Source organism: Kosakonia sp. 1610, from assembly GCF_050435845.1.
Classification (GTDB): Bacteria; Pseudomonadota; Gammaproteobacteria; order Enterobacterales; family Enterobacteriaceae; genus Kosakonia; species Kosakonia cowanii.
The window spans coordinates 1-922,746 of the sequence record NZ_JBNDKZ010000001.1 but is presented as its reverse complement, the minus strand read 5'-3'; the positions used below and the strand labels follow the sequence as shown (position 1 = coordinate 922,746).

862 protein-coding genes, 16 tRNA genes, 2 rRNA genes, 1 other RNA gene, 11 pseudogenes, 3 riboswitches and 1 other annotated feature (1 of these 896 only partly in view) are annotated in these 922,746 nt (G+C 55.5%); of the genes and pseudogenes, 331 read left to right on the top strand and 561 right to left on the bottom strand.

Annotation, left to right across the window (positions count from 1 at the left end; genetic code table 11):
* Positions 1–940: the 3' portion of a sensor histidine kinase gene (locus ABIC80_RS04460; RefSeq protein WP_200580136.1), read on the top strand. The gene continues 677 nt to the left of window position 1, outside the view; 940 of the gene's 1,617 nt are visible here — the last part of the coding sequence; its start codon lies beyond the left edge, outside the window; its stop codon occupies positions 938–940.
* Positions 937–1,656: a two-component system response regulator DcuR gene (gene dcuR / locus ABIC80_RS04455; RefSeq protein WP_042715324.1), complete on the top strand. Its 720-nt coding sequence runs from the start codon at positions 937–939 to the stop codon at positions 1,654–1,656. The genes ABIC80_RS04460 and dcuR overlap by 4 nt, the downstream gene beginning before the upstream one ends.
* Here dcuR and ABIC80_RS04450 read toward each other — a convergent pair.
* Positions 1,637–2,599: an FAD:protein FMN transferase gene (locus ABIC80_RS04450; protein WP_305208240.1), complete on the bottom strand. Its 963-nt coding sequence runs from the start codon at positions 2,597–2,599 to the stop codon at positions 1,637–1,639. The genes dcuR and ABIC80_RS04450 overlap by 20 nt on opposite strands.
* A gap of 93 nt (positions 2,600–2,692) precedes the next feature.
* The gene (locus tag ABIC80_RS04445; RefSeq protein WP_429175697.1) at positions 2,693–5,470 is read right to left on the bottom strand and encodes a flavocytochrome c; all 2,778 of its coding nucleotides are present in this window, start codon (positions 5,468–5,470) and stop codon (positions 2,693–2,695) included.
* Between the two features lie 633 nt (positions 5,471–6,103).
* Here ABIC80_RS04445 and ABIC80_RS04440 point away from each other — a divergent pair.
* Together ABIC80_RS04440 and fumA are read left to right on the top strand one after the other, a co-directional pair.
* The gene (locus ABIC80_RS04440; protein WP_429175695.1) at positions 6,104–7,615 is read left to right on the top strand and encodes an anion permease; all 1,512 of its coding nucleotides are present in this window, start codon (positions 6,104–6,106) and stop codon (positions 7,613–7,615) included.
* A 52-nt stretch (positions 7,616–7,667) separates the two neighbouring features.
* On the top strand, positions 7,668–9,317 hold the full coding sequence (gene fumA / locus ABIC80_RS04435; RefSeq protein WP_429175693.1) for a class I fumarate hydratase FumA: 1,650 nt from the start codon (positions 7,668–7,670) through the stop codon (positions 9,315–9,317).
* A gap of 114 nt (positions 9,318–9,431) precedes the next feature.
* Here fumA and ABIC80_RS04430 read toward each other — a convergent pair whose 3' ends face one another.
* The 53 genes and pseudogenes from ABIC80_RS04430 to ABIC80_RS04170 all read right to left on the bottom strand — a co-directional run bounded on the left by ABIC80_RS04430 (position 9,432) and on the right by ABIC80_RS04170 (position 60,175).
* The gene (locus ABIC80_RS04430; protein ID WP_429175691.1) at positions 9,432–9,809 is read right to left on the bottom strand and encodes a hypothetical protein; all 378 of its coding nucleotides are present in this window, start codon (positions 9,807–9,809) and stop codon (positions 9,432–9,434) included.
* A gap of 44 nt (positions 9,810–9,853) precedes the next feature.
* A complete protein-coding gene (locus ABIC80_RS04425) occupies positions 9,854–10,372 on the bottom strand; it encodes a hypothetical protein (protein WP_429175688.1) in 519 nt (172 codons plus the stop codon).
* A gap of 30 nt (positions 10,373–10,402) precedes the next feature.
* A complete protein-coding gene (locus ABIC80_RS04420) occupies positions 10,403–11,116 on the bottom strand; it encodes a hypothetical protein (protein WP_429175687.1) in 714 nt (237 codons plus the stop codon).
* 361 nt (positions 11,117–11,477) lie between these two features.
* Entirely contained in the window at positions 11,478–12,548 is a 1,071-nt protein-coding gene (tri1, locus tag ABIC80_RS04415; RefSeq protein ID WP_429175685.1) for an ADP-ribosylarginine hydrolase Tri1, read from the bottom strand.
* Positions 12,548–13,879 (bottom strand): PAAR domain-containing protein, encoded by a 1,332-nt coding sequence (locus ABIC80_RS04410; protein ID WP_429175682.1) that lies wholly within the window; start codon positions 13,877–13,879, stop codon positions 12,548–12,550. The genes tri1 and ABIC80_RS04410 overlap by 1 nt, the downstream gene beginning before the upstream one ends.
* Positions 13,872–14,678, bottom strand: coding sequence for a DcrB-related protein (locus ABIC80_RS04405; protein WP_429175679.1), 807 nt, complete (start codon positions 14,676–14,678; stop codon positions 13,872–13,874). The genes ABIC80_RS04410 and ABIC80_RS04405 overlap by 8 nt, the downstream gene beginning before the upstream one ends.
* A gap of 12 nt (positions 14,679–14,690) precedes the next feature.
* Entirely contained in the window at positions 14,691–16,625 is a 1,935-nt protein-coding gene (locus ABIC80_RS04400) for a type VI secretion system Vgr family protein (protein WP_429175677.1), read from the bottom strand.
* A 258-nt stretch (positions 16,626–16,883) separates the two neighbouring features.
* On the bottom strand, positions 16,884–17,372 hold the full coding sequence (locus ABIC80_RS04395; RefSeq protein WP_429175676.1) for a hypothetical protein: 489 nt from the start codon (positions 17,370–17,372) through the stop codon (positions 16,884–16,886).
* Positions 17,373–17,505: 133 nt separating this feature from the next.
* Complete coding sequence (locus ABIC80_RS04390) at positions 17,506–18,033, bottom strand: hypothetical protein (protein WP_429175675.1); 528 nt, start codon at positions 18,031–18,033, stop codon at positions 17,506–17,508.
* A gap of 871 nt (positions 18,034–18,904) precedes the next feature.
* Positions 18,905–19,291 carry a DUF3592 domain-containing protein gene (locus tag ABIC80_RS04385; RefSeq protein WP_429175672.1) on the bottom strand — a complete coding sequence of 129 codons (387 nt, stop codon included), beginning with the start codon at positions 19,289–19,291 and terminating at the stop codon, positions 18,905–18,907.
* Between the two features lie 20 nt (positions 19,292–19,311).
* Positions 19,312–19,668 (bottom strand): hypothetical protein, encoded by a 357-nt coding sequence (locus tag ABIC80_RS04380; protein WP_429175670.1) that lies wholly within the window; start codon positions 19,666–19,668, stop codon positions 19,312–19,314.
* A 390-nt stretch (positions 19,669–20,058) separates the two neighbouring features.
* Positions 20,059–20,424 (bottom strand): hypothetical protein, encoded by a 366-nt coding sequence (locus ABIC80_RS04375; protein ID WP_429175667.1) that lies wholly within the window; start codon positions 20,422–20,424, stop codon positions 20,059–20,061.
* Positions 20,425–20,886: 462 nt separating this feature from the next.
* The gene (locus ABIC80_RS04370; protein ID WP_326900803.1) at positions 20,887–21,258 is read right to left on the bottom strand and encodes a hypothetical protein; all 372 of its coding nucleotides are present in this window, start codon (positions 21,256–21,258) and stop codon (positions 20,887–20,889) included.
* A gap of 105 nt (positions 21,259–21,363) precedes the next feature.
* On the bottom strand, positions 21,364–21,687 hold the full coding sequence (locus ABIC80_RS04365) for a hypothetical protein (protein ID WP_429175665.1): 324 nt from the start codon (positions 21,685–21,687) through the stop codon (positions 21,364–21,366).
* Between the two features lie 238 nt (positions 21,688–21,925).
* Positions 21,926–22,318 (bottom strand): DUF4150 domain-containing protein, encoded by a 393-nt coding sequence (locus ABIC80_RS04360; RefSeq protein ID WP_007371701.1) that lies wholly within the window; start codon positions 22,316–22,318, stop codon positions 21,926–21,928.
* A gap of 9 nt (positions 22,319–22,327) precedes the next feature.
* Positions 22,328–22,936 (bottom strand): DUF3540 domain-containing protein, encoded by a 609-nt coding sequence (locus tag ABIC80_RS04355; RefSeq protein ID WP_429175662.1) that lies wholly within the window; start codon positions 22,934–22,936, stop codon positions 22,328–22,330.
* The gene (locus tag ABIC80_RS04350; RefSeq protein ID WP_429175659.1) at positions 22,933–24,018 is read right to left on the bottom strand and encodes a pentapeptide repeat-containing protein; all 1,086 of its coding nucleotides are present in this window, start codon (positions 24,016–24,018) and stop codon (positions 22,933–22,935) included. Before ABIC80_RS04350 ends, ABIC80_RS04355 begins: the two co-directional genes overlap by 4 nt.
* Positions 24,015–26,555, bottom strand: coding sequence for a DUF2169 family type VI secretion system accessory protein (locus ABIC80_RS04345; protein WP_429175657.1), 2,541 nt, complete (start codon positions 26,553–26,555; stop codon positions 24,015–24,017). The genes ABIC80_RS04350 and ABIC80_RS04345 overlap by 4 nt, the downstream gene beginning before the upstream one ends.
* Before the next feature lie 363 nt (positions 26,556–26,918).
* Complete coding sequence (locus ABIC80_RS04340) at positions 26,919–27,305, bottom strand: DUF3592 domain-containing protein (RefSeq protein ID WP_429175654.1); 387 nt, start codon at positions 27,303–27,305, stop codon at positions 26,919–26,921.
* A gap of 40 nt (positions 27,306–27,345) precedes the next feature.
* Positions 27,346–27,717, bottom strand: a complete 372-nt coding sequence (locus ABIC80_RS04335) for a hypothetical protein (protein ID WP_429175653.1) — start codon at positions 27,715–27,717, stop codon at positions 27,346–27,348.
* 69 nt (positions 27,718–27,786) lie between these two features.
* The gene (locus ABIC80_RS04330; protein ID WP_429175651.1) at positions 27,787–28,107 is read right to left on the bottom strand and encodes a hypothetical protein; all 321 of its coding nucleotides are present in this window, start codon (positions 28,105–28,107) and stop codon (positions 27,787–27,789) included.
* A gap of 216 nt (positions 28,108–28,323) precedes the next feature.
* Positions 28,324–28,665 (bottom strand): hypothetical protein, encoded by a 342-nt coding sequence (locus ABIC80_RS04325; RefSeq protein WP_429175648.1) that lies wholly within the window; start codon positions 28,663–28,665, stop codon positions 28,324–28,326.
* Positions 28,666–28,931: 266 nt separating this feature from the next.
* Positions 28,932–29,315 (bottom strand): hypothetical protein, encoded by a 384-nt coding sequence (locus tag ABIC80_RS04320; protein WP_429175645.1) that lies wholly within the window; start codon positions 29,313–29,315, stop codon positions 28,932–28,934.
* Between the two features lie 89 nt (positions 29,316–29,404).
* Complete coding sequence (locus tag ABIC80_RS04315; protein WP_429175644.1) at positions 29,405–29,713, bottom strand: hypothetical protein; 309 nt, start codon at positions 29,711–29,713, stop codon at positions 29,405–29,407.
* Positions 29,714–29,827: 114 nt separating this feature from the next.
* Positions 29,828–30,175: a hypothetical protein gene (locus tag ABIC80_RS04310; RefSeq protein WP_429175641.1), complete on the bottom strand. Its 348-nt coding sequence runs from the start codon at positions 30,173–30,175 to the stop codon at positions 29,828–29,830.
* Between the two features lie 96 nt (positions 30,176–30,271).
* Positions 30,272–30,619: a DUF3592 domain-containing protein gene (locus ABIC80_RS04305; protein ID WP_429175640.1), complete on the bottom strand. Its 348-nt coding sequence runs from the start codon at positions 30,617–30,619 to the stop codon at positions 30,272–30,274.
* Positions 30,620–30,882: 263 nt separating this feature from the next.
* Positions 30,883–31,254 (bottom strand): hypothetical protein, encoded by a 372-nt coding sequence (locus tag ABIC80_RS04300; protein ID WP_429175637.1) that lies wholly within the window; start codon positions 31,252–31,254, stop codon positions 30,883–30,885.
* Positions 31,255–32,072: 818 nt separating this feature from the next.
* Positions 32,073–32,448, bottom strand: a pseudogene (locus ABIC80_RS04295) (type VI secretion system tip protein VgrG); the annotation flags it as partial.
* Positions 32,412–32,639: a hypothetical protein gene (locus ABIC80_RS04290; RefSeq protein ID WP_429175636.1), complete on the bottom strand. Its 228-nt coding sequence runs from the start codon at positions 32,637–32,639 to the stop codon at positions 32,412–32,414. The pseudogene ABIC80_RS04295 and the gene ABIC80_RS04290, both read right to left, overlap by 37 nt.
* A 56-nt stretch (positions 32,640–32,695) precedes the next feature.
* Positions 32,696–33,076, bottom strand: a complete 381-nt coding sequence (locus ABIC80_RS04285) for a DcrB-related protein (protein ID WP_023480152.1) — start codon at positions 33,074–33,076, stop codon at positions 32,696–32,698.
* A gap of 142 nt (positions 33,077–33,218) precedes the next feature.
* A complete protein-coding gene (locus tag ABIC80_RS04280) occupies positions 33,219–34,673 on the bottom strand; it encodes a serine/threonine protein kinase (RefSeq protein ID WP_429175633.1) in 1,455 nt (484 codons plus the stop codon).
* A 26-nt stretch (positions 34,674–34,699) separates the two neighbouring features.
* On the bottom strand, positions 34,700–37,318 hold the full coding sequence (gene tssH, locus ABIC80_RS04275) for a type VI secretion system ATPase TssH (protein ID WP_124968099.1): 2,619 nt from the start codon (positions 37,316–37,318) through the stop codon (positions 34,700–34,702).
* Between the two features lie 175 nt (positions 37,319–37,493).
* The gene (gene tssG / locus ABIC80_RS04270) at positions 37,494–38,537 is read right to left on the bottom strand and encodes a type VI secretion system baseplate subunit TssG (protein ID WP_429175630.1); all 1,044 of its coding nucleotides are present in this window, start codon (positions 38,535–38,537) and stop codon (positions 37,494–37,496) included.
* The gene (gene tssF / locus ABIC80_RS04265) at positions 38,534–40,405 is read right to left on the bottom strand and encodes a type VI secretion system baseplate subunit TssF (protein ID WP_023480090.1); all 1,872 of its coding nucleotides are present in this window, start codon (positions 40,403–40,405) and stop codon (positions 38,534–38,536) included. The genes tssG and tssF overlap by 4 nt, the downstream gene beginning before the upstream one ends.
* Before the next feature lie 3 nt (positions 40,406–40,408).
* Complete coding sequence (gene tssE / locus ABIC80_RS04260) at positions 40,409–40,978, bottom strand: type VI secretion system baseplate subunit TssE (protein ID WP_429175627.1); 570 nt, start codon at positions 40,976–40,978, stop codon at positions 40,409–40,411.
* On the bottom strand, positions 40,971–41,783 hold the full coding sequence (locus tag ABIC80_RS04255) for a type VI secretion system accessory protein TagJ (RefSeq protein ID WP_429175625.1): 813 nt from the start codon (positions 41,781–41,783) through the stop codon (positions 40,971–40,973). Before ABIC80_RS04255 ends, tssE begins: the two co-directional genes overlap by 8 nt.
* 9 nt (positions 41,784–41,792) lie before the next feature.
* Positions 41,793–42,770, bottom strand: coding sequence for a hypothetical protein (locus ABIC80_RS04250; RefSeq protein WP_200133768.1), 978 nt, complete (start codon positions 42,768–42,770; stop codon positions 41,793–41,795).
* A 20-nt stretch (positions 42,771–42,790) separates the two neighbouring features.
* On the bottom strand, positions 42,791–43,585 hold the full coding sequence (locus tag ABIC80_RS04245) for a PP2C family protein-serine/threonine phosphatase (RefSeq protein WP_023480106.1): 795 nt from the start codon (positions 43,583–43,585) through the stop codon (positions 42,791–42,793).
* Positions 43,582–45,402, bottom strand: coding sequence for a type VI secretion system-associated FHA domain protein TagH (tagH, locus tag ABIC80_RS04240; RefSeq protein ID WP_429175623.1), 1,821 nt, complete (start codon positions 45,400–45,402; stop codon positions 43,582–43,584). Before tagH ends, ABIC80_RS04245 begins: the two co-directional genes overlap by 4 nt.
* A gap of 140 nt (positions 45,403–45,542) precedes the next feature.
* A complete protein-coding gene (locus tag ABIC80_RS04235) occupies positions 45,543–46,337 on the bottom strand; it encodes a lysozyme inhibitor LprI family protein (RefSeq protein WP_305208225.1) in 795 nt (264 codons plus the stop codon).
* Positions 46,338–46,340: 3 nt separating this feature from the next.
* Positions 46,341–47,213 carry a peptidoglycan-binding protein gene (locus tag ABIC80_RS04230; protein ID WP_429175621.1) on the bottom strand — a complete coding sequence of 291 codons (873 nt, stop codon included), beginning with the start codon at positions 47,211–47,213 and terminating at the stop codon, positions 46,341–46,343.
* Positions 47,214–47,375: 162 nt separating this feature from the next.
* Positions 47,376–47,858 carry an Hcp family type VI secretion system effector gene (locus tag ABIC80_RS04225; RefSeq protein WP_023480099.1) on the bottom strand — a complete coding sequence of 161 codons (483 nt, stop codon included), beginning with the start codon at positions 47,856–47,858 and terminating at the stop codon, positions 47,376–47,378.
* Between the two features lie 197 nt (positions 47,859–48,055).
* The gene (locus ABIC80_RS04220) at positions 48,056–48,484 is read right to left on the bottom strand and encodes a T6SS amidase immunity protein Tai4 family protein (protein WP_429175618.1); all 429 of its coding nucleotides are present in this window, start codon (positions 48,482–48,484) and stop codon (positions 48,056–48,058) included.
* 87 nt (positions 48,485–48,571) lie between these two features.
* Complete coding sequence (locus ABIC80_RS04215; RefSeq protein WP_429175616.1) at positions 48,572–48,997, bottom strand: Rap1a/Tai family immunity protein; 426 nt, start codon at positions 48,995–48,997, stop codon at positions 48,572–48,574.
* Between the two features lie 56 nt (positions 48,998–49,053).
* Positions 49,054–50,556 carry a type VI secretion system contractile sheath large subunit gene (tssC, locus tag ABIC80_RS04210; protein ID WP_023480123.1) on the bottom strand — a complete coding sequence of 501 codons (1,503 nt, stop codon included), beginning with the start codon at positions 50,554–50,556 and terminating at the stop codon, positions 49,054–49,056.
* Positions 50,557–50,559: 3 nt separating this feature from the next.
* Positions 50,560–51,084, bottom strand: a complete 525-nt coding sequence (tssB, locus tag ABIC80_RS04205; RefSeq protein WP_023480163.1) for a type VI secretion system contractile sheath small subunit — start codon at positions 51,082–51,084, stop codon at positions 50,560–50,562.
* A gap of 74 nt (positions 51,085–51,158) precedes the next feature.
* A complete protein-coding gene (gene tssA, locus ABIC80_RS04200; RefSeq protein WP_429175613.1) occupies positions 51,159–52,175 on the bottom strand; it encodes a type VI secretion system protein TssA in 1,017 nt (338 codons plus the stop codon).
* An 11-nt stretch (positions 52,176–52,186) separates the two neighbouring features.
* Complete coding sequence (tagF, locus tag ABIC80_RS04195) at positions 52,187–52,897, bottom strand: type VI secretion system-associated protein TagF (RefSeq protein WP_023480097.1); 711 nt, start codon at positions 52,895–52,897, stop codon at positions 52,187–52,189.
* Positions 52,898–52,915: 18 nt separating this feature from the next.
* The gene (tssM, locus tag ABIC80_RS04190; protein WP_429175610.1) at positions 52,916–56,527 is read right to left on the bottom strand and encodes a type VI secretion system membrane subunit TssM; all 3,612 of its coding nucleotides are present in this window, start codon (positions 56,525–56,527) and stop codon (positions 52,916–52,918) included.
* 3 nt (positions 56,528–56,530) lie between these two features.
* Positions 56,531–57,769, bottom strand: a complete 1,239-nt coding sequence (locus ABIC80_RS04185) for a DotU family type VI secretion system protein (protein WP_076769996.1) — start codon at positions 57,767–57,769, stop codon at positions 56,531–56,533.
* 17 nt (positions 57,770–57,786) lie between these two features.
* The gene (gene tssK, locus ABIC80_RS04180; protein ID WP_042711792.1) at positions 57,787–59,130 is read right to left on the bottom strand and encodes a type VI secretion system baseplate subunit TssK; all 1,344 of its coding nucleotides are present in this window, start codon (positions 59,128–59,130) and stop codon (positions 57,787–57,789) included.
* 23 nt (positions 59,131–59,153) lie between these two features.
* Positions 59,154–59,660: a type VI secretion system lipoprotein TssJ gene (gene tssJ / locus ABIC80_RS04175; RefSeq protein ID WP_042711793.1), complete on the bottom strand. Its 507-nt coding sequence runs from the start codon at positions 59,658–59,660 to the stop codon at positions 59,154–59,156.
* 23 nt (positions 59,661–59,683) lie between these two features.
* Positions 59,684–60,175 carry an SH3 domain-containing protein gene (locus tag ABIC80_RS04170; RefSeq protein ID WP_429175608.1) on the bottom strand — a complete coding sequence of 164 codons (492 nt, stop codon included), beginning with the start codon at positions 60,173–60,175 and terminating at the stop codon, positions 59,684–59,686.
* Between the two features lie 969 nt (positions 60,176–61,144).
* Here ABIC80_RS04170 and ABIC80_RS04165 point away from each other — a divergent pair.
* On the top strand, positions 61,145–62,848 hold the full coding sequence (locus tag ABIC80_RS04165) for an alpha,alpha-trehalase (protein WP_429175605.1): 1,704 nt from the start codon (positions 61,145–61,147) through the stop codon (positions 62,846–62,848).
* Positions 62,849–62,899: 51 nt separating this feature from the next.
* Here ABIC80_RS04165 and ABIC80_RS04160 read toward each other — a convergent pair whose 3' ends face one another.
* Positions 62,900–63,151, bottom strand: coding sequence for a GlsB/YeaQ/YmgE family stress response membrane protein (locus tag ABIC80_RS04160; protein WP_042711797.1), 252 nt, complete (start codon positions 63,149–63,151; stop codon positions 62,900–62,902).
* A 209-nt stretch (positions 63,152–63,360) separates the two neighbouring features.
* Between ABIC80_RS04160 and ycgR the strand changes: the two genes are divergently transcribed.
* Positions 63,361–64,092: a flagellar brake protein YcgR gene (gene ycgR, locus ABIC80_RS04155; protein ID WP_094419661.1), complete on the top strand. Its 732-nt coding sequence runs from the start codon at positions 63,361–63,363 to the stop codon at positions 64,090–64,092.
* Here ycgR and emtA read toward each other — a convergent pair whose 3' ends face one another.
* Entirely contained in the window at positions 64,093–64,707 is a 615-nt protein-coding gene (gene emtA, locus ABIC80_RS04150; RefSeq protein ID WP_023480169.1) for a membrane-bound lytic murein transglycosylase EmtA, read from the bottom strand.
* 101 nt (positions 64,708–64,808) lie between these two features.
* Here emtA and ldcA point away from each other — a divergent pair, with 101 nt between their 5' ends.
* Together ldcA and ABIC80_RS04140 are read left to right on the top strand one after the other, a co-directional pair.
* Positions 64,809–65,720 (top strand): muramoyltetrapeptide carboxypeptidase, encoded by a 912-nt coding sequence (gene ldcA / locus ABIC80_RS04145; protein ID WP_429175602.1) that lies wholly within the window; start codon positions 64,809–64,811, stop codon positions 65,718–65,720.
* Positions 65,721–65,833: 113 nt separating this feature from the next.
* On the top strand, positions 65,834–67,567 hold the full coding sequence (locus ABIC80_RS04140; protein ID WP_429175599.1) for a potassium/proton antiporter: 1,734 nt from the start codon (positions 65,834–65,836) through the stop codon (positions 67,565–67,567).
* A 15-nt stretch (positions 67,568–67,582) separates the two neighbouring features.
* Here ABIC80_RS04140 and dadX read toward each other — a convergent pair whose 3' ends face one another.
* Together dadX and ABIC80_RS04130 are read right to left on the bottom strand one after the other, a co-directional pair.
* Positions 67,583–68,653, bottom strand: coding sequence for a catabolic alanine racemase DadX (dadX, locus tag ABIC80_RS04135; RefSeq protein ID WP_042717472.1), 1,071 nt, complete (start codon positions 68,651–68,653; stop codon positions 67,583–67,585).
* A gap of 18 nt (positions 68,654–68,671) precedes the next feature.
* On the bottom strand, positions 68,672–69,970 hold the full coding sequence (locus ABIC80_RS04130) for a D-amino acid dehydrogenase (protein WP_076770002.1): 1,299 nt from the start codon (positions 69,968–69,970) through the stop codon (positions 68,672–68,674).
* A 320-nt stretch (positions 69,971–70,290) separates the two neighbouring features.
* Between ABIC80_RS04130 and ABIC80_RS04125 the strand changes: the two genes are divergently transcribed.
* Entirely contained in the window at positions 70,291–71,823 is a 1,533-nt protein-coding gene (locus ABIC80_RS04125) for a SpoVR family protein (protein ID WP_200133757.1), read from the top strand.
* A 37-nt stretch (positions 71,824–71,860) separates the two neighbouring features.
* Here the strand turns inward: ABIC80_RS04125 and fadR are convergent, their stop codons facing one another.
* Positions 71,861–72,580, bottom strand: a complete 720-nt coding sequence (fadR, locus tag ABIC80_RS04120) for a fatty acid metabolism transcriptional regulator FadR (RefSeq protein ID WP_094419657.1) — start codon at positions 72,578–72,580, stop codon at positions 71,861–71,863.
* Positions 72,581–72,886: 306 nt separating this feature from the next.
* On the opposite strand from fadR, the gene dsbB reads away from it, so the two are divergent.
* Positions 72,887–73,417, top strand: coding sequence for a disulfide bond formation protein DsbB (gene dsbB / locus ABIC80_RS04115; protein ID WP_094419656.1), 531 nt, complete (start codon positions 72,887–72,889; stop codon positions 73,415–73,417).
* Between the two features lie 59 nt (positions 73,418–73,476).
* On the opposite strand, the gene ABIC80_RS04110 is transcribed toward dsbB, so the two are convergent.
* The 3 genes from ABIC80_RS04110 to ABIC80_RS04100 all read right to left on the bottom strand — a co-directional run bounded on the left by ABIC80_RS04110 (position 73,477) and on the right by ABIC80_RS04100 (position 75,089).
* Entirely contained in the window at positions 73,477–73,923 is a 447-nt protein-coding gene (locus tag ABIC80_RS04110) for a YcgN family cysteine cluster protein (protein ID WP_429176475.1), read from the bottom strand.
* Between the two features lie 91 nt (positions 73,924–74,014).
* Positions 74,015–74,674, bottom strand: coding sequence for a fumarylacetoacetate hydrolase family protein (locus ABIC80_RS04105; RefSeq protein WP_429175597.1), 660 nt, complete (start codon positions 74,672–74,674; stop codon positions 74,015–74,017).
* A gap of 139 nt (positions 74,675–74,813) precedes the next feature.
* The gene (locus ABIC80_RS04100) at positions 74,814–75,089 is read right to left on the bottom strand and encodes a YcgL domain-containing protein (protein ID WP_094419653.1); all 276 of its coding nucleotides are present in this window, start codon (positions 75,087–75,089) and stop codon (positions 74,814–74,816) included.
* Between the two features lie 122 nt (positions 75,090–75,211).
* Between ABIC80_RS04100 and minC the strand changes: the two genes are divergently transcribed.
* From minC to minE, 3 genes are read left to right on the top strand one after another with little or no spacing between them, the layout of a single operon-like run.
* The gene (gene minC, locus ABIC80_RS04095) at positions 75,212–75,907 is read left to right on the top strand and encodes a septum site-determining protein MinC (RefSeq protein WP_263754477.1); all 696 of its coding nucleotides are present in this window, start codon (positions 75,212–75,214) and stop codon (positions 75,905–75,907) included.
* A 22-nt stretch (positions 75,908–75,929) separates the two neighbouring features.
* On the top strand, positions 75,930–76,742 hold the full coding sequence (gene minD, locus ABIC80_RS04090; protein ID WP_042712035.1) for a septum site-determining protein MinD: 813 nt from the start codon (positions 75,930–75,932) through the stop codon (positions 76,740–76,742).
* A gap of 3 nt (positions 76,743–76,745) precedes the next feature.
* Positions 76,746–77,012 carry a cell division topological specificity factor MinE gene (minE, locus tag ABIC80_RS04085; protein WP_004384978.1) on the top strand — a complete coding sequence of 89 codons (267 nt, stop codon included), beginning with the start codon at positions 76,746–76,748 and terminating at the stop codon, positions 77,010–77,012.
* Positions 77,013–77,098: 86 nt separating this feature from the next.
* Here minE and rnd read toward each other — a convergent pair whose 3' ends face one another.
* The 5 genes from rnd to ABIC80_RS04060 form a co-directional block, all read right to left on the bottom strand.
* Positions 77,099–78,226 carry a ribonuclease D gene (rnd, locus tag ABIC80_RS04080; protein ID WP_429175594.1) on the bottom strand — a complete coding sequence of 376 codons (1,128 nt, stop codon included), beginning with the start codon at positions 78,224–78,226 and terminating at the stop codon, positions 77,099–77,101.
* 72 nt (positions 78,227–78,298) lie between these two features.
* Complete coding sequence (fadD, locus tag ABIC80_RS04075) at positions 78,299–79,984, bottom strand: long-chain-fatty-acid--CoA ligase FadD (protein ID WP_200133744.1); 1,686 nt, start codon at positions 79,982–79,984, stop codon at positions 78,299–78,301.
* Positions 79,985–80,189: 205 nt separating this feature from the next.
* The gene (locus ABIC80_RS04070) at positions 80,190–80,777 is read right to left on the bottom strand and encodes a Slp family lipoprotein (protein ID WP_023480101.1); all 588 of its coding nucleotides are present in this window, start codon (positions 80,775–80,777) and stop codon (positions 80,190–80,192) included.
* A 36-nt stretch (positions 80,778–80,813) separates the two neighbouring features.
* Positions 80,814–81,509: a tRNA (adenosine(37)-N6)-threonylcarbamoyltransferase complex dimerization subunit type 1 TsaB gene (tsaB, locus tag ABIC80_RS04065; RefSeq protein WP_429175592.1), complete on the bottom strand. Its 696-nt coding sequence runs from the start codon at positions 81,507–81,509 to the stop codon at positions 80,814–80,816.
* Positions 81,510–81,567: 58 nt separating this feature from the next.
* Positions 81,568–83,478 carry an ATP-dependent DNA helicase gene (locus ABIC80_RS04060; RefSeq protein ID WP_429175589.1) on the bottom strand — a complete coding sequence of 637 codons (1,911 nt, stop codon included), beginning with the start codon at positions 83,476–83,478 and terminating at the stop codon, positions 81,568–81,570.
* A 112-nt stretch (positions 83,479–83,590) separates the two neighbouring features.
* On the opposite strand from ABIC80_RS04060, the gene ABIC80_RS04055 reads away from it, so the two are divergent.
* Positions 83,591–83,935 (top strand): RidA family protein, encoded by a 345-nt coding sequence (locus tag ABIC80_RS04055; RefSeq protein ID WP_023480033.1) that lies wholly within the window; start codon positions 83,591–83,593, stop codon positions 83,933–83,935.
* On the opposite strand, the gene ABIC80_RS04050 is transcribed toward ABIC80_RS04055, so the two are convergent.
* The gene (locus tag ABIC80_RS04050) at positions 83,936–84,124 is read right to left on the bottom strand and encodes a YoaH family protein (protein WP_023480153.1); all 189 of its coding nucleotides are present in this window, start codon (positions 84,122–84,124) and stop codon (positions 83,936–83,938) included. It abuts the gene before it with no gap.
* An 84-nt stretch (positions 84,125–84,208) separates the two neighbouring features.
* On the opposite strand from ABIC80_RS04050, the gene pabB reads away from it, so the two are divergent.
* From pabB to ABIC80_RS04030, 4 genes are all read left to right on the top strand, one after another.
* Positions 84,209–85,558, top strand: a complete 1,350-nt coding sequence (gene pabB, locus ABIC80_RS04045; RefSeq protein ID WP_429175586.1) for an aminodeoxychorismate synthase component 1 — start codon at positions 84,209–84,211, stop codon at positions 85,556–85,558.
* Between the two features lie 3 nt (positions 85,559–85,561).
* Positions 85,562–86,140, top strand: coding sequence for a CoA pyrophosphatase (locus ABIC80_RS04040; protein ID WP_429175583.1), 579 nt, complete (start codon positions 85,562–85,564; stop codon positions 86,138–86,140).
* Positions 86,141–86,315: 175 nt separating this feature from the next.
* Positions 86,316–87,680, top strand: coding sequence for an L-serine ammonia-lyase (gene sdaA, locus ABIC80_RS04035; protein WP_094419648.1), 1,365 nt, complete (start codon positions 86,316–86,318; stop codon positions 87,678–87,680).
* Positions 87,681–87,846: 166 nt separating this feature from the next.
* On the top strand, positions 87,847–89,460 hold the full coding sequence (locus ABIC80_RS04030) for an EAL domain-containing protein (RefSeq protein WP_429175580.1): 1,614 nt from the start codon (positions 87,847–87,849) through the stop codon (positions 89,458–89,460).
* Here ABIC80_RS04030 and yoaE read toward each other — a convergent pair.
* Together yoaE and ABIC80_RS04020 are read right to left on the bottom strand one after the other, a co-directional pair.
* A complete protein-coding gene (gene yoaE, locus ABIC80_RS04025) occupies positions 89,442–91,001 on the bottom strand; it encodes a CNNM family cation transport protein YoaE (RefSeq protein ID WP_429175577.1) in 1,560 nt (519 codons plus the stop codon). The genes ABIC80_RS04030 and yoaE overlap by 19 nt on opposite strands.
* Complete coding sequence (locus ABIC80_RS04020) at positions 90,989–91,135, bottom strand: protein YoaL (protein ID WP_373456983.1); 147 nt, start codon at positions 91,133–91,135, stop codon at positions 90,989–90,991. Before ABIC80_RS04020 ends, yoaE begins: the two co-directional genes overlap by 13 nt.
* A 309-nt stretch (positions 91,136–91,444) precedes the next feature.
* Here ABIC80_RS04020 and manX point away from each other — a divergent pair, with 309 nt between their 5' ends.
* From manX to mntP, 5 genes are all read left to right on the top strand, one after another.
* Positions 91,445–92,419: a PTS mannose transporter subunit IIAB gene (gene manX, locus ABIC80_RS04015; RefSeq protein WP_054803642.1), complete on the top strand. Its 975-nt coding sequence runs from the start codon at positions 91,445–91,447 to the stop codon at positions 92,417–92,419.
* Between the two features lie 63 nt (positions 92,420–92,482).
* A complete protein-coding gene (locus ABIC80_RS04010) occupies positions 92,483–93,283 on the top strand; it encodes a PTS mannose/fructose/sorbose transporter subunit IIC (protein ID WP_054803641.1) in 801 nt (266 codons plus the stop codon).
* Between the two features lie 12 nt (positions 93,284–93,295).
* On the top strand, positions 93,296–94,147 hold the full coding sequence (locus ABIC80_RS04005) for a PTS mannose transporter subunit IID (protein ID WP_023480044.1): 852 nt from the start codon (positions 93,296–93,298) through the stop codon (positions 94,145–94,147).
* 59 nt (positions 94,148–94,206) lie between these two features.
* The gene (locus ABIC80_RS04000; RefSeq protein ID WP_200133739.1) at positions 94,207–94,665 is read left to right on the top strand and encodes a DUF986 family protein; all 459 of its coding nucleotides are present in this window, start codon (positions 94,207–94,209) and stop codon (positions 94,663–94,665) included.
* Positions 94,666–94,861: 196 nt separating this feature from the next.
* Positions 94,862–95,036: riboswitch (yybP-ykoY riboswitch) on the top strand.
* Between the two features lie 6 nt (positions 95,037–95,042).
* A complete protein-coding gene (gene mntP / locus ABIC80_RS03995) occupies positions 95,043–95,609 on the top strand; it encodes a manganese efflux pump MntP (protein WP_157737629.1) in 567 nt (188 codons plus the stop codon).
* Here mntP and rlmA read toward each other — a convergent pair.
* From rlmA to mgrB, 6 genes and pseudogenes are all read right to left on the bottom strand, one after another.
* Positions 95,606–96,421 (bottom strand): 23S rRNA (guanine(745)-N(1))-methyltransferase, encoded by an 816-nt coding sequence (gene rlmA, locus ABIC80_RS03990; RefSeq protein ID WP_346438533.1) that lies wholly within the window; start codon positions 96,419–96,421, stop codon positions 95,606–95,608. The genes mntP and rlmA overlap by 4 nt on opposite strands.
* A 142-nt stretch (positions 96,422–96,563) precedes the next feature.
* On the bottom strand, positions 96,564–96,773 hold the full coding sequence (gene cspE / locus ABIC80_RS03985; protein WP_001062678.1) for a transcription antiterminator/RNA stability regulator CspE: 210 nt from the start codon (positions 96,771–96,773) through the stop codon (positions 96,564–96,566).
* Between the two features lie 12 nt (positions 96,774–96,785).
* A pseudogene (locus ABIC80_RS03980) lies at positions 96,786–96,926 on the bottom strand (DUF2627 domain-containing protein).
* Between the two features lie 512 nt (positions 96,927–97,438).
* Entirely contained in the window at positions 97,439–98,428 is a 990-nt protein-coding gene (locus ABIC80_RS03975) for an MBL fold metallo-hydrolase (RefSeq protein ID WP_429175576.1), read from the bottom strand.
* Between the two features lie 18 nt (positions 98,429–98,446).
* Entirely contained in the window at positions 98,447–98,737 is a 291-nt protein-coding gene (locus tag ABIC80_RS03970; protein WP_312605806.1) for a YebO family protein, read from the bottom strand.
* A gap of 74 nt (positions 98,738–98,811) precedes the next feature.
* Entirely contained in the window at positions 98,812–98,955 is a 144-nt protein-coding gene (gene mgrB / locus ABIC80_RS03965) for a PhoP/PhoQ regulator MgrB (protein WP_023480134.1), read from the bottom strand.
* Positions 98,956–99,117: 162 nt separating this feature from the next.
* Here mgrB and ABIC80_RS03960 point away from each other — a divergent pair, with 162 nt between their 5' ends.
* The gene (locus ABIC80_RS03960; protein WP_346438530.1) at positions 99,118–99,357 is read left to right on the top strand and encodes a YobH family protein; all 240 of its coding nucleotides are present in this window, start codon (positions 99,118–99,120) and stop codon (positions 99,355–99,357) included.
* Between the two features lie 48 nt (positions 99,358–99,405).
* On the opposite strand, the gene kdgR is transcribed toward ABIC80_RS03960, so the two are convergent.
* The 5 genes from kdgR to ABIC80_RS03935 all read right to left on the bottom strand — a co-directional run bounded on the left by kdgR (position 99,406) and on the right by ABIC80_RS03935 (position 104,900).
* Positions 99,406–100,197, bottom strand: a complete 792-nt coding sequence (kdgR, locus tag ABIC80_RS03955; RefSeq protein WP_042715774.1) for a DNA-binding transcriptional regulator KdgR — start codon at positions 100,195–100,197, stop codon at positions 99,406–99,408.
* 268 nt (positions 100,198–100,465) lie between these two features.
* Positions 100,466–101,347, bottom strand: coding sequence for a protease HtpX (htpX, locus tag ABIC80_RS03950; RefSeq protein ID WP_094419640.1), 882 nt, complete (start codon positions 101,345–101,347; stop codon positions 100,466–100,468).
* A 195-nt stretch (positions 101,348–101,542) separates the two neighbouring features.
* Entirely contained in the window at positions 101,543–103,591 is a 2,049-nt protein-coding gene (prc, locus tag ABIC80_RS03945; protein WP_094419639.1) for a carboxy terminal-processing peptidase, read from the bottom strand.
* 19 nt (positions 103,592–103,610) lie between these two features.
* Positions 103,611–104,306: an RNA chaperone ProQ gene (gene proQ, locus ABIC80_RS03940; RefSeq protein ID WP_023480122.1), complete on the bottom strand. Its 696-nt coding sequence runs from the start codon at positions 104,304–104,306 to the stop codon at positions 103,611–103,613.
* Positions 104,307–104,402: 96 nt separating this feature from the next.
* Entirely contained in the window at positions 104,403–104,900 is a 498-nt protein-coding gene (locus ABIC80_RS03935; RefSeq protein ID WP_200580097.1) for a GAF domain-containing protein, read from the bottom strand.
* A gap of 131 nt (positions 104,901–105,031) precedes the next feature.
* Here ABIC80_RS03935 and yebS point away from each other — a divergent pair, with 131 nt between their 5' ends.
* The 5 genes from yebS (at position 105,032) to ABIC80_RS03910 (ending at position 111,084) form a co-directional block, all read left to right on the top strand.
* Positions 105,032–106,315, top strand: coding sequence for a membrane integrity lipid transport subunit YebS (gene yebS, locus ABIC80_RS03930; RefSeq protein ID WP_076770021.1), 1,284 nt, complete (start codon positions 105,032–105,034; stop codon positions 106,313–106,315).
* A complete protein-coding gene (locus tag ABIC80_RS03925; RefSeq protein ID WP_429175573.1) occupies positions 106,284–108,917 on the top strand; it encodes an MlaD family protein in 2,634 nt (877 codons plus the stop codon). Before yebS ends, ABIC80_RS03925 begins: the two co-directional genes overlap by 32 nt.
* A gap of 76 nt (positions 108,918–108,993) precedes the next feature.
* Positions 108,994–110,433, top strand: a complete 1,440-nt coding sequence (gene rsmF / locus ABIC80_RS03920; protein WP_429175570.1) for a 16S rRNA (cytosine(1407)-C(5))-methyltransferase RsmF — start codon at positions 108,994–108,996, stop codon at positions 110,431–110,433.
* 114 nt (positions 110,434–110,547) lie between these two features.
* Positions 110,548–110,787, top strand: coding sequence for a YebV family protein (locus ABIC80_RS03915; protein WP_023480127.1), 240 nt, complete (start codon positions 110,548–110,550; stop codon positions 110,785–110,787).
* A gap of 105 nt (positions 110,788–110,892) precedes the next feature.
* A complete protein-coding gene (locus tag ABIC80_RS03910) occupies positions 110,893–111,084 on the top strand; it encodes a YebW family protein (RefSeq protein WP_023480173.1) in 192 nt (63 codons plus the stop codon).
* On the opposite strand, the gene pphA is transcribed toward ABIC80_RS03910, so the two are convergent.
* From pphA to yobA, 6 genes are all read right to left on the bottom strand, one after another.
* Positions 111,085–111,729: a protein-serine/threonine phosphatase gene (gene pphA / locus ABIC80_RS03905; RefSeq protein WP_429175567.1), complete on the bottom strand. Its 645-nt coding sequence runs from the start codon at positions 111,727–111,729 to the stop codon at positions 111,085–111,087.
* A gap of 313 nt (positions 111,730–112,042) precedes the next feature.
* On the bottom strand, positions 112,043–112,330 hold the full coding sequence (locus ABIC80_RS03900) for a hypothetical protein (protein WP_312423879.1): 288 nt from the start codon (positions 112,328–112,330) through the stop codon (positions 112,043–112,045).
* A gap of 1 nt (position 112,331) precedes the next feature.
* Positions 112,332–112,892 carry a peptidoglycan-binding domain-containing protein gene (locus ABIC80_RS03895; RefSeq protein ID WP_429175565.1) on the bottom strand — a complete coding sequence of 187 codons (561 nt, stop codon included), beginning with the start codon at positions 112,890–112,892 and terminating at the stop codon, positions 112,332–112,334.
* Between the two features lie 649 nt (positions 112,893–113,541).
* Entirely contained in the window at positions 113,542–113,886 is a 345-nt protein-coding gene (locus ABIC80_RS03890) for a YebY family protein (RefSeq protein WP_200133682.1), read from the bottom strand.
* A gap of 18 nt (positions 113,887–113,904) precedes the next feature.
* Positions 113,905–114,774, bottom strand: coding sequence for a copper homeostasis membrane protein CopD (gene copD, locus ABIC80_RS03885; RefSeq protein ID WP_429175563.1), 870 nt, complete (start codon positions 114,772–114,774; stop codon positions 113,905–113,907).
* A 1-nt stretch (position 114,775) separates the two neighbouring features.
* On the bottom strand, positions 114,776–115,150 hold the full coding sequence (gene yobA / locus ABIC80_RS03880; protein WP_429175561.1) for a CopC domain-containing protein YobA: 375 nt from the start codon (positions 115,148–115,150) through the stop codon (positions 114,776–114,778).
* Positions 115,151–115,286: 136 nt separating this feature from the next.
* On the opposite strand from yobA, the gene ABIC80_RS03875 reads away from it, so the two are divergent.
* Together ABIC80_RS03875 and exoX are read left to right on the top strand one after the other, a co-directional pair.
* Entirely contained in the window at positions 115,287–115,517 is a 231-nt protein-coding gene (locus ABIC80_RS03875; RefSeq protein WP_042714382.1) for a DNA polymerase III subunit theta, read from the top strand.
* 11 nt (positions 115,518–115,528) lie between these two features.
* Positions 115,529–116,191 (top strand): exodeoxyribonuclease X, encoded by a 663-nt coding sequence (gene exoX, locus ABIC80_RS03870; protein WP_429175560.1) that lies wholly within the window; start codon positions 115,529–115,531, stop codon positions 116,189–116,191.
* Here the strand turns inward: exoX and ptrB are convergent, their stop codons facing one another.
* The 4 genes from ptrB to ABIC80_RS03850 all read right to left on the bottom strand — a co-directional run bounded on the left by ptrB (position 116,192) and on the right by ABIC80_RS03850 (position 119,837).
* Positions 116,192–118,246: an oligopeptidase B gene (gene ptrB, locus ABIC80_RS03865; RefSeq protein WP_200133678.1), complete on the bottom strand. Its 2,055-nt coding sequence runs from the start codon at positions 118,244–118,246 to the stop codon at positions 116,192–116,194.
* Positions 118,247–118,325: 79 nt separating this feature from the next.
* Positions 118,326–118,997: a tellurite resistance TerB family protein gene (locus ABIC80_RS03860; protein WP_429176473.1), complete on the bottom strand. Its 672-nt coding sequence runs from the start codon at positions 118,995–118,997 to the stop codon at positions 118,326–118,328.
* 92 nt (positions 118,998–119,089) lie between these two features.
* Positions 119,090–119,440, bottom strand: a complete 351-nt coding sequence (gene yebF, locus ABIC80_RS03855) for a protein YebF (RefSeq protein ID WP_312278032.1) — start codon at positions 119,438–119,440, stop codon at positions 119,090–119,092.
* A 58-nt stretch (positions 119,441–119,498) separates the two neighbouring features.
* Positions 119,499–119,837, bottom strand: coding sequence for a YebG family protein (locus ABIC80_RS03850; RefSeq protein ID WP_023480125.1), 339 nt, complete (start codon positions 119,835–119,837; stop codon positions 119,499–119,501).
* 129 nt (positions 119,838–119,966) lie between these two features.
* Between ABIC80_RS03850 and purT the strand changes: the two genes are divergently transcribed.
* A complete protein-coding gene (gene purT, locus ABIC80_RS03845; RefSeq protein ID WP_429175557.1) occupies positions 119,967–121,145 on the top strand; it encodes a formate-dependent phosphoribosylglycinamide formyltransferase in 1,179 nt (392 codons plus the stop codon).
* Between the two features lie 63 nt (positions 121,146–121,208).
* On the opposite strand, the gene kdgA is transcribed toward purT, so the two are convergent.
* From kdgA to zwf, 3 genes are all read right to left on the bottom strand, one after another.
* Positions 121,209–121,850, bottom strand: coding sequence for a bifunctional 4-hydroxy-2-oxoglutarate aldolase/2-dehydro-3-deoxy-phosphogluconate aldolase (gene kdgA, locus ABIC80_RS03840; protein ID WP_200133675.1), 642 nt, complete (start codon positions 121,848–121,850; stop codon positions 121,209–121,211).
* A 36-nt stretch (positions 121,851–121,886) separates the two neighbouring features.
* Complete coding sequence (edd, locus tag ABIC80_RS03835) at positions 121,887–123,698, bottom strand: phosphogluconate dehydratase (protein ID WP_429175555.1); 1,812 nt, start codon at positions 123,696–123,698, stop codon at positions 121,887–121,889.
* 231 nt (positions 123,699–123,929) lie between these two features.
* Positions 123,930–125,405 (bottom strand): glucose-6-phosphate dehydrogenase, encoded by a 1,476-nt coding sequence (gene zwf / locus ABIC80_RS03830; protein WP_042713375.1) that lies wholly within the window; start codon positions 125,403–125,405, stop codon positions 123,930–123,932.
* A 342-nt stretch (positions 125,406–125,747) separates the two neighbouring features.
* On the opposite strand from zwf, the gene ABIC80_RS03825 reads away from it, so the two are divergent.
* Positions 125,748–126,617 (top strand): MurR/RpiR family transcriptional regulator, encoded by an 870-nt coding sequence (locus ABIC80_RS03825; RefSeq protein ID WP_023480183.1) that lies wholly within the window; start codon positions 125,748–125,750, stop codon positions 126,615–126,617.
* A gap of 122 nt (positions 126,618–126,739) precedes the next feature.
* The gene (gene pyk / locus ABIC80_RS03820; protein ID WP_094420719.1) at positions 126,740–128,182 is read left to right on the top strand and encodes a pyruvate kinase; all 1,443 of its coding nucleotides are present in this window, start codon (positions 126,740–126,742) and stop codon (positions 128,180–128,182) included.
* A gap of 50 nt (positions 128,183–128,232) precedes the next feature.
* Here pyk and lpxM read toward each other — a convergent pair whose 3' ends face one another.
* From lpxM to znuA, 3 genes are all read right to left on the bottom strand, one after another.
* On the bottom strand, positions 128,233–129,204 hold the full coding sequence (lpxM, locus tag ABIC80_RS03815) for a lauroyl-Kdo(2)-lipid IV(A) myristoyltransferase (RefSeq protein ID WP_054803271.1): 972 nt from the start codon (positions 129,202–129,204) through the stop codon (positions 128,233–128,235).
* Positions 129,205–129,330: 126 nt separating this feature from the next.
* A complete protein-coding gene (mepM, locus tag ABIC80_RS03810; RefSeq protein ID WP_312278028.1) occupies positions 129,331–130,656 on the bottom strand; it encodes a murein DD-endopeptidase MepM in 1,326 nt (441 codons plus the stop codon).
* A gap of 15 nt (positions 130,657–130,671) precedes the next feature.
* Positions 130,672–131,616, bottom strand: coding sequence for a zinc ABC transporter substrate-binding protein ZnuA (znuA, locus tag ABIC80_RS03805; RefSeq protein WP_023480042.1), 945 nt, complete (start codon positions 131,614–131,616; stop codon positions 130,672–130,674).
* Between the two features lie 78 nt (positions 131,617–131,694).
* Here znuA and znuC point away from each other — a divergent pair, with 78 nt between their 5' ends.
* Entirely contained in the window at positions 131,695–132,450 is a 756-nt protein-coding gene (znuC, locus tag ABIC80_RS03800) for a zinc ABC transporter ATP-binding protein ZnuC (RefSeq protein WP_429175552.1), read from the top strand.
* The gene (gene znuB / locus ABIC80_RS03795; protein WP_263754458.1) at positions 132,447–133,232 is read left to right on the top strand and encodes a zinc ABC transporter permease subunit ZnuB; all 786 of its coding nucleotides are present in this window, start codon (positions 132,447–132,449) and stop codon (positions 133,230–133,232) included. Before znuC ends, znuB begins: the two co-directional genes overlap by 4 nt.
* Positions 133,233–133,275: 43 nt before the next feature.
* On the opposite strand, the gene ruvB is transcribed toward znuB, so the two are convergent.
* The 3 genes from ruvB to ABIC80_RS03780 form a co-directional block, all read right to left on the bottom strand.
* The gene (ruvB, locus tag ABIC80_RS03790) at positions 133,276–134,286 is read right to left on the bottom strand and encodes a Holliday junction branch migration DNA helicase RuvB (protein WP_094420727.1); all 1,011 of its coding nucleotides are present in this window, start codon (positions 134,284–134,286) and stop codon (positions 133,276–133,278) included.
* A gap of 8 nt (positions 134,287–134,294) precedes the next feature.
* A complete protein-coding gene (gene ruvA, locus ABIC80_RS03785) occupies positions 134,295–134,906 on the bottom strand; it encodes a Holliday junction branch migration protein RuvA (protein ID WP_023480105.1) in 612 nt (203 codons plus the stop codon).
* A gap of 100 nt (positions 134,907–135,006) precedes the next feature.
* Positions 135,007–135,888, bottom strand: coding sequence for an SDR family oxidoreductase (locus ABIC80_RS03780; protein WP_305208192.1), 882 nt, complete (start codon positions 135,886–135,888; stop codon positions 135,007–135,009).
* A gap of 93 nt (positions 135,889–135,981) precedes the next feature.
* Here ABIC80_RS03780 and ABIC80_RS03775 point away from each other — a divergent pair, with 93 nt between their 5' ends.
* On the top strand, positions 135,982–136,803 hold the full coding sequence (locus tag ABIC80_RS03775; RefSeq protein ID WP_429175549.1) for a helix-turn-helix transcriptional regulator: 822 nt from the start codon (positions 135,982–135,984) through the stop codon (positions 136,801–136,803).
* A gap of 23 nt (positions 136,804–136,826) precedes the next feature.
* Here ABIC80_RS03775 and ruvC read toward each other — a convergent pair whose 3' ends face one another.
* The 4 genes from ruvC to aspS form a co-directional block, all read right to left on the bottom strand.
* Complete coding sequence (ruvC, locus tag ABIC80_RS03770) at positions 136,827–137,348, bottom strand: crossover junction endodeoxyribonuclease RuvC (protein WP_023480016.1); 522 nt, start codon at positions 137,346–137,348, stop codon at positions 136,827–136,829.
* A 157-nt stretch (positions 137,349–137,505) separates the two neighbouring features.
* Positions 137,506–138,246 carry a YebC/PmpR family DNA-binding transcriptional regulator gene (locus tag ABIC80_RS03765; protein ID WP_023480072.1) on the bottom strand — a complete coding sequence of 247 codons (741 nt, stop codon included), beginning with the start codon at positions 138,244–138,246 and terminating at the stop codon, positions 137,506–137,508.
* A gap of 27 nt (positions 138,247–138,273) precedes the next feature.
* Positions 138,274–138,717 carry a dihydroneopterin triphosphate diphosphatase gene (gene nudB / locus ABIC80_RS03760; RefSeq protein ID WP_305208190.1) on the bottom strand — a complete coding sequence of 148 codons (444 nt, stop codon included), beginning with the start codon at positions 138,715–138,717 and terminating at the stop codon, positions 138,274–138,276.
* Between the two features lies 1 nt (position 138,718).
* Positions 138,719–140,497, bottom strand: a complete 1,779-nt coding sequence (gene aspS / locus ABIC80_RS03755) for an aspartate--tRNA ligase (RefSeq protein WP_023480034.1) — start codon at positions 140,495–140,497, stop codon at positions 138,719–138,721.
* A 269-nt stretch (positions 140,498–140,766) separates the two neighbouring features.
* On the opposite strand from aspS, the gene ABIC80_RS03750 reads away from it, so the two are divergent.
* Genes ABIC80_RS03750 through cmoB form a run of 5 tightly spaced genes read left to right on the top strand, consistent with a single transcriptional unit; the run spans position 140,767 to position 144,344 of the window.
* Positions 140,767–141,333, top strand: coding sequence for a hydrolase (locus ABIC80_RS03750; protein ID WP_094420734.1), 567 nt, complete (start codon positions 140,767–140,769; stop codon positions 141,331–141,333).
* Complete coding sequence (locus tag ABIC80_RS03745; protein ID WP_042714261.1) at positions 141,330–142,148, top strand: DUF72 domain-containing protein; 819 nt, start codon at positions 141,330–141,332, stop codon at positions 142,146–142,148. Before ABIC80_RS03750 ends, ABIC80_RS03745 begins: the two co-directional genes overlap by 4 nt.
* A gap of 52 nt (positions 142,149–142,200) precedes the next feature.
* Positions 142,201–142,596 (top strand): MAPEG family protein, encoded by a 396-nt coding sequence (locus ABIC80_RS03740; protein WP_429175546.1) that lies wholly within the window; start codon positions 142,201–142,203, stop codon positions 142,594–142,596.
* Positions 142,597–142,635: 39 nt separating this feature from the next.
* Entirely contained in the window at positions 142,636–143,376 is a 741-nt protein-coding gene (gene cmoA, locus ABIC80_RS03735; protein ID WP_429175545.1) for a carboxy-S-adenosyl-L-methionine synthase CmoA, read from the top strand.
* Entirely contained in the window at positions 143,373–144,344 is a 972-nt protein-coding gene (cmoB, locus tag ABIC80_RS03730) for a tRNA 5-methoxyuridine(34)/uridine 5-oxyacetic acid(34) synthase CmoB (RefSeq protein WP_312278020.1), read from the top strand. Before cmoA ends, cmoB begins: the two co-directional genes overlap by 4 nt.
* An 82-nt stretch (positions 144,345–144,426) precedes the next feature.
* On the opposite strand, the gene cutC is transcribed toward cmoB, so the two are convergent.
* Both cutC and ABIC80_RS03720 read right to left on the bottom strand, forming a co-directional pair.
* Entirely contained in the window at positions 144,427–145,170 is a 744-nt protein-coding gene (gene cutC, locus ABIC80_RS03725; RefSeq protein WP_429175543.1) for a copper homeostasis protein CutC, read from the bottom strand.
* A gap of 52 nt (positions 145,171–145,222) precedes the next feature.
* A complete protein-coding gene (locus ABIC80_RS03720; protein WP_242388589.1) occupies positions 145,223–145,783 on the bottom strand; it encodes a VOC family protein in 561 nt (186 codons plus the stop codon).
* Between the two features lie 145 nt (positions 145,784–145,928).
* On the opposite strand from ABIC80_RS03720, the gene argS reads away from it, so the two are divergent.
* On the top strand, positions 145,929–147,662 hold the full coding sequence (argS, locus tag ABIC80_RS03715; RefSeq protein WP_429175541.1) for an arginine--tRNA ligase: 1,734 nt from the start codon (positions 145,929–145,931) through the stop codon (positions 147,660–147,662).
* Between the two features lie 154 nt (positions 147,663–147,816).
* On the opposite strand, the gene ABIC80_RS03710 is transcribed toward argS, so the two are convergent.
* The 21 genes from ABIC80_RS03710 to flhD form a co-directional block, all read right to left on the bottom strand.
* On the bottom strand, positions 147,817–148,956 hold the full coding sequence (locus ABIC80_RS03710) for a glycoside hydrolase family 88/105 protein (protein ID WP_429175540.1): 1,140 nt from the start codon (positions 148,954–148,956) through the stop codon (positions 147,817–147,819).
* 10 nt (positions 148,957–148,966) lie between these two features.
* The gene (locus ABIC80_RS03705; protein WP_076770063.1) at positions 148,967–150,541 is read right to left on the bottom strand and encodes an MFS transporter; all 1,575 of its coding nucleotides are present in this window, start codon (positions 150,539–150,541) and stop codon (positions 148,967–148,969) included.
* A gap of 291 nt (positions 150,542–150,832) precedes the next feature.
* The gene (gene flhE / locus ABIC80_RS03700) at positions 150,833–151,246 is read right to left on the bottom strand and encodes a flagellar protein FlhE (RefSeq protein WP_094420749.1); all 414 of its coding nucleotides are present in this window, start codon (positions 151,244–151,246) and stop codon (positions 150,833–150,835) included.
* A complete protein-coding gene (flhA, locus tag ABIC80_RS03695; protein WP_312605815.1) occupies positions 151,246–153,324 on the bottom strand; it encodes a flagellar biosynthesis protein FlhA in 2,079 nt (692 codons plus the stop codon). Before flhA ends, flhE begins: the two co-directional genes overlap by 1 nt.
* A complete protein-coding gene (gene flhB / locus ABIC80_RS03690; RefSeq protein WP_429175539.1) occupies positions 153,317–154,468 on the bottom strand; it encodes a flagellar biosynthesis protein FlhB in 1,152 nt (383 codons plus the stop codon). The genes flhA and flhB overlap by 8 nt, the downstream gene beginning before the upstream one ends.
* A 209-nt stretch (positions 154,469–154,677) precedes the next feature.
* Entirely contained in the window at positions 154,678–155,322 is a 645-nt protein-coding gene (gene cheZ, locus ABIC80_RS03685) for a protein phosphatase CheZ (RefSeq protein ID WP_312278017.1), read from the bottom strand.
* A gap of 11 nt (positions 155,323–155,333) precedes the next feature.
* Positions 155,334–155,723 carry a chemotaxis response regulator CheY gene (cheY, locus tag ABIC80_RS03680; RefSeq protein WP_023480048.1) on the bottom strand — a complete coding sequence of 130 codons (390 nt, stop codon included), beginning with the start codon at positions 155,721–155,723 and terminating at the stop codon, positions 155,334–155,336.
* Positions 155,724–155,739: 16 nt separating this feature from the next.
* On the bottom strand, positions 155,740–156,789 hold the full coding sequence (locus ABIC80_RS03675) for a protein-glutamate methylesterase/protein-glutamine glutaminase (RefSeq protein ID WP_042712785.1): 1,050 nt from the start codon (positions 156,787–156,789) through the stop codon (positions 155,740–155,742).
* Positions 156,786–157,655 carry a protein-glutamate O-methyltransferase CheR gene (gene cheR / locus ABIC80_RS03670; protein ID WP_023480021.1) on the bottom strand — a complete coding sequence of 290 codons (870 nt, stop codon included), beginning with the start codon at positions 157,653–157,655 and terminating at the stop codon, positions 156,786–156,788. Before cheR ends, ABIC80_RS03675 begins: the two co-directional genes overlap by 4 nt.
* Before the next feature lie 125 nt (positions 157,656–157,780).
* Positions 157,781–159,442 (bottom strand): methyl-accepting chemotaxis protein II, encoded by a 1,662-nt coding sequence (gene tar / locus ABIC80_RS03665; RefSeq protein WP_200133659.1) that lies wholly within the window; start codon positions 159,440–159,442, stop codon positions 157,781–157,783.
* 90 nt (positions 159,443–159,532) lie between these two features.
* Entirely contained in the window at positions 159,533–160,495 is a 963-nt protein-coding gene (locus tag ABIC80_RS03660) for a Csu type fimbrial protein (RefSeq protein WP_263754444.1), read from the bottom strand.
* A complete protein-coding gene (locus ABIC80_RS03655) occupies positions 160,495–162,888 on the bottom strand; it encodes a fimbria/pilus outer membrane usher protein (RefSeq protein WP_305208181.1) in 2,394 nt (797 codons plus the stop codon). The genes ABIC80_RS03660 and ABIC80_RS03655 overlap by 1 nt, the downstream gene beginning before the upstream one ends.
* A complete protein-coding gene (locus ABIC80_RS03650; protein WP_429176471.1) occupies positions 162,864–163,592 on the bottom strand; it encodes a fimbrial biogenesis chaperone in 729 nt (242 codons plus the stop codon). Before ABIC80_RS03650 ends, ABIC80_RS03655 begins: the two co-directional genes overlap by 25 nt.
* Before the next feature lie 49 nt (positions 163,593–163,641).
* Positions 163,642–164,115, bottom strand: a complete 474-nt coding sequence (locus ABIC80_RS03645) for a Csu type fimbrial protein (RefSeq protein WP_050019360.1) — start codon at positions 164,113–164,115, stop codon at positions 163,642–163,644.
* 91 nt (positions 164,116–164,206) lie between these two features.
* The gene (locus ABIC80_RS03640; protein WP_094420761.1) at positions 164,207–164,776 is read right to left on the bottom strand and encodes a Csu type fimbrial protein; all 570 of its coding nucleotides are present in this window, start codon (positions 164,774–164,776) and stop codon (positions 164,207–164,209) included.
* A gap of 381 nt (positions 164,777–165,157) precedes the next feature.
* Positions 165,158–165,661 (bottom strand): chemotaxis protein CheW, encoded by a 504-nt coding sequence (gene cheW, locus ABIC80_RS03635; protein ID WP_023480148.1) that lies wholly within the window; start codon positions 165,659–165,661, stop codon positions 165,158–165,160.
* A 22-nt stretch (positions 165,662–165,683) separates the two neighbouring features.
* Positions 165,684–167,720 carry a chemotaxis protein CheA gene (cheA, locus tag ABIC80_RS03630; RefSeq protein ID WP_429176469.1) on the bottom strand — a complete coding sequence of 679 codons (2,037 nt, stop codon included), beginning with the start codon at positions 167,718–167,720 and terminating at the stop codon, positions 165,684–165,686.
* Between the two features lie 10 nt (positions 167,721–167,730).
* Entirely contained in the window at positions 167,731–168,690 is a 960-nt protein-coding gene (motB, locus tag ABIC80_RS03625; RefSeq protein WP_023480067.1) for a flagellar motor protein MotB, read from the bottom strand.
* Complete coding sequence (gene motA, locus ABIC80_RS03620; protein ID WP_094420765.1) at positions 168,687–169,574, bottom strand: flagellar motor stator protein MotA; 888 nt, start codon at positions 169,572–169,574, stop codon at positions 168,687–168,689. Before motA ends, motB begins: the two co-directional genes overlap by 4 nt.
* A 127-nt stretch (positions 169,575–169,701) precedes the next feature.
* The gene (gene flhC / locus ABIC80_RS03615) at positions 169,702–170,280 is read right to left on the bottom strand and encodes a flagellar transcriptional regulator FlhC (RefSeq protein ID WP_042714166.1); all 579 of its coding nucleotides are present in this window, start codon (positions 170,278–170,280) and stop codon (positions 169,702–169,704) included.
* 2 nt (positions 170,281–170,282) lie between these two features.
* Positions 170,283–170,633 (bottom strand): flagellar transcriptional regulator FlhD, encoded by a 351-nt coding sequence (flhD, locus tag ABIC80_RS03610; RefSeq protein ID WP_023480187.1) that lies wholly within the window; start codon positions 170,631–170,633, stop codon positions 170,283–170,285.
* A gap of 777 nt (positions 170,634–171,410) precedes the next feature.
* Here flhD and uspC point away from each other — a divergent pair.
* Positions 171,411–171,836, top strand: coding sequence for a universal stress protein UspC (gene uspC / locus ABIC80_RS03605; RefSeq protein WP_429175538.1), 426 nt, complete (start codon positions 171,411–171,413; stop codon positions 171,834–171,836).
* Positions 171,837–171,878: 42 nt separating this feature from the next.
* Here the strand turns inward: uspC and otsA are convergent, their stop codons facing one another.
* From otsA to azuC, 8 genes are all read right to left on the bottom strand, one after another.
* Positions 171,879–173,303, bottom strand: coding sequence for an alpha,alpha-trehalose-phosphate synthase (otsA, locus tag ABIC80_RS03600; protein WP_076770072.1), 1,425 nt, complete (start codon positions 173,301–173,303; stop codon positions 171,879–171,881).
* Positions 173,278–174,084, bottom strand: coding sequence for a trehalose-phosphatase (gene otsB, locus ABIC80_RS03595; RefSeq protein ID WP_429175536.1), 807 nt, complete (start codon positions 174,082–174,084; stop codon positions 173,278–173,280). Before otsB ends, otsA begins: the two co-directional genes overlap by 26 nt.
* 186 nt (positions 174,085–174,270) lie before the next feature.
* Positions 174,271–175,254: an L-arabinose ABC transporter permease AraH gene (gene araH, locus ABIC80_RS03590; RefSeq protein ID WP_023480059.1), complete on the bottom strand. Its 984-nt coding sequence runs from the start codon at positions 175,252–175,254 to the stop codon at positions 174,271–174,273.
* Positions 175,255–175,268: 14 nt separating this feature from the next.
* Complete coding sequence (gene araG, locus ABIC80_RS03585) at positions 175,269–176,783, bottom strand: L-arabinose ABC transporter ATP-binding protein AraG (RefSeq protein ID WP_429175534.1); 1,515 nt, start codon at positions 176,781–176,783, stop codon at positions 175,269–175,271.
* 70 nt (positions 176,784–176,853) lie between these two features.
* Positions 176,854–177,834, bottom strand: a complete 981-nt coding sequence (locus tag ABIC80_RS03580) for an arabinose ABC transporter substrate-binding protein (protein WP_023480146.1) — start codon at positions 177,832–177,834, stop codon at positions 176,854–176,856.
* A 318-nt stretch (positions 177,835–178,152) separates the two neighbouring features.
* Positions 178,153–178,710: a DJ-1 family glyoxalase III gene (locus tag ABIC80_RS03575; protein WP_200580068.1), complete on the bottom strand. Its 558-nt coding sequence runs from the start codon at positions 178,708–178,710 to the stop codon at positions 178,153–178,155.
* 117 nt (positions 178,711–178,827) lie between these two features.
* On the bottom strand, positions 178,828–179,079 hold the full coding sequence (locus ABIC80_RS03570) for a DUF2766 family protein (RefSeq protein WP_042715805.1): 252 nt from the start codon (positions 179,077–179,079) through the stop codon (positions 178,828–178,830).
* Between the two features lie 117 nt (positions 179,080–179,196).
* Positions 179,197–179,280, bottom strand: a complete 84-nt coding sequence (gene azuC / locus ABIC80_RS03565; protein ID WP_017458329.1) for a stress response protein AzuC — start codon at positions 179,278–179,280, stop codon at positions 179,197–179,199.
* A 215-nt stretch (positions 179,281–179,495) separates the two neighbouring features.
* Between azuC and ABIC80_RS03560 the strand changes: the two genes are divergently transcribed.
* Positions 179,496–180,917, top strand: a complete 1,422-nt coding sequence (locus tag ABIC80_RS03560; RefSeq protein ID WP_429175531.1) for an MFS transporter — start codon at positions 179,496–179,498, stop codon at positions 180,915–180,917.
* A 169-nt stretch (positions 180,918–181,086) separates the two neighbouring features.
* On the opposite strand, the gene ABIC80_RS03555 is transcribed toward ABIC80_RS03560, so the two are convergent.
* On the bottom strand, positions 181,087–181,725 hold the full coding sequence (locus ABIC80_RS03555; protein WP_042714919.1) for an RpiB/LacA/LacB family sugar-phosphate isomerase: 639 nt from the start codon (positions 181,723–181,725) through the stop codon (positions 181,087–181,089).
* A gap of 239 nt (positions 181,726–181,964) precedes the next feature.
* Between ABIC80_RS03555 and yecR the strand changes: the two genes are divergently transcribed.
* The 3 genes from yecR (at position 181,965) to tyrP (ending at position 184,469) form a co-directional block, all read left to right on the top strand.
* Positions 181,965–182,297, top strand: a complete 333-nt coding sequence (gene yecR / locus ABIC80_RS03550; RefSeq protein ID WP_023480136.1) for a YecR family lipoprotein — start codon at positions 181,965–181,967, stop codon at positions 182,295–182,297.
* Positions 182,298–182,506: 209 nt separating this feature from the next.
* Complete coding sequence (ftnA, locus tag ABIC80_RS03545; protein WP_023480186.1) at positions 182,507–183,004, top strand: non-heme ferritin; 498 nt, start codon at positions 182,507–182,509, stop codon at positions 183,002–183,004.
* A 253-nt stretch (positions 183,005–183,257) separates the two neighbouring features.
* Positions 183,258–184,469 (top strand): tyrosine transporter TyrP, encoded by a 1,212-nt coding sequence (gene tyrP, locus ABIC80_RS03540; RefSeq protein ID WP_429175528.1) that lies wholly within the window; start codon positions 183,258–183,260, stop codon positions 184,467–184,469.
* A gap of 47 nt (positions 184,470–184,516) precedes the next feature.
* Here tyrP and ABIC80_RS03535 read toward each other — a convergent pair whose 3' ends face one another.
* The 6 genes from ABIC80_RS03535 to ABIC80_RS03510 all read right to left on the bottom strand — a co-directional run bounded on the left by ABIC80_RS03535 (position 184,517) and on the right by ABIC80_RS03510 (position 188,580).
* On the bottom strand, positions 184,517–184,966 hold the full coding sequence (locus ABIC80_RS03535) for a DUF943 family protein (protein ID WP_124968021.1): 450 nt from the start codon (positions 184,964–184,966) through the stop codon (positions 184,517–184,519).
* The gene (locus ABIC80_RS03530) at positions 184,963–185,550 is read right to left on the bottom strand and encodes a DUF3289 family protein (protein WP_429175526.1); all 588 of its coding nucleotides are present in this window, start codon (positions 185,548–185,550) and stop codon (positions 184,963–184,965) included. Before ABIC80_RS03530 ends, ABIC80_RS03535 begins: the two co-directional genes overlap by 4 nt.
* A 7-nt stretch (positions 185,551–185,557) precedes the next feature.
* On the bottom strand, positions 185,558–185,818 hold the full coding sequence (locus ABIC80_RS03525) for a DUF3289 family protein (protein WP_429175524.1): 261 nt from the start codon (positions 185,816–185,818) through the stop codon (positions 185,558–185,560).
* A 669-nt stretch (positions 185,819–186,487) separates the two neighbouring features.
* The gene (arsC, locus tag ABIC80_RS03520) at positions 186,488–186,913 is read right to left on the bottom strand and encodes a glutaredoxin-dependent arsenate reductase (RefSeq protein ID WP_076770364.1); all 426 of its coding nucleotides are present in this window, start codon (positions 186,911–186,913) and stop codon (positions 186,488–186,490) included.
* A 12-nt stretch (positions 186,914–186,925) separates the two neighbouring features.
* Positions 186,926–188,215: an arsenic transporter gene (locus ABIC80_RS03515; RefSeq protein ID WP_312277176.1), complete on the bottom strand. Its 1,290-nt coding sequence runs from the start codon at positions 188,213–188,215 to the stop codon at positions 186,926–186,928.
* 44 nt (positions 188,216–188,259) lie between these two features.
* A complete protein-coding gene (locus ABIC80_RS03510) occupies positions 188,260–188,580 on the bottom strand; it encodes a metalloregulator ArsR/SmtB family transcription factor (protein WP_429175522.1) in 321 nt (106 codons plus the stop codon).
* Positions 188,581–188,673: 93 nt separating this feature from the next.
* Between ABIC80_RS03510 and ABIC80_RS03505 the strand changes: the two are divergent.
* A pseudogene (locus ABIC80_RS03505) lies at positions 188,674–189,094 on the top strand (NADPH-dependent FMN reductase); the annotation flags it as partial.
* 52 nt (positions 189,095–189,146) lie between these two features.
* Here the strand turns inward: ABIC80_RS03505 and ABIC80_RS03500 are convergent.
* The 29 genes and pseudogenes from ABIC80_RS03500 to ABIC80_RS03360 form a co-directional block, all read right to left on the bottom strand.
* On the bottom strand, positions 189,147–189,320 hold the full coding sequence (locus tag ABIC80_RS03500; protein ID WP_124968017.1) for a GnsA/GnsB family addiction module toxin: 174 nt from the start codon (positions 189,318–189,320) through the stop codon (positions 189,147–189,149).
* 477 nt (positions 189,321–189,797) lie between these two features.
* Positions 189,798–190,028 (bottom strand): hypothetical protein, encoded by a 231-nt coding sequence (locus ABIC80_RS03495; protein ID WP_124968016.1) that lies wholly within the window; start codon positions 190,026–190,028, stop codon positions 189,798–189,800.
* Between the two features lie 667 nt (positions 190,029–190,695).
* Entirely contained in the window at positions 190,696–191,961 is a 1,266-nt protein-coding gene (umuC, locus tag ABIC80_RS03490; protein WP_429175519.1) for a translesion error-prone DNA polymerase V subunit UmuC, read from the bottom strand.
* Entirely contained in the window at positions 191,961–192,245 is a 285-nt protein-coding gene (locus ABIC80_RS03485) for a hypothetical protein (RefSeq protein WP_429175517.1), read from the bottom strand. The genes umuC and ABIC80_RS03485 overlap by 1 nt, the downstream gene beginning before the upstream one ends.
* Positions 192,246–192,449: 204 nt before the next feature.
* Entirely contained in the window at positions 192,450–193,790 is a 1,341-nt protein-coding gene (locus ABIC80_RS03480; protein WP_429175515.1) for a phage tail protein, read from the bottom strand.
* 99 nt (positions 193,791–193,889) lie between these two features.
* Positions 193,890–194,549, bottom strand: coding sequence for a hypothetical protein (locus ABIC80_RS03475; RefSeq protein WP_429175514.1), 660 nt, complete (start codon positions 194,547–194,549; stop codon positions 193,890–193,892).
* Entirely contained in the window at positions 194,549–194,851 is a 303-nt protein-coding gene (locus ABIC80_RS03470; RefSeq protein ID WP_429175512.1) for a hypothetical protein, read from the bottom strand. The genes ABIC80_RS03475 and ABIC80_RS03470 overlap by 1 nt, the downstream gene beginning before the upstream one ends.
* Positions 194,851–198,621: a phage tail protein gene (locus ABIC80_RS03465; protein ID WP_429175509.1), complete on the bottom strand. Its 3,771-nt coding sequence runs from the start codon at positions 198,619–198,621 to the stop codon at positions 194,851–194,853. Before ABIC80_RS03465 ends, ABIC80_RS03470 begins: the two co-directional genes overlap by 1 nt.
* A 54-nt stretch (positions 198,622–198,675) precedes the next feature.
* Positions 198,676–199,275 (bottom strand): tail assembly protein, encoded by a 600-nt coding sequence (locus tag ABIC80_RS03460; RefSeq protein ID WP_429175508.1) that lies wholly within the window; start codon positions 199,273–199,275, stop codon positions 198,676–198,678.
* On the bottom strand, positions 199,275–199,985 hold the full coding sequence (locus ABIC80_RS03455; protein ID WP_429175505.1) for a C40 family peptidase: 711 nt from the start codon (positions 199,983–199,985) through the stop codon (positions 199,275–199,277). Before ABIC80_RS03455 ends, ABIC80_RS03460 begins: the two co-directional genes overlap by 1 nt.
* Before the next feature lies 1 nt (position 199,986).
* Positions 199,987–200,745: a phage minor tail protein L gene (locus ABIC80_RS03450; RefSeq protein WP_429175503.1), complete on the bottom strand. Its 759-nt coding sequence runs from the start codon at positions 200,743–200,745 to the stop codon at positions 199,987–199,989.
* A complete protein-coding gene (locus ABIC80_RS03445) occupies positions 200,742–201,080 on the bottom strand; it encodes a phage tail protein (protein WP_429175500.1) in 339 nt (112 codons plus the stop codon). Before ABIC80_RS03445 ends, ABIC80_RS03450 begins: the two co-directional genes overlap by 4 nt.
* Position 201,081: 1 nt before the next feature.
* The gene (locus tag ABIC80_RS03440) at positions 201,082–204,546 is read right to left on the bottom strand and encodes a phage tail tape measure protein (protein ID WP_429175498.1); all 3,465 of its coding nucleotides are present in this window, start codon (positions 204,544–204,546) and stop codon (positions 201,082–201,084) included.
* 63 nt (positions 204,547–204,609) lie between these two features.
* Positions 204,610–204,897 carry a hypothetical protein gene (locus ABIC80_RS03435; protein ID WP_429175496.1) on the bottom strand — a complete coding sequence of 96 codons (288 nt, stop codon included), beginning with the start codon at positions 204,895–204,897 and terminating at the stop codon, positions 204,610–204,612.
* 53 nt (positions 204,898–204,950) lie between these two features.
* Positions 204,951–205,229, bottom strand: a complete 279-nt coding sequence (locus ABIC80_RS03430; RefSeq protein ID WP_429175494.1) for a phage tail assembly protein T — start codon at positions 205,227–205,229, stop codon at positions 204,951–204,953.
* Positions 205,229–205,618 (bottom strand): phage tail assembly chaperone, encoded by a 390-nt coding sequence (locus ABIC80_RS03425; RefSeq protein ID WP_429175491.1) that lies wholly within the window; start codon positions 205,616–205,618, stop codon positions 205,229–205,231. The genes ABIC80_RS03430 and ABIC80_RS03425 overlap by 1 nt, the downstream gene beginning before the upstream one ends.
* Before the next feature lie 32 nt (positions 205,619–205,650).
* A pseudogene (locus tag ABIC80_RS03420) lies at positions 205,651–206,070 on the bottom strand (phage tail tube protein); the annotation flags it as partial.
* Between the two features lie 60 nt (positions 206,071–206,130).
* Positions 206,131–206,478: a tail completion protein gp17 gene (gp17, locus tag ABIC80_RS03415; protein ID WP_429175489.1), complete on the bottom strand. Its 348-nt coding sequence runs from the start codon at positions 206,476–206,478 to the stop codon at positions 206,131–206,133.
* Entirely contained in the window at positions 206,475–206,921 is a 447-nt protein-coding gene (locus ABIC80_RS03410) for an HK97-gp10 family putative phage morphogenesis protein (protein ID WP_124968000.1), read from the bottom strand. Before ABIC80_RS03410 ends, gp17 begins: the two co-directional genes overlap by 4 nt.
* Positions 206,918–207,256, bottom strand: coding sequence for a phage head closure protein (locus tag ABIC80_RS03405; protein WP_429175486.1), 339 nt, complete (start codon positions 207,254–207,256; stop codon positions 206,918–206,920). The genes ABIC80_RS03410 and ABIC80_RS03405 overlap by 4 nt, the downstream gene beginning before the upstream one ends.
* Before the next feature lie 11 nt (positions 207,257–207,267).
* Entirely contained in the window at positions 207,268–207,594 is a 327-nt protein-coding gene (locus ABIC80_RS03400; protein ID WP_305207711.1) for a head-tail connector protein, read from the bottom strand.
* Positions 207,591–208,634 (bottom strand): phage gp6-like head-tail connector protein, encoded by a 1,044-nt coding sequence (locus ABIC80_RS03395; protein WP_429175484.1) that lies wholly within the window; start codon positions 208,632–208,634, stop codon positions 207,591–207,593. Before ABIC80_RS03395 ends, ABIC80_RS03400 begins: the two co-directional genes overlap by 4 nt.
* On the bottom strand, positions 208,631–209,965 hold the full coding sequence (locus ABIC80_RS03390) for a phage portal protein (protein WP_429175482.1): 1,335 nt from the start codon (positions 209,963–209,965) through the stop codon (positions 208,631–208,633). The genes ABIC80_RS03395 and ABIC80_RS03390 overlap by 4 nt, the downstream gene beginning before the upstream one ends.
* 204 nt (positions 209,966–210,169) lie before the next feature.
* Positions 210,170–212,104, bottom strand: a complete 1,935-nt coding sequence (locus ABIC80_RS03385; RefSeq protein WP_429175479.1) for a phage major capsid protein — start codon at positions 212,102–212,104, stop codon at positions 210,170–210,172.
* 58 nt (positions 212,105–212,162) lie between these two features.
* Positions 212,163–213,821, bottom strand: coding sequence for a terminase large subunit (locus ABIC80_RS03380; RefSeq protein ID WP_429175477.1), 1,659 nt, complete (start codon positions 213,819–213,821; stop codon positions 212,163–212,165).
* A 3-nt stretch (positions 213,822–213,824) separates the two neighbouring features.
* Positions 213,825–214,325, bottom strand: coding sequence for a terminase small subunit (locus ABIC80_RS03375; RefSeq protein ID WP_429175474.1), 501 nt, complete (start codon positions 214,323–214,325; stop codon positions 213,825–213,827).
* A gap of 179 nt (positions 214,326–214,504) precedes the next feature.
* Positions 214,505–214,873: an HNH endonuclease gene (locus tag ABIC80_RS03370; RefSeq protein WP_305206039.1), complete on the bottom strand. Its 369-nt coding sequence runs from the start codon at positions 214,871–214,873 to the stop codon at positions 214,505–214,507.
* Positions 214,866–215,453: a hypothetical protein gene (locus ABIC80_RS03365; RefSeq protein WP_429175471.1), complete on the bottom strand. Its 588-nt coding sequence runs from the start codon at positions 215,451–215,453 to the stop codon at positions 214,866–214,868. The genes ABIC80_RS03370 and ABIC80_RS03365 overlap by 8 nt, the downstream gene beginning before the upstream one ends.
* Before the next feature lie 161 nt (positions 215,454–215,614).
* Positions 215,615–217,075, bottom strand: coding sequence for a glycosyltransferase family 2 protein (locus ABIC80_RS03360; protein WP_429175470.1), 1,461 nt, complete (start codon positions 217,073–217,075; stop codon positions 215,615–215,617).
* 88 nt (positions 217,076–217,163) lie between these two features.
* Here ABIC80_RS03360 and ABIC80_RS03355 point away from each other — a divergent pair, with 88 nt between their 5' ends.
* Positions 217,164–217,424, top strand: coding sequence for a hypothetical protein (locus ABIC80_RS03355; protein ID WP_429175467.1), 261 nt, complete (start codon positions 217,164–217,166; stop codon positions 217,422–217,424).
* A 142-nt stretch (positions 217,425–217,566) separates the two neighbouring features.
* Here ABIC80_RS03355 and ABIC80_RS03350 read toward each other — a convergent pair whose 3' ends face one another.
* From ABIC80_RS03350 to ABIC80_RS03335, 4 genes are read right to left on the bottom strand one after another with little or no spacing between them, the layout of a single operon-like run.
* On the bottom strand, positions 217,567–218,031 hold the full coding sequence (locus ABIC80_RS03350; protein WP_429175464.1) for a lysis protein: 465 nt from the start codon (positions 218,029–218,031) through the stop codon (positions 217,567–217,569).
* Positions 218,028–218,483 carry a lysozyme gene (locus ABIC80_RS03345; protein ID WP_429176466.1) on the bottom strand — a complete coding sequence of 152 codons (456 nt, stop codon included), beginning with the start codon at positions 218,481–218,483 and terminating at the stop codon, positions 218,028–218,030. The genes ABIC80_RS03350 and ABIC80_RS03345 overlap by 4 nt, the downstream gene beginning before the upstream one ends.
* Positions 218,480–218,764: a phage holin family protein gene (locus ABIC80_RS03340; protein WP_429175461.1), complete on the bottom strand. Its 285-nt coding sequence runs from the start codon at positions 218,762–218,764 to the stop codon at positions 218,480–218,482. The genes ABIC80_RS03345 and ABIC80_RS03340 overlap by 4 nt, the downstream gene beginning before the upstream one ends.
* Positions 218,751–219,131, bottom strand: coding sequence for a phage holin family protein (locus ABIC80_RS03335; protein WP_429175459.1), 381 nt, complete (start codon positions 219,129–219,131; stop codon positions 218,751–218,753). Before ABIC80_RS03335 ends, ABIC80_RS03340 begins: the two co-directional genes overlap by 14 nt.
* Before the next feature lie 214 nt (positions 219,132–219,345).
* Between ABIC80_RS03335 and ABIC80_RS03330 the strand changes: the two genes are divergently transcribed.
* Both ABIC80_RS03330 and ABIC80_RS03325 read left to right on the top strand, forming a co-directional pair.
* Positions 219,346–220,503, top strand: coding sequence for a DUF262 domain-containing protein (locus ABIC80_RS03330; protein ID WP_326901487.1), 1,158 nt, complete (start codon positions 219,346–219,348; stop codon positions 220,501–220,503).
* A 2-nt stretch (positions 220,504–220,505) separates the two neighbouring features.
* A complete protein-coding gene (locus tag ABIC80_RS03325) occupies positions 220,506–221,195 on the top strand; it encodes an MAE_28990/MAE_18760 family HEPN-like nuclease (protein ID WP_326901490.1) in 690 nt (229 codons plus the stop codon).
* On the opposite strand, the gene ABIC80_RS03320 is transcribed toward ABIC80_RS03325, so the two are convergent.
* The 11 genes from ABIC80_RS03320 to ABIC80_RS03270 all read right to left on the bottom strand — a co-directional run bounded on the left by ABIC80_RS03320 (position 221,158) and on the right by ABIC80_RS03270 (position 227,922).
* Positions 221,158–222,204 carry a DNA cytosine methyltransferase gene (locus tag ABIC80_RS03320; protein WP_326901491.1) on the bottom strand — a complete coding sequence of 349 codons (1,047 nt, stop codon included), beginning with the start codon at positions 222,202–222,204 and terminating at the stop codon, positions 221,158–221,160. The genes ABIC80_RS03325 and ABIC80_RS03320 overlap by 38 nt on opposite strands.
* A gap of 79 nt (positions 222,205–222,283) precedes the next feature.
* The gene (locus ABIC80_RS03315) at positions 222,284–222,637 is read right to left on the bottom strand and encodes an antiterminator Q family protein (RefSeq protein WP_429175456.1); all 354 of its coding nucleotides are present in this window, start codon (positions 222,635–222,637) and stop codon (positions 222,284–222,286) included.
* A 15-nt stretch (positions 222,638–222,652) separates the two neighbouring features.
* The gene (locus ABIC80_RS03310) at positions 222,653–223,645 is read right to left on the bottom strand and encodes a DUF968 domain-containing protein (protein WP_429175453.1); all 993 of its coding nucleotides are present in this window, start codon (positions 223,643–223,645) and stop codon (positions 222,653–222,655) included.
* Entirely contained in the window at positions 223,642–224,361 is a 720-nt protein-coding gene (locus ABIC80_RS03305; protein WP_429175451.1) for a phage antirepressor KilAC domain-containing protein, read from the bottom strand. Before ABIC80_RS03305 ends, ABIC80_RS03310 begins: the two co-directional genes overlap by 4 nt.
* An 11-nt stretch (positions 224,362–224,372) precedes the next feature.
* Entirely contained in the window at positions 224,373–224,762 is a 390-nt protein-coding gene (locus ABIC80_RS03300; RefSeq protein ID WP_429175448.1) for a RusA family crossover junction endodeoxyribonuclease, read from the bottom strand.
* Positions 224,759–225,085 carry a LexA family transcriptional regulator gene (locus tag ABIC80_RS03295; protein WP_429175446.1) on the bottom strand — a complete coding sequence of 109 codons (327 nt, stop codon included), beginning with the start codon at positions 225,083–225,085 and terminating at the stop codon, positions 224,759–224,761. Before ABIC80_RS03295 ends, ABIC80_RS03300 begins: the two co-directional genes overlap by 4 nt.
* A gap of 9 nt (positions 225,086–225,094) precedes the next feature.
* Complete coding sequence (locus tag ABIC80_RS03290) at positions 225,095–225,958, bottom strand: DNA adenine methylase (RefSeq protein WP_429175445.1); 864 nt, start codon at positions 225,956–225,958, stop codon at positions 225,095–225,097.
* Positions 225,955–226,827, bottom strand: coding sequence for a conserved phage C-terminal domain-containing protein (locus ABIC80_RS03285; protein WP_429175443.1), 873 nt, complete (start codon positions 226,825–226,827; stop codon positions 225,955–225,957). The genes ABIC80_RS03290 and ABIC80_RS03285 overlap by 4 nt, the downstream gene beginning before the upstream one ends.
* Positions 226,817–226,996, bottom strand: coding sequence for a DUF4222 domain-containing protein (locus tag ABIC80_RS03280; protein WP_429176464.1), 180 nt, complete (start codon positions 226,994–226,996; stop codon positions 226,817–226,819). Before ABIC80_RS03280 ends, ABIC80_RS03285 begins: the two co-directional genes overlap by 11 nt.
* 241 nt (positions 226,997–227,237) lie before the next feature.
* Positions 227,238–227,699 carry a YmfL family putative regulatory protein gene (locus tag ABIC80_RS03275; RefSeq protein WP_128482525.1) on the bottom strand — a complete coding sequence of 154 codons (462 nt, stop codon included), beginning with the start codon at positions 227,697–227,699 and terminating at the stop codon, positions 227,238–227,240.
* Between the two features lie 25 nt (positions 227,700–227,724).
* Entirely contained in the window at positions 227,725–227,922 is a 198-nt protein-coding gene (locus ABIC80_RS03270; protein ID WP_429175440.1) for a Cro/CI family transcriptional regulator, read from the bottom strand.
* A 91-nt stretch (positions 227,923–228,013) separates the two neighbouring features.
* Here ABIC80_RS03270 and ABIC80_RS03265 point away from each other — a divergent pair, with 91 nt between their 5' ends.
* The 8 genes from ABIC80_RS03265 to ABIC80_RS03230 all read left to right on the top strand — a co-directional run bounded on the left by ABIC80_RS03265 (position 228,014) and on the right by ABIC80_RS03230 (position 233,597).
* Positions 228,014–228,673, top strand: a complete 660-nt coding sequence (locus ABIC80_RS03265) for a LexA family protein (RefSeq protein WP_429175439.1) — start codon at positions 228,014–228,016, stop codon at positions 228,671–228,673.
* Positions 228,674–229,672: 999 nt separating this feature from the next.
* The gene (locus tag ABIC80_RS03260; RefSeq protein WP_429176461.1) at positions 229,673–230,743 is read left to right on the top strand and encodes a DGQHR domain-containing protein; all 1,071 of its coding nucleotides are present in this window, start codon (positions 229,673–229,675) and stop codon (positions 230,741–230,743) included.
* Entirely contained in the window at positions 230,743–230,964 is a 222-nt protein-coding gene (locus ABIC80_RS03255) for a TraR/DksA C4-type zinc finger protein (protein ID WP_429175436.1), read from the top strand. The genes ABIC80_RS03260 and ABIC80_RS03255 overlap by 1 nt, the downstream gene beginning before the upstream one ends.
* On the top strand, positions 230,954–231,265 hold the full coding sequence (locus ABIC80_RS03250) for a hypothetical protein (RefSeq protein ID WP_429175434.1): 312 nt from the start codon (positions 230,954–230,956) through the stop codon (positions 231,263–231,265). Before ABIC80_RS03255 ends, ABIC80_RS03250 begins: the two co-directional genes overlap by 11 nt.
* Entirely contained in the window at positions 231,262–232,023 is a 762-nt protein-coding gene (locus ABIC80_RS03245; RefSeq protein WP_429175432.1) for a hypothetical protein, read from the top strand. Before ABIC80_RS03250 ends, ABIC80_RS03245 begins: the two co-directional genes overlap by 4 nt.
* Positions 232,023–232,292: a hypothetical protein gene (locus tag ABIC80_RS03240; RefSeq protein WP_429175430.1), complete on the top strand. Its 270-nt coding sequence runs from the start codon at positions 232,023–232,025 to the stop codon at positions 232,290–232,292. The genes ABIC80_RS03245 and ABIC80_RS03240 overlap by 1 nt, the downstream gene beginning before the upstream one ends.
* Positions 232,293–232,320: 28 nt before the next feature.
* A complete protein-coding gene (locus ABIC80_RS03235) occupies positions 232,321–232,578 on the top strand; it encodes a DUF4224 domain-containing protein (protein ID WP_124967965.1) in 258 nt (85 codons plus the stop codon).
* Positions 232,578–233,597, top strand: a complete 1,020-nt coding sequence (locus ABIC80_RS03230) for a tyrosine-type recombinase/integrase (RefSeq protein ID WP_124967964.1) — start codon at positions 232,578–232,580, stop codon at positions 233,595–233,597. Before ABIC80_RS03235 ends, ABIC80_RS03230 begins: the two co-directional genes overlap by 1 nt.
* A gap of 97 nt (positions 233,598–233,694) precedes the next feature.
* Here ABIC80_RS03230 and ABIC80_RS03225 read toward each other — a convergent pair.
* From ABIC80_RS03225 to uvrY, 6 genes are all read right to left on the bottom strand, one after another.
* Positions 233,695–233,781 (bottom strand) — tRNA-Leu (locus ABIC80_RS03225).
* A 12-nt stretch (positions 233,782–233,793) separates the two neighbouring features.
* Positions 233,794–233,867, bottom strand: a tRNA-Cys gene (locus ABIC80_RS03220).
* A 54-nt stretch (positions 233,868–233,921) separates the two neighbouring features.
* Positions 233,922–233,997 (bottom strand) — tRNA-Gly (locus tag ABIC80_RS03215).
* 148 nt (positions 233,998–234,145) lie between these two features.
* A complete protein-coding gene (gene pgsA / locus ABIC80_RS03210) occupies positions 234,146–234,694 on the bottom strand; it encodes a CDP-diacylglycerol--glycerol-3-phosphate 3-phosphatidyltransferase (protein ID WP_023480080.1) in 549 nt (182 codons plus the stop codon).
* Between the two features lie 56 nt (positions 234,695–234,750).
* The gene (gene uvrC / locus ABIC80_RS03205) at positions 234,751–236,583 is read right to left on the bottom strand and encodes an excinuclease ABC subunit UvrC (protein ID WP_411202148.1); all 1,833 of its coding nucleotides are present in this window, start codon (positions 236,581–236,583) and stop codon (positions 234,751–234,753) included.
* Positions 236,580–237,236, bottom strand: coding sequence for a UvrY/SirA/GacA family response regulator transcription factor (gene uvrY, locus ABIC80_RS03200; RefSeq protein WP_054803248.1), 657 nt, complete (start codon positions 237,234–237,236; stop codon positions 236,580–236,582). The genes uvrC and uvrY overlap by 4 nt, the downstream gene beginning before the upstream one ends.
* Before the next feature lie 393 nt (positions 237,237–237,629).
* On the opposite strand from uvrY, the gene ABIC80_RS03195 reads away from it, so the two are divergent.
* Positions 237,630–237,701 (top strand): hypothetical protein, encoded by a 72-nt coding sequence (locus ABIC80_RS03195; protein ID WP_429176460.1) that lies wholly within the window; start codon positions 237,630–237,632, stop codon positions 237,699–237,701.
* A complete protein-coding gene (locus tag ABIC80_RS03190; RefSeq protein WP_042712094.1) occupies positions 237,698–237,922 on the top strand; it encodes a DUF2594 family protein in 225 nt (74 codons plus the stop codon). Before ABIC80_RS03195 ends, ABIC80_RS03190 begins: the two co-directional genes overlap by 4 nt.
* Positions 237,923–237,987: 65 nt before the next feature.
* Here the strand turns inward: ABIC80_RS03190 and sdiA are convergent, their stop codons facing one another.
* The 8 genes from sdiA to ABIC80_RS03150 all read right to left on the bottom strand — a co-directional run bounded on the left by sdiA (position 237,988) and on the right by ABIC80_RS03150 (position 245,116).
* Complete coding sequence (sdiA, locus tag ABIC80_RS03185) at positions 237,988–238,710, bottom strand: transcriptional regulator SdiA (protein WP_042712095.1); 723 nt, start codon at positions 238,708–238,710, stop codon at positions 237,988–237,990.
* A gap of 269 nt (positions 238,711–238,979) precedes the next feature.
* Positions 238,980–239,732: an L-cystine ABC transporter ATP-binding protein TcyN gene (gene tcyN / locus ABIC80_RS03180; RefSeq protein ID WP_270222628.1), complete on the bottom strand. Its 753-nt coding sequence runs from the start codon at positions 239,730–239,732 to the stop codon at positions 238,980–238,982.
* Positions 239,729–240,397 carry a cystine ABC transporter permease gene (gene tcyL, locus ABIC80_RS03175; protein ID WP_076770078.1) on the bottom strand — a complete coding sequence of 223 codons (669 nt, stop codon included), beginning with the start codon at positions 240,395–240,397 and terminating at the stop codon, positions 239,729–239,731. The genes tcyN and tcyL overlap by 4 nt, the downstream gene beginning before the upstream one ends.
* 19 nt (positions 240,398–240,416) lie before the next feature.
* The gene (gene dcyD / locus ABIC80_RS03170) at positions 240,417–241,403 is read right to left on the bottom strand and encodes a D-cysteine desulfhydrase (protein WP_429175429.1); all 987 of its coding nucleotides are present in this window, start codon (positions 241,401–241,403) and stop codon (positions 240,417–240,419) included.
* Positions 241,404–241,510: 107 nt separating this feature from the next.
* On the bottom strand, positions 241,511–242,311 hold the full coding sequence (gene tcyJ, locus ABIC80_RS03165) for a cystine ABC transporter substrate-binding protein (protein WP_200580064.1): 801 nt from the start codon (positions 242,309–242,311) through the stop codon (positions 241,511–241,513).
* An 80-nt stretch (positions 242,312–242,391) separates the two neighbouring features.
* Complete coding sequence (gene fliZ / locus ABIC80_RS03160; RefSeq protein ID WP_042717714.1) at positions 242,392–242,943, bottom strand: flagella biosynthesis regulatory protein FliZ; 552 nt, start codon at positions 242,941–242,943, stop codon at positions 242,392–242,394.
* 62 nt (positions 242,944–243,005) lie between these two features.
* The gene (locus ABIC80_RS03155) at positions 243,006–243,725 is read right to left on the bottom strand and encodes an RNA polymerase sigma factor FliA (protein ID WP_023480141.1); all 720 of its coding nucleotides are present in this window, start codon (positions 243,723–243,725) and stop codon (positions 243,006–243,008) included.
* A 239-nt stretch (positions 243,726–243,964) separates the two neighbouring features.
* Positions 243,965–245,116, bottom strand: coding sequence for a DegT/DnrJ/EryC1/StrS family aminotransferase (locus tag ABIC80_RS03150; RefSeq protein WP_429175427.1), 1,152 nt, complete (start codon positions 245,114–245,116; stop codon positions 243,965–243,967).
* A gap of 290 nt (positions 245,117–245,406) precedes the next feature.
* Between ABIC80_RS03150 and ABIC80_RS03145 the strand changes: the two genes are divergently transcribed.
* Both ABIC80_RS03145 and ABIC80_RS03140 read left to right on the top strand, forming a co-directional pair.
* Positions 245,407–246,180: a dTDP-4-amino-4,6-dideoxyglucose formyltransferase gene (locus ABIC80_RS03145; protein WP_429175425.1), complete on the top strand. Its 774-nt coding sequence runs from the start codon at positions 245,407–245,409 to the stop codon at positions 246,178–246,180.
* 31 nt (positions 246,181–246,211) lie between these two features.
* Positions 246,212–249,724: a glycosyltransferase gene (locus ABIC80_RS03140; RefSeq protein ID WP_429175422.1), complete on the top strand. Its 3,513-nt coding sequence runs from the start codon at positions 246,212–246,214 to the stop codon at positions 249,722–249,724.
* Positions 249,725–249,815: 91 nt separating this feature from the next.
* Here the strand turns inward: ABIC80_RS03140 and ABIC80_RS03135 are convergent, their stop codons facing one another.
* From ABIC80_RS03135 to ABIC80_RS03120, 4 genes are all read right to left on the bottom strand, one after another.
* Positions 249,816–253,508, bottom strand: a complete 3,693-nt coding sequence (locus ABIC80_RS03135; protein WP_429175420.1) for a glycosyltransferase — start codon at positions 253,506–253,508, stop codon at positions 249,816–249,818.
* 188 nt (positions 253,509–253,696) lie between these two features.
* Positions 253,697–254,647, bottom strand: coding sequence for a flagellin (locus ABIC80_RS03130; RefSeq protein ID WP_429175418.1), 951 nt, complete (start codon positions 254,645–254,647; stop codon positions 253,697–253,699).
* 417 nt (positions 254,648–255,064) lie between these two features.
* Positions 255,065–256,006, bottom strand: coding sequence for a flagellin (locus ABIC80_RS03125; RefSeq protein WP_429175417.1), 942 nt, complete (start codon positions 256,004–256,006; stop codon positions 255,065–255,067).
* 12 nt (positions 256,007–256,018) lie between these two features.
* Entirely contained in the window at positions 256,019–256,219 is a 201-nt protein-coding gene (locus tag ABIC80_RS03120; RefSeq protein WP_429175415.1) for a hypothetical protein, read from the bottom strand.
* Positions 256,220–256,249: 30 nt separating this feature from the next.
* Here ABIC80_RS03120 and fliD point away from each other — a divergent pair, with 30 nt between their 5' ends.
* From fliD to fliT, 3 genes are read left to right on the top strand one after another with little or no spacing between them, the layout of a single operon-like run.
* Positions 256,250–257,662 (top strand): flagellar filament capping protein FliD, encoded by a 1,413-nt coding sequence (gene fliD, locus ABIC80_RS03115; RefSeq protein ID WP_346438443.1) that lies wholly within the window; start codon positions 256,250–256,252, stop codon positions 257,660–257,662.
* Between the two features lie 23 nt (positions 257,663–257,685).
* Positions 257,686–258,096, top strand: coding sequence for a flagellar export chaperone FliS (gene fliS, locus ABIC80_RS03110; RefSeq protein WP_023479156.1), 411 nt, complete (start codon positions 257,686–257,688; stop codon positions 258,094–258,096).
* The gene (gene fliT, locus ABIC80_RS03105; RefSeq protein WP_128482694.1) at positions 258,096–258,455 is read left to right on the top strand and encodes a flagella biosynthesis regulatory protein FliT; all 360 of its coding nucleotides are present in this window, start codon (positions 258,096–258,098) and stop codon (positions 258,453–258,455) included. The genes fliS and fliT overlap by 1 nt, the downstream gene beginning before the upstream one ends.
* A 66-nt stretch (positions 258,456–258,521) precedes the next feature.
* On the opposite strand, the gene yedD is transcribed toward fliT, so the two are convergent.
* A complete protein-coding gene (gene yedD, locus ABIC80_RS03100; RefSeq protein ID WP_200133929.1) occupies positions 258,522–258,932 on the bottom strand; it encodes a lipoprotein YedD in 411 nt (136 codons plus the stop codon).
* A gap of 205 nt (positions 258,933–259,137) precedes the next feature.
* On the opposite strand from yedD, the gene yedE reads away from it, so the two are divergent.
* On the top strand, positions 259,138–260,349 hold the full coding sequence (gene yedE, locus ABIC80_RS03095) for a selenium metabolism membrane protein YedE/FdhT (RefSeq protein ID WP_429175413.1): 1,212 nt from the start codon (positions 259,138–259,140) through the stop codon (positions 260,347–260,349).
* Positions 260,346–260,576 (top strand): sulfurtransferase-like selenium metabolism protein YedF, encoded by a 231-nt coding sequence (gene yedF, locus ABIC80_RS03090; RefSeq protein ID WP_429175411.1) that lies wholly within the window; start codon positions 260,346–260,348, stop codon positions 260,574–260,576. The genes yedE and yedF overlap by 4 nt, the downstream gene beginning before the upstream one ends.
* Positions 260,577–260,667: 91 nt before the next feature.
* Here yedF and fliE read toward each other — a convergent pair whose 3' ends face one another.
* Complete coding sequence (fliE, locus tag ABIC80_RS03085; protein ID WP_094193003.1) at positions 260,668–260,982, bottom strand: flagellar hook-basal body complex protein FliE; 315 nt, start codon at positions 260,980–260,982, stop codon at positions 260,668–260,670.
* 223 nt (positions 260,983–261,205) lie between these two features.
* Between fliE and fliF the strand changes: the two genes are divergently transcribed.
* The 14 genes from fliF (at position 261,206) to rcsA (ending at position 272,830) form a co-directional block, all read left to right on the top strand.
* On the top strand, positions 261,206–262,927 hold the full coding sequence (fliF, locus tag ABIC80_RS03080; RefSeq protein WP_312605444.1) for a flagellar basal-body MS-ring/collar protein FliF: 1,722 nt from the start codon (positions 261,206–261,208) through the stop codon (positions 262,925–262,927).
* A complete protein-coding gene (gene fliG, locus ABIC80_RS03075; RefSeq protein WP_023479131.1) occupies positions 262,917–263,915 on the top strand; it encodes a flagellar motor switch protein FliG in 999 nt (332 codons plus the stop codon). Before fliF ends, fliG begins: the two co-directional genes overlap by 11 nt.
* A complete protein-coding gene (gene fliH / locus ABIC80_RS03070; protein ID WP_076770091.1) occupies positions 263,908–264,630 on the top strand; it encodes a flagellar assembly protein FliH in 723 nt (240 codons plus the stop codon). The genes fliG and fliH overlap by 8 nt, the downstream gene beginning before the upstream one ends.
* A complete protein-coding gene (gene fliI / locus ABIC80_RS03065) occupies positions 264,630–266,000 on the top strand; it encodes a flagellar protein export ATPase FliI (protein WP_042712908.1) in 1,371 nt (456 codons plus the stop codon). The genes fliH and fliI overlap by 1 nt, the downstream gene beginning before the upstream one ends.
* A 20-nt stretch (positions 266,001–266,020) precedes the next feature.
* Positions 266,021–266,464 carry a flagellar export protein FliJ gene (gene fliJ, locus ABIC80_RS03060; protein ID WP_042712910.1) on the top strand — a complete coding sequence of 148 codons (444 nt, stop codon included), beginning with the start codon at positions 266,021–266,023 and terminating at the stop codon, positions 266,462–266,464.
* Positions 266,461–267,741, top strand: coding sequence for a flagellar hook length control protein FliK (fliK, locus tag ABIC80_RS03055; RefSeq protein WP_042712912.1), 1,281 nt, complete (start codon positions 266,461–266,463; stop codon positions 267,739–267,741). The genes fliJ and fliK overlap by 4 nt, the downstream gene beginning before the upstream one ends.
* 101 nt (positions 267,742–267,842) lie before the next feature.
* On the top strand, positions 267,843–268,310 hold the full coding sequence (fliL, locus tag ABIC80_RS03050; RefSeq protein WP_042712913.1) for a flagellar basal body-associated protein FliL: 468 nt from the start codon (positions 267,843–267,845) through the stop codon (positions 268,308–268,310).
* A gap of 4 nt (positions 268,311–268,314) precedes the next feature.
* Entirely contained in the window at positions 268,315–269,319 is a 1,005-nt protein-coding gene (gene fliM / locus ABIC80_RS03045; protein WP_054803160.1) for a flagellar motor switch protein FliM, read from the top strand.
* A complete protein-coding gene (gene fliN / locus ABIC80_RS03040) occupies positions 269,316–269,732 on the top strand; it encodes a flagellar motor switch protein FliN (protein ID WP_023479148.1) in 417 nt (138 codons plus the stop codon). Before fliM ends, fliN begins: the two co-directional genes overlap by 4 nt.
* A gap of 7 nt (positions 269,733–269,739) precedes the next feature.
* A complete protein-coding gene (gene fliO / locus ABIC80_RS03035) occupies positions 269,740–270,114 on the top strand; it encodes a flagellar biosynthetic protein FliO (RefSeq protein WP_054803161.1) in 375 nt (124 codons plus the stop codon).
* Positions 270,114–270,851 (top strand): flagellar type III secretion system pore protein FliP, encoded by a 738-nt coding sequence (gene fliP, locus ABIC80_RS03030; RefSeq protein WP_023479117.1) that lies wholly within the window; start codon positions 270,114–270,116, stop codon positions 270,849–270,851. The genes fliO and fliP overlap by 1 nt, the downstream gene beginning before the upstream one ends.
* A gap of 8 nt (positions 270,852–270,859) precedes the next feature.
* Positions 270,860–271,129, top strand: a complete 270-nt coding sequence (gene fliQ / locus ABIC80_RS03025; protein ID WP_023479157.1) for a flagellar biosynthesis protein FliQ — start codon at positions 270,860–270,862, stop codon at positions 271,127–271,129.
* 8 nt (positions 271,130–271,137) lie between these two features.
* Positions 271,138–271,926 (top strand): flagellar biosynthetic protein FliR, encoded by a 789-nt coding sequence (gene fliR, locus ABIC80_RS03020; RefSeq protein ID WP_023479183.1) that lies wholly within the window; start codon positions 271,138–271,140, stop codon positions 271,924–271,926.
* A gap of 280 nt (positions 271,927–272,206) precedes the next feature.
* Positions 272,207–272,830 carry a transcriptional regulator RcsA gene (rcsA, locus tag ABIC80_RS03015; RefSeq protein WP_076770094.1) on the top strand — a complete coding sequence of 208 codons (624 nt, stop codon included), beginning with the start codon at positions 272,207–272,209 and terminating at the stop codon, positions 272,828–272,830.
* Positions 272,831–272,873: 43 nt separating this feature from the next.
* Here rcsA and dsrB read toward each other — a convergent pair whose 3' ends face one another.
* Positions 272,874–273,062, bottom strand: coding sequence for a protein DsrB (dsrB, locus tag ABIC80_RS03010; RefSeq protein WP_042718106.1), 189 nt, complete (start codon positions 273,060–273,062; stop codon positions 272,874–272,876).
* 128 nt (positions 273,063–273,190) lie between these two features.
* Here dsrB and yodD point away from each other — a divergent pair, with 128 nt between their 5' ends.
* Together yodD and ABIC80_RS03000 are read left to right on the top strand one after the other, a co-directional pair.
* Entirely contained in the window at positions 273,191–273,421 is a 231-nt protein-coding gene (yodD, locus tag ABIC80_RS03005) for a YodD family peroxide/acid resistance protein (RefSeq protein ID WP_023479164.1), read from the top strand.
* A gap of 205 nt (positions 273,422–273,626) precedes the next feature.
* Positions 273,627–274,457: a mannosyl-3-phosphoglycerate phosphatase-related protein gene (locus ABIC80_RS03000; RefSeq protein ID WP_429175409.1), complete on the top strand. Its 831-nt coding sequence runs from the start codon at positions 273,627–273,629 to the stop codon at positions 274,455–274,457.
* Here the strand turns inward: ABIC80_RS03000 and dgcQ are convergent.
* From dgcQ to ABIC80_RS02985, 3 genes are all read right to left on the bottom strand, one after another.
* The gene (dgcQ, locus tag ABIC80_RS02995; RefSeq protein ID WP_429175408.1) at positions 274,421–276,130 is read right to left on the bottom strand and encodes a cellulose biosynthesis regulator diguanylate cyclase DgcQ; all 1,710 of its coding nucleotides are present in this window, start codon (positions 276,128–276,130) and stop codon (positions 274,421–274,423) included. The genes ABIC80_RS03000 and dgcQ overlap by 37 nt on opposite strands.
* An 87-nt stretch (positions 276,131–276,217) precedes the next feature.
* Positions 276,218–276,400, bottom strand: coding sequence for a YodC family protein (locus tag ABIC80_RS02990; protein WP_042717206.1), 183 nt, complete (start codon positions 276,398–276,400; stop codon positions 276,218–276,220).
* A gap of 73 nt (positions 276,401–276,473) precedes the next feature.
* The gene (locus ABIC80_RS02985; RefSeq protein ID WP_242388662.1) at positions 276,474–277,382 is read right to left on the bottom strand and encodes a DUF808 domain-containing protein; all 909 of its coding nucleotides are present in this window, start codon (positions 277,380–277,382) and stop codon (positions 276,474–276,476) included.
* Positions 277,383–277,594: 212 nt separating this feature from the next.
* On the opposite strand from ABIC80_RS02985, the gene yedA reads away from it, so the two are divergent.
* Positions 277,595–278,506 (top strand): drug/metabolite exporter YedA, encoded by a 912-nt coding sequence (gene yedA, locus ABIC80_RS02980; RefSeq protein ID WP_200133923.1) that lies wholly within the window; start codon positions 277,595–277,597, stop codon positions 278,504–278,506.
* Positions 278,507–278,607: 101 nt separating this feature from the next.
* Here the strand turns inward: yedA and ABIC80_RS02975 are convergent, their stop codons facing one another.
* From ABIC80_RS02975 to drpB, 4 genes are all read right to left on the bottom strand, one after another.
* Entirely contained in the window at positions 278,608–286,470 is a 7,863-nt protein-coding gene (locus ABIC80_RS02975) for a hypothetical protein (RefSeq protein ID WP_429175406.1), read from the bottom strand.
* A 332-nt stretch (positions 286,471–286,802) separates the two neighbouring features.
* Positions 286,803–287,273, bottom strand: coding sequence for a very short patch repair endonuclease (locus ABIC80_RS02970; protein ID WP_305208151.1), 471 nt, complete (start codon positions 287,271–287,273; stop codon positions 286,803–286,805).
* Positions 287,274–287,285: 12 nt separating this feature from the next.
* Positions 287,286–287,984 (bottom strand): phosphohydrolase, encoded by a 699-nt coding sequence (locus ABIC80_RS02965; protein ID WP_305208150.1) that lies wholly within the window; start codon positions 287,982–287,984, stop codon positions 287,286–287,288.
* 33 nt (positions 287,985–288,017) lie between these two features.
* The gene (drpB, locus tag ABIC80_RS02960) at positions 288,018–288,281 is read right to left on the bottom strand and encodes a cell division protein DrpB (protein ID WP_042717193.1); all 264 of its coding nucleotides are present in this window, start codon (positions 288,279–288,281) and stop codon (positions 288,018–288,020) included.
* A 345-nt stretch (positions 288,282–288,626) separates the two neighbouring features.
* Here drpB and ABIC80_RS02955 point away from each other — a divergent pair, with 345 nt between their 5' ends.
* Together ABIC80_RS02955 and ABIC80_RS02950 are read left to right on the top strand one after the other, a co-directional pair.
* Positions 288,627–289,013 (top strand): bleomycin resistance protein, encoded by a 387-nt coding sequence (locus ABIC80_RS02955; RefSeq protein WP_305208391.1) that lies wholly within the window; start codon positions 288,627–288,629, stop codon positions 289,011–289,013.
* 214 nt (positions 289,014–289,227) lie between these two features.
* A complete protein-coding gene (locus tag ABIC80_RS02950; protein WP_263754418.1) occupies positions 289,228–290,436 on the top strand; it encodes a sugar efflux transporter in 1,209 nt (402 codons plus the stop codon).
* A 262-nt stretch (positions 290,437–290,698) separates the two neighbouring features.
* On the opposite strand, the gene ABIC80_RS02945 is transcribed toward ABIC80_RS02950, so the two are convergent.
* Complete coding sequence (locus ABIC80_RS02945; protein WP_429175404.1) at positions 290,699–291,055, bottom strand: ArsR/SmtB family transcription factor; 357 nt, start codon at positions 291,053–291,055, stop codon at positions 290,699–290,701.
* A 140-nt stretch (positions 291,056–291,195) separates the two neighbouring features.
* Between ABIC80_RS02945 and ABIC80_RS02940 the strand changes: the two genes are divergently transcribed.
* Positions 291,196–292,629, top strand: coding sequence for an MFS transporter (locus ABIC80_RS02940; RefSeq protein ID WP_429175402.1), 1,434 nt, complete (start codon positions 291,196–291,198; stop codon positions 292,627–292,629).
* Between the two features lie 271 nt (positions 292,630–292,900).
* Here ABIC80_RS02940 and ABIC80_RS02935 read toward each other — a convergent pair whose 3' ends face one another.
* Together ABIC80_RS02935 and ABIC80_RS02930 are read right to left on the bottom strand one after the other, a co-directional pair.
* Positions 292,901–293,155 carry a MafI family immunity protein gene (locus tag ABIC80_RS02935; RefSeq protein ID WP_346438417.1) on the bottom strand — a complete coding sequence of 85 codons (255 nt, stop codon included), beginning with the start codon at positions 293,153–293,155 and terminating at the stop codon, positions 292,901–292,903.
* Positions 293,156–293,413: 258 nt separating this feature from the next.
* On the bottom strand, positions 293,414–294,805 hold the full coding sequence (locus tag ABIC80_RS02930) for an MFS transporter (protein ID WP_429175400.1): 1,392 nt from the start codon (positions 294,803–294,805) through the stop codon (positions 293,414–293,416).
* A 124-nt stretch (positions 294,806–294,929) separates the two neighbouring features.
* On the opposite strand from ABIC80_RS02930, the gene ABIC80_RS02925 reads away from it, so the two are divergent.
* Together ABIC80_RS02925 and ABIC80_RS02920 are read left to right on the top strand one after the other, a co-directional pair.
* A complete protein-coding gene (locus ABIC80_RS02925) occupies positions 294,930–295,832 on the top strand; it encodes a LysR family transcriptional regulator (RefSeq protein ID WP_429175398.1) in 903 nt (300 codons plus the stop codon).
* Positions 295,833–295,915: 83 nt separating this feature from the next.
* The gene (locus ABIC80_RS02920) at positions 295,916–296,098 is read left to right on the top strand and encodes a hypothetical protein (RefSeq protein ID WP_148285666.1); all 183 of its coding nucleotides are present in this window, start codon (positions 295,916–295,918) and stop codon (positions 296,096–296,098) included.
* 180 nt (positions 296,099–296,278) lie between these two features.
* Here the strand turns inward: ABIC80_RS02920 and ABIC80_RS02915 are convergent, their stop codons facing one another.
* The 3 genes from ABIC80_RS02915 to ABIC80_RS02905 form a co-directional block, all read right to left on the bottom strand.
* Positions 296,279–296,515, bottom strand: a complete 237-nt coding sequence (locus ABIC80_RS02915; RefSeq protein WP_312605098.1) for a MafI family immunity protein — start codon at positions 296,513–296,515, stop codon at positions 296,279–296,281.
* A gap of 138 nt (positions 296,516–296,653) precedes the next feature.
* Positions 296,654–297,919: an MFS transporter gene (locus tag ABIC80_RS02910; RefSeq protein WP_124967928.1), complete on the bottom strand. Its 1,266-nt coding sequence runs from the start codon at positions 297,917–297,919 to the stop codon at positions 296,654–296,656.
* The gene (locus ABIC80_RS02905) at positions 297,906–298,160 is read right to left on the bottom strand and encodes a hypothetical protein (RefSeq protein ID WP_429175396.1); all 255 of its coding nucleotides are present in this window, start codon (positions 298,158–298,160) and stop codon (positions 297,906–297,908) included. The genes ABIC80_RS02910 and ABIC80_RS02905 overlap by 14 nt, the downstream gene beginning before the upstream one ends.
* 203 nt (positions 298,161–298,363) lie before the next feature.
* On the opposite strand from ABIC80_RS02905, the gene ABIC80_RS02900 reads away from it, so the two are divergent.
* Positions 298,364–299,434, top strand: coding sequence for a LacI family DNA-binding transcriptional regulator (locus ABIC80_RS02900; RefSeq protein WP_429175394.1), 1,071 nt, complete (start codon positions 298,364–298,366; stop codon positions 299,432–299,434).
* 145 nt (positions 299,435–299,579) lie between these two features.
* On the opposite strand, the gene ABIC80_RS02895 is transcribed toward ABIC80_RS02900, so the two are convergent.
* Entirely contained in the window at positions 299,580–299,939 is a 360-nt protein-coding gene (locus ABIC80_RS02895) for a winged helix-turn-helix transcriptional regulator (RefSeq protein WP_429175392.1), read from the bottom strand.
* Between the two features lie 97 nt (positions 299,940–300,036).
* Between ABIC80_RS02895 and ABIC80_RS02890 the strand changes: the two genes are divergently transcribed.
* A complete protein-coding gene (locus ABIC80_RS02890; protein WP_429175389.1) occupies positions 300,037–300,786 on the top strand; it encodes an SDR family NAD(P)-dependent oxidoreductase in 750 nt (249 codons plus the stop codon).
* Positions 300,787–300,978: 192 nt separating this feature from the next.
* Here ABIC80_RS02890 and ABIC80_RS02885 read toward each other — a convergent pair.
* A tRNA-Ser gene (locus tag ABIC80_RS02885) sits at positions 300,979–301,068 on the bottom strand.
* Between the two features lie 93 nt (positions 301,069–301,161).
* Between ABIC80_RS02885 and mtfA the strand changes: the two genes are divergently transcribed.
* The 3 genes from mtfA (at position 301,162) to ABIC80_RS02870 (ending at position 304,279) form a co-directional block, all read left to right on the top strand.
* On the top strand, positions 301,162–301,959 hold the full coding sequence (gene mtfA, locus ABIC80_RS02880) for a DgsA anti-repressor MtfA (RefSeq protein ID WP_429175386.1): 798 nt from the start codon (positions 301,162–301,164) through the stop codon (positions 301,957–301,959).
* A gap of 99 nt (positions 301,960–302,058) precedes the next feature.
* Positions 302,059–302,134 (top strand) — tRNA-Asn (locus tag ABIC80_RS02875).
* Between the two features lie 171 nt (positions 302,135–302,305).
* Positions 302,306–304,279, top strand: coding sequence for a PhoX family protein (locus tag ABIC80_RS02870; RefSeq protein ID WP_429175383.1), 1,974 nt, complete (start codon positions 302,306–302,308; stop codon positions 304,277–304,279).
* Positions 304,280–304,356: 77 nt separating this feature from the next.
* Here the strand turns inward: ABIC80_RS02870 and ABIC80_RS02865 are convergent, their stop codons facing one another.
* The 3 genes from ABIC80_RS02865 to ABIC80_RS02855 all read right to left on the bottom strand — a co-directional run bounded on the left by ABIC80_RS02865 (position 304,357) and on the right by ABIC80_RS02855 (position 305,755).
* A complete protein-coding gene (locus ABIC80_RS02865; RefSeq protein ID WP_289745586.1) occupies positions 304,357–304,602 on the bottom strand; it encodes a DUF2543 family protein in 246 nt (81 codons plus the stop codon).
* A 28-nt stretch (positions 304,603–304,630) separates the two neighbouring features.
* The gene (locus tag ABIC80_RS02860; protein WP_023479132.1) at positions 304,631–305,107 is read right to left on the bottom strand and encodes a cold-shock protein; all 477 of its coding nucleotides are present in this window, start codon (positions 305,105–305,107) and stop codon (positions 304,631–304,633) included.
* Positions 305,108–305,215: 108 nt separating this feature from the next.
* On the bottom strand, positions 305,216–305,755 hold the full coding sequence (locus ABIC80_RS02855; protein ID WP_042712065.1) for a DUF2058 domain-containing protein: 540 nt from the start codon (positions 305,753–305,755) through the stop codon (positions 305,216–305,218).
* 243 nt (positions 305,756–305,998) lie between these two features.
* On the opposite strand from ABIC80_RS02855, the gene shiA reads away from it, so the two are divergent.
* Entirely contained in the window at positions 305,999–307,315 is a 1,317-nt protein-coding gene (gene shiA, locus ABIC80_RS02850) for a shikimate transporter (protein ID WP_429175380.1), read from the top strand.
* 41 nt (positions 307,316–307,356) lie between these two features.
* On the opposite strand, the gene cbl is transcribed toward shiA, so the two are convergent.
* Together cbl and nac are read right to left on the bottom strand one after the other, a co-directional pair.
* On the bottom strand, positions 307,357–308,307 hold the full coding sequence (gene cbl / locus ABIC80_RS02845; RefSeq protein WP_200580494.1) for an HTH-type transcriptional regulator Cbl: 951 nt from the start codon (positions 308,305–308,307) through the stop codon (positions 307,357–307,359).
* A gap of 101 nt (positions 308,308–308,408) precedes the next feature.
* Positions 308,409–309,326, bottom strand: coding sequence for a nitrogen assimilation transcriptional regulator NAC (nac, locus tag ABIC80_RS02840; RefSeq protein ID WP_054803190.1), 918 nt, complete (start codon positions 309,324–309,326; stop codon positions 308,409–308,411).
* Between the two features lie 341 nt (positions 309,327–309,667).
* Between nac and ABIC80_RS02835 the strand changes: the two genes are divergently transcribed.
* Positions 309,668–309,743, top strand: a tRNA-Asn gene (locus ABIC80_RS02835).
* Positions 309,744–309,788: 45 nt separating this feature from the next.
* Here ABIC80_RS02835 and ABIC80_RS02830 read toward each other — a convergent pair.
* Positions 309,789–310,781, bottom strand: a complete 993-nt coding sequence (locus ABIC80_RS02830) for a GlxA family transcriptional regulator (protein WP_312605090.1) — start codon at positions 310,779–310,781, stop codon at positions 309,789–309,791.
* 118 nt (positions 310,782–310,899) lie between these two features.
* On the opposite strand from ABIC80_RS02830, the gene ABIC80_RS02825 reads away from it, so the two are divergent.
* The 11 genes from ABIC80_RS02825 to ABIC80_RS02775 all read left to right on the top strand — a co-directional run bounded on the left by ABIC80_RS02825 (position 310,900) and on the right by ABIC80_RS02775 (position 318,185).
* Entirely contained in the window at positions 310,900–311,664 is a 765-nt protein-coding gene (locus ABIC80_RS02825) for an alpha/beta fold hydrolase (protein WP_429175377.1), read from the top strand.
* 16 nt (positions 311,665–311,680) lie between these two features.
* On the top strand, positions 311,681–312,295 hold the full coding sequence (locus ABIC80_RS02820) for an FMN-dependent NADH-azoreductase (RefSeq protein ID WP_200133873.1): 615 nt from the start codon (positions 311,681–311,683) through the stop codon (positions 312,293–312,295).
* Between the two features lie 10 nt (positions 312,296–312,305).
* Positions 312,306–312,614: a YciI family protein gene (locus tag ABIC80_RS02815; RefSeq protein ID WP_200580490.1), complete on the top strand. Its 309-nt coding sequence runs from the start codon at positions 312,306–312,308 to the stop codon at positions 312,612–312,614.
* Between the two features lie 105 nt (positions 312,615–312,719).
* On the top strand, positions 312,720–312,908 hold the full coding sequence (locus tag ABIC80_RS02810; protein ID WP_054803193.1) for a YjfB family protein: 189 nt from the start codon (positions 312,720–312,722) through the stop codon (positions 312,906–312,908).
* A 104-nt stretch (positions 312,909–313,012) separates the two neighbouring features.
* On the top strand, positions 313,013–313,714 hold the full coding sequence (locus ABIC80_RS02805) for a TetR/AcrR family transcriptional regulator (RefSeq protein WP_200580489.1): 702 nt from the start codon (positions 313,013–313,015) through the stop codon (positions 313,712–313,714).
* Positions 313,711–314,688: an MDR family oxidoreductase gene (locus ABIC80_RS02800; protein WP_429175374.1), complete on the top strand. Its 978-nt coding sequence runs from the start codon at positions 313,711–313,713 to the stop codon at positions 314,686–314,688. Before ABIC80_RS02805 ends, ABIC80_RS02800 begins: the two co-directional genes overlap by 4 nt.
* A gap of 133 nt (positions 314,689–314,821) precedes the next feature.
* Entirely contained in the window at positions 314,822–316,276 is a 1,455-nt protein-coding gene (locus ABIC80_RS02795) for an AMP nucleosidase (RefSeq protein ID WP_023479170.1), read from the top strand.
* 211 nt (positions 316,277–316,487) lie between these two features.
* Complete coding sequence (locus ABIC80_RS02790; protein WP_429175371.1) at positions 316,488–316,859, top strand: hypothetical protein; 372 nt, start codon at positions 316,488–316,490, stop codon at positions 316,857–316,859.
* Between the two features lie 106 nt (positions 316,860–316,965).
* Positions 316,966–317,328 (top strand): hypothetical protein, encoded by a 363-nt coding sequence (locus ABIC80_RS02785; protein ID WP_429175369.1) that lies wholly within the window; start codon positions 316,966–316,968, stop codon positions 317,326–317,328.
* A 13-nt stretch (positions 317,329–317,341) separates the two neighbouring features.
* Positions 317,342–317,749, top strand: coding sequence for a hypothetical protein (locus tag ABIC80_RS02780; protein ID WP_429175366.1), 408 nt, complete (start codon positions 317,342–317,344; stop codon positions 317,747–317,749).
* A gap of 34 nt (positions 317,750–317,783) precedes the next feature.
* Positions 317,784–318,185, top strand: coding sequence for a hypothetical protein (locus tag ABIC80_RS02775; protein ID WP_429175362.1), 402 nt, complete (start codon positions 317,784–317,786; stop codon positions 318,183–318,185).
* 65 nt (positions 318,186–318,250) lie between these two features.
* On the opposite strand, the gene ABIC80_RS02770 is transcribed toward ABIC80_RS02775, so the two are convergent.
* The 3 genes from ABIC80_RS02770 to ABIC80_RS02760 all read right to left on the bottom strand — a co-directional run bounded on the left by ABIC80_RS02770 (position 318,251) and on the right by ABIC80_RS02760 (position 320,052).
* A tRNA-Asn gene (locus ABIC80_RS02770) sits at positions 318,251–318,326 on the bottom strand.
* An 80-nt stretch (positions 318,327–318,406) separates the two neighbouring features.
* The gene (locus tag ABIC80_RS02765; protein WP_094420880.1) at positions 318,407–319,894 is read right to left on the bottom strand and encodes an EmmdR/YeeO family multidrug/toxin efflux MATE transporter; all 1,488 of its coding nucleotides are present in this window, start codon (positions 319,892–319,894) and stop codon (positions 318,407–318,409) included.
* On the bottom strand, positions 319,894–320,052 hold the full coding sequence (locus ABIC80_RS02760) for a DUF5951 family protein (protein WP_219846320.1): 159 nt from the start codon (positions 320,050–320,052) through the stop codon (positions 319,894–319,896). The genes ABIC80_RS02765 and ABIC80_RS02760 overlap by 1 nt, the downstream gene beginning before the upstream one ends.
* Positions 320,053–320,057: 5 nt before the next feature.
* Between ABIC80_RS02760 and ABIC80_RS02755 the strand changes: the two genes are divergently transcribed.
* Positions 320,058–320,133 (top strand) — tRNA-Asn (locus tag ABIC80_RS02755).
* A gap of 221 nt (positions 320,134–320,354) precedes the next feature.
* On the opposite strand, the gene ABIC80_RS02750 is transcribed toward ABIC80_RS02755, so the two are convergent.
* From ABIC80_RS02750 to ldtA, 4 genes are all read right to left on the bottom strand, one after another.
* Complete coding sequence (locus tag ABIC80_RS02750) at positions 320,355–320,912, bottom strand: hypothetical protein (RefSeq protein WP_429175359.1); 558 nt, start codon at positions 320,910–320,912, stop codon at positions 320,355–320,357.
* A gap of 8 nt (positions 320,913–320,920) precedes the next feature.
* On the bottom strand, positions 320,921–321,280 hold the full coding sequence (locus ABIC80_RS02745; protein WP_429175356.1) for a hypothetical protein: 360 nt from the start codon (positions 321,278–321,280) through the stop codon (positions 320,921–320,923).
* A 532-nt stretch (positions 321,281–321,812) separates the two neighbouring features.
* Positions 321,813–322,838, bottom strand: a complete 1,026-nt coding sequence (locus tag ABIC80_RS02740) for an LLM class flavin-dependent oxidoreductase (protein ID WP_429175353.1) — start codon at positions 322,836–322,838, stop codon at positions 321,813–321,815.
* Between the two features lie 121 nt (positions 322,839–322,959).
* On the bottom strand, positions 322,960–323,916 hold the full coding sequence (gene ldtA / locus ABIC80_RS02735) for a L,D-transpeptidase (RefSeq protein ID WP_429176458.1): 957 nt from the start codon (positions 323,914–323,916) through the stop codon (positions 322,960–322,962).
* A gap of 201 nt (positions 323,917–324,117) precedes the next feature.
* Between ldtA and ABIC80_RS02730 the strand changes: the two genes are divergently transcribed.
* Positions 324,118–324,477: a CHAP domain-containing protein gene (locus ABIC80_RS02730; protein ID WP_187799322.1), complete on the top strand. Its 360-nt coding sequence runs from the start codon at positions 324,118–324,120 to the stop codon at positions 324,475–324,477.
* Positions 324,478–324,918: a DUF3828 domain-containing protein gene (locus tag ABIC80_RS02725; RefSeq protein WP_429175351.1), complete on the top strand. Its 441-nt coding sequence runs from the start codon at positions 324,478–324,480 to the stop codon at positions 324,916–324,918. It abuts the gene before it with no gap.
* Positions 324,919–324,975: 57 nt separating this feature from the next.
* On the opposite strand, the gene fusA is transcribed toward ABIC80_RS02725, so the two are convergent.
* Complete coding sequence (gene fusA / locus ABIC80_RS02720; RefSeq protein WP_429175349.1) at positions 324,976–327,078, bottom strand: elongation factor G; 2,103 nt, start codon at positions 327,076–327,078, stop codon at positions 324,976–324,978.
* Positions 327,079–327,296: 218 nt separating this feature from the next.
* Between fusA and ABIC80_RS02715 the strand changes: the two genes are divergently transcribed.
* Positions 327,297–327,608, top strand: coding sequence for an ArsR/SmtB family transcription factor (locus ABIC80_RS02715; protein WP_042717288.1), 312 nt, complete (start codon positions 327,297–327,299; stop codon positions 327,606–327,608).
* Between the two features lie 222 nt (positions 327,609–327,830).
* Here ABIC80_RS02715 and ABIC80_RS02710 read toward each other — a convergent pair.
* The 7 genes and pseudogenes from ABIC80_RS02710 to dacD all read right to left on the bottom strand — a co-directional run.
* Positions 327,831–328,064 (bottom strand): annotated as a pseudogene (locus tag ABIC80_RS02710) (nicotinate-nucleotide--dimethylbenzimidazole phosphoribosyltransferase); the annotation flags it as partial.
* 19 nt (positions 328,065–328,083) lie between these two features.
* The gene (cobS, locus tag ABIC80_RS02705; RefSeq protein WP_429175346.1) at positions 328,084–328,824 is read right to left on the bottom strand and encodes an adenosylcobinamide-GDP ribazoletransferase; all 741 of its coding nucleotides are present in this window, start codon (positions 328,822–328,824) and stop codon (positions 328,084–328,086) included.
* Positions 328,821–329,365, bottom strand: a pseudogene (cobU, locus tag ABIC80_RS02700) (bifunctional adenosylcobinamide kinase/adenosylcobinamide-phosphate guanylyltransferase). The gene cobS and the pseudogene cobU overlap by 4 nt, the downstream one beginning before the upstream one ends.
* Before the next feature lie 179 nt (positions 329,366–329,544).
* On the bottom strand, positions 329,545–329,880 hold the full coding sequence (locus ABIC80_RS02695) for a DUF496 family protein (RefSeq protein ID WP_157737672.1): 336 nt from the start codon (positions 329,878–329,880) through the stop codon (positions 329,545–329,547).
* A 166-nt stretch (positions 329,881–330,046) separates the two neighbouring features.
* Positions 330,047–331,105 carry an FUSC family protein gene (locus ABIC80_RS02690; RefSeq protein ID WP_042717279.1) on the bottom strand — a complete coding sequence of 353 codons (1,059 nt, stop codon included), beginning with the start codon at positions 331,103–331,105 and terminating at the stop codon, positions 330,047–330,049.
* A gap of 124 nt (positions 331,106–331,229) precedes the next feature.
* Positions 331,230–331,703, bottom strand: a complete 474-nt coding sequence (sbmC, locus tag ABIC80_RS02685; RefSeq protein ID WP_200580481.1) for a DNA gyrase inhibitor SbmC — start codon at positions 331,701–331,703, stop codon at positions 331,230–331,232.
* Between the two features lie 121 nt (positions 331,704–331,824).
* A pseudogene (dacD, locus tag ABIC80_RS02680) lies at positions 331,825–332,985 on the bottom strand (serine-type D-Ala-D-Ala carboxypeptidase DacD).
* A 209-nt stretch (positions 332,986–333,194) separates the two neighbouring features.
* On the opposite strand from dacD, the gene sbcB reads away from it, so the two are divergent.
* Positions 333,195–334,619 (top strand): exodeoxyribonuclease I, encoded by a 1,425-nt coding sequence (sbcB, locus tag ABIC80_RS02675; protein ID WP_429175343.1) that lies wholly within the window; start codon positions 333,195–333,197, stop codon positions 334,617–334,619.
* 34 nt (positions 334,620–334,653) lie between these two features.
* Here the strand turns inward: sbcB and tsuB are convergent, their stop codons facing one another.
* The 4 genes from tsuB to ABIC80_RS02655 form a co-directional block, all read right to left on the bottom strand.
* Positions 334,654–334,881 carry a thiosulfate utilization sulfurtransferase TsuB/YeeD gene (gene tsuB / locus ABIC80_RS02670; protein WP_023479141.1) on the bottom strand — a complete coding sequence of 76 codons (228 nt, stop codon included), beginning with the start codon at positions 334,879–334,881 and terminating at the stop codon, positions 334,654–334,656.
* A 16-nt stretch (positions 334,882–334,897) separates the two neighbouring features.
* Complete coding sequence (tsuA, locus tag ABIC80_RS02665; protein WP_023479168.1) at positions 334,898–335,953, bottom strand: thiosulfate utilization transporter TsuA/YeeE; 1,056 nt, start codon at positions 335,951–335,953, stop codon at positions 334,898–334,900.
* A 175-nt stretch (positions 335,954–336,128) separates the two neighbouring features.
* Positions 336,129–337,490, bottom strand: a complete 1,362-nt coding sequence (locus ABIC80_RS02660) for an APC family permease (protein ID WP_023479165.1) — start codon at positions 337,488–337,490, stop codon at positions 336,129–336,131.
* A 339-nt stretch (positions 337,491–337,829) separates the two neighbouring features.
* Positions 337,830–338,654, bottom strand: a complete 825-nt coding sequence (locus tag ABIC80_RS02655) for an SDR family oxidoreductase (protein ID WP_429175342.1) — start codon at positions 338,652–338,654, stop codon at positions 337,830–337,832.
* A 175-nt stretch (positions 338,655–338,829) separates the two neighbouring features.
* Here ABIC80_RS02655 and hisL point away from each other — a divergent pair, with 175 nt between their 5' ends.
* From hisL to hisIE, 9 genes are all read left to right on the top strand, one after another.
* Entirely contained in the window at positions 338,830–338,880 is a 51-nt protein-coding gene (gene hisL, locus ABIC80_RS02650; RefSeq protein ID WP_128484015.1) for a his operon leader peptide, read from the top strand.
* Positions 338,856–338,978, top strand: a sequence feature (His leader region). (Overlaps the previous gene by 25 nt.)
* 35 nt (positions 338,979–339,013) lie before the next feature.
* Entirely contained in the window at positions 339,014–339,913 is a 900-nt protein-coding gene (gene hisG / locus ABIC80_RS02645; RefSeq protein WP_023479108.1) for an ATP phosphoribosyltransferase, read from the top strand.
* 53 nt (positions 339,914–339,966) lie between these two features.
* The gene (hisD, locus tag ABIC80_RS02640) at positions 339,967–341,271 is read left to right on the top strand and encodes a histidinol dehydrogenase (RefSeq protein WP_429175340.1); all 1,305 of its coding nucleotides are present in this window, start codon (positions 339,967–339,969) and stop codon (positions 341,269–341,271) included.
* Positions 341,268–342,329 (top strand): histidinol-phosphate transaminase, encoded by a 1,062-nt coding sequence (gene hisC / locus ABIC80_RS02635; RefSeq protein ID WP_124967888.1) that lies wholly within the window; start codon positions 341,268–341,270, stop codon positions 342,327–342,329. Before hisD ends, hisC begins: the two co-directional genes overlap by 4 nt.
* Positions 342,326–343,393 (top strand): bifunctional histidinol-phosphatase/imidazoleglycerol-phosphate dehydratase HisB, encoded by a 1,068-nt coding sequence (gene hisB, locus ABIC80_RS02630; protein ID WP_094420912.1) that lies wholly within the window; start codon positions 342,326–342,328, stop codon positions 343,391–343,393. Before hisC ends, hisB begins: the two co-directional genes overlap by 4 nt.
* Positions 343,393–343,983 (top strand): imidazole glycerol phosphate synthase subunit HisH, encoded by a 591-nt coding sequence (gene hisH, locus ABIC80_RS02625; protein ID WP_023479202.1) that lies wholly within the window; start codon positions 343,393–343,395, stop codon positions 343,981–343,983. Before hisB ends, hisH begins: the two co-directional genes overlap by 1 nt.
* The gene (hisA, locus tag ABIC80_RS02620) at positions 343,983–344,720 is read left to right on the top strand and encodes a 1-(5-phosphoribosyl)-5-[(5-phosphoribosylamino)methylideneamino]imidazole-4-carboxamide isomerase (RefSeq protein ID WP_023479177.1); all 738 of its coding nucleotides are present in this window, start codon (positions 343,983–343,985) and stop codon (positions 344,718–344,720) included. The genes hisH and hisA overlap by 1 nt, the downstream gene beginning before the upstream one ends.
* Positions 344,702–345,478, top strand: a complete 777-nt coding sequence (gene hisF / locus ABIC80_RS02615; protein ID WP_429175337.1) for an imidazole glycerol phosphate synthase subunit HisF — start codon at positions 344,702–344,704, stop codon at positions 345,476–345,478. Before hisA ends, hisF begins: the two co-directional genes overlap by 19 nt.
* Positions 345,472–346,083 carry a bifunctional phosphoribosyl-AMP cyclohydrolase/phosphoribosyl-ATP diphosphatase HisIE gene (gene hisIE / locus ABIC80_RS02610; RefSeq protein ID WP_429175335.1) on the top strand — a complete coding sequence of 204 codons (612 nt, stop codon included), beginning with the start codon at positions 345,472–345,474 and terminating at the stop codon, positions 346,081–346,083. Before hisF ends, hisIE begins: the two co-directional genes overlap by 7 nt.
* 43 nt (positions 346,084–346,126) lie before the next feature.
* Here hisIE and wzzB read toward each other — a convergent pair whose 3' ends face one another.
* The 34 genes from wzzB to ABIC80_RS02440 all read right to left on the bottom strand — a co-directional run bounded on the left by wzzB (position 346,127) and on the right by ABIC80_RS02440 (position 384,420).
* The gene (gene wzzB, locus ABIC80_RS02605) at positions 346,127–347,110 is read right to left on the bottom strand and encodes an LPS O-antigen chain length determinant protein WzzB (protein ID WP_429175332.1); all 984 of its coding nucleotides are present in this window, start codon (positions 347,108–347,110) and stop codon (positions 346,127–346,129) included.
* A gap of 224 nt (positions 347,111–347,334) precedes the next feature.
* The gene (ugd, locus tag ABIC80_RS02600; protein WP_429175330.1) at positions 347,335–348,501 is read right to left on the bottom strand and encodes a UDP-glucose 6-dehydrogenase; all 1,167 of its coding nucleotides are present in this window, start codon (positions 348,499–348,501) and stop codon (positions 347,335–347,337) included.
* A gap of 266 nt (positions 348,502–348,767) precedes the next feature.
* Positions 348,768–350,174, bottom strand: coding sequence for an NADP-dependent phosphogluconate dehydrogenase (gndA, locus tag ABIC80_RS02595; RefSeq protein ID WP_429175327.1), 1,407 nt, complete (start codon positions 350,172–350,174; stop codon positions 348,768–348,770).
* A gap of 184 nt (positions 350,175–350,358) precedes the next feature.
* On the bottom strand, positions 350,359–351,129 hold the full coding sequence (locus ABIC80_RS02590; RefSeq protein ID WP_429175325.1) for a glycosyltransferase family 2 protein: 771 nt from the start codon (positions 351,127–351,129) through the stop codon (positions 350,359–350,361).
* 18 nt (positions 351,130–351,147) lie between these two features.
* Positions 351,148–352,272, bottom strand: coding sequence for a hypothetical protein (locus tag ABIC80_RS02585; protein ID WP_429175322.1), 1,125 nt, complete (start codon positions 352,270–352,272; stop codon positions 351,148–351,150).
* An 8-nt stretch (positions 352,273–352,280) separates the two neighbouring features.
* Positions 352,281–353,357 (bottom strand): glycosyltransferase, encoded by a 1,077-nt coding sequence (locus tag ABIC80_RS02580; RefSeq protein WP_429175320.1) that lies wholly within the window; start codon positions 353,355–353,357, stop codon positions 352,281–352,283.
* Between the two features lie 17 nt (positions 353,358–353,374).
* Positions 353,375–354,400, bottom strand: a complete 1,026-nt coding sequence (locus ABIC80_RS02575; protein WP_429175317.1) for a glycosyltransferase — start codon at positions 354,398–354,400, stop codon at positions 353,375–353,377.
* Positions 354,369–355,370, bottom strand: coding sequence for a DUF6337 family protein (locus ABIC80_RS02570; RefSeq protein ID WP_429175315.1), 1,002 nt, complete (start codon positions 355,368–355,370; stop codon positions 354,369–354,371). The genes ABIC80_RS02575 and ABIC80_RS02570 overlap by 32 nt, the downstream gene beginning before the upstream one ends.
* A gap of 227 nt (positions 355,371–355,597) precedes the next feature.
* Positions 355,598–356,836 carry a flippase gene (locus tag ABIC80_RS02565; RefSeq protein WP_429175313.1) on the bottom strand — a complete coding sequence of 413 codons (1,239 nt, stop codon included), beginning with the start codon at positions 356,834–356,836 and terminating at the stop codon, positions 355,598–355,600.
* A 13-nt stretch (positions 356,837–356,849) separates the two neighbouring features.
* On the bottom strand, positions 356,850–357,386 hold the full coding sequence (gene rfbC / locus ABIC80_RS02560) for a dTDP-4-dehydrorhamnose 3,5-epimerase (RefSeq protein WP_429175310.1): 537 nt from the start codon (positions 357,384–357,386) through the stop codon (positions 356,850–356,852).
* Between the two features lie 2 nt (positions 357,387–357,388).
* The gene (gene rfbA, locus ABIC80_RS02555; RefSeq protein ID WP_429175308.1) at positions 357,389–358,267 is read right to left on the bottom strand and encodes a glucose-1-phosphate thymidylyltransferase RfbA; all 879 of its coding nucleotides are present in this window, start codon (positions 358,265–358,267) and stop codon (positions 357,389–357,391) included.
* A gap of 47 nt (positions 358,268–358,314) precedes the next feature.
* Positions 358,315–359,214, bottom strand: coding sequence for a dTDP-4-dehydrorhamnose reductase (gene rfbD / locus ABIC80_RS02550; RefSeq protein ID WP_429176455.1), 900 nt, complete (start codon positions 359,212–359,214; stop codon positions 358,315–358,317).
* Between the two features lie 2 nt (positions 359,215–359,216).
* Entirely contained in the window at positions 359,217–360,299 is a 1,083-nt protein-coding gene (gene rfbB, locus ABIC80_RS02545; RefSeq protein WP_429175305.1) for a dTDP-glucose 4,6-dehydratase, read from the bottom strand.
* Between the two features lie 397 nt (positions 360,300–360,696).
* The gene (gene galF / locus ABIC80_RS02540) at positions 360,697–361,590 is read right to left on the bottom strand and encodes a GalU regulator GalF (protein WP_094420942.1); all 894 of its coding nucleotides are present in this window, start codon (positions 361,588–361,590) and stop codon (positions 360,697–360,699) included.
* Positions 361,591–361,767: 177 nt separating this feature from the next.
* Positions 361,768–363,183: a colanic acid biosynthesis protein WcaM gene (gene wcaM / locus ABIC80_RS02535; protein WP_200133842.1), complete on the bottom strand. Its 1,416-nt coding sequence runs from the start codon at positions 363,181–363,183 to the stop codon at positions 361,768–361,770.
* Between the two features lie 11 nt (positions 363,184–363,194).
* Complete coding sequence (gene wcaL / locus ABIC80_RS02530; protein ID WP_042716162.1) at positions 363,195–364,415, bottom strand: colanic acid biosynthesis glycosyltransferase WcaL; 1,221 nt, start codon at positions 364,413–364,415, stop codon at positions 363,195–363,197.
* Positions 364,412–365,692 (bottom strand): colanic acid biosynthesis pyruvyl transferase WcaK, encoded by a 1,281-nt coding sequence (wcaK, locus tag ABIC80_RS02525; protein WP_429175304.1) that lies wholly within the window; start codon positions 365,690–365,692, stop codon positions 364,412–364,414. Before wcaK ends, wcaL begins: the two co-directional genes overlap by 4 nt.
* 32 nt (positions 365,693–365,724) lie before the next feature.
* Positions 365,725–367,203 carry a colanic acid undecaprenyl disphosphate flippase WzxC gene (gene wzxC / locus ABIC80_RS02520; RefSeq protein WP_124967870.1) on the bottom strand — a complete coding sequence of 493 codons (1,479 nt, stop codon included), beginning with the start codon at positions 367,201–367,203 and terminating at the stop codon, positions 365,725–365,727.
* 9 nt (positions 367,204–367,212) lie between these two features.
* Positions 367,213–368,607 (bottom strand): undecaprenyl-phosphate glucose phosphotransferase, encoded by a 1,395-nt coding sequence (wcaJ, locus tag ABIC80_RS02515; protein WP_263754368.1) that lies wholly within the window; start codon positions 368,605–368,607, stop codon positions 367,213–367,215.
* Positions 368,608–368,662: 55 nt separating this feature from the next.
* Positions 368,663–370,033 carry a colanic acid biosynthesis phosphomannomutase CpsG gene (cpsG, locus tag ABIC80_RS02510; protein ID WP_023479224.1) on the bottom strand — a complete coding sequence of 457 codons (1,371 nt, stop codon included), beginning with the start codon at positions 370,031–370,033 and terminating at the stop codon, positions 368,663–368,665.
* 107 nt (positions 370,034–370,140) lie between these two features.
* Complete coding sequence (gene cpsB, locus ABIC80_RS02505; RefSeq protein WP_054803225.1) at positions 370,141–371,577, bottom strand: mannose-1-phosphate guanyltransferase; 1,437 nt, start codon at positions 371,575–371,577, stop codon at positions 370,141–370,143.
* Positions 371,574–372,881 carry a colanic acid biosynthesis fucosyltransferase WcaI gene (gene wcaI, locus ABIC80_RS02500; RefSeq protein ID WP_305208102.1) on the bottom strand — a complete coding sequence of 436 codons (1,308 nt, stop codon included), beginning with the start codon at positions 372,879–372,881 and terminating at the stop codon, positions 371,574–371,576. Before wcaI ends, cpsB begins: the two co-directional genes overlap by 4 nt.
* Positions 372,878–373,351, bottom strand: coding sequence for a GDP-mannose mannosyl hydrolase (locus ABIC80_RS02495; protein WP_023479130.1), 474 nt, complete (start codon positions 373,349–373,351; stop codon positions 372,878–372,880). The genes wcaI and ABIC80_RS02495 overlap by 4 nt, the downstream gene beginning before the upstream one ends.
* A gap of 2 nt (positions 373,352–373,353) precedes the next feature.
* Positions 373,354–374,319, bottom strand: a complete 966-nt coding sequence (gene fcl / locus ABIC80_RS02490; protein ID WP_023479152.1) for a GDP-L-fucose synthase — start codon at positions 374,317–374,319, stop codon at positions 373,354–373,356.
* A 2-nt stretch (positions 374,320–374,321) separates the two neighbouring features.
* Complete coding sequence (gmd, locus tag ABIC80_RS02485; protein WP_023479093.1) at positions 374,322–375,443, bottom strand: GDP-mannose 4,6-dehydratase; 1,122 nt, start codon at positions 375,441–375,443, stop codon at positions 374,322–374,324.
* Positions 375,444–375,468: 25 nt separating this feature from the next.
* Positions 375,469–376,023 carry a colanic acid biosynthesis acetyltransferase WcaF gene (gene wcaF, locus ABIC80_RS02480; protein ID WP_042712841.1) on the bottom strand — a complete coding sequence of 185 codons (555 nt, stop codon included), beginning with the start codon at positions 376,021–376,023 and terminating at the stop codon, positions 375,469–375,471.
* Positions 376,024–376,045: 22 nt separating this feature from the next.
* On the bottom strand, positions 376,046–376,792 hold the full coding sequence (wcaE, locus tag ABIC80_RS02475; protein WP_023479138.1) for a colanic acid biosynthesis glycosyltransferase WcaE: 747 nt from the start codon (positions 376,790–376,792) through the stop codon (positions 376,046–376,048).
* Between the two features lie 13 nt (positions 376,793–376,805).
* Entirely contained in the window at positions 376,806–378,026 is a 1,221-nt protein-coding gene (gene wcaD / locus ABIC80_RS02470) for a colanic acid polymerase WcaD (RefSeq protein WP_076770131.1), read from the bottom strand.
* Complete coding sequence (gene wcaC, locus ABIC80_RS02465) at positions 378,001–379,218, bottom strand: colanic acid biosynthesis glycosyltransferase WcaC (protein WP_054803227.1); 1,218 nt, start codon at positions 379,216–379,218, stop codon at positions 378,001–378,003. The genes wcaD and wcaC overlap by 26 nt, the downstream gene beginning before the upstream one ends.
* Positions 379,215–379,706, bottom strand: a complete 492-nt coding sequence (wcaB, locus tag ABIC80_RS02460) for a colanic acid biosynthesis acetyltransferase WcaB (RefSeq protein WP_023479173.1) — start codon at positions 379,704–379,706, stop codon at positions 379,215–379,217. Before wcaB ends, wcaC begins: the two co-directional genes overlap by 4 nt.
* A complete protein-coding gene (gene wcaA / locus ABIC80_RS02455) occupies positions 379,706–380,551 on the bottom strand; it encodes a colanic acid biosynthesis glycosyltransferase WcaA (RefSeq protein WP_054803228.1) in 846 nt (281 codons plus the stop codon). The genes wcaB and wcaA overlap by 1 nt, the downstream gene beginning before the upstream one ends.
* Before the next feature lie 106 nt (positions 380,552–380,657).
* Positions 380,658–382,826: a tyrosine-protein kinase Wzc gene (gene wzc, locus ABIC80_RS02450; RefSeq protein ID WP_263754363.1), complete on the bottom strand. Its 2,169-nt coding sequence runs from the start codon at positions 382,824–382,826 to the stop codon at positions 380,658–380,660.
* A gap of 2 nt (positions 382,827–382,828) precedes the next feature.
* Complete coding sequence (wzb, locus tag ABIC80_RS02445; RefSeq protein ID WP_023479231.1) at positions 382,829–383,272, bottom strand: low molecular weight protein-tyrosine-phosphatase Wzb; 444 nt, start codon at positions 383,270–383,272, stop codon at positions 382,829–382,831.
* A 5-nt stretch (positions 383,273–383,277) separates the two neighbouring features.
* Positions 383,278–384,420, bottom strand: a complete 1,143-nt coding sequence (locus ABIC80_RS02440; protein ID WP_023479113.1) for a polysaccharide export protein — start codon at positions 384,418–384,420, stop codon at positions 383,278–383,280.
* A 686-nt stretch (positions 384,421–385,106) separates the two neighbouring features.
* Between ABIC80_RS02440 and ABIC80_RS02435 the strand changes: the two genes are divergently transcribed.
* Complete coding sequence (locus ABIC80_RS02435) at positions 385,107–386,690, top strand: TerC family protein (RefSeq protein ID WP_042712831.1); 1,584 nt, start codon at positions 385,107–385,109, stop codon at positions 386,688–386,690.
* A gap of 155 nt (positions 386,691–386,845) precedes the next feature.
* Positions 386,846–387,430, top strand: a complete 585-nt coding sequence (locus ABIC80_RS02430; protein WP_429175303.1) for an NUDIX domain-containing protein — start codon at positions 386,846–386,848, stop codon at positions 387,428–387,430.
* A 176-nt stretch (positions 387,431–387,606) separates the two neighbouring features.
* Here the strand turns inward: ABIC80_RS02430 and asmA are convergent, their stop codons facing one another.
* The 3 genes from asmA to udk all read right to left on the bottom strand — a co-directional run bounded on the left by asmA (position 387,607) and on the right by udk (position 390,791).
* Positions 387,607–389,457 (bottom strand): outer membrane assembly protein AsmA, encoded by a 1,851-nt coding sequence (asmA, locus tag ABIC80_RS02425; protein ID WP_429175301.1) that lies wholly within the window; start codon positions 389,455–389,457, stop codon positions 387,607–387,609.
* Between the two features lie 25 nt (positions 389,458–389,482).
* Complete coding sequence (gene dcd / locus ABIC80_RS02420) at positions 389,483–390,064, bottom strand: dCTP deaminase (RefSeq protein ID WP_023479188.1); 582 nt, start codon at positions 390,062–390,064, stop codon at positions 389,483–389,485.
* 85 nt (positions 390,065–390,149) lie between these two features.
* A complete protein-coding gene (gene udk / locus ABIC80_RS02415; RefSeq protein WP_023479149.1) occupies positions 390,150–390,791 on the bottom strand; it encodes a uridine kinase in 642 nt (213 codons plus the stop codon).
* Between the two features lie 352 nt (positions 390,792–391,143).
* Between udk and ABIC80_RS02410 the strand changes: the two genes are divergently transcribed.
* The gene (locus tag ABIC80_RS02410) at positions 391,144–394,473 is read left to right on the top strand and encodes a diguanylate cyclase (protein WP_429175299.1); all 3,330 of its coding nucleotides are present in this window, start codon (positions 391,144–391,146) and stop codon (positions 394,471–394,473) included.
* A 169-nt stretch (positions 394,474–394,642) separates the two neighbouring features.
* Here the strand turns inward: ABIC80_RS02410 and alkA are convergent, their stop codons facing one another.
* Positions 394,643–395,488 (bottom strand): DNA-3-methyladenine glycosylase 2, encoded by an 846-nt coding sequence (gene alkA, locus ABIC80_RS02405; protein ID WP_305208097.1) that lies wholly within the window; start codon positions 395,486–395,488, stop codon positions 394,643–394,645.
* Between the two features lie 133 nt (positions 395,489–395,621).
* Between alkA and yegD the strand changes: the two genes are divergently transcribed.
* From yegD to yegS, 10 genes are all read left to right on the top strand, one after another.
* Positions 395,622–396,974 (top strand): molecular chaperone, encoded by a 1,353-nt coding sequence (yegD, locus tag ABIC80_RS02400; RefSeq protein ID WP_094420971.1) that lies wholly within the window; start codon positions 395,622–395,624, stop codon positions 396,972–396,974.
* A gap of 175 nt (positions 396,975–397,149) precedes the next feature.
* The gene (locus ABIC80_RS02395; RefSeq protein ID WP_200133826.1) at positions 397,150–398,373 is read left to right on the top strand and encodes an MdtA/MuxA family multidrug efflux RND transporter periplasmic adaptor subunit; all 1,224 of its coding nucleotides are present in this window, start codon (positions 397,150–397,152) and stop codon (positions 398,371–398,373) included.
* Complete coding sequence (locus ABIC80_RS02390; RefSeq protein WP_429175296.1) at positions 398,373–401,495, top strand: MdtB/MuxB family multidrug efflux RND transporter permease subunit; 3,123 nt, start codon at positions 398,373–398,375, stop codon at positions 401,493–401,495. The genes ABIC80_RS02395 and ABIC80_RS02390 overlap by 1 nt, the downstream gene beginning before the upstream one ends.
* Positions 401,496–404,573 carry a multidrug efflux RND transporter permease subunit MdtC gene (gene mdtC, locus ABIC80_RS02385; protein ID WP_429175294.1) on the top strand — a complete coding sequence of 1,026 codons (3,078 nt, stop codon included), beginning with the start codon at positions 401,496–401,498 and terminating at the stop codon, positions 404,571–404,573.
* The gene (locus ABIC80_RS02380; RefSeq protein WP_023479162.1) at positions 404,570–405,985 is read left to right on the top strand and encodes an MFS transporter; all 1,416 of its coding nucleotides are present in this window, start codon (positions 404,570–404,572) and stop codon (positions 405,983–405,985) included. Before mdtC ends, ABIC80_RS02380 begins: the two co-directional genes overlap by 4 nt.
* The gene (gene baeS / locus ABIC80_RS02375; RefSeq protein WP_094420980.1) at positions 405,982–407,454 is read left to right on the top strand and encodes a two-component system sensor histidine kinase BaeS; all 1,473 of its coding nucleotides are present in this window, start codon (positions 405,982–405,984) and stop codon (positions 407,452–407,454) included. The genes ABIC80_RS02380 and baeS overlap by 4 nt, the downstream gene beginning before the upstream one ends.
* Positions 407,451–408,173: a two-component system response regulator BaeR gene (gene baeR / locus ABIC80_RS02370; protein WP_023479172.1), complete on the top strand. Its 723-nt coding sequence runs from the start codon at positions 407,451–407,453 to the stop codon at positions 408,171–408,173. The genes baeS and baeR overlap by 4 nt, the downstream gene beginning before the upstream one ends.
* A 19-nt stretch (positions 408,174–408,192) precedes the next feature.
* The gene (locus ABIC80_RS02365) at positions 408,193–408,924 is read left to right on the top strand and encodes a tetratricopeptide repeat protein (RefSeq protein ID WP_429175292.1); all 732 of its coding nucleotides are present in this window, start codon (positions 408,193–408,195) and stop codon (positions 408,922–408,924) included.
* Between the two features lie 117 nt (positions 408,925–409,041).
* A complete protein-coding gene (yegQ, locus tag ABIC80_RS02360; protein WP_429175289.1) occupies positions 409,042–410,403 on the top strand; it encodes a tRNA 5-hydroxyuridine modification protein YegQ in 1,362 nt (453 codons plus the stop codon).
* A gap of 251 nt (positions 410,404–410,654) precedes the next feature.
* Positions 410,655–411,557 carry a lipid kinase YegS gene (gene yegS, locus ABIC80_RS02355; RefSeq protein ID WP_312277926.1) on the top strand — a complete coding sequence of 301 codons (903 nt, stop codon included), beginning with the start codon at positions 410,655–410,657 and terminating at the stop codon, positions 411,555–411,557.
* Positions 411,558–412,070: 513 nt separating this feature from the next.
* Here the strand turns inward: yegS and ABIC80_RS02350 are convergent.
* From ABIC80_RS02350 to ABIC80_RS02300, 11 genes are all read right to left on the bottom strand, one after another.
* The gene (locus ABIC80_RS02350; RefSeq protein ID WP_429175286.1) at positions 412,071–412,844 is read right to left on the bottom strand and encodes an ABC transporter ATP-binding protein; all 774 of its coding nucleotides are present in this window, start codon (positions 412,842–412,844) and stop codon (positions 412,071–412,073) included.
* A 10-nt stretch (positions 412,845–412,854) separates the two neighbouring features.
* Positions 412,855–413,718: an ABC transporter ATP-binding protein gene (locus ABIC80_RS02345; protein WP_200133819.1), complete on the bottom strand. Its 864-nt coding sequence runs from the start codon at positions 413,716–413,718 to the stop codon at positions 412,855–412,857.
* Positions 413,690–414,595, bottom strand: coding sequence for an ABC transporter permease (locus tag ABIC80_RS02340; RefSeq protein WP_124967850.1), 906 nt, complete (start codon positions 414,593–414,595; stop codon positions 413,690–413,692). The genes ABIC80_RS02345 and ABIC80_RS02340 overlap by 29 nt, the downstream gene beginning before the upstream one ends.
* Positions 414,592–415,629, bottom strand: a complete 1,038-nt coding sequence (locus tag ABIC80_RS02335; protein WP_023478569.1) for an ABC transporter permease — start codon at positions 415,627–415,629, stop codon at positions 414,592–414,594. The genes ABIC80_RS02340 and ABIC80_RS02335 overlap by 4 nt, the downstream gene beginning before the upstream one ends.
* Positions 415,626–417,254, bottom strand: coding sequence for an ABC transporter substrate-binding protein (locus ABIC80_RS02330; RefSeq protein ID WP_429175283.1), 1,629 nt, complete (start codon positions 417,252–417,254; stop codon positions 415,626–415,628). The genes ABIC80_RS02335 and ABIC80_RS02330 overlap by 4 nt, the downstream gene beginning before the upstream one ends.
* Positions 417,255–417,351: 97 nt before the next feature.
* Positions 417,352–418,506: a mandelate racemase family protein gene (locus tag ABIC80_RS02325; protein WP_305208054.1), complete on the bottom strand. Its 1,155-nt coding sequence runs from the start codon at positions 418,504–418,506 to the stop codon at positions 417,352–417,354.
* Between the two features lie 227 nt (positions 418,507–418,733).
* On the bottom strand, positions 418,734–419,786 hold the full coding sequence (fbaB, locus tag ABIC80_RS02320; protein ID WP_023478565.1) for a class I fructose-bisphosphate aldolase: 1,053 nt from the start codon (positions 419,784–419,786) through the stop codon (positions 418,734–418,736).
* Positions 419,787–419,939: 153 nt separating this feature from the next.
* Positions 419,940–420,740 carry a bifunctional hydroxymethylpyrimidine kinase/phosphomethylpyrimidine kinase gene (gene thiD / locus ABIC80_RS02315; protein WP_429175280.1) on the bottom strand — a complete coding sequence of 267 codons (801 nt, stop codon included), beginning with the start codon at positions 420,738–420,740 and terminating at the stop codon, positions 419,940–419,942.
* Positions 420,740–421,522 carry a hydroxyethylthiazole kinase gene (gene thiM / locus ABIC80_RS02310; RefSeq protein ID WP_429175277.1) on the bottom strand — a complete coding sequence of 261 codons (783 nt, stop codon included), beginning with the start codon at positions 421,520–421,522 and terminating at the stop codon, positions 420,740–420,742. Before thiM ends, thiD begins: the two co-directional genes overlap by 1 nt.
* 35 nt (positions 421,523–421,557) lie before the next feature.
* A riboswitch (TPP riboswitch) is annotated at positions 421,558–421,654 on the bottom strand.
* Between the two features lie 76 nt (positions 421,655–421,730).
* Positions 421,731–422,678: an Rpn family recombination-promoting nuclease/putative transposase gene (locus tag ABIC80_RS02305; RefSeq protein WP_429175275.1), complete on the bottom strand. Its 948-nt coding sequence runs from the start codon at positions 422,676–422,678 to the stop codon at positions 421,731–421,733.
* A 104-nt stretch (positions 422,679–422,782) separates the two neighbouring features.
* A complete protein-coding gene (locus tag ABIC80_RS02300; RefSeq protein WP_429175272.1) occupies positions 422,783–423,856 on the bottom strand; it encodes a LacI family DNA-binding transcriptional regulator in 1,074 nt (357 codons plus the stop codon).
* A gap of 268 nt (positions 423,857–424,124) precedes the next feature.
* Between ABIC80_RS02300 and ABIC80_RS02295 the strand changes: the two genes are divergently transcribed.
* Positions 424,125–425,390, top strand: a complete 1,266-nt coding sequence (locus ABIC80_RS02295; RefSeq protein ID WP_429175269.1) for a maltoporin — start codon at positions 424,125–424,127, stop codon at positions 425,388–425,390.
* A 142-nt stretch (positions 425,391–425,532) separates the two neighbouring features.
* Here the strand turns inward: ABIC80_RS02295 and ABIC80_RS02290 are convergent, their stop codons facing one another.
* The 6 genes from ABIC80_RS02290 to ABIC80_RS02265 form a co-directional block, all read right to left on the bottom strand.
* Positions 425,533–425,844, bottom strand: coding sequence for a glucose PTS transporter subunit EIIB (locus ABIC80_RS02290; RefSeq protein WP_429175266.1), 312 nt, complete (start codon positions 425,842–425,844; stop codon positions 425,533–425,535).
* A 65-nt stretch (positions 425,845–425,909) separates the two neighbouring features.
* Complete coding sequence (locus ABIC80_RS02285; protein ID WP_429175263.1) at positions 425,910–427,967, bottom strand: beta-galactosidase; 2,058 nt, start codon at positions 427,965–427,967, stop codon at positions 425,910–425,912.
* Between the two features lie 30 nt (positions 427,968–427,997).
* Positions 427,998–429,185, bottom strand: a complete 1,188-nt coding sequence (locus ABIC80_RS02280; protein ID WP_429175260.1) for a glycoside hydrolase family 53 protein — start codon at positions 429,183–429,185, stop codon at positions 427,998–428,000.
* Between the two features lie 4 nt (positions 429,186–429,189).
* Complete coding sequence (locus ABIC80_RS02275; protein ID WP_042716650.1) at positions 429,190–430,041, bottom strand: sugar ABC transporter permease; 852 nt, start codon at positions 430,039–430,041, stop codon at positions 429,190–429,192.
* A gap of 9 nt (positions 430,042–430,050) precedes the next feature.
* Positions 430,051–431,358: a carbohydrate ABC transporter permease gene (locus ABIC80_RS02270; protein ID WP_429175258.1), complete on the bottom strand. Its 1,308-nt coding sequence runs from the start codon at positions 431,356–431,358 to the stop codon at positions 430,051–430,053.
* A gap of 57 nt (positions 431,359–431,415) precedes the next feature.
* The gene (locus ABIC80_RS02265; RefSeq protein WP_094421006.1) at positions 431,416–432,651 is read right to left on the bottom strand and encodes an extracellular solute-binding protein; all 1,236 of its coding nucleotides are present in this window, start codon (positions 432,649–432,651) and stop codon (positions 431,416–431,418) included.
* Positions 432,652–432,993: 342 nt separating this feature from the next.
* On the opposite strand from ABIC80_RS02265, the gene ABIC80_RS02260 reads away from it, so the two are divergent.
* The 4 genes from ABIC80_RS02260 (at position 432,994) to ABIC80_RS02245 (ending at position 436,239) form a co-directional block, all read left to right on the top strand.
* Positions 432,994–434,106 (top strand): ABC transporter ATP-binding protein, encoded by a 1,113-nt coding sequence (locus ABIC80_RS02260; protein WP_094421008.1) that lies wholly within the window; start codon positions 432,994–432,996, stop codon positions 434,104–434,106.
* Positions 434,107–434,255: 149 nt separating this feature from the next.
* The gene (locus ABIC80_RS02255; protein WP_429175256.1) at positions 434,256–435,269 is read left to right on the top strand and encodes a zinc-binding alcohol dehydrogenase family protein; all 1,014 of its coding nucleotides are present in this window, start codon (positions 434,256–434,258) and stop codon (positions 435,267–435,269) included.
* A 196-nt stretch (positions 435,270–435,465) separates the two neighbouring features.
* Positions 435,466–435,801, top strand: coding sequence for an RcnB family protein (locus ABIC80_RS02250; protein ID WP_094421009.1), 336 nt, complete (start codon positions 435,466–435,468; stop codon positions 435,799–435,801).
* 12 nt (positions 435,802–435,813) lie between these two features.
* Entirely contained in the window at positions 435,814–436,239 is a 426-nt protein-coding gene (locus ABIC80_RS02245) for a GNAT family N-acetyltransferase (RefSeq protein WP_429175254.1), read from the top strand.
* A 634-nt stretch (positions 436,240–436,873) separates the two neighbouring features.
* Here ABIC80_RS02245 and apbC read toward each other — a convergent pair.
* On the bottom strand, positions 436,874–437,983 hold the full coding sequence (gene apbC, locus ABIC80_RS02240) for an iron-sulfur cluster carrier protein ApbC (RefSeq protein WP_396461575.1): 1,110 nt from the start codon (positions 437,981–437,983) through the stop codon (positions 436,874–436,876).
* Between the two features lie 165 nt (positions 437,984–438,148).
* Between apbC and metG the strand changes: the two genes are divergently transcribed.
* Together metG and ABIC80_RS02230 are read left to right on the top strand one after the other, a co-directional pair.
* Positions 438,149–440,179 carry a methionine--tRNA ligase gene (gene metG, locus ABIC80_RS02235; RefSeq protein WP_076770344.1) on the top strand — a complete coding sequence of 677 codons (2,031 nt, stop codon included), beginning with the start codon at positions 438,149–438,151 and terminating at the stop codon, positions 440,177–440,179.
* Positions 440,180–440,269: 90 nt separating this feature from the next.
* Positions 440,270–440,725 (top strand): YehR family lipoprotein, encoded by a 456-nt coding sequence (locus tag ABIC80_RS02230; RefSeq protein WP_023479721.1) that lies wholly within the window; start codon positions 440,270–440,272, stop codon positions 440,723–440,725.
* A gap of 92 nt (positions 440,726–440,817) precedes the next feature.
* On the opposite strand, the gene ABIC80_RS02225 is transcribed toward ABIC80_RS02230, so the two are convergent.
* Genes ABIC80_RS02225 through ABIC80_RS02215 form a run of 3 tightly spaced genes read right to left on the bottom strand, consistent with a single transcriptional unit; the run spans position 440,818 to position 443,742 of the window.
* On the bottom strand, positions 440,818–441,288 hold the full coding sequence (locus tag ABIC80_RS02225; RefSeq protein ID WP_023479843.1) for a DUF1456 family protein: 471 nt from the start codon (positions 441,286–441,288) through the stop codon (positions 440,818–440,820).
* A 52-nt stretch (positions 441,289–441,340) separates the two neighbouring features.
* Entirely contained in the window at positions 441,341–442,060 is a 720-nt protein-coding gene (btsR, locus tag ABIC80_RS02220; protein ID WP_128482595.1) for a two-component system response regulator BtsR, read from the bottom strand.
* Complete coding sequence (locus tag ABIC80_RS02215) at positions 442,054–443,742, bottom strand: LytS/YhcK type 5TM receptor domain-containing protein (protein ID WP_429175252.1); 1,689 nt, start codon at positions 443,740–443,742, stop codon at positions 442,054–442,056. The genes btsR and ABIC80_RS02215 overlap by 7 nt, the downstream gene beginning before the upstream one ends.
* A 219-nt stretch (positions 443,743–443,961) precedes the next feature.
* On the opposite strand from ABIC80_RS02215, the gene ABIC80_RS02210 reads away from it, so the two are divergent.
* Positions 443,962–444,696, top strand: a complete 735-nt coding sequence (locus ABIC80_RS02210; protein ID WP_429175250.1) for a MerR family transcriptional regulator — start codon at positions 443,962–443,964, stop codon at positions 444,694–444,696.
* A 60-nt stretch (positions 444,697–444,756) separates the two neighbouring features.
* Positions 444,757–444,870 (top strand): protein YohO, encoded by a 114-nt coding sequence (locus ABIC80_RS02205; protein WP_023479821.1) that lies wholly within the window; start codon positions 444,757–444,759, stop codon positions 444,868–444,870.
* Here ABIC80_RS02205 and ABIC80_RS02200 read toward each other — a convergent pair.
* The 5 genes from ABIC80_RS02200 to bglX all read right to left on the bottom strand — a co-directional run bounded on the left by ABIC80_RS02200 (position 444,845) and on the right by bglX (position 451,022).
* Positions 444,845–445,582 (bottom strand): ABC transporter permease, encoded by a 738-nt coding sequence (locus ABIC80_RS02200; RefSeq protein ID WP_242388052.1) that lies wholly within the window; start codon positions 445,580–445,582, stop codon positions 444,845–444,847. The two genes, ABIC80_RS02205 and ABIC80_RS02200, sit on opposite strands and share 26 nt — an antisense overlap.
* Positions 445,566–446,513 (bottom strand): ABC transporter ATP-binding protein, encoded by a 948-nt coding sequence (locus ABIC80_RS02195; RefSeq protein ID WP_429175246.1) that lies wholly within the window; start codon positions 446,511–446,513, stop codon positions 445,566–445,568. The genes ABIC80_RS02200 and ABIC80_RS02195 overlap by 17 nt, the downstream gene beginning before the upstream one ends.
* Entirely contained in the window at positions 446,506–447,660 is a 1,155-nt protein-coding gene (locus ABIC80_RS02190) for an ABC transporter permease (RefSeq protein WP_305208043.1), read from the bottom strand. Before ABIC80_RS02190 ends, ABIC80_RS02195 begins: the two co-directional genes overlap by 8 nt.
* Positions 447,661–447,666: 6 nt before the next feature.
* Positions 447,667–448,584 (bottom strand): glycine betaine ABC transporter substrate-binding protein OsmF, encoded by a 918-nt coding sequence (gene osmF / locus ABIC80_RS02185; RefSeq protein WP_124967825.1) that lies wholly within the window; start codon positions 448,582–448,584, stop codon positions 447,667–447,669.
* Between the two features lie 140 nt (positions 448,585–448,724).
* Positions 448,725–451,022, bottom strand: coding sequence for a beta-glucosidase BglX (gene bglX / locus ABIC80_RS02180; protein WP_305208041.1), 2,298 nt, complete (start codon positions 451,020–451,022; stop codon positions 448,725–448,727).
* Positions 451,023–451,241: 219 nt separating this feature from the next.
* On the opposite strand from bglX, the gene dld reads away from it, so the two are divergent.
* Complete coding sequence (gene dld / locus ABIC80_RS02175; protein WP_429175244.1) at positions 451,242–453,002, top strand: D-lactate dehydrogenase; 1,761 nt, start codon at positions 451,242–451,244, stop codon at positions 453,000–453,002.
* Between the two features lie 99 nt (positions 453,003–453,101).
* Positions 453,102–453,656 carry a GNAT family N-acetyltransferase gene (locus tag ABIC80_RS02170; RefSeq protein WP_042715932.1) on the top strand — a complete coding sequence of 185 codons (555 nt, stop codon included), beginning with the start codon at positions 453,102–453,104 and terminating at the stop codon, positions 453,654–453,656.
* Here ABIC80_RS02170 and pbpG read toward each other — a convergent pair whose 3' ends face one another.
* Positions 453,657–454,607, bottom strand: coding sequence for a D-alanyl-D-alanine endopeptidase (gene pbpG, locus ABIC80_RS02165; RefSeq protein ID WP_429175241.1), 951 nt, complete (start codon positions 454,605–454,607; stop codon positions 453,657–453,659). It lies immediately after the preceding gene.
* A gap of 172 nt (positions 454,608–454,779) precedes the next feature.
* Entirely contained in the window at positions 454,780–455,367 is a 588-nt protein-coding gene (locus ABIC80_RS02160; protein ID WP_094421034.1) for a Yip1 family protein, read from the bottom strand.
* Positions 455,368–455,525: 158 nt separating this feature from the next.
* Here ABIC80_RS02160 and ABIC80_RS02155 point away from each other — a divergent pair, with 158 nt between their 5' ends.
* Positions 455,526–456,110 (top strand): DedA family protein, encoded by a 585-nt coding sequence (locus ABIC80_RS02155; RefSeq protein ID WP_429176452.1) that lies wholly within the window; start codon positions 455,526–455,528, stop codon positions 456,108–456,110.
* Here the strand turns inward: ABIC80_RS02155 and ABIC80_RS02150 are convergent.
* A complete protein-coding gene (locus tag ABIC80_RS02150) occupies positions 456,107–456,880 on the bottom strand; it encodes an SDR family oxidoreductase (RefSeq protein ID WP_200133306.1) in 774 nt (257 codons plus the stop codon). The two genes, ABIC80_RS02155 and ABIC80_RS02150, sit on opposite strands and share 4 nt — an antisense overlap.
* 88 nt (positions 456,881–456,968) lie before the next feature.
* Here ABIC80_RS02150 and yohP point away from each other — a divergent pair, with 88 nt between their 5' ends.
* Positions 456,969–457,073, top strand: coding sequence for a small membrane protein YohP (gene yohP, locus ABIC80_RS02145; RefSeq protein ID WP_223284180.1), 105 nt, complete (start codon positions 456,969–456,971; stop codon positions 457,071–457,073).
* Positions 457,074–457,237: 164 nt separating this feature from the next.
* Here yohP and ABIC80_RS02140 read toward each other — a convergent pair whose 3' ends face one another.
* Positions 457,238–458,194, bottom strand: a complete 957-nt coding sequence (locus ABIC80_RS02140; RefSeq protein WP_428982174.1) for an MBL fold metallo-hydrolase — start codon at positions 458,192–458,194, stop codon at positions 457,238–457,240.
* A gap of 72 nt (positions 458,195–458,266) precedes the next feature.
* Here ABIC80_RS02140 and ABIC80_RS02135 point away from each other — a divergent pair, with 72 nt between their 5' ends.
* Positions 458,267–459,181 carry a LysR family transcriptional regulator gene (locus ABIC80_RS02135; protein WP_094421042.1) on the top strand — a complete coding sequence of 305 codons (915 nt, stop codon included), beginning with the start codon at positions 458,267–458,269 and terminating at the stop codon, positions 459,179–459,181.
* A 16-nt stretch (positions 459,182–459,197) separates the two neighbouring features.
* Here ABIC80_RS02135 and ABIC80_RS02130 read toward each other — a convergent pair whose 3' ends face one another.
* The 6 genes from ABIC80_RS02130 to dusC form a co-directional block, all read right to left on the bottom strand.
* Entirely contained in the window at positions 459,198–460,589 is a 1,392-nt protein-coding gene (locus ABIC80_RS02130; protein ID WP_429175238.1) for a glycoside hydrolase family 1 protein, read from the bottom strand.
* Positions 460,590–460,604: 15 nt separating this feature from the next.
* The gene (gene bglF, locus ABIC80_RS02125) at positions 460,605–462,464 is read right to left on the bottom strand and encodes a PTS beta-glucoside transporter subunit IIABC (protein WP_429175236.1); all 1,860 of its coding nucleotides are present in this window, start codon (positions 462,462–462,464) and stop codon (positions 460,605–460,607) included.
* 117 nt (positions 462,465–462,581) lie between these two features.
* The gene (bglG, locus tag ABIC80_RS02120) at positions 462,582–463,415 is read right to left on the bottom strand and encodes a transcriptional antiterminator BglG (protein ID WP_200580048.1); all 834 of its coding nucleotides are present in this window, start codon (positions 463,413–463,415) and stop codon (positions 462,582–462,584) included.
* A 56-nt stretch (positions 463,416–463,471) separates the two neighbouring features.
* A complete protein-coding gene (gene surE / locus ABIC80_RS02115) occupies positions 463,472–464,344 on the bottom strand; it encodes a 5'/3'-nucleotidase SurE (protein ID WP_200579933.1) in 873 nt (290 codons plus the stop codon).
* An 11-nt stretch (positions 464,345–464,355) separates the two neighbouring features.
* A complete protein-coding gene (locus tag ABIC80_RS02110) occupies positions 464,356–465,684 on the bottom strand; it encodes an OprD family outer membrane porin (protein WP_429175233.1) in 1,329 nt (442 codons plus the stop codon).
* A gap of 328 nt (positions 465,685–466,012) precedes the next feature.
* Positions 466,013–466,951 (bottom strand): tRNA dihydrouridine(16) synthase DusC, encoded by a 939-nt coding sequence (dusC, locus tag ABIC80_RS02105; protein ID WP_200133313.1) that lies wholly within the window; start codon positions 466,949–466,951, stop codon positions 466,013–466,015.
* A 231-nt stretch (positions 466,952–467,182) separates the two neighbouring features.
* On the opposite strand from dusC, the gene ABIC80_RS02100 reads away from it, so the two are divergent.
* From ABIC80_RS02100 to sanA, 4 genes are all read left to right on the top strand, one after another.
* Entirely contained in the window at positions 467,183–467,581 is a 399-nt protein-coding gene (locus ABIC80_RS02100; RefSeq protein ID WP_054804179.1) for a CidA/LrgA family protein, read from the top strand.
* Positions 467,578–468,273, top strand: a complete 696-nt coding sequence (locus ABIC80_RS02095; RefSeq protein ID WP_042715907.1) for a CidB/LrgB family autolysis modulator — start codon at positions 467,578–467,580, stop codon at positions 468,271–468,273. Before ABIC80_RS02100 ends, ABIC80_RS02095 begins: the two co-directional genes overlap by 4 nt.
* 129 nt (positions 468,274–468,402) lie before the next feature.
* Positions 468,403–469,284: a cytidine deaminase gene (cdd, locus tag ABIC80_RS02090; RefSeq protein WP_429175230.1), complete on the top strand. Its 882-nt coding sequence runs from the start codon at positions 468,403–468,405 to the stop codon at positions 469,282–469,284.
* 123 nt (positions 469,285–469,407) lie between these two features.
* Positions 469,408–470,121 (top strand): outer membrane permeability protein SanA, encoded by a 714-nt coding sequence (gene sanA, locus ABIC80_RS02085; RefSeq protein WP_042715904.1) that lies wholly within the window; start codon positions 469,408–469,410, stop codon positions 470,119–470,121.
* Positions 470,122–470,130: 9 nt separating this feature from the next.
* On the opposite strand, the gene ABIC80_RS02080 is transcribed toward sanA, so the two are convergent.
* From ABIC80_RS02080 to ABIC80_RS02040, 9 genes and pseudogenes are all read right to left on the bottom strand, one after another.
* On the bottom strand, positions 470,131–470,502 hold the full coding sequence (locus tag ABIC80_RS02080; RefSeq protein WP_263754327.1) for a hypothetical protein: 372 nt from the start codon (positions 470,500–470,502) through the stop codon (positions 470,131–470,133).
* Positions 470,503–470,766: 264 nt separating this feature from the next.
* Positions 470,767–471,003, bottom strand: a complete 237-nt coding sequence (locus ABIC80_RS02075) for a hypothetical protein (RefSeq protein WP_429175227.1) — start codon at positions 471,001–471,003, stop codon at positions 470,767–470,769.
* A gap of 140 nt (positions 471,004–471,143) precedes the next feature.
* Positions 471,144–472,154, bottom strand: a complete 1,011-nt coding sequence (gene mglC / locus ABIC80_RS02070; protein WP_023479719.1) for a galactose/methyl galactoside ABC transporter permease MglC — start codon at positions 472,152–472,154, stop codon at positions 471,144–471,146.
* 15 nt (positions 472,155–472,169) lie between these two features.
* Entirely contained in the window at positions 472,170–473,690 is a 1,521-nt protein-coding gene (mglA, locus tag ABIC80_RS02065) for a galactose/methyl galactoside ABC transporter ATP-binding protein MglA (protein WP_042715899.1), read from the bottom strand.
* 84 nt (positions 473,691–473,774) lie between these two features.
* On the bottom strand, positions 473,775–474,773 hold the full coding sequence (mglB, locus tag ABIC80_RS02060; RefSeq protein ID WP_023479914.1) for a galactose/glucose ABC transporter substrate-binding protein MglB: 999 nt from the start codon (positions 474,771–474,773) through the stop codon (positions 473,775–473,777).
* A 295-nt stretch (positions 474,774–475,068) separates the two neighbouring features.
* On the bottom strand, positions 475,069–476,094 hold the full coding sequence (gene galS / locus ABIC80_RS02055) for an HTH-type transcriptional regulator GalS (RefSeq protein WP_054804180.1): 1,026 nt from the start codon (positions 476,092–476,094) through the stop codon (positions 475,069–475,071).
* Between the two features lie 155 nt (positions 476,095–476,249).
* Positions 476,250–477,410 (bottom strand): DUF418 domain-containing protein YeiB, encoded by a 1,161-nt coding sequence (gene yeiB, locus ABIC80_RS02050; protein ID WP_429175225.1) that lies wholly within the window; start codon positions 477,408–477,410, stop codon positions 476,250–476,252.
* Between the two features lie 17 nt (positions 477,411–477,427).
* Positions 477,428–478,093, bottom strand: a complete 666-nt coding sequence (gene folE, locus ABIC80_RS02045) for a GTP cyclohydrolase I FolE (RefSeq protein ID WP_042717583.1) — start codon at positions 478,091–478,093, stop codon at positions 477,428–477,430.
* A gap of 103 nt (positions 478,094–478,196) precedes the next feature.
* Positions 478,197–479,346 (bottom strand): annotated as a pseudogene (locus ABIC80_RS02040) (YbfB/YjiJ family MFS transporter).
* Between the two features lie 149 nt (positions 479,347–479,495).
* Here ABIC80_RS02040 and fghA point away from each other — a divergent pair.
* Positions 479,496–480,332 (top strand): S-formylglutathione hydrolase, encoded by an 837-nt coding sequence (fghA, locus tag ABIC80_RS02035; protein ID WP_042717580.1) that lies wholly within the window; start codon positions 479,496–479,498, stop codon positions 480,330–480,332.
* Between the two features lie 35 nt (positions 480,333–480,367).
* Here the strand turns inward: fghA and cirA are convergent, their stop codons facing one another.
* The 7 genes from cirA to yieE form a co-directional block, all read right to left on the bottom strand.
* Positions 480,368–482,350 carry a catecholate siderophore receptor CirA gene (cirA, locus tag ABIC80_RS02030; protein ID WP_094421064.1) on the bottom strand — a complete coding sequence of 661 codons (1,983 nt, stop codon included), beginning with the start codon at positions 482,348–482,350 and terminating at the stop codon, positions 480,368–480,370.
* 268 nt (positions 482,351–482,618) lie between these two features.
* On the bottom strand, positions 482,619–484,088 hold the full coding sequence (locus ABIC80_RS02025) for an amino acid permease (RefSeq protein WP_200133320.1): 1,470 nt from the start codon (positions 484,086–484,088) through the stop codon (positions 482,619–482,621).
* A gap of 156 nt (positions 484,089–484,244) precedes the next feature.
* Positions 484,245–484,982: an amino acid ABC transporter ATP-binding protein gene (locus ABIC80_RS02020; RefSeq protein WP_023479833.1), complete on the bottom strand. Its 738-nt coding sequence runs from the start codon at positions 484,980–484,982 to the stop codon at positions 484,245–484,247.
* Positions 484,963–485,619: an amino acid ABC transporter permease gene (locus ABIC80_RS02015; protein WP_429176449.1), complete on the bottom strand. Its 657-nt coding sequence runs from the start codon at positions 485,617–485,619 to the stop codon at positions 484,963–484,965. Before ABIC80_RS02015 ends, ABIC80_RS02020 begins: the two co-directional genes overlap by 20 nt.
* A complete protein-coding gene (locus tag ABIC80_RS02010; RefSeq protein WP_200579938.1) occupies positions 485,619–486,284 on the bottom strand; it encodes an amino acid ABC transporter permease in 666 nt (221 codons plus the stop codon). Before ABIC80_RS02010 ends, ABIC80_RS02015 begins: the two co-directional genes overlap by 1 nt.
* Positions 486,285–486,287: 3 nt before the next feature.
* Positions 486,288–487,073, bottom strand: a complete 786-nt coding sequence (locus tag ABIC80_RS02005) for a transporter substrate-binding domain-containing protein (protein ID WP_094421070.1) — start codon at positions 487,071–487,073, stop codon at positions 486,288–486,290.
* Positions 487,074–487,227: 154 nt separating this feature from the next.
* Positions 487,228–488,094, bottom strand: coding sequence for a DNA-binding transcriptional regulator YeiE (gene yieE / locus ABIC80_RS02000; protein WP_042712342.1), 867 nt, complete (start codon positions 488,092–488,094; stop codon positions 487,228–487,230).
* Positions 488,095–488,196: 102 nt separating this feature from the next.
* Between yieE and ABIC80_RS01995 the strand changes: the two genes are divergently transcribed.
* The gene (locus tag ABIC80_RS01995) at positions 488,197–489,246 is read left to right on the top strand and encodes a YeiH family putative sulfate export transporter (RefSeq protein WP_429175222.1); all 1,050 of its coding nucleotides are present in this window, start codon (positions 488,197–488,199) and stop codon (positions 489,244–489,246) included.
* A 72-nt stretch (positions 489,247–489,318) separates the two neighbouring features.
* Positions 489,319–490,179, top strand: a complete 861-nt coding sequence (gene nfo, locus ABIC80_RS01990) for a deoxyribonuclease IV (protein ID WP_094421072.1) — start codon at positions 489,319–489,321, stop codon at positions 490,177–490,179.
* A 252-nt stretch (positions 490,180–490,431) separates the two neighbouring features.
* Here the strand turns inward: nfo and fruA are convergent, their stop codons facing one another.
* The 4 genes from fruA to ABIC80_RS01970 all read right to left on the bottom strand — a co-directional run bounded on the left by fruA (position 490,432) and on the right by ABIC80_RS01970 (position 494,726).
* A complete protein-coding gene (gene fruA, locus ABIC80_RS01985) occupies positions 490,432–492,126 on the bottom strand; it encodes a PTS fructose transporter subunit IIBC (RefSeq protein ID WP_200133325.1) in 1,695 nt (564 codons plus the stop codon).
* A gap of 16 nt (positions 492,127–492,142) precedes the next feature.
* Complete coding sequence (fruK, locus tag ABIC80_RS01980) at positions 492,143–493,081, bottom strand: 1-phosphofructokinase (RefSeq protein WP_023479738.1); 939 nt, start codon at positions 493,079–493,081, stop codon at positions 492,143–492,145.
* Positions 493,082–494,212: a fused PTS fructose transporter subunit IIA/HPr protein gene (gene fruB, locus ABIC80_RS01975; RefSeq protein ID WP_263754321.1), complete on the bottom strand. Its 1,131-nt coding sequence runs from the start codon at positions 494,210–494,212 to the stop codon at positions 493,082–493,084.
* A 259-nt stretch (positions 494,213–494,471) separates the two neighbouring features.
* Positions 494,472–494,726, bottom strand: coding sequence for a YkgJ family cysteine cluster protein (locus ABIC80_RS01970; RefSeq protein ID WP_263754708.1), 255 nt, complete (start codon positions 494,724–494,726; stop codon positions 494,472–494,474).
* A gap of 167 nt (positions 494,727–494,893) precedes the next feature.
* On the opposite strand from ABIC80_RS01970, the gene yeiP reads away from it, so the two are divergent.
* Complete coding sequence (gene yeiP / locus ABIC80_RS01965; RefSeq protein WP_023479652.1) at positions 494,894–495,466, top strand: elongation factor P-like protein YeiP; 573 nt, start codon at positions 494,894–494,896, stop codon at positions 495,464–495,466.
* Between the two features lie 69 nt (positions 495,467–495,535).
* Here yeiP and uxuA read toward each other — a convergent pair whose 3' ends face one another.
* On the bottom strand, positions 495,536–496,726 hold the full coding sequence (gene uxuA / locus ABIC80_RS01960; RefSeq protein ID WP_429175219.1) for a mannonate dehydratase: 1,191 nt from the start codon (positions 496,724–496,726) through the stop codon (positions 495,536–495,538).
* A 205-nt stretch (positions 496,727–496,931) separates the two neighbouring features.
* On the opposite strand from uxuA, the gene ABIC80_RS01955 reads away from it, so the two are divergent.
* From ABIC80_RS01955 to yejF, 9 genes are all read left to right on the top strand, one after another.
* Positions 496,932–498,398, top strand: coding sequence for a mannitol dehydrogenase family protein (locus tag ABIC80_RS01955; protein ID WP_429175216.1), 1,467 nt, complete (start codon positions 496,932–496,934; stop codon positions 498,396–498,398).
* A 114-nt stretch (positions 498,399–498,512) separates the two neighbouring features.
* A complete protein-coding gene (locus ABIC80_RS01950; protein ID WP_429175213.1) occupies positions 498,513–499,490 on the top strand; it encodes a CobW family GTP-binding protein in 978 nt (325 codons plus the stop codon).
* A gap of 43 nt (positions 499,491–499,533) precedes the next feature.
* Entirely contained in the window at positions 499,534–500,235 is a 702-nt protein-coding gene (locus ABIC80_RS01945) for a phosphatase PAP2 family protein (RefSeq protein ID WP_429175209.1), read from the top strand.
* A 422-nt stretch (positions 500,236–500,657) separates the two neighbouring features.
* The gene (mepS, locus tag ABIC80_RS01940; protein WP_023479708.1) at positions 500,658–501,221 is read left to right on the top strand and encodes a bifunctional murein DD-endopeptidase/murein LD-carboxypeptidase; all 564 of its coding nucleotides are present in this window, start codon (positions 500,658–500,660) and stop codon (positions 501,219–501,221) included.
* 169 nt (positions 501,222–501,390) lie between these two features.
* Positions 501,391–502,947, top strand: a complete 1,557-nt coding sequence (locus ABIC80_RS01935) for a cyclic di-GMP phosphodiesterase (RefSeq protein ID WP_200133330.1) — start codon at positions 501,391–501,393, stop codon at positions 502,945–502,947.
* Positions 502,948–503,039: 92 nt separating this feature from the next.
* Positions 503,040–504,848 (top strand): extracellular solute-binding protein, encoded by a 1,809-nt coding sequence (locus tag ABIC80_RS01930; RefSeq protein WP_429175206.1) that lies wholly within the window; start codon positions 503,040–503,042, stop codon positions 504,846–504,848.
* Positions 504,849–504,857: 9 nt separating this feature from the next.
* A complete protein-coding gene (yejB, locus tag ABIC80_RS01925) occupies positions 504,858–505,958 on the top strand; it encodes a microcin C ABC transporter permease YejB (RefSeq protein WP_263754316.1) in 1,101 nt (366 codons plus the stop codon).
* Positions 505,958–506,983, top strand: a complete 1,026-nt coding sequence (locus ABIC80_RS01920) for a microcin C ABC transporter permease (protein WP_094421087.1) — start codon at positions 505,958–505,960, stop codon at positions 506,981–506,983. The genes yejB and ABIC80_RS01920 overlap by 1 nt, the downstream gene beginning before the upstream one ends.
* The gene (gene yejF, locus ABIC80_RS01915; protein WP_429175203.1) at positions 506,984–508,573 is read left to right on the top strand and encodes a microcin C ABC transporter ATP-binding protein YejF; all 1,590 of its coding nucleotides are present in this window, start codon (positions 506,984–506,986) and stop codon (positions 508,571–508,573) included. It abuts the gene before it with no gap.
* A gap of 3 nt (positions 508,574–508,576) precedes the next feature.
* On the opposite strand, the gene ABIC80_RS01910 is transcribed toward yejF, so the two are convergent.
* The 3 genes from ABIC80_RS01910 to rsuA all read right to left on the bottom strand — a co-directional run bounded on the left by ABIC80_RS01910 (position 508,577) and on the right by rsuA (position 511,179).
* Complete coding sequence (locus ABIC80_RS01910; protein WP_023479706.1) at positions 508,577–508,921, bottom strand: YejG family protein; 345 nt, start codon at positions 508,919–508,921, stop codon at positions 508,577–508,579.
* A gap of 338 nt (positions 508,922–509,259) precedes the next feature.
* Positions 509,260–510,453, bottom strand: coding sequence for a Bcr/CflA family multidrug efflux MFS transporter (locus ABIC80_RS01905; RefSeq protein ID WP_094421090.1), 1,194 nt, complete (start codon positions 510,451–510,453; stop codon positions 509,260–509,262).
* An 18-nt stretch (positions 510,454–510,471) separates the two neighbouring features.
* Positions 510,472–511,179: a 16S rRNA pseudouridine(516) synthase RsuA gene (gene rsuA / locus ABIC80_RS01900; protein ID WP_094421092.1), complete on the bottom strand. Its 708-nt coding sequence runs from the start codon at positions 511,177–511,179 to the stop codon at positions 510,472–510,474.
* A 147-nt stretch (positions 511,180–511,326) separates the two neighbouring features.
* Here rsuA and ABIC80_RS01895 point away from each other — a divergent pair, with 147 nt between their 5' ends.
* Both ABIC80_RS01895 and rplY read left to right on the top strand, forming a co-directional pair.
* Positions 511,327–513,087, top strand: coding sequence for a DEAD/DEAH box helicase (locus tag ABIC80_RS01895; protein WP_429175200.1), 1,761 nt, complete (start codon positions 511,327–511,329; stop codon positions 513,085–513,087).
* A gap of 124 nt (positions 513,088–513,211) precedes the next feature.
* A complete protein-coding gene (gene rplY, locus ABIC80_RS01890) occupies positions 513,212–513,496 on the top strand; it encodes a 50S ribosomal protein L25 (protein WP_042713291.1) in 285 nt (94 codons plus the stop codon).
* Between the two features lie 51 nt (positions 513,497–513,547).
* On the opposite strand, the gene yejK is transcribed toward rplY, so the two are convergent.
* The gene (gene yejK, locus ABIC80_RS01885; RefSeq protein WP_094421096.1) at positions 513,548–514,555 is read right to left on the bottom strand and encodes a nucleoid-associated protein YejK; all 1,008 of its coding nucleotides are present in this window, start codon (positions 514,553–514,555) and stop codon (positions 513,548–513,550) included.
* A 133-nt stretch (positions 514,556–514,688) separates the two neighbouring features.
* Here yejK and ABIC80_RS01880 point away from each other — a divergent pair, with 133 nt between their 5' ends.
* From ABIC80_RS01880 to ABIC80_RS01865, 4 genes are all read left to right on the top strand, one after another.
* Positions 514,689–514,916, top strand: a complete 228-nt coding sequence (locus ABIC80_RS01880; RefSeq protein ID WP_023479697.1) for a YejL family protein — start codon at positions 514,689–514,691, stop codon at positions 514,914–514,916.
* Between the two features lie 18 nt (positions 514,917–514,934).
* Positions 514,935–516,695, top strand: a complete 1,761-nt coding sequence (gene yejM / locus ABIC80_RS01875; RefSeq protein WP_429175198.1) for an LPS biosynthesis-modulating metalloenzyme YejM — start codon at positions 514,935–514,937, stop codon at positions 516,693–516,695.
* Positions 516,696–516,771: 76 nt separating this feature from the next.
* Positions 516,772–516,848, top strand: a tRNA-Pro gene (locus ABIC80_RS01870).
* Positions 516,849–517,028: 180 nt separating this feature from the next.
* A complete protein-coding gene (locus tag ABIC80_RS01865; RefSeq protein WP_094421191.1) occupies positions 517,029–517,685 on the top strand; it encodes an epoxyqueuosine reductase QueH in 657 nt (218 codons plus the stop codon).
* A gap of 39 nt (positions 517,686–517,724) precedes the next feature.
* On the opposite strand, the gene mqo is transcribed toward ABIC80_RS01865, so the two are convergent.
* The gene (mqo, locus tag ABIC80_RS01860; RefSeq protein ID WP_429175195.1) at positions 517,725–519,380 is read right to left on the bottom strand and encodes a malate dehydrogenase (quinone); all 1,656 of its coding nucleotides are present in this window, start codon (positions 519,378–519,380) and stop codon (positions 517,725–517,727) included.
* A 276-nt stretch (positions 519,381–519,656) separates the two neighbouring features.
* Between mqo and ABIC80_RS01855 the strand changes: the two genes are divergently transcribed.
* The gene (locus ABIC80_RS01855; RefSeq protein WP_429175193.1) at positions 519,657–520,892 is read left to right on the top strand and encodes a SulP family inorganic anion transporter; all 1,236 of its coding nucleotides are present in this window, start codon (positions 519,657–519,659) and stop codon (positions 520,890–520,892) included.
* Here the strand turns inward: ABIC80_RS01855 and mgtE are convergent.
* The 6 genes from mgtE to ABIC80_RS01825 form a co-directional block, all read right to left on the bottom strand.
* On the bottom strand, positions 520,855–522,291 hold the full coding sequence (mgtE, locus tag ABIC80_RS01850; RefSeq protein ID WP_094421197.1) for a magnesium transporter: 1,437 nt from the start codon (positions 522,289–522,291) through the stop codon (positions 520,855–520,857). The two genes, ABIC80_RS01855 and mgtE, sit on opposite strands and share 38 nt — an antisense overlap.
* 141 nt (positions 522,292–522,432) lie before the next feature.
* The gene (locus ABIC80_RS01845) at positions 522,433–524,076 is read right to left on the bottom strand and encodes a multidrug ABC transporter permease/ATP-binding protein (RefSeq protein ID WP_288876798.1); all 1,644 of its coding nucleotides are present in this window, start codon (positions 524,074–524,076) and stop codon (positions 522,433–522,435) included.
* Between the two features lie 67 nt (positions 524,077–524,143).
* Positions 524,144–524,800 carry a DNA oxidative demethylase AlkB gene (gene alkB, locus ABIC80_RS01840; protein WP_429175192.1) on the bottom strand — a complete coding sequence of 219 codons (657 nt, stop codon included), beginning with the start codon at positions 524,798–524,800 and terminating at the stop codon, positions 524,144–524,146.
* Positions 524,800–525,861, bottom strand: a complete 1,062-nt coding sequence (gene ada / locus ABIC80_RS01835; protein WP_429175189.1) for a bifunctional DNA-binding transcriptional regulator/O6-methylguanine-DNA methyltransferase Ada — start codon at positions 525,859–525,861, stop codon at positions 524,800–524,802. Before ada ends, alkB begins: the two co-directional genes overlap by 1 nt.
* A 72-nt stretch (positions 525,862–525,933) precedes the next feature.
* Entirely contained in the window at positions 525,934–526,971 is a 1,038-nt protein-coding gene (apbE, locus tag ABIC80_RS01830; protein ID WP_429175187.1) for an FAD:protein FMN transferase ApbE, read from the bottom strand.
* 106 nt (positions 526,972–527,077) lie between these two features.
* Complete coding sequence (locus ABIC80_RS01825; RefSeq protein ID WP_326900421.1) at positions 527,078–528,229, bottom strand: porin OmpC; 1,152 nt, start codon at positions 528,227–528,229, stop codon at positions 527,078–527,080.
* Between the two features lie 838 nt (positions 528,230–529,067).
* On the opposite strand from ABIC80_RS01825, the gene rcsD reads away from it, so the two are divergent.
* Together rcsD and rcsB are read left to right on the top strand one after the other, a co-directional pair.
* Positions 529,068–531,734, top strand: coding sequence for a phosphotransferase RcsD (gene rcsD / locus ABIC80_RS01820; protein ID WP_200133342.1), 2,667 nt, complete (start codon positions 529,068–529,070; stop codon positions 531,732–531,734).
* A 16-nt stretch (positions 531,735–531,750) separates the two neighbouring features.
* Positions 531,751–532,401 carry a response regulator transcription factor RcsB gene (gene rcsB / locus ABIC80_RS01815; protein WP_007371125.1) on the top strand — a complete coding sequence of 217 codons (651 nt, stop codon included), beginning with the start codon at positions 531,751–531,753 and terminating at the stop codon, positions 532,399–532,401.
* Positions 532,402–532,444: 43 nt separating this feature from the next.
* On the opposite strand, the gene rcsC is transcribed toward rcsB, so the two are convergent.
* A complete protein-coding gene (rcsC, locus tag ABIC80_RS01810) occupies positions 532,445–535,291 on the bottom strand; it encodes a two-component system sensor histidine kinase RcsC (protein WP_263754306.1) in 2,847 nt (948 codons plus the stop codon).
* A gap of 114 nt (positions 535,292–535,405) precedes the next feature.
* Positions 535,406–538,045: a DNA topoisomerase (ATP-hydrolyzing) subunit A gene (gene gyrA / locus ABIC80_RS01805; protein WP_200133344.1), complete on the bottom strand. Its 2,640-nt coding sequence runs from the start codon at positions 538,043–538,045 to the stop codon at positions 535,406–535,408.
* A gap of 158 nt (positions 538,046–538,203) precedes the next feature.
* On the opposite strand from gyrA, the gene ubiG reads away from it, so the two are divergent.
* From ubiG to yfaE, 4 genes are all read left to right on the top strand, one after another.
* Positions 538,204–538,932, top strand: coding sequence for a bifunctional 2-polyprenyl-6-hydroxyphenol methylase/3-demethylubiquinol 3-O-methyltransferase UbiG (gene ubiG / locus ABIC80_RS01800; RefSeq protein ID WP_200133345.1), 729 nt, complete (start codon positions 538,204–538,206; stop codon positions 538,930–538,932).
* Between the two features lie 343 nt (positions 538,933–539,275).
* Entirely contained in the window at positions 539,276–541,561 is a 2,286-nt protein-coding gene (nrdA, locus tag ABIC80_RS01795; protein ID WP_054803357.1) for a class 1a ribonucleoside-diphosphate reductase subunit alpha, read from the top strand.
* Between the two features lie 51 nt (positions 541,562–541,612).
* A complete protein-coding gene (nrdB, locus tag ABIC80_RS01790; RefSeq protein ID WP_023479667.1) occupies positions 541,613–542,743 on the top strand; it encodes a class Ia ribonucleoside-diphosphate reductase subunit beta in 1,131 nt (376 codons plus the stop codon).
* Positions 542,743–542,997: a class I ribonucleotide reductase maintenance protein YfaE gene (gene yfaE / locus ABIC80_RS01785; protein ID WP_042713436.1), complete on the top strand. Its 255-nt coding sequence runs from the start codon at positions 542,743–542,745 to the stop codon at positions 542,995–542,997. Before nrdB ends, yfaE begins: the two co-directional genes overlap by 1 nt.
* 111 nt (positions 542,998–543,108) lie before the next feature.
* Here the strand turns inward: yfaE and glpQ are convergent, their stop codons facing one another.
* Together glpQ and glpT are read right to left on the bottom strand one after the other, a co-directional pair.
* Positions 543,109–544,173 carry a glycerophosphodiester phosphodiesterase gene (gene glpQ, locus ABIC80_RS01780; RefSeq protein WP_042713435.1) on the bottom strand — a complete coding sequence of 355 codons (1,065 nt, stop codon included), beginning with the start codon at positions 544,171–544,173 and terminating at the stop codon, positions 543,109–543,111.
* A gap of 11 nt (positions 544,174–544,184) precedes the next feature.
* Positions 544,185–545,537, bottom strand: a complete 1,353-nt coding sequence (gene glpT / locus ABIC80_RS01775) for a glycerol-3-phosphate transporter (RefSeq protein ID WP_429175184.1) — start codon at positions 545,535–545,537, stop codon at positions 544,185–544,187.
* 277 nt (positions 545,538–545,814) lie between these two features.
* Between glpT and glpA the strand changes: the two genes are divergently transcribed.
* The 3 genes from glpA to glpC are packed head-to-tail and all read left to right on the top strand — an operon-like array spanning position 545,815 to position 549,873.
* Entirely contained in the window at positions 545,815–547,437 is a 1,623-nt protein-coding gene (glpA, locus tag ABIC80_RS01770) for an anaerobic glycerol-3-phosphate dehydrogenase subunit A (RefSeq protein ID WP_429175181.1), read from the top strand.
* A complete protein-coding gene (gene glpB / locus ABIC80_RS01765; protein WP_429176446.1) occupies positions 547,427–548,683 on the top strand; it encodes a glycerol-3-phosphate dehydrogenase subunit GlpB in 1,257 nt (418 codons plus the stop codon). The genes glpA and glpB overlap by 11 nt, the downstream gene beginning before the upstream one ends.
* Complete coding sequence (glpC, locus tag ABIC80_RS01760; RefSeq protein ID WP_429175178.1) at positions 548,683–549,873, top strand: anaerobic glycerol-3-phosphate dehydrogenase subunit GlpC; 1,191 nt, start codon at positions 548,683–548,685, stop codon at positions 549,871–549,873. The genes glpB and glpC overlap by 1 nt, the downstream gene beginning before the upstream one ends.
* Positions 549,874–549,894: 21 nt before the next feature.
* On the opposite strand, the gene ABIC80_RS01755 is transcribed toward glpC, so the two are convergent.
* The 11 genes from ABIC80_RS01755 to ABIC80_RS01705 all read right to left on the bottom strand — a co-directional run bounded on the left by ABIC80_RS01755 (position 549,895) and on the right by ABIC80_RS01705 (position 560,809).
* Complete coding sequence (locus ABIC80_RS01755) at positions 549,895–551,094, bottom strand: nicotinamide mononucleotide deamidase-related protein YfaY (protein ID WP_263754302.1); 1,200 nt, start codon at positions 551,092–551,094, stop codon at positions 549,895–549,897.
* Positions 551,095–551,184: 90 nt separating this feature from the next.
* On the bottom strand, positions 551,185–551,727 hold the full coding sequence (locus tag ABIC80_RS01750; protein ID WP_023479894.1) for a YfaZ family outer membrane protein: 543 nt from the start codon (positions 551,725–551,727) through the stop codon (positions 551,185–551,187).
* Positions 551,728–551,873: 146 nt separating this feature from the next.
* Positions 551,874–552,794 (bottom strand): Rpn family recombination-promoting nuclease/putative transposase, encoded by a 921-nt coding sequence (locus ABIC80_RS01745; RefSeq protein WP_429175177.1) that lies wholly within the window; start codon positions 552,792–552,794, stop codon positions 551,874–551,876.
* Positions 552,795–552,899: 105 nt separating this feature from the next.
* Positions 552,900–554,264: an o-succinylbenzoate--CoA ligase gene (gene menE, locus ABIC80_RS01740; protein WP_429175174.1), complete on the bottom strand. Its 1,365-nt coding sequence runs from the start codon at positions 554,262–554,264 to the stop codon at positions 552,900–552,902.
* Complete coding sequence (menC, locus tag ABIC80_RS01735) at positions 554,261–555,226, bottom strand: o-succinylbenzoate synthase (RefSeq protein WP_429175172.1); 966 nt, start codon at positions 555,224–555,226, stop codon at positions 554,261–554,263. The genes menE and menC overlap by 4 nt, the downstream gene beginning before the upstream one ends.
* Entirely contained in the window at positions 555,226–556,083 is an 858-nt protein-coding gene (gene menB / locus ABIC80_RS01730; protein ID WP_042714289.1) for a 1,4-dihydroxy-2-naphthoyl-CoA synthase, read from the bottom strand. The genes menC and menB overlap by 1 nt, the downstream gene beginning before the upstream one ends.
* On the bottom strand, positions 556,080–556,856 hold the full coding sequence (gene menH / locus ABIC80_RS01725; RefSeq protein ID WP_429175170.1) for a 2-succinyl-6-hydroxy-2,4-cyclohexadiene-1-carboxylate synthase: 777 nt from the start codon (positions 556,854–556,856) through the stop codon (positions 556,080–556,082). The genes menB and menH overlap by 4 nt, the downstream gene beginning before the upstream one ends.
* Positions 556,853–558,523, bottom strand: a complete 1,671-nt coding sequence (menD, locus tag ABIC80_RS01720) for a 2-succinyl-5-enolpyruvyl-6-hydroxy-3-cyclohexene-1-carboxylic-acid synthase (RefSeq protein ID WP_429175167.1) — start codon at positions 558,521–558,523, stop codon at positions 556,853–556,855. The genes menH and menD overlap by 4 nt, the downstream gene beginning before the upstream one ends.
* A 71-nt stretch (positions 558,524–558,594) precedes the next feature.
* Positions 558,595–559,890 carry an isochorismate synthase MenF gene (gene menF / locus ABIC80_RS01715; RefSeq protein ID WP_429175164.1) on the bottom strand — a complete coding sequence of 432 codons (1,296 nt, stop codon included), beginning with the start codon at positions 559,888–559,890 and terminating at the stop codon, positions 558,595–558,597.
* 101 nt (positions 559,891–559,991) lie between these two features.
* Positions 559,992–560,294: a stress response protein ElaB gene (gene elaB / locus ABIC80_RS01710; protein WP_023479917.1), complete on the bottom strand. Its 303-nt coding sequence runs from the start codon at positions 560,292–560,294 to the stop codon at positions 559,992–559,994.
* A 53-nt stretch (positions 560,295–560,347) separates the two neighbouring features.
* Positions 560,348–560,809, bottom strand: coding sequence for a GNAT family N-acetyltransferase (locus ABIC80_RS01705; protein WP_263754295.1), 462 nt, complete (start codon positions 560,807–560,809; stop codon positions 560,348–560,350).
* Between the two features lie 62 nt (positions 560,810–560,871).
* On the opposite strand from ABIC80_RS01705, the gene rnz reads away from it, so the two are divergent.
* Together rnz and ABIC80_RS01695 are read left to right on the top strand one after the other, a co-directional pair.
* Entirely contained in the window at positions 560,872–561,789 is a 918-nt protein-coding gene (gene rnz, locus ABIC80_RS01700; protein WP_429175161.1) for a ribonuclease Z, read from the top strand.
* 78 nt (positions 561,790–561,867) lie between these two features.
* Entirely contained in the window at positions 561,868–562,893 is a 1,026-nt protein-coding gene (locus ABIC80_RS01695) for a chemotaxis protein (RefSeq protein WP_023479862.1), read from the top strand.
* A gap of 656 nt (positions 562,894–563,549) precedes the next feature.
* Here the strand turns inward: ABIC80_RS01695 and nuoN are convergent.
* The 14 genes from nuoN to lrhA form a co-directional block, all read right to left on the bottom strand.
* Positions 563,550–565,007 (bottom strand): NADH-quinone oxidoreductase subunit NuoN, encoded by a 1,458-nt coding sequence (nuoN, locus tag ABIC80_RS01690; protein ID WP_023479817.1) that lies wholly within the window; start codon positions 565,005–565,007, stop codon positions 563,550–563,552.
* Positions 565,008–565,013: 6 nt separating this feature from the next.
* A complete protein-coding gene (gene nuoM, locus ABIC80_RS01685) occupies positions 565,014–566,540 on the bottom strand; it encodes an NADH-quinone oxidoreductase subunit M (RefSeq protein ID WP_023479637.1) in 1,527 nt (508 codons plus the stop codon).
* A gap of 162 nt (positions 566,541–566,702) precedes the next feature.
* Positions 566,703–568,544: an NADH-quinone oxidoreductase subunit L gene (gene nuoL, locus ABIC80_RS01680; RefSeq protein ID WP_094421236.1), complete on the bottom strand. Its 1,842-nt coding sequence runs from the start codon at positions 568,542–568,544 to the stop codon at positions 566,703–566,705.
* Positions 568,541–568,843 carry an NADH-quinone oxidoreductase subunit NuoK gene (gene nuoK, locus ABIC80_RS01675; RefSeq protein WP_023479838.1) on the bottom strand — a complete coding sequence of 101 codons (303 nt, stop codon included), beginning with the start codon at positions 568,841–568,843 and terminating at the stop codon, positions 568,541–568,543. Before nuoK ends, nuoL begins: the two co-directional genes overlap by 4 nt.
* Positions 568,840–569,394, bottom strand: a complete 555-nt coding sequence (gene nuoJ, locus ABIC80_RS01670) for an NADH-quinone oxidoreductase subunit J (protein ID WP_023479675.1) — start codon at positions 569,392–569,394, stop codon at positions 568,840–568,842. Before nuoJ ends, nuoK begins: the two co-directional genes overlap by 4 nt.
* Before the next feature lie 11 nt (positions 569,395–569,405).
* On the bottom strand, positions 569,406–569,948 hold the full coding sequence (gene nuoI / locus ABIC80_RS01665; protein ID WP_023479728.1) for an NADH-quinone oxidoreductase subunit NuoI: 543 nt from the start codon (positions 569,946–569,948) through the stop codon (positions 569,406–569,408).
* A gap of 17 nt (positions 569,949–569,965) precedes the next feature.
* Positions 569,966–570,943 carry an NADH-quinone oxidoreductase subunit NuoH gene (gene nuoH / locus ABIC80_RS01660; protein ID WP_094421240.1) on the bottom strand — a complete coding sequence of 326 codons (978 nt, stop codon included), beginning with the start codon at positions 570,941–570,943 and terminating at the stop codon, positions 569,966–569,968.
* Positions 570,940–573,666, bottom strand: coding sequence for an NADH-quinone oxidoreductase subunit NuoG (nuoG, locus tag ABIC80_RS01655; protein ID WP_429175159.1), 2,727 nt, complete (start codon positions 573,664–573,666; stop codon positions 570,940–570,942). Before nuoG ends, nuoH begins: the two co-directional genes overlap by 4 nt.
* Before the next feature lie 89 nt (positions 573,667–573,755).
* Complete coding sequence (gene nuoF / locus ABIC80_RS01650; protein WP_200133360.1) at positions 573,756–575,093, bottom strand: NADH-quinone oxidoreductase subunit NuoF; 1,338 nt, start codon at positions 575,091–575,093, stop codon at positions 573,756–573,758.
* Complete coding sequence (nuoE, locus tag ABIC80_RS01645) at positions 575,093–575,593, bottom strand: NADH-quinone oxidoreductase subunit NuoE (protein ID WP_023479890.1); 501 nt, start codon at positions 575,591–575,593, stop codon at positions 575,093–575,095. Before nuoE ends, nuoF begins: the two co-directional genes overlap by 1 nt.
* 2 nt (positions 575,594–575,595) lie before the next feature.
* Complete coding sequence (gene nuoC / locus ABIC80_RS01640) at positions 575,596–577,398, bottom strand: NADH-quinone oxidoreductase subunit C/D (RefSeq protein ID WP_429175156.1); 1,803 nt, start codon at positions 577,396–577,398, stop codon at positions 575,596–575,598.
* Positions 577,399–577,488: 90 nt separating this feature from the next.
* The gene (gene nuoB / locus ABIC80_RS01635; RefSeq protein ID WP_023479723.1) at positions 577,489–578,163 is read right to left on the bottom strand and encodes an NADH-quinone oxidoreductase subunit NuoB; all 675 of its coding nucleotides are present in this window, start codon (positions 578,161–578,163) and stop codon (positions 577,489–577,491) included.
* Positions 578,164–578,178: 15 nt separating this feature from the next.
* Positions 578,179–578,622: an NADH-quinone oxidoreductase subunit NuoA gene (gene nuoA, locus ABIC80_RS01630; RefSeq protein WP_034812950.1), complete on the bottom strand. Its 444-nt coding sequence runs from the start codon at positions 578,620–578,622 to the stop codon at positions 578,179–578,181.
* Positions 578,623–579,252: 630 nt separating this feature from the next.
* Positions 579,253–580,188, bottom strand: coding sequence for a transcriptional regulator LrhA (lrhA, locus tag ABIC80_RS01625; protein WP_094421246.1), 936 nt, complete (start codon positions 580,186–580,188; stop codon positions 579,253–579,255).
* Between the two features lie 941 nt (positions 580,189–581,129).
* Here lrhA and ABIC80_RS01620 point away from each other — a divergent pair.
* Both ABIC80_RS01620 and yfbR read left to right on the top strand, forming a co-directional pair.
* Complete coding sequence (locus tag ABIC80_RS01620; protein ID WP_054803343.1) at positions 581,130–582,344, top strand: pyridoxal phosphate-dependent aminotransferase; 1,215 nt, start codon at positions 581,130–581,132, stop codon at positions 582,342–582,344.
* Between the two features lie 79 nt (positions 582,345–582,423).
* Positions 582,424–583,023 carry a 5'-deoxynucleotidase gene (yfbR, locus tag ABIC80_RS01615; protein ID WP_023479739.1) on the top strand — a complete coding sequence of 200 codons (600 nt, stop codon included), beginning with the start codon at positions 582,424–582,426 and terminating at the stop codon, positions 583,021–583,023.
* Positions 583,024–583,042: 19 nt separating this feature from the next.
* Here the strand turns inward: yfbR and ABIC80_RS01610 are convergent, their stop codons facing one another.
* The 4 genes from ABIC80_RS01610 to yfbV all read right to left on the bottom strand — a co-directional run bounded on the left by ABIC80_RS01610 (position 583,043) and on the right by yfbV (position 586,727).
* Positions 583,043–584,875, bottom strand: coding sequence for an SLC13 family permease (locus ABIC80_RS01610; protein WP_139965236.1), 1,833 nt, complete (start codon positions 584,873–584,875; stop codon positions 583,043–583,045).
* A 76-nt stretch (positions 584,876–584,951) separates the two neighbouring features.
* Entirely contained in the window at positions 584,952–585,611 is a 660-nt protein-coding gene (locus ABIC80_RS01605; protein WP_094421255.1) for a sugar phosphatase, read from the bottom strand.
* Positions 585,612–585,621: 10 nt separating this feature from the next.
* Positions 585,622–586,116 (bottom strand): YfbU family protein, encoded by a 495-nt coding sequence (locus ABIC80_RS01600; RefSeq protein WP_429175154.1) that lies wholly within the window; start codon positions 586,114–586,116, stop codon positions 585,622–585,624.
* 155 nt (positions 586,117–586,271) lie between these two features.
* Positions 586,272–586,727, bottom strand: coding sequence for a terminus macrodomain insulation protein YfbV (gene yfbV / locus ABIC80_RS01595; protein ID WP_023479712.1), 456 nt, complete (start codon positions 586,725–586,727; stop codon positions 586,272–586,274).
* A 336-nt stretch (positions 586,728–587,063) separates the two neighbouring features.
* On the opposite strand from yfbV, the gene ackA reads away from it, so the two are divergent.
* Positions 587,064–588,266, top strand: coding sequence for an acetate kinase (ackA, locus tag ABIC80_RS01590; RefSeq protein ID WP_429175151.1), 1,203 nt, complete (start codon positions 587,064–587,066; stop codon positions 588,264–588,266).
* 82 nt (positions 588,267–588,348) lie between these two features.
* Positions 588,349–590,490, top strand: coding sequence for a phosphate acetyltransferase (pta, locus tag ABIC80_RS01585; protein ID WP_023479804.1), 2,142 nt, complete (start codon positions 588,349–588,351; stop codon positions 590,488–590,490).
* A 181-nt stretch (positions 590,491–590,671) separates the two neighbouring features.
* Here pta and yfcD read toward each other — a convergent pair whose 3' ends face one another.
* The 3 genes from yfcD to yfcF are packed head-to-tail and all read right to left on the bottom strand — an operon-like array spanning position 590,672 to position 592,525.
* Positions 590,672–591,220: an NUDIX hydrolase YfcD gene (yfcD, locus tag ABIC80_RS01580; RefSeq protein ID WP_023479717.1), complete on the bottom strand. Its 549-nt coding sequence runs from the start codon at positions 591,218–591,220 to the stop codon at positions 590,672–590,674.
* Between the two features lie 54 nt (positions 591,221–591,274).
* Positions 591,275–591,826 (bottom strand): phosphodiesterase, encoded by a 552-nt coding sequence (gene yfcE, locus ABIC80_RS01575; RefSeq protein ID WP_200579975.1) that lies wholly within the window; start codon positions 591,824–591,826, stop codon positions 591,275–591,277.
* Between the two features lie 54 nt (positions 591,827–591,880).
* Positions 591,881–592,525 carry a glutathione transferase gene (gene yfcF / locus ABIC80_RS01570; protein WP_200133363.1) on the bottom strand — a complete coding sequence of 215 codons (645 nt, stop codon included), beginning with the start codon at positions 592,523–592,525 and terminating at the stop codon, positions 591,881–591,883.
* A gap of 134 nt (positions 592,526–592,659) precedes the next feature.
* Here yfcF and yfcG point away from each other — a divergent pair, with 134 nt between their 5' ends.
* The 5 genes from yfcG (at position 592,660) to ABIC80_RS01545 (ending at position 595,998) form a co-directional block, all read left to right on the top strand.
* The gene (gene yfcG, locus ABIC80_RS01565; RefSeq protein ID WP_023479771.1) at positions 592,660–593,289 is read left to right on the top strand and encodes a GSH-dependent disulfide bond oxidoreductase; all 630 of its coding nucleotides are present in this window, start codon (positions 592,660–592,662) and stop codon (positions 593,287–593,289) included.
* Between the two features lie 39 nt (positions 593,290–593,328).
* Complete coding sequence (locus tag ABIC80_RS01560; protein WP_042712056.1) at positions 593,329–594,225, top strand: TIGR01777 family oxidoreductase; 897 nt, start codon at positions 593,329–593,331, stop codon at positions 594,223–594,225.
* A gap of 66 nt (positions 594,226–594,291) precedes the next feature.
* The gene (locus tag ABIC80_RS01555) at positions 594,292–594,864 is read left to right on the top strand and encodes a hypothetical protein (protein WP_429175150.1); all 573 of its coding nucleotides are present in this window, start codon (positions 594,292–594,294) and stop codon (positions 594,862–594,864) included.
* Between the two features lie 68 nt (positions 594,865–594,932).
* A complete protein-coding gene (locus ABIC80_RS01550; RefSeq protein ID WP_429175147.1) occupies positions 594,933–595,430 on the top strand; it encodes a GNAT family N-acetyltransferase in 498 nt (165 codons plus the stop codon).
* Complete coding sequence (locus tag ABIC80_RS01545; protein ID WP_429175145.1) at positions 595,399–595,998, top strand: hypothetical protein; 600 nt, start codon at positions 595,399–595,401, stop codon at positions 595,996–595,998. The genes ABIC80_RS01550 and ABIC80_RS01545 overlap by 32 nt, the downstream gene beginning before the upstream one ends.
* Before the next feature lie 172 nt (positions 595,999–596,170).
* On the opposite strand, the gene hisP is transcribed toward ABIC80_RS01545, so the two are convergent.
* The 15 genes from hisP to pdxB form a co-directional block, all read right to left on the bottom strand.
* Positions 596,171–596,944: a histidine ABC transporter ATP-binding protein HisP gene (gene hisP / locus ABIC80_RS01540; protein ID WP_042712051.1), complete on the bottom strand. Its 774-nt coding sequence runs from the start codon at positions 596,942–596,944 to the stop codon at positions 596,171–596,173.
* Between the two features lie 7 nt (positions 596,945–596,951).
* A complete protein-coding gene (locus tag ABIC80_RS01535) occupies positions 596,952–597,668 on the bottom strand; it encodes an ABC transporter permease (protein WP_023479676.1) in 717 nt (238 codons plus the stop codon).
* On the bottom strand, positions 597,665–598,351 hold the full coding sequence (locus ABIC80_RS01530) for a histidine ABC transporter permease HisQ (protein WP_023479875.1): 687 nt from the start codon (positions 598,349–598,351) through the stop codon (positions 597,665–597,667). Before ABIC80_RS01530 ends, ABIC80_RS01535 begins: the two co-directional genes overlap by 4 nt.
* A gap of 83 nt (positions 598,352–598,434) precedes the next feature.
* On the bottom strand, positions 598,435–599,217 hold the full coding sequence (gene hisJ, locus ABIC80_RS01525) for a histidine ABC transporter substrate-binding protein HisJ (protein WP_124971329.1): 783 nt from the start codon (positions 599,215–599,217) through the stop codon (positions 598,435–598,437).
* A gap of 265 nt (positions 599,218–599,482) precedes the next feature.
* Positions 599,483–600,265 carry a lysine/arginine/ornithine ABC transporter substrate-binding protein ArgT gene (gene argT, locus ABIC80_RS01520; RefSeq protein ID WP_429175142.1) on the bottom strand — a complete coding sequence of 261 codons (783 nt, stop codon included), beginning with the start codon at positions 600,263–600,265 and terminating at the stop codon, positions 599,483–599,485.
* A gap of 268 nt (positions 600,266–600,533) precedes the next feature.
* Entirely contained in the window at positions 600,534–601,115 is a 582-nt protein-coding gene (locus ABIC80_RS01515) for a UbiX family flavin prenyltransferase (protein ID WP_200133371.1), read from the bottom strand.
* Positions 601,116–601,209: 94 nt separating this feature from the next.
* On the bottom strand, positions 601,210–602,727 hold the full coding sequence (purF, locus tag ABIC80_RS01510) for an amidophosphoribosyltransferase (protein WP_429175139.1): 1,518 nt from the start codon (positions 602,725–602,727) through the stop codon (positions 601,210–601,212).
* Between the two features lie 116 nt (positions 602,728–602,843).
* Positions 602,844–603,332, bottom strand: coding sequence for a colicin V production protein (cvpA, locus tag ABIC80_RS01505; protein WP_042716765.1), 489 nt, complete (start codon positions 603,330–603,332; stop codon positions 602,844–602,846).
* A 220-nt stretch (positions 603,333–603,552) separates the two neighbouring features.
* Positions 603,553–604,245: a cell division protein DedD gene (gene dedD, locus ABIC80_RS01500; RefSeq protein ID WP_094421275.1), complete on the bottom strand. Its 693-nt coding sequence runs from the start codon at positions 604,243–604,245 to the stop codon at positions 603,553–603,555.
* Complete coding sequence (folC, locus tag ABIC80_RS01495; protein WP_429175137.1) at positions 604,235–605,503, bottom strand: bifunctional tetrahydrofolate synthase/dihydrofolate synthase; 1,269 nt, start codon at positions 605,501–605,503, stop codon at positions 604,235–604,237. The genes dedD and folC overlap by 11 nt, the downstream gene beginning before the upstream one ends.
* A 193-nt stretch (positions 605,504–605,696) precedes the next feature.
* The gene (accD, locus tag ABIC80_RS01490; RefSeq protein ID WP_023479916.1) at positions 605,697–606,611 is read right to left on the bottom strand and encodes an acetyl-CoA carboxylase, carboxyltransferase subunit beta; all 915 of its coding nucleotides are present in this window, start codon (positions 606,609–606,611) and stop codon (positions 605,697–605,699) included.
* Between the two features lie 103 nt (positions 606,612–606,714).
* The gene (locus tag ABIC80_RS01485; RefSeq protein ID WP_054803330.1) at positions 606,715–607,374 is read right to left on the bottom strand and encodes a DedA family protein; all 660 of its coding nucleotides are present in this window, start codon (positions 607,372–607,374) and stop codon (positions 606,715–606,717) included.
* A gap of 25 nt (positions 607,375–607,399) precedes the next feature.
* A complete protein-coding gene (gene truA, locus ABIC80_RS01480) occupies positions 607,400–608,212 on the bottom strand; it encodes a tRNA pseudouridine(38-40) synthase TruA (protein ID WP_023479805.1) in 813 nt (270 codons plus the stop codon).
* Positions 608,212–609,225: an aspartate-semialdehyde dehydrogenase gene (locus tag ABIC80_RS01475; protein ID WP_242387990.1), complete on the bottom strand. Its 1,014-nt coding sequence runs from the start codon at positions 609,223–609,225 to the stop codon at positions 608,212–608,214. The genes truA and ABIC80_RS01475 overlap by 1 nt, the downstream gene beginning before the upstream one ends.
* Before the next feature lie 56 nt (positions 609,226–609,281).
* Complete coding sequence (pdxB, locus tag ABIC80_RS01470) at positions 609,282–610,418, bottom strand: 4-phosphoerythronate dehydrogenase PdxB (protein ID WP_429175135.1); 1,137 nt, start codon at positions 610,416–610,418, stop codon at positions 609,282–609,284.
* 113 nt (positions 610,419–610,531) lie between these two features.
* Here pdxB and flk point away from each other — a divergent pair, with 113 nt between their 5' ends.
* Positions 610,532–611,539, top strand: a complete 1,008-nt coding sequence (flk, locus tag ABIC80_RS01465; protein WP_042718481.1) for a flagella biosynthesis regulator Flk — start codon at positions 610,532–610,534, stop codon at positions 611,537–611,539.
* 94 nt (positions 611,540–611,633) lie between these two features.
* On the opposite strand, the gene ABIC80_RS01460 is transcribed toward flk, so the two are convergent.
* The 3 genes from ABIC80_RS01460 to fabB form a co-directional block, all read right to left on the bottom strand.
* Positions 611,634–613,067, bottom strand: coding sequence for a 6-phospho-beta-glucosidase (locus ABIC80_RS01460; protein WP_023479624.1), 1,434 nt, complete (start codon positions 613,065–613,067; stop codon positions 611,634–611,636).
* A gap of 108 nt (positions 613,068–613,175) precedes the next feature.
* Positions 613,176–614,360: an MFS transporter gene (locus ABIC80_RS01455; RefSeq protein ID WP_242387988.1), complete on the bottom strand. Its 1,185-nt coding sequence runs from the start codon at positions 614,358–614,360 to the stop codon at positions 613,176–613,178.
* 253 nt (positions 614,361–614,613) lie between these two features.
* A complete protein-coding gene (gene fabB / locus ABIC80_RS01450) occupies positions 614,614–615,828 on the bottom strand; it encodes a beta-ketoacyl-ACP synthase I (protein WP_094421284.1) in 1,215 nt (404 codons plus the stop codon).
* Positions 615,829–615,983: 155 nt separating this feature from the next.
* Between fabB and mnmC the strand changes: the two genes are divergently transcribed.
* The gene (gene mnmC / locus ABIC80_RS01445; protein ID WP_429175132.1) at positions 615,984–617,984 is read left to right on the top strand and encodes a bifunctional tRNA (5-methylaminomethyl-2-thiouridine)(34)-methyltransferase MnmD/FAD-dependent 5-carboxymethylaminomethyl-2-thiouridine(34) oxidoreductase MnmC; all 2,001 of its coding nucleotides are present in this window, start codon (positions 615,984–615,986) and stop codon (positions 617,982–617,984) included.
* A 166-nt stretch (positions 617,985–618,150) separates the two neighbouring features.
* Here mnmC and ABIC80_RS01440 read toward each other — a convergent pair whose 3' ends face one another.
* Genes ABIC80_RS01440 through prmB form a run of 6 tightly spaced genes read right to left on the bottom strand, consistent with a single transcriptional unit; the run spans position 618,151 to position 622,687 of the window.
* Positions 618,151–618,429 (bottom strand): YfcL family protein, encoded by a 279-nt coding sequence (locus ABIC80_RS01440; RefSeq protein WP_023479659.1) that lies wholly within the window; start codon positions 618,427–618,429, stop codon positions 618,151–618,153.
* Between the two features lie 27 nt (positions 618,430–618,456).
* On the bottom strand, positions 618,457–618,996 hold the full coding sequence (locus ABIC80_RS01435; RefSeq protein WP_242387985.1) for an elongation factor P hydroxylase: 540 nt from the start codon (positions 618,994–618,996) through the stop codon (positions 618,457–618,459).
* Positions 618,993–619,805 (bottom strand): sulfite exporter TauE/SafE family protein, encoded by an 813-nt coding sequence (locus ABIC80_RS01430; RefSeq protein WP_094421290.1) that lies wholly within the window; start codon positions 619,803–619,805, stop codon positions 618,993–618,995. Before ABIC80_RS01430 ends, ABIC80_RS01435 begins: the two co-directional genes overlap by 4 nt.
* Positions 619,805–620,629, bottom strand: a complete 825-nt coding sequence (mepA, locus tag ABIC80_RS01425) for a penicillin-insensitive murein endopeptidase (RefSeq protein WP_054804317.1) — start codon at positions 620,627–620,629, stop codon at positions 619,805–619,807. The genes ABIC80_RS01430 and mepA overlap by 1 nt, the downstream gene beginning before the upstream one ends.
* A 3-nt stretch (positions 620,630–620,632) precedes the next feature.
* Positions 620,633–621,718 (bottom strand): chorismate synthase, encoded by a 1,086-nt coding sequence (gene aroC, locus ABIC80_RS01420; RefSeq protein WP_076770200.1) that lies wholly within the window; start codon positions 621,716–621,718, stop codon positions 620,633–620,635.
* Positions 621,719–621,754: 36 nt separating this feature from the next.
* Entirely contained in the window at positions 621,755–622,687 is a 933-nt protein-coding gene (gene prmB, locus ABIC80_RS01415) for a 50S ribosomal protein L3 N(5)-glutamine methyltransferase (protein ID WP_242387983.1), read from the bottom strand.
* A 165-nt stretch (positions 622,688–622,852) separates the two neighbouring features.
* Between prmB and smrB the strand changes: the two genes are divergently transcribed.
* The gene (gene smrB, locus ABIC80_RS01410; RefSeq protein ID WP_023479810.1) at positions 622,853–623,404 is read left to right on the top strand and encodes an endonuclease SmrB; all 552 of its coding nucleotides are present in this window, start codon (positions 622,853–622,855) and stop codon (positions 623,402–623,404) included.
* Positions 623,405–623,460: 56 nt separating this feature from the next.
* Here smrB and sixA read toward each other — a convergent pair whose 3' ends face one another.
* The 4 genes from sixA to ABIC80_RS01390 all read right to left on the bottom strand — a co-directional run bounded on the left by sixA (position 623,461) and on the right by ABIC80_RS01390 (position 628,058).
* The gene (gene sixA / locus ABIC80_RS01405) at positions 623,461–623,946 is read right to left on the bottom strand and encodes a phosphohistidine phosphatase SixA (RefSeq protein WP_054804315.1); all 486 of its coding nucleotides are present in this window, start codon (positions 623,944–623,946) and stop codon (positions 623,461–623,463) included.
* 209 nt (positions 623,947–624,155) lie between these two features.
* On the bottom strand, positions 624,156–626,300 hold the full coding sequence (gene fadJ / locus ABIC80_RS01400) for a fatty acid oxidation complex subunit alpha FadJ (RefSeq protein ID WP_429175129.1): 2,145 nt from the start codon (positions 626,298–626,300) through the stop codon (positions 624,156–624,158).
* Positions 626,300–627,610 (bottom strand): acetyl-CoA C-acyltransferase FadI, encoded by a 1,311-nt coding sequence (gene fadI, locus ABIC80_RS01395; protein WP_094421292.1) that lies wholly within the window; start codon positions 627,608–627,610, stop codon positions 626,300–626,302. Before fadI ends, fadJ begins: the two co-directional genes overlap by 1 nt.
* A gap of 163 nt (positions 627,611–627,773) precedes the next feature.
* Positions 627,774–628,058, bottom strand: a complete 285-nt coding sequence (locus tag ABIC80_RS01390; RefSeq protein ID WP_042717384.1) for a YfcZ/YiiS family protein — start codon at positions 628,056–628,058, stop codon at positions 627,774–627,776.
* 377 nt (positions 628,059–628,435) lie between these two features.
* Here ABIC80_RS01390 and fadL point away from each other — a divergent pair, with 377 nt between their 5' ends.
* Positions 628,436–629,758, top strand: coding sequence for a long-chain fatty acid transporter FadL (gene fadL, locus ABIC80_RS01385; RefSeq protein WP_094421296.1), 1,323 nt, complete (start codon positions 628,436–628,438; stop codon positions 629,756–629,758).
* Positions 629,759–629,813: 55 nt separating this feature from the next.
* Here fadL and mlaA read toward each other — a convergent pair whose 3' ends face one another.
* On the bottom strand, positions 629,814–630,566 hold the full coding sequence (gene mlaA, locus ABIC80_RS01380; protein ID WP_076770204.1) for a phospholipid-binding lipoprotein MlaA: 753 nt from the start codon (positions 630,564–630,566) through the stop codon (positions 629,814–629,816).
* Between the two features lie 274 nt (positions 630,567–630,840).
* Here mlaA and ABIC80_RS01375 point away from each other — a divergent pair, with 274 nt between their 5' ends.
* From ABIC80_RS01375 to ABIC80_RS01350, 6 genes are all read left to right on the top strand, one after another.
* Positions 630,841–631,770, top strand: a complete 930-nt coding sequence (locus ABIC80_RS01375; RefSeq protein ID WP_094421298.1) for a formate/nitrite transporter family protein — start codon at positions 630,841–630,843, stop codon at positions 631,768–631,770.
* A 137-nt stretch (positions 631,771–631,907) separates the two neighbouring features.
* The gene (locus ABIC80_RS01370) at positions 631,908–632,270 is read left to right on the top strand and encodes a GtrA family protein (protein ID WP_042716305.1); all 363 of its coding nucleotides are present in this window, start codon (positions 631,908–631,910) and stop codon (positions 632,268–632,270) included.
* Complete coding sequence (locus ABIC80_RS01365) at positions 632,267–633,199, top strand: glycosyltransferase family 2 protein (RefSeq protein ID WP_313276195.1); 933 nt, start codon at positions 632,267–632,269, stop codon at positions 633,197–633,199. Before ABIC80_RS01370 ends, ABIC80_RS01365 begins: the two co-directional genes overlap by 4 nt.
* A gap of 5 nt (positions 633,200–633,204) precedes the next feature.
* Positions 633,205–634,743 carry a DUF6056 family protein gene (locus ABIC80_RS01360; protein WP_429175126.1) on the top strand — a complete coding sequence of 513 codons (1,539 nt, stop codon included), beginning with the start codon at positions 633,205–633,207 and terminating at the stop codon, positions 634,741–634,743.
* Positions 634,744–634,887: 144 nt separating this feature from the next.
* Positions 634,888–635,946 (top strand): acyltransferase family protein, encoded by a 1,059-nt coding sequence (locus tag ABIC80_RS01355; RefSeq protein ID WP_429175123.1) that lies wholly within the window; start codon positions 634,888–634,890, stop codon positions 635,944–635,946.
* A 136-nt stretch (positions 635,947–636,082) separates the two neighbouring features.
* Positions 636,083–636,154 (top strand) — tRNA-Arg (locus ABIC80_RS01350).
* Positions 636,155–636,188: 34 nt separating this feature from the next.
* Here ABIC80_RS01350 and ABIC80_RS01345 read toward each other — a convergent pair.
* Positions 636,189–637,964 (bottom strand): sigma 54-interacting transcriptional regulator, encoded by a 1,776-nt coding sequence (locus ABIC80_RS01345; RefSeq protein WP_429175120.1) that lies wholly within the window; start codon positions 637,962–637,964, stop codon positions 636,189–636,191.
* A 480-nt stretch (positions 637,965–638,444) separates the two neighbouring features.
* On the opposite strand from ABIC80_RS01345, the gene ygeW reads away from it, so the two are divergent.
* From ygeW to arcC, 5 genes are read left to right on the top strand one after another with little or no spacing between them, the layout of a single operon-like run.
* Positions 638,445–639,632: a knotted carbamoyltransferase YgeW gene (gene ygeW, locus ABIC80_RS01340; RefSeq protein ID WP_429175117.1), complete on the top strand. Its 1,188-nt coding sequence runs from the start codon at positions 638,445–638,447 to the stop codon at positions 639,630–639,632.
* Between the two features lie 58 nt (positions 639,633–639,690).
* Positions 639,691–640,890, top strand: coding sequence for a diaminopropionate ammonia-lyase (gene dpaL / locus ABIC80_RS01335; RefSeq protein WP_429175114.1), 1,200 nt, complete (start codon positions 639,691–639,693; stop codon positions 640,888–640,890).
* Positions 640,891–640,942: 52 nt separating this feature from the next.
* The gene (locus ABIC80_RS01330) at positions 640,943–642,154 is read left to right on the top strand and encodes a YgeY family selenium metabolism-linked hydrolase (RefSeq protein ID WP_429175111.1); all 1,212 of its coding nucleotides are present in this window, start codon (positions 640,943–640,945) and stop codon (positions 642,152–642,154) included.
* A gap of 51 nt (positions 642,155–642,205) precedes the next feature.
* Positions 642,206–643,627, top strand: a complete 1,422-nt coding sequence (gene hydA / locus ABIC80_RS01325) for a dihydropyrimidinase (protein ID WP_200133391.1) — start codon at positions 642,206–642,208, stop codon at positions 643,625–643,627.
* Positions 643,624–644,556: a carbamate kinase gene (gene arcC, locus ABIC80_RS01320; RefSeq protein WP_429175110.1), complete on the top strand. Its 933-nt coding sequence runs from the start codon at positions 643,624–643,626 to the stop codon at positions 644,554–644,556. Before hydA ends, arcC begins: the two co-directional genes overlap by 4 nt.
* A gap of 49 nt (positions 644,557–644,605) precedes the next feature.
* On the opposite strand, the pseudogene ABIC80_RS01315 reads toward arcC, so the two are convergent.
* Positions 644,606–645,409 (bottom strand): annotated as a pseudogene (locus tag ABIC80_RS01315) (XdhC family protein); the annotation flags it as partial.
* 412 nt (positions 645,410–645,821) lie between these two features.
* On the opposite strand from ABIC80_RS01315, the gene ygfK reads away from it, so the two are divergent.
* The 3 genes from ygfK (at position 645,822) to ABIC80_RS01300 (ending at position 651,796) form a co-directional block, all read left to right on the top strand.
* Positions 645,822–648,926, top strand: coding sequence for a putative selenate reductase subunit YgfK (gene ygfK / locus ABIC80_RS01310; RefSeq protein ID WP_429175107.1), 3,105 nt, complete (start codon positions 645,822–645,824; stop codon positions 648,924–648,926).
* Positions 648,923–650,257: a putative aminohydrolase SsnA gene (ssnA, locus tag ABIC80_RS01305; RefSeq protein ID WP_429175104.1), complete on the top strand. Its 1,335-nt coding sequence runs from the start codon at positions 648,923–648,925 to the stop codon at positions 650,255–650,257. The genes ygfK and ssnA overlap by 4 nt, the downstream gene beginning before the upstream one ends.
* 93 nt (positions 650,258–650,350) lie before the next feature.
* On the top strand, positions 650,351–651,796 hold the full coding sequence (locus ABIC80_RS01300; protein ID WP_429175101.1) for a nucleobase:cation symporter-2 family protein: 1,446 nt from the start codon (positions 650,351–650,353) through the stop codon (positions 651,794–651,796).
* A 23-nt stretch (positions 651,797–651,819) separates the two neighbouring features.
* Here the strand turns inward: ABIC80_RS01300 and ABIC80_RS01295 are convergent, their stop codons facing one another.
* Positions 651,820–653,271 carry an MFS transporter gene (locus ABIC80_RS01295; protein WP_429175099.1) on the bottom strand — a complete coding sequence of 484 codons (1,452 nt, stop codon included), beginning with the start codon at positions 653,269–653,271 and terminating at the stop codon, positions 651,820–651,822.
* Positions 653,272–653,374: 103 nt separating this feature from the next.
* Here ABIC80_RS01295 and ABIC80_RS01290 point away from each other — a divergent pair, with 103 nt between their 5' ends.
* A complete protein-coding gene (locus ABIC80_RS01290) occupies positions 653,375–654,169 on the top strand; it encodes a helix-turn-helix transcriptional regulator (RefSeq protein WP_429175096.1) in 795 nt (264 codons plus the stop codon).
* Positions 654,170–654,187: 18 nt separating this feature from the next.
* On the opposite strand, the gene ABIC80_RS01285 is transcribed toward ABIC80_RS01290, so the two are convergent.
* Positions 654,188–654,961 carry an AraC family transcriptional regulator gene (locus ABIC80_RS01285; RefSeq protein WP_429175093.1) on the bottom strand — a complete coding sequence of 258 codons (774 nt, stop codon included), beginning with the start codon at positions 654,959–654,961 and terminating at the stop codon, positions 654,188–654,190.
* 70 nt (positions 654,962–655,031) lie between these two features.
* Here ABIC80_RS01285 and ABIC80_RS01280 point away from each other — a divergent pair, with 70 nt between their 5' ends.
* The gene (locus ABIC80_RS01280) at positions 655,032–655,769 is read left to right on the top strand and encodes a glutamine amidotransferase-related protein (protein WP_429175090.1); all 738 of its coding nucleotides are present in this window, start codon (positions 655,032–655,034) and stop codon (positions 655,767–655,769) included.
* Here ABIC80_RS01280 and ABIC80_RS01275 read toward each other — a convergent pair.
* A complete protein-coding gene (locus tag ABIC80_RS01275; protein WP_042716256.1) occupies positions 655,726–656,472 on the bottom strand; it encodes a helix-turn-helix transcriptional regulator in 747 nt (248 codons plus the stop codon). The genes ABIC80_RS01280 and ABIC80_RS01275 overlap by 44 nt on opposite strands.
* A gap of 60 nt (positions 656,473–656,532) precedes the next feature.
* Between ABIC80_RS01275 and ABIC80_RS01270 the strand changes: the two genes are divergently transcribed.
* The 3 genes from ABIC80_RS01270 (at position 656,533) to yajD (ending at position 658,700) form a co-directional block, all read left to right on the top strand.
* Positions 656,533–656,895: a VOC family protein gene (locus tag ABIC80_RS01270; RefSeq protein WP_429175088.1), complete on the top strand. Its 363-nt coding sequence runs from the start codon at positions 656,533–656,535 to the stop codon at positions 656,893–656,895.
* A gap of 113 nt (positions 656,896–657,008) precedes the next feature.
* On the top strand, positions 657,009–658,187 hold the full coding sequence (locus ABIC80_RS01265) for an alpha/beta hydrolase-fold protein (protein WP_429175086.1): 1,179 nt from the start codon (positions 657,009–657,011) through the stop codon (positions 658,185–658,187).
* Positions 658,188–658,352: 165 nt separating this feature from the next.
* A complete protein-coding gene (gene yajD / locus ABIC80_RS01260) occupies positions 658,353–658,700 on the top strand; it encodes an HNH nuclease YajD (RefSeq protein ID WP_023479696.1) in 348 nt (115 codons plus the stop codon).
* A gap of 125 nt (positions 658,701–658,825) precedes the next feature.
* Here yajD and cspE (ABIC80_RS01255) read toward each other — a convergent pair whose 3' ends face one another.
* The gene (cspE, locus tag ABIC80_RS01255) at positions 658,826–659,038 is read right to left on the bottom strand and encodes a transcription antiterminator/RNA stability regulator CspE (protein ID WP_042716246.1); all 213 of its coding nucleotides are present in this window, start codon (positions 659,036–659,038) and stop codon (positions 658,826–658,828) included.
* Between the two features lie 426 nt (positions 659,039–659,464).
* Positions 659,465–659,643, top strand: a riboswitch (M-box (ykoK) riboswitch).
* Between the two features lie 55 nt (positions 659,644–659,698).
* Between cspE (ABIC80_RS01255) and ABIC80_RS01250 the strand changes: the two genes are divergently transcribed.
* The 3 genes from ABIC80_RS01250 to ABIC80_RS01240 all read left to right on the top strand — a co-directional run bounded on the left by ABIC80_RS01250 (position 659,699) and on the right by ABIC80_RS01240 (position 663,759).
* Positions 659,699–660,712, top strand: coding sequence for a magnesium transporter (locus ABIC80_RS01250; protein ID WP_076770216.1), 1,014 nt, complete (start codon positions 659,699–659,701; stop codon positions 660,710–660,712).
* 144 nt (positions 660,713–660,856) lie between these two features.
* The gene (locus ABIC80_RS01245) at positions 660,857–661,267 is read left to right on the top strand and encodes an ASCH domain-containing protein (protein WP_429176444.1); all 411 of its coding nucleotides are present in this window, start codon (positions 660,857–660,859) and stop codon (positions 661,265–661,267) included.
* Between the two features lie 560 nt (positions 661,268–661,827).
* The gene (locus ABIC80_RS01240; RefSeq protein WP_396461607.1) at positions 661,828–663,759 is read left to right on the top strand and encodes a methyl-accepting chemotaxis protein; all 1,932 of its coding nucleotides are present in this window, start codon (positions 661,828–661,830) and stop codon (positions 663,757–663,759) included.
* A gap of 87 nt (positions 663,760–663,846) precedes the next feature.
* Here the strand turns inward: ABIC80_RS01240 and ABIC80_RS01235 are convergent, their stop codons facing one another.
* Positions 663,847–664,779, bottom strand: coding sequence for a LysR family transcriptional regulator (locus tag ABIC80_RS01235; RefSeq protein WP_200133404.1), 933 nt, complete (start codon positions 664,777–664,779; stop codon positions 663,847–663,849).
* A 92-nt stretch (positions 664,780–664,871) separates the two neighbouring features.
* On the opposite strand from ABIC80_RS01235, the gene ABIC80_RS01230 reads away from it, so the two are divergent.
* Complete coding sequence (locus ABIC80_RS01230; RefSeq protein ID WP_413313082.1) at positions 664,872–665,348, top strand: GNAT family N-acetyltransferase; 477 nt, start codon at positions 664,872–664,874, stop codon at positions 665,346–665,348.
* A gap of 162 nt (positions 665,349–665,510) precedes the next feature.
* The gene (locus ABIC80_RS01225) at positions 665,511–665,954 is read left to right on the top strand and encodes an SRPBCC family protein (protein ID WP_429175084.1); all 444 of its coding nucleotides are present in this window, start codon (positions 665,511–665,513) and stop codon (positions 665,952–665,954) included.
* A gap of 63 nt (positions 665,955–666,017) precedes the next feature.
* On the opposite strand, the gene ABIC80_RS01220 is transcribed toward ABIC80_RS01225, so the two are convergent.
* Positions 666,018–666,467: a hypothetical protein gene (locus ABIC80_RS01220; RefSeq protein ID WP_312278304.1), complete on the bottom strand. Its 450-nt coding sequence runs from the start codon at positions 666,465–666,467 to the stop codon at positions 666,018–666,020.
* A 96-nt stretch (positions 666,468–666,563) separates the two neighbouring features.
* Positions 666,564–667,463, bottom strand: coding sequence for a LysR substrate-binding domain-containing protein (locus tag ABIC80_RS01215; RefSeq protein WP_312604758.1), 900 nt, complete (start codon positions 667,461–667,463; stop codon positions 666,564–666,566).
* A 153-nt stretch (positions 667,464–667,616) separates the two neighbouring features.
* Here ABIC80_RS01215 and ABIC80_RS01210 point away from each other — a divergent pair, with 153 nt between their 5' ends.
* From ABIC80_RS01210 to ABIC80_RS01195, 4 genes are all read left to right on the top strand, one after another.
* Positions 667,617–668,150 (top strand): sugar ABC transporter, encoded by a 534-nt coding sequence (locus tag ABIC80_RS01210; RefSeq protein WP_429175082.1) that lies wholly within the window; start codon positions 667,617–667,619, stop codon positions 668,148–668,150.
* 4 nt (positions 668,151–668,154) lie between these two features.
* Positions 668,155–668,481: a hypothetical protein gene (locus ABIC80_RS01205; RefSeq protein ID WP_429175080.1), complete on the top strand. Its 327-nt coding sequence runs from the start codon at positions 668,155–668,157 to the stop codon at positions 668,479–668,481.
* Between the two features lie 13 nt (positions 668,482–668,494).
* Positions 668,495–669,322: an MBL fold metallo-hydrolase gene (locus tag ABIC80_RS01200; protein ID WP_429175077.1), complete on the top strand. Its 828-nt coding sequence runs from the start codon at positions 668,495–668,497 to the stop codon at positions 669,320–669,322.
* 498 nt (positions 669,323–669,820) lie between these two features.
* Positions 669,821–672,061: a hypothetical protein gene (locus ABIC80_RS01195; RefSeq protein WP_429175075.1), complete on the top strand. Its 2,241-nt coding sequence runs from the start codon at positions 669,821–669,823 to the stop codon at positions 672,059–672,061.
* Positions 672,062–672,148: 87 nt separating this feature from the next.
* Here the strand turns inward: ABIC80_RS01195 and ABIC80_RS01190 are convergent, their stop codons facing one another.
* On the bottom strand, positions 672,149–672,619 hold the full coding sequence (locus ABIC80_RS01190) for a GNAT family N-acetyltransferase (RefSeq protein ID WP_042716214.1): 471 nt from the start codon (positions 672,617–672,619) through the stop codon (positions 672,149–672,151).
* 211 nt (positions 672,620–672,830) lie between these two features.
* Between ABIC80_RS01190 and ABIC80_RS01185 the strand changes: the two genes are divergently transcribed.
* Entirely contained in the window at positions 672,831–673,229 is a 399-nt protein-coding gene (locus ABIC80_RS01185) for a LysR substrate-binding domain-containing protein (RefSeq protein ID WP_429176441.1), read from the top strand.
* 19 nt (positions 673,230–673,248) lie between these two features.
* Here ABIC80_RS01185 and ABIC80_RS01180 read toward each other — a convergent pair whose 3' ends face one another.
* Positions 673,249–673,488: a biofilm development regulator YmgB/AriR family protein gene (locus tag ABIC80_RS01180; RefSeq protein ID WP_076770223.1), complete on the bottom strand. Its 240-nt coding sequence runs from the start codon at positions 673,486–673,488 to the stop codon at positions 673,249–673,251.
* A 254-nt stretch (positions 673,489–673,742) separates the two neighbouring features.
* Positions 673,743–674,471: an SDR family NAD(P)-dependent oxidoreductase gene (locus ABIC80_RS01175; protein ID WP_429175073.1), complete on the bottom strand. Its 729-nt coding sequence runs from the start codon at positions 674,469–674,471 to the stop codon at positions 673,743–673,745.
* A 99-nt stretch (positions 674,472–674,570) separates the two neighbouring features.
* Between ABIC80_RS01175 and ABIC80_RS01170 the strand changes: the two genes are divergently transcribed.
* From ABIC80_RS01170 to ABIC80_RS01160, 3 genes are all read left to right on the top strand, one after another.
* Positions 674,571–674,954: a winged helix-turn-helix transcriptional regulator gene (locus ABIC80_RS01170; RefSeq protein ID WP_042713800.1), complete on the top strand. Its 384-nt coding sequence runs from the start codon at positions 674,571–674,573 to the stop codon at positions 674,952–674,954.
* 460 nt (positions 674,955–675,414) lie between these two features.
* Positions 675,415–676,392 carry a DUF1852 domain-containing protein gene (locus ABIC80_RS01165; RefSeq protein WP_288882974.1) on the top strand — a complete coding sequence of 326 codons (978 nt, stop codon included), beginning with the start codon at positions 675,415–675,417 and terminating at the stop codon, positions 676,390–676,392.
* Between the two features lie 26 nt (positions 676,393–676,418).
* Positions 676,419–677,450: a methionine synthase gene (locus ABIC80_RS01160; protein ID WP_094421377.1), complete on the top strand. Its 1,032-nt coding sequence runs from the start codon at positions 676,419–676,421 to the stop codon at positions 677,448–677,450.
* A gap of 300 nt (positions 677,451–677,750) precedes the next feature.
* Here the strand turns inward: ABIC80_RS01160 and uraH are convergent, their stop codons facing one another.
* Positions 677,751–678,161, bottom strand: a complete 411-nt coding sequence (gene uraH / locus ABIC80_RS01155; RefSeq protein ID WP_042713806.1) for a hydroxyisourate hydrolase — start codon at positions 678,159–678,161, stop codon at positions 677,751–677,753.
* A gap of 135 nt (positions 678,162–678,296) precedes the next feature.
* Between uraH and hprR the strand changes: the two genes are divergently transcribed.
* On the top strand, positions 678,297–678,977 hold the full coding sequence (gene hprR, locus ABIC80_RS01150; protein ID WP_200133415.1) for a response regulator transcription factor HprR: 681 nt from the start codon (positions 678,297–678,299) through the stop codon (positions 678,975–678,977).
* On the top strand, positions 678,970–680,325 hold the full coding sequence (locus tag ABIC80_RS01145; RefSeq protein ID WP_429175070.1) for a heavy metal sensor histidine kinase: 1,356 nt from the start codon (positions 678,970–678,972) through the stop codon (positions 680,323–680,325). The genes hprR and ABIC80_RS01145 overlap by 8 nt, the downstream gene beginning before the upstream one ends.
* Before the next feature lie 18 nt (positions 680,326–680,343).
* Here the strand turns inward: ABIC80_RS01145 and ABIC80_RS01140 are convergent, their stop codons facing one another.
* Positions 680,344–680,829 carry a DUF2938 domain-containing protein gene (locus ABIC80_RS01140; protein WP_429175067.1) on the bottom strand — a complete coding sequence of 162 codons (486 nt, stop codon included), beginning with the start codon at positions 680,827–680,829 and terminating at the stop codon, positions 680,344–680,346.
* Between the two features lie 72 nt (positions 680,830–680,901).
* On the opposite strand from ABIC80_RS01140, the gene ABIC80_RS01135 reads away from it, so the two are divergent.
* From ABIC80_RS01135 to ABIC80_RS01115, 5 genes are all read left to right on the top strand, one after another.
* Complete coding sequence (locus ABIC80_RS01135; RefSeq protein WP_429176439.1) at positions 680,902–681,303, top strand: helix-turn-helix domain-containing protein; 402 nt, start codon at positions 680,902–680,904, stop codon at positions 681,301–681,303.
* 417 nt (positions 681,304–681,720) lie between these two features.
* Complete coding sequence (locus ABIC80_RS01130; RefSeq protein WP_429175065.1) at positions 681,721–683,682, top strand: type VI secretion system Vgr family protein; 1,962 nt, start codon at positions 681,721–681,723, stop codon at positions 683,680–683,682.
* A 21-nt stretch (positions 683,683–683,703) separates the two neighbouring features.
* Positions 683,704–684,768: a PAAR domain-containing protein gene (locus ABIC80_RS01125; protein ID WP_429175063.1), complete on the top strand. Its 1,065-nt coding sequence runs from the start codon at positions 683,704–683,706 to the stop codon at positions 684,766–684,768.
* A 23-nt stretch (positions 684,769–684,791) separates the two neighbouring features.
* Positions 684,792–685,238 carry a hypothetical protein gene (locus ABIC80_RS01120; protein ID WP_429175060.1) on the top strand — a complete coding sequence of 149 codons (447 nt, stop codon included), beginning with the start codon at positions 684,792–684,794 and terminating at the stop codon, positions 685,236–685,238.
* A gap of 14 nt (positions 685,239–685,252) precedes the next feature.
* Positions 685,253–686,320, top strand: coding sequence for a hypothetical protein (locus ABIC80_RS01115; protein WP_429175057.1), 1,068 nt, complete (start codon positions 685,253–685,255; stop codon positions 686,318–686,320).
* Between the two features lie 64 nt (positions 686,321–686,384).
* On the opposite strand, the gene ABIC80_RS01110 is transcribed toward ABIC80_RS01115, so the two are convergent.
* Positions 686,385–686,849, bottom strand: coding sequence for a hypothetical protein (locus ABIC80_RS01110; protein ID WP_429175054.1), 465 nt, complete (start codon positions 686,847–686,849; stop codon positions 686,385–686,387).
* 135 nt (positions 686,850–686,984) lie between these two features.
* On the opposite strand from ABIC80_RS01110, the gene ABIC80_RS01105 reads away from it, so the two are divergent.
* A complete protein-coding gene (locus ABIC80_RS01105) occupies positions 686,985–687,728 on the top strand; it encodes an alpha/beta fold hydrolase (protein ID WP_429175052.1) in 744 nt (247 codons plus the stop codon).
* A gap of 61 nt (positions 687,729–687,789) precedes the next feature.
* On the opposite strand, the gene ABIC80_RS01100 is transcribed toward ABIC80_RS01105, so the two are convergent.
* Positions 687,790–688,563: a COG4705 family protein gene (locus ABIC80_RS01100; protein ID WP_200133420.1), complete on the bottom strand. Its 774-nt coding sequence runs from the start codon at positions 688,561–688,563 to the stop codon at positions 687,790–687,792.
* 153 nt (positions 688,564–688,716) lie between these two features.
* Positions 688,717–689,160 carry an acetyltransferase gene (locus ABIC80_RS01095; RefSeq protein WP_429176437.1) on the bottom strand — a complete coding sequence of 148 codons (444 nt, stop codon included), beginning with the start codon at positions 689,158–689,160 and terminating at the stop codon, positions 688,717–688,719.
* Between the two features lie 115 nt (positions 689,161–689,275).
* On the opposite strand from ABIC80_RS01095, the gene ABIC80_RS01090 reads away from it, so the two are divergent.
* The gene (locus ABIC80_RS01090; protein ID WP_023479732.1) at positions 689,276–689,587 is read left to right on the top strand and encodes an EthD family reductase; all 312 of its coding nucleotides are present in this window, start codon (positions 689,276–689,278) and stop codon (positions 689,585–689,587) included.
* On the opposite strand, the gene ABIC80_RS01085 is transcribed toward ABIC80_RS01090, so the two are convergent.
* Positions 689,544–690,500, bottom strand: a complete 957-nt coding sequence (locus ABIC80_RS01085; protein ID WP_429175049.1) for an SDR family oxidoreductase — start codon at positions 690,498–690,500, stop codon at positions 689,544–689,546. The genes ABIC80_RS01090 and ABIC80_RS01085 overlap by 44 nt on opposite strands.
* A gap of 108 nt (positions 690,501–690,608) precedes the next feature.
* Here ABIC80_RS01085 and ABIC80_RS01080 point away from each other — a divergent pair, with 108 nt between their 5' ends.
* The gene (locus tag ABIC80_RS01080; RefSeq protein ID WP_312604720.1) at positions 690,609–691,484 is read left to right on the top strand and encodes a LysR family transcriptional regulator; all 876 of its coding nucleotides are present in this window, start codon (positions 690,609–690,611) and stop codon (positions 691,482–691,484) included.
* Between the two features lie 39 nt (positions 691,485–691,523).
* Here ABIC80_RS01080 and ABIC80_RS01075 read toward each other — a convergent pair whose 3' ends face one another.
* Positions 691,524–691,739: a hypothetical protein gene (locus ABIC80_RS01075; RefSeq protein WP_094421395.1), complete on the bottom strand. Its 216-nt coding sequence runs from the start codon at positions 691,737–691,739 to the stop codon at positions 691,524–691,526.
* A gap of 176 nt (positions 691,740–691,915) precedes the next feature.
* Between ABIC80_RS01075 and ABIC80_RS01070 the strand changes: the two genes are divergently transcribed.
* Both ABIC80_RS01070 and ABIC80_RS01065 read left to right on the top strand, forming a co-directional pair.
* Complete coding sequence (locus tag ABIC80_RS01070; protein ID WP_157737680.1) at positions 691,916–692,062, top strand: hypothetical protein; 147 nt, start codon at positions 691,916–691,918, stop codon at positions 692,060–692,062.
* Between the two features lie 196 nt (positions 692,063–692,258).
* Entirely contained in the window at positions 692,259–692,747 is a 489-nt protein-coding gene (locus ABIC80_RS01065; RefSeq protein WP_429175046.1) for a DinB family protein, read from the top strand.
* Positions 692,748–692,831: 84 nt separating this feature from the next.
* Here the strand turns inward: ABIC80_RS01065 and ABIC80_RS01060 are convergent, their stop codons facing one another.
* Together ABIC80_RS01060 and ABIC80_RS01055 are read right to left on the bottom strand one after the other, a co-directional pair.
* Positions 692,832–693,233: a hypothetical protein gene (locus ABIC80_RS01060; protein ID WP_094421398.1), complete on the bottom strand. Its 402-nt coding sequence runs from the start codon at positions 693,231–693,233 to the stop codon at positions 692,832–692,834.
* On the bottom strand, positions 693,230–693,934 hold the full coding sequence (locus ABIC80_RS01055; protein WP_429175044.1) for a hypothetical protein: 705 nt from the start codon (positions 693,932–693,934) through the stop codon (positions 693,230–693,232). The genes ABIC80_RS01060 and ABIC80_RS01055 overlap by 4 nt, the downstream gene beginning before the upstream one ends.
* A gap of 281 nt (positions 693,935–694,215) precedes the next feature.
* Between ABIC80_RS01055 and ABIC80_RS01050 the strand changes: the two genes are divergently transcribed.
* Positions 694,216–694,626 carry a VOC family protein gene (locus tag ABIC80_RS01050; RefSeq protein ID WP_429175041.1) on the top strand — a complete coding sequence of 137 codons (411 nt, stop codon included), beginning with the start codon at positions 694,216–694,218 and terminating at the stop codon, positions 694,624–694,626.
* An 86-nt stretch (positions 694,627–694,712) separates the two neighbouring features.
* Positions 694,713–695,615, top strand: a complete 903-nt coding sequence (locus tag ABIC80_RS01045) for a pyridoxal-phosphate dependent enzyme (protein ID WP_429175038.1) — start codon at positions 694,713–694,715, stop codon at positions 695,613–695,615.
* Positions 695,616–695,677: 62 nt separating this feature from the next.
* Here the strand turns inward: ABIC80_RS01045 and ABIC80_RS01040 are convergent, their stop codons facing one another.
* Positions 695,678–696,691: a zinc-dependent alcohol dehydrogenase family protein gene (locus ABIC80_RS01040; protein ID WP_312278348.1), complete on the bottom strand. Its 1,014-nt coding sequence runs from the start codon at positions 696,689–696,691 to the stop codon at positions 695,678–695,680.
* Between the two features lie 214 nt (positions 696,692–696,905).
* On the opposite strand from ABIC80_RS01040, the gene ABIC80_RS01035 reads away from it, so the two are divergent.
* Together ABIC80_RS01035 and ABIC80_RS01030 are read left to right on the top strand one after the other, a co-directional pair.
* Positions 696,906–698,159 (top strand): mechanosensitive ion channel family protein, encoded by a 1,254-nt coding sequence (locus tag ABIC80_RS01035; protein WP_429175035.1) that lies wholly within the window; start codon positions 696,906–696,908, stop codon positions 698,157–698,159.
* Between the two features lie 270 nt (positions 698,160–698,429).
* A complete protein-coding gene (locus tag ABIC80_RS01030) occupies positions 698,430–699,368 on the top strand; it encodes an omptin family outer membrane protease (protein ID WP_429175033.1) in 939 nt (312 codons plus the stop codon).
* 53 nt (positions 699,369–699,421) lie between these two features.
* Here ABIC80_RS01030 and ABIC80_RS01025 read toward each other — a convergent pair whose 3' ends face one another.
* Positions 699,422–700,651, bottom strand: a complete 1,230-nt coding sequence (locus ABIC80_RS01025; RefSeq protein WP_429175030.1) for an alpha/beta fold hydrolase — start codon at positions 700,649–700,651, stop codon at positions 699,422–699,424.
* Positions 700,652–700,766: 115 nt separating this feature from the next.
* On the opposite strand from ABIC80_RS01025, the gene ABIC80_RS01020 reads away from it, so the two are divergent.
* Positions 700,767–701,642 carry a LysR family transcriptional regulator gene (locus tag ABIC80_RS01020; protein ID WP_429175027.1) on the top strand — a complete coding sequence of 292 codons (876 nt, stop codon included), beginning with the start codon at positions 700,767–700,769 and terminating at the stop codon, positions 701,640–701,642.
* 6 nt (positions 701,643–701,648) lie between these two features.
* Here ABIC80_RS01020 and ABIC80_RS01015 read toward each other — a convergent pair whose 3' ends face one another.
* The 11 genes from ABIC80_RS01015 to hutI form a co-directional block, all read right to left on the bottom strand.
* Entirely contained in the window at positions 701,649–702,281 is a 633-nt protein-coding gene (locus ABIC80_RS01015) for a nucleotidyltransferase family protein (RefSeq protein ID WP_242387936.1), read from the bottom strand.
* 13 nt (positions 702,282–702,294) lie between these two features.
* Positions 702,295–702,759 (bottom strand): (2Fe-2S)-binding protein, encoded by a 465-nt coding sequence (locus ABIC80_RS01010; RefSeq protein WP_042716525.1) that lies wholly within the window; start codon positions 702,757–702,759, stop codon positions 702,295–702,297.
* An 11-nt stretch (positions 702,760–702,770) separates the two neighbouring features.
* The gene (locus tag ABIC80_RS01005; RefSeq protein ID WP_429175025.1) at positions 702,771–705,986 is read right to left on the bottom strand and encodes a molybdopterin cofactor-binding domain-containing protein; all 3,216 of its coding nucleotides are present in this window, start codon (positions 705,984–705,986) and stop codon (positions 702,771–702,773) included.
* A 191-nt stretch (positions 705,987–706,177) separates the two neighbouring features.
* Positions 706,178–706,810, bottom strand: a complete 633-nt coding sequence (locus tag ABIC80_RS01000) for a DNA-binding protein (protein WP_429175024.1) — start codon at positions 706,808–706,810, stop codon at positions 706,178–706,180.
* A gap of 95 nt (positions 706,811–706,905) precedes the next feature.
* On the bottom strand, positions 706,906–707,262 hold the full coding sequence (locus ABIC80_RS00995; RefSeq protein ID WP_429175022.1) for a putative T6SS immunity periplasmic lipoprotein: 357 nt from the start codon (positions 707,260–707,262) through the stop codon (positions 706,906–706,908).
* A 3-nt stretch (positions 707,263–707,265) separates the two neighbouring features.
* Positions 707,266–707,811, bottom strand: coding sequence for a type IV secretion protein Rhs (locus ABIC80_RS00990; protein WP_225975656.1), 546 nt, complete (start codon positions 707,809–707,811; stop codon positions 707,266–707,268).
* 177 nt (positions 707,812–707,988) lie between these two features.
* Positions 707,989–709,524 carry a histidine ammonia-lyase gene (gene hutH / locus ABIC80_RS00985; RefSeq protein ID WP_429175020.1) on the bottom strand — a complete coding sequence of 512 codons (1,536 nt, stop codon included), beginning with the start codon at positions 709,522–709,524 and terminating at the stop codon, positions 707,989–707,991.
* Positions 709,521–711,206, bottom strand: coding sequence for a urocanate hydratase (hutU, locus tag ABIC80_RS00980; RefSeq protein ID WP_367165224.1), 1,686 nt, complete (start codon positions 711,204–711,206; stop codon positions 709,521–709,523). Before hutU ends, hutH begins: the two co-directional genes overlap by 4 nt.
* Positions 711,207–711,345: 139 nt before the next feature.
* Positions 711,346–712,083, bottom strand: a complete 738-nt coding sequence (locus ABIC80_RS00975; protein WP_429175018.1) for a histidine utilization repressor — start codon at positions 712,081–712,083, stop codon at positions 711,346–711,348.
* A 40-nt stretch (positions 712,084–712,123) separates the two neighbouring features.
* Positions 712,124–713,080 carry a formimidoylglutamase gene (gene hutG / locus ABIC80_RS00970; protein ID WP_429175015.1) on the bottom strand — a complete coding sequence of 319 codons (957 nt, stop codon included), beginning with the start codon at positions 713,078–713,080 and terminating at the stop codon, positions 712,124–712,126.
* On the bottom strand, positions 713,077–714,303 hold the full coding sequence (gene hutI / locus ABIC80_RS00965) for an imidazolonepropionase (protein ID WP_242387929.1): 1,227 nt from the start codon (positions 714,301–714,303) through the stop codon (positions 713,077–713,079). Before hutI ends, hutG begins: the two co-directional genes overlap by 4 nt.
* Positions 714,304–714,765: 462 nt before the next feature.
* Here hutI and ypdK point away from each other — a divergent pair, with 462 nt between their 5' ends.
* Complete coding sequence (ypdK, locus tag ABIC80_RS00960; protein WP_099458783.1) at positions 714,766–714,837, top strand: membrane protein YpdK; 72 nt, start codon at positions 714,766–714,768, stop codon at positions 714,835–714,837.
* A 61-nt stretch (positions 714,838–714,898) separates the two neighbouring features.
* On the opposite strand, the gene alaC is transcribed toward ypdK, so the two are convergent.
* Positions 714,899–716,140: an alanine transaminase gene (gene alaC, locus ABIC80_RS00955; protein WP_042716508.1), complete on the bottom strand. Its 1,242-nt coding sequence runs from the start codon at positions 716,138–716,140 to the stop codon at positions 714,899–714,901.
* A 386-nt stretch (positions 716,141–716,526) separates the two neighbouring features.
* Here alaC and ABIC80_RS00950 point away from each other — a divergent pair, with 386 nt between their 5' ends.
* Both ABIC80_RS00950 and ABIC80_RS00945 read left to right on the top strand, forming a co-directional pair.
* The gene (locus ABIC80_RS00950) at positions 716,527–718,212 is read left to right on the top strand and encodes a sensor histidine kinase (protein ID WP_094421427.1); all 1,686 of its coding nucleotides are present in this window, start codon (positions 716,527–716,529) and stop codon (positions 718,210–718,212) included.
* A gap of 11 nt (positions 718,213–718,223) precedes the next feature.
* Complete coding sequence (locus tag ABIC80_RS00945; RefSeq protein ID WP_023479711.1) at positions 718,224–718,952, top strand: LytR/AlgR family response regulator transcription factor; 729 nt, start codon at positions 718,224–718,226, stop codon at positions 718,950–718,952.
* Here ABIC80_RS00945 and glk read toward each other — a convergent pair.
* Positions 718,949–719,914, bottom strand: a complete 966-nt coding sequence (gene glk / locus ABIC80_RS00940) for a glucokinase (RefSeq protein WP_023479899.1) — start codon at positions 719,912–719,914, stop codon at positions 718,949–718,951. The two genes, ABIC80_RS00945 and glk, sit on opposite strands and share 4 nt — an antisense overlap.
* A gap of 267 nt (positions 719,915–720,181) precedes the next feature.
* On the opposite strand from glk, the gene mgrA reads away from it, so the two are divergent.
* Together mgrA and ABIC80_RS00930 are read left to right on the top strand one after the other, a co-directional pair.
* The gene (gene mgrA / locus ABIC80_RS00935; RefSeq protein ID WP_429175012.1) at positions 720,182–721,180 is read left to right on the top strand and encodes an L-glyceraldehyde 3-phosphate reductase; all 999 of its coding nucleotides are present in this window, start codon (positions 720,182–720,184) and stop codon (positions 721,178–721,180) included.
* 124 nt (positions 721,181–721,304) lie between these two features.
* Positions 721,305–721,652: a DUF2502 domain-containing protein gene (locus ABIC80_RS00930; protein WP_023479767.1), complete on the top strand. Its 348-nt coding sequence runs from the start codon at positions 721,305–721,307 to the stop codon at positions 721,650–721,652.
* A gap of 316 nt (positions 721,653–721,968) precedes the next feature.
* Here the strand turns inward: ABIC80_RS00930 and ABIC80_RS00925 are convergent, their stop codons facing one another.
* Entirely contained in the window at positions 721,969–723,216 is a 1,248-nt protein-coding gene (locus ABIC80_RS00925) for an Nramp family divalent metal transporter (protein WP_263754211.1), read from the bottom strand.
* A 353-nt stretch (positions 723,217–723,569) separates the two neighbouring features.
* Between ABIC80_RS00925 and ABIC80_RS00920 the strand changes: the two genes are divergently transcribed.
* Positions 723,570–724,757, top strand: coding sequence for a NupC/NupG family nucleoside CNT transporter (locus ABIC80_RS00920; protein WP_023479798.1), 1,188 nt, complete (start codon positions 723,570–723,572; stop codon positions 724,755–724,757).
* Positions 724,758–724,800: 43 nt separating this feature from the next.
* Here the strand turns inward: ABIC80_RS00920 and ABIC80_RS00915 are convergent, their stop codons facing one another.
* The 3 genes from ABIC80_RS00915 to ABIC80_RS00905 all read right to left on the bottom strand — a co-directional run bounded on the left by ABIC80_RS00915 (position 724,801) and on the right by ABIC80_RS00905 (position 727,342).
* On the bottom strand, positions 724,801–726,972 hold the full coding sequence (locus tag ABIC80_RS00915) for an EAL domain-containing protein (RefSeq protein WP_429175010.1): 2,172 nt from the start codon (positions 726,970–726,972) through the stop codon (positions 724,801–724,803).
* Positions 726,973–727,149: 177 nt separating this feature from the next.
* Positions 727,150–727,225 (bottom strand) — tRNA-Ala (locus ABIC80_RS00910).
* A 41-nt stretch (positions 727,226–727,266) separates the two neighbouring features.
* A tRNA-Ala gene (locus ABIC80_RS00905) sits at positions 727,267–727,342 on the bottom strand.
* 220 nt (positions 727,343–727,562) lie between these two features.
* On the opposite strand from ABIC80_RS00905, the gene ABIC80_RS00900 reads away from it, so the two are divergent.
* Both ABIC80_RS00900 and ABIC80_RS00895 read left to right on the top strand, forming a co-directional pair.
* Positions 727,563–727,922 carry a YfeC-like transcriptional regulator gene (locus ABIC80_RS00900; RefSeq protein WP_094421437.1) on the top strand — a complete coding sequence of 120 codons (360 nt, stop codon included), beginning with the start codon at positions 727,563–727,565 and terminating at the stop codon, positions 727,920–727,922.
* Position 727,923: 1 nt separating this feature from the next.
* Complete coding sequence (locus ABIC80_RS00895) at positions 727,924–728,316, top strand: YfeC-like transcriptional regulator (protein ID WP_094421439.1); 393 nt, start codon at positions 727,924–727,926, stop codon at positions 728,314–728,316.
* Positions 728,317–728,345: 29 nt separating this feature from the next.
* Here ABIC80_RS00895 and ABIC80_RS00890 read toward each other — a convergent pair whose 3' ends face one another.
* Positions 728,346–728,687, bottom strand: coding sequence for a RamA family antibiotic efflux transcriptional regulator (locus ABIC80_RS00890; protein WP_023479912.1), 342 nt, complete (start codon positions 728,685–728,687; stop codon positions 728,346–728,348).
* 37 nt (positions 728,688–728,724) lie between these two features.
* Positions 728,725–729,825, bottom strand: a complete 1,101-nt coding sequence (locus ABIC80_RS00885; protein WP_429175007.1) for an MBL fold metallo-hydrolase — start codon at positions 729,823–729,825, stop codon at positions 728,725–728,727.
* A gap of 193 nt (positions 729,826–730,018) precedes the next feature.
* Here ABIC80_RS00885 and ABIC80_RS00880 point away from each other — a divergent pair, with 193 nt between their 5' ends.
* Positions 730,019–730,609 (top strand): TetR/AcrR family transcriptional regulator, encoded by a 591-nt coding sequence (locus ABIC80_RS00880; protein ID WP_042718742.1) that lies wholly within the window; start codon positions 730,019–730,021, stop codon positions 730,607–730,609.
* Positions 730,599–730,964 (top strand): MmcQ/YjbR family DNA-binding protein, encoded by a 366-nt coding sequence (locus ABIC80_RS00875; RefSeq protein WP_042718740.1) that lies wholly within the window; start codon positions 730,599–730,601, stop codon positions 730,962–730,964. Before ABIC80_RS00880 ends, ABIC80_RS00875 begins: the two co-directional genes overlap by 11 nt.
* Here ABIC80_RS00875 and ABIC80_RS00870 read toward each other — a convergent pair.
* Positions 730,961–731,833 carry a helix-turn-helix transcriptional regulator gene (locus ABIC80_RS00870; protein WP_225975657.1) on the bottom strand — a complete coding sequence of 291 codons (873 nt, stop codon included), beginning with the start codon at positions 731,831–731,833 and terminating at the stop codon, positions 730,961–730,963. The two genes, ABIC80_RS00875 and ABIC80_RS00870, sit on opposite strands and share 4 nt — an antisense overlap.
* Before the next feature lie 107 nt (positions 731,834–731,940).
* Here ABIC80_RS00870 and ABIC80_RS00865 point away from each other — a divergent pair, with 107 nt between their 5' ends.
* The gene (locus tag ABIC80_RS00865; RefSeq protein ID WP_429175004.1) at positions 731,941–733,365 is read left to right on the top strand and encodes an MFS transporter; all 1,425 of its coding nucleotides are present in this window, start codon (positions 731,941–731,943) and stop codon (positions 733,363–733,365) included.
* A gap of 55 nt (positions 733,366–733,420) precedes the next feature.
* On the opposite strand, the gene pheP is transcribed toward ABIC80_RS00865, so the two are convergent.
* The 4 genes from pheP to ABIC80_RS00845 all read right to left on the bottom strand — a co-directional run bounded on the left by pheP (position 733,421) and on the right by ABIC80_RS00845 (position 739,763).
* Positions 733,421–734,818 carry a phenylalanine transporter gene (gene pheP / locus ABIC80_RS00860; RefSeq protein ID WP_094421445.1) on the bottom strand — a complete coding sequence of 466 codons (1,398 nt, stop codon included), beginning with the start codon at positions 734,816–734,818 and terminating at the stop codon, positions 733,421–733,423.
* Between the two features lie 114 nt (positions 734,819–734,932).
* Positions 734,933–736,873 (bottom strand): methyl-accepting chemotaxis protein, encoded by a 1,941-nt coding sequence (locus ABIC80_RS00855; RefSeq protein ID WP_429175001.1) that lies wholly within the window; start codon positions 736,871–736,873, stop codon positions 734,933–734,935.
* Positions 736,874–737,172: 299 nt separating this feature from the next.
* Entirely contained in the window at positions 737,173–737,433 is a 261-nt protein-coding gene (locus ABIC80_RS00850) for a DUF2534 family protein (protein ID WP_023479829.1), read from the bottom strand.
* Positions 737,434–737,564: 131 nt separating this feature from the next.
* Positions 737,565–739,763: a TonB-dependent receptor gene (locus ABIC80_RS00845; protein WP_429174998.1), complete on the bottom strand. Its 2,199-nt coding sequence runs from the start codon at positions 739,761–739,763 to the stop codon at positions 737,565–737,567.
* 518 nt (positions 739,764–740,281) lie between these two features.
* On the opposite strand from ABIC80_RS00845, the gene ABIC80_RS00840 reads away from it, so the two are divergent.
* From ABIC80_RS00840 to ABIC80_RS00825, 4 genes are all read left to right on the top strand, one after another.
* Complete coding sequence (locus ABIC80_RS00840; RefSeq protein ID WP_429174995.1) at positions 740,282–741,400, top strand: YbdK family carboxylate-amine ligase; 1,119 nt, start codon at positions 740,282–740,284, stop codon at positions 741,398–741,400.
* Between the two features lie 219 nt (positions 741,401–741,619).
* Positions 741,620–743,527 (top strand): methyl-accepting chemotaxis protein, encoded by a 1,908-nt coding sequence (locus ABIC80_RS00835; protein WP_312604696.1) that lies wholly within the window; start codon positions 741,620–741,622, stop codon positions 743,525–743,527.
* Between the two features lie 73 nt (positions 743,528–743,600).
* A complete protein-coding gene (locus ABIC80_RS00830) occupies positions 743,601–743,843 on the top strand; it encodes a DUF1158 family protein (protein WP_023479876.1) in 243 nt (80 codons plus the stop codon).
* Between the two features lie 208 nt (positions 743,844–744,051).
* Positions 744,052–744,651 carry a nitroreductase family protein gene (locus ABIC80_RS00825; protein WP_076770240.1) on the top strand — a complete coding sequence of 200 codons (600 nt, stop codon included), beginning with the start codon at positions 744,052–744,054 and terminating at the stop codon, positions 744,649–744,651.
* 64 nt (positions 744,652–744,715) lie between these two features.
* On the opposite strand, the gene gltX is transcribed toward ABIC80_RS00825, so the two are convergent.
* On the bottom strand, positions 744,716–746,131 hold the full coding sequence (gltX, locus tag ABIC80_RS00820; RefSeq protein ID WP_094421455.1) for a glutamate--tRNA ligase: 1,416 nt from the start codon (positions 746,129–746,131) through the stop codon (positions 744,716–744,718).
* Between the two features lie 256 nt (positions 746,132–746,387).
* On the opposite strand from gltX, the gene ABIC80_RS00815 reads away from it, so the two are divergent.
* The 6 genes from ABIC80_RS00815 (at position 746,388) to ABIC80_RS00790 (ending at position 747,690) form a co-directional block, all read left to right on the top strand.
* Positions 746,388–746,463, top strand: a tRNA-Val gene (locus tag ABIC80_RS00815).
* A gap of 41 nt (positions 746,464–746,504) precedes the next feature.
* Positions 746,505–746,580 (top strand) — tRNA-Val (locus ABIC80_RS00810).
* Between the two features lie 40 nt (positions 746,581–746,620).
* Positions 746,621–746,696: transfer RNA gene (locus ABIC80_RS00805), tRNA-Val, on the top strand.
* Positions 746,697–746,700: 4 nt separating this feature from the next.
* Positions 746,701–746,776, top strand: a tRNA-Lys gene (locus tag ABIC80_RS00800).
* A gap of 94 nt (positions 746,777–746,870) precedes the next feature.
* Positions 746,871–747,006: non-coding RNA, RtT sRNA (locus ABIC80_RS00795), on the top strand.
* A gap of 324 nt (positions 747,007–747,330) precedes the next feature.
* The gene (locus ABIC80_RS00790) at positions 747,331–747,690 is read left to right on the top strand and encodes a FlxA-like family protein (protein WP_094421457.1); all 360 of its coding nucleotides are present in this window, start codon (positions 747,331–747,333) and stop codon (positions 747,688–747,690) included.
* On the opposite strand, the gene ABIC80_RS00785 is transcribed toward ABIC80_RS00790, so the two are convergent.
* The gene (locus ABIC80_RS00785; RefSeq protein ID WP_042713861.1) at positions 747,681–748,610 is read right to left on the bottom strand and encodes a LysR family transcriptional regulator; all 930 of its coding nucleotides are present in this window, start codon (positions 748,608–748,610) and stop codon (positions 747,681–747,683) included. The two genes, ABIC80_RS00790 and ABIC80_RS00785, sit on opposite strands and share 10 nt — an antisense overlap.
* Positions 748,611–748,699: 89 nt before the next feature.
* On the opposite strand from ABIC80_RS00785, the gene ABIC80_RS00780 reads away from it, so the two are divergent.
* Positions 748,700–749,689 (top strand): bile acid:sodium symporter family protein, encoded by a 990-nt coding sequence (locus tag ABIC80_RS00780; protein ID WP_023478970.1) that lies wholly within the window; start codon positions 748,700–748,702, stop codon positions 749,687–749,689.
* Here ABIC80_RS00780 and ABIC80_RS00775 read toward each other — a convergent pair.
* From ABIC80_RS00775 to zipA, 3 genes are all read right to left on the bottom strand, one after another.
* On the bottom strand, positions 749,686–749,901 hold the full coding sequence (locus ABIC80_RS00775) for a DUF3820 family protein (RefSeq protein WP_023478979.1): 216 nt from the start codon (positions 749,899–749,901) through the stop codon (positions 749,686–749,688). The two genes, ABIC80_RS00780 and ABIC80_RS00775, sit on opposite strands and share 4 nt — an antisense overlap.
* Positions 749,902–751,920 (bottom strand): NAD-dependent DNA ligase LigA, encoded by a 2,019-nt coding sequence (ligA, locus tag ABIC80_RS00770; RefSeq protein ID WP_429174993.1) that lies wholly within the window; start codon positions 751,918–751,920, stop codon positions 749,902–749,904.
* 69 nt (positions 751,921–751,989) lie between these two features.
* Positions 751,990–753,024: a cell division protein ZipA gene (gene zipA / locus ABIC80_RS00765; RefSeq protein ID WP_429174990.1), complete on the bottom strand. Its 1,035-nt coding sequence runs from the start codon at positions 753,022–753,024 to the stop codon at positions 751,990–751,992.
* Between the two features lie 229 nt (positions 753,025–753,253).
* Here zipA and cysZ point away from each other — a divergent pair, with 229 nt between their 5' ends.
* The 5 genes from cysZ (at position 753,254) to crr (ending at position 758,093) form a co-directional block, all read left to right on the top strand.
* On the top strand, positions 753,254–754,015 hold the full coding sequence (gene cysZ, locus ABIC80_RS00760) for a sulfate transporter CysZ (RefSeq protein WP_054804589.1): 762 nt from the start codon (positions 753,254–753,256) through the stop codon (positions 754,013–754,015).
* A gap of 140 nt (positions 754,016–754,155) precedes the next feature.
* A complete protein-coding gene (cysK, locus tag ABIC80_RS00755; RefSeq protein WP_094421464.1) occupies positions 754,156–755,127 on the top strand; it encodes a cysteine synthase A in 972 nt (323 codons plus the stop codon).
* 382 nt (positions 755,128–755,509) lie between these two features.
* Entirely contained in the window at positions 755,510–755,767 is a 258-nt protein-coding gene (ptsH, locus tag ABIC80_RS00750; RefSeq protein ID WP_007370907.1) for a phosphocarrier protein Hpr, read from the top strand.
* Positions 755,768–755,815: 48 nt separating this feature from the next.
* Positions 755,816–757,543: a phosphoenolpyruvate-protein phosphotransferase PtsI gene (gene ptsI, locus ABIC80_RS00745; RefSeq protein ID WP_200135753.1), complete on the top strand. Its 1,728-nt coding sequence runs from the start codon at positions 755,816–755,818 to the stop codon at positions 757,541–757,543.
* A 40-nt stretch (positions 757,544–757,583) separates the two neighbouring features.
* A complete protein-coding gene (crr, locus tag ABIC80_RS00740) occupies positions 757,584–758,093 on the top strand; it encodes a PTS glucose transporter subunit IIA (protein WP_023478954.1) in 510 nt (169 codons plus the stop codon).
* Positions 758,094–758,139: 46 nt separating this feature from the next.
* Here crr and pdxK read toward each other — a convergent pair whose 3' ends face one another.
* From pdxK to ABIC80_RS00695, 9 genes are all read right to left on the bottom strand, one after another.
* Entirely contained in the window at positions 758,140–758,979 is an 840-nt protein-coding gene (pdxK, locus tag ABIC80_RS00735) for a pyridoxine/pyridoxal/pyridoxamine kinase (protein ID WP_429174987.1), read from the bottom strand.
* A 17-nt stretch (positions 758,980–758,996) separates the two neighbouring features.
* Positions 758,997–759,908: a cysteine synthase CysM gene (cysM, locus tag ABIC80_RS00730; RefSeq protein ID WP_023478965.1), complete on the bottom strand. Its 912-nt coding sequence runs from the start codon at positions 759,906–759,908 to the stop codon at positions 758,997–758,999.
* Between the two features lie 101 nt (positions 759,909–760,009).
* Positions 760,010–761,104: a sulfate/thiosulfate ABC transporter ATP-binding protein CysA gene (gene cysA / locus ABIC80_RS00725; protein ID WP_429174984.1), complete on the bottom strand. Its 1,095-nt coding sequence runs from the start codon at positions 761,102–761,104 to the stop codon at positions 760,010–760,012.
* A complete protein-coding gene (cysW, locus tag ABIC80_RS00720; RefSeq protein ID WP_094421468.1) occupies positions 761,094–761,969 on the bottom strand; it encodes a sulfate/thiosulfate ABC transporter permease CysW in 876 nt (291 codons plus the stop codon). Before cysW ends, cysA begins: the two co-directional genes overlap by 11 nt.
* Complete coding sequence (cysT, locus tag ABIC80_RS00715; protein WP_023478964.1) at positions 761,969–762,799, bottom strand: sulfate/thiosulfate ABC transporter permease CysT; 831 nt, start codon at positions 762,797–762,799, stop codon at positions 761,969–761,971. Before cysT ends, cysW begins: the two co-directional genes overlap by 1 nt.
* Positions 762,799–763,815: a sulfate ABC transporter substrate-binding protein gene (locus tag ABIC80_RS00710; RefSeq protein WP_429174983.1), complete on the bottom strand. Its 1,017-nt coding sequence runs from the start codon at positions 763,813–763,815 to the stop codon at positions 762,799–762,801. Before ABIC80_RS00710 ends, cysT begins: the two co-directional genes overlap by 1 nt.
* Positions 763,816–763,979: 164 nt before the next feature.
* The gene (locus tag ABIC80_RS00705; protein ID WP_042718792.1) at positions 763,980–764,879 is read right to left on the bottom strand and encodes a Dyp-type peroxidase; all 900 of its coding nucleotides are present in this window, start codon (positions 764,877–764,879) and stop codon (positions 763,980–763,982) included.
* 80 nt (positions 764,880–764,959) lie between these two features.
* Positions 764,960–765,535, bottom strand: coding sequence for an RpoE-regulated lipoprotein (locus ABIC80_RS00700; protein WP_429174982.1), 576 nt, complete (start codon positions 765,533–765,535; stop codon positions 764,960–764,962).
* A gap of 81 nt (positions 765,536–765,616) precedes the next feature.
* Positions 765,617–766,042 carry a GNAT family acetyltransferase gene (locus tag ABIC80_RS00695; protein ID WP_042718790.1) on the bottom strand — a complete coding sequence of 142 codons (426 nt, stop codon included), beginning with the start codon at positions 766,040–766,042 and terminating at the stop codon, positions 765,617–765,619.
* A gap of 212 nt (positions 766,043–766,254) precedes the next feature.
* On the opposite strand from ABIC80_RS00695, the gene amiA reads away from it, so the two are divergent.
* The gene (gene amiA / locus ABIC80_RS00690; protein WP_034812345.1) at positions 766,255–767,127 is read left to right on the top strand and encodes an N-acetylmuramoyl-L-alanine amidase AmiA; all 873 of its coding nucleotides are present in this window, start codon (positions 766,255–766,257) and stop codon (positions 767,125–767,127) included.
* Positions 767,127–768,029, top strand: a complete 903-nt coding sequence (hemF, locus tag ABIC80_RS00685) for an oxygen-dependent coproporphyrinogen oxidase (RefSeq protein WP_042718789.1) — start codon at positions 767,127–767,129, stop codon at positions 768,027–768,029. The genes amiA and hemF overlap by 1 nt, the downstream gene beginning before the upstream one ends.
* 611 nt (positions 768,030–768,640) lie before the next feature.
* Here the strand turns inward: hemF and maeB are convergent.
* Positions 768,641–770,920: an NADP-dependent oxaloacetate-decarboxylating malate dehydrogenase gene (gene maeB, locus ABIC80_RS00680; protein ID WP_023481217.1), complete on the bottom strand. Its 2,280-nt coding sequence runs from the start codon at positions 770,918–770,920 to the stop codon at positions 768,641–768,643.
* 286 nt (positions 770,921–771,206) lie between these two features.
* On the opposite strand from maeB, the gene tal reads away from it, so the two are divergent.
* Complete coding sequence (gene tal, locus ABIC80_RS00675; RefSeq protein WP_023481168.1) at positions 771,207–772,157, top strand: transaldolase; 951 nt, start codon at positions 771,207–771,209, stop codon at positions 772,155–772,157.
* A gap of 21 nt (positions 772,158–772,178) precedes the next feature.
* Positions 772,179–774,173, top strand: coding sequence for a transketolase (tkt, locus tag ABIC80_RS00670; RefSeq protein WP_429174979.1), 1,995 nt, complete (start codon positions 772,179–772,181; stop codon positions 774,171–774,173).
* Between the two features lie 37 nt (positions 774,174–774,210).
* On the opposite strand, the gene ABIC80_RS00665 is transcribed toward tkt, so the two are convergent.
* The 4 genes from ABIC80_RS00665 to aegA form a co-directional block, all read right to left on the bottom strand.
* Complete coding sequence (locus ABIC80_RS00665) at positions 774,211–775,143, bottom strand: hypothetical protein (protein ID WP_288875410.1); 933 nt, start codon at positions 775,141–775,143, stop codon at positions 774,211–774,213.
* A 65-nt stretch (positions 775,144–775,208) separates the two neighbouring features.
* Positions 775,209–776,252 carry a DUF1176 domain-containing protein gene (locus tag ABIC80_RS00660; protein WP_429174978.1) on the bottom strand — a complete coding sequence of 348 codons (1,044 nt, stop codon included), beginning with the start codon at positions 776,250–776,252 and terminating at the stop codon, positions 775,209–775,211.
* A gap of 123 nt (positions 776,253–776,375) precedes the next feature.
* Entirely contained in the window at positions 776,376–776,951 is a 576-nt protein-coding gene (gene nudK / locus ABIC80_RS00655) for a GDP-mannose pyrophosphatase NudK (protein WP_124967637.1), read from the bottom strand.
* Positions 776,952–777,018: 67 nt separating this feature from the next.
* A complete protein-coding gene (aegA, locus tag ABIC80_RS00650) occupies positions 777,019–778,983 on the bottom strand; it encodes a formate-dependent uric acid utilization protein AegA (RefSeq protein WP_429174976.1) in 1,965 nt (654 codons plus the stop codon).
* A gap of 430 nt (positions 778,984–779,413) precedes the next feature.
* Here aegA and acrD point away from each other — a divergent pair, with 430 nt between their 5' ends.
* Complete coding sequence (acrD, locus tag ABIC80_RS00645; protein WP_429174974.1) at positions 779,414–782,527, top strand: multidrug efflux RND transporter permease AcrD; 3,114 nt, start codon at positions 779,414–779,416, stop codon at positions 782,525–782,527.
* Positions 782,528–782,620: 93 nt separating this feature from the next.
* On the opposite strand, the gene ypfM is transcribed toward acrD, so the two are convergent.
* Positions 782,621–782,680 (bottom strand): protein YpfM, encoded by a 60-nt coding sequence (gene ypfM, locus ABIC80_RS00640; RefSeq protein ID WP_124971302.1) that lies wholly within the window; start codon positions 782,678–782,680, stop codon positions 782,621–782,623.
* Between the two features lie 384 nt (positions 782,681–783,064).
* On the opposite strand from ypfM, the gene ABIC80_RS00635 reads away from it, so the two are divergent.
* Genes ABIC80_RS00635 through ABIC80_RS00625 form a run of 3 tightly spaced genes read left to right on the top strand, consistent with a single transcriptional unit; the run spans position 783,065 to position 784,769 of the window.
* Positions 783,065–783,421 (top strand): ArsC family reductase, encoded by a 357-nt coding sequence (locus tag ABIC80_RS00635; protein WP_042717316.1) that lies wholly within the window; start codon positions 783,065–783,067, stop codon positions 783,419–783,421.
* 3 nt (positions 783,422–783,424) lie between these two features.
* Positions 783,425–784,552 carry a succinyl-diaminopimelate desuccinylase gene (gene dapE, locus ABIC80_RS00630; RefSeq protein ID WP_042717313.1) on the top strand — a complete coding sequence of 376 codons (1,128 nt, stop codon included), beginning with the start codon at positions 783,425–783,427 and terminating at the stop codon, positions 784,550–784,552.
* A gap of 16 nt (positions 784,553–784,568) precedes the next feature.
* Positions 784,569–784,769 carry a YpfN family protein gene (locus ABIC80_RS00625; protein WP_023481257.1) on the top strand — a complete coding sequence of 67 codons (201 nt, stop codon included), beginning with the start codon at positions 784,569–784,571 and terminating at the stop codon, positions 784,767–784,769.
* Between the two features lie 29 nt (positions 784,770–784,798).
* On the opposite strand, the gene ypfH is transcribed toward ABIC80_RS00625, so the two are convergent.
* The 6 genes from ypfH to dapA all read right to left on the bottom strand — a co-directional run bounded on the left by ypfH (position 784,799) and on the right by dapA (position 791,337).
* Positions 784,799–785,497: an esterase gene (gene ypfH, locus ABIC80_RS00620; RefSeq protein WP_094421489.1), complete on the bottom strand. Its 699-nt coding sequence runs from the start codon at positions 785,495–785,497 to the stop codon at positions 784,799–784,801.
* 77 nt (positions 785,498–785,574) lie between these two features.
* The gene (locus tag ABIC80_RS00615) at positions 785,575–787,575 is read right to left on the bottom strand and encodes a tRNA(Met) cytidine acetyltransferase TmcA (protein WP_429174972.1); all 2,001 of its coding nucleotides are present in this window, start codon (positions 787,573–787,575) and stop codon (positions 785,575–785,577) included.
* A gap of 9 nt (positions 787,576–787,584) precedes the next feature.
* Positions 787,585–788,451 carry a KPN_02809 family neutral zinc metallopeptidase gene (gene ypfJ / locus ABIC80_RS00610; protein ID WP_042717307.1) on the bottom strand — a complete coding sequence of 289 codons (867 nt, stop codon included), beginning with the start codon at positions 788,449–788,451 and terminating at the stop codon, positions 787,585–787,587.
* A gap of 135 nt (positions 788,452–788,586) precedes the next feature.
* Positions 788,587–789,300, bottom strand: coding sequence for a phosphoribosylaminoimidazolesuccinocarboxamide synthase (purC, locus tag ABIC80_RS00605; protein ID WP_054803517.1), 714 nt, complete (start codon positions 789,298–789,300; stop codon positions 788,587–788,589).
* 107 nt (positions 789,301–789,407) lie between these two features.
* Positions 789,408–790,442 carry an outer membrane protein assembly factor BamC gene (bamC, locus tag ABIC80_RS00600; RefSeq protein ID WP_076768801.1) on the bottom strand — a complete coding sequence of 345 codons (1,035 nt, stop codon included), beginning with the start codon at positions 790,440–790,442 and terminating at the stop codon, positions 789,408–789,410.
* A gap of 16 nt (positions 790,443–790,458) precedes the next feature.
* Positions 790,459–791,337: a 4-hydroxy-tetrahydrodipicolinate synthase gene (gene dapA / locus ABIC80_RS00595; protein ID WP_023481177.1), complete on the bottom strand. Its 879-nt coding sequence runs from the start codon at positions 791,335–791,337 to the stop codon at positions 790,459–790,461.
* A gap of 145 nt (positions 791,338–791,482) precedes the next feature.
* On the opposite strand from dapA, the gene ABIC80_RS00590 reads away from it, so the two are divergent.
* Together ABIC80_RS00590 and bcp are read left to right on the top strand one after the other, a co-directional pair.
* Positions 791,483–792,058 carry a glycine cleavage system transcriptional repressor gene (locus ABIC80_RS00590; RefSeq protein WP_054803516.1) on the top strand — a complete coding sequence of 192 codons (576 nt, stop codon included), beginning with the start codon at positions 791,483–791,485 and terminating at the stop codon, positions 792,056–792,058.
* A complete protein-coding gene (bcp, locus tag ABIC80_RS00585; protein WP_023481155.1) occupies positions 792,055–792,525 on the top strand; it encodes a thioredoxin-dependent thiol peroxidase in 471 nt (156 codons plus the stop codon). Before ABIC80_RS00590 ends, bcp begins: the two co-directional genes overlap by 4 nt.
* A 65-nt stretch (positions 792,526–792,590) precedes the next feature.
* Here the strand turns inward: bcp and ABIC80_RS00580 are convergent, their stop codons facing one another.
* Complete coding sequence (locus tag ABIC80_RS00580; protein WP_023481206.1) at positions 792,591–793,667, bottom strand: AI-2E family transporter; 1,077 nt, start codon at positions 793,665–793,667, stop codon at positions 792,591–792,593.
* A gap of 214 nt (positions 793,668–793,881) precedes the next feature.
* Here ABIC80_RS00580 and bepA point away from each other — a divergent pair, with 214 nt between their 5' ends.
* Both bepA and arsC (ABIC80_RS00570) read left to right on the top strand, forming a co-directional pair.
* Entirely contained in the window at positions 793,882–795,345 is a 1,464-nt protein-coding gene (bepA, locus tag ABIC80_RS00575) for a beta-barrel assembly-enhancing protease (RefSeq protein ID WP_076768802.1), read from the top strand.
* Positions 795,346–795,357: 12 nt separating this feature from the next.
* Entirely contained in the window at positions 795,358–795,723 is a 366-nt protein-coding gene (gene arsC, locus ABIC80_RS00570; protein ID WP_429174969.1) for an arsenate reductase (glutaredoxin), read from the top strand.
* A 492-nt stretch (positions 795,724–796,215) separates the two neighbouring features.
* On the opposite strand, the gene ABIC80_RS00565 is transcribed toward arsC (ABIC80_RS00570), so the two are convergent.
* The 3 genes from ABIC80_RS00565 to upp all read right to left on the bottom strand — a co-directional run bounded on the left by ABIC80_RS00565 (position 796,216) and on the right by upp (position 799,043).
* A complete protein-coding gene (locus tag ABIC80_RS00565) occupies positions 796,216–796,917 on the bottom strand; it encodes a DnaA inactivator Hda (RefSeq protein WP_034813832.1) in 702 nt (233 codons plus the stop codon).
* A gap of 99 nt (positions 796,918–797,016) precedes the next feature.
* On the bottom strand, positions 797,017–798,306 hold the full coding sequence (uraA, locus tag ABIC80_RS00560; protein ID WP_076768803.1) for a uracil permease: 1,290 nt from the start codon (positions 798,304–798,306) through the stop codon (positions 797,017–797,019).
* A 110-nt stretch (positions 798,307–798,416) separates the two neighbouring features.
* A complete protein-coding gene (gene upp / locus ABIC80_RS00555) occupies positions 798,417–799,043 on the bottom strand; it encodes a uracil phosphoribosyltransferase (protein ID WP_023481179.1) in 627 nt (208 codons plus the stop codon).
* A 233-nt stretch (positions 799,044–799,276) separates the two neighbouring features.
* On the opposite strand from upp, the gene purM reads away from it, so the two are divergent.
* The 4 genes from purM to ppx all read left to right on the top strand — a co-directional run bounded on the left by purM (position 799,277) and on the right by ppx (position 804,855).
* Positions 799,277–800,314 (top strand): phosphoribosylformylglycinamidine cyclo-ligase, encoded by a 1,038-nt coding sequence (gene purM / locus ABIC80_RS00550; RefSeq protein ID WP_042713694.1) that lies wholly within the window; start codon positions 799,277–799,279, stop codon positions 800,312–800,314.
* On the top strand, positions 800,311–800,952 hold the full coding sequence (gene purN / locus ABIC80_RS00545) for a phosphoribosylglycinamide formyltransferase (RefSeq protein ID WP_367165197.1): 642 nt from the start codon (positions 800,311–800,313) through the stop codon (positions 800,950–800,952). The genes purM and purN overlap by 4 nt, the downstream gene beginning before the upstream one ends.
* Before the next feature lie 297 nt (positions 800,953–801,249).
* The gene (gene ppk1, locus ABIC80_RS00540) at positions 801,250–803,310 is read left to right on the top strand and encodes a polyphosphate kinase 1 (RefSeq protein WP_042713690.1); all 2,061 of its coding nucleotides are present in this window, start codon (positions 801,250–801,252) and stop codon (positions 803,308–803,310) included.
* 3 nt (positions 803,311–803,313) lie between these two features.
* A complete protein-coding gene (gene ppx, locus ABIC80_RS00535; RefSeq protein ID WP_094421502.1) occupies positions 803,314–804,855 on the top strand; it encodes an exopolyphosphatase in 1,542 nt (513 codons plus the stop codon).
* A 13-nt stretch (positions 804,856–804,868) separates the two neighbouring features.
* On the opposite strand, the gene ABIC80_RS00530 is transcribed toward ppx, so the two are convergent.
* Positions 804,869–807,082 (bottom strand): EAL domain-containing protein, encoded by a 2,214-nt coding sequence (locus ABIC80_RS00530; protein ID WP_429174967.1) that lies wholly within the window; start codon positions 807,080–807,082, stop codon positions 804,869–804,871.
* 350 nt (positions 807,083–807,432) lie between these two features.
* Between ABIC80_RS00530 and ABIC80_RS00525 the strand changes: the two genes are divergently transcribed.
* Positions 807,433–807,624 carry a YfgG family protein gene (locus ABIC80_RS00525; protein ID WP_071789562.1) on the top strand — a complete coding sequence of 64 codons (192 nt, stop codon included), beginning with the start codon at positions 807,433–807,435 and terminating at the stop codon, positions 807,622–807,624.
* Positions 807,625–807,673: 49 nt separating this feature from the next.
* Here the strand turns inward: ABIC80_RS00525 and ABIC80_RS00520 are convergent, their stop codons facing one another.
* The gene (locus ABIC80_RS00520) at positions 807,674–808,279 is read right to left on the bottom strand and encodes a TetR/AcrR family transcriptional regulator (RefSeq protein ID WP_429176434.1); all 606 of its coding nucleotides are present in this window, start codon (positions 808,277–808,279) and stop codon (positions 807,674–807,676) included.
* Between the two features lie 141 nt (positions 808,280–808,420).
* On the opposite strand from ABIC80_RS00520, the gene ABIC80_RS00515 reads away from it, so the two are divergent.
* Together ABIC80_RS00515 and ABIC80_RS00510 are read left to right on the top strand one after the other, a co-directional pair.
* On the top strand, positions 808,421–808,822 hold the full coding sequence (locus ABIC80_RS00515; RefSeq protein WP_312604910.1) for a RidA family protein: 402 nt from the start codon (positions 808,421–808,423) through the stop codon (positions 808,820–808,822).
* 82 nt (positions 808,823–808,904) lie between these two features.
* The gene (locus ABIC80_RS00510; protein WP_429176432.1) at positions 808,905–809,696 is read left to right on the top strand and encodes an MBL fold metallo-hydrolase; all 792 of its coding nucleotides are present in this window, start codon (positions 808,905–808,907) and stop codon (positions 809,694–809,696) included.
* 5 nt (positions 809,697–809,701) lie between these two features.
* Here the strand turns inward: ABIC80_RS00510 and ABIC80_RS00505 are convergent, their stop codons facing one another.
* The 3 genes from ABIC80_RS00505 to ABIC80_RS00495 form a co-directional block, all read right to left on the bottom strand.
* Positions 809,702–810,592: an oxidoreductase gene (locus ABIC80_RS00505; protein ID WP_429174964.1), complete on the bottom strand. Its 891-nt coding sequence runs from the start codon at positions 810,590–810,592 to the stop codon at positions 809,702–809,704.
* A gap of 123 nt (positions 810,593–810,715) precedes the next feature.
* A complete protein-coding gene (locus ABIC80_RS00500) occupies positions 810,716–813,814 on the bottom strand; it encodes a multidrug efflux RND transporter permease subunit (protein WP_429174962.1) in 3,099 nt (1,032 codons plus the stop codon).
* Positions 813,815–813,963: 149 nt separating this feature from the next.
* Positions 813,964–814,353 carry a transporter gene (locus tag ABIC80_RS00495; protein WP_242388710.1) on the bottom strand — a complete coding sequence of 130 codons (390 nt, stop codon included), beginning with the start codon at positions 814,351–814,353 and terminating at the stop codon, positions 813,964–813,966.
* A gap of 321 nt (positions 814,354–814,674) precedes the next feature.
* On the opposite strand from ABIC80_RS00495, the gene ABIC80_RS00490 reads away from it, so the two are divergent.
* Both ABIC80_RS00490 and ABIC80_RS00485 read left to right on the top strand, forming a co-directional pair.
* Complete coding sequence (locus tag ABIC80_RS00490) at positions 814,675–815,379, top strand: response regulator (protein ID WP_054803511.1); 705 nt, start codon at positions 814,675–814,677, stop codon at positions 815,377–815,379.
* Positions 815,376–816,449 (top strand): ATP-binding protein, encoded by a 1,074-nt coding sequence (locus ABIC80_RS00485; RefSeq protein WP_367165189.1) that lies wholly within the window; start codon positions 815,376–815,378, stop codon positions 816,447–816,449. The genes ABIC80_RS00490 and ABIC80_RS00485 overlap by 4 nt, the downstream gene beginning before the upstream one ends.
* Here ABIC80_RS00485 and ABIC80_RS00480 read toward each other — a convergent pair.
* On the bottom strand, positions 816,446–817,345 hold the full coding sequence (locus ABIC80_RS00480; protein WP_429174960.1) for an ATP-grasp fold amidoligase family protein: 900 nt from the start codon (positions 817,343–817,345) through the stop codon (positions 816,446–816,448). The genes ABIC80_RS00485 and ABIC80_RS00480 overlap by 4 nt on opposite strands.
* A 301-nt stretch (positions 817,346–817,646) precedes the next feature.
* On the opposite strand from ABIC80_RS00480, the gene ABIC80_RS00475 reads away from it, so the two are divergent.
* The 3 genes and pseudogenes from ABIC80_RS00475 to ABIC80_RS00465 all read left to right on the top strand — a co-directional run bounded on the left by ABIC80_RS00475 (position 817,647) and on the right by ABIC80_RS00465 (position 819,099).
* Complete coding sequence (locus ABIC80_RS00475) at positions 817,647–818,078, top strand: GNAT family N-acetyltransferase (protein ID WP_429174958.1); 432 nt, start codon at positions 817,647–817,649, stop codon at positions 818,076–818,078.
* Positions 818,065–818,487: pseudogene (locus ABIC80_RS00470) on the top strand (GNAT family N-acetyltransferase); the annotation flags it as partial. The gene ABIC80_RS00475 and the pseudogene ABIC80_RS00470, both read left to right, overlap by 14 nt.
* A gap of 63 nt (positions 818,488–818,550) precedes the next feature.
* Positions 818,551–819,099: a GNAT family N-acetyltransferase gene (locus tag ABIC80_RS00465; protein WP_429176429.1), complete on the top strand. Its 549-nt coding sequence runs from the start codon at positions 818,551–818,553 to the stop codon at positions 819,097–819,099.
* A 32-nt stretch (positions 819,100–819,131) separates the two neighbouring features.
* On the opposite strand, the gene ABIC80_RS00460 is transcribed toward ABIC80_RS00465, so the two are convergent.
* Positions 819,132–819,734: a hypothetical protein gene (locus ABIC80_RS00460; RefSeq protein ID WP_312606140.1), complete on the bottom strand. Its 603-nt coding sequence runs from the start codon at positions 819,732–819,734 to the stop codon at positions 819,132–819,134.
* Positions 819,735–820,107: 373 nt separating this feature from the next.
* On the opposite strand from ABIC80_RS00460, the gene ABIC80_RS00455 reads away from it, so the two are divergent.
* Together ABIC80_RS00455 and ABIC80_RS00450 are read left to right on the top strand one after the other, a co-directional pair.
* A complete protein-coding gene (locus tag ABIC80_RS00455; RefSeq protein WP_200134680.1) occupies positions 820,108–821,391 on the top strand; it encodes an MFS transporter in 1,284 nt (427 codons plus the stop codon).
* Between the two features lie 12 nt (positions 821,392–821,403).
* The gene (locus tag ABIC80_RS00450; RefSeq protein WP_429174956.1) at positions 821,404–822,198 is read left to right on the top strand and encodes an extracellular solute-binding protein; all 795 of its coding nucleotides are present in this window, start codon (positions 821,404–821,406) and stop codon (positions 822,196–822,198) included.
* On the opposite strand, the gene ABIC80_RS00445 is transcribed toward ABIC80_RS00450, so the two are convergent.
* The 3 genes from ABIC80_RS00445 to ABIC80_RS00435 form a co-directional block, all read right to left on the bottom strand.
* Positions 822,149–823,072 (bottom strand): LysR family transcriptional regulator, encoded by a 924-nt coding sequence (locus tag ABIC80_RS00445; RefSeq protein WP_023481259.1) that lies wholly within the window; start codon positions 823,070–823,072, stop codon positions 822,149–822,151. The genes ABIC80_RS00450 and ABIC80_RS00445 overlap by 50 nt on opposite strands.
* Positions 823,073–823,155: 83 nt before the next feature.
* Positions 823,156–823,521 carry a DUF1304 domain-containing protein gene (locus tag ABIC80_RS00440; protein ID WP_094421527.1) on the bottom strand — a complete coding sequence of 122 codons (366 nt, stop codon included), beginning with the start codon at positions 823,519–823,521 and terminating at the stop codon, positions 823,156–823,158.
* Positions 823,522–823,671: 150 nt separating this feature from the next.
* Positions 823,672–824,751: a mechanosensitive ion channel family protein gene (locus tag ABIC80_RS00435; RefSeq protein ID WP_042716393.1), complete on the bottom strand. Its 1,080-nt coding sequence runs from the start codon at positions 824,749–824,751 to the stop codon at positions 823,672–823,674.
* A 346-nt stretch (positions 824,752–825,097) separates the two neighbouring features.
* Here ABIC80_RS00435 and ABIC80_RS00430 point away from each other — a divergent pair, with 346 nt between their 5' ends.
* The 5 genes from ABIC80_RS00430 (at position 825,098) to iraP (ending at position 831,731) form a co-directional block, all read left to right on the top strand.
* Positions 825,098–825,664, top strand: coding sequence for a DUF4142 domain-containing protein (locus ABIC80_RS00430; protein ID WP_263754175.1), 567 nt, complete (start codon positions 825,098–825,100; stop codon positions 825,662–825,664).
* A gap of 240 nt (positions 825,665–825,904) precedes the next feature.
* Entirely contained in the window at positions 825,905–827,209 is a 1,305-nt protein-coding gene (locus ABIC80_RS00425; RefSeq protein ID WP_370569025.1) for a methyl-accepting chemotaxis protein, read from the top strand.
* A gap of 377 nt (positions 827,210–827,586) precedes the next feature.
* On the top strand, positions 827,587–828,951 hold the full coding sequence (locus ABIC80_RS00420; protein ID WP_263754174.1) for a methyl-accepting chemotaxis protein: 1,365 nt from the start codon (positions 827,587–827,589) through the stop codon (positions 828,949–828,951).
* Positions 828,952–829,418: 467 nt separating this feature from the next.
* Positions 829,419–831,194, top strand: coding sequence for an EAL domain-containing protein (locus ABIC80_RS00415; protein ID WP_429174955.1), 1,776 nt, complete (start codon positions 829,419–829,421; stop codon positions 831,192–831,194).
* A gap of 195 nt (positions 831,195–831,389) precedes the next feature.
* Positions 831,390–831,731, top strand: a complete 342-nt coding sequence (gene iraP, locus ABIC80_RS00410; protein WP_042716380.1) for an anti-adapter protein IraP — start codon at positions 831,390–831,392, stop codon at positions 831,729–831,731.
* A gap of 11 nt (positions 831,732–831,742) precedes the next feature.
* Here the strand turns inward: iraP and ABIC80_RS00405 are convergent, their stop codons facing one another.
* Together ABIC80_RS00405 and ABIC80_RS00400 are read right to left on the bottom strand one after the other, a co-directional pair.
* The gene (locus ABIC80_RS00405; RefSeq protein WP_429174953.1) at positions 831,743–832,138 is read right to left on the bottom strand and encodes a VOC family protein; all 396 of its coding nucleotides are present in this window, start codon (positions 832,136–832,138) and stop codon (positions 831,743–831,745) included.
* Positions 832,139–832,279: 141 nt separating this feature from the next.
* Positions 832,280–833,899: a hypothetical protein gene (locus ABIC80_RS00400; RefSeq protein WP_429174952.1), complete on the bottom strand. Its 1,620-nt coding sequence runs from the start codon at positions 833,897–833,899 to the stop codon at positions 832,280–832,282.
* A 180-nt stretch (positions 833,900–834,079) separates the two neighbouring features.
* Here ABIC80_RS00400 and ABIC80_RS00395 point away from each other — a divergent pair, with 180 nt between their 5' ends.
* From ABIC80_RS00395 to ABIC80_RS00380, 4 genes are all read left to right on the top strand, one after another.
* Positions 834,080–834,649 carry a hypothetical protein gene (locus ABIC80_RS00395; protein ID WP_320511486.1) on the top strand — a complete coding sequence of 190 codons (570 nt, stop codon included), beginning with the start codon at positions 834,080–834,082 and terminating at the stop codon, positions 834,647–834,649.
* A 16-nt stretch (positions 834,650–834,665) separates the two neighbouring features.
* A complete protein-coding gene (locus tag ABIC80_RS00390) occupies positions 834,666–835,280 on the top strand; it encodes an SMI1/KNR4 family protein (protein WP_429174950.1) in 615 nt (204 codons plus the stop codon).
* Positions 835,281–835,383: 103 nt separating this feature from the next.
* Entirely contained in the window at positions 835,384–835,572 is a 189-nt protein-coding gene (locus tag ABIC80_RS00385) for a hypothetical protein (RefSeq protein ID WP_023481154.1), read from the top strand.
* Position 835,573: 1 nt separating this feature from the next.
* Complete coding sequence (locus tag ABIC80_RS00380; RefSeq protein ID WP_429174949.1) at positions 835,574–835,909, top strand: hypothetical protein; 336 nt, start codon at positions 835,574–835,576, stop codon at positions 835,907–835,909.
* A 154-nt stretch (positions 835,910–836,063) separates the two neighbouring features.
* Here the strand turns inward: ABIC80_RS00380 and guaA are convergent, their stop codons facing one another.
* Together guaA and guaB are read right to left on the bottom strand one after the other, a co-directional pair.
* Positions 836,064–837,641 (bottom strand): glutamine-hydrolyzing GMP synthase, encoded by a 1,578-nt coding sequence (gene guaA / locus ABIC80_RS00375; protein WP_042716372.1) that lies wholly within the window; start codon positions 837,639–837,641, stop codon positions 836,064–836,066.
* A gap of 70 nt (positions 837,642–837,711) precedes the next feature.
* Complete coding sequence (guaB, locus tag ABIC80_RS00370; RefSeq protein ID WP_023481215.1) at positions 837,712–839,178, bottom strand: IMP dehydrogenase; 1,467 nt, start codon at positions 839,176–839,178, stop codon at positions 837,712–837,714.
* A 158-nt stretch (positions 839,179–839,336) separates the two neighbouring features.
* Between guaB and xseA the strand changes: the two genes are divergently transcribed.
* The 3 genes from xseA (at position 839,337) to ABIC80_RS00355 (ending at position 842,146) form a co-directional block, all read left to right on the top strand.
* Complete coding sequence (gene xseA, locus ABIC80_RS00365) at positions 839,337–840,710, top strand: exodeoxyribonuclease VII large subunit (RefSeq protein ID WP_094421553.1); 1,374 nt, start codon at positions 839,337–839,339, stop codon at positions 840,708–840,710.
* Positions 840,711–840,779: 69 nt separating this feature from the next.
* Positions 840,780–841,805, top strand: coding sequence for a M4 family metallopeptidase (locus tag ABIC80_RS00360; RefSeq protein WP_094421555.1), 1,026 nt, complete (start codon positions 840,780–840,782; stop codon positions 841,803–841,805).
* Complete coding sequence (locus ABIC80_RS00355; RefSeq protein ID WP_042713916.1) at positions 841,805–842,146, top strand: protealysin inhibitor emfourin; 342 nt, start codon at positions 841,805–841,807, stop codon at positions 842,144–842,146. The genes ABIC80_RS00360 and ABIC80_RS00355 overlap by 1 nt, the downstream gene beginning before the upstream one ends.
* Here the strand turns inward: ABIC80_RS00355 and ABIC80_RS00350 are convergent.
* From ABIC80_RS00350 to ABIC80_RS00300, 11 genes are all read right to left on the bottom strand, one after another.
* Positions 842,143–842,358, bottom strand: coding sequence for a zinc ribbon domain-containing protein (locus tag ABIC80_RS00350; RefSeq protein ID WP_076768816.1), 216 nt, complete (start codon positions 842,356–842,358; stop codon positions 842,143–842,145). The two genes, ABIC80_RS00355 and ABIC80_RS00350, sit on opposite strands and share 4 nt — an antisense overlap.
* Positions 842,359–842,446: 88 nt before the next feature.
* Positions 842,447–843,922 (bottom strand): ribosome biogenesis GTPase Der, encoded by a 1,476-nt coding sequence (gene der, locus ABIC80_RS00345; RefSeq protein ID WP_042713912.1) that lies wholly within the window; start codon positions 843,920–843,922, stop codon positions 842,447–842,449.
* A gap of 121 nt (positions 843,923–844,043) precedes the next feature.
* Entirely contained in the window at positions 844,044–845,222 is a 1,179-nt protein-coding gene (bamB, locus tag ABIC80_RS00340) for an outer membrane protein assembly factor BamB (protein ID WP_042713913.1), read from the bottom strand.
* 10 nt (positions 845,223–845,232) lie between these two features.
* A complete protein-coding gene (locus ABIC80_RS00335) occupies positions 845,233–845,853 on the bottom strand; it encodes a YfgM family protein (protein ID WP_263754161.1) in 621 nt (206 codons plus the stop codon).
* Positions 845,854–845,889: 36 nt separating this feature from the next.
* On the bottom strand, positions 845,890–847,164 hold the full coding sequence (gene hisS, locus ABIC80_RS00330; protein ID WP_023481178.1) for a histidine--tRNA ligase: 1,275 nt from the start codon (positions 847,162–847,164) through the stop codon (positions 845,890–845,892).
* 105 nt (positions 847,165–847,269) lie between these two features.
* Positions 847,270–848,388: a flavodoxin-dependent (E)-4-hydroxy-3-methylbut-2-enyl-diphosphate synthase gene (gene ispG, locus ABIC80_RS00325; RefSeq protein ID WP_023481201.1), complete on the bottom strand. Its 1,119-nt coding sequence runs from the start codon at positions 848,386–848,388 to the stop codon at positions 847,270–847,272.
* A gap of 26 nt (positions 848,389–848,414) precedes the next feature.
* Positions 848,415–849,407, bottom strand: a complete 993-nt coding sequence (rodZ, locus tag ABIC80_RS00320; RefSeq protein ID WP_200134696.1) for a cytoskeleton protein RodZ — start codon at positions 849,405–849,407, stop codon at positions 848,415–848,417.
* A gap of 291 nt (positions 849,408–849,698) precedes the next feature.
* The gene (locus tag ABIC80_RS00315; RefSeq protein WP_094421564.1) at positions 849,699–850,865 is read right to left on the bottom strand and encodes a bifunctional tRNA (adenosine(37)-C2)-methyltransferase TrmG/ribosomal RNA large subunit methyltransferase RlmN; all 1,167 of its coding nucleotides are present in this window, start codon (positions 850,863–850,865) and stop codon (positions 849,699–849,701) included.
* A 180-nt stretch (positions 850,866–851,045) separates the two neighbouring features.
* Entirely contained in the window at positions 851,046–851,477 is a 432-nt protein-coding gene (gene ndk, locus ABIC80_RS00310; RefSeq protein ID WP_023481239.1) for a nucleoside-diphosphate kinase, read from the bottom strand.
* Positions 851,478–851,627: 150 nt separating this feature from the next.
* Positions 851,628–853,952, bottom strand: a complete 2,325-nt coding sequence (pbpC, locus tag ABIC80_RS00305) for a peptidoglycan glycosyltransferase PbpC (RefSeq protein ID WP_429174946.1) — start codon at positions 853,950–853,952, stop codon at positions 851,628–851,630.
* Position 853,953: 1 nt separating this feature from the next.
* Positions 853,954–858,918, bottom strand: coding sequence for an alpha-2-macroglobulin family protein (locus ABIC80_RS00300; RefSeq protein ID WP_429174944.1), 4,965 nt, complete (start codon positions 858,916–858,918; stop codon positions 853,954–853,956).
* A 282-nt stretch (positions 858,919–859,200) separates the two neighbouring features.
* Here ABIC80_RS00300 and ABIC80_RS00295 point away from each other — a divergent pair, with 282 nt between their 5' ends.
* From ABIC80_RS00295 to ABIC80_RS00280, 4 genes are all read left to right on the top strand, one after another.
* Complete coding sequence (locus ABIC80_RS00295; RefSeq protein WP_429174942.1) at positions 859,201–860,745, top strand: PTS transporter subunit EIIC; 1,545 nt, start codon at positions 859,201–859,203, stop codon at positions 860,743–860,745.
* A gap of 12 nt (positions 860,746–860,757) precedes the next feature.
* Positions 860,758–862,119: a 6-phospho-alpha-glucosidase gene (locus tag ABIC80_RS00290; RefSeq protein WP_429174941.1), complete on the top strand. Its 1,362-nt coding sequence runs from the start codon at positions 860,758–860,760 to the stop codon at positions 862,117–862,119.
* Between the two features lie 95 nt (positions 862,120–862,214).
* On the top strand, positions 862,215–863,057 hold the full coding sequence (gene sseA, locus ABIC80_RS00285) for a 3-mercaptopyruvate sulfurtransferase (RefSeq protein WP_429174939.1): 843 nt from the start codon (positions 862,215–862,217) through the stop codon (positions 863,055–863,057).
* Positions 863,058–863,837: a MurR/RpiR family transcriptional regulator gene (locus ABIC80_RS00280; RefSeq protein WP_429174936.1), complete on the top strand. Its 780-nt coding sequence runs from the start codon at positions 863,058–863,060 to the stop codon at positions 863,835–863,837.
* 301 nt (positions 863,838–864,138) lie between these two features.
* Here ABIC80_RS00280 and ABIC80_RS00275 read toward each other — a convergent pair whose 3' ends face one another.
* The 12 genes from ABIC80_RS00275 to trmJ all read right to left on the bottom strand — a co-directional run bounded on the left by ABIC80_RS00275 (position 864,139) and on the right by trmJ (position 875,091).
* Complete coding sequence (locus ABIC80_RS00275; protein WP_429174933.1) at positions 864,139–866,136, bottom strand: M48 family metalloprotease; 1,998 nt, start codon at positions 866,134–866,136, stop codon at positions 864,139–864,141.
* Between the two features lie 109 nt (positions 866,137–866,245).
* Positions 866,246–867,022: an enhanced serine sensitivity protein SseB gene (sseB, locus tag ABIC80_RS00270; RefSeq protein ID WP_128482351.1), complete on the bottom strand. Its 777-nt coding sequence runs from the start codon at positions 867,020–867,022 to the stop codon at positions 866,246–866,248.
* A gap of 196 nt (positions 867,023–867,218) precedes the next feature.
* Complete coding sequence (gene pepB / locus ABIC80_RS00265; protein ID WP_429174931.1) at positions 867,219–868,505, bottom strand: aminopeptidase PepB; 1,287 nt, start codon at positions 868,503–868,505, stop codon at positions 867,219–867,221.
* Between the two features lie 99 nt (positions 868,506–868,604).
* A complete protein-coding gene (gene iscX / locus ABIC80_RS00260) occupies positions 868,605–868,805 on the bottom strand; it encodes a Fe-S cluster assembly protein IscX (protein WP_023481246.1) in 201 nt (66 codons plus the stop codon).
* Position 868,806: 1 nt separating this feature from the next.
* The gene (gene fdx, locus ABIC80_RS00255) at positions 868,807–869,142 is read right to left on the bottom strand and encodes an ISC system 2Fe-2S type ferredoxin (protein ID WP_023481163.1); all 336 of its coding nucleotides are present in this window, start codon (positions 869,140–869,142) and stop codon (positions 868,807–868,809) included.
* A 1-nt stretch (position 869,143) separates the two neighbouring features.
* A complete protein-coding gene (gene hscA / locus ABIC80_RS00250; RefSeq protein WP_429174928.1) occupies positions 869,144–870,994 on the bottom strand; it encodes a Fe-S protein assembly chaperone HscA in 1,851 nt (616 codons plus the stop codon).
* Between the two features lie 17 nt (positions 870,995–871,011).
* Positions 871,012–871,527, bottom strand: coding sequence for a co-chaperone HscB (gene hscB / locus ABIC80_RS00245; protein WP_054803486.1), 516 nt, complete (start codon positions 871,525–871,527; stop codon positions 871,012–871,014).
* A gap of 72 nt (positions 871,528–871,599) precedes the next feature.
* Positions 871,600–871,923, bottom strand: a complete 324-nt coding sequence (gene iscA, locus ABIC80_RS00240) for an iron-sulfur cluster assembly protein IscA (protein WP_023481184.1) — start codon at positions 871,921–871,923, stop codon at positions 871,600–871,602.
* Positions 871,924–871,940: 17 nt separating this feature from the next.
* The gene (iscU, locus tag ABIC80_RS00235) at positions 871,941–872,327 is read right to left on the bottom strand and encodes a Fe-S cluster assembly scaffold IscU (RefSeq protein ID WP_023481244.1); all 387 of its coding nucleotides are present in this window, start codon (positions 872,325–872,327) and stop codon (positions 871,941–871,943) included.
* A gap of 30 nt (positions 872,328–872,357) precedes the next feature.
* A complete protein-coding gene (gene iscS, locus ABIC80_RS00230; protein WP_023481252.1) occupies positions 872,358–873,572 on the bottom strand; it encodes a cysteine desulfurase in 1,215 nt (404 codons plus the stop codon).
* Positions 873,573–873,691: 119 nt separating this feature from the next.
* Entirely contained in the window at positions 873,692–874,183 is a 492-nt protein-coding gene (gene iscR, locus ABIC80_RS00225; protein ID WP_023481145.1) for a Fe-S cluster assembly transcriptional regulator IscR, read from the bottom strand.
* Positions 874,184–874,359: 176 nt separating this feature from the next.
* Entirely contained in the window at positions 874,360–875,091 is a 732-nt protein-coding gene (gene trmJ / locus ABIC80_RS00220) for a tRNA (cytosine(32)/uridine(32)-2'-O)-methyltransferase TrmJ (protein WP_429174926.1), read from the bottom strand.
* Positions 875,092–875,208: 117 nt separating this feature from the next.
* Between trmJ and suhB the strand changes: the two genes are divergently transcribed.
* Complete coding sequence (gene suhB, locus ABIC80_RS00215) at positions 875,209–876,012, top strand: inositol-1-monophosphatase (RefSeq protein WP_023481152.1); 804 nt, start codon at positions 875,209–875,211, stop codon at positions 876,010–876,012.
* A gap of 199 nt (positions 876,013–876,211) precedes the next feature.
* On the opposite strand, the gene ABIC80_RS00210 is transcribed toward suhB, so the two are convergent.
* Positions 876,212–877,192: a nickel/cobalt transporter gene (locus ABIC80_RS00210; protein WP_429174923.1), complete on the bottom strand. Its 981-nt coding sequence runs from the start codon at positions 877,190–877,192 to the stop codon at positions 876,212–876,214.
* Positions 877,183–877,821: a DUF1007 family protein gene (locus tag ABIC80_RS00205; protein ID WP_429174921.1), complete on the bottom strand. Its 639-nt coding sequence runs from the start codon at positions 877,819–877,821 to the stop codon at positions 877,183–877,185. The genes ABIC80_RS00210 and ABIC80_RS00205 overlap by 10 nt, the downstream gene beginning before the upstream one ends.
* Before the next feature lie 138 nt (positions 877,822–877,959).
* Here ABIC80_RS00205 and csiE point away from each other — a divergent pair.
* Positions 877,960–879,231, top strand: a pseudogene (csiE, locus tag ABIC80_RS00200) (stationary phase inducible protein CsiE); the annotation flags it as partial.
* On the opposite strand, the gene ABIC80_RS00195 reads toward csiE, so the two are convergent.
* Positions 879,221–880,375: a 3-phenylpropionate MFS transporter gene (locus tag ABIC80_RS00195; protein ID WP_429174918.1), complete on the bottom strand. Its 1,155-nt coding sequence runs from the start codon at positions 880,373–880,375 to the stop codon at positions 879,221–879,223. The pseudogene csiE and the gene ABIC80_RS00195 sit on opposite strands and share 11 nt — an antisense overlap.
* A gap of 186 nt (positions 880,376–880,561) precedes the next feature.
* Positions 880,562–881,815, bottom strand: coding sequence for a serine hydroxymethyltransferase (gene glyA, locus ABIC80_RS00190; protein WP_023481167.1), 1,254 nt, complete (start codon positions 881,813–881,815; stop codon positions 880,562–880,564).
* A gap of 316 nt (positions 881,816–882,131) precedes the next feature.
* On the opposite strand from glyA, the gene hmpA reads away from it, so the two are divergent.
* Positions 882,132–883,322, top strand: a complete 1,191-nt coding sequence (gene hmpA / locus ABIC80_RS00185; RefSeq protein WP_429174916.1) for an NO-inducible flavohemoprotein — start codon at positions 882,132–882,134, stop codon at positions 883,320–883,322.
* A gap of 37 nt (positions 883,323–883,359) precedes the next feature.
* Here hmpA and glnB read toward each other — a convergent pair whose 3' ends face one another.
* The 5 genes from glnB to purL all read right to left on the bottom strand — a co-directional run bounded on the left by glnB (position 883,360) and on the right by purL (position 891,648).
* Positions 883,360–883,698, bottom strand: coding sequence for a nitrogen regulatory protein P-II (glnB, locus tag ABIC80_RS00180; protein WP_023481188.1), 339 nt, complete (start codon positions 883,696–883,698; stop codon positions 883,360–883,362).
* A gap of 74 nt (positions 883,699–883,772) precedes the next feature.
* Positions 883,773–885,110: a two-component system response regulator GlrR gene (gene glrR / locus ABIC80_RS00175; RefSeq protein ID WP_023481176.1), complete on the bottom strand. Its 1,338-nt coding sequence runs from the start codon at positions 885,108–885,110 to the stop codon at positions 883,773–883,775.
* Positions 885,107–885,841 (bottom strand): two-component system QseEF-associated lipoprotein QseG, encoded by a 735-nt coding sequence (qseG, locus tag ABIC80_RS00170; RefSeq protein ID WP_263754148.1) that lies wholly within the window; start codon positions 885,839–885,841, stop codon positions 885,107–885,109. Before qseG ends, glrR begins: the two co-directional genes overlap by 4 nt.
* Entirely contained in the window at positions 885,838–887,274 is a 1,437-nt protein-coding gene (gene qseE, locus ABIC80_RS00165; RefSeq protein WP_034813851.1) for a two component system sensor histidine kinase QseE/GlrK, read from the bottom strand. The genes qseG and qseE overlap by 4 nt, the downstream gene beginning before the upstream one ends.
* A 543-nt stretch (positions 887,275–887,817) precedes the next feature.
* On the bottom strand, positions 887,818–891,648 hold the full coding sequence (purL, locus tag ABIC80_RS00160) for a phosphoribosylformylglycinamidine synthase (RefSeq protein ID WP_429176427.1): 3,831 nt from the start codon (positions 891,646–891,648) through the stop codon (positions 887,818–887,820).
* Positions 891,649–891,976: 328 nt separating this feature from the next.
* Between purL and mltF the strand changes: the two genes are divergently transcribed.
* Positions 891,977–893,527, top strand: a complete 1,551-nt coding sequence (gene mltF, locus ABIC80_RS00155; protein ID WP_429174913.1) for a membrane-bound lytic murein transglycosylase MltF — start codon at positions 891,977–891,979, stop codon at positions 893,525–893,527.
* Between the two features lie 151 nt (positions 893,528–893,678).
* Here mltF and tadA read toward each other — a convergent pair whose 3' ends face one another.
* Both tadA and yfhb read right to left on the bottom strand, forming a co-directional pair.
* Positions 893,679–894,173, bottom strand: coding sequence for a tRNA adenosine(34) deaminase TadA (tadA, locus tag ABIC80_RS00150; protein ID WP_429174910.1), 495 nt, complete (start codon positions 894,171–894,173; stop codon positions 893,679–893,681).
* Positions 894,174–894,233: 60 nt separating this feature from the next.
* Positions 894,234–894,869, bottom strand: coding sequence for a phosphatidylglycerophosphatase C (yfhb, locus tag ABIC80_RS00145; RefSeq protein WP_034813854.1), 636 nt, complete (start codon positions 894,867–894,869; stop codon positions 894,234–894,236).
* A 166-nt stretch (positions 894,870–895,035) separates the two neighbouring features.
* Between yfhb and ABIC80_RS00140 the strand changes: the two genes are divergently transcribed.
* The 3 genes from ABIC80_RS00140 to ABIC80_RS00130 all read left to right on the top strand — a co-directional run bounded on the left by ABIC80_RS00140 (position 895,036) and on the right by ABIC80_RS00130 (position 897,593).
* Complete coding sequence (locus ABIC80_RS00140) at positions 895,036–896,292, top strand: MFS transporter (RefSeq protein ID WP_305207785.1); 1,257 nt, start codon at positions 895,036–895,038, stop codon at positions 896,290–896,292.
* A 135-nt stretch (positions 896,293–896,427) separates the two neighbouring features.
* On the top strand, positions 896,428–897,276 hold the full coding sequence (locus tag ABIC80_RS00135; protein WP_429174908.1) for a MurR/RpiR family transcriptional regulator: 849 nt from the start codon (positions 896,428–896,430) through the stop codon (positions 897,274–897,276).
* 56 nt (positions 897,277–897,332) lie between these two features.
* Positions 897,333–897,593, top strand: coding sequence for a YfhL family 4Fe-4S dicluster ferredoxin (locus ABIC80_RS00130; RefSeq protein WP_429174906.1), 261 nt, complete (start codon positions 897,333–897,335; stop codon positions 897,591–897,593).
* Here ABIC80_RS00130 and acpS read toward each other — a convergent pair.
* The 11 genes from acpS to rpoE all read right to left on the bottom strand — a co-directional run bounded on the left by acpS (position 897,590) and on the right by rpoE (position 906,902).
* Positions 897,590–897,970 (bottom strand): holo-ACP synthase, encoded by a 381-nt coding sequence (gene acpS / locus ABIC80_RS00125; protein WP_139567334.1) that lies wholly within the window; start codon positions 897,968–897,970, stop codon positions 897,590–897,592. The genes ABIC80_RS00130 and acpS overlap by 4 nt on opposite strands.
* The gene (gene pdxJ, locus ABIC80_RS00120; RefSeq protein WP_042711612.1) at positions 897,970–898,701 is read right to left on the bottom strand and encodes a pyridoxine 5'-phosphate synthase; all 732 of its coding nucleotides are present in this window, start codon (positions 898,699–898,701) and stop codon (positions 897,970–897,972) included. Before pdxJ ends, acpS begins: the two co-directional genes overlap by 1 nt.
* Before the next feature lie 65 nt (positions 898,702–898,766).
* Positions 898,767–899,474: a DNA repair protein RecO gene (gene recO, locus ABIC80_RS00115; RefSeq protein WP_023481189.1), complete on the bottom strand. Its 708-nt coding sequence runs from the start codon at positions 899,472–899,474 to the stop codon at positions 898,767–898,769.
* A 10-nt stretch (positions 899,475–899,484) separates the two neighbouring features.
* A complete protein-coding gene (era, locus tag ABIC80_RS00110; RefSeq protein ID WP_054804444.1) occupies positions 899,485–900,396 on the bottom strand; it encodes a GTPase Era in 912 nt (303 codons plus the stop codon).
* Positions 900,393–901,073, bottom strand: a complete 681-nt coding sequence (rnc, locus tag ABIC80_RS00105) for a ribonuclease III (RefSeq protein ID WP_076768826.1) — start codon at positions 901,071–901,073, stop codon at positions 900,393–900,395. The genes era and rnc overlap by 4 nt, the downstream gene beginning before the upstream one ends.
* Before the next feature lie 208 nt (positions 901,074–901,281).
* Complete coding sequence (lepB, locus tag ABIC80_RS00100) at positions 901,282–902,256, bottom strand: signal peptidase I (protein ID WP_023481224.1); 975 nt, start codon at positions 902,254–902,256, stop codon at positions 901,282–901,284.
* Between the two features lie 15 nt (positions 902,257–902,271).
* On the bottom strand, positions 902,272–904,071 hold the full coding sequence (lepA, locus tag ABIC80_RS00095; protein ID WP_023481268.1) for a translation elongation factor 4: 1,800 nt from the start codon (positions 904,069–904,071) through the stop codon (positions 902,272–902,274).
* A 144-nt stretch (positions 904,072–904,215) separates the two neighbouring features.
* Positions 904,216–904,695 carry a SoxR-reducing system protein RseC gene (rseC, locus tag ABIC80_RS00090; RefSeq protein WP_023481219.1) on the bottom strand — a complete coding sequence of 160 codons (480 nt, stop codon included), beginning with the start codon at positions 904,693–904,695 and terminating at the stop codon, positions 904,216–904,218.
* On the bottom strand, positions 904,692–905,645 hold the full coding sequence (rseB, locus tag ABIC80_RS00085) for a sigma-E factor regulatory protein RseB (protein WP_124967567.1): 954 nt from the start codon (positions 905,643–905,645) through the stop codon (positions 904,692–904,694). Before rseB ends, rseC begins: the two co-directional genes overlap by 4 nt.
* Positions 905,645–906,295 carry an anti-sigma-E factor RseA gene (gene rseA, locus ABIC80_RS00080; RefSeq protein WP_094421613.1) on the bottom strand — a complete coding sequence of 217 codons (651 nt, stop codon included), beginning with the start codon at positions 906,293–906,295 and terminating at the stop codon, positions 905,645–905,647. Before rseA ends, rseB begins: the two co-directional genes overlap by 1 nt.
* Positions 906,296–906,326: 31 nt before the next feature.
* The gene (gene rpoE, locus ABIC80_RS00075; protein ID WP_042716751.1) at positions 906,327–906,902 is read right to left on the bottom strand and encodes an RNA polymerase sigma factor RpoE; all 576 of its coding nucleotides are present in this window, start codon (positions 906,900–906,902) and stop codon (positions 906,327–906,329) included.
* A gap of 417 nt (positions 906,903–907,319) precedes the next feature.
* On the opposite strand from rpoE, the gene nadB reads away from it, so the two are divergent.
* Positions 907,320–908,939 (top strand): L-aspartate oxidase, encoded by a 1,620-nt coding sequence (gene nadB, locus ABIC80_RS00070; protein ID WP_429174904.1) that lies wholly within the window; start codon positions 907,320–907,322, stop codon positions 908,937–908,939.
* Here the strand turns inward: nadB and trmN are convergent.
* Positions 908,924–909,661 carry a tRNA(1)(Val) (adenine(37)-N(6))-methyltransferase TrmN gene (gene trmN, locus ABIC80_RS00065; protein WP_042716757.1) on the bottom strand — a complete coding sequence of 246 codons (738 nt, stop codon included), beginning with the start codon at positions 909,659–909,661 and terminating at the stop codon, positions 908,924–908,926. The two genes, nadB and trmN, sit on opposite strands and share 16 nt — an antisense overlap.
* A 130-nt stretch (positions 909,662–909,791) precedes the next feature.
* Between trmN and srmB the strand changes: the two genes are divergently transcribed.
* A complete protein-coding gene (gene srmB / locus ABIC80_RS00060; RefSeq protein WP_042716759.1) occupies positions 909,792–911,126 on the top strand; it encodes an ATP-dependent RNA helicase SrmB in 1,335 nt (444 codons plus the stop codon).
* Positions 911,127–911,169: 43 nt separating this feature from the next.
* Here srmB and grcA read toward each other — a convergent pair whose 3' ends face one another.
* Complete coding sequence (gene grcA / locus ABIC80_RS00055) at positions 911,170–911,553, bottom strand: autonomous glycyl radical cofactor GrcA (protein WP_023481164.1); 384 nt, start codon at positions 911,551–911,553, stop codon at positions 911,170–911,172.
* Positions 911,554–911,867: 314 nt separating this feature from the next.
* Between grcA and ung the strand changes: the two genes are divergently transcribed.
* Positions 911,868–912,557 (top strand): uracil-DNA glycosylase, encoded by a 690-nt coding sequence (ung, locus tag ABIC80_RS00050; RefSeq protein WP_429174903.1) that lies wholly within the window; start codon positions 911,868–911,870, stop codon positions 912,555–912,557.
* Positions 912,558–912,732: 175 nt separating this feature from the next.
* On the opposite strand, the gene ABIC80_RS00045 is transcribed toward ung, so the two are convergent.
* Positions 912,733–913,827 carry a tRNA/rRNA methyltransferase gene (locus ABIC80_RS00045; RefSeq protein ID WP_042714816.1) on the bottom strand — a complete coding sequence of 365 codons (1,095 nt, stop codon included), beginning with the start codon at positions 913,825–913,827 and terminating at the stop codon, positions 912,733–912,735.
* Between the two features lie 204 nt (positions 913,828–914,031).
* Here ABIC80_RS00045 and trxC point away from each other — a divergent pair, with 204 nt between their 5' ends.
* The 5 genes from trxC (at position 914,032) to ABIC80_RS00020 (ending at position 919,752) form a co-directional block, all read left to right on the top strand.
* Positions 914,032–914,451, top strand: coding sequence for a thioredoxin TrxC (gene trxC / locus ABIC80_RS00040; protein ID WP_023481256.1), 420 nt, complete (start codon positions 914,032–914,034; stop codon positions 914,449–914,451).
* A 69-nt stretch (positions 914,452–914,520) separates the two neighbouring features.
* Positions 914,521–915,219: a tRNA-uridine aminocarboxypropyltransferase gene (locus tag ABIC80_RS00035; RefSeq protein WP_139965101.1), complete on the top strand. Its 699-nt coding sequence runs from the start codon at positions 914,521–914,523 to the stop codon at positions 915,217–915,219.
* Between the two features lie 32 nt (positions 915,220–915,251).
* Positions 915,252–917,912 carry a bifunctional acetate--CoA ligase family protein/GNAT family N-acetyltransferase gene (locus ABIC80_RS00030; protein WP_429174901.1) on the top strand — a complete coding sequence of 887 codons (2,661 nt, stop codon included), beginning with the start codon at positions 915,252–915,254 and terminating at the stop codon, positions 917,910–917,912.
* 113 nt (positions 917,913–918,025) lie between these two features.
* The gene (gene pssA, locus ABIC80_RS00025; RefSeq protein WP_429174900.1) at positions 918,026–919,381 is read left to right on the top strand and encodes a CDP-diacylglycerol--serine O-phosphatidyltransferase; all 1,356 of its coding nucleotides are present in this window, start codon (positions 918,026–918,028) and stop codon (positions 919,379–919,381) included.
* Positions 919,382–919,428: 47 nt separating this feature from the next.
* Complete coding sequence (locus ABIC80_RS00020; RefSeq protein WP_094421627.1) at positions 919,429–919,752, top strand: YfiM family lipoprotein; 324 nt, start codon at positions 919,429–919,431, stop codon at positions 919,750–919,752.
* Here ABIC80_RS00020 and ABIC80_RS00015 read toward each other — a convergent pair.
* From ABIC80_RS00015 to ABIC80_RS00005, 3 genes are all read right to left on the bottom strand, one after another.
* Positions 919,749–921,047 carry an MFS transporter gene (locus tag ABIC80_RS00015; protein ID WP_429174897.1) on the bottom strand — a complete coding sequence of 433 codons (1,299 nt, stop codon included), beginning with the start codon at positions 921,045–921,047 and terminating at the stop codon, positions 919,749–919,751. The two genes, ABIC80_RS00020 and ABIC80_RS00015, sit on opposite strands and share 4 nt — an antisense overlap.
* Positions 921,048–921,347: 300 nt before the next feature.
* Positions 921,348–921,463 (bottom strand): 5S ribosomal RNA (gene rrf / locus ABIC80_RS00010).
* A gap of 91 nt (positions 921,464–921,554) precedes the next feature.
* Positions 921,555–922,746, bottom strand: a 23S ribosomal RNA gene (locus ABIC80_RS00005); the annotation flags it as partial.

The following is a 922,746-nucleotide window of genomic DNA, read 5'->3' as shown; positions in this document are numbered from 1 at the left end:
GGCGATGCTGCAGTCCCTCAAAGAGGGGGTGATGGCGGTGGATGCCGACGGGCGCGTAACGCTGCTGAACCATGCCGGGCGACGGATGTTGCTCAGCAGTACGGCGCAGGGCTCCGGCACGCATCAACCTCTGCTTGCCGATCTGCTGAGCGTGTTGCAGACCGGCACGCCTATTTTCGATCGCGAGCTGGGGTGTAACGGTCGTCTGCTACTCAGTAACACCGTACCGGTACGCAGCCAGGAGAGTATTATCGGCGCGATTTGTACCTTCCGCGATAAGACCGAGGTGAGCCAATTGATGCAGAGGCTCGATGGTATGGTCAATTATGTCGATGCCTTGCGAACCACCTCGCACGAATTCATGAACAAGTTGCATGTCATCCTCGGTCTGTTAAATATGAAGCGCTATGACAAGCTGCAGGAGTATGTGCTGCAAACGGCCCAGAACTACCAGAGCGATATCGGCGCGATCCAGCATCAGATCAAGTCGCCGGTGGTGGCCGGTTTTCTGCTCGGTAAAATCAACCGGGCCAAAGAGTGTGGTTTTACCCTGACGCTGGCTGATGAGAGCCACGTGCCGGATAACCCGAATGAGAAACAGGTGACGGTGCTGGTTACCGTGCTTGGTAATTTGATTGAGAATGCGCTTGATGCGATGAGCGGCCAGCAGGAGGGTGAAGTCGGTCTGTTCCTGCATTATCAGGATGGCTGGCTGGCCGGTGAAGTGAGCGATGACGGGCCGGGTATTGCGCCGGGCAATATCGAGGCTATCTTTCGCAAAGGCTTCTCTACCAAGGGTGAAAACCGCGGCGTCGGGCTTTTCCTCGCCAGCCAGCAGTTGGCTGAACTTGGCGGCACCGTGAGCGTGGAATCTGAACCCGGTGTATTTACCCAATTTTTTGTCCATCTCCCGTGGGATAGTGAAAGGAAGAACGCGTGATAAATGTATTAATTGTTGACGATGATGCCATGGTTGCCGAGCTGAACCGCATGTACGTGGCGCAGATAGCCGGTTTTCAGTGCTGCGGCACGGCGTCAACGCTGCGTCAGGCCGAGGAGATGGTGAACAATCCGCTGCTTGAGATCGATCTGGTGCTGCTGGATGTCTATATGCAGCAGGACAGCGGTCTCGATCTGCTGCCGATCATTCGCGCCAGCGGGCGGGCTATCGACGTGATTATGATCACCTCTTCTGCCGATGCCGCCACCATTCAGACCTCACTGCACTACGGTGTGGTCGACTATCTGATTAAGCCGTTCCAGTTCCCGCGTTTTGAAGAGGCGCTTACCACCTGGCGCGAGAAGCGCAAGCTGATGGATGCACACCCCTACTATGAGCAATCGGATGTTGATCGCCTGCTGCACGGCGGCGCGCCGGAAGTTGCAGACACCCGTAAGCTGCCGAAGGGGCTCACTGCCCAGACCCTGCGCACCATTTGTCAGTGGATCGATGCCCATCCGGGGATTGAGTTTTCGACGGATGAGCTGGCGAATGCGGTCAATATCTCCCGCGTCTCCTGCCGTAAATATCTGATCTGGCTCGCGCAGATCAATATTCTCTACACCACCATCCACTATGGTGCGACCGGTCGGCCGGTCTATCGCTATCAGCTTATTGCGGAGCAGTACAGCCTGCTCAAGCAGTACAGTCAATAAACCGGTAGCTGTCGTCAACGTGGGTGTAGCTGAAGTGGCGGCGGGAGGAGAGGATCACTTCGCGCTTTTTGGTGACGAACAGGGCTTCAATATCCTCGCGCTGTTTCAGAAGCTCACACCCTTTCTCGACGCCGAGGCCGAAGAGCAGCGTGGTCCAGATATCGCCGTCGAGTGAGTCGCCGGAGATGACGGTCACGCTGTCGAGCTCATTTTCCAGCGGGTAGCCGCTGCGCGGATCGAGGATATGGTGCCAGCGTTGGCCATCCTGCTCGAAATAGCGCTCATAGGTGCCAGAGGTGACTACCGACTGGTTGGCGACCTCAAGCGTGCCAATCAGCGCATCCGCCTGTGCGAACGGCTTTTTCACGCCGATCGACCACCGCCCCTGCGGCGTCCCCAGCGTCTGCACGTTGCCGCCAAGATTGATTAATCCCTCGCTCACCCCCTGCTGGTGCAGATAGTCGCGCACCCTGTCGGCAATAAACCCTTTGGCAATCGCGCCAAGATCGATCTCCATCCCGGCCTGGGTAAGAAAAACGCTGCCCGCGGTATCATCAAGGACAACGTCCTGCACGCGCGTGATGCGCAGCCGCGCGGCGATCGCGTCCGCCTCTGGCACACGGTCACCTTTAAAGCCGATTCGCCACAGTTTCACCAGCGGGCCAATTGCCAGATTAAAGGCGCTGCCTGGCATCATGCTGGCGGCTTTCGCGCATTTGATAAGCTCAAAAACTGGACGGCTGACGGCAACCGGATGAAGCCCTGCGGCGTGATTGATTGCCATCACTTCAGAGTTGGCGCGGTTGACGGTGAAAAGATCTTCGTAGCGCTTAATCAGGGAGAATACGCGGGAGGCGAGTGCCTCATCATGGACAAAGAGCGTGAGCAGGATGGGCGAGCCCATCAGCACGGCTGAGTAGCGCCAGCTCGGATTAGCAGACATTGCATACTCCTTCTGTTGCGTACTGGTGGCGCTACGCTTATCAGGCCGGGGAGAGTGAGGCCTGATAAGGCGCAGCCATTTTGCGTTAATGCGTTACCGTTTTGCGCGCAGCGCGGCCTGATGCCCCGCCAGCGAACCGAAGACGATAATATCTGCCACCGCGTTGCCGCCGATGCGGTTGCCGCCGTGCAGGCCACCCACCACTTCACCCGCTGCAAAAGCACCCGGAATAACCTGCTGCTCGTTGTTAAGCACCTGGGTGTCGGTGTTGATGGTCACACCGCCCATAGTGTGATGCACGCCTGGCGCGATCTGAATAGCGTGGAACGGGCCTTCGTTAATCGGTGCGCGCAGTGCGGTGGTGCGCCCGAAATCATCGTCATGCTGTTTTTCCACAAAGCCATTGTAGCGCTCCAGCGTGGCGAGGAAGGCATGATAATCCATACCCAGCTTATCCGCGAGTTCGCGTGGTGAGCTGGCGCTGGTGACAAAACCGCGGGCGATATACTCATCCGCCGCTTTGTTTTTTGCACGAACGTGCTCATCAAAGACGATGTAAGCATAGTGCTCCGGCAGCGCGATGATGGCCGCAGAGACTTTATCGCGGGTCGACATCTCGTTGAAGAAGCGGTTGCCCTGCTGATTGACCAGAATTGCCCCGCCGCCGCGAATCGATTCTGAAATCAGATAAGAGGTATTTTGCTCAACGGTCGGGTGGATCTGGATTTCGCCCATATCCACGGTGGCAGCGCCAAGGCGTTCCAGCAGCGAAATCCCGCTACCGGTCGCGCCTTTATGGTTGGTGGTGACGAAGCCGTCCAGATCGGGGCGATATTTCACGACCATCGCGCTGTTGGCGCTGAAGCCACCGGTGGCGACAATCACGCTCTTCGCCTCGACGCTCAAGGTCTCCTGCTCTTCGGTCAGCAGGCGTACACCGCGCACTTCGCCCGCGTCAAAGAGGATCTCTTCGACGGAGGTGTCCAGCATGACGTCGATATTGCGTTTGGTAACGTTGCGCAGCAGGCCGCTGATCAGATAGCCGCCTACTGCCGATCCGTCGCGTGGACGGTGCGTACGGTCAATGCTCATGCCGCCGGTGGTGGTAATGTCGTTAAGCATAATGCCGCGACGTGCCAGCCACTCAATCGCTTCCGGGGCATGTTCAACAAAGCGGCGCAGCAGCGCGGGATCGTTCTTCTCGACGCCCCCTTTCAGGGTTTCAGCGTAGAACAGCTCTTTACTGTCCTGAATGCCTTTTACGCGCTGGAAGCGGGTTTCCGCCGCGTTCATCCCTGCCGATGCTTTGATAGTGTTGCCACCGATAGTCGGCATTTTTTCGACGATCAGGACGCTGGCACCTTCGTCGTGCGCCTGAATTGCCGCAGCCAGGCCAGCACCGCCGCTGCCGATAACAACCACATCGTAATTTTTCGGCGCGCTGACATCACCACCCTCTTCGGCGATCCGCGCTTTGCTCGATTTCACCATCGCTTTCGACACCGCTTTTTTAACCGCTTCGCTCTGGCTGGTTGCGCCGGAGATGGCGTCTACGTGCGGAGAGTTGGCATCGATGATACGGCTGCGGATCTCTTCAAAGCTGCTGGTAAACTCGACGTCATCCAGCGGGCCTTCCGCCAGCGTAATATCTGCAATGCAGTCCGTTTCGAGACTGACGTTGAACACCAGCGTGGTGCTGTCATCCTGCACGGTTTCAGCAAAGACGCCCGGCTTGAACTTCGCCGCGCCCATGCTCATATCACGGATCATCGCTTCCACCAGCGAGAAACGCCATAGCGGCTCGGGGATGTTCAGCGCTTCACGCTGGGTGCTGTCCATAAAGAGCTCAAGGGTTTCACCGTTGGCAATGCGCGAAGCCCAGTCCGGGTAGGCGATGCAGGCGCGGCCCACCGCCATCAGGTCGTAACCGTGATCCAGCCCCTCTTCCGCATCCGCCGCGTTGACGATGCCGCCAACGCCCATTACCGGAATTTGCGCCAGCGTTTCTGAGCGCAATGCGCAGTATTTATCAATCAGCGGCGTCGGATCGGTCGTGTCATTAATGGAGGAGCGCAGCGCAGCACCCACGGAGAAGTGCAGATAGTCGAGACCGCGAGCGGCCAGCTTCTCCAGCAGGAACATTGTGTCATCAAAACGGATGCCGGGGACTTCCAGCTCTTCCGGAGAGAAGCGGTAGCCGATGATAAACGCGTCATCAGCGTACTGGCGCGCCATCTTGTGAGCGATATCAAGAACGGCCAGCGGGAAGCGGGCCCTGTTTTCGCGGTTGCCGCCCCACTCGTCGTCACGCTGGTTGGAGTGAGGAGAGAAGAATTGCTGAATGAGATAAGTGTTAGCGCCGTGAATCTCAACGCCGTCGAAGCCTGCCTGGATGGCGCGACGTACGGCTTCGCCAAATTTGGCAATCATGTTTTCCACTTCCGCAGCGCTCATCGCTACCGGGGTCGCGGCACCCTCGCGCGGTGCGGCAATCGCGCTCGGCGCAATAGGTGTACGTCCACCGATCAGTTTCGGCTCCACCATGCGCCCGCCGTGGTAAATCTGCAGAATGGCTTTTGAACCTTTCTCCTTAATGGCGGCGGCAATCTTCGCCAGACCGGCGATTTTTTCATCGCTATCAATCCCAATCGCCCCCGGAAAAGCGAGGCCGAGATCGTCGACAAAGCAACACTCAACAATAATGGTGCCAATAGCCCCTGAACGTGCGCGGTAATACTCCACTAACTCGCTAGTAACGGTACCGTCAAAATAACCCGTGCAGGTGGTCATTGGCGCCATTAACAAACGGTTTTTTAGTTCTACGCCGTTTGGCAATGTAAACGGGCTGAGAATACGTTCGTTGCTGGTCATAATAAGCTCCACATCTAAAATTGATAAATCTTGAATTCGGTGACGGATCTTTTTTCGTTCTGGTTATTAATCCTGGTGTCGTGTAATTAATATACCGCGAATTTTATTTACCAAATTAATTACGTTAGTTATAAAACTATTTAACCCCTGCAATAACAGACCTACCTCCAGTGTATTATCATTTTTAAATATTGCGTTCACATTTCTATAATTACCGGTAACATAACTATTACTTGGCTACGCCTGATGACGTGAGGCCAAGACAGATAAAAACCATTAATATCAATAATTTAATCAAGAATTACAGTGCATACCCGTTAAATAACAACACAAACATTTAACATTTTCCTGATTTTCTGGAAATTAACCACATCATTCATAGTGGGTATTCCAGATATTAAAAAAAGCACCTATCTTTTCGTTTTATTGATCTTAATCAAGAGAAATCCCATCGTCAGGGGCAATATAGAAATAGACTTATTTTGTTATTTATTGCCGATCGTTTTTGCGATAAATAAAGATCAGCGGAATAAGAGAAGATGATTTTAATAACTAAAATATCTTTCGAAACTAAATAAATCACACTCGCTTCCACGATCAATCCGAATTCTTAACTACTTGTAGATGCTCACTATGAAAGAGAAAACTCCAACCCCAGCTTCTGCTACTGCAGAGCACACAAAGGCCGGTAATAAAAACCGCCTGGTGATGATGGCGTTGCCCATTATCGTGGCCATACTGTTACTGTTCGTTCCGGTGCCAGAAGGCTTACCGCCTTACGCATGGCACTATTTTGCTATGTTCGTTGGCGTCATTGTCGGCCTGATCTTCGAGCCGCTGCCGGGTGCCGTGATCGGCATGACGGGCGTGGTAGTAATTGCGCTCTGTAGTCAGTGGGTGCTTTTCAGTCCGGAACAGCTGGCAGACCCGAAATTCAAGCTGGCGGGCCAGTCCTTTAAATGGGCAGTCAGCGGTTTCGGCAACTCCACCGTCTGGCTTATTTTCGGCGCATTTATGTTTGCCGCCGGTTACGATAAGACCCAGTTTGGTCGCCGCCTGGCGCTAATCCTCGTTAAATACCTGGGTCGCCGCAGCCTGACGCTCGGCTATGCCATCACCTTCGCCGATCTGCTGCTGGCACCGTTTACGCCCTCTAACACCGCACGCAGCGGCGGGACCATCTATCCGATTATTGCCAATCTGCCGCCGCTGTATGGTTCAAAACCGAACGACCCGAGTGCGCGCCGCATTGGTTCTTACCTGATGTGGGTGGCGATCACCGCAGCGTGTATCACCAGCTCCATGTTCCTTTCTGCTCTTGCGCCTAACCTGCTGGCGCTGGCGCTGGTGAAAAGCATCGTTGGAATCAATATTTCATGGGGCACATGGTTTATCGCCTTCCTGCCGCTTGGCCTGCTGCTGATTCTGACTATGCCGCTGCTGGCGTACTGGTTCTACCCGCCTGAAGTGAAAGTGAATGATGAAGTCCCGCTGTGGGCGAGCCGCGAGCTGGAGAAGCTCGGCAGAATGTCCCGTAATGAAATTCTGCTGCTGGTCTTTGTCTGCTGTGCACTGCTGATGTGGATTTTCGCCGCCGACTTTATTGAACCGGCACTCGCCGCCCTGCTGGTTGTGGTGCTGATGCTGTGGACCGGTGTTCTGAGCTGGAACGATATCACCAGCAATAAACCGGCCTGGAACACCTTTGTCTGGTTCGCCACGCTGGTCGCGCTGGCTGATGGCCTCTCATCCACCGGCTTTATTGCCTGGCTGGGCAAAGAGGGTGGACTGCTGATGAGCGGCATCTCTCCGGGCATGGCAACCATCGCTCTGCTGCTGGCGTTCTATCTGCTGCACTACCTCTTCGCCAGCACTACGGCACACACCACAGCGCTGTTGCCGGCGATGTTGACCATCGCAGCGACCATTCCTGGCATCAATATGGAAGTCGTTGTACTGGTGCTCTGCACCTCACTGGGTGTCATGGGTATCATCACCCCATACGGCACGGGCCCAAGCCCGATTTACTACGGTAGCGGATACCTGCCGACTAAAGATTACTGGCGTCTGGGTACCATCTTCGGTGCCATCTTCCTCGCCGCCCTGCTGTTGATTGGCTATCCGTGGATTACCATGATGTTCTGATTCATAACCGTCGGGCTTTCCCGGCGGTTTTATTTTTGTGGAGTAATGAGCTATGTCGAACAAACCGTTTGTTTATCAGGATCCGTTCCCGCTGGCAAAAGATGAAACGGAATACTATCTGCTGAGCCGCGAGCATGTCTCTGTCGCAGAGTTTGAAGGTGAGCAGGTGCTGAAAGTCGAGCCGCAGGCGCTAACGCTGCTCGCACAGCAGGCTTTCCACGATGCCGCGTTTATGCTGCGCCCCTCCCATCAGAAGCAGGTTGCCGCCATTCTGACCGACCCGCAGGCAAGCGAGAACGACAGGTATGTCGCCCTGCAGTTCCTGCGTAACTCTGAAATCGCGGCCAAAGGTGTACTGCCGACCTGCCAGGATACCGGTACGGCAATCATCATGGGTAAAAAAGGCCAGCGTGTCTGGACCGGCGGCGGCGATGAAGCCGCGCTGGCGCGTGGGGTATATAACACCTACACCGAAGATAACCTGCGCTATTCACAGAATGCGCCGCTGGATATGTACAAAGAGGTGAATACCGGTACCAACCTGCCCGCGCAGATCGATCTCTATAGCGTCGATGGCGACGAGTATAAATTCTTGTGCATTGCCAAAGGCGGCGGTTCGGCTAATAAGACCTATCTCTATCAGGAGACCAAGGCGCTGATCACCCCGGCGAAGCTGAAAAACTATCTGGTAGAGAAGATGCGCACGCTGGGCACCGCGGCCTGCCCGCCCTACCATATCGCCTTTGTGATTGGCGGGACTTCCGCTGAATCAACGCTGAAAACCGTGAAGCTGGCGTCGACCCGCTATTACGATGGTCTGCCAACCAAAGGGAATGAGCACGGTCAGGCATTCCGTGACGTTGAACTGGAACAGGCATTGATGGAAGAGGCGCAAAACCTCGGACTTGGCGCGCAGTTTGGCGGGAAGTACTTCGCCCATGATATCCGCGTGATCCGCCTGCCGCGCCACGGTGCTTCCTGCCCGATCGGTATGGGTGTCTCCTGCTCCGCCGACCGTAATATCAAAGCGAAGATCAACCGCGACGGGATCTGGATTGAGAAAATGGAGGCTAATCCGGCGCAGTATATTCCGGAAGAACTGCGTCAGCAGGGTGAAGGCGATGTGGCGAAAATCGATCTTAACCAGCCGATGAAAGCGATCCTCGCCCAGCTCTCCGCCTTCCCGGTATCGACCCGCGTTTCGCTTAATGGCACCATTATCGTGGCGCGCGATATCGCCCACGCGAAGCTGAAAGAGCTGATTGATAATGGTGAAGAGCTGCCGCAGTACGTAAAAGATCACCCGATCTACTACGCAGGCCCGGCGAAAACGCCAGAAGGTTATGCTTCCGGTTCGCTTGGCCCAACCACCGCAGGGCGTATGGATTCCTACGTTGACCTGCTGCAATCCCACGGTGCGAGCATGATTATGCTGGCAAAAGGCAACCGCAGCCAGCAGGTTACCGATGCCTGTGCCAGACACGGAGGTTTCTATCTGGGAAGTATTGGCGGCCCAGCTGCGGTGCTGGCGCAGCAGAGCATTAAGAGCCTGGAGTGCGTTGCGTACCCGGAACTGGGCATGGAGGCGATCTGGAAGATCGAGGTGGAGAACTTCCCGGCGTTTATTCTGGTGGATGATAAAGGGAATGACTTCTTCCAGCAGATCCAGAACAAGCAGTGCGCGGGCTGTAAGCAGCGGTAAGTAAAATGTGAGAAAACCCTGGCGAAGTTTCGAGCTGGGGTTTTTTATTGCGTCAATAGCAGTGGGCGTTTAGCGGCGCTTTTTTGGGTTAGTGTAATATCTTATTGATCATTGCTAACCATCAGCAGCGCATAAAGTGTAGCGATGTAGCGATGTAGCGATGTAGCGGGCGGGCTGCTGCTCTTTATAACTGAAGACAAGTAGCGTTTTCCCTTGCCCGCCCTCACAACAGTGGGTCAGGTACAGAAGCGACCCCATTGGCGTGGAGTAGCGGGTAAAAGCCTCAGGGTTGAAGGTGATGGCTTTGATTCGGCTTGCCACAGCAACCTGGATTTGCTCAGGCAGCCGGGCAAAATCCTGGCTCTGGTAGAGATCCGGCTCAATCTCTTGCTGACAACGCGGGCAGAGCAGCTCGACACCTTGATTGAAAAAGCGTGTTTCCACACCATCGTGCAGCATGACGCGTTTCTTGATGAGCTTGTCGATTTTCATCTTCATCCCCCCTGCCCGGCGTGTAAATAATTCAGAAAGACTATTCAGTCATTATCTGTACTGATATTAATCACATTCACTTTGCCGCCAGTGACATCGAAAGCGATATTTTTGCGCTCCAGTGAATACATAATCCACTCTTCGCCGTCGCTGTTAGCGGTTTCGCCGGCACCGTAATGCTCAATCACACTCTGTTTCGCATCGCCAGGCGCAACGCCGCGCGCGGTGTGCAATGTTGGGGAGTGCAGCGTTATCTGGCCGATGACGTAACTGTCAATACTTTTGCCACGCTGCTGCCAGTCGATATTGGCACTGTAGATATCAAAGCCTGCAAAAATGTGGCGATAAAATTTATAATTTTCATCACCAAACGGCACCTCACCGACAAAATCCTCGCTGACCTGTTTCCCTAACGCCGCAAGCAGATTACGATCCCAGTTCTGCCCAAGGGTGACTGTCTGTTTATTAATTTCAACCGTGAAGTCATTTTCTGCCAGCGGCGTTTGCGCCGCCTGGGCAGATAAACCAAACAGCAACACAAAAACAGGGAATATTCGTCGCATCAACCTTTCCATAATCAGTCAAAAGAACCGCTATTTAAGCCAGCTACCCGCCTGGTTGACAAGGGTTTTACCAGCCTGCGTCACCACCAGTTTCGGCGGGTTGTAATCCACCCGGTAAAGAACATCGCCATTATGGAATTCTGCGCCAGTGACGCGGTTTGCACCATCCAGCCGTGTTTTACCATGCAGGCTAATCTGCTGGCTGTCACGGTTCCGTGCGCCGATGTATAGCAGATCATCGCAAGGCGTGGTGAACTCACCGCAATTATTACGGATCGCAATCATAAAATTATCTGTGCGGATAATTTTCGTGGTCGCGCCATTGTGAACAGTCTCTTTAACCAGGGCGTAATTTTCCGGAGCATAATAGTCGCCGCGTTCGGGCGGCTGCGTAAGATGCCACGCCATTTTGTCACCATGAATAACCAGTGTGGCTTTGCCGTTTTTACCGCCAAAGCTCGAATCAAACGTAACAATAGCAGTGTCGTTATCAACTTCGCCGCGCAGGTTATTGTGTTGTTCTTCCGGGCAATCGATGCGGTTACCACGCTGAGTAATAAAACAATACGACCCGGTAATTTTGTTACTCTGCTGTGATAATTTCAGCGTAAATGTGGACTCGCTGCTTTCACTGCCGTGCCACTGCCCGGTAAAATCCGTTGCCGACGCAGCGCTGGTGCAGCAGGAGAACAAAAAGCTCGCGGCGAAAAAGTAGAGCCTGTAGTGAAGTGAATGTCTACCCATAGCGTGCGTTAGATCCTTATAAGCATTCCAAAAAACCTGTAAATTCTTAAGGCCCGTAAAAGAACATCAGTATCGACAAGTCGTCAAGGTCGGCTTTCAATAAAGCAATTTTTCCCTGCGGTCTTAATGACAAATAATTCCTTTCATAAGAAAGGTCGACGGATGTTCCCGTGCCATGGTCATGAAGGCTTCGATATCCAAGGGGTTTTTAAGTGCTTAGCAGAGGAAATTGTGCAGCGCTTCGCCCTCATTACGGGTTAAGTGATTCATGACCATTTTCTCGTTAAAAGTGAAAGGCGCAGCAATACTGCAAACGCCTGTGCAATTTAAGAGAGTAAACTTTTCACTCTGCTTTATCTGCTTAAAGAAAATCTTTATCCGGGGCGCGGTCAAATAGCTCACCCGCAATATTCGCAATCCGTTCGTGCTGAACCAGTTTGTCTTTCCACTCTTGAGGGATACCCGCGTAGCCGTATAATGCCCCGGCAATTTGTCCGGCTGTAGCCGCAACGCTGTCGGCATCGTCGCCCAGATTTGCCGCTAATAAAATCGCATCACGGAAATTATCCGTATTCCAGACCGCCCACATCGCCGCTTCGAGCGTGTCGATAACGTAAGCACTGGAACGAATCTGATCGCGCGTTTTTTGTTTGTACTCACCGGCATTAATGATAAGCACACGCGAAGCGAGCGGGACGACATGTGGTGAAAACGTTTTTTCTTTGTCATAACCGTAGATTAAATGATTCAACAGCAAACCAAGAAAAAAACAGGCTGAAAGGGATTCGGTCGTACCGTGCGTTGCCTGGCTTTGCGCCTGAGAATCAAACCATATTCCGCGTACAGTTTTGCGGCGAAATATAGCCACCGGTGCTTCACGAACTAATGCTGCATTACCTGCAGTATTTTTCTCTGTATTACCCATCCACGTTTCACCATGCATGAGGTATTGCTCAAGCGCAAAACGGGTCGTGTTGCCGATATCAAAGCAGATGCCATTGCTGCTATTCTCCCCCCGCTTATACCAACGCACAAGGCGATTGCGAAAGTCGGTGACATCCAATGTATTATTTTGCAGATACGTTTCTGCAAGGCACAGCGCCATGGATGTATCATCAGTCCATTCGCCAGCCTTTAGCCTGAAGGCCCCACCTCCTACCATATCGCTCACCTTGTAACGATCGCGTGGCTGAAATTCCAGCGTCGTCCCCACGGCATCACCCACCGCCAACCCAACTAACGCACCGATAGCCTTATCGCGGGCATTTGCAATAGATGTGATAAGCGGGCGCCCTTTATCCCAGGCATCATATTTAACGGCGGCAGGATCGGCAGCTTCAGTCAACATTTTGCGGACGTTAATGGGAAGGTAGTGAAAATACCGATCGGCATAATTACTGATTGTTGAGTCATCTGCATGCAAATCGATCATTAGAGTTCCTTTATGTGAATTTGGGTGATGCCGGCTTCATTACTATGGCTGACTACTTCAAACTGCGTATTAGTTTTAAACAGTACTTCTGTCTCCGTCGCACTAAATTCTGATATGAAATCGATTTTCCTACCTGAATAACCTTCTACTTTCATTTGAATTGGCCCTTTAAAAGCGTTATCCATATCGCTACTCACAAATGCTCGATCAGAAACAGTATTACCAGGCTTATATTGACTCAATACTTCATCAGGCAAGCTATTCATACCACGGAATGTTACCCCATTATGAGCCGGAAGCTTATCCAGACCGTCATTGATATGTCGGGCGAACGCTTCAAGTTCTGGTGTAAGAGGTTTGGTGCCGCGCAGAGCAGGGTTAATCATTTTATAGCCTGGATCGGTCGTATAACCATGTAGCGCGCCAACTTGATCATCGGTTAATAGTTTAGACAAATGTGGTGCTTTACTGTCAATCAGATCCCGTCCCCGAGCAATCCATTTACTCGCTCTTGCTTCACCCACGGCCTCTTTCAGGCTCATCAGCGGCTTTTCCGTCACAACAGGTTTGACCGCTACGGGTTCAGTAACAAGTTTACCAGCCCGCCAGGCGTTAAATTTCGCCCCACCTTTGACGCCCAGACCGCCGCCAAGGAGACCGCCAAGCAGCATGCTCCATTTTTGACCATCGCTGCCCTCACCAAAGATCTTACCGCCGACATAATTACCGAGCGTTCCTCCGGTCATCCCCCCTGCGGTGCCAAGGAGTGCTATAACTGGCCCGGCAATCACGGCGAGTGCGCCAGCACCAACTCCCAGCATCACCCAGTTAACCCACTCAGGGATCTCCGGGCTGATTTCATCTGTTTGTACCTTTTCACCACCAATAAAAACATTGGCGGACCCCTGGTAGATCTCTGCGCTACAGGTTAAGCGATCGCTGATGCGCGCAGCTGGATAATTATTGATGTAGACCTTTATCGATCCTTCTGCGACGCGCTGGGGTGTGCCGCTGTGTTCATCGCATTCACCGAGCGATAAATGCGCACGAATAGCCTTGCGGCTATTGATAAAAACATCAGGAGACCCCTCTTTCAGCGTCCCGGTAACGTGCCTGGGTGCCCATGACATACTGCCAAGGACTTCACCCAGTCCGCCCCCTGCGCAGGCACTGGCCGCAACGGTAGAAACGACGACCAGGGCAGCACCACCAGTTACCGCTACGGCAGCTACGCCCAGCAAAGCGCCACCGATAAGACCTGCAATCATCCAGCCTTTCGACGCCGTATGAGCAATGGGATCATCGACACGCGCGGCTTGGTACTCAGCCATGATTCACATCATCTCTTCCGCGCGCAAGGAAACGCCGGACACCTTCTAAGGAATCCAGCCCGGCAACACCCTCAAACGCTCGACAGGCAGATAACTGCTGCGCCAGATGGTGTCCGCCCGTCTGCGGAAGTGTCCACAGCGCATAGCGTACCGGCTCACTTCCCGGTACGGCAGCAATCCTCAATGCCTGCCCATCCTGAGCATAAATCAAAAATAAGCCTTCCCGGGCACGCTGCAAAGGCAAGTGCTGATAGAGAGATTGTATACCGTCAAAAGATGTTAACTGCTTCGTTTCTGTATCGAGAGCAAAGAAGATCCGCTGATCGTCAGCAAGTAACATTTGCTCTGGCTCTGCTTCTCGCTCACGATGGAATTTGATGCTGTGGATAATATCCTGATACTGGCGCTGGTAATATTCACTAAAGTCATCAGGGCACGTGCCAATATAACAAACAATTTTTTTGCCAGTGGGTTGCTCATCCAGTAAAACCACAGTCTGGCGCTGAAAAATAACAGTACCATCGTTTTTAAATTGATAAAAAAGTTCGATCGCGGGTTCACCATCAATAATGACGGGTTGCGACAGCTTAAGCTGAAACTCCTGAACTGTAATTTCCATTTCGCGTAAAATCCGTGCAGCCACAGCCTGGATATTTTCTTCTTTTTTGGCGCTAGCTCGGGATACAACGAAAGTAAACTCATTTGCGCCATTATCATTCAGGGTGAATAAATTCATGGTGCGATCTTTGAACACATCTGGCAGCGCAAGCGTCGCCTCCTGGAGAATATAATCAGCCATTCTTCTATCCCTTTACTGATTGCTGTTAGTAATAAAAAAATTTTCAACTTCTTGTTGTATGGCGCTTTGATGACCTGAGCCGGGTGCGACTATAGCTGCCTGCCCCTGCTCCGGGTTTAAGTGCAACTCCCCGCCTAAGGTGTTTATTTGCGCAGTTTGTTTGACGGTAAAATTAAAATTATTGCCAACAATATTAATATTTCCATCGTTGGTTAATTCGATGGCGCTTTCACCGCACTCCAAACGCAATGAACTGCCTGCAGACAAAGTGAATGAATTGACGACTTTATCGTGCCTGTCGCTGCCGGTTAAATTCAAGGTATTCACTTTTACGCCGCTCTTTTGATCTTTCATTACTCGCAGTGTTTCGTTTTCACCTACAAATTGCGTATGATTTTTTTCTATAGTATGTGTTTCATCATTCTCCACATCTACATCCAGATTTCGCTCCGCATGCAACCACACCTGCTCCTCCCCCGCCTTATCTTCAAAGCGCAGGGCGTTGGCGTTATCCACCGAGCCATCTTTTGAGCGGCTAAGGAAACCCATCTGTGTTGCGGCAGCGGGCAGTGACCATGGCGGCATGCTCGCTTCGTTGTAGACGCGCCCGGTAACAATCGGGCGGTCCGGGTCGCCGTTGATGAAGTCAATCACCACCTCATCACCCACGCGCGGGATTTGTACCCCGCCGAAGCCCTGGCCTGCCCACGCGCTCGACACGCGCACCCAGCAGGAGCTGGTGTCGTCCCCTTTCGCCTGCCGGTCCCAGTGGAACTTCACCTTTATCCGGCCATATTTGTCCGTCCAGATACTCTCGCCCTGCGGGCCGACCACTTTTGCCGTCTGCGGGCCATGGGTTTTCGGCCACGCCGTTACCGGTGCCGGGCGGAACACCACTGATGAGGGAATGACGGTGAAGTCGGTGCGGTGCACCGTCTCGCCGTCCGACCCGCTGGCGTAGCGGTTCTCCTCAAGGAAGTAGTTTGCCTCGGTGGTCAGGTACTCGCCGTTATCGCTGAAGAACGGGGCGTTATAAAGTGCGAAGGTGTGGCCGGGCGCGATACCCGTTGCCGTGGCGGTGGCCTGAATCTGCTGGTGCTCCACCTGCCACCGCTCCTGGCGGATGCGGGCGTAATATTCGCCGTGACCGTGCTCGACAAAGCGGCCCGGCCAGTCATAGACGTCAATGCTCCCCGGCTGCGGCGAGGCCGGGTTCTGCCGGGCCTGGAACAGCCAGGCGTTTGGCTTGCGGAAGTCGTAGTCATCAAGGCTGTAGATACCCGGCGTCACGCTGTCCTCCAGCGCCCACTGGCTGATACCCTCTTCGCTGGTGCTGCCGCCGGACGGCGTCGCGTGGTAGGGAATGGTTTCGTACCCGCTGAAGGGCTGGTGTTCGGTGGCGGCGTCCGTCAGCACCATCACGTGCCGGTCGGCTTCGTGACTGAAGTGGTAGGCAATGCCCTCAAGCTCCATCAGACGGCTGATGAAGTCAAAACTGCTCTCCTGGTACTGCACGCAGTAGCCCCAGCTCCGGTAGCTTCCCGTCAGGCGGTCCTCAAGGTTCACCTGGTATTCGCCAAGCAGGGTTTTCACAATCTGCGGCACCGTCTGCTCCTGGAAGATGCGCAGGTTGCGGTCGCGCTTCATTGGCCACACGTCCGGCTCCACCGTCAGCCGGTAGACTGCATACCGCGTCCCGGACATCTCCGTGGCGCTCACCGCCACGCGGGTGATTTTGCCGTTGAAATGGCGCATGCCGCCGGCAATCCCCTGCGTGGGCACATTCACCGTCACCGGCTGGCCGAGCAGCTGGCTGCGGTCGATTCGCGCGTCGGTGCCCAGCACCGTCAGGGAAAAAGCAAACGCCTCCGAGAGCGCCTCGCGCCCGGAGAGTTTCCAGAAAAGCAGGCCGTCTACCGGCAGCTTGACCGTGATCCTGTCTTGCATGATGCTATCCTTAATGAAATATCTTATTCGGAAAATGTTTACCTGCAGACACACAATATCTTACGAGTTGGAATTTCAGGCTTTGAATAATTTTCCGAAATTGCTGTTATATAGGACTAACTGAATTCGCCCGGGCACCTACCACATAGCTGGCTAATTTTTGACCCGCAGCAGGTTCGACCAGCAAAGTGCTGGCTGAACGCTGAAAAATATCCGTTTTTCATTACTGAACCGATAAACACTTCAACAAAATAATTGCTAAGACCCAGGGATGGCACTGGCCTGAGGCGCCATATCCGGGAGCGTTTTTCCCTCAAGCTGGCTTGCCCACTGTTGAATATCCCTGTCGATGCCGTCATTGGGATGATTAGTACGATAATTCACAACACTATCGTCAGGCAAAACCCATGCTGCCGACAAACGGCCATCAGGATAGATAACAAACGCCGAGGCGTTCTCCTGAGCAAGATGTTGCATCCAGCCAGAAACAAACAGGCCCCCCTGCGCAGTATGGTGCGGCTCGCCGTAAACATCGAAATTAGAAATGAAAGTGTCGTACTCATTCCCCAGCAGCTTTTTAAGCTGTGCAACGACGGCTTTGTCGGCAGTAATGCCTTCCACCGTGTCTAACTTATCGTACTGGTTAAGCTGAAGCGCGGCTGAAGCATGAGGGAGTGTAAATAACAGGCAGGTTAATAAAGCAGCGTAATATGGCACTTTGCCAAAGGCGCGACGGTGATATGACATACTCTTTCCCTGACAACCTAAGTTGATTCTTATGATGTTTTAATTGCACCCATCAAAATACATCACAGGTGGTGAATGAATCTATAAAAAGCGATTGAATGTCGACGGTTAAGCGTTACAAAGCGCACTGGAGTTACACGTCATCGGCAAAATTTCGCACCGTCATTCCCTTAAGACAGGCCGGTTCGGCATAAGGAAAGGCGAAAGCTGTCGCATTACCGTTTTTATCTAAAGGGGTGAGCCAGGCAAAATTTTCATTAACCGAGTGCCCGTGTGGCGCGCTAAAGAGCTTTAGCTGCGGGTAAATCTTTCTAACGTCTGACAATAAAATACATACATCACTCACGTCATAATGAATGATAAAAACCTTCGGTGGATGCTTATGATCCAATCGCACAGCGAGATTAAAGAGAGTAACCCCGCCATTAAACGTTAAAGGTTTGGTTGTCAGCCAGTACTCATTGGCCGGATTGAGACGAAAAAGCGGATGCCCCACAATCGGCTCAACGGTATTCACATCCTGACCGATGCTATCTTTGAGCTGATCTGCAAAGTCATTCAACGCTTTTAGTTGTACAACATTGTCATATGATGAAGCGTGAGCAGAGAACATTGTTAAAGCTAATATCGGGATAATATTAATAAGTAATTCTCGTTTCATAAGTTAATATCCTTTTCTGCTTACAGTTGTCATAATATTTTATTGTTATCACATAGCGGTAGAATTAGTCACTTAATTCTCAGAAATCACCGACATGCGATCTACAACCACATCTCTGATATACAGAGCATGACACCGAGGTATATTTCCCAACATATAACTTTTCCTTCTGGCATCAAAGCATAAACTAAGTATCGTCACATATTAACTGCCTGCCATTACTATCCTTAACAAATACCATTGTTTTTCCAACACTCCCTGTTTTTGCCAGATATTTGTTTACTGCCTGCCACGCATCTATCGTTATTAATATAATCATTTCTTTATGATTTTTAACTAACCATGAACTTTTTGGGTTTTATCTTCAATGCGTAAGGACATCTCCACTACTGGGTTATAGTTTAAAAAAGACCTGTTTGTTTCAAAGATAAAACCGTAGCGCCAACCTCTTTACCATCAGCAACAAAGCGTTTTTCGCTGGTTTGAATTTTCTTTAGCTTATATTTAACGAAGTTGTGAAATAAAAACATTACCGCAGCAAAAAATATAATTTTTAGTAGACATGAGTACTCTTCTCGCTAAAAGGCAAGCAATCTAAACTTATTTAAAAAGTATAGGGGAATACTATACTCCTCTCGACATCCCTAAATAATTCATTCACCCCTGACGTAAAGCTAAAGATTTACCCAATAAAAACAAACACAATATTATTGTCATTCAGATAGTTTATTTTGACTTCCTTACCTGGCTCAAGCAGACTCCTATAAAAAAACGAAATAGTAATAAGCGAATTCAGTAACAACTCCATTGCCCATGTTACCAACCAGAGTGATTTGGGCACTGATTTTTTTGCAGATTTAAACTGTATTTATTAAGATCCTAAAATGATTGGCTTATCATAAATTACAATATTTCTGGGATTCTTCGGATCATACTTTAGAGTGATACCGTTACCAGCCTTATAACGATCAATTTCATCAAATGATAGTGCCTGCTTCACGGCAGACTCAACTTCTTGTCCATCGTAGGTTTTAAAGCGAATTGTAATTTGATAAATAGGTTTATTACCGCCCCATGAGGAGGTCTGGTGTGAGGAAATAATATCGCCTTCTACTGCAACGCCCTTTTTCGCCACATGACTCTCAACGAAGCCGTTCTTAATTGTTGGGATAATTTCAGTAATAAGCATTCGTAAAAATGCGAATGTACCTATACAAATCAGAAGTGCATTAGCACCACTCGAAATTATATCAATCATTATCAATCCAGTAGGTTCACTTATAGTACAAACCCTGTCCCGATCAAACATTGCGGACAGACTCCACACAAATAACGGGAAAGCTTGATGATAACAAGCCTGTTATTTGTTATCATGCTGGACTTATCTCTGTCATATAAAACAATATTATCTAAATCAGTAAAACCATGCTCTATAAGCAAATCCTTGTCCAGATAGAGATATTCTGTTGTCATGCCCTCATCTGGTCTGATAATTGTAACTTTTACTACCTCAGGAATTTCTCTACATGCAATAAGTGCGTCATTTATTAATCTGGAAACCATTATATAACGGGGGGTATCATGAAGAGTGCATAATGAAAACATACTATCAAATCCCTGTGTCCGTCTTGCCATTTTCTTAATCCATTTCTTTTAGTTTGAAACTCAAGTTCTCTTCTTAACTTCACATTGCCGGAACCAGAAGCCCCAATATATTTTTGTAGATTATTTTAGCTTCTTTTTTGATACCTTCCTTTCTGGATTCATTATCTTCACCCCCTGCCTTGAAGACAGTGTAAATTAGCCAACCAAAACTAAAGTCGAAAACAATGTTCCATATTATTGAGTTTGACAGACGTTACCCTAATATTATTATCATTTTCATCTTAGCTGGCATTCATTAATAGTGAATATAAAATTCAGCACAGGGGTTACTTAAACGTTACATCATATCCGTTACCTAACGAGCGACTTGATAAACTCATAAAATACTAATAACATCTGCAACTGGATGCATATGCAATATCATGACATTTCACTCTTCACATTGAGCATGTTACGGGAGGGATCCGTTTTCAGATAGACAACCGGCACCTTTGCGCCTACTTTGTAATTACACAAGTCCATCGTTTTAATTACAGTACGCGCATGTTTATTACGGTAAGTTGCGCCATCCCAATCATTAAATTCATAATCTAGCTCGATATTAACAAGGCCAAGTTTCGAAGGCGTATCGGGCACTATTTCTGTAATCGTCGACTCAACATACACTGGATTGCTAAGTATTTCTTTTTCAAGTCTACTATTCTTATAATTACGAATAATTATTGATAAAACGACGGCAACAATAACAGCAGGAAAAATAAAATGCAAATATTTTAAATAAATCATGGCGCTAACTCTTTTACTAAGTATGGATGTTTTCAGTATAAACCTATCAAGTACGACTCAGTCTAACCTACCAAAAGGAAAATACTGGAATTATTCTCTAAAGAATACACTTTATTTTTAAAGGTAAAAAACCACAATCACGAGAAGCTTTTTTAGAAAATAATAAACGCGAAATTAAACCTATGATTGCACATTAAAAAACGCATAATGATAAAATATTCTACCATAGCTAAAAAAACCTAACAGATGGATTACAGGGTTTTATTTTTAAACAACAAATATGTAGCTCTTACCATCGATGTACATTATTTTTATTTCAATTCCAGGCTGTATTCCCGGCACGCTGTTGATACGCATCATCACTCCAACTAAAAAGTCAAATAACTTACCGTTCAGATTGATTTTATAATTACCGCTAAACTCAATTGAGCCTGGCCGTATGAAAAATGCAATTCTGAAGATTTATTTATCTAAAAGCCCTTTTGTCTCCTTCAAAATATTCCTTGAAGAATCTGTTCTAAGATAAATAACTGGCAAAGGTGCACCAACCTGGTAATTACCCAAGTCCACTGTTTTTATAACAGTTAAGACTTTCTCTCTTGTAAGGGTTGTGCCATTATGATCAACAAAAAAATAATCCACAGTAATATTTACCAGCCCGTTTGTAGTGGGCGCACCTGGCATTACAGCCGTAATTTTGCCATCAACATAGACACCGTTCCTTCTAATTTTCTTTTCTAGAATGCTATTTGTGATAGACCTTAACACCATAAATAAAAAGACACTTATGAAGGCCACACATAAAACATAATTGATGTATTTCCAGTACCCCATTAATAGCACTCGCTTACTCATCATTGTTATAGTTGATTATTTAAGCACCAACCAACCCCTTGACTTTATCGTAAATCACAACTACAAAAAAAATCATTAACATTTTTACTTGTTAAATATAAACGCAATATTATTATCATTCAGATATTTTATTTTAATTTCCTTTCCCGGCTCAAGCTGACTTCCATAAAAAGTCGAAACAGTATCCTTACCTTCAACCAGTCTCTGTCCATCAGGAAAATCAACCCAAAGGGAATAACGCACGTTTGAACTGCCACCATCATTAGAACTCGTTTCACGCATAGAAATTATTTTAGCGTTGAGAACAATACCATATTTTTCTATTCTGGCATCTTTATAGAAAAGCCATCCAATCCAAGAAAAAGTACCAACCAGCACAAGCGGACCCAATATTGACTCTATTTCCATCTCCTGTTGTACCTCTGGCTATTTTATTGCTAAGAAATTTTTAGGTGCCCATTAAAATTATAACAAACTGGCAAAACTTGATATTGGGTAAATAATTAACAATGCAGTTAATTAAATTGCAATTCCAATACCCCGCCAAAAAATGTGGACAGACACCAGGCAAATATTGTCAGGGCGCATCAGAAGATACTGATGCGCCTCTAGTTTTAATAAAATTGCTGTGTGTTTGATGGTCGGATTAAGGTGCCAGCATCAATACCTTGAACTGGCTCGGCACGATGCGCATGCCGATTGCATTAGTGGAGTTTTGCAGGCTTACACTGGTCAAGCGTGTGGCCGGCGTGCCTTTCAACAATACGGTGAATGCGCCGGTCAGGTGACGTGATGGCCCCATTACGGTCCCGGATGCAACGCCGGTCGCCACGCCCGGGTTGTCGCCGTTGGTAAGCGGCGTGACCGTCGCCATATTATGTGCGGGCATCCCCATAAAAAGGATATTCAGCGCATTCGGGATAGCCGTTGGCCCAAGCGCAATATCCGGATAGGGAATGGGCGTCGGAGCAGGCATCGGCGTCAGGCAGACATCCGGAAACGCCAGGTCAACGCCCATCAGCTGGCAGTTAGCAAACATACTCTCTCCTTAACCCATATGGATCTGTTCAGAATCGACTTTGGTGATCGCTTTTGAAGTGATTACCGTGTTCTGCGCATGCATGCGTAGATAATCTTCTGCTTTCATATCCAGCTGCCCGGCACGCACATGCTCCATCTGGCGCGTGGTGCGAAATAGCTGCTGGCTGATTTGCGTCACCGTCTGCCAGACCGATTCCGCCCGCTTGCCGACAATGCGCGAAAGGGATACCCATGCGGAGATCTTGTCGCCGCTGTAATTCATCTCGCTGATATGACACTCCCCTTTTGCCGCACTGATATTAAGCGCTTCACTGCTCAGGCTCAAAGCGCCCTGGCTGGCAATATGCAGATCGCCCTGTACGCTTAGTTCTGCGGCAGAGGTCGGGTTCTGGCGCTCCAGCACCGCGAGCAGCCACATCTGGTTATCGACAGCGCTGATTAGCACCGTATCGCCCGCCTGCGGAGCGATGACGCAGCTCACGGCGCGACGGCAGTGCCAGCCGCGGCCTTCGCTTTCAACCATCAGGCTGCCATCCTCAAAGCAGTGAGTGACCTGTGCGGAGAACTGCCCGCTGGGGATCGCCGCCATCAGCAGCTGGTGATTAATATTCGTCATAATGAGTCTCCGTATATTCTGCTATGGCGTTCGGCGCTCCAGGCTTCCGCCGCCAGTAACTCTTCGTCATATTCAAGGATGCCTTTACGATCGGCAAAGCGCGCGTTGTCCTGCCGGGCGCGATGAAAACGGGTGCGCGAAAAAGTCGCACCGCGAAAATCTGCCAGCCGGACATCGGCGGCAGAGAAGTCCGCATAGGTCAAATCACACAGGGTGAACTCCGCTTCCTGCGCGGTCGTCTGCTGCAGGATGCTCTGGAAGAAGCGGCTCTGCTTAAAGGAGGCCTTATTGAGCGTCGCGCCGACAAATATTGCCTGATCGAACAGACTCCCCTGCGCCTGCGCTTCGCTTAAGTCCGCTTCCATAAACAGCGCCTGCGTAGCATTCACGCCGCGAAGCTGTGCCTGCTTTAATGATGCGCCTTTAAAGTTACACTGCGTAAGCTGTGCGCCGTTGAAGTCAGTGCCATCAAGCTGGTTATCGGTAAACTGACAACCGGTGAATTTATGCTTTGCATAGTGCTTGCCGCGCTGGTCGCAGTTGAAAAAGACCGTGCGCTCAAACTGACTCGCCTGCAGATCGACATCACGCAGATCGATACCAAACAGCGTAGTCATCAGATTAGTGCAGTTATCGAGCTTCGCTCCGCCAAGCGGGGTCTCATAGAAAGTGGAGCGATCGAAGGTCGAGCCGCTAAACAGACTCTGCTCCAGCGCACAGCGCATAAACTGGCTGGTATCGCTGCTTATGCGCGAAAAATCACTCTTTGCCAGATTGCAGTCATTAAAGACGCAGCGAGTCAGCGTTGCGCCGCTGGCGGTAATGCCCGCCATCTCGCACTGGTTGAAAACCGTCTCTTCCAGCAGGGTTGCTTTAAGGTTTGCGTCGCTCAGCTGGCATTCGGTAAAAACGCTCTCTTTGAGGTTCGCACCTTGCAGGTTCGCCCCCTGCAAGGACACCTCCTGAAAAATCGCCCCGGAGAGATCGCAGCCCTGCAGATCGAGGTCGTCGAGGCTGAGTTCCATGATCGCTTCGCCGCCCTTAATTTTCTGCTGTAGCTCTGCGGCCGTTAATCTCTTCATATCACCTCCCCGTCACGCTTCGGCAATGTTTTAACCCGTTTGGTATAAGCGCCCTGGAGCTGCGTCGTCTCGCTGGTAAAAGATTGCGACAGATCGGCACGGAACAGGTTGGCGAAGCTGAGATCGGCCCCTTCGAGGCGGCTTTTCTGCAACATCGCGCCCATCAGATTCGCCTCGTTAAGACGTGCGCGGCGAAAGTCGGTACGAATAAACATGCTGCCGGTGAGAGTTGCACCGCTAAAATCTGCCGCTTCGCACTGCGCCTCGCTGAGATCGCTATTATTGAGCCTGGCCCGGGTAAAGCGCGCGCCGGTTAACACCGCCTGACGCAGGTTGCTCTGCTTAAGATGTGCACCGCTGAAATCTGCTCTTGCAAGCGTGCCGCCAGACGCCACCGCGCAGGTCACAAGCGTGGCACCCGTAAAATTCGCCTCTTCCAGCTGACTTTCGACCCATGAGCAACTCTCCAGCTGTGCTGCGGCGAAGCTGGCATGCTGAAGCTCGCATTTAATAAAGCTGGTTTTATTCATCACCGCATGGCTGAAATCCGGCTTCGGTAGCGTCAGCTCCATAAAGACGCCGCTATCAATAGTGGCGTAATTAAAGCGGCACTCACTGAAGCCTGTCTCGCGGAATAAGAGATTATTCAGGCGGGCATGGCTGAAGTCACACGTGTCGAACAACGCGCCGGTCATCTCAGTTTCATTGAACTGCACGCCCTGAAAGCCGGTGCCTTTACACTGCGCCAGCGCCAGGCTGGCCTTGTCGAGGCAGCAGTCGCGCAATGAGGCATTTTGTAAATCGGCGCGCGCCAGCATCGCCTGAGTAAAGTTCGCGCCATCAAGCTTACATTCGCTTAAATTCGCGCACTCCAGCAGGGTGTGAGTAAAGTTTGCGCCGCTCAGATCCATGCCGGAGAAGTCGGCCCCGGTTAAATCGAGCCCGCTAAAGTCGCCGCCCTGCGCCATAGTGCGTTCGGCGCGCTGGCGAATAATGAGCGCGATATCGCCGGTCAGTTTTATTGCCGGCGGCTGTTGCGCAGCGGACATCAAGTACATCTGATGCAGCGCTTCACGGCTTTGCGCCAGCTTCTTCTCGCTCATCTGCGAGGCGTTGCGCTCGAGCATATCATTCATACGGTGCATCGATTCCGGGCCGCGCGGGCGATTTTCATCGCTTGCGGCGTCAGGATATTTTGCTTCCATCTCCGCTTTACGCGCCTCGGCCTGCTGCTGCATTTCCGCCGCTTTACGCTCCATCTCTTCAATAAACTCAGGCAGTTCATCAAGTTTGGGCAATTCAGGTTCATCAAACGCTTTCATCAGGTCACTGACATCGCCGCCCTGCGCCTCCAGCCGCGCCCGGTGCTGCTCACGCAGTTGTGTGGCACGCGCATTCTGGTTCTCGCGCATCGGGCTGTGATTTTGCTGCACCTCATTGTCGATCCACGGGCCGATAGCCTCTTCCGGCACCAAATCTTTTTCACGGAAGGCAAACAGCGCACCCTTCTCTTTATCGAGACGCTGAGTGAGGACTTTGCGGTAGTGATTAACGGAGCGTGTCGCACCCGTTTTTTCCAGCGCCGGCATCAGGTGCAGCACATCGGCGGCATCATCTTCGTTGATCCGCTGGTTACCGTGCCAAATCAGCACCATCTGCTCGAGGTGGGGGAAGAACCAGACGGTGGTGGCACGGAGCGCGATCTCCTCAAACAGGATCTCCTCCCCGCGCTGGCGCTGAATAAAGCAGCGTGCCTGCCACGGCGGCAATGTGCCTTCCTGCACCGGCTTCTGCGGGTGCATGTTCCAGATGCGCCAGGCGGCCTGCGGCGACAGCGAATCACGCTCCTCCCACCACTGATCGGGGCTGGCGGCATTGAACACGCGCCAGTCGATGTCCGGGGCAAAACCGGGGAAATCATTCTGCAGCCAGCGCGCATCATAGTTTTTGCCCATCCGGCGGAAACGGCGCGGCCAGGTGAGATCCAGCGGCCCAAAGCTTGCCGGCTCGGGTTTCATGCGCGGCGACACTACGCGCTGTTGCAGCGCTTCGATATTTGGCAGGCGACGGAACTGTGTGCCGTTATGGTTTTCCACCACCGCGCCGATGCCGTGCGGGTTCTCTTCATACCCTTCACCACCAAACGCGCGGCTCCAGTCGAGGCGCATCTGTTCAAACGGTTTCGGTGCGGTCGCTCTTGAGCCTGCCCAGTAACGATCGCCAGTAACGGCGAGGGTTTTAGTCAGCGTGTCGACTTCGATACGAACCGCGCAGGCTGTTTTATCCTGATGGTGCTGCGTATACGCGTAACCGGTAGCAAGAAACTCAGCGCGCGCCTTCGGCATCGCCATATCGAGCACGCCGCCGCTCGTTTGCAACTCGCTGGCCGCCAGTTGCCAGAGTTCAACTTCGGGACGAAGCTTTGGCGCAGCACTCATATCAGCCAGCGCCATCACGGCAACGCCCAGATGGTTCTGGCCCTGCAAACGGAACGGACGGTTTAACACGCTTAGCCGCAGCGGTTTGATAATCTTCATATAACTTCCTTTGGAAGATTAAGAGTGGTGTTGGCGCCTGAGAAAAAGGGTTATTTCAGTACGCTCGGAAGAATATGTTTATTTTGTGTGGGATCGCTGCGCAAATAAACGATCGGAACCGTTGCGCCAACATTGTATTGCGTCATTTCCATGGTTTAGAAACACGTCACAGTATTTTTTGAGTATAAAAATCCCTTGATAATCACCCGTCCTTATTTTTACTCAATTATTCGGCTGTAACTTCTTAGCATTAAATGCAACCGCTGATTATTAACAACGCTTGCATTCCAAAGGCCACTAAAACTTTCGAAAAATATTAAAGTCAAATTTCTTTGGTGGACAGCCAAGTAAAATACTCTAATTTCAATCACCTAAAACTAATGGTTTATCTGTAATAGCAATATGTTCAGGATTGATTGGATCGTACTTAATGATCGTGTAGTTTCCGGCAGTAAACCGTTCGATTTCACTAAATTTCAGCGGCTTCATGATTGTCGACTCTATCGTTTGCTGTTCCAGTGTCTCAAAACTTAGCGTCAACCTGTAAATCGGTAGATGTCCATCATAACTGCTAGTTTGAGAGGCGTAAATAATTAGCGCGTTAACACTTATGCCAGTATTTAGGACGGCCTCTTGCATAAAAACACTTTTTAGATATGGATATAACGAAGTGTAGAGGAATCTTGCCATAGGAAAAACGCCAAACAAGAGACCTATGAAGATTATCAAAATTATATAAAAAATTTCCATACCCAACCCTCCTTAAGGCATAACTGACAACACCATTAATTTATCTATCCAGGGGAGAAGGTATTTTAAGCTTGATCTTCATAGGATCTTTTCTTGAGTAAACCAATGGCACTTTCGCACCTTTTTGGTACGCCGCAATTTTAATAACATCGATTACAGCCTTTCCCTCTGTGTTGACGACTTTATCATTAGCAGTTATTAATTTCACCTGGATAAGAACGTTAACGAAGGAAGCGTTTCCGCCACTGGTGCTACGAATGTTAATTATTTCACCATACCCCTCTACAGAATCCTCAGGCTCTATGGTTACAGCGTCTCTGCCTGCCATAATAAAGTTATAACAAAAGAAAACAAACATACCTAAAAATAGAACGAGCAAGGGATAAGTTACAAAGTATGAAATATACACCATCGTCTCCTTGAACAATTCGACACTATACTCACATGCAACCACCCACAATAAAAACAAAAGGAGCTAAGGTCATTCATCAAACACAAACATATATTCTTTGTCATTTTTATAAAACAATTTTATCTTTTTACCTTTCTGCAGTTGAGGGGCGTAGAATGTATCAATTTTTTCAGTCCCCTTTAAAAGATGGCCTTCGATATCAAGGACATATACAATGGTTGTATTGCCCGCACCATCACTGCTTACAGGTCTAATATTGATAATTTCTGCAAGCACAGGTCGTCCCTCTTCCATCAATTTATCTCTTTTATTTGTCAGATAAAAACCGTAAGCGATGAAGAAAGAAAAGATGAGCACACAAATAATAATTTCAAACATGAACTCAGTCATAAGTTCATCTTACTTTACGTAGATTAATCATGCATACGTCCTAAATCTTACGAATTATCAGTAGGGAAAGTCATCAGTACCGAATATATTTGAAACTGTTATCCTGCAGAAAAATTGATTCTTGCACTGAGAATGAGAACATTCAATTACATACATTCCCAGAACCACTCTAAAATTTACATACCAACTGTGATGAGATGTGCCAAATTACGAATGTTATTTCAAAATCAGCCAAACTTTCCCCGGATCCTTTTTATTATAATAGATAACTAGTTTCCTTTCGCGCTCAAGTTTCATTAAATCCAGCACTGTGACAACCTGAGTGTGGTTTGTATGAATCTCTTTCCCATCGAATGTTTTAAATGACAAGCTAAAAACGCACTGTGGTGAACCCGCCCCTGAAGTGGAGGTCTGCTTTATATTTGTTATCTTGGCTACAGTCCTGCCCCCATGTTTTTTAAAGTTATCATAGACAGATCCGGTATAGAACACCCAACCTATTAATGCACATGGTGCAGCGATACTTAACAACAACCCAATATCATTGCCAATAGACACGCTTTGTCCTCGCATAAAATAATCGACGATGCTACTGATCATAGTGCCTATCGAAATGGAAGCTTAAAAATCGATTAAAGAAAAAACATATTATTCAACAACGATTATAATAGCTGTAAACTGCATAGATATACAGACATTATAAAACCGAGTCGTTAATTTATTTTAGGTTAACTTTTATCATCATTATATATTGCATTTATCTTTCAACTGTGCCTGTAACTCATAAAAAGCTAATAACAAATATATTTTTTCACCCATCACAGTTAACACTCATTATTGAAGCATATTGAAATGACGGCCATTTTACCTTTTGCCCCTTTTTTGACTTTTATAGTCAATCCCTTTTTCAGCATATGCGCTTGATCTGAGGCAATTAGAATTTTCGCTGTATATAATTGCTTGTCATTGGGCAGGAAGAAGTTAACATCATAAAAATGATCATTTCCGTACCTGGCGTTTATTTTTTTCCACGACTCAATGTTTGTTTGCATTACGTCACCCTGCCAACGATTGCTGGAGAGATAATGCTTTATTCCCGAAACATCGCTTTTATGTTGTCTTTCTAATAAGAAAAAAAACACGGTGACTGCTACTGTTAAAATGACACCCCCGTACATAAAACATTCAGAGTACTCCTCCAGAGCCATTAATCCTCCTCTAAATCCAATCTAAAAAAAGAATAATCTATGAGACTGTTTTTTTTAAAACCACTATAGTGAGTTGTTTTCCAGAAGAACTACCTATCAAAAATAAAAACAAAGTTCTTATCATCAATGTACATGATTTTTATTTTCATACCTTTCTGCATTTGGGGAGCATAGAAGGTGTCAATTTTCTCTCGCCCCTGAATTTTACGCCCTTCAACATTCAAGGTATATACTATTGTTGTATTTCCAGCATCATCAGTGGCAACAGGTCTTATCTTTTCGATTATGGCTGTAACCGGCCTTCCTTCACGAAGGATTTTCTCTCTTCTGGCGACTGATATAAAACACAATATAATGATACTGGCCAAGATCCCGAGTGCTAATAGTAACCCCATCATATCGCTTTGTTCTATCTCCTTAAGAAATTAGTCATTCACTGTCCTGCGCAGGTCTCGCGTTAGAGATATTGACGTCATCATCTTGAGTGGAATCGGAACAAAATGAAGCATAAGCTATTCCATATCCCCTGGCACAAGAAATACCTGTTTAGGATTTTCCGGCAAATAATACAACAAAACAGTATTTTTCCTCATTATTTTTATCAGCTCTTCAGGCGTAAAAAACCGCTTAACCCAGGCGCGAGTAGTTCCATTCATTGTTTCGAACTCAAGCTCAATTTTGAACTTCATGTTGCCAGTACCCGACACCCCAATATTTTCCTTATTAATTATCCGCGCTTCTGTCCTTACCCCTTTGGCTCGAAACTTTGTGTCATCGGCACCCGTTTTAATAACACTGTACGCCATCCAACCTATTACAATTACTGATAGGGCAATATTCCATAATGTTGATTCAGACATCCATTCGCCTCGCATACTAATTTCTATTTACTGTTGTGTGCTTTGGTGGTCGGCATATTAACATCGAAGAACAGATGGCCTTTTAAGTATAAATCTTCACTCCATTTCTTTTGGCACGAGAAGAACCTTTTGTGTCGCATGAGGCATATAGTAAAGAATAACGGTATTGTTTCTCATCACTTTAATAAGATCCTCAGGTGTGAAAAATCTTTTAGCCGTTGCCCTAACGATGCCATCCTCGGTTGGAAACTCAACAATCATACGGAATTTTGTATTCCCTGTGCCTGACGCACCTATTTTTTCTTTGCTTATTATTTTAGCTTCGACTCTGATTCCCTCTTTTTTAAACTTATCGTAAATAGCGCCGGTATGATAGCAATAAGCAATCACACCGACACACGCAATGACGATACCTATAAGAGTAATAAAAGATGAGTTGAGCAAATTACAGTCCCATAAAAATCAATGAAAATATAATCATATAATTGTATTTTTATATTGCCGCATTTATTTCAGTGCCATTTCGCCATCCCATTATTAATTCCCATCTCAAACAACAAAGCATTTCCTCTTGCGCGATAAATCTTATGAAATTATGCAATAATTATTTAAGGCCAAGTTGCAACTTAAAATAAAATCGGGTTTAGAGATTTTTAGTTCCAAAGACTTAGCCTCCATCAATTAATCACTAGTGTAGGCTTTTTAAGTTACAACTCTTCCAAAGCGTTCTTTACATTTAACATGTTCTTGTGAGGATCTGTTCTTAAATATATAATAGGCACTGTAGCCCCTTCTTTATAATTGAATAAATCCATGATTTTGATTGCTGTCATAACATTTCTTTCTTCAATTAAAGCACCATTATTAGCATTAAATTTATAATCCAGGGTTACGTTTACGACACCAAATGTTGAGGGTGTTCCTGGCACAACTTTTGTGATAATCGCGTTAACATAAACTGGGTCTTTAGCAATTTGCTTCTCAACTCGCCCATTTTTATAGTTACGAACAAAAATGGATAATATAATGAGCACAACTATAATAGGAGCAATAATATTAAGATATTTTAGATATTGCATTTTATTCTGTTAGTTAAACATTGTTAGGATTGATCTTTTCAACACTACTTTATAGTTAGTCGCATTAACTGTTCCAGCTTTATATGAAAACCCATTATTGTAGGCAATTTTCACAGGATCATTTTCAATTTTCGTAGTCGTTATACCTATGGTCATACCAGTTAAACTCAGAGCTAAACCTGTCATAGAAACTGAGTTCAACACAAAGCCTGTTACATTTAATTTTTTCTCAACAGCCCATGGCGTATCAACGTTGACCTCAGTATCACTTTTAATGTTAATTTCACAAGGCGAATAAATATTTATTTCACCAAGGGCATTATCAGTACTACTACCAACTATATTTCTTGCAACGTTACCTTCAATGTCAATAATTTGGTTTTGCTTAACCGTTAATTTATCAACACCATTGATTTCTGTTACAACGCCTTTTTTATTATACTCAAAAGATTCATGAGAAATGGATATCGGGTTAGAGATGGTATTAGTTTGAGCATACTTTAATGATAATAGTTTTCCAGTCGCACTAAAAATATCAAAAGTTATTCTTTAGAATTATGAGCAATAAACTCTTGAGCAAAACTACGTTTCGTAGTATCGGTTTTTTCAAATATAGGAGGCTCTATCAAACATGTGTTCCACTCTTTATTTTTATGAGAGCAGGGCTATAGATTTTTATTTAACCACCAGCGACAGTCTGCTTCCAGCCGCCCCATTAACCTTTATTTCAAGGCCACCGGTAATGGTGTTAGTCTGATGTCCATCATCTTAGTTTACTGTCAACTTCTTAGTAACATGATGTAGCCCAGCAACGTCTATTCACCCCCCATGCGCAGAATCTGTACCCCGCCGAAGCCCTGGCCGGCCCATTCGCTCGACACGCGTACCCAGCAGGAGCTGGTATCGTCCACTTTCGCCTGCCGCTCCCAGTAGTACTTTACCTTTATCCGGCCATATTTGTCCGTCCAGATACTCTCCCCCCGTGGGCCCAGCACTTTCGCCGTCTGCGGACCGTGGGTTTTCGGCCACGCCGTCACCGTTGCCGGGCGGAACACCACCGAAGGAGGAATCACGGCGAATCGGTGCGGTGCACCGTCTCGCCTTCGGAACCGCTATGCCAGCGGTTCTGCTTAAGGAGAAGTAGTTCGCCTCGGTGGTCAGGTGCTCCCCGTTATCGCTGAAGAACGGCGCATGCCGCCGGCAATCCCCTGCGTCGGCACATTCACCGTCACCGGCTGGCCGAGCAGCTGGCTGCGGTCGATGCGCGCGTCGGTGCCCAGCAGCGTCAGGGAAAAAGCAAACGCTTCAGACAGCGCCTCGCGACCGGTGAGTTTCCAGAAAAGCAGGCCGTCTACCGGCAGCTTGACCGTGATCCTGTCTTGCATGGTGAAGTCCTCTGTGACATCTGATTTTAATGAAGGGTGAGCCTGGCGGTGCAGCGTTAGCGAGCGCGATGGAATTTCAGGCTTTGAATAATTTCCTGATATTGCTGTTGGTAAGACTCACTAAATTCACCCGGGCAGGTGCCCACATAGCTGACCATTTTCTGACCCGCTGCAGGATCCGCCAGCAAAATGATGGTTTGCCGCTGATAAATGATCCGGTTGTCATTGCTGAACTGATAAAACAACTCGACGGCAGGATTGCCATCAACGTCTAACATTTGGGTGGATTCGAGGTGAAAATCGGTGAGCGTCATCTCCAGCTCGCGGATCTTTCTGGCGGCGACGGTATGAACCTTATCATCGGCTTTGGCGCTGGCGCGAGAGACAACAAACGTAAATTCACTGCCACCGTTATTACTGTGTGTTAATAAATTCATAGTTCTGTCTTTTTTATAGGTCGGACGAGACTAAGGTCGTGATGAAAAGAAGAAGCCGTTGCTCCCTGCAGCAAGGTGAAATGATACGCGCGGGATGACGCTCCCGCGCGTGACCGGGTCAGGGTGCCCGGGTAAACAACGATTACCGCGGCTGCGGATTGATAAGCCAGGTGCCCGGGTTAGCAATATCGACAGTCTGGCTACGAGTCTGGCCATTGCCTTCCAGCACCAGCTCGTAACGGCCCGGTTTCACTTTCAGAGAGGCAAAACCGTTGGTGGCCGGTGAAATAGACTGGCTTTCGCCGTTGAGCGTCAGCTTCTCGCCCTCGTTCATCCGAACAAAGAGTTGTGCTATCGGTGTCTGCGAGGCCACCGGTGCGGCGCTCGGCGTTTCGCTCTGGCTCTGTGCTGGCTGAGTCGTCGGCTGTGCAACTGGCTCGGTCTGGCGCGGCGGCTCGACAGGCGCGCTGTTCTGCTGCGGCTGCGAATTATTGACCGTCTCCGTTGCGCCCTTTTCAGGCTCCGAGCTGCTGCTGAACAGCAGCGCGCCGGCGATAACACCAACAATCACACCTGCCGCGACCAGCGCAGGCAGTTTGTAGCGCTGCCAGCCAGCAACCTCAACTTTTTCCGGCGTCTCTTCAACCGGTACCAGCATGGTGCCAGGCTGCTTCACGTTCAGCACATCGTCGATACCGGCGACCGGCATCTCAATCAGCGCGGCAAACTCATCTATCGACTGCGGACGATCTTCCATCTTCAGCGCCAGCGCGCGATCGACAGCCTGCAATAACGCATGAGAGTAGCCCGGCAGCCCGCGCTGGGTCAGCGGGACATAGGTGTCCTGAATGCTGCGCACTACGCTGACCGGCGGCGGTGAGCCGATGATCATGGTATGCAGCACGGCACCCAGAGCGTAGATATCGGTCCACGGCCCCTGCTCGCTCTCGTTGTCGTCAGTATATTGCTCGATCGGCGCATAGCCCGGGCGCAGCATGGTTTCGGTTTCATCAGAAATAGAACCGATACTGCGGCGCGCGGAGCCGAAATCAAGCAGCACCGGTAAGCCGTTTTCCTGAATCTGGATATTGTCCAGTGAGATATCGCGATGAAGATAACCCTCATCGTGAATGGTCTTAATTGCCCCCAGCAGCATCGGCAGCATGCGGCGGATCCAGGCTTCATTGATCAGCGCCGGATTCTTCTCGCGCAGGCGCGACAGCGTCGTGCCGCTGTAGAACACCGTCCCCATGTAGGCGGTGTCGTTCTGCACCCAGAAACGCAGCACATGCAGCAGGTTCGGGTGGTTAAAACGGGCCAGTAAACGGGCTTCCTGGATAAAACTGTTCAAACCGGCGGTAAACGCTTTACTGAAGCGCTCGCTGCGCAGCACCAGCGTCATGTCGTCGTTACGCACTGCCAGCGAAGAGGGCATGAACTCTTTAATCGCGATGGTTCGCTCAAGCTGGTGATCCCAGGCGCGATAGACGATGCCGAACCCTCCACCACCGATCACTTCTTTAATTTCAAACTCATTGAAGCGATATCCCGGTGGCAACGCGTTCGGTACACTCCGGTTGTTATCGTGATCCGTCATATTGGAAAACTCTCTTGATAATGGCGTTACGCCGCAAACTGACAGTGAAACTCACCCTGCTCAAACGTGACACGTAAACGCTTATAATGCTCGTCTCGCGCGCTGGCGTCGAGTAATAGCTGGCTCATAAGCGGCAGCAAAGTGTTGGTAAGGATGGAGTCAACCATACGTCCGCCCGATTCCACTTCCGTACAGCGGGCAACGATCTGTTCAACCACGCTCTCATCCACTTCGGAAACGATGCCATGGTTCTCTTCGAGACGACGCTGAATGCGCTTAAGCTGCAGACGCACGATCATCGCCAGCATCTCATCGCTCAGCGGGTAGTACGGCACCACCAGCAGACGGCCCAGCAGCGCAGGCGGGAAGACCTGCAGCAATGGCGCGCGCAGAGCGTCACGCAGCGCGTCCGGCTCCGGCATCAGCTCCGGGTCGGCGCACATACCGGTGATCAGATCGGTACCAACGTTGGAGGTGAGGATGATAATGGTGTTACGGAAATCGATATGGCGACCTTCACCATCTTCCATCCACCCTTTATCGAACACCTGGAAGAAGATCTCATGCACATCGGGATGCGCTTTTTCAATCTCATCCAGCAGCACCACGCTGTAGGGACGACGGCGCACGGCTTCCGTTAACACGCCGCCTTCACCATAACCGACGTAGCCCGGAGGCGCGCCTTTCAGGGTAGAGACCGTATGCGCTTCCTGGAACTCGCTCATATTGATGGTGATGATGTTCTGCTCGCCGCCGTAGAGCGACTCCGCCAGCGCCAGCGCGGTTTCGGTTTTACCGACACCAGACGGGCCGCAGAGCATAAATACGCCGACCGGCTTGTTCGGATCGTCAAGGCGCGCGCGCGAGGTGCGAACACGTTTGGCAATCAGCTCCAGACCGTGACGCTGACCAATAACGCGTTCATTTAAGGTATCGGCCAGTTTCAGCACCGCGTCGATCTCATCTTTCACCATCCGGCCCAGCGGAATGCCGGTCCAGTCAGAGACCACGGCGGCAACCACGTTGGCATCCACGGAGGTAAAGAGCAGCGGCTCGTCGCCCTGCAACGCGCGCAGCGCATTTTGCTGCCCGGTAAGGGTGGCGCGTAACTCGGTCAGTGCCTCTTCCGGCGCGGTATGCAGCTGCGCACGCTGGGCGATGATGCTGTCCACCAGCGCCTGCTCCTGCTCCCAGCGCTGCGTCAGCTCATCGCGCTGCGCGGCCAGTTTCTCCAGATCGGCCTGCAGTTTCACCACGCGCTCGCTGTCGCCAACGGCGACTTTGGCTTCACGATTGGCAATCTCGATCTCCACGTCCAGCGCGTCGATGCGGTGCAGGCAATCTTCCAGTTGCGGCGGCGGTGAACTCTGGCTGACGGCAACGCGCGCGCAGGCCGTATCGAGCAGAGCAACCGCTTTGTCCGGCAGCTGTCGCGCCGGAATGTAGCGATGCGACAGCTTCACGGCAGCAACTACGGCTTCATCCAGCAGCAGTACACGGTGATGTTTCTCAAGCGCCGACACGGTGCTGCGCAGCATCAGTACCGCTTTCTCTTCGTCTGGCTCGGCGACCTGTACGGTCTGGAAACGACGGGTCAGCGCCGGATCCTTCTCAATATATTTTTTATACTCAGCCCAGGTCGTGGCACCGATGGTGCGCAGCTGTCCACGTGCCAGCGCCGGTTTCAGCAAGTTGGCGGCATCGCCAGTGCCCTGCTGGCCGCCTGCGCCAATCAGCGTGTGGATCTCATCGATAAAGAGAATGATCGGCGTCGGGCTGGACTGCACTTCGTTAATCAGCGCCTGCAGACGCGCTTCAAACTCCCCTTTCATCCCCGCGCCCGCTTGCAGCATGCCGATATCAAGCAGCCACAGCTGAACGTCAACCAGCGGCTCAGGCACGTCGCCACTGGCAATACGCAGCGCCAGGCCTTCCACCACGGCGGTTTTACCCACCCCGGCTTCACCGGTCAGCAATGGGTTATTCTGGCGACGGCGCATCAGGATATCGACCATCTGGCGGATCTCTTCGTCGCGCCCGACAACCGGATCGATCTTGCCATCACGCGCACGCGCGGTGAGATCCTGGCCATACTGAGCAAGCGTTCCCTGCTGAGCCGGTGCAGCAACGCCGCTTTCATCATTCAGGGCAACCGTTGCCTGCTGCGTCTCTTTGCTGTTGGCACAAATGGTGTCGAAATTATCCAGCAGCGCATCGGCGCTGACGCGATCGAACTGCGGAGAGATGCCTTTCAGTACGTTGGCGAGGCTCCAGGTTTTCAGGATCCCCGCTAACAGATGACCGCCGCGAATGCGGGTGACGCCAAATTTCAGCGAACCGTAGACCCATGCGCGCTCAACCGCTGTATCAATATGCTCTGACAGGTCGGAAACGGAACTTGCGCCGCGCGGCAGTTTATCCAGCGCCGCGACGATATCGCGCGTTAGCGCCTGCTCATCAAGTGAAAAGTGGCGGATAACCTGCTGCAGATCGCCATCCGACTGCTGCATCAACTGATGCAGCCAGTGAACCAGCTCTACATATGGGTTACCCCGCAGTTTACAAAACGCGGTGGCGCTCTCCAGCGAGGTGAATAAGAGTGTGTCGAGTTTGCCGAATAAGACGGCGCGGCTGATTTCTGACATGGGTTCTTCCATTATTCATAATTAATTAGCACTTCATCCTTCGTGCTGTCTCGTCGATGGCGGCCCCATCTCCTTTGTGCTTACGGGTGTAAGCGTCCGGGATACGCCGGCTTACCGTGCAACGCAACGCGAATGATTATGTGCAGACGTCAGACAGGGATGCAAAATCGAAGGATTACTCCTCCGGGCTAAATACCAAATCTCCACGCGCTTCTGGTCTCGGTTGCATACCAAGCCAGGCGCTATACCCCAGACGGCTGTCGCCGCCCAGCGCGGCGCCGACAACATCTTCGCTGCGCAGGATAATTTTCACCGCCCATTGATACTCAATGCCCAGATACTGGCGCACCCAGTCACGAAGCGCGGCGACATACTTCTCTCCCGGCAGAAAGCGCCGGTAGGTTTCAGCCGGTAGCGGGCCGATCTCAATGCGAAATTTATGGCACACATCGCGCACCGCCTCACCAAGAAAGGTGGATTGCCCCAGACGCGGCGCGTGCCGCCCACCCTGCAGACGCGCGCGTTCGCGCGGGCTGAGCGGCATCCACTGCGGAACGTTCTCCACAATGTTGACCGGCACATTGAAATAGCCGCGCAGGATCTTTGCCAGCCCCTCGGGATCGCGGCCGTTGCGGGTTAAGTGCCCTGCCAGCGCGAAGCGGGAATGGGGGCTGAGCGTCCCCTTCTCCAGCTGTCCTGGCTGACCCATACCGATCAATGACGCGATATAGTGCTCGAAGCGATTATTGTCTTTGCGATCGAGTGAGACCGTCGGTTGCGCATCCGCCCAGGCACGATAAAAGAGCAGCGTCAGCCGGTGATGGAACAGATCGGCAAAGGCGCTCATGCTCTCATCCTGATGATGGTCGATACGCTCGCGCGCATACTCCGTCAGGTGGATGGGCAGCGGGCCGTTAGGGCCAAAAAGACCAAAGCTGTAAATCGACACATCATAGAGAGGCGATGCTTCGCGCTGTTTCACCCCGGCGAGCGTTGCCGGCGCGAAACTGAGCGATGGCGTCTGCCCGACGCGCAGCGACTCAAAGCGCGGCAGCGGCGCGCGCCCCAGCGGGTAGCGCTCACCGCCGCGCGCATCCACGCGACGCAGCAGAGTAAAGAGATCGTAACGCCACGGCGTTGCCATCACATTCTGCCAGAAGGCATCCGGCAAGCTGTTCAGGCGGACGATCGCAGGCTTGAGCGCGGGCGTGTCGGTCATATCAGCGCCCTCTTGCCCATACGCGGCGGCCAGTAGCCCACTTCGCCGCGCTGCTGGCTCTTGAGGGTAAACTCCGTAAAGCTGTTCATGCCCACCAGTCGGGCAAAGACGCGCTCCAGCACGCTGCCGAAAAGCCACGGGCTGAAGCCGGAGAAGGCCTGCTCATCAACGGTAAGGGTAATGCCAACACCACGGGCAAAGACAATCGGACCCGGCTCCGGCACCCGGCGATGTACTGGCTCCAGCACGCAGTGGCGCACGCCCTCAATCTGGCGTGCCACCGGCGCTTCCGCCAGCCGGGTATAGAGCCCAAGCAGCTGGCGCAGCGCCGCAGCGCCTTCGCCGTTTTCGCCATCCATCAGGCTGAGATAGTTCATCTGCAGCTGGCTGATTAAACGCCAGGTACTGAGCCCTTCCGCCAGTGCCGGACGCGGCGGCGTCGGCCCTTTGCGCAGCTTGAGCGATTTCACCGGCAGCGAATCGGGCAGCACAAACTGCCCCATATCCTGCTGCAGCATCAGCGGCAGATCGCGGCTGGTGCACAGCACTTCTGCGGTGATATAGCGTAAATCCTCTCGCCACGGCGCATGTTGCTCATCCACCAGCGAGGCGAAAACTTCGGAGCCGATATAGCCGGTGCGGGTGCCGTAGCGCTGGGCATGCTCAGAGAGCGCGCGCTGCTCGCGGCGCACTGAGAAGTAGGCACCGTAATTGCCCTCATCCTGGCTCCAGCTGCTCCAGAACGGGCGGAAGGTCTGCTCATCGCGCTGACCATCAACACTGGCGTGGATTTTGCCAACAGAGTAAATCTCATAATCCAGCGGACGGATGTTATCGACCACAAGATGGTATTCGTGCAGGCTTTCGCTCAGCTTCTGCCGCTCGGCGATCTTTGGAAACAGGTTGATGACCGGCGTACAGTGCAGCGCCAGATGGCTCTTATCCACCACCCGCTCCAGCTGACCGTCCGCTTTATCAAGCAGAATAATGATATCGAAGGATTTGGCTTCGCCGCTGCTTTCCAGCATGGTGCGCAGCCCCTGCAGGCTGATAAAAAGAAAACGCGACGGGAAAGCAAAATACTCTTGCAGCAGGCGGTAACCGTCGAAATTGCGCAGGTCGTCAGGCAGCAGAGACTGGTTAGCCTCAAAGCCCTCCTGGCGCAGCGCGTCATCCGCCAGCACATGGAGTGCAGCCTGCGGCGCGTTTGCCTGGCAGACCATGCCTACCTGATGCTCCATCAGCAGCTCAAGCAGTTGCAGCGCCTGCATGTCAGGCCCGCTCAGGAAGAGTTCCAGACGGTCAAAGTCGAGATGGCTGAGATTGACCGGGCCATCGCAGCTCAGGCGAATACGCAGCGCGCTCTGCGCGCCGCGCTGGCTTAAACCGACCTGCGCGAGCGGGAGATCGGCAGGCACGCCGCCAAGCTCAACCTGGCTAATTTTCAGCGGCAGCAGCGTGACGTCGTGAGCGGTGGTGTAGCTACAGGTGACGCCATTCTTCTTCATCACCTGGCTGTCCATCATGGTGCCGCGCGGCACCACAAACCCGTTGCTCAGATCGCCTTTGGCGCTGTCCGGCTGCAGTTCTGCAATCGCCATTGAGGGCGTCGGTGCCAGGTAGTTCGGCGCAACCATCTCCAGCAGCCGCTGGGAGAAGCGCGGAAACTCGGCGTCCATTTTTAACTGTACGCGGGAGGTGAGAAAGGCAAAACCTTCCATCAGGCGCTCGACATAGGGGTCGGATACATCCATCCCACGCATGCCCAGACGCCCGGCCACTTTTGGGTAGCGCCCGGCAAACTCCTGGCCCATCTCACGCAGCCAGGCGAGTTCGCGGTTGTAGTACTCCAGTAATTTGCTTTCCATGAATTACCCCGCGTCTTTCAACTCGAAATGCCCGTTTTCAAGATCCACATCGGTGCGAAAAAGGAACTCCAGCGGATAGGGCACACACCACAAACGACCTTTAATCTCAATCGACAGAATATTGTGCAGATCCAGCGATTTGGTGTCGGAGATGCAGCGCACCTGCAGGCCCTGCGGCAGGATGCGCGGCTCAAAGTGCAGGATCGCATCGGTGAGCTTGCGTTGAATATCATTCCATTCAATATCGGACATCCGCTGGCCCGCCAGCGGCGAAATACCGAAGTTGACCACCGAGCGGCGCACTTCATCGAAGTCGGAGAGATCCTGCTGCGCTTCGTTATTGATGGTGTTAAACAGCCACTGCAGATCGCGCAGCACGTTGCGGCGCAGCGCCGAGTGGGTGATCAGATTGTTATTTGCCGGCTCCTGCACTTTGTCCGGTGCGTCATCGGTCAGGCGATCGAGCAGCGAGGGCTGCATTTTGTCGCGCGCGCCGACGGTATCTTTGCCGCGACGCGAGCGCCAGCCGCTGCGCAGCAGATCGCCCTCGTCATGTTGTGCGGAGTTACTCATTCGTCGCGTCCGCAGCGAAGGTCACTGTGGCGAGATCGAGCAGCGAATATTCGGCACCGTCATTGAGCCACACTTTTTGCCCCATCCCGAGGTAGTGCGCCGACTCGCCCGACAGTTGCTGCCATTCAGTGACGCGACAGAGTTTGAAGCGATCTTCTGCGTTAGCATCCAGCGGATAGCGCGCCGGGATCTGGCACACCTGTTCGCTGCCATCGCGCAGGCGCACCAGCGTGTGACGCCAGACTAAATCGGTGACGCTGGCGGGCGGCTGAAACTGCATCGCGGAGATGGCGCTAAACGGCAGCCAGAAGTAGCGACCATTCACAATCGCTTCGCATACCGGCCCAAAGCGGCTGTCGCCATCCATCAGCCAGTCGAACGCTACCATCTGCCCATCCTGTGTGGCGAGCTGACCAGGGTTGGCCTCGGCCTTCTCCAGCGCCGCGTCACGCAGCGCGTCGGCATCACTGCCCTGCGGATCCAGTGCGCTAATCACCTCTGCCAGCCATGGATACTGCTCGACCGGTGCAACCGGACGCGCGCGCCCGGCCATCACGTCAGCACGCTGACGCTCGCCTTCGATCGCCTGCTCCAGCAGGGTGACGGTCGGCTGCGCCTGCGGCTTAAGCCCCTGCCAGCTTTTTAACTGCGCCTGTGCGCGTGTCCAGTTGCCGTCCAGGCAGAGCAGCTGTGCGAACGCGGCGCGTAAATCGGCGTCGCCCGGCTGAGTGCGAATACGGCTCTCAAGCTGTGCAAGGCTATCCTGCAGGGACTCACCCGCCAGTTGTTGAAATAGGGTATTCATGGCTGCTCCTTAGTTGACGGTTTTGTAGGTCCCGACTGCGGGATCGCGCAACTGCGGATGCAGGGAGTCAATCAGCAGAATATTGAGGCGAGTGCCAGGCTCGAACCACGGCGTCCAGACTTTGCGCACTTCATCAAGCCGCGCTTTTAAGCGTGTGGCATCGCTAGCCACTTCGCGTGAAATCTCGACGGCGACGGTGCCGTTGGCCTGCCAGCCGTTGAGGCTGTTGACGTAAGGCAGGATCATCCAGCTCTGCGCCAGACTGCCTTCGCTCACCACCATACGTTCGTTATTGACGGTGGTGATCAGCAGACGGTCGGCGTCCACTTTGTCGCTCAGGCCGCTCACCGGGAAACCGTGAACGAAGGTCATGGTGATTTTCTTTTCGGCGCCGTTGCTGACCTGCGTAACATCGCTGCGACCATTCAGCCAGCCGCCCTTCTCGCATTTCCCATCCTCTTTAGCGGGGATGAAGAGTGCTGCCGCGCTGGCATCGCCCTGCCAGAAGGTGCGCAGATGGCAACCATCCTGCAGGGTGAACTCCTGCCACGGCGCGCGGTTAGCAGGTGGGGAGAGATCTTCAGGGCGGCCAACCGGCTGTTGCAGCGTCGTGGTTTGCGCTGGCGCTGCGCCGTTTGAGGTGACGACCGGCTGCCACTCTTTGGCTTTATCTGCGGTACCTTCAGCCAGCGTCGTACCCTGCGCGTCGGTCAGTTTCCAGTGCACCTGCGTCAGGGCACCGCACTGGTTTTCCAGCAGCGCGCCAAGACGGGGTAAGAAGTTGTTCAGAACGGAAGGCTTTTTCTCGCCGCCGGTGACAATACGCAGCGGCAGCGTCTTGCCGCACCAGCTTTTAGGAGTGTTATCCTCAACATTGTCGATCCAGACATCCAGTTTTTGCGAAGGCGATTGCACGATGCGGTAGTTTTCTGCCTGCGCGCTGCCACATGCCGCAAGCAGGGCCAAACCCGGTAGCCAAAGTTTCATAAAAGTCCTTGTAAGCTGTATCAATCACGAAGAGGGAAAAACTGAGCGGCTTCAGAGATCGTATGCAAAAGCGTGGTCTCCTGAGGCGTACCCATCCACACCGCCACGGCGCTGTAGTTATCCTGCTGGGTTTGTGACCCGGCACCGTTTTTCAGCAGGATTTGATTCATTAATGTCAGCCACTCGTCGGGCGTATTGACCATATGCAGCGACTGCTGCATCTGCTCTTCGGTGACGCCGTGCCAGAAACCATCCGTACACAATAAGAAAGCGTCACCATCTTCAATCGGCACCACATCACTGTAGCTCGGCTCGCGCTCATCTTCGCCGAGGCCGAGCGCGAAATAGAGCAGGTTGCCGTTAATGCCTTCAACCTGATGTCCGGCGTCTTTCATCTGCTGGACCAGACTGTGATCGGTGGTCACATGATAGAGCCAGCCGCGGCGAAAGAGATAGAGACGGCTGTCACCAGCGTGGGCCCAGTAAGCCAGCTCGTAATCGCGATCGATAAACAGGCTGACCATGGTGGTGCCCATGCGGTTGTAATCCCGTACCGCTTGCTGCTCTTTACGGATTGCACGGTTCGCGCCGTTGATATAGTTGCGAATGTACTGGGCATTGAGGTGCTCATCGCCGTCAAACTCGGTGATGATGGCATTGCGCGCCAGTTCGGCCGCCTTGTCACCGCCGGGCAAACCGGCGATGCCATCGCAGACGACAAAACAGGCGGCACGCTCGCCGATAGTTTCTCCGGTCTGATCCTGATTACTGGCACGCTCGCCTTGTCGTGATATTGAGGCGGTGCTGATATTCATTCTTCCGATCCGCTTTGTGAGTCTTTGTACTGGTTAACCTCCATGTCGTAAGCGTGGAGGAACGCTTCACCGAACAGGGTATGGAAGTCATCGTCAATCTCACCGGCGGTTTGCGCATAGGTGCGCACAAAGTAGTCCCACATCGCGGCCTTGCGGTTGGAGAGCACGCCAAGACGTGAGGTCGCGCCGTCACGTTTCGCATCTTCTTCCAGCTGCTCAGGATTAAAGGATTGCAGCATCGCCGCGATAATGGCGCGGATACCGGAGATCATCCCCAACTGGTGCGCTTGCAGGTCGATCAGTGCATCGCGTACCGATTTTTTCGGCGGCATAAAGCCCGGCATGCGGTTACCGAACATCTGCATCAGCACGGTTTTACCCGAAGGCAGCAGTTTGAACGGGTTGTTTGCATCATCCAGCACCATTGTCATATCCGCTTTCACGCCGCGCTTTAAGATCGAACGCGAGGAGAGCAGCGCCACGGTGCCCTGCGAGAACATACTTAACATCTGGCCAAACTGGCGCATGTTCTCTTTGTCAAACTGCGGAACGGGCTGCATATCGCCCAGCCCCATCCCTTCGAGCAGCGCTTCGAGCAGTTCGCCCTGTAGCACATCGCCGCTGTCGCCGGAGGTGCTGGCAGGTGCCGATTTCGCGCCGGGGCTCTGCACCGGATCGATACGCAGGCGCCCTTTCGGCGTCTGCGCCGCGCTGCGCTGTACCGCCTGCGGTGTCGGCAGCGTGATGCCGGCATAATCCTGCGGCTCCTGCACGCCTTCCTGCAACGGCATCGGCTCCTCTTCGGCGAAGAGCGGCGTGCCGCTCAAATCCTCTGCGTGCAGATCGGTAATGATCGGTTGCTGCTCTGCCGGCGGCTCGCTGGCCTGCAGATCGGTAATGATCGGCGAAGAGGGCTCCTGCGGTTTCGCCGGGGCAATCTCATCAGCATGCGCCAGCGGTACAGCACCACTCAGCAGCCCAAGCGGGTCGTCGCTGCGTGCCTGCGGCGCACTGCCGCTGCCGCCAAACAGCGCCAGCGGATCGAGTTCGTCACTATCAGGCGCACTCTCTTTCGGTGCCTGTACCGGTTCAACCGGCGGGACTAAGGTCGATGGCGTGGCGTCATTAAAGATGCTGTCGTTTTTAAACAGCTGTTCGTCATTGAACAGATTGTCTGAATCGAGCGATTTTGGCGCGACCAGCGGCTCGTGGTTGCCCAATAATGAGAGCGGGTCTTCCGGGTTGCGCTCCGGCTCTTTCGGTTCAGCAAAAGGATTAAAGTTTTGCGGCTCGGCGGGTTTGGCACGGCTGCTGGAGATGCTGTCGGAGATTGAGAACTCCTGCATCAGGCTGTCCCAAATTTCCGTCGGCACGGAGGCTGGCGCGCCCTCTGCTGCGTTTTTCGGCGCAGCGGTCGGCGCAGGTGCAGGCTTCGCCGTCGGTGCAGGCGTTGGCTTCGGATACATCTCCTCGGCCATGCGGCTTACCGGCTGCGTGTCCTGAATAAGATCGCTCACTTCGATGCGGTATTCATCGATACCAAGAATGTCCCCATCCTGAAGCTCGACCTGACGGCCGCGCTCAAGCGGGATGTCGTTGAGCACAACGCGCGTCACGTTGCCGCGGTTGGTGACACGGCATTCACCCGTGCCGGAGATATGAACAATGGCCTGCAGACGGGAAATAGAGCGGTCGTTATCCGGCAGCACCAGATTATTGTCGGTGCCGCGGCCAATGGTGCCGCCCGGAGGATAAAAGTCGCAGCGGCTTTGCGGCGGCTGATGACCGGGTTTATTGGTGATAATAGTGAATCGCATCGCGTATTCCTGCTGGAGTTATGTGCACTCAAACGGCGCCGTTTTGGGTAAAGCGGCTGCGTTTGAATACGGGCACCTGGAGGCGTTACTCAGCCCACTGCGGGGAAGGCAGTGCGCCCTCCCCGCTATTGTGAAACGACTCAGACGCCATCCAGGCTATGTGCCAGGGTTTCCAGACGATCGTTCATCGATTTTTTCAGACACTCCGTGTCCGCATTACAGCTGTTGCGCTGGCTTAACCACGCTTTCTGCTGTGACTGCAACTGCTTATCGAGGTCTTTATTGCCCACTTTGACCGCTTCCTGACGGAAAGATCGGTAGGAGCGCGCGACGCTGTTATCCAGTGACGCCAGCTCGCGATCGCTACAGATCGCTTTCTCAGGTGCAGAAGCCGCTTTAGCACAGTCAAACGACGCTTTCGGCTTGCTGTTTTTATCTACAGGCGCGAGTAACAGGATGGTGCCATCCGTCCAGTTGAGCAGTACGCTTTTGTTAACCACTGCGAAACTGGCATCAGCGCCCGGATCGCCGTTAGAAAAGTTTCCTGATGCACAGGTAATGTTCTCAACCTGCGCTTTCGCTTTACCATCTAAGCCCAGCTCATAGGTTTTAGCGGCGTCTTTCTCCGGAATAGATTGCGTTGCCGCAACCCAGGCGTTAAGAGTAGAACCGTTCTCTTTTATCGTCGGTGACTGGCAGTTTGACCCACCCGGCAGCGACGTGGAGATCCCCTTATCGGTCACGCTCAGAAAGCGTCCCACCAGGCGATCGTCATTGAACTGATAGTTCAGGGTACGTTCTGATTCCGTATTGATAAAAGCTTGCTTAACCTGCCACTCGCCCGTAACCGGCGAATTCCCCGCCAGCGCCAGTGACGGCAACAGGGTCGCGGCGGAGATTGCCGCCGCCAGCATCACAATTTTATGCGTCTTCATCGGTCAGTTATTCCCATAGTCGCCGTTTAAGTACAAGTTCACTTCAAAGTTGCGACGATTAATCAAGCCTTTCACCACTTTATGATTACTGGTAACGGCGCGTTTAATTTCCGTCATCGCGTCAGAAATCTGACCGCGGTTGATAAAGCCAAACACATTTCTCAGTCGTCCTCCCGGGTTATAAGCGAAGGAGACCAGTGCATCAAACTCATACTGTTTGAGCTGCACAAAAATACCATTTCTGACACTGTTGACGTACGGGGGAACCGTTGCACGCAGTAAGTTTGTCTCCTGCTCATCCGTCAGGCGCACCAGTTTGGCGTTCTCTTTCGCAAACTGGCTCGCTTTGTCGTCCTTCAGCCCGGCAGCTTTACTGATCTTCTCTGCCGTAATGGCATCGATACCAATTTCCATCATTTTAGATTTGATGGACTGCTCAGATCGCTCTTTCATATCGTAGCCCGGCCCAAGCGTAACGCCGCTTGCGCCGCCTGGCCAGTGCAGATAACAGCTTTTGTTCACCCAGGCTTCACGATGAAAAATGAAGCTCATACCGCTGGCGGAAATATCCATTGCGCCAACCGCCTGACGCCCTGCGCTGCCGGAAATCGGCGGCTGCGGCGCGCGGGTTGTCACGGGTTTACCCAATGCAGCGAGCGTACGACGCCCGACAATACCGTCCACATGGAGATTCTGTTTAGCCTGGAACTGTTTGACAGCCATTTCCGTTTTCAAGCCGAAAATACCATCATCACCGACGTTAAACCCTGCTTTACTCAGCAGTTGTTGTAACTCTTTGACATTCGTACCACGATCACCCTTGCGCAGAACACTCATTCGTTCATCCTCAAAATATTCTTTAATATTTATACGCATTCAAACGACACAGCTTTCAGCAAAGCTGCTGCGTTTGAGTAGCAATAGCTCTCTGTTGCAGGAAACACGCTATTTGATAAGAGGAAGTCAAAACTAAAGAGGAAATGTGTGGTGTTTATCAGCACGAAAACAGGGTGAGCCCTTGCGGGCTCACCGAAGCAATTACGCTTCTTTGTTTTCTTTGATGTTCCAGCCAGCGCTGGTTTCAGCACCTTTACCGCCGGAAGAGGACTGCTCCCAGTACTGCTGTTTCACTTTCGCAGCCTGGAATGCATAGGTCACACCAACGGTGTCGCCGTTGTCAGCACCGGTGTACTGAACGGAGGTCACCAGCACGTCTTCCAGAGTGATGCGAGCATATTCAACCTGCTGACCACCTGCTTTGCAGACAGAGAGTTCAACTTTGGTCAGATGCTTGCCGCTGGAGCAGTGCTTCAGGATAGCGGTAGTGGATTTGTCAATGAGTGCATTTACATGCAGGTCGTTGAAATTGACTTTACCGGCACCGCCGCCACCGCCAACACTCATGTTCCCTGGCTGTGAAGCACCCCAGGAGAAAGATGTGATATCAGTCCAGCCGGTGTGGTTAGAGTCTTTGGACTCGCCCGTAACTCCATCGACCTTCAGAAACATATCAATAGCCATAATATTTACTCTTCGTTAATGATAAATATTGCTTTCGAAAAAGCGCTTATATGGCAAATGGGTAAGCATGGGGCTGAATAAAACCGTCCATATTTTACCTCTGCCTCTTTACATTCCGAAAAAACGGGTGTTTCTTCAGAAATTCGTTTTCTCTTTTACAAGAGAAATAATTCGTGGGTGTTAATTAATTATGAAGATTATTCGTTGGGATAATCCTGGTTCCAGGTATGTTCTGGGTTTTTAACCAACACCTCTTTTGCTAGCTTATCCAGCTCAGGGCTATGATACAGACGCAGGCAATTTAATGTAACGCCTTTAACACTTTTGGTGCTTTCATTATGAAATTCATGCCGTCTGTTTTTATATATTTTTATTAATGCATTAACTTTTTCATTGCCATTTTCGATATCAAACGGCAGCCATTCCCGTAACGCATTTGCACTTCTTGCTGCGTCCAGTGAATAGGCTGAATTCGGTTCAGCCACCTGAGCAATACAGAGCGCGAGCACCATATCCTTTACTACTTGCGTGTATGGCCGTTCTTTGATAAATGCCATCGGATCGTCAGCTACATTCGCGAATGCACCACTGCATATAAACAGCAAGCTATAGCATATCTTTCTCATAGCAACTCCCAAAAACTGGCTTTGGTCGTAGCATAAGGGTACTATCCTCAGCTATAAGAAATAAAGGGTTAATCATCGAAAAATTAATTAGTTCCGGCAACCCCGACGATTGATGGTCATCGCCTCGATGATTAAGTCGGAAGCCCGCTCTTTTTTAAGCCGTTCTTTTGGTAGCTTATCAAAAAAATAATTTAAGTATTCATGGATCGAAATAGATTTAACTCGGTGGTAACCACACCACAGTTTTCCTTCGGTTGCATCCAGTACGCCAAGAAGATACATATCCGCCTTGATGCGTTCACGTTCGTTTTCCCAGTTATGCCATGAGGCAAGGAACTGTTCCCCCGTCAAATTAACATTTTGACTAGTTAGCAATGCGGGATCTCGCGGAAATATAGTCGTACTATCATCGGGTAGCGCTTCTGCCTGAGGATAGTGATAAATTTTTTGCGTTGCTACCGACAATGAAGAAAAGAGAAGCAAACCCATCGTAATAACAGTGATTCCTTTCATAACAACTCTCCTTTTTTTATAGACCGTAAGCGCATCGCGCTTACGGCCTTACAGCCTTACGCCTCTTTAGTTTTCAGCGACGGCAGTTTTGAAACCAGACGCAGAGAAACGGTCAGACCTTCCAGCTGGTAGTGCGGACGCAGGAAGAATTTCGCTGCGTAGTAGCCAGGGTTGTCTTCGATCTCCTGCACCTGCACTTCTGCAGCAGCCAGCGGTTTACGCGCTTTGGTCTCCTGCGAGGAGTTTGCCGGGTCACCGTCGACGTAGTTCATCACCCAGTCGTTCAGCCAGCGTTCCATCTCATCACGCTCGCGGAAGGAGCCGATTTTGTCACGCACGATGCACTTCAGATAGTGCGCGAAACGGCAGCAGGCGAAGAGATACGGCAGACGGGAAGCCAGACGCGCGTTGGCGGTGGCATCAGCGTCGTGGTACTCCATCGGTTTTTGCAGCGACTGCGCGCCAATAAAGGCAGCAAAGTCGGAGTTTTTGCGATGAATCAGTGGCATAAAGCCGTTTTTCGCCAGTTCCGCTTCACGGCGATCGCTGATGGCGATCTCGGTCGGACACTTCATATCCACGCCGCCGTCATCGCTCGGGAAGGTGTGGCAAGGCAGGTTTTCTACCGCACCGCCAGACTCAACGCCGCGGATAGAGGTGCACCAGCCGTACTCTTTAAAGGAGCGGTTGATGTTGGTCGCCATTGCGTAAGCGGCATTCGACCAGGTGTAATTGTTGTGGTTCGCGCCATCGGTCTCTTCTTCAAAATCGAAGCTGTCAACCGGGTTGGTACGAATACCGTACGGCAGACGCGCGAGGAAGCGCGGCATAACCAGGCCCAGGTAACGCGCATCTTCAGACTCACGCAGCGAACGCCATGCGGCGTACTCGGTGTTCTGGAAGATCTTGGTCAAATCGCGCGGGTTCGCCAGCTCCTGCCAGGACTCCATCTGCATCACGCTTGGTGCAGTACCGGTAATGAACGGGCAGTGTGAGGCCGCGCCAATGCGCGCCATTTCACCCAGCAGCTCGACATCCTGCGGGCTGTGGTCGAAGTAGTAGTCGCCCACCAGGCAGCCGAACGGTTCGCCACCGAACTGGCCATACTCTTCTTCGTAGATCTTTTTGAACAGCGGGCTCTGATCCCAACCGACGCCTTTATAGCGTTTCAGGTTACGGCCCAGCTCCTGCTTGGAGATGCTCATAAAGCGGATCTTCAGCATCTCATCGGTTTCAGTGTTATTCACCAGGTGGCTCAGACCGCGCCAGGCGCTCTCCAGCTTCTGGAAATCTTCGTGGTGAATAATCTGGTTGATCTGCTGCGACAGCTTCTCATCGATACCTGCAATCAGGTTCTGGATGGTGCGATAGGTGTCGGAGGAGAACGTAACAGTGTTTTCCAGCGCCTGCTGCGCCAGCGTTTTCACCGCACTTTCAACCGCCGAGCGCGCCTGATCGGTTTTTGGACGAAACTCTTTATTGAGCAGAGAGCTGAACTCGTCCTGGCTAAAGGACTGGGCACCCTGCTGCAGTTCTTGTTGTTGAGAAGGATTGCTCATCAATTATTCCTCTTTACCTTGCGCACTCTCGTCACTATTCGGCATCTGGCTGAGTGATTTCAGCAGGGTCGGATCCTGCAGCACTTTTGCAATCAGCTCTTCAGCACCGTTTTTACCGTCCATGTAGGTCAGCAGGTTAGAGAGCTGGGTACGCGCTTCCAGCAGCTTATTCAACGGTTCGACTTTGCGGGCAACGGCGTCCGGCAGGAAGTCATCCATGCTTTCAAAGGTTAAATCCACGTTCAGACGGCCATCACCGGTCAGGGTGTTGTCTACGTTAAACGCGACGCGCGGTTTCAGCGCTTTCATGCGTTCATCGAAGTTGTCGACGTCGATTTCGAGGAATTTACGCTCTTCAATAGAAGGTAAGTTCTCCACCGGTTTCCCTACCAGATCCGCCATTACGCCCATCACAAACGGAAGCTGGATTTTGCGCTCCGCGCCGTAAACTTCCACGTCGTACTCGATCTGTACGCGCGGCGCACGGTTGCGGGCGATAAATTTCTGACCACTGTTACTCATTGCCATGATGTTCTCCATCGAATATACGCGGTGAAGGTTTGATGACAGGCAACACGCCTGCCGTCATAACGCGGTTTGCGTCACTCCTGACGCCCAAAAATATTTTGTAGCTGATTGACGCCGTCCGGCGCCAGATCGCGAATGATCTCCATAAAATCCAGCTCGATTAATCGCTGCACGCGGTCGATCATCAGCGGTGCGGGGTGGCTCGGCTCATGCTGGGCAAAGTACTGTTTTACCTTCTCAAGCATTAACTGTGCATCCGCACGCGTGGCGACCTGCGCGGTACGCCAGTCGGTCATCGCCGGTAGCGGAACGGCAGCCGCAGGTTGCGCAGCGCTCTGCGTTGGTGGCGGCTCAGATGTCGTCTCTACAGGCTCATCAGAGCGGGAAGCGCGGCTGACACCGGCAATCATACCCACGGTCTTGAGTAACTGTTCCATTTCCGGCACCCCGCTTTCGCCCAGTTGTTCCAGCAGCCATGTACGGATGGTTTGCAGACGCCCTTCGATTTGCCCGATAGCGTCAATGCCGGGCTGACCGCCACGCGTCAACTCATCAATCAGGCGCACCCGCCCGCCGGGATAGCCTGCACACTCTGTTTTGCTGCCGTCGAGCAGCGACTGCGCATCACGCACGATAATCTCATCGCCGTTACTGCGCAGTAATACGGACTGGCGAAGCGTAGTGGTTAGCGATGATTTATCACTTAACCCGGCCAGGGCGTTAATGCGGTAGAAGGGATCAAACTCGCCGCCGTCGGTTAGCGATGGCCAGAGCTGATCCCAGTACAGGGAGAGCGCCTGACCCAGCAACAGCAAACCATCGGCATACCCTTCAAGGCCGCGACGGCGTGTCCAGGCGTGGGTCAACGCCATCATCACGCGGATATCTTTGGTGCGTGACAGCAAGCCAGTGGCCAGTTTTTCCACGCGCGTCCAGTCAGCCGGTTCAGCCGGAATAATGGTGCTGCCAAATTGCTGCTCGGCTTTGCCAAGGCTCGCCTGCTCCATCGCCTGGAAATCGGCGTCGTACTCAAGGTTTTCACCGCACGGCAGCTCCGCAGTAACCGGAGCCAGTAACGTTTCAATAGTCATCCGCAACCTGCTTATTCATCAAACATTGGTGGGTAAAGACCGTGACGACCGGGTCTTGCGCCGCCCGCCGGTTCAAACAGTAGCGTAAAGAGCTGACCGGTAAAGTTGCCGCTGTGCACATGCGTGTAAAGCGGATACCCATCACTACGGTTGGTCCACCAGAAACTAATCTGACGCTGCGGATCAAAGCACTCGGCGGCCTGCTGCCAGCCGATCGATGATTCGCCATCGCCTTCATAACCAATCACATCGAGAATTTCCGAGCGTGCTTCCGGCTCTGCCAGCTGCACCGGCGGGATAGCAAGCAGCGCCTGATCGAGCTGCTCCGGCGAATAGCCGTTGCGCACGGCGTGGAGCATAGTGCGCCCCAGTTGCTGATACCAGTCACCCGCTTGTGCCAGGTGACGCGGTGACCACTCCAGTGGGTTAATCGCCATCAGCGCGCAGAGCGGATACTGGCGGCCAACGCTATCGCGCCCGGGAAGCAGGCACCCCATCTGAACCTGTTGCCCGCCCAGCATCGGCGGCACAACGAAGTTCCAGATTGGCGCATTGCTGAACTGCCGTTCACCGCCGCGCTGCTCCTCTTTTTGCCAGTTCATCAATCCCACCTGAAACCAGTGGGACCATTGACGCTGCAGAGCGTCTGGAAAGCGGCGCTGGAGAAAATCACCCGCACTGGGCAATTTCCCATACCAGCTAATTGCAGAAGTCGTAGTCATTAGGCGTTCCTTTGCGGATCAAGGACATGCGAATCGTGGAAGCTGGAACGGATTGCGGATACTGTTAGGCGCAAACTCCAGCGTGACCTGATGCCCGTCAACCGTGAATGTCGCCTGGCGGCTCAGGCTGCTGCTGCCAGGGCTCACGCGCGCTTTATCGAAAAAGCGGTTCAGCGCCCAGGCGCCGTTGGTCACCAGTGTTGCCGTAGTACCATTGGCCAGACCCAACTGCATGCGCACCTGGTTGGTGCCGCCTGTGCCCGGCCAGCTAACAATTTGTACCGCCTGTGGCCCGTGGCTGTAGCGCAGGATCTGTCCGTCCACATCCAGCGTCATATTGAGGATAGTGTTATCCATCCGCACTGTACGCACCGTGGTACGAAAAGAGGGTGTTGCACTGCCATTGGCAAAGAAGGCATCGCGAATCGACTGCGCCTGCTGGAACGGGACCAGCACCCCTTCGCTTCCCGGCAGCGTTTTGCCATCGATCCCCGGCATAAAGCGCCATGTGGCCTGCGTGGTATCGACCTTATTGGTCAGGTTATCGCGAAAGAAGACATCCATCAGGCCGGTACCAGGAGCAAACATACGCGCCAGATCGTCCGGCGTCACTTCAGCGCTGGCAGAACGCACCAGCGGGTAACGTCCGGCGATCGCCTGGCGGCAGAAGCTGCCCACTTCGACGCTGATGCGTTTACGCACATTTTCCATATCACGACGTTGCGTATCGCTGCTCGCGCCGACCGCCATGTTGCTGAACATGGTTTGCAGACCGCCAGGCAAGCGCCCTGCGCTGGCCTGCAGGCGGCTGATTGCTTCACCACCCGGTGCTGGCATACCGCTGTTGGCCGCATCCTGCACCGCCGTCAGATAGCGATAGAGTTCATCAACTTGTTTGAGGAAATCATCAAAGACGATGGTTTTACCGCCCTTCTCCAGCGGCTGTGCCAGTTCGATGATCGGTGCAAAGTGCCCGGTCACGCGCTGTTCAGGCGTCTGGTTAGCGGCCGCGTTGCCCGCAGCGTTGTTTTCACGATTGCTGAAGAGCGACTCCAGCATCTGTGTACCGCGATTGCTGCTTTCAGGGCTTTTCTCTTTCTCCGCCGCCGCAGGGTCATCGCGCACCAGCGTCAGTTGCTGGCTGAGGTTAACCACCAGACGGCGCAGCGGTGAGTTGTTGCTGGAGAGAACACGCGCGGTGTTGATGCGCTGATTGAGATCGGCGCTGTTATTCAACTGAATATCGCTTAAGAAGCTGTCCCAGATGGTAATGAAGTCGCGAGCGTAGAGCTGGCGCACTGCATTATCCGTCTGCTGTTTGTCTTCAGGCTGCGTGGTTGAGCCTAATACCCATGCGTCATCTTCATGCAGTGAGGCGGTCACCGGCGCAATCTGCGCATTGAAACTGTTCCAGTAACCGTCCGGCGTGTAGAGCCCAGGAATGCCATCGTTTACCGGCTTGCCGCTTTTACGCGAGAAGACCAGTTCACTCTGCGGACCACCCAGCGTAGCCAGCGACACCGGTTTGAGGTTTTCATCACGCTCCAGCAGGCGTTTAAGGCGTCCATAGACACGGGTTGAGAGTGGCTGCTGGTTAATCAACGCCTGCTCGCGGCTGATGAGCGCGTCATCTTTTGCATAGGGTGAAGCGACAATCTGCTGCTCCAGCAACTGCATCAGGTGCCACTCAAGCTGGCGGATCTGCGCTTTGGTCACATTCTGCGGCAGGTTGCGCTCCAGATTGAGCATCACCCATGAGTGCAGGAATTTGCCATCGTAATGTTTTGGCTGGTAGAGCATCTGATACGCTTTCAGCGCTTCATAGCTGTACTCGACGTCACTGCCGTTGTCATTACGCAGCCAGGTGGTGACGCGCATTGCCACTTCCGGCAGCAGCATCTGCTCCAGCGCTTTTCGGTAGAGCGCCTGCGAGGCATCCGACACATCGTTACCACGATAGAGCCCCATACGGCGGGTGATCGGCGGATGATTGATATCGAACTCTTCACTCTGCGGCAGTTCGGCAAGGCCATTCAGCAGCGGCAGTAAGGCAAACAGATCCCCCTGCTGGCGGTTACGCAGCGCTTTAATCTCCTGATCGAGCGCCGGCACTTTCGCCTGGACTTCATCAAGGTAATCTTTGTTGTTGCCGTAGCTGGTGAACCAGAGCGCGCTAAGGATAACCAGCAAAGCCAGCAGTGCGGCATAACCAGACCAGATCACTGCACGGCTGCGCAGCTCCCACCAGCGGTTCTGCCCGGCGATCCCCGCCTCCTGGAAGATAACGTTCTGCAGCAGATGCTTGATAAAGAAGCTCTGCCCTTTACCACCAGGCACCGGCTCATCTTTGCTGACGGAATCCCAATTATCGCCCGACTTGCCCTGCGGCAGAGAGAGCGCACGATTAAGCTCACCCATCACCCGATCGAATGGCAGACCTTCCTGCGTGCCGCTGGCGAAATAGATACCGCGCGGCGAGAATTCGGTCTCAAAATTGGAGCGGGCAAAAATCGTATCCAGATAGTCCGACAGCAGCGGACGCAGCGCGGCAAACTCTTGCGGGAAGAGGAAGCACTCGGCGCGCGCCTGCGGATCGCTTTCACGCAGCATCGTATCCGGCAGGCCGGCGTCCAGACGCTGTTGCAGCAGGGCAAACTCCTGAATGAAACTGCCCTGCAGATCGAAATCGGCGAGCTTCGCTTTTTCCCACGGGAAGGTGAAGCCCCAAATCTGGTCGCGCTGCGCTTTATCAAAGCCAGAGAAATAGGCGCGGAACCCCTTAAGCAGGTCAGCTTTGGTTACCAGCACATAGACCGGGAAACGGATGCCCAGTTGCTCATGCAGTTCGGTAAGACGTTTACGCAGATTGAGCGCCTGCTCGCGTGAAGCCTCGGCAGACTGCGTCAGCAGATCGGCGATGCTGATAGTGATAATCACACCGTTAATTGGCTGGCGACGACGGTATTTCTGCAGCAGACCAAGGAATTTATTCCACTCGCTGGCATCCTGAATCTGCTCGCTCTCCTGCGTGGTGTAGCGTCCGGCGGTATCCAGCAGGACGGCTTCATTGGTGAACCACCAGTCGCAGTTGCGCGTGCCGCCAATACCGCGCAGTGCGGTTTTACCGAAGCGATCGGCGAGCGGGAATTGCAGGCCGGAGTTCACCAGCGCTGTCGTTTTACCGGAGCCTGGTGCGCCGATAATCACATACCACGGCAACTGATAGAGGTATTGAGTGCTGAAGCGCTGGGTCCATAGGCCACGCTGGCCCGGCTGGTTAAAGTGCGCTTTTTTCAGTACCTGTGCCGCCTCTTCGAAACGGTCGTTCAGCACCTGATCGTCGCTGGTCAGACGTTGACGCTCAGTGGGATCTTTCGCCTCTTCGCTTTTGAGGTTGTCCATCAGCTTGCGGTTGAGCCACGCATTATAGAGACGCGGCACAATGTGGCTGTGAACCCAAATCAGGTACATCACCGCAATGGCGATCATGCGGTTTTGCTCGGACTCCAGCGGTCGGGAGTCGACGACCGATAGCAGCGGCCCGATCATCCAGATAACCGCAGCCAGCCCGGTAACGCCAAGGAAACCCCACAAAATGCGGTTAGTCAGCAACGAAAGCAACATGTTCATCCATTAGTTTCCTTGCGGCAGTCCGTTCAGCTCGGCGGCCGTATTTTCCGGCGACACAAGCAAGGTAATTTCGACACGGCGGTTACGCGCGCGGTTTTCGGCCGAGTTGTTCGGCGCGATGGGATCCATCTCCCCTCGCCCTTCGGCTTTCACACGCTCCGGCTGCGAAAGGTGTTTTTGCAGCAGCGACTGCACAGAGCGTGCGCGCTCCAGCGACAGTTCATAGTTGGAGGCGAAACGGGCGCTGCGGATCGGTACGTTATCACTGAAGCCAACCACCAGGATCTTACCGCTGACGTTATTCATTGCCTGCGCGACGCGGTCGATGACCGGCTCGTAGCTATCGCGCGCAACCGTGGAGGCAGAGGCAAACAGCCCATCACCCTTCAGGGTCACGACGCTGCGATCGGCCTCATCACGTACCGCCACCAGGCCGGCCTTGATTTCAGGACGCAGGAACTCGCGCAGGTTGAGCACCGGCTGCACATGCTGTACCGGCTGTTGAACGGAGACTTCCGGCAGCTGCGTCTGGTAGATCTTCGCCAGCACCGGATTAGTGTTGTCGCCCAGCCGCCAGTTAAGGACGATATAGAAGAGGCAGGCGAGGAAACCCGCCAGCCCGGCACACGCCCACAATGGGATCACCGGACGCCACAGTTTGCGCATTACCGGCTGATCTTCCGGATGCGGCGAGAGCGGCGGTGGGTAGTTGCCACGTACGCCGCGGATCATCTGCCATAAACGCTGCTTGATGGTTTCAAGCTGCGTACGGCCGTTGTCCATCACGCGGTAGCGCCCTTCAAAACCCAGCAGCAGGCAGAAGTTGATTAACTCCAGCAGCGCGATATGCTCGCGCGGGTTTTGCGACAGACGCGCCAGCAGCTGGAAGAATTTCTCCCCGCCCCAGGTTTCGTTGTGGAACGTCACCAGCAGGCCGCTGCCGGACCACACGCCGCGGCTGCCCCACGGTGTGAGCGCGGCGGCTTCATCCAGAGCGGTGCAAAGACAGTAGCGTGCGCCCACGATGACTTCGTACGCCAGGCCGGATTGCTGGCAGCGCACTTCAAAACGGCGAATTTCATCTATCAGGTGCTGACGTAGCCCGCTCTGATCGTCATGAGAGACCGAATAGCGGATCTGCGGTATCGCATTGAGCAGCGGATTTGCGGCCGCCACCAACGGATTGTTACCACTTGCTCCTGCCAGGACGGCATCACTGCCGGAGGCGTGTTGTTGCTGCATAGTGTGCGCTCGCTGTGTTATTCCGTCGGGCTACGGATGGCCCAAAATTCCATATCAAGACCGGGGAATTCGCCCGCCAGATGCAGTGCGAAAGCGCCCGATTTTTCCATTTCGTTCCAGAGCTCGCCGCCCTTTTCCAGTTCAAAATAGTTATAACCGGCGTGCCATGGAATTTGCGGCGGTGCAACAGGCATGCTGCGTAGCTTCATGCCAGGCAGCTGAAGCTGCACCAGATCGCGGATTTTGGTCACCGGCGCAACTTTCATCTGCGCCGGGAAGTGGGTTTGCAGAATTTCGCCCGGCACGCTGGCCTTCACCGCCAATACAAAACCAAACTCGCGCGCCATCGTGGTAGTAGGCAGCGTGGCGATGTTGAGTCCATGGGTGCGTTCGGTGAGCGGCAACTGGATGGCATGCTCTTCCATTACCAGCGACAAACCCTGGCGCAGCATCAGCTGCAGTTTACTGAAGCAGCCAGCGAGATCGTCATGGTCATAAATGGGGAGCGTCTCTTCCGGTGAGCGCGCCGCGGTCCAGGTGGTGAGCTCGGTGGCAAACGCCAGCCAGCTGCGCCATAACTCTTCCGGGTGGATCATCGGCAGCGATTTCAGGTGCGACATCTGTCCGACGTGATGGTTAATCAGTGCCAGCAGCGAGAACTCCACCATTTCAGAGGTGTTGAAACGCCCAGGCTGGCGCAGACGTTGACCAATCTGCTGGCTGCGCTGCATCAGCAGGCTCTGCAGATCGTTCATCACGGCGTAAAGTGAGGGGTTGTTGACCGCATTTAACATCGGCGGAATATAGCGATTATCGATGCGAACCTGGTTGTCGTTGCGCTTTTCAAGCACATGCGCCACGCCAATTGCCGTCCACTCTGCGCTGAGATCCTTCTCCAGCATCAGTTTCAGGCGCAGGCGCCCAAACTGCACCGCAGCGGGACCAACGGACATCGCGTTATCATCATCGACTTCGCTCTCCCAGGTGATGTAGCGCGCCAGCGAATCTTTCTCTTCGCTGAAAATCACTTCATCACGACCGCCGCGACGGGCTGGCAGCGCCAGCACGACACGTTCGTTAGTGAGATTATCCGGGATCACCAGCGGGGTTGGCGCCTGGCGAGCATCGTTGAAAGAGAAGAAGGTGCCGTCTGGCAATAAGCCGCTGGCGTAACTAACGGCAATGCATCCCTGGCGAAGCATCGCGTCGTCAAGTTCGATATCAAGGTAGCCCCAAAGATAGGGCCGCTGCAGTGTTCCCCACTCGCGAATATGGTGCTGAAGATAGCTTTCCGCGCGTTGAAAATGGTGGGGACGCAGAAACATACCTTCGGTCCAGACGACCTTTTCTGCTTTATTCATACTGTATTCCTGTCAGGATGGCGCTATTTGGAAATCACGCGTATTCCGTTAACGTCGAGAAAGATGTTGGCTTCCAGCGCATCTTCTGACGATTTCCAGAACTCATAGAAGTGAGACTCCCCCTGTACCGGAAGCGGCAGGGAGATTCGCCATTTTTTGCCGTCCAGCGCCTGATACTCCGCCATCACGCCGATGTAGCGCGCTTCAGGCGAACTGTTGCCGGACAGCGTTTTTGACAGCTGACCGGGCATCAGGAAGAACTCATCACTGTTCAGCAAATTGCCGCCCAGTGCGCTATCGGCGTTGTTTTGCAGCGACCAGAAATCGGCGGACATAAATGTCGCGTCCGATTTCAACAGCAACACCCTGACTTTAAGGGGAGCGGACTCATTGATTTGCGGATGAGCCCTGAACTGAAGGTTATAGCTGGTAGGTACGCTGTGTGAAGACGATCCACAACCGCTGGCCAGGGTGGCCAGCACAAAGAAAAACACCAGGCTAATCTGGCGTACAACCGAATTATTATTCATAGCAGGTACTCATCACGGCTGGATTAATCGATGATCCAGGTTCCGGATTTAACGTTTTTGCAAGCCTTACCGTTGCCGTCGACCGTTACGCAGTTCGCTTTTTTACGCTTAACTCTGTGACTGTCTTGACGTACGGTTTTTTCGTACAGTTCGCTTTTAACGACCGCACGCATCGGCACGTAGCCAATCAGCTCTTCCTGACCTTCATCGGCCAGCGCCATCCAGAAGTGTTCAACCTGACCAAGCACAACGTAGGTTTTGCCCGCTTCCAGCTGGCGAATGACTTTGCCGCCGAAATCAGGTTTGCTCATTACAGAGGCCGGATAGAGTGCGCGGTAGTCTTGTTTAACCGGTTCGAACTCCTTCGGCGGCAGTACGGCATAACGGTGGGTCAGGGTTACGCCATTCACTTCACTGGTAACGATTGTGTCGTCGGAAGGTGCGGGTTTCTGATGTTTTACACAGCCAGAGACGCCAAATACAAAAAGAAGTGCCAATACGATTCGCATGTTCATAGGGTTTGTTCCATTGCAAATATATTACTGTGTTGACGTGCATCGTTATGGATAGGGGAAATGAAATCGTTATGAATGACTCAGTTCCTTGTCCGTTAAACGACCTGTTAATGAATTAAGGGCATAGCTACCGCACGAGCCTGTCCGCGAGGACCGCCGCAACAATATTACTTTTCATTGACTATCGTGACATGATTTTACAGATCGGATAATTCAATTCAATATCATTGCCGAGCCGTTGAAAAACTATTACTTAATTCTTTTGCAAATTAGGATAAATCTCAAGAATTAATTTCACTTAAGCAGAAAAACGGCAAAATTTTGTTCTGAGATGAATCCCTCGCCGCCAATTATAATCCTAAAGTGATGAATACTAATAAAAATTTTATATGCATAATCCCGTAGTATACAGACCGAAATATGAGATAGGACAATTCCTAAAAGTCAAAAAGAGCGAAGCAATACTACAATATTTGGTAGCTGATATTCCACATTGTCGGGCTAAGCTTTGCGCTAAGAATGTTTATTTGGGACTTTTCTTCGCCGCAGCCTCTTTTTTTGCGAAATATATCGACTTTTACTCTTCGTATTCTGCAAAAAAGATAGTTACAGGCAAAACTATTACTGCAGTAAATCGCTTTTACAAGGTATCTGATGCACTTTATTTCATTCAGTGTGACTAAACTCTAATAAAGCGCGCTTAACCGAATCCATTCAGCAAAAGGCCGGTGATTAAAAATAAGGCGATCCGATATGCGATCTCTTTGATATCTGCCTTCTCATCCTTACAGACGGATCTCGTCGCCACTGCCGGACGCTTTGAACAGCCGAATAGGTCAGAGGCGAGAGGTAATTTCTCCGTATTGACACAAATTGCCAGGCACAGCACACGAATTGTCTGAGATTCGTCTATGGTTTTGGTCAAGGTTGAATGCAGCGGCCCGCTGCTTGCTCGCTAAGGAGACGTCAATGATAAAACCTGTTTTGCGCCAGCCGCGCACCCTCTTTCTGGTCATGCAACTTGCTTTGGGTGGAACATTACTTGCCGCAAACGCCCCAACATTCGCTGCTGAAGCGCAAAACCCGCCGCAAACTCCTGACATTCTTCTCGGACCGTTATTCAGTGATGTGCAAAGCGCCAAACTCTTCCCCGATCAAAAAACCTTTGCCGATGCAGTGCCCAAGAGCGACCCACTGATGATCCTTGCGGATTACCGCATGCAACGGAACCAGAGCAGCTTCGATCTGCGCCATTTCGTCGAGGTGAACTTCACGCTGCCGGAAAAAGGTAAGCCCTATGTGCCGCCTGCCGGACAAAACCTGCGTGAACATATCGACGGCTTATGGCCAGAACTGACACGCACCACGGATAGCGCGGGCAAGTGGGACTCACTCTTACCGCTGCCTAAACCCTATGTTGTGCCCGGCGGGCGATTTCGCGAAGTCTATTACTGGGACAGCTACTTCACCATGCTTGGCCTTGCCGAAAGCGGCCACTGGGACAAAATCGAAGATATGGTCGCCAACTTCGGTTATGAAATTGATACCTGGGGACATATTCCGAATGGCAACCGCAGCTACTACCTCAGCCGTTCTCAACCCCCCTTTTTCTCATTAATGGTGGAGTTACTGGCGACACATGATGGTGATGAGGTGCTTAAAACCTGGCTGCCGCAGATGGAAAAAGAGTATCAGTACTGGATGGAGGGCGCTGATGCGCTGCAGCCGGGCGAAGCAAATAAACGCGTGGTGAAGTTAAGCGATAGCAGCATTCTCAACCGCTACTGGGATGATTCCTCCACGCCGCGTCCGGAGTCGTGGCTGGCAGATGTCACCACAGCCAAAAACAATCCGAACCGCCCGGCGACAGAGATCTACCGTGACCTTCGCGCCGCTGCGGCTTCCGGCTGGGACTTTAGCTCCCGCTGGATGGATGATCCTGAGCAGCTTGGCACGATCCGCACCACCAGCATTGTGCCGGTCGACCTTAATGCCCTGATGTTTAAGATGGAGAAGATGCTCTCCCGCGCTTATCAGGTCTCTGGCGATAGTGCTAAAGCGAGTCACTACGACGCGCTGGCCACTGCCCGGCAAAAAGCCATCGAAACCAATCTGTGGAATACAAAAGAGGGTTGGTACGCCGATTACGATCTGAAAACCAAAAAGGTGCGTAATCAGCTGACCGCTGCGGCGCTCTATCCGCTGTTTGTTAACGCGGCGGCAAAAGATCGCGCCGACAAAGTAGCGGCGGTGACCGAAGCGCGGCTGTTAAAAGCGGGCGGCATCACCACGACTACCGTTAAAAGTGGTCAACAGTGGGATGCGCCGAATGGTTGGGCACCGCTGCAGTGGGTCGCCGCCGCCGGGTTGCAGAACTACGACCACCAAAAACTGGCGATGAGTGTCAGCTGGCGCTTCCTGACCAATGTTCAGCACACCTACGATCGCGAACAGAAGCTGGTAGAAAAATATGATGTCAGCTCCACTGGCACAGGCGGGGGCGGCGGTGAATATCCGCTGCAGGATGGCTTTGGCTGGAGTAATGGCGTAACGCTAAAAATGCTCGATCTCATCTGTCCGAAAGAGAAACCGTGCGACAGCGTACCGCAAAAACAGCCTGCGGATGAGGCCAGGCCTGCCGCTGAGCCAACGGCGCAGAAAGTCGCGCAGTAGCGTATAAAAAAAGGCCGCATCAAAGTGCGGCCTTTTTTCAGAGAAAATCCGTTACCGGCGTACAAGTCGGAAAACTGCCAGCACCACAATCGCGCCAATCACCGCGACGATAAAACTGTGCATGTTGAAGCCCGTAATGTCGCCGCCATAACCGAACATTGTCGCCAGCCAGCCACCGACCACTGCCCCTACAATCCCCAGAACACAGGTCAGAATAAAGCCGCCGCCGTCGCGTCCTGGCATAATGAATTTCGCGATAACGCCCGCAATCAGGCCAAATAAAATCCACGCGAGAATACCCATATTCACTTTCTCCTTTCGTTTATGACGTGTAAATGAACACACCACCTTGCAGTGCGTTGCGTACAGTATAGATGTCTTGCGCAAAAGCGCTGCCATCTCACAGATTTAATTCATAATTTAATGAGATAATTTCTACCATTTGTATTAAGTTCTGGCATAGATTGCCGATAAACAATCGACGTTGTGTCAGTATCGAGGAGCCATTCGGCGTGAGCAATTACAGTGAGCAGTTCCTGAAGCAAAATCCTCTGGCCGTGCTGGGCGTCTTGCGCGACCTGCAAAACACTCAGGTGCCGGTGTGCATCAGCTGGGGTAGCGGTCAATTTATCAGCAAAATCCTCGAGGTTAACCCTGAGATGCTGGTGATGGATTTTGGTAGCCAGGAGTATGAAAACAGCGCCGTTCAGCGTGCCGGTAAAGTGACTATTACCGCTGAAACCCATGGCGCAAAGGTAGAGTTCACGCTTAATGCGCTCACCACCGGCGATTATCAGGATCTGCCTGCGTTTATCACACCGCTCCCGGAAACGCTGTGGTTTATTCAACGTCGGGAATATTTCCGTATTAGCGCCCCGCTCCACCCGGCTTACTTCTGCAAAGCGAAGTTACCCGATAAGAGCCAGTTGCGTTTTCGTCTGTTCGACCTCTCGCTCGGCGGCATGGGCGCATTGCTGGATGGCGCGTTGCCGGAGAATGTACAGCCTGGCATGCGCTTCACGCAGGTCGAACTGGATATGGCATCGTGGGGGCAGTTCTACTTTGATGCGCAGTTGATTGCAGTGGGCGAACGCAAAGTTGTGGATGGTAAAAATGACACCATCGCTACGCCAAGGCTGAGCTTCCGCTTTTTAAATGTCAGCCCGGGCGTTGAGCGCGAACTCCAGCGCATTATCTTTGCGCTGGAGCGCGAAGCGCGCGAGCGCGCCAGCAGGGTGCGCTAATTACATCGCATCCATCGCTTTTTGGACTTTCCAGATATAACGCGGGGCTTGTGGCGCGGGGTGTTTTTCCGCTACGTGCTGCAAAAAGCCCTTCGGACTTAGCGAGTTAATCTCGTCAATCGCCTCCTGGCGGTCTGAAGAGAAGGTGCGTAGCAGCGCACCCGCGCCATTCACATATGAGACCACCAGCGCGTACTGCATCACCAGCGGATCTTTGATCCCGGCAAGCGGCCCATGTTCCAGAATGCTCAGGTAGGCTGCACCCATTGAGATATTGCGCTCCGGGTTTTTCAGCTCGCGCGTCGAGGGTTGCCCGCTCCAGCCCATACGACGATAGACTTCGCGCCCCGCCGTTGACGCCTTTAGCTGCATTAAACCTACCGCATTCGATTTACTCACCAGCTCCGGGTTTCCTCCGGACTCCACGGCAATCATCGCCGTAATCAGTTCCGGGCTTACGCCCCACGACGCGCCGGCTTTTTCGCTAATTGGCATCCACTGCATCGCCCGTTTGACCGGCACTTCCGGGTTCCAGTCGGGATTACGATAATCCTGTTTTGTCGAGCTACAGCCCGCCAGCAGCACCACTAAAAAGGCAAACCATCTTAATTTCACGCCAGAAAATCCTTATATAAGCTGTACATCACGGCGGATGACAATGACCAGGGTTAGCGGCATGATAACTGTTTGTTTAGAGATGTCAGCAAGGAAATGCCATGTCCACTTTCCATTTAATTGCCCCCTCCGGGTACTGCATCAATCAGCGTGCTGCGGCGCTGGCCGTTGAACGGCTGACCCGCGAAGGCCATCAGGTCAATAATCAACAGGTGATTACGCGGCGTGAGGAACGTTTTGCCGGTAGCGAAGCTGAAAGGCTGGCGGACATCAATGACCTCGCCCGTCTGGCTGGGGAAAGTCTGATTGTTATGCCGGTGCGCGGTGGCTACGGCGCAAGCCGGCTGCTGGCCGATATCGACTGGCAGGCACTGGTCAAACGCCAGCAGCAGCAACCGCTGGTGATTTGCGGTCACAGCGACTTTACTGCGATTCAGTGCGGCCTGCTGGCGGCGGGTGGCACCATCACCTTTAGCGGCCCGATGCTGGCGGGCAACTTTGGTGCTGAACCACTCAATGCCTTTACCCAGGAGCACTTCTGGCGGGCAATACGCAATAAAACCTACACCATTGAGTGGGACGGCGACGGGCCGCAATGCCATGTTGAAGGAAGATTATGGGGCGGAAACCTGGCGATGCTGACTTCGCTGATTGGCACCCCCTGGCTGCCCACAGTGCCCGGCGGTATTCTGGTCGTTGAAGATATCAATGAGCATCCTTACCGCGTTGAGCGCATGCTGTTGCAGCTGCTCTATAGTGGAATCCTGGCGCAGCAGCGCGCGCTGATCCTCGGCAGTTTCTCCCATGCGCAACCCAACGATTACGATGCGGGCTACACTTTAGAGAAGATGGTGGCCTGGTTACGTTCACGGGTGGCAATTCCGGTGATCGCCGGGCTGGACTTCGGCCACGAAGCGAAAACCGTCACGTTGCCGCTGGGTGCGCACGCCATATTGCAACACGCTGAAAAATCAACGCTGACCCTCACAGGCCATCCCACAATCTCGGCGTAAAAAAAGCCCTTAATGCCCTTATTAAATTGCTTTTTCTGCCGTTATTATAATGTGCCGTAATAAATCCCGGTCGGTGCCGGGATCTCACCGAGAAGAGAAGGAGATGCATACCATTGGACGCTGGGGCGATAATTAGTCTGTTTATTCTGGGTTCTGTACTGGTAACCTGCAGTATTTTATTGAGTTCGTTCTCATCCCGCCTTGGTATTCCGATTCTGGTCATTTTTCTGGCGATTGGTATGTTGGCAGGCGTTGACGGCATCGGTGGCATTCCCTTCGACAACTACCCGCTGGCCTATATGGTCAGTAACCTGGCACTGGCGATCATTCTGCTCGACGGCGGTATGCGCACGCGCGCCAGCTCTTTTCGCGTTGCACTCGGCCCTGCGCTCTCGCTGGCAACTGTCGGGGTGCTGATCACTTCAGGTCTGACCGGCATGATGGCGGCCTGGCTCTTCAAGCTCAACATTATGGAAGGCTTCCTGATTGGCGCGATAGTCGGCTCAACCGATGCGGCGGCGGTCTTCTCGCTGCTCGGCGGTAAAGGGCTGAACGAGCGTGTCGGCTCAACGCTTGAGATTGAGTCCGGCAGCAACGATCCGATGGCGGTGTTTCTGACCATCACGCTGATTGAGATGATCCAGAGCCACCACGCCAATATTGATTTCACCTTCTTCCTGCATATTCTGCGCGAGTTTGGCCTCGGCATACTGCTTGGTGGCGCGGGCGGCTACCTGCTGCAACAGATGATCAACCGCATTGCCCTGCCGCCTGGGCTCTATCCTTTATTAGCGCTGAGCGGCGGGATTCTGATCTTCTCTGTTACCACGGCGCTGCACGGTAGCGGGATCCTGGCCGTCTATTTATGCGGGTTCGTGTTAGGCAATCGCCCGATTCGTAATCGCTTTGGCATCCTGCAAAACTTCGATGGTCTCGCCTGGCTGGCGCAAATTGCGATGTTCCTCGTGCTCGGCCTGCTGGTGACGCCATCTGATTTAATGCCGATTGCACTCTCTGCGCTGATCCTCTCGGCGTGGATGATCTTTATTGCCCGCCCGCTCTCGGTGTTCGCCAGCCTGCTGCCTTTTCGCGGTTTTAACCTGCGCGAGCGCGTCTTTATTAGTTGGGTCGGTTTGCGCGGCGCGGTGCCGATTATTCTTGCCACCTTCCCGATGATGGCCGGGCTGGACAACGCCCGCCTCTTCTTTAATGTTGCCTTCTTCGTGGTGTTGATTTCGCTGCTGTTCCAGGGAACGTCTTTTGGCTGGGCGGCGAAAAAAGCGAAAGTGGTGGTGCCGCCGGTGGGCTGGCCGGTATCGCGCGTCGGGCTGGATATTCACCCCGATAACCCCTTCGAGCAGTTCGTCTACCAACTGAGTGCCGATAAGTGGTGCGTTGGTGCGGCGCTGCGCGACCTGCACATGCCGGAAGAGACGCGCATTGCGGCACTGTTCCGCGATAACAGCCTGCTTCATCCAACCGGCAGTACCCGGTTACGTGAAGGCGACGTGCTCTGCGTGATTGGTCGCGAAAAAGATCTGCCAGCTCTCGGGAAACTCTTCAGTGAGTCGCCGCCGGTGTCGCTGGATCAGCGCTTTTTTGGTGACTTCATCCTTGAAGCGAATGCCAAGTTTGCTGACATAGCGATGATTTATGGTCTTGATGAGGGGCTTGAGCATCGCGATAACCAGCAAACGCTCGGTGAGATCGTTCAGCAACTGCTGGGTGCCGCTCCGGTGGTGGGCGATCAGGTTGAGTTTGCCGGTATGATCTGGACCGTGGCAGAGAAGAGTGAGAATTCGGTATCAAAAGTGGGTGTAAAAGTGGTGGAGAGCGAGGCGGAGTAAGCGCCTCGCGAGAAGTTACATTGTCACAACAGGTACACGCGGCGCCAGGGCGCACATTAATTCATACCCGACCGTATTGGCCGCCGCGGCTACATCATCAATCTTGATCTCCCTGCCCCACAGCTCCACCGGCGCGCCGATACTGGCGTGCGGGCACGGCGTGAGATCGACCGTCAGCATATCCATCGACACCGCGCCAACTACCGTGGTGCGAATGCCATCCACCAGGACTGGTGTACCGGTGGGAGCCTGACGCGGATAACCATCTGCATAACCACACGCCACCACGCCGATACGCTGCTCCGTCTGCGCGCGGTAACGACAGCCGTAGCCAACGGCGTCGCCGCTCTTCAGCGTCTGTACGGCAATAATCTCACTGCTTAGCGTCATTACCGGGCGAATACCGCTGTTTGCCACATCCTGCCACCTGCCCGAGGGCGAAGCACCGTAGAGAATAATGCCGGGGCGAACCCAGTCAAAATGCGCTTCCGGGTGCCATAACGTCGCGGCAGAGTTGGCGAGCGATCGCGGTAACGGTAGCCCTTCTGCCGCCTGCTCAATGCGCCGCATCGGTTGCGAAATGCCGTCCGGACGCTCCGCTTCGGCAAAATGCGACATCAGCGTGATATTGCCGACGCTGGCAAAGCTGCTCAGCTGCTGCCAGACGCTGTGCACGCGCTCCGGCAGGAAACCGAGACGGTTCATACCGCTGTTGATTTTGAGGTAGAGATCAAGTGGTGCCTGCAGCTTCGCATTTTTCAGCAGATTAAGCTGCCAGTTACTGTGGATCCCACTGGTAAGACGGTATTGGTCATAAAGCGCCAGCTCCTCCGCATCAAAAAAACCCTCCAGCATTAAGAGAGGCCCTTTCCAGCCGCGCTCGCGCAGCAGGATCGCCTCCTCAAGGTTGAGCATCGCAAAGCCATCAGTTTTATTAAGCGCCGACCAGATGCGCTCAAGACCGTGGCCGTAGGCATTTGCCTTAACCACCGACCAGACTTTGGCATCGGGTGCCGCGCGGCGCACTATTTGCAAATTATTGGCTAACGCCTGTAAATCGAGGGTTGCCAGAACCGGACGAGACATGTCTATTCCTTACGCCTGTCAGCTGTGTACACCATGGAGATGCTGGGCACGCGCAGGCGTGAATCCCGGAAGATAACGCGCCACGCTCAGATCGTCAGCGGCGATAGCCGGTGTGTTGCCGGTCATCAGATCGCTGAGCAGTTGCCCGGAGCCGCAGGCCATTGTCCAGCCCAGCGTGCCGTGACCCGTATTGAGCCACAGGTTTTTAAACGGCGTGCGGCCAACCACCGGCGTACCGTCCGGGGTCATTGGACGTAAGCCCGTCCAGAAGGTAGCCTCTTCAACATGGCCGCCGCGCGGGAAGAGATCGCGCACCACCATCTCCAGCGTTTCGCGGCGCGGTTGCAACAGCTCAGTATTAAATCCGACGATTTCTGCCATGCCGCCGACGCGAATGCGCTGATCGAAGCGGGTAATGGCGATTTTGTAGGTCTCATCAAGAATGGTGGAAACCGGGGCGCCATCCTCCTGCGCCACCGGGATGGTCAGCGAGTAGCCCTTGAGTGGGTAAACCGGGATATCGACAATCCCTTTCAGCAGGCCGGTGGACCAGGAGCCGAAAGCCATCACGTAAGCATCTGCCTTCACAACCTCTTCGCCACACTTCACGCCGTAGATTTTTTCACCTTCGTAGAGCAAACGATCAACGGGCGTATTGAAACGGAACACTACCCCGGCCGCTTCGGCCATCTGCGCCAGCCGTTGCGTGAAGAGCTGGCAATCGCCGGTTTCATCGTTTGGCAGCCGCAGACCGCCGGTCAGCTTGTGCGCGACTTCACCCAGCGCCGGTTCCACTTCGGCCAGGCGAGCCGATTCCAGCAACTGATAGGGCACGCCCGCTTCCTGCAACACGGCGATATCACGGGTGGCGTTTTCATACTGTTCAGCGGTGCGGAAGAGTTGCAGTGTCCCGCCCTGGCGGCCTTCATACTGGATCCCGGTGGTTTCCCGCAGTAGCTTCAGACAATCGCGGCTATATTCAGCCAGACGCACCATGCGCCCTTTGTTTTCCATATAGTGGCGGGTGTCGCAGTTGCGCAGCATCTGCCACATCCACTTTAACTGCGAGGAGGAGCCGTCGAGCTTGATGGCAAGTGGTGCGTGGCGCTCAAACATCCACTTGATCGCTTTTAGCGGCACGCCGGGCGCAGCCCACGGTGCGGCATAGCCCGGCGAGATCTGCCCGGCGTTAGCGGCGCTGGTCTCCAGTGCAGGCCCCGGCTGGCGATCGATTACGGTGACATCATGTCCGGCCTGGCGTAAATACCAGGCGCTGGTAACGCCAACAACGCCGCTGCCCAATACAACAACTCGCATATCCCTTCTCCCGTGAGTAAAGCACAATCATCTGATTACAAATTGATAACTCAGATGAAAATATTATTCAACATATGGCTTTTTTATGGTGACGTTCCTCACAACATCGCCGCCAGCTAAGGGCTGCGGATATTCAGCATCTCCTGCTGCGCACCCTATCGCCGCAGCATAATATTTTGCCAACTCTGCTTTTTACACGGTGAGCGAGCGGGAATATCGTGAAGATTTGGTGAGGGCTGGCGTACACTTTTAAATCAGTGTTCTATGCTTGAAATGAGACGCTCCATACAGAGAGTGTCGAGAACAATGAGGGCGCGCTAATGGCTACGATTGACTCAATGAATAAGGATTCTATTCGTCTGAGCGATGGACCCGACTGGACATTCGAGCTGCTGGATGATTACCTGGCAGAGATTGACCGGGTGGCGAAACTCTACCGGCTGGATACCTATCCGCATCAAATCGAAGTGATCACCTCAGAACAGATGATGGATGCCTACTCAAGCGTTGGCATGCCTATCAATTATCCCCACTGGTCGTTCGGTAAAAAGTTTATTGAAACCGAACGGCTTTATAAGCATGGTCAGCAGGGCCTGGCCTACGAGATTGTCATTAACTCCAATCCCTGCATCGCTTATCTGATGGAGGAGAACACCATCACCATGCAGGCGCTGGTGATGGCGCATGCCTGTTACGGACACAACTCGTTTTTCAAAAATAACTACCTCTTCCGCAGCTGGACCGATGCCAGCTCAATTGTCGATTACCTGATCTTCGCGCGTAAATACATTACCGATTGCGAAGAGCGCTACGGCGTAGTCGAAGTGGAAAAACTGCTCGACTCCTGTCACGCACTGATGAATTACGGCGTTGACCGCTATAAGCGTCCGCAGAAAATCTCGCTGCAGGAGGAGAAAGCGCGGCAAAAAAGCCGGGAAGAGTATCTGCAAAGCCAGGTAAATATGTTGTGGCGCACGCTGCCAAAACGCGATGAAGAGGTTGCCGTCGCTCAGGCGCGCCGTTACCCGGCGGAGCCGCAGGAGAACTTGCTCTACTTTATGGAGAAGAATGCGCCGCTACTCGAGCCGTGGCAGCGTGAGATCCTGCGCATTGTACGCAAGGTGAGCCAATATTTTTATCCGCAGAAGCAGACGCAGGTGATGAACGAAGGCTGGGCGACGTTCTGGCACTACACCATCCTTAATCATCTGTATGACGAAGGGAAAGTGACCGACCGCTTTATGCTGGAGTTTCTGCACAGCCACACCAATGTGGTATTCCAGCCGCCTTACAACAGCCCGTGGTACAGCGGCATTAACCCTTACGCCCTCGGCTTTGCCATGTTCCAGGATATCAAGCGCATCTGCCAGTCACCGACGGAAGAGGATCGCTACTGGTTCCCGGATATTGCCGGTTCCGACTGGCTGGATACGCTCCATTTCGCCATGCGCGACTTTAAAGATGAGAGCTTTATCAGCCAGTTTATGTCGCCGAAGATCATGCGTGATTTCCGCTTCTTCACCGTGCTGGATGACGATCGCAATAACTACCTGGAGATAGCCGCGATCCATAACGAAGAGGGCTACCGCGAGATCCGCTCGAAGCTCTCATCGCAGTACAACCTGAGCAACCTTGAACCGAATATTCAGGTCTGGAACGTCGATCTGCGCGGCGATCGCTCGCTGACGCTGCGCTATATTCCGCATAACCGCGCTCCGCTCGATAAAGGGCGTCGCGAAGTGCTGAAACATGTGCATCGCCTGTGGGGATTTGACGTTCTGCTGGAGCAGCAAAACGAAGATGGCAGCGTGGAGCTGCTGGAGCGCTGTCCGCCGCGAAGCAACGTGCTGTGATATAAAAAAACCCCTCTTGATGAGGGGTTTTTTGTCACTAGCGGCTTTGTAGCGCGAGATCGCCAGGCATGGTTTTCTGCATCTTGTGCCAGATCTCTCCGCTGTCATGACCATAGCGACGAACCAGTTCATAAACCTGGTCGTGCTGGGCATGCTCGCAGATCTCTGCCAGCCGATGATAAAAACCGAGCGCGAGGCTACGTGCCTCCGGGCTGGAGAAGTAGTGGCGACCAATGCGGGTATAGAGCCCTTTCATGCCGTTCAGGATCAGACCATAGATCGGGTTGCCGGAAGCAAACGCCAGCCCGCGAAAAATGTTGTAATCCAGCTCAGCAAACGCATCGGCGTGATCTTCGACTTCACGCGCGGTGGCGAGCACCTTTAACGCATCTTCAGGATGCTGGCGAAACGCAGTGCGAATGAAAATCGTGGAAATGTTGGTACGCACGGACAGCAAGTTATCGATCAACTGCGGTACGCTTTCGTGATCCAGACGTGCCAGCGTTTCCAAAATATTCAGACCGGAGGTTTCCCAGAAATTGTTCACTTTTGTCGGTTTGCCATGCTGGATAGTGAGCCAGCCATCCCGGGCAAGTCGCTGCAGCACTTCACGCAGTGTGGTACGAGTGACGCCAATCAGTTCAGAGAGCTCGCGTTCAGCAGGAAGAATCGACCCCGGAGGAAAGCGACTATTCCAGATACTTTCGATGATGTACTCTTCCGCGAAACCCGCCGGGCTCTGCGCCTTAATGACCATATAAGATTTCCATAACACAGCTAAGCAATGAGCACTCATCATACCAAAGCATGCAGTGGGCAGGTAGCGTAGGGTAGGAAGAAAAAAGGCGATCAACGTTTTATTTTGACGAATTTACTACATGAATATTTCGTGCAAATATGCCTTAAATCCAAATAATTAACTGAAGATCCGCCAAAATGGCGTAGGCGATGTTTCACTTTTTGCTGACTAAACATTCCATTACGCATTATTTTGCCCCCGCTAGTGGCCTTGAGATTGATTTCGTTTACACTGCGGTCTCTACGCATCTCCAGGGAAATGATTATGTTGCGATATTTAAATAAGTGCTCACACGGGCGCGGCGCCTGGCTGCTGATGGCGTTAACCGCCTTTGCGCTTGAGATGACGGCGCTGTGGTTCCAGCATGTCATGTTGCTAAAACCGTGTGTGTTATGCATTTACGAGCGCTGCGCCCTCTTTGGCGTGATGGGTGCCGGCATTGTCGGTGCCATTGCGCCAAAAACTCCGCTTCGCTTTGCCGCCCTTGCCATCTGGATCTATAGCGCCATTCGCGGCATCCAGCTGGCGTGGGAACACACGCAGATCCAGCTTCACCCCTCCCCTTTTATGACCTGCGATTTTGCCGCGCGCTTCCCGAGCTGGCTGCCGCTGGATAAATGGCTGCCGCAGGTGTTTGTTGCCTCCGGCGACTGCGCGCAGCGTCAGTGGGAGTTCCTGAAGATGGATATGCCGCAGTGGCTGCTGGGCATTTTTGTTGCCTATCTGGTAGTGGCGCTGCTGGTGCTGATTGCGCAGTTCTTTAAACCGAAAAAACGCGACCTCTTTGGCCGGTAAAAAAAACGCTCCTTCGGGAGCGTTTTTTATTGATGAAAGCAGTGATGAGACGCAGAGCCTCAATCCGCCCAATCAGGCTTGTTCAGGATATGGGCTTGCCAGTCGCGCACTTCAGACTCTTTCACCGCAATGTGACGAACGGAAATCCGCTCAGCGTGCATCGCCGCTTTTGACCCGGTACGCAGCGGGTGCCAGACCGGCAAATTTTTCCCCTCAGCCAGCAAGCGGTACGCACAGCTTGGCGGCAACCATTCGAAGGTCGGCAGATTCTCACGGGTCAGCTTGATGCAGTCCGGTTCATATTCGAAACGGCGCTCGTAGTTACGGCACTGGCAGGTTTTGATATTTAACTGGCGGCAGGCGACGTTGGTGAAGTAGATCTCGTCACTATCTTCATCCATCAGTTTGTGCAGGCAACACTGCCCGCAGCCGTCACAGAGCGATTCCCACTCTGCGTCCGTCATTTGGTCGAGAGTTTTGCTTTGCCAGAAAGGAGTGTCGCTCATCATAAAATCCGCCGTTGGTAACCAGGGTGCACCTTATAACTACTCTGGCAGAGGGATGCAAGTTTTGCCGCCCGAATGAGCGGCAAAAGCATTAAAGCACGCGGGTCGAGAGAGTGTGTTCGTTGAGGCGCAACTCAAGTTCATCACCGCTGCTAAGCGGGCCGACGCCTTCCGGCGTACCGGTGAGGATCACATCCCCCGCTTTCAACGTGAAAAATTTACTCATATAGGCAATCAGCGGCACGATTTTATGAATCATGTCAGAAGTGCTGCCCTGCTGGCGAATCTCGCCGTTAATTTTCAACTCCAGCGAGCTGTTCTGCGGATCACTCTCAAACTGAGCTGCGGGGATAAAACCCGAGATGGGACAAGCGTTATCAAACCCTTTCGCTTTCTCCCACGGCTGCCCCGCTTTTTTCAGTTTGCTTTGCAGGTCGCGCGCGGTCAGATCCAGCGCCACGCCGTAGCCCGCTATCGCTTGTTGAACATGATCTTCGGTCGCACGGCGCAGCGTTGCACCAATTAGCACCGCCAGTTCAATTTCATGATGCACAGAGCCAAGCTCAGTCGGCAGCACCAGCGGCTGGCGAAGGTCACACAATGCGGATTCAGGTTTAATAAACAGCACCGGCTCTTCCGGCGTCGCGCTGCCCATCTCCTTTATATGCTTCGCATAGTTACTGCCGACGCACACCACTTTACTCACCGGGTAATCCAGCAGAGCGCCCTGCCAGTTATGATGTTGATACATGTTTTGCCTCTCCGGTAACACGTTGAACATGAGCGAAAATGACTATCCGCGCCGCCCGGCGGTTTGTCAAATCGCAAAATGAGAGGGATGTAGTGGGTTTAAAAAAGGCGGTGGAATAATCCGCCGCCTTTAGAGAGAGTTATTGCTGAGTGTTCGCCGCGAGATGCGCTTTAAGTAAATTTTCCGGCGGCGGCGGAAGCTGTAAATAATATCCCTGCTCGCTGAGCGCGGTTTTTACTTTTTCCAGATCCGCGCCGGCTAATTTTTTACTGCCGTCGAGGGGTAAAATCATCGCTAACTGCGGTTGGCCGAAACTTTGCATTAATGTTTCCGGCACACGAGAAAAATCGTCTCTTTTCTCAACATACAGATAGGTCTGTTCACGTCTGGCACTTCGATAGATCACACAAAACATACTTTTACTCGGAATTAGGAGGTGGTTACTTGCCTGAATATAACAGGGACTATAACATGCCCGGTAGTATTCAGAATATCACCCCGATTTCGGGTGTTTAGAGCAAAATGAGTAAGGTCAGGATGTCAAACACGCCCATCGAGCTTAAAGGCAGTAGTTTTACCTTATCCGTGGTTCATTTGCATGATGCAAAACCCGAAGTTATTCGTCAGGCGTTAGAAGACAAAATCGCTCAGGCTCCTGCATTTTTGCAGCATGCTCCCGTGGTGGTGAATGTCTCAGCACTGGTAGGTCCGATTGACTGGCCGCAATTGCAAAAAAGCATTGCCGCCACCGGCCTGCATGTTGTCGGTATTAGTGGCTGCAAAGACGCTGCACTGAAAGCGGAAATAGAACGCGCTGGCTTTCCTATTCTGTCGGAAGGCAAAGAGAAGGCGCAATCGCGCCCGGAGCCCATTGCTGAACCGGTATCCGTCGCCACGCCGGCTATTAAAACACGGCTGATTGATACCCCTGTGCGCTCAGGTCAGCGAATTTATGCGCAGAACTGCGACCTGATTGTCACCAGCCACGTGAGCGCAGGCGCGGAGTTGATTGCCGATGGCAATATTCACGTCTACGGCATGATGCGCGGCCGCGCGCTGGCGGGTGCAAGCGGTGATGATGAAGCACAAATATTTTGTACCCACCTGACGCCGGAGCTGGTCTCTATTGCGGGTGAGTACTGGCTGAGTGACCAAATCCCGGCCGAATTTTATGGCAAAGCGGCGCGTCTGCAACTGGCAGGTAACGCTTTGACAATTCAACCCTTAGATTAAGCCCTTTTAACAAGGAACTCCTATGGCACGCATTATTGTTGTTACTTCGGGTAAAGGGGGCGTCGGCAAGACCACCTCCAGCGCGGCCATCGCTACTGGTTTAGCCCAGAAGGGCAAGAAAACGGTCGTTATCGACTTCGATATTGGCCTTCGTAACCTTGACCTGATCATGGGCTGCGAGCGCCGCGTTGTGTACGATTTCGTTAACGTTATCCAGGGCGACGCAACGCTGAACCAGGCGTTGATTAAAGATAAGCGCACTGAAAATCTCTATATTCTCCCGGCATCGCAGACGCGCGATAAAGACGCCCTCACCTATGAAGGCGTTGATAAAGTATTAGAAGATCTGAAAAAAATGGACTTCGACTTTATCGTCTGCGACTCACCGGCTGGCATCGAAACCGGCGCGCTGATGGCGCTCTACTTCGCCGATGAAGCCATTATCACCACCAACCCCGAAGTATCGTCCGTGCGTGACTCTGACCGTATTCTGGGCATTCTGGCTTCCAAATCACGTCGTGCGGAGAGAGGTGAAGAGCCAATTAAAGAGCATCTGCTGCTCACCCGCTACAACCCAGGCCGCGTTAACCGTGGCGACATGTTGAGCATGGAAGATGTGCTGGAAATTCTGCGCATCAAACTGATTGGCGTGATCCCGGAAGATCAGTCTGTACTGCGGGCCTCCAACCAGGGCGAGCCGGTTATTCTGGATGCCAATGCTGACGCCGGTAAAGCGTATGCCGATGCCGTGGAACGTCTGCTGGGAGAAGAACGTCCTTTCCGCTTCATTGAAGAAGAGAAGAAAGGTTTCCTCAAACGCCTGTTCGGAGGATAAGTTATGGCATTACTCGACTTTTTTCTCTCCAGAAAAAAGAATACCGCCAGCATCGCTAAAGAACGCCTGCAGATTATTGTTGCAGAGCGCCGCCGCAGCGACGCTGAACCCCACTATTTGCCGCAGCTGAAGCGCGATATTCTGGAAGTCATCTGCAAATATGTGCAGATCGATCCGGAAATGGTCACCGTACAGCTGGAGCAGAAAGGGGACGATATTTCTATTCTGGAGTTGAACGTCACGTTGCCAGAAGCGGAAGAGACGAAATAGTCTTCGCAATAAGGGCAATAAAAAAAGGCAGAATAAATTCTGCCTTTTTATTTATTCGCTCAAATACACTGTAATTATTTACAGTCTTATTGCGGATACTCTGCTAATAACGCGTTCAGACGATCGGCCATCAATTCACCGCGCCAGCCGCTGATTAATTCCGGCAGGCTATTTTGCGTCTTTAATTTCCAGTGCCAGTTTAATAACTGATTAATCTGCCGACGCGAAGCCAGCAGCTCAACGCTAATATTTTCGCTTTCGCTGATGGTCTGCACCTGCGCTTTAATCGCTTTAAACGCTTTGCGATAGCCGGGCATATCCATCAGATTACGCAGCGGTTCAGGCAGCGCCTCTTCCGGCAACTCCTGCGCCTGCGCAACCAGCGCCGCAAGGGTTTTACCGTGAAAACGGATTTCGCTGCCGGAGAGACCAAGGCTATCCAGCTCGCCGAGGCTGCCCGGCATATAGCGCGCCACGGCCCAGAGATGCTCTTCACGCACCACAAAATTCACCGCCATGTCACGCTCGCGCGCCTTGCGCAGACGCCACGATGCCAGTAACTGTAAACAGGCCAGCTGGCGCGGGCGCAGCTGCCAGGCGTTAGTGATTTCACGCCATGCCTCGTCCGGTGCCAGCACTTCCTGGCGGCGCTGCATCATTAAGCGACACTCATCAAGCGCGGCAGCCAGCCTCCCCGCCTGCTCGGTTTCTGCCAGCAGGTTCCCGGCGATAGGCAGCAGATACCAGACATCTGCCGCTGCATAGTCACACTGACGTTCGGTCAGCGGACGCGCCAGCCAGTCGGTGCGGGATTCGCTTTTATCAATCACCGTCCCGGTAAACTCCTCCACCATCGAGGCAAAGCCCCATGACATCGGACGGCCGCAGAATGCCGCGAGGATCTGCGTATCAATCATCGGCTGTGGCTGTACACCAAACGTATTGAGGAACACTTCCAGATCTTCGCTTCCCGCGTGCAGATATTTGGTGATTGCCGTATTGGTGAGCAGGTCGCGAAACGGCGTCCAGTCGGTAATGGTCAGCGGATCGATAAGCGTGACACGCTCGCCGTCATACATCTGCAGCAGACCCAGTTGCGGGTAGTAAGTGCGGGTGCGGACAAATTCCGTATCGAGGGCAATGGCTGGAAACGCACTGGCAGCTTCACATATGGCTGCCAGCGCATCGTTCGTCGTTATCATCTGGTAATTCAAATCATTTTCTCTTCAGTTTGCGCCCATAAAAAACGCCGGCTTTAACCGGCGTTCGGGAGGCTAACGGATAGCTCAGGCGTTATTGTCCACTTTGGCACGCGCTTCGTCACGTAATTCTCGTCGCAAAATCTTTCCGACGTTCGATTTCGGCAGCTCCGTGCGGAACTCAACCTGCTTCGGCACCTTGTAGCCGGTAAGCTGTCGGCGGCAGAAGGCGATCAGCGCCTCTTCCGTCACGGAAGCCTCTTTTTTCACTACAAACAGCTTCACCGCTTCGCCGCTGTTCGCGGACGGCACGCCAACGGCAGCTACTTCAAGCACACCAGGGTGCTGCATCACCACATCTTCGATCTCGTTCGGATAGACGTTGAAACCGGAGACCAGAATCATATCTTTTTTGCGATCGACAATACGCAGGAAGCCCTCGTCATCCATCACCGCAATATCGCCGGTATGCAGCCAGCCATCACGCAGGATCTCATCCGTTGAATCGGGACGCTGCCAGTAGCCAAGCATCACCTGTGGCCCTTTGATGCAGAGCTCGCCCGGTTCGCCCGGGGCGACCTCGTTATTGTCGTCATCCACCAGCTTGGCTTCGGTCGACGGCACCGGCAAGCCAATGCTGCCGCTGTGGTAGTCAATATCGTGCGGGTTGACGCTCACCAGCGGCGAGCATTCTGTCAGGCCATACCCTTCCAGCAGATACTGCCCGGTCAGTTTGACCCAACGATCCGCCACCGCCTGCTGCACCGGCATCCCGCCACCGGCGGAGAGGTGCAGTGAGGAGAAATCGAGCTTTCTGAACTCGTCATTATTGAGCAGCGCGTTAAACAGCGTGTTCACGCCGGTCATAGCGGTGAAAGGGTATTTGCCCAGCTCTTTCACTAAGCCCGGAATATCGCGCGGGTTGGTGATCAGCAGGTTCTGCCCGCCCAGCTCGATAAACAGCAGGCAGTTCATGGTCAAGGCAAAGATGTGATAGAGCGGCAGCGCGGTGACCACAAGCTCTTTACCACGATGCAGCAGCGGCCCGTAAGTCGCGTTTACCTGTTCGAGGTTTGCCAGCATATTGCGGTGGGTCAGCATCGCCCCTTTTGCCACGCCGGTAGTGCCACCGGTGTATTGCAGAAACGCCAGATCCTCGCATACCAGTTCCGGTTTGACATACTGCATGCGGTAGCCGTTTTGCAGCGCGCGGCGAAACGAGATCGCGTCCGGCAGATGATATTTCGGCACCAGCCGTTTGATATATTTAACGACAAAGTTGACCACCGTCCCTTTTGCCGTCGAGAGCTGATCGCCCATGCGGGTCAGAATGACGTGGCGCACCTGGGTTTTGTCGACAATCTTTTCAAGCGTGTGGGCAAAGTTGGAGACAATCACAATTGCCGCCGCGCCGCTGTCATTAAGCTGATGCTCAAGCTCGCGGGGTGTGTAGAGCGGGTTAACGTTTACCACAATCATCCCGGCACGCAAAATCCCGAACAGCGCAACGGGGTATTGCAGCAGGTTCGGCATCATCAGCGCCACGCGATCGCCCTTTTGCAGGCCAAGCCCCTCCTGAAGGTAGGCGGCAAATGCCCGGCTGCGCTCCTCCAGTTTACGGAAGGTCATCACCTCGCCCATGTTGATAAACGCCGGCTGGTCGGCATAACGGGCTGCTGAGTGTTCAAATAATTCAACCAGGGATTGATAACGGTCAGGGTTGATCTCCGCAGGCACATCGGCGGGATAACGATTTAACCAAACCTTTTTCAATGCATCACCTCTAAAATGAGTGTTTGTTGTCATCGCAGCCCCAGTTAATAAACAAGAAATTAACATTATATTAACTCAGCGTACCAGTTTGAAAATTAACCGGACGGAAGGTTGCGAAGCGCGTCACTAATTATTTTTGTCATCTAATACAAGAAACAAAAACAGCGGCCGGGCCGCTGTTTATTTTTCCTGTCAAAACAAGAAATTATTCTGTTACGACCGTTTGTACACGAGCGGGTTCAGGCGGATACCAGCCCCATGGACCGTAACCTGTGCGCCAGGGATAGGCTCCCGGGCCGGAGAACCACGGGTCGAGCGGCTGCGGCGGCATCATGATTTGCTGCTGCAAGCGCCAGCGTTTGTAGCCGTTAACCTGCATCACCATATAGGTGTAGGAGGCGCTGCCAACTTTACCCGCTTCGGTGCCAGTAATCGGCCCAACCACGGTGACCAACTGGTTACGGAAATCGACCGGATCAACAAAGCCGTTGATGTCGGCATAGATGCGCCCCACAGAGGGCTCGCCCAGCACCGGGCGCGCGCCTTCATCCAGCGGGACGGAGGCGATCTCCAGCCGGGTTTTGCCCTGCTGATTGATCACATTGATCACTTTCCCGCCGAAACGCCCCTCCTGACCGACATAGAGCGTTGGCGCATTCATCACCCGCACTAAATCTTGCTGCGGTGTCGGGCTGGTGCCCTTGATCGCATCGGGCACCGTCACGCACCCACTCAACGCTACCGTTACCAGCCCTGCCAGTAACAGCTGCATAAACCCTTTTTGACCCGCCATCATGCGACCCCTTAACTCAGTTAGTACTACTGAGATTCATTCCCGGCCAGGAAGTTTCTTCCACGCCACTTCGTTACGCAAATAAACCGGTTCCGCCTGTTCAACGGCAACCCATTTTTGCGCGGCAAAAAGCTGGCGGGCGATGGGCAACATATCTTCCGCCGTGGGCAGCAACATCTCGCCGTCGGTCAGCGTAAGAGGACTATTCGCTGCTAATTCAGGCCATGCGCCCCAGCCGGTGCCAACCATCGCCCAGTTGCCATCAAGCTGCTGCAAACGATCGCTTACCGCCTCAGGCTTCAGCACCGCTTCGGTCTCTTCACCGTGCCAGACGCCGTCGGCATCGCGCTGATACTCAGCCCAGTAGACTTCGCCCATGCGCGCATCAATGGCGGCCAGCACACGGGTAGCACCGGTTTTGCGCCAGGCACCCTGCGCCATCGTCGCCAGCGTCGAGACGCCAATCATCGGCAGCTCTGCGCCGAGGGCCAGTCCCTGGGCGATACCAATACCGATACGCACGCCGGTAAAGCTGCCGGGCCCGCGGCCAAAGGCCAGCGCGTCGAGATCGGTAAGCTTGACCTCGGCGTCGGCAAGGGCAGCTCTGACCAGCAGCAGAATGCGTTGTGTATGTTCACGAGGGCAAAGTTCGAAGTGAGCGAAGGTCGTACCGTCATTCCACAGGGCGACAGAACAGGCTTCTGTGGCGGTATCAATAGCCAGAATTCGCATGGGTATAGCAGTCCAGATTCAACAAAATGGCGCGCATCTTACCACACTTCGCGGAAAATTACTCCGCTGCGGGCCCGGCAAGAAACTCCACTGCGCGGCGGATATCACGCGTGCGCGGTGCCGGCGGCAAGCTGGCGAGAAACACCGCGCCGTAGGGCCGCATCACCAGACGGTTATCGCAAATCACCAGCACGCCGCGATCGTCAATATCACGGATCAGGCGACCGACGCCCTGCTTCAGCGTAATCACCGCATCCGGGAGCTGCACTTCATCAAAGGGATCGCCACCGCGCAGACGGCAATCTTCCATTCGCGCTTTCAGCAGCGGATCGTCTGGCGAGGTAAACGGCAGCTTATCGATGATTACCAGCGAAAGCGTATCGCCGCGCACATCGACGCCCTCCCAGAAGCTGCTGGTGGCAACCAGCAGTGCGTTACCGGCGTCAACAAACTGTTGCAGCAACTGCCCTTTACTGGTTTCACCCTGCAACAGCACCGGCAGGCTAAGTGTGGCACGGAACTGTTCTGCAAGATCGCGCATCATGGCGTGGGAGGTGCAGAGCATAAAGCAGCGACCGTTGTTGGCCTCAATCATCGGCCTTAACATCGCTGCCAGCTGGCGCGCAGAGCCTGGCTGATTAGTCTGTGGCAGATTGCGCGGCACGCAGAGCAGCGCCTGGCGCGGGTAATCGAAGGGGCTCGGCAGCAGCAGCGACTCGGCTTCGTCGATGCCTAACCGCGCGGTGAAGTGATGCAGATCGTCGTTAACCGAAAGAGTCGCGGAGGTAAAGATCCAGCTCCCCTTCTTCTCTTTCATCACTTCCTGGAATTTATCGGCAACGGTCAGGGGCGTCAGCGCCAGCGTAAAGTTGCGCGAAGTGCACTCATACCAGTAACTGAAGCCGGGCTGGTTGAACTCTTTCAGCCGCTTGAGACGGGCGCGGTAGACCGTGGCGCGCTCAAAGGCAGCATCCAGCACCGCCGAGCGCCCGAGGGAGAGTTTCGCCACGTCGTAACAGAGCTCAAGGGCGTCATCGAGCAGCAGCAGCGCACGCTGTATCCGCGCATCGGCCAGCAGTTCGCGCAGGTTCCCGCGATAGCCCGGCTCGCCGAGTTGCAGGCGGAAGTCCTGCGCGCTTTGCGCCAGCCGGTCGGCGCACTTCTGCAACTGCGCGGTATCGCGTAAATCGGTGCGGTAGGCGATGGTGAAATCTTTGGCCAGATCGAGCAGCTGGCGGCTGGAGAGCGACTGGCCAAAATATTGGCTGGCGATATCGGGCAACTGGTGCGCTTCATCGAAGATCATCACCTCGGCCTCCGGGATTAGCTCACCAAAACCGCTCTCTTTCACCACCATGTCGGCGAGAAAAAGGTGGTGGTTGACGACGACAACGTCGGCTTCCATCGCTTTTTTACGCGCCTTCACCACGAAGCACTCTTTGTACATCGGGCAGTCGCTGCCCAGACAGTTATCGTTGGTGCTGGTGACCAGCGGCCAGGCGGCGGAATCTTCAGCCACGCTGACGCAGGTGCTGATATCGCCATCTTTGGTCTGGTTAGACCAGGAGCGCAGCAGAATGACATCGCTCAGCGTCTGCACCGGCAGATCGCCACCGGCAATCGCTTGCTGTTCGAGACGCTCGATACAGAGGTAGTTTGAACGGCCTTTGAGCAGCGCCGTGCGCCCGGTGTACTCCAGCGCTTTTGAGACGGTGGGCAGATCGCGGCTGTAGAGCTGATCCTGCAGGGCTTTCGAACCGGTGGAGATGATCACTTTCTTCCCGGCGCGCAATGCGGGCGCGAGGTAGGCGTAGGTTTTACCGGTTCCGGTTCCCGCCTCAACCACCAGCGGCTGCTTTTTTTCAATCGCTTCGGTCACGGCGTAAGCCATCTGGCGCTGCGGTTCGCGCGGTTTAAATCCCGGTATCGCTTTGGCAAGCTGGCCGTCTGTTGCAAAATCGTCCGTCACACTACCCCCTGGTTAAATCGCCAGTGATTATGTCAGGGTGAGCGGATTTACGCCAGCCAGGTTTTTGTGGCACTCTTCCCGGCGAATCTATGTAACCAGGAAGGAAAAGGTGATGACAATTGTGCGTATTGACGCGGAAGCCCGCTGGTCTGATGTGGTGATCCATAACCAGACGCTTTATTACACTGGCGTGCCGGAAAACCTCGATGCCGACGCGTTTGAGCAGACGGCTAACACGCTGGCGCAGATTGACGCGGTGCTCGAAAAACAGGGCAGCGATAAGTCACGGATCCTCGACGCCACTATTTTTCTTGCCGATAGCGATGATTTTGCAGCGATGAATAAGGCCTGGGATGCGTGGGTCGTGGCGGGCCATGCACCGGTGCGCTGCACCGTGCAGGCGAAGCTGATGAATCCGCGTTATAAAGTTGAGATCAAGATTATCGCGGCGGTCTAACTACTCCTCCTCGTCTTCCTCATCTTCAAAGCGCGCCACAATCCGCTCGCCGGTATGGCTGGCGCGCAGCTCTTGTGCCACCAGGGTAATGGCCTCGCCGCTGCTCATGCCGCCTGCCATAAGCTCCTGAATACGTTCGACTGCTTTCTGCTGCTGTTCGTGACTGAGGGCGGGTAATCCTGCAAACATGGTCAACTCCTGATAAATTATCGGCGCTAATTATTCCACGCGTCTGTGCACTACGCCAGCGAAGACGCTCAAGAGCCAGGAATCATGAAACAGTTAACGCCTGCCCAACTCTCGCTCCCGTGGCGCCGCGACGCTGCGGAATTCTATTTCGCACCGCTCAGCGCGCAGCCGTGGGCGATGCTGCTCCATTCGGGGCATGCCGATCATCCCCATAACCGTTTTGATATTTTAGTCGCCGATCCGCTCACCACACTGACAACGCAGGGCGATATCACTTATCAGGATGGACGCGCGTCGCAAGGCGATCCGCTTGAACTCTTACAGCAGGCGCTGGATACGTGCGGTCTGCATGCTGAACCCACGAATGACCTCCCTTTCCAGGGCGGCGCGCTGGGCCTGTTTGGTTATGATTTAGGCCGCCGTTTTGAAAAACTGCCCTCACTGGCCGCGCAGGATATTGCCGTCGCGGATATGGCGGTTGGCCTCTATGACTGGGCGCTGATTGTTGACCACAAACTGCAGCGCGTAACGTTGTTGAGCCACGGGGATGTCAATGCGCGCCTGGCCTGGCTTGAGGCCCAGAGCGCACCGCCACAGGCTGAGTTTCGCTTAACCTCTGCCTGGCAGGCCAATATGAGCCGAGCGGAGTATGGCGAGAAGTTCCGCCAGGTGCAGGCGTGGCTGCACAGCGGCGACTGCTATCAGGTTAACCTCGCGCAACGTTTTCAGGCGCACTATAGCGGCGATGAGTGGCAGGCGTTTGTGCGCCTTAACCAGGAAAACCGCGCGCCGTTCAGCGCCTTCCTGCGCCTGCCGCAAGGGGCGATCCTCAGCCTGTCGCCGGAGCGATTTATTCGCCTGACCGGCGATGAGATTGAGACCCGCCCGATTAAAGGCACCCTGCCGCGTCTTGCGGATCCGCAAGCGGATGTTGAGCAGGCCGCCCGTCTTGCCGCCTCGCCGAAAGATCGTGCCGAGAATGTGATGATTGTTGATCTGATGCGCAACGATATTGGTCGCGTGGCGGTGCCGGGTTCGGTGCAGGTGCCGGAGCTGTTTGTGGTGGAACCCTTCCCGGCGGTGCATCACCTGGTGAGCACCGTGACGGCGAAGCTGCCGCCCGGACGACACGCAAGCGATCTGCTGCGCGCGGCGTTTCCCGGCGGTTCAATTACCGGTGCGCCGAAAGTGCGGGCGATGGCGATCATCGATGAGCTGGAGCCACACCGCCGCAATGCCTGGTGCGGCAGCATCGGCTACCTCAGCCTCTGCGGCAATATGGATACCAGCATCACCATCCGTACCGTCACCGCCTGTGACGGTCAGCTTTACTGCTCGGCGGGCGGCGGGATTGTCGCCGACAGCGATGAGGATGCGGAATATCAGGAAACCTTTGATAAAGTTAATCGTATCCTGCGGCAACTTGAGAGGTAATTCGTGGAGCAACCGGTGTTAACTCTGGATAACTTTTTATCACGCTTTCAGCTGATGCGCCCGCAGCTTAGTGCCGCCACCCTGAATGCGCGCCAGGCGGCGGTGCTGGTGCCGATTGTACGGCGTAAAGAGCCGGGCCTGCTGCTGACGCAGCGCTCAGCCATGCTGCGTAAACATGCCGGCCAGGTCGCCTTTCCCGGCGGCGCGGTCGACAGTACCGACGCCTCGCTTATCGCCGCCGCGCTGCGTGAAGCGCAGGAAGAGGTGGCTATCCCGCCGGAATCGGTTGAGGTGATTGGCGTCCTGCCGCCGGTGGATAGTGTGACCGGCTTTCAGGTTACGCCGGTGGTCGGCATTATTCCGCCAGATCTCCCCTGGCGTGCCAGTGAAGATGAAGTAGCGGCGGTGTTTGAAATGCCGCTTGCCGAGGCGTTGCGGCTTGGGCGTTATCACCCGCTGGATGTGCATCGTCACGGTAATGCCCACCGGGTGTGGTTATCCTGGTATGAGCATTATTTTGTCTGGGGCATGACGGCGGGGATCATCCGCTCGCTGGCGCTGCAAATCGGCCTGCGGCCATAAGCGCTATACTCTGTTTTGCGCACTTTGTGACGGCGAACTCGCTATTAGTTTAATAGAGGCCAGCGATTAGTTTAATTCATGTGAATAGTTAACCTGCTGGCACCCTTCCCTCTTACACTATGCGCAGTTATTACATCGTTACTGGAAACCCAGTAACCCTGTCAGGAGTGTAAATGTGATTAGTCTATTCGACATGTTCAAAGTGGGAATTGGTCCCTCCTCTTCCCACACTGTTGGCCCGATGAAGGCCGGGAAGCAGTTCGTCGATGATCTGGTCGAAAAAGGATTGCTGGAAAACACTACCCGCGTTGTGGTGGATGTTTACGGCTCACTCTCCCTTACCGGGAAAGGACACCATACCGATATCGCCATTATTATGGGTCTGGCGGGCAACGAGCCGGCCACTGTCGATATTGATGCGATCCCGGGGTTTATCCGCGATGTGGAAAACCGTGGGCGCTTGCTGCTGGCGCAGGGTCGCCATGAAGTCGACTTCCCGCAGAATGATGGTATGCGTTTTCACAGCGATAACCTGTCGCTGCACGAAAACGGCATGCGCATTACCGCCCTGAACGGCGATGAAGCCGTTTACAGCAAAACTTACTACTCCATCGGCGGCGGCTTTATCGTTGATGAAGAGCATTTTGGTAAAGAGACGCTCGACTCTGTCGCTGTGCCCTACCCGTTCAACTCTGCGACGCAGATGCTTGAGTACTGCAAGCAGACCGGGCTTTCTCTCTCCGGGATGGTGATGCAGAACGAGCTGGCGCTGCACTCGAAAAAAGAGATTGAAGAGTACTTTGCTAACGTCTGGACGACCATGCGCGCCTGTATCGATCGCGGCATGAACACCGAAGGCGTGTTGCCGGGTCCGCTGCGCGTACCGCGTCGCGCTTCAGCCCTGCGCCGCCTGCTGGTCTCCAGCGATAAGCTCTCCAACGATCCGATGATCGTTGTGGACTGGGTCAACATGTTTGCCCTCGCGGTTAACGAAGAGAATGCGGCGGGCGGTCGCGTTGTGACGGCTCCGACCAACGGCGCCTGCGGTATCGTGCCGGCGGTGCTGGCCTATTACGACCACTTTATTGAGTCCGTCAGCCCGGACATCTATATTCGCTACTTCCTCGCTGCCGGGGCGATTGGTGCGCTCTATAAAATGAACGCCTCCATTTCCGGTGCGGAAGTGGGCTGCCAGGGCGAAGTGGGCGTTGCCTGCTCGATGGCGGCGGCAGGTCTGGCTGAACTGCTGGGTGCAAGCCCGGAGCAGGTTTGCGTTGCCGCAGAGATTGGTATGGAGCACAACCTCGGTCTGACCTGCGATCCGGTCGCCGGCCAGGTGCAGGTTCCCTGCATTGAGCGTAACGCCATTGCCTCGGTGAAGGCGATTAACGCCGCGCGGATGGCGATGCGCCGCACCAGCGCGCCGCGCGTCTCTCTCGACAAGGTTATCGAAACCATGTACGAGACCGGAAAAGATATGAATGCCAAGTACCGTGAAACCTCGCGCGGTGGTCTGGCGATCAAAGTGCAGTGCGACTAAACTCAACGCTCTCAGCGCCGTTCAACCGAACGGCGTTTTTTTTTACCCGCTACGCCACAGATCAAGAATATTCCCCGCCGTTTGTGCATAAGCTGAGCAATTTCCCGCTACACTTCAACTGTGCTGGCATGGCAATCAGGCCAGGGATATTACAGGCGATCGGCGCATGCAAACGGCTCAGCGGATCATTAAAAGCTATCGACAGCGGCGCGCGACGGTCTGCGTGCTGGCGGGCATTGTCGCGCTGATATTGACCCTCGCCTTTCGCTTTGTTTCCGAGCGCAACCTCAACCAGCAGCGCGTCGCCTCTTTTACCCATCATGCAGTAGTAAATTTTGATCGCCTGCTGCTGCCGCTGGAATCGACCCGTAAGATGGTTTCGCCGCTTGTCGGCAAATCCTGTGACGGGGTGCATCTGCAACTGCGCAAAATCGCCGCCAGCCTGCAGACGGTACGCTCCATTACGCTGGTCCACGATGGGATCCTCTACTGCTCGAGCATCTTTGGCGATCGTCATGTTCCTGTCCATCAGTTGCAACCGAGCCTGCCGGCGAAAACCACGCTGCTGGTCCTCTCCACGGACCAATCCCTGCTGAAAGATCGCCCGGTGCTGATCGTCTGGTTCCCCACCGCCGCTGACGGTCAGAGCGGCGTGATGGAAGTGGTCAATATTGAACTGCTGAGCCGCTTAATGCTGGAGCCGCAGCCGCCGCTTATCACCCGCGTTGCACTCTCTGTTGCCGGGCGGCATCTGGTACAGGGAAAAGGTCTGCTGGAAAGCTTACCGCTGGCCGAAAATGAGAAGCGCTATCAGCGTACCTCGCAATTCTTCCCTCTTTCAGTGAGCGTGAGCGGCCCGGGTGCAACGCGGCTGGCGCTGCAACACCTGCCTTCACAGCTGCCCCTGGCGCTGATGATTGCGCTATTAACCAGCGTGATTACCTGGTTTACCACCGCCAGCCGTATGAGCTTCGCCCGCGAGATTAACCTTGGCTTAACCGGCCGCGAATTTGCGCTCTTCTGCCAGCCGGTACTGCATGCCCAGAGCCTGAAGTGCGTCGGCGTGGAGATCCTGCTGCGCTGGCACAATCCGCGTCAGGGCGCGATTTCGCCGGAGGTGTTTATTCCTATCGCCGAGGCGCAGCATCTGATCGCCCCGCTGACCCGGTATGTACTGATTGAGGTAGAGGCGCACCGCCATCTCTTTCCAGCCGACGCCCATTTTCATATCGGCATTAATGCCGCCCCCAGCCATCTGCGCGATGGCGAGTTACTGAAAGATCTGCACCGGTTGTGGTTTGTTCACCATCCGGTTCAGCAGTTGATCATTGAGTTGACCGAGCGCGATGCGCTGCAGGATGTTGATTCGCGCATGATGCGCGAGCTGCATCACAACGGCGTGAAGATTGCGATTGATGATTTCGGCACCGGCAATAGCGCCCTGAGCTGGCTGGAGAAGCTGCAACCGGACATTCTGAAAATCGACAAATCCTATACTGCGGCGATCGGCACCGATGCGGTGAACTCCAAGGTGACAGACATTATTATCGCGCTTGCGCAGCGGCTGGATATTGAACTGGTGGCAGAGGGGGTAGAAACCCCGCAGCAGGCGCAATATTTGCGTCAGGAGGGGGTTCAGTCACTACAGGGATATCTGTTTGCACAGCCGATGCCCATTGAGAATTTCCCGGCGTGGTTAGCCGGGAATGCGACGCCAGCCGCGCATGACGATCGGCTGGCTCCGCTGATGACGATTGAGGATCACTCCTCTTCGTCGTGAGCCGGTTGCTCTTTAACAATACGCACCAGATCGACCCGGTAGTCGTTTGCTTCCATCACGGTGATATGCAGCGGCGCAATGGCAAAGGTTTCGCCTACCGGCGGGATCTGCCCACGCGCGGCAATGACAAGGCCCGCAACGGTGGCGATATCTTCCTCTTCATTAACGAAGTTATCGAGATCCAGCGTATGCTGCAGCGCATGCAGGTCGGTAATGCCTTTCACCAGCCAGCCGTCGCCGTCGGCAATGATTTCCGGCGTTTCATCCGCATCAGGGAATTCACCGGCAATCGCCTCCAGCACGTCCAGCGGGGTTACCAGCCCCTGAACCACACCAAACTCATTGGTGACAATTACGAAGCTGCCGCGCGCGCGGCGTAATACCGCCAGCAGTTTGATCGGGTCGAGGGTTTCCGGCACCACAATTGCCGGCGACTCAGATGCGATAGCGGCAACATCGACGCCCTCTTCCAGCGACACCAGCAGCTCTTTGGCGCGCACAATACCGATCACTTCATCCAGTTCGCCACGACAGACCGGGAAGAGGCTGTGTGGGGAAGAGAGCAGTTGCTGACGGATCCCGTCAACGCTCAGATTGGCATCCACCCAGCTGATATCACCGCGCGGCGTCATAATGCTGCGCAGCGAACGGGACGCCAGCGTCAGGACGCCGTTGATCATATAGCGCTCCTCTTCCGCAAACGCGCCTTCCGGCACCGTTACTGAGGCATCGCTGTCCGTCTCAGTTTGCGTCGTATTCTGACGGCGACCGCCCATCAGACGCACAATCGCATCCGCGGTGCGCGCACGCAGCGGCAGGCGCGACTGGTTACGCAGAAAGTTACGGCGCGCAACCTGGTTAAAGAACTCAATGATAATTGAGAAGCCAATCGCGGCGTAGAGGTAGCCTTTCGGAATATGGAAGCCAAAGCCCTCTGCGACCAGGCTCAGACCAATCATCAACAGGAAGCTCAGACAGAGCACCACGACCGTCGGATGCTGGTTCACAAAGTTAGTCAGCGGCTTCGAGGCCAGCAGCATTACCGCCATCGCGATTACCACCGCCGCCATCATCACCGGCAGGTGATTAACCATACCGACCGCAGTAATCACCGCATCGAGGGAGAAGACCGCATCGAGAATCACGATCTGCGTCACCACCACCCAAAAACTGGCGTAGCCTTTACCGTGTCCGCCATCGTGATCGCGGTTTTCCAGCCGTTCATGAAGCTCCGTAGTAGCCTTGAACAGTAAGAAAATACCGCCGAACAGCATGATTAAATCACGGCCGGAGAAGGTAAGGTTCCACACCGAGAAGAGCGGCTGGGTGAGCGTCACCATCCATGAGATCAGCGACAGCAGGCCAAGCCGCATCACCAGCGCCAGTGACAGACCGATCAACCGTGCTTTATCGCGCTGCTTCGGCGGCAGTTTATCGGCAAGAATGGCAATAAAGACCAGGTTATCAATACCCAGCACGATTTCCAGCACAACCAGCGTCAACAAACCGATCCAAATCTGCGGATCCATTAAGAATTCCATGACAGGCTCCTGTTCAGGAAAACAGTATACGGCGCGCGAAAATGCGCAGGCGTGATGACATTGACTCTATTTGAAAGGGGGGAATGCGTGGCGCGGGACGGCCATAAAGTGAACTGACGTCGGTGACGATCCATACGATGGGCTACTGCCCTTTACTCCTGGTAACTTAAACGGAGGTTAAACATAGCAAAGAGCCTGGGTAGCTGGCAAAGATTTACCAGACTTTGCAAAATGTATGGATATTTTGCGCCACAAAATTTCATTTTTATGAAAGCTAAATTACGGATCTTCATCACATAAATTATTTTTTCACTCTCTAAAATAATTCGCGAAAGTTCCTAAACTTCTCTTTGAGTTTATCTCTGAATCGATTCGCTTTTTTGGTGCCGATTCACAATACATCCATCGCGTGGATGTTAACGACAAGAATAAGGAGGTAGCAAGTGACTATTGCTATTGTTATAGGCACACATGGTTGGGCGGCAGAACAACTGCTTAAAACCGCCGAGATGCTGCTCGGCGAGCAGGAGAATGTCGGATGGATCGATTTTGTTCCCGGCGAGAACGCGGAGACGTTAATCGAAAAGTATCAGGCGCAGCTGGCAAAACTGGATACTAATCAGGGCGTGCTGTTTCTCGTTGATACATGGGGTGGCAGCCCGTTTAACGCCGCCAGCCGCATTGTCGTCGATAAAGAGCATTATGAAGTCATCGCCGGCGTGAATATCCCGATGCTGGTTGAAACCCTGATGGCACGTGATGACAACCCAACCTTCGATGAGCTGGTAGCGCTGGCCGTCGAGACCGGACGTGAAGGCGTGAAGGCGCTGAAAGCGCAGCCGGTGGAAAAACCCGCTCCCGCTGCGGTTCAACAGACGGCAGCACCGAAAGCCGCTACCCCTGCTAAACCGATGGGGCCGAACGACTATATGGTTATCGGTCTGGCGCGTATTGATGACCGCTTAATCCACGGCCAGGTCGCCACCCGCTGGACCAAAGAGACCAACGTCACCCGGATTATTGTCGTCAGTGATGAGGTAGCCGCCGATAACGTGCGTAAAACGCTGCTGACGCAGGTCGCACCACCGGGGGTAACGGCTCACGTTGTCGACGTCGCAAAAATGATCCGCGTCTATAACAACCCGAAATATGCCGGTGAACGCGTAATGCTGCTCTTCACCAACCCTACCGACGTCGAGCGCATCGTCGAGGGCGGCGTAAAACTTACCTCGGTCAATATTGGCGGTATGGCCTATCGTCAGGGCAAAACCCAGGTAAACAACGCTGTTTCCGTCGATGAGAAAGATATTGAGGCGTTTCGCAAACTCAACGATCGCGGCATTGAGCTGGAAGTCCGTAAAGTTTCAAACGATCCGAAACTGAAAATGATGGATTTAATCAGCAAAGTGGCGAAGTAACCGCGACGACCTGATTGACTCAGTTTTCACACTTACGTCTGATTTAGCTATAGGAGAAGTACAATGGAGATTACCACTCTTCAGATTGTGCTGGTGTTCGTCGTCGCATGTATTGCCGGTATGGAGTCGATACTTGACGAGTTCCAGTTCCACCGTCCGTTGGTGGCATGTACGTTAGTCGGTATCGTTCTTGGTGATATGAAAACCGGTATCATTATCGGCGGTACCCTTGAGATGATCGCGCTTGGCTGGATGAACATCGGTGCCGCAGTCGCGCCGGATGCCGCGCTGGCGTCGATTATTTCCACCATTCTGGTCATTGGCGGCCACCAGAGCATCGGTGCTGGTATCGCGCTGGCGATCCCGCTGGCAGCAGCAGGTCAGGTACTGACCATTATTGTGCGTACCATTACCGTTGGTTTCCAGCACGCGGCAGATAAAGCCGCAGATAACGGTAACCTTACCGCGCTGTCCTGGATCCACGTCTCCTCCCTGTTCCTGCAAGCGATGCGTATCGCCATCCCGGCGGTGATTGTGGCTATCTCTGTCGGTACCAGCGAAGTGCAGAACATGCTCAACGCCATTCCGGAAGTGGTGACCAGCGGTCTGAATATCGCCGGTGGCATGATCGTGGTGGTCGGTTATGCGATGGTCATCAATATGATGCGCGCAGGCTATCTGATGCCGTTCTTCTACCTCGGCTTCGTAACCGCGGCATTTACTAACTTCAACCTTGTTTCGCTGGGTGTGATCGGTGCCGTTATGGCCATTCTCTACATTCAGCTTAGCCCGAAATATAACCGCACTGCAGGCGGCGCTGCACCAGCGGCTGGTGCCAACGATCTTGATAACGAACTGGATTAACAGGTGAACGACATGGTTGATATGACGAAAACTCCGACTGAGAAAAAGCTCACCCAGAGTGATATTCGCAGCGTGTTCCTGCGTTCTAACCTCTTCCAGGGCTCGTGGAACTTCGAACGTATGCAGGCACTCGGCTTCTGCTTCTCGATGGTACCGGCGATTAAACGCCTCTATCCGGAAAATAACGAAGCCCGCCGCCAGGCGATTAAGCGTCACCTGGAGTTCTTTAACACCCATCCTTACGTTGCCGCGCCGGTGCTTGGCGTGACGTTGGCAATGGAAGAGCAGCGCGCGAACGGCGCAGAGATTGACGATGGTGCCATTAACGGTATCAAAGTGGGTCTGATGGGGCCGCTGGCAGGCGTTGGCGACCCGATCTTCTGGGGTACCGTGCGTCCAGTCTTTGCGGCACTGGGTGCCGGGATCGCCATGAGCGGCAGCCTGCTCGGCCCGCTGCTCTTCTTCTTCCTCTTTAATATTGTGCGTCTTGCCACCCGTTATTACGGCGTTGCGTACGGCTATCGCAAAGGGATCGATATCGTTAAAGATATGGGCGGCGGCTTCCTGCAGAAACTGACTGAGGGGGCGTCAATTCTCGGCCTGTTTGTGATGGGGGCGCTGGTCAACAAATGGACGCACGTGAATATTCCGCTGGTGGTATCGGAAATTACCGACCAGACCGGGAAAACCACGGTGACCACGGTGCAGACCATCCTCGACCAGCTGATGCCGGGTCTGGTTCCACTGCTGCTGACCTTCGCCTGTATGTGGCTGCTGCGTAAAAAAGTGAACCCACTGTGGATCATTGTCGGCTTCTTCGTAATTGGGATTGTCGGCTACGCTATCGGCCTGCTGGGCCTCTAAGCGACGTTGTCATAACCGGGGGCGTAATTGCTCCCGGTTTTTTTATTTAAGGAGATGAGATGTCGATTACGGATAGCGTGCTGCTGCTGTTTGTCGCTGCCCTGCTGGCTTTTGCGCTCTATGACGAGGTGGTGATGCCCCGTCGCAAAGGCGAAACGTTGCTCACCGTTCCGCTGCTGCGCAGAAGCCGTACCGATGGCGCCATTTTTGTCGGCCTGCTGGTTATTCTGATTTATAACAACAGCGTTAACGGTGGTTCATCATTAACCATGTGGTTATTATTTGCGCTGGCGCTGCTGGGTATTTACCTTTTTTGGATCCGCGCCCCGAAAGCCATCTTTAAAACACAGGGTTTCTTCTTTGCTAATGTCTGGATTGAATATAACCGTATTAAAGAGATGAATTTATCGGAGGATGGCGTACTGGTAATGCAATTAGAGCAGCGGCGCTTACTAATCCGTGTACGAAATATAGACGACCTCGAAAAGATCTACAGAGTAATGGTTAAAACTCAATAAGTTACACAATACTCACCTCATTTTACCCTGCACAAAAAAGAGGCTTTAATATAGCCTCTGCTATATTTCTCATAAGAAATTACCTATGTTTATTAACGTTATTTTCACGTCGCAAGCTAAATGACAATCGTTATCGACAGGCAGCGCCATGAATATTCTTCTGCTGTTGTTTTATATTCTAAAAATATGGTAAGGTGCGTCCGTCGTTGGGGAGTAGCCGATTTCCGCCCTGCGGAAATGTACGTGTCAACATACTCGTTGCAAAACGTGGCACGTACGGACTGAACATTTTCAGTCAGGCGAGACCATTGACACACCAACTGCTGTTTACTGGGGGCAGTGGTGTGTTATATGGAACTCCCGGTCAGGACGCACAGATGAACTTATCCGCCACCCTGCTTCTCGCCTTCGGTATGTCGATGGATGCCTTCGCCGCCTCGATCGGTAAAGGTGCGACGCTCCGCAATCCTAAATTTTCCGACGCCCTGCGTACCGGCCTTATCTTCGGCGCAATTGAAACCTTAACCCCGTTACTGGGCTGGGGTCTCGGCATGCTCGCCTCACAATTTGTGCTTGAGTGGAATCACTGGATAGCGTTCGTACTGCTGGCGTTTCTTGGCAGCAGAATGGTGCTGGAGGGTTTTCGTGGCAATACGGATGATGAAGCAGAGATGCCGCATCGTCATGGATTCTGGTTGCTGGTTACCACCGCGATTGCTACCAGCCTGGATGCGATGGCGGTTGGCGTCGGGCTCGCGTTCCTGCAGGTCAATATCCTCACTACCGCGCTGGCCATCGGCTGCGCCACGCTCATCATGTCAACTTTAGGCATGATGGTAGGCCGTTTTATCGGCCCGCTACTCGGCAAACGCGCCGAGATCCTCGGCGGCGTTGTGCTCATTGGTATCGGCGTGCAGATCCTTTATAGCCACTTTGCTGGCTAGCTTTCCCGGCGTAAGCAATGAATAGTGAAATCTGTCTGGCAGCGGAATGTTTTAGTCGCTGCCAGCTGTTGCCACACTTCCGGCTTTGCCCGCCAGGCAAATGGCGTCATTTGCAGGAGCGCAACCGCCTCTTCGCCGGTCAGCTCCATCTCATAAGCGAGTGACTGTTCGGAAAGCATCGTAAACCCGTCAATTTCACCGCTGTTTGGCGCATGCAGTTGCACCTCATCATAAATAAGCCCCTTCAGCTCCATTAAATGGCGCGGACCGGGTGCTGCGGTGATCACGACACCCTGCGGTTTCATCACGCGGGCCAGCTCCTGCGCTTTACAGGGCGCATAAATGCGCACCAGACCATCAATGCTGTTATCGTCAAAAGGCAAGCGGTGGCTGGAGGCGACGCAGAACATCACCTGCGGATAGCGTTTTGCCGCTGCACGAATCGCCGCTTTCGAGACATCAAGACCTACGGTTTGCGCGCCGCGCGCGCGGCCTACCCCGGCAAATGCCTGAGTGTAGTACCCTTCCCCGCAGCCAATATCGAGCAGCGCCGTCGCTTCTGCCGGCAGAGTCTCTTCAAACAGGCTGCAGATGGTGTCCCGCAGCGGCTGATAGTGTCCGGCGTCGAGAAAAGCACGACGTGCCTGCATCATTTCAGCGTTATCACCGGGATCGCGCGAGCGTTTATGCTGAACGGGCAATAAATTGACGTAACCCTCTTTGGCGATATCGAACTGATGCCGCTGCGGACAGATAAATGCGCGCTCGTGGCGGCTTAACGGTGCGTGGCAAAGGGGGCAACTGAATGGCATAAACACTCCGGGACGACTTTTTCAAAGGGCGAAGTGTACCGTCAAATGTTGCGGCAGGGAAAATAAAAAGCCCCGCACAATGGCGAGGCTTGATAACTGACATTGATACGCGGAACGCGTCTCAAGCTCAGAGGTGTCGAAATCAGATAGCAGTTACGTTAACTGCAGCCGGGCCTTTCTGACCGTCCTGAATTTCAAACTCAACGTTCTGGCCTTCAGCCAGAGTTTTGAAGCCGTTACCCTGGATAGCAGAGAAATGTACGAATACATCTTTGCTGCCGTCAGCCGGAGTAATGAAACCAAAACCTTTAGACTCGTTGAACCACTTAACTTGACCTTTAATCTTTGCCATTTGCAAAATTCCTTAATGTATATACTTCGCCCGCAGGCATTGACTGAGAAAACTGAGACATTACTGCTTGAGGCACTAATATAAGGTTCGGCAGAGAAGCTGTATTCAACGAAACGTTTTACTCAGGACTTCTTTACTGAAAATGCCACACATAAACAGAACTGTACCTCGATTGACCCACAACGTGTTATCACATAATACGTAAACTATGGCAAGCCATTTTTAGATATGTCTCGATCCACCGCACAAATTCTAAGGGTATCGAAACAACCACTGTTCATTTATTCACTTCAATGACCGTTATAGCAGCCGCTGCACCAGCAGGTTTACCCGATAAACCTAGACCATTTCTTTCGATTCATCAAGCAGTTCCATGCAGCTTAAGGGTGGCTGAACCGCTCATGCGTTTCGCTTATATACTAAGAACTTTCTGCGAATAGTTATGCTGTTTATTCGATTAGGAAGATTCTTAAATGATTAATGATCTGGGACGAAACTATTGCTCAGGTTAACTATGAATAATTACTGAGCGAATAAGCACAGGCGTGCACCAAAATAATGAAATTATGATGACACTGCATCATTTGAAGGCAATAAAAACGTTTCGCGTAAATCTGAAGCGCACAATTTTAATACGGCTTACTTTTTATGGCGCTCGGCTTAAATTACCGCAGGGATAAATATTGACCAATTTTCAGGATCCTGAAGTTATCATTTTCCTGTTCCGTTTCGCTTAAAGCGCGCTGTAACTCCTGCACCGGCTCATCCAGTGATTCATCAGCCAGTTCAAATACGCCCCAGTGGATGGGAAAAGCCAGCGGCGAGCCTAATTGCTGCCACAGCGACACCGCACTTTGTGGATCCATATGGTTTATCGACATGAACCAGCGCGGTGCATAAGCACCAACGGGCAGCGCGAGCGCATCAATTTTTCCAAGACGCTGCGGGATCTGCAGAAGCTCGACGCTGTAGCCAGTATCACCTGGAAACCAGAAACGCAGTTCGCGCGACTCAATAACCCAGCCGCACCATAATGAGCGGTTGCGATCCCACGGTGTGCGCATGCTCCAGTGCTGAGCGGGAACAGCGGTTAAATGTAAATCGTCCAGCGAGGCTTGCTGCCACCAGTCCAGCTCATTGACAAAACGCGCGCCAAAGCGGCGAAGCGTGTCACCCAATCCGAGAGGGACAAAAAGCTTTACCTCAGGAAACCGGCGAAGCAGTGCGCGGATTGTCCAGCGGTCCAGATGATCGTAATGATTGTGAGATATAAGAATGGCATCCAGGGCGGGAATATCGTCAAGGGATAATGCAGGCGGTGTGCGCCGCTGAGGCCCGATGAAACGCAGCGGGGAGGCGCGTCGGGAAAAAACAGGATCGGTGAGCAGATATTTCCCCTGCATACGCAGAAGCACAGAGGCATGCCCAAGCCACCACAGGCCATCGTCACCCGGCGAAATCTCGGCTTTTTGCCACCAGGCTTGAATAAAAGCGTCATACCCTGTAGCCGGAGGCCGGGGAAGCCCGGCAGCTTTGCGTTCCTGACGCCAGCGTTTTACATCGCCGGGTTGATGCGCCACGGCCGTCGGATTACAAAAACCGTCGGGCGTATGATGGGAGAGCGCGGGATCATACCAGGGGTTTTTCCAGGCCATCTCTCCCCTCCTTTCAGGTTATCGTTCAGCCACCAGCCGAATAAACTCCTCATCATCACCCTTAGTCTTATTTTTTTCGACCTCGGGGAGAGCGGCTTTTTCCGGCTCATTCGCTTCACAGAGACGGCGCAGCAGCGCATTTTGCCGTTTTTGCTGATCGAGCAGGGCTTCCAGCAGTTCAATCTGCTCGTTCGTACGTGAACTGGCACGATTGATAAAGAACCACAGCACCAGACCAATAACCAGAACCACCACAGAAACCAGCATAGACGCAAAATTTAGCGCGCCAGAATTTAAGATTTCGTTCATTTCACACCCTCAAAGTAGACGCGGCATTTTACCACTGGCACTCAGGAAGGAAATCTTTCACTGCAGAAATGCGCTTACCAGGGGATGAATTTATTGATGACACAGATGCCGCTGAAAAATTGTACATCCTGATCGCACATCACATTGATCATTTGAGTCCATAGCAGCAGGCAGACCACCACCACGGCAATCAGCAACAGCCATCTAAATTTTCTCACTCCACTCTCCGAAACATTTCAAGGTGTAACCACACTAGCATGGCTTCCTTAAACAGCGGGTAACTGTACCCCCTTTAGGGATTTTTAGGAATGCGTGACTTGTTTCAATCAATAAAAGACGTAGCCTTAATGCCAGACTTAATCGATGTGCAAGGAGCAAACATGCGTACACTTATTCGAGGCGTCATCGTTGTCGCGCTGCTGTGGATTGGACTCTTACTGAGCGGTTATGGCGTGCTAATTAACAGTAAAGAGAATGCAGCAGGCCTTGGTTTACAGTGCAAATACGTTACCGCGCGTGGTACCAGCACGGCGCAATATGTTCATTCGAACAACGGATTTTTTGGCCTTGCCAACTGCCCGCTGATGCGTAAAAGCGATAATGTGATTGATAACGGTTGATTTTTGCCATGAAAAAGCCGCCCCACGGGGCGGCTTTTTTGACAATTATCAGAACGGATAATCGTTATAACCCATCTGTTCAGAAATTTTACGCGCTGCCTGATGCAGCATTTCCACGTATTCGTGCAAGCGCTCTTCGGAGAATCGCAGGGTCGGGAAAGAGATACTCAGACCGGCGATAACCACGCCAAAACGGTCAAACACCGGCACACCGATGCAGCGTAACCCCTCTTCCTGCTCTTCGTTATCTTCGCCGTAGCCCTGCTGGCGAACGATATCCAGCATCGGCAGCAGATCTTCGGTGCTGGTAATGGTGCGATCGGTGCTGCGCTTATATTCAACGCCCTCCAGAATCTGTTTCACTTCATCGCGATCGCGCCAGGCCAGCAGCACTTTACCAATCGCGGTGCTATAGAGCGGGTTGCGACGACCGATACGCGAATACATGCGCAGGTTATACATCGAATCGATTTTGTGAATATAAACGATGCTGTCTTCATCGAGAGCACCCAGATGGATGGTCTCTTTCGTCAGGCGAGAGAGTTCACGCATCTGGATATCCGCGCTGCGGATTAAATCAACGTTTTGCAGTGCACGCGCGCCAAGTTCGAATAACTTCAGCGTCAGGGAGTATTTCTCTGACTCCCCTTCCTGTGCCACGTAGCCTAACGATTTCATGGTCTGCAAAAAGCGATAAACGGTGCTTTTTGACATCATGACGCGCTGTGAAAGCTCGGTAATGCCGATTTCACGCTCTTCGCCCAAAGCCTGCAGAATGCCAAAGACCTTCAGTACAGAAGAGACAGAATCTGGCTGCTTGTCCAAATCCGCGATTGCCATTAATTACCTCATCGCCTGTGTTTTATAAAAATCAGAATAGTTTTTTATTATAAATTCGTCGACTATCCGCCGCAATGCGCGAATGCCTGGTTCGTTACAAATCTGCGACATTACGCCTGAAAGACGCTGATGCCGCGTTCGGAGAAATAATTACGCGATAATCTGCTGGGTTAACTGCGTACAACCCATACCATTCCTGTCGGTGAGCGCTGATGACGAACAATAAAAAAGCGCGTCAATGGACGCGCTTTTATTATTTGTCATGTCGTTATTTGAGGTAGGCGCCTGAACGCAACGCTTCAATACGTTTATCCAGCGGCGGGTGCGTCATAAAGAGTTCGCTCAACGACTTTGACTTACCGTTAATGCAGAACGCCATCATGCTGCTTGCTTCCTGCGGCTCATAGCTGGTTTTCAGCCTTTGCAGCGCAGCGATCATCTTCTCGCGTCCTACCAGACGGGCTGAACCCGCATCGGCATGGAATTCACGGTAGCGGGAGAACCACATGGTGATGACGCTCGCCAGAATACCAAATACCAGTTCGAGCACCGTCGCGACGGCAAAGTAGACCAGCGGGTTACCGTTGCTCTCTTCGCCCTCATCGCGGTCTCCGCCCATGAAGCCAGCGGCAATCTGGGCAATAATGCGCGAGATAAAGATAACGAAGGTGTTCACAATGCCCTGAATCAGCGTCATGGTCACCATGTCACCGTTGGCAATATGGCTGATTTCATGGGCGATGACCGCTTCGGCCTCATCGCGGCTCATGTTTTGCAACAAGCCGGTACTGACAGCGACCAGGGAAGCATCACGGCGGGCACCGGTGGCGAAGGCGTTAATATCCGGCGCGTGATAAATCGCCACCTGCGGCATCGCAATGCCTGCCTGGCGAGACTGCTGCGCGACGGTCTCCATCAGCCAGCGCTCCATATCGTTGCGCGGCTGCTCAATGACTTCGCCGCCTACAGATTTCAGCGCCATCCATTTCGACATCAACAGCGAAATGAACGAGCCACCAAAACCAAACAGCAGCGCCATAATCATTAACCCCTGAACGCTGCTCGACTGAATGCCCGTCAGGCTAAGCACAAGGCCGAACACCAACATGACAGCCAGGTTAGTCAACAGGAAGAGCGCGATTCGCATCATAATTTTCTTTTAACCTCGATTTAACAAAACGCACTATGCGGTTATCCACATCGTATGGGCGTGCGGGCTATTTTCAAGCAACAATGCCGCGTAAGTCACGAGAAAAACACAACTTTACACTTTGTAGCAGGATGCTTACGAGGACGGGAGGTTGTTAAAAAAACAGGCACAATTTCTTGTGCCTGTTGGGAGGAGTTACTTAGCAGACGCGGTTGATTCCGCGGGCTGATCTTTTTCAAGATGCGCGAGATCGAGAGCAATATGCACCGTCTCATCAAGATAGGGATCCGGCTCCTGATAATCCTTCGGCAGATCGTCCAGTTTCTTCAGCGGCGGCTTGCCTTCGCGCTTGAAGCGATCGTTGAGGCGCGAGAGACGAATAGCATCATCCTCCGCATTCTCTTTTTCACGCTGCGCCAGGTTCAGCGACACCATATCGCGTTTTGCTTTCAGGGCTTCAAAACGCGCGATGTCCTTATTGATGTACTGGAACTCAGGATCTTTCGCGATACGCTCATCGTGCTTTTTCAGCAACTCAGGACCGAAAGGTTTCAAATCGCCGGCGCGCACAAAGGTGGCAGCATTGATGCTGTCCCACGGCAGTGCGTTATCCTCGAATTTTTCCCCGGTTTCCGTGACCTGCGTGCCGGTCGGCATGATGATATCCGGCGTTACGCCTTTACGCTGCGTACTACCGCCGTTCACACGATAGAATTTCTGGATGGTGTACTGCACCGAACCCAGCGCTGGCCATTCCGGGCGCAGCATCTGATCGTAGATACGGTTAAGGGAGCGGTACTGCTGCACGGTGCCCTTCCCGAAGGTTGGTTCGCCGACAATCAGCGCACGACCGTAATCCTGCATGGCTGCCGCGAAAATCTCCGATGCCGAGGCGCTAAAGCGGTCAACCAGCACCACCAGCGGCCCTTTGTAGTAGACCACGCCATCGGTATCACTATCTTCACGCACTTTGCCGTTGTTATCGCGCACCTGCACCACCGGGCCGGACGGGATAAAGAGGCCGGAGAGCGACACCGCTTCCGTCAGCGCCCCGCCACCGTTAGCGCGCAGATCGATAATGACGCTCTTGACGTTCTGTTTTTCCAGCTTTTGCAGCTGCACTTTCACGTCATCGGTCAGCCCGACATAGAAGCCAGGAATATCCAGCACGCCGACTTTTTCTTTGCCGACGGTTTTAACGGACATTTTCACTGCGCGATCTTCAAGACGGATACGCTCACGCGTCAGCGTAACAATGCGCGTTTTGGTCCCCTTGCCCGCAGGCAGAATCTCAAGGCGCACTTTGCTGCCTTTCGGCCCTTTAATCAGCGCAACAACATCATCAAGACGCCAGCCAATAACATCGACCATATTCTGCCCGGTCTGACCAACGCCAACGATGCGATCGCCAACGCTAATCGCTTTACTCTTCGCCGCCGGACCACCGGCAACCATCGAGTTGATCACCGTATAGTCATCATCACCCTGCAGCACAGCACCGATCCCCTCAAGCGAGAGGCTCATTTCGGTGTTGAACTGCTCGGTATTGCGCGGCGAAAGGTAGTTGGTGTGCGGATCGATTTCACGCGCAAAGGCGGTCATCGCCAGCGAGAAGACATCTTCGCTGTTGGTTTGTGCCAGACGGCGAATGGCGAACTTATAGCGACGAGAGAGCGTCTCGCGGATCTCTTTCTCATCTTTACCGGTGAGCTTGAGGCTCAGTTCGTCATATTTAACCTTGCTGTCCCACAGCGCATTCAGCTCGGCCTCATCTTTTGGCCACGGTGCTTTGCTGCGATCGAGGTTAAAGGAGTCGTTACCGGTGAAGTCCATCGGCCGCTCCAGCACTTTAAGCGCGTACTGATAGCGCTCGAAACGGCGCTGTTGCGCTTTATTGTAGAGGTCGTAAAAGACGTCCAGCTTGCCGCTGCGCAGTTCGTCGCCAATCTCGTTTTTCTTCTGCGAGAACTGCTCAACGTCGCTGGCAAGCAGGACATTGTGGCTGTAATCAAGCAGATTAAGATAGCGGGTGAAAATCTTCGCAGAAAAGGCGTTGTCCAGATCGAACTGGCGATAGTGGGAGCGAGTAAAACGCGAAGTGACGCGCTCGCTCACAGTCGCGTGCTGCGTCTCTTCTTTTAACACCGGGATTTGATCGGCCCGGGTAATATCTTCCACAGCCAGGGCGTGGCCTGTTACGAATAACAGGCCTGCCAACGCTGTGCGCTTAAACAAAGTGTTCATGCCAGGCCAGGCCTCCGTTTCAGAACAAGAGATGTTCTGCGCGTACAATCATCGACATACCCGAGCTAAGCTGTACGCGAACGCCGTCTTTGGTGATTTCAAGCACGGTTGCGCTCATCGCGTTATTGCCCGCTTTCACTTTCAGGTCCTGACCCACGCTCAGCACGGAGATATCAGAAACTGGCGTATGGCGCTCTTCCTGCTGCGGTGCGCGTTCGCGCTGCGGTTTAGCCGCCGGCTTATCGGCGCGAGGCTTGCGTTGTTCTGCGCCCTCTTTACGGCGCGGAGCCGGACGAGGTTTGCGCTCACGACGCGGTGCGTCTTCCTGACCAGCAGCAGCGGCAGCTTCACGTTTTTTGGCTTGTTGCTCAGCGCGTTGCGCCTGAACACGCGCTTTCGCTTCTTCAAGCTGCTTGCGGGCATGCTCAACGTGTTGCTCATCCAGCACGCCACAGGCGTTGCCGTCCAGATCGACACGCGTCGCGCCAGCTTTGATACCGTACAGGTAACGCCAGCTCGAAGTATAAAGACGTAAAGCGGAACGAAGCTGGGTTTTACTGAGATTCATCTCACCCTCAACACGCGCCACTAAATCCTGAAAGATACCGATTTTCAGGGGGCGTGCCTCGCCTTCAGCACTGAAACAGTGAGGGAAACGTTCGGCCAAAAAAGCGATCACTTCTTTACTGCTATTCAACTTAGGTTGATTTTCCATGAAATTTCCTGATTACAACGGACGTTGCCAACAAGCGCAGGCATGAACAGGCGTCATTATAATGACGCTAACAGTAAATGCTACGTTATCCGTTGATTATCCTGCGACAGTCGCAAAGAATTTTTGATAATCGGTTGCCGCAAGGCACTGTTCCAGATGAGAAACCAGCTCGCGCAGGCCCTTTTCATCCTCGTCGCTAAAGCGCGAAAATTCGACGCTATCGATGTCCAGCACGCCAATGATCTGACCACTTACTGTGATCGGCAGCACAATTTCAGAGTTGCTGGCCGCATCGCAGGCGATATGTCCGTCAAATTGATGAACGTCTTCAACCCGCTGCACACGGTTTTGCGCGACCGCGCTACCACAGACACCGCGCCCGACAGGAATGCGGACGCAGGCGATTTTGCCCTGGAACGGCCCTAACACCAGCGTGTCGCCTTCCAGTAAATAAAAACCGGCCCAGTTGACCCCATCCAGACGTTCAAACAGCAGCGCGCTGGTATTAGACAACGTCGCTAAAAAACTGGTTTCACCTGCCATTAATGCCTGAAAATCGCGGTTTAAGTCCGCGTAAAACTCTGCTTTGTTCATTATCCAACCACTTTGGTGTCTTACTGAGTAAACGGCTAAGCCTAATAAAATAAGCATTAAATGCGTTGATGCTCAAGATGTTCTCATCATGAGTTAATATAGATGCATCTAATCCTTTTCTGATCCGGCCGATGGCACTAAAGATACAACACATTTCGCTTAACAAAAAAATTGCGATCCATCATGTCGGCGAAGCTTTGCCACGGGCACATTATCAGCGCTGCCCGCAATGCGATACGCTTTTTGCGTTACCGGTTATGAAATCGCACCAAAGTGCATTTTGTCCCTGCTGCGATGCCAAGATCCGCGATGGACGCGACTGGTCATTAACCCGTCTCGCCGCCATGGCGGTAACAATGCTGATGCTGATGCCTTTTGCCTGGGGCGAACCGCTGCTCCACTTTTACCTGCTGGGTGTGCGTATTGACGCCAACCTGTTGCAGGGGATATGGCAAATGACCGCCCAGGGCGATGCACTTACCGGTGCGATGGTGCTCTTCTGTACCGTTGGCGCGCCGCTGGTGCTGGTCAGTGCAATCGCCTATTTATGGTTCGGCAACCGCCTCGGGATGAATCTGCGCCCGGTGTTGCTGATGCTTGAGCGTCTGAAAGAGTGGGTGATGCTCGATATCTATCTGGTCGGGATTGGCGTCGCCTCGATAAAAGTGCAGGATTACGCTTACCTGCAGCCGGGTGTCGGGCTTGTCGCTTTTGTGGCGTTAACCATTCTCAGCGTGATGACGCTTATCCATCTGAACGTTGAGCAGTTGTGGGAGCGTTTTTATCCGCAGCGTCCGGCTAAGCGCCCCGATCCGCAGCTGCGCGCCTGCCTCGGCTGCCACTTTACCGGCTTACCTGATGCACGCGGCAGATGCCCGCGTTGCCATATTCCGCTGCGTTATCGCCGTCGACACAGCCTGCAGAAGTGCTGGGCGGCGCTGATTGCCTCGATGATTTTTCTGCTGCCCGCTAACCTGCTGCCGATCTCGGTGGTCTACCTCAACGGTTCGCGGCAGGCAGATACCATTATGTCGGGCATTATTTCGCTGGGTAACAGCAATATCGCCGTGGCGGGTATCGTCTTTATCGCCAGTATTCTGGTGCCGTTTACCAAGGTAATCGTACTGTTTACCTTGCTGGTCAGTATCCATTTCAAATTTGAACAGGGGCTACGCACTCGCATCCTTCTTCTGCGCTTTGTGACCTGGATTGGGCGCTGGTCGATGCTCGATCTGTTTGTCATCTCGCTGACAATGTCACTGATCAATCGCGACCAATTGCTCGCCTTTACTATGGGACCCGCTGCGTTTTATTTCGGCGCGGCGGTTATTTTGACTATTCTTGCTGTGGAATGGCTGGACAGCCGCTTACTTTGGGATGCACATGAGTCAGGAAAACCACGCTTCGCCGACTGAAGCGCGCATTAAAACAAAACGACGCATTTCACCGTTCTGGTTGCTGCCGGTGATCGCTTTGCTGATTGCCGGGTGGCTGGTCTGGAGTAGCTATGAAGATCGCGCCAACACCATCACCATCGACTTTATGTCCGCTGACGGCATCGTCGCCGGGCGCACGCCCATCCGCTATCAGGGGGTGGAAGTCGGTACGGTGCAGGATATTAGCCTGAGCGACGATCTGAAGAAGATTCAGGTCCGCGCCAGCATCAAAGCCGATATGAAAGATGCGCTACGCAACGAGACGCAGTTCTGGCTGGTGACGCCGAAAGCATCGCTGGCGGGCGTTTCGGGGCTGGATGCGCTGGTCGGCGGTAACTACATCGGTATGATGCCAGGCAAAGGTGAACCGCAGGATCACTTCACCGCCCTCGACACGCAGCCGAAATACCGCCTCAATAACGGCGACTTGATGATTCATCTGCACGCGCCGGATCTCGGTTCGCTCAACAGCGGCTCGCTGGTCTATTTCCGCAAGATCCCGGTTGGTCGCGTATATGACTACGCCATCAACAAAAATAAACAGGGCGTCACGGTGGATGTGCTGATTGAGCGCCGCTTTACCAATCTGGTGAAAAAAGGCAGCCGCTTCTGGAACATCTCCGGTATGAAAGCAGACGTCGGTCTTAGCGGCGCGAAAGTGGAGCTGGAGAGCCTGGCGGCACTGGTTAATGGCGCTATCGCCTTCGACTCGCCGGATAACTCGGCACCCGCAGCAGCCGATGATGAATTTGGGCTATACAAAGATCTGGCTCACAGCCAGCGCGGCGTGCTCATCAAGCTCGATCTGCCGAGCGGCCAGGGGCTGAAAGCCGGCTCAACGCCGCTGATGTATCAGGGGCTGGAAGTGGGTGAACTGACGGACATCACCCTTAATCCTGGCGGCAAAGTAACCGGTGAGCTGACCGTCGATCCCGGCGTGGTCAATCTGCTGCGTGATAATACGCGCATTGAGATGCGCAACCCGAAAGTCTCCCTGAGCAATACCAATCTCAGCTCCCTGCTGACCGGCAGCACGCTGGAGCTGATTCCCGGCGAAGGTCAGCCGCGCGATCAATTCGTTGTGCTGCCCGCGGAAAAAAACCTGCTGCAGGAGCCGGGCGTCATCACCCTGACGCTCACCGCACCGGAGAGTTATGGCATCGATGCCGGGCAGCCGCTGGTGTTGCACGGTGTGCAGGTCGGCCAGGTGCTGGAGCGTAAGCTGACCAACAAAGGCGTCTCGTTTGCCGTGGCCATCGATCCGCAATATCGCGATCTGGTGCATGGTGACAGCAAGTTTGTGGTCAACAGCCGTGTGGATGTGAAACTGGGGCTGGATGGCGTTGAGTTCCTTGCTGCCAGCGCCAGTGAGTGGATCAGCGGCGGCATCCGCATTCTTCCGGGTGATAAAGGGGAGATGAAACCCACCTACCCGCTCTTCGCCAACCTTGATAAAGCGCTGGAGAACAGCCTTAGCGATTTGCCTACCACCACCCTGACGCTGACGGCGGATACGCTGCCGGATGTGCAGGCGGGATCGGTGGTGCTCTATCGTAAATTTGAGGTGGGTGAAGTGATCACCGTGCGTCCGCGCGCCAATGCCTTTGATATCGATCTGCATATCAAACCGGAGTATCGCAACCTGCTCACCGCCGACAGCGTCTTCTGGGCGGAGGGCGGCGCGAAGGTGCAGCTTAACGGCAGCGGATTAACCGTGCAGGCTTCACCGCTTTCACGCGCAATTAAGGGCGCCATTAGCTTCGACAACCGCAGCGGTGCGGGTGCCCGCTTGCGCAAAGGCGATAAGCGTATTCTTTACGCCTCGGAAACCGAGGCTCGCGCCGTCGGCGGCCAGATCACCCTGCATGCTTTCGACGCCGGCAAGCTGGCAGAAGGGATGCCGATTCGCTACCTCGGCATTGATATCGGCCAGGTGCAGGAGCTTCGCCTGCTGACGGATAAAAACGAAGTGCAGGCCAGCGCCGTGCTCTACCCGGAATATGTGCGCAACTTCGCCCGCGCCGGATCGCGCTTCTCGGTGATCACGCCGCAGATCTCCGCCGGTGGTGTTGAGCATCTTGACACTATCCTGCAGCCCTATATCAACGTTGAGCCGGGGCATGGCGATGCGCGCCGCGATTTCGAACTCGCCGAAGCGACAATTACTGATTCCCGTTACCTTGATGGGCTGAACATTGTGGTCGAAGCGCCGGAAGTGGGTTCAATGAATATCGGCACACCGGTGCTGTTCCGCGGTATTGAAGTGGGGACAGTGACCGGCCTTGCACTGGGTACCCTCTCCGACCGTGTGATGATCGCCATGCGCGTCAGTAAGCGTTACCAGCATCTGGTACGCAACAACTCGGTTTTCTGGTTAGCCTCCGGTTATACGCTGGACTTTGGCCTGACCGGCGGGGTGGTGAAAACCGGTACCTTTAACCAGTTTATTCGCGGCGGGATCGCCTTCGCGACGCCACCGGAAACGCCGCTGGCACCGAAAGCGCAGCCGGGCAAACACTTCCTGCTGCTGGAGAGCGAACCAAAAGAGTGGCGGCAGTGGGGAACCGCGCTACCACGTTAAGCTGAGTGCTCCGGCGTGCCCGCGCTGGAGCCTTTATGCTACACTGCGCGCCTCTTTTTTCCTTCTGGGGCGCCCCGTGGCTCAAAACGCTGTTTACCTTCCTGAAGAATTTCTCGCCCAGATGCGCCTGGCAATGCCTGAGCATCTCGATTTTGATGAGTTTATTGCCGCCTGCCAGCGCCCGCTGCGCCGCAGTATTCGCGTCAATACGCTGAAAATTTCCGTCGATGGCTTCCTCTCGCTGGTCGCACCCTATGGCTGGCAGTTAAAGCCTGTGCCGTGGTGCGCGGAGGGTTTCTGGATCGAGCGCGACGAGGAGGAGAGCCTGCCTTTAGGCAGTACGGCGGAGCATCTGAGCGGCCTGTTCTACATCCAGGAAGCAAGCTCAATGCTGCCGGTTGCCGCGCTGTTTGCCGGGGAAACGATGCCGCTGCGCGTGATGGATGTCGCGGCCGCACCGGGGTCGAAAACCACGCAGATTGCCGCACGCATGGGGAATCAGGGCGCCATCCTTGCAAATGAGTTCTCTGCCAGCCGGGTAAAAGTGCTGCATGCGAATATCAGCCGTTGTGGCATCCAGAATGTGGCGTTAACCCATTTCGATGGCCGCGTGTTTGGCGCTGCGTTACCCGAGATGTTTGACGCCATTCTGCTGGATGCTCCCTGCTCCGGCGAAGGGGTGGTACGTAAAGATGCCGATGCGCTGAAAAACTGGTCCCACGCCAGCAATCTGGAGATTGCCGCTACCCAGCGCGAGCTTATCGACAGCGCCTTTCATGCCCTGCGCCCTGGCGGCGTGCTGGTCTACTCTACCTGCACGCTGAACCGCGACGAAAACGAAGCCGTCTGCCACTGGTTAGCGCAGCAATATCCTGATGCCGTTGAGTTCGAACCACTCGGCAAGCTGTTCGAGGGCGCAGAGCAGGCGCTGACGGCCGAGGGTTTTCTGCACGTTTTTCCGCAAATTTTTGACTGCGAAGGGTTCTTCGTCGCCCGCCTGCGTAAAACCGCAGCGGTAGAGCGCTTGCCGGCCCCGACCTACAAAGTGGGTCAATTTCCGTTTGCGCCACTTAAGCCGCGCGAAAGCGCTGCCGTCACCGCCGCAGCGGCTGAGGTCGGCTTACGCTGGGGCGATTCTCTGCGTCTGTGGCAGCGTGATAAAGAGATCTGGTTATTCCCCACAGCCATCGAAGCGCTGATCGGAAAAGTCCGTTTTTCCCGCCTCGGCATGCGTCTCGCGGAGACCCATAACAAGGGCTATCGCTGGCAGCATGAAGCGGTGATCGCGCTGGCAGGTGATAACAATCCCCTGGCTTTTGAGCTGACTGAAGAGGAAGCCGAAGCGTGGTATCGCGGCCGTGATATCTACCCGCAGGCCTTGCCAGCCGGGGATGAAGCGATTGTGACCTTCCAGGGTCAGGCGCTGGGGCTTGCGAAAAAAGTGGGTTCACGCCTGAAAAACAGCTACCCGCGCGAGCTGGTGCGCGACGGTCAGCTTTTCGCCCACAAGGTGTGACGCAGCGCATAAAAAACGCATTTTTTGACTGGCGACTTTCCGGCTGTTGTACCAGGCTGAGATGTGGGCGGCTTTACTGGTCGTACCACATTTTAACGATCGACGGAGAGCATTATGACGAAAACCAGCGTGCGCATTGGCGCATTCGAAATCGATGATGCCGAGTTGCAGGGAGAGAGTCAGGGTGAGCGCAAACTGCATATTCCATGCAGTTCAGACCCTGATTTATGTATGCAGCTTGATGCCTGGGACGCGGAAACCAGCATTCCTGCGATCCTTAACGGCGAGCATTCAGTCCTTTATCGCGAACATTACGACGAGCAATCTGATACCTGGATCATGCGTCTTGCCTGATCCGATGGGAACCCGTCCGTGAGACGGGTTATTTACCTGCCTGATTTCCCCTGCCCCCATTCATCCCCTACACTTATCGTTACGTTGTACAGAACCGAGGATGGAATGTTCGCGCTGGTCTTATTTGTTTGCTACCTGGACGGTGGATGTGACGACATCGTGGTTGATGTCTTTAATAGTGAGCAACAGTGCCTGGCTGCGATGGACGATCAGCGTATGCGTCACGGCGGTTGTTTTCCCGTAGAAGATTTTATCGATGGCTTTTGGCACCCGGCGCGCGACTATAGCGATTTTTAACTACTGCAGTTGAACCAGCGTTAACTCACCGCCGAACACCGCGCCGGTGTCGATATAGTGCTGATTATGGGCATCGAAGCGCGCTTTCAGCGGCGTATGCCCAAACCAGAAGTCGTCCGCGCCTGCAATGCGCTCCCCTTTCCCGCACAGAAGCTGGTTAAGCCGCTCCCGCCGCCACAGCACCGACTCGCTATCCACCTCTTTTTGCCAGCCATACTCACTCGTCGGGTAATCAGCGTGGGCAATAATATTCAGCCTGTCGGGTGTCTGAAGCTCAAGGATATAGGGCAACTGCGCACATTTGTGCAGGGCATCAAGCGCCCGCTTTTGCTCCTCTTCATTAAGCTTTGCAAACCAGCCGCCGCCGTTCATCTGCCACAGCGCGCGGTTGTTTTCCCGCAGAGCGTCAATAGCCATCTGCTCATGGTTGCCGCGCACGGTGATAAACCAGCGCTGATTAAGCAGCGCCAGGCACTGCAAACTCTGCGGGCCGCGATCAATCAGGTCGCCGACGCAGATCAGCAGATCCTCATAAGGGTCGAAGTGACGCTCCCGCAGCGCCTGCATTAAGCGTTGATAGCAGCCGTGCAGATCGCCCACCAGCCAGATATGCCGCCACTGTGCGCCGTCGATACGTTGATACATAATTTCCCCCTCTTTTCAGTATAGAAAACAGGCAACGCAATCCCCTGAACGAATGAATGTTTTGAGAGGAGCGTTATGAAAAAAGAAATTGTCATCTGCAGGATTAAACAAGATGACAGTAGTAACGAGTCATGAGAATGTTCGAACATAACGTGCAGTGGAAGGCCGTCGTCCTTTGAACTGCATACTCATAATAAAAACAGAGAAGGGTTTTAAGAAATCTGTTGAAGGAAGGAACTGTAACCTCTGGCGACATCGTGAACTATGATTGTCGCCAGAGGTTACAGTAATGGAAAACGATAAGGTGCTGTCATTAAAGATCGTACTGCGAGATTACCTCTTCCACTTGCTTGCTAGTTTTGTATTTCTTTTTAAGCTGCTCTTGCTGCTTACGCGCAAGGTTGCAGTATTTATCCACTTCGACTTCAATCTCTTTTTGTCGGCTCTTAGATAATGAGCTGTCCCACTCACCGGCAAGATATTGACAGTTTTCAGCATTGGCCTGAAACGCTTTGATATCTGCCTGCATATCATCAGCCTGCGCAGAAGTACAACTTACTGTGAGTAACACCAATATTCCCGCTACCATAGATTTTTTCATCTTATCTCCCGTCCGTTGACCAATGAGGTTTATCCCTGGCACCACCATGAAATTTAATGAGATCATAACTACGGCCTATTTGATGAAGTTCTGTATTCATTCCATCTCTTGGAGGCGTTCTAATTATGACTTCATTATTATTTTTGTCAGTGATGTGCAGATCGCCCGTCCACGAAATATTCATATCTATCGCGCTGCCCTCCGTATGTCGGCTACGTAATGCCGGAGCAACGTTCAATCCTGTCATACCATAAGCTGCTACCATTGCATTGGCTTCACGCAGACTCTTTGCATCGTTTCCATGGTCCCATTCAATTTCTACGCCGTCCATCGCTGGCACGTCAGCAGCGCGAACTAATCCTCGGCTTATTTTCCAGCACCAGTGCATAAGGTAAGCTCTTTCAGGCGGTCGAAGAGTAGCTGCTATCGTTACCCTTGCTCCAGCGTCATTAAGCGCCGCCAAAAACTGCTCAACATTTGTACGAAAGGGGTAGCTTAATGTTTGAGTCGAGGTGCTACCTTCAAACTTATTCACCCAAGCTGCGCCACTTAACTCCTTCATTTTATTCTCCTTAATTTGACACGTGACAGAAGAATACTCTAATCGCTATGGAAGAAAAAGTTTTGCTGACCAAGTTTTAGAGTTAACAACTTGATTTACAATAATAAACCGATGAAAGCACTACACGAGTAACTGTACAAAAGACTTTGTCGAAGCATCTTGTAATTCTATTATCTTTTAATATGCAAAAAAGAAATTCACAATAATATTCAACAAGTTAAATAGACTGGAGACATGCAATTAATACAGCATTGAGATTTTACCTGGTCATAAATACATTGTAATTAGCAAGACGCCTACTTATTTGATTGTGTTATGGTTCAAACAGAATATGACCTTTTCAGGAGATTTCAGGAAACCTCTAGACACCCACGGATTAAACGCCATATTTCAGAGAGATAAAAAAAGACCGAATACGATTCCTGTATTCGGTCCAGGGAAATGGCTCTTGGGAGAGAGCCGTGCGCTAAAAGTTGGCATTAATGCAGGCTTAGTCGCCTTGCACCTTAAGAATAGATGACGACACCAGCTTTTCCAGTCCGCGACAAATGTGGTCAGAAAAATCCGGTAATTGTCACGTTTATCATAAAAAAACGCAGGCGGTGTTAACCGGACCTGCGTTTTTTTATGCTGAATCAGGTGATTTTCATCAGCCCGTGCAGAGGGATTTCGCGCGCTCGATAAAGGGGGCGAGGCTCATTTTCTGCCCGGGATGTGCTGGATCGTCAACCTGAATGATGCTGACAGGCTGACCGGTGCTTTTCCCACTGTCGACCTGTTTCTGCGCGATATCATTGAGCGGATACTGCACCAGCGTACTCGGGTTAATGGCGAACAACGCATTGCCCGGTCGGCAGGTCAACATTATCTCTTCGCGATTGAAGGCCCATTTCTCTTTGCCAACCTCGAAACGGCTGACGGTAATAACCTGCGGCGCAGCCAGCGCGGCGGCTGAGCTGGTCAGCATTAATACTGCAATCACACTCTTTTTCATTCTTTTCACCAGATTTATTCAAAAAGGCTCCCAGGTGGCAAACAGGCTTACCGCCGCCAGCACCAGCGCACCGATTATCAATTCTGCCCGGGTTAACGTTATAAAGCGCTGCCGCGCTCCGTTATCGACCAGGCTCAAGCGTGGCACCAGAACATACCGGTTCACAAGCGCGATTGCCACCATCAGCGCGACAAGCGCACATTTGAGCAACAGCATGCGACCCCAGGCGCTCTGCCACGGCCACCCCAGCCCCTGAATCAACACCGCATTAACCATGCCGGTAAGGATAACGCCTGCCACCGCTACGTGACCATAACGGGAGAAGCGCATCATCGCGCCAATAGCCGCAGGGTGGCTCCCCTCACGCGTAAGCTGCATACAAAACAGCACCGGCAGCAGGCCGCCCAGCCACATCGCCCCGCACAGCAGGTGCAGCCCATGGTTGATGTGTTGTAGCACGCCGGGCAGCCCTTCGCGCATCGCTGCGTGACCAAGCCCCGCCGCCAACAGAAACTGCAGCGCCGTCAGCAGCAGCAACTTCCTTTGCTGCGCTGGCTGCAACAGCCCGGCAAAGAGGGTCAGCAGCGCGAGGATGATTTGCCAGCCCAGCAGTGAACCTGCTTGCGTACCGGCAACCGCACGCCAGATCGCGGGCTGCCACACTTCCGGCCAGCCACCGGCCATCGTCCCGCCCTGCACCGCATAGAGCAACAGCGCGCTCAATGCCGTAAGGATCAGGCACACGCGCTGCAGCGGCAGGAAGTGTTGGGTGAGTGTCCGGCGCAGATCGCGCGGTGCCAGCCAGGCGCTGAACAGCGCGCTGCCAAATAACAGCATCAGGGCGGCGAAATGAATAAATCGCAGCCCGACAAAGAGCGATGACAGCATGTTACTTCACAGAAAAGCTGTACTGCCCGTGAGTTTTATGGCCGTCGACTGAGACCACATGCCAGCTAACGGTGTACTTGCCCGCTGTCAGAGGCTGTTCGAGCGGCACAATCATCTGGGTCTTATCCTTTTCATTACGCTTAACCGCCCCGGTTTTGATCGCCTTCTGCTGCTCGTCTGTCACCTTAATGCCGCTGAACGCCGGCTCAATCCCTTCTGAAAAGTTGAGCGTCAGCGCCTGCGGTGCTGCCGTCACATCGGCATCCGCAGCCGGATACTGGCCTTTGAGGTGGGCATGCGCCAGCACTGCCGGGGTGACAAAAAGGGTGGTCATGAGAGCAAAAGCGCGTAAGCGCTGCGTCGGGGAGATAAGCATAGAAGCATTCCTTTTTGTTATGCATACGATATAGAGGATAAACCTGTACAATAGTTGAGTCGAGTCTCATCGCCGCCACGCTTGTCTTTCTGCGACAGCCTTAGTAACTTTTGCCGCCTGAACTGAGGAGAATTTCATAATGACCAATCTTGCGCAGCTCGAACAAGAAGAGATGGATAAGGTGAATGTCGATCTGGCCGCCGCAGGCGTTGCCTTCAAAGAGCGCTACAATATGCCGGTTATTGCCGAAGCGGTTGAGCGCGAACAGCCCGAACATCTGCGCGGCTGGTTTCGTGAACGTCTGATTGCCCACCGGCTGGCCTCCGTCTCGCTCTCTCGCCTCCCCTATGAGCCGAAAATGAAATAATGGAGCCGACTATGTTACGTGTTATCGATACAGAAACCTGCGATTTGCAGGGCGGTATCGTCGAGATAGCCTCGGTGGACGTGGTGGACGGGCAAATCGTTAATCCCCAAAGCCACCTGGTGCGCCCCGACCGTCCCATCAGCCCGCAGGCAATGGCCATCCACCGCATTACCGAAGCGATGGTGGCGGATCAGCCGTGGATCGAAGAGGTTGTCCCCTATTATCACGGCAGCGAGTGGTATGTGGCGCACAACGCCAGCTTTGACCGCCGCGTGCTGCCAGAGATGTCCGGCGAGTGGATCTGCACCATGAAGCTGGCGCGGCGTTTATGGCCTGGGATCAAATACAGCAATATGGCGCTCTACAACTCCCGCAAGCTCAGCGTAGAGACGCCAGCAGGTCTGCATCACCACCGCGCGCTCTATGATTGCTATATCACCGCCGCCCTGCTGATTGACATTATGCAGGTCTCTGGCTGGAGCGCTGAGCAGATGACCACCATCACCGGACGCCCGGCGCTGATGACCACCTTTACCTTTGGTAAATACCGCGGTAAACCGGTTGCCGAGATCGCTGACCGCGATCCGGGCTACCTGCGCTGGCTGTTTAACAACCTCAACAGCATGAGCCCGGAACTGCGTTTAACGCTTAAACACTACCTTGGCGAGGGGTAATTACCCTTTGCCGGGCAGTGTCCCCTGCGCCAGCGCGATCAGAAACGCGTACTCCAGCGCCACCCCTTCGTAGGATTTAAAACGCCCCGATTTACCGCCGTGCCCGGAATCCATATCGGTGCAGAGCAGCAGCAGATTATCGTCGGTTTTATACTCCCGCAGTTTCGCCACCCATTTTGCCGGCTCCCAGTACTGCACCTGCGAATCGTGCAACCCGGTGGTCACCAGCATATGTGGATAGGGGTGCGCGCCAATATTGTCGTACGGGCTGTAGCCCTTCATATAGTGGTAATAGGTCTCATCCTGCGGATTGCCCCACTCCTCGAACTCGCCGGTCGTTAAAGGGATCGACTCATCAAGCATGGTGGTGACCACATCGACAAACGGCACCTGAGCGATCACGCCATGGTAGAGAGAGGGACGCATATTGATTACCGCGCCCATCAGCATGCCGCCCGCGCTACCGCCCATCGCGTAGCAGTATTGCGGCGAGCCGTAGCCCTGCTCCAGCAAACTGTCGGTAACATCAATAAAGTCATTGAAGGTGTTTTGCTTGTTAAGGAATTTCCCCTCTTCGTACCATGCATGACCCAGCTCGCCGCCGCCGCGAATATGCGCTATCGCGCAGACAAAACCGCGATCCAGCAGACTCAGGCGGCTGCTGCTGAAGTCCGCATCGATACTTGCCCCGTAGGAGCCGTAGCCGTAGACCAGCAGCGGATTCTCGCCTTTGCGGAAATGGTTGTGGTTGTAAACCAGCGAGACAGGCACTTCAACGCCGTCACGTGCCACCACCCAAAGATGCTCACTGCGATAGTCGCTGGCGTCAAAGCCCGCCACTTCCGTCTGCTTCAGTACGCGCCGCTCGCCGGTATCCATATCCAGCTCAAACAGCGTATCCGGCGTGGTCATTGAGGAGTAACCGTAGCGCAGCCGCGAGGTTTCCGGCTCGGGATTGTAGGCAAGCCAGGTGACGTAAGCCGGATCGTCAAAAGCAATGCCGACCACTTCCCGCGTCTTACGGTTGATCTGCCGCAGGCTTGTCAGGCCGCGCTGCCGCTCTTCGACCACCAGCCAGTCGGTAAACAGCGTGAAGCCTTCCAGCATAATGTGATCGCGGGCGGGAATTAACGCCTCCCAGCGCCGCTCATCGCGCACTTTGGTGCGATAGAGGCCGAAGTTTTTGCCATCGCGGTTGGAGCGCAGATAGAAGGTGTGCTGGTAGTGATCGAGACTGTACTCATGCTCTTTGCGCCGTGGCAAAAAGCAGAGCGGCTGCGCATCCGGCAGTTCAGCATCGAGCAGCAACACTTCGCTGGTGGTGGCGCTGGCAAGGTGAATGGTGATGTAGTGCTGCGAGGTAGTTTTGCTCAGCCCGACGTAAAAGGTGTCATCTTTCTCTTCGTAGACCAGTTCATCCTGCTGCGTCGGCGATCCGACCGTATGCCGCCAGACCTGATAAGGCAGCAGCGTGGTGGCATGTTTACGCACGTAGTAGACGGTCTCGGAGTCATTCACCCAGACAAAATCCGGCGAGACGTTATCGAGCACCTCCGGGTACCAGTTGCCGGTCTCCAGATTGCGAAAGCGCAGACCATACTGCCGCCTGGAGAGGAAATCCTCCGCCAGCGCCATAATGGTGTTGTCGGGCGAGATGTCGAGGCCGCCCATGGTGTAGAACTCGCTGTGCGAGGCGCGCTGGTTGGCATCGAGAAGAGTTATCCAGTCGTCCCATTCAGAGCTGAGCACCGACTGGCGCTGATAGATGGCGTACTCATTGCCCGGCTCATAAATGTGTCGGTAACGATAGCCGTTACGAATATAGGGCGCGGAGACTTCGCGCTGCGGAATGCGGGAGATGATCTCCTGCAGCAGGTCATCCTGCAGCGCTTGCTGGGAGGCCATCACTTCCCGCCCGTAATCATTCTCCTGATGCAGATAATCAAGCACCTCTGGCTGAGAGCGCGTGTCGTCCCGCAGCCAGTAGTAATTATCGACGCGGGTATCGCCATGAACGGTCATGGCGTGGGGGATCTGTTTTGCTTTCGGCAACATAGCACTTATCTTTTTTCTGTTTTCCATACCTATAAGGGTGGCAAAACAAACGCGCGTTGCAAGCGAAACGTTATCGCACTCAGGATGTAAGGGCGCGTTTTTGCTGCTGAAGATCCTGTTCGATGCCCTCGCGGACGTCCTGAGGCACCTTCAGCGCATCGCCCAGCGCGTTAAGATAGCTGCGCTCCATAAAGTGATCGATGTCGATAACCGCACAGCTGAGGAAGTAGAGCTCCAGCGCCTCCTCCTCATTTTTGACACCCTGCGCCAGCCGCGCCGGATCGAGGGGTTGCTCCAGCGCTTTCGTCACCAGCTCACGCCCCTGGGTTTCGATGCCCGCTTCGCGCAGCTGCGACTCAATTGCCGCCTGCTCCTGCTCATCAATATGACCGTCGCTTTTCGCCGCAAAGACCAGCGCCAGAATCAGACGCTCGGTGCGCACGTCCAGCGGCGACTGCTGCTGACCAAACTGCGGCTCATCCTGATGGGTTTCGCGAATGCGGTCTTTGTATTTGTTCCACAACACCGTACCGGCAACCGCCCCGCCGCCGACCAGCAGGGCGCCAGTGCCATATTTGGCGAGCAGTTTGCGTGATGATTTGTTGGCAACCAGCAGCCCGGCGAGACCGCCCAGTGCTCCCGGCACCAGCAGCTTATTTAAGCCCTGGCCCTCTGAGGAGGAAGGGGAGGATGTCGATGCACCGCTTTTCTGACCCAGCAGCGACTGTAATTGATTTAACCAGTTCATGATTTTCCCTCGCTTAACCGCTTTCGTCAGGCAAGAGTAAGCGAGGGAGATGTCAGGAAGTGTCTGTATCTGGAAAGATCAGGAAAATTTCGGCGCTATGGCTGCGATTTGTATGCCGCGCTGCCCGCCGGGCAGTCGACCATCACGCGGTAGTGAATATCGGCGCTTTTACCGCGCACGGTGAGCGGCACCGTCCACTTATCACCTTTGCCAGTGACCTCTTGCGGATTAACCCATACCACCGGATCCGCCTGACCAATTTTTTTCTGATCGTCTGCCCAACGCACAATACGGTTTTGCAGATAGTCGCGCTTAACGCTGGCGGCGATGCCTTCAGCGTTAAGCCCTTCACAGGAAGGAAACTTCACGACCTTCTGTGCGGCGGCATCTGCCGCCATACTGCCCGCCAGCAAAAACAGACCGGTTACTACCCCTGCTATTTTCATGCTTATCTCCTGGTTAATACCCATTCAAAGCATGGTACAAATTGCCGGCGGTGCAAGATCAGGCAACTTTCGCCCGCTTGCTGGCGCTTTTAATGTCGACCGCGTCAGAAGATTCATCTTCAGCACTTTTTGCCGAGGGTGCGCCCTCTTCGCTCTCTGTACCGGGCAGTTTGCCGGATTTCAGAATGCCATTGAGCGCATCTTTTTGCTCGGCGAGCCACATCGCCATGCGTTCACGGGTCTCTTCTTCCAGAGCTACCGGACCGGTGCCTAACCAGTCGCCCAGCACTTCCGCCAGGTCGAGCATTTTGTCGTAAGCATCGGCTTCCTTTTTGCTGGCAAAAGACATCTTTTCCTCACCTTCGCGAATGACTACGTATTTAACTTCTACCGCCATGATGCAGCCTCGTTTTACTGTGTATTTGTACAGTATAATAGCGCGATGAAAAAACCACCGCAAGTGAAAAAGACAGACGCAAACGTTTTCGTTATACTGCGCCCACTTTTTTTCTAATGGTACTTCGCTATGACTCTTTTAGGAACTGCGCTGCGTCCGGCAGCCACGCGTGTGATGTTATTAGGCTCAGGCGAGCTGGGCAAAGAAGTGGCTATTGAATGTCAGCGGCTCGGTATCGAAGTGATTGCGGTTGACCGCTATCCTGACGCGCCCGCGATGCAGGTGGCACACCGATCCCATGTGATTAACATGCTGGATGGCGAAGCGTTAAAAGCGCTGGTTGCCGAGGAGAAGCCGCACTTTATCGTGCCGGAGATCGAAGCCATCGCCACCGATGCGCTGATTGAACTGGAAGCGGCCGGTCAGCGTGTGGTTCCCTGCGCGCGCGCCACAAAACTGACCATGAACCGCGAAGGGATCCGTCGCCTCGCGGCTGAGGAGTTGCAGCTTCCCACTTCGAGCTACCGTTTTGCCGATAGCGAAGAGAGCTTCCGCCAGGCGGTGAGCGAAATCGGCCTGCCCTGCATCGTGAAGCCAGTAATGAGCTCATCGGGTAAAGGACAGAGCTTTATCAAATCTGCCGACCAGCTGGCCAGCGCGTGGGCCTATGCGCAACAAGGTGGTCGCGCCGGTGCCGGTCGCGTAATTGTCGAAGGCGTCGTGAAGTTTGATTTTGAGATAACCCTTTTGACCATCAGCGCGGTGGATGGCGTTCACTTCTGCGCACCGGTTGGCCACCGCCAGGAGGATGGTGATTATCGTGAGTCCTGGCAGCCGCAGCAGATGTCGGCCGCAGCGCTTGAGCGCGCTCAACAGATTGCCCGTGAGGTGGTGCTGGCACTCGGAGGACATGGTCTTTTCGGCGTCGAACTCTTTGTCTGCGGCGATGAGGTGATCTTCAGCGAAGTCTCCCCGCGCCCGCACGATACGGGAATGGTGACGCTGATTTCGCAGGATCTCTCCGAGTTTGCCCTGCATGTACGCGCCTTTTTAGGCCTGCCGATTGGCGCGATTCGCCAGTACGGCCCGGCCGCCTCTGCGGTGATTTTGCCGCAGCTGCACAGCCAGAATGTCACCTTTGATAATCTCCACCTCGCCGTTGACGCAGGCGTGCAGCTGCGCTTGTTCGGTAAACCGGAGATTGAAGGATCGCGCCGTCTGGGCGTTGCGCTGGCGATAGCCGAGGATGTTGAGAGTGCGGTCGAGCGCGCCGTGGCCGCTGTTGCTGCGGTGCAGGTCAACGGATAAAAAAAGCCCGGCGCGCAGTACGCCCGGGCTTGTTATCTGGCGGGTTTCATACCCGCCTGCTGATTACTGCTTCGCACCTTCAACGGCTTCGCGTGCCAGTGTGGTGATGCGATCGTAATCGCCTGCTTCCAGCGCGTCGGCCGGAACCAGCCAGGAGCCGCCGATGCAGAGCACGCTTTTCAGCGCCAGGTAGTCGCGGTAGTTAGCCGGAGAGATACCGCCAGTCGGGCAGAAACGCACCTGGGAGAAGGGACCGGCAATCGCCTGCAGCGCTTTGGTGCCGCCATTCGCTTCCGCCGGGAAGAATTTGAACTCTTTCAGGCCGTAATCCATGCCCAGCATCAGTTCAGAAACGGTGCTGATGCCCGGGATCAGCGGGATGGTGCCTTCGGTGGCAGCTTTCAGCAGCGGCTCGGTCAGACCCGGGCTGATGGCGAACTGCGCGCCCGCTTCGGTAACGTCCGCCAGCTGCTGCGGATTCAACACGGTGCCAGCGCCGATAATGGCGTCAGGGACTTCTTTTGCAATGGCGCGGATAGCGTCAATCGCGCATGGGGTGCGCAGCGTCACTTCCAGGACGCGAACGCCACCTGCAACCAGCGCTTTTGCCATCGGAACAGCGTGCTCCAGTTTGTTTACCACGATCACCGGTACAACCGGGCCGGTTTTCAGGATGGCTTCTGCACTTGTTTTCCAGTTTTTCATCAATCTTTTCTCTCGCCAGAATAAAATCTTGTCGTCTTAAAAAGTGATACAGGTTGCGCCCTGCTCTGCGCCGGAGAGCTTCTCTCGCAGCGCGCCGAACATTTCACGGCCTGTGCCCACGCGCATTGCGCTAAGGTCAGGAATATGCGGCTGACGTGCGGCAAGTTCGTTGTCAGCAACCAGCAGGGTCAACTCACCTGTCTGCCCGTTAACCCGGATTATGTCGCCATCACGCACTTTTGCCAGCAACCCACCGTCGTAAGCTTCAGGTGTCACATGGATTGCCGACGGCACTTTACCTGATGCCCCTGACAGCCGTCCATCGGTAACTAAGGCAATTTTGAAACGGCGGTCCAATAATACACCAAGTGGCGGCATCAGTTTATGTAATTCTGGCATGCCGTTGGCTTTCGGCCCCTGGTGACGCACCACGACTACGCAATCACGATCCAGCAGACCCGCCTCAAAGGCCGGTAATACGTCATGCTGGCTCTCAAACACCACCGCTGGCGCTTCAATGATCTGGTTCTCTACCGGCACGGCGGAGGTCTTCATCACCGCGCGCCCAAGGTTGCCGCTCAGTACTTTAGTGCCGCCATGCTGCGAGAACGGCTTATCAATGGTGGCGATAATCGAATCATCCAGCGACGCCGCCGCGCCTTCACGCCAGTCGAGTTCGCCATTATTCAGCCACGGCTCATGGGTATAGCGCGTCAGGCCGAAACCGGCCACGGTATTCACCTCTTCATGCAGTAAACCGCCCTTCAGCAGTTCGCGCATCAATACCGGCACACCACCCGCCGCCTGGAAGTGGTTGATGTCTGCCGGGCCGTTCGGATAGAGGCGCGCGAGCAGCGGCACCACTTCAGAGAGTTCGGAGAAGTCATCCCAGTTGATGATAATACCCGCCGCGCGCGCCATCGCTACCAGGTGCATTGTGTGGTTGGTGGAGCCACCGGTTGCCAGCAGGGAAACGATGCCGTTAACCACTACTTTTTCATCGGTCATTTTGCCAAGCGGCATCCACTCGTTGCCATTACCGGTCAAACGCGTCACCTGGCGGGCAGCAGCTTCGGTCAGCGCTTTACGCAGCGGCGCATCCGGGTGAATAAAGGAGGAGCCGGGCAGTTGCATGCCCATAAACTCAATCACCATCTGGTTGGTGTTGGCGGTGCCGTAAAAAGTACAGGTGCCTGGGGCGTGATAAGAAGCAGCTTCCGACTCCAGCAGCGCCATGCGATCGACTTTGCCTTCCGCATAGAGCTGGCGAATGCGCACCTTCTCTTTGTTAGCCAGGCCGCTTGCCATCGGGCCTGACGGCACGAATAGCGCGGGCAAGTGACCAAACGACAGCGCCGCCATTGCCAGCCCCGGGACAATTTTGTCGCAAACGCCAAGATAGAGTGCGCCGTCGAACATATTGTGAGAGAGCCCCACCGCCGCGGACATGGCGATCACTTCGCGGCTCAGCAGCGAGAGCTCCATCCCATCCTGACCCTGCGTCACGCCATCACACATTGCCGGTACGCCACCCGCTACCTGGCCGACCGCATTCACCGAGTGCAGCGCTTTACGAATAATGTCGGGATAGACTTCATAAGGCTGATGCGCGGAGAGCATGTCGTTGTAGGAGGTGATAATGGCGATGTTGTTGCGCAACATGCTTTTGAGCGAGGCTTTATCTTCGGGCTGGCAGGCGGCAAAACCGTGCGCCAGATTCCCGCAGGCCAGTGTCGAACGACGCACGGTATTGCTTTTGGCTTGCTCAATGCGCGCCAGGTAGGCTGAGCGGGTTTCGCGGGAACGTTCAATAATGCGATTTGTTACGCGTAACATTACTGGATTCATAGAGGCTCCTGAAATTTATCTGTTTGGGGAGAGCGTGCTAACCGTGCGTTTCATTATGCGTAACAAGCTGAAAACACCTGAGCGCCGCGCCCCAAAGGCAAAATCACTGCAGCCAGTGTAATAAAAAAAGCCCCGCTGGTGAATCCAGCAGGGCTTTGAAAAAGAAAAATTGTTCGCAGAGCTGTGTTAGATCATGTTACCGGTAAAATTGCGCAACATGCGTTTCAATGGTTACTCGAATTCGTTCCACGAGCGGCCATCGCGGGTGATCATCGCAACCGAGGCTACCGGGCCCCAGGTACCGGCCTGATACGGTTTCGGTGAGTCGTTGTCAGCAGCCCAGGCTTCGGTAATGGAGTCGACCCATTTCCACGCCTCTTCCACTTCATCGCGGCGCACAAACAGTGCCTGAATGCCGCGCATTGACTCCAGCAGCAGGCGCTCGTAAGCATCCGCCAGGTGGGTCTCGTTGAAGGTTTCGGAGTAGCTCAGATCCAGCTTAGTGGTCTGCAAATTGTGTTTATGATCCAGCCCCGGCACTTTGTTGAGGATCTGGATATCCACCCCTTCGTCCGGCTGCAGGCGAATGGTCAGCTTGTTCTGCGGCAGCTCCTGCCAGGACTCTTTAAACAGATTGAGTTCCGGGTTTTTGAAGTAGACCACGACTTCAGAACATTTGGTTGGCAGACGTTTACCGGTACGCAGGTAGAACGGCACACCGGCCCAGCGCCAGTCGTCGATATCAACGCGGATCGCAACAAATGTTTCCGTATGGCTCGACTTGTTCGCGCCCTCTTCTTCCAGGTAGCCCGGCACTTTCTTGCCCTGGGCGAAACCGGCGGTGTACTGACCGCGTACGGTTTTTTCCCGCACGTTGGTGCGATCGATACGACGCAGGGATTTGAGCACCTTCACTTTCGCGTCGCGAATGCTGTCGGCAGTGAGATCGGACGGCGGTGACATGGCGATCATGCAGAGCACCTGCAGCAGGTGGTTCTGGATCATATCGCGCATCTGCCCGGCCTGGTCGAAATAGCCCCAGCGCCCTTCAATGCCTACCTCTTCCGCAACCGTGATCTCGACATGATCAATGGTGCGGTTATCCCAGTTATTGACGAACAGGGAGTTGGCAAAACGCAGCGCCAGCAGGTTGAGCACCGTCTCTTTACCGAGGTAGTGGTCGATACGGTAAACCTGGCACTCTTCAAAATACTCGCCTACCTGATCGTTGATCTGACGGGAGGTCTCAAGGGAGTTACCGAGCGGCTTCTCCATCACGACGCGAGCCGGTTTGGCGTTAAGTTTCGCGGCACCGAGTCCTTTACAGATGGCACCAAAAGTATCCGGCGGCATCGCAAAGTAGTTGATGGTGGTGCGGTTTTTCTGATCCAGCATCGCGCCGAGGCGTTTGAAGGCAGGCGTGTCGTTTACATCAAGATTGCAGAAATCGAGACGACCGCTCAGCTTGTCCCACAAGCTTTCGTCGATCTTCTCTTTCATAAAGGTTTCGAGCGCTTCACGGACCACTTTGGTATAGGCTGCTTTGTCCCAGTCGGCGCGGCCGACCCCGAGAATCCGCGTCTCCTCATGAATTTGACCGGCCTTTTCCAGCTGGTACAGGGAAGGCAGCAATTTCCGGCGTGCGAGATCGCCTTTCGCGCCGAAAATGACCAGGTCACACGCCTGGGCTGTTTGGACTACCGCCATGTCACTCTCCTCAGTTAGCTATCCTGAAGCTATCGTGCGCTTCAGTTGTAATTTTATTACACTGCACTGTACTGCTTTTACGTAATTCCCGAAACTATCAGGCCTTGTCAGGAAGTGCGTTATTGGGTTGTCATGAAAAATGCGCATATTTGCGCCGATTGCGCGGCTTATTTGCCCACCAGCCGCTGGCGAAAATCCGACTCTGATCATGTTATGAAAAAAAACAACAACATTTCAGCGTATCACTTACCTTTCTACCCTGCGCAGGCGTAATATCGACGCAAACTGCGTAACGATTCGCGCAATCAGTGTAATCGTTTCACCAGGAGCGCATTAACGCCTATGAATATGCTGGAAAAAATCCAGTCCCGACTGGAACACCTTAGCAAATCAGAACGAAAAGTCGCGGAAGTAATCCTCACCGCGCCGCAGCTGGCTATCCACTCCAGTATCGCCGCGCTTGCGCAACAAGCGGAGGTCAGCGAACCGACGGTAAACCGCTTTTGCCGCAGCCTGGACACGCGCGGCTTTCCCGACTTTAAACTGCATCTGGCACAAAGCCTCGCCAACGGCACGCCCTATGTTAATCGAAATGTCGATGAAGATGACAGTGTAGAAGCCTACACCGGCAAAATCTTCGAGTCGGCGATGGCGAGCCTCGATCACGTGCGTCAGTCTCTTGATATGGCTGCGGTTAATCGCGCTGTCGATCTGCTAACCCAGGCGAAAAAAATCGCCTTCTTTGGTCTGGGCTCCTCTGCGGCCGTCGCCCACGATGCGATGAACAAGTTTTTCCGCTTTAACGTGCCGGTGGTCTACTCCGATGACATTGTGCTGCAACGCATGAGCTGTATGAATTGTAGCGATGATGACGTCGTTATGCTGATTTCCCACACCGGCCGCACAAAAAGCCTGGTGGAGCTGGCGCATCTGGCGCGTGAAAACGATGCCATGGTGATTGCGCTAACCTCAGCGGGAACGCCGCTGGCGCGCGAAGCAACCCTTGCTATCACGCTGGATGTCCCTGAAGATACAGATATCTATATGCCGATGGTGTCCCGTCTTGCGCAACTGACGGTCATTGATGTGCTGGCGACCGGGTTCACATTACGCCGCGGCGCAAAATTCCGGGATAACTTGAAGCGAGTCAAAGAAGCGCTCAAAGAATCGCGCTTTGATAAGGAACTGCTTATCAAAGACGATAATCATTAAGAGACCATAACAAAAACGGTAGTTACTTACGCTATTCGGTTAGCGGCCTTGCCTGTCACGGCGCGCGTAACCCGAATTCATGTTCACGCAACACCTCGTTATTTCAGTCAACGGAGTATTACATGTCCAGAAGGCTTCGCAGAACCAAAATCGTCACCACTTTAGGCCCGGCCACCGACCGCGATAACAACCTCGAAAAGGTTATCGCTGCTGGCGCTAACGTGGTGCGGATGAACTTCTCACACGGAACACCGGAAGATCATAAATTACGCGCGGACAAAGTGCGTGAGATTGCGGCAAAACTGGGACGTCATGTTGCTATCCTTGGCGATCTACAAGGACCGAAGATTCGCGTCTCCACTTTTAAGGAAGGTAAGGTTTTCCTTAACATCGGTGACAAATTCCTGCTCGACGCTAACCTTGGCAAAGGTGAAGGCGATAAAGAGAAAGTCGGCATCGACTATAAAGGCCTGCCTGCTGACGTGGTGCCGGGCGACATCCTGCTGCTGGATGATGGCCGCGTGCAGCTCAAAGTGCTGGAAGTTCAGGGCATGAAGGTGTTCACCGAAGTGACCGTCGGCGGCCCGCTCTCCAACAACAAAGGCATCAACAAACTGGGCGGCGGCCTTTCTGCAGAAGCGCTGACCGATAAAGATAAAGCGGATATCGTGACCGCCGCGCTGATTGGCGTCGATTACCTCGCCGTCTCCTTCCCGCGCTGCGGTGAAGATCTCAACTATGCACGTCGTCTGGCGCGTGATGCAGGTTGCGATGCGAAGATTGTCGCCAAAGTCGAGCGTGCAGAAGCGGTGTGTAGCCAGGATGCGATGGACGATGTGATCCTCGCCTCTGACGTGGTGATGGTTGCCCGTGGCGACCTTGGCGTTGAAATTGGCGACCCGGAACTGGTCGGCATCCAGAAAGCATTGATTCGTCGCGCGCGTCAGCTGAACCGTGCGGTGATCACCGCCACGCAGATGATGGAGTCGATGATCACCAACCCAATGCCGACCCGCGCGGAAGTGATGGACGTGGCGAACGCCGTGCTCGACGGCACTGATGCCGTGATGCTCTCCGCGGAAACCGCAGCCGGGCAATACCCTTCCGAAACCGTTGCCGCGATGGCGCGCGTCTGCCTGGGCGCAGAGAAGATCCCAAGCATTAACGTCTCCAAGCACCGCCTCGATATTCAGTTCGACAATGTCGAAGAGGCGATTGCCATGTCAGCGATGTATGCCGCCAACCACCTGAAAGGCGTTACGGCGATCATATCGATGACCGAATCGGGTCGTACCGCGCTGATGACCTCGCGTATCAGCTCCGGTTTGCCGATTTTTGCCCTCTCCCGCCACGAGCGCACTCTTAACCTGACCGCGCTCTATCGCGGCGTGACGCCGGTCTATTTCGACAGCCATAACGACGGCGTTGCCGCGGCCAACGACGCGGTGAACCTGCTGCGTGATAAAGGCTACCTGCTCTCCGGCGATCTGGTGATTGTGACGCAGGGTGACGTGATGAGCACCATCGGCACCACTAACACCACGCGCATTCTAACCGTCGAATAACGGATTCTCAGAAAGTAAAAGGCCTCTCGCAATGAGAGGCCTTTTTTTGGCTATTTCTTTTTGTAGAGCTCTTTGCGCTTATAGGGCTCGATCTCACCCGGCTTGCGCGTTTTCAGCAGCTTCAGGATCCAGGTGTACTGCTCCGGATGCGGGCCGACAAAGTTCTCCACCTCTTCATTCATCCGCCGCGCGATGGTGGTGTCATCCGCTGTCAGCAGATCGTCCATCGGCGGGCGCACCAGAATCGTCAAGCGGTGCGTTTCAGCATCGTAAACCGGGAAAAGCGGCACCACGCGGGCGCGGCACACTTTCATCAGGCGACCAATCGCCGGCAGCGTCGCTTTGTAGGTGGCGAAGAAGTCGACAAATTCGCTCTGCTCGGGGCCGTGATCCTGATCCGGCAGGTAATATCCCCAGAAGCCGTTGCGTATCGAGTGGATAAAGGGCTTGATGCCGTCATTGCGGGCATGTAAGCGGCCGCCAAAACGCAGGCGCACCTTGTTCCACATGTAGTCGAAGACTTTGTTGCCCTGGTTATGGAACATCGCCGCGATGCGCTTGCCCTGAGAGGACATCAGCATCGCCGGAATATCGACACCCCAGGCATGCGGCACGAGGAAAATGACGCGTTCATCGTTGCGGTGCATCTCATCGATAATCTCTCTGCCCTGCCACTCAATCCGTGAGGCAACTTTTTCCGTACCGCGCAGCGCCATTTCGGCCATCAGCACCATCGCCTGCGGCGCGGTGGCAAACATATGATCGATGATCGCTTCGCGCTCGGCTTCACTCTTTTCCGGGAAGCAGTAGTAGAGGTTGATCTGCGCACGACGGCGGGCACTTTTTCCGCGTCGTCCGGCAAAACGGCCCAGTTTCGCCAGAAGCGGATCGCGAACGGAGGGCGGGATCAGGGCAACGCCGGCAAAAGCCAGCACCCCAAGCCAGGCGCCCCAGTGACGCGGATGGCGAAACTCGCTCTCAAACTGAGGAATGTATTCACTGTTATTTTTTTTGGTTTCCATGCATCGTCCGCTGGTCAAAAATCTCAACAAGATAAGGGGATAGTGTAGCGATGCGTTATCTTTCGCACAAAAGTAAAAGCCGATGCTAAGCAAGCACCGGCTTTGAACGCCTGATTATTACGCGAATTACTCCAGTCGCAGCTGAGGTAATACCTCTCTCACCTGCGCCAGGTAATCCTTACGATCCGAACCGCTCAGCCCTTCCGTTCTTGGCAGTTTAGCGGTCAGCGGGTTCACGGCCTGCTGGTTGATCCATACTTCATAGTGCAGATGTGGCCCGGTGGAGCGCCCGGTGTTGCCCGAGAGCGCGATACGATCGCCACGTTTCACTTTCTGCCCCGGTTTCACCAGCAGTTTACGCAGGTGCATGTAACGCGTGGTGTAGGTGCGCCCGTGGCGGATAGCAACATAGTTGCCCGCCGCGCCGCTGCGCTTCGCAATCACCACTTCACCGTCACCGACGGCGAGCACCGGCGTCCCCTGCGGCAGGGCAAAGTCGACGCCTTTGTGCGGCGCAACGCGCCCGGTGACCGGGTTAAGGCGACGCGGGTTGAAGTTAGAGGAGACGCGGAACTGCTTCGCGGTCGGGAAACGCATAAACCCTTTCGCAAGGCCGGTGCCGTTACGATCGTAGAATTTGCCATCTTCGGCGCGGAACGCGTAGTAATCTTTACCGTCAGAGCGCAAACGCACGCCGAGCAACTGGCTCTGCTCCTGCTTGCCGTCAAGCATCTCACGGGACATCAATACTGAGAACTTATCGCCTTTTTTCAGTTTGCGGAAATCCATTTGCCACTGCATCGCTTTGATGACGGCGCTGACTTCGCCGCTGCTCATGCCGGCCTCTTTCGCACTGGCAACAAAACTGCCGCCGACGGTGCCATTCATCATCTTATTGACCCAGTCGCCCTGCTGCATCTCGCTGGACATCTTGAAGCCGTTTTCGGTGCGGTCATAGGTGCGGGTTTCGCGACGTGACATCTCCCACGTCAGACGCTGTAAATCACCATCAGCGGTTAGCGTCCAGGAGAGCTGTTGGCCGATTTTCAGATTACGCAGCTCTTTATCCGCGGCGGCAAGCTGGCTGATGTTGCCCATATCTATGCCGTACTGGTTCAGGATGCTGCTGAGCGTATCGCCGGTCGAGACAACATATTCGTGTACACCCGCTTCGTTGGCGGTTTTCTCGTCCAGCTCATCTTGCGGAATATCGTCAACGTCATCCGCCGTGGACTGGTCAATTGGTTCACTGGCTTCAGGCAGCAACGAGCGGATTTCGCTTTTAGGCAGCTCGATGGCTTTGACAATCGGCGCGTTATTTTCGGGGTGATAAACGTAGGGCCGCCAGACGGCGACCGTGAGGGTCAGTACGGTGAGCGACCCCAGCATCACGCGATGGGGTCGCGGCAAATTGTTAAATGCCAGGGCGACAGAGCGGGCTATCTGTTGCACGTGTTCACTTCCTCGTTATTCTCCTTTCAGGCAGCTCGCATACTGGGAAGAGAGTTGTGTAAGGAACTGGGGATAGCTCTCTTTACCCAACTTGATACCGATGCCGAGTGGATCCAGCGTTCCCATGCGAACGGAGGTTCCTCGTGCAACAGCTTCAACGACCGCTGGCCTGAACTGTGGCTCAGCAAAAACGCAGACCGCTTTTTGCTCAACCAACTGTGTTCTGATTTCATGTAAACGCTGCGCACCAGGCTGAATTTCAGGGTTGACGGTAAAGTGACCCAGCGGAGTCAGACCGTACTGTTTTTCAAAGTAGCCGTAGGCGTCATGAAAAACGAAATACCCCTTCCCTTTCAGCGGTGCCAGCTCGTTACCGACCTGCTTATCGGCCTGGGCTAATGATGCCTCAAATGCCTTCAGGTTGGCGTCCAGCTTGGCTCGACTTTGCGGCATAACTTCCACTAATTTATCGTGGATTGCAACCGCCGAAAGCCGTGCAATCTCTGGGCTTAACCACAAATGCATGTTGTATTCGCCATGATGGTGATGATGCTCACTATTTTCGTCGTGATCGTGACCTTCATGACCCTCATGCTCATCTTCATCCGCGCCTTTCATCAGCTGCGATTTCACGCCGTCGAGTTGCGCCATCACCACCTGTTTTTGCGCAGGTACCTGCTGAGCAGATCGCACCATGAAGGCTTCCATTTCCGGCCCAACCCAAAAAAGTAAGTCCGCGTTTTGCAAGCGTTTTACATCAGAAGGACGCAGAGAATAATCATGCTCGGAGGCACCGTCTGGCAGGATAACTTCGGTGGTGGTCACGCCATCTGTAATGGCGGATGCAATAAAGCCCAGCGGCTTAAGCGAAGTGACGACGGCGGCGTTAGCGGATTGTGCTGTTAGGGTGAGAAACGCAGCGGAAAGCGCTGCGCAAAGAAGCGTATTTTTATGTAACATAATGCGTCTATTCATCGTAATGAGTGTGTGGAATGTGATATTATAACATTCGACAACTTCTGCAACCCCTTAAATGCTATGACGAATCTTATAACGCTTGAAAATGTCAGCGTCGCTTTCGGTCAACGCCGCGTGCTCTCTGACATCTCTTTAAATTTGCGTCCAGCTAAAATTCTGACGCTGCTCGGACCTAACGGCGCGGGTAAATCGACGCTGGTGCGCGTCGTACTTGGCCTGGTAGCACCCGACGCGGGGGTTATCAAGCGCGATAAAGCGTTGCGCATCGGCTATGTGCCGCAAAAACTGCAGCTCGACGCTACCCTGCCTCTTACTGTAGGCCGCTTTATGCGTCTGCGCCCAGGCACGCGCAAAGAGGATCTGATCCCTGCGCTGAAACGCGTACAGGCAGCCCACCTGATCGATGCCCCGATGCAGAAACTCTCCGGCGGTGAAACGCAGCGCGTGCTGCTTGCCCGCGCCCTGCTCAATCAGCCCCAGTTGCTGGTGCTGGACGAGCCAACCCAGGGCGTTGACGTTAATGGCCAGGTCTCGCTCTACAATTTAATCGACGAGTTGCGCAAAGAGCTGGATTGCGCGGTGCTGATGGTCTCCCACGATCTACATCTTGTGATGGCCAAGACCGATGAGGTGCTCTGCCTCAACCACCATATCTGCTGCTCCGGTACGCCGGAAGTGGTCTCCCTGCATCCCGAATTTATCTCTATGTTCGGCCATCGCGGCGCAGAACAGCTTGGCATTTACCGCCACAACCACAATCACCGCCACGATCTTCAGGGCCGCATTATTTTACGCCAGGGTAACGGACACTCATGATTGAACTTTTACTGCCCGGCTGGCTGGCCGGGGTTATGCTCGCCTGCGCCGCCGGGCCGCTTGGCTCCTTTGTCGTCTGGCGACGCATGTCTTACTTCGGCGATACGCTGGCACACGCGTCTCTGCTCGGTGTTGCCTTTGGTTTGCTGCTGGATGTTAACCCGTTTTACGCGGTAATTGCCGTCACGTTACTGTTAGCCGCAGGCCTGGTGTGGCTGGAGAAGCGTCCCCATCTGGCGATCGACACGCTGCTGGGGATTATGGCGCACAGCGCGCTCTCGCTTGGCCTGGTGGTAGTCAGCCTGATGTCCAACATCCGCGTGGATTTGATGGCGTATCTCTTCGGTGATCTGCTGGCCGTTACGCCCGAGGATCTGGTTGTTATCGCCCTTGGTGTGGTGCTGGTAGTTGGGATCTTGCTCTGGCAGTGGCGCAACCTGCTGTCGATGACCATCAGCCCGGAACTGGCCTTTGTCGATGGCGTGAAGTTACAGCGCGTTAAGCTGCTGCTAATGCTGGTCACCGCCCTGACCATTGGCGTGGCGATGAAGTTTGTCGGCGCGCTGATTATCACCTCCCTGCTGATCATCCCGGCTGCCACGGCGCGGCGCTTTGCCCGCACCCCGGAGCAGATGGCAGCAGTGGCTGTCGGCGTCGGGATAATTGCCGTCACCGGCGGGCTGACCTTCTCCGCCTTCTACGACACGCCAGCTGGCCCCTCTGTGGTGCTCTGCGCCGCGGTGCTGTTTATCTTCAGCATGTTGAAAAAGAGCGCCAGCTAAATTCGCTCCCTCTGCCAGCGCTGACCGGCGCTGGCACTGCTCATCAGGGCATTTCCGGCGGCGTAATGCCGAAGTGATCCCAGGCGCGCGGCGTTGCCATGCGGCCGCGCGGCGTACGCTGTAAAAAGCCCTGCTGAATCAGATAAGGCTCCAGCACATCTTCAATGGTCTCGCGCTCTTCACCAATCGCCGCAGCAAGGTTATCCAGCCCCACCGGACCGCCAAAGAATTTATCAATCACCGCCAGCAGCAGTTTACGGTCCATATAGTCGAAGCCCTGGGCATCGACATTGAGCATATCGAGCGCCTGGGCGGCAATCTCCGCGTCGATATCGCCATCGTGCTTCACTTCCGCGAAATCGCGCACGCGGCGCAGCAGACGGTTTGCAATACGCGGTGTGCCGCGGGAGCGGCGTGCCACTTCCAGCGCCCCCTCTTCGCTCAGCTCAAGCCCCATAAACCGCGCGCTGCGCCCAACGATATGCTGCAGGTCAGCCACCTGATAAAACTCCAGGCGCTGGACAATGCCAAAGCGATCGCGCAGCGGTGAGGTCAGCGAACCGGCGCGGGTCGTTGCGCCAATCAGCGTAAAGGGCGGCAGATCGATTTTGATGGAGCGCGCAGCAGGGCCTTCACCAATCATGATATCGAGCTGGTAATCCTCCATCGCCGGGTAGAGCACCTCTTCCACCACCGGCGACAGACGATGAATTTCATCGATAAACAGCACGTCATGGGGTTCAAGGTTGGTGAGCATGGCGGCCAGATCGCCCGCCTTTTCCAGCACCGGGCCGGAGGTGGTGCGCAGATTCACGCCCATCTCGTTCGCCACGATATTTGCCAGCGTTGTTTTACCCAGCCCCGGCGGGCCGAAAATCAGCAGGTGATCCAGCGCGTCACCGCGCAGTTTCGCCGCCTGGATAAAGATCTCCATTTGCGAGCGCACCTGCGGCTGACCGATATACTCAGCCAGCAGCTTTGGTCGAATCGCCCGATCCGCAACTTCTTCTACAATTGTGCTGGCGGCGGCAACCAGGCGGTCTGCTTCAATCATCCTCTACCTCACAACGCCGCACGCAGCGCTTCACGGATCAGGGTTTCACTGTTGGCGTCCGGACGCGCGATTTTGCTGATCATCCGGCTCGCTTCCTGCGGTTTATAGCCCAGCGACACCAGCGCGGCAACGGCTTCTTGCTCGGCATCATCCGTAGAGGGGCTTGCTGGCGACGCCAGCACCAAATCTGCCGCCGGAGTAAAGAGATCGCCATGCAGCCCTTTAAAGCGGTCTTTCATCTCGACAATCAGGCGCTCAGCGGTCTTCTTACCTATGCCCGGCAGTTTCACCAGCGCGGCGGGATCTTCACGCTCAACGGCATTCACAAACTGCTGCGCCGACATGCCGGAGAGGATCGCCAGCGCCAGCTTCGGCCCAACGCCGTTGGTTTTGATCAGCTCACGGAACAGGGTGCGCTCCTGCTTGTTGTTAAAGCCGTACAGCAGTTGCGCATCTTCGCGCACCACAAACTGCGTAAAGACGGTCGCCTCTTTGCCGGCATCCGGCAATTCGTAGAAGCAGGTCATCGGCATATGAACTTCATACCCTACCCCACCGACCTCAAGCAGGACCAGCGGGGGTTGTTTTTCGACAATAATGCCTCTGAGTCTGCCTATCACGTGACGCTCCTGCGCTAAGTGCTAAAAAAGTAATGCTGTATCATAAAAAAAGGCTGGATAGATATCCAGCCGATAATGAAGGAAAAAGCGCGAACCCGCTTCAGGAATTCACGTAATAGTCCGGATCGTGCAGATCGGTTAATAAATCACGCCCCGCAGGTTGCCATCCCAGCGTCCTGCGCGTCTGTTCACTTAAGGCCGACATCTCCATACCGGCGAAGCCAGCAAACCAGCCAAAATGCGACGCCTCGCGCGGCTCTGCGGGCACCCCGAGCATCTTGCCGATTGCGATGGCAATCTCACGCATCGCGATACCCTCTTCCGCCACCGCATGATACACCGGTTGCGTCACACCGCTCTCCAGCGCCAGCCGGTAGACAGTTGCCGCGTCATTGCGGTGTACCGCCGCCCAGCGGTTGCTCCCGTCCTCCTGCCAGGCAGAAACGCCGCTCTGTTTCGCGAGCGCAATCAGGAACGGAATAAAGCCCCGATCGCCCACGCCATGTACCGTTGGTGCCAGCCGTACGCAGGCGGCCTTTACACCCTGTTGCGCCAGCGCCAGCGCGGCCTGCTCTGAGCGGCGCAGGTAATCCGGCCCGCTGGCAGGCGCGTCCTTTTCTGTCGCCGGGCGTCCCGCTACCAGCCGCGCAAGGCCGGACGTTACCAACAAGGGACGCGAACTTCCGCGCAGCGCATCACCCATCACGGTAATGGCGCGCTCATCCTGAGCGCAATTTTCTGCAAAGCGGGAGAAATCATGATTAAACGCGGTATGGATCACCGCATCGGCCTTTGCCGCTGCATCAAATAGCAGCTGGCTGTCATCAAGCGTGCCATAAACCGCCTTTCCCCCTGCGGCGATAAACGCCCGGGCTTTCTCCTCATTACGCGCCAGGCCGCTCACCTGATGGCCTGCGGCTAATAACACCTCTGCTACTTTTGCGCCGACCCACCCGGTCGCGCCCGTCAGAAAAACATGCATCTGTGTCTCCTTATGTTGACTCGCGCCGCTATCCTGCTGAATATCCGCGATGGGAAAAAGTAGTGACGTTATCGTGGTATAAGGACTAACAGGATGCAGAGCGCAAAAGATCTGGGCAGTTATCTGAAGTCCCGCCGGGCGCAGCTCGACCCGCAGACACTGGGTTTTCACACCGCACGCCGCCGCACGCCAGGGCTGAGGCGTGAAGAGGTTGCACATCTGGCCTGTATCAGCGCGACCTGGTACACCTGGCTTGAACAGGGGCGCGGCGGGATGCCCTCAGAAGAGGTACTGGAGCGGATTTGTCAGGCACTTTGCCTGAGCGAGCGTGAGCGCGAGTATGTGTTCCATCTGGCACTGGGGCGAGCACCGGGCGTGGCGTATGCGCCAGCCGCAGCGGTCTCCGGCCGGTTACAGAAAGTGCTGGAGAGTATGCCCTACAGCCCGGCGATGATCCGCAATGCCAGTTGGGATGTGCTTGCCTGGAACGCGGCTGCCACGGCGGTGCTGGCCGATTACGCCACCCTTCCCGCGCAGGAGCGCAATATCCTGCGCCGCATCTTTCTTAACCCACAGGCGCGTGCTTCGCAGGCCGACTGGCAGGGTCTGACGCGCTTTCTGGTCGCGGCGTTCCGCGCAGAAACGACCCGGGCCGGTGCGTCACTTGAAGTCCAGCCGCTGGTCGATGAATTGAGCGCGGCGTCGCCGGAATTTGCCCGGCTGTGGCAAACCAATGATATCGAGGTGATGGGCGAAGGCACAAAAGTGATTTTCCACGCCAGTGCTGGTCGGCTCTCGCTGGAGTACTCCAGTTTTTCCGTTGAAGGACAGCCCGATTTGACGCTGGTGGTCTATAGCCCCTCGGGCGAGGAAGATGCGGATAAAATACGCTTGCTGTTACAGCAGAAGAGATAAAAAAGCGCCGCAACCGGCGCTTTTTAACGTAACCGTCCGCGTGCCAGATTGAGCCTTGTGCTGCTCACCTGTAACGCATTCTGGCTGACATGACAGTGGGTAATGGCGATCGCCAGCGCATCGGCGGCATCGGCCTGCGGGTTAGCGGGGAGTTTCAACAGCGTGCGCACCATGTGCTGCACCTGGCTCTTCTCCGCGCTACCAATGCCGACCACCGTCTGCTTAACCTGACGGGCGGCATACTCAAAGACCGGTAAGTCCTGATTGACGGCGGCGACAATCGCCACGCCGCGCGCCTGCCCCAGTTTCAGCGCCGAGTCGGCGTTTTTCGCCATAAACACCTGTTCGATGGCAAAAAAGTCCGGCTGAAACTGAGTGATGATCTCCGACACGCCCGCGTAAATCAGCTTCAGGCGCGACGGCAGATCGTCAACTTTCGTGCGGATACAGCCGCTGCCAAGGTAGGTCAGCTGGCGGCCTGTCTGGCGAATCACACCATAACCGGTGATACGTGAACCCGGGTCGATCCCGAGAATAATCGCCATTATTTCTCTCCGCTTAACGCAATAATCCTGATGATGCCAAACACTCAAAACAGTTTGCAGGAAGCAGGCAATTCAGTGCGTTCCCGGCCACACAGGTTAACCTTGTGACCGGGGCGCGAGGCGAGCCAACGCCCTGCGGGCTGTAAGCTGCCAGCGATTACAGGGTTGCTGCTACTTCGTCGGAGATCTCACCGTTGTGGTAAACCTCCTGCACATCGTCGCAGTCTTCCAGCATATCGATCAGGCGCAGCAGTTTCGGCGCAGTTTCCGCATCCATATCCGCTTTGGTCGACGGGATCATCGACACTTCAGCGTTGTCCGCTTTCAGACCGGCGGCTTCCAGCGCATCGCGCACGGCACCCATCTCTTCCCAGGCGGTGTAAACGTCAATCGCGCCGTCGTCGTAGGTCACAACGTCTTCAGCACCCGCTTCCAGCGCCGCTTCCATAATGGTGTCTTCGTCGCCCGCTTCGAAAGAGATCACCCCTTTCTTGCTGAACAGGTAGGCCACCGAGCCGTCGGTACCCAGGTTGCCGCCGCACTTGCTAAAGGCGTGACGCACTTCAGCAACGGTACGGTTACGGTTGTCACTCAGACACTCGACCATCACCGCGGTGCCGCCAGGGCCGTAACCTTCATAAATGATGGTTTCCATGTTCGCGTCATCATCGCCGCCGACGCCGCGTGCGATGGCGCGGTTCAGGGTGTCACGGGTCATATTGTTGGAGAGCGCTTTATCGACCGCCGCGCGCAGGCGCGGGTTAGAAGCGATATCGCCGCCACCCAGACGTGCTGCTGTTACCAGCTCACGAATAATTTTGGTGAAGATCTTACCGCGTTTGGCATCCTGTGCCGCTTTGCGGTGTTTGGTGTTGGCCCATTTACTGTGACCTGCCATAAAAAATTCTCCAGAAAAAACCGCCGTTCAGGCGGCGTTAATAACAAATTCTTCAATCGCCTGCCGGTTGCTCCACGACTTGGTCAATGCCGCCGCAGCGGGCGCATCGAGCCAGCGGTACGCCAGATGTTCGGTAAACACAACCGGGCATTCGTGGGGCAGCGCTAAACAAAACCAGGATTCGGTGTTGTGAGTTACACCCGGCGCGTAGCGATGACGTAAATGACTAAAAATTTCAAATTCCACCGTGCGCTGGCAGTCAATCAGACGATGCGGCGCTGCGCCGACATCGATATTGACCTCTTCCATGACTTCGCGCGCGGCGGCCTGCAACGCGCTTTCACCCGGCTCCAGGCTGCCGGTAACCGACTGCCAGAACTCGGGATCGTCGCGTCGCTGCAACATCAGCACCCGTTTTGTCTCTTCGGCATAAATCACCACCAGCACAGAAACGGGATGCTTAAAGGACATCTTATTTATTCTCCGGCGTCTCTTTTTTGATAACAGAGATACCGAGTTCCGCCAGCGCGGTCGGATTGCCAAAGCTCGGCGCTTCGGTCATCAGGCAGGCCGCAGCCGTGGTTTTCGGGAATGCGATAACGTCACGGATGTTGTCGGTGCCGGTCAGCAGCATGGTCAGGCGGTCGAGACCAAACGCCAGGCCCGCGTGCGGCGGCGTGCCATATTTCAGGGCGTCGAGCAGGAAGCCGAACTTCTCGCGCTGCTCCTGCTCATTGATACCAAGAATGCCAAACACCGTCTGCTGCATCTCGCCGTTATGAATACGTACGGAACCGCCGCCCACTTCGTAGCCGTTGATAACCATATCGTAGGCGTTAGCGATCGCCGTTTCCGGTGCCGCTTTCAGCTCAGCCGGGCTCATGTCGCGAGGCGCGGTGAACGGGTGGTGCATCGCCGTCAGGCCGCCTTCGCCGTCATCTTCAAACATCGGGAAGTCGATAACCCACAGCGGCGCCCATTTGTTTTCGTCGGTCAGGCTCAGGTCTTTACCCAGCTTCAGACGCAGCGCGCCCAGCGCATCGGCAACCACTTTTTTGTTGTCAGCGCCGAAGAAGATCATGTCGCCATCCTGCGCGCCGGTGCGCGACAGAATTTCGCTTACAATCTCAGCGTTGAGGAATTTCGCTACCGGGCTGGTGATGCCTTCGAGGCCTTTCGCCGCTTCGTTAACTTTGATGTAGGCCAGCCCTTTCGCGCCGTAAATTTCGACGAACTTGCCGTAGTCATCAATCTGCTTACGGCTAAGCTGCGCGCCGCCCGGCACACGCAGTGCGGCAACGCGGCCTTTGGCATCGTTGGCCGGGCCTGAGAAGACTTTGAACTCAACCGCTTTCAGCAGGTCTGCAACGTCCACCAGCTCCATCGGGTTACGCAGATCCGGTTTATCGGAGCCGTAACGACGCTCGGCCTCGGCAAAGGTCATGATCGGGAACTCACCGAGATCGACGCCTTTCACTTCCTGCCACAGCTGGCGAACCAGCGCTTCCATCACTTCACGCACCTGCGGCGCAGTCATAAAGGAGGTTTCCACATCGATCTGGGTAAATTCCGGCTGGCGGTCAGCGCGCAGATCTTCATCGCGGAAGCATTTGACGATCTGGTAGTAACGGTCGAAGCCGGACATCATCAGCAGCTGTTTGAAAAGCTGTGGGGACTGCGGCAGCGCGTAGAATTTGCCTTTATGCACGCGGCTCGGCACCAGGTAATCGCGCGCGCCTTCCGGCGTCGCTTTGGTCAGCATCGGCGTTTCGATGTCGAGGAAACCGTGGTCATCCATAAAGCGGCGCACGAAGCTGGTGATTTTCGCACGGGTCTTCAGGCGCTGCGCCATCTCTGGGCGGCGCAGGTCGAGGTAGCGGTACTTCAGACGCGCTTCTTCGGTGTTGACGTGGTTAGAATCGAGCGGCAGCGCGTCAGCGCGGTTGATGATGGTCAGTTCGGTGGCGAAAACTTCCACTTCACCGGTGGCCATCTCTTTGTTGGCATTTTTGCCTTCGCGGGCGCGGACAGTACCGGTAATTTGAATGCAGAACTCATTACGCAGTTCAGAGGCGAGCTGGAACGCATCCTGACGGTCCGGGTCGAAAAACACCTGCACGATGCCTTCGCGATCGCGCATATCGATAAAGATAAGGCTACCGAGGTCACGACGGCGGTTGACCCACCCACAAAGCGTTACTTGCTGTCCGACATGGGACTGATTGAGCTGCCCGCAATATACTGTACGCATGAGATATCCCTTAATTAGCTGCACATCACCCACCACCTGCGGCGCAGGCGCGCTGGGGGCAGCTATTTTCGTATGTCACATCTGGATGAAAAAAGGGGGCTATTATACTGGAAATAATGACCCACGATAAGCCCGCTACCGACTGTACGCACGTTTGCTGCGCGCTTATTGCGCATTCTCACAAAATTTAACAAAAATTGTAAACCCGGCGCGCGGAAAGAGCGCGTAAGGTAACGCCCCAACGCAATTATTTTTTTTCAGGAGTGAACATGCTGGAACTCAACACAGCGAAAACGGCACTGGTGGTTATCGATCTTCAGGAAGGCATTCTGCCCTTTGCTGGTGGCCCACACACTGCGCAGGACGTCGTAGCGCGCTCGGCGCGGCTGGCCGGGAAGTTTCGTGCTAACGGCGCTCCGGTGGTGCTGGTGCGTGTCGGCTGGTCGGCGGATTTTGCCGAAGCGCTGAAACAGCCAGTGGATGCCGCGATGGGTGGTCACGGCCTGCCGGAAAACTGGTGGGATTACCCGGCAGCGCTTGGCAAACAGGCGAGCGATATTGAGGTAACCAAACGCCAGTGGGGCGCTTTTTATGGCACCGATCTGGAAATGCAACTGCGCCGTCGCGGTATCGACACCATCGTGCTGTGCGGCATTTCGACCAATATCGGCGTCGAATCCACCGCCCGCAACGCCTGGGAGATGGGTTTTTCACTGGTCATCGCCGAAGACGCTTGCAGCGCCGCCGATGCCGAGCAGCATCAGGGCAGCATGAAAAACATCTTCCCGCGTATCGGTCGCGTGCGCAGCAGCGAGGAGATTATCGCCGCGTTATGATCTATATCGGCCTGCCGCAGTGGTCGCACCCGAAATGGGTGCGCCTTGGGATCACCTCCCTTGAGGAGTATGCCCGTCACTTCAATTGTGTCGAGGGCAACACCACGCTTTATGCGCTACCGAAAGCGGAGATTGTCGCGCGCTGGCACGATCAGACCAGCGATGATTTCCGCTTCTGCTTTAAGTTTCCCGCTACCATCTCCCATCAGGCGGCGCTGCGTAACTGTGATGATCTCACCCACGAATTTTTTAGCCGCATGTCGCCGCTCGCAGGCAGGATTGGGCAGTACTGGCTCCAGTTGCCAGCGACCTTTGGCCCACGCGATCTCCCTGCGCTGTGGGCTTTTCTTGATGCGCTGCCAGCAGGCTTTACCTACGGTGTCGAGGTGCGTCACCCCGCCTTCTTTGAAAAAGGCGAAGAGGAGAAAGCCCTTAACCAGGGGCTGCACGCCCGCAAAGTTAACCGCGTAATGCTCGACAGCCGCCCGGTGCACAGCGCGAAACCGCACAGCGAAGCAGTGCGCGAAGCCCAGCGCAAGAAGCCAAAAGTGCCGGTGCACGCGCTGGTCACCGCTGAGCATCCGATGGTGCGCTTTATCGGCAGTGACGATATGGCGCAGAACCGCGAACTCTTCGCCGTCTGGTTAAACAAGCTGCCGACCTGGGAGCAGACCACCACGCCCTATCTGTTTCTGCACACGCCTGATATCGCCCAGGCTCCCGAGCTGGTCGAAACGCTATGGCAGGATCTTCGCACTGCGATGCCGATCGTCGGTGAAGCCCCCTCCCTGCCGTTACAATCTTCTCTTTTTTAAGCGCAGCACCTATCATTGATGAGCCATCGCCGTAACCTTAAAGGGAGTTTGTATGGTAAGCGCGTTGTATGCCGTGCTGGGTGCGTTATTACTGGTTAAATTTGCTTCTGATGTGATTCGTCTGCGTATGCAGTACCGTGTGAGCTTTGGCGACGGCGGGTTTAGTGAGTTGCAGAACGCGATGCGTATTCACGGCAACGCCGTTGAGTACATTCCCATTGCCATGATCCTGCTGCTGTTTATGGAGATGAACGGTGCGCAAAACTGGACGGTACATCTCTGCGGCATGATGCTGATTGTTGGCCGCCTGATGCACTATTACGGTTTGCATCACCGGCTGGCCTACTGGCGGCGTTATGGGATGGGCGCAACGCTCTGCTCCCTGCTGCTGATGGTGCTGGCGAATGTGTGGTATATGCCCTGGGAGTTGGTTTTCTCCCTGCGTTAGCGCACAATACGCCCCTTTGTTTTCCCGGATATTTACACTATGTCTCACCGCGACACGCTTTTTTCCGCGCCTATCGCCCGCCTCGGCGACTGGACCTTCGATGAACGGGTAGCTGAAGTTTTCCCGGATATGATCCAGCGTTCCGTTCCGGGTTACTCCAATATTATTTCGATGATCGGCATGCTGGCGGAGCGCTTCGTGCAGCCCGGCACGCAGGTTTACGATCTCGGCTGCTCGCTGGGCGCCGCCACGCTCTCGGTGCGCCGCAATATTCATCATGAAAATTGCAAAATTATTGCCGTCGACAACTCGCCTGCGATGGTTGAACGCTGCCGCCGTCATATTGATGCCTATAAAGCGCCAACGCCGGTTGAGGTGATTGAGGGCGATATTCGCGATATTGAGATTAACAACGCCTCGCTGGTGGTGCTTAACTTCACCCTGCAATTTCTCGAACCTGACGACCGTCTGAAGCTGCTGCAAAAAGTTTACCAGGGGCTGAACCCGGGCAGCGCACTGGTGCTGTCGGAGAAATTCAGTTTTGAAGATCACACCGTCGGCGAACTGCTGTTCAACATGCACCACGACTTTAAACGCGCCAATGGTTACAGCGAGCTGGAGATTAGCCAGAAGCGCAGCATGCTGGAAAATGTGATGCTGACGGACTCCGTTGAGACCCACAAAGCGCGCCTGCGCACCGCGGGTTTTGAGCACAGCGAATTATGGTTCCAGTGCTTTAACTTCGGTTCACTGGTGGCACTGAAGGCGGTGCAGTCATGATCGAGTTTGGCCGTTTCTATCAGCAGATCGCCACCGGGCCCCTCGCCCACTGGCTGGAGACCTTACCAGCGCAAATCGCCGCCTGGCAACGCGAAACCCTGCACGGGCAGTTCAAGCAGTGGAACAACGCCGTGGAATTCCTGCCCAGCCTGACGCCGGACTCGATCGACTTCGTCAATGGCGTCACCGCATGTTGCGCCGAACCGTTAAGCGCCGGGCAGTTAAAGGGGATGGAGACGCTGCTGCGTAACCTGATGCCGTGGCGTAAAGGGCCGTTTTCACTCTACGGTCTTGATATCGACACCGAATGGCGCTCGGACTGGAAGTGGGATCGCGTTCTGCCGCACCTTTCTGACCTGCGCGGCCGCACTATTCTGGATGTCGGCTGCGGCAGCGGGTATCACCTGTGGCGCATGATTGGCGCGGGCGCGCAGCTGGCGGTCGGTATCGACCCCACTCAGCTTTTTCTCTGCCAGTTTGAAGCGGTGCGCAAGTTGTTAGGCGACGATCGACGCGCGCATCTGCTACCGCTCGGCATTGAGCAACTGCCTGCGCTGAACGCCTTCGACACGGTCTTTTCCATGGGCGTGCTCTACCATCGCCGCTCGCCGCTGGAGCATCTCTGGCAGTTGAAAGATCAGCTGGTTAAAGAGGGTGAGCTGGTGCTGGAAACACTGGTGGTTGAAGGCGACGAAAACACCGTGCTGGTGCCGGGCGACCGCTACGCGCAGATGCGCAACGTCTACTTTATCCCCTCCGCGCTGGCGTTAAAAAACTGGCTTGAGAAGTGTGGCTTTGTCGATGTGCGCATCGTTGATGCCAATGTGACAAGCTGCGACGAACAGCGCCGCACGTCGTGGATGGTGACCGAATCGCTGGCCGACTTCCTTGACCCCAACGACCGCACAAAAACGGTGGAAGGCTACCCCGCGCCGCTGCGCGCGGTGCTCATTGCCCGTAAACCGTAGACAAAAAAAGGCCCCTGTTAATGGCAGGGGCCTGGTACAAGCAAGCATCACATTGGGCGACATGATGCGGCGGTAAAAACGGTTACTGGCGGTAGTGAACAATCAGCGCTTTCATCTCTGCGACGGCCTCTTTGTCGACACCGTAGCGGGCATATTCATCAGCGCTCGCATCGGATGACATCGATAATCCGCTGTTGCGATAGCGCATCGGCGACGCCGTCCAGCGTCCTGCCGAGCTATGCACCTCTTTCACTCCGGCGCGAAGAAACAGTTCAAGGTTGTCAGGACGCACGCCTGCGCCAGCCATAATGATTGGAACACCGGGAAGTGCATTTAGTTCCGTAATAAGTGAAACTCCTTTTTCCGCCGTCGCCTGCTGCCCGGACGTCAGAATGCGCGCCACGCCTGATTGTGCCAATATTTCAACGGCCTGATGGGGATTGGCGCACATATCGAAGGCGCGATGAAATGTCACCGCCATCCCCTCTGCGACGCGCATTATCTGCGCCATTCTCGCCACATCGACTTCACCGTCCTCATTCAGCACGCCAGTCACCACGCCCGGAAAGCCAAGCTCGCGCACCCGCTCGATATCTGCCAGCAGCACGCGAAACTCATCATCGCGATAGCAAAAATCGCCGCCGCGTGGTCTCACAATCGGGTGAACAGGAATGGTCACCGCCTCACGCACCGCCTGCAACGCGCCAAACGATGGCGTCAGACCGCCCTCTTTCGGTGCGGCGCAAAACTCAATTCGATCGGCGCCGTGCTGCCCGGCGATAAGCGCATCCTCAACGCTGTAACAGCAGATCTCCAGTAATGTCATCACGTCTCCTTCTCCTCTTATCGCCCGCGCAGAGTGGCCTCACCTCGTGCCTTTACTGCTCGCTGGCAACAATCGCTTCAATGCTCCACGGGTGAAACTTCACCGTCACTTTGCCATCCGTCACCGCCAGCGTCGGGTTGGGCAGCCGCTCGCGCTCGCCTTTTGGCGCGCTGGTTTTCACCGCAATCCCAGGCTGGCTCAGCCCTTCATCACCCAACAGCGCCAGCGCCCGGGCGTTCAGCGTTTCCACCTCGCCCGGCAGGACGATCTCAATGTGCTCCCACCCTTCATGGGGATAGCGCTTCTCACCCGGCCAGGGTAGCTCCACCACGCTGAACTGCCAGTGCTCAACGCAGACCGGCTCGTGCAGCTTGAACAGGCAGATGGGGCGGCCATTGATGATATTTTCCGACAGCAGTTCACCGCACTGCTCAAACCCGCGCCGCCAGCGCTCCGCCGTGGCGTTCTGATGGCAACGCAGGGAGATATGGTCGGCATCTAAGGGTGCGATAGAGAGCCCAAGACGGGAAGTGAAATTTTGCAGATCCGTGGTAAAACGCGGCAGATCTTCCACGATATCCTGCAACTCTTCGATAGTTTGCCAATGGCGCATAACAGTGCTCGCAACTCATAACAAAGCGCATAATCTACCGTGTTATGCGGTGCTGACGCCACCGGGCATTTGCAGTATACTCCCGCCTTTCATAAACACCCGGACGCCGCCCTCTTTCGCGGCGTCGCAAATGTAAGGTATCCCGGTGAATATTCAGGCACTTCTCTCAGAAAAAGTCAGTCAGGCCATGATTGCGGCAGGCGCCCCCGCAGAGTGCGAAGCGCAGGTCCGGCAGTCAGCAAAAGTTCAGTTCGGCGACTATCAGGCTAACGGCGTGATGGCAGTTGCCAAAAAACTGGGTATGGCCCCGCGACAACTCGCTGAGCAAGTTCTGACTCACCTCTCCCTTGACGGCATCGCCCACAAAGTCGAGATCGCGGGTCCTGGCTTTATCAATATCTTCCTCGCGCCGGAGTTCCTCGCTGAAAACGTTGACCAGGCGCTGAAATCCGATCGCCTTGGGGTCTCTGTTCCGCAGCCGCAGACCATTGTGGTGGACTACTCCGCGCCGAACGTGGCGAAAGAGATGCACGTTGGCCACCTGCGCTCCACCATCATCGGCGATGCCGCCGTGCGCACCCTTGAGTTCCTCGGTCACAATGTGATCCGCGCGAACCATGTCGGCGACTGGGGTACCCAGTTCGGCATGCTGATCGCCTTCCTTGAGCTTAAGCAGCAGGAGAACGCGGGTGAAATGGCGTTGGCGGACCTGGAAGGATTCTACCGCGAAGCGAAAAAACACTACGACGAAGATGCCGCCTTTGCCGAGCGCGCGCGCAGCTACGTGGTTAAGCTGCAGGGTGGCGATGAGTACTGCCGTGAAATGTGGCGCAAGCTGGTCGATATCACCATGAGCCAGAACCAGCAGGCCTATGAGCGCCTGAACGTTACCCTGACACGTAAAGATGTGATGGGTGAAAGCCTCTACAACCCGATGCTACCGGGCATCGTCGCCGATCTGAAAGCCAAAGGGCTGGCAGTTGAGAGCGAAGGCGCCACCGTGGTCTTCCTCGACGAATACAAAAATAAAGAGGGCGAACCGATGGGCGTCATCATCCAGAAGAAGGATGGCGGCTACCTCTACACCACCACGGATATCGCCTGCGCCAAGTACCGTTATGAAACCCTGCATGCCGATCGCGTGCTCTACTACATCGACTCCCGTCAGCACCAGCATCTGATGCAGGCGTGGACCATCGTGCGTAAAGCGGGCTATGTGCCGGAGTCGGTACCGCTGGAGCACCACATGTTCGGCATGATGCTGGGCAAAGATGGCAAGCCGTTTAAAACCCGCGCGGGCGGGACGGTGAAACTTTCCGATCTGCTGGACGAAGCGCTGGAGCGCGCCCGTCGCCTGGTGGCGGAGAAGAACCCGGAGATGCCGGCGGACGAGCTGGAGAAGCTGGCGAATGCTGTTGGTATTGGCGCGGTGAAATATGCCGACCTGTCGAAAAACCGCACCACCGATTACGTCTTCGACTGGGACAATATGCTGGCGTTTGAGGGTAACACCGCGCCGTATATGCAGTACGCCTACACCCGCGTGCTGTCGGTGTTCCGCAAAGCGGGCATTGAAGAGCAGGTGCTGGAAAACGCGCAGGTTGCGATCCGCGAAGAGCGTGAAGCGCAGCTGGCCGCGCGTCTGCTGCAGTTTGAAGAGACCCTGAGCGTGGTTGCCCGTGAAGGTACGCCGCACGTGATGTGCGCTTATATCTATGATGTCGCTGGTCTCTTCTCCGGCTTTTACGAGCACTGCCCGATCCTCACCGCCGAAAGCGATGAGATTCGCCTCAGCCGCCTGAAGCTGGCGCTGCTGACGTCGAAGACCCTGAAGCTGGGTCTGGAGACGCTGGGCATCGAAACCGTCGAGCGTATGTAATTGCCGGATGGCGGCTGCGCCTTATCCGGCCTACACGATCTTTCAGACCTCATAACCCGTAGGCCTGATAAGCGAAGCGCCATCAGGCAATAACGCCCGGAATACATCCCCAATAAAATACCCCGGCAAGCCGGGGTTTTCTTTTTCATCACACTCAAAAATATTTGCGCAGATACTCGGTCAAACAGAGCATCGCCATCGCCTGACCGTAGGGCATGGAGGTTAACGGGATCTGGCGATAAAACTCGAGATCGCTGCCCATTCCTGTGCCGAATGAGACCTGCAACAACTCACCTTCCGGTGAGATATTTTCGACAATCGCCTTCACCGCCCGCTCCGCAACCGGCGCGTAATCGGCGCTGATATAACGCTTGCGCAGCGCCTTCAGCATGCCATAGGCAAACCCGGCGGTGGCGGAGGCTTCCAGATAGGAGTCGGGATTGTCCAGCAGCGTATGCCACAGGCCGCTCTGATGCTGGCATTTCGCCAGCGCCGCTATCTGCGCATTCAGCACCTGCACCAGATAACGGCGCACCGCGTTGTTTTCCGGCAGATCCACCAGCTCGAGAAAATCGGGGATGACAATTGTCAGCCAGCTGTTGCCCCGCGCCCAGCGCGCTTTCGCGAAGTTGTGCATCCCCTCGTAGTTCCAGCCGTGGAACCACAGCCCCGTTTCGCGATCCATCAGATTCTGCACATGCAGCAGGAACTGGTAGACCGCCTCTTCCACATACTCCGGTTTGTTGAGCAATTTGCCGATCTTCGCCAGCGGCAGCACCGTCATCATCAGCGTGTCGTCCCACATCTGCTGGTGGTTCTCTTCCGCCAGCGTGATGTGCTGCATGCCGCCGTGATCGGTGCGCGGCATCTCACTCATCGCCCACTCAGCCCAACTCTCCAGCCAGGGGAGAAACGCCGGGTTGCGCGTCTCTTCATAGCGGTACGCCAGCGTCAGGAACGGCGCCATGGTATTGACGTTTTTGGTGGTTGCCCCCTCGGCAAAGCGATCGGCAAACCAGCTATCAATCACGCCAAGAATGTACTCATCGCCGGTCTGGCGATAATACTGATACATCCCATACAGCCCGACGCCGTGCGTCCACTCCCATCCGGCCCAGCCTTTAGTGTCAATCACACGACCATCGTCGAGACGGAGTAAAAATTCGCCGCTATCATCGTGAATATTGACGAGATTGTGCGTCACCGTGCGGATCAACGCTTTCAGTTCATCACGGGCGATAAAACGCTCTGGCTGACGCAGTAACGGGCTCTGTTTGACAGGCCAAACCTTCATAGTATTAACCTCAGTTATAAGTCGATTTCAGATGCGCCTCTTCCAGCGTGGGCGCAGCCGGTTTATTGCGATTCAGGAAACCAATGTTGTTGTTGCCCCACAGGGACTCATACGGCATCCCCGCCAGCATCTCGACCGTTTCACGCGCCTCTGGCGTGATATTCTCCGGCATTGCGCGGCCGTTCTGGCGCATTTTTGCCGTCTCAGCACGCAGCACGCTGTGGGTTTTCAGGTTGAGCTTAAAGCGCAGGGATACCAGGAAACCACAGCAGAGCACGGCGACGGTGCCGAAACACATGACCATCAAAATGGTGTGGCTCACTTCCGGCAACTGGGTTTTCTGCCCGGAGACAAAACCGGAAGCCTGCATCACAATGCCCACCAGCATCACTGCCCCCGCCTGCGAGGCTTTACGGGTCAGGGTCATGATCCCGGCGAAGATCCCTTCGCGACGCTGGCCGGTGACCACTTCATCGATATCGGCGATATAGGTGTAGGTATTCCATGGCACATAGTTGATGCCCCCGCGTCCCAGACCCGCCACGGCAGAGATCAGCAGGAGCAGCGAGTAGACATCGCTTAAGCCCGCGTAGTAGAGCACCGCATAGGAGATGGCGCTGAGGCCAAACAGCACCACCACCATGCGGTAGGAGGGTGCCGGTCCGAAGCGGATGCAGAGCGGGATCATGGCGATCACCGCGATGAACTGGAAAATCGCCATCGTGCCGAGCAGGTTCGAGGCTAATGACGCCTCCTGCATCAGCACAAACACCACGTAGTAGGTGAAGACGGCGTTAAACACATCCTGGGCGATATAGCCGCCGAGATACATGCCAAGGTGCTGGCGGAAAATCTTAATACGCAGCGTCGAGCTCAGTTCCACCACCAGGCGGCGCAAACTCTGCCCGAGCGTCAAACTCTTCTTCTCCTCTTCAGCGCGCAGCGCCGCTTCCGTCCACTCTTCACGCGGGCGCTCCCAGGTAAAGATCCAGACAAAAGTGAGCATAATGGCGCACAGCACCGAGAAGACCAGGCTGGCATAGAAGAAGGAGACGGCGTTGTCTTTACCAAAATGCGTCAGCAATACGCCAGGCAGGAACGAGGCGAGGATAGCCGACATCTGCGCCATAGAGATGCGGGCACCGGAGAATTTGGTTTTCTGTTTGAAATCATCGGTCATCTCCGGCACCAGCGTCTCATAGGGCACCAGGATCATGGTATAGACCACGTCAAACAGCAGATAAGTAAGCAGGTAATACCAGAAGCTCATATCCCCTACCCACATGATTGAGTAGCTAAATACGCAGGGAATACCGAGCAGAATAAAGAATTTACGTCGACCAAAGCGCTTGCCTAAGCGCGTCGAGCCAAAGTTATCGGTGAGGAAGCCCATCAGCGGGCTGACCACCGCATCCAGCACCCTTGCAGCGGCAAAGATAAAGGTCGCTTCAATCGGCGTCAGGCCGCAAAAGGTGGTGTAGAAGTAGAGTAACCATGCGGCGGTAAGCGCCGTCGTGCCTGCACCCAGAAAATCGCCCGACCCATAGGCCAGGTAATTAGCCAGTCCAATTTTTTGTGTTTTCATTGCCGTCAACCCTGTTCATTTTGGGGGACCTTTGACGATCCGGCTGAGTCAAAGGAATTTCTTACACGGCTAAAGTAAGGGGATGCGCAAGGGGAAACCTTTCTGTTTCTGCCATCAACATGCGCCATCTGGCAAAAATGCAAAGAGTGCCAATACTCGCTTCACTGATTTATAAAACAGCGTTTCTTTTGCATCAAAAGGAGAGGTCAAAATTGCGGGGCAGATAGCAAAATCCCGCGCGAACGGCGGGATTGTCGGTAAAAAATTGAGCTAACTAATTGAGTTTACAGCTCAGGGCTGCGCCGGAGGACGGCGATAGTTGACGATAACCTGGTTGCTGCGCACCGTCAGCGCGGGCCATAAGCGCCCGCCGCCCGGCACTTCCCAGACATAGCGCAGCGGTTCAAGCGCCGGTACACCGTTAAACGCACGGGTAGTGCCGCTCTGGCCATCCAGCGCAACGCAGCGCGCCTGTGAACAGAGGCGCACAATCAGACCGGCAGGCGTCGGGCCATTCAGCTCGTAACGCCAGGAGACATCGGTCATCAGCCCGCTAACCGGCCCGGTGGGGCCGAGCTGCGATGAGGAGGCAACCACGCCACGGTTGGCGAGCGTGATGCCGATACTGCTCGCCTGCCAGGTGCCCTCACCCATGGCGTGTGCCAGCATCGGCAGTGTGAAAAGCAGTAAAGCGAGTTTGCGCATTATTTGCCTCCGATGGTCGCGGTCATGCGAATGCTGCGGTTGTCGGACATCTCCATATTCGACAGCACCACCAGCTGCGGCAGGCTGCGGCGCAGGAAGCGGGCCAGCAGCGGACGCAGAGCATGGTTGACCAGCAGCACCGGCGGCGCGCCGAGCATCTCCTGACGGGAGAGCGCTTCCTGAGTCTGTTCCAGCAGACGATCCGCCAGACCCGGCTCGAGGCCGCCACCGCCCTGCAGGGCTTGTAACAACAGGCGCTCCAGCGGGGTATCAAGACCAATCACCTGCACTTCACCAGTGCCAGGGAACCACTGCTGGGTAATGGCGCGGCCCAGCGCCACGCGCACCACGGCGGTGAGTTCGTGCGGATCGTTTTGCAGCGGTGCATGCTCGGCCAGCGTTTCCAGAATGGTGCGCATATCGCGGATCGGCACGCGCTCTGCCAGCAGGTTTTGCAGCACTTTATGCAGCGTCGTCAGTGTCACCACGCCCGGGACCAGATCTTCAGTCAGCTTCGGCATCTCCTGGCTGACGCGGTCAAGCAGTTGCTGCGCTTCCTGACGGCCAAACAGCTCCGGCGCGTACTGCCCAATCAGATGGTTGAGGTGGGTCGCGACCACAGTACTCGCTTCCACTACGGTAAAGCCCTGGATCTGCGCCTGCTCTTTCAGGGCGCTCTCAATCCAGATTGCCGCCAGGCCAAAAGCCGGATCGACGGTCGCTTCACCCGGCAGCGAGCCTGCCGCCGTGCCAGGGTTGATCGCCAGCCAGCGCCCCGGATAGGCTTCGCCGCTGCCAATTTCTACGCCTTTCATCAGAATACGGTAGCGCGCCGGCGGCAGATCCATATTGTCACGGATATGCACCACCGGCGGCAGGAAGCCCATATCCTGCGCAAATTTCTTACGAATACTGCGAATACGGCCAAGCAGTTCGCCATCCTGCTGGAAATCGACCATCGGGATCAGGCGGTAGCCCACTTCCATCCCGAGGTTATCTTCCAGCTGCACATCGCTCCAGGTGGCTTCCACCGCCTGGGTATTCTCCGGCAATTTCACCGGCGCGGCGTCCAGCGGCGCTTTCTCCTCTTTGCCACGCAGCCACCAGGCAAGCCCCAGCAGCGCGGCGGTAAAGAGAAGGAAGACGAAGTTTGGCATGCCCGGCACCATGCCGAGCAGACCGAGTACGCCGGCGCTCAGCATCATGACGCGCGGGTTGCTGAAGAGCTGGCCGACCATCTGCTGGCCAACGTCCTGATCGGTGCTAACACGGGTTACGATAACGCCCGCAGCGGTAGAGATCACCAGTGCCGGGATCTGCGCAACCAGGCCATCACCGATGGTCAGCAGGGTGTAAGTTGAACCCGCATCGCCCATCGACATGCCGTGCTGAATTACACCAACCATCAGGCCACCGATGACGTTGATCACCATGATCAAAATCCCGGCGACGGCATCACCACGCACGAATTTACTCGCACCGTCCATGGAGCCGTAGAAATCCGCCTCCTGGGTCACTTCGCTACGACGACGCTTAGCCTCTTCTTCACCGATAATCCCGGCGTTAAGGTCGGCGTCAATCGCCATCTGTTTACCCGGCATCCCGTCAAGTACGAAACGCGCGCCCACTTCAGCGATACGCCCCGCACCCTTGGTGATAACCATAAAGTTGATGATCACGAGGATGATAAAGACCACGATACCGATGGCGAAGTTACCGCCAACGAGGAAGTGGCCGAACGCTTCCACCACGCGACCTGCCGCCGCGCCGCCGGTATGCCCTTCCATCAGGATGATACGGGTAGAGGCGACGTTCAGTGCCAGACGCAACAGCGTGGTGAAGAGCAGAATGGTCGGGAACGCGGCGAATTCAAGCGTGCGCTGGGTGAACATTGCCACCAGCAGCACCATGATCGACAGCGCAATGTTAAAGGTAAACAGCAGGTCGAGGACAAACGCCGGCAGCGGCAGCACCATCATCGACAAAATAAGCAATATGAGCACCGGCCCGGCGAGCACTTGCCACTGGGTCGATTTCCAATTGTTCGGCAGACGCAGCATTGCCACCAGATTAGCCATCAGTGTCCTTCTCTTTCAAAAAGTCCAGCGCCTCTGGCACCGGGAGATTCTCAGGTTTAACAGGTCGTTGTCCGCCGGACAGACGCCAGCGTTTCAACTGCCATACCCACGCCAGCACTTCGGCAACTGCCGCATAGAGCTGGCCCGGGATTTGCTGACCAATTTCAGCGTGACGGTAGAGCGCACGTGCCAGCGGCGGTGCTTCAAGGATCGGCACGCGGTTTTCAGTGCCCAGCTCACGAATACGCAGCGCCACGGCACCCGCGCCTTTGGCGACCACTTTCGGCGCGCTCATTTTGTTCTCGTCATACTGTAGCGCCACGGAGTAGTGCGTCGGGTTAGTGACAATCACATCCGCTTTCGGCACGTCTGCCATCATGCGACGGCGGGCGGCGGAGCGCTGCATCTGGCGAATACGCCCCTTCACATGCGGGTCGCCTTCGCTCTGTTTAAATTCGTCACGAATATCCTGGCGTGACATGCGCAATTTTTTCAGGTGGCTGTAGATCTGCCAGAAAACGTCGAAGCCGACCATCGGGATGATGCTCAGCGAAACCAGCAGCGCGCAGAGCCCGGCAAGGTTCATGGCACTGGCCATCGCCGTCAGCGGCGACTCGCTCATCAGGCGCATCATGTCAGGCCAGTGATGCCAGAGGAACAGGCCAGCAACGCCGCCCATCAGCAGGGCTTTCATCAACGCTTTAACCAGCTCTGCGCCGACCTGGGCAGAGAAGAGACGTCCAATGCCGCTAATCGGGTTAAGTTTGGAGAACTTAAACGCCAGCGTTTTGGTGCTGAACACCAGCCCACCCAGCAGCACCGGGGCCACCAGCGCGACAATCACCACGCCGACCAGCAGCGGCAACATGCCGATCAGCGCCGTCTTCAGCATGATGATGATTTGGCCGAGGATCAGGTTCTGGTCGCTAATAATCTTGTGATCGAAACGTAACCCGGAGGAGAGCACCATAGTGAGACGATGACCAAACGACGCGCCGCCAAACCAGAGAATACAGACGCCGACCAGCATAATGAGCACCGAGGTCAGCTCTTTGGATCGCGGGATCTGCCCCTCTTCACGCGCTTTTTGCAATCGTTGCGCGGTGGGCGATTCTGTTTTGTCGTCGTTATCTTCAGAGGCCACGTTCAACGTCCGGGGTTACAGGTGTGACGTCATATTGCCAGAGTCAAGCGGGTCTAATGGGCGGAGTAAGGCATAAAAAGAGGGGGTTTTCGCCTTTTGGGCAGGAATGATTCACGCGCAGGCCACGTAAAGGGGGTATGTATGCGTCTGTTTTTGAAAAGCGGGAAGGCTCTCCCCTTCCCGCTTTTAGCGCCACGTCTGATGCGAAATCAGAAGCCGAGGCTGTCCAGCAGATCGTCCACCTGATCCTGGCTTGCCACAACGCCCGCTTTGGTCACGTCGAGTTGTGGGCCATTGAGCAGGCTGTCGTTTTCACGTTTCGGACGCGCGGACTGCTCCGGCATGTTCTCCAGCAGCACCATCAACAGCTGGCGCTCAATCTCCTGGATAACATCCATCATGCGCTTGATCACCTGACCGGTCAGATCCTGGAAATCCTGCGCCATCATGATGTCGAGCAGTTGGGCGTTGGTAAAGCTGGTGTGACCCGGGACTTCTGCAAGGAACTGACGCGTGTCGGTAACCAGCTCACGGGCATCGGTCAGCTCGATCGGGTTTTCAAACCACGCATCCCAGCGTTTGGTCAGCGCTTTCGAGCCTTTTTCCATCTCATCCTGGTGTGGCTGCGAGGCTTCAACGCTGTTCAGCGCGCGCTCTGCCGCCTGGGCGGTCATCTGCACCACATAGTCGAGACGGTCACGGGCATCCGGAATCGCTTCCGCTGCTTCAGCAATCGCCTGGTCAAGACCCAGTTCGCGCAGGCTGTCGCGCAGCATGCGCGTCAGGCTACCAATGCGGGCAATGATCTCGCTGGGTGAATGCTCTTCCGTGGGTTTAATTGAAGGTTGCATCATTTGTCCAGTCCTCACATGCCAAGTTTCTCGAAGATCTTGCCAAGCTTCTCTTCGAGGGTTGCCGCCGTGAATGGTTTCACCACATAGCCGCTTGCACCCGCCTGCGCTGCAGCAATGATGTTCTCTTTTTTCGCTTCGGCCGTGACCATCAGCACCGGCATAGAGGCCATGTTGCTGTCTGCACGAATGGTTTTAAGCAGTTCCAGACCGTCCATGTTTGGCATGTTCCAGTCAGAGATGACGAAACCAAAACCACCGGCCTGGAGTTTATTGAGCGCATCAACGCCGTCTTCAGCTTCTTCGACGTTGTTGAATCCCAGCTCTTTTAACAGGTTGCGCACAATTCGACGCATAGTGGAAAAGTCGTCCACAACCAGAAATCTGAGCTCTTTGTCCGCCATATAACTTCACTCCTCGTTAAATACGTATTGCCTGTCCGGCACTGATTTTCGCCAGCATCTGCTGGCTTACCTGGCTAAGATCGACCACTTCGCTGACGCCACCCATATTGATGGCCTCACGCGGCATGCCGAACACCACACAACTTGCTTCGTTCTGTGCGATGGTCCAGGCGCCCGCCTGGTGCATCGCTAACATCCCGGCGGCGCCATCGTTGCCCATGCCCGTGAGAATAACCCCCACGGCGTTGCGCCCCGCATGTTTCGCCACCGAATGAAACAACACATCAACCGATGGCCGGTGCCGGTTTACCGGCGGACCATCGTGAATTTTAATCTGGTAGTTGGCACCGCTACGGGCCAGCTCCATATGCTTATCACCAGGCGCAATATACGCGTGCCCTGGTAATACACGTTCGCCGTCTTCTGCCTCTTTCACGCTGATCTGACAGAGCTTATTCAGGCGTTCAGCAAACGAGCGGGTAAAGCCCGGCGGCATGTGCTGCGTAATCAGAATACCCGGACTTGAGAGCGGCAATGGCTGGAGTACATGGCGAATTGCCTCTGTTCCGCCCGTTGACGCGCCAATCACCAACAATTTTTCCGAGCTAAGCAGCGGACCGGCTTTTAAGGTTACCGGTGCCGGCATCGGTTTGTGCGCCGCGATACGGGCGCGCGATGCGGTGCGCACTTTCTCAGCGATCATTTCGCTGTAGGCCAGCATGCCTTCGCGAATGCCGATTTGCGGTTTGGTGACGAAATCAATCGCCCCCAGCTCCAGCGCGCGCAGCGTCACTTCTGACCCTTTACCGGTCAGCGACGAGACCATCACCACCGGCATCGGACGCAGACGCATCAGTTTTTCAAGAAAATCCAGCCCATCCATGCGCGGCATTTCCACGTCCAGGGTTAAGACATCCGGATTGAATTTCTTAATCAAATCCCTCGCCACTAACGGATCCGGCGCGGTTGCCACCATCTCCATATCGCTGTGGCTATTGATAATTTCGGTCATGATTTGCCGCATCAATGCGGAATCATCGACGGACAACACCCTGATTTTACTCATGCTTTATCCTTACTCAGCGCATAAACTGTTTGCCCACGCAGGCTAAACTCGCGCACGAGGTTGCTGAAATTCTCCGAATGCCCGGCAAACAGTAATCCGTCCGGTTTAAGCAGCGGAGCGAAACGATGCAGAATGTCCTGTTGCGTCGTTTTATCAAAATAAATCATCACGTTACGGCAGAAGATCGCGTCAAACGGTCCCGGAACGTTGTACTGCTTATCCAGCAGGTTAAGGGTGGTGAACTCAACATAGTTCGCCAACTCCTGGCGCACACGCACCAGACCCGCGTGCGGCCCGGTGCCGCGCATAAAGTAGCGCTGCATCTGCTGCGGCGAGAGCGTTTTCAACTCATCAAGCCGGTAGATGCCGCTGCGTGCCTTCTCCAGCACTTCGGTGTCGATATCGCTGGCAAAGACTTTAAAGCGGCCAGGTGCCATGCCCAGCGCATCGGCGAGGGTAATCGCCAGCGAATAGGGCTCTTCCCCGGTCGAGGCCGCCGCGCTCCAGATGCGATACTCGCCGGTGCGCTTACGCGCATGCTCAGCCAGCACCGGAAAGTGGTGCGCTTCGCGGAAAAACGCGGTGAGGTTGGTGGTCAGTGAGTTGATAAACGCCTGCCACTCGGCGCTGTTCTGGTTCGCTTCCAGCATGCTCAGATAGCGGCCAAAATCATCTAACCCCAGCGTACGCAAGCGGCGAACGAGGCGGTTGTAAACCATGTCGCGTTTATGATCGGCAAGAACGATCCCGGCGCGCTGGTAAATCAGTTGGCATATCCGACGGAAATGCGCATCGGAGAGCGCCAGGCGCTGGGTCATCTGCTGCAATATTGATGACGTTTGCCCGTTAGGGATAGATGTTGTCATAGCGCCTTCTCAACTCAGTTCAGGATGCAACGAGCACGGCTTTTGGCGGTGCCACTTTTGTGGTGTGACATATTTTTCATCTTTATTCTGATACCGGGCGTCACCGCCCGGCGTTGCAACCCTGCTTAAAACGTTTCCCAGTTCTCTTCTTTCCCGGCGGCAACCGCCCGGCTGCGTGCCGGAGCAAGCGTCGCGCTCATCGCCGGTTGCCGTGCGGCCTGCGCTTTACCCGCTGTCGCGGTCAGGCGGAAGGCGGAAACGGCTTGCGTCAGTCGGCTCGCCTGCTCCTCCAGCGCCGCCGCCGCGGCAGCGGATTGCTGCACCAGCGAGGCGTTCTGCTGGGTGACGCGGTCCATCTCGGAGACAGCCAGCGCCACCTGATCGATACCGCGGCTCTGCTCATCAGAGGCGGAAGCAATCTCGCCCATGATGTCATTGACGCGCGTTACCGCGTTGACGATATCGAGCATCGTCTCCCCTGCACTTCCAACCAGTACAGAACCGGTATCGACACGAGAGACAGAATCTTCAATTAAAGATTTAATCTCTTTGGCAGCGTTCGCGCTTCGGCTGGCCAGATTGCGCACTTCGCCAGCCACTACCGCAAAGCCGCGACCCTGCTCACCGGCGCGCGCCGCCTCCACCGCCGCGTTGAGGGCGAGGATATTGGTCTGGAATGCAATGCCGTCGATAACGCTAATAATGTCGGCGATTTTCTGCGAACTGTTGGCGATCTCATGCATGGTTTTGACCACACCATCGACCACTTTGCCGCCGCGCTCGGCGGTTTCGGAGGCGCTCTGCGCCAGCAGCGAAGCCTGACGGGCGTTTTCGGCGTTCTGTTTCACCGTTGCGGTCAGCTCTTCCATGCTGGCAGCGGTTTGCTCCAGCGCAGAGGCCTGCTCTTCGGTACGCGAGGAGAGATCGTTATTCCCGGCGGCGATTTCGCTGGTGCCGGAGTAGATCGCATCCGACCCCTGACGCACATTAGTCACGGTGTCGATCAGCGCGGTCTGCATATGGTCAACGCTTTGCGCCAGCTCGGTCATCTCGCTGCGACCATCAATGCGCAGCGTATGGGCAAGATTACCGCCTGCGATTTCACGGATATGGGCAATCACCGAGGAGAGCGGCGAGAGCAGAATACGGCGGATGCCATACCAGACGCCGGCCAGCACAATCACCAGCGCCAGGGCGAGGATCGCCATCTGCCATTTGGCAAAGGTGTAGTCGCTGACGCTCTGCTCCCAGGCATTACGGTAGAGGCTGTCGCTCAGGGCGGCGTAGTTGCTCATCGCCGCGCCGAGGGCGTTTTGCATCCCCTGGGTCGGCTGGGCGAGGAAGCTGTTCATATTGCCGCTTTCGAGGAACTGCACCAGCTCGCTCAGGGCGTTATGGTAGGTCTGGTATTTCTCATCAAGGGCCTGACGCGCGCTATCCATTTCCGGCATGGCTGGCAGCTGGCGGAAAGCATCGTAATGTTTGGCAGCATCGGCCAGCGATGCTTTCGCGCTGTTAAGCAGATCGGTTTTGGCACTGCTCTGCTGGTTGTTCGGGTCGAGCAACATCCGCGCGGAGGAGCGGCTCAGGTTGATACGCGTTTGCAGCATCAGCTCCCAGGCTTTGCCCAGTTCTGTTTGTTGCATACGCAGATCGTTAGAGACCGCAAAACTTTGCTGGTTCTGCTTAAGCGACGAAAAAAAGAGTCCGCCAGAGACGAGCTGAAGCAGGGCAAAGACCACCAGCACACTCATAAGCAGAGTAACGACGCGGATACGGTTCAACATGCAACAAACACCTTATTGATGAGTTATTAACGGTGTTATCGGCATCCGGCCTGGGAACTTTACATTTGCGAAAAGGAAATAAATTTGCGCTTAAAACACAATATCCACCGTTAAGGTATCGCTGTAGGTTCCGCCAGGCGGCGTCGTCTGGGTTGTCAGCACCCGCGCGGTGTAGTTGTAGGTGCGCAGTAGCCCATCCGCGCTCATCTGCGATGAGGCACTGCTGGCCCAGCGCTCCGCCCCGATACTGCCCCAGCGGCTGGTGGTGCCGGCTTTGTAAATCTCATAACTGAGACGATTAGTGCCGCTCGCCATATTACGCACGCTGCCGTTGGCGTAGAGACCGTTATTAATGCCGACAGTGTAACTGCTCCCTTTAGTGCAAGTAATGGAGACAGATTGCGAAACAGTGGGGAAATTTCGCACCAGCGGCGCGCTGCCAAAGTTCACATTCGGCGCGCTGATGGTGGTGCAATCATTGGTGATGGTGCCGGTTAACAGCAGGCTGGTGAGCGCCGTGCCTTTCTGCGAAGAGAAACAGATGCCAAGCACGCCGTTGGCACAGACATCATAGGCGACACTAAAGTTAAGCGTCACCTGGTAAGGCCCGGCGCTGACATTTTGCCCCGGCACCGTCATAAAGTAGAGCGGTAAGGTATAGGTGCGCGAGCCGAGCAGCTCAAGCAGTGCCGCACCGCTCCAGGTGTAGCTGTTACCACCGATGTTTATTTCACTGTTGTTGGCGCAGTTGGCCTGGCCGCAGAGCCGCACCGGAATCGTATCGGTGATAGCGGCGTTATCGCTGCGCTTCATTGCCGCCCGGTTGGTTGCCGTCACCGTTGCCCCCGTCAGCGTTAAAGTGATGGAGTCATTGGTCAGCAGGTTGAGTATCGCATCACAACGCACCACTAACCTTCCGGTGGTAGTTTGCGCCCCGGCGTTAAGGACAAAGGAGGTGACGGTACCGAACGCGCCATTAACGGTGCTGACGGTACAGGCCGACCAGGCCGGGGCTGCACAGAGCAGTAGAAACAGAAAAAGTAGCCGACGCATTATGGATTCCTCTGGCAGGTAAGCGGCCCGTAGGTCTGCAATTTATGTTCAGGGTTGGCGCTAAGAGTGAACTCGGTTTTACACTCTCCCCCTTCCGGCAGGCGGACAATAAGCGGGTTGATGTTCTCAAGATTCTCCAGCCAGGCGATACCGTCATACCCCACCACCGCAGGCGCTTTACCGCGGCGCTCCACCAGGCTGCCAACCGGAATTGCCAGCCCCTGCTCATCATGGAGGATGACGCTGGCGACGCGCTCCTGCACCATCGGGAACTCAATCAGGTAACCGCTCTGGCGGCGTAGCGCGACTTTGCGCTCCGTATTCTTAAGCTGGGTATCGGCAGGCAGGTTCAGGGTGTTGATGCTGTAACTCGCCGGATAGTAGGCCGACACGCCGCTCACCAGCAGGTAGCCATTCTTATCCGTTACGCCCACCGGCTGGTTTTCATAATTGACCGGTACGCCAGCATTACCGCCGGTGCTGATCACCGCGAAGGCGTCGTTGATGCGGTTAGCGGCAAACAGCTGACCGTCCATCAGCACCACGGCACCAATCGTTTCCCCCCACCAGGTCATCTTGCCGCGTTCGCCATAGCCACCGCCCTGCAATTCAACGTTGTTGTTGCGCCAGCCAAGCGTACCCTGCTGGTAACTGCGCGCCTGGGATTGATGCGCCAACGACATATTCCAGCTCAGGCCGCCGTCAGTGGGCATTGCATGGCTGTAGTTCACGCGTTGCGTCGAACCGGCATCCGGTGTTCTCTCCATACTAAAGGCGGCGCTGTCACGCTCGCCAATCGGGATCTGCACCGAGAGACCAAAGGTCCAGTCGCCCCGCTGGTTATCGCGGCTGGCGGCGAGGTTCATACTGCTGGAGCCCCACAGATTGCGGCTCCAGGAGAGGTTCAGCAGTTCAGTTTTTTGGTTGTCGAAACTGCGCACGCCGATCCACGCCGCGCCAATATTGCCAAAGTCGCCCATGTTGAAAGAGAGTGAGTACTGGTCGGTATTGCGGCTGTAGCTGGCGACCGGCCAGCGCCCGTTCTGGCGCATATCATCGTAGCTGGCGCGCTGATCGTAGAGCGCAAGGTTGCCAAACTCGCGGTTGCGGCGGCTGTGCTGAGTGTTGATGCTAAACAGGCTGGTGTTGTATTGATAACCCCAGTTGAGCTGGTTGCCCGCATCGCCGAACATGCGGCTCTCGGTCCAGGCGCCGTTCACCACGCCGAGGCGGCCCAGCCGGACAACCGCGCCTGCGCCGCCGAGCGTCAGCGATTGTGCTCCTTCGGCGTGACCCTCCAGCGTTAACCAGTCGGTGACGCCATAACGGTATGAGCCGCTGCCCACCAGCGGGCCGTAATCAAAATTTTCAATGCCGTAGTTGCGGCGTAACGAACCGATGGTGATCGCTCCATCGCTTAGCCCCGGCTTTAGCAGCTCGCTGGCGACATAAAACGGCAGCGTAGTGCTGACGCGCCGCCCAAGGGCATCAGTAGTGACCAGCACCGCATCCCCCGCACCGTTGATATAGGGCATGTTGGTCAGGGTAAATGGCCCCGGCTGTAGCTGCCGGTTGCCGGCGCGATAGCCGTTAATAAACAGGTCAACCGAAGTTGGCACCGCCGCTTCGCCGGAGAAGGAGGGCAGCGGCCAGGTGACAAGATCGGGACGTAATGTGAAGTCTCGCCCGTAACGAATACCGCCGACGCGCACGCTGCTGCTCCAGCTAAGGGCTTCCGAGATGACATCCCCCACTTCCCACTGCGTGGCATCCTCTTCGTTATTAAACATCAGCGAAGTGTCATAGCGCATGTAGCCCTCCCGCTGACGCAGCGAACCGCTGAGCGTCTGGCGCAGCGCGCCGGTAGAGGAGAAGACGGCATTGCCGGTAAAGAAGCGAAACTCATTCCATAGCGCCGCCTGGCTGCCAATGTGTTCGGTGGTACTGGTATAGAGGTCGTAGTTGAGCACCGCGCCGCGGCCATATTTTGGCTGGCTGCGCCGACCACCCTCATTAAACGAGGTATAGCGTGCCGGAACCCACTCCTGCGGGACAAACAGCAACAAGCGCTGCCCGGCGCTGTCATACTCCACACGCACATTGGGCAGCGTTGACACATTGACCTCGCCCTCGGGCAGATGATCCGGCGGCAGCCCGGCGTGGAGCAGATCGGCACGCTTAAGAAAAAAATCGTTGAGCCGCCGCGTCACCGGCACCACCTGCTGGGTATCGTAATAGTTGATCACCAGCGCGAGGTGAAACTCCGCCTGCTGGTTGATGCTCTGCGCATCCGGCGGCGGCGGTAAACCATCATCTCCCGGCTGCCCCCAGGCGGCGGTGCCGGGTAACATTATTGCGGCTGCAATAATCAGTTTCCTGCTGACGACTGCCATTGCTCATCCCGTGCGTTAATCGATGCCTCCAGCGCCGATGGATTGCTCACCCCGGCAGGCAGAGGCCAGCGCCGGGCACTGTGCGGCAACACATACCCTAATAGCCCGTCGGCGACCTGCCGCATCTGCCCACCCTGGCGCACGCGCACTTTGCTCAGCCGCACGTGGATATCATCCTCATTGCGCACTTCCAGTTGCGCCTGGCCGCCTTCACGCACCACGCGCCAGTGTAATTTTGCCGGTTGTACAAAGGCGTGGTGCGCCCCTTCGGCCTCCGTCTTAACGCCCTGCCCATAAACAAACAGCGGGATCGAGTAGCGCATCTGGAGCTTGAGGCCAATCTTCGGTTTGTTCGGATCCTCCGGCTGCGGAATCTCATCGACAATGATGCGGTAAGCCTGCTCTTTGCCGGCCGGGATCGCGGCCTGCTTGATCAGGCGGATCAGCTGCTTGCTGTCGGGTGCGATCTGCACAATCGGTGGGCTGGCGACCACATCGCCCTGCTGCTGGTAACGCTCAAGCCCGCCATCTTGCGTCCAGCGAACAATACGCACCTGCATGGTGGTAGGGGTTTCGCCCTGATTCTGGATCCACAATTCGGTGGCCTTGGTGGTTGCATCCAGCCAGGGATCGATCGGCCAGATCAGAATGGTGGCCGCTGCCTGCGCGTTTCCCGCTGCAAGGGTCAACGCCCCCGCCAGCATACATCCTGCCGCGCGGCGGCCCAGGTTGACATTCATTCCCTCTCCCTTATCACCATGACAACGTCACGGTAAGTTGATCGCTGTAGGTTCCCGCCGGGCTGAAGCCGGTGAGCTGCGCTGCGCCAAAGATGGCGAGCGAAATATTATTGCTATCGGTGATGGTGACCGGAACCGGCTGGTTGACGCCGATTTCCGTATTGGGTGCCAGCGTGCTGCTGGTGTAGAGGCGGTACGGCACCCGCTCTACGCCGCCGCTGCGCTGCATATTGCGCACCGTCGAATAGTAGTTGCCGCCGCTGATACTCATGCTGAGCGCCACGCCGGGCGTACAACCGAGTGAGAGGGAGGCGTTGGGGACAAACGCGCTGGTCACCTGCCCCTTTTCCACGCCCGAACGGGTGCCAAAATTGAGCGTACCGAGCGCCGCGCCGCTGCCGGTAACCACGGCGCAACCAGGCGTAATCGTTGCGCCCACGGTAAAGGTTTGCGTCGTGACCGCCAGCGCAGCCGGTTGCGCCAGCATACCCAGCACCACTCCTCCTGATAATGCGCGCAGCACTGCCCGGCCACCCTGCCGGGCGGCGCGCACGCTCTCCCTTTTCATCGGCGGAGGTTTAGTACGTGACGCTCACGTTAATCACGTCGGTGTAGGTGCCCGGCACCACGGTGACACTGTTGCCGCCGCCGGTGATACGGCCATAAAGAGTGTAGTTATCAACGCCGCCGGAAGTTGAGGCGCGAGGAATATTGGTGTTGTTGGCGATAACGTTACTGAAGCCGCTATCGCTATAGAGGCTGTATGCCACGCCGCGAGTAGTATCGGCGGTATTGACCAGATAACGAGCCGGTGTGCCCGGTGTACCGACGACGTTACCCGGCGCGGTGGAGTTGGTGTTGCCGGTGACCTGCACAGTGTAGTCGGTGGTGGTGCACTGCACCGTGAAGCTGTTACCGCCATTAGCGCCTGTCAGCTGCGTGGTGAGCTGGGAGAAGGTTGCCGGGTGGGTACCAAAATCGAGGGTACCGAAGTTGATACCGTTCTGGCTCGGCGAGCCGTTAATCAGACACCCATTCGTGAGGGTCAGTGTTGCGCCAATCGTCCCGCTACTGGTGACCGCCCAGGCACTTTGTCCGGCCACCATTAACGCGCCGCCAGCCAGTACATAAAGAAGTTTTCTGTTCATATGTCATCTCCAGCGTTCCCGCGCGCGCCGCATTGCCCAATCAATGGGACGGCCGGAAAAGAGTCAATAAAATCAGTCGAAAAAAGAGGTTTAACTGAAATTTAGATGAGGCGCTGAAAACCAACCACTTTATCCGGGCGATAAAATGTAACGGACAGGTAAGCATTTTTAATGAATTGCATCAGAGAGTTAATGACAAAACTAGGGTGAAATCGCTAAAAATGTAACAAATATATGTCTGAATTTGTGATAAATATCACCATATATGATATCACCGCAAAATCATGCAGTTAGGAAGGTTGAATAGTCACTTAAGGGTAACTGAAGTGGGAAAAGCAGAGGGAAAAACGGGCGGGTGAAGGGCTTCACCCGCCTGATGCGTTACGCGACGTGGGTTGCCGCGATGTCCAGCAGCGCCATTTCGTCGCTGTTGAGCAGTTTTTCGATGTTTACCAGGATCAGCATACGGTCGCCCAGCGCGCCGAGGCCGGTCAGGTATTCGGTCGACAGGGTCACGGCGAATTCCGGTGCCGGGCGGATCTGGTCGGAGGCGAGTGACAGTACGTCGGAAACGCCGTCAACCACGATACCGACCACACGCTGACCAAGGTTCAGCACGATCACCACGGTGTTTTCGTTATATTCCACTTCGCCCTGGCTGAACTTCACGCGCAGGTCGACGATGGGCACGATCACGCCGCGAAGGTTGGTGACGCCCTTGATGAAATCAGGGGTGTTGGCGATGCGGGTAACCTGATCATAGCCACGAATTTCCTGCACTTTGAGAATATCGATGCCGTACTCTTCATCGCCCAAAGTGAAGACCAGGAACTCCTGACCTGATGGCTCGCCCGCCAGTTTTGCTACATTACTCATACCGGTCATGTTTTATACCTTCTTAACTAAATCAGGCGGCTGTGTGCGCCATACGATGTTCACGATTCAATCCCTGCAGCGCTGAGACGTCCACAATCAGCGCGACGCTACCATCACCAAGGATGGTGGCGGCAGAAATCCCCGGCACTTTGCGATAGTTGCTCTCCAGGTTTTTCACCACCACCTGGTGCTGACCAATCAGCTGATCGACCAGCAGCGCATAGCGACGACCTGCGCTCTGCAGAATGACAACAATTCCCTGCGTGGCTTCGGTTTTTGCCCCAGCCACGTCAAACACTTTCCACAACTCAACCAGCGGCAGGTATTCGCCACGTACTTCCAGTACGCGCTCGCCGCCCGCCAGCGGATGCAGATCTTCTTCGCGCGGCTGCAACGACTCCATAACGGCGTTGAGCGGCAGGATAAAGACTTCGTTATTCACTTTCACTGACATGCCGTCGAGGATCGCCAGCGTCAGCGGCAGCAGGATACGGATAGTGGTACCGGTGCCCTGCTTGGATTTGATCTCAACGTGGCCGCCCATCTCCTGGATGTTACGTTTCACCACGTCCATGCCCACGCCGCGGCCGGAGACATCCGTCACCTGCTCAGCGGTAGAGAAGCCCGGAGCAAAGATCAGCATGCCAACTTCTTCATCGGTCATGCTTTCGCTCACGGCCATGCCCTGAGAAAGGGCTTTAGCAAGGATACGGTCGCGGTTAAGGCCAGCACCATCATCGGTCACTTCGATGCAGATATTGCCACCCTGATGTTCTGCGGAGAGGATCAGGTTACCAATCGGCGATTTGCCCGCTTCAACGCGTTTTTCCGGCGTTTCGATACCGTGGTCGAGGCTGTTACGCACCAGGTGCGTTAATGGATCGATAATACGTTCGATCAGGCTCTTATCGAGTTCGGTCGAGCTACCCTGCAGGGTCAGTTCTACCTGTTTATCCAGCTTGGTCGCCAGGTCACGTACCAGACGCGGGAAGCGGCTGAAGACATACTCCATCGGCATCATACGAATCGACATTACCGATTCCTGCAGATCGCGGGCGTTGCGCTGCAGCTGGCTCATGCTGGTGATCAGATCGCCATGGGTCACCGGATCCAGTTCGTTGGAGCGCTGGGCCAGCATTGACTGGGTGATCACCAGTTCGCCGACCAGGTTAATCAGCTGGTCAACCTTCTCAACCGCTACGCGGATGCTGGTGGACTCACTGGCGGCGCGCGCCGGTTTTTCACGTCCGGCAGGCTGCGCCTCTTTAGCTACCGCTTTCAGTACCGGTGCAGCAGCTGCCTGAACGGCAGGAACCGCGGCTTCGGCCTCGTCTTCTGGCGCAGCAGCGTCGGCAACCGTGTCAACGGCGGCTGGCGCAGCGGCTTTTTCAAAGGCAATTTGATCTGCTTCGATAACAAAGCAGAGCACCGCAATAATGTCATCTTCACCGAGACCGCCATCGATGGTAGCGCTCAGGCTATTACTGCCTTTGACCACATCGCTCAGCGTACCGAGGTTACCCAGCTCCTCTTCCAGCAGGGCAACTTCGCTCTCTTTCAGGCGCGACAGCACGACACGCAATTTGCCGTCGTTCGCCGCAGCAGGAGCAGCGTCGACAGCCTGCGCGGTGCTTTCAACCACAGAGAGCTTCGCGCTGCCGGCAGCCGGAGCGGCTTCGCCTTTCGCTTCCAGCGCCAGCTGGCGCAGAGCGTTGCAGATATATTCGAAGCTGGCAGCATCCGGCTCTTGCGAGCTTTTATAGGCGTCGAGCTGTTCTTGCATAATATCTTTGGTTTCCAAAAACAGGTTGATAATGTCGGTGTTAAGCTGCATTTCGCCACGCCGTGCCTCATCCAGCAGGTTCTCCATCAGGTGCGTGGTTTCCTGCAGAATGGTAAAGCCAAACGTTCCCGCACCACCTTTAATAGAGTGAGCGGCGCGGAAGATGGCGTTGAGCTGTTCTGAATCAGGTGCTTCCGGCACCAGATCTAATAAATGTTGTTCCATATCGGCCAACAGTTCGTCGGCCTCATCAAAGAATGTCTGGTAAAAATCACTAATATCCATGCTCACGCTATCACCTCGGATTGGCTTGTGGCGATGTGGGAACTGCTACCGGAGACGCAGGGGCTGGCGCGGGGGCTGCCGGCTCTGCGGGCTCAGGCTGTGTAATGGCGCTTATTGGCGCACTTTGACTCTCGGCGTTCTCATGCAGAATGGCCGCTTCTGCCTGTTTGTTGAGCACCAAAAGACTTATTCGGCGGTTGATGGCTTCATCAGGTCCGCGGTTGACCAGGCGCATGGTGGCGGCCATGCCGACAACACGCATTACCTTGCCATCATCCAGCCCACCGGCAACCAGCTCGCGGCGCGATGAGTTTGCACGATCGGCTGAGAGCTCCCAGTTGCTGTACCCTTTGTCGCCGTTGGCGTACGGGGCATCATCGGTATGGCCGGAAAGACTCACTTTATTCGGGATGCCGTTAAGCACCGGGGCAATCGCCCGTAAAATATCGCGCATGTAAGGCTCGACTTCCGCGCTGCCGGTTTTAAACATCGGCCGGTTCTGGCTGTCGATAATCTGGATGCGCAGCCCTTCCTGTACGAGATCGATCTTCAGGTGCGGGCGCAGGGCGCGCAGCTTCGGATCCGCTTCGATCAACTGGTCCAGATCGCCGCGCAGTTTGCTCAGGCGCGACTGCTCCATGCGTCGTTTCAAATCATCAATATTCGGCTGTTTTTGCACTTCGCCTTGTTGCTGCGTGTAGTCATCGCCACCGCCCGGAATGGGGCTGTCGCTATTCGAAATACGCGGCCCACCGGTGACCGCTGTTGCCAGCGGCGTGCGGAAATACTCCGCAATCTGAATCAACTCTTTCGGGCTGGAGATGGAGATCAGCCACATAACAAGGAAGAACGCCATCATCGCCGTCATAAAGTCGGCATAGGCGATTTTCCACGAGCCATGACCGCCGCCACCATGGCCTTTATGTTTTTTACGTTTAACTACGACGATAGGATGGGCCTGATTTTTCATGCGTCCTCGGTTGTCGTCTGTTGGTTAGGGTTGCGGACAGCACGTACGTGCTCATCCAGCTCGACAAACGATGGACGCTCGCTTGAGTAAAGCGTTTTACGACCAAACTCGACCGCGATCGGCGGTGCATAACCGTTCAGGTTCGACAGCAGCGTGATCTTGACGCACTGCATCATCTTGGCGGTTTCCGCACTTTTCTGGCGCAGCACGCTTGCCAGCGGCGAGATAAAACCGTACGCCAGCAGGATGCCGAGGAATGTCCCCACCATCGCGTGGGCAATCAGTGCGCCCAGCTCTGCCGCCGGACGATCTGCCGAAGCGAGTGCGTGAACCACGCCCATTACCGCCGCAACGATACCGAACGCCGGAAGCGAATCGCCGACCGCCGCGAGGGCGTTAGCAGGCACTTCTGCTTCACTCTCGTGGGTCTCGATCTCTTCATCCATCAGCGCTTCGATTTCGAAGGTGTTCATGTTGCCGCTGATGATGAGACGCAGGTAATCGACAATAAACTCGAGCATGGTGGCGTCGGCCAGAATGCGCGGGTAGCTGGCGAAAATCTCGCTCTCTTTCGGGTTCTCGATATCTCTTTCGAGGGAGAACATCCCCTGCTGACGTGATTTCGCCATCAGGCGATAGAGCAGCGCCAGCAGGTCCATATACATACTTTTGGTGTACTTAGAGCGGCGAAACAGCAGCGGCAACGCTTTCATTGTGCCTTTGATGGCTTTGCCGTTGTTGCCCACAATGAATGCACCCACACCCGCCCCGCCGATAATAATCAGTTCAGAGGGTTGATACAGTGCCCCAAGGTGACCGCCGGTCATCATATAACCGCCTAAGACTGCACCAACTACTATCAGGTAACCTAATACGATAAGCACGACATCATCCTTCTGCTAATGACTAAGGCTTAAGAGAAACATTTCGGAGGGTTTTCACGAACGGCGGGCAAAAAAAAGCAGCGGCATTAAAGCACCGCTGCTGGAGTTTTGATTCCACCTGATTCGGTTAAACAGCCTGATCGATCTGTTCTTCCAGCAGTTGTGGAATAATATCGGCAGCTTCCGGCGAAAGTTTACGTCTTTTTACCGCGCGGGACGGCGGCTGGCATAAACTGCAGGCAAAGCTACCAACGGGCTGATGAGCATGGGTAACAAAGTTACCGCTGCAGCAGTTACAGCGCGACAACTCCAGCATTCCGCTTTCCACGAAACGGACCAGCGTCCAGGCGCGAGTCAGCGCCAGAAGCGGGCCTTCATCCGAATGAGGGCACTGTTCGAGGTAGAGTCGGTAAGCTTTAATGACTGCGTCAACGCCGCTGCACAGACCGGTTTTTAACAGAAACTGCCAGGCGTTGCAGAACATCGACGCGTGGATGTTTTGTTCCCAGGTCATAAACCAGTCGGTGGAGAATGGCAGCATGCCTTTCGGCGGCGGGCTACCACGCAACTCTTTATAGAGTTTGATAAGACGACCGCGGCTAAGCTGCGTCTCACTCTCCAGCATCTGTAAACGCGCACCCAGCGTAATCAGTTCCATTGCTAACTGAATATCGCGTGCTTCCTGAACAATGCTTTTCTCACTCATAGTTAAGCCCTTTTCTTCCTGGCCGCGTCGCCGTTTTTAGATGATTCGTTGAGCAGGCGGGTTGAAAGCAAAATTCCGGTATGGACTTGCTGCAAGTCATCCACACGCGATTCCTGGGTCAGACGAGTGATGGTCTGATGATTGTCGAAACGGAACTGACAAATAAGCTGATTGGTTTCAGCCAGTTTCACCATTTGTGGCAGGGTTAACTCACCCAGCGTGTTTGCCATCTCTTCATTGATCCCTAAACGGAACATGGCGGAGGCTTTGTCCTGGCTAATAAGACGCTGAGCAAGGAGTAAATATGACAGATTGATATCGTAAACGTGTTTCAGCAACTCGGATGTATGCATTTTTCCCATCCAGAATAACCAACTTGAATCTTATGCGGCTAAGCCGCACCCCGTGATGTCGCCGGGAAAAAACCCGGTATAAAAAAGAAAGGCTAAATGCATAACTGACTCAGGATCTCACAAGCAAGGCGCTTCGTTGAGATGTTAATGCCTTGCTGCTCTCTTAATCATTTCTTACAAAGAACTAAGATTTTTCCTAATTCGACGCAACTGTACTCGTAGGTGCTGAGACATACAATCTGAACAGAGCGGGAATTTGAAATTTTTGTGATCCACGTCACATAATTTACGTGATTATTGATCAGAAATCTATCAGTCTCGCTTGTGATTTGATGTTTTATTACTCGATTGCACCCTTTTTTATTCCACTAGTACGAATACTCATGCAGTACCAGGGGCTAAAAACCGCGACTGGTCAGAGGTATGACGTGCTGGAATGGCTCGATTCAGCAAAACGTATCTATTGCAGACACATAAATAAATATACTTAAAAAACAACGAGTTAAGATTTTAGTGTGGCTAATTAGTTGACTTAAGTAACCATTTCAATTTCGTTAATGAGCCTGATGATCGGCGCCGGAATTTAGCGATATATTCTTTAAATTTCAGTTAGGTATTCAATTTTCGTTAACTTGCTTATTATATGTACGCTCTGTTACGTAAGAAAAATTAATGAATATTTATGATTACCTTCACAGAGCAGCAATGTTTGTGGCTTGCACTGGAACGTGAAACAGAGTAATGGTGAGAAAAACTGGAATACCCGTGGAGAACGCAATGGCCTACGCGCATCTTCTGGTTGCGGTAGCGATGACACCCGAAAGTCGTCAGCTGCTCGCCAAAGCGATTGATATTGCTCGCCCTTCTCACGCCCGCATCACGTTAATTACCTTTGCCGCCGACCCTGAACTCTATAATCAGCTTGCTGCGCCGATGATGGAGAGTGTCCGAACTCTGCTGCAGGAAGAATTGCAACAGTTTATTAACGAACTTGTAACCAGCGCACATTATCCGATTGAACAGACGCTTATCGCCACGGGCGAATTATCTGAACATATATCCCATGTCTGTCGTACCAGGGGTGTCGATCTGGTGATATGCGGCAATCACAACCAGACATTTTTCGCGCGCGCGGCCTGTTCGGCGAAGAGTATTGTGAAGACGAGCGAAGTGGATGTGCTGCTGGTGTCACTGGAAGGATAAAAAAAACGCTCCCGATTCTGCGGGAGCGTTCTGTTTTACGGCTTAAGCCAGTTTCGGGAAGGTCGCCACTTTGTTTTGTAGCTCGCTCTGCGCGCTACGTGGCGAGATTTGCTTTAGGTCGCTGATAAACCTCTCCTGCCAGTGGTCGATATCATTCTCCTGAATGATCTTCAGCATCTCCGCATGGCGCGAAATACGCTCTGCCAGCGGCATGCGCAGCGCACGGTCAAGCGCCGCAGCGACATCGTCACGATCGTAAGGGTTGACCAGCAACGCGGAGGTCAGCTCGTTCGCCGCACCGGCAAACTGCGACAGCACCAGCACACCCGGGTTTTCCGGATCCTGCGCCGCCACATACTCTTTCGCTACCAGGTTCATCCCGTCACGCAATGGCGTGACCAGACCCACTTCGGCGTAACGGAAGACCTTCATCAGCACTTTGCGATCGAAATGCTGGTTGAGGTAGTAGAGCGGCGTCCAGCCAAGCTGGCCATATTTACCGTTGATGCGCCCTGCTTCCGTCTCCAGCTGGTGACGAATATCCTGATAAGCCTGCACTTCGCCGCGCGAGGTCGGTGCAATCTGTGTATAGCGGATTTTGCCGTGGTGCTCGGGGAATTTCTCCAGCAGCGTCTCATAGGCGAGGAAACGCTCCGGCAACCCTTTGGAGTAGTCCAGACGCTCAACGGAGAAGATGTTCTTCACATTCTTCAGCTCGGCTTTCAGCTGCGCAAGCTTAGGCGGCAGCGGGCCGGATGCCTGCTGAGCGATCTCATTCGGCTCAATACCGATTGGGTAGACTTCGGTACGGAAATTTCTGCCCCACGCCATGTGCTCTTTACTGTTACGCGTGCTGAGGCGCGTCTGCATCGACACGCTGTCGAGAAACGCGGTGCGGTCGCTCTCAGTCTGGAAGCCGAGCAGATCGTAGTCGCACAGCTGCTCCAGCAGCTCCGCATGCGGCGGCAGCGCGTTGAAGATCTCCGGCGTCGGGAAAGGAATGTGCAGGAAGAAGCCAATCTGATTTTTTACGCCGCGTTTACGCAGCTCGCTGGCAAACGGCAGCAGGTGATAGTCGTGGATCCAGAGGATGTCATCCTCTTTCAGCAGCGGCACCAGCTTATCAGCCAGTAAGGCATTCACTTCCTGATAGCCATCCCACGCTTCGCGCTGGAATTTCACCAGGTCAAGACGGTAGTGGAAAGCGGGCCACAGCACGGCGTTAGAGAATTGGTTGTAATACTGCTCGTGATGCTCTTCGCTGAGATTGAAGGAGACCCAGGTAATGTTCCCTTTGCTCACCTCTTTCAACGGTTGATCTTCATCGCCGATTTCGCCGCTCCAGCCAAACCAGACGCCGCCTGCGGCTTTCAGTGCGCCCAAAATACCGACTGCCAGTCCGCCAGCACTGGCTTTTTTATCATCAGGCGGTGCAATTCGATTAGATACTACGACTAAGCGACTCATAGCCATCTCTCCTGTTTGTTAGCGCCTTTTCTTCTTGTTTTTGATACTCGGACATACGTTCCAACCAGTCATGAACATCGCGAACGTCGTTCAGCCGCCACTGGGCGTGGGTTTCGCCTGAACCAACTTTAATCGAGATACCGCCCAGTTTATTGACGGTTTCAAAACCATGCTCATCAGTAAGATCGTCACCAAGAAACACCGGTTTCCTGCCGGTGAAGGGCGGCGTGCGCAGAAAGGCTTCAATGGCCGCGCCCTTATGAATGTCGGACGGTTTCAGCTCAACCACACATTTGCCTGGCTGCATGGCCAGCTGCGGGAAGGTGTCAACCATCTGTTGTGCCAGAGCAAAGACCGCGTCTTCATGCTGCGGTGCCTGGCGATAGTGCAGTGCGAATGCCATCCCTTTGGTTTCCAGCACGACGCCGTCAAGCGACGCCAGCCCTTGCCGAAGCGCCTGCTCCAGCGGAATAAGCACCTCTTTCGGCAATGTCACCCGTTCAGTTTGACCTGCGATATCGCGTCGCTCTGCGCCGTGAACACCGGCAAGCGGGAAACGATACGGTTCAACGAGCTCATCAAGCTCGCTAATTGAGCGCCCTGAAATCAACGCCAGCGCGCCGTTATTCATCTCTGCAAGCAATGAAAGTCTGGTCAGCACCTGTTCCGGAATGAAAACATCATCCGGGCGCGGTTTAATATCAGCGAGGGTGCCATCCAAATCGAAAAAAAAGGCAAAATCACCGGAAAAGAGAGGCGGTTTTGATAACGCGTCGTCCACCCTTGTTTCCTCCTTACAGTCATCGTGTGAGCCGTTATTAATCTACGGCCCCATTATCATTAGCCATGTAAGTATAGACAGTGTGACGCTGCTCGCCATTTTAACAATGAAAGACCAGCCGCATTAGCGGCTGGTTAAAGGGGGAATTACACTAAAAGGTTGTGTCGATAATTTAAGCAGTTAGCATCACACCGTGCGCTTCGCTTTCTGCTTGTAACGGTCGAAGATCACCGCTGCCAGCAGGATCAGACCGCGGACGACATACTGCGAGAAGGGGGAGATATTCAGCAGGTTCATGGCGTTCTCAACGGTGCCAAGAATCAGAATACCTGCCACTACATACGAGATTTTTCCTATGCCGCCCTTGAGCGAAACCCCACCCAATACGCAGGCAGAGATGACAATCAGCTCATAACCGATGGAGGTCATCGGCTGTCCGCTGGTCATGCGCGAAGCGAGAATAATCCCTGCAGCAGCCGAGACCAGCCCGGAAAGCACAAAGATGATGATTTTGGTGCGTACCACCGGCACACCCGCCAGCCGCGCTGCCTCTTCATTACCGCCAATCGCCAGCGTGTTGCGGCCAAAGGTGGTGCGGTTAAGCAGGAAGCCGAAGATAATCAGACAGCCGACCGTCAGCCAGATTGGCGCCGGCAAGCCCAGCCAGTTTGCGTAACCCAACTCGAAGAAGCGCTCATCTTCGATGCCGACCGCTTTACCGTCAGAGATGATATAGGCCAGCCCGCGCACAATCTGCATGGTCGCAAGGGTGGTGATCAGGGCGTTGATCTTTAAGCGGGCAATAACGAAGCCGTTAATAAAGCCGCTGACCACACCGAGCAGCAGACCAGCGGCGACGCCAATCCACAAGCTTTCGCTAAGGTTAATCACCACCGCCGTGGTCACACCGGCGCAGGCAATCACCGAGGCGACCGAGAGATCGAAATCACCGGAGGCGAGGCAGAAGAGCATGCCGCAGGCGACCATCCCGGACATTGAGATCGCCAGCCCCAGCCCCTTCATATTGACGAAGGAGGCGAAGTTCGGCACAAACACCGCGCAGCCGATAAACAGCACCGCGAAAACCACCAGCATGCCAAACTGATCCCAGATGCGCCCGACGCTAAAGGGCGACTTTTTCGGCGCGCGGGCCGTTGTTAAAGATGACATCGTATTCTCCTCACTCAGGCGACCGCCTGGCTCACTTTTGGCATAGCCAGGCTCAACACCTGCTGTTCATCACTCTGTCCGTGTAGCACCTCACCGGCAATCTCCCCTTCGCGCATCACCACGATGCGGTCGGCAACGCCGAGCACTTCGGGTAAGTCACTTGAAGCAAAGAGCACCGCGACGCCACGCGCGGCCAGCGCGTATATCACGTTGTAGATCTCATGCTTGGCACCCACATCAATACCGCGCGTCGGCTCATCGAGCAGGATCACTTTCATCTCCTCCGACAGCCAGCGACCGAGGATCGCCTTCTGCTGGTTGCCGCCGGAGAGATTCATAATCAGCTGTTCGGCGCCGGGGGTTTTGATATTGAGCGCGCGAATATGGTGCGCGGCGTTCTCGCTCTCCCAGCCATCGTTAATCAGGCAGCCTGCGCGGATGTATTTGCGCCGGGCGCTGATATTGATGTTCTCCTGCACCGAGTGCACCGGGATAATCCCTTCGGCTTTACGATCTTCCGGGCAGAGCATCATCCCTGCGCGAATGGCGTGGGCCGGTTTCTGGATGTTGATCGCTTCGCCATCGATAAATACATGCCCTTCGGTGATCTTCGTCCCGCCGAACAGCCCTTTCATCAGCTCGCTTCGCCCGGCACCGACCAGACCGAAAAGGCCGACGATTTCGCCGCTGCGCACGCTTAAGCTGATGGGCGTGCGTACGCCCGGCGCTTTCACCTGCTCCAGGCGCAGACGCTCTTCGCCACAGGGGCGCGGCTGCCAGCCGTAGATATCGCCCAGCTCGCGCCCGACCATGGCCTGCACCAGCTGATCGTGGTTGACCTGCTGCATATCGCTGAAGGTGCGCACGTAGCGGCCATCTTTAAAGACGGTAATGGCGTCGCTGAGGGCAAAAATCTCCTCCATGCGGTGGGAAACATAGAGGATCACCCTGCCCTCCTTGCGCAGTTCGCGGATCACGCGGAACAGATTGTCGATTTCACGTGCCGAAAGGGAGCTGGTCGGTTCGTCAAAGGCGATCACTTTGGCGTTGCGCGCCAGCGCTTTGGCAATCTCCACCATCTGCCATTGACCGATAGAGAGATACTTAAGCGGCGTCTGGGGATCGATATCCAGCCCCAGATGCTGTAATTGCAGGCCCGCTTCGTAGTTGAGCAGCGAGCGGTTCACAATGCCGCCTTTTTGCGGCAGTTGACCAAGGTAGATATTTTCCGCGACGGTCATCTCCGGCACCAGGTGCAGCTCCTGATAGATGATCGCCACACCGGCATTCAGCGCCGCAGTGGTGTCGCTAAACACCACCTCTTCGCCTTTGATCGCCAGCGTGCCGCCGGTGGGCGCGTAATTACCGCTAAGGATTTTTAGCAGGGTGGATTTCCCCGCGCCATTTTCGCCCATCAGCGCGTGTACCTGCCCGGCATAACAGTCAAAGGTGATATCGCTCAGCGCTTTGACGCCGGGAAAGGTTTTGCTGATGCCGCGAAACGAGAGATAGGGAGTGGAGTGTTGCATAACGTCTCCGTGAAGCAGTTGAGGGTACGACAGGCTCCCCGTTTGCACGGGGAGCGCAACCGACAGAGCCTTACAGTCCTTTCTTCGCCAGCTCTTCTTTGAAGTTATCGCGGGTGATCAGCACCACATCGGTCACCGCAGTGAACTTCGGCGGCTCAACGCCTTTGGTCACCCAGTTGTAGAGCAGTTCGCTGGTTTTGTAGCCATGTACGTCCGGGCTTGGCAGCAGGGAGCCATAGAAGCCGGTGGCCTGCCCTTTCGACAGCTCGCTCACCGCATCGACACCGTTAATACCGATGCCAATCACATCTGCCGCTTTAAAGCCCTGGCCTTCGGTGGCGCGCACGCCGCCCAGCACGGTGTTATCGTTCATACCGAGCACCAGCCAGTGTTTCACTTCCGGGTGCTGTACCAGCAGGGAGTTACCGGCATCGAATGCGCCGGGGATATCGTTAGATTTGGTCGGCACCTGGTAGATCTGTTTTTCCGGGAAGCCGGCTTTTTTCAGCGCGTCCATCGAGCCGGAGGTACGGCGACGGGCGGTGTCGAGTTCGTTCGCAGTAATGGCCATCACGCCGGTCTCTTTCACATCCCAGCCGCGTTTTTGCATCTCTTTATAGAGCTCTTCGCCCTGACGCGCGCCGATTTCGCTGGCGGCCATCATCACTAGCGGAACGGTGTCCATCGGCTTGCCTTTGGCATTGACGAACTGGTCATCGACGGCGATCACTTTCATGTCGTAACCGCGTGCTTTCGCCATGATAGCGGAGCCGAGTTTCGGATCCGGCGTACAGATGACAAACCCTTTCGCGCCGCTGGCCGCCAGGCTATCAATGGCGTTCAGCGTTTTTTCGCCATCCGGGACGGCGATTTTAATCACCTCGAAACCTAACTCTTTGCCCGCTTTGTCAGCGAATTTCCACTCAGTCTGGAACCAGGGCTCTTCCGGCTGTTTAACCAGAAACCCGAGCTTCATGGTTTCAGCGATAGCGGATTGTGACATAACGGCAGCCAGGCCGATGGCCGCCAACGCTTTAGTGAATTTGTGCATGGTAAACTCCGGCTTAAACACGCTTTTATGTAGGGAACAGAAATAATTGGTATTGTTAAAAGTTCAAAAAACAAGGCATTAGCGCCCATGCATCAGATGGACATCTGTGCTGGAAATAGTTTTAGCGGGAAATTGATTCTCCATAGGAGAGCGGCATCACACGGCTGAATTACAGTAATTCCGTACATAAATTCAGCGGATTTAGCCATAAAGTCAGCGGCTTTTGTCAGACAAATCGCAAGGGTGAAAGCAGGATAATCCATAACGTCAGCCAGCTTATCCTTGTACCCGACCGCAGGGCGCGGCCGGGCGAAACGATTACCAGCGGTAGTAGATATGATCGGCGTGATCGCGAACGGGTTTTTCGTCACCCAGCAGGCGTGCAGCAAGGGTGAAGGCGAAGTCGAAAGCGTGTCCCAGACCTTTGCCGCTGATCAGGTTGCCATCTTCAACGACCGGTGCATCGACGTACTCGCCGTCTTGCACTTGTTGATAGAGATCGCCGGAGCAGACATAGCGACGCCCGTTCAGCAGATTGTTGCCGCCAAGCACGCGCGCAGCGGCGGAGCAGATGGGGCAGATCAGTTTCCCTGCCGCATCGTGGGCTTTAATAAATTGCACGACGTCGCTGCTGGCGGCGAGGTTGACGCTGCCCTGCGGCCCGCCGGGGAGGACGATGGCATCAAACAGCATCTCTTGCCGCTCTGGCAAGGTGCTGTCTGCCACCATGGGAATGGCGTGATAGCTGACCACCGCGCGGGAATCCGCGCAGGCCAGCGTCTCTACTTCAATCTCTAAGCGGCGCAAAATATCAATAGTGATAATCGCTTCCGCTTCTTCAAAACCCGGCGCTAACAATACCGCCACTTTTTTCATGACCGACTCCTTGCCGTTGAGGTCAGGTGAAACAGGTGGCGTCATTGTTGATCAAAACAGCGTTTCAAAATCCTCGCTGCGTCACAGACCCGCTGCCGGGATTCGATAAAGTGCGCGTTAGTGCGCTTCGCCCTGCGGGGTGAACCTCAGTTCAATCAGCGCAATCGCTTTTTGAATCGCGCGGCGCGTCACCGGATCGGCGGCGGCAGGATGGGTCGAGAAGTCGATGGTTTTAAGCTGGTTAGCCATTTTTTCACGCACTTCAACCGGCGCGATAACGTCAATGACATCAAGGATCTGTTTGATGACCAGCTGGCAAGCGACAACGTCAGAGACCAGCTCCTGGTCGGCGGGGGTGTTTTGCGACATGGGAAGCTCCTTATTGAAAGGGCGCCATAGTAGCGGGAAACGGCGGGCAAGAGTAGTTTTGCGCGCGGCCGCGTTGCGTAGAGACAAAAAAACCTGCCGCAGCAGGTTTTTTTATTCTCAGAACATCGCGCCAGGCGGGACGTCTTTGAACGTCTTGCAATAGGTTTCGAACATATGCTTCAGGATTTTACGCAGTTTCATTATTCACTCCGGCAAATAGTCAGGCAGGTGTTAAGCCTTAATGGGCGACATAATATGACGCTCGTCACAAAAATCAATCTATCTGCGATCGAAATCACGTTTCAAAAATCGAAAATGGCGTAGTTTTATTAGCAATCTGATGACAAATCCGGCAGTTAGCGCGCTAAAAATATTTTTAGCTTCTTCAATTATTTTTTGTGAATGGCAGAGCCTTAATGACCGACAGTTCCCCTGCGCAAACGCGAGGCGCGGTTTCTCCCGCTGCATTACTGGTAGCGGGCGCCTTCTTTATGGAGTTTATTGACGGCACGGTGATCGCCACCGCGCTGCCGGATATGGCAAAAACCTTTGGCGTCGAAGCGGTGGCGCTCAATATCGGCATCAGCGCCTATCTGATCACCCTCGCCGTCTTGATCCCCGCCAGCGGCTGGATCGCCGATCGTTTCGGCGCCCGCACCATCTTTACCCTGGCGCTGGCCATCTTCACCTTCGCCTCGGTGCTGTGCGGCCTCTCCACCAGCGTCGAGATGTTTGTGGCGATGCGTATTTTGCAGGGGATGGGCGGCGCGCTGATGGTGCCGGTCGGGCGGCTGGCGGTGCTGCGCACCACGCCGAAACATCAACTGATTACCGCCATCGCCACGCTCACCTGGCCGGCGCTGGTGGCACCGATTATCGGCCCGCCGCTCGGCGGGTTTATTACCCACTACGCCGACTGGCGCTGGATCTTCTTTATTAATGTGCCGCTCGGCCTGCTGGGGATGGCGCTGGCGCTGCGCATTATTCCCAACATCCGCGAAGAGGAGCGCCGTCCCTTCGACTTGACCGGCTTTCTCACCACCAGCGTGGCGATGGTGAGCCTGGTGTACGCAATGGAAGCGCTCGGTTCGCAACACCCACAGGGTGGATTGACGCTGGCACTGCTGATGCTCGGCGCGGTGATGTTTGCCTTTACGCTGCGCCATTTTCGCCGCCATGCGTGGCCGATGATCCGCCTCGACGCGATGCAGGTGCCGACCTTTCGCGTCACCATGTATGGCGGCTCGCTGTTTCGCGCCTCGATCAGCGCGGTGCCGTTTCTGCTGCCGCTGCTGTTTCAGGTTGGGTTTGGGATGGATCCTTTCCATGCCGGGCTGCTGGTGCTGGCGGTGTTTGCCGGGAATTTGACCATTAAACCAGCGACCACGCCGCTTATCCGCTGGCTCGGCTTTCGTAAGCTGCTGTTGATTAACGGCGCGCTAAATGTGATGGCGCTGCTGGCCTGCGCCTTTCTTACCGCCGATACGCCGGTGTGGCTGATCTTTGTCATCCTCTACCTTGGCGGCGTTTTTCGCTCGGTGCAGTTTACCGGCGTCAGCACGCTGGCCTTTGCCGATGTGCCTGGCGCGCAGATGAGCTATGCCAATACGCTGTTTAGCACGGCGACACAGCTGGCGGTGGGTCTTGGCATTACGCTTGGCGCGATTGGCATTCGCCTTGGCGAGCATATCAGCGGCTGGTTAGGGATCGCCGGGATGGAGGGGATTAGTTTCCGGCTGGCGTTTGTCTTTATTGCGTTGATCTGTCTGGTGGGAATGATTGATACGCTGCGCTTGACGAAGGATGCCGGCAGCGCGGTGTCGCAGAAAAGCCGTTAAACGGCAATGCCGGATGGCGGCTTACGCCTTATCCGGCCTACGGGGGCGAACAGTGAAATTTGCTCCGCGTAGGCATGATAAGCGTAGCGCCATCAGGCAAAGCAGACACCGGTGGCAAGCTGCCTGCCCGTAGGCCTGATAAGCGCAGCGCCATCAGGCAAGGGGATTATCAGGCCAGCACTTCGCGTACGAAGGCTTCGATCTCTTTATTCTGGCAGTTCTCGAAGAAGCACTGCTGGAAACGCTCGCCGGAGACGGCGGTCTTCACCAGCTCGCGATCGATGGTGCGCAGCGTATCGAGATAGTTCTCTTTCACCACCGCTGCTTTTACCTGGTTCAGAATGCCAGCGTTGCGCACCTGCGGCTCTTTACGCTCCGGCGGGTAACCTTCCCCGTTGCGGCCAGTAAAGGCTTTTTCAAAGATAAAGCGCACGTTCAGCTCGGCACCCCAGCCAAAGCCTTTGGCGAACGGCAGCGCCAGCGCGTTACCGTTGTTGATCTGCGCGAACAGGAACGCATCGGCCGGATCGATACAGTAACCGCAGACCACGCCCGGATGGATGTTCAGCGACATCAGCGCGCCCTGCCCGGTGCCGCAGCCGGTCACCACGAAATCTACCGCTTTAGAGTTGAGCAAAATGCTGGCCATAATACCGAGGTGGATATAGGTCAGATGATGGTCATTTTCGTCGCTCATGCCGACGTTATACACCGGGAAATCTTTCTCATCGGCTACGGTTTTCAGCTCTTTGAGAATGATGGCGTTTTTCGCCGCCTGGCTGTTTTCCATCATCAGTGCAATTTTCATTTTCATCTCCTGTAGACGTGCTTCGGATAGCAAAGGTTACCTAAACCTTACTACCTCACAAACATACTTTCAAATTTAGTGAAAAATGGTTTTAAAAATCAAAAGCCGCCTCACAGTTTTGAGCGGCCCGCTTGAGCCGTCCTGATTAGTAGAGGGTGTTCGGGGGGTTATTCCGTCGATTGCCGCGCAGAGGGGGCGATTAAGATGAGAAGATGCAAAAAATGAAGCAGAGCAACGTCATGAAGAGAGTCGTTATTGCCGCCACGCTGTTACTCCTTGCCGGGTGCACCATCACCAAAGAAGCAGAAGTGAGCAGCGTGGACACCACCAGCGGTGTGGTACGTCTGAGCTTTAATCAGCAGATGATGCAGACCGCGCGTTATGATGAGTACGTCGCGCAGGGCACCGCCAACAAACAGTGCCAGCAGTTGGGCTATGCCACCGCCGTGGCATTTGGCCAGCCGGTGCAGACCTGTAGTTTGATCAGCGGTTCAGGCTGCATGAACACCAAAATCACCATTCAATATCAGTGTCGCGGTATCGCTATCGATCCCAACCGCGCGGCCTGGTAAATTCTTAAGCCAGCCATTAGCGCTGGCTTTTTCTTTTATTAATAATAAAAACAATTCTCATTCATTTAAATATTACCCCGGCAATGCGTGTTATTCGCATTCTCTTTATTAATCAAACGCTTTATTATTTTAACTTTTGCAAATAATTAAATAACAAATTATAGTGGCGGCACTTTCCCCTGTTATATTTTTAATTCCGGAGCCGTGCGATGTTAAAAGCAGAGATGATTGAAAAACTCAACGAACAGATGAATCTGGAACTCTTCTCCTCCCTGCTCTATCAACAGATGAGCGCATGGTGCAGCTATCACAGCTTTGAAGGTGCCGCCGCGTTTCTGCGCCGCCACGCGCAGGAAGAGATGACCCATATGCAGCGCCTGTTCGACTACCTGACGGACACCGGCAGCCTGCCGCGCATCGCGAATATTGCTTCACCGGTCGCTGAGTATGCCTCCCTTGATGAACTGTTCCGCGCGACTTACGAACATGAGCAGCATATTACGCAAAAAATTAATGAGCTGGCGCATGTTGCGATGATGTCACAGGATTATCCGACCTTTAATTTCCTGCAGTGGTATGTTGCCGAGCAGCATGAAGAAGAGAAACTCTTTAAATCGGTAATTGATAAATTAACGCTGGCGGGTAAAAGCGGTGAAGGCCTCTACTTTATTGATAAAGAGCTGGCGACCCTCGACGCACAAAATTAATAACAAAGGCGGTTCAGTTAATTCTGTACCGCCTTTTTCTTCTGCTCCAGACCATTTCTTTCTGCTTATCCCCCTTCTGCAAAATACTGCCTGCTTCCGTACTCAAACCCCCGGTGATAGCTCTTTCTCGTCCGCGCGATAAGCTGTAAATAAAAGATTACAACAGATGTAACGGTCATTTGACGAAACGGTGGAATTATCTTACTCTGCGCCGCGTATTGCGTGTGCAGTGAGTGAAGAAATAGAGGAAAGTGTGAAAAATCGGGCACTTGGAAGTGTATTTATTGTCGCTGGCACCACCATTGGTGCGGGCATGCTGGCGATGCCGCTGGCGGCGGCGGGCGTAGGGTTTGCAACGACGCTGGGGCTGCTTTTCATCTTATGGGCCGTGATGTGTTACACCGCCCTGCTGCTGCTTGAGGTTTATCAGCATGTTCCGGCTGAGACCGGGCTCGGTACACTGGCGCAGCGCTACCTGGGTCGTTACGGTCAGTGGATCACCGGCTTCAGCATGATGTTTCTGATGTATGCGCTAACGGCTGCCTATATCAGCGGTGCTGGTGAATTGCTCGCTTCAAGTATCAGTGAGTGGTTCAACGTATCGCTCTCCTCAAGCGCGGGCGTGCTGATCTTTACGCTGGTCGCTGGCGGCGTGGTCTGCATCGGCACCTCACTGGTCGATCTCTTTAACCGTTTTCTCTTCAGCGCCAAGATCCTCTTTTTAGTGATCATGCTGGCGCTGTTAATGCCGCACGTACACCAGGCGAACCTGCTTACTATGCCGCTGGAAAAAGGGCTGGCGCTCTCAGCCCTGCCGGTGATTTTCACCTCGTTCGGTTTTCACGGCAGCGTGCCGAGCATCGTCAGTTATATGGGCGGTAACATTCGCCAGCTGCGCAAAGTGTTTATCACCGGTAGCGCCATCCCGCTGGTGGCTTATATCTTCTGGCAGCTGGCGACGCTTGGCAGCATCGACTCCCATACTTTTATCGGCCTGCTTGCCAGCCAGTCAGGGCTGAATGGCTTGTTGCTGGCGCTGCGCGATGTCGTCGCCTCTGCGCATGTTGAGCTGGCGATCCACCTCTTCGCCGATCTGGCGCTGGCCACTTCATTCCTCGGCGTTTCGCTGGGTTTGTTCGATTACCTGGCCGATCTCTTTCGTCGCCGTAATAGTGTCAGTGGCCGTTTGCAAACCGGCATCATCACCTTCCTGCCGCCGCTGGCGTTTGCCCTCTTCTACCCGCGCGGTTTTGTGATGGCACTCGGTTATGCAGGCGTTGCGCTTGCGGTATTAGCCCTTCTGTTGCCGTCGATGCTGGCGTGGCAGAGCCGCAAACACCATCCGCAAAGTGGTTATCGCGTGCTGGGCGGGAAACCGGCGCTCTGCCTGATCTTTGCCTGCGGCGTCGCCATTATTACTATTCAGTTTCTGATTGTGGCAGGGTGGCTGCCGGAAGTGGGTTAACACGAGGGCGCTCTGACTGGAGCGCCTTATTTTTGTGATCAGAAAGATTATTTTCTTTTTTTGAGGGCACCATCAGGAGTTTGTATATAGACGGAGTCATCGAATGTGTATCGCATGTTTCCCTCACGCGTCTTAGCAACAATCATCAGGTTGTCTTTATCAATACAATTCTTAGGCTCAGGCATATCATCAAAGCAGAGTCGATCATATTTCCCTAATTCTTTGTAACCTTCACCAAAAGCCCAAAAGTAAACACGAAATAACCCATCGCTATCGACTTTGGGAACATTGTACTCCTTGAAAAGCCTATCCTTATGATCCATCCACCATTCTATTTTTCCTTTGGCTGTCAGAGGCATATGATCGACAATGATGCTTGAATAAGCTTTATCCTGGTGAACGGCAATGATTTTGACGGGACGGTTATCCAGGTAAATATATACTGAAATAAATATAAAAAATAATATTGTTACTATAACAACCTTTTTTCTTCTCATTGAAACATTCCTCCATGAATCTTGATCACTGTTTCCATGTTAGTAAAAAAAGGCTTAAAGCCGAAAGCCTTGTAGCGTTGTAATACAAACCAAATTCTGAAAAACCGATGTCCAAAAAATAAACTTTTCTTTATATCTTCGTCATCAAGCCCGAAATGATCTTGTGCCGTATATTTGACTATAGCCTGCCATTTATTTTCATAAACATTCATTGAAATCAATTTGATATTTACTGCATAAATATCATGCACAGTAATACCTAAACCATTCAAATTATCTTTAAAACGTGAGAATTTCGGTAAAATAGATCTCTGAATAGATGATTCAATACTATAAAGGGCATTTTCGTGCAATGTTTTATCTTTATAGTTAACTTTATCGTTGATGGCGTCTACTATAGCCTTTAAAGAACTCTGCTCTGAACTATCATTTATTATCTGATTTCTTAAGGCCATGTTCAAAGCGGCGTCCTGAAAAGCAGTACCATTTTGTGTTTGCCAATGCGTGATCATTTTAGTTATCAACTGCCTGTATGCACCGTACATGGCGAACTGACTTGATAGAGAACGCATTTCATCAAACATAATATTGCTACATTCCAGACGGGATATAGTCGTACCTTTTTTTTAAGGCACCACTCAGAAGGCCATCGTAATAAGCGGGGCGAGGAGTTATTAACATCGGAGTCTTCTCAAGTTTGTATGGATCAACTTTTGTAGAAACATCTGTTAAACGAAAGTCTCTTTTTAACTGTTCTTCGGTTAAATCACCACATTTCATATCCGCTGCTGACCTATGATCCATCTGGCGTTTTGTAGCAAAGATAGTCACAGGCAATCCTAAAGCGACCACAGATACCTCCATAAATCAAATCCATTAATGAATAGATTAGCGAAAAAAATGCATCAGTGGAACTCCAAAATCTGGTACCTGCAACTTAAATTTCTACGAAAATCTTTCATTCAGAGAGAAGAAGTGAGATCGTATCAGGAATGGGCTATGTGTACTAACAGCATAAACATAACGCCTTCGATATCAAGGTAGCTAGCGACTCGGACTAATTAGAGTCAGTCAAATACCCCTTATGCAATGAGATACAACAGCAGAATTTCGTCAGCTACGGTTGCGGGATGGCAATATTCCTGACTTGAGAGGGCGAAAGCCTCACGAAGCCAAATTTCAGGCACAAAAAAACCACCTTTCGGTGGTTTCACGACACTGCTTATTGCTTTGATTATTCTGCTTTTTCCCATGGTACCCGGAGCGGGACTTGAACCCGCACAGCGCGAACGCCGAGGGATTTTAAATCAGTTGTGTAGTTATGAAAAAACAAAAAGTTAGAGTAATTTTTCAGAATATTCACTGAAATTATTCGTATTTTCCTTCAAAGAGTTACCGTTACTGTTGAAGTCATATTATGAAAATAGCAGCGTAAAAAAACGTCTTTAAACGTCCGCTATGAGCGAAAAGCGGACGTCCGCATAACGTATGCCAGGCGTCCGATCTTTTTAAATGGGCAGATTAATTAATCCGCTTCCCAGTTTCGTCAATGACCTTCTCGCCATCCTCTTTGGTAAACGCTCCTTTCTGACCTTCCGGTAGAATATCCAGCACTATTTCTGAAGGGCGGCAAAGACGAGTGCCAAGCGGGGTCACTACTATCGGCCGGTTGATCAGGATCGGATTCTGAAGCATCAAATCGATTAACTGCTCATCAGAAAATTTTTCTTCTTCAAGCCCTAATTGTTCATAAGGTTCTACGTTCTTACGCAGCAATACGCGTACTGGCATACCCATAGCTGAAATGAGTTTTTTAAGCTCATCACGTGCCGGTGGAGTATCAAGATAATAAACGATGGTGGGTTCGATGCCGCTGTTACGGATCATCTCCAGTGTGTTGCGTGAGGTGCCACAGGCCGGGTTGTGATAGATAGTAATGTTGCTCATATCAGTTTCTCACTACAAAGTGACAGATAGTCGCCACGCCAGCATCGCCAGAGTGATAAAGAGCACGGGCAGAGTCATGATAATGCCGGTGCGGAAGTAATATCCCCAGGTAATCGTTATATTTTTCTGGGCAAGCACATGCAGCCAGAGCAGGGTTGCCAGACTGCCAATCGGGGTGATTTTCGGGCCTAAATCGCAGCCAATCACATTGGCATAAATCATTGCCTCTTTAACGACGCCAGTCGCCGTACTCCCGTCAATCGACAGCGCGCCAATCAGCACAGTCGGCATATTGTTCATCACCGATGAAAGGAACGCGGTCAGGAAGCCGGTGCCGAACGTTGCTGCCCATAACCCCTTTTCTGCCAGCAGGTTCAGCACGTCAGACAGATACTCCGTGAGCCCTGCGTTGCGAAGGCCATAGACCACCAGGTACATGCCCAGCGAAAAAATAACGATCTGCCATGGCGCACCGCGCAGGACTTTTCCCGTGTTGATGGCATGACCTCTTTTCGCCACTATAAACAGCACTGCTGCGCCAGCAGCCGCTATCGCACTGACCGGGATCCCCAGAGGCTCCAGAACAAAGAAACCGACAAGCAGCAATAACAGGACAATCCAGCCCGCCCTGAACGTTGCCGGATCTTTTATCACACTGGCAGGCTTCTTCAGCAGCGAAACGTCATACGTCGCAGGAATGTCCCTGCGGAAGAAGAGATGCAGCATGACCAGCGTGGCCGCAATCGCTGCCACATCTACGGGGATCATAACGGAGGCATACTGCGTAAAGCTCAGACCGAAAAAGTCCGCTGAGACGATATTCACCAGGTTAGAAACAATGAGCGGCAGGCTGGCCGTATCTGCTATAAATCCTGCGGCCATCACAAAGGCCAGCGTTGTGCCCTTGCTGAATCCCATTGCAAGCAGCATCGCAATCACAATTGGCGTCAGGATCAGCGCGGCACCGTCATTGGCGAACAAAGCAGCAACAGCGGCACCGAGCAACACTATCCAGGTAAACAACAGGCGGCCACGACCGTTACCCCAGCGTGAGACGTGCAGTGCGGCCCACTGGAAGAAGCCGCACTCGTCGAGCAGCAGGCTGATGATTATGACCGCAATAAATGCCGCTGTCGCGTTCCAGATGATATTCCAGACAACGGGAATATCAGCGATATGGATGACACCGGTTACCAGCGCCAGCACAGCCCCGATACTCGCGCTCCATCCAATACTCAGGCCTCTGGGCTGCCAGATCACCAGTATCAGCGTCAGTAAAAATATACTCCCTGCCAAAAGCATCTCAGACTCCGTTATATATGATTACATAAATGTGTTCTTCTTCCTCAGCAGGAGGTGCAGGCTGATTTATCCAGCCATTTACGCAAATCCTCCCGCATACACTGCCAGGATGTCGTGATTGTCTCAGCTGCCCATGCCGGTAGGTGGGGTGACAGACGATAGTGGATCCATTTGCCTTCACGACGGTCCAGTACCAGTCCGGCCTCGCGAAGAATAGCCATATGTCGCGAGATTTTGGGCTGCGATTCGGAAATGACCGCGCAGATATCGCAGACGCACAGTTCTCCTGACTCCCGGAGAAGCATGACGATGGCGAGCCGTGTTTCATCCGACAGGATTTTGAAAAGCTGAGCAGGCTGTAGCATTTTTCACTCCGTTCCCTTTAGAATACACATATGTTAAATCATATATGTTAATTTTGAAATCATCAGCTCTCTCCGGAGGAGAAAAATGGAACCATTTCCTGCCCTGAATGCTGTGATAACCACATCGCTGAACGCCTTTACATGCAGGAGTCGCCCCGGACTCTGATCCTGTCTGGCTCAGTAAGAGATCGTTCCTGCAGCCACTTTGCCGCGAAAGAAGCTGGTCGCCTGCTGACGGCGATGGACGCGGAGGTAAAACTCTTTAACCCCTCCGGTTTACCCCTGCCGGATGATACGCCGGACACGCATTCTGAAGTCACCGAGCTGCCCGGTCTGGTCAGATGGTGTGACGGGATGGAGTTCTCTGGAACGGCACGGGGTTATGGCGCAGATTAACTGGATACCCTTGAGTGAAGGGGCAGTTCGTCCTTCGTAGGGCAAAACACTTGCGGTAATGAAGATCTGCGGCGGTTCACAGTCCTTAAATGCAGTGAACTGTATGCGCATTCCGGGCGCACCGGTCAACTGGGATCAATAAAAAAGGCCGTCTAAGCGACCTGTTTACTCTACATAAGTTTTATTTTTACTTTATACCCCTCAAGACCGGACATGGTCTCACTCGGGATAAACTCGATCTCAGAAACTTCCTTGCCTGTTTTTTTCCGTAGCTCAGTGATTTTTTTAGTAATAAGAGCAGAAATTTCTTGCTCAGCTTTACGCTCCAGTTCTTCAGGTTTCATACATACTCCTTTTTCACACTCAACCTTTTATAAATCATAGGTTATCTTCCATGAGTGCGCTCAGGAATAATCCCTCACACCACTGGTAAATCGGGAGTTGGTTGCAATGCGCACACTGCCGATGCCGTCGCCTCGTTCGCAGGACATCTGGTGTCAAGCCGGAACAGAGGCTTGCCCGATTTTTTCCTGGCATTATCACAGACACACAGTGAATGCCTGTTGTAATGCCGTAATAGTCTTTCCTCTGCCGTTAATAAAAACTTTTGAATTAGTCTTCCGCTTACGCTTGTTGTAAATGGTTTGTAGACCATACTTAGCAGGCATCTTAAATGGTGCGCAACCCGACCCAGGGAATGGCTTATGGATGAGCCACACCTTCAGAGAGAATTGAGGGAACTGAAAACAAGAAACAATGCCGTACCTCAAGTTTGCCTTTGTTCAGAAGGCTTTTTTATTTGAGAAAATAGCAAGCTCGAGCTATTTCAAAAGTTTGTTTGCAGCTTCGACGATTTCATTTGATGTAATTTCTCTGTCTGAGGCTACACAAAACTCAATATGATCGCCAGTTAGCGAATGAACTCCCGCATACATAATCTTAAGATGAGTTTCCTCACCATTCGGGTATTCACGGAGTATTGTGGTAGTGCCATCTTCAACCCTGACAACCACTACTTGCTGCCGATTGAAGAACACCATAACATTTTTCATAGGCATCCCTGAAGTTGAGAAAAGGCCATAATGAGTGGCCTTTGATTAGTATCAGCCTGAAGTCAGAATATTGATTCGCAGGAGCCACCCGAGCGATTCAAGTTTTTTGATCCGCCAATAACCACTACCTTTCTGGTGTAGGTAAGGCGGCGGTGAATTGAGTCTACAGAGTTTTAACGTTTTCACATGACAAAGGGCAAGATGATGGTGGTTATGCTGCTACCTTTGATTTTCATCACCGATTCAACTGTTTCAGCAGTTTTAACCACTGCAAGTCGTGCATGTTTCTCCCCCACAGAGGCAGCCTTTCGGTTGTTGCTATCTGCCCGGTTTACTTTTTTGGCATTATCACCCGCTGTGTTTATACGCTGTAGCTCGATTTCACGAATACCTGCGAAATGTTGTTGGCCTGCGCAAAAAAATTAATGCAGTGCGGATTTAGTAATGTCCGCTTCTGGCACTTATAGGCTCTTAAGATATGAGCCTCTGTCATGGGGTGTCAGGGGTCGGAGGTTCAAATCCTCTCGTGCCGACCAAAATTCCCCAATTAAACCAGCCTCTTACGGCTGGTTTTTTTATGCCTGAAATTTGTCTAAGGTAAAACTAAGGTAAAATGAAGGTAAAACCCCTGACCTGATTTCCCTCATTTCAGCAGCGATTTCACCTGCTATAACACCTTTGGTACGTCCTGCAGGCGCGTTGTCCAGCGGGGCGAAAGCATCTCCCGTTTCATCTGCCATTTCTTCTCGATCCCCTGCCCCGCAAAAAATAACGTACCCCGACCGTTCCGCTGGTTCACCGAATCCAGAATATCCATCAGCGCCGAGGCGTTTGCACGCGGTGCGTTGTCATCAAAGAGGTTTAGCTGCGCCACGCCCTGGCTGAAAAAGTCACCCAGGAGAATGCCTCCTTTCTGGTACCGGTGCCCGTCTTTCCAGACCGTATCGAGGCAGCGCACAGCAGCGGCCACAATATCGCGAGTGTCCTGTGTAGGGGTTAAGAGCTTTGTTCCGGCATGCTTGCCGTAATAGGGTTCATCGAGTGCAAAAGGCGAGGTTTTAACGAAAGCAGACACATACCGGCAGAACTGGTGCTCTCCGCGCAGCTTCTCTGCCGCGCGCGTGGCATAGCTCACTATTGCCTGGCGCATTTCCGTATAGTCGGTGACGCGCTGACCAAAAGACCGGCTGCAGCAGATCTCCTGCTTCGCCGGCTGAAACTCGTCGAACGCCAGGCAAGATTCGCCACGCAGCTCGCGCACCGTTCTTTCCATCACCACGCTGAAGTGTTTACGGATAAAGCGTATATCGGCATCTGCCAGCTGCAGCGCCGTTTTTATTCCCATGGCCGCCAGCTTCTTGCTAATCCGCGATCCTATTCCCCACACTTCGTTACAGGGCAGCAGCGCCATCAATTTTCGCTGGCGGGAGACGTTCGATAAATCCACAACACCGCCGGTTGCCTTCCATGTCTTCGCGGCATGATTCGCCAGCTTGGCCAGCGTTTTAGTGGGGGCGATGCCAACCCCTACATGCAGAAGCGTACGCTGATAGACTGTCTGCTTAATCTCCCGCCCGAAATCCGTCAGATCACGACAGTTACGCACCCCTGTAAGATCGCAGAAAGCCTCGTCAATGCTGTAAACCGATACGCGCGGACATATCTCTTCCAGTGTCGACATCATCCTGTAGCTCATATCGCCATAGAGCTCGTAATTAGAACTGAAGCAGACAACGCCATGACGCCGGAAAAGTTCAGCATTCTTGAAAATAGGATCGCCGGTTTTGATGCCCAGCTTTTTAGCGAGTGCTGACCGGGCAATAACGCAGCCGTCGTTGTTCGACGCCACAACCACAGGAACATGATCAAGCTCTGGCCGGAACGCCTGTTCGCACGAAGCATAAAATGAGTTGGCATCGACGAGGGCAAACATCACATCACCGGATAATCATCGAATGCCGCAGGTCGAATGATGTGGGTAACCATACCAAGCATTTCCACATCATCCAGAGCATCACCCTCTATAGCTTCGCCCTCTTCCGTGATCAACACACCGCCGCACAAGCGCGCGACCTGTCGACGGCCCATGAAAGCTATAAGCAGCATGTCGCTGGCAGCGGCTTCGGATCGTTGCTCCACAGCCAGAACGTCCGAGCCGATTTCAATGTACTGCGCCTTCGGAGACAGACCGCTGATGAAAAAAAGAGGGTGTGTCATAGTAGCCTCGCTTAATTACTGTTTAAATATACAGTATTCACAATAGGGAATGTTATCAAGGCGAAGCGGCAAAGAAATTTGTCAACAGATTGAACAGTAATCGAATTTACTAAAGTGAAATTTAAAAATCGTCTAAAATCAGTACAGTCCTGTAGCCTGCACCAGACTGGCACGGAATGTAACTGCCCCGTCGCCGGGGCTTTTTTATTGCTCCTGAGTGCCGGCAGCGCGCTGATTCCAGAGACTTGTTTCTGGCATATCAAGGCGGACATCAATCCAGCTGTTTACGGGTACGTCAATCGCAGCACCTTTTTGCACCTCGATGTCACCATCGTCGGTGAGAACATAACGCCGCTTGTAGAGCCTAATCGTCAGACCACCGCTTTCAGTCTGTTCGGCTTCAACAATCCCCATATCACCCGAACCCTGCGGGTCGCGGGGAGGGAGGAGTTGCCAGCCGGATGAAGCAAGCCCAGCAGAACCCGTAAGGGTATACACCCCCGTGTCGAGTCGGGAGACGCTGATCCCCTCAGCCTCTTCATTTGCTGTTCCACAGCCACACCAGCTGAATCCTTCTTCATCAATATCAGTGCGCTGGCAGTCTTTTTTGCTTTTTACGATGCGCGCCACCGGAGAAGCGGCCTTAAGGGTTCCGTCACTTGCTTTGCTCGTGTTTTTATCTGTGTAAACCGTGTAAACCTGAAGGGAAACCGCATCAGTAGTACCTGATGATATGCGCACTCCCTGCCCACGCTGCCCCACGCAAATATTAAAGAACGAATCGAAAGAGACCGTATAAAGGCAACATCCTCCCGCATAAGTGTGCCCGGTATCCGCATTATTTCTCCAGAATTCGGAGGCGGCTCCCGCCCTGAGGTATCCCACTACTGCAGTATCATTCCAGGTTCGTATACTTCCTTTTCCTCCGAGACCGAAATCCCCCACAGACAGCATGGCACCGGTATTGCTGTAAGCATCACGCAAAGCCGATGAGCCCAGCTGCAGATCGCTGCGCGCGGCAGCCGGAGTTCTGCCATTCAGCAGATTCAGCCATCCCTGCGAGGCGTCCTTTGCACCGGTGCCGCCCTGCTGGGCGCTAAGTGCCGTTGTCAGCCCGCCCAGGCTGGTGATGTCGGTATTAGCCCCCTTCTTTGCCAGCGACTTCTGGCCGGGAACGGTGACAGGCTGACCGTTAATGGTGATGGTCACATCTCCGCTGCCGTTCATCACATCCGCAAAACCGCCCATGTACCGCTGGTACATACTGAACGTTTCGGCAATATCCTGTGCCAGGCCATCCACGCTCAGGCTGTCACTCAGCAGAATGGCGAATTTAGTGCCAGCGGGAATAGCCGGGTTGGCTGCCGGTGATACCGTGAGGGTGGTCGCGTTACCAGTGGCTGTGATCTGGAATACCTGCACGGGGCTGGTCATGACCAGTACGGTGCAGCCATTACGGATGAGTGAGCCAGCCTGGGTGAAATTTGTGCCTGTGCCGGTCAGCGTGTTTCCGCTGACCGCGACTGAACCGGTTGTATAAATCATTTATGCTCCGGATATGGAAAAAACCGCCAAAGCGGTTCATTGATATTATGTAACGATTTTAAGTGTTAATTAAAGTCAAAGGAAAAAAGGATAATTACACTAGTCATAATTATCAGTTTTAATTGCTATTATTCCGTTGCCGTTATTAATATTCCCGACGATTGATCCAGTGTCGTTACTTGTTGTACCAGCATTTATCCTTGTGGTAGATCCATTGTAACGACAGCATGTCGAAGCAGTAACGGCTACAATCTGAGGCTGTCCTTGAACATAATATTGAACCAAAAGAGCCCCCAGATCACCTGGACAAACCGCATAACTACCGTTTAATGTTTGGTCTATATTTATTCCACCATCATTACCGGGTGTTCCAATAGTAATAATGTCACTTAACACTCTACTTTCATTGGTTAAAACTAACTGACCTTTTTCATCCCATATGGCTAATCCCCATTCAGGTAAAGACTGAGGGAATATTGCGAATATATACGCTGATAAAGAGTGTTCCTCTTTGTTTCTGTTACCTGAACTAAACCCTATAGAATCTCCATTTCTTGAAGCACCTACCACAGTTGGAAATTGAGTGTAGGAGGTTTTACAGAACACAATAGAAGGACAGGAAGAGCTTAAGGTTACGCTACCGCTTGCAACGCCTCCAGATGAATTGATTACAACTTTACGATACAGACAAAAAGGTGTTGAGTCAGGTGTTACAAAAGGGTTTCCATTTACATTAATAAACGCTCCGAATTTAGACATTAATCATTCTCCAGAAAAACAATTATTTCACACTCCGAAGCAGAATAGTTCCCATAACCAGGGCTATTTGCTGATTGAATCGTAATAGTATTTCCAGATGCAGTAACTCTACGAGCAACTCCTGTAGAACCTTTATCAAGTGCAGGAACAAAACCCACTTTGGTTCCTGCAGGTATTGCAAAAGAATACGAACCTGTAACCTGGCCTTTAGCAAGCTTAATTGTCCCAACAACTGAAACAGGTTTAAGTCCATAATTATTGGGTAAACCTTTCGCATCCCAAGTTTGTATACCCCACGCCATCAAAATGCCCCTGTTAACTTTCCGATCTGCACACGAAGCACTCCATTCTCATCTTTTACACTCTGCGTAACGTGCGTAATCTTCATTGCACCCTCTCCAGATACAGCACCGTTAAGCTCAAAACTGCCATCAGCCCTCATAATGGTTCCTGTCTTTCCAGCCACATAATTGGCGGAATACCACGATCCCACTTTGCCGAGCGTGATTGACGCGTAATTGATAAAGGCTTCGTTGATGAATGTCTGCCCGTTCTGCACAACGAACGGCAGACTGACCGTCCCGCCTGCCTGTGTCATCACAGCAAACCGATCCGCCAGAAAGAGCACCTGCGACTGCATGCCCGCCGGGGTGTTCTGCACGCCGATCCCCATACCTGCGGCGTACTGGCGCCCGTTAGCATCCACACCCACCTTGATGCTGTACATCGCATTGAGGTTGTTGTTGATATCGGCCGAAACCTGAGCATTCTGGACAATTGCCGCCTGCTGACCGTTTACCGTCACTGACAGGGAGTTGATTTTTGTCGCCGAGACCTGCGAGAAGTCAGCCATGGTTTTCGCAAAGTCGGTGGTGTTTGCCGTGCCGGCGCCGGAACTGGCATCCATCGACCTGAGCGACTCCGCGACAGCCTGGCTGGCATCGGCCATCACGTTATCAACACGCTCAATTCCCGCCTTGTTGTCACCGTACTGCACGCTGAGGCGTGTGCGATCATTAACCTGCGCCAGCGTGGTGGTGATCAGCGCGATGGAGTTGCTCTGTATTCCCCCTCTGATGTCACTGCCATCTATGCCCGCGATCTCTGCCGATATCTCCTCAAAGCGCGAGGCGGTCGAGGAGTCCAGAACCGTCACGGTCTGCGTCAGCGCTGTGACACTGGCTCTGTTCTCTTCCGTCTGCGCGGTAAGCTGATCGACAGCTGTCGCCCGGGCCTCGGTTTCGTTTGCCAGCGCCTGGCGCACTTCGGTGATGCCGGCGGCGTTCTGGTCCGTCTTCGCCTCAAGGCGGATCACATCGGTAACACGCGCCTCGGTTTCAGTGGCGATCACCTCGCGCAGCTGCTCGAATTTCGCGGAGTTAGCACCCTGCTGGGCTGACTGGCGCACGACGACATCCGCGATCGCCAGGGCATTACCGATAATGGCTTCCGCCATCTGCTTATTCGACCCGACAGCCGCGGCCAGACCTGCCGCATTCTCCCGCACCGCTTCAGCCAGTTCCGCAACCTTCGCGCTGCTTTCAACAGCATTTTCGATGAGATCCTTGAACAGTTCGGTATCCTTGATCTGCTCAAGCACTGCCTCTGTAATGTCCGTGACATCGGTGCTGGACTGGCCGCGTACCCAGTCGGTATACCCGGATTCGTTGCCGGTACGGTCCACCAGCTGCGCGCGGTACCAGAAAACCTGTCCGGCCTTGAGTCCCATCTGCTGATACCTGCGAAGCGGATAAGGCACGTCGGCCAGCAGCATGGCGTCGTCGGCACTGTCGGTCAGGCTGTACTGAATTTCCGTTTTCAGCGTGTCGTCCGTGCCCGCCGGGAAGCCCCAGTTCAGTTCAATACCAAACACCACATTTTCGGAGGCGGTAAAGCCCAGCGGTTTCGGGGGATTGCCCACTTTCCCGGTGAGAGTGACTTCTGCTGATGTCACCCATATGGACGAGACATCGCTGGCGTTCACTGCCCGCACCCGCACCAGATAACGCCCGGCGTAGATGCCCGGCACCTCGAATCCCTGAGAGGAGGTGCGGGGCACACTCACCCAGTTGCCGCTGTCACGTCGCCACTCGGCTTCGTAGGCGATTGCCCCTTTAACAGAATCCCAGGCAACACGCATGGTGGTGATTGCTATGTTCTGGCTGACCGTCGAATAGCTGTCGACAACGATGTTTTCCGGCGGTGCCTGCACACCGGGCGGAATGACGCTGACCGGCCTTTCATCGAGCCGGGCACCCGTATCGACTGCGGGGAAAATATCCGGATTATAGGTCGCACCGGTCACCTCAAACGTGCCGTCATCGTTGTCGCGGGTGCCGGTTACACGAAAGAGCGCGATAAACAGATCGTCAGCATCCACACCCCAGCAGCACTCCGCCTCAGGCGGTTCGCTGTAGGCCGTGGTGACCGTGACAACATTGCCCTTCACTGCCTGCACGGTCCGGGCCTGCGCCACACCTGACGGCAGGTTGAGAAATAGCCGGTTGCCTGCTCTGACATCTGCGGCACGATCGAGCGTGATATTACGACCGTTCACCGCGCTGACCCTGCCGCCAATCACCCTGCCGGCCAGCTCGTTTGCAGCCACGCCGATCACCTCCCCTACAGCGGGAACATCCATACCCGTGCTGAAGGTCACCACCTCACCGATACCGTTCGTGAGCAGCGCCCAGCGCCCGCGCCGGTTAGCCTCTGACTGCCGGGTGCAGCCGATGGCCGTCATTTCGAGCTGGCTGTAATCGAAGCGCATCGCCAGGTCTTTGTCATAAACGACTTCAGGTGTGTCTTTGTAGTGATTCGCCGGATCGGACCAGTTAACCAGCGCGGCGGTGTTGCGGGTGGTTTCGCTCGGATCGGCGAAGGTAAACTTACCGTCGACCACACTGGCGTGGTTGTAGATGTGCGCCACATCGCGCGGCATATCGGCCAGCACATACAGCTTGTTGTCGCCCCAGTAGGTCATACCACGGAAGATTCCGGCCAGGTCACGCAGCACCGTCCAGGCGTCATTGCGCTCCTGGATGTAGACATTACACCGGAAGCGCGGCTCCTTACCGCTTCCGCCTTTGCCATCCGGTACCGGCTGATCGCAGTACTGCGCGATGCGGTACAGCTCCCATCTGTCAATCTGGGTCGCATCAATCCTCTGGCCAAGCCCGAACCGCTCGTTCAGCACGATGTCGTAATAAATCCACGCCGGGTTATCTGTCCATGCCCATTTGAACCCGCCTTCCCAGGTGCCGGAATAGGTGCGCGTTTCCGGATCGTAGGTATCAGGCACGCGAATAATTCGCCCCTTCGGATTGCACACCACCTGCGGAATGCCATTCGGGAACTGCTTCGCATCGAATTCAATGTAGAGCAGCGCCGTGTTGGGGTAACGCAGCTTCGCATCGATGATCTCGGTGACCGCCTCAACACGCATACTGTCCACAACATTTACTGTCGTTGAGTCTGGCGTTATCCGGCGCACGCGCAACTGCCAGCCGGTGGCGGCTTTTGGCAGGTCGATACGGTGACTGCGCTCATAGAGGGTGGTGGTCTTGTCATCGACAGCACCCTTAACCACGGGCGTGTATGCACCACCGTCGACTGAAAGCTCTATCGCATACTCAACGCGCGTGCCCACTTTATCGCCGTTATCTTTCTGGTTCAGCAGCGAGGGCCATCCCAGGCGGATGCGCAGGGCTGAAAGCTGGGTATTGGAAACAGAGCGGACATACGGCACGGCAGCTTTGAGTTCGTAGGCGACCTGCAGCTCATTCTCAACGCCCGGAAATCCCTGAATATAGCTCTGGTCCTGAGTACCGGAGCGGAACTCATATTTTACGTTGTTGAAGTTGTAACTGCCGTCGGCATTCTGCAACGGGGTATACGATGACGCATCGCCAAGATAAATGCTGCGCCCGTCCAGCCCGCCGGCGAACTCCCCTTCGCCGAGCGCGACGAGGATTTTCGCTCTGGCTATGGACTGAATACTGTCCGGGGCTTCCACAGGGGTGCGGGTCTTGGTGCCACCGCCCTTGCGCCCTTTAATCGCTGTGTTCGTCATATCACGCCCATAAAAAAACCGCCCGCAGGCGGCTTAAAGTAATCACGTACCGGCTTACTGCTGATCTTCCGCGTAAATACCGGCTGAAATGATAGCGCCCCCGATCTCACGCTGGCCGTAGAGCAGAGGTACAGGGTTGCCGCTGGCGGTGGTGTTGACCGGGCCGCCGAACGCATAGCTTGGCTTGTTGTCAGGATCCTGACGCATCCTCATCCCCGCCACCTGCGGCGACAGCAACTGAACCACGCCCCCCAGCGCCATTGATGCACCGACCAGCGCAACATTCAGCGCGACCCCTTTACCGATGAGCCCGGCTCCGGCAGGGCCAAGGGCGATACCCCCGGCAATCAGGGCAGCACCGAGCACCGCCTGGAAGATGCCGGCACGCTTGCTGCCGCGGATCACCGGGATAATGCGCAGCTCATCGCCGGGGCCCAGAAGCGAAAACTCTTCCTGGCTGATATTGCGGCGATCGCGGAAGATGACGAAGTCGAGTCCTCTGGCGCGCGCCTCGCGGAGATAATCCTCAAAGCCGTCAACCGTACTGGACAACGCCCTGAAAACCTCGCTGGCAGAAGACAGCGCGCGACGGTGCGTGCGCCCGAAGCGCTGCGCCATCGATCCGCTCAGTTTGATAACGGTTCGTTTTTCCATCACATCAGGTCCTTGTACCGTAAAACTTTAATGGTCCGGTCACGGTAATAGCCGCCATACGGGATGCGCTGGCTGAGCTGCCCGTACAGGTGGTGCAGCAGCATGTTACCTTCCAGCAGGACGCCGGCATGATTTGGCACGCTGGCCTGCACCTGCATGATGACCATATCGCCGGGCCGGGATGGACCGTCAAATTCCCTGAAACCGCAAGCGTACCAGTTATCCATATAGAGGTTTTCGCCCTCCTCCCACCAGTGGCGATCGACGCTGTAGTCGGGCAGCGCGATACCGTGTTCAGTGCGGAAGTAATCCCGGATAAGGGACCAGCAGTCAGCATGCCCGAGAACAAACTGACGCCCGGTCAGCGGGCGATCGCCGCGCGGCATGATGGTGCGGATATCGCCTTCAGGCCATGACGCGATCACCCACGGTACTTCGGTCGCGTCGCACATCAGCATGTCGAGCTCGCTCGGCTGCGTCGTGGCACCGTCGCCGGGGTGGCTGTGCACCACGGCAACCACCGTGCCCTGCTCTTCGGCTGCCGCGTAATCTTCCGGCGAAAGCTCAAACTGCTCCTCCGGGGAGGTGGCCAGATTCCGGCAGGCGACATACTTCTCAACCCGTCCCTTCTGGATCACCACACCGCAGCATTCAGCCGGGAACGCCTGCGCCGCATGCGCCAGAATCGCGCTGATTGTCTTGTCCCGCATATTACCCCCTCAGAAGTGACGCGCCTGGCATCCCGCCAAAATCGAGCTCGTTGTTGGCGCCGAACCGCGGCTTGCACCCGGTGGACAGCAGTCCTGAGCACACATCTTTCGAAGGATCGTCGACCGGGTTTCCGTCCTTATCAAACCAGCCATTCTGACCGGCATAGGTACAGCCGTTCCCGGTTTTGTACCACCCGCGCATGCACCAGGTACACATGGGCTGGATCTGCCTCGTGGGGATGAGCTGTCCGCGCAGGTCTGCCGGGCTGGAAAGCTCAAACTCCACGGTTTCATCATCCGAACTGGATTTACGGTCGATGTAATAGACCTGCCTGCGCTCCTCATTCGGGTTAGCGGCAGGATTGCCACCGGCGAAGTTGCGGGCATCAAGGTAATGAGCGAAGGTCTCGTGGATAATCACTTTCGCCTTAGCCATCCCCTGAAAGCGGCGACAGAGCGCGCCAATGGTGCCGCTGATATTTGCCACGGTCAGTGTCGGGCGGGCGCTCTGCCCGTCGCTGCTGACGGACAGGCCGGTCAGTTCAAAGGGCCACGCACCATACTCCAGCCCCTGCCACCAGACAGACTTCGGCGGAAGCTTTGACGCATCGCCGCCGGCGGCAGCGATCTCGGCCTCTGAATGAGGGATGGTTTCGTTATGAAACCGCAGAATACCGGCACCGAAAGCTTCACCGTCGACCTCGATAAGGCGGACGCGGCTGCCCGGCTCCAGTTTCTGGACATCAGATGAAATACTCATGGATGGTATGCCTGAATGAATGTGGTACTGAGGGTGTATTTGTCGTTGCCGTGGGTGGCTATCTGGAGGGATTCAGATCGCCATAACCCTGCGGGCTCCAGGGGCGGCTTCCAGATGAAGGACTTCCAGCCGGCATGCCGCTTCAGAAACGCCTTTATGGCCTGGACATACGCTTCATCGCCGGTAAAACTCACGCTCCATTGCGATGTGACCGGATTGATGCCGTCCCCGGCCACCTGTGCATAATTATCCCCGAACTGCGCTTTACGGGTGCGGAAACTGGTATCATCCTGCGCCGCCACCTTCGGGCACCAGGAGAAGGTCTCAACTGCCATATCACGCTCCTTTTAAAAGCCGCCATAACGGGGATCCGGGCATGCTGGCCTGCTCATTAATCACCGTCACGATTGCATCCTTGAGTTGCCTGCCGGCAGTTGCGGCTGCTCCCTGCCCTGCCGTGGACTGCGCACCGCCGTTGATGTTGATATCGCCAAACGACACGGACGGGCCACCGCCGGAAAACTGCGGCGCGCCGACTGCGCGAACACCGAGCGAACCATCCGCCGCGCGCGTGAGCGGCATAATCGCCTCCGGACCTGCCTCACCAAACACGCCGGCACCTTTCGCAAAGGCAAACAGCTGCGGGGTCTGGTAGACACCACCGCTGTATGCGCTGAGAGACGGTGAGTCGTAGACATTGCCTTTGGCATTAAAGGTGAAGTTTGAGGCAGCGCTCTGAATTGCCGTCCCGCTGCTGGCCGTTGCCGCAGATGAGGCGCCAAAGCTGAAGAGTGAGCCGAGAGAACTCGCGGCATTCGCGACCATCATATTAACGAGAACGGTCTCGATAATTTTCAGTACGTTCATGCCCCAGTCTTTCCAGCTGTCGAGATTGCCATTGAGCATGTCGGTGATGGTGGTCACCGCCCCGCCCATGGCCTGCTTCATGCCGTCGGCAGCCATCGCGGAATAGTCCGTTGCCTCGTCCACCCAGTTCGCATAGCCCTCAGACATGCCTGTCAACCAGTCACCGCGCTGCGCATCGGAAGCGGTGTAATACCCCTCCTGGTCGCGCAGCCGCTCTTCCAGATAGCGTTTGTTAAGTGCCAGCCCCTGCTGGTAGAAGGTTTCGTCAATGTCCCCGGCCTGCCGCTGCCGGAGCAAATCGGTATTCTTCTGCTCAAACTCCTTGCGGATATTAAACTGCTCCTGCATCCGCTCACGGAACCGGGTGCCCTGACCGTAACCAATGAGCTGCGCATCATTCGCCGCCCTGGCGCTGGCGTTGCTGTCAGCCAGATTCGCCTCGTAATTACGCAGCTGCTCACGCAGTTTTACCTGATCGATTAATGCGGCGTTGCGCATCAGTTCAGCCTTCTGCGCCTTGTCCAGCGTGGAGAGCTCACCTTCAACCACCTGGTATTTCACCCTGGCAAGTTCGGTGCTCTGGCCCTGCAGGGCGATCTGCTCCTTCTGCTGCTTAATCATCCTTTTATAAGCATCAGCGGCCTTTTCTTCGTCCGTCTTTGGCCCTTTGGGCTGCTTCTTGTTGGCCTCGTTATTGCGCCACTCTTCAAGCCCGTTATTGATGTACTCAAGCCGGTTGGTCTGGAATTGCGGATCAGCCGTCAGACCGAGTTCATCAGCAGCATAGCCAAGCCGTGCGCGCTCTTTTGCCTCGCCTTTCAGGCGGGACAGGGCCAGCTCGCGGCGGCTTTTTTCGAGCGCTTCAGTCTGTTTCTGCGAGGCTTCTGCCTGAGGAACACGAAGGGGTGCCAGGGTCATTCCCTGACGGGCCATCAATAGCTGATTGCCAAGCCCGAGCAACTGGTTAAATTGTTGATGCTGACCGTTCATCATCAGCAGAGACTGATACGCAGCATTCTGACGCCAGGCCTGTTCACGTATTAAATCATTTCGGCGGCGATCAATCCCTTCCAGCACTTGCTGAATACTGGTTGATTTCTCCCGCATCAAATTAAGCTTATTTTCTTCAACGGTTAATTGGTCGGTAAGAATGGCGAGCGCTCTAACTATATTCAGATCATTGTCTTTAGTAATTCCGGGCTGAGCGCGTACCTTATTCAGATCATCGATTTGTCTTTTTACCGCTGAAATAGCTTTTTGCTGCTCTCCAATTAAGCGATTTTCCTCAACTAGCGCATCAATAGTTTTACCGCGATTTTCATCTGCTTCAGGCAAACTCATTGCTCGCGTTTTTTGGCTCACCTGATCAATAGTTCTGGCATATTCCTGTGCCGACTGCCGGGCCTGCTCCTGAGACTGATACATTGCATACCAGGCTCCCGCACCGAGCATGACGAGCCCCGGAACACCGCCTATCAGGCCAAGCGCGCGCCCCATCAGTCTGGTTCCTACAGAGGTGACGCTATTCAAGTTATTTTGAGTACTAACGCGGTTAGCTATATTACGATCTCGCGCCGCCTCAGCGCTTGCGAGGCGTCTTTCCGCAGCTGTCTGCGCATCATTATTTCTGATTACAGCAAGTCCAGAACGAGCTCTTTCAAGCGCAGCTCTGGCTCTTACTCTCTCCGCAGCCGTTCCGCTAGCGATAGCAGTCGTTAAACGTGACTCAGCGGCAGTAACTCGGGCTTCAGCAGCAGCTATTTTTTCCTGCTGCGCTGCCTGAACATCAGCGCTCTTTGCTCTCTGTAAGCCTTGCTGCGCCCGATAGACATCAGCCCTTGAGGCAGCCACAGCAGACTGGGCCGCTTTGTCCTGTGCTACAGCTAGGGCAACTTCTGATTTTGCGGCAGAGATCAGTGCAGAAGTTGCGCTTGTAGCGCTTGTGACAATACCACCTAAATATTTCGCAAGTCCCACACCAATCAAACCACCAGCGACGGTAGTGATAGTGGACATATTATCAGCAACATCATTCAGCGCCCCACTGACTGCTGACGACGTTAATGAATCAAGCGTACCTGCGACACCATTAAGGCCGCCCGATAAAGCCTGAGTTGCACCCGTTGCCTGATTGATACCGCCAACCCATGCCATGAAGGAGTTTGTCACTTTTTGCAGGGAGCCTGATACGGTTTCAGGCATGGAGCCAAATTCGCTCTGCAGGGTTCCAAGCTGGCTCACTAATGCGGGGACAACCTTGTCAATCGTTAATTTCCCCTGATCTGCCATCCCCTTGAGGTCTTTTCTGGCAACGCCCATTCCAGCAGCGAGAGCGCGAATGACCCGATCACCCGCCTCGTTCACAGCGTTAAACTCTTCCCCCCTCAGAACACCCTGCGCCAGTGCCTGGCTAAACTGGGTGATTACTGAACCAGCCTCCGCAGTACTGGCGCCAGAGAGCTTGAGACCCGTGCTTACTGCCTCAGTTACCTTCAAAACTTCATCTGAGCTGTAGCCGAATTCACGCATTGAAGCGGCGGCACGCGCAAAAAGGGCAGCATTATCAGAAAATGCGGTGCCGGTTCGCTGGCTGATCTCCATCAACTGCCGCTGCGATATCGCAAAATCGTCAGCTGATGAGGATGCCTGTTGAAGGCGAGCATTAACTGAGTTCCATTCATCTGCAATCTGGACGATTTTACCCGTTGCAAAAGCAGCGGCTGCTGCAGCGGCGGCTTTACCTGCAGAGGCAAATCCATCAGTGAGATCTGACAATGCCCTTTCACTTTCTTTAGCGGCAGCTGCGGCTTGCCGCCCTCCGTTTTGCATTGTTCGATAGTAATCTGCACCCATGCGCGAAGCTCGGGTGATCTCAGACTGGAATGAACTGGAATCAGCAGAAATTTTTATAATTAGCTCGCGCAGGGTTGCCACTATTGACTCTCCATAAATAAAAAAACCTGCCGCAGCAGGTTTTATAGTTGATAATAAGTACTTTTAATTTGCGTTTTTATCAATAAAGTCTCTCAACTCTTCGGATTTTTTACATTGTTCATCATCAACTGTCATAAAAGTTTTTTTAGAATTCTCGCAAAAATAATGATAATCATCATTAGCCTTCACATACCCCATAACTTTATTAAAACCTTTTATGCATAAATCAGGTTCTGAATGCTCAGAGCAAATAGTTTTTGTAAGTTCCTGCATCTCTTCACCAGATAATACAGTGCTAGCTTGTGCTGAAGATGCCATAAAAAAAACAGCCACTAATATTTTTTTCATCATATCGTTCCATTAAATAAAAGATTTATAAATATTAGTGTCTTAAATATTAAATGTCACTTAGTTGCCTCCGTAAGCGCCTCCTCAAGTCCGGCAAACGGATCCTTGTCTGTTTGTTGCTCTTCTCCCCCCCACTGCAGAATGGCATCAGTTAACGGCACTTTTGCACCCTGCGAGCCATATACGGCAGAAACAATCTGCGCCGCCTGAATATCACCGCGGATATCGCCGATCGGACTTATTTTGTCGTACTCAATCCACATTAGCATTTCACTGGCCGTCATGCTCTGCCTGAGTTCTGAAAGCGTGCGCCCCATGCGGAGCGCAAGCGACATCAGGAATTTAACACCGGGGGTGGCGACTTTTCCCGGGCATCTTCCCCGGATGCGATCAGATCGAGCGCCTGTTTAAGCAGACGGGAATGCACGGGGCCATAGATGGCACGCACTTCCGATTCATCGTCCGGGGTAAAGACCGGCTGTTTATCCTCGTCGCAGAGCACATCGAGAAAAAGCGCGACATCAGCGCGCAGGTTGCGATTCGCGCGTTCCGAAACCGAAAGCTCTTCAGCCCTGATATCGGTACCGGCGATCTCCTGCCAGCGCAGCCAGGCTTCGCCGGATGGCTCGCGCAGTACGACATTCACATTGCCCCATTCGGGCACGGTGACGGTTTTATGACGAAACCCGGAGTGTTTCGCCAGGGCAAGCTCTTTAATGGACATGATTTTCCTTACGAACCGGGTTCGATGTTTTCAGGTTTGCCTTTCAGGCGCAGGGAGAAGGTGGCCGCGACCACGCCGTTGGTACCGGATGACCAGGTGTGCTGGCGAACTTCAGCCAGGAAACGGAAGCCTTTACCGGACGGGAAGATCACCTGGAAGGCATACGTCGTGTCGTTGTCATATGCGTCACGCAGTGCGTCCTGTGCCGCATTTTTGAAGAAGTTGCCCGACAGCGAAATCTCCGACTGAGCCGGCAGGCCGTTGATGTTCTCCTGTTCTGTCGAGCACAGGGTGGTGACGTCGATGTCCTGTTTCTGGCCACCGGTGAACTGGACTTCTTTGAGCGTACAGCTCAGGTCAAGATAGTCGGCACTTGCCATCGTATCTTTCGTTGCCGGCAGCGAAGAGATCAGGATCTTCGTTAACTGCGATTTTTCATAAAGTGCGGACATAGCTGTCTCCGGGTATAAAAAAACCGCCTCGCGGCGGTATGGGGATTACGTGGGTAGTGATTACTGAAGGACGTGGACTTCTGCGGTTGCACGTCGCAGGCCTGTTTCGGGCTCGTAACCGCCGGTCTTGCTCATGCGGGTGAATCCCAACGGCGTCAATGCGGCGATCGCCTGTTCACGCAACGCGCGGGCTTCATCCACTGAAGACGCGTAAATATCCACCTGCAGGGCTGTGTCTTCCTCCGCCGGACCGCAGAAGGTGTCGCCATAGGTCTGAACCACCAGCGTGAATGTGATCCACGGCGGCGCAACTGCCGGTTCACCCTGGGTGTTAAGCGGCACCACGCCGGGGTAAACCTGTCCGTCGGCCAGCGCGCCGATCAGCGTGTAAACGTCGGCCTCGGTCATTTTGAAAGCACCCTGTCGATCGCCGCATTGGCTTCGGCGAACGCGGCGTTTACCGCATCCTCTTCACGCGCCTCATAGGCAGGCCTGACGAACGGTACGGGCGGCATAGTCGAGGTACCCATTTCGATAAAGCGCCAGTAGTAGGCATTACGCGGATCGCTGGCTTTCATCGTCTTGTCACTGGCGCCGGTGCGCGGGTTGGTACCGCGTATATGAACACCGGAAGAGATTGCCCCGTTGCGCTCACGCTGCGTCAGCACGACGATATTCTTTTTGAGTTTGCCCGTTTTCACCGGCGCGCGGCTTACCGCTTCATCTTTGAAAATGGTTGCCCCGGCACGCGTGGCATCGCGCATTACCTTGCGGTTTTCCGCTTTGCTGAGCGTGGCGAGATCCTCCGACAAATCGAGCAGGCCGGAGAAATCGAGGCTGGTACCTATCATGGTTTTACCCCCTGTTTGCAGAGAATTTCGAGCTGAGTGCACCCGGCGTCCGGGATGGGCGGGCCTGTCACTTCCAGCGTCAGCCCTTTGAAGGCGCCACTTTTAACGGTGAGACGTGATGCGGCTGAAATGTCACTGCGATACCGGACCCAGACCCGGACAGTCACTTCGGCTTTTTCAGCGCCGGCAGAGATGATTTCCCGGCCACTGATGCCTTTCACCTCGGCCCAGACAGTCTTTCCCTCCTGCCATTCCGGTTTAACATCACCGGAGGGGGTGCGGACGGGAACAGAATTCATAACGGTAATTTGGTCGCGCAAGCGCCCAGCATGCATAACGCCTCCGGTCAGAGAATGGTGGGGCAGCGAAGATCGTAGATAAGCATTGTTACCGAGAACGGCAGTTCCCCCTGTTGAAGCTTCTCTTCCTCTTCACCGCCGCGATTGCGGTCGAGCCAGCCCAGCAGCATAAGCAGCGCCGTCTGTGCGCGCCGCAGCGGTTCGCCCTCAATGAGATCGCCATTACCGGCAACGATTCGATCCCGACTGCCCTGGACATAAGCAAGAATGGCGGCACTACCGGCCTGAATTTTCAGCTTAAGATCGCCATCACCGGCATCAGCATCTATGCGCAGGTGGTCCTTTGCCTGTTCGAGAGTCACGAGCTCAATCACGTTTTATCCCTCCCGTCACGCCCGCGCTTGGTGGCAAGTGTCCAGCCTTTCGAGCCCGTTTCGCCGGGTTTATCCTGCGTCGGTTCGTCGCAGTGCCAGAGCGAACCGCCCCATGTCACCGTATCTCCGGGCAGATAGTCCTGACCGGATTTGAAAACGCCCTGGTAAATCATGACCGGAACGTCAAACGATTTGGTTTCGCTGCCGCCGCTCGCGCGGTTAACCGTCAGGGTAAAACGCCGCTGATCTGAACGTTCGATGTCAACGCCCGCCACGCCATCCACCACACATTCCCAGCCGCGCATGCCATGCGTTTTTTCATAGGCGCGCCACAGCCCGCCGTTGTGGGTAGCGTAAGATCCGCGCGGGTAACTTTTGCCCTCATCAATAAAGGGAAGTAGCTCCAGCGCCAGCGCGTCGCGACCGTCCTCGCCATCTCTGGGCGGTTCGGGGGCAGGTAGTGCTGCAACGGCTTCGCTGACCAGTGCCTTGACATCAGGCAGAACCGGCATTGATTCCGTAACAAGCGCCTGCAGCATCGGCTGCACATCGTCAGGCGTGAGGCTCCTGCCGTCCTGCGGTACCGGCATTGCCGCTACGGCGTCATCCACTGCCGCTTTCACGGCCTGTTGCAGCATGTCAGGATCGTAATCCTTGCCATCGCGGGGCACGGGCATCGCGCTGACCGCCCGATCCACCATCTGCTGCAGCATGGGCGCCACGTCGTCTGGTGTCAGACTTTTACCGTCCTGCGCAGGTGGTATGGCCGCTACCGCATTGCTGACCATAGAAGCGATATCCGGCAGCTGCGGCAGTTCTGGCTCAGGCAACTGAGAGACGGCATCCCGTACCATCGCCGACACATCCGGCGGTTCTGCGCTTTTGATATCTGCGATATGCTCTTCGAGGTGGGTGAGTTTTACTTCGAAGGCCTGGCGCTGCTCCTCAAGGCTTTTACTGAACCCCGCGCGCATATCATCAAGAACAAGCCCGAACTCCTCGCCCAGCACTTTAATGAGAGTTAATTCACGTTCATTCATTTGGTAAGCAATCCTCTGAGCATGGCTTTTGCCGCCGCCTGCTCTGCGTCAGACAACGCCTTTCCCTCATCACTGACTGACTGCGGCGCTGCGCTCTTTTTGCCGAACGGATCGTCAGAGGCATCGCGGCGCGCCAGCGCACCCAGGCTGAAATTCTGCTGCTGCAGATACAGTTCATCACCGCCCGTCACCGGCGGCAGGTTTTCACTGCGCCGCGCCTCATTCGGCGTGAGGATTGTGTTTTTGACACCTTCACCCAGCGTTTTGATACGGCGTTCGCTGTCCATACGCAGGAGCGCGCTGACGTCAAACTCGGTACCGGCGTCGTCTTCCAGTTCAAACGCCTCATCGAGCAGCAGCTCGATCGACTCAATCAGCGTCTGGAGACACTGCGAGTAATACTGCTGCTCCAGCGCCTCGATGTTGTCATAGGAAGGGAGATCACCAACTCCAGCTTTATAGGCCGGGACGTGAAACGTTGAGCAGACAATTTTTTCCGACATCTGCAGCTGCTCAACGACCTTCGCATCGTCAGCAGACATAGAAATGGGGTTGTATTTTGCGCCGTTACTCAGCAGCCCCGTTTTGCCTGCGTTTTCGCCTGTATAGCCCGTGTCCCAGTTCGCTTTCAGTTTCCGGGCATTTTCATCAGTGATGGTACCGGGCACCTCAATGACCCCGCTCGGCTTACTGCCGTTGCGGAAAAAGTGTGCTGAGTTTTCCTGAATATGGTGGCCCTGCATCGCAGCCAGGCCAGCCGCATAAATCGGTGAGAGCCCGATCAGCGGATGAAACAGGCAGTTGAAGCGGTCGTGGATCACCTCGCGGGCGGGGACCGTTACAGAAGCATCGACGCCGGTCATGTTGTCGGGGTTAATCTGGTAGAAAACCGACCCGTCATCCGCCACCAGCGGCGTCACTTTGTTCCAGTCCAGGATGCGCAGTTCGGTTATATCCCCGCGGGTATTCCGGATCTTCAGGACAACCGTATTCCCGTGGCAAAGCTTCGAGTTGAGCCAGCACTCGAAAAACTGCATCCGGTTCTGAAACGCATTCGGGCGTCTGTAAATCCTCGCGGGTGTACCGTTATTGTTTTCTTTCCATATGCCGTTTGAGTCCCGGCGCATCAGCCGCAGGGGCATCTTTGAGATATCGCTCGCGATCAGCGATATGCAGGTAAACACGGCGTGAAAGGAAAGCACTGTCGTCGGTTTAATTTCCAGATTACGCTGCCAGGCTCCCGCAAAAGGCTCACTGATAAGGGACATCCAGCCACCGCGGCTTGCTGGCTGCTGAAGTGCTTTTTCTTTTCTCCGGAAAGGGTTCCACATCAGCCATTCCCCGCATTATTTTTCTTTTTTCCGCCACCCGCGCGCTTTATACCGGTGTACTCAGCCATGCCCAGCAGCACCAGCACTCTCGCACATGGATCGTCCACGGTCTTTTCGTCACCGGGTCGCGAGTCATGTGTGCGCTGCAGATACCTGATTTTTGCCATGCAATATGGCGGGTTTTACCCCGCCCTCCTGAGTGGATTAGCTGCCCTGGCCGGTACCGTAGTTCACACCGGAAATGACGGCCACCGCAGCGGTACGGCGACGCTTCCAGTTGATCCAGCGCTCGGCGCGGATAGCCACGCTGTTGGTCTGCCACATCGAGACCAGTTCAACACCTGTTGGCGTTACGCTGTCATGGGTCGGGGCAGATTCCATTTCCAGCGAGGCTTCACTCGACATATCGACTGCCACCCCGCCTTCATCTGCCAGGTAAACATCGGGTGCGTTCACCAGTACCAGCTGATTGCCGACGTACTGGGAGACGATCGCCGGCAGTCCCTCGAAAACGCCGCCGAACATATTCATTTCCGGATATTCTTTCTGCCCCAGCGCATTCTTACGTTTAGACAGCGCAAGAGCTGTTGAGCTGGACATCAGCCATACCGCACCGGTTGGCTGAAGGTTGGCGTTAATGAACACCTGAAACGCTGCTGTACTGTCCTCATCCGGAATGCCGGTGCTGGGAATAGTCGGCGCGCCATTGGTGATAGAACCCGGCGAGACGCCGTTAACTTCACCTTTAGCGGGGTTGACGAAATCCGCATCCAGGCGGGCGATGACCGCTTCAGCCAGGGAGTTACGTACCAGTACGTCTGCTTTAGGGTTAGAAAAACGCAGAAGCTCTTCGGTCAGAACCGAAATTGCAGCAACTTTGGAGAAACCAAACGTGATGGTTTCGAAGTTGAAATTGGTCAGCGGTTTGGGCTTGCCCTGTCCAACCCAGTCCGCGGAGCCACCAGAAGTCTGCACCGGCACACGAATGTTAAAAGGGACTTCGCGCAGCGACGGGATATTACCGGTACCGAATTTACCAATGATGGTCTGCGGTCGCAGGAACTCCACAAAGTCATTGGCAAAATCCTGATATTCAACCAGCGCGCCGGCCCACTGCGGATCGGTAGTCGTGCCTGCGCTGACAGCCGCCTTAAGTACGTGGTGAAGTTTGATATCTTCCGGATATTTGTTTTTGGCGATCTGCAGCGCTTCCGTTCGCGCGCCTTTGGCCGCCGCCAGAGCCTTGGTAAAGCGGGCAAAGGCGATACCTTTTTCCAGCTTCGGCTCTACACGAATGATGCCCGGCGCGGTCACCGTACTGACATCGCCACCGGCGGCTTTGCTCACCGGCTTTGCTGTCTGGGCGATGCTGGATTCCATATCGCGCAGTCGCTTCAGGTGCGCGTCGACGGATTTGATTTCGGAAGAAGTGTTGTCATAGGCCTCCTCTTCTTCAGCATCCAGCGTGCGGCCGTCTTCAGCGGCCTTCGTCATTACGTCAGAGAGAGACGCCGCCAGCGCCGCACGCTTCGCTTCAAAGCTTTTGATTTGTTCTGCGATATTCATCGAACTGTTTCCTTTGTTGGTATTGGTTTTGGGTGCTGTAGCGCCAGCGGCATGGATCGATTTCACCACCGGTTTCTCATTGCCGGACGCGGCGAGTAACTGGCGGTCATAAGATTTCACGGTATTGATGGAGCATTCGGCGTTTGCCGGAATGGTCACGGCTGAAACTTCAAGAAGGTCCCAGGACAGAAAGCGGATCCCGCCCTCGTCCAGGAACGAATATTCAATGGGACGGAAGCCGATGGAGAGCCCGCGCACCAGCCCGGCCTTAATGGATGCCCAGGCCTCGTCAAGCCTGGCGACGAGCTGGGAGGGCATATCCGCGGTGGGCTTCACCAGTTTTGCGGTGATCTGCAGCCCTTCTTTCACCATTTTTGGGGTACAGGTACCAATGGGCTGGGACCGGTCGTGCTGCCAGAGAAACGGCGTGTCGCTGCGAAACTTCGCGCCCTCCGGCTCCATAATGTCCCCGTCACGATCCGGCGATGGCGTGGAGGCGATGCCGGTAATGATCCGCTCATCCTCGTTTACCGCTTTCACCGTCATGAGGGTGCATGCGCGCTTAAGCGTCATTTTGCTGCCTCCTGAAACGAAAAAACCCGCCGGAGCGGGTTGTTGACTGACATAGCTGTCATATGAAATGCACCTGATAATCCTGCTTCTTCGCCTCAGGGTTCAGCGCCATAAGCGAAACGGCATTAAACAACGCCATGAGCGGGTCAATCTTGCCCTTCCCGCTGGCCTGCTTGGTAATGAGGATCGCATTGCCTTTTGGCTCGACGCGGGCATTGCCCACGCACCAGGCCATCATGGGCTGCCCGGCATGCACCAGCACGCCTTCGGCAAGCTTGCGTTCGGTCGTTTTTATCGCACCGCCGAGGCGCCAGCCCTGACTGACGCCCACCACGGCATCAGCGGGAATCTCCGCCTCGATAAGTGCGTCGAGGATCTGCCCCACACCGGAGGGGTCAATGCCAATCTTGTCGAGAAGCTCGGCGGTGTGGATGCGGCTGACGTACTCCGCCACCTCTTCCGTGTCCTGCCCGACACGCTTCACAATGGTCAGGTCACCTGCTTTCACAAAGTCGTTAAACCGGGACTCCTCGCTTTTACGGCGCCGGATTGCTATTTCATGAGCCCAGGCATGACACCAGCAGAGCCACTCACGCGTCTCAGCATCTCGCCCGACGGCACTGAATCCCAGCAGGTCATCAAGCCCGCCGCCGTCAATGCCGACCGAGATCACTTCCGCGCGCTGCAGCAAATCGTTAAAACTCACCCGCCGCGCCTGCTGCTCCCAGAAATCGACGCCCGCCCAGCGGTCGCTGCGCAGGTTGAGACCGATTTCGATGTTGAGGTGTTTCGCCAGAAACTGCTGCAGCGTGCCATCAGTTTTCGCCTGGTTCTTTCGCAGGTTATCGGCAATCCACTCCGGACTGACGGAAAGGCCGATGTTCGGGTTGGTGATATAGAAGTTTTCAGGCTGAAGATAGGCCTTGGTCTGGATCATGCTCTCCGGGAATTCGTAGAGGATCCCCAGCGTTTTCGGATCGCTGATTTTGCCGTCGCGCACATCGCGCCAGTAATCGAGGCGCTCCTTAAACACGCCTGCCGGCGGGTCATCGCTCTGCGTGGTGAGGTAAATCACCCAGCCTTCATTGCGCGATACCTGCCCGCCGAGTGCCTCCATAAACATCGCCTCTGCGTTGGCGCGCTTGCCGAAAAGCCAGAGTTCGTCGACGAGGATCCGGCCTGACTTCTTCCCGGAGACCGTGTCGGTATCAGCGGCCACCACTTTTAGCGTGTTTCGAGTGACCCGGTGGGTGATGGTGCGGATATGATCCTGAATCTGGAACATATCTGTCAGTTCTTCATCCGCACGGATCATGCCGGCGGCAGGTTTGAAGCTGTTGTCGGCCACCTCTTTTGTCGGTGCCAGAATGAGATGCTCCTCGTCCTCACGCCAGCAGAGAATGAGCGCGGTCAGCATAATGCCTGCGGCAATCGTCGACTTGGTGTTCTTCTTCGATATCAGCAGACCGTATTCACGGATGAGCTGGTTACCGGTCTCGGCGTCGTACCCGCCAAAGATGACTTTAACAAAGTCGAACACCCACGCCTCGGAACACTCACCGAATGTGGGCTTGCCCGGCAGATCGGAAACACGGAGTTCGCGGAATATGCTCAGCGCCTGTTCAGCCTGGTCAGCGAATATTGGCGGCGGAATGATGGACTCGCCATCGATGAGGCGGTTTTCCCAGTCGGTGCAGGCCGTGGACCACTGCGCCATGGATTACCCCTCTTTGTTGTTCACCACCAGCTTTGGCGGTGCCATGGATCCGAACTTGCTCGCGCCTGCGGCCACTTTTGCCGCAGCATTGCGCGCCTCTTTTTTGCCCGTTTCCCCTTTTTTGGGGTGAACATAAGGCAGCATGGCCTTTGCCGCATCTTTCCGGGTGTCAATGTCCTCAGTGGAGTCGTTCATCACTGCCATCAGAAATTTGAGCGGATCGTCATACTGACCAGCCGCCGGCGGCATTTCCGGCTGAGGGATTTTTTCCGGGGTGTTTACCGCTGGGGTATAAACATTTTTCCGGTACGCCGGCACCTCATCCACGGTGACGGTTTCTTTCTTTTTACGGGCAATAAAAGCGGTGACTTCCGGGTCTTTTGCAAGCTGCGACCCCTTTGACCGCGCGGATTTCTCCGAGTAGCCCGCCTTTACTGCCGCATCTTTCTGAGACATGCCGGACATCAGCGCCACCGCGAATTTTCGCTTTTGCGCTGTTAACATGTTTATACCCTCCAGAAGGGGATTTTTTCTCTGCGTGAGGGAGGGGGCGGTGTACAGGGTGATCGGCCTTTTTTTTGAGCCCTCCCCCCCCCCCGGTAATGAGAATCATTATCATTACATGTGAAATAGTTTCAAAAAAAACTAATATCTCACTTAAATGATAATCACTTTCATTTGAATCAGAATATGACTGTTCCCTGTCCGTCAGCGCCTTCAGGCACGGCATGTTTCAGGGCTTCATCATCCGGACTGGCCGTGGCGGCTTCGCGCGCGGATTTTCCGGCGTGGCATTCCTTACAGAGCGTCCAGAGGTTGCGCTCAGAGTTGTCGCCGCCGAACTGCAGCGCGATACGGTGGTCAAGCTCGCTCTCATGCAGATCAACGGCGCGTGAGCACATACAGCAATGGCCTCCGTCGCGTACCCACAGCCGTCGCTTAAGCCCCACACGCACACTGCCACTGATGCGCCGCTGCTCACCGTAAACGGGTTTGATGCGTCGGGTGTCCATGACCTTAAGCCGGGGTTTCAGGGTCGTGAGCTTAGCCATGTAACCTCCATGCCCGTCGCCGCTCGTGGCGGGGCTGACAATCGGGATGCCTCTCAACGGGATCACCGTCAGCATGATCCACCAGTGAGCAGCAGGGATAGATAACCGGGCCGCCGCAGGCATCGCCCACGGCGAAGTCAGCAGGCTTACCCGCGTCCCAGCGTGACAGCAGGTCAGGTAACAGAGCTGTCGGCACGCTGTAGCAGACAGCATGCATGAGACGCTGCATAGTGATGTGATCGGCACGGATGCGATCAGCAGCAATGAGCTTTGTCGCTATCTCAAGCTGGTACTGTGGCGGGCGGCCGGTGCCAAGGTAGAACGAGCAGAGCTGGTCAGGAAAGCAGTCCAGCCAGTCAGCAACCTTTTCCGCAAACGCCGTGACCGGCAGCGCGTCATCTTCCAGCACGACCACCCGACAGGGTTGGTCGCCAGCCCATTCCAGTGCACGGCGGTGATTCCAGTTGGCACCCCTGTCGTGCTCGTCCACCAGCAGGTGAGCGCCAAGAGAGTCAGCCAGCCTTTCGGCCTGCTCTCGCCGGGCGTGATGACCCACAACAACGAACCTGATTTCACTCATGACTGACCTGCACGCTTGCAATAAAAAAGGCCGCACAGTGGCGGCCTCAGGAGGGGTGAGCATTCAGCCTGAGACGGCTTATCGTCTCTCTTCTCCCTGGCGGGTGGCGCTTAACGCAGAACGTCCGGCTGAATGCTCAGATACATTATTACTTACCGGTGCTATTTATGCTGCCACCAGGCGAACTCCTTACCGGTGCCGCCTGATTTGAAAACAGTATGTACCTGCGGGCCAGTCACGACGCGATCGCCAAAACGTTTAGCCATAATGCCAAAAGCCAGCATATCGCCGACCGCTGCCGGCGCATTCTCTGTCTTCCAGAAGCGGTGACACTCCAGCAGGTAATAAAGCCGCACTATGCCGTGCGCAAAGTCCATCACGTCAGCGCGCAGTCCGCCAAGCAGCCCGGCATTCAACATTACATCAGCGCTGTGCTCATCGAGGAAGGCCTGATAGATGCGCTCCGGGTGGTGCTGGCGTGCCCAGGCATCGGCATAGGTCTTTGGTTCAGAGCCGACATAAACCTTGCCCGGCACCATATCTGCCCATGGCTCGTGGACCATTTCGACATCGGTACCGTCAGTGCACCAGACCAGGTGATATTCAGGATGATCGCGCAGGAGCTGCCAGATATGGAGCCAGCGCCGGAAGTAAACGTTCATCTTCACGGCGGGAACGCGACACAGTTCGACATCAGCCGGCGCGGTTGCCAGCTCATCAGCCAGCACAATCCGTCCGCATGCGCGTAATGACGCAGCCCACTTCATCAGCAGATCAGGTGAAGCTGTCATTCTGGTACCGCGCTGCGGGTCAGGCTCACTGGTCAGCAGCGTGGTGATCACTACATTGCGTTGAGGGCGATACGGGGCGTAGCCGGTATAACCGGTGTCGCGCCGTTGGTTGTGAATTCTGACATTGCGCTTAACCTGCTCTTCCCGATCCGGCCGCGGTACCGAACGCTCAACCAGTTCATGCTCATCAAGGGAGTGAATCAGCTTTTCAGAACCAGCCACATCAGCGAACGCCCACGACGTCAGCCCGGCATTGTGGATGCGCAGGGCGAGATCGCTGTGCTCATACATGCCGCGGCCGTAAATCGGGTCGAAGCCACCAACCCGCTCTATCGCGCTGCGGTGGTAATAAAGCATCACGCCGCGCTGGCCGGTGTAAGCCACATGCTTATCGTCCCGGTATAATTCAGCGATATCGTTCAGCTTTCGCGCGCCAGCCAGATCGAGAAACTGATAAGCCAGATGTGGCTCGGGTGATTCGATGTAAGGCAGCCACCAGCCATCAGCGATCGGCCAGGCGTCATCGTCCCACAGGAAGAGATGCTCACACCCGGCATCCATCAGCGCGGTAAGGCTGGCGTTCTTAGATGCCACTATGCCCAGCGATTTATCGTGCCGGATCAGGTTAACGCCAGCGGGCGCCACAGCTGGTGGCTGTGAACCATCATCAACGACCACCACCAGCGCGCCGGCTGGTATGTGCAGGAGTTGTTGCTCCAGCGCCTGGCTGAGCACGCCAACGCGATTATGCGTGGAAATGGCAATGCCTATTCTGCTGGTGCTTGAGACGCAGACAGGAGCATACGGGACACCATCAATAGTGACCTGCATAATATCTCCAATAATTAAGGAACAAGAATACGACGTTCAGTGATACATTCTGATTGTGATTCGCTTTGATATAAGAGAGGAAAAGAATATGTCAGATGTAAATGAGCGTTTATCTAAATTAGAAGATCACGTTGATGAAATTACTCTTGAGCTGCATGCTGCTCATGTGGCAATTACCGTTCTGTCCTCTGTCATAGGTGCGATAGTTAAAGAACCAGGAGCAATCGCACGCGGTTATGAACAGGGAATTAAATCAGCAGAAGCCCCTAAATTTCGATACCCAGCCCCAGCTGGCTATAAGCAAAAGCTCGACGAAATAGTATTAAAACTACTTGCTAAAGTGGATTAACAATTGATTTTTTTACTAAAAGCTGCTGTTTCTAATAATGTTTAACAGCAGCATTTTTTAACCTATTTGGCCTTAGGGTGCTCACAAATAGTTAGTGAATACTTGCGTCGTCTGGTGGTTTCGCTTCACTCATAGTTCCTCGTTATTTAAGGCACTGAGTGCTGATGTAGTCCTGCAGGTAGCCAACCTGTTTGGTCACTGTGGCGATTCGCTCTCTGAGGGTGAAATAATTTCGCTCAGCGGTGTTAGTAAGTCTGGGGCGGGAAGCATCGCCCATGCCGCCGGGGCCGGGCGCTCCGCTCGCTGGACATCTGGCGTTGAGCTGCAACCGGCGCTTGCCAGTAGCAACATCGCGCTCAAGCTGATCGATAGTGGCTTTAGCATTCGCCAGTTCCCCCGTGTATTTGACATCAAGTGCAGCAACGTCGCGCTGGCGCACCTTCATGTCGCCGATTGTGTCGTTTGCCAGCTTCAGGTTGTGGGTAGCTTTATCGCGCTGGTCTTTGAAGGTGATCGCGTTATTGCGGTAATGGTTAATCGTCCAGCCGATGGATAGTACGCCGGCGAGTAAAAGCAAAGCCGCAGCGGCTTTCCAGCTGGAGATCATTTTTTGCTGTCCGAAAGGAACAGCGCGCGCTCTGCCTCACGACGCCTCATCAGACCAGGCAGTACTTTTCCACCAGCCTTATTCCAGCGCGGGAACTCATCAGCAGCACCGGCGTAATCACCAGCATTAAGCTTTTGCAGTAGCGTGGAAGTCGACAGCGCGCTGGTGCCGAGGTTGTAGGCGAACGATACCAGCGCATCAAACTGACCCTGCGTCAGCTTCACCTTCACCAGCTTCGACACGTCACTTTCGTAGCCCACCAGCCCGGTGCGTAGCAGGCGCTCGGCGGTTTCTTCTTTGATGGTCATACCGGGGCGGATCGGTTTGCCGTCCACAGGCTGTGTCCAGCCATAACCAATTGTCCAGACGCCCACACTGTCCTGATAGGCTGTGAGCCGCAGGCCTTCAAACTGCTTGATGAGAGAAATGCCTTTATCGCTGATCCGCATTATTCTGGCCTCAGTACGTTAAAAAGGCGCGCCACGTTGCCGCGCGCTTTGAACACAGCAGCGCAGATGATGAGATTCAACATGACGGTCGCCCAGTGGACGTGAAAATAGAAATCGAACATGAAACGGAACGGGACGGACGCATACGCCAGGACGATTACGTATGCCAGCCAGGAGGCCCATACGTTGTGCTTACCTCCCGGCTTACGGAACATCATCAGCCGGATCACGATCATCGTGCAGGCGGCGACGTTCGTCAGCACCAGTGGGTCAGTCGTTACCATTGTTTCCTCCCCGCCACCTTTGCAGCAGTGACAGAGGATCCTGCTCACTGAAAAAGGTCAGCGTCTTAATGGCCAGCGCAGAAAGTAGAACCGCGCCGAGAGCATCCAGAGGCTTGTCGCTGTAATGGGTGACGCTGGCGAGCATCGAGCCCACCAGCCCGGATCCGTACACACCTGCAAAGTACGAGACGACGAAATATGCCGTTCGCCGCGGCAAAGTCAGATCGGCGGCAGTTGCCACGTAAAACACCGCCCCGGCGAAAGCGCCAAAAACGACACCGTAATCAGTACCAGTCAGAAGCCCATAAAGACTGGCACCGGTTAAGGCGCTGGCCGTCGCAGCAGATCCGGTAACAGGTTCGGACATTTAGCCCCCTCATTTTTGCTGTGTGTCCTCTCAGAATGAGGGGAATAAAAAAGGCCACCCTTAGGTAGCCAGATGATTACTAAACCCACCCTGCTGGGCTGAGTCATAAGATTAAGTTGTGTGACGAACTAACCACTTTTATCAGATTACGATAGTTTTTGCGTACGCGTTATAGTTTTCTTACAATCTACTTTTGAATTTAAGGAAAGGTGACATGACCACACTCAAAACGCTTCGAGAAGAGCTTGAGCAGCTACAAGATGAAACTGCAAAGAGCAGAAAAAAATCCGAAATTGCCGCATTAATATCCTCTGCTGATAATGACATCAGGCTCGCTCAAAGAAATATAGGATATAACGTGCGCGAATGGACAGTTGAAGTAATTGTTCAAAAGTATGGTGATAACCTTGCTACTGACAAAAATGAGCTTTTCATTCCCGACTATCAGCGCGATTACAAATGGGATATCAAAACTGCTTCACGATTTATCGAAAGCATACTTTTGGATTTCCCGATACCATACCTCTACATTGCCGATGTATTCAATGAAGATCCCGAACTAGATGGTCGCGTTGAAATTATTGATGGCTCGCAAAGGATTCGCTCGATTTATTACTTTTGGAAAGGCGACTTTGAATTAAAAGATCTAAAAGAGCTCAAAAACCTAGAGGGCTTTAAATTTTCAGATTTATTAGCTAGCCGACAAAGAAGATTTTTAAGAGCATCATTAAGATTTATTGAGCTGAAAGGTGATGTAGAGGAACAGCACCGAAGAGATTTATTCGAAAGGATAAACTCCGGTGTTAAAAGACTGGAGGCGATGGAAGTTAGGCATGGCTCAGATGCGGCCGCCTCAGTTTTCTACAAAGAAGTCGTTACACCGTGCTCATTAAATCCGACATTTTCCCGCCTAGCCCCTTTATCAGACCGAAAACGATCTAACGGGGACCATCGTGAGTTAGTTTTGAGATTTTTCGCGTACTTGAATGACTTAGATAATTATAAGGGCTACGTTGCGCCATTTATCGATAATTATCTTAATGTCCAAGCAGAAACGGTCAAACTTCAAGACATCAACAATTTCAAGGATGATTTTGAAAATATGCTTGCTTTTGTTGATACACACTTCCCAATGGGTTTCAAAAAAATGCCAACAAGTAAAACTACGCCTCGTGCTAGATACGAAGCAATAGCAGTCGGCACTGCCCTTGCATTAAAGGATAGTCCGCATTTACAAGCACCAGTAGTGCCAGTGGGAGAATGGTTATTTGAAGAAGAATTTGAAACAATAGTTACAGCTGATAGTGCCAACAATACAAGTCAACTTAAAAATAGAATCTTCTATGTTAAAAATAAATTATTAGGGATTTAATCATGAGCCTGATTGATTTAAGAGATGAATATGAGGAAAGAGCAAGAGAAATTTTGGAGTTACTTTCTCTTGCCTCCTCTTTAGAGGCTCTCGCCTATCAATTAGATCAGCAAACACATCAGGATGAAATAGACTCCCATCTTCTGAGGGTAAATATTCTGAAATCATCCATACACATGATGCTTTACAATCAAGTTGAAAATACCGCTAGAGGCTGTATTGAATCAATTTACGATCATTTGCAAGACAATGATATCAACTACTCATCTCTGAGAGAAAAGTTTCAGGTAAACATACTCCACCGCATCATTTCGGACAATGTAAACGGGAAATCTTTATATCAAAAAATTGGTACAGACATATCAAAAAAAATCATTACAGCATCATTAAATATTCGCAAGGAATTTAATGGTAATGTTTGCAAACCCGTACTACAAAAAATCACACAAGCGTACGGAATAACTATTGCAAATTCACCTGAATGTAGAAATGGAGTTGATTTAGATCTTCTTAAAGACATTAGGAATGAACTTGCGCATGGGAGTACCAGTTTTTCTAAAAAGGGTCAAAATGACCCTTTAGAAGAAGTTAAATTAAGGTCTGAAAGAATTGACTTGTATTTGAGATTATTGATTAACTCAACAGAAAATTACATTACCTCAAGCGGGTATTTATCACCTCAACATGCCTGACAAATGTTTCCCCTATTATTTGCCCAACTATAGGGGGAACAGCATTTCCAATCATAGTGCCCAACTTTTGGAAAGAAAAGGGAGTATCACTATCAAGGAATTTATAATCATAAGGGAAAGACTGTAAAATGGCAGCCTCGCGTAAAGTAATCGCTCGGTTTTGTTCTGGATGACCAAATCGTCCGTTCCCATACCCATAACATTGAGTAGTTATTGTTGGGCTTGTGTCATCCCAAACCATCCGACCGTAAACGCTTTTGTAGGTAGAACCTGAATTCTTTTTGTGACATTCAGCTCTAATTTCTTCAGGCCAATCATCCCAAGTCCCACCGGGCAGAGAATGCATAATGCGTTTAAGGTTAAGATCCCTTAATTTTGGTGAGCAGTGTAAAGGGTCGCTTTCAAATTTCTCACCAGCGTCTACTTTGGGTAACTGACCGATTGCTGCCTTAACAGTAACTTTATGGTTAACTTTTTTTTGATCAAAACTAATTGGCCCTAATCTTGAGCCAATAAGAATTAGTCTGCGTCTATTTTGAGGCAAACCATATTCAGAGCATTTAACTACGTCATACCATAGGTGATATCCAAGTGACCGAAGTTCACTCACAAAATCTTCGAAGACGCTATGTGTTCTTAGTTGCGGGACATTTTCCATAGTCACAAGTTCAGGCAGGATATCGCTAACAATCCTTTGGAACTCTGATAAAAGGCGCCACTTCGCATCGTCTTCTTTACTATTTGGATTACGATACTTGGAGAACGGTTGGCATGGAGCACACCCCGCAAGCAACTTAATATTCCCGTGCTTGAACATTGTAGACACATCGCTGGATTGCAGTTCAGTAATTGATTGGTTAATGAACTTAGTTTGCGGATTGTTTCGCTCAATTGGAAAACGGCAAGACTCATCAACGTCAATGCCATGAGACACTTCAATACCAGCTTTTCTGAGTCCAAAAGTTAAGCCGCCTGCGCCACAAAAAATGTCTACTGCTTGAATGTTCACAAGATTCTCCGTCACTGTATCCTGGTATTATATACATATAAAAGTAGGGATAGTAGAGTGATTTTGTATTACACCTAAGTCATTGTATAAATGTCAAAAATGATAAACATCCTTCTACAAACCCCATCGCAACTTGCAAATCCTTCCTGATAGTCCCGTCCGAGCACTTCCGTTTTTTTGCAATCGCGCGTAAAGAGATGCCGACAACAAAATGAGCGATAACCAGCTCATACTCTTCAGGCTTAAACTTCCGCAATCGCGCTACGCATCCATCAATCATAATCCCGTGATCGTCATCACATTGAAGTCGCCCCTTCTTGCCATGGGGTAAAAGTCCTTTAAATCCTGCGGCTATAGGCTGCCAGTCCACACCGCTGTTATCTGAAGAAGCCCACGCCCCCCACATGTCCATCAATTCATACATATCACGCATAAATCATCTCCACTCTTACGCCAATGCGCCAATAGCCAGCGCGCGATCAATAAAACGAACCAGCAAATCCAGTTGGCTGCCGTGCTTTTCTTCAAATGCCACGGTGTCAGCGTGCAACGCGTCGTGATGCGCTCTGCAAAGCGGAATCACAAACAGGTCGTGCGCCTTCGTACCCATTCCACCCTGCCCGTGACCTATCAGGTGATGGGGGTCGTCTGCCGGGTTGCCACAGCACATGCACTGCTGCGTTTTAACCCAACGGGTGTACTTCTCATTCTCCCAGCGGCGGCGCTTCGGGCGCAGCATGAAGGATTCCGGCGTTTCCGGATCGACATTCAGCGCCAGCACCTTCTTAGCCACTTCCTCTACTATCTCCCGCCCAAGGCGTTCACCGGGCACCAGCTCTGTTTCGCGGGTGATGGAACGGATCACCGGCTTCGGCATTCTCAGCACCTGCCGGGCGGCATCTTCCGGCAGGGCATCGGCCAGGCCATTACGCGCGAGCCACCAGCAGAACTCCGGCAGTGTGAGAGTATGCGAATCGTCGAAACCCAGCTCACGGCGTGCGGTGGTGAGGATATAAGCCGCGCTGTTCGCCCGCGCCATGCGCGCTAGCTGCTCTGTAGTCTGCTCACGTAGCAAGTTATCGCAGTGCCAGCACACGCGAAGCGCGCCAGGCGCGTGGCGCATCGTGGTGATGTTCTCGGCGTGCCAGGACTCATGCGGCCACTGACACTCCCCGCTTTCCATCAGCCAGCTTTCAAGCCCGCCGATGCCGCCGGCGCGGCGCAGCACCGCATCGTTTTCAAAAACACCGGCAAGCGCAGGATCTTCGGCCAGCGGCTGCTCTGCTGGTGGCAGCTCGCCGTTGGGCATACCCGCCAGGCGCTCCGGCTCGTTCTCCAGCAGCATGCGCCCACGGCGGAAATGCATCAGCAGGCTGTAACCCGGCCTGAACATGACGAGCCCCAGCTCTGCCACGACGATCGGAGTAAGTAGTGCCCTCACTTCGCAGCCCCCTGCGCTTTATGTGCCGCCCACAGGCCGCCGACCCACTGAATCCCCTTTGCCGTGAAACGCGCCTGGCTGAATGCATGGTTGTTTTCGGTGCTGGTGCCGGTTTTCACCTTAAAGCGACCGTTTTCAATGTGCTGGTGGTGCGGCGTCAGCACCCCGCCGAGGCGATACATGATCCTGTTATCGATGAGGAACATGCGAAACTCAGGCTCTTTTGCGTTAAGCAGCTTCGCCACCTGGCGAAAAGACATTGAGCCACCCGCAGAGCAATAGCGATCCACAAATTCCACCTTAGGCGCCGCGGCAGCCAGTTCCTGTTTGAGCTGGTGCTGCTGCTCGGCAAGATCAGCGGCGAGGCGCAGAGCCTCCGGCAGGGATTTCGGTACCTGCATCGCCTGCTTGCTCTCCAGATCCTGCCAGCGGTCAACCAGACGGGCGGTAAACTCTGGCGAGAGCTGAGCCACCACGACATAGCTGTCACGCTTACAAAGCTGGTACACGGCGACGGTCTGCCCGAGGTGATTGGCAACTTCCACCATTGGTGGAAGTTGAATAACTCCGCGTTCTGCCAGTCGCTCTACTGTCCGTTTGACGCTATCGTGACGTGATTCAACCAGATCGGCGATCTCCTGGCTGCTCATCGCCAGTTCCTCTCCCGGCATCATCGCCGCCGGGGTAAAAGCGGATACTGCGTTCATCTGTTGCATATGTATCTCCGTTAAGCGGCTGCAACCGCTGTTGGTTCATACCTGGTGATCGTGATCTCCACCCTTCCGCCTTTCACTGTCGGCCCCCACTCCACCAGCATCTTTTTCACCTGACTGTCGTCCTCCCATACGCCGGCATGCGTCAGCGCATCAAAAAGCGCCTTGTTGTAGTTGTCGATGTCCCGGCGGCGCGCGTCAGGCGGAAAAAGCAGGATCTCTACCGTTGCGGGCTCGGTAGAAGGCTTCGGCAGGCGGCGTAGCTGCTCGATGATTGCCGCACACGCTGCGCTCTGAAATGCACGACCAGCAGCACTGATGAGATGGCGACCCTTCAGCGGCCCCTTATTCGGAGCGCGCCAGTAGGTGTTCACGCTCGGCGGGAACGGCAGGATCAGCTTCATAGGGCTACCCCGCGCATCTTCAAAAACGAGATCGCCTGGTCTCTCGCATCTTCTTCGCCGGCCACCAGCGAGCGCAGCAGCGAGACTGCTTCATCTTCCGCGCCCTGGCTGCTGATGGAGATGCCGCGGCACACACCCGGAAAAAGGGTGATAGCGCCTTTACGCTCGAGAGATCGCAGCACTTCAGTTGCCGCGTTCGGCGATGCTGCGCCCATCAGTTCGGCAACTTCCTTTTGCGTCGGTGGGATCCCATGCTCCTTATGGAAGGCCACAATCAGGCTCAGTATTTGCTGCTGGCGGGCTGTTAACAGGTTCTTTTTCACACTACCTCCTCAGAGAATTGCCACGATGTCAGCAGCGTTTTCCCGTGTGCTGCCTTTGCTGGAAATGGAGCGGCGGGCGCTGACGTGATGCAGCGTGAAGCCGTGCTGCTCGTAAAGCTCAATAATCCGTGGCGCCGTTGAGTTGCTGATCACCACCCGCGCGCCGCGCTGATGCGCCGCAACACAGGACTCCACCAGTGCCACCTGGTCAGCCCATACGAAACCGCCAGCGGCATAGTTGGTAAACCCCGCCGTGCCCGGTAATGGCTCATATGGCGGATCGCAGTAAACGACATCGCCCTCGCCCGCCAGCGACAGCGTGCGGCGGTAACCGGCGTTCATGAACACGCAGTTGGGCGCCACAGCAGCAAAAGCCAGCAGCTCTTTATCAGGGAAATACGGGTTGGCTTTTTTACCCCAGCCGACATTGAACTCGCCGGCGCGGTTGTAGCGGATCAGGCCATTGAAGCAATGGCGGTTCAGGTAGAGGAATGCGGCGGCGCGCTCCGGTCCGGTCATCTGCTGCAAGTTGAATGCCTGGCGAACGGCGAAGTAACTCCGCTCGTCACTCATTTCAGCAAACAGCTGGCGCGCCAGCAGCGTTACCTGCTCCGGCACAACGGCAAGCATCTGATAGAGGTTAATCAGATCCGGATTGGCATCAGCCAGCAGGAATCTCTCGTGTTTACCGGAGTTGATGAACACTGAACCGCCGCCTACAAACGGCTCAATCAGCCGGGAACCCGCCGGGATGAGGCGATCCAGTTCAGGCATCAGTAAATATTTACCGCCAGCCCATTTCAGGAAGGAACGCTGCCATACGCGCGGCGCCGGTTCTGCCACTGGCAGTGCTGCTGCCGTATCAGCCATCATGAGCGGAACCCCGAGTTTTGCGGCAGCGAGTAATCGACGTTCTGGAATGTCGCGCGGGAAGCGGTGCTGCTGACCCACTCGCCGTTGCGGCGCGCCGGGCGCCCTGCTTCGTTCCACTTCGTGGCGGCCTGCAGGTAGCCAGGGAATTTGCTCGGCAGAAAAAGCGTGGTCGGGCGCAGATACTCTGCCATCTGCAAATCGGCGCTCCACTTCTCGTTGGTGTAATCCACGACAAGCTTCAGCTCTTCAGCGCTGAACCCTTCCCCCAGGCGAGCCCGGATGTGTTCCAGCGATGTTTTCGATACCTGGTACCGCGATCCGGTTTGCTGGTTCAGGTAAGTCAGAACCTGTTTAGCCTGGTCAGTAACCATCACGGCATCGTCGGGTTGCGCAGCAACCGGACAGAAAGGGTTTTGATTTTTATCTGATGGATCTTGTTTTGAATTTACTGACGGATCCCCCCCAGATTCTGACGGGTGAAAACCGCCATTTTTGCCAGATTTCGACGCGTCAGATTTTGAGGCGTCAGATTTTGACCCGTCAGATTTTGAGGTGTCAGATTCTGACAGGTGAGAAAAGGCAGCGGCCTGAAGCTTTTGCACGTTGAGCTGATAGACGTTCGACGCGTTACGGTTGCCCTTGCGGCGCTGCTGACGGGAAAGCCAGCCATCCTGTTCAAGCTTGCCGATCGCCGTGCGCACGGTGCTTTCACCCGCGCCAAGCTGGCGGGCGATGGTCTCGATCGAAGGCCAGCACACACCGTCGTCGTTGCTGTAGTCGGCCAGGCGCGCCATGATGGCAACGCTGGTCAGCTTCATGCCAGCTGCGGCACAAACATCCCAGACATAGCCTTGTAATTTAGTGCTCATGGTCGTCCTTTATTTCTCTGAATTTACGCTGGAACTGATCGAGCGGACTGAAGCATTCATGGGGGTAGTCAGTCCGCAGATAGATAACCCGCCGCGATTCTGGCTCCCACCGAATGACACAGACGGGGATGCCTCTTCTGTCACGAAACCACCTGTCGAGTTCTCGTATTCGGCTTTCTCCCCCTGGCTGTTAAAATCACCTACAACCCACTCAGCAAACGGGTAGCTGACAGGCTCAACAGCGCCCTGTACTCTTACCCCATACACGTACTGCACCGGGCCTTTACCGCCGGTAACAGGAAGCGCGACAAGTTGCGACCTGCGGTACTGTGTTGTTAAACTGTTCATGCGTAGGTATCTCCACACTTTGATCGACACGCCACGACGCCAGGGGCTGCAACCCGCTGGCGTCACTTCTTTTTGCGGCTGAATAACGCGATAATCGCGGCAATCTCTTCTTCACGCGCGGCCATATGGCGGCGGTGACATTCCATAATTTCTTCGGCTTCATCCTGCTCAATCACTCCATCTTCCAGCGCCTGCTGAATGATCTGGTCGACGTGCCCGCGCGCTGCTGCTGTTCTCATCGAACGGCTGAAAAGGTCAACGCGATCGAGGTCTTCCATGCTCGGCTGTTCCACCAGCAGGCATCCGCGGCGCCGGGCAAAGTAGTCAGCCAGGCAAGAGGTGTTCGAGATGTCCTCCATGGCTTCCAGCTCGGAGGCCTCGAAGAAACGGCAGCCGTTCTTCTCGTACAGGTTGTTGTTGAACTGCGTCATGCTCATCCCAAGTGCACCAGCCATCGCCTCGCGCCCACCCGGATAGGCTTTACACATCGCCTTAACAACAGTTTTTAAAGTGTGCTCTACCATCTTGTTTTTCCTTTGGTAGTTACGATTAAACGGCCGTTTCGTTAGGCTTCTGGTACATCTTCGCGTCGTACTTCAAAACACCTTTTGTGATTCGCTCAATTACGAAAGCCTGTTTCTCTGGAATTACGTCGCCCCAGCGGCACACAGCAGGATGTGAAATGCCCAGTGCGTTTGCTGTTTTTGAAATACCGCCAAAATGATTCACAACATCGGTTTTACGCATGATTCCTCCTAAATGATGACGCCTTAAAGGTAACAAAAGGTACATCAAATAGCAAACAACAGTTACCTCATTAATAGGTAACATTAGTTACATGAAAACTGAAATGAAAGACCGAATCCGGGCACGACGACTACAACTGGAAATTACGCAGCAATCCTTAGCAAAAAGGCTCGGGGTGAGTAGAGTTTCAGTTACGAAATGGGAAAATGGCTCCACTAAACCTGATGGTGAAAATCTTCACCAGCTGGCGTTATCGCTCGCCACTACCCCTGAATGGCTGCTCTACGGTCAGAACGATGGCACTCCCGATGACACCAAGCTGGTACCGTTCATTAAAGCTCCGACAGCTGTACCGATTATTTCTGCCGTTCAAGCGGGTCATTGGACGGAAACTTATGCTGATGCGAGGCTATCAGACGTGATTTCATGGACGCAAACCACTGCTGATGTTTCCAGCGAAGTTTTTGGTCTGATTGTCAGAGGTGAGTCAATGACAAACCCTAACGGACTACCATCGATACCTGAAGGTTCTATCGTTATTGTCGAACCAAATTATGGTCAGATGGATGATCTTTATGGAAAAATCGTTGTGGCGGTGCTGGACGGCTCATCAGAGGCGACAGTTAAAAAATTAGTATGGGATAGTCCTCAAAGCTATTTGATGCCCCTTAACCCCGCTTTCAAACCGATACCGATAGATGGCAATTGCCGAATAGTTGGTAAGGTTGTCCAAATTACCCAAAATCTTTAAACCGATAGCCATCATTGGATGGCTATTTTTTTACCCCTCAATGTAACTTTTGGAACATATAGGCTTGACGATAAAGGTAACTAAAGGTACCTTTAATTCACGGCGTATGGCACATGCGTCGAAGCGGTCCACAGCCTCCCTTGAAGTACTGCATTGGGCTTGTGGGTAGCCGGAATGTGGAAGCCAGGCATGCGCCATACGGCGACTCACCATCGCGGCGATACGGTGTGACACCTCGGAAGCACACGAGGACGCAACAGGAGAGAGCATTGGTTGGAACGCACATAGAAGCTTCGTTGTCCGGGCCAGTGGCTGGGGAAGAATCCAGTACAAACCGACCGGCGGCCAGATCGGTGCCAGGTTACGCAGTGCTCTCCCCATTGTGGTGAATGCGGCTCAGCGCGCGCGGGACAGTTAACCAGGTCTTTATCAGGTGGTTTGGTACCCGATCGCAAGTAACTGGATGCGATCACCGGGAGGCACCCGGCACCACAAAGAATAAGTGCAACGTGTAGTCATTGGCGGCATCGGATCTTATTTTCCCGTGAAGGTGCCGCACTTTTTTCGCATAGATGCAAGCGCGCTCCGGCACTCTCCCTCAAGTGTCTGGTCGTTAATGCAAACTCCTTACGGAGCGCGCTTTCATCTGTGTGGAGATACCGTGGCGGTTGCAGCCGCCCGCTTCATTAAGCGCCCTTCGCTGTTCCGGGCGTTTATTAAAGCGAACCCATTTTTATTAATCGCCAGCCGGCGAGGGATTCGTGCAACCAAAAATCGCGCGTTGCAGCGCGCAGGAGATATCTAGATGCGGAAAACTTCTAAAGAACTGATCGCCGAGGCCAGGGTTACAGCCCGCACTCTGCCACCAGCAGCAGCAAAATTAATGAGCACTATGGCTGATCGACTTGATATCCAGTTCGTAGCGCTTTGTGAGTCACAAAATGAGGTTAAGCAGTTACGCGGGCAATTAGGCGAGGTTAAATCGTGAGCAAATCTAATATGGAATATTACTTCGAATTCCCTGCGTCATATGGAATGCAGGGCGATACGAGAGTGCTTTTGATGTCCGTTCCTGGCCGCACGCTAACCCGCATTCTTGCATCCGACAACTTTGGGCACACCCTGGAACGTTCACAGCGCGAAATTAACAAAAGCCGGGTGAAGAAGTTTTACGACTACCTGGTATCAGCCCATGAGAACAAAGAACCGTTCATCATTCCGCCCCTGGTCGGCAACTGCGAATCTGATGTGGAATTCACTGAGGTTGGGAATAGCAACTTGGGGATAGTCCGTTTCCCCATGGACGCGATCATCAAACTGTTTGATGGCCAGCATCGCGCGGCGGGCATTTCTCAGTTTTGCCGAACGCACGGCGAGACCCTGTTTGTGCCTCTGATGATTACGCTGCAACTGCCACTCAAGACGCGCCAGCAGTTCTTCTCCGATATCAACAATAACGTCTCTAAGCCGTCTGCTGCCATCAACATGGCATACAACAGCAGGGACACCATTGCCCAGAGCATGATTAATTTCCTCAGAACACACAGCATATTTTCTGAGGTGACTGACTTCGAACACAACGTTGTGCCCGCAAAAAGCGAACTGTGGATCAGTTTCAAAGCCCTGAGTGACGCAACGGCGAAGTTTAAAGGCGCGGGCGACTCATCCCTGTCAGAGGGTGATGTTTATGACCTTTGGGAAGCCTGGCTAAAACTGACTGCGATGGAAGGTATCAGACACGGCGTGTCGCCGGCGGAATATAAACGCGATTACATCCAGTTCCATGCAGTCATGATCAACGCGTTCGGCTACGCCATTCAGGAACTGCTTAAGCGTAACCCGGCACATGCAGTCGTGCAGATGATCGATGGTTTAGTCGAGAAAGCCACTATGGCTGATCTGGAAAACTTCTTCCTGATTTCTAACTGGTCAGGCATCTGCGCCAGCACCGAGAAAGAAAGAGCTACGGTCACTGCGAGCGTTCCGGCTCAGAAAGCTGCAGGGCAACGACTGGTAGCAGCCATAAGCTCGGGCTCGTTTGTAGCCGACAACAATGAGGGACGTGAGTGATGGCATCAGAAATCATAGACCAGGCCAACGCTCTGGTAGAGCTCAACATGGAGCATGCTTTACAGCGCATTCGCATCGACCGTAACGCTGTTTCCGCTGAGCAATGCGAAGCGTGTGGCGTCGACATTCCTGAAGCGCGTCGCGCTGCCGTTCCCGGCTGCAAAACCTGTGTAGATTGTCAGCAGCTGAACGAGGTACGGGGAGGCAACCATGCTCGCTAAATTACTCGCGCTGCTGAAAGGCACCAGGCCGGAAAGCACAGAGTTCGATTATACCCGGCAGTACTGGGGCCACGCCCTCCACTTCGTTCGCGGCTTCAAGCCGAAGGGGAAAATGGAGATCACCGGCCACTTCTTCGGCGCAGGCCTGATTCACGAGAAGAAGCCCAAGAAAGGCGACACGTTCACCATCGCTTTGACAGGCAACCGGACCGGCGTTCTTTGCATAAAGGCCATCGAGTTCTACCGCGATCCGAGCGATATGTTTTACGCCACAGTGACTTTCGAGGGGTTGAAATCATGACAGCACAACTGAGCCGGGAGCGTCTAGAAGAGAAACTGCTTGAACACATCAAACACGGTGGGAATTCCGAAGAGGAAACTATGATCCGCATGCTGCTGGCGGGAATGGACAGCAAGGCAGTAGCGAAGGTTGAGACTGTCGGAGTTTGTTGGTACGCAGATAACGGCGTACCTCGCAAGCCTGCCGTTGGTGCGGAGCTCTACGCCGCACCGCCAGCGCAGGTGGCTGTGACGAAAAAGAGTAACACTGATTATTTAGATACCTTAGCGCTAGATACCGCCAGAGAAATCATGTGCGACGTGAATCGACGTGCTGACTTTCTCGGCGGTGATATACAGCTGCTCTCGCGCATTCAGTGCCGCATAGATGAAGCCTTCCGCGCCGCTATGCCCAAAGCCGAGCCTGCTGACCAAACGGCAGCAAAAGAAAAATTGCTAGACCTGCTGCAGCGCGGTATCAACTTTCAAAGCGCTGAGATACCTGTAAACGCGACTTCAGCTCCTATGCAACCTCTTGAGTTTGATGATCGTGGAACACTGCGGTTTAAAGAAAACAAAATTGTCAGACGGCTTCTGGATTACTCAAAACAGAGGGGCTACGGACTAAACGAGATCGCTCTTGAAGATTTCACTGACGACGATCGCATGCAACTTGCTCAGCTCATTGGCTATAGCCTAAGCGGGTATGGAGAACTGTCGTACGTGTCTGATGAATCCTGGGAACGGGCAGCATCCGCAGCACCTGAGCAGGAGGAGTGATGCCCAGCAAACTGAAGCTGCGGCGCCAGCGCCGACTGCGTGAAGATGTGATCTGGTGGCGCGCTGAAGCAATGGACTGTAAAGCGCGCGTGCTGGAGCTGGCGTACCTGCTGGAGGAAGCCCGACGGCAGCGCGTACCGATGCCGGTGCTGGTACCGGCCAGGATAATCAAGCAGGTGGCTGCGGCCACCAGCGAACCGAAGATTTGTATCAGCTGTAACGACGGTGCCCGTCACGGGTGCTCGTCATGTGCGTACCGATTGAAATAGCCGGTTGCAGCCGGCAGTGGAGAATCGCATGGTTGAATTACATGGCGCAAGCCAGTACGGAAAAAATGAAAATGACATCATTTCCGACTCAGATATTAAGAAATTAACCGGTTATGCAATCCCGTCAAAACAGTGCAATAAACTGCGCGACGCTGGAATATTTTTTATGACCAGACCTGACGGTCGCCCAAGCACAACTTGGGCACATTTTAATAACCCTCTGTCACATCGCAAAAGTGTTAAAGAGCACGATGGACCTGAGCCGAACTTTGGAGCGCTTGAATAATGCCAAGACGCCGTAAAAATAAAGAAGATGCATGGATGCCGCCGAGGGTATATCTCGGCAGATCCGCATATGAATTTCATCCAAAAGCCGGAGGTAACATCCGGCTATGCGATAAAACATCAACCCAGGCTCAAGTATGGGCAGCGTGGGAATCACTGATGAATCAGCGCCCGGATGATTCGCTTTTTGCTGGTCTGATTGAGCTATTTTTTAAGTCAGCAGATTTCTTTGAATTAGCGAAAGAAACTCAAAAAGACTACAAGAAATATTCTAAGAAAATCATAGATGTATTTGGAAAAATGCCTTCTGACAGCATTAAACCAGAGCATGTGAGGAAATATCTTGATAAACGCGGTGTTAAAAGCCGGACGCAAGCGAACCGTGAAAAGGCGTTTATGTCTAGGGTTTATCGATGGGGATTTGAACGAGGCTTTGTTAAGGGGAACCCAACTAAGGGGGTCAAACAATTTAAGGAGACGGGTCGGGATCGTTACATCACGGACGAAGAATACACCGCCCTGTACAGCGTGGCACCCAACGTCGTCCGTGCGGCAATGGAGTTGGCTTATCTTTGCTGTGCCAGGCAGAACGATGTGCTTGAGATGAAGAAAAGCCAGTTGATGGCTGAAGGCATCTTGATCAAGCAGAGCAAAACTTCGGTAGCTCAGATCAAAGCCTGGTCAGATCGTTTAACTGCTGCGATTGATATGGCTAAAGCGCTGCCCCTAAATCCGGGCATGAGTAGCCTGTATATTATCCATCAACCAACAGGCCATAAATATACGCGTGACGGTTTTAACAGTCGCTGGAGAAAGGCAAAAGAAGAGGCTCGTATTGCATATCCGCACCTGTCTTTTGATTTCACATTTCACGATCTCAAAGCAAAAGGCATCTCTGATTTGCAGGGGAACATATACGATAAGCAGGCTATATCAGGGCATAAAAACGTTGAACAAACTGCACGCTATGACAGGAAGATCACCGTTGTTCCGGTCGTTGGCGGTCAAAAAATATTATGAATGGGTATTATGAAACACAGATTTCAGGCACAAAAAAACCACCTTTCGGTGGTTTCACGACACTGCTTATTGCTTTGATTATTCTGATTTTTCCCCATGGTACCCGGAGCGGGACTTGAACCCGCACAGCGCGAACGCCGAGGGATTTTAAATCCCTTGTGTCTACCGATTCCACCATCCGGGCTCGGGAAGAAATTGGAGGCGCGTTCCGGAGTCGAACCGGACTAGACGGATTTGCAATCCGCTACATAACCGCTTTGCTAACGCGCCAAAATCCTTCAGGCTTTTCAGCCAGCACCCGCCGTAACAGCCGATGCGTAAATCTGGAGCGGGAAACGAGACTCGAACTCGCGACCCCGACCTTGGCAAGGTCGTGCTCTACCAACTGAGCTATTCCCGCGTCATCAAGCGTGTTGTAATCGCTTGATTTTATTATCTTCTGGCAAGCTGTGCCGCCTTCCGATGCGTTGCATTCTACTTACCTGACGCAATGAGTCAACGATATTTTTCAAAAGCACGATCGTTTGCTGAAATTTGCGACGAAACGATCACGGTTCGAGCAGATCGCCGCGCGCAGCGTTGAGATACTGCAGCATCGACCACAGCGTCAGCACCGCGGCGACAAAGAAGAGCGCAATACCGGCGTACTCCACCCACTGGTTTGGTCGCCACAGCAGCCACACCAGCGCCACCATCTGCGCCGTGGTTTTGACTTTACCGATCCATGAGACCGCCACACGGCTACGCTTGCCCATCTCTGCCATCCACTCGCGCAGGGCGGAGATGATAATTTCACGCGCGATCATTGTTGCCGCAGGCAGCGTCACCCACCAGCTGTGATAGTGCTCCGCCACCAGCACCATCGCGATCCCGACCAGCACCTTGTCGGCCACCGGATCGAGAAAGGCGCCAAAACGCGTGCTCTGGTTCCAGCGACGCGCCAGATAACCGTCAAACCAGTCGGTTACCGCCGCGCAGCAAAAAATAAGGGCGCAGACAAACGGCGCCCAGTTGAACGGCAGATAGAACGCCAGAACGAAAAACGGGATCAGGATGACGCGAAAAAGGGTGAGCAACGTAGGAATATTGAATCGCATGTTGGCGTTAACTGTCTGTTGTCCGTAAAATTTCGCTCTATGTTGCTACAGAGCCCCTAATGTTTCAACGAGTAGAAGATCTTTTCTGCCAGACCTTGCGAGATGCCCGGCACTTTCGCAATTTCCTCAATGCTGGCGTTCTGTAACCCTTGCAGACCGCCCATATATTTCAGCAGCATCTGGCGGCGTTTCGGTCCCACCCCTTCGATGGTTTCAAGCGAACTGGTGTTCTTCACCTTCGCCCGTTTTTTACGGTGTCCGCTGATGGCGTGATCGTGCGATTCATCACGAATGTGCTGAATCACATGCAGCGCGGGTGAATCCGGCGGCAGGCTGAACCCCTCCCCCTCCGGCTCGAAAAAGAGCGTTTCCAGACCGGCTTTACGGTCAGCGCCCTTCGCCACACCCAACAGCAGCGGCTTATGTTTATCCCACGGTACGTCCAGTTCGGCAAACACCGTTTTCGCCTGGCCCAGCTGCCCTTTACCACCATCGATGAGGATCACATCAGGGATCTTGTTCTCTTCAATGGCTTTGCCATAACGGCGGCGCAGCACCTGGTTCATCGCCGCATAGTCATCCCCCGGCGTGATGCCGGTGATGTTGTAGCGGCGATACTCGGCGCGCACCGGCCCATTAGGATCAAACACGACGCAGGAGGCGACCGTCTGCTCGCCCATAGTATGGCTGATATCAAAGCACTCCATGCGTTTTACCGCAGGCAGATTAAGCACGCTCGCCAGCGCGGCAAGGCGCTGATGGACGGTCGACTGCTGAGAAAGCTTAGTGCTGAGCGCCGTCGCGGCATTGGTGCGCGCCAGCTTTAGATAACGGGCGCGATCGCCACGCGGTTTGGTCTGCACATTGACTTTACGCCCGGCCAGCTCTGAAAGGGAATCGCCAAGCAGGGTTTTATCGGTAAGGTCAAAGTCGAGCAAGATTTCGCCTGGCAGCGTGCGCATCTGGCTGCCCTGCAGATAAAACTGGCCGACAAAGGTTTCGACTACTTCGCCAAGCTCGGTGCCGCCCGGCACTTTTGGATAGTAGCTGCGGCTGCCGAGCACCTTGCCCTGGCGAATAAACAGCACATGGACACAGGCCATACCAGCGTCAAACGCCACACCGATAACATCAAGATCGTCGCCATTATTGGATACGAACTGTTTCTCCGTTACGCGCCGTACCGCCTGGATTTGATCGCGCACGCGGGCGGCTTCTTCAAAATCGAGCGCCTGGCTGGCTTGCTCCATTCGCGCGATAAGCTGGGTCAGCACCTGATCGTCTTTGCCGGCGAGGAACAGCCGCACATAGTCCACCTGCTGCGCATACTCCTCTTCGCTCACCAGCCCCTCGACGCACGGACCAAGGCAGCGACCAATCTGGTACTGCAGGCACGGACGGGAGCGGTTGCGATAGACGCTATTTTCGCACTGGCGAACAGGGAAGATTTTTTGCAACAACGCCAGCGTTTCCCGCACCGCGTAGCCGTTCGGGAAGGGGCCAAAATACTCCCCCTTCGCATGCTTCGCGCCGCGATGGGTTGCCAGACGAGGGTGCGTATCGTTGCTGAGGAAGATAAACGGGTAGGATTTATCGTCCCTCAGCAGCACGTTGTAGCGAGGCTGGTAAAGCTTGATGTAGTTGTGCTCCAGCAGCAGCGCTTCGGTCTCCGTGTGCGTAACGGTCACGTCGATCTGTTGGATCTGCGCGACCAGCGCTTCGGTTTTGCGCGAGGCAAGATTGCTGCGGAAGTAGCTGGAAAGACGTTTTTTCAGGTCTTTTGCTTTACCGACATAGATAACGGTACCGCCGGTGTCATACATACGATAGACACCGGGCTTACTGGTTACCGTTTTCAGAAAGGCTCTGGAATCAAAAACTTCAGTCACTGACTTATTAACGTCTCCGCATTGCACAAACCATGGCGAATGGCGAGGTGCGTCAGTTCGACGTCACCGTGAATGTTCAGTTTACTGAACATCCGATAGCGATAGCTGTTCACCGTTTTCGGGCTCAGATGCAGTTGCTCTGAGATCTCATTGACCTTCTGGCCCTTTGTGATCATCAGCATAATCTGCAATTCACGTTCCGACAAACTGTCGAACGGTGAATCTGTCTTTTCTGGCTCGATTTGGCTAAGCGCCATCTGTTGTGCAATGTCAGAAGCGATATAGCGTTGGCCTGAGTGAACGCAGCGAATAGCGTTAACCACGTCCTGCGGCGCAGCGCCTTTACTGAGGTAACCCGCAGCGCCAGCCTGCATCACTTTGGCGGGCAAGGGGTTTTCAGTGTGAACGGTAAGCATGATGACTTTTGTGTCGGCACTGCCGCGCGCGATTTTACGCGTTGCTTCAAGGCCGCCGATACCGGGCATATTCATATCCATGAGAACAACATCAACCGCATTGGCACGACACCATTTAATGGCGTCTTCACCGCAGTTGACCTCACCCGTCACTTTTATGCCCTTAATATCTTCGAGAATGCGTCGTATCCCTGCGCGCACCAGTTCATGGTCATCAACAAGTAGTACGTTGATCAAAGGAGTATCTCCGGAAAAGGGATAACGCTGCGAAAACTAATTCGGCATATATTAGCTTTTTTTTAGCCCATAATGAAAGGCAAAAAAACAATCAACGCCAACTTTGTTCTCGTTTTTGGAAATGAAGTTGTACATAAGCTGGAAACTTTTTTCAATATAAAAAACGAAGCGGTAAAATCAAAATTTCTTTCTTTTCAGAAAGTTAACAAAAGATAAGCGATTGAGCAGAAGAAATTACGCGAATATACTTGTTACAGCAATTAACCACGCTTAACGCACGATAAACATATATTTCATCTACAACAATAACGTAACCTTAATTTTCAACGCCGCCTCAACCAATTACTTTCTATAGCGGCGAAAAAACAACCACTGCATTTTTTTATAAGCCTTGTGGTATACTTCGCGGCCTTAACAGCAATCGTCGCGGAACTCCGTGACAATGTAATGAGGAAAATAAATTGAGCACACCTGATTTCACTACCGCCGAAAATGCAAAAGAACTGGCGCAGGAAGTCGCTTGCCTGAAGTCGATGATTACCCTGATGCTGCAAGCGATGGGCCAGGCTGATGCAGGCCGCGTCATTATTAAAATGGAAAGATTAATTGCACAGATGGAAGATGAAGCTCAGGCCGACGTATTTTCCAGCACCGTTAAGCAAATTAAACAAGCTTACCGCCAGTAATTACTCGCCGGCTGTCAGGCGCTCTGACAGCCGGAATCACTTTGCGACTTCCGTCGCATTCTCTATTAAATTATTCCCGTTGCCGCCGCATAGCAGGCAATTTGCGTTTTATTCGGCGCGTTAAATTTCTTCTGCATATTCTTCTGGTGGAAATTGACCGTGTTTTCGGAGATAGAGAGAATCATCGCTATTTCCGCCGAGGTTTTCCCCTCTGCCGTCCACTTCAGAATTTCGCGCTCGCGTTTACTGAATTTCATCTCCGGTGTCATCACCGTATGATCCGCGAGGCGCGTCAGTGCCAGCAGGCTCAACTGCACCAGCGTCTGCAAACGCATCTCTATTTCATCGTCGGCCATCGTCTTGCCAAACAGGCTGGAGCGCGAAACGGACAGAAAGCCGAGCGCATGATTAGGCAGCATTAAACACTGCGAAACCCCTTTGCGCAGGCCGTGGTCGCGTGCGGCATCCCACAATGTCATCGCATCATGAAAGAGTTTATCGTTCCACGGCAAGTGTCCCTGGATGAAGTTTTCAGGCTTCAGCACCGGATCGACAGCGAAGTAATTCTCTGCCTGATAGTGCTCCATCCATCCAGGCGGATATGAGGTTTCCACGCTCAGCTTCGGCCGGGTGAAAGGCACCGGATGCCGCACGCAAAGCGAGTAATAGTCAAACTCCAACAGCTGTGTCTGCTGCTGAATCTCCGTATAAACGTCCTGTGCCACAGTCATTTCCTGAAAACGCGAAATCATTTCACGACGCCAGGTTAAAAAATCTTTTTGCTGCATACCGACCGGTAATACCCCTGCATTTATTAATCATATTTTTGTATACAATAAGCTAACACATAAAACTTAATTATAAATATAAAATATCGGGATAATTGGTAAGGAGTTCACTTTATTGCCGAATTAAAGCACGGCGAGCAGCGGGAAATAAGGCGTAAAAGACAACATTATTTCCCTGGCATAGGTGGGCTAATTGGTTACTTTAATAAAGGCTTTAAGTAAAATCGTCGCGATTCAGCGCCCGGCGCTGCTGAATCGCGCGATCTGCTTTACTGGGTGAGGAATTTTTCAAGGAACTGCTGCGTGCGCGCCTGCTGTGGTTCGGCAAACAGCGTTTTCGCCGCCCCCTGCTCTACAATGCGACCCTGATCCATAAAAATCGCCCGGTCTGCGACATCGCGGGCAAAGCTCATCTCATGGGTGACGATCACCATCGTGCGTCGCTCCTGCGCCAGCTGGCGAATGGTGTTTAACACTTCGCCCACCAGTTCAGGATCGAGCGCCGAGGTAGGTTCGTCAAAGAGGATCACATCCGGGCGCATTGCCAGCGCGCGGGCTATCGCCACACGCTGCTGCTGACCGCCAGATAAACGGCGCGGATAGCTGTTCTCTTTGCCGCTCAGCCCCACTTTCGCTAACAGTTCACGCGCTCGTGCCTGCGCCTCCTCCTTCGGTTCGCCTTTAACAATCACCGGGCCTTCAATAATATTTTCCAGCACCGTGCGGTGGGGAAAGAGGTTGAAGTTCTGAAAGACAAAACCGACATGCTGACGCAGTTCGCGGATGGCGCTTTTCTGCTGACCGACAGAGCGGGTGGCGTCGATGGTGATATTCCCGACACGAACAGAGCCGCTCTCCGGCTGCTCAAGCAGGTTGATACAACGCAGCAGCGTGGTTTTCCCCGAGCCGCTCGGGCCGATGATCGCCACCACTTCGCCCTCTTCCACCTGCAGATCGATACCGTGTAGCACCGTCTGCCCCTGGAACTTCTTCACCAGGTTTTTTACATCGATTGCGCTCATTTCGGATCCTGCTCCTGCCGGTTAAGCTGGTTTTCAAAGTAGTTCTGTAACGTCGAGAGCACCGTCGCCATCACCCAGTAAATGAGCGATGCCGCCAGATACATGGTGAAGACCTCCAGCGTACGCGAGGTGATAAGCTGCGCCTGGCGAAACAGCTCCGGCACCTGAATGGTTGCCGCCAGCGAGGTGTCTTTCACCAGGCTGATAAAGCTATTACTGAGCGGTGGCAGCGCCACGCGCGCCGCCTGCGGGAGAATGGCGCGGCGCAGCGTTTGCCACGGCGTCATACCAATACTGGCAGCCGCTTCCCACTGCCCTTTGTCGATCGACGAGATCGCCGCACGCAGCGTTTCTGCCGCGTAGGCCGCCGTATTGAGCGACAGGCCAATCATCGCCGACGGGATCGGGTCGAGTTCGATACCGAACTGCGGCAGACCGTAGTAGATCATAAACAACTGGGCAATAAGCGGCGTACCGCGAAATACAGAGATATAGAAACGCGCCAGCCAGCGCAGCGGCAGCAGCTTCGACATGCGCATCAGCGCCAGTAAAAAGCCAAGCAGCAGGCCAAAAAACATGCCGCCGATGCTGAGTTGTAAGGTGAAGACTGCGCCCTTCAGCAGATAGGGGGCGGAGTCGATAACGAGTTGTAGGCTCTCTTGCATTCTGGTTTTTCTGCCTGCGTTAAAGGTGAGGATGGTAGGCAAAGAGCGCCGGTGCGCCGCCCGTATGCACAAACAAAATAGGGCCGTTATCTTTAAAGCGCTTCTGCTCAATGCCATCAAGCAGGCCGGCCATCGCTTTGCCGGTATAAACCGGATCGAGCAGGATCCCTTCAAGGCGCGCCAGCAGTTTTACCGCTTCCATCCCTTCATCATTCGGCAGCCCGTAGCCTGGCGCGTAGTACTCATCCCACAGCTGGATATCCGCCTGTGCTTGCAGCTCAAGCTGACGGGCAATCTCCTGTTGCAGCGTCACCACCTTCGGTTTCTGCTCCGCAACGCTGCGCGATACGGTAACGCCAATCAGCTCTGCATCCGGCATCAGCTGTTCCAGCCCCACTGCCAGCCCGGCATGGGTACCGGCGCTGCCGGAGGCGACTACCACCGAGGAGAGACCGAGCACGCCTTCACACTGCTGCGCGATCTCCAGCGCGCTCTCGACGTAGCCCATCGCCCCCAGCGCGTTAGAGCCGCCCACTGGCACAACATAGGGGCGAAAGCCCTGCGCTTCAATGCGCGTTGCCAGTTCGCCCAGCTGAGCTGCGGGGTCGGTAAGCGCGTCGCACATCTCAATCTGCGCGTTAAAGAGAACGAGCAGCAGGCGGTTGCCGTTGGTGAGGTAGTTTTCCGCACGGGTTCCGGTCGGGTTTTCCAGCAGCGCGACGCAGTGCAGGCCGAGCTTCGCCGCGACCGCCGCCGTCTGGCGCACGTGGTTGGACTGGATCGCGCCAGCGGTGACCAGCGTATCAGCACCTTCGCGCAGCGCATCGGCAGCGAGAAATTCCAGCTTGCGCAGCTTGTTGCCGCCCATTGCCAGCGGCGTCACATCATCGCGTTTAATATAAATGTCGCGTCCAACGTAATCCGATAAGCGCGGCAAATAGTCGAGCGGCGTCGGTGCGCCGATAAACTCAAGGCGAGGAAAACGGGTTAAATTATGTAAGGGCATACAACCTCCTGAAGCCGCAAAGATACGTAATGGTTTTATTATGCACGGAAATATCCGCCGCAATAAAAAAGGCGCTTGATTAAGCGCCTTTTTTTAGCAGAGCACGATTACTTCGTTACATCTGCGCCAAACCATTTTTCCGACAGCGCCTTCATGGTGCCATCTTTCTGCATCTCGGCAATGGCCGTATCGATCGCTTTCAGCAGGTCATCGTTGCCTTTGCGCACCGCCACGCCAGACTCCTGACGGGAGAAGGCATCACCAGCGACCGCCAGCGTATCTTTGGTTTTCTTCACCAGATCCAGCGCCGCCAGGCGGTCGACCAGAATGGCGTCAATACGGCCTACGCGCAGATCCTGGTATTTGGTCGGGTCATCATCATAGGTACGAATGTCGACGCCCTGCACGTTTTTGCGCAGCCACTCTTCGTAGTTGGTGCCAAGACCAACACCGACTTTCTTACCTTTCAGGTCGGCCGGAGATTTGATGCTGCCTTCATTGCCTTTTTTCACCAGCGCCTGAATACCGGAAACGGTGTATGGCGTTGAGAAATCATATTTTTTCTTGCGCTCGTCGGAGATGGTGACCTGGTTTATCACCACGTCGATGCGCTTTGAGTCCAGCGAGGCCAGCATGCCATCCCATTTCGTCGGCTTCAGAGACGCTTTTACCCCCAGATGCTGCGCCAGGGCTTCGGCGAACTCCACTTCAAAACCGGTCAGCTTGCCATCATCACCCTGAAAGCTGAACGGCGGATAGGTGCCTTCCAGCCCAACTAATAATGTGCCGCGCTCTTTGACTTTGTTCAGCAGATTTTCTGCGGCAAAGGTTTTGACGCTCATACCGGCCACCAGCGCGACAGCCATAACACCCATCAATGCCTGACGACCCAAAAGTGCTAGTTTCATTCTTCCCCCACTAAGAGATTCGCTATAGCGCGCCGCGTCTGAGCGCTAAGCCCAGCCGCGGCCTGATAACACATTCTTTTTTAATATATATCAGATGTCGCGCCGACAGCGATCTTTTGCGCGCCAGTAAAGCGTTGTTGGGCTTTAAACTGAGCATATTTGCGCAAAGCGATGCGGTAATTGTTGGTGCTGGTCGCAGGTAGCCAGGGTTCGAGGTTCTCATCAAGGAACCCCTCTTCCAGCAGTTGGCGGGATATATTCAGTTCAGTGAGATGGTTACCGAGGCGGCGAAGACGCACGACATATTCACGCACCGTACCGTGGCTCATCTCAGTCTGTTCGAAGAGGTATTGTTTAAAGCCGATGATATCGAAGAAATCGCTCTGCTCTTTGCAGTGCAGATCGCCACAAAAGCGGCAGAGTGCAACCCACTCTTTTTGCTCTTGTAGCCACGCGGCTTCATCCAGCAGCATGTCCAGTCGCGAAATCGCAATTTTGTTGACGATCTCGCCACGGCGTACCAGTGTAATGCGGTCGAGCAGTTTGTGGCAGTGAGCACAATGCGTTTGGCTGTGTTTAAAGTCTTTCAGGTAGCGGCTTAATGGCCGTCTTTTCGATTGCTGCACCGTCATGATAACTCCTGGTTGTCAATGCGTTGTTCGGCATTTACCAGGGGCGATGCAGTATCACCGACCTATAACTTACCCAGCTTGGTACGTAAGCGCTTAATGGCCTGGCTATGGAGCTGGCTGACACGCGATTCCCCGACTTCCAGTACGGCACCGATCTCTTTGAGATTCAGCTCCTCCTGGTAGTACAGCGTCAGGACAAGTTGTTCACGCTCGGGCAGCGACTCAATCGCTTCCATCACCCGGTGGCGTAAATTACTCTCCATTAACTGGAATAACGGGTTTTCCTGTTGATGATCTTCCGTCACCAGCTCGATACTGTCGCCGTGCTCTTCCCGCCATTCGTCATAGGAGAAAAGCTGACTATTGTTCGTATCGAGCAGCATCTGACGGTACTCCTCAACGGGAATACCAAGACGCTGCGCCACTTCTGTTTCCGACGCGTTACGTCCCAGCTCTTGCTCTAGTTGCCCCATTGCCTGCGCCACTTCGCGGGCATTACGTCGGACACTGCGTGGCACCCAATCGCGGCTGCGCAACTCGTCCAACATCGCCCCACGAATACGCTGTACTGCGTAAGTGGTAAATGCCGTTCCTTGCAGAGCGTCATAACGATCTACTGCATTCAATAGACCGATGCCGCCCGCCTGTAGCAGGTCGTCCAGTTCCACACTTGCTGGCAAACGCACCTGCAGGCGCAATGCTTCATGACGCACTAGAGGAACATAACGTTGCCACAGCGAGTGTTTATCCATTACACCATCAGCGGTATAGAGTGAATTCACGATAAACGGCCCTGCGTTAATTGAGTTATCGGCATGATTATCCGATCCTGTAGTGGTTTTGATTGGTTGAATAGTGAGTGAAATGAGGGGTTATTTGCGTTAATAGCATGATTGAGAAAAAAATTGCTTTAAACATAACCAGTTACTCTAATTACTTGTTTGTAAATAATTTTAGCTAAGAAAGTACAGTAACGTATGGAGAAAGTTGACCTTTTACCGCATCTATAACATCAATTCATTCAACCATTCGCTTGTGAAAAGCATTGATGCTGGCGTTTTTCTTCACTGAGATGACGGATGATTTCAATGACCCTGTCCTGTTCTTCATTCGTTAAATCTGGATAGATGGGTAAGCAAAGAATTTTGTTGGCGATATCATTAGCCACAGGCAGATGTTCGAAAGCAGCAGAAGCTAAATGTCTGTACATAGAGAATGAACTAATAAGCGGATAAAAATATCGACGAGCATAAATATTGTGCTGCTTTAATTCCTCATAAAGCTCATCTCGCGAAAGAGGAAAGTCTTTTTCTACCAGAACCGGAAAATAGGCATGATTCCATTCAAAATCTTGGGTTTTGCCATAACAAGTCAATCCATAAAGATGATTAAAACCAAGCAGATATCGGTGATATATCGTCTCACGCTTAGCCAAGGCAACATCGATGTGCTTGAGTTGTAATAATCCAAAGGCGGCATTCACTTCACTCATTTTTGCATTAATACCTGGTGCGACGACTTTGGTTTCACCAGCAAAACCAAAGTTTTTTAAGTAATCAATGCGTTGTTTTGTTTTGAGATCGTGGGATATGATCGCTCCACCTTCGAAGGTATTGAACACTTTTGTCGCATGGAAGCTCAATATCGACAAATCGCCGTGATTCAGGATACTGATATTATCCTTTTTAACACCGAAGGCATGAGCCGCATCATAGATAACGCGTAGACCATAGATATCAGCAATTTGCTGGATTACATCAACATTACAAGGAATGCCATAACAGTGAACCGGCAAAATGGCCGTCGTTTGTGGTGTAATCAACTCTTCAATTCGAGCTGGATCAATATTAAACGTTTCAGGATTGATGTCGGCAAACACAGGTGTTAACCCATTCCACAATAATGTATGTGATGTCGCCACGAAAGAATAAGGAGTGGTAATGACTTCCCCAGTCACACGGAGTGCCTGTAACGCCGTAAGAAGCGCTAGCGTACCGTTAGAAAAAAGGCTGATGTAATTGACACCAAGGTACTTCGCCAGAGACACCTCCAGCTCCTGATGAAACGACCCGCCATTGGTCAATGTCCGGTTCGCCCACATGGTTTCTAAATAAGGAATAAACTCTTCCAGAGGAGGGAGCAGCGGGCTAGTAACATAGATGTTTTTGTTCATAGGTTAGGTCGCATTAAAGTCATTTTTTCAATCATAAGCAGCCCATACTTATTTAATCGTCAGAACAGACCCCTCTTTTTGTATTAATTGACTCCTTTACTGTAACGTCCCCCGTGAGGAAAAAGTCCAATAGCGTAAACAGCAAAGTAAAATCACTCATGTTTCTTTCATGAACATCTCTCACTTGCTCTATCCTACCCTCATAAAAATGCGGCATATCGTGTGAAAACAGTGTGTTCGTGCGGCTAAATATTGGTGCGGGTCTTACCTGCCGGTTTACTGAGACTTCCATGATGATTCCCCCTGAGACTTCTGCGTCACTTCCACGGATATTAGTCATTTCTGATAATGCCGAACTTTCTGGTTATCTTCTTGATCTTATTGCTAAGGATTCGCTTCTTAGCGGTCTGGATTGCGAATTACGGTATTCTGCGAAAAACGCATCCCCTCAAGCTATGCGCGCGTTGGGAGCGAAATCAGTAAACTTAAAGGATAGCGCCACCGTAGCAACAATTATCTCGACAAAAGACTTGGTGTTAAGCCTGCACTGCAAACAGATCTTCCCACATGAACTTGTGCGTTACGTCACGTGTATCAACATTCACCCTGGTTTAAATCCCTACAACCGGGGCTGGTTTCCACAAGTATTTTCAATAATTAATGGCTTGCCTGCAGGCGCGACCATCCATTTAATGGATGAAGATGTTGATCACGGTCCAATTATTTATCAAAAGACTGTACCTGTTTTAGAAAGTGACACATCATTGAGTGTTTATCGAAAAGTGATTGCGGCTGAGAAAAACCTTCTCAACACCCATTTTGCCAATTTAGTTTTAGGCGAATATCAAAGTGTATCGACAATGCAAGAAGGTAACTACAACAACATCGCGGATTTCAAAGCGCTATGTGCCATCGATTTGAACCATGTAGGTACTATGGCAGAGCATCTCAATCTTCTACGCGCATTGACCCACGGCACCTTAGAGAATGCCTACTTCATAAGTAACGATGGAAAAAAGCACTTTGTAAGAATAACAATTGATACCGAACGAAATTTTTCCTGAAACGACCTGTACCTGGACAAATGGAAACGCTATGTTGCATCAAGATTTAGTCAGTATTTTGATACCTGCTTATAAAGCGGAGTTTTTTGAAACGGCTCTGATCAGCGCGCTAAATCAAGATTGGGGTAATATTGAAATCATTGTCTGCGACGACAGTGATAATGACAGCATCAGGTTGCTTTGCGAAAAATATAACACCCATCCAGCGCGGCCTGTCTATTATAAAAAAAATACGCAGCGGTTGCTTGAAACCGGTAACGTATTACGCTGCCTGAGCCTATCCCGCGGCAAATACATCAAATTTTTGTACGATGATGATACCCTTAAGCATCATTGTGTGAGTCGGTTGGTGGCGGCCCTGAAGAGCCATCCAAATGCTATTATTGCCTCGTCGCGCCGCACTCGTATTGATCAAAATGGCATACCATTACCCGATATCACTGCAACTGCGTTTCCTTTTACACAAGATGCTCTGATTAACGGTGACGATTTGATCGCATTTCTCTGCGATTACCAAGTTAATTTCATTGGCGAACCGAGCGTTTTTCTCTGCTACAGAGAAGATCTGATGGAACTTGGCGACCAAATCTTCAATATCAAAAATGAAGAGATGCCCTATTTCGCTGATGTCGCCTTAATGATAAAACTATTCCGTAAAGGAGATTTAGCGTTCATCAGCGAATCGCTCTCCTGCTTCCGTATTTCTAACGAACAAATTAGCCAAATGGCCGCCCACGATCAGGAGAAAGTGAAGCGGACATATACTCTGATGCCACAATTCATTAAAGAGCTAGGCTGGTACAAAGGTAACAGTGAAGAGAATCAGTTCGTCCGCGTTTCGCCCATGGTTCAACCCGAGCGTATTATTAAAGAAAACCTAGCACAGGCCTTAGTGTCGTCAAAGCAACGGTCGTCGATGCTTCAACATAGCGAACAATTAGCTCATTGGCTTGCAAAACGTCACCTCCCTGAGTACGCCCTTCCGCTAGTAGAAGCGTTTCAAACAGCTCGTAACCTCAGACAAAGCTTACTTATTTTTGTGCTTTATCACGGTAATAACACCAGCGCTTACGAGAAGACGATCGCCAGCATAAAGGCATACGCAGGATTGGGGCTGCAACTTTTCACGGTGGAACTTGATGACACGGCGGAACCGGCTTTAGCGATTAATCAATATCTTTCATCACACAGTGCAGAATGGCTGATGGTCATTGAAGCAGGCGAAACACTGCTTGCAAGCGGTATGCTGATGTTCGATCTAGCGCTCGCTGACGCGTCGGCCTGCGATGCCATTTACGGCGATGAGTTCTATCATGTCAACGGTCAAATTAGCAGTACCGCACTACGCCCTGATTTCAATCTCGACATGCTATTAAGCTATCCAAGTGAAATGAGTCGCCACTGGATTTTCCGCACCAATACCCTGCAGGCATTAGGCGGCTTTGATACCCATTTTTACGAAGCATGGCAATTTGAATACATTGTTCGCCTGATTGAACACAAGGGTACCCAATTTGCCGGACATTTACCGGAGCCATTTGTTCTGGCTCATCCGCCGGTAATTGAAACACGCGCTGAAGAGGTTGCGCTGTTAACACGCCATCTTCAACGTCGCGGCTACCCTCAGGGGCGGGTCGAAACTCCCGCTAATGGTATTTATGCGTTGCGGTACCAGCACGCGGAGCAGCCTTTAGTCTCAATCATCATCCCGACGAAAGATCAGCTCGCGCTGCTGAAAACGTGCGTGACGACTTTACTGGAGAAAACACGGTATCAAAATTATGAAGTGCTGATTGTCGACAACAACAGCGAAACAGCAGAAGCCCGTCAATGGCTGGCGGAGATCAGCCTGAACTATCCCGGGCGCGTGCGTGTTATCCCCTACCCTTACCCATTTAACTACTCTGCCATTAATAACCGGGCCGCACAGAAGGCGCGAGGTGATTACTTACTACTACTGAACAATGATACAGAAGTCATCAGCAGCACCTGGCTCGACAACTTAATGAATCACGGTCAGCGCCCGGAAGTCGGTATTACCGGCGCCAAACTTCTCTATACCGATGGTACCCTTCAGCATGCCGGTGTGGTAATGGGGTTACGCGGTCCGGCTTCTCACCCTTACAGTAGAGGGGAGCGTACCGCCCCAGGTTATATGAACCGCCTGAACATGGATCAAAACTACAGCGTGGTTACCGCCGCCTGTTTGTTAATCCGTAAAAGTGTTTATGAACAGGTTGGCGGTATGGATGAAGAGAATTTTAAAGTCTCTTATAACGATGTCGATCTCTGCCTGAAAGTGCGGGAAGCCGGCTATCTGACCGTATGGACGCCACATGCCGTGATGATTCATGTGGGTAATGTCAGTCAGAACCAGGAAGATAAAACCAAACTCGAGCAAAAAATTATTCGCGTAAAGGGCGAACAAGATGTGATGTACCGTAAATGGCTGCCTGTCATCACTAACGATCCGGCCTACAATCCGAATCTCTATCTTGATGGCAACGGCTATGAGTTCGTCATGGATGCCATCAGTACCTGGCAACCGCTGCACTGGAAACCGTTACCGTCTATTCTCGCTTTCACGCAACCGACAGCAGAAAGCACACGGCGAATCAGCTATCCGCTTGACCTGATGAAAGAGGAAGGACGCGTCAATGGGGAAATCAGCACTTGCCTACGTAATTTCGCCGAGGTAGCACGGTATGCGCCTACAACCATCCTCTTTCAGCAGCAAATTACACCTCTCATTCAGGAGTGGTTCTCCCGGCTAAAAAATGTGTTTCCCGCCTTTACCGTGCTGGATATGGAGGAATATCTGCCCGGTCTGGCACTTAACACGGCGCAACGCGCTACACTGCCGAAAGATATCCTTCATCATCTACGGGCCACTTTGCATCAGGTTGATCGGGTGATTGTTCCGACGGCAACGATGGCCGAGCTCTGCAGCAAATACCATCGCGATATTCATGTGATGGATACGCTACTCTCGCCCTCCCGCTGGTCAGGATTGAACAGCCAGCGTGGTGTGGGTGAAAAACCGCGTGTGGGTTGGGTGGGCAATAGTCGTGATGCCGCTGAACTGGATATTTTGCATAAAGTCGTTATTCAGTTAGCCGATCGTGTCGAATGGATATTCATGGGCTACTGCCCGCCATCTTTACGACAATACGTTACGGAATACCATGCAGCGGCCAGTCTGGAGAATTTCCCGCAAAAACTGGTCTCACTTAATCTGGATCTGGCACTCGTGGTCAGGACTGATAATACCTGGACACGTCCGCAGGGAATACGCCCCATCCTTGAGTTCGGCGCTTGCGGTATACCGGTGATTTGCAGTGACGTTGAAGGATTTCGTCACTGTCCGAACATAACACGAATAAAAAACAGAGCGCGCGAGTGGCGTGAGGCCATTGAGATGCATCTGCACGATCTCTCTGCGACGTGGAAAATGGGTGATGCGCTGAAAATAGAGGTTGAGCAGAAAGGCATGCTACGGGGTGAAGCGCTTGACCGGCTAACGCGTCTCTGGCTTCCGGAGTAGCGCTGATGGGCCATCCCAGTAACATGCTGGCATGGCTTATAAAAGAATCTTTATCATAAAAAAACGGTGTCAGTGAACTGACACCGTTTTTTTATTTCTCTCCCGGCAGCCAGGCATTACGCCAATCGTCGAGGCCTTGTTCGCGTAAATACCACGTCTGATGGATCTCAGTACGCAATTGATCGCCTTTACTGGCACGTAAGTTGTCATCATAAACATATGCTTTGATGGCGTTCATCCAATCCTTAAAGCGGTTTTCCACTAGCGTAACAGGCAGATCACAGCGGTAAGGTTCAATATTGGTAGCGATAATTGGCACACCGCAGGTACCAATTTCGAGCAGACGCAAATTGCTTTTGCACTCGTTAAACTGGTTAATCTCCAGCGGCACCAGCGCCAGATCGAGGTCAAGGCTGGCCAGTTTTTCCGGGTACATCTCGAAGGGTACGCCCGGATGAAACTCACAGCGAATATTAGCCGGTTTCATTCCCATAAATACCCATTCGACCTCATCCTCCAATTCCTTGATGATCGGGCGCAGGATCTCAAGATCGCCGGCGTGAGTTCCGCCCCCGGCCCAGCCCACACGGATTTTCTCTCCTCGTCCACGTGCGCTTTGCAGGTGCCCCCACTGGCGGGTCGCCAGCCGGTTCGGCGCGACACGAATGTCACTGTGGAAATTTTTATACGCCTCTTTCAGCGCAGGGGTGGCGACCACGACCCAGTCTACCGTCTCCATAACGCGACGGAAGTCCTTCACAATGCTTTGCGGGAACAGGGCGCGGTTAGAATTTTTTATCGGCAGATTAAGCAGATAATCATCGTATTCAGCGACAATTTTTGCATCACACACTTGCCGATACTGCGAGATTATCGCCGGGTAAGCGCTGGCCGTAATGAGTTCCATCAGAATGACATCTGGTTGCAGCTGGGCGACTTCCATCAGCCCGGAGGTGCCATAAGTCAATCCGCCCTCCAGAAATAGATTCTCTTCCATGGCTTTAAATGGCTGAATAACGCGATGATTACCGCACCCAAACCAGTTGACGTGGTTTGCTAGCACTACAGGCAGAGGCCTGCCCGGCAGTGGCTCTCTGAAGCGTGCCGTACTTTCAGACAGAGTGAATAGCTTGCCCAGCTTCTCCATCGCCGGATGGTAGGCGATATCCTGACTGAGAACAGTGCCCCATTTGCTGCGTAAAGCAGCATACACGTCGGCATCGGGGCGTGCAGGAACATGGAATTTCTCTTGCATCAGACGCGAAGCGCCCCCCATATGCGTCACACGAGCATAGGGCGTCCACACATTGAGATAGCCCTGCTGCTGCAATTTCATACCCAGATCGACGTCGCCGAAATAGAGCGGGAATCTCTCTTCAGAGAAACCGTTCGCTTCGATAAATACCTCTTTGCGGATCATCATGCAAGCGGCACTTACCGCCGTGACATTGCGCGCCGCTTGCAGGTAATAGAGATATCCTTTCTCATTTGCCGGCTCGTTCTCAAACGAGGGTTCTACACCAAAACGAACCCCTACCGTAAAGCCTGCATGCTGAACCCGACCATCTTTATATTCAAGGCGCGCCCCGACCATCCCCACTTCCGGACGCATCGCTTGCTCCATCATGGCGTGCAGCCAGTCGCCCTGCGTAATGGTTACATCGTTATTGAGAAACAGCAGCACATCGCCACGGGCATGTTGGACGGCAAAGTTATTAATTGCCGCAAAGTTGAACGGCTCCAGGTAGCGCAGCACGCTGAGGTTGGATAACTTCAACCCCGCAAGCTGTTCAAGAAACTTTGTCGTCTCTTCGCAAACCGATCCATTGTCGACAATCAGTAGCTCATAACGCGCCCATAACGTTTTTTCCATCAACGTCTCAATGCAGTTTTTCAACAGCACATAATGATCGCGCGTCGGGATAATGATTGACACTAGGGGCTGAACAGCCCAATTATAGCGCACGCGCTGGACAGGGAGTTCGGGGGTCTTTTCAACCACAGCATCCAACCCCATACGAGCCAGGTGCGCGCTCACAATATGCGGATATTCCGCCTGAACGGCCTCGTTTTTCAGCCACTCCATCGCGGTATCTGCCGTGATACAAATAACCTCGGAGACACGGCCTACGGCTATCGGACCAAAATTTTCCAGGCAACGGAACATGGCGTCATAAACCGTCAATTGCGTAAAGGCAGGATCAAGACCGCCAATCGCCTGCAGAAACTCACGTTGAAACATCATCACGCGCCCCATATAGGGAAAGCTGCGCGCTAAATCGACGTTGCAGGCAGGGCGCAGCACGATGTCATGTTCGTCATACTCATCAAAGCGCATCTCATCGGCGTACCACACTTTCTGGTCGGCATGGCGGATCTGTTGTTCCACCAGCAGAATCAACGCATCCTCAAGCAACCGGATACCTGCCGGTAACAGCACCAGCGCATGCTGGTAGCATTGTTCCAGCAGCATATTGAATGTCGCCACCCAACCGCTGAAACAAAGATGCACCTGGGCGTCGGCATGGCAAATATGTGGGTTAGTTGTCAGTATCGTGATCGACTTCGCCGCTTCACTTTGTGACAGAACGGAATTGATACTCAACGCGACGGCCGCCGGATCGTCGCCGATGATGACCACGCCAATATCGGCGCTACCGGGTACAGCCTGGCTAAACGCTTTCAGCGCCTGCAATCGGGCTTCACTCAATTTTCGGTCATTGAGCCAGCGTTGAAACGTATATTCACTGCCTTTATCCGCAATCAGCGCTTTCACATGCAGCGTCAGATCGCGGATCTCTTTCTCACTTAAGACAATCATGTGCGGCGATGGCAGTGAGGATAACAACCTTGGTAAAAGCGAAGAGAGTAACCACTGTTGACGCAGCGTATCGCCGTGTTCGCGTACCCAGACGAGAGCGTCATCGAACCCCTGTATCAACAACGTATACCACTCTTCCGGCGTATATTTTCTTGATGCATTTATGCAGCAGAAATGGTTGTGAAGATTCTCCTCGGCATTGTCTACGGTGAGATAACCTTCGACATAATCCTGCGCAGAAAGAAAGAGAGGAGTAGCGGAGGCAATGACCTGCGCTGCATAAAACCCGCTCGCTATCACTACATCATAGCGCTGGAAAAAGGCAGGGTCGGTTGCTTCCTTAACCGAGGTCTCATCAAACCAGTCAAAAACCACACCATTATCGGCGATGTGTTGTTGCACGAGCTGCATCTCAGATGAAAGGCTGTCGCTGATATAGAGGATTTTCTTGACACCATTCCGCTCGGGCGACGCAAAAGATGGCGCAAATTGTTCACCTAGCGTCCAGGGAAAGGCGACGAGTTTTTCGCTTGCGATACCAATCTCTGAGAGCATGCGTGATGCGAAGGGGGACAGGCTCAGCGAGGCGGAAGCAAGGCGGTTCTCCAGAGCCGGGCCATAAGGAATGAAGACGTCTGCATGATCGTAAAAATGTCGGAACACAACCTGAGAAACCAGATCTTTCTCGCTGATTTTTGCGATGAGTTTTTGGCTGAAAAAGCCGTCATAGATCCAGATGAGATCGTAGTGATCCGCAAGTTCGCCAGATTTTTCCGTTAAGAGAGTAACCGCAGCCCGCGTTTGTAATGCAAAGAGCGCTGGTGCGGCAGACTTCTTCACGAACGTAGTATTGATATCGACATGCCAGCCCTGCCGCTGCATAACATCGATCACATTCAGCAGTTCACTCGTCTGGTGATCCAGTTTACCTATCTGGTCAATACTTATGAGAACCCTGCTCATCAACTTTCCTCACCTCAATTTCACTGGTGTCCGCCTGAAAAATTAACGGCAGGACGTAGATGTTCACCAATACATTGTCAGTGAGAGGCGAGGAAATAAATCCGTTAACAAGAGAGTGAAAGGGGTGTAATTCAGCGGATTAAAAAAGGGCGCCAGAGGCGCCCTTTTTACTTGAGTTATGCGTAAGATTAACGCAGCAGGGACAGCATGGTCTGCGGAACCTGGTTGGCCTGAGCCAGTACAGAAGAGCCAGCCTGCTGCAGGATCTGCGCACGGGACATGTTGGACACTTCAGTCGCGTAGTCAGAATCCTGAATACGGCTGCGCGCTGCGGACAGGTTGCTAACCGTGTTGTTCAGGTTAGTAATGGTAGACTCGAAACGGTTCTGAGAAGCACCCAGGGAGCTACGCTGTGAGTCAACCGCTTTGATAGCAGCATCGATGTCCGCCAGCGGACCGCCATCTCCTTTAGTGGTGCCAGAGATTTTGCCGGAAACAACATCGAATCCAACAGCATCAACGCTACGTGCTTTACCCGAAACCTGATCCATGTCAGTTGCTGCTACGGTGTTAGCATACTTACCAGCGGTCGGTGCAGAAGTAGTACCATCGGTAGCTGCAGAAGCCAGGTTCCAGCCAGCAGCACCGTTCAGGCTGATGCTGATGGTCTGGGAGTCGTCAGCGCCAACCTGGAAGCTGTAGCTCTTCGCGTCAGAAGTGGTGTTGTTCAGCACTTTCTGGCCGTTGAAGTCAGTCTGAGTGGTTACGCGGTCAATCTCTTTCATACGCTCGTTGACTTCAGACTGGATTGAGTCGATGTCAGATGCGGAGTTGGAGCTGTTCTGTGCCTGAACGGTCAGGTCACGGATACGCTGCAGGTTGTTGTTCACTTCGCTCAGCGCGCCTTCAGCGGTCTGCGCCAGAGAGATACCGTCGTTGGCGTTACGTGCAGCAACGGTCAGACCATTGATGTTAGAGGTGAAGCGGTTGGCAATTGCCTGACCAGCAGCGTCATCTTTAGCGCTGTTGATACGCAGACCGGAAGAGAGACGCTCAATAGAGGTACCCAGAGAAGACTGAGATTTAGTCAGGTTGTTCTGAGTCATCAGCGACAGTGTGTTAGTATTAATAACAGCCATGATATTTATCCTTCAGTAATAAGATGTAAGTTCCGGTATGCGCCAGCGGCTTCATCACCGTCATAATAGTTATCGACGGGTTCAAAGATCTCTTTAGTATTTTTTTCAGCAGATAGCCGATAATGGTGCGAAATCCAATCAATCATTTGAAATTAAAGAAAAAAAATAAAGAAAGAAACTCACATCGGCGGAATAAAAGCATTAATTGCGTATAACAGGGAGCAAGCTGAGGCTGTCTACACGAGTATCAAAATTGTTATTGAATCCGCTTGTAAATATATTTTCCTTAATAAGATAAATCTGCATACCAATAAATGTAGATATTTATGTAAAAAGTCTCGACACAAAATTGCAATCGTATAAACGCAAAAAAAAAGCGCCGGCAAAGGGCGCTTTCTTGAGTAAATGTTTTTGCGATTAACGCAGCAGGGACAGCATGGTCTGCGGAACCTGGTTGGCCTGAGCCAGTACGGAAGAACCAGCCTGCTGCAGGATCTGCGCGCGGGACATGTTGGACACTTCAGTCGCGTAGTCAGAATCCTGAATACGGCTGCGCGCTGCGGACAGGTTGCTAACCGTGTTGTTCAGGTTAGTAATGGTAGACTCGAAACGGTTTTGAGAAGCACCCAGGGAGCTACGTTGTGAGTCAACCGCTTTGATAGCAGCATCAATGTCCTGGAGCGGTTTGCCACCACCAACAGCGGTGGTACCGGTCAGTTTGCCGGAGATAACGTCGAAACCAACTGCATCAACGCTACGTGCTTTACCTGCAACCTGAGCCAGAGTACCCGCTGCAACAACGTTTGCAGTAGGACCAGTAGTGGTGCCATCGCTGGTTGCAGAAGCCAGGTTCCAGCCAGCAGCACCGTTCATGCTGATGCTGATGGTCTGGGAGTCGTCAGCGCCAACTTGGAAGCTGTAGCTCTTCGCGTCAGAAGTGGTGTTGTTCAGCACTTTCTGGCCGTTGAAGTCAGTCTGAGTGGTTACGCGGTCAATCTCTTTCATACGCTCGTTGACTTCAGACTGGATTGAGTCGATGTCAGATGCGGAGTTGGAGCTGTTCTGTGCCTGAACGGTCAGGTCACGGATACGCTGCAGGTTGTTGTTCACTTCGCTCAGCGCGCCTTCAGCGGTCTGTGCCAGGGAGATACCGTCGTTGGCGTTACGTGCAGCAACGGTCAGACCATTGATGTTAGAGGTGAAGCGGTTGGCAATTGCCTGACCAGCAGCGTCATCTTTAGCGCTGTTGATACGCAGACCGGAAGAGAGACGCTCAATAGAGGTACCCAGAGAAGACTGAGATTTAGTCAGGTTGTTCTGAGTCATCAGCGACAGGGTGTTAGTATTAATAACAGCCATGATGTAATTCCTTCATAAAAAAGTTTTCAGATTCAGGCATCTGCCTACGGCTTTCTCGCCGTTAACCTGATTATCGACAGCACCAGCATAACCTTTAGAAAAAAGATCATTTTTTTTAAAGCGACAAACTGCCCCTGATTCACCCTCTTTATTTAGCCATTGCTTTAAAAAAAAGCTTCTAATCTTTTCATCATCGCTGCCGATACTCTCCACAGTGATTGTCTAAAACTGAAGGATGAAGAAATGGCAACTATTAGTTCACTCGGCGCAGGCACCAGCCTGGATCTCAATACGTTGTATGACAATTTGCAGACGGCAGAACAGACCAAGCTGACGCCAATTGCGTCTCAGCAGTCCTCTTATAAAGCCAAGCTGACGGCCTGGGGCGTGGTGCAAACCTCCCTCAACAAACTGCAAACGGCGGCGGATGCACTGAAAAATACCTCGGCGATCGCAGGGACGAAGGTGTCGAGCACTAACACCGCGTTTACTGCCACGCTCGCTAACACAGCGTCGGCGGGGACGTACTCTATTGAAGTATCCGCGCTGGCAGCGTCACAGTCTCTGCTGAGCCCGAAAGTGGCCAGTAAAGATACCGATTTAGGCGACCAGAGCCTCGATTCGCGCACGATTACCATCACGCAGCCGGGCCAAAAAGATCCGCTGACGGTAACACTGGATAAAGATAAAACCAGCCTCGCGGATATGCGTGATGCGATTAACGCCAAACAGGGCAGCGTCACCGCCAGTATCATTAAAGCTGACGATAACAGTTACTACCTGGCGCTGACCTCACGCGACAGTGGCACCACCAACCAGATGACCATCACCACCAATGATGCGGAACTGGCGAAGTACGTTAGCTACGATTCAACCAACACCGGCAGCGCCAGCAATGTGATGACGCAGCAGGTGGCAGCAAGCGATGCGAAGGTCAAAATTAACGGCATCGATATCACCCGTAGCAGCAACAAGATCACCGATGCGCCGGAAGGCGTTACGCTGACGCTGAATAAGCTGACTACCGGTACGCCGGAAACGCTGTCGGTGACCAAAGATAACGCACCGATGACCGCAGCGATCCAGGCATATGTTGATGCGTATAACTCGCTGCAAACCACCATTGGTAACCAGACCAAATACACGGCGGTAGATCAGGGCAGTGACAAACAGAGCACCTCAAACGGCGATCTGCTGGGTGACGGTACGCTGCGTAACATTCAGACGCGTCTGCGCTCGCAGCTCTCTACATCGCAGGCGGGGAATGACAGTTTTTCCGTATTGTCGCAGCTGGGCATCACCCAGGATGTAAGCGGTAAACTGACCGTTGACAGCACCAAGCTTGAAAAAGCAATGAATGAAAAATCCGCCGATGTGGTGACCTTCCTCTCCGGCGATGGCAAAACCACAGGCTTTGCGACTCAGGCGAGTAACCTGCTGAAAGATATTCTCGGCAGTAAAGGTAGCATCCAGAATGCGACCGACGGCATTAACAAAACCCTGAAGCGCCTGGATACGCAATACAAAGCGGTGAGTGACCAGATTACGGCCACCATGGCACGCTACAAAACGCAGTTCACCAGTTTGAGCCAGTTAGTCTCCTCCATGACATCAACAGGGAACTATCTGACCCAACAGTTTAATGCAATGAGTTAATAAACCATTAGTTGAGGTTGGACATGTATACGAAATCGGGAATTCAGGCTTATGCTCAGGTCGGCGTCGAAAGCGCCGTGATGAGCGCGAGCCCGCATCAACTCGTGGTATTGCTTTTTGATGGCGCGTTAAGCGCCATGAAGAAAGCCGCGATCCTGATTGAGCAGGGAGATATCCCCGGTAAAGGACAGGCGCTTACAAAGGCAATTAATATCATTAACAACGGATTGCGTGCGGGACTCGACCATGAAGTCGGTGGCGAGCTTACGGCAAACCTGGACAGTCTTTATGACTACATGACACGACGTCTTTTACAGGCAAATCTCCATAATGACCTCGCCGCTATTGATGAAGTCACCCTGTTGCTGAGCAATATTGCTGATGCCTGGAAAGAGATTGGCCCCACTCATCAAAACGCGCGGGACACTTACTAATGGAAGCAAATCTCGGGTTGGTCCACCACTATCAGCAACTGTTGGCCACCAGCCGTACCATGCTCAACCTTGCTAAGGAAGGGCATTGGGACGAACTTATCAACTACGAACTGGGGTACGTTACCTCAGTTGAGAAGTTGACACAGTTCCAGGACTCGAGCGAAGCAGCGCCTCATGTGCAGGCGCAAATTCGCCCGATGCTCAAGCAAATCCTGGATAATGAAGTGTTATTGAAGACATTGTTAAACCAGCGAATGGACGAGCTGAGGACATTGGTTGGTCAAACCTCCCGACAACATAACCTGAATTCGACATATGGACGTCTTTCCGGAAATATTCTCTTCCCCAATGAGATGTAAATCTCATTAGCGGCGGGTGCTGCGGTTTCCCCCCTCACCCGCCACGTTTTCCTCTTTTCGCACGACCTAGCGGTTAATATCCAGACCCGCTTTCTCCAGCGCCTGCTGGCACTCGACGGTCGGTTTATCGGTGCGCGACAGCGTCAACCCATCAAACTCGAGCGTATTGCCTTCCTGACTTAAACGATAGACGTCCAGCTTCTGCGTGACGTTATAAAATTTATCGCCATCCAGCATCAGTTTGCCAGGAACCGCGATTACGCGCTGCCACTGGCGGCAATCAAGAGTATCGCCCTGCGGCGTCACAATCAGGCTGGCGATCGCCTCCGGGCTGACCAGGCTGCTCTGCGGCCCCGTTGATTGCCAGTAACCCGCTAATCCTGCGGGCGCCGGGTGTTTCACCACCGCCTGATAGTTATCCACCTGCACGCAGCCGCTCAGCAGCAGCATCGCGCCGAGAATCATACGCTTTTTCATTCTTCATCCTGCTCGTGAAAAAAAGCGATTGTGGCATTAAAGGCCGCGCCTCGCCACCCTTTCACCGCGCGAGAACAACTTTGATCTACGCCAGGTTTTTGCCCTATTGTGCAGTGGTTCAGGCGTGAAGACGTGTATCATCCCGCTTCTTTTGTACGACTTTTCTGTACGTCCCCATACCTTCTGAGTTCAGAGGCTTTTTACTATGTCATGGCAACACTTCAAAGACCGCTTCCTTATTAAGTTCTGGTCTCCTGTTCCGGCGGTGATCGCGGCCGGTATTCTCTCTACCTACTATTTCGGCATTACCGGCACCTTCTGGGCGGTGACCGGCGAGTTTACCCGCTGGGGCGGTCAGTTACTGCAACTGGGCGGAGTGCACACCGAAGAGTGGGGCTACTTCAAAATAATCCACCTTGAGGGCACGCCGCTGACGCGCATCGACGGCATGATGATTATCGGCATGTTCGGCGGCTGTTTTGCCGCTGCGCTGTGGGCTAATAATGTGAAACTGCGTATGCCGCAGAACCGCATCCGTATCGCGCAGGCGATTGTTGGCGGCATCATTGCCGGCTTTGGCGCGCGGCTGGCGATGGGCTGTAACCTTGCGGCCTTCTTTACCGGGATCCCACAGTTCTCTCTCCACGCCTGGTTTTTTGCCATCGCCACGGCAATTGGCTCCTGGTTCGGCGCGCGCTTTACCCTGCTGCCGCTGTTCCGCATCCCGGTGAAGATGCAGAAAGTTACTGCCGCCTCGCCGCTCACCCAGAAGCCCGATCAGGCGAAGCGCCGTTTTCGTCTTGGTATGCTGGTGTTTATTGGCATGCTCGGCTGGGCGCTGTTAACGGCGATGAACCAGCCGAAGCTGGGGCTGGCGATGCTGTTCGGCGTGGGCTTTGGTCTGCTGATTGAGCGGGCGCAAATCTGCTTTACTTCGGCGTTCCGCGATATGTGGATCACCGGGCGCACGATGATGGCAAAGGCGATCATCTTTGGCATGGCGGCGAGCGCCATTGGTATTTTCAGCTATGTGCAGCTGGGGCTGGAAGCGAAAATCATGTGGGCTGGGCCCAATGCGGTGCTCGGCGGTCTGCTGTTCGGTTTTGGTATTGTGCTGGCGGGCGGGTGTGAAACGGGCTGGATGTACCGCGCTGTCGAAGGCCAGGTGCACTACTGGTGGGTCGGGCTGGGTAACGTGATTGGTTCAACCATCCTTGCGTATTTCTGGGACGATCTCGCGCCGACGCTTGCCACCAGCTGGGACAAAATCAACCTGCTAAACACTTTCGGGCCGCTCGGCGGTCTGCTGGTCACCTATCTTCTGTTACTGGCCGCGTTTCTCTTTGTGGTCGGCTGGGAGAAACAGTTCTTCCGCCGCCAGAAACCTGCCGCCAACCCTGCTAAGGAGCCTGCATGAGCATTGTGCCTGATTACCGCCTCGATATGAGCGGCGAACCCTGCCCCTACCCGGCGGTCGCCACCCTTGAAGCGATGCCGCAGTTGAATAAAGGGGAAATTCTTGAAGTGGTCAGCGACTGTCCGCAGTCGATTAATAACATTCCGCTCGATGCGCGCAACCACGGTTACACGGTGCTCGATATTCAGCAGGATGGCCCAACCATCCGCTATCTGATTCAGAAATAGCTAACTTTTGCGCCGCAGCAGGCGGCGCAAGGTATAAAAAAACCAGGCGGGAGTGTTCCGGCCTGGTTTTTTTTATCTCTGCGTCTGTGAACTACAGCTGCATATTCATAATGTCCTGGTAAGCAGAAACCAGTTTGTTACGCACCTGGATGCCCATCTGCAGCGAGATCGATGATTTCTGCAAATCGGTCATTACGTCATTCAGCGCCACGCCCGGCTCGCCAAGCGTAAATTTCTCCGCCTGTACACGTGCGGCGTTCTGCGTGTCGCTGATGCGATCCAGCGCCGCGTGCAGTTGCCCGGCGAAGCTGATAGACGGTTCGCTCTCCACGCTCTGAGCACGCGCAACACCTGCAGTTGCCTGCAGCTGACTGACAACGCTCTCAATGCCCTGTATAGCCATTATTATTCCCCGGATGGATTGATACCTGACAAGGCTAACAGTTTGTCAATGAGATGATGGCGGTAAATAGCGTCAAAAAACCAGGTTATTTGAGGCATAGAAAAATCCATTTCATCAAATAATGACATCGCCATCTTAATGGTCATTTGTCGAGTTTGCCGACCCGGGAGTCCGATTTGTTTCTCAACTCACATAACAACATCCACCCAGAGTCACGAGGTGCACAATGAGTGCGACTGCAACAACTGCACCGCAGAATAAATCTCTTGAGTGGATCAACCGCTTACGCGCGAACCCAAAAATTCCGTTGATGGTGGCCGCGGCAGCAGCCTGCGCCATCATTGTCGCTATGGTGCTGTGGGCGAAATCGCCGGATTACCGCACCCTTTATAGCAACCTGTCCGATCAGGACGGCGGTGCCATCGTTACGCAGTTAACGCAGATGAATATCCCCTACCGCTTTGCTGACGGCAGCGGCGCGATTGAAGTGCCCGCTGACAAGGTGCACGAGCTGCGCCTGCGTCTCGCCCAGCAAGGGCTGCCGAAAGGCGGCGCGGCGGGTTTTGAACTGCTGGATCAAGAGAAGTTTGGTATCAGCCAGTTCAGCGAGCAGGTTAACTACCAGCGCGCGCTGGAAGGCGAACTGGCCCGCACTATCGAAACCCTCGGTCCGGTAAAAGGCGCGCGTATTCACCTGGCGATGCCAAAACCGTCGCTGTTCGTGCGTGAGCAGAAATCCCCTTCCGCGTCGGTCACCGTCAATTTACAACCGGGCCGTGCGCTGGATGATGGTCAGATCAGCGCTATCGTGCACCTGGTCTCCAGCGCCGTTGCTGGCTTGCCGCCGGGCAACGTCACCGTTGTCGATCAGAGCGGTCGCCTGCTGACGCAGTCTGGCGTTGCCGGTCGCGATCTGAATGACGCGCAGCTGAAATACACCGCCGATGTTGAAAGCCGTGTGCAGCGTCGTATCGAAGCGATCCTCGGCCCTATCGTCGGTAACGGTAATGTTCACGCTCAGGTGACTGCCCAGCTGGATTTCGCCAGCAAAGAGCAGACTGAAGAGCAGTACGCGCCGAACGGCGGTGACCCGGCACAAGCGGTGCTGCGTTCACGCCAGGTTAACAGCAGCGAGCAGATTGGTGGTCAGTATCCGGGCGGCGTGCCTGGCGCACTCTCCAACCAGCCGGCTCCGGCTAACTCTGCGCCGATTACTACGCCGCAGAATGGTCAGAACGGTCAGAACGGTCAGAACGGCCAGCAGAATGCGCAGGGCCAGCAGCAGGGTCAGCAGACGACCTCGACCAATACCGCATCAAGCGGCCCGCGTAACACTACGCATAATGAAACGAACAACTACGAAGTCGATCGCACCATTCGTCACACCAAGATGAATGTTGGCGATGTGCAGCGCCTCTCCGTCGCCGTGGTGGTGAACTACCGCACGCTGGCCGATGGCAAGACTGCCGCACTGACCGCCGATCAGCTGAAACAGATTGAAGATTTAACCCGCGAAGCGATGGGTTACACCGAGAAACGCGGTGACACGCTGAACGTCGTGAACTCGCCGTTCAACATGACCGATGATGTCGGTGGTGAGCTTCCGTTCTGGCAACAGCAGTCGTTTATCGACCAGCTGATGACCGCAGGTCGCTGGTTACTGGTACTGATTGTCGCCTTCATCCTGTGGCGTAAAGCGGTCCGTCCGCAGCTGGTTCGCCGCCAGGAAGAAGCGAAAGCGGTGCAGGAAGCGGCACAAGCGCGTAATGAAATTGAAGAGTCCGTGGAAGTACGCCTCAGCAAAGATGAGCAACAGCAGCAGCGCCGCAGTAATCAGCGTCTGAGCGCCGAGGTCATGAGCCAGCGTATTCGCGAAATGTCAGATAACGATCCGCGCGTCGTGGCGCTGGTCATTCGCCAGTGGATGAGTAATGAACATGAGCAATAATCTTACCGGAACGGACAAGAGCGTCATTCTGCTGATGACCATTGGTGAAGATCGCGCGGCTGAGGTGTTTAAGCACCTCTCCGCCCGCGAAGTCCAGCACTTAAGTACCGCGATGGCCAGCGTGCGTCAGATCTCCAACAAACAGCTGATGGACGTACTGCAGGAGTTTGAGAACGAAGCGGAACAGTTCGCGGCGCTGAACGTCAACGCCAACGACTACCTGCGCTCCGTCCTGGTAAAAGCGCTCGGCGAAGAGCGCGCCTCCAGCCTGCTGGAAGATATTCTCGAAACGCGCGATACCACCAGCGGCATCGAAACGCTCAACTTTATGGAGCCGCAGAGCGCCGCCGACCTTATCCGCGACGAGCACCCGCAGATTATCGCTACCATCCTTGTGCACCTCAAACGGTCGCAGGCGGCAGATATTCTTGCCCTGTTTGATGAGCGTATGCGTCACGATGTGATGCTGCGTATCGCCACCTTCGGCGGCGTACAGCCTGCCGCGCTGGCGGAGCTGACCGAAGTGCTGAACAACCTGCTCGACGGCCAGAACCTCAAGCGCAGCAAAATGGGCGGCGTGAGAACCGCAGCGGAAATCATCAACCTGATGAAGACGCAGCAGGAAGAAGCGGTTATTACCGCAGTACGCGAATTCGACGGCGAGCTGGCACAGAAGATCATCGACGAGATGTTCCTGTTCGAAAACCTGGTGGATGTCGACGACCGCTCTATCCAGCGCCTGCTGCAGGAAGTGGATTCCGAATCGCTGCTTATCGCCCTCAAAGGCGCCGAGCCGCCGTTGCGCGAGAAGTTCCTGCGCAACATGTCGCAGCGTGCGGCAGATATCCTGCGCGACGACCTGGCCAACCGCGGTCCGGTTCGCCTCTCGCAGGTGGAAAACGAACAGAAAGCTATCCTGCTCATCGTTCGCCGTCTGGCGGAAACCGGCGAGATGGTAATTGGCAGCGGCGAGGATACCTATGTCTAATGAATTGCCGTGGAAACGCTGGACGCCAGATGATCTGGCGTTCCCGCAGGCAGCCGAATTCGCCCCCCTGCTGAAGCAGGAAAAAACCGCCTCGCCCTATGAGAGCGAAGAGACCGAGCAGGACGAACTGAGCGCCGAGCAGCTGCAACAGCAGCAGCTGGCGCAGATCCAGATGCAGGCGCACGAAAGCGGCTACAACGCCGGTCTCGCCGAAGGACGCAAAGCGGGTTATGACGCAGCGTTTCAGGAAGGCCTTGCCCAGGGTATGGAGCAGGGTCTTAACCAGGCTCGCCAGCAACAGGCTCCGATCCACGCCCGCATGCAGCAACTGGTGAGTGAATTCCAGTACACGCTGGATGCCCTCGATAGCGTAATCGCCTCCCGCCTGATGCAGATGGCGCTGGAAGCGGCGCGCCAGGTGCTTGGCCATGCGCCGGTGGTGGACAACAGCGCGCTGATCAAACAGATCCAACTACTCTTACAACAAGAGCCGCTGTTTAGCGGCAAACCGCAGCTGCGCGTCCACCCGGACGATCTGCAGCGCGTTGAAGAGATGCTTGGCGCAACGCTCAGCCTGCACGGCTGGCGTCTGCGCGGCGACCCGACCCTGCATCAGGGCGGCTGCAAAGTCTCCGCCGATGAGGGCGATTTAGATGCCAGCGTCGCCACACGCTGGCAGGAACTGTGCCGTCTGGCGGCACCCGGAGTCGTGTAATGACCGCACGTTTAACCCGCTGGCTGACCACGCTGGATAATTTCGAACACAAAATGACGCAGCTCCCGTCGGTGCGTCGTTACGGTCGGCTGACCCGCGCCACCGGTCTGGTGCTGGAAGCAACCGGGTTACAGCTGCCGCTCGGCGCGACGTGCATTATTGAACGTCAGGATGGTCTGGAGACCCGTGAAGTCGAGAGCGAAGTGGTCGGCTTTAACGGTCAGCGCCTGTTTCTGATGCCGTTAGAAGAGGTGGAAGGCATTCTGCCCGGCGCGCGCGTCTATGCCCGCAGCGCATTAGGCGATGGTTTACAAAGCAGCAAACAGCTGCCGCTCGGCCCTGCCCTGCTCGGCCGCGTACTCGACGGGGCTGGAAAACCTCTCGACAGCTTGCCCGCACCTGATACCGGTGAAACCGGTGCCCTGATCACGCAACCTTTTAACCCCCTGCAACGTACGCCGATTGAACATGTGCTTGATACCGGCGTGCGCGCCATCAATGCGCTGTTAACGGTCGGGCGCGGTCAGCGTATGGGGCTGTTCGCCGGCTCCGGCGTCGGGAAAAGCGTGCTGTTAGGCATGATGGCCCGTTACACCCAGGCGGACGTGATTGTCGTCGGCCTTATTGGTGAACGTGGCCGCGAAGTAAAAGACTTTATCGAGAACATCCTCGGCGCTGAAGGCCGTGCGCGTTCCGTGGTGATCGCCGCACCTGCGGATGTCTCTCCTTTATTACGTATGCAGGGCGCGGCGTACGCCACGCGTATTGCGGAAGACTTCCGCGACCGCGGTCAGCATGTGTTGCTGATCATGGACTCCCTGACCCGTTATGCGATGGCGCAGCGTGAGATCGCGCTGGCAATTGGTGAGCCACCGGCGACCAAAGGCTACCCGCCTTCAGTCTTTGCCAAACTGCCCGCGCTGGTAGAGCGCGCGGGTAACGGTATTCACGGCGGCGGTTCTATCACCGCGTTTTATACCGTGCTTACCGAAGGGGATGACCAGCAGGATCCGATCGCCGACTCGGCGCGCGCCATCCTCGATGGTCACATTGTTTTATCCCGCCGACTGGCGGAAGCCGGACACTATCCGGCGATTGATATCGAAGCGTCCATCAGCCGTGCGATGACCGCTTTGATCTCTGAGCAACATTACGCGCGCGTGCGCAACTTTAAACAGTTGTTGTCAAGCTTCCAGCGTAACCGCGATCTGGTGAGCGTCGGCGCCTACGCGCGCGGCAGCGATCCGATGCTGGATAAGGCCATAACGCTCTGGCCACAGCTGGAAGCGTTTCTGCAACAGGGCATTTTCGAACGTGCCGGGTGGGAAGATTCAATGCAGGCTTTAGAGCTTATCTTCCCGGGTGTCTGAGGTAGTGGAGAGCTGACTTTATGACGCAAAACAGCGCATTAACGACGCTAAAGGATCTGGCGGAAAAAGAGGTCGACGACGCCGCACTGAAACTGGGTGAGATGCGACGCGCCTGCCAGCAGGCTGAAGAGCAGTTAAAAATGTTGATCGATTATCAGCATGAGTACCGCAACAGCCTGAACAACACCATGAGCCAGGGGATCGATAACCAGCGCTGGCAGAACTACCAGCAGTTTATCCAGACGCTGGAGAAAGCCATTGAACAACATCGTCTGCAGCTAAAGCACTGGAACGAGAAAGTCGATTTCGCGCTCGGCTGCTGGCGCGAGAAGAAACAGCGTTTACAAGCCTGGCAAACCTTGCAGGATCGTCAGAGCGCCGCGGCGTTGCTGGCGGAAAACCGTCTTGATCAGAAAAAAATGGATGAGTTTGCACAACGAGCGTCATCGAGGAAAACAGAATGATCACTCTGCCAAAACTGGTAGTTACTCAAACCGATGATGTCGCAACCGGCGCATCAGCGGGTAAAGCAGGCGCTGATGGCGCACAAGATTTTCTCGGTCTGCTGACCGGTGCGCTCTCCGGCGTGCAACGCCCGGGTAGCGATGCCCCGGTGACGCTTGCCGATCTGCAGGCGGCGGCCCTGAGCGGCAAGCTGGCAAAAGGTTCAATCAACGGTGCTGCTGTCGCGGCGGCTGGCGGTGACGCACGCGCGCAAACCCCGGCGCAGAAGCTGGCGGATCTGCTGGCACGCCAGGATGCAAAAGCGGATATCGTTGCCAGTGCTCAGAGCGATGAAGAGATTGCGAAACTCTTCTCCGGCCTGTCGCCTGCGGCGAAAACCGATGTCCTCGCCGCGTTAAGCAAAACGGCGAAAGCCAGCGATGTCAAAGCCGACAGCGACACCCCGAATGAAGATTTAGCCGGGCTGAGCGCCCTGATGGCGATGCTGCCGCATCAACAAGCCGCGCAGCTCAGTTCAGAGGCAAAACCGACGGCAACGACCGCCGCCATTGATGCTGGCGCAAGTGCGAAAACCGCGCTTGCAGGCCGTACGCTGAGCGACGCCGTGGATAGCGATCAGCCGCGCGGCAATGGGAAAGCTGATACCGCAGCGAACGGTGTACCGTTTAAAGCGGCAGACGATGGCCAGCAAAATGCGCCGATCGCCTCAACCTTCACCGTTAAACGCGAGCATGAAACGGCGGCGTTGCAAACCACCAACACCACCGCCAGCATGGCGCCGGTGTCGAGCGCCGTCAGCGGCGCGCAGGCCAGCGCCCCGGTGGCCGCGTCGGTTATCAGCGCCCCGCTGGGCAGCCACGAGTGGCAGCAGAATATTAGCCAGCACGTGACGCTCTTTACCCGCCAGGGCCAGCAGAGCGCCGAGCTGCACCTGCATCCGGAAGATCTGGGCCAGGTGCAAATTTCGATTAAGCTTGAAGATAACCAGGCGCAGCTGCAGATGGTTTCAGCCCACAGCCATGTGCGTCAGGCACTGGAAGCGGCGCTGCCGATGCTGCGCACCTCTCTTGCGGAGAACGGCATCCAGCTTGGCCAGAGCTATATCAGCAGCGAAAGCTTCGCAGGCCAGCAACAGCAGGCCTCTCAGCAGCAACAGCAGCCTTCGCGTACCGGCAATAATGGCACGTTTGGCGGCGAAGAAGATGAAGCCATCGTTGCGCCGGCCAGCCTGCAATCCGCCGCTCGCGGCACTGGCGCAGTCGATATCTTCGCCTAAACGGCAGAGGTAGCATGATTATCCCCGTCTTTTCCACCCTTTGACCGGAGCAGGACACGGGATAATCATCGCATAAGCTGTTAACAGGAAGCCCGTATCAGATGACTGACTCCGCTATCACAAAAAAACGCAAGCGCTCTATCTGGATCCCGCTGCTGGTTTTAATCACACTCGCGGCATGCGCCGCAGCTGGCTATAGTTACTGGCGTATGCAGCAAAAACCTGCGGCTGATGCCAAGGTAGAAGCGCCACCGCCGCCGGCACCGGTCTTTTTCGCACTCGACACCTTTACGGTGAACCTGGGCGATGCGGATCGCGTGCTTTACGTCGGCATTACGCTGCGTCTGAAAGATGACGCTACGCGTGCACGACTGAGCGAATATCTGCCGGAAGTACGTAGCCGCCTGCTGATGCTCTTCTCACGTCAGGATGCCGCACAACTTGCGACCAACGAAGGCAAGCAGAACCTTGCTAACGCGATTAAAGAGACAATCGCAACGCCACTAGTGCCAGGACAACCGAAGCAGGAAGTCACTGACGTTCTTTATACAGCTTTCATTTTGCGGTAAAGACATGGGCGATAGTATTCTTTCTCAGGCAGAAATCGATGCGCTACTCAACGGCGACAGCGATAACAGCGATGATCCGAAACCGGGTAAAACGGGCGATAGCGATATTCGCCCCTATGACCCGAATACCCAGCGCCGCGTCGTTCGTGAACGTCTGCAGGCGCTGGAGATCATCAACGAACGTTTCGCGCGCCAGTTCCGTATGGGGTTGTTCAACCTGCTGCGTCGTAGCCCGGACATCACCGTCGGCGCGATCCGCATTCAGCCCTATCATGAGTTTGCGCGTAACTTACCCGTACCGACTAACCTTAACTTGATCCACTTAAAACCCCTGCGCGGTACCGGCCTGTTTGTTTTCTCGCCGAGCCTGGTGTTTATCGCAGTGGATAACTTGTTTGGTGGCGACGGGCGTTTTCCGACTAAGGTAGAAGGCCGCGAATTTACGCACACAGAACAGCGCGTGATTAACCGCATGCTGAAGCTGGCGCTTGAAGGCTACAGCGACGCGTGGAAAGCGATTCACCCGCTGGATGTTGAGTATGTGCGTTCTGAGATGCAGGTGAAGTTTACCAACATCACCACGTCGCCCAACGATATCGTTGTGAATACGCCGTTCCATGTTGAGATCGGTAACCTGACAGGTGAGTTTAATATCTGTCTGCCGTTCAGCATGATTGAACCGCTGCGCGAAACGCTGGTGAATCCGCCGCTGGAGAACTCACGTAATGAGGACCAGAACTGGCGTGACAACCTGGTGCGCCAGGTTCAGCACTCTGAGCTGAATTTGATTGCCAATTTCGCCGACATTCCCCTGCGCCTGTCGCAGATACTTAAGCTCAAACCCGGCGATGTGCTGCCGATTGATAAACCCGATCGCATTATCGCTCATGTGGACGGCGTACCGGTGCTTACCAGCCAGTACGGCACGGTCAACGGACAATATGCGTTACGTGTAGAGCACTTGATAAACCCGATTTTGAATTCGCTGAATGAGGAACAGCCCAAATGAGTGATATGAACAATCCGTCCGATGACAACAACGGAGCACTGGACGATCTGTGGGCTGACGCGTTGAACGAACAAAAGAACCCGCCGGCAACCAAGAGCGCGGCCGATGCCGTGTTCCAGCAGCTGGGCGGTGGCGAAGTGGGCGGCAATCTGCAGGATATCGATCTGATTATGGATATCCCGGTGAAGCTGACCGTCGAACTGGGCCGTACCCGGATGACCATCAAAGAGCTGCTGCGCCTGACGCAGGGTTCGGTGGTTGCCCTTGACGGTCTGGCGGGCGAGCCGCTGGATATCCTGATCAACGGTTATTTGATTGCACAGGGTGAAGTGGTGGTGGTCGCCGATAAATATGGCGTACGCATTACCGATATCATCACCCCGTCCGAGCGTATGCGTCGTTTGAGCCGCTGAGGCACGTATGAAGACACAGGCCACGGTTTCGCAACCGTCCGCCGTTTCCGGTTCGCCACTTATCCAGGTGAGTGGCGCACTGTTTGGCATCATCGCCGTGATTTTACTCGTGGCGTGGCTGGCCAAACGCTTCGGCTTTGGCGGCAAGACCGCCAGCAGCCGGGGATTAAAAGTCACCGCCAGCGCCGCGGTCGGCACGCGTGAGCGCGTGGTGATCGTCGATGTTGAAGATGCACGTCTGGTTCTGGGCGTAACGCCCACCCACATCAATTTGTTGCACAAACTTCCTCCCGCCCCCGTCGACAGTGACGCTGTGAACGAGAAAAACGTCGATTTTCAGGCCGTGATGAAGAATCTGCTTAAGCGTTCCGGGAGATCGTGATGCGCCGTTTGTTATCTATCGCCGCCGCCGGGTTGTGGCTGGCGGCGCCTGCCGCATTTGCCCAGTTGCCGGGCCTTATCAGCCAGCCGATGGCGGGTGGCGGTCAATCCTGGTCGCTGCCGGTGCAGACGCTGGTGTTTATCACCTCGCTCACCTTCCTGCCCGCCATTCTGCTGATGATGACCAGTTTTACCCGCATCATCATCGTGTTTGGCCTGCTGCGTAACGCCCTCGGCACGCCCTCCGCGCCGCCGAACCAGGTGCTGCTCGGGCTGGCGCTGTTTCTCACCTTTTTTATTATGTCGCCGGTGATCGATAAAATTTACGCCGATGCCTATCAGCCATTCAGCGAGAACAAAATCTCCGTGGATGTCGCGCTGGAGCGTGGAGCACAACCGCTGCGCGAGTTTATGCTGCGCCAGACCCGTCAGGCTGACCTGGCGCTCTTCGCCCGTCTCGCTAACAGCGCGCCGATCGAAGGCCCGGAAGCGGTGCCAATGCGTATTCTGCTGCCGGCGTACGTCACCAGCGAACTGAAGACCGCATTCCAGATTGGCTTTACCATCTTTATTCCGTTTTTGATTATCGACCTGGTGATCGCAAGCGTGCTGATGGCGCTGGGGATGATGATGGTGCCGCCCGCGACCATTGCGCTGCCGTTTAAATTAATGCTGTTTGTACTGGTGGATGGCTGGCAGTTGCTGGTCGGTTCGCTGGCGCAAAGCTTTTACAGTTAGGAGCGGCAATGACACCCGAATCGGTCATGATGATGGGCACCGAGGCGATGAAAGTCGCCCTTGCCCTCGCCTCTCCGCTGCTGCTGATTGCCCTGATTACCGGTCTGGTGATCAGCATTTTGCAGGCGGCGACGCAGATCAACGAAATGACCCTGTCGTTTATTCCGAAGATCATTGCCGTGTTTGTCACCATCGTAGTAGCCGGGCCGTGGATGCTGAATCTGCTGCTTGATTACATGCGTACACTGTTCAACAACATTCCTTACATCATCGGGTAATCCGGCCTATGTTGAACGTCACCAGCGACCAGTGGCTGCACTGGATCAGTATGTACTTCTGGCCGCTGCTGCGCGTGATGGCGCTGATCATGACCGCGCCGATCCTGAGCGAATCGCGCATTCCCCGCCGCATTAAAGTCGGGCTGGGGATTCTGATCACCATTGTTATTGCCCCGACGCTGCCGGACACGCCTGATATCGGTATCTTCGCGCCTGCTGCGCTGTGGGTGGGGATGCAACAAATTCTGATCGGCATTGCGCTCGGCTTCACCATGCAGTTCGCCTTTGCCACGATTCGTCTCGCCGGTGAACTGATTGGCCTGCAGATGGGGCTGTCGTTTGCCACCTTTGTCGACCCGACCAGCCACTTAAACATGCCGGTGCTGGCGCGCATTCTCGATATGCTGGCGCTGCTGCTGTTTATGACGTTTAACGGCCATCTGTGGCTAATTTCGATGCTGGTCGACACGTTTCACACTCTGCCGATCGGCGGTAACCCGGTCAACAGTAATGCGTATCTGGCGCTGACGCGCGCGGCGGGGATGATTTTCATCAATGGTTTAATGCTGGCGCTGCCGATTATTACCCTGTTACTGACCATCAACCTCTCCCTTGGTTTGCTGAACCGTATGGCACCGCAGCTGTCGGTGTTTGTTATCGGTTTCCCTGTCACATTGAGCGTCGGTATTCTGCTCATCTCGGCAATGATGCCGCTAATCGCGCCCTTCTGCGAACGTCTCTTCAGTGAGATCTTCGATCTGCTGGCAGATATCGTCAGCGAACTGCCGCAGAGATAGTACCCCTCCGCTTTGCAGTGTCATCCTGAGGATAATCCTAAAGTGAAATTTTAAAAACAGTCACCAGGATAACCCTGGCGCGGCTTATTTGTTTTTAGCATTCTCACAGAACGCAACATTTACTTTACTTTAAGATGATTCCTGGCAAATTATACGTAACTTTACGGGATAGTGGATTCGCCTGAGGTCTTCCCATGCACTTCAGTAATATATTCCTGTATGGCTTCTGAAGCTTCTGGCGGGTGGTGAATTATCGTTACGCATTGAGTGAGGGTATGCCATGTCAACGATTATTATGGATTTATGCAGTTATACCCGGTTGGGATTAACAGGGTATCTGACAAGCCGGGGAGTAAAAAAACGAGATATCAACGACGTGCAATCTGTTGATGAACTCGAATTAGCTTGCGCCACATTTCAACCTTCCGTGGTGTTTATTAATGAAGACTGCTTTATCCATGATCCAAGCAGCAGTCAGCATATAAAGCAGGTCATTAATCAGCATCCCCGTACACTGTTTATCGTGTTTATGGCCATCGCCAATATCCATTTTGATGAGTACCTGTTAGTACGTAAGAACTTGTTAATTAGCTCAAAATCGATAAAACCTGAGTCGCTGGACAATATTTTGGGCGATTATTTGAGCAAAGAGAAAAAAAGTATCGGTACTATCAATCTGCCAACACTTTCACTGAGTCGGACAGAATCCAGCATGTTAAAAATGTGGATGTCAGGACAAGATACTATTCAAATATCCGATCAGATGAATATTAAAGCTAAAACGGTATCGTCACATAAAGGAAATATTAAAAGGAAGATTAAAACGCACAATAAACAAGTCATCTATCATGTAGTGCGGCTAACAGATAATGTTACTAACGGTATATTTGTGAATATGCGGTAAGACAAAATTCTTATATCTACCCTCCGCAATGGAGGGCGATAAATTATTCAGCCAGCTCGACGAAAACCCCATCCGGGTGATCTTTTTCATTAAAGAACCAGATACCGAGCGGGTAATCTTCAAGAGCAACCAGGTACATCGTACCCTCATTGAATGCTTCAACAGCCAGCACAACACCCGGACGGCGTGGACCTCCGTCCGTTTTGACCGTAACCCGATCGTTAACCTTCATAATCACTCCTCCAGTCACATTTACGCCAGTGTAGATCAAAACGCGCAGGCTGGCAGCCCGTGCCATAAGAGTGACCTTTTTTTCTGGCGTCTATACTTAAGCTCAGCACGCAACCATGAGGTGATAGCATGAAAACGGTGAGAGAGTACGACGAGACGGCCAAGCGTGACGTGCAGGTAGATATCGATGCACTGCTGGCGGCCATTAATGAGATCAGCGAAAGCGAAGTCCGGCGCATTGACGACGATGAGGGGCAGCGCGTCAGCGTCGACGGGCGTGAGTATCATACGTGGCGGGAGCTGGCGGAAGCTTTTGAGCTGGATGTGCATGACTTCAGCATTACGGAAGCGAACCGCTAAAGAAATACCCCGGCCGGTTAACGACCGGGGAAACTTGCTTACGCAAGAAGCACTTACAAAATTCGCACATCAGGGGAATCTGATGTAGAGCCCACTCTATCGGCTAATATTTGCCCTGACAAGATATATCAATAAAACAGGCATTTAGCCCCGGAGCCCTCACCATTAATCTATGCAGTGCCCTATTGATTCCAAGGAGCCAACAATGCCGAGCCTGGACGATCCGTTACTGATTTTTACCGACGTGGATGGCACCCTGATGGATAGCCATACCGGTGAATGGCAGGCCGCTGCCGGCTGGCTGAGCCGTCTGCGTGAGCAGGGTATTCCGGTCATTTTATGCAGCAGTAAAACCGCCGCCGAGATGGCTGCCCTGCAAAAGATATTGAGTCTCGAAGGTTTGCCATTTATTGCGGAAAACGGGGCGGTAGTTCAGCTTGATGACTCCTGGCACGATGATGAGCACTACCCGCGTCTGATGAGCGGCGCCCCCCATGAAGAGATTGCCCGCGTGCTGAATGAGTTGCGTAATACACACGGGTGGAAATTTACCTCCTTTTCCGATCTCGATGAGAGCGTACTGGCGGAAGTGACCGGACTGCCGCCTGCGCAAGCCGCGCTGGCAAAGTTACAGGAAGCTTCTGAAACGCTCATCTGGCGCGACAGCGATACCGAAATGGCGGCGTTTGACGATGCGTTATCGCAGCTCGGTCTGCGTTTCGTGCAGGGGGCGCGTTTTTGGCACGTGCTGGATGAGCGCGGCGGTAAAGATCAGGCGGTGAACTGGCTGACACGACAATATCATCACTACACCGGGAAAAGCTTTACCACCGTCGGGCTGGGTGATGGCCCGAACGATGCGCCGCTGCTCGACAGCGTCGATTACGCAATCGTCATCCGTGGGCTGAATCGTGAAGGTGTGACAGTGCGCCGCGATACCCCTGAGCGGGTCTACCACACCGAGCTTGAGGGCGCAGCAGGCTGGCGCGAGGGGCTTAATCAGCTGTTCGGCCTCTCATCGTCGGCGCAAACCTGATTACGCCCCTGATGCTTCGCCCGGTAGAGACGCCGGTCGGCAACGGATTGCAGGTGTTCAAAATCGTAGCTCCCCTCTTCCAGCGCATCGCTAACCCCCAGCGATGCGCTAATGCGAATGGTCGTATGCTTATGGATGAGGATCTCTTTGCTGGCAATACGCTGGCGAATACGCTCGCCTGTCGCGGCGGCCTCAGCCAGCGTGTAGCCCGGCAGAAGAATACAGAACTCCTCGCCGCCCACGCGCCCGGCAACCTGCTGCTCATCAAGGCTACTACTGATTAACCCGGCGGTATGCGACAGCACCAAATCCCCGGCCTGGTGACCAAAACGGTCATTAACCTCTTTGAAGTGATCGAGGTCGAGCTGGATCACCGCGAAGGGCTGCTGTTGCGTGCGCGCCTGTTGTGAGAGGATTTTTGCCCGCTCAAACAGCACGCCGCGATTACAGAGCCTTGTTAACGGATCGTACCAGGCCTGCCACTGTAACGTATTCTGCATGGCGTACATATTCTTCACCATCCGGCGGATCACCCCCCAGGCCACCAGCAGCATGGTCATAAATAACAACCAGAGAATCGACATCGCAATGCTGATACGACCAAAATCGCCGCTGATCCCTTCGCGCAAGGTGTGGATACGCACCAGCACGCCATCGAAATGTTTCAGTTTTTGCCAGCTGATATAACGTGCGCCGAGGCGCAGGCCGCCAACGGTATCTTTCGCCATCTCCGCAATGAGGCGCGCGCGCTCTTCAGCGTTAAAGGCGGGCTTCACGTTGTCGTCGAGCGAGGTGGTAGTGAGCAGCTTAAAGTGGCTGTCATAGAGCAGATAGTCGCCCTTCTCATCACTCTCGCCACCGGGACTGGCGTGCATCAGCAGAGCGTGAATGGCATCAACGGAAAAACTGACTCCCAGCGCCCCCAGCCAGTCGCCCTGATAATCGAGCGGTACGCTGGCCGTGACATCGCCATGATGTTCACTGCCCGGCGTCAGGTCGCTGAACCAGCGTACGCCGCGCCCGCGGTTCTGCTGCCTCTGCTGGCCGGTAAACCATGGGCGCATCAGCAGACGGTAATAGGTAGGCACAATGGCCTCTTCGCTGGCCTGAGTATCCGTCGTAATAAAGAATCCGGCGCGAGAGATATACCAGGCGCGACGCGGCAGCATCTGCGCATGAGTTGAGAGACGAAACAGGTAGCCCAGCTCCATCGCTGCGGTCAGTTCATTGTGCAGGTTCGGGTTGTCGCGGGTCAGCAGCGCCGTTTGTTCAACAAAATAGTCCGAGACGCCATATACCGGCAGCGTGCGCTGGTTATCGCGACCAATCTGCCACTGCGGCAACGCGCGTTTGCCGTCAAACTCCCCGTGGCGTTTTCGCAGGACATTAAGATCGAGCGGCGTTTGCAGCGCCGCCTCCATGGTGTGGCGGAAGAAGAGCAGCCGTTCAACGCCGACCTGCATCTGCATATCCAGCGCATTGCTGACATTCTCCAGCGCGCTACGCTGGCTCGTTGCATAGGCGTTCTCCAGCACCAGCACTTCGCGCCAGGTGAGCACGGTCGAGCAGACCATCACGATCACAAAACAGAGGTTAACCACCCAGGTGGGATCGAAATAGCGTCCGGCGTTGTTACCCTGTCCGGGCAGATGATTAAAGGTGGAGTGGCGCACAGAGGCTCCCTGAAAAATCTGGTTAACTGCTTTTGTCGCGCGCCGGTTGCCAAGAAAAACGCCCAGCAGAGCCGGGCGTTTGGTTGGTTATGCTTCTTCGTGAATGCGCTGCCCTTCGCCGGGCATTAGCTCATCTTCACGAAAGGCTTCCCGTTTGACCCCATAGCCGTCATACCACCGACACTCCACCATACCGCTGGCGTAACCGGTGACAATCATGCGCGGACCACCCTTTTTAGCCTGAACCTCATCACTGACCACAAAGACCATACCTGCCTCCTGAATCAGAGTGAAACGTTTTCACCATAGACGAAGTTTTTACGTTTTGCGTAATAGGAGTGGCTTATTTCGCGCCACGCAGGCGCTTGATCCCATTTACTACCGCAATAACCACCGCGCCGATAGCAAAACCGATAACCAGATTCGCCGCCATCGGCACCACTGCCTGCACCAGCGCATTTTGCGTGCTGGCGAAGTGCTCAATCGCATGGTGCAGCGCCGGAATACCGTGAACTACAATGCCGCCGCCGACAAGGAACATCGCCAGCGTGCCCACCACCGACAGGATCTTCATCAGCCACGGCGCGACAAACAGCAGCCCTTTGCCCAGCCCCTGCGCCAGCATGCCCCTCTTTTCCACCAGCCAGTAGCCCATATCATCCAGCTTGACGATAATCCCCACCAGGCCATAAACACCAATGGTGACTAAAAGCGCAATCCCGGAGAGGATCAGCACCTGGTTGAGCAGCGGCGCTTCCGCGACAATGCCCAGCGTGATGGCGACGATTTCCGCCGAGAGGATAAAGTCAGTGCGCACGGCACCTTTGATTTTATCTTTTTCAAACTGCTGCGGGTTTTGCGCCGCCAGCGCTTCCAGCCGCTTTTGCCGCGCTTCCGGGCTCTCTTTATGTTTTCTCGCTTCGAAGGTGTGCAGCACTTTCTCTACCCCTTCGAAACATAAATAAGCTCCACCCAGCATCAGTAATGGCGTGATAGCCCACGGTATAAAGGCGCTGATCAGCAGCGCCAGCGGTACCAGGATCACTTTATTGAGCAGTGAGCCGCGCGCCACGCCCCAGACAACCGGCAACTCACGATTGGCGCGCACGCCGGTAACCTGTTGTGCGTTAAGGGAGAGATCGTCCCCCAGCACGCCCGCGGTCTTCTTCGCCGCCAGTTTTCCCATTACCGAAATGTCGTCCAGCAAGGTGGCGATATCATCGAGAAGGGTTAATAGACTACTTCCTGCCAAAATGTCTTCCTTTTTAATTAAGCTGCGCAAACCGCCCAGCGAGTGTTGAACGTGTAACAGTATGCGGTAAAAGATAGCAGGCGAAAATAACCTTGGTGAATGAGCGAACATAATGTCAACAAATATTTAACACCAGAGGTGTGATTAACCCCTCGCCATGGAAATACTTTTATCGTTAACTATAAGCCTCTTATCCTTTCCCGTGGTGGGTTATGCGTTTCAGGCAGGTTTTACCGCTGATTGGCGCGCTTTTTGCGCTCTACATTATCTGGGGTTCCACATATTTTGTTATCCGCATCGGCGTTGAGAGCTGGCCGCCGTTTATGCTGGCCGGGACGCGCTTTTTCTGCGCCGGCACGCTGTTAACCGTCGTGCTGCTGCTGACCGGTCACAAGCTGCCGCCGCTGCGCCCACTGCTTAACGCAGCGCTGATTGGCGTGCTGCTGCTGGCGGTCGGCAATGGTTTTGTTACCGTTGCGGAGCACCAGAATGTCCCGTCCGGCATCGCGGCGGTGGTGGTAGCGACGGTGCCGCTCTTTACCCTCTGCTTTAGCCGCTTTTTTGGTATTGCCACGCGCAAGCTGGAGTGGCTGGGCATCGCCATTGGCCTGGTGGGCATCGTAATGCTTAACAGCGGCGGGAACTTAAGCGGTAATCCGTGGGGAGCCGGGCTGATTTTGATTGGCTCACTTAGTTGGGCGTTTGGCTCCGTCTACGGCTCACGTATCGAACTGCCGGTCGGCATGATGGCTGGCGCAATTGAGATGCTGGCCGCCGGGATCGTACTGCTCGCCGCCTCCGCGCTCAGCGGCGAGCGCCTGGCCGCCGTGCCGCCCATTGAGGGTTTCTTTGCCGTCGGCTACCTGGCGCTGTTCGGCTCAATTATCGCCATTAACGCCTACATGTATCTGATCCGCAACGTCACGCCCGCTGTTGCCACCAGTTATGCCTACGTCAACCCCGTGGTGGCGGTGCTGCTCGGCACGACCTTTGCGGGTGAGCACCTCTCCTCAATTGAGTGGCTGGCGCTGGGGGTGATTATTTTTGCGGTAGTGCTGGTCACGCTCGGCAAATATCTTCTGCCTGCGCCCCCGGTGGTAAAACGCTGTGAAGTGAAGAAGTAATCCCCTTCTCACCGTCGCCATAAAAAAGGAAGTATTACCCTGGTAAAAGAGAGTAATACTTCCTGTACTCACAACGACCATTTAGCCATCCCGCCAGCGGGTTACTTTTCAAAAAAATGGATCATCAACTCTATGCCGAACCGGCTCGCGCCTAATACATCACAAGTTAGCGAAACATAGCCGTCAAAATCGGTCTCTTCATGATTATAAAGAATGTTCAGACCAACCTTTAAAATCATCAATCCATTGGTAAAGTGAGGCATACCCTCCAGAAAGTCATCTAATGATATCTTGCCGCGAATATAATCAGCCACTTTAAGTAAAAGATCTTTAAGTTCATTGCTCATCTCCACACTTTCCATTGCGGCTTTATCACCGAATAATGAGCGAGTATGTTGCCAAAATTCATGACTATGTGTTTGCTGTTTAGCCAGTAAAGCGAGTTCATCTGCAGATAAATCCTCGGGAAGAAATGTTCTGGCGTCCGACAGTAACGCCTCTTTGCCCTGTAATTTAGGGCTATAAAATATCGGATAGGCCGTGACCTTTTTATTCAGGAGCCAGGCCAGCGCTTTACCCACCGGTAGCGAACCAAACGCACCAAAGTGACTATAAAACTTGATTTCATTTATCCTGGATAAATCAACGGCAAAATCATCGCTTCTTGCTAACCCGCGGATAGTATCCGCCAGCTCCTGCGCATCCATACTATTAACCGCACCGGGCCCCCCCATCGCTTTTATGGACAGCGTGCTACCTTCTACAGAAAATGCGCTCCCCTGACCCAGTAGCGCCGAAACGCGCATTTTTTTCAGGGCAATTTCACCGCCAGAAACCATGTTATGGCGCAGCACGTCGGAAGGGATATCGCTGGCGTGAATGATTGCACTTTTATCGGCTAATGAAGCATCGAGCTTTGCAGGATTGATGATGACAAACTCACCATCGCCGAGGCTGTACATCACATGACCGCTATTTGATTTACCGATGCGCATAAAGGTAACAAGGTGCCCCTCCGGCACAGCCATCATCTCGGCCTCGGTTCTGATACTCACGGGTGAAGCCAGCACCTCTTCAATGGCGCCAATTTGGCCATAAACAGGCGCGGGGTTGTTAACTACCGGCTGAAGTGCTCGCGCTAATTCCTGAGCCTGTTCGGGCGACAATTTTCCGGATTCTGCCAGCAAATCGGTTAACCCGTTAATGCTGTCCGTGTCAGCAGGAATCGTGCTGGCTATGTCGCGTAATGCCGGTTTGTCCGCGATGAGAAGCCCTGTCGGCCTGGCCGCAAAGATCTGCACTTTTTCACCGTCTGCATGACGTTTGACCTGGCTCCCGGTAAAGTCACCGAGCTGCTCAGCCAGCAGTATGCGGGGATCGTCGGTGAGCGCCTTATCAAGCGTGCTGTTATTTATGCCGGCAAAACGTCCGTTACCGACGCTGACCATAGCGTGAAACGAATGCGCCGGTGAGGCCTGCGCAGCGGTATTCGTCCTGAAGAAAATCAGCATCTCCCCTTTTTCCACACAGAGGAGATCGTGCTGAGAGGTAATCTGCCGCGGTGTATCGAACAGGTCCGAGGCTTCGGCGATCGCCATTCCCCCCTCTTTCATATTCTTCAAGCTTTGACGGAGTAAATTCGCCGTTTCTTTATTCAGCATTTCACTATTTTCGAGCAGATCCACAGCGTAATCCGCAGCATCGTCAGTGGTGACCGTTCTCTTCTGGCTACGGCGCACCGATGACATAAGTTCATTTCCTGCACCGGGCCAGAGCGCCGCAGTTTTCACTACCTCAGCACTGTTATTTGCCGCTACCGAATCGGGGTAATACCATTCAGGGCGCCTGAGTACTTTCGCATTGGGAATGATAGCTTCAGGTCCATGATGAGTATATTCGCTGTACGCACCGAATATCTCATTCGCTTTTACACGGGATTTATAATCAGCATATTTAATCAGGCTGGCACCGTTAATATTTGCGTATTTCTGCGCCCACAACTCTTCAGGAAGAATAACAGGACCACTGAATTCATCATATTTTCTGGAGAACGTTCCCGCCGTGAGATCGAAAACATAGTCGCGATTATTTTTAGCACCGATAACAACAAAGTGATTTGCGGGCATTTGATCCACAGAATCTACAAAAACGGCCATACCACGATAGCGGATGTTTTCGAAGCCATGATCGCTCAAGAAATTGGCAACGGGCGCCATTAAATATTTGCTTCGCTCTGCAGGATTAGCCATCGCCAGTCTGGTCGAATCACGCCTGTAAAGCTCTTCAAGTAAGGCCCGCGCATCCACTCCTTCAGTTTCTTTTGCATGCTGGGTATCAAAGGAAATTTTTTTATCTGGTAAATCATTACGCAACCTCTGTATACCCATCTCAGGTTGAATACCGCCACCTTCCGCGACTGAGGTAACGACCCATTTGTTTTTTTCAGGGTGCATAATCTGACCGGGATTTGAGGGGTCTTTGGGATCAACCGTACGCCATGCTTTGGTTGTCGGGCTCCAACGAACTTCAGAGATACCCTTTGCTGTTTCTATATAATAAACACGCAGCCTGGTTTTCGGAGCGATGCTTACATAGACCTCACCGCCGCGCAAAGTCTGCTTATGCATATCTTTCAACGCAACATCGACACGAATAAACTCTTTCCCCACCTCATCAGCGCCAGTTTTGCCGGGAATAATATTATGAAAGATCATATTAGCGCGAACTTTAGTCATAATATAGGTTGAGAGATCGCGTAACATTAATGCATCAACTAAATCAAACATGGCGTTAGCACTTATTTTGCCTAATTTAATGGCGTTAATAACGACCTGCTCCCCCATCTCGCGAATCATAAATTTATATAAATCCTTACCGGTTAAACCTTTCGTTACCCCTTCTCGTGCAATAGTGGCGATCCCTTTCGCATTATTTACCAGCGCGCCTATTTTCATACCTGCCTGCGCCGCAACGCACACCACTGCAAAAATATCGGCCATAAGAGCATAACCATCGGGTCGATATTCTGCATCAGTCAGTGAGCCGTATATATCGGAATAGAATGGAATAAAAAGAGACGCAATGCGATGCAACGCAGAGGGTTTATAAAGATCGGATTTAAGTTTATTGGCTGAACGATCGAGGGCATTTTTCATACTGATGTTCAGGATAGCGACAAGACTACTCTTCGATTTTTCATCATGTTTGTAAAAATTGTACTCGGTACCGCCAAAGTGAGTGTTCTCAAAGGGGTTCGGATATTCCGTATCACCGTCTTTGTTATAAAGAATTTTATTAATTAGCTCCTCTTTTTCTTTCGCCGCACGTCGTGTGCTGTCCCAATAAATTTTTTCATTTGCGTAACCAAACTGATTTTTAAAGAACTCCTCGGTAAACACACTCTCCAGTCCGTGGCTATGAACTTTCTTGATTTCAAGATTGGCAATGGTTTGCAGCCACGGGTTGCCTTGCATTTGCGCATCAGTGAAGCGTCGGCTGAACGTTGCATTTGGAAAAAGAGAGAAAAAGACCCAATCATTGTTTTCAAGCTGAACAAACAAAAGCTCTCCGGCATGGATATTTTTGACGTTATTTTTCTTCCTGACATCAAGTCGAATTGCTTTTTTGACAGTTGCGGTAATTTCCTCAATGGAAAGACCTGAAATAATCAGCAACTCTCTAACGCGTTCGCTTGCTTCATAACTGCTGTACTTTTTTTTGTATTCAATAAATTGCTGGTTGTAATACCACTTGCTCGAAAAATACTCTCTCCCCAGCATTTCAGATAATGAGGCATACCCTTCTGGAATATCCTTTTCAATCATTAATGGATTTAATTCGTGACGACGCTTTGCATAGTTATCGATGATCTCCTGGGCACGAATATTTTTTAGATACAAAACACTCTTCTTATTCCTCTGCATCCAGTGCAGGATCGCGGGAAGAAGATCGCGTGCTACGGCATTTTCTTCATCAGCAAATATTGTCGGGTAGATCTCTTCAGTCATTTTGTTGGCCCAAACAATATCAGCATAACTCTCCCTGGCGGCGGGTATTGTGATATTTATCGTTGCCAGAGTTTCGACCAGATCGACATACGCTTGTTGTTGCACCAGTATTGTTCTTACTGTTGCCCGGGCGATACGAAGTGTATCAATCTGTTCGCTGTCCGACTCCCCGTCACCGAAGCGCAGGCTTTGCCGGAGTTTAACCTCCTTCAGCGCCAGCTCGGCAACGGCTTCTTTTGCGGCGGTAATGATATCTGATTCATTATTTTGCAATCTAAGGCGTTGGGTAAACGCTTTATCACCAAGCGCCATTCCCTCCTCATAGCCCTGGTATTTTTTCTTGTACGATTTAATAATCTCACCGTAGCCATCTCTTTTTTTCTGCATTCTGTTCACTATGGATTGTACAACGCTTTTTTCACCCTCCTTTTTCTTCAACTCGGTAGTGAAATCTTTGCTATATCTTATATAGAAAGCCGTAGCAAGAGAGGCGCTAATATATTCTTGCGGATTAGCTTCTGCCTCCCATATTTTGTTTTTCAAGTCAGTGATGCTGGCATTAATTTTCGCCAGGCGTTTTTTCTCTTTCTCGAAGAACTTTTTATCAAGTTTACTGTATTTAGCCAGCGCGTCATCGGCGAGGATGCGCGCATAGCGCGCGGTGGCTAATATACTGACATCGGTAATATCAATATTGAAGGCTTCCCAATAGTGAGACAGCAGTTGCTGATTCCAGGATAAATTCGTACTCTCATATGCTCTGCCTTTAAGGATCCCGTCCGTCACACTCTGGGTGTCGAGAATCATTTTTCTGAGAATCATAATTCCGATAAGATTTTCATTCTCCGGATTCAAATAAAGATTATAAAACGCACGGTTGATAAAATTAACTACCCGTTGAATCAGATCGCCCCAGGAGATAAAATTCTCCGCAGCAAGAGACTCATCAATCCTTTTTTTTGCGGTAGATTCTAGGTTAGATTCTGCAATGTTTTTTTGGATAGCTATAAAGGCGTTAAACTTTTCCACATCTGTCTGATCTGCATAATCCCAACGACCATTAACATCACTGATTATAACGACTTTTTTCATACCCCACGCGCTAACAAACACGCCGTATAGATCGGCACTCAATTTCTTGCAGGGCCAGAAGCGACCAGCAAGATAAATATATAAATGCCCATCGTTATGCTGGTAAATACCGCCTTCACGGGGTACGCCAGTGAGGTCAAGATTATAAGCGCCCCGTACGCTCCAGCCCCTGACTTCAGATAATAAAGCAGCCGTTGCACCTTTATTACCCGGCTCCTCTTTTACTTCACTCTCATGCTGTAAATCAGGTGCCGTTTCCCGTTCGGGCGCAAGATCAAAATCTTTCGCGGAGGGTTCCTGAGGATACTCGGCTGCGCGTTTTTTCCGCCGTGGCGGTAAATTTTCATCTGCTTCTGCGAAGGGTGCTGCGGGTTTCGCCGCCAACTCACCTTGTAGCGCTGCTTCGGCCATGAATTTCTCAACTTCCCGCACCAGTGCCTGCTCAATACAACGCCTCACCGCAGCATTAACCCCTGCCCCCGTTCCGACAAACCCTGCCGCCAGCGCCTGCGGCAAAGCAAGGATCTGTTTTGTGATCTCACCCTGCTGTTTATAGAGCGGCGTGCCCGCGGCGCCCGTCTTTTCTGTTGGTGACAGTGACATCGTTAAACGAAACGCGATTGGCGATAACGCTTTATTGATAAAGCAATCGTGACGGGAACGATTCCCTCCTGTTTGCCCTTCCCTTAGCACGACGCGCACGGGTAGCGAAAATGGTCCGGTTGTCAGACTAAAACCCTCCCGCAGTACCGCTGACAATGCGCTACTGATTACCTTTCTCTCAGCCCAGCGCTGGATATCCTCCGGCAGGCTTCGCGATCCGGCCAGGATCGCCTCCGGCGTGGGCGGGTAAGCCGTGGTATCTTCTGCTGCAAGCTGAAGCGCGAGCTTTAGCCTGCTTATGAGACCTTCAGCCTGCGGATCGGATTTTTTCGCCAAGTGATTGCGACTATCGTTAATGAGTTCCAGCACCGTTCGGTCAAATAAGATGGCTGCTTCGGTTTTGTTCTGCGGGTGGACGTCACGTAAGTACTCGTGACGTAACGCTGTTGCCCAATCACTTATGCCGCGCACCAACATCCCACGGTGAGAGAAACTGCCCAGCGCGCGGCCCGTTATCTCAACGACACTATTTTTGACCCCGGCTTTCATCCGCTTTAACGCCACTAACCACTGCGCAATATGGTGATTAAATTCCATCCTGCCGCTGTGACCGAGTTTCGCGAGGCGGACCACTGCGCTCTGCATTTGTAATGCCAGCTGGCTTAACCCTTCGGCGGTTTGACGGAGAATTTTATCGAGTTTTTCGATCTCTTCTCCTCTGCCTGCCTCGCGAAGCGCTTCACATTGAGCGCTGCGGAATAAGGCTGCCCACTCCTCTTCTGTGCGTTTAGCCAGAGGATCAATAAGCGCTTCCAGCTGCTGCTGCGCGTGATGTGCGACAGAGTGCCAGCGCGTTGCCTCAGCCTCCAGCTCTTGTGTGAGCAGATGATTGAGCGTCGGCAACGCCTCATCACCCGCGCGAGATTCGGTCACTTGCAGATACTGCTCAACTGCGTCTGCCACTCTCCCTGCGGCGGCAGGGATCTGTTTGATTCGCCGCTCTGTGTGTTGAATTGCATCAAGCAGCAGCAACGCGCTATCTCTTACCGCACGGTTGAGCGCTTCGCTGTAGATTGGCTTTTCCCCTGCGCTCACTCTGGTAAGGGTATTGCGCGGGCCAGAGCCGGCCTGCTTTGCAAGCTGGGTGAGATTTCTGCCCCGGCACCCGGCGCGATGCCACAGTTTATCCGCCGCTTTTTTCTCATCGTCAGGCGCGACACGCTCTTGTACCTGCTTCAGCCTCGCAGCAAGGCTTCCAAGCATGTTGCCAGTGTGCAGAATATGACGAACCAGCCGGATATCATCGGACTCCTCCTCAGGTTTGCGCTCCCTGACCTGCGGATTGCCTTGCAGCGCACCATCAGCCCCGGGCATGGGGTACGCGAAGACCAGATACTCCTGCATCCAGTCTGCCAGTTGCTCAGCACTCCCCAGCGCAGCGCGATCCCCTTGCCTGAGTAACGTCTTCATCGCAAATAGCCGCGCATCACGGGCATTACTCTGTATAACGTCGGCCTGCTGTTGCAGGCATTCTGCCAGACGCTGGCGGGTCAGCTGGGTTTCAGCCATAAACGACTGTTTCAGTTGGGAGAATCGCTGATACTCCACACATGACGCATTGTTTGCGGAGAGAAGTAAATCCTCAGCCTGTTGAGGCTGGGTGAGTTCCTGTGGGAGTGCAGCGAGCAATTTATGTCGATACGCATCCGCCGTTGCGGCAACCTGCGCTTGCCAGTCCAGATGCCCAACTTTTTCGGCGGCGGTGATGGCATCCAGCGCATCGGAGATCGCGTGCATCAAATCGACGGCGTAATGCTCTGTTTCATTTACGGCGGGAACGTCGCTTTGCGACAGCGATAACAGGGTGTCGAGAAAATGGTGAGCGGGGGCGAGAAGCGTCTCCGGCACAGTTGACCCCTGCACGGCCCGTAGCTTCTCCTGTATCCGCCGGATGTCGGCCGCATCAGGCTTATGCCCGTTATATCCCTGATGTCGGTTTTCGATGAGGTGCGGCATTTTGCGGCTCAGGGCCTCAACAAGGCGCGCTTTCAGCTGTTGTGCCTCTTCTGTTTGCCGCGATAAGTATTCGCTGCTCACTCCAGAGAGATTCCGCGGTGGAATATCGATCGCAACGTCAATCATCTCCTCGCAGAATAACGCCTCACCATCTTGAGCCTCTTCTGCTACAGACGAAAAAAACGCCTTTTCATCATCAGTAAATAGAATATGAACTGTTTTAGATAAAACCTCGTGAGATGACATAAAACCTCCACAATAAAAAGAGTGATCTATTTCAATCGATTGGGGGTCGTCTTATTCAGACGACAAAGCCCCTGTTGATCACCAGTAAATACAACATGTGTTGGTTTTAATAAAAGCGAGTCAGATGGCGTGCGCCCCACACAACAAAACACGAATCTAATTCAATCCGATAATTAAGCCGCAATGGGCTTCAATGTTTATAAGCAACAAAATAGTTTTGCTTTTTTACGGCAGGAATTAATGAAAACAGAGAGGTTATTTTAATTTCCTTATCAGGAATCAGGGTCTCACTTATCCTTATTTACCAGAGAGGGTATTTTCGCTATGGCAAATTAAAAGGCGCCATGAATTCCCTGAGTGTCGATCTGTGCGGTCTGTTGCCCCTCGCAGATCCACTCCTCCAGGCGAACGCTGAGCGCGTCGTCGCTCAGTTTCAGTTTTCCGCGCAGCGCACACTCCCAGACGACCAACACCCGCCAGCCCTGCTCCAGCAGCAGTGCGCAATCGCGGGCGTCGCGCGCCACGTTTTTGCCAATCTTCTCTAACCAGAAATCGGTGCGCGTGGCGGGGACTTTAAACAGATAGCAGTTGTGATGGTGCCAGAAACAGCCGTGGGTGAAGATAACGCAGCGGTAGGTATCAACGATAAAATCGGGGCGTCCGGGCAGAGTGGCGTCCTGCACGCGAAACTCCAGCCCCAGCGCCTCCAGGCAACCGGCCAGCCGCTTCTCAATGGCGGTATCGCGCGTGGCGATGGCGCGCATATTCTTGCTGCGCGTCGCTTTGTCATGCACATCTGCCATGGTTCCCTCTCCTCAGGATGGGCGCGCGCTGTAGCGGCGCAGCACCTCGTCATCAAGACGCTGAAAATCGCCCTGCAGTTCGGCGCTCAGTTTTGCCATAAAGTGTACCAGGAAATCGGCGTTATGCTCGGCCAGCACGCGGCCTTTGGCGGTCTGCATGGTCGCAGGCAGTTTAAGCAGCTTGCAGCGAAAGTGATCGAGGGCAAAGCGCTTGTCGTCCAGTTCGCGGCGGGCAGCAAAAGGATCGTCGCCGTCAAACAGCGCGCCGCCCATGCTGCCGGAGACGGCGAACACCCGCGCCAGACCAATCGCGCCGAGGGACTCCAGCCGGTCGGCATCCTGCACGATTTTAGCTTCAAGGGTTTGTGGCGTAATGGCGGCGCTGAAGCTGTGCGCCTCAATGGCGTGGCGCACCGCAGGAATGGCGCTTTCGGGAAAGTCAGGAAAGTCGGTAGTGAGGATCGCGGCGGCTTTTTCTGCCGCCCGCTGCGACGAGGTGTGACGCAGCGGATGATTTTTAGCAAAGCTGACAATGTCGTGGAAGTAGCAGGCGGTGAGCACCACCAGCGCGTCAGCCTGTTCGCCTTCCAACAAGGTTTGCGCCGTTTGCCATACGCGGCGAAAGTGCGCGAGATCGTGGGCGGCATCGGCGTGGGTAAAGTGCTGCGTCATCCAGCTGTCAAAGCGCTGCTGCCAGTCGAAGAGAGACATGCATCATCCTGTGAAAACGGTGGAGCCCTGACGTCACGCTTGCATATCACGTGGACGTGTATACCAGGCAATGGCGCCCAGTATCGCACCTACCGCACTTAATGCAACGATGCCAGATACCGTGTTTAACCCGCTTTCGACAGATCGCGCTGCGCCGCTGGCGAAGCCTGAGACGATATCAGCCGGGCCGGCAAGCCAGAGATTACTCGCCAGAGACCAGCAAAAATAGAGGCAGAAAATCCAGAAGACCCATAGCGCGAGCTTTCCACCTGCGCTACGAACTGCGAAATCGTCCATAATCTCGTTTTCCTTTTGTGGTCGGGGATTGTTAATAAGAAACGTTCTCACTATTCAGAGTTCTCCGACATCATATCGTCAGAAAATATGAATTAAAGATATATCAACATTATTGATACTTTTAAGGCATAACGGCGGAATAACTGGCATCGCCTGCAGTGTTAATAACCCATTAACCTATTGATAAACAAAACGATTATAAAATCCCTTATGAATATATGGTATTAGCAAAGCCGAAAAAAGAATAAGCATGCACGCGCAGGATTCAGAAGGTCTGCCGGATGTTGGGTCTGTTAATAAAGGATAAGAAAGTTGATTGATAAGAATGAACCCTTCTGGAACCGAATGGTTCCAGAACTGACTGTAACGGATTTTACAGCCTCCCTGCACTTCTATGCAGACGTGCTTGGCTTTAACATCATGATCAAGCGCAAAGATCCTGATTTTGCTTATATCTCTCTTGGTGAAGCACAACTGATGCTTGAGCAGTATCATCCGGATGGCTGGAATACGGGCGAACTCACCAGGCCATTTGGACGAGGCATTAATTTTCAGATAGAAGTGGACGATATTGAACGGATCCTCGCCCGGGTGCATGCACATGGCGTAACGCTTTATCGGGATCTCCATGATAACCATTACAGTACCGGAGAAACGTCCGCCTGCCAGAGAGAGTTCCTCGTGCAGGATCCGGATGGTTATCTTTTACGCTTTAGCCAGTACATTGAATGAAATATCAATGTCGGTTTCTGATACAAAGCCGACAACTTAACAGAACTGAAGGTCCGCTTTGAGCGAGAAGCGGATCGTCCGCCAGAATATCTAAAAAGCGGGACAAAGACCTTCTGACGAAGCTCTAACGACCCGAACACCAATACATCTCATATGAAGTGAAATAGTGCGCTGTCCTGAGACATTTCCATGTTAAAAAATAAGATTAACCTACATGGAGATGTTGTTCTTTATGGCTTTTTTTTCCGGAATTACTGGGCGGCTATTCCTTATAAACGTAATGACCGCCATTTCATATGCCTTCATTTTGCCTGTCATGAGTCTTTTTTTAATAAACGGATTACATGCCAGCCCGATTTTTATCACTTTCTACAGCCTGGGGTTTGCCCTCTCAGGATTATTTTTTAGCCAGTTGATGGGATCGCTTGCAGATAAGGGACATCCAGTCCGGCAACTTTTCATGATTTCTGTTACGTCGCTTTTTCTGGCGGGTTTAGCCTTCAGCTTCTGCCGTCAACCCATCGAAGCTCTGGTCATCGGTATTTTCTTGATGGGGCCAGGCAATGCGTCTATCCCGTTACTCCTGTCGATGATCCGAAAGCATTCACTGACGGCAGGGCTTAACGCTACACGGCTCAATACGCAAATGCGTTCGGGCGTGTCAATTGTGTGGATTGCCGGGCCAGCCCTGGCATTTGTCTTCGCCGACCGATTTGGCTTCACCTTTAATTTTCTGGCCTCAGCCCTGCTTGCGGCCATCACGTTACTTGTCAGCCAGTTGCTGCTTTCGAAGGATAACAACAGTGTCGATACCGGCAGAGCAGAAAAAACTCAAACCAGTAAAGCCCCTGTCACGGGTATGATTTGGGCACTCGGCGCAGTAATGATGCTGGCAAATTTATCCAATAACATGTACCTGACCATTATGCCGCTGTACCTGGTACACGAGCTTAATTTACCCGCTTCGTTTCCGGGCTTTCTGCTTGGCGCAACCGCGATAATGGAAATTCCCGTTATGCTTGCCGCTGCTCATCTGGCAGAGAAAACAGGGAAAGAGCCACTGATTATGGTCGGATTTCTCTTTGCAGCCGTCTATTACAGCCTGCTTCAGTTGGCCACTAACATGACCGAACTGATTGTGTTGCAACTTTTTAACGGATTATTCTTTGGTATTTTTGTCGGCCTGGGGATTTCTGTTATTCAGGACGCGTTGCCAGAACGTAGCGGCTTCGCATCAGCATTTCACTCCAATGCCATGCGCACAGGCATGATGGCTGGCAATGGGATTGCCGGTCTGATGGCGCAGCTGGCAGGGTTTAAAATGACTCTGCTTGTTCCACTGTTATCAGTGTGTTGTGCTGCTTTGCTAATGCTTTGTATAAACAGAAATCTCTCTACAAAAAAGAGTTCACTAATAGGCTGACAGTTCTCATAAATATGCGTACAAAGCACGATTGACCGCCGCTGTTGCTCCGGTTTTATTCTCATTAATTCAACGTCCGCTCCTGGCACGGAGCGGACCTCAAGGCTCTCCGACTATCTTCTGACAAGCAACCACATCTGCCTACCATAAAGCTGCGAAAGGCGGCTAAGTCATCTTTATCAGCTGGCAGCTCTGAGCGGAAAGCGGATTGCAGGAATATCGAATTCGTACTGTGAGTCTCTTTCAGTCTTGCATCCGCACCCTATTTTAAAGATGGCTGCGGCAGATTTTTTGCGGTCGACTCTTTTGTAAGAGCATCATTGTTAACTGCGCCCAACAGGACATCAAGGAGACCTGGAAAGCGCGCATCAAGATCTTCCCGACGTAGCGACAATAAGTTTTCTCGCCCGAACGGGCGCTGCCAGATCACACCGCTGTCGCGCAATACACGCCAGTGGTGAGTCAGCGTCGATTTGGGAATACCACTCAGCACCGCGCTACAGGCATGTTCGCCGCCACCAGCAAGCACACGTACCACTGTCAGGCGTAATGGATTTCCCAAAGCGGCAAGTACGTTCTCAAGACGAAGTTGTTCTCTGTCAGGGTGGTTAGCAATCATCCGTTTTTCCATAAGGGGGTTAACATCTCCCTATCCTACTTTACGTTTTATCAGTTGACTAATGTACGAGTACATACATACATTAATTGTACGTAAGTACTCGTACATTGGTTTTCTTAAGGTTATACGGAGATTGTTCTATGCCCACATCCTCAACGGATTCAGGTGCCCGACGTTTACAACACTGGAGCCTTGCGCTACTGGCGTTCGCCCAGCTCATTTACTCGCTGGATATAAATATTGTATTTGTGGCGCTGCCGGAAATTGGTGCCGGACTGGGGTTTTCTGAGCAGACTCTGCAGTGGGTCGTGAGTGCCTATACGGTATGTTGCGGAGGTTTTTTACTCTTCGGCGGGCGGGCTGCCGATCTGCTGGGGCAACGTCGCGTATTTATTTGCGCATTATGGCTATATGCCTTTTCTTCGCTTGCAGGTGGTTTAGCGTGGGAGCCTGGCATTATCGTCATTGCGCGAGCCCTGCAAGGCATAGGCGCCGCATTACTTTTTCCGTCCACGCTGTCACTTATAAACCGACTGTTTGAGGAAGGACCTTCACGAAACCGGGCACTGGCTGTCTGGGGTGGCGCAGGCGCAAGTGGTCTCACCCTGGGATCGCTTGCCGGAGGAGTACTTACCAGTGCGTATGGCTGGCCGTCGGTATTTTTCGTCAACGTTTTACTGTCAGCCATCGCGATTTGTGCTGCTTTTTATGTCTTACCGAAAGACAGCCTCAGCAATAAGCGCCGCAGTTTTGATTTTCCAGGCGCGGTAACGGTGACGGTGGGCGCCACCCTGCTGGTATACGCTCTGGTTCAGGGACCTGAAGATGGCTGGCTGTCAGGGCATATTCTTTTCTCTCTGAGCCTGGCCGCTATATCTCTGCTGCTGTTTGTCACTATTGAGGCCCGTAGTCAGGATCCACTGATGCCGTTACGGTTATTCAGAAACCGCAGTCTGGTTACAGGCATGGCGATGACGTCCATTTATATGGGGACCTTTGGCGCTCTGCCTTATTTCCTGACGATTCTGTTTCAGAGTGTGATGGGGTACAGCGCGTTACAGACGGGTCTGGCCTTTATTATTCCTTCGCTGGCAATTTTTGCCGGAACGCAGCTCGGCGCCCGGCTCGCAAATCGTCTGCCGGTGCGCACAACACTACTTATTGGTTTTTTAATAGGGATTACGGGTACGCTGGCGCTGGCACCGGCAGCATTTTCTGGTGCATCTTATGCGAACATAATGCCGGGGCTGGTCATTTCAGGAGCAGGACAAGGTATTGTATGGACGGCAATGTGGATAGCTTCGGGCTCAGGCGTTCCGCATAACGAGCTGGGGATCGCTTCAGGTATGGCTTCAACAACGCTGAATGTGGGTAATGCGATTGGTATAGCTGTGCTGATAGCGCTATCCGGGAGCGGGAGTGAAAGCCTGCAACGGGAAACCTCGGTGAACAGTCTTGAAAATGCCTTACAGCTCGCTTTTTATCTTGCTGCGGCCGGACAGGTTGCGGGGCTTTTCGTTTCGCGTCTGTTGCCCCGTAAAGCGGCAAAGGGTCTATCAACAGCCTCCGCGTAACGGGTAATCAAACCACTTCTGTCCTGCTTATGCACCTAAAATAAGCGCTTCACAGACCCGCTATCAGGCGGGTCTTTCTGAAAATAATCCTCAGCGTCGCTGACTTAAACACGCAGGTGCGCGAGAGATTTAATGGCTGCTATAACAGCCTGTCTATGAATGTCTGATTCCGGCACGAAGCTAACTGAGCTGAAGGTCCGCTTTGAGCGGGAAGCGGAGCCTGCCAACAACATTCCTTAAGAGTCAACGGGATATAGTTCAAATCGACTCATTATACAATCAAGCCAGCTAAGTGCTTGTAGGGTCCATTCAGTACCTCTAACCCCATATGTTTAGCTAATGCTATGGCTTCATCATATTCAGTTTGGCTAAGCTGTACATCATACTCACAAATATGTTCGCATAAGATTTCAAAGGCTAATGGTTCTTCGTTAAAGTTTATATAGTCTAAAGCACCTTCAAGTAAAAAAGGCTCCAGTCTGCCTTCAAGTGTCTTTCCAAACTCCCTAATTCGATTAGCAAACATTTTTAAAGTTCCTCAACTGACCTGCTCTCCACAAATTAACATATATCAATGTCCGCTCCTGGCACGGAGCGGACCAAAATCATGTTAATACCCTTTCCCGAGAACTTACTTCCCCACTATCTCCGTGCAAGAAGAAAAAGACTTTGCTACAGGCTGCTTACGGTCAGCATAGCTACATCAATATAATTAGCTTCACATCCCTTAGCTGAGCGCCAGCCATTCGTAATCGTGCCTACAAGACAGAATGAGCACGCAAGTTCAGGCTGCCGCCAGGCCTGTTTTACGTAACCGGCTAACGCTTAACACCACTGATGCCGCAGACGCGACGACAGCAATCCACAGAGCATAATGGACAGCCTGCAGTTCATTTATTGCCAGCATTACCCCCATGACAGCGGCGCCGAGACATTGACCGAACGTCCGCACGATAGACAATACGCCTGATGCGTAGCTGGCATAGTCGCGGGATACGTTAGAGAGCATCTCCCGGTTGTTAGGGCTCTGGAAACAACCAAATCCGATGCCGCACCACAGGCTACGTAAACAGATATCCCATGCCGCAGGGCTGGCGGGTAGCGTGGCCAGCAAAATCAACCCCACCACAAAAAGCGCTAACCCAGCGGTAGAAATCAGGGGCGCTGAAAATGTGTCGGCCCAACGACCCGCGTGAGGCGCTATCAACACAATGCCGATCGGCCATGGCGTAAAGAGTAACGCCGACATTACGGGGCTGTAGCCATATACGCTCTGAAACAGAAATGGCAGCGCAATAAAGGTAATGCCCTGGCTCACAAAACAGGCCAGCGAAGTTAAAGCCGCAAGGGTAAAGCGTCCATTTTTGAACATTACGGGTGGTAATAAAGGATGCTTTGTCCGGCGGATGTGCCAGATAAATGTGATGGCGCTGAGCATCGCGAGCAGACTCCAGCTGATAGCCGCGACGCTGATGTGATGGTCTGAGGAGAAGCTGTTTGCCGCCATCACCATTGAGCCTAAAAGTAGTGCAGACAGCACAGCGCCTGGCATATCGAACGGCATTCTGTCGGATGCCGGTTTTGGTGGCAGCGACCTGAAAACCAGCAGCAGGGAAACGGCGCCAGGGAGCACGTTTATGGCGAATAACCATTTCCAGCTCAGTATGCCCAGCACTGTGCCGCCAAGTACAGGCGCTATAGCCGAGCTTGAAGCAATAAGCAGAGCATGTAGCCCAAGAATGCGGCCAAGCAATCGCCCGGGGAAAACAGAACGCAGTATCGCCGGGGCAATGCTCAGGGTCGCTGCGCCGCCGATGCCCTGCATAATGCGCATTCCGATGAGCATCTCCGGCGTACTGGCCAGCGCGCAACCCAGTGAAGTGAGCGTAAAAACGGTAAGGCCTGAAAGAAACACGGGTCGGTAACCGACGCGTACTGCCAGCGCAGCGAAGATAGCCAACGTCATGGCGGCGGAGAGCAGGTAGCCGTTAGCGAACCAGACCGCGACATTCGCCGGTACCTGCATCGCTTTTGCCATGGATGGCAGCGCGATGTTAATCATTGTGCCGTCAAACACGCCCATCAACGTCGTGGTCATCACGGCGGCCATCACGCGTGCACGCTCTTGTCCCGGCAGGCCTTCATCGCCCGGCTGATTTGCAAATAACGTTGTCATCTTTAATGCCTGTGAAAGGAAGGATGCGAAAACTATAATCAGCAGCAAGTCGAGGCGGAAGACGCAGCATTTGCACTCTATAATTGCATTCGACGCCCTATCTGAATTCTCACCAGGAACTACTATGTCCGATCCTGATTTTAACTTGCTGGTCGCGCTCGACGTTTTGCTGGCAGAAGCCAGCGTTGCGGGGGCGGCTCGACGCTTAAACCTGAGTACCTCAGCGATGAGCCGCACGCTCAGCAGGCTACGTGAGGTGACGGGGGATCCCATTCTTGTGCGAGCAGGACGTAACATGGTGCTCACCCCCTGGGCTGAAGCAACCCGGGATCGTGCCAGAAGCGCGGTCTATGAGGCGAGAGCGGTACTTCAGCCCTCATCCGGGACGCTCAAGGTGGAAAACCTCGAACGGCTGTTCACCATCAGGGCCAATGATGGTTTTGTGGTGGCATTTGGCCCGCTGCTCATTGCCGCCGTGGCCGAAGCGGCCCCGGGGATTTGCATACGCTTTGCGCCGAAACCTGAAAAAACGTCTCGTTATCTTCGGGAGGGTTTGGTTGACCTGGAGATTGGTGTCCAGAGCAATATGGGGCCAGAAATTCGGGTGCAGAGACTCTTTCAGGATCGCTTTATTGGAGCGGTGCGCAAGGAGCATCCGCTGGCATCACTGCCGGAAATAAGCGTTGAAGATTATATTGCCTGGGGACATGTGGTGGCATCACCCGACGGAGTGCTACATGGTTTTGTCGATGATGCCCTGGCGGCGTTAGGCGTCACGCGCAAAGTGGTGAGCGTGGTTCCAGGCTTTCCGACCGCGTTATCCGTCGCCCTGGCCTCTGACCTTATCGCCATGGTTCCCGCGCTGTACTTGCGCAACCAACGAATGACAGACAATTTACATCTCTTTGAATTGCCATTCAAAACCCGCAACATTGTGGTGTCGCAGATGTGGCATCCAAGAATGGAAAAGGATCCCGGTCACCGCTGGCTTCGGGAGAAAATTTTAGAGGTGTGTCGGGAACGTTAACGTATTCCGTCCCATATCAACTAAGTAAATTGCACTGTTATCACGGAAGTTTTAGGCCACACGGGACTCTCTCCGGCGAGACTATGCGGCTGGGGTTTGCCAGAAGTAAAATCGAAAATATTAATCCCCTCCTTTCTGTCATTACAAAGGTAAGTAGATTTCCGGATGTTGCCATCATGCGTAAAGCATTCCGCCGCACTATGAGTCTCTTTGCCAGAGATATGAAAAGAGATGTGACAAATGAAGGCAGCTATCCAGATAGTTAATGAATCCTGGCAGTAGACGCTCCGGCTAAAATGGATACGGTTGAATGACATGTTCTCCTGCTATTAACCCAAAGTAACGCCAGCAATGACCACCTCTGGCACAGAGCGGAAATTGCTAATAACATTCCTTGAGAATCAACGGGTATAGGTCAAAGCGACTCATTATACAATCAAGCCAGCTTAGTGCTTGTAGGGTCCATCCAGTACCTCTAACCCCATATGTTCAGCTAGTGCTATGGCTTCATCATATTCATTTTGGCTAAGCTGTACATCATACTCACAAATATGTTCGCATAAGATTTCAAAGGCTAATGGTTCTTCGTTAAAGTTTATATAGTCCAAAGCACCTTCAAGCAAAAAAGGCTCTAATCTGCCTTCAAATGCCTTTCCAAACTCCCTTATTCGATTAGCTAACATTTTTTAAAATTCCTCAACTGACCTGCTCTCCATAAATTAACTTATATCAATGTCTGCTTCTCGCGCCAACCTGTCATTGGGCCATTACATAAAAGGCTATAACCTATAAAGCCCGCTTAGTAGAGCGGGCTTTTATTATCAGGCTGCACTTTTATATTCGGTAGCCTGCAGCAGCGTTTTACTCCCTTTCAGGGTAAAGAGGGAGGCGATGGTAAAGCTCAGCGTAATGCTGCCCAGAATGAGATAAGCCTGGTGGAAGCCGACGGTGTCATACATCCTTCCGACCCATACGGAGAGTACAACACCTGAAAGCTGCTTCGATAAGTTAAAACCAATCAGGAACAGCGTTGCTGATAGTTTCGGGTTAAAGGCAGATGATATGTATTTGAAGGTGCCCACCAGCAAGAACGGGAGTTCAAACATATGCAGCATTTTTAAGATCACCACTTCGATAGCTGAAGAGGCAAAAGAAGACCCCAGAATACGCGCTGACATAATAATGCCGGCAGTGATCAGAGCGTTTTTCGCGCCAATCCGGTTCACGATGGCAGGAGCAAAGAACATAATCAACGCGTTAAGTAATTCCCCTCCGGTGGTGACGAAGCCGAATACTTCTGTTCCACGCTGTGGACTGGAGAAAAAGCCTTTAAAGAAGTTGGCAAACTGTTGATCAAATACGTCATATACGCTGGCGACGCCAACTACGTAGACAATAAATCCCCAGAAGCGTGGCATGCGTAATAGTTCCGCGGCGGTGCGCATCGAGAAGGCCTTACGGTTGGCTCCCAGCGCGTCGATTACCAGCTCACTGTTGCTCCCTTCCGGGCGTGACATCCACAGCAGCACTCCCAGCACCAGCGCAAAACCTGAGGCAATCCAGAAGGTGATATTGGGATCGATGCCAAACAAAATACCGGTGATGGAGGCACACAGTGCCCAGCCAATACAGCCGGAAACGCGCACTTTTCCGTATTCAAAACGGTTCGCACGGCTGACGCGTTCAATATAGGCCTCTACCGCCCCGGAACCGCTGGAGAAAACCACCCCCAGATAAATACCGCCCGCTAGCGCACCGGCGAAAATATTCAGCTGCAATAACGGCGACAGCACAAAAATAAAGAACGGTGCAAACATGATCAGCAAGATCGTAATGGTCCACAGCAGGTGTTTGCGTAACCCCAGCTTGTCCGATATCAGGCCAAATACCGGCTGAAATATAATCGCGAACAGCGAGATTGAGGAGAAAACGATCCCCGTTTCTGTTTTGGTTAGATGATTAACTTCCGCCAGCCAGACCGGGAAAAAGGGAAAGTAGGCCGACATAATGAAGTAGTAGAAGAAAAAGAACAGCATAAAGTAGATGAAGTTATGCCGTTCTCTTGGCGCGAGTTCAGAGAGTTTCATTGTCTATATTCCATCCTGTGTACGCGTCATTATTAAAGCCGCTTTTTTGGTGGTTTCGCACTTTCACCCCGGTCAGAGCGTTATCGCCATCGAAGATAACCTGCTTCTGGCCATCAGCCCGCCAGTTTTCCTCGACGCTGAACGTCAGTGAGTCGCAGCCTGTCGGCTTTTGTCTGTCCTCTCGCGCCAGCAGGTCATGAAACAGGTTGCCCGGGGACGTCCGGGGATCGTGATATTGCATAGGTATATTCGCCTGATAAATGAGAATGTCGTTCGCTAGACAAGATGGGTGAGTTATCAGATATTTTGTTTAAAGCCACAATGCTGGCGAAAGTGAAACTCATACACGATCACGAAATAGCGCGGAAATGATGCTATTTTGTCGTGTTTAAGACATAAGATGTTAGCGAACGACATTGTTACAGACGTGTACAGGAGTGGTTTATGCAGCGCCGTACGGCAACGTTAGAAGATGTGGCTCGCAAGGCCGGAGTGTCGCAGCAGACGGTTTCGCGTGTACTGAATAAACCCGGGGTTGTGTCAGAACGCACCCGCGACAAGGTTATCAGCGCAATGCAGGCGTTGCTCTATGTTCCTAACCGTTCGGCGCAATTGTTGGCGGGGAAGTCTGCGCCGTCGATTGGTTTGATTACCGCGTCGTTGACCCTGCATGCGCCCTCACAAATCGCCGCGGCAATAAAAAGTCACGCCAGCGCACGCGAGCTGGAGGTCGCTATTGCGATGCCCGCAATCGTGGATTACACCTCGCTTCAGGCACGGCTAAATGAGTTTCGCGCACAGAATATCCGTGGAGCAATTATTAATCTGCCGCTGGAAGGCAGCGTTGCCGAAAAGCTGGTAAGTGAAAATCCCGATATTTGCTGTCTGTTTTTGGATATTTCGCCGGAGACCGATGTCTGCTGCGTGCGCTTTGACCATCTTGATGGTTGTAGCGCTTGCATCCGTCATCTCTGGGAGCTGGGGCACCGGGATTTCGGTCTGCTTGCCGGTCCTGAAAGTTCGGTTTCAGCACGCATGCGCTTGAGCAGCTGGCGTGAGACGTTGCATCGACTTGGGGTAAGTAATGCTGTGACGGTTTTTGGCGACTGGAGTGCGGCCAGCGGCTGGCACAATGCTTTCAAACTGTTACATCAGTACCCGAAGATAAGTGCCATCGTTGTGGCGAACGATCAGATGGCACTCGGCGTGTTGAGCGCCCTGGCGCAGCTCAATCGCAACGGCAGCCAGGCTGTCTCCGTCACGGGTTATGACGATACGGCAGATAGCCTTTACTTCCAGCCGCCGCTGACGACCGTGGCACAGGATTTCGATAAACTCGGTAAGCGGGCCGTGGAGTTGCTTATCCAATTCATGGCCGACCCGCAAATAAGGATCCGTGAGCTGCTGCCTACACGACTGGTTATTCGTCAGTCAACCTGGCCCATAGCCAGTCACCCCGGGGATGACAACGCGCAGCTGATTACTCAATTAAAAACACTGGTGAAAAAGCTGTAAGATCTACAGATTCTGTGCGTGGAATGCCCCATCTTATGAATCAATGTCCACTCCTGCACAGAGCGGACATTGAGTTCTTTGACCACATTTAAGACCTTGAGCACAGTCAAACCACTACGACTGGTTTCACCTGCCACAACGGCTATCACTCTGTCGACGTCAACGCGCCCTGCCGGGCGAGCGCAATCTTCTCTATCTCGCTCATGTGCGCACGTCCCCATGCGCACAGTGGGGCAAGACTATTGGCGAGGCTGACGCCGAATTCGGTAAGCGAGTATTCGACTTTGGGCGGAATAGTCTGGTAGTCGATGCGCTGAACCACGCCGTCGGCCTGCAACTCCTTCAACTGCTGAATAAGCATTTTGTCACTGACGCCAGCAACCGCGCGTTTCAGCTCACCATAGCGGCGGGTGTCATGCGCCAGATGGAACAGGATCAAAGGCTTCCACTTACCGCCGATTACAGCCAGCGCTGCATCCAGACCACATGTAAATGAGGGTGTCATCGGTTTTCCTCGGGTACTTACCAAAAGGTGCATACTATACCAAAAGTAATTTCCCGTCTAAAGTGCAGCTGTCGGCAAATCACTTAAGGAGACGCTTATGTCCAGACTCACAGGCAAGACAGCATTGATTACAGGTGGAAGCACGGGGATCGGCCTTGCAAGCGCCATACGCTTCGCAGCAGAAGGTGCACGCGTCTATATCGCAGGACGTCGCCAGGCCGAGATTGACAAGGCAATAGCCAAAATTGGTCATGGCGCGACGGGTATCCGTTGTGATGTCTCCAGCCTGGAGGATCTCGACCATCTTTACGCGCAGATCAAGAGCGAAGCAGGTCAGCTCGATATCCTGTTCGCAAACGCTGGCTTGGGAACGTTCGCTCCGCTGGGCGAGATCAGCGAAGCGGACTTCGACCACATGTTCGGCGTCAACGTCAAGGGGACGCTGTTTACGGTTCAGAAGGCGCTTCCGCTCATGCGCTCCGGCGGCTCGATCATCCTGACCGGGTCAACCACAGGTTCAATGGGAACGCCCGCTTTCAGCATCTACAGCGCGACGAAGGCGGCAATCAGAAACTTCGCCAGAAGCTGGGCCCTCGATATGAAGGGAACCGGTATTCGCATCAATGTGCTCTCACCCGGCGGTACGGAAACCCCAGGGTTGCTCGACCTGTTCGGGGCCAGTGGACAGTCGGAAGCGTTGCTCGCGGGCCTTGCCGCACAAACGCCGCTTGGCCGCATCGGTCGCCCGGAAGAGACGGCCGCCGTGGCCTTGTTCCTGGCAAGCGATGAGAGCAGCTTCATGACGGGCAGCGAAGTCTTCGTCGATGGCGGCATGGCACAAGTGTGAACAATTCAGGCGCTCTGATAAGTGCCGGGGTGCCTGTAAGCATAAATCGCTGGTATGGGTTTACGACAGAGAGGTGAAAGTGAGCCCGAGGTTGAACCAAAAAACGTGAACTTTTAGATTCGCATTTTTGTTAAAGGATTTTCTCATTGGGATCTGGATCGTTGAAAGCTATGCGGGTAAGTGCTTGAATAATGGCGGAGAGAGGGGGATTTGAACCCCCGGTAGAGTTGCCCCTACTCCGGTTTTCGAGACCGGTCCGTTCAGCCGCTCCGGCATCTCTCCGTTCAGATGGTTGCCATCATGCCAGGAATTTTGGCATTTTAACAGACCCAGTCCCGTTGATTTGGTTCAAGTGGCGAGTTTGCGAGCAAAACGATGATTAAGTGGCCCTGGAAAATCCGGGAGTCTGCCGATGAAGCAGATCTTCCCTGGCAAGATGCGTTAAAAGTCCCCGTGTTAGCGAATTTATCGCCCGACGAGCAAAACAGACTGGTTCAGCTGGCCGACCGTTTTTTGCAGCAAAAGCGCCTGGTGGCACTACAGGGATTCGATTTGGACGCGCTGAAAAGCGCGCGCATCAGCCTGCTGTTTTGCCTGCCGGTGCTGGAGCTGGGCCTCGAATGGCTGGATGGCTTTCACGAAGTGCTGATCTACCCTGCCCCTTTTATCGTCGATGATGAGTGGGAGGACGATTTCGGCCTTGTGCATAATCAGCGCATGGTCCACTCCGGGCAGAGCTGGCAGCAGGGCCCTATCGTGCTTAACTGGCTCGACATTCAGGACTCCTTCGATGCCTCCGGTTACAACCTGATTATTCATGAAGTGGCGCACAAGCTTGATATGCGCAACGGCGATCGCGCCAGCGGCATTCCGCTGATCCCGCTGCGCGATGTGGCGGGCTGGGAGCACGATCTGCGTGCCGCCATGGAGAATATTCAGGATGAGATCGATCTCGTCGGCGAAAGCGCTGCCAGCATTGATGCCTATGCCGCTACCGACCCCGCCGAGTGTTTCGCGGTGCTGTCGGAGTATTTCTTTAGCGCGCCAGAACTGTTTGCCCCGCGTTTCCCTGCCCTGTGGCAGCGCTTCTGCCACTTCTATCAGCAGGATCCTTTATGCCGCCTGCGCGATCAGCCAGGAAGCTACGGCGAAGAGACGAATCCAGTGCATTAATTACAGTCCTGGATGTTAATTAGCCAATTGAATCAGCACGTTAAATTTAGTGTTGACACTAAAGTACGGGGTCAGTAGTATTCGCCCCGTTCACACGATTCCTCTGTAGTTCAGTCGGTAGAACGGCGGACTGTTAATCCGTATGTCACTGGTTCGAGTCCAGTCAGAGGAGCCAAATTTAAGAAGCCCGCTTTTTAGCGGGCTTTTTGCTTTTTATTCTTTACCCTCCCCCAGCCAAACACGACTTATTAAGCCGCTGTGCCTCAAACGTTATAAATTTGTAACAAAAGTTTTTTAGACTGCTCTCCATTGCGATGCAAGCCTATGGAAATCACAGGAAAACGATATGAGCAGACCCCTTAAATCGGTGTTCAAGCAAGAGCACAGCGATGAGATCAGTAACCCAAGCCACAACGCCGCGTTTTCAGAGGTGGTCAGCGCGTTTATGTCACGCCGCCGCTTTCTGCAAATGGGGATGGTCGCCGGCGCTGCGGTCTCATTCCCCTCTTTACTGATGCCAGAAAACGCCTTCGCGGCGATGCCGAAACCGTCCGCCTTAGCGAAAGCGATGTCGCTCGGCTTTACCAGCATTCCCGTCTCGACCGCCGATAATGTCACGGTACCGGAAGGCTACATCGCCCGCCCCTTCTATCGCTGGGGCGATGCCGTGGGCTTAAAAGGCAATCTGCCGGAGTTTAAATTCGACGCCAGCAACACCACCGATGAGCAGGCGGCGCAGGCCGGTATGCACCATGACGGTATGGCGTGGTTTAGCCTGCCGCAGGGCGAAGAGAACCCGGCGCACGGTCTGCTGGCGCTCAACCATGAGTACATTGATAACGGCATGCTGTTCAAAGACGGGACCGCCAACTGGGATCTCGATAAGGCGCGTAAAGGGCAAAACGCCATGGGCGTGTCGGTTATCGAGGTGAAAAAAGCGGATGCGGGCTGGCAAGTCGTTCGCCCCTCAAGCTTTGCCCGCCGTATTACCGTTAATACGCCGATGCAGCTGAGCGGCCCGGCGCGCCACCAGCCGCTGATGAAAACCGCGGCCGATCCGCAGGGTGAACAGGTGCTGGGCACCATGCAAAACTGCGCCAATGGTCGTACTCCATGGGGCACCTATCTCACCTGCGAAGAGAACTGGTCAGATATTTTTGTCAAAAAAGCGCCGCTCAACGCGCTGGAGAAGCGCTACGGCATCAGCGACAGCGATGAGTCCTACCGCTGGAACGAAGTGGATGAGCGCTTTAGCGTCGACAAAACCCCCAACGAGCCAAACCGCTTTGGCTGGGTGGTGGAGATTGACCCTTACGATCCGAGCTCGACGCCGCGCAAACATACCGCATTAGGCCGCTTCAAGCATGAAGGTGCCGCCGTGACGCTGGCGGCGGATAACCGCGTGGTGGTCTATATGGGCGATGACCAGAAGTTTGAATACATCTATAAATTCATCTCTGAGAACAAATATGACCCGAGCGATCGCAAGGCGAATATGAATCTTCTGGAGTCCGGCACGCTCTACGTCGCCAAATTTAATGAAGATGGCTCCGGCGACTGGCTGCCGCTGATCTTTGGCGAAAACGGGCTTGATCAACGCAACGGCTTCGACAACCAGGGCGATCTGCTGATCAAAACCCGCCTTGCTGCCGATAAGGTCGGCGCAACCAAAATGGATCGCCCGGAGTGGATCGCGGTCGATACCCACGCGAAAGGCAGCGTCTACTGCACGCTGACCAACAACTCCGATCGCGGTAAAGAGGGCAAAGCGCCAGTGGATGCGGCCAACCCGCGCGCCAATAACCAGTTCGGCCATATCATGCACTGGCGCGAAGAGAACGCCGATCCGGCGTCAGCCAAATTTAAGTGGGATATCCTGGTGCTCGCCGGGCGCACGGACAGTGACGACCCGAAAGTGAAAGGCTCGATGAAAGGCGCGGAGTTTGGCAGCCCGGACGGCCTCTCCTTCGATCATCGTGGCGTACTCTGGATCCAGACCGATGTCTCCTCCAGCACCATCAATAAAAAAGCCTATGAAGGGATGGGCAATAACCAGATGGTGGCAACCATTCCGGGGAGCAATGATTATCGCCGCTTCCTGACCGGGCCGCGCGGGTGTGAAATTACCGGTATCGCCTTTACGCCGGACAACCGCACGCTGTTTATCAATATCCAGCACCCCGGTGAAGGCGGTGATGACATCACCGATCCCAATAATCCGCACGCCATCTCTAACTGGCCGGATTTCAAAGCCGATGGACGACCGCGCTCCTCTACGGTGGTAATCACCAAATCCGACGGCGGCATTATCGGTACCTGATACCGTTAAAGAAAAAGCCCGCATGATGTGCGGGCTTTTTGCGTTTATGAGCAGCGAAAATCGCGGATTATGCCGCGTTACTCGTTGCCCCACTCATTGAGGAAGTTTGCGATCTCATCAATGCGGCTCTCTTTGAGGCCGGCTTCGCGGGCCATCTCTTGCTGCGCCTCTTCGCTGATCTCTTCATTGTTGGACAAGCGGGTCAGCAGCAGCTGGAAGTAGTGCGCCACCGCGTCACGCTCGGACTCGCTCACCGGCGTCGCGGACTCCGTCGAATACTCATCGGCGATGTCATAAAACTTCAGCGGGATTTCGTGGTTCATAAGGGATCCTTAAAAGCAGCAGATAACGTCAAACTTTAAGCAGTTTCACCGTCGCGTCGATATCGATCTCATCTTCCGTAAAGATAAGCGTTGAGCCCTGGAAGGTGGTGATCGCCAGCTTTTTCAGCGTACGCATCTCCCCTGGCTTGATATCGGATTTTGGTCGGATGCTGCTCATCAGCACCCCGACCGAGAGCACCGGGCTCTCTTTATCGATACGGGTATCAGCAGGCACTTCTTCGTTGAAGACAACATAAGATTTGATCGAGGTGAGCTTCAGGCGCTCGCCAGCGATAAAAATATACTTGCTGTCCGGCACCACTTTTACCGCATAGGCCGAGAGGCCTTTATTGTTGGTGGTGGGTTCAAACGTCACCGCCGCATCTTTTTTAATCAGCTCTGGGTTGGCGACCTTGATCACATGGAAATAGCGGTTCTCACCGTTCTCATCTTTGATAAATCCAAAACCTTTCTCTTTAAACCAGGTTGTGATTTTTCCGTTCATCGCCTTACCGCCTGTTGACTCGTTGTTCTGTGCTATTTTTGCCGCGCGCAGTGTAAAGCACATTGCCCGCGCAGACCACGCTTTTGGCCTGATATTCTTCTGCGCGTATTACCACATCAGATCGTCAGGCACTTTGAAGTCGGCATAGGGATCGTCTTCATCCTGCGCTTCCTGGCTTAGTGCACTGTTGAGCACAATGCTGTCGGCATCGCGCTGGGCGATTTTATCAGCCACGCTTGCGGGAATAATTGCGTACTCCGGCTCGCTGCGGTTTTCCGTCATCAGACGGGCAATCGCCAGACGGCCGCTAATCAGCTGCGCCTGCGTCACCTTATCGACGACGATTTTTTTGATCAGGTTGTTATCGGTGAAGTTGAAGTTGATATCACCTCTGTTGATGGTGATGCGGTTCATCTCAATCAGCTGCTTCACCTGCGCTTTATACTCTTTGGCGAGCGTCGCCTGCTTCTGCTGCTCGTTAAGCTGCTTATCACGCTCAAGCTGCGCCTTTTTGTTCTCTTCTACCGCTTCTCTCGCCTCACGCGCCTGCACGCGGGACTTCTTCGCCGTGCGCTGCACTTTGGCCATCTTTTTGCTGTTGACCAGCCCCGCCTGCAGGAGCTGCTCTTGTAAGGTAAGTTTTGCCATTTTCGCTTCTGAATCCGTTAACAAATTTCCCGGATTATAGCGGGAATTGTTAAGGATATACCAGGCGCAGGATCAGACCATTTAACGCCGTCAGGTACGACATCTGTGTAAAAGGGTTTTCTCACGCGGGCTGTCGCTGTAGTCTCAAGGGCGGCCTTAATTTTGCCGCATACAATGTGAGTAATCCTTTCCCTGGTTTTAATAATAAAAAATTGCAAGATGTAAGGAACAGACAGGACAGCTATGGACTCCACACTCATTCCCCCCCGACCCGATGAGCAGACCCCATCCTCCCACCGCGCACGCCGTGCTGCATGGGGCAGCTTTGCGGGCGCCGTGGTCGACTGGTTCGATTTTTTACTCTACGGCATCACCGCCGCGCTGGTGTTTAACAGCGAATTTTTCCCGCAGATCGACCCGGCAATGGGCACGCTTGCCGCTTTTGCTACCTTTGGCGTCGGCTTTCTGTTCCGCCCGCTCGGCGGCATTGTCTTCGGCCATTTCGGCGACCGCTTAGGACGTAAGCGGATGTTGATGATGACCGTCTGGATGATGGGCATTGCCACCGCCTGCATTGGCATACTCCCCTCTTTCGCCACCATTGGCTGGTGGGCACCGGTATTGCTGGTGACTCTGCGCGCCATTCAGGGCTTCGCCGTTGGCGGTGAATGGGGCGGCGCGGCGCTGCTGGCAGTGGAGAGCGCCCCGGCCGGTAAGAAAGCCTTCTACAGTAGCGGCATTCAGGTGGGCTATGGCGTCGGCCTGCTGCTCTCCACCGGGCTGGTTTCGCTGATCAGCACGCTGACCACCGATGAGCAGTTCCTGAGCTGGGGCTGGCGTCTGCCGTTCCTGTTCAGCATTGTGCTGGTGCTTGGCGCGCTGTGGGTACGTAATGGCATGGAAGAGTCGGTAGAGTTCGAACGCGCGCAGGCAGACAAGCCCACTGAGGTGAAAACCCGCCCGCCGGTGTTTGAAGCGCTGGTTCGCCATCCGGGCGCGTTTCTTAAGATTATCGCCCTGCGGCTGTGCGAACTGCTGACCATGTACATCGTCACCGCCTTTGCGCTTAACTACTCAACGCAAAACCTGGGCATGCCGCGCGAACTGTTCCTCAATATCGGGCTGCTGGTGGGCGGCGTCAGCTGCTTTACTATCCCGCTCTTCGCCTGGATGGCAGATCGCTTCGGGCGTCGGCGTATCTATATTACCGGTGCCCTGCTCGGGGCTATGAGCGCATTCCCCTTCTTTATGGCGCTGGAAGCACGCTCTATTCTTGGCGTAGTTATCTTCTCCATTTTGCTGGCGAATATCGCCCACGATATGGTGGTCTGCGTCCAGCAGCCGATGTTCACCGAGATGTTTGGCGCAGGTTATCGCTACAGCGGCGCGGGTGTCGGGTATCAGGTCGCAAGCGTGGTCGGCGGTGGCTTTACACCGTTTATCGCCGCCGCGCTTTTAACCTTCTCCGGCGGCGAGTGGCACAGCGTGGCGATCTACCTGATGGCGGGTTGCTTGCTCTCAGCGGTGACGGCGATATTTATCAGGCCGCAGGTGCACTAAGCCGATAAAAAAGCCTGCGTCTGCGCAGGCTTTTTTTGGCGTTAAATCTGGTAATCAATCGCCGCTTCATCCGGCTCCATCACCTGGCGTTTGATCTCATCGACCGACAACCCGGCATTACAGAGTTCAATAAAACGCCAGACATAGTTGCGCTGCAACTGCCCGCGCTTTAACCCCAGCCAGACCGTATTCGCATCGAACAGGTGCCGGGTATCGAGGCGCACCAGTTTCCCCGTTTCATGCTCACCGCTGGACTGCTCAGCCACCAGCCCGACGCCGAGACCCAGCTCGACATAGGTTTTGATCACATCGGAGTCCTGCGCGCTCAGCACCACGTCGGGAATTAACCCTTTGCGGGAAAAAGCTTCATCAATGCGCGAGCGCCCGGTGATGCCCTGACGATAGGTGATAAGCGGCCAGCGGCAGATCTCCTCCAGCGTCAGCGGTGAGGCCTGCGCCAGCGGATGATCCTGCGGCACCAGCAGGCTGTGATGCCAGCGGAACCATGGGAAAGCGACCAGCGCGCTGTCATTGCTCAAGCGCTCGCTGGCGATACCGATATCTGCGCCGCCGTTATGCAGCAGGGTTTCAATCTCCTGCGGCGTCCCCTGGATGAGCTCAAGGCGAACCTCAGGAAAGAGCGCGCGGAAGGATTTGATTACCGACGGCAGGCTGTAACGCGCCTGCGTATGGGTGGTTGCGATGGTTAAAACACCGGAGGTGTCATTGGTGAAGAGGTCGGCGAGCCTGCGGACGTTGCTCGCCTCGTTAAGAATGCGCTCGGCAATCACCAGCAGCGCTTTGCCCGGCTCGGTCATACCCAGCAATCGCTTGCCGCGGCGAATGAAGATCTCAATCCCCAGCTCCTCTTCAAGCTCGCGGATATGTCGACTCACGCCGGACTGCGACGTATACAGCATGTTGGCGACTTCCGTCAGGTTGTAATCCCGCCGCGCCGCCTCACGGATAATTTTAAGTTGCTGGAAGTTCACCCTTCGCTCCTGGCCCATCAATCATGACGTTATTGTTAAAGTCTGCGGCCAGGCAGAACAAATAATAAAAACCAGCAACTTATACTTTTAAGGAATAAAGACTAGCTTGCCAGTTGCAGCTCGCGGTTCTCCATCGTCGGACGGCTGACCAGCGACAGCAGAATGTCTTTCACCGCTTGCGCCTGTGGTGACATGCTGCCGCGTGCGGAGACATTGAGCGACAACGGCAGGCTCATTGATGGCGTAGTGATGCGCGCCATCCAGCCGTTTGTGGCGCTACAGAGCGAGCGCGCGGCGGATTCCGGCAGCACAGTCACCCCCATTCCGCTGGCAATCGCCGCCGTCAGAGTGGCAATCGACTCAATCTCACCGATGATCTTCGCCGTCAGGCGGCGCAGAGAGAAGGCTTCATCCACCCGTAAACGCACGGCACTGTAATCGCGCGGCAGGAAGAGATTGAGTTCAGCAACCGCCGCCAGATCGACGCTCTGCCCCGGGCAATCCCGCGTGCCGACGAGGTAGAGATCCTCTTTCAGCAGCGGCAGGCTATTAATCCCGGCACCCGGCGCGCGCTCATAGAGCACTGCCATATCGAGCTGGCCGTTTAACAATTTGTCGTTCAGCACCGTGCCGCTGTTTTCATGCAGGTAAACGGTCACTTCCGGCAACTCGGCGCGTACTGCTTGCAGCAGCGGCATGGTCACTGAGGATGCCGCCGTACCGGGCGCAAGGCCAATCGATACCTGGCCGCGCAGTGTCTGGCCGACGTTGTGCACCGCCAGCTGCGCTTGTTCACACTGGCGCAGAATGGTGCGCGCATGGGTATAGAGGATCTTGCCCGCTTCCGTCGGCGTGACGCCGCGCTTGGTGCGGATCAGCAACTGTTGATCCATCTCGCCTTCCAGCGTTGCGACCTGCTGGCTCAGCGCAGGTTGCGCAATATGTAACACTTCAGCGGCCTGCGTCAGGCTGCCAATATCGACGATTTTTACGAAGTACTTCAGGCGTCTTAAGTTCATTTTGCCTCCTGTAAGGATTACCCATGCCAACGCTAAGAGTGATGATGTTGGAGGAGTTGCAATATGCTTGCCACATTTCCTGAGATGAATAAAAGGAGAGTTAAGCGGCTGGATAATAAGCCTTTCTAATCGCTACGGGATAAATAGAGCATGAAACAGCGGTTTGCTTATGCCCCATAAGGGGTAATTTGCACCAGCGCGGTGCAAAACAGCGCCAAAAGCGGCGCAAATGGGCGCGGGATGAACAGATTGCCCAATTTGTCAGCAAACGGTCATCTCATTGCAATCCACCCTTTGACAAGGCCGATGGTCATCGATAATATGCGCCCCGTTCACACGATTCCTCTGTAGTTCAGTCGGTAGAACGGCGGACTGTTAATCCGTATGTCACTGGTTCGAGTCCAGTCAGAGGAGCCAGATTTAGAAAAGCCCGCTTTTAAGCGGGCTTTTTGCTTTTCTGCATCAGCCGCCCTGCTCCATCGGCAGGTTCTGTCGGCTTCGGCTCCACGCTTTATAGCGCGCCGGTGACATACCGGTCACGGCGCTGAACGCCCGTCTGAAAACCGTCTCATCCTGATATCCGCAGGCAAAGGCCACCTGGCTGACGCTGTTGCCGGGCACCTCAAGCAGCGTTATCGCGCTCTCAATGCGCACACGGGTGATGAAACTTTTCGGGCTCTCCTGCAGCAGGTCGCGCATTTTCCGGTGCAGCGTGCGCGGCGTCATATTGAGCGCGGCGGCAAGTTGCTCAACGGTGATGGCCGGGTTCTGGTAGCGCACCAGATTTTCGGCTTTGGTTAATAGCGGGTCGACGGAGTTGAGAAAGCCTTTAGGCGCATAGAGCTGCTGGGAGAGTGGCTGGCTGTCGGCAACGGCCATATCCGCCATCAGGCGGGCAATCTCTTTTCCGGCGTGGTTAGCGACAATATGCAGCGTTAAATCCACCCACGACAGTGGCCCGCCGGTGGTGATGACATTGCGATCTTCAGCCAGCGCTTTTCCCCACACCGGTTTTGCCCGTGGGTAGCGTTCGCGAAACGTATGGAACAGCCACCAGGTGGTGGTGCAGATCCTGTCCGTCAATAACCCCGCCTCGCCTAGCACAAAGCCGCCCGCACAGGCCCCCGCCACCACGCTTCCCTTGGCATAGCAGCCTTTAACCCACTGCGCGGCCTGCGCAACCGCTTCTGCGTCAATGGGGTGCTTATCCTCATTCAGCTTCATGCCGCTGGCAATAATCAGATCCGGGCGCTCGTCAAACCCACCATCGCTCTCAATCATTCGCCCCTGCGCATCCGGTACGGCTTTGCCTGTGGCTGTTACGATCTGCGTTTCAAAAGGCGCGGTGGCGTGCTGATTTTGCCCGATAACCTGATTTGCCAGCCAGAACATATCCGTTAACCCCGCCAGTGCTGAACGCATACTGCCGGGTAATGCCAGAAGCGCAACGCGCATACGTTACCTCATCACTCTGTCCGATTTTGCATTATAGATGTCAAATAAGACACTACTCGCCCGCCGCAGATTCTTTCACACTCTTCCCAACTTCTCCTCCACTGATTAAGGGCTGGCCATGTGGCGCAACTTCATGCTGTTAACCATGCGGGTTTTTACCCTGCTGCTGATGACCGTTTTTTCCGCCCAGGCAAAGGAACAGACCATGCCTGATATCGTTCTGGTACACGGCGCGTTTACGGATGGCTCCAGCTGGTCGGCGGTGATGGCGCGGCTGCAGGCGATGGGCTATCACGTGACGGCGGTGCAAAACCCTCTTACCTCGCTAAAGGATGATGTTAACGCCACGCGCGCAGTTATTGCCCGCCAGCCGGGCGAGGTTTTGCTGGTCGGCCACTCGTGGGCGGGCGCGGTGATTAGCGAAGCGGGTAACGATCCGCGTGTCAAAGGGCTGGTCTACCTCTCGGCGCTGGTGCCGGACAGCCACGAGTCTGTCGCGGACTTGCTGACGCGTTTACACGCGCCGATGACGGGTTTATCTGCCGACGAACAGGGGCTGATCTGGCTCGACGACCCGGCACTGTTTCATAAGGTGATGGCAAACGACCTCTCCCGCCAGCGGGCGCAACTGCTTGCCGCCGCACAGCAGCCGATTGCCGCACGCGCCTTTACCGACACCCTCACCCATGCTGCCTGGCACGATAAACCGTCGTGGTATCTGGTGACCGAAAATGACGCCGCCCTCAACCCAACCGTGCAAAACGCACTGGCAAAAGCGATCGGCGCGACGCGCGTTTCACTCTACTCCAGCCATCTGTCGATGATCTCTCATGCCGATCGCGTGGCTGAGTTTATCGACCGGGCTGCCCGCTCTCTTCCCTGAACCAGAGGCTATTGGTATGAACATCCTGCATATAGATTCGAGCTTTAATCACGCGCACTCCGTCTCGCGCCTGCTCTCCCGGGAGATTGTCGACCGGCTGATGCAAAGCGGGCGCTATGACGAGGTGGTTTATCGTGATGTTGTTGACGACGAGATAAGCCATCTCACCGCGCCCATCGCCGCAGGCTTCCGGCCGGTGGCAGAGCGCGATCTCTCGGCCGATGTCGCCGTCGAGCATCGTCTCTCCGAAGCGCTGGTCGCGGAGTTTCTGGCAAGCGATCTGATTGTTATCGGCGCGCCGATGTACAACTTCTCCATTCCGAGCCAGCTGAAAGCGTGGCTGGATCGCCTTGCCCAGCCGGGCAAAACCTTCAGCTACACCGCGCAGGGCCCGGTCGGGCTTGCCGGTGATAAACGGGTGATTATCGCCTCTTCGCGCGGCGGCTTTTACCACGATACGCCACTGGCGGAGATGGATTTCCAGGAGCGCTACCTCAACGCCTTTTTTGGTTTCCTCGGCATCACCAACGTCGCGTTTGTGCGGGCGGAGGGGATCTCGAAAGGAGATGCGGTGAAAGAGCGTGAAATTCAGCGCGCTATCGCCTCAGTGGCAGATGTCATTAACCTGTAAGGAGCCGAAAATGTTATACGCAGTGACATTACGCTGGATAACCTCGCCTGAGCGGCTGGAGCCGTGGCGCGAAGGGCATAAAACATGGCTGGTGGAAGGATTTCAGCAAGGGATGGTGATTGTCGCCGGCCCGCTAAGCGACAACTCCGGCGGCTTTATCCTTATGCAGGCGCAAGATGAGAAACAGATTGAGGCTTATCTCCAGCGCGATCCCTTTATTATCAATGCCCTCGTCTCGGTAGATCGGGTCGCAGTTGAGCCGGGGCTGCGCTCAGTGGATTTTCCTGCACAGTGGGCAGCCGCAGCGAAAGCTGTATAGCGAGCAGGCTTAGGGTAAAGTTTTGCGCCACTTTGCCGATAACTCAGTGCGGCGTTTATTTCGCCGTGCTGAGCGATGTTGCTCGACAACAAAAGGATGATCGACATGGATCCAATTCAGATCGCATCATTAGCCAGCAGCCTTGATTCTTATCAGCTCGATAACCAGGTGAACACCCTGGTGCTGAAAAAGGCGCTGGATACGCAACAAACTATTGCAACGGATCTGATCAAACAGATCCCGCAGTTGCCTTCTAATCCGGCTATCGGTCGTACCATTAATACGACTGCCTGACGGATTTGCCCGCCTTGTGCGGGCATTTTTCTCTCCCCTCCTCCCTTGCCTCTTCTCCCCGTCCGGCGTAGGCTTAAGCTAATTAAAACCAATCGGTCTAAATTATGGATGGCGATAATACATTGACGCAAAAGCCGCGTCGTGGCCGCCCGCCGCAAAAGGCACGCGACTTTACCGACACCCGCCAGGCGCTGATCCGCTCGGGTCTGGAGGTGCTGACAGAAACCGGCTATCTCGCCGCCGGGATCGATGCGGTAATCAAAAATATCGCCGTACCTAAGGGATCGTTTTACCACTGCTTTAAGAGCAAAGAGGCGTTTGGTATGGCGGTGCTTGAGGCCTACGGTGCCTTCTTCGCCCACAAACTCGACACGTTTCTGCTTAATACGTCACATACGCCTCTTCAACGGCTGGACGCCTTTGTCCATCACGGCGGTGAAGGAATGGCGAAGTATGATTTCCGCCGCGGATGCCTGGTCGGCAACCTGTTGCAGGAGACGCCGCTGTTACCCGATGCCTTTCCGGAGCAGCTAAAAACCATTCTGCACGACTGGGAGTGCCGCGTGGCAGCGTGCCTGCGCGAGGCGCAAGCCTGCGGCGAACTGCCGCAACAGGCATCGCCCGGGGCGCTGGCCAGCCTCTTCTGGTCCGGCTGGGAGGGTGCGGTGATGCGCGCCAAACTCTTTCGCAGCGCAGAGCCGCTCGACCACTTCTGGGCATTCTTCCGCCAACATATTCAAATAACACCTGCAGAGCCGGCATTACGCCGAAATCCACCCCTCATGACGAGGAAAACGCAGTTATGAAAGCATTAGTTCTGGAACAACATGAGAAACAGACCCTCGCCGCGGTGCAAGAGATCGCCCTGCCGGATCTTGCCGAGGGCAAGGTAAAAGTCGATATCGACTGGTCCTGCCTCAACTACAAAGATGCACTGGCGATCACCGGCAAAGGAAAAATCGTGCGTCAGTTCCCGATGGTGCCGGGCATCGATTTCGCTGGTCGCGTCAGTGAAAGCCGCGATGCGCGCTACACGCCAGGCCAGGCGGTGATCCTCACCGGCTGGGGCGTGGGGGAAAACCACTGGGGCGGCCTGGCAACCCAGGCCTGCGTGAAGGGCGACTGGCTGGTACCGCTGCCGCAGAGCCTGAGCGCGCGCAATGCGATGATCATCGGCACCGCCGGTTTTACCGCCATGCTCTGCGTTAACGCCCTGCAAGAGGCGGGCGTAAAACCGCAGGATGGCACAGTGCTGGTTACCGGTGCCAGCGGTGGCGTCGGCAGCACGGCAGTTGTCTTGCTGAAAGCGCTGGGCTACCGCGTTGCGGCGGTGACGGGTCGCGAATCAACCCATGCGTTTCTGCGCCAGCTGGGTGCCGATGAGATCCTGCCAAGAAGTGAGTTTGACGAGACGCGCCCGCTGGAGAAGCAGCTCTGGGCAGGCGCGGTCGATACGGTTGGCAGCAAGGTGCTGGCAAAAGTGCTGGCGCAAACCAACTATGGCGGCTGCGTGGCGGCCTGCGGTCTGGCGGGCGGTTTCGATCTGCCGACCAGCGTAATGCCGTTTATTCTGCGCAATGTGCGTCTGCAAGGGGTTGACTCGGTGATGGTGCCAACTGAACAGCGCAGCACCGTCTGGGAGAAGCTGGCAAGCACGCTGCCGGAGAGCTATTACCAGCAGGCCGCAACAGAGATCGCGCTCGAACAGGTCCCTGCCACCGCCGCCGAATTCCTCAACAACAATATTCATGGCCGTACGCTGGTCAACATCCACGCGTAACCCGCTTCCGGCGTGCGCTGGCGCGCCGGATCTTTTCTCCCCCCGTTTCTTCCGAATCACTGTCCGGCAACTTTCGTTTCACAAAGTCGTGACATATTATCGGTAGAGCCGTAACGCAGATAAGGAGATAAAAATGACCAACGAGGGTGCAAATCTGACCCCGGAACAGGCGCTGGATCAGCTGGAAGCGCTGTATGACCGCTCCGTCAATGCCCTTCGCGAGGCGATTGGTGTCTATATTGAGAAAGGTGAGCTTCCTGACGTTGAAGCGCGTGAAAAAGGGCTGTTCGTCTACCCGCAGTTGTCGGTGAGCTGGAACGGCAGCGCAAGCAAGCCGTCGAAAACCCGCGCTTATGCACGCTTTACCCATGCGGGCCGCTACTCCACCACGATTACCCGCCCGTCGCTGTTTCGCGCCTATCTTATCGAGCAGCTCACGCTGCTGTGCCAGGATTATGGCGCGCAGATTGAGGTTGGCCTGTCGGCCCACGAGATCCCTTATCCTTATGTGATAGACGGTTCAGAGCTGACGCTGGATCGCTCAATGAGCGCTGGCCTGACGCGCTTTTTCCCGACCACTGAACTGGCGCAGATTGGCGATGAGACGGCAGATGGCCTGTTCCATCCGACCGAGCTCTACCCGCTGTCGCACTTCGACGCCCGCCGCGTCGACTTCTCGCTTGCGCGCCTGCGCCACTACACCGGTACGCAGGTCGAGCACTTCCAGCCGTTTGTGCTGTTTACCAACTACACCCGCTATGTGGATGAGTTTGTGCGCTGGGGTTGCAGCCAGATCCTCGATCCCGATAGCCCCTATATCGCCCTCTCCTGCGCGGGCGGCCACTGGATCACCGCCGACACCGAAGCACCGGAACAGGCCATTTCCGATCTGGCGTGGAAGAAGCACCAAATGCCCGCCTGGCACTTAGTCACGGCAGACGGTCAGGGTATTACGCTTATCAATATTGGCGTTGGCCCGTCGAATGCGAAAACCATCTGCGATCACCTGGCGGTGCTGCGCCCGGATGTCTGGCTGATGATTGGTCACTGCGGCGGCCTGCGCGAGAGCCAGCAGATTGGTGATTATGTGCTGGCGCACGCCTACCTGCGTGATGATCATGTTCTTGATGCAGTCCTGCCGCCGGACATCCCGATTCCGAGCATCGCCGAAGTGCAGCGCGCGCTGTATGACGCCACTAAAGAGGTGAGCGAGATGCCTGGCGAAGAGGTGAAACAGCGGCTGCGCACCGGCACGGTGGTCACCACCGACGATCGCAACTGGGAGCTGCGCTACTCCGCTTCAGCGCTGCGCTTTAACCTGAGCCGCGCGGTGGCAATTGATATGGAGAGCGCCACCATTGCCGCGCAGGGTTATCGCTTCCGTGTGCCTTACGGTACGCTGCTCTGCGTCTCGGACAAGCCGCTGCACGGTGAGATAAAGCTGCCCGGCCAGGCGAACCGCTTCTACGAAGGGGCGATTTCCGAGCATCTGCAAATCGGTATTCGCGCCATCGACCTGCTGCGCGCCGAAGGCGATCGTCTCCATTCGCGTAAGCTGCGCACCTTTAACGAACCCCCTTTCCGATAAACCTGCCTCTCTCACCGCCAGTTTTGGCTGGCGGTGAATTACCAGATTTAGTAGACAGAAGATTCTTAAAATCGCTGCGGTTGGGCGAAACTCAAAAGGGAAAAGGATCTTATCGCTGTTATGCAGATTGGTACCGTGCACAATGAGGCTGCTGCTCATCACACGTAACTAACCGACGATATTGCAAGGTAAAGGAACACAACAAGGAGTCATGGATATGCTTGCGAATATTGCATTGGGGTTGACAGTCATTATCTGCTCTTTCGTAATAATCATTGTGTTTATTGGCGTGCGTAACTCCGTTCTAGCCGGGCGGTCGTATGAGCGCATCAAAAATTCAGGAAAGGAGTCTATCGCCAGGATTACTCATGCGCAGCAGCACGACAATCAAAAAGTTGAAGGTGTTTTGGTGCTGCATTTGCAAGTAGAGTTTGATGCCGCCGGAAAGAGGATTGCTACAGGAAAAGATGTCATCGTAAAATTCTTTGATGCTGATAATTATAAGGTAGGTCGTGAAATCACTATTCGCTATATGACGGATGACCCCACAAAAATTGTAGTAATGGGGGATGTCAGAAATTAACAGCAACTTTGATGAAGCCTGGGCTTAGGACAATTAACATAACCTGATATTCAGGCGGCCTGTATCTACGTCTGCGAAGATGAGATTTCAATTTAAGTGAGTGAACATGGCAACGATAGCAATGTGGATATTAATTTGCTTACTGATCTTTTCCATCGTGATCATCTTTATTAGTGTACGTAATTCAGTGGTCAGCGGGCGCGAGGAAGAAATGATAAAAAATAGAGGTAAAGAGACCACCGCGCTGATCACACATACCGAGCAGAATAAAAACCAGAGTATTGAGGGGGTGTTGCATCTCAACCTCACGCTTGAATTTAGTGCTGATAATCAAGTGAGAGTCACACAGCGCGAGGTTTTTGTTCGTATGCTCCATCTTGATGAGTTCAGGGCAGGAAAGAGTGTGAAGATACGCTATTTAGCAGAAGAGCCAACGAAACTTGTCGTGCTGGGTAATTGCATAAACTGAGGTAACGAGATCAATGGCTATGCAGCATTTTTTCGCCAGCCTGAAGCCTGTTGAGTGGATGAGCATCCTGGTGAGCATTTCCGTCACACTACTCTTTTGCTGGTGGATCTGTTTTGGTTTTAAAGGCAGGTCGACCAGCATTCTCGCTGGGATTATCTACCTTACACGTCACCGTTGGTCCGGCAAACTTCACTCTACGCAGATTGAGTTCTGGGAAGAGACCAATACATTTTATGAAAATGCCCGTTTCGTCGATCTCTTTTTTTATCTTGATTCGTCACCCAATCGTTATTGCGCCAAGGCTCTGGTCTCCCCGCTCCAGCTACATATTTTGCGGCATGGGTTACCGATCGTGGTTAAAAAGGGCAAATGGAAATTCATTGCCGTAATGCACATCGGTGAACATGAGAATGCTGGTTAGCATTGGGTAAGTAAACAACTTAAAAGGAATAGCGGTGTTTAAAAACTGGATTACAAATATGTCAGGGTTTGAGATGACCTTTCTTATGATTGGCATCGCAACGCCTATCGTTTTTATCATCGCCATTTTTTATACCTTCCGCGGAAGCACTACCGGAATGAAAACGGCAAAAGTGTTTCTTACGCGCGAGAAGTGGCCGGGAAAACTGCACAACACACGCATTGTTTCCTGGCAGCAAACGAATATGTTCCATGGCAACAACCTCTTTATCGACATCTTTTTTCATCTCGATAATCCACCGCAATTACACTCTGCAAAAGCTCTCATTACACCCGCGCAGCTGCACCTGCTTAGAAAAGATCTGCCGATCGTGGTGAAAAAAGGGAAGAAGAACAATATCGCAGTAATGCAATTGGGCGCATGGGAAGCTGAGTAGGCGAATAAAGGTATTATCAGAAGACAAAAAGCAAAAAGCCTGCTCGTAAGCAGGCTTCTTAAATTTGGCTCCTCTGACTGGACTCGAACCAGTGACATACGGATTAACAGTCCGCCGTTCTACCGACTGAACTACAGAGGAATCGTGTGAACGGGGCGAATATTAGCGGTGCCCCCGCGCCATGTCAAAGCCTGATTTCACATTTTGGCGCGTTTGCCGAATTATTCTCCATTTTGCGCAGAAATGGCCCGTTCCGTCGGCGTTTTCTGCGGCTTCGGATACTTCCACAGCCAGCGGCCGCTGACCATTCGCCAGTAGAAGAACGCGCCACGCACCGCCCAGTCAAGGAACATCCCCAGCCAGACGCCGACCACGCCCATACCTAACACGATACCGAGCGTATACCCCGCCACGACGCGACAGCCCCACATGCCGAGCATCGACACCCACATCGCAAAACGCGCATCGCGCGCGCCTTTCAGCCCGGCGGGCAACACCCACGAAGCCGCCCAGATTGGCATAAATGCGGCGTTAAGCCATAAAAGCACCTTAACGACCTCTTTTACATCCTCTTCATGGGTGTAAAACGCGGCGAACCAGCCAGCAAACGGCGCGGTTCCCCAGGCAATCGCTGTTAGTAACAGCGTTGAGAGCCAGAAGACATGGCGCAGCTGGCGTTCAGCCTGAGCTATCTGCCCTTTGCCAAGCCGTTTACCGGTAATGATCGTCGAGGCTGAGCCGAGCGCATTACCGGGCAGGTTAATCAACGCTGCCACGGAGAAAGCGATAAAGTTCCCGGCAATTACGTTGGTGCCCATGCCGGCGACGAACATCTGCGTCAACAGTTTACCGCCGTTAAACAGTACCGATTCGATACTGGCGGGAATGCCGATGCCCATCACTTCCCAGATAATGTTGAAGTTCAGCTTCTCGAAATAGCTTTTGAGCGGGATACGTAGCGACGGGTTAAAGCCAATCATCAGCACCCAGATAATCGCCACCGCGCCGATATAACGCGAAATGGTTAACCCGAGCCCCGCACCAGCAAAGCCCATTCCCTGCCAGCCAAAAGCACCGTAAATCAGCGCGCTACTGATGATGATATTGAGAATGTTCATGCCGCCATTAATCAGCAGCGGGATTTTGGTGTTCCCTGCGCCGCGCAGCGCGCCGCTGCCAATCAGCGCAATCGCCGCCGCCGGGTAGCTCAGCACCGTTAACTCAAGGTAGGTAAGCGCCAGATCTTTTACCGGCTGGGTTGCCGCCCCGGCTATCACATCAATAATTTCACGGCCGAAGTAGTGGATCACCGCCGCCAGCACGATGGCGAACAGCGTCATGATCATCAGCGACTGCCGCGTTGCTGACCTCGCCCGCTCGGCGTCGAGTTTGCCAAGGCTGAAGGCCACCACCACTGTGGTACCGAGATCGATAGCGGCAAAAAAGGCCATTACCACCATGTTAAAGCTATCGGCAAGGCCCACGCCCGCCATCGCCTCTTTGCCCAGCCAGCTCACGAGGAAGGTGCTGAGCACGCCCATCATCAGCACACAGGTGTTTTCGAGGAAGATCGGCACCGCAAGCGGGGTGATTTCCCGCCAGAACAGCACACGATAGCTTTTACGCTTTCTATACCAGGGGGTACGCATGACGGCCTGGCGAAGGGGGGTGACGACGTTCAAAATAGTCCTTGCCGCAAAAGATGAAATTACATTTCAAATGATGGGGGAGAAATGGTGATCCTGCAAAGCAATTCAGCATAAATTGGTGTCAATACATGCAAATCGCTGATGGAATCAGCAGTTGACTCCCCTCCCCTGAAATGGGGTTTGACAAAAGATTTTTCGCCGCTAAGATAAGCCTCCACACGATTCCTCTGTAGTTCAGTCGGTAGAACGGCGGACTGTTAATCCGTATGTCACTGGTTCGAGTCCAGTCAGAGGAGCCACATTTAAGAAGCCCGCTCAGGGAAACCCGAGCGGGCTTTTTGCATTGGTGCTGTGTCGGATTAACACCTCACACTGCTTCAGCTGGTGATTATGACCGCCCTACACTGCGCGGCCATACCAGAATCAGAGTCTTTAAGCAGTATGCGACGAAGCCGCTTTCCCGGTTCCGTCACTTCCAGCATCAAAGGGAACGTTGTACATTCCGTTCATCCTGACTTACTCAAGGGAACATTGTGCTAATCAATTCATTTTTACTCATAGAAAATAAACTTTTCTCTGTCTCTGTTAATTTTCCAGATGAGATGAGCTTCTTCTTCTCGGCTTCAAATCGGGGATCGTCTGATAAGTAAAGTGCCATAATATAATTATCATCAGCGATACGGTTAGTTTCGAATAGTGTGACTGCATTCTTGTAACAACTTTCCGCGTCTTTACCATTCCTTTCGACCAACATGCACTCTGTAAGCTTCGAAACCGGCTGAGGATTATTTTTATTGAGCATTTCCATTTGCTGCAGCCCGGAAGGATATTTCTTATCGGCAATTAATATGTTGGCATACATCTTTCTGACGTTGTTATTGTCAGGATGCTTAACCGTCAGCTCTTCAAGTTTCTTTAAATAGCCTTGTTTTTGCGCATCATCAGCAAGTGTATATTGAGTAACGAGATTAGCGGCATCCTCTGTCGCTTTATCCTGGTATTTAATGCTATTGGCTGCAATCACCACAATCGGGAGTAAAACCATCGAAAGAAAAACCAAAGAGAATTTAATTTTCATTGAATATCTCACCGTTGAAATTGCGTTAAGTTTATTTCTCGGTTCATGCTGGGAGGAATAGGCACAGACTGCCCCGTATAATTAGCGTAAACGTAGCCACACTCTATTTTGAGTGATGGCACTGAGTAAGTATCTTTAGGAATGAAGAAGCTGGTATCACCTATAAAAATATCATCCAGGCCTAATGCCCACGCCTCATTTGCTTTTCTACTCAGCACATATTTTTTGTTATCAATGCTATTCAAAACGTTACACCAGAAAAGAACTTTTCCTGATCCTGCCGCCTTGGCTGCATTGGTACGGCCAATTGCAGCTATGCGAATATCCTTACCATCGGCGGTATCCGTCTCCGTGACAGTCACGACCACAGAGAACCCCCCCGTGCATCATGCCGACCCCTTCAACAAGCAAATTAGCAAGTTGCCAGAATGAAAACTGCTTAGTAGCCATATGATCTCCCTATACCCGTTTGAACCTGAATGAATATTACCCAACATCATTTCATTTTGCTACTACGCCAAATGTTTCAGTGGGTTATTATTAACAAAGACCTTTATAATTGCTGTTACGCTCAGTGTCAAAAACGTATTTTACAATGCTAATGGTCGATATTCGTACCAAGTAAACCGCTTTTATGCAGGCAATAGAGAATAACTTGAGCGGTTCTGGTTATTACATAAGGGCTTATAGATGACTCTTAGAGTAAAACTATTGTTAGTATTCGCAATGTTACAGCCGGAAAGCCATAATTGCTAAACGATGCCTGTAAAAATCAGTCGCGGATGTGCCGCGTAATACTGGAAAAGGTGTAAACAATAAGAGAGGAGTGATTCTCAAGGCCAGGAGCAAAATTTAACTCCCGGCACAGCGAAAAAATGCATGGCGTTTTTTATTTCAGGCCTAATCTCGCCAGCCCATCGCAGGCGCAACATGTTTCAAAATTGATTCAATAACGTGGGCGTTGTAGTCAACGCCAAGCTGGTTCGGCACCGTCAGTAACAGCGTGTCCGCTTCGGCAATCGCTTCGTCTCGCTTAAGTTGTTCAATCAATTTGTCCGGCTCTGCGGCATAGCTACGCCCGAAAATCGCACGCGTCTTCTCATCAAGAAAACCGATTTTGTCATCGTCGTCGCGGCTGCCGCCAAAGTAGGCACGGTCGCGATCGTTCATCAGGGCAAAGATGCTGCGGCTAACGGAGACGCGCGGTGTGCGCGTATGACCGGCGGCTTTCCACGCCTCCCGATAAGCGCGGATCTGCTGCGCCTGCTGAATGTGGAACGGCTCGCCCGTTTCGTCATCTTTCAGCGTCGAACTTTGCAGATTCATCCCCAGTTTCGCCGCCCATACCGCTGTGGCATTGGAGCCCGCGCCCCACCAGATGCGCTCGCGCAAGCCTTCTGCGTAAGGCTCGAGGCGCAGCAAACCCGGCGGATTGGGGAACATCGGTTGCGGGTTGGGTTTAGCAAACCCTTCACCGCGCAGCGCATCGAGCAGCACTTCGGTGTGACGTCGCGCCATATCGGACTCATTTTCGCCCTCGGCGGGCTGATAGCCGAAATAGCGCCAGCCATCAATCACCTGCTCCGGCGAACCACGGCTGATGCCAAGCTGCAAACGACCACCGGAAATTAGATCCGCCGCGCTGGCGCTCTCCGCCATATAGAGCGGGTTTTCATAACGCATATCGATCACGCCAGTACCAATCTCAATGCGGCTGGTTTTGGCGCCGACGGCGGCGAGCAGCGGGAACGGCGAGGCGAGCTGGCGGGCGAAATGGTGCACCCGGAAGTAAGCGCCATCTGCACCCAGCTCTTCTGCGGCGACCGCCAGATCGATTGATTGCAGCAGCGCGTCAGCCGCGGAGCGGGTGCCGGACTGCGGCGAGGGGGTCCAGTGACCAAATGATAAAAAGCCGATCTTCTTCATGGCGTCGTCCTTCGTTCAGCAAATCGTAAGTGCCCCCTACTCTACGCTTTACGCCATAAGAAGAAATGACATTGATTTAACAATAATATTCAAATTAATTGAGCAATTGCGCTGCCCGCTTTTACATCCGCTCAATACCTCGCATTTCGCTGTTGTTCACAGCTGGCGCGCCGATTTTTACCGGCATACCTGAACGTCTCTCCAGCGCCATCGCCACCTGGCCTGCATCTGCACCCGCCTCTTTTACGATTCTGTTGAGTACTGGCGTGGCGGGAAGCGGCACTTTTGCCGTCGATTCAAACTCTGCGCGGTTGCGCGACAGCGGCTCGTGCACTTCGACCCAGCTGCTGCCGTCCGGCTCGCGGCTCACTTTCACCGGCTCATCGATAATCTGCACGCGGGTGCCGACCGGCACGTTATCGAACAGATATTTAATATCCTGATTGCGCAGGCGGATGCAGCCCTGGCTAACGCGCAGGCCGATGCCGAAATCCGCATTGGTGCCATGTATGGCATACAGCTTACCGATATAGATGGCGTACAGCCCCATCGGGTTATCCGGCCCGGCTGGCACAAAGGCTGGCAGGGTTTTGCCCTCATCGGCGTAGGCTTTGCGGGTGTTGGCCGTCGGTGTCCAGGTAGGACCCGCCTGTTTGCGCTCAACGGCAGTCACCCAGTTACGCGGCGTTTCGCGTCCGGCCTGGCCGATACCAATCGGCAGGATCTCAACGGTATTGCTCTCTTTTGGGTAGTAATAGAGCCGCATTTCCGCGACGTTAACAACAATGCCTTCCCGCACGGTATCAGGCAGGATGATCTGCTGCGGGATGACTAGCTGTGAACCGGCTTTTGGCAGAAAGGGGTCAGCGTCGGGATTGGCTTCCAGCATATTGCTTAGCCCCTGGCCATATTTCGCGGCAAAGGCTTCCAGCGGAAAGGTGTTGCCCTGCGGCACGGTGATGGTTTGCGGGCTACCCACCAGCCGGCTACCTTCCGGCGGCAACGGATAAGTGACCGCCAGCGCAGGCCGGGCTGACAATAACAGCAGAGAAGCGCAAAGCAGTGTGACAGGACGCAACATAACCTTTCCTCAGGCGAAGCGGATGTCTGCTAATGATAGTCGGCTTACTGGGATCTGCTTATCGCCTTCCACCTCGCTATCTGAGCGAAACAGATACTCTTACCCGCTTCGTTTAAGAATTTTCCGACATAAGGCACTATTTAAATATTCGAAAATTGCACCCTCCTTTACAAAAATTTTCATTAATCGAAGGGAATTATGTGGGATAAAAATGCTGCAGTAGAGTACGCCCGCAAACATGCGCACGCGGGTAGTCTTCATAAATGCGCTTTTGCTGTGCGCAAAGCAATTGAAGCGGGAGGTATTATCGGGGTTCGCGCAAATTACGCGAAAGATTTCGGTCCGAGCCTGGTTCATGCGGGTTTTTACGAAATTACCGATCAGCCACAAAAAGGCGATGTTGCGGTTATCCAGAGTATCCCGGAAAGTATACCCGGTCACACCTGCATTTTTGATGGTAAGGTTTGGATCAGCGATTTTGTGCAGCATTCAGGCATGTACCCAGGCCCAGCCTACCGCAAGCATCGCCCCTCATTTAAAATCTACAGGCATAATTAAATGAAAATAATCTCGCTGTTATTACTGTTCATCTCAACAGCCACCTGGGCCTCACCCTCCCCAATTGAAATTGCGCAGCAGCAAGCTCTCAACTTCAACAAATGGTATATCGCTCAATTTGCAGCAGATAACTCATCGCCGTTGGACGGGCAGAAAATCGATAAATACGTCACTGGCAACACCCTTAAAAAACTGCGCCATGCGGCGAAAACTGATGAAGCCAATTACGGTGGCGATTTCTTTATCGGCACGCAAGATATTAATGACGACTGGGTTGATAACGTAGCCGTTATGCAAACACTTGTTGATCCTGTATGCACCAATGTCTTCGTCGCCTTTGGCAAAGATAAAAAACACATAGTGGTGGATTGTATGGTGAAGGAGGCGGGTACCTGGAAAATTCAATCAGTAACCGGGACAGAGATTATCGCCTCGCAATAATGCATGTTCATGACTTCAAACCCCGCCGAAGCGGGGTTTGAAGTGAAGAGTTAAAACTTATCCTTTACTGCGGCTGGCGATAATCTCCTCGGCCACATTGCGCGGCGCTTCCGCGTAGTGATGGAACTCCATGCTGTAGGTTGCACGCCCCTGCGACATCGATCGCAGCGTGGTGGCATAGCCAAACATCTCCGCCAGCGGCACGTCGGCGCGGATAATCTGGCTACCGAAGCGCTCTTCCATGCCCTGCACCATGCCGCGACGCGAAGAGAGATCGCCCATAATATTCCCGGCGTACTCCTCCGGCGTCTCTACTTCGACATGCATCACCGGTTCGAGGATCGCCGGATCCGCGCGGCGCGCGCCCTCTTTAAAGCCAAAGATCGCCGCCATGCGGAAGGCCATCTCCGAAGAGTCGACATCGTGATAGGAGCCGAAGGTCAGCGTCGCTTTCACATCCACCACCGGGTAGCCCGCCAGCACGCCGCTGTTCATCGCTTCACGCAGCCCCTTCTCAACGGAGGGGATATACTCGCGCGGCACCACGCCGCCTTTGGTCGCGTCTTCAAATACAAAGCCGCTTCCCGCCGCCAGCGGCTCCAGCGTCAGCACTACATGGCCATACTGACCTTTACCGCCGGACTGACGCACAAACTTGCCCTCAATCTCTTTAACAGTTTTGCGCAGCGTTTCGCGGTACGTGACCTGTGGACGGCCAATATTCGCCTCCACGCCGAATTCGCGCTTCATGCGGTCAACGATAATCTCCAGATGCAGCTCCCCCATCCCGGAGATGATGGTTTGCCCGGACTCTTCATCCGTATGCAGACGGAATGACGGATCTTCCGCCGCCAGCCGCTGTAGCGCGATGCCCATCTTCTCCTGGTCCGCTTTGGTCTTCGGCTCGATGGCGAGCGAGATCACCGGCTCCGGGAACTCCATGCGCTCAAGCGTAATCACCTTGTCCGGATCGCTGAGCGTGTCGCCAGTGGTGACATCTTTCAACCCGACACAGGCGGCGATATCGCCTGCACGCAACTCATCCACTTCGTGACGATCGTTGGCATGCATCTGCACAATACGCCCAATGCGCTCTTTTTTGCCTTTCACCGGGTTGTAGACCGCATCGCCTTTTTTCAGCACGCCCGAGTAGACGCGGATAAAGGTCAGCTGGCCGACATAGGGGTCGGTCATCAGTTTGAAGGCGAGCGCCGAGAAGGGCTCGTCATCATTCGCATGACGTTCCGCCGGCTGGCCTCTTTCATCCACGCCCTGAATCGCCGGAATATCGAGCGGCGACGGCATCAGTTCCACTACCGCGTCGAGCATGCGCTGCACACCTTTGTTTTTAAAGGCGCTGCCGCACAGCATCGGCTGGATTTCTCCGACGATGGTGCGCTGGCGCAGACCGGCAATAATTTCAGCTTCGTCCAGCTCGCCGGTTTCCAGGTATTTATCCATCAATGTCTCGTTCGCTTCCGCTGCCGCAGAGACCATTTTTTCGCGCCACTCTTGCGCGGTTTCCAGTAACTCTTCAGGCACCGGCGCATAGCTAAAAGACATGCCCTGCGTGGCATCATCCCAGATAATTTCGCGCATTTTGATCAGATCGACCACGCCCGTGAAGTGCTCTTCAGCGCCAATAGGGATGACAATCGGCACCGGGTTGGCTTTCAGACGGTCGATCATCATCTGAACCACGCGGAAGAAGTCTGCGCCGGGGCGATCCATTTTGTTCACGAACGCGAGGCGCGGAACGTGATACTTATTGGCCTGCCGCCAGACGGTTTCTGACTGCGGCTGCACGCCGCCCACCGAGTCGTAAACCATGACCGCGCCGTCCAGCACGCGCATAGAGCGCTCCACTTCGATGGTGAAATCGACGTGCCCTGGGGTATCGATAATGTTGATACGGTGCGGTTCAAAATTGCGATCCATACCGGGCCAGAAGCAGCTTACCGCCGCGGAGGTAATGGTAATGCCGCGCTCCTGCTCCTGCGCCATCCAGTCGGTGGTTGCCGCGCCATCGTGTACTTCCCCCAGCTTATGGCTCATCCCGGTGTAAAACAGGATGCGCTCGGTGGTGGTGGTTTTACCGGCATCGATATGCGCGGAGATACCGATGTTGCGATAACGTTCGAGAGGAATGGGTCGGGGCATGATGCGTCCTTAGTCTGTTGACTGTCAGTTGGCGGCCCGAATGAGCCGCAGTGGTTTAACGGCGTTTAGCATAGTACAACTGTACGTATATATTCGAACTATTTTTACTATTCTTTCGATTGGCGAATCCGGGGTAGCGGTCGTGGTGTTAAACAGGCAGTTTGCGTATAGTAGCGCCGCTGAGTCAGCCGCAGCCCCATCGTTAATACAGGAAAAGTATGATCGCTAACCACCCTGAACGTGAGCAGTTTCGCCTGGAAAATGTGCTTTTTGCGCTCGGCAACCCCCTGCGCCTGGCCATCATCAAGCGCCTGGCCGACGGCAGTGAAATGAGCTGCAACACGCTGCGCCCGCAGGAGGTGGCGAAATCGACCATGACCCATCACTGGCGCGTGCTGCGCGACAGCGGCGTGGTGTGGCAGCGCCCGCAGGGGCGGGAGAATATGATTTCACTGCGCCGCGAAGATCTGGATAGCTGTTTTCCCGGCTTGCTCGATACACTGTTGCAGGTAATGCAGCAGGCCGAATGAGGCGCGTTTTGCCGGATGGCGGCTAACGGTATAGCGACTAGTCTGTTGCACTTTTACTGGTGCCGGATGGCGGCTAACGCCTTATCCGGCCTACGCAAACCGAATGCATGCTGTTTGTAGGCCGGATAAGCGCAGCGCCATCCGGCAACCCTCACTGCACCGGCGGCAACACAATATTGCTGCCCGCCAGCGTCACCATCTGGTTGTAAATCGCACAGGCGGCGTCACGCCTTCCTGCCAGACACCGTGATCGGCGCACAGCACAATGAGCGCTTTCTCATCTACCCGCAGCTCGCCCTGAAGGCCGGGCATCCCGGCCAGTTGCACCGCCAGCGACTCGAGCCGCCCGAGGCTGCCAACCGGTTTGAGTAACCCATTTAAGTGCTGCTGCGCGCGTCGCATCGCCCCTTCGTCGGGAGCCGGAATGGCGGCTAATATCGTCGCTAATGTCTGCATGAGGTCTCTCGTTAAGGGATCAGAGTAGCGCCAACAGGAAGATAACCTCGCCAAGCTCAATCGCCGCGCCGAGAGTGTCGCCGGTCTGCCCGCCGAGGGTGCGCTTGAGCAACCAGCCGAGCAGGTAAATCGCCACCATGGTGACCAGCAGCGCCAGCACGCCCTGCGCGCCAAGCAGCGCCACGGTTATGAGTGCGGTGATGATTAAGGTGACAAAGGTATCTCTGCCGGAAACTTTGCCAATAAACAGATTGCCCAGCCCTTCGTCGCGGGCGTAGCGGTGTCCGAACATCAGTAACACTGAGCAGCCGCGCCCGGCAGCACAGGCCGCCGCCAGCGCCGCGATCATCGGCGTATCGCGCAGCTGTAGCTCGCTGAGCACGAGGATTTTTGCCACCAGCACAAACACCAGTGCCAGCCCGCCGTGGGTGCCAAGACGGCTGTCGCGCATGATCTCAAGCATCCGCTCGCGTCGGCGGGTGGAGAAAACGCCATCACAGGTATCTGCCAGACCATCGAGATGGAAACCGCCGGTCAGCAGCGCCAGCGCCAGCACACTCAACAGCGCTGCCAGCGGCGCACCGCACCAGGTGTGCAAGACCGTGAAAAGAAGACCGCTCAGGCCGCCGAGCAGTAGGCCGACCAGCGGGAAAGTGGTGATCCCACGCACATAATCCGCCCCATCCAGCCCCTGTACCCAGCGGCCCGGCACCGGAATGCGGCTGATAAACGACAATGTGGCGAAGAACAACTTGATCATTTTATTTTCACTCCAATTCCCGATACCACCAGCCAGACCTCATCGGCTGCCTGTGCAAGCCGCTGATTAACGCGCCCGGCAATATCACGAAAATGCCGCGCCAGACGGTTTTCCGGCACGATCCCCATTCCAACTTCATTGGTTACCATCACCACCGGTGAGGGACAGGCGTTGCAGGCAGCAATTAGCATATCGATCTCCTGCTGCACCTGTGCCTCCAGCGTGGCGTAATCCCCGCCCTCAGCATCGTCGCTGCCGCCAAAGGCGAAGAGCAGATTAGTCACCAGCATGGTGATGCACTCCAGCACGATCGCCTCATCCGCATCGCTGTGCGCGGTGATGTATTGCTTATCTGCTGCCAGCGCTCCTCCGTGCGCCAGTGTGCCGGGCGGCTCTGGCGATGATGGGCAATGCGCGCGGCCATCTCTTCATCAAAAATTTGCGCGGTGGCGATATATAACACTCGCGGCGCGTGGCTGACTAACGATTCGGCGTGACGGCTTTTGCCGCTGCGCGCGCCGCCGGTGACAAGCGTTAACATGCGCGCTCCTGATGAGATTTAAACGTCCTGATGTGCGTTCTGCGCGTCGCATTTTACCACTCTGCAAACAGAGAAAGGCCTGGTTTTTATGGGTGATAAAGAAAAAAGGAGGAAGAAAAGTGGAAGGGAGTGGAGAAAAGAGAAGACGGTGAGAGACGAGGCTCTCACCGCGCAGGCGCTTACTCGGTTTTGTTTTCGACCGACTTCAGTTCGCCCATGGTTTTCAGTTTTTTAGAGATTTCGCGGCGCTCTTTCGACAGCTCGGCGTTTTTGATGATGTAGTCATCAACGCGATCTTCGTAGTCGGTACGCATGCTGGCAATAATGCCCTGAATGGCTTCAACGCTCATGCCCGGCTTAATGTAGTCGCTGAGGTTGTCCAGCAGCAGAACGCGTTTCTGGTTATCACGGATCTTTTTCTCAACGTCCTGAATTTCGCGCTGCAGTTTGTTTTTGCGACGGAACAGACGCACAAATTCCAGAACGTCCTGGAATGAAGGCTTGGTTGTTTCCATTTTGACACCCCTGATTAATTGAGATTCGGATTCGTTAAGGCCATCACCTGAGAGGCAAACCTACCCAAAGCAGTGGCATATGACAATAAGTTTTCCTGCTGGCTATCATAACCGCAAATATAGCTGAATCGAAACAACCTGGCAGCACGAGGGTGTTATTAGCCGTTTATTTGCGCAGCGCCCGGCAGATCAAATGCGATAACAACTCCAGCTGGCGCGCCAGCTCCATGCTGAGCCAGACATAGCCGTGAATGGAGGTTTCCGTCACCGCATCACCCTGATGTTCGCCAATCAACTGCCGCAGTTCAGCAACGATATCGTTAAGCTTTTCCGTGTTCGCCAGGATCGGCTGCGGGTTGCCCTCATAGAGCGCGTGAGCGATGGTGAGCAACGTCTGCTGCGTCATCTGCTGCGTCTCTTGCAGCGTGCTGGCGTTAATCATCACGAAATGGCTGGCGCGCGAACTCCAGTGGGCGTTGATTTGCAGCTCCAGCATGCAGACCATATTGCGGCTGACGGTCTGGATAGCTTCGAAGATCGCTTTCTGGATATGAGTCTCTTTACAGGCGGGGGTAATCAGCCCTCGCATTTTCACCACGTCGTTGAGGATTTTTTGCAGATGCTTTTCCAGCCGTGGCCGCTCCACAAGGTTGCGTGAGAAACCGCCCTGGTAGACGCGGTTAAAGGCCGTGACGTAGTTCGCCATCTGAATGCGCCAGTGCAAAAAGGCGCGCTGCGGCCAGATGCCGGTAAAGAGCATGGCGAGGAGCGAACCGATAATCACATCGCCACCGCGCCACAGCGCCGTATGCATATCGCCGCTTGGCCCACCCACGACGACCGCAAGGGTGATACCAATCAGCAGCGCCTGGTAAGGCTTTTTGCCGAGCGCCAGCCAGCCGCAGAGAAACATGGCGGCGGCGCACCACAGCAGCATCAGCGGCAGAGAGTAAAGTTCCAGCTTTAACGCCACCAGCCCCAGCAGCGCGCCGAAAATGGTGCCGCCGATGCGCTCAAAGGCGCGCGGCACCACGTTGCCCCAGAAGGAGATAGGCCCCATCAGCACCACCAGCGTAATCAACGGCCAGGTGCCCTCCGGCACATTGAGCAGGCGGATAAGCAAAAAGGTGAGAATAAACGCCAGCGCGATGCGCACGCCGTGCACCACGCGGTAGTGGCGATAAAGTCGAATTTCAAACGGGCTGAGGGATTTGTCGCGACGCACAGCCAGGCTCCGGGTCAAAAAGAAAGGCGCAATTGTAGCGGTATTTTTTCCTGCCAATGCCCTGTCAGGACAAAAAAAGAGGCCGCCAGCATCACTCTCGCGGCCTTTTTTGCCCTGCCCGGCTTTAGTGGGCGTTCGGCTCGACGGGGATATACATTTCGATATCCCAGAAACCGTCGCCCTTGCCATCGTTCTGGTAGATCTCAAAACAGGGACCGGCACCAATCTGCACCGAGGTGTCACCCAACAGCTCGTCAAAAAAGAGATTCCAGCTGCCTTCAAAATCTTCGTTGTAGACCCGCGCGCTCATCACCGCGTAATGACCGCCGGGAATGTCGGTGGTGATAACGCCTGCGCTGTTAACAGGCACCTGGAAGTCGCGCTCAACGGTGATGGCGACATCACAGCGCAGCTTTTCCGGCGGCACTTCATCGGGGTTATCGTAATAGACGCTGACCCACTCCAGCGGCTGGATCTGGTTATGCTCGACCCACAGCAGCAACTGCTGGAAGCCCTGCTTCACCTTCTCTTCCCACGGCCCCACCAGATGAAACCCGGCGATACGGCGCTGCTCTGCTTGCTTAACCTTGTAGCCCATCGTGACCTCCTGCGCGTTACTGTTTGTCTGTACAGTATATCTACCCGGCGACCATCAGGCTTGCCGCACGCGTCAATTATGCGAGCAGACTCGCAAGCCTGCCACTCTGCCCGCGCGATGGTCACCCTTTGTGGTGCAGGTAGTCGCTCAGTCGGGAGAAGAGCCCGCCTTTGCCAACGCTCTCCAGCGTCACCAGCGGCATTTTGGCAATCACTTTATCGCGGTCATAAAGCTGGATTTCACCGACGCGCTGATGGGCGGCAAGCGGCGCTTCCAGCTCTTTGCTGTCCAGCACATATTTCGCTTTGATGTTTTGCAGCTCCGCTTTCGGCAGCACCAGCCAGCGATCCTCATCGGTGCCGACAGCAATCTGCTCTTTATCGCCATACCAGACGCGCTCGCTGCCCACTTTTTTGCCGTTACGCAGGATCTCAACCGTATCGAAGTTCTGCTGACCCCAGTGCAGCAGCTTGCGCGCCTGCTCTTCGCGCCCTTTCGGGCTGTCCGCGCCCATGATCACCGCGATCAAACGGCGTTGACCATCAACACTTGAGGCAATCAGGTTAAAGCCCGCACCGGAGGTGTGGCCGGTCTTCAACCCATCGACGTTCAGGCTTTTATCCCACAACAGCCCGTTGCGGTTCTGCTGGGTGATGCCGTTCCACGTCAGGCTCTTTTCGCTGTACATATGATAGAAGTCCGGCTCGCCGTGAATAATGGCGCGCGATAACACCGCCAGATCGTAGGCCGAGCTGTGCTGCCCCGGCGCATCCAGGCCATGTACCGTTTCAAAATGGGTATCACGCAGATTCAGCTTCTGCACGTAGTCGTTCATCATCGCCACGAACTGCGGCTGCCCACCGGCGACGTGATCCGCCAGCGCCACGCAGGCGTCATTCCCGGAATCGACAATCAGCCCGCGGCTCAGATCGCGCACCGTCAGGCGATCGCCCGGCTTAAGGAACATCAATGACGAGCCGGCAAACACCGGGTTGCCCTGCGCCCAGGCATCTTTGCCGACTGTAACTACGTCGTCCGCACTGATGCGATGGCTATCAATGGCACGGTCGACGACATAGCCGGTCATCAATTTGGTGAGACTCGCCGGATTACGCTGCTGATGCTCTTGCCCCGCAGTTAAGATTTACCCGGTGGTGTAGTCCATCAATACCCATGATCCGGCCTGTACTGCCGGGGGCTGAGGGGCAAATGGGAGGTCGTCGGCCTGAGCGCAATGGACGCTCACCGCCAACAATGAAGCAGCAAACAAACGGCGTTTCAATGAAATATCCTCAATACATCGGAAAGGGGCGTCCTTTGTACGGAACTTCGTGTGTCGTTACTTGGCAAAATTGCAAAGAAATGTGACATAAATCATTTTTAAGCCCCTGTTTTTGCGAGTTGCGCCGTAAGCTGACGCGGTTTTTCTTCGGCACACGGGCGACGATGGTTTACCATAGTCGGCATACTTTCTGACAGGATGAGCTTCTGGTGTCTGATTCCCCGGCAACCCCGACATTTCTTTTTCATGATTACGAGACCTTCGGAACCAGCCCCGCGCTGGATCGCCCGGCGCAGTTCGCCGCGCTGCGCACCGATGCCGATTTCACGACCATCGGCGAGCCGGAAGTCTTCTACTGCAAACCCGCCGATGACTATCTTCCCCAGCCTGAAGCGGTGCTGATCACCGGCATTACCCCGCAGGTGGCGCGCGCCAAAGGTGAAAATGAAGCGGCGTTTGCCAAACGCATTCACGACCTCTTCACCGTGCCAAATACCTGCGTAGTGGGTTACAACAACGTCCGTTTTGATGATGAAGTGACGCGCAATATTTTTTACCGCAACTTCTACGATCCCTACGCCTGGAGCTGGCAAAACCACAACTCCCGCTGGGATCTGCTGGATGTGATGCGCGCCTGCTACGCCCTGCGCCCGGAGGGGATCAACTGGCCGGAGAATGAAGAGGGTCTGCCGAGTTTCCGCCTTGAGCACCTGACCAAAGCAAACGGCATTGAGCACAGCAACGCCCACGATGCGATGGCGGATGTCTATGCCACCATCGCCATGGCGCAGCTGGTGAAAGCGAAGCAGCCGAAGCTGTTTGCCTATCTCTATAGCCATCGCAGCAAGCAGAAGCTGGCAACCTTGATTGATGTGCCGCAGATGAAGCCGCTGGTGCATGTCTCTGGCATGTTTGGCGCGGCGCGCGGCAACACCAGCTGGGTTGCGCCGCTGGCGTGGCATCCGGAAAACCGTAACGCGGTGATTATGGTCGATCTGGCGGGCGATATGTCGCCGCTGCTGGAGCTGGACGCTGATACATTGCGTGAGCGCCTCTATACGCCGAAGAGCGAGCTGGGCGATGACGCGGCGGTGCCGGTTAAGCTGGTGCATCTGAACAAGTGCCCGGTGCTGGCGCAGGCTAATACGCTGCGGCCAGAGGATGCCGAGCGGCTCGGTATCGACCGCCAGCGCTGTCTCGATAATTTACAGATCCTGCGTGACCATCCGCAGGTACGCGAGAAAGTGCTGGCGATCTTCGCCGAAGCGGAGCCGTTTGTGCCGTCGGAGAATGTCGACGCGCAGATCTACAACGGCTTTTTCAGCGATGCCGACCGCGCCGCCATGAAAATCCTGCTTGAGACCGAGCCGCGCAACTTACCGGCGCTGGATATCACCTTTGCCGATGCGCGCATTGAGAAACTGCTGTTTAACTACCGGGCGCGCAACTTCCCCGGCACGCTTGATGAAGAGGAGCAGCAGCGCTGGCTGGCGCATCGCCGCGAGATCTTTACGCCGGAGTTTTTACAACGCTATGCCGAAGAGCTGCAGGCGCTGTTCCAGCAGTATGATGGGGACAGTGAGAAACAGGCGCTGTTGAAAGCGCTGTGGCAGTACGCCGAAGAGATTGTCTGAACGTTGCCCTCCCGTGCGCGGGAGGGCCTGCGGCTTACGCCTTCTGGACGGTGATGCTCCAGGCGGCATCACCCACCTGCTGGTAATCCGTAATGGTGTGCCCCTCTTCTGCCGCCCACTGAGGAATCGCTTCCGTCGCCTGGGTGCAGTCGAACTCAATCACCAGTTCATCGCCGCTGTGCATCTCTGCCAGCGCCGCTTTTGCTTCAATCAGTGGGAACGGGCATACCTGCGTTACCACATCGAGTTTTTTAACTGCCATAACAGCTCCTGTTTATTTAGGCCACAGCCGCGGCAAGCTTCGCTTTGCGCTGTGGACGAACATATAAAAACCATGACGCGGTCCATACGCCAAGGATCATAAATACCAGACCGATCCACCCCTGCCAGGTCATCATCGCTGTCATGACCAGACCATTACCGATGGAGCAGCCGCCCGCCATGCTGGCACCCACACCCATCAGCAGCCCACCAAAGCCGCTGCGCAGCGTGGTTTGCGCATCGGCGGCGCGCACGCGGAACTCGCGGCTGGCTTTCGCGGCAATCAGCGATCCCAGGAAGATACCCAGCACCAGGAAGACGCCCCAGTTCAGCACTTTGCTCTGGCCTGCCACCAAAAATTGCAGAATATTGGCGGTCGGCGAGGTGATGCCAAGACCAAACATGCGCCCGGTGGCTTCGCTCAGCGGCCATGCCAGCAGCGCAATCAGGCCGATCAGCACGGCGGTGACAAACGGATGCCAGCGCTTCTCAAACAGAATGTGTGCAAGACCAGTTCTGCGCGGAGGCAGTGAGGCAACTTTCAGCTTCGGTTTGCGCAGCTCTTTGGCAACCACCCACAGCGTCACCGCCACCAGCAGCACAACGAGCGGCCAGACGGAGAAGCCAAAGGTCTCGGCGATTGAGTTGTGCTCGGTGCTGTAGGTTTTCAACAGCTGGTTGAGGCCCGCTGCGTTCGGCGAGCGCATTACCGCGCTCATCACCATATAGGTAAAGAGCGCAATCCAGCTGCCGATCAACCCTTCCCCGGCGCGATACCAGGTCCCGGTCGCACAACCGCCTGCGTAGACGATGCCAAGCCCAAAAATATAGCCGCCCACCACGGTGCCAAGCCACGGGAAAGCGCCAGCGTCATATTGCACCACACCCGCCTGAATCAGGGCGAAAACGCCCACGCTCTGGATCGCAATCGCGATCAACAGGGCATAAAACATGCGGTTATTTTTCGCGATGTACATATCGCGAAAGCCGCCGGTGAGGCAGAAACGGCCCCGCTGCATCACAAAGCCGAGCAGCGCGCCGCAGATCAATCCACTTACAATCATTGAGAACATAACGGTAATAGCGTCCGGAAAAACAAGATCGCAAATTATTCACAAGCAGCCGGGCGGGAACCAATAACAAAATGGTCTAGCATAGGGTGTTTTGTTATTAGCGGCGGGTGGAAGAGCGGAGGCGAAAAAAAACCGGAGGCGTGGCCTCCGGTTTCATTATCTGTCTGAGCAGATCTTACTGAGTGATATCTTCGTACTGCGGCACCGGGTTACGGAAGCTGCGGGTCACGCAGGCCAGGTAAACCAGACCAATCGCGCCCCAGATGAGGCCCAGCACCATCGAGCTCTCTTCAAGGTTAACCCACAGCGCACCGACCGTCAGCGCGCCGCAGACCGGCAGCACCAGGTAGTTGAAGTGGTCTTTCAGCGTTTTGTTGCGCTTCTCGCGGATCCAGAACTGGGAGATCACCGACAGGTTAACGAAGGTGAAGGCCACCAGCGCACCGAAGTTGATCAGCGCAGTGGCGGTGACCAGATCGAAGTTAATCGCCAGCAGCGCAATCGCGCCAACCAGCAGCACGTTCCATGCCGGAGTACGCCATTTCGGGTGTACGTAGCCGAAGAAACGGGTCGGGAAGACGCCGTCGCGGCCCATCACGTACATCAGACGGGAAACGCCCGCGTGTGCCGCCATACCGGATGCCAGTACGGTAACGCTTGAGAAAATCAGCACGCCCCACTGGAAGGTTTTACCCGCAACATAGAGCATGATTTCCGGCTGCGACGCGTCCGGATCTTTAAAGCGCGAGATATCCGGGAAGTAGAGCTGCAGGAAGTAAGAGGCCACGATAAAGACCACGCCGCCCAGCAGTGCGGTGAGGAAGATCGCGCGCGGAATGACGCGCTCGGCGTCTTTGGTCTCTTCAGAAAGCGAAGAGATGCCGTCGAAGCCGAGGAACGAGAAGCAGAGGATCGTCGCACCGGTGATCATCGGCACCACGTGCGCCCCTTCGGACCAGAACGGACGGGTGCTGGTCAGCGTGCCTGCGCCTTCGCCGTGCGACACACCGTAGATGATAAGCCCGACGATGACGGCAACGATGCCCATCTGCAGGATCACGATCAGGGTGTTGAAGTTCGCCACGGTCTTAATGCTGCGCAGGTTGGAGATGGTCATAAAGGCCACCAGCGCCACCACGAACAGCCACGACGGAATAGAAGGCACCAGCGCTTCAAAGTAAATTTTCGCCAGCAGAATGTTGATCATCGGCATGAACAGGTAGTCCAGCAGCGATGACCAGCCCACCATAAAGCCCACGGCAGGGGAGATGGATTTCTGCGCATAGGTATAGGCGGAGCCCGCCGACGGGAAACGGCGAACCAGTTTACCGTAGCTCAGGGCAGTAAAGAGAATAGCGACCAGGGCAAACGCGTAGGCGGTTGCCACATGACCATCGGTCAGGCCGGAGACGATACCAAACGTATCGAACAGCGTCATCGGCTGCATATAGGCAAGGCCCATCATTACAACCGGAATCAGCGTAAGGGTCTTACGTAATTCCACGCGAGAGGTTTTTGGAGTAACGTTATGCGACATGGCTTTCCCCCAGAACGGCGGCGGCCGTCGCAAATGCAAAATATTGCCCCATTTGTGTTCTTTCCTCAGCGACAACGACTGTCGGTTTTTAAATGTGTATCTATCCGGTACGAAGCCCGGCCTCTTTTATTGAATGACGTTTTGCTTGCAAAAAAATAACCGACGCGTTGAACGTCGGTTAATCTTCTCTATTTTTTGCAGCGGCATATTCTGCACCAGGTTGAAGCACAATGACAATACAATGCAGGCCGCCATAGAAATTAATGATGTCTAACCGTTTGATTTTTAAACGCCAGCTTGATCATTAATCCTGCTAATCGCATTTTTTGCTAAAAATCCCTACTCCAGAGGCATCTGCATCGGATCGGGGTAGAGATATTCAAAGCCTAGTTCAGAACAGATGCGGCTGCCATCTACCACTTTGCCGCGCTTTTCTGCGGGCGAATCGGTAAAGGTTGGCGCTGGCAGACCCAGCTTACGCGCCATTGCCGGATAGAAGGTTTCGCGCGTCGGATGCGCGGGTGCGCAGATATTATAAATGTGCCCACCTTTTGGCGACTGCAGCAGCAGCGTAATAGCGGCAACCACATCTTCGAGATGAACCAGGTTAACGCCAAGTTGGCCATCCGGCGCGGTTTTACCGGCGAAGAAGCGCCCCGGATGGCGGGATGGTCCAACTAATCCTGCCAGACGCAGGATGTCGACCTGAGTGCCCGGTAAATTGTGCAGCCAGTCCTCAAGCTCCTTCAGCACGCGCCCGCTGGCGGTCATCGGCTGGCGCGGCGTGGTCTCTTTAACGGTGCCTGGCGCATCGCCGTAGACCGAGGTTGAACTGGTAAAGAGGATGCGCGGAATGCGGTGCGCCAGCGCGCTGTCGACAATCTCCTGCATCGCCTGCAGATAGAACTCCTCGCCGGGGCCGCTGCGCCGGGCGGGTAGCGTGATCACCAGCGCGTCGACATTCATTAGCGCATCGAGATCGTCCGGGTCACACACCAGTTCAGGTTCGAGCTTAAGCAGATAGCTTTCGATACCGCACATGCGCGCCGCCTCGACGCCATCTTCCGTGGTTTTGCTGCCGGTCACGTGCCAGCCCCGCGCGGTTAATGAGAGCGCCAGCGGCATCCCCAACCAGCCTAATCCGACAATTGCGACTTTTTTCATGCCTCTCCCCTGCTTACAACCTGCGAATACCATTAGGCTACGCCAGCGCTCTGTCAGTGACAATTCACAGAACCTATATGAAATGATTTAATCATAAAAAAAAGCCCTTGCCTTCAACGACCAACCTGGTTTACGGTAATTGCCAACATATGAATAAGCATTCATCGAGAATTTTATGAACCGCGTTCCATTTAAACACCACCATCATCACCATCACCCTGACTAGTCTTTCAGGCGATGTGTGCTGGAAGAGAGTCAGATCTTCCAGTGGTGCATGAACGCAAAGAGAGCCCCCGGAAGATCGCCTTCCGGGGGCTTTTTTTTGGACAATTTTTAGCAGGATTACAGAGGACAACAGAATGTTAGATAACTCGCGTTTACGCATAGCTATTCAGAAATCCGGCCGTCTTAGTGACGATTCACGCGAACTGCTGGCCCGTTGCGGGATCAAGATCAACCTGCACACCCAGCGCTTAATTGCCCTCGCGGAAAATATGCCGATCGATATTCTGCGTGTACGCGATGACGATATTCCGGGCCTGGTGATGGATGGCGTGGTCGACCTCGGCATTATTGGCGAAAACGTTTTAGAAGAAGAGCTGCTGACCCGCCGCGCACAGGGTGAAGATCCGCGCTACTTCACGCTGCGCCGCCTCGATTTCGGCGGCTGCCGCCTGTCACTGGCAACGGCGGTGGATGAAGCCTGGGACGGCCCGCTGTCGCTCAATGGCAAACGCATCGCTACCTCCTACCCTCACCTGCTGAAACGCTACCTCGATCAGAAAGGCGTGTCGTTCAAATCCTGCCTGCTGAATGGCTCGGTTGAAGTCGCCCCGCGTGCCGGTCTGGCGGATGCGATTTGCGATCTCGTCTCCACTGGCGCAACGCTGGAAGCGAACGGCCTGCGCGAAGTCGAAGTGATCTACCGCTCGAAAGCCTGCCTGATCCAGCGCGACGGCGAAATGCCGGAAGCCAAACAGCAACTGATCGACAAACTGCTGACCCGTATTCAGGGCGTGATTCAGGCGCGCGAGTCGAAATACATCATGATGCACGCGCCGAGCGAGCGTCTGGACGAAGTTATCGCCCTGCTGCCGGGCGCTGAGCGCCCGACCATTCTGCCGCTGGCAGGCGATCAGCAGCGCGTGGCAATGCACATGGTCAGCAGCGAAACGCTCTTCTGGGAGACGATGGAGAAGCTGAAAGCGCTGGGCGCCAGCTCCATTCTGGTGCTGCCGATTGAGAAGATGATGGAGTAAGGCCTCGCTGTGTGCGGCCTGCGGTCCCGTTTGCCAGATTAAGGAAAAAGAGTATGAGCTTTAACACCATCATCGACTGGAACAGCTGTAGTGAAGAGGAGCAGCGCGCCCTCTTGCTGCGCCCGGCGATCTCCGCCTCCGAAAGCATTACCCGTACGGTCGCAGAGATTATTGAAGAAGTGCGCGCGCGCGGCGATAACGCCCTGCGTGACTTTAGCGCGAAGTTCGACAAAACCCAGGTCGACGCGCTGAAAGTGACCGCGCAGCAGATTGAAGAAGCCAGCGCCCGCCTGGGTGACGAGATCAAACAGGCAATGGCGGTGGCGGTGAAGAACATCGACACCTTCCACACTGCGCAAATTCTGCCAACCGTGGATGTGGAAACGCTGCCTGGCGTGCGCTGCCAGCAGGTAACCCGCCCGATTGACTCGGTGGGGCTCTATATTCCCGGCGGCTCCGCGCCGCTCTTCTCGACGGTATTAATGCTGGCGACCCCGGCGCGCATCGCAGGCTGCCGCAAAGTGGTGCTCTGCTCACCGCCGCCTATCGCCGATGAGATCCTCTACGCCGCGCAGCTGTGTGGCGTGCAGGCGGTCTATCAGGTGGGCGGCGCGCAGGCGATTGCCGCCCTCGCCCTTGGCACTGAATCAGTGCCGAAGGTGGATAAAATTTTTGGCCCAGGCAACGCCTTCGTCACCGAAGCTAAACGCCAGGTGAGCCAGCGCCTCGATGGCGCGGCAATCGATATGCCGGCCGGTCCCTCCGAAGTGCTGGTGATTGCCGATAGCGGTGCAACGCCCGATTTTGTCGCGTCCGATCTGCTGTCGCAGGCGGAGCACGGCCCTGATTCGCAGGTGATCCTGCTAACCCCGGATAGCGAAATGGCATCACGGGTGGCGCAGGCCGTTGAGCGCCAGCTCGCCAACCTGCCGCGTGCGGAGACGGCCCGCCAGGCGCTTGCCGCCAGCCGGCTGATTGTGGCGCACGATCTGGCGCAGTGCGTGCAGATCTCAAACCAGTACGGCCCGGAGCACCTGATTATTCAGACCCGCGACGCGCGGTCGCTGGTAGAGAGCATTACCAGCGCCGGTTCGGTGTTCCTCGGTGACTGGTCGCCGGAGTCGGCGGGTGATTACGCCTCCGGCACTAACCACGTGCTGCCGACCTATGGTTACACCGCGACCTGCTCCAGCCTCGGGCTGGCCGATTTCCAGAAACGCATGACGGTGCAGGAGCTTTCGCGCGAAGGGTTTGCGCAGCTTGCCAGCACCATCGAAACGCTGGCGGCGGCTGAACGCCTGGCCGCGCACAAAAACGCCGTTACCCTGCGCGTCAAGGCGCTGAAGGAGCAAGCATGAGCATTGAAGAGCTGGCGCGTAAAAATGTCCGCGAACTGACCCCCTACCAGTCGGCGCGCCGCCTTGGCGGCAAAGGTGATGTCTGGCTGAACGCCAACGAGTTCCCGACTGCAGTGCCGTTCGATTTGTCGCAAAACGCGCTCAACCGCTATCCGGAGTGCCAGCCGAAAGCGGTAATCGATAACTACGCCCAGTATGCGGGCGTGAAGCCGGAGCAGGTGCTGGTAAGCCGCGGCGCTGATGAGGGGATTGAGTTGCTGATCCGCGCCTTCTGCGAGCCGGGCCAGGATGCGGTGCTCTTCTGCCCGCCGACCTACGGCATGTACAGCGTCAGTGCTGAAACCTTCGGCGTCGAGTACCGCACCGTGCTGGCCCGTGAAAACTGGCAGCTGGATCTGCAGGGCATCGCCGATAAACTGGATGGCGTGAAGCTGGTCTACGTCTGCAGCCCCAACAACCCGACCGGGCAGATTATCAACCCGCAGGATCTGCGCAGCCTATTGGAGATGACCCGCGGTAAAGCGCTGGTTATCGCCGATGAAGCCTATATTGAGTTCTGCCCGCAGGCGACCCTCGCCGGCTGGCTGAGCGAGTATCCGCACCTGGTTATTCTGCGCACTTTATCAAAAGCCTTTGCGCTGGCGGGGCTGCGCTGCGGCTTTACCCTTGCCAATGAAGAGGTGATCGCCCTGCTGATGAAAGTGATTGCTCCCTACCCGCTCTCCACGCCGGTGGCCGATATTGCTGCGCAGGCGCTCAGCCCGCAGGGCATTGCGGCAATGCGTGAGCGCGTGGCGCAGATCGTCGCCGAGCGGGCGTTCTTAGTGAATGCATTGCGTGATATTCCCTGCGTTGAGCAGGTGTTCGACTCCGAAACCAACTATATTCTTGTGCGCATGACCGCCTCAAGCGCGGTGTTTAAATCGCTGTGGGATCAGGGCATTATCCTGAGAGACCAGAACAAGCAACCCTCTTTAAGCGGCTGTCTGCGTATTACTATTGGTACCCGTGAAGAGAGCCAGCGCGTCATTGACGCTTTACGTGCGGAGCAAGTATGAGCCAGAAGTACCTGTTTATTGATCGTGACGGAACACTGATTTCCGAGCCGCCCACTGATTTTCAGGTGGACCGATTTGACAAGCTGGCCTTCGAGCCGCAGGCGATCCCGGTGCTGCTCAAGCTGCAGGCGGCGGGTTATAAACTGGTGATGATCACCAATCAGGATGGTCTTGGCACCAGCAGCTTGCCGCAGGCGGATTTTGACGGCCCGCACAACCTGATGATGCAGATTTTCCAGTCCCAGGGCGTAGAGTTCGAAGAGGTGCTGATCTGCCCGCACCTGCCGAGCGATAACTGCGACTGCCGCAAACCGAAAGTGAAACTGGTCGAGCGCTGGCTGGAAGAAGGCGCGCTGGATCGCGCCAACAGCTACGTGATTGGCGATCGCGCCACCGACATTGAGCTGGCGGACAATATGGCGATTGGCGGCCTGCGTTATAACCGTGAAACCCTGAATTGGGCGATGATTGGCGAGCAGCTGACCCGCCGCGACCGCTACGCACACGTTGTGCGTAATACCAAAGAGACGCAGATTGAGGTCAAGGTGTGGCTTGACCGGGAAGGCGGCAGCAAGATCAATACCGGCGTCGGCTTCTTTGACCATATGCTCGATCAGATCGCCACCCACGGCGGTTTTCGCATGGAGATTGCGGTGAAAGGCGATCTCTATATCGACGATCACCACACCGTTGAAGATACCGGCCTGGCGCTGGGCGAAGCGCTGAAGCTGGCGCTCGGCGACAAGCGCGGCATTAACCGCTTCGGCTTTGTACTGCCGATGGATGAGTGCCTGGCCCGCTGCGCGATGGATATCTCCGGCCGCCCGCATCTGGAATATAAAGCGGAGTTCACCTATCAGCGCGTCGGCGATCTGAGCACCGAAATGGTGGAGCACTTCTTCCGCTCGCTCTCCTACACCATGGCGCTGACCCTGCACCTGAAGACCAAGGGCAAAAACGATCACCACCGCGTCGAGAGCCTGTTTAAAGCCTTTGGCCGTACGCTGCGCCAGGCGATCCGCGTTGAGGGCGATACCCTTCCCTCTTCAAAAGGAGTGCTGTGATGAATGTGGTGATCCTCGATACCGGCTGCGCCAATCTGCACTCGGTGCAGTCCGCCATTATGCGCCACGGCTATGAGCCGCTGGTCAGCCGCGATCCCGACGTGGTGCTGCGTGCCGACAAGCTGTTTCTGCCGGGCGTCGGCACCGCGCAGGCGGCGATGGATCAGCTGCGCGAGCGCGAGCTGATTGAGCTGGTCAAAGCCTGCACCCAGCCGGTGCTGGGCATCTGCCTCGGTATGCAGTTGCTCGGGCGTTTCAGCGAAGAGAATGGCGGCGTCGACCTGCTGGGCATTATTGATGAAGCGGTGCCGAAAATGAACGATGTCGGGCTGCCGCTGCCGCATATGGGCTGGAACCAGGTCTACCCGAAAGCGGGCCATCGCCTGTTCCAGGGCATTGAGGATGGCGCCTACTTCTACTTTGTTCACAGCTACGCAATGCCCGTGAATGCCAGCACCATCGCCCGTTGTGATTATGGCGAGCCGTTTACCGCCGCCGTACAGAGCGACAACTTCTACGGCGTGCAGTTTCACCCGGAGCGCTCCGGGCGCGCGGGCGCGCAACTGCTGAAAAACTTCCTGGAGATGTGATGATCATTCCCGCTTTAGATTTGATTGATGGCAGCGTGGTGCGCCTGCATCAGGGCGATTACGCCCAGCAGCGCGACTACGGCAGCGATCCACTGCCGCGCTTGCAGGAGTATGCCGCTCAGGGCGCGCAGCTGTTACACCTCGTCGATTTGACCGGTGCGAAAGATCCGGCGCGTCGCCAGATCCCCTTGCTGAAAACGCTGGTGGCGGGTGTCACTGTGCCGGTGCAGGTTGGCGGTGGCGTGCGCAGCGAAGAGGATGTTGCCGCCCTGCTCGACGCGGGCGTGGCGCGGGTGGTGATTGGCTCGACGGCGGTGAAATCGCCTGAAACAGTCAAAGGCTGGTTTACCCGCTTCGGCGCCGACAAGCTGGTGCTGGCGCTGGATGTGCGCATTGATGAGCAAGGCACAAAACAGGTGGCGATCAGCGGCTGGCAGGAGAACTCCGGTGTGACGCTGGAAGCGCTGGTTGAGACCTATCTTGCCGTTGGTCTGCGTCATGTGCTGTGCACGGATATCTCCCGCGACGGCACGCTGGCAGGCTCGAATGTGTCGCTGTATGAAGAGATCTGCGCCCGCTGGCCGCAGGTGGCGTTTCAATCCTCCGGCGGCATTGGCGACATTAATGATATCGCCGCGCTGCGCGGGACAGGCGTGGGCGGCGTAATTGTTGGCCGTGCGCTGCTGGAAGGTAAATTTACGGTGAAGGAGGCCATTCAATGCTGGCAAAACGGATAATCCCTTGTCTTGATGTGCGTGATGGCCAGGTGGTGAAAGGCGTGCAGTTTCGCAACCATGAAATCATCGGCGACATTGTGCCGCTGGCAAAACGCTACGCCGAGGAAGGCGCAGATGAGCTGGTGTTTTACGATATCACCGCCTCCAGCGATGGCCGCGTGGTGGATAAAAGCTGGGTGACGCGCGTGGCGGAGGTGATTGATATCCCCTTCTGCGTGGCGGGCGGCATTAAGTCGATTGAGGATGCGGCGCAGATCCTCTCTTTTGGCGCGGACAAAATCTCCATCAACTCACCTGCATTAGCCGATCCTGATCTGATTACCCGGCTGGCGGATCGCTTTGGCGTGCAGTGCATCGTGGTGGGGATTGATACCTGGTTTGATGCCGCAACCGGCAAATATCACGTGAATCAATATACCGGCGATGAGAGCCGCACGCGTGTGACGCAGTGGGAAACCCTCGACTGGGTGCAAGAGGTGCAGAAGCGCGGCGCCGGTGAAATTGTGCTGAATATGATGAACCAGGATGGCGTGCGTAATGGTTACGACCTGGAGCAACTGAAAAAAGTGCGCGAGGTATGCAACGTGCCGCTGATCGCCTCCGGCGGGGCCGGCACGATGGAACACTTCCTTGAAGCCTTCCGCGACGCCGATGTCGACGGCGCGCTGGCGGCCTCAGTGTTCCACAAACAGATTATCAATATTGGTGAATTAAAAGCGTACCTGGCAGGCCAGGGCGTGGAGATCAGGGTATGTTAACAGAGCAACAACTCTCCCAACTGGACTGGGAAAAAACCGACGGACTGCTGCCCGCCGTGGTGCAACACGCGGTCTCCGGCGAAGTGCTGATGCTGGGCTATATGAACAAAGAGGCGCTGGCGAAAACGCAGGAGAGCGGCAAAGTGACCTTCTTCTCGCGCACCAAAGGACGCCTGTGGACCAAAGGCGAAACCTCCGGGCACTTCCTCAATGTGGTAAAGATAGCCCCTGATTGCGACAACGACACACTGCTGGTATTGGTCAATCCGATTGGTCCCACCTGCCATAAAGGCACTTCAAGCTGCTTTGGCGACACCAGCCACCAGTGGCTGTTCCTCTATCAGCTGGAAACACTGCTGGCTGAGCGTAAGAGCGCCGATCCGGCCAGCTCCTACACCGCCAAACTCTATGCCAGCGGCACGAAGCGTATTGCGCAAAAGGTTGGCGAAGAAGGCGTAGAGACGGCGCTGGCGGCAACGGTGAACGACCGCGCAGAGCTGACTAACGAGGCATCGGATCTGATGTATCACCTGCTGGTGCTGCTACAGGATCAAAATCTCGATTTGACGACGGTGATTGAGAACCTGCGCGCGCGGCATCAATAAGCTGTGGGCATAAAAAAACCGGGCAGTGCCCGGTTTTTCTTTTTTACGCTTTCGGTTGGTAGTTTCGCAGCGCGTTTCGCATTAGAACGAACCCAGAACCAATGATACCGCCGAGAAGCACAGCCAGAATCATTGTCAGTGCGCGACGCGGGCTGTCACGTTTAATCGGCAACGTGGGTTTCATCACGTAGCGATAACTGTGAATCGTGCCCGGTTTGATCTCGATTGTCTTCAGGTCCAGCAGGTTTTGCCTGGTTTTATAGTAATCGTCAGTAAAAACCAGCGGACGCGAAGATTCATTTCTGATCATCGACTCCAGCGCGGCGCTACCAAGCAGAAACATCGTATCCTGCGACACATTTTCCGTCTGCTGCACCTGCGGCGAGCGAACTTCCGCCTCTTTTGCCACCGACAGTGCCTGCATAATCTGTTTGATACGCAGATCTTTTTGCTCCTGCGCCACTTTTTCCTGGGTGGTCAGGGATTCAACGAGATCGTCGGTGCGTGACTTTATGTTGATCTCAAGATCATCAATCAACTCTTTCGCGATAAGCTCATCAACCTGCTGGATATATTCAGCCAATTTCTGCTGGGATTCTCTCGCACTAGAACCCTGGTAAGTCACTTTAAGCGGCAGCGGTTGTCCCTGGACCGCGGTACTTATAGCTAATTTTTCAGGAATATCCTGATTATTCAGGGTTTCAGAAAGAGCGGAAAACGCTGAGTTAAATCGGCCAATTACGCGTTGCTGTATGCCACTGATATCGAAATGATCGTCATTGGTTAGGATACTCATGGCGCTGGTATAATCAACAATCTGACCGGCATCTGGAGAACTGATAACCGCAACAGAGGTCCATTTCTCTTTTGCGAAGTTCAGGTAAGCAGCTGCAATAATTAAGCTGAGTACTATAGTGGCAACAACAATCCATTTCCCACGCCAGATCTGTATCAGCACATCAATCAAATCAATCTGTCCAGCCTCACCACTCTCTCTTGAGGAGTGATTATTCTTTTCGTCTGTCATAGCTACCCTAAATTAGAAGCGCTAAAAAATAGAGTGATAAAGCGCGAGTTTAGCGGTTCGCTCTTTTTTTGCTATAGGATTACGTGTAAATAAATGTTAGCGAACACTATTTAGGCACATCCGCAGATTTAGCACTCAAACTCCTGGTAATTGCACAACACGAGTATAAACCTCAATAACAACAAACGGCCCATTTGGGCCGTTTGGTTTGTTTAGGTTCGTGCTTAATCGTAGTTGAATAAGTCTCGGGTATAGACCTTATCTGCAACGTCTTGCAGCTCACTAGCCATGCGGTTAGAGACAATCACATCCGCCTCTTGTTTAAACGCTTCAAGATCGCGCACCACTCGCGAGTGGAAGAACTCATCTTCCTGCATCACTGGCTCATAGACGATGACCTGCACGCCTTTCGCTTTAATGCGCTTCATGATGCCCTGAATCGACGACGCACGGAAGTTGTCCGAACCGCTCTTCATCACCAGACGATAGATACCGACCACTTTCGGTTTGCGCGCCAGGATGGAGTCAGCAATAAAGTCTTTGCGCGTGCGGTTAGCATCAACAATAGCCGAAATAATGTTATTCGGCACCGACTGATAGTTCGCCAGCAGCTGCTTGGTATCTTTCGGCAGGCAGTAGCCGCCGTAACCAAATGAGGGGTTGTTATAGTGGTTTCCGATGCGCGGATCGAGGCAGACGCCCTCAATGATTTGACGCGTGTTCAGGCCAAGGCTCTCGGCATAGCTGTCCAGCTCGTTAAAGTAGGCAACGCGCATTGCCAGATAGGTGTTGGCAAACAGCTTGATCGCTTCTGCTTCGGTGGAGTCCGTAAACAGTACCGGAATATCTTGTTTGATAGCGCCTTCCTGCAGCAGTGCCGCAAAGCGTTCGGCGCGTTCTGAGCGCTCGCCAATCACGATACGTGACGGGTGCAGGTTGTCGTACAGCGCTCTGCCTTCGCGCAGGAATTCTGGCGAGAAAATGACATTATCAATGCCCAACTTCTCTTTAATCGACTGGGTGAAGCCCACCGGGATGGTCGATTTGATAATCATCACCGCCTGAGGGTTGATAGCGTGAACATCACGGATCACCGACTCTACGCTGCTGGTATTGAAGTAGTTGGATTTCGGATCGTAATCGGTCGGCGTGGCGATAATGACGTAATCCGCGTTGCGGTAGGCGTCATGTTTATCCGTGGTTGCGCGGAAATTGAGCGGCTTAGTCTGTAAATACTCCTCAATCTCTTTATCCACGATCGGAGAAATTTTCTCATTAAGCATATCCACTTTGGACTGCACAATATCGAGCGCAACGACTTCATGGTTCTGCGCGATTAGGATCCCGTTTGATAACCCAACGTAACCTGTTCCGGAGATTGTTATTTTCATTCGATAAGCAACTTTTGTCAGTGTATGAAACCGGAGGTGACGATCCCATCGCCACCGCTTTAAATCAATAACTGTTGGGGTTTTTACCTCTTCCGTTGAGAGGGTGTCAATAAGACAAACAGCGGCTGCGAAGCGCGCCCTGCCTGAGTTTGTGTGGCTTTATTCCTAAAAATAAATGCCCGATCCCCGTAATTATCGCGGTTTCGATGAAAAAAAGCCCGGTTGCGACAACCGGGCTTGTATAGAACGCAGGAATGATTATCAGATTAATCCAGCCATTCCGTATGGAATACGCCGTCTTTATCGGTGCGCTTGTAAGTGTGCGCGCCGAAGTAGTCACGCTGCGCCTGAATCAGGTTCGCCGGCAGCACCGCAGAGCGGTAGCTGTCATAGTAAGCAACTGCCGCAGAGAAAGTCGGCACCGGAATACCGTTCTGAACCGCATAGGCGACAACATCACGCAGCGCCTGCTGGTAATCATCAGCGATCTGCTTGAAGTAAGGGGCCAGCAGCAGGTTAGCGATAGCCGGGTTTTCTGCATAGGCATCGGTGATTTTCTGCAGGAACTGCGCGCGAATGATGCAGCCCGCGCGGAAGATCTTCGCGATTTCGCCGTAGTTCAGATCCCAGTTGTGCTCGTCAGAGGCGGCACGCAGCTGAGAGAAGCCCTGCGCGTAGGAGACGATTTTGCCCAGATAAAGGGCGCGACGTACTTTCTCAATGAACTCCGCTTTATCACCAGCCGGTTTAGACTGCGGGCCAGAGAGCACTTTAGAGGCCGCAACACGCTGCTGTTTCAGCGAGGAGATGTAGCGTGCAAATACCGATTCGGTGATCAGTGACAGCGGTTCGCCGAGATCCAGCGAGCTCTGGCTGGTCCATTTACCGGTACCTTTGTTAGCCGCTTCATCAAGGATCACATCAACCAGGTAAGTGCCCTCTTCATCTTTCTTAGTGAAGATATCTTTGGTGATGTCGATCAGATAGCTGCTCAGCTCGCCTGCATTCCACTCGCTGAAGGTTTTCGCCAGCTCGTCGTTAGAGAGGTTCAGGCCGCCTTTCAGCAGAGCGTAGGCTTCTGCGATAAGCTGCATATCGCCATATTCGATACCGTTGTGCACCATTTTGACATAGTGACCGGCACCGTCAGGACCGATATAGGTAACGCACGGCTCGCCATCTTCAGCTACCGCGGCAATTTTGGTCAGGATCGGCGCAACCAGCTCGTAAGCCTCTTTCTGGCCGCCAGGCATGATAGAAGGCCCTTTCAGCGCGCCCTCTTCACCACCGGAGACGCCGGTGCCGATAAAGTTGAAGCCTTCCGCTGAGAGTTCACGGTTACGGCGGATGGTGTCGTGGAAGAAGGTGTTACCGCCATCAATGATGATGTCGCCTTTATCCAGGTACGGCTTCAGGGAATCGATCGCGGCATCGGTACCCGCGCCGGCTTTCACCATCAGCAGAATGCGGCGGGGGGTTTCCAGAGATTCGACAAATTCTTGTACGGTGTAGTAAGGAACCAGCTTTTTGCCTGGGTTCTCGGCAACAACTTCTTCGGTTTTTTCGCGCGAGCGGTTGAAGATAGAAACGGTATAGCCACGGCTTTCGATGTTCAGCGCCAGGTTGCGCCCCATCACGGCCATACCAACAACGCCGATTTGTTGCTTGGACATTACATACTCCTGTCAGGTGTGGTCACCGCGCCACGTATGCGCGGCTTGAATGTGTCAGAGATGTTAACTCAAAATTCACTTCGCTAATAAACTTTATTTCACCAAGCTAACAGAGTAGTCATAATATAGAAATACTAAAACTAACCAGATGGAAGCTTTGATGTTTTAGCGCCGAGGCAGATAATTACTTTCTAAATATAGCTCGCCAAACATAATAGCAAAAGCAGTGAATGCTTTGATGAAGCGGCAACTTTTCAATCTCGCGATAGATAGACCATTGTCTTTTACTTTTTTTAAATTTATTTCGAGATATCGAGTTAGGCAAAATACGATACTGCATAAGCACTTGATTAACGAGATGAGCTTTTTTGCCAGTTTTAAGCAGTTTTAGCCATAAAGCGTAATCCTGTCCGGTTCTAAGTAAAGGCATTGTGATATCTGGAAATGCATTTTTCTTAAGTATAACTGTCGAGCATCCCAATGTTGCTTTTTTCTTTAACATATCATTATAACCAACAGAGAATGACTCGCCCTGTAAGTCAACACGTTGATTCAATGGATTGCCTTTTTCATCAATAAGTTCATACGCAGTAAATGAAAAATCAACACCCTCATTGTTACTCATGAACTCAACTTGTTTTCTAAGTTTTTCTGGAAGCCATAAGTCATCGCTGTCGATGAAAGCTATAAACTCCCCTGTTGCCTGACGAAGAGAATTATTTCTTGTCACAGCAGCACCTGAGTTCTCTGCGTTTTTAAAGACGCGTATTCTTTCATCATTTTTAGATAGATTAGACAACAAATCAAGAGTTCCATCCTCAGAGCAATCGTCCGTAACCAGCCACTCCCAATTTTTATAAGTTTGGTTCCTAATTGAATTATAAGTATTTAAAACTGTGTTAATAGAGTTATATGTAGGCGTAATGATACTAACCTTCGGATTCCCAGACGACATCTTAATAACACCTTGACTTTAAAATAAAACTCGCAATTTATCTTCCATACATTCGGAATCAACATCCAACGCACCAGTAAAATGCAAATTGATATTTTCAACGTCTCGCACAGAAGAATAATAAACAATTAAATTATGCTTATTCATAGCAGCAATCTCTTGTAAAGCTTTGAATCGCCCTTTTTGAATTAAGATTGGGGTGTTTTGTAGGAGCGCCATTGCATACCGCGTCGGATAAGTAAGCTCCTCGCGTAATTCTGACATCTTACCGTAAGAAACTAAAATAGCGTCGAACCCGGCACAAAACTTAGCAAGATAGCCGTCAATAATTTGCTCAAATGTAAACGGTTTGAAAAAGTTGACATTAGGATGTTCAATTTTGAAAGTTTTATTTTCCTGAACGTATATTTCAAAACCGGCATTAGCGAACTCAATTACATCTTTAGTAATATCATTAATTACTGATGAATTATCCAGAGTACCTAAAAAAATCATTTTTTTTGGAATGAGAGAGGTAGTAATGCTTTCTTGTTTATAGTATGAGTTGCGTGGAAAACTACATATAAAGCGCTTTATTCGATTTTTTTCCACCGAAATACTTTTCGAGAGGAAATTATCCATGCAGGAAGAGTGTGATAGCACCATGTCGAATGAATTAAAAAAGCACTCATCAAACCACAATAGAAACCCCGGGGTTGATTTGGTTGCATAATCGCGAATAGGGTATGTTGCAACATCAACTATATACTTAGGCTTTTCCTTTATGTTTTTATATATTTTTTTTATTGCATAAAACTCTTTTCGTATAGAAGTACCCCAAAAAAAAACAAAAGCATCAATGTCCTTGTTTTTTAAGAAGGCATTAATCCTTTTATCACGCCACAAAATGGCCCGGACAAATAAATAAATCTCATATATATAGCAAAAAAACTTACTAAGCTTAAGCCTGGATTTAGCCTCCGAATTAACCCCACTGTTATTTTGGAAGTTAAGGTTCAATACATCGCATCCACGGTAATTATCACAAGCTATTTTTTTTGATGTATTAATAACATCTACCTCATAACCCAGGTTAATTAAGCCAACGATATAACTGTGCGTAAAAATAGTGCTAAGTGACCCCACCACACATTTTCTTTTCATAATTAGACCTACTTATATTGATGATTATGATAGATTTCAATCATCCTCTCGACACAATAATCCCATTCATATTTGTTAATAACATTTTCCCGCCCAGCTTTACCCATCTGGATTCGTTTTTTGTCATCGCTCATTAATACCTCTATTGCCTTACTTAATGATTCTACAGAGTCTGGTTCGACAACAAACCCGGTATAGCCATCATTCACCACTTCAGGTAAGCCCCCAACACGAGTAACGATAACTGGCAATTCACAAGCAGAGGCCTCGACAATGGCAACACCAAAGCTTTCACTATCAAGCGAGCTAGGTGCGACATATATATCAAAAGAATTAAGAAGATGAGGAACTTCATTATTTTCAACCCATCCCAAAAACTTAACTTTATCTGCCAAGCCAAGCTGATTTGTTAAGTCTTCTAAATCAGGACGTAAATATCCTTTGCCTGCAATTTTGAGTTGGATATTCGTATAACCTTTACTAACTAGTGAACCGAATGCTCTAATTAGGTTTTCGATGCCGTATTTTGGTCTCAGCGTTTTAACTGTACCGATAGTAAAACTACATTCTTTATTCTCTTTTTGATCTTTTTTGAATTTATTTACATCAACACCAAAGGGTGTGATTTTTACAGTAACATTTGACTTAAGAGGAAATTTTCTTTTGACGAAATCCCCCATAACTTCGCTGGTTGAACAAATAACCGAAGCTCTATTCAAATTATGTTTAACTAACTTGTAATGAGCCCTGGATTTAAAAGGGAAGTCATATACATCTGATCCCCAAACAGACATAATAAACTTTTTCAGACCTGCAACTGATGCTAACGTACCGTAACCAGAGGCATAATGCACGTTAACGACATCAGGAGAAACTTCCTTAATTGTTTTTAGCAAAGCATTTCTATTTAAGAGATATCCTTTTAAACCTTTATAGGGCAGTTTGTGAAATATAACTTTCTCATGATATCCATCCATAGGAACTTGTTGCGATACCAAATGAATTTCTAAGCCTTTCTCTGCTAATCCGTTGCACCATTTTCGAGTATGAATACAACACGCAGAAGAAATTAACAATGCTTTCATTATTGCACTCCAAACGATTAAAAGCCGTCTCTTAATATTTTTTCAAACTTTGCTTTATCTACACTTTCACTTTTATAAGCATCAAGAACGATAGCAGTAATAAACCTGAAAAACTGTCTTACACTAACTTTATTTAATCGAACAATATTGAGCATTATTTTAATAAGTGAAGGCAACATCCATACATACCATTTCGCCCCTAGATAAGCCTTCATATTCACCAGTCGATTCAAATAATGTATATAGGCTTTTCTTAGTAATTTAGATTGATCGCCTGAAATACTTGCACCTACTTTGTGGTATATAATTGAATTCATATCACACAACATTTTTTTATTGAGCAGCTTTAAACGAAGCGCTAGCTCAATATCTTCTTCACCAAAAAAGAATTTTTCAGTAAACATACCTATAGTTAAGAATTCTTTTGCCCGGAATAAAATACAGCAACCTGTTGCAAAATTAATATTTATTTTTTTTACATTATCACTAATGTTTCTATAATCTGCATTCGCGTAAAAGTATTTTCTATTACCATACTTACTAATATCCCCACCACAATTCCAGATTTTATTTTTATTATGGAAATATCGTATCTGTGGTATTACTGCAATAACTTCACGCTTCGCCTCAAGTTCGCCTATCAATGATTGCAGAAAGCCATCGGTTACTTCCGTATCGTTATTTAAGAAGAGTATATACTGGTATCCTAATTGCTCAGCCAGATAAGCTCCTGCATTGCAAGCTTTAGAAAAACCATAATTAGTTTTCATTCTAATTAAATAAATTTTTAGAGATCTTTTGTGAAATAAATCGCTTTGTTCAACCTCTGCATTATTAGGAAAAGACGGGTTTGCAAATGTATCAACTACAGAAAGACCAAAGATATACTCGCGTAATGTATTATATTGCTCACAATCTGAATTGTTATCTATAATTATTAAATCAGTCTGATCCTCTGGATTATCTATTATACTTTTTATGCATGCAATAGTATCCGTTGAACCATTCCAGTTAAGTATTATTGTAGCACATTTGCTTTTCACTATTTTTACCTAAAAAGAGAATTGATAATATGAGAACATAGAGCGGAGCTTCATACGAAGCTAAATGGAAATAATAATATTCAAACCAAGAGAAAAAACCAAAACTAGTTATTAGCCAATATATGCTACAAGAAATCACATTGCTTCTTGAAATATAAAGCATAGATTGCAAGGCAACTAGAATCCCATAAAAAAATAAAGAAAAATAATCCAGATACATCCATAACGTACCAAACATAGTAAATACATTCGATTTATTTTTCATTTCATTATTTATAACATAATTTACAGGATTTATAGCTGACTCCATTGGTGATCCTGAAAAAAAGTTAATAATATTTACTATAGGAAGAACCAGAACAGACCAATCGGAGAAATTTGCGGTGTTATTTTCTTTTAAATATTCTGAAAAAGCACCAACACCACTAAAAAGATAAAAGAGAAAATGTTGATAAATCTGCCCCAACAATCCAACAGCATCAGAATTGGGATTACTTATTACACTCTTGAAATAATAAACCGCAAAGAAAAATATAAAGAGAAGGATAGAAACGAAAAAGGAATAAACCAAAAACCTTTTTGCATGTATTTTATTAAAATAGATATACATCAAAAAGAAATATAAAGATGGAATCATTATCCATGACTTTACTTGCTTCAAAAACAAACAAAAATAAACAAGAGCAATCAAGAGCAGAAAGGTTATTTTTTTAATATTCTTGTTCGCATAAGCGAGATAAATAAAAGGAGGCGTAATCATCAGGAATACTAAAGTATGCCCAACAAAGCCAGATGCCATTTTGTTTTCAAATTCTTCGCTTACCACGCCGTATTCACTCGCAAAACTAAATGCCATGCAGAGGATTACGATTGACATACACATAACAACAAAACAAAATGAAGCAGGCACCCTCAATACATCAACTACAGGAATAGTATTGTTATATGCATGCCTCATAATTACAACCATAAATATCTCAATAAAAGCTCCGAGCGCTGTAAATAAAGAAAAATAAAGATAAATATCTTCATTTAGAGTTTTAAATTGGAAGGACTCTCCAAAAAACTGATACAAAATAACTATGATAAACACGGGGGTGTTTATTATTATGTTATATGTTAGTCTTTTCCAAAAAACATAAGTCAAAGAAACAGTGAACACAAAAGAGATTATATATAATATAAGCATCTTTACCCTTATGCTTTTTTACTAAGCCATATCAATAAAAAACAATCTACTGATGTTCTGATAGACCATGCTATTGCTGCACCTTTTATACCAATAAATTGAATAAGTAATGATAATAATAGAAAATAAGGAAGAACCTCACATAAATGCAATAGCGCGGTCGTTCTGGATTTCCCTGCCGCCTGGATATCAGCAAAAGGAATTTGTGCAATACAATTAAAAAAGAAACCGACTATTAGGATTTGCAAAATCGATGCAGATAAACCAGAGAATGCTTCCCCCATCCATAAGGTCATTATATTCTCGGCAAAAAAAACACCTGTGAGGCATAATGGCAATATTGACATAACCATAAGGAAGTAAGCTAAGTTTTTCTGTTTCTTTTTTTCTTTTAAATCAACTAAATTACTTAGTTTTGGGAAAACGGCTCTGGATAGAGCTCCCGGAAATATTGACATTCTTTGTACACCTTCAGCAGGCGCCGTATAGAATGCAACATTTGCTGCACCTAACATATTTGAAATAAAAAAACGGTCCAGGTAAGCCATTAGCGGGCTTATTAGATTACTTATTGTGATCCATCCACCATACTTCAATAACCTAACTGATGTTTCTTTATCTAAGCTTACACCTGCACTGATAATATAGTTTCGGCATACTATTAAGGTTATAGTTAATGACAAGATTCTGGCAGTCAACAAACCAAGGACGGCAGATACCAACCCAACATTGAAAAATACGAAAAGAGCTGGCAACCCGGCTATAAATGAACTATTGAAACTTTTAATAATATTTATTTTTTTAAAATGCTCATACCCCTCCAGGATACCTAACCAAACTTGATTTAGTAAAAAAAAAGGTAAGGTTATACCAAGGATTTTCAGAGCTAGTAAAGTCTCGCCATGCAAGTTTTTTGCAGTATTTAAGAAATTTACAATTATAGGTGCAAAGATGAATATGCATCCACCACCAACCATTCCTAAGAAAGTAAGAATAATAGTCGAATTAGATACTATTTTATTCACTTCATCTTTGTTATCCCTGTAAAACGACACCTCTCTTATTACACCGCGTGTTAATCCTGCATCGAAAATACTTGCATATCCCACTAATGCAACTGCTAAAGTAAAAAGGCCAAACCTCTCCGGCCCTAGCGCCCTGGCTAGAAAGCCCAAGGCAGGGATTGCGATTGCAGAAGGAATCACATAACCACTTAAATTCCAGAATGTATTTCTAATTAGGCTCACTTACACATTCCTGTTAAATGCTGTCAATTGTTTTCGCAGCAAGATCCTTCTCAGATAAAACTAAAGATTTTATATTTGGCCAAGATATGTCAATAATCGGATCATTCCATATAATCCCTCTATCACTTTCAGGATGGTAATAATTTGTTGTTTTATAGACAAACTCAGCCGTTTCGCTCAAAACTAAAAATCCATGAGCAAATCCCTCAGGAATCCACAATTGACGTTTATTTTCTGCAGATAAGTTGACACCTACCCATTTAGCAAATGTCGGCGAATCTTTACGAATATCAACAGCAACATCGAAAACCTCTCCCACAACGCAACGCACAAGTTTACCTTGTGCATATGGTTCAAGTTGATAATGCAATCCGCGCAATACCCCTTTTGCCGACTTAGAGTGGTTGTCTTGGACAAACTCAACCTTTCGTCCGACAGCCTCCTCAAATACTTTTTGGCTAAAGCTTTCGAAGAAAAAGCCCCGCTCATCGCCGAATACTTTCGGCTCAAAAATCAATACATCGGGGATATCAGTCTTGATCACATTCATGCTTAATAACCTTTAATCATTTTTAGCAGATACTGGCCATAGGCATTCTTTTTCAGCGGCTCAGCCAGTTTTTTTACCTGCTCGGCATCAATAAAACCTTTGCGAAATGCGATCTCTTCCGGACAAGAGACCTTTAACCCCTGACGCTCTTCAATTGTGGCAATAAAGTTACTTGCTTCAATCAGGCTTTGGTGTGTACCTGTATCCAGCCAGGCATAACCACGCCCCATCATCGCAACAGAGAGTTTCCCCTGCTCGAGGTATAAACGGTTAATATCCGTAATTTCCAGTTCACCACGGGCAGAAGGTTTCAGGCTTTTCGCCATCTCAACCACACGGTTGTCATAGAAGTAGAGGCCAGTTACAGCGTAATTACTTTTTGGCTCAAGCGGTTTTTCTTCAAGGCTAATAGCCGTGCCCTGCTTGTCAAACTCAACGACGCCGTAACGCTCAGGATCGTTAACATGGTAAGCAAATACCGTTGCACTGCCCTCCTGATTGACCGCATCATCAAGCAGTTTCGGCAAATCATGGCCGTAGAAAATGTTATCGCCGAGAACCAGTGCGCAATCATCGTTACCGATGAACTCTTCGCCGATAATAAATGCCTGCGCAAGCCCATCCGGACTTGGCTGCACTTTATAGTGCAGGTTAAGCCCCCACTGGCTGCCATCGCCAAGCAGTTGCTCAAAACGCGGCGTGTCCTGCGGCGTACTGATGATCAAAATATCGCGAATACCCGCCAGCATTAGCGTAGATAACGGGTAGTAAATCATCGGCTTGTCGAAAATAGGCAGTAGCTGTTTACTGACGGCCATCGTCACCGGATAGAGACGCGTACCAGAGCCTCCAGCAAGAATAATCCCTTTACGTGTTTTCATTTCATCTTCTCACGCTAAAAACGCCTCCCAGAGGCATCTCAAATTAATTAAGCCGAGCCCATCGCGAATAACTCTGCCAGCATACGTTTCACCCCACTCTCCCAAGGTGGAAGTATGAGGTTAAATTCACGGGAAAATTTTTCTGTATTGAGTCGTGAATTATGAGGGCGTTTTGCGGGGGTAGGATACGCTTCTGTCGCGATAGCATTCACATTTTGTACTGCCAGCGAAATTCCGGCAGCGCGTGCCTCGGCAAACACCAATTCGGCAAACGCATGCCAGTTGGTGGTGCCGGAAGCTACGAGATGATAAAGCCCAGCGACGTCTGGTTTAACCAACGCGGTACGAATTGCATGGGCCGTACAGTCAGCCAGCAGTTCTGCCCCTGTCGGGGCACCAAACTGGTCGCCGATAACGGAGAGCGTTTCGCGCTCTTTCGCCAGTTTGAGCATCGTTTTAGCAAAGTTATTTCCCTTCGCAGCAAAGACCCAACTGGTGCGGAAAATCAGATACTTCGGGCAATATTGCTGAATAGCCTTTTCACCCGCCAATTTGGTTTCACCATAGACGTTGAGCGGCGAAGGCTCGTCGGTTTCGCGCCACGGCGTTTCGCCGCTGCCCGGGAAAACATAATCTGTTGAGTAGTGCACCAGCCAGGCATCTATCGCTGCCGCTTCGCGCGCAATCGCTTCAACGCTGGTCGCATTCAGCAGCTCGGCAAAATCACGCTCCGATTCCGCTTTATCAACCGCAGTGTGCGCAGCTGCATTGACGATAACGTCGGGGCGAACGCGACGAACCGTTTCTGCCACGCCCTGCGGATTACTGAAATCGCCACAGTAATCCTTCGAGTGAACATCGACAGCGATCACATGTCCTAAGGGGGCCAGCGCACGCTGAAGTTCCCAACCTACCTGCCCGGTTTTACCGAACAACAGAATATTCATCATTAACGTTTCTCGTAATTTTGCTCGATCCAGGTTTTGTAAGCACCGCTTTTGACGTTCTCAACCCAACGCTGATTATCCAGGTACCACTGCACGGTTTTACGAATGCCGGACTCGAAGGTCTCTTGCGGTTTCCAGCCCAGCTCGCGGCTAATTTTATCAGCATCAATGGCATAGCGGCGATCGTGGCCCGGACGGTCAGTCACATAGGTAATCTGATCGCGATAGGAGCTGGCTTTCGGCACGATCTCGTCAAGCAGATCGCAAATGGTGTGTACCACATCAAGGTTCTGTTTTTCGTTATGGCCACCGATGTTATAAGTTTCACCGGCAACGCCTTGCGTCACAACGGTGTAAAGCGCACGAGCGTGATCTTCTACATAGAGCCAGTCACGGATTTGATCGCCTTTGCCATAGATAGGAAGCGGTTTACCTTCAAGCGCATTGAGGATCACCAGCGGAATCAATTTTTCCGGGAAATGATAAGGGCCGTAATTGTTGGAGCAATTGGTCACAAGAGTCGGCATGCCGTAGGTGCGCAGCCAGGCGCGAACCAGATGGTCGCTCGACGCTTTTGACGCTGAATAAGGGCTGCTTGGCGCATAAGCGGTGTTTTCGGTAAAGAGCGGAAGCGGCTCATCGGGTTGCGCTTCATCCGGATGCGGCAGATCGCCATAGACTTCATCCGTTGAGATATGGTGGAAACGAAACGCCTGTTTGGCGCCTTTATCAAGAGTCGACCAGTACGCGCGCGCCGCTTCAAGCAGAACATAGGTGCCGACGATATTGGTTTCAATAAAATCCGCAGGCCCGGTGATTGAACGGTCAACGTGGCTTTCAGCTGCCAGGTGCATTACTGCGTCCGGTTTATGCTCGGCGAATATACGCGCCATCGCAGCAGCGTCACAGATATCAGCCTGTTCGAAAAAATAACGTTGGCTTTCGCTGACATCGCTAAGAGACTCAAGATTTCCTGCATAGGTTAATTTATCAACGTTAACCACAGAATCCTGGGTGTTATTAATAATATGACGCACGACTGCAGAACCAATAAAGCCTGCACCACCGGTGACCAGTATTTTCACGAGAATTATCCGTACTTGCTTGGCAATGTTTAGAACGCGCTCAACGGGCAAAAGGAAAAGAGTCAGAAACAAAAGGCACGCTACCGCCCCAGGCTTTCCAGCTACCCGTACGCTGTGTGAGACAGTTGACATAAATTTTGTCCGCGCCGACAGTAGCGTATTGCAGCTAACACAGGCACGAAAGGTTAAGCGGCTATTCTCCGCTGAAATAGCCCCGGAAACAAGGGAAAATCTTTCGCTCTTGAGCCCAAAAATGAGCGTATTTAACTTTTTTAACTGTTGATTTCCATGGTTAAAAAAATAAAGGGCAGTAAGAATAACCTGAGAGCATTATCCCTCAGCGCCACTCTTCACTGCCCTTGTAATCAAGTTTGCAGGACTTGATGTATCTATTTGATTATTGCGCCAGCAATTTCTGAATGCTATCGCGGAATTTCTGACCTTCTTTCAGGTTGCGCAGGCCATAGTTCACAAACGCCTGCATGTAACCCATTTTCTTACCGCAGTCGTAGCTGTCCCCGGTCATCAGCATGGCATCAACGGACTGTTTTTCCGCCAGACGGGCGATAGCATCAGTAAGCTGAATACGTCCCCAGGCACCTGGCTCGGTGTTTTCCAGCTCCGCCCAGATATCCGCAGAGAGCACATAGCGCCCTACTGCCATCAGATCGGAATCCAGCGTCTGCGGCTGATCCGGCTTCTCAATAAACTGCACGATGCGGCTTACCTTGCCTTCGCTGTCCAGCGGCTCTTTGGTCTGGATAACCGAGTACTCAGAGAGATCGCCCTTCATACGTTTTGCCAGCACCTGGCTGCGGCCGGTTTCGCCAAAACGCGCCACCATCGCAGCGAGGTTATAACGCAGCGGATCGGCGGTTGCCGTGTCCAGCACGATATCTGGCAGGACGACGATAAACGGATTGTCACCCACAATCGGGCGCGCGCAGAGAATGGAGTGGCCCAGGCCCAGCGGCTGCGCCTGACGCACGTTCATGATAGTAACGCCCGGCGGGCAGATGGACTGCACTTCCGCCAGCAGCTGGCGCTTAACGCGCTGTTCAAGCAGCGCTTCAAGCTCGTAGGAGGTGTCGAAGTGGTTTTCTACCGCGTTTTTTGACGAGTGGGTGACCAGAACAATCTCTTTGATCCCCGCGGCGACAATCTCGTCGACAATGTATTGAATCATCGGCTTGTCGACAATCGGCAGCATCTCTTTTGGAATCGCTTTTGTAGCGGGAAGCATATGCATCCCAAGTCCGGCTACCGGAATAACTGCCTTTAAATTAACCATTATTTCTTCCACCTATAAATTATTGATGAATTATAAACCCTTGACCTGTTTTCGCCAGTGCGTTCATGGCAAACAGGTATGAAAATGGCGACGAGTGATGCTCCTTCATGACAACAGATGTAATCCTAACGCCCCGGTTTAATCTCCAGGATTCCTCGCAAAAGCCTCAAAAGAGGCTTATGACCGTTTAGCGGGTAAGCGGAAGTTTAAATTTTCGACATTTACGGTGTGCTGATCGACGCGGTCGATATCAACGGAGCTTTGACCGTTCTCATTTACTGCGTGAATATTCGCCATCGACAGCAGGGTCTCATTTTTCGCCATAAAACGGCCACGCACATCTTTGCGCAGGTCGAAGTTGAGCTTCAGCGCCGGGCCTACGGACGCATCCTGCGTAATGTGGATATTACGCAGGAAGAGGTGCTGCGGCTTATTGTGCAGCTCAAGGGTAGCCTGCTGCATCTTGATGTTGGTGATGGCGACAAACGAGGTCGCGTTACCGGAGGAGACCTGGATACCGCGCAGCTTATATTTACTGCTGCTGTTATCCTGCTGAATATCGTTAAGTTTGAAATTTTGCGGGATGGATAAATAATCGCCTTTAATCACGCCGTAACCAATCAGCATGCCGGCACTATTTTCCATGGTGACATTATCGATAACGAAATTATCACAGCCATAAATAGCCACCGTAGCGTTATCAATCCCCGCTTTTTTACTGAAGTCCGGCGTAATGTTTTTCGCTTTGATATTGCGAATAACAAAATGTTTACCGTTTTCCACATGCACCAGCTGGCGGCAATTACTGCCGGTGATATTTGCCACGACAAAGTTTTTCACCGACTGATCTTCCGGGTAGTTATTGTCATAGGTGCTGCCCGCTAACCCGATGCCAATCCCCCAGTTAATTTTGCCGTTGGTGCAGTTAATATTGTCGATCACATGATCGGAGATAAGGATATTGCGGTCATTGATTGCCACGTTCCACTCAATGGCATCGCCCTGCAGATCGCTAAAACGGCTATGGGTAATGCGCGCGCCATCCAGCTGGTTATGGAAGCCCTGGCGTAAAATGCCGTAGTTGGCTTTGCTGATGTTGATGTTATCAATCACCAGATTGCGCATCACGCGCTTCTCTTTACCCCCGATGTAGATCTGCATTACCGGGCCATAACCACTCATGCTGACACCTTTAATGGTGCAGTCCGAGCCGCGTACATCCAGCATAACGTTATAGAGGCTGCCGCCCTGCTCGCCGATAACCTTACTGCCGTCCTGCAGGACAAGACGTCCACGTCCGCTGCCTTTTAACGCCCCGCGCACCAGCAGCGTTTTACCGGCGGGAATGAAAATACCGGTATTGATGTTTTCGCACACCAGCCCGGCAGGCACCTCCACCGTCTGCGCGTCGGCAAAGGCCTTATTGAGCGCAGCTGGCCAGTCATTGTGGTTGTAATCGCTTAACTTCACCGTGTCACTGCGCCCAAGGGCACGCGCGGCAGGCATATGCAGCAAGGGAAGCGCCGCCAGCGCAGAGCCGGCGGTCAGGAAGGATCGGCGCGTCAGCGCGGTTGAGCGTCGTTTCGCAGTCATAAAGCCTCTCATCAAAGCGTTTGCAGCAGACTGGCCAGTTGCTGGTTGATAATCGTTTGATTAAAGTCCGTTTCAACTTTCTCCCGGGCGCGGGTCACCACCGGCGTAAGCTCCTCACTCGCCATCTGACCAAAGGAGGCCAGACGTTCAGCCAGCGCTTCGGCGTCGTTTTCCGGCACCAGCCAGCCGGATCGTCCGGCGTCGATCAGTTCCGGAATACCGCTGTGAACGGTTGAGACCACGGGGATGCCAACTGCCATCGCCTCCATCAGCGCGACCGGGATACCTTCCATATCGCCATCGGTGCCGGTAATAGAGGGGAGTAGAAAGACATCCGCCTCATCGAGCAGCGCTTTTACTTCATGGCTTGGCTTAAAGCCGGGCATCTCAATCACATCCTCAAGCTGGAACTGCTCTATCAGGGTGCGCAAACGGCGCTCCCAGGGGCCGATGCCCAGAATGCGGTATTTGAACGCCACACCGCGCGCTTTCAATAAGCGGCAGGCTTCGATGGCAACATGCAGCCCTTTTTTCTCCGTTAAACGCGCAACAGAGATAATTTGCAGCGGACGGCCAGGCGATTTCACTTCACGCAGGCTAAAGCGCGTCATATCGACGCCCATACGCGAGACGGCAATCTTATTCTGCGGACAGCCCATGGTGAGCAGCCGCCCGGCCCACAGATCGCTTATCGGCAGCATCAAATCGCCGCGCTTAAAGAGCTGTTGATACTCCGGGGTGTAGTGCGTAAGCACATCGCGGTGCGAGATATCGATCCCGTGAAAGACGGTGGCGATCTTGCCTTTCAGCACGCCAAGTTCGCGCAGTTTCGCCGCGGTGACGCCCGCCGGGCCAAAGTGGGCGATAAAAACATCGGCGGTAAAAGTTTGCGGTGCCAGACCACAAATCGCTGGCAGGATCAGGTTGCGCGCCTCATCACCGTAACGGGAGAGGTTGAGCGCTTTCCAGGTCGACGGCTTAAACATGCCGCGGGCGATGGCCTGCCCGCGATAGCCCAGCTTCGCCAGTTTCCCTTCCGGCTCCGCCAGCAGCCAGTGCGTCTTCTCCGCCAGCTTATATTCACTGTACGCGGCGTGAGTATTGTTCATATCGCCCTTGTGCAGGGCGACGATCTCAACCTCAAATCCCATATTGATAAAGGCAACAATCTGGTTGAGGACAAACGTTTCGGACGAGAGAGGAAATTTCAGCAAAAAGAAGCCGACTTTCATTTCACCCCCTGCACGCGCTCGAGCACCGATTGCACCATCTTGATGCCCTGCTCGCGCTCGGCCGCCACCGCCGTTGCCAGCCGTGCGTTGATCGCCGGCAACTGGCCCAACGTATCTGCCGCCATTGACGCCAGCGAACCGTCAAGCAGATGGCGAATATCCACCGCCATCTCCGGCATGCCGAGCTGCTGCATGATCCCCGCTGACTTGTGTTCGTAGTTAATGGCAATCGCAGGCGTGCCGAAGTTCATGGAGATGATCGCAGAGTGCAGGCGCGTACCGATGGTTAAATCGCATGCGGCGAGGATTTTGCCCATCTCCAGATCGTTCAGCTCATCCATCACCACGTGGTAGTGGGAAGGATCCTGAATATGCTGGCGCAGGTTAAGCGCCACCATGCGGTCATCTTTGTTATAGCTGTCGATACCGGTACAGGTAGAGAGCGCAATCACCTGATAACCGGCGTCAATCACGCGGTTGACGACATCCGCAAAGGCCTTTTCATACGCCTGCTGGGTGGTGCCAAGGCGTTTATCAAACGGCGCCAGTTCACGCAGGGTAATGGCAACGGTCTTCTCTTTTGCCGCCAGGTCCAGCCAGTGCTGAACGGCATAGCTGGCGGTGAAATCCTCCTGATGGTGATCCACCAGCCAGGCGGTATCGACACCCTGCTCCACTTTATCGGTGGTGATGCCGCTCTGCTTCATCAGATTGAGGCTGACATGCTCGCGCAGGATCAGCGCATCGCAATGGCCGAAGACGTAGTTCGCCAGCTTGTTGAAGTCGTCGTTCTGGAACGGCCCGACGCTGTGACCAATCATAAACAGCGGCTTTTTCGCCATAAAGGTGCAGAGCGCATGTTCAAACTGCGGCACACCGTAGAGATCGACAAAGAAAGAGCCGCCAACCTGGATAATCGCATCGTAATCCGCCAGACGGCGCACAAAATCGGTAAACCCCTGAGCGATGGCGATATTGCGCAGTTTGCCGGTATCGGTCACGCGGGAGAGCAGCACCTGGTGCTGGTAGCGACGGCGCAGCACTTTCTTCACGCGCCCCATCAGGCCAGCGGCGTTGTTGTGCGCTTTCATCTGGCTGTAGAGCGGGTCGCCCATCACCGGGCGATTGAGTAACCAGGAGGAGCTGACCGGATAGCGGCTCATCACATCCACTTCCGCCTCAGGATTCAGGCGGGAAATAGCGTCCAACAATCCACGTAAAATTGCGCTGTCACCACGGTTGCCGCATGTGTGATTGCCAAGGATCAATAATTTCATAACGACCTCATAAAGGGGTTCAATAAGGTTTCTTATCCTGCGCGAAGCAGTGTTTTCAATTTCTCGTTGCGGCAAAACTGACGCTTCATCTCCACCACCAGCGCGTTACGCGACAAAATCAGCATAATGGCGAAGGCGATGGCACCCGCAGCAACCTGAATCGCCAGCATGGCGGCAAGCGGCAGATGGCCGTTCAGCGCCAGGCCGAGGCCATAACTGACCACCAGCGTTGGCAGCGACAGGTAGAACGGCAGCCACAGGCTGAGGATGTACTGGCGGTAGCTCGAACCGAGCACCGGTTTAATCATCACGAAGTAGCTCAGAATGGTGTTGATAATCTGCACCAGCAGGAAGCCAAGCGTAACGCCCAGCGCACCGGCCATATGGCCGCCAATAATGATCGCCGGAATAAAAAGAAACGTTTTAAAGACGTTGAATTTAAAGCTGATATCGACTCGTGCTTTCGCCATCAGCAGCGAACCGATCGGGTTACCGACCGCGCGCAGCAGACCAACGATGCACAGCAGTTGCAGGATCGGAATGATGCTGTTCCACTTCTCGCCAAACACCAGCGGCACAAAGTTATTCGACACCACCATCAGCCCGAGCAGGATCGGGAAGTTGATAATTCCCACCACCGACAGCAGCTTGTAGAAGTTCAGGCGCAGCTTCTCAGTGTCATCCTGGATCTTGGCGAACGCCGGGAAGAGCACGCGGGTAATGATCGGGTTCAGCTTCATCGGCGGCACTACCGCCACGTTGTAGGCGAGGTTGTATCCCCCGGCAACGCTCGCACCGAGGATACGCGCCAGCACCAGCGTAGAGAGGTTAGTGTTCACATAGTTGATGATGCTGTCTGCGGTCAGCCACGCGCCAAAACGCAGGTTAGAGCTGACGGAAGCCAGGGAGAAGTGCAGACCGGGGCGGTAGATCTTGCGGCCAAAATAGCCGAACAGCAGCGTACGCACGGCGCTGTTAACCAGATAACCGAGGATCGCGGTCATCGCCAGCGGCCAGAAGAAGGCGCTGATCACCGTAAAGCTGAAGCCCGCCATCACCGACAGGGTTTCAATCGCACCAATCTTGTTGAACTCCAGCTCTTTTTGCATCAGCGCGCGGAACTGCTGCCCGTGCGGGATCACTACAAACGCCACCGACAGGGTTTTGATCAGCGGTGCCAGATCCGGGTTGTTCAGCACGTCAGCAATCATGTTGCTCAAGGAGAAGACCGCGATGCAGACCACAATCCCCAGCCCGACGTTGAGCCAGTAGAGGGTGGTCAACTCAAGGTGGCTGATCTCCTTGCGCTGAATAATCGAGTTAGCAATACCAAAATCCGACAACGTATCTGCCAGCGCAATAATCACCAGCGAGACGGTCAGCAGACCGAACTGGTGATTATCGATAATGCGCGCCAGCACCGTCATCTGCACCAGCCCCAGACCGATAATGGTCAGAGTGGCCATGGCTGACCACTTTGCTCCGCTGATGGTTTTTTCTCTCAGGCTCATGACCTTTCCTTAATACGCCGCTTTGTTGACAAAGCCTTTAAAGATGGTCAGAAAAACGATCTTGATATCGAACCACAGGCTCCATTCGCGGATGTACTCCAGATCGAACTCAATGCGTTTTTCCATTTTTTCCAGCGTGTCGGTCTCGCCGCGCCAGCCGTTAATCTGCGCCCAGCCGGTAATGCCCGGTTTCACTTTATGGCGCAGCATGTAGCCCTCAATCAGCGCACGATACTGCTCGTTATGCGCAACGGCGTGAGGACGCGGGCCAACAATCGACATCCCGCCGGTGAGCACGTTGATAAACTGCGGCAGCTCATCAAGGGAGGTGCGGCGCAGGAAGCTGCCCACTTTGGTGACGCGCGGGTCGTTCTGCGTCGCCTGGGTCACCACGTTGTCGTTCTCCATCACCTTCATAGAGCGGAACTTCCACACTTTGATCGGCTTACCATCCATGCCGTAGCGCGTCTGGCGGAAAATGATCGGCCCCGGCGAACTCATCTTCACCGCCACAGAGATGGCCAGCAGCACCGGCGAAATCAGCAGCAGAATCAGCGACGAGAGCACAATGTCTTCCAGGCGTTTCAGGATGCGGTTGACCCCGGAGAGCGGCGTGTCATACAGCGGCACAATCGGAACGCCATTCACCTCTTCAATACGTGAATGCAGGATGTTGAAGGTGAAGACATCCGGGATCAGGATCACCGAACAGGTGGTATCCGCGAGATCGCGCACCAGTTTTTTGATGCAAACGGCGTCATTCATCGACATCGCAATGTAGACATTATGGATCTTGCCGCTGCGGGCATCTTCAACCAGTTGTTCGAGGTTGCCCGCCCAGCCGGTGTCGATGCCGCCCGGTTTCGGATCGTAATAGACCCCGACCACATCGAAGCCCAGCCACGGTTCATTGCGGAAACCGTCAAGCAGCGCCTGCCCCATCGGCATATCACCGGCCACGGCAACGCGACGGGTGTTATACCCAAGATTGCGCAGCCAGCCGGCACCGAAGCGGATCACCGCCCGGCTAAACATCAGACCGAGGCTGGTTAACAGATACCAGGTGAAATAGAGCGAGAAAGTGTTATCAAAGTCTGTGTTGAACGACATCAAACCGGCGCTGAAGATGATACTTAGCGTCCAGTTCTGCAACAGCAGCGTCAATTCGGTCATCATTCTGACGCCGCGCCAGGAGCGGTAGAAATCGGTCATGCCGCCGATCATCTGGAATACTACCAGCGTGGTCAGCGCCATCAGCAGATGCATGTAGAAAAATGGCAACGCATTGACTTTGCACACCAGCCACAACCCAGCGAACATAATGGTGATGTCTGAGAATCGCTGCACGATAGAGATTAACGATGCATTCGTTTTGGCCCGGTCGCGCTTTTTTAGATTTGTCATCGTTGTACCTGCCTGTTTGCCCTCCTCCCCTCATGGGGAGGAGAACGACTAAGAGTTACTGATTCAACAGCGCCAGAATTTCCTGCGTTCGCGCCTCCATCAACGCCACGTCGTGTCGGGATTCGACATTCAGACGCACCACCGGCTCGGTGTTGGAGGAGCGCAGGTTAAAGCGCCAGTCGGCAAAGGCGATGCTGATGCCGTCGGTGTAATCCACCTCCAGCGCGTCCGGCGCGTAGCGATCTTCAACGCGTTTGATGGCGCTAACCGGATCCGCCAGCTTGCTGTTGATCTCGCCGCTCGCCGGGAAGGCCACCATGCGATCGCCCACCAGCTCGGCCAGGGTTTTGCCTTTCAGGCACAGCAGCTCAGTCACCAACAGCCACGGGATCATGCCACTGTCGCAGTAGGCGAAATCGCGGAAGTAGTGGTGCGCGCTCATCTCGCCGCCGTAAATGGCGTCCTCTTCGCGCATGCGCTCTTTGATGAAAGCGTGGCCGGTTTTTGACATCACCGGCGTACCGCCTGCGCGGCCAACCACATCAACCGTGTTCCAGGAGAGACGCGGATCGTGAATGATTTTCGCGCCGGGGTGTTTTTCGAGAAACGCTTCTGCCAGCAGGCCAACGATGTAGTAGCCCTCAATAAACTGGCCCTTATCATCGAACAGGAAGCAGCGGTCGAAGTCGCCGTCGAAGGCGATGCCCATATCCGCCTGGTGCTCAATCACCGCATTGCGGGTATCGTCGCGGCACTCCGGCAGCAGCGGGTTAGGAATACCGTGCGGGAAGGTGCCATCCGGCTCGTTGTGCACTTTGATAAAGCTCACCGGCACATTCAGCGCCTTGAAGCGCGCTTCGATGGCGTCGATCACCGGGCCTGCCGCGCCGTTACCGGAGTTGATCACCAGTTTCAGCGGTTTGAGGTTAGCGGTGTTGATGTAGCCAAGCAGATGGTCGATATAGTCATCGCGCAGGGAGATTTGCTTGTAGCTGCCGCGTTTTTCCGGGTTAACCGGCGGGAAGTCGTTGGCTTCCGCCAGACGCTGCACGTCGCGCAGGCCGGTGTCGCCGCTGATCGGGCGCGCGCCTTTGCGCACCAGTTTCATGCCGTTGTAGTCCATCGGGTTGTGGCTGGCGGTCACTTCGATACCGCCGTCAACGCCGAGATGGAAGGTGGCGAAATAGATCTCTTCGGTACCGGACAAACCGATATCCAGCACATCAACGCCAGCGTCCTGCAACCCTTTGGCTAACGCCAGCTTCAGCGATTCGCTGGTCTGGCGCACATCACCGCCGAGCACAATGGTCTGCGGCTTCAGGTACTCCCCGTAGGCGCGGCCAATACGCCAGGCTATATCTTCATTGAGTTCTTCGCCCAGCTTTCCGCGAATATCGTAAGCTTTAAAACAGGTTAATTTTTCCATCATTACCTCTTCTTCAGGCAACAGTCAGCCTTGACCGCAACTGGCCACATAAATGTTATCAATAGTTGTTCTGGCCGAACCCGCGCGCGGCGGGTCGGCAGTGGGCGTTAAATACGCCCGTAACGATCGGCGAAGCGCACAATGTCATCCTCTTCCAGGTACGAACCGGAGCGTACCTCAATCAGGTCGAGAGGGATCTTGCCCGGGTTTTCCAGGCAGTGGCGCGCGCCGAGCGGAATATAGATAGATTCGTTTTCGCCCAGCAGTTTGACTTCATCATCGATGGTGACTTTTGCCGTTCCGGCCACCACCACCCAGTGCTCGGCGCGGTGGTGGTGCATCTGCACCGACAGCCCCTCGCCCGGTTTCACGGTGATGCGTTTCACCTGGTAGCGATCGCCTGCGTCGATGGAGTCATATTTACCCCATGGGCGGTAAACTTCGCGGTGAATATGGTGCTCGTGACGCCCTTCGGCTTTGATCTTCTCGACCACCTTTTTCACGTCCTGCACCGCATTACGGTCGGCAATCAGCACGGCGTCTTTGGTCTGCACAACCACCAAATCTTTTACGCCAACGGTGGTCACGAGACCGGATTCGGCATAGACGTAGCTGTTTTCGGTTTTGTGGCTGATCACATCGCCGTGGTGCACGTTGCCTTCCGGCGTCTGCTGGCTGATCTCCCACAGCGAAGACCAGGAGCCAACATCGCTCCATCCTGCGTCCATCGGTACCACAACTGCATCGGCAGTGCGTTCCATCACCGCGTAGTCGATAGACTCTTCCGGGCAGGCGAGGAACGCCTCTTCATCGACGCGGATAAAGTCCATATCCGGGTCGGTGGCATCCATAGCCTTTTCACAGGCTTCGAGAATGTCCGGACGATATTTTTGCAGCTCTTCCAGGTAGCGACCGGCGCTGAACAGGAACATGCCGCTGTTCCAGTAGTATTCGCCGCTGGCGACGTACCCCTGCGCGGTTTCCAGGTTCGGTTTTTCAACAAACTGCGCTACTTCAAACGCCACAGTATCAACCTGGCCTGGGCTGACTTCGCCGCGGCGGATGTAGCCGTAACCGGTTTCGGGCATATCCGGCACGATACCGAAGGTGACCAGTTTGCCCGCCTCGGCATACGGCATGGCATTACGTACTGAAGTACGGAACGCCTCTTCATCCTGAATAACATGGTCCGCTGCCAGCACCAGCATCAGCGGATCGCTATCCGGGTTGTGGCGTTTGACCGCCAGCGCCGCCAGCGCAATCGCCGGTGCGGTGTTGCGGCCTGCCGGTTCAAGAATGATGTTCTCCGTCAGCTTGTTAAGCTGGCGCAGCTGTTCTGCGACGATAAAACGGTGCTGCTCGTTACAAATCACCACCGGGCTTTCGCACTCAACGCCGTTCAGGCGGCAGACGGTGGTCTGCAACATGGTGAGATCGCCCTTCAGGCAGAGAAACTGTTTAGGGTAAAGCACGCGGGAAAGCGGCCACAGACGGCTGCCGGAGCCACCGGCCATTACGACCGGATAGAGTTGCGTTTGACTCATGATTTATCCCCATTGCCGTCGAAATTGAGACGCGCCTCATGCGCCGCGCCATCGTGGGCGGCTGCGGGCGTCGCGGATTTCTCCGGGCTGATATCTGCAATAAACTGGCTTAACACGTTCTCTTTTTCGAGCGTGCGTTCGGCATATTCACGTGCCACCGTGTTGTTTGTGGGCAGCGCTAACGCGCGTTCAATGCCCGAGGTCAGCGCATCGACCGATTCCGGTTCGACGCAGACCGCAATGCCAGGCTCATTCAGGCAGAGCTGGCCAAGTTCGGTACTCTCTTCGGCGGTGATCACCGCATTGCCGCCCACCGCCAGAATGTTGGTCAGCTTGGAGGGCAATACCGCATCCGCCGCGCCGCGCTTCTGGATAACCAGGTGGCAATCGCCGAGCGCGAGCAGGGCAGGCAGCGCTTCATAAGGCTGCAACGGGAAGAATTTCACATTGTCGAGGCCGCGCTCGCTGACCATTTTCTCCAGCCGCGCTTTGCCCCCGCCCTGCCCGACGATGGCGAACAGCCACGGATGGCCCTTCAGTCGCGCAGCGGCTTCAATCACATTTTCTAATCCCTGCTTCTCACCGATATTGCCGGAGTAAAGAATGATTTTTTTGTCATCCGGCAGACCGAGGTCGCGGCGTAACTGCGCAACGCTTGCCGCGTCGACATCACGAAAACGCGCCACTTCGGACCAGTTCGGGAAGAAGATAATCTTGTCGGCTGACACGCCCTTTTCACGCGCTTTGTTCATCATCGAGCGGGAGATGGTGGAGACGTTGTCAACGTTATGCAGATTGCTGCGTTCAAACGCGGCCGCCATTTTTGCCACCAGGCCGCCTTTACCTTTGCCCGCCATGCCTAACCCGAGCATGGCGTCCACTTCATAATCCTGGATATGCAGCAGCGTGCGGGCGCCGCTCAGTTTTGCCAGCAGGCGCATACCCGGCGTGCAAAACAGCGTCGGCACCACGCCGATGATGCGATCCGGCTTCCAGCTGCGCTGGGCCATCAGCGGGAAAAAGCTGCTGACGGCAAAGCTGCCTAAGTGCAGCAGACGCTTGATGGTCGATGGCTGCTTCGGCACGTAGAGCGGGCAGCGCCACACCGTGGCGGCGCCCTGCTCTTTACGCCAGCGCCAGGCACTGTAAGGGTGCCCGACTTTCCACTCCGGGTAGTACGGCGGCGCAGTGATGACGCGAACGTCATGGCCCTGACGGGCCATCCACTCCACCATTTCGCCGGTGTACTTACCGATCCCGGTCAGTTCCGGCGAATAGTTGATGCCATAAACCAGGATTTTCATAAGCCCGGCACTCCCTGCGCGTCGAGGAAATAGGCGCGGCTGTTGTCATGCACCAGCGGGTCGGCAATCAACGCCTCCGGCGAAACCCAGCGATAGTCATCGTGCTGCTCCGTTGGCAGGGCGAGGGTCTCCTCGTCCACGCGCAGACGGAAGCCAAGCACGATGTAGTGGGTCGTAAAATCGGGGCCGGAGAAGTTATCGTCATAGAAGTGCTGCCAGACGCCGTAAAACTCACCTGCCGACATCGGCAGGCGCAGTCCCAGTTCCGCCTGAGTCAGCCGCTCGAAAGCGGCTGCCAGCGGCTCGTCCTTTTGCACGCGTCCGCCCGGCACGAACCAGTATCCCTGGGCCGGACGGTTAGTGCGTTTGCCGAGTAAAAACTCGCCGCGTGAGTTCTCCACGATCAGATCGATGGAGATCAGCGGGGTGGAACGCACCACCGTGGCAAAATCTTCATGACTTAAAAACATGCTTACCCCCGGAACCGGTGCTGGTTTTCAAGGAACCACTGGTAGGTGCTTGCCAGCCCCGCTTCCAGTGAGATCTCGTGATACCAGCCCAGTTGATGCAAACGGGTCACATCCAGCAGCTTACGCGGCGTACCGTCCGGCTTGGTGGCGTCAAACACCACGCGGCCTTTGTAGCCCACAACGCTTGCAACCGTCTGCGCCAGTTCGCGAATGGTGCAGTCAACGCCGGTACCGACGTTGATATGCGACAGCATCGGTTCGGTATTCTCCTGCCACACTTCGCGCGCCAGCTCCTGCACATGAATGCTGGCTGCTGCCATATCATCCACATGGAGGAATTCACGCATCGGCGTGCCGCTGCCCCACACCACCACGTCTGCCGCATTCTCCTGAGTCGCTTCATGGAAACGACGCAGCAGCGCAGGAATAACGTGCGAGTTGCTCGGGTGGAAGTTGTCGTGCGGACCATACAGGTTTGTCGGCATCACCGAGCGGTAGTCGCGGTCATACTGGCGGTTATAGGATTCGCACAGTTTGATCCCGGCGATTTTGGCAATCGCGTACGGCTCGTTCGTCGGCTCCAGCGTCCCTTGCAGCAGCTCGCTTTCAGCAATCGGCTGCTTCGCCAGTTTCGGGTAGATGCAGGACGAACCGAGGAACAACAGCTTGTTCACGTCGTGCTTGTGCGCCGAGTGAATGATGTTGCTCTCAATCATCATATTTTCGTAGATGAAGTCCGCCGGGTAGGTATTGTTCGCCACAATACCGCCCACTTTCGCTGCTGCCAGGTAGACCTGGTCAATACGTTCGCTGGCGAAAAACGCGTCCACCGCTGCGGCATCTAACAGGTTCAGCTCTTCGCGCGAGCGCAGCACCAGTTCGATATCCGCACGCTGTTCGAGCTGCCGTACGATGGCTGACCCCACCATCCCGCGATGGCCAGCCACAAAAACACGTTGTTTGGTCATGCTCAGGACTCCAGCGCGATGGCAACCTCGTAACCGTGGGCCTTAAGCAGTGAGTGTTTTTTCGCTGCTTCCAGATCTTTTGCCACCATTTCGGAGACCATCTCCTGCAGGGTGGTTTCCGGTTTCCAGCCCAGTTTTTCGTGCGCTTTGGTCGGGTCGCCCAGCAGGGTTTCCACTTCAGCAGGACGGAAGTAACGCGGGTCAACGGCAACAATCACATCACCCGGTTTCACGCCCGGCGCATCGTGGCCAGTTACGGAAACAACGATACCCTTCTCTTCTACGCCGGTGCCTTCGAAGCGCAGTTTGATACCCAGCTGAGCGGCAGCCATTTCCACGAACTGACGTACGGAGTACTGCACGCCGGTCGCGATAACGAAGTCTTCCGGCTGTTCCTGCTGCAGCATCATCCACTGCATTTTCACGTAGTCTTTGGCATGGCCCCAGTCACGCAGGGAGTCCATGTTGCCGAGGTAGAGGCAGGATTCCAGGCCCTGAGCGATGTTGGCAATCGCGCGGGTGATTTTACGGGTTACGAAGGTTTCGCCGCGACGCGGGGATTCGTGGTTGAACAGGATGCCGTTACAGGCGTACATGCCGTAGGATTCACGGTAGTTCACGGTGATCCAGTAAGCGTACAGTTTGGCAACGGCATACGGAGAGCGCGGGTAGAACGGCGTAGTCTCTTTCTGCGGGGTTTCCTGCACCAGGCCATACAGCTCAGAGGTGGATGCCTGATAGAAACGGGTTTTCTTCTCCAGACCCAGGAAGCGGATCGCTTCCAGCAGACGCAGCGTACCCATGGCGTCGACATCAGCGGTGTATTCCGGGGATTCGAAGGAGACCGCAACGTGGCTCATCGCGCCCAGGTTGTACACTTCATCCGGCTGCACTTCCTGCAGGATACGGGTCAGGTTGGACGTATCGGTCAGATCGCCGTAGTGCAGGTGGAATTTCGGGTTGCTTGTGTGCGGATCCTGATAAATGTGATCAACACGCTCAGTATTGAAAGAGGAAGCGCGGCGTTTGATGCCGTGAACTTCGTAACCCTTTTCCAGAAGCAGTTCTGCCAGATAAGAGCCATCTTGCCCGGTAACGCCGGTGATGAGAGCGACTTTAGACATAATTTATTTTCCTCAATGTTCCCTGTTAGGGAGTTACCTTTTCAACGCGTTCGCGCGTTACCACTGCGGGATTGCCCCGACAAATCGCATTTGCCGGTAGCGATTTAAAAACACTGCTGCGCGCACCGACGACCGTGCCGTCGCCGATAGAAACGCCGGGAGCAACAAACACATCCGTCGCCAGCCAGCACTTCTCGCCAATCACGATGGGCGTCGCGTTAATATCGAAATGCGCGCTCATATAGTCGTGACTGCCGGTGCACAAATAACACTTCTGTGACACCACAGAATTTGCGCCGATGGTGATGTCGCCGAGCGTATATAACACCGCGTCATCCCCCACCCAGCTGTAATCACCCAGGGTTAATTTCCATGGGTAGGTAATTTTGACCGAAGGTCGAATCACCACGCCTTTACCTACCTTTGCGCCGAACAGGCGTAATAAGAAGGCGCGCCAGCGATAAAGCACCTGCGGAGACCAGGCAAATAATGTCGCCTGTACCGCCCACCACAGTTGAACCTTAATAGCGTTCCCGCCCCGAAAGCCTTTCGGCACGGAGAATCCGTTTAAATCTTGCATATTCTTTCCTTATGTCCGGGCGTTACGCTTTGTTATATAAAGCCTTTGCTTTACCCGTCGTCCGTAAACGCAACATATAGGATAATTCTGCCCAGAAGCCCGGGACGTGTAATATCATGCGCTGAACTTTACGGGCGTCTTGACATAATTCGAGATTATTAGAAGTGGATACACCGCCCATCGAAAATTCAGATACCAGCCCTTTCAGACGCTTAAACGGAAAGCCCGCTTTAAACATTCTGGCCGCTAACGCGTAATCGGATGAGACTTTAAATTGCAGATCGTAGGGGTACGTTTTTAACCCGTGCACCGGGAAAAAGATGGCCTGATGGCTGGCCGGCAGGCTGTGATAAATATACCAGCCGCTTTTCGCATTGCGGCGCAGCTTGCTGCCGTCGCCGAAATCAAGCAGCGCATCGCCGATATACATCGCGGTCTCTTTCGCTTCGCTTAACTGGCGAACAACATCGACGATCTCTTCATGGAAAATATCGCCAGAATTAAGAAATATCGCAAAACGTCCTGAAGCCATATCGATGCCTTTATTCATGGCATCATAAATACCTTTATCGCGTTCGCTTATAAAACGTAGATTATATTGCCCATTGAGGCTTTTCAGAAAATCCTCAGTGCCGTCCTGTGAACCGCCGTCAACCACAATCCACTCGAACTCGATATCTTGCGCTTTCGCCAGGTGAGCCAGCGACTGCCAGGTCTTCATCACACCTTCATAATTGCGAAACGCGACAGTAATAACACTAAGCAGCATGTGACCCACCTTCTCATGAACTGACAATATTCAACGCTTTACGAAGAATAAATGGACAAACAATTAAGAATGCATATTCCGGACTAAAAATTGACCCCGTAAAAAACAACGAGATCGGGGTAAACAAGAAAAGTTGAACGCGAAAATTCTGATTGTTGCCAAAAGCATTCATCGTCATTTTAGCGACTTTAAACATGTACCATCCGGTCAGTATTACCGCTAACCATGAAAAATAAATGATCAGCAGATACAACCCATTGTCTATTGTTTTCCCGACGTCTGCACCGTTAAAGATTCCGAATGATGCGACATATTCATAAAGTGAGCCGAATCTTACTACGCCATCAATATTGGTCAGCGAATATCCAACCATCACAAGCGGACCGATAATTCTGTAATAAGAGGAGGAGCCTTCCGTTCCCAAATCGCCAATACGCGTTGCAATATAAGGAAAAGCAAATACGAGGCCCACGACAAACACCGCAAGTGAAATAATTGCCAGCGGTAATTTCTTCTGAATCGCCTCTTTATTGAGATACTGGAACGCCCATTCCAGCAGGTAAAACATGATAAATGTCATTACCCCGGAGAACGATCCTGAGAGAACTATCCCTGCCAGAATCATAGCATCGGTCTTCGGCGTTTTGATACCAAACTGTTTGATGCTGAGCCAAATTGAGATTAACGCCAGAGCGAAGAATGCCGGTTCGAAATAGAGCGCCGTGGTTCGCTTACCGCCGAACTTGATAAAATTCAGCACGTAACTGTTGCTGTAAATAAGATATTTCGAAATTATTTCCATCAAACTACTGCCGCCAGTAAGAATGATCTGAGCCATCTCCATTGCTGCCAGCGTGACAATTAATGCCACCACCATATAGAAAAATCTCAAAATCTTTCGGTAGTTATGCGGCGAGATCGTTTTGAAGCGAATACTCCATACCATGCCAATAATGATCACGATGTAAACAAACAGCATTGTCGACGTGACATATTTACTGGCATCCAGCGACTTACCGAAAATAAAGTTGAAGAGCGTTAATCCTGCACCGAGCATCAGCGCTAACATCAATTTTTTCAGGTTGATGCGCTCAACGTAGAGCAGCAGCATCACCGGTAAAAAGGTCACAATCGTGATCGGGAAGCTCTCACCGAGCTGGAATAATTTCACGTTGACCAGCAGGTAGATCAACGGCAGCAGCAGATAGCTACAGACTCTGATAGAACGAGACATACTCCTCCAGCATCTGATGACCGCTATAGGCCTGGCGGCTGCGCGCGCGAAACGCGTCAAGGCTCTCGCCAAACACCGCCTGGGCGATTTCTGCTTTATGGCACTGCACCAGCGGCAGCACCTCCTCTTCACTGAAGGTCTTCCCGCCCGACTTTTGCAGCACTTCACGCGCCGCATCGCTGTGGGTGGCAATCACCGGCACGCCGATAGAGAGGGCTTCGCAGAGGATCAGCGGGTAGTTATCGACGCGCGAACTAAAGACCAGCGCATCCATCTCATTGAGCTCGCTCATCAATTTACGCTTATCGGTGAGGAAACCGTGGTTAACCACCTGCGGCCCCTCAAACGGAGAGAATTTACCGAAGGTGTGCAGCTCGACGCGATCTTCAAGCGCCATAATGTCGCGCACCAGCTTTTGGTTGGTTTTACCGTCGTAGCGTAAATCGTGGGCGACGATAGCGATCTTCGGTTTCCCCTGCGTCACTTTGACCGGCGCGAGCTGGGCGAGGATCTCTTCTGTCGCGACATCAATACCGTTGTTGATAATCTGGCAACGGCCAGCGCCATACAGACTGTTAAAGGCGTCAGCCACATGCTGGCTTGGGGAGATAAACTGGCAGCCCAGTGACAGCATGGTGTTAAACAGCTGGCGCTTGCGGCCCACTAACTGATGCGCGCGATCGATTTTGACCGGCGGATAGTTACTCAGCGTCGGGCACTTCTGGCAGTTGCTCTTCCACCCTTCGCAGCCGTCGGTAAAGGCACAGCGGCCGGTGACGCTCCAGTGGTCGTGCAGCGTCCAGACGAAGGTGACGTCCGGCTTGTGCGCTTTTACGCGCTGGCAAAATGCCACCAGATCCTCAAGGTTGAGCCAGTAGCTGTGCATCACATGAAAATGGAGCACCAGCGGCCCTTCGCTGCGGGTCACGTTGCGATAAAGATTATTGAGATTGCCGAAAACATCGCGGTTAAAGAGGCGGAACAGCGCCAGGTTGGCAATCGAGGTCAGACGTGGCGTCTGTTTATAGACGTTCTGATAGTTGTCATGGCTGACACTCTTTTTGCCGCCTTTACCGTAGCCATAAATAAAGCGCGACTGATAACCCTGCTGCAGTGCCCGCTGGTGGAGATCCAGCGCAACACCCGCAGCACCGCCCTCTGCGAGGCGTACGTTAAACTGCAAAATATTCATTTAATCACCTTCACGCGCGCTTTTTCACCCACCACCAGCGCGTTGTCCGGCACACTGTCGAGCACCACGCTGCCTGCGCCGATGGTGACATTGTTGCCAATGGTGATATCGCCAATCATCACCACATTCGCACCCAGCTCAACGCCGTTGCCGATGACCGGACAGGCCAGGCTGTCGGCACCGCGGTTGCCGATGGTCACACCATGGCGAATGGTAAAATCATCACCCGCTACGACATTTTTATTAATCACCACTGCATAACCGTGGTGAATGGTAAAACGTCGACCGATAGTTGCTGCCGCCTGTATCTCATAGCCAAACAGGCATTCGGTGATAAAGCGGTAGAGCAGAATGACCGGCGCGGCCCAGATATTGTTAATCACATGCTTTTTGCGCCACACCGAGCAGAAGTGCGCGATACGGTAGGCGGCAACCATGCAGCACGGGCGCAAATTCCAGTGGTTTGCGCGAAAATCTTCCAGTCGCATTATTTACCCCGCAGCCCATCAGCCAGACGTTTGCCGTTGCGCACGGAAAAGAGCGTCAGCAGCGTGCGCCAGTTCATCCGCTTGTTGCGGATCTGGTAGAGGGTGAAGAGTTGGTACTTCTTGCTGGCACGGTCGAACTTATCTTTGTGCTTGCGATAGAAGTGGAAGTAGCCGGAGAACTTCTTCGGTGAAGAGGTGATCTGCATCTCGCCGTGGTTGATATGCAGGATCTGCGTCGCCTCTTCAATTTTGAACGGCTCGCCATACTCGGTCACCATGCGCAGGAAGATGTCGTAATCCTGGGCGGCTTTCAGTTGGGTATCAAACAGCGACTCTTTAAACCGCCACGCCCAGGTGAAGACCTGGTTGCCGACGATATTACGTTTGTAGAAGAGTTTGCGGGAGAACGGCGATTTCGGGTAGAGCGGCAGGCTCGCCGGCTGCGCGTAGACTTCGCCCTGGCACACATAATCATTGGCGTAGAGAAACGCGCGGGTATTAAGCAGATGTTTATGGGCGAGGAAGACCGATAAGCGGTTTGGCGTCCACTCATCATCGTCATCGATACCGGTAATGTATTGTCCGCGCGCCTGCAGAATAGCCTGGTTGCGCACGGCGCAGGCACCGGAGTTGAAGTCGTTGCGCGTATAGCTGACGCGCGGGTCGCCCAGCTCATCAACAAACTGCTGCAGCTGATCGAACGACGCGGAGCAGTCATCAACGATGATCATTTCCCAGTGCGGGTAATCCTGGCGCAGCACCGATTTAATGGCGCGGATGGCCAGCTGCTGACGGTTCCAGGTAGGCATATAAATTGAAATTAATGGGTTTGCTGTTGTGCTCATGATGCGATCCCTAATGCGTTCAACATGCCGCTTTTCGCCCTCGCTTACGCCCTCCCCCCGTTAAGGGGAAGGGCGAAGCACGCTGAGGGTAGAGGTATAAGTCTTGTTATTTCGAGTCGGACTTGTATTCGTACTCGTAGTAGCCGTAATCCTGATAGCCGGTTGCGCGGCGGAAGATGGAGTTCAGGATGACGCCTTTTACCTGGATGCCGTTCTGCTCGAAGCGGCTCAGGCTGGTCTGGATCTCTTTCAGGGTGTTGACCGCGTAACGCGCCACCATCAGCGTGGTGCCTGCGTGGCGACCTACTACAGCCGCATCGGTCACCGCGAGGATTGGCGGGGTATCGATCAGTACCAGATCGTAGTTTTTGCTCGCCCAATCAATTAGCTGGGTAAAGCGTTCGCTCATCAGCAGCTCAGAAGGGTTAGGCGGCACCTGACCGCGTGGAACCAGGTCGAAGTTACTGATAGAGGTCGGCTTCGCGCAGCTCTCGATGGTGCCCTTCCCTGCCAGCACATCTGACAGACCGTTGATATTGTCGGTACCCAGCAGTTCGTGGGTGTAGCCTTTACGCATATCACAGTCGATCAGCAGCACGCGCTTGTTGGTCTGGCTGATAACCGCCGCAAGGTTGGCACAGACAAAGGTTTTACCGATGGAGGGGCTGACCCCGGTCATCATCAACACATTGTTGTTGGCCTGCATCATGGCGAAGTGGAGACTGGTACGCAGGCTGCGAACCGCTTCAATCGCCAGGTCGGTCGGGTTACCCACTGCCAGCAGTTGGCTCTGCTTGAAGCGGCGTGAGCCTTTGGCGACTTGCGCGTTATCACGCTCCTTCTGCCACTCGGAGAGCGGGATGCTGGCATAGACGCTGATACCGTGCTCTTCCAGCACCTGCGGGCTTTCGATACCGCGGTTGAAGAGGGAACGCAGCAGCACGCCAACGACGGAGATAATCAGACCGAAAATAATGCTGCCGAGAATAATCAGCGCTTTTTTCGGCTTCAGCACGCCAGGCTGGGTGATCGCCGGGTCAACGATGCGCACATCGCCCACGGTGCTCGCCTGAGTGATACGCAACTCCTGCTGTTTGTTCAGCAGTTGCATATAGACCTGCTGACCAGATTCAACGTCGCGGGTCAGGCGCACAATTTCCTGCTGCGTCTGCGGCATAGCCGTGATGCGTTTATTGAGCTTCGCCTTCTCATCTTCCAGCGCCTGGCGTTTCTCCAGCAGCGTGCGGTACGCCGGGTGCGCTTTAGTGTAGAGCTTGGAGATCTCCGCTTCTTTGAAGGTCAGTTCGTTCAACTGCGCATCAATGTTGACCACCGAGTCGAGCACCGATTTGGCTTCGAGCGGCAGGTCGACGGAGTCTTTCGTCTGGCGATAGGCGTTGAGCTTATCTTCCGCGACATCGAGGTTGTGACGCACTTCCGGTAGCTGCTTATCAAGGAAGATCAGGCTTTTTGCCGCCTCTTCCGATTTGCGCTCAATATTCTGCTCAAGGTAGTTGCGGGTGATGCTGTTGAGAATGGCACGGATCTGATCGCGATCTTCGCCGGTGTAGCTGAGGCTCAGCACGCCGGTGTCTTTACCGTTCTCCACAACCGTCAGGTTGTTTTGCAGATTGTTGATCATGCCAAGGGTCGAGAACTTGGTGACGGTAAACTCGCTGTCGTCAGAGGCCTGAATCGCGCTCACCATCATGGTGACGCCCTCTTTGCTCAACGGTTTGCCCACTTCACCGCGCGCTTCAAACCCGCCGTCGCTGCTCAGCAGATAAGTTTTCGGGCTCAGCACTTTAAGAGTGAAGGTCTGATCCGCCCACCCTTTCGGCAGTTCGAATGAGGTGACCTTAACGGTCTCATTCTGCCGTCCCATCAGGCGATCCCAGCCAGCACCAAACAGCGGGAAGGTGTTTTTCACCACCGAGATGTCGAGGTCGAGATCGTCAACGGTTTTGCCCAGTACCAGGCGGGACTGGATCAGCTGAATTTCAGCTTCTGACGCCGGCGGTTTGTTACTCAGCGCGCTGTTAATATCCTGCACCAGCGAACTGCCGGTATTCTGCTCGATCTGCACCAGCGCATCGGCGCTGTAAATGGGCGTGGCGAACATGCAGTAAACGAGCGCGGCGAGGGCAAATAGCGCGGTAATGCCCAGCACCCACCAGCGAGCCTCAATGATTGTGCCGAGCAGACGGCCAATATCGATTTCGTCATTGCCCACTGCCGACGTAGCAGAATGCGAATGGTGTGTTTTCTCTGTCATTATTATCCCTGCTGAGCTTGCAATGCCTGCGCCCAAAGGCGGGCAGACTGGTCAAGTAAGGTGTAAACGGCTTCAAAAGCTTCGCGACTTTTGCGATACGGATCGGGGATCTCCCGTTCGTTATCCCAGTGGCCAAACAACATGACCTTTCCACGCATCTCGGGGGTAAGTTCGCACAAGCGGGAGATGTGTCGCTTCTCCATGACCAGAATCAGATCGAATTCGCGACACAATTTCCCTGAGATCTGGCGTGCGACATGCCCATCCAGCGAGAGTTGGTTATCTGCCGCCACGGCCGTGGCGTTGGCATCTGCGCTGTGCCCGACCAGTGCGCCCAACCCGGCGGACTCAACCGTGAGCCCGGGGTGGTATTTTTTCAGTAGCCGCTCTGCTGTCGGGGAACGACAAATGTTCCCCACACAAACCACCAGAATTTTGTTGAACATGCCTGTTACCACGTATGAATATCTTTGGCCGTATCCGTCATGTAGCGAACGCCACTGATGGTTGGCAGCAACTGGTTGATAAGACGGTTCCAACGCGATACCGGTGCGGTGGTGACATAAACAACGTCATAAGGCTGGAGGCGGAAGTTGGTGGCCATCACCAGCGACGTGGCATCCGACATATCAAGCTGGTAGATGTTGGCAATCTTGTTGCCGCGACCGCCCTCGCCGTTCTTGATCGGACGGATGACGAAGATACCGCTGGCGTTGGAGGAGGTCAGGTCGAGACCTTCTGCCTGGCCGAGCGCTTCGGTCAGCGTCATGCCGCTGAAGTCCATTTTGAGGGTGCTCTGTTTTTTCACTTCGCCCATCACGAACACTTTCAGATCGTCATTGCGCGGAACAAACAGAATGTCGCCCGGATAAAGCAGACGGTTCTGGCTGAGGTCGCCGTTTTGCATCAGCGCCTGCAGAGAGATGCGCTCCTCTTTGCCTTTGTGGGTCAGCACGACGTTGCGCCAGTCGGCAAGATCGGTCAGACCGCCCGCGGCGTTGATCGCGTCAAGCACGGTCAGCGGCACGTTGGTGATCGCCTGCTGGCCTGATTTATTAACCTGGCCAGAGACATAGGCTTTTTGCGAGCGGAACGCGGCGATATTAACGTCCACCTGCGGGTCGGCAATATAGGTCGCTAAGCGGCTGGTAATATCACTACGTATTTCGGCCAGGGTTTTACCCACCACGCGGACTTTGCCGATATAGGGGTAGAACATGGTGCCATCCGGCTGCACCCAGTTACCGGTATCGCTGGAGCTGCGATACTGACCGGCAGGGGTGGTCAATTCCGGGTGATCCCACACAGTGACGCTCAGGACGTCGCCTGGACCAACGCGGTATTCATAAGAGGAGATCTCTTGATCCAGCGACATGTTAGGTTGAGCAACGTTTACGCGTGGGCGTAACTGCTCAATCAGACGCGGGGTCAATGGATAAACGTTCACCATACTGTCTAAATCAAAGTCAGCATCCTGCTGTTTAATCACGTCCTTTCCCGATGTTGACATATTGCTACCCGGGAATACGGTGCAGCCACTCATTAAGCTTATGGACACCAATAATGGCATCAATTTCATTTTAGATTTCATCATTGATTAATTATCACTATGGCAGAGTAATTATCCTGTGCGATTTAAATAAGCGCTCAAGCAGTACACAGAATCAGAATGCAGTTAATTCACCAGGAATATAACTAGCATCAGTCCTAAAAAGCATTTATCCAACCCCATGACATTACAGAATAATCCGGCTGCAGTCATGCCAACAGGCATGCTACCGCCCCTGGCTTCCAGTTACCAATGCACTGATCATCGATATGTCGTTGATAGTCATCCTTTACATCCTCGTCAGGGCGCCAGCTGCGGCGCGCACTAAATACGGCGGGTATCCTTTTCCGCATCGAATAACAACGCGGAAATTAACATCGCAGGTATATTTGAAAGATGCCGATGGAATTGTTGCAGCTAAGCCTAAGGCAGGCAAGGCGGCATCTCCCGACAGAAGCTTTTTTAAGAATAATATTAACGTCGGGTTTTCAGGTTTTTAGGAATTAACTTATATTGACAACTTAGGGATGCAGTCCGCCCCATACGATAGTTCCTAAATTCGCACCTTAAACAGCAACAAATAAACATAATCACCGTGCGGGAATGTAATTAAATAACTCTTAAATATCTTATTAAATAAGATTAATCGCAGGCGGCATTGCATTCATGCGGAAAGTTACCCATGATCTCCTCATCACAACTCCCAACTTATATAAGGTTTTACGCTAACAATGGAGTGGATTGCTGATCCATCAATCTGGGCCGGGCTGATCACACTGGTGGTCATTGAGTTAGTGCTCGGTATCGATAACCTGGTCTTTATCGCCATCCTGGCGGAAAAACTTCCCCCTGCAGAGCGCGACCGCGCCCGCGTGACGGGTTTAATCCTTGCTATGCTGATGCGCCTGGTGCTACTGGCCTCCATTTCGTGGCTGGTGACGCTCACGCAACCGCTCTTCACCGTGCGCGGTTTAAGCTTTAGCGCCCGCGACCTCATCATGCTGTTCGGCGGCCTATTCCTGCTGTTTAAAGCCACGGTAGAGCTGAACGAGCGGCTTGAAGGGAAAGATAGTGACAACCCCAGCCAGCGGCGCGGTGCAAAATTCTGGGCGGTGGTCGCGCAAATCGTGGTGCTCGACGCGGTCTTCTCTCTCGACTCGGTGATCACCGCCGTCGGCATGGTCGATCATCTGGCGGTGATGATGGCCGCGGTCATTATCGCCATCTCGCTGATGCTGCTGGCGAGCAAAGCCCTCACCCGCTTCGTCAATAATCACCCGACAATTGTCATCCTCTGCCTCAGCTTCCTGCTGATGATTGGCTTTAGCCTGGTAGCGGAAGGCTTTGGCTTCCATATTCCGAAAGGCTATCTCTATGCGGCGATTGGCTTCTCGGTAATGATTGAGTCCCTCAATCAGCTGGCTATCTTTAACCGCCGCCGTTTCCTGTTTGCCAACCATACGCTGCGCCAGCGCACCACCGAAGCGGTGATGCGTCTGCTCAGCGGGCGTAAAGAGGACGCGGAGCTGGATGCGCAAACCGCCTCGATGCTGCGCGACAGCGACGATGCGCAGATTTTCAATCCGCAGGAGCGGCGGATGATTGAGCGCGTGCTGAACCTCAATCAGCGCACGGTGAGCAGCATCATGACCTCGCGTCACGATATCGAACATATCGATCTCAACGCGCCGGAAGCAGAGGTGCGTGCCCTGCTGGATAAAAACCAGCACACCCGCATAGTGGTGACCGGCGGCGAGCAGGAGGAGTCGCTGCTCGGCGTGGTGCATATTCTCGATCTGTTGCAGCAGTCCCTGCATGGCGAACCGCTGGATCTGCGCGTGCTGGTGCGCCAGCCGCTGGTCTTCCCTGAGGGGCTGCCGCTGTTGCAGGCGCTGGAACAGTTCCGCAATGCCCGTACCCACTTCGCTTTCGTGGTCGATGAGTTCGGCTCGGTCGAAGGGGTGGTGACATTAAGTGATGTGATGGAGACCATCGCCGGTAACCTGCCCAACGAGGTGGAGGAGATTGACGCCCGCCATGATATCCAGAAAAACAGCGACGGCAGCTGGACCGCTAACGGCCATATGCCGCTGGAAGATCTGGTGCAGTATGTGCCGCTACCGCTGGATGATAAACGCGATTACCACACCATCGCCGGGCTGCTGATGGAGCATCTGCAGCGTATTCCCGCTCCTGGCGAAGAGGTGACGATTGGCGATTTCCGCCTCAAAACCCTCGAGGTTGAGAGCCACCGGGTGCAGAAAGTGCAGCTTATCCCAACGGCAAGCGATATCTCCCCGGATTACGAAGTGTAAACCAGCCGGGGTTCGCCCCGGCTCAGCCCTCCCCTCTTTTCTCCCTCGCTTAATATGGATAGCCCAGGCCTTCGCTGGCAACGTAGTGCACGAAAATTCTTGTTTGCGCACGAATATGCGCGATATGATGCCTGAAAACGCACAAAGGAGCATCCATGCAAACAGAACAGGCACAAGCACGCATCATCACGGCGATCCCGCTGTCGCAGGATTGGGGAAAGCTGACGAAATACACTTTCGACTTTCGCCGCCGCAACGGGGAGTGGCAGCGCCAGAGCCGGGAGGTGTATGACCGCGGCAATGGCGCAACGATCCTGTTGTACAACCGCAGTAAACGTAGTGTGATCCTTACCCGGCAGTTTCGCTTACCGCTGTTCGTGAACGATCATGCCGGTTTTTTACTGGAAGCCGCCGCCGGGCTACTGGATGAGCTGGATGCGGAGACGCGCATAAAGCAGGAGGCTGAAGAGGAGACCGGCTACCGTCTTGAGCGGGTCGAAAAGGTATTCGAAGCCTGGATGAGCCCCGGCTCGGTCAGTGAGAAGCTGCACTTTTTTATCGCCGAATATTACGAGAGCCGCCGTACCGGCAACGGCGGCGGTCTAATCGAGGAAGGGGAAGATATTGAAGTAGTAGAGATGACCTTCACCGATGCGCTGGCCGCTATCCGCAGCGGAGAGATTGCCGATGGCAAAACCATTATGCTGCTCCAGCACCTGGCCTTAGAAGGCGTTCTTTAATACCCTCATAACGCCCGTAGGCCTGATAAGGCGCAGCCGCCATCAGGCATTTCACCCTGCACCATCGCCGTAGGCCTGATAAGGCGTAGCCGCCATCAGGCATGTCGCCCAGCACCATCGCCGTAGGCCTGATAAGGCGTAGCCGCCATCAGGCATTTTGCCCGATGGCGCTAGACTCACATCTTATCGAGCAGCTTTTTCACATCTTTGCTGCTCTGCTTATCCTTGTTGCGATCGGCCCAGTCGCTCAGGCGGCGTTTCGCCTCATCCTGCAGATGCTTACGCAGCAGCTGATCTACCTGCAGGGTGTAGTTGAGCGCCTGCCACGGCCCATAAACACGCAGCGGAATTGGCGTCGTTTTCAGGAAGTCGATAAGCTCGCTCTCCCCTTGCCAGCCGCCCAGCACCTGAATATTAAAGCGGGTATCCGCCTGCTCTTTCACCAGATCCATTTTGCCTTCACCGGTGAGGGCAATAAGCGGCGAGTTGCCCTGCATGTTACTCAGCGTCATCTGCCCCGCTTTCAGCGCCAGATCGCTGCTGAAGCTGTCGAGCCGCGTCGCCGTGTCATATTTTTCCTGCGTCTGCACATCGGTACTGCGCGCCACCGCCTGCTGCACCAGTTGCTGGAAGTTGAGCCCTTCCATGCGGCTATTTTTCAGCTCAACATGCGCCTCGCCCTGCCACAGACGGCGAAACTCTTCTGCATCAATACTCGGGCCGGAGAAATCGCCCGCCATTGAGAGGCTGCCGGTAAGCGCGATGGGATAATTAAAGGCTTTCAGAATGTCGCCAATCTCAACATTGTCGAGGCGCGGCTGGAACACCGCCCGCGATGCATCGCGGCGCACATCCAGTTGCCCCGGAAGAGAGATCTGCCCGGCGCCCATTTTGCCCTGCAGGGTCGGAATGGAGAGCAGGCCAGCGTCATTGTTGAACTGGCCGCTGACATCGGCAAACTGCATCCCGCGCCAGCGCACGGCTTTGGCGGTTATCCCCACCTGGGCGGTGAAATCACGCAGGCCATTAAAATGCGGCACATCGGCGCTGTTAGCGATCACCGGACGCGGCGGACGGCTTTGCGCCTGGCCCTGTTGATCCGGTGCGCTGCTATCCGCTGCGCTATTTTGCGGCGGCAACAGATTATCGAGATTGAGATTATCGAACTGCAAATCCAGCGCCCACACCGGCAAAGTGCCAAAGGTCACGCTGCCGTGTCCGGTCAGGACGCTATCATTGGCGCGCAGCTTCAGCGCGCTTAGCGCCAGGCGTTGCTGGTCGCCCTGCCACTGCGCCTGCAACTCGCCTTCACCTTCGATACCCTGCGATGGCACATCGCCGCCGCGCAACTGCCACTTGACGCTATCCACCACCGCAGAGAGGTTATGTGGATAGTCGCGCGCGTCGAGATTCGCGCGCAGCGCCAGGGTTAAATCACGTTGATTACGGTTGATGCGCCCGGAGAACTCCAGCGCCGCCTGGTGCTGCTCGTCCTGCTCCATCTGCAGCCGGATATCGCGCACCGTCATCTGCTCATCGTTCTCATGCTGTAACACCAGCACGCTGTCCGCTACCTGCAGACTGCCGATATCCCAGGACCAGCCGCGATCTTCTTCCGCCTGCGGCAGCGTGTTTTCACGTGGTGCGACAGGCGCGTCTTTATCCACTTTGGCCTGGGTTTCAGGCGTCAGCTGGATCACCGCGCCTTTTAACATCACCTGCTTAACATGCAACTGATGGGAGAGAAGAGGGATGAGATTGACGTCGAGACGCATATTGTCTGCTTTAACCACCGGCGTCTGCGCGCCCGGCGCGGTTAACGTCATGCGCCCTGAGAGAATGCTGAGCTGCGGCCAGACGTGCCAGCGCAAGGGGCCATCAAGCTGTAAGTGATAGCCGCTACGCGCTTCAACCTGACGCACCATATAAGCACGGAAATCGTTGGGGTTGACCAGCAACACCAACGCTGACAGGCCGGCAATCAGCACGACCAACAGAATCATCAGCGTGGTTAACACTCTTCTCATGGCGTCCTCTGCAGAGATAACTTGCTCAGTCTTTATCGATACGGCTGGCAACCGCGCCCTGCTGATCGCGATACTTCGCATCTTCGCGGCGGTTGTATGGGCGCTCGGCCGGGCCAGAGAGCGGCTCGAAGCTCAGCGCGCCGATCAGCATGCCGGGGCGCAGAGCCAGCGGCAGTTTTCCTGAATTATAGAACTCCAGCACGATGCAGCCAGACCAGCCGGGATCGATACGGTGCGCGGTAACGTGCACCATCAGCCCTAATCGCGCCAGCGACGAGCGGCCATCGAGCCAGCCAACCAGATCCGCAGGCAGGGTAACGGACTCATAGGTCACTGCCAGCGCCAGCTCGCCCGGATGGAGGAAAAAGGCTTCGCCATCGGCGAGGACAATCTCATCGCTCATCACCCGATCGAGGGCGGCGGTCACTTCCTGTTTCGGCCCGCTCAGATCGATAAATGCTGCGGTATGACCACTGAATGTGCGGAATTTGTTGCCCAGACGGACATCCACCGTCGCGCCATTAATTCGTTCTACCGGCGGACGCGGGTTAATTGCGAGTCGGCCCTCATTCATCCAGGCTTCGATATCGCGGTCACAAAGACGCATGGCACATTCTCCTTTGGTGCGACACGCCCCTGAAAAAGCCTCAGGGGACGGGTAGTTAACACTGAGTTTGACAGCCTAACATGTATTATTCAAAAAATTGGCTGATTTTGGCTTTCAGAATGTCGATGGCGATACGGTTCTTGCCGCCGCGCGGCACGATGATGTCGGCATACTGCTTGGAGGGTTCGATAAATTGCAGGAACATCGGACGCACAGTTTTCTGATATTGCGCCATCACCGAATCCATCGAGCGCCCACGCTCATTCACGTCACGTTTGATGCGGCGCATCAGGCAGATATCCAGCGGCGTATCGACAAAAATGGAGAAATTCATCTCATCGCGCAGGCGAGAGTCGGTCAGCAGCAGGATCCCTTCCAGAATGATGACTTTTTTGGCTTCGATACGAATGGTCTCTGCGGTGCGGGTATGCTCAACATAGCTGTAGACCGGTAACTCAATGGATTCGCCGCGTTTAAGCGACTGAAGATGCTGGAATAACAGACTGTGATCCATCGCGCTTGGATGGTCATAGTTGGTTTTAACACGCTCTTCCATCGACAGATGGCTTTGATCTTTGTAGTAGCTGTCTTCGGGAATAACGCCAATGTGTTCATCACCCACCTGCTCGCGTAACTCGCGGTAAAGCGTACTGGCAATAAGACTTTTACCTGAAGCAGATGCGCCGGCGATGCCGATGATGACGCACTGATGTGACTGATCAGTCATAAATTTAGGGACCTGATTAACCTGGATGTAAAGGAAGGAAGACGCCTTGGCGTCAAACGCGGCAATTATAGGGATTTCACCGCCGCGATACCAGTCGAAAGCGCGGCTCTGGGCGATAAGCAAAAATGGCGGCATTTTTCGCCAATCTGCGCGCTTTTTTCTCAGCAAGGTGGGTAAAAATGACGCACCGGGCGCGTTTTATGCATTCACTAAGTAATTAATAACCCTATGATGTCAATTTATGAGCGCACGCCATAGGAATTGTAAATTGTTTGTACTAGCATAATCCGAAATTCTCATTTCATTCGTCGGCCGCCGTGTCGGACGGCACAGGGTTGCGGATAAAGCGGTAATGAAAAAACAATACCAACACGTTTTGGTTACCACACCACATCCCGTGCTGCGGCTAATAAGTCTTGGACTGCTCTCTTTTATCTTCACGCTCTTCTCCCTTGAGCTGATTCGATTTGGCACCATCATTGCGCCACTCTGGTTCCCCACCGCGATCATGACCGTGGCCTTTTATCGCCATGCCGGCAAGATGTGGCCGGGCATCGCCCTCGCCTGCGCGCTGGGTAATGTCGCTGCCACCATTACGCTCTTTTCGCCGTCGTTTGTCGATTTGCGTTATACGCTGGTCAATATTGTTGAAGCCGTTGCAGGCGCGATCCTGCTGCGCAAACTGCTGCCTTCCTATAATCCGCTTAAAAATCTTGCCGACTGGATACGCCTTGTCATAGGCAGCGTGCTGATACCGCCGCTGATTGGCGGCGTGCTGATTTGCTTGCTGGTACCGACGGATAACCTGCTGCGTACCTTTATTATCTGGATGTTATCAGAAGCGATTGGTGCGCTGGCGCTGGTGCCGCTCGGTCTGCTCTTCAAACCCCACTATCTGCTGCGCCACCGTAACCCCAAAGTCCTGCTGGAAAGCCTGGTTACCCTGACCCTGACGCTGCTGCTGAGCTGGCTGGCGCTGCACTATCTGCCGTGGCCCTTTACCGCCGTGATTGTGCTGCTGATGTGGAGCGCGGTGCGTCTGCCGCGCATGGAAGCCTTCTTAATTTACCTTGCGACGGTGATGGTGGCGTCGCTGGTGCTCGCTATCGATCCTAACGTCGTGAACTCGCCGAAAAGCGGCGTGATGATAAATGCGCCGTGGCTGCCTTTTTTGATGATCCTTTTGCCGGTGCATGTCATGACTATGGTGATGTATGCCTTTCGCACCGAGCGCAAACACATCATCGAGAGCGAGGCGCGTTTTCGTAACGCCATGGAGTATTCGGCGATTGGCATGGCGCTGGTCGGTACCGACGGCCAGTGGTTACAGACTAACAAAGCCCTGTGCCAGTTTCTCGGCTACAGCCAGGAGGAGCTGCGTCTGATGACCTTCCAGCAGCTCACCTGGCCGGAAGATCTGGCCCGGGATATGGCCCAGTTGCAGCAGCTGTCGCGCGGCGAAATTGCCAGCTATTCGATGGAAAAACGTTACTACACGCGCAACGGCGATCTGGTGTGGGGGCTGCTGGCGGTCTCTGTAGTGCGTCACGCCAACGGCACTCCGCTCTACTTTATTGCCCAGGTTGAAGATATTAACGATCTCAAGCAGACCGAATGGGTCAACAAACGGCTGATGGAGCGCATTACCCTCGCTAATGAAGCGGGCGGCATCGGTATCTGGGAGTGGGAGCTGGAGCCGGACATCATCAGCTGGGATAAACGGATGTTCGAGATGTATGAAGTGCCTGCGCATCTCAAACCGACCTGGCAGCTGTGGTACGAAAGGATTGTGCCGGAAGACCGCCCGGAAACTGAGCGGGTGATCCGCGACGCGCTGGCGTCGCGCATCGCATTCAAGCTTGAGTTCCGCATTGCCGTGACAGACGGTATACGCCATATTCGCTCGCTGGCCAACCGCGTCCTCAATAAGCAGGGCGAGGTCGAACGGCTGCTCGGCGTCAGTATGGATATGACGGAGGTAAAACAGCTTAACGAAGCGCTTTACCAGGAGAAGGAGCGGCTGCACATCACCCTCGACTCCATCGGCGAAGCGGTGCTCTGTACCGATGTCGAGATGAAAGTCACCTTTATGAACCCGGTCGCCGAGAAGATGAGCGGCTGGTCGCAGGAGAGCGCCATGGGTCAGCCTCTGCTGAAAGTGCTGCACATCACTTTTGGCGATAGCGGCCCGGTACTGGAAAATATTCACAGCGGCGATATGTCACGCACGGATATTGAACAGGACGTGGTGCTGCACTGCCGCGCGGGCGGTAGCTTCGACATTCACTACACCATCACCCCGCTCAGCACCCTCGACGGGCAGAATATCGGCTCGGTGCTGGTTATCCAGGATGTGACGGAGTCGCGCAAAATGCTGCGCCAGCTGAGCTACAGCGCCTCGCACGATGCCCTCACCCACCTGGCGAACCGCGTCAGTTTCGAGGCGAACCTTAAACGCCTGCTGTCGACGGTGCAGGAGTACCATCAACGGCATGCGCTGGTGTTTATCGATCTCGACCGCTTTAAAGCGGTTAACGATAGCGCCGGGCATGCCGCTGGCGATACGCTGCTGCGCGAGATCTCAACGCTGATGCTCAGCCTGCTGCGCTCAACGGATATTCTTGCCCGCCTGGGCGGCGATGAGTTTGGCCTGCTGCTGCCGGAGTGTAATGTCGAAAGCGCGCGTTATATCGCCGGCCGTATGATTGAAGCGATCAATGATTATCGCTTTAGCTGGGAGGGGCGCGAGCACCGCATCGGTGCCAGCGCCGGGATAACGATTATCGATGAGTATAACCATCAGGCTTCCGAGGTGATGTCGCAGGCCGATATCGCCTGTTATGCCTCGAAGCACAGCGGTCGTGGTCGGGTGACGGTCTATGAACCGAAGCAGGGGCTGATGCAGCATGAGCGCTCGATGATGTCGCTGGAGGAGCAGTGGCGCATCATCAAAGAGAATCATCTGTTAATGATTGCGCGCGGCGTCGCCTCGCCGCGGGTGCCGGAAGCGTGCAACTTCTGGTTGCTCTCTTTGCGCTTGTGGACCAGCGAAGGGGAAGTGATGGAGGAGCACGCGTTTCGCGCCGGGCTCCACGAGCCGGAGCTGATTCGCGCCCTCGACCAGCGTGTCTTCCATGAGTTTTTCAATAAGCATGCCGCCGCCATCACCGCCAAAGGGCTGGGCGTCGCCCTGCCCCTCTCCGTGCACGGTCTGGCAAGCAGTAGCCTGGTGGATGAACTGTTATCTATGCTTGAGAGTGGCCCGATGCCGGGGCGTCTGCTGCATCTGGTGATCCCGGCAGATGCGCTGGTGCGCGAAGGCCATGCCCGGATTGAAAACCTCAGACGTCTGCGCCATGCGGGGTGTCGCATTATCCTCAGCCGTGTCGGGCACGATCTCGATGTTTTCGAGCGCATTACACCGCATATGGCTGATTATCTGCTGCTGGAGCCGGAGCTGGTCTCTAACGTGCACGGCAATTTGATGGATGAGATGATGGTGACCATTATTCAGGGGCATGCGCAGCGTCTTGGGCTGAAGAGCATTGCCGGGCCGACGCATCAGCCGATGATGATGGATACCCTCTCCGGGATTGGCATTGACCTGATTTATGGCGATACCATCTCCCAGGCGCACCCGCTCGATTTGATGCTCAATACCAGTTATTTCGCCATCAACTAACTGCCGGATGGCGGCTACGCCTTATCCGGCCTACGTCCCAGCCAGATACCGTATACCTACTCCCCGTAGGCCCGATAAGCGCAGCGCCATCGGGCATTAGCGCCGGACTACCAGTACCGCAACCATGCTTCCCGTAGGCCCGATAAGCGCAGCGCCATCGGGCATTGCATTACGGCTCGGGCGACCACGCCTGCGTAAACCAGATATGCAACAGCGCGTAAGAGCGAAACGGCTGCCAGCGCTCGGCATAACGGCGCGTTTGCGCGGGCGTCATCCCGGCGAAACGCTGCTTAATCGCATAATCATCCGCTAAGAAGATATCTTTCGCCTGCCAGCCGCGCAGCGCAAAGTAGTTCGCCGTCCAGCGTCCAATTCCCGGATAGTTCATTAGCGCTTTCACCCCCTGCTCCACATCATCTGGCCTCTGGAGTGGAAAGGTGCCGTCACAGGCAGCCTCGGCCAGGGTAATCAGTGCCTGGGCGCGCTTTAGCGGCATCCCGAGACTTTTCAGCACCTGTGCATCGGCGGCGGCAATCTGCTGTGCGGTGGGAAAGGTGATAAAGCCCGGTGCCTCGTCCATCACTTCGCCATAACGATGCGCGACTTTCGCCGTCAGCTTTGCCGCCATCGCCACGCTCACCAGTTGCCCAAGCACCGCGCGCACCGCCTGCTCAAAGGGGTCGATCGAGCCGGGCAGCCGCAGGCCAGGGCGCGCGGCGGCGAGATCGCCAAGCCGCGAATTGATACGCTCCGGCTCGCAGGAGAGATCAAATAACCTCTCCAGCCGCTGCAAACAGTGCTCCGCAACCGGTTCAAGCCCCTCACTTAAGGTGACCTTCAGCGTCGCGCTTGTCTCATCCGGCTCGGCGGTAATGATCCCGCGATGGCCGCCAAAGGCACAGGAGCGCACATAGCGCGACTCGCTCACCACCTCCACGCCCGCCACGGCGCGCGCGCCTAAGAAACTCAACATCCACGCCCAGTCATAGGGCGGCTGCCAGTGCAGTGTGTACATACCATCTCCCCGCTGATAATGCTAAAAGCATAACAACTCAGGGAATTTTCGCCTTGCTTTCATATTCCGGTTGTCGCCCTGCACGCATTCCGCTAAAGTCGCCCCCCTTCTTCACAGGCATGGGGATTGCACGGTGTTTATTGGTTTTGACTACGGTACGGCAAACTGCTCGGTAGCGGTGATGCGCGATAACGCGCCACAGCTGCTGACCATGGAAAATAACAGCACCTTGCTGCCATCGATGCTCTGCGCGCCGACGCGCGAAGCGGTGAGCGAGTGGCTCTATCGCCACCATCAGGTTCCGGCAACGGGGAGTGAAACCCAGGCGCTGCTGCGCCGGGCGGTGAGCTTCAACCGCGAAGAGGACATTGAGGTCAACGCCGCCAGCGTCCAGTTCGGTCTCGCCTCACTGCGCCAGTATGTGAGCGATCCGGAAGAGGTCTACTTCGTCAAATCACCGAAGTCGTTTCTTGGTGCCAGCGGCCTGAAACCGCAGCAGATCGCGCTGTTTGAGGATCTGGTCTGCGCCATGATGCTGCATATCCGCAAGCAGGCAGAGAGCCAGCTGCCGGAGGCGATTCGCCAGGCGGTGATTGGCCGACCGATCAACTTCCAGGGGCTCGGCGGCGATGAGGCTAACGCCCAGGCGCAGGGCATCCTTGAGCGCGCCGCAACGCGTGCAGGCTTCGAAGAGGTGGTGTTCCAGTTCGAACCGGTTGCCGCTGGCCTCGATTTTGAAGCGACATTAAATGAAGAGAAGCGCGTACTGGTGGTCGACATCGGCGGCGGTACCACCGACTGCTCGCTGATCCTGATGGGTCCGCAGTGGCGCGAGAAAGCGGATCGCAGCGCCAGCCTGCTCGGTCACAGCGGCTGCCGCGTTGGCGGGAACGATCTCGACATCGCGCTGGCGTTCAAAAACCTGATGCCGCTGCTCGGCATGGGCGGACAGACGGAAAAAGGTATCGCGCTGCCGATCCTGCCGTGGTGGAACGCGGTGGCGATCAACGATGTCCCTGCGCAGACGGAGTTCTACAGCACGGCAAACGGCCGCCTGTTAAACGACCTGCTGCGCGATGCGCGCGACGCCGAGAAGGTCGCTCTGCTGGTGAAAGTGTGGAAGCAGCGCCTCGGCTACCGGCTGGTGCGCAGCGCGGAAGAGAGCAAAATCGCCCTCTCCGACACGCAGCAGGTGACCGCCTCGCTGCCATTTATCAGCGACAGCCTCGCCACCGCTATCGATCAGCAGGGGCTGGAAAATGCCCTTAACCAGCCGTTACAGCGCATTATTGAGCAGGTGCAGCTGGCGCTGGCAACCAGTAATGAGACGCCGGATGTGATCTACTTAACCGGCGGTAGCGCCCGTTCACCGATTATCAAAAAAGCGCTGGCGGAAACGCTGCCCGGCATCACCATTGCCGGCGGCGATGACTTCGGCTCGGTGACCGCCGGGCTGGCCCGCTGGGCGCAGGTCGTCTTCCGTTGATTATCTGCCGGGTGGCTTCACCCGGCACGCTTTCTGCTACAAAATCTCCCTAACGCAAATTATCTGTCGTGACTACGTTTCCAGACAGTGTTTCATTTTTCCTCCATTATTCTGCGCTTCAGGGTGACTACACTACTATTACTTCGCCATTCGATTTAAAGAGATACCTATAACGATGAAAGGACGAGTCACTTTTCGCCGCACCGTTGTCGCGGCACTGGTCATCGCACTGGCAGGTGCGGCCTGGTACTATTTTGCGCACACCCCCTCAACCACCACGGCAAGCGGGCAAAACGCGCCTGCGGGCGGCGGACGTCACGGCATGCGCGGCGCGCTGCCACCGGTGCAGGCGGCCACCGCCACCAGCGAATCCGTTCCGCGCTATCTCTCCGGCCTCGGCACCATCACCGCGGCGAATACCGTTACCGTGCGCAGCCGCGTCTCGGGTCAGCTTAAGGCGATCCATTTCCAGGAGGGGCAACAGGTCAACGCTGGCGATCTGCTGGCGGAGATTGACCCCAGCGAATTCAACGTCGCGCTGGCGCAGGCGCAGGGCCAGCTGGCGAAAGATAAAGCAACCCTTGCCAACGCCCGCCGCGATCTTGCCCGCTATCAGCAACTGGCGAAAACCAGCCTCGTCTCTCGCCAGGATCTTGATGCCCAGCAGGCGCTGGTCAGCGAATCCGAAGGCACGGTGAAAGCGGATGAAGCCTCCGTCGCCAGCGCCCAGTTGCAGCTGGAGTGGAGCCGCATCACCGCGCCGGTTAGCGGACGCGTCGGCCTGAAACAGGTCGATGTTGGCAACCAGATTAGCAGCAGCGATACCACCGGTATTGTGGTGCTGACGCAGACCCACCCTATCGATCTCATCTTTACCCTGCCGGAGAGCGACATCGCGACTGTCGTGCAGGCGCAGAAAAATGCGCAGAAACTGGTAGTGGAAGCCTGGGATCGCACCAATAAGCAGAAGCTCAGCAGCGGCACGTTGTTGAGCCTGGATAACCAGATCGACGCCACCACCGGCACCATCAAGCTGAAAGCGCGTTTCGACAACCAGGACGACGCCCTCTTCCCGAATCAGTTTGTTAACGCCCGTATGCTGGTCGCCACCCAGCAGGATGCGGTGGTGATCCCCGCTGCGGCGCTGCAAATGGGCAATGAAGGCAACTTCGTCTGGGTGCTGAACGATAAGAACAAGGTCAGCAAACACACGGTAACGCCAGGCATCCAGGACAGCCAGAAAGTGGTGATTAGCGCCGGGTTATCGGCGGGCGATCGCGTCGTCACCGACGGTATCGACCGTCTGACAGAGGGCGCGCAGGTCGAAGTGGTTGACGCCAGCAACGCAGAAACCCTGCCCGCGAAGCGTGAACGTCCGGCGAAAGGAGCACAAGGCTGATGCAGCTGTTACCGCCGGGCCGGACGGGCGGCCCTTCGCGTCTCTTTATTCTGCGTCCGGTCGCCACCACGCTGTTGATGGTGGCGATCCTGCTGGCCGGGATCATCGGCTACCGCTTTCTGCCCGTTTCGGCGCTGCCGGAAGTGGATTATCCAACCATTCAGGTGGTGACGCTCTACCCTGGCGCCAGCCCGGATGTAGTGACTTCTGCCATTACTGCGCCGCTTGAGCGCCAGTTCGGCCAGATGTCGGGCTTAAAGCAGATGTCTTCGCAGAGCTCCGGCGGTGCCTCAGTGGTTACGCTGCAATTCCAGCTGAGCCTGCCGCTGGATGTCGCCGAACAAGAAGTGCAGGCGGCAATGAACGCCGCCAACAGCCTGCTGCCTTCGGACTTACCGAACCCGCCGGTCTACAACAAAGTGAACCCCGCCGACCCGCCGATCATGACGCTGGCGGTCACCTCTTCCGCCATGCCGATGACGCGGGTAGAGGATATGGTGGAAACGCGCGTGGCGCAGAAGATCTCCCAGGTCTCCGGCGTCGGGCTGGTAACGCTCTCCGGCGGCCAGCGTCCGGCGGTGCGCGTCAAACTTAACGCGCAGGCGATTGCCGGGCTGGGGTTAACCAGTGAAACCGTGCGCACCGCCATCAGTAACGCTAACGTCAATTCGGCGAAGGGTAGCCTTGATGGCCCGACCCGCGCCGTCACCCTCTCGGCCAATGACCAGATGCAGTCCGCCGAGGAGTACCGCAAGCTCATTATCGCTTACCAGAACGGCGCGCCGATCCGCCTTGGCGATATCGCCACCGTTGAACAGGGTGCAGAGAACAGCTGGCTCGGCGCGTGGGCGAATAAACAGCAGGCGATTGTGATGAATGTGCAGCGCCAGCCGGGCGCAAACATTATCGATACCGCCGATAACATTCGTGCCCTGCTGCCGCAGCTTACCGAGAGCCTGCCGAAATCTGTCAGCGTGAAAGTGCTCTCGGATCGCACCAACAATATCCGCGCCTCGGTAAGCGACACGCAGTTTGAGCTGATGCTGGCGATTGCGCTGGTGGTGATGATTATCTACCTCTTCCTGCGCAATATTCCGGCGACGATTATCCCCGCCGTTGCGGTGCCGCTGTCGCTGATTGGCACCTTTGCGGCGATGGTGTTTCTGGATTTCTCCATCAATAACCTGACGCTAATGGCGCTCACTATCGCCACCGGCTTTGTCGTCGATGATGCGATTGTGGTGATCGAAAACATCTCGCGCTATATCGAAAAGGGCGAAAAACCGCTGAATGCGGCGCTGAAAGGCGCAGGCGAGATCGGCTTTACCATCATCTCGCTCACCTTCTCGCTGATTGCGGTGCTGATCCCGCTGCTGTTTATGGGCGATATCGTTGGGCGGCTGTTCCGCGAGTTTGCCGTCACGCTGGCGATTGCCATTCTTATCTCCGCCGTGGTGTCGCTGACCTTAACGCCGATGATGTGCGCGCGCATGCTGAGCGCGGAATCCCTGCGCAAGCAGAACCGCTTCTCCCGCGCCTCGGAGCGCTTTTTTGAGCGGGTGATTGACGGTTACGGTCGTCTGTTGAGCCGGGTGCTTAACCACCCGTGGCTGACGCTTGGCGTCGCCCTCGGCACGCTGGTGCTGTCGGTGATGCTGTGGATCTTTATTCCGAAAGGCTTCTTCCCAATCCAGGACAACGGCATTATTCAGGGCACGCTGCAGGCACCGCAATCCGCCTCCTTTGCCAGCATGGCGGAGCGCCAGCGGCAGGTGGCGGATATTATCCTGCGCGATCCGGCCGTGGAGAGCCTCACCGCTTTCGTCGGCGTTGACGGCACCAACCCCTCCCTGAACAGCGCGCGGTTGCAGATCAACCTTAAACCACTTGATGAGCGCGACGATCGCGTCCAGCCGGTGATCGAGCGGTTGCAGCAGGCGGCGGGCAATGTGCCGGGTATGTCGCTCTACCTGCAACCGACGCAGGATCTGACCATTGATACGACCGTCAGCCGCACCCAGTACCAGTTCACCCTGCAGGCAAACTCCCTTGAGGCGCTCAGCACCTGGGTACCGCAGCTGGTGAGTAAATTGCAGGCGATGCCGCAGCTGGCGGATGTCAGCAGCGACTGGCAGGACAAAGGGCTGGTGGCCTATGTCAATGTGGATCGCGACAGCGCCAGCCGCCTCGGTATCAGCATGGCGGATGTCGATAACGCCCTCTACAACGCCTTTGGTCAGCGCCTGATCTCCACCATCTACACTCAGGCGAACCAGTACCGGGTAGTGCTGGAGCATGACACCTCGCAGACGCCGGGTCTGGCGGGGCTGGATAATATTCGCCTGACCAGCAGCGAAGGCGGCGTGGTACCGCTGTCGTCGATTGCCAAAATCGAGCAGCGCTATGCGCCGTTAAGCATCAACCATCTCGATCAGTTCCCGTCGACCACCATCTCCTTTAATGTCGCCGACGGCTACTCGCTCGGCGATGCGGTTGACGCGGTGCAGGAGAGCGAAAAAACCCTCCACTTCCCGACCGATATCCGCACCGAATTCCAGGGCAGCACGCTGGCGTTCCAGGCGGCGCTCGGCAGCACCATCTGGCTGATTGTTGCGGCGATAGCGGCGATGTATATCGTGCTCGGTGTGCTGTATGAGAGCTTTATCCACCCGATAACCATCCTCTCGACGCTGCCAACGGCGGGCGTCGGCGCGCTGCTGGCGCTGATGATCTCCGGCAGCGAGCTGGATGTGATCGCCATCATCGGCATCATCCTGCTGATCGGCATTGTGAAGAAGAACGCCATCATGATGATCGACTTCGCCCTCGCCGCCGAGCGCGAAGCGGGCATGTCGCCGCGCGATGCCATCTTCCAGGCCTGCCTGCTGCGTTTTCGCCCGATCCTGATGACCACACTGGCGGCGCTGCTCGGCGCGCTGCCGCTGATGCTTAGCACCGGCGTTGGCGCAGAGCTGCGTCGCCCACTGGGGATCGGCATGGTCGGCGGCCTGCTGGTGAGCCAGGTGCTGACGCTGTTTACCACGCCGGTGATCTATCTGCTCTTCGACCGCCTGGCGCTGGCGGCGAAAAAGCGTTTTCCGCAGCGTGAAGAGGAGGCGTAAGTGAAGTTTTTCGCCCTCTTCATTTACCGCCCGGTGGCGACGATCCTGATTTCGCTCGCCATTACCCTGTGCGGCATTCTCGGCTTCCGGCTGCTGCCGGTCGCCCCGCTGCCGCAGGTCGATTTTCCGGTGATCATGGTCAGCGCCTCGCTGCCCGGTGCTTCGCCGGAGACCATGGCCTCGTCGGTCGCCACACCGCTTGAGCGCTCGCTGGGGCGCATTGCCGGAGTGAGCGAGATGACCTCCTCCAGCTCCCTTGGCAGCACGCGCATTATTCTTGAGTTCAATTTCGACCGCGATATCAACGGCGCGGCGCGCGATGTGCAGGCGGCAATCAACGCCGCGCAGAGCCTGCTGCCGAGCGGCATGCCGAGCCGCCCGACCTACCGCAAAGCGAACCCCTCCGCTGCGCCAATCATGATCCTGACCCTCACCTCGGATACCTACTCCCAGGGTGAGCTGTATGACTTTGCCTCAACGCAGCTGGCACAAACCCTGTCGCAAATCGACGGTGTCGGCGATGTCGATGTCGGCGGCAGCTCCCTGCCCGCCGTGCGGGTCGATCTCAATCCGCAGGCGCTGTTTAACCAGGGCGTCTCTCTTGATGCGGTGCGCACGGCCATCAGCAACGCCAACGTGCGCAAACCGCAGGGCGCGCTGGAGGATGGCTCGCACCGCTGGCAGGTGCAGACCAATGATGAGTTAAAAACTGCGGCGGAGTACCAGCCGCTGATTATTCACCACAAAAATGGTGCCGCGGTACGCTTAAGCGATGTCGCCACGGTCACCGACTCGGTGCAGGATGTGCGCAACGCCGGGATGACCAACGCCAAACCGGCGATTTTGCTGATGGTCCGCAAACTGCCGGAAGCCAATATTATCCAGACGGTGGACAGCATTCGCGCCCGCCTGCCGGAGCTGCAAAAGACCATTCCCGCCGCCATTGACCTGCAAATCGCTCAGGATCGCTCACCGACCATCCGCGCCTCGCTGGAGGAGGTGGAGCAGACGCTGGTGATCTCCGTCGCGCTGGTGATCCTGGTGGTGTTCCTCTTCCTGCGTTCAGGTCGGGCGACCTTTATCCCGGCGGTGGCCGTGCCGGTGTCGCTGGTTGGCACCTTTGCCGCCATGTATCTGTGCGGCTTTAGCCTCAACAACCTGTCGCTGATGGCGCTGACCATCGCCACTGGCTTTGTGGTCGATGATGCGATTGTGGTGCTGGAGAATATCTCCCGCCATCTCGAAGCGGGGATGAAGCCGTTGCAGGCGGCGCTGCAAGGGACGCGGGAAGTGGGCTTTACGGTGCTTTCGATGAGCCTGTCGCTGGTGGCGGTGTTCCTGCCGCTGCTGCTGATGGCCGGGCTGCCGGGGCGGTTGCTGCGCGAGTTTGCCGTTACGCTGTCGGTGGCGATTGGCATTTCGCTGCTGATCTCACTCACCCTGACGCCAATGATGTGCGGCTGGTTGCTCAAAGCCCATAAGCCGCATAGCCGCACGCGCGAGAGAGGCGTTGGCCGCCTGCTGACCCGCATCCAGCAGCAGTATGCCCGCTCGCTGAAATGGGTGCTTAACCACGCCCGGCTGGTTGGCGTGGTGCTGCTTGGCACTATCGCGCTCAATATCTGGCTCTATATCTCGATTCCGAAAACTTTCTTCCCGGAGCAGGATACCGGCGTGCTGATGGGCGGTATTCAGGCGGATCAGAGCATCTCCTTCCAGGCGATGCGCGGCAAGTTGCAGGACTTTATGCAGATCATCCGCGAGGATCCGGCGGTGGATAATGTTACCGGCTTTACCGGCGGCTCGCGGGTTAACAGCGGGATGATGTTTATTACTCTCAAATCGCGCGACCAGCGCCACGCCACCGCGCAGGAGGTGATTGACCGCCTGCGCAGTAAGCTGGCAAAAGAGCCGGGCGCGAGCCTCTTTTTGATGGCGGTGCAGGATATTCGCGTTGGCGGCCGCCAGGCCAATGCCAGCTACCAGTTTGCACTGCTGTCAGATTCCTTAAGCGACCTGCGCGAGTGGGAGCCGAAGATCCGCAAAGCGTTTGCGGCGCTGCCGGAGCTGGCGGATGTCAACTCGGATCAGCAGGATAACGGCGCGGAGATGAACCTGGTCTACGACCGGGAAACCATGACCCGCCTTGGCATCAGCGTGCAGGCGGCGAACAGCCTGCTGAATAACGCCTTTGGCCAGCGGCAGATCTCCACCATTTACCAGCCGCTTAACCAGTACAAAGTGGTGATGGAGGTCGACCCGCGCTACACCCAGGATGTCAGCGCGCTGGATAAGATGTACATCATCAACGATGCGGGCGCGTCGATTCCCCTCTCCTACTTTGCCCACTGGCAACCGGCCAATGCGCCGCTGTCGGTCAACCACCAGGGGTTGTCGGCGGCCTCAACTATTGCCTTTAACCTGCCAGCGGGCATCTCGCTCTCGCAGGCCAGCGAGGCGATTGACCGCACCATGACGCAGCTTGGCGTGCCGAACAGCGTGCGCGGCAGTTTTGCCGGTACCGCGCAGGTGTTCCAGGAGACGATGAACTCGCAGGTGATCCTGATCCTTGCCGCCATCGCCACGGTCTATATCGTACTTGGCATTCTCTATGAGAGCTATGTTCACCCGCTGACCATTCTGTCGACCCTGCCGTCGGCGGGCGTTGGCGCACTGCTGGCGCTGGAGCTGTTTGGCGCGCCGTTTAGCCTGATTGCGCTGATTGGTATTATGCTGCTTATCGGGATTGTGAAGAAAAACGCCATTATGATGGTCGACTTCGCCCTTGAAGCGCAGCGCAAGGGGCAACTGAGCGCCGAAGAGGCGATTTTCCAGGCCTGCCTGCTGCGTTTTCGCCCGATTATGATGACCACCCTGGCGGCGCTATTTGGTGCCCTGCCGCTGGTGATCTCCAGCGGAGATGGCTCAGAGTTGCGCCAGCCGCTCGGTATCACCATTGTCGGCGGGCTGGTGATGAGCCAGCTGCTGACGCTCTATACCACGCCGGTGGTCTACCTCTTCTTTGATCGTCTGCGCGCGCGGTTTAGTCGCAAAGTGAGAGAGCCCGTAAGTGAATGAATGAGTTACCGAAACAGATCCGCTGGCAGTTATGGATAGTCGCCTTTGGCTTCTTTATGCAGTCGCTGGATACCACCATTGTTAACACCGCCCTCCCCTCGATGGCCGCAAGCCTCGGCGAGAGCCCGCTGCATATGCATATGGTGGTGGTCTCCTATGTGCTGACCGTTGCGGTGATGCTGCCTGCCAGCGGCTGGCTGGCTGACCGCGTTGGCGTGCGCAATATCTTCTGCGTGGCGATTGTACTCTTTACCGCCGGGTCGCTATTTTGTGCGCTGGCCGCCACGCTCGATCAGCTGATCCTGGCGCGCGTGCTGCAGGGCTTTGGTGGCGCGATGATGGTGCCGGTCGGGCGCTTAACGGTGATGAAGATCGTGCCGCGCACCCACTATATGGCGGCGATGACCTTTGTGACGCTGCCAGGCCAGGTCGGCCCACTGCTTGGCCCGGCGCTCGGCGGCATTCTGGTGGAGTACGCCTCCTGGCACTGGATCTTCCTGATTAACCTGCCGGTGGGCATTATTGGCGCGATTGCCACCCTGAGCCTGATGCCGAACTACACCCTGCAAACCCGCCGCTTCGATTTCTCCGGTTTCGTGCTGCTGGCGGGCGGCATGGCGACGCTGACGCTGGCACTCGACGGCAGCCGCGGCCTTGGCCTGACGCTCTGGCAACTGGGCGGTCTGGTGGCGGTTGGGGCAGCGGCGATCCTCTTCTATCTGCTGCACGCAAGGGGCAATGACCGGGCGCTGTTTAATTTGCGCCTGTTCCGTACCCGCAGCTTCTCGCTGGGGCTGGCGGGGAGCTTCGCCGGGCGTATCGGCAGCGGCATGTTGCCCTTTATGACCCCGGTCTTTTTGCAGATCGGCCTCGGCTTTTCGCCGTTTCATGCCGGGCTGATGATGATCCCGATGGTGCTCGGCAGCATGGGGATGAAGCGGATCGTTGTGCAGGTGGTTAACCGCTTTGGCTATCGCCGCGTGCTGGTCGCCTCAACCATTGGCCTCGCGCTGGTGAGCCTGCTGTTTATGGCGACGGCGCTACTTGGCTGGTATTACCTGCTGCCGGTGGTGCTCTTCTGCCAGGGGATGATTAACTCGATGCGCTTCTCGTCGATGAACACCCTGACGCTGAAGGATCTGCCCGATGAGCTGGCAAGCGGCGGCAACAGTATGCTGTCGATGATTATGCAGCTCTCGATGAGTATTGGCGTCAGCGTCGCCGGTCTGCTGCTCGGCCTCTTCGGTCAGCAGCATCTCTCGGCGGACAGCGGCGTGGCGCACGAGGTCTTTCTTTATACTTATCTGACGATGGCGGTGATTATTGCACTGCCGGCGGCCCTTTTTGCCCGCGTGCCCGATGACGCCAGCCAAAATGCGGTGATTGCCCGTCGCAACAGGAGAACATCATGAGGTTCTGGCGGCCGGGGATCACGGCCAAACTCTTTCTCGCCATTCTCACCACCTGCATTCTGCTGCTGTTCGCTACCCACTGGGCGGTGCGCATTAGCTTCGAGCATGATTTTATGAACTACATCAAGCGCGGCAACGACCTGCGCTTGCAGATGCTGACGGATACCCTCGCCGAGCAGTATACCCAGCACGGCGACTGGCAATTTCTGCGCCACAATGACCGGATGATTTTCCAGATCCTGCGATCCTTTGACCGGGAGAATGAGCATGATGACGGGCGTCCCGGCCCCGGCGGCCCCGATCGTGAGCGTGGCCCAGGTCCGCAAGAGGACGCAGGCCCGCCGGATCGCCCGGATATGCCGCCTCACGGCTGGCGCACCCGCTTCTGGGTGCTGGATCAGCAAAAACGGGTGCTGGTCGGCCCGCACTCGCCGGTGCCGGTTGATGGTACGCAGCGCCAGATAAAAGTGAATAATGCCACCGTCGGCTGGGTGATCGCCTCGCCGGTGAAAAAGCTGACGCGCAATACCGATATCAACTTTGATCGCCAGCAGCGGCGCACCAGTTGGGTGATTGTCGGCCTCGCCACGCTGCTGGCCGCTATTGCCACCTTCCCGCTGGCGCGCGGGCTGCTGGCCCCGGTTAAACGGCTGGTGGACGGCACGCATAAACTTGCCTCGGGCGACTTTTCTACCCGCGTGAAACCGGGCAGCCAGGATGAGATTGGCCGGCTGGCGCAGGACTTTAACCAGCTCGCCAGCACCCTTGAGAAGAACCAGCAGATGCGCCGCGACTTTATGGCCGATATCTCCCATGAGCTGCGCACGCCGCTGGCGGTGCTTCGTGGCGAACTGGAGGCGATTCAGGATGGCGTGCGCCAGTTCACCCCCGAGTCGGTCACGTCGTTGCAGGCCGAGGTCGCCACGCTGACCAAGCTGGTGGACGATCTGCATCAGCTCTCGATGTCCGATGAGGGCGCGCTGGCCTATCAGAAAAAATCGGTGGATGCCGTCTCGCTGGTGGAGATTGCCGCTGGTGCGTTTCGTGAACGCTTCGCCAGCCGCAATTTGACGCTGTCGCTGGAGTTGCCGGAGAGCGCGACGGTGTTTGGCGATCCGCATCGCTTAATGCAGCTATTTAATAATCTGCTGGAGAACAGCCTGCGCTATACCGACAGCGGCGGGCGAACGCTTATCCAGCTTATCCCGCGCGATAACACCCTGCTGCTGCGCTTTGCCGACAGCGGCCCCGGGGTGAGTGACGAGCAGTTGCAGCGCCTGTTTGAGCGCTTCTACCGCACGGAAGGCTCGCGCAACCGCGCCAGCGGTGGCTCCGGGCTGGGGCTGGCAATCTGTCTGAATATTGTGGAGGCGCACGGTGGCGCTATCCATGCCGCGCACTCGCCATTTGGCGGGGTTAGCATTACAGTTGAACTTCCGCTTGAACGCGAAAAATCGAGAGATGTATGACAGAGTTACCTATTGATGAAAACACGCCGCGCATCCTGATCGTTGAAGATGAACCGAAGCTCGGACAACTGCTGATCGACTATCTGCGCGCGGCAAGTTACGCGCCGTCGCTGATTAGCCATGGCGATCAGGTGCTCAGTTACGTGCGCCAGACCCCGCCGGATCTGATCCTGCTCGACCTGATGCTGCCGGGCGTCGATGGCTTAACGCTGTGTCGCGAAATCCGCCGCTTCTGCAATGTGCCGATTGTGATGGTGACCGCCAAGATCGAAGAGATCGACCGCCTGCTGGGGCTGGAGATCGGTGCCGATGACTACATCTGCAAACCCTACAGCCCGCGTGAAGTGGTGGCGCGGGTGAAGACCATTCTGCGCCGCTGCAAACCGCAGCGCGAATTGCAGCAGCTTGATGCCGAAAGCCCATTGATTGTCGATGAAGGCCGATTCCAGGCGAGCTGGCACAGCAAGCTGCTCGATTTGACGCCCGCCGAGTTCCGCCTGCTGAAAACCCTCTCCAGCGAACCGGGTAAAGTTTTCTCGCGCGAACAATTACTCAATCATCTGTATGATGACTACCGCGTGGTGACCGACCGCACTATCGATAGTCATATCAAAAACCTGCGTCGCAAACTGGAAGCGCTGGACGAGGAGCAATCCTTTATTCGCGCGGTCTACGGCGTGGGCTATCGCTGGGAGGCGGACGCCTGCAAACTGGCGTAACTCTTTTTATAAGGAAGGGATGGTGAGGAAATATACCTACGGCGCGCTGGCGCTGATGTTCGCGGCCTTCGGTTGCCAGGCAGAGATTACCGAAGCGCAAATTAAGGCCGACTGCGCCAAAATCAGCGGCTACGCAAAACAGGGCGAGACCTTCTACAGCGCGAAAAACTACCCGAAAGCGCGTGAAGCTTTTGAGCAGCAGGCGGCGTGGCTTGAGCAGTGCGAGTTTGGCAAGAATGATCCCAATGATGTGCTAATCGCCACCGCCTACAATAACGTCGCGCTGACCTGGATCCGCCAGGGCGAGTATCGCAAAGCGCAGGCGTGGCTGACCATCATGCCGGATGACGAGAAGTCGAAATATAACCTGTCGCGCATCCAGGACAAACTTGACGCGCTGCCGAAGCCGACCTCCCCTGCCGGTGAGTACTGGCAATATTCCGGACGCAGTGGTTTCCAGATCCTGAAGCTGACATCGCAGGGCAACGACACCTATAAAGCTGACTGGGAGGGCGCCTACTACGGTCTGATGGGGCTCTACTCCGGGCCGAATATCGGCGAGTTCAGTGTAAAAGTGACGCTGAAAGCGGGTAAAGGCGATATCGTCATTTCGGATTTAGGCACTACCTGTAAGATTTCGCTGGCGCTTTTGCCGGATGGAAAAAGTCTCGCCATGAAAACCGACAACATCGACAACTGCGCTTTTGGTCATAACGTCAGCGCCGACGGCACCTATCTGCGCGTCAACTGAGACGCCGGTTTACTCCCCCGGCGCGCAGCGCTACAATTCCCGCCCTAAATTCAGGGGAACTCCCCTGCCGCCCCATGAGAATGGGGCGATCTGACCTGTCATCAGAATGAGATCATCATGTTTAAACCGGAACTTCTCTCCCCGGCGGGAACGCTGAAAAATATGCGTTACGCTTTCGCTTACGGCGCGGACGCCGTTTACGCAGGCCAGCCGCGCTACTCGCTGCGCGTGCGTAATAACGAATTCAACCACGAAAATCTGCAGATCGGCATTAACGAAGCCCACGCGCTCGGTAAGCAGTTTTATGTAGTAGTGAATATCGCGCCGCACAACGCCAAGCTGAAAACCTTTATCCGCGATCTGCAACCGGTGGTGGAGATGGGGCCGGACGCGCTGATTATGTCCGATCCGGGGCTTATCATGATGGTTCGTGAACACTTCCCGCAGATACCGATCCACCTCTCGGTGCAGGCGAATGCCGTCAACTGGGCGACGGTCAAGTTCTGGCAACAGATGGGGCTGACGCGCGTGATCCTCTCCCGCGAACTGTCGCTGGAAGAGATTGCCGAAATCCGCGCCCAGGTGCCGGAGATGGAGCTGGAGATCTTCGTTCATGGCGCGCTGTGCATGGCCTACTCCGGCCGCTGCCTGCTGTCGGGCTATATCAACAAACGCGATCCAAACCAGGGCACCTGCACCAACGCCTGCCGCTGGGAGTATAACGTCCAGGAAGGGAAAGAGGACGCGGTCGGTAATATTGTGCACGTTCACGAGCCAATTCCGGTGCAGAACGTTGAGCCGACCCTCGGCGTTGGCGCGCCGACCGATAAGGTGTTTATGATTGAGGAGGCGCAGCGTCCGGGCGAGTACATGACCGCCTTTGAAGATGAGCACGGCACCTACATCATGAACTCCAAAGATCTACGCGCGATTGCCCACGTTGAACGTCTGACGCAGATGGGCGTGCACTCGCTGAAAATCGAAGGCCGTACCAAATCCTTCTACTACTGCGCGCGCACCGCGCAGGTCTACCGCAAAGCGATTGACGATGCCGCAGCGGGCAAGCCGTTCGATACTTCACTGCTGGAGACGCTGGAAGGGCTGGCGCACCGCGGCTATACCGAAGGCTTCCTGCGCCGTCATACCCATGATGATTACCAGAATTACGACTACGGCTACTCTCTCTCTGAGCGCCAGCAGTTTGTCGGCGAGTTCACCGGCGAGCGCAAAGGCGATCTCGCGGCGGTGCGGGTGAAAAATAAGTTCTCCGTGGGCGACAGCCTTGAATTGATGACGCCGCAGGGCAACGTCAACTTTACGCTGGAGCAGATGGAGAGCGGCAAAGGCGAAGCGATGTCTGTGGCACCAGGAGATGGTTATACCGTATGGCTGCCGGTTCCCCAGGATATGCCTCTGGAGTACGCGCTTTTGATGCGTAATTTCACTGGTCAGACAACCAGAAACCCGCACGGAAAGTAATTTAGCAGGGTTATTCTTACGGTGCGAAGATTCTTAGAATCGGATCACACACCGCCACGTTTAATGCGGTTATTATGCACTCCGCTGAAAAAACATAACCCATAAATGCTGGCTGTACCAGGAACCACCTCCTTAGCCTGCGTAATCTCCCTTACGCAGGCTTATTTTTTTCTCCCTTTATCTGCTTTTTCCACGCCTTCGCTTTTCCTGAGATACACTTTCTTCATGGATTTTTTGTCAGGACGAAGAGAATGAGTACATTTCCCACAAGCTTATTGATCCTTAACGGCAAAAGCGCCGGTGACGAGCCGCTGCGCGAAGCGATAAATTTGCTGCGCGATGAAGGTATGGATATTCAGGTGCGCGTCACCTGGGAAAAAGGCGATGCCGCACGCTATGTTGCAGAAGCACAGCAGCTTGGCGTCGCGACGGTGATTGCTGGCGGCGGTGATGGCACCATCAATGAAGTGGCTACCGCGCTGGTGAATTGCCCGGGAGAGCATAAACCGGTGCTGGGTATTCTGCCCCTTGGCACCGCCAATGATTTCGCTACCAGTACCGCCATCCCGGAAGCGCTGGATAAAGCCTTGCAGCTGGCGATTGTCGGTAAAGCGGTGCCGATTGATATTGCGAAAGTGAACAACGAGACCTGCTTTATCAATATGGCGACGGGCGGTTTTGGAACGCGCATTACCAGCGAAACGCCGGAAAAACTGAAAGCCGCGCTCGGCGGTGTCTCCTATCTGATCCATGGCCTGATGCGTATGGATATGCTGAAATCTGACCATTGCGTGATTCGCGGCGAGGATTTCCACTGGGAGGGTGATGCGCTGGTGATCGGTATTGGCAATGGTCGCCAGGCTGGCGGCGGTCAGCAGCTCTGCCCGGAGGCGCTGATTAATGATGGTCAGTTGCAGCTGCGGATTTTTACCGGCGAAGAGATTATCCCTGCCCTCTTCACTACGCTGACCCAGCAGGAGGAGGATAATCCGCATATTATCGATGGTCACTCGGCGTGGTTTGAGATCACCGCTCCCCATGAAATGACCTTTAACCTCGACGGCGAACCGCTGCGCGGCGAGCATTTCCGTATGGAGGTGCTGCCCAATGCGTTGCAGTGCCGCCTGCCGCCGGATTGCCCGTTGCTGCGATAGCATCTCGTAGGCCGGATAAGCGGTACGCGCCATCCGGCATTCTCTCCGCGGCACCGATTGCCGGATGGCGGCTACGCCTTATCCGGCCTACAAAAACGCGCTTTCAGCGACACCGACTTGGTTTTTATCTGCAATATGACAGCGACGGGGTTGTGTCCCCGCTGAAATCGGCGAACCGAAGCGTGAATGACAAGGTCTGGACGCCATGGATGGCGGACAGAGGCGAACCGAGACAGGATGTCGAGCCGAGCCGGCCGCAGTCAGGCACGCGGGAGGTGAGCGCAGTGCGCAGCACCGATTTCCTCGCGGGGCCGCGGGGATTGATAAGGGGAGCGCGGCCGCTTCCCTTATCCCGTTAACCGCACCGGTGATAAAAATATTCCGCCACACGCCTGGTGAACGGAACCATTCCACCAATCCAACCCTAATGCCTGATGGCGCTACGCTTATCAGGCCTACGCCGTTTCAGCGGCTTCGTTACGGTAGGCCGGATAATGGGCTATATACCGGTGATCAATACGCCGCGACCTCGCGCGCCATCTCGCGGCTATATTGCTGGCTGGCATTCACCAGCATCCGCGTATAATCCGTTTGCGCCGCGCCGCTGACCAGTGCATCCACCGTTAAGGTTTCAAGGATTTTCCCATGCTGCATCACCGCCACCTTCTGGCAGAGATGGGCAATCACCCCCAAATCGTGCGTCACCATCAAATAGGTTAGCTGCGACTCCTGATGCAGCGCCGCCAGCAGGTTGAGGATCTCCGCCTGTACCGAGACATCCAGCGCCGAGGTCGGCTCATCCAGCAGCAGCACGCGCGGCTCCAGAATCAGCGCCCGGGCAATCGCCACGCGCTGACGCTGTCCACCGGAGAGCTGATGCGGATAGCGCTCGCGAAAGGCGCGGCTTAAGCCGACTTTATCCAGCAGCGTGTTGATGCGCCGATCGCGATCGTTAATGCCGTGGATTTGCAGCGGCTCTTCGAGAATATCGCCGATGGTATGGCGCGGATGCAGCGAACCATAAGGGTCCTGAAACACCATCTGCACCAGCCGGCAGCGCGGCCGGCTGAGGCGCTTCTCCAGCGGTTGATCGTTAATCGCCAGCTCGCCCTCCCAGTGGGTAAACAGCCCCGCCAGGCACTTCAGCACCGTGGTTTTGCCCGACCCCGACTCGCCCACCAGGCCATAAATCTCCCCCGGTTGCACGGCAAACGTCACATCGCTCAACACCTGGTTGCGCTTCTCCCCGTCGCCAAACGCCAGGTTCAGGTGGTTTACAGTAATCATATGGCTCTCCTCACTCGCCCAGCCAGCTGGCCTGACGCTGCAACACCGGCAGCACCGGTCGGCGGTTGTGAATTTCCGGCAGGGCGTGGATCAACCCCTGCGTATAGGGGTGCTGCGCGTTATCGAGATCTTTGGCGGCGATAGATTCCACCACGCGCCCGGCATACATCACCAGCACGCGATCGCAGAAGCTGCGCACCAGGTTGATATCGTGGCTGATAAAAATCAGCCCCAGCCCGCGCGATTTAACCAGATCGTCCAGCAGCCCCAGCACCTGCAAACGCACCGACACATCGAGCGCGGAGGTCGGTTCATCGGCAATCACCAGCTCCGGGTCGGTGATCAGCATCATCGCGATCATGATGCGCTGCCCCTGCCCGCCGGAAATTTCGTGAGGATAGAGGTGATAGACCCGCTCAGGCTGGCGAATACGCACCACATCGAGCATCTCCAGCACTTTGGCTTTCGCCGCTTTTTTCTGCCCCGGATGGTGGGTCAGCCAGGCTTCGGCAATCTGATCGCCGACGCACACCACCGGGTTCAGGGAGTACTTCGGGTCCTGCATAATCATCGAGATACGTTTACCGCGCACCTGGCGCATCTGCGCCTCGGTGACCTGTTGCAGATCGATATTGCCAAACTGCATACGCTCGGCGGTGATCCGCGCTTTCGCCGGATGCAGGCGCAGCAGCGCGCGCCCGACGGTGGATTTACCGGAGCCGGACTCGCCGACAATCGCCAGCTTCTCCTGACCGAGGGTAAAAGAGACGCCGCGTACCGCGTGGGTGACCGCGCCTGCGTTGACGAAATCGACGTGCAGGTTGCGCACATCGAGAAGCGGCGAGTTATTCGCTGCGGGGATCGAGGATGTCACGTAAGCCGTCTCCTAAGAAGTTGAACGCCAGGCTGTTGATCAAAATCGCCAGCCCCGGAATGGTCACTACCCACCAGCACTCCATCATGTAGGTGCGCCCGCTGGAGATCATCGCGCCCCACTCCGGATCCGGCGGCTGCGCGCCGAGGCCGAGAAACCCCAGCCCGGCGGCGGTCAGAATGATGCCCGCCATATTCATGGTGATACGGATAATCACCGACGGCAGGCAGAGCGGCACAATGTGTCGCCACAGCACGCGCACTGGCGACGCGCCCTGCAAACGCACCGCTGAGATAAAATCGGCTTGGCGCAGCGACAGGGTTTCCGCCCGTGCCAGCCGCGCAATTGGCGGCCAGGCGGTGAGCGTAATGGCAATCACCACATGCTCAAGGCCGGGGCCGAGGGCGGCGACAAACGCCAGCGCCAGTACCAGGCTCGGAAAGGAGATAAAGATATCGGTGACGCGCATCAGCACCATATCGACTTTGCCGCCAAAGTAACCGGCGGTAACACCGAGCAGCAGGCCGAGCGGGCCGACGGTGACGGAGACCAGCAGCACGATATAGAGCGTAATGCGCGAGCCATAGACCAGCCGGCTGAAGATATCGCGCCCGAACTCATCGGTGCCGAACCAGTGGGCGGCACTCGGCGCGCTCAGGGCATTGTTGAGATCCATTACCAGCGGGTGGTAAGGAGCAATCAGCGGCGCGAAGATCGCCACAATCAACAGCAGCAGGATAATGCTGCCGCCAATAGCGGTGAGGGGGTTGCGCGCCATTTTACCAATAAACCCCGCCGTGCGGCCAAAGCCACGCCTGATGCGCTGGCTGCGTTCGCGGCGGGCGGCTGAAACAGGCGAATCAAATGAGACCGTCATGATTTCGTCCTCGGATCAAAGAGTTGATAGAGCATGTCGGAGAGCAGGTTCAGCAGCACAAAGATCACCCCTACCAGCAGCACGCAGCCCATCACCGCATTCATATCGCCGAGCAGCAGGCTGCCGGTAAGATAGGAGCCAAAACCGGGCCAGGAGAAGACCGTTTCAATCAACACCGCCCCTTCCAGCAGCGAGCCGTAGGCCAGTGCCACCACCGTTAACAGCTGAACAAGAATATTTCGAAAAGCGTGATTCCAGATCACCTGCCGCTCGGTCAGCCCTTTGACCCGCGCGGTGATGATGAACTCCTGCGAGAGCTGCGCCAGCATAAAGCTGCGCGTCATACGGCTAATGTAAGCCAGCGAGTGAAAGCCGAGCAGCGAAGCGGGCAGCACCAGGTGATTAAGCGCGTTCCAGAACACCTGGCCATTGCCCGCCAGCAGCGCATCGACGGTAATCAAGCCGGTGCGACGCGGCACCAGGCCATCCAGCCCGAGATCGAGCCGCCCGGCGCCGCCAACCCAGCCGAGCCAGGCGTAAAACAGCAGCAGCCCCATCATGCCGACCCAGAAAATCGGCGTTGAGTAACCGGCAAGGCTGATGATGCGCACCACGTAATCGGCCACGCTGTTGCGCCGTGCTGCCGCCAGCACGCCAAGAGGAATGCCCAGGCCAGCGCCGACGATAATGGCGAACGTCGCCAGCTCCAGCGTTGCCGGGAAGACGCGCAGAATATCGTCCAGCACCGGTTTGCCGGTCAGCAGCGCATTGCCCAAATTGCCGTGCAGCAGGTTGTTGAGGTAGATACCAAACTGCGTCATCAACGACTGATCAAAGCCGAGCTGGTGGTAAACCTGCTGATAAGTGCTGTGATCGGCATCGGGACCGACAATCGCCAGCACCGGATCGACCGGCATCACGCGGCCAATAAAGAAGGTCAGCAGCAGCAATCCGAACAGGGTGATCGCCACCTGGGTGAGGCGCGTCGAGACCCGACGGGCCCGCGAGCCGGGTGCAAGCAGTAGCATACTCATGGTTTCTCTCCTTCAGCGCCGTCGCGTTTGTAGACTTCACGCAGAAAGGTGGTTGCCGATGGATGCGACTGGAAGTTTTTCACCTCATTGCGCACCACTACCGAATCGACCATTTGTGACAGCGGGATCAGCGCCGGGATCAGCTGGTCATAACGCACCTGAATTTGCTGATAATCCGCCTTCTGTTTGTTTGGATCCCGCTCCAGCAGGGCATGGTCGATCATCTCATTAAGCTGTTTGTCGTAGAAACTGGTGCGCCAGCCCTGGAAGTTGGTCAGCCGGGCTTCATCGCTGTTATCGGGGTTATAGACCAGCGCGCGCAGGCTGGAGTGCGGGTGCGGCTCAACGCCGCTGCCGCCGCGCCCGACCAGCATGTCGAACTTGCGCTCACGCATCGCGCCGTAGATCTGGTTACCAGTGCCGGTGATGATTTTGGCGTTGATGCCGGCCTGCATCAGCGTCGACTGCACGGCAATGGCGATATTGAGAAACGGCTGATCGGCCAGCACCCGCAGCGTGGTATCAAAGCCCTGCGGGTAGCCCGCTTCCGCCAGCAGCTTTTTGGCGCGCGGAATATCGAGCCGATAGCCGGGGTCCGGCAGCGTTGAGGGCATTCCCGCTTTAATCGGCCGCTGGTGCAGCACGCCGTAACCCGGCATCAGCGCATTGTTGATGCCCTGGTAATCAATGAGATAGCGCACCGCTTCGCGCACCTTCGGGTTGGCGAAGTGTGGCTCTTTCATGCTCATCGCCACGTAGTAGACCGTGCCCTTTTGCACCGCCTCGACGGTAACATTCGGGTCTTTTCGCAACGCGTTGATATCCGATACCGCCATATTGTTGGCAATATCGAGATCCCCTTTCGCCAGCATCAGGCGCAGGGTTTGCGACTCCTGAAAATGGCGCAGCACCACGCGGCTCAGCTTCGGCTCTTCTCGCCAGTAGTGCGGGTTACGCTTCATGCGCAGCACATCTTTCGCCTGCCAGGTCTCCAGCATAAACGGCCCGGAGCCCGCTTCATTAGTGGTCAGCCAGCGGTTACCCCAGTCGTTATTTACCGCATGCTGCTGCACGGTTTTGCTGTCGAGCACGCCCAGGTTACCCAACGCGCCGAGCGAGTAGAGCACCAGCTGCGGGTCGTTGGCTTTCGGCAGGGTGATTTTTACCGTGTAGGCATCCGGGGCGCTGATCTGCTGGTCGATATTCTTTTTGCTGAAACCGTAGGATTTCCACACCGATGCCTGCGCGAGGTTAAGGTGCAAAAGCCTGCGCATCGACCAGACCACATCCTCTGCGGTTAAAGGGTTGCCGGAGTGAAATTTCACGTCGTCGCGCAGATGAAAGGTCAGGCTTTTGCCATCCGGGCTGACGCTCCAGCTTTTCGCCAGCGCCGGTTTTACGTTAGTCAGCTCGTTAGGGTCCAGCTCCACCAGCGAGTCGTAGAGATTGACCACGATGCCGACCACTTCATTGCCGGTCATCGCCGCCGGATCGAGGGTCAGCAGGTTGTTCATGTTCATGCCGATGATGAGCTGATCGGGCGGCGTTTTTGCCGCTGCCGCGCCGCTGCCCACCATCAACGAGAGCGCGAGTATGCACGCGCCCGCGAGGGAGTTTTTTTTCATCTATCTGTCGCCTGTAGGGTACGTTTTGCCGGCGGTGACAAGCACACAAACCGGCCCACGCGTCCCGAAAGTCAGTGCTCCCGGGTATTTTTATTGTTCAGTCGTGGCTGACGGTGTTGGCTTCGATAAAGGCAAAGTTGATATCTTCCCCGAGTCCCGGGCGCTGCGGCAGATGCACAAAGCCCTCGTCATCCATCGGGTCGACGATGCTGTTGAGATAAGCAGCGGGCTGGTCGTAGTCGAGGAACGGGTGTAGCAGGCCGCGCTCATACCAGCGGCAGTTGCGGATCGCACCAATGACCGCAAGGCTTGCCGCACCGTTGCCGTGCACTTCACAATCCATGCCGAAGGATTCGGCGAGGTTCGCCACTTTTAGCGTCGGCGAAATGCCGCCCACACCGTTTGCACCGGCGCGCAGGATGTCGCAGGCGCCCGCTTTAACCCAGTCAGCGCGGCTGTGGTGTTTTCCGCCAAGACTCTCCGGGCCGATGATCGGAATCGATAAGTTCTCCGCCAGCCAGGCGTAAGAGGACATGCTCTCCTCCTCCATCGGCTCTTCAAACCAGGCGAAGTTGAGCTTCTCCAGCTCTTTGCCAATCCACAACGCTTCGGTACGGCTGTACCAGTGGTAGCCATCAATCATCAGATCGATATCGGGCCCGACTGCTTCACGCACCGCGGCGCAGGCTTTGATATCCATTTTCGGGTTCGGCGCGAACTTCACCGGCGGCATCCAGGTGTGCAGCTTGATAGCCTTATAGCCGCGCGCCACCAGCGTTTCGGCAAAGGTCGCGTACTCTTCCGGCGTGGAGAGACCGCCTTCGAGATCGTCGCCGCACATGGTGCTGCCGTACGCCGGGACTTTATCGCGGTAGCCGCCGAGCAGTTTATAGACCGGCATATTGAGCTTGCGGCCAATCAAATCCCACAGCGCCTGCTCAACAAACGAGAGCGCGCGTTCGGTCAGCTGATGCGCGCTGCCGCGCTGCCAGTGCACCAGATCCTGCCAGATACGCTCGCGGTTAAAGGGATCCTGGCCGACCATCACTTTGCGGAAGAATGCGGTGAGCACAAACGGACGTACCACTTCCGGCGGGGCGAATGAGTAACCGGTGCTGCCGTCGTCTGCGGTGATGGTTAACATCGCCATCTTCGCCTGCGTCTCCGGCCCCGGATGGGAGTGCCCGGCGCTGTCAGAGACCCGTCGCGTAGGGTGCTGAAAGACGGTGACGTTTACAGATTCAATTTTCATTCCGTATCCTTGAGTTTTGAAAAGCTGTTTCAGAACAAAATATATGCACAAAACCTGGTCACATCCTCGGACAAATAGCGCTAAGCGGCGACCATTTTTTGGGCATGCGCACAAGGATGCGTGATACTTTTCACAAAAGGTTACGGAAATGTGATCGGAGTCCGTGGGGGAAAGACGCGCAGGAGAGAGAAAGCCCCCTTCCTGGCGGAAAGGGGCAACAACGGAGATTAGGCGATGGTGATCTTCTCGTCGAGATAGACATCCTGCACGGCGTTAATTAGCTTCACGCCGTCGGCCATCGTTTTCTTAAACGCTTTACGCCCGAGGATCAACCCCATGCCGCCGGCACGTTTGTTGATCACCGCCGTGCGTACCGCCTCGGTGAGATCCGCCTCGCCGCCGGAAGCACCACCAGAGTTGATAAGCCCTGCGCGACCCATATAGCAGTTGGCTAACTGGTAGCGCACCAGATCGATCGGGTTGTCGCTGGTGAGCTTGCTGTAGACGCGCTCATCGGTATAGCCGAATTTCACCGCGTTATAGCCGCCGTTATTCTCCGCCATCTTCTGCTTCACGATATCCGCGCCGATGGTGGCAGCAATGTGGTTTGCCTGGCCGGTGAGATCCGCTGAAACATGGTAATCGACGCCATCTTTCTTAAACGCGGAGTTGCGCAGGTAGGCCCACAGCACCGTCACCATGCCCAGTTCGTGAGCGCGCTCAAAGGCGGTGGAGATCTCTTCAATCTGGCGGCGGGATTCCGGCGAGCCAAAGTAGATGGTCGCGCCAACCGCTACCGCACCCATATTGAACGCCTGCTCGACGCTGGCGTAGTAGGTCTGATCATAAGTGGTCGGGTAGCTGAGGGTTTCGTTATGGTTGAGTTTCACGAGGAAGGGAATGCGGTGGGCATAACGGCGGGAGACCGAAGCCAGCACGCCATAGGTTGATGCCACACAGTTACAGCCCGCTTCAATCGCCAGCTCAACGATATTTTTCGGGTCAAAGTAGAGCGGGTTGGCGGCAAACGACGCGCCTGCCGAGTGCTCAATACCCTGATCGACCGGCAAAATGGAGAGATACCCCGTGCCTGCCAGCCGCCCGTGGTTGTAAAGGGTCTGCATGTTTCGCAACACCGCAGGCGGGCGGTTGTTGTCGATCATCACGCGGTCGACGTAGTCGTGTCCGGGCAGATAGAGCTGGTCGGCAGGAATGGTCATGCAACGGTGTTGCAGAAGGCTGTCGGCGTCTTTGCCAAGTAACTGCACAATATCAGTCATTACAATGCTCCCGTAAGCTTGCGCTTCGCGAATTGGATTGTCCTTACCCACCTTGCCTGGCGATGGGCAAACTAAGCCTGGTACTCTGGCGTCAGAATGTCCACCGCCCGGCATTTTTTCAGCTTATTCTGCTGGCACGTTTCGGTTTCTGATTTACCACCACTGATGGAAGTGGTGAACCGGGCCGATACCCTCTCCCACTTCAAGCGTATCGGCCTGTGCCAGCGCAGCGGTAAGCCACGTTTTCGCCTCTGCAACCGTTTCAGCCCAGCCGGTATGGCGCGGTCGCAGCGCCGCCAGCGCCGCCGAGAGCGTGCAGCCTGTGCCATGGGTGTTTTTTGTTGCAATGCGCACGGTGGTAAAGCGCTGTGCGCCGTCGCGAGTGAAGAGCCAGTCGGGGCTTTCGGCGTCGTCCAGATGACCGCCCTTCATCAATACCGCTTCACAACCGAGTGCTAACAGGGCTTCGCCCTGCTCATGCATCTCGCGCTCGCTGCGCGCATGGGGCGCATCTAACAGCGCCGCCGCTTCCGGAAGATTGGGCGTGATAAGGGAAACCTGCGGCAGTAAATGCTGACGCAGGGCGGCGACCGCCGCAGGGGATAACAGTGGATCGCCGCTTTTCGCCAGCATTACCGTATCCAGCACCACATTGCGCACCCGGTAATGGCGTAGACGCTCTGCCACCGCTTCCACAATATCGGTTTCCGCCAGCATGCCGATTTTGGTGGTGTCGATACGCACATCGCTCAGCACGGAGTCCAGCTGGGCGGCAACAAAATCAGGCTCGATTCGGTACACCGACTGCACGCCGCAGGTGTTTTGCGCCACCAGCGCGGTGATCACCGAACAGCCATAAGCCCCCAGCGCCGAAAAGGTTTTCAAATCCGCCTGGATCCCCGCCCCGCCACTGGGGTCGGTGCCAGCAATGGTTAAGGCATTAATCCGTTTCATTACTCCCCCTCCCCGTTTGCCGCCAGCGCATCAAGAAAGGCGGGGACGAAACTGCCAGGGCCAACGCTCTGCTTCACCGCCTGGCTGCCCGCCAGCTTCATGATCCGGCAGGCCGAGGCGACATTGAGCCGTCGCTCACCTGGTAAGGCGCAACAGGCGGCCACCACGGCCGAGAGCGCGCATCCGGTGCCGACCACGCGCGTCATCAGCGGATCGCCGCCGCTGACGCTGAGGATTTCTCTACCATCGGTGATGTAATCAATCTCACCGGTGACGGCGACCACCGCGCCGCTCTGTTGCGCCAGCTGCTGCGCGGCAGGCAGGGCCGCCAGCGCGCTATCGGTCGTATCAACACCGCGCCCGCCGCCCGGCATACCGGCCAGGGCAAGGATTTCAGAAGCGTTGCCGCGGATGGCTGCGGGGCGTAAGGAGAGGAGTTGTTGGCAGAAACCCGTGCGAAAGGTGAGTGCGCCAACGGCAACCGGGTCGAGCGACCAGGGCGTTTGCGCACGGTTGGCGCTCTCAATTGCGGCGTGCATTGCCTCAGCGCGTTCGCGCGTCAGGGTGCCGACATTGATCAGCAAGGCATCAGCGATGGCGCTGAACTGCTGCGCCTCTTCACGATCGATTACCATCGCCGGTGAGGCGCCGAGCGAGAGCAGGACGTTGGCGGTAAAGGTTTGCACGACATCATTTGTCATACAGTGAACAAGCGGGGAGTGTGTACGGAGTTGCTGTAACACGTGTGCAGAGTGCACAGGCTCAAGCAGGTCAGGTTGCATCTTTTTTGCTCCTGCCCGGCGTGAAGAAGGGATGCCGGGCAGGCATCTGACTTCCCTACGCTGGCATTATCCAGATCAGGTGGTACGGGTATTTCTCAGCCTTCACGCAGAAGGGCACCCCGAGTCATAACATCAATAAATTGTGGTGAAACCGTTCAGTAGCTTAATGCTGGCAGCGTCATGTGTAAATGCGCATTTGCCCGCGCAGTCAGTGGCGAATCTGCGCCAGCTCCGCTTCGGTAAGCCCGGTCATGCTCATCACCGTGCTGCGATCGAGGCCGTTTTGCAGCATCGTCCGGGCGATGCGGAACGCCTCTTCTTTGCGCCCCTTCTCAATACCGCGCTGCTCGCCGATCTCAAGGCCTATTGCGATACCTATTTGTTCAAGCTGCTGTGCAATTGTCATCAATTGGTCCTCATGCTGTGGCGCCTTTAACGCCAGTTCACGTACGAAGGCGTGCGCATCTACTGTCTCGCCGACGTACACCAGATAGTTTATCAGCGAAGCTAATTGCTGTCGTGTGATGTATTCATTCACCAACAGCGTCGCGAGCCGGTCCAGAATTTCGCTTAAGTCGCGCTGGTGAATATGTTTTTGTAACAGCGTCAGCGCCGCCATGCTGCGGTGATTCATTATTTCGTTATCCGGGATCACCGAGACATCAACGAGCGGAAAACTGCTGCTGTATAGCTCTTGTGCGGTAGTTGGACTGACAAACAGCTCTAACCAGTTCGTTGACCACGGATAAGGGGTGCGCTTTCCAGTATAAAAAAGCAGGGGTATAACTAACGGTAGCGATTTATGCCCGGCATCAAGGTGCCTTTGCATTGCGGCAATCGCGTAACGCAGTAACCGAAACGCCATATGGCGATCGGGGGTGGATTGATGCTCAATGAGCACATGGATATACCCCTCCCCTGCGCGTGTTTTCAGGCTGTAGAGCACGTCGCTGTAATAAGCCCGCAGGTTCTCTTCGACGAAACTGCCCGACTCCAGCCTGAGCGTACGTAAATCGCAGAGTGCCAGTAAATGCGTGGGCAGATGCAGTTCGATAAAATCCCTGGCCGTCGTCGGGTTGGTCAGAAACTGTTTGAATGCCGCATCGTGCGGCGTGGGGGTGCTCTTTGTTTTGCATTGCGTGGTCGTATCGGACATCAAGGGTTTGCCTCCCTGGCTTACGTTATTTCCCTCTAAATATCACTAAAATCTGACCACGCCTAGCTGTGCTTTTTCTGAAAAAAATCAATTACCTTTTCCTGTTATTTCATCAGCTTATGCGCAATAACCTGCAATTGCTGAGCGATCTCCTGCAGGTTAGCGCTCTGCTCCTGCAATGCGCCGGTAGAGTGACGCACAATCAGCCGGGCGGGCAATACGGATGAACTACGGGCGGCATCGCCGTGGCCGCTGTCGAGCAGACGACGCACCGCCTCTTTGCCCTGCAAATCAAGATCCAGAGAAACGGTGGTTAACGACGGGTGGAAGAAGGAGCTTTCATAGGTGTCGTCGTAACCGATCACCGATTTCTCGCCGGGGATGGCGATCTGATGTTGATGAAACGCGCTCAGCACGCCGAGCGCCATCTGATCATTACCGACCAGTACGGCGGTAAAGTTGGGCGTTTCGCGCAGCATTTGCAGTGCGCCTGCGTAACCGCTCTGCGCATCCCAGTTGCCGTGGAACACCTTCACCGGTTTCAGGCCGTAGCTATCAAGCGTATCCACCCAGCTTTTCAGCCGAAGCTTTGCCGAGACGGAGCTTTCAGGCCCCGCCAACAGCGCGATATCGCGGTGGCCCAGATCGTAGAGATGTTTGACGCTCGCACGGGTGCCGTCCGCCGGATTAAATGAGACGTTAAACACCGAGCTATAAGGGTCAACATCGAGGAACAGGCAAACAATGTCATCATTGTCAGCCGCTATACGTTGGGCTTCATCGGTCTCCAGCGGCACGTTAATGATCACCTTATCGACCAGCTGCGACTTCAGTTCGTTGATCGCCGACTGGATATCATGATTGACGTTCTCATCAATCATTGAGATCAGCACCTGGTAGCCGTCGAGATTGGCATAGCGTTTTACCGCCGCCGCCACCTGTGAAGGGGCATGCAGCGCCAGCGAGGTGGTGACAAGCCCAAGGGTATGACTCTGCTTACCGACCAGCTGTTGCGCCAGCCGGTTCGGCACATAACGCAGCAACTCTATCGCTTTCTCAACCTTGAGACGCGTGGCTTCGGATACATTGGCAGATTTATTGAGTACCCTGGACACGGTCTGATAGGAGACACCCGCATGGCGGGCAACGTCTTCCAACGTCGCGCTTTTAGACTTCATGGTCCGGTTCCTTATGTTGTTATGCGCCAATTGTAACAGGGCAGATCAAAAAAAACGCTCACCGCTCATTTCCTCGCCGCTTTAGCCACCAATAAGTATCACGCTCACAATACGCATAAATGTGAACGAATTCTCCACTTGTAACAAAAATCGCTGATTTATTTGCAGTTAATCACACATTTTAGATCCTCAGTTTGCCTGTTTTTACAATTAAGCATTTTATGACTGCGATTATGTGAACGTAATACAAAACAATAAGAGGAACACGATGAAGACTCCACTACGCACACTCTCTCTTGCGTTAGCCGCTGCGCTGACCTCAACCTCGCTGATGGCGGCCACCTCGGTACCCATCGATTTTCACGGCTACCTGCGCGGCGGCGTGGGCGTGTCGGGCGATGGCGGCCAGGTGGAGTGGCAGAAAAATAAGATCGGTCGTCTGGGCAATGAATCTGACACCTACGGCGAGCTTGAACTGGGCTCGGAAGTCTACAAAAAAGATGACGTCAGCTTTTACCTCGACAGCATGGTCAGCATGGTGTCCGATGGCTCCAACGATAACGAGACCACTATCGGCGACGATGCTCAGTTCGGCTTACGCCAGCTGAACCTGCAGATCAAAGGGCTGATCCCCAACGATCCCAACGCGGTGATCTGGGGCGGTAAACGCTACTATCAGCGCCACGATCTGCACATTATCGATACCAAATACTGGAATATCTCCGGCTCCGGCGCGGGGATCGAAAACTACACCTTCGGGCCGGGCGCTGTCTCTTTTGCGTGGATCCGTGGCGATGCCAATGACGTGGATTACCGCGTTGATAACGACAATGACGTCAATATCAACTATCTCGACTTGCGTTATGCCGGCTGGAAACCGTGGGCGGGCGCGTGGACGGAGTTTGGCATTGATTACGCCATGCCGAATCCCACCAAAAAGCAGAAGGCCTACGGCGGGTTGTATGACGCGGATGATGGCGTGATGCTGACCGGTGAAATCAGCCAGGATATACTCGGCGGCTATAACAAGCTGGTGTTGCAGTACGCCAACAAAGGGCTGGCGCAGAATATGGTGTCGCAGGGCGGCGGCTGGTACGACATGTGGAACTATGTCAACGACGCTACCGGCTATCGCGTGATCAACACCGGGCTTATCCCAATCACCGACCGCTTCTCCTTTAACCATGTGTTGACCTACGGCGCGGCTGAAGATACCACTGCCTTTACCGACAAATCCCGTCTTGTGTCGCTGGTTGGCCGTGCGCAGTATCAATTCACCGAATATGTGCGTCTAATTGGTGAAGTGGGCGGCTTTTACCAAAAAGATAACTACAAAAACGGCACCAACTATAAGCAGAGCGGCGAGAAGTACACTATCGCGCTGGGTCTTGCTGACGGTGCCGATTTTATGTCGCGTCCGGAGTTGCGCCTCTTCGCCTCTTATTTAAATGACTCTGAAGATGGCAAAGCATTTGAAGATGGCACCAAAAATAACACCTGGAACTTTGGTGTGCAGGTGGAAGCCTGGTGGTAAATAAGTGCGATATTTTTTTCGCCTTTATTAACCCACTCTGTTAGTAAAATCGTTATTTATCTCTGAGCCTTGCAGGTTTATATTGCCACTGCGTTCGTTATTGTTTATTTGGGATACCCATTCGGGTATCCCTTTTTTATTACTAACGAGCAGAGAAACGCTCATCGAGTAATTTACGCAGTGCATCAGATTGCTTGCCAAAAATAGCATGTACCTGTTGGCCGAGAATAATGACGCCCAGCGCACCCTCATCCTGTAGCGTCTGCGAATCGACCCGGGTTAACTCTTTTACCGTGACGCGCAGGCGTGTCAGACAGGCATCAACCTGTTCAATATTTGCCTCACCGCCAAACGCCGCGGCCAGTCGCTCAATTTTCAACACCTCAGCGTCGCTGAGCGGGGTGGCCGGTTTGGCCTCAGAGAAGTAATGCAGGAAGGATTTAAGGCTTACCATTGCAGGTCTCCGTAATCAGCAGATAAAAAAACGCCTGCCCGGATGGGCAGGCGCGCAGAGTGGGCTTAGGCGTCGCGGCGAACGACGCGGCAATCCCAGGGTTTGAGCACCAGCGCACCGCTGACGGCGGCGTCACTCAGACAGTCGTGATAACCCGGCGGCAGCGTGATGCTCTGCTGCTGCGCGGTGAAGTTCTGAATAAAGACAAACGCCTGTTCACCATCTTCCCGCGCGGTCGCCACCACGCCCGGCGGTAGCTCAACGTTAAGCGCACGCGGCAGCGACAGCGTGTCGATGAGATTGGCGAAGAAGTCCCGCTGGAAGGCGAGATCGTTACGCGAGGCGACATGCCAGGCTTTGCCCTTGCCGAAGGCGTTGACCGTGACCGCCGGGCGACCGGCATAAAAATCATCCCGGTAGGTTGCCAGCGGCTGCGCGCCCTCAAGCTGAATCAGCTCGCAGAGATGGCGCACCTGATATGGCCCCTGTAAGCTCGCTTCGTTGCCCGCCAGCCCCTGCACCAGGTTGCGTTCCTGGTCGTCGAGACAGTCGATCTCCTCTGCCCAGATGCCGAGCAGGTTGCGCAGCGGGCCGGGGAAACCGCCCAGATGGCAGAGATCGCTCTCATTGACCACGCCGCTCCAGTAGGACGTGACCAGATGACCGCCGCTGGCGACAAAAGTCTCGGCGCGTTCAGCGAAGCCGTCGCGCACCATGTAGAGCATCGGGGCGATAACTAAATGGTAGCGGCTGAGATCGGCATCGGCATTAATCACATCTACCGCTACGCCCTTCTCCCAGAAGGGTCGGTAGTGTTCATTGACCGTTTTTTCGTACTCCATGCCCTTGTTGCGCGGCCCCTGCGCATCATCCAGCGCCCAGCGGTTCTGCTGGTCGAAGATAATCGCCACTCGCGCCTCGGTGCGACAGCCCATAACCGGGGTCAGCTTGCTGAGCATCTCGCCGAGAGCGGAGACTTCACGGCCAACGCGGGTATCAAGATGGCCGACGTGATCAATCACTGCGCCGTGGAACTTCTCCACCGAGCCACGGCTTTTGCGCCACTGGAAGTACTGCACCGAATCGGCGCCGTGCGCCACCGCCTGCAAAGAGGAGAGAATGTGCATGCCCGGCTTTTTCAGCTTGCTGGTTGGCTGCCAGTTAGTGACGCTCGGCGTTGACTCCATCAGCACGAAGGGCTTGCCGCCTTTCAGCGTGCGCATCATGTCGTGATACATGGCGGTGTAGCAGGCGAGCTGGGTTTCATCTTTATCGCGGTGCCACATCGGGTAGCTGTCCCAGGAGATAAAGTCGATCGCCTCCGCAAGCTGCCAGTAGTCGTAGTCGTAGAAGTACTCCATAAAGTTGGTGGTCACCGGCAGCGCCGCGTTGGCGGCCTTCAGCGGGGCGACTTCATGACGGCAGAAATCGGTCACCTGGGCGGTGTTAAAACGCCGCCAGTCGAGATTCAGGCCATGAATAGAGACTTCGCCCTGCGGCGCAGGGGACTCGATTTGCGACCAGTCGCTGTAGGTGTGGCTCCAGAAGTCGCTCCACCAGGCGTGGTTCAGCGCCTCCAGCGTCTGGTAGCGCGCCTTCAGCCAGTCGCGGAACTTCTGCTGGCATAAATCGCAGTGGCACTCGCCGCCATACTCATTGGAGATATGCCAGCCGAGCACCGCCGGATGCTGCCCGTAGCGCTCCGCCAGCAGCGTATTGATCTTCAGCGTCTTTTCACGGTAGACCGGCGAACTCATACAGTGGTTGTGGCGACCGCCATGCAGTGCGGGCACGCGATCGCGCCCGACGCGCAGCACTTGCGGGTATTTTTGCGACATCCATGCCGGACGCGCGCCGCTTGGCGTAGCGAGAAATATATGGATACCGGCGGCATATAATTTTTCTATGACCTCATCGAGCCAGGCGAAATTAAATACCCCCTCCTGCGGCTCGAGTTTCGACCAGCTAAATATTCCGACCGACATCACATTACATTTTGCCTGCTGCATCATGGCAATATCGCTATCGATAATACCGGGATAGTTTTCCCACTGCTCCGGGTTATAGTCCGCGCCATGCAATAGCGAGACGACCTTCGGGCTTAAAGGCGCAAATTTATTCATTATTCATTCCTGAAATTTACAACACGATAATTAATTAAAGACTTTCACCGACGGCAGCACTTTTCCCTGGCAATCAAACAGCGCCTGGTTTTCTCGCGCATTGCCCTCTTTCCAGTGGTCATTGATATATTTCATACCGGCGGGCGTGGCCCAGCCGTTGCCCGGCACGGCAATCCAGGTCGGTTCCCAGTAGAAAATGCCCTTGCCGCGCTGGCCCTGCACATTAATGACCGACTGCATTAAATCGTGCACATAGTCATACTGCCCCTGCACCGTCGCCGGGTAGCCGCCCGCTTTCTCCTCTTTCGCCTGGAAGCTGTTCTCAGCGTTATCGCAGTTCGCCAGCGTATAGGCGTAGGCCGCTTCGACGACAATGACATCTTTGTTGTAGCGCTTGCTGATGTCATCCATATTGGCCTGCAGGGCGCTGATTGGCCCGTTCCAGTAGGTGTACATCGACAGGCCAATCACATCGAAAGGCACGTTGCGTTTGGTTATCTCATCAAACCACCAGCGGAAGGTGTCATTTTTGGTGCCTTCGGCGAGGTGCAGCATGATCTTCACCTGCTCGCCGTTATTCTGGTTCTCTTTGACCCCATCGATTCCGGCCGTGAGCAATCCGGCTAACCGGTCAAACTCGCCGCCGCCCTGCCCCCAGCTTTTGCCCTCCGGCCAGAGCATACCGCCGTTGATCTCATTGCCGATCTGCACCATATCCGGCAGCACGCCCGCTTGCTTAAACTGCGCAATCGTGTCGCGGGTGTAGTCATGCACGCGGCTTTTAAGTTGCGGATAGTCGAGCTTCTCCCAGGCTTTCGGCTTGAACTGCTTGCCCGGATCGGTCCAGAAATCGCTGTAGTGCAGATCGAGCAGCAGCTTCATGCCCTGCGCTTTTGCCCGCTTCGCCAGCGCAAGGATGGTGGCGAGATCGTTATCGCCGCCGCCATAGGCATTGCCCTGCGCATCTTTCGGGTCGACCCACAGCCGCAGGCGCACATAGTTGACGCCGTTGGCTTTCAGAATGGCCAGCGCATCCTGCGGCTGGTTTTTGTCGTTATAGAATTTCGCCCCGTGCTTTTCCGCATCGAGCAGCGTGGAGATATCCGCCCCTTTAATAAAGTCGGCGGGCATTTGGGTAAACGGGCGCGTGGTCACTGCGCTGGCAGAAAAACTGGCAGCGAGGCATACCGCCAGCAGAGCGGGAGTCAGTCTTTTCATATGCTTATCCTTTTGTACTGCCGGAGGTGAGGCCGGAGACGAAGTATTTTTGTAACGCCAGGTAGAGGATCGCCACCGGCACCGCAATCAGCACCGCACCCGCGGCGTAAGTGGTGTAGCTGGCACCCATTTTTTGCGCCACCAGGTTATAGAGCCCAATCGGCAGCGTGTATTTATCCGGCGTGCGCAAAATGGTGCTCGAGAGAATGAAATCCCCCAGCGGGCCGGTGAAGGAGAAGAGCGCCACTACCGCGATAATCGGTTTCGACAGCGGCAGGATGATCTCAATAAAGATGCGGAAGTTGCTGGCACCATCCATGCGCGCGGACTCATCAAGATCGCGCGGAATGGCATCCAGGTAGCCCTTCATCAGATAGGTGTTCATCGGGATCATCCCGGCCACGTAGATCAGCACCAGCGCCATATGGCTGTTGATAAGCCCGAGCAGCTGCGAGAGAACGAAAATCGCAATCAGCGCCGAGAACTGCGGGATCATCTGCAACAGCAGAAAGAGCATCAGCCCGTTCTGGCGCCCTTTAAAGCGAAAGCGCGAAAAGGCGTAGGCGGTAAAGCTGACGCTGATTAAGGTCAGGATCATCGTCAGCAGGCTGATCTTCATCGAGTTCCAGTACCAGGTGAGGTAGTTCACCTGGCCGTTAAAGAGATCGGCATAGTGCTGGAACGAGAGATTTTCCGGGATGATCGAGGTGCTGAGCAGGCTGTTGCCGGCATTCAGCGACGCGCCAATCGTCCACACCAGCGGGTAGATAATTGTCAGCGATACCGCTGCTATCACCAGCCAGGAGAGCGTCAGGCGAATAACCTTCTCGCGGCGAATACTTTGTGATTGAGCCATTTTCTTCCCTTATGCCATGTCGTCGTTTTTGAACGATTTGGTGGCGCGGAACTGCCACAACGCCAGGCCGACGACAAAAATCGACAGCAGGATGGTGATGGTGGCCGCGATGGCGTACTGCGATGGGGACATCGTCAGCTTATAGATCCACGACACCAGAATGTCGGTGCCGCCCGCGTTCGCGCCAGCTACCGCCGGTCCGCCGTTGTTAAACAGGTAGATGATGTTGAAGTTGTTAAAGTTGAAGGTGTATTGCGTGATGATGATCGGCGCAATCGAGTAGAGCACCAGCGGCAGCGTAATAGTGCGCAGGCGGGTAAAGGTGCCCGCGCCATCCATCTTCGCCGCTTCATAGAGATCATCGGGAATCGCCTGCAATACGCCGGTAGTCATGGCAAAGACAAACGGGAAACCGAGCCAGGTCTGCATCATGATCAGCGCGGTTTTGGTCCAGAAGGGATCCGTCAGCCACGGTTTCGGGTCGATACCGAAGAAGGCGAGGATCGCGTTGTTGATCACCCCAAAGGAGTCGTTAAACATCCCGGCGAAGACCAGAATAGTGACAAAGCCCGGCACCGCCCACGGCAGGATGAAAATGGTGCGTACCAGCGGCTTAAAGCGCAGATCTTTCTGGTTCACCAGGATCGCCAGCAGCACGCCGACGCTGCACTGCAAGGTGGTCGCCAGCAGCGTCCACACCACCGTCCATTGCAGCACGTCAAAGAAGGTTGAGCGCCAGATCGACAGGGTAAAAATATTGATGAAGTTCTTTAACCCGACCCAGTCGACCAGTTTAGCGGGCGGCGTGTGGTAGAGGTTGTAGTTGGTAAAAGCGATGGCGAAGCCGAAGAGGATCGGGAAAATCACCACGAACACCAGCAGGATAAAACCTGGTGTAATCATCAGGTAGGGAAAGCCGTCGCTGAGCAGCATCTGGTACTGTTTACGCACGCTGTTAAGCGGCTTACCGGCGTCGCGTTTTTTACCATTCAGCCACGCGTCGCGCATTGAGAGTCCCCACACCATCAGGCCAAAGGCGATAATCAGCACGCTGATGATCCCTTCTGCCAGCAGGAAGATGGAGTTATCGCGCGGCACCTCTTCGCCAAGGGTGTATAACCCCCACAGCCCTTCGCGCAAAAAATCAGAGAAGATGCCGGTAAAACTCGCCAGCAGCACAAGAAAGATAAGGCCTTTCAGCCACTGGCGATGGTAGAACTGGCCAAAGCCCGGCACGATGGCCAACAGCAGCCCGCACCACGCGTGACGCCCTGCGCCGGGCGCTTTGGCAAAATGTTCGCTGGGACTGATAATCACGTACGACTCCTTTTCGACAACGGGAGGACGCCCTCCCGTTTCTGTACCAACACGCGGTTACTGGTTACTGGCCTGCATCGCTTCGACCTGCATCTGGATCTGCTTAGCAGCGGCATCCAGCGCTGCCTGCGGAGCCTGTTTACCGGTCAGGCTCAGCTCCAGCGCGGCGTTCGCCGGGCCCCACACTTCACCCATCTCCGGAATGCCCGGCATCGCGGTTGCGCGGGCGGCCTGCACCGCTACGGCGCTCGCCTTCTCGTCGTTTTTAATCACTGGATCGTCAATCATCGCTTTCTGCGCCGGAATTTCGCGCGTGGCGATATAGCGCGTCTTCACGTACTGCGGCTGGTTGATAAACTCGATAAATTGCTGCGCCAGCGCTTTGTCTTTGCTCCAGGTCGAGACGACATAGCCTTTCACGCCGAGGAAGGAGCTCATCGGTTTGCCATCCGGCAGGTTCGGCAGCGGCACGACGCCGTAGTTAATGCCGGCAGCTTCATAGGGCTGGAACGCCCACGGGCCGTTAATCACCGCCGCCGCTTTTTTCTCGGTAAACAGCGAATCGATGGCGTTAAGCCCGTTATCGCCGAGGATCCCCGACGGGAAGACACCTTCGGCATAGAAGTTTTTCAGGAAGGTAACGGCTTCCACCGCGCCAGGTTTATTCAGGCCGATATCCTGCGGGTTATAGCCGCCTTTGTCGTTTTTGCCGAACAGATAGCCGCCCATCGGGCCAATCGCGCCCCAGCTGTAGTAAATCTGATCGAACTTCGCCAGCAGGCCATATTTGTTCTGCGCGCGCTGTTTTTTCGAGTAGTCGAGCCACTCCGGCAGGCTTTGCAGCGGCTTGTCGATAAGATCTTTGTTGTAGATCAGCACCAGCGTCTCTACCGCTTTCGGCACGCCATACAGGGTGTTGTCGAGGCGGAAGGCGTTGATGGAGGCAGGCGTAAAGGCGTCAACCTTTTCTTTGTCCAGATTCAGGGGGGTCAGCAGGCCTTGCACAACCGCGCCGCCCAACTGATCATTGGGGATCACCAGCACGTCCGGGCCGATGCCCGCCGGGCCATCGAGACGGAGTTTCTCCAGCTGCTGGGCGTAGGGCATCTCCTGCACGTTAACTTTGACGTTATATTTCTGCTCAAAATCGCGCACCGCATCCTGGATGCCGGACGATTTTTTGATGTCTTCCCAGACATTGAGTTGCTGTGCGGCGGCATGCGCCTGCAAGCCGACAAGCTGCCCGGCGGCAAGCGTTGTCAAAATCAGTGCGGTAAGGGTCTTCTTTTTCATTATCAACCTCATGTCAAGGTATAACAATTTCATGGTTTTTATGGCGCATCATCAGGTCACTTCTCTGGCAAACCACCTGATATTGCAGGGCTTAAGACGTATTCACTCGCCTTATCGTATTTGTTATACGCTACGCTTTACGCACTGATAAAACGAGAATAAACGTTGCGTTATGTGACCAATGTTACAGAAATGAAAATTGAGTATAGGGCCCTAAATCCGTGGAAGTTATAGTCAGACCATGATTTTTCGCCGTTGAGCAGCACTGTCTCCTGATTGTTATACGTAAAACAAAACAGCTGACAAACGGCCAGTAACGGCTATTACATTCGGGGAACGTTGATGTCCAATATACGACTGAGAAATGTCACCAAGCGGTTTGGCGACACGGTGACGCTGAACAATGTCAATCTGTCGATTGATGACGGCGAATTTGCGGTGTTTGTCGGCCCCTCCGGCTGCGGGAAATCCACCATGCTGCGCATGATTGCCGGGCTGGAAGAGGTGAGCGAAGGCGAAGTGTTGATTGGCGATGAAGTGATGAACGATGTTGCGCCCGCCCATCGCGGTGTCTCGATGGTGTTCCAGTCCTATGCGCTCTACCCCCATATGACCGTGGCGGAGAACATGGGCTACGGGCTGAAAGTGAACAAAGTGCCGAAGGAGGAGATCCGCCGCCAGGTGGAAATGGTGGCGAAGACCCTGCAATTAAGCCACCTGCTGGATCGCAAACCGAAGCAGCTCTCCGGCGGCCAGCGCCAGCGCGTCGCCATTGGCCGTGCGATTGTGCGTAACCCGCGCGTCTTTATGTTCGATGAACCTCTTTCTAACCTTGATGCTGAACTGCGCGTCGAGATGCGGCTGCATATCGCCCGCCTGCACCAGGAGCTGAAAACCACCATGGTCTATGTTACCCATGACCAGGTGGAAGCGATGACGCTGGCGGACAAGATCGTAGTGATGAATTACGGCAACGTTGAGCAGATGGGCTCACCGATGTCGCTCTACTACAACCCGAAAAACAAGTTTGTCGCCGGTTTTATCGGCTCGCCAAAGATGAACTTCCTCCCCGCCACGGTAAGCCAGTGGCAGCCTGGTGAAGTCACTATTACCCTTGCTCAGGGCCACCAGCTGACGCTCGGCATCACCACTTCACCGCTGGAGGTGGGCGCGGCCATTACGCTCGGTATTCGCCCGGAGCACCTCGCAACAGAGATGACGGGCGGCGTGCCCCTTGAGTTCCAGTGCGAAGTGGTAGAGCGGCTGGGCAACAACACCTATCTGTTTGGTCAATGTTACGGCCACGACAATATTAAAATCCTGCTGCCGGGCGATGTGCATTTCCGCCCGTGGCAGAAGATCGCCCTCGCCTTCGACAGCCGTCACTGCATGATTTTTGACGAGCAGGATCAGCGCGTCAGCGCCGATATCCCGGTGCCCAACCACGATATGTAACTTCCAGGCCGGAGAAGGCGTAAGCGTCATCCGGCACTGCATTTTCACTCGAGAACGATAAGTGCTGCTCCATTTTGCTGGTTTTTCATCAAAGCAACGTTGTCTACCCTTACCGGTAGTGATGAAAACCCAACAAAACGGAGCCTGTTATGAAAGCCATCGCAATTACCCGCGCCGCCGCTGGCGGCAGCAACCTTGATGCCCTCACCGATATTGACCTGCCGCAACCGCAAGCCAGCGGACACGATCTGCTGGTGGAAGTGAAAGCCATTTCCGTGAACCCGGTGGATACCAAAGTGCGTGCCGGTTTTAATGCTGATACGCCGCGCGTGCTCGGCTGGGACGCCGTGGGCGTCGTGAAAGAGGTCGGCGAGTCGGTCACCCTGTTTCAGCCGGGCGATGAAGTGTGGTACGCCGGGGCACTAACCCGCCCGGGGAGCAACAGCGAATATCAGCTGGTTGATGAGCGTATTGTGGCACGCAAACCCGCTTCGCTCGATAACGCCTCTGCCGCCGCCCTGCCCCTGACAGCCATTACCGCCTGGGAGCTGCTGTTTGACCGCCTCGGCGTAAAAGAAAATGGCAACGACGGTGATGTGCTGCTGATTGTCGGCGCAGCGGGCGGTGTCGGTTCTATTCTGACGCAGTTGGCGCGCCAGCTCACCCATATGACGGTGATCGGCACCGCATCGCGCCCTGCCAGCCAGCAGTGGGTGAAGGATCGTGGCGCGCACCATGTGATTGACCACAGCAAGCCGCTGACCGAAGAGCTGGCGCGGATCGGCATCAAAGAGGTGACGCACGTCGCCAGCCTGACCAATACGCAGGATCACTATCAGCAGCTGATTAACGCCCTTAAACCGCAGGGTAAGCTGGCGCTGATTGACGATCCCGACAGCCTGGATGCGATGCCGCTGAAAGCGAAGAGCCTGTCGCTGCACTGGGAGTTTATGTTTACCCGCTCGATGTTCACGACTGACGATATGATTGCCCAGCATCAGTTGTTGACGCGGGTTGCGGAGTTGATCGACAGCGGCGTGCTGAAAACCACGCTGGGCGAGCACGGCGGTGCGATCACCGCGGCTAACCTGCGTAAGGCTCATGCGCTGCTTGAGAGCCAGCGCGCGGTGGGCAAAATCGTGCTGGAGGGGTTTGCGGGCTGATCCTGCCAGGATTACTCCCAAACCTGCCGGGCGGAGAGCGAAATTGTTTCTCCGCCCGCACTGCTTTTTCCTGGGTTTGCTTACACTTTTTACCAAAGCGTTATTTTTTGCTGGTTGCTCCGCTGTCTGTAAACGGCAATGATGTCGTGCTATTTATGCAACTACGTGAAATGTATAAGAACAACCTGGAGAGAGTATGCGTAAAACAAAAATGATGCTTCTGGGTGCGCTGCTGGCGACGGCTTCAGTAACCTATGCTGAAACGCCGCCCGCGACGCCGCCTGCAAGCGGCACACAGTCATTTGAAGTGAAAGAGTTTGTTGCCGACTTTACCAAATTCACCATTGGCGACACGGTGCCGGAGATGTACCGCAGCGACGATTACAACATTAAGCAGTGGAAGTTACGTAACCTTCCCGCACCGGATGCCGGTAGCCACTGGACCTACATGGGCGGCAACTACGTGTTGATCACCGATGCCGACGGCAAAATCCTCAAAGCCTACAATGGCGACATTTTCTATCATCGTTAACCGGGAGCGCCTGTGATTATCCGCCGCTGGCAGGAGAGTGACAGGCCGTTTCTGCGTACCCTGTATCTGCATGCCCGTAAAGAAGCCTGGACCTGGCTGGATAGCCGCGACTGGGCTCTGGAAGATTTTGACTCCGCGACGCTGGGCGAGGTGATTTGGGTGGCGGAAGAGAACGGGCACCGGATGGGGTTCGCATCGGTCCTGGAGAACGATAACTTCCTGCATAATTTGTTTATCGACCCTGCGTTTCAGGGAAAAGGCGTGGGTAGCGCGCTGCTTGAGCATGTGCAGAGTACCTTTAGCAGCACCGGCGCGCTAAAGTGTTTGCTGCGCAATAAAACAGCGCTCGACTTTTATCAGCGCCACGGCTGGCGCGTTGAGGCCAAAGGCATCTCCCCGCAAGGGGATTATGTGCTGATGCACTATGTGTTGAAGTAGGTTTTGTCATTTCGTAGGCCTGATAAGGCGAAGCCGCCATCCGGCAATTGGTGCCGCGATACAATGCCGGATGGCGCGTAAACGCTTATCCGGCCTACGCGGTTTCAGCAGCAACAATTTTTCAGTGGCCGCCCATCTTACAGCGAGGGGTTGTGTCCCCGCTGAAATCGGCGAGCCGAAGCGGGAATGACAAGGTCTGAACGCCATGGATGGCGGACAGAGGCGAACCGAGACAGGATGTCGAGTCGAGCCGGCCGCAGTCAGGCTCGCGGGAGGTGAGCGCAGTGCGCAGCACCGATTTCCTCGCGGGGCCGCGGGGATTGACAAGGGGAGCGCGGCCGCTTCCCTTGTCCCGTTCACCGCACCGATGAGTAAAACATTCCGCCGCACGCCTGGTGAACGGAACCATTCCACTAATCCAACCCCATTGCAGGATGGCGCGTTACACGCTTATCCGGCCTACGCCGTTTCAGCGGATTCGTTACCGTAGGCCGGATAAGGCGTAGCCGCCATCCGGCAATTGGTGCCGCGGAGATAATGCCGGATGGCGCGTTACACGCTTATCCGGCCTACTCCGTTTCAGCGAATTCGTGCCCGTAGGCCAGATAAGGCATAGCCGCCATCCGGCATTCAATCACACTGCGCGGAACGCGATCTCACCGGGGATAATCTCGCCCTGCCAGTAAAGCTGGGCAGCTACGCGACCTGCAAGGTTGCGGTAGATAGCGGTGAACTCGCTATCCGGGCGGCTGATCACCGTCGGCGTCCCCTTATCGAGATCTTCACGTAGCGAGATATGCAGCGGCATCTGGCCCAGCAATTGCGTATGATACTGCTCCGCCAGCTTCTCTGCGCCGCCGGTGCCGAAAATCGGCTCATGGTGACCACAGTGGCTGCACACATGCATGCTCATGTTCTCTACGATGCCGAGCACCGGCACCTCCACTTTCTCGAACATGACAATGCCTTTTTTAGCATCAATCAGCGCGATATCCTGCGGCGTGGTCACCACCAGCGCGCCGGTCACCGGAATGTTTTGCGCCAGCGTCAGCTGGATATCGCCGGTGCCTGGCGGCATGTCGAGCACAAGGTAATCGAGATCCGGCCACATGGACTCCTGCAACATCTGCAGCAGCGCTTTGCTGGCCATCGGCCCGCGCCACACCATTGCATTATCGTCCGTCACCAGGTAACCAATCGAGTTGGTCGCCAGGCCATGAGCGATGATCGGCGCCATATGCGTGCCGTCTGGCGAGGTCGGACGCTCATTTTCCGCGCCCAGCATCATCGGGATCGACGGGCCATAGATATCGGCATCAAGAATACCGACTTTCGCCCCTTCCGCAGCCAGCGCCAGCGCAAGGTTAACGGCGGTAGAGGATTTCCCTACCCCGCCCTTGCCGGAGCTGACGGCGATAATATTCTTCACGCCGTTCACGCCCGGCTGGTTTTTCACCCGCTTCAGGGTGGCGATATTGTGCGACAGCTTCCAGTCGATGGCGCTCGCGCCGGTCAGACGCAGCAGTTCGGCGCTGCACTGGGCTTTCAGCTCTTCGAAAGCGCTGGTCCAGACGAACGGCATCAGCAGCTCGACATGCAGGGTCTCATCCAGCCATGCAACATGGTGGACGGCTTTCAGCGCTGTCAGGTTATGTTTGAGGGTGGGGTGCTGAAAATCGGCCAGCGTCCCGGTGACAATTGCCCGTAAGGCTTCCGGGGATTTGGCCTGGGATTGCGAACTCATCCCGACTCCTTTGTAGTTGTTCTGAAAACGACATTTGTAGCGCTCAAGTTTACCCCAAAGGGAATAATTATCCATTTATGGATTAATGCCCTTATCGCTTGGCGCGATTGTTACCCTTTTGGTAATATCGAAAACCCTTTTTCTCAAGAAGATGTAATGCCAACTATGACTCAAGTCGCGAAGAAAATTCTGGTAACGTGCGCGCTGCCGTACGCCAACGGCTCCATCCACCTCGGCCATATGCTGGAGCACATCCAGGCTGATGTCTGGGTCCGTTACCAGCGAATGCGCGGCCACCAGGTCAACTTCATCTGCGCGGACGACGCCCACGGCACGCCGATTATGCTGAAAGCACAGCAGCTGGGGATCACCCCGGAGCAGATGATTGGCGAAATGAGTCAGGAGCATCAGACCGATTTTGCTGGCTTCGACATCAGCTACGACAACTACCACTCAACGCACAGCGATGAGAACCGCGAGTTGGCCGAGCTTATTTACACCCGTCTGAAAGAGAACGGGTTTATTAAAAACCGCACCATCTCCCAGCTCTACGATCCGGAAAAAGGCATGTTCCTGCCGGACCGCTTTGTAAAAGGCACCTGCCCGAAATGTAAAGCGGCGGATCAGTATGGCGATAACTGCGAAGTGTGCGGCGCGACCTACAGCCCGACCGAGCTGATTGAGCCGAAGTCGGTGGTCTCCGGCGCGACGCCGGTGATGCGTGATTCCGAGCACTTCTTCTTCGACCTGCCGTCGTTCAGCGAAATGCTGCAGGCGTGGACCCGCAGCGGCGCGCTGCAGGAGCAGGTGGCGAACAAAATGCAGGAGTGGTTCGAATCCGGTCTGCAACAGTGGGATATCTCCCGCGATGCGCCCTACTTCGGCTTTGAAATTCCGGGCGCGCCGGGCAAATATTTCTACGTCTGGCTGGATGCGCCGATTGGCTACATGGGTTCGTTCAAAAACCTCTGCGACAAGCGCGACGATCTCAACTTTGACGACTGGTGGAAAAAAGATTCCGACGCCGAGCTCTATCACTTTATCGGTAAAGATATCGTCTATTTCCACAGCCTCTTCTGGCCGGCGATGCTGGAAGGCAGCGGTTTCCGCAAGCCGACCAACCTGTTTGTGCACGGCTATGTAACGGTTAACGGCGCGAAGATGTCCAAATCGCGCGGTACCTTTATTAAAGCCAGCACCTGGCTGAACCATTTTGATGCCGACAGCCTGCGCTACTACTACACCGCCAAGCTCTCGTCGCGCATTGATGATATCGACCTCAACCTGGAGGATTTCGTCCAGCGCGTGAACGCCGATATCGTTAACAAAGTGGTGAACCTGGCCTCGCGTAACGCGGGCTTTATCGCTAAACGCTTCGACGGCGTGCTGGCATCAGAGCTGGCCGATCCGGCGCTGTATAAAACCTTTACCGATGCCGCCGCCGCCATTGGCAGCGCGTGGGAGAGCCGCGAGTTTGGTAAAGCGGTACGTGAAATCATGGCGCTGGCCGACGTAGCGAACCGCTATGTTGATGAGCAAGCACCGTGGGTTGTCGCGAAGCAGGAAGGGCGCGATGCCGATTTGCAGGCCATCTGCTCAATGGGTATCAACCTGTTCCGCGTACTGATGACCTGGCTGAAACCGGTTCTGCCATCGCTGGCTGCGCGCACCGAAGCGTTCCTCAACACCACGCTGACGTGGGATGCGATTAACGAACCGCTGCTCGGCCATAAAGTGAACCCGTTTAAAGCGCTCTATAACCGCATCGAGATGAAACAGGTGGAAGCGCTGGTTGAGGCATCGAAAGAGGAAGTCAAAGCCGCTGCCGCGCCGGTAACAGGCGAGCTGGCTGACAACCCGATTCAGGAGACCATCACCTTTGACGATTTCGCCAAAGTCGATATGCGCGTGGCGCTGATTGAGAACGCCGAGTTTGTCGAAGGCTCAGATAAGCTGCTGCGCCTGACGCTCGATCTCGACGGTGAGAAGCGCAATGTCTTCTCCGGCATTCGTTCCGCCTACCCGGATCCGAGCGCGCTGATTGGCCGCCTGACGGTGATGGTGGCTAACCTCGCACCGCGCAAAATGCGCTTTGGCATCTCCGAAGGGATGGTGATGGCAGCGGGTCCTGGCGGCAGCGATATCTTCCTGCTCAGCCCGGATAGCGGTGCAAAAGCGGGCCAACAAGTTAAATAAAAAAATAAGGCGCTGAATTCAGCGCCTTTTTCTATACTGTTATACGCAGTCTTACAAAACATTACCTCACATGGAAAATAGGGGATTATCGTGAAATTCAGCAAAATCATTGCAGCACTCTTTTCTGTCGCTTTAGTTGTTGGCCTGACCGGCTGTGGTGATAAAGAAGAGAGCAAGACCTTTACCTGGGCGACGGGCGGCACGGAAGTGACGCTGACTTACTACTACAAGGGTGATGAAGTAGAGCGTCAGACCGCGAAGAACAAAATCGAATACTCCTCTATTGGCGCGAAAACCAAAGAAGAAGCGATGAAAGTTCTGGATCCGATTAGCAAAAAATACCAGAGCGTGAAAGGCGTGAAAGAGAGCGTAGCGTATGAAGAGACCTATGCTCAGGAGACGCTGGAAGTTGACTACAACGAAGTGGACTTCGCTCAGCTGAACAGCCTGCAGGGTTCTGAATTTACCGGCACGGTTAACGGTAAAATCAGCATGAAGCAGTCAGAAGAGTTGCTGAAAGCGCGCGGCTTTAAAGAAGTGAAATAAGTCGTTTACCGCCCGGCAGCATATTGTTTGCCGGGCTAATTAAACCGCATCACCTCGCGTGTATGCGGTTTTTTTATCGGCTAAAAAGCGTGTCAGCTCTTCGGCTTCTGCCCACGTGCTGCCAGCCCGCGCAGGAAGTAGCGCAAAAACTGGTCGCCGCATTCGCGGAAATTCTTATGCTCCGGAGAGCGCATCATGGCGGTAATTTCTGGCATTGAGACGCGGAACTGCTGCTCGGTGAGGATCGCCAGAATATCGTCGGTCTTTAACGAGAAAGCGATGCGCAGCTTCTTCAGCACGATATTGTTGTTGAGCTTGCGCTCCATGGCGAGCGGCGGCGCACTCTCATCTTTGCCGCGCTTCTCATAAATCAGCCCATTAAGAAACGCCGACAGCACAATATCCGGGCAGGGTTTATACCCCTCCTCATCCTCTTTACGCAGCCACGGAACCAGCTGTTCAGCCGTGACTTCAGTGTCCGCCAGCGCCAGAATGCGCACCAGCGCGGTGTTGTCGACCTGCAGGGTGTAACGCAGGCTGCGCAGGATATCGTTATTTAGCATGTCTCTTTCCGAAATGATGAACCAGCGCGCAGTGTAGGCATCGCGCAGGAATTTACAACCCCAACGCCTCTTTTAAATTTTTCAGATAGCGTCGACTCACCGGCACCGTCAGCCCGTCGCGCAGCAGCAGCTCGGCCTGGCCATTATCCTCAAGGCGGATCTCCTTAAGAAAAGCCATATTAACAAGATATTGCCGGTGGCAGCGCACCAGCGGCGTGCGGCTCTCCAGCGTGCGCAGCGTCAGCTCGGTAAAGCCCTCTTTGCCTTCGTGGCTGGTGACATAGACGCCGCTCATCCGGCTGCTGACAAACGCCACCTCCTCCATCTGCAGTAACCAGATGCGGCTGTGACCGGTGCAGGGGATAAACTTCAGCGGCTGCTGATTTTCCGCCAGCAGCGACACATCTTGCACGCCGCGATCCTGACGCAAGCGGTTGAGCGTTTTGGTCAGCCGTTGCGTTTCGATTGGCTTAAGCAGGTAGTCGAAAGCGTGCTCTTCAAAGGCCTGCACCGCATACTCATCAAAAGCGGTGAGAAACACGACGTAAGGCCGGTTGCCGGGATCGAGCATACCGACCATCTCCAGCCCGCTGATGCGCGGCATCTGGATATCAAGAAACAGCACGTCGGGGCGCAGTTTATGCACCGCGCTAATCCCTTCAATGGCGTTACCGCACTCGCCCACCACCTCGATATCGCGCTCTTCCTGCAGCAGACTGCGTAACATTTCCCGCGCCAGCGGTTCATCATCAACAATCAGCACTCTTAACATGCCTCTTCCTCCAGAGGGAGTCGCAAGGTAATGCGGGTAAAAAGATCCGGCTCGCAGGCGATGCTGATACCGCACTCGTCACCAAAACGGGCGCGCAGCCGCTTATCCACCAGGCTCATCCCTAAGCCAACGGCATCGTTTTTCGGCTGATAAAGCCCGGCGTTATCCTCAATATCCAGCACCAGATGCTGCGCCTGCTGGCTGGCACGCAGCGTGATCTCGCCCACGCCCAGCAACTGAGACGTGCCGTGTTTGATCGCGTTTTCGACTATCGGTTGCAGCGTGAAAGCGGGCAAGTGTAAGTGCGCCAGCGCTTCCGGCACCTCAAGCCGTACCTGCAACCGCGCCTGAAAGCGCGCTTTTTCAATTTGCAAATAGGCATTTACATGCTCAATCTCATCCGCAAGGGTGACGATTTCTGCGGGGCGTTTCAAGTTCTTACGGAAAAAGGTCGAGAGATACTGCACCAGCAGCCCGGCCTCATCGCTGTCGCGGCGGATCACTGCTTTAATGGTGTTGAGCGCGTTAAACAGGAAGTGCGGATTAACCTGCGCGTGCAGGAGTTTGATCTCCGACTGGGTCAGCAGCGCTTTTTGCCGCTCATACTGCCCGGCGAGGATCTGCGCCGAGAGCAGTTGCGCAATCCCCTCCCCCAGCGTGCGGTTGATGGAGCTAAAGAGGCGGTTTTTCGCCTCATAAAGTTTGATAGTACCGACCACGCGCTGGTTTTCACCGCGCAGCGGGATCACCAGCGTCGAGCCGAGCTTGCACTGCGGGTGCAGCGAACAGCGATACGGCACCTCATTGCCGTCGGCGTAGACCACTTCGCCGGTCTCAATCGCCCGCTGCGTCCAGACGGAGGAGATAGGCCGCCCCGGCAGATGGTGATCGTCCCCCGCGCCGGTAAAAGCTAATAGCCGCTCGCGATCGGTGATCGCCACCGCGCCGATATCCAGCTCCTGATAGAGCACCTGCGCCACCCTCATGCTGTTCTCTTCATTAAAGCCCTGGCGCAGAATCCCTTCGGTGGAGGCCGCCACTTTCAGCGCCGTGGCGGAAAAGGCCGAGGTGTATTTCTCAAACATGGCGCGCTTGTCGAGCAGGATGCGCATAAACAGCGCCGCGCCGACGGTATTGGTCACCATCATCGGCGCGGCGATGCTCTGCACTAAATGCAGCGCGCTTTCGAAGGGGCGGGCAATCAGCAGGATGATCACCATCTGTAACAGCTCCGCCACGCAGGTGACCGCCCCGGCGGTGAAGGGGTTGAACACGCGGTCGGTACGCCCGCGCTTGATAAGAAAACTGTGCACCAGCCCGCCGAGCAGCCCTTCGATAAAGGTCGAGAACATGCAGCTCAGTGCGGTCATGCCGCCCATTGAGTAGCGGTGCAATCCGCCGGTCAGCCCCACCAGCCCACCGACCAGCGGGCCGCCAAGCAGGCCGCCCATCACCGCGCCAATCGCACGGGTATTAGCGATGGAGTCTTCAATATGCAGACCGAAATAGGTGCCGAGAATACAGAAAATGGAGAAGGTGACGTAACAGAGCAGCTTGTGCGGCAGACGCACGGTGACCTGGATCAGCGGGATAAAGAGGCGCGTCTTGCTCATCAGCCAGGCGATCACCAGAAACACACACATCTGCTGAAGCAGCAGCAACACCAGATTGAACTCGTACATACCCGCCACACCGCATCACATAAAGCGCGTAACATACAGCGAGTCGGCGGCGGTTTCTTCGACAGAGGTTAAAAAAAGAGAAATTCGTGCTCTGAGTCACATATTGTGCCTGGGTATGCGCAGTTATGAATAAAGAGTAAACAAAACGTTACTGTTGTTGTCTTCACCCCTAAGAAAGGTCTACAGTTATACCGGCATTCGGGAAGCAAAGGAGAGATCATGGCGCTTTACACTATCGGTGAAGTCGCTCTGTTATGCGATATCAACCCCGTCACACTGCGTGCGTGGCAACGCCGCTACGGTCTGTTAACCCCGCAACGCACGGATGGCGGCCACCGGCTCTTCAGCGAGGCGGACATCGATCGTATTCGTGAAATCCAGCACTGGGTTGAATCGGGCGTGCAGGTGAGTAAAGTTCAGGCGCTGCTGGCGAACAGCAGCGACAAGCGTCACTACGTCTGGCAAAGCCATCAGGAGCGGGCGATGCATCTGCTGCAACAGCGAGATGGCAACACCCTCCAGCAGTGGCTGAGCGAGCTGATGCGCGACCACCCGGCAAAAACGCTGGCACAGCAGTTGATTAACCCCTTACGCGCACGCTTGCAGGGCACGCGCCCCGCTTACCAGGCAAAGCTTAGCCTGCTGGATGGCATTCTGATTAGCCTGATAGCCGACAACTTATCGGCGTCGCGGCAGCAGCCGCATGGCCGTCCGGCGCTGGTGGTCGGCTGGGGTGTCCAGGACAGCACGCGGATGTGGATTGAAGGCTGGATCGCCAGTCAGCAGGAGTGGCAGGTCGGCATTCTTGCGCACCCGTTCACTCAGTTTCATCCGGAGATGTTCAAAGGCAAGATGCTGCTGGTGTGGTGCGGCGACTCCCCCTCCTCCGCGCAACAGCAGCAGTTGCAGGCCTGGCAGGAGACGGGGCATCAGGTGTGGCTTCTCGGCATTTAATGTTTCATTAACAACTCACAATGCCTTTATAATGCCGGCCTCACTTAAAAGGAGCCTGAGATGAAGCCTGGTAAAATTCTTGTCATCGCGATCTTTCTGCTGATGGCCATCGGCGGGATCGGCGGCGTAATGCTGGCTGGTTATTCGTTTATCGTGCGCGGCGGTGCCGGTTGAGCCGTAGCGCCAGCCGTTCAAAGCCCCGATCGACAATGATTGCCGCCAGCGCCACCAGCACTGCCCCCTGCACAATATAGGCCGTATTAAACCCGCTCAGGCCGATGATAATCGGCGTTCCCAGCGTGCTTGCCCCGACCGTAGAAGCAATGGTTGCCGTACCGATATTGATAATCACCGACGTGCGAACCCCGGCGACAATCAGCGGTGCGGCCAGCGGCAACTCCACATTAAGCAACCGCTGCCAGCCGCTCATGCCCATCCCCTGCGCCACGCTCTGTACGCTTGCCGGAACCGCAGCGATCCCCGCCAGCGTCCCCTGTAAAATGGGCAGCACGCCATAGAGCACCAGCGCAATAATGGCGGGCGCTTTGCCAAAGCCCATCACCGGCACCGCAATCGCCAGCACCGCCACCGGCGGAAAGGTCTGCCCGACGGCGGCGATAGTTTCTGCCAGCGGGCGAAACTCTTCCCCACCGGGTCGCGTTACGGCAATGCCGACGCCCATGCCAATCGCTACCGCAATAACGCTTGAGAGCGCGACCAAAGAGAAGTGGGCAAGGGTTAGCGCGACAAAACTCTCCTGCAAATAGACCGGGCGCGGCAGTTGCGGAAAGAGCGCGCTAAACAGCGGCGCGCTGTGGGGCAACCACATCAGCAACGCGATAAACAGTGCCAGCAGCCAGAGCAGCGGATCACGCAATATTTTCACGGCCCGCCTCCCCGCGTAACAGATCGCGGAAATGGAGGCTGCCGCAGGGCTGCCCATGGGCATCCTGCACCGGCAACACCTCGCAGCGCTGGGCGACAAACGCGGAGAGCGCCTCGCGCAGGCTCATCTGTGCCTGCAACGGCTCGCCGTGGCTGACCGGGTCGTTACGCAGATAGTCGCTCACCTGGCGCAGGGAGAGCAGGCGCACGCCCAGCTCGCTGCGGCCAAAAAATTCGCGCACAAAGTTATTCTGCGGCGCGGTCAGCATCTCCAGCGGCGTCCCCTGCTGCACGACGTTGCCGCCATCCATCAAAACCAGGTGATCGGCTAACTGCAACGCTTCATCAATATCGTGGGTCACCAGCACAATGGTACGCCCGAGCAGGCGGTGTATGCGCACCATCTCCTGTTGCAGAGCGCTGCGGGTGACCGGGTCGAGCGCGCCGAAGGGTTCATCCATCAACAGCACTTCCGGATCGGCGGCCAGCGCGCGGGCAACGCCAACACGCTGCTGCTGCCCGCCGGAAAGCTGGTGCGGAAAACGATCGCGCAGCCCCGGCTCCAGCCCGAGCAGCGCCATCAGTTCCTCCACCCGCGCGTCACGTTTGCCGCGCGACCACTTTTGCAGTTGCAGCACGGTGGCGATGTTCTGCGCCACCGTCCAGTGGGGGAAAAGCCCAATCGACTGAATGGCGTAGCCCATACGGCGGCGCAGTTCGATCACCGGCAGGCTGCGGATCTCCTCTCCGGCGAAGGTGATTGTCCCCTCGTCGTGTTCGACAAGGCGGTTAATCATCTTCAGGGTGGTCGATTTTCCCGAGCCGGAGGTGCCAATCAGCACCGAAAACGCGCCGGTTTTCATCTGCAAATTGAGCTGATTAACCGCCCGCTGCCCGGCAAAAGTTTTGGAAACGTTGTGAAATTCAATCATGGTGTTTTACCTTCAACAGCGCGAGGGCAAGATCAAACAGGGCGTCAATCACCACCGCCAGGCCGATAACCGGGATCACCCCGAGCAGCACCAAATCCAGCGCGCTGCTGAGCAGCCCCTGGAAGACCAGCGCGCCAAAGCCGCCTGCGCCAATCAGCGCGGCGATCACCGCCATGCCAACCGTCTGAACCGCCACCACCCGCAGGCTGCGCAGTAACAGCGGCAACGCCAGCGGAATACGCACTTGCCAGAAGCGCTGCGCAGCGCTCATGCCCATCGCCTGCGCGCTCTCCAGCACGTCGGCAGAGACCTCATTTAGCCCGGCAACCACGCCGCGCACCAGCGGTAACAGCGCGTAGAGGATCAGCGCAATCAGCGCCGGTGTGATGCCGGTACCGGCAATGCCTATCGATGCGAGGAACGGAAAGTGCTGCGCCAGCCCGGCAAGTGGTGCAATCAGCAGGCCAAACAGCGCCACCGAGGGGATAGTCTGGATAATGTTGAGCGCGGTAAAGACCGGCCCCTGCCGCGCCGGATGGCGATAACACCACAGCCCGAGCGCGAAACCGATGGCTAATGCCGGGAGCAGCGTGCCGAACAGCAAGGTTAAGTGCTGCGCCAGCGCGTCATCAAACACCTCCTGGCGGTTGCGGTACTCATGCAGCAGCGAGAGGTTATCCAGCTCGCCGCTAAGCAGCAGCCAGAGCGGCAATAGCCAAATCTGCACATGCAGCAGCCAGCGCCACACCGGGTGAGCAACAAGGCGGCGAATGGCATCGCTACAGGCGAGCAGGCTGAGCGCCAGCCATAGCCATAAGCCGCTGCCGGGCGAGGTACGCGCCAGCGCGCTGCCACTCTCCGCCAGATCCGTTGCCGCACGGCCTGCGCTCCACACCAGCAGGCAGAAGAGGAGTTCAGCCAGAACCAGCGTTGCTGCCTGCGCGCTGCGTCCCGGTATAAAACAGAGGATCAGCAGAAGTGCAGGCGCAAGCAGCCACAGGCCGCTAAACAGCTGCCACAGCGCGCGCCCTTCGCCAGAAACCAGCCGGTTTGGCGCATAGTTGATAAACGGCAGCCACGCCGCCAGCCCTCCCAGCACAACCAGCAGCAACAGCACGCGGTTGTGGCAGCGTTTCGATCCCTCCATCACGCGTTATTTCACCAGGCCTTTTTCTTTCAGGTAGTCCGCCGCGACTTTCTTCGCATCCAGCCCCTCCACCGCGATGCTGGCATTCAGCTTCTGCAGGGTCTTCTCATCGAGGCTGGCAAAGACCGGCTTCAGCCAGCTATCCAGCTCCGGGTAGGCTTTCAGCACCGCTTCACGCACCACTGGCGTCGGGGCGTAGATCGGCTGTACGCCTTTCGGATCGCTTAATGTCTGTAAGCCGAGCGCCGCCACCGGGCCGTCGGTGCCGTAAGCCATCGCAGCGTTAACGCCGGATGTTTGCTGCGCCGCCGCTTTAATGGTCACCGCCGTATCACCACCAGCCAGCGACAGCAGCTGATCCTGCTTCAGATCGAAGCCGTAGGCTTTTTCAAAGGCAGGCAGCGCATCGGCACGCTCAATAAACTCCGCCGACGCGGCCAGTTTGAACTCGCCACCGTTTTTCAGGTAACGGCTGAGATCGTCAAGGGAGGTGAGTTTGTTCTTCTGCGCCAGATCCTGACGCACGGCGATGGTCCAGGTGTTATTAGCTGGTGCAGGCGTCAGCCAGATAAGCTTGTTCTTCTCAGCATCGAGTTTTTTCACCTTCTCGTAGCCCTGCTGCGCGTTTTTCCACGCCGGATCGTTCTCCTCTTTAAAGAAGAATGCGCCGTTGCCGGTGTACTCCGGGTAGATATCCAGCTCGCCAGAAGTGATGGCGCCGCGCACTACCGGCGTGGTGCCGAGTTGCACTTTATTGACGGTTTTTACGCCGTGGCTCTCCAGCACCTGCAAAATGATATTGCCCAGCAGCGCGCCTTCGGTGTCGATTTTCGATCCCACCTTGATCGGTTCTGCGGCCTGCAACGGTAAGCTTACGGCGGCGATTAGCGCCACTGAGCAGGCAAGTTTTCGGCTGAGTGTCATAATTTATCCCTCATTTTTTTACTGCCTTTATCAGCAGCTTGAGAAAAAAGCGTAGCTGAAAAATAGCGACGCGAAGGTGAAGCGGTGCGAAACGGTAAAGCGGGTATTAAAAAAGGCCGGTTGCCCGGCCTGATGAGTGGTTACTTTAATTCAAATTCGCCCTGGTTGACTCGAGCGGAGTCGACGCCGATAAAGACGTTGAACTTGCCCGGCTCGGCGTCGTACTTCATGCGCTGGTTCCAGAACTTGAGCGCGTCGACATCGATCGGGAAGCTGACGGTCTGCGTCTCACCCGGCTTCAGGTTGACCTTCTTAAAGCCGCGCAGCTGTTTCACCGGGCGGCTCATCGACGCGGTGACATCCTGCACATACATCTGGATCACCGTCGCCCCTTCGCGCTTGCCGGTGTTGGTCACCTCAACTCTTGCATCCACGCTGCCACCGCGGGTCAGCGTTGGCGCAGACATCTTCACATCCGACACTTTGAAGGTGGTGTAACTCAGACCATAGCCGAAGGGATAGAGCGGGCCGTTGGCTTCATCAAAGTAGCGGGAGGTGTACTTGTTCGGGTTATCGGCATTATAAGGGCGACCGGTATTCAGGTGGCTGTAGTAGACCGGGATCTGACCCACGGAGCGCGGGAAGGACATCGGCAATTTCCCGGAAGGGTTGTAATCACCAAACAGCACATCGGCGATGGCGTTGCCGCCTTCGGTACCGGCAAACCATGTTTCCAGGATAGCATCAGCCTGCTGATCCTCTTTCACCAGCGCCAGCGGACGCCCGTTCATCAGCACCAGCACCAGCGGCTTGCCGGTCGCTTTCAGGGCGGTAATCAGATCGCGCTGGCTCTGCGGAATGGTGATATCGGTGCGGCTGGAGGCTTCGTGCGCCATCCCCTGGGCTTCACCTACCACCGCTACCACGACGTCAGATTTCTTCGCTGCGGCTACCGCTTCATCGATCATTGCCTGCGGGGAGCGTGGATCAACCACCACCGCCGGTTCATAAAGGTTAAGGAAATCAACAATGCCTTTATCATTGGTGATATTCGCCCCTTTGGCGTAGATCACCTCGCCTTTGTCCTTCAGCGCGTCACGAATACCGGTCAGCACGGTGACCGACTGATCGGCAACCCCGGCGGCAGACCAGCTGCCCATGGAGTCGCGCTTGCTGTCCGCCAGCGGCCCAATCACCGCCACGGTGCCCGATTTTTTCAGCGGCAGCGTTTCCAGACGGTTTTTCAGCAGCACCATACTTTCGCGCGCCACTTCCCGCGCCTCTTTGCGGTGCAGACGGCTTTCGGCGTTGGTGTCCTGCGGGTCGCTCTCTTTCGGCCCTAAGTGGCTGTAGGGATCGTTAAACAGCCCCATATCATATTTGACGTTCAGCACATGGCGCGTGGCGTCATCCAGCTCCGCCATCGTCACCTTGCCGGATTTGATCAGCCCCGGCAGGTATTTGCTGTAGTACTCGTCGCTCATGCTCATGTTGATGCCGGACTTCAGCGCCACGCGCACGGCATCTTCCGGATCGGCGGCGGTGCCGTGTTTAATCAGCTCCTTAATCGCGCCGTGATCGGAAATGGTGATGCCTTTAAAGCCCCACTCATCGCGCAGCAGATCTTTAAGCAGCCACGAATCGGAGGAAGCCGGTGTGCCGTTCAAAGAGTTAAGCGCCACCATCACCCCGCCGCTACCTGCGTCGAGTGCCGCTTTGTAAGGCGGCATATAGTCGTTGAACAGCCGCTGCGGGCTCATGTCGACGGTGTTGTACTCTTTACCGCCCTCCACTGCGCCATACGCGGCGAAGTGTTTGACGCTGGTCATCACCGAGTAGCGATCCGCCGGGCTTTTGCCCTGCATCGCTTCCACCATGGTGCGGCCCATTTCAGAGGTCAGGAAAGTATCTTCCCCGAAGCCTTCCGAGCCGCGTCCCCAGCGCGGATCGCGCGAGACGTCGACCATCGGTGCCCAGGTCATATTCAGGCCATCATCGGCGGCTTCATAAGCGGAGACGCGCCCGACGGTTTTCACCGCGTCGAGGTTAAAGCTTGAGGCGAGGCCAAGGCTGATTGGGAAAACGGTGCGCTGACCGTGCACCACATCGTAGGCAAAGAAGAGAGGAATTTTCAGGCGGCTAAGCTGCATCGCCTGGTCCTGCATGGCACGAATGTCCTGGCGGGTGACGGTGTTAAAAATAGCCCCGACCTGGCTGGCTTTAATCATCTCGCGGATCGCCTCTTTCGGGTTATCCGGCCCGACGCTTATCAGGCGCAGCTGGCCTATTTTCTCATCCACGGTCATCTTTTTAAGCAGGTCAGTGACAAAGGCGTCCCTGGCTTGCGGCGTCAAAGGATGGTTAGCAATCATCTCTTCGGCCAGCGCGGGTTGCAGCGCAAGGCTCACAGCGACACCTACAGAACATAGCCATTTCATGTCGTTTACTCTCTTGTATTTTCAGCAAAAACCGCGGTAACGGGCCGCGGAAAAACGCAGTGTGCCATAATCCTGGCACGTCTTGCAGCGCCAGGCTCTGATTTTTATGTTAATTCGCTCCCCTTCGGGCCTCCTCTGGAGCTAACATTAGTAACGAAATATTCACAATATCATTCACGCAGCCTGCAACCGGCGTGAAGCAGAGCATCCTTTTTATTCATGCTTCGCCACAAGGAGTGGATCGTGACCCAGTCAAATAACACTTTCATTAACGAACTCAAACGATTAGTAGGTGCTTCTCACCTGCTGACCGATCCGGCCAAAACCGCCCGCTACCGTAAAGGTTTCCGCTCCGGCCAGGGCGATGCGCTGGCGGTGGTCTTTCCCGGCACGCTGGTTGAATTATGGCGCGTTCTCAACGCCTGCGTGATTGCCGACAAAATTATTCTGATGCAGGCGGCAAACACCGGCCTGACGGAAGGCTCGACGCCGAACGGCAATGATTACGACCGCGATATCGTCATTATCAGCACCCTGCGCCTCGACAAACTGCACCTGCTGGATAACGGTGAGCAGGTGCTGGCCTACCCTGGCACCACGCTCTACTCGCTGGAAAAAGCCCTGAAACCGCTGGGACGCGAACCGCACTCGGTGATTGGCTCCTCCTGTATCGGCGCGTCGGTGATTGGCGGCATCTGCAATAACTCCGGCGGATCGCTGGTGCAGCGCGGCCCGGCCTACACCGAGATGTCGCTGTTTGCGCGCATTGACGATCAGGGCCGCTTACAACTGGTTAATCACCTCGGCATCAAGCTTGGCGAAACGCCGGAGCAGATCCTCGGCAAGCTGGATGACGATCGTATACAACCTGGCGATGTGCTTCACGACCAGCGCCACGGCCACGATCATGATTACATCAACCGCGTGCGCGATGTTGAAGCCGAAACCCCGGCGCGCTATAACGCCGACCCCGATCGCCTGTTCGAATCCTCCGGCTGCGCGGGCAAGCTGGCGGTATTTGCCGTGCGTCTCGACACCTTCCCGGCAGAAGCGCGCCAGCAGGTGTTCTATATCGGCACCAACCAGACTGCGGTGTTAACGGAGATCCGCCGCCATATTCTGGCCGATTTCGACCATCTGCCGGTCGCCGGGGAGTATATGCACCGCGATATTTACGATATCGCCGAGCGCTATGGTAAAGACACCTTCCTGATGATCGACAAGCTCGGCACTGACAAGATGCCGCTCTTTTTCAATATCAAAGGGCGCACCGATGCGCTGCTCGATAAAGCGACGGTGTTTAAACCGCACTTTATCGACCGTTCATTGCAAAAAATCAGCGGTCTCTTCCCTTCGCATCTCCCCTCGCGCATGAAGGAGTGGCGCGATAAGTATCAGCACCATCTGCTGCTGAACATGTCCGGCGGCGGCATTGATGAGGCGCAGAACTGGCTGAAGGCCTTTTTCGCTGACGCCGAAGGGGACTTCTTTGTCTGTACGCCGGAGGAAGGGAGCAAAGCGTTTCTGCACCGTTTTGCCGCCGCCGGGGCCGCGATCCGCTATCAGGCGGTGCATGCCGACGAGGTGGAGGATATTCTGGCGCTCGACATCGCCCTGCGCCGCAACGACACTGAGTGGTTTGAGCACCTGCCGCCAGAGATTGACAGCCAGCTGGTGCACAAGCTCTATTACGGCCACTTTATGTGCCACGTTTTCCATCAGGATTACATTGTTAAAAAAGGCGTCGATGTGCACGCCCTGAAGGAGCAGATGCTGGCACTACTGGCGCAGCGCGGGGCGCAATATCCCGCCGAGCATAACGTCGGTCATCTCTATGAAGCGCCGGATGCGCTGAAACGTTTTTATCGGGAAAATGATCCGACTAACAGCATGAACCCCGGTATTGGTAAGACGAGTAAGCGCAAATTCTGGCAGGAGACCGCTCAGGCAGAGCATCCCGCCGATCCGGCGATAAAGTAGCCCCTCGCCGTTTTGTGCTGCGCGCGCCTTTCGTAATAGAGTAGCGACAGCGCCAGAGAATCCTCTCTCTGGCGCGTTGCGTTGAAAGGAGCGCGCCCGATGTCAGCTGTTGATATTCTCTCTGGTCCTGCGGTCGAGGTGCGTGACGCCCGCCCCGACGATGTACACGCCATTGCCTCCCTCTACGCCTGGCACGTGCTGAATGGCCGCGCCTCGTTTGAAGAAGTGCCCCCCACGATTGATGAGATGCGCAGCCGCATGAGCAAGCTCGCCGCCGACGGGTTGCCGTGGCTGGTGGCGCTCTTTCATGGTGTGATTGTCGGCTACTGCTACGCCGGTTTTTATCGCCCGCGTCCGGCTTATCGCTACACCCTTGAAGAGTCGATTTATGTCGATGCCAGTATGACCGGGCGCGGCATCGGCTCGACGCTGCTTGGCGCGCTGATCGCCCGCTGTGAAGAGGGGCCGTGGCGGCAACTGATCGCGGTGATTGGCGACGGGCATAACAATGCCGGTTCGCTAAGAGTGCATAAAAAACATGGATTTGAAGTGGCCGGACAGTTGCGCAGCGTCGGCTATAAGCAGGGAGACTGGCGGGATACGTTGATTATGCAGCGTCCACTCAACGACGGTGACTGGACGCTGCCGGAGTAATTAATCGTTCTGCGCGGTCAGTTCGCCCGCCGAGCCTGGCGGCGTTTGTGCCATCTGCGCCGCTTTCTGGCGCTTGTAGCTTAACGCGGCAGCGGGAACCGGCTGCACTTTGCCGGTCTCAATCCAGGTACGCAGGCGGCTGGCATCGGCAAAGTGGGTATATTTGCCAAAGGCATCCATCACCACCAGCGCCACCGGTTTGTTGCCAATCAGCGTGCGCATCACCAGGCAGTGGCCCGCAGCGTTGGTAAAGCCGGTTTTCGTCAGCTGAATATTCCAGTTATCGCGGTAGACCAGATGGTTGGTGTTGCGAAACGGCAGCGTATAGGCCGGATTAGCAAAGGTCGCCATCTCTTCGCGCGTGGTGCTGAGCTGGCCAATCAGCGGGTACTGTTTGGTGGCGATCAGCAGCTTGCTTAAATCGCGGGCGGTGGAGACGTTCTGGATCGACAAGCCGGTCGGCTCGACGTAGCGCGTATGGGTCATGCCCAGCGCGCGGGCTTTGGCGTTCATCGCGGCGATAAAGGCTTTATAGCCGCCGGGATAGTGGTGCGCGAGGCTTGCGGCCGCGCGGTTCTCCGACGACATCAGCGCCAGCAGCAGCATATCTTTGCGGCTGATCTCACTGTTCAGCCGCACGCGGGAGTAGATCCCTTTCATCTCGGGCGTCTGGCTGATATCGACTTTTAATTTTTCATCCAGCGGCAGGCGCGCATCCAGCACCACCATCGCGGTCATCAACTTGGTAATAGACGCAATCGGGCGCACCAGATCGGGGTGGCTTGAGTAGATCACCTTATTGGTTTGCAGATCGACAATCATCGCGCTGCCGGAGGCGATTTCCGGCTGTGCTGCGGCAACCGCAACGACTGTTTTTGCCTGCGCCATCGGCGCGAAGGGCGCACTCAGTGCAAGGGCCAGGCTTAAAAGAGAGACTCGAAATTTCTGCATGGTGAGGCTTCTGAAAATTATTCACGCGCGTTATAACGCACACCGCTTCTGTTCATGAGAGTTATAACAGGGCTGGCTCTGGCATAATAGCCGCCGCGCAGGGTTGCCGCCAGAGAAGAATCGTTGCGAGAAATTGCGTTGCCAGCAGGGTGTGCCAGCAACGCGGGGAGAGTTAAAACAGGCGGTAGCCATAACCCCAGAGGATCACCGTCAGCGCCAGCAGGATCTCCAGCAGCAGCACGCCGATGGCAAGCGTCGAACTGGAGAAGTTGAGCCCCTCTTCCTTGTTGATGTTAAGGAAGGTCGGGATGCCGACATAGAGCAGATAACCGGTGTAAAAGAGCGCGACGGTGCCGACCAGCGCGCAGAGCCACACTAGCGGATAGAGTGCGACAATACCGCTGAGAAACATCGGGGTTGCGATATAACCGGCAAACACCATGCAGCGCGCCAGCGACGGACGCTGCGGATAGTTACGCGCCATCCACCAGATGACACGCCCCATCACCGCGACGCCCGCCAGCATCAGGCCATAAAAGAGAATTGCCAGGTAAAAACCGGTAGATAACGACAGAGGCACGACGACATTCTCGCCGAAGCTCCAGCCAAACTGCGTGGTACCGATAAATGCACAGATTACGGGAATGGCCGCCATGATAAGCACATGGTGGGTGTAGTGGTGCGAAACGGTCTCGTTTTCGCGTTTGATCACCTGCATTTCACGATCGGGATGGGACAGGAGTCCCCAGACATGGTTCATAACGCCCCCTCACTGAAAGCCCGAACATCGAGCTGTAAGTATACGTCACTTTTATGATTATTTTTTGTACAACAGAAAAAAGCCGAAATGATTGAACGCAGCGCAAAGCCGGATGCAGGTATATGCTTAAAGACGTTTTACAGGAGGATGTAATGACACTGGATATCAATCAGCTTATTAGCCAGTATGGCTACGCCGCGCTGCTGGTCGGCAGCCTCGCCGAGGGCGAAACCATCACCCTGCTTGGCGGTGTGGCGGTGCATCAGGGGCTGCTACGCTTTCCGCTGGTGGTGCTCGCGGTTGCCATGGGGGGCATCATTGGCGATCAGTTGCTCTACTTTGTTGGCCGCCGCTATGGCGTTAAAATTTTGCGCCGCTTCACCCGCTACCGCGGCAAGATCCATCAGGCGCAGGCGCTTATTCGCCGTCACCCCTATCTGTTTGTGATTGGTACACGCTTTATGTATGGCTTTCGTATTATCGGGCCGATATTGATTGGTACCAGCCATTTAAAACCGAAAATCTTCCTGCCGCTGAATATCTTAGGCGCGTTTATCTGGGCGCTAATCTTCACCACGCTGGGTTATGTTGGCGGGGAAGTGATTACGCCGTGGCTGGAGTCCTTCGATCAGCATGCGAAGCGCTGGATCTGGGTGGTTATCGCCATTGCGCTGGTCTTCTGCCTGCGGTGGTGGTTTCGCCACCGCAGGAAAAAGCGTGAAGAGAATCCGGGCGATAGCTAAGCTTTTTGCGGTTTGAACTGCGGGTTTGCCAGCATAAAGCCGCCATCAATGATAAACGACTGGCCGGTGGTGTAGCTGGCATCATCGGCGCAGAGCCAGGCGACCATACTGGCGATCTCCCGCGTTGTGCCCGGCCGCGCCAGCGGAATGTTCGGCATCGAGCCGGGTTTGGCATCATCATCGCTCATGTTGTTCATCGGCGTGGCGATAGCACCGGGCGCAACGGCATTGACCAGAATGTTGTGCGGCACCAGCTCCAGCGCCATCGATTTAGTCAGGCCACCAAGCGCATGTTTTGCCGCGGTATAGGCAGTCGCTTCCGGCAGCGGGGTGTGCTCGTGAACGGAAGTGATATTGACGATGCGCCCGCCCTGCCCCTGCTTAACCATATGACGGGCGGCGATCTGCGAGCAGAGAAACGCGCCATCGACATCGACAGTGAAAATGCTGCGCCAGTCCTCAAAAGTGAGATCGAGAAACGGGGCTTTGCTCATCGCACCGGCGTTATTGACCAGCGCGTCGATACGCCCGAAGCGGGCAATAAGGGTTTCAATCGCCTGTGCGCCCTCCGGCAGATGGCTGAGATCGAGCTGGATGGTCTCAGCCCGGCGGCCAAAAGCTTCTACTTTTTGCGCTGTCTCCTGCGCGCCGCGCTCATCCGAGTGCCAGGTAATGCCAATATCAAATCCCCGCTCTGCCAGCATCAGCGCGCTCTGCTTGCCGATGCCCGAGTCTGCGGCGGTGACGATTGCTACTTTATTTGCCGACATGCGCTTCTCTCCGATTATTTAATAAGCAGTTAAGTATAGAAAAAAGGCGCAATGTTGAGAGATTGACTAGGCTTGCTGTAACTAACACATGAGAAGGAAGACGAAAATGATGAAATTTTTACTTTGGGCGATCCTGATTATTTTCCTGATTGGCCTGCTGGTGGTAACCGGCGTCTTTAAGATGATTTTCTAAGACCCCTGCCGGATGGCGGCTTCAGCGGAATGACTCGGGTGTTGTAGGCCTGATAAGCGCAGCGCCATCAGGCATTGCGACATTGCCGGATGGCGGCGAAGCCTTATCCGGCCTGGGAGATCCAGGCCCGGTGCGCGTTAATGCCACCGGGCCTTTTGCAAATGTTACTCGCCCTTCGCGCTGTAATTGATTGGCACCCAGCGATAACCGTTCCCGGCTTTTATCACTTTGCCAATCCCCGGGAAGGCGATATGCGCCGCCGCTACCCAGTCACCTTCACGCGCCACCTGCGCCAGCACCTTCTCGCGCGTTGCCACCGCCTGCTTACGATCGACATCAAAATGAATCGCCACTTTGGGGTCGGGCAGTTGCACTGGCTGAGCATGAATAATGTCACCCCACAGCATCACGGTTTTTCCGCCGTGCGTAACGCGGTAGATCACGCTGCCAGGCGTATGTCCGGCTGCCGGGATCGCCTCAATGCCGGGGAGGATTGTTGTTGGCGCGTGGAACGTGCTTAGCTTACCGGCATCGATCACCGGGCGTAGCGAGCGTTCCGATTCGGCAAAGGTGTGGCGTTGCCCCTCCTCTACCTCCGACTCCCGCTTCGGATTAAGCCACAGATCGACATCGCGCTGGTCGACGCGCACGGTGGCATTCGGGAACGCCGGTTTGCCATCACGCTGCACGCCACCGGAGTGGTCGCCATGAATATGGGTCAGCAGCACCAGATCAATGGCGGCCGGATCGATCCCCGCAGCGCGCAGATTCTCCGGCAGATGCCCGCCCGCATCGCCCATCAGCGCTCCGGCACCTGTATCGACCAGAATCAGCTGCTTACCGGTGTTGATGACAAAGGCGTTGATGGAGGTTTCGGCCTGCACCGCCATATTGGCCTGCGCCATCTGCGTCTGTAAGCGCTGCGGTGTGATATCGATTAGCAGCTTGTCCAGCGGCACCTTAACCGTCCCATCCGAGACGGCGGTGAGTTGCCAGTCACCCAGCGCCATCCGGTAGTAGCCCGGTGCCTGTGCCTGCCGGGTGGAAAGCGGCGTGGCGATGGCGTGTTGCATAGTCAGCCCGGCGGCAGTAAGCGCCAGCAGTAGCGGATAATATTTCATTATTTCTCTCCTGTTTTGCATTGCGCCAGTATGCTTCGCCCGCTACTATCACTCCAATTGATTGGAGCAATAATGACTATCAAAGAGAATGATTTCCGCAAGATCGATCTGAACCTGCTGATCGCTTTTGCCGTGCTTTACCGCGAGCAGAGCGTCTCTGCGGCAGCGGATAAATTGCATCTGGGCCAGCCGGCGGTGAGCGGCGTGCTGTCGCGCCTGCGTACGCTGTTTGACGATCCGCTGTTTATTCGCAGCGGTCACAAAATGCAGCCCACCGCCCGCGCCAGCGAACTGCACAGTGAACTCCTGCCGCTGCTGGAGCAGTTGCAGAGCGCGCTGTTTCAACAGGCGGCGTTCGATGCGCAAACCGCAAAGGCGACGCTGACGCTGGGCATGGCGGACTGGGTCGAGATATGGCTGATGCCGAAGCTGATTCCGGCGCTGATGCAGCATGCGCCGGGCATCCGCCTGAACGTGGTGGCAAGCGATCCCTTCAGCGATGCCACACGGCTTGAGGGCGGAGAAATGGATATGGCGGTCAGCGTCGCGGTTGGCGGGCCGCGCTGGCTGGAGCGCGAAGTGTTAACCACCATGCCGTTTGCCACCCTGTGGCATCCGCAGCAGTTAACGCTCAGCGCGCCGCTGGATGTGGAGACCTTTGCCGCGCAGCGACATTTGATGGTCAGCTATCGCGAAGCGAGCAGCAGCCATTTTGATACCCTGCTGGCAAAAAGCGGCTATCAGCGGCAGATCCACTACACGACGCCGCACTTCGCCGCGCTGCCGGGTTTACTGGAGACGATGCCCGCACTGGCAACGGTGCCCGCCGGGCTGGCGGATGAGTGGCAGCGCACCCGTGGATTGATGCGCAGCCCGTTACCGCTCGATGCGGAACCAATTGAAGTGGCCATGCTCTGGCATCAGCGCCACAGCAGCGATCCGGCGGTGATGTGGCTCAAAACCTTTATCGCTGCGCTTATCGTCTGACGCTCTGCCAGAGCGTTTACTCCAGGTTCGCGCCGTTGCTGGCGATCACATCGCGATACCAGAAGAAGCTCTTCTTGCGGCTGCGCGCCAGCGTGCCGCTGCCATCATCTTCGCGGTCAACGTAGATAAAACCGTAGCGCTTGGAGATTTCCGCTTTCGAGGCGCTCACCAGATCGATAGGCCCCCAGCTGGTGTAGCCCAGCATCTCGACGCCATCTTCAATCGCTTCACGCACCTGGAGCAGATGGTCGTTCATGTAGGCGATGCGGTAATCATCATGAATGCTGCCGTCCGCCTCCACATGATCCTTCGCGCCCAGCCCGTTCTCAACAATAAACAACGGCTTCTGCCAGCGATCCCACATCATATTCAGCAGCGTGCGCAGGCCAAGCGGATCGATCTGCCAGGCCCACTCGGAACTGGGCAGATGCGGATTCGGCACCATGCTGAGAATATTGCCGCGCAGCTGCTCGTTAAGCGCTTCATCGGCGGTGACGCAGCCGCTCATGTAGTAGCTGAAGGAGATGAAATCGACCGTGGCGCGCAGCGCTTCACGATCCGCGTCGGTGATCTCAAGCTCAATGCCGTTATCACGGAAGTAGCGCAGCATATAGCCGGGATAGGCCCCGCGGCACTGTACGTCGCCAAAGAAGGCCCAGCTACGGTTCTGCTGCAGCGTCTCAAACACATCTTCCGGTTTACAGCTGAGCGGGTACATCAGCCCGCCGAGCAGCATATTGCCGATTTTGGCGTCCGGGATAATCTCATGGCACGCTTTAACCACCAGCGCGCTCGCCACCAGCTGATGGTGAATCGCCTGGTAGACTTCCGCTTTGCTGCTGCTGTTGGGCAACCCGACGCCGGTCATCGGCGCATGGAGCGACATATTGATCTCATTGAAGGTGAGCCACAGCTTCACTTTGTTTTGATAGCGGTTAAACACCGTGCGGGCATAGTGTTCAAAGCAGCGGATCGTCTCGCGGCTGCCCCAGCCGCCGTACTCTTTGACTAATCCCCACGGCATTTCGTAGTGCGACAGCGTCACCAGCGGCGTGATGCCGTGCTCTGCGAGCTCATCAAACAGGTCATCATAAAATGCCAGCCCTGCTTCATTCGGCGTGCTCTCATCGCCGTTAGGGAAAATACGCGTCCAGGCGATGGAGATACGCAGGCAGTTAAAGCCCATTTCCGCAAACAGGGCGACATCTTCCGGGTAGCGGTGGTAGAAGTCGATCGCCACATCCTTCAGCGCGCTGTCGCCCTCTTTGCGCTCAACAAGCTCGCCAAATACGCCGTTCGGCTGCATATCGGATGTCGAAGGGCCTTTGCCATCCTCCTGCCATGCGCCTTCAACCTGATTGGCGGCAATGGCGCCGCCCCATAAAAATCCTGCTGGAAATGCTTTCATTCTCTTCTCCTTTGATTACACGGCTACCGCCAGCAGCGGTTTCCCGGCCTGAACAGAGGTGGGTGCCACGTTATTTACGCTGGCAAAGTTTTCACTATTACTGATGATAATGGGCGTGGCGAGATCGAAGCCGGCCTCAAGGATCGCGGCGCGATCGAATTCAAGCAGCAGATCGCCTGGCTCTACTCTGTCGCCGACGCTGACATGCGCGGTGAAGGGTTTCCCGTCCAGTTTTACGGTATCGATACCGACATGGATCAACATCTCTACCCCGCTATCGCTGAGCAAACCAATCGCATGTTTGGTTTCAAACAGTGAGGCCACTTCTCCGGCAAACGGTGCGACGACCCGGCAGTCCACCGGAATAATCGCCACGCCATCCCCCAGCACACCGCTGGCGAAGGTGGCATCCGTCACCTGGTCCAGCGCCAGCACGCTGCCGCTCATCGGTGCCAGCAGCGTCATCCCATCTGTATCTGTTTTTTGCGCAGGTGCCGCAACGGCTGCCGGTGCTTTCGGCAGCCCGGCAATGCAGGTCAGCAGTAATGCCAGCATAAACGACGCTGCGCTACCGACAATACCGCCCCACAGCGTGGCATCGATGCCGCCCGGCGGGATCATCTGAGCAAAAGAGAACACGTTCGCCATGCCGAAGGAGTAGGTGTGTGTGCCGCTAAAACCGACAATCGCTCCGCCCAGCGAGCCGCCCAGGCAACCAAAGATAAACGGGCGGCGCAGCGGCAGGGTTAAGCCATAGACCGCCGGTTCAGTGATGCCGAAAATCCCCGCCGCCACGGCTGAACCCGCCAGCGTTTTTTGCTGTTTGTCACGGCTGCGCAGAAAAATACCCAGCGTGGCGCCCACCTGTCCAAGCACCGCAGGCAGCAGGATCGGCAGCATTGAGTCCTGACCAAAAACGGCCATGTTGTTGATCATCAGCGGCACTAATCCCCAGTGCAGGCCAAATATCACGCACACCTGCCACAGTGCGCCCATCGCGCCACCCGCCAGCCAGGGAGAGAGGGTGTAAATGGCCTGATAGCCATTCGCCAGCCCCTGACTCAGCCATGTTGCGACCGGGCCGATAATCAAAAAGGTGAGCGGCACAGTGACGGCAATGCAGAGCACCGGCGAGAAGAAGTTCTTCACGGCTGAGTGCAAAAAGCGGTTGCCCTGCTTCTCCAGCCAGCAGCTGACCCATGAGGCGAGAATAATCGGGATCACCGAGCCGCTGTAGTTGAGAAAGGTGACCGGAATGCCGAGGAAGGTTTCGCTCACCGCCCCGCTCATCTGCGCAGCGTCAAAGGCGGCGATCATCAGCGGATGGGTTAACGCTCCGCCAATTGCCATGGTGATAAAGGGGTTGCCGCCAAATTTTTTCCCGGCGGTATAACCCAGCACCAGCGGGAAGAAGAAGAAGAGCGCATCGCTGGCGGCAAACCAGATTTTATAGGTGCCGCTCTCTGGCGTCAGCCAGTTGCAGACCACCGCCAGCGCCAGAATGCCTTTCAGGATCCCGGACGCGGCCAGAATGCCGATAAAGGGGGTGAATATGCCCGAGATAATGTCGATCAAACGGCTAAAGAGCGAACTTTTGTCATCGCTTGCAACGACCGGCGCATCCTCCTTTAGCCCGGCCGCGTCGCATACCGCCAGCCAGACGTCGTGCACGTGGTTGCCGATCACCACCTGAAACTGTCCGCCGCTCTCCACGACCATGATGACCCCGGGTTCTTTTTTTAGCCCGTCGGCATCGGCCTTTTTCATCTCTTTGAGTTTAAAGCGTAACCGCGTAGCGCAATGCACCACGCTGCTGATGTTCTCCTTGCCGCCAACGTGGCTGAGAATGACGTTCGCCAGCGTTTGATAATCCATGCTTGTGTCCTTACCTCTTGTGTCTGAGTAAAAAAAAAACCTGAGCCACGCCACCTTGCGGCGACGGACTCAGGTTTTGCCTGCACACGTTAATGCAGTAACAACCCATAGGTGCAGTTAGCGCTGCTCTTTCCTCACGCGCTCGATATGGAGCGCGAGAAACATTGTCTCTTCGCTGGTCAGCCGCCGCTGATAGGTGCTGGCCAGGTGAAGCGCCACTTTCTCGGCGCACTTCCACGCCAGCGGGTAGTTATCTTTCACCGCCTGGTGGAGGCTGAGATCGTCGTCGTCAATCACCGTGCTGTTCAGCATGCGCTGGGAGAAGAACTTCAGATGGGTTACAAAGCGCTGATAGCTCAGCCCCTCTTCGTCATACTCCAGCTTTAACTGATACTGCACGATATGCAGGATCTCCTGCATCGCACGGGTGATATGCATCACCTCCGGCATCGCGCTGTTTAACTGTGCCGTCACCAGATGCAGCGCAATAAAACCCGCTTCATCTTCCGGCAGCGTCACACCGAGCCGCCTGGCGATGATCGCGCGCGCTTCATGCCCGAGCGCGAACTCCTTCGGGTAGAGACGCTTGATCTCCCACAGCAGCCCGTTGCGGATAAGCAGCCCTTTTTTCTGCCGCTCGATGGCGAAGTAGCAGTGATCGGTGAGCGTGATATAGAGGCTCTCCTGCAACTTCCCCAGCCGTTCGCTGGCCAGCGCAATAATGCGATCGCAGGTGGTCATCACCTCCAGCGGGATCTGATTGAGCAGCTCACCCAGGCGGCGCACCAGATCGTCGCTTTGCAGTGCGAAGACCTTTTCGATCGCGCCCTCGTCGAGCCGATCGCCGGGACGCTTCTGAAATGCGATACCGCGCCCCATCACCACCTGCTCGCGCTGCTGCTCGTCCAGCACCACGGCGACGTTATTGTTTAATATTTTGGCGATACGCATGCCGCCCGCCGGAACCAGACCGGAAGAGAAACCGGCCTCGCCGATGTGTGACACCATCAGCGGAACAGGGCCTGATACTGGGCTTCATACTGCGGCGCATTCCACTGGCCATCGAACACCGTCAGGGTGATATAGCCTTTGTTGAGCCAGCCGGTATCGGTGTCCGACTCGTTCGGCATCAGCATCTTTTCATTGATCACCTGCTGTGCACGACCATCTTCCAGCAGCACATAGCTGTGCTGCGCTTCGGGGAAGGATTCATTACCAATAAATTTCTCACCCTTCACCGCGCTTTTCGCCAGCGGAGGATAGTTGATGCTCAGGCCGGAGCCAGCTGGCAGCAGCGGCTGTCCGGGCTGGCGTTTTGCCTGAAGCTTATCGACCAGCGAGACCACATAATCGACCGAGTCCGGCCAGTATTTATGCGTGCTGGGCCAGCCCGCTTTTTGCTCCTCTGCCGTGAACAGGTAACCGATGCTGGCGGCAATCGCCGGGTAGCCGTAGCGCACGGCGCGCACCGCTGCGCCCACGGTGCCGGAGTTAAGCTGCGTGACGCCGGTGTTCGGGCCATCATTGACACCGGAAATGACGAGGTCCGGCGGGTTCTCTTTCAGAATGCCGAGCAGGCCGAAATCGATGGCATCCGCAGGCGTGCCTGGGAAGCAGTAGCGTTTTTCCGCCACTTTCTTCACATCGAAGATTTTGTTGGGTTTGAAGGTAATTGCCGAGCCAATGCCGCTCTGATTGGTGGCGGGTGCCACCATCCAGACATCAAAGCCTTTGGCGGCCAGTTTTTCCTGTAAGGAGATCGTGCCGATGGAGTCGCAGCCGTCGTCGTTGACCAGTAAAATGCGCGTTGCGCGTTCAGCCGCGTGAGCGCCGGTGGAGGCGAGTGCGGTGAGCAAAAGTGCCAGTAACGTTTTATTCACGGTGAATCTCCTTATTGATTATGCAGACCAAATTTGTATTCCATGGTGATGCCGCCGCCGAGGCCATGCGAGCGGTGGAAATCGCGCTTATCGTCCGTCAGCCAGGGTTTGCCTTTTACCAGCTTCCAGCTGTAGCTCGGACCAAAGCCGGCAAACAGCGATAAGCCAGAGAGAGCTTTCGGCGTCCACGCAATAAAACCGCCATACTCCCACTGATTTAATTTGACGCCCTGATATTTCGCCCCAAAACCATAATTAGCGAAAATACCTGTGGTCAATTCCGGCGAGAGAACATATTTACCGTACCAATAAATCATCTGCTCATTATCATTGACGTAATCATTGCCTTCGCCATCCGCCGGGCTATTAAATGCGCCACGGGTGTTTTTACCCATATGCCAATAAAAATGCCCGAGGCCATTATCCAACGGCGCTTTTGTTTTTGACCAGGCGACACCTGACTCCATTGCGTAATATTGATAGCCCACCAGCGCAAAAATATGCTGCGCGCTATGCGTAAATCCACGCGCGCCTTCCCACTCTGCCAGCCCGCGATTGTAATACCAGGCACTGCGTAATAACAGCGACTCTTTTTCAGCCAGCGGCAACGCAAATTGTGCCTCTATTCCCTGGCGGAAAAGATAATTATCACTTTCGCCTGCCAGCCAGCTTACGCGGGTATTTTTATCAGGACTCCAGCTTATATCACCGGTAACAATATGATCGATGGGCTTATTAGTTTTTAAAGTATAAATGCGGCGCTTTTCCGGTTCATCACGTTCTGAAAAACGGGTGACCCAGGCGGCGCGGGCAGAGAGATCGCCAATGCCGCTCTCAAGACTTACCCCCTGCCATGAACTTGGTGCGGCCCGACTGCGCGTGACGCTGAGCGTGCCAAACTTATAAAGCTGCTTCCAGCCCGCGTAGAGCCTGGCGTACGCATGCTCATCCTCCCATTTGAGCTTGGCGTAAAGCTGCCCAACTTTGTTGAACCCTTCCGCATGGCCGTTGTTATCGCGCAGCAGATCGCGCCCGGCAAAGTCTTTGTTCGCGTAGAGCTTGACCACGCTATACCATGAGGCATCAATACCGATAGCATCCCGGTACCAGCCGCTCTGATAATCAAGCAGCGCGCCCTGTGCCCACGCTTTCTGGTCACCAATACCGGCTTCTGAGTGCTGGTTATTAGTATTAATCATCCAGACATTTTTTAACGTGACATCGAACCGACTATTTTCAATAAAACCCTGAGTGTTGGGCAGTTCACTATTAGCAAAAGCGCTAGTACCGCTAATACCTGACAGGAACGCCAAAGGTAAGGCGAATTTAATATGTGCCATTTCTATTCCATTTTTATATTGCTGGCCGCAACTGCCGCGTTAAAAATAGTGCTAACGCGTAAGGCTCAGACAATTCCTTATAGTTATTTGCTTTACAGCTTTTATTTACGCACACCATCAAAACAAAAAAACCCAAACCCGAAATTCACAAGCGGTGAATTTGATGGTTTAGGTTTTGCCTGTTTAACAGTAACAACCCTGCGATGGTGTGGGTAAATAAATACCATCCCACATGGAAATAATCTACGAGCAATTTAGGTAAGAGCGTAAAAGTGTGACTCAGATAACGCTACGAATTGAGGCAATTACATCGTAGCGTTGCAGGATCCTATATTTCGACGCGCGCAATAGCTGCCGCAATATCCTGAGAGGTTTTGTAGGTGCGAATTTCCGCAAATAGATCGCCAGCTTCAGCGTACTCTTTGCGCAGATAGCCCAGCCACTGCTTGATGCGGGCAACGTGATACAAACCGGTATCCCCCTGCTTCTCAAGCCGACTGTATTTCGCCAGCAGCGCAACCACTTCAGGCCAGGGCATGCGCGGCTCGTTATATTTCACCACCCGGCTGAGGTTTGGCACATTGAGCGCGCCGCGGCCAATCATCACCGCATCACAGCCGGTCGCTGCCATGCAGGCCTGCGCGCTCTGCCAGTCCCAGATTTCACCGTTGGCGATAACCGGGATCGACAGGCGCTGGCGGATCTCACCGATCGCCTGCCAGTTGATGCGCTCGGCTTTATAGCCATCCTCTTTCGTTCGGCCATGCACCGTCAGTTCGCTGGCACCCGCCTGCTCTACCGCATCGGCAATTTCAAACTGGCGGGCGGAGTTCTCCCAGCCAAGACGAATTTTCACCGTCACCGGCAGATGCGACGGCACCGCTTCGCGCATCGCCTTCGCACCGCGGTAAATCAGCTCCGGATCTTTGAGCAATGTCGCCCCGCCGCCGCTGCCGTTGACCAGTTTCGACGGGCAACCGCAGTTCAGATCAACCCCCCACGAGCCAAGTTCAACCGCGCGGGCGGCATTTTCCGCCAGCCACTGCGGATATTGACCCAACAGCTGAACGCGCACTAATGTGCCGGAGGAGGTGCGGCTCTGGCGCTGCAATTCCGGGCAGATTTTATGGAAGGATTTTACCGGCAGCAGCTGATCGACCACGCGCAGAAACTCGGTGATGCAGAGATCATAATCATTGACGTCAGTCAGCAGCTCGCGCACCAGAGAATCAAGCACGCCCTCCATTGGAGCCAGTAATACACGCATAAATCACCCCGAAAAAATGAGGCGACATAGTAGCCGCTCTCCGGTAGCGAGGAAAGTGCCATTATCATCGAGCGCTGAAGGCTTAGCGCCCCTTTTTTTCACACTCTGGCCGGTTTGAACACATAATTTAACCAAATGGGATGTCTGGTATGCTCAAAATTCATGATGTGATCGGTAGCACGTTTTTAGCTTTAATTGTATGATGAATGCGTTTCAGCAAGGATTTCCACCATGAATAAATCACTGATAATCATCTGGCAGTACCTGCGAGCCTTCGCACTCATCTATGCCTGCTTATATGCGGGTATTTTTGTCGCCTCACTGCTGCCGATCGCCATTCCAGGCAGCATTATTGGCATGCTGATTATGTTTGTCCTGCTGGCGCTGCAGATCCTGCCGGCAAAGTGGGTTAATCCCGGCTGTTTTCTGCTTATTCGCTACATGGCGCTGCTGTTTGTGCCTATCGGCGTCGGCGTTATGCAGTATTATGACGTGCTGCGCGCGCAGTTCGGCCCGATTGTGGTCTCCTGCGCGGTGAGCACGCTGGTGGTCTTTTTGGTGGTGAGCTGGAGTACCCATCTGGTACACGGCGAGCGTAAAGTGGCCGGTCGTGAGGAAACAAAAGAGTGATGGCCTATATCTGGTGGTCCCTGCCGTTAACGCTGGCGGTCTTTTTCGCTGCCCGCAAACTGGCCGCGCGCTTTAAGCTGGCGCTGCTTAACCCTTTACTTATCGCGATGGTGGTGATCATACCGCTGCTGTTGCTGACCGGTACGCCCTACGATCACTACTTCCAGGGCAGTAAAGTGCTCAACGATCTGCTGCAACCCGCAGTCGTGGCGCTGGCGTTTCCTCTTTATGAACAGCTGCACCAGATCCGCGCGCGCTGGAAATCGATTATTACCATCTGCTTTATCGGCAGCCTGGTGGCGATGATCAGCGGGACGCTTATCGCGCTGCTGATGGGGGCCACGCCGGAGATTGCCGCCTCGATATTACCGAAGTCCGTCACCACGCCGATTGCGATGGCGGTGGGCGGCAGCATTGGTGGCATTCCGGCAATCAGCGCGGTGTGCGTGATTTTTGTCGGCGTGCTTGGCGCGGTCTTCGGGCACACCTTACTGAACCTGATGGGCATCAAGACCAAATCGGCACGCGGGCTGGCAATGGGTACCGCCTCGCACGCGCTGGGCACCGCGCGCAGTGCCGAGCTGGATTACCAGGAGGGCGCCTTCAGCTCGCTGGCGCTGGTGATTTGCGGGATTATCACCTCGCTTATCGCGCCGTTCCTTTTTCCGCTGCTGATTGCGCTGTGGGGTTAAAATTTGCGATGTGTCGCGCAATTCTTCAATGCGTTTCATTAGTTGCATAAATAGTGTGATTTTAATCACATATAAAAGCGAAGCAGGCCCGTACACTGTCTCTCCAATACACTGCTATGAGGCACTGCTATGCATTCCCGTTTTCACACTGCTTTTTCCGGCCTGCCGGGTGAACTTCAGACCGCGCTGGCGCCTCTGCTGGCGGATGAACACTTCCCCGCTATGCTGAGCGCGGAGCAGGTGGCAACGTTGCAAAGCGCGACACAGCTCGATGCCGATGCGCTGGCCTTCGCGCTGCTGCCCCTCGCTGCCGCCTGCGCCCGCACCGACCTCTCCCATTTTAATGTTGGCGCGATTGCCCGCGGCGTCAGCGGCAGCTGGTATTTCGGTGCCAATATGGAGTTTATCGGTGCCACCATGCAGCAGACGGTGCACGCTGAGCAGAGCGCCATCAGCCACGCCTGGCTGCGCGGTGAGACCGCACTGGAATCGGTGACCGTAAACTACACGCCGTGCGGCCACTGCCGACAGTTTATGAATGAACTCAACAGCGGACTTTCGCTGCGCATTAATCTGCCAGGCCGCGCGCCGCATACGCTCGGTGATTACCTGCCGGATGCCTTCGGGCCGAAAGATCTTGAGATTAAAACCCTGATGATGGACGCCCAGGATCACGGTTTCGCCCCGCGCGGCGATGCGCTGACGCAGGCGGCGATTACCGCAGCCAGCCAGAGCCACTCCCCTTATACCCACTCCCCTTCCGGCGTTGCTCTGCTCTGTCGCGATGGGCAGATCTTCAGCGGACGTTATGCGGAGAACGCGGCGTTTAACCCAACGCTGCCGCCGTTGCAGGGCGCGCTTAACCTGCTCAGCCTGAGCGGTTTCGACTACCCGGACATTACGCGCGCCGTGCTGGCGGAACGCGCTGACGCGCCGTTAACGCAGTGGGATGCAACAACGGCAACGCTGTGTGCGTTAGGTTGCGAAGCGGTTGAGCGCGTAACGCTATGATGCGCATCACTGCGGTTAAGGCCGCAGTGATGAAAAACAGCGCGATTGAGCTGCCGTTTCTTGCGCTTGCGGTGTGGGTAAAGTAGCCTGAGTGCAATTTCAATCCCTTACCGAGCCAGCTTCATGTTAAAGCGTGTTTTTTACAGCCTGATAGTCCTGATTGGTCTGCTGGTGTTAACCGCGCTGGGTCTCGATCGCTGGATGAGCTGGAAAACCGCCCCCTATATCTACGACGACCTGCAGGATCTCCCCTGGCGTCAGGTCGGCGTGGTGCTCGGCACGGCCAAATATTACCGCACCGGTGTTATCAACCAGTATTACCGCTACCGCATTCAGGGCGCTCTTAACGCCTATAACAGCGGCAAGGTGAACTACCTGCTGTTGAGCGGTGATAACGCACAGCAGAGCTATAACGAGCCGGTGACCATGCGCAAAGATCTGATCGCTGGCGGCGTTGATCCTGCGGATATCGTGCTCGATTACGCCGGTTTCCGCACGCTGGACTCAATCGTGCGCACCCGCAAGGTGTTCGACACCAATGACTTCATTATCATCACCCAGCGCTTCCACTGTGAACGCGCGCTGTTTATCGCCCGCCACTTAGGCATTCAGGCGCAGTGCTACGCAGTGCCGTCGCCTAAAGATATGTGGAGCGTGCGGGCGCGCGAATTTGGCGCCCGGCTCGGGACGATTGCAGATCTCTATCTGTTTAAACGTGAACCCCGCTTCCTTGGGCCTTTAGTGCCGATCCCTGCGATGCATGAAGTGCCGGAGGATGCTCAGGGCTATCCGGCAGTCACGGCCGAGCAGTTAGTTGATATGCAAAAAAAGAAGTAGCAGAGCGGATTAATTGAAGGGCACCGTACGGCCACTGCTTTTCGCCGGGCGGACAAGCGTGAAATCACGGGCAAGAAATCCCTGGTGATCGATGACGGCAGAGGCATTCCGCTCCAGCGTCCAGGTGCCGTTTAGCGCATTAAACTGCATCACCTTCTCCCCTTCCGGCGTCTCCACCAGATAGTCACCCGTTTTCAGATAGCCTGCGCTGCAGGTGATGCGTGCCGGCGGGTTGTTAGCCATTCTGTACTCGATCTTGCGAAACCCGGTCTGCACCGAGCAGAAGTAGAAAAACGGCAACGACGTGACGGTGAGATCGCCGATTACAGCAATCACTTCGCCATCACGAAGCAGTTCAACATTTTTTAAAACGAAATTCACCTGACTGGTTTTTTCATGCGGTGCGTGGTCAATTCTAAAAAAAACAAAATTCATAAGCGCCCCTTGAGCTGCAATCACAACTCTCAAAGATTGTCCTTTAAGCGTATGTAGCCGCTGCGATGAAGGCCTTCAGAATCCCCTTAAATTTGATCGGTTCTTCAATAAGATGCGCGCAGAGCGGGATTTTAAAAGCACAAACAAGGCACACGACAACGCAGCGCAAGCTGCATGACACGTGCCTTTGCGGAGGTAAAAAGGGGAAACTCAGGCGACTTTTTCGTGCTCGATTTCATGCTCCGTCAGGCTGCGCTGCAAATCGTAGATCAGGCTGCGCACCATATCGGGGGTTAAGCTGAAAAACTGCGAGTCAAAAGTCGATGCACCCGGGCCATAAGGCGAAGTGCTGTAACCAAATTTCACAACGATGCTCTGCTGCTTGTCTACCGCGCCCACTTGCCATCCAGTGACGGGGAATGCCGGAAAATCGAATTCATTCTTCATCCTAATCTCCTTATAAATGTTGGGACTTAATAAAGCGTAGCAGCGACGCGGGATTTCTCCATGTCGAATAGATGAAGTTTTCTAATAGCAGAGCAATAAAAAAGCCCGCACAGGGCGGGCTTGAGAGCGGAGCAGAAAGATTACTTCTTGCGCGCGTACTTCAGGGAGTCCAGCGCCACGGCGAAGATAATGATCCCGCCCTTGATGATGTACTGCCAGTAAGGGTTGATGCCGATATAGGTCAGACCGTAGTTGATAACGGTAAAGATGATCACACCGGTCACCACGCCCAGCACGGTACCGACACCGCCGCTGAAGGAGACGCCGCCCACCACGCACGCGGCAATCGCATCGAGCTCATACATAAAGCCGAGGTTGTTGGTCGCCGAGCCGATACGGCCCGCTTCCAGCAGCCCGCCGAAGGCGTAGAAGACGCCGGAGAGGGCATAGATCATCAGCAGGTTCAGCGCGACGTTCACGCCGGACACTTTTGCCGCTTCCGGGTTGCCGCCGATAGCGAAAATGTTCTTACCGAAACGGGTTTTGTTCCACAGCACCCAGACAAACGCCACGGCGATCAGCGCGTAGAAGGTGATGTAAGAGAGGCGGAAGCTGCCGAGCGCAATAAAGCCCTGGGTAAAGGTGGAGAAGCCGCTGTCGAAGCCGGAGATCGGCGACGCGCCGACAAAGTCGTAATAGAGGGAGTTGATACCGTACACGATAATCATCGTGCCCAGCGTGGTGATAAACGGCGTCACATTCAGGTAAGCGATGATAATACCGTTGATAAGGCCGATAATCGCGCCGATAACGCAGACGATCAGCACCACCACGATAATCGGCATTGTTGCCATCTCCGGGAACACCTTGTTGGCATTCTCCATCGATTGCAGCAGCGTTGCCGCCACCACTGCCGCCAGCCCGACCTGACGTCCGGCAGAGAGGTCGGTGCCCTGGGTAACAATCAGGCCCGCGACGCCGAGTGCGATAATAATACGCACCGAAGACTGGGTCAGAATATTACTTAAGTTCAGCAGGCTTAAGAACGTAGGGTCCTGGAAAATAATAATGGCCAGTAACACTAAAAGAACGACGTAAATACCGCCATCTTTCAGATAAGTGAGAAAAGTCTTTTTATTTAACGCACTCATGAGGAGCCCCTGATCTTAAAGGTGCAAAGACGCAAGACGGAGAATTTCGTTTTGCGTTGTCGTTTTAGTATCAACAATTCCAGCGACGAGGCCATTGCTCATTACCAGAATACGGTCAGTGATGCCTAACAACTCAGGCATTTCAGAGGAGATAATAATGATCCCCTTCTCTCTTTTCGCCAGCTCAGCAATCAGCTGATAAATTTCAAACTTCGCACCCACGTCAATACCGCGCGTCGGTTCATCAAGCATCAAAATTTCCGGCTGGGTTAACAACCAGCGTCCAATAATCACTTTCTGCTGATTACCGCCGGAAAGGGAACCAATTTGCGTGCGGTGGCCAGGCGTTTTTACCCGCATCGAGTCAATAACCCATTGGGTATCGCTCTTCATGCGGCTGTTATCCAGCAAGCCCACTTTGTTACGGTAGTTCTGGATATTGGAGATTAATGAGTTAAATCCAATATCTAAATAGGCATAAATACCCGTCGAGCGGCGCTCTTCGGTAACCAGGGCAAAGCCGTTATTAATGGCTTCATTGGCGGTATGGTTATTAATCGCCTTACCGTGCAGCTTAATGGTGCCGCCCGATTTTTCACGGATACCAAACAGCGTCTCCACGATATCGGTACGTTTCGCCCCCACCAGCCCGGCGATACCGAGAATTTCGCCCTTGCGCAGATCAAAGCTCACATCACGGATCGACGGCTGACGCAGAGAGGTGAGATTACGCACCTCCAGGATGGTCTCGCCCGGCGTGTTGTGCTTGTCCGGGAAGCGCTGGTTCAGGGAGCGCCCGACCATCATGGCGATGATCTTATCCATATCCAGCCCTTCCAGCGGCTGGGTAGCGATCCACTGTCCGTCGCGCAGAACGGTAATTTCATCGCACAGCTGGAATATCTCTTCCATCTTGTGCGAGATATAAACAATACCGCAGCCACGCTCTTTCAGCTTGCGGATAATTTTAAACAGATGGTTGACCTCTTTTTCGGTCAGCGATGAGGTCGGCTCATCCATAATGACGATTTTGGCGTCATAGGAGAATGCTTTCGCAATTTCGATCATCTGCATCTGGGAAACGGATAATGTCCCGACTCGCGCACGGGGATCGATATCAATATCCAGCTCATCGAAGATGGCTTTCGTGTCGTGGTACATCTTATCCTGATCGACAAACACGCCTTTGGTCGGGTATCGCCCGAGCCACATGTTATCCATCACCGAACGTTGTAATACCAGGTTCAACTCCTGGTGCACCATCGAAATACCGTTTTCCAGCGCCTCTTTGGCGGAGTGGAAATCGATCTCTTTACCCTGAAATAGAATGCTGCCGGAATCTTTTTGGTAGATCCCAAAAAGGCATTTTAATAATGTCGATTTACCCGCACCGTTTTCACCCATCAATGCATGAATAGAGTGAGGACGGACTTTTAAATTGACATTATCGAGCGCCTTTACGCCGGGAAAGGACTTGTTGATATTGCTCATTTCCAACAAGAATTCACCTGACGACTGAGTATTATTGCTGACCATAATTCTACCTTGTTGGCCTGGCATATCATTTTTATAAAAGGGCGTATTAAACAATACGCCCAGTGAGAACGGTCGAACTAAATCTTATTTACCGGTAATTTGCGCCAGGTTGTCTTTATCAACGCCGACGTAAGGAATACGGACAATCTTGTTCTCAATTTTCCAGGTGGTGCCATCTGCCGCACCTTTGCCATCAGCAAGGTTTTTCGCCAGATCGAAGGTCGCTTTTGCCTGGTTGTTGGCATCGTTCAGCACGGTACCGGCCATCGCGCCCGATTTCACCAGCGCCAGTGCTTCTGGCAGTGCATCGACGCCAAATACCGGAATGGCGGATTTGTTGTGGGCTTTCAGCGCTTCAACCGCACCCATTGCCATCGCATCGTTGTTGGCAATCACCACTTCGATTTTGTTAGCGTTCGGGCCAGAGAGCCACGCGTCCATTTTGTCTTTCGCCTGGGCGGTGTCCCACATTGCAGTATCTAATGCCAGCTGCTGGGTTTTGATGCCTTTATCGTTCAGCTCTTTAATCACGTAGGTGGTACGCGCTTCAGCATCCGGGTGGCCCGGCTCGCCTTTCAGCAGTACGAACTGAATCTGACCATCTTTGTTCAGATCCCAGCCTGGGTTTGCCGCCCAGTGTTTGGCAATCAGGTCGCCCTGAATCACGCCGGACTCTTTAGAGTCGGTGCCGACGTAGTAAGCTTTGTCATAGCTATCCAGCGCTTTGCGGGAAGGCTCTTTGTTGAAGAAGACGATAGGCACATTCTGGCCGCGCGCTTTCTCAATCACCGTGCCCGCCGCAGCCGGGTCAACCAGGTTGATGGCGAGGGCTTTAACCCCTTTTGCCAGCAGGACGTCGATCTGATCATTCTGTTTGGATTGGTCGTTCTGGGAGTCGTTCATCAGCAGCTGCACATCCGGTGCTGCTTTACCGTCTTTCTCAATCGCCTTACGCACAACGGACATGAAGTTGTCGTCATATTTATAGATGGTCACACCAATACGGGTATCCGCTGCGTGTGCGGCTGCGCCAAACAGCATGCTTGCCATGACAGCAGACAGAGTCAACACCTTCTTATTCATGGTATCTCCGGTTTTATTATATGCAGGGTAGTGCTAGTGAATAGTGCTCGGCGGGTCAGTATGTTAAGAAGAGGTTACTGACACCCGACGTCCACGCTAAAAAAATTCAATCGTCCGTGTTCGGTAACGCTCCAGAAGATCGCTTTATCCGATGCTTTTACGTGAACGTTTCATTAAAAATGAATACTCACCGTTACATCGTGTTTCAGCTTCCAAAACGCTGACATCATAGTCAGCGCCTTGTTAAGATACTGTGAATTTACTCACAGATTGAAAACGGTTACATCGCGACGCATTACGAGTTAGTGATCGGCGCCACACTTTGTCGCAACGCCACGGAATGACGGCGTACCAGCGTCGGCATAAAGCAGTGCGCGGCCTGCGGATCGAGCTTGCCCGCCGCCCCCTGTAGCGCCAGCTCCGTAGCCAGCCGCGCCATTGACGCCACCGGGTAGCGCACGGTGGTTAATTGCGGATCGGTGTAACGGGCAATGGGGATATCATCGAAACCAATCAGCGACAGATGCTGCGGCACCGCAATGCCGTTATCTTTCAGCGCCGTCAGCGCACCCGCTGCCATGCTGTCGTTGTAGGCAAAAACGGCGGTCAATTGCAGATTGCGCCCCAGCAGTTCTACCATCGCCGCCTCCCCGCCCTGCATATCCGGCGAACCGGTGCCAACCCAGCTGTCCGGCGCGGCAATGCCCTGCTCTTCCAGCGCGCGGAACCACCCTTCGCGGCGCGAATCGTTATCCTCAATTTGATGGCTGGAGGCGAGGTAGCCGATGCGTTGATGACCGTTATTCAGCAGCATGCGCGTCGCCATCACCGCCCCGCTGACGTTATCAAGGCAGACGCAGCGGTGGGCGTAACCGGGCACTACGCGGTTGATCAGCACCATGCCGGGGATCTGCTCCATAAAGCCCGTCAGCTCTTCATCGCTGAGCGCTTTTGAGTGCACAATCAGGGCGTTACAGCGCTGACGTATCAACACCTCAATGGCGTGGCGCTCTTTTTCCGCCTCATGGTAGCTGTTGCCAATCAGCACATACTTTTGATGTTCTTGCGCGACGGTATCTACCGCTTTGACCAGCGCACCGAAGAAGGCGTCGGAGACATCCATCACAATCACGCCAATGGTGTCACTCACCTGCGTCGCCAGCGCCTGGGCGTTGGCGTTGGGGCGATAACCGAGCTGGGCAACCGCCTGCATCACGGTTTCGCGCGTCTCCTGGCTGACCAGGGCGCTGTTGTTGAGTACGCGGGAAACCGTCGCGACGGAGACGTTCGCATGACGGGCAACGTCACGAATGGTGATCATTTTTTCCCACCTTGTCTGAATGGCGGCACGTCACAGGCACCCCCTGGGTAAAGTAAGGAGGCTATTCTGGCAGTCGCGGTGGCTTTGCTACGTGAGAGGCATCACATCAATGGAAACGGTTACATTGCATTTGTTAACGATTGTGATCCAGATCGTTATCTGCTTGTAGGCGGTAATGCGCTGCCCGCCGCACGGGCGGTAAGTTGTCGCCACAGCCACTCAACCGGCCCCTGGCGAAAACGCCTGAGCCACAGCACGGAGAAGAGGATATTAACCGCCCAGATGGCGGGGACGATCGCCATCAGTTGCAGGCGGTCAAAGCGCATAAACAGACCGAAGTGGTTAAACAGCGTGGTGCAGATCAGCGTCTGCAACAGATAGTTAGTGAGCGCCATACGCCCGACGCAGGCGATTGCGCTTACCAGTTTGCTGGCGCAGATTTGCGGCCAGAAGCCCCACGCCAGCGCCGCATAGCCGATGGCCTGCACCGGCGCGCTCAGCTCGCGCGGGGCCTGCAAAAAGAAGGCGCACCAGCGGTACGACCAGCCGAGCTGCCACTGGGCGACAATGGCGGGAATATTCACTGCCATTCCCGTCACCACCAGCACGGCGCCGACGCGCCGGTAGTGGCGCAGCGGGAACTGCCCTCTCATCCAGCCGCTGCGCATGAGTGCAGCACCAATCAACATCAGCCCGGCCAGCTGCCAGCCATACTGCACGCCGAGCGCCAGTAAGGCGTTTGACAAGAGATCGCTGCGGTTGCTCAGCCCCTCCATCAGCATGCCGCTGGTGCGCCACCAGGCTTCATACTGCACGTTAGCGGCGTCCGGCAGCCAGGAGTTGTTCGGCGTGGTACCGGAGATGGCGCCCAGCAGCAGCAAGACGACAATGCCGATGAGATAGAGCACCACGCCGGTATGAAACATCGCTTTCACGCTCTGCGCATCGCGAATCATTCGCCAGCCGATAAGCCCCACCAGGCCATAAGCCAGCAGAATATCGCCTTCCCAGAAGAAGAGTGCGTGAATGAAACCGAGCAGCACCAGCAGCGTCAGGCGCGACTGGATCCAGCGCTTGCCGCGTGGCAGCAGCATCTGCAACCCGGCACCAAAGAGAATGGCGAACAGCGAGAGAAATTTTACCTGCGCAAAAAGGTCGAGCAGCGCCCAGGTCCAGGCATCATGCAGGGTGATGTCGCCATACCAGGCGGGATTGAGATAGGCCGCCTTCGGCAGACCAAAGGCGGTGATATTGAGCAGCAGGATGCCAAGGATGGCGAGGCCACGGATAAAATCGAGCGTGACGCTCCTTCCCATGTCGGCGGCTCCTGCAATCAGTTAGTGTGGCGAACGGCGCGCAGGAACTCCTGGCGAGTGTTCTGGCTCGACTTAAACAGGCCACCGAGCGAGGTGGTAGTGGTCGCACTGGTGGCATCGCGAATGCCGCGCGCTTTCACACAATAATGGACCGCATCAATCGATACCGCGACATTATTGGTGCCAAGCAGGGTTTGCAGCGCGGTGAGGATCTGCTGGGTCAGGCGTTCCTGAACCTGCGGGCGCTGGGCGAAGAACTGCACAATGCGGTTAATTTTCGACAGGCCAATCACCGACTCTTTCGGGATGTAAGCCACCGTCGCTTTACCGTCGATAGTGACAAAGTGGTGTTCGCAGGTGCTGGTAAGCGTGATGTCGCGCACGGTCACCATCTCATCGACCTTCATCTTATTTTCAATGACGGTGATTTTCGGGAAGTTGGCGTAATCAAGACCGGAGAAGATCTCATCGACATACATTTTGGCGATGCGATGCGGCGTTTCCATCAGGCTGTCATCATTCAGATCGAGATTGAGCAGCTGCATGATCTCGGTCATATGGCCGGCGATAAGGCGTTTACGGGATTCATTATCCATTTGCACCGGGGGGCGCAGCGGGGTTTCCAGACCACGGGCAACCAGCGCCTCGTGCACCAGCGCCGCTTCTTTACTGAGTGATGACATATTTTCTTCTTCTCCTGCAGGTATGGCGTGCTTCGCGTGTTGCGGCGAAGTGAGGCAACATTGTGCGTGAGGTCGCGCACATAATCCAGCCCGCCGGGGATAATTATTGAAATTGCCGCTGCCTTTCAGGCACGACGTTTCCACACCAGAACACCGCCAATCACCAGCGCAACCGCCGCGATACCGAGCGCCGGCTCAAGGCGTCCGCTAAGCCAGGTCGAGAGCGCGGAGGTCATCGGGCCGACCAGTTGCCCGACGGCATAGCCGGTGGTGAGCAGCCCCGCCATATAACGCGCGTGATAGGGTGCCAGCTCGCGGCCATAGAGCAGTGAAAGCTGCACCGCACAGAGAAAACCGCCGCCGACCAGCACCGCGCCGCACACCAGACCGCTCAACCCCGGCAGAAGCCAGGCCGCCAGCACGCCCGCGCCCTGCAACCAGAGCACAATCGCCAGCCGCTGATGGCTCTGCCCGCAGTGGCGCAACAGAATACTAAGGCCAATGCCGATCACCGCCGCGAGGCCAAAAACCGGCCAGACAAACTGGGCAAACAGGCTGCCGGGAAAGCGCAGCGCTGCCATCTGCGACAAAAAGGTGGCGGGCAGAATATAACCAAACCCGGCCAGGCTATAGCTCCAGACCAGCCGTTTCAGATCGGTGGTCAGGTGCAGAGGCTGCGTCTTCACCTCCGGGCGGTGCCACTCGCCGGGCTTCGGTAAGTAGCGGGCAATCAGCGCCACCAGCAGTAGCGCCAGCACGCCATACACTTGCCAGGCTGACACAGCGCTTAAGCCTTTGGCCTGAATCGCCACCGCCAGCAACCCGCTAATCGCAATCCCCGCGCCCGGCCCGGCAAACACCGCCGCGCTGAGGCCCGGCTTTCCGGCATGGGCCAGCCGCTCATTGGTCCACGCGGCAATCAGCACCATTCCCCAGCCGCTCATCGCGCCGATAATAAGCCTAATCGCGCCATGCAGCAGCGCGTTGTCCGCCAGCGCAGAGAGGAAAGTGAGCAGCACCGCGCCGCCAATGCCAAGCCACAGGCGCACTTCGATATGCCGCTTCGCACGCATCGCATCCCAGGCACCGAGCAGATAACCCAGGTAGTTAATGGCTGCCACCAGCCCGGCGCTGGTGAGGGTGAGCTGGCCGTCGCGGATCATCAACGGCACCTGCGGCGTAAAGGCAAAGCGGCCAATACCCATCACCACCACCAGCACGATAAAACCGCAAAGCGCGACGCGTAGCGCCATCTCAGCCCCCAAATGTTAATGTAAAGTTATGTTTATGATGCAGTATGTTGCGCAAGTGCGGAAGTGAAAGTTACTCACAGCGGCGTGAATTATCTGTATTATGCAGGGTTATCACTCTGTTTATCTCTGTGAAACCTGAGGAGCCCCGCATGGAATTGCTCGAAGAGCACCGCTGTTTTGAAGGCTGGCAGCAGCGCTGGCGTCACGACTCCAGCGTCCTGAATTGCGCCATGACGTTCAGCATCTTTTTACCGCCGCAGCGTAGCGATGCGCGCCCGCCGGTGCTTTACTGGCTCTCCGGCCTGACCTGCAATGATGAGAACTTCACCACCAAAGCCGGGGCGCAGCGCGTCGCCTCTGAACTGGGCATTGTGCTGGTGATGCCGGATACCAGCCCACGCGGCGATGAGGTGGCTGATGCCGACAGCTACGATTTGGGTAAAGGGGCCGGCTTCTATCTCAACGCCACGCAGCAGCCATGGGCCACGCACTACCGGATGTTTGATTATCTGCGCGACGAACTCCCGGCCCTTATCCAGAGCGAGTTTAACGTCAGCACCCAGGCGGCGATCAGCGGTCACTCAATGGGTGGCCACGGCGCGCTGATAATGGCGCTGAAAAACCCGGGCCGTTACACCAGCGTCTCGGCCTTTGCGCCGATTGTGAACCCGTTACAGGTGCCGTGGGGGCAGAAAGCCTTTACTGCCTATTTAGGGGAGGATGCCAGCCAGTGGCGCGAGTGGGACAGCTGTGCGCTGATGCTGGAAAGCGGCGAAGGTGACGCCATTCCGACCCTTATCGATCAGGGGGACAGCGATCAGTTCCTCGCCGATCAGTTACAGCCAGCGCGGCTGGCAGAAGTGGCGCGGCAGAAAAGCTGGCCGCTGACCCTGCGTATTCAGCCGGGGTACGATCACAGCTACTTCTTTATCGCCTCGTTTATTGAAGATCATCTGCGCTTCCATGCGCAGCACCTCTTCCGCTAAGCGTCACCCCGGCGTTTTCGCGCCGGGATCTCTCATCAGAAGCGGTAATCAATCGCCGCAAAGTAGCGACGTCCATCTTCGTTAAAGCTGTAGTCATCCCGGCTAAGATCTTTATCGCCGAGGTTAAGCACGCCCGCGCGCAGTTTGACGTTTTTCGTCGCCTGCCATGCGCCGCCCGCATTCCAGATAACATACCCGCCCGGCGTTGCGCCCTGTGACACCGAACGTTTTTCGCCACTGTAGTTCGCCGAAACATAGAACGACCACGCGTCGTTAGCCTGCCAGTCCAGCGTGCCGTTAGCGGTGTGGAATGGCAGATCCTGCAACGGCTTATTGCCGCCGCCGCTCAGATTGCGCCCGTCGTTATAGGTGTAATTCAGCGTTAGTTTCCACGCCTCATCGAACGGGATTTTCACCTCCGTCTCGACGCCCTGAATCCGCGCTTTATCAACGTTGTAGTAGCGGAACACCGGTACCCGCGCCCCACGAGCGTTACGCTCAAAACCGACAAAGTTCGGATAGCCCGGCGCTTCGGTCAGGCTGGCAGTACGGCTGATATTGATCATATCCTCAATATTGTTCTGGAAGGCAGTAACGCTCCCCTGCACGCCCTCGAGCCAGCCCTCTTCGCCGCTGTAGTAAAGCCCTAGTTCGAAGCTTTCGCTGGTTTCCGGTTTTAGCTCCGGGCTGCCGACAATCCGGCAACTGCCGCGACAGGAGTTGCTCGCCCAGTCGGGGCTTAGCTGCAACAGCGACGGTGCTTTAAAGGCCGTTGCCCAGCCCCCTTTCACCGTGATGGTATCGGTGGCGCTCCACACCAGGTAGGCGCGTGGGCTCCAGTGATCGCCATAGGTTTCATGGTCATCCATGCGCAGGCCGGTGGTCAGCGCCAGCGGTTCAATAATCCGCCACTCATCTTCAATAAACAGCGCGTACTGGCTGGAGGAGGTTTTACTGCTGTTACCGCCGGTCAGGTTAATGGGATCGCTGAGTTTGTCATGACGCCATTCACCGCCCAGCGTGACTAATTGATTGATCTCACCGAGCGGCAGCACCACTTTGCCATCCACGGTATTACTTTCTGAACGGATGGCGCTGGCGTTGCCGGGGTTTTTGTTATCGATCTTCTCGCCGTAAAAACGCAACTCGCTGTTGGCACTGCCCCAGCGCCCGTTGTGCGCCAGCGAGTAGTTCTGGCGATCGAGGCGGTTTTTATTCAGTGAATCAGAGTTGCGGTCCTGGCGGTCATAACCGTAACCAGCGGTAAAGTCGTGATCTTTGGTTGGCGTCCAGGCCAGTTCAACATTGCCATCGCGGCTGGTAAAGCCCTCGATGCGCGGCGACTCACCGCTGGCGGCGGTTTGCGAGGCCTGCTGCCGATCTTTTTCGCGCTTCGCCACGCCACCAAAGGCCTTCAGCCCGAGCACGCCGTCAATCAGTGGCCCGCTGGTGTAGAACTGGCCATTTTGCGTATCGCCGCGATCGCGGTGCGCCTGAATGGTGGTATCCGCGGTGATTGAGCCGCTCCAGCGCTGGCCGATTTTTTTGGTGATGATATTCACCACGCCGCCGAGGGCGTCGGAGCCATATAGCGACGACATCGGGCCACGCACCACTTCAATGCGCTCAATCGCTTCTACCGGGATCCAGTTGAGGTCAAAATCGTTGTGGCGGAAGACGGCATTGCGCGAGTTGACGCGCTTGCCATCAATCAGGATCAGGGTGTAGCTGCTGTTCAGCCCGCGCAGGCTGACACCTTTGCGGTTATCCCCTTCATTGGTGAGCTGCACGCCGGGCACCTCTTTCAGCACATCTTTCAGGTTTTGCACCGGCCTGCGCTGTAAATCCTGTTGTGTGATGACACTTATGCTGGCGGGCGCATCTTTCAGGTTCTGCTCGCTGGCCGAAGCGGTCACCACCAGCGTTTCACCCTCCCCTGCGGCGGCCATCACCGGTAGCGCCAGCGTTAACGCGGACGCACAGAGGCCTCCCCGCATAATGGGATTCAAGGTAAACATTCCGTAACTCCATGAGGTCTGAAAAAGATTGAAAAATTTGCTCACGTATTGCAAAACCGCGCACCGTTACATTGACGGCAGCGTTATAGATTGCGGAAACATCAGGCGCGTGAATCCCGCCGGGTTCCCTTTCTTTTCAGTCGCTTACCTTAATGCAAACGAGAATGATTATCAATTTCGAGAACTTAAAGTTATGTAAAGAGTGGAAGGAAAAAGTGGAAGAGAGGGATAAAAAAACGCCCTCTGAGTAGAGGGCGTCAAGCAGGCGTTATTTGGTAAAGCGTTCCGGGAACTCCATCTCGCTGTAGCGCACAAAGCGCGTCCCTTTGCTGAACTTGTAGCCCAGCCAGATCACCAGGAAGAGCGGAATGCCGATATAGGTCGCCGTCACCGCGCCCCAGTCGATAGCGTCTTCGAGGAAGGCCTGGTAGTTCTGCCCAAGAGTAATAATCAGGCAGAGCACAAAGGCGAAGATCGGACCAATCGGGAAGAATCCGGAGCGGTACGGCAGGTTATCCAGCGAGTGGCCCTGCGCAACATAACCGCGGCGGAAACGGTAGTGGCTGATGGCAATCCCCAGCCAGGCGATAAAGCCCGTCATGCCGGAGGTGTTGAGCAGCCACAGGTAAACGGTCTGGTTGCCAAACATCGAGGTCAGGAAGCAGAGACCGGCAATCACCGTGGTGGCATACAGCGCATTGCGCGGCACGCCGCCTTTCGACAGTTTGGCGAAGATGCGCGGCGCTTTGCCATCGCAGGCCAGCGTGTAGAGCATACGGGTAGAGGCATACATCCCCGAGTTACCCGCCGAGAGTACCGCCGTCAGGATCACCGCATTCATCACCGCCGCCGCTGAGAGCAGACCAGCGTGTTCAAACACCAGCGTGAACGGGCTGACGCTGATATCTTTCACATCGTTACGCAGCAGGCTTGGATCGGTATAGGGAATGATCAGGCTGATAATCAAAATCGCGAAGACGTAGAAGAGCAGGATTCGCCAGAAGACCTGACGCACCGCGCGCGGAATGTTCTTCTCCGGATCTTCGGATTCACCAGCCGCGATACCGATAAGCTCGGTGCCCTGGAAGGAGAAGCCAACAATCATCGCCACGCCAATCATCGCCGAGAAACCACCAGCAAACGGCGCGTCGCCTATGCTCCAGTTACTCCAGCCCGCCGGTTTTTCCCCCTGGAAAATGCCGACAATCATCATCACGCCGACGATGATAAAGATGATCACCGTGGTCACTTTAATAAGCGAGAACCAGTATTCCGCCTCGCCAAAGCCTTTCACCGAGATGTAGTTAAGCAGGAAGATAACGACCAGGAAGAGCGCGCTCCAGATCCAGCCCGGCGTATCGGGGAACCACCAGGTCATCACCAGTTGGGAAGCCACCAGGTCAACGGCGATGGTTACCGCCCAGTTGTACCAGTAGTTCCAGCCGAGGGCGAAGCCGAAGCCCTCTTCCACATATTTCTGCCCGTAGGTCGAAAAGGAGCCGGAAACCGGCATAAAGGCAGCAAGTTCGCCAAGGCTGGTCATCAGGAAATAGACCATCAGGCCAATCAGCATATAGGAGAGCAGCGCGCCGCCCGGCCCCGCTGAGGAGATGGTCGCCCCGGAGGCGACAAACAGACCGGTCCCGATGGAGCCGCCAATTGCGATCATCGTCAGATGACGCGCTTTCAGTGCACGACGAAGCGTGGTCGCTTCTGTGGTTTTTGTTTCGGAAACCATAAGAAAAAGCTATCCATCCAAAAAATGAGGCGCGATTGTAGCAGACGAAACGCGGCCCTTCCGGTGGAAAAGGTCTCTTATTAGAGACCTTCATAATTGGCCGCGAATTATAAGTAAAGCAGTGAATGGAGGATGTTGCGAGGCGAAAACGCGCGGTCAGGCGAGACCGCGTACCGAAGCGATAAACTGCTGTAACTCAGGCGTGCGCGGCTGGTTGAAGAAGGTTTTACTTGCCCCCTGCTCCCACACTTTGCCCTGATGCATAAACACCACCCGATCGCCCACTTCGCGGGCGAAATTCATCTCATGGGTGACCAGAATCAGCGTCATCCCTTCTGCGGCAAGCTTTTCGAGCACACGCAGTACTTCGCCGACCAGCTCGGGATCGAGCGCGGAGGTGATCTCATCGCAGAGCAACACTTTCGGCTTCATCGCCAGCGCGCGGGCAATGGCAACGCGCTGCTGCTGACCGCCGGAGAGGCTCGACGGCGCATAATCGATGCGATCGCCCAGCCCGACTTTCTCCAGCATCTCCACCGCCAGCTCGCGGCAGGCTTCAGCCGGCATTTTCAGTACCCGGCGCGGTGCCAGCATCACATTTTCCAGCGCCGTCATGTGCGGAAAGAGGTTGAAGCTCTGAAACACCATCCCGACGGATCGGCTGATCTCCCGCGCCTGCGATTCACGGTCGGTCACCGTCATACCGCCGAGTTTGATGCTGCCATCCTGGTAGCCCTCCAGCCCGTTCATACAGCGCAACAGCGTGCTTTTGCCCGAGCCGCTGCGCCCAATAATCGACACCACTTCGCCCATCTCAATATCCAGGCTTACGCCCTTCAGCACATGGTTGTCGCCATAATATTTCTGAACATCATTAATGGTGATGAGCGGCATGGAACTTTTTCTCCAGATAGCGGCTGTAGCGCGACAGCGGATAACACAGCAGGAAGTAGCCCGCGGCGACGAGGCCGAAGACCTTAAATGGCGCAAAGGTGACGTTATTCAGCATGGTGCCCGCCTTGGTCAGCTCGACAAAACCGATAATTGACGCCAGCGCCGTGCCCTTCACCACCTGCACGGAAAACCCCACCGTCGGCGCAATGGCAATGCGGATCGCCTGCGGGGCGATAACGCGAAACAGCGTCTGACCAAAGCTCAGCCCGAGACAGCGGCTGGCTTCCCACTGCCCTTTCGGCAGGGCGCGAATCGATCCGTACCAGATATCGAGCAGAAAGGCGCTGGTAAACAGCGTTAAAGCAAGCGTGGCGGCAGTCCAGGCGCTGACATCAATGCCGAACAGCCCAAGGCCAAAGAAGGCGAGGAACAGCTGCATCAGCAGCGGCGTGCCCTGAAACAGCGCGGCATAGGCGCTGACAAAACGCTGCGGCCAGCGCCAGCGACCAAGCCGCACCATCAGCAGCGGCAGGGTGACCAGCGTGCCGCAGAAAAAGGCGGGCAGCGAGAGCAGCACCGTCCAGCGGGCGGCCAGCAGCAGGTTGCGCACAATATCCCAGTCGGTAAAAGTACTCATCATGCTCTGCTCCCTAACCATTTGCGCCCAATCGCCAGCAGCGCCTGACGCATCAGCAACGAGAGCGCGAGGTAGAGCAGCGTGGTGACGAAATAGACTTCAAAACTTAAGAAAGTGCGCGACTGGATAAGGTTCGCCATAAAGGTCAGCTCCTCATAAGAGACCTGCGACACCACCGACGAGCCGAGCATTACCATCACGCACTGGCTAACCAGCGCCGGATAGATCCGCGCCAGTGCGGGCGGCAACACCACGCGCAGGAAGGTCTGGACTTTTGTCAGGCCGAGTACGCGCGCCGCTTCCCACTGCCCTTTTGGCGTCACCTGAATGCCCGCGCGGATAATCTCCGTGCTGTAGGCGCCAAGGTTAATCAGCATGGCGATCAGCGCCGCCTGCCCGGCGGTGAGTTTCAGCCCCAGCCCCGGCAAACCAAAAACAATAAAGAAGAGCTGCACAACAAACGGCGTATTGCGGATCACCTCAACATAGATCCCCCACAACGTGCGCAGCACGCCCGGTTTGCCGCTGCGCAGCGCCGCGCCGAGGATGCCAAGCGCGACGCCGCCTACCGTTGCCAGCAGCGTCAGGGTGATGGTTGTCCACAATCCGGCCAGCAGTTCCGGCCAGAAGGGCCAGAGCGCGGCGAAATCAAGCGTCACCGTCATCGCTTATGCGCCAAAGTTTGCGGGCAGCGGTGCCTGCATCCACTTCTGCGAGAAGCTGTTCAGCGTGCCCTCTTTCTGCGCCTGATCGACCAGCTTATCGACCTCGGCCTTCAGCGCCGGCTGGTTTTTCATCAGCCCGATAAAGCAGGGAGAGTCTTTAAGCATAAATTTGCTTACCGGCGCGTGTTGCGGGTTCTGGCGGGCAATTGCCGCCACTACCACGTTGCCCGTGGCAAGGAAGGCAACCTGGCCGGAGAGATAGGCCGAAAGCGTGGTGTTGTTATCTTCATAGCGCTTCACCTGGGCATCTTTTGGCGCGATATCACTCAGCACCATATCCTCCACCGCGCCGCGCGTGACGCCGATGGTTTTGCCGCTCAGGGCTTTCGCATCGGCAAGGGTTGCGTCTTTCGGACCAAAGACGCCGAGGAAGAACGGCGCATAGGCACGGCTAAAATCGATTACCCGCTCGCGCTCGGCGTTTTTACCGAGGCTTGAGATGACCAAATCGACTTTGTTGGTTTGCAGGTAGGGCACACGGTTTGCGCTGGTGACCGGCACCAGTTGCAGCTTCACCTTCATCCCTTTCGCCAGATAGGTGGCCATGTCGATATCGTAGCCCTGCGGCTGCAAATCGGTGCCTACGGAGCCAAACGGCGGGAAATCTTGCGGGACGGCCACGCGCAGCACGCCGCGCTGTTGAATATCCTGCAACTGATCCGCCAGCGCCTGGGCGGAACAGACCATCATTACTGCTGCACTGGCTGTCGCCATCATCCACTTTTTCATCTCAACACCTCATCGCCCATGAAACAAAAGATTCTTTGAATCACTTTTTGCAACTAATGTGCCAACGAAGCCAGTACCTGATTCAGCGGGAGTGCGGGGAAACGTGAGGAGGCCTGCACCCCTAAAACGGTGCAGGTGCCTGCTGATGGTGCAATCAGATATCGCAGTAGCGGATAAAGCGGGTCAACGCGCTGGAGAGATGTTTCTGGCGATGATGAATGCGCCACAGGGTGCGCACCAGGCGAGGTAATGGCAGCGGCACTTCCACCAGCGTGCCGGTTTCCAGCTGTTCGGCAATCACGCGGCGCGACAGGCAACTGATGCCAAGCCCGTGGCGCACCGCATGTTTAATCGCTTCCGAATTGCCAAGCTCCATGCCTAGCTGAAACTGCGGCAGGTGCGAGAGCAGTAAATAGTCGACGATTTCGCGGGTACCGGAGCCGCGCTCGCGCAGGATCCACGGCGCAGCGGCAAGCGCTTCCAGCGTCACCTCCCGCTGCAACAGCGGCGAGGAAGGTGGCGCAAACACCACCAGTTCATCTTCCAGCCAGGGTTCAGCAATGATCTCCGCCGCATGGCACGGCCCTTCGATAAGCCCAATATCAACACGAAAATCGGCCACGGCGGTGATCACATCCTGGCTGTTGCCGACGCTTAACTCCAGCGGCAGCTCGGGAAAATCACGCCGGTAATGGGCGATCACCTCCGGCAGAATGTAGTTACCAATGGTGCTGCTGGCGAAGACGCGGATGGCACCGTTGGCCTCGCGAAACAGCTGTTCGATTTCGCTTGCCTGCTCCAGCGCCGCCAGCGCGCGCGGGTAGAGCAGCCGCCCGTGCTCATTGACCACCAGCCGTTTGCCGACGCGATCAAACAATTGCACGCCAAGCTGCCCCTCCAGATCCGTCAGCGCAGCGCTCACCGCTGATTGCGACAGCGCCAGACGCTGGGAGGCCTGGGTGGTGGAGCCGCTTTTCAGCACTTCCGCGAAGACTTCGAGCTGGCGCAGAGTTATATGCATAAGGAGTCGCTTACCACTTATAAAGATTAATTATAAATATATAATCAATTTTACCTTTAAGCCAGCGCGCCGTACCCTTTTCAGCAACAAGAGGAGAAGGCTATGACCGACATCACATTACACTCTCATCACTCTCGCGTCTGGCGCGTTATGCCCGGCCTGCTGCTGAGCGGCGCGATTACCGCGGCGGCGCTGTGGCTGGGCTCCCTGCCCGCCGTTGCTGGCCTTGGCCTGAGCGCGTTAACGCTGGCGATCCTGCTCGGCATGGTGCTGGGCAATACGCTCTACCCGGCGCTGCATCGCCACTGCGACAGCGGCGTGCTGTTTGCCAAACAGCATCTGCTCCGGCTCGGCATTATCCTGTATGGCTTTCGTTTGACCTTTTCCCAGATTGCTGACGTCGGTGTCAGCGGCGTGCTGATCGATGTGCTGACCCTCTCCAGCACCTTTATGCTGGCCTGTTTTCTCGGGCAAAAAGTTTTCGGGCTGGATAAAAAAACCAGCTGGCTGATTGGCACGGGCAGCAGTATCTGCGGTGCGGCGGCGGTGCTGGCAACGGAGCCGGTAGTAAAAGCGGAGGCGAGCAAAGTGACCGTCGCCATCGCCACGGTGGTGATTTTCGGCACGCTGGCAATCTTTATCTATCCGGCGCTATGGCCGCTGCTTGCGCCGTGGTTCAGCCCGCAAACTTATGGCATCTGGATTGGATCGACGGTGCATGAAGTGGCGCAAGTGGTCGCCGCCGGTCACGCCGTCAGCCCGGAGGCAGAGAATGCGGCGGTGATTGCCAAAATGCTGCGCGTGATGATGCTGGCTCCCTTTTTACTGCTGTTGGCCGCGCGGGTGAAACAGCTCAGTCCGCAAGAGGGTAACGAGAAGAGTAAGGTGACGATCCCGTGGTTTGCCTTAGGCTTTGTGGCGGTGGCGGTATTTAACTCCTTTCACCTGTTGCCGCCCGCAGCGGTGAATACGCTTAACACGCTGGATACGCTGCTGCTGGCAATGGCGATGGCAGCACTGGGCGTGACTACTCATATCAGTGCGCTGAAAAACGCCGGAGCGAAACCACTGGTGATGGGGCTGCTGCTCTTTATCTGGCTGATTGTCGGCGGCGGTGCGATCAATATGCTGGTTCACACGGCGATGGCATAAAGCACTACATCTCTGCCCTGCAGACCCGCTATGATGTCGGTTTTCCCCCGGCGGGTCTTTACAGGAGTGTTTATGAAATACATTGGTGCGCATGTTAGCGCCTCAGGCGGCGTCGCAAATGCGGCCATCCGCGCCGCCGAGCTGGACGCAACGGCGTTCGCGCTGTTTACCAAAAATCAGCGTCAATGGCGCGCCGCGCCGTTAACCACGGAAACGATTGATGCGTTCAAAGCCGCGTGCGAAGCGCACAACTACTCCCCGGCGCAAATCCTGCCCCACGACAGCTACCTGATTAACCTCGGTCATCCGGTTGATGAGGCGCTGGAGAAATCCCGCGAGGCGTTTATTGATGAGCTTTCCCGATGTCAGCAGCTTGGGCTAACGCTGCTCAATTTCCACCCCGGCAGCCACCTGCAGCAGATCCCGGAAGAGAAGTGCCTCGCGCGCATTGCCGAATCCATCAATATTGCGCTGGCGCAGACCGAAGGCGTCACTGCAGTGATTGAGAACACCGCCGGTCAGGGCAGCAACCTCGGCTTCCGGTTTGAGCATTTGGCGGCGATCATCGAGGGCGTGGAGGATAAATCCCGCGTCGGCGTCTGTATTGATACCTGTCACGCGTTTGCCGCCGGTTACGATCTGCGTAGCGAAGAGGCAACCGCCGCCACCTTTGCCGAGTTTGACCGCGTGGTGGGCTTTAAATACCTGCGCGGGATGCACCTGAATGATGCGAAAAGCGGCTTTGCCAGCCGGGTTGACCGCCATCACAGCCTCGGCGAAGGCAACATCGGTCACGATGCGTTTCGCTGGATTATGCGCGACACGCGCTTCGACGGCATTCCGCTGATCCTCGAGACCGTTAACCCGGATATCTGGGTGGAAGAGATAGCGTGGTTGAAAGCGCAGCAATACGCGGAAACCACCGCCGGATAATCCCCTGCGAACCGTAGGCCGGATAAGGCGTACGCCGCCATCCGGCAAAGCCGTAATGCCTGATGGCGCTGCGCTTATCAGGCCTACGACACCAAACCATCTCCACCTGTAGGCCGGATAAGGCGTTCGCCGCCATCCGGCAATGGCGCAAGGCCTGATGGCGCTTCGCTTATCAGGCTACAAAAGCAAAATCCCTGCCCTCTTGCGGGCATAAAAAAAGGCCGCTTAGCGGCCTTTTTCTGTTTCTACGGCTCAGGCAACTTTCGCGGCCATCTCCGTTTCCGGACGTTTCAGCAGGGCATACAGCAGGCCCGACAGCAGCGTACCGGCAACGATCGCCAGCAGGTAACCGAGCACCGGGGTGATAGCACCCGGGATCAGCAGCACGAACAGACCACCGTGCGGTGCCATAAGTTTGGCGCCAATCGCCATCGAAATGGCACCCGTCAGCGCGCCACCGGCGATACAGCACGGAATAACACGCATCGGATCGCGCGCCGCAAACGGAATCGCGCCTTCAGAGATAAAGCACAGACCCAGCACCAGCGCTGCTTTGCCCCCTTCACGCTGACCTTTGTCGAACTTGTTGCGTGCAACCAGCGTTGCCAGCCCCATCGCCAGCGGTGGCACCATACCGGCCGCCATAATCGCCGCCATCGGCGCGTAGGTTTGCGTACTCAGCAGCCCGACACCAAAGGCGTAGGCCGCTTTGTTCACCGGACCGCCCATATCGGTACACATCATGCCACCGAGGATCGCGCCCAGCAGAACGGCGTTCGCCGTACCCATGGTTTGCAGCCAGGAGGTGAGACCCGCGAGGATTTTCGCTACCGGCGTACCGATAAGGTAGATCATCGCCAGGCCAACAATCAGGCTGGAGAAGAGCGGAATAATCAGAATCGGTTTCAGCGCTTCCATACTTGGCGGCAGCTTAAAGCCTTTGCTAATCGCTTTCGCGATGTAACCGGCAAGGAAACCGGCAATGATACCGCCGATAAAGCCAGACCCGGTGCTCACCGCCAGCATACCGCCGATCAGACCCGGAGTCAGACCCGGACGGTCGGCAATCGAGAAGGCGATAAAGCCCGCCAGTACCGGCACCATCAGCGCAAACGCCGTACCGCCGCCGATCTTCATCAGCGCCGCCGCCAGCGTGCCCTCTTCTTTAAACGCGGTAATACCAAAGGCGAAGGAGAGTGCGATCAGCAGACCGCCCGCCACCACCATCGGCAGCATGTAAGAGACGCCGGTCAGCAGGTGACGATAGGCGCCCGCGCTCTCTTTTTTACCTTCTGAAGATTCAGACTGCCCTTTGCTGGATGGCTGGTACGGTTTCGCTTCCGCTACCGCTTTATCCAGCTCCTGCGCCGTTTTCTTCAGTGCCAGACCCGTCGAGGTGCGGTACATCGGTTTGCCGGCAAACTTCGCCAGGTCCACTTCGATATCCGCCGCGACGATAACCAGATCCGCCTGCGCCACCTCTTCCGGGGTGATGGCATTGCCTGCGCCCACGGAGCCGCGCGTTTCAACTTTCACCCACCAGCCGCGTTTTTTCGCTTCGGTTTCAATAGCTTCTGCCGCCATAAAGGTGTGTGCGACGCCGGTCGGACAGGCGGTCACGGCAACAATACGTTTCGGCCCAGCGGCCGGAGCTGCCGCCGCAGGTGCAGCAGCCGGAGCGCTGTAAGGCGCGGCGTGGTTCTTCGCTTCGCTCAGGAACAGCTCCGGGTGCGCAACCGCGCGATTAATATCGCCCAGCCAGACTTTTTTCCCGCTCAGCGCCGCGTCGTTCGGCAGCTGGCTACCCAGCACGATCGCCAGTTCCGCGTCGCCAGGGTTATCAACAAATTGCAGATTCGCTTTTTGCGCCGCCGCGCCCAGCAGGGTTTTTGCCATATAGGCACGGGCCTGTCCGAGTTCAGCGTCGATGATCAGCAGCGTTTTCATTATGCCTCTCCTGCTGTTAGTTAAAGGGTTTTAAGTCAACGCGCGCCATCATCGCGGCTAACTGGGTACGATCGGTAATCCCTACGTTACTCTGACTGACCGCCAGTGCAGCGACAGCGGTGGCCAGGCGTAAAGTGTGCTCACTGGACTCACGCATCAGCAGGCCGTAAATCAGGCCGCCAACCATCGAATCCCCTGCGCCAACGGTGCTTACCACTTCCATTGACGGCGGTTTGGCGATCCATTCACCCGAAGCGTTGACCCACAGCGCCCCTTCTGCGCCCAGCGAAATCACCACGTGGGCGATCCCCTGCTCGCGAAGCGCGTGAGCGGCTTCAATAACGTCCTGCAATTCCGGCAGTTTACGACCGGCCCAGATCTCCAGCTCGCGACGATTAGGTTTCACTAACCACGGCGCGGCTTTCAGCCCGGCAACCAGCGCGTCACGGCTGCTGTCGAAGATGATGCACGGGCACTGGCTGCGCAGGCGCGTCATCCAGTCGGTAAAGGCTTCCGGGCTGACGCCGGACGGCAGGCTGCCGCTGACGCAGACCATATCAAACTGACCAAGCCAGGTGAGCGAGTCGGCGACGAAACGCTCCCAGTCGGCCGGGGTGACTTCGAAACCGGAGAAGTTAAAGTCGGTCACTTCGCCATCTTTCTCGGTCAGCTTAACGTTGATGCGCGTACGCCCCTGCACCACCTGGAAACGGTTGGCAATGCCCAGCTCGCTGAACAGCTGCTGAAAACCGTCCTGGTTATCTTTACCGAGGAAACCGCCCACGGTGACGTCGATACCCAGATCTTTCAGCACTTTGGCGACGTTGATCCCTTTACCGGCGGCGTGCAGCCCGGTGGTGCGCACCAGGTTGACTTCGCCACGCTCGACTTCCGGGGTGAAACCCACCAGATCGTAGGCCGGGTTTAAAGTAATTGTTGCGACTCTTCTGCTCATTTACGCTCCCTCTCCCAGGCCCGCGGCGATGGCGTCGCCAATCGCTTTCAGCGCCTGTTCAGCATCTTCGCCCTGTGCGGTAAAGCGCAGGCGGTGTCCTTTCTTCACGCCCAGCGCAACCACTTTCATCAGGCTGCGGCCATTTGCCGGTTTGCCTGAACCATCGAGGTTGGTGACGGTGATTTCGCTATTGAACTGTTTAATGGTGTTGACCAGCATGGTGCCCGGACGGGCATGCAGGCCGTGCTCGTTACGAATAACAAACTCTTCGCTGAGGAGATCGTCCGCAACCGCGTCATCACTGGTCAGCAGCGCCAGCAGCGTGGCGGCATCAGCATTCAGCAGACGGTCAGCTTTATTCGCCAGCAGCAGATCGCTCAGGCGCTTCAGCACGGCAACGGGTTGCTCATCGGCCATCGCGACGCTCACCAGCACGGCGGCGTTTTCACCTTCCACGTCAAACGGCGTGGCGGCACGGCTGACGGCCACTGCGCTCAGCAGGTTGCCCTCGGCGCTGTCGTTCAGCCAGATGCCCTGGCCGAGGTTCAGCGGCTGTTCGTTAATAGCACGGGTGACGTAGACGCTGTCTACCGCGCCCGCCTCTTTCAGACGCGCGGCGTTCAGCGCCTGCAGCGTCATTAGCGAGCTGGCGTTGACGTCCAGCGACAGGGTTTCGTTATCCAGCTTCAGCGCGCTGCTCTGCTTTTCGCCCATCAGCAACGCACGCAGCTCTTCAGCGGTGGTCGCGGATTGCAGCTGCGCGGCGACGGCGTCATCGCTCAGCACGTGCGTCAGCTGGCGCAGCAGGCCGAGGTGTTCATCAGAGCTGGCGGCGATACCGATAGCAACATAGGCCACCTGCCCTTCGCTCCACAGGATGCCCTGCGGGAACTGGAAAACTTTGACGCCGGTTTTCAGCACCTGGTCGCGCGTGTCGGTGGTGCCGTGCGGAATGGCGATGCCGTTGCCAAGGAAGGTGGAGGTTTGCTGCTCGCGTGCGAGCATGCCATCGACGTAGCCTTCAGCCACGTTGCCGGCTTCGGTCAGTGCCGCCGCGATCTGGCGGATGGCCTCTTCTTTATTACCGGCCTGCTGGCCTGGATGGATGTCCTGAACGGATAACTGGAACATGTGACTCGTCTCCCGCTGAAATTGAATCGTTTCAGCTTACATAAGAAAGGTTACGTCACCGCCGTGGTTCAGAGACAATGCGATGACGCTGAAACGTTTCAAGGAGTCTTGACCTTTTTTGCTCAACGATCAAGAAATCTCTCATTTGGCATTTAAGAATTTTGAGGCACTGCACATTTTACAGTCCGTTAAGGGAAATTTGCTGACGCGGATTTGGCCGTCAGCTTATCGCCTTCAGCCTGTTCAGCTTTGAAAGGTATTACGGCGCGGTTTGCTGTTCGAGATCGAGGAGGTAGATCATCGCCTGTTCGCGCGTTGAACCGCACATCTCCAGGCCTGCCTGCAGGCCGGCGCACACTGTTGGCCGAAGTGGCGAACCAAAAAGCTTGCAGCGCTGATGTTCATCAAGCTGAACGCAGGGCGTGTTGGCCGGTTTACCGTTGGGCATGCCGGGGATCGGGCTGGTAATGGACGGGGCGGTACAGCAGGCTCCGCAGTCCGGGCGGCAGTGCATAGCGGCTCTCTTATTGGCGTCGACGCGCTGAAATAGCGCGCTGCGAGGCACGCTATCATCTTTTGCCCATCCAACGCAAAACTCAGCAATTCCCCTTGCCTGAAAAGGCCCTCGCGAGTAGTTTGTCGCGATATTTTGGTGAATTTCTTTTTTACAGGAACCTGGCAATGCCAAGAGCGAACGAAATCAAAAAAGGTATGGTGCTGAACTACAACGGCAAGCTGCTGATTGTAAAAGATATTGATATTCAGTCACCGAGCGCCCGTGGCGCAGCAACGCTGTATAAAATGCGCTTTGCTGATGTCCGCACCGGCCTGAAAGTTGAAGAGCGTTTTAAAGGCGACGACATTGTTGATACCGTCTCCCTGAACCGCCGTTTCGTTGACTTCTCCTATGTAGACGGCAACGAATACGTCTTCATGGATAAAGAAGATTACACGCCCTATACCTTTACCAAAGATCAGATTGAAGATGAGCTGCTGTTTATTCCGGAAGGCGGCATGCCGGATATGCAGGTGCTGCTGTGGGATGGCCAGCTGCTGGCGCTCGAGTTGCCGCAGACCGTGGATCTTGAAATCGTTGAAACCGCACCGGGCATCAAAGGCGCATCTGCCAGCTCCCGTACCAAGCCTGCCACGCTGAACACTGGCCTGGTGGTGCAGGTGCCGGAGTACCTGACCACCGGCGAGAAGATCCGCATTCATATCGAAGAGCGCCGCTATATGGGCCGCGCTGATTAAATAAAAAAGCCTCCGCATGGAGGCTTTTTTTTCGCCCGCGAAAGCGAGCAGAGCGTTTACCCGCGGCTATTACAGCAGGTCGCGGAACAGCGTCTTCTTCAGCGCCAGCTCAACGCCGCGCACTTCCGCCATCCCTTTCAGGCGGCCAATCGCCGAGTAACCGGGGTTGGTTTTCTTATGCAGATCGTCAAGCATCTGGTGACCATGATCCGGGCGGAACGGGATCGGGCGCAGATCGCCTGCTTTCTTACGGCGCTGCTCTTCGCTAAGGATTGCCGCCACCACCGACACCATATCGACATCACCCTGCAGGTGCGCCGCTTCGTGGAAGGTTTTCGGGTTCTCTTCGCGGCAGGTGGCGCGCAGATGAGTAAAGTGAATGCGATCGCCGAAGGTCTCGATCATCCGCACCAGATCGTTATCCGCACGCACACCGTAGGAGCCGGTGCACATGGTAAAGCCGTTGTTGATGCTGTCCACCGCTTCTTTCAGCCACTGCATATCTTCGATAGTAGAGACAATGCGTGGCAGGCCGAGGATCGGACGCGGCGGATCGTCCGGGTGAACCGCCAGCCGCACGCCCACTTCCTGCGCCACCGGCACAATGGCACGCAGAAAAGAGGCCATATTTTCGCGCAGCTGCGCTTTGTCGATGCCGTCATACTCCGCCAGACGCGCGCGGAACTGATCCAGCGTATAGCCCTCTTCCGCACCCGGCAGACCGGCAATGATATTGCGCGTCAGCTTTTCCACTTCCGCATCACTCATCGCATTGAAATAGGCCTGCGCCTGACGCTGCTCCTCGTCACTGTAATCGTCCTGCGCCCCTTCGCGTTTAAGGATATGCAGCTCAAACGCGGCAAAGGCTATCTGGTCGAAGCGCAGCGCGCGTGAGCCATCCGGCAGCTGGTATTCCAGGTCGGTGCGCGTCCAGTCAAGGATCGGCATAAAGTTGTAGCAGACGGTATCAATCCCGCAGGCGGCGAGATTGCGGATGCTCTGCTGATAGTTGGCAATCCATTTGTCGCAGTCGCCGGAGTGGGTTTTGATCTCTTCATGTACCGGGATACTTTCGACAACGGACCAGTAAAGCCCCTTTTCAGCCAGCAGGGCCTGGCGGGCTTTGATCTCTTCCACCGGCCACACCTGGCCGTTCGGAATGTGGTGCAGAGCGGTGACCACGCCGGTCGCGCCTGCCTGACGAACATCATCAAGAGAAACCGGATCGTTCGGTCCATACCAACGCCAGGTTTGTTCCATCGTCTTCCCCTCAAAAAAGTTGTTATACCAATACAACGTGAAACATGACGACTACCATACATGCTTATGGATAGCGGTCAAATCCTGCCACAGCAATGATTGATCCAGCTCACATTCCCCGGATATTTAAGGCATACCAATTCTTTTTGCTGTCATATAACTTTACACTGCTATTGTTAATTATTGGTTAATCAGGTGTATAGAGATGAAAACAATTGCCTCCGCCACGCTGCCCGCTTCGGTGCAACAGCCTCAGTACGATCGCAGCCAGCTCCGTTCGCGCATCGTCCACTTCGGTTTTGGTGCCTTTCACCGCGCCCATCAGGCGTTATTAACCGACCGGGTGCTGAATGCGCAAGGCGGCGACTGGGGCATTTGCGAAATCAGTCTGTTTAGCGGCGATGTTTTAATGTCGCAGCTGCGCGAGCAGGAGCATCTTTATACGGTGCTGGAGAAAGGCGCCGACGGAAATCAACCGATTATTATTGGCGCGGTGAACGAGTGCCTGAATGCCAAACTCGACACGCTAGCGGCGATTATTGAGAAGTTCTGCGAGCCGCAGGTGGCGATTGTCTCCCTGACCATCACCGAAAAGGGTTACTGCATCGACCCGGCCAGCGGTGAACTTGATCTCACCCAGCCGCGTATTGAGCACGATCTGAAATACCCGCATGAGCCGCACTCTGCGCCGGGCATTCTGGTAGAAGCCCTGCACCGCCGCCGCGAGCGCGGTTTGCCGCCCTTTACCGTGCTCTCCTGTGACAACATTCCTGACAACGGCCACGTGGTGAAAAACGCCGTGCTCGGGATGGCACAAACCCGCTCGCCGGAGCTGGCGCAGTGGATAGCGGAGCATGTCCGCTTCCCGGCCACCATGGTCGATCGCATTGTTCCGGCGGCGACCGACGAGTCGCTGGCGGAGATTGCCGACGTGCTCGGCGTTTTCGACCCTTGCGCCATCAGCTGCGAGCCGTTTATTCAGTGGGTAATCGAAGATAACTTTGTCGCCGGGCGTCCGGCGTGGGAAACCGCGGGCGTGCAGTTAGTGGAAGATGTGCAGCCGTGGGAGCAAATGAAGCTGCGCATGCTGAACGGCAGCCACTCCTTCCTCGCCTATTTAGGTTATCTCGCCGGGTTTGCCCATATTAATGAGTGTATGGAGGACGCGGCCTTCCGTGCGGCGGCGCGCCAGCTGATGCTCAATGAGCAAGCACCGACGCTGCGCATCAAAGGCGTTGATCTTAATGCCTATGCCGACAGCCTGCTTGAGCGCTTTGCTAACCCGGCGCTGAAACACCGCACCTGGCAGATTGCGATGGATGGTAGCCAGAAGCTGCCGCAGCGCCTGCTGGACGGGATCCGTATTCATCTTCAGCGCCAGAGCGATTGGCCGCTGCTGGCACTTGGCGTCGCGGGCTGGATGCGCTATGTCAGCGGCGTCGATGATGCGGGCGAGACCATTGATATTCGCGATCCGCTGGCGGATAAAATCCGTGCCATCGTTGAGACCAGCAGCAGCGACGAGCGCGTTACGGCGCTGCTGACGCTGAAAGAGATCTTCGGCAACGATCTGCCGCATAACCCGGTGTTTGTCGATGCCATCAGCCAGGCCTGGCGCGCTATTGATACCCTCGGCGCACACGGCGCGGTGCAGCAGGCGGTCAACCCTTAACATTTTTTGCCCTCAACGCGGACGGATAGTGCGATGCGCCGTCCGCGCTCTTCTCTTTTTGGCTTTTTTTCGCCAGGATTGTCCGCTTGTGCTTTTTGATGACGCGGAGTTCCTGTGACGAAGACCAATCTGATTACCGGCTTTCTCGGAAGCGGCAAAACCACCTCCATTCTGAATTTGCTGGCCCATAAAGATCCGCAGGAGAAGTGGGCGGTGCTGGTGAATGAGTTTGGCGAAGTCGGCATTGATGGTGCCCTGCTCAGCGACAGCGGCGCGCTGCTTAAAGAGATCCCCGGCGGCTGCATGTGCTGCGTCAACGGCCTGCCGATGCAGGTCGGCCTCAATACCCTGCTGCGTCAGGGCAAACCCGATCGCCTGCTGATTGAACCGACCGGGCTGGGCCACCCGAAGCAGATCCTCGATATGCTTACCGCCCCGGTCTACGAGCCGTGGATCGATCTGCGCGCCACGCTCTGCCTGCTCGACCCGCGCCAGCTGCTGGATGAGAAAGCGCTGAACAATGAGAACTTCCGCGACCAGTTAGCGGCAGCGGATATTATCGTTGCGAATAAAGAGGATCGCGCCAGCGCCGAGAGCCAGCAGGCATTTGACGCATGGTGGGCTGAGTTTGGCGGCGATCGCCTGCGGGTAAACGCCACGCAGGGGGCGATTGATGGCAGCCTGCTCGACCAACCGCGCCGTAATCTGCGCGCCCTGCCAGAGAGCGCCGCGCACGATCACGCGCACGGTGAGAAAAAGGGGCTGGCGGCACTGAGTTTACCGGCGCATCAGCGTTGGCGTCGCAATTTGAATAGCGGCCAGGGGCATCATGCCTGCGGCTGGATTTTCGATGCCGATACGGTTTTCGACACTATTGGTCTGCTGGAGTGGGCGCGGCTTGCACCGGTGTCGCGGGTAAAAGGGGTAATGCGTATTCCCGAAGGGTTGCTGCGCGTAAACCGCCAGGGTCAGGATTTGCATATTGAGACGCAAAACGTTGCGCCACCCGATAGCCGGATAGAGTTAATCACCGACAGCGAGGCTGACTGGAACACGCTTCAATCAGCGCTGTTGAAGCTTCGTTTAAGTTAGCCAGACTACCGTGGCGTCCCTTAAACCTAAAAGAGCCTGCAAAATGAAAACCCGACTGCCTCTCATCGTGCTGCTGAATGCTGCTGGCCTCGCGCTGTTTTTCTCCTGGTATCTGCCAGTAAATCATGGTTTCTGGTTCCCGCTCGATTCAGCGATTTTCCACTTTTTCAACCATGGCCTCGCCGAGAATCGCGCCTACTTATGGTTTGTGGCCCTAACCAACAACCGCGCGTTTGATGCCTGTTCGCTGGTGGCGATGGGCTGTCTGATGCTCTCTTTCTGGCTGCCGGCAGATTCGGCCGGACGTCGGCGTGTGGTGATGATTGGCCTGACCATGCTGCTGCTGGCGCTGGTGATCAACCAGCTTGCGCAGCATATGATGCCGGTGAAGCGCGCCAGCCCGTCGATCTCCTTTACCGACACTTATCGGGTGAGCGATCTGCTCAACTTCCCGACGAAAGATGCCTCGAAAGATAGCTTCCCGGGCGACCACGGAATGATGCTGCTGATTTTTGCCTCGGTGATGCTGCGTTATTTCGGTAAAAAAGCATTCGCCATCGGGATACTTATATTTGTCATATTTGCTTTCCCCCGGGTAATGATTGGCGCGCACTGGTTTACGGATATTGCCGTCGGTTCACTCTCTGCGGTGTTGATTGGCCTGCCCTGGTGTCTGATAACGCCACTGAGCGATAAGATCGTGGCGTTATTTGATCGCTATTTGCCCGGGAAACACAAAATTTAAACACTTGAATAACATTTAGCGCCGCCGGGAAGAGGCGATCATTAGCGTCCTTAATGTAAATTCCCGGCGGATGCCTGATTGTGTCACTTTTTAGCCAACTCAATCGCCTTTAAAAAGAGCATTTTGCCCGCTATTTCTCTTTATTCGTCCATTTATTGACCAAACGCATAAATTCACTTTCTGTATCACAATTTCTTATAAAAAAGTGATGAAAAGCACTCGCCTTGCATTAGATGTTCAGGTAACCTCGGTCCGTCTTGTCGCAAAGAGTGCTCTTTTACTCTCTGCGCGGTAATTTGTGCGTCTCGCCACAAATTCTGGCTCGAGTATTTGTCTTGAAACATTCAGATAATTAATCTCGCTGCGTTTAGCATTTTTCATAACGATATTATCGTTAAGGACTTCAAGGGAAAATAAGCAACATGGTCAAGTCTCAGCCGATCTTGAGATATATCGTGCGGGCGATACCCGCGATCGCAGTAGCGGTTCTGCTTTCAGCTTGTTCAACAAATACCGCCAAGAATATGCATCCTGAGACGCATGCTGTGCCCGAAGATAGCTCTTCACTGCAAGCCTCTCAGGATGAATTTGAAAACCTGGTACGTAATCTGGATGTTAAAAACCGGCTTATGGATCAGTATGCAAGTTGGAAAGGCGTTCGCTACCGTCTCGGCGGCGACACCAAGAAAGGCATCGACTGTTCTGGCTTTGTGCAGCGCACCTTCCGCGAACAGTTTGGTTTAGAGCTGCCGCGTTCCACATGGGAACAGCAGGAAACCGGTAAGTCTATTTCGCGCACCAGTCTGCGCACCGGCGATCTGGTTCTCTTCCGTGCAGGCTCTACCGGACGTCATGTCGGCATCTACATTGGTAATAACCAGTTTGTTCATGCCTCCACCAGCAGTGGTGTGATGATTTCTAACCTTGATGAGCCATACTGGAAGAAGCGCTATAACGAAGCGCGACGCATCCTGACACGCAGCTAATCGCTTTATGCCAGTTACCCTTGGCTGGCGTAAAGTTATAAAAAACACTGCTTCGGCGGTGTTTTTTTGTGCCTGCAATATGCTATACGAAACTTTCCGGGTTTTATTTCGCTTATATCCCCCGCTTTATAGGCGAAATATGATGAACCGCTCACATAGGCTCAGCATCATGCTTACCCGTAACGTCACCGTTAATCGACGCGTTGTGCTTATCAGCCTGCTGACCGGCGCGCTTGTCGCCCTGCTGGTTGGCGGTATTCAGTTCTGGCTGGAGCAGCAAAAGCGTGAAGCGCGCTACGATACCCTTCTGAGCAGCATTCAGGCTTCTTATGCCAGTTACTTCAGCACTATCCGCACCGCGGCAGAATCGCTGCACCCGCTTACGCTCAACAGCTGCGAAGAGGCTGCCAGCGAGCTCACCTCGAAAGCCGCCTTCAGCCAGAATGTGCGCGCCTTTCTGTTGGTAAAAGATCAGCACGCCTACTGTTCGTCGGCCACCGGCGATATGGATGAGCCGATGAAACGGCTGATTCCAGGTATCGATATTAATAAAACCACCGATATGGTGATTTTACCCGGTACGCCGATGATGCCGACGCAGCCGGTGATTGCGCTCTGGTTTCGCAGCCCGCTGCTGGATAACCGCGGCGTACTCGCCACGCTCAATATCAACCTCGCGCCCTATATGCTTTACACCACGCAGATGCCCGATCTTAACGGCCTTGCGCTCGGTATCGGCGATCGCGCGCTGACTACCTTCGCAGGCAGACCACTGCTGTTAAGTGCCCTGCATCAAACGCCCTACCTGAGCGCGCAGGTTGAAGGCTCGCCGGTCAGGCTCTATCTCTACGCTGATAAATGGCGAGTGGAAGATCTGCAGTTCGCACTGCTGTTGGGTGCCACTGTCGGTATGCTTGCCGGTCTGCTGAGCGCTGCCATGCTCGCGATCCATCTGCGCCCCGGCCGGGAGATCCTCACGGCAATTAAGCGCGACCAGTTTTATGTGGTCTATCAGCCAGTAGTCAGCGGTGCAGAGTTAAAAGTGACCGGTTTTGAAGTATTAATGCGCTGGAAGCACCCGACCGCCGGCGAAATTCCGCCAGATGCCTTTATTCATTTTGCCGAAGCGCAGCAGTTAATTGTGCCGCTGACTCTGCATCTGTTTAAGCTTATCGCCCGCGATGCGCCGGTTTTAAAAACGCTGCTGCCGGAAGGGGTGAAAATGGGCGTCAATATTGCGCCCGGTCATCTGCATTCGCCGAGCTTTAAAGAAGATATGCAGCAGTTTGCTCTCTCGCTTCCCCCTCACTACTTCAGCGTGGTGCTGGAGATCACCGAGCGCGATATGCTCAACCACGATGAGGTCAATAAGATCTTCCAGTGGCTGCATGATGAAGGGTTTGAGATCGCCATTGATGATTTCGGCACCGGTCATAGTGCGCTGATCTACCTTGAGCGCTTCACCCTCGATTTCCTGAAGATCGATCGCGGTTTTGTTAACGCCATCGGCACGGAGACCGTCACCTCACCGGTGCTTGACGCCGTGCTGACGCTGGCGAAACGGCTCAATATGCGTACCGTGGCGGAAGGGGTGGAGACGCCGGAGCAGGTGCGCTGGCTGCGCGATCGCGGCGTGCACTACCTGCAAGGCTACTTTTTCAGCCGCCCGATGACGCTGCAGCAGTTTATCGACTGGCGACCGCCGACATTTACTGCCCGGCTGTAGGCGGAAAGAGTTCACAACCGCCGATCCCTCCCCTATTATTCAAGCAGAAAAATTCACGCCTCCGTCGCATTGCGGTAAAAGGGATCCAGCAAATGAAGTGTGCGCGCATTGTTGCTCTGTTACTGGCGTTTATCGCCCTCGCCAGCCAGGCGCAGACCATTAAAGAGAGTGACAGCTTTGCGATTATCGGCGAACCGAAATACGCCGTTAATTTTTCCCATTTTGATTATGTGAACCCCGCTGCGCCGAAAGGCGGTAACGTGACGCTCGCCAATATCGGCACCTTTGATAACTTCAACCGTTTCGCCCTGCGCGGCAACCCGGCGGTGCGCACCGATGCGCTGTACGACGCCCTGTTTACCACCTCCGACGATGAGCCTGGCAGCTACTATCCGCTGATTGCCGAAACCACCCGCTATGCTGATGACTTCTCGTGGATGGAGATCTCACTCAATCCCCGCGCCCGCTTCCATGACGGCTCGCCGATCCGCGCCAGCGATGTCGCCTTCACCTTCCAGAAGTTTATGACTCAGGGGGTGCCGCAGTTTCGCATTGTCTATAAAGGCACGACGGTAAAAGCCATTTCGCCGTTGACCGTGCGCATTGAGCTGGCGAAGCCGGGCAAAGAGGATATGCTCAGCCTGCTGACGCTGCCGGTGATGCCGGAGAAGTTCTGGAAAGATCATAATCTTAGCGAGCCGCTTGCCCGCCCGCCGTTGAGCAGCGGGCCTTATCGCATCAGCAGCTGGCGCATGGGGCAGTATATTGCCTATACCCGCGTGCGCGATTACTGGGCTGCCGACCTGCCGGTTAACCGCGGCCGCTGGAACTTCAACAATATTCGCTATGACTACTATCTCGACGACAACGTCGCCTTTGAAGCCTTTAAAGCTGGCTCTTACGATCTGCGCAGCGAAGATAGCCCGAAAAACTGGGCCACGCGCTATATCGGCACCAATTTCGCGCGCGGCTATATCGTCAAAGATGAACAGACCAACCACTCGGCGCAGGATGCGCGCTGGCTGGCGTTTAACATCCAGCGCCCGGTGTTTGCCGACCGGCGGGTACGTGAAGCGGTCTCGCTGGCCTTCGACTTCGAGTGGATGAACAAAGCCCTGTTTTATGGTGCCTACAGCCGGGCGGACAGCTACTTTATCAACACCGAATATGCCGCGCGTAACTACCCGGATGCCGATGAGCTAACCCTGCTGGCACCGTTAAAAGATCAGATCCCGCCTGAAGTCTTTACGCAGATCTACTCCCCGCCGACCTCAAGCGGCGACGGCTACGATCGCCAGAACCTGCTGAAAGCCGATAAGCTGCTGAACGACGCGGGCTGGGTGCTGAAAAACCAGCAGCGGGTGAATGCCAAAACCGGCAAGCCGTTTGTTTTTGAACTGCTGCTCCCCTCAGGTGGGAATGTGCAGTGGGTGCTGCCCTTCCAGCACAATCTCGCTCGCCTCGGCATCACCATGGAGTTACGCCAGGTTGATAACTCACAGGCGACCAACCGCATGCGCAGCCGCGATTACGACATGATGCCGCGTCTGTGGCGCGCGCAGCCGTGGCCGAGCGGCGACCTGCAAATCTCGTGGGGCTCTGCCTATATCGACTCCTCCTACAATGCGCCGGGGGTAAAAAACCCCGCTATCGACACCCTGCTCGAACAGATTGCCCGCTGGCAGGGGAATAAAGAGAAGCTGTTGCCGCTCGGGCGCGCGCTGGATCGCGTGCTGACGTGGAACTATTACATGCTGCCGATGTGGTATATGGCGGCCGATCGCCTTGCGTACTGGGACAAGTTCTCCATGCCCGGCATTCGCCCCGTCTACTCAATTGGGTTTGATACCTGGTGGTATGACGTAAACAAGGCGGCGAAACTGCCCGCCGCCAGACGTTAAGGAGACGGGATGGGTGCTTATCTCATTCGCCGCTTACTGCTGCTGATCCCCACCCTGTGGGCGATTATTACCATCAACTTTTTTATCGTGCAGATTGCGCCCGGCGGCCCGGTCGATCAGGCGATTGCCGCCATTGAGTATGGCGATCAGGGGCGGCTGCCCGGCACTGGCGGAGGGGGAACGGGTGCAGGCCATGCGCGCACCGGCGTCGGCGATGCCCTGACTAACGATAGCCACTATCGCGGCGGGCGCGGCCTCGACCCGCAGGTGATTGAGGAGATCAAAAAGCGCTACGGCTTTGATAAACCGCTCTCAGAGCGCTACTTCAAGATGCTGTGGGATTATGCACGCTTCGATTTCGGCGACAGCCTGTTTCGCAGCGCCTCGGTGCTGCAACTGATCAAAGAGAGTCTGCCGGTCTCTATCACCCTTGGTCTGTGGGGCACGCTGATTATCTATCTGGTGTCGATTCCGCTTGGGATACGTAAAGCGGTCTACAGCGGCAGCCGGTTTGATATCTGGAGCAGCGCGCTGATTATTGTCGGCTACGCTATTCCGCCGTTTCTGTTCGCCATTTTGCTGATCATCTTCTTCGCCGGCGGCAGCTATTATGACTTCTTCCCATTGCGCGGGCTGGTATCGACGGATTTCGCCACGCTGCCCTGGTATAAACAGGCCGCTGATTATCTCTGGCACATTACCCTGCCGGTGCTGGCGACGGTGATTGGCGGTTTTGCCGCGCTGACGATGCTCACCAAAAACTCCTTTCTCGATGAGATCCGCAAGCAGTACGTGGTGACGGCGCGCGCCAAAGGGGTGAGCGAGCGCAATATCATGCGTAAACATGTCTTTCGCAACGCCATGCTGCTGGTGATCGCCGGATTCCCGGCGACTTTTGTCAGCATGTTCTTTACCGGTTCGCTGATGATCGAGGTGATCTTCTCCCTCAACGGTCTCGGCCTGCTGGGCTATGAAGCGACCGTCTCGCGGGATTACCCGGTGATGTTCGGCACGCTCTATATCTTCTCCCTTATCGGCCTGCTGCTGAATATTGTCAGCGATATCACCTATACGCTGGTCGATCCGCGTATCGATTTCGAGGGGCGCTGATGTTCAGACTCAGTTATGTTAACCAGGCGCGCTGGGCGCGTTTTCGCCATAACCGCCGTGGATACTGGTCGTTATGGATCTTTGTCGTGATTTTTGTCCTGAGCCTCTGCTCGGAGCTGATCGCCAACGATAAGCCGCTGCTGGTGCGCTTCCAGGGCGAGTGGTTTGTGCCACTGGTGAAAGAGTACAGCGAGAGCGACTTTGGCGGCCCGTTTGCCACACCCGCAGATTACCAGGATCCGTGGCTGCAAAAACAGCTTAACGAGCACGGCTGGGCGCTGTGGGCGCCGGTGCGTTTCGGCGCGCGCAGCATTAATTACGCCACCACGCAGCCCTTCCCCTCTCCGCCATCGGCGCAAAACTGGCTCGGCACCGACGCCAACGGCGGCGATGTGCTGGCGCGCATTCTCTACGGCACGCGCATCTCTTTACTGTTCGGCCTGCTGCTGACGCTCTGCTCCAGCGTCATTGGCATCGTGGTCGGTGCCGTGCAGGGCTACTACGGCGGTAAGATCGATCTCTTCGGCCAGCGCTTTATTGAGGTGTGGTCCGGGCTGCCGACGCTGTTCCTGATTATTTTGCTCTCAAGCGTGATCCAGCCCGGTTTCTGGTGGCTGCTCGGCATTACCGTGCTGTTCGGCTGGATGACGCTGGTGAGCGTGGTGCGCGCCGAGTTTCTGCGCACGCGTAATTTTGACTATATCCGCGCCGCGCAGGCGATGGGCGTCAGCGATGGCGCGATTATGCTGCGCCATATGCTGCCTAATGCGATGGTGGCGACGCTCACCTTCTTCCCCTTTATTCTCAGCGGCTCGGTCAGCACCCTCACCTCCCTCGATTTTCTCGGTTTCGGGCTGCCGCTTGGCTCCCCGTCTCTCGGCGAACTGCTGCTACAGGGCAAAAATAATTTGCAGGCTCCGTGGCTCGGCATCGCGGCGTTCGTCTCAACGGCGCTGCTGCTGTCGGTGCTGATCTTTATCGGCGAAGCGGTGCGCGACGCGTTTGATCCTAATAAGGCGGTGTAAATGGCTTCCCCGTTACTGACTATTGACGCGTTAACCATCGCCTTTCGCCAGCAGGCGACGACCCGCACGGTGGTGGAGGATCTCTCCCTGCGTATTGAAGCGGGCGAAACGCTGGCGCTGGTGGGCGAGTCTGGCTCCGGCAAGAGCGTCAGCGCGCTGTCGATTCTGCGCCTGCTCCCCTCGCCGCCAGTGATCTATCCCTCGGGCGATATTCTGTTTCATGGCGAATCCCTGCTGCATGCCAGCGAGCGCACCCTGCGCGGCGTGCGCGGCAACAAGATCGCCATGATCTTCCAGGAGCCGATGGTCTCCCTCAACCCGCTGCATACGCTGGAAAAGCAGCTTTATGAAGTGCTCTCCCTGCACCGGGGAATGCGCCGGGAAGCGGCGCGGGCCGAGATGCTCGACTGCCTCGATCGCGTCGGCATCCGTAATGCGCGCAGCCGCCTCGGCGACTTCCCGCATCAGCTCTCCGGCGGCGAGCGCCAGCGTGTGATGATCGCCATGGCGCTGCTGACGCGCCCCGAGCTGCTGATTGCCGATGAACCGACCACCGCGCTGGATGTCTCCGTGCAGGCGCAGATCCTCACCCTGCTGCGGGAGCTGCGCGACGAGCTTAATATGGGGCTGCTGTTTATCACCCATAACCTGAATATTGTGCGCAAACTGGCGGATAACGTGGCGGTGATGCAAAACGGCCGCTGCGTGGAGCAGAACCGCGCACAAATCCTGTTCAGCGCGCCGAACCACCCCTATACGCAAAAGCTGATCAACAGCGAGCCGCACGGCGATCCGGTGCCGCTCCCGCCCGTCGATCAGCCGCTATTGCAGGTGGAAAAACTCGGCGTCAGCTTCCCGGTGCGTAAAGGTATTTTCCGCCGCGTTGTCGCGCAAAATGCGGTGGTGAAAGGGATCTCCTTTACCCTGCGCGCCGGTGAAACGCTGGGGCTGGTGGGTGAATCCGGCTCCGGGAAAAGCACCACCGGCCTTGCGCTGCTGCGGCTGGTTAACGCCGAAGGCACGATTCTGTTCGATGGCAAGCCGCTGCATAAGTGGAGCCGCAAGCAGATGCTGCCGGTGCGCCACCGGATTCAGGTGGTGTTTCAGGATCCCAATTCGGCGCTGAATCCGCGCCTCAATGTGCAGCAGATTATCGAAGAGGGACTACGCGTGCACCAGCCTGAGCTGTCGCGCGAAGCCCGCGAGCAGCGGGTGATCGAGGTGATGCAGGAAGTGGGGCTGGATGCGCAGACGCGCCAGCGTTACCCGGCAGAGTTTTCCGGCGGCCAGCGCCAGCGTATCGCTATTGCCCGCGCGCTGATTATGAAGCCGGAGCTGATTATTCTGGATGAACCAACCTCATCGCTGGACCGCACCGTGCAGGCGCAGATCCTCGCGCTCCTGAAGTCGCTTCAGCAGACGCACCGGCTGGCCTATATCTTTATCAGTCACGATCTGCATCTGGTGCGCACCCTCTGCCACCAGGTGATTGTGCTCAAACAGGGTGAAGTGGTGGAACAGGGCGAGTGTCGGCGGGTGTTTGACGAACCTCAGCAGGCGTATACACGCCAGCTGCTGTCGCTGAGCTGAGGTTCAGAACGGGTTGTAGTTGGAGAAGGGTTCCGCGATGGCAACGCCGAAGTTTTTCAGGCGGCAGGTCGCGGCAAACTCATCCTGGCTGTGAACGAAAAGGCATGGCTCGCCTTCGCACTCAACCACCGAGCAGTCGACTTCGATATCGCTGAGCGCCTGGCTGAGTTTATGCATCACCGGCCAGGCGTTATCACCGTCCGGGCTGAGCAATTTTAATGCCACCAGCGCGTCATCCGCCGCATGTCCATTTTGCGGAATCGGTTCAACTTTGGCACCTGCAAAACCCTCTCGCCAGCGATAGCACTGGGGCAAACGGTGGATGATTGAGAGCTGTAATGTATTCACTTTCTTTCCCCAGAAGTACTTTCACTTCACAAATATTTCACATCTAGATTAACACACTATTCACATTTCATCCTGCCAGCGGCAGAGAAAAGGTTGCACCCCGCGTAGTGTGTGGGTTTGCCGCGCTTTTATCAGCATGTTATGAACGCGTCGGCAGGCCAACTTTTCGGCTATATGTACCCGTTTATGAGATCTAACTCAACCTTTTTCACTACAAAGATGTGACTTTTTACACGAGAGGATTTTACATAAAAGAAACAAAAAGCCCAAAAAGAGAACGGCTTTTGCTTGATATGCATCAATGGAGGGAGCGGGTTACGCTCCCTGTTGAGGTAGGTTTATGCCGCTTTTTTGGTGCGGCTGGCATAGAGATAGAAGAGAACCGAGCAGGTGGCGCAGAAGGTCATCGACCAGATCATCGGCCAGGCGGTGTTGAAGGTCGCCAGCGACAGCAGCGCGCCGACAATCGCCCCGATACCGAAACGGAAGGTCCCCGCCAGCGATGAGGCGGTGCCAGCCATGTGCGGGAATTCGTCGAGGATCACCGCCATCGCGTTCGATGCCACCAGCGTGACGCAGCCGACAAACGCCGCCACCCCCACCACCAGCGCCCAGAAGCCTACACCGAGCAGCGCGGTCACCACCATCCATAACGCCATCACGAACTGGATCCACAGCCCGCTGCGGAACATATTCAGCGCGCCAACCCGGCGCACAAAGCGGCCGTTGATAATGGTCAGGATGAACAGGAAGACGATATTGAGCGCAAAGTAGTAGCCAAAGTCCTGCGGCGAGACGTGGTTGATTTCGATATAGACAAACGGCCCGGCGCTGAGGAAGGAGAACATCCCGGCAAAGCTGAAGCCGCTGGCGAGCATATAGCTGAGCACGCGTTTGTGGCGAAACAGCGAGGCAAAGTTGCCAAGGGTGGTGCGGAAATGGAACTTATGCCGCTTCTCTACCGGCAGCGTTTCACGGATGAAAAAGGCGATCATGCCTGATGCCAGCAGCGCCGCCAGCGCGAGGATCCAGAAGATGGCGTGCCAGTTGAACCATATCAGCACCGCGCCGCCAATCATCGGCGCCAGCAGCGGCGCGATGGTGGTCACCAGCATGACAAAGGACATCATGCGGGAGAACTCTTCGCGCGGGTAGATATCGCGCATCAGGGCGTTAATCACCACGCTGGCTGCCGCAGCGGCGAGGCCGTGCAAAAAGCGCATAAAGATAAGCTGCTCGATACTCTGCGCCAGCGCGCAGGCAACCGCCGCGACGGCGAACACCAGCGTACCGCCGAGGATCACCGGCTTGCGCCCGATGCTGTCTGCCATCGGGCCATAGAAGAGCTGGCCGATGGCAAAGCCGAGAATGTAGCTGCTCAGGGTCATCTGCGCGCTGCCGGCCGGTACGCCGAACTGCCCGGCAATTACCGGCAAGGCGGGCAGATACATATCAATCGACAACGGCATCAGCATGGCCAACAGGCCAAGGATAAAGACAATACTCAGTGATGAGTGTGGCCTGCTGGTCACGGCAGCAATCTCCTGAAGTTAGCGGGTGAGCATGCCAACGCTGGCAATTTCATCCTCGGTAAGCGCGCGGTACTCACCCGGCGCCAGGTCGTCATCCAGACGGATACCACCAATGCGTTCGCGATGCAGGCCGACCACGTGGTTACCCACGGCGGCAAACATGCGCTTCACCTGATGATAGCGCCCTTCGCTGATCGTCAGGCGCACCTGCGTCGGCGTAATCACCTCCAGCACGGCGGGTTTGGTGAGATCTTTTTCATTATGCAGCTGAACACCGTGGGCAAATTGCTCGGCGGTGTCCTCTGCAACAGGCGACTCCAGCGTCACCAGGTAGGTCTTTTCGCAGTGATGGCGCGGCGAGGTAATGCGGTGCGACCACTGGCCATCATCGGTCATCAGCACCAGACCGGTGGTGTCGATATCGAGACGCCCGGCGGCGTGAAGCTTGTGCGCGACCGGTTCGTCGAGGAAGTAGAGCACCGTCGGGTGATCGGGATCTTCGGTAGAACAGACGTACCCTTCCGGTTTATGCAGCATAAAGTAGCGCGGGCCGGTCTGCTGAACGAGGGTGTTGCCGTTGTACTCAACCTCGTGTTCCGGTTGCAGTTTAAAGGCGGCATCGCGAACGATCTCGCCATTGACCGTAACACGGCTGCCGCGGATTTCGCGCCCGGAAATGGCGCGGCTGACGCCAAGCTGCTGAGCGATAAACTTATCAAGTCGCATGAAATTTTCTGGCCTGTATGGTGCTGAATGGGGGCAATGCGCCCACAAAAGAGATGAACAGCCTGAAGTATAACGAGCATCATAAACCGCTTAAAGCAAAGTTTCGTGGCATACTGTCCGCCGTCAATCTGTAACGCCGTTGAGACAATGACTTTTACGCTACGCCCCTACCAACGCGAAGCGGTGGATGCCACCCTCGCCCATTTTCGTCAACACGCTGAACCCGCAGTGATTGTGCTGCCGACCGGCGCCGGAAAAAGCCTGGTGATTGCCGAGCTGGCGCGGCTGGCGCGCGGTCGCGTGCTGGTACTGGCACATGTGAAGGAGCTGGTTGCGCAGAACCACGCCAAATATATCGCCCTTGGGCTGGACGCAGATATTTTCGCCGCCGGGCTGAAGCGCAAGCAGAGCCACGGCAAAGTGGTGTTTGGCAGCGTGCAGTCGGTGGCGCGCAACCTTGATCAGTTCCAGGGTGAGTTCTCCCTGCTGGTGGTGGATGAGTGCCATCGCATCAGCGATGACGACGACAGCCAGTATCAGCAAATTCTTTCCCATCTGAAGGAGGTGAATCCGCGCATTCGCCTGCTCGGCCTGACGGCAACCCCCTTCCGTCTTGGCAAAGGGTGGATTTACCGCTTTCACTACCACGGCATGGTACGCGGGGATGAAAAAGCGCTGTTCCGCGACTGTATTTATGAACTGCCGCTGCGCTATATGATCAAACACGGTTATCTGACGCCGCCGGAGCGGCTGGATATGCCGGTGGTGCAGTACGATTTCAGCCGCTTACAGACGCAGAGTAACGGCCTGTTCAGCGAAGCGGAGCTGAACCGCGAACTGAAAAAGCAGAAGCGCATTACGCCGCACATTGTCAGCCAGATTGTTGAGTTTGCGCAGACGCGCAAAGGGGCGATGATTTTTGCCGCCACGGTGGAGCACGCCCGCGAGATCACCGGCCTGCTGCCCGCGGACGACGCGGCGCTAATCACCGGCGAAACGCCCGGCCCGCAGCGTGATGCCTTAATTCAGGCTTTCAAACAGCAGCAGTTCCGCTTTCTGGTCAACGTCGCAGTGCTGACCACCGGCTTTGATGCGCCGCATGTCGATCTGATTGCCATTTTGCGCCCGACGGAATCCGTCAGCCTCTATCAGCAAATTGTCGGTCGCGGCCTGCGCCTGGCCCCGGGGAAAACCGATTGCCTGATTCTGGATTACGCCGGTAACCCGCATGACCTCTACGCCCCGGAGATTGGCGCGCCGAAAGGCAAAAGCGATAACGTGCCGGTGCAGGTCTTCTGCCCGGGCTGCGGCTTCGCTAATACTTTCTGGGGGAAAACCACTGCTGACGGCACGCTGATTGAGCACTTTGGCCGCCGCTGCCAGGGCTGGTTTGAAGATGATGAAGGGCATCGCGAGCAGTGCGATTACCGTTTCCGCTTTAAAAACTGCCCGCACTGCAACGCAGAGAATGATATCGCCGCCCGCCGCTGCCGCAGCTGCGATGCGATTCTCGTCGACCCGGACGATATGCTGAAAGCCGCGCTGAAGCTGAAAGATGCGCTGGTGCTGCGCTGTAGTGGCATGACATTGCAGCACGGCGCGGATGAGAAAGGCGAATGGCTGAAAATCACCTATTACGATGAAGATGGCGCCGATGTCAGCGAGCGCTTTCGCCTGCAGACCCCGGCGCAGCGCACCGCCTTTGAGCAGCTCTTTATGCGTCCGCATACGCGCACGCCCGGCGTGCCGTTACGCTGGATTGTGGCGGCGGATATCGTTGCCCAGCAGGCGCTGCTGCGTCATCCCGATTTTGTTGTCGCACGTATGAAAGGGCAGTACTGGCAGGTGCGGGAAAAAGTGTTTGATTACGAAGGTCGCTTTCGCCGGGCGCATGAATTGCGCGGCTAAGCGCACTTTTGATTGCTGTATCAATCATTAGGGGATAGAATACCGCCCGCTTTTGCATCCGCAAAGCCGATCATCTGCCTGTTGCTGGGTCGCCTGTAACAGGATTTATTTAAGAGAGATTCAAATGTTTACTATTAACGCAGAAGTACGTAATGAGCAGGGTAAGGGTGCGAGCCGCCGCCTGCGCACCGCGAACAAGTTCCCGGCTATCGTCTACGGTGGAACTGAAGCGCCGGTTGCTATCGAACTGGATCACGACAAAGTGTGGAACATGCAGACTAAGCCTGGTTTCTACAGCGAAGTTCTGACCCTGGCTCTCGATGGCAAAGAAGTTAAAGTTAAGATTCAGGCTGTTCAGCGTCACCCGTTCAAGCCGAAACTGACTCACATCGACTTCGTTCGCGCGTAATCGCTGACAAGTTGAAGAAAAAACCCCGCTCCGGCGGGGTTTTTTTATGGCCTATTTTCCGCCACTCAGCCGACGCTGCAACTGATCGCGCAGGTTTGGTGGCGTGCCTTTAATGGTCAGCGTGTCGGTAGCCGGATCCCAGAAGATACGCTCGCCAAGCAGCAGCGCATCAAAATTGATGGTCAACCCGCCGCCGCTGCCGGCATATTTGGTCAACTGGCGCAGGGTGCTGCGATCCGCCGGGAAGCTCTCTTCCAGCTCGTAGCCCTGGCCTGCGGTAAACTCTTCAAAGCTCACTTCGCTTACGCCCGCCAGCTCTTTTGAGAGCGACGCCAGCTCAATCTCCTCGCCCGCCTGCAACTGCTCGTTACAGTAGGTGTAGACCTGCTGACGCACAGTTTGACGCTCGGATTTATCAAGCTCTGCCTGGGCGGTAAAATCATCGACCGCTTGCAACAGCCCGCGGTTCTGCGCTTTTGCGTTCAGCCCTTCGCTGGCGCCGAGGAAATCCATAAAGAAGTCCGCGACCTTGCGCCCTACCCGCCCCTTCAGGAAGGTGAGGTAACGCGTTGACTCCGGGTTAGTTTCCCACTCGGTTAAGTCGACGCGCGCAACGATATCGGCGTGATTGATATCAAGATAATGGGTCGAGCTGATATCGAGGTTTTCATTGACGCGCATGCTGCTTAAGTTGTTCAGCACCGCCACCAACAGATACTCCACCGCCAGATAGCGGTAGTGGCAAAACAGCACAATACCGCCGTCGGCAAAGGGGTATTTCGCCAGTTCATCACGTAAGCGCCCGGTCGCCGCGCGGCTGAAGGCCAGAAACTCCTCTTCGCCCTGGCGTTGCAGACGCAGCGCCTGTGCCAGCTCGCTCTCTTCATTAAACAGGCCATAGGCTTTACTTTTTGCGCTATAGACCCGGTGCAGTTCCGCCACCATCTCTTCGACGGGCGGGGTGGGTTCGAGCAAAGAATCGCGCAGCACCAGCTCAAGGGTTTGCTCATCGCGCTTGATAAGCTGGTGCAGGGCAATCTGGTTGATGTCCAGACTCATGATAAACTCTCCTTTTTGACCGGCGGTATTCAACCACCACCAACGCCGCGGTGCAACTGCTGATAAAAAAGCAGAAAAAAAGCTCTTCCTACGGTAAGATGTTGCCCTTTCATGAACAGACTGATTTCGATTTATGCCACAAATCTCCCGCTACAGTGATGAACACGTTGAACAACTGCTCAGTGAGCTGGCCAACGTACTGGAAAAACACAAAGCACCGGCCGACCTCTCTTTGATGGTGCTGGGCAATATGGTGACCAACCTGATTAACAGCAGCGTCGCCCCCGCGCAGCGTCAGGCCATCGCGACATCGTTCGCAAAGGCACTGCAATCGTCCATTGGCGACGACAAAGCGCACTAAGGGAAATCACAACAGTTTATGGTGACTAATCGTCAACGCTACCGTGAAAAAGTCTCCCAGATGGTGAGCTGGGGGCACTGGTTCGCGCTGTTCAACATTTTGTTGTCCATCGTGCTCGGTAGCCGTTACCTGTTTGTTGCCGACTGGCCGACCACGCTTTCCGGGCGTATTTACTCCTGGCTGAGCCTGGTGGGCCACTTCAGCTTTGTGGTGTTTGCCACCTATCTGCTGATCCTCTTCCCGCTGACCTTTATTGTGATGTCGCAGCGGCTGATGCGCGTGCTCTCGGCGATCCTCGCCACCGCAGGCATGACGCTGCTGCTTATCGACAGCGAAGTCTTTACCCGTTTTCACCTGCACCTCAATCCGGTGGTCTGGGAGCTGGTCATTAACCCCGATCAGAACGAGATGGCCCGCGACTGGCAGCTGATGTTTATCAGCGTGCCGGTCATTTTGCTGATTGAGATGCTATTCGCGACATGGAGCTGGCAGAAGCTGCGCAGCCTCACGCGCCGCCGCCACTTCGCCAAACCGGTGGCCGCCCTCTTTTTCGTCTCCTTTATTGCCACCCATGTGATGTATATCTGGGCGGACGCCAATTTCTATCGCCCGATCACCATGCAGCGCGCCAACCTGCCGCTCTCTTACCCGATGACCGCGCGACGCTTCCTTGAAAAACATGGTCTGCTGGATGCGCAGGATTACCAGCGTCGCCTGGTGGAGCAAGGCAATCCGGAAGCGGTATCGGTGCAGTATCCGTTAAGCGATCTGCGCTATCTCGATATGGGTTCCGGGCAGAATGTGCTGCTGATTACCGTCGATGGGCTGAACTACGCCCGTTATGAAAAACAGATGCCGCAACTTGCGAGCTTTGCCGGGCAGAATGTTAAATTTACCCAGCATATGAGCGCCGGGAATAACGCGGATAATGGCTACTTCGGCCTCTTCTACGGTATTTCGCCGAGTTATATGGATGGCGTAATGTCGTCACGCATTCCGCCCGCGCTGATCACCGCACTGAATCATCAGGGCTATCAGCTGGGTCTCTTCTCGTCAGATGGCTTCAGCAGCCCGCTTAATCGCCAGGCGCTGCTGTCAGATTTCTCGCTGCCGCCGGCGAAAAGCCAGAGTGATGCGCAGACGGCCGATCAGTGGATCAAATGGCTGTCCCATGATGCACAGGACGATACCCGCTGGTTCTCATGGGTCTCCTTTAACGGTACCGCGACGTTTGACATCGACACACCGGGCTTTGCACGTAAGTACACCCGCGCTGCCGCCGATGTCGATGCGCAGATTGCCCGCGTGCTGGATGCGCTGCGCGCCTCCGGCAAAATGAACAACACGGTAGTGGTGATCACCGCCGGTCGCGGCATACCGGCCAATCAACAGGACACGACCTTCGACTGGTCGCGCAGCCGCCTGCATGTGCCGCTGGTCGTACACTGGCCGGGCACGCCCGCGCAGCGTATTACCAGGCTGACGGATCATCAGGATGTGATGACCACCCTGATGCAGCGTCTGCTGCATGTCAGCACCCCGGCTAATGAGTATTCGCAGGGTCAGGATCTCTTTACCGCCACGCGCCGCCACAACTGGGTCACCGCCGCTAACAGCAATACGCTGGCGATTACCACGCCGCAGATGACGCTGGTGCTCGATCAGAACGGCAACTATAAGTCCTGGGATGCGCAGGGCGAGAAGATCCGCGATCAGAAACCGCAACTCAGTTTACTGCTGCAGGTACTGACCGATGAAAAACGGTTTATCGCTAACTGATTGATTATTTATGAATCACTCAGCCTGCCCTGTACTTGCAATCAGGCAAGAAACGGGTAGTATTAGCGCCACATGTCGGCACGTAGCGCAGCCTGGTAGCGCACTGTCATGGGGTGTCAGGGGTCGGAGGTTCAAATCCTCTCGTGCCGACCAAAATTCCCCGCCGCCTTGCCTGCTTCATTCCGGCAAGACGAGAAAAAACAGCAAGTTAAAATAACTTGCTGTTTTTTTTTGCCCGTTAAAAAACCTTTTCGCCTGGCAAACGGGTAAGCAAATCGTAATCAGGATGTTAACATAGAGACAAATTCATGCCTGTTATGATGAGTGAAACCTATGTCCGACTTAAATCGTCCACAACTCCAGCTGCCCAACGGGGCCGATAAACTGCTGCTCCACTCCTGTTGCGCGCCCTGCTCGGGTGAAGTGATGGAAGCGATCCAGGCTTCCGGTATCGACTACACCATCTTCTTCTATAACCCGAACATTCATCCGCAAAAAGAGTACGAACTGCGCAAAGAGGAGAATATCCGCTTTGCTGAGAAGCACGGCGTGCCCTTTGTCGATGCGGATTACGATACCGACAACTGGTTCGAGCGGGCAAAAGGGATGGAGTGGGAGCCTGAGCGCGGCGTGCGCTGCACAATGTGTTTTGATATGCGCTTTGAGCGCACGGCGCTCTATGCCCATGAGCACGGCTTCAAAGCCATCAGCAGTTCGCTGGGCATTTCCCGCTGGAAAAACATGCAGCAAATCAATGACTGCGGCCAGCGCGCGGCGGGGCACTACCCGGAAATGGTTTACTGGGATTACAACTGGCGCAAGCAGGGCGGCTCGGCGAGGATGATTGAGATCAGCAAACGGGAGCGCTTCTATCAGCAAGAGTACTGCGGCTGCGTCTACTCCCTGCGCGACAGCAACCTGCACCGTAAATCCCAGGGCCGACCGCTGATTAAAATCGGCAAGCTCTATTACGGTGACGAGCAGGAATAGAGATGAACAATCCCGGCCATCTGACCGGGATTGTTTGCATTACAGCGCGATATCCGCAACCTGCCCATCGTCGTGATGCGGTTGCGTCACCGGCTTCTGCACCGGCGGCGTAATATCCGCCACCATCGATTCATCGCACTTCAGACCGAGGATTTCGCTGGTGTAGCGCAGCTCGGCGTCAGCGGCTTCGATATTGCCATTCAGCTCGGTGCCAAAGGAGGGAATAATCTCCCGCAGCTTGGTTTGCCAGGCCTCTGAAGCGAAGCGCTCGGTAAACACTTTCTCCATCAGCTCGAGCATGATCGGTGCTGCGGTTGAGGCACCCGGCGACGCGCCAAGCAGCGCGGCAATGGTGCCCTCTTTGTCGCTTACCACTTCGGTGCCCAGACGCAGCACGCCGCCTTTCCCGGCTTCGCGTTTAATAATCTGCACCCGCTGCCCTGCCTGCCACAAGCGCCAGTCCTCTTTTTGCGCCAGCGGATAGTATTCACGCAGCGCATCAAAGCGGTCATCCTCGTTTTGCAGCACCTGGTTTACCAGGTATTTCACCAGGCTGAAGTTGGTCATCCCGACCGTCAGCATCGGCAAAATATTGGAAGAGTTGGTTGAGCGCAGCAGATCCCACAGCGATCCGTTTTTCAAAAAACGCGTCGAGAAGGTGGCGAACGGCCCGAAGAGCAGCACGCGTTTGCCATCAATAATGCGCGTATCGATATGCGGCACCGACATTGGCGGCGCGCCAACGGTCGCCTGACCGTAGACTTTAGCCAGATGGTGATTCACCACTGCCGGATCTTCCGCCACCAGGAACTGGCCGCCGACCGGGAAACCGGCATAATCGGCCGCTTCCGGAATGCCGGATTGCTGTAACAGCTTCAGCGCTGCGCCACCGGCACCGATAAAGATAAATTTCGCTTTGATCACCTGCTCAGCGCCGCTGTTCAGGTTATGCAGCGTCACGCTCCAGCTCTGGTCAGCGTTGCGCTTTAAGCCGCGAACTTCGGTCGCCAGCTGCAGGGCGAAGTTCGCCTTCTTCTGCAGCGAGCCGATCATCTGGCGCGTCAGCTCGCCAAAGTTAACATCGGTGCCAATCTCCGTGCGGGTCGCGGCAATTTTTTGCGTGGCATCGCGCCCTTCCATCACCAGCGGTGCCCACTGTTTGATCTGCTCAGGGTCTTCGGAATAACGCATGCCGCGAAACAGGGAGCACTGCTGCAACGCTTTATAGCGCGCGCGCAGGAAGTTGACGTTATCGTCGCCCCAGACGAGGCTCATATGCGGCACGGTATTGATAAAGGAGCGCGGGTCGCGCAGCACACCGTTTTTTACCTGGTGCGCCCAGAACTGGCGAGAGATGCGAAACGCTTCGTTGATCTCAATCGCTTTTTTGATGCTGACAGAGCCGTCCGCGCTGCGTGGGGTGTAGTTGAGTTCCATCAGGGCGGCATGCCCGGTACCGGCGTTATTCCAGCCGTTTGAACTCTCTTGCGCCAGGGCGTCGAGACGCTCCACCATCGTAATTGACCAGTCCGGTTCAAGATCCGAAAGCCAGGTTCCCAACGTGGCACTCATGATCCCACCACCGATTAAAAGCACATCTGTTTCCTGCTCTTTCGATGCGGACGCGTCTGCTGCTTTTGAGACAGCATTAAGCCCGACAGCCATCGAAAACAGCCTGGCAGTCATTCTTTTCATGATGATATTGCCTTACTTTTAGTGCTGCTTTATTCGCATTTATAGAGGGTTAAGTCGTTAGCTCGTCTAACGTAGCACTTAAAAGTCGAGATTTAAATAATGTTTAAACATTAAATAATAATTATATAAATGTTACTAATAAGTTGCTTTTATGCATTAGTTTTAACACTAATTGTTGCCCGCCTGGCGCCTGAATCTGCTATTATCCTGCGCTTTGCCAAACGCATGGATGCCATTTGCCTCTGCTTCTATGGCACTCTCCACTTGCGGAACGTTATGACCGACAAAACTCTCCTCCCCTCTTCTCAGGTAAGCGCCGTGCTGCGCTCGCCGAAGCTGTTTACACGTGAAATTTTAGCCGGTGTGATCACTGCGCTGGCGCTGATCCCGGAAGTGATCTCCTTCTCGGTGATTGCTGGTGTTGACCCGAAAGTGAGCCTGATCGCCTCGGTGGTACTCTGCTTCGCGATGTCCATTCTCGGCGGTCGCCCGGCGATGGTAACGGCAGCTGCCGGGTCAGTCGCACTGGTTATCGGTCCGATGGTCAACCAGAACGGTGTGGAATACATTTTGCCTGCGGTATTACTGGCGGGCGTGATCCAGATTATCTTTGGCCTGACCGGCATGGCGCGGCTGATGCGCTTTATTCCTCATGCGGTGATGACCGGGTTTGTTAACGCCCTCGGTATTCTGATCTTCTTTGCCCAGGTGCCCCACTTCTGGAGCAAAAACCCAATTATTCTGGCGCTCTTCGCCCTGACGCTGCTGATTGTGCTGTGGCTGCCGCGCTGGCTGAAAAGCGTGCCCGCGCCGCTGGTGGCGATTGTCGTACTGACCGCCTATACCATTTTCAGCGGCCAGCTATTACCGACCGTCGGCGATGAAGGCCCGATGCAGGGCGGCCTGCCGGGGTTGACCGAATGGCTGGTGCCGTTTGATTTGCATACGCTGAGTATTATCTGGCCCTGCGCACTGAGCATCGCTTTTGTCGGGCTGATGGAGTCGCTGCTGACCGCCAAACTGGTTGATGACTTAACCCATACGCCGTCGAATAAAGGGCGCGAAAGTACCGGGCTTGGCATCGCCAATATCCTTGCCGGTTTCTACGGCGGCATTGCTGGCTGCGCGATGATTGGTCAAACCATCGTGAACGTTGAGATGGGCAAAGGCCGCACGCGCCTCTCAACCGTTGCCGCCGCGCTGGTGTTGCTGCTGCTGGTCACGGCGTTAAGCGAGGTGATGGCGAAAATCCCGATGGTGGTGCTGGCCGGGATCATGGCGATTGTCGCCTTCAAGACCTTTAACTGGGGAAGCCTCAAGCCAGGCACCCTGAAGCAGGCGCCTTTCGTTGAGAGCGTGGTGATGGTGATAACGGTGATTGCCACCGTCAGCACCGGCAACCTGGCAATTGGCGTGGTTGCCGGCGTGGTGACGCTGGCGATAACGCCGGCGAAGTGGCGGGAAAAGTCGCTGTTTACAGCAAAAACAGCGTCGCCAGACCAAGAAAAATAAAGAAGCCGCCGGTGTCGGTAATGGCGGTGATCATCACGCTGGAGCCGACCGCCGGGTCGCGCCCCAGCCTGATCATCAGCATCGGGATCAGCACACCCATTAATGCCGCCATCAGCAGGTTAAGCACCATCGCCAGCATCATCACGCCGCCCAGCGCCGGGTCGCCATACAGCCACCAGGTGATGCAGCCCATTAAGCCGCCCCACACCACGCCGTTAATTAATGCCACGCCCATTTCGCGCAGAATAAGAAACGAGAAGTTGCCCGGCTGAATGTTTTGCAGCGCCAGCGCGCGCACAATCATGGTGATGGTCTGATTACCGGTGTTACCGCCAATACCGGCGACAATCGGCATCAACGAGGCCAGCGCCACCAGCTGCGAGATGGTGTGTTCAAAACCGTCAATCACCCGCGAGGCAATGAAGGCGGTGCAGAGGTTAAGTGCCAGCCACGCCCAGCGTGACTTTACCGCTTTGGTGACGGGGGCGAAGACATCCTCTTCGGTACTCAGGCCGCCCATCTGACGCATATCGTTATCGGTCTCTTCGTAGACCACGTCGAGGATCTCATCGACGGTCAGCCGCCCCATCAGAATGCCGTTCTCATCCACCACTGCGGCGCTGAGCAGGTTGTCACGCTCAAAGGTACGCGCAACACGCTCCGCCTCCTCTTCCGGCAGGAAGGTGACGGGATCGCTCTCCATCACCTCGCCCACTTCCCGATCGGTGGCGTTCAGCAGCAGAGTTTGCAGCGTCAGCTCGCCAACCAGCCGGTTGTCGCGATCGACCACAAACAGCTTGTCGGTGTTCTCCGGCATCTTTCCCAGACGGCGCAGGTAGCGCTGAACGGCGGCCAGCGTCACCTCGGCGCGGATGGTGATCACCTCAAACTCCATAATCGCGCCGACACAGTTTTTGCCATAGCGCATCACCTGGCGCACCCGCGCGCGCTCTTTCGGCGGTAGCGTTGCCATCATGCGCCCGGTCAGGTTGCGCGGCAGATGTTGCACCAGGTAGATCTGCTCATCAATATTGAGGGTTTCCAGCGCATCCAGCAGCGCGCGGTCGCTCATCTCATCAATCAGATCGTCCCAGACATTTTCCGAGGCTTCGAGCAGCACTTTGCCGCGCTTGTCATCTTCAATCACCCGCCACAGCGCATGGCGTTCAACCACCGGCAGCGCTTCGAGGGTATCGGCCAGATCCGGCGGCGGCAGGTGCGCGGCGAGGGCGCGAACTTCAAGCAGGTGTTGATCGAGCACTTCACTGTTCACCTGCTCTACCAGCGTGATTTCGCCTAACAGCGTGGCAGTCAGAGCTTTATGGGTAGTGAGCAACCAGATAAGGCGCGCGCGCTCTTCTTCGCGCAGTTTGACACTGTTCTTTTTGATAACCGGCATGACAATCCTGAATCGAAAGCGCCCTCTCATCCGGGCGGAATAGCCTTAAGCATAGCGCCAGGTGCTAAAAAAAGGCTCAACGGTGCGGTTGTTTGGGTAAAAAAACGGCAACGCTCCCCGGTTCAGCAGGGAGCGTTGTTGTTATGCGGTGCGGGAAACGGCGTCGCGGGAGGCGAGCTGACGCTCTTCACCTTCCAGCTCGCTTAAGTGGCCATTGCGCATCTCCAGCAGGCGATCGGCGTGGATAAAGTAGTGATCGTCATGGCTGATGGCGAAGATGGTTTTACCCATCTGCTGCATCAGCGGCAACAGCACCTGGTAGAAGTCGCGCCTGAAGTGCGGATCCTGATCTGCCGCCCACTCATCCAGCAGCAGAATATCGCGCTCTTCCGCCAGCGCCAGCAGCAGCGCGACGCGCTTCTTCTGCCCTTTTGAGAGCTTCAGGTTGAGGATTTTACCGTTCTCCAGTTCCAGCTTGTGCGACATCTTTAACTGCTCCAGCCACTTCGCCACCAGCGCCGGATCGGCCTGCTGCCCTTCGGGGCCAAGCAGCTCATCAAACAGCCAGACATCGGTAAACACCGCCGAGAAGAGCTTGCGGTAATCTTCCGGTTTATCCTGCGCCATCGGTTTGCCATCCAGCAGGATCTCGCCGGAGAGCGGCTGATAGAGGCCGGTCAACAGCATCGCCAGCGTCGATTTCCCGCTGCCGTTGCCACCAATCAGAAACACCAGTTCGCCGCGCTTGAGGGTCATATTAATTGGCCCGATGGCAAAGTCATTATCCTGATATTTAAAGGTGACATTGCGCAGCTCAAGGGTTTGCCAGCCGGGGAAGGCCTGCGGGCGCGGAAACTCCGGGCGGTAAGGTGCCAGCGCGAACTGCTTGAGTTTGCGAAACGCCACCTGGGCGGTGAGAAGCGTTGGCAGCGCACCCACGGCGGAGAGCAGCGGTGTGCGCAGAAAGAGCAGCGTCAATGAGTAGGTCGCCGCGACATTAGTATTCGCCCAGCCCAGCCCGTTCGCCATCCAGAACACCAGGCCAATCGCGCCCAGCATCATAATGTTCGACCAGTTCACCGCGCTCAGGTGGAAGGTATCGGCGCGGATAATATGGTGGCGGTATTCACGCGCATCCGGCAGGTACATCTTTTCAAACACGTGCTCGGCGCGCTCGCGGTTGAGCGTAAGCTCTTTGCGCCCTTCAAGCACCGTCTGGAAATCGGCATACAGCTTATCTTCCGTCTCGCGCAGGGTCGCCATATGTCTATAGACGCGCGACACCAGCATAAACCCGCCCCAGATGGTTAGCGCCATCCAGATCACGGTGATCAGCAACATCTTGCCGGAGAGCATGGCGAGATAGAGGCAGGAGCCGACGGTGAGGATAATCCCCTGCACCAGCTCCGGCAGGCGCACAAAGGCGATGGTGATATTACGCACATCGCTGGTCAGCCCGGCCAGCAGCGAGGCGCTGCCGAGCTGTTCGATGCGCTCGATCGGCGTATCCAGCAGACGCTTGATAAATTCGCTACGCAGGCGGTAGACAAAGTGGTGACCCAGTGTCGTCAGCGCCAGCTGCGAACCGAGAGTGACGGCCATCAACAGCAGCAGCAGGCCAAGGAACTCCGGCAGCACGGCAACAGAGAGATCGACAGATTCAATCAGGCGCTGGTTAATAAAGGCAATAAGGCCGATGCCCATTGCCGCGCTGGCAAGTGACAGCGCCAGTACCGCCACAAACGGCCAGCGATACTGCCGCCAGACAAGAAGGAGAAGTTCCATAAGCGTATCCGGTCAATAAAAACAGCCAGCAGTTTAAACGGCTACCTGTTTTCATCAAGAATAATTCTTATTTTTGTTCGCTATTGCCCGCCTGGCGAAAAGTGAGGTTATAGCGGCACTCGCCGGTCAGCGGATGGTAGCCCGGCTTCAGCGGCGCGATACCATGATAAAAGAGGCGCGACTCCCCGCCCCACACCACCACATCGCCATGCTCCAGCAGCAGACGCTGTAGCGGATCGCTGCGTTTCAGCCCGCCGAACTGGAATACCGCTGGCAGACCGAGCGAAACAGAGACAATCGGCGCACGCAGATCCGGCTCATCTTTATCCTGATGCAGCGAGAGTTTGGCTCCCGGTGCGTAACGGTTGATAAGGCAGGCATCCGGGCGGAAATCGGGGTAGCCAGCGGCGGCGCTAGCCGCGTTGCAGAGCGTCACAAAGGCCTGCGGCATGGCGGGCCACGGGCGCTGCGTCTGCGGATCGGCGGCATCGTAAAGATAGCCGCTCTTGTCCGTTGTCCAGCCAAGCTGCCCACAGTTGGTCATGGCAACGGACATGGTGTAACCGCCGGGTGTTACCATATGGCGCAGCGGCGCAACGCTAACCACATCGGCGATACCGCGCATCAGCGCCTCGCTGTGCGCAAGGGCAAAGCGGCGCAATACCACGGCGCCCGGCGCCAGCGGCTCCTGCCACGGTTGTTCATCGGCAAACAGATCGAGCATCAGGTCTCCTGTTGATTAGCTTCGCGTGCCAGCAGCTGCGCTTTGCGCTCGGCTCCCCAGCGGTAGCCGGAGAGCGCCCCGCTCTGGCGCACCACGCGATGGCAAGGAACAATAACCGCCAGCTTATTCGCCGCGCAGGCGCTGGCGACGGCTCTGACCGCGCCGGGCCTGCCAATAGTCTGCGCCAGTGCCTGGTAGCTGACCCTCTCCCCTGCCGGGATCTGGCGCAGCGCTTGCCACACCTGTAGCTGAAACGCGGTGCCGCGTAAATCGAGCGGCAGGGTAAAGGGCGAATCGGGTCTCTCTACATGCGCAATCACCTGCTGCACGCGCGCGGTAAATTCTGGATCATCTTCTGCCTGGCGGGCATGTGGAAACAGGTTGCTGAGCTGCGCCAGTAATGCGTCATCACTCTGGGCCAAGAGTACGGCGCAGATCCCGCGTTCGCTCTCCGCCACCAGGCAGCGGCCCAGCGTACAATCCGTTAGCGTAAACCAGACCGGGCAGGACGCGCCGCCGCGGCGAAAGGCGCGGGCGGTCATGCCGAGCGCCGCATCCGCGTTTCGATAGTAGCTGCTGCTGTCCGGGAACCCGGCCGCCAGCACCGCATCGGTAATGGTCTCGCTGTTCGCCAACGTTTCGCGTAAGCGCCGGGCGCGAAACGCCTGCTGCCACGCTTTTGGCGTCACGCCGGTCACCGCTTTAAACAGACGGTGGAAATGATAAGGGCTCATGGCAACCGCCGCAGCAAGCTCTGCCAGCGTCACGGGTTGATCCTGCTCCAGCAAACGGCACGCGGTGGCGACCTTCTCCAGCCGCTGCTGCTGCGGATGTGTTTTATCCGGCTGGCAGCGTTTGCAGGGGCGAAAACCCGCCTCCAGCGCACTGGCGACATCTTTATAGAAGCGTACATTCTGGCGCAGGGCGCGCCGCGCTGTGCAGGAGGGGCGGCAAAAGATCGCTGTGGTCAGCACGGCAAAGACAAACTGACCGTCGGCGTTCGGGTCGCGCGCCAGCACCGCCTGCCAGCATTGATCATCGGTTAACATCGCATTGTTCATCGCAGGCTCCTTATCTAAGCTTAGCCTTACTGTGGCGGTTAGCGCGCGCGCAAACACCCGCAATCTTGCGCTTTAATTTTTATCCTTCACCAGGAAGGCGGAGAACTGCGGCGACATCCAGGTCGTGAAGCCCTCCCCCTCCTTCATGATCATCATCACCGCCAGCCCTTCGCGCGTCACTACCTCTTTTGCCCGCTCAGGGCCGAGCACCATCAGGCCGGTGTCCCAGGCATCCGCTTCCAGCGCGGTTGGCGAGATCACCGTCACCGATACCAGCTTGTGATCGATTGGCCGCCCGCTGCGCGGATCGATGACGTGAGAGATGCGTTTACCGTCCAGCTCATAGTAGTTGCGATAGCTGCCGGAGGTGCTGATACCGTGGCCATTAATATCGACCACCGCCTCGACGGCATTTTCACGATCCGTTGGCTTCTGTACCGCCACACGCCACGGCAGCCCTTTAACATTCATCCCGCGGCTGACCAGCGCGCCACCGACGGAGACCAGATAGCGGCCAATCCCCTCGCGCTCCATTAAGTGCGACAGATGATCGGCGGCGTAACCTTCGCCAACCGTGGAGAGATCGACATACAGATCGGGCAGATCTTTTTGCAGGAACTGTTCACCGGCGCGGTTGATTACCGTGAGATGTTGCAGCCCGGTACGCGCTTTTGCCGCGTCGATCTGCGCCTGCGTTGGCGTCTTGATCGGCTGCTGGTCGGGGCCAAAACCCCACAAATTCACCAGCGGTCCAACGGTAATATCCATCACGCCATCGGTTTTTTTACCGACGCGCAGCGAGGTGGTGACAATATCCGCCATCGCTTCGCTGACCGGCCACGGCGCGGTGCTGGTGCTGCGGTTAAAGCGCATCAACGCTGAATCTTTTTTCCAGGTCGACATCAGCCAGTCGTCGCCATCAAGCTGCGCCTGGATTTTCTTTTGTAGTGCTGCCGCTTGCTGCGGCGTGATATCCACCGTGCTGACGCGCCAGGAGGTGCCCATGGTTTTACCTTCGAGCACCGTCGGTGTGGCCTGGCTTGCCGTGTCGCAGCCAGCTAACAGAAAAAGTGCCGCCATCAGCGCGGCACGAAGAGAAGCGATCGCCATAATTGTTATCTCCTTGCTGGCGCAAGCGTACACGAAAAAGGGATTTGCCCGAAACAGGCAATAAAAAAGGGGCCTTGCGGCCCCTTCAATACGCGTTGTTGCAGACTTAGAACTGGTAAACCAGGCCCACGCCAACAATGTCGTCGGTCGCAATACCGGCCGCGCGGGTAAAGGTGTTTTCGTCCAGCAGGTTGATTTTGTAATCAACATAGGTGGACATGTTTTTGTTGAAGTAGTAAGTCGCGCCAACATCAACGTATTTCAGCAGATTTTGGTCGCCGAAGTCAGCAGTGCCGTTGGTGCTGGTGATGTCCTTACCTTTAGACTGCAGGTAAGCGATGGACGGACGCAGGCCGAAGTCGAACTGGTACTGTGCAACCACTTCGAAGTTCTGCGCTTTGTTTGCAAATCCGTAGATCCCGTTTTTGCTCGTAGAGTCACCAAAACGGGTTGCATTATAGGTCTGAGAGTACTGTGCTGCCAGGTAGATGTTGTTGGCATCATATTTCAGGCCGCCGCTGTAAACTTCAGCGCGGTCACCCTCACCGTACAGGTTATTCAGGTTGTTCTGGATAGCGTTCACACCATTCTGATCGGCAGTGCGTTTAGAGGAGGACATCGCACCGCCGATGCTGAAGCCTTCGCCCAGATCGTAGGTCAGAGACGCGCCGTAGCCGTCGCCATTCTGGTTCAGCACGCTGCGGCCAGTGTTGTTTTCACCGCTGACGCTGCCGTTTTTGCCCTGGTACTGCAGAGCAAAGTTCAGGCCATCAACCAGACCGAAGAAGTCGGTGTTACGGTAGGTTGCTACGCCGTTAGCGCGGTTCTGCATGAAGTTATCTGCGCCGTAGGTGTCGCCGCCGAACTCTGGCAGTACGTCGGTCCAGGAGGTCACGTCGTAGTTAATGCCGTAGTTACGACCGTAGTCGAAAGAACCGGTGTTAGCTACGCGAATACCTGCGAAGGCCAGACGGGTCCATGCCTGATCGCTTGCACCCTCTTCTTTGTTCGCCTGGATGTTGTATTCCCACTGACCGTAGCCGGTTACCTGGTCGTTAACCTGAGTTTCGCCCTTGAAGCCAAAACGCACATAGGTCTTATCGCCATCAGAACCGTTGTCGTCAGAAAAATAGTGCAGGCCGTCTACTTTACCGTAGAGATCTAATTTGTTGCCGTCTTTATTATAAACTTCAGCCGCATTTGCTGCGCCCGCTACCAGCAGAGCCGGTACCAGGAGGGACAGAACTTTAACTTTCATTTTATTAACCCTCTGTTATATGCATTTTTATTGCCACTGCATGCTGATTAACCCTCAAATCAGCTGGCGATTCATTGTGCGCAAAAATCAAAAATAATCCAACAGGAATATGATACGAAAACTTTGAAGATGTTTCATATCTAAAGCTAAATGTTTCCATTTGTAATTTTGCGGGAACTTTTTGAAAGCACTAAAAGCCAATAAATAAGAAAAACAGCGGATGAAATACAGTTCTTTACCTATAAAAACAGTAACTTACTAAAATTTAAAATGAGAGCACTGAATGCCAAACCGAAAGCAGAATTGGTGTCTAAAATAATCGACGCTATCATCATTAACTTTATTTATTACCGTCATTCGAATCTGAATGTCTGTTTACCCCTCTTCAAACCGGATGCCCTGCATTCGGTTTTTTTTTACCTTTCTTTACATCAGTTGATACTTAAGATTTATATAGTCGCCATTTGTAATGACTATTAATTAATCAATTAACGTACCAGAGTTGATCCTTAAACATATTTAGAAAGTTAATATCTTGTTATTTCGTGCGATATTTTACTGACGAGACGGTAAATAGGCCGGCAGCGCTGCGCAGCTGTACATTTTTCCTGCGCTTCAGGTAAAGAATGCATATTCATGCACTCCCCAGGCATTTCCTGAAAAGAGAGTCTGGAAATTCACCCATTTACCGATATACTGCCTGCTGAACATTACTCTGCAGCACACTACCTTTACGCCCGCGGCCCCCAAAACGCGACGCTAACGGCATGGCAGCAACATTGTCTCAGCGCAGGCTGAAAGTTATCAGCCGTGTTGTCATAACGGGTTACACACACGAATGAGTCAATCGGACACAATGATTCCTGGCAAATTTTCCCTGATACCGGGCAACATTACCCGTTACTTTCTTTTATTGATTATTGTCCTGCTGGTCACCATGGGCGTGATGATCCAGAGCGCGGTCAACGCGTGGCTGAAGGACAAAAGTTATCAAATTGTTGATACCACCCATGCCATTCATAAGCGCATCGATATCTGGCGCTATGCGACCTGGCAGATTTACGACAATATCGCTGCGGCCCCCGCCTCCTCCGGCGAAGGGCTGCAGGAGACGCGTTTAAAGCAGGACGTCTACTACCTCGAAAAACCGCGCCGCAAGACAGAAGCGCTGATTTTCGGCTCCCATGACAGTTCGACGCTGGAGATGACCCAGCGTATTTCGACCTATCTTGATACGCTGTGGGGCGCAGAAACCGTGCCGTGGTCGATGTACTACCTTAACGGCCAGGATAACAGCATGATCCTTATCTCGACGCTGCCGCTTAAGGATCTTACCTCCGGTTTTAAAGATTCGATGATCAGCAATATCGTCGATACCCGCCGTGCGGAGATGCTCCAGCAGGCGAACGCCCTTGATGAGCGCGAAAGCTTCTCCTCGCTGCGCCGTCTTGCCTGGCAGAATGGTCACTACTTTACGCTGCGCACCACCTTTAACCAGCCGGGCCATCTGGCGACCGTCGTCGCCTTCGATCTGCCAATCAATGATTTGATTCCGCCCGGTATGACGCTGGACAGCTTCCGCCTCGATCCCGATACCACGCCGGGCAGCGCACGCGCGCAGGATAAAGAGAACACCGACAGCGTCTCAGTAAACTTCAACAGCTCGCGCATTGAGATCTCCTCTGCGTTAAACGGCACCGGTTTACGCCTGGTGTGGCAAGTGCCGTTCGGCACACTGCTGCTTGATACCCTGCAAAACGTTCTGCTGCCGCTGCTGCTGAATATTGGTCTGCTGGCGCTGGCGCTGTTTGGTTACACCACCTTTCGCCAGATGCCGGGGCGCAAGAGCGATACGCTCGCGACGCCGGGCGCGAATAATGAGCTACGCGTGCTGCGCGCATTTAATGAAGAGATTGTCTCTCTGCTGCCGCTGGGTCTGCTGGTTCACGATCAGGAAGCCAACCGCACGGTGCTGAGTAATAAAATTGCCGACCACCTGCTGCCGCACCTCAATTTGCAGAACATTACCGCGATGGCGGATCAGCACCAGGGCGTGATCCAGGCGACCATCAATAACGAGCTCTATGAGATCCGCCAGTTCCGCAGCCAGGTGGCGTCGCGTACGCAGATCTTTATTATTCGCGACCAGGATCGCGAAGTGCTGGTCAACAAGAAGCTCAAGCAGGCGCAACGGCTCTATGAGAAGAACCAGCAGGGTCGCGCGGCGTTTATGAATAACCTCGCCGAGGCGCTCAAACAGCCGGTAAAAGCGCTGGCCAGTGACGCAGCGGCGATTGAGAGCAACGAAGCTAACCGCCTTGCCGATCACGCCGACCGACTGGTGCAGCTGGTGGATGAGCTTCAGCTGGCAAACATGCTGGAGAACGACACCTGGAAAGGCTCCTCTTCCCTCTTCTCCATTCAGGATCTGATTGATGAAGTGGTGCCGGAAGTGCTGCCGGTGATCAAGCGTAAAGGGTTGCAGCTGCTGATCAACAACCACCTTCCGGCCAATGAGGAGCGTCACGGCGATCGCGATGCGCTGCGTCGCATCATGCTGCTGCTGATTCAATATGCGGTGACCACTACGCAGATGGGCAAAATCACCCTCGAAGTGAGCATGGACGAATCCGCAGATGACCGGCTGACCTTCCGTATCCTTGATACCGGCGTCGGCGTCAACGCCAGCGAGATTGATAATCTGCACTTCCCGTTCCTTAACGAAACGCAGGGCGATCAGTTTGGCAAGGCAAATGCCCTCACCTTCTGGCTTTGCGATCAGTTGGCCCGTAAACTGGGCGGACATCTCAATATTAAAGCGCGTGAAGATCTCGGCACCCGCTACTCCCTGCATGTGAAAATGGCCGTACGCGCGCAGCAGGGCGAGAGCGAAGAGAAATTGCTCGATGATGTGGTGGCGATGATTGATATTACGTCGAACGAAATTCGTAATATTGTGGTGCGTCAGCTTGAGAATTGGGGGGCGAGCTGCATTTCGCCCGATGAACGATTATCAAATCAAGAATACGATCTCTTTTTAACAGATAATCCGTCAAATCTTACAGCTTCAGGATTGCTTTTAAGCGATGATGAGGTCGGCGTGCGGAAAATTGGTCCAGGCCAGTTGCGCGTCAATTTTAATATGAGCAATGCAATGCAGGGAGCAATATTGCAGCTCATTGAGGAGCAGCTGGCGCAGGAGGAAGTCACGGAGTCGCCTTTAGGCGGCGATGAGAATGCCGAACTCCATGCCAGCGGCTATTACGCGCTGTTTGTCGACACAGTTCCCGATGATGTTAAGAGGTTGTATACTGAATCGGCTTCGCGCGATTTCGCTGCGCTGGCACAGACGGCCCACCGCCTTAAGGGGGTGTTTGCCATGCTTAATCTGGTACCTGGTAAGCAGTTGTGTGAAACGCTGGAGCAATTAATTCGCGAGAGTGATGCTCCAGGCATAGAAAATTACATCAGCGACATTGACGCTTACGTCAAAAGCTTGCTGTAGCAAGGTAGCCTAATACATGAACAATATGAACGTAATTATTGCCGATGACCATCCGATTGTACTGTTCGGTATTCGCAAGTCACTTGAACAGATCGAATGGGTAAATGTAGTCGGTGAATTTGAAGACTCTACAGCGCTTATCAACAACCTGCCGAAACTTGAGGCCAATGTATTGATCACCGATCTGTCAATGCCGGGCGACAAATACGGCGATGGCATTACGCTGATCAAGTACATTAAGCGCCACTTCCCGGCGCTGTCGATTATCGTGCTTACCATGAATAATAATCCGGCAATTCTTAGCGCCGTTCTGGATCTCGATATCGAAGGTATCGTGCTGAAACAGGGCGCGCCGACGGATCTGCCGAAAGCGCTGGCGGCACTGCAAAAGGGTAAGAAGTTCACCCCGGAGAGTGTCTCCCGTCTGCTGGAGAAGATCAGCGCCGGTGGTTATGGCGATAAACGCCTGTCACCGAAAGAGAGTGAAGTGCTGCGCCTGTTCGCAGAAGGTTTCCTGGTGACGGAGATTGCCAAGAAGCTGAACCGCAGCATTAAGACCATCAGCAGCCAGAAGAAATCAGCGATGATGAAACTGGGTGTAGATAACGATATCGCCCTGCTGAACTACCTCTCTTCCGTGACGCTCACCCAGACGGAAAAAGAGTAATCCCCGTAACCCCGGCACTCGCCGGGGTTCGTTTTTCTTAGCCCTACTCCCTGCTTTTTCTTACCCGCGCGGCGTATGCAGCCAGCGTCTGCTTCAGCACGTCCAGCGTTACCGGCTTCGACAGACAGCTATCCATCCCCGACTCGAGACAGCGCTGCTTCTCTTCTGCCAGAGCGTTCGCCGTCACGCCGATCACCGGCAGCGTCAGCCCAAGCTGGCGAATGCGCTGCGTCAGGCGGTAACCATCCATATTCGGCATGTTCACGTCGCTGAGCACAATATCGATCGGGTTCTTGCTCAACACATTGAGCGCATCGACGCCATCATTGGCGGTTTTACATTGATAGCCCAGAGAGCCCAGCTGATCGGCCAGCAGACGGCGGTTGATTGGATGATCGTCCACCACGAGGATCATCATATCCTCGTTATTCTCCATCTCGCCGGAATCCGATGCTAAGGCATTTGCCGCCTGCGCCTCGGCCACCGGCACGCGATAGATGCGGCCCAGCAGCGCCAGCAGATCGTGCGGCGAGGCGACGCTGTGCAGCCACTCACCCGGCGCGCGCTCAAGCGGAATACCAATATGGCGGCGGGAGAAGATAACCGCCGCGCGTCCGGTCCACGGCTGCGGCAGCTCATCATCGGTGATCAGCGTATCCTGGTTGCCCAGTTCATGGCCGTCATACTGCTTAACCTGAATGCCGTTCCACTTCAGCAGGTTATGCAGATACTCCGACAGCCAGGCGTTGCGTACCGCCAGCCAGCAGCAGGTTTCCGCCAGCCCATCCACGTCGGCCTGCACCGTTGGCACCGCGCTGTAGAGCGGAATGCGAATGGTGAACTGGCTGCCCATGCCCGGTTCAGTATCGACAGCGATATCGCCATCCATCATGTTGACCAGCTTTTCACAGATCGCCAGCCCAAGCCCGGTGCCCTGGAAGTTGCGCTGCACGCCGGTGCCAACCTGGAAGAAGGGATCGAATAAGCGCACCACCTCTTTGCCAGGAATCCCAACGCCGGTGTCACGCACGCGAATGCTGAGATACTCCATATCACACTGCACATGCAGCACGATGCAGCCCATATCGGTGAACTTAATCGCATTACTTAGCAGGTTGGAAATCACCTGTTGCAGGCGCATCGGATCGCCATTAATCGCCAGCGGCACATCCGGCTCGATAAAGCAGTAGAGCCCAAGCTGCTTGCGCACCACCAGCGGCAGATAGTTGGCGGTGATATGGCTCATCACTTCGCGCGGCGAGAACTCACGCGGCTCAATCTTCAGCTGTTCGGACTCAATTTTCGAGAAGTCGAGAATATCGCTGATGATCTTCAGCAGCAGGCTCGAGGAGTTGTTCATCGCGGTCACTAACCGGTCGACCCCTTTCGGCAACTCTTTGGTCTGCAACAGATCGAGGTTACCGATAATGCCGTACAGCGGCGTGCGCAGCTCATGGCTGACCGTCGCGAGGAACATCGACTTCGACTGGCTCGCCTGCTCCGCCGCCTGCGCCATCTCCTGTAACGACTCCTCCATTTTGACGCGGGCGGAGACATCCACCAGCACGCAGATCGCCACGTTCTCATTGCGATAGCGCGAATGCACGAAGCTGATTTGCAGGTTGGTGTTGTTGCTGGTTAACACATCGACAAAGTTAACCTGCTGCCCGCAGATAATTTGCGTCAGCCTTTGGCGATCCTCATGGGTCAGCATATTGAGGTAGTTATGCGCCAGCTCGTTACTCAGTATGTTGGTGCCATCCTGGGTACGCAGGATACAGATCCCCACCGGCGCGGAGGCGACAATCTTACGGTTGAACTGCTCATGCTCCTCAAGCCGCTGCGCATCGTTCTCCGCCGGAATAAAAATGCGCCGCTCATAGAGGCGCGCCAGGGTAAACAGCGCCACCCCGACCAGCACATTAAGCAGCACCGCATTGAGGATCAGCATGCGGATGCGCTCCAGCACCACGTCCACCGGCACGGAGTAGACCACGCTCAGGGAGGATGGCGGCAGCGTCTTCTTGAGGATCAGCTCACGGAAACCGGAGGTGTACCCAAACCAGGAGCGCTCCTGCAGCCAGCGCGGATCGGCGGTAATGCCACTCTCCTGCCCGGTCAGCGAAAGCAAGGTATGGCCATTCTCATCAAGGATGGTGACACCCATCGGCAGCGTACCCGGCGTGAAGAAGTTCTCCATCCGGATCGACTGCTCGGTGCCGAGCAGCGCCTGCAGGCGGTTGCCGAGATAGACCGGCGTCAGCGCGTAGAAATAGCCGATGCCCGGGCGCGGGCCCTGGCTCATCCAGTAGACGTTGTTGCTGCGCTCATCCTGCGGCGCATTGCGATATTTGACGATCCGCTCATGCAGGCTCTTCAGCGTGTCATCCCGCTCCACCGGCATATCGCGCAGGCCGAAATCGGCCATACAGAGGTTGTCGCTGCCAATCAAAAAGACGCGGTTCAGATCGTACGCCGCGGAGAAATTATCGCGCCAGTAGCGCATAAACCACGCCAGCGACTCCAGCGAGCCGCGCCAGGCGGTGCCCATCGCCGAGCAGTCGGAATCAGGAAAGAGCGGTAAGAAGGCCGGCACGTTGGTTTTGTCGTCGCGGGAGCGCGACGTCAGGATGCCGTTGTCCGCCGTCAGGCGATTTTCAGCAATATACTTCAGCTCCTTCATCACATCAGAGGTGCGCTGAATATAGCGCTGCGCCTGATCGGAACTGAGGTTGAACTCCTGGCGGATCTCCGACTCTTTGTCATGCAGGGCATTAACGATGTAAAAGACGGAAAAAAAGGCAATTAACAGCCAGAGTAATAGCGCCAGCGCCCTGAACAGATAGCGGGAAACTTTCAGGGTACTGCGAAAAGAGACGAGGTATTTCAACCTGGGGAAACTCCGCCACAAGGAAGTTAAAAAAGAGTGTGCTTAAAGTAGCGATAAATCGCAGATGCCGCAAGGCAATGAAAAAGGGCCGGAAACCCGGCCCTTTATAACGCGTTACTCGGCGTCTTCGTCATCCGCCGCGTCGTCGTCAGTATCGACTTCCGGCGCGATGTCCTCATCGCCTTCCGCAACGCTGCCGTCGATGGAGTCAAGCTCTTCATCATCCACCGGCTCAGCGACACGCTGCAGACCCACCACGTTTTCATCTTCCGCAGTGCGGATCAGGATCACGCCCTGGGTGTTACGACCTACCACGCTGATCTCCGACACGCGCGTACGCACCAGCGTACCGGCATCGGTGATCATCATGATCTGATCGCAATCATCGACCTGGACCGCGCCGACTACCGAACCGTTACGATCGGTCACCTTGATAGAGATAACGCCCTGCGTACCACGAGATTTAGTCGGGTACTCCGCTTCCGCGGTACGTTTACCGTAACCGTTCTGCGTCACCGTCAGGATTGCGCCTTCGCCGCGCGGCACGATCAGCGAAACTACGCTGTCTTTTTCCGCCAGGCGAATACCGCGCACGCCGGTCGCGGTACGACCCATCGCACGCACGGCGCTCTCTTTAAAGCGCACCACTTTCCCGGCGGCGGAGAAGAGCATTACGTCGTCGCTGCCGTCGGTCAGGTTTACGCCAATCAGCTCATCGCCTTCGTTCAGGTTGACGGCGATAATCCCCGCAGAGCGCGGACGGCTGAACTCGGTGAGCGCGGTTTTCTTCACGGTACCGCTGGCGGTGGCCATAAAGACGTTCACGCCCTCTTCATATTCACGTACCGGCAGAATGGCGGTAATACGCTCATTCGGCTCCAGCGGCAGCAGGTTGACGATCGGACGACCGCGCGCGCCACGGCTCGCTTCCGGCAGCTGGTAGACCTTCATCCAGTAGAGACGGCCACGGCTGGAGAAGCAGAGGATCGTGTCATGGGTGTTGGCCACCAGCAGACGATCGATGAAGTCCTCTTCTTTAATGCGCGCGGCAGATTTACCTTTCCCGCCGCGACGCTGCGCTTCGTAATCGGTCAGTGGCTGATACTTCACGTAGCCCTGATGCGACAGCGTCACCACAACATCTTCCTGGTTGATCAGGTCTTCGATGTTGATATCTGCGGTGTTAGCGGTAATTTCGGTGCGGCGCTCGTCGCCAAACTGCTCGCGAACCAGCTCAAGCTCCTCGCGGATCACTTCCATCAGACGCTCAGCGCTGCCGAGGATATGCAGCAATTCAGCGATCTGCTCCAGCAGCTCTTTGTACTCTTCGAGCAGTTTTTCATGCTCAAGGCCGGTCAGTTTCTGCAGACGCAGATCCAGAATCGCCTGTGCCTGCTGTTCGGTCAGGTAGTATTTACCATCACGAATACCGAACTCCGGCTCCAGCCACTCAGGACGCGCGGCGTCATCACCGGCACGCTCCAGCATCGCAGAGACGTTGCCCAGAGCCCACGGCTGCGCGATCAGGCCAGCTTTCGCTTCGGCCGGCGTCGGCGCACGACGGATCAGTTCAATGATCGGGTCGATGTTCGCCAGCGCAACAGCAAGCGCTTCAAGGATGTGCGCCCGGTCACGGGCTTTACGCAGTTCGAAAATGGTACGGCGCGTCACCACTTCGCGGCGGTGGCGCACAAACGCGGCCAGGATATCTTTCAGCGGCATGATCTTCGGCTGGCCATGGTGCAGCGCAACCATGTTGATACCGAAGGAGACCTGCAGCTGCGTCTGGGAGTAGAGGTTATTCAGCACTACTTCACCGACGGCATCGCGCTTCACTTCAATCACGATGCGCATACCGTCTTTATCAGACTCGTCGCGCAGCGCGCTGATACCTTCAACGCGTTTCTCTTTCACCAGCTCGGCAATCTTCTCAATCAGGCGCGCTTTGTTCACCTGGTAGGGAATCTCATGCACGATGATCGTTTCGCGGCCGTTTTTCGCGTCGGTTTCCACTTCCGCGCGGGCGCGAATGTAGATTTTGCCGCGACCGGTGCGGTAGGCTTCTTCAATGCCGCGGCGACCATTGATGATCGCGGCGGTCGGGAAGTCCGGCCCCGGAATATGGGTCATCAGCTCTTCAATGCTGATCTCTTCATTATCGATATAGGCCAGGCAGCCGTTGATCACTTCCGTCAGGTTGTGCGGCGGAATGTTGGTCGCCATACCGACAGCGATCCCGGAAGCGCCGTTAACCAGCAGGTTCGGGATCTTGGTTGGCATCACATCTGGGATTCGCTCAGTGCCGTCGTAGTTATCAACGTAATCGACGGTCTCTTTTTCCAGATCGGCCATCAGCTCATGGGCGATTTTCGCCAGGCGGATTTCCGTATAACGCATTGCCGCGGCGGAGTCGCCATCGATGGAACCGAAGTTACCCTGGCCGTCGACCAGCATATAACGCAGCGAAAACGGCTGTGCCATACGAACAATGGTGTCATACACCGCGGAATCACCATGGGGATGGTACTTACCGATTACGTCACCAACGACACGGGCAGATTTTTTGTAGGCTTTATTCCAGTCATTGCCCAATACGTTCATGGCGTAAAGTACGCGACGGTGAACCGGTTTCAGGCCATCTCGGACATCCGGAAGCGCACGGCCAACAATGACCGACATCGCATAGTCCAGATAGGAGCTCTTCAGCTCTTCCTCAATGTTAACCGGTGTAATTTCTCTCGCAAGGTCGCTCATCTAACCGCTATCCCTCTACTGTATCCCGGATTCAAAGGTCGCAAATTATAACACAACCGGTTTGATACAGGTAAACCTATAACACCCCGGCAAAGGTTTATTCATGCCGTTGGCCTGATATACTCACAGGTCTTATTGAGAGAGGAGTAAATGCGCCCATGAATGCCGAAAAACCGTCGGTTACTCAGAACGTTGATCATGCAGAAATCGCCAAGTTTGAAGCCGTCGCTTCACGCTGGTGGGACACAGAAGGCGAATTTAAACCTTTACACCGTATTAACCCGCTGCGCCTCGGCTATATCGCCGAACACGCTGGCGGCCTGTTTGGCAAACGCGTGCTGGATGTCGGCTGCGGCGGCGGCATTCTCGCCGAGAGCATGGCCAAAGAGGGTGCGCAGGTGACCGGGCTGGATATGGGCGCGGAGCCGTTGGAAGTTGCGCGTCTGCACGCGCTGGAGTCGGGCGTGCAGGTTGACTATGTACAAGAGACAGTCGAAGAGCATGCCGAAAAACAGGCGCAGGGCTACGACGTCGTCACCTGTATGGAGATGCTGGAGCACGTGCCGGATCCGCAATCGGTGGTCAGAGCCTGCGCACAGCTTGTGAAACCCGGCGGTCACGTCTTCTTCTCGACCATCAACCGTAACGGCAAAGCGTGGCTGATGGCGGTAGTTGGCGCAGAGTATGTGCTGCGCATGGTGCCGAAAGGCACGCACGACGCGAAGAAGTTTATCAAACCTGCCGAGCTGTTAACCTGGATCGACGATACGGTGTTACAGGAGCGTCACATCACCGGGTTACACTTTAACCCGCTGCTGAATAAGTTCACCCTCGGACCGGGCGTTGATGTTAACTATATGTTGCATACAACGGCGAAAAATCGCTAACGTCATGCGTTAATGTTATGAAGATTGCGCAGCCGCAAATCGCGCAATCTTCCCCGCCGTCGAAGAAATCAGCACTCGATCAAAATTTCATTTTTTTTTTCAGATTATTGACAACCTCTGCAAGCCTTATGCGACGAGGACTTAGCGTTTATTACGCTTTCGCAACCTCAAGTTAACGTCAAAATCAACTCTTGTACTCAAAAGAATCCTTACTAGAATACTCACCATATAGCGTTTCTCTTATCGCAAACCCCCTATATATAGTATTTATCCACAGAGTTAGTCACAGTGCTGCGTTGTGGATAATACGGGGGATACTTTTATTTCACGGACAGGTAAGCAAATGAATCAGAGTCTGCTGGTGACAAAGCGTGATGGTGGCACTGAGCGCATCAATCTCGACAAAATTCATCGAGTACTGGATTGGGCCGCAGAAGGGTTGAGCAACGTTTCCATCTCTCAGGTGGAGCTGCGTTCACATATTCAGTTTTACGACGGTATCAAAACCTCCGATATCCACGAGACCATTATTAAAGCCGCTGCGGACCTCATCTCCCGCGATGCGCCGGACTATCAGTACCTTGCCGCGCGCCTGGCGATTTTCCACCTGCGTAAAAAAGCTTACGGCCAGTTTGAACCACCTGCGCTGTTCGACCACGTGAAGAACATGGTTGCGCTGGGTAAATACGATCATCATCTGCTGGAAGACTACAGCGAAGAAGAGTTCCAGCAGATGGACGGCTTTATTGATCACTGGCGTGATATGAACTTCTCCTACGCGGCCGTTAAGCAGCTGGAAGGGAAGTATCTGGTGCAGAACCGTGTGACCGGTGCGATCTACGAGAGCGCGCAGTTCCTCTACATTCTGGTTGCTGCCTGCCTCTTCTCCAACTACCCGCGCGAAACCCGTCTCGACTACGTGAAACGTTTCTATGACGCGGTCTCGACCTTCAAAATTTCGCTGCCGACGCCGATCATGTCCGGCGTGCGTACGCCGACGCGTCAGTTCAGCTCCTGCGTACTGATCGAGTGCGGCGACAGCCTGGACTCCATCAACGCCACCTCCAGCGCGATTGTGAAGTACGTTTCCCAGCGCGCAGGTATCGGCATCAACGCCGGTCGCATCCGTGCGCTGGGCAGCCCGATCCGCGGCGGTGAAGCGTTCCACACCGGCTGTGTACCGTTCTACAAACACTTCCAGACCGCAGTGAAATCCTGCTCACAGGGCGGCGTTCGCGGCGGCGCGGCAACCCTCTTCTACCCGATGTGGCATCTGGAAGTGGAAAGCCTGCTGGTGCTGAAAAACAACCGCGGCGTCGAAGGCAACCGCGTGCGTCACATGGACTACGGCGTACAGATCAACAAACTGATGTATACCCGTCTGCTGAAAGGTGAAGATATCACCCTGTTCAGCCCGTCCGACGTGCCTGGCCTCTATGACGCCTTCTTCGCCGATCAGGATGAGTTCGAGCGTCTGTACACGCAGTACGAAAAAGATGACTCCATCCGCAAGCAGCGTATTAAAGCGGTCGAGCTCTTCTCGCTGATGATGCAGGAACGCGCCTCGACTGGCCGTATCTACATTCAGAACGTCGACCACTGCAACACCCACAGCCCGTTCGATCCGGCTGTTGCGCCGGTGCGCCAGTCCAACCTGTGCCTTGAGATCGCCCTGCCGACCAAGCCGCTGGAAGATGTTAACGATGAAAACGGCGAGATCGCGCTCTGCACGCTCTCTGCGTTTAACCTTGGCGCGATTAAGAACCTCGACGAGCTGGAAGAGCTGGCTACGCTTGCGGTGCGCGCTCTCGATGCCCTGCTTGATTACCAGGACTACCCGATCCCGGCCGCAAAACGTGGCGCGATGGGTCGTCGTACCCTCGGTATCGGCGTGATCAACTTCGCGTACTGGCTGGCGAAAAACGGCAAGCGCTACTCCGACGGCAGCGCCAACAACCTGACGCACCAGACCTTCGAAGCGATTCAGTACTGGCTGCTGAAAGCCTCCAACGAGCTGGCGAAAGAGCAAGGCGCCTGCCCGTGGTTCAACGAAACCACCTACGCTAAAGGCATTCTGCCGATCGATACCTATAAAAAGGATCTCGATGGCATTACCAGCGAGCCGCTGCACTACAACTGGGAAGCGCTGCGTGACGATATCACCACGCACGGCCTGCGTAACTCGACGCTCTCTGCCCTGATGCCGTCTGAAACCTCGTCGCAGATCTCCAACGCCACCAACGGCATTGAGCCGCCGCGCGGCCACGTGAGCATCAAAGCGTCGAAAGATGGCATCCTGCGCCAGGTGGTGCCGGATTATGAAGAGCTGAAAGATGCCTACGAGCTGCTGTGGGAAATGCCGAACAACGACGGCTACCTGCAACTGGTCGGCATTATGCAGAAGTTTATCGACCAGTCGATTTCAGCGAACACCAACTACGATCCGACCCGTTTCCCGTCGGGCAAGGTGCCGATGCAGCAGTTGCTGAAAGACCTGCTGACCGCCTACAAATTTGGTGTGAAGACGCTCTACTATCAAAACACCCGCGACGGCGCGGAAGATGCGCAGGATGACCTGGTCCCTTCTATCCAGGACGATGGCTGCGAAAGCGGCGCATGTAAGATCTAACTAAGGGGCGGGGAAACCCGCCCTTTTTTTCGCAAGACAGGACTCACATTCATGGCATACACCACCTTTTCTCAGAAGAAAAACGATCAGCTGCTCGAGCCGATGTTCTTTGGCCAGCCGGTGAACGTGGCGCGCTACGACCAGCAAAAATATGACATCTTCGAAAAGCTGATCGAAAAGCAACTCTCCTTCTTCTGGCGTCCGGAAGAAGTTGATGTTTCCCGCGATCGCATCGACTTCCAGGCACTGCCGGAACATGAAAAGCATATCTTTATCAGCAACCTCAAGTATCAGACGCTGCTGGACTCAATTCAGGGTCGTAGCCCGAACGTGGCGCTGCTGCCGCTGATCTCCATTCCGGAGCTGGAAACCTGGGTGGAAACCTGGGCGTTTTCAGAAACCATTCACTCGCGCTCCTACACCCATATCATCCGCAATATCGTTAACGATCCGGCGGTGGTGTTTGACGATATCGTCACCAACGAGCAGATCCTCAAGCGCGCGGAAGGGATCTCCTCCTTCTATGACGAGCTGATTGAGATGACCAACTACTGGCATCTGCTGGGCGAAGGCACCCATAGCGTGAACGGCAAAACCGTCACCATCAGCCTGCGCGAACTGAAGAAAAAACTCTATCTCTGCCTGATGAGCGTGAACGCGCTGGAAGCGATTCGCTTCTATGTCAGCTTCGCCTGCTCCTTCGCTTTCGCCGAACGCGAACTGATGGAAGGTAACGCCAAAATCATCCGCCTGATTGCCCGTGATGAAGCCCTGCACCTGACCGGCACCCAGCATATGCTGAACCTGCTGCGTTCCGGGGTTGACGATCCGGAGATGGCGGAGATTGCCGAAGAGTGCAAAAAAGAGTGCTACGACCTGTTTGTGCAGGCGGCGCAGCAGGAGAAAGAGTGGGCGGAGTATCTCTTCTCCGGCGGCTCAATGATTGGTCTGAACAAAGATATCCTCTGCCAGTATGTTGAGTACATCACCAACATCCGTATGCAGGCGGTGGGTCTTGATCTGCCGTTCCAGACCCGCTCCAACCCGATTCCGTGGATCAACACCTGGCTGGTGTCCGATAACGTGCAGGTGGCGCCGCAGGAAGTGGAAGTGAGTTCCTACCTCGTCGGGCAGATCGACTCGCAGGTCGATACCGACGATCTGAGCAACTTCCAGCTGTGATGAGCCGGGTTACGCTCCGCCTTTCCGGCACGCAGGTGCATTGCCAGGAAGAGCACCCTTCCCTGCTGGTGGCGCTGGAGTCCCAGCAGGTGGAAGTTGAATATCAGTGCCGTGAAGGCTACTGCGGCTCCTGCCGCTGTCGGCTGGTAGCAGGCCAGGTGGACTGGATTAGCGAGCCGCTGGCCTTTATCAACGAAGGGGAAATTTTGCCCTGCTGCTGCCGGGCGAAAGGCGATATCGAGATCGAGATGTAAAAAATGCCGGGTGGCACTGCGTTTACCCGGCCTACAATTACTACACACTCATCTTTTGTAGGCCTGATAAGCGAAGCGCCATCAGGCAACTTCGCTTATCGGCTTCCACGCTTATTTACGCTTCAAAAACTGCACTGCTTTATCAGGGAAATCGGTAAACAACCCGTCGACCCCGGCCTGGTGATATAACACCTCATAAAGCTGATTCACATCGCTGGCATACGGCGGCAGCTGATCGGCGCGCACCGTAAACGGGTGCACCTGTAAATGGCTGGCATGCGCCTCTTGCACCATTGCGGTTAACTGCACGTGACCCGGCTTCGAGCCATCCGCCACCAGCATATGGTAATCGGGGCCGATACCATCCGCGTACTGCGCAATCTGCTTCATCGCGCCGGGTTTCAGCATCCAGTCATAATCGTAATTGACCCACTTGCCGTCCGGCTGCTTCTGTTGGGTTTCATTCCATTTGGTATAGGCAATCAGCTGCACCAGATTGAGATCCATCCCCATCTTCGGCTCAAGCTCATTTTTGATGCGCTTAAGCTCATCAGCGTCGAAGCACTGCAGATAGACCTTATCCTTCTTGCTGCTGTAACCGTACTTCTTCAGCACCTCAAGGGTCGCCTTCGCAATATCCTTCCCTTCCTGATGGTGGAACCACGGGGCTTTGATCTCCGGATAGATCCCGATATCTTTGCCGGTCGAGTGGTTCAGCCCCTGCACAAACTCAATCTCCTCTTCAAAGGTATGAATACGGAAATCGGATTTGCCCATCGGGAAACGGCCAGGGAAAACCTGCTCTTTCTTGCCGTTCTTTAACTCAAACCCTTCGCTGAATTTCAGCGAGCGGATCTCATCCAGCGTGAAATCGATGGCGTAATAACGGCCATCTTTGCGGGCGCGGTCGGGAAAGCGCTCGGCAACATCGGTGACGCGATCGAGATAGTGGTCATGCAGCACCACCAGACGATCGTCTTTGGTCATCACCAGATCCTGCTCCAGATAGTCCGCGCCCTGGGCATAGGCCATCGCTTTGGCAGGCAGCGTATGCTCCGGGAGATACCCGCTGGCGCCGCGATGGGCGATCACCAGCTTTTCGGCGGCCAGCGCCTGGCCTGCCATCAGGCCCGCCAGCAGCAGGCCTGTCGTAATGCGGCTAAAGGACAATTTCATAACATCTCCTGTTATTGACGACGCGCAAGCACGTCAGCGTGATGGCGTTTTTCGCCAATCATCACCACGATCAGCAGCAGTACCGCCAGTACGCTACCCCCGATCATCACCATGAAACCGCCGTCCCAGCCGAAGAAATCGACGGTATAGCCAACAATGGCGCTCGCCGCCACCGAGCCACCGAGATAGCCAAACAGGCCGGTAAAGCCCGCCGCAGTACCGGCTGCTTTCTTCGGTGCCAGCTCCAGCGCGTGCAGACCAATCAGCATTACCGGGCCGTAGATCAAGAAGCCAATGACGATCATGCAGGCCATATCCACGCCCGGGTTGCCCGCCGGGTTGAGCCAGTAAACGATGGTGGCGATGGTCACCAGCGTCATAAAGAAGACGCCGGTCGCGCCGCGGTTACCCTTAAAGACTTTGTCCGACATCCAGCCGCAGATCAGCGTGCCGGGAATGCCCGCGTACTCATAGAGGAAGTAGGCCCAGGAGGATTTATCCAGCGCGAAGTGCTTCACCTCTTTCAGATAGGTCGGCGACCAGTCGAGGATGCCGTAGCGCAGCAGATAGACAAAGACGTTAGCGATGGCGATATACCACAGCAGCTTGTTCGGCAGCACGTACTGCATAAAGATCTGCTTCGCCGTCAGCTCCTCTTCATGCTTGTCGCTGTAATCATCCGGGTAGTCGTTTTTGTACTCTTCAATCGGCGGCAGACCGCAGGATTGCGGCGTATCGCGCATCAGTGCAAAAGCGATAATCCCCACCAGAATGGCACCAAAGGCTGGCATATAGAGCGCCGCGTGCCAGTCGTTAAACCACGCCATCCCCAGCAGGAAGAGCAGCGGAGGCAGACCGCCGCCGACGTTATGGGCGCAGTTCCACACCGACACAATGCTGCCGCGCTCCTTCTGCGACCACCAGTGCACCATCGTGCGTCCGCACGGCGGCCAGCCCATCCCCTGGAACCAGCCGCAGAGGAACAGCAGCACAAACATCACCGCAATGCTGGAGGTAGCCCACGGCACAAAGCCCATAAACAGCATTACTGCCGCTGCGAGGATCAGACCAGCGGGCAAGAAAACGCGCGGATTCGAGCGATCCGACACCGAGCCCATAATAAATTTTGAGAAGCCGTACGCAATTGAGATCCCCGACAGCGCAAAGCCCAGATCGCCGCGCGAGAAGCCCTGCTCCACCAGATAGGGCATCGCCAGCGCAAAGTTCTTACGCACCAGGTAGTAGGCGGCGTAGCCAAAGAAGATGCCCAGAAAGATTTGCCAGCGTAAACGGCGGTACAGAGGATCAACCTGCGCGTCGGGCACGCGAGACTGGTGGGGGGCGGGTTTGAAAATGCTCAACATAAACTGCCTCCGTGGCACGGTAAAAGTCATGACATCAGGCGTCATGAGTGAAAACGAAAATCGCTTGAGTTGTTCGCGGCGGATTGTAGAGAAAGTTTTGACGAGAAAGAATGAAATGCCACATATAATGTTACAGAAATATGACAAAGCTCTAACTTCGTGCGGAAAAGTGCATTTCACTTTCGTTTCTTGTTCGTATATGCGCGATATCAAACAAACCACAATAAGGGTATGGCTAAATGGTCGGTAAAGAACGTCGACCAGCCAGGAGACGACCGTGCCCTACTCAAACGACTACGATGTAATCATTATTGGCGGCGGCGCAACGGGTGCCGGTATCGCTCGTGATTGCGCTCTGCGCGGCCTGCGCGCTGTTCTGCTCGAACGCCACGACATTGCGACCGGTGCCACCGGTCGCAACCACGGTTTGCTACACAGCGGCGCGCGTTATGCGGTGACCGATAACGAATCAGCGCGTGAATGCATCGCCGAAAACCAGATCCTCAAACGTATTGCCCGCCACTGTATTGAAGCGACCGATGGGCTATTTATCACCCTGCCGGAAGACGATCTGAGCTACCAGACACACTTCACTGAGGCCTGCACCCGCGCCGGGATTGCCGCACAGGCCATTAGCCCACAGGAAGCCAGGCGCATGGAGCCGAGCGTCAACCCGCAGCTTATCGGCGCGGTGCGCGTGCCGGACGGCACTGTCGACCCCTTCCGCCTGACCGCCAGCAATATGCTTGATGCCCGCGAGCACGGTGCAAAAATCCTTACCGGCCACGAAGTCTGCGGCCTGCTGCGCACGGGCGACACGGTGTATGGCGTGCGCCTGCGCCATATCTCCAGCGGCGAAATCCGCGACCTGCATGCGCCGGTGGTGGTCAATGCCGCCGGGATTTGGGGCCAGCGCATCGCGGAGTATGCCGATTTGCGCATTCACATGTTCCCGGCAAAAGGCGCACTGCTGATCCTCGATCACCGCATTAACCAGCATGTCATCAACCGCTGCCGCAAGCCTGCCGACGCCGATATCCTGGTGCCCGGCGACACCATTTCGCTGATCGGTACCACTTCAACGCAGATTAATTATGGCGATATCGATAACGTGCGCGTCACGGCGGATGAGGTCGATATTCTGCTGCGCGAAGGGGAGAAACTGGCCCCGGTAATGGGGCAAACGCGCATCCTACGCGCTTACGCTGGCGTGCGTCCGCTGGTGGCGAGCGATGATGATCCCAGCGGGCGCAACGTCAGCCGCGGCATCGTGCTGCTCGACCACGCTGCGCGCGACGGGCTGGAGGGGTTTATCACCATTACCGGCGGCAAACTGATGACCTACCGCCTGATGGCCGAATGGGCAACGGATGCCGTCTGCCGCAAGCTCAACCATAACGTAGCCTGCACCACGGCGACGAAAGCGCTGCCGGGATCGCTGGGTTCACCAGACGAGGCACTGAAGAAGATCATCTCCCTGCCAACGCCGCTGCGCGGTTCAGCGGTCTACCGCCACGGCGATCGCGCCCCGGCGTGGCTCGCCAGCGACCGACACAACCGCAGCCTGGTGTGTGAGTGCGAAGCCGTCACCGCCGGGGAAGTGCAGTACGCGGTGGAAAACCTCAATGTCACCTCACTGCTCGATCTGCGCCGCCGCACCCGCGTCGGTATGGGCACCTGCCAGGGCGAGCTCTGCGCCTGCCGCGCCGCCGGGCAGCTTAACCGGCTCCATGTCACGCGCGACAACGAAGCGCGCAGGCAGCTGGCGGAGTTTCTGAACGAGCGCTGGAAGGGAATTAAACCTATCGCCTGGGGCGATGCGCTGCGTGAGAGCGAGTTTACCCGCTGGGTTTACCAGGGGCTGTGCGGGCTGGAGAAGGAGCAGGATGATGAGATTTGATACGGTGATTATCGGCGGCGGGCTGGCGGGATTGCTGTGCGGCATTCGTCTGAGCGAGAGCGGCCAGCGCTGCGCGATTGTCAGCCGCGGCCAGAGTGCGCTGAGCTTCTCTTCCGGCTCTCTCGATCTGCTCTCCCGTCTGCCGGAGGGTAAACCGGCCGGCACGCTGACAGAGGCCATTGCGCATCTGCAATACCATCACCCCGAGCACCCCTATGCACGGCTTGGCGTTGAGCGCGTGCGCCACTATGCGCGGCAAACCCAAACCCTGCTCGCCGACTGCGGGTTAGAGATGCAAGGCGATGTCGATACGCCGCACCTGCGCGTCACGCCGCTGGGCACTTATCGCCGGGCGTGGCTCAGCCCGCAAGAGATTGCGTTGAAACCACAGCAGGGACTGCGCGTCGCTGTTATTGGCATCAGCGGTTTTCTCGACTTTCAGCCCGAACTGGCGGTGGAAGCGCTGCGCCAGCGCGGTGTTGCTGCCGGGGCTGAAGAGATTGCGCTACCGCTTCTCGACACGCTTCGCGATAACCCCAGCGAGTTTCGCGCCGTGACCATCGCGCGCCAGCTCGATCGTCCTGAACATTACACCGATCTCTGCGCCGCCCTGCGCCCGCTGAGTGCGCGGTACGAGATGCTGTGGCTCCCCGCCTGTTTTGGTCTGACGGAGAGTAAAGTGTTTACGCAGTTGAGCGAAGATCTGGCCTGCCCGCTGCGGCTGATCGCCACGCTGCCCCCTTCGGTGCTGGGCATGCGCCTACAGTACGCCCTGCAGCAGCGGTTTACGCGCAGCGGCGGCAGCTGGATGCCGGGCGATGAGGTATTGCGCGCCGATATCAATCAAGGCCGGGTAACGCAGCTCTGGACGCGCAAGCATGACGATCTGCCGCTGCGCGCCCGCCATATCGTGCTGGCCAGCGGCAGCTTTTTCAGTAACGGGCTCATCGCTGGACGCGATCGCGTGCGCGAAGCGGTATTCAATCTCGATGTCCTGCAAAGCGCCTCGCGCCGGGAGTGGTATGGCGACGATCTCTTTGCCCCGCAGCCGTGGCACCAGTTTGGCGTGCGCACCGATGAACAGCTTCGTGGTCTGCGCGACGGGCAAGCGCTTGAGAATCTCTATGCGATCGGCTCGCTACTTGGCGGCTATGACGCCATCGCCCAGGGCTGCGGCGGCGGTGTTTGCGCTGTAACGGCGCTGCATGCCGCGCAGCAGATCCTCGATCAGGGAGGAAAACCCTAATGCACAACTCTTTCGAAAGCTGTATCAAATGTACCGCCTGCACCACCGCCTGCCCGGTAAGCCGGGTTAACCCCGCCTACCCCGGGCCAAAACAGGCGGGGCCGGATGGCGAGCGGCTGCGGCTGAAAGATGCCGCGCTGTATGACGATGCGCTGAAATATTGCACCAACTGCAAGCGCTGCGAAACCGCATGCCCATCCGGGGTGAAAATTGGCGATCTGATCCAGCGCGCCCGCGCGCAGCATGGGGCAAAACCGCTCTCAGTGCGTAATGCCATTCTCAGCCATACGGATTTGATGGGTACCCTGTCGACGCCTCTCGCGCCGCTGGTCAATGCCGCGACCTCCCTGAAGCCGGTGCGCCAGTTGCTGGATAAAGCGTTAAAAATCGATCATCACCGCACGCTGCCGAAATATGCCAGCGGCGGCACGTTTCGCCACTGGTATCGCAGCGTGGCGGCGCAGCAGCGCGCCTACGGCGAGCAGGTGGCGTTTTTCCACGGCTGCTATGTCAATTACAACCATCCACAACTGGGGAAAGACCTGACCCGCGTGTTGAACCAGATGGGCATTGGCGTGCAGTTATTGCAGCGTGAGAAGTGTTGCGGCGTCCCGCTGATTGCCAACGGCTACTTCGCTAAGGCGAAAAAGCAGGCGCAGTTCAATCTCAGCGCACTGGAGCAGGCGATTGGTATGGATGGAATGCAGGTGATCGCCACCTCCTCCACCTGCGCCTTCACCCTGCGCGATGAGTATCCACATCTGCTGGAGGTCGATAACAGCCACCTGCGCACACATATTGATTTAGCCACCCGCTGGATCTGGCGACAGCTCGATGAGGGGCACACTCTGCGGCTCAGAGAGATGCCGCTGAAAGTGGTTTATCACACGCCGTGTCATATGGAGAAGATGGGCTGGACGCACTACACGCTGGATCTGCTGCGGCGCATTCCGGGTTTAGAGTTGACGGTGCTCGATTCTGCCTGCTGCGGCATCGCGGGCACCTATGGCTTCAAGCGGGAGAACTACGCCACCTCGCAGGCCATTGGCGCACCGCTGTTTGCGCAAATCGAGGCCAGCGGTGCAGATCTAGTGGTAACGGATTGTGAGACCTGCAAATGGCAGATTGAGATGTCCACCGGCAAACCCTGCGAACACCCCATTACGCTGCTGGCGCGGGCATTAGGCTAACGCCCGCGATTGTTTTACAAGTTATTCCACAGCGAGGGTTTCAACCACCGCAATCCAGCCGTGATCGCTGGCGATATCTTTGCCCGCCAGCCAGCGGCGCAGGATATTGAGCGCCATCATTGCACAGACTTCCTGGCGCACCGCCAGGCTGTGGCGGCTGCTGTTGAACTTCACCCGCAGGGCGCGGGTGCCTTCCGGCGTCGCCAGCGCGAAGTTGAGATGATCCTCTTCCAGCCCGGTAACGGTCAACGCCAGCCCGGCGAGATGCCGGTTGCGTGACTCGGTTGTCCAGCGCGCGGTTTGTGCCAGCGCTTCGGCCTGCGACGGCAGTACTTCGCTGGCAAGTAGAGGTGCACCGGCGCGGGAGAGTTGCAAGGCGATAAGCCCGCTGGTGAACTGCTCGCTCAGGGTGAGGCTCAGCTGGCGCTCGCGCAGTGCGGAGGCAATCGCAGCCGGTAACCCCTCGGTGCCTTCAAAAATCAGGCTTTCCCCCGCCACTTTTTTCACTTCCGGCCACAGCGCTTCCATCGCCGCGCGCTGCTCTGCCGGACCGGTCAGTTTAAGTTCGATAATCGGCATCGATGAGCGGTAACCCATTACCACGCCGGGCGGCAGATCGAGATGCTGGAGTTTTTCCGCCAGGTCGCTCTCTGAGCGACCAAAAGTGGTCAGACGCAGGCAGACCGGCGGCTGCGGCAGAGTGAAACGCTCACGCAGACGCGGCAGGATCTCCTGCTCGACCATCACTTTAAATTCTGAGGGGACGCCGGGGGTAAAGAACATCAGGCAGCGGTTAAACTGCAATGCAAACCCGCAGGCGGTGCCGACCGGGTTATCGACCAGCTCGGCGCTGGCCGGGATCTCCGCCTGCTTGCGGTTGCTGGGGGCCATGACGCGGCCGCGATCGGTAAAAAAGCGCTCCATCTGCTTAAGCCACGCTTCGTGCAGCACCAGCGTTTCGCCTTTGGCGGTGGCCGCTGCCAGCGCGCTCAAATCATCGCTGGTTGGCCCAAGACCGCCGTTGACGATCAGCACATCGGCCTGTTCGCTGCGCTCGCGCAAAATCGCAATCAAGTCGTCGAGGTTATCGCCAACGGTATGGCGGCGCGTTAACGGCAACCCCTGGTTAAAAAATACGTCGGCCAGCCAGGCCGCATTGGTATCGACAATCTGGCCATGCAGCACTTCATCGCCGGTCGATAACATCTCCACATTTAACATCGTTCGCTCCTGCAATCGGGATTGAAACACTATAGCGCATGCACAGGGTAAAGAGAGGGAAATGGGCGCGGCTGCCGCCGCGCCGGGGGATCAGAAGCTGGCGCTGGCGCCGAGATAAGGACCATCCGCAACGATGCTGTCGCGGCGGCCATCTTTGCCTGCCATCTCAATGTAGCGATAACCGGCTTCGACGGTGAACGGGCGCATAATGGTATAACGCGCACCGGCTTTGGCTTCCTGGTACTCTTTAACGCCGCTTGAGAGCGAGTCCGGAGAGTAGTAATACTCGCCGAAAATGTTAAAGCTGCGGGCGATCTCCCACTGCAAACCGCCGCCGACAGCGATGGCATAACCTTCGCTGCCCTCATCCGGGTTCAGGTAGATGCCTTTACCACCAACGGTTGCCAGGAACGGCCCGAGCGGCAGGTTGTAACCGAGCCCAAGGCTTGCGGTGTCACCATCATCTTCGCTATGCGCCCAGTTACCGCTGACGGCGATACCACTGGTTTCGGTTCCCAGACCGAAACCGAGGCTGCTGTAATCTTTACCAATCTGTCCATTCAGGCTTATCGCCTGCGCACCGGCGGAGGCTAGCAACACGCCAGCACATCCTAATAGAGCTAACTTTTTCATTTTCACGTTCCGCACGAAACGGGGCAGCGCCCCAAAGCGTCTGATTGTACGCTTATTTTCCCGATAGCAGAACGTCTAATAGCGTGTACGGCCTGAGGCAAACACGCTTTCGGGCCCGAGGACGAAAAGCCTGGCACCGGAGCGTGTCAGTGGCGGGCTTTCTCTACCATCTCAACCGGAATACCGGTCAGGGAGGCCACAACGTCAGGCTCCATCCCCTTTTCCAGCATCACTTTCGCAATACGCATCGCCTCCTGCTGAACGCCTTCGGCTCGCCCCTGAGCCAGGCCTTTAACCAGCCCCTCCTCGCGAAGATATTGTGCAATGTTCATTAACGTCTCCTTCTGCTGCTGATCCACTGTCTGGCTGGCCATGGCGGTCAAAAGCGTTGCCGGATCGGCGGTGTGCCCGGCCTGTAACAGGTAGTGCAGCAACGCTTTCAACTGCGCGTTGCCAGTGTATCCCAGCGCCAGCAGGCTGACCAGTTGCTCCCTGAGCTCCAGCATATCCCGCTGGCGCACATGTTTTTGCAGCAATTCGAGCATCGCAATCCGCCGATGCTGCGCGATTTCAGCATCGGGTATCTGCGAGACATCGATCAGAGGAAAGGTTTGTGTATAGAGCGCTTCAGCCTGGTGGGATAACGGAAATCTGTCGAGCCAGCGCAGTGACCACGGGTAGGGGGTTACCCGTCCATGATAGAACAACACCGGGATCACCAGCGGCAGTTCGCTATGTCCTTTATCAAGATGGCGCTGCATAGCCGCTATGGCATAGCGCATCAGGCGAAAGGCCATATTCTTATCTGGTGAGCTTTGATGCTCCACCAACGCATAGAGATAACCGTCGCCAGAGGGGGTTTTAAGAGAGTAGAGAATATCGGAGTAGCAATAACGCAGATTCTCCTCAACAAAGCTGCCTGACTCGAGATGCAAAGTATTCAGATCACATAGCGCCAGTAAACGCTTTGGTAGATGGATTTCGAAGAAGTCACGCGCCGTTTCCGCATGTGACAGTAATTTGCGAAACACCGCATCATGCGGTGCAGATGATGAAGATGTGCCCATAGCTCTCCCTGCTTTAGCCTGCCGGGCGCAAATTAACACACTCTGAGTGCATGTCAGCCACAGACTTTCGCTCTGTCGAGGCAGCTCGCAAAAAGAGTTATGGCACTAGCGCTGCTGCTGGTTCACCCATGTTTGCAGGGCGCGGCGGGAGATTTTGATGCCGCCGTTTTTAAGCTCCTCTGGTAAAGGCAGCCAGCGCACCGGCTGTTGAAAACGCGCCAGCTTATCCGCCGCCCAGTGGCTGAGGGCCGCGGCATTGACCTCGCTTTCGCACTCAATTACCGCGACAGGGCGCTGACCAAACTCCACGTCATCAACCGGCACCACAAACACCTGCTGTACCTGCGGATGACGGGCGATGGCGCGCTCTACCTCTTCAGGCTGAATGCCTTCGCCGCCGCTGAAAAAGAGGTTATCCAGCCGGCCATGCAGGGTGAGGCGCCCTTTATGCAGCGTGCCGCGATCGCGGGTGGCAAACCAGCCTGCATCGTTAAGCAGGGGCAGCAACGCACCGTTGCGCCAGTAGCCTGCGGCGAGGCTCTCTGCTCGCAGCCACACCTCTTCGCCGACAATTTTTACCTCACGCCCCGGCAACGCATAACCGACATCCGGCGCGCCGTCGGCCTCTTTTGCACATACCGTTGAGGCAAACTCCGTTAAACCATACCCGCACCAGCAGCGGATACCGCGCTCGCGTGCCTGTTCGGTCAACTCAACGGGGATCGCTGCGCCGCCGAGCAGCACCGCTTTCAGCGACAGCGGGGCATTCTCATTGAGCAGGCGCCAAAGCTGCGTCGGCACCAGCGACGCATGGCTGCAGCCGCGCAGCGCCTGATCCAGCGGCAGCTTGTCGTGCACCGTCATGCGCGCCCCCGCCAACAGCCAGCGCCATAAAATGCCCTGCCCGGAGACATGAAATAGCGGCAGCGAGAGCAGCCAGTCATCGTCCGCATTAAAGGGAATAAGCGCCACTACGCCCTGCGCGCTGGCCAGATGGGCGGCGCAGGTATGCACCGCCGCTTTTGGCAAGCCGCTCGAGCCGGAAGTGAGCGTCATTGACGCCAGCCGCTGCGGCTGCCATTCAACCGCGTGCTCACCCGGCGCTTGCGCGCAGCGCAGAGGGATAAAATCGTGCGCCAGCGGCGCGGAGGTCAGATCGAGGGCGAAGCGTAGCGTCATGGTGGGCAGCAGCGTATCGAGCAAGGCGGCGGGAAGCTGCGGGTTGATGGGTAACACCCGCGCGCCGCACTGCAATAGCGCCAGCCAGGCGAGCACCGTCTGCGACTGGTTGCGCGCGCGCAGCATCACCCCATCCCCCGCGCCGACGCCCTGCCGGGCAAAGCCGCTTGCCAGCGCATCCACCTCGGCACAGAGCTGCTGCCAGCTCAGGGTATGCTGATCTGAGCGCAGCGCAGGCTGGTCGCCGCGCTGCTCGCGCCAGTATCGCCACGGCCAGTCGGGAAAATTCATAGTAACGCGTCCAGTTCCGCTGCCGCGATGCAGGGCAGTTCGCTGCCGGGCCAGCGGCGAATCAGCTGTGCGGACATCAACTGTAAAGTATCAAGACCGGGCACGGTGCCGGGCGTCAGCCAGGCGGCAATCCGCGCCAGCTGCGTTAGCCCAAGGCTCGACTCCAGCGATGAGCTGATCACCGCCGTCAAGCCGAGCGCATGTGCTGCCGCGACCTGCTGCGCCACCTTTTGCAGGCTGCCGGTGAGGGTTGGCTTGATCACTACCGCACTGACACCGGGCTGAGGCGTAAAGGTGAAATCCGCCTCGCGCAGGCTCTCATCCCAGGCAATCGCGATGCCAGTCTCCTCAGCAAAGGCCAGCGACGCTTCGCGGCTCTGGCACGGCTCTTCCAGAAAAGCGATGCGTGAGCGGTTGGCTGGCGCGACATATTTAGCGAACTGGCGAGCTTTCAGCGGCGTCCAGGCGCGGTTGGCATCCAGACGCAGGCGCAGATCGGGGATCGACTCCAGCAGCAGATTAACCACCATGCCGTCGCGTACCGCTTCGTACAACCCGACTTTCACCTTCGCCAGCTTCTTACCCGGCAGCGCGGCGAGTGCGGCAAACAGCTCATCGGGATCGCCAGTGCAGAGCATCGCCGCGCGGTAGTCGGCAGGCTGCGGCAACTCCCCCGCCAGCTCGGCCAGCGCACAGCTCAGACCAAACGCCGCGCTGGGTTGCGATGGCAGCGCGGGCGATGCGCCGTCACGCCAGGCTTGCACCCACGCCATCACAGCAGGCTGCACCTCATCCAGCGTCTCAATGCTGAACCCCGGCAGTGGGGTAATCTCCCCCCACCCTTCGCCGCCGTTTTCCTGTAGCTGGATAAAAAGCCCGTCACGGGTTTTCAGCCGACGCTCGCGCAGCACCACGCCTGCATCCAGCGGGATCTGCCAGCGGTAGATCTGCGCCCGGCGCATTACGGGTTCCGTTTAAATTTGCTGAAGTCAGGCTGGCGCTTCTGGTTGAAAGCGTTGCGACCCTCCTGACCCTCTTCGGTCATATAGAAGAGCATGGTGGCGTTGCCCGCCAGCTCCTGCAGCCCCGCCTGGCCGTCGCAATCTGCGTTCAGCGCCGCTTTCAGGCAGCGCAGCGCCATCGGGCTGTTCTGCAACATTTCACGGCACCAGCGCACGGTCTCTTTTTCCAGATCCGCTAACGGCACCACGGTGTTGACCAAACCCATATCCAGTGCCTGCTGCGCGTCGTACTGGCGGCAGAGGAACCAGATTTCGCGCGCTTTCTTCTGGCCGACAATGCGCGCCATATAGGACGCGCCCCAGCCGCCGTCGAAGGAGCCAACTTTCGGGCCGGTCTGGCCGAAGATCGCGTTTTCCGCCGCGATGGTAAGATCGCACATCATATGCAGCACATGACCACCGCCGATGGAGTAGCCCGCCACCATCGCCACCACCGGTTTCGGACAGGTACGGATCTGGCGTTGAAAATCGAGGACGTTGAGGTGGTGCACGCCAGAGTCATCCTGGTAGCCGCCGTAATCCCCGCGCACCTTCTGATCGCCGCCAGCGCAGAAGGCTTTATCACCTTCACCGGTCAGGATAATCACCCCGATATTGTCGTCGTAGCGCGCATCGGCCAGCGCCTGAATCATCTCTTTTACCGTGACAGGACGAAACGCGTTGCGCACTTCCGGGCGGTTGATAGTGATTTTAGCGATGCCGTCAGCGGATTTTTGATAGCGGATATCGCTAAAGCCTTCGGAGCAGTCGTGCCACTCAACGGCGGCATAAAGTTCTTTTTCATCAGGGTAGATCATGGTCGGTCCTTAATCTCAAGAGGCAGAATTCGCGCCAGCAGGGCAGCAACGGCCGCGGGATTCTCCCGGTGCGCGTTGTGCCCGGCGGCAGGAATGGCGTAACAATGGTGCGCGACTTCGCTCGCCAGCGCCCGAAACTTACGGTCATGTTCGCCAAAGAAATAGTGAACGGGAAAAGCGGCGTCCCGCAGTGCAGCGCGCAGATCGGGCTGGCGGCCCAAGGACGTCGCCGCCAGCATCTGCGCCAGCGCGTTGCCATCGTTATGACTACGAAGCGCAACCAGCGCCGCACGTTCTGTCTCTGTCAGTGCGGCAAATACTGGCTGGCGATACCAGGCGTCAAACACCTCGCTGAGCGGCTGATGACGCAGGCGCTGACACCACTGCTCATCCGCTTCAAGCCGCGCAACTCGCTCCTGTTCATCGGTAAGCCCTGGGTGGCCGCCTTCGATAATGATGCCCTGCAGCCCCACTGGTTGCTGGCAAGCGTGAAACATCGCAATGCGGCCGCCGAGGGAGTACCCCACCAGCCAGTAGCTTAGTATGTTGTAACGACTAAGCGCCGATCGCAGCAGCGCATCCATCCCGCTAAAGGAGTCGACACAGGTTGTGGCGGATGCGCCGTGGCCTGGCAGGTCGAGATAGAGACGCGGGAAATCCGCCAGCGCTGCGCCGACGGGCTGCCATTCGCGGCCATCACCAGAAAAACCGTGCAGAAAAACCAGCCACGGCAGCGGCTGTCGACCGGCATGGATCTCTGCGTGCAAACTCATAGCTGGCTGACCTGCGCGACAAGGTTTTGCAGGGTCTGCACGCCATCCGTCTCGTTTACCACCACCTCAATCACCGTCGCGCCCGGCTTCTGCCAGGCCTCGCTCAGCGTCTGCTCCAGTTGCGCCCAACTCTCCGGGCGGTGGTAAGGAAGATCGAACATCGCGGCGGCATGATCGAAATGGACATTCTGCGGCATCAGATAGAAGCGCTCGCGCTCGGCGGGCGGCGTCGGTAACAAGGAGAAGATCTGCCCGCCGTTGTTATTGACCACCAGCAGCACAAAAGGCGCGGAGGCCTGGCGCAGCAGTGCGAGGGCGTTAAGATCGTAGAGCGCAGAGAGATCGCCGACGATTGCCAGCGTCGGGCGCGCGGTGGCCCGCTGCACGCCGGCCGCCGTGGAGAGCAGGCCATCAATGCCGCTCGCGCCGCGGTTGCTGTAGACCGGATAACCTGCCGGCAGCTGCGCCAGCGCATCCACCAGCCGCACCACCAGGCTGTTGCCGAGAAAAAGCTGCCCCTGGTTTGGTAAGTAGTCGCTAATACGATGTGCGAGCTGCGCTTCGCCGAACGCCTCACGCTGTAGACGCACGCGCTCCCAGGCAACTGCTGAAAGCGAGGTCAGCGTTTCGCACCACGGCGCGCGGGGTTCAGCCGGATGCAGCGCCAGCCAGCCAGCCACATCTGCGACTAAACGACGCCCGCGATGGTGCGCCGGATCGAGCCTGCCGGGAAGGTTATCAATCAGCCAGTACTCTTGCGGCGCGCAGGTTGCTTGCCACTGTAAAAGACGTTTTCCGGTCAGGCTGCTGCCAAATTGCAGCACAATCTGCGCCTCGCTGAGCGCCTCAACGGCCTGGCTATTAGCAAGCCAGAGATCGGCGCAGGGCAGCGGCTGCCCGGTTTGCGATAACACATCGCCAATCAGCGGCCAGCCGAGGGTTTTCGCCCACTCCGCCAGCTTGCGTCCTTCGGCTGCGCTCATACGCCCGGCAATCACAACGCCACGTTTCTGCCGCCAGGAGAACCAGTCCCGCTGGGTATCAACGCCACAGGGCGCGCTGGCCTGTAACCAGGGCTTATCATCCTGCCACCAGTCGCCTAACGCCTGCTGCCAGCCAAGACCGGTCTCATCCATCTCGCCATACAGCGGCTCGGCGAACGGGCAGTTAATGTGCACCGCCCCGCCCTGCAATGTGCCCAACACATTATCAATCGTCGAGACCAGCCAGCGCGCCGGAATATCCTGTGACGGGCGCGGTAAGGCGATGGCCTCTGTCGGATGGGAAGCAAAGATGCCGGGCTGACGAATCGCCTGGTTGGCACCGCAATCAATCAGCTCCGGCGGGCGATCTGCCGTCAGCAGCACCAGTTTTTCGCCGGTCAGCCCGGCTTCAATCAGCGCCGGGTAGAGGTTCGCCACGGCGGTACCGGAGGTGACGATCACCGCCACCGGTTCACGGCTCGCTTTCGCCAGCCCGAGCGCAAGATGGCCCAGCCCGCGTTCATCAAAATGGGTGTGATGAATAAATGCGCGGTTTTCGGCGGCGGCGAGCGTCAGTGGCGTCGAACGGGAGCCTGGCGCAATGCAGATATGCCTGACGCCGTGGCGCGTTAAGGCTTCCAGAATCACCGCGGCCCAGCGTCGGTTGAATGAGCTTATCGACATGAATTTGTCCGGTATCAATATTGGGACTAAGTATAAATTTTCTGAAATGATGAGTTTTTGATATAGGTCGTCTATGGGTGCGTCTGTAGCAACAACGATCGCAGACCGGCGGCTTTATTATCGATCTCCTGCCACTCCTGCTCAGGGTCTGAACCGGGCACAATGCCTGCCCCGGCATAGAGCCGCACCGTCTCGCCGCTCACCTTCGCCGAGCGCAGCGTCACGCAGAACTCACTCTGCTTACGCGAAAGATAACCTGCCGAACCGGCGTACCACTCGCGGGCAAACGGCTCGTGGCGGGCGATAAAACGACGGGCTTCAGGGCGCGGTAACCCCGCCACCGCCGCTGTCGGCTGGAGCAGATCTAAACAGAGGGCATCGTCTGCCACCCGCAGGTCGCTCCAGATACAGCGCCGCAAGTGCTGCACTTTGCGCAGCCGCACCACCTGCGGCGGCAGCACATCCAGCGCGCCAGTCTGCTGCTGCAACCGCTGGCAGATATCCTCCACCACCAGCATATTTTCACGCTGGTTTTTATCGTCACTCATCAACCATGCTGCATGCTGCTGTGCCTGTGCGTCGTCATCATGATTTGCCACCGTCCCGGCCAGCGCTTCGGTGCGCAGCGCCACGCCGCGTCGCCGCCATAACCGTTCGGGGGTCGATCCCAGAAAGGCGGTCTGGTCGTTGAAGCGATAGAGAAAGTGGAAGCAGTGCAGGTTGAGGCGTCGGCTGGCGGCCATCAGCGCGCCAGCATTAATTGGCGCATCGAAGCGGTAATCGGTAGCGCGGGCGAGCACAACTTTATCCAGCTCGCCGCGCTGCAAGGTCTCAAGCGCCTGGCTTATCAGCGTTTCCCACCCCTCACGCGTCGGGAAGTGGTGCTGTTCAACACAGCGTGCTGGGCTCATCGCCAGTGGAGTAGCAGGTGAAAGCGCGTTAAGAAAATCGACAGCACACTGCGCATCATCACGCAGCGAGGTGGCGCTATAGAGATAGAGACGCAGCATCGCTTTGCCTCCTTCGCGCCGCCATTCGAGGCGGGGCAAAAAGAGCGCGCCCTCGCTTGGTTCAAAAGCGTTAAGCCCCCAGACGCGTACATCGTCGGGATACCCCTGCAGCTGCTGTTGCGCCTCAGCAAGTGAAGTAAACGTGCTTAACGCGCCAAGGGCGGCCGCTTCGTCATCACCGCTGCGCTGCTGCCAGTAAAATTGTGGGAAAACACGCTGAGCCGAAAGCCATGTCAGCGGGTCGAATGCGTTGTTTAGCGGGAAGGGAACGTCAAAGAGGGTAAAACCAGCAGCATCAGGAAACGTGTCGGCAAGGCGCTGATGTAGATCGCCAAGCGCAGAGGACAGAGAAAACATGCGAACCCCTCCCGGAAAAACGGCACGGTTTTAAAAACCACACAGTATACGGGGTACTACGATGAATAGCAGTACCCCCTTCCAGGGAGGGGAGATAAAGATTAGCGACGGGCTAACAGCAGACCCAGCACCAGACCTACAGCAGCACCAGCACCAACGCCCTGCCACGGTTTTTCGTGCACATAGTCATCGGCACGGTAAACCGCTTTTTTCGCACGATAGTAGTAGGTATCAGACGCGCTGCTGACGCGGTTTTTCACATCATGCAGCGCCTGTTCGGCACGTGCTTTCAGTTCAATGTACTTCTGGTCAGCGGGATCGCCCGATGAGCGGAGAACTTCTTCCAGCGTTTCGCTCAGCAGGGTCAGGTCGTCGTCAATGTGTGAATCGAATTGATTAGTCATCTCTTTTCTCCATGTTATGCACCTGTACGCTAACTATAGACAATAGCTGGCGTTTACGCCTGGCTGACCTCGCGCGCCATGCCGATGTGGGGAATGCCATCTTCATCATAGATTTCGGTGACCGGCTGGAAACCGAACTGTTGATAAAAGGGTTGCAGATGCGCCTGTGCACTCAGGTATAGCGCGTGCTGCGGCCAGTATTGCAGGCAGGAGGCCACCGCGCGCGACATCAGTTGATAACCCAGTTTTTCCCCGCGTACGCTGGCGCTGACAATCACTCTGCCGATGGCAACGGGCGAGAAATCATCGTTACTTTTCAGAATCCTCGCATACGCCACCAGCTCATCACCCTGCCAGCCGAGCAGGTGGCGGTTCTCTCCCACCAGGTCGTCGCCATCAATATCGAGATAAGGGCAGGTCTGTTCGACCACAAATACTTCGCAGCGCAGTTTCAACAGCGCATAGAGCGCAGGCACGGTCAGTTCGGAATGGTGCAGGTCTTGCCAGCGGATCATCGTTATCTCCTCAAATAGACTCATGTGGTTATACTAGATTCTTTTCATTTCAGGCAAAGCATGTGGAACTGATCTTCTTAGGTACTTCAGCAGGCGTCCCGACGCGGGCGCGCAACGTCACCGCCATTCTGCTCAATCTTCAGCACCCGACGAGCGCCGGGCTGTGGCTTTTCGACTGTGGTGAAGGTACGCAGCATCAACTGCTGCACACCGCGTTTAATCCGGGCAAGCTGGACAAAATTTTTATTACCCATCTGCATGGCGACCATATTTTTGGCCTGCCGGGCCTGCTCTGCAGCCGGTCGATGGCGGGCAATACGCAGCCGCTGCACATTTACGGCCCGCACGGCATCAAGGAGTTTGTTGAGACCGCGCTGCGCCTGAGCGGTTCGTGGACCGACTATCCGCTAACTATTGAAGAGGTGAAGCCAGGGCTGGTGATGGATGATGGGCTGCACAAAGTGACGGCCTTGCCGCTGGCGCATCCGGTGGAGTGTTACGGCTATCGCGTCGAAGAGCACGATAAACCGGGCGCGCTGAATGCCTCTGCACTTGTCGCCGCAGGCGTTCCCGCCGGGCCGCTGTTCCAGACATTAAAGGCGGGCGGTACGGTGACGCTGGATGACGGGCGCATTATCGATGGTAAAGATTACCTGGCACCCTCCGAGCCGGGTAAACGGCTGGCAATCTTCGGCGATACCTCGCCCTGCCCCGACGCGCTGGAGCTAGCGAAAGATGTTGATGTGGTGGTGCATGAAGCGACGCTTGAGAGTGCCATGGAAGAGAAGGCCAACAGCCGCGGGCACAGCTCAGCGCGGCAGGCGGCGCAGTTGGCTCAGCAGGCTGGTGCTTCACGTCTGGTGATTACCCATATCAGTTCGCGTTATGACGCTGAGGGGAGCCAGGCGCTGCTAAAAGAGTGTCGTGAAATCTTCCCGGAGACGACCTTAGCAGCAGATTTTGACGTAGTTCGCATTTGATTTTAATTTAGGCACTCTATTTTTTCGCCGTCATGCCGATAATAAGTTATACGCAGGCATTTCTTCTTTGAGGGCATGATGGATAATTTCCAGAAAGACATCGATGACAGGGCGAATCTTACTCTGTCGAACCGGTTTGAGCTGTTGCTGTTTCGCCTTGGCACATCATTAGATGCGACGAAATCTGAGCTGTTTGGCATCAATGTGTTTAAGTTGCGCGAAATCGTACCGATGCCCACATTTACTCGCCCTGCGGGAATGAAGCCGCCATTGATGGGGATGGTCAACATCCGCGATCAGGTGATCCCGGTGATTGACCTCTCCGCCGTCGCCGGGTGTAAACCGGAGACCGGCTTAAACATTCTGCTGATCACTGAGTATGCCCGTAGCGTGCAGGCTTTTGCCGTCGAGTCCGTCGAGAACATCACGCGCCTGGACTGGAAACAGGTGCACACGGCGGAGAAAGCGATCAATGGCCGCTATATCACCAGTATTGCCTGCCTCGATGATGATAAGGATACCAACAACCTGGCGATGGTGCTGGACGTTGAACAGATCCTCTATGACATCGTTCCGGCGGATCATGACGTTCACGGCGATCATGTACCGGATAAGAAATTCAACCTGAAACCGGGTTCCATCGCGATTGTGGCTGAAGACTCCAAAGTGGCGCGCGCCATGCTGGAAAAAGGCCTGAACGCCATGGAGATCCCGAGCATGATGCACATCACCGGCAAAGATGCGTGGGAGAAAATCCAGCTTATTGCCCAGCAGGCGGAAAAAGAGGGTGTGCCGGTAAGCGATAAGATCTCAATGGTGCTGACCGATCTGGAGATGCCGGAGATGGACGGCTTTACCCTGACACGCCTGATCAAAACCGATCCGCGCCTGAAAAATATCCCGGTGGTGATCCACTCTTCCCTCTCCGGCAGTGCTAACGAAGATCACGTTCGCAAAGTGCAGGCCGATGGCTATGTCGCGAAGTTCGAAATTAACGAACTTTCTGCGGTGATCCAGGAGGTGCTCGATCGCGCAGCGAACAACGTTCGCGGCCCGCTGATCAGCCACCGCCAGATGGCCCCGACCCCGCTGCTGGCGAAGTAACGCCGGCACAACGATTAAAGGCGCTACCGTCGGTCAAACGGTAGCGCCTTAAGTACGTTTCAGGTCATTACAAGAACGACAAGATCAGCTGTAGTACAGCAATGATGATCGTGATTACGCGTTTCGCGAATTCACGGTTATCCATCATCCGTTTTCCTCAACCGAGGAAGGAGCCGCCCGGACTGGTCCTCAAACTCCCCCGAATCAGGGCGAGCAGATGTTGAGTATTACTTACGCCCCTTCCAGGCCTGAACCCTGCCACCACCACGTGTTACAGCGGGGGAAATCCTTTGCCCGGCCCGAAAGTTAGATGCAGTAACCCCAACGGATTTGATTCTACACCTCACATAACCAACTGAAATATAATTAAAAAACATCAGGAAAAACGACCTGTTTTCGGGCGTTTTTCTTAAACATCCGCTAACCCAACTGTTTGCGCTTGAAATAAAACAGCATATATCGGAAGCTTCAACGCGTTGAGTATTGCATACGCTCTTACCCCTGACGGGCCGGAAACGTAAACAACGGCGTGGCGCATCCCTCACCAGTTTGCGCTATACCGTTAAAACCCCAGCTTCACCGCTGGGGTTTTTTATGCGCAAAAAAAAACCGCCAGGCTGCAAACCCGGCGGTTTTTTCATTTGCGCAAGGCGCGATTACATCATCGGCAGCGCCAGCTGGACAATGCTAATCAGCGGCTGCGGATAGATACCGAGCACCAGCACCAGCAGAGCGGAGATGAGTACCACAATACCGCCCGCGCTGTAGGCCCAGTTGGACGGCGCATCGCGGTTCAGCTGCTGCGGCGCGTTGAGATAGAGGCTCACCGCAACACGCAGGTAGTAGTAGAGACCGATTGCAGAACCGACCACTACCGCACCGGTCAGCCACCACAGGTTGGCCTGCACACCGACAGCCAGAATGTAGAACTTACCGATAAAGCCCAGCGTCATCGGGATACCCGCCAGCGACAGCATCATCACCGTCATTACCGCCGAGAGAATCGGACGGTGCCAGAAGAGGCCGCGATAGGAGTAGAGCGACTCGGCGTCCGGACCGCGATACGGGCTGGACATCAGGCTTACTACGCCAAAGGCACCCAGGCTGCTGAAGAGATAGCCGGCCAGGTAAACGCCAACGCTCTCCATCGACATCTGGCCGCCGCGCAGGGCAATCAGCGCCACCATCAGATACCCAAGGTGAGCGATGGAGGAGTAGCCGAGCAGACGTTTGATATTGGTCTGGCTCAGCGCCATCAGGTTACCGAAGATAATGGAGACAAAGGCGATAACGCCCAGCACCACGCGTACGGCTTCGCTGTTACCTACCGGCGCATAGAGGAACAGACGCATCAGCACGCCAAAGATGGCGATTTTGCTGGCGGTCGCCAGGAAGGTGGAGACCGGCGCAGGCGCGCCCTGGTAAACATCCGGCGTCCAGAGATGGAACGGCACCAGCGACAGTTTAAAGCCGAGGCCGACAATCATCAGACCGAGACCCGCCAGCAGCAGCGGCTCGTGCAGCACGCCTTCACCGAGGTTTTTACCAATGGCGACAAACGACAGATCGCCGCTCTGAGCATAGACCAGCGCAATCCCGAACAGCAGGAATGAGGAGGCAGCCGCCGACAGAATGGTGTATTTGATGCTGGCTTCCAGCGAGCGTTTCTGGCGGAAGGCGTAGCCCACCAGCCCGAACAGCGGCAGCGAGATCAGCTCAATACCGAGGAACAGCGACGCCATGTGATTGGCGTTAGCCAGCAGAATGCCACCCAGCGCGGCAATCAGCACCAGCAGGTAGAACTCTTCCTTGTTGTCGCTATAACCTTCAAGCCACGGATAGGCAAAGGTGCAGGTGGCGAGGCTCGCCAGCAGCACCAGCCCGGTGTAAAGCATGGCGTAGCCATCGACGCGCATCAGCGGCGTCACATCCATTGCTCCGGCGTGGCCAACGAACCACAGCGAGAGCAGTGCAACGTTCAGACCAACGACCGACAGCGTGGCATTGAAGAAATGGTTGCGTCGCCACGCAATGGAGAGCATCACAACCACCACCGTCAATCCGACGATTAGCAGCGGCAGCAGCGCAATCAGGTGTTGTGGAGTTATTGTCATGGCGAATTACGGCCTTGTAGTAATGGAGTTAACAAACCACTGCTGGATATTGCCCATCGCAGCGTGCGAGGTATCCAGAATCGGCTGCGGATAGAAGCCAAGCAGTACCAGAAGCACGACCAGGATAAGGATCATAAACAGCTCGCGCAGTGACAGACCCGGCAGCGTCTGGTTCGCGATTTCGCTCTTCGCTTTACCGAAGTAAGCGCGATGCAGCATCGCCAGCGAGTAAACGGAGGCGAAGACCAGACCGAAGGTGGAGATCACGGTAATCATCGGTACAACCTGGTAGCTACCGAACAGGATCATGAACTCACCGACGAAGTTACCGGTACCCGGCATCCCCAGCGTCGCCACAGCGAAGAACATCGACAGCGCCGGCAGCCACTTAATCTTGCTCCACAGACCGCCCATCATGCGCATATCACGGGTATGCAGACGTTCGTAAAGCTGACCGCAGAGAATAAACAGACCCGCCGCCGAGAGACCGTGAGCAATCATCTGAATCACCGCGCCCTGGTAGGCCAGCTGGCTGCCGGTGTAGATGGCAATCAGTACGAAGCCCATGTGGGAAACGGAGGTGTAAGCGATAAGACGTTTGATATCGGTCTGGGTGAAGGCCATCCACGCGCCGTAGAAGATACCAATTACGCCCAGCCACATGGCAATCGGCGCAAACTCCGCCGAAGCGTTCGGGAAGAGCGGCAGCGAGAAGCGCAGCAGACCGTAAGCGGCGGTTTTCAGCAAGATCCCCGCGAGGTCAACGGAACCCGCGGTCGGTGCCTGCGAGTGCGCATCCGGCAACCAGCCGTGCAGCGGCACCACCGGCATTTTCACCGCAAAGGCGATAAAGAAGCCGAGCATCAGCAGGTATTCAACGTTGTGGGACATCGGCGTTTTCAGCAGCTCTTCATAGTTGAAGGTCCACACGCCGGTGGCGTTGTAGTGCACAAACACCAGGCCGAGGATGGCAATCAACATCACCAGACCGCTTGCCTGGGTATAGATGAAGAATTTCGTTGCCGCGGTGATACGCGTCTTCCCGTCGGAGGCTTTATGGCCCCACAGCGCAATCAGGAAGTACATCGGCACCAGCATCATTTCCCAGAAGAAGAAGAACAGGAACATGTCGATGGCAAGGAACACGCCGATAACGCCACCGAGGATCCACATCAGGTTCAGGTGGAAGAAGCCCTGATATTTCTCGATTTCACGCCAGGAGCAGAGAACCGCCAGCACGCCAAGAAAGCCGGTCAGCACGACCATCAGCAGCGACAGACCGTCCATCGCCAGATGGATAGTGATGCCGAAGCGCGGGATCCAGTCGTGTTTAAAGCTCTCCTGCCACGTCGGGAAATCGGCAGCCTGCGATAAAGAGTAGCCACCCTGCAACCAGAGTTGCAGAGAGAGCGCCAGCGTCAGTCCCATGGTGATCAGGGCGATCCAGCGCGGCACCTTCACGCCGAAGCGCTCGGTTTGCCAACACAGGAAACCACCGATAAAGGGAATCAATATTAGCCAGGGTAATAACATGGCGATTCATATTCCTTGTTTAAGTCCAGCTCAGGCTTTCTGGCTCGTCATCTGACTTCACCGTTACTGCCTGTCCTTTCGGACCTGATTTTCAACGAATTTTCACAAAATTCAGATTCTGCTCGCAGGCCGGAGAACAACTCTGCTCCCCGGCCCAGGAACTCAGCGCAACACCATCAGCAGACCGAGCACCACAACGGCACCGATACTCATGGAGGCCACATACCAGCGCAGATAACCGTTCTCGCTGAACAGCAGCCCTTTCCCGGCAAAGCGGGAGAGGATCGCCGGAAGGTTCATCAGCGCATTCAGCGGATCGCTCTTCAGCAGCCAGGCAACGCCCAGATACGGTTTAACGAAGATGCGATCGTAGAGCCAGTCGAAGCCCCAGGCATTGAACCACCAGGTGCCGAAGAAGCGGCCCGCCGCGCTGTTGGCAATCGATGTCACCAGCGTGCGTTTACCCAGCCACAGCCAGGCGGCCAGCAGAATGCCGATCACCGCCACTGCGCCAGAAGCCACTTCCAGCATCACCACGCTGCTGTGCGCCAGCTCAGCCGTTTCCGGCAGAACACCGCGCAGCGGTGGCACAATCATCGCGCCAACGAAGGTGGAGAGGATCAGCAGCACAATCAGCGGCAGGTGATGGGTAATCCCCTTCCCTGCGTGGGCGTGAATCTGCTCTTTGCCGTGGAAGACAATGAAAATCAGACGGAAGGTGTAGAGCGAGGTCATAAACGCCCCGACCAGACCCGCAATCATCAGGTTAACGTGACCGTTCGCTACCGCTCCTGCGAGGATCTCATCCTTACTGAAGAAGCCCGCGGTAATCAGCGGCAGTGCAGAGAGCGCCGCGCCACCGACCAGGAAGCAGGCATACACCAGCGGAATCGACTTACGCAGGCCGCCCATCTTGAAGATGTTCTGCTCGTGGTGGCAGGCGAGGATCACCGAACCGGAGGAGAGGAACAGCAACGCTTTAAAGAAGGCGTGCGTCATCAGGTGGAAAATCGCTGCGTCCCATGCCTGTACGCCAAGCGCCAGGAACATGTAACCAATCTGGCTCATCGTCGAGTAGGCGAGTACGCGTTTGATATCGGTCTGCACCAGCGCGGCGAAACCGGCCATCAACAGCGTGACCGCACCAACGATACCGACCAGATGCAGCACTTCCGGCGTCATCAGGAACAGACCGTGGGTACGGGCAATCAGGTAGACACCGGCGGTAACCATCGTTGCGGCGTGGATCAGCGCAGAGACCGGCGTCGGGCCAGCCATCGCGTCTGCAAGCCAGGTCTGCAACGGCAGCTGCGCCGATTTACCAACCGCGCCGCCCAGCAGCATCAGGGTTGCCCACATCAGCATATGGTTGCCGTTGGCGAAGTGCTGCGGCGCCAGCTCGACCATCTCGCGGAAGTTCAGCGTGCCCAGCTCGTTGTAGAGGATGAACAGTGCGAACGCGAGGAAGACGTCACCGACGCGGGTGACGACAAACGCTTTCATCGCCGCTGCGCCATTCTTCGGATCGGTGTAGTAGAAGCCGATCAGCAGATAGGAGCAGAGACCCACGCCTTCCCAGCCGAGGTACATCAGCAGCAGGTTATCGCCCAGCACCAGAATTACCATGCTGGCGATAAAGAGGTTGGTGTAGGCGAAGAAGCGGGAGTAGCCCTCCTCCCCGCGCATATACCAGGAGGCGAACATGTGGATCAGGAAGCCAACGCCGGTGACTACCGAGAGCATGGTCAGCGACAGGCCGTCCAGCACAAGATTGAAACCGATATTGAAATCACCGACCGCCATCCACGTCCACAGCGGCTGAACAAACGCCTGCTGACCGTTATTGAAGAACTCAACGCCAACCAGCGCCGTTACCAGCGCCGAGAGACCAATCGAGCCCATACCAACGGCGGCGGAGAGATTCTCCGACCAGCGGCCACGGGAGAAAGCCAGTAACACAAAGCCAATAAGAGGAAAAATAATGGTTAAGGCGAGCATGTTCATCCACGCATCTCACTTACTGAATCGATATTCAGACTCTGGCGGCGACGATGAAGTTGCAGCAGCAGCGCCAGGCCAATGCTCGCTTCCGCAGCGGCAAGGCTAATGGCGAGAATATACATTACCTGACCGTCGGTCTGGCCCCAGTAGCTACCGGCGACCACAAAGGCCAGCGCGGCGGCGTTGATCATGATCTCAAGCCCAATCAGCATAAACAGCAGATTGCGGCGAATAACCAGACCAGTCAGACCCAGCACAAACAAAATCGCCGCGAGGATCAATCCATGTTGTAACGGGATCATGCGTGCTCCTCCGTTTTTCTTTTCGCGCGGTCATCCGTGCGATTGCTCAGCAATTCGCCAGGTCTCTCTTCGCGTCCAAGGTGGAACGCGACAACCAGACCTGCCAGCAGCAGCATTGAGGCCAGCTCAACCGCCAGAACGTAAGGACCAAACAGCGTAATACCGACCGCTTTCGCGCCAATCGCCGTGCCCTCGATGCCCTGATCGTTAACGCCCATAATGGCGTAGATCATGACGCCCAGCAGCACCGCAGAGAGCACCGCAGGACCAATCCAGATTTGCGGCGTGAGCCAGTTGCGCTCCTGCTCGACCACCGAATTGCCCATGTTGAGCATCATCACCACGAAGACGAACAGCACCATGATGGCCCCGGCGTAGACGATGATCTCCAGCGCCCCGGCGAAGTACGCGCCGAGGGAGAAGAAGACCCCGGCAATCGCCAGCAGGGAGATGATCAAGTACAGCAGCGCATGCACCGGATTGGTATGCGTAATAACGCGTACCGTCGTCAGGATGGCGATCAGGCCACAGATATAAAAAGCGAACTCCATTGCCCCTCTCCTTACGGTAACAGGCCTTTGACGTCGATAGGCTTGGCTTCGTTTTCCGCTTCGCCCTTATCTTTGCCGTCGATTGCCATACCTGCCATCCGGTAGAAGTTATATTCCGGGTATTTGCCCGGACCGGAGATCAGCAGATCCTCTTTTTCATACACCAGATCCTGGCGCTTGAACTCACCGAGTTCGAAGTCCGGCGTCAGCTGAATCGCTGTTGTCGGGCACGCCTCTTCGCACATGCCGCAGAAGATGCAGCGCGAGAAGTTGATACGGAAAAACTCCGGATACCAGCGGCCATCAACGGTTTCCGCTTTTTGCAGCGAGATACAGCCGACAGGACAGGCAACCGCACACAGGTTACAGGCTACGCAGCGCTCTGCGCCGTCCGGATCGCGCGTCAGCACGATACGGCCACGGTAGCGCGGGGCCAGGTAAACCGGCTCTTCTGGGTACATACGCGTTTCGCGTTTGGCGAACGCATGCAGGCCGATCATCCAGATACTGCGAACCTGGGTGCCAAAGCCCACGAATAACTCTTTTAACGTCATGGTCTCATCACCCCTTATTACGGCGCCTGCCAAAGAATGACTGCCGCCGTGCCCAACAGGTTAAGCAGTGTCAGCGGCAGACAGATTTTCCAGCCGAAAGACATCACCTGATCGTAGCGAGGACGCGGCAGTGCGGCGCGAATCAAAATGAACATCATCATAAAGAACGCGGTTTTCAGCGCGAACCAGATAAACGGCGGTAACAGCGGACCCTGCCAGCCACCAAAGAAGAGGGTGACCATCAGCGCAGAGATGGTGACGATACCGATATACTCGCCGACGAAGAAGAGACCGAACTTCATGCCGGAGTATTCAATATGGTAACCATCCGCCAGCTCCTGCTCCGCTTCCGGCTGGTCAAACGGGTGACGGTGACACACCGCAACACCCGCGATAGCGAAGGTAACGAAGCCAAAGAATTGCGGAATGACGTTCCACAAACCCGCCTGGTTGTTGACGATGTCGGTCATATTGAATGAACCGGCCTGCGCCACCACGCCCATCAGCGATAGCCCGAGGAACACTTCGTAGCTCAGAGTTTGCGCAGAGGCACGCATCGCGCCGAGCAGGGAGTATTTGTTGTTACTCGACCAGCCAGCGAACAGCACCGCGTAGACCGCCAGACCCGCCATCATCAGGAAGAAGAGGATCCCGATATTGAGGTCGGCCACCACCCAGGTGGGGCTGACCGGCACAATGGCGAAGGCTAACAGCAGCGAGGTGAAGGCGATCACCGGCGCGAGGGTGAAGATCACGCGATCCGAGAAGCGCGGGATCCAGTCCTCTTTAAAGAACATCTTGATCATGTCCGCGACCAGCTGGAGTGAACCACCCCAGCCCACACGGTTCGGCCCATAACGGTTCTGGAACAGGCCGAGCAGGCGACGTTCGCCAAAGCTCATGAAGGCGCCGCAGGTGACGACCACCAGCAGGATGACCACCGCTTTCAGAATGCTTAACAGAATGTCGATAACATCCGGTGTTAACCAGCTCATGCTTGCGCCTCCCGCAGATTTTCAAGACGTGCCCCGGCCAGCACCGGTGCAATACCCGGCATGCCCATCGGCAAACCGACCTGCCCCGCCGTCAGACCTTCCGATACCTGCAGCGGCAGGCTAAGGGTCTGCCCTTCGTAGGTGAAGGAGACGTGCGCGCCTGCGTTTACGCCAAGCTTCGCGGCATCGGCCGGGTTAAGCGTGATGTAAGGCTGCGGCATACGGCTCTGGAACACCGGCGAACGCTGCGACAGCTCATCGCTGCCGAACAGGTGATAGTAAGGCGCGATACGCCACTCGCCATCCTGTGCGCTGAAAGCGCCCGGAACGACGGTGAAGTAATCCAGCCCGCTCTCCGTCGCTTCAATCAGGCGCACGCCCGGATCGCCGTGACGCAGGTGGCCGCCCACTTCGTCCTGGAATTTGTTCCAGGCCTGCGGGGAGTTCCAGCCCGGTGCCCAGGCAAACGGAATTTGCGAGCGCGGCGCTGAAGGCTGGTTGTTCCCTTCCATCGAGAAGGCGAACATGGTGTCTTGATCCTGCGGCTGACGCGGTTCGTGGACGCTGATATTGGCACGCATGGCGGTGCGACCGCTGTAGCGGTGCGGCTCACGCGCCAGTTTCTGCCCGCGAATGCGGAAGCTGGCATCCGGTGCGGCATTTTTGATGCCCGCCAGCTGCGGCAGCGCGGCGACGGCGGCGTCGATCACGTGATCGAGCTGCGTCCAGTCCACTTCGCGGTTCAGCACGGTGCTGTGCAGCGAGTGCAGCCAGCGCCAGCTTTCCAGCATCAGCGCTTTGTTGTCGTAGTAGCTCGGGTCATAAACCTGGAAGAAGCGCTGCGCGCGGCCTTCGTTGTTGATCACCGTGCCGTCGCTTTCCGCGAAGCTTGCGGCAGAGAGCACCAGATGAGCGTTATCCATAATCGCCGTGCGCTGGTGATCGACCACCAGCACTAGCGGCGCTTTCGCCAGCGCAGCATCTACGCGCGCAGCAGAAGCGTGACGGTGCAGATCGTTTTCCAGCACCACGACCGCGTCGGCGCTGCCGCTCTCCAGTTCGGAGAGTGCATCATCGAGGCTGCCGCCGCCAATAAGGCCAAGGCCCATGCTGTTAACGGAGCGGGCAATCATGGTGATGCCGACATCGGCACCGCGCCCTTTCAGCGCTTTTGCCACGTTCGCCGCCGCGTGGATCACGTCGCTGCTACCGGCGTTGGTGCCGGAGATAATCAGCGGTTTCTTCGCCCCGGCCAGTGCCTGGACAATCACATCCACTTTGCCCTGCAGATCGCTGCTCAGGCCGTCAACCGCCGGTGCGGAGTTATCCAGCGCATGGGCGATGGCGAAACCTAAACGCGCCTGATCTTCCACCGGCGCGCGGTAGGTCCACGCGGCGATGTCGTCCAGACGGGTGCTGTCGACGTTGGTGACAAACAGCGGATGTTTAGCGCGCTGACCGATGTTCATGATCGCGGCAATCTGCCAGTCGGCGACTTTCTGCGCCGCCGCCATTTCGCGGGCTTTGCCTTTCACCGCCTGACGTACCGCCAGCGCGACGCGCGCGCCGGTCTGGGTGACGTCTTCGCCGAGGATCAGCACTGCGTCGTAAGATTCGATTTCACGCAGCGCCGGCGTACGGATGCCGCCTTCGCGCAGCACTTTCAGTGCCAGCGTCAGTCGCTCCTGCTCGCCTTTCGCGATACCGGTGTAGAAGTTCTCCGCACCGACCAGTTCGCGCAGCGCGAAGTTGCTCTCAACGCTTGCGCGCGGAGAACCGATGCCGATCACTTTCTTCGACTGGCGCAGAATATCCGCCGCGCCCTGCATCGCCTGTTCGGCGTTGAGGGTAATCAGATCGTCGCCGCGACGCTGTACCGGCTGGCGCGGACGATCTTTCAGATTGACGTAGCCATAGCCGAAACGACCGCGGTCGCAGAGGAAGTAGTGGTTAACCGTGCCGTTGTAGCGGTTCTCGATACGACGCAGTTCGCCGTAACGCTCGCCCGGGCTGGTGTTACAGCCGATCGAGCACTGCTGGCAGATGCTCGGCGCGAACTGCATATCCCATTTACGGTTATAGCGCTCGGAGTGGGTTTTGTCGGTGAAAACGCCGGTCGGGCAGATTTCAACCAGGTTACCGGAGAACTCGCTCTCCAGCGTCCCCTCTTCCGGGCGGCCGAAGTAGACGTTGTCATGTGCGCCATAGACGCCCAGGTCGGTACCGTCGGCATAATCTTTGTAGTAGCGCACACAGCGGTAGCAGGCGATACAGCGGTTCATCTCGTGAGAGATGAACGGACCGAGATCCTGGTTACGGTGCGTACGTTTGGTGAAGCGGTAGCGACGGAAGCTGTGACCGGTCATAACGGTCATATCCTGCAGGTGGCAGTTGCCGCCCTCTTCGCAAACCGGACAGTCGTGCGGGTGGTTGGTCATCAACCACTCCACCACGCTCTCACGGAACTCTTTCGCTTCGTGATCGTCAATAGAGATAAATGTGCCGTCGGATGCCGGTGTCATACAGGACATAACCAGGCGGCCACGCGTGTCTTCCGCGTTTTGATATTGCTTCACCGCACACTGGCGGCACGCACCCACGCTCCCCAGCGCCGGATGCCAGCAAAAATAAGGAATATCAAGGCCCAACGAGAGACAAGCCTCTAACAGGTTGTCTGCGCCGTTTACCTCGTATTCTTTGCCGTCTACGTGAATAGTAGCCATTAGCATGCTTCCAGTTGTCTCAGCCGGAGCTGAGAATTAATCAAAATTCGTTCCGCGTCCCCTCACCTGCTCACGATGAGGGGGAACCATTACCAGCGCGCTTTCAGCAGGTTTGGCTGGATACCGCCAATCGCATGGGTATTGCTGAATTGCTGCTTGATCCCCGCTTCGAACTCTTCGCGGAAATACTTAATGGCGCTCTGTAACGGTTCAACCGCACCCGGCGCGTGTGCGCAGAAGGTTTTACCCGGCCCCAGCTGGCGGCAGAGTTGCTCCAGGGTTTCGATATCGCCAGGCTGGCCTTCGCCACGCTCCAGCGCACGCAGGATTTTGACGCTCCACGGCAGCCCGTCGCGGCACGGCGTACACCAGCCGCAGGACTCGCGGGCGAAGAACTCTTCCAGGTTACGCACCAGCGGCACCATGCCAATTTCATGGTCAACGGCCATCGCCAGCGCGGTACCTAAACGGCTGCCCGCTTTACCGATGCTTTCGAACTCCATCGGCAGATCGAGGTGCGCTTCGGTAAGGAAGTCGGTTCCCGCGCCGCCCGGCTGCCAGGCTTTAAATTTCAGCCCGTCGCGCATGCCGCCCGCGTACTCTTCAAGGATTTCACGCGCGGTAGTGCCAAACGGCAGCTCCCAGACACCCGGGTTTTTCACGCGCCCGGAGAAGCCCATCAGTTTGGTACCGGCATCTTTGCTGGTCGACAGGTTCTGATACCACTCCACGCCGTTGGCAAGAATGGCCGGGACGTTGCACAGGGTTTCGACGTTGTTAACGCAGGTCGGTTTACCCCATACGCCGGAGCTTGCCGGGAAAGGCGGTTTTGAGCGCGGGTTCGCGCGACGCCCTTCCAGCGAGTTGATCAGCGCCGTCTCTTCGCCGCAGATATAACGACCCGCGCCGGTATGGACGATAAGTTCGAAGTCAAACCCGCTACCGAGAATATTTTTGCCAAGCAGGCCCGCTTCGGTAGCTTCAGCAATGGCACGGCGCAGATGCACCGCCGCTTCGATGTACTCCCCGCGCAGGAAGATGTAGCCACGATAGGCTTTCAGCGCAAAGGCGGAGATGAGCATGCCTTCCACCAGCAGGTGCGGCAGCTGCTCCATCAGCAGGCGGTCTTTATAGGTGCCCGGCTCCATCTCATCGGCGTTACACAGCAGGTAACGAATGTTCATCGATTCGTCTTTCGGCATCAGGCTCCACTTAAGACCGGTGGAGAAGCCCGCGCCGCCGCGCCCTTTCAGGCCGGCGTCTTTTACCTGGTTGACGATTTCGTCCGGTGCCAGCCCGGTCAGGGCTTTGCGCGCACCGGCATAGCCGTTCTTGCTTTGATACTCTTCAAGCCAGACCGGCTGTTTGTCATCGCGCAGACGCCAGGTCAGCGGATGGGTTTCGGGAGTACGGATAATGGTCTTCATTATTTATACCGCTCCAGCAAGTCAGGGATCGTTTCCGGCGTCAGAGAACTGTGGGTGTCCTCATCGATCATCATGGTCGGCCCTTTGTCGCAGTTGCCGAGACAGCAGGTTGGCAGCAGCGTAAAGCGGCCATCAAAGGTGGTCTGGCCCGGCTTGATCTTCAGGTGGCTCTCAATCGCCGACTGGATCCCCTGATAGCCCGTGATGTGACACACCACGCTGTCGCAGTAGCGGATCACATGGCGGCCGACCGGCTGGCGGAAGATCTGGCTGTAGAACGTTGCCACGCCTTCGACATCGCTCGCCGGAATGCCCAGCACGTCGGCAATAGCGTAAATTGCGCCGTCCGGCACCCAGCCACGCTGTTTCTGAACGATCTTCAGCGCTTCAATGGACGCCGCACGCGGGTCTTCGTAGTGGTGCTTCTCGTGCTCAATTGCCTCACGCTCTGCCGCACTCAGCTCAAAAGCCCCGGTTTCTGGTTGTTGATTCTCGTGCATAATTAGCGGTCCACATCTGACATAACAAAATCGATACTACCCAGGTAGACAATCAAGTCTGAGACCAGGCTGCCGCGGATTGCCGCCGGAATTTGCTGCAGATGCGGGAAACTCGGCGTACGGATACGGGTACGGTAGCTCATGGTGCTGCCGTCACTGGTCAGGTAGTAACTGTTGATACCCTTGGTTGCTTCAATCATCTGGAAGGATTCGTTGGCCGGCATCACCGGGCCCCACGATACCTGCAGGAAGTGAGTAATCAGGGTTTCGATATGTTGCAGCGTGCGCTCTTTCGGCGGCGGCGTGGTCAGCGGGTGATCCGCTTTGAACGGCCCTTCCGGCATATTGTTGAGGCACTGCTCAAGAATGCGCAGGCTCTGGCGCAGCTCTTCCACTTTCAGCATCACGCGGGTGTAGCAGTCGCTGACGCCACCGCCGACCGGGATTTCGAAGTCGAAGTTCTGATAGCCGGAGTACGGGCGCGCTTTACGCACGTCAAAGTTGATGCCGGTAGCACGCAGGCCTGCGCCGGTGGTGCCCCACTCCAGCGCCTCTTTCGCGCCGTAAGCGGCAACGCCCTGAGCACGGCCTTTCAGAATGGAGTTGCGCAGTGCGGCTTTCTCATAGGAAGCCAGACGTTTCGGCATCCAGTCGAGGAACTCGCGCAGCAGGCGATCCCAGCCGCGCGGCAGATCGTGCGCGACGCCGCCGATGCGGAACCAGGCCGGGTGCATACGGAAACCGGTGATCGCTTCCACCAGATCGTAGATTTTCTGACGATCGGTAAAGGCGAAGAAGACCGGCGTCATCGCGCCGACATCCTGAATAAAGGTAGAGATATAGAGCAGGTGGCTGTTGATGCGGAACAGCTCAGAGAGCATCACGCGAATCACTTCCACGCGTTCCGGCACGGTAATGCCTGCCAGTTTCTCGACCGCCAGTACGTATGGCATCTCGTTGACGCAGCCGCCGAGGTACTCAACGCGGTCAGTATAAGGAATGTAGCTGTGCCATGACTGGCGTTCGCCCATCTTCTCCGCACCGCGGTGGTGATAACCGATATCCGGCACGCAGTCGACGATCTCTTCGCCATCAAGCTGCAGAATGATGCGGAACGCACCGTGCGCAGAGGGGTGGTTCGGACCGAGGTTGAGGAACATGAAGTCCTCGTTGTCGGTGCCGCGCTTCATGCCCCAATCTTCCGGCTTAAAGGTCAGCGCTTCCATCTCCAGATCCTGCTTGGCTTTGGTCAGCTCAAACGGATCGAATTCGGTGGCGCGCGCCGGATAGTCTTTACGCAGCGGGTGACCGGTCCAGGTCTGCGGCATCATGATGCGCGTCAGATGCGGGTGGCCATCGAAGGTGATACCAAACATCTCCCAGGTTTCACGCTCATACCAGTTGGCGTTCGGGAAGAGTTTAGTGATAGTCGGCACATGCAAATCGTTTTCTGCGAGAGCCACTTTCAGCATGATGTCGCTGTTACGATCGATCGAGATGAAGTGGTAGAAAACGGAAAAATCCGCGGCGGGCAAACTGGCGCGGTGTGTGCGTAGACGCTCGTCCATGCCGTGAAGATCGAACAGCATGACGTAAGGCTTCGGTAATTTCTTTAAGAAATCGACCACTTCCAGTAACTGCTCACGCTTCACCCAAACGACGGGTACCCCGGTGCGGGTCGCCTGAACGGAAAAGGCATCCGGCCCAAAACGGTTGCGCAATTCGCCAATGACCGGATCATCCAGATGATCCCGGGTCTGCCATGGGGCTTCTTGCGCAGTTAAATCGGTCATATTTTTCACCATTGCAAAGGGTCCGTGGTGACTGTGGGGCAGTGCGTCGCGTTATTGGATTATTGAAATGCGACGCTTTTTACCCTTGCCCACAGGCGCAAATTAAATCTCGTCCGGCGAACGCAGGTTGGTGACGGCAATACGTTCACCGCGTTTACGTTCACGCTCTGACTGCATATTGGCGCGGTACACGCCCTGATCGCCAACCACCCAGGAGAGCGGACGACGCTCCTTGCCAATCGACTCCTGCAGCAGCATCAGCGCCTGCATATAGGCTTCAGGACGCGGCGGGCAGCCAGGGATGTAAACATCCACCGGGATAAATTTGTCGACGCCCTGCACGACGGAGTAGATGTCGTACATACCGCCAGAGTTTGCGCAGGCCCCCATGGAGATAACCCATTTCGGCTCCAGCATCTGGTCATAGAGGCGCTGGATAACCGGTGCCATCTTGGTGAAGGGCGTACCGGCAACGACCATCAGGTCAGCCTGACGCGGCGAGGCACGCAGTACTTCTGCGCCAAAACGCGCCACGTCGTGCACGGCGGTAAACGAGGTCACCATCTCGACGTAGCAGCAGGAAAGGCCGAAGTTGTACGGCCAAATAGAGTTCTTACGACCCCAGTTCACCATATCGTGCAGGACATTTTCGAGCTTGCCCATGTAGACGCTACGGTTGATCTCTTGTTCCAGGGGGTCAGTTACGATCTCCTGTTTTTGCAGGGGGTAACGGTCGTTCTCACCGTTAGGATCTATGCGGGTGAGCGTATAATCCATCTTATTGCCTCGCGGTTAGCGTTGACTGTCAGTGTAGCTGTTGGTCTCAGGGTTAACCTGCGCGCGGCGCGAACGCACCGGCGTCCAATCGAGCGCGCCAATACGCACCAGATAAACCAGACCAGCCAGCAGCACTAAGATAAAAATTGCGGCTTCGGCAAATCCCACCCAGCCACTCTCACGAATGGACGTAGACCATGCGTAGAGATAGAGCGCTTCGACATCGAAGATGACGAAGAACATGGCGACCAGATAGAACTTGGCGGAGAGACGTAAGCGAGCGGAACCGACGGAGTCGATACCAGATTCGAAAGGTACGTTTTTGTGCCTTGCGCGCGCGCGTCCGCCCAAAAACCGACCGCCGACCAGCATCAGGCAACAGAGGCCGATGGCGACAATAAGAAAGACAGCGAATGCCCAGTGATGAGCGATGATTTCAGTGGATGTTGACATACGCATTGCTTAACTCAAAAGGTAGCGTTAAAACCTCTGCTCTTGCTGGCAGATGACGCCACATCGATTCACGGGGAGGAATAAAAAACCACATACTTACTGTGCAAAAAGCTGAAAAACAGCTAAATGATGTGGGTTTTTACTCCTTTCTATAACCTTTTGTCAACTTTAACAAAAGTTTCCTCACATTAGTTTACATCGGCAGCAATCCATTAACATTTAGTGCCGTTTTATTGACCAGCAACAACTTTTCCTGCGGCAAAATCCGGTGTTGAATCGAGTCCGTTGTGGAGGATTACAAAAATTACCCTCCTATTTTGACAGGATTTACCCAGGATTCCTCCCCCTCTGCGGAGGTATTTTTTTGATCTGAGACACGCTTTTGTTAATTCATACAATGATTCGGCAACAATCTTGCTTGATTTTTAACATGAGCAGAGGGCATGAAAGACTATAGATGATAAAGGGGGATTGTGCTGTGAGGTGGATTAACAGATTGAAAGAAATAATGATTTAGAGCGGGAATAATTCAGATGCTTATTATTTGTGCAAAAAATGGCCCACTGTGATCGTTTCTCTCATCAGTGGGCCATTTTTACACTTACAAATTGTTACCAGTTTGCGGCGAAATGGTAGCTAGAAATCGCCATCAACCAGCAGCTGTTCATCTCCCCCTTCCGGAGTAGATCCTTTGTAGTGCCAGGGGTCGCGATAGTGCTCCATGGCATCGAAAATTACCTGCGCCAGCTCGTTCCCGCTGTTCGGGTTGCGCGAGAGCAGATATTCCGTTTCCGGCAAGGCCGGGAAGCCTTCAGCGTGACTTAATACCCGCAGGTCAGGACTCATCATCTCGACCGGTCGCGCCGTCACGCCAAGACCTGCTTTAACGGCTGCTTTCACCGCCGAGAGCGTTGAGGCCACATAGGCCATGCGCCATGGAATCTCGGCTTCATTAAGCGCGTTAAGCACCATATCGCGGAACGGGCTCGGCTCATCCAGCAGAACCAGCGGCACCGCCTCCCCTTTTTGCAGCACATACTCCGCCGCGCAATACCAGAGCGTCGGTGAGGTGCGCAGCGTTAAATAGTCAAACGGCTGGACACGATGCGTGGTCACCACCAGATCAACTTCATCCTCCTGAAGCTGATCGCTGCTCATCGGATTGCGTTTTACGCGCACATCCAGCGCCAGCTTTGGATAGACCGAGCTAATACGATTAAGCAGGAACGGCAGGATCGTATCGGCGGATTCGTCTGACGCACCAATAGTTAATACGCCCTGCAAATTGCTGAACATTAACGAGGTGCAGGCTTCGTCATTAAAGCGCAGGATCTTTCTCGCATAGCCTAATAGCTGAATACCATGCTCAGTCAGCAATTTATTGCGGCCATGACGGGCGAACAGCTCTTTACCCACTAGCTGTTCAAGGCGCTGCATTTGCTGGCTTACAGCGGATTGCGTACGGCAAACCGCCGCAGCGGCGGCTGCAAAGGTGTTTAAATCCGCGACTGCAACAAAGGTTCTCAGCAGATCGAGGTCGAGATTCAGTATCGGACGATTTGCATTTATCATCATTTTTCACTTACGGGTTGCTCGCGTTGCGTGCCCCGGGTTTATGCTGTGTTCATAAGATTAAGTAAATCCATTTAAAAAGCGCATCCTGCACTGCCATTGCCGATGAAACCTGGCAATGTGTGTGATGTTTTTGTTCGCCACCTGATGCAAGCAGAACTCAACGTCTTTTATTTGGCAAACATCCCGCTCGGGGATATATAAACCAGCCAAATGGTGTTGATGCATTTAAAACGCGTCTTTCGCGGCGAATACCGATTTAACATCGCGCGTCGCAGATAAAGGTGAACCCAACAGAGGCTCTGAAGTAAAAAAAGAGTAATAGCAATTAAGTAAAATTAAGAATTCAACCTTACTGAACTCAGGGCTTTGCCCCTGAGCGCCCTTTCAGGCTGTCTGAGTTTACCCCAAAACCTTTTTATTTATAAGCGTTAATACGAATTATCTTAAATTCTTAAAATGTCAGTACGAAAAAATGAGACATATAAATATTAGTGATGGTCATAGTTACTATTCTCAATATTAAATAGCGAACGGTTCTGAAAATGGATCTCTTTAATAGAAATTAACATTATCTTCACAGCAACAAAGCGGGACGCTAACCGTTACTTTATATCTTCGTTATAACCCTCTTTTTTCATCTCCCTCGCGCGAATAGCCGCGACAAAAGATTTAATCCCTCACTGCCGGGAGGCCATTGAATGGTGAAAAGCATTGGCAATCAATCATCAACTGGCATTAATTACTTACTATATGCAAATTGACAGCACATAAAAGAGAAAAATAGCGCGCTTAATAGTTAAAAGATCGTTAAAGGCAACTGCCCGGCCTGGCAAAATCTTCTCCTGTTAACCCTTCAAAACAGACGGGCGTGGGAGTACATTGTTCCGTATTCACTTCCACGGCAGGGAGTGGCGATTCCAGTAAAAAGGCAAAGGTTCATGTCCTCCATCGAAAAATCCAGCAAGTTAGATAACGTCTGTTATGACATCCGTGGCCCGGTTCTTAAAGAAGCAAAGCGTCTGGAAGAAGAAGGCAACAAAGTTCTCAAACTCAACATCGGTAACCCTGCCCCGTTCGGCTTCGAAGCCCCGGATGAGATTCTGGTCGATGTGATCCGCAACCTCCCTGGCGCCCAGGGCTACTGCGATTCAAAGGGGCTCTACTCTGCCCGTAAAGCGATCATGCAGCACTATCAGGCGCGCGGCATGCGTGAAGTCACCGTTGAAGATATCTATATCGGCAACGGCGTCTCTGAGCTGATTGTGCAGTCGATGCAGGCGCTGTTGAACAGCGGCGATGAGATGCTGGTCCCGGCGCCGGACTATCCGCTGTGGACCGCGGCGGTGTCGCTCTCCGGCGGCAAAGCGGTGCACTACCTTTGTGATGAATCCGCCGGCTGGTTCCCGGATCTGGACGACATTCGCGCCAAAATCACCCCGCGCACGCGCGGCATTGTGATCATCAACCCGAACAACCCGACTGGCGCAGTCTACTCAAAAGAGCTGCTGCTGGAGATTGTCGAGCTGGCGCGCCAGCACAACCTGATTATTTTCGCCGATGAGATCTACGACAAGATCCTCTACGACGAAGCGCAGCACCACTCTATCGCCGCGCTGGCACCGGATCTCTTCACCATCACCTTTAACGGTTTATCGAAAACCTACCGCGTGGCTGGTTTCCGCCAGGGCTGGATGGTGCTGAGCGGGCCGAAAAAGCACGCCAAAGGTTATATCGAAGGGCTGGAGATGCTCGCCTCAATGCGCCTGTGCGCCAACGTACCGGCGCAGCATGCGATCCAGACCGCGCTCGGCGGCTATCAGAGCATCAGCGAATTTATCGTGCCCGGCGGGCGTCTCTATGAGCAGCGCAACCGCGCGTGGGAGTTGATTAACGACATTCCCGGCGTCTCCTGCGTAAAACCGAGCGGCGCGCTCTATATGTTCCCTAAAATCGACGCGAAACGTTTCAATATTCTGGATGACCAGAAGATGGTGCTCGACTTCCTGCTGCAGGAGAAGGTGCTGCTGGTTCAGGGCACCGCCTTCAACTGGCCGTGGCCGGATCACGTGCGCATCGTCACCCTGCCGCGCGAGGACGATCTGGAAATGGCGATCACCCGCTTCGGGCGTTTCCTCTCCGGCTATCATCAATAATTGACCCTGGGGGAAGGTTTGCATCTTCCCCCACTCTCTGCGCACAATGGTTCCAGTCGCATTCAAGACAAGGTTAACTATGAGTCAGAGTCACTTCTTCGCCCACCTCTCCCGCCTGAAACTGATCAACCGCTGGCCGCTGATGCGCAACGTGCGCACCGAGAATGTCTCCGAGCATAGCCTGCAAGTGGCGATGGTCGCACACGCGCTGGCGGCGATCAAAAACCGCAAATTCGGCGGTGCGCTTAACGCAGAGCGCATTGCGCTGCTGGCGATTTATCACGATGCCTCTGAAGTGATCACCGGCGATCTTCCGACGCCGGTGAAGTACTTCAACTCGCAGATTGCCCAGGAGTACAAAGCGATTGAGAAGATCGCCCAGCAGAAGCTGGTGGAAATGGTGCCCGAAGAGTTGCAGGATATTTTCGCCCCGCTGATTGATGAGCATCACTACAGCGAGGAGGAGCGATTAATTGTTAAACAGGCCGATGCGCTCTGCGCCTACCTGAAGTGCCTCGAAGAGCTTTCCGCCGGCAACAATGAGTTTCTGCTGGCCAAATCGCGGCTGGAGAAAACCCTCGAGGCCCGGCGCAGCCCGGAGATGGACTACTTTATGCAGGTGTTTGTGCCGAGCTTCCAGCTGTCCCTGGATGAGATCAGCCAGGATTCGCCCTTATAACAAGGGCGAACACGCCCGTTTAAAAGGGAAACAGCATCGGGATCATCACCACGCACACCATCATCACCAGCAGCGTAAAGGGCACACCGAGTTTGATAAAGTCGCTGAACCGGTAGTTGCCCGGCCCTAATACCAGCGTGTTCACCGGCGATGAGACCGGTGTCATAAAGGCGGCAGAGGCAGCCATCGCCACCATCATGGCAAAGGGATAAGGCGAGACGCCCATCGATTTCGCCGCCGCCAGCGCAATGGGTGCCATTAAGACAGCCGTGGCGGTATTGGAGATAAACAGCCCTATCGCCGCGCACATCACAAACAGACAGATCAGCATCAGATGCGGGCCATAACCCCCGCCCAGCTCCATCAGCCCTTTGACCACCAGATCGACGCCGCCGGTTTTTTGCAGCGCCAGTGCAAAAGGCATCATGCCAACAATCAGAATGATGCTCGGCCAGTGGATCGCTTTATAGGCGCTCTCGGCGTCGATGCAGCGGAATTTCCCCATTAGCATGCAGGCGATAATGGCGGCAATCGGATTGGGAATATCGTCGGTCAGCATCAGCGCAACCATCAATACCAGGCAGAAAATCGCATGCGGCGCCTGGCTGTGCGCTGGCGAAGCCGCGCTCTCTTCAACGGGCAGGTTCAGCACCACAAAGTCGCGGGCGTGTCCGGCAAGCTGGCTGATTAACTTCCAGTTACCGACCACAAGGAAAATGTCGCCGAGTTGCAGCGGCTCGTCAGTGACCGCCCCTTCCAGCGCCACGCCGTTGCGCTTCAGGCCCACCACGTTCAGACCGTAGCGGGTACGAAAACCGATTTCGCGCACCGTTTTGCCCAGCAGTTCGGAATCGGGGATCAGCGAGACTTCCGCCATGCCGACATCCAGCGCCTGGTCGGAGAAGTACTCCCCGCGCAGGATCATCGGCTCCAGCTGCTGCTCGACGCAGAACTGGCGCAGGTCGACATCCGCGGAGGACATATCAATCAGTAGCACATCACGGGCGCGAAACTCCGAGACGCCATTGACGTTAACAATCACCCGGCGAAAACGCCGCCAGCGCTCAACGCCGATAACGTTGGCACCATAGCGCTCACGCAGTTGCAGATCGTCGAGGCGCTGACCAATCATCGGCGAGCCGGGGCGAATAGCTAACCGCCGCGCGCGGCCCGCCAGGTGATACTCGCGGATCAGATCGCGAAACGAGCGCCGCTTCCAGCTCTCGCGCTGGGCGTCGCTCCCCTCCGCCTTCAGCGTAAAGCGCATCAACAGCATATAGACAATGCCGAGCAGCAGGATAACCAGGCCAAGCGGCGTAACGCTGAAAAAGCCAAACCCCTCCAGCCCTTCGCGCAGCAGTTCGCTGTTCACCACCAGGTTTGGCGGCGTCGCCACCAGCGTCATCATGCCGCTAATCAACCCGGCGAAACTGAGCGGCATCATTAACCGCGACGGCGAGACCTGCATGCGCAGCGAGACGCTCAGCACCACCGGGATAAAAATCGCCACCACGCCGGTCGAACTCATAAAGGCACCCAGCCCGGCGACGGTTATCATCAGCAGGACCAGCATTTTGGTTTCGCTGCTGCCCGCCATCGTCACCAGCCAGGCGCCCATATTGGTTGCCACGCCGGTGCGCACCAGCCCGTCGCCGATAATAAACAGCGCGGCAATTAAAATAACGTTTGGATCGCTAAAACCGGAGAGCGCTTCGGGAAGCGTCAGCGTACCGCTCAGCACAAAAGCGACAATGACAAACAGCGCCACTGCGTCCATGCGCACTTTGCTCGTCGCAAAGAGCACCACGGCAATGCCCAGCAGAGAGAGAACCCAAATCAATTCACCGTTCACAACCTGTCCTTGTTTGTTGAGGGTGGTAAAAGAGTGCCATAAAAAAACCCCACCGGGGTGGGGTTACATCATTGAATCAGGCTTTTAGATCGACGCTGACGATGCCGTCATGCTGTTTTGTGACGCTTATCGCCTCCAGGCTTGTCAGCGAGAAGTCGACCTTCTCAAGCCCCGGTGAACCCGGCGGCACATTGACGGCAATCACGTGACACCCGGCGGCGAGGCCGGAAAGCACGCCCGCAGCTGCATCCTCGACTACCACGCAGGTTTCCGGTGCCAGCCCTAACAGCTCGGCACCGAGCAGGTAGGCATCCGGTTCAGGCTTGCCATGCTTCACCTGTTCTGCGGTGACAAAGACTTTCGGCATCGGCAAACCGGTCGCGCGATGGCGGGCATGGGCAACCGGCACCGAGCCGGAGGTGACAATGGCCCACGGAATCGCGGAGGCATCCAGATGCTGAAGCAGTTCAATCGCGCCCGGCAGCGGCGTAATACCGTCCGTGTCTGACGCTTCAATCTCCTCAAGGCGGGTAAATTCAGCCGCAATCTCCGCTTCTGAGGCGCCCGCCATAAAGTGACGCAGTGAGGTGATGGCCTGTTTGCCGTGAATAAAATTAAGCACCTCGTCATGGCTAATGCCAAAGCGATCGGCCCAGCTGCACCAGGCTCGCTCAACGGCGGGGAGTGAATTTACCAGGGTTCCATCCAGATCAAACAGAAAGCCTTTGCACTGCACGTTCACCTCCTCAGGCGTTGAGAATTTGATTAATTTCGTTACTGCTCAAGTGGTACTGGCGCGGGCAGGCGTGCCACACGCTCAGCATACGCTGGTATTTATCCCACATCGGCGTTTGGGCATTAAAGCCGTGGGTACCGGCATCAAAATGGGTATAGCGCCCTTCAATATTAACCATAAAGCGCACATACCCGAGGTAGCGCGCTTCGGTCGCAGCGTCAAAGCCGAGGAAAGTGACACGACGCTCGTCAATGGTGGTGTTATCTTTCATGTTGGTCCAGGAGACGTGGAGTGCGTGATACATCTCCATGATATCGATGATGTTGCGGCACGTTTCCTCTTTCAGCTCGCCGAATTCGCGATCCAGCTCGCGCATCTGCAAACCATATCCCCGTTCGACAATGGTTTGCAAACGGCGATAACGCTCCGCATTGGCCGGGTCCATCATGGTCATCATTTTGTATTGATTGGATAAGATCAGACGTTGGGCATTGGTCATTTCCATCTTCGACTCCTGTGGCACTTCGGCGCAGTAAAATAAGTTGGCCTCAGTCTACCTGTGAGTAAAAGGTGCTTTCTTGATTTGCCGGGGGTGTTACGCGTATCTACCAAAAAAGAAAGCATCCGTGGATGCTCTCTTCTTATCAATCACGCACAACTTTACAGCTCATCGAGAAAGGTTTTATCCAGCTGCTTAAAGGCGCGCTTAAGGGTATCGGCCAGCGCCTGGTAGTCCGGCTTGCCTTCAACCGGTGCCAGCGCCTGGCCCGCCTCCTGCAACTTACCGCGCACTTCATAGAACCAGTTCAGAATCGAGGGCGGCAGCGGCGTGACCGAGCGCTTGCCCAGCCACCATAGCCCCTGCATCGGCAGGCTCAGGGCAAACAGCGCGGTGGCAACAGCCGGGCCAAGCTGCCCGCCGAGGGCGATCTGCCAGCAGAGCGTGAAGATTGCCAGCGGCGGCATAAAGCGAATCGCGTAGCGTGTCGCGCGAATGGTACGGTTCTCTACAAACATGGGAGCGAGGCGTTTTTCCATAGGCCAGGTCTTCGCATAGTGCTGACCCCGGCGAAATAAACTGAAGAAACTGACGGGTCGAATCTCAGGATTTGACATGGCTTTACCTCAACTTCACGTATAAAAATTAAAAATTTTATGCAAAACAACAACTGTGAATGACAACGTTAAAATTTTTTGTCAATCCCACCTGCTATCGGGTATTCTGTGGCGGCCTTTACCAGGCCTTAGACGAATAGGTTTGAGTCGTCAAATAATAAGCTCATTATGCCACTGTCTGAAAATTGCGCAAAATAGCTTAAAATTTTAACTATTCTTTCATCGTGTCAGAAAGTTCTCTCGACATGATGTTAATCATAAATGTCAGCGTCAACCTGCGCTACGCTGTGCGACTCACTGACCTTTTTTAGCCACGTATCATAAATAGGTACTTCCATGTCGAGTAAGTTAGTACTGGTTCTGAACTGCGGTAGCTCCTCACTGAAATTCGCAATTATCGATGCTGTTAACGGTGAAGAGTACCTCTCTGGTTTAGCCGAATGTTTCCACCTTCCTGAAGCACGCATCAAGTGGAAAATGGATGGCGGTAAACAAGAAGCGGCTTTAGGTGCAGGTGCCGCTCACAGCGAAGCGCTTAACTTTATCGTTAACACTATTCTGGCACAAAAACCAGAACTGTCTGCTCAGCTGACCGCAATCGGTCACCGTATCGTCCACGGTGGTGAAAAATACACCCGTTCCGTGGTGATCGATGAGTCTGTGATCCAGGGTATTAAAGATGCGGCCTCTTTCGCCCCGCTGCACAACCCGGCTCACCTGATCGGTATCGCCGAAGCGCTGAAATCCTTCCCGAGCCTGAAAGAGAAGAACGTTGCCGTGTTCGACACCGCGTTCCACACCACCATGCCGGAAGAGTCCTACCTCTACGCCCTGCCGTATAAACTGTACAAAGAGCACGGCGTTCGTCGCTACGGCGCGCACGGCACCAGCCACTTCTATGTAACCCAGGAAGCGGCAAAAGTGCTGAACAAACCGGTTTCTGAACTGAACATCATCACCTGCCACCTCGGCAACGGCGGCTCTGTTTCCGCTATCCGTAACGGCGAGTGCGTTGATACCTCCATGGGTCTGACCCCGCTGGAAGGCCTGGTAATGGGTACCCGTTCTGGTGATATCGACCCGGCGATCATTTTCCATCTGCATGACACCCTGGGCATGAGCGTTGAAGCGATCAACAAAATGCTGACCAAAGAGTCTGGCCTGCTGGGCCTGACCGAAGTCACCAGCGACTGCCGTTATGTAGAAGATAACTACGAAACCAAAGAAGACGCGAAGCGTGCGATGGACGTTTACTGCCATCGCCTGGCGAAATACATCGGCTCTTACACTGCGCTGATGGATGGTCGTCTGGACGCGGTGATCTTCACTGGCGGTATCGGTGAAAACGCAGCGATGGTACGCGAGCTCTCCCTGGGCAAACTGGGCGTGCTCGGCTTCGACGTTGACCACGAACGCAACCTGGCTGCCCGTTTCGGCAAGTCTGGTTTTATCAACAAAGAAGGCACCCGCCCGGCGATCGTTATCCCGACTAACGAAGAGCTGGTGATTGCGCAAGACGCAAGCCGCCTGACTGCCTGATAGCTTACCCACACCGCCAGCCAACGCTGGCGGTGCTGTTTTGTAACCCGTCCGCTTCGACGGTAACGAAAGAGGATTAACCGTGTCCCGTATTATTATGCTGATCCCTACCGGAACCAGCGTCGGCCTGACCAGCGTCAGCCTTGGCGTGATCCGTGCTATGGAACGCAAAGGCGTTCGTCTGAGCGTCTTTAAACCGATCGCCCAGCCACGTGCGGGCGGCGATGCGCCTGACCAGACCACCACCATCGTGCGCGCTAACTCCGGGCTGCCGGCGGCTGAACCGCTGAAAATGAGCCACGTCGAGTCGCTGCTCTCCAGCAATCAGAAAGATGTGCTGATGGAAGAGATCATCGCCCGCTACCACGAAAGCAGCAAAGACGCTGAAGTGGTGCTGGTTGAAGGCCTGGTCCCGACCCGTAAACATCAGTTCGCCCAGTCCCTGAACTTCGAAATCGCGAAAACGCTGAACGCGGAAATCGTCTTCGTTATGTCCCAGGGCACTGACACGCAGGAGCAGTTGAAAGAGCGCATCGAGCTGACGCGCAACAGCTTCGGCGGCGTGAAAAACAGCAACATCACCGGCGTTATCGTCAACAAACTGAATGCCCCGGTTGATGAGCAGGGCCGTACGCGCCCGGATCTCTCTGAGATCTTTGATGACTCCTCAAAAGCAAAAGTCGTGCATATCGATCCTGCACAGCTGCAAGAGACCAGCTCTCTGCCCGTGCTGGGCGCGGTGCCGTGGAGCTTCGATCTGATCGCCACCCGTGCGATCGATATGGCGCGCCACCTGAATGCGACCATCATCAACGAAGGCGACATCAAAACCCGCCGCGTGAAGTCCGTCACCTTCTGTGCGCGCAGCATTCCGCACATGCTGGAACACTTCCGTCCGGGCTCACTGCTGGTGACCTCTGCCGATCGTCCTGACGTGCTGGTTGCTGCATGCCTGGCAGCGATGAACGGCGTTGAGATTGGTGCCGTGCTGCTGACCGGCGGCTACGAGATGGAAGAGAGCGTGCGCAAGCTGTGCGAACGCGCGTTTGCCACCGGCCTGCCGGTATTTATGGTGAACACCAACACCTGGCAGACCTCCCTGAGCCTGCAGAGCTTCAACCTGGAAGTGCCGGTTGATGATAACGAGCGTATTGAAAACGTGCAGGAGTACGTTGCCCGTTACATCAACGCGCAGTGGATCGACTCCCTGACCGCCACCTCCGAGCGCAGCCGTCGCCTCTCGCCACCAGCCTTCCGTTACCAGCTGACCGAGCTGGCGCGTAAAGCGGGCAAACGCGTCGTACTGCCGGAAGGCGACGAGCCGCGTACCGTGAAAGCGGCCGCTATCTGTGCTGAACGCGGTATCGCGACCTGTATCCTGCTGGGCAACCCGGATGAGATCAACCGCGTTGCGGCGGCTCAGGGTGTTGAGCTGGGCGCCGGGATCGAAATCGTCGATCCGGACGTGGTGCGTGAAAGCTACGTTGCTCGCCTGGTTGAGCTGCGTAAGAGCAAAGGCATGACCGAAGCCGTGGCGCGCGAACAGCTGGAAGACAACGTGGTGCTTGGCACGCTGATGCTGGAGCAGGATGAAGTTGACGGCCTGGTTTCCGGTGCGGTTCACACCACTGCGAACACCATTCGTCCGCCGCTGCAGCTGATCAAAACTGCGCCGGGCAGCTCGCTGGTCTCCTCCGTGTTCTTTATGCTGCTGCCGGAACAGGTTTATGTTTACGGTGACTGTGCAATCAACCCGGATCCGACCGCTGAGCAGCTGGCCGAGATCGCGATTCAGTCCGCTGACTCCGCAACCGCGTTCGGCATCGAGCCGCGCGTGGCGATGCTCTCCTACTCCACCGGCAACTCCGGCGCGGGTAGCGACGTTGAGAAAGTGCGTGAAGCGACTCGCCTGGCGCAGGAAAAACGTCCTGACCTGGTTATCGACGGTCCGCTGCAGTATGACGCCGCGGTTATGGCGGATGTGGCGAAATCTAAAGCGCCGAACTCGCCGGTTGCCGGTCGCGCTACCGTGTTCATCTTCCCGGATCTGAACACCGGTAACACCACCTACAAAGCGGTACAGCGCTCTGCCGACCTGATCTCCATCGGGCCGATGCTGCAGGGTATGCGCAAGCCGGTGAACGACCTCTCTCGTGGCGCGCTGGTAGACGACATCGTCTACACCATCGCTCTGACCGCGATTCAGGCGTCCCAGCAGCAGTAATATGCCTTCTGGCGGCTGCGTCAGTGCACAAAAAAGGCGACCTTCGGGTCGCCTTTTTTATACTGAGAAATGTAGGCCGGATAAGCGCAGCGCCATCCGGCAAAAAAACACCCTCCGCAACCGCAAACCGGCAATAAAAAAGCGACCCTCAAGGTCGCTTTTTTCTGCAAAGCAAGAGAAGTTACTCCGTCTCCTGCTCGCGCTTTTCCACATCATTGCTGGCGTTACGGCTCATCCAGAGCGCCAGCGCTTTCAGCGAATCGTCGGTAAACTCGTCGCAGCGGGCGGTGATCTCTTCCGGCGTCATCCAGAAGACTTCACTCACCTCCTCTTCCTGCAGGGCAAACGGCCCGTGGGAGACGCAGCTGAACAGCCCGCCCCACACCCGACAGTGCTCATCTTCAAAGTAGAACTGACCATGCTCGGCAAACGGTACGCCAGCAATGCCCAGCTCCTCTTCCGCTTCGCGGCGCGCGGACTCCAGCAGGTTTTCACCCGCCTGTACCACGCCGCCCGCGGTGGCGTCCAGCTTACCGGGCATAAAGTCTTTTAGCTCGGTACGACGCTGCACCAGAATATTGCCCATCCCATCATGCACCACAATATAGGTTGCGCGATGACGCAGGCACTGCGCGCGCATTTGCTCCCGGCTGGCCTGTGCAATCACCTCATTGTCTTCGTTGACAATATCTACCCATTCCATGCCTGCAAAATGACTCTGTTCCACCATCGGGACATCTTCTCTTTATGGCGCTCTTACGGCGCGTTTCGGTTGACGGGTAAATTACGGATTAATCGCAACCTGCGCAATAACCCGCTGATCATTAAGTGCGATAACACGTAACATATTCTCTTCCAGCATGCCGTAGCTGGCGGCAAACCCACCTTTCGGGATAGAGACCGAGCCGGGGTTGAAGTGCACAATCCCATCACGCTGCTCGGCAACCGGAATATGGGTATGCCCATACACCAGTACATCGCCTGCCTCCAGCGGCGGAATATTCTCCGCGCCGAAGAGATGACCGTGGGTCAAAAACAGGCGGCACGCGGGTAACAACACCTGCTGCCAGGGCGCGGTAATGGGAAAGCGCAGCAGCATCTGATCCACTTCGCTGTCGCAATTACCGCGTACGGCGATAATCCTGCTCGCCTGCGTATTGAGCCGTTCTGCCACCTGCGCCGGATTATACCCCTCCGGCAGCGCGTTACGCGGCCCGTGATTGAGTACATCGCCAAGCAGAACCAGCCAGCGGGCGCCGCTTTGCGCGAACCGTTCCAGTATGCGTTCCGTCGCGGGCAACGACCCGTGAATATCCGATGCAAACATCAGTTTCATCACTGCACCTCTTTGAAAAAAACGCCCATATGATACCGGAACGCGAAGCGCTTATCAGCCCGCTCGCTTAGCGGAAAGTGCAACATAGCGCTGAACCGAGGAGCGCTGCCACTGGAAGGTAGCGTACTCCGCTAAGCGCTCCGGTACCGGGTCGCCGTGCATCACCAGCCGGTTAAGCATCAGGGCGAGATCGACATCGGCAATGCACCATTCGCCAAACAGGTTCGGCTTGCCGTGTGCCAGCAATTCCCCCGCGATGGCAAACAGCTTATCGGCGCTCGCCTGGCCTGCTTCGCTGAGCGGCGCTTTTTTCGCCCCGGCAAAGACAACATCCGTTGAGCGCGCTTCACGGATCGGCAGCAGATCGCTGCGCAGCCAGGCCTGCACCTGCCGCGCGCGGGCGCGGTTCTCGCGGTCGTGAGGATAGAGACGCTCCCACTCCGGCGGCGCAAAACGCTCGTCGAGGTATTCGGCAATCGCCGAGGACTCGCTCAGCACAAAGCCATCAATCTCTAAGGAAGGAACACGTTGCGTCAGACGAAAGCCGGGCCAGCCCGCGCCGTGCTGCGCGCCGCTCGCCAGATCGACGGTTTTCAGCGTGAACGGCAGCGCCTTTTCATGCAGGGCAACGTACGCCGACAGCACATACGGGGAGAAGTACTCTTTGTCAGACCACAACGTGATTGCCGGTTCGCTCATAACATCCTCGTTTAGCGGATAGGTTTCGACCAAAATATAGCCTCTTCTGCCTTCTGTCACTCGCGGAAAACGTTGTCATTACCGGGAACACCTATACTTAACAGGCGACGCCCATTCCGCTCACAGGAGTTTCGATGATAGACCTCTATTTCGCCCCGACACCGAACGGCCATAAGATAACGCTGTTTCTCGAAGAGGCCGGGCTGCCGTATCGTCTGATCCGCGTAGATATTAGTAAAGGCGAGCAGTTTCGCCCGGAATTTTTAGATATCTCACCAAATAATAAGATCCCGGCGATTGTCGATCATGAACCCGCCGACGGCGGTGCACCGCTTAGCCTGTTCGAGTCGGGCGAGATCCTGCTCTATCTGGCAGAGAAGTCCGGCCAACTCCTGAGCGGTGAGCTGCGAGAGCGTCATGTCACGTTGCAGTGGCTATTCTGGCAGGTGGCGGGACTGGGGCCGATGCTCGGGCAGAATCATCACTTTAACCACTTCGCGCCACAGCCGGTGCCCTATGCCATCGAGCGCTACCAGGTGGAGACGCAGCGGCTCTATCAGGTGATGAATAAACGTCTTGAGCAGGTGCCGTGGCTGGCGGGCCAGCACTACAGCATTGCGGATATCGCCGCCTGGCCATGGATTAATGCGCATGCGCGCCAGCGTATTTCGCTTGAGGATTACCCGGCGGTCTTTAACTGGTTTGAGCGCATTCGCACGCGCCCGGCCACTGAGAGTGCATTGCAGAAAGCGCAGCTGCCATAAGCTGCGCCTTTTAAGGATAATCACGCTTCGGAGGGAAGCATGAAGATACTCGTTACTGGCGGTACCGGCCTGATTGGCCACCATCTGATCCCCCGTCTGCTGGAGCTGCACCACAGCGTAACGGTGGTCACACGAAATCCGGCCAAAGCGCAGCAAAAGCTTGATGCCCGCGTCAGCCTGCTGAAGGGGCTTAACGATCTTGCGGATCTCAACACCTTTGATGCGGTGATCAATCTGGCAGGCGAACCAATTGCTGATAAGCGCTGGACCGAGGAGCAGAAGCAGCGCTTGTGCAACAGCCGCTGGCAGATTACGCAGCAACTGGCGGATTTGATCAAAGCCAGCGATAACCCGCCGCAGGTGCTGATCTCCGGTTCCGCCTGCGGCTATTACGGCGATCTCGGCGAAGTGGTGGTGACAGAGGAAGAGCCGCCGCATAACGAGTTTACCCATAAGCTCTGCGCGCGCTGGGAGCAGATCGCCTGCGAAGCGCAGAGCGACCGCACCCGCGTCTGCCTGCTGCGCACCGGTGTGGTATTAACGCCGAAAGGCGGCATTCTCGGCAAACTATTGCCGCTCTTCCGTCTCGGTCTCGGCGGGCCGATTGGCACCGGCCGGCAATATATGGCCTGGATCCATATCGACGATATGGTCAACGCCATCCTCTGGCTGCTGGATAACGATCTGCGCGGGCCGTTTAATATGGTCGCCCCTTATCCGGTGCGTAATGAGCAGTTCGCTCACGCGCTCGGTCATGCCCTGCATCGCCCGGCGTTTATGCGTGCGCCCGCCACGGCTGTACGCCTGATGATGGGGGAATCCTCGGTGCTGGTGCTCGGCGGCCAGCGCGCGCTGCCTAAACGCCTTGAAGAGGCCGGGTTTGCCTTTCGCTGGCACGATCTCGAAGAGGCGCTGACGGATGTGGTGAACACATAAAGTTTGTCGCCCTGGGCCTGGGATGATGGTGGTAAGCTACCCGTTTTGACACTTATAGGCTTGCCATTGACCCGGTCGCAAAAAATCCGCCTCTGCGCACTCTGTCTGCTGGTGCTGCTCTGGGCACTCTGGATGTGGGAGAGCAACAAGCTGGCGGTGACGGTTTTTATGCGTGATGACGCGCCCGATACGCCAGTTCTGCTGGCGGTTGCCCTGCTGACTGGACTCTGGTGTGGCTGGCGCAGGGCAGTACGCGGTGAGGCGAGCGCATTTAAGGCGTTAGCACCGTGGCAGCTTTTCCTCAGCGTCGCGGCCTTTGTTGGCGTTACGCTGCTTAATGTCCCGGAAGGCTGGGTTCGCCTGACGGCCGGCGAAACGGTACAGAGCGACGTCACCTTTCGCCTCACCTATCCTGGCCCTTCGCTCGGGCGCAAAAGCCACTGCGAAGCGGGGCTGCGCATTGATGATGCGTGGCTCGGGCGAGTAGTCACGCTGTGCACCCACACAGAGAACGTGCCGCGCGACGCCAGTTCGGTGCAGGTCGAAAAACGCCTCGCTGCAGGCGGCGCCTGGTTTACCCGCTACCGCTTTATGACCGATAACGGCAAAGCCTATGCCTGGCAACCCGCTACCCCCTAATATTTGTGGCGCTCGCGCGCGCCTTTGCAGTGCTAAGCTTCTTCGTTTGATTCTCACAAGGACGCGTAATGACGTTGCAGACTCCCCGTTTTACCCTGACGCCATTTCAGGCGTCTGACTGGCCCTTCTTTTTGCAGATACGGCAAGATAAAAGCGTGATGCGCTATATGGCGGAGATCGCCTCTGAAAGCCAGATCCGCACCCTGTTTGAAGACAGGCTTAACGATCCAAATGCCTTTTTGATCCGCAATGAGCAGGGTCATGCAATTGGTGATGTCGGCCTGCGCCCGAGTCCACATCTTTTGCAGGAAGCGGATCTCGGCTACTCGATCCTGCCTGAAGCACAAGGCCAGGGCGTGGCGTCAGAAGTGGTTGCCGCCCTGTGCGATTTCGCCTTTACCCAGCGCGATATTCACGCCCTTAACGCCTGGGTGCTGTCGGACAACCTCGGCTCAGTGCGGGTGCTGGAGAAGAGCGGTTTCACCCGCGTACAGGTGCTGGAGCAGGCCTATTTGCTGCGCGGGAAATATTACGATGACTGGATCTATCGCCGTGAAAAGCACTAAGAGGATGTTCAAATCAGCCAAAGCGAAAGCCACTCTCGGGATTGTGATCTTCTTTTTGTGGGTGATATGGCTGCTTTTCTCCAGCGGGTTTAGCCACAAGGTCTATCTGAAAAACGGTGAGCCGGATCCCTGGATTATCCTGATCGTTGCCGTGCTGGTGGGATTGTTAGCGGCCTGGCGCGGCCCCTTTACGACGCTGCGCAATAAGCTGCTTTGTTTTGTTGCCCTGTGTTTGCTTAGCCTCGCAACCCTGTGGAACGTGCCGGAAGCGTGGGTAAAGTTTACTGCCAGCGAGATAGTAGAGAGTGAGGTGACCTTTACTATTGGTCACCCGGGCCCGCCCATCACCCGCACCAACCGTTGCCCGGCGGGACTGCGCTTTTACGATGCGTGGTTAAACCGCCCGATTGAACTCTGCACCCGCGACGCGCTTGTGCCGCCCGGCGCGCGAACGGTTCAGCTTGAGAAGCGGGTCTCCGCACGTGGGGCGATATTTACCCATTACCGTTTTATTTCCGCCTCAGGTATTCCGCAAGGCTGGTGGCCGGTTAATCGCCCGGATAAGTGATATTGCGACGGCGCAGTGCCGGATGGCGGCGTTCGCCTTATCCGGCCTACAACAGCATTCCCCCCCAGGCCTGATAAGCGCAGCGCCATCAGGCAGAGAGTTCGCCTTACCCGGCCAGCAACTGCACTTCCCCGTAGGCCTGATAAGCGTAGCGCCATCAGGCAATCATGGCTTACTTCAGCGATCCCTTGAGGAATTGCTGCAAGCGCAGGCTTTTCGGGTTGCCGAACAGCTCATCCGGCGTGCCCTCTTCTTCAATTTTGCCCTGATGCAGGAAGATCACGTGGCTGGAGACATCGCGGGCGAAGCCCATTTCGTGGGTAACCACCACCATGGTTTTCCCCTCTTCTGCCAGCTTCTGCATAATGCGCAACACTTCACCCACCAGTTCCGGATCGAGGGCTGAGGTCGGCTCATCGAACAGCAGCACTTCCGGCTCCATCGCCAGCGCGCGGGCAATCGACACGCGCTGCTGCTGGCCGCCGGAGAGATGCACCGGATACTTGATCTGCTGCATCGCATCGATACCCACTTTCGCCAGGTATTTCACCGCCCGCTCGCGCGCTTCCTGCTTGCTTAACCCCAGCACCTGAATCGGCGCTTCCATCACGTTCTCCAGCACCGTCATGTGGCTCCACAAATTGAAGTGCTGGAACACCATCGTCAGACGCGTGCGCAGCAGGCGCAGCTGATTCTTGTCGGCGACTTTCAGCTGGCCATCTTTGTCACGCACCAGATTGATATTCTGCCCGCTCACCACAATGGTGCCTTCGCTCGGTTTCTCAAGGAAGTTGATGCAGCGTAGAAAGGTGCTTTTGCCGGAGCCGGAGGAGCCGATGATGCTGATCACATCCCCGGCGTTAGCCCGCAACGACACGCCTTTCAAAACTTCATGCTCGCCGTAGCGCTTATGCAGATCGGTAACGTTTAATTTATTCTCAGACATCGTGCTCTCAGTGCGTCGAAGAGGGCTTCATATGCTGTAAAAAGCGCTTTTCCGCCCGGCGGAAGAGGCTAATCAGGACATACGAAATAATGAGATAGAGCACCGCCGCGATACCAAACGCCGTAAAGGGCTGGTAGGTGGCGGAGTTAATATCACGGGCGATTTTCAGCAGATCCGGCACCGTTGCGGTAAAGGCCAGCGCGGTGGAGTGCAGCATCAGGATCACCTCGTTGCTGTAGGCCGGCAGCGCGATACGCAGCGCCGAAGGCAAAATAATGCAGCGGTACATTTTAAAGGATGAGAAGCCATACGCCCGCGCCGCTTCAATTTCACCGTGCGGCACCGAGCGGATCGCCCCGGCGAAAATCTCGGTGGTATAGGCGCAGGTATTGAGCGTCAGCGCCAGCACCGTGCAGTTGAGGCCGCTGCGGAAAAAGGCGTTTAGCAGTTCAGTGCCTTTTACGATCTCCAGCGTATACATGCCGGAGTAGAAGACCAGTAGCTGCACATAGAGCGGCGTGCCGCGAAAGATATAGGTGAATAACCAGATCGGGAAGCAGATGAATTTGTTACTGGAGACGCGCCCGATAGCAAGAAACAGCGCCAGAATGCCGCCCATCACCACGGAAGCGATCAGCAGCCATAACGTAATCGCCACGCCGGTAATACGGTAGCCGTCGCTCCAGAGCAGGGATTGCCAGTACTCCTGAATAATCTCAATCACAGGTCGGCCCTCTTCACACCCACCGAGTAGCGGCGTTCAAGCAGCAGCAGGACGCCGTTGGAGGCCGTGGTAAAAATGAGATAGATCGCGCCGCAGACAATGGCGAAGTAGAACGGCTCCCAGGTGCTTTTGCCGGCGAGTTGGGTCGCTTTCACCACATCTTCCAGCCCGAGCAATGAAACCAGCGCGGTCGCTTTCAGGATGACCTGCCAGTTGTTGCCGATGCCCGGCAGCGCAAAACGCATCATCGCCGGGAACAGAATACGGCGGAACACCTGGCGGCCGGTAAAGCCAAACGCCGTCGCCGCTTCAATCTGCCCTTTCGGCACCGCCATAAAAGCGCCGCGAAAGGTTTCGGTAAAGTAAGCGCCGTAAATAAAGCCGAGGGTAATGATACCGGCCACCATCGGATCGATATCCAGTTGCGCCATGCCGAGCGCGTCGGTGATGGCGTTAAGGGCAATTTGCAGGCCGTAGAAGATAAGCAGCATCAGCACCAGATCGGGCACGCCGCGAATGAGGGTGGTATAGCCTTCAAAAATCAGCGCCAGCGCGCGGCTTTTCGACAGCTTCGCGCCCGCGCCCGCCAGGCCAATCAGCACCGCCAGCACCACCGAGCTGAGCGCCAGCTCGAGGGTCACCAGCGCGCCCTGGAATATCACTTGAGAAAACCCGTGCAGCATGCAGCCTGTCCTGTCGTGTGTGATGTTTGCCGTGTCTCTTCCCCTCCCTTGCGGGAGGGGTCGCACGTTAGTGTTGTGTGGGATTAACCACCGTAAACATTAAAATCGAAATACTTTTTCGCCAGCTTGTCGTAGGTGCCATCAGCGCGCATCTCGGCGAAGGCTTTATTCAGCGCTTCACGCAGTTCGCTGTCGCCTTTGCGCACGCCCATACCGGTGCCGACGCCAAACAGCTTCTCATCTTTAATCGACGGCCCGCCGAATTTGTAGGCTTTGCCCATCGGGGTTTTCAGGAAACCTTCGCTGGCGGCTACTTCATCCTGGAACGCGGCGTCAATGCGGCCTGCGGTCAGGTCGGCGTAGATATTGTCCTGCCCCTGATAGGAGACAATTTCGACCCCTTTCGGCGCCCAGTGCACGTTGCCGTAAGTCTCCTGTGTTGTGCCCTGCAATACGCCGATGCGCTTGCCTTTCAGCTTATCCAGTTCCGGCTGAATGTCAGAATCTTTTGCCACCACCAGACGGGAATCCGCCGCGTAGAGCTTGTCGGTGAAGTCAATCTCCTGCTGGCGCTTTTCGGTGATCGACAGCGAGGACATAATCGCGTCGATTTTCTTCGCTTTTAATGAAGGGATCAGCGCGTCCAGCGGGTTCTCAACGAACACACACTGCGTATTAATGCGCTTACAGAGCTCTTTTGCCAGATCGATATCAAAACCGACCAACTCACCCTGCGCATTTTTTGATTCAAACGGGGCATAAGTGGGATCGGTACCGATACGTAATTTTTGCGGGATTGCAGCAAATACAGTAGAGACGCTGGAAACAGCGAGCACCAGAGAAAGGGAGAGCACCAATTTTTTCATCATTATCCTCAACAGACTGTCTTTCCTAAGGGAATTCTCACAACTTAACGGTGCGTTATCGTGCCATCATCTCCCCCGGCAAGGCAAAAGATAAACGCGGCAGGGTAACTTTTTTTGCAAGCTGAATGCGTAACTATGCAGCCCTGCACTATTGTGATGCAGCCACTGCACCACACTGGAACAGACACCGTTTACTGCACCATGCCGCGAAAGGCGCATGGCGCACCGTTTTCCCTCACGACCCGCTGGCGCAGGCCGTACAGCCTTACTCGCCGTAGACGTTAAAGTCGAAATACTTTTTGGCAAGCTTGTCGTAGGTTCCATCTTTACGCAGCTCGGTAAAGGCTTTGTCGAACGCCGCTTTCAGCTCGGTATCATCTTTACGCAGGCCAATCCCGGTGCCGTCGCCAAAGTACTTTTTGTCTTTCACCGACGGGCCGGCAAAAGCAAACTCTTTGCCCGCAGGCTGTTTCAGGAAGCCTTCGCTGGCGGCCACTTCATCCTGGAATGCCGCATCGAGGCGACCGGCAGCCAGGTCAGAGTAGATCTGATCCTGATTCTGATAGGCGACCACGTCGATGCCTTTGCTGCGCCAGTTATCGTTGGCGTAGCCTTCCTGCGTTGAGCCTTGCAGCACGCCGACGTGCTTACCTTTCAGCGACTCCAGCGTCGGTTTGATGGGTGAGCCTTTGGCGGCAATCAGGCGTGAATCCGCGGCGTAGAGCTTCTCGGAGAAGGCGATCTCCTGCTGGCGTTTTTCGGTAATAGAGAGCGACGAGATAATGGCGTCAATCTTCTTCGCTTTCAGCGAGGGGATCAGGGCATCGAAATCGCTGCCGACCCAGGTGCATTTCACCTGCATGCGTTTGCACATCTCATTACCAAGATCGATATCAAAGCCCACAAACTCCCCTTTCGCATCTTTCGAGGAGAAAGGTGCATAGGTGGCATCGGTGCCGATACGGACTGTCTGGGGAAGCGCTGCATAAACGCTGGCGCTGGCGGAGAGCCCCAGCAGTAAAGAAAGAGCGAGGACCGTCTTCTTCATACATTACCCTCAAGTGTGCTGTTTTTTTATTGTGTCGTGTGTTGTGTTGCAGCCAGTAGCCTTGCACGTCTTATGCCACTTTCCCGATGGCGAAATAATGCGGCGGGGGAATTGTTAATAAAACGTTGCAGATTAACCGTTGTGATGAAAGATAGCAGGTCTGCGGAACGAACCGCAGCAGTAAGCGGGGGAAAAGAGGATTAAATGTTGAGGATATGATCGCGCTTACAAAATTGCCCTAAAAAAGCGCATCCGGCGATACGTTGCACTATTTTGCAGCATCGCCACCCTGCCAGCGGGCAAAAAGATCTTCCGGCAGTTCGATATCAAACTGATCCACAACGCGGTTGACGGTCTGATCGACGATATCCATCACGCTCTGCGGACGATGGTAAAACGCCGGAACCGGGGGCATGATCACCGCACCAAGTTCTGCCGCCTGGGTCATCAGACGCAAGTGGCCAAGATGCAGCGGCGTTTCACGCACGCAGAGCACCAGCGGGCGGCGCTCTTTCAGCACCACGTCTGCGGCACGGGTCAGCAGCCCGTCGGTGTAGCTGTGAACAATGCCGGAGAGGGTTTTGATAGAACAGGGCAGAATCACCATACCTGCGGTCTTGAACGAGCCTGAGGAGATGTTGGCGGCGATATCGCGGGCGTCATGCACCACGTTTGCCAGCGTCTGGACATCGCGCAGGGAGTAGTCGGTTTCAAGGGAGAGAGTTTGCCGGGCGGCCTGGCTCATCACCAGATGGGTCTCTACTTCAGCGACATCGCGCAGCACCTGTAACAGGCGAACGCCATAAATTGCGCCGCTGGCGCCGGAAATGCCCACAATCAGTCGTTTCATCTGCTTATCCACCCGCTAACATAAGCGCAAACTTTGCCTGATTATAGAGGGTGTTGCAACAAGTTGCGCCCCTCACGCGAGGGGCGCGGCGGGATTAGCCTTCGTTGTGCATCTCTAAGCTTTCAACTTCGTTCTGCAGCTGTACCGCTTTGGCATCGTCATTACGCAGGGAGTCGAGGTAGTCGAGGTACTGCTGATCGACATCTTTGGTGACGTAAATACCGTTAAACACCGAGCACTCGAACTGCTGAATATCCGGGTTCTCTGCGCGTACGGCATCAATCAGATCGTTGAGATCCTGGAAAATCAGCCCGTCGGCGCCGATGATCTGGCGGATTTCATCCACTTCACGACCGTGGGCAATCAGCTCATTGGCGGTCGGCATATCAATGCCGTAGACGTTCGGGAAGCGAATTTCCGGTGCTGCGGAAGCGAGGTAAACCTTCTTCGCCCCGGCTTCGCGCGCCATCTCGATAATCTGCTCCGAGGTGGTGCCGCGTACGATGGAGTCATCCACCAGCAGCACGTTCTTGTCGCGGAACTCGGCGCGGTTGGCGTTCAGCTTGCGGCGCACCGATTTACGGCGCAACTGCTGGCCCGGCATGATAAAGGTGCGGCCAACGTAGCGGTTTTTCACAAAACCCTGACGGTAAGGCTTGTCCAGAATGCGGGCGATCTCCAGCGCGATATCGCAGGAGGTTTCCGGAATCGGGATCACCACGTCAATATCGAGATCTTCCCACTCGCGGGCGATCTTCTCGCCGAGCTTCATGCCCATATTGACGCGGGCGCTGTAGACGGAGATTTTGTCGATAAAGGAGTCCGGGCGCGCAAAGTAGACGTACTCGAACAGGCACGGGTTGCTGACCGGGTTTTCCGCGCACTGACGGCTGTAAAGCTGCCCTTTCTCGGTGATATAAACCGCTTCACCCGGTGCGACATCGCGCAGGAACTCAAAGCCCAGCGTATCGAGCGCAACGCTCTCCGATGCCACCATATATTCGGTGCGGCCATCGCCCAGTTCGCGCTTGCCCAGCACCAGCGGGCGAATGCCGTTCGGGTCGCGGAAGGCGACCATGCCGTGACCAATAATCATCACCACGCAGGCGTAGGCACCGCGGATCTGGCGGTTGGTCGCGGCAATCGCGGCGAAAACGTTATCCGCTTCAAGCGGGTAATGACGGAAGTTATCCAGCTCGCTGGCGAAAATATTGAGCAGGATTTCAGAATCTGAGGTGGTGTTAATGTGGCGACGCTTCTCTTCGAACAGCTTTTTACGCAGTTCGTGCGCGTTGGTCAGGTTGCCGTTGTGCGCAAGCGTAATGCCGTACGGGGAGTTAACGTAGAAGGGTTGCGCTTCTGAAGCGCTGGAGCTGCCCGCGGTAGGGTAACGAACGTGGCCAATCCCCATATTGCCCTGCAGACGCTGCATATGGCGGGCTTCGAATACATCATTCACCATGCCATTCGCTTTACGCAGACGGAAACAGTTATTGGCATCAATGGTGATGATGCCCGCTGCATCCTGCCCACGGTGCTGCAGCACCGACAACGCGTCATAAATCGACTGGTTTACCGGCATGAAACCGGCGATACCGACAATACCGCACATACGTCTTTTCCTCGTTAAGAGCTTGGTTTACCAGGCGTAATCGTCAAAGACCTCTTGAAGAGGGACCGCGCGCGAAAACCGCCTGTTAAACCAAACTCTAAGCCACATCTCAGGGCTTAAGCCCTGGGCAAGAAACTCGACGAGCTTTGCAGATAGTCAAAGAACCACCTGATGATGAAGCTGAATTGCGGGATAAGCTGCGACTTTTGCCAGTCTTCGCTTTTCGACAGGCCTGTAAAGGTATCCAGAAAGAACAGAATGGCGGCGACGATCAGCACGCCGCGAAGCGCACCAAAGCAGATCCCCAACACCCTGTCTGTACCCGACAGGCCGGTTTTCTCCACCAGCGTACCGATAACGTAGTTAACGATAGCGCCCACAATCAACGTCGCGATAAACAGCACCGCGATGGCAATTCCATTACGTACCAGTTCCTCTTCAAAGCCCGTGAACCAGACTGACAGGTAAGTGTAGTAATGGCTGGCGACAAAGAAAGCACAACCCCATGTCACCAGCGATAACGCTTCACGAACAAAGCCGCGGATCAGGCTTACCAGACAGGAAAAACCAATCACCGCGATGATGGCGTAATCAATCCAGACCATATGTGTCCCACGATTTTACGCCCTGTCATCCAGTTCGGGGCGCATTCTAACAGAAAAAGAAAACGTTTGCGTAGGGATTTCCTTCCCGCGCGGAAATAAAAATGGCGCTGAAAAAATATTCAACGCCAGCAGAACATTGGCCTTAATGACCGCACATTTATCTGGCTTCCCTGCCCCGTTTTACGAGCCGTTACCAGCAAAATAGCGCAGGGTTGCGCGGTTAATTGGCGCTGTAGTTCATCACCACGCCATTGAGGCCTGACAGCTGGTTCAGCTCACCCAGCGACGCTTTGAGTTTATCGCGTGAAGCATCAGGGCCGACCAGAATGCGGGTGATTTTACCCTGAACCGGCGTCGTCGGCGATGTGTAAGCGCGATAGCCCGCCGCGCGCAGTTTACTCACCACTTCATTCACTTTATCGGCGTTTTTCAGCGCACCCAGCTGAACCACATAGGCTTTGCCGGTCGGAGCAGGTTTCTCCTCCTGCGCTTTAGCCGGTGCCGCGTTCGCCGCCGTCTGCTGCTCGCGCGCAGGCTGCGGTTGTGACTGCTGCTGCGGTTTAGGCTGCGGCTTTTCAACGGGTTTTGGCTTTGGCGTCACCGGCGTGGTGGTCACTTCCGGATCGGGATTGCTGTTTGCCGCAAACCTTGAGGCATCAAGGGACGGTGCGGCGGCATCACCAGCACGCACCTCTTCCGCTGCGCCTTCCGGCGGCTGCGCGGGCAGCGCCTGGGTTGCAGCCGGCATCATATCCGGCTCGTCACGATCGCCCGGCTTCGGCACCAGCGGGATCGCCGCGAACTCATCCTGATAATGCTTTTTCTGCCCGTCGAGCAGCCCGGGAAGGATAATCACCCCAAGCGCGACCAGTATAACGGTGCCCATTAAACGGTTCTGAAACTTACTTGCCACCGGTTCTCCCCGCTTCCATCGCTTCCATGACATGCGCCACGGTGTGGAACGAGCCACACACCAGCACGGTATCGCAGGCGTCAGCTTCCGCCATTGCCGCCTGCCAGGCCTGGGTCACGTCCGGGAATGCTTGCCCCGACGTCAGGTGCGCCAGCAACTGCTCCGCCGTCGCGCCGCGCGGCCCCTCCAGAGGGGCACAATACCAGCTATCGACCACCGGCTCCAGACAGGCAAGCGTTCCGCTAATGTCTTTATCATGCAGCATGCCAACCACCGCCAGCACGCGACCGCTTTTCGGCAGCGCCGCCAGCCGCCCGGCAAGATAGCCTGCGGCATGAGGATTATGCGCGACATCGAGGATCAGACGTGGTGATTCGCTCACAATCTGAAAACGACCGGGTAAAATCGCCCGTTCTATGCCATCGCGGATCGCCTGCTCGCTTACTGCCAGGTTACTGGCGCGCAGCGCGGCCAGCGCGGTAGCCGCGTTCGGCTGCGGCACCTGCGGCAGCGGCAGATCGCTCAGCTCGCCCTGCGCATCGCGAAAACGCCAGCTCTGCGCGCCAACCTCGTAGTGCCACGCCACATCGCGCTGTAACAGCTGCGCGCCCTTCTCCTGCGCCACCTCCGCGATGGTGTGCGGCATATCCGGCTCGCCAACCACCGCGGGTTTACCGGCGCGGAAGATGCCCGCTTTTTCACGACCGATGCTTTCGCGATCCGGCCCGAGCCAGTCGGTATGATCGAGCGCAATGCTGGTGACCACCGCGACATCGGCATCGACCATATTGGTGGCGTCGAGACGGCCACCGAGGCCCACTTCGAGGATCACCACGTCCAGCTTTGCCTGCTTAAACAGCCACAGCGCTGACAGGGTGCCAAATTCAAAATAGCTTAAAGAGATATCACCGCGCACGGCTTCGATCTCCGCGAAGGAAGCGGTATGCGCGCTTTCTGCCAGCTCCCCGCCCTGCACGCGCACGCGTTCGGTGTAGCGCACCAGATGCGGCGAGCTATAAACACCGACGCGATAACCGGTCGCCAGCAGGATCGATTCCAGCGTGCGGCAGGTGGTGCCTTTGCCGTTGGTTCCGGCGACGGTGAAGACAAAAGGTGCGGGACGCAGCACATCAAGCCGCGCCGCCACCTGGCTTACGCGATCGAGCCCTAAATCGATAGGTTTACTGTGCAGCTGTTCCAGATAAGAGAGCCATGCGGCCAGGGGCGACGTGGCTTGCGGAGTAGAGAGAGTGTCCATGATGCCCGTTGATAGTGTGCGGTTTGAAAAGCAAAAGGGCAGTGCCTTTTGGCCCTGCCCTCATGAGTATACACATGCTCGTTTTCGCTGCTGGCGCGTGGTCACATAGCCATCCCGCTCTCCTGGTGTGGAGGAAAAGCGAGCTAAGCAAGGCGCGTCAACGCACCTGCAGCAGAAAGCGTGACGTGTATTATCAGGCTTCGCCTTCCTGATCCGGCTCTGGCGTCACCACCGTGCCAATATGCGTATCGTCCGCATCCGGTGCCGGCAGATTCATCATCTTCGCCAGAATACGCGCCAGCTTAAAGCGCAGCTCCGGGCGGCGAATAATCATATCGATAGCGCCTTTTTCGATCAGGAACTCACTGCGCTGGAAACCGGCAGGCAGTTTCTCACGCACGGTCTGCTCGATAACGCGCGGGCCGGCAAAACCGATCAGCGCTTTCGGCTCAGCGATGTTGAGATCGCCCAGCATCGCGAAGCTGGCAGAGACGCCGCCCATGGTCGGGTCGGTCAGCACGGAGATGTACGGCAGACCGCGCTCCTGCATTTTCGCCAGCGCTGCAGAGGTTTTCGCCATCTGCATCAGCGACATCAGCGCTTCCTGCATACGCGCACCGCCGGAAGCGGAGAAGCAGATCATTGGGCAGTTATCTTCCAGCGCCTGCTCAACCGCACGCACAAAGCGCGCGCCAACTACGGAACCCATTGAACCGCCCATGAACGCGAACTCAAAGGCCGCTGCGACAACCGGCATGCCATGCAGCGTGCCCTTCATCACGACCAGCGCGTCTTTCTCGCCGGTCTCTTTCTGAGCTGTCGCCAGACGGTCTTTATACTTCTTCGAGTCGCGGAACTTCAGCACATCTTTCGGCTCAAGTTCGCTGCCCAGTTCAACCAGCGATCCTTCATCCAGCAGGCTATGCAGGCGATTACGCGCTGACATCCGCATGTGGTGATCACATTTTGGGCAGACTTCAAGGTTACGCTCCAGTTCGGCGCGGTAAAGCACCTGACCACAGCTATCGCATTTTGTCCACACGCCCTCAGGGATGCTCGCCTTACGGGTGGGGGTGATGTTGCTTTTAATTCTTTCAATCCAGCTCATTGATAACCTTTCTACATGAACCTGGTAGCCCTTGACTGGGGCACATTAAAACATAACGGTTCGCAACTTGGGATAAAAAAGTGGTCGAACCGCCAACAGGTGATTATTTTGTCTGCCGGGACGCAGCGCGGCGATGGCGGATAATCTCAAAGACCCCGGGAAGTATAGACACTACGATAATTCCGACAATCATCAGCTTGAGATTGTCCTGAATCATCGGGATGGTGCCAAAGAAGTATCCGGCGTAGGTGAAAAGTAACACCCACAGCAGCGCGCCCACGACATTATAAAGAGCAAAGTGGCGATAGGACATATGGCCCATACCGGCGACGAAAGGTGCAAAAGTACGCACTATCGGCACAAAACGCGCAAGGATAATCGTTTTCCCGCCATGTTTCTCATAAAACTGATGCGTTTTATCGAGATGGCTGCGACGGAAAATCTTTGAGTTGGGGTTACTGAATAACCGCTCACCGAACAGCCGCCCGATGGTGTAGTTCACCGCATCGCCTGCAATGGCGGCGATCAACATCAGCAGCACCATCATATGCACATTGAGATCGTTGGTCTCAAGCGACGCGAGCGCGCCCGCGACAAACAGCAGCGAGTCGCCCGGCAGGAACGGCGTCACCACCAGACCCGTTTCGCAAAAGAGAATAATAAACAGGATCGCATAGACCCAGACGCCATACTGCGCCACCAGCTCAGCGAGGTGAACGTCAATGTGAAGAATGAAGTCAATCAGGAAGCGTATTAAGTCCATCTACTTATGCCTTATTAATGTGCGACTAGTCCGCCAGGAACAGCGGGCCCATTGGCGCAGCGGGTAGCGCAAAGTGGGATGGATAATCCACCGACACCAGATAGAGCCCCTCCGCTTTCGCCGTTGCTGCTGCAAGCGTTCTGTCCTTTGCCGCCAGCAGCTCTGCTATCCAGCTCTCCGGCTGGTTGTGGGCGCCTACTTCCATCAGGCTGCCGACAATATTCCTGACCATATGATGTACAAAGGCATTGGCTTTGATATCGACCACAATATAGGTGCCGTAGCGGCTGACGTTGATGTGCATCAGGTTGCGCCAGGGCGTACGCGACTGGCACTGCACGGCGCGAAACGAGGTAAAGTCGTTTTCGCCGATCAGGCACTGTGCCGCGCGGTGCATGCGTTCGGCATCCAGCGGCTGATGATAGTGCGTGACACCGTGACCGAGCACCGCCGGACGCAAGCGATGATTGTAGATGACGTAGCGGTAACGGCGAGCCGTCGCGCTAAAACGCGCATGAAAATCATCGGGCACATCTTTGACCCAACGCACCGCGATGTCTTTAGGCAAATTCGCATTTACGCCTAGCGTCCACGCGGCGTCTTTGCGCAGCGCAGTCGTCTCAAAATGGACAACCTGTCCTGTCGCATGCACGCCAGCATCGGTGCGCCCGGCGCAGAAGACCGAGATCGGCTCATTGGCCACCTGTGAGAGCGCCTTTTCGAGCTTTTCCTGCACGCTGCGCACTTCCTGCTGACGCTGCCAGCCATAGTAGTGGCTGCCGTCATACTCAATTCCCAGCGCGATTTTGTAGCGCGGCGCGGTGGTTTCTTCCTGCATCAGTACAGATACTCCTGCACCAGTTTCTCCGCCGTTTTCACCGCCATCAGCGCGCCGCCAAAGCGGACGTTATCGGCCACTGACCAGAACTGGATCTGCTCCGGCATGCCGTAGTCGTTGCGGATGCAGCCGACGGAGAGATGCGCCTGACCGGACGCATCCGCCACCTGGGTCGGAAACGCATTCGCTTCAGAGAGCGCAATATCCTCAAAGCGGGCAAACGCATCGCGCGCCTCTTCCGCTGCCAGCGGGCGTAACGCTTCAAAATTCACCATCTGCGCGTGACCGTAGAAGACCGGCGACTGCACGCAGTTAGCGGAGATCATCAGCCCCTCGTCCTGCAGGATTTTACGCATCTGATCGATAATGATGCGCTCTTCGCGCACGCTGCCTTCACTATCCGGCAGCAGCGGCAGCATATTGAATGCCAGCTGGCGACCGAAGAAGTCATCATCATCAATGGGAATACCGTTCAGCAATTTGGCGCTCTGCCCTGCCAGCGCATCCACCGCCTGTTTACCGCTGCGGGAAACAGAGAGCAGGCTGGTTACCGCAATACGCGACAGGCCGCCTTCGTCAATCAGCGGCTTGAGGCCTGCCAGCAACTGGCTGGTGAGACTGTCCGGAATAGCGATAACGTTGCGGTTGCGGTAATCCGCCAGCACGAACGGGTTGACGTCCGGCATAACCAGAGGCACGTCCGGCTCAAGGGCAAACAGACCGCTGGTGTCGATCACCAGACAACCGGCGTTGGTTGCTTCTTCAATATAGGTGGCAGTGGCTTGCGCACCGGCGACAAAGAACGCCAGTTGCGCCTGCGTCCAGTCGAATTCGGCAGCATCTTCTACGCGTACGGTTTTACCGGCATAACGCAGGTTTTCTCCGGCGCTTTCGCTCCTTGCCAGCGCATAGAGTTCGCCAACCGGGAACTGGCGCTCCGCCAGCGTTTCGAGCAAGGCTTCTCCGACCGCGCCAGTGGCGCCGAGAACGGCAATATTCCAGCCTTCAGACATGGTGATTCACTCCAGAAAAAAGCGTCCCCGTCGGCGACGGGGAGCATAAAGATGAATTAACGTACCGGATGATAAACGGCGTCGAAGCCCAGTTTTTGCAGCAACGCCGAGGCGTCCGCATCGTCGCACTCAACGGTGAGTGACGACCATTCACGGCGCTCAAGATAGTGCTTACGCAGCTTATCGAACTCACCCGGTGTGCCCGCCGCTTTTCGCAGCAGGGCATCGTCGCGGCGCACATCATACACCAAATGCACCAACCTTTTTAACATTGCCTGTCCAACCGGACCATGAAGGGAGATGCGGCTGCACTCTGGCGCAGGAAGCAGCGTATTCAGCGCCACCTGCTGCGGTTGGCCGAGGAATTCGCTATAGGCTTCAAACACCTGCGTGGTGCCGCGCGCTTTCCCCTCCAGCGTGTAGCCTGCGATATGCGCCGTGCCGATATCGACCTTCGCCAGCAGCTCAACGTTGAGATCCGGCTCCGGCTCCCAGACATCCAGCACGACGCTAAGATCCTGACCGGCCTGCAGGTGCTGCAACAGCGCGGCGTTATCCACCACCGGCCCGCGACAGGCGTTAATCAGAATAGTGCCAGGATTGAGGCGGCTGAGCAGCGCGTCATCGACCAGATGCAGGGTTTTATAAGGCCCCTCTTTAAACAGCGGGGTATGGAAGGTGAGGATATCTGCTTCACTTACCAGCTCATACAGCGAGCGGAAGTCGCCAGCATCACCGCGATCGGCGCGCGGCGGATCGCATAACAGCGTGCGGATGCCCAGCGCTTCCAGCCGCGCCTGTAAGCGGCCGCCGACGTTACCGACACCGACAATCCCCACAGTGCGGTCCGTGAGCGCAAAACCGTCGCGCTCCGCCAGCATTAATAAAGAGGAGAAGACATATTCCACCACGGCGATAGCGTTACACCCTGGTGCTGCGGAGAATGCGATGCCCGCCTGTTTCAGAAAAGCCTCATCAACATGATCGGTCCCCGCCGTGGCGGTACCGACAAATTTGATCCCGGTCCCTTGCAGTAAATCGTTATTCACCCTGGTGACAGATCGCACCATTAATGCTTCTGCATCAGCCAGTTCCGCCAGCGTAATCGGGCGTCCGGGCACGGCCTTAACCTCGCCCAGTCGGCTAAAAAGATCGCGGGCGTAAGGCATATTTTCATCAACAAGGATTTTCACACTACAGTACCTGTTTGAGAGCGGGAGTTGAGCGCGCAAGTGTGCCATAATCTCGCCGCCAGGCATACCCGCAATGCCGGCCACCGCCATGCGAGAGTAAGAGGAAACCCATGATTCAACCCATTCCGGGCGCACCCGCGCGTCCTCCCGGGCAAGAGCCACCGCAAGCCGCTAACCCAGTCGGCGAGCAGCCATTATCCACCCAGCAGCGTACGGTGCTGGAGCGGCTGGTGACGCGTTTGATCGCCCTGACCCAACAGCAGAGCGCTGAGGTCTGGGCAGGCGTAAAGCATGACCTGGGGCTGAAAAACGATGCGCCCCTGCTCTCGCGCCACTTCCCTGCGGCTGAGCAGAATCTGACTCAGCGTATGGAGACGGCCACGCAGAACCACACCACGCGCCAGATGGTGACCCAGTTGACCGAGCTGCTCGGCAAGGGGAACAATCGCCAGGCGGTGAGCGATTTTATTCGTCAGGAGTTTGGCCAGACGGCGCTCAGCCAGCTTACGCCGCAGCAGCTAAAGACGGTGCTGACGATGTTGCAGAACAACCAGATTGCGATCCCGCAGCCACAACAGCGCCCGGCAACCGAGCGTCCACTGGTGGCGGCGGAGCACAACTCCCTCAACCAGGCGGTGACGAAACTGGCGGCGGCAACCGGCGAGTCGAGCAAGCTTATCTGGCAATCGATGCTGGAGCTCTCCGGTGTGAAGAGCGGCGAGCTGATCCCGGCGAAACATTTTACGCCGCTGATGACCTGGCTGCAGGCGCGCCAGACGCTGGCGACACATACGGCACCGACTCTGCAAACGGTGCAGGCCACGCTGAAACAGCCGCTGGACAGCGCCGAGTGGCGCGGCATCAGCGACTATGCGCAGCAGACATTCCAGGTGACGCCGCAGACGGTGCTGACCAATGCCCAGGTGCAGGATATTCTCAACCAGGTCTTTTTACGACGCACCGAGCGCGCGTCGGGAATGATCGAAGTGCGTGACGTGCAGCCGATCTACAGCCCCTTCGTCGCGCCGATAGTCGATACGGTAAAAGCGATGTCGATGCGTCCGGGCCTCTTTTTTATTGCCCTGCTGGTGGTGATGTTTGTACTGTGGCTGGTGATCTAGCTTTTCTGTAAGCCTGTAAAAACCGCAGGCCTGATAAGCGAAGCGCCATCGGGCAATAACCTGATGGCGCTTTAGTGACCTACGGATCACCCTCTTACTTGATGTTATCGCCGTTCTGTTTGATCACATCCTGGTACCACCAGAAGGATTTCTTACGGCTGCGCGCCAGCGTGCCGTTGCCTTCGTTGTCCTTATCGACGTAGATAAAGCCGTAGCGTTTTTTCATCTCGCCGGTGCCGGCAGAAACCAGATCGATACAGCCCCACGGCGTATACCCCATCAAATCGACCCCATCTTCCACCACCGCTTTTTTCATTTCGCGGATGTGGTTGTGCAGGTACTCAATGCGGTACTGGTCGTCGACCACGCCGTCGCTACCCAACTGATCGATAGCGCCGAAGCCGTTTTCAACAATAAACAGCGGCAGTTGGTAGTGGTCGTAGAAGTAGTTCAGCGAGTAGCGCAGGCCAACCGGGTCAATCTGCCAGCCCCAGTCCGATGCCTTGACGTACGGGTTTTTAACCAGGCTTTTGGTTTCATCGTAATCAAGCTGCGGGTTATCTTCCGTCGCTTTGGTGGCAAAAGACATGTAGTAGCTAAAGCCGATGTAGTCGACGCAACCGCGGGTCAGGATCTGCAAGTCTTCGTCGGTAATATCAAGCTTGAAATCCCGGCGGGCAAAGTAGTTGAGCAGGTGCTGCGGGTAGTAACCGCGCACGTGAACATCGGTGAACCAGTAGCGGCGATGCATCGCCACCACTGACATCATCATGTCGTTTGGATCGCAGGTGAGCGGGTAGATCGGGCACATGGCGATCATGCAACCAATCTTGAAATCGGGGTTAATTTTATGACCCGCTTCCACCGCCAGCGCGCTGGCTACCAGCTCATAGTGCGCGGCCTGGTACATGATCACTTCGCGATCTTCGCCCGGCTGATACTTCACGCCGGAGTTGGTAAACGGCGCGAAGTCTTCGTTGTAGTTGGCCTGGTTGTTGATTTCGTTGAAGGTCATCCAGTATTTGACCTTGCTGCGATAGCGGGTGAAGACGGCGTTGGCAAAACGCACAAAGAAGGTAATCACTTCACGGTTGCGCCAGCCGCCATATTTTTTGACGAGGTGATAAGGCATTTCGAAATGGGAGAGCGTGATTACCGGCTCAATGTTGTACTTCAGGCACTCGTCGAACAGATCGTCGTAGAACTGCAAACCGGCTTCGTTTGGCTCCAGCTCATCCCCATTGGGGAAGATACGTGTCCAGGCGATCGAGGTGCGAAAACATTTGAAGCCCATCTCGGCAAAGAGTTTGATGTCCTCTTTGTAGCGGTGATAGAAGTCGATGGCATCGTGGTTGGGGTAGTTTTTCCCCGGCAGTACGCCATCGGTGATCTCACGCGGTACGCCATGCGCGCCTGCGGTCATCACATCCGCCACGCTGACGCCTTTACCGCCCTCCTGCCAGCCGCCTTCCAGTTGATGCGCGGCAACCGCCCCGCCCCACAGAAAATCCGCTTTAAACCCGGACATATCACTCTCCTTTCGCTCATCAGTGCGAAAAGCATAAACGCGACCGCGCAGAGATGACATCGCCGCGGTCGCGTTTTGTGAAACCGGTTGCAAAGAGAGTATTTGCTGCTATTTATTGCGCGGTCGAAACGCGATCAGCGTTACGACAATCCCGAGCGCCGCTGAAATCGCCCCTGCAAGAAAGACGGAGGCGTAACCGAGCGAGGTGGCCAGAAAGCCGGTCAGCGGGCCGCTGGCGGCATAGGCAACATCCTGAAACGCCGCATACCCGCCCAGTGCCGTCCCGCGAACCTGCGGCGGTACGCGTTTCACCACTTCCACCCCTAACGCCGGGAAGATTAGCGAGCAGCCACAGCCGGTTAACGCCGCGCCGAATAGCGCCATCCACGCCCCGCTGGCCTGCCACAGCAATACCAGCCCGGCGATCTCCACCAGCAGAGAAACGAGCGCCACCCGCACACCGCCAAAACGGTCCGGCGTCCAGCCAAACAGGATGCGCATCAGCACGAATGCGCCGCCAAACGCGGTGAGCGTAAAGCCTGCCATCGACCAGCCTTCGCTGGCGAAATAGAGGGAAATAAAGGTGCCGATCACCGCAAAGCCAACGCCCTGTAGCGCCAGCCCTAAACCCGGTTGCCAGATAAGGCCAACCACGCTCCAGAGCGACGGGCGCTCACCGGCATGGGCCGGAACTTTGCGCACGCCGCCGTTAAACAGGCAGGCGAACAGCGGTAAGAGAAGAGAGATCGCCCCCAGCGCTGTGAAGCCAAAATGACTATTGATCAGCAGCCCGAGCGGTGCCCCGGCGGCCAGCGCGCCATAAATTGCCATACCGACCCACGACATCACTTTGCCCGAACGCGCCGGGCCAACCAGGCCAACACCCCAGGTGAGCGTGCCGGTCAACAACTGGCTTTCACCAAAGCCGAGGATCAATCGCCCGACGATCAACAGCGCGAACCTGGCCCATACTTCGACCGGCAAGAGTGCCGCCAGCAACAAGGCAACACCCGCCAGCGAGCAGGCAAACAGGCCCTGTATCGCCGAGCGTTTTGCGCCGTATTGATCGGCCAGCCGACCGGCGTAGCTGCGCGTTAAAACCGTGGCGAGAAACTGTGCGCCGACGGCAATACCGACCATGGTGTTGCCAAAGCCCAGCTGATGATGAACAAACAGTGGAATGACCGGTAGCGACAGGCCAACCGTCATGTAGGTCAGGAACACCGCGAAGGCGATGCGAAACAGCGAGAATGTGGCTGCAGGGGAATGAACAGCGTCTGCTTGAACGGACATGCATTACTCCATAGGGCAGAGCAAGGCGGGAAGAGATTTTGACCACGCCCCCTCCGCCTGACAGTCAGGATTAGGGTGCGTTGGTTGACGTTAAACGCTTACGCATTATCAAAACGATAATGTTGGGCTGGAGTTTGCCTGCCGTAACAACGGCTTGTCAATACCCAAAAAAGGGAGCCGAGGGCTCCCTTTTTTAATTCAGCTGCTAAATCATTCATGTCACGCCGTGGCATCAATGAATGAAATCGCTCACTTATTTCAGCTTGCGCATCACCAGCGTGGCGTTGGTGCCGCCGAAGCCGAAGCTGTTGGACATCACCGTGTTCAGCGTCTGCTCGGTCGGTTTGGTCACGATATTCATGCCCGCCGCCTGATCGTCCAGATCGTCAATGTTGATGCTCGGCGCGATAAAGCCGTGTTCCAGCATAAGCAGAGAGTAGATCGCTTCCTGCACGCCAGCCGCACCCAGTGAGTGGCCGGTCATTGCTTTGGTGGCGGAAATGGCAGGCGTGTTATCACCAAACACTTCACGAATCGCACCCAGCTCTTTCACATCGCCAACCGGCGTGGAGGTGCCGTGGGAGTTGAGATAATCGATCGGCGTATCAACACCGTGCATTGCCATCTTCATGCAGCGCACTGCGCCTTCGCCTGATGGTGCAACCATGTCAGCGCCATCGGAGGTCGCGCCATAGCCGACAATCTCTGCGTAGATGTGCGCACCGCGCGCCAGCGCGTGCTCCAGCTCTTCAACCACGACCATGCCGCCGCCGCCAGCGATAACAAAGCCATCACGCTCTTTATCGTAAGTACGGGACGCTTTGTCCGGCGTTTCGTTGTATTTGGTGGAGAGCGCGCCCATCGCGTCGAACTCACAGGCCATTTCCCAGCACAGCTCTTCGCCGCCGCCGGCAAAAACGATGTCCTGTTTGCCCAGTTGAATCTGTTCTACCGCGTTACCGATACAGTGTGCAGAAGTGGCACACGCGGAGCTGATTGAGTAGTTAACGCCGTGAATTTTGAACGGCGTGGCGAGGCAGGCGGAAACCGCAGAGGCCATCGCTTTGGTCACCACATAAGGACCAACGGCTTTCAGGCCGCGCGGGGTGCGCATTGCATCCGCACCGAAAACCTGCGCTTTAGACGAACCACCGGAACCTGCAATCAGGCCCACGCGCGGGTTGTTCTGATAAACCTCTTCTTTCAGGCCGGCATCTTCGATGGCCTGCTGCATGGAGAGGTAGGAATAGATAGAGGCATCGTTCATGAAACGAACCACTTTACGGTCAATTAAACCCGTAGTGTCCAGTTTAACGTTACCCCAGACGTGGCTGCGCATGCCGGAATCTTTGAACTCCTGAGAAAATGTGATCCCTGAGCGTCCTTCACGCAGAGATGCCAGGACTTCCTGCTGGTTACTACCAATGCTGGAAACGATGCCCAGGCCAGTAATTACTGCACGCTTCATTCAATACCCCTAAGTCGCACTAATTAAGTTTCGTGTCGCAAGATAGCGTACACTTGTACGCCGAACAAGTCCGATCAGACATTTCACAGAGAAATTTGCGCCTTTCTTTGACCCTCGTTAAGATCGACGCACTGCTTGCCGGACGAGTAACTTACGTGAAACACACCGCTATACAGACCGCTAACCTCGAATTCAACGCTGAGGGTACACCTGTTTCCCGAGATTTTGACGATGTCTACTTCTCTAATGATAACGGGCTTGAAGAGACCCGCTATGTTTTTCTCGGCGGTAACGGCCTCCAGACGCGTTTTCCAGAACATTCAAGGAAGCTATTCATTGTTGCGGAAAGCGGCTTTGGTACCGGCCTCAACTTCCTGACGCTGTGGCAGGCTTTCGCCGCTTTTCGCGCCGAACATCCTGACGCTACCCTGGAAAGATTACATTTCATCAGTTTCGAAAAATTTCCGCTTACCCGTGATGACCTGCAAAAAGCCCACGCCCACTGGCCGGAACTGGCGCCCTTCGCCGGGCAGTTGCAGGCGCAGTGGCCGCAGGCGTTTGCCGGGTGCCATCGGCTGTTACTGGATGAGGGGCGTGTGACGCTCGATCTCTGGTTCGGCGATATTAACCAGCTGACCGACACCCTTGATGAGAGCCTGAACCAGCAAGTTGATGCCTGGTTCCTTGATGGCTTTGCACCGTCGAAAAACCCCGATATGTGGACGCCCGCGCTTTTTCAGGCGATGGCGCGCCTTACCCGTGCTGGCGGAACGCTGGCGACCTTTACCTCCGCCGGGTTTGTGCGCCGCGGTTTGCAGGAAGCGGGCTTTACCATGCAGAAGCGCAAAGGCTTTGGCCGTAAGCGGGAGATGCTAAGCGGTGTGATGGAGAAGGGTGTTATCTGCGCGCCGCGCGCGCCGTGGTTTGCCCGCAGCGGAACAGAGACGCGGGAGGTCGCGCTGGTCGGCGGCGGCGTGGCGAGCGCGTTGCTTGCCCTTGCGCTGCTGCGCCGTGGCTGGCAGGTCACGCTCTACTGCGCAGATGCTGCTCCGGCAGAGGGCGCATCCGGCAACCGCCAGGGCGCACTCTACCCGTTGCTTAGCGCGCACGATCCGGCGCTGGCGCGCTTTTTCAGCGCCGCGTTTACCTTTGCCCGCAGGCTTTATGACGGGCTGCCGGTGGCGTTTGATCACCAGTGGTGCGGCGTCACACAGCTCGGCTGGGATGAGAAAAGCCAGCATAAAATCGAACAGATGCTGACGCTAGAACTGCCTCACGAGCTGGCGCACCGCATCAATGCGCAGGAGGTGCTGGCGCAGAGCGGCGTGGAGACCGGTTGTGATGGGATCACCTACCCTGCCGGCGGCTGGTTGTGCCCGGCGCAATTAACCGCGGGCGCTATCGCCCTGGGAATCGAACAGGGTTTGCAGGTGCACTATCGCCATGAGGTTGCAGCGCTTGTCCGCCATAGCGATAGCTGGCAGCTGCGTTTTGTCGATGGCAGCGAGTGCCGACATGAGAGCGTGGTGCTGGCCAACGGTCACCGCATTCAGCAATTTTCCCAAACGGAGAAACTGCCGGTTTATCCGGTGGCCGGTCAGGTAAGCCATATTCCCACCACCGAGCCGCTGGCCCATCTGCGCCAGGTGCTCTGTTATGACGGCTATCTGACGCCGCACAACCCGCATAACCAGCAGCACTGTATTGGCGCCAGTTATCATCGCGGCCAGCAGGAAGCGACCTACAGCGAAGCGGATCAGCAGCAGAACCGCCAGCGCCTGATTGACTGCTTCCCGCAGGCTGAGTGGGCGCAGACGGTAGATGTCAGTGCCGGAGAGGCGCGTTGCGGCGTACGCTGCGCCACGCGCGATCATCTGCCGATGGTTGGTAACGTGGCGGATTACGATGCCACGCTGTCAGCCTATGCAAAGCTTGCAGAAGATCCGCAGACGGCGGTCAGTGCGCCGGTGCATGAGGGGTTATTTATGATCGGTGCGCTCGGTTCGCGCGGCTTGTGCAGCGCGCCGCTGGCGGCAGAAATCCTCGCCGCGCAGATGAGCAACGAGCCCATTCCGCTGGATGGCGAAACGCTGGCGGCGATGAACCCGAATCGGTTATGGGTACGAAAGTTGTTGAAGGGAAAAGCGGTGAAATAAGGCGTGGCGGCAGGTATATCGCCGTAAACCGATTGCCGGATGGCGCGTAAACGCTTATCCGGCCTACGCCGTTTCAGCCGCTCCATACACGTTTTTGCAACCCCGCCCCGTAGGCCGGATAAGGCGGAGCCGCCATCCGGCAACTCCGCCACAGGTAAAAGCAGGCTTAGTGCGCTTTCGCCTGTTGGTAAAGATTTTCCCACATGCTGAGCACCAGCGCCTGGTCACGCGGCGACAGCTCACCGGCCTGAATGGCGTGTTCCACACTGGTGGTCACGCGTGCGGATACCGCTTCCGGCGAGTGGTCGTCGCCGCTCTCCAGATCGGCCACCGCCAGCGTCAGGTGCCCGCGCAGATAACCGCCAGCAAACAGTTCATCATCACTGGCGTGATCCACCATATTGTCAATTAACGCCAGAATGCGTGATTCAAACTCCGCGATCATCTCTCTTCCTCTCGTAAAAACGTGGCCCTACAGATCTTCCGGCCACGGAAACTGTGCTGCCGCTAACGGCGGCGTCTGATAATAATCCTGTAATGCCTTGATAAAGCGCGCCGGACGCGCCGGGATCCCCTGCTCCAGCCACACCATCACCTGGGCGTGTACGCGGCGCTGAAACGCCACGCGATCAGGCTCAATATCGCCTTCAAGGTTGTCGCAGCTGACATTAAACGGGAAGCCCGCTGCCGCGCAGAAGAGCCACTCCAGCGCCTGCGGCTTCACTTCGACATCCTCAAACTGCCCCTGGGTTGCAGCATCACGCCCGTCCGGGCAGTACCAGTAGCCGAAATCAACCAGCTTGCGCCGCTCTGCCCCGGCGATGCACCAGTGCGAAATCTCATGCAGGGCGCTGGCGTAAAAACCGTGGGCAAACACCACACGGTTATAAGGCGCGTCGGCATCAGCGGGAAGATAGATCGGTTCGTCATCGCCTTTAATCAGACGGGTATTAAAATCGCTGGCAAAGCAGCCATCAAAAATATCAATTAATTGCTGATAGTGGTGCGTCATACATTCACCCCCAGAAACTGGAGGATCTCCTGGCCGTGACTGTCATAGAGAAGTTTTGCGCTCATCACCGCCGAGACAATCACAATCATCGGACGGATAAGCTTCTGCCCTTTACTGAGCACCAGCCGCGATCCCATACGCGCGCCAAGAAACTGGCCGATAAGCATCACAAAACCGGTACCCCATACGACTTTGCCGCCGATGATAAACAGCAGCAGCCCGCCGACGTTGGAGGTGGCGTTAAGCACTTTAGCGTGCGCGGTTGATTTCGCGAGGTTGAACCCGCAGAGGGTGACAAACGCCAGCGCGTAAAACGACCCGGCGCCGGGGCCGAAAAAGCCGTCATAGAAGCCGACGCAGCCACCGGCGACCAGCGCAAACGGCAGGCCATACAGACGACGCTGCCGATCCTCTTCGCCAAGCTTCGGCATCAATAAAAAGTAGAGACCGATACAAATAACTAATATTGGCAGGATCTGGCGCAGCACGTCTGATTTCACATACTGCACCAGCAGCGCACCGCTGGTAGAGCCGATAAAGGTCATCAAAATATTGAGCTTCTGATCGGCGATATTGACCACTTTGCGGCGAATAAAGTAGAGCGAGGCGGAAAGCGATCCACCGCAGGCCTGCAGCTTGTTGGTCGCCAGCGCCTGCGCCGGGCTCATCCCCACGGCTAATAGCGCCGGAACGGTTAACAGCCCGCCGCCACCTGCCAGGGCATCGATAAAGCCTGCCAGTATCGCGACAAAAAAGAGCACCGCCAGCATCAGCGGTGTCATCATAAACAGCGAATCAAAGAGTTCCATCAGAGGGCGTGTTCATCCAGTAGAGCCTGACAGGAAGGCGGCAATGGTGGCGGCGTCTTTTTCTCAGGCGTGCTGCTGCCCGGTTTCGCCGGTTCAAACCAGCTTTGCAGCTCCGCGCCGCAGCCGTCGCCCGGTGGCGGCGCTGGCTGATCGACACACTCAAGGCTGTCGGCCGGGCAGCGCAGGCGCACGTGCATATGCGCGCGATGCTGGAACCACGGACGCACCTTGCGCAGCCAGTCGCGATCCGTACCGGCATCGAGGCAGAGCTGCTGTTTGATCGCCGGGTTAACGAAAATACGCGTCACCTCATCATCCTGCGCGGCAAGCTTAATCAGGCTGCTGATTTCCGGCTTCCACAGCGAAGGCACCACGCTTTTTCCATCCTGTGAGACCAGATCCAGCGCCTGCGGTTTTAGCAGCTGCGCCGCGCTCCAGCGTGTGGTCGGCAGTTGCAGGAAGATATCCACATCCAGCCCCGACTGATGGCTGGCGTGACCGCCGTTAAAGCGCCCGCCCGCCGGCATGCCCATATCGCCCACCAGCACGGTGCCAAGACCCAGGTTATGCACCTGGGTGCTGAGGCGCTGAATAAACAGCACCAGATCCGGGTGGCCGAAATAGCGGCGTTGATCGGTGCGCATCACCTGATAAGTGTCAGATTGCAGCGGCAGCTCCTGCGCGCCGACGATGCAGCCATTCGAGAATGCGCCAATCGACTGCGGGCTGCCGGGCACCGGATGGGTCAATTTTTGCCACGGTGTCGCCGCCGTAGCGGCGGCGCTCAGCAGCAGCGCAAACAGCGCGATTGCCGTGTTTTTCATCGGTTACCAGCGTGGAAGTGAAGGAGTGACATCAGCGTTTTGACCGCGCTGACGCAGGAAGTGATCCATTAATACGATCGCCAGCATCGCCTCGGCGATCGGCACCGCGCGAATACCAACGCAGGGATCGTGACGCCCTTTGGTGATCATCTCCACCTCATCGCCAGAACGCGTCACGGTTTTACCCGGCACGGTGATGCTGGAGGTAGGCTTCAGCGCGATATTGGCAACGATCTGCTGACCGCTGCTGATACCGCCGAGAATGCCACCAGCATGGTTGCTCTGGAAGCCATCGCGGGTCAGTTCATCGCGGTTCTGGCTGCCGCGCAGTTTCACCACTTCAAAGCCATCGCCAATCTCAACGCCTTTCACCGCATTAATGCTCATCATGGCATGGGCGATATCGGCATCCAGACGGTCAAACACCGGCTCACCAAGGCCTGGCGGAACGTTGTCAGCCACCACCGTCACTTTCGCGCCGATAGAGTCGCCCTCTTTCTTCAGGCCGCGCATCAGCTCGTCCAGCGCCTCGATCTTGTCCGGATCCGGGCAGAAGAAGGGGTTAAGCTCAACCTGATCCCACGCTTTGATCTCCAGCGGAATGTCACCCATCTGGCTTAAACAGCCGCGAATGACGATGCCGAATTTCTGTGCGAGGTATTTTTTCGCAATTGCGCCAGCCGCGACGCGCATCGCCGTTTCACGGGCGGAGGAGCGACCGCCGCCGCGATAGTCGCGCACGCCATATTTCTGTTCGTAGGTGTAATCCGCATGACCTGGGCGGAAGAGATCTTTGATCGCACCGTAGTCCTGCGAGCGCTGATCGGTGTTTTCAATCAGCAGGCCGATGCTGGTACCGGTGGTCACGCCCTCAAACACGCCGGAGAGGATTTTAACCTGATCCGGCTCGCGGCGCTGGGTGGTGTAGCGCGAGGTGCCAGGACGGCGGCGGTCGAGATCGTGTTGTAAATCCGCTTCCGTCAGCGGAATGCCCGGCGGCACGCCATCAACAATACAGCCCAGCGCCAGCCCGTGCGATTCACCGAAAGTGGTGACGCGAAAGAGTTGTCCAATCGTGTTTCCTGCCATCACGGCTCCGTTATTCGTTGTGTGTTTGCGCGTTGATCAGTCTTTGTAGATGCTGAAATGTTCTTGTGCGGCAATCAGTTGCGCTTTGGTCAGCATAAAGACACCATCCCCGCCGTTGTCGAACTCCAGCCAGGTGAACGGCACATCGGGGTACTGGTCCATCAGATGTACCATGCTGTTGCCGACTTCACAAATCAGGATGCCGTTATCAGAGAGGTACTGCGGAGCACAGGCGAGAATGCGGCGCGTCAATTTCAGACCATCGCTGCCGGAGGCAAGACCCAGTTCCGGTTCATGACGGTATTCCGACGGCAGGTCGGACATATCCTCTTCATCAACGTACGGCGGGTTGGTGACAATCAGGTCATACTGCACTTTCGGCAGATCGCGGAAGAGATCGGAGCGGATCGGCGTGACGTGGTGAATAAGGCCATGCTCTTCAATATTGTGTTCCGTTACCGCCAGCGCATCAGCGGAGATATCCACCGCGTCCACTTCCGCTTCCGGGAAGGCGTACGCGCAGGCGATAGCGATACAGCCGCTGCCGGTGCACATATCAAGAATGTGCTGCGGTTGCTGATCGATAAGCCCGGCGAAGTGGTTGTTAATCAGCTCGCCAATCGGCGAACGCGGCACCAGCACGCGCTCATCGACAAAAAATTCGTGGCCGCAGAACCAGGCTTTATTGGTGAGATAAGCCACCGGAATGCGCTCGTTAACGCGGCGGATCACGCGCTCAACGATGCGGTGGCGCTCGCTGGAGGTGAGGCGCGCGTTACGCATCTCTTCGGGAATATCCAGCGGTAAATAGAGGGTTGGCAGCACCAGTTGCACCGCTTCATCCCAGGGGTTGTCGGTGCCGTGGCCGTACCAGATGTTGGCGGCGCTAAATCGGCTGACCGACCAGCGCAACATGTCCTGAATGGTGTGCAGCTCGTTCACTGCTTCGTCGACGAAAATTTTATCCATACTATCCCCCAGGGCATGCTCGCAATAAATTCGGCGGCTAGTTTGCCATGAAGATGGGGATAAATCAGCATCCACGCGCATCTGCGCGGCGTAAAAATGCATTTTGCTGCACCGCAGCCGCCTGCAGTCGGGTACACTGGCGCAAAGTAAAAACAGGATGCGCAAATGAAAAAGAAACCATCGCTTAGCGAGGAGGAGCAGGCCCTGTTCCGGCAGCTGATGACCGGGACGCGCCAGATGAAGCAGGACACCGTTGTTCACCGCCCGGCGCGCAAGAAGATCGCTGAAGTGCCGGTCAAGCGCCTGTTGCAGGAGCAGGCGGATAACAGCCACTACTTTTCCGACGAGTTTCAGCCGCTGCTCAACACCGATGGCCCGGTGAAATATGTCCGCAGCGATGTCAGCCACTTTGAGTTGAAAAAACTGCGCCGCGGCGATTACTCCCCGGAGCTGTTTCTCGACCTGCACGGTTTAACGCAGATGCAGGCCAAACAGGAGCTCGGCGCGCTGATTGCCGCCTGTCGGCGCGAGCACGTCTTCTGCGCCTGCGTGATGCACGGCCACGGCAAACACATTCTTAAGCAGCAAACGCCGCTCTGGCTGGCACAACATCCGCACGTGATGGCGTTTCACCAGGCACCGAAAGAGTACGGCGGCGATGCGGCAGTGCTGGTGCTGATTGAAGTCGAAGAGTGGCAGCCGCCGGAGCTGCCGTGAGGCAGAAATGAGAAGAGCCGCACTGTGCGGCTCTTTTTTTGCATCGGTCCGATGAATCAGATGGCTTTCGGCATCTTCAGGTTGCAGGGACTCATTTGCCAGTTGAACACCCCTTTGCCCTCTTTATCCAGCGTGACGCTGGCGATAGCCGAGGTGGTGAACATGGGTGGCGTTTCGCCGGGACAGAGCTCGGCAACCAGGTAGCCTACCAGCGGCAGGTGCGAGATCACCAGCGCCGTTTCGGTGCCTTCATTGGCCAGCGCCTGCAGATAAGCGCTTACCAGGCCGACATCGCCGCAGGGCGTCAACTCCGGCAGGACATCCACGTTGTCAGGCAGGTTCATGCACTCCCCTACCTTCTCCAGCGTCTGTTCAGCGCGTAAAAACGGGCTAACCAGAACACGATCGATATCCACTTTTTGGCCTTTCAACCACGTTGCCATTTGACGCGATTCGTCGCAGCCGCAAGGGGTAAGCGGACGAACGGAGTCACTGGCTGCATCGAGGGCAGCATCGCCGTGACGCATGATAAAAACTTGCATATTGCACCGCTTTTGTTAACCAGAAGCATCGCGCTTTTGCCGGTGAAAAGAGATCACGCTGGCAGAAAAACGGGATGGCCGGGCATTTTGCCTGATTCATTCGTTGAATGAAACGCTGTTTTTTACCTCAATGGCGCAAGTATAGTCAATCACTGTTTATGAAATAACCGCAAAGGCCATGAGGTATAACACATTTACTTTTTTCGACCTTAACTTACAGGCTCACTTTCCGCTGTCGGCCAGAAGCGTTTCCCCTCCTGAGCCATGCGTACCAGGGCTTCACACGGTGCAAATCGTGCCCCATAACGCGCCTCCATCTGCTGCAGCGACGCCACGACGCTTGCCGCGCCCAGCGTATCCATATAGTGGAAAGGCCCCCCTAAAAATGGCGGGAAGCCAATGCCGAAAACGGCACCAATATCGCCATCGCGCGCGCTACGAATCACCTGCTCATCAAAACAGCGCGCCGCTTCGTTAAGCATCAGCAGGACGCAGCGCTCGGCAATCTGTTGCGCCGAGGAGTGCCCTTTCGCCGACACGCCGATTAAGCGGTAGATCGAGGCGTCGGGCTGTTTTTTGCTTTTACGCCCTTTTGTCGGGTAAAGATAGAAACCACGACCATTTTTTCTCCCTTTGCGATCGTCATTCAAAATCGCGGAGACAAGCGTTGCAGGCGCGCTAAAACGCTCGCCGTACGCGGCCTCAAGCACCGGAATGATCTTCGTGCCAGTATCGATGCCCACTTCATCAAGCAACTGGATGGGGCCGACAGGGAAACCAAACTTCACCAGCGCCCGGTCGATGGCCTCAATCGGCTCGCCCTCGCTCAGCATGCGCATCGCTTCACTGATATAGGGTGCGAGAATGCGGTTGACGTAAAAGCCCGTTTTATCGGCGACCACAATCGGCGTTTTGCCCTGCTTCTTCGCCAGCTTCACGGTAGTAGCGATAGTCTGCTCATCGGTACCGGCGTGCGGGATCACTTCCACCAGCGGCATCTTCTCCACCGGGCTGAAAAAATGTAATCCGATCACCTTTCCCGGACGCGCCGCGTTTTCGGCAATATCCGCAATCGGCAGCGAGGAGGTGTTAGAAGCAAAAATGGTGTGTGGCGCGCAGTGCGCCTCCACTTCACTCACCATCTTCTGTTTGAGGGAGAGATCTTCAAACACCGCTTCGATTACCACATCGCGATGCGCAAAGCCGCGGTAATCAAGCGAGCCGGAGATCTTCGCCATCTGGCTGTCGCGCTCGCCCGGTTTAATAAAGCGGCGACGCACCTTTTTATCCAACTCCTGCCAGCTGTACTTCAGCGCGTGGTTAATCCCTTTCGCATTAATATCTTTAATGCGAACCGGCAACCCGGCCTTGCTGGCAGTGACATAAGCGATACCGCCGCCCATTAGCCCGCCGCCAAGAATGCCGACGGAGTGCAGCGGCGCGGCAGCAACCGTGCTGCCGGGATCTTTTTTGATATCGGTTGAAGCAAAGAAGATATTACGCAGTGCCTGCGACTGCGGCGTCATCGCCAGTTGACCGAAGGCGCGCGCTTCCGCTTCATAGCCGCTGCTGCGCCCCTGCGCCAGGCCGGTTTCAATCACCGATAAAATTCGTGGTGCGGCAGGATAGTTACCGTGGGTTTTCTGCTCGGTGCGCTTCGCTGCCATCTTAAACAGCAGCGTGCGGCCGAGCGGCCCGGCGAGAATGCGTTCGCGCACCGGCAAACGGCGGCTGAGCGGGCGCTCCTGCTGCGCCAGTTCGACTGCGGTTTCCAGCAGAATATCGTGCGGCACCACATCATCCACCAGCCCCACTTTCAGCGCCTGACGCGCGCGAAGCTGTTTGCCGGTCAGGATCATCTCAAGCGCAGTGCTGACGCCCACCAGCCGCGGCAAACGCTGGGTGCCGCCGGAGCCGGGCAGCAAGCCGAGCTGCACTTCCGGCAGGCCGAGAATGGTTTTGCCATCGTCCGAGCAGACGCGGCGATGACAGGCCAGCGCCAGCTCCAGCCCGCCGCCAAGACAGGCACCGTGGATGGCGGCAACAACCGGGATCGACAGAGCGTGGATCTCCGCCATGATCTTCTGCCCCTGCAGGGCTAGCTCTTCCGCCTCTTTCGCGCTCTGGCAGCGGCCAATCATATTGATATCGGCACCGGCAATAAAGTTGTCCGTCTTCGCCGAAATAAACACTACGCCGCGCAGAGCCCGGTTATCACGGATCGCTTTTAAGATGGTACGCACCTGTGCGCCAAACTCCGCTTTCAGGGTGTTCATCTTTTCATTGGGTACATCGATGGTAACGACCGCGACATTGTCCGGGCGCACAGTAAGGGTAAATGCAGAAACCGTCATTATTCCGCCTCCAGAACCATTGCCGCGCCTAATCCTCCCGCCGCGCAGGCGGTGACCAGACCGAAACCGCCGCCGCGACGCCGCAGCTCATGCAGGGTTTGCGTGATCATCCGCGCGCCGGTGGCGGCAAAGGGGTGACCATAGGCAATTGAGCCGCCAAGCACGTTAAATTTGCTCTCATCCACCTCGCCGGTGGCCTGCGAGCGCCCCAGCACCTCGCGCGCGAAACGATCGCTGGCCATCAGTTTCAGGTTGGTTAAGGTCTGGGCGGCAAAGGCTTCATGCATATCAAACAGGGTCAGATCTGCCATGGTTAACCCGGCACGATCCAGCGCCAGCGGCGTTGCCCAGGCCGGGCCGAGCAGCATATCTTTCTGCACGCCAATTGCCGTAAAGGCGTAGCTGCGCAGATAGCCCAGCGGCACAAGGCCCAGCTCTCTGGCGCGTGATTCGGTCATTAAAATCACCGCCGCCGCGCCATCGGTGAGCGGCGTGCTGTTGGCTGCGGTGACGGTGCCATGTTTACGGTCAAAGGCCGGGCGCAGTTTGGCATAATCGGCGAGGCTGGAGTTGCCGCGCACGTTATTGTCCTGCCCGATGGGATCGCGGAACGGTGGCGCGTAGGCGGTCATCACCTCCTCAGCCAGTTTGCCCTCGGCCCAGGCCTGAGCAGCGAACTGGTGAGAGCGGTGCGCCAGCGCATCCTGCTCCTGACGGCTAATGGCGTAGGTTTTCGCCATCTGCTCGGCGGTGTCGCCCATGCGCAGGCCGGTCGAGTACTCGGCGACCGCAGGCGGGACGGGCAGCAGATCGCGCAGGCGCAGGCGCGAGAAGAGTTTGAGTTTCTGCCCGACGGTGCGCGCTTTGTTGGCATCCACCAGCACGCGCGCCAGTTTTTTACTGACGCCAATAGGCAGTACAGAAGAGGAGTCCGCGCCACCGGCGATACCCGCGCGGATGGTGCCAGCCAGCAGGCTTTCCGTTACGTTCGCCACCGCCTGAAAGCTGGTCGCGCAGGCGCGGCTAACGCTGTAGGCATCGGTGTGCACACTCATGCCGGTGCCGAGTACGATTTCACGCGCGATATTTGGCGCTTCCGGCATCTGCACCACCTGGCCGAAGACCAGTTGTTCAATCACTTCGGGGGGAATTTCGTTGCGCGCCAGCATCTCCCCCACCACCATTTTGCCGAGATCGATCGCCGGCACGCCGTGAAACGCGGTCGCCTGACGGACAAATGGGGTTCGTAACCCGCAGACAATGGCAATGCGGTCGCCCTGACGGGTGACAAGCGGTAACGCCTGACTCATAACACTCCCCTGTTAACAACGGAATCAATAAAGTGGTCTGACCTGATAACAGTCTTAACCAATCTTTTACATTTAGCCAATGGCAGGGAGGAAAAAATGGGAGCTAAGGCACAGATAAACGGATAAAAAAACGCTCCCACAGGGGGGAGCGTTGAGAGGCGGTTTAGCGCAAACCGAGCTGGAAAATGAGGGTTTCCGCTTCGCAGGCGAAAACAAAATCGATATCAAGCTGAACGCCGTCTGCCACCTCGGTGAAAGTCGGCGTGATTTCACACGGTTCAGACTCGACGCTGCGTGCTTTAGCGGTCAGCGCCGCCAGCGTCTCTTCGGCGTCGGCGCGGTTAGCGAATACGCGGCTGTAAGAGGCGGTGCAGTCGGAGTTATCCATAATGGTTCCGACATCCATACAGCAGCAAACCGGGGTTTCATCAGCACTGCATTTACTCATAGAAGATTTCCTCTAAATTCGCACCCTGGGTGCCAGGTCAAGATTGCACATATTTTACGCCGCCGCGCAGGGTCGCTCCAGTCGTTAATTGCCGGAACGGCCTTAAGTGACCGAAATCACAATTAAAAATGATCTAAAACAAAAACTACCGAAAACGGGGATCCGTGCTACGGCCAAATTTGCCACGCAGATCCCGTTTCGGAGATCACAATTGAAAAATCTTGATTACATACTTGCAACATTAGTTCTGGTCAGACCTATACTCTCGCCACTGGTCTGATTTCTCTGTGGTAGCTCAGACCCTACACTTCGCGCTTCTTTAACAAGGCGTAAGAAAGTTTGTATAAAAATAACTCGCTTCGAATGAGGTTATGGTCATGAGCCAGAAAACCCGTTTTACCAAGTCTGCTCTGGCAGTCGCAGTGGCACTCGTTTCTACCCAGGCCTGGTCCGCAGGCTTTCAACTCAACGAATTCTCCGCCTCCGGCCTCGGTCGCGCTTACTCTGGTGAAGGCGCGATTGCTGATGATGCGGGCAACGCCAGCCGTAACCCGGCACTGATCACCATGTTTGATCGCCCGACCTTCTCCGGCGGCGCGGTGTTTGTTGATCCTGGCGTAGATGTAACCGGACGCTCTGCGATTGGCAACAACGCCAGTCAGGATAATATTGCACCGACAGCATGGGTGCCGAACCTGCACTTTGTTGCGCCGATTAACGATCAGTTTGGCTGGGGCGCATCCGTCACCTCCAACTACGGTCTGGCGACAGAGTTCAACAACAACTACACGGCTGGCTCAATGGGCGGTAAAACCGACCTTGAAACCCTGAACCTGAACCTCAGCGGCGCATACCGTCTTGATAACAACTGGAGCTTCGGCCTCGGTTTCGACGCTGTCTATGCACGCGCGAAAATTGAACGCTACGCGGGCGATCTGCCGCAGCAGGTTGACGCCGCAACCGGCGGTGCATTTGGCCTTAGCGGGCTGATTCCGCCAGATACCCAGATTGCGCATCTGAAAGGCAACGAGTGGGGCTTTGGCTGGAACGCCGGCATTCTGTATGAGCTGGATAAAAATAACCGTTGGGGTCTGACTTATCGCTCGGAAGTGAAAGTTGATTTCGATGGCGACTATAAGAGCAGCCTGCCGACAGCAGTAAATACGCTGGCACCCGCGCTCGGTCTGAACGGCCTGCCTTTTGCTACAGGCGGCGCAACGATCCCGGGTTCACTGACGCTTAACCTGCCGGAAATGTGGGAAGTATCGGGTTATAACCGTGTCGATCCGCAGTGGGCAATCCACTACAGCCTGGCCTACACCAGCTGGAGCCAGTTCCAGCAGCTGAAAGCGACGGGTAGCCAGGGTCAGCAGCTCTTCTATAAAGAAGAGGGCTTTAAAGACGCCTACCGTATTGCGCTCGGTACCACCTATTACATGGATGATAACTGGACCTTCCGCGGCGGTATCGCCTTTGATGACAGCCCGGTTCCGGCTGACAAACGCTCTATCTCCATTCCGGACCAGGATCGCTTCTGGCTGAGCACCGGTGCAACCTATGCATTTAATAAAGATGCATCAGTGGATGTCGGCGTCTCCTATATGCATGGTCAGAAAGTGAAGTTCACCGAAGGGCCGTACACTTTCAAATCTGAAGGTCGCGCCTGGCTGTACGGTGCCAACTTTAACTACGCCTTCTGATAAACGCGTAGGGATAAAAAAAGGTGAGCTTCTGGCTCACCTTTTTTATTGGTTCTTATTCCGAGTCGATATCTTTTAAATCACCCTCAATCGCCTGCGCGTTCGGGTTCTCCTGCGGCTTCAGCTTACCGCCGTTGGCGATAAAGTCATGGCGCTGGAAGTAGGCTTCACGCACAAGGATATAGGGATCGGAGGACTGGCGCAGCAGGCCGTCGGAGTCGAGCAACTGGGCGCGCGACTCGATGCCTTCAACCGTCCATTTACCGACGGAGAGCGGCCAGGTGAGCCAGGAGAGCACCGGATAGAGCGTATCCGCCATATCGCCGCCATCTTCACGCAGGGTGAAGCTGCCATAGAACGGCAGTTGCATATACGGGCCGTAACCCATGCCGTAGTGGCCCAGCGTGCTACCAAAACGGTGCGGCTCTTCGCGCTGCAGTTTCGGGTTGGACATTCCGGCCACATCCATTAAGCCACCCATCCCCAATACGGTATTAAGGAAGAAGCGGGTGAAGTGAACCATCCCCTGATAAGGATTACCCTGCAGGAAGTAGTTCGCCATCACTGCCGGCTCTTCAAGGTTACTGGTGAAGTTGCTCAGCCCGTTACGCGCCGGCTGCGGCACATAATCACGCCAGGCAACGGCAACCGGTCTGACAACATAGGGATCCAGCACATTGAAGTTGAAGTTATACATGGTGCGGTTAAACCCTTCTAACGGGTCCGAGCGCCCTTGCGTCTCGTTCGAGCTGGCGCAGCCGACCAGCACAGTGGTGGCCAGCGCAAGCGCCGACAGGCGGTATTTCATCATTCTCTCCCTGCAGAATACGGCCTTCTTCGAGGCCATTCATCAAAATGCAACGCATTGTAACAGCGCGTCTTATGATGTCTATGTCGTGGACTGTGTGATTCACTTCAGCATAGCCGCAGTTGCCGGTGCGGCGTGTTAATAATCTTATACATTGTTTCCAGGCAATCTATCGCCTTTTTTGCTCTTCACTATAATTTCGGAGGATACCGCCCTGAATACGGGGAGAAAGCCGCTACGCTTAACGCACAAAAATCAATAAAGTGAGGCCTTCGTGGACAAAATAGAAGAAGAGAAGATCGACCAGCACAGCGATGATATGAAAGTCGAAAGCGAAGAGAAGCAGCGCGGCGAGGAGATAGAGGTTGATGAGGAGCGTCTGCCCTCGCGGGCGATGGCGATCCATGAACATATTCGCCAGGATGGCGAAAAAGAGATGGAGCGTGACGCGATGGCGCTCTTCTGGTCGGCGATTGCCGCAGGCTTATCGATGGGCGCATCGTTACTGGCAAAAGGCATTTTTCATGTCCAGCTGGAGGGGATTCCCGGCGGATTTTTGCTGGAGAACCTTGGTTACACCTTCGGCTTTATCATTGTCATCATGGCGCGCCAGCAGCTCTTTACCGAGAACACCGTTACCGCCGTTCTGCCGGTGATGCAAAACCCAAGCTGGAAAAATATGGGTCTGCTCGGGCGGCTATGGGGCGTGGTGCTGCTGGGTAACCTGGTCGGCACCGCCGTGGCAGCCTTTGCCTTTGAGTATATGCCGATCTTCGATGAGCCAACCCGCGATGCCTTTGTCAAAATCGGCATGGACGTGATGAAAAATACGCCGCTGGAGATGTTCTCCAATGCGATTATCTCCGGCTGGATCATCGCCACCATGGTGTGGATGTTCCCGGCGGCGGGTGCGTCAAAACTGGTGGTGATTATTCTGATGACGTGGCTTATCGCGCTCGGTGACACCACCCATATTGTGGTCGGTGCCGTAGAGATCTTCTACCTGGTGTTTAATGGCTCGCTACACTGGAGCGAATTCCTCTGGCCCTTCGCCCTGCCGACGCTCGCCGGGAATATTTGCGGCGGCACCTTTATTTTTGCCCTGCTCAGCCATGCGCAGATCCGCAATGATATGAGCAACGCCCGCAAAGCGGAGGCGAAAGCCAAAGCGAAAGAGGAGAAACAGGCGCGAGGTGAAGCGTAATTTGTCAGCAACTGATAAATTGCGGTGATATATCACATTGAGCAGTGAGCGCTGATTATCGCGGACTGGCACCCTTTAATGACCTTCCAGGGGTTGTCTGCTACACTCGCGGCATCAGCGACTCATTGCTCAGAATTATGTTTAAACGATTTTCTACCTACGCCTCTATTGGTTTATTAAATACCGCGCTGCACTGGCTTATTTTTTGTCTGTGCGTTTATGGTTTCTCGACGCGCCAGGCGCTGGCTAACCTTGCCGGCTTTATTGTTGCGGTCAGTTTCAGCTTTTTCGCTAATGCGAAATTCACCTTCAAATCATCAACCACTACCGGGCGTTATCTGATGTATGTCGGATTTATGGGCATGCTGAGTGTCGCCGTTGGCTGGCTTGCCGATCGTTCCGGCATGCCGCCCATCGTAACGCTGATTCTCTTTTCCGCTATCAGCCTGGTATGCGGCTTCGCCTGGTCAAAGTTAATTGTTTTCAGGGATGCGAAATGAAAATCTCTTTGGTGGTGCCCGTCTTTAATGAAGAAGAGGCGATACCCATCTTTTATAAAACGGTACGCGGCTTTGACGCGTTAAAGCCCTATACCGTCGAGCTGGTTTTTATTAATGATGGCAGTAAAGATGCCACTGAAACCATTATTAATACCCTCGCGCTCTCCGATCCGCTGGTCGTACCGTTATCTTTTACGCGTAATTTCGGCAAAGAGCCGGCGTTATTTGCCGGGCTTGAGCACGCAACGGGAGAGGCCATTATCCCGATAGATGTCGATTTGCAGGATCCAGTTGAGGTCATTCCCCATCTGATTACTAAATGGCAGGCGGGTGCCGATATGGTGCTGGCGAAGCGTAGCGATCGCTCAACCGATGGCCGCATGAAGCGCAAATCAGCAGAGTGGTTTTATAAGCTGCACAATAAAATCAGCTATCCGCAGATAGAAGAGAACGTGGGTGATTTTCGCCTGATGTCACGGGAGGTCGTTGAAAATATCAAACTGCTTTCTGAACGTAATCTGTTTATGAAAGGCATCCTTTCGTGGGTTGGCGGTAACACCGATATTGTTGAATATATTCGCGCTGACCGCGTGGCAGGTAAGTCAAAATTCAACGGCTGGAAGCTGTGGAATCTTGCGCTTGATGGCATCACCAGTTTCTCCACCTTCCCGCTGCGTATCTGGACCTATATCGGTCTTAGCGTCTCGTTGCTCTCCTTTTTCTACGCCATCTGGATGGTGCTCGATAAGTTGTTATGGGGAAATCCGGTACCCGGTTATCCCTCTTTGATGACGGCAATCCTCTTTTTAGGCGGTATTCAGCTTATCGGCATCGGTATTCTTGGCGAATATATGGGACGCGTTTATACCGAAGTGAAAAAGAGACCGCGTTATCTTATTAAGAACAGAAAAAGAAACCTGGAACGTTAATTACTATGTTAGAGAAATCTTATAAAGCTCTGCTTATTGCGCTCGCTTTTGCGAGCCTGTTCGCCATTGAGTGGCTAACGCCGATTCACTCAGACGATTACCGCTACTATCTGTTGGGTATCTCCCCTGCCAGCCATTACCACCACTACATGACCTGGAGCGGCAGGATCGTGGCAGATTATGCCAGCTCGCTGATCCTCTTTACCCGGTCGCAATTTGTCTACGCTTTTTCAACCGCGTTTGCGGCTTTGGCCTTCTGTTATTTCATTGCCAAAACGCCGGGCAAAACCCTGCGCTGGCAAAAAAGCGATAATATTTTGCTGCCGCTGGTCTTCTGCACCTACTGGATAGCTAACCCTAACCTAGGGCAGACCACCTTCTGGCTGGTCGGTGCGGCCAACTATCTCTGGACGAACCTGTTTGTCGCCGCATGGATTTTTTATCTCTACCGCATCACCGTCGATAATATTAAAACCATTAATCCATTACTGATGGTGCTCGCTTTTATGGCGGGCTGCTCGAATGAGAGCGTGTCACCTTTTGTCGTGCTTCTCGCGCTGGTCGCCATTATTTATGAAATGGTCACAGCGAAATCGGTGGCCAAAAACAAAATTATCTATGCCCTTTCAGCGCTGGCGGGCTCCTGTACGCTGATCTTCTCGCCGGGTAATTTTGTGCGTGCGGCCAGTAAAACCTACTGGTACGGCAAACCGCTGCTGGAGCGTATTACCATTCACTTAACCGAACGAGTACACAACCATCTGGCGCTAATCTGGATTAGCTACGTTGTGCTGCTGCTGTTGGTGCTGGTTATTCTCTTTAATAAAGAGGTGAAAGCGAAAATTACCCGCCGCACGGTGCTGCCCGCTATCCTGACGGCGATTTTTGGCGTCGGCACGGTGCTGATTATGTTCGCCTCGCCCTCCTATCCGGACCGGGTCGTCAACGGCACCTTTATGTTTTTCCTGTTGACCATCGCTTTTATCGCCTACGGCATTTTAATGAGCGGTGTCAGAAAAGCCGTTATCTGCACGGCAATTGTCACACTGCTGTGCGCAGGCACTTTTGCCTGGTCATGGACGTTGATGCATAAAAGCTACACGCGTATTGCGCTGCAAGAGCAAGTGCGGATGAGCATTATCGAAAAAGAGTCCGCGCAGGGAAACAGAGAGATCACCATTCCTGATTACCACTTTATTAAAATGCAGAACAGCGGCGGTCAATTTGGCCTGTTCCACGATCCTGAAGTCTATGGCGAATATTTTGGTGTTGATAATGTTTACCGCGAAACGGTGGACTTTGATTACTCCGCTATCGCCAATGGCGAGGTTATCCGGGTTGCGGACAACATCACCGCCTACAGCAACGCGCAGGGTGATTTAATTATCATTAGCCCGCAGCCGATTACTCAGCCGGTCACCGTTGAAGTGGGTCACACGCACCGTACGCTCGCGGCAGAGAAACTGAAATCAACGGAAATCAATGGCGAGCGCTGGTATTACAGCCATATTCCTGACGGTCATGTAGAAAAGGTCTCATTGTAATTTTTAGCCTCCCTACGCGGTAATGGTGGGGAGGTTTGCTTCTCTTCGGGCATTTAGCCTGGTTTTAGATTGACTTAATAACTCTTAAAATGCGTGTTAGCGACATCACAATAAAAAACACGTGGCAGTAAAAACTCATAAAATATGGATGATGTGATGACTGATAGAAATTTCTATTCAATACAGGCATTGAGGGCCTTCGCTGCGGTAATAGTGATGTGCTTTCATTTTAAAAGCTTTATTAATCAGTCATTTCAAGGCTGGGGCGATCGACTTTTTCTCAACGGTGATATCGGTGTCGATCTCTTTTTCGTCATCAGCGGGTTTATTATTTACTACATTACCCGCGACGACAACGGCGGTTTAACTTCTGCAAAGCTCTTCTTTATTAAGCGTTTTTGCCGTGTCTTCCCACCCTATTTCGCTATTACGCTGTTGGTGGCTGGCAGTAGCGTTGAGTCGTGGATGCAAACCGCCACTTCACTGCTGTTTATTCCGTTAGACACGACGCAAATCGCACCCTGGTTTGGCGTGGCTAAACTGTTTGTTGGCTGGACGCTCAACTACGAATTTATTTTCTACACTTTGTTTACCCTCTGCATGTTGTTCAAAACGCGTAAAAACAGTGTGCTGTTTGTGATTGTGGCTCTGGCGGTCGCCATCCCTGCCTGGCTGCATAACGTGGCGATTTCACCCTCAAACCACTATAACTACCCGGGCTATCTCGCCACCCTCACTAATAGTTTGATGCTCGAATTTCTTGTCGGCACCTTTATCGGCTGGCTGGTAGTGAATAAAAAGATCACCTACAGCAAAGGCGTCAGCATTGCCTTAATCGTGCTTAGCTTCGCGCTGTTCCTCTTTATTCTGTTAACCCATTACAGCAAGATTGGCGGCCTCGGTTATATTCTCGCCGCTTTTGCACTGGTATTTTCCCTGACCAATCACGAAGCGCAGTACGCTTTTTGGGCACCGAAGCCGGTGCTCTATACCGGGAAAATTTCTTTCTCTCTTTACCTTGTGCATTACCGTGCGAAATCACTGCTCAGCAAAGCGCTGCACCATAATCAATCTGCCTGGGGCGGTTTAATGCTGTTTGTGCTCGCAGTGATCCTCTCATTTATCTTTGCCGTCATCTCTCACTATTTGTTAGAGAAAAAGTTCAGCTCGCTGTTCAGAAAGTACTTATTAAAAAAAGCCTGAACAGAAGGATGCCATCTCAGGATGGCGTCCTGCCCCTACGCCATATCGCCTCACGCTAAAACAAAAGAACAAAAACCTTGAAGCGCAGCAAACAGTTACGGTAGCATACGCACGCCAATTCACGGTCCCGCTCTGCGTCCCCTTAGTTAAATGGATATAACGAGCCCCTCCTAAGGGCTAGTTGCAGGTTCGATTCCTGCAGGGGACATACTGATATTCTGCCCCCGGCCATTCCCCTTTCTTCACACCCCCTCCAGCGCATACTTTTTAATTTTGCGATAGAGCGTGGCAATACCAATCCCCAGCACATCCGCCGCCTGCTTTTTATTGCCATAACGCGAGAGCGCATCACAGATCATCTGCCGCTCCATCTCCTCCAGCGCCGTAACGCTCTCTGCCCGCCCTTCGGCAGCCGAGAAGTTGACGCGCTCGCGCGATACGCTGACGTTGTCACTGCTCAACAGATTAGGCGGCAAAAGCGAGATATCGATGATCTCGCCGGAGGGGACAACGTTGACCAGGTACTCCATCAGATTGCTCAGCTCACGGATATTGCCCGGCCAGCGGTAGCGTTGCAGAAAGGCCACCACCTCCGGCGCAACGCCGGGATAGACCAGATCCAGCCGGTGCGTATGCAGATGAAGGAAGTAGTGGATCAGCAGCTCAATATCCTGCTGGCGCTCGCGCAGCGGCGGTAAGCGCAGCGGGATCACATTCAGGCGATAGTAGAGATCTTCGCGGAATTTACCCTCGGCGATAACCTGTGCGAGGTTTTGATTGGTCGCGGAGATAATACGAATATCCACTGGCACCGGGTGACAGGCGCCCACCGGCTGCACTTCCCGCGACTCAATAGCGCGCAGCAGCTTCACCTGCAGAGTTAATGGCATATCGCCAATCTCATCAAGAAACAGGGTGCCATGATTTGCCGCCTGAATAAGACCCGTTTTGCCATTAGCCGATGCGCCGGTAAACGCGCCTTTAACGTAGCCGAACAGCTCGCTCTCCAGCAGATGCTCGGGGATCGCCGCGCAGTTGATGGCGACAAACGGTTTGACGCTGCGGTCGCTCAGCTTATGGATCGCTCTGGCGACCACCTCTTTGCCAGTACCGCTCTCGCCAACAATCATCACGCTTGAGGGGACGGGGGCGACGCGGTGAATCAGCTTTTTCAACTGCCGCATCGGGCGGCACTCCCCGATCAGGCTCTCAATTAAGGGCTCCTCGTGGGCGGCGCTTAATTCTGCTGATGAGTGGGACTGGTGAAAGGCCATTAAAAATAACCACTGATCCTGAACCGCATGCAGCTGACCGATAATAAGCTCTTTCTTATCATCGAATGAAACGACATGCAGCATATGGCCGTGGCGGAAATGGTCTTCAAAGGTTAGCGGGCGAAAATGTATACTCTTGCCGATCATATTTCCCGCTGATGCACCGATAATTTTCAGCGCCGAAGGGTTAGCGAATTTAATTTTATGATCGTGGCCTACCACCAGCACCCCCTGATCCATAAATTCAATCATGGTCAAAAAGACTTTCTGAATATTATCGTTGCTGGAGAGATCCTGAAGAAAGCGCGAGACAAATATCGACGAGACATGGCGAACATAATCTGAAAAGGCCTGAATATTATCGTTGATGCGAACTTGCTGCTCATGGGTTAATGCCACCAGGCTAATCACCCCAACACACTGCCCATGATAGATAACCGGGGTGCCGATAAAGGCTTTCTCTTTGCAGTTCGCTTTGCTGTGGCAACCATTACAGAAGGGATCGAAGCGGGAGTGGGTAACGACTTTCTCCTTTTTTGTCTCAACAATGTGGCGCAATAGTTGTGAACTTGTATTTAATTTACGCCCAATTTGCGTATCAAAAATTCCCGTTCCGGCGACCCTGCATAATGAATTATCAACAATTTCCACTTCCAGTTGCAGAACGCTCGCCAGCATTCCGGCGAATTTTTGTATCTTAGGTTGAATCTGCATCAAAATGGAGGGCGTGGTGGATGGAATCATAATCGTCCTTATTTATTGCTCACAAACTTTTAACAGCATCTTTCCGCTCTGCTTTCCGTCGTTGCAGGATAACACTCCCCTTCGCGTATTACGGAATAACCACACCCAACCGCTTTGTGACGAATGGTAAATATGTAATAGCTATCACATTTCGCTATCAATATGATAATTCCGCGGCGCAGTTTATCAATTTAGCGGTTATTTCCCGGCTATTTTTCCCGCACTTTCCATTTCGCCTTTATATCGCCACCGCATCGTCTGTTCACACGCCTCAGCGTATTGCTTCTTTTCTGCGCAACTCCGCAAAAATCCGTGATATGGCTCGCATAATCCCGGCCCTTTACCTCACTTCCAGCGCGGCTGGCGGGAAGTGGCACACTTATTGTTAGGGTGCCACTACACGCTGGCCGTCGCGCGTCACACTCCCCCTGCAACCGCACCGCCATGCGTAAGCCCGTCATTCTTAATCAGGATTGCAAAATGAAAACTGTTAATGAATTAATCAAGGAGATCCACACCCTTCACTCGCATCTGCATGAGAAAGATTTTCTGCTGACGTGGGAGCAGTCACCGGATGAGCTGAAGCAGGTGCTTGATGTCGCCGCGACCCTGAAGGCGCTGCGTGCAGAGAATATCGCCACCCGCGTGTTCAACAGCGGGCTGGGCATTTCGGTATTCCGCGATAACTCCACCCGCACCCGCTTCTCCTATGCCTCGGCACTCAATCTGCTCGGCCTCGCGCAGCAGGATCTTGATGAGGGGAAATCGCAGATCGCCCACGGCGAAACGGTGCGCGAAACCGCCAATATGATCGCCTTCTGCGCAGACGCCATCGGCATTCGTGACGACATGTATCTCGGTGCCGGTAACGCCTGGATGCGGGAAGTGGGCGAAGCGCTGGATGACGGCCATAAACAGGGCGTGCTGCCGCAGCGTCCGGCGCTGATTAATCTGCAATGCGACATTGACCACCCGACCCAGTCGATGGCGGATCTCGCCTGGCTGCGCGAACACTTCGGCTCACTGGAGGCACTGAAGGGCAAAAAAATCGCCATGACCTGGGCCTACTCGCCAAGCTATGGCAAACCCCTCTCGGTGCCGCAAGGGATCATCGGGCTGATGACACGTTTTGGAATGGATGTCACCCTCGCGCACCCCGACGGCTACGACCTGATCCCGGATGTGATTGAAGTAGCAAAAAGCAATGCCGCAGCCTCGGGCGGCAGCTTCCGCCAGGTCAATGATATGGCAGAAGCGTTTAAAGATGCCGATATCGTCTACCCGAAATCCTGGGCGCCCTACACGGTGATGGAGCAGCGCACCGAGTTGCTACGCGCCAGCGATCATCAGGGGCTTAAAGCGCTGGAGCAGCACTGCCTGGCGCAGAACGCCCGTCATAAAGAGTGGGAGTGTACCGAAGCGCTGATGGCGACCACCCGCAACGGCGAAGCGCTCTATATGCACTGCCTGCCGGCGGATATCAGCGGCGTCTCCTGCGACGAAGGCGAAGTCGCGGCGGCGGTGTTCGAAAAATACCGCATTGCCACCTACAAAGAGGCGAGCTGGAAGCCCTACATCATCGCCTCGATGATCCTCTGTCGCAAATATGCCGAGCCGGGCCAGCTGCTGGAACAGCTGTTTACCGACGCGCAAAAACGCATTTTGTAACCGTCCGGCAGCCCGGTCGGCCACTTACTGTTTCTGACATTATGGAGAAGGTTAGAACATGTCCGCACTTCCATTGCGTATCAATATTGCAGAAAACCACTTCTTTACCGGCGAAGCCTCGCCGCGCTTTACCCGCCAGCAGGCGCAGCAGGCGCGCCAGTTCCATCAAAAACTGGCGGGCTATCAGCCCACCCCGCTCTATGCCCTGAACGCGCTGGCGGCGTGCGTCGGTGTGGATACGATTCTGGTGAAAGATGAGTCGCAGCGCTTCGGCCTTAACGCCTTCAAAATGCTCGGCGGCGTGTACGCCATCGCCCAGCTGCTGTGCGAGAAATATCATCTTGATATCAACGCCTTCTCGTTTGAGCACTTCAAAGCAAGCAGCAAAGAGAAGCTCACCTTTGCCACCTGCACCGATGGCAACCACGGGCGCGGCGTCGCCTGGGCGGCACAGCAACTTGGGCAGAACGCCGTGATCTATATGCCGAAAGGCTCCGCGCAGGCACGAGTCGATGCCATTCTTCGCCTCGGAGCCGAGTGCATCGTCACCGATATGAATTACGACGATACCGTGCGCTTTACCCTGCAACGGGCGCAAAAGAATGGCTGGGAGGTGGTGCAGGATACCGCCTGGCCCGGCTACACCAAAGTTCCCACCTGGATTATGCAGGGCTACGCCACGCTGATCGATGAGGCAATCGAACAGATGGCCGCGATAGGCTCTCCCCGCCCCACTCACGTTTTCCTGCAAGCGGGCGTCGGCGCCATGGCAGCGAGCGTCCTGAACTACCTGGCAGAAACCTTCGACGCCCGGCGTCTCCACAGCGTGATTATTGAGCCGGAGCATGCCGACTGCCTCTACCGCTCCGCCGTGAAGGGGGAGATCGTCAAAGTAGGCGGCGAGATGGAGACCATTATGGCGGGCCTCGCCTGCGGCGAACCCAACCCGCTCGGCTGGACGATCCTGCGCAACTGCGCCAGCCAGTTTATCGCCTGTGAAGATGCCGTCGCCGCGCTGGGTATGCGCGTGCTTGGCCATCCGCTGGGCGACGATCCGCGCATCATCTCCGGCGAATCCGGTGCCGTCGGCGCAGGCCTGCTCGCCGCCATCCCGCTGCACCCGCAGGGCGAGTCGCTGAGAAAGCGCTTACAGCTTAATCGCGACTCAGTGGTGCTGCTGATCAGTACCGAAGGCGATACCGATGCGCAGCACTACCGCGAGGTGGTGTGGGCAGGCAAGCATCCGGCGGCTGAATAATTTCCCCGGCGTTACCGCCAGGCGGCAAGCGTCATAACAGGAGAAGAGAGCGATGGCTAAAGCTATCCCGTTTAAACAGATTGTTGAAAAAGCACAACTTTACGAAGCGGAAATGACACGCTTCCTGCGCGATATGATCGCCATCCCCAGCGAAAGCTGTGATGAGAAGCGCGTCGTTCACCGCATCAAAGAGGAGATGGAGCGCGTCGGCTTCGACAAAGTGGAGATCGACCCGATGGGCAACGTGCTCGGCTATATCGGCCATGGCCCACGGCTTCTCGCTATGGATGCGCATATTGATACGGTCGGCGTCGGCAATATCAAGAACTGGGGCTTTGATCCCTATCACGGGATTGAAACCGATGAGCTGATCGGCGGGCGCGGCGCCTCCGATCAGGAGGGCGGCATGGCCTCGATGGTCTATGCCGGGAAGATCATCAAAGATCTCGGCCTTGAGGATGAGTACACCCTGCTGGTGACCGGCACCGTGCAGGAGGAGGATTGCGACGGGCTTTGCTGGCAGTACATTATCGAGCAGTCCGGCATTCGCCCGGAGTTTGTCGTCAGCACTGAACCGACCGATTGCCAGATCTATCGCGGCCATCGCGGGCGCATGGAGATCCGCGTCGATGTGCATGGCGTCAGCTGTCATGGCTCCGCGCCGGAGCGCGGCGATAACGCCATCTTCAAAATGGCTCCGATTCTCGGCGAGCTGGAGCGCCTGTCGCAACGTCTGGGAAATGACGATTTTCTCGGCAAAGGCACGCTCACCGTCTCCGAGATCTTCTTCACCTCACCAAGCCGCTGCGCGGTGGCGGATAGCTGCGCCATCTCAATCGATCGCCGCCTCACCTGGGGTGAAAGCTGGGAAGGGGCGCTGGAGGAGATCCGCGCGCTGCCAGCGGTGAAAAAGGCCGAAGCGGTGGTGTCGATGTACAGCTATGACCGCCCGTCGTGGACCGGGCTTATCTACCCTACCGAGTGCTACTTCCCGACGTGGAAAGTAGAGGAGGATCACTTCACGGTGCGCGCGCTCTACAACGCCTATGAGGGGCTGTTCGGCAGCGCGCCGGTGGTGGATAAGTGGACCTTCTCCACCAACGGCGTCTCGATTATGGGGCGGCACGGCATTCCGGTTATCGGTTTTGGCCCCGGTAAGGAGCCGGAAGCCCATGCACCGAATGAGAAGACCTGGAAGTCGCATCTGGTCACCTGCGCGGCGATGTATGCCGCGATCCCGCTGAGCTGGCTGGCGACTGCGTAGTTTGTCGATGTCACGCCCGCTTGATTTGGCGGCGGGCGTTCTGGAGTCTCTATGCGCGTACTGATTAAAAATGGCCTTATCGTCAACGCTGACAAGAGAGCCTGCGCGGATCTGCTTATCGATGCCGGGCGGGTTAAGCAGATTACCAGCACGATTGAGGCCGATGCCTCCTGCAAGGTGATTGATGCTGCGGGCTGTTATGTGATGCCCGGCGGCGTCGATGTTCATACCCATTTCAACATTGATACCGGGCTTGCCCGCAGCTGCGACGACTTCTTTACCGGCACCCGCGCGGCGGCCTGCGGCGGCACCACCACGGTGGTCGATCATATGGGCTTTGGCCCGCCCGGCTGCCATCTGCGCCACCAGCTCGGCGTTTACCATAACTATGCCGCCTATAAAGCAGTGATCGACTACAGCTTTCACGGCGTGATCCAGCATGTGAACCACGGCATTCTGGATGAGATCCCGATGATGGTGGAGAGCGGCATCAGCAGTTTTAAGCTCTATCTCACTTATCAGTACAAGCTGAACGATGATGAGATTTTGCAGGCGATGCGCCATCTGCATCTGGCGGGCGCGCTGACCACCGTCCACCCGGAGAACGATGCCGCCATCGCCCAGCGCCGCGCGGCATTTCTTAATGCCGGGAAAACCGCGCCGCGCTATCACGCCCTGAGCCGCCCGCCTGAGTGCGAAGCCGAGGCGATCGCCAGAGTGATTAATCTCGCGCGGCTGGCTGGCGATGCGCCGCTCTATATCGTGCACCTCTCCAATCAGCTGGGGCTGGAGTACCTGCGTCTGGCCCGCGCGCAGCAGCAGCCGGTATGGGTGGAGACCTGCCCGCAGTATCTGCTGCTCGACGAGCGCTGCTACGAACGCCAGGACGCGCTGAAGTATCTGCTCAGCCCGCCGCTGCGTAATGCCCGCCACAATGATGCGCTGTGGGGCGGCATTGCCGATGGCGCGATCGATACCGTCGCCACCGATCACTGCGCCTTTTCGCTGACTCAGCGCCAGACCCTCTCCGGCGGCGATTTCAGCCGCTGCCCGAACGGGCTACCAGGGGTGGAAAATCGCCTGCTGCTGCTCTTCTCCTATGGGGTGATGACCGGGCGTATTTCGCCCGAGCGCTTTGTGGCGCTCACCAGCGCCAACCCGGCCAAACTGTTCGGCATGTGGCCGCAAAAAGGGCTATTGGCCCCCGGCGCGGATGGCGATGTGGTGATTATCGATCCGCAACGCACCACCACTATTCGCCACGACCGGCTGCATGACAATGCGGACTATTCGCCGTGGGAGGGGTTTATCTGCCAGGGGGCGATCCGCCAGACCCTGTCGCGCGGGCGGGTGATCTTCGATAACGGCGTCTTTACCGGCGTTGCCGGTCAGGGGCGCTTTTTACGCCGCCAACCCTTTCAGCCGCTTACGCTGCCGTCAGCGGAACCGTTGCTACAAGAGAGTGTGCTATGAAGAAAAAGATTGTTCTCGCCCTCGGCGGAAATGCGCTCGGGTGCGATCTCGCCGGACAGATGCAGGCGCTACAGCAGACCGCACAGACTATCGCCGAGCTGGTCGCCCTGGGGCACCAGGTGGTGATCACCCACGGTAACGGCCCGCAGGTGGGCATGATCACCCTCGCCTTCGAGGCCGCCGCCAGAACCGAGGCGCACACGCCGATGCTGCCGATGTCGGTCTGCGTTGCCCTGAGCCAGGGCTATATTGGCTACGATCTGCAAAATACCCTGCGTGAAGCTCTGCTCGCCCGTAACCTCGATATTCCCGTCGCCACGGTGATAACCCAGGTGGAAGTGGCGGCGGGCGATGCCGCCTTCAGCCAGCCGGACAAACCGATTGGCTCCTTCTTTTCAGCAGCTGAAGCGCAGGCGCTTATCCGCCAGGGCTACACCATGAAGGAGGATGCCGGGCGCGGCTACCGGCGGGTTGTCGCCTCGCCAAAACCTGTCGATATCATTGAAAAAGAGACGGTAAAAGCGCTGATGGCCGCCGATCAGGTGGTGATCACCTGCGGCGGCGGCGGTATTCCGGTGGTACGTGAGGGGCAGCATCTGCGCGGCGTCAGTGCGGTGATCGATAAAGACTGGGCCAGCGCCACGCTCGCCGACACGATCGATGCCGATATGTTGATCATTCTCACCGCCGTGGAGAAAGTGGCGCTGCACTTCGGCAAGGCCAACCAGCAGTTGCTCGATACGCTCTCCGTCAGGGATGCGGAGCGTTTTATCACCGAAGGGCACTTCGCCGCGGGTTCAATGCTGCCGAAGGTGGAGGCCGCCCTCGCCTTTGCCCGCTCGCGGCCTGGCCGCCAGGCGCTGATCACCGGGCTACGCCAGGCAAAAGCGGGCATTGAGGGGAAAACCGGTACGCTGATTAGCCAGTAACCAGCGGTCGGGCCTGAGCCGATCAGCTGACCGCGATGGGCGTTTCGCTCTGTTGGTGTGCGGGCATGTTGAGGCCGAGCAGCCCGCCCGCCGCGCGGTTTTTCACCTGCAGGATCTCCGCCAGTATGCTGATGGCGATCTCCTGCGGCGTCTCGGCGCCAATGTCATACCCTACCGGCGCGCGCAGGCGGGCAAGCGCGCTGTCGCTGACGCCCGTATCGCGCAGCTGGCGCAGAAAGGATTGCACCTTACGCCGACTCGACAGCAGCCCAAGCCACGCCACCGGCTGGTCAATCAGCAGCTCCAGCGCCTCACGATCCTGGTTATGGGTGGCGATCAGCACGTAGTCCTGCGGCTGAATCGCGAGGTTGTCGATCACCTCGACAAAGTTTTGCCCATACACCAGCCGAATGGAGGGGAGGAAGGCATCAGAGGTGAGGCTCTGTAGATAGGTGTCGCCAACGGCGATATCAAACCCGAGCGGCACCGCCGCGTGCGCCATCGCGCGGTTAACATGGCCTGCGCCAACCAGCACCAGCCGGGGGCGCAGGCCATGCACGCTGATATGCACCGTCATTGCGCCGCCGCAGTCCGCGCCGACCGCATTCTGCCCGCTGCGCGCCATACGGCCATGAAAAACGCGGGCGGTTTTCTCCCGCAGCGCCTCCAGCGCCTCGTTAATAACGTGGCGTTCAATCACGCCGCCGCCGATGGTGCCGATGATCGTGCCGTCATCGCGAATCAACATCTGCGCAGTGTGCCGGGGGGCTGACCCACGGCTGTCAATAATCTGCGCCAGGGCAAAAGGCCGGTTCTGCTCTTCAAGTTTTGCTGCTTCTGCAAAAATCGTCATAACATCCTCAAGGTTATTTAGTCCGCGCGTGGCACGCTTTTTCATCTTTGAGTAATGCAATATTTATACTCGTCTGCCGTTTTATTTTTTAAAGCGTGAGCCGCGTCGTAAACGAACCTGATATTTGCCTGAAGATTAATCAGTAATAACCACGCTAATACGTAGCGGCAGGCGGGAAATTATCACTCTGATAGTTTCTTTGCGCTTTTTGAGAAAATGAAAATCACGCCTGCCTGATAACCGCTTAAGTGAACACCCGCAACCGGCATAACTTTAGAGACATCTCACACTTTCACGCTCTTTCAACCACTTAAACCAGGAGTGGTGTGATTGTTGCTTTCTCTCCCCTCGCCGCTGCGATGAAAAATAGTGCGGCAATGTCGTTTATCTGAATAAGCCAGAGGAGAGGGTTATGGGAGATATTATGCGCCCCGTGCCGTTTGAGGCGCTGCTGACGCGTATTTTTGCGGAGTATCAGAGCCAGCGGTCAATATTTGGCATTCCCGAACAGCAATTCTATTCAACCGATCGTTCGCGGCCCATTACGGTATTTGGCGAATCCTGCGCCACCCCGCTTGGCCCCGCCGCCGGACCGCATACGCAGCTGGCGCAAAATATTATTACCGCCTGGCTGACGGGTGGGCGTTTTATCGAATTAAAAACCGTGCAGATCCTCGATCGCCTTGAGATTGAAAAACCCTGTATTGATGCCGCAGATGCCGGGTTTAATACCGAGTGGTCGACGGAGTTCACCCTGGCAAAGGCCTGGGATGAGTACCTGAAAGCCTGGTTTGTGCTGCATCTGCTCGATGCGGTGTTCCCGCAGACGCCGAGAACAGAAGAGAAATCGTTTATTTTCAATATGAGCGTCGGCTACAACCTTGAGGGGATCAAGCAGCCGCCGATGCAGACCTTTATCGCCCGCATGATGGACGCCTCAGCGGAGCCGAAATTTCACCTCTATCGCACCACTCTGCATCACTGCCTGAATAACGCCGACTTCCTCGCCCGCCTGCCAAATCATGCCCGCTCGGCCAGGCTGCAATCGCTCTCTGAGCGCATTCCCGCCACGCTGGTGCAGGGGGTGACGCTCTCTACCATGCACGGCTGCCCGCCGAATGAGATTGAAGCCATCTGCCGCTATATGCTGGTGGAGAAGCGGCTCAACACCTTCGTCAAACTCAACCCGACCCTGCTGGGCTACGGACGCGTACGCGAGATCCTCGACCGCTGCGGCTTTGAGGAGATTGTGCTTAATGAGGAGTCCTTCGCCCACGACTTACAGTTTGCCCCGGCGGTGGCGATGCTGACCCGGCTGATGGCGCTGGCGGCCGGGCAGCAGCGCAGCTTCGGCGTCAAGATGACCAACACCCTCGGCACGGTCAATACCCGTGGCGTGTTGCCGGGCGGCGAGATGTATATGTCCGGGCGCGCCCTCTTCCCGCTGGCCATCAATGTTGCCGCCCGGCTGTCGCGCGCCTTCGACGGCAAGCTGCCGATCTCCTACTCCGGCGGTGCCAGTCAGCTCACCATTCGCGACATCTTCGAGACCGGCATTCGCCCGATTACGCTGGCAACGGATCTGCTGAAACCGGGCGGCTATCTGCGCCTCACCGCCTGCCTGCGCGAGCTGGAGCAGGCGCAGGGCTGGGAGATGACCGCTATTGATGTCGCGCGCCTCGACGCGCTGGCCGAGCGCGCCATCACCATGGCGTACACGCAGAAAGGGTGGAAGCCGGACGATCGCATTGAGGTCGCCAGCCCGCTGCCCGCCACCGACTGCTATGTTGCGCCGTGCGTCAGCGCCTGCGCCATCAAACAGGATATCCCGGAGTATATTCGCCTGCTTGGCGAGGGCCGCTACGCCGATGCGCTGGCGTTGATTTACCAGCGCAATGCGCTCCCGGCGATGACGGGTCATATCTGCGATCACCAGTGTCAGTACAACTGCACGCGGCTGGATTATGAGAGCGCGGTAAATATTCGTGAGCTGAAGAAGGTGGCGCTGGAAAAGGGGTGGGAAGCGTATCAACGCCGCTGGCATAAACCGGCAGGCTCCGGTTCACGCCATCCGGTAGCGGTGATCGGTGCCGGGCCTGCCGGGCTGGCGGCCGGCTACTTTCTCGCCCGCGCCGGGCATCCGGTGACGCTGTTTGAGCGCGAAGCGAGCGCCGGTGGCGTGGTGAAAAATATCATTCCGCCATTTCGTATACCGCCGGAGCTGATTGAGCACGATATTGATTTCGTGGTGCAGCACGGCGTGAAGATCGTTTACGGCTGCGACCCACACCTGACCGTTGCGCAGCTGCGAAAGCAGGGTTTTCACTATGTGCTGGTAGCGACCGGCGCGGATCAGAGCCGCGCGGTGGCGCTGGGTGGCGATAACCCGAATATTCACGCCTCGCTGGCGTTTCTGCGCGCCTTTCATCGCGGCGAGCCTTTGCAGCCGGGTAAACATGTGGCGATTATCGGCGCGGGCAACACGGCGATGGATTGCGCCCGCGCGGCGCTGCGCATACCGGGCGTTGAGCGTGCCACCGTGGTTTACCGCCGTTCGCGCAAAGAGATGCCCGCCTGGCGCGAAGAGTATGAAGAGGCGCGCCGTGCAGGGGTGGAGTTTGCGTGGCTGAGCAACCCGGAGCAGTTTGCGCCAGACGGCACGCTGACCCTGCGCGTGATGCAGCTCGGTGAGGCTGATGCCGCAGGGCGACGCCAGCCGCTGGCCACAGACAAAACGCGCACCATGCAGGTCGATAGCGTGATTACCGCCATCGGCGAGCAGCAGAATAACGCGGCGCTGGCGGCATTCGGCCTGCCTGTTGATGAACAGGGCCGCGTGGCGGTCAATGCCGAGGGTGAAACGCGCCTCACCAACGTCTTTTTAATTGGCGATGTGCAACGTGGTCCGGCGTCGATTGTCGCTGCCATCGGCAATGCCCGGCGGGCAGCGGAGGCGATCCTCGCACGTGAAAGTCTCGCCAGCCATCAACAGAGCAAATACTGGAGCAATGTCGATCCAGCGGAGATTTATCAGCGCAAAGGCGACATCGCCCTGGCGCAGGCGGATAAGGCGGATCGGGAAAGTTTTGTCGCCCAGGAGGCGAACCGTTGCCTGGCCTGTAGCTACATTTGCAGCAAATGCGTCGATGTCTGCCCGAACCGGGCGAATATCTCGCTGCCGATCCCCGGCTTCAACAACCGTTTCCAGACCCTGCATCTGGATGCCTGGTGCAACGAGTGCGGCAACTGCGCGCAGTTCTGCCCGTGGCAGGGCAAGCCCTATCAGGACAAAGTGACCCTCTTCAGCCTCGAAGAGGATTTTCTCAACAGCCACAACCCCGGCTTTTTCATCGACAACCAGCGCGTCTCTATCCGCCAGCATAACCAGCAGTGGCAGCTGGATATCGATGCGGATGGCCATTTCGGCCATGTGCCACCGCAGCTGGAGGCGATGTGCCGCATTATCGGCCACGTCCATGAGCACTATCACTATCTGCTTAGCGAGGTAGAACAATGAGTCTCACCATCCTGAAAAATGCCACCGCCGCGCAGCTCTTCCCGGCGAAAGTGTGGCAACAGGTCGATATCGCGATTAAAGATGACCTGATCCTCGCGGTCGATAGCGGGCTGGAGCAGCGCTATATGGGCGCGCAGGTGATTGAAATGCAGGGTCGGCTGGTGATGCCCGGCCTGGTCTGCGCCCATAACCACTTCTACTCCGGTTTATCGCGTGGGATTCAGGCGAAAATCGCCCCCAGCCCCGATTTTATCTCGACGCTGAAAAACCTCTGGTGGCGGCTCGACCGGGCCATCGACGCCGAGTCGCTCTACTACAGCGCGCTTATCTGTGCGCTGGAAGCGGTGCGCAGCGGCTGCACGGCAGTGATTGATCATCACGCTTCGCCGGGGTATATCGCCGGTTCGCTCAGCCAGCTGCGCCGCGCTTTTCTCACCGTCGGGCTGCGCGGTATGACCTGCTTTGAGACCACCGACCGCAACGAGGGGCTGCGCGAGGTATGTAAAGGCGTGGAGGAGAATATCCGCTTTGCCAAAGAGATCGACGCCGCACGGCAAAAAGAGCAGGAACCTTATCTGGTCGAGGCCTGTATTGGCGCGCATGCGCCCTTTACCGTGCCGCACGAAGGGTTGGTGATGCTCAGTGAGGCGCGAAAAGCGACCGGGCGCGGGCTGCATATTCATGTCGCCGAGGATCGCTATGATGTCGCCCATAGCCATCACCACTATGGAAAAGATCCGCTGGAGCGGCTGGCTGAGTATGACCTGCTTGATGACAAAACCCTTGTCGCCCACGGGCTCTATCTCTCCGACATCGATATCTCGCTGCTCAATGCCCATGACGGTTTTCTGATTCATAACGTCCGTTCAAACATGAATAACCACGTCGGCTATAACCACCGGCTGGCGCAGTTCCGCCACCTTGCCCTCGGCACTGACGGCATCGGCTCCGATATGTTTGAAGAGCTAAAGTTCGCCTTCTTCAAGCACCGCGATGCGGGCGGCGCGCTGTGGCCCGACAGCTTCGCCCGTGCGCTCTATAACGGCAACGAGGTGCTGAACCGCAACTTCAACGCCCGCTTTGGCCGTATCGAAGCGGGGTATAAAGCGGATTTGACCATCTGCGACTATCTGCCGCCGACGCCGCTGGTTGATGCGAATGTCGCCGGGCATCTGGCGTTTGGCCTCAGTTCCAACAGCGTGCACAGCGTGATGGTGAACGGCAGGATGATTTACCAGGATCGCCGCTTTACCCTCGATTGCGCGCCGCTGTTTGCCGAGGCGCAGGCGGTGGCAAAACGGCTATGGGCAAGGATGGATGCCCTGAACTGACCCCGCCTGCCCGCCCGTTGGTGCAAGCCGGGCGGGCAGGCGCTACACGGTAGGGTTGAGTGGTTTGCCCGATCCGCACAGGAGAGAGAACTCATGAAAGAGAGTGCTATGGCGGCATCGACCGCGTCCGTTGATGAGGTTCTGCCCGTTACGCAGATGTTTTTTTATGGCCTGCAACATGTGCTGGTGATGTATGCCGGTGCGGTGGCGGTGCCGCTAGTGGTGGGCAACGCGGTCGGGCTGCCGGCAGAACAGATTATTTTGCTCATCAGCGCCGATCTGTTTATTTGCGGCGGCGCAACGCTGATGCAGTCGCTGGGGGTGACGCAGTGGCTTGGCTGTCGGCTGCCGCTGATCCAGGGCTGCACCTTCGCAGCACTAATCCCAATGGTGCTGATTGGGAAGGAGTATGGCCTCGGCGGCATCTCCGGGGCGGTGATTATCTCGGGGATCTTTATCCTCTGCTGCGCGCCGTGGATCAGTAAGCTGATCCGCTTTTTTCCCAGAGTGGTGATGGGCAGTATCGTCACGCTTATCGGCCTGTCGATTCTGCCCGTCGCCGGTGGCTGGGTCGGCGGCGGCGCAAGCGATATGCACGGCTTTGGCGACCTGATTTCACTCCTGATGGCTGCCGTGACGCTGGTGGTGATCCTCAATATCTACACCTTCGCCTCCGGGGTGATTAAAAACACCTCGGTGCTGATTGGGCTGGTGGTCGGCACGCTGCTGTGGAGCGTATTTAAACCGCTCGATTTTCAGCTGGTTCAGGCGACGCCCTGGCTGCATCTGCCGCAGGCGTTGCCGTTTGCGAAACCGGAGTTTCACCTGCTGCCCGTCGCCCTGCTGTCGATGGTGATGGTAGTAGTCATGGTGGAAACGATGTCGTCGATGATGGCGACCGGCGATATTGTCGGCAAAAACGTCGATGCACGGATGCTGCGTAACGGCCTTAACACCTGCGGGCTGGCAACCATGATCTGCGGGTTATTCAACCTCTTCCCCTATGCCGCCTTTGCGCAAAACGTCGGGCTTATCGGCCTCACCGGCGTGCGCAGCCGTTTTGTCGTTGCCATGTCGGGAGTGATTTTGATGCTGATGGGGCTGTTTGCCAAACTGGCGGCGCTGGTGGTGTTAATCCCCAAACCGGTGCTGGGCGGCGCGGGGATTGTGATGTTCGGCATGGTTGCCGTCTCGGGCATTCGTACCCTCGGGCAGGTCGATTATCGCAACAACAATAACGGTATGGTGGTGGCGCTGACGCTCGGGCTGGGGATGATGCCGGTGCTGGTGCCGACGCTGTTTACCCAGTTTCCACCAACGGTGCAGCTGTTTCTGCACAGCGGCATCACCATCGGCACGCTGACGGCGATCGTCGCCAATCTGACCCTCAACGGCAGTGCGCCGTTTAAATTCTCTCACCACGCTCCTTCGCCCGATCCGGTGCCGCCCAGCGCCGCCGCGCGCAATGTGGCGGTGCGCACCGTCAGAATGTGGCTGCTGCTGCGTAAAGTGCAAAAAGAGCGGCAGGAGAAAGCGTGATGCACTCGCCCCGGCGGGCTGCCCTACGCGGCCCGCCGCTGCGTGCCCAGGGCCAGTAACAGCAGGCAGATCGCCACCGAGACGGCCAGATTACAGAGCATGCCCGCGACAAACGCCGACGCATACTGCCCCGCCTGCGCAACTGGCCCGGCATTGCTCAGGGCAGCATTGAACAGCATCGCCACTACCGCCACGCCCAGCGCGGCACCGACCTGCTGGACGGTGGAGATGATGCCGGATGCCATGCCGGATTGCGCTTCGTCAACGTAGCCGAGCACCAGATTGAGCAGCGGCGTCATGATCGCCCCCTGCCCGGCGCCAACAATCATCAGCACCGGGATCAGGGTAACGGGGTTCAGCTGCGCCCCCGCCATCGCCACCTGGGCAATCAGCGCGGCGATAAACAGCGCGTAGATCAGCGCCCCGCCGATAATCGCCCGGATCCCCCAGCGCGCCACCAGCCCCGGTGCGGTGAGTGATGCCAGCACAAAGCCGACGCTACAGGGTGCAAAAATCAGCCCCGCCTGTAACGGGTCCAGCCCAAACCCGTTTTGCACCAGCAGGGCAAAGCAGAGAAAGAAGGAGCTGGAGGTGGAGTAGACCAGCAACACCAGCATTACGCCGAGCGCGACATGGCGTTGCGCCAGCAGGCGCATATCCACCAGCGGCCATAAGCCTGCAATCCGACGCTGCTCCTGCTGGCGATAAAAGAGCACCAGCATCACTGCTGCCGCGCCTGCTGACCATAACGTCCACGCGGGCCAGCCCTGGGTTGGCCCCTCGATCAACGGCACCAGTAACAGTGCGAGCGCGGTGCTAATTAGCAGCACGCCGCGCCCGTCGAGCAGCGGTTTTTGCGGCGCGAAAGATTCGGGAATCGCGCGAGCCGCAACGATGGCAATCACGCCAACCGGGATATTAATCAGAAAGATAGTGCGCCAGCCCAGGCCAAAGAGATCGGCGTGGATCAATGCTCCTCCCAACACTTGCCCGGCAATGGCTGCCAGGCCGAGGGTCATGCCGAGCAGGCCAAACGCGCGGCGTCGGTCGTTACCGTCAAAGTTAACGCGAATCGAGGCGTAGACCTGCGGGAAGAGCAACGCCGCTGCGAGCCCCTGCAACACGCGGGCGGCGATCAGCGTCTCGCTGCCTGGTGCCAGGCCACAAAGTGCCGAGGCGAGGGTAAAGCCCGCCATACCGAAGACAAAGAGGCGACGGCGACCAAAGCGATCGCCGAGCCGCCCGCCGGTGATCAGCAGCACGCCGAAGGCCAACTCGTAGCCTGCGACGATAAAGCTGATTTGCGCGAAGCTGGCACCCAGCCCGCTCTGCATACTCGGGATGGCGACGTTCACCACAAAGAGATCGAAAATGGTGACAAAGCCTGCCAGCAGCAGCACGGCTAAGCCTGCCCACGGCGGCGCGGCGGCGGGAGTGCGATCGCAGGGGATCGCAGCACAAGAAGAGGATTTCATAACGCATTTCCATTATCAGCGGAGTGTGCGACGATTCTCCCTGCTTCATTAAGCCGTTACAATTTAACCATTTATACTATTACTTTTAGCAACGAGAGCCGAGATGCGAACTCTGGAACGAACCCGCCCCGATCTGGCAGCCTTTTTACGCGCGCACCGCCAGCGCCTGTCGCCCGCCGATGTCGGCCTGCCGAGCGGCAACCGACGCCGCACGCCGGGGCTGCGTCGCGAAGAGGTGGCGGCGCTGGCCGGTGTCGGTTTAACCTGGTACACCTGGCTTGAACAGGGGCGCGATATTGGCGTCTCGGCGCAGTTTCTCGACAACCTCGCGCGGGTGCTGAAACTCGATGCGGCCGAGCGCCGTCATCTCTTTATGCTCACCCACGCGCGCCCACCGGCCGAACCGGGCAAAACCTGGTGCGTACTGCCGCCGCTGGTGCGCCGCCTGATGCACGATCTCCCCCACCCCACCTTTGTGCTCAACCTGCGCTGGGATGTGCTGGGCTTTAACGCCCCGGCGGATAGGCTTTTCGGCTTCAGTCGCCACGCGCCCGAGCGGCGTAACCTGCTCTGGCTACTGTTCACCGATCCACTGCTGCAGGAGCGTTTTGTCGCCTGGCATCAGCAGGCTCCGCTGATGCTGTCGAGCTTTCGCCGCGACTTCGCCCGCGCCAGCCAGAGCACCGATATTGTCGAACTGGTAGAGGAGCTTGAGCGCGTGTCGCCTGAGTTCAGCGGCTGGTGGCGGCAGCATGATGTACATGCTCCGTGCAACGGTGTGCGCCATTTTTGGCTTGATGAAAGATCCGTGCCGTTCGAGCACACCACGCTGATTATCGACGAAGATCGCCACCTAAGGCTGGTGGTCTATGCCCAACTACAGCAAGAAGCCGGGTAGAGAGTAACAGGAAGCAGGTCAGGGCAAAAACTCGTGCGGCGTCGCGCCAAGAATCGCCCGGAAGGCCGCGGTAAAAGCGGCGGGACAGGAAAAGCCGAGCTGGTAAGCGACCTGCTTCACCGGAATGCCGTTAGAGAGCAGATCCAGCGAAGCGCAGATGCGTGCCCGCTGTTTCCAGCTTCTGAAGCTAAAACCGGTGTCGCGGATAAACTGGCGCGAAAAGGTGCGTTCCGACATCGCTGCAATATGCGCCAGCTCGCTTAGCGACGCGTCCCAGCGCTGACCGATCAGTAATTCATTGGCGGCGCGGGCGAGGCGTTCGTCCTGCGGCAGAGGAAGCTCAGCGGCAAGGTGTTCTGTTTCGCTGAGGATTTCCAGCAACAGCAGCGCCATTCTCCGCTGGCTTGGCGCTTTATACTCATGGCTGAACAGCCCCGCAATCAGCTCTTTCACCAGTGGCGTCGCGCCAATCACATGCACCAGTTCGCTCTTGGTGAAGTTGCTGCATTCCGCAATCAGCGAGCGGCTGAAGTAGAGGGTGCGCAGGTCAGTCTGCGAGAGCAGCGTATAGCTATGCTCCTGTAACGGCGGCAGCCATAATGCGCGCTGCGGCGGGATCACCCAGCGGCGCTCGCCGGTCTCTACCAGTAACACGCCGCGGGTGGCAAACAGCAACTGCCCTTCCAGATGGTAATGGGGCGGATCGACCTCGCCGCGTCGATAACCTCTGGCAAGGTTTGACCAGCCAATGGCGTCGTCATGTCTTGGCGCTTTATCTATGCTGTTTGGCATTTGAGATTCAAAACCTGCATTTATGATTGGCCGGGTTATATCACCCCATCGCAATCTGGAGCAAACATCAATGCGGGTTCATTTTATCGTTCATGAAAGTTTTGAAGCGCCCGGCGCCTATGAAAGCTGGGCGCAGCAGCGCGGTTACCCGGTTAGCTACTCCCGCGTCTATGCGGGCGATGCGCTTCCGGCCACGGCTGACGCCTTTGACCTGCTCATTGTTATGGGCGGCCCTCAGGATCCGCATACCACGCAGGCGGAGTGTCCCCATTTTGATGCCCGTGCCGAGCAGGCGCTTATTGCTGCGGCGATCGCGGGCGGAAAAGCGGTGATCGGCATCTGCCTGGGGTCACAATTAATTGGCGAGGCGCTGGGCTCTGCTTTCGCTCACAGCCCCGAGAAAGAGATCGGTAAATTCCCCATTACGCTCACGGCGGCGGGCAAAAATCACCCGCTGTTTGCCCATTTCCCTGAAACGCTGGCGGTCGGGCACTGGCATAACGATATGCCGGGCCTGACGGCAGACGCGCAGGTGCTCGCCTTCAGTGAAGGGTGCCCGCGCCAGATTGTCGCCTACAGCGATCGCGTGTTCGGCTTCCAGTGCCATATGGAGCTAACGCCAGAGGTGGTCGAGCAGCTTATCGCCCACTCCGAAGCGGATCTGAGCCGCGCCGCGCAGTTCCGTTTTGTTGAAACGGCTGACGCGCTGCGCGCCCATGATTACCGCGAGATGAACGATATTCTGTGCCAGTTTCTCGATAAGCTTACGGCGTACTATCAAGACGCAACGCAGGCGCTGCGCCACTGATCTCATCAAGCGTATCGCGGCCCGCCTCGCGCCACATACGCAGCAGGCGCTGGCGCGAATGGGGAGCGGCGCACGCAAGCTGCTGCACGCTCTCAATCTGCGCGACGGCGAAGTGGCGAAAATCGCCGCGGGTTTCGCACCATGCGGCGAGCAGCAGATCGCGGGATAAGTAGCCGAGGGCGAAAGGCCAGATCACGCGCTCGCTGGTGTTTCCCTGGCGGTCGGTATAGCGAATGCTCACTTTCAGCTGTCGCCGGATAGCGGCACGCAGCCCGGCAACGTGCTCGCTTTCCACCGCCGTTTCTGCCCTTCCCACCAGCAGCGTGGCGTGTTCAAACAGCGACTGCATCGGCGGCGGGATGCTCTGCATCACTTTGCCCGCCACCTCGTTGGCCGCCTTGCCAATCTCCGCATCGCCATAGGTCGCCACCCAGCGCAGGCCGAGCGCCAGCGCATCCAGCTGCTCCGGGGTAAACATCATTGGCGGCAGAAGATAGCCCGGCGCAAGCACATAACCGGTGCCCGCTTCGCCCTGAATATCCGCTCCCTGCGCGCGCAGCGAGGCGATATCGCGATAGAGCGTGCGCAGGCTGATGGACAGCTCCTCCGCCAGGCTTGCGCCGCTCACCGGATAGCGGTGGCGGGCAAGGATTTGCAAAAGCGCGAGCAATCTTCCGGCACGCGCTGGTCCTGATGCTGACATGTTTTGTCACTCCTCCCTGCGATAGTCACCTCCCCATTACCTTGAGGAGAGAAGTGCCCAATGATACCGAATTTATTCATCCTGTATGTTTCCGACCCACAGCGCAGCAGCGATTTTTACCAGACGCTGTTCCAGCAAACGCCCGATGTGGTGCTGCCCACTTGGGCGGCGTTCTCTTTTGCCAACGGGCTTAACCTCGGATTGTGGTCCACCCACGCCGCCGATTTTCTCTCCGGCGGCGAGGGCAACCGCATGGAAATGAGTTTTATGGTGCAGGATAGCGCGGCAGTTGATGCGCTTTACCAGCAGTGGCTGGCGCTGGGCGTTGAGATCGAGCAGCCGCCTGCGCAGGCGGTTTTCGGCCGGACCTTTGTCGCCCGCGATCCGGACGGCCACCGCATCCGGGTTTGCATTCCGGATTAAGCAGGCTGTTCGCAGCCCCGGGAGATGGTATTGTTTTTATCCCTTAGCGGATGGTTGCCGGGCTTATCGCCTGATGCCCGGTCAATCTCCTATAACGATAAAAAGGATCAACAATGCAACCAAACCTCGCCTGCCTGACACTCGCTATTTCCACCCTGCTCGGTGCCTCGACGCTGCCCGCGTTGGCTGCGCCGCTTCCGGTCACGCCGGATCAATCGGTGCCGGTCAGTCACTACATTACGCAGCTCAACGCCGATAAGAGCGTCACCTTTCGCCTTTTTGCACCGGGCGCAAAGCGGGTCTCGGTAGTCACCGGCTCCAGCCCGGACAGCTATGTCTCGCATGATATGCAAAAAGATGAGCGCGGCGTCTGGTCGTGGAAAAGCGAGGTGCTGACACCCAACCTCTATGAGTATTACTTCGATGTAGACGGCTTCCGCTCGGTCGATACCGGCAGCCGTTTCCAGAAACCGCAGCGCCAGGTAAACACCAGTTTGATTCTGGTGCCGGGCTCGATGCTTGACGATCGCGCGGTGGCGCATGGCGATTTGCGGACGGTTACCTACCACGCGAAAGCGCTGGGGGCCGAGCGCCGGATGTATGTCTGGACACCGCCGGGTTATGACGGCAAAGGCGAGCCGCTGCCAGTGCTCTATTTCTATCACGGCTTTGGCGATACCGGCCTGTCGGCGATTGACCAGGGTCGCCTGCCGCAAATCATGGATAACCTGCTGGCGGAGGGGAAAATCAAACCGATGCTGGTGGTAGTGCCGGATACGGAGACGGATATTGCCGGGGCGATCCCGGAGAACTTCCTGCCGAAAGAGCGGCGTAAGGAGTTCTATCCGTTGAATGCGCAGGCCGCTGACCGTGAACTGATGCAGGACATTATTCCGCTGGTTGATAGCCGCTTTAACGTGCGCAAAGATGCCGACGGGCGCGCGCTGGCGGGCTTATCGCAGGGCGGCTTCCAGGCGCTCTACTCCGGTATGCACCATCTTGAGCACTTTGGCTGGCTGGCGACCTTCAGCGGCGTGACCACCGCAACGGTGCCGGATAGCGGAATTACCCGCCAGCTTGATAACGCGCAGGCGGTGAATAAGCAGCTGCATAACTTCACCGTGGTGGTCGGCGAAAAAGACTCCGTTACCGGCAAGGATATCGCCGGGCTGAAAACGGAGCTGGAGAGCAAGGGCGTCCATTTTGACTACAAAATGTACCCGGGCCTCAATCATGAGATGGATGTCTGGCGCCCGGCCTACGCCGAGTTTGTGCAGAAAGTGTTTAAGTAACGGCAAGCGCCTTCTCATCCCCCGGGAAGGCGCTAATTTGCCCCTGCTGCTCGCCTGAGATTTTTGCTGTCGCGCGCTGGCGAAGAGAATAGGTTGAACTCGCAGGCCAGGCAGGCTAGCCTGCGTCAACAAATACCCTCTTCTAAAACACAGGTAATGTCGGTAATGGCTTTAATCCCTAAAAACTACGCGCGGCTGGAAAGCGGCTATCGTGAGAAAGCACTCAAAATCTATCCGTGGGTATGCGGGCGCTGCTCGCGGGAGTTTGTTTACTCAAACCTGCGTGAATTGACGGTTCATCATATCGATCACGATCACACCAATAACCCGGAAGATGGCAGCAACTGGGAGCTGTTGTGTCTGTTTTGCCACGATCATGAGCACTCGAAATACACCGAAGCGGATCAGTATGGCACTAACGTAATTGCGGGAGAGGATGCGCAAAAAGATGTGGGCGCGGCGACCTACAACCCGTTTGCGGATTTAAAGTCGATGCTGGGCAAGAAGAAGTAAGGTTGAGTAAAACGAAGGCATAAAAAAACCCGCACATGGCGGGTTTTTTTTCATTATCAGTTGCGCTTACTGCTCAGGCTATCGCCGTCATCGCGGTTGTAAGGCTTGCTGATAATCAGCACGGCTTACAGGGCAGTAACGTTGCCAGCTGCAGGGCCTTTAGCGCCGTTTTCGATGGTGAAGGAAACTTTCTGACCTTCATCCAGGGTTTTGTAGTTGTCGCTCTGGATTGCAGAGAAGTGTACGAATACATCTTTGCTGCCGTCGTCCGGAGTGATAAAGCCAAAACCTTTATCAGAGTTGAACCATTTTACTAAACCAGTCATTTTATTAGACATAGATAATTCCTTAATAGATGAGCCACTTAGCGCGGCGATAATGGCCTGTAATTAGAGAGTATCTTATTTGGCACTTAGGAGGAGGCTCACGAAGAAGGGTATCTTTGGATAACTCTTGAACTGAGGACTGCTTTACTAAAACTGCTTTCATAAGGTCTGTCTTCCAAACCGATGGCGCTATTAAGACACAGCAAATTTCTTTTGGCAACGTTTAAGTTTAATTATTTTAAACGCTTACACACCTGGACGGCTGCCTGCAGAAGCCGGAAGGCTTGAGTGGCGCGGCTTCAGCCGCTTAAGCCAAACGGCAAACTTTTTGTATTTATCGTCTCATTCAGGAACGTTTTTGCGAACTTAAACGCTCCCTCAATCATCTGCACGTTCACATTATCCCCCCTTAAATATAGGGGTATACTCCCGCCCGCAGTTCGATCTTGTTATGGCGAGGCTCCTGAGCAAAAACAAGTTACCGCCCTGATGGTGTCGAGAGAGACCACACAGGGAAATACAGGCATCCATCGAATCAAGGTGTTGCCAAGGTAACTTCCGGCGTGTTTATCGCGGATACGTTGCTCAGTGCTAAAACCGGGACGTAGGGATCTTCTTCTATATCTTCCTGTTTTGTTCGCCCTGTAAGCAGTTTTCTATAGGGAACGTTGTATGTCACATATTTATACTCACGGCGCACACTATCCAGAGGCGCATCAGGCTGGCGATAAGCTTGCCCACTATATGTCTGCCGACTTTATTGCACTGTCTGACGATTTGACCGTTGAAGAGGGTCGCTCGACATTTCTGCAACAGATTAGCGATGACTATTTTCCGACATACGTGTTTATCGTATGCGGTGCGATGCTGCGCGGCGCGCTGCCCATCAGAGCGTTATTGCAGGAGGAGAATGTCGCGAAGCCCATCACCTCTTTAATGACCAGCGATCTGGTTCACGCCGCGCCTGATGATACGCGCCATGAAACCGCCCGGCTGATCGAAAGCCGGGGGATGACACTGATTCCGGTCACAGAGCACGGCAGGCTGGTTGGCTGTCTGGCAGAGAAAGAGATTGCGCACCTGCTCGCCGATGAAGCGACAGAGGATGCCCAGCGCCAGGGTGCAACCTTGCCGCTGGAAAAATCGTATCTGGAGATTAGCCCGGTCGGATTATGGAAAAAACGCGCGCTCTGGCTGTTACTGCTGTTTGTCGCGGAAGCCTATACCAGTAGCGTGATCCAGCACTTTGAAGAGGCGCTGGAGTCGGCGATTGCGCTGGCGTTCTTCATTCCGCTGCTGATCGGTACGGGGGGCAATAGCGGAACGCAAATCACCTCTACGCTGGTGCGTGCGATGGCGCTGGGCGAAGTCAGGATGGCCGACATGGGCCGGGTGATCCGTAAAGAGATGACTACCGCGCTGATGATTGCCGTCACCCTTGCCGCTGCTGGATGCCTGCGCGCATGGATGATGGGCATCGGCCCGGAGATCACCTTAATTGTCAGCCTGACGCTGCTCTGCATTACGCTCTGGAGCGCGGTGGTCTCCTCCGTGATCCCGATGGTGATTAAACGCGTCGGTATCGATCCGGCGGTGGTCTCCGCGCCGTTTATTGCCACGCTGATAGACGGCACCGGCCTGATTATCTACTTCAAAATTGCCCAGTATTTTCTTGGGCTGAGCTGAAATAACTTCATTCTTCTCTCTTTCCTGAACGCGCTGGCTTAATCCGTCGGCGCGTTCCCTGCCCCCCCCAATTTTCGGCGCATTCATTGCGCATCAAGACGTGCTATCTTCAACCGTTAACAGACTGTTAAAAAAGGTTTTATGATGAGCACCCTCGAACAATTAAAAGCAAAGTACCCCGGCGCGCAGGCGTGGCAGATCGGCGACAGCCCGGCGCTGGCTGATGAGCTGGCAGCGTTAGTCGCCAGCGGCATCAAAACCGCCTCCTGCGGTGCATTCTCTTGCTGGCAGGCAGAAGATCCCGCGCCCAAACTGGGCAGTTACAATATTATTCTTAACGGCCAGGATGAGCCGGTGTGCGTTATCCGCATCATCTCGCTGCGCCTGACGCGCTTTTGTGATGTCACCGAAGCGTTTGCCCGTAAAGAGGGTGAAGGCGACTTAAGCCTCGAATACTGGCGCAAAGAGCATCAGCGCTTTTTCAGCGCAGCCGGGATCTTCTCTGAAGAGATGGAGCTGGTGGCGGAAGAGTTTGAAGTCGTTGAGTGTGTTTGAATGACGCCGCATTGCGCGGCGTTTACTTAATCTACCGCCATAAAATCTTTTACACACTCTATAGCCCCATTAATAATGGGCCAATAATTTATTGTGGCTAATATAGAAAAATAATTTAGTAATTATTATTAAATAGCATTACTTTGCGTAAGCTTATTTTCTGATTGCGACTCATTATCATAAATATAATCACCACCCGGCTTATTATTCAATTACCAAACCCCAGAAAATAAAATTAAAGTGGTGGTTATCGGCGAGATAAATTAAAACTTTATGCTTTTTACCAAATAAATATAAACCATTAAGTGAAGTGAACCCTTTCGGTCAACCCTTGCCAACCAACAAACACAACTGACTGATTTTAATAAAAATTAAATATCCATTTTAATTAGAAAATTTAAACAATTTACTTCATGGACAATTAACAATGTGTATCTATAATTCCCCTGTCGCCAAATTTCTTTAAATTAAAACCCCCGGAATATAGGGGTAATTTTTATCGTGAGCGCATTAACCATTTTATTGATGCCATTTAAAACATTACAATTACCAGGGTAAAAATGAAAAACCTCTTAAATAAAATTAACCTCTCCACGAAGTTTATGGTGCTGGGTATCATTTCGCTTCTCCTCTTTGCACTGCCGACTGCTTTATTTGTAAATGAAAGCAGCCAGAAAGTGCAGGCCAAACAGGTTGAATTGAAGGCGGTTCCGGTTGAGAAAAAACTGTTGAAGCTGCTTAACCTGATCCAGCGCCACCGCGCCGAGTCCGCTATTGCGGTTACGCAAGGGAACCCTGCTTATCCGCCGCGTATTGCCCTGCGTGACCAGATCAATGTGCTGGCTGATGAGATCAGAAAAGATATCGTGGCTGAAAGCCCGGAGGCACACCCTTTACAGCAGCTCGATAAGGTCAATCAGCAGTGGCAGGCGCTGCAAAACCAGATCGACAGCCGCAGCCTGACCGCGCCGGAAAGCCTGGTCTCTCATGCTACGCTTATCCGCAGCCTGCTGGACTTCAATATCGACGTGCTGGATTTTTATGGCCTGTCGCTGGATCCTGATTTAGATACCTCGCAACTGATTACGGCGGCGCTTTTTCACCTGCCGGAGCTGACCGAGACCCTGGGCCAAATCCGTGCCAGCGGCACCTCCCTGCTGGCGAAGAAAGATGGCATCAGCGAGACCGACAATGCCCGTATGGAGTTTCAGATTGGCAACGGCGAAAAAGCGCTGCAGCTGTTTGACGTCGGCATGAAGAAATACCTGGGCGGTAACGAAGAGATCCGCAATCTGTTTGGCCGTAAAACGGAAGGTGCTGTTCAGGGCGCTGCGCAGGCACTCTCTACCGCCCGCGAAATCTTTATTACCCATTCGCGCCCGGCGATGGCACCAACGGAGTATGTGGCGATCTTTACCGAAGCCATTAACAACTTCACCGTGCTGGGTAACGGCATGAGCGATGAGCTCTCGCAGCAGTTAACTAAACAGATTTCGGCGCAACGTAGCGCACAGATCACCCTGCTGGCGGTGCTGATCTTCAGCGCACTGCTGGGTATTGCCCTGACGGTATTTATCATTCGCTCGATTACCGGCCCGGTTAATGAAGCGGCGCGCATCGCCCAGGAAGTGGCAACGGGCGATCTCACCTCCCGTATTGCCGTCACCGGCAGTAATGAGATGAGCGCGCTGTTGCAGTCCCTGATGAAGATGAGCGAACACCTCTCATCGCTGGTGAATGATATTAAAAACAACGCCGTGACCATTGCGACCTCCTCTGAAGAGATCGCCAGCGGCAACAGCGATCTCTCTTCACGCACCGAGGAGCAGGCTGCTTCGCTGGCGCAGACTGCCGCCAGTATGGAGCAGCTCGCCTCAATTATTCAGCAGAATGCGGACAATACCCGCCATGCCGCATCTATGGCAGGCTCGGCGACCAGCGCCGCGCTGCTTGGCGGTGAAGCGATGGAGTCTGTGCTGGCCTCGATGCACAAGATCAGCAACAGCGCTGGTCAGATTGAAGAGATCATCGCGGTGATTGATGGTATCGCCTTCCAGACCAATATCCTGGCGCTCAACGCCGCAGTTGAAGCGGCCCGCGCGGGCGAGCATGGTAAAGGGTTTGCCGTGGTCGCCTCAGAGGTGAGAGCCCTGGCGCAGCGTTCGGCTGTGGCAGCGAAAGAGATCAAAGAGCTGATTGAAAACTCGGTGAGCGATGCGCAGTCGGGCATTAAGATGGCGGAAAACGCCGGTGACAAAGTGAAGCAGAGCGTCAGCGCAATCGAGCAGACCTCAATGCTGATCAACGAAGTCTCCGCCTCTTCTGCCGAACAGAGCTCCGGAGTGTCGCAGATCAATATCGCGGTAAGCCAGATGGATCAGGTGACGCAACAGAACGCCGGGCTGGTTCAGCAGTCAGCCTCTTCGGCAGACGATCTCGCCGAGCGCGCGGCGCGCCTGCGCCAGCTGGTTGCCGTCTTCAAAACGCAGTAACCGTCTGCTGCTCAGAATTAACCCGTTCTGAGCCGTCGACTCAGACGCCGCCCGCATCGCCTGGCGGCGTCCTCTCCTCCCCCTGTTTCAGCGCCCGCTTTTTATCTCCTGCGCCAGGGTTTGCAGCGTCGCCTGCAACCAGCTTGTCGCGCCTCGCTTACCGCTGCGTTTATGGGAGTAAATCTTCACTTCAAACGGCGCGATGTCGAAAGGCAGGGCAAAGAGCGTGATATCCACGGCGGGCATCACTTTCTCGGCGGCAAAACGCGGGATCGCCATCAGCAAGTCGCTCCGGGCGACGATAAACGGCGCGCTCAGCATCGACGGCGTTTTAAGCGCTATCTGCCGCGTGTACCCCATCTGCTCAAGCTGTAAATCAATCACCCCCTGCTTCTCATTCCACGGCGTCACCACCAGATGCCGCGCCGCAAGATAATCCTCAAGGGTCAGCGCGGAGCGGCTCTTATTACTGATAACGACATACTCATCCCTGAACCAGTCGATCTCATCCAGTTCCGGATGGCGAACCTCATCCGGCGTGCTGAAGCCCAGCGCCAGATCGATCTCTCCGGCCAGTAATTCAGTGAGCGCCGGGCTGTGCGGGAGATAGATCAGGTCAAAACCGAGACCGGGCGCGTCGTATTGCAGTTTTTCCATCAGCGCGGGGAAGATGCAGAAGGCGGTGAAATCGGTGATGGCGATCTGCAAACGCTCCGTCGTAGTAGCGGGTGAGAACTCCGGCTGCGGCGTCAGCTCCTGATTAAGGAATTTCAGCGCCGAGGCGATCGAGGGCGCGAGCTGGGTGGCATAGACGCTGGGGCACATGCGGTGCCCTTCCCGGTAAAAGAGCGGATCGTTGAGCGCGGTGCGCAGCCGTGAGAGCGCATGGCTCAGCGCCGAGGTGCTCATCGCCAGTTCATCCGCCGCAAGGCGCACCGAACGGTAACGGTACACGGCATCAAAAACCGGCAGCAGATTGAGATCAAGACGCCGCAGCGCCGGATGCATAATATTCATCATTGTGTGATTTCATTGCACTTAATTCTTCAGACGATACCCCTTATGCTTAGCGCCAGCAATCTCACCTCTTGACCAAACCAACAGGAAAACCGATGAGCCTCACCATTCGCCCGGCCTGCCCGGAAGACGCATCCGCTATTTACGACATGATTTATGAGCTGGCCGTGTATGAAAAAGCGCCGCAAGAGGTGGTCACCACCCCCGATGAGATCCGCGAGACGCTTTTTGGCGCGGGCAGCAATACCGAAGCGTTAATCTGTGAAATCGCGGGTAAAATCGTCGGTTATGCCGTCTTCTTCACCAGCTACTCCACCTGGCTTGGCCGCAACGGTATCTATATGGAAGATCTCTATATCTCCCCGGATTATCGCGGCCAGGGCGCGGGCAGATCGATGCTGAAACAGATTGCGCAATATGCCGTGCAGCGCCGCTGCGGCCGCCTTGAGTGGAGCGTGCTCGACTGGAACCAGCCGGCCATTGATTTCTACCTGAGCATCGGCGCGCTGCCGCAATCTGAATGGGTACGCTACCGCCTTGATGGCGACGCGCTACTGAAGTTTGCTGAATAGACGGCGCACACCGCAGCAGCGTGACGGACATAAAACCTCACTCCGCTGCGATGATTTTTGTGATAACAGCGCCTGACAGCGACAGGGGGTTTGACCTGGTGAGCGGCACTGGATTATAGGTATAGCGGGTACTATTCATTTCCTGAATCTAACGAGAAAAATATGCGCACCGATAACGTCTGGAATCACGCCTATACGCTCACCATCGACAGCAGCCCTGAAGCGATATGGCAGGCATTTACCGACACAGCGAACTGGAAGCGCTGGAATCCAGGCGTGAAAGCCATTCACGCCGAGGGGCCATTTGTAACAGGAAGCTGGTTCACGATGGAACTGCCGGACGGTGACAGCATCCGCAGCCAGCTCGTGGATGTCTGCGACGGAAAATACTTTATTGATGAGACCTGGGTGGATCAAACCCGCGTCGTTGTGGAACACCGGATTAAACCCTTAAGCGGCGACCAGAGCCGGGTTGTCTATGCCATCAGCACAGAAGGCCCGAATGCGCAGGCTTTCGGCGAAGGCATCAGCGCCGACTTCCCTGAGGTAATTGCAGGGCTGACGCAATACCTGGCTGAAACCGGACTAAACACTGCAAAGCAATAATCTGTCAAGCCTCAAGCAAAGCGGGCGTAATGCCCGCCAGGAACAGAGAAATCGGATATTTATTCAGAGTGAAGAAGAGGAGATTTCTTTCACTTCTGCTTGAGGATTCGCTTCTTTAACCGCGCGTAAAAAATCAGCGAAATTATGGTTGAAGAGGGTAATGTTGTGATAAAAGCTGACCTGTTTTTCCGCCCCATCGCTCTGCCATGTCACCACCCAGTTTCGTCTGTTATTGACTCTCATGTAGCCGGGCTTCACCCGTACTATTTTTGCAAGCGGAACTTTAAGCTTCACCGTTTCCTTAATCTGATAAAAAAACGCATCGTCGTAGTAATAGAGTGTGCGAGATGCGAATAAACCGAACAATGACGGTGGCGTGGAAATTTTTCTTAGCCCGTTGCTCTCGGTAATAATTTTTTTCGGATGACGTAGCGATCTATAGAAATATCTCATCAAAGTTAAAAGCAGAATGAAAGGAATGAGCCCCACTAAAACAGATAAAACTTCGCGCATACTCTTCTCCAGAGTTTTGGCGGTAGGATCTTCGCCGGTAATAAAAAGTGCAATTAATTTCAGTAAAAACAACAAACGTAATGTTTCAGTTCATTCTCAATCGCTGCTGCCGAGCGTCTTCATTTCCGCCAGCAACCAGCCTTCAAAACTCTCCAGCGCGGCTTCATTGATTCCCGTCTCCGTCGGTTTTACTAAACAGAATCTTTTGCTCAGGCTTTCTGATGCAGGCCACGGTGAAACAAGCGTACCGCAGCGCAACTCATTCTCGATATACATACGCGGAACCAATGCGACGCCCTGCCCCGCCATCACGGCCGCGATGGCCATTTCATGCAGATCATAGCGCGCGCCCTGCGCCGGGTTATCGAGATCTATTCCGCTCTCCTGCGCATAGCGATGCCATGCATCGGGATTCTGTCGGCGGTGAATACGCGGAAGTGCGTTTAACTGCTGATTAACGTCATCATGAGTCAAGAGTGCAGGATGGCAAACCGGCAGCAGATTTTCCTGAAACAGAAACTGCATCCGCATGCCTGCCCACGCGGAGTGTTCAAAATGAATAACGGCGTCAAAACCGCTGCCCGGCAAAATAAAAGGATCCGTTCGGGCGGCAATATTTAAGGTTATATGCGGGAACAACGCGTTAAAGCTGTTCAGGCGGGGAATCAGCCAGCGGCTGGAAAAGGTCGGCAGGACAGCGATATCGAGGCTTTTACTGCCTTGCGGCATGCCCATTATGTATTGCGTGTCTCTTTCCAGCCGATCGAGGGTTTCACGCACATGATGCGCGTAGCGCGTGCCGACCGGATTAAGCTTTACCCGGCTTCCCACGCGGTCAAAGAGTTTACAGTTCAGTAGCGCTTCAAGGCGCGCAATCTGGCGGCTAATCGCCCCTTCCGTTAACGATAACTCCTCTGCCGCCCGGGCAAAATTTCCGTGCCGCGCGGCGGCATCAAAAGCCTGCAGCGATGCACTACTGGGTATTTTTCTGCGCATAGAAGAGGCTCCTTGCTCTCGCCTTTAATGACTAAATGTCACTGATACGTGACATATTATCGATTTCAAGCGGTTAAACCAGCTTGTAGCATGATGAAAAATCATTGAGCAAACCTGTTTGCTTGCGTTTATGACTCATGTGGAGATGGGCTGATGTTTTATACCGTGGAGTGCTCGTATACCGATGCTGAAAGCGAGGCTGAATGGAATGCATTTTACAGCCAGCAAAAGCTACCGGCGTTAATATCTGTTACTGGCTTTACCACCTCTCAACGCTTTCGTGCTCTTCAATCTGGCTGCCCGACTTATCTTGCCATTCATACTGTCGATGATGCGGATGTGCTCAGCAGTGAGGAGTACCGTTTAAAAGGAGGCGGTAATTTTTCCCGTTGGCAGGCCTGCATTACTGACTGGCACCGTAACCTCTATACCGGTGAGAGCCTTGCTCCCGCACTCGCTTGCAATGAAATTTTGCTATTGAGCGCAACACCAATCGGCTTTTTAGAATCAGAACTGGGATATCGAGGCCTGCAAATGAATGCGGTAGCACTGGATAAAACCCCTGCACAACGCGTTGCCTATGTTTTGCCTGCTGAAGTTGCTTCGCCCTTTACGGACATGCCCGGTGTATATCTCTACGAGGCTCTTACACCGCAGTTGCAGAGCACTAAAAAAGGGACGCCATAACGTCATGCCTAATCTGACTTTTTATCTTTCCGAAAACCACGCTGACAAGTTTCAAAACCTTGATGCGTTAACCGACAGATGCAGCGCCCTCTGCTGTGACATCCTCGGCGCAGAACGTAAAAATGTGCATATCATTTTTATCAATGTAAAGCCGGGCTGCGGGCAACCGGTCTATGCTGAGCTATTTTTCCGTCTCACTCCATGGCGAACCCCCGAAGTGATGGAGAAGTTTATGCGTGAATTGGATCTTGCCACGCAACAGGCCTCTGGCCTGACGGCCCGTATCCGCTGCTTTGGATCGCCCGCAGAACACCTTTTTGCCCGCAACTAACCCCGAGGTCGTGATGAGCCATGCATTTCAGTTCCGCCAGATTGGCGATTTCCAGATAACCGCACTGAGTGACGGCACAATGTCAGCCAGTCTGGAACTGTTATCAGGTATTGAAACCGCTGATGCGGATGCTATTCAGTGCCGTGCCGGCATCGATAAGCCCGGCGATATTCATATAAACAGTTACCTTATTCGCGGCCGGGGGCGGGTTATTCTGGTCGACGCTGGCGCAGGTGCGCCGGGACAGCTCACCGCCAATCTTGCCGCAGCGGGTGTCAGCCCTGACGATGTCGATACCGTTTTATTAACGCACTGCCATCCGGATCATATTGGCGGCCTGCTTAATGCTGAAAAAAAGCCGGTTTTTAAACGCGCTGAAATTATTCTGCACCCTCTCGAAGCGCAGCACTGGCGGGATGATAAAAAGCGCGAAAAAGCGAATGAGCGCGGGCAGCGTAATTTTTTGCTGGCGCGGCAAACCTTAGAGGCTTATGCCCCGAACGTCCGTTTTTTCAATGGCGAGAAGATAGCTGAAGACATTCTTCCAGTATGGTTGCCGGGCCATACCCCCGGGCATACCGGTTTTCGTATCGATTCAGAGAGTGAATGCTTGTTGATATGGGGCGATATTGTCCATTACCCGCATATTCAGTCAGCGCAACCGGCTGTTTCTATTCTGTTCGACGTTGATCCCGCGCAGGCCGAGGAAACCCGGAAAAAAATAATGGAACAATCGGCCAGCGAAAAACTGCTCATTGCAGGTATGCATTTAAATCAGGCAGGGTTTGCCCGCATTCTCCGGGATGGGAGTGGATACCGTATTGATTACGCTGAAAAATAAGTAGATTGCCTGGCTGGCGAACAGGGACGTTATGCCGCTGCGCCAGGCATTTATCTTCTCCTTCCTCACCCTCTGAATCTAACGAGGGATAAAAATTCGCTACCCATTCTCTTTTTTATCACTCCCTGTCTCGACCTTTTCGCAAAAAGCTATCACGAGACAGCCTTATGAATGCCCGCCCTTTCAGTGACAAATTCAATGTCACTTCGGCGAGCTAACATTGCCGATTTTTATGTCACGCGCACGGTTCCGTTGGCGCGTTTCTGCCTCTCTCCAGCGTTAACACCCGCTTCGTTTACCTCTTTCACTTAACGAAAAATAGATTAATTTTTCTTATGCTTTAATAAGCGGAGCGCGATTTCCTTATTACGAACCACTACAAAAATGCAACTGATTTAAAAGTAAAAATCGCTATTGAAAAGCCTGAGGTGTCGGCGTACAGTAAAAACACTGTATATAAATACAGTATCAAACATCACTTAAAGGAGATCACATATCATGGCTACTAATGAAAACAGCACCGCCATTACGGAAGTCGCCTCTTTTGCAGCACTGCGTGCACGTAAACCTGCCACCGAGGGTGAACGTGTTTTTCTGACCTCATGGAATGCGCGGGCAGCCACCGATCGATCGATCAATTATGGCGACGGATGGTTTATCGGAAACCTGGTGGCGGGCAGTGACGATGGCGGTTTTATCGCCAGCAACGGCGGGGCATACCACTGGCGACGCGATGCGGATATTGACGCACTCACCGTTCACGATTTTGGCGCCGTACCGGGCGGCACCGTTGACTGTGCTCCTGCCGTCAAAGCGATGTACGAATTTATGAACGGTACCTTTGCGCGTGGCGCAACCAACGATCTTTCCAGCAAAGTTGGCGTCCGTTTCGGTGCAGGCACCTATCTGATTAAGCCGCTCGATATGCGCCGTTACGGTAAGAAGATCGCAGCCAACGACGCTGAACTGCCTTATAACCCAAGCGGTTACTTTGCCGCGGGCGACTTTGTCCTGCGCGGTGTGACCACCAGTTTCGGTAAACAGATTGCGACCCGCATTGTCTCCGATAAATCGAATTCAGCCGTGCTGGCGCTCAACCACCGTTATTTCTCCATTTACGGCATTGAGTGGGAGGGGCAGCAAACCGTCAAGCAGGATGAAAAGAGTAACCTGCTGATTGGCGCCACGCTTGGGGTGTTCAACGATACCGCTTCCAACAAGCAGCCGTTTATTACCAACGAATGCGTAGGCGGCACCTTTGCTAACGTCTCTTATTTCAAGGCCAGCAATACCGGCGAGGCGGCGATTTACTATCTCGACAGCCTCGACAGTAAATTTAACCAGATCTACTGCAGCAAGGTGGCGGGCCCGGTTATTAAAGTTGGCTGGAGTAACCGCCCAGCAGGCTCGTGGGATCACTCCACGGCGATTGAGCTTTCTGAATTTAACTTCCAGTACTGCTATGCACCGGCAATCTGGATCCCGCGTCACGGCCAGGGGCTGATCCGCAACGGCTGGATTGAGCACAGCGCGGTGCCGATGGATATCAACAACGGCCAGTGGCTGATTGAGGCGCTGAGCATTGAATCATCCACGTATGACGCCGTGTTCTTCAACTCACGCGTGGTGATGTCGCAATGGTCAAACCCAACCGGCGTCAATTATGACCGCACCACCGAGCCTGGCAGCGATAAGTGGTTCAGCTACCCGAAAAACCCGGACGGCAGTGAGATCACCGCCAAGCTTTCCGGCTATGAAATGGGCATGTCGCTGTTTCAGAACAGCGGCACTTATCTGGACAACCCGCTACGCGCTAAGTGGCTGAGCGGCGTGCTGCGCGGCACCATCGACAGCAAAAAACTGTGGCTAAATATCGGTTCGTTCCAGATGCCGCAAACCGGCACCCACTGGAAGATTGAGGTCGATTGCCGCAGCAGTTACGGCAGCCTGGGCGGAAGCGGCCCAATGCCGGTAAATAACGATCGCTCTGCGGGAACGCTGCATATTCACGTTGCGCGCGGTGCTGCGGATGTTCCGGCCGTGACCTACTGGATGGAGGGTGCGCCGGGCATTACCGAAGTGAAATATATTGCTCAGGAGTTCAACAAGGTACTACCGGGCCTGTGGATCAAACTTCCGGCGACCATTGGCGAGTATGCGGTGCACGTTCGCGGCACCGGTGAAACCCGCCAGGATGCCGGGCAATGGGCAATCTTTACGCCGGATGGTCAAGTGCAGGCTGAAGCACCGAACGGCGTGGATGCCGAACCCCGCGCGTCAATGCACAACGGTAAAGCGGGCTTCGGTGCGCAAAGTGATGTGGCGGCAATCAGTACCCGTTCGCAGGCCTCATCCAGCGTACCGGTTGAGCAGTCCAAGCCGCGCCAGTGGATGCGGGTAAATATCAACGGCGTTGAGTATGCGATGCCTTACTACGCCTTTACGCCGCAGATTAAGACCCAGCCGGCGGCAACCGTTTCTGTTGCCACAGGCGCTACGCTGAGCCTGACCGTGGACGCCAATGATGCCGCCAGCTATCAGTGGCAGAAATCCACCAACGGCACCAGCTGGAGCAATATCTCCGGTGCGAACAAGGCGACATACAGTAAGGATGCTGTTGCCGCAGGCGATGCAGGACAGTATCGCTGCGTGATCAAAGGGCAAGTTGGGGCAGTGGACTCCTCTGTAACCACCAACCAGGTGACAACCAACACGTCAGTGGTGACCGTCACCGCCTGATAAACCTGACTAAATAGAAGAAAAGCCACTCTCTAAAATCCACGCGCTTGCGTGGATTTTCTTTGCCTTCGGCTGACGCACCGTCCCCTACTCGTCTTTTAAGTTCTTACTCATATTGATGCCGGTTACGCCAAAGCCGATGGCCTCATAAACATGGCGCGCCCGCGCGTTATCACCCGCCACGCGAAGGCGGATCTGCTCAACGCCTTTCGCCCGCATCTCATCCTCAAAAGCCCGCAGTGCGCCTTTCCCAAGGCCCTGTCCCTGACAGGCGTCGAAGATATGAAAATCATAAATAAAGACGGTTTGCATCGAAGCATCGGGTTTATACCAGAGGTAGCCGACATGCTTCTCGCCCTCCGCCAGCAGGCAGAGCAGAACGTGGCCCGGCGTATTAACGCCTGCGGGAAGATCGTCTGCGATCTCCTGCGTGGCTCTGGCCTGCGCCTCTGCCTCAGAAAGGCGATAGTTTGCGGCAATCTCTTGCGCATAATCCGCAATGAAATAGTCCAGATAAGCCGGGTATTCATCCTCACGCATGGGGCGCAATGTAATCATCAGTGTTCCTTTTATTAAAGCGGGATGCGCATCGCCGCCCTGAGTTATCGGCATTCACAATAAAGCGCCTGGTGAACGCTGTCAGCATAAAAGCGCCTGGCAATGTGAATCCCCTCAGTTAACGCGAAGCACAATCTTGCCCTTAATACCGCCCTGCGAAGCGCGCTGATGCGCGGCGGCAGGCACCGCGATGTACTCGGCATAAGCTCCGCTGCCTTTCATCAGATCCTGCGGAAATCTCACCCCTCATCACCCGCGCGAAAAGCGTGCGGGTTGCCGCCTCTCGACCTATCGTCTCTGTTGTTACGCCTCGCCTGACTATCTGGACAAGCACGGTATGCCGCAGCATCCCGATGAACGGGTGGATCATGAGACGGTGAATTTGCGCTATAAAAGCAGCGGGCAGCTGTTTCGCTGGCCGTTCAACGTAGGGGATCGGGAGATTGAGTTAGTGCTCCCCGCCGCACTCGTCGTTGATGCCAGCGAAGGTGTGCTGACCACCGTAGCGGCAGGCGCAGGAATTGGAATGGCAGCAAGTTTTATGGCGGCGTCATGGGTTGGACGAGGCGCGCTTGTCACTGATTTGAGCAATAGAAGCGCCTGTTGCTAAGCAGAGGCGCTGGCAAAAATTAAACGTCCAGCGTGCGAAGCACCACCAGTTCAAGGGCGTTACGCAGGACATCTTTACGGATCACATCCGTTTCAGTCTCTACGCGGGCGATAAGCGCCAGCATGATGTCTTTATTCGCTACCGTCGCTTTCACGGCCTGAAGCTCACGAGTCACTTCGTCAATGATCTCTTTTTCTGCCTCAAAGACCGAAAAAACTGACTGGAGGGTCTGCGGGAGTGTTGCGGTCGGATTATTCATTTTATTCACTCATTAAGTGGGCCCGGATTACGCATGGTTGGGCCGGCAGCCTGGTAGCGAGGTAAGTTGTACAACTTACCCATGCAAACTTGTACAAGTTGCTACTATAGTGCCACTCATTCAGAACTGCAATGTCACACCTGAAATAATTCACCGCGCAATGAGTTGTTATGATGCGTTTTTCTTTCCTGTGAGCGAAAAGCTCGCACCCGGCCGCCGCTAGTGCCAGCGCCGGGCGATATTAAAAACGCCGCTTATGCAGACATGCCGCCATCAATCACCAGTTCAGCACCGCTGACGTAACTGCTTTCGTCCGAGGCGAGGAACAACGCTGCCGCCGCCACTTCATCAGGGTGTCCAAGCCGCTTCGCCGGGATCTGCGCGCTCAGCGTCTGCCTGACCTCATCGCTCGCCTGGCCGAACATCGGCGTATCCGTGGGTCCAGGGCTGAGAGTGTTGACCCGGATGCCGCGCGGAGCCAGCTCGCTGGTCCAGGTTCGCGCATACGATCGCACCGCGGCTTTGCTGGCGGCGTAAGTGCCATACCCGGAAACCGCCATGCTGCCGGCAATCGAGCCGAGCAGCACGACAGTGCCGCCCTCACCCATCTGCGTGATGGCCTGCTGCACCGTAAGCACCATCGCGCGCACGTTGAGGCCAAAAGCGCGGTCGATATGCTCTTCCGTGCTCTCCTCAAGGCTCGCAGGTTCGGAAACGCCTGACGAGTAGACGAGGATGTCGAGACCTCCGGCTTTGGCATGAATAGCGTCAAACAGCCGGGTGCGGTCCTGGGTATTTGTGATGTCCCCCGCAATCGCTTCAACGTTACCGCCAATACGCGTCACCGCTTCTGCCAGCTGCGCTTCGCGTCGCCCGGTGATGAAAACATGGGCGCCCTCTTGCGCAAATCGCTGAGCAATCGCAAGGCCGATACCGCTGTTACCGCCGGTCACCAGGGCGGTCTTACCTTCAAGTTTCAACATGGCTACTCCAGAACGTGGGATGGACGCCTGATGATACATTTCGTATATTTACCGTCAATTACGCACCTGATATACACCAGATATAGAGAAGGTAACCTTATGTCGACCGATATCCCTGCCCTGCTGGCTGAAATCAACAGCACACGCCCGATCCTTGAACAGGTTGCCAACAAATGGTCGGTGTTGATCCTGACCGTGCTGTGCAGCGAACCCTCGCGCTTTAACGCCATTAAACGCCGGCTCGATCCCATTACCCATAAAGCATTGACTGAGGCGCTGCGCCGCCTTGAGCGTAACGGGCTGGTTAACCGCCGCGTCATCGCCTCATCACCGGTGGCGGTCGAATACTCCATCACCCCGCTGGGCCGCTCTTTACAGGACCCATTTGTGGCCTTGGTGAGCTGGGCGAGGCAATACGGCGTGGCGATTGAGCAGGCACAGGAGGTTTACGATGCGCGGCGCGCCACGGAAGAAGAGGGGTAATTTTCCCGCGTAAACAACGGGTGCAGGATTTACGCAATGAAAGCAGATAACAATTCAAAGAAGATCTGCGTTGAGCGAACAGCGGAGATTGACCGCTAGCGAAAAGTCTGGGGGGTTTCTTGATCATCCGCAGCCGCATAAAACATGCCCAGAGTGCTCATCAGGTTACGTTCGACATGGACAGACCTCAACGTCTGGCCTGCACTGCACCCGATCATGAAAGGGATTCATATTACCGTGAGATATGGTCACTTCCTCTTGCTCCGCGTTTCTGGCAAAACTATAGCGGAACTGTAACGGTAACCCTTCAGGTTGCACATGCATTAGCAGCGCTCGCTCCCCTCCGGTCACGTACTCCTGTACGCACCGGGGATCCGCTTACTTGCCGCCTTTGCGCAACTCGAATTATGTAGAGTACAGAGGCGATAAAATTTCATATCAGACGTCGGATGCGGTTTCTATGACTACACAATTTACCTTCACGATTAAGAGCGGGCGTTTTGACGAACATTATAACCCCTCCGAAAGTACGCGTATCACCACTAATTTTGCCAATCTGGCAAGAGGTGAGAACCGCCAGCAGAATCTGCGTAATACTCTGGCGATGATCAACAATCGTTTTAACAGCTTAGCCTGCTGGGATAATCCTGAAGGCGATCGTTATGCCGTTGAACTGGATATTATTTCTGTGACGATGAATATCGACGGCAGTGGTAACGCCTTTCCGGCAATAGAAATATTAAACACCACGATCATCGATAAAAAAACCGATCGACGCATCGCCGGAATTACCGGTAATAATTTCTCCTCATACGTGCGCGATTATGACTTTAGCGTGCGTCTGTTGGATCACAATAAAAACCAGTCAGCATTCACTATTCCGGATGATTTTGGCGAACTGCACGGCAATATTTTTAAGCATTTTGTCCGCTCCGATGAATACAAAAATGCATTTAAAAAACCACCAGTGATCTGCCTGAGTGTGTCCAATAAAAACGCCTATTATCGCACCGGCAATCAGCACCCTGTTTTAGGATTCGAATACCAGCAGGATGGCACATCGCTGACTGAAACCTATTTCAAAAAAATGGGCCTGCAGGTCCGGTACTTCATGCCGTCAGGTAGCGTTGCGCCGTTCGCCTTCTTTTTTATTGGCGATCTGCTGAGTGATTACAGCAATCTGGAACTCATTAGCACTATCAGCACCATGGAGACGTTCCAGAAGATCTATCGCCCCGAGATTTACAACGCAAATGCCGCAGCGGGCCTGCATTATCAGCCCGACCTGAATAATCAGGATCACTCATTAACCAAAATTATTTACGATCGCGAAGAGCGTAGCCAGCTGGCGATTGAGCAGGGGAAGTTTACGGAAAAACATTTTATCGAACCCTACAGGGATATTCTTGAGCAATGGTCTGCCCGCTACCCGCTTTGATTTATTAAAATATAAGGTCACCTGCTATGAAAACTTTGCTCCCCACGTCTACCGCCGGTAGCTTGCCTAAACCATCCTGGCTGGCCCAGCCTGAGACGCTCTGGTCACCGTGGAAACTGCAGGACGCAGAACTTATCGCCGGGAAACAGGATGCGCTGCGCTTGTCCCTCGACGAACAGTTACGGGCCGGAATTGATATTGTCAGCGACGGTGAGCAAACCCGTCAGCACTTTGTCACCACGTTTATCGAACATCTGAGCGGCGTCGATTTCGAGAAACGCGAAACCGTCAGAATTCGTAACCGTTACGATGCCAGCGTCCCGACCGTTGTGGGTGCCGTGGAGCGTCAGAAACCGGTATTTGTTGAAGATGCCCGCTATTTACGTCAGTTGACGAAGCAGCCAATCAAATGGGCGCTACCGGGACCGATGACGATGATCGATACGCTTTACGATAATCACTATAAAAGCCGTGAAAAGCTCGCCTGGGAGTTTGCCAAAATTCTCAATCAAGAAGCCCGTGAATTAGAGGCGGCAGGCGTGGATATTATCCAGTTTGACGAACCGGCGTTTAATGTCTTTTTCGATGAGGTCAACGACTGGGGTATTGCCGCTCTGGAAAGAGCTATCGAAGGGCTTAAGTGCGAAACCGCCGTGCACATCTGCTATGGCTACGGGATCAAAGCCAACACCGACTGGAAAAAGACGCTGGGTTCAGAATGGCGTCAGTACGAACAGGCGTTCCCGAAACTGCAAACCTCCGGTATCGATATTATCTCGCTGGAGTGCCATAACTCCCGTGTACCGATGGATCTCCTTGAACTGATCCGTGGTAAAAAAGTGATGGTCGGGGCTATTGATGTGGCGACCAGTGTGGTTGAAACCCCAGAGGAGGTTGCTGAGACGCTGCGTAAGGCGCTGCAGTTCGTCGATGCCGATAAGCTCTATCCCTCCACCAACTGCGGAATGGCTCCGTTGTCGCGTCAGGTCGCCACCGGCAAGCTTAATGCTTTAAGCGCAGGCGCGGATATTATTCGCCGCGAGATTCTGAATAAATAAATCTGACGCACGACGAAAATAATAAAATCTGTCTGGCGACCGGGACGTTCGCCAGACAATCTGAAACCCGAGCCATTATCCGGAAATGGGATCCCATTTCTCTCACCCCTCATTGGGAGCATGCGGAGTGAGGCCAACGCGCCCTTATCTTCTGCCAGACATTTAATCAGTATGTATAAACCACAGGTAGTTTCCTGCTTGCGGCGGCTAAATCAGCCATGAGCCGATCCGGCCATCAGACTACTTAACGGCTCTGCATTTTTTCCTGTCCCCTCATCTGAGGAGACGTTTCATCTGCTATTAGCTCCCACGGTAGGTGGAGTAGCCATACTGGCTCAGCAGCAGCGGAACGTGATAGGTCGTTTTTGTATTATCGATATGAAACTCGACCGGAATTTCCGGGAAGAAGCTCGGCTGTTTCTGGTCGGCGAAGTATTTACCGGTTTTGAAGATCACCCGATAGTCGCCCGCGGCAAACGGTTTTTCCGGCCACAGAGCACTGATGCGCCCGTCCTGATTGGTGCTGGCGGTGTTCAGCACCGTCCAGTTATCCCCCTGCTTCTGCTCAAGCGTCACCGTAACATTGGCGGCCGGCAGCCCGGTTTGCTGATTCAGCACATGGACGCTCAGCGGGTTTTTATCGGCCGCGAAGGTGAGAGCGGGCGCGGCAAGTAGTGCAGCCAGGGTTAACGCAGCGATAGACTTTTTCATGTTGGATTCTCCTGTGTTGATGACCCGGTATTTATACCTTCACGCTTGCCGCAATTGCCTGTCAGAAAGATGACCATATTGTCATCTGGCGCTGAAAGGCTGGGGCGTCTCAATATTTCGTGGCACACTGCGCCGATGAAACTGTTACTGATTGAAGACAACCTGAAAGCCAGCGCCTGGGTGCGCAAAGGGCTTGAAGAGGCAGGCTATATCGTCGATTACGCAGCGGACGGGCGCGATGGCCTGCATCTGGCGCTGGCGCACCCGTATAGCCTGGTGATCCTCGATATTATGTTGCCGGGCATGGATGGCTGGCAGGTGCTGAAAACCCTGCGTACCGCAAGCCAGATGCCGGTGATCTGCCTTACTGCCCGCGACTCGGTAGAGGATCGGGTCAAAGGGCTGGAGCTGGGCGCGAACGATTACCTGGTCAAACCCTTCTCCTTTGCCGAACTGCTGGCGCGCGTCAAAAATCAGCTTCGTCAGCACCAGCCGCACAGCACGACGCTACGCGTCGCCGATCTGGTGATGGATTCGGCGCGTTTTCAGGTGACACGAGATGGCATGCCCATCGCGCTGACGCGCAAAGAGTTTATGCTGCTGTGGCTGCTCGCCAGCCGTCACGGCGAGATCCTGCCGCGCACGCTGCTGGCAAGTGAGATTTGGGGTGTCAATTTCGACAGCGAAACCAACATTGTTGATGTCGCCATCCGCCGCCTGCGCCGCAAAGTCGACGATCCATTTGCGCAAAAGCTGATCACCACCGTCCGGGGCATGGGGTACTGCCTCTCCGTGCAGGAGCCAGGCGATGCATAGCCCCTCCCTGACGCTCAGGCTGACGGCGATTTTTACGCTGATCATGGCGCTGGCCTGCGGCGGCATCAGCCTGATCCTCTATAACGCCCTGCGCAGTGAGCTGGTGTGGCGCGACGACCAGACGCTGATCAACCGCGCCGCGCAGCTGCGCCAGCTGCTGCAAGATGGCGCTCAGCCGGAGTCGCTGCCGCTCTACTTCAACCGCATGGTCGATATTCGCCAGGATATTCTCAGCATCCGCCCGCAGCAGGCGCAAAACGTCACCATTAACCATACCGGCGTCGCGTTGCCGGATATCGCACCAATCCCGGTTAACACCCCGCCCAACGCGCAGCAGCTGCACCGCTGGCGCAGCGCGGATGATATGGACGCCTCGGCGCTCAGCCTGCAGGCCAACTCACCGCATGGGCCGGTCACCGTCACGCTTGCCCGTGTGGCGCGCGAGCGGGCGATGATGCTTGAGCGCTATCGCCAGCAAAGCATTCTGGTGTCACTGGCGGCCATTCTGCTCTGCGCCGCCCTTAGCCCGCTGCTGATTCGCCGTGGGCTAAGGGCCATTGGCCGCTTAAGCCAGATTGTGGCCGAGACCGCCAGTGACCGGTTAAATCAGCCGGTGCCGTTGCAGGCGATCCCGCAAGAGCTGCTCCCCCTCGGCAAGGCACTTAACGCCATGCGTCAGAGCCTGTCGACAGACTTTATCCGCCTCACCCAGTTTGCCGACGATCTGGCCCATGAGATCCGCACCCCGATCAACGTTATGTTAGGCCAGAATCAGGTGGCGCTGGGTCATCAGCGTTCCGTTGCCGAGTACCAGGCGCTGCTCGAAGGGAACATTGAGGAGCTGGAAGCGCTGTCGCGGCTGACGGAAAACATTCTCTTCCTTGCGCGCGCCACGCATCACAATATCAGGCTCAATCAGGAAACCTTCTCGCTCAGTGAGGCGCTGGAGATGGTGGTCGATTTTCTCGAACCGCTGGCGGAAGAGCGTGAAATGGCAATCGAGCTGAATGCGCAGGGCAGCCTCACCGCCGATAAGATGTTGTTTCAGCGGGCGATAACCAACCTGCTGACCAACGCCATTCGCTATGCGGCGGGAAACGGCACCATTGCCGTCAGCACAATTCAAAGCGGTAACTCGGTTGAAATTGAAGTGGCGAACGACGGGGAGCCGCTTGCCGAGCCGGAGAAAGCCTTCGAGCGCTTCTGGCGGGGAGATAATGTCCGTCACACCGCCGGCAGCGGGCTGGGGTTATCGCTGGTGAGCGCCATCGCCGCGCTACACGGCGGCAGCGCCTATTATCGCCACGCGCAGGGCAAGAACATTTTCGGCCTGCGTTTGCCCGCCTGACCCGTCGCGCAAATAGCATTAAACAGGGTAAAGCAGCGCCGCGCCATACAGCCCGAGGCCATAGGCCAGATGCGTCAGCAGGCTGAATACCCGCGCCCGCCACGGCATGGGCGTGCGCGAGGCCGCAATGCCAAAACCCAGCGCCGGCTGCATAATCAGCCAGGGCGCAGGCAGCGTAAACACGCCTGTCAGCACCCCCGTCAGCAGAAGCGGTTCGCGCAGCCATGACGAACCCTGCAACAAAAGCGGGATTGCCGCAAACAGGATGCCGGTGAGGTAATGAAATGCCCAACCGGTAAAACTTTCCCCTTTGATGCAAGGCGTGGAGAGAATGGTGTTATGCCGCCCCTTTCCCCGCGTGAGCCACAACAGCCAGCGCCCCACCAGCCCATAGTTAAGCGGCGGCACGCGAAGCAGCTTTTTCTGAGACATCGACCAGCCATCCATCAGCAGCGTTGCGCCAATGCCGGTGACGATGATGTGAAGCACAAGAGCGTTATCCAATTTTCCTTCCCCTGATAAAGAGATGCTAAGGTGTCGACGAGTGTGCAACGTGAAGTGAGGTTTAAGTCAACGGTGAAAGAGCTGGATATTGGGGAAGTGGCGGCGCTTTCCGGCATAAAGCCCTCCGCGCTGCGGTTTTACGAAAAGAGGGGCTTAATCAAACCGATTGGCCGCAACGGGCTGCGAAGGCAGTATCCGCATAGCGTGCTGAGTAAATTGCAGCTGATCGCCCTCGGCCAGGCGGCAGGCTTCTCGCTCGATGAGATGGCGGCAATGTTAAACCCGCAGGGCAAGGTCGCTATCAACCGCGAGCAACTTCAGCAGCGCGCGCAGGCAATTGACGAGACGATTTGCAAACTGCAGTTATTCAGCGAAGGGCTGAAGCATGCCGCCCGCTGCCCGGCGCCGGAGCATACCGAGTGTGCGTCGTTCAAAAAACTGGTGAGCAGAGGGCTGCGGCTGATCAAGCAATAAGTAGCGTATCTCTTCGGAGCACAATGTCTGTACAGATAATCAACCGCTACTTTTTGCAGGTTGCTATTGTAGATAGGAAGTTATTGAATTGGGTATATTACTGCGGCGTTTGCTTTAAGCTAGACTTGCTGGTTTATTGTTATTCAGAAGTTTGCGTTTTCTTATATAGCAGGCTTGACTGCAATTTGCGTTAAGTCCGCAGCCTACTATCTTTGGCGCTCTATAGAGTAAACATCATTGCAGAGATTTGATCCGGTATGAGCAATTTGCTAATAACAAGAATAGACGTCAGGCTCTGCGGGAATAGATTTCCTCAACGCTGTTTTATGATATTCGCCAAATGCGTTGGCTAAAGATCACTCTATAATCATCGCTCTGGTTTAGGCTCTGACGAGAGTTAATTAAATGGATTTATCAATGTTTAATCGAATTACTGTACATCTACCCGTCGAAGGGCTTCGCTTCTGGAAACTCACCGGAAGCGAAGCAATGTCTGAAGCCTTTAGTTTGAATTTGACCCTGCTGGGAGACGAGGCGCGTCTTGAACGCAGCGCATTGCTGGGTAAACCGGTTACCGTTGCTATACCGACGCGCGCTCTGACTACTGAACGTTATATTAACGGCAAAATTACTCGCGTCGCTGTGAGCGCCGTAGAGTTAACCGGAATGCGCTATGCCGTATATCATTTGACGGTGGAGCCGGACGTATGGCCGATGAAACGTGACCGCAACTTACGTATTTTTCAGGGGCAAACAGCAGCGCAGATTGTTAAAACGCTATTGAGCGAATACCAGGTCAATGTTGAAGATCGATTAACTTATAGCTATCGGGTATGGGATTACTGCGTCCAGTATCAGGAGAGCAGTTTTGATTTCATCAGTCGGCTGATGGAATTAGAAGGGATCGCATACTATTTCAGACACGAAGCCGATCGACATATTATGGTGCTAACCGATACCAATGAGCAGCACCACTCTTTCCCTGCTTATGAAGTTATTGCTTATCACCAAACCTCCTCAGGAGGTGTAACCAATGAGGAAGGTGTCGGCCAGTGGGCACTTGAAGATAATGTCACCCCCGGCATTTACAGTCTTGATGATTATGACTTTCGTAAACCACATGCCTGGCTGTTTCAGGCACGACAGAATCCCAAATCCCCCTCCCCCGGTGAGATAGATGTTTATGATTGGCCCGGACGTTTTGTCGATCATCAACATGGGGAATTCTATGCGCGCATTCGACAGGAGCGCTGGCAAGTAGAACATCAAAAAATTCAGGGCACTGCTACCGCAATTGGTATTGCCCCCGGTCACACTTTTTCGCTGGTCAATGCTCCCTTTTTTACCGACAACGGTGCGTATCTCACTACGGCCGTACATTACCATTTCGAAGAGAACCGCTACGCCAGCGGTGAAAATGGCAACACCATTCACCAAATTGATTTTTCCGTTATTCCCGCAACAGTGACATTCCGTCCAGCGCCAGTAACGCCATGGCCACGTACCTTTGGCCCACAAACCGCACGGGTCGTTGGCCCCAAAGGGCAATCTATCTGGACTGATAAATATGGTCGCGTGAAGGTTAAATTCCACTGGGACAGATTAGCGAAAGGCGATGATTCAAGCTCATGCTGGATCCGTGTTTCCAGCGCCTGGGCCGGTCAAGGTTACGGAAGCGTCCAAATCCCGCGTATTGGCGACGAAGTAGTGATTGATTTTATCAATGGTGACCCCGATCGCCCGATAATTACAGGACGCGTTTATAACGAGGCCAGCATGCCTCCATGGACGTTGCCTGCAGCCGCGACACAGATGGGTTTTTACAGCCGCAGTAAGGATGGTCACCGCGATAATGCCAACGTTTTCCGGTTTGAAGATAAGGCGGGTTCGGAGCAGATCTGGGTGCACGCTGAAAGGAATATGGATACAGATATTGAAAACTGTGAAACACATGATGTTGGCGTAGATAGAAAAAAATCCATAGGTCGCGATGAACATGTGACCATCAAACGCAATCACGATTCCAACGTTGGCAATAACGATAACAATAATGTCGGCACTCAATACACACTCAATGTCGGTGAAAATAAGACAATCTTAACGATGGATAAAGAGGGGAATGCGCTACTTGAAGCGGCCTCTTCAATTAAGTTGAAGGTGAATGATAATTACATTCATATAACACCATCAACTATCGAAATTATTGTTTCTGAAGGCACGCTGAAAGCGGAGAGCATTACTGAAGCCTCATTTAAAGGCGTGGAGATGACCAGGCTCGGGGGCGGAACGAATGCTGAGGTCAAAGCCACTGATACGATTGCAATTAATGGAACAAATTTGACCGATATTAAAGGCGCTATGGTCAAGGTTAACAGTTAACGTTCAGAAAAGGTCATCACTATGGGACAGCCAGCTGCCCGCGCGCAAATTGATACCAGCGCTCATTCAGGAACAATTCAATCCGGAAGCCCTGATGTCATTATTGGTGGTTTTCCTGCGGCGAGAAAAGGCGACGCACTGTCATGCTCACAACATGGCAATGGTGCCATCGTTGGCGGCTCCGGTACGGTTTTTGTCAATAATTTGCCGCTTGCACGTATGGGGGATCAAACCCAGTGCAACACCAGCAGTACACCGGTACCACCTGCAAATAAAGCTGCTCCAACCCAATACTGGGGCGGAACGCTTGCAAAAAAGGCCGGTGAGGATGGGCTGATACACGATGAATTCTATGATGCGCGTATTCTGGGAGCGTATGCCAATCTTGAAGATAAAAATGAAAACAGCGATCTGGATACCCTTTCGACAGGATTCGCAGTTGAAGATCTCACCATGGGTAACCTGAAAAGTGAGGACCTTCTTCGGGGTGAGTTGCGCAACAAAGTTTTAGCAGCCAATGCCACAGGTTCGATCTATGGGGGTGGAAATGATATTTACGGGCTAAACAGTGGTGCCACAGCGACAGGGATTCAATATGGTGCAACCGGTAGGGCTGGGAAGCAGGGATGGTTATATGGCAATGTCAGCGGTGAAGTCAACGTTGGCTCAGCAGAAGCTAAAGCAGTTGTTGAAATGTATACCGGCAATAAAGGTCGTTATGGCCTCAGCGGGGAGATTGGTGCTGAGGCACACGTATTCAAAGCGGAAGCGGTAGGTAATATCGATATTCTTGGTATTCTTGTTGCTGAGGGCAAAATTGCTGGCGAAGCAGGTTCTGCTTCGATTGGTACTGGTGGTGGGGCCTGGTATGATACTAATGATTACTCGCTCAATTTCAAAGCATCTGGCCATTTCGCTTTCATACTTGGAGTAGGTGCAGGTGCTGAGGTTAAATTCGCCCTAAAACCTGTTGAACGATTTACCAAATGGGTATACGAGCTGATCACAAAACCGGATACTCAACCTATAGATAGCGGAGATGGGACAATTCTCACTGGCTGTGCTACTGTACTGATTGGCGGATAGGGATATTCTAATAAGGTAACTTCATGAAATATTTATTTTTTACCATTTTTTTATTAATAACACTGTTCTATATCTGGAATGGCAAAGATCAGTTTAATAAAAAAGACTGGTTAGCTTTTTTCATTAAATTTATTCTGGTTGTTTTAGGCGCGTTTGTTTGGGGGGCAATATTGGCATTCACACTTAAATTCTTCCCTACCTTAGGTTACGATAATATGCTTTCCTTATCAGTTATTATCCCCGCATCCTTCATGGCAATCCTATTCTGTAAACTCTTCGTTGTAATGCTGTGCGCTATTTTTGCAATGATTCTTAATTTTCACAAAAACCATAACACCCAAGTAAATTATTCCAAAATATCCTTATTTTTTACACGACTGGGGCCTAACGCACTGATTTTTGCAAAATGTGTAGTTTCGGTCGCTGCTATATTGATGTTTTATGGCATCTGGCTCGCTGACGCCGCGTGATTAAAGGAGGTTTTATGGATATCGATAATAACTATGCTTTTCCATTGACTCCTGCCCTAAGCAACGCGGAGATTGAAGCCAATTACTGGAAGTGCTTATACACCTCATCTGAAGAAAAAATGCTTCAGTACTGGGTTTTCTTACCGAAACGCGTAAAGCCAGCGGAAGTCGTCCCAACGTACCTCGAAGAGGTAGGCATGACCAATTTAGGGCGTTATTTCAGTAATGATACACAGCCTTATATGGAGGTATGGTCAGCCTATGAGCATATAGAATGGGAGATGAATCCAGCAGACTGGCTGTTCAATAAACTGGAGCTTATGGGCGAAAAAGTGCTTCAGCAACGTCTGATCAAACATCCCTCCGGCTTCGGAGAATTTGCTGATGTTTTAACCCTAAAAGTCCACTCTTCCGGCGATAAGGTAATTTCACGTTTTACCGTACAAAAAGATTACAACCCTAAGAAAGGTGGCGGTAATTATTTCCTTATCAAAGCGGCTTGCGCCGCACGAGATTATGCCGCTTTGGCTGACAGTATCTATCTTACCGTCACGAATTGGGATCTCCTGCATCGCAGTAATTTAGGGCTGGCGGAGTTACTGGAAACCTTCAGCATCAGTAATAAAAACAGTAGTGGTTTTAAAATTCCGGGCTCATGGAAAGCGAAACCGATCGCTAAAAACCGCCTTCTCATTGAACATACTTTCGATGGTATTAATTATGGGGTGATTAATCTCTATTTTTATTCGAAAGATACGTTATTTACAGAGCAGGATGTGTTCAACTTAGCAACCAAACGTTATAAAGATCCTCAGGCGGGAATTACGCTCATCACTGACTCACTCAGCTCCATACCAAATGATTTTAATCCGCTGTTTGGTGAAAATATGTCAACTTGCCAGGGCGATATATTGAGTCTCGAAGAAAAGATCGAGGGCTTTTATCAGTGCTACATTTTTAGTCTGGGTAAAGCATGGTGCTATGCAGAACTCGTCGGCAAAAAGAGAAATCATCGTGATTACCACTTTGAAGCCAATAAACGCTGTCTGGAGATTATCCTGTCGACCTTTCACATCGCATAATCAGCCTCAGGTATACCAAAGTGGCGGCCCTGTAACTGAGATAAATGCGATGGCTGATAATTTATTACCGACATACACGCGTCGATCTTAACTCCTTCTTCGCCGAGTGCATCCAGCAGCGGCCATAGAGGGTTGACGCGTAGTGGCGACCGCGATCGTCAGTAATCCGGCAGTGGCAGGCAAAAGGCTCAACGGAGGCAGCGCCTTCAATTGACGCCGCATCGACTCCCTGGGGGCTAAAATCGACGATGATCTCGACGTTACTCACCCAGTCCGGTCGAATACGCTGTTTGTTCAGCAGATTTGTCAGCATATTCGTGTAATAGCGCACCAGATGATTTATCAATGCCTCGCGCGCCTCGATCCGGGTTTCGGGCAATGCAATCCCTACGGAGGTGAATCGGTGCCTGATCGCAAAGTGCTTTAGCAGCCCCAGAGACCAGTAGCCATGAAAATCATTATTGCGGCTCACAAAGCTCGAATTGAGCGCGTTAGCGATGCCTTTAAGCTCACGTCGCCTTGCCATCATTACTCCCTGTTTGCAGATCAACGGCCTCGCCAATATTAGGGGTTGCGCACCTGTTGTTGCCTTTCAAAAGATTATCCATGTTAGAACATGGCGTTAGTCTTTATGAATATACACGCGCACATTACAGGAATCGCTATGCCATATACATCAGCAACACCGCGCCTCTTTTACCGCACGCAGGGAGAAGGTCCGTTAGTCATCATGCTTCATGGTCTGTTGATGGATAGCAGATGCTGGGTGGATAACGGCTTCATCTCTGCGTTGAGTCCTCATTTTCAGGTGGTGTGTCCGGATCTGCCCGGCCACGGGGCGAGCGATAAACCTGATGATCAGGCTGCCTACACCCAACAGCGCCAGGCGTTAGCCATCGTCAATCTGATGGATGAACTGGGGTATGAAAAAGCGCATATCATCGGCTACTCTGCCGGTTCCTGGCTGGCGATGGAGCTGATAAACGCTCACGCAGATCGCCTGCACTCTGTGGTGTTGGGGGGATGGGATTGTGAAGCTGGCCTGCCTGAAACGCCTGTTGGCAAGCTGACATTTGAGATGTTTATTGCTTATGCCCGGCAAGTCGCGCCGGAACTCACCGCCTCGCTCACCCCTGAGGATGAAAAAGGGGCGGAGCACTTTTTCAATGAACTGAGAAAACACGCTCAGGACGCGGAGGGCTTTTTCCCCTGCCCTGTTCCGCTGCGGTTTTGGGCGGGCGCTGATGACCCCTATTACGCCGCAATGGCGGCGTTAGCCACGCGCTATGACATACCGCTTTTCGCCGGTAAAGGGGATCACCTGAGTGAAGTGAATCATCCAGCGAGTGCCACCCTGAGTGCGATCCTGAATTTTGTCAGTAATTCTCAAGCGTCCGGGCGGGCATAACTTCTGTAGCGAGAGGGAGCAGCCACGCCTGGCCTGCTCCCCCTTTGTGGTTATCACACGCTTAGTTCGTCACCGCAACTTTCATTGCCGGGCGCTGCGGCAGTAGCCAGAGAAACGCCATGATAATCAGCGCCAGCGTCAGTGACGCGCTATAGCGGCTCAACGCAAGGCCGCCATCTGCGACAGGTTTATCGAGGAAATCACCGACTACCGCACCCAGTGGGCGAGTCAGAATAAACGCGGCCCAGAAGAGTGCAGTGCGCGACAGCGAGGTAAAGCGGCTGGCGGCCCAGATAATCGCCAGCGCGCCGACAAACAGCAGGATGCCGCCATCATAGCCCAGCCCTTCGCTGTCTGCGGTCCAGTCACCCAGCGCGGTGCCGAGAGTCTGTGAAAACATAATGGTGACCCAGTAAAAGCTCTCCGTGACGCCATTGTTGACTGAACTGACAGCGATGGTGCCGCAGGTCAGACGCCAGACAAGCAGTGAAAGCAACAGCAGCGAACTCAGCAGCAGCGTGCCGCCCAGATAACCTATCCCGAGTGAGCGATCGGCAAAGTCCGCAAGCGTAGTGCCAACTGTCGTGGTGGCAACTACCGTAAACCAGTAGATCCACTTATTAAAGCTGTGGCGTTCAATCTGCACCACCACGGCAATCAAAAAGATGATGGCGAAAATCAGCGTCCCGGTGAGGTAGCCCAGATTCATCGACATGGTCACTGCATCACCACCGGTCTCACCCAGCGTTGTCGCAGCAATCTTGGTTAACCAGAACGTCAGCGTCACAGCGGGAACTTTGCTGGCGACGGTTTGATGTGCGGACTTATTTTGCATAGGAGAGGCTCCGGAATAGCCCGGGATGGGCTAGCGTAGCACTTACATTATCGGAGTATTCTTAAGCGAGGATTAAGTAACACCGATAAATTGCAGAAATTTTGCGCGACAGCCAGGGCTCGATCCCTGGCGTAAATATAAAAATCGGCAGCATCAGGTTTTCTGCAATTTCATATGCAAAAGCGGATAGGGCCGCCCCTGGCCATCATGCTCAGAGCGGCCCACTACTTCAAAGCCCTGCTGTTGATAAAACCCCACCGCTTGCGGATTCTGTTCATTGACGTCCAGCTCATCCGCGCCCTGCGCGATGGCGTGTTGCAGGAGCACTTTGCCGGTGCCTTTTCCGCGCCGGGCGGCATCGACAAACAGCATCTCAATCCTGTTGTCACTGACGCCGACAAAGCCGACGATGGAGCCATCTTCAACCAGCCGGGCAATCGACAGCGTGACGGCAGGGAAATAGAGATTTTCTAACAGCGGGCGCAACGCCTCAATATCCTCTTCCGGTAAGAACTCGTGGGTGGCACGCACCGATGACTCCCAGATGTCCAGTAATGTCGCGTAGTGAGCGGGCCTGCCCGCTTCAATCGTTATCATCATCTTCCTCTCCGTAATGGCTTAACAGCGCGGAATGCATATTAGCAGCCGCGAATGCCAGCTACACTTTCAGCGGCTTAAACGAATAGAAACCAGTTATTAAAGAGGTCACACAATGAGCACTTCAACCTTCACGCTATACGTCACCTATTACGGCGATCCGCAGAGCCGTTTTGACCGGGACTATTACGTCAACAGTCATATTCCGCTGGTGATCAAAGCGTTCCAGCCCTATGGCCTGCTCAGCGCAGCCGCCCTCTTCCCGGCCGTTGAGCAGACGGGCACCGTCGCCATCGCCGAGTGCGTTTTCCGCGATGAGGAGGCGATGAAAGCGGCGTTTAACTCGCCAGAAGCGCCGGAAGTGACGGGCGATGTGCCGCACTTTACCGATCTGACGCCGAGCCTGTTGCGCGCCGTTGCGCTTTAAGCGCTAAACAATAAGGCCGGTGCTGATGCACCGGCCTTCTCATTTTTACTGTGCGACAAGTGCCGCCACAAAGTCGCGGTAGGTGGGGAGCGCGGTGGCCAAGCAGCGCCACCAGCCGCTCCCGGTCGCCCCCATTTGGGATCATGCCGTGGCTGACGTAGCGCTCGGCCATCAGGCGCATTTCATAGGCCATCCATTTCGGCATAAATTCCGTCATGCCAGCTTCAAAGGTGTCCGGGCTGTCACCGCCATACATCACCTCGCGCCCGAGCACATCGCGCCAGATTGCCGCCGCATCATTACCCGTCAGCGTATCGGGGCCAACGAGATTAATGGTCTCGACGGGCAGCTTCTCGCTCGCCTGGTCGCGCCGAAGCAGCTCAATAGCCGCCACCTCGGCGATATCACGCGTATCCACCATCGCCAGCCCGCGGCTGCCAATCGGCATCGGGTAAACGCCGTGGTTAACGACCACCTCCTTAATCATCGCCTCATTATCGATAAAGTAGGTAGGGCGCAGAATGGTGGCGCTGAAGTTCATCGCGGTAAGCATGCGCTCGGCACCATATTTAACCGCGAAATGCGGCACATTGACGGCGGCATCCGCGCCAAAAACCGAGAGATAAACCACGCGCTCAACGCCCGCTTCCCGTGCGATGTTGAGCGTAATCAGCGTCTGGGTAAATTCATCGGCGGCAACCGCATTGAGTAAAAATAGGGTCCTGATGCCGCTAAAAGCAGCGCGCAGGGCGTCGATATCCAGCAGATCGCCCTTAACTACCTCCACATTGTCAGCAAAACCGGCTTTTGCGGGATCGCGGGTCAATACGCGGACATCAGCGCCGCGGCGAAGCAGCTGGTCAACAACGTGGCGGCCAACGCGGCCGGTCGCTCCGGTAACAAGAATGGTCATGATGTTTACTCCGTACTTTCTGGTGGGTGTAACCAGAGACTATGCCGATCCATTTTTGCCCGGAAGAGGCTATTATTTGCACACTCCGTTCCAAAAATGAGACAGCTAATGGATATCAACGCTTTAAGAGAGTTTCACCTTATCGCGGCAGCGGGCGGGATTGGTGCTGCCAGCCGTGCCAGCGGTAAACCTAAAGCCACTCTTTCTCGCAGGCTGACCGATCTCGAAGAGGCGCTGGGCGTGCGGCTGGTGGAGCGCGGCGGCCAGAAGCTGAAGATTACCGAAGCGGGCGAACGTCTATTGGCGCGCACGCTGGGTGCCATCCGTGAAATTGATGAAGCGGCTGAAGCGGCGCGGGAAGATAACGCCGCGCCCGCAGGGTGGCTGCGCGTTGCTGCCCCGCTGCTCTTTTCGCAGCTGGCGCTGGGGCGGCTGATGGCGGAATTTCGCCAGCGCTTTCCGCAGATCCACATTGAGGTGGTTTCTGAAAACCGCATGAGCGATCTGGTGGAAGAGCACTTTGATGTGGCGATCCGCATAAACCCGCAGGCAAACAGTTCGCTGGTGGGCCGATGCTTCGCCAGGGACAAGCTGGTGCTGGTCGCCGCGCCTTCTGTCATCCTGCCCGAAGTGGATGGGCAAAGCGTGCCGACGATCCCGGCCATTGTCATGTCAACGCATACAGAAGGAAGTGACTGGATCGTAGATAAGGGACAGCGCCACTTTACTCCGCAGCCGGTGATGCGCCTCTCTTCACTGCTGACCGTCCGCGATGCGGTTCTGGCGGGTGCTGGTGCGGCGATGGTGCCGAAGTCAATCGTCAACGCTTATCTTGCGAGTGGGGAGCTGATGAGCTGGGGAGAGGCCGATACGCTTACCGAGCTGTGGGTGCTGCACACCTCACGTCGGCTTCAGAGCCCTAAAGTGAAGGCCTTTGTAGAGTTTATCTGCGAATACTATCCCGCTGGCTGGTTCTCTACCTGAGGCGAGCGGGAAATGTGAGGAAAGAAGCATTGGCGCCAGTTACTGCTCGCTGACGGCAACGCCCTCACGCGCAACGAGGCTGATAGCGGATTCATAAACTTCGTTCATCCCATCCACCGCCTGCGCTTTCCCCTTTTTCAACTGCTCGAGAATCCCCTCTTTTTCAACGCGTTTCCCCGCTGTAATTAATGAGGATACCGCGTGCCCGATAACCATATAGACTTCACTTACACGTTCTGAACTTATGATATCCATTCACTTCCCTCCCGCGTAGATGCCACACCCGTAATTACTCGCTGCCCGAGCAGTTAAGTGAGCAAGGTATGTCGATGTTGTCCGATATATTTATAAAGTAATTTACCCGCAAAATCATCACTGTTTTATGAGGATTGTCTGAAGGTGAGTTAAATATTTTTTCGATTTTAAAGAAGATGTTAGATATTGATACTGCTGAAGGTTTTATGACAATAAAAAATGAAAAGGGGTTTTATGAAAATAATCTGGCGGGCCATCAGACGTTAAAAAAGTGGCAGGGGACATCATCTCCTGCCGACTATAATCCGACAACGGCACCGTAACCTTGTGCGCTTTATAATCCCAGTGTGACGGAGAAAGCTTAGAAAAACCTTAACGCCCCGGCCTTTTTCGAGATGTTAACCAGCGCCGCTCGCTGAAATATGCCGATGCCACCCCCCTGGTTTTTGCTTAAGGATCTACTCAGCTAAACAGCCGACGCGAGGTATGATATCGCTTCAGTCACATGCGGAGCAGAAGATGGATAAGGATACACTGGTTACCCTGGTGAAATTTAAGCGTTGGATGGATGGCGAAACCCTGAAAGCTATCAAGGCGATCGACGAACCGGCGCACCCGCAAAAGCGCCACCTGATGATAAGGTTGATGAACCATATTTATGTCGTCGACATGATTTTCAGAGCCAATCTCACCGGTCAGCAGCATGGTTACACCGCGCTAAATACCCCGGAAACACCTACGCTTGAAGAGCTTGAAGTGAAGATGGCCGACTGCGCCACGTGGTATATCCAGCATGTTGACGCCCTCTCCTCGAGCGATCTGGAAAAAGTCATCACCTTCCGTTTTGTCGACGGTGGTCACGGCGAGATGCGCGCCATCGATATGCTCAACCATGTACTGTTTCATGGCACCTATCATCGCGGCGCGGTCGGCTGGATGATTTCAGAGTGCGGCGGCGTTGCGCCGAAGGATGTGCTGACGGTTTTTCTGCGCGATCATAATCACTGACTTGTCTGAAGGTTTGAAGGGCATTCAGCCGCCATTAAGCATAATAAGTACGCGCAGCGACCTGCGCGTACTCCTGAAAGGGTTTTACTCTACAAAGGTCAGCTTAGTAGCATCGTCAGAGTGGGTGATAAAAGCGCCTCTGCCACTGTTATCCTTGATCCACATTTTGCCCATTACAGGGTCGGTGGCTTCGCGATAGCCAAGCGAGACGAGATAATGCTTGATAGCATCAACATCAGCCTGCCCGTCGTACTCAATCTGATTTGTCTGAGGTGCCGGACCGTCTGCCGCTCTGAAATGGAGCATGACCACTTTACCGAAATGAGGGGCATTTTTTATCTCATCAGGGGTCAACAGTCGGTATGCCAGCCAGTCTGATGACGTGTAATCCACACTGTCAGACATATAGACCGACGCGAATTTATAACAAACGGCTGACAACAGCAGAACGATCAATACCAATGCATATTTAGTCACTCTGCTCATCGGAATTTGTCCTGAGGCTTTCGACCAACATTCATAAGCACACCATTGTTTGAAATTACCCGCACGGTATCACGCGAAAAATCACTCCAGGGCTGAACACACTTCATAAAGCCCGGCAGTTCACCGTACCAGGGGCGGGCACCTTTATTCTTATCAGGATCAGGGAACAGAAGCGGCTGGAATAGCCGATTTTTGTAGCGCCCAATTTCCCCGTAGTGATCCCATCGTTTAAGCGCCTCCGCCTTACTAACGAGTTTTAGCTGAGCGAAGTAATTCATAGGACGTATCACCCGGTAGAAACCAAGCAAATCTGATACAAGATCCTCTGCGCTAAATCCACTGTTGGTAGCCCATGAAAAAGGTACCGACGCCTGCCGGCTTTCAAAACGGCCAGCTGTAATCATCATCATCGCCAATACGATACTATGCCTGACATGCAGAGGGGTTCCCTTTTTTACCATCCAAAGAAGATAGACGCCGGTGCCAAACGTATGGTTTCGCTGGTACATCGATTGTGAATAAACCACCTCATAGTAAGGTGCACTCCCCTTTTCCCCCTCAGCCATCTGTTCCAGAATCCTTTTGATATCCCGACCCAGAGCATGCCCCAGATCTATCCAACCCAATATTTCTGAATAGACCAAACCAACAGGTGCGCCCAGTTCTGTTGCAGGATCAATTATGTCAGTCCGTTTGCTCATAATCTTTCGCCTAATCTTGTACTCGTGATTGTTAACATGTTGCTCAGCCAATATCGTCACCGCGATATTTAAAACGATCCCTGCATAATACCGTTCACGAAGAGGCAAACTGCGCGCCCTCCCGGAAGGAAAATAAAATCAGAAAAACGCCCTGCGGATTAAAAGCGGTGTGTTCCTATGGAGATGTAGAAGAGAGAAACTGACTAATAGTTAAGGCTGATGTATTCGGTTCGCATTTCAAGGCAGATCCATACAATATCGAGCATTTAAGGAGCCAAACCATGCTGATGTACACCACCATAGGCACCGACGATTTACCGTCGATGACGCGTTTCTATGACGCGATTTTCACGGTGCTGGGCGTGCCGCGCACTCCTGCGTGGAGTGAGTCCTGGGCGATGTGGGGCGAGCCGCCAGACCAGGGGTTTAGTTTTTGCATCTGCCCGCCGTTCGATAAAAAAAGGGCGACGCCGGGTAACGGGACGATGTTCTCCTTCCGGGCAAGCAGCGCAGAGCAGGTAAGGCAATTTCATGCCGCAGGGCTGGAAAATGGCGGCAGCGATGAGGGTGCGCCTGGTCTCAGAGAAGCCTACGGGCCGGATTTCTATGTTGCCTATTTGCGGGATCCAGAGGGGCACAAGCTGGCCTGCGTATGCCATCCCTGGCACCCGGAAATAGATAACCCAACCTGATAGTTCTTGTGTTATTACTGTTCAGGCTTAAAAACCTGTCCAGAACGGCCTTTATCCTAAGGGCTTATGCATAAGGATTCGATGTCATGGAAATCAGCATTCAGACCCCACTGCTGCACTCACTGCCGTTAAGCCAGCGCAGCGGATGCAATGTGTGGCTGAAAATGGAGTCTGCCCAGCCCACCGGCTCGTTCAAACTTCGCAGCGCGGCACATGCCTGCCGCTATTATGCAGAACAGGGCGCAAAAGGCTTTATCAGTTCGTCGGGCGGCAATGCGGGCATCGCGGTGGCGCACAGCTGTCGCAAACTCGGCCTGCCGGTCACCGTCGTAGTGCCTGAAACCACCTCCCTGCGGGCGAGAGAGCTAATTGAGCAGGAAGGGGCCACCCTTGTGGTGCACGGCAACGTTTGGAGCGAGGCGAACGACTATGCCCTCTCTTTAGCCACCGATGAGATCATTTATATTCACCCCTTTGATAACCCGCTTCTGTGGGCGGGCATCAGCACGCTGGTGGATGAGGTGATCGCCGCAGGGGTGACCCCGGATGCCGTGATCCTCTCGGTCGGCGGCGGCAGCCTGCTCTCCGGCATCGCTCAGGGGCTGGAAAAACATCACCTGAGCCATATCCCGATCTATGCCGTTGAAACCGAGGGCACCGCGTCGCTGAATGCCTCGGTTAATGCCGGTAAACTGGTGCGTCTGGAGAAGGTGAGCGGTATCGCAACGACCCTTGCCGCAAGCCAGGTGTGTGAAAATGCGTTTAACGTTGCCAGTCGTCTTGAGGTGAGAAGCCAGGTTGTTTCTGACGCTGAGGCCGTGCGCGCCTGCCGCCTGTTGCTGGACGATCATCGCGTACTGACCGAGCCTGCCTGCGGCGTGTCGCTCTCGCTGCTCTATGACAACAAACTCCGCTTTGCTCCCACCGATAACGTGCTGGTGATTGTCTGCGGCGGAGCATCGGTGACGCTGGAAAGCCTGCTCGGCTGAAGAAAGCGCCACAGCGCGTTAAAACGTGGCGGTAAGGGCGCACGCCCCTACCGCCGTGCCTGTTACCACTCGACGCAGATTTTCCCCAGGTGGGAACCGCTTTGCAGGTGCGCAAAGGCTTCGCTCAGCGCCTCATAGCTAAAGGTGCGATCGATGACTGGCTTCTGCTTCATTACTTCCAGCGCTTTCACAAAATCGATCTGATCCTGGCGGCTTGCCACAATCACCCCTTTGATCTGCACCTGTTTCGCCAGCAGTGAAAGCACCGATACGCTGGCTTCATCGCCAGACAGGATACCAATCTGCGCGATATGCCCGCCGACTTTCACCGCTTTCAGCGACTCTTTCAGGGTAGCCGGGCCGCCCACTTCCACCACGTGATCGACGCCGAACCCCTGGGTCAGTTCAAGCACTTTATCTCCCCATTCCGGCGTGGTTTTGTAGTTGATGGTCTCATCCGCGCCCAGCTCGCGCACAACCTCGAGCTTCTTATCGGAAGAGGAGGTGGCGATAACTTTCGCGCCCATCGCTTTCGCAATTTGCAGCGCCGCGATGGAGACACCGCCAGTGCCCTGGACCAGCACCGTTTCGCCCGCTTTCAGGTTGCCATCCACCACCAGCGCCCGCCAGGCGGTCAGTGCTGAGGTAGTGATGGTCGCGGCCTCTTTGTGGCTCCATCCCTGCGGCGCATGGGTAAAGGCATTTTGCGAGCGCACAACGTACTCACTTGCCATACCATCAACGCCGTCACCGGGGGTATGAGCAAAGCCGCTCACCTCGGGGCCAGGCTTACCTGCCAGCCAGATGGGGAAAAAGGTAGAGACTACGTTATCGCCGACGGCAAACTCCTCAACGCCCTCGCCCACCTCTTCGACCACGCCCGCGCCATCGGAGAGCAGAATACGGCCATCCTCAGTCGGGAACTGGCCGCTGGCAACAATCAAATCATGAAAGTTCAGCGAGCTGGCTTTAATCGCAACCCGAATTTCACCCTTGCCGGGTCTTCCCGGATCGGCGATATCTGAGACGGTAATGTTTTCCAGGCCGCCCGGCGCGTTAAGTGTGACTGCTTTCATCATGCTTCTCCTGTTACAGCGTAAATTTTCGTTAACCAGCCTAAATCATAGGATCACTTTGTTAAAGTGGAGCGTTTTTGTGACCCGGCACACACCGGCCCCGGCGTGGACTTATATCCCCTTGTTATGCCATGATGCTAATTGGTTAAATTTTTGTATATATGCCCGCCAGCCAGGGCTTATACAGATGGCATACTCGTTCAGGCGATAAGTAATGGCGTATTTGAATTCTTTATTGACGTTTATCGAAGGCAGGCCGGCGTTGGCCATTGTTTTAAATATTATTCTGCTGATCGTCTCTGGCATGTTCGCGCACCTGATGTGCAAATTCCTGCTGATTAAGGTGGTGCGTAAAGTCTTCTTTGCCAGCCATAAAAAAGATGTGCCGCTGGAAAAAGATCGCCGTATCGCCGAAAAATTATCCAACTTCGTACCGGTTCTTACGGTCTATTACCTGCTGCAGTTTATGGAAAATATGCCAGCCTCGCTGGTAACGGCAATAAATACCATGTGCGGTATTTTGTTCTTTATTTTCCTGTCAGTATTTTTCAACGAGATGCTGGATATCGTTAATAGCTCCTATCTGCGCAAGACCAAGCGTAAAAATCACTCGATTAAGGGCTATATCCAGATAGGTAAAATCTTAATTCACGTTATTGCCGCGATCATGATCCTCGCGGTGATGTCGAACAAATCGCCAGCGATTATTATCTCCAGCCTCGGTGCCGTGGCGGCAGTGCTAATGTTAGTGTTTCAACACACGCTGCTTTCGCTGGTCGCCAATGTGCAGGTCTCCTCAAATGATGTCCTGCAACTCGGAGACTGGATTGAGATGCCGGATAAAAACCTCAGCGGTGAAGTGACCGATATCGCGCTGCACACCATTACTATCCGGAACTGGGATAACACCATCTCCCGTATTCCGACGAAAAACTTCCTTACCGAAACCTATACCAACTGGCAGGCGATGTTCTCCTCCGGCGCGCGCCGCATTATGCGCAGCACCAATATCGATCAGCACTCGGTGACCTTTCTCTCACAGGAGATGCTGGCTCCCATGCTGGCGATACGCGGCGTGAGTGAACCGCTGTCAAAACTGCTTGATGGCCGCGATCCGATGGGCGTGGCGGACAGCTGGTTTATTGATAATGGCCTGACGAATTTGACGCTTTTCCGCCACTACTTAATGGCTTATCTCGCCGAGCGGCAGGATATTGTCAAAGAGATGTACATTGTCGTCAGGACACTAAAGCCGTCACCGGCCGGTATTCCGCTGGAAATTTACTGCTTCACCTCGTCGACCCTGTGGGCAGATTATGAGAATACGCAATCGGCGATATTTGAATATATCACTGCGGTAGCAGGACAATTCTCCCTGCGCTTATATCAATATCCCGCCGGCCACGATTTCTGGCGTTTATCGCAGCAGCACACGATAGAGAAAAGCGCGCCGCCAGGGGAAGGGTAACAGGCTTAACGGCTTACAGTAGTGCGGGTCGGATCCCCCTCCCGCGTCTTACCTCAGATAAACATCGCCACGTTACGACGGGAAAATATATTTTCCCGAAGCACTACGCATACCGGTAATTGATAAGCCAAAAAAAAGAAGAACAAAAAAAGATATATCTCAGACTTAGGATCTTTATCAAAAAATAAAAAAAGAAAAACCCCACTTCATTGCAGAAGTTTATACCCGTAGCAAGAATCATTATTACCGTTGTGATATGAGCAAAGAAAAATGAAAAAAACTCGTATTGTAGTGATGATGATAAGCGCTATTTCCGGCACCGCGTACGCAGACTCAGAGCAGTTAATCCCCGATTTTTCTCCTGAAAGCTTTTCCGCCTCCGCCTCTGCCGGGATGCTGAGCGGTAAATCGAATGAACTAGTCTATGACGAAATAACAGGGAGAAAAATCAGCCAGCTTAACTGGAAGATAAAGAATGTCGCCATTGTGAAAGGCGATCTCTCCTGGAACCCCTACTCCTTTTTAACCCTTAACGCCCGCGGCTGGACGTCACTCGCCTCCGGGGCAGGCCATATGGATGATTACGACTGGCTGAGTGAAAGCCAGTCAGGCTGGACCCATCACTCCACCCATCCTGATTCGGATGTCAATTACGCCAATGAGTTCGATCTCAACCTGAAAGGCTGGATTTTCCAGGACGCGAATTATAAAGCGGGCGTGGTGGCAGGCTATCAGGAGACGCGCTTCAGCTGGACGGCGCTCGGCGGCGCTTACGATTATAATAATGGAGCCTCAGTGGGTAACTTCCCGGCAGGCGAACGCGGGATTGGTTACAGCCAGCGCTTCACCATGCCCTATGTTGGGCTGGCGGGCCAGTACCGCATTGATAACTTCGAATTCAATGCGCTGCTTAAATTCAGTGACTGGGTGCGCGCGCATGATAACGATGAGCACTATATGCGCGACCTCACCTTCCGTGAGAAGACCAGCAACTCGCGCTATTACGGCGCGTCACTTGATGCCGGCTACTACGTCACGCCACACGCGAAAGTGTTTGCTGAGTTCACTTACAGCAAATATAAAGAGGGCAAAGGCGGGACGCAGGTTATTGACACCACCAACGGCGGATCGGAATTCATCGGTGGCGATGCTGCGGGTATTGCCAACAAAAACTACACCATCACCGCCGGTCTGCAATATCGCTTCTAAACCCGCGATATGACACCGCATAAAAAGCCCCTGATGGGGCTTTTTTATCTCCGCTATTTAGCTGCAATAAACCCGGCAATCGCCGCCGTCACCGCATCGGCGGCTTCCGTTGGTGGATGGTGCCCAGTTTTTGCCAGCGTGAGCAGTTGAGCATTGGGCAGAAGCGCGGCGATCTCCTTGCTTAACTCAACCGGGGTTGCCCTGTCCTCTTCCCCGACAATCACCAGCGTCGGCGCAGCGATCGTCGGCAACAGGTGGGTGATATCGCCCCGGTCAAACACGGCGGCATCCAGCGCCAGCGCTAACCCTTCGCGGTTGTGGGCATGCATCATGGCGCGCTCTTCGGCGGCCTCATGGGGTTGATTTTGCAGCCATTCCACGCTGTTTACATAGGCCTGAAGGGTGGTAAAAAGCGCTTCGCGCGCCGCATCGGAACCACTGAGCAGTGTTTCGCGCTGCCTGCGCCACATCTCCAGCCGTTCAGGCAACTCCGCACGCGCGCTGGTGCCAATCAGCACAAGGCCTGCCAGCAGCTGCGGATAATTCGCTGCCAGCCGCAGCGCCACCATCGCGCCCTGGCTCTGCCCAACGATGGTGACCTTGCCGAGCGCCAGTTCCTCAATCATCAGCGCCAGATCGCGGCTCAGATCATCAAGTGTCCAGCCGGTGGGATCGTACCCGCTCAGGCCGTGTCCCGGCATATCAACAACGATGCAGCGATACGACTGGCTCAGGGCCTGAACCTGTGCGGCGAAAATGTGATGGCTGGCGAAAAGCCCGTGGGCGAAAAGCAGCACTGGCCCTTCGCCGATATCGCGGTAACGGTAGAGCGTGCCATTGATGCGCACCTGCTGCAGCGACCACTCATCATCCGCGTCAAAAGCTCTTGCCAGCAGCGCCGAATCTTCAAAGATTTGATAACGGCGAATCTTGCCGTTGGTGACCGTAAAGTGAATGATCATATCGCTGCCGACGGAGTGTTGCGTGCTCACCACCGTATGGCGAAAACGCCCCAGTACCAGCACGCTGTCGTGCTGCGCGATAATCTCATTAATGACAAACTCCCGTGGCCTGAAATTCTGCGGGAAGGCCAGTAACCAGCGTCGAACCTGCTCAGGCCCCTGCAACAATCCAACTGTCGAGACGCCTGGTTCGCCGTCGATATGCCACACCACATCGTCGGCCAGCAGGCTGACAATCTCATCGACTCTGCCCGCAGCAAAAGCTGCAAGGTAGGTTTCCACGATCACTCTGGCGGGGTTCTGATTCGCTGTGACTTCCATCTGCTCACTCCTGTTTTTCGAATAGTAATGCCGTAACAGAAGTCTATTTTTTCCATATTTTGAAAACTACGGATAAAATCGGCGAATCATTTTGCACAAACAGAAAACAGAGACGATGGACTGGAACGATTTACGCTTCTTTTTGGCCGTTGCGCGCACCAACAGCCTGACCAAAACGGCGGCCACGCTCAAAGTGAGCCAGTCGACGGTATCGCGCAGAGTTAGCGCGCTGGAGAGCAGCCTGCGGACCAGCCTGTTTCTGCATCATCAGACCGGCTACTTTCTTACCGATGCCGGGCAGGCGCTGCTGAGCTACGCCGAAGAGGTGGAGAGCCGAATCGGCGCGCTGGAGCACGCCTTTGCCGGAGGCGATGGCGAAGCGGCGGGAACCGTGCGCCTGGCGACAGCAGAGACGCTGGCCAATCACCTGATTATCCCGGCCTTGCCGCAGTTTCAGGCCGATTACCCGGCGATCCGCCTCGAGCTGATTACCGGGGTCAACACCGTCTCGGTGGTACGAAACGATGCCGATATCGCGCTGCGCCTGGTGCGCCCGGAGCAAAACACGTTGAAGATCCGCAAAGCCGGGGTGATGGCCTCGGCGGTCTACGCAGCAGAGCGCTATCTGCACGCTCACCCCGCGCCAGAAGATGCCCCCTTGAGCGGGCGGCGCTTTATTACCTGGGACAGTTCGTTCAGCCATCTTCCCGCCGCCCGTTGGTTTGATGAACAGGTTGAGGATAAAACCTCTGCGCTTGCCACCACCAGCCTGGTGACCCAGCTCTCTGCCGTCAACGCCGGGCTTGGGCTGGCAGTGCTGCCCTGCTTTATCGCCGCGCAGCAGCCGGGATTAGTCGAAGTGATCCCACCCGGCCAGGTGCTGAGCGAAGATCTCTGGCTGGTAACCCATGCCGATCTTATCGCCTCGGCACGCATCAAAGCGGTGGCGGAATTTTTAATGACCATCCTCGCCCGGGCAAACATGGCCTGACGAACATTACCCGCCGCCACGCGGGTTTATGCGCCGCCGCGGCAGCGTATCAAGCAAACGGTTAAGCTCGGTTCGCTGGCGATACTGCGCTGGCGTGTCGATATCGCAATGGATCCCCGGCTCATCGACGGCAACCGTACAGGTGCCGATCTGGCGAACAATCGTCTTTAAGCTGCTGTTGGCGGGCGCGTTGCTGATAAGCGCAAGCGCCTGCGCCGGGAGCAGCACCGGATGGCCCTGGCCCTGGTCATAACCTGGCACCAGGCAGTGATCATGATCCGCATGCTGCCATAACGCGCTGTAAACCGCGGGCGACACTTCTGGCATATCGCCCAGCGCCAGAAAAAAACGCCTTGAGGTGACCGCCGCCGCGCCACACTTTACTGAAGAGAACATCCCCGAGGCGTAATCAGGGTTGTGGACAAGCGTAATGGCGGGCTGACCGTGATAGTAGCGCGCCAGCTCATCGCCACGATGCCCGGTAACCAGGATCACCCGGTCGCAGAGCGAGAAGGCGCTGCGAAGCGCACTGTCGAGCAGCGTGCCCGCCCCCCAGGGCAGCATCATTTTCCAGTCACCCATCCGGCTGGATAACCCGGCCGCCAGCATTACGCACTCAATCAACGCCTTTTCACTCATCGCTTGCCCCTCTTCACGCCTCGCCCTTCAGCACCGCTTTGATGGAGGTGATGATCGGCTGATAGCCGGTACAGCGGCACAAATTCCCCTCCAGCGCCTCTTTCAGCGCGTCGTCATCCGGCGTGGGGTTCACCGCTAAAAGTGCTTTAGTGCTCATCAACACGCCCGGCGTGCAGAAGCCGCACTGGACGCCGCCGTGGCGCACAAAGGCATTTTGCAGCCGTTTGCCCACCGGGTCGTGATGCAGGGCTTCGATAGTGGTCACCTCCGCACCGTGACACTGGGCGGCGAGCAGCAGGCATGAGCAGACCGCCTTGCCATCAAGCATTACGGTACAGGCACCGCACTCACCCACGGAACACCCCTCTTTGGTGCCGGTCAGGCGTAAATCGTCGCGCAGCAGATCGATAAGCCGCAGGTTATCGTCCACCTCGCGGCGAATACGGATGCCATTCACTTTCAGTTCGATTGGGTGCATCTTCGCGCTCCTTAGTTGCTCTGCTCGGTTATTACGTCCTGCATCATCAGGCGGAACATATCGACAAATACCGGGATTTTGTACGGTGCAGACCAGCGCCCGCCGATGGCTTCATCCACCATCCCTTTCAGCACCTGCGCCGCTTTATCAATCGAGGCTGCGTTCAGCGGCTGGCCGACTAAGGCCTCTTCTACCGGGCTTAGGCGCTGCGGTTTACGCATCAGCGCGCCGTCGACCAGCCGACAGATGCGGATGGTGCCTCGGCTATCGACATGAAATTGTCCGCTCAGGCTTTGCCTGGTGATGTTGAGCGCATTGCGCCGCCCCAGTTGCAGGTAGCACTCCACCAGCGGCTGGGTCATTGGCACCGGCAGAATAAAGCGCGTGACAAGTTCATCGGCAGCGATACCGGTGCGATAGCCATCGGTGACAAACTCACTCACCGGCAAGCGGCGCGTACCGCGCAGGCTGCGCAGCTCCACCTGCGCGTCATAGATAATCAGCGGCGGCAGGGAGTCGGCGCAGGGCGCGGCATTGACCACATTGCCGCCGAGCGTGGCGCGGTTGCGAAGCTGTAACGAGCCGATGGTTTTGCAGGCAGTGATAAGCAAGGGATAGCGCTGCTGCACCAGCGGATGTTTAATCAAATCGCTGAAGCAGACCCCGGCACCAATCGACAGCCCGCCGTCGAGATCGAAGATCTCTTTCAGTTCAGCCAGCCCGGCAATATTGACCAGCGGCACCGCATCACAGCGCAGGCGCGCCTGCACCAGCACATCTGTGCCGCCGGCAATCGGCTGCGCTGCGTTTTCTGCCATCAGGGTTAACGCTTCTTTTAAGGTGTGCGCCACTTTCAGCGACACCGTATTGAGCCGGTGAACCTCTTTTTTAGGGCCGCAATCGAACAGCCGCTCGCTCTGGCGCGCCGGTTTTTTCAGGTTATAACCGAGCCTGACCTGCTCAAGGGTCAGCGGTAGCGTGCGGTTAAAGCGGCCGATGGCGAAACTGACCGCGTTATTGAGCGCCGCGGCACCAAGTTCAAGCACCGGCTCGCCGATCACTTTCCCTCCCATTGGGCCTGCTTTATCGGCATTTTCGATGGCGTTGATGATAATTGGCGGCATATCTTTGATGGTCGGTAACAGATAGGTGTCGAAATTCTCCGACTTCACCACCCCCTGCTCGGTGTTGAAATCCTCCAGCATGCCGTAGCCAATCATCCCTTGCAGCACGCCGCCGTAAACCTGGCCATTAAAGCCGACCGGGTTGATCACCTTGCCGACATCGTGGGTCGCAACCACGCTGTTAACCGCCACTTTGCCGGTGCGCAGATCGACCGCCACATCGGCAATCTGGCAGCCGTAGACCCAGGTGAAATAGGGACTGCCGCTCCCCTTCTCCTCATCCCAGTGAATCGGCGGTGCCACATGCCAGCCGTAGGCGGATAAGTTCGCGCCAGTGGCGCGGGTCATATCGACCACCTGCTGAAAGGTGAGACGGCGTTGCGGCTGATGACGGTTGAATACGTGCCCGTCGCGCCATACCAGATCCGCTATCTCACTGGCGTGCAGGGTTGCCAGGATGGCGGCGGCCATCCGATTTTTAATGGTGTTGGCGGCGCTGAGGATCGCCTGCCCGCCCATCAACGTGCCGCGCGAGGCGACGGTAGAGCCGCCATCGGCAATCATCGCCGTCGCCGGTTCGCTAAAGGTGACGTGCGCAAGCGGAATGCCGAAAGCTTCCGCCGCCAGCAACGACATGGTGGTCTGCAATCCCTGCCCGTTCTCCGAGACTGAAGTGGAGATGTTAATACTGCCGTCGGTATTAACCTGCATCAGCGCGGATGACGCATCCAGCCCCTCCGCACCGAGCGAGCAGCCGCGGTGGCTCAGCGCCAGGCCGATACCGTAACGCACCGGGCCACCCTCGGCATTCAGCTGCTGATAGTGCGCCCGCCGCGCCTCGAACTCGGCTTTCAGCACCGAGGTTTCCAGCACCTCCTGCGCCGAGACGGTGTGATCGCACATCCGCTGACCAGCCATGCTGGTATCGCCCTGGCGCAGAATATTGCGCAGCCGCAGCTCCACCGGCGAAAGCCCCATTATCTCTGCTACTTCATCCATCAGGGATTCATTGGCGAAGATGATTTGCGGCGCGCCGTAACCGCGATAAGCCGAGGTGTAGTTATTGTTGGTGTAGACGCCGGTGATATCGACGCGCACGTTGGGAATGTTATAGGGGCCCGCCGCCTGCACCGAGCTGCGCCAGGTGACAAACATCGTCTGCCCGGCGTAGCTGCCGCCATCGGCGATGATATTGATCTGCATCGCCTGAATGCGGGCATCATCATCAAGGCCAATGCGGTAATGCAATTTATAGGGGTGGCGTTTGTAGCTCTCGCGCATCGACTGCTCGCGGTTATAGGTCATCTTGACCGGACGCCCCGTCAGCTGTACCAGTAGCGCCGCGCGGCAGGCGAGATTATCAATAATGTCATCTTTGCCGCCAAACGAGCCGCCGAGCACCGAGCGTTTTACATTCACCTTGCTTTGCGGCAGATCGAGGTATTTAGCGACAATGCCGCGAATACGGTGGGCATTCTGAATCGATCCGGCGATGGTCATAATCTGCTGGTCATCATCCAGCCACGCGGTGATCGACTCCGGCTCGATATAGGCGTGCTCCTGGAACCCCACCTCATAGTCACGCTCAATGATCTTCGTCGAGGCGGCAAACCCGGCCTCAATATCCCCTTTTACCGTGTGATGGCGGTTGATCACATTACTCTCAAGCGCGCTATGGATCAGCCGCGCGCCCGGTTTCAGGGCCTCTTCCGGGGAGGTGATCGGCTCGCAGGGCGAGTAGGTAAGCTTAATTTTGTCTACCGCCAGGCAGGCGGCCTGATAGCTCTCGGCGGCCACAACGGCAATCACGTCGCCGCGATAGGCCACCTCATTGTCGATAATCGGCGGGTAATCGGGAATGATCACTCCCAGCTTGCGCTGGCCGGGGATATCCTTCCAGGTGGCGATACGCACCACGCCAGGCACCTTTTCCGCTTCACTGATATCGACTGAATCAACGCGTCCCGCAGCGATATCAACATAGCGACAGACGCCGTAAAGCATGTTTTTCAGCCGGATATCGTCGCCATAAATCGCTGTTCCCCTGACTTTGGCCAGCCCGTCTACGCGGGCTACTTCACTGCCAACCAGCACCGTCTCCATTGTTATGCGCTCTCCACTAGCAAAAGGATGATTGCTATAAGCAATGGCTATGCCACTTTCGATTTGGGTAAAAAACAGACGAAACAGGGCGAAAAGCGGCAATAACGGATAAAAAGCAGGCAGATGCGCGCCCGGCCCTTATCAAGCCGGGAAAAGGAGTATCACTTTGATAAATTCATCGCCGACGGCGGCTATTTATCGACGAGGCGGTAAACGGGCATCAGCCTCGTGGTGCCGGTGAGATCGTCGAACACTTCGGTTTCAGCGGTGGCGATCGCCATCCCGCTTTTGCGCAGCCGCAGCACATCTGCCGCTATGCGCTGTAGCCCAAACCAGAACAGCCCATCCAGCGCGGTGACCTGCAAACCAGACACCAGCGCCTGTTTCAGCCGCTCGCGCGGGGCTTTTATCTCTTTGGCGATCTGCTGGTAGGGCGTGGCCGTCGCACCGCTCGGATCGGTGCGCCGGATACGCGTCGCAAGACGGTACTGGAAGGTATCGGGAATGTCGTTTAAATCAGTTTTCAGACTGTAGACGCAGCCAAAACGCTTGCCATTAAACACGACATTTTTCTGCGCCAGGCTGAATTCGTCGCGCAGCGCGGCAATCAGCTGCGGCGCGCGGGTCAGGAGTAAACGGAAGGGAAGCTCAAAGCTGGTGACATAATCAACATTGAGCAGCGCGATGCGCAGCCGCTCTTCGGCTCCGGCGTTGAGCTGGCGGCACTCATCCAGCACATCACGCCACTGCTGCGCCAGACGCGGCGTACCGGCGACGTCGGCAAAGCTGTATTTCTCAATCTGATAATCAATTTTCCCGCTCACCCGGCCTTCCCTTCTGTATGAAGTCACTCTCCGTGGCTCAATTTACCAACTCCGTGACCTAACCGGAAGCGGCTATCGCCGCGCCGTGATAGCCGTCATGGCGCGAAGATGAATGAAGCCTGGATAAGCTGTTTATGGGGCTGGCTGTCATTGCTCAGGCCATAAAATAGCGTATAGGTTTTATTCTTAGCGAAAGGATAATTCCAGGTCGGCAAACATTCGCCGCTGCGCGGCAGCACCGGCTTGTCATTAAATACCTCATACCATGTCTCCCCGGTTTCACTGCCAATTTGCAGGGAGGTGATGCGATCGCCCGGCTTTACCGCATAGGTAATACAAAGATGATTCTCCTTTGTCGTTACCTCAGCCGGTATTTTCTTAACCATACGATCGCCAGGACCAGGGCAACCAGTGAGAAGAAACAGAGGGATTAACCACAGCGTTTTATTCATCATTTATTCCCGCCCGGTAACAATTTTGCGATATAAGCGCGGAATTTCACTTATAGGATCCTTCCCGCTGTATTTACCCTGACTATCCGAAGAAAGAAAAGATATCCATTTATTTAACCCGTACACCAGAAGAAGCCAATAATCAGCGATAATAGATGCTTGCTGTTCCAGAGGGTAATCCGTCAATTTTTCCCTATCGAGCTGATAATAGTAATTCGCAAATTTGCTCACCAGCCCCCGCACTCTTACCCATTGTCCATGCTGGTGTTGCCACACATGCCCCAGCTCATGAATAAAAATATGTTTGTCTTCCACCGAAACATCTGCACGTGAGAAGTCTGCGTGATAGTCCTCTTTACGAAACCAGAGTTCGCCATTTGGTGCCATCGCTGTGCCTGGTGTCTGCAATCCAAAAGGGAAATAACTGTCGCAATGAACCCATACACGGCTATAAACGATGCTGTCGCCAAAGATCCGGCGCGCCATTGCAATTTCACCCAACGTCATCAGCCGTAACGTGCCCTCTTTGTATCCCGCATTCCTCTGCATCCGTCTGTTCTCCTTTAACAATACTGACCAGGCACATTAAAGGGTGATGGCTTTTCACTCTAGCGGTGAATATTAAAAAAAATCCTATTTATCAGAAAACCAGCCTCCACTCACGCTTCAAATTAGCTCTCTTAAGCAATGCAATAAAAAGCCCGGCGTAGGTGCCGGGCCTGGTTTTCAATTTGCAGGTGAAAGTATTTTCGGCAGCAGTCGCCGCAGATGGCCTGCGCTGAGCAGCGTCATGGCGGCCTCGATATCGGGGGCGAAGAAGCGGTCCTGCGCATAGTGCGTGACCTGCTCGCGCAGCAGGCTACGGGCCTGCTCCAGCAGCGGGCTGGTGGTTAAACCTTCGCGCAGATCCAGCCCCTGGCAGGCGGCGAGCCACTCGACGGCAATCACGCCGCGGGTATTGGCTGCCATCTCCCACAGGCGGCGACCGGCGGCGGGTGCCATCGAGACGTGATCCTCCTGATTGGCGGAGGTCGGCAGGCTGTCGACGCTGTGCGGGTGCGCCAGCGCTTTGTTTTCACTTGCCAGCGCCGCCGCCGTCACCTGGGCAATCATAAACCCGGAGTTGACGCCGCCGTTTTTCACCAGGAAGGGCGGCAGTTGCGACATATGGCTGTCCATCAGCAGCGCAATGCGCCGCTCTGCCAGCGCGCCAATTTCGGCAATCGCCAGCGCGAGATTATCGGCCGCCATCGCTACCGGCTCGGCATGGAAGTTGCCGCCGGAGATAACGTCATTTTGTGCAGCGAAGACCAGCGGATTATCGGAAACGGCATTTGCTTCGGTTAACAGCACTTCAGCGGCAAAGCGCAGTTGCGTTAAACAGGCGCCCATCACCTGCGGCTGGCAGCGTAATGAGTAGGGATCCTGCACCTTGTTGCAGTTGTGATGGGACTGCGCAATCGCGCTGTCATCGGTAAGTAGATGGCGGTAGAGCGCAGCGGTGTCGATCTGCCCGCGCTGCCCGCGCACGTCGTGAATACGCGCATCGAAAGGCCGACGGGAGCCGAGCGCCGCTTCGGTGGTCAGCGCCCCGCATACTACCGCCGAAGCGAAGAGATCTTCGGCTTCAAACAGCCCGCGCAGCGCAAAAGCGGTCGACGTTTGCGTGCCGTTCAGCAGGGCAAGCCCCTCTTTTGCCGCCAGCTTCAGCGGCACCAGACCGGCGCGGTTCAGCGCCTCGCTGGAGGGCAGCCATTCCCCCTGAAACCGCGCTTTACCTTCGCCGAGCAGCGTCAGGGAGAGATGCGCCAGCGGCGCGAGATCGCCGGAGGCACCCACGGAGCCTTTCGTCGGGATCCACGGATAAACACCAGCGTTGAGCATATCTATAAGCAGTTGGATCACCCGCAAACGGATGCCAGAGAAGCCGCGCGCGAGGCTGTTGATTTTCAGCAGCATTATCAGGCGCACCATCGCCTCATCCAGCGGCTCGCCAACGCCCGCGGCATGGGAGAGCACCAGCGAGCGTTGCAGGTTTTCCAGGTCTTCGGTGGCGATACGCGTCTGCGCCAGCAGGCCGAAGCCGGTGTTGATACCGTAGGCCGTGCGCCCCTCAGCCATAATGGCGTTTACGCAGGCGACGCTCTGCGCAATATCAGCAAAAGCGCTTTCATCCAGGGTGACGTGCAGCGGCTGACACCAGGCGTCGCGCAGCTGCGCCAGCGTCAACTGGCCGGGAATAAGGTGTAGCGTGATGTTCATGAACGTTTCCCTTGGGTGGCGGCCACCATCGGTAAGTTAAGCCCCTGTTCAACCGCGCACTCAATGGCGCTCTCATACCCGGCATCGGCGTGACGCATTACGCCGGTGGCCGGATCGTTATGCAGTACGCGGGCAATTCGCGCCGCGGCTTCATCGCTGCCGTCGCAGACAATCACCATCCCCGCATGCTGTGAAAAGCCCATGCCGACGCCGCCTCCGTGGTGCAGCGAGACCCAGGTGGCGCCGCTGGCGGTGTTAAGCAGCGCGTTGAGCAAAGGCCAGTCAGAGACGGCATCGGAGCCGTCGCGCATCGCTTCGGTTTCGCGGTTCGGGCTGGCAACCGAGCCGGAGTCGAGGTGGTCACGGCCAATCACAATCGGCGCTGAAACTTCGCCGCTGCGCACCATTTCGTTAAACGCCAGCCCCAGTTTTTGTCGCCACTCTAACCCCACCCAGCAGATGCGCGCCGGTAAGCCCTGGAAGCTGATGCGCTCGCGCGCCATATCGAGCCAGCGGTGCAGGTGCGGATCGTCAATCATCGCTTTCACTTTGGCATCGGTTTTGTAGATATCTTCTGCATCGCCGGAGAGCGCCACCCAGCGGAACGGGCCAATGCCGCGGCAGAAGAGTGGGCGAATATACGCCGGGACAAAACCGGGGAAATCAAAGGCGTTGGTGACGCCCATCTCTTTCGCCATCTGGCGAATGTTATTGCCGTAATCAAAAGTCGGCACGCCCATCTGCTGAAACGCCAGCATCGCGTTGACGTGTTCCGCCATGCTCGCTTTTGCTGCCTGCACGGTCTGCTGCGGATCGGATTCGGCTTTGCGTTGATACTCTTCCCATGACCAGCCCTTTGGCAGGTAGCCATGCAGCGGATCGTGGGCGCTGGTTTGATCGGTGACCATGTCCGGGCGCACGCCGCGCTGCGCCAGCTGGGGCAACACGTCGGCGGCGTTGGCGCAGAGCGCCACGGAAACCGCCCTGCCCTCGGCGATGTAGCGTTTGATTCTCGCCAGCGCGTCGTCGAGGGAGCTGGCCTGCTCGTCGATATAGCGGGTGCGCAGGCGGAAATCGATGCGGCTCTGCTGGCACTCAATCACCAGCGAGCAGGCACCAGCCAGCGTCGCTGCCAGCGGCTGTGCGCCACCCATGCCGCCCAGCCCGGCGGTTAACACCCAGCGCCCGGTTAAATCACCGCCGTAGTGCTGACGCCCGGCTTCAACAAAGGTTTCATAGGTGCCCTGGATGATCCCCTGGCTGCCGATATAGATCCAGCTCCCGGCGGTCATCTGGCCATACATCGCCAGCCCTTTCGCATCCAGCTCGTTAAAGTGCTCCCACGTGGCCCAGTGCGGCACAAGGTTAGAGTTGGCAATCAGTACGCGCGGTGCATTTTCATGGGTTTTAAACACGCCGACCGGCTTGCCGGACTGCACCAGCAGCGTTTCATCTTTCTCCAGATTCGTCAGCGCCTGAACGATGGCGTCGTAGCACTCCCAGTTGCGCGCCGCGCGCCCGATACCGCCATACACCACCAGCGCCTGCGGGTTTTCCGCCACCTCCGGGTCGAGGTTGTTCATTAACATGCGCAGCGGCGCTTCGGTCAGCCAGCTTTTGGCCGTCAGCGCCGTGCCTCGCGGGGCGCGGATCGCCTGCGGGCGAGAGGGGGTATGCGACATCGTTGTTCTCCTGAAATCACGCGATGAGTGTGTAAACACATATACTTGTCTATACAATTGCGCGCAAGGCAGGATTTAACACTTAAGATACATTTTTCTGATAGTGCGCTAACAATCACGCTTTTGCTGCTGACAGCACTCAGGAGCCGAAATGGCCCTGTAAACGGTAGCGGGAGCCGGGGTAAAGCAGGCTGGCGTGGGAGACAATCTGCGATGTCGACCAGGTACGGCGGCGGATCAACAGGCAGGGATCGTGCTCCTGGATCTGCAACAAGCGGCACTCTTCAGCCGAGGCGTGCACGGCTTCCACAATGTGCTCCCCTTCAGTGAGCGGCGCAATCAGCGACAGATAAGCATGAGCGGTGGTCTGCGTGTAATCCTGTTGCAGATACTCCGGCACCACGTCGGCATTGACCCAGCGCTCCTCAATCTGCACCGGGACGCCATTCTCAAAATGCACCATGCGCGAGTGAAAAATGCGTGTCCCTTCCACCACGTTTAATGCTGCGGCCTGGGTTGCGTCGGCGGCGCGCGCCTCCAGCAGCAGCACTTCGCAGCGGTGCTGATGGTGGCGATCGGCAATCTCATCGGCAATGCTGCGCACCTTGAACAGCGCCGATTGCCCTTTCGGCTCGGCAACAAAGGTGCCGACGCCCTGCAAGCGTACCAGTAACCCCTCATCGGTCAGGGCGCGCACCGCGCGGTTAATGGTCATGCGGCTAAAACCAAACTGCGCCACCAGCTCCGCTTCAGAGGGGATGCGATCGTGCGGGCGCCAGATACCGGCGGCGATCTTCTCGCTGATGGCCTGCTTAACCTTCTCGTAAAAGGGCACGGGCGCGGTGGCCGGGGCCACCCGGGGGCGGGGGGAATACATAGCGCGGCAATTCCTTATTGTTATTTGTCAGGCGAGTATATCACTGCCACCAGTGCAGGATTTGCCAGGCCAGCCGGGCAGCGGCTTTCGCGCCCTGCCCTGCGTGATCAAACGTCGGATTAAACTCCACTAAATCCACCGCCTGCACTTTGCCGCTGCGACACAGCGGTTCGATAATGCGCAGCAGCAGATGCATCGGCACACCCAGCGCCGCTGGCGCGGAGACGGCGGGCATCTCCCAGGCGGGCAGCACGTCGAGATCGATGGTCAGATAGATCCTGTCGTACTGCTCAATGATGCGTTTAATTTCGGGTAGCGCTTCGGTTTCAAAGGCGTTTAACAGCGCTAGATCCTCAACTACCGTCACGTTGCGGCGCGTTGCCTCATCCCACAGCGCCTGGGTATTGGCCGCCAGGCTTGCACCGAAACAGGTGTAGTGAAAGCCGCGCTGCTGAGTGTCGCACTGCTGGGCCAGCTGGCGAAACGGCGTGCCGGAGCTAGCGCGCGCCGCGTGGCGTAAATCGAGGTGCGCATCGAGATTGATAATCGCAACCTGCTCATGGGGGAAAGCATCAAGGATTGCCGAGCCGTGACCAAATGCCGTTTCATGCCCGCCGCCCAACACCAGCGTGCGCATCTGCGCCTGCTGGCAGGCGAGCACCGCATCATGCAGCGCCTGCTGCGCCTGCTCCAGCGCCTCCGGGCTGGCGACAATATTACCTAAATCAACAAGCTGATGATGCCCGGCGTGGCTGGCCATATTTGCCAGTGCTGTACGCAGGGCAAATGGCCCCTTCGCGGCCCCCGCGCGCCCCTGATTGCGCTTCACCCCCTCATCACAGGCAAAGCCGAGCAGCGCCGTCTTGCCGCCGTGCTGCTCGGGCGCAAACGTCGCCGCCTGAGTGACGGTCTGAAACAGGCGCAGGGCATTTGCCGCTTCGCCGCTGTCATCCCTGCCCTGCCAGCACGCAGGCGCTACCGGCTTCCATAGATTCATGCAGTGACCTCGCCACGGAAAATACGTTGATAAAGCGGATTACGTCCCGGCTCGTAGATCATCTCCACCGGATGATTAGCGTCCCAGACGACAAAATCGGCGACAAACCCGGCGGCCAGCTGACCATGGGTTTGCTTACGACCAAGCGCCTGCGCAGCATGGCGCGTGACGCCCGCCCAGGCCTCTTCCGGCGTCAGGCCAAACTTCACGCAGGCCATATTCATTGCCAGATGCAGGCTGGCAAACGGGCTGGTGCCAGGGTTGAAATCCGTCGCTACCGCCATCGGCACCCCCTGCTGGCGCAGCAGGGCAACCGGCGGTTTTTGCGTTTCATTAAGAAAATAGAAGGCTCCAGGCAGCAGAACAGCAACGGTCCCGCTGGCGCGCATCGCCATCACGCCCGATTCGCTCAAATACTCAATATGATCGGCGGATAAGCCCTTAAAGCGGCTGACCAGCTCCGCGCCGCCCAACGAGGAGAGTTGCTCAACATGGCCTTTCACCGGAATACCGAGCGCCTGCGCGGCGCGAAACACCTGCTCGGTTTGCGACGGAGTAAAGCCGACGTTTTCACAAAACGCATCTACCGCTTCAAACAGCCCTTTGTCCGCCAGGGTGGGCAAAATGGTGTTGCAGACCAGATCAATGTAGGCCTGCGGGTCCGTTTTATACTCCGGCGGCGCGGCGTGCGCGGCGAGCAGCGTGCGGCTCACTTCTACCGCGTTGTTTTGCGCCAGCGTACCGGCGACGCGCAGCATCTTCTCTTCGCTGGCGACATCCAGCCCGTAGCCCGATTTGATCTCAATCGTGGTGACGCCTTCGCGCATCAGCCGCACAAGCCGTGACTGCGCAAGATTAAGCAGTTCGTCTTCGTGACACTCTCGCGTCGCCCGCACAGTTGAGCTGATCCCGCCGCCTTCGGCGCTAATCTGTTGATACGAAACACCGTTTAACCGCTGCTCCCACTCCTGGGCGCGGTTTCCGGCAAAAACAAGATGAGTATGACAGTCGATTAAACCGGGCGTCACCAGACGGCCCTGCAGATCGCTGCTCTGCGGCGCGTGCGCGGGCAGTTCACTCTCCGGCACGATTGCCCGGATCTGCCCGTTGCGCACCACGATGGCATGGCGCTCAAGCAGGCCATAGGGTTCTGCTCGCGTGGGATCCATGGTCGCAAGCGTTGCGTTACGCCACAGACGATCGTCAGAGGTCAACTCAATCATATGGTTCTCTTGTCATGTGTTGTATAGACATTTATTTGCATAATGATTCGCTTGTCAACTCTGCGGCGCGTTTGCTGCGGGCAGTGCCGCCAATAACATGGCTGGAAGCAGCAAACTGTGACGCACCACATAAAATTCGCCTTATATTTCAACCGCAAATGAAGCGTTTCAGCAGGGCAAAAAAATCGTCGCCCAAGGGCAATTTATTTAGCAGTGAAAGTATTGTGTCGCCAAAGCCCGACACTCTGTAAGTTGCTAAAATTAAATAGAAAAAAGGCTCTTGTAAGGGCAAAAAATTAAGCGTACATTAGCCCCCGTTTGGTGATGAAATCACCCGAAATTCTGAGATGGCGCTGTGGCCGAAAGGGAGAAAATTCTCATTTTCGTTTTGGCATAGTTTCACCTCTCTATACTCAGTCCTGACAGATCATTAATGCATACTTTGTGTGCGGAGCGATGAACGTGAAATATTTCTTTATGGGCATATCGGTGATGGTTATCGTGTGGGCCGGCACATTCGCCCTGATGATCTAGCCTGAGCCATAGCGCAGAAAAAAATAAGGAGCCATGCGGCTCCTTTTTTTATGGCTGATTGTTATGGCTGGGTCTCTTCCGCTGCCCCTTTTGGCGTCACGGGAAGCAGGCCGTCGGCGCGGAACATCGCTTTGATGCCGCGCACCGCCTGGCGGATACGATCGCGGTTCTCAATCAGCGCAAAGCGCACATGGGTATCGCCATAATCACCAAAGCCGACGCCGGGCGAGACGCACACTTTCGCCTCTTTCAGCAGCTTTTTCGCAAACTCCAGCGAGCCCATCGCCGCATACTGCTCCGGGATTTTCGCCCAGACGTACATCGATGCTTTCGGCATCTCCACCATCCAGCCCGCTTCATGCAGCCCTTTGACCAGCACATCGCGGCGGCGCTTATACTGCGCGGCGATATCGCGCACGCACTGCTGATCCCCTTCCAGCGCGGCAATTGCCGCAACCTGTAGCGGCGTGAAGGTGCCGTAATCGTGGTAGCTTTTGATACGCGCCAGCGCGTTGACCAGCGTCGGGTTACCGACCATAAAGCCAATGCGCCAGCCCGCCATATTGTAACTTTTCGACAGGGTGAAGAACTCAACGGCGACATCCCGCGCGCCGGGTACCTGCATAATAGACGGCGCTTTCCAGCCATCAAACACGATATCGGCGTAGGCCAGATCGTGCACCACCAGCACATCGTAACGCTTCGCCAGCGCCACCACTTTTTCGAAGAACTCCAGCTCAACGCACTGCGCGGTCGGGTTCGACGGGAAGCCTAAAATCATCATTTTCGGCTTCGGATAACTTTCGCGGATCGCCCGCTCCAGCTCGTTAAAGAAGTCGACCCCTTCCACCAGCGGCACCGATCGCACCTGCGCACCGGCGATCACCGCGCCGTAGATATGGATCGGATAGCTCGGGTTGGGCACCAGCACGGTATCACCGTGATCCAGCGTTGCCAGCATCAGGTGCGCCAGCCCCTCTTTCGAACCAATGGTGACAATCGCCTCCGTTTCCGGGTCGATATCCACCTGGTAGCGATCCTGATACCAACGTGAAATTGCCCGGCGCAGACGCGGAATACCGCGTGAGGTGGAGTACCCGTGCGTATCGGGGCGCTGCGCCACGGTGCAGAGTTTTTCCACGATATGCGGCGGAGTGGCACCATCCGGGTTGCCCATACTGAAATCGATAATGTCCTCGCCGCGGCGTCGCGCAGCCATTTTCAGTTCAGCAGTGATATTAAACACATAGGGGGGAAGACGATCGATACGCGTGAAGCGGCGTTCAGGACTGGAGTCAGCCATAGGTTCCTCGAAGTTACGTTAGCGCCCGGACCGTCCGAGCGACGTCGCTGCATGTGCAGCCTGTTCAGAACATAGCCTGATTAAATTCCCGCTGTCGAGAGGGAAACGAAAAAATAGTGCGGGAGCGAAAAAGAGGAAACGTAATTTGAGAAACTGAAAAGTGATTGCCGCTTAAAAGCATGAGAGTAGCTTTTCATTAACAAGATGATAAAAAGAAAATTACCTTACACCCAGCCGGGTTATCGTAATTCCGGCCCTGCGTCGGATATCATCTAATCCCCTTTTTAAAAAAAGGTTTTTCCCCATTCATCTAATCAATGGTTAACTGGTGATCTGCCGCCGGGTTTTTTATCATAGCCCTTTGACCTCTATCACATGAGTCCCCCGTGCACGAAATATTCGACATGTTGCTGGCGGTTTTTGACCGCGCGGCGTTGATGCTGATCTGCCTCTTCTTTCTGATCCGCATCCGCCTGTTTCGCGAGCTGCTGCATAAAACCGCCCACTCACCGAAAGAGCTGCTCGGCGTAACGGCGATCTTCTCTCTGTTTGCGCTGTTCAGCACCTGGTCCGGCGTGCCGGTGGAGGGATCGCTGGTCAACGTGCGCATTATTGCCGTGATGTCCGGCGGCATCCTCTTCGGGCCGTGGGTCGGCATTATTACCGGCATTATCGCCGGCACGCACCGCTACCTGATTGATATCGGCGGGGTGACCGCCGTGCCCTGTTTTATCACCAGTATTATCGCTGGCGTGATGTCGGGGCTGATTAACCGAAAGTTTCCCAAAGCCCAGCACTGGCGCGCCGGGATCATCGGCGGGATGATTTGCGAAAGCCTGACCATGCTGCTGGTGGTGATCTGGGCGCCCTCTACCGCGCTGGGGCTGGATATTGTGGCGAAAATCGGCGCGCCGATGATCTTCGGCACCGTCTGTATCGGCTTTATTGTGCTGCTGGTGCAGAGCGTTGAGGGGGAAAAAGAGGCAATTGCCGGGCGGCAGGCGCGGCTGGCGCTGGATATTGCCAATAAAACGCTGCCGCTATTTCGCAATGTGAACAGCGAGTCATTGCGCCAGGTGTGCGACATCATTCGCCGCGATATTGATGCCGATGCGGTGGCGATCACCAACGTTGATCACGTGCTGGCGTATGTCGGGGTGGGCGAAAATAACTACCTCGACAACGATGATATTATTAGCCCGACCACCCAGCAGGCGATTACCACCGGTGAAATTATCATTAAAAACAATGATGAAGCGCACCGCACGCCGGAGATCCACTCCATGCTGGTGATCCCGCTGCGCGAACAGGGCATCGTCACCGGAACGCTAAAAATCTACTACTGCCACGCGCATCAGATTACCTCGGCGTTGCAGGATATGGCGGTCGGCTTATCGCAGATTATCTCAACGCAGTTAGAAGTCTCCCGCGCCGAACAGCTGCGCGAGATGGCCAATAAAGCGGAGCTGCGCGCACTGCAAAGTAAAATTAACCCCCACTTTCTCTTTAACGCCCTGAATGCCATCTCCTCATCCATTCGCCTCAATCCCGATACCGCGCGCCAGCTGATTTACAATCTGTCGCGTTATCTGCGCTATAACATTGAATTAAAAGATGATGAGCAGATCGATATTAAAAAAGAGCTTTACCAAATCAAGGACTATATCGCCATTGAGCAGGCGCGCTTCGGCGATAAGCTGACGGTTATCTATGATATCGATGAAGAGGTGAGCTGCGTGATCCCGAGCCTGCTGATCCAGCCGCTGGTAGAGAATGCGATTGTCCACGGTATTCAGCCCTGCAAAGGCAAAGGCGTGGTCACCATTAGCGTGGAAGAGTGCGGCAACCGGGTGCGCATTGCGGTGCGCGATACCGGCAATGGCATTGCCCCTGAAATGATCGCCCGCGTCGAAGCAGACGAAATGCCGGGGAATAAAATTGGTCTGCTGAATGTTCATCAGCGGGTGAAACTACTGTATGGCGAAGGGCTGCATATTCGCCGCCTGACGCCGGGCACCGAAATCGCCTTTTATGTGCCCCGCCAGACGTCGCGCGCGACGCTGTTGCCCTGACCGGAGAGAAGATGAAAGTCATCATTGTAGAAGATGAATTCCTGGCGCAGCAGGAGCTAAGCTGGCTTATTCGTGAACATAGCCAGATGGAGATTGTCGGCACGTTCGATGATGGTCTCGACGTGCTGAAGTATTTACAGCACAACCGCGTGGACGCCATTTTTCTCGATATCAACATCCCGTCGCTGGATGGTGTGTTGCTGGCGCAGAATATCAGCCAGTTCGCTCATAAACCCTTTATTGTCTTTATCACCGCGTGGAAAGAGCATGCGGTCGAGGCGTTTGAACTGGAAGCGTTTGACTACATCCTGAAACCTTATCAGGAGTCACGCATCGTCAATATGTTGCAGAAGCTGGAGAGCGCCTGGCAGCAGCAGGCTGGTACCGCGAGCAGCCCGCAATCGCGGGAAAACGCCACCATTAACCTGGTAAAAGATGAGCGGATTATTGTCACCAGTATTCACGACATCTATTACGCAGAAGCGCACGAGAAGATGACGTTTGTCTATACCAAGCGGGAATCGTACGTGATGCCGATGAATATTACCGAGTTTTGCAGCAAGCTGCCAACGGCGCACTTCTTCCGCTGCCACCGCTCATACTGCGTTAATCTGGACAAGATCCGCGAGATCGAACCCTGGTTTAACAACACCTATATTCTGCGGCTGCGGGACCTCGATTTTCAGGTTCCCGTCAGCCGCAGCAAGGTAAAAGAATTCAGGCAACTGATGAATCTTTAGAGGACATAACCCAGCGTCTGGCGCAGATGTGCGCCGGAGCCCAGCAGGCCTGGGTTATCGTGAACAATCAGGTAGACCGGAATATCCTGCACATAGGCTTTGAAGCGCCCTTTATCTTCGAAGCCGCCGCGAAAACCGGAGGCGGTGAAGAAATCAAGGAAGCGCGGCACGATGCCACCCGCGATGTAAACGCCGCCAAACGTGCCGAGATTGAGCGCCAGGTTGCCGCCAAAACGGCCCATAATCACGCAAAACAGCGACAGCGCGCGGCGACAGTCGGTGCAGCTGTCCGACAATGCACGCTCGGTAATATCTTTTGGTTGCAGGTTTTCCGGCAGGCGACCGTCTGATTTCACAATCGCGCGGTAGAGGTTGATAAGCCCGGGGCCGGAGAGCACGCGCTCGGCGGAGACGTGGCCAATTTCAGCCCGCAGCTCTTCAAGGATAATCCCCTCCTCTTCGCTGTTCGGCGCGAAATCGACGTGGCCGCCTTCGCCCGGCAGGCTCACCCAGCGCTTATCCACATGCACCAGATGCGCGACGCCAAGACCGGTGCCAGCGCCGTAAACGGCAATCGGTTTGCCTTCAACCGGCGCGTTGCCGCCAAACTGAATCAGGTGTTCCGCTTTCAGCATCGGGATGGCCATTGAAACGGCGGTGAAATCGTTGATGATCTCCAGATGCGCGAAGCCGAGGTTTTGCCTCATTTCGTCAATGGAGAAGGCCCAGGTGTGGTTGGTCATCGCCACCCAGTCGCCGGTGATGGGGCAAGCGATGGCGATACAGCCATCTTCCACACTCACCTCGTGCTCTTCGAGGTAAACGCGAACGACCGCTTCCAGGCTCGGGTAATCAAGACCTGAATAGGTCTTGGCCCGGGAAATGTCGCCGGTCTCGACATCACACAACGCTAAGCGCGCGTTGGTGCCGCCCACGTCTCCCACTAAAGCATATTTTTTCATTCTTCTACGGCTCCGCTAAAGTCAGAATAAATCTTTGGCACACTGTAAATTCAAGGCGCTGTAACGACAACGACCATATCACGAGTGCCCCTTTATTATCGATCTACATCACAGATTAGCCCTAAGCTTTCAGACTGATTACTGCCTTATTGCCGCAGTGCGTTACAAGGAGATACCTGGAGTGCGTTTGTGCGCTGAAATAGTGCGCAACATGGCGCGCTTTTGTGCCTGGAATTTATCGCTTCCCCTTTTATCAGGAGTATTTGCATGGTTTACCTGGCGGACCCCGCACGTTATGAAAAAATGGCCTATAACCGTTGCGGCGAGAGCGGGCTCAAATTGCCTTTGGTGTCGCTCGGGCTGTGGCATAACTTTGGCGATGCCACACTGCTTGAGACCAGCCGACAGCTGCTGCGCCACGCCTTTGACCTCGGCATCACCCATTTCGATCTGGCGAATAACTACGGGCCACCGCCCGGCTCGGCCGAGAGCAACTTTGGGCGCATCATGCAGGAGGATTTCCGCCCCTATCGTGATGAGCTGATTATCTCCAGCAAAGCCGGTTACACCATGTGGGACGGCCCTTATGGCGACTGGGGATCGCGCAAATATCTGGTTGCCAGCCTCGATCAGAGCCTGCGGCGCATGGGCATTGAGTATGTCGATATTTTCTATCATCACCGCCCGGATCCCGATACACCGCTGAAAGAGACAATGCGCGCACTCGATCACCTGGTGCGCCAGGGCAAGGCGCTCTATGTCGGGCTGTCGAACTATCCGGCGGCACAGGCGCGGGAAGCGTTCGAGATCCTTAACGATCTCGGCACGCCGTGCCTGATCCATCAGCCGAAATACTCCCTGTTTGAACGCTGGGTAGAGAGCGAGCTGCTGGATCTGTTGCAGGAGAAAGGCGTTGGCAGTATCGCGTTTTCGCCGCTGGCCGGTGGGCAGTTGACTGACCGCTATCTGCAAGGGATCCCGGCGGATTCGCGCGCGGCGAGCGGCAGCCGCTTCCTCAACCCGGATCAACTCACCGAAGAGAAACTGGCGACGGTGCGGGCGCTGAATGCCGTGGCCGGGCGCCGTGGGCAGAAGCTGTCGCAGATGGCGCTGGCGTGGGTGCTGCGCGGCGGGAAAGTGACGTCGGTGCTGATTGGAGCCAGCAAAACCAGCCAGCTTGACGATGCAGTGGGGATGCTGGCGAACCGGGCGTTTAGCGCCCAGGAGTGCGAGGAGATTGACGCTATTCTCGCCGGCACGCAGTAAACGAGCATTTTAGCAAAACGTGCTATTAACGATGATTTAGGAGTTCCGCCACTAATACGGGGTTTGCGCGCCCCGTAATATTGCCGCCACAGGCCTCCCCGGCCCGATCGTGAAGGAGAAGAGTATGTTCAGGTCACTGATTCTGGCAGCAGTGTTACTGGCTTTTGCGCCGCTGGCCGCCAATGCTGGAGAAATCACCCTGTTGCCGTCGGTTAAATTGCAGATTGGCGATCGCGATAATTATGGTAACTACTGGGACGGCGGCCGCTGGCGCGACCGCAATTACTGGAACAATAATTATGAGTGGCGCGATCACCGCTGGCATAAACATGACCGCGGCTGGCATCGTGGCTGGGATAAACGTGGTTGGGACAAGCGTGACGCCTATGAGCGCGGCTATCGCGAAGGCTGGAACGATCGTGACGATCGCCGTGGACCGGGTCGCGGTCACGGGCATGGACACCACCATTAATTGTGTTTCGCAGGTAGTTTGATTACCCGGTGAAACGTACAGTGCCGGATGGCGGCTAACGCCTTATCCGGCCTACGCGATCCAGCCCCCGAAAAGTTTTGTGCGCCGATAAATTTTTGAATGCCCGATAAGCGTAGCGCCATCGGGCATTCAACACCGAACCTTCAAACCGCACAAGATTCGTAGGCCCGATAAGCGTAGCGCCATCGGGCCTTCAACACCGAACCTTCAAACCGCACCAGATTCGTAGGCCCGATAAGCGTAGCGCCATCGGGCATTCAAGCCGCAGAAACGATACGCCCATCACCACCGGGCGTTATTTACCCATCAACTCGGCAAGCGTTCCCACCAGCAGCCAGCCATTCAGGCACACCACCAGCGCGACAATCACCCAGCCAGTGCGTCTTACCAGCGCGGTATTCACCAGTTCGCCCATCAGTTTTGCATTACTGGTAAACACCAGCAGGGGCACCAGCGCCAGCGCGATCCCAAAGCTCAGCAGCACCTGGCTCATCACCAGGATTCGCGTCGGATCCAGCCCCAGCCAGATAACAATAAACGACGGCATCATGGTGATGGTACGACGTACCCACAGCGGAATATGGAACCGGACAAACCCCTGCATCACCACCTGTCCGGCCAGCGTACCGACAACGGTGGAAGAGAGACCCGCAGCTACCAGACTCAGGCCGAAAATAGTCGCCGCGGCATGGCTTAACAGCGGCTCCAGCGTTAAATAGGCCTGGTCGAGATCGGCCACGCCGGTGTGTCCATTAAAGTGAAACGCCGCCGCAGCTGTCGCCATCATCGCCAGGTTAACAAATCCGGCAATGGTCATTGCCAGCCCGACATCCCATTTGGTGGCGGAATAGCGCTCCCGGCGCGTACCGTCATGCAGGTTCTGTGTCAGGGAGGAGTGCAGATAGATGACGTGCGGCATAATGGTCGCGCCCAGTACCCCGGCGGCAAGGAACACCGCATCAGTGCCTGAAAGCGTAGGAATAACAATCCCTTTTGCCAGCGCAGCTAGCTTCGGCTGCGAGAAGATCAGCTCAACGATATAGGCCGCCGCGACAAACAGCAGCAGGCCGCCAATCACCTTTTCCAGCGGTTTCTGCCCGCGCTTTTGCAGCATCAGGATCAGGAAGGTGGCGATCCCGGTCAGCACCGCGCCCTGCATCAGCGACACGCCGAGGATCAGCTTGAAGCCAATCGCCGCGCCGATAAACTCCGCGAGGTCCGTCGCCATGGCGATAATTTCCGCCTGCACCCAGTAAAACCACACCAGCGGGCGCGGATAGTGATCGCGGATCTGCTCCGCGAGATTTTTGCCGGTCGCAATACCGAGCTTGGCAGAAAGCAGCTGAATGAGCATCGCCATCAGGTTCGCCCACACCACCACCCATAAAAGCTGGTAGCCGAAGGTCGCGCCCGCCTGAATATTGGTGGCAAAGTTACCCGGATCGATGTAACCAATAGCAGCGATAAATGCAGGCCCCATCAGCGCAAACCGGAGTTTGCGTGCTGCCCGTCCGTTACTGCTCTCCACGCGACTACTGCTCATTTATTGCCCCTAAATATAGCCTTTGCTATGTTTGATGCTACCAAAATGAGAATGATTATCAAGATCATTAAGATGGGTTTACTTGATTTCTCTGATAGCCTGAAACAATAGAAGGGTTGAATGCCAAGGATGGTGACGGCGGCAACAACATTTACCGCAGCGTTATGTTATGAGTCTAGCAGCGTGACGCAACTTTTCACGGCCTTTATTAACATACCTGAATTGTATGTTTGATCACTAATTTTGAGTCTGGTCACAGGACATTAATATAGTGTGCCTTTGATCTCGTTTTCTTTTGTCTTGTTACATAGAATGTGCACGAAATTCCTACCCGTCTCATATTTGGAGCAAATATGTCCCGCGTTCTGCACTTTGTCCTGGCGCTTGCTGTTGTGGCGCTGCTTGCCTTGCTCGTGAGCAGCGATCGCAAAAAGATCCGCATCCGCTTTGTTATTCAACTGCTGGTGATTGAAGTTGTGCTGGCCTGGTTCTTCCTCAACTCTGATGTCGGCCTTGGCTTCGTAAAAGGCTTCTCCGAGATGTTTGAAAAACTGCTCGGCTTTGCCAACGAAGGCACCAACTTCGTCTTCGGCAAAATGAATGATGAAGGCCTGGCCTTCTTCTTCCTGAAAGTGCTCTGCCCGATTGTCTTTATCTCTGCGCTGATTGGTATTTTGCAGCACATTCGCGTGCTGCCGATTGTGATCCGTGCCATCGGTACGGTGCTGTCGAAAGTGAATGGCATGGGTAAACTGGAATCATTTAACGCGGTCAGCTCCCTGATTCTGGGTCAATCCGAGAACTTTATTGCTTATAAAGATATCCTCGGCAAAATGTCACGCAACCGCATGTACACCATGGCTGCGACCGCAATGTCGACAGTTTCAATGTCGATTGTGGGTGCCTACATGACCATGCTGCAGCCAAAATATGTCGTCGCAGCGCTGGTGCTGAACATGTTCAGTACCTTTATCGTGCTCTCGCTGCTCAACCCGTACCGCGTGGATGAGAGCGAAGAGAACCTGCAGATGGCGAAACTGCACGAAGGTCAGAGCTTCTTTGAGATGCTGGGTGAATACATTCTGGCAGGTTTCAAAGTGGCGATTATCGTTGCGGCGATGCTGATTGGCTTTATCGCGCTGATTTCCGGCCTGAACGCCCTTTTCGCTGCCGTGCTGGGCATCTCCTTCCAGGGCATTCTGGGGTACATCTTCTACCCGGTTGCCTGGGTGCTGGGCGTACCGGCTCATGAAGCGTTGCAGGTGGCGAGTATCATGGCGACTAAACTGGTCTCCAACGAATTCGTGGCGATGATGGATCTGCAGAAAATTGCCTCCACCCTCTCTCCGCGTTCGGAAGGTATCCTCTCGGTCTTCCTGGTCTCCTTTGCTAACTTCTCCTCTATCGGCATTATCGCAGGCGCGATCAAGGGCCTGAACGAAGAGCAGGGCAACGTGGTTTCCCGCTTTGGTCTGAAGCTGGTTTACGGTTCGACGCTGGTGAGCGTGCTCTCTGCGGCGATCGCGGCGCTGGTTATCTGATTCGAACATGCTTTAACAAAAACCGGGGCCTGCCCCGGTTTTTTTATGCCAGCGGCTGCGGCTTGCCGAGCAGATAGCCCTGCAGATAGTCGACGCCCGCATTCAGCAGCAGCTCGCGCTGCGCCTCGCTCTCCACATACTCGGCCACCACCGTCAGGCCTTTGGCCTTCGCCAGATCGCATATCGCTTTCACGATCATCGCATCCTGCGGGTCAGTGAGAATATCGCGCACAAAACAGCCGTCGATCTTGATGATATCCGCCTTGATGCGCTTTAAACGCTCGAAATTGGCGTAGCCGGTGCCGAAGTCATCAATGGCGATCTTAAACCCCGCCTCGCGTAAGCGCGTGATATTACGGATGCTCACTTCCGAGTGGGAGAAGGCCTGCTCCTCGGTAATTTCGATAATCACCGCCTGCGCGGCGATGCCGTAGCGCGCAAACAGTGCAAGAAACTGGGTAGCGAAGGATTGTTGCATCAGGGTCAGCGGCATCAGATTGAGGGAGAAACGTGGCTTTGTAGCAGGCTGCGGATGCGCCTGCATCCATTTCAGCAGCGTTTCGACGACCTGCATATCGAAGCGCGAACCGAGATCAAACTGGGCAATCACCGGAATAAACTGGTCGGGCATGATGATATGGCCATCGCTGACCAGCCTTGAGAGGATCTCGTGATAGCCCTCGCCACTGGCATCGACGATGGGCTGGGCATAGAGCGTAATCCCGCCCTCCTCCAGCGCCCGTTTCACCCTCTCCAGTTGCAGCACGCGCTCAGTGGTCTGGGTATTCACTTCCGCCAGGCTGTTAGTAAGCGCCAGCACACGATTTTCGCTGTCCGTCTGCTCTGACAGCCAGCTCAGCTGGCCGAGCGTCTGCTGCAACGCCTCCCGGTTGCCCTGCAGTTCGCCCCACGAGGCACCGAACTCAATCTCCAGCGGGTTCTTATTCCAGCAGATGCGCTGGCTGTTAAGGCGATCCAGCATCGAGTGCAGGCGCGCCAGGGTTTCTGGCCCACTGAGTAGCAGGAGTAATTCATTACCGGGCAGCTGAAAGAAATGCTCTCCTTCACGCAGCCAGGGTTGCAGCGTGCGGGTGACGCTGCGCTTCACATGTACGCGCATCATCATGCCAAAGTGGCGGCTGAGGAAATCGAGATTTTTCATATGCAGGCAGCAGACGATACTGCCCGGCTGGCGCTCCACTTCTCTTTCCAGCGCGCGCAGATTGGGCAACCCGGTGAGGGGATCGCTCATCGCTTGCGCCTGCCAGCGCCGCTTTAGCCACAGGCTGCGGTTGAAAACGCGGATGTTATAGAGCAGGCAGACGGTGAAACAGATCAGCACTGACATGACAAATGCCAGCGAGTAATCCGCACGTACGCCATGAAAGAAGTTGTTGTTATAGGCCAGTAACAGGAAAGCCGAAATGGACCAGCTCAGCGTCAGAAACGTGCCCGGCAGGCGGCTACAGCCAAAGTTGAAGATAATAAAGATCACCGGTACCAGATAACCGGCAATCAGATCTGATTTATATGGCGCGCATAGAAGCGCCACAACGGTGATTAATGCCGCCAGCCAGCCCAGGCTAAATAAACGTTTTCTTTTGCTAAAACAGGGAATAACGCTACGACGCCACCACACTTTTGCGAAGCGCGGATTGAGGATCATGCGCATCGGATAATAAACAATCATGGTAAAAATCAACGCCGAACACATCAAACTCTGAATATCGATTATTGAGAATATTAACGAACCGCTGCCGAAATAATTGGAGAGATAGACCGGATAATTAAGCCACTCCCCGGCAAGATACATCGATACTTTTATCCCGACGGGCGCAATAAACCCCAGCCATAAAATGCGTACCCCCATATTTTTATTGGGAATACCGTAACGCCAGCGCGAACCAAGCTGCCAGCGGACAATGCCGCACACGATAAAGAGAATAAACAGCTGGCAGAAGAGCAGCACTGCCGCTTCGTCGAAAGGCAGATGAAAAGCAATCTCATTAATGATGGCGGAGCCGATAATGAGCGGCGCAATGGCGTGTCGACCAAATAACAGCAGCAGCGCCAGCGTAACGCTTAAGGGTAACCAGGCGAGATAAATATTGCCGTCATCAACAACCGTTTTCGGCGAAATATAACGGGCTACGGGAATGGCCACCAGGCACATCATTAACGCCAGCAGAAACGGCTTCACGTAACCGGATTTCATAAAATAATGTCGGCTCTGGTGGTTAAAAAATAATTACCATGAATAATAGGTTTATTGAAAGAGTGAAGCAAGCAAGGGAAATGGGCGAGAAAATGGCAGAGATGCATCTTTATCAGACAACAGCGTAGAGAAAACCCGAAACAAAAAACCCCCGCGTAAACGCGAGGGTTCAAATTTTGGTGGAGCTAAGCGGGATCGAACCGCTGACCTCTTGCATGCCATGCAAGCGCTCTCCCAGCTGAGCTATAGCCCCACAATGTTACTTTACGCACCAGTTCCGTTGGGTTCGGAATTTGGTGGAGCTAAGCGGGATCGAACCGCTGACCTCTTGCATGCCATGCAAGCGCTCTCCCAGCTGAGCTATAGCCCCATCGCGTAAAGCGTGTCGTGTTGACGGGCGGCATGATATGAATTCCCTTGTCAGGTGTCAACGGCAAAATCACCGCCCCTTTATCAACCGCTGAAAAAGCATGCAATTGAATCCCCTTGCGAAGCGCCTCGCAGCCAGCAGTTAAACCTGTCACATTTTCTTCTAAAATGGTGCTATAACATAAACCACTAATTACCCTTACTACTCACCGGGAAATTATATGCTCAAGGAACGAATGACGCCGGAAGAGCTGGCTACGCTTACCGGGTACAGCCGGCAAACCATCAATAAATGGGTGCGTAAAGAGGGGTGGATCACCTCGCCAAAACCTGGCGTTCAGGGAGGAAAAGCCCGCCTGGTTCACGTTAATGAACAGGTTCGCGCCTTTATCCGCAGCGCGCAGCGCAATGAACTCTCCCCTTCTACCGACAACGCCAGCAGCGACGCTTCGCTGGAAGCACTTCTGCTCAGGCTGGCAAAAGAGATGACCGACGCCGAGCGCACTCTGCTCTCTTCAATGCTTTTACGCGACGGCATCACCGGCCTGTTGCAACGTTTAGGGATCCGCGACCAGAAATAAGATGAACACATTACCAAGCAAAATGACCACCGCTGAGTTAGCCAACCGCCTCGGCGTCACACGACAGACCATCAACCGCTGGATCAAACGTCACAAGTGGAAAACCGAGAGTCTCCCCGGCGTAAAAGGGGGCCGCGCCCGTTACGTATTGATCACGGATAAGGTGCTGAGCCTGGTGATGGAACTGCCTGCCATGCGCCACAGCGGTTTTAACAGCTCGCTCGCCGAACCGCCGACGCCCTATCTCACCGCGCCAGGCACCATGCAAAATATCATCAACGCCTTGCAGATGCTTACCGCTGACGAACTGCACCAGCTTGAAGTGCTGCTGGCACGGGAAGGGCTGAGCACCTTTTGCAGCCGCTTAGGTATTAAGCAGACGGTACAAGAGTGAAAAAACCGGCCAGATGCCGGTTTGTACTGTTAATGGGTGTGCTGATGGTTTTCACGCCGGTAGGCTCCCGGCGGCTGGTTAAAGGTGCGGGTGAAGATCCGCGTGAAAGTTTGTTGCGAATCGAAGCCATATTTCAGGCAGATGTCGTAAACCTTCTGATCGGTGTTGCGTAAATCCTGCGCGGCGCGCGCGAGTTTGCGCTCGCGGATATAGCGCCCGAGGCTCTCCCCTTTGTACTGCAAAAAGAGCCGTTGCAGATGCCACTTGGAGTAGCCTGCGTGCGCGGCAATCTCATCAATACGCAAGGGTTGATGAAGATTGTCGTCGATCCACTCGACGATAGTGTCGATAACCTGAGCGGAAATAGTCATGCTGCGATCCCCCCTGCACTTCGATTAATTAAACGGTTTATTCCCACCAGGCGCTGAATGTTTGCGCCGTATCGGCCGCAAACACCACTTCGCCCAGCTTCGGTGTCAGTAAGCGAAACTCTTTATCGCGGCTGGCAGCCGCTAAACGTTTGTACGGATCGTCCCAGCTGTGTTTTGCCAACACAAAACGCCCGGCATGGCCCGGCAGCACTGCGCGTGCCTGCAGATCCTGCGCCGCCTGCGCGCTCTGCTCCGGCATCATATGAATATATTTCCACGCCTCGTCGTACTGCCCATTTTCCATAATGGCAATATCGATGGGGCCGAACCTGTCGCCGATGGCCTTAAAGTGCGGGCCATAACCGCTGTCGCCGCTGTAGAAGACTTTGCGTTCAGGCGTGACAAACAGAAAGCTGGCCCACAGCGTCTGGTTGCGCTTCAGCCCACGGCCGGAGAAGTGGCGCGCGGGCAGAATATTGACGCTAAGCGTATCGCTGACCTGCACGCTCTGTTGCCAGTCCGCCTCCTCAATCTTCGCTGCCTCCATCCCCCAGTAACGCAGATGGGAGCCAACGCCAAGCGGCGTAACCACGCGTTTGATTTTCGGCATCAGCGCCTTGATGGTGGCGTGATCGAGGTGGTCATAGTGGTCGTGGGAGATAATCAGCAGATCGATCTCCGGCATACTCTCTGCGGTCCAGACGCCGTTACCGGCAAACGCTTTATTGAGAAAGGAGAACGGCGCAGCGTAGTCGCTCAGCACCGGGTCGATCAGGATACGTTTGCCCGCCAGCTGCATATACCACGAGGAGTGCCCCATCCAGACCAGCGTATCCTCCTGTAGAGGCAGCGCCGCAAGATCGGTTGCCACCATCGGCAGCGGCTGCTGCGGGCGCGCGTTTTCACGTTTACCGAAGAGAAAATCCCACCACAACGCCAGCTTATTTTGCTCACCGGTAAAGCCCGGCGTCGGCAATGTATTGTGAAATGCACCATCGCGATAATGGGGCGATTTTTCCACGGCGCTGAGCGCCTCACCCTGCGGTGGCTGGCCAAAACCGGCATTCAGAACAAAAGGTAAGCTTGCAGCAGACGCAACGAGCATAACGACAACCACGCTGATAGTGAGACGTTTCATATCCTGACCCGGCTAAATCGATCCCATCCGTTGAGACGATACTCATTGAACTTGATTATGAGTGAGTAAGCACTCATTATAGAAACGAACATTAAATCGTCAAGACGATTTTTCGTTGTTTGATATTCGACGTTGCAGCCTCTCAAAGGGCATGTTTCAATCGTGGTTTTTGTAAAAAGCGGAGAAAAGCGGCGTGGCTCGTCCGAAGAGTGAAGATAAGAAACTGGCATTACTGAAAGCAGCAACCAAAGCGATTGCCCAGTCGGGGATTGCCGCCTCAACCGCGCTTATCGCCCGTAATGCAGGCGTCGCGGAAGGGACACTGTTTCGCTACTTCGCCACCAAAGACGATCTGTTGAACGCGCTCTATCTGCATCTGAAAACCGATCTTTGCGGCACCATGCTGGCGAATCTCGACCGCTCTAGCAGCGATTCGAAGGTGCACACCCACTCCATCTGGGACAGCTATATCGACTGGGGTATTCGCCACCCCAACGGCCACCATGCGGTGCGCCAGATCGCCATCAGCGAAAAGCTGACCGCCGAAACCAAGCAGCAGGTAGCCGATATCTTCCCGGAGCTGCATGAGCTGTGCCACCGCTCGGTGCGCCCGGTTTTCCTCTCCGATGAGTACGCCGCCTTTGGCGATGCCATTTTCCTGGCGATGGCGGAAACCACCATCAACTTTGCGGGACGCGATCCCTCGCGGACCAAAGAGCTTAAGCGCCTCGGCTTTGAGGCGATGTGGCGCGCGCTGGCGAAGGAGGAAAACGATGGAGAGTAAAACCTTGCAGGAGAGCGCTCATCGCTACGCGCTGTCGCTCCCCTTTACCGAGCACTGCTGGCCGTTTGGCCCGGAACATGACGTCTTCAAGGTGTGCGGCAAGATCTTTATGATGACCACCACCGCCCACGGCAGGCCGATGGTAACGATGAAATCAGAGCCGCAGGTTGCCCTGCTCAATCAGCAGATCTACCCCAGCATTGAGCCGGGTTATCACATGAATAAGAAGCACTGGATTTCCGTCTACGCAGGCGACGAGATTGACCTCTCGCTGCTCGAATCCCTGATCCAGCACGCCTGGGATCGCGTGGTCGACACCCTGCCGCGAAAAGATCAGAAGCGCCTGCGCCCTTAAGCGTTCTGCGCCAGCCACTGCAGCGCCTGCTCGCCCTGCTCATCCACCGGCATATAGACCAGTAACCGCGATCCGTTACGCGGCGCGGAGTACCAGTACATCTGCTGCAGGGTAATCGTGCCAAGCTGCGGGTGCGCAAAGACCTTGACCTTATTCTCCACGCCGCTCACTTCATAGTGCTTGCGCCACAGCGTTTCAAACTCCGCCGACGCCGCGCAAAAGCGCGCCAGCTTCGCTTCCCATATCGCATCCCCGCGGTGCGCGGCCATGGCCGCCCGGAAATAGGCAACGAAAGTCGAAAGCACCTGATCATCCAGCCCAAGGCGGCTGCGCCACTGCGGATGGGTTAAGTAGAGATAGATGCAGTTGCGGTCATCTTCCGGGATCTCGTCAAACTTGATGCCCATCAGGCGCTCAAACCCGGCATTCCACGCGACAATATCGAAATTGGGTTTCTGGATACTGGCAGGATTCGGCAGCAGGCTGTCCAGCAGGCGGCGCGTGCTGTCGCTGATGCCTTCGCACTGCGGGGAGTTGAGCGCTTCGGTCGGCGCTAGCCCAGCCAGCAGAAAGAGATGCCGCGTCTCGGTTGGCGTGCACTGCAATGCGGAGGCTATCGCCTGCAAAACATTAGCCGAGGGGTTCACCTCGCGGCCCTGCTCCAGCCAGGTGTACCAGGTGACGCCGACATCGGCTAGCAGCGCCACCTCTTCACGTCTGAGGCCCGGCGTGCGCCGCCGACTACTGCGCGGCAGGCCGAGCCGCTGCGGATCGAGGCTTTCGCGCCGCGCGCGCAGAAACGCGCCCAGCTGTTTGCGGCTCTCTTCAAGCAGCGCCAGCTGCGGCTGTTTATCCACCATCAACGTCATAAACCCTCCAGCATGGTAGTGCCAGTACCCGTATAGGCAAGAACTGGTACCCGTTTTCTCATTCGGCGATGCTACGTCCATCTGATGAATGACGCAATGGAGTTACCATGAATACGTCTGCTGTTTCTCCGGGCCGGGCGGGCCTGTTTTTACTGTTAACCGGGCAGATGCTGCCGCTGATTGACACCTCAATCACCAATGTGGCACTCGATTCCATCACCCTGTCGTTACACACTTCAGCCACCCAACTGGCGCTGATTGTCGCGCTCTATGGCGTAGCATTTGCCGTCTGTCTGGCGATGGGCAGCAAACTGGGGGATAACCTCGGCCGCCGCCGCATCTTTTTATGGGGCGTTGCGCTGTTCGGCATCGCCTCGCTGCTGTGCGGGCTGGCGAACTCGGTCTCTGCCCTGCTGGCGGCGCGCACGCTACAGGGAATGGGCGCGGCGCTGATTGTGCCGCAGATCCTCGCCACTTTGCATGTCACGCTGAAAGGCACTGCGCATGCCCGCGCCATCAGTCTCTACGGCGGGGTGGGCGGCGTGGCGTTTATCATCGGGCAGATGGGCGGCGGCTGGCTGGTGTCGGCGGATATCGCCGGGCTTGGCTGGCGCAACGCCTTCTTTATCAATGTGCCCATTTGCCTGCTTGTGCTACTGCTGAGCCGCCGCTACGTGCCGGAAACCCGCAGTGAACAACGCACGCGCATTGACTGGCAAGGCACGACTGCACTGGCGCTGATCCTCTGCTGTCTGCTTTTCCCGCTGGCATTAGGCCCGGAGATGCACTGGCCGTGGCAGAGCAAAGCGGCGCTGCTGGCCCTCTTCCCGCTGGCGCTGTGGATGCGCAGCAGCGCGGTGCGGCAGGAGAAGCGCGGCATCACGCCGCTGGTGCCGCCACGCCTGCTTAAGCTGCCGAGTATCCGCTTTGGTTTGCTGATTGCGCTGCTCTTTTTCAGCGCCTGGGCCGGGTTTATGTTCTGCATGGCGCTCACCTTGCAGGCCGGAATGGGTATGACCCCCTACCAGTCCGGAAATAGTTTTATCGCCCTCGGCGTCGCCTATTTTATCGCAGCCTGGTATGCGCCGAAGCTGATTAGCCGCTACAGCATGCGCACCATTTTGTTGACCGGGCTTACCATTCAGATTGCCGGTTTGCTGACGCTGATAGTGACTCTGCACCTCTCAGGCCGCGTGGTCGGCGTGCTGGCACTCGCCCCGGCCACCCTGCTGATTGGCTACGGCCAGGCGCTGATCGTCAACAGCTTCTACCGCATCGGCATGCGTGACATCACCGCCCAGGACGCAGGCGCAGGCAGCGCGCTGCTCAGCACCCTGCAACAGTCGGCGCTCGGTCTGGGGCCTGCGCTGCTCGGCGGCATCTTTCTTCACCTTGTCGGCCAGTCGCACGGCGACTACAGCGCGGCGCTAAGCGGTTTTCTGGCAACAGAGGTGGTGATGATGCTGGCGCTTGTCGCAGCGGCACTCGTTGCCCGTCGGCAGTTAGCGCCCCGCTGTACGACCCCTGCCTGAGGCACATAAAAAACGCCAGCACGGAGGCTGGCGTTTTCTCTTTTGATACTGAGGCTTATGCGCGCTTCGGTGTCCGCCGCAGTAGTTTGAAGGCGGCAAACAGGAACACAATCCATACCGGCAGCAAAATGGCCGACAGGCGCATATCGTCGATAGAGTACATCAGGCCGAGAATAAACAGCATAAAGCCGATGCAGAGGTAGTTGCCCGCCGGAAAGAGCAGCGCTTTGAACTGCGGATCGCGCCCTTTGCGGCGCATCGCGGCGCGAAACTTCAGGTGCGCCAGCGAAATCATGATCCAGTTCAGCAGCAGAGTGGCGACCACTAACGCCATCAGCATCGCAAAAGCTTTCTGCGGCAGCAGATAGTTCACCAGCACCACCAGCGAGGTAATCGCGCCGGAGAGGATCAGCGAGTTGACCGGTACGCCGCGACGGCTGACGCGCGTTAAAAACGCGGGCGCATTGCCCTGCACCGACAGGCCAAACAGCATCCGGCTGTTGGAGTAAACGCCGCTGTTATAGACCGACAGTGAAGCCACCAGAATGACAAAGTTGAGTGCTGAAGCAACTAAATTGCTGTCAAGTTCATGGAAGATCATCACAAACGGGCTGCTGTTGGCCTGCACGTCAATCCACGGGTAGAGCGCCAGCAGCACCACCAGCGAACCGATGTAGAAGAGCAGAATACGGTAAACCACCTGGTTAACCGCTTTTGGAATGGTGGTGTGCGGCTCGCTCGCTTCCGCGGCGGTGATACCAATCAGCTCAAGACCGCCGAACGAGAACATAATCACGGCCAGCGACAGCACCAGCCCATGCCAGCCGGTGGCGAAAAAGCCGTTGTACTGCCAGAGATTATTAATACTGGCGCGCTCGCCGCCGTGGCCAGTGAACAGCATCCAGATGCCAAAGCCAATCATGCCGATAATTGCCAGCACTTTGATCAGCGCAAACCAGAATTCGGTTTCGCCATACAGGCGCACATTGACGAGGTTAACGGCGTTGATGATAACGAAGAAGGTGGCGGCCCAGACCCAGGTCGGAATATCGGGGAACCAGTACTGCATATAGATCCCGGCGGCGGTCAGTTCCGCCATGCCGACCAGCACAAACATTGCCCAGTAGTTCCAGCCGGAGAGGAAGCCCGCAAATGGCCCCCAATACTTAAAGGCGAAGTGGGAAAACGAACCTGAGACCGGCTCTTCAACCACCATTTCACCGAGCTGGCGCATAATCAAAAAGGCGATAATGCCGGCGATAGCGTAGCCGAGTAACACCGCAGGCCCGGCCATCTGAATTGCCGGACCGATGCCGAGAAACAGCCCGGTGCCAATCGCGCCGCCAAGGGCAATAAGCTGAATATGACGGTTCTTTAATCCCCGTTGTAGCGTCGGCGCTGCCTCCGACGCGGTCCCGGTCATGTTCCCCACGACCTGTGACGCGTTTTTCACGTCCTTCCCCTTTGTGGTTTCATTTAAAGGGGCACCTTTTAACATCTCCGCCAGGGGCTGGCAAGAAATGGTACCGGCAGCGGGGAGCCTGTACTAACCGACTCCCCGCTCCAGTCAGGCCTGCAGACGGAACTGCTGTACGCTCTGCGCCAGCTGCTCTGCCTGATCTTCCAGCGACGTTGCGGCGGCAGCCATCTCCTGCACCAGCGAGGCGTTCTGCTGCGTTACGCCATCCATTTCGTTGACCGCAATGGTCACCTGGCCGATGCCTTTGGCTTGCTCATCGGAGGCGCTGACAATCTCATTGATGATGGACTGCACCGAGTTCACCGCCTGGGTCATCTCCTGCATGGTTTTACCGGCATCGTTCACCAGTTGCACCCCGGTTTCCACCCGTTTACCGGACTCTTCGATCAGCGCGCCAATCTCTTTCACCGCATCGGCGCTGCGGCTTGCCAGATTACGCACTTCCGAGGCGACCACGGCAAAGCCACGCCCCTGCTCTCCGGCACGTGCCGCTTCCACCGCGGCGTTCAGCGCCAGAATATTGGTCTGGAAGGCAATACTGTTGATAATGGCGGTGATATCGCCGATCTTCTTCGCACTATCGTCAATCTGCGACATGGTTTGAACCACCTGGCCCACCAGCGCTTCGCCGCGGCTGGCAATCTGCGTGGCATTGGCGGTCAACGCGGTGGCATGGTGCGCATTGTCGGCGTTGTGTTTAACCGTGGCGCTGAACTGCTCCATACTGGCGGCGGTCTGCTCCAGCGCGGCGGCCTGCTGTTCGGTACGGGACGAAAGGTTGATGTTGCCGCTGACAATCTCGCCAGCGCCCTGGCGCACAGAACTGCTCGCCTCCTGGATCTGACCCACCATCTGGCGCAGTTGGTCCTGCATGGTGTGCAGCGCATAGAAGAGGCTGCTGCGATCGCCCTCTTTCACCACAATAACGTTATCGAGTTTGCCTTCGGCGACCGCCAGCGCAATGCTCGCCCCTTCCAGCGGCTCGCCGCCAATCGGTTTCAGCACTTTACGGCTAAAGAGCACTCCCAACAGCGCGCTGACCAGCAGGATGCTGATAACGCCAAGGATCACGGCATTAAGCAGCTGACGGTTAGCGGCGGCCATCACCTGGCTGACCGGGGCGACAATGCCCAGATACCAGTTATCGGTGCTGTTACCGATGGTGATGGGCTGCCAGGTCACCAGCGCTTTTTCGCCAAGGATCGGATCATCCTGCTCCACCACACTGGTGGTAAAGCCTTCGGTATTGCCAGGGTAGGGTTTGCTGGTCAGTTTTTTATCCGGATAGGAGATCACTTTCCCCGAGGTGGAGAGCAGCATCGCATAGCCGCCACCTTCCCACGGTTTGATCTGGTTCACTTTCTGTTGCAGTGAAGCCAGGGAAATGTCGGAGGTGACCACCGCGTTGAGTTTGCCGTCATTAATGATTGGCGCGGCGACCGAGGTTAACAGCGTCGGGACGCCGTTATAGGCATAGCTGTAGGGTTCGATCAGCGTATCTTTTTGCGTGCGTTGCGGCACGAGGTAGTAGTCGCCCTGCCCCGGCGTCAAGATCGAGAGCAACGGATGCATGGCGTATTTCCCGGCGGGATCGCGATCGGCAAACACCGCATAGCGCCCTTTGGGAGCCTGATCCGGTTTACCGGCAAACTCCGCGTCGCGACCATCGAAGGCGTTCTCTTCAAAAATCACCGACACGGAGAGGTAGTCCGGGTTATCGCGCACCGCATACTCAATTAACTTATTCGCTACGTTACGATCGGTGATCCCGGCCTGCGGCAGCGCGGCCAGGCTGTGGCCGAGGTTATGCGCCACATCGCGCGCATAGTTAAGCTGTTGCTGAATATTGAGCGCCTCACTACGGGCGATTTTTTGCAGATATTGTTCGGCGAGCGCTTTTTGCTGATTGCTGGACTGCCAGCTCAGTACCCCGATAGTGACCGCAAAACCGAGGGTGATGGTGATGGCGCCCGTCAGCAGCATTTGCGCGCGGGTGCTCATTTTTTTATTCACGAATTGTCTGGCCATTACGGCTCTCCTGGAGTCAGCCTTATGTCGTCAATGTTCCTTGCAGCATGCACTCCCTGTAGCAATGCTATCGGCGATTATTTTTTGATCTTTAATTGTTAAAAATGGGCAGACGGGAGAGGGAAACACGCCCTTTCCGCCAGCAAGGCAGCAGGCTAGCGCGGCGCTATATGTAGCGGCAGTTAACTTAACGGGCAGTGATGCTTAATACGGAGTTTTCGACTACGTGAGGGGCAATAACTTTATTTACATAATGTGATAACGGAAACTGCCCCGGTGGAGAAACCGGGGCGAGAGGGTCAGCCGCGATCGTCTTTCGGGCCGAGGAAATAGAAGCCAAACGGCAGCGAGCCGATGATGGTGAACATCAGGCTGTAAATCGCCACCCATGCGCCCTGCATGATAAACATTGAGGTGGTCCAGGAGGACATCGGCAGATTGTATTGATCCTCAACGCCTTCGAAGGTCACTTTTGACACCACGCTTACGGCAATCAGGAAGACCACCAGCACCGCGCAGAGAAATTTTTTCCCGTCGCGGGTTCGTAGTTTTTCCAGCATCTCACTCTCCTTTTATGTGGATTTTCTGTGCCGCGAGTGTAACCGATCTGCTGTTTAAATGTTGTGATTGAGCAAATAAAAGGCAGCATGCCGGATAAGCTGAGCGCGCTCCGGCCTGCTGCCATTGGCGATTAAAAATCGTAGCTCATTGACACTTTCAACTCACGGCCACCGCCCTGATAGATATAGGTGCCGTTATCTTCAACGCTTGCCCAGTAGTTCTTGTTGGTGACGTTATCCAGCCCGACGCGCCATACCATCTCGTTGCGATCGGCATTCAAGCGCATGCGGTAACGCGCACCGAGATCGAGGGTGGTGTAACTGTCCAGCTTTTTGCTGTTCGCCGCATTGGCGTACTGGGATCCGGTGTGATTGACTCGCGCCGTTGCCGTCAGCCCCTCAACCGCAGCGATGTCATACTCCGCGCCCAGCACCGAGTAGAAGCTCGCCACGCCAACCGGTTTATTGCCCTGATTGATGCCATCCTGAGTTTTGGTCATCTCCGCGTCGATCCAGGTTGCGCTGCCGTTCAGGCGCAGGCCGAGCGTCGGCTCGCCAAATACACTCAGCTCAACGCCGCGGTTGCGCTGCTCGCCGCTCAGCTCATAGATATTGGTGCTGCTGTTCTGAATAGCCGACGGTTTCTTAATTTCAAACAGCGACAGCGTACCGCCAATACGGCCAAAGTCCGTTTTCACCCCCACTTCATTCTGTTTCGAGTGGGCGATGCCGGTGGTTTGATACTGGTTCGCCGCCCCTTCTGGCGCGGTGCTGCCCGGTTGCAGTGCTTCGGTATGGTTGGCATAAAGCGAAACGACTTCCCACGGTTTGTAGACCACGCCGTAGGTCGGCATCCAGCGATCTTCAATAAAGCGCGCATTGCGGTTCTCGTCACCGGTGGCATTGTTGTAACTGTGAACCCACACTTTCTGGTAACGCGCGCCTGCGGTGAACAGCAGCGTGTCGTCAAGCACGCCCAGCGTATCGCTCAGCAGCCAGCCCTGGGTGCGGTTGCGCCCGGTGGTTAACGGATCGCTGTAGTTGCCGCCGGTCAGGCTGTAATCCGGCATCGGCACCGCGCTGTTGTTATAGATATTGACCAGCGGATTCTTCGACGACATGCGCCAGGCGACTTTGTCCTGCTTGATGCTGGCGGAGTAACCGACGTTGACTTTGTGCGACACCGGGCCGGTATCGAAGTTGCCGCGCAGGCCCGCCATGCCGCTCCAGCTATCGCTGATGCGATTGGTGTCGAGGCGGCCAATCGTCGCATCGCCCGCAGCGTTAATCACTTTCGGCCCGCCATAGACGCCTTGCTCATGAGAGTGCTGGCCGCCAAAAGCGGCGTAGGCCGTCCAGATATCGGTGAGATCATACTCGGCGCGGGCGAGGCCAAACTCGTTTTCGATATCACTCCACGCCCACTTCTGGCTGGTGTTTTTGCTGTTACCCGGCACGGCGGGCACGAAATCGATGTTGCTGATATTGACCCCCATCGAACCGCCGTGGAAGGTCTTCTTCTGGTAGCCAACATCAAGGGAGCTGCGCAGGCGCTCGCCGCGATAATCGAGGCCAACGGAGGCAACGGTGGTGCGGCGCTTATCATCTTCAACCGTGGTTTCACCCTCGCGGTGCAGCAGGTTAACGCGCACCCCGACCTGGTTGTTATCGCCATAACGCCGCCCGACATCCAGCGAGCCGCCGAGTTGCGAGCGTGAGGAGTAATCGACGCCGAGGCGCGTCAGGGGCGTATCTTCAGCGTGTTTCGGCTCCAGATTAATCATGCCGCCGACGCCAGAGGTGGCCGCGCCGTTCATTAACGCATTCGCCCCTTTAAAGATCTCGATGCGATCGAGCATCTGCGTATCGACCACCTGACGCGGCACAATGCCCGCCAGGCCGCCCATCAGCATATCGTCGCCATCAAGTTTAAAACCACGAATGCGGTAGGTTTCCGCCATATTGCCGTAGCCCTGGCTGACCTGCACCCCGGCATCATTGCGCACCACATCGGCGATAGTCTTCGCCTGCTGATCCTGCACCAGCTTCGAGGTAAAGCCGATCACGTTAAACGGCACATCCATCGCCTTCTGTTCGCCCAACATGCCAAGCCGCCCACCGTAGGCCACCTGGCCATCAAGATAGGCTGGCACCAGCGCGTCGCCGCCGGGTTTAAAATCGCTGCCGCTGGTGGACTGGACAATCAGCGTCTCCTCTTTCGTTCCGCTGGCGGGTGTTGCTGCCTGTACGGCATGCGTCGCCGCGCCAATCGCGAGCGCAAGCAAGCTCTTGCGCAAAGGTGACCAGGTATGTTTGCTGTTATTCATCATCGACTCATATCGAAGTGGAGAAAAAGGCCCGCATTCAGGCCGGATGGTTAAGGGCATCAGCCAGAAGGCTGGTCGCCATTGCCTCTCCCCGCCTGCCTTTTCGCGTTAGTTGACTGTGTGCGTGGGCGGGTAATATCCCGGTTGTGATGGCGTACTGCGCCGCGGCAACGCCATCAAACACCAAAGAGAATGAGAACTATACTCATTAACCTTAATGAGGCAAGCATAATTGACTCTATTCACCTGCATCGATCGCGTTGATAACAGAGAGTGCAATCTCGTACAAAATAGAGGGTTGACCACGAAGATGATAAAGATTATCTTTCGCATTACCGAATAGTTGAGTGTCTAACTCAGGTATTCGGTACGACATTGCTCACATTGCTTCCAGTATTTTTTGCCCGCCGTTTGTGCGGGCTTTTTTTTGCTTCTTTTTCGCCCCTCTTCCCTCCCGCTGCGCCGGGCATAATTAGCGATTCCCTTCCATACTCAAACAAACATTTGCGTAAGGAATGGTTATGCCTTTGCCCGATTTTCATGTCTCTGAGCCCTTTACCCTCGGCGTTGAGCTGGAGTTGCAGGTGGTTAACCCACCGGGCTATGACTTAAGCCAGGACTCATCCCGGCTGATCGACACCCTTCAGCACCGCGTCAGCGCCGGTGAGGTTAAGCACGACATCACCGAAAGCATGCTGGAGATCGCCACCGGCGTCTGTCGCGATATCCGCCAAGTCGCGCATCAATTTTCGGCGATGCACCACGCCATTTTGCAGGCCGCAGGCGAGCACCACGTGCAGATTTGCGGCGGCGGCACCCACCCGTTTCAGAAGTGGCAGCGGCAACAGATCTGCGCGGATGAGCGCTATGCCCGCACGCTGGAGATGTTCGGCTACCTGATGCAGCAGGCAACGGTGTTTGGTCAGCATGTCCATGTCGGCTGTACCAATGGTGATGATGCCATCTATCTGCTGCACGGCCTGTCGCGCTTTGTTCCGCACTTTATCGCCCTGAGCGCCAGCTCGCCCTATATTCAGGGCACCGATACGCAGTTTGCCTCCTCGCGGCTCAATATTTTCTCCTCCTTCCCGGATAACGGCCCAATGCCGTGGGTGGCGAACTGGCAGGAGTTTGAAGGGCTGTTTCGCCGCTTAAGCTACACCTCGATGATCGAGAGCATTAAGGATCTGCACTGGGATATTCGCCCGAGCCCCGGTTTCGGTACCGTTGAAGTGCGGGTGATGGATACGCCACTGACTATTACCCACGCCGTCAGCCTGGCGGGCTTTATTCAGGCGCTGTCGCACTGGCTGCTGGCTGAGCGTCCGTTTAAATTCCAGGAGCGGGACTACCTGCTATATAAATTCAACCGTTTTCAGGCCTGCCGCTTCGGCCTGAAGGGGGTAATAACCGATGTGCATACCGGCGAACAGCGCACCATTGCTGATGATGTATCGCATCTGCTGGAGAAGATCGCGCCGTGGGCCGACAAACTTAATGCCAGCAGCGCGCTGGATGACATTGCCGTCTGCGTTAAACGCGGCAAAAGCGAAGCGCAGCTGATGCGGGAATTTATTGCCGATGGCGGATCGTTAATTGGCCTGATGAAAAAGCACACTGAAATTTGGGCCGCCGGATAATCCATACCTTATTTAAGGTTATTTTTTGCCGTGGGGATATTTTGCCTGCGGCAAACTCTTTTTCCTTTGTTTAACAGAGAGATTTCTTAAATAACTAATACTTATGGAGTAGCGATATTTCCTGAGAATTGATAAATATCAACAACCCCTGCATTAAAGTAAAGGCCGCGCGTAATCACTCCGATAACAAATATATACACGCGAACAAGAGGCCTATTTATGAAGTGGATTTACCGTATCTCGATGAAGTCAAAACTGCTATTAGCTCTGCTGCCTCTGTTGTTTGCGCTTATCTGGCTTGCCGCCAGCGGCATCATGTCACGCGTTGAGACCGGCCAGCAGATGCATACCATCATTTCATTAACAACGCTGGCGAAAGAGGCCGGGAGCGTTATTCATGAATTGCAAAAAGAGCGCGGTTTAAGTGCAGGTTATATCGGCAGTAAAGGCCAGCAATTCAATAATGAGTTATCCACGCAATATCCCGTCTCGACAAAAGCGCTGACACAATTAACCGCACTGCTTGACCAATTCCCGGAACAGGACGCGAATAGCGATATTCGCCAGGCGCTGGCGCAATTTCGCCAGCATCAACAGGGTATTATTGGTTTTCGCGATCAGGTGCGCGCATTAAGCGTCAACGGCTCCGATTCGCTGGTGTGGTACAGCACCATTATTAATGACCTGCTGAATGTGGTCGGTGGTATTAGCCAGTTAACGGATAACGGCGAGATTGTTAACCAGCTGGCGGCCTACTACAGCGTGCTGAATGCCAAAGAGCAGAGCGGTATTGAGCGCGCGCTGCTGTCGAACGTCTTCTCCGCTGACCGCTTTACCGAGGCGCAATTCCGCCAGCTTAATGAAGTGGTGGGTAAACAGGCCTCATGGCTTGCGGCAACCCACGCGTTTAGCTCCGCAGAGGTGAACGCGAAAATGAACGCGCAGCTTAACTCTCCAGAAGCCCTTAAAGCCCTCTCTTTACGCCAGACCGCTATCGATCACGCCGCAACCGGCGGCTTTGGCGTCGCACCCGCCGACTGGTTTAACGCCCAGACCGCGCGCATTAACACGCTAAAAGCCGTTGAAAATGCCGCGTCTAATCACCTGCTTATGACCGCGCAGAAACTGGCCGATGAAGCCTGGCGCGAAGTAACGCTGTTCGCGGTGATAAGCGTGATTGCACTGGTTATCGCCCTCTTCTTTGCCGTGCTGGTCGCCAGCAGCATTCACCGCCAGTTGCAGCACTCACTGGCAACCATCGAAGGGATGGATGGCGATCTCACTCAGCGGCTGGATGTGCCGGGCAGCGACGAGCTCTCTCTGCTTAACCGCGCCTATAACCAGGCGATCGAGAATATTCAGCATATCGTCAGCGAGATCAAACATGGCGCCGGCGTGCTGCGCGGCGCCAGCTCCGAGATCGCCAGCGGCAACCAGGATCTGGCCTCCCGCACCGATCAACAGGCGGCCTCGCTGGTGGAAACCGCCGCCAGCATGGAGCAGATCGCCACTGCGGTAAACATGACGGCGGACAATGCTAATGAAGCAAAACGACTGACGCAGGAGATGGAGAAACAGGTGCAGGAAGCGAGCCGCGTGGCGGGTGAAACCAGCAACAGCATGTCGGCTATCCGTTACTCCAGTGAACAGATCTCCAATATTGTCAGCTCGATTGATGAGATCTCGTTTCAGACCAACCTGCTGGCGCTGAATGCCGCGGTGGAAGCGGCACGCGCCGGTGAGCTGGGCAAAGGCTTTGCGGTGGTGGCATCAGAGGTGCGTAACCTGTCACAGCGCTGCGCCAACGAGGCACAGCAGATCCGCGAACTGGTGAGTAAAAATATGGATCAGATCCAGCAAGGCGTGGCGCTGGCGCAGGCATCCGATCGCGCGCTGCATGCGGCTCGCGAGAATACCGGCCAGATGCTGTCGTTTGTCAGCGATATCGCCCACGCGGCCAATGAGCAGTCGCTCGGCGTCTCGCAGGTGCATGAAGCGCTCAATCAGCTGGAGCAAGTCACGCAGCAAAACGCCGGTCTGGTGGCGAGTGCGGCCAGCGCCAGCCAGCTGCTGGATCAACAATCTGAAACCATGTCAGAGCTGGTTGGCCGCTTCGTGGTCGCCTGAGTGAAGGTCGGGGAACGTTGCGCTCAGGCCAGCTTTCCCCGACAATGCGTTTTTTCATCAATGATTAACGCTTATGAAACATCCCCTCGAAACGATGGTCACGCTTGCGGGCATCCTGCTGCTCTCTTTTGTCTCTGTGCTGCTGCTACCTGCGCCGCAGCTGGGTATGCAGCTGGCGCAAACGCTGATGCAAACCTTCCATCTGCTGGATTTAAACCAGTTTTATACCCTGCTCTACTGCCTCTGGTTTTTGCTGCTCGGCACCATCGAATTCTATGTTTTACGCTTTATCTGGCGGCGCTGGCTGGCGGTTTAACGCCGCGTGGCTCTCTGGCTCATTCTAATTTTTTGAATGTTAACGGCAAATTGTTGGACTTTTCTTTATTGCATCCCAGGCCTATGCTTTTTCGAGGCAGCATATTGATGCAATGAATGATCAACCGGTTATAAATTTGCTTCGGGCGCTTTTTCCGCCGTTTGCTGATGACAGCACAGCGGAGGTGCAGATAACTTCAGGAGGAATCATGTCAGATAATTTTCTCGCTTTAGCTACACAACGTAGAACGATCTATGCTCTCGGCAAAAACCTGCCGCTGGCAGAAGATGAGGTGATTGACCTTATTAAAGAAGCGATTCGCCAGGCACCGTCGGCGTTCAACTCGCAAAGTTCACGTGCGCTGATCCTGCTGGGTAAAGAGCATGAGCAGTTCTGGGAACTGACTCGCGCGCAGCTGAAGAAAATCGTGCCGGAAGAGAATTTCCACGGTACTTCGCAAAAATTAGATGGTTTTGCGGCAGCAGCAGGTTCGGTGCTGTTCTTTGAAGATCAGGAAGTGGTGACCCGCTTACAGGAGCAGTTCGCCGCGTATGCCGATAACTTCCCGGTGTGGTCTGAACACAGTACCGGTATCGCCCAGTATGCTGTCTGGGTTGCGCTGGCAGAGAAAGGCATTGGCGCTAACCTGCAGCACTACAACCCGCTGGTGGATGAAGATGTACAGCGTACCTGGAATATTCCGGCGAGCTGGAAACTGCGCGCTCATATGAACTTCGGTTCAATTATGGCTCCGGCAGGCGAAAAAACGTATATGGACGACGATAAACGCTTTGTGGTTGCGCGTTAAGCTGCGCACTGGCGTGTGTCTGAACAATTAAAAAAGCCGCCTTTTCAGGCGGCTTTTTTTTGGCTTACTGCTGGCTTTCACGCTCAGCGATAAAGCCCAGCGCTTTATTGATGCGCTCAATGCTGCGGGTCTTACCAATCGCGTGAACGGTAACATCCAGACCCGGCGACTGACCGGCACCGGTCACTGCCACGCGCAACGGCATGCCAACTTTACCCATGCCCACTTCCAGCTCATCAGCGGTGGCCTGAATGGCGTGATGGACGTTTTCAGCACTCCAGTCGGTAATGGCGGCGAGTTTGTCGCGAACCACTTCCAGCGGCTGACGCGCAACCGGACGCAGGTGCTTTTTCGCCGCATCAGCGTCGAATTCCGCAAACTCTTCATAGAAGTAACGGCAGCTTGCCGCCATCTCTTTCAGCGTTTTGCAGCGCTCGCCCAGCAGCGTAACCAGCTCCGCCAGCTGCGGACCGGTGCGGGTATCAATATTTTCCTGCTCAATGTGCCACTGCAGATGGGTAGCAACATACTCCGGCGCCAGGGTGTTGATGTAATGATGGTTCAGCCACAGCAGTTTGTCGGTATTAAACGCACTGGCGGATTTGCTTACCGCGCCCAGCGAGAAGAGTTTGATCATCTCTTCGCGGCTGAAGATCTCCTGATCGCCGCTGGACCAGCCCAGACGCACCAGGTAGTTAAGCAGCGCTTCCGGCAGGTAACCATCATCACGATACTGCATCACGCTCACCGCGCCGTGGCGCTTGGAGAGTTTTTTACCGTCGTCGCCGTTGATCATTGAAACGTGCGCGTAAACCGGCACCGGCGCATTCAGCGCTTTCAGGATGTTGATCTGGCGCGGGGTGTTGTTGATGTGGTCTTCACCGCGGATTACGTGGGTGATCTCCATATCCCAGTCATCGACGACAACGCAGAAGTTGTAGGTCGGGGAGCCATCGGTACGGCGAATGATCAGATCGTCGAGTTCCATGTTGCTGAATTCGATCGGACCGCGGATCTGATCGTCAAAAATTACCGACCCTTCTTGCGGGTTGGCAAAACGCACCACACACGGCTCATCAGCAGCATGGTGAGTATGGTCATGGCGGCAACGGCCGTCGTAACGCGGTTTTTCGTTATTTGCCATCTGCGTTTCGCGCAGCTGCTCAAGGCGCTCTTTGGAGCAGTAGCATTTATAGGCGGTGCCCGCTTCCAGCATTTCATCAATCACCGCGTTATAGCGGTCGAAGCGTTTGGTCTGGAAGTACGGGCCTTCATCCCACTCGAGGCTCAGCCAGTTCATGCCATCCATAATGGCTTCGATTGCTTCCGGAGTGGAACGCTCGAGATCGGTGTCTTCGATGCGCAGCACAAACTCACCGCCTTGATTGCGGGCAAACAGCCAGGAGTAGAGAGCAGTGCGCGCGCCGCCAACGTGCAAATAGCCGGTGGGGCTTGGCGCGAAGCGAGTTTTGATTTTCATGAATTGGCCTTACGTTGATAGCGATGCCGACCGTCGGCAATACCTAATAGAAAAGTGGGCGATATTCTATCACTGTGGGCTGATTCCTCAATGTTGTTACCGAAATGGCGCAGCAAACGGGCTATTTTGTTTATAAATCATGCGCTCGCGATCGATTCATCAGCGGTTTGTCTAATTTTACGACGAACGAACAATTTCTTTTGAAAATGCGTTGACTCATTTTCAACTCTCCCTATAATGCGACTCCACACAGCGGGGGTGATTAGCTCAGCTGGGAGAGCACCTCCCTTACAAGGAGGGGGTCGGCGGTTCGATCCCGTCATCACCCACCACAAATTTTGTGGTTCCCGCAGTGTAGATAAGAATGAGAAGTGGGTGATTAGCTCAGCTGGGAGAGCACCTCCCTTACAAGGAGGGGGTCGGCGGTTCGATCCCGTCATCACCCACCACTTTCTCGCCAGCGAATTCTTATCATTGAAGTACCGAAGTGGGTGATTAGCTCAGCTGGGAGAGCACCTCCCTTACAAGGAGGGGGTCGGCGGTTCGATCCCGTCATCACCCACCACTTCGGGTCGTTAGCTCAGTTGGTAGAGCAGTTGACTTTTAATCAATTGGTCGCAGGTTCGAATCCTGCACGACCCACCAATGTAAAAAAGCGCCCTAAAGGCGCTTTTTTGCTATCTGCCGGTTTCAAAGATTCGACAAAATTGTAGGGAACAATTTTGAACAACGCGAAGCGTTGGCCCGTAGGGTGAGTCTCAGGATGAGACGAATATACCTGCGGCAGGTTCGGGTCGAACGAAGTGAGACAACGGAGCCGCTTGCGGCGACGGCCCGAAGGGCGAGCGAAGCGAGTCATCCTGCACGACCCACCAATGTAAAAAAGCGCCCTAAAGGCGCTTTTTTGCTATCTGCGATTTGAAAATTCCGTGCGCTCTTCTTGCCGGATGGCGGCTACGCCTTATCCGGCCTACAACTTCGATTTGAAAATTCCGTGCCCTCTTCTTGCCGGATGGCGGCTATGCCTTATCCGGCCTACAACAGATCTCCGTACCCGGTTTTCCAGGACTGCTAAGCGCAGCGCCAGCAGGCAGTTTGCCGGGCAAATGCTTTCGACTGACACATCATCACACGCTTCTTATTTAAGTCCGCCACAATTGAGCCGATAACTCTCTTTTAAGGCAAAAAAGGAGTTTGTAATGACCACCATTTCGGCAGCAACCCCCTCTGTTCAGGGCGGCAGCACCAGCGGTTCATCTTCCGCTGGTAGCGACACCGCATCTCAAATCAGCCGCGTGACGCAGCAGATCGCCAAACTTACCCAGCAGTTAAAAGATATCCCTAATGGCGAAGGGACGACTGAAGAGAAAAAGAAACAGCAAGAGCAGATTCAGCAACAGATCCAGTTGCTGCAGGCACAGCTACAACAGTTAATGCGCAAGCAGGCTGAAGAAGCTGAGCAGAAGCAGACGCAAAACCATCCGAAAACCCCGACGCAGGGTAAAATTGAAGGCGTGAATAACCCTTCAGTCGATCATCAGGTTGATATCTACATCTGAGTAAAGAGCGGATCGTTCTCCCGGGCCCGGTTTAAACACCGGGCCTCTTCCCGCACCACATCCCATAACGCCTGCGCCGCGCCGGAAAGCGATCGGTTTTTGCGCCGTACCAGCATAATTTTGCGCTGCATATCCGGCACCAGCCGTTTCACCATCAGCTGGCTACCCTGCGGGAGTGGCAATGCCAGCGCGGGCAGAATGCTGATGCCAATCCCCGCTTCCACCATCGGAAAAAGCGTCGCCGGATGACCAATCTCCTGCACAATCTTTGCCCGCACCGCAAAATGGTGTAGCGCGGCATCGATCAGCGGACGGCTGCCGGAGGCGTAATCCTGCACCACCAGCCGGGCACCATCCAGCGCTGACCACGGCACGGCATCAAGCGGCGCCCAGGAGTGATCGTTGCGGCACAGCAGGAAAAAGGGCTCGGCGAGGATCTCCTCGATCTCCAGATCGCTGGCCGGGCCGGGATCGATCACAATGCCAAAATCGACTTCACCCTGGCGAATACTCTCCAGCACCCACTGTTGCGGGCGGTCATGCAGCACAAAATCGATCTCCGGGTAGCGCTGATTGCTGCTGGCGATACAGTGCGGAATGAGATGCGCAGAGATAGTCTGGCTGGCGGCAACGCGCACGGTTCCGGTTAACTGCTGCCCTACCCTCCCCGCTTCGCGCAGCGTGCTGCTAAGCTCATCTAACAGCCGCTCCAGCCGCCCGGCCAGCTGCTGGCCCGCTTCGGTCAGCACCACTTCCCGGGTAGTGCGATCCAGCAGCTTGACGCCGGTCTGCCGCTCCAGCTCTTTTACGCTGTGGCTGACCGCCGACTGGCTGAGGCCGATCATCTCCCCGGCGCGGCTGAAACTCTTCGCCTGGGCGACGGTGACAAAGACACGTAATTGACGGAGTGAATAATTCATCTGATAAATTCATGAATGGATGCAATAAATCAATTTTATTTCTCAAAGCAGACAAAGCACAATAGCGCCATCGACTTTCAGGAGTGCACATGAAACTTTTTCGTATCCTTGATCCCTTTACCCTGACGCTGGTGTGCGTCGTTCTGCTGGCCTCTTTCTTCCCGGCGCGCGGTGGTTTTGTCCCCTTTTTCGAAGGGCTGACTACCGCCGCGATTGCGCTGCTCTTTTTTATGCATGGCGCCAAGCTTTCCCGTGAGGCGATTATTGCGGGCGGCAGCCACTGGCGTTTACACCTGTGGGTGATGTGCAGCACCTTCGTGCTCTTCCCGGCGCTCGGCGTGCTGTTTGTCTGGTGGTCGCCGGTCAATATCAGCCAGGAGCTTTATACCGGTTTCCTCTATCTCTGCATTCTGCCTGCCACGGTGCAGTCGGCTATCGCCTTTACCTCACTGGCAGGCGGTAACGTCGCGGCGGCGGTCTGCTCGGCATCGGCATCGAGCCTGCTGGGGATCTTCCTGTCGCCGCTGTTAGTTGGCCTGCTGATGAACCTCCATGGTGCGCAGGGTAGCCTTGAGCAGGTCGGCAAAATCATGCTGCAACTGCTGCTGCCATTTGTGCTCGGTCACCTGTCACGCCCGTGGACCGCAGGTTTCGTCACCAAACATAAAAAGTGGATCTCCAAAACCGACCAGACCTCGATTCTGCTAGTGGTTTACTCCGCCTTTAGCGAAGCGGTGGTGAACGGCATCTGGCACAAAGTGGGCCTCGGCTCGCTGATGTTTATCGTGGCGGCGAGCATCGTCCTGCTGGCGATTGTGATTGCGATAAATATTCTGGTGGCGCGCAAATGCGGCTTCAATAAAGCGGATGAGATTACGATTGTCTTCTGCGGATCGAAAAAGAGCCTCGCCAACGGCATACCAATGGCCAATATTCTCTTCCCGACGTCGGTGATCGGTATGATGGTGCTGCCGCTGATGATTTTCCACCAGATCCAGCTGATGGTGTGCGCCGTGCTGGCCCGCCGTTACAAACGTAAGGCGGAGCAGCACGCCGCGCAGGAAGCGGCGAAAGCTTAAGGCCGCTTGAGGGGCTGAACCAGATGGCTCAGCCCCTCGGTTTTAATCACTAAGGTGATTTGCATTAACTCGCCAAGCCGCCCGGCGGGAAACTGATCCTTACGGGCGAACCAGAGCAGATACTCCTCCGGCAGATCAATCAGCCGACGCCCCTGGTATTTGCCAAAAGGCATCACCATGTTGGCGATCTCTATCAGCTGCTCCTTCTCCATTCAGGCTCCCAGCAAGCGAATCATTTCATCTTCATCGATAACCGCAATGCCCAGCTCCTGCGCTTTCGCCAGCTTCGATCCTGCGGCTTCACCGGCAATCACCAGATCAGTCTTCTTCGATACGCTGCCCGCCACTTTCGCCCCCAGCGCCGTTAAGCGCTCTTTGGCATCGTCGCGCGAAAGCTGGCTCAGGCTACCGGTTAACACCACGGTTTTACCGGCAAACGGGCTGTCGATCTCCTCGGCGTTAACCACCAGCGGCGCGGGCCAGTGAATGCCCACTTCTTCCGTCAGCTGGCGAATCACGTCGCGGTTGCTCTCTTCACTGAAGAAGTTATGCACGTGTTTTGCCACCACCACGCCGACGTCCGGCACTTTTTGCAGCTCGTCAACCGAGGCTGCTATCAATGCATCCAGCGTGCCGAAATAGGCCGCCAGCCCTGCCGCCGTCGCTTCGCCCACTTCGCGAATGCCGAGCGCATAGAGGAAACGGGCAAAGGTGGTCTCTTTCGCTTTTTCCAGCGCGTTGACCACGTTTTGTGCCGACTTCGGCCCCATCCGATCGAGACCGGTCAGCTTACCGGCAGTCAGACGGAAGAGATCCGCGGGCGTGTGGACATACTCCTTCTCAACCAGCTGGTCGATAATCTTATCGCCCATGCCATCCACATCCATCGCGCGGCGCGAGACGAAATGCTTAAGCGACTCTTTGCGCTGCGCCCCGCAGATGAGGCCACCGGTACAGCGGGCAACGGCTTCGCCTTCCACACGCTCGACATCAGAGCCGCACACCGGGCAGTGCGCCGGGAAGGTCACTTCCCGCGTCTCTTCCGGGCGTTCGGAGAGCACCACATTCACCACCTGCGGGATCACATCTCCGGCGCGGCGAATCACCACTTTGTCACCGATACGCAGGCCAAGACGGTCAATCTCATCGGCATTATGCAGGGTGGCGTTACTGACCAGCACCCCGGCAACGTGTACCGGCTCAAGGCGTGCGACAGGGGTAATCGCCCCGGTACGGCCCACCTGGAACTCGACATCGCGCACAAACGTCAGTTGCTCCTGCGCCGGGAATTTGAACGCTACCGCCCAGCGCGGCGCACGCGCCACAAAGCCGAGCTGCGCTTGCAGATCGAGGGAGTCGACTTTGATTACCACGCCGTCAATATCAAACCCGAGCGTCGGGCGGTCTTCCTCAACTTTATGGTAGAACGCCAGCACCTCTTCCGGCGTGCCGCACAAGCGGATGCGATCGCTGACCGGTAATCCCCACGCTTTAAACTGCTGTAAACGCGCCAGGTGGCTGTTAGGCAGCTCGCCGCCTTCGAGGATGCCAATGCCGTAGCAGAAGAAGGTGAGCGGACGCTTCGCGGTGATACGTGGATCGAGCTGGCGCAGTGAACCGGCGGCGGCGTTACGCGGGTTAGCAAACACTTTTCCGCCGGTGCGGCGCGCCTCTTCATTGATCTTTTCAAAGCCGGATTGCGGCAGGAAAACTTCGCCGCGCACTTCCAGGCGCGCCGGAATATTCTTCCCGCGCAGTTTCAGCGGAATGGCACGGATGGTGCGCACGTTGGAGGTGATATCTTCCCCGGTGGTGCCATCGCCGCGCGTGGCGGCGCGCATCAGCACGCCATTTTCATACAGCAAGCTGACCGCCAGACCGTCGAGCTTCAGCTCGCAGCAGTAGATCAGCGCGTCGCTGCTCTTTAAGCGGTCTTGTACGCGTTTATTGAACGCCAGAAAGCTCTCTTCATCGAAGACGTTATCGAGCGACAGCATCGGCACTTCATGGCGTACCTGCGTAAAGGCGGTGAGCGGCGCGGCGCCAACGCGCTGGGTCGGCGAATCGGGCGTAATCAGATCTGGATGCTGCGCTTCCAGCTCGCGCAGTTCGCGCATCAGGCGATCGTACTCGGCATCCGGGATCTCCGGCGCGTCCATAACGTGATAAAGATGTTCATGATGGCGAAGGGTAGTTCGCAGTTCTGTCAGTTGTTGTTCAATTGATTCCATATCGCACCATCAATGTAAAAAACCCCCGACGGGCGGGGGTTCTGGAAGGGAATGTGTCGTGACGCGCCGTTACGCGTTAGCCTCTTTCACTTCGCGAATACGCGCCTGGTATTCACGCAGCTTCTGCGGCGTCATCATTCGACGCTGGTCATCGAGCACCACACCGCCCACTTCATCGGCGATATGCTGTGCTGACTGCAGCATCAGCTTGAAGTTCTGCAACTCGTCGCCATAGGACGGCACCTGCATAAAGATCGTTACGCCAGGGGTGGCCATCTCGCCCATGGTTTCCACATCAAATGTGCCAGGGTTGACCATGTTAGCCAGGCTGAAGAGCGCCGGGCCGCTGCCGTCCGGGCTGAGATGACGATGGAAGATATTCATATCGCCAAATTTGAAACCGGCCTGCAGGATGCTGTTAAGCAGCACTTCGCCATTGAGCGCCGCGCCGTGATGGGCCGCAACGTTCATAATAATTACCGTCTCTTTGCGCTGCGGTTTTTCTACCGGCGCTTCCACAATCGGCTCCGGCTCTGGCTGCGGTGCAGGCTCGTGAACCTGAGGCTGCATCTGCGGCTGTTGGGCACCTTGATGTGCCGACGGCTGATGATGCGACGGCTGTTGCGGGAAGTGCTGCGGTGTCATCTGCGGCTGGGCAGGCGCGGTCGGCTGGGCGACTGGCTGCGGCTCCACTACGCGCGGCTCGACAACGGGGCGCTCCGGCTGCTGCGGCTGCGAATAGGGTTGCGGCGCGTGGTGCGCGGGCTCGCTCTGCTGAACCGGCGGAGCCGACGGGCGTGGCTGGGCCGACGCATAAGGCGGCTGGTATTGATGCTGCGCGGCATGACGCGGATTTTCCTGCTCTACGCTGGCCTTCGGTGCGCTGTGGGTTTTATGCACCCGAACTTCACCAACGCCTTCGTCCTCTTCGACGTCCTCGTCCTCGAACTCGTCGTCGTCACGTCGCGATTTCATACGTTTTAGTGGGCGATCGCGGAACATAGAAGAGCGTTCTTTGCGACTGGTCCAGAAACCGTGAACCAGTAAAGCAATTATGGCGATCGCGCCAACAATGATTAATATCAGACGCAAATCCTGCATCATTATATTCTCTGTTGTTCTAACACCTTGCCACCACGGCAAACATTTACTCACTAAGAGTATTTGCGCATTAGGCCAAGTGCAAGTGGATGGGAAGCATTCACCGCATAAAGATGAATTAAATCGTACTTTTTGCTGTTTTTTCGAACATTTCCGAACAGGTTTCCCCCGTCCGGTGAATATTATAAGCTTCGGTTTTTTCGCATGAGTTTAAAAGGAGTCCAGCCAAATCATGGTTTCATCCTCGCCCGGCGCTGCGCGCAGCGGTCTTTACTACTTTTCTCAAGGCTGGAAACTGGTCACGTTACCGGGCATTCGCCGCTTCGTGATCCTGCCCCTGCTGGTCAATATCCTGCTGATGGGCGGCGCATTCTGGTGGTTATTTACCCGCCTCGACAGCTGGATCCCAACGCTGATGAGCCACGTGCCGGACTGGCTACAGTGGCTTAGCTATCTATTATGGCCAATTATCGTTATCTCCATCCTGCTGGTGTTTGGCTACTTCTTTTCAACCCTCGCCAACTGGATTGCCGCGCCCTTTAATGGCCTGCTGGCTGAGCAACTGGAAGCGCGATTAACGGGCGCGACGCCGCCGGATGTTGGCGTATTCGGAATGATGAAAGATCTGCCGCGCATCATGAAGCGCGAGTGGCAAAAGCTCGCCTGGTACCTGCCGCGCGCCGCGATCCTGCTTATTCTCTATTTTATCCCCGGTATCGGGCAGACCGTCGCCCCGGTGCTCTGGTTCCTGTTTAGCGCCTGGATGCTGGCGATCCAGTATTGTGACTACCCGTTCGACAACCATAAAGTGCCGTTTAAAACCATGCGCTCGGCGTTGCGCGAACGGAAGGTGACTAATATGCAGTTCGGCGCGCTGACCAGCCTCTTCACGCTGATACCGGTGCTCAATCTGGTGGTGATGCCGGTTGCGGTGTGTGGCGCGACGGCCATGTGGGTCGACTGTTACCGCAATAAGCTTGCGAGCTGGCGCTAAGGAACTATTCCTTTTCTTATTCCATACTGATAACCATTATTTCGTCGCAGCATATAGATATGCGAAATCCTTACTTCCGCATCATCAGTAAGTGCGTATGCTGGGTCGGTTCCCAAATTTCATACAGTTAAGGACGGGCTATGAGTAAGATTTATGAAGACAACTCGCTGACCATTGGTCATACGCCGCTGGTTCGACTGAACCGCATCGGTAACGGACGCATTCTGGCGAAGGTCGAGTCGCGCAACCCGAGCTTCAGCATAAAATGCCGTATCGGTGCCAATATGATTTGGGATGCCGAAAAACGTGGTGTGCTGAAACCGGGCGTCGAACTGGTCGAACCGACCAGCGGTAACACCGGGATTGCGCTGGCCTATGTTGCCGCAGCGCGCGGTTACAAGCTGACGCTGACCATGCCAGAAACCATGAGCATTGAGCGCCGCAAGCTGCTGAAAGCCCTTGGCGCAAACCTGGTGCTGACCGAAGGCGCGAAAGGCATGAAAGGCGCGATTCAGAAAGCGGAAGAGATTGTCGCCAGCGATCCGGCGAAATTCCTGCTGCTTCAGCAGTTCAGCAACCCGGCGAACCCGGAGATCCACGAAAAAACTACAGGTCCTGAAATTTGGGAAGATACCGACGGCCAGGTGGATGTCTTTATCTCTGGCGTGGGCACCGGCGGCACGCTGACGGGTGTCACCCGCTTTATCAAAAACACTAAGGGCAAAACTGATCTGATCAGTGTTGCCGTTGAGCCGACCGACTCACCGGTCATCTCGCAGGCGCTGGCGGGCGAAGAACTGAAGCCAGGTCCGCACAAAATTCAGGGTATCGGTGCCGGTTTTATTCCGGGCAACCTCGATCTGAAGCTGATTGATAGGGTCGTGAAGATCACCAATGAAGAGGCGATCAGCACCGCGCGCCGCCTGATGGAAGAGGAAGGCATTCTGGCCGGTATCTCTTCCGGTGCTGCCGTTGCGGCCGCGCTCAAACTTCAGGAAGATGAGGCCTTTACCAATAAAAATATTGTGGTTATCCTCCCCTCTTCCGGTGAGCGTTACCTCAGCACTGCACTGTTTGCCGATCTCTTTACTGAGAAAGAATTGCAACAGTGATGCCAGATTGTTAAATCAGCGCAAAAAAGCACCCATCGGGGTGCTTTTTTGTGGCATACATCAAACTTTTGTCCCACCTGGCATTGCCGAAAATGGCCTGGTCTGGTATTTAACCATCACATTTATTTTGAAGCGCGAAATTAATCGAAGTCAGATTTCGGCTGGCTGAATCGTTTTTATGATTTGGTTCAATTCTGGCTTTCACGGCATAATGTTTAATGACGTGCGAAACGTCAGCGACCATCAGCGTCTGCACGAGACCGCGCCTTTCTGGCATCTGTACCTTGGCTCGTTACGCCAGCGCTAACTATACAGGCTAAAGTCCTGCCGCCAGGCTAGACTTTAGTTCCACAACACTAAACCTATAAGTTGGGGAAATACAATGTTCCAGCAAGAAGTTACCATTACAGCTCCGAACGGTCTGCACACTCGCCCTGCTGCTCAGTTTGTTAAAGAAGCAAAAGGCTTCTCTTCTGAAATCACTGTGACCTCCAACGGCAAAAGCGCCAGCGCAAAAAGCCTGTTCAAACTGCAAACTCTGGGCCTGACTCAGGGTACCGTTGTGACTCTGACCGCTGAAGGCGAAGATGAGCAGAAAGCAGTTGAACATCTGGTTAAACTGATGGCGGAACTCGAGTAAGTTTTTCGCGGGTTTCTTTAAAGATCAGTCACAAGTAAAGGTAGGGTTATGATTTCAGGCATTTTAGCATCCCCGGGTATCGCTTTTGGCAAAGCACTTTTGCTGAAAGAAGATGAGATCGTCATCGACCGGAAGAAAGTTTCTGCCGACAAGGTTGATCAGGAAGTTGAACGTTTCCTGAGCGGTCGTGCCAAGGCATCGGCGCAACTGGAAGCGATCAAAACGAAAGCAGGTGAAACTTTCGGCGAAGAAAAAGAAGCCATCTTCGAAGGCCACATCATGTTGCTGGAAGATGAGGAGCTGGAGCAGGAAATCATAGCCCTGATTAAAGATAAGAGCATGACTGCCGACGCGGCAGCCCATGAAGTTATCGAAGGTCAGGCAACCGCCCTGGAAGAGTTGGACGACGAATACCTGAAAGAGCGTGCGGCTGACGTGCGCGACATTGGTAAACGCCTGCTGCGCAACATCCTGGGTATGCCGATTATCGATCTGAGCGCCATTCAGGATGAAGTCATCCTGGTTGCAGCCGATCTGACTCCGTCCGAAACCGCACAGCTGAACCTGAAAAAAGTGCTCGGCTTTATCACCGACATTGGCGGTCGTACCTCCCACACTTCGATCATGGCGCGCTCCCTTGAGCTGCCGGCGATTGTGGGCACCGGTAGCGTCACCACGCAGGTGAAAAACGGCGACTATCTGATCCTCGATGCGGTAAACAACAAAGTTTACGTTAACCCGAGCGACGACGAGATCGACGCACTGCGCGCAGCGCAGGCGCAGGTCGCGGAAGAGAAAGCTGAACTGGCGAAGCTGAAAGATCTGCCGGCGATCACCCTTGATGGTCATCAGGTCGAAGTGTGCGCCAACATCGGTACCGTTCGCGATGTCGCGGGCGCGGAGCGCAACGGCGCTGAAGGCGTTGGCCTCTACCGTACCGAATTCCTGTTTATGGATCGCGACGCGCTGCCGACTGAAGAAGAGCAGTTCGACGCCTACAAAGCGGTAGCGGAAGCCTGTGGCTCCCAGGCCGTGATTGTACGTACCATGGACATCGGCGGCGACAAAGAGCTGCCGTACATGAACTTCCCGAAAGAAGAGAACCCGTTCCTCGGCTGGCGCGCCATCCGTATCGCCATGGATCGCAAAGAGATCCTGCGCGATCAGGTTCGCGCTATCCTGCGTGCCTCTGCTTTCGGCAAACTGCGCATTATGTTCCCGATGATCATCTCCGTTGAAGAAGTGCGTGCACTGAAGAAAGAGATTGAGACCTACAAACAGGAACTGCGCGACGAAGGCAAAGCTTTCGACGAATCCATCGAAATCGGCGTGATGGTAGAAACCCCTGCCGCCGCGACGATTGCACGCCATCTGGCGAAAGAAGTGGACTTCTTTAGTATCGGCACCAATGATTTAACGCAGTACACCCTGGCAGTTGACCGCGGTAATGATATGATTTCACATCTTTACCAGCCGATGTCGCCGTCCGTACTCAACCTGATCAAGCAAGTTATTGATGCTTCTCATGCTGAAGGTAAATGGACCGGCATGTGTGGTGAGCTTGCTGGCGACGAACGTGCTACACTTCTGTTGCTGGGGATGGGTCTGGATGAATTCAGTATGAGTGCCATTTCTATCCCGCGCATTAAGAAGATTATTCGTAACACGAACTTCGAAGATGCGAAGGTGTTAGCAGAGCAGGCTCTTGCTCAACCGACAACGGACGAGTTAATGACGCTGGTTAACAAGTTCATTGAAGAAAAAACAATCTGCTAATCCACGAGATGCGGCCCAAATTACTGCTTAGGAGAAGATCATGGGTTTGTTCGATAAACTGAAATCTCTGGTTTCTGACGATAAGAAAGAGACCGGCGCTATTGAGATCATTGCCCCGCTGTCTGGCGAAATCGTTAACATTGAAGATGTACCGGATGTGGTGTTCGCTGAAAAAATCGTCGGCGACGGCATTGCTATCAAACCGACCGGCAACAAAATGGTCGCTCCGGTTGACGGGACTATCGGCAAAATCTTTGAAACCAACCATGCCTTCTCTATCGAATCCGATAGCGGCATCGAACTCTTCGTTCACTTCGGTATCGATACCGTTGAACTGAAAGGTGAAGGTTTCAAACGCATCGCGGAAGAAGGCCAGCGCGTTAAAGTTGGCGATCCGGTTATCGAGTTCGACCTGCCGCTGCTGGAAGAGAAAGCAAAATCCACGCTGACGCCGGTTGTTATCTCTAACATGGATGAGATCAAAGAGCTGATCAAACTCTCTGGTAGCGTGACCGTGGGTGAAACCCCGGTGATCCGCATCAAGAAGTAAGCGCTCTACAGTCGAAAAAATGGCACCTTACGGTGCCATTTTTGTTTTAGCGCGGCGGTAAAATCAGTTCGTCATACCCCTTCTCAAGCGTATAACCCATCACTTCCACCACCCGCTCGCCCGCAGCCTGCACCGCCATATCCAGCGCTTTGCCCTGAATAATGCCGCTCACCAGTTCGGAGCAGAAGAGATCGCCTGTCCCCTTCAGATCCGTCGCCACGCGCGGATAGCTGCTGATATTGACGCCCTCGGCTGAGACCACTACTACATGGATCTGCCCATCGTTGTGGTCCACCGGCGCGCTGGTTATTGCCACCCAGCGCAGTGTTGAGGAGAGCAGCCCCTGCGCCGCGGCAATTGCGCTTTGCAGATCGCGACACGGTTTGCCACTCAGCACTTCCAGCTCAAACACATTGGGCGTAATGCCCTGGGCCAGCGGCAGCATCACTTCGCGGTAAGCCTCGGGAATTTCCGGTTTCACATAGATGCCGCTGTCGATATCGCCAATCACCGGATCGACCAGAATCAGCAGCTCCGGGTGTTTCTCCCGCAGCGCCGTCAGCCACTTCGCCAGCAGCTTGATCTGGCTGGCGCTGCCCATGTAGCCGGTTGTTACCGCCTTCACGCTGCGCAGCACATCACGCTCTTCCAGCGCCTGCAAATAGCCGCTGAACCACTCATCGGGAATGACGCCGCCATAAAAGGTGTCGTAATGCGGAGTATTGCTGAACAGCACCGTAGGAACGGCCAGAACGTTAAGCTGGTGCTGACGAATATTGGGTACTGCAATGCTGTTACCCACGCTGCCGTAAACCACCTGCGACTGAACCGCGACGATATCGGCCTGCTGCGCCCGGGTTTTATCCCTGAACAGGATCATCTCCATTTTGTCTCCTTGACGGGTTAAATCCCCGCGCCCTGCGAATAACTCTCTTCACCAAACACGCCGGTCGACAGATAGCGATCGCCGCGATCGCAAATGATGGCGACAATCACCGCGCCCGGGTTTGCTTTCGCCACCCGAATCGCGCCGGCGACCGCGCCGCCAGAACTGACGCCGCAGAAGATACCCTCTTTGACCGCCAGCGCGCGCATGGTATTTTCCGCCTCGCGCTGCTGGATATCCAGCACCTCATCCACCAAATCGGCGTTAAAAATGCCCGGCATATAGTCGGCAGGCCAGCGGCGAATACCGGGAATGCTACTCCCCTCTTCCGGCTGAAGGCCAACAATCGTCACCTTTTTCGCCTGCTCGCGCAGGAAACGTGAAACGCCGGTGATAGTGCCGGTGGTGCCCATGCTGGAGACAAAGTGGCTGATGCGCCCCTGCGTCTGCTGCCAGATTTCCGGGCCGGTAGTGGTGTAATGAGCGTAGGGGTTATCGGGATTATTGAATTGATCGAGCAGCTTGCCGTCACCGCGCGCCGCCATCTCAAGGGCCAGATCGCGCGCGCCCTCCATGCCCTGCTCTTTGCTGACCAGAATCAGCTCGGCACCATAAGCACGCATTGCCGCGCGGCGCTCCTGGCTCATGTTGTCCGGCATCAGCAGCTTCATGCGATAGCCTTTCAGCGCCGCAATCATCGCCAGCGCAATGCCGGTGTTGCCGCTGGTCGCCTCAATCAGCACATCGCCAGGTTTGATCTCGCCGCGCCGTTCCGCCTGCACAATCATCGACAGCGCAGCGCGGTCTTTTACCGAACCGGCCGGATTGTTACCTTCGAGCTTGACCCAAATTTCACTGCCGTTATCCGGGGTCAGGCGCTGTAATTTGACCAGCGGCGTATTGCCAATAGTCTCTTCTAATGTGTTCACGATCGCTGTCCAATAAAAAACCCGGTCCGCATAACGCATACCGGGCTTGTCGGCCGGGTGAGCAACGCGCCACCCGGCAAAAACCACGTTTCCTTAAGCTATCAGGCTGACTGAGCCAGAGCAAGCTTCGCGCCGGGCTCAATACGCTCATCGCCGTTATAGAGCCGCGCGTTCTGCAAGCCAACGAACAGCCGCTCGCCACGCTGGGGCGGATGCTCATCGCGCATCACCACCGTTAACGGATCCGGGTTCCAGCCGAGCGGCTGCACCACCAGCTGTGTGTAGTGCCCTTTCGGGCTGGCTTCCAGCACCTGCACCGGCAGCGGCGAATCAAGGCTGGTGCGGCGGCTGACGTCCACTTCCCACGGACGCAGGAAGAGATCGACATCGCCCTGATAAACCGGCGTATGGCCAAGCGGCCAGTGGTGCGCGCCGACGTGGAACTGCCCGCCGCGAATCACCCCTTTCAGGCGATTCACCTCGCCCATAAACTCCAGCACAAAGCGGGTCGCCGGTTCGCGCCACACCTGATCCGGCGCGTCCGCCTGCTCTATATTCCCCTGGCTCATCACCACCACGCGATCGGCCACTTCCGTCGCCTCTTCCTGATCGTGGGTCACGAATACGCTGGTGAATTTCAGCTCTTCATGCAGCTGACGCAGCCAGCGGCGAAGCTCTTTACGCACCTGCGCATCCAGCGCGCCGAAGGGTTCATCAAGCAGCAGGATTTGCGGTTCAACCGCCAGCGCACGCGCCAGCGCCACACGCTGCTTCTGCCCACCGGAGAGCTGCGCCGGGTAGCGATCCGCCAGATGCGCCAGCTGCACCATCTCCAGCAGTTTGGTCACTTTCGCTTTGATGGCGGCGGCATTCGGCCGCTCGCGGCGCGGCAGCACCGTCAAACCAAAGGCGATATTGTCGAAGACCGACATATGGCGGAACAGCGCATAGTGCTGAAACACGAAGCCGACGCGGCGCTCGCGCGCATGCAGGCGGCTGACATCGGTGCCGTGAAAACGGATACGCCCACTGTTCTGGTGCTCCAGCCCGGCGATAATGCGCAGCAGTGTGGTTTTACCGGAGCCTGAAGGGCCCAGCAGCGCCACCATCTGCCCGGACGGGATATCCAGAGAGATATCATTCAGCACCTGGGTGCGACCAAACGACTTCTTAATATTCGCAATCTCAATGCTCATGATTTCCCTCCTCGTGCAGGCGTTTTTCCTGAGTATTCAAACGCCACTGAACCGCACTCTTTAAAAACAGTGTCAAAATCGCCATTAGGGTCAGCAGGGCCGCGGCGGTAAAGGCACCGACAGTGTTGTAATCCTGCTCCAGTAACTCAATTTGCAGCGGTAGCGACAGGGTTTCACCGCGAATCGAACCCGAGACCACCGACACCGCGCCGAACTCGCCAATCGCTCGTGCGTTGGTCAGCACCACGCCGTAAAGCAGCGCCCAGCGGATATTAGGCAGCGTCACGCGGCGGAACATCTGCCAGCCGGAGGCCCCAAGCAGGATCGCGGCTTCATCCTCCTGGCTCCCCTGGCTGAGCATCACCGGCACCAGTTCGCGCACGACAAACGGACAGGTGACAAAGACGGTAACCAGCACCATGCCGGGCCAGGAGAACATGATTTGCAGATTATGTTCATCCAGCCAGCCGCCAAGCGGGCCGTTGGTGCCGTAAAAGAGCAGATAGATTAGGCCTGCGACCACCGGCGACACCGCAAATGGAATATCGAGCAGGGTCAGCAACAGCTGGCGGCCGGGAAAGTTAAAGCGCGTCACCAGCCAGGCAAGCAGCGTGCCGAATACCAGGTTGACCGGCACCGAGATGAGCGCAATCAGCACCGTCAGCCAGATGGCGTGCAGCATGTCGGCATCGGCGAGGTTTTGCAGCACCGGGGCCAGCCCTTTGCTGAAGGCCTGCACAAAGATATAGATCATCGGCACCAGCAGGATAAAAGCTGAAAGCAAAATACCGGTGCCGATTAAAAACCATTTCCCCCAGTTCACCCGGGGCTTGTCATAGCGTTTCAATGCACTTATTTCCGCCATTAGTGACCTACCACACGCTGACCAAAGCGACTTTGCAAAGTATTGATGGAGAAGAGCAGCAACAGCGAAGCGGCCAGGATTACCGAGGCAATCGCACTCGCCGCCGGGTAGTCAAACTCCTGCAAGCGCACGAAGATCATCAGCGAGGTCACTTCCGTCTTCCAGGCGATATTCCCGGCGATAAAGATCACCGCGCCAAACTCACCGAGGCTGCGGGTAAAAGAGAGGGCAACGCCCGCCATCAGTGCAGGCGACAGCTCCGGCAGCACCACTTTACGAAAGCTCTGCCAGCGCGTGGCACCCAGGGTTTCCGCCGCCTCTTCATACTCCGGGCCGAGCTCTTCCAGCACCGGCTGCACCGTGCGCACCACAAACGGAATGCTGGTAAAGGCCATCGCCACCGCAATCCCGAGCCAGGTGTAGGTCACTTTAATATCCAGCGCCGCCAGCCACTCGCCGTAAAAGCCGTTAACGGAGAAGAGCGACGCCAGCGTCAAGCCCGCCACCGCCGTTGGCAGCGCAAACGGCAGATCCATTAGCGCGTCGAGCAACGTGCGTCCTGGAAAGCGGTAACGGGTAAGGATCCACGCCATCAGCATGCCAAAGACGCCGTTGAAGATTGAGGCGACAAACGCCGCCAGCAGCGTCACTTTATAGGCGGCCACCACCTGCGGGTTGGTGACCACTTCCCAGTACTGTTCCCAGCTCATCTGCGACAGCTGCATCACCAGCGCGCTTAAGGGTAATAACAGAATCAGACAGACAAAAAAGAGGCTGCTGCCGAGGCTTAAACCAAAGCCCGGCAGCACGCGTTTCGATCCAGACAACATCACTTATGCCCCGCCGCCAGCAACTTATCCAGCTCGCCGCCGCTGGCAAAATGGGTTTTCATCACTTCCGGCCAGGAGCCGAACTTATCTTCCACGCGGAACAGCGCGGTCTGCGGGAACTTATCACCCAGCTCTTTCATCACTTCCGGGTTGTTCACGCGGTAGTAGTAATCGGTGATGATAGTCTGCGCCTGCGGCGTATAGAGCCAGTTGAGGTAGGCTTTCGCCGCCTTCTCCGTGCCGTTGGCTTTCACGTTTTTATCCACCCACGCCACGGGGAACTCGGCGAGGATATTGACCTTCGGCACCACCACTTCAAAGCCCTGCGCTTCATACTGTTTGCGGATGTTATTCACTTCCGACTCAAAGGTGATTAGCACATCGCCGAGGCCGCGCTCAACGAAAGTGGTAGTCGCGCCGCGACCGCCAGTGTCGAACACCTCAACGTTTTTCAGGAACTGGGTCATAAACTGGGTGGTTTTGGCTTTATCACCGCCGTCAGCCTGGTCGGCTGCGCCCCAGGCCGCCAGATAGGTATAGCGGGCGTTGCCGGAGGTTTTTGGATTCGGGAAGATCAGCTTCACGTCAGAACGCACCAGGTCGTTCCAGTCGTGGATATTCTTCGGGTTGCCCTTGCGCACAAGGAACGCCATCGTCGAGTAGAACGGCGAGCTGTTATTCGGTAAGCGGCTCTGCCAGTCGGCGGGGATCAGTTTGCCCTTATCGTGCAGGATCTGCACATCCGTCACCTGGTTATAGGTGACCACGTCGGCTTTCAGCCCCTGCAAAATCGCCAGCGCCTGTTTTGACGAACCGGCATGGGATTGCTTGATGGTCAGCTTGTCGCCGCCATTCTCCTGCGCCCACTGCTGCTCAAAAGGCGGGTTCAGCGCCGCAAACAGCTCGCGCGAGACATCATACGAGCTGTTGAGCAGTTCCGTTGCCTGTGCCTGCGCGCTCAACAGCGTCAGCGCTGTCAGCGTCAGATATCCTTTTTTCAGTATGTTAACGGCCATTGCGCACCCTTATAAGCTGATCACTCGACGATGTTCAGTTTATTTATAACGGGAGTGAAAGCAGTAACGGTTTTATATACCAATTGGTGATTTGGAATCAGAAAAGAGTATAAGCAGAAAGGGGTATAAGCCGGGTTGCCCCGGCCTGATTTGACGTGGGTTTGTTACAGGGCAAAGAGCCTGTCGAGTGCGGGTGCGAAGTAGTAACCACCGGTAACCGGGCGGGTAAAACGCAGCATTGCGTCGCGCTTGCCGTCACTGTCGCCGAACATGCTCAGCAGCTGCTGCTCAATGTTATAGAGCCGCGCGCTGTAGGTGCAGAAATAGAGGCCGTGGGTGCCGCTGGCGGTGCCATAGGGCAGGCTCTGGCGCACAATCTTCAGCCCCTTGCCCGCCTCTTTCAGATCGACACGCGAAAGATGGGACGTTACCGGGCGCACATCGGCGTCGATCTCTTCGTTATCCGCTTTGGTGCGCCCAATCATCATCTCCTGATCGCTGACGCTCATGCGGTTAAGCTGCTTCAGGTTGTGCTCCCAGCGCTGCACCATCACGTAGCTGCCGCCCGCGTCGATGCCGTCCTGGATAATCGCCACTTCGCGGCGTTTCTCTTCGCCAGCCGGATTCTCGGTGCCGTCGACAAAACCGCTGAGATCGCGATCTTCCACCCAGCGAAAACCGTGCGTCTCCTCTTTAACCTCCAGCGCATCGCCAAAGGCAGCCAGCGCCGCCTGGGCAACAGAGAAGTTCACATCGTGACGCAGGGAGAGAATGTGGATCAGCACATCGTGCTGAGTGGCGGGCGCAAGGCCTTTGCCATAGGCGGGGAAATCTTTCAGCTCTTCAGCGCCCTGCCCGTTGCTTAATTCACGCCAGACGCGGGAACCAAACGCAACCACCGCGCCGAGCGCCGCGTCGGGGAACTGCAACTGGAAGTTTGCGAGCTTATCGGCAAACGCACGGCTGCCGGCGCGCAGGGCATCGGCCTCCCCTTTTACGCTGGCCTCAATCCAAATTGCCGCGCGGCAATGTTCCGGCAAAATGCCGCTCTGAACCTGGGACATCACATCTCCTGAAAACTGACCACAAAAACGATGCGGCATTGTACCTGTTTTTGGGTCAGTATCAGACTATTCTGATGCGATTAGCGACGCCAGATGATCTTGCTCACTTTCCAGCTTTTCAGGGTGTCATCCGATGGCATTAAGCCATCCGGGCCGCTCCAGCTGCCGCTGAAGAGATAGCTGATATGCTGGCTGTCGGGCGCTTTACACTCAATGCCGGAGATATCGGCGTCAGAGGCTTTCACGCAGTTGCCGAATGCTTTGTCATAGCGGGTGTTGAACGGCGCGCCGATTTTTACCCCTTTCGCGGTGGCAATATCGGGATCGGTAACATCAATCCGGCTGACGGCACCGTTTTCACCATTGACCACCAGCGCCAGCTGCTTCTCTTTCAGCGCTTCGAAATAGCGAACAATGGTGCCTTTATCGGTTTTCATGCCGCTGCGCAGGTGGTAATCGCCGCCTAACGCGTCGCCAATCGCCTGTTCATTGAGCGGCGTGCTGGCTGTCAGGCCGCCAACGCCCTGCTCGTTGACTTCGAGGGAGGAACCAAACCAGTTCCAGGGATACGCGGCAGACCAGTTGACGGAGGCGAACGTCGAGCAGCCGGTTAACGCCAGCGGCAGCGCGATAAAAAACATACGCAGGGGTTTCATGCACAATTCCTTATATTGACCAAACGCCTGTTGGAGTGCCGAAAGTGAAAAAAGTGCCCTCGTCACAGCGAAAGGCCAGTTTCAGTACTCTTCATCTTCAATCAGGCGCTTGCCAAGGTTAACGCTGTCGGTGTGTTCATACCCCAGGCGCTCATACATGCCGATCACCATCTCATTATCGTCGCGCACCATCAGGTTGATCTTCGGGCAGCCGCGGGCAATCAACTTCTTCTCCAGCCGGCTTAACAGCGCATTGGCGATGCCGCGACCGCGAAACTCCGGGTGGACGCCCAGGTAATAGGCCGAACCGCGATGGCCGTCATAACCGCCCATTACCGTTCCCACTACTTCGCCACCCACCTCTGCCACCAGGAAAAGGCTTACGTCATGATTGACCTTACGCTCAATGTCCATCTCCGGATCGTTCCACGGGCGCAGCAGTTCACAGCGCTCCCAAAGCGTGATCACTTCTTCAAAATCTTCCTGCCGGAAAACACGTATCTCCATGATGTCCCCCATATTTTTCAGCTGTGTAAACGGTGATTATGGCCTGTGGCGCGCGGTTAGCCAATATCCAGCATCATCGCCGCTGAAAAATGGCATAATGTCACTCTGTCACGTATTGAAATGAAAAGTAAAACAATAGTTCTTACGGACTGTCGTCACAGCAAACACGATACGCTATAACACCTGCCACCACGGATAACCCATTTCAGGCTATGAGCACCTTTAAACCATTAAAAACACTCACCTCGCGTCGCCAGATCCTGAAAGCAGGCCTGGCCGCATTAACCTTGTCAGGTATGTCTCGTGCTATCGCTAAGGATGAGACACCGCTTAAAACCAGCAACAGCCACAGCAAACCGAAAGCGAAAAAAGCGGGCGCAAAGCGCATCGTGATGCTTGATCCCGGGCACGGCGGGATTGATACCGGCGCGATTGGCCACAACGGCTCGAAAGAGAAGCATGTGGTGCTGGCGATTGCCAAAAACGTCCGCGCCCAGCTGCGCGCTCGCGGCATTGATGCGCGCCTGACGCGCACCAGCGATAAATTTATCCCCCTTTATGACCGCGTCGAGATTGCCCATCAGCACGGCGCGGATCTCTTTATGTCGATTCACGCCGACGGCTTTACCAACCCGAACGCCGCGGGCGCGTCGGTGTTTGCCCTCTCCAATCGCGGGGCGAGTAGCGCGATGGCGAAATACCTCTCCGATAAAGAGAACGCCGTGGATGAACTGGCGGGCAAAAAAGCGCGTGATAAAGATCATCTGCTCCAGCAGGTGCTGTTTGATTTGGTGCAGACGGATACCATCAAAAACAGCCTGACGCTCGGCTCACATATCATCAAACAGATTAAGCCGGTGCACCGGCTGCACAGCCGCAATACCGAGCAGGCGGCGTTTGTGGTGCTAAAATCTCCTTCCATTCCGTCGGTGCTGGTAGAGACCTCGTTTATTACCAACCCGGCGGAGGAGAAACTGCTCGGCACCGCTGCGTTTCGCCAGAAGATCGCCACCGCCATCACCGATGGTGTCATGAGCTACTTTAGCTGGTTCGATAATCACAAAGCCCACACGAAGAGGCGCTGATGAGCACTCCTGATGTAGACCCGGTAAAAAACGCCCTGCTCGCCCTGCAGGACTCTATCTGCGCGAAGCTGGCGGCAATCGACGGCGGCAGTTTTATTGAAGATGCCTGGCAGCGTGACGCCGGCGGCGGCGGACGCAGCCGCGTGCTGCGCGACGGCAGCGTGTTTGAACAGGCGGGGGTTAACTTCTCCCACGTTCACGGCGATGCAATGCCCGCCTCCGCCACCGCGCACCGCCCGGAACTGGCGGGTCGCAGTTTCGAAGCGATGGGCGTCTCATTAGTGGTGCACCCGCGCAACCCCTATGTGCCGACCAGCCACGCCAACGTACGCTTTTTTATCGCCCAGAAGCCGGATGCCGATCCGGTGTGGTGGTTTGGCGGCGGTTTCGATATGACGCCCTATTACGGCTTCGAAGAGGATGCCATCCACTGGCACCGCACTGCGCGCGATCTCTGCCAGCCCTTCGGCGAAGAGGTCTATCCGCGCTATAAAAAGTGGTGCGATGATTACTTCTATCTGAAGCATCGCGACGAGCAGCGCGGCGTCGGTGGGCTCTTTTTTGACGATCTCAACACCCCAGATTTTGACCACTGTTTCGACTTTATGCGCGCGGTGGGCGAAGGGTATACCGACGCCTATCTGCCGATTGTCGAGCGGCGTAAAAACATGCCGTGGGGCGAGCGCGAGCGCGATTTTCAGCTCTATCGCCGTGGGCGCTACGTGGAGTTTAATCTGGTGTGGGATCGCGGGACGCTGTTCGGCCTGCAAACCGGCGGGCGCACCGAGTCGATTTTGATGTCGATGCCGCCGCTGGTGCGCTGGGAATACAATTACCAGCCCGCCGAAGGCAGCCCCGAAGCGGCGCTCAGCGAGTTCATCAAAGTGAAAGAGTGGATATAACCTCGTAGGCCGGATAAGGCGCAGCCGCCATCCGGCAATCGATGCCGCGATACAATGCCGGATGGCGCGTAAACGCTTATCCGGCCTACATCGTTTCAGCGGCTTCGTTACCGTAGGCCGGATAAGGCGAAGCCGCCATCCGGCAATCGGTGCCGCGATACAATGCCGGATGGCGCGTAAACGCTTATCCGGCCTACGCGGTTCCAGCAGCAACATTTTTTCATTTGACGCCCATCTTACAGCGAAGGGTTGTGTCCCCGCTGAAATCGGCGAACCGAAGCGTGAATGACAAGGTCTGGACGCCATGGATGGCGGACAGAGGCGAACCGAGACAGGGAGCGAGTCCCGGAACGGGCGAGCAAGTCGAGTCGAGCCGGCCGCAGTCAGGCACGCGGGAGGTGAGCGCAGTGCGCAGCACCGATTTCCTCGCGGGGCCGCGGGGATTGACAAGGGGAGCGCGGCCGCTTCCCTTGTCCCGTTCACCGCACCGGTGATAAGCAAATCCCGCCGCACGCATGGTGAACGGAACCCTTCCACCCATCCAACATGTAAGCCCCATTGCCGGATGGCGCTAACGCTTATCCGGCCTACGAACCTGATCCTGCTGAAGGTTATAACGGCGCGGTCTGCGCCTCGACCACCGCTAACGCCACCATATTGACGATCCGCCGCACGGAGGCGATCGGCGTCAACACATGCACCGGCTTCGCCACTCCCATCAACACCGGCCCGACGGTTACCCCTTCGGCGCTGGAAACCCGCAGCAGGTTGTAACTGATTCGCGCGGCTTCGACGTTCGGCATAATCAGGATATTCGCCGTTCCCTTCAGCGGGCTGTCGGGCATTCTGTCCTGACGAATCGACTCATCCAGCGCTGCATCGCCATGCATCTCGCCGTCAATCATCAACTCCGGTGCCCGCTCGCGCACCAGCGCTAAGGTCTCACGCATCTTCACCGCCGCTGGCGCATTGGATGAACCGTACTGGGAGTGCGAAAGCAGCGCCACGCGCGGTTCAATTCCGAAACGACGCACCGTCTCCGCCGCCAGCAGGGTGATCTCTGCCAGCTGATCGGCGCTCGGATCTTCATTCACGTAGGTGTCGGCGATAAAGGTGTTGCCGCTTGGCAGCAGCAGCGCATTCATCGCGCCTGCGGCATGCACGCTGTCGCGATAACCAAAGATGTCGCGCACCACGCTGAAGTGCTCATGGTATTCACCAATGGTGCCGCAGATCATCGCATCCGCTTCACCGCGATGCACCATGATGGCACCAATCACCGTGGTGTTAGCAATCACCGCGCGCTGCGCCTGCTCCTGCGTTACGCCCCGGCGCTTCATAATGTTGAAGTACTCGGTCCAGTACTCTTTAAAGCGCGGGTCGGACTCGTTATTCACAATCTCGAAATCTGCCCCGGCGCGGATTTGCAGCCCCAGCTTCTGAATACGCATCTCAATTACGCTCGGGCGACCAATCAGGATCGGCTTCGCCAGCCCCAGCGTCACCAGCTCCTGGGTGGCATGCAGCACGCGCGGCTCCTCCCCTTCCGTCAGCACCACGCGTTTCGGCGCGCTGCGGGCCTGGGAGAAGATCGGCTTCATAAACAGGTTCGTTTTATAGACAAACTCGGCGAGCTTATCGACATAGGCGTCGAAATCGCTAATCGGCCGCGTCGCCACGCCGGACTCCATCGCCGCTTTTGCCACCGCTGGCGCGATTTTGACAATCAAACGCGGGTCGAAAGGTTTCGGGATCAGGTAATCAGGCCCAAAGCTGAGATCCTGATCGCCATAGGCCGAGGCCACCACTTCGCTCTGCTCGGCGTGCGCCAGCTCGGCAATGGCATGCACCGCCGCCAGCTTCATCTCTTCGTTGATCGCCGTTGCGCCAACATCCAGCGCGCCACGGAAAATAAAGGGGAAGCAGAGCACGTTGTTAACCTGGTTGGGGTAGTCCGAGCGGCCGGTGCAGATGATCGCATCCGGGCGCACCGATTTTGCCAGATCCGGCAGGATCTCCGGCTCCGGGTTAGCCAGCGCAAGGATCAGCGGCTGGCGCGCCATCTCTTTCACCATCTCCGGGGTCAGCACTTTTGGCCCCGAGCAGCCGAGGAAGATATCCGCGCCCGCCACCACTTCTGCCAGCGTGCGTTTGCCGTTGTCCTCCACCGCATAGGCGGCTTTGGTCTCTGCCATGTTTGGCTCGCGGTCTTTGTAGATCACCCCTTTCGAGTCACAGACCACAATGTTGTGTTTCTGCATCCCGAGCGCCACCAGCAGGTTCATACAGGCGATAGCCGCCGCGCCCGCGCCGGAAACCACCATGCGCACGTCAGAGAGGTTCTTTTCCACTACCCGCAGGCCGTTGAGAATAGCGGCAGTGCTGATGATCGCCGTGCCGTGCTGGTCGTCGTGGAACACCGGAATGTTCATGCGCTCGCGCAGTTTCGCCTCAATGTAGAAGCACTCCGGCGCTTTAATATCTTCCAGGTTAATGCCGCCGAAGGTCGGCTCCAGCGCAGCGACCACGTCGATCAGTTTGTCGGGATCCTGCTCGTCAACTTCGATATCGAAAACATCAATACCGGCGAATTTCTTAAACAGAACGCCTTTGCCCTCCATCACCGGCTTACCGGCGAGCGCGCCGATATTGCCAAGGCCGAGCACGGCGGTGCCGTTGGAGATAACCGCCACCAGATTGCCGCGCGCGGTGTATTTGTAGGCTGCCAGCGGGTCTTTCTCAATTTCCAGACAGGGAGCGGCAACACCGGGCGAGTACGCCAGCGCCAGGTCGCGCTGCGTCGCCAGCGGTTTGGTAGGGGAAACCTGAATCTTACCCGGGCGGGGAAACTCGTGAAAATCGAGGGCACTCTGTTTTAATTGGTCGTCCATTAGATGTTCCTTTCACGTTGCTTTCAGCGTCAAGAGTGTTAACGCGTGATGACACTCCAATGCACCGACCAGTATGGCCTTTGTCGGCGGCATAAACTTTGAAGGTCGCCATACTCTGACCATCGCATCAACAAAACCGTTACGTATATCTCCCATCTTTGTTACCTGCTGCAAAACCCCGTAAAGGGCTGCGTCTGCTATGCTTTTTTGTTATGCAGCTCTCATCCTGACAACAGCGCGATGCGACGCGCGTAAATAACACACTGCTTTTTAAGGAGTTATCTTCATGAATTATTTAGACGGCCTGAAACAGTTCACCACCGTAGTGGCGGACAGCGGCGACATCGAATCCATTCGCCATTACCAGCCGGAAGATGCCACCACCAACCCCTCTCTGCTGCTGAAGGCCGCAGGGCTGGGCCACTTTTCCCATCTGGTCGACGACGCGCTGGAGTATGGCAAAGCGCGCGGTAAAACCCAGGAGCAGCAGGTCGCGGAAGCGAGCGACAAACTGGCGGTCAATATCGGTGCGGAAATTCTGAAAAGCATTCCGGGCCGCGTCTCCACCGAAGTCGATGCGCGTCTCTCCTATGACAAAGAGAAGAGCATTGCCAAAGCACGCCGTATCGTTGAGCTCTACCAGGAGCAGGGGATCGATAAGTCACGCATTCTGATCAAACTCGCCTCCACCTGGGAAGGCATCCGTGCGGCGGAAGAGCTGCAAAAAGAGGGTATCGACTGTAACCTGACGCTGCTCTTCTCCTTTGCGCAGGCGCGTGCCTGTGCCGAAGCGGGCGTCTATCTGATTTCGCCGTTCGTCGGGCGCATCTATGACTGGTACAACGACCGCAAACCGATGGATCCCTACGTGGTGGATGAAGATCCGGGCGTGAAATCGGTACGCAATATCTATGACTACTACAAACAGCACCGCTACGAGACCATCGTGATGGGTGCCAGCTTCCGCCGCGTTGAGCAGATCCTCGCCCTCGCCGGCTGTGACCGTCTCACCATCTCGCCTGCCCTGCTGCAAGAGTTGCAGGAGCATGAAGGCACCGTCGAGCGCAAACTGGTGCCGTCGTCCCAGACCTTCTCGCGCCAGGCGAAAATGACCGAAGCGGAGTTCCGCTGGGAACATAACCTCGACCCGATGGCGGTTGAGAAACTCTCTGACGGCATCCGCCAGTTCGCCGTCGACCAGCGCAAACTCGAAGATCTGCTTGCTGCCAAACTTTAACCTTTTGCCACGGAGTGAACTATGTCCCGTAAAGAGCTTGCTAACGCCATTCGCGCCCTGAGTATGGACGCGGTGCAAAAAGCCAATTCCGGCCACCCCGGTGCGCCAATGGGAATGGCGGATATCGCGGAAGTGCTGTGGAACGACTTTCTGCAACACAACCCGGCCGACCCGACCTGGTACAACCGCGACCGCTTTATTCTCTCCAACGGTCACGCCTCGATGCTGCTCTACAGCCTGCTGCACCTCAGCGGCTATGACCTGCCGATCGAAGAGCTGAAAAACTTCCGTCAGCTGCACTCCAAAACGCCGGGCCACCCGGAAATTGGCTACACGCCGGGCGTAGAAACCACCACCGGCCCGCTGGGCCAGGGGCTGGCGAACGCCGTCGGTCTGGCGATTGCCGAGCGCACGCTGGCGGCACAGTTTAACCGTCCGGGCCATGACATTGTCGATCACTACACCTATGTTTTTATGGGCGACGGCTGTCTGATGGAGGGGATCTCCCACGAAGTCTGCTCGCTGGCAGGCACGCTGGGCTTAGGCAAACTGATTGGCTTCTACGATCACAACGGCATCTCCATTGATGGCGAAACCGAAGGCTGGTTTACCGATGACACAGCCAAACGCTTTGAAGCCTACAACTGGCATGTAATCAGCGAAGTGGATGGTCACTCTGCGGAAGCGGTGAAAAAGGCCATTGAAGAAGCGCAGCAGGTGAAAGATAAGCCGACACTGATTATCTGCCGCACGGTGATTGGTTTTGGCTCGCCGAACAAAGCGGGCAAAGAGGAGTCCCACGGTGCGGCGCTCGGCGATGAAGAGGTGGCGCTGACCCGCAAACAGCTGGGCTGGAACTACGGCCCGTTCGAGATCCCGCAAGAGATCTATCAGGCGTGGGACGCCCACGATCGCGGTGCGAAAGCCCAGCAGTCGTGGAATGAGAAACTGGCAGCGTGGGAGAAAGAGTACCCGGATCTGGCGGCCGAGTTCAAACGCCGCATGAGCGGTGGACTGCCGGAGAACTGGGAGCAGATCACCGCCGAGTACATCAACAACCTGCAGGCCAACCCGGCGAAAATCGCCAGCCGTAAGGCGTCGCAAAACACCCTGAACAGCTATGGCCCGGTGCTGCCGGAACTGCTTGGCGGCTCGGCGGATCTGGCGCCAAGTAACCTCACCATCTGGTCAGGCTCCACCTCGATTAAAGAGGACGCGGCCGGGAACTACATTCACTACGGTGTGCGTGAGTTCGGCATGACGGCAATTGCTAACGGTATCGCTCACCACGGCGGTTTCGTGCCCTACACCGCCACCTTCCTGATGTTTGTTGAGTACGCCCGTAATGCGGCGCGTATGGCAGCGCTAATGAAAGCGCGGCAGATCATGGTCTATACCCATGACTCTATCGGTCTTGGCGAAGATGGCCCGACGCACCAGGCGGTTGAGCAGATTGCCAGCCTGCGTCTGACGCCAAACTTCAGCACCTGGCGCCCCTGTGACCAGGTGGAAGCGGCAGTTGGCTGGAAACTGGCGATTGAGCGCCATAACGGCCCGACAGCGCTGATCCTCTCACGTCAGAACCTGGCACAGATGGAGCGAACCCCGGAGCAGGTCAAGGCGATCAGCAAAGGCGGTTATATCCTGAAAGATAGCGACGGCAAGCCGGATCTGATCCTGATTGCTACCGGCTCTGAAATGGAGATCACCATGAAGGCCGCTGAGCAACTGAGCAGCGAAGGCGTGAAGGTGCGGGTAGTTTCGCTGCCTTCCACGGATATCTTTGATGCCCAGGATGAAGCGTGGCGCGAATCGGTGCTGCCATCGGATGTCAGCGCGCGCGTGGCGGTGGAAGCCGGGATTGCTGATTACTGGTACAAGTATGTTGGCCTGAAGGGCGCGATTGTCGGCATGACCGGCTATGGCGAGTCCGCTCCGGCGGAGAAACTCTTCCCTTACTTCGGCTTTACCGTTGAGAACATCGTGGCGAAAGCCAAAGCGGTTCTTAAGAAGTAATCTTCAGGCGCGCCCGCTTCGGCAGGCGCGCTTTCTCTTATTTCACTACCTGCAACGCTTCGCTCTCTTGCGGCGTGACAATCTCTTCCTGCTTCTCATCCCACAGCGCTTTTTTCACCAGCACAAAGCCCGGATGCTGCGGATCGCGCTTCACCAGCGCGGCAGCGTCGTCATCTTCCTGCACATTGCTGTTATAGGGGAAGGAGGGCACAGATTTCACCCACTCTCCCTGCTGGATATCGTAGACGTAGACCACGCTCCACGCACTGGTCCACCACTGCGGGAAGATCACCACCCGATCGCGACCGCTGTCGTCAAGGCCGGAGAGTGTCTCCACGGTGGCACCAATACACTGCGGCAGCGTGGCAGGTTTTATAGCCGGGTTGCTGCTCCACAGCGAGCAGTCGCAGTCGCCCTCTTCTGTACAGCTTCCGCCGGAGTGCGGATCGCGGGCACTGACCCACACCGTCTCTTTGTTGATACCGTCAAATTTGCCCCTGGTCAGCGCGCCCTGCACCGCCGACTCTTTCTGATTCAGCCGCGTGAGCAGATCCGTCTCTGCGCTGATGCGCCAGCCCGCTGGCTGATGGAGGAAGGTTAACTGCGCGGGGTAATTTTTACGCTTGTCCGCTTCCAGCCCGGCCTGTTTGACAAAGTCGACCTCGACATCGCCCGCGCTGTTTTCGTTGATATCAAGCGTGGAGATAATGCTCTGGCTGAAGTGCGGCGCGCGGTCAGCAAACGCCTGCTGTTTGTGCAGCACCGCGTCGCGGGAGAGGTTTTCGCCAAACCAGCGCACCTGGTCGGCATAGAGATCGCCCGCGTCGGCCTTGCCGTTAAGGTGGTTGTTCCAGCGCTCAACCTGCGCGGCGATGGCCTTATTGTCGGCGGCGGTGAGTTCAGCTCTGGCGGGCAGAGCGGCGATAAGAGCCAGGCTTAAGGCAAGCCATGGCATAAACAGAGGTTTCATTATTCCCTTCCCGGTTGCAGTGTGCGGGCGGATTATAATGAGCGCAGGGCGGTTTCGTCACTCGCTTATCGCGTGACCCACAAAGTTGGCCATGAATCTGGGCCGTGCCAGCTGTCGCAGGTTGGCTCCTGGGCGTAACGCACGAGGCGGAAATTCTGCCCGTCGAAACGCCAGCGGCTGGCAACGCCGCAGTCTGCGAGGCCTCGCCCTTTTGCCAGCGTTGTCAGCTCGCGGCTCTTCTCATCAAACGAGGCATTCATCAGCTCCATCTCGCTGTTGCCGTTATCGGGGGAGAACGGCAGGCGCAGGCGCACCAGGCGGGAGATAAAGGGTTTCTGTCGCGAGACAAGCCAGGCGAGATCGACCACGTTGTAAGCGCCCGCTTCGCAATCAATCATCAGCAGCGCTTTGTCATTGGTCAGGGCGTAGACCCGCACCTGGCGGCGCGCCGGATCGAGGGAGCACTGGGTGTTGCTCATTCGCCAGTTGCCGTAATCAAGCAGATCGTTGAGTTGCTGGTGGGTTAACGGCGCGGGTGCTGCAGTGGGATGGACGACCTCTTTTAAGGCGGGCGCCGGCGGCACGCTCAGCGGCGGGCTGCCCCCTTTTTTGATCCACGCTGTTTTACTGCCGACGCGCTTTTGCTGCGCGTCAATAAACAGCAGCGCGGCTTTCAGCCCGGCGAGTGAAATACGCCCCTGCCCGCTCTGCAAAGTGATGGTCTGCCCCTCCTGGATGGTCTCCAGCAGTGCGGCAACGGTTTGCGGGTTGCTGGTCATCAGATGCCACGGCGCGATCTTCCACTCCGTATTGGCCATCTTCAGCGGTTGCCCATCAAGCAGTAGCCGCCCGGCAATCGGCGGCGCTTTGCCCGCCGGAACACCGATACCGCCGAGATCGATGCGCAGCGCAGCATCGGCACGCGACCCGGCGCTGCGCTCAAGGCTCATCACCAGCCCGGCGTGTTCGCCGATATTACGCGCCACGCAAAAATTCTGGTTATTACAGGTTACTTGCCAGTCGGAGAAGGTTTTCTGTGCGGGCGCAGCCCACAGCGCGGGTGCGGTGCAGAGACCGAAAAGGAGAGTGAGAACGCTGCGATAACGCATGAATGGTGCAACCCCGGAAGAAAAGACGCAAAACTGGCGTATCTTTACTCCCGCGGTTGACCGGCTCAATCGGATTTATCGGATAGCTTCATGCGAAAGTTGGTAGGGGGTAGCAAAAGTGCGTCACGCCATCAGACCGGAAGTTTGCAGATATTGCAGTAAAATGACCGCTTTGCCGTCGCGGATCTCACCGCTTGCTACCATTGCCAACGCCTGTTCAAACGGCAGCTCCAGCACTTCGATATCTTCATCTTCCACGCCGCCGCCGTTGTTGGCGCGCTGGGCATCGCTATATTCGGCGACAAAGAAGTGCACGATTTCGGTTACGCCGCCTGGCGACATATAGAGTTCGAACACTTTGCGCACCTCACCCACCTGATAGCCGGTCTCTTCAACCGCCTCTTTGCGAATGCACACTTCCGGCTCGTCATCGTCCAGCAGACCGGCGCAGGCTTCAATCAGCATGCCGCTCTCGTTGCCATTCACCCAACTGGCGATGCGGAACTGGCGAATAAGCACCACGCTCTGTTTTTCGCGGTTATAGAGCAGAATGGTCGCGCCGTTGCCGCGGTCATACACTTCGCGTTTATGGCGAATGACCTCACCGTTCTGACGCGTCAAATCGTAGGTGATATTGCGCAGGACAAAGTAGTTTTCGGAGAGGATTTTATCTTTAATCACATTGATTTTTAGCGACATAGCAGGCTCCAGAAGAGTAACAGAATGGCGTTATAGTACGCGTCCGGGCCTGCTTTGTCGCCGTGGGTTACTGTTTCTCCGGCGGGTTAATCCCGAGCCACGCCATCATTCCCTGCGCCGCATGACGCCCTTCCGCCATTGCCGTAACCACCAGATCGGCACCGCGCACCGCATCACCGCCGGCAAAAATCTGCGGGTGAGTGGTCTGATAACGGTATGGGGTGTTGACGCTTGCCGCAATGCGCCCCCACTCATCCACCTGCACCCCAAGGCGCGATAACCACGGCATCGAATGGGGGTTGAAGCCAAAGGCCATAATTACCGCATCGGCGGGCATAATAAACTCACTGCCCGCGATCGCCACCGGGCGACGGCGGCCTTTCGCGTCCGGCTCGCCGAGCTGCGTGCGCTGCAAGCGTATGCCGCTTACTTTGCCCGCATCATCCACTTCAATGTTGAGCGGCTGGACATTGAACTCAAAATTCGCCCCCTCATCGCGGGCATTTTTTACCTCTTTTTTCGAGCCGGGCATATTGGCTTCATCCCGGCGATAGGCGCAGGTGACCTGTGCCGCGCCGTGACGCAGCGCGGTGCGCACGCAGTCCATCGCCGTATCGCCGCCGCCCAGCACTACCACGTTAAGCCCGGCGGTGTCGACAAACGGCTCATCCGCCGTGGTCTTAAGCCCCATCAGCTGTTTGGTGTTGGCAATCAGGAACGGTAACGCATCGTAGACGCCTGGCGCCTCTTCATTGGGCAGGTTGGCTTTCATCGAGCGGTAAGTGCCGACGCCGACGAACACCGCGTCAAACTCCTCAAGCAATTGCTCCATGGGGCGATCTTTGCCGATTTCACAATTAAGCTCAAAACGGATGCCCATCGCGCTGAAGATTTCGCGCCGCCGCACCAGCAGGGATTTGTCGAGTTTGAAGGCCGGAATACCGAAGGTGAGCAGGCCGCCGATTTCCGGGTGGCGATCGAAGACGGTGGCACTGACGCCGTGGCGGGCCAGCACGTCGGCGCACGCCAGCCCCGCAGGCCCTGCGCCAATAATCGCCACGCGCTTATCGACGGGCTTCACCTGCCGCAGGTCGGGCCGCCAGCCCTGCGCCAGCGCCTGATCGGAGATGTAGCGCTCAATATTGCCGATGGTGACCGCGCCGGAGGCATCGCGCAGGGTACATGACCCTTCGCAGAGACGATCCTGCGGGCAGACGCGGCCGGTGATCTCCGGCAGGCAGTTGGTCTGGTGCGACAGCGCCACCGCGGCGGCGATATCGCCCGCTTTTACGCGATCAATCCACTGGGGAATATGGTTATGCAGCGGGCAGCGCCATTCGCAGATACTGTGCTCGCCGCAGGTTAAACAGCGCTGCGCCTCCTGCTGCGCCTGCGCGGGTCGAAACGGCAGGTAGATCTCATCAAAGCCCGTTTTCCGCGCCGCGATCGCCAGCTTATCCGGCTCGCCACGCGCGGCACTATTACGCAGCTGGCGCATTTTACTGTCGTTCTGCGCCGGAACATCGTGCCACGGCAGCGCCTGCTGGCTGGCGGTGCGCAATCGCCGCGCTTTCGCCATATTTGCCAGTGCTTCAGCGTTAACTACGGTGAGCGCATCCGCCGGGCAGTTCTCCACGCAGGCCGGGCCTGCTGCGCGCTGCGCGCAGAGATCGCATTTGTGGGCGGTGGCTTTTACCTGCCCTTTTACCGAGGTGACCAGCACCTGCATCGTGCCGAACGGGCAGGCTACAACGCAGGATTTGCAGCCGATGCATCTCTGCTGATTCACCTGCACTGTGTCATCGACGCGGGTGATGGCACCGTTCGGGCAGCTGCGCGCGCAGGGGGCGGCCTCGCAGTGATGGCAGGTCACCGCGCTGTTGTGTTGGGGATGTTTGACGACGGTAATACGTGGGTAGAACGCATCAGGGGTAAGGGGATGCTGCTCGTCGTTGTGCGCCATTACGCAGGCCACTTCGCAGGCATGACATCCAATACAGTGTTGGCTATTCGCCATAATAAAACGGTTCATGGCACCCTTCTTGATTGGCTGGATAAACCTTATCTTTTATATGACTACTCTATTTACCGGGGTGCCTGCGGGCAGGCAATGTCCATTTGCACAGAAAGGTTATCTATTTGTCACGAACATGTAGCAGATCAATTTATCTCTGCTTTTCAGAAAAATAGCAGACCTGCGCAATTGCGCCGGATGGTCTACAGTCCCTGTAACCGTCTCTCCGCTGGACGGAAGCTAAGTAAAGGTAAAGAATCGACGTTGAGAGTGGGTTCGCGCAGGAGAAAATTTGGCTTAAATTGCGTTCTGCCTCGTGATGCCTCAATCGGGCATGATAATTTACACTTTCTCCTTTATTTCTCCACGATTGGTGTCGCTATTACCGCTACATTGAGGCGGTTATTCTCCCCCTAATCATGCGCAGCAATATGAGGTCCTGTTTCTGATGGCGAACTTTTTTATCGATCGCCCCATTTTCGCGTGGGTGCTGGCGATCCTGATCTGTCTGACCGGGGCGCTCGCCATTAGCTCACTGCCCGTTGAGCAATACCCCGATTTAGCGCCGCCAAATGTGCGCATCACCGCCAACTACCCCGGTGCGTCGGCGCAGACGCTGGAAAACACCGTCACGCAGGTGATTGAGCAGAATATGACCGGGCTCGATAACCTGATGTATATGTCCTCGCAAAGCAGTGCCACGGGCCAGGCGTCGATCACCCTGAACTTCCGTGCCGGTACCGACCCCGATGAAGCGGTGCAGCAGGTGCAAAACCAGTTGCAGTCCGCGATGCGCAAGCTGCCGCAGACCGTGCAGAACCAGGGGGTGACGGTGCGCAAAACCGGCGATACCAACATCCTCACCATCGCGTTTGTCTCCACCGACGGGTCGATGGATAAGCAGGATATTGCCGACTATGTGGCGAGTAACATTCAGGACCCGTTAAGCCGCGTCAACGGCGTCGGCGATATCGACGCCTACGGCTCGCAGTACGCCATGCGCATCTGGCTCGACCCGTCGAAGCTCACCAGTTATCAACTCACTACCGGCGATGTGACCCGTGCGATTACCTCACAGAATGCGCAGATTGCCGTTGGTCAACTGGGTGGTACGCCCTCCGTTGACCGCCAGGCGCTGAATGCCACCATCAATGCGCAGTCGCTGTTACAGACGCCGGAGCAGTTTCGCGCTATCACCTTGCGCGTCAATCCTGACGGGTCGGAAGTGCGTCTTGGCGATGTGGCAACCGTTGAACTGGGTGCGGAGAAGTATGACTATCTCAGCCGTTATAACGGCAAAGCCGCCTCCGGGCTTGGGGTGAAGCTGGCCTCCGGGGCGAATGAGATGGAGACGGCAGAGCTGGCACTCCAGCGGCTCGATGAGCTGTCGCACTACTTCCCTCACGGCCTTGAGTACAAAGTGGCCTATGAAACCGCCTCGTTTGTTAAAGCCTCAATCATCGATGTGGTGAAGACGCTGCTCGAAGCGATTGTGCTGGTGTTTGTGGTGATGTACCTCTTTTTGCAGAATTTCCGCGCGACGCTCATCCCGACTATCGCCGTGCCGGTGGTGCTGCTGGGCACCTTTGGCGTGCTCTACTCCTTTGGCTACAGCATCAACACCCTGACGATGTTTGCGATGGTGCTCGCCATCGGCCTGCTGGTGGATGATGCGATTGTGGTGGTGGAGAACGTCGAGCGCATTATGAGCGAAGAGGGTCTTTCGCCGCGCGAGGCGACGCGCAAGTCGATGGGGCAGATTCAGGGCGCGCTGGTGGGCATTGCGATGGTGCTCTCCGCCGTGTTTGTGCCGATGGCCTTCTTCGGCGGCACCACCGGAGCTATCTATCGCCAGTTCTCAATTACCATTGTTTCAGCGATGGTGCTCTCGGTACTGGTGGCGATGATCCTGACACCTGCCCTCTGCGCCACGCTGCTTAAGCCGCTGCACAAAGGCGAGCAGCACGGGCAGAAGGGCTTCTTCGGTGCCTTTAACCGCGTCTTCAACCATAATGCCGACCGCTATCAAAATGCGGTGGGTAAAATCCTGCACCACGCTCTGCGCTGGATCCTGCTCTATCTACTGCTGATTGGCGTGATGGTGCTGCTGTTTATGCGCCTGCCCACCTCGTTTCTGCCGCTGGAGGATCGCGGCATGTTTACCACCTCCATTCAGTTGCCGAGCGGTTCAACGCAGCAGCAGACGCTGAAGGTGGTGCAGAAGGTCGAGCACTACTTCTTCACTCATGAAAAAGAGAATGTGCAGTCGGTGTTCGCCACCGTCGGTTCCGGCCCCGGCGGCAACGGGCAAAACGTTGCCCGCCTCTTCATTCGCCTGAAGGACTGGGAGTCGCGTGATACCACGGACGGCAGCGCTTTTGCCATTATCGAGCGCGCCACCAAAGCCTTTAGCCGCATTAAAGAGGCGCGTGTCTTTGCCGGTAGCCCGCCGGCGATCAGCGGTATGGGCAGCTCTGCCGGGTTTGATATGGAGTTGCAGGATCACGCCGGTGCCGGTCACGATGCACTGATGGCAGCGCGCGACCAGCTGATTCAGCTCGCCTCACAGGATCCGGCTCTGACCCGCGTGCGCCACAACGGCCTCGATGACAGCGCGCAGTTGCAGATTGATATCGACCAGCGCAAAGCGCAGGCGCTGGGCGTCTCGATTGATGATATTAACGACACGCTGAAGACCGCCTGGGGCTCCAGCTACGTTAACGACTTTATGGATCGCGGCCGCGTGAAGAAGGTCTATGTGCAGTCGGCGGCGAAATTCCGCATGCTGCCGGATGACATTAATCTCTGGTATGTCCGCAACAGCAGCGGCGGAATGGTGCCCTTCTCCGCCTTTGCCACCTCGCACTGGCAAACCGGATCGCCGCGTCTCGAGCGTTACAACGGTTATGCGGCGGTAGAGATAGTCGGCGAAGCTGCGCCGGGCGTCAGTACCGGTACGGCGATGGATGTGATGGAGAAATTAGTACGCCAGCTGCCGACCGGCTTTGGCCTTGAGTGGACGGCGATGTCCTATCAGGAGCGGCTCTCCGGCGCGCAGGCGCCTGCGCTCTACGCCGTCTCACTGCTGGTGGTCTTCCTCTGTCTGGCCGCGCTGTATGAGAGCTGGTCGGTGCCCTTCTCGGTGATGCTGGTGGTGCCGCTGGGCGTGATTGGCGCGCTGGTAGCGACCTGGATGCGCGGGCTGGAGAACGACGTCTACTTCCAGGTGGGTCTGCTGACGGTGATTGGCCTCTCGGCGAAGAACGCGATTCTGATCGTTGAGTTCGCCAACGAGATGAATGCCCGCGGCGAAGATCTGCTCGCCTCAACGCTGCACGCCTGCCGCCAGCGTCTGCGGCCAATATTGATGACCTCGCTGGCGTTTGTTTTTGGCGTGCTGCCGATGGTGACTAGCACCGGTGCAGGCTCAAGCAGCCAGCACGCGGTCGGCACCGGGGTGATGGGCGGGATGATTTCCGCCACGGTGCTGGCGATCTTCTTTGTCCCGCTCTTCTTTGTGCTGGTGCGCCGCCGCTTCCCGCTGAAGGCGAAACCGCGCTAATCGCGGGCAACAAAAAAGGCGACTGGATTCAGGTCGCCTTTTTTACGTGGATATTATTATTAAGCCGTCACTGCTCAATCATTCGTCTGAAAATTATTTACGAAGCATGCCTTCGATAAAATCTTTCCAGTTCCCCATTTCGTGTTCAATCATAACTACCTCTCTTATTATTACGGCCATTCTACTCAATGCCCGGATGCGCTGTGAAGCTATTTAAACCAATCGAATCAATCGCTCTTTACCGGGCATTTCTCTTTGGCTTGGGCTTACTATGCGCCGCTCTGCGGCCTCATACTGTGATTAACGGCAATATTTTCCAAAAACTTGAGGGCTAAATGAAATGGCGATCACATTGTCAGATAAATCTTTAGTTTTGTTATTAGGCGATGAACTAGCGCCGTTCAAAAGTTAATTAACTAAAATTACTCAACTCACCGTTAAGTGAATTATTATTACCACGCGAATGATATTCGAATTAGATTCCGTTATTCTAATTTTCTGTTCGAATAAGGCAAAAAAGAGACAAAAGGATTCAACATGATCACCATGTACGGCATCAAAAATTGCGACACCATCAAGAAAGCCCGCCGCTGGCTGGAGGCTGAGCAGGTGGAGTACCGCTTTCATGATTACCGCGTCGACGGGATTGATGCAGACCTGCTGCGTCCTGCTGTGGCTGAGCTTGGCTGGGAAGCGCTGCTGAATACGCGCGGAACCACCTGGCGCAAGCTGGATGAAGCGCAGCGCGCGGCAGTCGTTGACGCTGAAACGGCGATTGCCTTAATGGTTGAAATGCCAGCAATTATCAAACGCCCATTGCTCTGCGCGCCCGGTAAGCCTATGCTGCTGGGTTTCAATGAATCCAGTTATGGGAAGTTTATTCACGAGGTGTAGTTTATGTCATGCCCGGTTATTGAGCTGACGCAGCAGCTTATTCGTCGCCCTTCTCTGAGCCCCGATGATGCGGGATGCCAGGCGCTGATGATTGAACGCCTGCGCGCTATCGGTTTCACCGTTGAGCCGATGGATTTTGGCGACACGCAGAACTTCTGGGCATGGCGCGGCCAGGGAGAGACGCTGGCGTTTGCCGGTCATACGGACGTTGTTCCAGCGGGCGATGTCGATCGCTGGATCAACCCACCTTTCGAACCCACCATTCGCGACGGCCTGCTGTTTGGTCGCGGTGCGGCGGATATGAAAGGCTCGCTGGCGGCGATGGTGGTTGCCGCCGAGCGTTTCGTGGCGCAGCACCCGCAGCACAGAGGCCGCCTCGCCTTTCTTATTACCTCTGATGAAGAGGCCAGCGCCACCAACGGCACGGTGAAAGTGGTTGAAGCGCTGATGGCGCGCAACGAACGTCTCGATTACTGCCTGGTAGGCGAACCGTCGAGCACCGAAGTGGTGGGCGACGTGGTGAAAAATGGCCGTCGCGGCTCCATGACCTGTAACCTGACAATTCACGGCGTGCAGGGACACGTGGCTTATCCGCATCTGGCGGATAACCCGGTTCACCGCGCGGTACCGATGTTAACCGAGCTGGTGGGCATTGAGTGGGATCGCGGCAATGACTACTTCCCGCCGACCAGTATGCAGATCGCCAACGTTCAGGCCGGCACCGGCAGCAATAACGTCATTCCCGGCGAGCTGTTTGTGCAGTTCAACTTCCGTTTCAGTACCGAACTGACGGACGAGATGATCAAAGCGAAAGTGCAGGCGTTGCTTGAGAAGCATCAGCTGCGATACTCCGTGGAGTGGTGGGTTTCAGGCCAGCCGTTCCTTACCGGACGCGGCAAGCTGGTGGATGCGGTGGTTAACGCCATTGAGCACTATAATGAGATTAAACCGCAGTTGCTGACCACCGGCGGCACTTCCGATGGCCGTTTTATCGCGCGGATGGGCGCACAGGTTGTCGAGCTTGGGCCGGTGAACGCAACGATTCACAAAATTAACGAATGCGTAAACGCCGCAGACCTGCAACTGCTGGCGCGGATGTACCAGCGCATTATGGAACAACTCATCGCCTGACGGGCTGGAGGTTCGCATGGATTGGCTGTCAAAATATTGGTGGATTCTGGTGCTGGTTTTTTTAGTCGGCGTGTTGATCAACGTGATCAAAGATCTTAGCCGCGTCGATCATAAAAAGTTTCTCGCCAACAAGCCGGATCTGCCGCCGCATCGTGATTTCAACGATAAGTGGGATGACGAGGATGACTGGCCGAATAAGGACCAGCCGAAGAAGTAACCTTTCACCCCCGTTTGGGGGTGAATCTTTTATAGCAGCTCAATGATGTCATCATCGTTCGGCTTGCCGCCGCTTAACGCCTCATCAAAGTAGTGCTTCGGCACGGTGTACTGCAAATGATGCAGCGCCAGCGCCATGCTGCGATCGTCAATCGCGTGCCCCAAATCCTCAACGATATCGAGCGTGATATCGCCGCCTAACGCCGCAACCGCCTCTTCCGCTTTCACCGCCCAGGCCAGATCGATCACCGGATCGTCGCCGCCGTGGATCAGGTGAATGGTATTGGTGGTGGCAACCCGTTGCGGCAGGCTGGCGTAACGACCGTTAAAGGCAATGACGCGCGAGGCGAGATCCGGCTGCGCTTTGATCCCCTCCAGCGCCATAATCGCCCCCTGCGAAAAGCCAATCAGCGCCGTGGCAAGCGGGCTGATACCGCTCTGCTGCTGCCAGTAGCGGACCACCTCAATAAACTGCGGCATCACCGCATCGACGCGCTGCTGGCGGTTCTCTTCACTGATATTGCCGACGGAGAACCACTGGCGACCGGGAGCAGCACCGCTCGCTTCAACGCCGCCAATGCTGACAATCAGCGCGTCGGGAAAGGCTGGCGCAAACCAGCGGCCAATCTCGCCCATTGAAACCGGGTTATCGCCGACGCCGTGGAACAGCAACAGCAGTTGCTTAGCAGGGCTTGTCGGGCGTTGCACAACAAAATGGGCATCTTTCATCAGGATCTCCTTAACGTGTCAGGTGCAGTCTACGCCGGACGAAAAGAGTGACAATGCCATTTAACTGATGGAGATCGTTAAAAAAACTGTCTGGCCTGCACCTGCTTTTTCAGGGTGTCTGTACGCACTTCATCACTTGCCCGTAGCGCCAGACCGGCTTCGGTGCGCTGCTGCGCCAGTAGCGCTTTGCGCCCCGGTAAGCCTAAACGCGCGCAGAGCTGCGCCTCGCGCTCAGAGTGGACAAGCTGGCCACGCAGCGCCGGGAGCGGTAAACCGCTTGCGGCAAGCAGGCGTGAAAGTGCGCCAGTGGCGGCCGAGAGCGGGCGATGGGCAAAAGCAAACCCGGCCAGCTCCAGCCAGTCCTCATCATTAAGGGTAGACCCCAGGGCCGGTGGCAGGTCTAACTTTTCCCCCTGCCAGTGAGAAAGCCACGGGAGATCGCGCGCCAGACGCTGCTGCTCATGCTCCGCCAGCGCCTGCCCGGCCTCGCTTAACGGCAACAGCGCCATGGCGGTAAAGCAGCCGCTGCTCGCCTCTCGCTGGCTGCCAAGGCGCACCAGCATAAAGCCGCAGCGCTGCCAGAAGTGCCACAACGCCTGGGTAAAGCCAAAGCTGACCGACAGATAGTCGCAGTTGCTGTCACGCGCCTGCGCCACCAGCGCGCGACCAATGCCTTCCCGCTGGCAGTGAGGATGCACGGCAATGCGGCTGATGCGCCGCCCGCACAGCGTCGCGGCCAGCGGGCTGCCGCCGTGCGCAGCGAGTGATTGCGCCACCAGGTTGCCGCGCGGGCGGCGAAAACCGGCCCATATCGCCTGGCTTAATTCAGGCGATAAACCGCCCTCCTCCACCAGCCAGAGCGCGCCGACGATATTCTGCGCTTTTTTCGCCAGCCAGAAGTGCTGGCCTGGCGCATCCATCATGCGCCGCAGATCGAGCGGCGAGGTGCGATAGTGGGCGCTCGCCAGCAGGCGATAAAGTGCCGCAGGCTGTGCAGGATCGCGCTGCCAGGCGCTGGCGGGCAGCGGCGCCACCGTGAGCGGGCCGGTGGGTTTATCCGTCGTAACATCGTCTTCAAGCAGCAGCAGGTCGGCCACCGCGCGCTCAAGGGGGCAACCCGCTGCCCAGCGCAGAGGCGTGGTTAACGCACGGTGGCGCAAGTACGGGAAACCGGCACAAAACTTGAGTAAAAAGCCCTGTCCGGTGCCTTCGTACCCCTGCACGGTGGTGGTTAACAGCACATGGCTAAAGGCGGCGGTCAGGGTATGCAGCAGCGGGCCAGGGATCGCCGCGGCTTCATCGACAATCAGCCAGCCGGGCTGGCTTCCCTGCTGTTTTATCCGCCCGGCCAGTGCATCAGGGGCGATAAAATCAAACTTTTCGCCCGCGTAGTGCGCAAGCACATCGGTGGCGGCGCGCGTCGGCGCAGTCACTACAGCGGGTGAAGTTAAGGTTGCGATATGCATTCCGGCGAGCGCGGACTTACCGCGTCCGCGCGGCGCGGTTACCACCATCACGCCAGGCGGCATCTCAGCCAGTTCGGCCAGGATCGCCGCCTGCTCGCGCTGCGGCGCACCGCTGGCGGGATGCCAGCCAGCGCGGGGTGGAAAATCAGGAATGGGTTGCTCGTCCCCTTCACGCCAGAGCAGCGTCTGCCCGTCGTGAAAAAGGGTGCGGCTGAAGTGGTCAACAAAAACCGGCGTGGGGATGGGATCGGCGGTGTCGCTCCAGCGGCGGCTGTCAGCGTCCGGCTGCTGCGCCCAGCGATCGAGCGGCGGAACCAGCAGCAGCAGCCAGCTTCCCGCTTTTAGCGTGCCGCTGAGGGCGGCAAAAGCGGCGACATCAAAGCCGTCGCGCGCATCAAACACCGCATGGTTAAACTCGCGCCCGAGCAAAGTGATGAGCGCGCGCGGCGAGCAGTGCGGCGGCTCGTCGCTCACCCACAGCCAGTCGCCGGGGAGCGCATCGCGCAGTTTTTCTGCCCGATCGGCACACCACGCCGCGCTGCCGGAGAGCACCAGCAGGCGGCGGATCCCTTCCCGCGCCATCTGCGCGCTCAATGTAACCAGCGATTGCATAGTGAGGGCTTACAGACGCCCGCTAAAGGTGTCGCACTGCGCCGGATCGCCGCTATCCATGCCGCGTTTGAACCAGCTGTAGCGCTGCGCCGAAGTGCCGTGCGTAAAGCTGTCCGGGATCACGCGACCCTGGCTGCGCTGCTGCAAACGGTCATCGCCAATTGCCTGCGCCGCGTTCAGCGCCTCTGCGAGATCGCCCTCTTCCAGCACGCCCTGTTGCTGCATGCTGTGGCCCCAGACACCGGCATAACAGTCGGCCTGCAACTCCATGCGCACCGAGAGTGCATTGACCTCTTTCTCACTGGCGTTCTGCTGCAACTGGCGCACTTTCGCCTCGGTGCCGAGCAGTTTTTGCACGTGGTGACCCACTTCATGGGCAATCACATAGCCCTGAGCGAAATCGCCACCCGCGCCGAGTTTGTTTTTCATCTCATCGTAGAAGGAGAGATCGATATAGACCTTGCTGTCTGCCGGGCAGTAGAACGGCCCCATGATTGACTGGCCCATGCCGCAGCCGGTATTGAACTGATTACGGTAGAGCACCAGCTTTGGCTGCTGGTACTGACGCCCCATTTTCTGGAACAGCTGCCCCCAGGTATCTTCCGTGGAAGCAAAAATCACGCTGGAGAAGCGCGCGGCCTCATCCTCTTTCGGGTTAACCGCCGCCTGCTGTGACGACGGCGCGCTGACGGGTTGCCCGGTCAACATGCCGGTTAAATCCACGCCGTAATAACTTGCTACCACCACAATCACCAGCAGGACTAACCCGCCTTTGCCCCGCGGCAGCCGGAAACCTCCGCCGCCCATTGAGGGGCCGCCCGACTGGCTCCGTCGGTCTTCTACGTTGTCACTCTCTCGTCGCCCTTGCCAGCGCATACTGCCTCCCTATGCCAATAATGGACTCTGTGTATATATGATCGTAGGCGGTTAGGGAAGGATTACCACTGGGAAAAAGACGTAAAAAAACCAGAGGATGCGGGCACCCTCTGGCTGAGACGTTAATTTAGGGGATCAGTCCAGTTTCACGCCCAGGCGGTGCGCGACGGCTTCATAGGCTTCGATCAGCCCGCCGAGGCTCTGGCGGAAGCGGTCTTTGTCCATTTTATCCAGCGTCTCTTTGTCCCACAGGCGGCTGCCGTCCGGGGAGAACTCATCGCCCAGCACCACTTCGCCGTTGAACAGGCCAAACTCCAGTTTGAAGTCGACGAGGATCAAGCCTGCGTCATCGAACAGCTTTTTCAGCACGTCGTTGGCTTTGTAGGAGAGTTCCTTCATGCGCGCCAGGTTCTCTTTGTTCACCCAGTTGAAGGTTTCGCAGTAGGATTCGTTGACCATCGGATCGTGCATGGCGTCGTTTTTCAAAAACAGGTCAAACAGCGGCGGATTAAGCTCAATGCCTTCTTCAATGCCCAGACGTTTCACCAGCGAGCCCGCGGCGCGGTTGCGGATCACGCACTCGACCGGCACCATATCCAGCTTTTTCACCAGACATTCGGTATCCGAGAGCAGCGCTTCCATCTGGGTCGGGATGCCGGCTTCGGCAAGCTTGGTCATAATGAAGTGGTTGAACTTGTTGTTCACCATCCCTTTACGATCAAACTGTTCAATGCGCGCGCCATCCCCTGCTGACGTATCGTTACGGAATTCGAGCACCAACAGGTCCGGGTTTTCGGTACTGTAGACGGTTTTCGCTTTGCCGCGATACAACTCAGCTTGCTTTTGCATTTTATTACTCCAGGTGTGATTACAAGGCTAATTGCACTATCTTACGCCGACGCACACGTTTGCGTCACGCTGATAAAAAAAGGCCGGAGGTATTCCGGCCCTGGATCTTACTGGTTAAACGCGGCCTGGAAGGCAGCGACTAACGCGTCGTTCTGAGATTGCGTCAGGGTGTGGCCCTTAGGATCGATAAACTGGAGGCTGCTGCGGTTATCAAGGTCGCCGACCTGCAGTTTATAGTCGCCGGAGCTGAGACCCGGATCGCGCGCGCCCAGTGCCTGCCAGCCGCTGTCGGAGAGCGGTTTGTAGGTCACGGCCATGCTGCCAGTAGAACGGGTGCTGTCGGTCACTTTCATGCCCACTTTTTCCAGCACGTTCGGCAGACGCTGCCAGACGATATTGAACGGACCGCGCACCACCAGCATCGGCAGACCGGTATCATCCGCGCCGCTCTGCACGTCGAGCGTGGTCACGCTGCGCTTCTCAGCGGCGTTCTGCGCATCGGTGGCAGTTTTATCGAGGCCAGCGGAGATAACGTTCAGCATTTCGGTGCTGTAGCGCTGCAGCGATGCGGTATCAGCAACCGGTTTACCCGCCTGCTCCAGGTTCACCAGCTTGACGACCACCGCCTGCTGATAACCCTGCGGTTTCACCGCGATTTGATAGCGACCGCGATACTGCTGATCTTCATCCTGACGGTTCCACTCAACCCAATCGGTAGTCAGGGTCTGTGCGGCATCGTCGCGTTTGGCGATGGTGAAGTTTTTCGCCTGAATCAGGCTAACAACCTGCGGCCATAAGGTATTGCCGCGACCATTTTCTACCATCAGCGTGGCGGTATCGCCGTTGAACTGGGTACGCGCACCGGTCACCAGCGCCAGCGGCTGTGCCGGCGGGCGAATGTCCAGTGCTTTACCAACGGCACCGCTGCCGCTGGCGGAAGGGACATTGTAGTCCCCAGTCTGCACCGGCAGGATCAGCCCGGCGGGCGCATGAAGCTCAGCAAGCGGCGTAGCATCCAGATAGGATTCATCTCCGCTGACCTGACGCTTGTAACGTGAATCGGAATTGCAGGCGGCGAGCAACATCACAAGTGAAACACTCGCTACCTTCGCCAGGCGCGACTTCTGTACTGAGTAAGCCATCAAATCTCCCTAAACTTTACAGCAGACCGGCATGCTTAAGCGCCGCACGAACCACCTCACGACCGTGGTCGGTAATCGGTGTCATCGGCAAACGCAGCGTATCGGTTGCCACAAGTCCCAACTCCTTACATGCCCATTTGACCGGGATCGGATTGGGTTCGACAAATAGTTTGTTGTGTAACGGCATCAGACGCTGGTTAATCGCGCGGGCATCGGCAAACTGCCCTTCAGCGGCCAGTTTGCACATCTCGGCCATTTCGCGCGCCGCCACGTTGGTGGTGACGGAAATTACACCGTGACCGCCGAGCTGCATGAAGTCCATCGCAGTGGCGTCATCGCCGCTCAGCAGGATAAAGTCGTCTGAAACCAGCTCTTTGATCTGGTGAACGCGACTTAAGTTCCCGGTCGCTTCTTTAATACCGATAATATTTTTGACTTCCGCCAGACGGCCCACGGTTTCCGGCAGCATATCGCAGCCGGTACGCGACGGCACATTATACAGAATCTGCGGCAGGTCAGTATGTTCGGCGATGGCTTTGAAGTGCTGGAACAGACCTTCCTGCGTCGGGCGGTTGTAATAGGGGGTAACGGTGAGGCAGCCAACGATGCCGCTGTTATTGAAACGCTGCGTCAGGCTGATGGCTTCGGCGGTGGCGTTTGCGCCCGTGCCGGCAATAACAGGAATGCGCCCGTCAGCCAGCTCAACCGTCAGTTCAACCACATCGGCATGCTCGTCGTGGCTCAGGGTTGCGGATTCGCCGGTAGTCCCTACCGAAACGATCGCCGAGGTTCCACTGGCGACATGATAATCAATCAGTTTCTTCAGGCTTGACCGGCAGACTTTACCTTGCGAATCCATCGGCGTAATAAGCGCAACAATACTTCCCGTGAACATGGGCCATCCTCTGTGCAAACAAGAGCCTCAATGGTACGTGCGGTGCCGTAAGAAAAGCAAGAGACCTGACGGTCTGTGGCGGTTGTATGCCGGTTTTTTTTATGCTTTCCTTATGATTACCTCATGTTTGACAGGAAGCTCAGGTTTGACAACCTCATCACAACACTTTTTGGTTATCACTGCGCTGGGGGCCGACCGGCCTGGCATTGTGAATACGATCACACGCCACGTCAGCAGCTACGGCTGTAATATCGAAGACAGCCGGCTGGCGATGCTGGGAGAAGAGTTCACGTTTATCATGCTGCTTTCAGGGTCGTGGAACGCCATCACCCTTATCGAATCGACCCTGCCGCTGAAAGGCGCCGAACTGGATCTGTTGATTGTGATGAAGCGCACCGAGGCTCGCCCGCGTCCTGATATGCCCGCCACCGTTTGGGTGCAGGTTGACGTACCGGATTCGCCCCATTTAATTGAACGCTTTACGGCGTTATTCGACGCTCACGAGATGAATATTGCCGAGCTGGTTTCCCGTACCCAGCCCGCCAGCGTCGATGGTGTTCCGCAACTCTTTATTCAGATTACCGCCCACAGCCCCGCCTCGCGGGATGCATCAAATATTGAGCAGGCGTTTCGGGCGCTCTGTACAGAATTGAATGCGCAAGGCAGTATAAACGTCGTCAACTATTCTCAGCATGATGAACAGGATGGAGTGAAGCAATGAATCCACTGAAAGCCGGTGATATCGCACCGAAATTTAGCTTGCCCGATCAGGACGGTGAACAAGTAAATTTAGCCGACTTCCAGGGACAGCGTGTTCTGGTCTATTTCTACCCGAAAGCCATGACACCGGGTTGTACCGTCCAGGCCTGCGGCCTGCGCGATAATATGGATGAGCTAAAAAAAGCAGGCGTAGAAGTTCTCGGTATCAGCACTGATAAACCGGAAAAACTCTCCCGCTTCGCCGAGAAAGAGCTGCTCAACTTTACCCTGCTGTCCGATGAAAGCCATGAAGTGTGCCAGCAGTTTGGCGTCTGGGGTGAGAAGACCTTTATGGGTAAAACCTACGACGGCATTCACCGCATCAGTTTTCTGATTGATGCCGCTGGCACCATCGAACATGTGTTTGATGATTTCAAAACCAGCAATCACCACGATATCGTCGTGAACTGGTTAAAAGAGAACGCCTGAACGTCCCCTCTTCTGCTGCGGGCAACCCGTCAGGGTCGCCCTCCTCTCCAGCGCTTACTCTCGCCTTATCCGCTTATCACTTCATCTTCGCTGGCGAGCGAATCTGGCCACGCGTGGATCACCGCTTTAATCAACGTTGCCAGCGGAATGGCGAAGAAGACGCCCCAGAAGCCCCACAGGCCGCCGAAAATCACCACCGACAGAATAATCACCAGCGGATGCAGGTTGACCGCTTCCGAGAAAAGCACCGGCACCAGCAGGTTGCCATCCAGCCCCTGGATAATCAGGTAAACCGCAAAGCAGCTCCAGAACTCGGTGCCCAGCCCGAACTGAAACAGCGCCACGCCAACCACCGGAATGGTCACCACAAACGCGCCGATATAGGGAATCAACACCGAGAAGCCCACCAGCACCGCCAGCAGCAGCGAGTAGTTGAGGCCAAAGAGAATGAAGCCAATCCAGGTGGCAACGCCGACCACCACCATCTCCAGCACTTTGCCGCGAATATAGTTGGTGATCTGCTGATTCATCTCTTTCCACACCTGGCCTGCCAGCCCGCGATTGCGCGGCAGCACGCGGCGCACGGCGCTCAGCATCTGCTCTTTATCCTTCACCAGGAAGAAGACCATCAGCGGCACAAGCACCAGATAGACCGCAAGGGTAAGCAGCCCGACCAGCGAGGCGAGGGAGTATTTCACCACCGAGTCACCCATCGACAGCATGCGCGAGCGCATATTCTCAGCCATCGCATCGATGATGCCCGCATCCATCAGCGCGGGATAACGGCGCGGCAGGGTGGCAGCAAAACCGGAGAGCTTGTTTAACATGCCGGGCATATCGCGGATCAGGTTGATCCCCTGCTGCCACGCAATCGGCATCACCACAAAAGCCATCACCAGCAGAATGCCGACGAACAGCACCAGCACGATGCTTGCCGCCCAACTGCGCGAGCAGCCAATGCGCTGCAGGCGGGCCGTTGGCCACTCCAGCAGATAGGCAATCACCAGCGCAACAAGCAGCGGCGCGAGCAGGCCGCTAAAGAAGAAAAGAATGGTAAAACCGGCAAGCAGAATAACCAGCAGGGCAATCGCTTCGGGATCGCTGAAGCGACGGCGATACCACTGCGTCAACATTTCGAGCATAACGTTCCTTATTTCGCCTCACTGGCGGACGTTCAGAACAGGAAGTTTATCGAAATGTCATAAAAAAGACTTCGCTTTTCGTTCCCTTTGCGGGAAACATATCATTGCCGTGAATAAGATTTTCAATGACCATTAACGCGGCTACACTCGCAGGGCGGGTAAGCCGAATGGAACCCGGTTATCGTTGTGTCACCTCCAACACAGGAAAGAGGTTATGTTCAGGCAGTTGAAACGAACGCTGGTCGCAACCCTTATAGCCGCCCTTACCGCAGGCCAGGCTGCGCCGGTTTTTGCAGACTCGGCAGATAGCCTGCCGGATATGGGCACCTCGGCTGGCAGTACGCTCTCCATCGGCCAGGAGATGCAGATGGGCGACTTCTATGTGCGCCAACTGCGCGGCAGCGCGCCGTTGATTAACGATCCGCTGCTGGTGCAGTACATCAATTCCCTCGGTATGCGGCTGGTCGCGCATGCCTACTCAGTGAAAACCCCTTTCCACTTCTACCTGGTGAATAACGACGAAATTAACGCCTTCGCCTTCTTCGGCGGCAATGTGGTGCTGCACTCTGCCCTCTTCCGTTACACGGATAATGAGAGCCAGCTCGCCTCGGTGATGGCGCACGAAATTTCGCACGTTACCCAGCGCCACCTTGCGCGCGCGATGGAAGATCAGAAAAGCAGCGCGCCGCTCACCTGGGCAGGCGCGCTGGGGTCGATTCTGCTGGCGATGGCCAGCCCGCAGGCGGGGATGGCGGCGCTGACCGGTACACTGGCCGGCACGCGGCAGGGGATGATCAGCTTTACGCAGCAGAATGAGCAGGAGGCGGATCGCATCGGCATTCAGGTGCTGCAACGCGCTGGTTTTGACCCGCAGGCGATGCCGACCTTCCTTGAAAAACTACTCGATCAGTCCCGCTACTCCAGCCGTCCGCCGGAAATTTTGCTGACGCACCCCCTGCCGGAGAGCCGACTGTCGGATGCCCGTAACCGCGCCAACCAGATGCGCCCGGTGGTGGTGCAATCTTCTGAGTCGTTCTATATGGCAAAGGCCCGCACCCTGGGCATGTATAACTCCGGCCGTAACCAGCTGACCGACGATCTGCTCGATAGCTGGGCGAAAGGCAACGTGCGCGAGCAGCGCGCCGCGCAGTATGGCCGGGCGCTGAAAGCGATGGAGGCGAAAGATTTTGCCGGGGCGCAGAAACTGTTGCAGCCGCTACTGAGCGCGGATGCGAACAATGCCTGGTATCTCGATCTGGCGACGGATATTGATCTTGGCCTGAATAAAAGCGGCGAGGCGATTAAACGCCTGAATAGTGCCAGCGGGCTTAAGAACAGCCCGGTGCTACAGCTCAACCTGGCGAACGCTTACTTACAGGGTGGCCAGCCGGCACAGGCGGCGCAGATCCTCAATCGCTACACCTTCACCAATAAAGACGATATCAACGGCTGGGATCTGCTGGCGCAAACGGAAGCAGCGCTCGGCAACCGCGATCAGGAGCTGGCGGCACGCGCCGAAGGCCAGGCGCTGATCGGCAGGCTCGACCAGGCGATTACGCTGTTGAGCAGTGCCAGCGCGCAGGTGAAGCTTGGCAGCCTGCAACAGGCACGCTATGACGCGCGAATCGACCAGTTGCGCCAGATGCAGCAGCGCTTCCGCCCATATGAAAAGATGTAATCAGGAGAGAAGATGTCAGACGCAGTAAAAATCTACCATAACCCCCGCTGCTCCAAGAGCCGCGAAACCCTGAGCCTGCTGCAAGCCAACGGTGTTGAACCGGAGGTGGTGCTCTATCTGGAGACGCCGCCGGATGCGGCAACAATTAAACAGCTGTTGCAGTGGCTTGGCATGTCGAGCGCGCGGGAGTTGATGCGCACGAAAGAGGAGCTCTATAAATCGCTCAATCTCGGCGATAGAGCATTGTCCGAAGCGGCGCTGGTGCAGGCGATGGTGGAGAACCCGAAATTGATCGAGCGGCCCATCGTGGTCGCCAACGGTCAGGCGCGCATTGGCCGCCCGCCGGAAAGCGTAATGGAGATCGTCGGGAAAGTGTAATTGCCGGGCCGTAGGCCACAAGCTTTTGTAGGCCGGATAAGGCGGCACGCCGCCATCCGGCAGAAGAAGCCACAGTGCAGTGCCGGATGGCGCTCACGCTTATCCGGCCTACGCAACAGACCACAAGCCCTTGTAGGCCGGATAAGGCGGTACGCCGCCATCCGGCAGAAGAAGCCATCGTGCAGTGCCGGATGGCGCTCACGCTTATTCGGTCTACGCAACAGACTCCAGGCCCTTGTAGGCCGGATAAGGCGGCACGCCGCCATCCGGCAGAAAAAGCCACAGTGCAGTGCCGGATGGCGCTCACGCTTATCCGGCCTACGCAACAGACCTCAAACCCTTGTAGGCCGGATAAGGCGGTACGCCGTCATCCGGCAGAAGAAGCCATCGTGCAGTGCCGGATGGCGCTCACGCTTATCCGGCCTACGCAACAGACTCCAGGCCCTTGTAGGCCGGATAAGGCGGTACGCCGCCATCCGGCAGAAGAAGCCCCTACAGTTGCAGAATATCTTTCACAAACGGGATGGTGAGCTTGCGCTGGGCGGTGATCGAAGCGCGATCCAGCTGATCGAGGGTGTCGAACAGCGTGCGCATCTCGCGATCCAATCTTTTCAGCAGAAAACGGCCGACATCTTCCGGCAATTCGAAACCGCGAATGCGCGCGCGCAGTTGCAGCGCCTGCAATTTGTCCTCATCGGAGAGCGGCTGCAGCTTGTAGATCTGCCCCCAGTCGAGACGCGAAGCCAGATCCGGCAAGCCGAGATTGAGCTGGCGCGGCGGCCTGTCACCAGTGATCAGCAGACGGGTTTTACCCTGCTCCAGAATACGGTTGTAGAGGTTAAAGATCGCCATCTCCCACGGCTCATCGCCCGCGATGCACTCGATATTATCGATGCAGACCAGCGAGAGATGCTCCATCCCTTCCAGCACTTCCGGGACAAACCAGGTGCGTTTATCGAGCGGCACATAGCCCACGGCATCGCCGCGCTGAGAGAGTTCGGCGCAGGCGGCATGCAGCAGATGACTGCGGCCCGCGCCTTCGCGTGACCAGAAATAGATATAACCGCTGTGCGCCTCGCGCAAAACGTTTTGTAACGCCGCCAGTAAGGAGGGGTTATCACCCGGCCAGAAACTCGCAAAGGTTTCATCATCGGGTAAAAATAATGGCAGGGAGAGCTGTGCCGGCGTGTTCAGAGGTACCTCAACAGGGCTTACAAAAAACGCAGTGAGTCTATCATAAAAATCGACGCCGTTTGAACCGGGCGCGAGGCCCGGTTCAATTCTGTGCGCTACTTACGGTTTCGCCTGCTCATTTTCTGGCGCATCCAGTATCACCTCTTCCGGACGCAGCACGCTAATCAGCTTGAAGATCAGGCTCAGGCCAACGCCGACAATGGTCGCCAGCGCCATCCCTTTCAGCTCTGCCGCGCCGATATGCACCTTCGCGCCGCTGACGCCGATAATCAGGATCACCGAGGTAAGGATCAGGTTTTGCGCTTTGCTGTAGTCCACTTTCGACTCAATCAGCACGCGGATCCCCGAAGCACCAATCACCCCGTAGAGCAGTAGCGACACGCCGCCCATTACCGGCACCGGAATGATCTGGATCGCCGCCGCCAGCTTGCCGACGCAGGAGAGCAGAATAGCGATAATCGCCGCGCCGCCAATTACCCAGGTGCTATAGACGCGGGTAATTGCCATCACGCCGATATTCTCACCGTAGGTCGTATTGGGCGTCGAACCGAAGAAGCCAGAGATCATCGTCGACAGACCGTTGGCAAACATCGAACGGTGCAGGCCCGGGTCGCGGATCAGATCGCGTTTGACGATATTGGCCGTCACCACCAGATGCCCGACGTGCTCGGCAATTACCACCAGCGCCGCCGGCAGAATGGTGAAGATAGCGAACCACTCAAAGCGCGGAGTGTAAAAGGTTGGCAGCGCGAACCAGTGCGCCTGGGCGATAGGTGTGGTATCGACCACGCCCATGGCGAAAGAGAGCGCATAGCCTGCCAGTACGCCGATCAGAATCGGGATAATCGCCAGAAAACCGCGGAACAGCACCGATCCAAAGACCGTCACCGCCAGGGTCACCAGCGAAATGGTGATGGTTTTGCTGTCGGCGCTCTGCCCGTCTGCGGGCAGCAAGCCGGCCATATTCGCCGCCACGCCCGCTAACTCGAGGCCGATCACCGCCACAATGGCGCCCATTGCCGCAGGCGGGAACATCACATCCAGCCAGCCGGTGCCCGCTTTTTTGACAATCAGCGCCACCAGGCAGAAGAGCACGCCGCACATAATGAAGCCGCCCAGCGCCACTTCATAACCCAGCGGCAACAGCAGCAGCACCGGCGAGATAAAAGCAAAGCTGGAGCCGAGGTAAGCGGGGATTTTCCCTTTACAGATAAAGATATAGAGCAGCGTGCCGACACCGTTAAACAGCAGCACGGTGGCCGGGTTGATATGAAACAGGATTGGCACCAGCACGGTTGCGCCAAACATGGCGAACAAGTGCTGCAAACTAAGCGGGATCGTCTGCAAAAGCGGCGGTCTTTCACTCACCCCGATAGCACGGCGCGTCATAGTGTTTTCCTCTGAGTGTTGTTGTTAATCTCCCCGTCCGGTGCGGCGGGCAGTGTTCTGTTTCCCAAAAAAAAGCCGACTATCAAAGTCGGCTTTCATTGTGTTATCAGTTACTTCGTCCCAAAAATCTTATCGCCGGCATCGCCGAGCCCCGGGATGATGTACCCCTGCTCGTTAAGACCCTGGTCGATAGATGCGGTATAGAGTTCGACATCCGGGTGCGCTTTCTCAAGCGCCGCGACGCCTTCCGGCGCGGCTACCAGCACCAGCACCTTAATAGTGGTGCAGCCGGCGTTTTTCAGCAGATCGATGGTGGCGATCATTGAACCACCGGTCGCCAGCATCGGGTCAACCACCAGCGCCATACGCTCGTCGATGTTCGATACCAGTTTCTGGAAGTAAGGCACCGGCTCCAGCGTCTCTTCGTTGCGGTAGATACCGACAACGCTGATGCGCGCGCTTGGCACGTGCTCCAGCACGCCTTCCATCATCCCCAGACCGGCACGCAGGATCGGCACCACGGTAATTTTCTTACCCTTGATCTGGTCGATCTCTACCGGGCCGTTCCAGCCTTCGATAGTCACTTTCTCGGTTTCCAGATCCGCAGTAGCTTCATAAGTCAGCAGGCTGCCTACTTCTGAGGCGAGTTCACGAAAGCGTTTGGTGCTGATGTCGTTCTCTCGCATCAGGCCCAGCTTGTGTTTGACGAGTGGGTGTTTTACTTCCACGACCTTCATACTCTTCTCCTTCCGCTGACAGGTGGCAACCACAAAAAAATCGCCGGATTATACCGCTTTTTTCCCGTTTCGCTACAGGCAGCCGCTTGATCGCGATCAATTCAGCTGGAGAAGAGTATAAAACAATAATCGACGGCGCCCTGCAACAATGGACTCGCAAACGTTTGCCTTGGCTGTTAGAATTGCGCCGAATTTTTATTGCTACCGCTAGAAAACGCGTGGGGACAGAAGCAGTGACCGATAAAACCTCTCTCAGCTATAAAGATGCCGGTGTTGATATTGACGCGGGCAATGCTCTGGTAGACCGAATCAAAGGCGTGGTGAAGAAGACCCGTCGCCCGGAAGTGATGGGCGGGCTGGGCGGCTTCGGCGCGCTGTGCGCGTTGCCGCAAAAATATCGTGAGCCAGTTCTGGTTTCCGGCACTGATGGCGTAGGCACCAAGCTGCGTCTGGCGATGGATCTGAAACGTCACGACACTATCGGCATCGACCTTGTCGCGATGTGTGTTAACGATCTGGTGGTACAGGGCGCAGAGCCCCTCTTCTTCCTCGACTACTACGCCACCGGCAAACTGGATGTCGATACTGCTGCCAGCGTGATTAACGGTATCGCCGAAGGGTGTTTGCAGTCCGGCTGCGCGCTGGTCGGCGGCGAAACGGCAGAGATGCCGGGCATGTATCACGGCGACGACTATGATGTGGCTGGTTTCTGCGTCGGCGTAGTAGAAAAATCAGAGATTATCGACGGTAGCAAAGTCGCCGATGGCGATGTGCTGGTAGCCCTTGGCTCCAGCGGCCCGCACTCCAACGGCTACTCGCTGGTGCGCAAAGTCCTCGAAGTGAGCGGCACCGATCCGCTGACCACGCAGCTGGAAGGCAAATCACTGGCCGATCACCTGCTGGAGCCGACCCGCATTTACGTTAAATCCGTGCTGGAGCTGATCGAAAAGGTTGAGGTTCATGCGGTTGCGCACCTCACCGGCGGCGGTTTCTGGGAGAACATTCCGCGCGTTCTGCCGGATAACACCCAGGCCGTGATCGACGAATCCTCCTGGCAGTGGCCGGCGGTGTTTGACTGGCTGCAGAGCGCCGGTAACGTCAGCCGTCACGAAATGTACCGCACCTTTAACTGCGGCGTTGGCATGGTGATCGCCCTCCCCGCGCAGGAAGTGGATAAAGCGATTGAGCTGATGAATGCCAAAGGTGAAAAGGCATGGAAAATCGGTATGATCAAAGCTTCTGATTCCAGCGAGCGTGTGGTCATTGAATGAAAAACATTGTGGTGCTGATTTCCGGCAACGGCAGTAATTTGCAGGCGATTATCGACGCCTGCAAACAGAAAAGAATCAACGGCACCCTGCGGGCAGTTTTCAGTAATAAGGCCGACGCGTTCGGCCTTCAGCGTGCGCGGGAAGCGAATATTCCCGCTCATGCGCTGAGCGCAGATCAGTTTGCCAACCGCGACGCGTTCGATCGTGAGCTGATGCAGGAGATTGACGCCTACGCACCGGATGTTGTGGTGCTGGCGGGTTATATGCGCATCCTCAGCCCGGCGTTTGTTGCCCACTACGCCGGTCGCCTGCTCAATATCCACCCCTCCCTGTTACCGAAATATCCCGGTTTGCATACCCACCGCCAGGTGCTGGAAAACGGCGATGAGGAGCACGGCACCAGCGTGCACTTTGTCACTGATGAACTGGATGGCGGCCCGGTAATTTTGCAGGCGAAAGTGCCGGTGTTTGCGGGTGATAGCGAAGAGGATATTACTGCCCGTGTGCAGGCGCAGGAGCATGCGATCTATCCGCTGGTGGTGAGCTGGTTTGTCGAGGGTCGCCTGACCATGCAGCAGGGCGGTGCCTGGCTTGATGGCCTGCGTCTACCGCCTGAAGGGTATGCAGCGGACGAATAATTGCGCGTTTCCCCGGCTGCGGCTTTCGCAGCCTGGCTCTGTTCTGTGCCGGAGAGGCGAAACCATCTCCGGCACCTCCCCCTTCCCTCACCACTCCGCACTATTTTTCATCACGTTAAGCAATAAAACTGATTACTGTCATACTTTTTTGCCACAGTTGGACATCTGCTAACAAAGCTCGCCATAATAAGTTGTCTTATACGAAGGAACGCCAGCAACGTTCACCTGCAAGTCGAAGCACCGCATGTGCGAGAGGGAGTGGCCGTGCTTCGAGAAAGAACCGGAGTGTAAACAGGAATGGGTCAGGAAAAGTTATATCTCGAAAAAGAACTAAGCTGGTTGTGCTTTAACGAACGCGTGCTTCAGGAAGCCGCGGACAAAAGTAACCCCCTTATCGAACGCATGCGTTTTCTGGGGATCTATTCCAATAACCTTGATGAGTTCTATAAGGTCCGTTTCGCCGAGCTTAAGCGGCGGCTGATCATCAGCGAAGAACAGGGCGTGGCGACCAATTCACGTCATCTGCTGGGCAAAATTCAGTCTCGCGTATTGAAAGCCGACCAGGAGTTCGACGGGCTCTATAACGACCTGCTGCTGGAGATGGCGCGTAATCAGATCTTCCTGATTAACGAACGCCAGCTCTCGCAAAACCAGCAAAGCTGGCTGCGCAGCTACTTTAAACAGTACCTGCGCCAGCACATCACGCCGACGCTTATCACCCGCGAAACCAATCTGGTGCGCTTCCTGAAGGATGATTACACCTATCTGGCGGTAGAGATCATTCGCGGCGACGATATCCGCTACGCGCTGCTGGAAATTCCCTCAGACAAAGTGCCGCGCTTCGTCAACCTGCCGCCGGAGACGCCGCGCCGCCGCAAACCAATGATTCTGCTGGATAACATTCTGCGCTACTGCCTGGATGATATCTTTAAAGGCTTCTTCGATTACGACTCGCTCAACGCCTACTCGATGAAAATGACCCGTGACGCCGAATATGACCTGGTGCACGAGATGGAGTCGAGCCTGATGGAGCTGATGTCCTCAAGCCTGAAACAGCGCCTGACCGCCGAGCCGGTGCGGTTTGTTTACCAACGCGATATGCCGGATGCGATGGTTGAGATGCTGCGCGAGAAGCTGACCATCTCCCGCTACGACTCGATTATTCCCGGCGGGCGTTACCACAACTTTAAAGACTTTATTGGTTTCCCGAATGTCGGCAAAGCCAATCTGGTCAACAAGCCGCTGCCGCGCCTGCGTCACGTCTGGTTTGATAAATTCCGCAACGGTTTCGACGCCATCCGCGAGCGCGATGTGCTGCTCTACTATCCCTACCACACCTTTGAGCACGTGCTGGAGATGCTGCGCCAGGCGTCGTTCGACCCGAACGTGCTGGCGATCAAAATCAACATCTACCGCGTGGCAAAAGATTCGCGCATCATCGACTCGATGATCCACGCCGCGCACAACGGCAAAAAAGTGACCGTGGTGGTGGAGCTGCAGGCGCGTTTTGATGAAGAGGCCAATATTCACTGGGCCAAACGGCTGACGGAAGCGGGCGTGCAGGTGATCTTCTCCGCGCCGGGCTTAAAAATTCACGCCAAGCTGTTCCTCATCTCGCGTATGGAAGGCGAAGAGATCGTGCGCTATGCCCATATCGGCACCGGTAACTTCAACGAGAAAACCGCGCGTATCTACTCCGATTACTCGCTGCTGACCGCCGATGCGCGTATTACTAACGAAGTGCGCCGGGTGTTTAACTTTATTGAGAACCCTTATCGACCGGTGCAGTTCGACTATCTGCTGGTATCGCCGCAAAACTCGCGCCGCCTGCTTTATGACATGATCGACGCGGAAATCGCCAACGCGCAGAACGGTAACCCGTCCGGCATTACGCTGAAGCTGAATAACCTTGTCGATAAAGGGCTGGTAGACAGGCTCTATGCGGCGTCCTGCTCCGGTGTGCCGGTGAACTTGCTGGTGCGCGGCATGTGCTCGCTGATCCCCAATCTTGAAGGCATCAGCGACAATATTCGGGTGATCAGTATCGTTGACCGCTATCTTGAGCACGATCGCATCTATATTTTCGAACATGGTGGCGAAAAGCGTGTCTGGCTCTCCTCCGCCGACTGGATGACACGTAATATTGATTACCGTATTGAAGTGGCCGCGCCCATTCTCGATCCGCGCCTGAAACAGCGGGTACTGGATATTATGGAGCTGCAATTCAGTGATACTGTGAAAGCCCGTTATATCGACAAAGAACTGAGTAATCGCTATGTGCCGCGCGGGAATCGTCGTAAAGTACGCTCCCAACTAGCGATTTACGACTATATCAAATCCCTCGAACAGTCCGAATAATCTATGCCGATACAAGAGAAGATGCCACGACCGGAGGAGTTCGCCGCGGTCGATTTGGGTTCCAACAGTTTCCACATGGTGATTGCCCGTGTGGTGGATGGCGCGATGCAAATCATCGGGCGCCTTAAGCAGCGCGTGCATCTGGCTGACGGGCTGGACAGCAATAACATGCTGAGCGAAGAGGCGATGGAGCGCGGGATTGCCTGCCTGTCGCTGTTTGCCGAACGCTTGCAGGGCTTCGATCCGGCCAGCGTCTGCATCGTCGGTACGCATACGCTGCGCCAGGCGTCGAACGCGACAGAGTTTCTCAAACGCGCCGAAAAAGTGATCCCCTACCCGATTGAGATCATCCCCGGCAACGAAGAGGCGCGCCTGATTTTTATGGGCGTTGAGCACACGCAGCCGGAGAAAGGCCGCAAGCTGGTGGTCGATATCGGCGGCGGCTCGACGGAGCTGGTAATCGGCGAAGATTTTCAGCCACAGCTGGTTGAGAGCCGTCGGATGGGCTGCGTCAGCTTTGCCCAGCTCTACTTTGCGGGCAGCACCATTAACGGTGAAAACTTCCGCCGCGCGCGCATGGCAGCAACGCAGAAGCTGGAGTCGCTTGCCTGGCAGTACCGCATTCAGGGCTGGAACGTGGCGCTTGGCGCCTCCGGCACGATAAAAGCGGTGCATGAAGTGCTGATCGCACTGGGCGAGAAGGATGGCATTATCACTCCGGAGCGGCTGGAGAGAGTGGTCGCGGAAGTGCTGAAATTTAAGAGCTTCAGCGATCTTACCCTGCCGGGCCTCTCCGATGAGCGCAAAGTGGTATTCGTGCCGGGTCTGGCCATTCTGTGCGGCGTGTTCGACGCGCTGGCGATCCGCGAACTGCGGCTCTCCGACGGCGCGCTGCGTGAAGGGGTGCTGTATGAGATGGAGGGGCGTTTCCGCCATCAGGACATCCGTAGCCGCACCGCGCAGAGCCTGGCAAGCCAGTACAACATAGACCGCGATCAGGCGCGCCGCGTGCTGGATACCACCACGCTGATTTACGATCAGTGGCAGGCGCAGAACCCGAAACTTGGCAACCCGCAGCTTGCGGCGCTGCTGAAATGGGCGGCGATGCTGCACGAAGTGGGGCTGAATATTAACCACAGCGGCATGCACCGCCACTCGGCCTATATTCTGCAAAACAGCGATCTGCCCGGCTTTAATCAGGAGCAGCAGCTGATGATGGCGACGATGGTGCGCTACCACCGCAAGGCGATCAAGCTTGATGAGATCCCGCGCTTTACGCTGTTTAAAAAGAAACAGTTTTTACCGCTGGTGCAGATCTTACGTCTCGGCGTGCTGTTGAATAACCAGCGCCAGGCGACCACCACGCCGCCGACGCTGCGCCTGAAAACCGATGACAACCACTGGACGCTGAGCTTCCCCCATGACTGGTTTAGCCAGAATGCGCTGGTGCTGCTGGATCTGGAAAAAGAGCAGGAGTACTGGGAAGCGGTAACCGGCTGGCGGCTGAAGATCGAAGAGGAGCAGTCCCCGACCGTGGCGGCGTAAATCGCCACATTCGCTACTCCTCCACCAGCGCCGCCAGCGGCGCGGGTTTGCCAATCAGATACCCCTGAAGATAATCGATACCCAGCGCGACCGCCGCGCTGCGTATCTCTTCACTCTCTACATACTCCGCCACCACCTGCATCTTCTTCATCCGCGCCAGATGGCAGATCGAGGCCACAATCTGGTAATCGAGACTGCTGGCGACAATGTTGCGGATAAAACTCCCATCAATCTTCAGAATATCCGCTGATACGGTTTTCAGCCGCGCATAGCTGGCATAGCCGGTGCCAAAATCATCAATCGCCACCCGGCAGCCCATCTGTTGCAGCTGCGATAAGGTATTGATCGCCTGCGCCAGGCTTGGCAAAGCATTGCTTTCGGTGATCTCAAAAATAAGCTGCCACGGCTCAACGCCGTACCTCTCAAGCAGGCTGAGCACCTCTTGGGCGAAGTGCGTGCGGCAGAGGGAGGAGGGAGAAAGGTTAATGGCGAAACGCTGGCCGGGAAGCGCCTCGTGGTGCTGCGCCATAAAGCGCAGGACATGCTCCGTCACCCACAGGTCGATGCGCGATGAGAGGCCAAACTCATGGGCCACCGGCAAAAAGAGATCGGGCTTGATGATCTCGCCGCTCTCCTCGCGCATCCGCAGCAGGATTTCGTGATAATCGTCGCCGCGCACGCCCTGGATCCGCTGCGCCATCAGCACAAAATGGTCCTGCTCCAGCGCCAGTTGCAGGCGGTTCATCATCTCCACTTTGCTTTTCACCCCGCGCTGCACGTTCGCTGCTCCGCGGTTTTGCAGGCTTTCCGGGTGGTGGGTCGCCAGCGACAGATCGGCAATCGTGCTCAGCTCCCCCAGCAACATATAGAGATGTTTCACCGGCGAGCGCACGTAACAGTAGCTAAAACCGACCTGCGGCTGGAGCGGCATCTCATCCCAGACGAAACGAAACTGTTTGACCCGCGCATCCAGCGCCTCGATGCGCGTCTGGTGTGATTGGGTATTCAGGCGAATCACCAGATCGTGGCCGGAGAGCTGGTGGACACTCTCTTCTGCCGAGAGCAGCGGCTTAAGCCAGTCCGCCATGTGCTGTTTGTACTGAATACGCAGCCAGACGCCATAGTTGCGCCCGAGCAGCTCCAGCTCCGGCACGCGTAAAAAACAGAGCACCGACCAGGGGGTATCGGCAAGCGATCGGCTCAGGGCGCGCAGGTTCGGCATATGGGTGACCGGGTCGATATAGGCCAGCCGCCGGGCGCGATCGTGCACCTGCCGCTGGCGGGTCGCCATAATCGCCATCGCGAGGATCATAAAAGAGAAGACCAGATAGCTGGAGGAGGCAATCGCCAGTTGCACATCCCAGGTCGGCGAATTGGGCAGATAGTGATAGTAGAAGTGAACCGAGAGCACCAGCAGCGGTGTCCAGATAAAGAGCATAAAGCGAAAGCCGTAACGCATTGAGCCCCACAGCATCACCGGCAGCAGCAGCGACAGCGTGTAGTTAGTGCTGAATATCGAGCTGTTATTATTCAGCGGGCGCAGCAACAGCAGCAAAATGGCGGTAATAATGCCTAACCAGATCAGCAGTTCAATTCGCCTAACTTTTCGGTCGAACTCTGCGCGCAGCTGTGAGAACCAGGCAATCGCATAGCGCGGATGGCGCAAAATACGGATCACTAAATAGCTAAAGGGCACGCCAGTGATGGCCCCCACCAGCAGCGCCTGGTAGTTAATCAACGTGGGCACATTGAGCGCCAGCGCCCCGCCCTCATTAACCGCAACATCAAGATTCAGCCAGACACCCAGCTCAAGCAGGATCAGGTAGAGCGTGGCGGGGCTGAGCACCTGCCAGAAGACCCGCTGCGTCATCTGCCGCGTCGAACCATAGGCAATTTGATGGCGACGGGCGACAAAAAGCCGGTAGCCGAACCAGCTTAGCAGCAGCGGAATCAGCATATGCACGCATCGCTCCACCACGACGAACGGGCCAGCAGAGGCATAATGCCAGGTTAAGGCGATGATCACACCCGGCAATGCGGCCCAGCCAAAGAATGTCATCATGGTGGTGAACAGGGCCATCGGCAGGTAATAGAGCATCACCTCCTGACCTGAAATAATGGTGAACGTATTTGCCAGATTAACGAGCGGGTAGAAAACGGGGGTGATGATAAGCGGCAGCGCCCACCATCTGTCTTTGTATCTGTTGTAACGTCTTATCAATGACATAATCACTCAGCAAACCCGCATAACGCGAGAGAGGTGGTTAAGACAGGTTTCCAGCCTGACTACACGAAGCCCAAACAGCGTGGCAGTGCGCAAATGATAAGAAATTTAAGAGGTCAATGCGGAGTGACAATTGTTTTAGATCAAGTAATCCGCCGCGACGCGGTTATATTCGGCTGATTATTACCGATCTCGCGCTTTTTTATTTAAGGTGTAAATAATTAATTTATCTTATATAAAGTGTGGTGATATTTTATTCACACTGTTTTTGCGGCAAGCATGATTGATCTTAATAAGAGAGTGTGACTTAATGTCCCCGTCGCCCGTTGTTCGGGTATTCCTAAGGAACCATTGTGAGTCAGGCAACCAGTATGCGAAAACGACATCGATTTGACAGTCGCATGACCCGTATCGTACTTCTTATCAGCTTCCTCTTCTTCTTCGGCCGTTTTGTCTATTCCTCTGTTGGCGCCTGGTATCATCATCAGGAAAAAAGCCAGTTACAACCTGTTAGCCAGACTATCGACCCCACCGCACAACGTTAACGATTTCCGTTTTTTTTGCCTGCACGCTTTCGCGTGGGGTCACGCACGCTTATTTCCCCTCGTCAGGCGTAATGCGTAAACCGCTCGCCAGCGCGGTAAAGGCGTCTATCATTTTTGGTAACGCCTGCTCTGGCTCGTCGCTGGCCGCGACCCACAGGGCGGCATTTAACGCCGCACCGTTTAACAGGCGCGCGGCTGCGTCGGCATCAACCGGCTTGAGTTCTCCACGTTCAATCATGGCGATCACCGTCTGGCGCGTGGCTTCGAGGCAGCTATTCTGGCTTGGCCACTGAGCCGGATCGCCGAGAAACGCCGGGCCATCAAGCAGGACAATGCGCCGCACCTCTTCATCCAGCGCCATTTTAATGTAGGTAATGCCTTCGGCTAACAGTTGCTGCCATGCGTTGGCGGCTTTCGCGGCCTCAACCTTCGCCCGCTGCGCCATCTCGCCATCAATCTCGGTGACTACGGCTGCCAGCAGCCCTTTTTTATCGCCAAAATTGTGGTACAGCGCGCCGCGCGTCAGGCCGACGCTGGCGGTTAGCTCATCCATCGAAGCGGCGGCAAACCCTTTTTCAGCAAAGGCTCGTCGCGCTGCCGCCAGCAATTTCGCACGGTTCTCTTCCATCGTTTCACTGCGGCGTTTACCGGCCATCATCCTCTCCTTTTCACATACGGTGTGTATCTCATTTGACATACATCGCGTATGTGATATTAATCTCATATACGCGGCGTATATTAAACCTTTTTCCTGCGCCGCGCACTTCTCTTACTTACATTGCCAAAAGGAACCACGATGATCCGTCGCGAAGCTGTTTTCCCTGCCAACCGTCATGCGCTTTATGAGGCGCATGGCTACTCCGCCGCCATCCGCTCAGGCGATCTGCTCTTTGTCTCCGGCCAGGTCGGCAGCCGGGAAGATGGCACACCAGAGCCCGATTTTGCCCGCCAGGTTGAGCTTGCCTTTGCGAACCTTAGCGCAACCCTTGCCGCCGCCGGCTGCACCTTTGACGATCTTATTGATGTCACCACCTTTCACACCGACCCGGAGGTGCAATTCCCGACCATCATGCAGGTAAAACAGGCGATTTTCCCGCAACCGCCCTACCCCAACTGGACGGCAGTGGGCGTCAACTGGCTGGCAGGTTTCGATTTCGAAATCAAAGTGATTGCCCGCATTCCCGACGCGCAGCCGTAACGCGCGACGCACGAACCATCACACCGCTGTGGCGCGATGTGCCAGGCTGATCCTGTCCTTACTGCACAACGGAGAAGTGATGATGATGACCTTATGCCGCGCCTGCGGCACCTCGTATGAGACCGCAGGCGAACACCCGCAGCAGTGCAAAACCTGTGTTGATGAGCGGCAGTTTGTGCCGCCCGGCGGACAACAGTGGGTCGATCCCGCCGAACTGCTGGCTTCCCATGCCAATAAGTGGACCCAGCACGAGGCGGATCTCTTCAGCCTGCAAACGGTGCCGGATTTTGCCATCGGTCAGCGCGCCTTTCTGGTGAGAACACCGGAGGGGAATATTTTATGGGATTGCATCGCCACCCTCGACGCGGCGACAAAAACGCTGATTGCCGCGCTGGGCGGGCTGAAAGCCATTGCCATCTCTCACCCTCACTACTACACCACCATGCAGGATTGGGCCGCCGAGTTTGACGTGCCGATCTATCTGCACGCCAGCGATCGCGAATGGATCATGCGCGACACGCCTTATCTGAATTTATGGGAGGGCGATACGCTTCAGTTGACCCGCGACGTCAGCGTGATGCGCCTCGGCGGTCACTTCGCGGGCGGTGCGGTGCTCTACTGGGCGCGGGATGATGGCATTGTGCTGTCGGGAGATATCGTGCAGGTCGCGCCGGGCAATGACGCGGTCTCGTTTATGTGGAGCTACCCGAATATGCTGCCACTCTCAGCCGACACGGTGAGCGACATGCTGCGCCGCCTGAGCGCGATAAACTTCACCCGGCTCTACGGCGCATTTGAAGGTCGGGAGATTACGCACAACGCCGCAGAGATCGTGCGGCGTTCCGCCGAGAAGTATATTGCCTGTCTGCGCTAACGGGCTCAGCCTGGCCCTTCGCTGGCGGCTGCCAGCAGCGGCACCAGCACATCGCTGATGGGCACCGCAATGCCGTGCGCATGGCCGAGCCGCTGGATCACGCCGTTACGGATATCCCACTCCAGCGGGCGGTTCGCCTGGCGGTCAGCCAGAATAGAGGTGCCCAGATCGGCAGGCGCGCGCTGGAAGTTGCCAACAATCTCCTGCGGCACGTCATCTTTCAGCACCGCCCCTTCGGCGCGCGCAACGGCCAGGCACTCACGCAAATAGGCCAGCGCTAAATCGGTAATATCGTCACGGGAAAACATACCGGCACGGCGATTGGCCAGCACCATCAGCCCGGCCGCCGCATTCTGCAACAGCTTGCGCCAGGCGATAGAGAGAAAATCCGCAGAGAGATCGACCGCGCAGCGCGTGCCGCTTAATGCTTCGACCACCCGCTGTGCCTGCGGCACATCCGGCAGAGTCAGACGCGGTTTCGCCCGCAGCCAAACGGAGGCATCCGGCTCGCGCTGCGCCGGGAACCAGACCACGGAAGGGAGCACCGTCGCGCCATTGACCAGCGGCGCGAGCTGAGCTTTCTGCTCCACGCCATTTTGCAGCGCGCACACCACCGTCTTTTCATCGCACAGCGCGGCGAGCCAGCCCGCGCTCTCGGTAACCTGAGTGGTTTTCACCGCCACAAACAGTAAATCGACAGGCTGCTGGATCGACGTTGGCTCGGTGAGAACCGGGCCGGGGACGACGATCTCGCCCTCATCGTGGCGCAACGTTAACTGCGAATGTGCAGTGCGCCCGCAGAGCAGCGGCGCACGATCAACTTCATGCAGTGCGGCAGCAATAGTCGTGCCAATCGCGCCCGGGCCAATCAGCGCAATCGTAAGATTTTCAGACATCAAACGTTCTCCTGCTGTGATCATCGGTTATCAGTGCCCATCAGGCGAGATTGACGCATAAGCCTGTTTTCGCCTGCATAACACCATAAGCCCGTTGCAGAACGAAAGACAGCCGATTTCGTCTCACGCCTCTTTTGCCCGCCGCGTAGCCCACTCACAAAGCCGCATGATGACAACAAAAAAGACCGGCACAAAAAACAGCGACAGCACGGTGGCGCTGATCATACCGCCAAACACCCCGGTGCCTATCGCATGCTGGGTACTGGCGCTGGCGCCGCTGGCAATCATCAACGGCACCACGCCGAGCGTAAAGGCAAGCGAAGTCATCAAAATGGGGCGTAGCCGCTGCCGCGATGCCATCAGTGTCGCCTCGAGGGTGCTTTTGCCCTGCAAACGCAGCTGGCGGGCAAACTCAATAATCAGAATGGCGTTTTTCGCCGACAGACCAATCAATGTAATCAGCCCGACTTTGAAAAAGACATCATTGCTCATACCGGCGACGATCACGGCGACAAGCGCACCGATAAGCCCCAGCGGCACCACCAGCATCACCGCAAAGGGGATCGACCAGCTCTCATACAGCGCGGCAAGCACCAGAAACACCACCAGCACCGACAGCGCAATCAACCCCGGCAACTGGGCGGCAGAAGCTTTCTCCTGTAGCGAACTGCCCGCCCACTCGCCGCCAAACCCCTCTGGCAGTTCGCGCGCCAGCTGCTCCATCGTCGCCATCCCGGTGCCGCTCGAGTGCCCCGGCGCGGCGCTGCCGGTAATGCGTATTGCCGGGTAGCCCTGATAGCGGTTGAGCTGCTGCGGCGACTGGGTCCACGTTGCGCTGACCACGCTTGAGAGTAAAACCATCTCACCGCGTCTGTTTTTCAGCGGGATGTTGAGCAGCGTCTCTGGCTGCATCCGGTATGCGGCATCGGCCTGCACAATCACCTGCTGTAAGCGACCGTTCTGCGTGTAGTCATTAACGTAATTCGAGCCGGAGGCGACGGAGATCGCCTGGTTAATCTCCTCAAACGAGACGCCCATCGCCTCGGCTTTCTCGCGGTCGATAGTCAGCGAGATCGAGGTGCCCTGCGGCAAACCGTCGATATAGACATCGGAGAGCGCGCCGCTTTCATTCGCCTTCTCCACCAGCGTATCCGCCGCCTGTTTCAGCGCGTTATATCCCTTTCCTGCCCGATCCTGAATATAAAAGGTAAACCCGGATGAGGTGCCCATATCGGAGATGGCAGGCGGCAGCAGGCTCATGGTCGTCGCGCCCGGCACGGACTCCATCTTTTGCTGGATAAGATCGGCCTCACTCTGCGCCGTCGCACCGTGGCGCTCCTGCCACCCTTTCAGGGTGGTAAAGGCCATCGCCGAGTTCTGTCCGGAGCCTGAAAAGCCAAAGCCGAGGATCATCAGGTTGCTGTCAATGGCCGGGCGATCGACCAGCGCCTGCTCAAACTGCTCCACCACCTCGGTGGTGCGCTGCATAGTGGCGTCCGAGGGAAGCTGAATGGAGGACATAAAGTAGCCCTGATCCTCTTCGGGTAAAAAGGAGGATGGCAACGCCACCAGACCGGCAAACAGCGCGATGCAGAGCGCGGCGTAGATCAGCAGCATGCGGCCGCTGCGCATCAATACCCATAAAAGCCCCGATTCATAACGCGCTGACAGCCCGTTAAAGGCGCGATTAAAGCGGGCGGAGAATCCGCGTGCAGCGCCCGTGTGCGGCTTCAGCACCGTTGCGCAGAGCGCGGGCGTCAGGGTAAGCGCCAGGAAGGCGGAAAAGAGGATCGACACCGCCATCGCAATGGCGAATTGTCGGTAGATCAGGCCAACAGAGCCGCTGGCGAAGCCCATCGGGATAAACACTGCGGTCAGTACCAGCGTGATACCGATAATCGCCGGCGTGATTTCGTGCATCGCCTGCCGGGTGGCATCTGCGGGCGTCATCCCCTGCTCCTCCATCAGGCGCTCGACGTTCTCAACCACCACAATCGCGTCATCGACGATAATGCCAATCGCCAGCACCATGCCAAACATGGTGAGGATATTGATGGAGTACCCGCTCAGCAGCATCACCGTAAAGGTACCAAGCAGCGCAATAGGCGCGACAATTGCCGGGATCAGCGTACAACGCACTTTATGCAGGAAGAGCAGCATCACCAGGAACACCAGCACCATCGCTTCAATAAAGGTCTGCACCACTTTGTAGATGGAGAGTTTAACGAAGGGCGCGGTATCAAAAGGCACCGTAAAGACCATTCCTTCCGGCAGCACACTTTTCAGCTCCGCCAGACGCTGGTGCACCGCCGCTGCGGTATTAATGGCATTCGCCCCGGTGGAGAGCTGGATCGCCGCAGCCGTTGCCGGCACGCCATTCTCGCGAATACCAAAGGCGTAGCTCTGTAAACCGCTCTCGACACGTGCGATATCCGCCAGCCGCAAACGCGCGCCGGTGGTGTTCGACTTCAGCGTGATATTGCGAAACTCCTCAATGGAGGAGAGCTGGCCTTTGACGGTCAGCGGATAGGTGACGCGCTGCCCCGCCAGCGCAGGCTCATCTCCCACGCGTCCCGGCGAGACCAGCACGTTTTGCTGCGCAATCGCCGTGGTTACATCGCTGACGGAGAGCTGATAGCTGTGCATTTTGAGCGGATCGAGCCAGATACGCATCGCCTTCTCGCCGCCAAAAAGCTGCACCTTGCCGACGCCGGGAAGACGGCGCAGCTCATCGGTCACATTGCGGGCAAAGTAGTCGCTGAGATCCGCCTCCTGGTACTTACCGTTCGTCGATTTCAGCCCGACCATCATCAAAAAACCAGTCTCTGCCGCATCGACGCTGATCCCGTTTTGCCGCACCACCTGCGGCAACCGTGGCTCGACAATTTTGATCTGGTTTTGCAGATCGATCTGCGCGAGCTTGACATCGGTGCCCGGTTTAAAGGTGACGGTAATCGACGCCGTGCCGCTGGTATCGCTGGTGGCCTCAAAATAGAGGATGTTATCTACGCCGGAGATCTCGCGCTCAATCAGCGAAATAACCGAAGTGTTCATCATCTCCGGCGTCGCACCTGGAAAGGTGACAGAAATAATCACCCCTGGCGGAGCCACCGCCGGATATTGTGATACGGGCAGCTTTGGAATGGCGAGCAGCCCGCCGAGGATAATAAATAGCGCAATAACCCAGGCAAAAACGGGGCGTGCAATAAAAAAGTGCGGCATGGTTTTATTTTGTCATGTTGTCCAGAGGATCAGGCGCGGGCATGATTATGACTCGCCATTTTTTGCGCCTGGTTAATCAATAATCGTAAGGTTTATCTGTTTAGTCTTAATGCATGGTTGATGGAGCCTGTGTGGAGAGCGGGATAAGTTCAGAAGCGCCGGACGAGTAAAAACAGCGGCGTCACACCAAAAAAGGCGGTCAGAAAGCACTCATAGTAGAAAGTGAGATCGTAAATCGTCGGTACGCGATAGCGTAAGACGTTAAAAATAACGATCAGGCTAATAAAGAGAGAGGCAATAATCAGAAAGATAAGCGTTAATTCCTGTAATACGCCGCTTTTCTGCTGCACTGCCAATAAAAACGTACAGGCGCAGAGGTTGATATAGAGCAACGGCGAGGCGAGCAGCGTTAGCGCGACTTTCTCACCAATATGGTGTATTAACAGCAGCCATATATAGAGCAGGCCCCAGCAGACCAGCAGAAAAACAGCCAGCGAGGGAAAATTCTCAACCCTGGGTTTTATATCCAGTTTCATCATTGCTTCATTCCTGATGAATAAACACGGCCCGGCAGTCGTGATATTTACTCTGCACGTAAGGCAGCACACACCGGCTTTTTGCACCAATGGCAGAACAGTGAGCGACTATTGTTATCCCGCTGCATGTACATTTTTTAACGTGAATGTGGAGTCTGTGTGGAAGCCGTAATGAGGGGTTAAGAAAGAGCGCATTACGGCATGCAACTTTTGCCGTCGGGTCTGGTCTGACTGTGGCAAATTGCTGGCAGGACACCACCGTGTTTCATTCAGAAAGAACTAAATTAATACGCACTGACATCGTCAACGGTAGCGGGAGAGAAGATGGACAATAAGCACCTTATTCTGGTTGCTGAAGATGATGATGAAATCGCCGATATTCTGCAAAGCTATATCCATCGCGCCGGTATGCGTACGCTGCGCGCGGCCGACGGCGAGCAGGCGATTAGCCTTTGTTATCTGCATAAACCCGATCTGGTTTTACTTGATATTCAGCTGCCCATCCATGATGGCTGGAGCGTTCTGAGCGCGGTGCGCAAAGAGAGCACGGTGCCGGTCATCATGGTTACCGCGCTGGATCAGGACATCGATAAACTGATGGGGCTGCGGCTCGGCGCGGATGATTACGTGGTGAAGCCCTTCAACCCGTCGGAAGTGGTGGCGCGCATCGAAGCCGTGCTGCGCCGCACCAAAGCGGGCGGCGTGCCGCCTTGCGATAAACCGATTCGCACCCAGCATGTGACGGTCTATCCCGAGGAGTTTTATGTCGAGGTGCATGTTGATGGCGAAACGGTCACCCCGCTGCTGACCACCACCGAATTTAAGCTGCTGGCACACCTGGCGAAAAACCCGCGCAAAGTCTGCTCCCGCGAAGAGTTGCTCAATGCCTGCCTGCCGGAGGGCGATACGCTGGATCGCACGGTGGACAGCCATATGAGTAAGCTGCGCAAAAAGCTGGAGCAGTGCGGCCTGAAGGGGATGCCGGAGAGCATTCGCGGCATGGGCTACCGTCTGGGGCAGATGAAATGAGCCGCCAGCAGACATTAGATCGGCAGATCCTGTGGTTTATGATCTCACTGACGCTGATCGTGATTGCCATCGCCATCATCGGCTCTTATCTCTTTTATGCCTTTCTGATCGATTACATCCCCGGCGGTGCGGAGATCGGCAATGAGGAGCAGATGACGATTGTCGACTGGGCGTGGATCCTGATGGTCACCCTAGTGTCGCTTGCCATCTCGCTCTTTTTCGCCGTCAGGCTGTCATCAAAAATCCTGCGCCCGTTAACCTCTGTCGCCACCAGCCTGCGGCGGATTGCCGAGGGCGATCTCGGTGCGCGCGCCGCCTGTTCCAGTTCGCACCTTGGCGAGGTCAATAACCTCGTTAATGACTTCAATACCATGGCGGAAAAGCTGCAAACCCTCGAGGCGCAGCGCAAATCGTGGAATGCGGCGATTGCCCACGAGCTGCGCACGCCGGTGACGATCCTGCGCGGCCGGCTGCAAGGGCTGGTCGATGGCGTGTTCGACGCCGATCCGGCGCTTTTTGCCAACCTGCTGAAACAGACCGAAGGGTTAACCAACCTGATTGAGGATATGCGGGTGGTAAGTTCTTCGGGCGCGGCGCAATTTTCATTAACCCTTGAGGAGGTCGACTTAAAGTCGACGTTGCAAAGCGCGATCGATGCCTTCTCGCTGGAGTTCGCGCGGCATCACGTCAACGTCATCGCAGAGCTGCGCCCTCAGGCATGCGTATGCGATCCGCTACGCATTATTCAGTGCCTGACGGTGCTGTTCGATAACGCCATCAAATATGCCACCTCGAAAACCCTGGTGATTAAAAATGGCGCCACCGATAAAGAGGTGTACGTGCTGGTGCAGGATCATGGCCCCGGCATTCCTGAAGGGCTGCATAAATTCCTGTTTCAGCCTTTTCAGCGCGGAGCCGATGCGCGCGAGGCGCACCCGGAGGGTTGCGGGCTGGGCTTGTCGGTAGTGAAAGCGATCATGCTTGCCCACGGCGGCGATGTGACCTACACCCTGACGGCCAACCGCCATTCGCTGTTCAGGCTGAGCTGGCCGTTATGCGCAACGCGCTAAGTTAAATTCAGCCGCCACATCTCACCCAGCCGGGCATCCCACTCGGCCGGGACGATCTTCAGTTTTCCCCGGCGCGGGCTGAGGGTGATTTCACTAAAATAGATCCCCTCCTCCGCCGGCATAAGATCGATGCGGCAGTAATCGATCCCTTTGGCTAACCGTTCCGACGCGCCGATCGCTCGCGGCAATAAGTCAGGTTCGGGGATCGCACCGGGCGTATTGGGATACTCCATCTGGTAGGGCTGCAACTGCCATGCGCGGTTATAGACGTTGATATAACCATTCCCCTCTTCATCGGTAAAATCTGCCTCAATCACCTCGGCGACACCGTGGAAGCAGTGGAGGCGCAGCATCTCTGGCGTCTGGTTTTTATTGCCGCGGGTAAAGACGTCGATATATTTCTCGCACAGAATAACGGGCGCAATATCTTTGTACTGCCACTCGCGGGTGGCGTAATACATATTCTTTTTCATCGCCAGCGACAGCTTATTAATGGCTGCGCCAACGTTAAGTTCATCCTTATCAAGACAGACCACCGCGCTGCCGCTGTCGTGATTACACTTCAGCACAAAGCGCTGCGGCAGGGCGTTGAAATCGATATCGCTGACTTTGTGATAAACACCCAACAGCGGCACGATGCGTAATTGATCGGTGCGGGCGCTCACATAATCACGCACCGCCAGCTTATCCGCCAGCAGGGTGTAAAGCGGGTTTCGGTCATACAGCATGCGGTGGCAGATCTTTTCGCTGAGCGTCACCGGATGGCGCAAATCGTGTTCGCGTCCGGAAATTCTTTTTAGCCTGCTGGCATGAAAATGGCTGTCCGCCACGGCGCAGGCAGTCATTTTTTTCGCTAAATAAGAGATGTATTTACGGAAATAGTCGAGTTTGTTCATTGCCCCCTCCTGAGAACAATGAAGATTGTGAACAGCTTTTATTGCGCGATATTGCGCGAATTATGGAGGGAAAATGGAGGTCAATGAACGACCTTTCGCGCCGTTTTAAATAATTCAGCCCTTCTCTTTTTTCTGGTAATAAACTCTCTATCGCTAAACGCACAAAGCGGGCTACCAGAATTGGCGGCGCGGGGTGTTTGAAGGGAGAGGGAAAGTTCTTTACTCTCGAAGAGCAGACACATATCCATCCCATTGATGATAAAAATCATCTCCAGATAACTAAAAATGATAAGGAAAAATCATGGCCATTGAGATCGCCACCCAAGTGACGGAGCAGGACAAAGAGGAGCTGCTGAGCGGCTTACGGCGCTATAACCAGCAGTTTATTGATGGCTCTGGCTGGGGTCAGGTTGGCATCTACAGCCGAAACGAGGCGGGCGCGATGGTCGGTGGGTTAATCGGTACGCAAAAAGGGTTATGGCTGTGCATCGATTTTTTATGGGTCAGCGAAGAAGCGCGAGGTGCCAGGCTTGGCAGCACGCTTATCCGCACGGCAGAAGAGCAAGCACAGCGTATGGGCTGCCGACACGCGCAGGTGGATACCGCCAGTTTTCAGGCGCTGCCCTTTTACCTTAAACAGGGTTACGAACTGAAATTAAGCCTGCCGGACTTTCCCGGAGAGGGGATGCAGCGCCATTATCTGATTAAGTTAAACCTGAATGATCCGCGCTGAGGCCAAAATGGATATTGCCTTGCAGCAGCTGGATGAGTCGCATATCACATCCTGCGCGCAACTTTACTGCCGCACCTATCAGCAAGCGCCGTGGAATGAGAGCTGGCCGTCGCCGCAGCCGATTGTCGAGTTTATTCAGGCGCATTTGGGCAATAACTATTTCCGCGGCTATATCGCCAAATATGGCGATGAGGTAATCGCGGTGAGCATCGGCTTTAAAAAACCGTGGCCCGGCGGCATGGAGTATTACATTGATGAGTTCTTTATCGATCCGGAGTATCAAAGAAAGGGAATCGGAACCCAGCTGATGAGTTTTATCGAGGCGCGCTGCCTTGATGAAGGGCTGAATGCGATAATCCTCAACACGCAAAAAGGGTATGCTTCAGATGATTTCTACACGCGTAATGGCTTTAAAGAGCATCAGGGCTTAATTGTTCTCTCTAAATCGTTAGGCAATCACCAGGAGGCTGCCTTGACCCTTTATACCTCACGCTTACTCCTGCGCCCCGTTGCGCAGGAGGATCTCGGCGATCTGTTCGCGATTTATGGCGATCCGGCGACCAACACCTTCAACCCGGCGGGGCCCTATCCCGATATTGCATACACGAAGACGGTGCTGGATCGCTGGCTGGCGCACTGGGCAGAGCACGGGTTTGGCAGTTGGGCGATCGCGCTGCGCGACGCGCCCGAGAAGATCATCGGTTTTGGTGGCCTGAGCCTGCGCAGCTTTGCCGATATCCCGATGAATAACTTAGGTTATCGCTTTGCCACCGACGCCTGGGGCAAGGGGCTGGCGAGTGAATTATCGCTTTACGCGGTGAAATATGGCTTTGAGACGCTGAAAATGGGGGAGATTTGCGGCGTGGTGCGCGCTAACCATCTGGCGTCGCGAAAGGTACTGGAAAAAGCTGGACTACAGTTTGTGCGCGAAATTGCGGATATTGAGAACGCGCCGCCGAGCCTGCTCTACAGCCTTAGCAGGGATGAGTGGCAGAAAAGCGCCCCCCATCCCTCAGCCTGAAACGCGAGGTGGATCTGCCACCTCGCCCCTCATCAGAAGCCCGGCGTGCGGGTCTGTTTGCTGTCCATAAATTTGATACGCGCCTCTCTCCAGACAGGATCGTCCAGTTCAAGAGAGGTGTTGGAGAGTTTCAGCACGGCTTGTTGCGTAGTGGAAGAGCACGCCATCCCGGCCTGTTTGCCAGGCTCTTTGCACCATACCATCGGCGTCGAATAAGGAGCATTTGATGCCGGGCCATACTTCTCGACCGCCGCTTTTTCCATTGCCTCTTTGTTGGCAGTCGACCACGGCAGCTCGTAAGTGATCATTGACGCCGCCAGCGGATGTTTCGCATCCACCGGAACGCGGCCTTCGAAATAGACCTGCAGTTTCACACCCTCTTTTTCATACCCGACAAATTTCGGCTGCTTGTTACCGGTGACCAGATTATCTTGCGGGTATTTATCCACCTGTAAAGCAGAGGCAGGCACGTTGAAGTGGGTGGTAATAGCCTTGACGACCTCATCGTAATCCATGCCGGTTTTCACCCCGGCAACGTCAAATTTTGTCACATCAACGGCACGCAGCTCTTCCGCCTGAACCACAGAGGCACCCATCAACGATACGAAAACAATCGCGCTTAAACGCTTAAACATCCTGAACTCCTGTTCCTGAAAAAGTAAGCCATTGAGCGCTTTACATTACGTCCAATGTCGATGGGCATTAAGATAGCAGCGCGTGATGAGATGGCAACCGCACCGCCCTACCAGGGTTGATAGGTTTTTCTGCAATAGTGCGTTTATGCGCCTCGTCACAGATTAGAGAGGTCATTTTTTGCCCTGGCAAACAGAGCAACTGAAACGCGAAATCATGTTAATAGCATGTTGCAATTGATTTAGGGTAAATGTTAACGGCGATTAATGCGCGTCACGCATCAGACGATGAGTTTAATGCGCTTATTCAGCTACTTTTCCTGATCCACTCTTCAGAGAGGCGCGTTACAAGCGTCCCTGTATAACTGGAGATGACATGCAAACATTGACCCCTATGGCACGAACCAGCGCGATACTGCGCGTTACCTCAGGCAACTTTCTCGAGCAGTTTGACTTCTTTCTCTTCGGCTTTTATGCCACCTATATTGCACATAACTTCTTCCCGGCCAGCAGCGAGTTTGCCTCGCTGATGATGACCTTCGCGGTCTTTGGCGCGGGCTTTTTAATGCGCCCTATCGGTGCCATTGTGCTTGGGGCCTACATCGATAAAGTGGGCCGCCGTAAAGGGCTTATCGTCACGCTGTCGATCATGGCGGCAGGCACCTTTTTGATCGTGCTGATCCCCTCTTACCAGACCATCGGTATCTGGGCGCCGCTGCTGGTATTAAGCGGGCGGTTATTACAGGGCTTCTCCGCCGGGGCCGAGCTGGGCGGGGTCTCCGTTTACCTGGCCGAGATTGCCACGCCGGGCCGCAAAGGGTTTTACACCAGCTGGCAGTCCGGTAGCCAGCAGGTCGCCATTATGGTCGCCGCCGCGATGGGCTTCGCCCTGAATGCCGTGCTGGAAGAGTCGGCAATCCGTGAATGGGGCTGGCGGCTGCCGTTCCTGTTTGGCTGCCTGATTGTGCCATTCATCTTTATCCTGCGCCGCAAGCTGGAAGAGACCCAGGAGTTTAACGCTCGCCATAAAAAGCTGGCGATGCGCGAGGTCTTTACCACCCTGCTGGCGAACTGGCCGGTGGTGATCGCCGGTATGTTAATGGTGGCGATGACTACAACCGCCTTTTACCTCATCACCGTTTACGCGCCGACCTTCGGCAAAAAAGTGCTGATGCTCAGCGCTTCAGATAGCCTGCTGGTGACGCTGCTGGTTGCGATCTCTAACTTTATCTGGCTGCCGATTGGCGGGGCGTTATCCGATCGCTTTGGCCGCAAAGCGGTGCTGGTGACCATGACACTGCTGGCGCTGTTCACCTCCTACCCGGCCCTCAGCCTGCTGGCGCAGAACCCCACTTTTACCATGATGCTGACGGTGCTGCTGTGGCTGTCGTTTATCTATGGCCTCTATAACGGCGCGATGATCCCGGCACTCACAGAGATTATGCCCACCGAAGTGCGTGTCGCCGGTTTCTCGCTGGCCTACAGCCTGGCAACCGCGGTATTTGGCGGCTTTACGCCGGTGATCTCCACCGCGCTGATTGAGTACTCTGGCGATAAAGCCTCCCCCGGCTACTGGATGAGTTTTGCAGCGATCTGCGCCCTGCTCGCCACGCTCTATATGTACCGCCGCAGCAGTTTAACCCTGCAAACCGCACGTTAAGGAGTGACGATAATGAAGACTATGTTGCGTTCCCTGTTCGCCACGCTGCTGCTCTGCACGCTGAGCCTGGGCGCCACGGCGAAAGAGATCACGGTAATGATTTCCGGTGGCTTTAAACCGGCATTGCAGAAACTGATCCCACAATTTGAAGCGAAAACCGGCGATACCATTGTGGTGGTTGCCGGGCCGTCGATGGGCAAAACGCCGCAGGCGATCCCCGCGCGGCTGGCACGTGGCGAAGCGGCGGATGTGGTGATTATGGTCGGCGACGCGCTGACAAAACTCTCAAAAGAGGGGTGGATTGCGCCCGGCTCCCGCGTCGAACTGGCCGACTCACCGATTGGGATGGTGGTGAAAGCGGGTGACGCGGTTCCCGCGATCAAAACCAATGAGGAGCTGCGCGCGACGTTGCTGAAAGCCAAATCGATTGCCTATTCGGACAGCGCCAGCGGCGTCTACGTCAGCAGCCAGTTATTCAAAAAACTCGGTATCGACGAGGCGGTGGCGCAGAAGGCGCACAAAGTGGAGCGCATTCCGGTCGCTGGCGAGGTGGCAAAAGGCCATTACGCCGTCGGCTTCCAGCAGGTGAGCGAACTGCTGCCAGAGCATGGCGTAACTTTTGTGGGCGAACTGCCGGCCGATCTTCAATACATTACCCGTTTTGCCGGGGCGGTGACGGCGAAAGCGCAACATGCGCAGGAGGGCAAAGCACTGCTGGCGTTCCTCTCCGCCCCCGAGGCGCAATCGACCATCCACCTTACCGGGATGCACTCCGTTGCGGCGGCACCGCGTGATACTGCTCGGTGATGAGTTTCTCCAGTTCGGCGGCGATATAGGACTGCACGCGCCCGCTGCGGCGGATCAGCCCCAGCGTGCGTTTGACTACCGGGTCGGTCAGCGGCAGATGCGTCAGCACCGAGTGGGCTGACGCGGGCATCGACATCGCCGGTATCGCCGCAATGCCCACCCCCGCTTCCACCATGCCAATCATGGTGGTGACATGGCGGGTTTCACAGATGCTCGGGCGCTCAGGCGTGATGTGCCCCAGCATCTGGTCAATCAAATTGCGGTTGCCAGAGGTTTTATCCAGCCCGATATAGTCATACTGATAAAATTCGCGCCAGGTGAGGCTCTTCTTGCTGGCAATCGGGTGATCGTGGCGGCAGGCCGCGACATAGGTGTCCACCACCAGCGGGCGAAACTCGATATCTGCCAGCAGGCTACCGGCAAAGCAGATGCCGAAGTCGGCCTGGCCGCTGGCAACGGTGTCGATCACGTTGCCCGCGCTGCTATCAATTAACTTCACGCGCACCCGGGGAAAGCGCGCTTTAAAGGTGCGGATCACATCAGGCATGAAGTAGCACGCGGCAGAAGGCACGGCGGCGACCGTCACCACGCCGACGCGATCCTGGCTCACTTTATCGATATCCGCTAACACTGCTTCCACATTCATCAACAGCTGTTCAGAACGCTCGGCGAAGGTCTGCCCGTAGAGGGTCAGCGCAACCCGGCGCGTGGTTCTGTCAAACAACTTAATGCCCAGCGCGTTCTCGAGCTTCTCTATGCGGCGGCTCAATGCTGATTGCGACAGGCAGATTGACTCGGCGGCAAGGCGAAAATTGCCATATTCCACCAGGGCGCGGAAAGCATAGAGATCGTTGAGATCGAAATTCACGGGCATGATGAGAGGCGATCCTTCTCGGGCGGTTAACAGAGGGATAAGAGCATAACCGCCCGGCAGACAAGATCAAATATTTAACAACGTTACAACACCGGGCTGCGCGTTATCAACAACACCATTAGCGCAATCAGCGCCGGAAGCGCCTGTACATAGAGGATTTTCCGGCTGGCGGTGATCGCGCCAAAAATCCCCGCAATCAGCACGCAGACGAGGAAGAAAACCTTAACCTGAAAGCCGCTATCGCCAAGCCATAACCCCCACAGCAAACCGGCGGCTAAAAAGCCGTTATAGAGCCCCTGGTTGGCGGCCATCACCCGGCTATCACGGGCAAAGTCGGGGCTGAGGTTAAACGCCTTACGACCTGTCTCTGTATTCCAGAGAAACATTTCGAGCACAAGAATATAGAGGTGAATAACGGCGACAAGCGCAATCAGGATATTTGCTGGCATAGCAAGCCTCAAAAATTAATGTGCGGGTTAAGAAACAGCTTAACCCATTTTTCGTTAATTTTGCGGCTGGTACAAGAGAGGCAGGTATTAATAAAGCGAAGCGCGGACGTGCAGCCAGATTATTGCCACTGCACGTTGCGCCCGGTAAGACTATAATTCGTTTTCGGCAGCCGCAGGCGCGGTCAGCGTTGCCCTTACCTGCGGCAGGCCGTGCGGATAATTTTCCTGAATAAACTCAATCATTTTTTCCCGCACGTAACAGCGTAAATCAAAGGCCGTTGGCGAGTTCTGTGCCGTCATCAACATCCTGATGGTCATGGTTTTTTCCGTGGTATCAGTCACCTGCAGCACCTGCGTTTCCTGATCCCAGAGCTTGGTTTCACTGAGCACTTTTTCAAAATGCTGGCGCAGCGGCTCTAAAGGCATCGAGTAATCAACGTAGAGAAAAACCGAGCCTAAAATTTGCGCATTATTACGCGTCCAGTTCTGGAACGGATTTTCGGTGAAGTAAGTGATCGGCAGCACCAGCCGACGCAGATCCCACAGACGCACCACCACGTAAGTCAGGTTGATCTCCTCAATCCAGCCCCACTCTTTTTCCACCACCACCGCATCATCAATTTTAATAGGCTGCGTAAAGGCAATCTGAATACCGGCAAAGAGATTGACCAGCGATTTTTGCAAAGCAAAACCGATGATAATACCGGCAACCCCGGCACCGGCCAGAATCGTGGTACCGAATTTTCGCACGCCCGGAAAGCTGAGCAAAATCAGCGAGAGGCAGAGCGTCACGAGGATAACGATAGCGACTTTCTTCACGTACATTATCTGCGTGCGGATTTTGCGCGCACGAAGATTGTTCGAAATATTAATGTCATAGCGGATAAAAAGCATATCCTGAGCAACGTTAATTAAGCGGATCAGGACCGAGCAGAATGACAAAATAATAAATATATTAATTGTTGTGGTAATAAACCCCATCGATTCTGGCTGGATGTGGACATAATTCACACCGACGCGGATTAACAGCAGCGGAATGAAAAGAAACATCGAACCGCGCAGGTGTTTCTCAAGTGATTTAAAAAGCTTTCTGTCGCGACTCTGCCAGTAACGGATAAATTGCAGCAGGATAAATCTCGCGAGAAAACCGATCGCGAGCGAGAGCGTGACGAGCAATACCGCAGGCACCCATGCCGGAGCGCCAGATAACTCACCAAATAAAAAAGGCATGCTTTCCCCTTATATTCTGCCAACACCCCTGCGTTGCCAGTACGGTTAAACGGATCGGTAACCCTTAGCTTGCAGATAACCCGCAGATTGCCTGATTCCCGCGCCTTATTATATGAAAAATATGAAAACAGCCTTATCCGTTGATAACAATATCAGGCAATTCTGATAACGATTTTCAGGGCTGAAGCGCCCTCAAGTTAGCCCGATATATTAAGAACTCTAACGTATTAAGCTGGCAAAAAATGCGTATCCACTATACTGACCACTGCAGTTGTCATTTACCTACGAGGCTGCTGACGATTACAGAATTCATAAAACCTGTACCCATGACCATCAGGAGAACAACATGCAAAAGAGTAAAACTTTAAAAGGACTGCTGGCCGTATCGGCCGCCGTCGCGATGTTCACCACGGTTGGCGTGCAAGCCCAGACACCGGCGAGCGCCGCGCAGAGTAGCGCGACCGCATCAAACACCAAACTCAGCTCCGGCGATGAAAAAGCGTTAAAAGATATGGCGCAGGCCAATATCAATGAGGTCGCCGCCGCGAAAATCGCGCTGGAAAAAGCCAAAAGCAGCGAAGTGAAAGCCTATGCGCAGAAGATGGTCGATGATCATGGCGCGGCGTTGACCAAAGTTCAGGACGTCGCTAAGCAAAAAGGCGTTGAACTGCCGACCGAGCCGGACGCTAAGCATAAAACGATGGCTGCCAAGCTTGAAAAGGAGAGCGGCGACAAGTTTGACAAGCTCTATATGGAAAACGCCGGCACCAAAGATCACAAAATGGTGCTCGATAAACTGCAGAGCGACGCTAAAGAGATCAAAGATCCAGACGTTAAAACGCTGGCCGATGCCCATACCCCGGTGGTTGAGCAGCACCTGAAGTCTGCCGAGCAGCTGTCTGCAAGTAAGTAACAAAGCGTAAAAAAGTACACGAGCCTGCAAGCTGAATGACGCAGATTTAACGTGTTACAGACCGGGGCCGCGCCGCTGCCAGACGCCGTGGCGCGGCCCTTCAGGTCATCTATCCCGCTTCGCTCACGGTTAACCATTGATTAAATAATATCCTGCAACTATCGCACTGATACATAATGCTGCTGGTGAGTTTGCCGATAACCAGATCAATTCTTACTCGATCCGGTAAATCTGATGCGTATGCCTTTCCTTAAACACCTTTTTTCCCTGAGCCGCCTGCGTTCATCCGCGTCTTATAACGCACTTTGCCAGAATAAACCTGTCATTGAATTCAGTCCGGAAGGGATCATCCATAGCGCCAGCCCGCAGTTTCTCTCCGCGATGGGGTATCGCGCGGATGAAATCATCGGCCAGCACCACCGCATTTTCTGCCCGCCGTCGCTGGTGAACTCAGCGGAGTACGCGCAGTTCTGGCAACGCCTTTCGCGTGGCGAAAGCTTTAGCGGCAAATATCTGCGCCTGGCAAAGGGTAATCGCCCTGTGTGGCTTGAGGCCAGCTATATCCCCGTCACCAACCGTCACGGCGCGGTGACCCGAGTGATAAAAATTGCTGCCGACATTTCCGAACGCATCCATGTTGCGCTTGAGAAGGAGGCGATCGTTAACGCCATTGGTCGCTCAATGGCCATCATCGCCTTCAGCCCGGAAGGGATCGTACTGGAAGCGAATGACAACTTCCTGAGCACCACCGGTTATAAACGAGAAGAGGTTATCGGTAAGCACCATCGTCTCTTCTGCTCTGAGACGCTGCATAAAAGCGACGAATACCGCCAGTTCTGGGAGAGGCTGAATCAGGGCGAGTTCTTTTCCGGTCAGTTTCCACGCCTGAACCGCCGGGGCGAACCTTTATGGCTGCGGGCAACCTATAACCCTGTGTTTAACAGCGACGGGCAGCTTTATAAGATTGTGAAATTCGCCACCGATGTCACGGCAGATGTGCTGCGCAACCAGCGGGAGCAGGAGGCGGCTGTCCACGCGTGGGATATGGCGGTGCAAACTCGTGGCAGCGCACAGAATGGCGCGACGGTTATCGAAAACAGCATCCGCATGATTGATACCATTGCCCAGAGAATGAGCACGGTCTCCAGCGATGTCTCGCGGCTCAACGATCAATCTGACAGCATCGACGGGATGGTTGAGACCATCCGCAGCTTTGCCATGCAGACAAGATTGATTGCACTGAACGCCGCGATTGAAGCTGCGCGAGCGGGCGCGTCCGGGCGAAGTTTTGCCGTGGTGGCCGCAGAAGTGCGGACGCTTGCAGCGAGCGTAAGTAGCGCGACGGAAGAGATTGAGCGGGTTGTGGCCAGCAATAATCAACTGGCTAAAGAGGTGCTGAGCGGCATTGAGAATAACCTGATGAGCACCCGCGAAGGTGTGACGCTGATGCGTGAAGCGGGCGAGGTGATTGCCAGCATCCAGAAAAATGCAGCCGGGGTTGAGGCGGCGGTAAAAGATGTTGCCCTTTCCGTCAAAGCTGACTGACTTCAACAAACAGAAATGCGCCACGCCATAACCTAAATTTCCCGTCCAGACCAGGAGAGGAGAGAGCACCCAGCGCGCTGCCCTCTCCCCTCTTTCCCGGCTTTTAACCACCGCGCACACCTATCAGTACGCAAGGAACAATCAATTAAAGCCGGCGGTTAATAGCGATTATGCCTATTAAACAAGCCGTTACGCCTGAACGTAGCCGCCCCGCTTCGCGTCGACTGTTTCATCACGAAATTATTTACCTCTCTCCCACTATCTTTCCGTAAAAATCCTGCCACAATTCACTCAATAAAATCGCACGTAATTAGTTAACGCGCTATTTATATAACGTAACAACACTCTTGGTCACCGCTATCAAACAGGACGCGACTATGAACACATTGAAAAACTACACTATCCGCCGCGTCGTGTTATGGATCCTCCTGACAGCGCTGGCGCTGATTACCGCCACCGGCGGCTATGCTGCCTTTGCCGTGCGCGATATGAACAAGCAGGCAGATCAGAGCACAGCCCTGACCCAGCAGGCGATCTTCCTCTCCCACGCCACGCAGGTGTTGCAACAGGGAAGCGCAGCCGAAAAAGCGGCCTTGATTAATGAAATCCCGCCGGGCGCAGAGTGGGCCACAGAGGCGTTATCCGGCTCCGCGAGCGCCTGGAGAATGCAGGCCAGCGAGCATCTGGCGGCGTTAACCCGTAAGTCCCATGACAATAGCGCGCAGATTGCCGCCGATCGCAGCCAACTTGATATCGTGCTGATTGTTGCCCTGCTGGCAGCCGCCGGGCTGGTGCTGTTTTGCGACTGCTACCTGGTTATCCATCTGGTGAGGCCAGTTGGCGATATCCGCGCCCATTTCCGCCTGATTGCGCAGGGTGATTTAACCTACCAGCCACAGGATATTGGCCGTAACTGTGTAGGCCAGATGATCCCGCTGGTGCGTGAGATGCAGAACAGCCTGCTGACTACCGTGAGCGCGATCAGCGAGAACAGCGACGCGCTGCACCGTGAAGCACGCGAGATCGCCGCCGGTAACAGCGATCTGGCAAACCGTACAACCCAGCAGGCGGCAGCCCTTGAACAGGCGGCATCCAGCATGGAGGAGTTGACCTCAACGGTCAGCCACAACGCCGACAATGCGCGTCAGGTTCGCGATCTGTCGGTGATGACCGCCCACACCACCGAGAAAGCAAGCAACCTGGTGGAAACCCTGGCCAGCACCATGAACCGCATTGCCGATGGTTCCGAGCAGATCCGCCAGTTCACCTCCACCATCAACAGCATTGCTTTCCAGACCAATATCCTCGCGCTAAATGCCGCCGTGGAAGCAGCGCGTGCTGGCGAGCAGGGCCGCGGTTTCGCCGTGGTAGCAACAGAAGTACGCTCCCTCGCCCAGCGCAGTGCGGCGGCGGCGCGTGAAATTGAGTCGCTGATCAAATCCGCTATTACCTCGGTTCATGAGGGCAAAGATGTGGCGGAAGATGCCGGTGAGGCGATGAGCGAAGTGAAAGGTAATGTCGCCAGCGTCAATGCGCTGATCGGTGAAATCGCGCTCGCCTCCGATGAGCAGAGTAAAGGCATCTCGCTGGTGACTCACGCAGTTGCCGAGCTGGATCGCGTGACTCAGCAGAACGCCGCGCTGGTACATCAGATTACGGCGTCAGCCAGCAACCTTAATGGCAGAACGGAAACCCTGCGCGGCGTGGTGCAGCACTTTACGCTGCCGCACGCGGTAAGCTGAGCTTCCTGAAGCAACGTGTTATACGGGACGAGGCTACGCACCGGAGAAGTCGCCGGACGTAGTAATAAAAAAGCATACGTCTTTTATCCTCTTCGTCTTATTTATAACGGGCAGTGCCGGTGTCGCGGCTGCCCGTTTTTTTTATCTCTTTTTGGCGCTCTGAAATATTCTTCTTATTTATTAATGGTGTTGTTATGAAATCTAACCATCCCCTTCCACTTTATGCTCTTCCTCCCCGGCTGGCGGGCGCTGATGGCGTAAATCAAATTGTGAAATAAATGTGAGACCGCACCTTTTACAGGCATCAGTTGCGCTCCGTTACTGCTACTATCAATACAAATCATATTTGCATTGGGCTGACGTTGCCTGCCGGTATGCTTCCATCCCGCTGTAACAACTAAAAAGCGTTTTCAGCACCCTTTATCTCTTATTTTTACCCACCGTCCACAGCCGGTTGGGAGGCAACAATGTTACTCAATATCGGCGACGACAAAGAACGCCATTTTCTGGCGTTACAGGCTCTGCTGAACCCGGATGACAGTCGCGATGATGTGCTGCGTAAAATTACCCAGCTCGCCGCCAGAATGTTAAAAATACCCGGCAGCTTTATTTCCGTACTCGATGATGAGAATCAGTATGTGCGGGCCGCGATTAACTTCCAGCTGGAGACCTCGTCGCGGGTTAACTCCTTTTGCCGCTATGCCGTCGACAGCGGTAATCCGTTTATCGTGCCGGACACTTTGCAGGACGCCCGCTTTGTCACGCATCCGCTGACCGTTGCCAGCCCTTTTATTCGCTTCTATGCGGGCGTGCCGCTGACCACCCGCGATGGCATTACTCTCGGTACGCTCTGCGTGGTGGATACCAATCCTCATACCGTAACCAAAGAGCAGATTGATACGCTGCGGCTGCTGGGTGAGCTGGCGATGTCGTTTCTGGAAGCCTGGCACTACGCTGGCCTGACGGATGTTATTACCGGGCTGCCGAACAAGCTGCATCTGCTGCGCGATATCCAGCTGCTGAACGCGGCGAATGATACCGCCGAGCGTAACCTGATCCTGATTGACTGTATCGACATGCCCCGAGCTTTCGAACTGGCGCGCACCCGCGGGATGGCCCCGGTTGAAAACCTGCTGCGCGATATGGCGATTATGCTGCCTCTGCGCCTGCGCCCGCTGAAGTGCGGCAAACTCTATATGGTGGCGACGGGCCGCTTTGCCCTGCTGACGCGTGCGTCGGACAACATTACGGCCTGCGCCATCGCCAGCCGGTTGCAGGGCGTCAGCGCCGAACTGGAGCCGGGCATTACCGTCGAGTTCCGCGTCCACACCGCAGGCAAAAACTTTATCCCCGGCGATGTATCCGCCAGAGAGGTGCTCAATAAAGCCGTGCATGCCCTGCATGAGCGCATCCGCCAGAACACCTTCCAGTTGCCGGAAACCATTATTGATGAGGATGCAGCGGCCATGCCGGTGCTAATGAAGGAGCTGACGCAGGCCATCGACGGCAAACTGTCAGGGCTTTATCTCGTCTACCAGCCGAAAATGTGTCTGCAAACCGATTCACCAGTTGGCATTGAAGCGCTGATCCGCTGGCGACATCCGCAAAAAGGCGAACTCTCGCCGGGGATGTTTATTCCCTTTGCTGAGCAGGCCGGTCTGCTACAGGATCTGACAGGCTGGGTTATCGCCAATGTGATTACCCAACTTGCAGCCTGGCATGCGCTCGGGCTTGCGCTGCCGGTATCCGTTAACGTGAGTATTCAGGATATCTCCGCGCCAGGCTTTGCCGACAGCCTCGAAGCACGCATGATCCGCGCGCGCCTGCCCACCAGCCTGCTCGGCATTGAGTGTCTGGAAACCGAGCGCATTATTGAGAGCGCGGCGGCACTGAAAGGGCTGGAGATGCTGAAACTGCGCGGCTTCCCCATTTCGCTCGATGATTTCGGCACTGGCTACAGCAACATCAGCTATCTGCGCCGTATGCCGATTGACATCATCAAACTGGATCAGAGCCTGATCTCCAAACTGTCGGAAGATACTGCCTCGCGCATTATCGCCCGCAGTATTATCGGCATGCTGAAAGAGCTCGATTATGTCGTGCTGGCGGAAGGAGTGGAAAACGCGCAGACCGGCGAAACATTGCAGAAGTATGGCTGCGACCAGGCGCAGGGGTATCTCTATGCCCGCCCGCTTCCGGCCCAGGAGATGAGCAGCTGGCTGGAGTGGAAGATCCGTGTCTGATATAGCAACGCGTTGACAGGTTACCGTCAGGCGAGGGAGCGCCTCAGAAGCGATAATTATCAAATAGTTAGTGAAAACTCATCACGCATATATACATTTAATGTATACAAGATCGCGTATTCACAAATAGTGTGATTGAATTCATCCCATCCCGGAGTAATATTCGTCTGAATAATGACTTCAGATGGGTAGGCCATGAAAAACGTCATACTGAGTATGCTAATTAAAATGTCCAGGATGGATGCGCAGATGAAAGAGCTGACCGCCCAGATTGAGGCGCAGTCGCTTATCGTTGCCGCCCTGACGCTGACCGTCGGCAAAGGCGGCGGGTTGGATGAAATGGTGGCGAGCATTAATAAGTCGATCAACTCTGTGCTGGAGACGCCCGACGCCGCGCTGCAATCCGACGCCGAGTTGCTGCTGGTGAAATTTCATGAGCAGGTCGAATTAACGCGCGCCGTCAGCAAAGAGTCGGACGAGACGCCCGCGGTGGTCACAGGTGATGACCTGACAGCCGATCGGCCAGAGCAGAGCTAATCTGCCGCTTTTTACTCAGCGTTAATCCACGCCTGATTCTGTATCACCACCCGGTAGCCATCGGCATCGGCAAAGGTGCGCCCGTTACGATCCCAGTAGGGGTTAAACGACGCCACCGGAATAAAACCGGCATCCAGCATCGTTGCGCAGGCCGCCTCCCACTCCGCTTTGTCGGGGTAGTAGAGCACCAGCAAATCCTCGTCCGTCTGTGAAGGCTGCACCGGATGATGATGGCAGAGGGTTAATTCCATATGCCAGCCCAATCCTTCCCGGCCTAGCATCACGCCGCTAAAACCGTCATGATCGCTGAAGTCCGCAATACGCTTCAGCCCTAATCCTTTGCTGTACTGCTGATAAGCCTGCTCAAGGTTGGTCACCGGCCTGGCAATTCGCATATGAGTAAACATTCCGCGCTCCTGTCATCGCGTTGATTAATTGCCTTTAGCCTACACAGAATTTGCGGGTGGATTTGTCGGTATGAGCCTGCCGATGGCAGCCAAATAAAAAAGCCCGCCATATGGCGAGCTTCGGCATCCGTTCAACTCAAATTACTCTTCTGCCAGCATCTTCTCTAACCGCGCACGCACGTTATCATCCGGCTCCGCGTGGAAGGCGGTTTCCAGCATGCCATGCAGCTCTGCCGGAAGCTGCTCTTCCGGCCAGCCCTCCAGCGCATTGAGCGCCATCAGGCGGTTACGCACCACCGGGCTGCGCAGGCCGGTTTTAATCAGCGACCAGCCCATACCGGGAAAACGGTTGAGATCCTGGAGGATAAAATCGAGCGCGCCGTGCTGGCGATACTCAGCGCCAAGGCCCATCAGCGTATCTGGTCCACTGGCAATCGCCGCAAGATCGAGCTGCTGTTCAGCGAGTTGCAGAATGCGCTCCATGCGCTGCGGGCTTTCGGTCTGCATCAGCTCATACCAGTTCGCTTCATTGGGCACCGTTTGCTGGCGGGCAAAAACCTGCTCCCAGGTATCGATGCCTAACAGCTTCGCTGCGCGCAGAGCGAGGTAAAAATCGCCGTTATCGCAGGCGGTGAGATCCTGCTGCACGCGCGTCAGCCACTTCTCCTGCGCGACAATCGCCTCTACATCATCCGCAATATGCTGGCGGATCTCATCGCTCCAGCCTTCCGCCTGCAGCGTCTCCCAGTTATTATCTTCATCACCGGCAAACGCGCCGATGGCGCTGGTGTTGAGCAAGTTGCGCAGATCGTCGTTTTGACTGCGGCGCAGCAGTGTGAGGTAGCGATGGCAAGCCTGCGCGCCCTCCGGGTAGTCATGGATATCGCGCGCCGGTCCGCCAGCAATCAGCGCCGCAAGGATGTCCCCCGCGCCAGTCAGCACGCAATCATCCACTGCGTCGACCGAAAGCGCCGCCAGCAAGCGCCCTTTGGTGGCGCAGTCCCACGCGGTGTACTCCTCCATCACTGAATTGGCGTAGCCCTCGCGCAGCAGCCATTCTCGGGTGGCGGGCGAGACCTCATCCGGCAGGCGTTCGATAAGCTGAATACGCCCCCAGCCAGTTACGCGTTTCGCCAGCGCCGTCAGCGTTGCGTCAAATGCCTCTTCCGGCAGCATATTGCGCAGGGCGACGGCGGTAAAGAGGGTAAACTCCTCATGCAGCCCAAGCGTGGTCACCAGCGCACGGTTTTCGTCGGAAGGGAAAAAGGCCAGCAGCGCAATGGCGCATTTGACCGGGTTGCGATCCGGGCTGTTGGTCGCCAGCCAGACCATCAGGTCGTGAACCTGTTGCGGCGAGAGCGACGGCGCTTCCGGCAGTTTGTCGGTCAAAATATCGATGTAATCAAGCGGCGGGCGCGCTTTCAGCAACGCATAGAAGGTGTTCATATTAGCCGGAGAGGGTTTGCGCAGCACGGCGCTTAATGCGCTGATAATCTCATCGGCTGCCTCTTCTGCGTCTGCGCCGCCGCCGTGATGACCAAACGCGCCGTCCATGCCGCCCGCCACCCAGCGCAACTCGCCCTCAAGGGTATCTTCATCCGGCAGGGTTTGCGCCTGCTCCGGCAACGGCGCGCTGCCGTCTGCATAAGGGGAGAGAAAGTGGTAGATGCTCTGCCTGTCCCCCGGCCAGGGAAGCGGGAAAGGTGCGTCCTGCTCTGCAGCCCCTTGTTTACCGAGGATTTTTGCTAACCATCGCTGCATACTCATATTCCTTGTATTGAATTCCTGATGTTTGCCGGATGCGCAAAACGCCGACCTTTACGCCTGTTTATAGCTGATTATGCCTCCGCCGCACAGAGTCGCCCCCCTGATCAAGTAGGTGATCGTACCTTTCAGAGCAGTAACAATCCCTCTACAACGAGATAAATCTAAGGGCAACGCGTGCGCTATGAATGCAATGAAGTGCTGAACGATCTGGTGAACTACTTTCTGCTTGCCGATATCCGCCTGCTGAAAAAGTTCAAAGATGACAACGAGCTCGCTGACGACCTGGCAACGGAGTTTACCCGTAATGAGAGCGGCGATAAGGCGGTGCTCGAAGGTGTGCTGATCCCGATGACGGGCGTTGAAAACTACCCCTACACCATTATTTTCACCCTGCCGCCCGAGACGCCGGAGTTGCTGAAAGCGGAAAATAATCTCCAGCACCGCCGCCCAGGTTACACGCTGCGCGTCGAGCATGGGCAGGTGCAGCTCTTTACCTGGCGCATTCTCGACGACTTCAACGATAAAAGTATCAGCGCGTTATTGCAGCGCTATGAAGCGCCGAACCGCCCGCATATCGCGCTCGAAAACGGCACTTACTCGGTGGAGATCCTTGCGGGTGAAGTGTTCCGTGAGGATGACTATCAGCCAGCATTTGAGTTTGTGCTGGAGAAAAACGACGATGCGAAGCCCGCAGCCGACCTTGATATCAACTATCTTTTTAGCGTCGACAGCCAGAGCTATTAATTGAGAGCGCCCAACAATGATTAATGAGAGCGATAACCGCCCGCTTCCGCCGCTGGTTTGGCCGGAGTTTACCGATCAGCACGCCCGCCTTGCCTGGTGGCGCGACTGTGTGCACGCCTGGCGCGATCAGTGGGATAATCCTGCTCCTTCCACGCCCGCCAGCGACGCGGAGATTGCTGCACTTGAGCAGCGCATCGGCTGCCCGCTGCCGCCGGTGCTGCGCACCTATCATCAGCAGATTGGTGAACTAAACCTCGCCGAAACGCTGTGCAGCGTGACGCCTGCGCAATACGCCGCCATCGAACCACTGCTGGCGGCCTATCCTGGCATTAGCGACATTCTTGAAGATGTGCCGCAGGATGACCCGCAGTGGGAGCTGGTTAATAACCTGATCGCCTTTGGCGACTATCTCGGCAACGGTAATTTGTGGTGCTTTCACCGCGAAACCGGCGAAGTGTGGTATTTCGACCACGACACCTCACCGATGCTGACGCAGATATTCCGCGATGCCGGGCAGTATCTCGACGCGCTGATGTTCAAATGCCTGCTCGAAGCCCACGGCGAGGAGGAGAATGAGGAACTGCTGCGCGAACGGCTCGGGGATGAGGTGGTGGAGAAGTGGATGTATTAATGGAAGCGGCCTCGTATTAGCTGGAAATAATTCTGTACAGATTACAGGCAGCTCCCTAAAATTCCCCACAGATAATGCAGCCTTTGGGGATATGGGAGGAAGTATGGAAATCAATGTGATTACGCTGATGAAAGCAATCATCGGTGGTGCAGGTTTAGGATTTGCCCTTCCCGGCGGCTTGTCATTTCTGATTCCAGCTTTCACCGTTACGGCAGGTATCGCATACAGCTTTGCTTTAGCAGGTGCGGTAGCGCTCCCTGCGCTCTATGCTGCAAGGAAGTCTGCTCACTAAAATGCACTTTCTTGACTGGCTTGCACCACAGAATACACAGGAGTTAACCCGATTTTATTTCATCCTGTGTACAGGTTACCTCGCAGTACATCTCATCTGGGATGCCCTATGCAAAGAGACTCCACCCTTCTCGCTTGATAAACTCCAGTTCAAAATGAATGAGGTTTATTCATCCTCAACCTTTGCAACCAGCGCTTTTTTTATTGTTATCCTGTTTGATATTAAAAACCCGCTCAGAACATCCGACGCCTTTATTTTCCCGTTAATCATTGCCGCATTAACAGGGTTTATGATTTCGCTATCTGCAATCGCTCCTAAAAAAGTCAAAATAGAGTAAGCCCGCTATTACAGGCTTCTTTAAATTCGCGAATCCTGAATATGAAGTGCTCCACTAATATAAGTCTTATAGCGCCAAATATAAAAAACCCACTGTAAAAACAGTGGGTTAAATTTAATTCAGATCTCTGAGAAACTCAGAAAAAGCTATCCGATCATTCCCACTCAATCGTAGCTGGCGGCTTCCCGCTGATGTCATATACGACACGGGAAATACCGTTCACTTCGTTGATAATGCGGTTGGAGACGCGGCCCAGGAAGTCATACGGCAGGTGCGCCCAGTGGGCGGTCATAAAGTCGATGGTTTCGACCGCGCGCAGGGAGACAACCCAGTCATACTTACGGCCATCGCCCATCACGCCGACGGAACGCACTGGCAGGAAGACGGTGAACGCCTGGCTCACTTTGTTGTAGAGATCGGCTTTGCGCAACTCTTCAATAAATATATGGTCCGCGCGGCGCAGCAGGTCGCAGTACTCTTTCTTCACTTCGCCGAGGACGCGAACGCCGAGGCCCGGGCCCGGGAACGGATGGCGGAACAGCATGTCGTACGGCAGGCCAAGTTCGAGGCCGATTTTGCGCACTTCATCTTTGAACAGCTCTTTCAGCGGCTCAACCAGACCCATCTTCATCTCTTTCGGCAGGCCGCCAACGTTATGGTGAGACTTAATAACGTGCGCTTTACCGGTCGCAGAGGCTGCGGACTCAATCACGTCCGGGTAGATAGTGCCCTGAGCCAGCCACTTCACATCCTGCAGCTTCAGCGCTTCTTCATCGAATACTTCCACAAACACGCGGCCGATGATTTTACGCTTCGCTTCCGGATCGTTCTCGCCCGCCAGCGCGCCGAGGAAGCGCTCTTCTGCCGGAACGTGAACAATGTTCAGACCAAAGTGGTCGCCGAACATATCCAGCACCTGCTCTGCTTCGTTCAGGCGCAGCAGGCCGTTATCGACGAAGACGCAGGTCAGGTTTTTGCCAATCGCGCGGTGCAGCAGCATCGCGGTGACGGAGGAGTCCACGCCGCCGGAAAGGCCGAGGATCACTTTATCGTTGCCAACCTGCTGGCGGATGCGCTCAACAGCGTCATCAATGATTTTTGCCGGTGTCCACAGTGCTTCGCACTCGCAGATATCGCGCACAAAGCGCTCCAGCATACGCAGCCCCTGGCGGGTGTGCGTCACTTCCGGGTGGAACTGCACGCCGTAGAAACGCTTCTCTTCGTTAGCCATAATGGCGAACGGGCAGGTTTCAGTGCTGGCAACGGTGACAAAGCCGGACGGGATCGCCGTCACTTTATCGCCGTGGCTCATCCACACGTCCAGCAGCGCTTTGCCGTCTGCAGTCAGGGCATCTTCAATCCCACGGATCAGCGCGCTTTCGGTCTGCACTTCAACCTGCGCGTAACCAAATTCACGCTCGTTAGAGCCTTCAACGTGGCCGCCAAGCTGCATCGCCATGGTCTGCATGCCGTAGCAGACGCCGAGCACCGGCACACCGGCGTCGAAAACGTACTGCGGCGCGCGCGGGCTGTTCTCTTCGGTGGTGCTTTCCGGGCCGCCGGAGAGGATGATGCCGCTTGGGTTGAAGTCGCGGATCTGCGCTTCAGTGACATCCCACGCCCACAGTTCGCAGTAGACGCCGAGTTCACGCACGCGGCGTGCGACTAACTGAGTGTATTGCGAGCCAAAGTCGAGGATAAGAATGCGATGTTTATGAATATTGTCCGTCATTGACGTTAGTTCCGAGGCAAAGAGCGAGATTGAAAAGTCAACGCCCGGCAAAAACCGGGCGCGAATTGCATTAAGAACCCATGCGGTAGTTCGGGGATTCCTTGGTGATGGTCACGTCGTGAACGTGGCTCTCCTGGATGCCCGCGCCGCTGATGCGCACGAACTCCGCTTTGGTGCGCAGGGCGTCGATGGTACCACAGCCGGTCAGACCCATACAGGAACGCAGGCCGCCCATCTGCTGGTGAATGATCTCTTTCAGACGGCCTTTGTACGCTACGCGGCCTTCGATACCTTCCGGCACCAGTTTGTCGGCGGCGTTATCGGTCTGGAAGTAGCGGTCGGAGGAGCCTTTGGACATCGCGCCCAGCGAGCCCATCCCGCGGTAGGATTTGTAAGAGCGGCCCTGGTAGAGTTCGATTTCGCCCGGGGACTCTTCGGTGCCTGCCAGCATAGAACCGACCATCACCGCGCTTGCGCCAGCGGCGATCGCTTTCGCGATATCGCCAGAGAAGCGGATGCCGCCATCGGCGATAACCGGGATGTCCATCCCTTCCAGCGCTTCAACCGCGTCGGATACGGCAGTGATCTGCGGAACACCGACACCGGTCACAATACGGGTAGTACAAATAGAGCCAGGGCCGATACCCACTTTCACCGCGCTAACACCGGCTTCAGCCAACGCGCGAGCGCCTGCGCCGGTCGCAACGTTACCGCCGATGATTTGCAGATCCGGGTATTTGGCGCGCGTTTCGCGAATACGCTGCAACACGCCTTCAGAGTGGCCATGGGAGGAGTCAATCAGCAGTACGTCAACACCGGCGGCAACCAGCGCATCAACGCGCTCTTCGTTGCCCGCGCCCGCGCCGACCGCTGCGCCAACGCGCAGACGACCCTGCTCATCTTTACAGGCGTTCGGTTTACGTTCTGCTTTCTGGAAATCTTTCACGGTGATCATGCCGAGCAGGTGGAAGCTGTCGTCCACTACCAGCGCTTTTTCGACGCGCTTTTCGTGCATTTTAGCGAAGACGACTTCGCGCGCTTCACCTTCACGTACCGTTACCAGGCGCTCTTTCGGCGTCATATAAACGCTGACTGGCTGGTTGAGGTCGGTAACAAAACGCACGTCACGACCGGTGATGATGCCAACCAGTTCGTTCTCTTCGTTAACAACCGGGTAGCCGGCGAAGCCGTTGCGCTCGGTCAGCTCTTTCACTTCGCGAAGAGTAGTAGTCGGCAGCACGGTCTGCGGCTCTTTTACCACACCAGACTCATGTTTCTTCACGCGGCGGACTTCATCTGCCTGGCGCTCGATAGACATGTTTTTGTGAATAAAGCCAATGCCGCCTTCCTGTGCGAGGGCAATCGCCAGACGCGCTTCCGTTACGGTGTCCATTGCCGCAGAGAGCATAGGAATGTTCAGGCGAATGGTTTTCGTCAGCTGAGTGCTTAAATCGGCGGTATTCGGCAGAACAGTGGAGTGGGCGGGAACGAGGAGGACGTCGTCAAACGTCAAAGCTTCTTTAGCGATACGTAGCATGGGCAATATCTCTGACCTGGGTGGTTAAATATTGCCGTGGCATTATACAGAGCGTAACCGATTGCATCTACACTTTTTTGGAAAAATACTTGTAATCGGGTGGCATCAGGCTACTATCGACCGAATAACTTGCTGATTTAGAATTTGATCTGGCTCACATGTCCTCATTGCAAACTCCCTCCATTTATACTGTCAGCCGCCTTAACCAGACGGTGCGATCGCTACTGGAACGCGAGCTGGGCCAGGTGTGGATCAGCGGCGAAATCTCCAACTTTACCCAGCCCGCTTCCGGTCACTGGTACTTCACCTTAAAAGATGACACCGCCCAGGTGCGCTGTGCGATGTTCCGCAACAGCAACCGCCGCGTCACCTTCCGCCCGCAGCATGGGCAGCAGGTGCTGGTGCGCGCCAACATCACGATGTATGAGCCGCGCGGTGAATACCAAATCATCGTTGAGAGTATGCAACCGGCGGGTGAAGGGCTGTTACAGCAGAAGTATGAGCAGCTAAAAGCAAAGCTGGCAGCGGAAGGGCTGTTCGATCAGCAGTTTAAACACCCCCTGCCCTCACCGGCGCACTGCGTTGGGGTGATCACCTCAAAAACCGGCGCCGCGCTGCACGATATTTTGCATGTGCTGAAACGCCGCGATCCGTCGCTCCCCGTGGTGATCTACCCGACCGCCGTACAGGGCGAAGACGCACCGGCGCAAATCGTGCGCGCCATTGCCCTTGCTAACAGCCGTGACGAATGTGATGTGCTGATTGTCGGGCGCGGCGGTGGTTCGCTGGAAGATCTCTGGAGTTTCAACGACGAACGCGTCGCGCGCGCCATTTTTGCCAGCCGTATTCCAATTGTCAGCGCTGTCGGCCATGAGACGGATGTCACCATCGCCGATTTCGTCGCCGACCTGCGCGCGCCAACCCCTTCGGCGGCGGCGGAGATTGTCAGCCGTAACCAGCTTGAACTGCTGCGCCAGGTGCAGGCGATGCAGCAGCGTCTGGAGATGGGGATGGATTACTATCTGGCAGGTCGCAACCGCCGCTTTGCCCAGCTTCATCACCGACTGCAACAGCAGCACCCGCAGCTGCGCCTCGCGCGTCAGCAGACGGTGCTTGACCGCTTGCAGCAGCGCATGCACAACGCGCTGGATACGCAGCTTAAGCGCGCGAATACGCGCCAGCAGCGCGTAGTGCAACGGCTTAATCATCACAATCCGCAGCCACGCATTCACCGGGCGCAAACGCGGGTGCAGCAGCTTGAGTATCGTCTGAGCCAGTCGATTCGCGATCGTCTTGGCAGCACGCGCGAACGTTTCGGCACCGCCCTCACCCATCTGGAAGCCGTCAGCCCGCTGGCGACACTGGCGCGCGGCTACAGCGTTACGACCGCCACCGACGGGAAAGTGCTGAAACAGACTAAGCAGGTGAAAGCGGGCGATACGCTCACCACTCGCCTGAATGATGGCTGGGTCGAGAGCGAGGTGCGCATTGTCACACCGGTGAAACAACCGAGAAAACGAAAAACCCCGTAGTTAAAACTCTTAATGCGGTGAGGCGACCTATACTTTTGTTGTTCTTTTGATTTTATCAAGGAGATCAACATGACCACTCGCTTCCCGCACACCGTTATTCCCCCCTACATTCTCCGTCGCATCATTGACCAGGGCTCTGAGGTTCAGAAGCGCTGTGCCAAACAAACCCTGATGCATGTCCAGACGCTAATGGCGCACAGCCACGGTAAACCGAGCGCTCCGCAGGCGAACTCGCCGGGCGAACTGGTGCGCGATATCTACGATGCGCAGCACAAAGAGAGCCTGCCGGGTAAGCAGGTGCGTTATGAAGGGCAGCCTTCCAATGGCGATGTCGCCGTCGATGAAGCCTATGACTATCTTGGCGTCACCCATGACTTTTTCTGGAAAGAGTGGAAACGTAACTCGCTGGATAACAAGGGCCTGGTGCTGAGCGGCACGGTGCATTACGGCCAGGAGTACCAGAACGCCTTCTGGAACGGTCAGCAGATGGTGTTTGGCGATGGCGACGGTGAAATCTTTAACCGTTTTACTATCGCCATTGATGTGGTGGCGCATGAGCTAAGCCACGGCGTCACCGAGTCGGAAGCGGCGCTGATCTACTTTGAACAATCGGGCGCGCTGAACGAATCCCTGTCCGATGTCTTCGGCTCGCTGGTCAAGCAGTACCACCTCAAACAGACCGCAGAGCAGGCAGACTGGATTATCGGCGAAGGGCTGTTAGCCGAAGGGATCAACGGCAAAGGGCTGCGCTCGATGTCCGAGCCGGGCACCGCCTACAACGATCCGCTGCTCGGCAAGGATCCGCAGCCCGCGCACATGAAGGACTTTATTAAAACCCGCGAAGATAACGGCGGCGTGCACCTTAACTCCGGTATCCCGAACCGCGCCTTTTATCTCGCCGCCACGGAAATTGGTGGTTATGCGTGGGAAAAAGCGGGCTACGCCTGGTACGATACGGTCTGCGATCGCCAGCTGGCGCAAAACGCCGATTTTGCCGCCTTCGCAAAACTGACCATTCATCACGGCGAAAAACGTTCCGGTAAAGCGGTGGCAGCGGCCATCGAACAGGCGTGGAAAGATGTCGGAGTCTTATGATGAACGAACCCGAACTGACCGACGATGCGGTTGTCGAGCTGGCCCGTGAAGGCGGCGTGGCTTATATCCCGATGCTCGCCGGGCGAAGGCGGATTGTTATCGCCCAGTTGACCGACGAGCAGCGTCAGCGGCTGATCGAGATCCTGCACCAGGCGTTACCGCTGGCGCAGCCTCCCGGTCAGGCTGACTCACCGGGGCGCGGCGACCAGCGCTTTTATCGCCTGCAGATCACCTGGACCACGCGGCAGACGGATATGCTGCTGCTGATCCCGGAGAGCAAAGCGCCGCCGTCGTTCGTTGAGCTGTGGCGCGAAGGCGAAGGCTGTATCTGCAAGCCTTAGCGCAGGGTGAATTCGACTCGTTTTTTGGAAATCAGCCCGTGGCCGTGCTGGCAGAAGTAGTCCACCGCGCCACAGGCTTTTAACACCTCAAGCGGCTGGTGACACTCCGGGCAGGCGGCGTTCACCTCCATATCTTTATCGCACGTGGCGCAGTGCGCCATGGTTCCGGCGAGTTCCAGCTCACCGTGGCAAGTCGGGCAGTTCAGTTGCATCACGCACTCCTCACAATCGCTTAAGATTGACCTAATGATACACACCCTCAGAAACAAAACACCCGCCAGCGGCGGGTGAAGTGAACGGTTACTTACCTTTCTTGAGGTGCTTAATCAGGCGCTTACGCTTACGTAACTGGTTCGGCGTCAGGGTGTTGCGCTTGTCAGCAAACGGGTTCTCGCCCTCTTTGAACTGGATACGAATCGGGGTACCCATCACTTCCAGCGATTTGCGGAAGTAGTTCATCAGATAGCGCTTGTAAGAGTCCGGCAGATCTTTCACCTGGTTGCCGTGGATCACCACAATCGGCGGGTTATAACCACCGGCGTGGGCGTATTTCAGCTTCACGCGACGGCCACGCACCAGCGGCGGCTGGTGATCTTCTGCCGCCATGTTCATGATGCGGGTCAGCAGCGCAGTGCTAACGCGGCGGGTAGAGCTGTCATAGGCTTCACGTACGGATTCGAACAGGTTACCGACGCCGCTGCCGTGCAGGGCAGAGATAAAGTGCACGCGCGCAAAGTCGATAAAGCCGAGGCGGTAATCAAGCGTCTCTTTCACCTGCTCTCTCACTTCCTGGCTCAGGCCGTCCCACTTGTTGACGACAATCACCAGCGAGCGACCGCTGTTGAGGATAAAGCCCAGCAGCGAGAGATCTTGATCGGAGATGCCTTCACGGGCATCAATCACCAGCATCACCACGTTGGCGTCTTCAATCGCCTGCAACGTTTTGATAACCGAGAACTTCTCGACCACGTCGGTGATTTTGCCGCGCTTACGCACGCCCGCAGTGTCGATGAGGACATATTCGCGCTCATCGCGCTGCATCGGAATGTAGATGCTGTCGCGGGTGGTGCCTGGCATGTCGTACACCACAACGCGGTCTTCACCGAGAATGCGGTTAGTGAGCGTTGACTTACCGACGTTCGGACGCCCGACAATGGCCAGCTTAATCGGCAGATCCTGCGGGTTGAAATCGTCTTCCGGCTCTTCGGCTTCACCGTTAGCCGCAGCTTCAAACTTCGCCCAGTACTCGGCCTCTTCATCCACCTCTTCCGGCGGGTTCAGCTCATCCATCCACGGCATCAGCACATGCTCAAGCAGGCTGGTGACGCCGCGTCCGTGTGAGGCGGCAATGGCGTGAATATCGCCAAGACCGAGTGAGTAGAAGTCAGAGACCGCCTGATCCGGGTCGAGGCCATCAGTTTTGTTGGCGACGAGGAAGGTGGCTTTCTCGCGCGAGCGCAGATGCTTGGCGATAGCGATATCGGCCGGCATCAGCCCGGCGCGGGCATCGACCATAAACAGCACGACGTCCGCTTCTTCAATCGCCAACAGCGACTGCTCCGCCATGCGCGTCTCAACGCCATCTTCGGTGCCATCGATACCGCCGGTATCGATACAGATAAATTCGCGGCCTTCTACTTCAGCACGACCGTACTTACGGTCACGAGTCAGACCCGGAAAATCCGCTACAAGCGCATCACGGGTGCGAGTAAGACGGTTGAATAGCGTGGATTTCCCAACGTTAGGGCGCCCGACAAGCGCGACCACAGGTACCATGTTTAAAGCCTCATTGCAGAAAATTCATTAGCAAAACGTCACGATTTACGCGGCGTTTTAAAAACAGGAAAACGGCTCCTGCAACAGGAGCCGTCTTTCAGATACGACACTCTCAGCGCGCTTAGCGCGTGAGGGCGTACAGCGTGCCGTCTTTCGCCTGGATAAGCAGTTTGCCGCCAGCCACAACCGGCTCGGTCAGGAAGCCGGAACTATCGACTTTCTGCTGGGCAACAAAACGACCATCTTCGACGTTAATCCAGTGGAGATAGCCTTCGCTATCGCCGGTCACAATATAACCATTATAGAGCGCCGGAGAGGTCAGGTTGCGGTGCAGCAGATCGCTCTGCGTCCACAGCGTTACGCCGCCATCGGTGCTCAGGGCCAGCACGCGATCGTTCTGATCGATGATGTAGATACGGTTGCCATCAATCACAAAATCGCTTACCGAGCCAAGATCGCGTTTCCACATGATCTGGCCGCTGCGCAGATCCAGCGCCGTCATATTACCGTTATACGCCAGCGCGTAAACCACACCATTTACCACTACCGGCGTAGTATCGACGTCGCTCAGGCGATCGATTTCGGTCGGGCCATTCGCCTGGGAGATGCGCTGCTGCCAGATCAACTGGCCCTGCTGCATCAGCACGGCGCTGACGCGTCCGTTATCACCGCCGACAATGGCAGCGCCAAACGCGGTGGTTGGCGCAGATTCACCGCGCAGGGAGAGCGACGGCATATCGAGGTTAACGGTCCATTTCACCGCACCATCCGCTTCGTTCAGCGCCTGCAGCTGACCGTTGCTGGTGTGAATCAGCACCAGACCATCGCTGACTACCGGGCGAGAGAGGGCTTCACCCACCACGCCGGTTTTCCAGGCAACGGAACCATCGCTGGCATTAAGCGCATACACCTGCGCCTGCTCGGTACCGATGTAGACTTTACCGCCGGAAACGGTCACACCGCCGGAGAGCAGCGCGGCGCGGGTGGAGAACCAGCCATCTTTCTCAGCAAGGTTTACCGACCAGATTTCACGGCCATCATCAATGCTGAGCGCTTTCACCACGCCATGACGATCGGCGGCGTAAACCACGCCATCGGCAAAGGCCGGGTGCAGGGTGGAGTAGTACTTGCCGATACCGTTACCGACGGAAGTGCTCCACGACGTTGTCGGCGTGAACTGGTTTTCAACCACCGGCAGCGGCGACATTTTGACAACATCTTCTTCGCTGTTGAAGAGGGAACAGCCGCTCAATAACGTGACGGAAAGCAGCCCTGGCAGTAGTAATTTACGCAATTGCATCGGGTCCCTCTTAGATGGACAAATTATTAATTTTCATCTGCATCATTTCACTCAGCGCAGGAGAAGCATTGTTTTTAATGCCGTTTTCCCATGCGGTGCGCGCACCTTTTTTGTCGCCTTTGCTCAGCAACGCTTCGCCGCGCAGATCCGCAACGATGGCTGACCAGCTTTCGCCTTTCACGGCATCCAGCGTTTTCAGCGCCGCGTCCTGCTGCTTCAGTTGAACCTGAATGCGCGCCAGACGGACATTGATCATCGACTTCAGATTCTCATCGTCGGTCGCGGCCAGGCCCTGCTGCAGCTGTGCAGCGGCTTTTTGCAGATCGTTCTTCTCAACGTAACGCTGTGCCAGCTCAAGGGAGGCCAGCGCACCGTAGCTGTTTTTGTTATCAGCAGCGAATTTTTCCGCTGCGGCAAATGAGTCCTGTTTGCCAGCCTGCAGCGCGCTTACCGCGTTCTCATACGCCTGCGAGATCTCGCGCGCATTGTCCGCCTGATGGCTGTTCCAGAAACGCCAGCCCACCAGCGCGCCGATACCCAGTACTACCCCAACGGCCAGCGCTTTGCCATTGTCGGCAAAGAAGCGCTTAATCGCGTCTACCTGGTCGTTTTCGTTTTCGTAAATTTCCACGCAGTCCTTCTCCTTAACGATAAATCACCGGGGAGATTAGCCCAGTAGTGTGCGCAAATGCGCCGCAACGCTATCCTGCGTTACCGTACTCTGCTCACCAGAGCGTAAATCCTTCACCACAACATTCCCGTCGGCAATTTCAGACTCGCCGAGCACCAGCGCGACGCGAGCGCCCCACTTATCTGCCCGGGCAAACTGCTTCTTAAAGTTGCCGCCGCCGTGGTTCATCATCAGCCGCACGCCAGGCAGCGCATCGCGCACCTGCTCACCCAGCAGCATCGCTGCGGATTGCGTGTTAGCGCCAGAGGCCACCAGGTAAATATCGACAACGGATTCGGCTTTAAATTCCGGATTAACTGCCTGAACCAGCAAAACAAGTCGCTCAAGACCCATCGCGAAGCCAACCGCTGGCGTCGCGCGACCGCCGAGTTGCTCAACCAGGCCATCGTAACGGCCACCGGCGCAGACGGTGCCCTGCGCGCCGAGGCTGCTGGTCACCCACTCAAACACGGTGCGGTTGTAGTAATCGAGACCGCGCACCAGGCGCTGGTTAACGGTGTAGGCGATGCCCGCTGCGTCAAGGAAAGCGCAGAGACCGGCAAAGTGCTCGCGTGACTCATCGTCAAGATAATCGCCCAGCTTCGGCGCATCGTTCAGCAGCGCCTGAATATCCGGGTTTTTGGTGTCCAGCACGCGCAGCGGGTTGCTGTACATGCGGCGCAGGCAATCTTCGTCGAGCTTATCTTTATGCTGCTCCAGGAACGCCACCAGCGCGTCGCGATAGGTCGCGCGAGCCTCCAGCGAACCGATGGAGTTAAGCTCAAGCGCAACGTGAGAAGCGATGCCCAGCTCGCGCCACCAGCGCGCGGTGAGCATAATCAGCTCGGCGTCGATATCCGGCCCCTGCAGGCCAAACACTTCCACACCCAGCTGATGGAACTGACGGTAGCGCCCTTTCTGCGGACGCTCGTAGCGGAACATCGGCCCGACGTACCACAAGCGCTGTTCCTGATTGTACAGAAGACCATGTTCGATGCCGGCGCGTACGCAGCCCGCGGTACCTTCCGGACGCAGCGTCAGGCTGTCGCCATTGCGATCGTCGAAGGTATACATCTCTTTTTCAACCACGTCGGTCACTTCGCCGATCGCGCGTTTGAATAACGGGGTCTGCTCTACAATCGGCAAACGGATTTCACTGTAACCGTAGCTGCCGAGCACGTTCTTCAGGCTGCTTTCAATGCGCTGCCAGATGGCGGTCTCGCCAGGCAGATAATCGTTCATGCCGCGAATGGCTTGAATATTTTTTGCCACGTTTATTCTCTTTATTAATACAAAAAATGAACCCTCAGGGCGGCGACAAAAGCGGTCGCGCCGGGCGGGCTCATGATACACGGGATGCCAGCCTTGGCGGCACCCTTATTTTTCTACCTGCATGACGTCGATACGGCGCGTCTCATCCAGCATCGCGGCTTTCGCACGAATACGCGCCTCAAGCTGGCTGATCATATCGCCGTTATCAAGGCGATCTTTACGTACGCCATCTTCATACAGGCCGCTTTTCTTATTCCCGCCGGTCACGCCAAGGGTCGAAACCAGCGCTTCGCCCGGCCCGTTCACCACGCAGCCGATAATCGAAACATCCATCGGGGTGATGATATCTTCCAGCCGCTGCTCCAGCGCGTTGACCGTACCAATCACATCAAACTCCTGACGGGAGCAGGTCGGGCAGGCGATAAAGTTGATGCCGCGAGCGCGGATGCGCAGGGATTTGAGGATATCGAAACCGACTTTGATCTCTTCAACCGGATCCGCTGCCAGCGAAATGCGCAGCGTATCGCCGATCCCTTCCGAGAGCAGCAGGCCTAAGCCAATCGCCGATTTCACCGAGCCTGCGCGTGCGCCGCCCGCTTCAGTGATCCCAAGATGCAGCGGCTGATCGATCTGCTTCGCCAGCAGACGATAGGACTCAACGGCAAGGAAGACATCAGAGGCTTTCACGCTCACTTTGAACTGGTCGAAGTTGAGACGATCGAGATGATCCACATGGCGCATGGCCGATTCGAGCAGCGCCTGCGGCGTCGGCTCGCCATACTTCTCCTGCAGATCTTTTTCCAGCGAACCGGCGTTAACGCCGATGCGGATCGGAATGTTTTTATCGCGCGCGCAGTCGACAACGCTGCGAATACGCTCTTCGTTACCGATATTGCCAGGGTTGATGCGCAGGCAATCGACGCCGTACTCGGCGACTTTCAGCGCAATGCGATAGTCAAAGTGGATGTCCGCCACCAGCGGGACACTCACCTGCTGTTTGATAAGCCTGAACGCTTCTGCCGCGTCCATCGTCGGCACTGAGACACGCACGATGTCTGCGCCGACGCGCTCTAATGCTTTGATTTGGTTGACCGTTGCTTCAACATCCGTGGTGCGGGTGTTTGTCATAGACTGCACGGCGATGGGAGCCCCATCGCCGATCGGCACATTACCAACATAAATCCGTTTTGATTTCCGCCGTTGGATCGGCGACTGGTTATGCATGAATGATCTCCCGCGTTGCCCGTCTGTTACTGTGCTGCTGATTGTTCGGCATTGAGGGTCAGACGCGCAACCTGGTTAGTTCTGATAAAACGACTCAGATCGACAGGTTTCCCCTGGAACTGGATCTGCACAGCCGACGGCGCGCCAATTTTCAGTTTATAGGGTGCCTGGCCGGTGAGATTCAGGGTGGCATCTTTACGCTGCATACCGCTAAAGAGTTTTTTACCGGTCGCGTCGCTCACTTCCAGCCAGCAGTCGGCATTAAAGTTCATTACCAGCGCGTTCGCGTCGGCAGATGCGCCCGCTACGCCAGCCTGATCGGTTGGCAGCTGAGAGGCGTTATTGGCGGTAGCAGCAGGCTGCTGGGCAGAAGGTTCAACGTTCGCCTGCGAAGGCGGAACCACGCTGTTCTGGTTAGCGGTGGTGGCTGGCGAGGTGGTTGCAGGTGCCTGCGTGCTGTTGGTCGGAGCCGGGGTTTCAACCGGGGTGGAACCGTTGTCCACCGGGGTAGAGGCAGCCTGGTTATCCAGCGGCACGCTCTGGCCGTTGCTGGCATTAAGCTCTGCGGAGGATTGATCGGCCATGGTGCTGATCTCTTCCTGCTGCGCTTTGTGGTTTTGCCACCACCATGCGCCCGTCAGGCCGACGACTACAAACAGCACCAGCCAGGTGACGCTCATCAGCCAGCCGTCGCGTTTTTTGCGCGGTTTACCCAGCGCAAAGCCCTGCATCGGTGCGACTTTTGCCGCGCGGATCGGCGCTTGTTTCTCAAGGATCGGCAGCAGCTCTTCTTCGGGAATGTGCACCAGGCGAGCATAGGAGCGGATATAACCGCGCACAAAGGTGGATGCCAGATCGGCAGGCGACCTGTCCTCTTCGATATCGCGTACCGTGGAGACCTTCAGGCACAAGCGTTCGGCAACCGCTTGCTGGCTGAGTCCAAGTTGCTCACGAGCATTGCGCAGACGAACGCCCGTGGATTGTGCTTCGTTTTGGTCTTGAGTGGCTTCAGTATTCATTCGCTACAACTACTGGTACGTGAAAAGTAAACACACAGGCGCGCGTAACCGCATAACCTACACACGCCGCGAAAAATCCGGGTCAGTTAAACGTAGACCCACAGTATAAGACTGTCAGGTTCGTGATAACAGGACGGCTTTCAGCACTATTTGCTAAGCCGTTGTTCCAGCATTACATACTGCCTCAAAGTAAGAGGAAACGCACCGTAATTATTAACGGCCTCTATATAAGCAGGCCAAATATTCAACATATTCCAAACCTGCGGCGCCCACTTCGCGCCGCAGTCACGCTTACAGCGCTTTAACCGCGATCGGCTCGCCCTGCAGACGTTTACGCATCGTGCGCTTGGTACGGTCGATGACCTCGCCCGCCAGCTGACCACAGGCGGCGTCGATATCGTCGCCACGGGTTTTACGCACAATGGTGGTGAAACCGTAGCTCATCAGCACTTTGCAGAAACGGTCGATACGGCTGTTGGAGCTGCGGCCATACGGCGCGCCCGGGAAGGGGTTCCACGGGATCAGGTTGATCTTGCACGGCGTATCTTTCAGCAGCTCGGCCAGCTCATGGGCGTGTTCGGTGCCGTCATTGACGTGATCCAGCATCACATACTCAATGGTCACGCGGCCCTGGTTGGCGTTGGACTTCTCCAGGTAGCGGCGAACCGACCCGAGGAAGGTTTCGATATTGTACTTTTTGTTGATCGGCACAATCTCATCGCGAATGGCGTCATTCGGCGCATGCAGTGAGATCGCCAGCGCAACGTCAATCATATCGCCGAGCTTGTCGAGCGCCGGAACAACACCGGAGGTCGAGAGCGTCACGCGGCGTTTGGAGAGACCAAAGCCGAAATCATCCAGCATGATCTCCATCGCCGGCACCACGTTGGTGAGGTTCAGCAGCGGTTCGCCCATGCCCATCATCACCACGTTGGTGATCGGGCGGTTGCCGGTCACACGGGCAGCGCCAATGATTTTTGCGGCGCGCCACACCTGGCCGATGATTTCCGATACGCGCAGGTTGCGGTTGAAGCCCTGCTGCGCCGTGGAGCAGAATTTGCACTCCAGCGCACAACCGACCTGGGAGGAGACACAGAGCGTGGCGCGATCTTCTTCCGGGATATAGACGGTTTCAACGCGCTGATCGCCGACGGCGATAGCCCATTTGATGGTGCCATCAGAAGAGCGTTGCTCCTCGACGACTTCAGGGGCGCGGATCTCCGCAACCTCTTTTAACTTGCCGCGCAGCACTTTGTTGATGTCGGTCATCTCATCAAAGTCGTCGCAGCAGTAGTGATACATCCACTTCATCACCTGGTCGGCGCGAAACGGTTTTTCGCCTAAGTTTTTGAAAAACTCACGCATCTGCTGACGGTTAAGATCCAGCAGGTTAATTTTTGCATCTTTGTTTGGAACCGTGAGAGCGTCGCTCTCAGACATGGCAATTTGTTCAGACATATTTTATTCCGGCCTCGTTATTACACGTTGTGGCCCGTGGAGGGTTAAAAAGAAGCGCCCCAGGCAAGCTTCAGCTCATCCTGGGGCGCAACATTGTACAAATTCTGTCGCACAGATACCACGCCTGGACGCGGCATTTACCAATTAAAGTGTAAATCTCGTTACACAGTTAACCGGAAATTAACGGGTGCGCGGGCAAACTTCGCCTTCAGCGAAGAAGTAAGCGATTTCGCGAGCAGCAGATTCAACGGAGTCGGAACCGTGGGTGCCGTTCTCGGTGAAGCTGTCTGCGTAATCTGCGCGCAGGGTACCGGCCAGTGCGTTGTCCGGGTTGGTTGCGCCCAGCAGGTCGCGGTGACGCTGAACGGCGTTTTCGCCTTCCAGTACGGAAACCACGATCGGGCCGGAGGTCATGAACTCAACCAGGCCATCAAAGAACGGGCGACCTTCGTGCTCAGCGTAGAAGCCGCGCGCTTGCTCAACGGTCAGGTGCAGCATTTTGGTGCCAACGATTTTAAAACCTGCCGCTTCAAAGCGAGAGAAGATGTTACCAATAACGTTTTTTGCCACCGCGTTCGGCTTGATGATGGAAAAAGTACGTTCAATAGCCATGATTACCTCAGTAAGTTGTTCTGTTGCCCTGAATAGGTGTGGCGCGGATTATAAAGAGCAACACCGGTCTTGCCTATGGATTAAGGTAACATTTTTTTAAAATAAGACGAGTTTGAGCAACACCAACAGCCTGGTGCGCCCTTTCTCGCCCTATTGCACCGTAAACTGCACGGCGGCGACCTGCCCCGCCTCATCCATTACCACCAGTTGATAGTCGCCGGCTTTATCAAGCTTCAGGCTCAATAGCGTGCCGCGCGCCGTTAACGGTTCACCGTTCAAAAACCACCAGCGCCCCCCTTCCCCGCCGCTGCTTTGCAGAGGAAGAATCGCAAAATCCTGGCCGGGTACACGCTTGATCACCGCCCCTTCGCGCACACCGTTTAACAACAGCGGCGGCGGGGCGTTCTCATCCCGCGGCGGGCAAACACGGTCCGCAGGCGGTAAGCGCGCGGCGCGACGCTCGCCGGGCGGCAGCCACGGCTCAAGCGGCAGCGGCCAGACGATCCAGTTTTTCTGCTGCGCATCCGGGCAATCCGCCGCCACGCGCCGCCCCTGATGGTTCAGCCACAGCGGAAAACTGATGCCGTGCAGCCCTTCCTGCTCCGGCATTAACAGCGTCGGCGGCTGGCTGCCATCAAGTAACCAGGTCGCAAGGCGGCGTCGGCAGTTGCTGTCTCCGGCAGGCAGGCTCTGCCCGCCCGGCCAGCAGATCACCCCGCTGCTCACCGATGCCGGGCGCGGGTCGCGCGGCAAACGCGCCTGGTCCAGCGCAGAGCGCGGTTGCAGCAGATTGTTCACCTGGTTGAGTAGCGGCACAGCGCTGGCAAAACCAAACTGCCCGGCAACCGGCGTGCCGTCCGGGCGACCGGTCCAGATACCGATCACATACCGGGAGTTGAGGCCGATGGCCCAGGCATCGCGGTAGCCGTAGCTGGTGCCGGTTTTCCACGCCAGCGGCACCACCTGCGGCAGTGCGCTATCCGGCACCGGCTGCGCTTCATTCGCCAGAATCCGGCGGATAATCCACGCCGCGCCCGGTGACATCAGGCGGCGTTCAGTCAGCGGCTCATCGGGCATCAGCCTTAACTTGCCCGCTTTACCTTCGCGGGCAAAAGCGCTGTAGGCGGCAGCGATATCCTCCAGCCGCGCACCCGCGCCGCCGAGGATCAGCGAAAGGTTTGGCTCCGCACCGGCGGGCAGCATTAGCGGCAGCCCGATATTACGCAGATTACCGGCAAACTTTTTCGGCCCGTAGGCCTCCAGCACCTGAACCGCAGGCAGATTGAGCGAGCGTACCAGTGCTTCGTTCATGCTCACCGGGCCATGAAAACCGCTGTCGAAGTTACCGGGGCGATAATCCCCGACGCGCCGCGGCACATCCTGCAACAGCGATGCGGGGTGAATCAGCCCTTCGTCCAGCGCCAGGCCGTAGATAAAGGGTTTCAGCACCGAGCCCGGTGAGCGTACGGCGCTGACCATATCGACATGGCTGAAACGACTGTCGTCATTAATATCCACCGACCCCACCCAGCCGCGCACTTTCATATCCGTATGGTCGACCACGATGATCGCCAGCGAACTGCGCATCGGCAGCCGGGATTTGACGCTCAGCGCCAGCTCCTCCAGCTGTCGTTGCAGGCTGGCATCCAGCGTGGTGGTCACCTTCAGCTTTTTGTTGGCGCCCAGCATGCGGCGGGCAAAGAGTGGTGCCAGTTGCGGCATCTGCCGCGGCGCTAACCACACCGGCTCTTCGCGCGACTCTTTCACCTGAGCCACCGGCCACACCTGCTGCGTCACCATGCGATCCAGCACTTTATCGCGCGCTGCCTGCGCCCGCTGCGGCCAGCGATCCGGGCGTAAACGGCTCGGCGCTTGTGGCAGCACGGCGAGCAGTGCCGCTTCTGCATAGCTCAGCTTTGAGGGCGGTTTGCCGAGATAGGCCCAGCTCGCCGCGCCGACACCTTGCAGAGTGCCACCAAAGGGCGCGCGGTTGAGGTAAATGGTCAAAATGTCGCGCTTGGAGAGATGCCACTCCAGCTGCATCGCCCGCCACAACTGGCGAACTTTGCCGCCAAAGGTGCGCGGATGCGGGTCAAGCAGGCGCGCCACCTGCATGGTGAGCGTACTGCCGCCGGAAACCACGCGCCCGTAGCGCAGATCCTGCCAGGCCGCGCGCGCAATAGAGAAGGGGTTAACGCCGGGATGGTCCCAGAACCAGCGATCTTCATACTGGATAAGCGCCTGTAAATAGCGCGGCGAGACCTCTTCGATAGTGACCGGATAGCGCCAGATGCCGTCGGCATCAGCAAAACGCCACAGCGGCGTGCCATCTTCGGCCACCACCACCCGCGCGGGTGACACCTCGTTCAGGGGCAGTGGCCAGATTTTATCGGCGGCGATAACCAGCAGCACGAAGAGAAGAGGCACACCCGCCAGCCAGCGCCAGCGGGTGCGTATCAGAGAGACGATCTTCACGTTATGGCGTGATGATCAACGGGCCGCTGGCCGCGCCGGTTGCCCGCCACTGCGGCACATACATTGATTCCACCTGCGGAGCCGGAACCTGGTAGGTGCCCGGCGTCACCGCACGTGCCAGATAGACCAGCGTGACCGGCTGCCCTTCGCTCACCGGTACGGCGGCGACAAAGCGATCGTCACGGAACTCCATATGCTGAATATCGGCCTGCTGCATGCGGTTGAGCAGCTCCTGCACTTCGCTGCCGCTCTCCTGCAGGCTGGCGCTGCTGCTGGCCAGGTTCTGGTTTTCCAGCTCCAGACCCGCAGGCAACAGATCGACCACCAGCGCGTCCGGGACGTTCTGGCTGGCCGTCACTTCCAGCCACACCAGCACCAGCTCACCGCTCTTCAGGGAAGAGAGCGGTTTGCTGCGCCCGTCGGTGCCGAGCACATTGCGCTCGATATGCAGCACTTTGCCAGAAGGTGCCGGAGCCTGCTCTGGATAACCTGTCGTGTCGAGACGCAGCCACAGCGGTGTGGTGCCGCTGTTGGTCACTTGCAGTGCACCAAGCTGATCCGCCTCAAGGTTACGGCTCTGCGCGGTGTTACCGGCCAGCATCGCGGTATCAAGCGAGGTTTGCGCCTGCCAGTTACCGGTGCTGTTTTGCAGATTGCGGCCTGCCATAAACAGCGCGTTGCTCTCCTGGGTTGAGAGCCAGCGCTGGCTGTAGGCCTGCTCGGAGAGCGTAGCCAGCAGGTGCGCCTGCGCATCCGGCAGCAGCTTGTTGTCTTCCAGCAGCGCCAGCATCAGCGCGTTATCACGCAGGTTGCTGCCGTAATCCGCCAGCCAGCGGTTTTCCGCAATGCGATCGGTTTTCAGCGCCAGCGCGATAGCCTGATCGCCGCGCTGGGCATCGCCCATCAACTTCAGCGCAACGCCAAGCTGCATTAACGGCAGCCCCGCTTTCGCCTGCTCGTGGCGCTGCCAGATTTCACGCAGCGCGCCCAGCGGCGCTTTCTGCTGACGTGCCAGCACCAGCCCGGCGTAGCTCTGCACGGCAAACTTGGTCGCCGGCAGATCGTCGCTGTAGCGCACCGCCATCGCCGCCGGATCCTGCAAATAGCGCAGCAAGCGGTTGTTGGCGTTGTTCAGTGCTTCAGCCGGAACGCTGTAGCCCTGCGCCGAGGCGCTGACGAGGAAATCGGTCACGTAGGCGGTCAGCCAGTACTCTTCCGGGCCGCTCTTATCCCACAGGGAGAAGCCGCCGTCGTCACGCTGCATCTGCAACAGGCGGGAGATGCCGATATCCACCGCGGCGCGGCGCTGCTCATCGCTCTCGCCTTTGATGCCGAGCGCTTTAAGCTGTGCAGCGTTGGTGTAGAGCGACGGGAAGAGCCCGCTGGCGGTCTGCTCCAGGCAGCCGTACGGGTAGGCGCGCAGCTCCTGAATGTAACGGGCGATATTGAGCGGCGGTTTACCGCTCAGCAGCAAGCGACCCTGCAGCGTAGCAGGCGAGATGCCCGCCAGATGCTGCCCCGGCACCTGCCAGCTTTCGCCCGGATTGAGCATCGCACCGGTGTTGATGGTCTGCGCGGCGAAAGGTGGGCGTACGCCAATCTTCCACTGCTTCTGCTGCGGCGCGAAGGTTTCGCCCGGCAGCGAAAGGCCGCTGATTTGCGCGGCAATCTCGCCGTCACCGAAGCCATCCAGCGCGCGCACCGGAATAAAGAGCGTGGTGCGTTTACCGGCCGCGAGCGTCACGCTCTGGGTAGCAGCACCCTCAAGTGAGAGCAGACCGCTTGCCGTCAGATCGACATTCAGGGTTTGCGGCTTGTCCGTCAGGTTGCTGAGATCCAGCGTCAGGCGTGAGGTGTCACCGCTGCCAAGGAAGCGCGGCGTGTTCAGCTCGGCAATCACCGGGGCTGCGACTACCACTTTGCTTTCGCTGCTGCCAAAATCGTCTGCCGTCCAGGCCTGCGCCATGACACGCAGTTCCCCGTTGAAGTCACCAATCGGCATCGTTACGGTGCCTTCGCCGTTTTCATCCAGCGTCACCGGCTGCGCCTGCTGGGCAATGATGGTGACGTGGTTAACCGGCGGTTTGCCGCCGCGGTTCAGCTCATCGCCATCACCACCGAAGCGCAGCGCCGCAAGACGACCCTGGCCTTCAATCACCTGGCCGTAGATATCATAGATATCGGCGCCATAGCGTTTCTGGCCAAAGAAGGCCTGCCACGGATCCGGCGTTACGTAATCAGTAATGTTCAGCACCCCGCTGTCGACGGCAGAGAGCAGGACGTTAACCTGTTTCGGCGTCGCGCCATCTTTCATTGAGGCTTTGACTTTGACCTTCAGCGGCTGGTTAGGACGCATTTTCTGCGGTGCGTCGAGGGCAATTTCCAGGCGGCGGTTCTCATCGCCCATCGGCAGATGCAGCAGACCGACCGCGCGTTTCGGCGTGGCGGATTTCGACTTATCACCAGGGCGCACCACCAGCGTGCTGATATAGAGATCGTGGCGCTGCCACTTCTGATCGACCGGGATCGAGAGATCCAGCCCGTCAGCCGGGACATCAATCTCCTGCCACCAGAGCGGGCCTTCGCTGGATTCGATCATCGCATAGCCTTTACCGGCGGCAGGTGCGGTGACGTGCAGCTTAACGGTATCGCCTGCTTTGTAAGAGGGTTTATCGAGCTTCATGGTGACGCGATCCGGGCGTGCCGCACCGGCGCCGTCGCTGTTATCCTGCCAGCTGTAGCCAGCCCAGAAACGCACGCTGCTGACGGTCTCATCCGGGCCTTTGACCTCCAGACGATAGGAGCCCCAGTCCACCGGGAAGGTGACTTTGCCGGTCTCATCGGCCTTCAGCGTCAGGCTCTGCTCGCCTTCCACCAGATCTTTCTGGTTGAACTGCGACTGCCAGCCGTCATTTTCTGACCAGTTCCAGAAGTAGTCGCGGCGCTCGCGGATCAGGCGCACCTGCAGATCGCTGACTGCTTTTTTGTTGCCCTGCGCGTCGGCATAGACAATATCGAACGCGGCGTTACCGCCCTCATCGACAATCGGCTGATTGACGGTGGTGTCGGTGCGGTAGTCATAGACCGCTTTTGAGGCGAACTGCGGGCGAATCCCCGGCAGAGCGGGCGCAGGCCAGATCGCCTGCTCCGCGCGGCGGGTCACTGGACGACCGCCCGATTCCAGCAGGCTGGCCTGCAGGATCACTTCCAGCGGCGAGTGGGAATCCTGCCACTGGCTCGGCGTGGTCACTTCGCCTTTGCCCTCATCATCAAGGGTCAGATGGGTTTCATCGAGGCTGCGGCTCAGGTTCTCTTCGGCGATATCGCCAAACTGGAAACCTGGCAGCGCGGCAACCGCTTCACGCAGCGGGCGCAGGAACAGCTGACCCTGCAGGGCGTTGCCGCTTGCAGGTGCACCGTAGAGATAGTGGCCTTCAATGTTAAACACTACGTCAGCGGCAGGTGCCAACGGCGTCGGCTGCGGCGTAACGTTCAGCGCCATACGCTCCGGCATAAAGTCTTCGACGTGGAAGCTCCACTCGCGCGACAGGTTGTCGCCGGTATTGGCGCGAATATGCCACGTGCCGGTCTGCGCGCTGGCGTCCAGCGCATAAGTGAAGTGATAAAGGCCGTTTTGCGGCTGGCTCACCACCGAGCGAACCACCTGGCCGTCCGGTTTTACCACTTCCAGCTTGACCGGCTGTGCGGCAATCGGATTGCCGTCGCTGTCGCGCAGCAGGCCGTTGAGGATCACCGTTTCGCCAGGGCGATAGAGATCGCGCGGGCCAAACATAAAGAACTGTTTGCTGTAGCCTGGCTCGCCGGTAATGGCGAACTCGGCGAGATCCAGCGCCGGGAGGTTAAGGTCGAGCAGCGTGGTTTCGCCCTCTTTACGCGCCAGCAGCAGCGCGCCCTCTTTATCGGTGCTTAAGGTGGCGTGACCATCGCTGTCGGTCTTCGCCTGCGCCAGGCTCTGCCCCTTCTCATTGAGCAGCATCACGTCGATACCGCCGAGCGCCGCGCCGCTTTCCAGCCCCTGGGTGAAGATATCCAGGCGGTTATGGTAACGGTGCGCAGAGAGGCCAATGTTGCTGAGCGTGAAGAGCGTCGCGGCATTGCTGTAGTTGTAGTGCCCCGCCTGGTTCATCACGGCGATATAGACACCTGCCTGTTGCAGCGGTTTGATGCTGCTCAGCGGCAGCATCAGTTTTTCGCGGGTGTTGCGCGCCGGGTTGAGGTCGAAGCGCCCGGTATAGACCAGATCCGCCATCTTCAGCAGCGTATCGGACTCCCAGTTGGAGAGCGAACTGCGGTACTCCCACTGGCTAATGAATGAGGCCAGCGATTCCGGCTTCACGCGGTAAAAGTTGATGTCGACATTTTCGACGTTGAGCGCCATCACCGGCAGCCCTTCAACCACTTTGCCCGGCAGCAGCGAGCCACGGCTGGCGAAGCCAACGCTGGGCTGAATATCCTGGGTGGTGATCGATTTCTCGAAGCTCTTGCCGAAGGTGGCTTTATTAAGCGCTACCAGCCCGCTCTCCACCGACACCAGCAGTTCGCGGTTCGGCTCAAGATGGCGCAGGCGCAGCTCTTTCAGGTTCGGTGCCAGTTCCCAGGCACCATCGACTTTGCCGCTCTTCTTATCGACCAGGTGCACCACCTGGGCAAAATTCTGATCCGGATCGAGCGGCACCGAGAAGGTCAGCACCAGCGTGGCGCTGCCGTCGAGCTGCACTTCGGACGCATCCAGCAAGTTTAAGGGCTTGCCTTCGCTACGCGCGGCAAGTTCATTGCGTTTGGCTTTATCCGGCATGGCTGCTGCCGCAGGCGTTTGCGCGGCGGATGAGGCGGACGCGGGTTCAGGCGCGCTGGCGCTCTTCGGTTTATCGTTATTGTCACAGCCTGCAAGCGTGAAGGCGGTGAGGAGCGCGAAAGTCAGCGCCGCGTAACGTAGCGGTTTCATTCTGTATCCCTGAGTGATTGACCCGTTGTGAGAGGCGTCGTCATTATCATTCGCAACGGTTAGAAATACAAAATATCTGATGGATTCTGGAAAGCATCTCGCAAAGCGCATTTTTTGCGCGACGTCCGTGATGTTAGGCCGATCACACCCCGTGACGTAACATGTTACGTTGCGCGTCATTTGTTTTTAAAACAATAAGATAGATAGCGACAACACCCGACCGGCTGCTAACGTTATGCGGTCTGTGTCCCTTACTACGCGGTGCTAATAAGCGAGAACACTATGTCCAGAGCCGTGAATGCCCTACAAAATTTTGGTAAGTCCCTTTTTGGCCCGGTGCTCATTTTGCCGATCGTTGGCCTGTTTATTGCCTTCGGTAATATCTTCGGCAATGGCAATCTGGCCGAATACCTTCCTTTTCTTGGCCACCCTCTTATTCAGCATACGGGTCAGTTGATCGCCAAATCCGCCGTTTCGGTGCTCGCCAACCTTGCGCTGGTGTTTGCCGTCGGGATCCCGGTCGGGCTGGCTTCGCGTGATAAAGGCTATGCCGCGCTGATTGGCCTGGTGACCTTTATCGTTTTCATTAATGCCATGAACGTCACGCTGCAATTGCAGGGCACGCTGGCACCGGCCGATCAGATGAAAGCCGCAGGCCAGGGGATGGTGCTGGGCGTGCAGGTGCTGGAGATGGGCGTTTTCGCCGGGATCCTCACCGGCGCGCTGTCGGGTTATCTCTACGACCGCTACTCCCGCGTGCAGTTTTCCGGCGCGATGGCGATCTACTCCGGGCACTGCTTTGTCGCGATTATTATGCTGCCGGTCTCAATGGTGCTTGGCGTAGTAATGAGCGAGCTGTGGCCCTTCGCCCAGCACGGCATCAGCGCGCTGGCGCTGGCGATTAAAGGCGCAGGCCCGTTCGGCGTGGCGATTTACGGTTTCCTGGAGCGCATTCTGGTGCCAACCGGGCTGCATCATCTGGTCTATACGCCGTTTTTGTATACCGAACTTGGCGGCACGGCTGAAGTGTGCGGCAGCAGCTATCAGGGCGCGCGCAACATCTACTTTGCCGAAATGGCCTGCCCGGGTGTGACCAAACTGAGCAGCACTGTGGTGTGGGATGCGCGCGGCATCAGCAAAATGTTCGGTCTGCCCGCAGCGGCGCTGGCCATGTATGTGACGGCGAAACCGGAGCGCAAAGCCGCGGCAAAAGCGATTTTGATCCCCGCCGCGCTCACCTCGCTGCTGGTTGGCGTCACCGAGCCGATTGAGTTCTCTTTCCTCTTTATCGCCCCGCTACTGTTCGTGGTGCATGCGGTGCTGACCGGCATCGGCATGATGCTCTTCTCGCTCTTCGGCGTTCATGCCATCGGCGCGAACGGCATTATCGACTTCATTCTCTACAACCTGCCGCTCGGCACCGAAAAGTCCAACTGGCCGATGTATCTGCTGGTCGGGCTGATTATGTTCGTCCTCTACTTCATCACCTTCCGCTTCCTCATTCTGCGCTTCAACATGAAAACGCCGGGGCGCGAAGAGGAGAGCGAAGAGACGCGCCTCTACAGCAAGCAAGAGTACCAGGCGAAGGGGAATAACGACGCGGTGGGCGAGGCGATTATTAATGGCCTCGGCGGGCGCGAAAATATCGAGGTGGTGGACAACTGCTACACCCGCCTGCGCGTAACGGTAAAGGATGTGGCGGCTATCAATGAGCCGCAGCTGAAAGCTACCGGCGCGAAAGGCGTGATTAAACAAGGTAATAACGTTCAGGTGGTCTACGGGCTGCATGTCAAAAAAATGCGAGAAGCTGTTGAGATGTTTCTCTGAAGGAGTCCAGAAATGGTTAAACCCCCGTTTATCTTATCCATTGCCGGTGGTGGCAGCACGTATACGCCGGGCATCGTCAAAAGCCTGATGGTGCGGCTGGAGGATTTCCCGCTGGCGGAAATTCGCCTCTACGACATTGATGCTGAGCGGCAAAACACCATTGCGCCGGTGGTCGAGAAGGTGATTCGCGACCACAGCGAGAGCATCAAATTTACCGTCACCAATGATGCCGAAACTGCCTTTCGCGGCGCGCACTTTGTCTTCGCCCAGATGCGCGTCGGCCAGTACAAGATGCGCGAGCAGGATGAGAAGATCCCGCTGAGCCACGGCGTGGTCGGCCAGGAGACCTGCGGGCCAGGCGGGCTGGCTTACGGCCTGCGCACCATTTTGCCGATGGTCGAGCTGATCGACCTGGTCGAGCGCTACGCGGATAAAAAAGCCTGGATCGTTAACTACTCCAACCCGGCAGCAATTGTCGCTGAAGGGGTGCGCCGTCTACGCCCGAATGCACGGGTGCTTAATATTTGCGATATGCCGGTGGCGGCGATGCGCAATATGGGCGCGATCCTCGGCGTCGATCGCCACCAGCTTGAGGTCGACTATTTTGGCCTTAACCACTTCGGCTGGTTTACCCAGGTGCGCGTCGATGGCGAAGATCGCCTTCCCGCCCTGCGCGAGCACGTCGCGCGCTTTGGCCTGCTGACGGAAGATGCCGCCCAGACCGATCCGCAGCATGCCGATCCGTCATGGGTGAAAACCTGGCGCAACATCAAGCCGATTATGGATCACTTCCCGGAGTATCTGCCGAACCCCTATTTGCAGTACTACCTGATGCCGAACGAGATTGTCGATCATCAGGATCCGAACTACACCCGCGCCAATGAGGTGATGGACGGACGTGAGAAAAAACTCTTTGCCGCGGCGGCTGAGTATAAGCAGACCGGCATTCTGCCTGATGCGTTCCACGTCGGCGTTCACGGCGCGTTTATTGTCGATGTCGCCTGCTCGCTGGCCTTCAACCTGCGCCAGCGTCACCTGGTGATTGTTGAAAACAAGGGCGCGATTGCCAACCTGCCTTACGACGCGATGGTGGAAGTGCCTGCTTACATCACCAGTAACGGGCCGGAGCCGGTGCGCATGGGCGCGGTGCCACTGTTCCACCAGACGCTGCTGATGCAGCAGCTGGCCTCGGAGCAGTTGCTGGTGGAAGCGACGATGGAGGGGAGTTACGAGAAGGCATTACAGGCCTTTACCCTTAACCGCACCGTGCCGACCATGCAGCATGCGAAGGCGATCCTCGATGAGATGATTACCGCCAACCAGGATTACTGGCCGGCGCTGCAAAAAGCCTGGGAAAACGGCAAAGCGGTGTAATTTTCCGAGGTGGCTCGCGGCGCGAGAGATGGTAGCTTGTCGGGTAGTGAAAAAACGTTAACAATTCAGATAACTGTTGATGACCCGGAGGCACCATGTCCACCTCTTTTTTTGTCGCGGCCGACTGGCTGATAGAGCACAGCGATGATCCTGAAATCCAGCTGATTGACGCCAGAATGGCGCCGGTTGGCCAGGAGCATCGCGATATGAAAGCAGAGTACCGCGCCGGACACCTGCCCGGTGCGGTCTTTTTTGATATTGAAGCCCTCTCCGATCACACCTCTCCCCTGCCCCATATGCTCTCTCGCCCGGAGACCTTTGCCGTCGCCATGCGCGAGTTAGGCGTCTGCCACGATAAACACCTGGTGGTGTATGACGAAGGTAACCTCTTCTCCGCGCCGCGCGCCTGGTGGATGCTGCGCAAGGTTGGCGTTGAGAAGGTCTCTATTCTCGCCGGTGGGCTGGCGGGCTGGCAGCGTGATGCCCTGCCGTTACAGCAGGGGGATGTTGCGCTGCCGGAGTCTGATTTCACCGCCAATTTCGATCCCTCCGTAGTGAAAAAAGTGACCGATGTGCTGCTGGCGAGCCACGAAGGCACCGCGCAGCTGGTCGATGCCCGCCCGGCGCCGCGTTTCAGTGGCGAAGTGGATGAGCCGCGCCCAGGCCTGAAGCGTGGCCATATTCCCGGCGCGCTGAATGTACCATGGGTCGATCTGGTGACGGATGGTGAGCTGAAAACTACCGATGAACTGCTGCGCATTTTCCAGCGCCAGGGTGTTGATTTGCATAAGCCGATTATCGCCAGCTGCGGCTCCGGCGTGACCGCCGCAGTGGTGCTGCTGGCGTTGGAGACGCTCAGCGTCAATACGGCAACACTCTATGATGGCTCGTGGAGTGAATGGGGCGCGCGCGACGACCTGCCTGTCGAAAGCGTGTAGATGGATAACCGACTTGCGCCTCTGCTGACGCGCGGGGAGTCACTCTCCCGCGCTGAATACCGCGTGCTGGCTCACCTTACGGAGCACCCGCTGCTGGTGGGCAACATTACCGTGCGCGCGCTGGCGCAGGCGACCTATGTTTCGACAGCGACGATTATTCGTCTCTGTCAGAAGCTGGGGTTTAGCGGTTTTAGCGAGTTTATCTGGCACTGCAAGCAACTGCTGGCGGATACGCCGCACCTGGCGGAGCAGCACCATGACGGCGTCGCCGAGTTGCCCGCTCTGTTCCAGCAGTTTATGGTCAATTATCAGCACACCTTTCAGTGGGTGACCGAGGAGAAACGGCGGCAGTTTGCCAGCCTGCTGCGCGAGCGGGAGAGCTTTTTTCTCTACGGCGCGGGGTTCTCCTATCTGTTTGCCGAGTACCTGACCAAAAAGTTACAGGTGCTGGGCAAGACGGCGTTTATCTCCGGCCCCGGCGACAGCCGCAATATCTTTCTCAGCAACGCCGCGCGTTATCAGGTGTTTATCGCCGTTTCGCGCAGCGGAGAGACCGAGCAGGTGCTGGATAAGGCGCGGATTGCACGCACGGTGGGGATGACGGTGGTGGCCTTTACCCGCGCGTCGGCCAATTCGCTGGCGGCGATGGCGGATGTACATTTCGCCCTTTACGACGAGGCGGTGCATTTCGCCGCCGAAGCGGCGGGCATCACCTCGTTTGAGTCCAACCTGGTGCTGCTGATGGATCTGCTGCTGCTGGAAGCAACGCAGGCCGGGTGACGGTGCGGTGAAATGCCTGATGGCGCTGCGCTTATCAGGCCTACAAAGGCAGCCCATGCGCCCTGGGCCGGATAAGGCGTTTATGCCGCCATCAGGCATTAACACGGCACCAAAAACGTAGGCCGGATAAGGCATTTATGCCGTCATCCGGCATTAACACGGCACCGAAACCGTAGGCCGGATAAGGCATTTATGCCGCCATCCGGCATTAACACGGCACCGAAAACGTAGGCCGGATAAGGTATTAAGCCGCCATCCGGCATTTACACGGCGCCGAAACCGTGAATCGCCATCGGCAATCTCACGCCGAATGTTTCGACAACTCCCGGCGCGCCCACGCGCTTTCCGCGTATTCATTAAGCGCGACGTAAAACTCTTCGATGGATAACTTCTCGCGCTGCTCGCCTTTCAACAGGCCGCCGGGCAGGCTCAGCACCACTTTGCGGTTTTTCGGCTCGAAGATGAAGTTGCGCACCAGCCGGCTGACAAGCAGCTTCGGTGGCTGATAGCCTTCGCGCCAGAAGAGATCGATAAACACCCAATCATTAATGCTGCGAATGCCAATATTCTCGATCGCGTCGAGCATAAACGGCGCGCTGAGCTGATAGCTCTCAATCCCCTGCGCCGTCAACGTAAAGAGCGGCTGGCGCACACGGGTGTACATCGTCCAGCTTGCCAGCGCAAAGAGCAGTGAACCAGCCACAAGGCCGAAGGTAATCATATCCATCGGACTGTTGGCCGAAGAGTTCCACTGAATGCTCAGCGTAAACACCATCACCGCGGCCGCCGCACAGAGCACCGTCAGCCCAACGAAGATCCACAAATTTTTCTTGCGCAGTGAGACCACCAGCGTATCGGTGGCGCGGGAAGCGAGATCCTTAAGCTCAGAGTGATAAGCCTCGTAATGGGCGTCAACTTCGCTGGCCATGCCGCTGGTCAGCGCCTTAGAGAGCGCAGAGGCATCGCGAAACAGGCTACGCATCCAGAGATAATCCGCTTCCCCGACCGGGCGCGACGCTTGCGCCATCAGCGCATCATCCAGCGGAACGTTAAGCTGTTCAATACGCGCACGGGTTGGCGGATGGCTGTCGGTCGGGTGCGCCAGCGCCTCTTCCAGTGATGCGGAGAGATCAAACCGTTCGCCGCTGCGCAGTTCAGTAAAGAGGCTATGCACCAGATCGTCGGTTGCCAGTTTGCGCTGGAAGAACTGTTCCATCGGCCCCTGAAAACGCTCATTGAGGGCGGAGAAACGCAGCAGCGACGCGGCAAGCGCCATTGATGAGCTGGTGCGCGCTCCTGCGGCATCCGCTGCGAGTTCACGCACGCGGCTCCAGCCACTCACCGTTTCGTGGAACTGGCGGAAAAACCACATGCCAAGATGGATGGTCGGGTTAAGCGCCAGGCGCTCCAGCCAGCCGCTGCCGCCAACATCACGGTAGAAGTAGTTGAGGCTGTTCTCCATCCCGGCGTAAAGCCCGGCAAAGTGCAGCGTATAGAGCGTGTCATTACCGGAGAAGTGCCCCAGTTCGTGACCGATGACCGCTGCCACCTCCTCTTTATTCATAAACGCCGCATAGCTGAGCGGGAAATAGAGGGTGTTGCCGGTAAGCCGTTCGCCCTTCTCGATTTGCACCGGGCTTGCGGTGACGTAGAAGCCCTCGAACAGGCCCACCACAATATTATCCGGGACGATCGCCTGCCCGCGCTGCGCAAGCTCCCTGACCCAGCGCCAGAGTTCCGGCGCATCGTTTTCGCGCACGGCGGTGCCGTAAACTTCCATATCCTGCGGCTCAAACAGGGTGAAACATTTTTTCAGCAGGAAGAGGCTCTTCAACACCATAATCAGCAGGGAGCCAATCACCAGCAGGATGAACAGCACCAGCTTGATGTTTAACGCGCTCGCGGGCCCCAGGGTGTAGAGCCAGCAGATTTCATACAAGAAGACCGCGATCAGCGCAAAACCGATGCAGGACATCACAGTGACCATGATAAAAGGCAGCAGTTTACGACAGAGGTTAAAGGCGACAATCAGGTGATCGGCAGAGAGGCGCGCCCTGCGCACGCTATAGAAACAGAGCGCCACCGCGCTGGTGCTGGCAAGCAGTGCCATCAGTGACAGAAAGATACCGGCTTTCGACAGAAAGTGGCGCAGCAGATCGGCCGCCGCGCTGTGCCCGACGGTGCCATATCGCGTGACCTGATAAACATAGCCATCATCGATGCGAATGTTTTGCCAGCAGGCATAAACCAGCAATAAGAGGGGCACGCCGAAGCAGTAGAGCAGAGTTTTTCTGTCCATAACCTTAACCGTAAAGAAACGTAAAAGCGCACCCTAACACAGGGATGGGCTGAATACATTCCCCACGAATTTAGGGGGGTAAGCGGTACGGGACGTACCGCCTGAGACGTTAGATAATGCGGTTGGTTTTGAAATCGCGCAGGAAGCTGCCCCAGCGGCGCTCGTAGAACGGGGTGATGTGCGCCAGCATAAAGTGGCTGATGCCCTTCTCGCCTTCGGCGACCTGGCAGATATCAACTGGCTCATCGCCCGGCAGCGTATCGGTCGCCACGCTGCCCGCGGCATGAATGATCTCTTCGATATCGCCTTCAGCTTCAATGCCAATTAACAGGTTCGCCTGCGCGTCGGCCTGCTCTTTGATGGAGCAGATAAAGGCGCGTTTGACGGTTTTGATGCTTTTGAACAGCGTGGTCAGGGAGTCGACCATCTGCGCGGGCGGCTCGGCAACTTCCGAGAGCAGCAGCGCGGTACCGCCTTCAAGCACCTCTTGCTGGCTGAGCGGGCTGCCCTCTTCGCCAACCAGATGGCTGATTTCACGCGGGGTGAACTCTTTCCCGGTTGGCAGCTTAGCGTTAAGGAACAGAGTTTCGCCGAGCGTCATTTCAAACAGCGTGCGCGCAGGCATCACCACAAAGGCCTGCTCGTCGTCGATTGCCTGTTGCAGGGCGGTAAGGGAGGTGAAAAAGGGGATCACCGAGGTGCCGTCATCTTTTTCCCAGTGCTGGATGTCGAGCGCGCTCTCTTCCACCACCGCTTCGCCTTCTGCGGCATTGCCTGGCACCCAGACGGTAGAGTCGAGCAGCGTGCGGAAAAAAGCCGGACGGTAAGCGGGTTCGGTCGCCGCCTGCTCAAGCAGGGTTTCTAATTCGTTTTTCGTTTCGGACATAGGATCTCTGGTTCGTTTTCGTGCGTCATCGCGCCCGGGTTTTGCGCATTGCCGGATGGCGGCATTGCCTTATCCGGCCTACGGGTTCAGTGCCGCTTTATTGCCGGATGGCGGCGTAAACGCCTTATCCGGCCTACATTTTGCAGCGTGTCGCTTTTGTAGGCCTGATAAGCGCAAGCGCCATCAGGCACGCCGCTTACTCGGCGGTCAACAGATTGGCAACGGTGCGCACACCCAACCCTGTCGCACCGGCAGCCCACTGCTCAACCGCCGATTTACGGTAGGTCGCCGAGCAGTCGATATGCAGCCAGCCCTGCTGATAGTTTTCAACAAAGTGCGAGAGGAAACCGGCGGCGGTGCTCGCCCCTGCCGGAAACGCCGCGCTGGCGGTGTTGTTCAGCTCGGCAAAGTTGGACGGCAACTGGTGACGGTGGAACTCCGCCAACGGCAGACGCCAGAACGGCTCGTTTTCCGCCGCTGCGCTGTTAAGCAGGCGGCCCGCCAGCGCGTCATCAAAGCTGAACAGCGCATGGTAATCATTGCCCAGCGCGGTTTTCGCCGCACCGGTCAGCGTCGCGGCATCGATAATCAGCTGCGGTTTTTGCGCAGAGGCGTCAATCAGGCCATCTGCCAGCACCAGACGCCCTTCCGCGTCAGTGTTCATCACCTCAACTTTTTTACCGTTGCGGTAGTGAATAATATCGCCCAGCTTAAACGCATTGCCGCTGACCATATTGTCAGCGCAGCAGAGCCACAGCTTAACGCGCTTGTTCAGACCACGGTTGATGGCAAATGCCAGCGCACCGGTCACCAGCGCCGCGCCGCCCATATCGGATTTCATTGAATCCATAAATGCGCTCTGCTTCAGGCTGTAACCGCCGGTATCAAAGGTGATGCCTTTGCCCACCAGCGCGGCGTAGACCGGCGCATCCGGGTTACCGGTCGGGTTGTAATCGAGCGCCAGCAGCACCGGCGGACGCTCGGAGCCGCGCCCTACGGTATGCAGCCCCATGTAGTTCTGCTCGCGCAGATCTTCGCCTTTGGTGATGCGGTAAGAGACATTGTCGCCGCCAACGCTGAAGAGCAGATCGACCGCGCGCTGCGCCAGTTGCTCCGGCCCGACCTCTTCCGCCGAGGCGTTGATGGTATCGCGCACCCAGTCGATCACCTTCAGGCGGCTATCCAGCTCTTTCTGCTGAGCTTCATCAAGCTGCGCCCACTCGACTTTACGCGTCCCTTTTGGCCCTTTATAGCCAGACCAGAACGCCCAACTGCGATCCGCATCCCACCCTTCGCCGTTCAGGGCGACATGTTTGATGCCGAGGCCGTCGATTTTGCGCGCCGCGCGCTGAATAAGACCGAGATCGTCTTTGCCGGTTAAGTGCAGTGCGATGCCGTCGTTGTTGATGCTGTAGGCTGCTTTTTCACCCCAGCGCGCGTCAGCGGGCTGCGTGGTGAGGGTGACTTTCATAGCTTCTGTCATTCTTTTTATCCTTTTCACAATCGCCGGAGGGCAGACGCCTTCTCCGGCCAACGGTTGTGTCCATAAAAACGGGCCACCCGAAGGCAGCCCGTTTGATGATTATGCTGCTTCGTCTAACCAGACTAGCAGAATCGCTTCAAGAATTTTTTCATTCGATGCAGCCGGATCGTCATCAAACTCTTCCAGCTCGCAGATCCACTGATGCATATCGGTGAAACGTACGGTGGTCGGGTCAACGTCCGGGCGGCTGTCATACAGCGCTTCGCCGATTTCACGGCTGTCGGTCCACTTCAGCCCCATCTTAGTGCTCCCGCGCGTGGTTGATGGTGTAACGCGGGATCTCGACCACCAGATCTTCATCGGTGATGCGCGCCTGGCAGCCTAAACGGCTCTCCGGCTCCAGACCCCAGGCTTTATCCAGCATGTCATCTTCGTCTTCGCTGCTTTCAGGCAGCGAGTCAAACCCTTCACGCACCACGCAGTGGCAGGTGGTGCAGGCGCAGGATTTTTCACAGGCGTGTTCAATCTCAATGCCGCCGCGCAGGGCGACATCCAGAATCGTTTCACCGCTCTTAGCTTCCAGAACTGCGCCATCCGGACAGAGGTCCTGATGAGGCAGAAAAACAATTTTAGGCATATTAAACCTCGTCGACGGAATGGCCTTTTAATGCGCTGCGTACGGACTGATCCATACGACGCGCGGCGAATTCCTGGGTTTGTTTATCTACATTTTTAATGGCGTGTTCGATGGCGTCGGTATCATCGGTTTCGGCAACCGCGCGCAACTGCGCGACCGCCTCGTCGATCTCCGCCCGCTCTGCGGCGCTTAGCAGCGCGGCATCCGCGGCGATCGCGCTGGTGACACTCTCCAGCACGCGCGCGGCTTCCACTTTCTGCTCCGCCAGCATGCGCGCTTTCACGTCCTGCTCGGCGAAACTCATGGAGTCTTTAATCATGTCGGCGATTTCGCCGTCGGTCAGCCCGTACGAGGGTTTCACCTGGATGGAGGCTTCCACGCCGGTCGATTTTTCCATCGCCGTGACGCTCAGCAGACCATCGGCATCCACCTGGAAGGTGACGCGAATATGCGCCCCGCCCGCCGGCATTGCCGGGATGCCGCGCAGGGAGAAACGCGCCAGCGAACGGCAGTCGCTCACCAGCTCACGCTCGCCCTGCATCACGTGGATCGACATCGCGGTTTGCCCATCTTTGAAGGTGGTGAACTCCTGCGCGCGCGCCACCGGAATGGTGGTGTTACGCGGGATCACCTTCTCAACCAGGCCACCCATTGTCTCCAGCCCTAACGACAGCGGGATGACGTCCAGCAGCAGCATTTCGCTGTCTGGTTTGTTGCCAACCAGAATATCAGCCTGGATAGCCGCGCCAATGGCGACCACTTTATCCGGGTCGATGGAGGTCAGCGGCGTACGGCCAAAAAACTCGCCCACACGTTCGCGCACCAACGGTACGCGGGTCGAACCGCCGACCATTACCACTTCCAGCACCTCGTCAGCGTCGACGCCCGCATCTTTCAGGGCGCGGCGGCAGGAGAGCAGCGTGCGTTTTACCAGCGGCGTAATCAGCGCGTCGAACTGTTCACGGGTGATTTCACCCTGCCAGCCCGCCACATTGACCACCACGCGGTCGGCATCGCTCAGGGCGATTTTGGCAGCAATCGCCGCGTCCAGCAGTTCGCGCTGCTGGCGGGCGTCGCTGCGTTCGGAGATGCCCGCCTGCTCGCAGATAAAGTCCGCCAGCAGGTGGTCGAAATCGTCGCCGCCGAGGGCTGAATCGCCGCCGGTGGCCAGCACTTCAAACACGCCGCGGCTCAGGCGAAGGATCGAGATATCAAAGGTGCCGCCGCCGAGATCGTAGACGGCAATGACGCCCTCTTTACCGGAGTCGAGACCGTAGGCGATCGCCGCCGCCGTCGGTTCGTTCAGCAGGCGCAGCACATGCAGGCCCGCCAGACGCGCGGCGTCTTTGGTGCCCTGGCGCTGAGCATCATCGAAATAGGCAGGCACGGTGATCACTACGCCATCCAGCTCGCCCGCCAACGATTCTTGCGCGCGGGCGGCAAGGGCTTTGAGGATATCGGCAGAGACGCGGATCGGGTTAACCAGACCGGCGCGGGTGACAATCATCGGCAGGCCGTTTTCGCTCGCCTGGAACTGCCACGGCAGGTGCGGATAGCGCGCCTGGATATCCGCAAGGCTGCGGCCCATCAGGCGTTTTACCGAGCTGATGGTGTTGACCGAATCGAGCGCAGCGTTGTTGCGCGCATCAAAGCCAACCACGTGGCTTTCGGCCTGATAGTGGACGACAGAGGGGAGCAGATGGCGCCCGGCGCTGTCGGCCAGCGTTTCCGCCTGGCCGCTACGTACCGTCGCCACCAGCGAGTTGGTGGTCCCGAGGTCGATGCCTGCCGCCAGCCGACGCTGGTGCGGTGCGGCGCTCAGACCCGGTTCACTGATTTGTAATAAGGCCATGATGTGCTTCCAGAAATTTAAAAACCGAGCAGTTTTTCTTCGAGTTGTTCTGTTGAGCTGCGCAGTTTATCGAGAAAACGTAGTTTACGCACGGTATCCGCCGCCGTCTCCCACGCTTGTGCATCAAGTTGTTCAACCATCTGCTGATGACGGGCGTCATACATGCCTTTGATGCGCGCCTGAAAAGCTTCCAGACGGGCGGCGTCTTCAGCCTGGGCAATCTCATCCAGCTCTTCGCGCAGCTCCAGCTGTTCCATCAGGAAAGCGGTGTCGCGCACGGTGTGCTGTTCAGAGGCCAGATCGAAGCCGTGCAGCGAGAGCAGATACTCCGCGCGCGTCAGCGGATTGCGCAGGGTTTGCCATGCCTGGTTGATGGTCGCGGAGTGCTGTACGGCGGCCAGTTGCTCAGACTGCGGCTGGCTGGCGAAGCGATCGGGGTGGAACTGCCGTTGCAGATCCTGGAAACGCGTGGCCAGCGCCTGGGTGTCGAGTGGGTACTGGGCCGGCAACCCAAAGAGGGTGAAGTAATCCATAACAATTCCGGGTATGCAATCGTAATAAACCCCACGCGCAGGCGACTGCGGTGGGGTCATCGTCAGAGGCGATTAGACGTGGAAGCTTTCGCCGCAACCGCACTCATCTTTCACGTTCGGGTTGGTGAACTTAAACCCTTCGTTAAGGCCTTCTTTTACGAAGTCCAGCTGAGTGCCGTCGAGGAACTGCAGGCTTTTGCCGTCAACCACTACCTTCACGCCTTTGTCTTCGAACACCGTATCTTCATCATTCGGTGCGTCGACAAATTCCAGCACGTAAGCCATACCAGAACAACCGGAGGTTCTCACCCCCAGGCGCAGGCCAAACCCTTTACCACGGTTGGCCAGGAAGGCATTTACTCGCGCGGCGGCACTGTCGCTGAGGCTAATGGACATGACAACAACCTCCTGCCTTATTTCGCGTCTTGTTTACTTTTGTAATCCGCAATCGCGGCTTTAATCGCATCTTCTGCCAGGATAGAGCAGTGGATTTTAACCGGCGGCAGTTCCAGCTCTTCGGCGATATCGGTGTTCTTGATCGCCTGCGCTTCGTCCAGAGACTTGCCCTTCACCCACTCGGTGACCAGCGAGCTGGACGCGATGGCAGAGCCACAGCCGTAAGTTTTGAAACGCGCGTCTTCGATAATGCCTTTATCGTTAACTTTGATCTGCAGTTTCATTACGTCGCCACACGCCGGTGCGCCAACCATGCCGCTACCGATGCTGTTGTCGCCGTTGTCGAACGAGCCAACGTTGCGCGGGTTTTCGTAGTGATCGATTACTTTTTCGCTATAAGCCATTTTTTATTCTCCTGTTTGCGCAACCTAAAATTAATGATGAGCCCATTCGATGGATTCGAGATCCACGCCCTGCTTGAACATCTCCCACAGCGGAGAGAGATCGCGCAGACGGCCAATGGATTTGCGGACCAGCTCGATGGTGTAGTCAATCTCTTCTTCAGTGGTGAAACGCCCTAAAGAGAAACGGATGGAGCTGTGCGCCAGTTCATCATTCATGCCCAACGCGCGCAGCACGTAGGACGGTTCCAGGCTTGCAGAGGTACAGGCTGAACCAGAAGAGACAGCCAGATCTTTCAGCGCCATGATCAGCGACTCGCCTTCAACGTAGTTAAAGCTGACGTTGAGGATGTTCGGTGCGCCGTGCTCAAGATCGCCGTTCAGATAGACTTCTTCGATATCGTTGATGCCGTTCCACAGACGGTTGCGCAGCACGCGCAGACGCGCCATTTCGCTCTCCATCTCTTCTTTCGCGATACGGTAAGCTTCGCCCATACCAACGATCTGGTGAACAGGCAGGGTACCGGAACGCATGCCGCGCTCGTGACCGCCGCCGTGCATCTGCGCTTCGATACGGATACGCGGTTTACGCTGTACGTAGAGTGCGCCGATACCTTTCGGGCCGTAGATTTTATGGCCGGAGAAGGACATCAGATCGACTTTCAGCTGGCTCAGATCGATCGGCAGTTTGCCGACGCTCTGGGTGGCGTCAACGTGGTAGATAATGCCGCGTGCACGGCACATTTCGCCGATAGCCGCGATATCCTGCACCACGCCGATTTCGTTATTCACGTGCATGATAGAGACGATGATGGTGTCGTCACGCATCGCCGCTTCGAGTTCTTTCAGATCGATAATGCCGTTGCGCTGCGGGGCGAGGTAAGTCACTTCAAACCCTTCGCGCTCAAGCTGGCGACAGGTGTCCAGCACGGCTTTGTGTTCGGTTTTGCTGGTGATGATGTGCTTGCCTTTTTTCTGGTAGAAATTGGCAGCGCCTTTAATCGCCAGGTTGTCGGATTCGGTTGCACCGGAGGTGAAGACGATTTCGCGCGGGTCAGCGCCGACCAGTTCAGCAATCTGGTTGCGGGCGATATCTACCGCCTCTTCAGCCTGCCAGCCAAAACGGTGCGAACGGGAAGCAGGGTTACCAAAGGTCCCGTCCAGGGTGAGAAACTGCATCATTTTCTCGGCAACACGCGGATCCACCGGCGTGGTTGCGGAGTAGTCGAGATAGATCGGTAATTTCATTGCTCTTTAAACTCCGTACATCGCTCTAATGCAAGGAATCAGGCAACCGGCTGGATGTACGACCGTGTTAACAGGGCATCAGACGATGCCCTGGCCCGATTCTGAATTCAGTTTAATTATTATGCGCGCAGCTTAACGTCGATCGCGTCCTGGCCACGGGTATTACGATGGGATTCGTTGCTGTGCTGACGGTCAGAGACGTCGAGGATCTCCTGATTATTCACCAGCTCACCGAGGGTGATGTTGTTCAGGAAACCGGTCAGGCGATCGCTCAGATCGCGCCACAGCGCGTGGGTCAGGCACTTATCGCCGCCCTGGCAGCCACCTTTACCCTGGCAACGGGTCGCATCGACAGATTCGTCAACGGCGCTAATCACTTCGCCGACGGCGATGCTGTTCGCATCTTTACCCAGCAGATAACCACCGCCGGGACCACGTACGCTGGAAACCAGGCCGTTTTTACGCAGGCGGGAAAAGAGCTGCTCCAGGTAGGAGAGGGAAATTCCCTGACGCTCGGAAATATCAGCCAACGGCACCGGGCCCGATTCGGAGTTGAGCGCAACGTCCAGCATTGCGGTCACGGCATAACGCCCTTTAGATGTCAGTCTCATGTCTTACAAGCCTCAAACTCGCCCCTGCCCGGGGTTTATTATTAAAATGTTAACGTTGCATAGCAGACGCAAGTCTGACATTCCTGACTAAAATGGTCAACTATTTAGTTGACTGTTTTAGTCAAGTATTCGCCGCTTCGCTTAACCGCCCGCCAGGACAGGGTTTGTTGCCTGAATTACCCTTTTTGCTTCTGCTCAATCGACGCCAGAATGCCGCGCAGAATGTTCAATTCCTGGCTCTCCGGACGGGCGCGAGTGAAGAGGCGGCGCAGTTTATTCATCACCTGGCCGGGGTGGCTTTCACGGATAAAACCGGTGGAGAGCAGCGTCTGCTCCAGGTGACCGTAAAAGCGCTCAAGATCGTCGACCAGCGGGTAAGGCGTCTCTTCCTGCTCTGCGCTCGGCGCATCGCTCTCCTGCTTAGCCAGCCACGCCATGCGCACTTCATAGGCGATCACCTGCACCGCCATCGCCAGGTTCAGCGAGCTGTACTCCGGGTTGGCGGCAATCGCCACGTGATAGTGGCACTTCTGCAACTCTTCATTGGTAAGCCCAACGCGCTCGCGGCCAAACACCAGCGCTACCGGTGCGTGTTCCGCTTCGGCAATACTTTTCAGGCCGCATTCGCGCGGATCGAGCATTGGCCACGGCAGCGTGCGTGAGCGCGCGCTGGTGCCAACCACCAGGCTACAACCGGCCAAGGCTTCATCTAAGGTGTCGACGATCTGCGCATTGCCAATCACATCGCTGGCACCTGCGGCCAACGCAATGGCTTGCGAATCGGGTTTGACCAGCGGGTTAACCAGCCAGAGATTGGTTAAGCCCATGGTTTTCATGGCACGGGCAACGGAGCCCATGTTACCGGTATGGGAGGTTTCAACTAAGACAATACGAATATTTTGCAGCATAGGTTTTCTACGGCTAAAGAATATTGCCGGATACTATCATAAAGCTGAGACATAATTCGAATTCGCTGGTATGATACGCGCCGTTTTCCGTTCTTTAACATCCAGTGAGAGATATCGATGCATCCGATGCTGAATATCGCCGTGCGTGCTGCGCGCAAGGCGGGTAATTTAATTGCCAAAAACTACGAAACACCTGACACCGTAGAGACCAGCCAGAAAGGCAGCAATGATTTCGTGACCAACGTTGATAAAGCTGCTGAAGCGGTAATTATCGACACCATCCGCAAATCTTACCCGCAACACACCATCATCACCGAAGAGAGTGGCGAGCACGAAGGCACCGACCCGGATGTACAATGGGTTATCGATCCTCTGGATGGCACTACTAACTTCATCAAACGCCTGCCGCACTTCGCGGTATCAATCGCCGTTCGTATTAAAGGTCGCACCGAAGTTGCGGTCGTTTACGATCCGATGCGTAACGAACTCTTCACTGCCACTCGTGGCCAGGGCGCACAGCTCAACGGTTACCGCCTGCGCGGCAGCACCGCTCGCGATCTGGATGGCACCATTCTGGCGACCGGCTTCCCGTTCAAGGCGAAGCAGCACGCAACCACCTATATCAACATCATTGGCAAACTGTTTACCGAATGCGCGGACTTCCGCCGCACCGGTTCTGCCGCGCTGGATCTGGCCTATGTTGCCGCCGGTCGCGTTGATGGTTTCTTTGAGATTGGCCTGAAGCCGTGGGATTTCGCCGCAGGTGAACTGCTGGTTCGCGAAGCGGGCGGTCTGGTGTGCGATTTCACCGGCGGTCATAACTATATGATGACCGGTAACCTCGTCGCCGGTAACCCGCGCGTGGTGAAAGCGATGCTGGCAAATATGCGTGAAGAGCTGAGCGACGCGCTGAAGCGTTAATCCTCTCGCTGGCCGGGTTTTGTGAATTGCCTGATGGCGCTGCGCTTATCAGGCCTACAAAAGCAGAACCCAACACGTAGGCCGGATAAGGCGTTTCGCCGCCATCCGGCAACAAAAGCAGAACCCGCAGTTCGTAGGCCGGATAAGGTGTTTACGCCGCCATCCGGCAACTAATGCCGCACTTCGTATCCGTCCTCGATTAAAAGGGGCGTAATCCGCCGCCCGGCGGTAATGCGCTCATCCACATCACCACTGCCGCACTCACCAGCACCACGCCACCCGCTAAGGCTAATGTCGTCCAGCCAATCTGCCGCCACAGCACCGGCGCGCGCTTACCGCTTATTTTCACCGCCAACTGGCGAAAACCGTGTACCAGCAACGCCAGCCCGCTGATGGTCAGCGAGGTTCCGGCAGCCACCGCCAGCGCAGAGGCCACGCCCCAGGCGAAGACGCCAATCACTTTACTGAACAGCAGCACCATAATGGCGCCGGAACAGGGCCGCATACCCATCGATAAAACAATCACCAGCCGTGCGCGCCAGTCGCCGCCGTTCTGCAACTGCGACTGCGTTGGCAGATGCTGATGACCGCATCCGCAATTATCGTGATGAACATGATGCGGCGTGAACGCGCGAAACCTGGGCGCTTGTAGCAACTGACGCAGGCGTTTTAATGCGCGCCAGCAGAGCAGCAGCCCCAGCACGCCGACCAGTAGATAACTCCCCTTCTCCAGCCAGTAACCGCTAAGGTGCAACTGCCGGGCGGGCAGCGCCAGCAGGCTCAGCACCACAACTACCAGTAAAATCGCCACCAGCCCCTGTAGCAGAGAGGATGCCAGCGTCAGGCCAATAGCGGGTTTTAATTTTGAGGGATGGGTCGCAAGCCAGGTGGTGATCACCACTTTGCCATGCCCCGGCCCCAGCGCATGCAGCACGCCATAGACAAAGCTGAACAGCAGCAGCGTGCCGCCCGCTTTGGTCGGGTTTTCAGCCACCGCTTTCAGCAGCGTGCTCATCTGGATATTCACTTCACGCTGCCAGAGCGCGCTTCTCATCACCACCTGCGGCCACGCCTGCCAGAGCCAGAGTGCGCCGAACAGGGCAACCACCATAAACAGCAGCAGCGGCCACCACTGCAATACGCGCCGTTTGCGCGCCATCTGTTGGCTGATTACTGACATAGCAGCGTCACCGTTTGAGCAAACTGTTTACCCAGTTCCATATCCTCCTCCGGGGCGTCGGTCTTATCCAGCGACTGCGCGTAGCTCAGCACCTCTTCGCCGGGTTTCGGTGTATGTAGCGTCGTTTTACAGCTCGATTGCAGCGCCGCGGGCAGCGTGACGTCGCTCTCCTTGTCGTAGCGCATATCCACGTAATAGGTGGGATCGAAGGTCGAGAAGGTGTATTTCTGCCCCTTCAGCGGCTGCGGCTCCGCCAGCGGCAGAACAAAGGTGAGCACCGCCTGGTGCGCCTCACGCGCGAGGCCATACTCGCTCGGGCGGTTGAGGAACTTCACCTTCTGCCCGTTATGCCACACTTCGGTGAAGTAGTGCTGGCCGAGCACGTTTGCCATCACATCCGCCGCCAGCTTTTTCCAGATCTCTTCGCCAGGCTTTGCGTTACCGGCGTCATAGAGCAGGTCTGCGGAGGTGATCTCATCCATCGTCCAGCGCATTTTCAGGCCGGTAAACTGACCGTTTGCGCTAACCAGTTGCGTCTTCATCACGATAAAGCTGTGCGGGTGCGCCATAAGAGAAAACGATAAAAGCGCGAGAAAAAGCCCCAATACCCACTGTTTAACTAATTGCATCTCTTCCTCACGTGAAAAATTCTGTGATGCTCCCCGGCATTCCTGGTCGAAAATGCGGCGGCTGCGCTGTCGCTCAAGATACCTTTAACTACGCTTATCAAATAGCCCTTTTTCCCAACCCTAACTGGACCCTGACAGATGACCATGACGCTGACCCCACCATCTGTGCTCTCCAGCCCGCAGCGTCGCTGCCAGGTGCTACTGCTGCTTGCCCTGCCGGGACAAGGTATCACCATGAAAAACATCAGCGCCATTAATGGCGTGGATGATACCGTAGCCCTGCAGGATATCGCGGAGACGCAAAGCGAGATCCAACTTTACCACCGGCTTTCCATCGTGCCCTACGGTGAAGGCGGTTACCGCATCGAAGGCACACCGCTCGATCAGCGCCTGTGCCTGCTGCACTGGCTACGCCGCGCCCTGCGCCTCTGCCCGGAATTTATTACTGAACACTTTACGCCCGCATTAAAAACGGCGCTTAAACAGCAGGGCATTGCGCGCACACTCTATGACGATATTAATCTGCATGCGTTGATCAACCTCTGCTCGCGCCGCCTGAAACGCTCGTTTGAGTGTCGCGATCGCCAGTTTTTGGGTCTCTATTTGCAGTACTGCCTGTTGCAGCATCATAGCGGCCACTCGCCGGAATTTAACCCCGTTCAGCAAGCATGGGCGCAGATGCGCGCCGAGTATCTGGTGGCGCAGGATATCGTTCGCCACTGGCAGCGCCGCGTCGCCGCTACTGCCCATGAGAATGAGCACCTCTTTTTAACCCTGCTGTTTATGCTGGTGCGTACACCCGATCCGAGCCAGGACGATCATCAGCAGGATCACCGCCTGCGCCTGGCCATCAGCCAGATGATTGCTCACTTCCATCAGCTCTCCGGCATGCATTTCAGCGACGAGCAGGGGCTGACCAATCAGCTCTATATTCACCTCGCCCAGGCACTGGATCGCAGTTTGTTCGGTATCGGCATCGATAACACCTTGCCGGCAGAGATTAATCAGCTCTACCCGCGCCTGATGCGCACCACGCGCACGGTGTTAGAGGGGCTGGAGACGGAGTATGGGCTGCGCTTTAGCGATGAGGAAGCGGGACTGGTGGCGGTGATTTTCGGTGCCTGGCTGATGCAGGAGACCGATTTGCATGAGAAGCAACTGATGCTGATTACCGGCGACGACAGCGCCCGAGAGCAGGAGATTGAGCAGCAGCTGCGCGAGTTAACGCTGCTGCCGCTCACTATTCGTTACTTGCCGCTGGAGAGCTTCCGCGAAGAGGGTGCGCCAAAAGATGTGACGCTTATCATCACCCCTTACACCACGCCGCTGCCGCTCTTCTCTGCGCCGCTGATCCACACCGACGCGCTGCTGAGCGAGCAGCAGCAGGAGCATATTCGCATTATGCTTGAGGGCTCCCCTTCTGCGCGGCGACCGTTGGACGCAGGACCAGCGCTGGCAGTGCCAGCAACGCCATAATAAAGAACAGCCCCTGATGCAGGTGTTCGAAGAGGAAACCGGCGATCATCGTCATCAGGGCAATACTTCCGCCCATCGCCACGGCGGAGTAGACCGCCTGGAGCCGGATCACCTCACTCCCCTGCCGGGCGGAGATGTAGCGCATGGCCGCCAGGTGGCAAACGGTGAAGGTGCCGCAGTGCAGGATCTGCGCGACAACCAGCCACGGCAGCGCAATGGTCCAGCCCATCAGACTCCAGCGAACCAGCCCGCAAACCGCCGAGAGCAGCAGCAGATCGCGCGCGCTGAAGCGGCGGAAAAGAAGGTTGCTGAGCGTAAAAATCACCACTTCCGCCACCACGCCCAGTGACCACAAATAGCCCACCGTTGAGGCGGAGTAGCCCACCGACTGCCAGTAAATCGCGCTGAAGCCGTAATATGCCGCGTGCGCGCCCTGTAACAACGAAACGCAGGCGAGAAAGCGCCAGTTCTGCACAATCAACGCGCGCCAGGCGGGCCAGCCTGCGCCATCCTGCTGGCGGTTTTCACCCTGTGGCAGGATCGTCGGGCGCAGCAGCATGCCGAGCAGCATTGAGGCGGTACCGAGCGACAGCATCACCAGAATCGCCCGGTAGTCGTAAAGGCTGACCAGTTTGCCGGTCAGCGCCGAGCCAATCACAAAGGCGATCGATCCCCACACCCTGACGCGGCCATAATCCATCGGAAACTGTTTTTGCCACGTGCCCGCCAGCGCATCTGTCAGCGGCACAAGCGGCGAGAAGAAGAGGTTAAAGCCGACAATCACCACCGCCAGCCAGGCGACATGGCTTCCGGCGTAAAAGGCCATCGCAAAAATAAGCGTAGCCAGCGCCAGCACGCGCAGGGCGGTAATTAAACGGGAGGGGTCGCTTACGCGCGGGGCAATCAACAGGCTACCGAGAAAACGGGCAACGAGACCGGCGCCAAGCAGCATACCGATGATTTCCGGGGTTAACCCGACGCCTTTGAGCCAGACGCCCCAGAAGGGTAAGAAGATGCCGTAACTGAAAAAGTAGGTGAAATAAGCGAGCGCCAGCCAGCGCGTTGACTGCAGAACCATGATTTCCTCCTGAATCGAAGCGTTAGTCTGGCGGCAAACGCCAGACCTGGCAAGCAACAATCAGGTAACAAATTTGCCTAAGCGCAGGTTTTGCAACATTAAAACGCGCCGGGCGGAACGCAGCACTGGCGAGCAGGCAAAAAAAAGCCCGCTTCACAGGAAGCGGGCTTGTTTGATTTTGGAAACTTATGCGTAAACCGGGAAACGGGCGCAGATATCCAGCACTTTCTGTTTGGTGCGCTCGATTACCGCTTCGTCATTGATGCTGTCCAGCACGTCACACATCCAGCCTGCCAGCTCTTTGACTTCCGCTTCCTTGAAGCCGCGACGGGTCACAGCCGGCGTACCGACGCGGATACCGGAGGTCACAAACGGGCTCTTCGGATCGTTCGGCACGCTGTTTTTGTTAACCGTAATGTTGGCACGGCCCAGCGCGGCGTCCGCTTCTTTACCGGTCAGGTTTTTATCAACCAGATCCAGCAGGAACAGGTGGTTATCGGTACCGCCGGAAACGACGTTGTAGCCGCGTGCAAGGAACACTTCCACCATCGCTTTGGCGTTTTTCGCAACCTGCTGCTGGTAGGTTTTGAACTCCGGCTCCATCGCCTCTTTCAGCGCCACCGCTTTACCGGCGATAACGTGCATCAGCGGGCCACCCTGGCCGCCAGGGAAGACGGCAGAGTTCAGTTTTTTGTACAGCTCTTCGCTGCCGCCCTTCGCCAGGATCAGGCCGCCGCGCGGACCCGCCAGGGTTTTGTGGGTGGTAGTAGTAACAACGTGAGCATGCGGAACCGGGTTCGGGTAGACGCCTGCGGCAATCAGACCGGCAACGTGTGCCATATCGACAAACAGGTACGCGCCGATGCTGTCAGCGATTTCGCGCATTTTGGCCCAGTCAACCACGCCGGAGTAAGCAGAGAAGCCGCCGATGATCATTTTCGGCTTATGTTTTTGCGCCTGCTCATTGAGTTCGTTGTAATCAATGTGGCCCGTTTCATCGATGCCGTAAGGGACGATGTTGTAGAGTTTGCCGGAGAAGTTAACCGGGGAGCCGTGAGTCAGGTGGCCGCCGTGCGCCAGGTTCATACCGAGAACGGTATCGCCCGGCTCCAGCAGCGTGGTGTAGACGGCGAAGTTAGCCTGTGAGCCAGAGTGCGGCTGAACGTTGGCGTAATCTGCGCCAAACAGCTCTTTCGCGCGGTCAATCGCCAGCTGTTCAACGATATCGACATACTCACAGCCGCCGTAGTAACGCTTGCCCGGGTAGCCCTCGGCATATTTGTTCGTCAGTTGAGATCCCTGCGCCTGCATAACGCGCGGGCTGGTGTAGTTTTCGGAGGCGATCAGTTCAATGTGCTCTTCCTGACGTACTTTCTCCTGCTCCATAGCCTGCCACAATTCGGCATCATAATCGGCAATGTTCATTTCACGCTTTAACATCCGCATCTCCTGACTCAGCTAACAAAACAACTCTCAATGAGGGCCCGAATTCGGGAACGGCTGACAGTATAACTGATTAAAATTCTGAGAACAGGTCTTGACAAAGGTTTTTGCGCAAACGATTGGCTGCCCGTCACACAAGGCTTTGAGCAATAACGGGCTTCGGTCGGGAAAGGGATTTCTTTTCAGCTTTGTGATGCAACTTCTTCATATCAGATAACCCCTCTTTCATTGCGCCCTTTACAATCTTAGGCTGGCGGTTATAAGATGCATATAAAATACAACTTTAAAAATGCACGTTTAGAAGGAAGCCATCATGCTCGACGCTCAGACCATCGCCACCGTTAAATCCACCCTCCCGTTGCTCGCCGCTACCGGCCCGAAACTGACCGCTCACTTCTACGATCGGATGTTTCAGCACAACCCCGAGTTGAAAGAGATCTTCAACATGAGCAACCAGCGCAATGGCGATCAGCGTGAAGCGCTGTTCAATGCCATTGCCGCCTACGCTGCAAATATCGACAATCTCCCCGCCCTGCTGCCCGCAGTGGAAAAAATCGCCCAGAAGCACACCAGCTTCCAGATCCAGCCGCAGCAATATGACATCGTCGGTAAGCATCTGCTGGCGACCATTGATGAGATGTTCCAGCCGGGGCAAGAGGTGCTGGACGCGTGGGGCAAAGCTTACGGCGTGCTGGCGGGTGTATTTATCAATCGTGAAGCGGAGATTTACCGCGAGCACGCCGATAAAAAAGGCGGCTGGGAGGGGACGCGCGCGTTCCGCCTGGTGGAGCGAGTGCCGCGCAGCGCGCTGATCACCAGTTTTGAGTTTGAGCCGGTCGACGGCCAGCCGATCGCCGATTACCGGCCGGGTCAGTACCTTGCCGTGTGGCTGAAGCCGGAAGGGTTTCCCCATCAGGAGATCCGCCAGTACTCTCTCACCCGCGAGCCAAACGGCAAAAGCTACCGAATTGCGGTGAAGCGTGAAGCGGGCGGCCAGGTTTCAAACTGGCTGCACGATAAAGCAAAGCCTGGCGATGTTGTCTATCTTGCTGCGCCGGCCGGTGATTTCTTCCTCGATGTTAGCCCGCAAACGCCGGTATCGCTCATCTCCGCAGGCGTGGGTCAGACGCCGATGCTGGCGATGCTGCACCATCTGACGTACAGACATCACCGCGCGCAGGTTAACTGGTTCCATGCGGCGGAAAACGGCGAGGTACATGCCTTTACCGATGAGGTAAGCGAGCTGGGCGCCAACCTGCCGCACTTTTATCAACATGTCTGGTATCGCAAGCCAAACGCAGCGGATGAGCAGGCCGAGCTGTTCAACAGCACCGGGCTGATGACGCTTACGGAGATGAAAGATCGCGTGAGTGACGGGGAGATGCAGTTTTATCTCTGCGGGCCGGTGGCGTTTATGCAGTTTGCGGCTGAGCAGTTGGTGACGCTGGGCGTTGAGCGCGATCGCATTCACTATGAGTGCTTCGGCCCGCACAAGGTGCTGTAAGCAGGATGCCCTCACCGTGCGCGGTGAGGGCGAAAAATCAGATGGCGGCGTCGTCTTCTTCGCCGGTACGAATACGCACCACGCGTGCAACGTCAAAGACGAAGATTTTGCCGTCGCCGATTTTACCGGTCTGCGCGGTACGGATAATGGTATCGACGCAGGTATCGACAATGTCGTCGCCCACCACGATCTCAATCTTCACCTTCGGCAGAAAATCCACCATATACTCTGCGCCACGGTAGAGTTCGGTGTGGCCTTTCTGGCGACCAAAACCCTTCACTTCCGTTACCGTCATCCCGGTGATGCCGACTTCAGCCAGCGCTTCACGCACATCATCCAGTTTGAAAGGTTTAATAATCGCATCAATCTTTTTCATGGTCGTTCCTTACACGCTCTTGCCAGCCTGCTGCATCGTAATCGGTTGCTCACAGTACCATAATCATTTCGCCTTTACTCTTTAAAGTCATTGGCATCCAGTTCATGGCGGGAGAGGAGTTTGTAAAACTCGGTGCGGTTGCGCCCCGCCATTCGCGCGGCGTGCGTCACGTTGCCTTTAGTGATTTGCAGCAGCTTGCGCAGGTAGTTGAGTTCAAACTGGTTACGCGCTTCGACAAAGGTCGGCAGCGCGGTGTTCTCCCCTTCCAGCGCCTGCTCGACCAGCGCATCGCTGATCACCGGCGACGAGGTGAGCGCCACGCACTGCTCAATCACGTTCACCAGCTGACGCACGTTACCAGGCCAGCTGGCGGTCATCAGCCGCTTCATCGCATCGGTGGAAAAGGCGCGCACAAACGGCTTATGGCGGTCCGCAGACTGGCGCAGCAGGTGGTTGGCAAGCAGCGGAATATCCTCCGCGCGCTCCGCCAGCGCCGGGATCTTCAGGCTGACTACGTTCAGGCGATAGTAGAGATCTTCACGAAACTCGCCGCGCGCCATCGCTTTTGGCAAATCGCGGTGCGTCGCTGAAATAATGCGCACATTGATATCGATATCGCGGTTGCTGCCGAGCGGGCGCACCTTGCGCTCCTGTAATACGCGCAGCAGTTTGACCTGTAACGGGATCGGCATATCGCCAATCTCATCAAGAAACAGTGTCCCGCCCTCTGCCGCCTGGAACAGCCCTTCCCGGCTGCTTACCGCACCGGTAAAAGCCCCGCGCGCGTGACCGAAGAGTTCCGATTCCAGCAGCTGCTCCGGCAGCGCGCCGCAGTTGATGGCGATAAAGGCGTTTTTACTGCGCGGGCTGGCGTTGTGGATCGCCTGCGCCAGCACCTCTTTACCGGTGCCGCTCTGGCCGTTAATCAGTACGCTGACGTCGGACTGCGCCACCATCCGCGCCTGTTCAAGCAGGCGCAACATCAATGGGCTGCGGGTGACAATGGTTTCGCGCCACTGATCGTCGCTGGCGGAGCCGCTGTGCTCCAGCGCATCATCGATGGCCTTATAGAGCGCGTCTTTATCCACCGGCTTGGTGAGAAAGCTGAAGACGCCCTGCTGCGTGGCAGCAACGGCATCGGGGATCGAGCCGTGCGCGGTGAGAATAATCACCGGCATGCCCGGCTGCAGGCGCTGGATCTCGGCAAAAAGCTGCATGCCATCCATCTCATCCATGCGCAGGTCGCTTATCACCAGATCGACCTTCTCACGCGCGAGAATGCGTAACCCCTCCTGCCCGCTTTCGGCGGTGACAATGCTGTAGCCTTCGCTGGTCAGGCGCAGCCCGAGCAGCTTCAGCAGGCCGGGATCGTCATCCACCAGCAGCAGATGCGCCGGTTTGCGATTGGTCATGGTTTCGCCTCCTGCTGATCGCTATCGCTTTTCGCCGGATGTGCGCTATCCGGCATATCGGCAGGCGCCGGTTTGCGAATGGAGAGACGCCGTTCAATGTCGGTAAGGTTTTCCAGCTTGCGGGTGGTGGTATCAAGCTGCTCATGCAGGAATTGCTGCTGGGCACGCAGTTTGTCGAGTTCACTGTCGGCGGACTGCTGCAATTTCGCGTAGCGGCTGCGCTCTTCGGCTAGTTGCAACTGTGCTTTTTCGCCATCGCGCCAGAGCTCAAACAGCGGGCGAACCTGCGCCGGGATCGACGGGCTTAAGGCATCGAGACGATCGGTATAGTCACGGCGTTCAAGGGGCGAGATTTTGGCATTCGAGAGCAAAATACCGCGGCGCAATGTCGCCTGCCAGGTGTTGTCCGACCATGCACGCGCTTCCGCGCGCGCCGCTGCGGGCGACAAGCGCTGGGCGCAATCCATGCCGCGCAGCCAGAACAGCGGGTTGCTGTCGACACTCTGCCCCGACAGGGTCCAGATATCGTTGCATTCCGTTAATAAAAAGTCGGCCAGTTGGCGATCGGGAAGCTGCGGTTTTTTATTGTCATGAATGGCGCTTGGCGGCGTTTGCGTCACGCAGCCTGCCAGCAGCAGGCAAGGTAGCGCGCGCAGCCAGCCCGATTGCTGTGTCATCGCGTTGACCACGCGGGAAAAGAGATGCGACATACTCACCAGATTTATATTCATTGCGTTGATTTTTCCGGCGCGACAAGCGGTAGCTCAATACGGAAACAGACATCGTCCTTGCTGTCCGTCACCAGATGCAGTTCACCCTGCATTCTGCGGATACAGTCTCTGGCGATGCTCAACCCCAGCCCGCTGCCTTTCACCGCGCCTTTGCGTTGGTGGCTTCCCTGAAAGAAGGGCTCAAAAATCATCTCGCGCTCCGCCTCGGGGATTGGGGTGCCGGTATTCGCTACGTCAATGCGCAACCGTGCGCCGGTACTATAACTGTGGAGACGAATGGTACCGGATTCAGCCCCATAGTGCACCGCGTTGGAGTAAAGATTATCCAGCACGCTCATCAGCAGCATCGGCTCTGCCTGGCAGGTCGTCGCATCGAGAGCGATTTCGGTATGCATCATTTTAGCTCGCGCTGGCAGGCTGTGCGCGGAGAGCACCATCTCCACCAGCGGTGCCAGCTCTACCGCTTCCAGCTCGACCGATCCGCCGGCCAGCTTGCGGTTGTAATCCAGCAGCTGCTCAATCAATTTTTGCAGGTTACGGCTGCTGGCATCGAGGATCTCAACCACCTCTTTCTGCTCCGGCGAAAGCGGCCCGACCACCTGGTCGGCAAGCAGTTCGGTGCCTTCGCGCATGCTGGCGAGCGGCGTTTTCAGCTCATGGGAGATATGGCGTAAAAACTGGTGGCGCTGCGACTCAAGCCACGCCAGCCGTTCGCTCAGCCAGATAATACGTTCGCCGACGTAGCGCAGCTCGCGCGGGCCGCTAAACACCACGCTTTGCGCCAGTGGACGCCCCTCCCCCAGCCGGTTAATCATCCGCTCGATACCCTTCACCGGACCGATAATCATGCGGGTAAAGAGCAGCATCAGCGCCAGGCTGACTAAAAAGAGCACTAGCGCCTGCCAGCCGAAGAACTGACCGCGCTCGGCGATCTCCAGCTGGAGCTGCTGCCCGCGCGAGAAGACCACGGCGCGGGTCGACTGCACCATCTCCGTATTCGCCGCCGCAAACGCCTCCAGCTGCGCAGAGGCGGCAGGTGACGGGCCGCTGTTGGCGCACTGCAACTGGGCGAGATCGTTCAGATCCTGGCGCAGCGCCTGGTAGAGTCTGTCATCGGGTAAAACACCGGCATGGGCCTCCAGCATCTCGCTGTAGCGCTTGCGCTGATTCTGGTAGACCCGCTCAAGGGTAGCGTCATCCAGCACGCAGTACTGGCGGTAGCTGCGCTCCATCTCCAGCGCGGCGTTGGTCATCGCTTCACTGCGGCGGGCGTCAATCAGCGTCGTGCGGTTGGTCAGCAGGGCCTGGGCGCTGAGCGCATTGAGGCTCTGCCAGGCTTGCCAGGCTAACACCAGCAGCGGCAGTAAAATAAGCAGAAACGCCATCATAACCAGTTGGCGTAAGGAGCGGGGAAAAGCGGGCCAGCGTTTCAAGGCGGTACTCTCGCAGGATAAGGTACAGAGATGCTAGCTGAGTGACGGGGTAAAGAACAACAAAGCCGGGCAAAAGCCCGGCTTTGTTATGTAATTAGGCGGTGCCTAACTCGACGTTTCGCCCGAGGTCTGATAAAGCTACGCAATTATCAGCAGGTGGACGGCAGGCACCTTTGAGTGCGTCATTCGAAGGTTTATGTAGCGCGTCCCGAAGGGGCTGACATAAGAGGGTGAATGAGCCACTGGCTATAATTATGCACGTATTATGCCAGGTTGCCACACAATATTTTAATCTGTTGATTATCATAGTGTTTATTAATATTTATCGATTTTGTGAAGTGCGCAACATTTCATCGCTCTGTCGCTATTTAGCAACACTTCATCAGACCATAAATTATCACCATTAAAATCAAAAAGATAAATGTCTCCTTTTAGAGACAGTGATAATCCTCTGATGTCGGGAAAAGCCGACACTTTTAGCACCTGATCAAAAAAGCCCCCTTCCCGGTTAAGGAAGAGGGCCTGTTTTACTGCCGCGTCGGTTTAGCCGAGCTGCTTACGGGCATTGCGGAAGATACGCATCCACGGGCTGTCTTCGCCCCAGTTTTCCGGGTGCCAGGAGTTGGCAACGGTGCGGAAAACACGCTCCGGGTGCGGCATCATGATGGTGACGCGCCCGCTTTCGCTGGTCACGGCGGTAATACCGTTCGGCGAGCCGTTCGGGTTCGCCGGGTAGCGCTCGGTCACGCTGCCGTTGTTATCGACATAGCGCAGCGCCACCAGCCCTTTGCTTTCGAGCTGTGCCAGATGGGCGGCGTCACGCACTTCGACACGCCCTTCACCGTGCGAGACGGCGATAGGCATATGCGACCCGACCATGCCATTGAGCAGCAGTGACGGGCTCTGCGTCACTTCCACCAGGCTGAAACGCGCCTCGAAGCGATCGGAGTGGTTACGCACAAAGCGTGGCCACAGTTCACTGCCCGGAATCAGCTCACGCAGGTTTGACATCATCTGGCAGCCGTTACAGACACCCAGCGCCAGCGTTTGCGGACGGTGGAAGAAGGTTTCGAACTCGTCGCGTACGCGCTCATTAAAGAGGATCGATTTCGCCCAGCCTTCGCCCGCGCCCAGCACGTCACCATAGGAGAAGCCGCCGCAGGCGACCAGCGCGTGGACGTTCTCCAGCCCGCTGCGCCCGGCCAGCAGATCGCTCATGTGGACGTCAACCGCGTCAAACCCGGCGCGGTGGAACGCCGCCGCCATCTCCACGTGGGAGTTGACGCCCTGCTCACGCAGCACGGCGACTTTCGGTCGCGCGCCGGTGGCAATAAACGGTGCCGCGATATCGTCGTTGATATCAAACGTCAGTTTGACGTTGAGGCCCGGATCGTTGTCGTTGGCTTTCGCCTCGTGCTCCTGATCCGCGCACTCCGGGTTATCGCGCAGGCGCTGCATCTGCCAGGTGGTTTCCGCCCACCACATACGCAGCGTGGTGCGGCTTTCGCTGAACACCGGCTGACCGTCCGCTTCAATCACAAAGCGATCGCCTTCGACCGCGCGGCCAAGATAGTGCACAACGTCGCTTAAACCGTAGGCCGCCAGCACGCTCTCCACTGCTTCGCGATCGGCTGCGCGCACCTGAATCACCGCACCCAGCTCTTCATTAAACAGTGCCGCCAGACGATCGTTGCCCAGCGCGGTGATATCGACATTCACGCCGCAGTGGCCGGTAAAGGCCATCTCTGCCAGCGTCACCAGCAGACCGCCATCAGAACGGTCGTGATAGGCCAGCAGTTTTCTCTCTGCCACCAGCGCCTGAATCGCGTCATAGAAGCCTTTCAGCTGTTCGACGTTACGCACATCCGCCGGTTTGTCGCCCAGCTGGCGGTAAACCTGCGCCAGCGCCGTTGCGCCAAGCGCGTTGCTGCCCTTGCCGAGATCGATTAACAGCAGGGCGTTGTCGTCGGTGGAGAGCTGCGGCGTCACGGTGTGGCGCACATCTTCAACGCGGGCAAAGGCGGTGATCACCAGCGACAGCGGCGACGTCATTTCGCGCTGCTCGCTCCCCTCCTGCCAGCGGGTCTTCATCGACATCGAGTCTTTACCCACCGGAATAGTCAGACCGAGCGCCGGACAGAGCTCTTCGCCCACCGCTTTCACCGCCGCATAGAGACCGGCGTCTTCACCCGGGTGACCAGCTGCGGCCATCCAGTTAGCGGAGAGTTTAATGCGTTTGATATCGCCGATGTGCGTCGCCGCGATGTTGGTCAACGCTTCGCCGACCGCCAGCCGCGCCGAGGCGGCAAAGTCGAGCAGCGCCACCGGAGCGCGTTCGCCGAGCGCCATCGCTTCGCCGTAGTAGCTGTCCAGGCTGGCGGTAGTCACCGCGCAGTTAGCAACCGGGATCTGCCACGGGCCGACCATCTGATCGCGCGCCACCATGCCGGTAACCGTACGGTCGCCAATGGTGACAAGGAAGGTTTTCTCCGCCACGGTCGGCAGGTGCAGCACGCGGTTTACCGCGTCAGCCACGGTAATGCCGTGAGTATTGAAGCTGTCGCCAGTCGCCTGGCGCGTCGCGACATCGCGCGTCATCTTCGGCGTCTTGCCAAGCAGCACATCCAGCGGCATATCGATTGGCTGGTTGTCGAAGTGGCTGTCGTTCAGCGTTAAGTGCTGCTCTTCGGTCGCGTCGCCAATCACCGCGTAGGGCGCGCGCTCGCGGCGGCAGAGTTCGTCGAACAGCGGCAGCTGATCCGCCGCCACCGCCAGCACATAACGCTCCTGGGATTCGTTACACCAGATCTCCAGCGGGCTCATGCCTGGTTCGTCGCTCAGAATATCGCGCAGCTCAAAGCGTCCGCCGCGACCGCCATCGCTCACCAGCTCTGGCATGGCGTTAGAGAGACCGCCCGCGCCGACATCGTGAATAAAGAGGATCGGGTTGGCTTCGCCCAGCTGCCAGCAGCGGTCAATCACCTCCTGGCAACGACGCTCCATCTCCGGGTTATCGCGCTGCACCGAGGCGAAGTCGAGATCGGCATCGGACTGACCGGATGCCATTGACGAGGCCGCGCCGCCGCCCAGGCCGATATTCATCGCCGGGCCGCCGAGCACGATCAGCTTGGCGCCAACCACGATCTCGCCCTTCTGCACATGATCTTCACGAATGTTACCGATCCCGCCTGCCAGCATGATCGGCTTGTGGTAGCCGCGCAGCTCTTCACCGTTGTGGCTGTTGACCTTCTCTTCATAAGTACGGAAGTAACCGTTCAGCGCCGGACGACCAAATTCGTTGTTGAATGCCGCGCCGCCCAGCGGGCCGTCGGTCATGATATCGAACGCGGTAACGATGCGCTCCGGCTTGCCAAAATCCTCTTCCCACGGCTGCTCGAAGCCTGGAATACGTAGGTTAGAGACGGAGAAGCCGACCAGACCCGCTTTCGGCTTCGCGCCGCGCCCGGTTGCGCCCTCATCGCGGATCTCGCCGCCGGAGCCGGTTGCCGCGCCCGGCCATGGTGAAATGGCGGTCGGGTGGTTGTGCGTCTCCACCTTCATCAAAATATGGGTCGGCTCCTGGTGGAAATCGTAGCGACCTTCAGCGCGATCGGCATAGAAACGACCAACCGCGGAACCTTCCATCACCGCCGCGTTATCTTTGTAGGCAGAGAGCACAAAGTCCGGCGTCTTCTCGAAGGTGTTTTTAATCATTTTGAACAGCGACTTCGGCTGCGGCTGCCCGTCAATCACCCAATCGGCGTTGAAGATTTTGTGACGGCAGTGCTCCGAGTTAGCCTGGGCGAACATATAGAGTTCGATATCGTTCGGGTTGCGCCCCAGGCGCGTAAAGGCGTCATGCAGGTAATCGATCTCATCTTCCGCCAGCGCGAGGCCGAGACGCAGGTTGGCGTCAATCAGCGCCTGGCGGCCTTCGCCCAGCAGATCCACGCTCTGTACCGGCGCGGGCTGGTGGTGCTCAAACAGACGCGCGGCGTCCGCTTCAGCGTTAAATACGCTCTCCATCATGCGGTCATGCAGCTGCGCCGCCACCTCTTGCCACTGGGCGTCGGTCAGGCTGGCGGCTTCAACGTAGTAGGCCACGCCGCGCTCAAGGCGGTTGATCTTTTCCAGACCGCAGTTGTGGGCGATGTCGGTAGCTTTCGATGACCAGGGAGAGATGGTGCCGGGACGAGGAGTGACGAGCAGTAATTTTCCGGTTGGGGTGTGGCTGCTAAGGCTTGGACCATATTTCAGCAGACGCTGGAGCCGGGCGTACTCTTCTTCGGTGAGCGCCGCGTTGAGGTCGGCAAAGTGAGTATATTCGGCATAAATATTGCTCACCGGCAGGTTGGTGGCCTGAAACCGCGCCAGCAGTTTGTTAATACGGAATGCGGACAGGGCAGGCGAACCACGCAGAATTTCCATCATAAGTCTCTCGTCTTCGATTACGAAGCGTCGGGGACGCTTAAAGTGTGCACCAGGGAAAACGGGCGTCATTATAGAGAATCCTGACGCGCGACGAAACCGTTTGCGTGGAAATAAAAAACGGCGGCGATTTTTAGCAATAGCTGTGGCCGAATGCTGTAATTTGTTGCCAACTGCCGTTTAGTTACGCAGAATGCCGCTAAATCAGCAGCAATCCCCTTGCTGTGATTGCGAAAACCTTTTGAGGCAAAGTACGGCGCAGAGAATTAACTCCTTGAAAAGATTTCAGATTAATTATCTGCTCATCGGCATTGTCACCCTGCTGCTGGCAGCGGCGCTGTGGCCATCAGTCCCCTGGTTTGGCAAAGCCGATAACCGCATCGCGGCTATCCAGGCGCGCGGGGAGCTGCGCGTCAGTACCATTTCGACGCCGCTTACTTTCACCTCTATCAACGGCAAAAATTACGGCCTCGATTACGAACTGGCGCAACAGTTTGCCGACTACCTCGGCGTGAAGCTTAAAATCACCGTGCGCCAGAACATCAGCCAGCTGTTTGACGACCTCGATCACGACAACGCCGATATGCTCGCCGCCGGGCTGGTCTATAACAATGAGCGCGTCAAAAGCTACCAGACCGGTCCGGTCTACTACTCCGTTTCTCAACAACTTGTCTATCGCGTCGGCAGCTATCGCCCACGTACGCTGGCGGAAGTGAATCAGAGCCAGTTGACCATTGCGCCTGGACATGTCGCGCTGGACGATCTGCGCGAGATAAAAGAGAAGAAGTACCCCAATCTCAGCTGGAAGGTGGATGAAAAACTCGGCACTACCTCCCTGCTTCAGCAAGTGGTCGACGGCAAACTGAGTTATACCGTCGCCGATTCGGTGGCGATCAGCCTCTTCCAGCGCGTTCACCCGGAGCTGGCGGTGGCGCTCGATATCTCTGATGAACAGCCCGTCACCTGGTTTAGCAAGCGCGACGACGACAATACGCTCTCGGCGGCGATGCTCGATTTCTTCAACACCATTAATGGCGAGGGGATCCTCGCGAGGCTCGAAGAGAAGTATCTCGGGCATGGCGATGGCTTTGATTATGTTGATACCCGCGCCTTTTTACGCGCCGTTGATAGTGTGCTGCCAGAGTTGCAGCCGCTGTTTGAGAAGTATGCGCAGCAGATCGACTGGAAGCTGTTAGCGGCAATTTCCTATCAGGAGTCCCACTGGGACACGCAGGCCACCTCGCCGACGGGCGTGCGCGGGTTGATGATGTTGACCCGCAATACGGCGCAGAGCCTCGGGCTGAGCGACAGAACCGATGCCGAGCAGAGCATCAGCGGCGGCGCGCGCTATCTGCAGGATATGATGAGCAAAGTGCCGGACAGCGTGCCGCAGGATGAGAAGATCTGGTATGCGCTGGCGGCCTACAACATGGGTTATGCGCATATGCTTGATGCCCGCGCGCTGACGGTGAAGACCAAAGGCAACCCGGATAGCTGGGCCGATGTAAAACAGCGCCTGCCGCTGTTAAGCCAGAAGGCCTACTACAGCAAATTACGTTACGGCTATGCCCGCGGGTATCAGGCGTATGCCTACGTGGAAAATATCCGCAAATATGAGATTAGCCTGGTGGGTTATCTTCTGGAGAAAGAGAAGGCGCTCGCCGCAACGCTCAAGCTGGCGCAGAGCTACCCGGCGGTGTCGAGCGCCGAGCTTGATCAGCCGGCCTATGGCGTGTTGCCCTTCAGCGCGCTGACGGTCGACGAGGCGTTTGGTCACCATTCGGTTTTACCGCAGGATACGCTGCAACTGAAGGTTAACCGCTGATTAAATTGCCGGATGGCGCTACGCTTATCCGGCCTACAAAACCAGGCACACCACCCCGTAGGCCTGATAAGGCGAAGCCGCCATCAGGCATTGCCCGCCGGATGGCGCTGCGCTTATCCGGCCTACAGAGGCAATCGCCCGCAAGGGCTGATCAGGTGTTGCCGGTTTTCAGGGCTTTCTTCTCCAGCCGACGCTGGCGGAAGAAATCGCTTAACATCGCGGCGCACTCATCGCGCAGCACGCCTTCGGTAAACTCGACCCGGTGATTCATCCCCGGGTGATGAAGCACATCCATCAACGACCCTGCCGCGCCGGTTTTCGCATCCCGCGCGCCAAACACCAGTTGCCCGATGCGGCTATGCACCATTGCACCCGCGCACATCACGCAGGGCTCCAGCGTGACATAGAGCGTGGTGTCGATCAGCCGGTAGTTTTGCAGCACCAGACCGCCCTGGCGCAGCGCCATAATCTCCGCGTGCGCGGTGGGATCGTGACGGCCAATCGGGCGGTTCCACCCTTCGCCAATCACCTGGTTGTTATGCACCAGCACCGCGCCTACGGGCACTTCGCCCTCGTCCCAGGCGCGCTTCGCCAGCGTCAGCGCATAACGCATCCAGTGTTCGTGAGTCAGTTCGGGATTGGACAAAGGTATAAACTCCAGTAATTCAGGCGGGGCGCATTATACACACCCCTAATACGTTCGACACTACTCAAGCTGTTGCAGTTCGCCACGGCGCGTAACGCGCCAGCGGTGCTGGCAGAAGTAGAGCAACGGGTTGTCCTGTTTACTGTCGCTGTAGCCGCTGTAAAGACGCAGCGGCGTACCGATTTTGCGCTCTAATTGCGCGACTTTCTCATGCCCGAGGCAGCGCAGGGTCAGCACCCAACCGCCGTAGCCGCGGGTCATCTGGCTGGCGATGACATTAACGCGCGGCAGCCAGGGCGTGTCGAAATAGACCTGCTCAACCAGCGACTGCGGCGAGCCGGTGATCAGCCAGATATCCGCATCCGAGGCGGCCAGATAGTTGGTTAAGCGCGTCTGCACCACCGGAAAGGCGGTGACGTGCCCGCGGAACCAGTCGGCGAATTTCTGCTGCAGGGCGTTGAGATGGCGCTCGCTGTGACCAAAGGTGCAGCCCCATAACAGCAGGCTCATGGGCCAGCGCGCGGCGCGGCCCTTTATCAGCAGCCCGGCACCAATCACCGGTAACAGCGGCAGCACAAGCAGCGCATTGAGCGGATGATGTCGCAGCAGATACCGCAAAAAGGTGCCGAACATATCCTGCTGATGTAATGTTCCATCAAGGTCAAAAAATACAACGCGGCGTTCACTGGTAGCCAAAAGATATTCCTCTGTGGGTTAACGCTCCATCGCCGGGACGCTCCGTTTGGCGATTACACTACAACTAGCCTAACAGATAGATCCTCACTTTTCCGGTAACAGCCTGTTATCAATACCTGCAATAATACGCGCCACACGTTTTCTCCCCTACTTAATACAGGTGACAATGACTCCAGCACCCCGCACAACGCCGCGACGCGCCTTACAGATCCCAGCCTTTCGCTACCTCTTTTCCGCCCGCCTGCTTACCGTGCTGGGCAACGGTATCGCGCCGATCGCGCTGGCTTTCGCGGTGCTCGATATTGGCGGCTCGGCGGCCGATCTTGGCCTGGTGGTGGCGGCACGCTCGCTGTTTAACGTCGCGTTTTTATTGATTGGCGGCGTGCTGGCGGATCGCTACTCCCGCAGCCGCGTGATGGTGCTCTCTTCTCTTGTCGCCGCTCTCTCGCAGGGTGCGGTCGCCTGGCTGGTGCTTGATGGCTCAGCCAGCGTCATGTTGCTCGCCCTGCTTGGCACGCTTAATGGTGCAGCAGCGGGCATTGCCCTTCCCGCCTCCTCGGCGCTGATCCCACAAACCGTGCCCGTTCACCTGCGCCGCGAAGCGAACGCGCTGCTGCAGCTTGGGATTTACAGCGGGACGGTCATCGGTGCCTCGCTCGGCGGGATCCTGACCAGTGCGGTCGGCCCCGGCTGGGGGCTGGCCATTGATGCGCTCGGCTTTGCCGCCTCGGCACCGCTCTATTACGCGATTCGCGTCGGTACTATCAAAGCCGCAGAGGCGACCAGCAATATCCTGCAGGATCTGCGCGACGGCTGGAAAGAGTTCGCCAGCCGTCCCTGGGTCTGGTCGGTGGTGGTGCAGTTCACCCTGATTAACGCCGCTTTCAGCGGAATTGTGATGGTGCTCGGCCCGGTGATTGCCGACAGCGCTTTTGGGCGAACCCAGTGGGGGCTGATTATCGCCGCACAGAGCGTGGGCCTGATTGTCGGCTCGTTCCTGGCGCTGCGCTGGCGGCCTAAGCGCGATCTCTTTATTGGCGTGGTGCTGATGGCGTTCTGCGCCGTACCTACCTGGCTGCTCGGCCAGGCGGCACCGGCACACTGGCTAATGGCGGCATTCTTTTGCGCCGGGATCGTCTTCGGCCTTTTCGGCGTGGCGTGGGCGCAGTCGCTGCAAACGCACATTCCGGCGGAGAAGCTGGCGCGGGTCTACGCCTGGGATGCGATGGGATCGTTTATTGCCATTCCGGTGGGCGAACTGGCAGCCGGGCCGCTGGCGATGCATTTTGGCAGCGAAACGGTGTTAACCACCTCGGCGCTGGTGGTGATCCTCGCCTGTATCGGCGCGGGTCTGGTACCCGCAATCCGCCGTCTCGAGAGCGCGCCACAGGTGAAAGCGAGTGGCTCTGGCCTCTCCAGTTGATCGCTATCAAACGCCACGCGGAGAAACTTTGTGCTGCCAGAATTTTTAATTCATAATCACCGCCCATGGATGGAATAGTTAATTCATCCGCGTAATGCACCAGGCAGTGAATTACGTGAACACCCCGGAGATCGTATGAACTGTTTGATCCGCATTCGCCAGCGCTATCCCGGCCTTGCACAGAGTGATAAAAAGCTGGCGGAATTTCTGCTCGAAAACCCCGATCGCGCCCGCCATTTAAGCTCGCAGCAGCTGGCGGCGGAAGCGGGTGTCAGCCAGTCGAGCGTAGTGAAATTCGCGCAGAAGATGGAGTTCAAAGGCTTCCCGGCAATGAAGCTGGCGATCAGCGAAGCGCTGGCCAGCAACCCCAACCCCTACTCCGTACCGGTGCATAATAAAATTCGCGGCGATGACGCCCTGCGCGTGGTCGGCGAGAAGCTGATTAAAGAGTACCAGAGTGCGATGCACGCCTCGCTGGATGTGAACAGCGAAGAGAAGCTGCTGGAGAGCGTGCGCCTGCTGCGCGAATCGCGGCGCATCGTGCTGACCGGTATCGGCGCGTCGGGCCTGGTGGCGCGTAATTTTGGCTGGAAGCTGATGAAGATTGGCCTGAACGCCATTGTCGAACAGGATATGCACGCGCTGCTGGCGGCGGTGCAGGCGCTGGAGCCGGGCGATCTGCTGCTGCCGGTCTCCTACTCGGGCGAACGCCGCGAGATCAATCTGGCGGCTGACGAAGCGTTACACGTGGGAGCAAAGATCCTCGCGATCACCGGTTTTACCCCCAATGCATTACAGCAGCGCGCGACCCACTCGCTTTACACCATTGCGGAAGAGCAGGCGACGCGCAGCGCGGCGATCTCCTCCACCAGCGCCCAGATGATGCTGACGGATCTGCTTTTTATGGCGCTGGTTCAGCAGGATCTGGAGCATGCCCCGGAGCGTATTCGCCACAGCGAGGAGCTGGTAAAAAAACTGGTTTGAGCAGGCAATCATCGTATAATGCCCGCCCTGTTTGTGTTGTTTCTGAGAATTTCCTGATGGCGCTGTTAATTACCAAAAAATGCATCAACTGCGATATGTGCGAGCCGGAGTGCCCGAACGAGGCGATCTCGCTCGGCGAGAGCATTTATGAGATTAACAGCGACCGCTGCACCGAGTGCGTGGGCCATTACGAAACGCCAACCTGCCAGAAAGTGTGCCCGATCCCCAATACCATCCTGAAAGATCTGGCACATCAAGAGAACGAAGAGCAGCTGTGGGATAAATTCGTGCTGCTGCACCACTCTGACAAAATCTAGCTCTCGATAATCACCGTCGCACAAGCGTAGTGGCGCTCATCCGCCAGCGTGACGTGCACAGAACGCACGCCCATCCGCTCTGCCAACCGCTCAGCTTCCCCCCACAGACGCAGGCTCGGTTTTCCCAGTTCATCGTTAAAGACTTCAAACTGATTGAACGCCAGGCCGTTGCGAATGCCGGTACCGAGCGCTTTTGCCGCCGCCTCTTTCACCGCAAAGCGTTTGGCGAGAAAGCGCACCGGCTGCTGGTGCGCCTCGTAGAGCGCCCATTCATTAGGGCTGAGCACGCGCTTCGCCAGCCGATCGCCGCTGCGGGCAACCACGGCTTCAATGCGTGCGATCTCAACGATATCGGTGCCCAGTCCTAAGATAGCCATTATGCGCGCGCTTCCAGCATCAAACGTTTCATCTCTGCCACTGCCTCTTTCAGGCCGCTCATTACCGCACGGCCAATAATTGCGTGCCCAATATTCAGCTCGTGCATCTCTGGCAGCGCGGCGATCGCTTTAACGTTGTGGTAAGTCAGACCGTGACCGGCGTTCACTTTCAGCCCGAGGCTGGCGGCATAAGTTGCGGCGTTGGCGATGCGCTCCAGCTCTTTCGCCTGCGCGGCTTCGTTTTCAGCATCGGCGTAACAGCCGGTGTGGATTTCGATCCAGGGCGCGCCCACTTCCGCCGCGGCTTTGATCTGCGCGTTATCGGCATCGATAAACAGCGACACCAGAATCCCCGCCTGCGCCAGGCGCTGGCAGGCATCGCGCATTTTGTCGCGCTGACCGGCCACATCCAGCCCGCCTTCAGTGGTCACTTCCTGGCGCTTTTCCGGCACCAGACAGCAGAAGTGCGGCTTCGTTTCGCAGGCAATCGCCAGCATCTCGTCGGTAACAGCCATTTCAAGGTTCATGCGCGTGTGCAGCGTCTGGCGCAGAATACGCACATCTCTGTCGGTAATATGGCGACGATCTTCACGCAGATGGACGGTAATCCCATCGGCACCTGCCTGCTCGGCGATAAACGCCGCCTGCACCGGATCCGGGTAAGCGGTGCCGCGCGCGTTGCGCAGAGTGGCAATGTGATCGATGTTTACGCCCAACAGTAATTCAGCCATGACAATCCTCAGTTTCGCAAAATTTCCGGCGCGGTCTTCGCCCCGCCTGGTCTGTGATCCTGCCGCTAGCGCTTAGGCACAAACTGCCGGAATAACTCCCGGCTTTTGAGCGGCTTGCCTCCAAGATACGGCTTCAGGGCAATGCGGGTAAAGCGCTTTGCGGCACGCAGCGTGTCGCTGTCCGGAAACTCCCGCTCGGAGAGCGCGCGTAAGTGTCGTCCGGTGAAGGTGGTGTTGTCGACCACGACGCTGGCGATAAAGCCCTTCTCTTCGCGGTAGCGATAGGTCATGCCATCCTCCACCGCCTCGCCGCTGCCCGCACAGTGCAGAAAATCGACGCCGTAACCGAGATGGCCAAGCAGCGCCAGCTCAAAGCGGCGCAGCACTGGCTCCGGCGAGCCACTGACGCCGGCCAGCGCCTGAATGCAATGCAGATAATCAAAAAAGAGTTCGGAGAAGCGCGTCTCATGCTCCAGCACGCGGGAGATGAGTTCATTGACGTAGAGACCGCTGTAGAGGGTGATGCCGCTTAACGGCAGCGCCAGCGAGACCGCTTCGGCACTGCGCAGGGTTTTGACTTCACCGCGCCCGCCAAAGCGCACCAGCAGAGGGGTAAAGGGCTGCAAGGCACCTTTGAGGTTGGAACGTTTGGAGCGTGCGCCTTTGGCAACCAGGCGCACACGACCGGACTCTTCCGTGAAGACGTCCAGCATTAAGCTGGTTTCGCTCCAGGGACGGCTATGAAGAACGAAGGCACGCTGCCATCCCTCCATCCGGTGTTACTCAGAGATCGTCGACATAACCGAGACTGCGCAGCGCGCGCTCGTCATCGGCCCAGCCCGATTTCACTTTGACCCACAGTTCAAGGTGAACTTTGGCTTCAAACATCTCTTCCATATCTTTACGGGCTTCGATGCCGATGGTTTTGATTTTGGCGCCTTTGTTGCCAATCACCATTTTCTTCTGCCCTTCGCGCTCAACGAGGATCAGGCCGTTGATGTCATACCCGCCGCGCTCGTTGGTAATAAAGCGCTCGATCTCGACGGTGACCGAGTACGGCAGTTCTGCGCCAAGGAAACGCATCAGCTTTTCGCGGATGATTTCAGAGGCCATAAAGCGCTGCGAGCGGTCAGTGACGTAATCTTCCGGGAAGTGGTGAATCGCTTCTGGCAGATGCTTGCGCACGACGCTGGCGATGGTATCAACGTTCATGCCGGTTTCCGCAGAGAGCGGCACGATGTCGAGGAAGTTCATCTGGCTTGCCAGGAACTGCAGGTGCGGCAGCAAATCAGCCTTCTCCTGCACGTTGTCGACTTTGTTCACCGCAAGGATCACCGGTGCACGGGCATCACGCAGCTTGTTCAGCACCATTTCGTCATCCGCCGTCCAGCGCGTGCCTTCAACAACGAAGATCACCAGCTCAACGTCGCCGATAGAGCTGCTGGCCGCTTTGTTCATCAGACGGTTGATGGCGCGCTTCTCTTCCATATGCAGACCCGGGGTATCGACGTAGACCGCCTGATAAGCCCCTTCGGTATGGATGCCGACGATACGGTGGCGCGTGGTTTGCGCTTTACGGGAGGTGATCGAGATCTTCTGCCCGAGCAGCTTATTCAGCAGTGTGGATTTGCCGACGTTGGGACGTCCAACGATGGCGATAAATCCGCAGTAGGTGTTTTCAGTTTCAGTGCTCATTCCAACTCCAGTTTTTTCAGCGCCTGTTCGGCGGCAGCCTGCTCCGCCTTGCGACGGCTGGAACCCGTGCCAACCACCGGTTCGCTCAGGCCGCTGACCTGGCAGTGGATAGTAAATTCCTGATCGTGCGCTTCGCCACGCACCTGCACCACCAGATAGGAGGGCAGCGGCAGATGGCGACCCTGCAAGAACTCCTGCAGGCGCGTTTTCGGATCTTTTTGTTTATCGCCAGGACTGATTTCGTCGAGGCGTGTCTGATACCAGCTGAGGATCAATTGCTCAACGGTCTGGATGTCGCTATCCAGGAACACGCCGCCGATCAATGCCTCTACGGTATCCGCTAAAATCGATTCACGGCGAAAGCCGCCGCTTTTCAACTCACCCGGCCCAAGGCGCAGGCACTCGCCCAGCTCAAATTCGCGGGCGATTTCCGCCAACGTATTGCCGCGTACCAGCGTCGCGCGCATGCGGCTCATATCCCCTTCATCCACGCGTGGAAAACGGTGATAGAGGGCATTGGCGATCACAAAACTTAAAATCGAGTCGCCGAGAAATTCGAGACGCTCGTTATGTTTGCTACTGGCGCTGCGGTGAGTTAAAGCCTGCTGCAACAGATCGTGATGTTGAAAAGTGTAGCCCAGCTTCCGCTGAAGCCGATTAATTACGATGGGGTTCATGCGTTACCAATAAATAAATGCGTCAACAATGCAGCACACGAAACCGACCTGAAGAACCAACGCGGTTTCGTGTGCTGTGGCACCCGGAGGGCCAGCCTTAAACTTCGGGGGAATATTCTATACGCAACGAGGAGGGATGTCGTTAGTAAGAAGGGAATAATCCTGGAAATAATTCGGGGCGCAACAAGAATAATTACGCCCCGCTGAATCAATGAATTCCGCCGATACGATTCAGGCGCACGCCTGTCGGCCATTCACCTTCCTGTTTCTCGAAACTCATCCAGATTGCCGTCGCGCGGCCAACCAGATTCGCTTCCGGCACAAAGCCCCAGTAGCGGCTGTCTGCGCTGTTATCGCGGTTGTCACCCATCATGAAGTAGTGACCCGGCGGCACAATCCAGGTGGCCAGCGGCTGGTTCTGCTGACGGTAGTAAATACCGAGCTGATCCTGCGCGATGGGCACGTTGAGAATACGGTGCGTGACGTCGCCCAGCGTCTCTTTACGCTCGGTAAGACGTACGCCGTCCGCCATGCTCTGCCCTTTTGCCATCTGGAAGAAGCCGCTGCTCGCTTCGCCGCCGTTACGACGGCCAAAGGTCTGCACAAAATCGCTCTCTTCCACATTGCTGTAGGTGACAGGCAGCGCGTTGCCGCACGCCTGGCCGGAACTGCAATTTGGCTGCACGGTAACCTGTTTCGTCACCGGATCGTAGCTCACTTTATCGCCCGGCAGGCCGACCACGCGCTTGATGTAATCGAGGCGTGGATCGTCCGGGTACTTAAACACCGCGATGTCGCCACGTTTCGGATGACCGGTTTCGATCAGCGTTTTCTGGTAGATAGGATCTTTAATGCCGTAGGCAAACTTCTCCACCAGAATAAAATCGCCGATCAAAAGCGTTGGCATCATCGAGCCTGACGGGATCTGGAAGGGTTCATAGATAAATGAACGCACCACCAGCACAATCGCCAGCACCGGGAAAACCGAAGCCCCCGTCTCCAGCCAGCCCGGTTTCGGGCCAACTTTTTTCAGCGTCTTCGCATCAAGCGCATCGCCCGTCGCTGCCTGCGCAGCGGCCTGACGCTCCCGGCGTTTCGGTGCAAAAATAAACTTATCCAGGCACCATAAAAAACCTGTCACCAGCGTCGCGATCACCAGGATCAGGGCAAACATGTTCGCCATGCCAACTCCTTTAGGTTATTTGCTCTCTTTGCCAACATGGAGAATGGCGAGGAACGCTTCCTGCGGCAGCTCAACGTTACCAACCTGCTTCATGCGTTTCTTACCGTCTTTCTGTTTCTGCAACAGCTTCTTCTTACGGCTAACGTCACCGCCATAGCACTTCGCCAGGACGTTTTTACGCAGCTGTTTCACGGTTGAGCGGGCAATGATGTGGTTGCCAATCGCCGCCTGAATCGCGATATCAAACTGCTGACGCGGGATCAGCTCTTTCATCTTCTCGACCAGCTCGCGACCGCGATACGGCGCGTTATCGTTGTGGGTGATCAGCGCCAGCGCATCGACGCGATCGCCGTTGATCAGCACGTCAACGCGCACCATGTTGGAGGCCTGGAAGCGTTTGAAGTTGTAATCCAGCGAGGCGTAGCCGCGCGAGGTGGACTTCAGGCGGTCGAAGAAGTCGAGCACCACTTCCGCCATCGGGATTTCGTAGGTCAGCGCCACCTGTTTACCGTGGTAAACCATGTTGGTCTGCACACCGCGTTTCTCGATGCAGAGGGTAATGACGTTACCGAGGAACTCCTGCGGCAGCAGCATATGACACTCGGCGATCGGCTCGCGCAGCTCTTCGATGTTGTTCAGCGGCGGCAGCTTGGAAGGGCTGTCGACGTAGATCACCTCTTTGTTGGTGGTCTGCACTTCATACACTACGGTTGGTGCCGTGGTGATGAGGTCAAGATCGTATTCACGCTCCAGACGCTCCTGGATGATCTCCATATGCAGCAGGCCGAGGAAGCCGCAGCGGAAACCGAAGCCGAGCGCTGTGGAGCTTTCCGGTTCGTAGAACAGGGAGGCATCGTTAAGGCTCAGCTTGCCGAGGGCGTCACGGAAGTTCTCGTAATCGTCGGAGCTAACCGGGAAGAGACCGGCGTAAACCTGCGGTTTCACCTTTTTAAAGCCGGGCAGCGCTTTGTCTGCCGGGTTGCGGGCAGCGGTCAGGGTATCCCCTACCGGCGCGCCGAGAATGTCTTTGATGGCGCAGACTAACCAGCCTACTTCACCGCACTTCAGTTCGGTACGGTCGATCTGTTTCGGCGTGAAGATGCCGAGACGGTCAGCGTTATAGACCTGGCCGGTACTCATCACCTTGATTTTGTCGCCTTTGCGCATGGTGCCGTTTTTGATACGCACCAGCGAGACCACGCCGAGGTAGTTATCGAACCAGGAGTCGATGATCAGCGCCTGCAGCGGAGCGTCAGGATCGCCTTCCGGCGGCGGAATGTCGCGCACCAGGCGCTCAAGAACATCCGGTACGCCAACGCCGGTTTTCGCCGAGCAGCGCACCGCATCGGTAGCGTCGATGCCGACGATATCTTCAATCTCTTCCGCTACGCGCTCAGGATCGGCCGCCGGCAGGTCGATTTTGTTTAACACCGGCACCACTTCCAGATCCATCTCCATCGCGGTGTAGCAGTTCGCCAGCGTCTGCGCTTCCACGCCCTGGCCTGCGTCAACCACCAGCAGCGCGCCTTCACAGGCGGCCAGCGAGCGGGAAACTTCGTAGGAGAAGTCAACGTGGCCCGGGGTGTCGATAAAGTTCAGTTGATAGGTTTCGCCATCGGTGGCTTTGTAATCCAGCGTCACGCTCTGGGCTTTAATGGTAATGCCGCGTTCGCGCTCGAGATCCATGGAGTCCAGCACCTGGGCTGCCATTTCGCGATCGGAGAGACCACCGCAAATCTGAATAATACGGTCAGACAGCGTCGATTTACCGTGGTCGATGTGAGCGATGATCGAAAAGTTACGAATATTCTTCATAGAGTGAGATTTTATGCCTTACGAGTAACTAAGAGGCCTGTTCGCGCCTGACGTCAATGTACTGAAACGCCGCATTCTACACTACAACCACAACGCGGGGAAATGCTCAAACCGCCCACACTTTGTAAGCGGTAACAGGCAGGATCAGGGGCGGCTTTCAGCGGATGCGTCATCGACGCGAATAAGGTTCGGCGGCAGGCCGACGCTAAGGATTATTGGCTGCCATTCGCTACGGGTGGCAAGCTTTGGCGAGAGACCGCGCGCCAGCAGAAAACCGCCGATACCGCCCAGCACGGCGCCGCTAAACGCCGCCATATCGTTGCCAAACAGCGTCTGGAACAGTGCGCCCATTACAAACAGGCCAAGCAGAGGGGTCATATAGACTAATACTGCAGAGCCAAGCAGGCTGCTCTCCGCAATACCCAGCTCCACTTTCTGCCCCGGCTCCAGCGGCTCAGCGCAGGGTACGGCGATGGTATGGGTGGTTTGCGGGCCAAGCTTGTTGAGTACGCGGCTACCGCAGCCGGCGCGCGAGGCGCAGCTGCTGCAGGAGGCTTTCACGTCACACTCGACCAGCGCCTGGCCATGCTGCCAGGAGACGACGGTTGCCCACTCTTTGATCATTGTGCGGCCCTGAATTTGACGTTATCCGCAATGCGTTTTGCCGTTTGCGGCGGCAACTCGCCCACGATAGTAATTTCGGCGTTGTCACGCACGGTTGTGCTGACAGTGCGTCGACCGGTGCGCAGCATCTGGTCGCTGCTGTTCTGATTTGCACGGTTGATGTTAACCGAGAAGCTGAACAATCCATCGGAGTAGAGGCGTGATTCGACGGGCACATCGACGGTCGGTAGCTGACGGCGGCTGCTGGCAACTTCGGTGAAGCCCTGCGGCAGCCATGACGGCACCCAGTTAAAGTTCACTTTGTCGCCCGTCGGCACCGAAAGCAGCGGCGGCAGGCTCGCTTTCGCCAGCGTTTGCATGCTGTCGCTTACCTGAGGATTGACGTTAAACGCAATCACACGGAACTGCTCAAGAGTTTCGCCATCGCGATCGAGCAGATCGACGCGCATCGGCAGCCGGCTCTCTTCGTCCATCCAGACAATGTAGCTGTAGCGCGTACCGTCACGCGCCACGACGCGGATCACTTCACACAGCCGGTCGGCAATACGCGTGCGCCCGACGGAGATAAAGTCGTAGTACGGCGAAAGACGTTTGAAGTCGGTATAGACCAGCGACGGCAGCGAATCGACGATGTAGTTACCGTTGAGGGTGAAGGGCTCAAGGCCTGGCTCGAAGTAGCTGATCTCATTGCCGCGCTGCACCACTTCGCGGCGCGGGCCATCCATCTGCAGCAGCTGCGCAAGCGCCTGGTTGTCGAGACGCGCATGACGATAGCGCAGCGATTCGACACCCTGTTTGTTGATGCTGATAAAAGAGAGTTCGTAATTGAGAGACTGGCTCGCTACATTCATCTGCTGTAACAACGCCCCGGATGAAACATCAGCCGAGGCGTTAGTTGAGCAAAGTAGACCAGCAGCCACAAAAGAGAGGGCACACCAAAGTTGCTTCATTACTGCGATTGCGTTCCTAAGGTTTGATTTCCTGGCACCTGGACAGCGGCCTGCTGAGTCTGCGCCTGTTCAAACTGAAGCTGCTCAGCGTGCAAACGGCGTTGCAGTTCGTAATCCTGCAGCATCGCATTGATGCGACGACGCTGTTCCTGAACCTGCTGCTGCTGACCGGCACTTGCCGTCGCATCAGCCGGAACACCCAGGCTCACCGGGCTGGCTTTGCCCATCATCGGCAGTGTGTTAAACACTGGCGCTTCGGGCTGTTGGGTGGATTCAGCCTGGCCATTATAGTGCTGAACGCCAACAATGACAGCTAACGATACGCATGCCGCAACGCCCATCTGGGTGAGCTGGCTCGCCCACGGACGTACTTTGTGCCAGAACGGCATCTTCTGCCATTGCTGTGGTGCCGGCTGCGCTTCAGGGATAAGCGGCGTCGCAGGCTGCACGGCGTCACTCTCAATCGCGGCCATAACCCGATCGGAGATATCGAAATGCAGCAGGTCGGCAGTATCACCACGCATTGAATCACGGATGAGGTGGTAACTCTCCCAGGTTCGCTGCATTTCTGGATCACGGGACAGCTCACTGAGCAGTTCGTTATCCAGGGTCTCACCATCCATTAAAGCGGAAAGTTTTTCTTTCTGCATGCCTAATACCTTTTCCAGTATCCCGCTATCGTCAACGCCTGATAAGCGGTTGAACTTTATTATCAATGGCTTCCCGCGCACGGAAGATACGAGAACGAACTGTACCCACCGGGCAATCCATGATGACCGCTATCTCTTCATAGCTTAGGCCATCCAGCTCCCGTAACGTAATTGCCATACGTAAATCTTCCGGGAGAGACTCAATAGTGCGGAAAACGATTTGTCGCAGTTCTTCTGACAACATTAAGTTCTCAGGGTTCGAAATTTCTTTCAGCGCGCCGCCGCTTTCGAAGTTTTCCGCTTCATTCGCATCCACATCGCTGGATGGCGGCCTGCGCCCCTGAGCAACCAGGTAATTTTTCGCTGTATTCACAGCAATACGGTAGAGCCAGGTATAAAAAGCGCTATCACCCCTGAAAGAATCAAGCGCGCGATAGGCCTTAATAAAGGACTCTTGTGCTACGTCAGGCACATCGCCTGAAGGGACATAACGAGAGACCAGACTCGCCACTTTATGCTGATAGCGCACCACCAGTAAGTTAAAGGCTTTCTGATCTCCCTTCTGGACCCTTTCAACAAGAATCTGATCCGTTAACTGCTCGCTCATCCGAGGTAAAGTCTCCCCAAAACCCATTTCCACGCGTAGCCAGAACGCCACTCCAAAACTGCATTATGAGCAAGCAGCCAATTAGAGAGCAGACCGGTAAGAAAGTTCCGTCACGCCTTTGTTTTTGTGCAGAGTTACGCAGAACTTTCGTTATCACTCATTATAAGTCTGCCGACTAACTGCACCCTGTTCTCAAAGAAAAGACCTTAAGATCGCCAGAGATTACCGCACTAATGCTTTTTTTTCATCCTTAATACACCTTAGTAAACAAACAGCCTTTTCTTAGATTTTATCCTCTCTCTTCAGCCACCAGCGCCCGTCATGTTTAGTGCTTAATACACAAAACAAAAAAATGTGCATTTGCTGTGCGGGTGGTGCTATTCTCGGGCAACACTTGTTTAGTAAATTAAACACACTATGCAAACAACTCCTGAACTCTCCTGTGATGTGCTGGTGATTGGCAGCGGTGCGGCGGGCCTCTCCGTTGCGTTACGTCTGGCTGAGCACCATTCCGTTATCGTTTTAAGCAAAGGGCCGGTCAGCGAAGGGTCAACACTCTACGCGCAGGGCGGTATTGCGGCGGTGTTTGATAAAACGGACAGCATCGCCTCGCATGTCGAAGATACCCTGATTGCCGGTGCCGGCATTGTCGATCGCCACGCGGCGGAGTTTGTCGCCAGCCATGCGCGTCACTGCGTACAGTGGCTTATCGACCAGGGCGTGATGTTTGATACGGAACTCAGTGAAAGCGGCGATGCCAGCTATCACCTCACCCGCGAAGGCGGGCATAGCCATCGGCGGATCCTTCATGCCGCTGATGCCACCGGCAAAGCGGTGGAGAACACGCTGGTGAGCCAGGCGATGAGCCACCCCAATATTCGCCTGCTTGAGCGCACCAATGCCGTTGACCTGATTATCTCTGACAAAATTGGCCTGCGCGGTGCACGCCGGGTGGTGGGCGCATGGGTGTGGAACCGCAATAAAGAGCAGGTTGAGACCTGTCGCGCAAAAGCGGTGGTGCTGGCCACTGGCGGCGCATCGAAGGTTTATCAGTACACCACCAACCCCGATATCGCTTCCGGCGATGGTATCGCCATGGCCTGGCGCGCGGGTTGCCGGGTAGCAAATCTCGAATTTAATCAGTTTCACCCCACCGCGCTGTTTCACCCGCAGGCGCGCAATTTCCTGCTGACGGAAGCGCTACGCGGCGAAGGTGCACACCTCAAACGTCCGGACGGCACGCGTTTTATGCCGGACTTCGACCCGCGCGGCGAACTCGCTCCGCGCGATGTGGTGGCGCGCGCCATCGACCATGAAATGAAACGCCTCGGCGTCGAGTGCATGTACCTGGATATCAGCCACAAACCGCCTGAGTTTGTGCGCCACCACTTCCCGATGATTTACGAGAAACTGCTTGGCCTCGGCATCGATCTGACTAAAGAGCCGGTGCCGATTGTGCCAGCGGCACACTACACCTGTGGCGGGGTGATGATTGACGATTGCGGCCGTACCGATGTTAATGGCCTCTATGCGGTTGGCGAAGTGAGCTACAGCGGGCTGCATGGCGCTAATCGCATGGCCTCTAACTCACTGCTGGAGTGTCTGGTCTATGGCTGGTCGGCCGCTGAAGATATTGCCCGCCGTATGCCGGGCGTCGAAAACGTGCCTGCGTTACCGGCGTGGGATGAGAGCCGTGTTGACGATGCCGATGAGCGGGTGATCCTGCAACATAACTGGCATGAGCTGCGGCTGTTTATGTGGGATTACGTCGGGATTGTGCGGACCACCAAACGCCTTGAGCGGGCGTTGCGGCGCATTAACTTGTTGCAGCAGGAAATTGACGAGTATTACGCGCACTTCCGCGTGTCAAATAACCTGCTTGAAGTGCGCAACCTGGTGCAAGTGGCGGAGCTGATTGTGCGCTGCGCAATGATGCGCAAAGAGAGTCGTGGCCTGCACTACACGCTGGATTACCCGCATCAGTTGCCGGAATCCGGGCCAACGGTGCTCTCGCCGCAAAGTTACATAAAAAGATAGAAGGCCTGGGTCAGCGCGCTATAGCTTTCTGAATAGCGCTGATCCGCGCCGCGGATCACCAGCCTGTCGGCAAACAGCTCGCCCTGGCGCGGCGAGAAGGCCAGCAGCACACGGTGCGGCAGGCGCCCTTCCGTTTCCGCGACATCGGTACGCAGCCGCAAATGCCAGCCGAGCTGTCGCGCTTTCTCGCTAAAGCCTTCGCAGGTTTCAACCGGCAGCACCACACAGAAAAAGCCCTCTTCGGTGATAAGCGTCGCGGCGATCTCCAGCAGCGTCTGGTGATCGAGGGTGGTGGTGTAACGCGCAAGGTCGCGCTCAGGCGTGGCGCACTTGACGCCCTCTTCAAAATAGGGCGGATTGCTGACAATAAGATCAAAACGCGCGGTGTTCTGCTGGCTCCAGGCGAGAATATCGGCGCAGTGGACGCGAATGCGATCGGCCCACACAGAAGCCTGCACGTTCTCCTGCGCCTGCCCTGCCGCCTGCTCATCAAGCTCAACCGCATCGACGGTTACATCATCTGCGGTACGCTGCGCCAGCATTAGCGCCAGTAAGCCGCTGCCGCTACCAATATCGAGAATATGACGGGCGCGGGAGACCGGTGCCCAGGCGCCTAACATCACACCATCGGTACCGACTTTCATGGCACAGCGGTCATGCGCGACGAAAAATGATTTAAACGTGAAGCCATCGCGGCGAAGCTGAGCCTTTGGCTGAGACATCTTTACAACCTCAAAACGGAAAACCGCTGTAGCATAGGGGAAAGCGTAGCGTCAGAAAAGCGATAAGCAGACAACAGATGAAGATTGCAGCCGTAACGTCTATAATCAGCGCCCCACACAGAGGTAGAACATGACTGTAACGACTTTTTCCGAACTCGAACTTGACGACAGCCTTCTGGACGCGCTCCAGAATAAAGGCTTTACACGCCCAACCGCTATCCAGGCCGCTGTCATTCCGCCTGCGCTTGAAGGGCGTGATGTCCTCGGTTCCGCGCCCACCGGGACAGGTAAAACCGCAGCCTTTTTGCTGCCGGCGTTGCAACACCTTCTGGACTTTCCGCGTAAGAAATCCGGCCCGCCGCGTATCCTGATCCTGACACCAACCCGTGAACTGGCGATGCAGGTTGCCGACCACGCGCGTGAACTGGCAGCAAACACCCATCTTGATATCGCCACCATTACTGGCGGCGTGGCGTATATGAACCACGCCGAAGTGTTCAGCGAAAACCAGGATATCGTGGTCGCCACCACCGGCCGCCTGCTGCAGTATATAAAAGAAGAGAACTTCGACTGCCGTGCGGTCGAGACGCTGATCCTTGACGAAGCGGACCGCATGCTGGACATGGGCTTCGCGCAGGATATCGAGACCATTGCGGCTGAAACGCGCTGGCGCAAGCAGACCATGCTCTTCTCCGCCACGCTGGAAGGCGACGCGATCAAAGATTTTGCCGAGCGCCTGCTGGAAGAGCCGGTTGAGGTCTCTGCCACGCCGTCGACCCGCGAGCGTAAAAAAATTCATCAGTGGTACTACCGTGCCGATGATGTGCAGCACAAAACCGCGCTGCTGGTGCACCTGCTGAAACAGCCGGACGCCACCCGCACCATCGTCTTTGTACGTAAGCGCGAGCGTGTGCATGAGCTGGCGACCTGGCTGCGTGAAGCGGGCATTAACAACTGCTATCTCGAAGGCGAGATGGTACAGATCAAGCGTAACGAAGCGATCAAGCGCCTGACCGAAGGCCGCGTCAATGTTCTGGTGGCAACCGACGTTGCCGCGCGCGGGATTGATATTCCCGATGTCAGCCACGTGATTAACTTTGATATGCCGCGCAGCGGTGATACTTACCTGCACCGTATCGGCCGTACCGGTCGCGCGGGACGTAAGGGCATCGCCATTTCACTGGTTGAAGCGCACGATCACCTGCTGCTGGGCAAAGTTGGCCGCTACGTTGAAGAGCCGCTGAAAGCGCGCGTCATTGATGAGCTGCGCCCGACAAGCCGTCCGCCAAGTGAAAAACTGAACGGCAAACCGTCGAAAAAAGCCTTAGCGAAGCGCGATGAGAAGAAAAAAGAGAAAGATAAAGAGAAGCCGCGCGTTAAGCAGCGCCATCGCGATACCAAGAATATTGGTAAGCGCCGCAAGCCGAGCACGGCGGGCAGCGAACAGCAGAAGAGCGAAAAGTAAAAAAACGCCGGGGAGACCCGGCGTTTTTTATTAGTGCCTGCGATTACAGGCTTTCAGTAAAGGTACGAGCGATAACGTCGCGCTGCTGTTCCGGTGTCAGCGAGTTGAAACGTACAGCGTAACCGGAAACACGAATTGTCAGCTGCGGGTATTTTTCCGGATGCTCAACGGCGTCCATCAGCGTTTCACGACGCAGCACGTTAACGTTCAGATGCTGGCCCCCTTCAACGCGCACTTCCGGCTGCACTTCCATCGGGATTTCGCGGTATTCGATATCGCCAAGTTTGCTTACTGCAACAACATCATCTTCAGCGAAACCGGCTTTCGCACAGACGCAGCGTGCTTCGCCCTTTTCGCTATCAAGCAGCCAGAATGAGTTCAACAGATCGTCATTAGCCGCTTTTGTAATCTGGATACCTGTAATCATGTATAGCCTCCCTAGGCAGATTAGGTGATTGACCGAACGCAGGTCGGCCAATTGGTAAAACCATTGTTGTCTGGTTGTTTATATACCAGCCCGCACCGGGCCATTCTTTGATTTTAGTCAATAAAAACCATACTGGAAAAATGGCTATTAGGGTTTGTTCTTGTTTTATATCAATTTATGCTTCTCGGGCGCACAAAAAATTTACGTAAATTTTCAACTATTTTTTAGCGGGTGTGCGATTTTGCGAGCGGCTGATTTTGTTCTGGAGAAAGAAGCAGTTAAGCTACGGCAAACCAACTTTGCAGGAGATCGGGATGACGACTTCATTGACATGGCATGACGTACTGGCAGAAGAGAAACAGCAGCCCTACTTTGTGAATACCCTGAATACCGTGGCCGCTGAACGCGAGTCCGGTGCGACGATCTATCCGCCGCAGAAAGATGTCTTCAACGCCTTTCGTTTTACCGAGCTTGGCGATGTGAAAGTCGTGATCCTGGGCCAGGATCCCTATCATGGCCCCGGTCAGGCGCATGGGCTGGCCTTTTCCGTGCGGCCCGGTGTCGCCGTTCCCCCCTCTTTATTGAATATGTACAAAGAGTTAGAGAAAACCGTGCCGGGCTTTACCCGTCCTACTCACGGTTACCTTGAGAGCTGGGCGCGCCAGGGCGTGTTGTTGCTTAATACGGTGCTTACAGTGCGCGCCGGGCAAGCGCACTCTCACGCCAGCCTCGGTTGGGAAACCTTTACCGATAAAGTTATCAGCCTGATTAATGAGCACCGTGAAGGCGTGGTCTTTTTACTGTGGGGATCGCATGCGCAGAAGAAGGGGGCGATTATCGACAGGAAACGCCATCATGTGCTGACCGCGCCGCACCCGTCGCCGCTTTCGGCTCATCGCGGCTTTTTTGGCTGTAACCATTTTGTGCTGGCGAATGAGTGGCTGGAGCAGCATGGCGAAAAGCCGATTAACTGGATGCCGGAACTGCCGGCGGAAAGCGAATAGGGTATGCGGGAAATGTGCCGGATGGCGGCGTTGCCTTATCCGGCCTACGAAACAGCCAGCGGAACGCGAACAGGGTATTCGGGAAATATGCCGGATGGCGGCGTTGCCTTATCCGGCCTACAAAAGTGCTGCGGGTAAGGCCGGGTAGACGCACGCGCCGCCCGACCTTGATACCTTATGCCTTATTCTGACGCCACCACTCGGCGAGCAATACGCCGGTTGCGACCGAAACGTTGAGGCTTTCAACGTTGCCGGTACCTTCAATGGAGACGCTCAGATCGGCGCGCGACAGCGTTTCATCGGAAATACCATCACGCTCCTGGCCTAACACCAGCACCATCTTCTTCGGCAGTTCGGCTTTGAACAGCGGCGTGCCGTTATGGCTGGATGTTGTCACCAGCGCGTAACCCGCCTGACGGAATGCTTCCAGCGCGCCGACAAAACTTTCGCCGGTGATCGCCTGAACGTGCTCCGCCCCGCCCTCTGCGGTACGTACCGCAGCACCGGATTCGATCACGCCCGCATCCTGCAACACTACGCCTTTTACGCCAAAGTGCGCGCAGCTACGCATAATCGCGCCGAGGTTGTGCGGGTTACCCACATCTTCCAGCGCCAGTACGCAATCTTCTTCACCTGCGCTCGCCACCCACTTCTCAACGCTCAGACCGTTGCGTTTTTTGATCAGGAAGCAGACGCCGCCGTGGTGCTCGGTGCCGGACGCTTTTGCCAGCTCCTGCTCATCGACCACGTGGTACGCTTTGCGGTTAGCCGCCATCCAGCGCAGCGCTTCTTTAAAGCGCGGCGTGACGCTCTGCACAAACCAGGCGCGCACGATGCAATCCGGGCGGCTGCTGAACAGCGCCTGGCAGGCGTTTTCGCCATACACGCGCGTCTCTTCTGCGCGCTGACGGCGCAGTACTTCAGGATCGATATAACTTTTACCGCTAATACCGCCGTGGTCCGGCTTCTCCGGCGTTTCCTCACCGGGTGCGCGTGACACGGTGCGCCACGGTGAATCACCCCGTGCGCTGTAATCATCACGCGGTGCGCGACTTCTCTCATCGCGTTGCGGACGACCACCTCTGTCATCACGTGCAGAACGACCTTTGTCGTCACGGCCCGGGCGACTTCTGTCATTGCGGGAAGCGTTTCCGGTACGTGCAGGCCCTTTCCCGGTACGCGGGTTATGACCTCGTTTATCGGAATCATCATCACTGCGGACATACATCACTTTGACCTTGCCGCTCTTGTTCTTTAACTCATCGTTCATGCTTTTCTCCACCAGCGCTGCGCGAAGCGCGCAGATTACCTGATGTGCCGACGCTTCGCCATTAATTCATTCAAAAGCCAGCGACTATTGTACTCATTGAATAAACCACGTTGTTGTTTAAAACCTGTACATCAATAATACGTAACATTGTAGAAACATAACGGCATCATGCCGCTGTGTACCACCGCTTCCCTGAGGTTAGTTATGAATACCGTATGTGCAAGCTGCCAGGCGTTGAACCGTATCCCACAAGAACGCATGCAAGATGCAGCGAAATGTGGGCGTTGCGGGCACGAGCTGTTCGACGGCGACGTGATCAACGCCACCGGCGAAACGCTCGATAAACTCCTGAAAGACGATCTGCCGGTGGTCGTCGATTTCTGGGCACCGTGGTGCGGCCCATGCCGTAACTTTGCGCCGATCTTTGAAGATGTGGCGGAAGAGCGCAGTGGCCAGGTACGCTTTGTGAAAGTGAACACCGAAGCAGAGCGTGAACTGAGCGCGCGGTTTCGCATTCGTAGCATTCCGACCATCATGCTGTTCAAAAATGGCGAAGTGGTGGACATGCTGAGCGGCGCGGTGCCGAAAGCCCCGTTCGACAGCTGGCTGAACGAATCTCTTTGATCCTGTCGGGGCGCATCTTGTGCCCCGTTTTTACCTCTGCGACAATGGCGTTTTTCCTGTGCGACCGCCATGACTGATAACGCCGTTCTCAAACTCCGCGCTGAGCGCCTTGCCCGCTCGACCCGCCCTTTTCTTGCGCGTGGTAATCGCATCCGTCGCTGTCAGCGCTGTCTGCTGCCGCTGCGCAACTGCCTGTGCGACACCTTAAAGCCAACCGCTGCCGCCAGCCGATTCTGCCTGGTGATGTTCGATACCGAGCCAATGAAGCCGAGTAATACCGGGCGTTTAATTGCCGATGTGCTGCCCGATACGCTGGCGTTTCAGTGGTCGCGCACCGAACCACCGCAGGAGCTCATCGATTTATGCACCAGCGATGCCTATCAACCGATGGTGGTGTTTCCCGCTTCTTATGCTGGCAGTGAGCGACAAGTGCTGAGCGCGCCGCCCGCAGGAAAACCGCCGTTGTTTATTATGCTCGACGGCACCTGGACCGAAGCGCGCAAGATGTTCCGCAAAAGCCCCTATCTTGATGCCCTGCCGATTATCTCCGTCGATCTGTCGCGGGTTTCGGCCTATCGCCTACGGGAAGCGCACGCCGAGGACCAATACTGCACGGCGGAAGTGGCCATCGCCCTGCTCGACCTGGCCGGTGATAACGCCGCAGCGCAGGCATTAGGCGATCATTTCACGCTGTTTCGTGAGCGCTATCTGGCCGGGAAACCGCATCATTCGTCCACCGTCACAGCAAAAGCGGAAGAAAGCGTTTAAAATCATCGGGTCGCTTATTTGTGGAGACCGGTATGAGCCAGCGAGGGTTGGAAGCGTTATTACGTCCCCGTTCGATTGCGGTTATTGGCGCATCCATGAAACCGGATCGCGCCGGTTTTCTGATGATGCGCAATCTTCTCGCTGGCGGTTTTGCCGGGCCGGTGCTGCCGGTCACGCCCGCCTATAAAGCCGTGCAGGGCGTGCTCGCCTGGCCGGATGTCGCCAGCCTCCCCTTTACCCCCGATCTCGCGGTGCTCTGCACCCATGCGAAGCGCAATCTGGCGCAGCTGGAGGCGCTTGGCGAAAAGGGGTGTAAAACCTGCATTATTCTTTCGGCCCCACCGGAACAGCATGCTGAATTACTCGCCTGCGCAGGCCGCTATCAGATGCGCCTGCTCGGGCCAAACAGCTTAGGGCTGCTCGCGCCGTGGCAGGGTCTGAACGCCAGTTTCTCACCGGTGCCGATTACGCGCGGCAAGCTGGCGTTTATTTCCCAGTCCGCTGCCGTCTCTAATACCATTCTTGACTGGGCGCAGCAGCGCGAGATGGGGTTCTCCTACTTTATTGCGCTCGGCGACAGCCTCGATATCGACGTTGATGAGCTGCTTGATTTCCTGGCCCGGGATAGCAAGACCAGCGCCATTCTGCTCTATCTGGAGCACCTCAGCGATGCGCGCCGTTTTGTCTCCGCCGCCCGCAGCGCATCGCGCAATAAACCGATTCTGGTGATCAAAAGTGGCCGCAGCCCCGAAGCGCAGCGCTTGCTGCATGCCCATTCAGGGCTCGATCCCGCCTGGGACGCGGCAATCCAGCGCGCTGGTTTACTGCGCGTACAGGATACCCACGAACTCTTCTCCGCTGTTGAGACCTTAAGCCATATGCGCCCGCTGCGCGGCGAGCGGCTAATGATTATCAGCAACGGTGCGGCACCCGCAGCGCTGGCACTGGATCAGCTCTGGTCACGCAATGGCAAGCTGGCGACGTTAAGCGAAGAGACGCTGGCGCAACTCTCTGCTGTGCTGCCGGAGTCTGTCGCCGCCGGCAACCCGCTCGATCTGCGCGATGATGCCAGTAGCGAACGCTACGCCGCAGCCCTCAACATCCTGCTCGACAGCCACGATTACGATGCATTGATGGTGATCCACGCGCCTAGCGCCGCGGCACCGGGCAGCGAAAGCGCGCTGGCGTTGATCGACGTATTGAAAAAACACCCGCGCGGCAAATATGTCACCGTGCTGACTAACTGGTGCGGCGAGTTCTCGTCGCAGGAGGCGCGTCGGCTCTTTAGCGAAGCGGGGCTGCCGACTTACCGTACGCCGGAAGGGACCATTACCGCCTTTATGCATATGGTTGAGTATCGCCGTAACCAGAAGCAGCTGCGTGAAACCCCGGCGCTCTCCCAACGCCTGACGGCAGATACCGCCGATGCACGGAAACTGCTGCAACAGGCGCTGGCCGAGGGCGCAACGACGCTCGACACCCATGAGGTGCAGCCAATTTTGCGTGCCTGGGGGCTGCAAACGCTGCCAACCTGGATTGCGGGCGACAGCGCTGAAGCGGTACATATTGCTGAGCAAATTGGCTACCCCGTCGCGCTGAAGCTGCGCTCGCCCGATATTCCGCATAAATCTGAGGTTCAGGGGGTAATGCTCTATCTGCGTACCGCCAAAGAGGTGCAGCAGGCGGCGGATGCCATTATTGAGCGCGTTAAGCTCAACTGGCCGCAGGCACGCATTCAGGGTTTGCAGGTGCAGAGCATGGCGAACCGCGCAGGCGCGCAGGAGTTGCGGGTGGTGGTAGAGCACGATCCGGTGTTTGGCCCGCTGATTATGCTCGGTGAAGGCGGCGTCGAGTGGCGCGCGGAGGATCAGGCTGCGGTGGCGTTGCCGCCGCTCAATATGAACCTCGCCCGCTATCTGGTGATTCAGGCAATTAAGCGTAAAAAGATCCGTGGCCGCAGCGCCTTACGTTCGCTCGATATTGCCGGGCTGAGCCAGTTTCTGGTGCAGGTCTCCAATCTGATTATTGATTGCCCGGAGATCGCGCGGCTCGATATTCACCCTCTGCTGGCGTCCGGCAGCGAATTCACGGCGTTGGATGTCTCGATGACGTTAGCGGCGGCCAGCGAAAATGGCGAAGCGCGGCTGGCGATCCGCCCCTATCCGCAATATCTCGAAGAGCAGGTGACGATGAAAAACGGCGAGCACTGCCTGTTCCGCCCGATCCTGCCGGAAGATGAGCCTCTGCTGCAGCAATTTATCTCGCAGGTAACGAAAGAGGATCTCTATTACCGTTACTTTAGCGAGATCAACGAATTTACCCATGATGATTTAGCGAATATGACGCAAATCGACTACGATCGGGAAATGGCATTTGTCGCAGTACGCCGCACGGAGCAGGGTGAAGAGATCCTCGGCGTAACCCGTGCGATATCGGATCCGGATAACATTGATGCCGAATTTTCCGTGTTAGTGCGTTCTGATTTAAAAGGTCTTGGGCTTGGGCGGCGTCTGCTGGAAAAACTTATTGCCTATACCCGGGATCACGGACTTAAGCGTTTGAATGGTATTACTATGCCCAACAATCGCGGTATGGTGACGCTGGCGCGTAAACTGGGATTTGATGTCGATATCCAGATGGAAGACGGGATTGTAGGACTTTCACTTCCTCTGGCAGAGACGGCGCAATCCTGAGTAAGGTACTGGAAATGTTGACCACTTTAGTGGACACGGTGTTATTATTGCCCGCTTATGTCGTCTGCATGGTACAGAAGACCCTTCAATAAACAGAGAAGAAACGCACTGTGATGTTGTCAAAATTTAAGCGTAATAAACATCAACAACACCTTGCCCAACTCCCCAAGCTTTCTCAGTCAGTTGATGAGGTAGAGTTCTTCTACTCACCGGCCGATTTCAGGGAGACGTTGCTTGCCCGGATAGCGAGCGCGACACGCCAAATCTATATCATCGCCCTTTATCTGGAACAGGACGATGGCGGCAAAGGCGTAATGAACGCGCTGTATGAAGCAAAACGTCAGCGTCCGGAGCTGGACGTGCGCGTACTGGTTGACTGGCATCGCGCCCAGCGTGGCCGCATTGGTGCGGCGGCGTCCAACACCAACGCTGACTGGTACTGCCGTTTAGCGCAGGAGAATCCCGGCGTTGATGTTCCTGTTTATGGCGTGCCGGTCAATACGCGCGAAGCTCTCGGCGTTCTCCATTTCAAAGGCTTTATTATCGATGACGCGGTGCTTTACAGCGGCGCGAGCCTCAATGATGTTTACCTCCATCAACATGATAAATATCGCTATGACCGCTATCAGCTGATCTGCAATCCGCAGATGGCGGAAGTGATGCGCGGCTGGCTGGAGTCAAACCTGATTCACGGGCGCGGTGTTAATCGTCTTGACGATCCAGCGCGGCCAAAAAGCCCGGAAATTAAAAACGATATTCGCCAGTTCCGCCAGGCGTTGCGCGATGCCTCGTTCCATTTTGAGGGCAACGCCAGCAATGACGAACTGGCGGTTACGCCGCTGGTTGGCCTCGGGAAATCGAGCCTGCTGAATAAAACTATCTTCCATCTGATGCCTTGTGCGGAACAGAAACTGACTATCTGTACTCCGTACTTCAACCTGCCGGCAGTGCTGGTTCGCAACATTATCCAGCTGCTGCGCGATGGGAAAAAGGTGGAGATTATCGTTGGCGATAAAACAGCGAATGACTTTTTTATCCCGGAAGATGAGCCGTTCAAAATCATCGGCGCGCTGCCCTATCTTTATGAGATTAACCTGCGCCGTTTCCTGAGCCGCCTGCAGTACTACGTTAATACCGACCAGCTTGTGGTGCGCCTGTGGAAAGATGGCGATAACAGTTATCACCTGAAAGGGATGTGGGTCGACGATGAGTGGATGCTGCTGACGGGTAATAATCTCAACCCGCGCGCCTGGCGTCTGGATCTGGAAAACGCGGTTCTGATCCACGATCCGAAACAGCAGCTGGCGGCGCAGCGCGATAAAGAGCTGGAACTTATCCGCACCCATACGACAGTGGTGAACCACTATCGCGATCTGCAAAGCATCGCCGAGTACCCGGTGAAAGTGCGTAAGCTTATTCGTCGCTTGCGCCGTATCCGTATCGATAAACTGATCAGCCGGATCCTCTAATATCGAAGCCCTGTCTTATGACGGGGCTTTTTTTCAGGTCTCTGCGTATGAACAAAGCCTGTCTGTTAAGCACCCTCTTATTAACCGGCTGTAGCCACATGGCGAACGATAGCTGGAGCGGCCAGGATAAAGCGCAGCACTTTCTGGCCTCGGCCATGCTCTCTGCCGCAGGGAATGAGTATGCGCAGCATCAGGGTATCAGCCGCGATCGCAGCGCTCTTATCGGCGTGATGTTTTCAGTAAGTCTTGGTGCGTCGAAGGAGCTGTGGGACAGCCGCCCGGCGGGGAGCGGCTGGAGCTGGAAAGATTTTGCCTGGGATGTCGCCGGTGCCACAACGGGCTATGCCGTGTGGCAACTGGCTGAACATTAGAGGCGTATGCCCTTCCCTTTGCGGTGCAGCGTCAGCGATACCAGAAATGCCACTGCGCCCATTGCGGTGACGTACCAGAAGAAAGCGGTTTCGAAACCGACTGATTTTAATGACAGCGCCACGTATTCAGCCGATCCGCCAAACAGTGCATTCGCCACGGCATAAGATAAGCCAACGCCCAGAGCACGCACCTGCGCCGGGAACATCTCCGCTTTTAATATCCCACTGATTGAGGTGTAGAAACTGGCGATTACCAGCGCCAGCATGACGAGTGCGAAAGCAGCATAGGGTGAAGTTACGCTGTGCAGCGCCGTGAGGATTGGCACCGTACAAGCGGTCGCCAGCCCGCCAAACAGCAGCATGGAAGTGCGCCGCCCGATGCGGTCGGATAACGCACCAATAATCGGCTGGATCAGCATAAAGAGGAACAGCGCTGCGGTCATGATGACGCTGGCAACATTCGCATGCATCCCAGCAGTATTGACCAGGTATTTCTGCATATAGGTGGTAAAGGTGTAGAAGGTGAGTGAGCCGCCGGCGGTAAAGCCAAGCACCATCAAAAATGCTTTGCGGTTGCGCCACAGCCCTTTCATAGAGCCAGCTTCTTTCAGAGATCGCACTTCCTGCTGGGAGGTTTCATCCAGCTGGCGACGTAACCAGAGCGCGACAATGGCCAGCGCTGCGCCCAGCGCGAAAGGTATACGCCATCCCCAGGCCCTGAGTTCTGAGTCTTCCATCACTTGCTGCAGGATCACCACAACCAGCAATGCCAGCAGTTGTCCGCCGATCAGGGTGACATACTGGAATGAGGCATAAAACCCTTTGCGTCCTTCAACTGCCACTTCGCTCATGTAGGTCGCGCTTGTGCCATATTCGCCGCCAACCGACAGCCCTTGAAAGAGACGTGCTAACAGCAGTAATGCCGGAGCCCAGGTACCGATGGTTTCATATCCCGGTAAGCACGCGATCACTAACGAGCCTAAACACATCATGCAGACCGAGATCAGCATCGATCTTTTACGCCCATGACGATCGGCAATACGACCAAATAACCACCCGCCGATGGGGCGCATCAGGAAACCTGCGGCAAAAACACCGGCAGTCTGAAGCAGTTGAGTAGTAGGGTTACCTTGCGGGAAAAAGATGTGCGCAAAATAGAGGGAGCAAAAAGAGTAGACGTAAAAATCGAACCACTCTACCAGGTTACCCGATGAGGCCCCGACGATGGCCCATACCCGGCGACGCGTATCGCTGCTGGTGAGAGAGGCATTATTTTTCATGCTGTTTTCAGCCATTCGTATGTAACTCCTGCTTACAATAGGTATTATTTTTAGAGCGAACGTCCCTGCTCAATGTGGACAAAAGAGGGAGATGTTACATGTTTGTTATGGTTAAAAGGTGACGTAGATCCCATTTCGACTTAGGTAGGTTAGTAATTAAGATTATGACCCGGCGGGTACGTTTGTCATGCCTGGTAACAGCGGCGGGATTATACGTGTTGAGGTTAAATGATCTTTTCCAGCAAGGCAGGCTATGGTGGAAAAAGAATAGCAAAAAGCCTCATGCTTTCGCATGAGGCTTTCGCTTTGTTTGATGCCTGGCAGTTCCCTACTCTCGCATGGGGAGACCCCACACTACCATCGGCGCTACGGCGTTTCACTTCTGAGTTCGGCATGGGGTCAGGTGGGACCACCGCGCTAGTGCCGCCAGGCAAATTCTGTTGTCATGCCGCTTACCGCCGCACAACTAATCTGGTATCAGCTGAAAATCGTCTCTCATCGCCAAAACATCTTCGGCGTTGTAAGGTTAAGCCTCACGGTTCATTAGTACCGGTTAGCTCAACGCATCGCTGCGCTTACACACCCGGCCTATCAACGTCGTCGTCTTCAACGTTCCTTCAGGAGACTTAAAGTCTCAGGGAGAACTCATCTCGGGGCAAGTTTCGTGCTTAGATGCTTTCAGCACTTATCTCTTCCGCATTTAGCTACCGGGCAGTGCCATTGGCATGACAACCCGAACACCAGTGATGCGTCCACTCCGGTCCTCTCGTACTAGGAGCAGCCCCCCTCAATTCTCCAGCGCCCACGGCAGATAGGGACCGAACTGTCTCACGACGTTCTAAACCCAGCTCGCGTACCACTTTAAATGGCGAACAGCCATACCCTTGGGACCTACTTCAGCCCCAGGATGTGATGAGCCGACATCGAGGTGCCAAACACCGCCGTCGATATGAACTCTTGGGCGGTATCAGCCTGTTATCCCCGGAGTACCTTTTATCCGTTGAGCGATGGCCCTTCCATTCAGAACCACCGGATCACTATGACCTGCTTTCGCACCTGCTCGCGCCGTCACGCTCGCAGTCAAGCCAGCTTATGCCATTGCACTAACCTCCTGATGTCCGACCAGGATTAGCTGACCTTCGTGCTCCTCCGTTACGCTTTAGGAGGAGACCGCCCCAGTCAAACTACCCACCAGACACTGTCCGCAACCCGGATTACGGGTCCACGTTAGAACATCAAACATTAAAGGGTGGTATTTCAAGGTTGGCTCCACGCAGACTGGCGTCCACGCTTCAAAGCCTCCCACCTATCCTACACATCAAGGCTCAATGTTCAGTGTCAAGCTATAGTAAAGGTTCACGGGGTCTTTCCGTCTTGCCGCGGGTACACTGCATCTTCACAGCGAGTTCAATTTCACTGAGTCTCGGGTGGAGACAGCCTGGCCATCATTACGCCATTCGTGCAGGTCGGAACTTACCCGACAAGGAATTTCGCTACCTTAGGACCGTTATAGTTACGGCCGCCGTTTACCGGGGCTTCGATCAAGAGCTTCACCTTGCGGTTGACCCCATCAATTAACCTTCCGGCACCGGGCAGGCGTCACACCGTATACGTCCACTTTCGTGTTTGCACAGTGCTGTGTTTTTAATAAACAGTTGCAGCCAGCTGGTATCTTCGACTGGTTTCAGCTCCGCGAGCAAGTCGCTTCACCTAC

Excerpts from the sequence above, each read along its gene's own strand:
- ABIC80_RS04450 (WP_305208240.1), bottom strand. The coding sequence starts at position 2,599 with ATGTCTGCTAATCCGAGCTGGCGCTACTCAGCCGTGCTGATGGGCTCG.
- ABIC80_RS04445 (WP_429175697.1), bottom strand. The coding sequence starts at position 5,470 with ATGACCAGCAACGAACGTATTCTCAGCCCGTTTACATTGCCAAACGGC.
- ABIC80_RS04440 (WP_429175695.1), top strand. The coding sequence starts at position 6,104 with ATGAAAGAGAAAACTCCAACCCCAGCTTCTGCTACTGCAGAGCACACA.
- fumA (WP_429175693.1), top strand. The coding sequence starts at position 7,668 with ATGTCGAACAAACCGTTTGTTTATCAGGATCCGTTCCCGCTGGCAAAA.
- ABIC80_RS04430 (WP_429175691.1), bottom strand. The coding sequence starts at position 9,809 with ATGAAAATCGACAAGCTCATCAAGAAACGCGTCATGCTGCACGATGGT.
- ABIC80_RS04425 (WP_429175688.1), bottom strand. The coding sequence starts at position 10,372 with ATGCGACGAATATTCCCTGTTTTTGTGTTGCTGTTTGGTTTATCTGCC.
- ABIC80_RS04420 (WP_429175687.1), bottom strand. The coding sequence starts at position 11,116 with ATGGGTAGACATTCACTTCACTACAGGCTCTACTTTTTCGCCGCGAGC.
- tri1 (WP_429175685.1), bottom strand. The coding sequence starts at position 12,548 with ATGATCGATTTGCATGCAGATGACTCAACAATCAGTAATTATGCCGAT.
- ABIC80_RS04410 (WP_429175682.1), bottom strand. The coding sequence starts at position 13,879 with ATGGCTGAGTACCAAGCCGCGCGTGTCGATGATCCCATTGCTCATACG.
- ABIC80_RS04405 (WP_429175679.1), bottom strand. The coding sequence starts at position 14,678 with ATGGCTGATTATATTCTCCAGGAGGCGACGCTTGCGCTGCCAGATGTG.
- ABIC80_RS04400 (WP_429175677.1), bottom strand. The coding sequence starts at position 16,625 with ATGCAAGACAGGATCACGGTCAAGCTGCCGGTAGACGGCCTGCTTTTC.
- ABIC80_RS04395 (WP_429175676.1), bottom strand. The coding sequence starts at position 17,372 with ATGTCATATCACCGTCGCGCCTTTGGCAAAGTGCCATATTACGCTGCT.
- ABIC80_RS04390 (WP_429175675.1), bottom strand. The coding sequence starts at position 18,033 with ATGAAACGAGAATTACTTATTAATATTATCCCGATATTAGCTTTAACA.
- ABIC80_RS04385 (WP_429175672.1), bottom strand. The coding sequence starts at position 19,291 with ATGATTGATATAATTTCGAGTGGTGCTAATGCACTTCTGATTTGTATA.
- ABIC80_RS04380 (WP_429175670.1), bottom strand. The coding sequence starts at position 19,668 with ATGGCAAGACGGACACAGGGATTTGATAGTATGTTTTCATTATGCACT.
- ABIC80_RS04375 (WP_429175667.1), bottom strand. The coding sequence starts at position 20,424 with ATGATTTATTTAAAATATTTGCATTTTATTTTTCCTGCTGTTATTGTT.
- ABIC80_RS04370 (WP_326900803.1), bottom strand. The coding sequence starts at position 21,258 with ATGGGGTACTGGAAATACATCAATTATGTTTTATGTGTGGCCTTCATA.
- ABIC80_RS04365 (WP_429175665.1), bottom strand. The coding sequence starts at position 21,687 with ATGGAAATAGAGTCAATATTGGGTCCGCTTGTGCTGGTTGGTACTTTT.
- ABIC80_RS04360 (WP_007371701.1), bottom strand. The coding sequence starts at position 22,318 with ATGTTTGCTAACTGCCAGCTGATGGGCGTTGACCTGGCGTTTCCGGAT.
- ABIC80_RS04355 (WP_429175662.1), bottom strand. The coding sequence starts at position 22,936 with ATGACGAATATTAATCACCAGCTGCTGATGGCGGCGATCCCCAGCGGG.
- ABIC80_RS04350 (WP_429175659.1), bottom strand. The coding sequence starts at position 24,018 with ATGAAGAGATTAACGGCCGCAGAGCTACAGCAGAAAATTAAGGGCGGC.
- ABIC80_RS04345 (WP_429175657.1), bottom strand. The coding sequence starts at position 26,555 with ATGAAGATTATCAAACCGCTGCGGCTAAGCGTGTTAAACCGTCCGTTC.
- ABIC80_RS04340 (WP_429175654.1), bottom strand. The coding sequence starts at position 27,305 with ATGGAAATTTTTTATATAATTTTGATAATCTTCATAGGTCTCTTGTTT.
- ABIC80_RS04335 (WP_429175653.1), bottom strand. The coding sequence starts at position 27,717 with ATGGTGTATATTTCATACTTTGTAACTTATCCCTTGCTCGTTCTATTT.
- ABIC80_RS04330 (WP_429175651.1), bottom strand. The coding sequence starts at position 28,107 with ATGACTGAGTTCATGTTTGAAATTATTATTTGTGTGCTCATCTTTTCT.
- ABIC80_RS04320 (WP_429175645.1), bottom strand. The coding sequence starts at position 29,315 with ATGGCTCTGGAGGAGTACTCTGAATGTTTTATGTACGGGGGTGTCATT.
- ABIC80_RS04315 (WP_429175644.1), bottom strand. The coding sequence starts at position 29,713 with ATGATGGGGTTACTATTAGCACTCGGGATCTTGGCCAGTATCATTATA.
- ABIC80_RS04310 (WP_429175641.1), bottom strand. The coding sequence starts at position 30,175 with ATGTCTGAATCAACATTATGGAATATTGCCCTATCAGTAATTGTAATA.
- ABIC80_RS04300 (WP_429175637.1), bottom strand. The coding sequence starts at position 31,254 with ATGCAATATCTAAAATATCTTAATATTATTGCTCCTATTATAGTTGTG.
- ABIC80_RS04290 (WP_429175636.1), bottom strand. The coding sequence starts at position 32,639 with ATGCAAGACAGGATCACGGTCAAGCTGCCGGTAGACGGCCTGCTTTTC.
- ABIC80_RS04285 (WP_023480152.1), bottom strand. The coding sequence starts at position 33,076 with ATGAATTTATTAACACACAGTAATAACGGTGGCAGTGAATTTACGTTT.
- ABIC80_RS04280 (WP_429175633.1), bottom strand. The coding sequence starts at position 34,673 with ATGACGGATCACGATAACAACCGGAGTGTACCGAACGCGTTGCCACCG.
- tssH (WP_124968099.1), bottom strand. The coding sequence starts at position 37,318 with ATGTCAGAAATCAGCCGCGCCGTCTTATTCGGCAAACTCGACACACTC.
- tssG (WP_429175630.1), bottom strand. The coding sequence starts at position 38,537 with ATGACCGACACGCCCGCGCTCAAGCCTGCGATCGTCCGCCTGAACAGC.
- tssF (WP_023480090.1), bottom strand. The coding sequence starts at position 40,405 with ATGGAAAGCAAATTACTGGAGTACTACAACCGCGAACTCGCCTGGCTG.
- tssE (WP_429175627.1), bottom strand. The coding sequence starts at position 40,978 with ATGAGTAACTCCGCACAACATGACGAGGGCGATCTGCTGCGCAGCGGC.
- ABIC80_RS04255 (WP_429175625.1), bottom strand. The coding sequence starts at position 41,783 with ATGAATACCCTATTTCAACAACTGGCGGGTGAGTCCCTGCAGGATAGC.
- ABIC80_RS04250 (WP_200133768.1), bottom strand. The coding sequence starts at position 42,770 with ATGAAACTTTGGCTACCGGGTTTGGCCCTGCTTGCGGCATGTGGCAGC.
- ABIC80_RS04245 (WP_023480106.1), bottom strand. The coding sequence starts at position 43,585 with ATGAATATCAGCACCGCCTCAATATCACGACAAGGCGAGCGTGCCAGT.
- tagH (WP_429175623.1), bottom strand. The coding sequence starts at position 45,402 with ATGCGATTCACTATTATCACCAATAAACCCGGTCATCAGCCGCCGCAA.
- ABIC80_RS04235 (WP_305208225.1), bottom strand. The coding sequence starts at position 46,337 with ATGAAGACGCATAAAATTGTGATGCTGGCGGCGGCAATCTCCGCCGCG.
- ABIC80_RS04230 (WP_429175621.1), bottom strand. The coding sequence starts at position 47,213 with ATGCGTATAAATATTAAAGAATATTTTGAGGATGAACGAATGAGTGTT.
- ABIC80_RS04225 (WP_023480099.1), bottom strand. The coding sequence starts at position 47,858 with ATGGCTATTGATATGTTTCTGAAGGTCGATGGAGTTACGGGCGAGTCC.
- ABIC80_RS04220 (WP_429175618.1), bottom strand. The coding sequence starts at position 48,484 with ATGAGAAAGATATGCTATAGCTTGCTGTTTATATGCAGTGGTGCATTC.
- ABIC80_RS04215 (WP_429175616.1), bottom strand. The coding sequence starts at position 48,997 with ATGAAAGGAATCACTGTTATTACGATGGGTTTGCTTCTCTTTTCTTCA.
- tssC (WP_023480123.1), bottom strand. The coding sequence starts at position 50,556 with ATGAGCAATCCTTCTCAACAACAAGAACTGCAGCAGGGTGCCCAGTCC.
- tssB (WP_023480163.1), bottom strand. The coding sequence starts at position 51,084 with ATGGCAATGAGTAACAGTGGTCAGAAATTTATCGCCCGCAACCGTGCG.
- tssA (WP_429175613.1), bottom strand. The coding sequence starts at position 52,175 with ATGACTATTGAAACGTTACTGGCTCCGGTTACTGCGGAGCTGCCGTGC.
- tagF (WP_023480097.1), bottom strand. The coding sequence starts at position 52,897 with ATGACTACGACTTCTGCAATTAGCTGGTATGGGAAATTGCCCAGTGCG.
- tssM (WP_429175610.1), bottom strand. The coding sequence starts at position 56,527 with ATGAACATGTTGCTTTCGTTGCTGACTAACCGCATTTTGTGGGGTTTC.
- ABIC80_RS04185 (WP_076769996.1), bottom strand. The coding sequence starts at position 57,769 with ATGCAGCAACAACACGCCTCCGGCAGTGATGCCGTCCTGGCAGGAGCA.
- tssK (WP_042711792.1), bottom strand. The coding sequence starts at position 59,130 with ATGAATAAAGCAGAAAAGGTCGTCTGGACCGAAGGTATGTTTCTGCGT.
- tssJ (WP_042711793.1), bottom strand. The coding sequence starts at position 59,660 with ATGAATAATAATTCGGTTGTACGCCAGATTAGCCTGGTGTTTTTCTTT.
- ABIC80_RS04170 (WP_429175608.1), bottom strand. The coding sequence starts at position 60,175 with ATGAACATGCGAATCGTATTGGCACTTCTTTTTGTATTTGGCGTCTCT.
- ABIC80_RS04165 (WP_429175605.1), top strand. The coding sequence starts at position 61,145 with ATGATAAAACCTGTTTTGCGCCAGCCGCGCACCCTCTTTCTGGTCATG.
- ABIC80_RS04160 (WP_042711797.1), bottom strand. The coding sequence starts at position 63,151 with ATGGGTATTCTCGCGTGGATTTTATTTGGCCTGATTGCGGGCGTTATC.
- ldcA (WP_429175602.1), top strand. The coding sequence starts at position 64,809 with ATGTCCACTTTCCATTTAATTGCCCCCTCCGGGTACTGCATCAATCAG.
- dadX (WP_042717472.1), bottom strand. The coding sequence starts at position 68,653 with ATGTCTCGTCCGGTTCTGGCAACCCTCGATTTACAGGCGTTAGCCAAT.
- ABIC80_RS04130 (WP_076770002.1), bottom strand. The coding sequence starts at position 69,970 with ATGCGAGTTGTTGTATTGGGCAGCGGCGTTGTTGGCGTTACCAGCGCC.
- ABIC80_RS04125 (WP_200133757.1), top strand. The coding sequence starts at position 70,291 with ATGGCTACGATTGACTCAATGAATAAGGATTCTATTCGTCTGAGCGAT.
- fadR (WP_094419657.1), bottom strand. The coding sequence starts at position 72,580 with ATGGTCATTAAGGCGCAGAGCCCGGCGGGTTTCGCGGAAGAGTACATC.
- dsbB (WP_094419656.1), top strand. The coding sequence starts at position 72,887 with ATGTTGCGATATTTAAATAAGTGCTCACACGGGCGCGGCGCCTGGCTG.
- ABIC80_RS04110 (WP_429176475.1), bottom strand. The coding sequence starts at position 73,923 with ATGAGCGACACTCCTTTCTGGCAAAGCAAAACTCTCGACCAAATGACG.
- ABIC80_RS04105 (WP_429175597.1), bottom strand. The coding sequence starts at position 74,674 with ATGTATCAACATCATAACTGGCAGGGCGCTCTGCTGGATTACCCGGTG.
- ABIC80_RS04100 (WP_094419653.1), bottom strand. The coding sequence starts at position 75,089 with ATGTTTTGTGTGATCTATCGAAGTGCCAGACGTGAACAGACCTATCTG.
- minC (WP_263754477.1), top strand. The coding sequence starts at position 75,212 with ATGTCAAACACGCCCATCGAGCTTAAAGGCAGTAGTTTTACCTTATCC.
- minD (WP_042712035.1), top strand. The coding sequence starts at position 75,930 with ATGGCACGCATTATTGTTGTTACTTCGGGTAAAGGGGGCGTCGGCAAG.
- minE (WP_004384978.1), top strand. The coding sequence starts at position 76,746 with ATGGCATTACTCGACTTTTTTCTCTCCAGAAAAAAGAATACCGCCAGC.
- ABIC80_RS04070 (WP_023480101.1), bottom strand. The coding sequence starts at position 80,777 with ATGGCGGGTCAAAAAGGGTTTATGCAGCTGTTACTGGCAGGGCTGGTA.
- tsaB (WP_429175592.1), bottom strand. The coding sequence starts at position 81,509 with ATGCGAATTCTGGCTATTGATACCGCCACAGAAGCCTGTTCTGTCGCC.
- ABIC80_RS04055 (WP_023480033.1), top strand. The coding sequence starts at position 83,591 with ATGACAATTGTGCGTATTGACGCGGAAGCCCGCTGGTCTGATGTGGTG.
- ABIC80_RS04050 (WP_023480153.1), bottom strand. The coding sequence starts at position 84,124 with ATGTTTGCAGGATTACCCGCCCTCAGTCACGAACAGCAGCAGAAAGCA.
- pabB (WP_429175586.1), top strand. The coding sequence starts at position 84,209 with ATGAAACAGTTAACGCCTGCCCAACTCTCGCTCCCGTGGCGCCGCGAC.
- ABIC80_RS04030 (WP_429175580.1), top strand. The coding sequence starts at position 87,847 with ATGCAAACGGCTCAGCGGATCATTAAAAGCTATCGACAGCGGCGCGCG.
- yoaE (WP_429175577.1), bottom strand. The coding sequence starts at position 91,001 with ATGGAATTCTTAATGGATCCGCAGATTTGGATCGGTTTGTTGACGCTG.
- ABIC80_RS04020 (WP_373456983.1), bottom strand. The coding sequence starts at position 91,135 with ATGGATCGTCACCGACGTCAGTTCACTTTATGGCCGTCCCGCGCCACG.
- ABIC80_RS04010 (WP_054803641.1), top strand. The coding sequence starts at position 92,483 with ATGGAGATTACCACTCTTCAGATTGTGCTGGTGTTCGTCGTCGCATGT.
- ABIC80_RS04005 (WP_023480044.1), top strand. The coding sequence starts at position 93,296 with ATGGTTGATATGACGAAAACTCCGACTGAGAAAAAGCTCACCCAGAGT.
- ABIC80_RS04000 (WP_200133739.1), top strand. The coding sequence starts at position 94,207 with ATGTCGATTACGGATAGCGTGCTGCTGCTGTTTGTCGCTGCCCTGCTG.
- mntP (WP_157737629.1), top strand. The coding sequence starts at position 95,043 with ATGAACTTATCCGCCACCCTGCTTCTCGCCTTCGGTATGTCGATGGAT.
- rlmA (WP_346438533.1), bottom strand. The coding sequence starts at position 96,421 with ATGCCATTCAGTTGCCCCCTTTGCCACGCACCGTTAAGCCGCCACGAG.
- cspE (WP_001062678.1), bottom strand. The coding sequence starts at position 96,773 with ATGGCAAAGATTAAAGGTCAAGTTAAGTGGTTCAACGAGTCTAAAGGT.
- ABIC80_RS03975 (WP_429175576.1), bottom strand. The coding sequence starts at position 98,428 with ATGGCCTGGAAAAACCCCTGGTATGATCCCGCGCTCTCCCATCATACG.
- ABIC80_RS03970 (WP_312605806.1), bottom strand. The coding sequence starts at position 98,737 with ATGAACGAAATCTTAAATTCTGGCGCGCTAAATTTTGCGTCTATGCTG.
- ABIC80_RS03960 (WP_346438530.1), top strand. The coding sequence starts at position 99,118 with ATGCGTACACTTATTCGAGGCGTCATCGTTGTCGCGCTGCTGTGGATT.
- kdgR (WP_042715774.1), bottom strand. The coding sequence starts at position 100,197 with ATGGCAATCGCGGATTTGGACAAGCAGCCAGATTCTGTCTCTTCTGTA.
- htpX (WP_094419640.1), bottom strand. The coding sequence starts at position 101,347 with ATGATGCGAATCGCGCTCTTCCTGTTGACTAACCTGGCTGTCATGTTG.
- prc (WP_094419639.1), bottom strand. The coding sequence starts at position 103,591 with ATGAACACTTTGTTTAAGCGCACAGCGTTGGCAGGCCTGTTATTCGTA.
- proQ (WP_023480122.1), bottom strand. The coding sequence starts at position 104,306 with ATGGAAAATCAACCTAAGTTGAATAGCAGTAAAGAAGTGATCGCTTTT.
- ABIC80_RS03935 (WP_200580097.1), bottom strand. The coding sequence starts at position 104,900 with ATGAACAAAGCAGAGTTTTACGCGGACTTAAACCGCGATTTTCAGGCA.
- yebS (WP_076770021.1), top strand. The coding sequence starts at position 105,032 with ATGGCACTAAAGATACAACACATTTCGCTTAACAAAAAAATTGCGATC.
- ABIC80_RS03925 (WP_429175573.1), top strand. The coding sequence starts at position 106,284 with ATGAGTCAGGAAAACCACGCTTCGCCGACTGAAGCGCGCATTAAAACA.
- ABIC80_RS03915 (WP_023480127.1), top strand. The coding sequence starts at position 110,548 with ATGACGAAAACCAGCGTGCGCATTGGCGCATTCGAAATCGATGATGCC.
- ABIC80_RS03910 (WP_023480173.1), top strand. The coding sequence starts at position 110,893 with ATGTTCGCGCTGGTCTTATTTGTTTGCTACCTGGACGGTGGATGTGAC.
- pphA (WP_429175567.1), bottom strand. The coding sequence starts at position 111,729 with ATGTATCAACGTATCGACGGCGCACAGTGGCGGCATATCTGGCTGGTG.
- ABIC80_RS03900 (WP_312423879.1), bottom strand. The coding sequence starts at position 112,330 with ATGAAAAAATCTATGGTAGCGGGAATATTGGTGTTACTCACAGTAAGT.
- ABIC80_RS03895 (WP_429175565.1), bottom strand. The coding sequence starts at position 112,892 with ATGAAGGAGTTAAGTGGCGCAGCTTGGGTGAATAAGTTTGAAGGTAGC.
- ABIC80_RS03890 (WP_200133682.1), bottom strand. The coding sequence starts at position 113,886 with ATGAAAAAGAGTGTGATTGCAGTATTAATGCTGACCAGCTCAGCCGCC.
- copD (WP_429175563.1), bottom strand. The coding sequence starts at position 114,774 with ATGCTGTCATCGCTCTTTGTCGGGCTGCGATTTATTCATTTCGCCGCC.
- yobA (WP_429175561.1), bottom strand. The coding sequence starts at position 115,150 with ATGCTTATCTCCCCGACGCAGCGCTTACGCGCTTTTGCTCTCATGACC.
- exoX (WP_429175560.1), top strand. The coding sequence starts at position 115,529 with ATGTTACGTGTTATCGATACAGAAACCTGCGATTTGCAGGGCGGTATC.
- ptrB (WP_200133678.1), bottom strand. The coding sequence starts at position 118,246 with ATGTTGCCGAAAGCAAAACAGATCCCCCACGCCATGACCGTTCATGGC.
- yebF (WP_312278032.1), bottom strand. The coding sequence starts at position 119,440 with ATGAAAATAGCAGGGGTAGTAACCGGTCTGTTTTTGCTGGCGGGCAGT.
- ABIC80_RS03850 (WP_023480125.1), bottom strand. The coding sequence starts at position 119,837 with ATGGCGGTAGAAGTTAAATACGTAGTCATTCGCGAAGGTGAGGAAAAG.
- purT (WP_429175557.1), top strand. The coding sequence starts at position 119,967 with ATGACTCTTTTAGGAACTGCGCTGCGTCCGGCAGCCACGCGTGTGATG.
- kdgA (WP_200133675.1), bottom strand. The coding sequence starts at position 121,850 with ATGAAAAACTGGAAAACAAGTGCAGAAGCCATCCTGAAAACCGGCCCG.
- edd (WP_429175555.1), bottom strand. The coding sequence starts at position 123,698 with ATGAATCCAGTAATGTTACGCGTAACAAATCGCATTATTGAACGTTCC.
- zwf (WP_042713375.1), bottom strand. The coding sequence starts at position 125,405 with ATGGCGGTAGTCCAAACAGCCCAGGCGTGTGACCTGGTCATTTTCGGC.
- ABIC80_RS03825 (WP_023480183.1), top strand. The coding sequence starts at position 125,748 with ATGAATATGCTGGAAAAAATCCAGTCCCGACTGGAACACCTTAGCAAA.
- pyk (WP_094420719.1), top strand. The coding sequence starts at position 126,740 with ATGTCCAGAAGGCTTCGCAGAACCAAAATCGTCACCACTTTAGGCCCG.
- lpxM (WP_054803271.1), bottom strand. The coding sequence starts at position 129,204 with ATGGAAACCAAAAAAAATAACAGTGAATACATTCCTCAGTTTGAGAGC.
- znuA (WP_023480042.1), bottom strand. The coding sequence starts at position 131,616 with ATGTTACATAAAAATACGCTTCTTTGCGCAGCGCTTTCCGCTGCGTTT.
- znuC (WP_429175552.1), top strand. The coding sequence starts at position 131,695 with ATGACGAATCTTATAACGCTTGAAAATGTCAGCGTCGCTTTCGGTCAA.
- znuB (WP_263754458.1), top strand. The coding sequence starts at position 132,447 with ATGATTGAACTTTTACTGCCCGGCTGGCTGGCCGGGGTTATGCTCGCC.
- ruvB (WP_094420727.1), bottom strand. The coding sequence starts at position 134,286 with ATGATTGAAGCAGACCGCCTGGTTGCCGCCGCCAGCACAATTGTAGAA.
- ABIC80_RS03780 (WP_305208192.1), bottom strand. The coding sequence starts at position 135,888 with ATGCATGTTTTTCTGACGGGCGCGACCGGGTGGGTCGGCGCAAAAGTA.
- ABIC80_RS03775 (WP_429175549.1), top strand. The coding sequence starts at position 135,982 with ATGCAGAGCGCAAAAGATCTGGGCAGTTATCTGAAGTCCCGCCGGGCG.
- ruvC (WP_023480016.1), bottom strand. The coding sequence starts at position 137,348 with ATGGCGATTATTCTCGGGATCGACCCGGGTTCACGTATCACCGGTTAT.
- ABIC80_RS03765 (WP_023480072.1), bottom strand. The coding sequence starts at position 138,246 with ATGGCAGGTCACAGTAAATGGGCCAACACCAAACACCGCAAAGCGGCA.
- nudB (WP_305208190.1), bottom strand. The coding sequence starts at position 138,717 with ATGTCCTTTAAGCATCCCGTTTCTGTGCTGGTGGTGATTTATGCCGAA.
- aspS (WP_023480034.1), bottom strand. The coding sequence starts at position 140,497 with ATGCGTACAGTATATTGCGGGCAGCTCAATCAGTCCCATGTCGGACAG.
- ABIC80_RS03750 (WP_094420734.1), top strand. The coding sequence starts at position 140,767 with ATGCTGGAACTCAACACAGCGAAAACGGCACTGGTGGTTATCGATCTT.
- ABIC80_RS03745 (WP_042714261.1), top strand. The coding sequence starts at position 141,330 with ATGATCTATATCGGCCTGCCGCAGTGGTCGCACCCGAAATGGGTGCGC.
- ABIC80_RS03740 (WP_429175546.1), top strand. The coding sequence starts at position 142,201 with ATGGTAAGCGCGTTGTATGCCGTGCTGGGTGCGTTATTACTGGTTAAA.
- cmoA (WP_429175545.1), top strand. The coding sequence starts at position 142,636 with ATGTCTCACCGCGACACGCTTTTTTCCGCGCCTATCGCCCGCCTCGGC.
- cmoB (WP_312278020.1), top strand. The coding sequence starts at position 143,373 with ATGATCGAGTTTGGCCGTTTCTATCAGCAGATCGCCACCGGGCCCCTC.
- cutC (WP_429175543.1), bottom strand. The coding sequence starts at position 145,170 with ATGACATTACTGGAGATCTGCTGTTACAGCGTTGAGGATGCGCTTATC.
- ABIC80_RS03720 (WP_242388589.1), bottom strand. The coding sequence starts at position 145,783 with ATGCGCCATTGGCAAACTATCGAAGAGTTGCAGGATATCGTGGAAGAT.
- ABIC80_RS03710 (WP_429175540.1), bottom strand. The coding sequence starts at position 148,956 with ATGAAGGTTTGGCCTGTCAAACAGAGCCCGTTACTGCGTCAGCCAGAG.
- ABIC80_RS03705 (WP_076770063.1), bottom strand. The coding sequence starts at position 150,541 with ATGAAAACACAAAAAATTGGACTGGCTAATTACCTGGCCTATGGGTCG.
- flhE (WP_094420749.1), bottom strand. The coding sequence starts at position 151,246 with ATGCGCAAACTCGCTTTACTGCTTTTCACACTGCCGATGCTGGCACAC.
- flhA (WP_312605815.1), bottom strand. The coding sequence starts at position 153,324 with ATGGCTAATCTGGTGGCAATGCTGCGTCTGCCGAACAATTGGAAATCG.
- cheZ (WP_312278017.1), bottom strand. The coding sequence starts at position 155,322 with ATGATGCAACCTTCAATTAAACCCACGGAAGAGCATTCACCCAGCGAG.
- cheY (WP_023480048.1), bottom strand. The coding sequence starts at position 155,723 with ATGGCGGACAAAGAGCTCAGATTTCTGGTTGTGGACGACTTTTCCACT.
- ABIC80_RS03675 (WP_042712785.1), bottom strand. The coding sequence starts at position 156,789 with ATGAGTAAAATCAGGGTGTTGTCCGTCGATGATTCCGCATTGATGCGG.
- cheR (WP_023480021.1), bottom strand. The coding sequence starts at position 157,655 with ATGACAACATCTATCCCTAACGGGCAAACGTCATCAATATTGCAGCAG.
- tar (WP_200133659.1), bottom strand. The coding sequence starts at position 159,442 with ATGTTGAACCGTATCCGCGTCGTTACTCTGCTTATGAGTGTGCTGGTG.
- ABIC80_RS03660 (WP_263754444.1), bottom strand. The coding sequence starts at position 160,495 with ATGCGTCGGCTACTTTTTCTGTTTCTACTGCTCTGTGCAGCCCCGGCC.
- ABIC80_RS03655 (WP_305208181.1), bottom strand. The coding sequence starts at position 162,888 with ATGGCAGTCGTCAGCAGGAAACTGATTATTGCAGCCGCAATAATGTTA.
- ABIC80_RS03650 (WP_429176471.1), bottom strand. The coding sequence starts at position 163,592 with ATGCTGGCGGGGGCGTTGACCCTTGCAGCGGGAAACGCGCAGGCAGCG.
- ABIC80_RS03645 (WP_050019360.1), bottom strand. The coding sequence starts at position 164,115 with ATGCTGGCGCAACCGGCTGCGCTGGCGGTCACGACGCAAACCTTTACC.
- ABIC80_RS03640 (WP_094420761.1), bottom strand. The coding sequence starts at position 164,776 with ATGAACAGAAAACTTCTTTATGTACTGGCTGGCGGCGCGTTAATGGTG.
- cheW (WP_023480148.1), bottom strand. The coding sequence starts at position 165,661 with ATGACCGGTATGAGTAATGTAGCAAAACTGGCGGGCGAGCCATCAGGT.
- cheA (WP_429176469.1), bottom strand. The coding sequence starts at position 167,720 with ATGGATATTAGTGATTTTTACCAGACATTCTTTGATGAGGCCGACGAA.
- motB (WP_023480067.1), bottom strand. The coding sequence starts at position 168,690 with ATGAAAAATCAGGCCCATCCTATCGTCGTAGTTAAACGTAAAAAACAT.
- flhC (WP_042714166.1), bottom strand. The coding sequence starts at position 170,280 with ATGAGTGAGAAAAGCATTGTTCAGGAAGCACGCGATATTCAGTTAGCA.
- flhD (WP_023480187.1), bottom strand. The coding sequence starts at position 170,633 with ATGCATACATCCGAGTTGCTGAAACACGTTTACGATATCAATCTGTCA.
- uspC (WP_429175538.1), top strand. The coding sequence starts at position 171,411 with ATGGCCTACGCGCATCTTCTGGTTGCGGTAGCGATGACACCCGAAAGT.
- otsA (WP_076770072.1), bottom strand. The coding sequence starts at position 173,303 with ATGAGTCGCTTAGTCGTAGTATCTAATCGAATTGCACCGCCTGATGAT.
- araH (WP_023480059.1), bottom strand. The coding sequence starts at position 175,254 with ATGTCATCTTTAACAACGGCCCGCGCGCCGAAAAAGTCGCCCTTTAGC.
- araG (WP_429175534.1), bottom strand. The coding sequence starts at position 176,783 with ATGCAACACTCCACTCCCTATCTCTCGTTTCGCGGCATCAGCAAAACC.
- ABIC80_RS03580 (WP_023480146.1), bottom strand. The coding sequence starts at position 177,834 with ATGCACAAATTCACTAAAGCGTTGGCGGCCATCGGCCTGGCTGCCGTT.
- ABIC80_RS03575 (WP_200580068.1), bottom strand. The coding sequence starts at position 178,710 with ATGAAAAAAGTGGCGGTATTGTTAGCGCCGGGTTTTGAAGAAGCGGAA.
- ABIC80_RS03570 (WP_042715805.1), bottom strand. The coding sequence starts at position 179,079 with ATGTCGCAAAACACCCCCGCCGACCAGGAGCTGGTCTCTGACGTTGTC.
- azuC (WP_017458329.1), bottom strand. The coding sequence starts at position 179,280 with ATGAAACTGCGTAAAATCCTGAAGCATATGTTCGAAACCTATTGCAAG.
- ABIC80_RS03560 (WP_429175531.1), top strand. The coding sequence starts at position 179,496 with ATGACCGACAGTTCCCCTGCGCAAACGCGAGGCGCGGTTTCTCCCGCT.
- ABIC80_RS03555 (WP_042714919.1), bottom strand. The coding sequence starts at position 181,725 with ATGAAAATTGCACTGATGATGGAAAACAGCCAGGCGGCGAAAAACGCC.
- yecR (WP_023480136.1), top strand. The coding sequence starts at position 181,965 with ATGAAGAGAGTCGTTATTGCCGCCACGCTGTTACTCCTTGCCGGGTGC.
- ftnA (WP_023480186.1), top strand. The coding sequence starts at position 182,507 with ATGTTAAAAGCAGAGATGATTGAAAAACTCAACGAACAGATGAATCTG.
- ABIC80_RS03535 (WP_124968021.1), bottom strand. The coding sequence starts at position 184,966 with ATGAGAAGAAAAAAGGTTGTTATAGTAACAATATTATTTTTTATATTT.
- ABIC80_RS03530 (WP_429175526.1), bottom strand. The coding sequence starts at position 185,550 with ATGTTTGATGAAATGCGTTCTCTATCAAGTCAGTTCGCCATGTACGGT.
- arsC (WP_076770364.1), bottom strand. The coding sequence starts at position 186,913 with ATGAGCAACATTACTATCTATCACAACCCGGCCTGTGGCACCTCACGC.
- ABIC80_RS03515 (WP_312277176.1), bottom strand. The coding sequence starts at position 188,215 with ATGCTTTTGGCAGGGAGTATATTTTTACTGACGCTGATACTGGTGATC.
- ABIC80_RS03510 (WP_429175522.1), bottom strand. The coding sequence starts at position 188,580 with ATGCTACAGCCTGCTCAGCTTTTCAAAATCCTGTCGGATGAAACACGG.
- ABIC80_RS03500 (WP_124968017.1), bottom strand. The coding sequence starts at position 189,320 with ATGAAACCTGAAGAACTGGAGCGTAAAGCTGAGCAAGAAATTTCTGCT.
- ABIC80_RS03495 (WP_124968016.1), bottom strand. The coding sequence starts at position 190,028 with ATGAAAAATGTTATGGTGTTCTTCAATCGGCAGCAAGTAGTGGTTGTC.
- umuC (WP_429175519.1), bottom strand. The coding sequence starts at position 191,961 with ATGTTTGCCCTCGTCGATGCCAACTCATTTTATGCTTCGTGCGAACAG.
- ABIC80_RS03485 (WP_429175517.1), bottom strand. The coding sequence starts at position 192,245 with ATGACACACCCTCTTTTTTTCATCAGCGGTCTGTCTCCGAAGGCGCAG.
- ABIC80_RS03480 (WP_429175515.1), bottom strand. The coding sequence starts at position 193,790 with ATGATTTATACAACCGGTTCAGTCGCGGTCAGCGGAAACACGCTGACC.
- ABIC80_RS03475 (WP_429175514.1), bottom strand. The coding sequence starts at position 194,549 with ATGTCTAAATTCGGAGCGTTTATTAATGTAAATGGAAACCCTTTTGTA.
- ABIC80_RS03470 (WP_429175512.1), bottom strand. The coding sequence starts at position 194,851 with ATGGCGTGGGGTATACAAACTTGGGATGCGAAAGGTTTACCCAATAAT.
- ABIC80_RS03465 (WP_429175509.1), bottom strand. The coding sequence starts at position 198,621 with ATGACGAACACAGCGATTAAAGGGCGCAAGGGCGGTGGCACCAAGACC.
- ABIC80_RS03460 (WP_429175508.1), bottom strand. The coding sequence starts at position 199,275 with ATGGAAAAACGAACCGTTATCAAACTGAGCGGATCGATGGCGCAGCGC.
- ABIC80_RS03455 (WP_429175505.1), bottom strand. The coding sequence starts at position 199,985 with ATGCGGGACAAGACAATCAGCGCGATTCTGGCGCATGCGGCGCAGGCG.
- ABIC80_RS03450 (WP_429175503.1), bottom strand. The coding sequence starts at position 200,745 with ATGAGTATTTCATCTGATGTCCAGAAACTGGAGCCGGGCAGCCGCGTC.
- ABIC80_RS03445 (WP_429175500.1), bottom strand. The coding sequence starts at position 201,080 with ATGGCAGTTGAGACCTTCTCCTGGTGCCCGAAGGTGGCGGCGCAGGAT.
- ABIC80_RS03435 (WP_429175496.1), bottom strand. The coding sequence starts at position 204,897 with ATGATGAAAAAAATATTAGTGGCTGTTTTTTTTATGGCATCTTCAGCA.
- ABIC80_RS03430 (WP_429175494.1), bottom strand. The coding sequence starts at position 205,229 with ATGTCGCTTGCGCTCCGCATGGGGCGCACGCTTTCAGAACTCAGGCAG.
- ABIC80_RS03425 (WP_429175491.1), bottom strand. The coding sequence starts at position 205,618 with ATGTCCATTAAAGAGCTTGCCCTGGCGAAACACTCCGGGTTTCGTCAT.
- gp17 (WP_429175489.1), bottom strand. The coding sequence starts at position 206,478 with ATGACCGAGGCCGACGTTTACACGCTGATCGGCGCGCTGGCCGACGGA.
- ABIC80_RS03410 (WP_124968000.1), bottom strand. The coding sequence starts at position 206,921 with ATGATAGGTACCAGCCTCGATTTCTCCGGCCTGCTCGATTTGTCGGAG.
- ABIC80_RS03405 (WP_429175486.1), bottom strand. The coding sequence starts at position 207,256 with ATGCATGCTGGGCGCTTGCGCGACCAAATTACCGTTATGAATTCTGTT.
- ABIC80_RS03395 (WP_429175484.1), bottom strand. The coding sequence starts at position 208,634 with ATGAATGAACGTGAATTAACTCTCATTAAAGTGCTGGGCGAGGAGTTC.
- ABIC80_RS03390 (WP_429175482.1), bottom strand. The coding sequence starts at position 209,965 with ATGTGGAACCCTTTCCGGAGAAAAGAAAAAGCACTTCAGCAGCCAGCA.
- ABIC80_RS03385 (WP_429175479.1), bottom strand. The coding sequence starts at position 212,104 with ATGACGCTTAAGCGCGCATGCACCCTCATGACGGTGAAAGCGGTAAAC.
- ABIC80_RS03380 (WP_429175477.1), bottom strand. The coding sequence starts at position 213,821 with ATGGCGCAGTGGTCCACGGCCTGCACCGACTGGGAAAACCGCCTCATC.
- ABIC80_RS03375 (WP_429175474.1), bottom strand. The coding sequence starts at position 214,325 with ATGTTAACAGCGCAAAAGCGAAAATTCGCGGTGGCGCTGATGTCCGGC.
- ABIC80_RS03370 (WP_305206039.1), bottom strand. The coding sequence starts at position 214,873 with ATGGCTAAGCTCACGACCCTGAAACCCCGGCTTAAGGTCATGGACACC.
- ABIC80_RS03365 (WP_429175471.1), bottom strand. The coding sequence starts at position 215,453 with ATGAGTGAAATCAGGTTCGTTGTTGTGGGTCATCACGCCCGGCGAGAG.
- ABIC80_RS03360 (WP_429175470.1), bottom strand. The coding sequence starts at position 217,075 with ATGCAGGTCACTATTGATGGTGTCCCGTATGCTCCTGTCTGCGTCTCA.
- ABIC80_RS03355 (WP_429175467.1), top strand. The coding sequence starts at position 217,164 with ATGTCAGATGTAAATGAGCGTTTATCTAAATTAGAAGATCACGTTGAT.
- ABIC80_RS03350 (WP_429175464.1), bottom strand. The coding sequence starts at position 218,031 with ATGATCTCCAGCTGGAAAGCCGCTGCGGCTTTGCTTTTACTCGCCGGC.
- ABIC80_RS03340 (WP_429175461.1), bottom strand. The coding sequence starts at position 218,764 with ATGGTAACGACTGACCCACTGGTGCTGACGAACGTCGCCGCCTGCACG.
- ABIC80_RS03335 (WP_429175459.1), bottom strand. The coding sequence starts at position 219,131 with ATGTCCGAACCTGTTACCGGATCTGCTGCGACGGCCAGCGCCTTAACC.
- ABIC80_RS03330 (WP_326901487.1), top strand. The coding sequence starts at position 219,346 with ATGACCACACTCAAAACGCTTCGAGAAGAGCTTGAGCAGCTACAAGAT.
- ABIC80_RS03325 (WP_326901490.1), top strand. The coding sequence starts at position 220,506 with ATGAGCCTGATTGATTTAAGAGATGAATATGAGGAAAGAGCAAGAGAA.
- ABIC80_RS03315 (WP_429175456.1), bottom strand. The coding sequence starts at position 222,637 with ATGCGTGATATGTATGAATTGATGGACATGTGGGGGGCGTGGGCTTCT.
- ABIC80_RS03305 (WP_429175451.1), bottom strand. The coding sequence starts at position 224,361 with ATGCAACAGATGAACGCAGTATCCGCTTTTACCCCGGCGGCGATGATG.
- ABIC80_RS03300 (WP_429175448.1), bottom strand. The coding sequence starts at position 224,762 with ATGAAGCTGATCCTGCCGTTCCCGCCGAGCGTGAACACCTACTGGCGC.
- ABIC80_RS03290 (WP_429175445.1), bottom strand. The coding sequence starts at position 225,958 with ATGATGGCTGATACGGCAGCAGCACTGCCAGTGGCAGAACCGGCGCCG.
- ABIC80_RS03285 (WP_429175443.1), bottom strand. The coding sequence starts at position 226,827 with ATGAGCACTAAATTACAAGGCTATGTCTGGGATGTTTGTGCCGCAGCT.
- ABIC80_RS03275 (WP_128482525.1), bottom strand. The coding sequence starts at position 227,699 with ATGGTAGAGCACACTTTAAAAACTGTTGTTAAGGCGATGTGTAAAGCC.
- ABIC80_RS03270 (WP_429175440.1), bottom strand. The coding sequence starts at position 227,922 with ATGCGTAAAACCGATGTTGTGAATCATTTTGGCGGTATTTCAAAAACA.
- ABIC80_RS03265 (WP_429175439.1), top strand. The coding sequence starts at position 228,014 with ATGAAAACTGAAATGAAAGACCGAATCCGGGCACGACGACTACAACTG.
- ABIC80_RS03260 (WP_429176461.1), top strand. The coding sequence starts at position 229,673 with ATGGAATATTACTTCGAATTCCCTGCGTCATATGGAATGCAGGGCGAT.
- ABIC80_RS03255 (WP_429175436.1), top strand. The coding sequence starts at position 230,743 with ATGGCATCAGAAATCATAGACCAGGCCAACGCTCTGGTAGAGCTCAAC.
- ABIC80_RS03250 (WP_429175434.1), top strand. The coding sequence starts at position 230,954 with ATGCTCGCTAAATTACTCGCGCTGCTGAAAGGCACCAGGCCGGAAAGC.
- ABIC80_RS03245 (WP_429175432.1), top strand. The coding sequence starts at position 231,262 with ATGACAGCACAACTGAGCCGGGAGCGTCTAGAAGAGAAACTGCTTGAA.
- ABIC80_RS03240 (WP_429175430.1), top strand. The coding sequence starts at position 232,023 with ATGCCCAGCAAACTGAAGCTGCGGCGCCAGCGCCGACTGCGTGAAGAT.
- ABIC80_RS03235 (WP_124967965.1), top strand. The coding sequence starts at position 232,321 with ATGGTTGAATTACATGGCGCAAGCCAGTACGGAAAAAATGAAAATGAC.
- ABIC80_RS03230 (WP_124967964.1), top strand. The coding sequence starts at position 232,578 with ATGCCAAGACGCCGTAAAAATAAAGAAGATGCATGGATGCCGCCGAGG.
- pgsA (WP_023480080.1), bottom strand. The coding sequence starts at position 234,694 with ATGCGATTCAATATTCCTACGTTGCTCACCCTTTTTCGCGTCATCCTG.
- sdiA (WP_042712095.1), bottom strand. The coding sequence starts at position 238,710 with ATGCAGCAAAAAGATTTTTTAACCTGGCGTCGTGAAATGATTTCGCGT.
- tcyN (WP_270222628.1), bottom strand. The coding sequence starts at position 239,732 with ATGAGCGCAATCGATGTAAAAAACCTGGTGAAGAAGTTCCAGGGGCAG.
- tcyL (WP_076770078.1), bottom strand. The coding sequence starts at position 240,397 with ATGCAAGAGAGCCTACAACTCGTTATCGACTCCGCCCCCTATCTGCTG.
- dcyD (WP_429175429.1), bottom strand. The coding sequence starts at position 241,403 with ATGCCCTTACATAATTTAACCCGTTTTCCTCGCCTTGAGTTTATCGGC.
- tcyJ (WP_200580064.1), bottom strand. The coding sequence starts at position 242,311 with ATGAAACTAGCACTTTTGGGTCGTCAGGCATTGATGGGTGTTATGGCT.
- fliZ (WP_042717714.1), bottom strand. The coding sequence starts at position 242,943 with ATGACGGTGCAGCAATCGAAAAGACGGCCATTAAGCCGCTACCTGAAA.
- ABIC80_RS03150 (WP_429175427.1), bottom strand. The coding sequence starts at position 245,116 with ATGAACAAAAACATCTATGTTACTAGCCCGCTGCTCCCTCCTCTGGAA.
- ABIC80_RS03145 (WP_429175425.1), top strand. The coding sequence starts at position 245,407 with ATGATGATTCCCCCTGAGACTTCTGCGTCACTTCCACGGATATTAGTC.
- ABIC80_RS03140 (WP_429175422.1), top strand. The coding sequence starts at position 246,212 with ATGTTGCATCAAGATTTAGTCAGTATTTTGATACCTGCTTATAAAGCG.
- ABIC80_RS03135 (WP_429175420.1), bottom strand. The coding sequence starts at position 253,508 with ATGAGCAGGGTTCTCATAAGTATTGACCAGATAGGTAAACTGGATCAC.
- ABIC80_RS03130 (WP_429175418.1), bottom strand. The coding sequence starts at position 254,647 with ATGGCTGTTATTAATACTAACACACTGTCGCTGATGACTCAGAACAAC.
- ABIC80_RS03125 (WP_429175417.1), bottom strand. The coding sequence starts at position 256,006 with ATGGCTGTTATTAATACTAACACCCTGTCGCTGATGACTCAGAACAAC.
- fliD (WP_346438443.1), top strand. The coding sequence starts at position 256,250 with ATGGCAACTATTAGTTCACTCGGCGCAGGCACCAGCCTGGATCTCAAT.
- fliS (WP_023479156.1), top strand. The coding sequence starts at position 257,686 with ATGTATACGAAATCGGGAATTCAGGCTTATGCTCAGGTCGGCGTCGAA.
- fliT (WP_128482694.1), top strand. The coding sequence starts at position 258,096 with ATGGAAGCAAATCTCGGGTTGGTCCACCACTATCAGCAACTGTTGGCC.
- yedD (WP_200133929.1), bottom strand. The coding sequence starts at position 258,932 with ATGAAAAAGCGTATGATTCTCGGCGCGATGCTGCTGCTGAGCGGCTGC.
- yedE (WP_429175413.1), top strand. The coding sequence starts at position 259,138 with ATGTCATGGCAACACTTCAAAGACCGCTTCCTTATTAAGTTCTGGTCT.
- yedF (WP_429175411.1), top strand. The coding sequence starts at position 260,346 with ATGAGCATTGTGCCTGATTACCGCCTCGATATGAGCGGCGAACCCTGC.
- fliF (WP_312605444.1), top strand. The coding sequence starts at position 261,206 with ATGAGTGCGACTGCAACAACTGCACCGCAGAATAAATCTCTTGAGTGG.
- fliG (WP_023479131.1), top strand. The coding sequence starts at position 262,917 with ATGAGCAATAATCTTACCGGAACGGACAAGAGCGTCATTCTGCTGATG.
- fliH (WP_076770091.1), top strand. The coding sequence starts at position 263,908 with ATGTCTAATGAATTGCCGTGGAAACGCTGGACGCCAGATGATCTGGCG.
- fliI (WP_042712908.1), top strand. The coding sequence starts at position 264,630 with ATGACCGCACGTTTAACCCGCTGGCTGACCACGCTGGATAATTTCGAA.
- fliJ (WP_042712910.1), top strand. The coding sequence starts at position 266,021 with ATGACGCAAAACAGCGCATTAACGACGCTAAAGGATCTGGCGGAAAAA.
- fliK (WP_042712912.1), top strand. The coding sequence starts at position 266,461 with ATGATCACTCTGCCAAAACTGGTAGTTACTCAAACCGATGATGTCGCA.
- fliL (WP_042712913.1), top strand. The coding sequence starts at position 267,843 with ATGACTGACTCCGCTATCACAAAAAAACGCAAGCGCTCTATCTGGATC.
- fliM (WP_054803160.1), top strand. The coding sequence starts at position 268,315 with ATGGGCGATAGTATTCTTTCTCAGGCAGAAATCGATGCGCTACTCAAC.
- fliN (WP_023479148.1), top strand. The coding sequence starts at position 269,316 with ATGAGTGATATGAACAATCCGTCCGATGACAACAACGGAGCACTGGAC.
- fliO (WP_054803161.1), top strand. The coding sequence starts at position 269,740 with ATGAAGACACAGGCCACGGTTTCGCAACCGTCCGCCGTTTCCGGTTCG.
- fliP (WP_023479117.1), top strand. The coding sequence starts at position 270,114 with ATGCGCCGTTTGTTATCTATCGCCGCCGCCGGGTTGTGGCTGGCGGCG.
- fliQ (WP_023479157.1), top strand. The coding sequence starts at position 270,860 with ATGACACCCGAATCGGTCATGATGATGGGCACCGAGGCGATGAAAGTC.
- fliR (WP_023479183.1), top strand. The coding sequence starts at position 271,138 with ATGTTGAACGTCACCAGCGACCAGTGGCTGCACTGGATCAGTATGTAC.
- rcsA (WP_076770094.1), top strand. The coding sequence starts at position 272,207 with ATGTCAACGATTATTATGGATTTATGCAGTTATACCCGGTTGGGATTA.
- dsrB (WP_042718106.1), bottom strand. The coding sequence starts at position 273,062 with ATGAAGGTTAACGATCGGGTTACGGTCAAAACGGACGGAGGTCCACGC.
- yodD (WP_023479164.1), top strand. The coding sequence starts at position 273,191 with ATGAAAACGGTGAGAGAGTACGACGAGACGGCCAAGCGTGACGTGCAG.
- ABIC80_RS03000 (WP_429175409.1), top strand. The coding sequence starts at position 273,627 with ATGCCGAGCCTGGACGATCCGTTACTGATTTTTACCGACGTGGATGGC.
- ABIC80_RS02990 (WP_042717206.1), bottom strand. The coding sequence starts at position 276,400 with ATGGTCTTTGTGGTCAGTGATGAGGTTCAGGCTAAAAAGGGTGGTCCG.
- yedA (WP_200133923.1), top strand. The coding sequence starts at position 277,595 with ATGCGTTTCAGGCAGGTTTTACCGCTGATTGGCGCGCTTTTTGCGCTC.
- ABIC80_RS02975 (WP_429175406.1), bottom strand. The coding sequence starts at position 286,470 with ATGTCATCTCACGAGGTTTTATCTAAAACAGTTCATATTCTATTTACT.
- ABIC80_RS02970 (WP_305208151.1), bottom strand. The coding sequence starts at position 287,273 with ATGGCAGATGTGCATGACAAAGCGACGCGCAGCAAGAATATGCGCGCC.
- ABIC80_RS02965 (WP_305208150.1), bottom strand. The coding sequence starts at position 287,984 with ATGTCTCTCTTCGACTGGCAGCAGCGCTTTGACAGCTGGATGACGCAG.
- drpB (WP_042717193.1), bottom strand. The coding sequence starts at position 288,281 with ATGGACGATTTCGCAGTTCGTAGCGCAGGTGGAAAGCTCGCGCTATGG.
- ABIC80_RS02955 (WP_305208391.1), top strand. The coding sequence starts at position 288,627 with ATGGTTCCAGAACTGACTGTAACGGATTTTACAGCCTCCCTGCACTTC.
- ABIC80_RS02950 (WP_263754418.1), top strand. The coding sequence starts at position 289,228 with ATGGAGATGTTGTTCTTTATGGCTTTTTTTTCCGGAATTACTGGGCGG.
- ABIC80_RS02945 (WP_429175404.1), bottom strand. The coding sequence starts at position 291,055 with ATGATTGCTAACCACCCTGACAGAGAACAACTTCGTCTTGAGAACGTA.
- ABIC80_RS02940 (WP_429175402.1), top strand. The coding sequence starts at position 291,196 with ATGCCCACATCCTCAACGGATTCAGGTGCCCGACGTTTACAACACTGG.
- ABIC80_RS02935 (WP_346438417.1), bottom strand. The coding sequence starts at position 293,155 with ATGTTTGCTAATCGAATTAGGGAGTTTGGAAAGACACTTGAAGGCAGA.
- ABIC80_RS02930 (WP_429175400.1), bottom strand. The coding sequence starts at position 294,805 with ATGACAACGTTATTTGCAAATCAGCCGGGCGATGAAGGCCTGCCGGGA.
- ABIC80_RS02925 (WP_429175398.1), top strand. The coding sequence starts at position 294,930 with ATGTCCGATCCTGATTTTAACTTGCTGGTCGCGCTCGACGTTTTGCTG.
- ABIC80_RS02920 (WP_148285666.1), top strand. The coding sequence starts at position 295,916 with ATGCGGCTGGGGTTTGCCAGAAGTAAAATCGAAAATATTAATCCCCTC.
- ABIC80_RS02915 (WP_312605098.1), bottom strand. The coding sequence starts at position 296,515 with ATGTTAGCTAATCGAATAAGGGAGTTTGGAAAGGCATTTGAAGGCAGA.
- ABIC80_RS02910 (WP_124967928.1), bottom strand. The coding sequence starts at position 297,919 with ATGAAACTCTCTGAACTCGCGCCAAGAGAACGGCATAACTTCATCTAC.
- ABIC80_RS02905 (WP_429175396.1), bottom strand. The coding sequence starts at position 298,160 with ATGCAATATCACGATCCCCGGACGTCCCCGGGCAACCTGTTTCATGAC.
- ABIC80_RS02900 (WP_429175394.1), top strand. The coding sequence starts at position 298,364 with ATGCAGCGCCGTACGGCAACGTTAGAAGATGTGGCTCGCAAGGCCGGA.
- ABIC80_RS02895 (WP_429175392.1), bottom strand. The coding sequence starts at position 299,939 with ATGACACCCTCATTTACATGTGGTCTGGATGCAGCGCTGGCTGTAATC.
- ABIC80_RS02890 (WP_429175389.1), top strand. The coding sequence starts at position 300,037 with ATGTCCAGACTCACAGGCAAGACAGCATTGATTACAGGTGGAAGCACG.
- mtfA (WP_429175386.1), top strand. The coding sequence starts at position 301,162 with ATGATTAAGTGGCCCTGGAAAATCCGGGAGTCTGCCGATGAAGCAGAT.
- ABIC80_RS02870 (WP_429175383.1), top strand. The coding sequence starts at position 302,306 with ATGAGCAGACCCCTTAAATCGGTGTTCAAGCAAGAGCACAGCGATGAG.
- ABIC80_RS02865 (WP_289745586.1), bottom strand. The coding sequence starts at position 304,602 with ATGAACCACGAAATCCCGCTGAAGTTTTATGACATCGCCGATGAGTAT.
- ABIC80_RS02860 (WP_023479132.1), bottom strand. The coding sequence starts at position 305,107 with ATGAACGGAAAAATCACAACCTGGTTTAAAGAGAAAGGTTTTGGATTT.
- ABIC80_RS02855 (WP_042712065.1), bottom strand. The coding sequence starts at position 305,755 with ATGGCAAAACTTACCTTACAAGAGCAGCTCCTGCAGGCGGGGCTGGTC.
- shiA (WP_429175380.1), top strand. The coding sequence starts at position 305,999 with ATGGACTCCACACTCATTCCCCCCCGACCCGATGAGCAGACCCCATCC.
- nac (WP_054803190.1), bottom strand. The coding sequence starts at position 309,326 with ATGAACTTAAGACGCCTGAAGTACTTCGTAAAAATCGTCGATATTGGC.
- ABIC80_RS02830 (WP_312605090.1), bottom strand. The coding sequence starts at position 310,781 with ATGCGCGTTGCGCTTCTGGCATTACCCGGCAGTATGCGTTCAGCACTG.
- ABIC80_RS02825 (WP_429175377.1), top strand. The coding sequence starts at position 310,900 with ATGTGGCGCAACTTCATGCTGTTAACCATGCGGGTTTTTACCCTGCTG.
- ABIC80_RS02820 (WP_200133873.1), top strand. The coding sequence starts at position 311,681 with ATGAACATCCTGCATATAGATTCGAGCTTTAATCACGCGCACTCCGTC.
- ABIC80_RS02815 (WP_200580490.1), top strand. The coding sequence starts at position 312,306 with ATGTTATACGCAGTGACATTACGCTGGATAACCTCGCCTGAGCGGCTG.
- ABIC80_RS02810 (WP_054803193.1), top strand. The coding sequence starts at position 312,720 with ATGGATCCAATTCAGATCGCATCATTAGCCAGCAGCCTTGATTCTTAT.
- ABIC80_RS02805 (WP_200580489.1), top strand. The coding sequence starts at position 313,013 with ATGGATGGCGATAATACATTGACGCAAAAGCCGCGTCGTGGCCGCCCG.
- ABIC80_RS02800 (WP_429175374.1), top strand. The coding sequence starts at position 313,711 with ATGAAAGCATTAGTTCTGGAACAACATGAGAAACAGACCCTCGCCGCG.
- ABIC80_RS02795 (WP_023479170.1), top strand. The coding sequence starts at position 314,822 with ATGACCAACGAGGGTGCAAATCTGACCCCGGAACAGGCGCTGGATCAG.
- ABIC80_RS02790 (WP_429175371.1), top strand. The coding sequence starts at position 316,488 with ATGGATATGCTTGCGAATATTGCATTGGGGTTGACAGTCATTATCTGC.
- ABIC80_RS02785 (WP_429175369.1), top strand. The coding sequence starts at position 316,966 with ATGGCAACGATAGCAATGTGGATATTAATTTGCTTACTGATCTTTTCC.
- ABIC80_RS02780 (WP_429175366.1), top strand. The coding sequence starts at position 317,342 with ATGGCTATGCAGCATTTTTTCGCCAGCCTGAAGCCTGTTGAGTGGATG.
- ABIC80_RS02750 (WP_429175359.1), bottom strand. The coding sequence starts at position 320,912 with ATGAAAATTAAATTCTCTTTGGTTTTTCTTTCGATGGTTTTACTCCCG.
- ABIC80_RS02740 (WP_429175353.1), bottom strand. The coding sequence starts at position 322,838 with ATGAAGAAGATCGGCTTTTTATCATTTGGTCACTGGACCCCCTCGCCG.
- ABIC80_RS02730 (WP_187799322.1), top strand. The coding sequence starts at position 324,118 with ATGTGGGATAAAAATGCTGCAGTAGAGTACGCCCGCAAACATGCGCAC.
- ABIC80_RS02725 (WP_429175351.1), top strand. The coding sequence starts at position 324,478 with ATGAAAATAATCTCGCTGTTATTACTGTTCATCTCAACAGCCACCTGG.
- fusA (WP_429175349.1), bottom strand. The coding sequence starts at position 327,078 with ATGCCCCGACCCATTCCTCTCGAACGTTATCGCAACATCGGTATCTCC.
- ABIC80_RS02715 (WP_042717288.1), top strand. The coding sequence starts at position 327,297 with ATGATCGCTAACCACCCTGAACGTGAGCAGTTTCGCCTGGAAAATGTG.
- cobS (WP_429175346.1), bottom strand. The coding sequence starts at position 328,824 with ATGATCAAGTTGTTCTTCGCCACATTGTCGTTTATCAGCCGCATTCCG.
- ABIC80_RS02695 (WP_157737672.1), bottom strand. The coding sequence starts at position 329,880 with ATGGAAACAACCAAGCCTTCATTCCAGGACGTTCTGGAATTTGTGCGT.
- sbmC (WP_200580481.1), bottom strand. The coding sequence starts at position 331,703 with ATGGGCTACAAGGTTAAGCAAGCAGAGCAGCGCCGTATCGCCGGGTTT.
- tsuB (WP_023479141.1), bottom strand. The coding sequence starts at position 334,881 with ATGGCAGTTAAAAAACTCGATGTGGTAACGCAGGTATGCCCGTTCCCA.
- tsuA (WP_023479168.1), bottom strand. The coding sequence starts at position 335,953 with ATGTTCTCAATGATTGTAAGTGGATTGATCTGCGGCGCGCTGCTCGGC.
- ABIC80_RS02660 (WP_023479165.1), bottom strand. The coding sequence starts at position 337,490 with ATGTCGCATAACGTTACTCCAAAAACCTCTCGCGTGGAATTACGTAAG.
- ABIC80_RS02655 (WP_429175342.1), bottom strand. The coding sequence starts at position 338,654 with ATGAAAAAAGTCGCAATTGTCGGATTAGGCTGGTTGGGGATGCCGCTG.
- hisG (WP_023479108.1), top strand. The coding sequence starts at position 339,014 with ATGTTAGATAACTCGCGTTTACGCATAGCTATTCAGAAATCCGGCCGT.
- hisD (WP_429175340.1), top strand. The coding sequence starts at position 339,967 with ATGAGCTTTAACACCATCATCGACTGGAACAGCTGTAGTGAAGAGGAG.
- hisC (WP_124967888.1), top strand. The coding sequence starts at position 341,268 with ATGAGCATTGAAGAGCTGGCGCGTAAAAATGTCCGCGAACTGACCCCC.
- hisB (WP_094420912.1), top strand. The coding sequence starts at position 342,326 with ATGAGCCAGAAGTACCTGTTTATTGATCGTGACGGAACACTGATTTCC.
- hisH (WP_023479202.1), top strand. The coding sequence starts at position 343,393 with ATGAATGTGGTGATCCTCGATACCGGCTGCGCCAATCTGCACTCGGTG.
- hisA (WP_023479177.1), top strand. The coding sequence starts at position 343,983 with ATGATCATTCCCGCTTTAGATTTGATTGATGGCAGCGTGGTGCGCCTG.
- hisF (WP_429175337.1), top strand. The coding sequence starts at position 344,702 with ATGCTGGCAAAACGGATAATCCCTTGTCTTGATGTGCGTGATGGCCAG.
- hisIE (WP_429175335.1), top strand. The coding sequence starts at position 345,472 with ATGTTAACAGAGCAACAACTCTCCCAACTGGACTGGGAAAAAACCGAC.
- wzzB (WP_429175332.1), bottom strand. The coding sequence starts at position 347,110 with ATGACAGACGAAAAGAATAATCACTCCTCAAGAGAGAGTGGTGAGGCT.
- ugd (WP_429175330.1), bottom strand. The coding sequence starts at position 348,501 with ATGAAAATAACAATCTCCGGAACAGGTTACGTTGGGTTATCAAACGGG.
- gndA (WP_429175327.1), bottom strand. The coding sequence starts at position 350,174 with ATGTCCAAGCAACAAATCGGCGTTGTTGGTATGGCCGTGATGGGGCGC.
- ABIC80_RS02590 (WP_429175325.1), bottom strand. The coding sequence starts at position 351,129 with ATGTCGTCTGGGAATCCGAAGGTTAGTATCATTACGCCTACATATAAC.
- ABIC80_RS02585 (WP_429175322.1), bottom strand. The coding sequence starts at position 352,272 with ATGAAAAGAAAATGTGTGGTGGGGTCACTTAGCACTATTTTTACGCAC.
- ABIC80_RS02580 (WP_429175320.1), bottom strand. The coding sequence starts at position 353,357 with ATGAAAGCATTGTTAATTTCTTCTGCGTGTTGTATTCATACTCGAAAA.
- ABIC80_RS02570 (WP_429175315.1), bottom strand. The coding sequence starts at position 355,370 with ATGGTTGTAATTATGAGGCATGCATATAACAATACTATTCCTGTAGTT.
- rfbC (WP_429175310.1), bottom strand. The coding sequence starts at position 357,386 with ATGAATGTGATCAAGACTGATATCCCCGATGTATTGATTTTTGAGCCG.
- rfbA (WP_429175308.1), bottom strand. The coding sequence starts at position 358,267 with ATGAAAACACGTAAAGGGATTATTCTTGCTGGAGGCTCTGGTACGCGT.
- rfbD (WP_429176455.1), bottom strand. The coding sequence starts at position 359,214 with ATGAATATTCTGTTGTTCGGTAAAACCGGGCAGGTAGGTTGGGAACTT.
- galF (WP_094420942.1), bottom strand. The coding sequence starts at position 361,590 with ATGGTTAATTTAAAGGCAGTTATTCCGGTAGCCGGACTTGGGATGCAT.
- wcaM (WP_200133842.1), bottom strand. The coding sequence starts at position 363,183 with ATGACTGCGAAACGACGCTCAACCGCGCTGACGCGCCGATCCTTCCTG.
- wcaL (WP_042716162.1), bottom strand. The coding sequence starts at position 364,415 with ATGAAAGTCGGCTTCTTTTTGCTGAAATTTCCTCTCTCGTCCGAAACG.
- wcaK (WP_429175304.1), bottom strand. The coding sequence starts at position 365,692 with ATGAAATTATTGATCCTTGGCAATCACACATGCGGCAACCGTGGTGAC.
- wzxC (WP_124967870.1), bottom strand. The coding sequence starts at position 367,203 with ATGAGCCTGAGAGAAAAAACCATCAGCGGAGCAAAGTGGTCAGCCATG.
- wcaJ (WP_263754368.1), bottom strand. The coding sequence starts at position 368,607 with ATGACAAATCTAAAAAAGCGCGACCGGGCCAAAACGAATGCATCGTTA.
- cpsG (WP_023479224.1), bottom strand. The coding sequence starts at position 370,033 with ATGGAAAAATTAACCTGTTTTAAAGCTTACGATATTCGCGGAAAGCTG.
- cpsB (WP_054803225.1), bottom strand. The coding sequence starts at position 371,577 with ATGAGTCAAACGCAACTCTATCCGGTCGTAATGGCCGGTGGCTCCGGC.
- wcaI (WP_305208102.1), bottom strand. The coding sequence starts at position 372,881 with ATGAAAATCCTGGTTTATGGCATCAACTATTCGCCGGAACTGACCGGG.
- ABIC80_RS02495 (WP_023479130.1), bottom strand. The coding sequence starts at position 373,351 with ATGTTTTTAAGTCATGAAGATTTTGCCACGGTGGTGCGTTCCACCCCG.
- fcl (WP_023479152.1), bottom strand. The coding sequence starts at position 374,319 with ATGACCAAACAACGTGTTTTTGTGGCTGGCCATCGCGGGATGGTGGGG.
- gmd (WP_023479093.1), bottom strand. The coding sequence starts at position 375,443 with ATGTCTAAAGTCGCTCTCATCACCGGCGTTACCGGGCAAGATGGCTCT.
- wcaF (WP_042712841.1), bottom strand. The coding sequence starts at position 376,023 with ATGCAAGATTTAAACGGATTCTCCGTGCCGAAAGGCTTTCGGGGCGGG.
- wcaE (WP_023479138.1), bottom strand. The coding sequence starts at position 376,792 with ATGCTGCTTAGTGTTATTACTGTCGCGTTTCGCAATTATGAAGGTGTG.
- wcaD (WP_076770131.1), bottom strand. The coding sequence starts at position 378,026 with ATGTCTCGTTCTATCAGAGTCTGTAGCTATCTGCTGCTGCCGTTGATC.
- wcaC (WP_054803227.1), bottom strand. The coding sequence starts at position 379,218 with ATGAATATTTTGCAGTTTAACGTACGCCTCGCAGAGGGCGGTGCTGCG.
- wcaB (WP_023479173.1), bottom strand. The coding sequence starts at position 379,706 with ATGCGACTGGAAGATTTTCGCGCAAACCACTGGAATTTGCGCCCGTGC.
- wcaA (WP_054803228.1), bottom strand. The coding sequence starts at position 380,551 with ATGAGCACAACAGCAAACCCATTAATTTCAATTTATATGCCTACCTGG.
- wzc (WP_263754363.1), bottom strand. The coding sequence starts at position 382,826 with ATGACAGAGAAAACACACCATTCGCATTCTGCTACGTCGGCAGTGGGC.
- wzb (WP_023479231.1), bottom strand. The coding sequence starts at position 383,272 with ATGTTCAACAAAATTCTGGTGGTTTGTGTGGGGAACATTTGTCGTTCC.
- ABIC80_RS02440 (WP_023479113.1), bottom strand. The coding sequence starts at position 384,420 with ATGATGAAATCTAAAATGAAATTGATGCCATTATTGGTGTCCATAAGC.
- ABIC80_RS02435 (WP_042712831.1), top strand. The coding sequence starts at position 385,107 with ATGGAGTGGATTGCTGATCCATCAATCTGGGCCGGGCTGATCACACTG.
- ABIC80_RS02430 (WP_429175303.1), top strand. The coding sequence starts at position 386,846 with ATGCAAACAGAACAGGCACAAGCACGCATCATCACGGCGATCCCGCTG.
- asmA (WP_429175301.1), bottom strand. The coding sequence starts at position 389,457 with ATGAGAAGAGTGTTAACCACGCTGATGATTCTGTTGGTCGTGCTGATT.
- dcd (WP_023479188.1), bottom strand. The coding sequence starts at position 390,064 with ATGCGTCTTTGTGACCGCGATATCGAAGCCTGGATGAATGAGGGCCGA.
- udk (WP_023479149.1), bottom strand. The coding sequence starts at position 390,791 with ATGACTGATCAGTCACATCAGTGCGTCATCATCGGCATCGCCGGCGCA.
- ABIC80_RS02410 (WP_429175299.1), top strand. The coding sequence starts at position 391,144 with ATGAAAAAACAATACCAACACGTTTTGGTTACCACACCACATCCCGTG.
- alkA (WP_305208097.1), bottom strand. The coding sequence starts at position 395,488 with ATGTACACACTGCACTGGCAGCCGCCCTATGACTGGGCGTGGATGTTG.
- ABIC80_RS02395 (WP_200133826.1), top strand. The coding sequence starts at position 397,150 with ATGAAAGGACGAGTCACTTTTCGCCGCACCGTTGTCGCGGCACTGGTC.
- ABIC80_RS02390 (WP_429175296.1), top strand. The coding sequence starts at position 398,373 with ATGCAGCTGTTACCGCCGGGCCGGACGGGCGGCCCTTCGCGTCTCTTT.
- ABIC80_RS02380 (WP_023479162.1), top strand. The coding sequence starts at position 404,570 with ATGAATGAGTTACCGAAACAGATCCGCTGGCAGTTATGGATAGTCGCC.
- baeS (WP_094420980.1), top strand. The coding sequence starts at position 405,982 with ATGAGGTTCTGGCGGCCGGGGATCACGGCCAAACTCTTTCTCGCCATT.
- baeR (WP_023479172.1), top strand. The coding sequence starts at position 407,451 with ATGACAGAGTTACCTATTGATGAAAACACGCCGCGCATCCTGATCGTT.
- ABIC80_RS02365 (WP_429175292.1), top strand. The coding sequence starts at position 408,193 with ATGGTGAGGAAATATACCTACGGCGCGCTGGCGCTGATGTTCGCGGCC.
- yegQ (WP_429175289.1), top strand. The coding sequence starts at position 409,042 with ATGTTTAAACCGGAACTTCTCTCCCCGGCGGGAACGCTGAAAAATATG.
- yegS (WP_312277926.1), top strand. The coding sequence starts at position 410,655 with ATGAGTACATTTCCCACAAGCTTATTGATCCTTAACGGCAAAAGCGCC.
- ABIC80_RS02350 (WP_429175286.1), bottom strand. The coding sequence starts at position 412,844 with ATGATTACTGTAAACCACCTGAACCTGGCGTTTGGCGACGGGGAGAAG.
- ABIC80_RS02340 (WP_124967850.1), bottom strand. The coding sequence starts at position 414,595 with ATGACGGTCTCATTTGATTCGCCTGTTTCAGCCGCCCGCCGCGAACGC.
- ABIC80_RS02335 (WP_023478569.1), bottom strand. The coding sequence starts at position 415,629 with ATGAGTATGCTACTGCTTGCACCCGGCTCGCGGGCCCGTCGGGTCTCG.
- ABIC80_RS02330 (WP_429175283.1), bottom strand. The coding sequence starts at position 417,254 with ATGAAAAAAAACTCCCTCGCGGGCGCGTGCATACTCGCGCTCTCGTTG.
- ABIC80_RS02325 (WP_305208054.1), bottom strand. The coding sequence starts at position 418,506 with ATGAAAATTGAATCTGTAAACGTCACCGTCTTTCAGCACCCTACGCGA.
- fbaB (WP_023478565.1), bottom strand. The coding sequence starts at position 419,786 with ATGACTGATATTGTGCAGTTACTTGGCAAAGACGCCGACAGCCTTCTG.
- thiD (WP_429175280.1), bottom strand. The coding sequence starts at position 420,740 with ATGAAACGGATTAATGCCTTAACCATTGCTGGCACCGACCCCAGTGGC.
- thiM (WP_429175277.1), bottom strand. The coding sequence starts at position 421,522 with ATGCAACCTGACCTGCTTGAGCCTGTGCACTCTGCACACGTGTTACAG.
- ABIC80_RS02305 (WP_429175275.1), bottom strand. The coding sequence starts at position 422,678 with ATGTCCGATACGACCACGCAATGCAAAACAAAGAGCACCCCCACGCCG.
- ABIC80_RS02300 (WP_429175272.1), bottom strand. The coding sequence starts at position 423,856 with ATGAAGTCTAAAAGCGCGACGTTGGAAGACGTTGCCCGCCATGCGGGT.
- ABIC80_RS02295 (WP_429175269.1), top strand. The coding sequence starts at position 424,125 with ATGAAGACTCCACTACGCACACTCTCTCTTGCGTTAGCCGCTGCGCTG.
- ABIC80_RS02290 (WP_429175266.1), bottom strand. The coding sequence starts at position 425,844 with ATGGTAAGCCTTAAATCCTTCCTGCATTACTTCTCTGAGGCCAAACCG.
- ABIC80_RS02285 (WP_429175263.1), bottom strand. The coding sequence starts at position 427,967 with ATGAATAAATTTGCGCCTTTAAGCCCGAAGGTCGTCTCGCTATTGCAT.
- ABIC80_RS02280 (WP_429175260.1), bottom strand. The coding sequence starts at position 429,185 with ATGAAAAGACTGACTCCCGCTCTGCTGGCGGTATGCCTCGCTGCCAGT.
- ABIC80_RS02275 (WP_042716650.1), bottom strand. The coding sequence starts at position 430,041 with ATGGCTCAATCACAAAGTATTCGCCGCGAGAAGGTTATTCGCCTGACG.
- ABIC80_RS02265 (WP_094421006.1), bottom strand. The coding sequence starts at position 432,651 with ATGAAAAAGAAGACCCTTACCGCACTGATTTTGACAACGCTTGCCGCC.
- ABIC80_RS02260 (WP_094421008.1), top strand. The coding sequence starts at position 432,994 with ATGTCCAATATACGACTGAGAAATGTCACCAAGCGGTTTGGCGACACG.
- ABIC80_RS02255 (WP_429175256.1), top strand. The coding sequence starts at position 434,256 with ATGAAAGCCATCGCAATTACCCGCGCCGCCGCTGGCGGCAGCAACCTT.
- ABIC80_RS02250 (WP_094421009.1), top strand. The coding sequence starts at position 435,466 with ATGCGTAAAACAAAAATGATGCTTCTGGGTGCGCTGCTGGCGACGGCT.
- apbC (WP_396461575.1), bottom strand. The coding sequence starts at position 437,983 with ATGAGTTCGCAATCCCAGGCCAAATCCCCGGAAGCCTTACGGGCAATT.
- metG (WP_076770344.1), top strand. The coding sequence starts at position 438,149 with ATGACTCAAGTCGCGAAGAAAATTCTGGTAACGTGCGCGCTGCCGTAC.
- ABIC80_RS02225 (WP_023479843.1), bottom strand. The coding sequence starts at position 441,288 with ATGCTAAATAACGATATCCTGCGCAGCCTGCGTTACACCCTGCAGGTC.
- btsR (WP_128482595.1), bottom strand. The coding sequence starts at position 442,060 with ATGTTAAGAGTGCTGATTGTTGATGATGAACCGCTGGCGCGGGAAATG.
- ABIC80_RS02215 (WP_429175252.1), bottom strand. The coding sequence starts at position 443,742 with ATGTACGAGTTCAATCTGGTGTTGCTGCTGCTTCAGCAGATGTGTGTG.
- ABIC80_RS02210 (WP_429175250.1), top strand. The coding sequence starts at position 443,962 with ATGGCGCTTTACACTATCGGTGAAGTCGCTCTGTTATGCGATATCAAC.
- ABIC80_RS02205 (WP_023479821.1), top strand. The coding sequence starts at position 444,757 with ATGAAGCCTGGTAAAATTCTTGTCATCGCGATCTTTCTGCTGATGGCC.
- ABIC80_RS02195 (WP_429175246.1), bottom strand. The coding sequence starts at position 446,513 with ATGATTGAATTTCACAACGTTTCCAAAACTTTTGCCGGGCAGCGGGCG.
- ABIC80_RS02190 (WP_305208043.1), bottom strand. The coding sequence starts at position 447,660 with ATGGAGGGATCGAAACGCTGCCACAACCGCGTGCTGTTGCTGCTGGTT.
- osmF (WP_124967825.1), bottom strand. The coding sequence starts at position 448,584 with ATGACACTCAGCCGAAAACTTGCCTGCTCAGTGGCGCTAATCGCCGCC.
- bglX (WP_305208041.1), bottom strand. The coding sequence starts at position 451,022 with ATGAAATGGCTATGTTCTGTAGGTGTCGCTGTGAGCCTTGCGCTGCAA.
- dld (WP_429175244.1), top strand. The coding sequence starts at position 451,242 with ATGCTTCGCCACAAGGAGTGGATCGTGACCCAGTCAAATAACACTTTC.
- ABIC80_RS02170 (WP_042715932.1), top strand. The coding sequence starts at position 453,102 with ATGTCAGCTGTTGATATTCTCTCTGGTCCTGCGGTCGAGGTGCGTGAC.
- pbpG (WP_429175241.1), bottom strand. The coding sequence starts at position 454,607 with ATGCAGAAATTTCGAGTCTCTCTTTTAAGCCTGGCCCTTGCACTGAGT.
- ABIC80_RS02160 (WP_094421034.1), bottom strand. The coding sequence starts at position 455,367 with ATGAACCATGTCTGGGGACTCCTGTCCCATCCCGATCGTGAAATGCAG.
- ABIC80_RS02150 (WP_200133306.1), bottom strand. The coding sequence starts at position 456,880 with ATGTCGGCAAATAAAGTAGCAATCGTCACCGCCGCAGACTCGGGCATC.
- yohP (WP_223284180.1), top strand. The coding sequence starts at position 456,969 with ATGAGAAGGAAGACGAAAATGATGAAATTTTTACTTTGGGCGATCCTG.
- ABIC80_RS02140 (WP_428982174.1), bottom strand. The coding sequence starts at position 458,194 with ATGAAATATTATCCGCTACTGCTGGCGCTTACTGCCGCCGGGCTGACT.
- ABIC80_RS02135 (WP_094421042.1), top strand. The coding sequence starts at position 458,267 with ATGACTATCAAAGAGAATGATTTCCGCAAGATCGATCTGAACCTGCTG.
- ABIC80_RS02130 (WP_429175238.1), bottom strand. The coding sequence starts at position 460,589 with ATGAAAGCATTTCCAGCAGGATTTTTATGGGGCGGCGCCATTGCCGCC.
- bglF (WP_429175236.1), bottom strand. The coding sequence starts at position 462,464 with ATGGATTATCAAACGCTGGCGAACGTCATTCTCAGCCACGTTGGCGGC.
- bglG (WP_200580048.1), bottom strand. The coding sequence starts at position 463,415 with ATGCGTATCGCCAAAATATTAAACAATAACGTCGCCGTGGTGCTGGAC.
- ABIC80_RS02110 (WP_429175233.1), bottom strand. The coding sequence starts at position 465,684 with ATGGCACATATTAAATTCGCCTTACCTTTGGCGTTCCTGTCAGGTATT.
- dusC (WP_200133313.1), bottom strand. The coding sequence starts at position 466,951 with ATGCGTGTATTACTGGCTCCAATGGAGGGCGTGCTTGATTCTCTGGTG.
- ABIC80_RS02100 (WP_054804179.1), top strand. The coding sequence starts at position 467,183 with ATGAATAAATCACTGATAATCATCTGGCAGTACCTGCGAGCCTTCGCA.
- cdd (WP_429175230.1), top strand. The coding sequence starts at position 468,403 with ATGCATTCCCGTTTTCACACTGCTTTTTCCGGCCTGCCGGGTGAACTT.
- sanA (WP_042715904.1), top strand. The coding sequence starts at position 469,408 with ATGTTAAAGCGTGTTTTTTACAGCCTGATAGTCCTGATTGGTCTGCTG.
- ABIC80_RS02075 (WP_429175227.1), bottom strand. The coding sequence starts at position 471,003 with ATGAAGAATGAATTCGATTTTCCGGCATTCCCCGTCACTGGATGGCAA.
- mglC (WP_023479719.1), bottom strand. The coding sequence starts at position 472,154 with ATGAGTGCGTTAAATAAAAAGACTTTTCTCACTTATCTGAAAGATGGC.
- mglA (WP_042715899.1), bottom strand. The coding sequence starts at position 473,690 with ATGGTCAGCAATAATACTCAGTCGTCAGGTGAATTCTTGTTGGAAATG.
- mglB (WP_023479914.1), bottom strand. The coding sequence starts at position 474,773 with ATGAATAAGAAGGTGTTGACTCTGTCTGCTGTCATGGCAAGCATGCTG.
- galS (WP_054804180.1), bottom strand. The coding sequence starts at position 476,094 with ATGATCACCATTCGTGACGTTGCCCGTCATGCGAACGTCTCCGTCGCG.
- yeiB (WP_429175225.1), bottom strand. The coding sequence starts at position 477,410 with ATGGGAAGGAGCGTCACGCTCGATTTTATCCGTGGCCTCGCCATCCTT.
- folE (WP_042717583.1), bottom strand. The coding sequence starts at position 478,093 with ATGTCATCACTCAGTAAAGAAGCGGCGCTGGTGCACGAGGCGCTGGTT.
- fghA (WP_042717580.1), top strand. The coding sequence starts at position 479,496 with ATGGAATTGCTCGAAGAGCACCGCTGTTTTGAAGGCTGGCAGCAGCGC.
- cirA (WP_094421064.1), bottom strand. The coding sequence starts at position 482,350 with ATGTTTACCTTGAATCCCATTATGCGGGGAGGCCTCTGTGCGTCCGCG.
- ABIC80_RS02025 (WP_200133320.1), bottom strand. The coding sequence starts at position 484,088 with ATGGTTTCCGAAACAAAAACCACAGAAGCGACCACGCTTCGTCGTGCA.
- ABIC80_RS02020 (WP_023479833.1), bottom strand. The coding sequence starts at position 484,982 with ATGCCGCTCATCACCATTAATGATGTTCAGAAATATTATGGCGACAAC.
- ABIC80_RS02015 (WP_429176449.1), bottom strand. The coding sequence starts at position 485,619 with ATGAGTACTTTTACCGACTGGGATATTGTGCGCAACCTGCTGCTGGCC.
- ABIC80_RS02010 (WP_200579938.1), bottom strand. The coding sequence starts at position 486,284 with ATGACGGTGACGCTTGATTTCGCCGCGCTCTGGCCCTTCTGGCCGGAA.
- ABIC80_RS02005 (WP_094421070.1), bottom strand. The coding sequence starts at position 487,073 with ATGAAAAAGTGGATGATGGCGACAGCCAGTGCAGCAGTAATGATGGTC.
- yieE (WP_042712342.1), bottom strand. The coding sequence starts at position 488,094 with ATGCATATAACTCTGCGCCAGCTCGAAGTCTTCGCGGAAGTGCTGAAA.
- ABIC80_RS01995 (WP_429175222.1), top strand. The coding sequence starts at position 488,197 with ATGACCGACATCACATTACACTCTCATCACTCTCGCGTCTGGCGCGTT.
- nfo (WP_094421072.1), top strand. The coding sequence starts at position 489,319 with ATGAAATACATTGGTGCGCATGTTAGCGCCTCAGGCGGCGTCGCAAAT.
- fruA (WP_200133325.1), bottom strand. The coding sequence starts at position 492,126 with ATGAAAACGCTGCTGATCATCGACGCTGAACTCGGACAGGCCCGTGCC.
- fruK (WP_023479738.1), bottom strand. The coding sequence starts at position 493,081 with ATGAGCAGAAGAGTCGCAACAATTACTTTAAACCCGGCCTACGATCTG.
- fruB (WP_263754321.1), bottom strand. The coding sequence starts at position 494,212 with ATGTTCCAGTTATCCGTTCAGGACATCCATCCAGGCCAGCAGGCCGGT.
- ABIC80_RS01970 (WP_263754708.1), bottom strand. The coding sequence starts at position 494,726 with ATGCACTGCCGCCCGGACTGCGGAGCCTGCTGTACCGCCCCGTCCATT.
- yeiP (WP_023479652.1), top strand. The coding sequence starts at position 494,894 with ATGCCAAGAGCGAACGAAATCAAAAAAGGTATGGTGCTGAACTACAAC.
- uxuA (WP_429175219.1), bottom strand. The coding sequence starts at position 496,726 with ATGGAACAAACCTGGCGTTGGTATGGACCGAACGATCCGGTTTCTCTT.
- ABIC80_RS01955 (WP_429175216.1), top strand. The coding sequence starts at position 496,932 with ATGAAAACAATTGCCTCCGCCACGCTGCCCGCTTCGGTGCAACAGCCT.
- ABIC80_RS01945 (WP_429175209.1), top strand. The coding sequence starts at position 499,534 with ATGAAAACCCGACTGCCTCTCATCGTGCTGCTGAATGCTGCTGGCCTC.
- mepS (WP_023479708.1), top strand. The coding sequence starts at position 500,658 with ATGGTCAAGTCTCAGCCGATCTTGAGATATATCGTGCGGGCGATACCC.
- ABIC80_RS01935 (WP_200133330.1), top strand. The coding sequence starts at position 501,391 with ATGCTTACCCGTAACGTCACCGTTAATCGACGCGTTGTGCTTATCAGC.
- ABIC80_RS01930 (WP_429175206.1), top strand. The coding sequence starts at position 503,040 with ATGAAGTGTGCGCGCATTGTTGCTCTGTTACTGGCGTTTATCGCCCTC.
- yejB (WP_263754316.1), top strand. The coding sequence starts at position 504,858 with ATGGGTGCTTATCTCATTCGCCGCTTACTGCTGCTGATCCCCACCCTG.
- ABIC80_RS01920 (WP_094421087.1), top strand. The coding sequence starts at position 505,958 with ATGTTCAGACTCAGTTATGTTAACCAGGCGCGCTGGGCGCGTTTTCGC.
- yejF (WP_429175203.1), top strand. The coding sequence starts at position 506,984 with ATGGCTTCCCCGTTACTGACTATTGACGCGTTAACCATCGCCTTTCGC.
- rsuA (WP_094421092.1), bottom strand. The coding sequence starts at position 511,179 with ATGCGACTTGATAAGTTTATCGCTCAGCAGCTTGGCGTCAGCCGCGCC.
- ABIC80_RS01895 (WP_429175200.1), top strand. The coding sequence starts at position 511,327 with ATGACTTTTACGCTACGCCCCTACCAACGCGAAGCGGTGGATGCCACC.
- rplY (WP_042713291.1), top strand. The coding sequence starts at position 513,212 with ATGTTTACTATTAACGCAGAAGTACGTAATGAGCAGGGTAAGGGTGCG.
- yejK (WP_094421096.1), bottom strand. The coding sequence starts at position 514,555 with ATGAGTCTGGACATCAACCAGATTGCCCTGCACCAGCTTATCAAGCGC.
- ABIC80_RS01880 (WP_023479697.1), top strand. The coding sequence starts at position 514,689 with ATGCCACAAATCTCCCGCTACAGTGATGAACACGTTGAACAACTGCTC.
- yejM (WP_429175198.1), top strand. The coding sequence starts at position 514,935 with ATGGTGACTAATCGTCAACGCTACCGTGAAAAAGTCTCCCAGATGGTG.
- ABIC80_RS01865 (WP_094421191.1), top strand. The coding sequence starts at position 517,029 with ATGTCCGACTTAAATCGTCCACAACTCCAGCTGCCCAACGGGGCCGAT.
- mqo (WP_429175195.1), bottom strand. The coding sequence starts at position 519,380 with ATGAAAAGAATGACTGCCAGGCTGTTTTCGATGGCTGTCGGGCTTAAT.
- ABIC80_RS01855 (WP_429175193.1), top strand. The coding sequence starts at position 519,657 with ATGACCGACAAAACTCTCCTCCCCTCTTCTCAGGTAAGCGCCGTGCTG.
- mgtE (WP_094421197.1), bottom strand. The coding sequence starts at position 522,291 with ATGCCGGTTATCAAAAAGAACAGTGTCAAACTGCGCGAAGAAGAGCGC.
- ABIC80_RS01845 (WP_288876798.1), bottom strand. The coding sequence starts at position 524,076 with ATGGAACTTCTCCTTCTTGTCTGGCGGCAGTATCGCTGGCCGTTTGTG.
- alkB (WP_429175192.1), bottom strand. The coding sequence starts at position 524,800 with ATGCTCGATCTGTTTGCCGATGAACAACCGTGGCAGGAGCCGCTGGCG.
- ada (WP_429175189.1), bottom strand. The coding sequence starts at position 525,861 with ATGAACAATGCGATGTTAACCGATGATCAATGCTGGCAGGCGGTGCTG.
- apbE (WP_429175187.1), bottom strand. The coding sequence starts at position 526,971 with ATGGCGATCGCTTCTCTTCGTGCCGCGCTGATGGCGGCACTTTTTCTG.
- ABIC80_RS01825 (WP_326900421.1), bottom strand. The coding sequence starts at position 528,229 with ATGAAAGTTAAAGTTCTGTCCCTCCTGGTACCGGCTCTGCTGGTAGCG.
- rcsD (WP_200133342.1), top strand. The coding sequence starts at position 529,068 with ATGAGTCAATCGGACACAATGATTCCTGGCAAATTTTCCCTGATACCG.
- rcsB (WP_007371125.1), top strand. The coding sequence starts at position 531,751 with ATGAACAATATGAACGTAATTATTGCCGATGACCATCCGATTGTACTG.
- gyrA (WP_200133344.1), bottom strand. The coding sequence starts at position 538,045 with ATGAGCGACCTTGCGAGAGAAATTACACCGGTTAACATTGAGGAAGAG.
- ubiG (WP_200133345.1), top strand. The coding sequence starts at position 538,204 with ATGAATGCCGAAAAACCGTCGGTTACTCAGAACGTTGATCATGCAGAA.
- nrdA (WP_054803357.1), top strand. The coding sequence starts at position 539,276 with ATGAATCAGAGTCTGCTGGTGACAAAGCGTGATGGTGGCACTGAGCGC.
- nrdB (WP_023479667.1), top strand. The coding sequence starts at position 541,613 with ATGGCATACACCACCTTTTCTCAGAAGAAAAACGATCAGCTGCTCGAG.
- yfaE (WP_042713436.1), top strand. The coding sequence starts at position 542,743 with ATGAGCCGGGTTACGCTCCGCCTTTCCGGCACGCAGGTGCATTGCCAG.
- glpQ (WP_042713435.1), bottom strand. The coding sequence starts at position 544,173 with ATGAAATTGTCCTTTAGCCGCATTACGACAGGCCTGCTGCTGGCGGGC.
- glpT (WP_429175184.1), bottom strand. The coding sequence starts at position 545,537 with ATGTTGAGCATTTTCAAACCCGCCCCCCACCAGTCTCGCGTGCCCGAC.
- glpB (WP_429176446.1), top strand. The coding sequence starts at position 547,427 with ATGAGATTTGATACGGTGATTATCGGCGGCGGGCTGGCGGGATTGCTG.
- glpC (WP_429175178.1), top strand. The coding sequence starts at position 548,683 with ATGCACAACTCTTTCGAAAGCTGTATCAAATGTACCGCCTGCACCACC.
- ABIC80_RS01755 (WP_263754302.1), bottom strand. The coding sequence starts at position 551,094 with ATGTTAAATGTGGAGATGTTATCGACCGGCGATGAAGTGCTGCATGGC.
- ABIC80_RS01750 (WP_023479894.1), bottom strand. The coding sequence starts at position 551,727 with ATGAAAAAGTTAGCTCTATTAGGATGTGCTGGCGTGTTGCTAGCCTCC.
- ABIC80_RS01745 (WP_429175177.1), bottom strand. The coding sequence starts at position 552,794 with ATGGGCACATCTTCATCATCTGCACCGCATGATGCGGTGTTTCGCAAA.
- menE (WP_429175174.1), bottom strand. The coding sequence starts at position 554,264 with ATGAATTTTCCCGACTGGCCGTGGCGATACTGGCGCGAGCAGCGCGGC.
- menC (WP_429175172.1), bottom strand. The coding sequence starts at position 555,226 with ATGCGCCGGGCGCAGATCTACCGCTGGCAGATCCCGCTGGATGCAGGC.
- menB (WP_042714289.1), bottom strand. The coding sequence starts at position 556,083 with ATGATCTACCCTGATGAAAAAGAACTTTATGCCGCCGTTGAGTGGCAC.
- menH (WP_429175170.1), bottom strand. The coding sequence starts at position 556,856 with ATGAGTTTGCACGCAGAGATCCATGCCGGTCGACAGCCGCTGCCGTGG.
- menD (WP_429175167.1), bottom strand. The coding sequence starts at position 558,523 with ATGTCGATAAGCTCATTCAACCGACGCTGGGCCGCGGTGATTCTGGAA.
- menF (WP_429175164.1), bottom strand. The coding sequence starts at position 559,890 with ATGTTTTCTCTGTCCTCTGCGCTTGGCGATCTACATCAGCGCCTTGCC.
- elaB (WP_023479917.1), bottom strand. The coding sequence starts at position 560,294 with ATGACTAATCAATTCGATTCACACATTGACGACGACCTGACCCTGCTG.
- ABIC80_RS01705 (WP_263754295.1), bottom strand. The coding sequence starts at position 560,809 with ATGATCCGCTGGCAAGACCTGCACCATTCCGAACTGACCGTGCCTGCG.
- ABIC80_RS01695 (WP_023479862.1), top strand. The coding sequence starts at position 561,868 with ATGGATAATTTCCAGAAAGACATCGATGACAGGGCGAATCTTACTCTG.
- nuoN (WP_023479817.1), bottom strand. The coding sequence starts at position 565,007 with ATGACAATAACTCCACAACACCTGATTGCGCTGCTGCCGCTGCTAATC.
- nuoM (WP_023479637.1), bottom strand. The coding sequence starts at position 566,540 with ATGTTATTACCCTGGCTAATATTGATTCCCTTTATCGGTGGTTTCCTG.
- nuoL (WP_094421236.1), bottom strand. The coding sequence starts at position 568,544 with ATGAACATGCTCGCCTTAACCATTATTTTTCCTCTTATTGGCTTTGTG.
- nuoK (WP_023479838.1), bottom strand. The coding sequence starts at position 568,843 with ATGATCCCGTTACAACATGGATTGATCCTCGCGGCGATTTTGTTTGTG.
- nuoJ (WP_023479675.1), bottom strand. The coding sequence starts at position 569,394 with ATGGAGTTCGCTTTTTATATCTGTGGCCTGATCGCCATCCTGACGACG.
- nuoI (WP_023479728.1), bottom strand. The coding sequence starts at position 569,948 with ATGACGTTAAAAGAGTTATTCGTGGGCTTTGGCACCCAGGTTCGCAGT.
- nuoH (WP_094421240.1), bottom strand. The coding sequence starts at position 570,943 with ATGAGCTGGTTAACACCGGATGTTATCGACATTCTGTTAAGCATTCTG.
- nuoG (WP_429175159.1), bottom strand. The coding sequence starts at position 573,666 with ATGGCTACTATTCACGTAGACGGCAAAGAATACGAGGTAAACGGCGCA.
- nuoF (WP_200133360.1), bottom strand. The coding sequence starts at position 575,093 with ATGAAGACCATTATCCGTACTCCCGAAACCCATCCGCTGACCTGGCGT.
- nuoE (WP_023479890.1), bottom strand. The coding sequence starts at position 575,593 with ATGCACGAGAATCAACAACCAGAAACCGGGGCTTTTGAGCTGAGTGCG.
- nuoC (WP_429175156.1), bottom strand. The coding sequence starts at position 577,398 with ATGGTGAAAAATATGACCGATTTAACTGCGCAAGAAGCCCCATGGCAG.
- nuoB (WP_023479723.1), bottom strand. The coding sequence starts at position 578,163 with ATGGATTATACGCTCACCCGCATAGATCCTAACGGTGAGAACGACCGT.
- nuoA (WP_034812950.1), bottom strand. The coding sequence starts at position 578,622 with ATGCGTATGTCAACATCCACTGAAATCATCGCTCATCACTGGGCATTC.
- lrhA (WP_094421246.1), bottom strand. The coding sequence starts at position 580,188 with ATGATAAATGCAAATCGTCCGATACTGAATCTCGACCTCGATCTGCTG.
- ABIC80_RS01620 (WP_054803343.1), top strand. The coding sequence starts at position 581,130 with ATGTCCTCCATCGAAAAATCCAGCAAGTTAGATAACGTCTGTTATGAC.
- yfbR (WP_023479739.1), top strand. The coding sequence starts at position 582,424 with ATGAGTCAGAGTCACTTCTTCGCCCACCTCTCCCGCCTGAAACTGATC.
- ABIC80_RS01600 (WP_429175154.1), bottom strand. The coding sequence starts at position 586,116 with ATGGAAATGACCAATGCCCAACGTCTGATCTTATCCAATCAATACAAA.
- yfbV (WP_023479712.1), bottom strand. The coding sequence starts at position 586,727 with ATGTCAAATCCTGAGATTCGACCCGTCAGTTTCTTCAGTTTATTTCGC.
- ackA (WP_429175151.1), top strand. The coding sequence starts at position 587,064 with ATGTCGAGTAAGTTAGTACTGGTTCTGAACTGCGGTAGCTCCTCACTG.
- yfcD (WP_023479717.1), bottom strand. The coding sequence starts at position 591,220 with ATGGTGGAACAGAGTCATTTTGCAGGCATGGAATGGGTAGATATTGTC.
- yfcE (WP_200579975.1), bottom strand. The coding sequence starts at position 591,826 with ATGAAACTGATGTTTGCATCGGATATTCACGGGTCGTTGCCCGCGACG.
- yfcF (WP_200133363.1), bottom strand. The coding sequence starts at position 592,525 with ATGAGCGAACCGGCAATCACGTTGTGGTCTGACAAAGAGTACTTCTCC.
- yfcG (WP_023479771.1), top strand. The coding sequence starts at position 592,660 with ATGATAGACCTCTATTTCGCCCCGACACCGAACGGCCATAAGATAACG.
- ABIC80_RS01560 (WP_042712056.1), top strand. The coding sequence starts at position 593,329 with ATGAAGATACTCGTTACTGGCGGTACCGGCCTGATTGGCCACCATCTG.
- ABIC80_RS01550 (WP_429175147.1), top strand. The coding sequence starts at position 594,933 with ATGACGTTGCAGACTCCCCGTTTTACCCTGACGCCATTTCAGGCGTCT.
- ABIC80_RS01545 (WP_429175145.1), top strand. The coding sequence starts at position 595,399 with ATGACTGGATCTATCGCCGTGAAAAGCACTAAGAGGATGTTCAAATCA.
- hisP (WP_042712051.1), bottom strand. The coding sequence starts at position 596,944 with ATGTCTGAGAATAAATTAAACGTTACCGATCTGCATAAGCGCTACGGC.
- ABIC80_RS01530 (WP_023479875.1), bottom strand. The coding sequence starts at position 598,351 with ATGCTGCACGGGTTTTCTCAAGTGATATTCCAGGGCGCGCTGGTGACC.
- hisJ (WP_124971329.1), bottom strand. The coding sequence starts at position 599,217 with ATGAAAAAATTGGTGCTCTCCCTTTCTCTGGTGCTCGCTGTTTCCAGC.
- argT (WP_429175142.1), bottom strand. The coding sequence starts at position 600,265 with ATGAAGAAGACGGTCCTCGCTCTTTCTTTACTGCTGGGGCTCTCCGCC.
- ABIC80_RS01515 (WP_200133371.1), bottom strand. The coding sequence starts at position 601,115 with ATGAAACGACTGATTGTGGGCATTTCCGGCGCCAGCGGCGCAATTTAT.
- purF (WP_429175139.1), bottom strand. The coding sequence starts at position 602,727 with ATGTGCGGTATTGTCGGTATCGCCGGTTTCATGCCGGTAAACCAGTCG.
- cvpA (WP_042716765.1), bottom strand. The coding sequence starts at position 603,332 with ATGGTCTGGATTGATTACGCCATCATCGCGGTGATTGGTTTTTCCTGT.
- folC (WP_429175137.1), bottom strand. The coding sequence starts at position 605,503 with ATGGACACTCTCTCTACTCCGCAAGCCACGTCGCCCCTGGCCGCATGG.
- accD (WP_023479916.1), bottom strand. The coding sequence starts at position 606,611 with ATGAGCTGGATTGAAAGAATTAAAAGCAACATCACCCCCACCCGTAAG.
- ABIC80_RS01485 (WP_054803330.1), bottom strand. The coding sequence starts at position 607,374 with ATGGACTTAATACGCTTCCTGATTGACTTCATTCTTCACATTGACGTT.
- truA (WP_023479805.1), bottom strand. The coding sequence starts at position 608,212 with ATGCAGGAAGAAACCACCGCGCCGCGCTACAAAATCGCGCTGGGAATT.
- ABIC80_RS01475 (WP_242387990.1), bottom strand. The coding sequence starts at position 609,225 with ATGTCTGAAGGCTGGAATATTGCCGTTCTCGGCGCCACTGGCGCGGTC.
- ABIC80_RS01460 (WP_023479624.1), bottom strand. The coding sequence starts at position 613,067 with ATGTCCGGGTTTAAAGCGGATTTTCTGTGGGGCGGGGCGGTTGCCGCG.
- ABIC80_RS01455 (WP_242387988.1), bottom strand. The coding sequence starts at position 614,360 with ATGTCCGTTCAAGCAGACGCTGTTCATTCCCCTGCAGCCACATTCTCG.
- fabB (WP_094421284.1), bottom strand. The coding sequence starts at position 615,828 with ATGAAGCGTGCAGTAATTACTGGCCTGGGCATCGTTTCCAGCATTGGT.
- ABIC80_RS01440 (WP_023479659.1), bottom strand. The coding sequence starts at position 618,429 with ATGATCGCGGAGTTTGAATCACGCATTCTGGCGTTAATTGACAATATG.
- ABIC80_RS01435 (WP_242387985.1), bottom strand. The coding sequence starts at position 618,996 with ATGACGCACCACTATCAGCAATTAATTGATATTTTTGATGGCTGCTTT.
- ABIC80_RS01430 (WP_094421290.1), bottom strand. The coding sequence starts at position 619,805 with ATGGAACTCTTTGATTCGCTGTTTATGATGACACCGCTGATGCTGGCG.
- mepA (WP_054804317.1), bottom strand. The coding sequence starts at position 620,629 with ATGAAAAACACGGCAATCGCGCTGTTTGCGCTGCTGCTGAGCGCCGCC.
- aroC (WP_076770200.1), bottom strand. The coding sequence starts at position 621,718 with ATGGCAGGAAACACGATTGGACAACTCTTTCGCGTCACCACTTTCGGT.
- prmB (WP_242387983.1), bottom strand. The coding sequence starts at position 622,687 with ATGGATAAAATTTTCGTCGACGAAGCAGTGAACGAGCTGCACACCATT.
- smrB (WP_023479810.1), top strand. The coding sequence starts at position 622,853 with ATGAAAAAGAAACCATCGCTTAGCGAGGAGGAGCAGGCCCTGTTCCGG.
- sixA (WP_054804315.1), bottom strand. The coding sequence starts at position 623,946 with ATGCAAGTTTTTATCATGCGTCACGGCGATGCTGCCCTCGATGCAGCC.
- fadJ (WP_429175129.1), bottom strand. The coding sequence starts at position 626,300 with ATGACGGTTTCTGCATTTACCCTTACTGTGCGCCCGGACAATGTCGCG.
- fadI (WP_094421292.1), bottom strand. The coding sequence starts at position 627,610 with ATGAGTCAGGCGTTACCGCTTGTCACCCGTCAGGGCGACCGCATTGCC.
- ABIC80_RS01390 (WP_042717384.1), bottom strand. The coding sequence starts at position 628,058 with ATGAGTAAATGCAGTGCTGATGAAACCCCGGTTTGCTGCTGTATGGAT.
- fadL (WP_094421296.1), top strand. The coding sequence starts at position 628,436 with ATGAGCCAGAAAACCCGTTTTACCAAGTCTGCTCTGGCAGTCGCAGTG.
- mlaA (WP_076770204.1), bottom strand. The coding sequence starts at position 630,566 with ATGAAATACCGCCTGTCGGCGCTTGCGCTGGCCACCACTGTGCTGGTC.
- ABIC80_RS01370 (WP_042716305.1), top strand. The coding sequence starts at position 631,908 with ATGTTTAAACGATTTTCTACCTACGCCTCTATTGGTTTATTAAATACC.
- ABIC80_RS01365 (WP_313276195.1), top strand. The coding sequence starts at position 632,267 with ATGAAAATCTCTTTGGTGGTGCCCGTCTTTAATGAAGAAGAGGCGATA.
- ABIC80_RS01360 (WP_429175126.1), top strand. The coding sequence starts at position 633,205 with ATGTTAGAGAAATCTTATAAAGCTCTGCTTATTGCGCTCGCTTTTGCG.
- ABIC80_RS01355 (WP_429175123.1), top strand. The coding sequence starts at position 634,888 with ATGGATGATGTGATGACTGATAGAAATTTCTATTCAATACAGGCATTG.
- ABIC80_RS01345 (WP_429175120.1), bottom strand. The coding sequence starts at position 637,964 with ATGATTCCATCCACCACGCCCTCCATTTTGATGCAGATTCAACCTAAG.
- ygeW (WP_429175117.1), top strand. The coding sequence starts at position 638,445 with ATGAAAACTGTTAATGAATTAATCAAGGAGATCCACACCCTTCACTCG.
- dpaL (WP_429175114.1), top strand. The coding sequence starts at position 639,691 with ATGTCCGCACTTCCATTGCGTATCAATATTGCAGAAAACCACTTCTTT.
- ABIC80_RS01330 (WP_429175111.1), top strand. The coding sequence starts at position 640,943 with ATGGCTAAAGCTATCCCGTTTAAACAGATTGTTGAAAAAGCACAACTT.
- hydA (WP_200133391.1), top strand. The coding sequence starts at position 642,206 with ATGCGCGTACTGATTAAAAATGGCCTTATCGTCAACGCTGACAAGAGA.
- arcC (WP_429175110.1), top strand. The coding sequence starts at position 643,624 with ATGAAGAAAAAGATTGTTCTCGCCCTCGGCGGAAATGCGCTCGGGTGC.
- ygfK (WP_429175107.1), top strand. The coding sequence starts at position 645,822 with ATGGGAGATATTATGCGCCCCGTGCCGTTTGAGGCGCTGCTGACGCGT.
- ssnA (WP_429175104.1), top strand. The coding sequence starts at position 648,923 with ATGAGTCTCACCATCCTGAAAAATGCCACCGCCGCGCAGCTCTTCCCG.
- ABIC80_RS01300 (WP_429175101.1), top strand. The coding sequence starts at position 650,351 with ATGAAAGAGAGTGCTATGGCGGCATCGACCGCGTCCGTTGATGAGGTT.
- ABIC80_RS01295 (WP_429175099.1), bottom strand. The coding sequence starts at position 653,271 with ATGAAATCCTCTTCTTGTGCTGCGATCCCCTGCGATCGCACTCCCGCC.
- ABIC80_RS01290 (WP_429175096.1), top strand. The coding sequence starts at position 653,375 with ATGCGAACTCTGGAACGAACCCGCCCCGATCTGGCAGCCTTTTTACGC.
- ABIC80_RS01285 (WP_429175093.1), bottom strand. The coding sequence starts at position 654,961 with ATGCCAAACAGCATAGATAAAGCGCCAAGACATGACGACGCCATTGGC.
- ABIC80_RS01280 (WP_429175090.1), top strand. The coding sequence starts at position 655,032 with ATGCGGGTTCATTTTATCGTTCATGAAAGTTTTGAAGCGCCCGGCGCC.
- ABIC80_RS01275 (WP_042716256.1), bottom strand. The coding sequence starts at position 656,472 with ATGTCAGCATCAGGACCAGCGCGTGCCGGAAGATTGCTCGCGCTTTTG.
- ABIC80_RS01270 (WP_429175088.1), top strand. The coding sequence starts at position 656,533 with ATGATACCGAATTTATTCATCCTGTATGTTTCCGACCCACAGCGCAGC.
- ABIC80_RS01265 (WP_429175086.1), top strand. The coding sequence starts at position 657,009 with ATGCAACCAAACCTCGCCTGCCTGACACTCGCTATTTCCACCCTGCTC.
- yajD (WP_023479696.1), top strand. The coding sequence starts at position 658,353 with ATGGCTTTAATCCCTAAAAACTACGCGCGGCTGGAAAGCGGCTATCGT.
- cspE (WP_042716246.1), bottom strand. The coding sequence starts at position 659,038 with ATGTCTAATAAAATGACTGGTTTAGTAAAATGGTTCAACTCTGATAAA.
- ABIC80_RS01250 (WP_076770216.1), top strand. The coding sequence starts at position 659,699 with ATGTCACATATTTATACTCACGGCGCACACTATCCAGAGGCGCATCAG.
- ABIC80_RS01245 (WP_429176444.1), top strand. The coding sequence starts at position 660,857 with ATGAGCACCCTCGAACAATTAAAAGCAAAGTACCCCGGCGCGCAGGCG.
- ABIC80_RS01240 (WP_396461607.1), top strand. The coding sequence starts at position 661,828 with ATGAAAAACCTCTTAAATAAAATTAACCTCTCCACGAAGTTTATGGTG.
- ABIC80_RS01235 (WP_200133404.1), bottom strand. The coding sequence starts at position 664,779 with ATGATGAATATTATGCATCCGGCGCTGCGGCGTCTTGATCTCAATCTG.
- ABIC80_RS01230 (WP_413313082.1), top strand. The coding sequence starts at position 664,872 with ATGAGCCTCACCATTCGCCCGGCCTGCCCGGAAGACGCATCCGCTATT.
- ABIC80_RS01225 (WP_429175084.1), top strand. The coding sequence starts at position 665,511 with ATGCGCACCGATAACGTCTGGAATCACGCCTATACGCTCACCATCGAC.
- ABIC80_RS01220 (WP_312278304.1), bottom strand. The coding sequence starts at position 666,467 with ATGCGCGAAGTTTTATCTGTTTTAGTGGGGCTCATTCCTTTCATTCTG.
- ABIC80_RS01215 (WP_312604758.1), bottom strand. The coding sequence starts at position 667,463 with ATGCGCAGAAAAATACCCAGTAGTGCATCGCTGCAGGCTTTTGATGCC.
- ABIC80_RS01210 (WP_429175082.1), top strand. The coding sequence starts at position 667,617 with ATGTTTTATACCGTGGAGTGCTCGTATACCGATGCTGAAAGCGAGGCT.
- ABIC80_RS01205 (WP_429175080.1), top strand. The coding sequence starts at position 668,155 with ATGCCTAATCTGACTTTTTATCTTTCCGAAAACCACGCTGACAAGTTT.
- ABIC80_RS01200 (WP_429175077.1), top strand. The coding sequence starts at position 668,495 with ATGAGCCATGCATTTCAGTTCCGCCAGATTGGCGATTTCCAGATAACC.
- ABIC80_RS01195 (WP_429175075.1), top strand. The coding sequence starts at position 669,821 with ATGGCTACTAATGAAAACAGCACCGCCATTACGGAAGTCGCCTCTTTT.
- ABIC80_RS01190 (WP_042716214.1), bottom strand. The coding sequence starts at position 672,619 with ATGATTACATTGCGCCCCATGCGTGAGGATGAATACCCGGCTTATCTG.
- ABIC80_RS01180 (WP_076770223.1), bottom strand. The coding sequence starts at position 673,488 with ATGAATAATCCGACCGCAACACTCCCGCAGACCCTCCAGTCAGTTTTT.
- ABIC80_RS01175 (WP_429175073.1), bottom strand. The coding sequence starts at position 674,471 with ATGTTGAAACTTGAAGGTAAGACCGCCCTGGTGACCGGCGGTAACAGC.
- ABIC80_RS01170 (WP_042713800.1), top strand. The coding sequence starts at position 674,571 with ATGTCGACCGATATCCCTGCCCTGCTGGCTGAAATCAACAGCACACGC.
- ABIC80_RS01165 (WP_288882974.1), top strand. The coding sequence starts at position 675,415 with ATGACTACACAATTTACCTTCACGATTAAGAGCGGGCGTTTTGACGAA.
- ABIC80_RS01160 (WP_094421377.1), top strand. The coding sequence starts at position 676,419 with ATGAAAACTTTGCTCCCCACGTCTACCGCCGGTAGCTTGCCTAAACCA.
- uraH (WP_042713806.1), bottom strand. The coding sequence starts at position 678,161 with ATGAAAAAGTCTATCGCTGCGTTAACCCTGGCTGCACTACTTGCCGCG.
- hprR (WP_200133415.1), top strand. The coding sequence starts at position 678,297 with ATGAAACTGTTACTGATTGAAGACAACCTGAAAGCCAGCGCCTGGGTG.
- ABIC80_RS01145 (WP_429175070.1), top strand. The coding sequence starts at position 678,970 with ATGCATAGCCCCTCCCTGACGCTCAGGCTGACGGCGATTTTTACGCTG.
- ABIC80_RS01130 (WP_429175065.1), top strand. The coding sequence starts at position 681,721 with ATGTTTAATCGAATTACTGTACATCTACCCGTCGAAGGGCTTCGCTTC.
- ABIC80_RS01125 (WP_429175063.1), top strand. The coding sequence starts at position 683,704 with ATGGGACAGCCAGCTGCCCGCGCGCAAATTGATACCAGCGCTCATTCA.
- ABIC80_RS01120 (WP_429175060.1), top strand. The coding sequence starts at position 684,792 with ATGAAATATTTATTTTTTACCATTTTTTTATTAATAACACTGTTCTAT.
- ABIC80_RS01115 (WP_429175057.1), top strand. The coding sequence starts at position 685,253 with ATGGATATCGATAATAACTATGCTTTTCCATTGACTCCTGCCCTAAGC.
- ABIC80_RS01110 (WP_429175054.1), bottom strand. The coding sequence starts at position 686,849 with ATGATGGCAAGGCGACGTGAGCTTAAAGGCATCGCTAACGCGCTCAAT.
- ABIC80_RS01105 (WP_429175052.1), top strand. The coding sequence starts at position 686,985 with ATGCCATATACATCAGCAACACCGCGCCTCTTTTACCGCACGCAGGGA.
- ABIC80_RS01100 (WP_200133420.1), bottom strand. The coding sequence starts at position 688,563 with ATGCAAAATAAGTCCGCACATCAAACCGTCGCCAGCAAAGTTCCCGCT.
- ABIC80_RS01095 (WP_429176437.1), bottom strand. The coding sequence starts at position 689,160 with ATGATAACGATTGAAGCGGGCAGGCCCGCTCACTACGCGACATTACTG.
- ABIC80_RS01090 (WP_023479732.1), top strand. The coding sequence starts at position 689,276 with ATGAGCACTTCAACCTTCACGCTATACGTCACCTATTACGGCGATCCG.
- ABIC80_RS01085 (WP_429175049.1), bottom strand. The coding sequence starts at position 690,500 with ATGACCATTCTTGTTACCGGAGCGACCGGCCGCGTTGGCCGCCACGTT.
- ABIC80_RS01080 (WP_312604720.1), top strand. The coding sequence starts at position 690,609 with ATGGATATCAACGCTTTAAGAGAGTTTCACCTTATCGCGGCAGCGGGC.
- ABIC80_RS01075 (WP_094421395.1), bottom strand. The coding sequence starts at position 691,739 with ATGGATATCATAAGTTCAGAACGTGTAAGTGAAGTCTATATGGTTATC.
- ABIC80_RS01070 (WP_157737680.1), top strand. The coding sequence starts at position 691,916 with ATGTTAGATATTGATACTGCTGAAGGTTTTATGACAATAAAAAATGAA.
- ABIC80_RS01065 (WP_429175046.1), top strand. The coding sequence starts at position 692,259 with ATGGATAAGGATACACTGGTTACCCTGGTGAAATTTAAGCGTTGGATG.
- ABIC80_RS01060 (WP_094421398.1), bottom strand. The coding sequence starts at position 693,233 with ATGAGCAGAGTGACTAAATATGCATTGGTATTGATCGTTCTGCTGTTG.
- ABIC80_RS01055 (WP_429175044.1), bottom strand. The coding sequence starts at position 693,934 with ATGAGCAAACGGACTGACATAATTGATCCTGCAACAGAACTGGGCGCA.
- ABIC80_RS01050 (WP_429175041.1), top strand. The coding sequence starts at position 694,216 with ATGCTGATGTACACCACCATAGGCACCGACGATTTACCGTCGATGACG.
- ABIC80_RS01045 (WP_429175038.1), top strand. The coding sequence starts at position 694,713 with ATGGAAATCAGCATTCAGACCCCACTGCTGCACTCACTGCCGTTAAGC.
- ABIC80_RS01040 (WP_312278348.1), bottom strand. The coding sequence starts at position 696,691 with ATGAAAGCAGTCACACTTAACGCGCCGGGCGGCCTGGAAAACATTACC.
- ABIC80_RS01035 (WP_429175035.1), top strand. The coding sequence starts at position 696,906 with ATGGCGTATTTGAATTCTTTATTGACGTTTATCGAAGGCAGGCCGGCG.
- ABIC80_RS01030 (WP_429175033.1), top strand. The coding sequence starts at position 698,430 with ATGAAAAAAACTCGTATTGTAGTGATGATGATAAGCGCTATTTCCGGC.
- ABIC80_RS01025 (WP_429175030.1), bottom strand. The coding sequence starts at position 700,651 with ATGGAAGTCACAGCGAATCAGAACCCCGCCAGAGTGATCGTGGAAACC.
- ABIC80_RS01020 (WP_429175027.1), top strand. The coding sequence starts at position 700,767 with ATGGACTGGAACGATTTACGCTTCTTTTTGGCCGTTGCGCGCACCAAC.
- ABIC80_RS01015 (WP_242387936.1), bottom strand. The coding sequence starts at position 702,281 with ATGAGTGAAAAGGCGTTGATTGAGTGCGTAATGCTGGCGGCCGGGTTA.
- ABIC80_RS01010 (WP_042716525.1), bottom strand. The coding sequence starts at position 702,759 with ATGCACCCAATCGAACTGAAAGTGAATGGCATCCGTATTCGCCGCGAG.
- ABIC80_RS01005 (WP_429175025.1), bottom strand. The coding sequence starts at position 705,986 with ATGGAGACGGTGCTGGTTGGCAGTGAAGTAGCCCGCGTAGACGGGCTG.
- ABIC80_RS00995 (WP_429175022.1), bottom strand. The coding sequence starts at position 707,262 with ATGAATAAAACGCTGTGGTTAATCCCTCTGTTTCTTCTCACTGGTTGC.
- ABIC80_RS00990 (WP_225975656.1), bottom strand. The coding sequence starts at position 707,811 with ATGCAGAGGAATGCGGGATACAAAGAGGGCACGTTACGGCTGATGACG.
- hutH (WP_429175020.1), bottom strand. The coding sequence starts at position 709,524 with ATGAACATCACGCTACACCTTATTCCCGGCCAGTTGACGCTGGCGCAG.
- hutU (WP_367165224.1), bottom strand. The coding sequence starts at position 711,206 with ATGTCGCATACCCCCTCTCGCCCGCAGGCGATCCGCGCCCCGCGAGGC.
- ABIC80_RS00975 (WP_429175018.1), bottom strand. The coding sequence starts at position 712,083 with ATGTATTCCCCCCGCCCCCGGGTGGCCCCGGCCACCGCGCCCGTGCCC.
- hutG (WP_429175015.1), bottom strand. The coding sequence starts at position 713,080 with ATGAATCTATGGAAGCCGGTAGCGCCTGCGTGCTGGCAGGGCAGGGAT.
- hutI (WP_242387929.1), bottom strand. The coding sequence starts at position 714,303 with ATGATTGAGTTGACCTCTGACGATCGTCTGTGGCGTAACGCAACGCTT.
- alaC (WP_042716508.1), bottom strand. The coding sequence starts at position 716,140 with ATGGCTGACTCCAGTCCTGAACGCCGCTTCACGCGTATCGATCGTCTT.
- ABIC80_RS00945 (WP_023479711.1), top strand. The coding sequence starts at position 718,224 with ATGAAAGTCATCATTGTAGAAGATGAATTCCTGGCGCAGCAGGAGCTA.
- glk (WP_023479899.1), bottom strand. The coding sequence starts at position 719,914 with ATGAAAAAATATGCTTTAGTGGGAGACGTGGGCGGCACCAACGCGCGC.
- mgrA (WP_429175012.1), top strand. The coding sequence starts at position 720,182 with ATGGTTTACCTGGCGGACCCCGCACGTTATGAAAAAATGGCCTATAAC.
- ABIC80_RS00930 (WP_023479767.1), top strand. The coding sequence starts at position 721,305 with ATGTTCAGGTCACTGATTCTGGCAGCAGTGTTACTGGCTTTTGCGCCG.
- ABIC80_RS00925 (WP_263754211.1), bottom strand. The coding sequence starts at position 723,216 with ATGAGCAGTAGTCGCGTGGAGAGCAGTAACGGACGGGCAGCACGCAAA.
- ABIC80_RS00920 (WP_023479798.1), top strand. The coding sequence starts at position 723,570 with ATGTCCCGCGTTCTGCACTTTGTCCTGGCGCTTGCTGTTGTGGCGCTG.
- ABIC80_RS00915 (WP_429175010.1), bottom strand. The coding sequence starts at position 726,972 with ATGAAATCCGGTTACGTGAAGCCGTTTCTGCTGGCGTTAATGATGTGC.
- ABIC80_RS00900 (WP_094421437.1), top strand. The coding sequence starts at position 727,563 with ATGCTCAAGGAACGAATGACGCCGGAAGAGCTGGCTACGCTTACCGGG.
- ABIC80_RS00895 (WP_094421439.1), top strand. The coding sequence starts at position 727,924 with ATGAACACATTACCAAGCAAAATGACCACCGCTGAGTTAGCCAACCGC.
- ABIC80_RS00890 (WP_023479912.1), bottom strand. The coding sequence starts at position 728,687 with ATGACTATTTCCGCTCAGGTTATCGACACTATCGTCGAGTGGATCGAC.
- ABIC80_RS00885 (WP_429175007.1), bottom strand. The coding sequence starts at position 729,825 with ATGAAACGTCTCACTATCAGCGTGGTTGTCGTTATGCTCGTTGCGTCT.
- ABIC80_RS00875 (WP_042718740.1), top strand. The coding sequence starts at position 730,599 with ATGGAGAGTAAAACCTTGCAGGAGAGCGCTCATCGCTACGCGCTGTCG.
- ABIC80_RS00870 (WP_225975657.1), bottom strand. The coding sequence starts at position 731,833 with ATGACGTTGATGGTGGATAAACAGCCGCAGCTGGCGCTGCTTGAAGAG.
- ABIC80_RS00865 (WP_429175004.1), top strand. The coding sequence starts at position 731,941 with ATGAATACGTCTGCTGTTTCTCCGGGCCGGGCGGGCCTGTTTTTACTG.
- ABIC80_RS00855 (WP_429175001.1), bottom strand. The coding sequence starts at position 736,873 with ATGGCCAGACAATTCGTGAATAAAAAAATGAGCACCCGCGCGCAAATG.
- ABIC80_RS00850 (WP_023479829.1), bottom strand. The coding sequence starts at position 737,433 with ATGCTGGAAAAACTACGAACCCGCGACGGGAAAAAATTTCTCTGCGCG.
- ABIC80_RS00845 (WP_429174998.1), bottom strand. The coding sequence starts at position 739,763 with ATGATGAATAACAGCAAACATACCTGGTCACCTTTGCGCAAGAGCTTG.
- ABIC80_RS00840 (WP_429174995.1), top strand. The coding sequence starts at position 740,282 with ATGCCTTTGCCCGATTTTCATGTCTCTGAGCCCTTTACCCTCGGCGTT.
- ABIC80_RS00835 (WP_312604696.1), top strand. The coding sequence starts at position 741,620 with ATGAAGTGGATTTACCGTATCTCGATGAAGTCAAAACTGCTATTAGCT.
- ABIC80_RS00830 (WP_023479876.1), top strand. The coding sequence starts at position 743,601 with ATGAAACATCCCCTCGAAACGATGGTCACGCTTGCGGGCATCCTGCTG.
- ABIC80_RS00825 (WP_076770240.1), top strand. The coding sequence starts at position 744,052 with ATGTCAGATAATTTTCTCGCTTTAGCTACACAACGTAGAACGATCTAT.
- gltX (WP_094421455.1), bottom strand. The coding sequence starts at position 746,131 with ATGAAAATCAAAACTCGCTTCGCGCCAAGCCCCACCGGCTATTTGCAC.
- ABIC80_RS00790 (WP_094421457.1), top strand. The coding sequence starts at position 747,331 with ATGACCACCATTTCGGCAGCAACCCCCTCTGTTCAGGGCGGCAGCACC.
- ABIC80_RS00785 (WP_042713861.1), bottom strand. The coding sequence starts at position 748,610 with ATGAATTATTCACTCCGTCAATTACGTGTCTTTGTCACCGTCGCCCAG.
- ABIC80_RS00780 (WP_023478970.1), top strand. The coding sequence starts at position 748,700 with ATGAAACTTTTTCGTATCCTTGATCCCTTTACCCTGACGCTGGTGTGC.
- ABIC80_RS00775 (WP_023478979.1), bottom strand. The coding sequence starts at position 749,901 with ATGGAGAAGGAGCAGCTGATAGAGATCGCCAACATGGTGATGCCTTTT.
- ligA (WP_429174993.1), bottom strand. The coding sequence starts at position 751,920 with ATGGAATCAATTGAACAACAACTGACAGAACTGCGAACTACCCTTCGC.
- zipA (WP_429174990.1), bottom strand. The coding sequence starts at position 753,024 with ATGATGCAGGATTTGCGTCTGATATTAATCATTGTTGGCGCGATCGCC.
- cysZ (WP_054804589.1), top strand. The coding sequence starts at position 753,254 with ATGGTTTCATCCTCGCCCGGCGCTGCGCGCAGCGGTCTTTACTACTTT.
- cysK (WP_094421464.1), top strand. The coding sequence starts at position 754,156 with ATGAGTAAGATTTATGAAGACAACTCGCTGACCATTGGTCATACGCCG.
- ptsH (WP_007370907.1), top strand. The coding sequence starts at position 755,510 with ATGTTCCAGCAAGAAGTTACCATTACAGCTCCGAACGGTCTGCACACT.
- ptsI (WP_200135753.1), top strand. The coding sequence starts at position 755,816 with ATGATTTCAGGCATTTTAGCATCCCCGGGTATCGCTTTTGGCAAAGCA.
- crr (WP_023478954.1), top strand. The coding sequence starts at position 757,584 with ATGGGTTTGTTCGATAAACTGAAATCTCTGGTTTCTGACGATAAGAAA.
- pdxK (WP_429174987.1), bottom strand. The coding sequence starts at position 758,979 with ATGGAGATGATCCTGTTCAGGGATAAAACCCGGGCGCAGCAGGCCGAT.
- cysA (WP_429174984.1), bottom strand. The coding sequence starts at position 761,104 with ATGAGCATTGAGATTGCGAATATTAAGAAGTCGTTTGGTCGCACCCAG.
- cysW (WP_094421468.1), bottom strand. The coding sequence starts at position 761,969 with ATGGCGGAAATAAGTGCATTGAAACGCTATGACAAGCCCCGGGTGAAC.
- cysT (WP_023478964.1), bottom strand. The coding sequence starts at position 762,799 with ATGTTGTCTGGATCGAAACGCGTGCTGCCGGGCTTTGGTTTAAGCCTC.
- ABIC80_RS00710 (WP_429174983.1), bottom strand. The coding sequence starts at position 763,815 with ATGGCCGTTAACATACTGAAAAAAGGATATCTGACGCTGACAGCGCTG.
- ABIC80_RS00705 (WP_042718792.1), bottom strand. The coding sequence starts at position 764,879 with ATGTCCCAGGTTCAGAGCGGCATTTTGCCGGAACATTGCCGCGCGGCA.
- ABIC80_RS00700 (WP_429174982.1), bottom strand. The coding sequence starts at position 765,535 with ATGAAACCCCTGCGTATGTTTTTTATCGCGCTGCCGCTGGCGTTAACC.
- ABIC80_RS00695 (WP_042718790.1), bottom strand. The coding sequence starts at position 766,042 with ATGGAGATACGTGTTTTCCGGCAGGAAGATTTTGAAGAAGTGATCACG.
- amiA (WP_034812345.1), top strand. The coding sequence starts at position 766,255 with ATGAGCACCTTTAAACCATTAAAAACACTCACCTCGCGTCGCCAGATC.
- hemF (WP_042718789.1), top strand. The coding sequence starts at position 767,127 with ATGAGCACTCCTGATGTAGACCCGGTAAAAAACGCCCTGCTCGCCCTG.
- maeB (WP_023481217.1), bottom strand. The coding sequence starts at position 770,920 with ATGGACGACCAATTAAAACAGAGTGCCCTCGATTTTCACGAGTTTCCC.
- tal (WP_023481168.1), top strand. The coding sequence starts at position 771,207 with ATGAATTATTTAGACGGCCTGAAACAGTTCACCACCGTAGTGGCGGAC.
- tkt (WP_429174979.1), top strand. The coding sequence starts at position 772,179 with ATGTCCCGTAAAGAGCTTGCTAACGCCATTCGCGCCCTGAGTATGGAC.
- ABIC80_RS00665 (WP_288875410.1), bottom strand. The coding sequence starts at position 775,143 with ATGAAACCTCTGTTTATGCCATGGCTTGCCTTAAGCCTGGCTCTTATC.
- ABIC80_RS00660 (WP_429174978.1), bottom strand. The coding sequence starts at position 776,252 with ATGCGTTATCGCAGCGTTCTCACTCTCCTTTTCGGTCTCTGCACCGCA.
- nudK (WP_124967637.1), bottom strand. The coding sequence starts at position 776,951 with ATGTCGCTAAAAATCAATGTGATTAAAGATAAAATCCTCTCCGAAAAC.
- aegA (WP_429174976.1), bottom strand. The coding sequence starts at position 778,983 with ATGAACCGTTTTATTATGGCGAATAGCCAACACTGTATTGGATGTCAT.
- acrD (WP_429174974.1), top strand. The coding sequence starts at position 779,414 with ATGGCGAACTTTTTTATCGATCGCCCCATTTTCGCGTGGGTGCTGGCG.
- ABIC80_RS00635 (WP_042717316.1), top strand. The coding sequence starts at position 783,065 with ATGATCACCATGTACGGCATCAAAAATTGCGACACCATCAAGAAAGCC.
- dapE (WP_042717313.1), top strand. The coding sequence starts at position 783,425 with ATGTCATGCCCGGTTATTGAGCTGACGCAGCAGCTTATTCGTCGCCCT.
- ABIC80_RS00625 (WP_023481257.1), top strand. The coding sequence starts at position 784,569 with ATGGATTGGCTGTCAAAATATTGGTGGATTCTGGTGCTGGTTTTTTTA.
- ypfH (WP_094421489.1), bottom strand. The coding sequence starts at position 785,497 with ATGAAAGATGCCCATTTTGTTGTGCAACGCCCGACAAGCCCTGCTAAG.
- ABIC80_RS00615 (WP_429174972.1), bottom strand. The coding sequence starts at position 787,575 with ATGCAATCGCTGGTTACATTGAGCGCGCAGATGGCGCGGGAAGGGATC.
- ypfJ (WP_042717307.1), bottom strand. The coding sequence starts at position 788,451 with ATGCGCTGGCAAGGGCGACGAGAGAGTGACAACGTAGAAGACCGACGG.
- purC (WP_054803517.1), bottom strand. The coding sequence starts at position 789,300 with ATGCAAAAGCAAGCTGAGTTGTATCGCGGCAAAGCGAAAACCGTCTAC.
- bamC (WP_076768801.1), bottom strand. The coding sequence starts at position 790,442 with ATGGCTTACTCAGTACAGAAGTCGCGCCTGGCGAAGGTAGCGAGTGTT.
- dapA (WP_023481177.1), bottom strand. The coding sequence starts at position 791,337 with ATGTTCACGGGAAGTATTGTTGCGCTTATTACGCCGATGGATTCGCAA.
- bcp (WP_023481155.1), top strand. The coding sequence starts at position 792,055 with ATGAATCCACTGAAAGCCGGTGATATCGCACCGAAATTTAGCTTGCCC.
- ABIC80_RS00580 (WP_023481206.1), bottom strand. The coding sequence starts at position 793,667 with ATGCTCGAAATGTTGACGCAGTGGTATCGCCGTCGCTTCAGCGATCCC.
- bepA (WP_076768802.1), top strand. The coding sequence starts at position 793,882 with ATGTTCAGGCAGTTGAAACGAACGCTGGTCGCAACCCTTATAGCCGCC.
- arsC (WP_429174969.1), top strand. The coding sequence starts at position 795,358 with ATGTCAGACGCAGTAAAAATCTACCATAACCCCCGCTGCTCCAAGAGC.
- uraA (WP_076768803.1), bottom strand. The coding sequence starts at position 798,306 with ATGACGCGCCGTGCTATCGGGGTGAGTGAAAGACCGCCGCTTTTGCAG.
- upp (WP_023481179.1), bottom strand. The coding sequence starts at position 799,043 with ATGAAGGTCGTGGAAGTAAAACACCCACTCGTCAAACACAAGCTGGGC.
- purN (WP_367165197.1), top strand. The coding sequence starts at position 800,311 with ATGAAAAACATTGTGGTGCTGATTTCCGGCAACGGCAGTAATTTGCAG.
- ppk1 (WP_042713690.1), top strand. The coding sequence starts at position 801,250 with ATGGGTCAGGAAAAGTTATATCTCGAAAAAGAACTAAGCTGGTTGTGC.
- ppx (WP_094421502.1), top strand. The coding sequence starts at position 803,314 with ATGCCGATACAAGAGAAGATGCCACGACCGGAGGAGTTCGCCGCGGTC.
- ABIC80_RS00530 (WP_429174967.1), bottom strand. The coding sequence starts at position 807,082 with ATGTCATTGATAAGACGTTACAACAGATACAAAGACAGATGGTGGGCG.
- ABIC80_RS00520 (WP_429176434.1), bottom strand. The coding sequence starts at position 808,279 with ATGGCCGGTAAACGCCGCAGTGAAACGATGGAAGAGAACCGTGCGAAA.
- ABIC80_RS00515 (WP_312604910.1), top strand. The coding sequence starts at position 808,421 with ATGATCCGTCGCGAAGCTGTTTTCCCTGCCAACCGTCATGCGCTTTAT.
- ABIC80_RS00510 (WP_429176432.1), top strand. The coding sequence starts at position 808,905 with ATGATGACCTTATGCCGCGCCTGCGGCACCTCGTATGAGACCGCAGGC.
- ABIC80_RS00505 (WP_429174964.1), bottom strand. The coding sequence starts at position 810,592 with ATGTCTGAAAATCTTACGATTGCGCTGATTGGCCCGGGCGCGATTGGC.
- ABIC80_RS00500 (WP_429174962.1), bottom strand. The coding sequence starts at position 813,814 with ATGCCGCACTTTTTTATTGCACGCCCCGTTTTTGCCTGGGTTATTGCG.
- ABIC80_RS00495 (WP_242388710.1), bottom strand. The coding sequence starts at position 814,353 with ATGATGAAACTGGATATAAAACCCAGGGTTGAGAATTTTCCCTCGCTG.
- ABIC80_RS00490 (WP_054803511.1), top strand. The coding sequence starts at position 814,675 with ATGGACAATAAGCACCTTATTCTGGTTGCTGAAGATGATGATGAAATC.
- ABIC80_RS00485 (WP_367165189.1), top strand. The coding sequence starts at position 815,376 with ATGAGCCGCCAGCAGACATTAGATCGGCAGATCCTGTGGTTTATGATC.
- ABIC80_RS00480 (WP_429174960.1), bottom strand. The coding sequence starts at position 817,345 with ATGAACAAACTCGACTATTTCCGTAAATACATCTCTTATTTAGCGAAA.
- ABIC80_RS00475 (WP_429174958.1), top strand. The coding sequence starts at position 817,647 with ATGGCCATTGAGATCGCCACCCAAGTGACGGAGCAGGACAAAGAGGAG.
- ABIC80_RS00460 (WP_312606140.1), bottom strand. The coding sequence starts at position 819,734 with ATGTTTAAGCGTTTAAGCGCGATTGTTTTCGTATCGTTGATGGGTGCC.
- ABIC80_RS00455 (WP_200134680.1), top strand. The coding sequence starts at position 820,108 with ATGCAAACATTGACCCCTATGGCACGAACCAGCGCGATACTGCGCGTT.
- ABIC80_RS00450 (WP_429174956.1), top strand. The coding sequence starts at position 821,404 with ATGAAGACTATGTTGCGTTCCCTGTTCGCCACGCTGCTGCTCTGCACG.
- ABIC80_RS00445 (WP_023481259.1), bottom strand. The coding sequence starts at position 823,072 with ATGCCCGTGAATTTCGATCTCAACGATCTCTATGCTTTCCGCGCCCTG.
- ABIC80_RS00440 (WP_094421527.1), bottom strand. The coding sequence starts at position 823,521 with ATGCCAGCAAATATCCTGATTGCGCTTGTCGCCGTTATTCACCTCTAT.
- ABIC80_RS00435 (WP_042716393.1), bottom strand. The coding sequence starts at position 824,751 with ATGCCTTTTTTATTTGGTGAGTTATCTGGCGCTCCGGCATGGGTGCCT.
- ABIC80_RS00430 (WP_263754175.1), top strand. The coding sequence starts at position 825,098 with ATGCAAAAGAGTAAAACTTTAAAAGGACTGCTGGCCGTATCGGCCGCC.
- ABIC80_RS00425 (WP_370569025.1), top strand. The coding sequence starts at position 825,905 with ATGCCTTTCCTTAAACACCTTTTTTCCCTGAGCCGCCTGCGTTCATCC.
- ABIC80_RS00420 (WP_263754174.1), top strand. The coding sequence starts at position 827,587 with ATGAACACATTGAAAAACTACACTATCCGCCGCGTCGTGTTATGGATC.
- ABIC80_RS00415 (WP_429174955.1), top strand. The coding sequence starts at position 829,419 with ATGTTACTCAATATCGGCGACGACAAAGAACGCCATTTTCTGGCGTTA.
- iraP (WP_042716380.1), top strand. The coding sequence starts at position 831,390 with ATGAAAAACGTCATACTGAGTATGCTAATTAAAATGTCCAGGATGGAT.
- ABIC80_RS00405 (WP_429174953.1), bottom strand. The coding sequence starts at position 832,138 with ATGTTTACTCATATGCGAATTGCCAGGCCGGTGACCAACCTTGAGCAG.
- ABIC80_RS00400 (WP_429174952.1), bottom strand. The coding sequence starts at position 833,899 with ATGCAGCGATGGTTAGCAAAAATCCTCGGTAAACAAGGGGCTGCAGAG.
- ABIC80_RS00390 (WP_429174950.1), top strand. The coding sequence starts at position 834,666 with ATGATTAATGAGAGCGATAACCGCCCGCTTCCGCCGCTGGTTTGGCCG.
- ABIC80_RS00385 (WP_023481154.1), top strand. The coding sequence starts at position 835,384 with ATGGAAATCAATGTGATTACGCTGATGAAAGCAATCATCGGTGGTGCA.
- ABIC80_RS00380 (WP_429174949.1), top strand. The coding sequence starts at position 835,574 with ATGCACTTTCTTGACTGGCTTGCACCACAGAATACACAGGAGTTAACC.
- guaA (WP_042716372.1), bottom strand. The coding sequence starts at position 837,641 with ATGACGGACAATATTCATAAACATCGCATTCTTATCCTCGACTTTGGC.
- guaB (WP_023481215.1), bottom strand. The coding sequence starts at position 839,178 with ATGCTACGTATCGCTAAAGAAGCTTTGACGTTTGACGACGTCCTCCTC.
- xseA (WP_094421553.1), top strand. The coding sequence starts at position 839,337 with ATGTCCTCATTGCAAACTCCCTCCATTTATACTGTCAGCCGCCTTAAC.
- ABIC80_RS00360 (WP_094421555.1), top strand. The coding sequence starts at position 840,780 with ATGACCACTCGCTTCCCGCACACCGTTATTCCCCCCTACATTCTCCGT.
- ABIC80_RS00355 (WP_042713916.1), top strand. The coding sequence starts at position 841,805 with ATGAACGAACCCGAACTGACCGACGATGCGGTTGTCGAGCTGGCCCGT.
- ABIC80_RS00350 (WP_076768816.1), bottom strand. The coding sequence starts at position 842,358 with ATGCAACTGAACTGCCCGACTTGCCACGGTGAGCTGGAACTCGCCGGA.
- der (WP_042713912.1), bottom strand. The coding sequence starts at position 843,922 with ATGGTACCTGTGGTCGCGCTTGTCGGGCGCCCTAACGTTGGGAAATCC.
- bamB (WP_042713913.1), bottom strand. The coding sequence starts at position 845,222 with ATGCAATTGCGTAAATTACTACTGCCAGGGCTGCTTTCCGTCACGTTA.
- ispG (WP_023481201.1), bottom strand. The coding sequence starts at position 848,388 with ATGCATAACCAGTCGCCGATCCAACGGCGGAAATCAAAACGGATTTAT.
- rodZ (WP_200134696.1), bottom strand. The coding sequence starts at position 849,407 with ATGAATACTGAAGCCACTCAAGACCAAAACGAAGCACAATCCACGGGC.
- ABIC80_RS00315 (WP_094421564.1), bottom strand. The coding sequence starts at position 850,865 with ATGTCTGAACAAATTGCCATGTCTGAGAGCGACGCTCTCACGGTTCCA.
- ndk (WP_023481239.1), bottom strand. The coding sequence starts at position 851,477 with ATGGCTATTGAACGTACTTTTTCCATCATCAAGCCGAACGCGGTGGCA.
- ABIC80_RS00300 (WP_429174944.1), bottom strand. The coding sequence starts at position 858,918 with ATGAAACCGCTACGTTACGCGGCGCTGACTTTCGCGCTCCTCACCGCC.
- ABIC80_RS00295 (WP_429174942.1), top strand. The coding sequence starts at position 859,201 with ATGTCCAGAGCCGTGAATGCCCTACAAAATTTTGGTAAGTCCCTTTTT.
- ABIC80_RS00290 (WP_429174941.1), top strand. The coding sequence starts at position 860,758 with ATGGTTAAACCCCCGTTTATCTTATCCATTGCCGGTGGTGGCAGCACG.
- sseA (WP_429174939.1), top strand. The coding sequence starts at position 862,215 with ATGTCCACCTCTTTTTTTGTCGCGGCCGACTGGCTGATAGAGCACAGC.
- ABIC80_RS00280 (WP_429174936.1), top strand. The coding sequence starts at position 863,058 with ATGGATAACCGACTTGCGCCTCTGCTGACGCGCGGGGAGTCACTCTCC.
- ABIC80_RS00275 (WP_429174933.1), bottom strand. The coding sequence starts at position 866,136 with ATGGACAGAAAAACTCTGCTCTACTGCTTCGGCGTGCCCCTCTTATTG.
- sseB (WP_128482351.1), bottom strand. The coding sequence starts at position 867,022 with ATGTCCGAAACGAAAAACGAATTAGAAACCCTGCTTGAGCAGGCGGCG.
- pepB (WP_429174931.1), bottom strand. The coding sequence starts at position 868,505 with ATGACAGAAGCTATGAAAGTCACCCTCACCACGCAGCCCGCTGACGCG.
- iscX (WP_023481246.1), bottom strand. The coding sequence starts at position 868,805 with ATGGGGCTGAAGTGGACCGACAGCCGTGAAATCGGCGAAGCGCTGTAT.
- fdx (WP_023481163.1), bottom strand. The coding sequence starts at position 869,142 with ATGCCTAAAATTGTTTTTCTGCCTCATCAGGACCTCTGTCCGGATGGC.
- hscA (WP_429174928.1), bottom strand. The coding sequence starts at position 870,994 with ATGGCCTTATTACAAATCAGTGAACCGGGTCTGAGCGCCGCACCGCAC.
- hscB (WP_054803486.1), bottom strand. The coding sequence starts at position 871,527 with ATGGATTACTTCACCCTCTTTGGGTTGCCGGCCCAGTACCCACTCGAC.
- iscA (WP_023481184.1), bottom strand. The coding sequence starts at position 871,923 with ATGTCCATTAGCCTCAGCGACAGTGCCGCCGCGCGAGTAAATGCCTTC.
- iscU (WP_023481244.1), bottom strand. The coding sequence starts at position 872,327 with ATGGCTTATAGCGAAAAAGTAATCGATCACTACGAAAACCCGCGCAAC.
- iscS (WP_023481252.1), bottom strand. The coding sequence starts at position 873,572 with ATGAAATTACCGATCTATCTCGACTACTCCGCAACCACGCCGGTGGAT.
- iscR (WP_023481145.1), bottom strand. The coding sequence starts at position 874,183 with ATGAGACTGACATCTAAAGGGCGTTATGCCGTGACCGCAATGCTGGAC.
- trmJ (WP_429174926.1), bottom strand. The coding sequence starts at position 875,091 with ATGCTGCAAAATATTCGTATTGTCTTAGTTGAAACCTCCCATACCGGT.
- suhB (WP_023481152.1), top strand. The coding sequence starts at position 875,209 with ATGCATCCGATGCTGAATATCGCCGTGCGTGCTGCGCGCAAGGCGGGT.
- ABIC80_RS00210 (WP_429174923.1), bottom strand. The coding sequence starts at position 877,192 with ATGTCAGTAATCAGCCAACAGATGGCGCGCAAACGGCGCGTATTGCAG.
- ABIC80_RS00205 (WP_429174921.1), bottom strand. The coding sequence starts at position 877,821 with ATGCAATTAGTTAAACAGTGGGTATTGGGGCTTTTTCTCGCGCTTTTA.
- ABIC80_RS00195 (WP_429174918.1), bottom strand. The coding sequence starts at position 880,375 with ATGGTTCTGCAGTCAACGCGCTGGCTGGCGCTCGCTTATTTCACCTAC.
- glyA (WP_023481167.1), bottom strand. The coding sequence starts at position 881,815 with ATGTTAAAGCGTGAAATGAACATTGCCGATTATGATGCCGAATTGTGG.
- hmpA (WP_429174916.1), top strand. The coding sequence starts at position 882,132 with ATGCTCGACGCTCAGACCATCGCCACCGTTAAATCCACCCTCCCGTTG.
- glnB (WP_023481188.1), bottom strand. The coding sequence starts at position 883,698 with ATGAAAAAGATTGATGCGATTATTAAACCTTTCAAACTGGATGATGTG.
- glrR (WP_023481176.1), bottom strand. The coding sequence starts at position 885,110 with ATGACCAATCGCAAACCGGCGCATCTGCTGCTGGTGGATGACGATCCC.
- qseG (WP_263754148.1), bottom strand. The coding sequence starts at position 885,841 with ATGAATATAAATCTGGTGAGTATGTCGCATCTCTTTTCCCGCGTGGTC.
- ABIC80_RS00140 (WP_305207785.1), top strand. The coding sequence starts at position 895,036 with ATGACTCCAGCACCCCGCACAACGCCGCGACGCGCCTTACAGATCCCA.
- ABIC80_RS00135 (WP_429174908.1), top strand. The coding sequence starts at position 896,428 with ATGAACTGTTTGATCCGCATTCGCCAGCGCTATCCCGGCCTTGCACAG.
- ABIC80_RS00130 (WP_429174906.1), top strand. The coding sequence starts at position 897,333 with ATGGCGCTGTTAATTACCAAAAAATGCATCAACTGCGATATGTGCGAG.
- acpS (WP_139567334.1), bottom strand. The coding sequence starts at position 897,970 with ATGGCTATCTTAGGACTGGGCACCGATATCGTTGAGATCGCACGCATT.
- pdxJ (WP_042711612.1), bottom strand. The coding sequence starts at position 898,701 with ATGGCTGAATTACTGTTGGGCGTAAACATCGATCACATTGCCACTCTG.
- recO (WP_023481189.1), bottom strand. The coding sequence starts at position 899,474 with ATGGAGGGATGGCAGCGTGCCTTCGTTCTTCATAGCCGTCCCTGGAGC.
- era (WP_054804444.1), bottom strand. The coding sequence starts at position 900,396 with ATGAGCACTGAAACTGAAAACACCTACTGCGGATTTATCGCCATCGTT.
- rnc (WP_076768826.1), bottom strand. The coding sequence starts at position 901,073 with ATGAACCCCATCGTAATTAATCGGCTTCAGCGGAAGCTGGGCTACACT.
- lepB (WP_023481224.1), bottom strand. The coding sequence starts at position 902,256 with ATGGCGAACATGTTTGCCCTGATCCTGGTGATCGCGACGCTGGTGACA.
- lepA (WP_023481268.1), bottom strand. The coding sequence starts at position 904,071 with ATGAAGAATATTCGTAACTTTTCGATCATCGCTCACATCGACCACGGT.
- rseC (WP_023481219.1), bottom strand. The coding sequence starts at position 904,695 with ATGATCAAAGAGTGGGCAACCGTCGTCTCCTGGCAGCATGGCCAGGCG.
- rseB (WP_124967567.1), bottom strand. The coding sequence starts at position 905,645 with ATGAAGCAACTTTGGTGTGCCCTCTCTTTTGTGGCTGCTGGTCTACTT.
- rseA (WP_094421613.1), bottom strand. The coding sequence starts at position 906,295 with ATGCAGAAAGAAAAACTTTCCGCTTTAATGGATGGTGAGACCCTGGAT.
- rpoE (WP_042716751.1), bottom strand. The coding sequence starts at position 906,902 with ATGAGCGAGCAGTTAACGGATCAGATTCTTGTTGAAAGGGTCCAGAAG.
- nadB (WP_429174904.1), top strand. The coding sequence starts at position 907,320 with ATGCAAACAACTCCTGAACTCTCCTGTGATGTGCTGGTGATTGGCAGC.
- trmN (WP_042716757.1), bottom strand. The coding sequence starts at position 909,661 with ATGTCTCAGCCAAAGGCTCAGCTTCGCCGCGATGGCTTCACGTTTAAA.
- srmB (WP_042716759.1), top strand. The coding sequence starts at position 909,792 with ATGACTGTAACGACTTTTTCCGAACTCGAACTTGACGACAGCCTTCTG.
- grcA (WP_023481164.1), bottom strand. The coding sequence starts at position 911,553 with ATGATTACAGGTATCCAGATTACAAAAGCGGCTAATGACGATCTGTTG.
- ung (WP_429174903.1), top strand. The coding sequence starts at position 911,868 with ATGACGACTTCATTGACATGGCATGACGTACTGGCAGAAGAGAAACAG.
- ABIC80_RS00045 (WP_042714816.1), bottom strand. The coding sequence starts at position 913,827 with ATGAACGATGAGTTAAAGAACAAGAGCGGCAAGGTCAAAGTGATGTAT.
- trxC (WP_023481256.1), top strand. The coding sequence starts at position 914,032 with ATGAATACCGTATGTGCAAGCTGCCAGGCGTTGAACCGTATCCCACAA.
- ABIC80_RS00035 (WP_139965101.1), top strand. The coding sequence starts at position 914,521 with ATGACTGATAACGCCGTTCTCAAACTCCGCGCTGAGCGCCTTGCCCGC.
- ABIC80_RS00030 (WP_429174901.1), top strand. The coding sequence starts at position 915,252 with ATGAGCCAGCGAGGGTTGGAAGCGTTATTACGTCCCCGTTCGATTGCG.
- pssA (WP_429174900.1), top strand. The coding sequence starts at position 918,026 with ATGTTGTCAAAATTTAAGCGTAATAAACATCAACAACACCTTGCCCAA.
- ABIC80_RS00020 (WP_094421627.1), top strand. The coding sequence starts at position 919,429 with ATGAACAAAGCCTGTCTGTTAAGCACCCTCTTATTAACCGGCTGTAGC.
- ABIC80_RS00015 (WP_429174897.1), bottom strand. The coding sequence starts at position 921,047 with ATGGCTGAAAACAGCATGAAAAATAATGCCTCTCTCACCAGCAGCGAT.